The sequence below is a fragment of the Chitinophaga sp. 05T412 genome, assembly GCF_056396465.1.
Map to the genome: position 1 here is coordinate 230,685 of NZ_JBFTLN010000001.1, position 665,897 is coordinate 896,581.

Genomic DNA, 665,897 nt, shown 5'->3' on the forward strand with positions numbered 1-665,897 from the left:
AGGAGGCGAAAAGTTGGCGCTGCGGCTACACCTGTAGTGGGACCAGCGAAAACGGTATTTGCGTTTTGTGTTGCTAGCGTTGCGGTAATAGTACCATTGGCGGTAAGTGGCGAGCCTGTTACCGTGAACATAGATGGTAAGGTAAGTCCTATAGAGGATATTCCGCCAGTGGTGGGTGCTTTCGCGATCCATTGTGTGCCGTTATACGTGAGCACCTGGTCTGTTGCTGGTGCGGTAGCGAATGATACATTGTAGTCCGCTATTTTATTAGCATTCCATAACCTGCTAGCGTTGTTGGCATTCAAGGTACCAGTAGTAAGATCCAGGGTAGTGCCGAGCGTCAGGGCCGACACATCTCCATTCACATCTTTACCTAATATTTTTGTGGGGGTACTCAAATCATTGACTACACGCAGATTGGCGGTTTGCAGGCCATCTGTGAAGTTCTTCAGTCCTTTGAACGACTGGGCGCCGATGTTCATAAAACCAGGGGCGGTTAAGCTTGCATCAGGAATGGTGAGGGTATGTGTTCCTGCTGTGGTAGCAAGACCAAATGTACCAGCAGGGGTATACTTGAAAACTATGTTCTGGGCGGGAGTGGCGTCACTGTTGATAGATTGGATAGCGCTACCTGCAGGAATCAGTTTATTCCAATAGTTATTTGCTCTGACGCGGAAAGAGTTATCTGTGGTCAGGTATATGATCATCCCGTTAACCGGGGTAACGATCTGGGTAGTATCTGCGATGCGGGTAATTAACAAAGCCTGCTTGGTACTTTCCAGTTCAAGTAAAGCAGATTGTTTCAGCGTGGACGGATTAGTTCCCAGCTTTAATTGCTGTGCCAGTAATTGGTTACTGCCTAAGCAGCATAATATAATGGCACATACTTTTGCAAGCCCTTGCAGCTTCATACATCATCATTTAAGTAGCACAAAAGAGATGAAACGGCTACGGTTATACGTAGCCGTTTCCAATACCGTTCAACCTTATTTCTTAATAATATACCAGGTATCTGTACCGTTTGATTGTACAGTGATGTAAGTCCAGTCATTGTAGATGTTGATAGAGTTTCCATCTTCAATGTTCTGACCTGCCTGTGCCTGTATGGTAACAGGATTATCAAGTCTGTTGGTAGCGTCTGATGCTGCTTTTTTGATAGTGTAGATACGACCTTTTGTACCTGCAATGGAAGGCAACTTCACTGTTACAGGAGAAGTATTTTTTACCACTATGGTATAATCATTAGAAGTAACGCTATAGCTGGTGCTGCTGGTCACCTCAGTGATAGCCATGGATACGGAACCTTGTACCTGTAAAGTAGAGTTAGCAATGGCACTGGTGTCTCCCAGATTCAGGGTAGATTTAATCGCTACGTCATTTCCAAATCTTTTGTTACCTGCGAAAGATTGGGAAAGATTGCTTACCAGACCACCTGCAACAGAAGGATCTGCCATTGGAATGCTTACGTTTACATTATTGGTAGCGTCTTTTACCACTTTCAAATCTGTACCGGCATGATCTGAACTGAAAGTGATGTCTTTAAATGCAGTTAAGGGAAGATCTCTGGTGATGATTTCTTTAGCACTGTTGAGCATCAACACAGACACCTCATTGGTACCTGTAGCTACGCTACCCAGTGTTACAGTATTATCGAGCTTAGATGTACCATTTATTTCCACAGCACCGGTGATATTTGCACCACCTGAGGCAACGGTTAACATGTCGCCCAGTTTAGTAGTTTTGGTTACTTCGAAAGTACCAGTTACTTTGGAATTGCCGGTTACATCTGCACCACCTGTGGTAATTAACAGGCCATTTTCACCGGTAATTTTGCCATTAAATGTTTTATCTCCACCGAAAGTTTGTGTACCAGTAGAAACGCCACCAGGTGTTGTGAGTGTAGCTGCATTTAAAGCGATGGTAGGATTATTGGATGCGTCAGTTCCGAGGGTCAGACCTTTAGCGTCTCCGGTTGTGCTGAAAGCAGCAATTTGTAATGCTTTGGCAGCAGCTTTACTAAAAGTATTCCAATCCGCGTTGGTAAGCAAACCGACTGCCGGCCCACCTGTTGCACCGGTTTGTGTAGCGATGCTCAGTTTGTGAGTAGCGTCTACTCCAGGGTTATTGGTTGTAGTAAATTTATAATCTACTTCATTGTCTGTTTTGATCAGCTGAGTTAATTCAGTTTTACCATTGATGGTTAAATCAGCAAAAGCCGCTTTGGTCAATTGACGTTTGTATACTTTACCGGTTCCATCTACAATTACTGCTTCCAATAAAGATGCAGTAGCGTCGGTGGCGATGCCACTCAAAGTCAGTTTGTTTTTCACGGTCACATCACCGTTATCAATACGTATTCCTTCTACGTTATTCGCTTTCATCACGAAAGGAATATTGTTAGTACTTCCAATGAATTGTGTAGCAGCACTGGTCAGTGCGTTACCTAACAGGTCCCAGGAAGAGGCTTTGGTAGCCATTCTTTCCCACGTATTGCTATGTCTTACATAAAATCCTTCCTCGCCGGTTTTTGTCAGGTAGATGATCATCCCATCCGGAGGAGCGAGAGACGTCATTACAGAAGTATCTGCGATGCGGGTCAGCAGTAAACCTTGTTTATCGGATTCCAGCTCCAGGATAGCTGATTTTTGGATAGAGGTAGGATTCTTACCTACTTTCAGCTGGGCGTGTGCCTTTGTAGCAACGATGCTTACACCACCTATTAGCATAACACGAGCTACATTACGTAGAGATCTTCTCATAGATATAAGGATAAATAGTTAAGTCAAGTACACCTCCGACACGTCATTGCCGGTGTGAGGATATAAGGATAAATGAAAAAAATCGAGGTATAGTGGCGTTTGTCTAAGCTAGCACAAGTCTGTTCGAAATAATATCAAAAAACATAAATTATTCAAACCTAATAAATAATTATTTATACAGGTCATATAAAATACATACTGCAAATGTGATATATTAAATGTTTTTAAAAAATGACATGATCATACCATTTTTAGTATGAATAAGTCTGTGAGGTGGGGTGGAAAAATGGGAACCTAAAGGAGGAATACCAATTGCAGTGGGGCCATGCAAGTGGGTGAAGGCACAAGATTAGATTAATTCTGCTGCAAACTGTTATGTATTAGCCCAGGAATTAACATGTTCATGTTATAAATAAAAAGCCCGTCAAGGTAATTTACCATTGACGGGCTATGCTTTTATGATCAGCGTATCAGGTTACGCTTCTGATTTTTCGGATTTACTCTTGGAAGAGTTGTTTTTCAAGGTAAAGATCAGTTTTTGATTTTCCTTGTCCAGGTCAGCCACGAGTATATCGCCATCATGAATGTTCATGTTGAGTATTTCCTCTGCTAATGGGTCTTCCAGGTATTTCTGGATGGCTCTGTGCAGTGGTCTGGCGCCAAATTGCTGGTCGTAGCCTTTATCTGCGAGGAAGCCTTTGGCTTCATCGGTGAGTTCGAGGCTAAATCCGAGGTTATTCAGGCGTTTCAGCACGCTCTTCATGGTGATGTCAATGATCGTGTAGATGTGTTCTTTCGCCAATGAGTTGAAGATGATCACATCGTCGATTCTGTTAAGGAACTCAGGAGAGAAGGTACGTTTCAGTGCTTTTTCGATGACTGATTTGGTATTCTCTTCTTCGTTTACGGTTCTTGCACTGGTGGTGAAACCAACACCTGCGCCGAAATCCTTCAGCTGACGGGCTCCGATATTGGAGGTCATGATGATGAGGGTATTTTTGAAGTCCACTTTACGACCGAGGCCATCAGTGAGGATACCATCATCCAGTACCTGCAACAGGAGGTTATAAATATCCGGATGTGCTTTTTCAATTTCATCCAGGAGGATTACGGAGTACGGTTTGCGGCGCACTTTTTCGGTGAGCTGTCCACCTTCTTCGTAGCCAACATATCCCGGAGGAGCACCAATGAGGCGGCTTACAGAGAATTTCTCCATGTATTCACTCATATCGATGCGGATGAGCGCTTCGTCTGAGTCGAACATGTAGCGGGCCAGTGATTTGGCCAGCTCTGTTTTACCTACCCCGGTAGGGCCGAGGAATATAAAGGAACCGATTGGCTTTTTAGGATCTTTCAGACCTACGCGGTTACGCTGGATAGCTTTGGTGACTTTGCTGATAGCATCGTCCTGTCCAACCACGGCGCCCTTGAGATCTTCGCCCATGCGACGTAACTTCTCTGTTTCTGCCTGTACCATCCGTTTAACGGGGATACCGGTCATCATGCTAACAACTTCCGCGATGGCTTCTTCATCAATTGGGTAGCGTTTGTGCTTTACTTCTTCTTCCCACATTGCTTTAGCGCGTTCCAGGTCTTCACCCAGTTTCTTTTCAGTATCGCGCAGTGCAGCGGCTTCTTCGAAGCGTTGGCTTTTCACTACTTTATTTTTTTCCTGTTTGATGTCTTCAATCTGTTTTTCGAGATCGAGGATATTTTGAGGAACATTGATGTTTTTCAGGTGAACGCGTGCGCCTACTTCGTCGAGTACGTCAATAGCCTTGTCTGGCAGGAGACGGTCGGTCATGTAGCGGTCGCTCAGTTTCACGCAGGCATCAATAGCAGCGTCAGTATAGCTAACGTTATGGTATTCTTCATAACGAGGCTTGATGTTGTTGAGGATCTGAATGGTTTCATCCACGGTAGGTGGTTCCACCATTACTTTCTGGAAGCGGCGGTCGAGTGCGCCATCTTTTTCGATGTACATGCGGTACTCATCGAGGGTAGAGGCTCCGATGCATTGGAGTTCTCCCCTGGCGAGTGCAGGTTTAAAGATGTTGGAAGCGTCCAGGGAACCTGAAGCGCCGCCGGCGCCCACGATGGTATGAATTTCATCGATAAACAGGATTACATCTCTGTTTTTCTCGAGTTCATTCATGATGGCCTTCATTCTTTCTTCAAACTGGCCACGGTATTTGGTACCGGCCACCAGGGCGGCAAGGTCGAGGCTTACCACGCGCTTATCGAACAGCACGCGGGAAACTTTACGCTGCACAATGCGCAGCGCCAAACCTTCCACGATGGCGGTTTTACCCACACCGGGTTCACCAATAAGAATCGGATTGTTCTTTTTACGGCGGGAAAGTATCTGGGATACCCTTTCAATTTCCTGCTCGCGGCCAACAATCGGGTCTAAGCTGCCGCTCTCGGCCAGCTTGGTAATATCTCTACCAAAATTATCCAGTACGGGCGTCTTGGATTTGGTATTTGTCTGTTTGGCTTTGGATGCGTAACTCTTTCTTTCGTCCTCAAACTCTTCTTCGCCCGGATCATCAAATTCTGATTTAGGGTCCGCTGATTTTACAAAGCCCAGTTCGTTTTTAAAAGTATCGTAGTCCACGTCAAATTGTTGTAAGATTTGTGTACAAACGTTTTCCTTATTCTTAAGTATAGAAAGCATGAGATGTTCCGTTTCCACTGTTGCACTTTTCAATGCTTTAGCTTCTAATACGGTAACACGTATCACTTTTTCTGCCTGTCTGGTAAGCGGGAGGCTATTAATGTTAGCAATATTCTTTCCGGTCTTATCTTTTACAGCCAGTTCTACTTCCTTGCGTAACTCATACAGATCTACGTTCAAAGCCTGCAGAATCTTTACGGCCGTGCCTTCGCCTTCCCGAATAATACCTAACAGCAGGTGTTCAGTACCTATGAAGTCATTTCCCAGACGTAAAGCTTCCTCTCTGCTGAACGAAATGATCTCCTTAACTTGCGGTGAAAAATTCTGGTCCATTGTGAGATTATTAAATTATCAAAAACCCTTACGGGGGCTTGCTTAATACAATAATAACGAATAATTCTGACTTAAGATTACCGCGTTATGTGTCGGAATGAAGTTATTCCTTTTTTAGATTTAAACAACTTACACTTTAATAGTATAAGAATTATTTTTGCGGTGATGCGGGTACGTTCGTTTAAAAATATCTACGAAGAAAAGGCCATTTTTGTTTCGATCTCTTACGGTTATATTTTATAGGCGGGTTCCCTCTGTTCAAAATTTATTTTATTAAAGTATAAAACAACGTCCAACGCATGAAATTCAAAATTGATACCAAAGAAAAAATAGTCGTTTTTTGTCCTGAAGTTACCGATCTGGATGCTAATTTGTCAGCCGACTTCCTCGCTACAATCACCTCTTTACCAGAACTAAAAGGGCGGAATCTCATACTAGACCTGACATTGGTAGAAAAATTTGATACCAGCGGCGTGGAAGCCATTTTAACAGTATACGGGCACCTGTATGACAATCAGCTTTCCTGTGCTATTACCGGCCTTAACAACACCTTAACAGCTGCGCTGAAAACAGCGGGTGACGACATGCTGAATATTGCCCCTACTATGGCAGAGGCAATAGACCTGGTGATGATGGAAGAACTGGAAAGAGAATTACTGGATGGAATGGAATAGATAACCGATTTTTACCGCATGCGTACGCCTGTGGGCGTAGTGCAGCGGATAAAAATTAACAGCTAACGGCTAAACGATAAAGAAATGTTTGCAGTAACGATTTTAGGCAACAACTCCGCTATTCCCACCCTGGACAGGCATCCCACCGCCCAGGTAGTTACCTGCAACGAGCAGTTGCTGCTGGTAGATTGCGGGGAAGGCACCCAGATACAGATTGCCAAATACAGGATTAAACGCAGCAAGCTGAGATATATCTTCATCAGTCATCTTCATGGGGATCATTATTTCGGGCTGATAGGCCTGTTGAATACGCTCAGTTTGATGGGGCGTACAGATCCTCTCAGCGTATATGCGCCACCGGAACTGGAGCAGATTATCCAATTACAGCTGGATTGCTCCGGTACCGTATTGAAATTTGAATTGTCTTTTGTTCCGCTGCAGCCTGGTTATAGCGGGCTGATTCTGGAGGATAAAGATTTACGGGTGTCTTGCTTTCCCACCCAGCACCGGATTTCCTGCTTCGGATTTTCCTTTGAACTGCAAAAAAGAAAGCGGAAACTGATTCCTGATCAGGCGAGGGCCTATGAAATACCTGCGGCTTACTTCGGTAAATTGCAGGATGGCGCTGATTATCAGCGGAAAGATGGTACACTTATTAAAAACGATTGGGTGACCCTCCCCCCTGCTCCGGGTAAACGATATGTATATTGTGCGGATACCCTCTATGATGAAAACCTGCTGCCATGGCTGAAAGACGCAGACGTGATGTATCACGAAACCACGTATCTGCACGATTTACAGGAACGGGCAGCCGAACGTTACCATAGCACCTCCGTGCAGGCAGCATCCCTGGCGGCATCAGCCGAAGTAAGGCAACTGCTGATCGGGCATTTTTCTTCCAAATACACAGAATTACAACCCTTCCTGGACGAAGCCAAACCAGTGTTTGAGCATACCGCGATTGCGGAAGAAGGGGTGACATATATTATTTAGCATAAAGCTAAAAGCACAAAGCATAAAGCTAAAAGCTAAAAGCATAAAGCTATTATAGCGAATGATCAGAGCGAGTATCCGCTTTAATCATTCGCTATAATAGCTTTATGCTTTGTGCTTTTAGCTTTTAGCTAGTATTGTTTCAGATATGCGCCTATTCTGCTGTAAAGCTGATCAGTCACCGGCATTACAGGGAGGCGGAAATAATTTTCGCAGAGGCCAGCGTGGTGCAGGAATGCTTTGATACCAGCCGGATTATTTTCTACGAACATCATATCAAATGCTTCTAACATTTTATTATTCAGCGTTCGGGCAGACGGATAATCGTTTACCAGCGCGGCATGTACCATGCTGGAGAAATCTGTGGCGAAGTAGTTGGCTGCTACGGAAATAACACCATCCATACCACAGGCCAGTTGGCCGAGTGCCAGGGCATCATCGCCGCTGATCACGAGAAAATCTTTCGGCTTGTCGCGGATAATCTGCATGCACTGCATCATATCACCGGAAGCTTCTTTCATGGCCACGATATTTTCCACCTCATGCGCCAGGCGCAGGGTAGTTTCTGCGGTCATATTACGACCGGAACGTCCGGGTACATTATACAGAATAATGGGTTTGGAAGATGCGGCCGCAATAGCTTTATAATGTTGGAAAATTCCTTCCTGGGTAGGCTTGCTGTAATACGGCGCTACACTGAGTATAGCGGCAGCCTGGTCAATAGGAGTTGTTTCCAGTTTTTTCACTACTTCCCGTGTATCGTAACCACCGATACCAATCACAACGGGCACCCGCTTCGACACCTTTTCGAAAGTGAATTTTATCAAATCCAGCTTTTCATCTGCAGAAAGAGTAGGTGTTTCACCAGTAGTGCCTAATGACACAACGTAGTTAACGCCGCCATCGATCACGTAGTTGATCAACTTTTCCAAAGCATTCCAATCTATGCTTTCATCTGCTTTAAAGGGTGTTACCAATGCCACCCCGGTGCCTTTTAGTTGTTCCATGACTGTGTTTACGGGAAAATAAAAATTTCGAACTTCAGAGGCCGAAATTCGAAATTTTTATTGTGATCTCTAAATATTTTTTATTTTTCTTCGTAAAAACCCATACGGGAGAACTTATCAATACGTTGTTCGATACGGGTATCGGGATCTATTTTCTTTAATTCAGCCAGTGTTTCCTTAATGCGCACTTTTAATAAATGTGCCATTTCATCAGGGTTTACGTGGGCACCGCCGAGTGGTTCACGTACGATGCCATCTACCAGGCCAAACTGGCTCATATAATCGGAAGTGAGTTTCAGTTCTTCTGCTGCTTTTTCCTTGAAATTCCAGCTACGCCACAGGATAGTGGAGCAGTTTTCAGGAGAGATAACGGTATACCAGCTATTTTCCAGCATAAATACGCGGTCGCCAATACCAATGCCTAATGCGCCACCTGAGGCACCTTCGCCAATAATGATGCAGATAACAGGTACTCTGAGTTTTACCATCTCAAAAAGATTACGGGCAATGGCTTCTGCCTGACCTCTTTCTTCTGCTTCCAGTCCGGGATAAGCGCCGGGCGTATCAATCAAAGTAACGATAGGCTTATTAAATCTTTCTGCCAGTTTCATGAGTCGGAGGGCTTTGCGGTAACCTTCCGGATTAGCCATACCGAAGTTTCTCAGCTGACGCATTTTGGTATTTACACCTTTCTGCTGGCCAATAAACATGACTGTTTCACCATCGAGATCGGCGAAACCGCCTACCATGGCTTTATCGTCTTTTACATTCCGGTCGCCATGCAGTTCCGTAAAGTTGGTAGACATCTTTTCGATGTATGCCAGCGTATAGGGCCTATCCGGATGACGGCTCAGCTGTACGCGCTGGAAGGCAGTGAGGTGATCGTAGATCTGCTGGCGGGTATCCGCAATTTTTTGTTCATACTCGCTCACGGTAGCAGATACGTCTACGCCAGATTTTTCACCATTTTCCTTCAGCTTCTCCAGCTGCTCATATAAGTCAGCGATAGGTTTCTCGAAATCCAGGAATTGCATAATTTGATTAAATTGGTTAAAGATCGGCTGTAAAGATAAGGCTGAAAATATTTTTTAAAAAAGATTTGCTTAATTGGGAACTTTGTTGCTATCTTTGCAATCCCAAAACGGAGGAACACAACGAATTGGGAGACAGAAAGATAAGAGATTCTTATTAATATGTCAGGAATGGATCGGTAGTTCAGTTGGTTAGAATGCCGCCCTGTCACGGCGGAGGTCGCGGGTTCGAGTCCCGTCCGGTCCGCAAAAATTCGAGAATAAGCCCGCTCAATGAGCGGGTTTTTTCTTTTAAGTCAGGCTAACATCTTTATCCACGGTTATCCATCATTATCCACTGCAAGAAACTTTTGGGCCGGTATTCCAATGGAACGGCACTTTTGCTAAAAAGGTCCTTTTAACGCTTATAATTATATTTTCACTATTTTAGGACGAAGTAATTGGCTAACAATGGAGGATAAAATGCTTTTGCTCGCAATAGCTGAGGGTGACGAAACTGCATTTGTCAGGCTATTTGAAAAACATCGCGCGAAAGTATATTTCGTCGCTCAAAAATTATTGAAATCAGACATTAACAGTAAAGATGTATTGCAGGAAGTGTTTACAGGCATTTGGCTCAACCGCGAATCGCTTCATGAAGTAGAAAACTTCAGCGCCTACCTGCATACCATGGTGCGGAATAATATTTATAGCAAGTTAAGAAGAAAGAAAGCAGAAGGAAAAGTTATCCGGGCTATTCATGAAAATAGCGTCGATACCGATAGTGGTACGGAAGAATCTATTAAGTTGCGCGACCTGCAGGCCAGTTTATCCATGGCCGCCAGACTACTCACCCCTCAACAAAAACATGTATACCATTTAAGCAGAACAGCAGGATTTAGTCATGATGAAATTGCCGCGCAACTAAAGATCTCCAAAGAAACCGTCAAGAAACATATCATGGCCGCCAACAAAATAGTGCAAACCTTTTTGCGTGACCAGAGTTTTCTACTCGTTATTTTCCTGTGCGTTTGCGACTATACCAACAATTTTGGCGAATTGCACATGCCACCGTCGGATACCCCCTCTCTTTCAAGTGATGTTAATATATTGGTTTCAAATACGTTAGACGACAACATCGTTTTCTGAAAAAAATATTTTTATTCATCTACCCCTTTGCATAAATGCCGTGCGTCTATTATAGTTAGTGGCACCTTATATCAGCGTTTATGCAGGATCGATTATTAACACTATTCCACAAGTATGTAAATGATAGCTGTACAGCAGAAGAGCTGGCAGAGCTATTTGAATTATTTTCCCTTACCGGCAATGAAACTGCCGTAAAGGAGCTGATTGCACAAACTATTGCCGACGTTTATCAAGATCCTGCACAAATAAACACCTTCCTGAGTGCTGCTGACGCGGAAAAGATATTACGTGATATTCTTCCCAATACCCCTGAAATAGCCACCACCCAGACCCCGACTTTATTTTCGGGATGGCGGCGCTGGGCAGCAGCAGCCGCTGTGGCGGCACTTGTTGGCGCATCAGGATACTACTACGCACAACGTTCTATACATCCACCTGCGCCTAAACTAGCCCAGGGAACACCATCTGAGCTGCATAGCCGAAGCGGCGGCAACAAAGCTACCCTAACGCTCAGCAACGGGCAAACCATTGCATTAGATAGTGCGCAAAACGGTTTGCTGGCTACGCAGGGAGCAGGACGTGTAGTAAAAACCCAATCCGGGGGAGTTATCTACAGTGGCGATGAAAAGCAAAACGAAAAAATACTGTATAACAGCATCGCCACACCCCGTGGCGGTCAATATTTTCTGCAACTATCAGATGGCAGTAAAGTATGGTTAAATGCGGCCTCCTCTATCCGCTTCCCCGTAACGTTTCCTGCCGGAGAACGCCGGGTATACGTTACCGGAGAGGCCTATTTTGAAGTGGCCCATCATCAGCCCGTCCCTTTTATTGTAGAAGCAGCTGATCCATCAGCAGCCAATGGTGGCTGTAAAGTGGAAGTATTGGGCACCAATTTCAATATTAATTCCTACGCTAACGAACCAACTGTAAGCACCACGCTATTCGAAGGAAAAGTAAGAGTACATACTTATAACACGCCACAGTCGAAGATCCTGCTACCTAACCAGCAGGTAAATATTACGCGCAAAGGCGAAATGACGCTTAGCCAACCAGCAGATGTGAATGCTGTCATTGCCTGGAAGAACGGGTATTCACAGTTCTCCGCAGTGCCATTATCGGCCGTAATGCGACAAATAGAAAGATGGTATGATGTACATGTTCAATTTGAAGACCAGGTACCAGACATCCGATTCACCGGTAAGTTAAAACGCAATGAAAATTTATCTGAATTCTTAAAAATACTCGACCTGAATAATATCAAATATGAAATAAATAATTCCACCATTACGATTAAAAAATAAAAATACTCCCCCTTGCGGGATCAATTGAAAAGGGATCACTGAAATACCAAAAGCGCTTTTGAATTAAGAGAGACCAAAGTCTATTGCTCATTACTCAACCGAAAAAAGTATGATTTTCTTAAACTATGTATTTGAGAGAATACAGTTATTTGCACGCCCTAACCTAACGCTACGCAAGATGAAAACAGTCTTTGTTTTTCTGTTGGCTGTCAGTTTGCAGCTGAGTGCCAAAGCCTACTCACAGAACGTTACGTTGAAAGGAGAGAAACTGAACATTCCACAAATTTTTGCGGCTATAGAACGCCAGACTGAATACGTTTTCTTTTATAAAGATGACGTACTGAAATCCACGACTCCTGTTACCGTAAGCCTGAACAATGTTTCTGTAGCCGATGCGCTGGCTACCTGCCTGAAAGGGCAACCACTCACCTACTCTATTGTAGGACACAACATCATTGTATTAAAGTCAGATGCTCCTGCTGCTGTTACTCAACAGTCGCCGCTGTTGATAAAAGGACTGGTAACAGATGAAAAAGGCACTCCTTTAACCGGAGTAACCATCCGGATCAAAGGCACACCACTTGGCGCCAGCACAGATGCCAATGGCCGCTTTCAATTATCTGTTCCTGCCAATAGTTCCAAAATTCTGGTGTTCAGCTATATTGGAATGGAAACGGTGGAATTGTCTGTCACGAAAGAAGAACCTGTGGTGGTGCACTTAAAATCAAAGGCCGCCATTCAGGAAATTATTGTTACTGCGTATGGTATCAAGCGTCAGCCGAAAGAACTGGGCTATGCTGCTACTACCATCAGTGGTAAAGAATTAAATCAGGCAGAAAACATCAATGCCACCTCCGGATTGATTGGTAAAGTATCTGGTTTGTCTATTCAAACACAGGACAACAACCTCGATCCATCTTATAAAATCAACTTACGTGGTAACCGGTCTATTACCGGAAACAACTCCGCTATTATTGTACTGGACGGAGCTATTGTACCACCGTACATTCTGAATAACATCAACCCGAACGACATTGAAAGCGTGAACGTGTTGAAAGGTAGCGCAGCAGCCTCTCTGTATGGCGCCAGTGGCAGCAACGGTGCGTTGGTGATTACCACTAAAAAAACGCCTGCGGGTAAAACAGAAGTCAACTTCAAAACCAGTGTGCAGTGGGAAAGTATTTCCAAGCTGCCAGACCTGCAATATACGTATGGTGGCTGGGGCGGAGAGTTCACCTATGTGGACCCTGTAACTGGCCAAACCGTGAATGTGCCTTATGAAAATCAGCAGTTCGGTCCTAAATACGATGGCAGCATGGTAGAAGTAGGTACGCCTAAACGGATATCATATCCCGATGGTAGCTATAAAGATACTGTCATCAAAACGACCTACTCTCCTAAAAAAGGCGCCCGTACCGACTTTTTCCAGACAGGCGTTACCAAACAGTATGATTTATCTATTGGTACTTCTTCACAGAATTCTTCTACTTATGTAGCCTACCAGCGTACAGATCGTTCAGATATTATGCCGGGCAATAAACTCGCGAAGAACTTCTTTAAACTGAATGGAAATACCAAATACAACATAATAACGGTAGATTATGCCCTGGGTTATACCAATACCAATAAAGACGAGGTATGGAACAGGAGCAGTGTATACAATCAAATCCTCAACTCACCAGCGCACGTTGACTTAAACTGGTTTAAAAGTGGCTTCTTCTCTTCTCCGGATAATTACTTCAATGCCTGGAATGATAATCCCTGGTGGAACATCGCCAACTTCAGAAGCAAAACCACGGATAATAAATTTGTAGGAAATGTGGGCGCCAGAGCTGCTATCACAGACGATCTCGAAGTTGGTTACCGCATAGGCTATACTTACAGCGCTGTTAACTACAAAAACACCGGTAATGGCTGGAAATATTCCGACTATGAGCAAACTAATCCCTATAATATTCCGGGGGGGACCCAGGCGTCTAACAGAAAGGTATTATTACCAACTGCCGGCGGCGGATCTACTTTTGAATCACATATAACCGGGGATCTGTTATTATCCTATAAAAAACAGTTGTCCCAAAAAATCAGTTCCAAACTCTTATTAGGCCACTCTATTGTACAGGATAAATATAATTATGAAAACTATAACGCCAACACACTCGCGTTTAATGATTTTTATAATGTATCCAGTTATATTGGACAACAGACCGCCAACGAAGGCAAGGCGGAGAGAAACCAACAGGCAGCATTTGCTGACGTATCCTTTGGGTTCAATAAATACCTGTTTGTACATGGCAGTTATCGTTTTGACTGGACCTCTGTTTTAACAGCATCTAACAGAAGATTTTCCTATGGATCAGCAGATGCAGCATTTGTCCTGTCTGATGCCTTCCCTACACTCTTCAATAATGACGTCGTAAATTTTGCAAAAGTAAGAGCCGCTTACAGTCAGACGGGCCAGGTGAACCTGAGCAGTAGTACATATGGCGCTTATCTGACGTCTTCATCATTCAATGTAGCCGCTGGTTATCCTTATAACAACAGCGTTGGTTACAGCAGAAATTCGCTGGCTCCCAACCCTAATCTGAGAGATGAACGTACCACTGAAATAGAAGCAGGTATTGAATTGAGCTTCCTGAGAAACCGGATTAGTTTTGGTGGAACGGTATTCAATCAACATACCAAAAACCAAACCATTCCTTCCCAGGTATCTCCTACCACCGGCTATAGTGCTATGTTAGTGAACGGTGGTGAAACTTCCAACTTTGGTGTGGAAACAGACTTCAAAGTAACACTCATTGATAACAAGGTTTCCGGATTCAGATGGGATGTGGGTGCTAACTTCACTTATATCAACAACAAAGTAGTTTCCCTGCCTAATGGCGGCGCAGATTTATCGATGACCAATGATGCGTATGCTGTAGTAGGTTATCCGTTCCCTGCATTAAAAGTGACTGATTTCAACAGAGATCCTGCTACCGGAAAAGTAATTGTTGACGGGAACGGTTATCCTACCCGTGCAGCAGCTTATAAATTTATGGGGGCTATCTTCCAGCCCTATCGTTTAGGCCTGACTACCTCCCTTGCTTACAAAAATTTTGGACTCACCATTGTGGCCGATTACAGAGGCGGTGGTGTACTGTTTAATCAGATTGGACAAACATTAGACTGGACAGGTTCTTCTGCACACTCTACCTATGGCGACCGTCAGCGTTTTGTGTTCCCGAATTCTGTTTATGACGATGGAAGCGGGCATTATGTGGATAACAAATCCAGACAAATCTCAAATGTGTATCAGTTCTGGCAGGCATACAGTTCTATGGGAACACCTTATGTAACCAGCAATGCTTTCTGGAAGCTCAGAGAAGTGGTATTGTCTTATACGTTGCCAGCGTCTCTCTTCAATGGATTTAAAACTATCAAAGGCGCCAGCGTATCGGTTACCGGCAGAAATCTGTTTATGTGGACACCGAAAGAAAATATCTGGACCGATCCTGAATTCAATATTGGTGGTGGTTACAACGCAGATGGTACCAATAACACAGGTCAAACGCCGCCTACCAGATTTATAGGTGGTAGCCTCAACGTTAGGTTTTAATTTTTTCAACCGGAAACTTTTACAAAATGAAAGTACTCACTAAATATTTGCTCGCTCTGGCGTTTACAGCAGGAATGTCGGCTTGCTCAAAATCATACTTTGATATCAATGACAATAATCCCAATAATCCCAACAACGTAGACGTTGACCTGGTGCTGTCGCCGCAATTGAATAACATTGCCTACCTCCAGCACATGGGATCAAATGATATGTCGTACTGGATGGGTTACTGGACCATTGGTGGTGGCGCCTTTGTGAACTCGTATGTGTTCAACTACACCTTTGACAACAAATGGTTTCAGGGGATGTGGACCGGCTACTATGGCTATCTTGGGAATTTGCAATATATAGATCAACATGCCAATGGTAATAACTTTTACAGAGGCATTGTGAAAACCATGAATGTAATTTGTTATCACAACCTGATTGATCTGTTTGGAAATATTCCGTATACCCAGGCATTACAGATAGATAAATACCCTACGCCGGTATATGATGATGCAGCTACTGTTTACAACGACTTATACCAACAGCTGGATAATGCCAGGGACCTGATTAAAAACTGGACTGGTAACCTTCCTAAAGGGGATATTATGTATAATGGTAACAAAGCTAACTGGATCAGATTTATTAATACCCTGCAGTTAAGGTTGATCCTGCGCGTGAGCCAGTTAGGTACCAAACCGCCTTACTATGCTACTGCCTTACAGAATTTGCTGACCAGTGCAGCGACAGATGGCTACATTTCAGGTGTACAAAACGAAGGCAATGTAAATCCGGGATTCTTTAATCAAAGCGGAAAAGGCAATCCTTTTGTAGAAAGATTCTGGAACATCAGTCAAAATCAGCAGACATCCAATTACAATGGTTTCCGCGCCAATGCAGCAGCTGTTAATTTCTATTGGGATGGCTTCAATGGTTATGGCGACTGGCGCCTGTACCGGATGTATGCTCCTTACGACAACGATCCTAACCATTTTAAAGGCGGTTATTTTGGCGTACCTACTGCTAATAATGATACCTTATCCGGTTTTTCCTGGGGAGATAAAGTAAATGGCAGCTTCTCTGGTGCCAATGGTTTTGGTATTATCAAGAATGTTAATCAGCCTATACCTATGATTACCACTTTTGAAAGCTACTTCCTGCAAGCCGAAGCAGCTTATAGAAATATTATTCCGGGAGATTATAAAGCGCTGTACAAAACGGCGGTACGTGCTAACTTCACGTACCTGTACAAAGGCTCGTTGCCTGATCCATCTGGTGGTCAGTTCTACCAGCCTACTGATGCTATTGCAGATGCGGATGGTTATATGACGCAAACAACCGGTAAAGTGAACAACTTCAATATAGACCTGACTACCGATCCGCTACAAACGATTTTATCGCAAAAGTGGATTGCCATGAATGGTGTGAATCCTTTTGAACCTTATGCAGATTTCCGTCGTACCGGATGGCCTACTTACATCTATGGTTCTAAATATCCCGGCGCACCAGCTTTACCGAAAAGAGTATTCTATCCAAGCATAGAATATGCCACCAATCCGGATAACGTAAAAGCACAGGGAGAAGATGTTCTCACTAAAAAAATATTCTGGGGTAGATAATTCCAATCGTATTTACAAAATATTGAAAGATGAAAAAACACTTTAACCTGATATATATAAGTCTGCTGGCACTGGCTACACAGTCCTGCCTGAAAGACAAAGTAGGCGTATCTCTTGCAGATATTCCGGGTACCAACATTGTAGAACTGGCGCCATTGGATGATGGTGCTACCACGTCGCTGGATAGCCGCATAAAAACAATTAACCGGTTGCCATCTACCTTAAAAGCAGTAGATACCATTACCATTCCCGTTTACCTGGCCAGTACCACTGGCGTATCTAACAAGGATATAACGGTAACGCTTGCACGGGATACTGCTGCCATTACCAAATATAACCTGGCAAAAGGCACCAGGTGGGCTTTCTTTCCCGACAGTACTATCGTGAATGAAAATTTAAAAGTGACGATACCTGCCGGTAAAAATGTTGGTTACTTTAATTTGCTGGTGAATACCTCCCGTGTAAAATCGGACGATAAGTTCATGGTAGCTTACAACATTTCGGAAGTACCCAAGCCTTTATCAATCAGTGCTGACCGCTTTTATGTGTATTACAAACTGGTGGTTAGAAACAAATACGATGGTTTTTACAACTATCGGCCGGGTGGTATGACAGACTATCAGGTATCAACGAATGTTGCCATCAGCAACACGACTGTAGACCTGGTAACCATAGATGACTCTACCTGTATTATGAGAGATGCCTACGCATATGCCAATGGTAACACTGATCCATATGGCAATCCATTAAATGCAAAGTTATTCTGGAATGCGGCCAACAATAGCTGGACCTGGTATGGATATTTCTGCCCGGTATTACATTTTGATCCAAATGGCAGTGGAAAAATTATCCGCGTTACCAATTACTTCGGGCAACCAGATCCGGTAAGAGGCCGTTATGCAAAAATAAGTCCTGCTGCCAATGAAGCTGCTGCTTCTCAATGGGACCCGGCTACCCGGAATGTAAAAGTATACTACCTGATGTACGATGGTACTTTTACAGGCGGATGGCAGGGATGCAAAGTATGGTTCTTTGATAACCTCACTTTTGTACGCGACAGACCTTAAACTATCTCTTCACCTGGAACACGTTTTTATGCAACCTAAATATATTATTGCAGCGGCGTTGGCAATTTGTACCAGCTGCTCTAAAGCACCTCAACAAGCCGAGCTGTCTTACGAGAACAACCTCCCTACTATTAAGCCATCGGATAATGTATGGTTTAATAAAAAAATAGATTTTGCCAAAAGCAAAAACATCACGGTATTTGTTGACAACAGGCTTTCCGGTGCTGACGGAAATGTTGTTGGTAAAGCCTTTAAGGATGCACTTCCAATCGCTCAAAAATATCTCAGCTCCATATCTTCCAATATCAATATTGTCAGCATTACCTGGGGAGATGTTACGCCGGCGCCGGGTACCTCTTATTCTGTGGTGATCAGGGCAGATAACAGCGGTGTTAACAGCGCGCCTGCATGGTCACATATTCCAGATGGTACCGGCAACGTGGGAGATTTAATGTCTTTCAACCTTGACTTAAATCAAACCAGTTTGAAATGGGCTCATGTGTATTATACCCGGTTACTGGTTCATGAATTCCTGCACATTCTGGGTTATGCGCATACTGGTGCAGTATCTGGCGGCGACTACGATACCAATATATCGGAAATGCCAATCCCCAATAAACACAATACTGCACAGGACCCTTTGCTGGCATTAATGTCTAGCTACAACGCTGAATATTCCTTAACAGGATACGACGGTGCGCCTGCTGATTTTGATGCAGGCACGAATCCGTTCTATATTTTCACCAAAGGCGATCTGGCCCAGTTAAACTGGTATTATACGCTGAAGGCGCCATATGATGTTTATTAGTTAGCATTTGCGGTTTAAAAATGAGAAGAAGGGGTTGTATCATACATGATGCAACCCCTTTCTTTTGTTGAAGTGGCAACACAAAACCGGCACACAGTACCTGGCGGATGAGGTAGTCAACATCCTTGTTAAAGCAACATATAATGACGTTGATTGCTCTATATATGTATATAATGATTTATAATTATAGTTAATACGAATTTATTTATTAAATAATAATATTTGTTACTAATTTATGCAGCAGAATTTATGGCCATTGCCTTTGGGAAACCTGGCTTTTTTCTAGCCATATAAATTGTATTCCACGGTATGATTTATATAAAAGAAGAAATATGAATATACTAGATGCTGAATTGGTAGCGCGATTAAAAAACCACGAAGTAAGCGCCTTCGACGCCTTGTACTGGAAATATCATCATGCGGTGTACCGCAATATTTTCAAGTTTGTGAAAGATGAGGTAGTAACAGAAGATATCCTGCAGGATGTATTTGCGCGCCTGTGGGAAAAGCGACAGGATATACAATCCGACCAATCCGTCAGCGGATGGCTGTTTGTGATCAGCTTTAACATGTGTGTATCTTTTGTAAGAAAGAAGTTGCGTGAACAGGCTTTTCACAAAAACATTTTCCAGACCAATGCCGATGATCCCGTAGCCATTGAGCGAAAGAACATCGACGAAGAACAGTATCATTTGCTGGAACAGGCCATTTCAAAATTATCTCCCAAAAAAAGAACAATTGTGACCCGCTGTAAACTGGAAGGTAAGACGTATGAAGAAGTAGCTCATGAGCTCAATATCTCCCGGAATACAGTAAAAGAACATCTATCGGCCGCCATGATCAAATTGAATGATTATATGCAACGCAACGGGGACCATAAATATATTGTGTTGTTACTCTTATTTTTAAACTATCATGATTCCTAATCAGGCCAATGGATTTTATATTATGTTTTAATTAATATTTCCATTTTTAAAAAAAAGTCTGAAAAAGACCCACCCTTTTTTATCAACTGCGCGTATTTAGATTAAACCATCACGCTAGTGCCCAACAGAAAGGAATATCTCAAACAACTGTTAAAGAAAGATATGTGGACTGCCGCAGAGCAGGAGTGGATGGAGGATTACCTGGAGGCCAACGATCTTTCAGAGCTGGAAATGGCAGCCAGCGAGTATTTTGAAGCCGACTTGCAAACGGTAAAGCAGATATTAGATAAACGCCTGTCTGAACGGATGCTGAAAGATATCCATCAGCGTATAGGCATTAACGATAGTTCTTTCAAAGGTATATTCCGTTTATATAAACAAAAAATTGCCGCAGCAGCCGTGGTATTGCTGCTAGGCGGCGGCGCCTGGTATATGCTAAGGCAGGACCGGGTGAAACAAAAGGTATTTGCCACCACCACAGAACGACAAACAGTGAAACTGCCGGACGGCTCCGTCGTTTACCTTGAAAAAGCCTCCAGCATCAGCTTTCCGGAGGACTTTGACGGCAAGAAACGCGAAGTAGTTTTAAAGGGAGAAGCTTTTTTTGAAATCAATCATGACGCGAAACATCCTTTTATTGTTTCTTCTTCGCTGATAAATACGACCATATTAGGCACCTCCTTTAATATGGAAGTACACGAAGGAAATATAGCCAGAGTAGTGGTAGTATCCGGAATGGTGCAGGTAAACACACACGGCAACCAGGCCCGAAAAAACGGTCAGCTGGTGCTAACAGCCAATAAAGGCGCGGTGTACAGCCCGGTATCGCAGGACCTGCGACTACAGGACGCCACCGAAGACGCCAGGTTTTTCACACAGAAAATGAGTGGCAAATTTATTTACAAAGGAGATCCTTTATCGAAAGTAGCCACCGACCTGCAAAGATATTATAACGTACCCGTAGTAACAGATCAGCAATCTGCGCAGTGCAGATTTTACGGCTCTTTTAATACAACAGATGATTTAGATAAAGCGCTTGCGCTCATTGCATTTTCATTAGATACCAAAGTCAGGAAAGACAGTGCCGGCAACGGATACATTATCGTTGGCGGTAACTGTAAATAGAAAAAATGCCCGCAATAACGTTAACCAAACTATATTCAAGATGAACTGCTATCAACAAAATTAAACCCGATTCTAAGAAAAGAAAATATTTAAGTCTGGTATACTATCCTGGTGGCCTTTAGCCTGAATGCTCTTCATGCTGGTTAACTGATTGATCAAATGTAATACATTGGATCAGATGGCTGCCTGTTGCCCATACTTACCATAGCTATAGACCGTAACAAAATTTTCAACCAAAAACTGCATCGCACATGATACCAATTACTTCCTTATTGTCCGGCTAACAACAGCCATCATATGATTGATTAAAAAACACTCCTGCTCATGCAGCAGGCCGTCTATTGCCCGGTTTCAGCCAGAAACCGGAACGGAGATCCTATGGCCGAACGAAACCAATAAAACATACTTATGTTCCGCAAAAAAAAATCATTTATTTATTGCTTACTACTGCTGCTTGCAGCAACAAAATCCTATGCCATAAATGGTTTACAGGATGCGCTTGACAAAAAAATTACCATTGAATTAAAGAATGTTATTCTTAAAGACGCACTGGAAAAAATAGGGAATCTTGCTGAAGTATCCTTTGTATTTGTAAGCAACGAAGCACTGGACGTTAACAAAGTAAGTGTGAATGCACACAACGAAAAGGTAGGCGATCTGCTCGACAAACTGCTTACGCCCTATTCTCTTTCCTATAGCGTCATGTACGACCGCGTAGTCATCAAACATGATAACAGCAAAAAGCAGGCTTCCTTATCAGTAACAGGTACACTGATGCGTATATCCCTTCCCGTTACAGACGTAAAGGGCGTGGTCACCAATGAAAAGAAAGAGCTGCTGCCAGGTGTAAGCATCATGGTCAAAGGCACTTCCCGTGGAGTAACCACGAATGAAAAAGGTGTATTTGAACTAAAAAAAGTAGCCAACGACGCCATCCTGGTATTTAATTATACTGGTTACAAAACAGAAGAAATCAGCGTTGCCTCCTTCAGAAGCGGTGCTCTTACTGTTGTACTGAAAGAAAAACCCACCCGCCTGCAGGAAGTGGTAGTCACCGGTTTCCAGAGCATCGACAAAACAAAATTCTCCGGCGCCGCCACCCGGTTGAAAGGCGAAGATGCGAAAATAGACGGGCTCACCGATGTAAGCCGCATGCTGGAGGGACGGGTTGCCGGCGTAGCCATTCAAAACGTTTCCGGCACCTTTGGCACAGCCCCTAAAGTACGTATCCGCGGAGCAACTTCTATCAATGGCGATAACAAGCCATTATGGGTAGTAGACGGCGTGGTACTGGAAGATGTGGTCAATATCTCCAACGATCAGCTCTCCAGCGGCGACCCCACCACCCTGTTGGGTTCTGCAGTAGCCGGCCTTAACTCCAACGACATCGAAAGCTTTGACATCTTAAAAGACGCAGCAGCAGCGGCTTTATACGGCGCCCGCGCTATGAATGGTGTCGTAGTCATCACTACCAAAAAAGGTCGTGCAGGCAAGCCCGTTATTAACTACAGCGGCAACTTCAGCACACAGCTGAAACCCAACTACAACAACTTCAACATCATGAACTCCGGACAGCAGATGTCTGTATTGGCTGAGCTGGAAAGAAAAGGTATCCTCAACTCGGATATACTCTCCCAGGGCGACATCGGCGTATTTGGTAAATTATACGAGAAGCTTGACGCGGATAACAACGGAAACTTCCCCGTGGAAAACGATCCTGAACACCGCAAAGCATTTTTATTACGCTACGCCAAAGCCAACACCGACTGGTTTGGCCTCCTCTTCCGGAATAACTTCGTACAGGAACACTCACTCAGCATTTCATCAGGAACCGATAAAGCACAATCCTATTTCTCCACCAGTTTCTTTAGTGACAACGGATGGACGCTGGCTGATAAAGTTACCCGCTATACACTCAACTACCGGAACAGTTATAAACTTTCCGACAGACTCTCCGCCGGATTTTCCACACTCGCCTCTGTTCGCCGTCAGAAAGCGCCCGGCGCACTGACCCGCAGCAGTAACCCCGTAGAAGGGCAATACGATCGGGATTTTGATATCAACCCTTTCAGCTACTCCCTCAATACCAGTCGCACACTGACCGCCTATGATCAAAACGGGAAACTGGAGTACTTCAGAAGAAATTATGCACCGTTCAATATCATCAACGAACTGGAAAATAATTACCTCGACCTTAATCTGATGGACCTGCGCCTGCAGGGAGACCTGTCCTGGAAACTGACAAAAAATATCCGGTATGAATTTACCGGCGCTATCCGGTATGTGAAATCTTCCAGGGAACACCAGATCACGGAAAATGCCAATATGGCCAACGCCTACCGTGCAGCCGGCAACTCCACTATCGCCGAAAGAAACAAATTTTTATACCGCGATCCGGATAACCCGGACGCGGTGCCGGTAATAGTATTACCCGCCGGCGGTTTCTATAACCGCACCGAAGATCAGCTATTGAACTACGACTTTCGCAATGGCATCAACTACTCCGATACCTTCGCGCAAAAACATAATCTCAATATACTGGTTGGACAACAGGTAAAATATGCTGACCGCCAGAACGCTTCCAACACCGGTTATGGCTATCAATACGACAACGGCGGCGCCACCTTTACCGATTACCGCATCCTCAAACAAACCATTGAAAGTAATTTCCCCTACTTCGGCATGGGCAGGGACTACGACCGTTTCGCCGCGTTTTATGCCACCGGTACCTACGCCTATAATAACAAATACAACTTCACGGCTACCGGTCGTTACGATGGTTCCAACCGCCTCGGACAATCGCGTAAAGCCCGCTGGCTCCCTACCTGGAGCGTGGCTGGTTCCTGGAATATAGACAGGGAAGCTTTTGCTGCCCGCATCCGTCAGCTGGACTATCTTACCCTTCGCGCCAGTTACGGCTTAACCGCCAGTATGGGCCCTGCTACCAACTCCAACATCGTATATCAAACCGTTAATACCAACCGCCCACATCTGTCAGAAGTGGAATCAGTGATCCGGTTGTCGCATTTACAAAATGATGATCTCACCTGGGAGAAATTATTCACCACCAACATCGGCATCGACGGCGGATTTTTTAACAACCGCCTCAACTTCAGCATCGACGCATACACACGTAAAAGCTTCGATCTGATCAGCCGCATCAAAACTTCCGGCATCGGTGGCGAAATGTTTAAAGCCGCCAACTACGCAGACATGGATTCCAGAGGACTCGAAGTAATGGTAGGTGGAGATGTAATCCGGACTAAAGACTGGAACTGGAAATCCAGCGCCACTTTTGGTTACAGCACCAACAAAATCACCAACGCAAAAAATATCCCGGGCATCTTCGACCTCGTAGTAGCAGAAGGCGGTAATACGGAAGGATACCCGGTGCACAGTCTTTTCTCTCTCCAGTATACCGGTCTTGATCCTAAATCTGGGGCGCCCTCTTTTATTAACCAGAATGGCGCCAAGAGTGCGGATGTAGACCTGCAATCATTAAACACCAGCCATCTGGTATATCAGGGGCCTGTAGATCCACCAATCACCGGCGGGTTTTCCAATACTTTCCGCTATAAAGCTTTATCACTGAATATATTTTTTACTTACCAGTTTGGCAATAAGATCCGCTTGTATCCTGCCTTCAAAACCAGTTATTCTGACCTCGACGCCATGCCCAAAGAATTTTACGACCGCTGGGTAATGCCGGGAGATGAAAACACAACACATGTACCATCCATACTGGATGCTTTTGAACAAATATTGCTCAATGGTGCCCATCCTTACAACAACTACAACTACTCTACAGAGAGAGTAGCCAAAGGCGATTTTATCCGTCTGAAAACAGTATCGCTGACGTATCAGCTGCCCCGGGAACTCACCAGGCGTGCCGGCTTGAGCAACATAGCAGTAAGCGCTGCCGCCATTAATCCATGGCTGCTTTATGCAGATAAAAGACTACAGGGCCAGGACCCTGAGTTCTTCAACGCCGGTGGTGTAGCCCAGCCTATTCAGAAGCAATTCACATTTTCATTAAAAGTTGGTATTTAAAAAAGGATATATGTCAACCTGCTATATAACGTTAACAACTAAACGAAAAATAAAGCCTGCCCTTATCGGCGTATTTGCACTGACGACCCTGATGGCCGGCGGATGCAAAAAATACCTGGAACAGGTGCCCGACAGTACATGGACGGATCTCAGTACACCCGCCAAAGTGAGCAAGCTACTGGGCTCCGCGTACCCACAGGCCAGTTATATTACTATGTGCGAGGCGATGTCCGACAATGTAGGCGATAAAGGCGTAGGCATCTACTACCGCCCTAATCAGGACGCGTATGTATTTAATGATATCCAGTGGATCGAGGACGACTCTCCTGAAGCCTATTGGAAAGCCTGCTACACGGCTATAGCCGCCGCAAACCAGGCGTTGGCAGCATGCGAAAAAGCAACAGACCCAGCGGCTTACACACGTCAGCGTGGCGAAGCTTTGTTGGCAAGAGCTTACGCGCATTTTATGCTGGTCAATATTTTTGCCAAAAGCTATGATGCTGCCACCGCCGCCAATGATCCCGGTATCCCCTATGTAACCGTACCTGAAACGGTGGTCATCAAACAGTATGAACGCAAAACGGTAGCCTATGTATATGACATGGTGGAAAAAGACCTCCTATCCGGCCTGTCGCTGATCAATGATGATGCGTATAGTGTTCCCCGTTATCATTTTAATCAGAGCGCCTCCTACGCATTTGCTACCCGTTTTTATCTTTTTAAGAAAGATTATCCTAAAGCCATCGCCTATGCTGATCATACCTTTTCCAATAACGACGTAGCCAACAACATGCGTCAGTGGAACACCACCTATGGCAGCATGTCGCCCGCACAGATTTTTGACCTCTATGCCAATGCCAACGAAAAGGCCAACCTGCTGATTGCAGAAGCCCCATCCCTCTGGGGCCGCAATGCCGGCCGGATGCGGTATGACCTGGACTATGTACACGAAGCACAGATACTGGGTCGAAATGTAACCGGCGGCGTTTGGTCCTACCCGTTATACTACTACGGCTCGCAGGATTACTTTGTTCCGAAACTATCGGAATACTTCGTGAAAAACTCCGTGAACGCCACCATCGGACAGCCCTATGTGATGATCCCCTTATTCACCACGGAAGAAGTGTTGTTTAACCGCGCGGAAGCCAACGCCTGGCTTAACAATACCAGCGCCGTATTAGCAGACCTCAACCTGTTTGCCAGCAAACGTATCCGGAATTACAATGCCGCGCAACATACCATCACGCTATCTGCCATACAGCAATTCTACGGCATCACTGATGCCAGAACCGCCTGCATCCGTACCATCCTGGATTTTAAGCGGGCAGAATATGTACAGGAAGGGCAACGCTGGTTTGACCTGCAACGATATAAAATACCGGTGGTACATATTACCAGGGAAGGACGACGCCTGGAGCTGAAAGGCGACGATAACCGCCGCGTATTCCAGATCCCGGCAGCGGCCACCACTTCCGGAATAGCCTTAAACCCGAGATAATAACATAGCGATACAACCAACATTAATACATCAACAAAATGAAAGCATTATTACTCATCCTCCCCCTATGCTTGCTGTTAGCCTGCAGCAAGAAAGATGACCCGGGCAACGTGGAAAATATTCCCGGCCTTGGTGGCGATACCTGGGTGAACTCACCATTGGACAAATGGTTGCACGATACCCTAACGGTGCCATTCAATATTGCAGTAAAATATAAATGGGACCAGTTCGAATTTGAACTGAACAAAACACTGGTACCGCCCAAAGAAGAAAAGATAATACCCGTAATGTCGGCCATCCAAAAAGTCTGGATGAATACTTATATCGCCGAAGCCGGGGCTATTTTCTTCAAAAAATATTGTCCCAAGTATTTCATACTGTCTGGCAGCGCCAGCTGGAACGAAAACGGCACCATTACCCTCGGAACAGCAGAAGGCGGCCGAAAAGTAGTGCTGTACCTCGTCAATGATTTTCTGACAAAGGGAATGGAAGGGTATCAGCCTTCGGACTCTGGCAACGTAAAACAAATGTTCCATGTCATAGAACATGAGTTTGGCCATATCCTGCATCAGACCGTGATGTATCCTGTTGCTTTTAAGCGTATCTGCGCAGGATTCTATACTGGCAACTGGAATAATATTTCCGATGAAGAGGCCCACCGCGATGGTTTTGTAACCCCTTACTCCATGGCCAGTTTTGACGAAGATTTTGTAGAGATGGTATCCACTATGCTGGTAGAAGGAAAAGCCGGTTTTGATGCCATCGTCAACAGCATCCCGGAAGGCACCAGCATCAATGGCGTATCCAAAGCAGTGGCACAGTCGCGGTTGCGGCAAAAGGAAGCCCTCGTGGTCAGTTACTTTTCCATTGTGTGGCATATCGACTTCTATCGTCTCCAAACACGTACGCGAAGAGAAATCAATCAGCTACTCTATTAATAGCAACGTTCCGCAAAGCGTAAAAATAACAGTATGAGAAACAACCTGATCTTCTTATTATTCATCCTGGCCGGCGTCTACTCCTGTAAAAAGGAAACAGATCCCGTTTTTGATAAGTCACCGGATGACCGTATCAATGATACGTTGTCACATTACCAGCAGGTGCTTACCGGCGCTCCCTATGGCTGGAGGGCGCTGGTGTACCCGGCAGGCGTTCCCGGAAGCGTATACAGCTTCTATTTCAGTTTCTCCGATGCCAACCGGGTACAGATGTTTTCTGATTTCGATGCTGCCAGTACCAACAACGTACGCGAAAGCAGCTGGCGATTGAAAGCATTGCAACAGCCTTCCCTGCTATTTGATACGTATTCCTATCTACATGTGCTCTGCGACCCAGACGCCAGCCATAACGGCGGCGTTTACGGCAACGGCCTCGGCTCCGATTTTGAGTTTGCCATCAATGGTGTACAAGCTGATTCCGTTTGGCTCACCGGTCGCTTTCATGGCAGCAAAGCGGTGCTGATCAAAGCCACGCAACAGGACCAGGTAAACTACCTGCAGCATAAGATCAACCGGTCGATCGACAGCATTGGCGCACTGCTCACCTACTTTCACCGGCTGTCTACCAGCTCCGGCGATTATGATGTAAGCATTAACCAATACCTGCACCAGATCACCTTTACCTGGATAGTGGATGGGAAGCCACAACAGGTTACTACCGGTTACACCTATACGCCAACAGGCATTACCCTTATCCCCGCATTCATCACCAACAACATCGCCATCAGGAGCTTTGACCAGGTAAAATGGGAAAGCGGCGCCATCACCTTTACCATCAACAGTAAGCCCGCTAACATCAGCAATACGGCCACCTCACTGGTTATTGACTCGTCGGCAGCCCAGCGGTGGTACCGGTACGCCTTACAAAATGAGAAGTATTGGGTAACCGTTGGCGGGTTTCATGCAAACGGTAAAGATGATGCCTTTCACATCACCGACTTACCCCGTTACGCCTTTCTCACCTACTACCCGCAAATCAATGGCCCCGGTACCTCACTGGATCTTCTGGGCTTTGTGATAAAGCAGGATAATGGTCAGAATAGCATCGAGTTTGGTCCGGGTTACAGCGCTCCCACTTTCACCAAAGATGGACGGGTCATTTTTAACGACGATGGTTTTTATGGAGATCCTTCCAACTACGTCCCTGCCGTGCAAAAAACAAGAGCGCAGATGGCGGACCCGCAAGGCTACTACCTCGTACAAACCAGCGCATCCACCTTCGACATGGTCAATGCCAGAGATGGCAAATCGTGGATCAACTGGCAGACTTTCTAATTGCAACAACCAAATTCAAAACAGCCTCATATGAGAAATTGTACGGTTCGTTACTTATATAAAACAACATTACTTATAGGAGTACTACTCATGCTGGTAGCCCGGGTATCAGCACAAACAGATATCAGCATTGGCAATAGTACATCCGGTAATTCAGACGTGGGATATCCCTGCCCCTTGCAGGATTACTACGAAGGCAGCCGCGCGCAGTTCCTATACCGCGCATCTGAACTGCACAGTGCAGGTATGGCTGCAGGCGTGATCAGTGCGCTGAAATTTAATGTGCTTAATCTCAATGCCACTGACACCATTGAGCAGTACACCATTAAAATCGGCGTCACCTCCGATACTACACTGAACAGCGCCACCTGGATCACTGTCAGCAATCAGGTATACGGCCCGGTGGATTATCTGCCCAAAACAGGTATCAATATTCTCACTTTCTCTTCCAGCTTTTTCTGGAATGGATCAGATAACATCGTAGTGGAAATATGTAATGGCGCACCTGATTCAGACACACGTCTTACCTATAGTCACAATCCAGAAGTGCCCTTTACAACAGGTCTTCCTTTCAACGGCTCGCATACCTACAGAACCGATGGGCTCAACTATTTATGCGGTACCTCCAATACCAGTAACACGGGTACAATGACAACCCGTCCTGATATTAAATTTTTCTGGACACCAGCAGCTGCATGTACCGGCACACCTATCGCCGGTACGGCCACCGCTAATCCCTCTACCGTTTGTATGAACGGACCCGCAACTGTTACCTTGTCCGGTACCACCATTGCCTCAGGGATACACTATCAATGGCAGTCATCTCCCAACAACAGTACCTGGACAGATATCCCCAATGATACCACCAACAGACTGGAGACTACGCAAACAGTTACCACCTATTACCGTTGTAAAGTAACCTGTACTGCCAGCAATGCCACCGCTATTTCCAGCAGTGCAATAGTAACATCACCACTGGCGGTATCCGGTACCTTTACCATCAATAAAGCACTGCCTACCGGTGGAACCAACTTTGCTTCCTTTAATGACGCCTACAACTCGATCAAATGCGGAATCAACGGCCCTGTGACATTCAACGTAGCGGCAGGCGGCAGCGCCTATAATGAACAACTGCTGATCAGTCCTGTTCCCGGCGCCTCCGCCACCAATACCATTACTTTTAACGGTAACGGGGATACGCTGACCTATAGCGGTACTTCTTCTTCACCGGCGGTTATTAAACTCTCTGACGCGGATTACTTCACATTCAACAATCTCGTCATCAAGCCCATCGGCACCAACAACGGATGGGGAGTACACCTGACCAATGATGCGGATTATAACAGCATCCGCAACTGTACGTTTTTACTCGATACTACCTCCAGCTCTACCAGCAACGCAGGTATCGTTATCAGCAACTCTACTTCCGCTACCTCCAGTGGCGAAGCAAAATGCGACTTCAACACCTTTGCTGACAACAACATCAATGGCGGCTACTACGGTATCGTCTTAACCGGCAGCACTACATTTGCCAACGGTAACAATAAACTCATCAATAATAAAATCAGTAACTTCTACAGCTATGGTATTTATGTAACCGGCTCGTTTAACACACTGATTGAAAACAATATCATCAGCAGGCCTACACGCAGTAATGTTACTTCCTTCTATGGTATCTATTTTACCAACCTGAGTACGAAGGCAAACATTACCCGTAACACTATCCGTAACCCTTTTGGCGGCGCACCCAACAATACGAACACCGCCTATGGCATCTATTTCTCCAGCACCGATGCACTCTCCCAATTGGAGAATGTAGTCAGCAATAACCTGCTGTATAATTTTACAGGTAAGGGAGATGTGTATGGCATCTATAACTCAGGGTCAGACAACGTTTGGTATTATCACAATACCATAGCATTGGATGGCGCGTCTACCACCTCCGCGACTTATACCACCCGCGGATTTTACCAGACTTCCAAAGCAGATGGCGTTGAATTTGTAAACAACCTCATTTCTGTGACACGCTCCGGTGGCGGCAATAAATATTGTGTTTACTTCTCTGCTACCAATGGTACCATTCATGCCAACAGGAATGACTACTACCTGGCAGCGGCCGGCGGTACCAATAACGTTGGTTACTATGGCGCCAACAACGCCAGCCTGCTTGATTGGCAAACTGCGTCCAAACAGGATAGCAACTCCGTCAGTTCCAATCCGCTGTTTGTATCTGTCAGCAGCGGCAACTATCAACCGGCCAATGCCTCTATTGATAATAAGGGCACCCCCGTAAATATCACCGTAGATATTAACAACGCGACCAGGAGCACCACCACCCCTGACATCGGTGCATACGAGTTTACGCCCGGTCCCTGCGTAGCGCCACCTCTGGGCGGTAATGCACAGGTGAGTCCTTCCGTGATTTGTGTGAACAGAAAAGTATCCTTAACGCTGACAGACAATACCATCGGACTGGGACAAACCTACCAGTGGCAAAAATCTGCCACAGCTGCCGGCACTTACACACCGGTAGGTGGTTTGCTCACCAACCCGGATACTGTGATCACCGCTGTCACCACCTCGTGGTATCGTGTAGCCGTTACCTGTAGTGGTAATACGGCTTACTCACAGCCCATTCTCCTCACCGTCAACCAGGCTTTCCCGGCAGGATCTTACACTATTAATAAGAACATGCCTGCCAGCGCCACCAACTTTATCAGCTTCAATGCGGCTAAAGCGGCAATGGAATGCGGTATTCAGGGACCTGTTGTGATGAATGTAGCACCCGCTTCCGGTCCTTATCTGGAACAACTGGTACTGGATTCTATTGCGGGCACCTCTGCTATCAATACCATTACTTTTAACGGTAACGGCAATACGATAAAATTTGCACCCAGCGACGATAATGAAAGAGCCGTCATCAAATTGCGCAGCGCCGATCATATCACGTTCGACAGTCTTGTTATCGACGCCACCAACGGCGACTACGGATATGGCGTACAGCTGCTGAACAATGCTGACAGCAATAAAATCACCCGCTGCACCATCCTGACAGATACGGAAGGTACCTACTATGAATATACAGGTATCGTGGTAAATGGCAGCGAATCCAGTCTTGCCAGCGGTAGCAATAATGGTTGTGATGGCAACATCTTCTCAAAAAATACTATCACCGGTGGATACTATGGTATCATGATCTATGCAGAAACAGCCTCACCAGCTACCCGCAATAGCATCAGCTACAATACCATCAAAGAGTTTTATGAAACAGGTATCTCCGTAAGCTATACCACCAACACCCTGGTAGACCACAACGATATCTCCAGGCCAGGCCGTACCAACAACAGCTATTCTATATATGGTATCAGCGTGGAAAATAAATCGGCAGATGTAGTGGTAAGTAATAACCGCATCCACAATATGTTCGGTGGTGCACCTACTTCCACCTCTTCTGTATACGGGCTCGAATTTTCCTATGCAGATGCCACCGCGACCAACCCCGCCAAAGTTTTCAACAACGTGGTGTATGATTTGCGCGGACAAGGTACACAGTACGGTTTCTCCAACTACAGCGCCGATTATATTTATTACTATCACAACACCATTGTGCTGAACGATAGTAAAAATACTTCATCCAATACCACTGCCGGTCTATACCAGTCGGGCACTGCCACCGGCATACAATTCTTTGACAACATCCTTGACATCAGCAGGACCGGTAAAGGCAGCAGAATAGGTATCAGCATTGGTACTGGTACAGTGATGACCTCCAACTACAATGACATCTCTGTAAAAAGTGATTTCAATACCGCTTACACCGGCGTAACAGGCGCCAATTATACTACCCTGGCGGCATGGACAACGGGGACGAAACTGGATAGCAACTCATTGGCTGTTCCGCCTGTATTTGCAGATCCTGTTGCCGGCAACTTTGCCCCGGTAATATCTCCTCTTGATAATACCGGTAAAGCAGTAGGCATTACCACAGATATTCTGGGTACAAGCAGAAGTACTACCAAACCTGATATGGGCGCTTATGAAGTAAGTGTACCTAATTGCAGCAAACCGGTTGTACCAGGTACTTCTACCGTGTTCCCACTTACGCCGGTATGTATGGGCACCGACATTAAACTGGACCTGACAGGCAATAGTACCGGTGGTACCCAAACCTATCAATGGCAACGTGCAGCATCGGCTTCAGGTCCATGGGTAAACGCCGGCGATACCCAGTATGTAAGCGCATTCAATACTACCATCAGCATCGAAAACTACTACCGCTGTCTGATTGTATGCGGAGGTACCGACAGCGCTTATTCTACTACCGTAAAGGCCAATCTGAATCCGCCATTGCTGTCGGGTGTGTATACCATTAACCCGGCATTACCTACCAGCGCCACCAACTTCCAGTCGTTCAGCAGCGCTGTTTCCAAGCTGGAATGCGGTATAGCCGGTCCCGTTACCTTCCTTGCAAAAGCAGGCACCTACACCGAGCAAATCACCATGCATCATATCCCAGGCGCGTCTGCGGTGAACAGGGTTACCTTTAGCAGCGAAACCAGCAATGCTACTGCTGTAACGCTGACCTACACCGGTACCAGCGCACTGAATTATGTATTGAAGCTGGATAGCGTGGACTATGTTACCTGGAAAGCGATCACTGTTAAACCAGCAAGCACCACCAATGCAAGAGGCGTGGTGTATACCAACACGTCATCCTACGACAGCATCACCGCCTGCATCATCCCGCTGCCAGCTACTACCAGCACAGGAACCAGCATTAGCGGAATATATGGGGATGAATGTACCGGTACCGGCAACGTCATCAGCGGCAATACCATCAGCAAGGGATCTAATGGTATCTACTGGTCGGGGACTTATAACTCCGTTACGCCAGGCCTGGTACTGGACAGCAACAAACTGGATCAGTCGTATGTAAACGGTATTTATGCAGCATATACCGACAGCCTGATTATTCAGCGCAACCAGGTGAATATGAGCGGTAACCTCGCTTCCGATGCTTACGGTATCTATGCAGATAACCCCAACGGCTATATTATTTCCGGCAACAAAGTTAGTATCAACAATACCACCGATGATATCCACGGCATCTACCTGGAAAATGCAGATGCCAATGCAGGTATAAAAGGACTGGTATCCGGCAACCGGATCATTACACGGGGGAATATTAGCGGCGATGTGCGCGCACTGGAACTTTACGAGGTGAACGCTGCCACAATTTCCAACAACGTGATCAGTGTAAAAGCGAGTGGTACCAACGCCTATGGCATTTACAGCACAAGCAGTTCCAATCTCAATTACTATAACAACTCCGTGCTGAACAGCGGTGTTACTACAGGAGATAACTACGCCGCTTACTTCAGACATACCTCCAGCTACTATGGCAATGTGAAGGTCAAAAACAACATCTTTGCATCAGACACCAGCGGCATAGCGATGTATGTGGCGGACCCGCTTTACCTGAAAAGCGATTACAATACACTGTATACAAAAGGCACTGTCCTCGTAAAACAGGCAACACCTGCCGGCAGCTTTGCTACGCTCCATGACTATATCAGCGCAGATACCCTCGATATCAATTCCATCGTTTACAAACCTGCGTTTGTAGACGACACCACGCTGCAACCTGCCATTGCCAATCCTGAAGTATGGGCCATCCATGGTCGTGGTGTGCAGATAGAAGGTAACGACAAAGATATCAACGGCGCAACCAGACCGGTTAAGCTGACCGATGGCGTACCCGATATGGGCGCTTATGAATTCCTGCCAACAGCCGTACCACCCGTGTTACCTGCCTTCCCCGCCACACCGGCGCCGGGCGTAACACAAACATTTATGTTTGGTACGGATACCGTAACAAAAATCACCTGGAATCCGGGCACTGCCATTCCTACTAACATAGCAGTAAGACGTTACTCTGGTATTAAGCCACCTAACCTGGCTAACGGTACCGCATATATGTATTTCTATACAGATATAGATGTAACACCCGCCAACGGAGCCTACAATTTTAACATCGATCAGTTCTATCTTGATCCATGGCAAGGCTTTATCAGACGCCAGAAAGACATCAGAATGGGCCGTACTGACAATGCCAATACCTGGATAGTAGATTCCCTGAGCCATGTATACGATATCCCGAATGTCATCCGGGATAGTTCGCTGCACTTCCTGGATAAATTTACCGGGTTGAACGGCGGCGCCAACAATACGCAGTTGTTACAACCGGCCGACAGTTCCAACAGGGGCACCCGGTTCTGGGTAGGCTATGGCCATCACCAGTTCTTCAGCGGTGATAACACGCAGAACATGGTATTGTACCTCAATGCACAGGATTCTGCCAATGTTACCGTGCGTATCAATGGTACCAGCTGGGAACGTGTGTATCATATTCCGGCCAACAAAACCATCACTACGGAGATTATACCAAAGAACGGACTGAATGATGCCCGTCTCATAGAAGAAGGTTTGTCTGATAAAGGTATCAGTATAGAAAGCGATGTGCCCATTGTTGCCTATGCACATATCTATGGCAGCGCCTCTTCCGGTGCCACCATGCTGTTGCCGGTAGGTACCTATGGCTATGAGTATGCGACCTTGTCATCCAGACAGAATTACAGCACTGACACCTATTCCTGGTTCTATGTAATCGCCGACTATGACAACACCAAAGTAGAAATTACCCCTTCAGTACCAACATTAGCCGGCAAGCCAGCCAATACAACGTTCACGGTTACACTGAATAAAGGTGAAGTGTATCAGGTATTGGGCGCTATGATGCCAGGTGGCGGCAGTGAAGGATATGACCTGTCGGGCAGCCGTGTAAGATCAGTGATTAATGAAGATGGCAAATGTTATCCGATGGCCGTATTCTCCGGCAGCAGCCGTACCGGCATCGGTTGTGGCGGTTCCGCAGGTGGTTCCGGTGATAACCTGATCCAACAAAACTTCCCGTCACAGGCATGGGGTAAAAAGTACCTCACTGCTCCTACATCTAATAGCAGTGGCGCCAGCTCCTTTATGACCAATATATACCGCGTACTGGTGAAAGACCCTGCTACCGTGGTAAAAGTAAATGGTATTGTGTTAACAGGTTTGATCAACAACCGGTTCTACCAGTTTGAAAGCAATACAGCTGACAATATCGAAGCTAATCAGCCTATCATGGTGGCCCAGTACATGTCGTCCAGCGGAAGCTGCGCCAATACCAACGGCGATGGCGATCCGGAAATGATCTATCTGAGCCCGGTAGAACAGGGTATCAAAAAAGTAGGATTATACCGCAATACGCAGGAGGCCATCAACGTCAACTACCTGACCCTTATTATACCAACAGCAGGTGTGTCTTCCCTTTTAATCGATGGTAGTGCAACCGTTGACCATACTTATCCGCATCCTAATGCCACCGGCTATACGGTAGTAGTGAAACGCTGGCCAGCCGCACCGGCACAGTGTACTGTCACCAGTGACTCTGCCTTTACCGCCATCACCTATGGGCTCGGAAGTGTGGAAAGCTACGGTTACAACGCCGGTACTTTGGTGAAAAATCTGAACATCCTGCCTTCATTCAACAACGTAATGAATAACAGTGGTCAGAACAACACCTATACCTGTGCTAAAACACCATTCCGCTTCTCTATGCTGATACCGGTGAAACCAACCAGTATCACCTGGAAATTCAGCCAGGTAGCCAATCTGTCGCCGAAAACAGATATCGTACAAAACAACCCGGTACCGGTAGATTCTATGATCAGCAATGAACGTAAATACTATCGCTTCACCGTACCTGCAGACTATATCTTCAGTAAACCAGGTATGTACGATGTACCTATCCTGATTTCACATCCGGATATAGAAAGCTGCAGCAATAGCTTTGAAAGCATCCTGCAGATAAAAGTAATCCCTGCACCAGTGGTGAACTTCAGTGTTGATTACACCGGCTGTTTAAATGATGGCGCCCTGTTCAAAGGAACTGCTGTTACCAGCAACGGTGTAGCTATCGGCAGCTGGAAATGGAACTTTGGCGACTCTACTTTGGGGACTGCCAAAGACACCCTGAAATACTACAAGTATCCAGGTGTGAAGCAGGTAAAACTGAGCATTGTAGCTGCAGAAGGTTGCGTAGGCGATACCACCAAAGAAGTAGAAGTATACGCCCCTGCCCTTGCACAGATCGTAAAAGACTCCATGACGGTTTGCAGTGGCACCAACGTAACCCTGTCTGCCAAAAATCCGGAACCAGGCGTGTTGTATAACTGGTACGACGCACCGGTAGCAGGCAATCTGTTACATACCGGAGACGACTACACGATTAATAGCATCGCGGCCGATGGTACCTACTATCTCGAAACACTCACCCATGGATGCCCCGGCACGTCCCGCGCCAAAGCCATCGTGCATGTGTTGCCGGTTCTTGCTACACCGGTAGTAACGGTAGACAGCGTAGACGTGAATATGATCCGGTTTAAATGGAAGGCAATAACCAACGCCACCGGCTATGAAGTATCCGTTGACGGCGGCACCACCTGGACCCTGCCTTCATCTGGCAGAGAAGGACTGGTACACATTATCAGCGGCTTACAACCAGTGCAGACCGTGAAACTAATGGTACGTGCAAAAGGTTGCGAAGACAAAGTATCACTGCCTGCAGAAGGAAAAACCTTACCTGACGGCATTTACATTCCAAATACGTTTACGCCAAACAACGATGGTAAAAATGATGTGCTGTTGGTATACGGATATATCATCAAACAAATGCACCTGACCATTTTTGACCAGTGGGGCGAAAAAGTATTTGAATCCAACAACCAAACAACGGGCTGGGATGGCCAATACAAAGGGAAAGCATTGCCTTCCGGCGTGTACATCTATGTATGTCACCTTACCCTTACCAATGGCAGCAAAACAGAAAAGAAAGGAGTTATTAACCTGATTCGTTAAAAGCAGTTGTATGAAAAAGATCAGCATAGCAAAACTGTTATTGTTTGCCACCGGATATATGACGTTGCATTGGCCTTGTGCCAATGCAACTATCCCGGTCTTCCGGCAGGGAATGGACACGATCCTTATGAACAGCCAGTCGGTACTGGTATATCCTAACCCGGTGATGACAGCCCTGCAAATACGGTCTCGCAAACCTATTCAGCAGCTGATACTCTACGCCATGGACGGCAGCACTATTAAAAAGGTAGCCACCACCGGCAAACAGCACCAGCTATACGTACAGGATATAAAGAGCGGAGCATATATGCTGAATACCATTTTTGAAGATGGTACCAGGACGTCGAAGATGATCATCAAACAGTAATCATTTCAATATGAAAAATTGAAGCAGATGTCAACAAAGCTAATATATTACAAAGCACTTTTGATTGCCATATCCCTGATCCTGTTTCAGTTCGTAGCCAATGTTGCATACGCCCAGAATCTTTCCAACAAGGGGAAAGATTTCTGGGTGGGCTACGGACACCATCAGTTCATGGAAATGGGACAAAGCAACAGCCAGGAAATGGTCCTGTATCTCAGTGCTGAACAGCCGGCTACCGTCACGGTTAGCATCACCGGTACTTCCTGGACGCGTACTTACAGCATCCCGGCAAACACAGTGATTGCATCGGACCTGATTCCTAAATCAGGCGCTATTGATGCCAGGCTTTATTCCCTTCCTCCATCTTATGGCGGTACCGGTGGAGAAGGCATCTTTACCAGTAAGTCTATTCACATACAAAGCAATGTCCCCATCGTAGCCTATGCGCATATCTATGGCAGCGCCTCTTCCGGCGCTACCATGCTTATGCCGGAAGAAACCTGGGGCTATTCCTATATTTCGGTTAACAGTATGCAGAACTATGCAGACGACTGTTTTTCCTGGATGTTTGTGATTGCCAACCAGAATAATACCGTGGTGGAAATTACTCCTTCGGTACTCACGCGTAATGGTCGCCCTGCCGGCGTACCTTTTACGGTTACCCTGAATCGCGGCGATATCTATCAACTGGTAGGCGCCTCGCTTGGCGGCGGCGTAGGCCGGCAGTTAACCGGTACTACTATTAAATCCATCGGTAACCCCATGGGGCAGTGTTACCCCGTAGCAGTATTTTCCGGCAGCAGTCGTACCGCTATCACCTGTAACAACAGCAGCAGCAGCGGCGATAATAATATCCAGCAGATCTTTCCTTTCCAGGCATGGGGTAAACGTTATCTGACGGCACCTACTTCGGAAGATGATATCCCTTCTACCCTGCAGTATAATATTTATAAAGTAGTGGTAAAAGATCCTACTACCATTGTAAAAAGAAATGGCGTCACACTCACTGGTTTGATTTCCAATTCTTACTACGAGTTTGTCAGCAATACAGCCGATTATATTGAGTCCAACAAGCCCGTACTGGTAGCGCAGTTCATGGCGTCTTCCGGCGCCTGCGGCAACAGCAACGGACTTGGTGATCCGGAGATGGTATACTTAAGCCCGGTGGAACAGGCCATTAAAAGGATAGGTTTTTACCGAAACGACCGGGAGTTTATAGAAACCAACTATCTCACCATGATCATCCCTACGGCTGGTGTTCCCTCTCTGCGCATAGATGGCAGCCCTTTATATGACTTCGCATATCCTCACCCTAACCTGAACGGTTATACGGTAGTGATAAAGCGATGGCCCGCCGCTCCCGCGCAATGTATTGTAAGCAGCGACTCTGCGTTTACCGCTGTTACCTATGGCCTGGGTAGCGTGGAAAGCTACGGCTACAACGCCGGTACGCTGATCAACAACCTCAACGCAGTGGGATCTATCCACAACAGTTATGACACCTCTAAAGCATCTAATGACTTTACCTGTACCAATACGCCGGTAGAGCTGTCCATTTTAATGGCTTACCAGCCCACCAAAATGGTATGGAAGCTCAGCTCCCTCGGTACTGTTATTACGCCGAATACAGATGTAACGGTGAACACACCGGTAAGTACCGGCACCGTGCTGATCAATGGCATTACTTACTATAAATATTCATTGCCCGGCACCTACCAGTTCAGCACCATCGGGGAATATGATATTCCGGTGATGTCAACACATCCCAGCATAGAAAATTGCACCAACACGGAAAAGGTAGGCTTTACCATATTGGTGAAAGGCAAACCCCGTGCGGTAATGACCTATGCGCATACCGGGTGTACACTGGACACGGTGTATTTTAAGGGAGATACCAGCCTGAAAGTTCCGTTGATTGACCGCTGGAACTGGGAATTCCCGGGGGCGGTAAAAGACAGCGGCATAACGGTAGGCAAAGTATTTCCGGTAGGCACTGCCGCCATAAAGCTGACGGTGATATCAAAGGATGGCTGTGTGGGAGACACCGCCTTCCAGGTGGCAACTGTCGCTAAGCCCGTAGCAACATTCACTACAGATGCTGCCACACTCTGCGAAGCAGGCGTGCTGAAAATTACCGACAACTCCACGTATGGTGGCACTGCTCCACTGAAATCGTGGTACTGGAATTTTGGCAACGACTCTGTATTAACCGCCACTACCGGCGCCGCACAAACCATTACCTACAAAGATCATAATACCTACACCATCAAGCATGTAGTAAAAGTAAGCGAGCTGTGTGTCAGCGATACCGTATCCAAAACCCTAACAGTATACGCGAAACCCACACCGTTGTTCAGCTATCCGGGCGATTGCCTGCCGGTAGGAGGTTTGGTGCAGTTTACCAGCGGTGCTACGGTCCCGGACGCACAAACACTGACTACACATGCCTGGAATTTCGGAGACGCCAACGCAACGGGAACAAATCCGAATACGTCTGTACTGAAAGATCCCACGCACGCCTATACGAAGTTTGGCACTTATTCCATTAAATACAGTGTTACTACCGATAAAGGCTGTACGAAAGACACTACGGTAACGGCTACCTTTAAATTAAAACCGCAACTGGCGTATGCAGCACTGACCGGTGTTTGTGTAAATACACCAGGTACCGTAGCAATAGGCAAAGCAAGCATTCAGAACGGCGTAACCGGAAAGGGCTACTACCGCGGACCTGCCACTGATTCAACTGGTAACTTCACACCAGCTACCGCCGGCGCGGGTACACATACTATCTGGTATATCTTTAATACCGATAGTGGCTGTGCCGATTCCATCTCCACTACCATGGTGGTATATCCTAAACCGGCAGCGATGTTTACCGCCGGCACGGATCTGTGCCTGGGTCAAAACACCACCTTCACCGACCAGTCTACTATTTCCACTGGCAGCATTACCAACTGGAAGTGGGATCTGGCAGACGGCACACAGAAAAACAACACCAATAACAATCCGTTTACCATCACTTACCAGAAAGACAGTAACTATCTCGTGAAACTGGTGACGGTGAGTGATCATAACTGTATCAGTGACACTGCTAAAGTTGCTGTACTGGTACATCCTTTACCAGTAGCAGGTTTCAGCTTACCGGCCAAAGTATGTATGCCAGATGGCAATGCTGCTTTTGTCAATCTCACTACCATAAAAGATAAAACAAGCCTGGCCTACCAGTGGAATTTCGGTGACGGTGGCGCCGGTGCTGCCACTAAAGACCCTACCTGGCAGTACAAAGCCTTCGGGCCATTTGACGTGAAACTCATAGCCACCAGCGCTTATGGCTGCAAAGATTCAGCTACCAAAACGCTGAGCGCTTTCTTCGGACAGCCAACGGCTTCCTTTAAAGTAACGCCAGATACCCTTTGCCAGGGAACTGACAACGTATTCACGGATCAGAGCACCGACGCCACCGGTACTATCAACAAGTGGCAGTGGAGCTTTGGTGATGGCACTGTTTCTACCGATCAAAACCCGGTGAAAAAGTATACCGCGCCTGGCGAATACCCGGTGCAGCTACAGGTATCCAACCAGTCGGGATGCGGCTCGGCTGCATATAGCAGCAAGGTGATCGTTTACCTGCAACCGGTAATTGATGCGGGGCCTTCATTTGTAGTGCCACAGGGTACCGTTATCAGCTTCAAACCAGTGGCCAACGACTCCGTACACCTGCAATTCTCCTGGGCCCCTGCAGCCGACTTCCCTGATCCAACGCTGTTCTCACCGGTAATACCTGCGATGCACGATGCCGCCTATACGCTGACTGCTATCGGCAAATATGGTTGCATGGCCCGTGATGGTATGACCGTGAAAGTGCTGAAACCCGTTGCACCTCCAACAGCTTTCTCTCCTAATGGCGATAATATCAACGACACCTGGATCATCACCAATCTGGCTGATTATGCAGAAAGTACCGTAGAAGTATTCAACAGGTATGGCGAAAGAATATACCGTTCTACCGGCTACAACGTACCGTGGGATGGCCGGTTCAAGGGCAATGTGCTTCCAATGGCTACTTACTATTATGTAATCCGGCTACGGACAGGTATTGCACCTATAACAGGTTATGTAACAATTATCAGGTAAAATAAATCATTCACATAAAATTATATTGTAAATGAGAACGATCATTGCAACCCTAGTCCTCCTTGCTGTGGCCACTTGCACCGGTACCCGGTTGATGGCACAAACAGATCCACACTTTTCGCAATACTACGTGTATCCGTCGTGGTTAAACCCTGCATTAACCGGTGTATTTGATGGCGACTACCGGGTAGCGGCCATTTACCGCACCCAGTGGGGCAACATCAGTCCGTTTAAGACCTATGGCGTGAGCGGGGAAATACCTACCAGTCGTAACATCAACATCGGCGCCAGCGTATTAAATCAAACTGCCGGCGATGGTGGATACAACTATACCACCGCTTATGTGAGCGCGGCTTATACCGGTGTAAAACTGGATGCATCGCATTATCATCAGTTGAACTTCGGGCTGCAACTGGGTTTTATACAGCGCAGATTTGATCCCTCCAAGCTGACATATGGAGAGCAGTGGAATCCGGTAACCGGCTACAATCCTGGCAACCCGATATCCGATGCACTGACGCGTACTTCCGCAGGCTCCTTTGATGCAGGCGCCGGCGCATTATATTATGATGCCACTCCCGGAAAAAAATTCAATATCTATGGTGGCTTCTCTGTTATGCATCTCACAAAACCACAGGATCAGTTCAGTGCAAAAGGTGATGCCCGCTTCCCGATGCGATTTAATGTACACGGTGGCGTAAAACTAACGTTATCGGATATACTGAGTATTACTCCCAACTTCCTCTTTATGCAACAGGGACCTGCCCAGGAAAAAATGATTGGTGCTTATGGACAGCTGAATGCAGCTCCAGGAACCGATTTCCTGCTAGGTCTGAACTATCGCTATAAAGATGCTATTACCACACATGCGGGTTTCATTTATAAAAATATGATGCTGGGCGCCAGTTATGATATCAATACTTCTGATCTCAGCAAAATGGCGCACGGCTCCAACAGCTTTGAAATATCACTGACGTTCATCGGCCGCAGATCGGTAAGAACACCTGATGTGGAATTTGTTTGTCCAAGATTGTAATCAACTTTTAAAGCAACAGTATCTCATGAAAAAAATATTTTTCACATCAGCAGTATTGTTATCGGCGATGGCATCTTACGCGCAGTTCACGTATAACTATCTCAAAGCAGCGGATCAATACTACAGCAAAGCCGATTACAATTCAGCGGCTACTTACTACGAAAAGTATCTCGGCTCGCGAAATAAAACGGTGAAACCGGATACCTATAAGCCTTATGCGGCGGTATCTGTTATCAAAAATAAAACAGTAAAAGTCAGCAGCGAGCAACAGGCCGTTTATAAGCTGGCCGAGAGTTACCGCAATCTGCATAATTATGGCAAGGCCGCACCGCATTATGAATCGGTGATGGAACTGGATAAAACCAGTTTCCCGCTGGCTTCCTATTACTATGCCGTTTCCCTGCGGGCACTGGCTAAGTATGAAGCAGCAGCCCAGGCGTTCCGCAACTTCCTGAACGGTTATGGCACCGATGATAAATTCACCGAAGCGGCAAAAAGGGAGCTGCAAAACCTGGAATTTATTACGGCCCAGTTAAATAAAAAAGATCTGTCGGAGTACAAGGTAACAAAAGCGCCGGCGGCGTTAAACACTACCGGCGCCAGTTACGCACCTTTGTGGAATAACGGCAGCAACCTGATCTTTACTTCTACCCGGCCCGATAGTTCCTTCCAGCAGCATCACACGTATATCAACCGGCTGTATACGGCCGATTATGAAGCGGGACAGGTATCCAACATCCATCTGTTGCGGCTGGATCAGCCGGAAGGACTACACCAGGGCGCTGCCTGTTTATCGCCCGACGGGCAACTGCTGTTCCTCACCCGCTGGCATATAGATCATGGAAAAAAAATATCGTCCATTTATATCTCCCGCAAAATTGGAGACCACTGGAATGATCCGGTACCCATGGATGCCATGGTCAACACCGCGGGTAATAATACCCAGCAACCGTATCTTTTGGGAGATGGTAAAACATTGTTGTATGCCAGTGACAGGGCCGATGGATACGGTGGTTTCGACCTCTGGTATGCTACCCTTGATGAAAGCGGTAAGCCACTGCAAACGGCCAACCTCGGCGAAGTAATCAACACTGCCGGCAATGAACAAGCGCCATTTTACCACGCAGCTACCGGCACGCTGATCTTTTCGGCAGATAACCGAATTGGTATGGGGGGCTATGATTTCTTTTCTTCCAAAGGAAATATCGGTAGCTGGAAAGCGCCGGTGAATATGGGCTACCCGGTGAACTCGGTAAAAGATGACATCTATTTCACCAGCAGGAGCAACAATAAAAATCTATTGGATGAAGTATTGTTGGGCACCGACCGCGCCGCCGAATGCTGTCTGGAATTATTTTTCGTGCATAAAAACCGGCCGTTAAAACAACTCAGTGGCACGGTAGTATCCTGCGACAACCAAACGCCGCTGGCCGGTGCCGCCGTCAATATTATAGATACCGTTAGCAATAAAGTGGTGTTTACACAACAAACCGGCACAGACGGCAGCTATGCTTTCACCATCCCGGAATTTGCGCCGTTAAAAGCAGTAGCTAACGCCGACGGATATACGACAAATTCACAACAGATAACCCTGCCGGCCAATGAAGATACCACTGCTATGACGGTGCCGGTATTATGTCTTGTCAAGCTTGTTACACCGGAAGCACCGGTGGTGCTGGAAAATGTGTACTACGATTTCAGCAAAGCCACCTTGCAGGAAGCCTCTTATGCTTCGCTGGATAAACTCGTGGAGCTCCTCCATGCTAACCCGGGCATGTACATAGAACTCAGTGCGCATACCGACAGTAAAGGCTCCGCTACTTTGAACCAACGCCTGTCGGAAGCCCGTGCAAAGAGTTGTGTGGATTACCTGGTCAGCAAAGGCATCGACCGGAACAGGCTCTCTTACATAGGCTATGGCGCTACACAACCGGTGGCACCTAACACACTGGAAGACGGCAGCGACAACCCGGAAGGAAGACAAAAGAACAGGAGAACTGCTTTTACCATTATTAAAAAGTAACAGCCCGGCTGTTTCACCCAAAATCACTGATCCATGAAAAACATTGTGCTCACAGGTTGGTTACTGCTGCTGCTACATTTTGCGCAGGCACAGCAACAGCCACATTATACGCAGTACATCATGAATCCATTTATTATCAATCCCGCTTTGGCAGGTATTGAAAATTACTGGGACCTGCGTTTAAGTCACCGGCATCAGTGGGTAGGTATGAAAGGCTCGCCGGTAACTACCTATCTCACCCTGCAGGGGCCTTTGCGTAAATCGGATTACAGTACTGCTTCTCCTACCGGCTTTGATCCAGCAGGCGATAATCCACGTGGAAGGGCTTACTGGCGGGATTATACTACGCCGCCTCCACATCCCGGTGTGGGGCTCACCGTCCTCAACGACAGGACCGGTCCTTTGAATCGCTTTTCTGTAACAGGCGCCTATGCGCATCACATCAACCTTTCCCCAAGAACCAGCGTGAGCGCAGGCATCGGAATAGGGATGCAGCAGGTGAGTCTCGACGCCAGCAAAGTGGAGTTCTTTGATCCATCAGATCCCGTGCTGGGCAGCAGTTCCGGCGTACTGAATAAGTGGAGGCCCGAAGTAAATGCCGGGCTTTGGCTTTATTCTGCCGATTACTTCGCTGGCTTGTCTGTACAGAATATTATCCCGCAGCAAATTGGTTTTGACAACGGCAAGGTAGTAGGCGATTCTGTTTACAGCGGCAAGCTGGTGCCACATTTATTTTTTACAACCGGCTATCGCTTATGGATAAACGACGATCTCAATGTGATACCATCCGTAATGCTGAAACTGATTACCGCCATGCCGCTGAGCATAGATATCAATGCCCGGTTTATGTACCGCGACCGCCTCTGGATGGGCGCTTCCTACCGGTTGCATGATGGCGTATCGGCTATGTTTGGCGTGAATATCAACTCACAATTTAACATTGGCTACTCTTACGACTATACGGCGTCTTCGTTAAATACCGTTACAAAAGGCTCACACGAAATCATGATCGGTTTCCTGCTGGGCAACAAGTACGGCGACACTTGCCCACGGAACGTATGGTAGCACCATTATCTTCTTATTCTTTTCATTCATAAATAAAAAAACAATTGTCATTATGAAACAGGTTACACGCTTTATGCCCTATGCATTGATCACTGCTGTTGTATTATTTTTTGCGGCCTGCTCCAAAGATGGAGCACAGGGCCCCGCCGGTCCTGCTGGACCTGCTGGTCCTTCCGGTATACCCGGCTCCACCGGCCCCAAAGGTGATTCAGGTGCTACGGGCAGCGCCAACGTTATTTACTCTGCCTGGCAGGATGTAAAGTTTGCACCGGTAGATACCATCCGTAACCAGGATGGCAGTATTAATACCATCCTGTACGGATACTCACTCACCGCAGCTAAGCTCACCGCAGCCACGCTGGCAAATGCTTCTATCAACGTATATATTAACCTGGGTACAGCAGCTACTTCATTCGTACAGCCGTTACCGTATGTAGATGAATATGGCTATCTCGTGAGGTTTGTTGCATCCGCCGGAAAAATTGACCTGATTGCCAACGCGCCTATCAGCACCACTGCTACGGATAAACGTTATCAATACAGATATGTGATTATTCCTGGTGGCATAAATGCCAGAACAGCGGCAGGCATCGACTGGAATGACTATAACCAGGTGAAAAAATATTTACATCTTAAGGACTAGGTTGGCTAATACAACCACCAGTATATACAGGGCTGCCTTATCGAAGGCGGCCCCTTCCCAACATCTATTGACAACATTATACGAAACCAGCATGAACCTATATAGTAACCTTACGGACCAGGAGTTAATCCGCCTGTATACTGCAGGAAACAACCCGGCATTTACCACACTGGTACACCGCCATAAAAACAAGATCTTTACCACTATCGTATTATTGGTGAGAGACCGCAACCTGGCAGAAGATATTTTCCAGGAAGTATTTATAAAAATTGTAAACGCGCTGCAATCCGGTCAATATGTGGATAACTGCCGTTTCCCGGCCTGGGCAGTAAGAATTGCGCACAACGCCTGTATCAGCCATTTCAGGAAAGCACATACCCGGCCCCAGATAGTGGTCAGCTACAACGACGGCCTGGGCGATAGCATGGAACTATCAGAGCATAGCCAGGAACACCGCATGATCAAAGCAGAGATCAACGAAGAAATCAACGGGATGCTGGATCGCCTGCCCCGTCTGCAACGCGAAGCGTTGATATTGCGTTACTATGCCGATCTGAGTTATAAAGAGATGGCACAAACCATTGGCATCAGCATCAATACCGCTTTGGGCAGGGTGCGTTATGCACTAATGAACTTAAGAAAACAGATGGGCGTAGAAAGCCTGGTAGCCACATAAAAAAGGAATTCATACAGCATGTCCTGATAACTTAATGCTTTGGTAACATTGGGCGTTTAAATTTGTGTCATATCTCAACACATGAACGCGAACTTCCGGGAGGATATGGAATTGCTGCAGGGCATCCGGCAAAATGATGCCGGCGCTTTCCGGCAATTATTCGACCGGTACTGGCAGCTGCTCTACCGGCTGGCAGCGCGCAAAACAGCTCATGCGGAAGACGCGGAAGATATTGTACAGGAACTTTTCATTGAGCTATGGCGGAAAAAGGAGCCATTCGAGCTGCGGGTGAGTCTCCGGAGCTACCTGGTATCCTGTATCTACCTGAAAATATTCCAGTACTTCCGGAAAAAGGGTTTCCAGGAAAAACACTATGAAGACTTTGCCCGTTACGAAGCACAGATCAGGCTGGCGCCCGGAGTTGCTGAGCTCAGTCACCATGAATTCGAAACCGAATACGGCAAACTACAGGACATTATCGCGGAAACCATCGCTATGATGCCGCCGCAGATGCAAACCGTATTTTCCCTGAAACACCACCGTGGTATGAGTACCAACGACATTGCCGCTGAACTGAATATTTCGCCCGAGTCAGTTAAAACCCACCTGAAGCTAGGTATGGTGCGGTTGCGCAAAGCCGGCGAACAATATCCTGCCGGCATGATATTACTTCCTGCGTTTTTAGCGATCATTGAGAGTTCATATTAAGTTAACATAACACCCTTCCCCCATTCTTCCGGTTTGCGCAATTACTGTTTGTATGGCGCAACACAAAAACCGACTAGACCAGCTGCTGCATAAATTCCTGCATCGCAGCGCCGATCAGAAAGAAGAGTCATTACTATGGCAATGGCTCTGGCAACTGGATATACCGGAACAGGACACTACTGCTGATAGCGGGCGACAAGAACGCCTATGGCAGGCTATTTCCGCCCACACTATTACTACTGCTCCGCGTCAACAACGTCTTCGTCCGTGGCGGCTCATAGCCGCAGCCGTGTTGCTGCTTAGCCTTACGGTTGTTGGCTGGTGGCTACTGCTGCCACACAAGCCAACCGTTATGCAATACGTGATCGCCAGCGATAGTCAGCACCTCAAATCCATCATCTTGCCCGATGGTACTGCCGTTCACCTTAACCTGTCTTCCTCCCTTACCTATGCCTCCGATTATAATAAAGTTACCCGCAGGGTATTACTACAGGGAGAAGGATACTTTGAAGTAGCTGCAGATGACAAGCGGCCTTTTATCGTGCAATCCGGGCGCCTGGAAACACAGGTGCTGGGAACAACCTTTAATATTGAAGCGCACCAAGGCACAGGAGAAATACGCGTTGCGCTGACGTCAGGTAAAATTGCGGTATATCCCATACAACATCCGCAACAAAAAAGCTTGCTGGAACCCGGACAGCTGCTCCGTTACGAACCAGCCACCGGAAACATCCACACAAGTGCGTTCTCCAACGACGTTACCGCATGGACCAGCGGAGGTCTTTCTTTTAACGGCATTCCCTTATCAGAAGCATTGCAGAAAATAGCCACACATTATCATATCCGGATACAATATCACCCGCAACAACCTGATCACAAAACGGTGACGGCTTCCCTTGGGAAAACCAGCTGGCAGAAGGCTTTGTCGGCCATACTGTTTCCGCATGACCTGACTTACCGGATAAAAGATAGCATCGTGATTATTCAATAGGCACAAAAAAGGAGGTGCGACCAACACCTCCCTTTGTAATACCTGCATTAAAAAAACACAAGTATCAGTATGAACTACAATTTTACCCAAAAAAAGGGGAAGTACAAAAGAGGTGAAAAAACAAACCGGCTGCTTTATGCCGTACTGCTCGCATTACCGCTGCTGTTGCAGCTATCTGCCAATGCACAGCTTAGCCAGTTAACGGAAAAAGTAACCCTGCACCTGCAGGCCACCACCGGCTTAAAGGTGATTGAAGCGCTCGACAAACAAAGCAGTTACGGATTTTCTTTTGCCGCGGAGCAATTAAGTACATTGAATATCCCTGCCTTTCATGCCGCGGCCATTACATTGGGAGAAGCGCTGCAGCAGCTGCATAAACAATATGGACTACAATTTTCCTTACAGGATAAAAACATTTCGGTAAAGGTAGCACCACCACCAGCCCGCAAGCAGGCGCCCGGAAAAGTAACCGGTAAAATCCTTGACGACGAAAACGGGAAACCTATTATTGGCGCCACTGTCAGGGTCAACGACAAAGGTGCTGTTACCGATGTGAGTGGTGCATTTACATTGCTGCTGCCGGTGGGTAAATATGAAGCCCTGATCAGCTCTATCGGCTATGGCACCAAAGCCATCACCGATATTGAAATAAAAGAGGATCAAACATTTGTACTAAATGCTTCTCTCAAAAGAAGCAAAGGACAACTCCAGGGGGTAGTAGTTACGGCCAACGCCCGCAAAGAAAGTGTGAACGCCCTGCTGTTACAGCAGAAGAAAGCAGCCGAAATTACCAATGGTATCAGTGCAGAAGAAATATCCCGCACCCCGGATAAAAACATCGGCGAAAGTTTAAAACGCATCAGTGGTGTAAGTACCAACGAAAATAAGTATGTGATTGTACGCGGTATCGGCGAACGCTATAATACTGCTATGCTTGATGGCATTACCCTTCCCAGCACAGAAGCACAAAGCAGGAATTTCTCTTTTGACCTCATTCCATCTAACCTGGTAGATAATGTAGTGGTAAGCAAAACAGTTACACCGGATATGAACGCGAGCTTTGGTGGAGGCCTCATCCAAATCAACACCAAAGATATTCCTGTCACCAATTTCACATCTGTTAGTGTGGGCGTTTCCTATAATGATCAAACCACCGGTAAAGATTTTTACAGCCGGCCCAGGGGGAAATATGACTTCCTGGGATTTGACGATGGCCACAGGGCACAATTTCCTGCCAACCTGCGACTAACACAAGATTTATATTATTCGGGGCAGAAAATACCATTCGATATCTTTGCGCAAAGCCGCGAGTTTAAGAACAACGATAATTTCACCACTTATCGTTACACCGCGACGCCATCACAAAACTACCAGTTTACCATCGGCAGGGCGCTGCAGCTTGATACCACCGGCCGCAATAAACTGGGATATACCGGTTCCCTCAGCTACCGCAATACACAAAACACCAGCCAACACCAGGATCTGCGCCGTGGCGCCTGGAATGCCACAGACAGCACTATCAATAATGCAGGGGCTACTTATAGCTTTGTTACTACCATAGGCGCATTATTGAACATCGGCTGGCAAACAGGCAACAACCGCTTTAGTTTTCGCAACACCTATACCCGGATGTTTGATAATGCTTTGGTGAGAACCTTCGGCTATGATAGAGATGCGGGCAGGCCTACGCCGGATGCTCCTCCAATACTCCGGGAAACAGATGATCCTACTTTCCTGGATCTCTTACAAAATAAACTGAGCGGGCAACATCTGGCAGGGAAAGTGAAAATAGAATGGAACCTGGCCAGAACAGCTATACACCGGAATGAAAAAGATGTCATCTTCACATCTGCCAGTCCCGAAAAAGTAGGTAATGGTTACATTTATACCTACGGCGTTGGCAGTAGCACTGACCCCAAGGAATTACCCATGTCCCGGTCGTATTTCCGAAATAATGAAACACATTACAACTGGGCTGTTAATGCTACCATACCTTTTCGTGTGGGTAGTATTTTCAGCACCATCAAAACAGGGTATGCCGGGAATTTAAAAAAGAGCAAGTTTCGCTGGGAAATAGCACCGGTTACCGCTACCGGCAACTTTGCCGACAGCCTCCACTACCTGCCTGTAGGCGAATGGGGCAATCATATGTACGACTCCACCGGTTTTTTGTATGCCATAAACCCGTTTGGCCTGGATTACTATGAGGGCAAAAGTGAATCTCATGCCGGCTTTGTAATGTTTGATCAGCAACTGTTGAAAAACCTGCGGCTGGTATGGGGTGTACGCGCAGAATATTATGCGTATACGGAACTCAATAACCCCACCAATACCAAACAGAGTTTTTATACCCGCAAAGAAGATCCGAAATGGCAATGGATGCCTTCCGCCAATCTGACCTGGAGCGTAACCCGGCAAATCAACCTGCGCGCATCCTGGAGCAATACCGTAGTGCGGCCGGAGCTGATGGACAATGGCCGCTTTAACCGCTACAGCCCTTATTATGACGGGCAGTTGATGACGGGAGGTATCACCTCCACCCGCATTACCAGTTACGATTTTAAAGCAGAATGGTATCCCGGCGCCGGAGAAATTATTTCCGCAGGCATTTTCCATAAATATTTTGATAAACCCGTCGAATTAGTCATCAGAGCCAATTCCGGCAATCCGGCCTATGTATTACAAAATTCAGAATGGGCGAAAGTATATGGGCTTGAATTTGAAGCCAGGAAAAATCTCGGCTTCATCGCACCAGCAGTATGGCTGCAAAACATTACATTATTCGGCAACCTCACGTTACAAAAATCTACTGTACAAAGTCAATACACGATGTATGATTCCCAGAACAATAAAGATGTCACTTATATATACGATTCCAAACGGGAGTTATATGGACAAGTGCCCTTCCTGTTGAATGCCGGTATCACGTATAGTGGTAAACATATTGGTTTTAATGTCGCTTATAATAGAGCCGGGTACAAAACCAACCTGGTGTCTGATCTGCCCACTTTGATGGAACGTGAAATGCCCCGGGAACAACTGGATGCGCAGGTGAGCTACAGAATGTTCAGCAACAGGATGGAGGTGAAATTTAATATGGGTAATTTATTAAATAGTCCGTTTCAGTATTACAAAAATCTCAACTCGAGACAGAAAGCAGACTACGTTGACTCCGGCGACCACCGGTTCGATTGGAGTAGCAGATATGAATGGCTTCCGGGACACAGTGAAAAATATGAACCTGGCGATACCCGTACTTTTACCCGCTTCCTTGGCCGTACGTATAGCTTATCCATGTCCTACAATTTCTAAACAAAAAATAAATACAACCATGAAAAGCTTTTGCAGATCATTTCTATATATCCTGACTATTGCTTCGTTTATCACTGCCTGTAACAAAAAAGAACCGGCAATACTCCCAACATCCGTTATAAAGATGATATTTAAGGGTTACTCGTTTAATGATACCCTGGAGGTAGTACAGCATAACGTAGTGCTGGCCACGTTAAGAGCAAACAGTTCTTTTGAAGCCATGTCACTCATCGCTATCAAAAATGCTAACGAAGAAATCGGCCTGCGAAAAAAAGGAACTTCGGAAATTATCAGCACCATCACCGTACCTCCGACTCCGTTCATGCAAACAAAAAAAATATTCTTTGATGGTAAAACCGTTCAGGACAAAATAGAAGTAACGCCTGTCAAGCAACCGGGCAACATAGGTTTCCGGATATGGTTCAAAACTGATTTCCCTTATTTCTACGGCGGCCCGGTAGATTTTGTTATTTCGAAGTTGTCATATGATAATAGTACTTATGATTTCTCTTTTACGCCAGTAACAACAATAAAAAACGTTGGCGACACCTTCAGTGAATTTATAGAATTACCGCGGCTCACCAGCACCGAGCAGGAGACAAATCAGTATGTATTAAGAATATTCAAAGCCGGCACCACCGAACTGCCTTATAAGGAAGGGGTAGATCTATCTGGCATAGCGGACTTTCAATTTTACTATTGTATCATTGATGGGCTGAAAGCTGGCCAAAGCGGCTTATTCAAGGTGGGCCCATACTACTCGGAAAAGACATTAGGCGAAAGCTTCCAGATGGAGGATATTGCTTTCCCCTTCCGTTAAAATTTATTTATCCTTATAAAACCGGGAAGCCGTCTCAAAATTATTTTTGAGGCGGCTTTTATCATTGGTTACCATTTATTGCAAAATCACTAAAAAAATTGGAACTATGTATGTATGTTTATACATTTAAGGATTAATACATTTCTGCCACGTTATGAAAGCAATCAGATTTCCTTCGTTTATTTATTTATCGGATGATTCAATAACATCCTGCAGTACAGCGGTACGTTCTATCATGAGGAGCTGTAAAATGCTGCTACTGGTAATGGTACTATCTGTATCCACCGCCAGTGCACAACAGCCAAAAACCGCCATCAATCCGCGGGTAACGGATATATGGGTGGTATTTAAAACGCATTTTGACCTTGGCTTTACAGACCTACCGGAAAATGTGTTCAAACGCTACCGGGGTGAAATGACGGAAAACGCCTTAGCCGTTATTGAGAAAAGCGCTACACAACCACCGGAAAAACGCTTTGCATGGACCGTTTCCGGCTGGCCATTAGAAGCGCAGATACTTGGTCCCCTGCAAACACCCGAACAAAGAATAAGAATTGAAAAGGCCATTAAAACAGGTGCGCTGGTAGTGCATGGTCTTCCTTTTACCACACATACAGAGTCGCTGGATTACGAAGACCTGGTGCGGGGGCTGGGCTACTCCTCCTCCGTTACCCGCAAATACGGGCTTCCCATGACCATCAGTGGAAAAATGACAGATGTGCCTGATCAGTCCTGGATAATGCCCACGTTACTGCATCATGCAGGCATCCAATTCCTGCAGTTAGGCTGCAACCCTGCCAGTCAATATCCCCGGTTCCCGGAGCTATTCTGGTGGGAAGGTCCAGATGGTTCTAAGGTGCTCTGCAACTATACGGCTGTTTATGGATCTGACATCCGTCCTACGCAGCACTGGCCATGTAAAAACTATCTGGCCATGCAAATGACAGGTGACAACCATGGTCCGCCCTCCTCCGCAGAAATAGATCAACTCCTGGCCTATGCAGCCAAAGAGATGCCGGGTGTTAAAATACATTTTGGTACGCTGGATGATTTCACCAAAGCTGTTTTAGCAGAACATCCCGACTTGCCCACCGTGAAAGGTGATTGCCCGGATACGTGGATTCATGGTATCCAGTCCAATCCACAGGAAACCAAAACAGCACGGAATATCCGCCCGTTGGAGTCGGCGCTCGATGCATTGAACACACAAATGAATGCCTGGGGAATCCCCACCGCATCTGTTGCCGAAAAACTAGCCAAGGCGTATGAACAAAGTCTCCTGTATGGAGAGCACACCTGGGGCATGAATGCGGAATATGGTCCCCGCTACAGCTATGGCGACGACTGGAAGAAGTGGATGGCCGAAGCTGCGGCAGAACCTATCCCGGAGAATGGTAATTATGCCGCGCTGAAAAACAGTGATGCACATCATACTTCCACCGGCAGCAAAAGAAAATGGCTGTACTCCTATGAGGAAAAGCGACAGTATATCCGTAACACCAATGCTATTGTTCAGCCGGCGCTACAAGAACGCCTGGATATGCTGGCCGCTGCTATTAATAAAAAAGGTCAACGCGTGGTGGTATATAATCCGCTCCCATGGAAAAGATCCGGTATGATAGCAGATCCATGGACGAAAGGGAATTACTGCTACATCAAAGATATTCCCGCCTCCGGCTATGTGTCCTTTTCCGCAGATGAACTGCAGCAGCAACACATCGTCAACAGCGAGCAAACTACTATCAGCACCCCCTATTTCAACGTGACGATGGATTTGAAACGAGGTGGTATTTCATCGCTGGTAGAAAAATCAACAGGCCGGGAATTGGTGGATACATCCGCCGCATACGTGCTTGGACAATTTTTACACGAACGCTTCAGCACCCATCAAGTGGACAAATGGTTTAATGCTTACAGCCGGGTAAGAGATGGTTGGGGATTAAATGATCTTGGAAAGCCAGGCATGTTAAATGCCGATAAAGCGCCTTATCTGGCCTACACACCTGCTTCCTGGAAAATAGATGTGGCCCACACCGGCACTGCCGATATCATTACTTTAACGGCCCTTGAAACAGCGGGCTACGCAAAGGACTATACGCTCACGTTTACTTTTCCGGCCAATGCCCACTATGTAGATGTGGCCTGGGCAGTGAATGGTAAAACGCCGGATAAACAACCTGAAGGCGGGTGGCTTTGTTTTCCATTCAACGTGAAAGCACCTTCTTTTACGATTGGTCGCCTGGGTGCGCCCATCAACCCAGCCACAGACATTATACCGGGATGCAACCGCTATCTGATGGCATTAAATTCTGGTGTGGCAGTTACACAGTCCGATAATTCCGGCATGGCACTGGCATCTGCAGATGCGCCATTGATCAGCCCCGGCGTACCTGGCCTCTGGAAATATGACATGGATTATATTCCAACAACTCCCGCCGTATTTGTGAATCTTTATAACAACATGTGGAATACAAATTTCCCTTTATGGCAAGATGGCTCGTGGAGTGAAAGTGTACGCATTTGGCCGCTTGATAAAGGCACGCCTACTATACCCAATTTAATACAGTATTCATGGGAAACCCGGGTGCCATTACTAACTGGCATTGCCACCGGCGGATCTGGCAAATTACCGGCAAAGCAGGAAGGCATCACGATTTCCAGAACGGGCGTGCTGGTAACTGCCTTCGGCGAAAATCCGGATGGTAAAGGCAGCATCTTACGCTTATGGGAACAGGCGGGTATTTCAGGCAACTGTAAGGTAACACTTCATCATCTCGCAAGTGTTAAAGCGGTGATACCGATTGACCTGCGTGGTAATAAAACAGGGGCAGCGATTGCAGTAAAGAATGGCGCATTTAATTTTCATCTTTCTAAATACACTCCAGCCTCCTTCCTGCTTATCCGTTAAAATCAGTTGACGCTACATGATTGCGCCCGTAATTGTGTAGCGTCATTTTAATGCAGATAAACCATAAAGAAAACTACACTCACATAACTCCAAAGTATGGAAGCTATTATATGCATGTAGGTTTCAAAGCGTTTCCCCTTCCATAACCTCGGCGAAAACACGAAAAACTGAAAGAGCAACCGCATCACCCAGAAGATAAAGCAACCCAATGCCAACAGATGTCCCAGCCTTGTTTGCAGGAGATCCGTTGTTGCATAAATACAACAAATGCCCATCAGCAATATCATCAGTGCAATGAAAAAAGTATGCACGTACATGATTTGCCGGCTTAAAAGACTCACTGCTGCAAACTCTTTCTTCCAGTTAAAATGAGTGGGAAAGAGGCCGTGTAACAAGGATAATAAAATGAGTAAATAACCAACGATGTTAAGATGCAGTTCCATTTTTTCCGAGAATAAAAGCTGACAGGAATGGCGTAATTCTTATTTCTTTTTCTATACTAAGCTGTGCTGTGGCAAAGGTTCTCATCCATGTTTTCCTGGAGAAAAAATGCAGGAAGCCGATATTATAAGCTATAAAGTTGGGCACATCTCTCCGATGTTCCAGTACAATAATTCTTCCACCAGGCTGCAGGCTATGCTGTAATTGCCCGAAAAAATGTTTTCTTTCTTCTTCGTTCCTGATTTCATGTGCTGCAAACAGTAAAAATATAACAGCGACAGATGCTGGCTGTAAGGGTACTTCTGCTGTACTGATTCTTATTGTTCCCGGATAAGGTGCATATGCTTTTCTTGCGCGTTCAATAGATATTTCCGTGTGCTTTGCCGGATCATAAAAATCGAAAACCTGCATTTCAGCCATCGGGTATTTATTCCGCAGCAAAGCGCTTGTTTCATCAAAACCTGCATGAATATTGATGATCCGCTGTCCCGGGGAAACAGGGATGGCATTCAGCCAGGATAGTTCGTATAACTTGCTACCATCATAAATGTACCACGAAACAACGAGCGACAACAAAACACTGAGCACCATCAACCCTAACAAAACTGGTACAAAAATCAGGTGTCTTAGCAGGCAACCAGATAATAGCAGTACTGCCGACAATACATAGAAATGCCAGTTAAACCGGATAATATTCCACAGGCCCTGAAAGGGTGTACGTATCAGGCTGTCCATATATCTACCTTTCCTTTTTTCCAGTAATATGGAATCTGTTGAATAAGAAATGCGTTAGCCAGTACCGCATTTTCAAAACGGGAATTTTTCAAAAACCCGATCTCTGCATTGCGCACTTCTACTGGCTTTGGGGTCCAGTTTTCCCGCACACCTTCAATAATCAATACTTCCTTAGTGGTATCATCACAGGTAAATGTAAATGGCAATGGCCCCGCAAATCGCCGGGCTTCCTTCCAGTTATCGAAGGGTGAGTTAACGGGTAAATCCGCATTGACATTATCGGTATTCACCAGGATATCCACACCCGATTTTACTGATTTTACCTGGATACTATCCCGTTGATTACTCACTTCAATATCCGTACTGGTATAATTGTAGTGTGTAAACAGGTTTCCCAGGAAAGCCATCTTCTTCTTATCTGTTTCAGACTTGAGGATAAATAATCCACGTAGTCGTTTCCCCTGGCTCGTTGTATAGCGTACAAAAACCCGGTAGCCGGCGAGGACGAAATCATTGCCCATAAAAGCCGGAAATCCTTTGGGTCTTAACTGCCTGGTTTGTACCACGGCGACGGCTATAAAAGCCCATTTGTCCTGAAAAAGATCGAGCTCCAGTTTGGCAGGCACCAGCGGGCGTATCATTTCCGCCGGAATAGCATAGGTAAGTACCAGCGAACTATCAAAAAACGCCGATACGGCAAAGGGGTGATTTTTTAGAAAGGCTAACATCAGCTACTCAATTTTGAATAAGGTGGTCGTAATCCGAACCAGTATATAAAAATACTAAACAATACTGCTATCGCCATATTTATCCTTCCAAATAATAGCAAATCAGGTGCTACCGTAAATTCAATCATATTCATCGTCATTACCAGAATTATTTGCGCGATGGCGCACCATACCGGTTTTATGCGGGATAATATCCACACCGCCATTAATATTTCCAGTACTCCAATGATTTTGGTTAATGCCGGAGCATATGTTGCACCCAGTATCCTGGCAACAATCAGCTGATGCCGGGGTACGAGATTACACACTTTACAAAGTAAACCGTTTATGATCCATACTGCCGCCAGGAAGTAAGCAATGTATTTATAATACCCTTTTCGCATCACTATTATTTAGCAAGATCCCATACTTTCAGTGTTGTTAATACTGCGCTTCCATTTTCGGCAAAGGCCGCAAACCCGGTGGCTTCTTTGTCCGGGAATACGAGGGTCGTCAGTACTTTTTCGCCGTTGTTTACAAACACTTCCAGTGATGACTTATCGAACAATACCTGCAGGCGGAGTTGATGATTTGTGGGTGACACTTTTACCTGCGTAGTGTCATTACCGTTAGTAATATACAATTCATTGCTGGCCACCTGATATCCTATCACCACGCCGCTGCCGTTTTCAGGTTGTGCTATTTTCAGCCCTATATTGGTGGCGGTGCTAATCGTAAAGGTAGCATCTATCCAGTTGGTGTTGGTATTAAAGTATTGTTGCTGGTTGAGTGGCAGTGTGGTGTTGTTCAACACCACACCGGACTGCTTCCATTTTTTTGCGGCGGGTAGTTTATCCAGGCTGGCATTTAGTACGGCAGCCGGTTGCTGAAATAAGCGTATACCCGCTGCCGTTGTTTTGAGAGACAGATCACGGGGAATAGACATTTGTCCACGCCATGGCCAGGTGGGCGTTTCAAAGGGCATGAGCCAGCCTATCATTGTTTGACGGTTGTTTGGCAGGTTATTATAAGGAATAGCCGCATAAAATGTTTTGCCATAGTCCACAAACAACTGTGTGGTGGAAGGATTATCGTTGACAAACGATTTCCCGTTGAAGTCGCCGATAAAGTATTGCATACCGGTAGCCGCATCGGGGTTTCCGGAAGATACCATCAGTAACCATTTTTTCCTGGCAGTATTTCCATCTACGTATAGTGGTGTGAGTGACGGGCATTCCCATATTTTCCGGATATCGCCCTGGTTGCCGAATTCACCGGTTAGCCGCCAGTCTTTCAGGTTGGCGGAGCTATAAAACTGTACTTTATGTTCAGCTGGTACGGCCACGGTCATCAGCCATTGCTGTTGTTCTTCCAGCCAAATCACGGAGGGGTCCCGGAAATCCTTCTGGTGGATGTCTACCACCGGGTTATGTACATAATTCGTATAGGTGCGTCCGTTATCATTGCTATAGGCAATAAACTGTGATTCCTTTTGCTGCTTAGGTTGATCAGCTGTGTAAATAGCTACCACCGGGCCTTTCCCATTGATGCCAAAGCCGCTGGTGTTACGCCGATCCCAAACTGCAGACCCGGAGAATATCCAGGTAGTGGTGTCTGTTGTAACCACTTCCGGAATGGCTACCGGCAAGTGTTGCCAGTGCAATAAGTCTTTGCTGATGGCATGCCCCCAGCTCATGTGTCCCCATTTATTTTCGAAGGGGTTGTGCTGGTAGTACAGGTGGTATACGCCATTGAGATAAATTAGCCCATTGGGGTCGTTGAGCCAGTTTTGCGGAGCGGTAAAGTGGTATACCGGGCGCCATTGCGGCGTGGGTTGCTGTGCAAATAATACAGTGGGTAGCAACAGGATAGCTAATAGTACGGAAGATAGTGCCTGCTTCATAGTACAATGATATCTATAAATATACGGCCTGTCCTCCATATTTTATATCTATTAACAAGGCTATACTTCGGGCGGCACTTTCGTCCCCTTTTTAAACTCCCGTACAATCTTTATCACCACCGGAATGGTTACCACCACAATAATAATCGTGATAAAATATTTGAGATAAGGCTTTAAAAACGGCATTGTACCAATCAGGTAGCCTGCCAGTACAAAGCTAAGGGCATAGCCGATGGAGCCAAGGGTTACGAACAGCAGGAACCGGCGAAAATTGAGGCGAATCATCCCCGCCACAATGGGGGCAAAGGTGCGGATCAGGGGCAGGAATACGCCGGCAGTCAACGCGATAGATCCATACTTATGATAAAATTGCTCTGCGGAAACCAGGTATTGCTTGCGGAAAAAGCGGGAATCTGGCCGATTGGCCAATAGTGGGCCTGTTTTGTTGCCAAACACATATCCTGTTATACTACCAACAACGGCGCCCGCCGCCGCTACGGCACAAACCAGTATTACATTATAATGCAAACTTCCGGTAGCTGCCAATACGCCGGCAGTAAACATAAACCCGCCACTGGGGAGGAAGAAACAGAAAAACAAGCCAGTTTGTGCAAAAACAACAAGGAACAAAAACAACAGCCCTCCATAGTTCAGGAGTGATACAGCATCAGACATTCGTAGCGATATTAAAAGTAATGCGGAGCTTTTTACAAGGTAAATTTAAGCGAAGTCAGTCAATTTTAGCGCGCTTTTCCTGCGGTACGATAATTGAGGCCCGGTTTATATGCCATCCTCTGTGGTTGCACATATGAGCTATAATGCCGATACACGTACGCTACGAATCATCTTCGTGTCAGGGATGATATACGATTACAAAGAAGTGCCGGAGACCGCTTACATGGCGATGAAACAGGCAGGATCAAAAGGTATCTATCTCAATAAATATATAAAAGGGCATTATCCTTTTAAGAAAATAAAGTAGCGGTCACTAATCTTCATATCCTCCAACAATGATAGTGGTACGATTGCCTTTCAATTCAAAAGTCACGTCTTCATATGTTTTATTCGTAATAGCCGTATCGGTATTTGTGATCGTAAGATACTTCATATCCTTTCCGGTACTATCGAATGTAAACTGACCATTGGAAATACAATCATGGAATTTGCTATCAAACCCACTTCCGAGGAATGTTGCCGCCAGCCAGGCTGATTTCTTAATCAGGTATTCATGATTATAAAAAGCGGATGAATCGGTGGTGAGTGTTGCCGTCCAGTAAAATATGGTACAGCCACCGATCTGTAATGTTAATGTATCATGCTCATTCAGCGCCGCCACTGCTCTTGCTTTACTGCTATCCCAGGTAAACTGAATATTCTTTTGGTAGGCAAATAATTTCTCCGAAGTGAATTTATAAGCGCTGGTATCAAATACGCAATCGTTATAATTTAAGGGGCCGTCGTCTGTTACCGTTGCTGTCAGTGTATCTGCCGGCATTTTTACCGGGGCATTTTTTGTATTATTTTGGAAGAGACAACTACTCAGCAGTACCAGTAGTAATAAGCAATTTAAGTGTCGTACTTTCATATAGGGAATTGATAAAACGCAGCGAATATAAACCATTTTGAATGGGCTTATATCCGCTACATTTTAATTCATCATTAACAACCAATGGATCAAAGCTTAGTGAGGTAATAATTCTGCTAACTTCTTATCCAGTGCCTCACCCCGCAGGTTTTTAGCCACTATTTTTCCGTTGGGGTCCAGCAGGAAGTTTTGTGGTACCGCTCTTACACTATATAATTTCGCCACTTCGTTTTCCCAGAACTTCAGATCCGATACATGCGTCCACGTGAGTTGATCAGTATGGATGGCTTTCAGCCAGGCATCGTGTCCGTTTGCCTGATCCAGGGATACGCCAAGAATGGTAAACTGTTTGTCTTTGTACTTGTTGAAAGCCGCTACCACATGCGGATTCTCTGCGCGGCAAGGGCCACACCAGCTGGCCCAGAAATCTACCAGCACATATTTACCGCGGAAATCAGACAGACTCACCGGTTTACCCAGCGTATCATTCTGCGTAAAAGCCGGCGCCATAGCACCTATCGCCGTTTGTTTCCAACCGTTGATAATACCCGCTACTTCTTTCCCCTTTTTACTATCTTTTACAACAGGAGATAAATTGTTGTACAATGCAGCTATTTCATCCGCGTTATCAGGAACAGAGCCAGCGAAACTCTGCAATGCATCCAGGCTTACCAGCGATTTACTATTGTCCTGCAGGAATGCTTTGTAAATCTCTTTTTCTGTAGCGCGTATGGCGGTGCTTTTCTCTTCATACAATTTTCTAAAGGCCTCCGATTTACGGGTTTCTTCTGTAGCAGCGATGTAATCTTCTGTCAGCTGATCCCGTTGCGCGTTGGTATTTTTCAGTTTAGCCTGCAGGCGTTGCTGATCGTCGTTCAGACGGGAACCTTTTAATACGGCGTTGTATACAGAGTCTTTGGCCGTGAGTGTGATAGTACCTTTTTCCAGGTATAGTGCCAGCATGTCGGATTTATAAGACATCATCGCAGTGGGTGCTGTATGACGCAGTACCAACGTAGCTTTCATCGGATCGTTTACTTTCCCTTTGAATTCAAATACGCCATTTTGCAGGGCGACAGAATCGCGGATCACTTCTCCATTAGCACGATAGGTCAAAAACAGTTTGGCTGGTGCATCCAACGTACCGATTTTTCCTTTCAGTACAAAGGCGCCCTCCTGAGCAAATAAGGTGGCTGGTGCTAACGCCAGCAAGGTAAATAACATGCGGTTCATATGGTGTTGTTTTTGATTTTAGAAAGCTCTTCCATCCAATGGAATGTTCCATTGCGGATTAAATTTCAAAACAGGATTAGAAATAGTAAGAATGAAATCTTTTGAGTCGATGGTTCCTTCATGTATTTCAGTACCTATTTTATGGGTGATTTTTGTTTTGCTCCAGGGCTTGCCTGTTTCGGTGCAGAAACGCTTCAGGTCCAGGAAACGCTTAAATGAACCTAATGGCAGTTCTCTTCTTCTTTCGTCCAGCACTTGCTGAATTACATCATCCTGCGATCCTGCGGTCAGTTGAGGCGTGCCTGTTTTATAACGGTAACGGCGCAACGTATTCAGGTCGGCAATGGCTGCCGCTAACTGGTTGGTGCGGGCGTATCCCTCTGCGCGCATCAGCAGCAGTTCGGGATAGGTAAAGCCGGCAGTCATTCTTGACTTGGAGCCGCGATAATATTGTATGCGGTTGCCATCGTCATAGGTAACATTGTTGTAGGTTGTTTTATAACCGGGTGCTGTTAAAAAGAAATACTTGAAGCGCAGGTCATTGGTTTGATCATACAGCGCAATCACCTCGTCTGAAGGATAGGAAGAAGTTGATCTGCCGGCTGCAGCATCCAGGTTTCTATAGAATAAATTTTCCCGGCTGTTGGCGGTAGTCAGAAAATCATCGGGGGCTTTGATGGTACTGTTTACGATGTTGTTAGGGTCCGTCCACGAAAAGCTGTTGTAGTTGTAGATGATTTTATCTGTGCCGGCGGCGCTGGCAGCGGTCCAGGCGAGATTGGCGTAATACACCACGCTGTCATACTTTTGCGTAAACAGGTGATAGTAGGCCAGCAATGCCTGCGCCGTTACTTTGTTAGGACGCGATGGCCAGTTGGTAACCTCCGGCATATCCGGCAACGCCGTTTGTATATCTTTTGATACCAGGGCAAACGCCTGCGCCTGTGTGGATAAATCTGGCAGAACGGCTCCTACGTCCGCACTGATTACATACGGGATGGTTCTGGTATCATTGGGGGTACCTGGCTTATATACCGGCCCATATACCATGGTGGAAATGAAGTAAGACCAGGCTCTGTTTACCAGCGCCTGTGCGACCACTCTTTTGGCGTATTGCTGATTTTCCACGCTCAGACTGGGAATGGCGCGTACCCCTTCTATTACATTGTTGAAATAGGCCATAGAACGATAGGTACCCCAATCCCAGAAATAATCAGAGGTTGCGGGGTTTTTATATGGCTGCCGGAATACATAGGCCCAATAACGATCGATATTAGGGTGGTTATTGGCTTTGTAGCTAACATTGCCGATGCCTTCAGACAACCATAGGTTATCCGTCAGATAGCCGAGGTTGCATCCATTGTTATTATCCACAAAGGCCCATTGCGCGATGTTGGAATTGTCGAGCAGATGGTCGAAATCCGCTACCTCGGTAGGGATCAGTTTCCCTTTAGGTTTTACATCCAGGAACTTACTGCAGGAAGCCAGGCTGGTAGCAAGGATGGTAGAGAGAATAAGTATATGCTGTTTCATAATTGCCACAATTAAATATTAAAGCGTAAAGGATAACCCCACATAAAACTCCGGCCGCAGCGGCAGGGAGCTGAAGCCCTGTTCTGTAAATGCGCCGGTACCGCCCGTGAGATTCAACTCAGATGTTTCCGGGTCCCGGTGATCACTGTTGGCTGTAATCATCAGCAGGTTGCGGCTTTGCAGGTATATTCTGGCATTTGTAAAGCCGATCTGTTTTAAGATCCGTGGGTTGATATCGTAGGTGAGCGTGATGTCACGCAGCTTCATATAGTTACCGCTTTCAATCAGGATATCCGAATACGGGAAATAGAACATATCCATGTTCCAGTCGCTGAGTTTGGGATAAATTGTTTTTGCTTCATCACCGGGCTTACGCCATCTTTCCGATACATGTTTATTCAAGATATTAGATCCGCTGAAGGCATCTCTCCTCAACACATTTCCCATTTTAGCAATGAGCATAAAAGACAGGTCAAAGTTTTTCACGCGCACGGAGTTAGTCATGCTGATGGCGTATTTGGGACGCAGGGTACCACTATAGATCATATCTCCTACCGATACATTTCCTCCGCCTATTTTTTGGTCTTTGGCAGAGTAAAACTGGGATACCCCGTTGTTGTCGAGGCCCGCATACCGGTAGCTATACAAGGCATCCAGCGGATATCCGGCTTTTTTAATGGCGCCATTGGTAACGGAAGATGCGTACTGATAAGTGACATTATAGGTAATCACCTTATTATTATTGTAGCTGAAGTTCAGGAAGGTATTCCATACCAGATTTTTTTTGCGGATCACATCTGCGTCTATTGATATTTCGTATCCCTGGTTGCGTACCTGTCCTACGTTTTTGGTCAGCGAGCTAAAGCCACGGGTAGGATCGATGGCATCCGCTGCCAGCAGGTCGCTGCTATTACGCAGGTAGTAATCGAGTGTCACGTTGATCCGTCTTTTCAGCAAAGACACATCCACTCCCAGGTTGGTACTTTTCGTTTTTTCCCAACGCAGGGAATTATTAGGTGGAGAACTGATACCATAAGATATATCGCCGGTGTAAGTTGAATAGGTACCTGGCGTGATGATCAGGAAGGGGCCTGAGTTCAGGGAAATATTTCCGTTGATACCATAAGATGCGCGCAGATCCAGTCGATCGATCAAAGGTACCTGGAAGAATTTTTCTTCCGCCAGTTTATAGGTACCTCCGGCAGACCACAGCGGTTTGTAACGATAACGGGGATCGGTACCAAAGAAATTGGTTTGATCCAGGCGGATACTACCACTGAGTATAAAGCGACTATCGTATTCATAAGAGCCGTTGGCATACCAGGAAACAAAGCGGTTATCCTGGAAGAGGTACTTACCAATGTTGGCATTGGGGCTGCTGGAACCCAGTTTATCGGCATCATAGTTACCGGCATTGAAATCGGCGTAGTTGAAGGTAGCAAAGGTACCTGCCTGATCGTTGTAGCCGAAGCGGGTGGGCAGGGTATTATTATCTGTGGTATTGCGACTGATCTCATTTCCGGCGATGGCTGCAACGCGGTGACGGGGAGCAATGAGCTTGCTAAAGTTCAGCTGGGTGCGGAACATATAGCTCTGGCTGAAATTGCGGTCTTCATTTACTACAGCGCCATCTGGCACATAGTGTTTAGAAGGATTGGATATAGAAGTATTATCATCGTACCAAAGTCTTACCCGGTAAGCATTTTTATCGTACAAGCTTCTGCCCAGCATATCCCCTCTGCTCCAGGAGCCACCGGCTTCTACGCTTAGCCCTTCCAATAGTTTGATGTTGATACTACCGCCGAGTCGTAGTTGTAAGGTTTTGGTGGTGGTGTTTTCCAGTGCCAGGTCTTCCAGCGGATTATAGTACAGTGGCTTGGTGCCGGTAATGCCAGCATAACGGTCGCGTTTTTTGGCATTCTTATAATCCAGGGTCAGTGGTGTTCCTGTTTCCGGATCTACCACCAGATCATAGGGTTGTAAGAGCGATGTATTGGTATATGCCAGCATATCCTGCCAACCTTTTACCGGCGCAGTAGTGGTGGCATAGTTCACGTTAGAAAACAGTCGTATAGACACGCGTTTACCAGGTCGCCAGTCGTTCTTCATGTCGAAGATCAGGCGGTTATCTGAATTGCGGATCGTATTATTCTGATTAGAGATATATTTCACAGCAGCATTCAACATACTTTTCTCGCTGCCGCCGGACAAAGAGATATTATGTTGCTGGGTGAACTGGTTTCTGAAATAATACTTCTGTAGCTGTGCTTGTCCATCACTTTTTTTCAGGACTTCCAGTTGTGCATCAGCATCTTTTTCGCTCAGCCATCCCTGTGATTTTGCGATCATGAGATAGTTTACTTTGGAGCTGATGTTGTAATCGTTATAGTCGTTCAGGTTACCGTTGGGATCGAGGTTGTAGAGTTCCATTTCGGCGTCTACATAGTCGGCCGAAGATGCCCTGTTCAGGTACTTCAGGTCTGGCTTCAGGGTGATGCCGGTAGAGCCTTTGTATTCCACCTGCAGGGCGCCTTTTCTGCCCTGGCGGGTAGCCACTACAATCACACCATTGGAAGAGCGGGCGCCGTAAATAGAAGCAGCTACCGCATCTTTTAAAATGGTGATGGATTCGATGTTATCGATGTTCAGTGATTCCAATCCGGCGTTGGTGGGATATCCGTCGATTACCAGCAGTGGTGCACTGGCAGCGGTACCGAGCATGGTAGATACGCCACGTATTTCCAGGTTGCCTTCTTTGGTGAGGACTACGCCGGTGGCTTGTCCTTCGAGAGCTGACTTCACATCTGGTTTTAATTTGCTGCGCAGGCGATATGGATCGATTACGGAAAATGAGCCGGTCGCTCTTTCTCTGGAAATCATCTGGTAGCCGGTATTCACCACATCGATGCCTGTGAGTTTGTTGTTAGATGCTTTCAACTGCACGCTGATCACGGCATTTTTGCCTACTGCCAGTTCCTGTTTTTCGAAACCGATATAGGTAAAGGAGAGCACGGCATTTTCATCTTTCACCACTACGGTATATTCTCCGTTGGTATTGGTTTGCGTGCCTTTGGTAGTGCCTTTCACCACTACAGAAACGCCGGCCAGCGGGATACCATTTTCATCGGTGATGCGGCCGGTCACTACTATTTGCGCGGGCAATGCCGGCTGCGCAGGCGTAGCCGGGATGATTTTAGTGACGGTAATCGTTTTATCGTCGATGGCATATTCCAGTCCCTGCCCCATCAGGGATACGTGTAGCAGTTCCTGGATGGTAGCGTTTTTCACTTCTACGGTAACGGGCCGGGTGGTTTCCAGTGCTTCATAATTATAAAAAACGATGTAACCTGTTTGCCGGTTGATATTGTTAAAAACCGTTGACAGCGGCGTATTTCTGACGGACATGGTCACCCGCTGTGCCAGTCCTTTGGCGCTGATTTGCAAAGCGCCCGCCATTAGTAATAAAGCAGATAATCTCATGATCCTCCAAATTTTGGTTGGCTGATTATTTTTTTTTGTTGCGCCGGTACGTACCTGCGAGTAAGATCTGCATTGGTGGTGATGCGTTTCTAAGGTATTACTGCGGGGACAATCTGGTTGATGATCAGGCACATAGGCCTCCCCTTCTCTGTTTTGGAACAAAGCAGTTAAAATCATACTTTTGATTTCGGTGATAAAAATGAGTTTACACGAATAATTTATTGCCTGTAACCAGTGATGTTTGCCCATCACTGGTTTTTTTAATGGCGCTGGTTTTTTAGCAATGATTTCTTAATTCAAAGGCGCGTTGGTTTAAGTATGTTAAAAAATATGGTGTGCTTACTATCGTAGTACAGTTATTTTCCGACCATCTATTTTAAATAACACCTGGTTTCTCCCGAGAATATTTAATACGCGTGATAATGGGAGGCTACGTTGTATTCCGCCACCGAAGTACATTTCACGTGGTGCTCCTTCATACACCACTTCTATATCATACCATCGTTCCAGTTGCCGCATGACGGTAGCAATGTCGGCCCGCTCGAAGATGAAAAATCCATTTTTCCAGGCAACAGCCGCCTGTGTATCTACCTGCGTCACCGCGATATTATTGTTGCCCTCCATCCTTGCCTGCTGGCCTGGTTGCAATTTCTTCACCATACCATGATGACTTACATTCACTGCGCCTTCCAACAGGGTCACCGCCATTACCTTTTCGTTGGGATACGCCATAATATTGAACTGTGTACCCAATACCGCGATTTCTGTTTCATTTACTTTCACCCGGAAAGGCTTACCGGGCAATGGCGCCACATCGAAGTATCCTTCTCCCGTAAGTATTACCTCCCGGTTATTACCCGTAAAAGCAGTGGGAAAATGCAGGGAGCTGGCCGCATTCAGCCATACCTGGGTGCCATCGGGTAAGGTAAGCTGGTATTGTCCTCCGCGTGGGGTGGTCAACGTATTATAGCTTACCGCTTCTGTTGTTCCTGTTGCTTTATACTGTACCTGTCCGTTTTGCAATTTAATAATAGTGGCATTTCCCTGTTTGCCCAGGGTATCATTTTTTGCCTCGTCGAGGGTGATAACAGCGCCACTGGCCAATGTCAGTGTTGCTTTATTGCCACCGGGGGCGACTTCATTTTTATACCGCTGCGCTACTGTCGGTATAGGCGCTACCGTAGTAACCGGTTTTATCCACCAGTAACTGACGGCTGCCAGCAGTATTCCTCCGACCGTAGCAGCTGCCCACCACCAGCGCATGCGATATACGGGTTGTATGGATTGCACAAAAGGTAAGGTGACATCAGCGGAAGTAATACTTTTCAGCAGCGTCTGATGCGCGGTGGTATCCGTTATTTCACTGGCCGGCGCCTGCCACATCAGGTCTGTTAACGCCGCCATAAACAGTTCCATATGTTCATCATTCCTGAGAAGATGATACAATTCTTCCTGTTCCCCGGCGGTTTCCTTTCCCGAAAGGCGCTGCTGCAATAAATACTTAACCCTTTGCTCCTCCATGCTAATAGGGGCATATTTAACAGTACACCCAATAATAAGAATGAGCTGCTAACAGAAAGGACCTATCTTCCTAAAAAAAATTATTTACAGATAAAGATGAGGTAAACAAGCGGGATGGTATGACCATAACGGCGCAGGTGTTCCCGGATAGACTTCAGGGAAAAGACGAGGGCATTTTTAACGGAATGGGGAGATAAATCCAGTTCAGTAGCTATTTCCGGGATCTTCATGCCCTGGTTCCGGCTCATCTGGAAAATACGTCTTCTTTGAGGAGATAATAACTGTACCGCTTCTTCAATCAGTACATGCAGTTCTTTCAGACTCAGTTGCCGGCTGGTGGTATCTATTTCATCATCGGCAGTGATTACCGCTTCCCGTAAGCGGTATTCAGTAGCTTCTTTCCGGAGGTAGGTATAACATTCGTTGGCGGCGACTTTGTATAGCCAGGCTTTGGGATGATCAATATCTGTGAGCTTATCGCGACTTAACCATACCCGCAAAAAAGTGGCCTGTATCACTTCTTTCGCGTTCTCCGGCGACTTTACCATTTTCTGAATAAATGGCTCCAGACTTTGCATAGCGGTATTGAACAGGATACCAAACGCTCCTTCGTCACCTTCCGAGATGCGTTGAAACAAGGCTTTGTCAATATAGCTGTTATCGTGCATTATAGTTAGCAGGAATTATCTAAACGGTTGGTGGTATCCCTGCTAAAGTAATAAAAATTGGGCGGATACAAGGCCCCTGCACCGATTAACTGATTTGTTGGGAATAACGTTCCAGTTTTTCCTTCTCCTCTTTTGTCAGGCTATGGATGCCCTTGCGGTGGATTTTGTCGAGGATAGCATCCAGCTCCCGCTGCCGGTTAGCCCGGTCAACATTATATTTATCGTCGATGTCTGCAAAGACATGGTGCTGCCGGTAAAAGTAGTTGTCCACCAGCAATACATGCGGTTTTGTAATGATTACATACATAAAAAATATAGCCGGCACTGCAATAGTCACCACCGTAGCGAAGTTCGCCACCATCGCCTGTGGTTCCAGTGCCATTGCTATCATCATCCCCACCAGCGCACCTCCCAGGTGTGCATCGTGCCCGATGTTATCGTTGCGCGACTTAATCCCATAAATAGCATACAATATATAAATCAATCCATAAAGCCAGCCCGCTACCGGAAATAATCCGAAGAAACTAACCGACATGCCGGGGAATAAAGCAATCGAAGCAAAGATCACCCCGCACACGGCTCCCGAAGCACCTACTGAACTATAATCGCTGTTGTTCCGGTGTATATACAGCGACAATAAATCGCCGCCAATCAAACTACCGAAGTAAATCAACAGAAAAGCCATGCTGCCTAATCCTTCTTCCAATAACAAACTAAAGCCCAGCAGGGAAATCATGTTAAACAACAAGTGTTGCCAGCCTACATGCAGGAAACCTGATGTAATCAGCCGCCAGTATTCTTTAAACAGCCGTACTCTTTCTACCACAAAAGCGTATTTATCGAAGAATGCGCGGTTTTTGAATCCTCTGTATGAGACGATGAAATTAGCGATAACGATAGCCAGGGTGATAAATCCGGTGTTATTCATAGTAAAGAGAATTTTGACGGGTCCGTTTTCAAACGTCTCTGCAATATGTAGAATAGTTTAAATATATTAAAATATGGGGAGGGAAACGCTAGATAACAAGGAGGTTATCAACATTAATTCCCGTAGCTTTGGATCATACTCCTTTACATCATGTTTCCCTACCGGTATTGCCTGTATACCTTGCTGATACTGCTTTTTTCCTGTAAGCCGGAAAAGAAGCCGCCTGTTGTCCATTCCTTTTATTACTGGAAATCCGGTTTTCGCCTGTCGGATGAGGAAAGTAGTAAGCTGGCACAGTTGAAAACATCTCACCTCTACCTCCATTACTTTGATGTAGATTGGAGTGAAACACTTAAAATGGCTGTTCCCAAAGCCATTATTAGAAATAATATTTATGAAGACAGGTACCGCTCCACCATCACCTATACTCCGGTTATATTCATTACCAACCGGACCTTTGAGCAGCTAACCATAGCAGGGAGCGGGGAACTGGTGCATAAAATAACCGCTAAAATAACCGCTATTACCACCCGGATAAAAGCGCAACTTCCTACCTATGCGGTGCAGGAAATACAGATAGACTGTGACTGGACAGCAGGTACGCGGCAGCAATACTTCCACTTCCTGGAAGCGTTCAAAAAAGTGAATCCCGGCATAACGGTATCGGCTACCATTCGTTTATATCCTTATAAATATCCGGAAAAAATGGGGGTTCCGCCTGTAGATAAGGGGATGTTGATGTGTTATAATCTCGGTAAAATAACTAACCTTTCTACACAGAACTCCATCTTTGATCTTCAGGAACTGCAGCAATATCTTAGCGATAAAGCATATCCATTACCGTTAGATCTGGCCTTTCCAATATTTGGCTGGTATACCTGGTTCCGGGATCAACAATTTAAGCGGATTGTATACCAGGATGAAACTTTCATTTCAGATACCACGATATTTACCCGTGAACAGGAACATCGTTATCACTTTTTGCGGGACACCGTGATAGATGATCTTTATTTCCGGGAAGGTGATCTCTTACGCATGGAATACCCCGACCCACAAGCGCTTACCGCAGCAGTAGCCCTGATGACGAACAAGATACCGGGGTACCAGCGTATTGCATTTTATTATTGGAATCTCCCTTCAATTACCACTTATGAAAGCGTTATCCGGGAAACTTTTGATCGCTATTAGCGTCTTGCTGCTCATTCTTTTTACTTCCCATCCTACTGATAGCTGTCCTCCTGATATTTATCCGGATGACACCAGGATTATGCTGTTCCGCAGTTATCTGAGCGGGCTGGATCATCTGCAATCCTTTAACTATACGCTGGCCTTTTGGAGTGCCATAGACACTGACCCCTCGAAAACCGACAACCATCGCAACTGCCAGGAATGGCAGCAACTTACAGGCAACCTGGTATCACTCAAAGATATTTACGAAGTACAGTATGCCATGTCGCCCGATGATTTTCTGTATAACATTAAACATACACGGGACAGTACAGATAATACTTTTATAAAATGGCTATTACAACCTGAACATCGGGCTGTTTCAGACTATCTCTCTTTTGCTAAAACAATAGAATATAGTACCGCAGCAGCCAGTGCAGATCCATGGGAAACAGATGGCCCCAATTATAGCAACCACTTTCTTGACTCGCTCGCCACTTATGGTGAACAACAATGCCGTAATGTTCACGTCCCTTTTTTACAGAAACGGTATGCTTTCCAGGTGCTTAAAATACTTTCTTATACTATTTATGGGACTATTTACGGCGATAATCAACCGGCTCCGCCCCAACTTACAGAACGCATCAAATCCTGTTATGATCAATACCTGTTGCATAAAAAAACGATCGTTGCAGACTGGGGGCTCATCTATTATGCTAATGCACAGAAAAATGAAAATGACCGGTTGCTGGTGCTGCTACAAGCATTTGACCGTAGTGAGGAAAAGAAAGCCTATGTAGACAAATACTTTACCACTAAAAAACTACTGGCGCTAAAATCAGGTGTAACCGATCCGGCTACACGCAGATTAATTGATGTCGTAGCAGGACTTAAAAATTTCGGCAGGGGATTAAAGGCCATACAGGAAATAAGCGCTGCTGATCCCTCCAATAAGTACCTTCCATTACTCATTTGCCGGGAAGTCAACAAGCTGGAAGACTGGCTGCTATCGCCCAAGTTACTGGGCTTTGGAAGCGACAAGCAAGACTTTTCTGCCGGCCCCTATCAGCAAAAAAATAATCAGAAAGACCTGTTATACCTCCGACAAGTACGCACACAGCTGATTACCATGTTAAAATATCCGGGATCTGATAAAACGCTGCTGAAACTTGCTATTGTTCATTTGTTCCAGATAGATCAGCAGTATCCGGAAGCAGCCGCCTGCCTGAAAACTATCCATACGCGGCAACCGCGATACCTGAAACAACAAGCCATTGCCAGCACTATCCAGCTTATTTACACCTCCGATATCACCCGCTCCGATATACAGGAAGCTTTATATAAACAACTCTCCGCCGTTATCCGAACCGGAGAGGAAGATTACCATTATCAAACGTACAATGATGCCTCCAGGCCTTACACTGCTATTTCTCAACTCTATCTTTTACTCAGCCGGCAAATGCAAAATAAAGGCGACATCATGAAAGCCGGATTACTATTTCAAAAGGCAGATGTGCTGGTAAATGACTATTATGGCTTTGCTGACTCTTATAACGATACAGCCCCCGATACTGTCTGTTACAAACGAATTGCCTTCTTTGATAAATATGCCAGCCCCGCAGATATAGACCGGTTACTCGCGCTTAAACACCGCGCTCCTAAGACTTCTTTTGAAAAAATGATTTCACCTATGGCCTGGTCACCGGATAATTTTTACCTGGACTTAAAAGGCACTCTTCAGCTGCGGCAGCAACAATATCATGCCGCCATGGCTACATTTAATCGCATTCCGGATCTTTTCTGGAAGGAAAACTATGCGTACGCATATGAGCTACCCCGGACTTATATTGGCACTACAGTACCGTTGAATGGCATTGATAAAACACCTTATAAAAAGTATCCTTATGCCAGCAAGAAACTAATCCTCCGGGATATGATACAGTTGATGGATACACTTGCCACCGCAACATCAAGCGCTGAAAAAGCACGGCTATCCCTATTATTAGGCAATGCTTATTTCAATATTTCCAGGCCGGGATCAGCGTGGATGATGTTCAGCTACGGCAAAAGCAGCGCAGAGAATAGGCATCATGATGAATGGTGGGAAGCGTATCGGTGGGCGTGGTATAGTTTTTATCCGAACAACCAAACCTATAAACAATCTTATTTTCGCTGTGCTGATGCCATGCGCATGTATCAGCAGGTACTTGCTTATGCAGGAGATAACAAGGAAGTGGCAGCACAGGCTACTATTATGCTGGCGGTTTGTGATAAAGAGACGCATCCTTCCAGCACCCCTTATAATTCTCCTTATGAGCGGTTGTTTTTCTCGCGGTATGGCAATACTGCCGCCTTTGCAGCGGCAATGGGTAGTTGCCCGGATATCAACACATGGGAAAAATAATTTCGTCTTTTTCAGAAATTTATTTGGAAGATTGGAAATAATGTTGCTACATTTGCACTCCCAAACGGGGAATACGAATTGGCTGAAAAGCCCTACAGTATTAAGGATCGGTAGTTCAGTTGGTTAGAATGCCGCCCTGTCACGGCGGAGGTCGCGGGTTCGAGTCCCGTCCGGTCCGCAAAAAAACAAGAAAACCAGTGCAATGCACTGGTTTTCTTGTTTTAATTACTTTTTATAAGTGCAAATAAGCTGGTGTATTATATAATACTTCTTTCCTTTTCGGCCTTACTTTTTATTTTCTTTTGCGTGTCAATAAATAACCTATTAATCAGTTGATAAAGCCTGATAAAGTTTATCCTGTATTGCAATCATTCTCAATTTCCGAACTGGCACTTGCTTATTTAATATAGCTGCATTGCGTAAAATGTCGGCTAATCTTTTTAATGCTGCTAAAGCCACAGATGAATTAACCAATGCCTTTAATTTTTCGATGTCAGGGAAATTGAGATAAACGCTACGCATTTATTGCAAGTAAGTCATACGAAGTTTGTACCTGCTCCATTAATGATGATAGCGATAAAATTTGCATAAAAAATGCTTTCTTTAGTGCAAATTCATTTCAATGGTTAATTATTTAAAGACAATACTCATCGCATTACTGATTTTCTCTTTTAACAACAGCATTTTTGGACAAACAGATAGTGTTGATGTTTTTATACAAAACCAAATGCGGCAACGCAGGATTCCCGGCTTGCAGCTGGCAATTGTAAGACAAGGGAAAATTATAAAGACAGGTAATTACGGATTGGCAAATCTGCAGGATTCAATTGCAGTAAGTGATAAGACTGTTTTTACAATTAATTCAATCACCAAAGCATTTGTTGGTGTAGCAACTGTGCAATTAATGGAAGCTGGAAAATTAAAGTTGGATGCACCTATTTCTCAATACCTTACAGATATTCCTGACACATGGAAGCCGGTAACAGTTAGGCAGCTCCTGTCACATACATCCGGCATTCCGGATATTGTAAATGAGGAGGAATCTGTGCTGATAAATGACGATCCGGAGGAAGCATGGAAAATGGTCATTCAGATGCCGAATGAATTCAAGGCTGGTGAAAAATTTAGTTACAATCAAACCAATTATTTACTACTCGGCCGGATTATCAATAATTTAAGCGGCATGTCATTCCAGGAGTTTATTACCAAAGAACAATTAAAAAAAGCAGGTATGCCAAAGACCATAGTATCAGGTTTTGGTGCCACAAAAGCTGTCATAGCGCATTCTGCCTGTAGCTATCAATATCGTAAGGGGGTGCTTAGTAATATGTTTTTTTCATTTCCTCCTTTTCTGCAAACAGCTGCCGGCATGAGTTCAACAGCTTCAGAACTTGCTAATTGGGTGATTGCCCTTCAAAGCGGGCAATTATTAAAACAATCGTCAAGCCTTAAGGCGCTTTGGACACCTGCAGTTTTAAACAATGGAGCAACAGGTGGTTTTAGCAATTTATTAAATGGATATGCTGCAGGATGGCCGGTTATTAAAAGAACAAATCATCCGGCACTTGCGCCTGTAGGAGGCAATCGTTCAGCTATATTTGTATATCCCAATGACGATCTGTCTATCATCATACTTACCAATCTCTCAGGCGCTTTTCCAGATGGATTCATTGATGAACTGGCAAGATTGTTTATACCAGATATGACAAAATCACCTGGCACTTCCTATAATTAGTCAATATGCCTCCTGGGCTGTCTGCCTTAAACTTTCAAATTTATTTCTCCCAATAAATTCATTATTGCAAATAATGCCTCTATAAACAGGTTCGAACTTTGTCCCCTCCCTGCCCGCAAAATCTCGAAGGAACCCGCGCTAGTCGCGGGTTTTCTATTTTAAGTCGAGTTCCGATTAATTCTCTCCTGGCTTTTATTCTGCCATAATTTTAATTGTAAAATGATTGAATAATTGCTTTTAAAAAGATGAGGTACACAGTGCTGTACCATTTTAATGAACCTACCGCGGATTAACATCCGAAGAATCTGTTGGTAGTGTTTCCTTTCAACAGGAAATAACATCGGCCCTTGCATCTGTCCAATTTTCTCATTCTTGCTTTCCATAATTTTCTGAGTTTATCATCAAATATGGTTTTGTTGGCAAGAAATAAGACATAAAAAAGCTGGATGACTTCATCCAGCTTTTTTAGATTCACGCTGCTTAATTTGTACCAGGATCCTCCTCTGTCTCTTCAAATTACCAGCGTATCAATATTTTCATCTCTTGTTCTTCAAAATGATCACCCTCTTCCAGCCTAATAAAACATTCTTTACAAACGTATATCCATCCTGAAGAGATCTCACAGCATAACTCTTTTAATCCTACATGTAATCTGATAAGAATATGTATCTCTTCCTTTTTCACCTCCGGCTTTGATAAACAAGCTTTCAGTTTTCCCCAATTTCCATTTTCATTTACTTTGCAACTGGCCAGCTATCAGTACGGAAAGGCCCAACAGGTAAACCTTCAGAAGAAAAAATATTACCGATAGCAGCATTGGAGAAACCGTATCTCACCGACTGTGGTTTGTCTACGTTTTTACTCCAAACGATCAAGGCATCTTTTTCCACCTTTGCGGATGCTTCATAGAAAACATGATCCGCTCCGGCTATATATAGCGCAACCGGTGCTTTGCCATTGATCCGGAGAGAAGTGGGAACATTGGTGAAACGAAGCACTGCTTTGTTTTTGCTGATGCTCAGTTCTTTGAATACCGGACTTTTCCAGGTAAACCCTGTTTTGCCATAGTTCTCCCCAAGTGCCCAGGCAGCCAGCCTGTTACCAACTGTTCTCTTATCCTGTGGGTGAATATCTTTCACATTTTCTGTGACGTCAGATACTACAACCATACCGGTTCCAGGAAGGGCGCTGCTGCGTGCCTGCTCCTCACGAAGTAATGCGGCCTCACTTTCCGGGTCATAAGTAAACGGCGCTATCTGAACATAATAAAACGGTAACGGTTTATGCCAGGCATCGCGCCATGCCTGTATCATGCCGGTGAACAACGGAGCATAGGTAGCTGCAGTCTTTACATTAGCTTCTCCCTGGTACCAGATCACTCCTTTTATATTGAAATGGGTAAGAGGCGCTATCATCGCATTATAAGCATAACCCGGTTTATGTGGCCACCATGCGGATGGGGCCAGCTTGGCAGCAGCTTCAGAAAGTTGTTGATCGGCTACAAGATGCTCCGGTGCCCATACTTCTGCCGGCGTTCCTCCCCAACTGGCATTGATGAGTCCAACAGGTACACCCAACGATTTCTGTAGTTTTGATCCGAAAAAGTATCCCACTGCACTGAAGGGCTTCAAGCTATTGCTGTCGCATACTTCCCAGCTTCCGGGGCAATCGTCCTGGGGATATGGTGCGGTAGTTTTGGGTATGTTAAAGAACCTAATGTTATTGTTACTGCAAACAGGCAATTCGGCTGCTATCTGCCGGATACCGTTATAGTAACTATATTCCATGTTGGATTGCCCTGAACATAGCCATACCTCGCCGATCAGGATATTTTTCAGTACAATCTCATTGGATCCTTTCAGTCTTATTTCATAGGGTCCTCCTGCTACTGGCGTATGTACTTTTAAAGCCCACTTCGCATCTCCGCTGGTGGTGACGGTCGCTGTTTTGTTATCCCAGCCCGTAAATACCGTAACCTTTTCTGAAGGGCTGGCCCATCCCCAAATAGTTATACTGTCATTTTGCTGAAGCACCATGTTGCTGCCAACGAGTGCCGGTAATCTGATGGCGGCATGAAGTCCCGCAGGCAACAGCAGCACAATGCCGTAAAGAAAGAGTTTTTTCATAATCGCGTTTAATACTTTGGGGGGTAAATATAACATCCGTACCTAATAAATGAAAATGTAATGGCAGTGAGTGACTTCATCGCCATTCTTATAATATTGATTTTGCTGCCGCCACAAATCCACCACGACGAAGCACTTCAACTTCTATTATGCTGAATTTATCGACCACTAAATATTTTATAGTAAATGCTTTATCGTGTTTTCCATCGCTAATTAATGTCAGTGTATACTTAATTCCTTCCGGTAAAAAACTGAAACTGATCTTCTCCTTCTTTTCCAGCATTTCGACGGGCGGCGTCGCCAACGAGTCATTCATCAAGCCCCAGGTCAGCAGGCTAAACAGCAACAATCTTAGCTTCATATACGTGGATTAGATGGCATAAAACTATAGCTATACTGGCAATAGGGAGGAACCCAAATGATTCAATATATGGACCCAAATGTTACAAACAGGCAGATCCAATGCCGTTTTTGCTGTATGTAACACATTCAGCATTTCCATTTTGAGTATTCTATGTGTATTCTGAAAGGGGACAGCCTGAGCGCTTCCATTAAGAGCTTAGTGAATACTTTCGGATTAATAAATCCAACCTGCCAGGCCACCTCTTGTAACTGAGCGGCTCTTTTCAAAAGAACGGAGCGGATAAAGTCTGATGGCAATTTGCTGGGAAGGAACAGGTTTTTAAGTATAACGGGAGGGATAAAAATCCAATTCGGCATGGCCGCATCATATAAGCAGTTTACCTCGGAGCGCTTACAAAAGACACGAGTTGTAACATTTCACCCCATAATCTGTAACAATTAAATACCCCTTTTTAAAACACGTCATGGTAACTTCATCCTATTGAAATAAGAGAAAGATTCCTGTTATGAAAATACTCCTGCTGTGCTGCCGTTCCCGGGTGGCCTGTGTGTAATGCTGTGTCGCCAGAGCTTTCAGTACACCCGTCTTTTGATGTTGCATTCCCGTTTTGATTTACTTAAACCATCTACGCTTTATGAAAACAAAGTTACCTCTCATGCTATCGTTTGTTGCCGCGCGTTTTATGTCGGCTAAAGTATGGTCACAAGTCCTGCAAAAGACGTTGACCCTTTTCTATTTACTTTCTCCTGCCATTTTATTTCAGCCACACCTGGTGAAGGCTCAAACCGGTTATGTCTGGAAGAATGCACCCGTTGGCGGCGGGGGATTTGTAACAGGCATCGTTACCCACAAAACCACTGGCGACAGGTATTGCCGCACGGACGTAGGTGGCGCTTACCGCTGGGATGCGGCAAACAATAAATGGATTCAACTACTTGATTGGATTAATGAATCAGAAAATGGATTTATTGGTGTGGAAGCCCTGGCGCTCGATCCACAAAATGCCAATAATGTTTATATGCTCTGCGGAACCTCCTATATAAACGGTGGCAGAACGGCAATATTAAAATCTACAGACAAAGGAAATACTTTCACTTATACAGATGTTACGGCTAAATTTAAAGCACACGGGAATGGCAATGGACGCGGCAACGGAGAACGATTGGCAGTAGATCCACAAAACAGTAACATATTATTTTGTGGAACGAGGGCTAACGGACTTTGGAAAAGTACGGATGGTGGCGTTACCTGGAACCTCGCCTGGAATGGCGTAACTACGACTACCAATGAAAACGGAATATGCTTTGTCGTTTTCGATCCTTCCGGCAGCGTAGCAGGCGGAGCAAGTCAAACCATCTACATTGGCGTCTCACGCACAGGAAGTGCGAATATCTATAAGAGCACCAATGGCGGCGCCACCTTTACTGACATCTCCGCTACCACGAGCTTTATGCCGCACCGGGCGGCACTACAGGGAACTACTATGTATGTTACCTATTCTGATGATGCTGGTCCGCAGTCCAGCGGAGGAAATGGGAAGGTATATAAGCTCAACACCGCTACCGGTGTATGGACCAACGTTACCCCTGTTTCTTCGAAAGATTATGCCTATGGAGGAGTAAGTATAGATCCTACAAATGTTAACCGGGTCATCGTTTCTTCCTGCGGCTTGTATTGGAACAACCAATTCGGTACCGGCTGGGGAGACTTTATTTTTCTCTCGACCGATGGTGGATCAACCTGGACACTTAAGAACGGTACGAACGCTACATATGATAGCAATGGCATTCCATGGACTAACGGGGGCGCCGTTAACTGGATGGACTGTATCGAGTTTGATCAGTCCAATCTGTTGAAAGTACGGGTTATTGGCGGAGGTGGCGTATACACCTGCTCCGATATTACCGCCACAAATCCTTCCTGGAAATATGATGTAATCGGGCTTGAGGAAACTGCGTTCCTCGATGGCATCAGCATTCCCGGAGGACCGCTTATTTCCTCCTTCGGAGATGTAACGGGCTTTGTACATGATCCGTTGACTTCTTATCCTTCAAAAAAGCTTTCTCCTTCAGACGGAAACAACCAGAGCATTGCCTACGCTGCAGGTAACACCAACAAAGTAGTAAGAGCTTCCAACGGAGGAAACGTTGTTTACTATTCGAACGACAAAGGCGCTACATGGACGGGAGCCGCAACCAATATGGGGGCGCAGGGGAAAGTTGCCGTTAGCGCAGATGGAGGTACCATACTACACTGTCCGGGAGGTTCAACCACTACTTACTACACTACGAACAATGGCGCCAGCTGGTCTGCCTGCTCCGGTGTATCTCTTGGAGATGCGGCGCCGGTTGCGGATCAGGTAAATTCGAACTATTTTTATATCTACTATCCCTCCAACGGACAGCTGCTGAGAAGCTCCAATAAAGGCGTCAGTTTTTCTGTAGCAGGTACGCCGGGTGCGTCAACTGCAAACTATCCGTGGGAACCAGCCCAGATCCGGACAGCACCGGGCTTTGAAGGGCATGTATGGGTACCCCTGGGCAGCAATGGGTTAAAATATTCAACTAACTACGGAGCTGCCTATACGACTATTGCCAATGTAAGTTATTGTAAAACGATTGGCATAGGAAAAGCAGTGTCCGGCTCTAACTATCCTACAGTGTTCATTTGGGGAACAGTATCCGGCGTCACCGGTCTTTTCAGATCAACCGATCAGGGAGTTACCTGGACCAGGTTGAATGATAATGCTCATCAGTTTGCAGGTGCTCCGCTGCTGATTGGAGACATGAATGTTGCAGGAAGAGTATATATGAGTGCCGGCGGAGGAAGAGGTATCATTTACTGGGAACCTGCTGCCTGTACACCTACAGCTATCACCCCCTATATACAGGTTAATGGCGGAACATGGCAGCAAACAGCCAATGCAACTTTAACTGCCGGAAATAGTGTACAGTTTGGCCCTCAGCCTACACAGGGAGGGTCCTGGAGCTGGAGTGGCCCCAATAATTTCAGTGCTGCCACCCGTGAAATATACCTCTCAAATGTCCAGGCCAACCAAACAGGGAACTATGTAGCCACCTATACCAATAGCGGAGGATGCCAAAGCACACAAACCTTTAATATCAGCCTTACAACTGGTACTATATTGAGAGAAGTCTGGACAGGCATTAGTGGTACTACCATCAGCAGCCTCACCTCCAATAGTAATTATCCAAACAATCCTACCAGCAGAGAGCAGCTCACCAGCCTGGAAGGCCCAACAAACCAGGCGGATAATTATGGCACCAGGATACGCGGATATATACATCCCCCTGCCACCGGAAGCTACACATTCTGGGTTGCAGGAGATGACAACACAGACTTATACCTGAGTTCCGGCGACAACCCCGCCAACAGCTCAAGAATAGCCTATGTGAATGACTGGACCGATTCCAGGCAATGGAATAAATACGGCACACAGCAGTCTTCTGCCATCAACCTGACTGCGGGCCAGAAATATTACATAGAAGTGCTTCACAAGGAAGGCAGCGGTGGAGATAATCTAGCGGTAAGCTGGCAAGGCCCGGGCATTTCCCAACAAGTCATCAGTGGTAATTATCTTTCTACGTTTGTTCCCGGGGCAGGCGCCGCATCCTTTGCCAAAATAGCATCGGACGCCGGTATGAGTGAGGATGCTGTTAGCTTGTATCCGAACCCTTCAACAGCAGGAAAGTTTACCATTCTTCTTCCGAAAATTTCAGAAAATACAATGGTAAGAATTTTTGACAATCAGGGTAGAATGCTTTATGAAAAGAAAGTTCAGGGCGGTAATCAGATTGTGATTGATTCGGGGCTTAAAGCAGGGTTCTATATTGTTATGATCGATTTGAAAACGGGTAGTATCACGAAGAAGCTGATTGTTCAATAATACGCATACCATCCCGCATCACACATGATATACTGAAAATGATGATCGGGATTTGACAGGACAAATGAGATTTACGCTCGTTTGTCCTGTTTTTGTTTTAAGAAAAACCATTGCCCGGCATTTGAAACTACTATAAAAATCATGGACAGTGCTAACCTGGTATCAAACAAATTGATGGCTATTTATTAAACGATTCCCAATCAATATTATCTTTTGCCCATTGCTCTGCAGAAGTTGTTTCAATACCATTTTGAAAATTAAACGTCTTCTCAAATTCCCAGGAAACACCTCGTCCTGCTCCGAATATTGAACGATACTTTTTAACAAAATTGGTGGGATCTTTTTTAAGATCATCCTGTATCTCTGTTATATCAGAGAGTGTGCGCTTAAACTTTTGTCCTGATAATGATTCAGCGATATCAGCTAATTGTCCATATGTAATGGTATCTCCTCCGATATAAACAATTGCATTCTCTATCACTGGTTCTGCAAAAAATATCTCAGCTGTCAGTTTACCAATATCCTCTGGTGTGGTCACTGTAACTGCAGTATCCCACCCACCAATAGCATTAATTGATTTTTTTTCTATATCTAAAACGCCGAAAAAGGGTTCAAAGAGATAACTAGTAAACATACCAGTAGAAACAATGACCCATTTTGTTGCACTTTGTGATCTGAGGAGCTCTCGTACATCAAGCTGTTCATCAAAAAGATCCTGCGCACTGCCCCGTCCTATAACTTCAAAATCAACACCAAACTGCCATGGAAAATACCTTTTGACTCCTGCATTCAACACAGCATTTGCCAATTTAAGCTGAAAGCCTCCCGCACCACTTCCATAACCTGTGCAGGAAACAATGGCGTCGTAGTTTTTAAAAATAGAAACAAGTTCAGAAGATGGAGCAGACAAATCCCCAGGAAGTAACGCCACTCCCAACTCCTTAAGCGCTGTAATATTCTTTTTCTTATTTGTATCTTCAGAATTAATAGTTGCTTCTCTCAGCAAAACCGTAACTGTTATCTGGCTGTAATTTTTGGCTTTTTTTGCTAAATTACAGATTACAGGCATTCCTAATTCACCTGCTCCTAAAACTAAAATTGATGTCATTTTCTTTTTTAAAAATTAAGGTTCGAAACTTTAAATTAAACTGATACAATTAGTTTCCTTTCCCTTAAACAAAGTTATTAAGGTCAGATTATGAAAACAATAAGGTACGTCGATGTGAGCTACTTACCTGGATGTTAGTTTTTTGATTTACAGGCACATTATTTTTAAATAATGCATAAATATTTAAGCACCGTAGATAATCTATACTAGAAAATCTATCTTATTATAAAGGTTTTACATCAGAAAAATTTATCTTTAAAAATGGGTCACGTGATTTAAATATAATATATGGAAAGACTGATGACAGATGCCGAAATTATAGAAGCCTGGGATGACATTTGCAAGGTACTGAACAAAGATCAGGATGAACTTAAACGGGATATACTGAATCATATCGGCAATAAATGGTCACTTTTTGTAATCCACGCGCTAGGAATAGATGGTAAAATGCGCTTTTCAAATTTGCAGAACCATATTGATGGAATCAGTCAGAAGATGTTAACAAAATGCCTGCGAGAATTGGAAAGAGACGGATTGGTTTCAAGAAGTATTTACCCTGAAGTACCGCCAAGGGTGGAATATGAATTGACGCCTCTGGGTAGAGGCTTATTAGTTCAGGTTACTCCGCTTTGGTTTTGGATTGCTCGTCATAGTAATGAACTTAAAAGCGCAAGAGCAAATTATGTAAAATATATTGGCAGGTAGTTTTGAAGCTTATGCTGAGTGGCTGCATATAAATTTGTTAACAATAAAATGAGAAGTTTGAATTTGAGGCGTATATAATCCCTGGCTCACCAGCCTGGAAGGCCCAACAAACCAGGCGGATAATTATGGCACCAGGATCCGCGGATATATACATCCTCCTGCCACCGGAAGCTACACATTCTGGGTCGCAGGAGATGACAACACAGACTTATACCTGAGCTCCGGCGACAACCCCGCCAACAGCTCAAGAATAGCCTATGTAAATGACTGGACCGATTCCAGGCAATGGAATAAATACGGCACACAGCAGTCTTCTGCCATCAACCTGACTGCCGGCCAGAAATATTACATAGAAGTGCTTCACAAGGAAGGCAGCGATGGAGATAATGTAGCGGTAAGCTGGCAAGGCCCGGGCATTTCCCAACAAGTCATCAGTGGTAATTATCTTTCTACATTTGTCCCCGGGGCAGGCGCCGCATCCTTTGCCAAAATAGCATCGGACGCCGGTATGAGTGAGGATGCTGTTAGCTTGTATCCGAACCCTTCAACAGCTGGAAAGTTTACCATTCTTCTTCCGAAAATTTCAGAAAATACAGGGGGTAAGAATTTTTGACAACCAGGGCAGAATGGTTTATGAAAAGAAAGTTCGGGGCGGTAACCAGATAGTGATTGATTCGGGACTTAAAACAGGGTTCTATATTGTCACGATAGAATCGAAAAGATTTAGTGCTCCTAAGAAACTCATCATCAATTAACCAATTTTTTATCAATAACTGGAAATGCTTCTCTGGAGCATTCCCAGTTTCTTTTCATAGCTGGTTCTCCATAACCAGCTTTTTCTATGTGGGTGTCACTTAGCCGTATGCGTAGGATAAAATATTTCGCTTAATGTTTCATCCAACGCTTTTCCTGACAATGTTTTTCCAGCTATAATTCCATCAGGATTGATCAAAAAATTCTGAGGAATTGCCTGGACACCATATGATTTCGCAGCCGCACTATCCCAAAATTTCAGATCAGAAAGCTGAAGCCATAGAAGTCCGTCATTTTTAACTGCTGCTAACCACAACGCCTTACTGTCAGACTTATCGAGAGAAATACCGACAATTGTGAAGTTCTGGTCCTTGAATTTATTGTAGACTTTGACCAGGTTTGGGTTCTCAGCCCTGCATGGGCCACACCAGGAAGCCCAAAAGTCGACCAATACATACTTACCACGAAATGACGAAAGTTTAACCAGCTTCCCTTCTGCATCGGGTACTTCAAAGTCCGGCGCCGGTTGCCCTATTGCAGTTACTCTCATTTTATCCAGGTTAGCGGCCACTTTTTTACCTTCCTTACTATTTTTAATTTTGAATGATAAACCGTCGAACAAGGGCTTCACTACATCATAGCGTTGTTCATAGGCGATTTTGGGAAATAATTCCAAGCTAAGCATTGATGCAGGATGGGATCTGATGAACTTAATATAGGCATCTTTGGTCATGTCACTAAACCGCTTTCGAAAGCCTTCCAATTTGGCCTCGTAATCCTGCGTGGCATTTGGCGACAACTTTCCCGCCATGAATTGCCTGTCTTCATCAGTCAATTGTGAAAAGCCGGCATCAACCAGGTTATTTAGATCAGTATAATCATTATTCCTGGGCGTTCCGGTTACCTGCACTCCTTCTACTGCAGTTCCTTTCGTTTTAACATGAATGCTACCCGGCTCAAGATAAACCGTTATCTGCTCAAGGCTGTTTGTTCTCCCAACACCTTTCGTGTCAAAGGTTAATGTAGCGGATACCGGCGAAGTGGACACCGCACCAGAAAATTTGAAACCGCCATCCTTTAACACCACGGAATCAACGATCAGCTTACCTTTCATTGTATACTCCAGGTATGCCTTTTCAGGAGCGTTGCCTGTACCATATTTGCCATTGATAGTAAATTTATTACTACTCTGGGCGAGAGTCGTCAACGACATTATTGACAAACCGGCTATAATTAACTTTCTCAATTTAAATAGGATTAATTTGGATTCAGAAATCGAATTCCGGTGTGAATTGCCACCGGTGATTACTACGTTGTGATAAGAGGAAACCTCTTTCATTTAGTTAAACAGTTCCATCAGCTTTGCTTCCAATTCTTTTCCATGTAGATCCCTGGCAATAATTACACCTTTGTTATCGATCAGAAAATTCCTGGGAATAGCTTTAATCTGATATTTTTTAGTAACAGGAGAATCAAATCCCTTCAGGTCAGCCAGGTTTGTCCAGGTATAACCATCCTTCTCTATTGCCTTTTTCCAGGCAGCGGCATCCGTATCGAGAGAAACGCCAATTACACCCAGCCCTTTGGCCCTGTACCTGGCATAAAGGGGAACAAGCGCTTTTGCCTGCATTCTGCACGGCGAACACCAACTGGCCCAGAAATCAATAAATGTATACCTGTTCCCGGAAATGATTGTTTTGGTGGAGATTTTTTTTCCTCTTACATCCGGCAGCGTAAAGTTCTCATACCGTACTGCTTCCTGCATACCCGGCGCCTGTACATTTTTTTCATTTTCAGCAGTAACAGAAATACCGTTAGCATCATTTACAATCAGCGCATACTCCTTTGATGAAGGAGGAAGGCACATTTGATTATTGCATGCCATGTACCTGATCCGGAAATGCAATACTGTCTTCTCATCTGCCCTGAGTTTGATTGTTTGTGAAAACGTAACACCCTTCGCGTAATAAGCCACAGTTTCCCCGGCAGGAGCCCCTTCTCCTTTTTCCTCCATCTCTCCTATCAACTGAACATTCGGATTTTCTCCCCATGTAATAGTAGTAGGCATTCCCATTCCACCATCATAAGACTGCGGATAAATATGAAACGGTTCGTTGATAGACGCCACGAAGGCTATCTTAAAAGTGAGTGGCGCTATTGAGTCACTGCGGAATTTCCAGGAAACGGGGTGGTTATCCTGCGCAAAACCGGACAAAGCTACCAGACTGGTCAACATCAAAAAAATCACTCTTCTCATGAATACTTTTTTCAGGGCAAAAGCCGCATTCGTTCTAAATCGGGTTATTATCATCTAATAGGCGCAGAGTGCATTAACTTTTATACCTAGATTTTGTGATCTCTACCATCGACTTCAGTTTATAATATTCTCTGTCTGTAGAACCAGCGTAACCCGAACTAAAGAATCTTATATTACCCAATGGGTCAAATATGATTTTAGTTGGTGTTCCCTGGACATCAAAGAACTTGTTTTCCTCATCCTGTAAAACATCGAGGGTAATCCCTTTTTTCTTCACAAATTTTTTCACGGTAGCCCTGTCTTCAAACAGGCTTACCACAAACATTTGAAATACATCTTTTTTATAGTCTCCCACCACACGCTCAAATCCGCTGAAGGCAGCTACGCATGGGGTACATCCTGTAGACCAGAAATCAAGGGCCAGTACCTTGTTCTTATAGTCCCGCAGATGAATGATTTTCCCGTCCAGGTCCGGCAGCGATACCTCTTTTACAGGTTTTGTGGCGTGAAAAAGCGTAAACATTTTACCATCCCCTCCCGCGCTTGGTACTGCACCGTCGAGCGTTGTTTTCGACGATGCTATATACAACTTTTCCACCTCCTTATAGCATTCATGGTATGCTTCATTCTTCAGTGATGTAAGATATTCCTCAAATCCTTTTTCGCTTCCCTTTACTTTTTTATATACCAACCTGAATGTACTAACCATCACCGGGTTTGACTCCGCCTCCCTGAATGCTTTGCTTAACGTATCGAATGCCACCTGATACTTACCGGCAGCAAACATCACTACTCCGTACCGGTTCAGGTAATTCGATTTTGCATCTTTGAAGTAGTGCATTTCGCGCATACCGTCTTTTACTTCCGAAGATTTCGCCAATAACTGTAATGCAGTATCTGTATTTCCCAGTTGAGCATTAGTTGCAGCATTTATCTCCAAAACGGTCTGAGTTCTGCCAATTCCATCTTTCAGTGCTCCTGTACTCAGATCTTCTAATATCCCGGCTGACACCTTTTCCACTTCGCCCGGATTGCTATTTGCATCAAAGAGATTGTCCAGTGCATAAGTCAGATACAGGAATTGAAGTACGTTGAATTTCGGCCTGGTATTTTTATAATACCAATAACGTTCAAAGTTTCCTTTGGTAAGCCATCCCATAGCCAGCTGCGCGCGGTATTCCTCATACATGGATGGTTGGGCAGGGTCTATTGGATTTGCTTTCAACATTTCATTATATTGCTTCTCCTGGTCTTCCACGTTTACTATTGAAGTAAAATCCTGAAAGTTATACTTCGCGGATGGCGATTGTTGTGCGAAGGCAGAACCGGAAATCAGCAACAGCAAGATTAACATTTTCATTTTCATCGGATTCAGATTAGACGGTATTAAAATTTTTAAATTATTACGATTGAAATTTCCTGCCAGGTAAATGTGGTGCAACTGCAGGCTGCCCTTGACTTACCAGTTTTATTCATTTTCCACTAAACCCTTGTTCGCGGCCAGCATCCTTTCCCCGAACTTCAGGGCAAATCTCGCGGGCTTGAGCGTATAGGTTGCGACTACGTTGCCGGCGTCATCATAAAGTTTATGTGTATACTTAACCGTATTGCTATAAACAGGGTCAACTGAAAGCCGGCGCATATCCCACCAGCGCATGCCGGAGGTGGCAAATTCACGAATACGTTCATCAAGGATATAGCGAACCAATGCCTCTTTGTTTCCCGCTATATTTGCAGGTACAGTCGCGATATTGACAGGCATTCTTTTAGACCGCAGCATTTCGAGATCGCTCTTTGCCCCTGCAAGGTCACCTGCCCTTGCTTTAAGCTCTGAGCGCATCAGGTAGAGGTCAGGCAATGAGGGACCGATTTCCAACCCAGAAAAAAGTGATGCGGAGTAGCGCCGCATTCCTCCCGGAAAGGTTTTGTCGGGATTGAACATTTCAATTCCTGAGAACAGTTCCAGGCGTTTATCTGCCGGATCATATAAGGCAGCAGTTTCCGGAGAAAACACATAGGTATTGGCTTGTTGCAGCTGAAAATTAATCATACTAAGATTGTATATCACCTGCGCATTGTTGGCCGCCAACGGATAATTTGAAAGTCCGAAACCGAAGTCAGGAAACCATGAATTGCCGCTATCGGGATCAAGCACTATGTTATAATCGTATAACGCGAGCGGCACTGCAGCTTTGCCAAGTTCCGCAAATGCAGCATCCACATGTGTGCTGGACTCTTTGAACTTTGCCATATACAGATAAACACGGGCTAATAAAAATTCTGCCGCCAATCTGGAAAATTTCCGCCTGTGTGTTAATGGGCCAAGGTCAGGCAATGCATCTGTTAAATCCTTAATGATAAAATCATAACATTCCTGTACAGAGGCCCGTACAAATGTTGTTTGGGTTACATCTGCCTTTGTAAGCAGCGGCACCCCCAAATCCGTAGTAGCAGTAGCGGCATTATAGGGCAACGAAAAGTCATTCAGAAAATAAAGATGGCAAAGCGCTCGTCCGACTTTGGCCTCTGCGAGGATGGCACGTTTTTGCTGATCGGTTCCTCCCTCTGATTCCATGACGTCGTTTATGACCTTATTAAAGGTATAAATGTTCGTTAGTGGCCACGTTTCATTGGGAAGCTGATCTTCATCATATACCCTTGCTTCAAACCTGAACAGCCTTTGTGTTCTGATCTGGGCTGCATCCATGTAGGTTGCCTGGGCTGCCATTTCATCACCCATATACAAAGACGGAGGATAGGAAACCTGCAAACTCACTGCATTCATTAATTGCTCGTAGTCCTGCGTCGTTTTTGCCACACGGGAGCCTTTAGGCTCAATTTTCAAAAAGTCTTTGGAGCATGAAGTCTGAAGCAGCAACGATATAAACAGAATGGGTAATAATACCCTATGAATGGATTTCATCATCTTAAGCAGGTTTAATTAAAGAGTAATGTGTGCGCCGACTGTGAATGTACCTTGTCCTATACGGATATTTCTGACACCTGCAGGCGATTGAAACTCCGGATCGATCCCGAAGTGGTTCTGCTTCCAGAGCATGAGATTGGATACCTGTGCCCTAAAAGTCAATCCCTCCGCATGCAGTCTCCGAACCAATGCCTTGCCTACATCATAGGAAAGCGTGATCTCCCTAATCTTTGCATAAGACGCGTCAAATGAATTCAAATTAGAGTAAGTATAGTAATAGATATTTCTGCCGTTGTCGATAGTAGTGTTATAGGCATACCTGGGAATATTGGTTTTACTTTCATCTCCCGGCACCTTCCAGCGATTAGCAAATTCAGGTTGAACGGTGTTCTGATAAAGAGGATCTTGCCAGAAATTATTAAAATCACGGAACAATACATGTCCTAAGTTAAAGCTGATATTAATTCCCAATTGAAATCGCTTGTAATAAAACGTGTTGAATAATCCACCTGTCGCGATAGGTTGAGATGTTCCCGCCAGATGAACGTCTTCTGGCTTGGAGCCATTTTTATCAGACAGTATTTTTCCGTCGGCCTGGATGATCTGTGGATCTCCCGCAGCGTTAAGCCCACCGTTGATGAATTCAAATACAGCGTATGCAGGTTTACCTTCCACGAAGGACGTTCCAATCATTCCTGTACCGGTTGTGATGGCAGTTGCGGTTGCCATCCTTGTTATCTTATTTTTGTTGTACGACAGATTTAGGACAGTATTCCAGTTAAAATCCCCGGAAATGACATTAAGTGAGGTCAAACTAAACTCAATCCCTTTATTTTCAAGGTCTCCATAATTACCGATAACAGTTGCATATCCAGTCAACGGCGCCGTCATCAATGAGCCGATAAGGTTAGTTGTCTTTTTTATATATCCGTCTATCGAACCGCCCAATCTGCCACCGAACACCGTAAAATCCAGTCCTGCGTTATAGACATTGGTTCTCTCCCAGGTAAGCTTGTCGTTGCCGGGAGTGCCTATAACCAAACCAACTCCTGTTACATAGTTTACGTTCGACGAGGATTGCAGGATATCAAATGATGCTGCCTGAGCAGGCTTGGGTGCATTACCTGTTATGCCATAGGTGAATCTCAGGTGAAGCCGGTCCAGCCATGTAAATGATTTCATAAAGTCTTCCCTGTTCAGCAACCATTTACCGCCGATGCTATAAACGGGCCTGTTTTGAGCAGATTTGGCAAGGCCAAACAAATTGCTCTCATCAATCCTCCAACTCGCATTCAGCGCATACTTCCATTGATACATGTATCCCAATGTTGAATAGTAAGAGGTCGTTCTTGTGATAGCCCCCTCTCCTCCACCCACATTATTTGATGGTAACACTCTTCCCAGCAGGCCGGATACCGTTCCTTTAATCCCCTTCATGAGCGTATCAACATTTACCGGACGGGAAACCTGCAACTGATCATCCCATCCATAGTAGGTAGCGGATGATGTCAATGGTGTGGAACTTGTAGCTTCCTGTCCTGCCATTACAGTTAACTGGTGCGGATCCCAGCTCCGATCAAATATCAGTTGATTTCTTACCGTCCAGTTTTTCTGAGACGCATTATTTACATTGAGCATTCCTCCTTCCTTTGGTAACCAATACCTGGGCGTGCTGGTTACAGTTGGCGCCTGTGTAAAACCCACCAACTGATCCCTTACCGCGTAACTTTCCTGGTACTGAACTGTCCGGTTGTTTCTTGCAAATGTCTGGTAGCCATAAGTACCCTCAAAGCGAAGCCCTTTCAGCAATTGTAATTTCGCGCCTCCCACCACTCTTCCGGATATACTGCTACTCTTTGAATATCCCCTGTTAAACTCATCAAGTGGAACATAGTCCAGATTAACCCGGCTCCTGGCAGCATAATCTACTCTGAGAGAATCGCTGTAATTTCCCAGGAAATTCACTGCCAGTGGATTTCCTGCATTATCGCGGAACCGTTGATAAGGTACGATGGAAACATCCGGGGCCAGCACTCCTATACCCAGATTTGAAGTACTTGCTACTGTATTGGTAAGATCAGTGATGACCGATAACTGCAATTTTTTATTGAAATTGAAATCCTGTCTGACATTCACCTTATACGAATTGTTCCGTTCACCTGGTGTGCTGCTTTGAATACCGGTATAGCTCAGCGATCCATAAAAACTGTAAATGTCACCGCCCCCTGAAAGCGAGACTGTATGATTAGTTGAGGCTGCATTTCTGTAAAAAATACTCGAAATTTCACTCCTGTTATCGATGGCAGCCAGACTGTCCAGCGACTTATTCGCCTGCGCACCGGTGATTAGCCCCCGATACTCATCATATTGAATTTGCAGGTGTGGAGGAACCGGAGTAAAGACCTGTACTGCATTCCAGCTATAATAAGGCGCAAATTGAGGAAAGATTTCTTTTGCGGTAGCAATAAACTCCCGGCTGTTCATTTTCGGGATATAAGACCGATCCGGTTTACCCTGAAAATTATAATAACCGTCGTAGTCGACCCGTAATTTTTGTCCGGTTTTACCTTTTTTAGTAGTAATAACAATTACCCCGTTCGCCGCTTTTGCGCCCCAGATAGAAGCTGCGGAGGCATCTTTCAGAACAGTTATATCCTCAATATCCTGCGGATTGATGTTGGCGATGGGGTTAGAGGTGTTCATAATATTATTACGGGATGCATCACTGGTATTATCACCCGGTAATTCCACGCCGTCTACCACGATCAATGGCGACCTGGTAGCGTTGAGGGAAGTCAAACCCCGAACCAGTAACGGCTCTCCACCCGGTGCATTGTTTACCACCAGGCCGGGTACAAGCCCATCCAGTCTTTGGAGAATATTGGTACTGCTGGATCTGCTGGCAACAGTGCCCATGTCCACTTTTGCTACCGCCCCCGTATTTCTTTCCCTGGTAATATTCTGATAACCCGTGGAAACAATTTGAATAGCTTCCAGCTTTTGTTCCGAAGGCGCCAGAATAACCGAAATCATTTCTGAACCGTTCACTTTCACCTCTTTTTCATTGAATCCTATGAAGCTTATTATCAGTACTGCGCCTTTTTCCGCTTCTATATGAAATGTCCCCTTTTCATCGCTCACGGCTACGACCTGGCTGCCTTTAATACGAATCGTAGCCCCGGGCAGAGGATTTTTATCAGCGTCCGTGATCAATCCCGACACTTTCGTTTCAGACCCCGCGGCAGCGGATAAATTTCCATTTTTATCAGGTACACCAATATCTCTGCGCATCACTACTATATTACCCTGCTTTATCTCGAAAGCAAGTTTCTCCGGTTTCAAAATGGCGGTCAAAAAATCATTCAATGGCATTTGTTGTGCGTCAATAGTCACAGGATGCGCATTCTTAATATGCTCATCATTATAAAAAACAGTTACTCCCGTCTGTTTTTCAATAATTTTAAACACCTTATGCAAAGGCTCTTTGTTTAGTTTGGCAGTAATAGATTGCGCCAATCCTATGGCTTGTGCCTGAACTAAGAAAACAGTTAATAAAACAATTGTTAGTTTCATCCTGAACGGTATTTTGGTTGTTACTAGACGGCAGGAGAAGCCACGCCAGGCCAATCCTAGCCTCCACGGCTGGTTTAAAGCAGAAAAATGCATACTCTCTGAATAATTTTGGTTGGTTTCTGTTGACCCCGAACAAGATGCTCTATTGGCACACAAGATCATTACCGGAAAGATTTCCGGCATCTTTGGTTTTTACCAATCGGCCTGCCCAGTGCATTATTTTGTTATCAATGATACTTGCTGAATGGCTGGTCAACGGCCATCAGGGAAGTATAATTAATGTCCTGTTTCCCTGCAGTTTGTAGTGAAGTCCCACGTTGCTCAGAAAATACAGCACATCAGTAAAGGGAAGGCTTCTCTTAATGGTACCACCTAACTGTACCTTCGGAATTGTTTGCTGATAAATTACTTCAATATCATACCACCTAGCAAGTTGCCGCATAGCCTCCTCCAGCGGAACATCATCAAAGTCAAAGACGCCATTTTTCCAGGCAACAACCGAAACTGCATTTACATCGTCAAAAACCTGGATAGGCTTGTTTCTGGTGGTTGTGAGCGCCTGTTGTCCGGGCTTAAGCAGTTTGTGGGCTGCCCCTTTCATTGCAACCCGTATCGCTCCATCCAGCAGCGTGGTTCGTACAGATTGTTCATTGTTATATGCATTCACGTTAAAACTTGTTCCGAGTACTTCAACAGAAGTCCCGCCGCTAACCTCTACCCTGAAAGGAATGGAAGGGTTTCGAGCGACTTCCATGTACACTTCTCCTGTAACACTAATAAGTCTTTCCTTTCCTGTAAATACTACCGGGTATTTAATGGAACTTTCCGCGTTCAACCACACGCTGGTTCCATCAGATAACCTAAGCTGGAACTGCTTTCCCTTCGGGGTAGATATTACATTATACTGAACTTCTGAACCTATTTTTTCATACTCAAATACCCCATTGGTGACTTTGGCAACTGTTCCTCCCTGTAATGTTATCCGGCCATTTTTAACAGTATCCAAAAGTACCTGTGATCCGTCTGATAAGGTAAGTAAAACGCTACTTTCCCCCTGTCGCCCATTTGTTATCGACTGCACAACACCAGTTAGCGTTTCCGCTTGTTTTTTGTGATATAAATAATAAATACCAACACCAATTATCAATGCCACAGAAGACGCTACAGCCCAACTCCATTTCCGTATGAACGAATTCCTGTAACCAACATGCATACCCTTCCCTATTTCCTTATCAACAGGGTGCTCTCTTCCGGGATAGCGATCCAGGATATTTTTGATCATCGTTTGCTGTTGAGTTTCATTAAAGAGGCCTTCATCCTGTATTTTTTCCCACATGTCTTCCAGTACAGGAATAATTTCCTGTTCAGTAGAAGCCGAGTGCAACATATCAATCAGCTCCCGTTTTTCGTCTTCGGTAAACCGGTCATCTGACCATCGTTCCAACAGGTACTGTAGTCTGCTATTCACAGTCAATCAATTTATTTCAATGGATATAATCCATCTTTATCTTAGGAGAAGGCTTTTGTAAAAAAGGGGGTATTCCAATGGAAAAAAAATTTACAACTTTATAATCAGGAAGGAAATTAGAATTGGCAGGCCATTATTCCTGATGTAGTCAACGATAGATGAAGAGGAAATCTGGAGGTATTTCTTTACGGTTTCCCGGCTAATCTGCATTTCGGCTGCTATTTCTGCGTATTTTTTCCCTTCTAACCGGGCAAGCATCCAAACCTTCTTTTGCTGCGGCGGGAGCCGATCAACCGCATTTTTCACCAATATATCGTACGCCTCCTTCAAAGAGGCTTCGTCCTGTGCCTCCAGGCCGTCGGCCGCAGCTTGTGTAATTTGATGCCACTCCTCCCGTTTTTTGTACTCTCTGTCGATGTTCTTCAGCATCCTGACTGCATGATGCCTCGAGATTACGAATAACCAGGAACGAAAGCTTTCCACTTCTCTCAAAGATTCCCTTGTTAGCCATAGCTGGGTGAAAATTTCCTGTACCACGTCGGAAGCTATATCCTGATCTTTGGTAATTTTGACAAGGTATGTAAAAAGAAGGCCGGAATATGCTTTCACAAGCATAGCAAATGCCTGCTCATCCCCTTCAGAGACCTGCAGTAGCAGTTGACGGTCACTGTTATGTTTAATGCCTGACAATTAATAAGTTGATTGATCTGAATTAGCCACAATGTTATTAAAAAAATCACACAGTTAGTATTAGTTTTTAGCTCATATCATAATATCTTTCTTCGGCAGATCAGACCTGTGATCTTAAAACAAATAGTGATTTTTCCGGGGTTCTTCTCACTCAGCTACCAATTGGGTTGCTGGATTCAAGATGGTATCAACCTTAATTTCAGAAATTTTTGAATGCTGCATTTTTTCGACTTTAGAATGTTATCAATATAAGTGCAAAGTGAAAATAATAGATTTAATTCATAATGGATTCCTGAAATTCTATTTAAGTGTCAAAATAACACTTTTATCCCTATATAGTAATCTGTACAATCAGGTATGCTTGGGTAATACCGAAACTTCCAACCCCTCATATTATGATCATTGCGTCGGCTTATCTTTGTTTTTCTTTCCCCGAAACATCTATAATTCCATTAGGCTTTTCGCTACCACGGTAATCAAGCTGTAAGGGCAAATCTATCGCAATCAAATCCAGCAGTACTACGAGTATCAAAAGTCCGCTGAAAATTCTCTGATCCGCTGTGCTGGGTACTATTGACTGATGCGGAAGTAGACATAGCTTTCGAAAAATCATTACAAATATTTTCATCAAGCATTCCTCAGCTTTCGACTTCTAAAATTAGCTTAAATGAACTCTAACAATATGGACTAGAAATAGAAATTTTTATTACCCCGCAATTTAAATATCGCAAATTGGTATTGACAAGTCCACCCGCATAAAACTAATTAAACCGTAACGGCAAATCCGCACTTTGATAGACTAACAAATAAACCCAAAACATTGAAGCCCATACTAGCGCAGGCTTCAATGTTTTCCAGTGATCCCCTTGGTAGGTGAAGATAATCTTGTAGAATAGGCATCAAAATGCACTATACTTTTTGAAACATAGCTTTATCAATCTTCTCTAAATCATTTCTTTGCTGCCAGATTTCTTTAATTTTACGGCCTGCTTCTTCCGGGGTAATCCTTATGTACTTATAAAAATCACGCAAACTCTTATGTCCACTTATTTTCATAATTAATTCAACCGGAGTACCTGCGAGAAATTCATTGGTACAAAAAGAGCGACGGCAAGTATGAGATGTGATCCAACAATGCTTAGGTTTAATAACTTCAATATCTTTATTGCCTTTCTTATAAGAAAACTTAACCATTTCTTTTATTCCCGCCAAGCGTCCGATTTCTTTAATATTGGCGTTAAAATCCGAATTATGAACAACCGGTACTGCTTTTTTAAACCTGTTTATTAAAATTTCTTTTGCCGTATTCATTAGCGGAATCACCACCCAATGATCTGACTTTCCTTGTTTCTTATAGAGCATTCCATCCCGGATATCCTCCGGTCTTATATTAGAATAGTCAGAAAACCGAAGCCCGGTGAGACAACCTAAAACAAATAAATCCCGATAAGGTATCAGGTGGGGAAACTCGGATAAATCTGTACAATATATCTGGTTAACTTCCTTCCAGGAAAGATATATTGCATCTGACTCCTCATCCAATATCTTAAAATCTGACAAATCGATTGGGGCGATAATCTTACGACGAACCCTATCTTTTACAAAGATCCTTAATTGCTTTATCGTTTTCCCAATGGTGGCAAGTTTCAAGCCTTTTGTTACTTTCTTTCTCCTGATTTGCTGATACTCATATGTGAGAAAATCCACAAAATGCTCATAAAAGTTGAAATCCAGGCTTTCAAATACGATAGGAATTTCCCTGTAAGTCTGAAATGCCTTCAACTGTTCCGACATGCATCGATAAATATTTAAAGTTGATTTCGCTACCTTTCCCGTTTTACATTTTATGTAATTGTCTATCTGAAAAAATATATCCAGATTGACCTTAGGGTTCAACGCTGCGGCTTGAGTAGCCTCATCATCCAGTGTTTTAGTATTAAAATCCGGACGGAAAGTTGTTTTGAGAAAGGAAAGTATATCAGAAACCGTCTTTTTTGCAGCATGACTGAGAATATCTTCAGTTATTCTCAGCATGTCGGCCAAACGCCTATTTAGCTGTTCGGCTAAACCATAGGCCTCCGGTAATTCAGAGGAAATTCGCAAATACTTTCTGTTCCAATAATTGGGAGGAATAGCTATTTCCGTGTTTAGCAGTGTTGTTTTGCCATTCTGGCCACAATACTGGATAAAAATAATACTGGTGCCATCCCGGCGTACCTTGTTCTTTGAGCAAATTGGTTTGATTGGTAACAACATAATTAGTCGAGTTTTTAGTCGAGTTCAATGTTGTTAGCCTTAATAAAGGTAGTTTTAAAAATCCGAGAAAATTGTTATAGAATATTGAAATTCAACGACTTAAAATAAGAGTAGGTAAAAATCCATATGGATAGTTACGCTGCTTGCAGTCCCGTCTGGTCCGCGGAAATCTCGAAAAAGCCCACGCTATGCGTGGGCTTTTCTATTGTAAGTCGAGTTCCGATTAATTCTCTCCTTGTTTTTTATGCTACCTTATTAAGGTTAACTATCACTCACTAAGATGCTTCTCACGCCACTAGTAAGGCACTAACCAAATAGATTTAGAAAAAGTGTATTCATTCCCGTATTTATAATACTCCAGTATTTTTTGTTAACTATAAAAGGAAGTGAAATGAGCAATTTGAATTTGAGGCGGATACAATCCTTTGCCGCGTTTGACTTACGAATTAACTACCATTACATCTATTCCCGATTCCACAAAACACACGAAGATTATTACTCTTCAAAAAAAATGAAGAGTTTGAATGGGCGACTCAAGTTAAAACTGTTACGGTTTAAGGGGAGGTTCTAGCTGCTATGCGGTACATAGGAAAATAAAGCAAAGCCACAAACTACTTAACGTATTTTGCGGCTTTGCTCTTCTTCTCTATTAACAGATAAAGGTAATCGACGTTTTAAAACATCCAACTATTAGTATCTGGGTCTAAATCCAGGGCGTGGGCCGGATCTGGAGAAACGATCATTTTCTGGTCTTTCAGGTCTGGGACGAGCCTCATACACTACTATTGTCTGGCCAGCAACTACGGAATTATTCAATTCCTTAATTGCTTGCACTGCATTGGAGTCGTCTGGCATTTCAACGAAAGCAAAGCCTTTAGAACGGCCACTGTACTTATCATAAGCCACATTAATACTATATACAACTCCAAATGGGTCAAATAAAGACCATATCTCATCTTCAGTTGTTCTGTCACCTATATTACCTACAAAAATATTCACAAATATAATTTTAATTAAATATGCATACTACTGAAAAACAAGGGCTAAGAAAGAAAAAGAAGCCCAAACCAAATCAGCAGAAGCTAAATGTAACCTTGCTAAAGTTAGCGCAATAAATTGGGTATTGCAGGATTAATTTATGGGATATTACAAGTGCGCTAAAAGTTAGCTTCTGCAAGGCTATGCTGCAAAACTGAAAATTCCCGACATGTCATCTTTTCTCAAAGCGACTTTTCACCCAAATTTTAATATAAATAGTCCCGGATTTTCCATTTTAAGTCGATTTCTCCTTTCCCGACTACTTTATGCTACCTTATGCAGGTTAATTATCACTTACTAAGTTGCACACACCTTTACGTGTTTTTACGATAATCCCTACTGCCAATAACCTTCTGCATGCTAAATAAGCGCACTGTATATTTACAACAATTATCCGATCTATAACTTATAAAGTTCATTCTTAAACCTTTTGGCCAATACCCCGGTAGCCAGCGTCGGGTCAATATTTGCTACAATTACTCCTGCGTTTCCATAAGTTTCATGCACAATACAAGTTCCATCCGGTCCTATTACAGCACTGGCTGATTCAGGATAACGGGAGGAGTAATTTGAACTGGCAAAGTAGATGGTATTTTCAAGAGCTCTCATCATCATTGCTTTTTCATAATAAGGATTATCCTTATTGCCCCATTCCGTAAGCGGTACACCACTTGTATTGCTCCCGACAAAATGTGGATGAAAGACAATTTTAGCATCGTGACGGGCTGCCCACCTTACGGATTCAGGATACCGGAATCCTTCATGACATATCGTGATACCAAACTTTACATTATTCACTTCAAAAATACTGCGCCTGGTACCGGCAATCCATATATTATCTTCTGTTGGGTCTAACTGGTTTTTTGTCTGATGCCCCAATACCTCACCCTTATCTGATATCACATAGGCTAAATTTAAAAGCCCGTCAGCATGATTCCAATCCATAGGCAGAATAATTGCAATGGAATTTTCAGCTGCCAGTTTACATGCTTTATCCAGTGCCGATTGTAACTTTTCATGCGTACGCTCTTCAGGCCCAGCTCCCATTCCCGGATAACCAGGAATATATGATTCAGGAAAACAGATAATCTCAGCATTTTCTTTGACCGCATCTTTGACGAATTTTTCGATCCAGCATAAACCGTCATCTATGGATTTTGGAAACGGAGGGGAAGCTAAAGCTATTTTCATTTTAATTTCCTTTTAATATCAGAAGGATAATTAGCACCTTTTGTGTACCGTCTTTATGGCATAAAAATAATTAGAATTATCAGAAATCAGTGATAAATGGGCCTGGAGAATATTGTAATAATCGGGAGGATACCTCTTTTTACACACTTTTACACTTTATCGGTAACTTCATGTATTATGGCAAGAGAACACTTATATCATCTTTTCGAGATCAGCTTTAAAGAATTGGATAAATTTCCTCCAATTATTTACAAGAATAATTTCTTTAAACTGATTTATATTATGGAGGGAACCGGTGTACAATACATGAATAAACATAGCTTTAACTACCGGAAAGGAAATATGTTTTTAATTACGCCTGCAGACAGTTACTCCTTCTCCATAAATACTACAACCACCTTTTTCTTTCTAAGTTTCAATGATATTTATATACGTCCTAAAAAAAACAAAGACAATGATTGGGTGCAGCACATGGAATATATTCTCCGAAATGCCAGCCACAGACCAGGATGTATCTTAAAGAACACCGTAGATAAACCTTTAGTGGCCTCCTTAGTTGAATGCATTCATAAGGAGTTTACTGATGAACAGATATATCACAGCAAAATAATACAACAGTTCGTAAACACCCTCATACTTGTAGTAGCGCGAAACATAGCCCTGAAACTACCTAAAAACATAAAAGAAAATACCGGGGAAGCGGTATTGGATATACTACATTACATACAGGAAAACATATTTGATCCTCAAAAATTAAGAGCAGAAAAAATCAGCCATCAGCTTGGCATTTCATTAAGCTACCTGGGACGCTATTTTAAAAAACAAACAGGCGACACATTGCAACAATATATCTCAAATTATAAGATCAGGCTAATCGAAATGAGACTTTTGCATAGTGACATGCGCATAAGCGAAATTGCCTGCGAACTAAATTTCACGGACGAAAGTCACTTGAACAGGGCTTTTAAAAAGCATAAGGCCATGAGCCCGTCGGAATATAGAAAAAAACATGCTTAGCTACCCCTTCTATCCTCAAAATTACAGAATAAGTGAAAAATAGTACAAGTGCTGCCCCAGCATGCCATTTAATTTTGTACACATTCTTATTAGATGATAAGGATCATTAAATGGTATAAATTAAAAATTATGAAAAGACTTAAAAGCATAGCAGTGTTATTTGTAGCAATTGGTATTTCGGCGGGAGCCTGGGCACAAAACAAAAAACCCAGGATAAGCCCCCCTGAAATAGCTACAGGGATCATCAGGCATGCAAATATCAGTATCCACTATAGCAGCCCATCTGTGAAAGACCGTAAAATATGGGGAGGATTGGTTCCCTACGACTCTGTATGGCGGGCAGGTGCAAATGAGGCCACCACTTTTGAAACGGATAAGGATATTAAAGTGGAAGGTAAATTATTACCGGCAGGCAAGTATAGCTTCTTTCTCATTCCGATGGAGAACACAGAATGGACAGCTATCTTTAATAAGGAACCTAATCAATGGGGAGCATTTAAATATGATCACTCAAAAGATCAGCTACGGGTAAATATAAAGCCTGCAACCTTAAAGAGTAAGCAAGAAATGTTAACATACCATATCAATGCAAAAGGGTTTTCTTTAGACTGGGAGATGGTATCACTACCTGTTTCCATCAGATAACCCAGGCAACAGATCCACGACTTTGTTCTAATCTGCCATTAACAGGTTCGCACTTTGTCTCATCCAGCCCGAAAAATCTCAAATGAACCCGCGCTAGTCGCGGGTTTTTATCTTATGATTGATTGATCATTGTTAAACCACCCATTAAAGAAGAAGGCAAATCACGAACCACCTGTTAGGATAGCTAATAATAATTTTTTATTTCTAAACATTCTCCTTATTTTCATACAGACATTATTCGATAGCATAGACCTCGAAATCAAAATAACCATGGTATAAAATCCTGAAAACCTGATTTGTACCTCTCTATTTATTGACTATCACCATTGTAAACTGCAAAGCACACGCGTTTGGCGGTAATGTTGATGGTTTCCCTTGTTAATCATGAAAGTAAGCTAAGGCGCTGCCGTTGGCTGCGAAACTTATATCCTGTAGGATTGTCTGTTAATTATATTTATTCACTCTCTCAAAATTTAATCTATTATGGGCATTATCGTTTTTTATGAAGGCAACAATGGCACCCAAAACATTGTGCAGACCGTGGAAGATACACCTGGACAGAATTTCCGGCCGGTAAAGAATGACGAGATCAGATCTTGCAAATTATATGGCGTAAGAGCAGGTTGCGAGATGACGCTCTATGATTCCCCCGACGGCTCTACGTCTGATGATTTCACTATCATCAACGTAAAAAGGGTTTCTCCTGAGTATACCGTCGGTACCTTCGAACGGAGTTATGAAGACGAGTACGTGGTGGTTGCCTTTATCCGGAATAATGGTATTGATGGTAAGGTATCCCGTATCAAGATTAACTAGGGCATCCACATCAGGTTAAAAGAACAGCCAGCTCCCCGGAGCTGGTTGTTCTTTTAACGGTATAATGTCTAAAACACTGGTGTCATTGTTTATATATGCTTGGTAGTTATATTGGTATGCTGCATATGCGAAATTTATAAAAAGACGGTGGTCTTTTCTCCCCTTCATACCAGGACACCTTCTTATATAAATGTATTCGCTTACTTTTATAGCGAATTGCCAAGGGAAAATAAAGCTATATTTTTTAAATAGCGTTGCGTACCTTTGCCTTGGACTGTTTGATTAAAATTTTTATACCTATGGATGTTGTAGTATCCCCCGGATTTAACCGACTAAAAGTTGTAGGATTTCCTTCGAAATGAGCCTTTTGATCGTTTTATCTTCTTTTTTGTGTAAACCCGCATAATATGCTGGCCATACCAGTTACATAGAAGAACTATGCCCATAAACACAGGTGAACCCTGCTCAAACAATCGCAAAATCACAAACACGTCAAACCACTTATTCTTATACATCTATGTTATTTCTAAAAGAAAGATTCAGGAAACCACTTGCTCTTTTCTTCCTTTCTCTATTGTTATTCCAAATTGGATTCCCGCTAACTGCACATGCACTTACCTCGGGGCCTACAGTACCGGAAGCAACAAGTTTTGAACCGGTAGATACTACGGACATGGTAAATCTTCAAACAGGTGATTTTACCTATAACCTGCCATTACTGGAAGTTCCGGGACCAGAGGGAGGATATCCACTTGGGTTGTCTTATCATGCCGGCATTCAACCCGGAGAGGATGCCAGTTGGACCGGCCTGGGCTGGACGCTTAACCCCGGAGCGATTACACGTAACGTAAATGGCTATCCCGATGACTGGTATTCTGAAACACAGATAAGAAGGGATTTCTGGGAAGGGGGGAAAACAACCTCATATAGTGTTGGTATCAGCTTTGGAATTGCAAATACACCTGCTACGGTTAGTTTTGATCTTGCGTTTTCACAGGATACCTATCAGGGATTTGGTGTTGGTGTAACGGCAGGTGTAGGCCAAAAAATAATGGGAGGTAGCGTTGGCCTTGAAGTAGGAGTCAGTCCATATGGACAGGCACATGCAGGTTTTACAGCATCTGGTCTGGGAGTGAAAGTTTCGGGAGGATTCTCCACCAATGGGGGATATGCGGGAGTATCTTCCGGCTACTCCATATTGGGAGTATCCATGGGTACAGGAAACCCTAAGGGAGCATTTTCATTGCGTGGGCTTACTGCTTCGATATCGAATGATAAAGCCGGCAATATTTCAACGGATAACAAGGGTTTTAATTTAGACATTCCGATTCCGGCTTACGGTGTTAATCTACGCTTAGGATACAATTATACGCGTTACTGGTCAGACGAAACCGCTACCATACCGGTACATGGTAGTCTTAACATGCCGGGCTGGAATATGATTACGCAACAACAGGCATTTGACGTTTATTCCTTACTTAATTATGATCCTGCTTTTAAAGACAGTACCAATATTATCGAGAATAATGATCCCGATCTGGTACAAGGTGGTTCATATCCTGATTTTGACAATTACCAGGTAACTGCACAGGGACTGGGAGGCACGATGCGTCCTTATATGTTCCAGGGATACGTAGCCCGGCAGAACCGGGGATACAATGACAACCGTTCAACCGTTATGTACGTTTGTCCTGGTATGGGCAATGGCAACAATATGTTGGGTGTCAATCCCCAGTTTAGATTTGATAATGACTTCTCCAATCAATACCGTCAAAATTTCAATAATATCGTACTGCAAAATACTGGTGGATTAGATTATCCGGCGCCGTTTGATGCACAACCGGTATATGGTAATGCAGATGGCAATTACGGATACAATCCGACAACTACTGAACTGGCCGGCTCCCGGAGCATCAGAACAATAGATTATGCCACCCTGTTTAATGCTGCGGACAAAAAAGGGTTCATATATCCATCCGGTACAACAGGTTTTTCCTATGATGCTAACCTTGCAAAAACAATTGGAGGGTATTCCATTACAAATAGCTCAGGAGTTACCTATCACTATAGTCTGCCGGCTTACTCTTTTAATGAAAGCATATACTCCGAAAAAATAGACGCTGCTAAAGGAGATGGAAATAGCAAAAACTTTAACCGCCAGGTTAAGCCATCTAAATATGCTTATACCTGGTACCTGACAGGTGTAACGGGGCCAGATTATGTGGATAAAAATGGTAATGGTATTTTAGACGAAGGAGATTGGGGCTACTGGGTGAAATTGGAATATGGCAAATGGACAGATAGCTATTGCTGGAGAAACCCGGATACAGGTTTTACTCCGGATATTGATAACAAATTCCAGAACGCAGCTAAAGGTCAGAAGGAAGTTTATTATCTGAATAGCATTAAAACAAGAAGTCATACTGCTCTATTTGTAAAGGATATACGCAAAGATGGCAGAGGAGCCAGCACCTCTATTATGCCTAGTTCCGGTGATACGGAAAATTCCGGTGGGTTTGATAATACCTCAGCCTATACATTAAAGCTGAACAAAGTTTTATTATTTGCAAACGAAGACTTGCCCGCGTATAGTTTGAATGTAGGGTCACTGATAGCAGGGACTGCGCACCATTCAGAAAACGTAATGGATGTAAACGATGCCGCTGCGGCTAACATGGATAGCAAAGCATTTAGAGCAATCAGTTTTGTTTATGACTATAGTCTGTGTCAGAAAACCACGAATAGCTTTGATACAGATGTTACTCAGAAGGATGGGAAACTGACCTTAAAACAGTTAATAATAAAAGGTCGTGGTGGCAATTGCATGTTACCACCTACCGATTTTACCTATGAAACAGAAAATACAAATGCAGGTAATATAAGCAGTCTTTCGGTTCCCACAGGTGGAACCTACAATGGTACTATTACAGCAGCCAGTCAAAGTGGTATACCATATAAAACAGGAGATATTTTAACAATTGGTCAGGGTGTTTACTGTGGCGTTATCACCAAAGTGAATGGGAGTAATGTTTATACTATCCGCTATTTTCCGGGTTATGCGCCAACACAGGCAGCTTCAGGTCAGCTTGATTGCTGTTTGACCAAGAATCCTCCATTTTTCAAATACGGCTCTGATTCCTGGGGAATGTATAAATCTGATTATGATGCAGGTGTGGCTCGTTCCAACCCTAATCTTGGGGGCTTAACAAATGCCGCTTCCGCACCGGGACAAGATGCATGGTCATTACGTAGTGTAAGTACACCAATGGGTACAAAAATTAAGGTGGATTATGAACCGGATATTTACTCCACTGCTGTACTAAATCAAACAGCATCTTTCATAATGAGTAATTTTACCTATGACGTTGCTAATAAACAACTCACATTTAATGTGGCGACAGGTGACGATGTAACCCGTTTAAGTGAAATATACCCCATAGGTAAAAGAATAAAAGCACTATTATTACAAGGAGCACAATATGTATCGGCGCCAGGTGTACCAGGTCAATCTAATATTCCCATTATCACACCTACTGATGATCCAACGATACCAGATCTGACAGATTTCACGGTAAAAAGTATTGACGATGCCAACCGGAAGATGACGGTGTCATTACATTCTGTGAATATCATGAATCGCTATTTACAAACCACGCCAGGAATTCCTCCTTTTTTTGTAGGATGGAATGTTAACATTCCCGTTACCGGCAACTTGTTTTACATAAATAATAATAATCGTTTCGGAGGAGGATTACGTGTAAAAAGCATGTCTGTATCATCAGGTGAAAGAGTGAACATCACCAGTTACGGGTATAATAAACCTGACCAGGCTGGAATCAGTTCAGGAGTTACTTCTTATGAACCAGGTATATTTGATATAGAAAATTTATCGAGCTATCCTGAGTTAAATGCCGGTCACTTAGAATACAAGAAAAAATTGTACGCCGGTATCAACTATTTGCTCACTATTGCCAGAGAAATACCACCTCCGGGAGTTATTTATCAATATGTTACCGTTACTAATAAGGCTGTATTACCAGATGGTACTGAGAATGTGGCCAATGGAAGCACGGTATATGAATATGAGGTATTTAATGAAAATATGATTACCCGAAAAAAAGTAGGCAATGGTACCACTACACTGGAAACATATACGGGAGTATCTGTGGGTAATAATTTATCCATTCAAAATCTATCCAGTGCGGTGGGTAATCTCAGGAGTGTAGTTACTTACGACAATACCAATACCAGGTTAACAGGTATGTATAATAATTATCTACATGGTAGTTTTGAAAACTCCAGTGCTGCTTTTCTCTCTCGTTACTATGATTTTGACCTGCCCAAATACAATTACCAGGGCGTGATCGTAGAAAGGAATGTAGAACGAAAATATGTGTATAACCCGGTCACAAAAAAGAATAAAGACCTGTTCACAATGAGTGCCCGGGAAAGTTACCCGGTTATTTTAACCGGACAAACCAATGTCGACTATGTAACAGGAACAAGTTCTTCCTCTTACAATATTGGATTTGATTTTTATAGTGGAGAAGTAACTAAGTCACGCCATGTGGATATTTACGGGAACGGATTCCTGACTGAAGCGATACCAGCCTACAGGATGTATCCACAGATGGGATTAAAAACTAACAATGCAGCAAATAAGAATATGCTTTCGCAGCTGGCAGCTAACTATACTTACCAGCAAGGTCCAAATGATACAAAAGTTGGTGTAATCAATGCGACTACACAGGTGTGGAGTAATGCTACTCCTGTAAATAATCCTGACAACAGTGGCGGAACAATCATTCAGAATACTGCCGCATTGGGAAATGTATGGAGAAGACAAATGCTGTATACCTGGCAGCCTGATGGCACCAAACCTAATGGCATAGTTCCATGGAACGAGTTCCAGGACTTTAACTGGGTATCTCCGCAGGCTTCTAATGCGGCCTGGAAAAAGGCAAATGAAATTACTTTGTTTACAGTCAATTCACATGCCCTTGAAGAAAAAGATGTTTATGGTCTTTTTTCTACGTCTAAATACGGCTATAACGACAGACGCATGGTAGTAACAAGTTCTCCGGCCCGTTATAATGAGGTAGCCTACTGTGGAGCAGAGGATGATCTGATTGGAAGTTCTTTCAGCACAGGGGTACTCCCTGGTGATGGAACAATAGAAAAGAGCAGTAGTTTTCCTGGCCTACAGGCACATACCGGATACAATAGCCTGAGAACAGCGGCTGGAAAAGACGGATTTGGCTTTACTATCAATGTCAATAGTCAGCAGGTGAACCGGCAGTATCTTGCCAGTGTTTGGGTGAAAAATATAAATAACACCTTGCCGGTTGCCAATATTTATTACCAGGTGAACAATGGAGCCAGAGTACCTGCCAATGTAGTTAGCACGAGAAAAGCGGGCAACTGGTACCAGTTAAATATCATTACCCCGGCAAGTGTTGCCACCGCAGGTAGTACCATTAAGTTCAGCTGTACAAATGGTGGTACTATAGACGCATTCTTTGATGACTTCAGAGTACAGCCCCAGAATGCAGCAACAACTACTTATGTATATGATAAATCCTCCGGAGAATTAACGTTCCTGCTTAATAACGCAAACCTGTTCACCAGATATGAATTTGATCTGTCAGGCAGGCTCATTGCCACCTATAAAGAAACTTTCAGCAATGGAGTATTGAAGATCTCTGAGCATGAATACAATTTTGGCAAAGGATGCGTAGCCAGTGCTATAAAGCCCTTACCTGCCGTTAGCTTTTACAGCACTAATTTCGGATTGATATAGGGGGTGCATGCATTGTTTAACGCTTCATTTTTATTTAAAAACTATGACTCATCGGATCACAATATATATAGCTAACAAGGCGCTGCTTATCAGCGTTGCACTATTGGCTTTATTACTATTGAACAACTCTTTGTTTGCTCAAACAATTCAGAGTAAGAATAAGATTACATTGCCGGAAACAGGCAGTAATAAAGTGATAGCTGCCGGAGCAAAAATCACTTATATAAGCGCACAGGAAATTGAAATAGTACCCAATACTGCTATTGAAGCCGGTGCAGATGTTGACTTCAAAATAGGTCAAGTTACCGGAGATGCCACTATGAACTGGCGATTGACAAGAGTTCTGGGAGCCACTGGTACACCTGCATATGCGTCCAAATCGTATTATGATGAGCGGGGCTCTATACTGCAGGTACAACAGTTAAACTTCAGTACCGGACAGGTATTAGCAAAGCATATTATCAAAGATAATCTTGGAAGATCAACCATTCTTACATTGGCAGCTCCAATCGGGAAAACCGACTTTGAGTACAAAAGTGATTTCGTACAAAATTCATCAGGTAGCGTATATAATGCTGCCAATTTCGACGGAGCGAAAAAGAACAATCCGGATCCTGTAGGAAACACTGTTTCAGGCACACTAGGCTGGTATTATAGCAACAATAATACCCTTGAGCCATTTGTAGCTGCATCCGGCTATCCATATTCCAGAATAGATTTTTATGATGATGGATCAGGTAAGGTTAAACGCATCGCAGGTCCGGGCGATGCATATAAGCTCAATAGCGGACATGAAGTACGTGACTTCCAATTGCCGGTGGGAAATGAGCTGACAAACTATTTCCTGGTAAGAAATAAATTTTTTACCGGTGCCGAAATAGGTGCATTGCCCACCGCATTATCGGAAGGAGCTATAAAAACGATCAACCGGAATGCTGATGGGAAAGAAACCATTGCTATAATGGACAAGAATGGTAACACGTTAATAACGGCTGTACCTGGAACTGACTTGTCTGTCACCAATAGCAATAATTTCCTGTACGGCGTCATTTACTTCTATCTATCCAGTCCTTCAGTGGTTACCCTGGATGGAAATTTTCCTATTACTATATACAATATGGGAACGGATGAAAAAGCCGTGACTTTTACCAGTGGCAACAGCTTGCCAGCAGGCTATTATAAAGCGGTACGTGGTCCGGCTCCTTCAGGGCCTGCTTTGCAGCCTGTTATTACCTATACTACCGGCCTCAGTGAAATGAGTTATTACTTTTATAATCAACTGGGGCAGTTGATTGCTCATATACCACCTGAAGGCGTAAAGAAGTTATTAAATGGAAACATTAATGCTTATGCCTCTAAAACGGATATACCATATATCACGTTATCGGAGTATGACCTGAAAGGGCGCTTAAGAGCCAATGTTCATAAAGAAAAAGGCCGCACAGAGTTTGTATATCGCACAGACGGTCGCGAAAAATTTGCCCAGAATGCAGTTCAACGTTCAACAGGCGCTTATCTGTATGACCTTTATGATCAAACAGGCCGGCTAACAGAAAGCGGTGAATTCCAGCCGTCTGCCGGAGGCGTGAGCTTTAATGTAAATGGCATGGGAATCGAAGATGATATGACTGCCAGTGGAGGCCTTGGAAATGGAGTCAGGAGGAACTGGATAAAATCCATTTACGATATCCCCCAAAGTACCGGATTAGCCGGTTATGTACAGGATGATATTGCCTTGTCTGGGGCACTGTCATATACTGAGAATGTATCTGGTGCTAAAACCTGGTTTAATTACAATGAAGTAGGACAGTTGCTGTGGATGGTACAGGACATTCCGGGTTTAGGCAAAAAAACTATTGACTATAGTTACAATTATCTCGGGGGTATTGCCAAAATTGTTTTCCAGAAAAGTACGCCACTTGAAACGTTTGTACATTACTATGAGTATGATGCTGATCAACAATTATCAGCAGTATATACTAATACCATTGATAATCCAGCAACACGTGTCCAGCAAGCGAAATACTACTACTATCTGCATGGAGCACTAAAACGGATGGAATTAGGCAATAAGGTGCAGGGGATTGATTATACTTATACATTGCAAGGCAATTTGAAAGCTATTAATCACGCCAGTAAAGATCTGGACCCGGGCAAAGACGGTATTTCAGGTGCTAATGCTGGCTTTGCTCCAGACGCATTTGGGATGAACCTGGAATATTATAGTGGAGATTATACCCGTGCTAATTCCGGCTTCCAGAGCATTCCTCTGACAAACACTGTGGCCGATGATCAATACTCCGGTAATCTAAAGGCGATGGGCTGGTACAGCCGAAAACCACAAAGCGTCATTGTTGCGCAGGGTATCGCAATAGAGAACCCCACTATGTACGGCTATAAATACGACAACAATTATCAGTTGACCTCTGGAACATGGGGCACGCCAAACTATACAGTTCCTGGGTTTGCAGCCAATACCGCTTTTAAGGAATATAATCTAAGCTATGATCTGCATGGGAATATCAAATCCCTGGCCCGTACCAACAGCGCGGGTGCAGTAACAGACAATTTTACGTACAACTACCTTGGTAATAGTAATCAATTACAGTCTGTCGTAAATGGGAGTACTGCCTATAGCAACTATACTTATAACACGCTGGGGCAGCTCACCGCTGAAACGCCGGCTAGCGGTCCTGCACGTTACATAAAATATAATGCTGATGGCAGAGTGAGTGGTGTGTATGGAGATGCTGCCTTTACCCAACCCAAGATTAATTTTATCTATAATGAGCGGGGAGTAAGAGTGAGCAAAATAGACTATGTCAATAACACTACCACCTACTATACCCCGGACCTCTCGGGCAGTATTGTGGCTATTTACAGCCAGGCAGGTGCTGGTTCCGGTTCCACCAGTCAGGTGGAAGTTCCATTGTATGGTGACAGTCGACTGGGGATTTACCGAAAAGGAACACAACTCAGCGAATATGAGTTAAGTGACAATTTAGGTAATGTACGTGTTGTTATAGATCAGAATAAAACCATAAAAAATTTCTCTGATTATTATCCTTTTGGGTATGTGGCGCGTGATGGCGGTACATTGGACTATAGATTTGGGTACCAGGGACAGTTTAGTGAAAAAGATAAAGAAACCGGGTGGAACAGCTTTGATTTAAGAATGTATGATGCAAGAATAGGAAGATGGATCAGTCCTGATCCGGCCAATCAATTCCATTCTCCATATGTTGGAATGGGCAACAACCCTGTGAATGGCGTTGATCCTGATGGCGCCTATAGTTGGTTTGGAGCGCAGTGGCGTGCGCTTTTCTGGGGAGGAACTGCATCGGATTATAAAGTTAACGGGGAATATAGTGTTACCTATGGTGGATATCCGTGGGGAGGCGACAGAGATCTGTATGGCCGCAAAATTTATGTAAGTAGAACCCAATCTAGTGGTGATCGGCAACTGTTCGGTTTCGCAGAAGCTAGTCAGTCGGTTGACGACATGAATACCAAAATATTTTGGGAGAAGGAAGTTGCGGAAGGAAGGATTAAATTTGTTGAGAGCAGATGGGAAGCATTAGCCAGTTGGGCTACCTTTGCAATACCTGGTGGAAAATTGCTGGGGCCAGCCGCCGCCGGAGAACTGACCCTGATGGCCGAAGGTACCGGTATTGTTGCAAATGAGACCAAAGCTGTTTTTGGGCAAGTGGTAACAGATGCCGCAAAAGCTGCGGAAGTTGGAACGCAAGTAACAACGACCGCTGAAAAAATAAATCCTTTAAAAGAAATATTGGCAGCAAAAGGTATGAGCTCAAATGAGGCTTCTCAATTTTTCGGCTGGGGGAAGGGCCCTGGTGGTATCTATAAAAAAATGAGTGACTTTACCAGGGAAGGCCTACTGGCAGCTGGCTGGGATAAAGAAAGTCTCGTAAAGCTAGCCAGAGCGTATAATAAACAGTTAGTAAAAGCAAAAGTGGGTTCCAAGAGCGGATTGGGAAATCCAGCTGCGGAAGTAAGACGAGATTTCACCATGGAAATAGTAAGATTTTTCTTTAAATAAAAACACCACAATGGAAAAAAATATAACACCAACAAGCTTTACCATTCGTAATGATTCGGAAAACATTATGGTGATTGTTCACGAACCGCAGGCAATTGAATTTGAACTCCCTTCCAATGAGGAAATTCAGATAGAAACGAATGCGGTCCCCGAAAGTGTCGTGTTAAGTACCTGCATCGCAAATGGTAAAATTGTAATTGCCATTCATGATAATAAAAGTTACTATAAGGTTTATCACAAAGGGAAAGAACCCTTTGTGGAGCTTTTATAGTCAACTTATATTTGGTCCCAAAAGCGTATCCCCTGCAGGATGCGCTTTTGGGACTATTTCATTCAGCATGTAACTTAAAAACAGTACTACTGCATATATCCGGAAGCAGCCAAAAACTTATCTAAATCCGCCACCTGCTCATTATCCAGGTTTATCATAAAACTGATCGCTTTAGCCTTATCTGTAGCATGGTCATAATAAGACTTACAGATGGCATATCCTACAAAATATCCAAGATCAACTCCGTTATATAGCCAGTCTTTCAACTCCCTTCCATGCATCTCCTGTTTAAACTTCTCCCATACTTCCTTTTCATGTTCCTTACCATAACGCATATACGGTGTTTCCACTGGACGCTTCAACAATAATTCTGCTATAAAATCGCACAGTCCTTCTGCAATACAAAATCCCAGTAGGTTAGTGTGGGCTTTATCTTCCATATCCCCTCCCTTATGTTGTGTATGAGAAAGTTCATGCGCCACAATCTGCAAAATCCCTTTATTGTTTCTAAAATAGCTTTGTAAAAAAGGATGAAGCCCTACGGAGTTAGTGGTGCTATCCGATGCCCCAATCTCCGTCCCTATTAGTACTTCCGTTTGTGTGGTAGTTCCCCCTGTTCCAATATATCCAATGGTAAAATAGATTGCCGGTATTTTAAATGCGGGATACAGCTTTTTATATGCAGTTATTAATTTTTCAATATCAGCTATATGCGCTTTTACCTTCCCTGTATTAGGTCTGATAGATGTCCAGAAATCGGGATGAGCAAAAATGCTTTTCTGAAATTTTGAGGGTGTCCAATTTCTGATATGGGCCAGCTCTTTTAATCCTTTGGTACCTTTATCCAGATACATGGCTTGTATGAGCTGTATCTGCTGTGCAGAGTCATCAACGGCATGTATGCGATCAAATGTTTTCCAAAACAGGTCAATGTCTGAATAGTAGATTTTCGTTTGTGCACAGAGCGTGGTTGTAACAAATGATGTTAGTAATAAGATGATAGCGTTTTTAATAAAGTGCATATAATAGCTGATTAAGTTTCCAGGCGTAGGAGGAAGAATCTTGTAAATGATCCGGCATAGCGACTGAGGAGTACCTATCTTTTCTTAAAACGGCATCTTAGCAACCTTTCTATACAGGCTTATTAAAATAACAACTTGTGGAACATCGCTGCAAACAATGGCCTGCTAATCAATTTATCACCTAAAAGCGTATTCAAATAAATCAGGCCACCATGTAAAGTAAATCCTTCCTTAAATATCAGACTCTCCTGATGACTGCGACTATGGAAAGCACCTGGTATTGTAAAACTTTCCACGCCATGGCAAGGATAGATCAAATAGGCATGATCTGCCTCAAAATACATTTTATAGGTAAGCAGCTGCCTGAGGTCATTGTCGTCTGGCTTCTGTTGTACCGGTAACTTCCATTTTGTATCCAATGCGGCACGTTTGCCATCAGGAAACTCAATAACAATATCCGGAATAACCTTTTTACTGCCGGCATCTCCCCGCCAGTAACACCACTCTACCTGGTCTTTTACCCGCCAATCATGTTCACGTCCACATGATTGAATCCTGCTAAATATGAATTTTTCCCATAATGAATTCATATCAAACATCAGTGCCAGCACATTGGATTTTCCGTTTCGGAGATCCGGATGATAATTCAGTAAAATTAACTTTGCTATCTGAAGCGCGGTTTGATACGGCATTGTTTTGCGGTTCACCGGAATCCTTTTGAAAACATCTTCCGAAATAAATACGGGCTTACTTTGTGGCCATTCCTGCAACAAAATTTCAGCAGCGTTTTCAAGAGAAGAACCAGCGGTCATCTTATGCACCACCTGAAGTGCCTGGTGAAGGATCTGATGAAGTTCATGATGGGAATCATAGGTGGAATGCTCCGTATAAAAACGTTCTGCGTGAACCAGGTTATGTTTGATATGTTCATGAAATAGCAGCTTGCCATTAAGGGAGTGTTGATTCCCCCGTTCTGTTCTGTATTTTTTAATCAATCCCTGGCGCAATAGCTTTTGAAGCTCTGCCAGGAATATGCTGAAATACAATTCCAATATTGAGTTGGCCCGAAGTCTCAAATTGGCCAGTCCGGTACTTTCCGGCTGCATCAGTCGTACTTCCAGCAGCATATTAAGTAATACATCCCTCCACTTCTCTTTGTTGTTATCCTGCCGATCAATTTTGGGGAGCACTTCAATAGTCAATTGACCTATCTGTAGTACTCCAACGAATTGTTTAAAGCGAAGCCCCCTATAGGTTAAATCATAATAGGATGCTTTTTCACTGAATCGTTGAATAGCCACGATTTCTGCGTCAGAAAAGCATTCCTGCTCAAAATTGATCTTATCATATTCAAAATATTGCTTGACCCGCTTCATTATCTTACAATTTCATTTTTGCGTACGCTGCACGGAATGCCTCGATGCCAGAAAACGCATCAGTATTAACATAAAACAGTTCCTTCGTATCTACTTCATCTTCTTCATCAACGGCAAAAGTCACCTGATGTGTTGACGAACTGATAAAACCATCACCCAGAATCAGTCTTAACTTCCTATAGTCACCAAAGAAATATTCCTGTAATAAAGGAATGATGTTATCACGAAATACTTTCATCAGATCATTGACTGACCTAACGTTTAACAAATAAGCGTGACCAATCTGATGATCCCGGTCTTTAAGCATTTCAAGCCGTTTATTCAACACCTGCAGCAATTTCTTCAGGTCAAAACCCGCAAAATATGCTGATTTCAGTTCATCTATCTGTTCGACATTCTTTTCACGCCAGCTATTATGAATTGTTTTAAACTGCGTTTTAATTTCTTCTGTGCCACCAAATAGTTCAAGCATTTCCTGCTCAGCAGCCATGTAATTTTCGTCGGTACTTTTTACATCCTTATGATACCATATCATTTGCCAGAGCATAAGCGGAGTACTAAGCAATTCGGGATCAGGCTGTATTTCCGTAAAGCTAAATCGCCTCCTTAATGCCGTATCCAGTGCCTCTACACTTCTATCAGCTGTATTCATGGTTCCAATAACATATAGGTTAGCAGGAACTTCAAATTCATCGCGACTATACGGCAATGTTACTTTCAGTGCTTCACTTTTTCCAGCCCTTTTATCAGGTTCAAGTAATGTAATCAACTCTCCAAATACCCTCGATACGTTTCCCCGGTTGATTTCATCAATAATCAGCACATAAGGCTTCGGGGCTTGCTTATCGGCCTTAAAAAAATCAGCGAACGCCTCATGTTTAACGTCATCATCATAAAACTCATAAATGCTCTGCTGACTGATCTTCTTTTTGAAAAAAGTTTCAGGAGATTGGTTAAGATCAATGGCCAGCCACTCCACCTTTCGAAATTGATAATATTCAAAATCATTTTCGTCACTCCAATAGTATTCACCTGCAATTCTGCCTATAGCATCAATAATATGATTGCCTTTGGAAACAACAACAATGTCACCGATATTCATGTTCTGGAAAGTAAACATGGCAGTAATATTGTAACGACTCTCTTTAACAAGATCGGGAAACTGGCTTTGGAATTTCTCACGATAATCCTTCCATTGTTTTATGCGCTGAAATTCTTCAAAATGATGATCACCGCCCCAGCCCAGCCCAACACAATTATTCTTGATACACCAGTCGTGAATATGCGGATTCTGTAACCCTCCAATTGACATTTTAAAAAAACGTACGCCGGAAAAGCTTTCTTCTTTCTGCGATTTTACATCCTTCTGCTGACGGGCTGCATTACAGATCAACTTAAATATGCCGGGTTTAACATCATATTGAATAGACCCTGCATCCGTCTGTGGTTCAGGTTTAATCCCTTCTACAAAATCCTCATAGCTCAGGCTCTGGTGAAAGGTAGTAAAGACGATTCTCCCTTCTTCCAAATATTGATCGAAACGCGCTTTTAGTTCCTGTCGGGATTTGCCCGAGATATCACCATCCAGAATAGACAGCGCTTTATTAATGGTATGATATGTCTTTCCTGTTCCCGGAGGACCCAATAATATTTGATTAAGCGGTTGACTCATTTGAATATGTTGTTTAAGGTGCTCTCCATTCAGGTTGAGGATAATCTGACGAACCTGTGAACCGATGGCCTGGTCAAAGAACTTCAGGCGGTCGATAATTTGCGTTACTGTTTGTTCACTATAAAAGCTGATCGGTGTTTTCAGCCTTATGCTGCGGGCCCCCTCCCATGAAAACCATTCCAAATCGTTTGGCAACGTTTTACCTATCTCTTGATAAAAAATATTTTTATTTCTTTTATCTTCAAAATGCAGACAGATATTGATCGATCCGGGGGTCTTCGCCAACACTTCAAATTCATAGTGTGCCATTTCCGTGGAAATCAAACCACTTGGATCGCTTCCCCACATCCATTCATACCTGCCCTTTCCACCACGTACCTGCGACATCACCGCAAAATTAGCTGCCCCACTCTCCTCGGTTAACATCTCAGCAACGTCTGCCATCAATGTTTGAAATGTGCGGCCATGGATCTCCAGCATCCGATAAAGTATATCCTGCGCCAATATCCGTAAGCCCGTGTCCTCAAATGCAGATGGAGGCTTTAGCCTATTGACCTCCGCTATCAGGTCGGTATCAGGACGTACATAACCATCAATGAAGTCCCCTACTATATCCAGATAGTGGGCATATTTCTCTCCGGGAGCCCGCTGGGTTTCTCCTATGACCCTGCAAAGAATCCGATAAAAGGAATCTTTATAGAGCGTATAACGATCAGGGTTATGGTAGGTCAGTAAGGTGGCAGCAGTTCGCTCATCATGATGCGAAAGATGATTCGGGTTTTTATTCAGTTCCCGATGCAGGCTTTCGGCCGTTTCAGCAAAGGCTTTAATCCGTTGATTGAGATCCGTGTTATCGTCAAACAATTTCCGCAAACATTCCCGGTATCCAGCTGTGCGCTCCGTCGCTAAAGTTTGAATGACACCGATGCCAGGTCCGTAAATCAAATTTTGAAACTTAATGCGTTTGAGTTCAGCACTCAAATCCTCCGCTTCGAGGTTAGGACATCCTTTAAATTGTTGGATCAGTTCCCATTTGTAAATTTCATCCGTTAGACCTTCTATTTTCAACAACTCTTTATAATCACGAATCAGTTGAAAGAATGGACTCTCCTGGGTATTCTTTTCTTGTATTTCAAACCCAAATGCTTTTAAGTATTTATTTGTTGGCTCGCCGCCGCTGGATTCCCAAATATGCTCTTGGTTAGCTAAGAAATGCGCTCGTCGCATCACTTCCTTGGGAGGATACCGCTTACCTTCATGGACAACGTCATACCTTGTTGACTTTTTCAGTTCGCCGCCTTGCGTATCAAGATCATTGAAGGCCTGAAGGATATGTTCTTTTGCTATTAATTCCGGCTGAAAACTCATGTATAAGGTTATATTAAGGAATAGACGATATGTCGGACGCTACAGCTCATCCAGGTACGTTAATACTAATATACGAAGAAACAGGTATTTCCTTATAAAGGTTCACCTGCAACAAAAGTCGCTTTTACATATTATATATTTTGATGTAACCATTATAAACATTAATTTGTTACAAACGATATCCTTGAGATCACTTGTCCCCCTTGTTCTATTATTATTTTTTTCCGGTATTGCACACAGCCAGGAAGACCTCGTTCATTCCCTTCAGAAAGCACTACCGGCGGTTACCGATAGTGTCCAGTATGTAGATATACTGAATAAAATAAGTACCCTGTCTTATGAACAGGATGCTGATTCCACCATGATCTACGCCAGAACGGCCCGGGAAATAGCGGACAGAATAGACTATCCCAAAGGAATGGCGGATGCCACCACTAACCTGGGTATCTATTTTGATATAAAGGGAAACAGTGACCTCGCACTACGCTATTACGGCGATGCCTTTAACCAATACGGTGCCATCAGGGACTCTTCCAACCTCGTACAGGTGTTGATGAACATTGCCATGGTGTACAATACCAATGGTAATAGTGAAAAGGCGTTGAGTCATTTCAAAAGAGCCATGGACCTCGGCGCCAGGCTTAGCCATGACTCCATCATGTCGTTGGTCTTTTATAATTATATTCTCCAATATCCACAACAGTTTACCACAGACTCAGTAGACCAGTACATCCATAAAATCATCAGCATCGCAGAAAAATATCACGATACCCGCGTGCTGCTGGCCGTGAAACAACTGCAGGCCAACAGGCTCCTGGAGAAAAAAGATACGACAAATGGCATCCTACTATTGGAAAGCGCGCTATCGGGAGGACTGCGGGAAAATCTGAATTTTATGAGTCTCGATATACTGATCGAACTGGCAGACCTGTATGCCGGCAAGGACTCTGTTAAAGCCGTTAGTTTTTACCAGCAGGGATTAGATATTTCAAAAGAGAAAAAATACAGAAGTTATGAATTGAATATAGATAACAGACTGTATAAGTTTTATATAGCCCGCAACGACAAGCAAAAAGCGTATGAATATAGTGCCGCACTGATAACGCTATACCGGGCAAAACAAGAGCTGGAAAACCAATCCGGCATCGACTATATCAGCTATGCCCTCAAAGACCAGCAGCTTGAAATTATCCGGGAGGAAAAAGTGTATGCCAATCGTTTACTCTTGTTGGTAGGCATTGCTTGTTTGTTGGCAGCGGTAATTATCTATCTCCTTTGGCGAAATAAAAAAAGAAATGCCCGTGTGCATGCCACGCTGGAAAAACAATATCAACAACTCACCACGATCACTACGGCCCTGGAGGCCAGCAATAAAAACTACTCCCGGCTTATCCGGGTGGTAGCGCATGACCTACGCAATCCCATAGGGGCTATCAATGCCTTTACGGGTATGATGCTGGACAGCCCATCCTCCACCTGGGATAAAGAATGGATAGCATTGATTGATCAGGCCAGCAAAGGATGCCTACTACTCATTACTGATTTACTGGAAACAGATTTCGACATAGGCAACCAGCCCCTGCAGAAAGAAAGGATAGATGTAATTCCTTTGCTGCAGGAATCGGCGCAACTACTGACCTATCGTGCGGAAGAGAAAAAGCAGACGTTGATTGCTCCCAAAACAGCACCGGCTTTTGTACTCGCCGACAAACGGAAGCTATCCCGGGTAATAGATAACCTCGTGGGCAATGCTATCAAATTTAGTCCTGACGGAGCCACTATTGAAATTTTGGCAGAAGATACTCCTGCCATTGACAACACGCCACGTACCGTTACTATATCCGTACGTGATAACGGCATGGGCATTCCACCGGAAATGGCCGCCAGGATATTTGAACCATTTGAAACGAATGTTAAGCGAAAGGGAACAGCCGGAGAACCTTCTTTTGGCCTGGGTCTTTATATCTGCCGGCAAATTGTTGAAGCACACGGTGGGCGTATCTGGTTTGAAAGTCAACCGGGGCAAGGATCAACGTTCTATGTTTCATTGCAGCAGTAAACGTTGTACTGGTAGGTTGTATGATCAATATCACCCTGCCAACCCCTCCGGGGAAAACACCACAAATAACGCCACCATCAGCAACAACAACAGTACGGTATAAAAATGTCGCCGTTTCCAGGGTTGTAAATCCACTACATTATTCCATTGCTGTACAAAATATACATCTACCCATTACTTCAACAGAAAATCCAACACCGTTTTTTCAAACGTTTCCTTTGCTTCTACATTTGTTATGTGAACAACAGGCAGCATCACCAATTTCGAATGAGGAATCGTTTGTGCTATCAATTTGCTGTGTTCTCCGGGTACGGCTCTGTCATTGACTCCTCCGATCACCAGCGTGGGCGCGGTAATGAGTGATATGGTCCGGCGGAAGTCCGCATCCCGCACGGCGGCAAATGTACTGGCCAGGCCAAGACGAGGTGTAGAGAGCACCATATTGCGAAATTTCGCTACTGCTGCCGGATCAAAATCTTCCGGGAACCAATTGTGGATAAACATTTTGCCATAAGGTTCCAGACTGCCGCCACCGCGCAGGTTTTGAATCTGCTCATTAAAGAATTTTTCAGGACCCAGGTAAGAAGAAGTATTGGACAATACCAGTTTATTGACGCGGGCAGAAGCATGTATACCCATCCATTGTCCGATCCATCCTCCCAATGATAGGCCCAGGAAATCTACTTTGTCAATATGAAGCGCATCCAGCAGGTTGATCACGTCCATACCCATTCTATCCACGGAGTAATCCCCTTCTGGTGCGTCGGAGGCGCCGCTGCCGCGGGTATCAAACCTCAGTACGCGGAAGTATTTAGTAAATGCAGGGATCTGGTCATCCCACATATGCAGGTCGGTGGCCATAGAATTGGCGAGTACCAGTACGGGTTTATCTGCGGCGCCATCCAGCTGATAAGCGATCTTAACGCCGTCGCCGGTTTTAAAATATTGTATATCGGTTTTGCTGTTTTGTGTGGTAGTGTGTGTCATAACCGGATTGTTTGAGGCTTGTTGGTGGCTTTGACTGAATGCTGCGTGTATGTTTGTAAAGATCAGCGTAAGCGCCAGGAAGACCGTGTGTTTGCTATTGTTGTTCATCTTTGTTTTATGCAAAGCTAATCACAGCGTAGCGCTCCCACAAGTCAAAAACAGAGGTTTCTTCGGTAAGTTTTCAGGTTTTTCACTTTTATAAATACAAAAGGACAGACCATCAATATGGTCTGTCCTTTTTTATCGAAGCATCTAATAATACCTACTATTTTCCTGGCGAATACAACTTATAGAAGTCAACCCCATCAGTAGTCTTCGCTCCTCTGCAAAAATATACTGCATTTGATTTATCCTGTCCTATCAGTCCAATACCAGTGAAATCCACCCATTTGGCTTTACCAGTGAGTTTGTCTTGTCCCGGCGCCGGGGATGAGGGCCAGGCATTCTCTACACCTGCATAACAGTATACCGTACGTTGGTCTAAATCATAAGCATATAATGAGGCTCCCATTTGGGCTAAAACCGACCCGTCGGATATTACCATTGCTACATTAAAAGATCTGGATATACCTGTCCAATCGAGCACCGAAAGACTTCTCAACCCCTCTCCATGAGTAGCCGGCACGGTATCATAGGAGTGAAAATTGAAAGCCATTGCACTAGCTTTAACAGATGCGACAATGTCTTCTTCCTGTGAATCATATTTCACGATCAATGTCCGGTAATCGTCTACATTGGCTAATCCGTATAAATACCTGCCCCGGGGATCTACCCAACCAAAGGTGGTCATCATATGCACACCTTGCGCAGGAATCGAAGGTACATTGTCCTCATCAAGATAACCTCCATCTATTTGCGGGGTCACTTTGCCTGTGATATCCATACGGCAGATAAATGCCACATTGTACCCACCCGTTTCGTTATTAAGCTTTCCATTACTAATACTGGACATCCAGCCTGAACGATCCATGTAACTATTCCGTGGTGCATAATAATTTGTATAGATAAGGTTATCCTGCAGATCGGTATTCAGGAACATCGCGACTATTTTCAGGCGATCAATACTTCCCTGAAATGGCGCGGGATCTTCATTAACAGACGCCATATTCTTAAACACCATTGTGCGGTTAATGGTAGTAATTCGTTTACTGGGCACATCCATCTTACACAACCGGAATATATAATTATCAACCGTATCAGTGGATGGTTCTTTGTCTTCCATAGAAAAAAACAGGGTATTGCCGTCAAAGGAAATAGCACTCCCTAATATCTGCTGAATGGTTAAAACAGTACCCTTATCATCTGTTACCTTATCGCCGGCACTGAGTATGCTATTCACCTGACCACTGATGACTTCATTCACACTTAACTGATTATCGAACCAGATCGTTCCATTCCTGTCACAGTGTATACTGCGTACAAAAGCATACCCTTTTTGCGTAAGTACATTGGCGTTCTCCGGCATCCAGTGCAACAGCTTATCTACCACCAGCGTAGTATCTGTACGGCCGATACTCGCTGCAAAATCTCTGATAGTCAATGGTGTTCCTTCAATGGTAACCCCATTGGCTGAAATGGTTATCTTCCTATCCGGGCCAATGCCCATCTCTTTAGTGATCACGAAACGTACTACATCCATTGTTTCCAACGGAATACCATGTGTATTATATTGATTATTGGGATCTACTTCTATGTGGTCTACCAGTTTTACCGGCACGCCACCTACGCGGATCTCACTTCCCGGTTGGTTGGAAAAGAACTTTCCGATCAACATAGCCGTATCCCCCACTACCCATGCCGATGGGTAATGCCATTCTGCAACACCATATTTACTCAGGGGATACTGATCCGCCAGCCAGGGTTGCGAATCCACCATTTTTTTATGCTCATCCACTTTACGGCAGGCATTGAATAACAGAAGGAAAGAAAAGCTCAAAGTGAGTATATGAATAGAAAATATTCTTCTCATGTTGCAAAGGTGTTTTAATAATTTTTTATTGCCTGAATAGCAAAATTTGTTTGTAACGATACTATTCTGCCTGTACGCGGATCTTTGTAAGCGTCAGGATGATTCTCCGGATAACCACTTATTAATAACGTATAGGCATGTCCGGGGAATACAGGCAAAGACAACCTGGACAAGGCATTGGAACTGTCGGAAACAGCAAACACTTTTATAGAGAACGTATCTTTCCGGGTAACGTTCATCGGAATATAACCGGTATGATCACCATATTGGGTGGCTGCGGGAAGTTCTGCCGGAATTTTTTTATTGATCGTAAGGAAATACTTTCCATTCCCAGGACTCAGATTAATGAGCCGCATACCAATCTGGCCATCTGTCGGCGTAAAAGGATCTGTTGTGACCAGGCTACGGAAATCACCACAGCTGTCTGTATAAAATACCAACGCCGGATACTGCCTGTCTATCTTCACACTATCCGTCAGGAGAATTAAGCGGGAACTATCCAACAATCTTAATGTATGCGTTCCTGTTGGTATCGGCTTGAAAGTAGGCCAGCCGCCGACCATATCCGGATAGAAGATAGCTTTACTGCTGCCACCATCGAAATACGGGTGTATGGATATATTATCTGCATCCCATACATAGTTACTATCCTTGCTATCGATCAATATATAGTTAGCGCTTCTTCTGCTGGGTGAATTCAGTTCTCCCAACAAAGCAGTAGATGCATTGTAGAAAAATATACCTCCTCTCTCTGAACCGGGCAACTCCGTTACCTGTTTATTACAAGCGGGCAGCAGACTGCCTGCCAGTAAACTGAAGGCCAGCAATGGCTGCCATATTTTTTTCCGGATATATGTAATCATGATACTTTTTTTTAGAATGAATAAGTAAACTGCAACAACCAATATCGGCCCGGTTTATATCTTTTATAGATGTTATCCCCTTTCCACAGCTTTCCGCCATCTGGTTGTTTCTTAAGTTTTTCAGCATCATATCGCTGATTGTAATTCTCATCTTCCACAATACGATAGCTTTCATCAAACAGGTTTTGTACACTGAATTTTACCTGCAATGATTTCACGATACGCTGGGTAACAGACAAGTCCAGCAAGTGCATAGGTAACTGCAACAGATCAGGGCGGATATAGCTATCTTCCCAAAGTGTATCGGATTTGGTGCGCTGGCTTTTTGCATAAATGCGGGGACCACTGACATTATATACCAATGATGCTTTGGTACCAGTAGATGGGTTTTCATAGAACAGCCCTGCATTCACCACATAAGGAGACTGCCCCTGCAATGGCCCTCCTTTCTTCTGTATACTATCCACCACATAAATGGTGGTAAAACCATGCGTAATGGTACTGCTCTTTATCCATGAGCCATTCAGCACCACCGAAAAATGACGGAAGAGGTTTCCGCCGAGAAAAGACAGGCTTTTCTTTATTTCTGCTTCCACCCCATATATTTCCGCACTCACAGAATTGATATAATTAATATTGGTAAAATTCAGATTAAGGCCATAGGTAGAAGCAGTGGTTTCCCTACGCATCCGCTCAATCGGATTTTGCAGGTGCTTATAAAAGAATCCTACATTCAGCACTTCACTTTTATTCTTTTTGGGATATAGTTCCGCACGTACATCATAGTTATCTATCACGGCGGTTACAATCTGTGGGTTACCTATCACGGTTTCGCTGTTCTGAAAATCGAAATCATTGTAAGGCGTTAACTCCCGGAAATCCGGCCGGTTCACGGTACGGCCATAACTACCCCGGAATACCAGTGAGGAACCAGGCAAATAGCTGACATTCACAGATGGTAACAATACCGTTTTAGCGCGACTCATATAAATAGGCTGTAAACTGGTGGAGCCATTCAGCGCTTCCCTGGCGCCAGACAACCTTTGATGATCATACTCCAGACGCAAGCCACCATTCAACACCAGCTTTTCCGCCGCTGTTTTCCAGTCTCCCATGATGTAGCCAGCATGGTATTGCTCACTGCCTACATAAGCATCTACAGGACCAGTAGCATCATTAATTCCCAGGCCGGTGTTATCGTCCTTGAAATACCTGGCACTCCATACATTAGACAGATCCTGCTGACTAAAGCGTAGCAATTGCTGATCAATATTTCCATGATCATTATACCAACCCAAGTCATCACCAACAGGGGCAAATTGATCATTAGAAAGTCCGGCTCTGTTTATCCGAAAGAACCGGCGCCCTACCTGTTTTAATTTAAACATATGATAAGTACCTGCTTTCAGGGAGAGGTTAGGACGAACCTGGAAAGTATAGTCTATGGCGCCGTTGTAAATCTGCTCCCGGTTTTTGATATACAAACGGGTAATCATCCCCTGGTAACCAGTAGGAACGGCCCTCCAGGTGGTATCATCTGCCAGCCAGTAGTTATTCAAATGAACAATACGTTGGTCTGGCACATTCTGCAGATCGTAGGTATAACCAACATTCCACTCAAGGGTATGCTGCTTTTTGTTCCCCAACACATGTGTCCCGCCCAGATGTCCCGTATATAAGGTTCTTTGTTGAAAGGAAAGTACAATATCTCTTGTCCGGTATTGATTGATATTATAACCTACGCCTTTGGGTTCGTTAGGATGTACGGTATTAACACTGGTAAAGCGGCGACCATCATTCACAAAAAAGTTTTGTAAAAACAGCTGATGCCGGTCGTTTAACTTCAGCGTAAGATTTTCCAGGATATTAATCTTTCCATTTTCGGAAGACTGCTGTCCATTGCCGATTTTGTTGTTATCCAATACGCTGCCTCCTGCGTTACCGTTTCCTTTACCAGTATAAGGTTGATCCAGATTTCCCTTCTGCGTATACACATCATATCCTGTTGTTTCTTTGGTATAGGTAACTGCTGTGAGATCATAGAGTTTTGCGGAGCCTATCTTCCAGCTATTGTAGTAATTGGCAAACAACTGCATATCAGGTAAGCTATACCGGGTACCATACCCCAACTCAGGTGACATCGCCTTTAACCACTCCGATTGCTTTACGTTGGTTACCTGCCGGTTACTTTCAAAAATACCGGGAGAAAAAGAAGGCAACTTCCTTCCGCCATCATCGAATCCCAGGAAGTCGTATTTACCCCCGTTATAGCCGATATTATTTTTGAAAGTAGCTCCTTCCCGATGTGCAAATTGCAGCCCTATATCAAAATGCTTCAGCGGCATGGCGTTTTTGGTGGTGACTTTCACCGCAGCACCGGCATAATCTGCCACCAAATCAGCCACGGGTGATTTGTATACCAGAATCTTATCTATCACACTGGCAGGCAGCAGATCGTAAGCGAACGCTTTACTATATAGTTCTGTAGAAGGAGCAAGGCTATTATTCAGATAAGTAAGGTTATAGCGCTCATTCATACCACGTACCACAATGAAACGATCATCTACTACCGTTACACCGGATATTCTTTTTACAATTTCAGCCGCATTTCTATCCGCCGTTTTGGTGATCAGTTCACTGGAGATACCGGATACCACACCCGTTGCACCACGTATTTCACTAATTAACTGGGCTTCCGTGCTGTGGGTAACCGATTTTACTTTACGCGGGCCGGCGTCTACCACCACTTCATTGAGCTTGTTGGAGATTTCCATTTTCACATCCATCACCACTTCTTTACCGGTCTGGATACTCACGTTGCTTAAAATGGATGGAGAGTAGCCAATATAGCGGACTTCCAGTGTATATTTGCCCGCAGGCAGATGTTGGAATTCGTAAAAACCTTTCTCATTACTCTGCGTACCTATCTTACTTCCACTGACCAGTACTGTTGCACCAGGCAATGGCTGCGACGTTTCAAAATCTACCACGCGTCCGCGTATTTGTCCTTCGCCCTTTCCAGCATCGTTGTCGGCTACTGGTTTAGCGGATGCGATAATGATATAGTTGCCTTCTTCTTTAAAACTAAGTGTCGTATTTTTTAACAGCGCCTTTAATATTTCAGAAAGTGTCGTCTGAGTGAATGTAGCGGCAGGTACATTATAGCGTTGTACATCTGCCGGAAATGCAAAATAGCTTTTAGATTGCTCCTGCAATTGCAGTAAGGCTTTTCCCAGTGGTTGCTTACTAAAGCTGATAGTTACTTTTTGCTGTAACTTGTTTTGTGCTACTGTGTTTGTTGCCAGTGCTAGCAGTAGTAGCACTATGCATGACAATACAGTGCTGCTTAAACGCATGCGTTTAAGAACATTTTTTTTCATAATTTTGACTTTGTTTTAAAAGTAATGAGAGCAACAATGCAACGGGCTGCAACCCTGTTTCATGCCTTATTCGGGGACATCTGCTTCAACAGGTGTCCTTTTTATTTTTCACTGGTTGTAAAATTTTTTCTGCGCTTTTATTTAATAGATTAAGAATGTAGTATCATTTAATTGCTTATATGCCAAGCTGTTCAGCTGTCCCAATACCTGCACCACTTCTTTCACCCGCATATATTTGTTCAACAGGATATTATACGTTTGACGACGTACCTTGTCCTTATTGGTTTCCAGGTGTACCCCATACATTATTTCCATGGCGGTATTCAGCTCGGAAAAGCTGGCGTTATCCAGCTGTAGCCGGGATTCCTTCCATGCCGCGGCAAGCCATACCCGCACCTGCTGTTCCGAGAAACGCCCCGTTTGCTGATCCACTGTTATCTGCTTACCGGGCAACAATACATCCAGCTGTTGCTGATGATGATCTACCGCTACCTTTCCAGCAGACACCGTTACCAACACTTCTTTCGCTGATGCGTGACGTACGCTGAAAGCGGTGCCCAGCACCCGGGTTTGCACCTCGCCACTTACCACTACAAAAGGATGCGCGGCATCGGGTGCAATATCAAAAAAAGCTTCTCCACTCAATAAAGTGATAGTACGGGTGGACTTACCAAAATCAATGGTATCAAAAGCCAATTGGGTATTAGCTTTCAACCATATGGTACTTTTATCCGGTAATACCAGCTGGTAATTTTTCGCTGCAGTAGTCACGAGCAACAGGTTGTTGCGTGGTGTACTACTCCGTTGTTGTAATAACCATCCACCTGCACAGAGTAACAACAATACGGCTGCCGCAGCGGCCGCCCAACCGATCCAGTATCTTCGCTTATTCACTGCCGGTGCAACAGCGTCCATCGCATCCAGTTGCAGGTGCGTGGCAATGGCCTGTACCATGTCGTCCGGCATGCGTGTCGTCACTTCTTCGTTCCACATTTCCTGCAGATAATCATCCAGCAAATGCGGCGATTCCTGCAGCAAACGGGATACTTCCTCCGTTTCCTCCGGTGTACATTGATGATGAATAAAACGGTCCAGTAGTGAGCGGTCTATGGCCATTGCGACAACCTTTTATTTTGATGATTGCCTATATCACGTATGTGCGGGAAGAAGGGAGTAAGCGAAAGTAACGAGTTAACCTTTTGGTAACATTGGAAAGATCAGCGGGGTAATTGTTCTTTAAGAAACCGCAGTGAAAGACCGATTTGTTTTTTAACGGTAGCCGTGGAAATGCCCAGCTGTTCTGCTACTTCTTTATGTGAAAATCCATCTTGCTTTACCAGGGTGAAGATCTTTTTCCGGTGGGATGGCAGTTGATTGATAGACACCTGTAGCTGTTCCAGCCGTTCTTTATAATCGAGTAGTTGTTCCGTGGGCGTTTCATCGGCATGTGCAGGTTGCCATTCCTGCAGGAGTTGCTGCCGGGTTGCTTTTTTGCGGAGATAGTCGATCACACGGTTACGGGCATAGGTAAACAATAGCGGCAATACATCCTGCTCCAGATCTATCTGAGGCATATGCTGCCAAAGGCTGACATAACAATCCTGTACAATATCCTTTATATCAGCTTCATCCTGGGTGAGCTTCTTCACAAACTGGTACATTCTGTCTCTGGTAGCCAAGAAAATCTGGTTAAACGTTACTGCGGCGGGGTCGGGTTGCAGGGACAGGTGTAATTGCCCGGTATTTCCGGAGGCTGGGTTGGAATAGTTATTATCGTGCGGCTGATGAGGATGCATGTTTACAAATCCGCGGCAAAAAAAAGAAACTAATGTTAGTAAATAGTTAAGGATATGGAAAAGATGGTAATTCTTTATACAATTAGTGGCCAGCTGCTAACTGCTGGCCGCCAACGACAGCCATCATTAAAAATCAAATCCTAATATGGTGAAAATAGGATGCCGTATTGCTGCAGTGAAATGGAGACTAACAGTAATAGTATTTTTCATATAATTGAGGTAGATAGAATTGAAGTTATCTACCTGAATAAGCAGTCACCAATAATCTACTTATATTTAATACCAAATGGATAAGGAACCACTCATTATATCTATCCGGGATACGCTTTCGGCTTCTCCCCTTTCTCCTTCCAGGCAGGTACTGGAGGATATCGCCAGCTATTTTGAACCTAAAAGTTTCGATAAAAATGAATTGTTTGTGAAAGAAGGACAGATAAGTGCCGGCAGCTTTTTCATGACAGATGGTTTTATGCGCATCTTTGTAGACAACACGGAAGGAGAAGAAGTGACCACTTATTTTTTCACCAAAAACGGTCACGTTTCAGAGATTACCTCCCTTTTTTCCAGAACCAGATCAATGGAAAATATACAAGCGATTACTGCCTGCCAGGGCTTTTTTCTTCCCATCGAAAAGCTAAATATATTATTCCATTCGGTACCGGAGTTTCGCGAATTTGGCCGCGCCATGCTCGTTAGAGAATTTACTGCTTACAAAAAGAGAACGCTTTCTCTTATTAATCAAACTGCAGAAGAACGATATCGCGACCTGATTAATACCAGTAAAGAAATATTCCAGTACGTACCCCTCAAGTACATAGCCTCTTATTTAGGCATTACTGATTCCTCCCTCAGCCGTATCCGCAGAGAGTTCTCAAAAAAGCAGGCAGATAATCATTAGTTGCCATTTGACAAGTAGATTGTTACAGCGATAGTCGTTCTTTGTATGGAAGACTAAATCTCAGATCCATGCAAACCTTACCGTTTTACGTGTATGCTGTTTTCATTTTAACAGTGATTACCACCATTGGACTATTTTACAAAGCGGCTGATTATTCGAAGCGGTTACTAATCATCATTTCAGCCTGGGTTATTTTTCAATCGGTGTTGGGTATGAATAATTTTTATACCATCAATACCCTACCTCCCAGATTCCTATTACTGGCATTACCACCCGTACTATTGTTGCTGACACTCCTTGCCACACCAGCCGGCCGGCGCTTTATTGATCGTCTGCACCTGGGAACGTTAACGCTGTTACATCTTATCAGAATACCAGTGGAGATCGTTTTATACTGGCTATTTCTTCACAAAGCTATTCCGGCAGCCATGACTTTTGAAGGGAGAAATTTCGATATCTTCTCCGGCTTAACGGCCCCGTTTATATGGTATTGGGGAATTGTGAAAGGGCGGCTGAACAGGACGATTCTCATTCTCTGGAACCTGATTAGTTTGGCGCTGCTATTGAATATTGTAACTATTTCAATACAATCATCCGCCACAACGCCTTTCGCTATTGGCTATTTCCCTTTTATGCTGTTGCCGGGCTGCCTGGTACCGCTGGTATTGTATTCGCATATGGCGGCAATCAGACAATTGATTACCTCTCCTTTACCTGCTTAAATTCTTGACAAGGCTGGAATAAAATCGTTCCAGCAGGCGCGTATCATTGGTAATGACCTCTGCGGTAGCCACCAGTCCATCATGGTACGGAATAAGCTGATGATAATCTGTTTTTAAACCGTCCGGTAAAGTTACTTTTGCCATATAACCACTATCCGTAGCTATTTTAGAGATATAGCTGATTCTACCTTCCACACTGCCATACTCCTGCCATTGATAAGAAGGAAATTTCAGTAGTACTTTCTGCCCCACCATCACTTTACCAAAATTCTCCTGTGGTATCAATACCTGCACATAATAACTGGTATTGCCGGAAGATATATAAGCCACTACCTGGTTTGCCTTTACCTGTTCATTCTCCTGCAGGAAACCATTATAGATGAGCATACCATTTACCGGAGCGATCAACAGATATTGCATTTTCCATTCATTCACCTTACTCCTTAAGTTGTTAAGCGCCTCCATAAAAAGAACTTGCTGACTGGCTATCTGGCTATTCAATTCAAGCATCTCCTTCTTCTTATCGTTTTGCTGCACTTCATTGCTAATGATTGCCGACTGTACCTGAGGAAGCGTCAGCTTTTTATTAATCAGCTTTCTGCTTTGATCGCGGTACTCCTGCGCCGAAATCACTTTATCTTTTAACAATTGCTCATTGGCCTCGAAATCTATATTGGTGAGTGAAAGATCTTGTCGGTACAATTCCTGCTGTAGCAAAAGATTTTGATGGTTGCGCCCGAGATTAAATAAATCATTCTCCAATAATTTCCTTTTCTTAAGAAAGACACCATCTGCCATATAGTTTTGAAACTGTAAAAATGCCTGTACGAATATCTGATAAGCTGGCTGCACCTCCCCCAGTTGCGCGTATTGCCCTGACAGTAACCTTAACGCCTCCACATAATTTCCAGCTGTAACTTGTACCGATGCTGCATCCAGCGACCCCGAAAGTTGCAGCAGCTGCCTTACATCACCAGTAGATGCTAACACCCCAATGATACTACTGTCGGTCACTACTGATTCATTGGGGACCCACAGATGGATGAGTTTACCCGCCACTTTAGACACAATGGGCTTAGGTGCATTGATAGTAGTTAGTTTTGCTGTGGTTAACACTATATCAGGGTACTTAATAAACCAGGTAGCCGCAATAAGCAACATAATGATAGCAAGCATAATGCTGGTACCATACATGACGAAATACCCGGGATTAGACGAGATAATCTCCTCTACAGCGGAAGACATTTCCATTGGCGACTGGCCGTCCGTTATGCTCAATTGGCTATTTTCCTCCATTGGTATTAATTCCTGCTGAAACATTATGTGCTTTAATTTCCCAATTCAAGCTGATTTTTCACCAGCTCGTAATAATATCCCTTCTTATCTGTTAATTGCTGATGATTCCCTTCTTCCATAATCCGTCCCTGGTGCAATACCACTATTTTATCTGCATTTTTCACAGTACTGAGCCGATGAGCAATCACAATTACCGTTTTCCCCTTAAAAAACCTATCCAGGTTCTCCATAATTATCCGCTCATTATTGGCATCGAGTGCATTCGTGGCTTCGTCGAAAAAAATATAATCGGGATCTTTATAAACAGCTCTGGCAATAAGTATACGCTGGCGCTGCCCCTGGCTGATACCATTTCCCTCTACCCCAATCTTAGTATTCAATCCCAATGGTAACGATTCAATAAATGGTAAAATATTGGCGATCCGACAGGCATAGATCAACCTTTTCCTATCCGGCACTTCCTCTGAAACGGCAATATTTCGGCTGATGGTATCATTGAATATATAACCATCCTGCATAACGCTACTACATCTGCTTCGCCAAAAATGCGGACTGATATACCGGAAATCGCTTTGCCCCGTTTTTATATCTCCTTTATAATTATCATAAAATTTCAATAATAATTTTAATAACGTGGTTTTACCACTCCCGCTCATACCTACAATGGCGGTTACTTTTTGTGCAGGTATCGTAAGATGAATGCCGTTAAAGATAGGCTGGCCCGCACTTCCAGGATAGCTAAAATGAAGATTAGAAATATTCAACTCCTTGCTATCCGGGAGATCATTTACAAAACTGATGTTATTGGGCTCTTCCTCTTCTTCTGCGTGGATCTCATTTAATCTCTCCAACGCTATTTTTGCATCCTGCAGATTTTGGGTGAACCCCACCAATTGCTCCACCGGACTATTCAGTTGCCCAATGATATATTGAATAGCCAGCATGGCGCCCAGTGTAAGTTGACCATCCAAAACCGACTTCGCCACAAAAAACGTGATCAGTATATTTTTTCCTTCGTTAAAAAAAAGTGCACCAGCCTGTTGATATTGATTGAGCGACAGATTACGAAAACTTAATTTAAACAACTGCGCCTGCAGATGCTCCCACTCCCAACGGAATCGCTTTTCTGAATTATTGAGTTTTATTTCCTGCATGCCATGTATCAATTGCAGGGTAGCGGCATTTTCAAGAGAAGCAATGGCAAATTGCCTATAGTTAAGCTCTCTTCTATACTTAAGGAATAATTTAACCCACAGGAAATAAAGCGTGCTACCAGCTGCAAAAATGACAAATACCGGAATATTATACACCAATAAAACAACCCCAAAGATGGCGATAGTAATACCCGAGAAAAACACACTCAGACTTCCTCCGGTTAAAAATTGTTCAATCTTATGTTGGTCCTGTATGCGTTGTAATATGTCGCCCGTAAGTTTTGTGTCAAAATAGGACAATGGTAACTTCATTAATTTATACCAAAACCCCGTTAATAAAGAAACATTTACCTTTGAACTGATGAACAAAAGGAGCCTGCTTCTTATAAAATCAACCACTGTCCGGGCAAAGAAAAGCATCATCTGCGCCCCCAATATAATATAAATGAATTGCAGATTTTTTGTATTGATGCCGGTATCAACAATACTCTGTGTTAAAAAAGGGAATATAAGTTGTAGCAAACTACCCAAAATGAGCCCCAACATTATCTGGAAAAAATATTTTTTGTGCTGGCGTATGTAGAAGAACAAGGTTCCCCAGGATACTTTAGCCCCACTGCTTTCCTCCTGATCATAAAATTCCGGTGTGGTTTCCAATAGTAATACAATGCCTTCCTGCTGATCTCCAGCCCAGTTTTGCAGGAATACTTCTTTACTAACTTTAACTAATCCGTGGCTGGGATCAGCAATTAATATTTTGCTCCTTCTATTCCCATCCTTATAATTTTGAGGAGGTAAAACAACGAAGTGGCTCTGTTTCCAATAAAGAATGCATGGCAACATCACTTCATTGTTCAGCTGCTCAAAATTGATTTTCACACCCCGTGTTTTAAATCCTATCTTTTCGGCAGCCTCGCTCATGCCCAATAAAGAAACCCCTTCCCTATCAATATTAGTAAGGTTTCTTATTTTGATAATAGGAATGTCCTTCCCATAATACTTTGCGATCATGCGCAGGCAAGTTGGACCGCAATCCATCGCATCGTGCTGAATAAAATAGGGAAAACTCATACGACTGCTCTCTTGGCCAAAGACAAAACTGACTGATGATACTTATGCAGAAAATGATATATCACCAATTCATTTTTTCGCTGCTGGCTGGTAAAAACTCTATTAATAAACATATGTATAAGTCCTGATACTATGGAGATAAAAAGAGCAGGATCACCAGCTGCTTTAGCATTTATGGCCGTTGCAACACCTTCCATCTTTTCTATCCTATCTTTAACAATAGCGGCAAAAAAATCATACATTTCTCCCATTGAACCACCGGAAAAGTATGCTTTAAGTAACCCATATTTCTTACGATAGCTATCATTCAACTGATGAGTTAATGACGCTTCTCCTCCAAATTCTTTAAAAAATGAGTTTCTGATATGCCCGAGCATGCGAACTCTTTCGGCCAAATCAACCTTAAAGACATCCAATAACGCATTCACATACATCGCCGCAAATAACCATCTGGAATGAGCATCCGGATGCTCATTTATAACAGCCAGCGCTTCTAAAACCACCAGGCTGTCTATAGCAAACAATTCTTCACAAAAAGTAATCGTTTGTTTTCCATATCGTTCGATTTCTCTTTTATAAGTATCCACCTGGATATTTGCTATAACACCTGCTTTAATCCATTCCTCGCTGACTTTAGACCAATCCGTCAATACGTGCATTAACAACTCCGGATGCCCTGCGTTATGAAATCGCAACCTGATATGATGATCAGGATCATTATACCTGATAAAAAAGAATTTTTCGATTCTCCCTAACCGGTACTGGTCTTCAACAAATGGCTTAACAACCGTATGTAATAGCTTTTCAGCCATCGCAATTCCGCAATAAATTTTTACGTACAACCATTCACTCCCCACCAGAAAGGTACTTTCTGGCGCCGTTTCATCCATATCCGTAACATCATTTGTTTTCAGCACCACTGCGATATCCCCTTCTTTCTTATTTATCCTGTTCAAAGGAAAAGCTACCTCATGGCAAAAAGCTTCACCTGCTTTATTCCGAACCAATAACCCATCTGCTGCCAATAAGAACTCCACTATTTTAACAGCGCCATATTTATTTAATTTCTGGAGTACTATATCTACCCCCATCGGAACATGCAGGTCTATATATAATTCGTTATCATCTTCCACTACTGCACAATGCCGGGGAATATGCAACTGATGCAGACAATTTTTAAAACTGTCAACGTTCCTGCATGCATCCGATGCCATATCGGTGATGTTATCTTTTTTTAGATTCCAGGTGGCCCTGCTAACAATAACATCTTCATACTCTACTCTTGGGAGGAAAGGCTGCTCCTGTAATATATCCCAATCCCATACAAAGCCTTGTGACGACTTCTGCGATTGCAGTTCACATAAAAACTTATAAACAGTCAATTCACTATTCAAATAAAAGTGCGCGCTCGTGAGCTTGGGGAAAATTCTTTTATTAAGCCGTTTAGACCATAGGAAAATTTCATCTTCTCTTACAAAAACGGATATCTCATCAAGGGGAATCTGCTGTGCTACAGGCAGTAGCGACTTACACAAATAAGGAATTTCGTACCCCCTAAAATCCGGCTTTGTTAAAATATTAGCTGTTCTAATTTGCGGCAGATGAACAATTTCAGCAAAGATGGCGTCCGGATAATGCGATTGCTCTTCCCTGATACTTTCTGCAATGAGTTGTGCATCTTTTTCCCGATGAGAAAATCTTGAAATAATACTTACGGAAGAAGCTCCCCCATAATTTAGCAACAAGAACTTTTCTGAAGAGTTGCTTTCCGCCGAAGGAATAATCACTCCGTGAATAAAAGCTGCATCCGGCAGATGATAAGAAGTATCTTTGGTTAATTGTTCCAGTTCCTCCGTAGTAAGAATAATCTTACTATTCTGTTCGATAGCCTGAATGTACTTTCTAAGTTTATACTGCTTAAAACTAGTCCAGGAAATACTTTCCTGCTGCCTCTTACCTGATCTGAAATGAATATTCTCTAATAATGGCTGATCTGTTACCGCTTTGCCGGCATCGGTGGCATAGCCAATTCCTATATCTTCATCCAGTACCTCTCCAAGCGGCATTATTTTGTCGCCATATTTCTCCTGGAACTTTTGTTTAAACACTTCAAGGTTTCTGTTATCCCCTGCGATATTCAAATGGAGCAATATTTCCAGTTTATTTAACGCAGTAATCCGTTCTTTCTTTAAGTGATTTTCACTGCAGGGGATAGAAGTGTCTATCTGCAATAATTTCTTAGAAGAAGTATCTGCTTTAATCTTCTTCAGCAGATGAACTATATTTTCATAAGCAGCGATGCTGTCGGCATGCTGCAATTGCGTGGAAAGCTCCTCCAAAACAGCACACAAATCCGTTAGCTGTGGATGCCCGATAGTGCTGCTGATTTCCTTGACTCTTCCGGTAACATAGGTTAAATAATCCAACCCAGTTACATTTAAGTTGAATTCACTGGTCAACAGTTGCGCAGCAATCAAACTGTGTACAAAGTTCCTTGCATCTTCATAGGTAATATCATCGTCACATAATAATGTGGCGAGCTGTGCAATGGTACGACCCTGAGCGGCGGCCTCCAGGATAAATTCAAGTGTATCATGTTTTTCAACTACACTCGTTTTATAGTTTATGACATGGCTGATATCCTCTGTTTCAATATAACGATACTCTCCCGCCGCCTTATAAATAGTATTATTTTTATAGAATACCAGGTGATCAGCCAATTGATAGGCTTCTACCAGGTATGATACAAGTGCTGCGAGGTACTGAGAATCAAGTCGGACGTGCCTTACCAGCTTCTCATGAGATATAACGATACTGTCTGTGTCAGAAAAGCGACCGTTACTATAGCCTGCAAATAAGCCAAAAGGTGTGGCCCTGGTACACATCCGTATGTAATACCTATATAGGCTATTTAGCAGCTTTAACTCGTCTTTTTCATTTTTCACCGTCCCGCTCAGCCATTTCTGCGTTTCATGGTACAACTCAACAGAGCTGATATAAACGGCTTCGATAAATAGCGTATCACTAAAAACCCGCTTTATCTCTATCAGCGTATCTTTATCTTCATGATACCGGGTGAATAATGTATTTAGATATTGAATTTTTTCGAATGGAAAAACCGGCACTCTCAGATTATACCAGGAACCATCATAATTCATCGCCATAATCAAAAATGGTTAATAAGTTGCCGGATACATATTCTCAATATAAAATATTCCATCAGCCATTTCACACAATGACATCTTTAGTGATTTATGACCGAATATTTTTGTATTCCCAGCGTGATCGCAAAGCCCGGGAAGAGATTTTCCCCGGAGGTTGCCAAATAAGAAAGGCTTACCGGTACTATAGAAAAAGGGCTCTATGCCGTCTTCCGCTGGTTTGTCGACTTTCAGGTTAAGAAATCCAACCTTTGATTTACCACGGTAAGAAGTAAATACCAGGCTATAAAACGCGGGCCCCAGTTTGCACTTTAGCTGATCCCCCATGGTAACATGTTCCGAAAGATACTTATCATCTACCAGGTTTACATGATAGGCAAGATGAGCAGATGCTGCCCACAGCATTATCTTTTGTCCCTTATATTTCTCTCTTAATAACCAAAGTGCATTCTCAGACATCACTTCATCTCTGAGGCTACCTTTTTCGAATTTCCTTCTGTAATCCACCTTCAGGGAGTTAAGTATTCTGATCCAGTACTGCGTTGTGGCATCTTTATCAGCCAGGCCATCAGCCGCTTTAAAAACATTGGTAAACGTTTCCGATAACACCGTGGTGTCTGTTGAAGAAAGCTTTGTAAAGAAGTTAGAAAATTTAATGGCTTTTCTCAGCGCTTCATTTACCGCTATTGTATCTGTTATCAGTTGCTTTCCTGTTTTCACTTCCAGCTCCCTGATAAACTTGTTAACATCTGCTATAAACCCCTGTTTGGCCAGACTGCCACCTACCTGGCAATCGAATCCACTAAATATTAAAGGAGATTGACTTTTCCGGGTTTCATTGATGTAAGTCGCCAGCTTCTTTACTTCTTTGCAATCCCATACACTAAATACAGCCTTAGGCAGATACTCTTCCGCATTAGCGCCGGCCTGAATCAGCTCGTTCGCCTTTGTACAGTCATATAAACCACTTTCAAAGGCAATAACGTTATAGCCCAGCTCTTCATGCAAGTATTTTATCAACCTTACTTTTGCGTCAAAAGTTGCACCATCACCATGACTTTGCTCTCCCATTCCTATCACCTGTACATCCTTCAATACCTCCTTTAGGAATGAAAGGTCAGAAAAATTTATACTATCGGGGTTATTCGTGGTAATAACTGACACATTTGTTTGCGCAGCCAGCATCAAAGGAGATAACAACATACCGAATAAGTAAAATATTTGCTTCATTGTCTGGAACTTTTAAGATTTATTATAACATAAAACAGACATCCCACCCTGTATCTTCCTGATATACCTGCTGCAGTATACAGAGTCCTACACCAGCTGCCCCCTCCAATAAACCCTCTTCCTGCCTGAATTCCCATTCTTTCTTATCGTCGAGATACGACCACACGGCACAGCTACCATCTTCGCCGATCATGCGCAGTGTGACTGACAACCAATATTGTGCAGCTTCGTATAATTCTTCACTTCCTGTATACTTAAATGCTTTTTGCATGATATAAGAAATGCCTGCCGTTCCGTGGCAGAAACAGGCATCTCTTACCCTTGTCACCGGATCTTCTATACGCTTCACCGCTAACTTTTTCAATATATTTTCTCCATATGAGAGATAGTCGTCATTACCTAAAGCTATTCCAGCCTTCAATATGGCATACCCTACTCCTAAATCTCCATAGCACCAGGCGAGTCTGCTGGGATATTCAAAGGGTTCATCATTCAATACGTAATACGAAAACGAACTTTCCGCCGGTGGACGCAATTCGTGAGACTGCAGGTAGCCTATTGCCTGCTCCATCAATCGGGCGGCTTTAGTATATTTTGTAACCTGGTAAACGTAGGATAGAAAAGTAATGATGGCGGGTATTCCATGTGCATAACCTAAATTGATCAGCTCTCCATCAACATTCGTTTGTCGTTCAAAACGATCCACCCAGGCCACTCCTGTATCTTTCTTTACGGCCGAAAGCTCCAACAGATCTACCAGCCTATTCAACTTCACCGCCTGTGATTCAATATCATTTCTTTCCAACAGATAAACACCATATCCAATAAACCCATACAACAAATCATAATTTCCCATCAGAGCTTCCCGCTCATACTCCTGTTCAATCATCTCATCAAAAAAAGAGAAAACACCCTTACTATCTTCATCAGCAGCAATAAATTGTTGATTGATATAATGCTGATAAACCCATAAAATACCGGTATATCCTCCATAAAGGGTAGTTCCTTTAATGGTTTGCTGAAAGTCTTCAATTGCGTAAAAGCTTCTTTCAAAATATTCTTGCGCCTGATTCAGCAATGCTTCCTCATTCGCATATTTACCATAATAATAAAAGAATAAGCTAATGCCTGGCAGTCCGCTGGTTAACAAATAATTATCAGAGAAGTTACCTTCCCTCCTTTGCAGAGAGGTGGCTATTTTCATCAACTTATCATCCAACACCGATAATATCACACTTTCCTTCATTTGAAATAATGAACTATTAGAATGAAACAGAAAAAGGGAGAGATAAAATCTCTCCCTTCAAAAATAATTACAGTGGAATGCAAACAATTACAGTGGTAGTTCTAGCGCAGGAGCTATCAGTGCAGTTAGATGCTTTTGAAGAAAAACACAATGCTCTGGTACCAAACATATCGTCACCATAACCACCTTTGATATTCGCCATGTGCGACTGGCTGATATTTACAATGGTAGATTTCTTTAATTCCAGTTTCTTAGATAATTTCTTTTGATTTGAGATCATAAATTGCTAGTTAATTAAGATAAAAATGGATTACTTATTCCGTCTCTCGCCATGGAACAAGTTAGTTGACATGTAGCGTCACGCCCTTTATAGTGCTACCGTGAACTCACTTCCTTCTGCATTTTTCTTTGGGTTGCTAAAGGATACCCCCTCAATTCTGGCCATGAATATGCTTACTGCGGCTCTTGGCTAAGAGACACATCAATTATTATTGTGGTGAAAATCAATTTTAACGTGCTGAAATTAATTTAGGGTAAAATGCGTTGTCTATGCTTATCATTCGGGAACAGTTCAATAGTTTCATAAGGGAATCATATCAATAACTGTAACGACTATACGCCATTTACATTTATCATCGCAACAAAAGTATCTATTCTGTTTTTAAACATCACTTAATTTTTAATAACATTTGCGCATATATTAACCACTCTATCTGTGATAACTTCATGAAATCATAAGTAACAAAATACGCTCACATCAATACAGTATTGGATTTAATAAGAAATTAAAAAAACGCCTCAACCAAAAATCAGTCCTATTCACATCAATTCCGTCCCACGTGAATTTAATCTTCTAATTTTATTTCCTACATTCGATACCAGCTAAAATAAATGTAATTAACAATCAGAAATCATACTCCATGGAGTGAAAAGTTTATCTTCCTCTTACAAAATTCATTTTGAAATAAAAGCTGGTTAAATCGGTTATTAATATATTATCCACTTATGAACGCTGCAAACAGTGATACTTTGTCACTAAAAAAACACATTTACCATCAGTTGATAACCCACGCCAGTATCAGTAAAGATCAAAGTTTACTATCTGGTAACAGTGGCATCATTTTACTTTTTTTTGAAATCTCCAGGCAAACAGATAATGAACCTTTACAACAATATGCTTTTAACCTGCTTGGCAACATGCTCATCCAGGCATTAGAATCCAATTTCCAGACATCGGAAGATCAAGCCCATCCACTTGCACTGGGTTGTCTGATAACGGAAGGGTACAAGCGAAATTATTTCGACCTGGATGTTGAAGAATATGCCACACCTTTCGACAAATTTGCGCTCACTACCACCCATGAAGTGCCTGAATTACTGCTACAGGTACAATATCTGTTAAACAGATATCTGATGTGCAAAGACACGGAAAATGGCAACGCGTCATTCTTTCTCGATCACGTCATGCGAACGATAGAAAACATTATCGCAACATGTGATACACCTTTATATAAAGACACCTGTTTCTATTGGATTATTTATCAGCTGCTTTACACACATGAATTGACCAATAACTATCTCTCTAAATTATTACTACTCACCAGGGAACAGCTGTTGACTCAGACAATGGATAGCAATGATACCTATGCCCTCTGGCGAATTTTAGCTTTACTACCGGAGAGTAATGACATCAACGGATTAAGAGATAGCCTATTCAAACTATTCAACAATGCCTCCATCATAAATATCAGTATCATCCAAAAATGGGGAAGCCTGCGAACCCTGTTCTTTCCACAAGCTGAATTAATGGATACTTTTTCCATTTCCTGTCTGCAATCCGTGGATCTATCAGACTTAAAACGCATTACAGCAAACAACATCCTCCAATCAAATTATGGCCTGAATCAAGGGCTTGCCGCTATGTTAACAATTCTTTAGTTCCGGTTCCCCGGTATACAACTCCAATTCTATGAATGTATTTATAATGAAAGTATATGGTAAGGCCAATAAATATGGCGTAGGATCATATACTGCAATGTTGAAGTGGGTACTACTCCAGCAACCGGATATAAATGTTTATGTAGTACATATCAATGCAAGCCATCAGCAAGACGGGAGCCATGTAAAAAATGGTTCCCTGAATGACATATACATCTCTTTCGAATCACCACACGAAACCGCTGTAGATGAGTACTACATCAGCTTATCGCAGGCACATGCCATCTACTGTATCCTGATGAGCCACGTGAAAGAAGGCGACCGGAATGTACTGCACCTTAACACCCCGATGGAGATGTACCTGGCAGAAGTGGCAAAGGAATACGATCACTTCCACGTTTTTTACACCATGCATGTTTTACTATGGCAGGTGTTCTATAATAATGATTTCCGAAAATTTAACACCGACTGGGAAAACAGAGAAGAGAATGAATACATTCCCTCCATGCAGGCGGAAATGAAATTATGTCATCTCGCCGACAAAATAATATGCCTCACCAATGAGGCCATCAATTTTACGCAGACAGTGTACGATACTCCCTCCTCTAAGTTAAAAATAGTGCATAATGCCATCAATACAGAAAATACAGAGATACTATCTGCTGCCCGGAAACGTGCATTAAGGGAGGAATTCGGATTCAACACCGATTATCCTATCATCTTGTTTTCAGGCAGATTGATCTATCAAAAAGGCTTCGGGTATGCCATTGAAGCGCTCCGTCAACTGGCTGGACGAAATATGAATTTCCACTTCGTTATATGTGGGGAAGGTAACCTTTCTCATTTTGAAGATCGATGCAAGGACATCCATGACAAAATTGTTTTTGCAGGCTTTGTGGATAAAACCACCCTATACAAATATTATCAATTAGCCGACATTGGCCTGCTACCTTCCTTTATTGAACAAAACAGCTTCTCTGCACTGGAAATGATGGCCCACGGATTACCAATAATTGTCAGTGATACAGATGCTTTTGCGCACTTCAAAAGTGACCGGCAAAACGTTATTTATATCAATGCAAACAACCGCACGGAAGCCGAATTCATAACACTGTTGGAAGATGCACTTATAAAAGCGATAACCGATACCTCCTACAGGCAGCAAGTTGGTGTCAATGCACATGCCCTTATCAACAACCGGTTTTCTACTAAAAAAATGACCTCCACAGATATATATGGGAAAATTATATAAAGCACTACCCGGCTTTCCTTTCCTGAGAAAAAAGTTTCCGGTATCTCACCAGCCCCACCCTAACTATGCAGCGGTATGCTGTTTAAAAATGGTGGCAGGATACTATGGAAAAAAATGCGCACTGGATAGCCTCATCAAAAAAATCAACCCGGACCAAAGCCCTTTATCCCTCCAGGGAATAGTGAGTGCCGCAAATGCAATTGGCTTTGAAACCATGGCGGTGCAGCTATCGTTTGACGACCTCATCGAAAATGATATACTCCCCTGCGTGATTCATTGGAAAAGTAATCATTTCATCGTAGTATATAAAATAAAGGATGACGACATTTATGTAGCAGATCCGGAAAAAGGCTTATGTCATTACAAGAAAGATGCGTTTCTCCATAACTGGTATATAGCGGCAAAAAATACAAACGCGGGAATAGCGTTGTTATTAGCGCCGGATTCAACATTCTTCCACCAAAAAAGTGAGCAGGAGACCATCAGATATTCCCGGGTGTTCATTTACCTGACGGGATTAAGAAAAGCATTCATCACCCGAAAACGCCGCTTCCTCAGATCCATAGTTGCCAATACCCCGGCCTCTCCCATACCTCCTGCTGCTCCGCCACTGGTAGTACATATGCTATTGGGAAAAACACATCTGGATATGGCCATCTGCAGCTGCAAGTCGCTTAATCTTTCTATCGGAGCCGCATGTATCTTTTTGTTTCATGACGACGGCAGCCTGAACACCACGGATATTACAAAGCTACTATCACAATTTCCAGGTTCCCGCGTAATAGACAGACCCACGGCCGACAGAATGGCGGCTGATAAATTAGCCGCCTATCCTCACTGTAAATTTGTGCGGGATAATAATTTCATGTGGCTAAAGTTTTTTGACGTTTTCTTCTGGAGTGAAAAAGAAAGGGTAGCCTATGTTGACTCCGACATTCTTTTCTTCAAAAAACCAGTCCAATTTATACGTGAGTTTAATGATGCTAACGGAAATAATCTTTTCAACAGAGATGTTGACAATGGCTATTATTATTCACTAAATCCAGATGACCTGGAATCTTTAACCGGTCAACTGGTAGCCCCATCTGTCAATGCGGGTTTATGGGTATTGGATCACACTGTTTTAAATCTCGATCAGATAGAGAAATGGCTGTCATCTCCTATTGTCAGTGATGTTATATTAGATTACTTTTTAGATCAAACCTTCATCGCGGCCCTGGCATCCATTAATGGTAAGGAAACACTTTTCCTGGATGAAGGATACGATATTTCCCTCGTTAAACTCCCTACCGATGCGGTATGCAAACATTACGTCAAAAATATCAGAAATGACTACGAACTGCAAGGCCTGTCGTTTTTATTGAGGAAGTCAAATTTCAGAAGAGAATGGCGGCGTTTTACCCAACAATGAGCGACATGTGGTCTGATAATCCTTCGGTATAGGAGTGAAACTTATTATAAAAAAGGATTGTCTCCGCATAACGGAGACAATCCCTCAAATCTTATAGTCCGGTTATCGCACTATTTTAAAACCGATATGTCCATTCTTGGTAGCCATAAATACACTTAACCAAACTGGCAGCATCATTTCTGTAGACCGGGCATGTTCAATATTCCCCAGATCAATGATATCGCTCCATCCAAACTGTTGCAAAATGCCGGTAGCTGTGGCTTTAGCAGCGGCATTATTTCCCGCCAGCAGCATGGTGGCATTCCCGCCGCATCTGCTGGCGTCTACCATTACTTCGCAATTCACGATGTTAAGCGTTTTCACTACGTGTGTATCCGGTAAAAAATGTTGCAACGCTTCTCCTAGTGAATTCGTATTACATAACTCCGGGATCAGCACCGGCGCTTTGCCGGGAATAAACTGCAGTGGATTACTCACATCAATTAACACTTTATTCCGAAGCTGTTCAACACCTGCCTGTTTCATCACTTCCAGGGACATTTCACCCTGGGTACAATTAAACAGGATCTCCCCAAAAGCTGCAGCCGATGCAAATGTTCCTGTACTGGCATTGGCGCCATTGGCTTTTGCCCACGCAAGTCCTTTTTCGTTATCGGCCGTTCTGGAGCCCATCATTACATTATATCCCAGCTGAATCAGTTTCGTGGCTATTGTATTACCTACCATTCCTGTTCCCAGTACACCTATATTTTTCATATCTCGCTTTTAATTTTTTACTGAAGATGAATACCTGCTAATTCTTTCCCTACACGATCTGCAGACAAACCCACCATAAACTGACAACCATACTCAGGAAATGCAGATAACATAACCTGTTCAAATTGTTTGCGGCTGTTGTCATTAAAAATGCCGGTGCCATTAGTCGCCTTTAATACTTCTGAGCAGTACTGCAGAAAGTAGGCCCGTTGCTTGTCGAAGTCCCTGATATCACATACCGGCCCGTGTCCTACATGAAAACTGGTATAATCTTTTAATGCCGGCGCTAAGGTTTCCAGGTTACCGAGCCAGCGCAAAATACCACCATCATTCATATAAGTATGGTTGTTTTTGTACAACAGGTCGCCAACAAAAGCCGCTTTATTTTCATCTTCCAGTAGCCAGATGGAGTTGGCTTCGCAATCGCCGCCGGCGCCGATATCCAACACGGAGAAGCTGATGCCGCCAATTTGCACCCGGTCACCATGATTGACTAATTCCGTAGGATAAGCCCACTGCGGTATCCACTCGTCGCCAAACATGCCAGACCATTGTGCATGTTTCGCCTGTTCTGTATCCTGCATGAGTTGCTTTACTGCGGGCACTGCAAACACCGGAATATCCTGCTGTTGCTTCACATGCCAGGTACCTGCCACGTGATCAGGATGACCATGTGTGAGAATAATGCCTGCTACCGGTTTGCCCAGTGCATCGGCCTGATGGCGTAAAGCGAGGCTGTCACTCTTTGTAAGTGTAGTGTCTACCACCACCAGTTCCTTTGCTCCTTCTACGATGAAAGCATTTACCTTTAACATCGGCTCCTGTGAGGTATAAGTATGAATTCTTGTTTTCATTTTTTACTTTTGAATAATTATTAAGAGCACCAAAGGTAAATCACGGCTGTATTGCGCACAATAACTGTCATTTCTGACAGGTACAAAAAAATAGTATGATCATTAACGGCAAAAAATTTGGATTCAGGCTTCATGGGAAAACCTACCACTGCGCCATGGATATTACGATGGATTATATCGGGGGGAAGTGGAAAAGTGTGATCCTGTGGTACCTGCGAAACAGTACCATGCGCTTTACAGAAATACGACAACGTATACCGGATATTACGGAGAAGATGTTAAGTCTGCAGTTAAAAACCCTGGAAGAAGACGGCCTGATACAACGGGAATCTTTCGGCACCAAGCCACCGCTTCGGGTAGAATACTCTTTAACTCCATTTGGAAAAACCCTGATTGCCCCCCTTGAAAGTATTGCCCAATGGGGACGGGAGCTGGGAGAAACACAGGGCACGATGGAAGAAATGGAATAACCAGCTCAATTCTTTCTGACAATAATAATTTCCACACGCCGGTTTTTCGTTCGTCCTTCGGGCGTATTATTAGGAGCTATAGGATCGGCGTCGCCATATCCTTTGCTGGTCAGTTTATCGGCGGGAAGCCCTGCTGTTTCCAGGTAGCGGCGTACGGTGCCCGCCCTGTTTTCTGATAGGGTCAGGTTGGTTTCTTTACGTCCGGTACTATCCGTATAGCCGTTAACGATAATCCGGAGAAATTCATGGGTTTTGATCCGTGCCACTACGGTGTCCAGATCTTCTTTAAACACCATGTTCAGGGCATGGTCGTTGGTTTTAAAAAGAATATCTGAAAACCGGATGGTATCAATTACTTCATGATGCGGAGTGGCGGCGGCTACCGGGGTATCCACTGCCAGGCTGTACTCAACAGCAGGCTTTGGATGCCTTTCGCGGATACTTAGCATAGCTTCGGCGCTTTCTTTGTATTGTTGTTTGTTGTAGTGTAAGTGTTTAACTGGTTTGATAGAAAAATTTTCCACCAGGTAAAAAATGCCGCGGTCATCAACAGTGGTATTAAACCGGCTGGAATCAGGGAGTTGGGTATCTTTCAGGAAATTGCCCAACAGCAGCCATTTTTCGGTACCGTTTGCCTGATAGGTGGCTTCATAAGATATCCATCCATCTTTTATCTTTCCATAGGTGTTATCAATAGTAAAGGAAATGGAAGGCGTAGCATTCACCATACGCCAGGTTTTAATCTCCGTTTTTTCGCTGGTAAAAAGCAGCTGTATCATGTTCCCGAAAAACTGCGTACGATAAGGATGCAACATAAACCTGATCCGGTAGGTTTTGCCGGCCAGCATCGGCAAAATCATTTGCGTTTGCCAGAAATTTCTGGTATCCGGCCGCGAGTTCCCCTTCACCAGAAGGGTCAAGCACCGCGACTCTTTTATACCCTCCTCTTTGAGCATATTATAACCAGATCCATCATCTGAGCTATACCAACCTTTAGGGGCGCATAACGCATGATATTCTGTACACTTGTTGGGCATATTGAAATCACCGTTCACCACCAGCTCCTGCGCATAGAGTGCAGGATTTATCAGCAAAAGGAATAGATAAATGATCTGTTTTTTCAAGGTTCTCATATAGGAATAATGATGTACTACCACAAATTATTACGATGGAGAAACGCCTCCGCAGGCAATTTTATTGAACGCGTCCACTATTTCTACCAGGAAATAAACAAACTTGATTAGTTGATATTCCAGCGATATACTTAATTTAGAGATAAGACCTATACCCGATGCGACCTTTACTGCTACTGTTACTATGCATACTGTCATCCTGCTATCACCAGGAGAAAGATCCTGTAATACGCGCCGAAGCCCAATATTTCAAGGCTATTGCCCAAAACGATATTCAACTCTCCGCCCCTGCCGAAGGGGAATGGCTGTTTGAACACTCCGAAGGCGGACAAACTTTTGAAGCATATAAAAAAGCGAATCCGGTAAAGCCAGGTCCCAACCGCTCTGTTATTTACTTATTGCCGGTAGGTGAATTTACGGCGCTGCAACAAAAGGCATTGTTACTTACACGTGCGTATGTGGCTATTTTCTTTCAACTGGAAACCGTGTTGCTACACCCCATCGCAGATACAGCTGTACCCACGCGGCTTCAAACAGATCATTTACAACTATTGGCGCCTTATGTAGTACACACTTTGCTGGCAGATAAGATGCCCGCTAACGGCATTGCATTAATGGCCATCAGTGCAAAGGATCTTTATCCTAAAGCGTCGTGGAACTATGTATTTGGTCAGGCTTCTTTAACTAAAAGAGTGGGCGTGACTTCTATTTACCGGCTACAAAACGAACAGCTGGACACGGCCAATTTCTCGCAGTGTATAAACAGGCTAACCAATATCTCTTCTCACGAAATAGGACATATGCTATCATTACACCATTGTATTTTTGCAAGATGTGTGATGAATGGGACCAACAGTTTAGTCGAAACTGACAACGCGCCTAACCGTCTTTGCAGTGATTGCCAAAAAAAGTTATACTGGAATATCAGGTATGATAATAAAAAACGGCTACGACAACTATTGGAGTTCTGCCAGCAACAATCATTGAATAGGGATGAGAAATTATTTCAGGCAGATGATAAAGCAGCACAGTAAGCTACTGCTGCAGGTATTGCGCCATTCTTTCTGCCAGCTGCAGGATATCTTCCCGTCGGGCCAACGCGGTTATCCACTTTTCCGGAATGCCTTCCCAACCATAGAGGAGCGCTGCTAAACCGCCGGTTACAGCGCCGGTGGTATCTGTATCCCGACCTAAATTAACGGCCTTTAAAACGGCATCGCTGTAGTTATCTGTGGTAAGTATGCACCAGATCGATGCTTCAAGCGTATGCAATACATAACCGCCGCTACTGATAGTGGTGGTGGCTACAAAGTGGATATCTTCTTTCAACAGCCGGTTAAATTTCGCGATCTCCTCCCGATGAATTCCCTGTTGCGCGATAAAATCGGGCATTGTTTGCTGCAAGGAATGATACACTTCAAACTTATCTTTCTTCAACAATATTTGCCGCGCAAATTCCAGGTAATAAAAGCAGGCAATCACCGCCCGCATATGGCCGTGCGTAAGAGAGGATACCTCTTTCGTGATGTTGAATCTCTCTGTGATGTCTTTATCTTTTATATAAAACAATAACGGTAAAATTCTCATCAATGATCCATTCCCATTTTCGGATTCATAGAATCCGCCTGCTTTAACAGGTTCAACACCTTTGGCCAGTCGTTCTATGGCCTCCTGTGTAGTGATGCCAATATCAAACACATCGCCATGCGGTGTCCAGAAAGCTTTATAGCGCCAGTTTACAAAGTATTGCGCCAGCTGTTGCAAACTAAAGTCTTTTGTAAGTGCTTCTGCCAGACAAAAGGCCAGGGAGCTGTCGTCAGACCAGGTGCCAGCTGGTTGCTGATGAGATCCATATCCCATCATATCTGTTACGGGAAAACGTTCCAATCCTTCCCGTTCCCTGAATTCTACCGGTACGCCCAATGCGTCGCCTACTGCCAGTCCTGCTAATGCTGCTTTAATCTGATCCATATCGGGAAGATAGCAAGGGTAACGTTAAAAGCCAAATACAGCACACACTTACATCATTCGTTAGCACTATTTTATATAGTAAATATCCGGTGTTCATCTTCATAAAAAGTAAATAATATATTATCAATAATATATACCGACCCCTTGCTACCACGGATTAAAATTATCTAGATGCTGTTTTTTTGCTAATAAAGGCTTATCTTAGTGTAACGAATTACTATTCACTTGTTTTAAAAGAAAGTCACACACCTGTTTAAACAAATTTCCGCAGGGCAAGTCAAAGTCCACAAGCTTAGAGAAAAGTAAAGACAGCAAACAAGTATTTGTGTTTTTATCAACAAAACCGAATCTAACTACCTGCATGAGATGTTTCCAACTAGTGAAATATCCTGCGCTTAACTACTACCAAAATTTGAATGCCAAAAACAATCGCACGCACTAATAGCGAATCAATCTACTTCAGCTATTAATCACTGGCAGTGTTATTACCATTTTAACCTAACAAACGACAAACGTATCCTTGAAGGCAGCCGTGCATTTAGCCACTGCATTGCTTTTTATTGCTTATGAGAATTGGCTTATGAGAATTTATATTGCTTATGAGAAAATTGTCTAACGCATGAAAAGCAAACCTCCGGCTACGCTTAGATTGTCTACCATGTAACCATTGCTATTATTACAACGGACAACTGTCATCTTAACGTTGTAGATGGCCTTACTGTAACCACATCATATTTATTCAGGTAAAAATTCAGCCATAAAGCTGTAACAGCGGTGCTATGCCTCTACGCAGGGCATACACTGTAAAAACAGCAACAAAAGCTGTAAAGGTATTGCTATGCCTTTACAGAAGACATACACTATAAAACAGCAACAAAAGCTGTAGGGGCATTGCTATGCTTTTATGTAAAACATACACCATAAAACAGCTACAAAAGCTGTAAGGGCATCGCTATGCCTTTATAGGAAGCTTCATAGCAAGGATAATAACAAATCAGTCAATTAATCATAAGACCGCGTTCATCTTTAAATGATCAATCAATGATCCACACACTATCACCCTCTAATGGCCCACCTCACTACGAGTTGCACATGCCAGCACCACTAAAATTATTAACTAAACCAAAATCAAGTTTATGATGAAAAAGACAACTCATCTCATTATTTTCATCCCGGACGCCCGCAAGGAATCCAAAAAAGCTTTTCACAGAGCTCTCCTGGCGCTGGCGATGTTAATAGTGCCCTTACTAACTTTTGCCCAGCAAAAGATAACCGGTAAAGTGACGGCGCAGGAAGATGGATCTGCATTACCGGGCGTAAGCGTAAGAATTAAAAACACCAACAGTGGTACCGCCACAGATCCTAAAGGAAACTTCTCCTTAACTGCTTCACAAGGCGAAGTGCTTATATTTACTTTCATTGGTTACAACGACCAGGAAGTAACTATTACCGGCGCCACCAAATACAATGTATCTCTACAGGCGGTTCGCACGGCCCTCACAGAAATTGTGGTAACCGGCCAGGGAGTCAAAAGAGAGAAAAGAAGCCTCGGGTACGCCGTAGCTACCATTAATAAAGATGACATCGGCGACAATACGAGCCCTATCAACGCCTTAACAGGTAAGGTAGCCGGCTTGAACATTACCTCCGGATATGCTCCAGGTGCGTCTTCCAGGATTACACTCCGCGGACCTACTTCCTTTAGCGGTAATAACCAACCCGTATTTGTGATAGATGGTATTCCGGTAAGTAATGATAACATCCGTAACACCGACTTCCTGAATGATCAGGTAGACTACGGTAACAGAGGTAATGATATCAACCCGAACGATATTGAAAGTATTACCGTTCTGAAAGGCCCTGCTGCCGCCGCTTTGTATGGTAGCATTGCTTCTAACGGCGCCATCCTCATCACTACCAAGAAAGGAAAGAAAAACTCTCCTGCACAAATCAACTTCAGCACCAGCTATCAACTGTCTGACATCCTGAAATTCCCTGCTTTCCAAAACCAGTTTGGAGAAGGTAACCTGGATGCCATCCCTAACGACAGAAGAGAAAACTTCAGCTGGGGCGATCCATTTGATGGCAAGGAAAGACCTTTCGGCCAGGTGATTAATGGTAAACAACAATTAAAAAAATACGAAGCAATCCCTAACAACGTAAAAGATTTCTTTGATAAAGGTCAAACCTTTAATAATAACCTGACCGTGTCCGGCGGTAATGAGAAGTCCACCTACTTCTTATCTGTAGGCGCTTTAAACAACAAAGGTATCATTCCAACTACGAACTATAACAAGTACAGTGTTAGAGTGAGTGGTTCTTCTGAATTTTCTGAAAAATTCTCCAGCCAGGCTTCTGTGGGCTATACGAATATCACCAGCCAGTTGCCACTGGGCGGACAAACCAACTCCACTTACGCTTCTATATTCCAGCAGCCAAGGGATGCTCCTATCGTTGACTTCAGAGACCTGAGCAATCCGTATAACGGCACCTTCACCGGAGCGGATGGTACCGCCTACTATGGTTACTATGGCGCCTATACGAAAAACCCATACTTCCTGATTCAGAATTACAAAAATAACAACACTGTGGAACGTATACAGGGAAACGTTTCATTGACTTATAAACCGTTTGCCGGACTGGATATCACAGAGCGTATCGGTGCAGATGTCTACAGTGACCGCAGATATGAAAAAGGAGCCAAATACTTCTATCAACCGTTTGATCCGTTTTATGCAGGAAATAACTGGTCTGACAATGGTAAATATTCTCAGGATGTTAATAACTACAGTCAGATTAACCATGACCTGATCATTACTTACACCCAGGCGTTGACCAAAGACCTCAATATGAAATTATTGGGTGGTAACAACGTGCGGATGGTAACCAGTAATGAACTGTTTTCCGCTACCAATACCAATGGCGGCTTGATAGTACCCGACTTCTACAACCTGGATAACTCCAAGGGACCTATCAACTCTACCAATACGTTAATACAAAGAAGATTGTATGGTTTTTATGGAGAAGCCAACTTCGATTATAAGAATATGTTGTTCCTGGGCGGAACCGTCCGTAATGATATTTCTTCCACGCTGCCTACCAACCATAACTCTTATGTATATCCCAGTGTAAATGCGGCATTCGTTTTCTCTGAGTTGTATAAAGACAATTCTTTCAGCGATATCCTTAGCTTCGGAAAAGTGAGGATCAGTTACGCTAAAGTTGGTGCAGATGCGCCTGCTTACCGGTTACAGACCTCTTACACCAAAACGGATATCAACGTTGATTTTGGTGAAATACTGTTTCCAATTACCAGCAACGGCAATATTGTTCCTGGTTTTACCCGTCGTAACCTGATTGGAAATCCAGATCTGAAACCAGAGTTTACGTCTTCTTTTGAAGTAGGAACGGAGTTGTCTTTCCTTAAAAACATCATCAACCTGGATGTAACTTACTACGATACCAGATCTACCGACCAGATTGTAGACGTGCCTATTCCTAACAGTTCCGGTTTTAGTTTCAAGACCATGAACGTGGGACAAATGACCAACAAAGGTTTGGAAATTGGTATAAAGGCTACCCCAGTGAATACTTCGTATGGATTACGGGTAGAGCTGTTCGGTACCTACAGCTATTTGCATAACAACGTGGATTACATCAACGGCGACCTGGATCAGGTAGCCATTTCCTCCGGTATTAGTGGAACTACTGCCATGTCGCAGGTAGCCGCCAAAGGAAGAAAATATGGTACCTTCTATGGTACCGGGCTACTGCTGGATGCCGCCGGCCACGTGGTAATAGACAAGGCAACTGGTTTACCGATTGCTAATGCCACCCGCTATTTTGGTTCGTACCTACCTGATTATATGGCTTCCCTCGGTGGTAGTATTTCCTACAAAGGATTTATGCTGAAATTCCTGTTTGATACCAAACAAGGTGGCGTATTCTATTCCAATACCAAGAGCCTGATTGACTTTGGTGGATACTCACTGGAAACGGCACAGAATAACAGACAGGATTATGTATTCCCGAACTCCGTATATGACGATGGTACCGGCAAAATGGTTCCTAATACCAGCATCAAATTCCATCCCTATAATTACTGGACCAATGTTAAACCAGCGGGAGAAGATATCATAGACGCCAGTTATATCAAACTGCGTGAAGCTTCCATTGGTTATACGTTCAGCCAGTCCATGTTAAAACATACGCCATTCACCAGATTAGGAATAGTACTCTATGGTAATAACCTGTTTTTGTGGGTGCCCAGTTCCAACAAATTTGCCGATCCTGAAATCAATGGTCAGGGCGCCAGTAACGTGCAGGGATATGAGTTCTTATCCAACCCTTCTCTCAGAAACATGGGTATTAAAGTGGACGTATCATTCTAATTTAAACCAGGCCTAAAAAAGAAAATTGATGAAAAAGAATATAATCACACTAGCCTTTTTGTTTGCCCTCCTGCTTTCAGCACCGGGGTGCAAAAAGTTCCTGGATGTAAATAAAGATCCCAACAATGCGGTAGACGTAACAGTAGATGTATTGCTGCCTTCTGCGCAGGCCGGGCTGACTTTTGCTCTTGGCAATACACTCACCATTGATGGCGGTATCTGGGGACAATACTGGACACAGAATCCTTCCTCTTCCCAATATAAAACACTGGACCAATATTCACCTTCCGAAGGTGATTTTGGAAACGTATGGTACAATATCCAGGCAGATGCACTGGAGAATCTTCAAAAAGTGATTGACAAAGGTAATGCGACCAATAAGAAACAATACGTAGCGATTGCGATGTTGTTAAAAGCATATGCCGGCCAATTGAGCACCGACTTATGGGGAGATGTACCTTTCAGTCAGGCTACACAGGGAGATGCTACTACACCTATCCTGTATCCAAAATTTGATACACAAAGTGACATCTATACCAGCCTCGTGAAGCTCATTGATGATGCCACCAAACTCATTGATGTAAATGATCCCAACCCTCCGGGCGGTGATGATCTGATTTATGGCGGTGATATGGGCAAGTGGCAACGTTTCGGCAACACCCTTAAATTAAGAATAGGGCTTCGTCTCGCAAAGAAAGATGCTGCAAGGGCTGCTGCTATTGTACAATCACTGCAAGGCGCCAGTTTTATCCAATCCGGAGAATCTGCCCTTCAAAACTTCAACTCTACCGGCGGCCAGACCAATCCGCTGTATGGCGCGATGGCCGGCAGTGTATTAAACAAAGTAGCTAACCTCGTGGCCAGCTCTACTGCCGTTAGCTTCTTCAGTGGTAACAGCGATCCAAGGTTGACTGCTTTTTATGATAATGTAGGTAGTGCAGTAGTGGGTATTCCTCAGGGAAGTTTCAACAACCCGCCTACCACGAACGTGTCGCTTCCATCTGCCGTGACTGGTGCTAATCCCACTGATGCAAACTCCGCATTCGCTCCGGTAAAACTGATGACAGACTACGAAGGTGACTTCCTGCAGGCAGAAGCGATCGCCAGAGGATGGCTCACCGGCAGCACCGCATCTAATATGTATAACCAGGGTATCATCGATAACTTTACAGCCTACCAGGTTGCCGGCGATAGTGCTTACTTTCAGCAACCAGCTGTTGCATATCCAACCGGCAAACCGCTGGAAACACAGGTACAAGCCATCATTACACAAAAATGGGCAGCCATGTGCGGTAATCAAACTATAGAAGCCTGGACAGAATGGAGAAGAACAGGATATCCTTCCTTCTTCGTTTTTTCAAAAGCTTCTATTATCGGCGCCGGTAGATGGCCTGGCATTTTCCTGTATCCATCTTCCGAGCTGACCAGGAACCCAAATGCGCCTAAAATCAATCATTTAGTATACGATAAAGTTTGGTGGGCGAATTAGGGAGACCACGCCTTCGTCGTGGCCGAAATATTCTTTTAACTATTAATTGTTTGGCATGAAAGCGTTATTATATCTCTTCCTGGCAAGCGCGGTGATGCTAACCGCCTGCACGAAAAAATCGGAAAACGTGTACACTAAAATGGTGACACCCGTTTTCCCTAAACTAACCATGAAAGGTGATCCGGTAGTGACCTTATCGGTTGGTGGCACCTTTACAGATCCCGGCGCCACCGGGTACGACAGCCTCACCAACACCACCACGCAGCTCACACCTACCTCCAATAATGTAGATCCATCTACTGCGGGATTTTACGTGGTAAATTATCAGACCATCAATCTGTGGGGCTACAGAACATTAGCAGCAAGGCTGGTACTAGTCACCAGTATTTCTCCGGCTGATGATATCAGTGGTACCTATCACCGCTCCGGTAATAACCAGGTGGTGAATATTACCAAAGCTGGTACCGGACTATATATTGTTGATAATGTAGGCGGTGTTGCCGGCGACCCTTCCTATATATTTCCGTATTATATCGGGTTTACGGATGCCAGTGACTTTGAAGGCCCATCACAAAATACACCCCTCGGGGCGTTGGACCTGTCTAACACCAGTATCACCCGGAGCGGCAGTACCATCACCCTTAAATGGGTAGTGAATAACCCTGGTTTCGGTACGTCTGTACGTACCTTCGTGAAACAATAACTGTCACATTTATTTTTAACAACAACAGCCGTTTCGTTGTGAAACGGCTGTTTTCTTATAAGTTGAACAGGTAAGCTCCCCTGTTGAAAATATATCACCATCTGTTTAAATGATTTTTCCACTCTTGTTTTTATGTCCACCTTCAGGTTGTTAAACCACTTTTATGAAACGACTATTTTTCTTCTACCTCTTTGTATTTACTATAGTTTCCTACCGTAGCCAATCACAAACCAATCCAGGATACCTTACGCTGAAATTAGCCAAGGGCGATACGCTGGCCAACATATACTCCCGGACCATCGCGTTTACTGGCGATCAATTTCAGCCGCAGGTATACCGCATAAGTGGTAGCAGCACCTATGTTGTTACCAACAACGATGCAAGAAATCCTTCTTTTATCGAAACAGATAGGTATGATGAACAACCCGCCACCCAAAATGAGGTGACGATAGGACTCAACGGCAACAATGTGTTTGCCGGTAAATCATTTATAAATCCAAACGCCAGCGGCTTACTGTACAGTGAGTTTATCTGGGGACCTATTCCTGCAAAGCTTCACGAAGGAGATACGTGGCAGCATACTATTTCGCAGGCATGGGAATTGGGCGGTCCGGGTACACAAACAGTAAAAGTGATTGCAGTAGACCCGCAACACGCCACCATAACGCTGCAACGGGAAGGTACCAGCGAAGGCTTCTTCGACCACGACGTACAACAACTGCCTATCACTACCAAAGATGCTAAAAAGCTGAAGGCTACCATTACTCCCGGCACAGCACACTGGATGGGATATACCATCTTTAAAAACGGGGTAGTAATCAGTGATGAACTCCTGGTGACCCGGCCGGTAACACTGGAAGCAGAAGGTCAGCAGTTCAAAGGAACACAACGGGAATATATGCTACTCAACGCCATGCCCCATCATTTACTTTAACATACGAAACACCAGTTCCGATTCTAAGTAAAACAAAAAAAAAGGTACGCTTTCGCGTACCTTTTTTTCAATGAGTAACTTTCGATATAAAATTAGATAACTTTCACGTTAACTGCAATTAATCCTTTTTTACCATTTTCTACTTCGTAGGTTACCACGTCATTCTCACGGAGCTGGCTGGTAGTACCTGAAATGTGAACGAAAATGTCCTGGCCACCATTGGATGGAGTAATGAAACCAAATCCTTTGGATTCATTGAAAAATTTAACTTTACCTTGTTGCATTATTTTATAAATTAATTACGCCCAATATACACTTATCGTGCCGAATTACCTAAAAGTTTTAAATAGTTAAATACATTATTATTAATAAATATATTTATTTTAAGTACTAAAATGCAGAAATATTATAAAAAACAAGTAGTTAACTATAAGTATTTTATTGTATCTATGTATATACTTCACCTGTATTTCATTTATCGTTAAAACCATTTTGCACATGTACGGAGACTTATCCTTTCTTTTATTACTAGGCGGCGCCGCTACCCTGATCCTATTGGTAGGCCTTATCCTTGCCATTATTATCTTCTTTCATAAAAATGCCGTACTGGAAATAATAGCCTGGATATGTGCCTTTATCTGGTTGTTTTTAGACCTGGGCATGGCCTATAGTGGTTTGTTTGAGGAAGAACTGGGTGGCAGCAACTACTTCCTTTACCCGCTGCTCATACTCTTCTTCCTGCTGGTACAATACCGGTCTAACACCGCACAGGGGCAATCCCTGAAGGTGCTGTATATGATCAAAACAGTCCTCATTCTCCTGTTTGCCGGCAACGCTCATTCACAAATTCTCAACCTGCTTATTACTAATGATATCATTCCTTACAGCCAGACTGTTTTTCCTTATGTAATGATGATAGTAGGTTCACTGATTACGATATCTCTGCTGAGTTACTTCACTTACCGGTACCTGAACCGCATTGGAGCCGACATCAAAAAAAATGAAGTATTCCAGAACGCGATTTTATTCACATTTAGCGTTGGGCTGGCCTTCAGCATTACATCCCATCTGCTATTCTACCTCGCATACTTCAGACGCCTCCCTGAAGTAAGCCGTGCATTTTTTACACCACTACAACTGGTCAAACAACTGGTATATCTCCTGGTAGAATCATCCATAGCCGCCGGCATTGCAGCATATATCTATAAATCGAAACAGGAACGTTTGCCTGATCCCGTAACGAAATAATTTCTTAACAGGATCATAATACACCGGGGCGCTTCCGATTTTTACCTTTGCTACCCTAACCAGCACGATTCACTGGTAAATTATTTTTTGCAGGCAGTTGTAACGAGCTGCCTGTTTTTTTTAATACTTATCTGCGCTACACATGATTCAAAGAAGATCGCTGCTGAAGAAAATGGGCGGACTGTTACTGGCACCGGCCATTCCTTATACTGCCTTCGCTGCTAAAAGTAAGCCCGCGCTGAGAATTGCACACCTGACCGATATTCACCTGCACAATGATTTAGATGCACCCAAACGCCTGGCGAAATGTTTCCATCATGTACAGCAACAAACGCCCAAAGTAAACCTGATCCTCAACGGTGGCGACATTGTATTTGATATGAACAAGGAAAACATTTCCACGATCCGCGATCAGTGGCAACTGTGGCATTCCGTGAAGGCAGCAGCATGTAGCCTGCCTATGCACTATGTACTTGGCAACCACGATATCTGGTGGGATGAACAAAATAAAAACTCCGCCCTTTATGGTAAACAATATGCCCTGGATCAGCTGCAGCTAACCAGCCCTTACTACAGCTTCCAGCAAAATGGCTGGAAATTTATCTTCCTCGACAGCGTACACCTGGATATTGATGCCACCTGGTATATTGGCAAGCTGGGCGAAGCACAGTTTGCATGGCTGGAAAATGAATTAAAAAATACACCACCTACTACACCGGTGTGTGTACTATCGCATATTCCTATCCTTACGGCCACCCTCATGATTGAAGATGATATCGTGAATAAATGGGAAATGCTGGGTGGTGATATGCACACCGACACCGCCGCTATTATCAAATTATTTTACCAACACCCGAACGTAAAATTATGCCTGAGCGGGCATATACACCTGCGCGATAAAGTAGTATACAACAACGTTACCTACCTGTGCAATGGCGCCGTAAGTGGCGCCTGGTGGAAAGGAAATAAGCGGGAAACCGCGCCGGGATACGGTCTGATTGATCTGTATGCAGATGGTACCTTCGAAGAAAAATACGTGAATTATTAAACCACTACTCCGCACACCTCAAATAGAAGTCTGCGGAGTAGCCCTTTCAAGGGAGGTACGTTAATACTAAATTGATTCCGTGTATTTCTTAAAGCTATCCATAATAGCCTGCCAGCCGCTCTGCTGCATCTCCAGGGAGTTCTCGGCTTCTGCTTCAAACGTTTCTGTTACTTTGGTCGTATTACCTTCTTCTTCAAAAGTAATGTCTACTGTTCTGCCATCACCGAGCGTATAAGCAATCCGTTTGTGGTCAATAACTTCATCGTATACACCGCCAAAATCAAAGCCCCAGCTACCATCTTTGGCTTCCATGCGCGACATAAACTTTCCGCCGGTGCGAATATCATTCTCTGCTTTAGGCGTGTGCCAATCGTCAGAGGCGGAGCTCCATTTTACAATATGTACAGGGTTCGTCCAGCTTTCCCAAACTTTCGCTACAGGTGCGTTTACAATGGCGGATACAGTGATCATGTTTGCTGCAGTAGTGTTCATTTTATTACGTTTTAAAAGTGATTGTTTTTGTGATTGTTTTTGTTAATGCAAACATACCACGACCCAGGAACACACAGGATGGTGAAATACGACAAATTAGCGTATACTTTGCGACAATCTCATAAGACCATAAAAAAACACAGGCTGGTAATAAGCTACCAGCCTGTGTTTGAACGGATATTTAGCGTATTCGCTGCTTTATCTCCAATTTACTATCGTAAATACAATAGCGGAATATTGATCCTTTTCATACAATACGCCTATTTGCTTTTTCCCCAGCGCTACGATATCTGAATAGGCCGCATAATCATAACCGGCTTTGCGTTTGCCATCTCCCTTATAAATCACCTCACTTTTCTTCCAGGTTTGTCCATCATCAAAGCTGATACGAAGGGTGAGATTATCTCTTTGCAGAGAGTCCGCCGCATTGCAAAAGGCCAGTATATTTTTTTTGCCCGCCTTGCCAATATTCAGGATACTACCCTGACAAACAGGATCTGGTAATTGGAAGTCGCGATAGGTAGTATCCCAGGTGGCGCCACCATCGCTGCTAACAGACACCACTCTCCGATGTATATCTTCACGGTTCTGATTACGACTATTCATCATCAGCTTGCCACCGGAAAGTTCGGCAGCCATAGATTCATTACTACCGGGAACGGATATACTATTTCCAACTTTAAATGTTTTCCCATGGTCATCTGTATAATATCCGTGAGCCACATAATGCGCGGCATGTGCTACCGGCGGCCCCGCAGTATGATTAGCCGCCACAAAAATGCGGCCTTTGAAAGGTCCTTCCTGAAACTGCATCACATGCCCGGGTGTGTTGGCATAGTAGCGCCAGTCGTCCGCAAAATTAAATGCCGGATCTACCGCCGGTTGCTTCAACCGATGTATCTGCAACGTGATATCTACCGGCGTATCCCAGGTACGGCCGCCATCTGCAGAGGTGATGTAATAACAACGCTTAATACCTTTACCATGGAGAATATCGCTTTCTTTAGCAGTGCCGGTATTATAAAAGAAAAATATTCTTCCCTTCGGATACGCAGGGTCAGTAAGATCCACTACCGGTCCGGGGTTCGACAACTGCATATTTCCGGAACCAGCTATCACCTGCAGCGCTGACCACGTGTAGCCCTGATCCGAGCTGCGTTTCATCACCATATTGATGTTGCCATAGTCATCCATCCCATCTGCGCGGCCTTCTGCAAAAGCAAGTAAATCGCCGTCCGGCAAACGGATAATGGCGGGAATACGGAAAGTTTTATACCCTTCGGTACCAGACACAAACACCGGCACTTCTTTTCGTTGAGCCATGCCTGTTACTGCTAATAAAAGCCATACCATGCTCCATATCATTTTCTTCATACTACTGCTTTTTTTCAGATTACTTACTTCGATGCCAGCTCCTGTAGCCACTCTTTCATACCGGTAACTAATCCTATACATGTTTTACGTGCATTACCGGGTTGTATCACTGACATCGCTATTTTGTTCCCGTCGGGAGACCATACCGGATGATTTGCGCCCCATTTTTCTTCGGTGAGTTGTCCTTTGTATTGGCCATCTGCCGATCTGATGATAATCACGTACTTGCCTCCGGCTGTTTTGCAGGTAGACTCATACGCAATCCATTTCCCATCGGGCGACCAGGAGGGCGCACGACCCTGACAACTATCCAGCGGAACTGGATTTATCTGGTTATTTCCATTCACTTTTCCCACCCAAATCCAGTTGCGGAACTGGTTGTACTTTCCGTCGGGACGCTGTCCGGCAAAGGCCACCGACTGTCCGTCCGGAGAAAGATCTGGCATACCACAACTGATGACTTTACGACGGGTAAGTTGTACGCAATTACCCGTTTTCCGGTTGACCGAAGTCAGCATCAATCCCGAAACCACCATTAACTTTTCCTCTTCTGGATACCAACAGGGATAAAATGGCTGGCCTATCATACCAGTAGTTTTCAGCCTGGTAGCGGTGCCTCCTTCGTTGCTGGTTAACCAAATACTATTCACACTATCTTTAATACCGGTAAATGCTATTTCTCCATTTTTTGCGGTATTGGGCCGGGTTTCTTCTATATCAGCGTTGGCCAGTCCCGGCAGAAAGCGGGTCACACTGGTATCGCTGATCTGTACTTTATATAACTTGTTTGTACTGCCTTTTATCAGGCGGCTAAAAACAACCGACTGCCCATTGTCTGTAAAGCATTGCCAATAGTCCGCTGCGCTGGTATCGGCGGTTAGTAATTTCACTTTGGGAAAACGTTGCTGTCCGAAGCAGGAAAGTGTACATAGTAATAAAATGAGGGTTCGCATATGAGGGAATTTAATTTTATACGAATTACACCACCGCCTCCTGTTGCAACAAATTCCGCGTATAGTCAAGACCGGTAGTATAGATATCTTCCAGCTTATTAAACTCAAACATGCCATACCGGCCCAAGTCAGCCGGTTCAATAAAAAAGCTGCACAGCTGCTTGCTTTTCAGCACCGGTTCTCGGATCGCAAGATGCAGCGTTCTTTCCACATTGGCCAGGAAGCCATCACCCGGATTATAAGGCGTCAGCGGATTAACGTGTACACCGATGATATCGCGGTATTGTCCTAACAGCGGCTCTATGGGAAGGTTGCCGGACAAACCGCCATCTACATATTGCATACCGGCTATCTCCACTGGCGGAAATATCAGTGGCACTGAAGAAGCAGCCAGGATAGCAGGAATCAGGTCGCCTTCATTGAAAACAGTTTGATCGCCGGTCACGAAATTGGTAGCCGTAATATAGAGGGGAATGTTCAGTGATTCAAAAGTTTTGTGTCGCAGTGTTTGTTGTAATACTTCCGCTACTTTTTTGAGAGATAGAAAACCTGCGCGCCAGTTCTTCCACTGCATAGACAGCCCCAGCTTATGTTTCCGGAATATCTCCCGCACCTCATCGGTGGTATAGCCGTCGCATATAAAGGCGGCCGCAATAGATCCGGCGCTGGTAGCGGCAATGGCTTCCGGGAAAATTTGTTGTTCTGCAAAGGCTTTCAATACCCCCAAATGTGCATAACCGCGGGCGCCGCCGCCGGATAACACAAATGGACGTTGTATACGCTTATTTTGGTTGTTCATCCCACTAATTTAAAAAACCATGGCCAACCGGTGTTTTTTATTTTTTTTGGAAGATGATATAGGCCGGGCTTTCATTGATCGTCAGGCGGATACCGTTGTCGCCGGCCTTTTCCCAGGCTACTGCCGGTGCGGGCCCTTCTGCAGTAGCCATGCGGGTGATACGGATAGCCTTACCCGGCAACTGATCCAGCCTGGTAGTAATGGTGTGCGGCTGGTAGTTTTCTTTATGCTGCGTATCAGCGCCAGTGGGCGACCATGCCACCCATATCAGGGATTGTGGATGTTGTCCATCTTCAAATTCATATACATACAACTGGCCTTCCTCTTGTTTCACCACCCGGCGAAAACGATACTCACCCAGTGTTTGATACAGTTGCCGTACTGCCCAGAAAGCGGGTTTGGGTACAAAATTGCGCGTGAGTCCGGAGGCCGCATGGAACGAAGCCTCATCTTCATCATTGTAATAATAGAGATAAGCCCGCTGTACATCACGAACCGCAAAGGCCAGGAAAGAGCGTACCAGGTATTGCGCCTGTTGCAGATCGGTGGCGCCCTGCCAATTGAGTTTCAGTGCCCAGTCTTTCCGTTGCTTCATAGCCGCCGGCGTACAGGCGTCGTAGCCAAATTCCGTGATCCATACTTCCTTACCGGGTGCATGTTGATTGCGCCAGCTAACTGCTTCATCTATTACTTTCAGATAGCGCAGCGAAGAATCTTCCGGAAAACTTCTATGCCAGCTATTTTCATTGGTAGCTGTTTTTTCCATGGTGGCATAGGTATGCAGATTGATGATATCGTACAGGGGGAGTATGTGTTTATCTCCATAAAAATTATCCAAACCCTGTGAATAACTATCTCCTTTGCCGGCTACTACAGCGGGTGTTACAATCTTCATCCGGGGATCACCCTTGCGGATGCCCTGTGCCATTTTTGTAAACAGCGTTTGGAACAGGGCTGGTTCAAAGCGGTTACCGGGTTCATTATCTATTTCTAAGGAAGTAGCGAGTTGTTCTTTACCGGAAGGGCCGTAATAAGCGGCCATGGCCTTTCCGTAGTCATAAGCCCATTGCTCATGCCCTTTCCACAATTGCTGATAACGGGGAGTGCCGGCACCAAAGAGACGGAACTGCAGGCAGATATCAGTTTCCAGTCCGGCGTTTTTCCAGGGGCCATATACGTCATTTTTCCAATTGAGCTTATTAACGGTAACGGGTATATGAAGTGCATCGCCGGGAGTATTGGCGTCCCAGTTTATGTTGTGGTAATTACGCACCAAGCGAGACGCTTGGCCATGCAATGCCGGCCGGAAAGTCACGTGTCCATTGATGCCCATAAAGTCTTTAAACAGCGGTTTTATGGCTTTGGGGGCGGTAGTATCAGGATGTTGCGTAGTTTCAGGGGCAGCGCAACCGGTTTGCAGGGATGTAAAGCAGTACAGAACGGCGGCAAACAATAGTTTTTTGGGCATAGTGGGTAGCATTGCCGCTGAAAGTAGTAATAATTTTGAATTCAGGGGGGACAATTACAGCAATGGTATTAAAAAGCAATGCGGCGTGAAGTCACGCCGCATTGCTTTTTAATATGATATGGGTGGTAATATTACCATCCTGGTGTTTGTTTGTAAACGCCGCCGCTTTTATTGATCACATCTGGATTTATAGGCCAGGCCATTTTCTTACCGTCAAAGGTACGGATAGGCCATACTTCTTTAATGGTATAAGGAGACGCAGCATCGGCCTTATTAGCATGGATACGACCATGTAGTGGCGCTCTGAGTTTGTCAAAATCACCCCATCTTTTCAAGTCCTGGCATCTGTCGGTCCATTCGCAAGCCAATTCAACACGACGTTCGTGTTTCAGATCAGCCATAGTCGGGCTGGGAATAGCAGCCAATCCTACGCGGTTGCGTACTTCATTCAAAGGAGCCGCTGCTTCGCCATTCTTACCTTGCATAATCAGCGCCTCTGCTTTAAACAGGAGCACTTCTGCATAACGCATTAATGGCAGGTTCAGTTTCGTGGTTGGATAATCAGGGCTCTGATTGATGAAGAGGTTGGTAGATTTATCACCATTTGAACCGTAAGAATATGGCTCCATATATTTTCTCATCTGGAAACCAGATAAGCTGTTGGTAGACCAATAAGTGAAGTCCAGTCCGAAATAAGTAAACTTATCACCAAATTTCAGGATGGTAACTTCACGTCTTGGATCGGTGGCTTCATATTCTTCATACAGTTCTTCGGTAGGTTGGAAATAACCCCATCCATTGAACAGGTTCCAGCCGCCATTTTCCAATACTACGCCAGGGAATTCAGATCCACCGTTCACACCAGAGGTAACAGACCACATGTACTCTGTGCTCCAGTTATTAGCAATGGTGAATACCGCTTGATAGTTTTGCTTCCCATCAGGTTTACTTTTGATCAGTGCACGATGTCCTTCATCACGGATTTTATCGCACAAAGCTGGTATCTGCGCCCATTTGCTGGCATCGTATTGTGCCCAGTATGCCAGTACTTTTACCATATAACCCCAGGCAGCAGCTTTATGTGGTCTGCCTTTATCTGCATCCGAATAGGTTTCGAAGAACGGCAACAGGTCGGATGCTTTCTGCAAATCACTCACGATCTGTGCATAGTTATCTTTTACAGATGGCAACTGTGGAGGCATACGTTTTCCAAACTCAGGATTTTCAGGTCCATCGTAAGGAACGCCCTGGCCTTTATCTCCCCACATATAAGCGATCCAGAAATGTATGAACCCTCTCATAAAATAGGCTTCACCCATTGCCTGGTTACGTGCTGCTTCTGTGGTGTTTTTAGAAGTAGGTACATTTTGTATTACCTGGTTAGCACGGTTGAGCGACTTATATAAATCAGACCAACCATCTGCCAGATAGCCTTCGCTACCGGTAGGAATAAAGTTCTTGATATTTTCTCCGTTCGCCTTTGATCTTCCTACAATCAGGTCATCGCTGGCATCCTGTACCCAGAAGAGGTCTCTACCCCAGGTAGATTCATTGGGCATAGTTTCATACAGAGAAGCAGTTGCTTTCTTCAGATCCGCATCGCTCTGCCAGAAGAAGCCGGTAGAAGGCGGACCATAAGGCTTGGTATCTACCCATTTGCTGCAGGCACTCAATCCAACGCCAAATGATGCGAGCAGGTATATATATTTGAATTTCGATTTCATGATAATACAGTTTGACTTTATCAGAATTTAACGTTAGCACCCAAAGAGAACACACGGGAAATAGGGAATTGACCACCATCGAGACCAACACCACCCACTTCAGGGTCCATACCGGAATATTTGGTGAAGGTGAGGAGGTTGTCGCCGCTAAAGTACACACGCAGGCTTTTGTTCCATCTCATCTTCGGGAAAGTATAACCTATTAACAGATTTTTCAGTCTCAGGTAATTACCATTTTCCAGGTACCAGTCGGAGGCAGTACCGAAGTTTTTGTTAGGATCGTTTGAGCGAACGCGGGGAATGTTAGAACCGGTATTCTCAGGTGTCCAGGCTTCTTTGATTTTATCCCAGCGATTGTATCCCTGTTCAGAACCACTTAAGGTAGTCATCTTGAAAGCGTTGAACAGTTTCACACCGCCTACGCCTTGCATAAATATGCTCACATCAAAATTTTTCCAGGAAACACTGGCATTAAAACCATAAGTCAGTTTAGGGAAAGCATTACCCATGAATTTACGATCTCCGTCATCGATACTTCCACTTCCATCCACATCTACAAATTTGATATCACCAGCTTTAGCATCCGGCTGAATTCTTTTGCCATTCTTCTGGTAAGCAGCAGCTTCTGCATCAGACTGGAACAATCCTGCTGTTGGAATCAGCCAGTAAGAATAATAAGGCTCTCCTACTACAGATTTGAAAGGTTTCATGGTGCCTCTGTAGGCATCATCATGGAACCAGGCTGCATCTTTGTTATCATCAATATACAATACTCTGTTTTTCAGCGTAGCGATATTCGCACCCAGGTTATAACCTACCTGACCAATATGATCATTCCAGGTTACGGCTACTTCCCATCCTTTGTTACCAATCTTACCCTTGTTCAGGTAAGGCGCATCAAAACCGAAAGTATTAGGCCATCCGGTAGTTTGTTGATGGATCAGGTCATACGTCTTTTTATCAAAGTAATCAACGATAATGCCTAAACGTTGTTTCAACATGCTGACATCGAGACCAATATCTGTTTGTTGAGATGTCTCCCAGGAAAGTCCCGGGTTAAATAAAGCACCATTTGACAAGGAAGTAGAAATAGGTGCACCATCACCAAGCTGATAAGTATTACCTGCAACAAGTAATGGATAAGCATAGTTAATAGGAATAGACCCCATGGCACCAACGCGGCCCCAGCTACCTCTGATCTTTAACAGGTTTATAGCATCTATGTGGAAGAAAGGCTCAGAGCTGATTTTCCAGGCAGCAGTAACACCAGGGTATGATTTGTTACGGAATTCCGCCGGCAAACGACCCGCCATGTCATAACGATAGCTGGCTGTTATAAAGTAACGATCTGCCCAGCTATAGGAAAGGCGGCCTACATAGGAAGCATTACGGTCTACCCACTGGCTATCTGTTGGCAACTGATCTTTAAATATGCCGGCGTTTGTAAAGAATTTTGCCCAATCGGCCTCATTTTCAAAACCTTGCGCCGTTGCGGTAAAGGAACGGTGACTGGCTTCCTGTGCAGTTATTGACACCATGGCGCCAATGTTATGCTTCTTGATGATTTTGTTGTAGTTCAGGGTATTTTCCCAGATCCAGGAATAGTCTTTACCGTTGTAATAAGTTAACCTGTTTTGTGCATTAGGCTTACCAGGTTCCAGTCTCTTAGGTTCGAAGTTTTTCAACAGACCATCAGTCTGTCTGTAAGAAAAACGGGATAAATAGGTCAGCCCTGGAATAATGTCTGATACAGTAGCTTCTGTGATAGATTGCAGGTCGCTCGATTTATTATAAGGGCTGTTCCTCAACAGGGAAGCTACCGGGTTTACCACGTCACCATAGATACCATTGTAGATATTGCCGATTGGGCCCACACCTCCAAAACTTCCATCTGCATAATAAGGGGTGGCAGAGCGTGGCATATAGATCGCAGAAGTGATCACGCCAGTATAACCACTGGCAGTTTCCGCATCTCTGCTATCATTATTATTCCAGAAGATATTCTGACGCAGTTTTACTTTTTTACTAAACTCGTAATTAGCGTTAAATCTCAGGGAAATATTTTTGTTGTAGGTATTCAGCAGCGTACCTTCTTCTTTTTCATAGCGTGCCTGGAAGAGGGTAGAAAATTTATCAGAACCGGCGTTTACGCTGATGTTATGTCTTTGCGTTAAACCAGTGCGGAAAATTTCTTTCATCCAGTCCGTACGGGTAACAGCGCCATAGGGATTCTTTGCAGGGTCCCACGCATCAGGAAAACTTTGTCCTCCATTTGTGGTGGCTTCCTTTACTAATTTGGCTTCGTCTTCCGCCGTCAGTGACTGCAACGTACGCCATGCTTTCTTGGCACCTACAAAACCAGAATACTCCACAGTAGGTATACCTTTGGTAGCCTGACGGGTAGTTACCAGTATTACGCCCGAAGATCCTGAAAACGCACCATAGATGGCGGCAGAAGCAGCATCTTTCAAAACGGTGATATTCTCTACATCAGCAGGGTTGAAAGGTGCATTCGGTACACCGTCTACTACATACAGTACATTTTCATTCTTATTAGTAGATCCCACACCACGAATCACAATTTTAGGAGGATTGCTGGTATGGCCACCATTGCTGGTTACGGTGATACCAGGCACTCTGCCCTGGATCATGTTAGCCACATCCATTACCGGACGCTCCTTGATTTGTTTCATATCCGGTACTACGGATACGGCGGCAGACAGGTCTCCTTTTTTAGCAGTACCATAACCCAGTACTACTACTTCATTCAATCCGCTGCTGCTTACTTTCATGGAGTAGTTCAACGTTTCTGCGTTTCCAGCTACGGCTTCGATGGTTTCATAACCTACGTAACTGAATACCAGTACGGACTTCTCATTTTCTGCTGTGATCTCATAACGACCATCAGCATTGGTCACTGTTCTAATTTTAGTTCCTTTCACCCATACAGATACACCTGGTATAGGCTCTTTCGTTTCGGTAGTAATTCTACCACTGATTTTATGATCCGCCACCTGTGTGGTTTGCACCACCGGGTCTTTCTCTGCTTTTCTCAGCAGAATGGCTTTGTCGCTAACGCTATACTCAATGCCGGATTTGTTCCGGAGCAGGTTGAGTGCTTCGTTTAACGTGATGTTGTCTGTTTTAAAATCGCTGACCATGATTTTATCAAAGTCCTGTTTTACGTAGTTGAACGTAAAAGTACTCTGAGAGCCAAGGGCAGTCAGCACCTGTGACAGTGAGGCGCGTGAAATATCCAGTTTTACTTTTTCATTCAACCCGCTCTGCCGTGCATAACCAAAGGTGGCCGGCAAAAGGGTGCACCCCAATAAAAGATATCTTTTAAGGCGGGATGCAGTTGGCCCGCTTCTACGGGAGTACTGATCTGAAATGGTACATTTCATTTTCATGTGTTGATTTTTTCGGAAGTGTTCACACGTGTATTAATAAATGGTAACCTGTTTTTCGGCAATGCGGTATCGCTTACGACTGATATAACATAAGTTGTCGAGCATTTTTGTAAAGGCTTCTTTCCGGAACATCACCGAGATGTTTTTATCGGCGCCCTGCACGTTTTCCCAGCGAACCGTGTATCCATTACGGTTACACAGGCGGGCTACGGCATCGCGGAGCGGTAAATCGGTAGCGCTGAAAGCATCTTCTTTCCAGGCAGCTACCCTGCTGGCATCTGTTTCGCTAACAGTCAGTCCTTTTTCTCCATTGTTATAAGCGGCGGCATAGCCGGGCTTTAGTACGGTATTCTCTTTTCCAACACGCACCTTTACTTTTCCCTGTACCAGCGATACGCGTGTTAACCCTTCCGCAGGATAGGCTTCCACGTTAAACTGTGTGCCTAACACCTGTATCGCCATATCCCTGGTATGAATAGTAAAAGGCTTGCCGGTTTGTCCGTGTACATCAAAGAAACCTTCCCCGGTTAGTTGTACACTGCGCACCTTCTGGTTGAAATCTTCTTTCCAGCGCAACGAGGCAGCGGCATTCAGCCATACATGCGAACTATCGGGTAATACCACCAGCTTCACGGTGCTGGTTTCATTGGTCACCAGGAAGGTTTTATCCGTTGCACTTTTGTTATCTGATGTAGTGGAATGATGTAGCCATGTGAATCCGGCGCCGGCCAGTAACAAAACACTGGCTGCTGCTGCGGTCCATTTCACGGCCGCTTTCTTCCACCATACTACTTTGGCAACGGGTAAGCGGCTACGAAAATTAGCCAGAAACTGTTGTTGGTATTGGCTTACATCTGCCGCAGGCATTGGCTCAATATTTTGCAACCCGTCATACCAGCTGTCTAATATGGCCAGTTCTTCCGGTGTGCATTTACCAGCATGAAATTTTTCTAACAGGGCATGGGCCCTTGGATATTTTTTCGGTACCATCTACTAATGAATACCCGAAGACGAAAAAATGTTAACTCAGTGGAATGTTAAGAAATTGTAAACAGCAAAAAGGCGGATACGAGGCTGGCAGATAAGGCAGGATTTTCCTTGATGTGGGCTTTTACCTGTTTCAGGGCACGGCTATACAAAACCCTTGCTGACGCGGGGTCTATACCTAGTTGTTGGGCTATTTTCTGGTAGGAATAATGGTGTTGTACGCGTAACACAAATAGTTGGCGCTGGCTGGGCGACAATACATCCATGGCTTCCGCTATAATAGTATCTTTCAGATCGTGTAGCTCCTTCTGCGCCAGGGCATCGGGTGCTTCCAGCGTATCATTCAATAATACTTCCAGCTTCTTCAGGTGCGCCTGATAACGGCCGTTGGTACGATAGTATTTGAAGATCCGAAACTTCAGGGCGTTGAGCAGATAAAATTCCAATGTTTCATCTTTCGGTACTTCCTCCCACTTCTCCCATAAACAAAGCAATACATCCTGCACAATGTCAAACGCATCATGTGCATTGGTTTTGGCCACTGCTATGCCCAATAGCTTATCCCAGTAGGTAGCTACTGATGCTTCAAACTCCACCTGACGTACGGTGGCGGACATATCCTGAAGAAATAAATGCTGATGCGCGGCCATAAACGGAATATAACGAGTCCTGCAAATGTAACTGCCCAATATTACGTGGATATTAACTTTCCCTGATTCTTCTGTTGAAAATCGATTTAGCTCTGGTTCTGCAAGTGATTATACTATTGAATTACAGTATCTGAAATAACGTGTCTTAATATTATAATTGATTAAAAAAAACTTGAAATGCTGATGGTTGATTACGTGTATTCTTTACATGACAAGTGAATATTGTCACTTTCTGATAGCAATATAAATTTACTTTTCGAATAACGAAAATTTTATAAAAAGATAGTTACCGGCGCCGGCAGCCCCCCGCTGTTAGTAGGGATACGGGGCAGGTTTGTCGCTAAAATACCTGCCCCGCATTCCCTTCTCCCGGTTAATATTCTACAAACTCATTATCAATATAACACCACAACCATTGTTCCCCCGGCTCCGCAGAAGCCACCACCGGGTGTCCCGTGGCATGATGATGTTTTGTCATATGCGTGGAGGGAGAGTCGTCGCAACATAATGTAACACCACAGGTTTGACAAGTGCGCAAATGCACCCATTCCCCACCATGCTTGATGCATTCTTCGCATACGTAATCTTCACCGATTTTAACCGCCGTAATAGCGGCAAGATGTGAACATACAGCCATAAAAAACGATTTATACTTCCGCTAAATATTTATGTACCATACTGATACTCATAGAACCCTCTCCCACCGCAGAGGCCACCCGGCTCATGGCGCCGGAACGTACATCACCGGCAGCAAATATACCAGGACAGCTGGTTTCCAGCAGATACGGTTCTCTATCCAACTTCCATAACTTACCGAAATATTCAAATGATTTCATTTCCCGGCCAGTTTGCACAAAACCTTTTTCATCTTTGATAATCAAATCGCCCAGCCACTCCGTATAAGGTTTTGCACCAATAAATATATACAACGCATCTGCTACCACCGCTTTCACTTCTTTGGTTGGCAGGTTTTCTATCTTCAATCCCTCCAGTCGCTCGGTACCGGTAGCCTCCACAATCTCTGTGTTACTCAGGATAACAATATTAGGTATTTCGCTGATCTGATCAATCAGGTAAGACGACATCGTAGCCGTGAGATCACTTTTACGAATCACAATAAACACCTCTTTCGCAAACCGGGAAAGATATACTGCCGCCTGCCCCGCAGAATTACCTCCACCAAGAATATACACGCTTTTCGCCTTGCACGCCGCCGCTTCTGTCATCGCCGCACCATAATAAACGCCGGCACCTGTAAATTGCTCTATGCCGGCTGTTTCCAGTTTACGATAATCAACACCGGTGGTAATCACCACCGCACGGGTATTGATCTCCGAACCACTTTCCAGGCAAACAATTTTATAATCCGCTTTCAGCTTAATTTCCTTCACCGACTGGGGCGATAAAAACTCCGTTCCAAACCGCGTAGCCTGAGTAATAGCACGACGGGTCAGCTCTGCCCCACTTAGCCCTGCAGGAAAGCCCAGGTAGTTTTCTATCCGCGAACTGGTACCTGCCTGTCCGCCCGGTGCATGCCGTTCAATCAACAAGGTTTTTAATCCTTCCGAAGCCCCATACACGGAGGCCGCCAGCCCTGCAGGTCCTGCGCCAATAATCACCACATCGTAAATTTCGTTTTTTACCGTAGGATTCAAACCCGTTCTGGTGGCAATGTCAATGATCCCCGGGCAGGATACTACTTCACCATTTTCGAAAATCACCACGGGCAAAGCCGCATTATCCAGCTGATTGATGTCCATCAACACCTTCCCATCTTCGCCGCTGGCATCAATAGATTGATAAGGTATCAGGTTGCTGGCCAGGAATTCTTTGATATGATATGCTTTAGAGGAATACGGATGTCCAATCACTTTAATACCCTGAAACTCCGGCCGGTAGGTACTTTGCCAGTCGTCCAGCAAATCGTTGATCACCGGGTATAATTTTTCTTCCGGTGGGTCCCATGGCTTCATCAGGTAATAATCTAATCTTAATTCATTAATCGCTTTAATCGCAGCACTGGTATCAGAATAAGCAGTAAGCAATACTCTTTTGGCAGCAGGATAAATAGCGATGGCCTGCTGTAAAAAATCCACGCCTTCCATTTCCGGCATCCGCTGATCGGAAATAAACAGGGCGACTGTTTCATTCCGGTTCTTCAGCTCCACCAGGCTTTTCAACGCTTCTTCCGCAGATAGCGTACTTAAAATACGATAAGATTTTCTGTAGTAGGTTTTCAGGTCCTGGGTAATAGCATTCAGCACCTGTCGATCATCGTCAATAGCAAATATTATAGGCAAACTCATATCTTCTAAATTAATTATTTTCTATGGGAAAGGAAACAGTGAAAGTGGTTTTTCCCGGAGCAGACGTGGACTTCACCATGCCGTTATGCCGTTTTACAATCTGCATCACTACATCCAGTCCAAGGCCGGTGCCTTTCCCTATTTCTTTCGTTGTAAAAAATGGTTCGAATATTCTTGTTTGAATATCGGATGGAATACCCGGACCATTGTCGGTAACTGTTACATGCACATACTGCCGATCCTGCGTGGTGGCTATTTCCAGGCTCCCTTTCTTTCCGGCTTCCATGGCATCAATGGCATTATCCACGAGGTTAGTCCATACCTGATTCAGTTCTCCGGGCAGGGCTTTTATTTTGGGCAAAGTAGTATCGTAATTTTCCACCAGGTCAATATTTCCCTTACGTATTCTAAAGTTCAGCATGGCCAGCGTATTACGTATGCCGGTGTGGATATCGATAAATTGTTTATCCGGCTCCTGGTCCATGTAAGTATAACTTTTTACAGAAGTAACCAGGTCGGCTATTCTTTTGGCAGATAGTTGCAGGTCGTGGATCATGCGATAAGCCACCAGTGAGCTTTGCAGCCAGTTGAATATCACTGGCAGCTGCCGCGCAGGAAATTGTTCACTGAACTTTTCCAATGTGTCGGTATCCTGGTTATACTCCACTAATACTTCTGCGATCTCCAGTTGCGGGATGTTTTTACTTTCGAGCCAATCTTCCAGTGCGGCTGTTTTATCGGATAATTCCAGCATGCCCAATGCCTTTTCCGGCCGGCATTCCCGCATCTCCAGCACCCGCTCCACCAATATGCCCGCCTCTTCTTCCGACAGGCAAATGGCGGCCATATCTCTGAATATCTCCGGGAGATGCGTGATATTATCACATAAGCCCGCCGCACCGCGTGTAATGGCCGCTACCGGGTTGTTTAATTCATGGGCCAGGCCGGCAGACAATTTTCCCAGCGCCATCATTTTTTCATTCTGCTGCTGGAAAGAAGTATTGTCTCTCACACGGCTGGTCATAATATGTACCAGCGCTTCTGTGAGCTCATAATGCTGTTCTATATTTTTTCTGAGGATATCTGCATGACAGGAAATGACACGTGTTTCCTTCAAACACATGCCTGTTCCCAATGCGTTTTTGACACGCGAAAAAGGCAGCCATCCCGTGATAGCGTCTTCATTCAACTCCGCCAGCTCCCGATAATGTCCGTTAATGGTAGCGGAAATACGCACCTTTCCCTGAATCACAATGTTAGTGGAAACCACCGGATCACCGGCTTTGAACATCAGCTCTCCTTCTGGTATGAGTCGTTCGGTAGACTGTTGCAGTAGCCAGTCCAGTTGTTCCAATGGTACCTCCTTCAACGCTGGAATTTGTTGAAGCCGGTTGGCAGTTACAGGTTCCATAAAAAATGGGGATTTTCATTCGTTATCAAATATAAGCTTTCAACGCACACGGCAAACTATAATAATTTCTGCTAGCTTTGCTGTCTATCCTAAACCATTCGGGAAATGCTTACAGAAGATGCAGCCATAGCGATACAGGAAGAATTGCGATCACAAGTGATCACGACAGATGTATTACCTGATCCGATAAAAATTATTGCCGGCGCCGATGTAGAATACGACAAAGATTCCAACCTGATTGCCGGCAGTATTGTGCTGCTGGATTATGTTACTTTACGGGTAATAGCGGTCGCTTCTCATTGTATGGAGGTTACTTTTCCCTATATCCCTGGATTATTTTCCTTTAGAGAGATGCCCTCACTGTTACGTGCCTACGAAAAATTACCGGTACCACCCGACCTGGTCATTTGTGATGGCCAGGGGATTGCACATCAACGTAGATTTGGTCTGGCAGCCCATTTCGGCGTAACATTGGATAAGCCGGTGATAGGTTGCGGCAAAACAAAACTCTGCGGTGAATACCAGGATCTGGGCGCTGCCCGGGGAAGTATTGCCCCGCTGATGGACCCGGAACAAATTGGAAATGCATTGAGAACACAGGAGGATATCAATCCGGTTTTTGTTTCTGTGGGACATAAAATTTCTCTTTCCACAGCTACCAACATAGTGCTCCAAATGTGCACCCAGTACCGGTTACCGGAAACTACCCGGTTGGCAGATCACTATGCGCGGCTGGCATTACTGGAACATAAAAAATAGAAATATTTGGTTATTTGGAATTAATATTTATATATTTGCAACCCCAAACGGGGGATACGGAAAGGCTGAAAGGCTTATCTGTAGTAAGGATCGGTAGTTCAGTTGGTTAGAATGCCGCCCTGTCACGGCGGAGGTCGCGGGTTCGAGTCCCGTCCGGTCCGCAAGGACTAAAAAAGGAATAGACAAAGGTCTATTCCTTTTTCTTTGAAATGAGTGCGGGCAGGTTCCAGAGCGGCCAAATGGGGCGGACTGTAAATCCGCTGACTACGTCTTCATAGGTTCGAATCCTATCCTGCCCACTTTTTTATTTTCAGTTTTGTAGCTTACCAGCACAAATAAAATCTCCCACTGAAATAATTTCACCCCGCATCAGCAACACCATCACGCAATCAATTTTAGGGTAACCTTTTCCCCGCAAATACTACCGTATTAAACGATGCGACAAACTAAGTGCATATGCTCATAGTGGAACACTGTTGCCAGATAATCATAAAATCGAAAATAGTGAACCACGAGAAAGATGACCTGAAAACAGTGTATTCATCTTCACGTATCTGTTACAGGAAATCAGGTATCTCTTCCTCGTCATCCACCAGTAAAAGGTTTATCTGCCCCGTTGTTTATTTAACCGGCAGCTTTGCATCCAATACTTTTAAGTCCCGTATATATCCTTTGAAGCTATGCACTGTATCACCAATATATTGCAAAGGAAAAAACAACGTCTGCACCCTGGCAGCTGAATCTTTGGTACCAGGAAAGTACATGTATTGTCCTTCCAGCTGCTGAATAAGTTTACCGTTTACAAGGAGACTGGTACTTTTATGATCTCCCTGTATCGTAACGGTTGTCCACTGTTCAACAGGCACCTTATAGTCAAACCAATAATCATAACCTTCCCGGGAAAAACCCAGCTTGCCTGTTTGTTGCTGCTGCAATTTAACAACTGCGTTGGGAGAGCTGAATAATACGGCATTAGCACCATTATCCCGGTCTGGTTTCACGGTAAAGGTCACTGCATAATCGTAACCGATTTCAGGAATGGTGGTTGCCCAATAACTTTTTCCACCGGCCAGCTGCAGTCCCTCTTTTGTGATATCAACATGCAGTTGTTTTTTAGTCTGCTGCCGAATATTTTTCTGTCGGCCAAAATCATAATGCAACACCACACCATTCTTTGACGGATATTTCCCACGCATATTAAGCCCAGGTGACTCCCCGATTTGTTTGGCCTGCGCTGCAAATTTGAGATAGGTGATAGCAGAATCAGTGCCGCGCCACATCTTCTGTGAAAGCACCTGCATAGCAGGAAATACGCGATCGTTCACATCTTTCTCTGTAATACCATTACCCACTACGTCATTCCATACAGCGAAGGAACCGCCTTTCAGTTGCGGATCACCGGGTGCAAAGCGCACATCGCCCACCTGTACCGGCTCCCATTTCTCAAACAGATGAGGCAGATTCAGGTAATCATAATAATACCCCGCTGCCGGAACGATGTACAACCAGCCATCAGGTGTGGAGATAAGATCATATCCCAGCTTCTTCATGGCTTCGGGATCTGCATAGCCGTTGTACCAAAGGTTCATGGTTACCCCTTCAGCTTTAACAGGCGTCTTGCCTTTTGCATGGGTAAGCGCGCCCCATACACGTACTTTTTTGCCGTAATGCTCCACGAGGCGAATGTAATGATCTGTAAAGGCACGAAATGCCTCTGCTGCTTCTTTGGCATATTCATCTGTTCCTATATGCACTTCTGGCCCTGAAAATACAGGATCGGGCCCTGAGAGGTATTCTGCAAATATGCTGTCGATCACCTGGTAAGTAACCGGATTATCCAGATCCAGATGATCCATGCCATATTTTTTACTGCCAATCTCCGGCCTCAAACGGGAGAAGGCCAGGGAATGCGCAGGCACATCTATTTCGGGAACAATGTTCACACCATAACTGCGTGCCAATGCCTGCAGGTCTTTGAACTCCTGCTTGGTATAAGCACCATCCTTTGACGTCAGCTCCGGATAAGTATCACTTTGCAGGCGGAAGGCGGCATAGGTACTGTCCCAGTTGTTGTTGAAATGCTTCTTAAATCCATTATCATTGAGATGAATGTGGAAGTCATTCATTTTATAGTAAGCCATCAGCTTTATGTACTTCCGTAGAAAGTCGAGGCTGAAGAACTTTCTTCCATCATCAAGCACAAAACCACGGATGGCATAACGGGGATAGTCCTTTGCTGTTCCGCAGGGAAAACGGCGGTGAAGAGAGTCCTGCTCCAGCACCTGCAGCAATGTTCGCGTACCCCAGAATACGCCGCGCGAACAACAGGCCGAAATCTCCAAAGAATTTCCCTGCACATTTAATAAATAACCTTCCTGTCCCAGGGAAGTATCAGGTGCCTGCCGCCGGAGAAAAATATCACCGGGACCGGGTTTCCCGATCTTCACCTGAAGTGCGGGTCCTGGTATCCATTGCCGGAGATCTTCCTGCAATATGCGGGCGGCAGATAAAAAACTGTCGGCAGCAGCCGGTTCTACAACAATAGCACTGTTACGCCGAATGGTGTAATACCCCGAACCACCCTCCCATTCCTGTAATCCCGGGATGACAAATGGTGCTACATTTGAAATTTTTTTTTGTGCCATTAACAAACAAGCAGGCGCAGAAAGCAAAAAAAATAACGATAACAAGTATTTCATAATGAAAGTGTATCTAAAAAAACATAACGTATTCCCTCATTCCGTGCAGGCGGTGTAGGCAGTATAGCCCACCACCAACAAAGCCTGCACGGATGAAGGATAGAAGATGAGCAATGAGTGGCGATATATCCTATCAGCAACATTCATCTGATGGCTGCACTATTAATAGCCTCCATTCACCTCTAGTTCCAGTCTTTATTTTGTTCAAGGTTCGGATTTTTTTCTATTTCCCCTTTAGGTATAGGAAGATAATAGTATTTATCCGTAAATACTCTGGGGGACGAAGCTCCCAGGTCGGCTTCCACCCGTTCATATTTATAGACCCCATTGTTCAGGGTGATCTTCATGCCATGGAATGTTTTCCCATTCAGCACATCTTTTGCAATGCGCCAACGGCGGAGATCCCAGTAACGATGGTTTTCAAAGGCCAGCTCAATTTTTCTTTCATGGCGGATCAGATTGCGCATATCTTCCTTGCTTAATCCATCACGGGTAACTGGCATGCCGGCGCGTTGCCGTATCTTATCGATATAGGTTTTGGCTTTTGCCGGGCCTTCAGCCTCATTAACCGCTTCTGCATAATTCAGCATCACTTCCGCCAACCGCAATTCTACCCAGCTTTGCGTACTATTAAATATTTTTTCCAGTGGTAGTTTCTCATCCAGGTATTTACGCACATAATAACCGGTTTTGGTGCGGTCTTCGTTGGAGTTGCGGTCTACGATACCATCTGTACCATCCACACGGGTCTGAATGGTACGTCCCTTCCAGCTGGCGCCTTCAAAAAGAATGCTGGCATAAAAGCGGGGATCACGGCCCTGATATGGATTATCTGCATGATAACCGGAACCGGGTGCGTTGATCGCCAAACCAGTAGCCTGCATTTCGTAATCGTCTACCATTTCCTGCGTAGGCAATGTACAGCTGGTATAGTTTCCGGGATTATCGAAATAGGGTACGTTGATTCCATCGTAAGAAGAGGTGCGGGCAGGATCAAGATATTGGATCTCGAATATGCTTTCTTCGGAGGGATGTTGTTTGGTAGTGAAAAGGCCGGCATAGTCGTTGGACAAATTATAACCACCTTTTTCTATCACTTCCAATGAAGCAGCAGCTGCGGCCGCCCATTGTTGCGCATAAAGCAGCACCCTGCCCTGTAAGGCTTTGGCAGCCCATTTGGATGCCAGGCCACCGGGTGCACTTGCTGGAAGAAGATTCGCGGCATCTTCCAGCTCTTTCGTGATGAAAGTGTAGGTATCTGCTTCAGTGGCACGCTTTACCATCAGATCACTTTCAAGCACCTGTGGTTCGGTAATAAGCGGTACTCCACCAAAGCGTTTTACCAGTTCAAAGTAATAAAACGCTCTAAGAAATTTCACCTGGCCAATCAGGTTATTTTTATCGGCATCCGGCATCTTTGCATCCACTATTTTCTTAAAGAAGATATTCGCCTTCCGTATACTTTTGTAAGCATTCGTCCAGTTATTTAGCGGTGCATCTACTGAAGTAAAGGCGCCGTTGATAACATTGGTGTTAGCTCCCAGCCAGGAATAACTACCCCGGGCTTCATCTGTGATACAGGCCAGCGGAGACGTGTCATCGGAAAGAAGGTCAAAGCCAATACCCAGGTTGGCATAAATATCTGCCACATACAGTTGAATGAGCTTCGGGTCTTTCCATATGGTTTCGTCGGAAAGCCGGTCTACTGGTGTCTGGTCCAGCTTACTGCATGCAGGAAGTCCCAATATTGTTAAGCAACAGATGATATATGGTAAAAAGTACTTTTTCATGATAAAAATTTTCGGTTGCACAATTGGTTTACAGGGTCAGGTTAATACCGAAGTTTACGCTTCGCTGCTGCGGGTAATAACCTCTGATATCAGACGGAATTTCCGGATCAATATCTTTCAGCCTGGAAATGGTCAACAGGTTGGCTGCTGCCACATAAACCCGTATTTGTTGCAAACGGGCACGTTTGAGCAGGCCATCAGGCAGAGAGTAACCCAGTACAATGTTCTTCAATTTGATATAGCTGGCATCGCGGAGCCAGAAAGAAGAAACCTTGCGGTTATTTGCATTTCCTCCAGGCACGGGACGTGGATATTTGGCATTGGTATTTTCAGGCGTCCAGTAATCCAGCAGGGATTTGGGTGAATTAGCACCGTTGAAGAACGGCACTGATAGTTCCGGGCTCAGATAAGTATTGAAATTTGCAGCGCCCTGCCATAACATGCTACCATCAAAACCCTTCCAGCTAAAGCCCAGATTCAACCCGTAGATCAACTCAGGTATCTGGCTTTTGCCGATGGCTACACGGTCGTTGTCATCCACTTTTCCATTGCCATCGATATCGGCATATTTGATATCACCGGGTTTAACCTGGCCAAATTGCTGTACGGGTGATTTTGAGATCTCATCCTGACTTTGGAAGATGCCAATAGCTTTAAGTCCGGTATATTGATCAAACGGCCGACCGGTTTTACGCAAGGCAGGCAGAATGTTCGCAGCTTCATCCATATAAATGATCTTGCTACGCACGGCCGTGAATGTGCCTTTCGCATTGAAGTTCACCTGTCCTATTTTACTTTCGTGTCCCAGCTCCAGCTCAAAGCCGCGATTATCTACAATACCGATATTCTGATCAGGCAATTTTTCACCGAAAGTGCCCGGTACCGCATCTTTGCGGGGTAGGAGAATATTTTTCGTGCGTTTGTAGAAATAGCCGGCATCAATCGTCAATGCCCTGTTCCAGAGTGAGGCTTCTACGCCAAAATCATTGGTAGTAGCTGTTTCCCAGGTAATATTAGCATTTGGATAACCGGTAGTAAAAATGCCACTTACCGCTTTGCCATCTATGATGTAGGTAGAGGTTATGTCCTGACCATTATCATTCTTGCCATTACCTAAATAGTAGGAGGGCATATATTGGAACATCCCAACACGGTCGTTACCAAGTTGCCCGTACGATGCTTTCAGTTTCAGGTACTCCATCGCCCGGATATGGTCTTTAAAGAAATTTTCTTCAGAAACTACCCAGCCTGCAGAAATGCCAGGGAAAAAGCCCCAACGTTTATTCTTTGGGAAATTAATTGACCCATCGTAGCGGAAAGTGGCAGTCAGCAGATACTTATGCATCCACCCATAGTTAATACGTCCCGCAACCCCGCTACGGCCATCAATGCTCGCCGTACCATCATTATTCAAACCGTTCTGCGAACCTGCAAATAGCTGGTCCAGGAGCGCACTGGTGTACTGCTCGCGGTAAGCCGAAAACACATCCGAATTATACTTATAGTTCTCCCAAACAAATGTAGCGTCCACATTATGCAGACCAAAAGTTTGTACATAATTCACAATAGCCTGCGTGGTAATGCCCAGACGTTGTTCATCTTCCTGCTTAAGGCTAATACTGCCCGATTGTGTTATCTTATCGTAGTCCTTGCTGGTGGCATTGTATTTATAATAGTCATAAGGTGTGAGGAAGTTTTTGGTGAACCTGTAGCTTTTATCAAAGGCTGCCACCCCTTTTATGGTAAGGCCACTTATGCCTGGTACGTCATATTTAAGCGATAGGTTACTTTGAAAAATATTCCATTGTTCATTACGATAACCGCTTGACAGTGCATCCAGCGTAGCATTAACACCACCGGTAGATCCACCGGGCAATCCATTGGGATAGAAAGCGGGGTCCATCGGTTTGGCGCGGAGAATGGAATTAAAAATACTGTTGGTAGCCACTCCCGGTGCCTGGCGATTCTCAAAGCGTCCGGCCAGATCCACACTCACATTCAGGCGACGCCCGATGTTAGCATCTAAATTGGAGCGGAAATTATAGCGCTTAAAATTACTTGATTTGAACAAGCCATCCTGGTCCAGGAATCCCAGGGACACAAAATAGCGGGCTTTTTCACCTCCACCACTCACACTCAGATCGTGTTGCGTTTGCATGGCCGATTTGGCGTTAGTTTCCTTCCACCAGTCGGTATTTGCCAAATTGCGCAAAGGGTCAGGGTTGTCGCGCACGGTAGCAATGTCTGCTTCGGAATAAAGTGGTTGCTGTCCATTGGAACGCAATCCATCGTTATACATCTGCATATATTCGGTGCTGTTCAATAATTTGGGATAGCGTGTTGGTTGCTGGAATCCGGCAAAACCATTGTAAGAAATAGTAGGTACGCCTTTACTACCACGTTTGGTAGTGACCAGCAATACGCCGTTGGCCGCACGGGCGCCGTAAATGGCCGCAGCGGAAGCGTCTTTCAATACCGTCACAGTTTCAATATCTCCCGGGTTTAGCTGCTCATAGGCACGTGGAATACCATCAACGATCACTAACATCGAATTGTCTCCAAAGGTACTTTTACCTCTGATACTGATATTGGACTGATCGTTTCCGGGTTCACCACTTCTTTGTACGGCAATGATGCCGGGCGCGCGTCCTACCAGTGAATTGGAAAGATTAGCGGTAGGCATCTGACGCATATCCTTACCACTGATAGTGGCAACAGAGCCAGTAAGACTTACTTTTTTCTGGGTACCATATCCCACTACCACCACTTCATTCAGCCCCTTGGGATCTTCCTGCAAAATGATATTGATCGAAGTATTACTATTAATGGGAACCAATTGCTCCAGATAGCCCATATAAGTGAATACCAGATTACCGGTACCAGGGACTTCCAGCGTAAATTCACCGTTGGCATTGGTAATAGTCCCTTTCTGCGTCTTATCCACTCTTACGCTCACGCCCACCAGTGGTACACCATTTTTGTCTGTCACCTTTCCATTTACGGAGATATCCGCTATGTTCAAATCATTGGGTGCAATTACAAAAAGGTCGCTTTTTAGCAAGCGAAAATGGAGATCGGTATTAGCCAAAGCCTGTTTCAATAAGTCCTCTACCGGCGCCTCAGTAACCTGCACTGAAACTTTTCCATAGGGAGAAATGGCATCGTCATTGTAAACAAAGCGGCAGTTGGCCTTTTTCTCCACTATTTTGAGTAGCTTCATAAGACTCACCTGCTCAACGTGGACAGTTACTTTGTTGAGCTGCGAATAGCCTTTGGCGGATACTTGTAAACAGCCTGCCAGCAACAGGAAAAAGGATAATTTCATAACGAAGAATGCTTGTTTCGGTACTATTGGGACATATGTTCCCCAATGAAAAAAACTCTCATCTTTTTTCATAACTTTGATTATTGATCAATAAATAAAAACACAGGTACCCGCTTTACACACGGTGCCTGCAATTGTTGGTCAGTTTTTAGGGGAAATGTTAGCGCATTTCCCTTTTTTCATAAAGTGATTTACAGCTAAGTTGTTTTTTTCATGTGCATTGTTTACTGGTTGATAAAAATATCATTGTCACTGATGTAATACTGAAATGGGGCGGACATACGTAATGCCGACATTGTTTGACTAATCGTTTCCTTATCGAAAACAGCCGTGAACCGTAACTGCTTTACATTTTCATCTCTGAAATGTATTTTCACATTGTAGCATCGTTCTATCCGGGAGGCTACTTCTCCAAATGTTTCATGGTTGAATACCAGCTTATTGCTACGCCATAGTGTTTCTGTGATTACACTATCCACATCAGGTGAAGAGAAAGCCTGACTTACCCGTACAATTTCGTTGTCCGGCACCATAGCGGCTGGCTGCCTGACTGTTATTTTTTGCCTGGGCTCCCGAAGCAATATTTCCCGCCCCTCTTTTTTGATGGTAACAGCAATGGAGCCACTTACCAGCAGCATCTCTGTTACACTATCTCTTTTATAAGCCCGCACATTAAACGCGGTGCCCAACACTTTTACATCCGCCAGATTGGTATGAATAATAAAAGGACGTTGTTCATCATGTGTGACATCAAAGTAGGCTTCTCCCTCAAGGGTTACCTCCCGGGTGCGCGATTGAGACAGCGAGTTATATGTGAGCCTGCTGCCGGCATTTAGCCATACCTCCGTACCATCTGCCAACCGGCTATGCACCAGATTCCCATTATGTGCCACCAGTTCGTGAGAGGTAGCCGGCCAAAATAGCCACCATGCAGCAGTCCCTAAAGCAAATAAAACCACCGCGGCGGCCACTCGCATTGCACGTCTGTATAAAGGCAGACGTATAACGGAGGCCGTTTTTAACGGTTGTATCTCCTTATCAATCATTTGCCATAGCGCATCCCTTGCCTGCATTGCCTCTACAGTATCGGGAACGGGCGCCTGACTCACTTCGGAAAGATCCAATTGTTCATACCACGCCATGATTTGCGCCAGCTCTGCGGCCGTGCATTCGTTTCGATCGTACTTTAACAATAATACCCGGATCTCTTCCGGACTAAATAATGGATTATCTGCCATATAGATAGTAGAGTCGGATCAGCATCGCGTTTGTACCTAAGCGGGAATAAAAAAAGTTAGAAGGAAAGAAGCTCCCCCACCCGGTTGCGGAGTCGATGGATGGCCGCGCTGATCTGATTGCGCACACTTTGATCGGATAAGGATAACTGTTTTGCAATAGCCGCTGATTGCAGACGCTCATCACGGCTTAGCAGAAAAATCTGCTGCATTCTTTTGGGCATGAGGGCTATTTCCTGCCGGACAATCCGTTCCAGATCCCGGTAATTGACGGTATCCATTACACCACCATGTCTACCATCCGTATTGAGCAGGTGCTGATTATAGAAATTTCGTCTCACCTCCATGGAACGGTAAAAGTCGATTATTTTGTAGTTAAGAGCGGTCAAAAAATAGTTGGCAAAATTGGTTTCAATGACAAGCGTTTCTCTATGCTTCCAGCAGTGCAAAAATATTTCCTGCAAAATATCATTAATCTCTTCCAGATTGCCGAGCTTTCTATATGCCCTGCCATAAAGTATACTCCAATACTTTTCATAGATCCATCTGAAAGCCTCCTCGCTCCCTTGTTTTAACAAATGTACAAGTTCCTGATCTGACAAATGGTCCAAATTTGCACTCCTTTTTTTTGTACAAACATAATAAATAAAATGCTGGTTTCCACTCCTGAAGTAGCTATTAAAACGATCTACAGGCACTTCTTCATTTGCCTTTTTTTCAAAAATTGATACCGGATAATAAGCAGGCGCCCCCTATCAAAGCACTATTCTCCCGTAGGCCGAAAACTGGGAGAACTGACATTACTTTCCATTAAATCCTTACGGTATTCCCTGGGTGACTTTCCCTGATAAATTTTAAATTGTCTGTTAAAGTAGGATATGTTATCAAACCCACACGCATAGCATATTTCAGAGATCCCGTTATCTGTACCTATTAACAACTGGGTAGCATGACTAATCCTTGTTTCATTTACAAATTGGGAGAATGTCTTATTGGTTCTTCTTTTAAAATAACGGCAAAATGCGGCCTCATTCATGCAGGCCAGAGAAGCGGCTGATTTGCTATCTACCTCATTATGGTAGTTCTCCAGTACATATTTAAAGATAGATTCTAACTTCTTCGAATCAGCTTCCTTATAGTGCACCTTTCTGGGATCATCTGTTAACAGCATCACACTTTCTCTGTTTCGCAGCGATAGTTCATCCAGAATCTGTAAGAGTATCACCAGGTTTTTCATTTGCTGATTAGCCTGCAATTGAAAGAACAGGTGATTGACGGAAGATGATACCTGCTGGAATTTTATTCCATATTCAGATAACTGCATCAATTCTTTTATCTTTCTTAATTCCAGCTTATCAAAAAATTCTTTACCCATGAAATCAGCGGTAAACTGTATAATGATAGCATGAGCTACTTCATCGCTGTCGGCAGGCGTATTATCATTGCAGAAGCAATGCACCAATCCCGGACCGAACATATAAATCTCTCCTTCCCGGTAATTCATGACCTTATTACCTGCGTATACTTTTCCGGCACTTTTTACAATCAAGATTAATTCGTGCCCGTAATGAAAATGAAAAGTATTAGTAAAACGCGGCTGACGAAACTCTTTAATTACAAAACTGGCATCTTCCGGTGTAGATATATGTCGATAAGCAACTTTCATGACGTCTTTTTTAATACACTATTTATTCCCGGACACCCAAAATCCAGCAATAAGATAAATATTGTATCGATTTATTGCAAATGAAGTACTTTTTTTTCACCGGAAGTCTGAATAAGTTTGTAAGACAAAGACTTTCTACAAAGGTTCCCGTAATGAAATCCTGTACTGGTAGCACAGTTACTAACAGGCGCCTGCGAGATATTAAATCACCTTTACATATTAAAGCGTTATGGAACTGGGGATACACAATTGGATGCGCTCCGAAACAATAGCCACCACCATACGGCGAATAGCTGCATTGGGATATACGAAACTTGAAATTGCAGGAAGCCCTGAACAGTATGACACGAAAAGTGTCAGAAAATTACTGAAGGATCATGGATTGTCCTGCTGGGGGAGCGTAACACTAATGCTGGGCGATCGCAACCTCCTTGCGAAAAATGAAGCCCAACGGGCAAAATCCGTGCAATATGTAAAAGACGTCATAAAAATGGTGAAGGAGCTGGAGGGGCATATGGTATCTGTTGTGCCCGGCACCGTCGGAAAAATTGTGCCCGATGGAAGGCCCGATGAAGAATGGGAATGGGCGGTTAACTCCATGAAAGAAATTTACGACTATAGCGAGGCGGCAGGCATATTGATAGGCATTGAACCTATCAACAGATTTGAAACCTATTTTATCAACAACGCGGATCAGGCACTGGCATTGGCGGCGGCTGTCGGACCCAGGTGTGGTGTTTGCCTGGATACGTTTCATATGAATATCGAGGAAACAAACATGTTTGACGCCATCCGAAAATCCCAGGGAAAACTGACTGGTTTTCATGTGGCAGATAACAACAGAATGGCGCCAGGAATGGGCAACCTTAACTGGAAGAAGATCATAGATACCCTGAAAGAAGTGAACTATAATGACGTGCTTTCTGTGGAATTCTGTGCCCCACTGGATCGTACACCGGCCAACCCTTATCCGGATGCCATTGATGAAAATCCGGAGGACCTTTCAGCGGAACAGGAGAAATTTCTACAGGACCATGGCAGCACTTCCGTAACGGATGAATTTTATACCATGCTGACCACCCAATCATTTAATACTTTATCAAAACTTATCTAAAGAATCAACTGCTAACAGATGAAAATAGCTAATGTAGAAGCATTTTGGTTGCGTTGTCCTGTTCCTAAAGAAAAACAACATACTTCAGACTATGGACTATTGGCCAATTTTGATATGACGCTTGTTGTAATTACCACAGAAAATGGTTTGCAGGGATTTGGAGAAGCCAAGGCAGCAGTTGGATCTTCGGGGGTATGTGCCTCCATTGTAAATTGTATTGAAAATGAACTGAAACCAGGTTTAATAGGTAAGGATGTCAAAGATATTACCCGTCACTGGGAAGAAATGTATAATGGCACCCGCGATCACTATGCTTTGTCGAGGGGGCGGAAATTCCCTATCCTGGGTAGAAGGGGACTCACCGTATCTGCGATGAGCGGTATTGATACCGCCCTGTGGGATTTAAAAGGGAAAATGCTGCAAGTGCCGGTGATGGACTTACTCGGTGGCGCCTGCCGCGATAAAATGCCGGCATATGCCAGCGGAGGCTGGGCCGATGAAAAGCACATTGGCGCGCAATTAGCCGGTTATGTAGACAAAGGATTCAGGAGTGTGAAAATGCGTGTAGGCGTGATGGACAAGACCGTACAAAATAGCATCAACAGAGTAAAAGCCGCGAGAGCCGCTTTAGGACCCGATATCAAACTGATGGTCGATGCACATGGCACCTTTAGTGTTCCGGAGGCTAAACAATTTTGCAAGGGCGTGGAAGATTGCAACCTGTACTGGTTTGAGGAGCCCATCAGTCCCGATAATAAACGGGGAACGGCAGAAGTGCGGGCTTCTACACATATTCCCATCGCAGCAGGTGAAAGTGAATACACCAGTTTTGATATCCAGGAATTGCTGGATATCAGAGCCATTGATGTCATACAACCAGATGCAGCCATCATTGGCGGCATATCGGAAACAATGCGCGTGGCACACCTGGCCAGCGTACATCAACTGGAGCTGGCGCCACATTGCTGGGGTTCTGCCTTTTCTTTTATGGCTGGATTGAATGTAGCATTTACATCACCAGCAGCTACTATTATTGAATTTTCATTAGGTGGCAATCCGATGATGTATGAGTTGGTAAAGGAACACATTACCGTGACAGATGGGATGATCGGGGCGCCCACAGCACCAGGATTAGGAGTAGCGCCAGACTGGGATTTTGTACGGGAATATCAACAAAATGTTTAGAAGTGACATTGTAAAAAACTATTCATGGCCAGAGCACTTAAAATTAATCACGTAACACTGATTGTAGACAACCTGGAAAAAGCAGGTAATTTCTATCAGCATGAATTGGGTCTGGAGCCGCTTGCCTCCTTCCGGTTTGATTATCCTGTAATGTTTTTCAAATTCAATGAACACGAGCAATTACATATTTCCGAATGGGAAGACAAAACATCCTTTCGTGGACATATCTGCGTACAGGTAGATGATTTTAATAGTCTTTTCTTCCGCATGAAAGAACTCAATATAATTGACATCCAGCCCTGGGGGAAGGTGAGAAAACTGCCTGATGGCGCCATGCAGATGTTTGTGCGTGATCCTGCCGGCAACCTGGTGGAAATATCTTCTACACCGGATGCTGAAATCGATCCCCGGATATTTACAGATGAACTTTATGAAGAAGGATTGTATGTATCCAACAGAAACGACTTCAGAGGGTACCAATCTGATGATGCCACTTTATATCATAAATAGCCGATGAAAAAAAACGTACTGCTGCTTGAAACCATTGCAGACAAAGCATTAGCGGTGCTGCAGGAGCAGGTGAATGTATTCACAGGATATGATGAACGGAGCCTGCAGGAAGTCCTGACCAACACAGACATTCATGCCATCATTACCCGGGGAAAAGGACTGATCAATGAACCGCTGATAGCTGCCTGTCCGCATTTGCAGGTGGTAGCCAGATGCGGCGTAGGACTGGACAATGTAGATGTTGCAGCAGCAACGGCCAGAAAGATCCTGGTGATCAATGCACCAGGCAGTAATGCCGCTACTATTGCCGAACATACGCTGACCCTCCTGCTGATGCTGATGCGAAATATGTATGAATCGGTTTCACAAGTGAAGCAGGACAACTGGAATTGGCGCAGTCAATACACTGGTGATGAACTGGACGGCAAGGTACTCGGCATATTGGGCATGGGAAATATAGGAACCCGTGTAGCCCGCCTGGGAGAAGCTTTTGGAATGGAGGTAGTATACTGGGGAAAATCTGCGCAGCAGCAGCTGCCTTACAAATACATGGGGATGGAAGATATACTTGGATACGCAGATGTTATCAGTCTTCATCTCCCTTTAACTAAAGAAACAGATAAAATCATAGGAGCAGCACAACTGGATGTAATGAAGAAAGGATCACTATTAATCAATACAGCCAGGGGCGCACTCATTGATCATGCAGCATTACTACAGGCATTGAATTTACAAACCATCTCAGGCTTTGCCGCGGATGTACTGCCAGAAGAGCCACCGGTGCCGGGTCTTGAGATTGTACATCATCCACGTGCCATCATTACACCGCATTCGGGCAGCCTTACAGCAACTACCTATCAGAAAATATGCTTACTCACAATCAACAATGTAGTAGCTGTACTGACAGGTAATACACCAGCACCGAACAGTATATATAATCGTCAGGCATTGCTATAATAATTGCTCAACTATGGCCATCACTTTTTAATACGATCAGCATTGTAGCTAAAACGGTCATTCTTAAATTATTTTTTAGATGAAACATATTTGCATTTGTTTGTTGGTCCTGGTAACCGTCGGCATGACGTGCACCAGCCAGCTCTTTGCCCAGTCTTCCTCAAAAAGGAAGCAGCCACTGGTGGTTTTCGTAACGGGAGACCATGAATACAGCAGTGAAGCCACCATGCCGTTAATTGCGGCTGCACTGGAAAAAGATTACGGCATGAAAACCATTGTTCTCAAAGCCGCTCCTGACTACAACAGCGAAGAAAATATTCCCGGGCTGGAAGCTTTAAAAGAGGCAGACCTGGTGGTTTTCTTCTTGCGCTGGCGCCGCCTTCCACCAGAACAACTGGCTCATATTGAAGCTTACCTGAAAAGCGGCAAGCCAGTAATGGGCTTCCGCACCACCACCCATGCCTTCCACTTTCCCGAAGGACATGCCAGTGAAAAATGGAATGCCTTTGGAGAATTTGCCTTGAATGCTCCTCCGGGTTGGGGAGGGGCCGCCAAACATACCCATTACGGACATGAAAGCAGCACAGACGTACACATCATTCCTGCACAGGCAAATAATCCTATACTGACAGGCGTAGCCACCAACTTTCATGTTCGCTCCTGGTTATACCGGGTGTTACCTGATTACCCTGTGAAAGGCTCCACCTGGTTACTGATGGGAAAATCTGTAAATCCTGATAAAGAAGCCATCGAAAATCCCGTGGCCTGGACGGGCACCAACGCTTTCGGCGGCCGGATTTTTATGACAACCATGGGGCATCCGGAAGACTTCAGACAAGAACCCTTTCAGCGCCTGGTGATCAATGCCATCTATTATGAGCTCGGACTCAAAGTTCCAAAAAAATGGAAGGGCAAAATAGATATTCAGGTGCCCTACCGCGTAGCACAATAAGCAGATAACGCTTCTTCTTTCCATCTAAATTTATCAGAGATGTCCAAACTATTAAAACTTGGCATTTATACCTCCCTTATTCCCGTAATAGGGGCGATCATGATACTCGATGCATGCAAATCAAAAAAGCAGGCGCCGCTGACTATTTCCGCGACATCACATATTTCGCTGATCGGTAATAATCTGGGATCGAGGATGATAAATTATGATAATTTTGAAACGGAGCTATTTGTCCGTTATCCGGATTACAAACTACAAATCCGCAACATGTGTGATGGCGGAGAAACACCGGGATTCCGGCCACATTCCGCCAGAAATTCTCCCTGGGCTTTTCCGGGTGCAGAGAAATATTGTCCGGAACTGGCGAAGGAAGTGCAAACCATGGACAACCCAAGCCAGGGCCGTTTTGAAACGCCGGATCAATGGTTGACCCGACTCAAAACAGATGTGATTATTTCCTTCTTCGGCTACAATGAATCATTTAGTGGAAAAGAAGGACTGGCCAACTACAAAGGTGAATTGGACGCCTTCATAAAATGGACGTTGAAGCAAAAATACAATGGCACCTCAACGCCTCAATTGGCCGTCGTTTCACCCATTGCGTTCGAAAATCTTTCTGATAAATATGATCTGCCGGATGGCCGCAAAGAAAATGAAAACCTTGCCTTATATACCCAGGCAATGAAAGAAGTGGCCGATGATAATAACGTATTATTTGTGGATGCATTTACGCCTTCACAAAAATGGTATAAAGACACTAAAACACCTTTAACGATCGACGGTTCACAATTGAATGAAGAAGGATATAAAAAGTTGGGCCTGCTGCTGGTAGACGAGATCTTCGGGAAAGTTCCTGCAAAGTCTGAAGCGAACAGAAAGCTGGTGCATGATGCCGTAACGGAAAAAAACTGGATGTGGCTCAACGACTATAAAATCCCGAATGGCGTGCATGTATATGGTCGCCGGTATGAACCCTATGGACCGGATAATTATCCTGCAGAAATAGCGAAAATCAGGGAGATGACAGCTATCAGAGATACCGCTGTTTGGCTGGCCACATCCAAAGGAGTGAAAATGGATATTGCCGCCGCCGATAAAAATACCGACATATTACCGCCTGTTAAAACTAACTACAACCCTGCTTCTGCCAAAAGTGGAAGTCTGCGGTACCTCACTGGCAAAGAAGCGGTGGGCAAACTCAAAGTACCACCTGGCTATAAGATTGAGCTTTTTGCTTCCGAGGAACAGTTCAAAGACCTCGCGAAACCGATGCAGATGTCGTTTGACAACAAAGGTCGTTTATGGGTGGCCGTGATGCCAAGCTATCCGCATTATAAACCGGGAGATGCCAAACCCAATGATAAAATTATTATCCTGGAAGATACCGACCATGACGGGAAGGCGGATAAAGAAACGGTTTTTGCCGATGGCCTGCATCTGCCCATTGGGTTTGAGATTGCACCGGAAGGAGTATATGTTGCCCAGGGTACTAATCTTAAACTGTTGATAGATACAGATGGCGATGATAAAGCGGACAAAACCGAGATCCTGCTCAGTGGCTTCGATGATCACGACACCCATCACAGTAACCATGCTTTTACAGCAGATCCTTCAGGCGCCATCTATTCCGGGGAAGGCGTTTTTCTACAAACACACGTAGAAACTTCTTACGGAACTGTTCGTGCCTCCAACGGTGGCTTTTACAGATATGATCCGCGACGCAGAAAACTGGAACGTACTGCGCAAATGGCCATCCCAAATCCCTGGGGTATTGCGTTTGATGACTGGGGACAACCCTTCTTTGCAGAAACATCCAGCCCGGATATGCGTTGGATGCTTCCCGGAACAGTGTTGCCACGGTATGGTCAGTTTACCCATAAATCGATCCAGCTGATAGAAGAGAAACATAAAGTACGACCTACATCCGGCCTTGAATTTGTATCCAGCCGCCACTTCCCGGATGAAGTACAGGGCGACTTCCTCATCAACAACACCATCGGATTTCTGGGCACAAAAGAACATACCCTGGAAGATGACGGCACCGGCTACAAAAGCCATCACAGAATGGATCTGCTGGTAAGCCAGGACCCCAATTTCCGACCCGTAGATATGGAGTTTGCGCCCGATGGATCATTATATGTGATCGACTGGCATAACATTCTGATCGGGCATATGCAGCATAATGCACGCGACCCGTTGCGGGACCACTCCCATGGAAGAGTATACCGCATCACTTATCCGTCAAGGCCGTTGGTAAAACCAGCCAATATAGCCGGAGCTTCTATAGACGAACTCCTGGAGAACCTTAAACTACCTGAATACCGGACCCGTTACAGAACCCGTCGCGAACTAAGAGGACGCGATGTATCTGAAGTACTGACCAAATTGAAAACCTGGGTAGCTCATCTGGATAAAAATGATCCACGATATGAACATCATCTATTGGAGGGCTTATGGGTGAGTTGGGGAATGAATAAAGTAGACCCCGATCTTTTAAAACAGGTACTTAAAGCCAAAGATTATCATGCCAGGGCAGCAGCAGTAGAGGTAGTGCGTTATACCGGGCACCAGGTTCCTGATCAGGCAGATCTGCTGATGCAGGCAGTGAAGGATGAAAATAGCCGCGTACGCCTGATGGCAATCGTGGCCGCCTCATGGATCGGTAAAGAAAAAGGACTCCCCATTTTAGCAGTCGCAAAGAAATTGCCACTGGATGAATGGATGATCCACGCATATGAAACAGCAGTAGCACACTTAAATGGAGAAAATGTGAAGAAGGAAAAAGAAGAAAATACGGCCACTAGTCTAAAAGGTAATGACCTGGCGCTGTTTAACCAGGGAAAGAAAATCTACTCCATAGAAGGATATTGCACAACCTGCCATCAGGCAGATGGTAAAGGATTGCCCGATTCGGGCTTCCCTCCGCTTGCCAGCTCCGGATGGGTAACAGGCAATGAAGAAAGGCTGATCAAAGTGGTCATGAAAGGAGTGCTGGGCCCAATAGAAGTAAATAACAAAATATATCCCGGCCAGGTACCCATGACACCCTTTGGCGGATTATTAAAGGATGATGAAATTGCGGCGGTGTTAACCTATGTCCGGAATTCATTCGGGAACAAAGGAACAGCCATTTCTCCCGAAAAAGTAAAAGAGATCAGAAAGGCTATAGAAAGCAAAAAGGATTTTTATTCCGCTGAACAGCTGCTGAAAGAGCATCCCATTGAAAAGAGATAACCCGATTTCACCGTTGTGTTCTTTTGGTAAATTACTATTCCACTTAGTGAAAATATCACAAGGATCTATCGGATTGCATACTTAATATTGTAAGGATAACTAATTATAAAAACATACAACCAACAATTTTTCCACGAATACCAACCCAATCAGCGCAAAGAAACAGCCAGCAATAATTTCATTTTCCAAACAAGTATAGATCGAAATATTCAACCCAAAACACTGTACTTACATGAATAGCATTTGTCGTATAACAGCAGCAATCACAGTATAACTATTATCCGGGCGCACAGACAACCGCGATAATCCCGTTCGCATAGGCGGGTACGTAGCCTTCATTTTGTGTGCCAGGAGTATCAATATTCCTGACAGACAAAGTGTTGAATTGCCCATTAATTAATCTTTCCGTCTTCAAAAATTGGCTTCTTAACAAATGTATCCGGCAACAGGATACGATTATACTTAAACCACATAATTTTTAGACTATGAAACATTTTTTCACGGCGACTTTTAAAATAACGGCGTTGCGTCAAAAAATTATTTATGCTGTCGTTCCCTTACTAATGGGAATAGTGATGCAGCTGCACGCCACCAATCCAACAACATTAAATGATCCCCACGCATTGCTCATGGATGTTCGTGGCAAGGTGGTGGAAGAAAGTGGTATTGGCGTTCCCGGCGTGAGCATTAAGGTGAAGAATGTCAATAAGGCCACCACCACCGATGCGGATGGAAAATTCAGCATTAAAGACCTCAATGCGGATGCAGTACTGATTGTTTCTTATATCGGCTATGTTACCCAGGAGGTGACGGTCACTTCCACAGACATGCTGATTCAGCTGGTTCCACAAATTAAAAAGATAGACGAAGTAGTGGTGGTAGGTTATGGAACGACTAAAAAATCAGATCTCACCGGGGCGGTTGGTACTGTTAAAGCAGAAACACTTCAGGAGCGCCCTGCCTCTTCGTTGAATCAAAGTTTGTCGGGCCGCGTATCAGGCGTAAACGTATCTTCCAATTCAGGAAGGCCTGGTGGCAGAACCAATATTCGTATCCGTGGATCAAGCTCGCTGAGTGTTTCCAATAATCCGTTGTATGTAATAGACGGCGTGATCCTGAATACAGCAGATCTCAGGAACGGTAGCTCCCCCATTGATTACATCAATCCAAATGATATTGCTTCCATTGAAGTATTGAAGGATGCCTCCTCCACTGCCATCTACGGAGCCAGGGGCGCCAATGGGGTGATCCTTGTGACCACAAAGAGAGGTAGTTCCGGCGGGGGAAAAATCACTTATGATCCTGATTTCAGCATCGGCGTATTACCTAAAAAGCTGGCACTGCTCAACTCAAAGGAATTTTTAGCGGTGGAAGACCTGGCTTATGCCAATGCACAAAAATATGACCCGGTTGGATGGGCGACAGGAACAAAATATACAGACCCCAAAACCAAACGTACTAATCCCAAACTATTTGATGCACAGGGAAACCCGCTCTATGATACGGACTGGCAGGACGAATCATTCCAAAAGGCTTTTACACAAAATCATCAGCTTGGTTTTACAGATGGCGATGAAAAAAGAAGTATGGGTGCTTTTTTAAACTATCGCACGCAACAGGGACTGGCGCGAGGCTCCTGGCAGGATCGGTATTCCGGTCGCCTGGTGTACGACAGCCAGATCAAGGATTGGTTAAAGGTAGGTGGTACTTTGAGTTATAATGATCAGCGGGAGAAACAGGTAGATCAGCTGGATGGCGGCGGCATTACGATGATGCGTCAGGTATTGGAAGCCCTCCCTATTATCCCCGTAAAATATGCTGATGGCACCTGGGCAAGCAACAGAGACTACCCCGGAATGGAAGGAGGCGACAATCCTTTAAGGGTGGCTGCCGACAGAATTTCTATTCTGCATACCCAAACACTCCTGGGCAATATGTATACAAACATTCATCTGGCGCCGGGACTGGAATTGAGATCAACGCTTGGTGTCAATATCATCAACCAACGGGAAGATTATTTTGCTGCCAAAGGAATGCAATATATTTCCGACAACGGAGATGCTTCCGTGAACAATAACCGGTACAATTCCTGGCAATTTGAAAACTACCTCACCTACAACAGGCAGTTTGCAAAAGTACATGCTTTAACTGCCATGGCTGGGGTATCCTGGCAGCATATGGATCGTTTTGAAAATCAGGCAACCACCCAGGGCTTCACCGACTCTTACTACAGATACTATAATCTTGGCGCAGGGTCCAGCCCCCAGCCGCCATCTTCAGTAGGGATTGCCAATGGATTAAATTCCTACTTTGCCCGTGTTAACTATGGATTTCGTAATAAATACCTGGTCACCTTTACGGGTCGTATAGATGGATCTTCCAAATTCGGAAGAGACAATCAGTTTTCTTACTTCCCTTCCGCGGCACTCGCCTGGAGAGTGACAGAAGAAGATTTTATGAAGAATATCCCGGCCATCTCTAATCTAAAACTCCGTACCAGTTATGGCGCCACCGGTAACTCCGAAATACCCGCTTACAGAGCACTTGCCGGCCTGGGAAATTATAGTGTAGTTTTCAATGGAACACGCAATTCCGGCGTAGGTATTGATCGTATCGCCAATCCAGGTTTGCAATGGGAGAAAACAAAACAAATCGATTTCGGTCTTGAACTGGGCTTATTTTCCAACAGACTGAATCTCGAATTGGATCTATACCGCAGAAAAGTAGATGGCATGTTACTGGATGCTCCTTTGCCATATACCACTGGCCGTGAAAAAATCTTCTCCAATATAGGAAGTATGGAAAATAAAGGTATCGAGTTTGGCATCAATTCTACCAATATCCAAACGGAGCATTTTTCCTGGAGCACCACCTTCAACATCTCCATCAATAAAAACAAAGTACTGGCATTAGCCAATGGTGATATCTCTTCCGGTAATGGTATCATCCGGGTGGGAGAACCGGTGGGCTCTTTCTTTGGAAGGGTTAGTCTTGGCACCTGGGGCAGTAAAGAGGCAGAGGAAGCAAAAAAATACAATATGCTGCCGGGTGATATAAAATACAAAGACATCAATAACGATGGTGTCATCAATGATCAGGACAGGGTTATCATCGGTAAAGGTATCCCCGACGGATACGGCACCTTCCTGAACACCTTCCAGTATAAAGCCTGGTCGCTCACAGTAGACCTGCAATTCATGTATGGCAATGACGTATTGGACAGGAGCATCCATTCTGCAGAAGACAGACAAGGTATCGCCAACAGTTATAAAACCGTACTTAATGCATGGACAGAAACGAACCAAAATACACCTATCGCGCAAATACGCCCCATTAATGCCTATTACACCACCAATAACGACAGCCACAAAGTAACAGATGGTTCGTTTATCCGTGGCCGTAATTTGCTACTGGCCTATTCATTCCCATCAAAAACAGTTAGCGCATTAAAGCTTAGTCGCTTACGGGTATATGCTTCCGTACAGAATTTTTTCCTGGTTACGAAATTCAAAGGGTATGATCCTGAAGTTTCCAACTCCAGCTCACCTTTTGATCAGGGCCTCACCCTGTATGATTATCCGAAGCCAAGGGTATTTATGTTGGGGCTTAATGTGGGTCTATAATATTCTGCCATCTCTTCAAAAAAAAATTATGAAAGCATTAATAAAATACGGACTGCTGGTGTTAATGACCGGAACCTTATCGATGACCGGTTGCCGGAAATTTTTAGATGAATCCGACCCCAGCAACTATACAGAAGATACTTATTTTACCAAACCCGAACATGCAAGAAGCTCTGTGAACGCTATATACGCCAGCTTGCGTGATCCCATGTCCGGCGATTTTGGCGGCGCTCCCTGGACTATGACAGAATTTGCTACGGGGCAGGCTGCCACAGATCTGGGGCAGGCTGTAAACAGTTATTTCATAAAAGACCTGCATAATACAGCGGATAATGCCTACGGAGAAAACTACTGGAAGAATTATTATAAGGGCATCACCAATGCGAATTTGTCTATTGCCAAAATACCCGGCATCAAGATGGATGCAGCAGAAGCTAAAAGCCTGTTAGGCGAAGCCCACTTTTTACGGGCATGGTACTATTTCAACCTGGTGCAAATGTTTGGAAACATTCCCCTGATCACTGCCCCCGTTGATTTGAAATCAGATCAGCTAAGACCCAAACAGGCGGCTCCGGAAGAGGTGTATAAGTTGATTGTGGATGATTTAATAAACGCAGAAAACGCCGGATTACCCTGGGTAGATCCCAGTGGAAAAGTATGTTTAGGCGCTGTAAAATCATTGCTGGCAAAAGTATACCTTACTATGGCCGGGTACCCCTTACAAAAGGGAACACCCTATTTCGACCTGGCAGCCAAAAAAGCAGCAGAAGTATTGGATTCAAAGCAGTTTAAATTATTTGACAACTACGACGACCTGCATAATCCTGCAAAGAAAAATGTGGACGAGAATATTTTTATGATCCAGTATAAAACGCAGGTCATTCCCGGCAGCTGGCAATCACTCATCATTCCTTACAATAAAAATATTTCTGCTTATTCCGCTGAAACAGGAGGCATCTACGCCACCGCGGATTTTGTAAAATCATATGCTGCCGGAGATAAACGCGCAGCAGAAGGGCAATTCTTTTTCACCAAATTTACCAACCAGGATAACAGAAATCTGGTGGTAGACCTGGGCGGATATTTCTTATACAAGCTTTTTGATGTAACAGCGCAAACGACTACCGCCAACAGCGATTTGAACTGGTCTTTGATCCGTTATGCCGAGGTATTACTGATATATGCGGAAGCTGCCAATGAAGTAAGCGGACCAGGTATTAAAGCGTATGATGCGGTTAACGAAATCCGGGCAAGGGCAAAATTGCCAGCATTAGCAGGGCTTACCAAAGAACAGCTGAGAGAATCCATCTGGCGTGAACGCTGGTATGAACTATGCTTTGAGAACGTTACCTGGTTTGATATGGTACGTCTTCGCAAAGCATTCAATCTAACTACTAAAGGCTTTGATAACTATGTAGGTCATAAGTTTTCTTATGGTCCGGTGCTGACAGAAAGAGAATTGTTATTTCCAATCCCCAGCAGGGAATTGCGCAATAATCCTAATCTGATACCGACAAAAGGATATTAAAAGAACGTTTTTTAAAAGAAGATGGCAGTATTCTTACTGCCATCTTTTTGCTGATGATATACGCCTTTGTTGGCAAAAATTAAGTATGATTAGCTCATCTGCTTATCGCGGCCATCAGGAATAAGCCATCTCCGCAGGATCAGGTATGAGGGACTTCAGCATGGCTATTTTTTTTCTGAAATCCGGTACTTGTCCCTGAACACCTACGATAAACATTTCATTGGTTCGTCCATCAATTGCCCATTCAATGTTCATAGGTACCCAATAACCTTTTTGATAAGTACATTTCTTCACGGCATTCACCCACTCTGCCAACCTCAAAATTTGTTCATCTGTTAAACAATACCGGCATTGCATTCCTTTTTCGGTAGGTATGATAGTGGCTCCTTCTGATGGGTGATCGCCATAGATGATCATCCGGCTTTTATCTCCCATTCTTTTTTCAATGACCGGAATAGAAAGCACACCAGGTTTCCCGGCTCCGGATCTTAATACAATAAATTCATCTGGTGTCACTTCTTCTATCTTCAGTAATGCTGCCGGGCCATAGGCACCATTAATGGCCACGGCGCCGGTAAATTGTCCGCCGATATCAAGCGAGCAAGCCAGGCCAGCAGCGGCCAAACCGGGGCGAATCATTTTTTGCACACAAACAGATAAGCCGGTATTAAAATGCCGGAGCCCAAGACCATCGCGATAACTGATGGCCTCCGTTGTGAATAAAGCCGCAAAACAATGTTTGATCGTTTCCAACAGCGTAGCTGATCCTCTCACATTTGTATATATCTGCTGTTTAGGCGCCAACAATAATCCCGATATGTCTTCATCTATCACAGAAGGATACAAAGCAACTTCCGCATCATCCACCTGAAATTGCGCTGACAATTTGTTATAGGCCGTAACAAGTTGCCACTCCAACTCCGGGGGAAATGCTGCTTTCATGATCAGCCGCCTGATCTTCATAGATGCATTACGCACAGCGGCAGTGCCTTTTCCGGCAATATCCAGCAGGCATTTTCTGATTTCAGGTTCCAGGTGATTACATAATAAAAATTGCCGGTATGTCAGGGCCGTGACCAAAAAACCATTGGCGATATTTATCCCCTGATTACCGGGATGCTGCATCATCTCTCCCAACATGGCGCTTCTGATGCCAATTGATTCAGCATCTCCGATGCCTACTTCCTGAAGTGGTACTACATACTTAGCTAAACTCATCTCCAACAGATTTTGATGACAATTATTAATACCCGCTTTTCAAATGACGGAGCCCGCCACCAGATTTTCAGCAGCCAAACAGGTATCCTATACTATAAAGACAGTCAAAAAATGAAACAGGTGCAGTGGGTTGATATTTTTTTTGAGATGAATGAAATCGGAGATGAATACTGTTTTCATTGACTCGTTGTGCATAAATGCAACGGCTGCTTCCGGTGAAGGAAACAGCCGCTGCGGCATTCATCGTTTATCCGTTCTTTGCTAATTGATACTAATGGTAGCTACTACTGAACAATGATCAGATGCATATACTTTTTTCTCCGCCAGATATCCCGTCAACGGCTGATAGGAGCTTACTGAAAAGCCGCTATTGGGTGTTGTCATGATATAATCGATTGTACGGTCCGGCTTATCCGACGGGAAGGTAAGCGGGCATTGTTGCACACAACCGAGGTTCATGAAACTCCGGATAATATCCATCGTCTGAGACGTGGGCACTGCATTAAGATCGCCGGCCATGATGAGTGGCAGATCCAGTCCTGCTACGATCTTCTTCAGCTCCGCCGCCTGTACTAACCGGTTATTTTCGGATGCCAGATGATCCAGGTGAGTAGAAGCAAAGTAAAAATCCTTTCCATCTTTATTGACTTTAATCATGGCCACAGAGCGGAACTCTCCACTTACATTGGGATCTACCGGCAAGGCATACCGTTTGGTTTCCTTAACAGGCAGCCGTGACAGCACCGCATCGCCGAACTGCCCTCCGTAGACATCAATGGCTTTCGTATAGAACCATTCCATGCCGGTAAGGGCGGCCAGCTCTCTGGCCTGATGTACGGTGGAACCGGTACGACTGGTAAACGCGTCCACTTCCTGCAAAGCTACCAGGTCCGGCTGTTGTTCGTTGATCACTTTGGCCAGCAGGGTCAGGTCGGCCGGTGCACCAGTACTGGCGCGGGCGCCGTAGATGTTGTACGTCATCACCTTCAACCGGACTTTCTCTTTTACCGGCGGCGTGGGTCCTTCGTCGTTCTTCCTTCCGGATTTACTGCAGGAAAATAATACCAGCAACAATCCTCCTATGAGGTATCTGCGCATAGGCGTGTCAGTTAAAAAGCGTTTATTTCAGCCATATTAGTCAGGTAAGTATCTCCCTGACTGGTATTGATGGTAAACCGGAAAAACCTTGCCTGACGGGCATACGCCAGATATATGGTGCTCAACTTAACATTATCCAGCGTAAATGTTTCCGTATAGTCCCATACGTTACCATCAAGGCTTGTTTCGATAATCATGTTTTTAGGATTACCCGTAGCTTTTAACTCACCGGTTTTCTTATCGGTCCTGCCAGTGATAGCAAAGCCATGAACCTGCTGCGCCGTTTGCATATCAATGGTGAGGATATGTGGCGGCCCCGGTTTGGATGCTTTCCACTCGGTAGTCCAGTAGGTATCATCGTTGCCATCCAGCGCATGAATCGCATGCCCGTTGGCAGCACCTTCGCCGGTAGGCTCTTCAGAAGACACCTTCGTTATTTTCCACGTTTGACGGTCAAACTGCGGGAACGGATTACTGGTATATTTTGCATTGATGAGGAAATAAGTGGTACGCAGCGCTTCATTCACTTTTGCATTGGTCGTAATGCTGACCGGCAGCAGGTAATTACCTACGCCGTCCAGATTATCCGTCTTTACCCTGATGATCAGCGCCGGTGTGCTATATCTGCCAGCGGGGATTACTGAGCTGGATTGCTCCAGCTCGTAAGTCCCCTCCGGTAACAAGGGATAATTAGTATAGTTTTTTGTATTGAATTTTTCCACCAGCGAAGGGTCGGTACGGAACTGTACCTGGATATCTGCACCAGGCGAGTGCGGACCGCCGTAGTTGGCGCCGTATATAATTGAATCCGTAGTAGCTGAACGGGCAAAACTATATACGGCCGGATTATTCACCGCCTGCGGCATATATATCATGGCGGTGCTATCGGAAATATTACGAAGCAGGTCCTTATTGTGACTACAGCTGGCGAGCAACATAGCCATACCACCCGCTGCCAATATTTTCATTTTCATGTTGAGTCGTTTGAGATCAATAAAAGTGTTTACCAGCCTGGATTTTGTACCAGGTTTTTATCGCGGTCCATTTCAGACTGCGGAACAGGAAACAGGTAATAGCTTTTGAGGAATACCCTTCTTTCGAAAACAGTACGCTGGTAAAACACCAGGTCGGTAAGTTTCGTACCTGCGTCTACGTTCATCCCATAGAAATTGCCGCCATCCGTTTGCTCCGCAATTTTCCAGCGACGGGTATCGAAGTAACGGAGGCTTTCCAGCGCCAGCTCTACCCTTCTTTCATGACGGATTTTAGCCCGCATGTCGCTCTGACCTAAGCCAGGAGTCACTTCCGGTAAGCCAGCGCGATCACGGATCTCATTGAGATATTTAGCGATATCCGGATCACCAGGCGAATATTCATTCAGTGCCTCTACGTAGTTCAGCAAAATTTCTGCATAACGTACCAGTATAAACGGTCTGGCGATATACTGCGTGATCCTTGGGTTACTGTTGGGATGCACATTTTTACGGGCGATATAACCAGTACGGGGGAAATCCCAGGAACCTTTTTTGCCGGTATTACCGGTAAAGAAAGTTTCGATGACTTTGTTGCCTTCGCTGGTATTGATCCACAAACTACCGTTGTAACTAACGTTGACGTAGAAACGTGGTTCACGGTTCACGTACATGTTGTAAGTACCGGTAGTGGTGTATTTGGTAGCCGCGGTAGCAAAACCTGTTTCTTGATAACCGGAGCCGCCTTCTTTGATACCTTTACCATTCTGCATTTCAAACTCATCCACCAGTTGCTGCGTCACCGCCACGGCCGCATAACCATTCGCCAGCCGGGGGGTAGTAGATCTTTCCCAGTCTTTCAGGTTGTTGGTGGTACGCGCGAAGATCACTTCACTGTTCCATGGATCAAGGAATACATCGCGGCAGGATAAATAAGGATCATACTTTCCGGCGGCATCATTTTTACGATACAGGGAAAAGCTAAAACCGGTGATCACATCCCGGGCCGCATCTGCAGCGCGTTTCCATTTTTCCTTATCGAAGGTGGAGCTCACCAGCTGTTTACCGTCATTATTGTGGAAGCTGGCGTAGTCGGAGTTACCATTGAACTGCGGACTGGCAGCAAGCAGCAACACGCGGCTTTTGATGGCTTTACAAACAGCCGCTGTAGCACGACCATAGTCGGCATCGGCCTGTTCTGTAAAATGTTTAGGTAGCTTGGTAGCCGCCAGATCCAGTTCAGCAACAATGTAGTTTACACATTCATCATAGCTGTTACGTGGTTTCTGCATTTCTGCATCAGAAGGTTCCAGGTCACCGGCAATAGGAGTATCACCCAGCACGATAACCGGACCATACTGACGTATCAGACCATAATAGAAAAATGCGCGGAGGAAGCGGGCTTCTGCTTTGTATTTATCGATCAGTTCCTGACCATTCGGCAGTTCTTTTATCTCTTTATTTTCATCAATATGCTGGATAAAATAAGAGGCAGAGCGAATACCACGGTAGTATTTGGACCAGGTGTCCATATAACCGGAAGCAGCGCTCCAGTTACCCAGGTTAATGGGATAGGTGTCATAACCGGAACCGGGACGATCGTAGGTGATGTCTGCATCATCAGAACAGCCTTCCCACGGAGAAGTGTTGCGGTATGCTTCGTTAGGTATAGTAGCATAAATATTGGCCAGGTATTCTTCCGAATAACGTCTGCGTGCAAATACCTGTTCAATAGTAATACGATCATCAGGCACCTGGTTGAGGAAGTCCTTGTTACAGGACGGAGCCAGGAACGAAGCGCCAGCCAGTGCTAAATAAGCGAGTTTTTTTATGTTCATCCGGAGAAGATTAAATGTTAGAAATTCACGGCAATGCCGACGGTATACGATTTGGTACTGGAATAGGCCGCGCCTCTACCATTACCCACTTCCACATCCCACATTTTGAACGGAGAGAAAGTCAGCAGATTAACACCTTGCAGGAAGATGCTGGATGATTTAAAGCCGATATGTTTTAACCACCGTTGCGGCAGGCTGTAGTTCAACTGCAATGTTTTCAACCGCAGATAGTCGCTGCGTTTCACCCACCAGGTGCTGGCGGCGTAGTTATCGTTGAGTGAACCTGCCATCAGGCGGGGATAAAAGGCATCCTGGCGGGGGTTATCTTCCGTCCAACGATCTGTAATATTGCTAAAGAGATTTCCTCTGGCAAGCCCCTGCTGGAATGGCATGGTACCTTCGCCACTCAAGAGCGCATCCACATGGGCAGCGCCCTGGAATAAAGCAGAGAGGCTGAGTGATTTATATCCTACGGTAAACCCGAAGCCGTAAATGATTTCTGGAATATCGCCGTAGCCGATAGGCACCTGGTCGTAGCTATCGATCACCCCGTCACCGTTAATGTCTTTGTATTTGATGTCGCCGGCGCGCACATCTCCGGTCTGACGGGGAGAGTTCTTCACATCTGCATCACTTTCAAATAAGCCCAATGCAATGTAGCCAAAGCGCTGATCTACCTTGTAACCTTTTCTTTCCAGCCAGGGGTATTTCCACGCCGGATCATCATTCTCTACTACTGTATTTTTGTTATAGGTGAAATTACCCAACAGCTGAACAGACAACTCTCCAAAGCGACGGTTATAAGTGACAGAAGCATCGATGCCTTTATTATCGATGATACCTATGTTGCCATAAGGTGCGTTGATCATACCGATATAACCAGGCAGGGATTTACGTCTTAGGAAGATGCCACTGCGGTATTCCTTAAAGAGGTCCACCTGCAGCGACAAGCTTTCGTCCAGCACCTGTACATCAAATCCCAGGTTGGTTTTGCGGGAGGTCTCCCATTGTACATCCACGGCGTACTCCCCTATTTCTTTACCAGTGAATTTCTGGTCCATGTTCTTACCGAAATTATAATCACCGGTACTGGCAACGGTAGCCAGATAAGCAAACCTCCTACCGTCGATATTACTGTTACCTACCAGACCGTGAGAGAAGCGTACTTTAAAGAGCTGTACATAATCTTTAACCGGTGCAAAGAATTTTTCTTCAGACACTACCCAACCCAGTCCAGCAGAGGGGAAGAAGCCATAACGTTTGTCGGGATAAAAGTTTTCGGAACCATTATAACCGAAGTTGAGTTCCGCAAAATATTTATTGCTGAAGCCGTAGGTGAATCTGCCGGCGAGACCTTGAAAGCGATAAGGCAGCGATGCTTCCAGGGTTTCAACATACGTATTGGCTTTATCGCTTTTGTTGTACAGCAACATGCCGGACACATCATGTTTACCAAAACTACGGTTATAATTCAGTGCTAATTCATTATAAAAAGTACGTTCTCCTGTATTGCTTTTACTGTAAGCGAGGTATTCTGTACCAATGGCGGTTTGTTCATAAGTCAGCTTCCCGTCCGCATCGCGGCCGGTAGCCAGCCAGGTATCTGGTGTTTTCGTATAGCGGTTACTCGCATAGTTATAGGCATCAAACGAAAACATACCGGTAACAGACAATCCTTTGGTGATGAAGGGCAGTTCCTGGGTAAGGCGCAGGTTGGAATACAGCTGGTTTCTCCACTGATTGGCATAACCTGTTTGCGTGAGTGCTGCCCAGGGATTTTTTAAACCGCCACCACGCAAGTCGGATATTTTACCATCCGGGTAGCGGATAGGTATCTGCACAGAAGTCAGGTAAAAAGCATCCGTAAAAATGTCGCTTACGCCGGTTGCTGGCAGGTTTACATTATTCAGATAACCCTGTATGCCCAGTTTAACCGTCGTGGTTTTAGACGGCGTAAGCGTCATATTAGAGGTGATGCTATACCGTTTGGAATAAATGGACGAATTATATTTTGATAAGCCATCCACATTATAAAGACCCAGCTCATCAAAGTAACCGAGGCCAATATAATAGACCGCCTTTTCAGAACCGCCGCTGATGCTGGCGTTGGCATTTCTCACCTTACCATGGTCGCGGAATAATTCCTTAAACCAGTCTACATTAGGGTACAGGTAAGGGTCGCTGCCATCGCGTGTTTTCTGAATCGCTTCGTCCGTATAGATAGGTGCGCTACCACGTGTTTTCAGGGCTTCATTGGAAATCTGCATGTAAGTAGGACCATCTGCAAAAGATGGCAGTTTGGCAAATTGTGTAATCCCTTCCGTATAACGGACACTGTAAGCAGCCTTGCCTGGCTTACCTGATTTGGTGGTGATGAGGATAACGCCGTTAGCCCCACGAACACCATATACAGCGGTAGCAGAAGCGTCTTTTAAAACTGAAAAGCTCTCAATATCTTCAGGGTCTACGTTGGCAATACTACGTGGTACACCGTCTACCAGTGTGAGTGGGGCACTGAGTCCTTTTGTAAAGGTGGAGATACCACGGATATAAATATTAGCATCGTTGTAACCCAGTTCACTGCTACGTTGTACGGATACCATACCAGCGATGCGGCCTCCGAGGGAGTTGGTAAGATTGGATACCGGTTGTTTCAGGTCTTTAGGTGTAATAGTTGCCTGTGCGCCAACGAGGCTGATCTTTTTTTGTTCACCGTAACCTACTACCACTACTTCTTCCAGGGAAGAAGAGGCTTCCCGCATGATCATGTTGATTTTATCTTTACCGGCCACTGATACTTCCTGTTTGCGATAGCCCATCAGGCTGAATTCGAGGGTAGCATCTTCCGGTACGGAGAGGATATATCTTCCATTCACATCGGTGCCTGTACCTACGCGACTACCTTTCACAGAAACACTTACTCCCACCATAGCCTCCCCGGTAGAATCCAGAACAATGCCTGTGATTTCCCGCTTTGGGGCGTCCACGCCCGGATGCACCTGAGAAGGTTTATTTTTTACAGCTACAGAAATAGTGGTTCCGGATGTTTTAAACTGAAGACCCGTTTGTTTGTCGATGTCTGACAGCAATTGAGATACCGGTGCGTTTTTGTATTGCAGAGAAACCCTGGTAGCAAAAGATTCCAGGGATTTATCAAATAGAAAGCGGAAGGGAGTTTGTTTTTCCACCAGGCGAAAAACCTCCACCACAGTGGCTTGTTTAACATGAATACTGACCGTTTGCTGGTCCGGTCCCGGAGCCTGTGCCTTTGAAACCAGTGCAGGCGTAAAGGCCAGCAGCAGGCAAAGGAATTGTAGCGCGACCTTTTTTGTAAGGCCACGGATCGTGGATAAAGATAGTTTCATACTTTAATTTTTGTAAGCGTTGTATGAGAGCTACAGTCTTCTCATCGTGTTTTATTTTTCACGGATTTTGATGAGCTGTCCATCCTGCACGTATTGCAGATTGTATACAAAACAGATGGACTCCAGTGTTGCTGTTAATGACGAATTGGTTTGCGTACCGGACAGTACATGTTGGCCTATACCGGGCGATAGCAGCACGACTTTCACGCTGTACCATCTTTCCAGAATAGCCGCCACCTGCTGCAGCGTAAGGTTATTCATGTCGATAACTCCCTTTTGCCAGCTGCTCATCTGTTGCGGATCTGTAGCGATGCGGTCAAAGCTGGCTGTTGCATCATAGGTTACCTGATCTCCTTTTATCAGGAGTACTGATTTTCCTTCCGGAGCGCTCACCTGAACTTTTCCTGATACCACGCCCAGCTGTTGTGTTTCGCCGGGATATGCCCTGATATTAAAGGACGTACCCAATACAAGGGTGCTGAGTGTGCCCGAGTGTACCACAAAAGGTTTGTGTTCGTTCGGGCGGACATCGAACCAGGCTTCTCCTTCCAGGAATACTTCGCGGAGCGTATCAGGCGTTGCCGAATACCGGATCGTTGACCGGGCATTGAGCACTACCGTTGTACTATCAGGAAGGGTTATACGCTTTATTTCACCATCCTTCGAAGCAACCGCCAACAGGGCAGGTGCACGTTGTCCTATGCGGGGCAGCAGCTGGTGCAACGCCAGCAACAGCATCACTGCGGCAGCATAGGGCAGTGCTTTGCGGAGATAGAATTTCAGCGGGCGCGTCCGGCGTTGGGGCGCTGCCTGTATTACTTTCTCCTTTAGCCCCGGCGGCAATGCCTCTCCGTCGGTTTGTTGCCATTCCCCATAAGGCAGCAACTCGTCCATGGCAGGCTGTTTGGTCATATGCAGGAAACGCCGCAGCTCTTCTGCGGTAGCCGTATTTTCCTGTATTTTCCGGATTAGCGCCTGCATGTCCGTGGCATCGTACTTCGTCATCTTTTTAACTGGCTCTTTCCCTTATATACACGAAAAAAGAAGGGACTACTTAGTGGAGGAATATAAATTTAATGTTAACCCGTTGGCTTAGCTGATCAGCAGTAGTACAATTAATATATAGGCATCTTTTAATTCCGTACGGATCACCTTCAGGCTGCTATGGATATGGGCTTCCACGGTACGAACCGAAATGCCCAGCTTATCCGCTATTTCGCGGTGTGACAAGCCTTCTTCGCGGCTCATGCGGAAAACGGTACGTTGTTTTTCACCCAGTTTATCCAATACCTGCAGGTATTGGCTGCGCAGTTCGTTATAATCCATGCGCTGGCAGATGCCATCTTCTTGTAGCAGCAATGCTTCTGAAGGCTCCATAGTGGCCAATTGACGGGTAGCTTTATGGCGGATAAAATTCAGAATATGGTTACGGGCAATGGTAAAAAGCAACACCTGTATATCTGCAGTTTGATCGATTTTTTCCCGGAAATGCCACAACTTCAAAAAAATATCCAACACTAATTCTTCCGCATCTTCTTCATTGCCTACCTTCTTTTTACAATAGGCAAACACCTTCGGGCCCAGCAGGTCAAGCAGCGACCGTAAAGCATCCTCCTCTCCCTGATGAAGGCGCAGTAGCAGTTTCGGTGAAATCAGATTGGTTGTATTGTCCATGACGGAGACAAAATTAACATGCTATTATTAACAGAAGGTTATGCCGTGGCTATTGTATAGTGTAATCATCATTGTTCTTCCGGTGGAATATTATTCCATCAATATTAATAAAAAAAAATTCAGTATTCCAAAAAAGCAGAAAGCTACTTTAACGGATGATCATCCGCTAAAGTAGCTTTTTGCTTTCTGCCGCTAATAATTACTATTGAATTTTCACAGAAGACATTTTATCATTTGCACTTGGCGACAAGGAGGTAAATAAACTATTGCTGGCAGTGAGTGTCCACGACGTTCCGGTAAAATTGTTATTATCATACATAATAACCGTCCAGCCAACAGGGATTTTTACGGATGATGCCCAGTTATCCGGTACACCTGCTGCTGCCAGTTGCGCTGTAGTATAAGTACCTTTTGCCAGCGGCAACGACATCGTGCCACCATAACCGGTGTTCTGATAAAAATACACCGCAGCAGGATTCATCGTCTGGATAGCGGCTCTGGTGGTTACATAATTACGGCCGGTATTAGGACCTTCCATATCAATACCATAAGCAAATACGCCGCCTTTGGTGCCCTGCGTTGGCTGCCATGCAGCATATGCAGGCATCTGGCCAGCCTGATAACCAGTAGCATCTTCATAAGATACACCTACCAAAAATTTGGATGGAGCAATGTAAGACGTATACGTATTAAAGGTACCCTGCAGACTGGTGACATTTCTCCAATATGCCTGTAAAAACACATAGCTCACCATATTTTTGATACCGGACATCAGCGCATTGCCATTCTGGTTGGTGTCATAAATAAGGAGTTTTCCGGTGCCGGACAATGGCCCCAGATACTGCGACAATGCCTGGAAACACGCTATCTGATCCTGCAGGGTGGCGCCGGTAGCAGTACTTTCAATATCAATATCATATCCGTCGTAGTTGTAAGTATTGATCATACTTACAATACCGCTTACCCATGTAGCCAGCCCGGTAGGATTGGTAGAGGCGCCGGCAAAATAACCACCGGTGTACACTACTTTGGTACCCCGCGCGTGGAGATAGGGAATGTAAACCAGCTTGAGTGTGTCCCAGTAAGGATTGGTAGGAGGTGTGTAATCCGTAAATACACTCACAATATCTAAACTGTCTGGCAAATCCGTCATGCGTGTATGGTAATTAACCGGATCGGTTACATAATCACCCCAGGTTCTGTAGTAGCCCATCATTAACTGATGTGGGCTGTTTTTATAAGCAATGAGACTGTCGAGTGTTGAACCCGACAAGGTAAGCCCCTTTGCTACCATGGAGGTATTAATGGATAAAGGTTGAGGGGTTACTTTCTGCAAATTTTTGGAACAACTGGTAACCATCATCATGATGACAGCTCCCAATGAAAAGAAGCGGGTAAAAATGAAGGATGTTCTTAGCATTTTTTTGTAAGATTTAAGGATTAAAAATTCAGCGTTGTGAAATAAAAATCCGGGCATCAGTTTTCTATCACCATCCTAATGGAAAATGGCTGCGCTAACGTTTTGCTCTCACAATAAGGCTCCCTGTGGGTATCAGGCCCAGATATAAAATTGAACTCCTCCTTTGGGTTATAATGGGTTTGACGAGGAGATATTATAGATAATGGATGAAAGGCCGGGCTCCTGCTACAGTGGTTTCTTATCCCACCATAAGCGGGTACTTCCATTGTCCGGGCCTCCACCCAACAATGCTACCGCCTTTTGTACTTCAGTAGCATTGGTGTTATACTCAGGCAAAGGGAAAGGCAGGCGCCTGATCCGTGTCTTTGTACTAATCACGCCATTGCTGTAATTCGCTACGATTGGGAATACTTTTGGATAACCTGTGCGTCTGAATTCAGACCAGCCTTCTCCACCCTCTGGATAAATGGCAATCCATTTCTGTGTAATGATGCGTTCCAGTTTTGTTTCAAAGTCGGCCGCATCATCCCATTTAATAGTAATGGTACTTAGCGCAGGGTCGCCGGCTGCCACATTATTCTTGCTATCTACCGGATCGCTGTAAGGGGCTGCAGTGCTGGTATTATCAGCCAGGTAAGTGGCCGCACCGGGGAGGTTATCTTTAGCGAAAGATACCTGTACGCCTTGCTCATATAATGCTTTGGCGCTTCCATTCATGTTCCAGTTTCTTGCCGCACCTTCTGCACGCAGGAAATATACTTCAGCAGCCGTCATCCATTGAATAGGAGAAGATACCGTTACATGGAGGCCTGAAAAGTTTTTCCGGTCATCTTTCGAAATAATATCAATTCCCGATCTAATGCCTTTATATACACCAGGAAACTCCGTGGAAGTATTGAAATACGCGGCAATTCTCGGATCATGAAATCCAGTCAGGAACGATTCCATGTTGGCAGACATACGGGTATCCGCAACATACGTTTCTGAGATCACATATAATGGGTTCACAATGGTAATACCACCCTGGGTTTGCAACAACGCATTATCACCATTATCGGCCAACAAACCGTGTGCATCCGCCACTGCTTCCTCTGCTTTTTGTTTGGCAAGGTCCGGCAGTACATACGCCAGACGCATCGCTGCTCGGAGCTTGATGGAATTGGCCAGGCGCATCCATTTTGTAAAGTCACCACCATATATCAGATCGTATTTGGCAATTGGTTTTGCACCCGGAAATGCTTTGGAATATTTATCCAAACTGGCTATCGCCCCATCCAGATCCACAAAGAATGAACGGTATATAGACTCCTGGCTATCGTAGGCTACGCTAAATCCTCCGCCACCATAAGCGGAATAAGGCATAGGGCCGTAAAGGTCTGTTACCCGCTGCATAGACAACACCTTAATGATTTGCGCTACGGCAAAAATTTCAGGATTGGAAACACTGTCCCTTCTTTTTATCTCCAGCCATCCACTCAATACGTTATTCAACTCATTATTGAAATAAGCCCGTGTCCATCCATCATTCAGTGCATAATTGGCGTTATTCCGGCCGCCACCAAAGGGGGTTGGAAAGGCCAACATACCACTGAAAACGTCTGCACATAAATTTTGTGCTACCTGGTACGTAGAGGCGTCACCGGTAGTAGCATTGGGGAAAACGTTCTTTTCCATTTGAATCAGAAAAATCGCTTTCCCAATGTAATCATACTGCAAGAGAGAATCTGTGGCCTTAGCCGGATCTCTGTTGTAATCTTCAAAATTTTTAGTGCAGGATATTGAAAGCAGGAATAAGGCGCTCACCGCGAGCAGGCTTATTCGGTTATACCACGATATATGTTGATTCATAACTTTTCTTTTTTGTTGGTACATTTAGAAAGAAACTTTCAGCTGAAGTCCGAGTTGACGAAGACTGGGCTGCATGAAGTAATCGTATCCCTGGAAATACGTGCCGGTAGCCATTGATACTTCCGGATCAAAAGGCGCCTTGTTGTACAACATCAGGAGATTTCTGGCAGTTACACCAACACTCAGCCCCTGTATTTTATCATTAAAATATTTTCCGGAGAAATTATAGCCGAAAGAAAGTTCACGTACACGGATATTGGTAGCGCTGTATACATATTCACCCAGAATGGTAGCTGTAGCGGCTCCCAGGATATCTTTGTAATATTTCTGCGCGTCAATCATTTTACCGTTCACATTCACCCCACCTGCATCTCTCGCTGCGGCTGACTCTCTGGATACACCATATCCATCCATCAACGATTGCGTAGCAGATACTACCTGTCCGCCGAAACGTCCATCCACCAATACATTCAGATAGAAATTATGCAGGGTGAAACTGTTATTAAACCCGATGTTATAATCAGGGCTTGCCCTTCCTACTTTCACCGCTTTTACAGTTGTTTGCGGTGTACCGTCTGCGTTGGTTTGTATCACACCATTGGCATCTCTCACAAATGCCCGTTGATAAATATCGCTGAGTGTTCCACCTGCCGCAATAAATCCACCGCCGATAGACAATGAATCCTGCGATTCAGTTTTGCCGGTAAATGGATTCTGATAATCTTTCATCACGGCTTTAATCTCATTGCGGTTCAAGGTAAATGTTACCGAAGGATTCCACGACAATGCACCAAAATTGCCTACATACCCTACCATTGTTTCAATGCCTTTATTGCTGATTTTACCGGCATTCACGTAATAGGTACTATAGCCGGAGCCTGGAGGCGGGCTGGCAGAAAATATCTGGTTAGTAGTATTGGTATTATAATAAGTGAAGGACAAGTTCAGCTTATTATTCATAAACTTCAGGTCTAATCCCGCATCGAAAGAAGCTGTTTTCTCCGGCTTCAGGGCAGAAAATGGTTTTGCGGCAATAGGGGTTACTACGCCGGAAGTTACCGGATACAGTGCATAGGTCAGATAAGGGCTTGGAGGGTTTCCCACATAACTCATGGAAGCCCGCGCCTTGGCATAGGAAATGAAACCGGGCAGCTTTACCATATCGCTGATGATACCAGACAACCCTACTGATGGATAAAATGTGTATGATTTTTCGGCATAGGCCAGTTGAGAAATCCAGTCGTTACGGCCCGTCAGATCCAGGAACAGGAAGTTCTTATATCCGAGCTGAGTCGTCAAAAATACAGCCTGGGTTTGGTTGCGGCTTCTGGATTCACCCCCTCCGATATGGAGCTGATCCACGTTTGAAACAGAGAAGAAGTTAGGCACACCAGATGATGCCAATGCACCACCAATACTGGCGCCATTTACCTGGTTATCTGTAATACTGGTTCCCAACACGGCGTTCAACGAAAAGTTATCTCCTAACTTTTTATTTAAAGACAGCAACAGGTCTGCGTAAGTTTGCTTACTGGTAGTGGCACCGTGGTTATAGCTACCATTGGGGCTACCGGTAAATAACTGCAGCGTAGAAGCATAATTCTCGGTGATATCGTTGTCAGTAGCATTATCTACTTTTACTCTGCCGGCAATATTCAGCCAGCTAGTGATGTTGTATTTAAGCATTACACTTGCCAGCAATCTTTGTCTGTTAACAGTATGCAGCATGCGGTAAGCCGTCCAGTAGGGGTTTTGCGCAGCAAGACTTAAATCTCCATAAGGCCAATATTGTATATTATAGTTATGGGAAATATCGTAACGTTCATAATTTTTGTAATCGTCGAAATTATCTGAGCGTGGAAACAGGTATACGGGCACCAGTGGATTAATGTATTGTCCGCTGTGTGGAGGATTACGCAGTTCCTGTGTCAGGTACATCGCGCTGACATCCAGGGTTAACTTATCGTCAATAAGGTTGGTAGAATTTCTTACAGATATATTGTACCTGTTTAATTTGTTATTAGGAATGATGCCCTTTGAATTCAGCGAAGACAAAGAGAAATAGGTCTGATTTTTTTGTGTGCCTGTGGCAACACTGAGGGCATTGGAATACTCAGATCCTGTTTTGAAAAAGCTGTTGGGATCATAGCTGGAAGGTGTTGACAACGCTGGTCCCCAGCTCTCAAATGATTTATTGCCGGAAGAAGAAGTAGTAGATCCGTACTTCTGTTGTTCCTTTACTTTAACAAAAGGATCGTACATGGAAGCGCCCGAAGAAAAATTCACTCTAAGTTTCCCTTCTATTCCTTTCTTCGTATTGATCAGTACCACGCCATTAGCTGCTTGTCCGCCATACAAGGCAGCAGCAGAGGCCCCACTTAACACCGAAATACTTTCTATATCATCGGGGTTCAGGTTGGAAATACCATCTCCATAATCGGTGCCACCAAAATTATCAGCAGGCTGACCGGCGGAAGAGAGTTGCTGTAGCGGAATCCCATCTACCACGTATAAGGCGCCGTTATTGCCACTGATAGATTTCAGTCCGCGCATGATCACGCGCGTAGAACCACCAATGCCGGGAGTGCTGTTGATCGTTACACCAGCCACTTTGCCGGTGAGGCTATTGACGAAACTCGCATTGCGTACGTTATTCACTTCTTTCCCTCCTATGGTCTGAAGATTATAGGTCAGCGACCGTTCATTACGTTTGATACCTAATGCCGTTACGACCACCGCATCTACGGTTTTTTCTTCCACTTTCAGCTGAACCGACAATTCTGTATTATTACCAACGGTAATTTCCGTCCGCTGATAGCCAATAGAAGAAATAATCAATACATCACCTGGTGAGGCGTCAATGCTAAAATCTCCGTTTGCATTGGTGACTACCCCTTTCCCGGTGTTTTTAATCAGCACGGTGGCGCCTGGGATTGGATTTCCAGTAGGATCTTTTACGGTTCCCCGGATCTTACGATCTGTTTCAGATAGCTCCAGGTGTTGCCCCGGGGTGGCCGCCATAGGTTTAGGTCTTAGCAAAATGGTGTGATCAACAATTTCCCAGGTAATCGCCTGATCTTTGAAACAATCATCCAGCGCTTCTTTTAGCGGTTTTTTAGACAGCTGAATATTGACCGGTTTCGACTGCCGGAGCAATTCATTTTCGTACCAGAAAAAATAGTCCGTTTGCTTCTCGATCTGTTTTAATGTGGTGATGAGCTTTGCATTCTTTTGAGATAAGCTCACTACTTGTCCATAGCCCGCTGCATGCACCTGGACAACCATTGCTACAGTAGCAACCATTGTAATCTTCATTACAAGCAATGTTTTAATAATGGAGTGACTGTTGAATTTTGGAATTTTCCGGGCAATAATCGCCTTAGAACACATAACTTTGTTTTGTTTGAGTGAATAATAACAAGACTGACATTTTGTTTTTTGTCAACTCAACGCAATTCAATGGCGCCCCCGGATTGCACTCCGGGGCGTTTTTTTTGGTTGAGCCTTTTTTATGAGGATGGTGGAATTATTTCTGTTTTTTCATTCCTCACTTTACATCTGATATCGCGGTGTTGATGATGGTTGAATATATAATTGTTTCATTGCACGCTTTACAATTGCTATCATTTAGTTGACTAGGGCAGCACGGTGATTATTCCATTGCTGACTTTAAAGTTAATGCCGCTTTTTTGCAGCACGCTTAAGATGACGGACAAGCTGGTTTTTCGGCTGAACCTACCTGAAAATTTGCGGTCTGACACTTTTCCCTGAAACACTACTTTCATATTATACAGCCGGCCAACTTCCTGCATAATGGTTTTGATATCGGCCTCATTAAAACTGAGTATTTCATCTTTCCAGGCCATTACGTCCTCTATATTTACATCATTGTTAATGACAATCCCGGTGTTAACAATCGCTTGCTGGTTGGGTAACAGCTTGCGAATATCGTGAGAACTACTATCAGCTACCTTTACCGCCCCTTCCAGCAATGTCACTTTCGTGGCGGGATCATCCGTGTAAGCTCTTACATCAAAATGGGTTCCTAATACTTCTGTAGTAACGTTTTGCGCGTTTACGATGAATTTCTTTCCTGGCAATTTGGCCACTTCAAAATATACTTCTCCGGTGATGTCTACCTTTCTGGTATCTCCTTCAAAGGTGAGTGGATAAGCAATGGAAGATTCGGCGTTTAACCACACCCAGGTACCATCTGCCAGTTTCAGCTTCATCATTTTGCTGCCGCGGGGATTGTCTACACGGGCCTGTAGTACGCCCGCATTGCCGCCTGCCTGTGTATAGGCCACTTCTCCATCGCCTACACGGGATAATTGAATGCCATATTTCTGTACCTGTGCCGTGCTTTTCACGTCATCCAGTTTTATTTTAGTGCCATCTGGTAAAGAGAGTATCGCATGACTGATTTTAGGTGCGGCTACATCTGTGATGGAAGCATCGTCTATAGCCTGTTTGGTGGTTCTCTCCGGCCAGTACCGGTATACCATTACACCGATCAACACGGCGGCAGCAGCTACCATTGCCCTGCGTATCATCTTCCTGACAGGTGTTGGCGAAGCAACTGGTTCACTATTCACCATCTGTTGCAATGCTTCCAGCATTTTTGCACGTTCCCCGCTCGTTTCCAGACCTGTATAAGTATGTTGTTCCAGGTCTTTCGTCATTTCCTTCCCCAGTAACTCCCGTAGCTCATCTTCCTGCAATCCATTCAGGAATTCTTCCACTTCATCCGGCGTCAGATGTTGTGAAAGCCAGCCTTGCAACAGGTAGCTAAAACGATGTGCTTTATTTGATTGATCAGGCATATGCTATTACATGTATCTTGACCCATTCAAAATGGGGGGGTACCTCTCAAAAAAAAATTTATTTCCCGCTTATAAACCAGGCGGCGGCCAACAACGAAATAATATCCTCCCGGTAAAGCAGCAGTTGCGCCCTTATTTTCTTTAATGCCTTTGCCATATGCTCTTTTACCGTTTCTACGCCGATGCCCAGTTTCTCGGCAATCTCAGCATAGCTGGCTCCTTCGTAGCGGGTCATCCGGTAAACTTCTTCCTGCCTGGGCGGCAATGCCTTTATAAATCCCTCTATCACTTCCCCTTTTTGCCGGAGGATCAGTTGATGCAGCGGGGTATCGCTCTCTTCTTCAAAAAGCGCTTTCGCATAGTTGACATATGACTTATGATAACTTTCCCTTTTAAGCAGCTTTAAGGTCTGGTTTTTTGTGATGCCCCACATCCAGGCTTCTGCATCTTCCACAGTAGTTAAAGACGCCCGCTTTTCCCATATAATGGAGAACACCAGCTGAGTAATATCATTCGCTTGCTCCCTAACCTTACAATACTGCAAAGCGGTAGAAAAGATGCGGCTGTGGTAAGTATTAAACAACGTGGTAAAGGCGGTCGCATCGCCGTCAGCAATTTCGGCAAAGAGAGATAACAAGTGATTTTGGGACTGCAAATCCATTAAACTACTATTAGGAATTTTTCGGTTCAGCCTCCTTCCAGTGCCAGTGCCAGTGGCATAACTATGCGGAGTACTATTAAACAATAGTACATTAAATAATTAAAACAGAAAAGTAGACCATAGCGCGCAGGTAACTTCTATTGCTCCAGGTAACGGATAGCGGCATCCTGTATCATATCGCTATCTGTTGATGCTTCCTTTACCGTCATCGGCACATACACGTCGGGTTTTATACCCACCCGCTGCGTTTCCTTATTGTCGGGATAAATGACCCGCATTCCGGAAAAAGCGAAACCATACACGCCCACCCCAGGTATATAACTCTTTTCGCCATCGGCACCGGCGGTTGTTCTACCAATGAGCTTTACATGGGGGACGGTTTGCAGCATCATAGTATAAAACTCGCCCTTGCTCTGTGTCCCTTCCGAAATCAATAATGCCAGTTTGCCTTTAAAAAGAGGTGGAGTAGTATGATAAGTGCTTCCTGTTTCCAGCTTTTCAAGAATGGCTGGATAAGCACTGGGATAGGTGCCAGTAATATAAGGCGTATTCACCGGCGCAAAAAAAGGCACCATACTATAAGCATCCGGAGAAGGATACTTCCTAAGATCAATCATTGCTTTCTTTACAACCGGAAGCAGCTGTATAAGTTGTGTAGAATCTTTCTGTGTATACAGGGAAACATCTACGTACAAAATGGAGTCCTTTAGCAATTTTATGGCAGCTTTCTTTGCTGTATTATCTTCCATTGCCCCCATTCCATTGGCAATATGTCTGAAAATGGCAGGATCAGGATAATCCTTATAATAATTGGAAGCAAAATTTGCCGTAGCTGACTTTAGTTCTCCACTTTCGGAGCTATACTTAAAAGTCAAACTATCTGAAGCCAGTGGCACATTTGAGAGAAGATGCAGGGCAGATATATAGTAATATTTCATCTCCCTCCGGGACGCACTTATATATTGAGCAATCGCAGCTACCCGGTCCGACATACTTTCATTATTAATCGCCAACATCCTGTGACCCGCTTTAATACCCGTACGCGCAGAGAAACTACTATCAACTTTACTAACAACCACCTCATTGCTGTCAATTATTTCGAACAGCAAGGGCATTATTACGGTTTTGTCAGTTCCATACACAGCTCTCCAAAATGACAACTTAGTCGTGACAGGGGAAATGAGTGCATGGCCATCATTAATAGCTGCATCCAATAGCAAAGCAGCCCTCATATAAGCATCGCCGGTAGTAGCAGCAGTAAAAAGAGGAATATTTTTTTCGAGTATCTTCTCCCAATTCTCTCCAATAGCATACTTATAAGGATAATAATATTGTATGATGTTCCAATACCTGGCCAGTAGCAACAACCTGTATCGCACATCAGGTAAGGTGTACATGGTATAGGCTTCCTCATGATTAAATTTTGGACTAGGGATCGTTACACCATCCGCCAGCTGCACGTAATAATTACGGAATGGCTGGTATCCTTTTTCAATTTTCCGGAGATGAATACTGATATCATTATCCAGTAGCTCCGATTTTGTCAACCAGCTGTTATCAAAGTTGATCAGCTGTACTTTGGAAAATGAATCAATACGAAAATTACTCTTAGCAATAACCGTCTGAGAAGTCGCTATCAGGTTGTTCAATGATTGATTGAAATCCGCTTTCTTATCCGCACTAAATACAGCCGGAAGATACTTTACAAATGCGGCATCCCAGTCGATGTTCTTTTCACTGATGGCAGCAGCATAATATTTCAAAAAGCCCCATACTTTTATATACAGGGCGAGCTTATCCCGTAAGGTTTTATCCTTTGCCACGCGATCTGCATAAGCGGTTTTCCACGTGTCATCAAATTCACCTTTGGTAACCGTCACTTTAAGATGACTTATCTGCACTTTGCCAGCCCCCTTAATATGAACCGAACAACCCAGGGTATTAATCGGCGTTTCAAATGGGATCACCCAGTAAATTTTATTGACAACATTATGGTTCTTGACCCTGGATGAGGCAAGATTCCTAAAAAAAACATACGGAGATTTATTGTCCATACTCCCGCTTATTACAAACCCCGCTTCATTCACGTCTGTCAGGCTGTCCGTTTTGAACTCGCCCTCCACCAAAACGGCGCCCCGTGGAATAGGGGTATCAAAAGAGAAAGAATTATGGAGAGAAGCACGGCTCTCATTTTTCTGCGATTTATCAATACTTCCATAATCAAGTTCCGCAGCATTTTTTGCATTCGTTTTCAACACATAAGTATCACCTGTTTGTACATCTGCCTTCCATCCTTTATGAACGTAGGGGAAAGATTGCTGGCAGATAGCCATCGTAGAAATAGTCAGGTATAGCAAACATTGTAGCACTGTTTTAATTACAAACGGGGAATTACGCATGACGAACGATCAGTTAGGCCAATAAGATAACCATTAAATGGAACGAAAAAAAGTAATATCCCTTCCATCATCTATCCTGTGGGCATCTGCCTATATCATCATCTTACCTAGTACATAAAATATAAAGAGAGGCTGTATCAAAACAAGCTTACTGTAAGCTGTTGCTTTTGCGGGCACCTGGGGTAGGGATAAGGTTACAAAGGGGATGGCGTCTGACTTGCTTTGTGCATTTAAAATGTTGATTTTGAGCGCCCAAAGGCCAACAGCACCAAGCCATTCCCAACTATACGGGCCAGGAGAGGTTTTCCTTAATTAGCCAAATATTTGATGATTCCAGCCAGGTGATCGGCCCGAATGGAATTATTTCGGGATAAAAAATAATTTATTTTTTCCGATGGTACTATTCGGACTCCTGTCCGACATCGCTTTCGAGAGCCGCTGTAATGTGCATTCCATTGTGTAATTCTGCCATTTGAAAAACTAAACCTGTAATGAAGGCGACTGTTGCCTGGAATTCCCGTAGCGTGTGTAATAGCAACCCATATCAACCAAGACGTATGATTTTTTTTCAACCACAATAAAATCAACAGTATGAATTCCCTCTTTACATTAAGAACCGGCATAGTACGCCGGATGCTGCTGGCATGCTGGCTACTGCCAGGCCTCCTATGCAGCAATCTGATGGCACAGGTAAGCCCGCCTGTACCAGCCACCACTCATCAACACAATAAGCAGGTGATAGGCTATATCACCCAATGGGACGCCTGGAAAAACATTGCAGGTATTGTACCCGCTGGCGGTTACAATCATTTGAATGTGGATTACTCGCAGTACACCCAGCTCAATTTTTCTTTCTTTGGCGTAGCGGTAGATGGTTCCTTGCACAGTGGCGACTACCGCAATAAAAATATTTACCAGGTAGGTGCCACACAAGCCCCGGCACCATTGGTAAATACAGATATTTACAGCAGCTGGGACATGTACCTGCTTTATGGAGAACTGGACATCCTTTATAATATATCGGATGGCAGTTATGCTTATTCACTGGGCTATCGCAATGCCGGTGGTGGATGGAGTAATGTCAACACCGGTAAAACCGGATCTTTCCCTTTATCCGTTCCCAAACAGGGTGGTGCCCCCGGCGTGATTGACCTGGCGCATCAGAAGGGCGTAAAAGTAGTGGCTTCCATCGGCGGTTGGAGTATGTGTAAACACTATCCTGAAATGGCCGCAGATGCCACAAAAAGGGGCCGTTTTATTGCCGGCTGCCAGGAGTTGATCAGCATGGGTTTTGATGGTATCGACTTTGACTGGGAATACCCCAACGATCCCGGTATGAACATCGAGCATTATGGACCAGCAGATTTCGCCAACTTTGCTGCCCTGGTAGAGCAGCTGCGTGCAGCTATTGGCCCCAGTAAAATCATCACGGCCTGCTTTGCTGCCGCACCCGCCAAGCTGCAGGGTTTCGACTGGGCAAGACTGAATAATTCCATGAATTATTTTGACATGATGACCTATGACTATAATGGTGGCTGGTCCAATAAAGCCGGACATAATGCGCCGTTATATGATTATCCTGGTGCGGAATACAGTGGCTTTTCTCTCAATGCTACTACGCAGGCCCTCCGTGCGCTGGGCGTAAACATGAGTAAAGTAAACCTGGGCGCCCCTTTTTACGGTCGGGGGGTGATTACCAGTGGTGCGGCTGCCCTGAATGGTGCTACCGTTAAACGCGCAGAAACCGTGCAACCTGACGGACCCATACAAACCTGCGCCGATTATACCAACTGGGCTAAAGACCAATGGGACGGTACACCCAACTATAGCTACGTCCTCAATAAAACAGGTAGTGGCTCCGGCTGGACAGATCACTGGGATGATGTAGCCAAAGTGCCTTATAAAACTAATGGCAACTTTTTCCTCAGCTATGATAACGAACGCTCCATCGGTGAAAAGGCCCAGTATATCAAAGACAATAGTCTGGCGGGTGTGATCATCTGGCAGGTATTCGGCGATATGCTCAATATGACTACCGCCACACAGGCGAAAGGAAAACTGATCTATTGCCCCAACACCACTTCTCCATTGGTCAATAAGATCAATGAAGTTTTTGCCGGCAATGTAACAGGCAACATCCCGCCCAAAGTAAATCTCATTTCACCGGTCAACAATACCACTTTTACCCTACCCGCTACTATCAACATACAGGCATCTGCCAGTGATTCTGATGGCGTGGTGAAACAAGTGGCTTTCTACCGGGATACTACGCTGTTAGCCATTGACAGTACTGCACCGTATACTTATAGCTGGACCAGCGCAACCGCCGGCAGCTATGCTATCAAAGCCATTGCTACGGATGATAAAGGCGCCAGCACTACGTCTACAGTGGCCAATATCACGGTGACCGGCGGCTCTGTGAGCACCGGCAAAGTGATTGTAGGCTACTGGCAAAACTGGGGCACTCCTACAGATGCTTCTCCGTATATCCCTCTCCGTAATGTGAACCCGAAATACAATGTGATTGAAATTGCATTTGCCATGAGTGGTACGGATAAGGCCACAATGAGCTTTGTACCGGAAAATACCACTCCGGCAGTATTCGCTTCGGATGTGGCTTACCTGCAATCACAGGGCAAAAAAGTGCTGTTGTCCATTGGCGGCGAAACGGGTACGCTGGATCTTACCACCACAGCACAAAAGCAAGCCTTCGTTACTTCCCTGAAATCCTTGCTGGACCAATATAATTTTGACGGCTTTGACATAGACATCGAAGGCGGTGCTAACCTGCAACTCAACAGCGGCGACAATGATTTTACAAATCCTACTACCCCAAAAGTAGTGAACCTGATAGCCGCTATTAAAGAAGTAGTGGCCTACCGCAAAGGACTCGGTAAAGATTGCTGGCTGACCATGGCGCCAGAAACCTATTATGTACAAACCGCTTATGGCTCCACCTATGGACCACTGGTAGGCGCTTATCTGCCGGTGATTCATGGTGTACGCACAGAGCTCACTTTCATCCATCCGCAATATTATAATACAGGTTCTGTGATGGGACTCGACAATGGCATCTACAACCAGGCTACTTCCGATTTCATAGTAGCTATGTCGGAAGTGTTGTTGCAGGGATTCCCGGTATCGGGTACAGGTAAAGTATTTCCACCACTCCGGGAAGACCAGGTGGCCTTTGGTGTACCGGCATCCGCCAGTGCAGCAGGCGGTGGTTATACGACCCCGGTGAATGTGAAGAAAGCACTGGATTATTTAATTAAAGGACAGGCATACGGCGGCGCCTACACGTTGCGCAAACCTGCTGGTTATCCAAACTTCAGAGGTATCATGACCTGGTCGGTTAACTGGGATAAAGTGCATGGCGATGAGTTTGCCAGTAACTACTACGATTATTTCTTTGGCACTACCGTAGTAAATAAACCTCCTGTGGTAAACATTACAGCTCCTGCCAGCAATACCAATTACAATGCACCGGCCAGCATTACCATCCAGGCTGCAGCCAGTGATTCCGATGGCACCGTGATCGCTGTAAAATTCTATAACGGCAATGCACTGCTGGCAACAGATAGCGTGGCTCCGTATTCCTTTGTATGGAACAATGTACCTGTGGGTACCTACAACCTCACGGCGCTGGCAACAGATAATAAAGGCGACAGCACAAGGTCGTCTGTTGTTACAGTGAAAGTAAATACCCCGGGTAATAAACCACCTGTGGTAAACATTACAGCTCCTGCCAATAACACCACTTACACTGCACCAGCAACCGTATTGATAAACGCTACGGCTACAGATAGTGCAGGCACTATTGTAAGGGTGGAGTTTTACAATGGTACCACATTGTTGTCAACAGATTCCGTTGCGCCATATAGCTATAGCTGGGCCAATGTAGCGGCAGGTAACTACGCTATTACAGCTAAGGCAACGGATAACGGTGGCGCATCTACGACTTCCGGCATCGTGAATATCATTGTAAATCCTGCTGGTGGCGGTGGTTGCGATGGAATTGCCGGATGGGTAGCTACTACTGCATACAATGGAGGTGCACAGGTCGTATACGGCGGCAAAGTATACAACTCCAAATGGTGGACACAGGGAGAACAGCCAGATCTGAATACGGGCGCCGGAAAGCCCTGGGAATATGTAAGGGATTGTGGTGGCACACCGGGTAATACGCCGCCAACAGTGAGCATTACGTCACCTGCTAACAATGCAGCATTTACTGCTCCTGCCAGTATAGCCATTAACGTTACATCTGCTGATGCAGATGGTACCATTTCTTACGTTACTTTTTATAATGGTACTACTTTACTGTCAACAGATTCCACTGCACCATATAGCTATAGTTGGACCAATGTAGCTGCCGGTAATTACGCCATTACAGCTAAGGCAACGGATAATGGTGGTGCTTCCACTACCTCAGCTGTTGTAAATGTGGTGGTAAATCCTGCCGGTGGCGGAGGTTGCGGTGGCATTGCCGCATGGGTAGCTACTACGGCTTATAATGGAGGTAGCCAGGTAGTATATGCCGGTAAAGTATATAACGCCAAATGGTGGACACAGGGCGATAGACCAGATCTGAATACCGGCTCCGGTAAGCCATGGGAATACGTAAGAGATTGTACCGGCGCTGCCATCGCAAATAATGCAGTGCTATCTAAATCGACTGCTCCTTCCACCTTGCTTTCCTACCCTAATCCTGCTAATGGCAACGAGATTCGGTTGAAAGTAGAGGGTAATCCCGGTGATAAATTACTGATAGAAATAATGGACCTGCATGGAAACGCACCCGTGGTACAACAGGTGTATGTGCCTGCATCAAAAGGAGTGCAACCCGTAAGTATCAATATCAGTAAGGTACATGTGGGTACGTGGATTATCAGAGTCACCAGTCAGCAAACACGTAAAGTGAGTAGTACCAAGTTAATCAGATTATAGAGAGATGGAAATAGAGAAGTCCCATCAGCATGCCTGATCTGTTACCGTAAGTAGAAATAAGAAGAGGGTGTCTCAAATTACTTTTGAGACACCCTCTCTTTAAACAAACGGCTTTACTGCTGGCTGATAATCTGCCATTGCTGATTAGCACCCGATTGATACGGCCACTGGATCAGTGTATCTCCCTGCGCTTTGGAAGCATTAGCCATATCCAACACCATTCCGCTATTGCGGTTTTTGAAATTGTAAATAGCATTTCCTACCCGCGATATCTGCCATTGTTGATTATTACCATTGGTAGATGACCATTGTATCACCGGCGCGCCCTGCGTAGTAGAAGAACCTTTCACATCCACCGCTTGTCCACTGTTGCGATTGATCAATGAGTAGTAACCACTGCCCTGATCACCTATCTGCCATTGTTGCTCTGTACCGCCCAGCCATGGCCATTGAATAAGGTTGATTCCTTGTGTGGTGGAAGCGCTTGGAACAGCGAGCACCTGTCCGCTGTTTACATTTACCAGCTTGTAAGAAGCGTTAGGATCAAAGGGAGTTTGTCCTTTGCGCATCACTACATTCTTCACATTGAAATAGGTAGCTGTTTGCGGACCCGGACTGCCACTGGCGGCCTCCATCTGGAAATCGATGATGAGCCAGTAAGGTGCATTGGCAAAATTATTTCCTATATGCACTGCGGTCATCACGCCATCAATGAAGTATTGGCATTCCACACTGTTAGACCACGAGCCATTCGCATTTTTCACCCGGTTGTACACCGCTTTGTAATGATGCCAGGTAGTAGCGGCATTACCCACGGTTGTCAGCTTGGTTTGCCAGTTACCATCATAAGTATTTTGCCAGATCGATGTACTTCCTTTTACTTCCACAATATCACTTTCCGGTGGCCAGGAATTAACGGCGGTAATCCAGAATGCAGGCCAGGTACCATACGCAGTGGGTGTTTGCAGGTCTACGCTGATTTCCCAATACGGATAAATGGAATCAATCAACACCTGATGTTTGGAATAGATAGTGCCGGAGTGATAATGAATGGGAATATTCGGATCAAACTTATTAAGCGCCGTATCCGGATGATACGATGCCTTCAGCGTCAAAGAGCCGTCACCATTCAGATAAATCTGACTATGATCGGTGCTGCTGCCGTACATGCGCGCGGTTCCATTGTGATCCGATCCCCACGGATACAGATAACTCCATTCTGCTTCGAAATTTGTGTAATTGGTAAATGAGTTGGCATCGGTTACGGTGGTCCAGGTGCTGTTCAACAGCTGGGCATTCGTGACGGTTGTTTTGGAAGCCAGCATGCTTTGTGGTGCATTGATGCTGGTTTTGAGTGCTTGTTTGCTGCAGGAGGAAGACAACACCGTCCCTATCAACGCCACGCAAACGGTCAACATTTTTTTTGTGTGCATCATAATATGGAAGTTTTAAGGGTTACCATGATTATTTCACAAAAGGTATCGGCGCCCAGTAATACGTATGGGCCGCATCAGAAGGCTGATTGAGGAGTGGCGATTCTCCTGCATCTCTCAAGGCATTGGCTTTCTGCACGGTTTCTGTTCTTACCAGATCAAACCAACGGATACCAAATTCACCGGCAAACTCCCATCCTCTCTCCGCTACCACGGCATCCCTGAAATCCTGTTGGGATAAGCCATTCGCAAGGGGCAGCAGTCCGGCTCTTTTACGTACCAGATTAACGGCCGCATATGCAGTGGCATCAGGACTGGCCGACATGGCTTGTGCTTCTGCATAGGTTAGTAGTACTTCGGAATACCGGATAATGAAACTGGTAGCACTACTCCACCAATCGCCCGCCTTGTGTGTAGACCAGTCGTACTGATCATCTTCCCTATACTTTAAAAAATACGGGTGCTTCTGTAGCGTGTGTTGCCAGTCGACCACGTTAGCAGGATTATTTTTCACGAAGTAATCTTTCTGATAAGTCGCTTCCTTTCTGGCTCCTGCCGGGAATCTGTTAAAGAAAGTAATTTCTCCGAATCCATCTTCCCAACCACCTTCTTCATAATCAGGCGCATAGGGATTTGGCGCCATCATGTTTCCATTACCCCAGGTAGCATTGGGCGTAGTTTTATTGAAGTAACAGGCGTATACCGCTTCTGTATTGAACCGGTTGGCAAACTTCCAGAGATCTGAGAAATTCGTCAGCAGGTCATATCCCCAGGTAGCTTTATTATCCATCACTTCTTTTGCTTTAGCAGCAGCCAATGCATACTTATCGGTTTGCTTCAGCGGCCAACCGGCCATTGTCAAGTATACATCTGCCAGCAAAGCCTTTGCGGCACCTTTTGTGGGTAACACATCCACGCCATTCTGCCTCGCAGGCCCGGTCCAATGATCCGGCAACATGGTTTCTGCTTTTTGAAGATCACCCACTATCAGGTTGTAGAGGTCTGCTACTTTGGCATTGGGCCGGTTATCTATGATGGTATTATCCACCGGCATAGGTACTTCTCCCCAGGTTCTTGTGAGATAGAAATAACAGATGGCCCGCATAAAATACGCATAGCCGCCCGCGTTATTCCGTTGATCCTGGGTGGCATCTGTAGCGCTGTTATAATTTACCAGCAGCGAGTTCGCTGATTTCACAGTACTATAAAAAGCATTCCACCACGTAGTCATTCTGCTGTTGGAAGAATTGGCATTGAATACATCAAAATCCGAAAAATCTATTTTGTTACCGGATCTCTTGGCAGCAATATCATCGCCACCATAATAAGGCGCTGTTACCTGGTTGAACGACAGGTTGAACTGTAGGGCCAGTGCGGTTTCTGCCAGTTGCAGGTCGTTCGCTGTTTTATAAAAGCTCTGCGGCGTAACACTTCCTTTGGGTGTTTCATCCAGGAATTTACTACAGGAAACCAGCAGCAAACAACATAGCAGTAATATATAGTTGATTTCTTTTTTCATGTCAATAGCTTTAAGCATGCGTGGGAGGTTTAAAATTTCACCTGCAACCCAACGGTGATCGTTTTCGGAGAAGGATAAGCACCCAGGTCAATACCTGCGTCCACATCTCCGCCTACCGTGGTAGCTTCCGGATCAAACCCTTTGTATTTAGTGATAGTGGCAATGTTTTGTGCACTCACATATACCTTCGCCATAGCTACTTTGAGCAAGCTTTTTGGAAGGGTATAAGACAGGCTGATATTCTTTAAGCGCACGTAACCACCATCCTGCAGGAACTGGGTGGATTCTACCCAGCTTTTATTTTTACTGCCCGGATTAGCCCAGGTAGAGCTGGTATTGGAAGGCGTCCAGTAGTTGGCAGCTTCAGCAAGATTGATAAACTTCACATCGCTGGTAGGTATGGCGGTAGACGCATAGGTGGCATTGAATATTTTGTTGCCATGTGAGCCCTGGATAAAAATATTCAGCTCGAAATTTTTATAGGCCACGCTATTATTAAAGCCCCAGATAAAATTGGGGGTGGCTGATCCTGCAATCACCCGGTCTTCAAATCCAACAGAGCCATTCCCATTTACATCGCGGTACCGTGCATCGCCGGCTTTATAGCCTCCCTTATCGTTTTGATATACACCTTCCCAGGGAATCAGATAAAAGGCGCCCATGGGTTCTCCTACTTTTACCACCTGGATAGGTGCGGTAATTAGTCCGGAACCCACCACATTTCTTTCCAGCAAACTATCTTTCCCCAGGTTGATCACCTTATTCTGGTTGTAGGAAAGATTGAGCGCGGTGGTCCAGGTAACCTGACTGCTTTTATAAGGCGTACCTTCCACAGTAAGCTCCCAGCCCTTGTTATTCACCTTGCCGATATTTTTCAGGTAAGATCCGCCACCATCGTAATTGGCGATCCGGGTGAAGAGTAGCAGGTCGCTCGTGTTCTTATTGTAATAGTCCGCTGTGATATTGATCCGGCCATTCAACAAGCCGATATCCAGTCCTATATCTGTTTGTTTGGAGGTTTCCCATTTCACATCCGGCGTAGCAGGATTACCTAACGTATAGCCCTGGAATCCGTTGGCCGTTCCATAGGAATAAATCACCCCACTCAACAAGCCCAACGTGCTGTAGGGATCAATGGCCTGGTTACCGGTTATACCCCAGCCAGCTCTTAACTTAAGATTGGAGAACACACCCAGGTCTTCTATAAATTTTTCATTGGAAAGTTTCCATCCTGCGCTGAAGGAAGGGAAATTACTCCACTTGTTTTTCCCTTGAAACTTGGAAGAACCATCCCTTCTGAGGGTAGCTGTTAAAAGATATTTATCGTTGTAGCTGTAAGCAACACGACCCATGTACGAAAGCAGCGCCCAATTGGAATAACCTGAATTAATTGATTGGGAAGTGTTCAGCCCCAGGTTATAATATCCATTCGACAAAGAAGCCAGCCCCGAACCAGAAGCATTGAAATAACTATACTTATTGGAAGATTCTTCCACTAATGCAGTAGCCGTTAAATCATGTTTATCGAAGGTTTTATGAAATGTCAGGATGTTACTGTTCTGAAAGGTGTAGCTCTCGGTGGAGCCTTGTGATGATCCCGGATTACCGGGACTGATCCAATCATTTCTCAGAGAGGCTGCCTTCGCTGTTTTTAAATCCAGCGCCACATTAGTGGTAAAGGTAAGCCAGTCGGTGATGGTATATTTTAATCTGGCGTTGAAAACACCTGTATTGGCAAAATTATCATTATCGTTTTCTTTAATCGTCATGTAGGGATTTGCCCAGATAGGTGATATACCGAAACGATTGTATTGTCCGGGAGTTTTGTATACCGGCTCTGTGGGCGCCCAGGTGAGCGCGCTGGTCACCGGGTTGCCTTTGCTGCCCATATCTCCGTTGTTATGCGCATTAGCCCTGGCCAGGTATACATTGACACCAAAATCCAGCCGGCTGCTCAGCTTCATATCCAGATTAGACCTGAAGCCGAATCTCTTCTGACTGCTGTTCACCAACAATCCCTGCTGATCGATATAGAAACCGGAAACATAATATTTCACGCCTTCCTTTCCACCAGCTACCGATAACTCATGGCTTTGGGTGGTAGAGTTGTTGAAGATCATACTTTGCCAATCGGTTCCTTTACCGGCAAACGACTGCGGATCGGGGAAAGTACTCACCCCTGAAGTGAGATTGGCAGTTTTTGCATAGGTCACGGGGTCCATCAGGTTATACTTTTTCATTGGCCTGTTGAAACCTACGAAGCCATTGTATTCAATTCTGGGTACACCGGAAGCTCCACTTTTTGTAGTGATGAGCACTACCCCATTAGCGCCCCTGGAGCCGTAAACAGCCGTGGCAGAAGCGTCTTTCAATACTTCCATAGAGGAGATGTCATTCACATTGAGATCACCCAGCCCGGTGCTTCCCAGCGCTACGCCATCTACTACATACAACGGCTCATTGCCTCCATTGATGGAATTGGGGCCACGAATACGCAGCTTTACCGACCCTCCCGGCGCACCGGAGTTGTTGGTTACTGATACACCCGCTACCCTGCCCTGAATGGCAGAAGAGGCATTTAATACCGGCTGTTCCTTGTAAGCCTGTGAGGAAAGGGTGGCTACCGCACCGGTGAGATCACGCCGCTTCTGCGTGCCATAGCCAATAACTACCACATCGTCCAGCTTCGAAACTTTGCCTTTCAGCTGAACTTGTACGACTGTTCTGTTGGCAAGAGGGAATTCCAGAATTTCCATCCCGGTAAATGAGAAAATTAACGTGGCACCACTCTCGGGTACATTAATAACGAAAGAACCATCTTTCAACGTGGATGTCCCATGCGCCGAACCTTTCACAACTACCGTTGCCCCTTCCAACGGTTGCTGATCCGGTCCGGTAACTTTTCCTGTTATCTTCCTCGTTTGGGCGAAGGAAGTCAGAAAAAGGGCAAGCCCTACAAAGAGTAGGAGGACTTTTTTTGATTTGACCATTTGTATCAGTTTTCACCCAAATTAGAATGATGTAGCCTGATACAGGGGGGTATAATTCATACAAAAGGGGGACAAATTGGTAAACTAAGTACTTGATTACCATAAAATATCTCAAAAAAGCCCGCTTCTCACGAAGTTGGAAAATCAGTCCCCCTTTTTTGAGCAGGATGGAGACTTTTTAACTCTTCCATTCTGTTAAATTGTAAGTGTCGTCAAAGGAGCCTTTATACTTCCTGATGTATTCCGAAGGAGGCATGCCGAATAGTTTTACAAACTGTCGCCTGAAATACCGGGCATCTGAGATACCCACCCGAAAGGCAGCCTCGCTGACGTTTATATCTGTACTCAGGAGTAACATTGCCGCTTTTCTCAATCGGATGAGTCGTATAAAAGCGTTAATCGACTGACCGGAAGTTGCTTTTACTTTTTTATAAAGACTGGAATGGGACATGTTCATTTCTTTCACCAGGGTCCGGATCGAGAATTCTTCATTGTCAATATTCTTTTCTACTACGGTAATACATCTTTCCAGGAACTCCTTATATATGGTTGGTATTTTGGTGTAGTTCTTTTTCAGCGTGATCCGGTCAAAGAAATATTGTTGTAACACATTCCGGTTCCGGAGAATATTATTCACACGGGCAATCAACAAGTCCTTATCAAAAGGTTTGGTGATATAATCATCCGCGCCACACTCCAGCCCTGTTAACTTTACATCGGATGATAACGAGGCGGTTAACAGAATCACCGGCGTATGTGCCAGTGAAGGTTCCTCTTTAATTTTCCGGCAAAGCTCTACGCCTGTCATAACGCCCATCACCACATCACTGATCACCAGGTCAGGAATCCGCTGCAAGGCCAGCTGCAAGGCGGTTTCACCGTCCACCGCTTCATATACTATAAACTGGTCTTTAAATATCTGTGACAGATATCCACGGATATCCGCATTGTCATCGACAACCAGTATTACTTTTTTATCAGTAATGATTTCCTCCAGCTCCGCTTTGGAGGGCACAGGAATTACGGGAGTAGTGTCTTCTACTAACTCCTGCAGGAATTGGGGAGTAGGTGTAATTTCTTCCTGTATATATTCTCCGGCAAAATGGCTGTATCCTTTTTGTAACACCAGGGTGAATTGCGTACCATTATTTATTTCACTCTGATAAGCAATGGTGCCTTTGTGTGCATCCGTGAATTGCTTCACCAGGTATAACCCGATTCCGAAGCCGGAGTTAACGGAAGCATATTTATTTTTTTCCTGGTAGAATCGCTCAAAGAGCCGGTCGCCGATATGATCTTCAATACCGCAGCCGCTGTCACGCACCTTCAAAGTCAGTGTATAGTCTCCTTCTTCCATCGTGATGGATACCTTTCCGCCCGGCGGTGTAAATTTCAGCGCATTAGAAAACAGGTTAAAGAGAAGGATTTCCATCTTTTCCCGGTCCACAAATAATTCGATATCCGGTTGATCACAGTTGAATTCGTAGGTGATATCTTTCATTTTCGCCTGCTGGCTGAAGCAGATATATACTTCCTGGCAGAGCGCGGAAAAATTCAATCTCACTATTTTCAGTTTATTTTCTTCCGTATCTGCTTTCCGGAATAATAACAGCTGATCGACAAGGCTCAGCAACCTGCGGGCATTGCGGTAAACGATGGCCAGATCCCCAGTGCCGGCCGACTTTTCAGGATGATAGAGTAATTCTTTGAGTGGACTGATGATCAGTGTTAAGGGGGCGCGGAATTCATGAGAAACATTGGTAAAAAAACTCAGCTTCTTCTCATTCAGCTCTTTCTCCCGTTCTGTTTCTTTCTTCGCCCAGGCCACTTCAAACGCCATCCTGTTTTTTTGCGACAGGTATCTTAGCCACGCATAGATCAACGCCGCTCCGGCCAGCGAGTATAGCAGATAAGCCCACCAACTCCGGTACCAGGGAGGTAATACCAGGATAATTAACTGCTGTTCTTTACCTGTCCAGTTGCCATCGGTATCCGTTGCTTTCACTTTAAAAATGTACTTCCCTTCATGCAGGCTGGTGTAATTGACCGACCTGCTTCTCCCGGTATAAATCCATTCTTCATCTCTCCCCGCCAAACGGTAGGCGTAGCTGATTTTATCAGGAGAAGTATATTCCAGTGCCACAAAATCCAATGACAACGTAGCCTTGTTAAACGGCAGTTTTATTTCCTGTACCTGATCGGAGGAATGCTTGCTGATATAAGAACCATCTGCTTCAATCGGCACATTATTGATCTTTATTCCGGAAATAAAAACAGCCGGCGCGGTTTCATTCGCATAGATTTGTGATGGCCTGAAAATATTGAATCCCTTTATGCCGCCGAACACCATTTCTCCTGATTGTAATAGCAGCGCAGCATTGTAGTTGAACTGATTACTCTGAAGATTATCTGATGCGGAGTAATTGGTGAACTTTAAAACAAAAGGATCAAATTTGGAGATGCCGTTATAAGTACTAAGCCATAAATATCCTTTGTCATCTTCCAATATATTCAGCACCGCATTGCTACACAATCCATTTTTTTCTGTGTACCGCGTGAAGGTTCCTTTATGTCTGTCAAATAATAATAGTCCGCTGTCTTCGGTACCAATCCAAAAGTGCCCGGCCCTATCTTCATGAATCGCTCTCACGCGGCTGCCGATGGTATACTGCTGGTGCTTTTTTTGAATAGGATCAATTTTGATCAATGTGTTATGCTCCCCTACCCACAATCCGCCTGCTCTATCTTCTGCAATCGTTAATAGGTCAACCAGTTTGTCATCAAATAATTCAAAGGTATTTTTCTGGCGGTTAAAGCGGTAAAGACTACCAAAATCAAAGGTGGACGCCCATATTTGCTGCTGCTTATCTTTATATAAGCGCCATACATTCCGGTCTTCTTTGTGGGTAATGGGATTAAAACAGGTAAATGTTTCAAATGTGCCGGATTGTGGGTTAAAGCGGCTAATGCCGTTATTCCAGAACGACATCCACACCCGACCATCTGTATCACTGATTACGGTAGTAACGAGGTCGCCGGCAGGCGTCCGCGAGTTTCCTTTTTCATGCTGATAATTAATAAACCTGTTCGCTGTCCTGTTCCAATAACTCAGTCCGCCGCCATCCGTAGCGATCCATAAATTATGGCTGCTATCTTCACTAAAGCTCGAAGCGAAATTATCTACCAGGCTGTTTTTATTCAGCGGATCATGCCGGATGGTTTTAAAGCGGGCCTTCCCCGGATCTATTACATTAATGCCACCTCTCAGTGTTCCTATCCAGATGCGGCTATCCTTATCCTGATAGATACCATACACCGCAGGGCTTGAGATCGCTGGTTGTCCTTCTGCTGTCCGAAGGGGCGTTATTACACCTGTTTCCACATGCCGGATAAATATGCCGCCCCCATCGGTGGCAATCCACAAGTCCCGGTTTTTTAAAAAGGTGAAGTGTACGACGTTATCTGCGGTGGGAAAAACAGGCAGCAACGTATTGGTATGTTGCTTCAATTCATAAACCCCATTGCTGGCGCCTACAAACATATTACCACTACTGTCGGCTTTCAAACAGTTCCCATTCCGCACGGTGTTATTGACCATCCGGATGGTATTAGTGGCCAGATCGTACTGACATAATCCTTCATTACGTATAAACAGCCATAATCGCTGTTCTTCGTCGAACTCCAATGCCACCACATCATAACGGGGCAAACTACTATAAGGTATTTGTGAAGCGGTGGTAGCATCTTTTCGATACACCAGCAATCCGGTGTTATTAGTGGCTACAAATATATTCCCACGTTGATCTGTTTTAATGGCATTAATCCTTTCCGCCAGGGGAGAGGGTTTACCGGCGCCGACAGGTATATAACTAAGCGCAGCAAACTTGGAGGTGACCGCATTATAAATGCTCAGTCCCCCTAGTGTTCCAATCCACAAATTACACCGGGTATCCTCTTCAATAGCCGTAACCCTATTAAACAACAAGGAATTTTCATTGCCCGGCTGTTTTCTGAATATGCTAAATTCATAACCATCATACCTGTTCAGTCCATCATAAGTACCAAACCACATAAAACCTTTATGGTCCTGGAAAATACAGGTGACGGAATTATTGGAAAGCCCTTGCTCAATGCCTAAATAAGATACTCCCGGAAAATCATCTGCCCGTGTGGAACTAACAAAAAAAATCAGGATGCCAATCGTCCAAAAAATATTTTTGATCACCATCTACAACGTGAAATATAGAGGTAATATACGTATTTAATCCCTTTTTTGGTGGATGCTGATAGCTGGCATAAAAAAGCATGTATGCAATAACCTCCGTTATCACATACACGCTTTTCACCTACTAACAATTAATACAGTGGATTCTGCTCCAGCGCAGGATTCAAATCACGCTCACCTAATGGAATAGGCCACCAGTAGTCACGATTCTTATCAAAGCTGCGTGTTTCCAGGTTTTTACCACTATAGTTCTGAATGGTGGCGTTCATCAGTGTCTCCGCGGTTTTCCAGCGACGGATATCACTGTAATACAAACCTTCTCCGGCAAACTCCACGCGTCTTTCATGACGGATTTCCGCACGCAGTGCATCCTTACTTAACGTACCATCGATATGCGGCATTTTCACGCGATCGCGGATGCGGTTAAGAGCGGCAAAAATAGTGGCATCGGGGCCACTCACTTCATTCTGCGCCTCGGCATACATCATCAGGATATCAGCATATCTCAACACGATAAAGTTAATATCTGACTGTCCGTCTTTCAGATCGGTTTTATCTTTGGGTGGTGCAATACTATCGTACAAACTATATTTCTTCATACCGTAACCAGTGATCGCAAAGCGGGTGGCTTTAATGATAGCGCCCTGATACATATCACCAGGGTAGGTAAACGTGCCGTATAAACGCGGATCACGGCGCAGGTAAGGGCTATCAGGATTATATCCGGAAGCAGGATCGGTAATCGGCAGGCCCTTGTTGGTGTAATAGGTTTTAGCCAGATCCAGCAGCGGTGCGTTGGTGTTATACTGCGAACAGATCAGATCAAAGGAACTACCTTGTTGCGGGAAGATATATTGCACATCGAAAATCACTTCTTTGTTATTTTCATTGGGCTGCAAAAATAATCCACGGTAGTCCGCGAAGAGATCGTAGCCGGTGCCGGCCAGGTCTATTACCGCTTTTGCGGCATCTGCAGCGGCTTTCCATTTAGTTACATCACCGGTAGTATTCAGTAACGGGCTGGCCTCATACAACAATATTCTTGCTTTCAAAGCCATGGCAGCGCCTTTGGTAGCTCGTCCCAGATCAGCGCCGGTAAATTTCAGCGGCAGAATATTGGCGGCGCTATCCAGGTCGATGAGTACACGACTCACTACTTCTGCCCGTGGCGTGCGTGGCAAACGTGCCTGCGTACTTTTATCGGGTGGTGTTAATATCAGTGGCACTCCACCATAGTAGTTCTGCAGCATGAAATAATAAAGGGCACGCAGGAAGTACGCCTCTCCTTTCATTCTTCTTCTTGTTGGCGCATCAATGGCGGCCACTTCATCTACCTTCACCAGGAAGGTGTTACAACGACCAATACCAGCGTAACAATCAGAATAACGACCGGTTACAATGCCACCAGTGCTGGACATTTGCGTACCTCTCGCAATGGTATTAAAACCCAGTGCATCCGTTTGGTTGTACGCATTGGGGGTTAGCGTTTCCTCCCATAAGGCAGTGGCATTGTTGGAGGTTTTACCACCATACACACCGGCATTGCGTAATACGGAATAACAACCCGTGAGCCCGGCAGCTGCCGCTTCCGGTGTTTCCCAAAATGTGTCCTCAGTATACCGGTCATGCGGCGCGGTGTCCAGCAGGCTTTTGTTGCAACCTGCCGCCAGGAGACCTGCGCAGGAAATAAAAAGAAATATCTTCTTCATGTTATAATCATTGATGGTTTAGAACGTAATGTTAACACCGCCGTTGAAGGTTTTCAACATCGGATAAGTATATAAATCGGTTTGATTCAATACTGATTCCGGATCAAAGTCCTTGTAACGGGAGAATGTCAGCAGGTTCTCTGCGTTGATGAAAAAGTTCACCTTCTGTATCTTCACTTTCGACAATATGCTTTGTGGCAATGAATACCCCAGTTGTATATTCTTCAATCTCAGGTACGAGTTATCTCTTAACCAGAAAGTAGAACGCTGGAAGTTGTCAATACTACCGGTGCTGGTAGTCACTATCGGCAGGCGGGCATTAGGATTGTCTGGTGTCCAGGCATCTTTGGTCCACTCCCAGGTGGCATTAGCTCCGTTGTTGAAAGGAAATGCCAGGTTAGCTACCGGCAAGGCTTTGATGCCACCAATACCCTGGAATGCGGCAGTAAGCGTTACGCCCTTGTAGCCCAGATTGAAGCCAAAACCGTAAGTAGTCTTAGGAACAGAAGAAGAGCTGTTAACAATTACCCGGTCATCTCCATTAATAATACCATCTTCTTTGACATCTTTAAATTTGATATAACCGGGTTTGGTGTTGGCAGATTGTTTTGCGCTGTGGTTAATCTGGTCCTGCGACTGAAAAATGCCATCTGCCTGTAACAGGTAATAGGCATCAATCGGATATCCTTCACGGGTGATGGTACCTGAACCGTAAATAATTTCACCGTGCAAATCGGTTACTTCATTTTTGTTAAACGATACGCTTCCGTAAACGTTTACATCCAGCGCGCCGAAACGATCATTGTATTGTACTGTTGTTTCCAGACCAATATTCCTTACGGCGCCTACGTTCTGCTTCGCACCGGTGAGATTGCCTACCTGTGAAGGCAATGCCACAGAACGGAGGATACCATTGGTCATTTTATGATAGGCATCAACGGTGAAGCCTAAACGATTTTTCCAGATATTGATATCCACACCCGCATTATAGATAGTGGTGATTTCCCATCTGAGAGAAGAATCTGCATCCGCTTTTTTTGCTGCCCCGGAGTTCAGCGCACCGCCAAAGCTATAGTCTTCGCCCAGCACCACGGAAGCCTGTGTGCTGTACAGGTCCACCGCCTGGTTACCCATTTGACCGGCAGAGGCGCGCAGCTTCAGGAAATTGACAAACCCGGAATGGAAGAAAGCTTCCTTATCAATACGCCAGCCGGCAGATACTGATGGGAAAAATGCCCAACGGCTTTGCTTACCCAGCCTGCTGGAGCCATCATAACGGAAAGCGGCTTCCAGTAAATATTTGCCGTCATAGTCGTAGTTAGCGCGACCGAAATAAGACTCCAGTACATCACGGGTAATATTACCACTGGTAGCATTCCAGGTGGTACCCACGCTCAACGCATCCAGCCTGCCATCCAGGTAGCCATACATGCTGGCAGCCCAGGTATCTGCATCCATATTGTCATAACTGGCTCCTGCCATCACGTTGACGTTGTGTTTCGCAAACGATTTCTTCCAGTCGAGCGTGTTATAAAAGTGGATGTTCATATTGTTATAATCCGTTTTGGCCGATCTTGGTGCGGTAGCCGGACTATTCCAGTTGGTAGCCTTCAATGTTTTGGGATCAAAGGTTTGCATACGCGGCGTAAATCCATTGAGTAAACCATCGTATTTATCTACGCCGAATTTGATGTTGTAGTTGATATCAAACGGCAATTTGTATTCTGCAAAAACGGTGGTCAGAAAACGTTGCACTACTTTTGTTTGCAGTCCGTTGAAAGCCAGCATGCGTGGGTTCTCCCAGTTATTACGGCCGGTGGTTCTCATCCAGGAATTACCATAGCGACCATCCTTCAGGGTATCTGTCAGGATGGGCAAGGTGCGTGCTAAATAAGACCAGCTATCGGAATAAAAGGGCGTAGTATAATTACGATAATAACCATCCAAAGTGATACCTGCACGCAAGCGTTTGCTCACATCCATGGTAGCATTCAGGCCTACGGAATATTTCTTTTCATGGTTACCGGGTCCGAAGAGAATACCGTTTCTGTCGAGGTAACCCAGTGATAAGCGATACTGATATTTCTCCCCGCTACCGGCTATACTCAGGTCGTGCTTCTGGATCACCCCATTTTTCAGCGCTATTTTATACCAATCGTTTGCAGGATAAGTGAAAGGATCTGTTTTCATGCCGGCTTCATATTCAGCGATATCCGCATCACTGTATTCCGCCGCTTTGCCTTCGTTTTTCAACGCCTGATTTTTCAGTCGCATATACACGATAGGATCATTGATAGCATCTGGCAGATAGGTAGCTTTCTGCTGACCATAGAAATAGCTGTAGTTCACATGTGAAGCGCCTTTCCCTTTTTTAGTGGTCACAATAATAACGCCGTTGGCCGCGCGGGAGCCGTAAATAGCTGCGGCGGCGTCTTTCAACACGGTGATGGTTTCAATATCATTTGGATTCAGTTCATCCATAGAATATTCGATACCATCTACCAGCACCAGCGGATCGGCGCCGCTGAGTGTACCAACGCCGCGGATGCGGATGGTACTGCGGTCAACACCCGGCTGACTGTTACTGAGGTTGGCAAATACGCCAGGAACGCCATGTAGCGCATTACTTACGTTGGTAATAGGTTGCCCTGCCTTATCACTCATTTGCACAGTGGTGATAGCACCGGTCAGAGAGGCCTTCTTTTGCGTACCGTAACCTACTACTACCACATCATTGAGTTTCTGTACATCTTCCTGCAGTACTATCTGCAAAGGTTTGCCAGTAACTGATACCTCTTTCGGAAGATATCCAATGAAGGAGAGCTTCAATACTGCGCCTGCCGGCGCGTTGAGTTTGAATGCGCCGGTGGCATCTGTAGCGGCGCCGCGATTGGTACCGGCAATCTGTACGTTCACGCCGATGAGTGGGGCGCCGTTAGTGCCGATGACTCTTCCGGTAACAGGATGGTCCTGCGCCTGTAAAATTAAAGTGTTACTACCGATGATCCCAATGCATAGCAATAGGAATACAGCCGGCTTTAACAGCCGGAATCGTGCAAGTAATTTCATACGTGTTTTTTGTTAGTTGGTTGATTAAAAAATGGTCAAATTCCAGCCGCTTGTAACCTGTTTGGATAATCGGTGATGACACCATCTACCCCCATGGCTTTCAGCCTTGTCATTTCAGTCACATCGTCTATTGTCCATGGAACAATCTGAATATGTTTATCGTGGCATTTCCCGATGAGCTCCGGTGTTACCAGCTTATAGTACGGATTGTAAAAAAACGGTGTAAAGCCCAACTGGTTGAGGTGTTCCTCAAGTCCATTCTTTTTATCGTCTGTGAGGAAGCCGAGTTTAATAGCTGGATAGCGGCGGTGCATGACCTGCAGCGGACGCATGTCGAACGACTGTACCAGCAAACGTTTGCCTAATGGCTGCAGTTGTTTTACTGCCATCAATGTAGTGATGTATTCTTCCGGCGCAGGCTGTTCTTTTCCGTCTGTTTTTTCGGAAGATTTAATTTCCAGCAGGTAGTAAGCCGGTGGCAAATGGTTTGCTTTCGTATAGGCTTCTACGGAGTCTATCATTTCTCCCAGCAGTGGTGCGTAGGATCGCATCTTTTGTTGTTCCGGATAAGCAGGATAAAACTTCTCCCCGATAATAAACGGGCGGATATCCGCATAGTTCATCTGGTAAAAAATATAGTCCGCTCTTTTTTCTGCCGGTATATCTTTCCCTTCGGGAGATGTGGTATACGACGGCGTAAAGGAAGCATCATGGTATACCACCACCTGTCCATCTTTCGTGATATGCACATCAAATTCGATGGTGTTGGCGCCGGTAGCTAATCCCTTATACATAGCAGGGATGGTATTTTCCGGCATTAGTCCGCGGGTACCGCGGTGGCCTACTTTGTAAAAGGCCGGATAGCCATTGCCGGCACTGGTGGTGGATTTGCTTGTTTTACAGGCATTCAGCAGGGATAGGGCCGACAGGGCCACTGTACATCCTATCAGGCCAATAGTTTTCATATTTTTCATTGTATTCATTTTTATGACGTAAGACTAACAGCCAATGGATGACAGCCAATGGCTAAAAGCCAACAGCTTATATAAAACCGCGGCGAGTACAGCGCCAGCTACCGGACCGAGTACCGGTACCCATGCATACGACCAGTCGCTATGACCTTTTCCATGAATAGGTAACAGTGCATGCATGATACGTGGTCCCAGATCTCTTGCAGGGTTGATGGCATAGCCAGTGGTACCACCCAGCGATAAGCCGATAGACCATACCAGCAAGGCTACGGGTAAAGCACCAAGGGAACCGAGGCCCATAGGCGTTTTTTCGGCGCCAACAGACGCATCTGTGAAATAGAAAATGGTAAATAACAACACAAACGTGCCAGTAGCTTCGCAAATAAAATTGCGCAACGGATTTCGTATAGCCGGCTCCGTACAAAATACGGCCCGTTGTAATCCGATATCGGCGGTTTTATTGAGATGGTCTTTGTAGTTCAGCCATACCAGGCTGGTGCCGAGCATAGCGCCGAGCAGCTGCATGGCAATAAACAGTGGTACATCTCTCCAGGGAAATTTACCGGCAGTAGCCAATGCCAGGGTAACAGCGGGATTGAGGTGTGCTCCGCTATAAGGCCCCGCGAATACGACGCCTACAAATACCGCCAGCGCCCATCCGGTGGTGATAACAATCCATCCGCTGTTATTGCCTTTGGTGCCGTGTAACACTACATTGGCTACTACGCCATTACCCAGAAGGAGTAACAGGGCCGTACCAATTAATTCTGCTAAATAAGGATACATAATGTAAGATGATTTATTGGTGAGCCCATGCTTTAGCTGCATGTACAGCTTTGTTCCATCCGTTGATCCAAAGCGTTCGTTGTTCGGATGCCAGCGCTGGTGTGAATGATTTTTCCATTTGCCACTGGCTGCTGATAGCGGCGATATCTTTCCAGTAACCGGTGGCCAGGCCTGCCAGATAAGCGGCGCCCAGTGCAGTCGTTTCCGTTATACCGGGGCGTACGACCGTAGATTCCAGGATATCGGCCTGGAACTGCATCAGCAGGTTATTTCCGGTAGCGCCGCCATCTACGCGCAGTTCGCGGATACTGATACCAGCATCTGCTTCCATGGCTTTCAGCACATCCATCGTTTGATAAGCGATACTTTCCAGTGCAGCGCGGGCAATATGCGCCGCGTTGGTGCCACGGGTCATGCCCACCAACGTACCACGGGCATGCTGATCCCAGTGAGGTGCGCCTAAACCGGCAAACGCTGGTACGAGATAAACCCCATCGTTTTGCGGTACACTGGCGGCCAGGGCTTCTACTTCTGAGGAAGCGCGGATGATGCCTAATCCATCCCGCAGCCATTGCACAATAGCGCCTGCAATAAAGATGCTGCCTTCCAGTGCATATTGCACTTCTCCGTTTATTTTCCAGGCTACCGTGGTGAGGAGATTATTTTTACTGATGATAGGTTTGCTGCCAATATTCATGAGCATAAAACAGCCGGTGCCATAGGTATTCTTCACCATACCGGGAGCAGTACACATCTGGCCGAAGAGGGCCGCCTGCTGATCGCCGGCAATGCCTGCAATAGGAATCTGCACCGCGAAAATGCCGGGGGCGGTTTGTCCGCATACTTCGCTGGACTGCTTCACTGCCGGCAGCATAGACGCAGGTATATTGAGCAGTGTCAGTAATTCGGTATCCCATTCCTGCGTGTGAATATTAAACAGCATGGTGCGGGAAGCGTTGGTGATATCGGTGGCATGTACTTCGCCATGGGTGAGGTTCCACACCAGCCAGGCATCTACAGTGCCAAAGGCCAGCTTGCCTTCGTTGGCGCGTTCACGTGCGCCGGGTACGTTATCCAGTATCCACCTGATTTTGGTGCCGGAGAAATAGGCGTCGATGACCAATCCTGTTTTTTCACGCACCATGGTTTCATGACCGGCAGCTTTCAGCTGGTCGCAAAACTCCGCAGTGCGGCGGTCCTGCCAAACGATGGCGTTATACACAGGTTTACCGGTTTCCCGATCCCATACCAACGTGGTTTCTCTTTGGTTGGTGATGCCGATGGCAGCAATGTTACCTCCTTCCAATCCTGCTTTGGCCATGGCTTCTGTGGCCACGCCGATCTGGCTGCTCCAGATTTCGGCGGGATCATGCTCCACCCAACCGGGTTGTGGAAATAGCTGGGTAAATTCTTTTTGTGCCGTGGAAATAACGGCGCCTGCCTGGTCGAATATAATGGCTCTGGAACTGGTGGTGCCCTGATCCATTGCCATAACGTACTTGATCATGTTTCTCTTTTTTGTTACGTGGATATTACGTGGTCTATTTTCGTATATGCTATACAGTTACCTTCAATTGTTGGTGTATACTTTCATTGTGGAGCAGGTAATGTTGTGCTACCTGTATAAAGTTGTTCACTTGTTGTTCCTGCCAGCTGGCGTCTTTATTCATTTCTTTCGCCATAATAGCGGCAACGGCGGGCGCCATATCGATGGCGGCTTGCGCATCCAGAAAGAGTGCGCGTAAGCGCCGTGCCAGCACGTCTTCCACGGTTTGTGCCATTTCATGTTGTACGGCCCATACTACCTGTGCTTTGATATAGGGCAGTTGCGGATGCAGCGTGGCAGACAGTTCCGGGCGGAGACTGCTCAATGCCTGTATGCGCACAGCATCGCTGCCGTATACATCCAGTGGCGCCGGTGCAGAAGGACGCTGCTGATAACCGTGGATATGCAATTCCTTTGTATTGCAGGCCGCCGGTGTGAGTCCACCAGTTTTGATGGCTTGTTCTACGGTGTCTTCCGCCATTCTGCGGAAGGTGGTCCATTTGCCACCGGTGATGGTAATAAGGCCAGAAGGCGCGACCAGTATTTTATGGCTACGGGAAATTTCTTTGGTGCTGCCGGTATTTTTTTGTGGCGCGGCCAATGGGCGCAGCCCCGCAAATACGCTGAGTACGTCTTTTCTGCCAGGCGGGCGTGATAAGTATTTCCCTGCCGTATTCAGGATAAAGCTGATTTCTTCTTCCAGTGCAATTGGTTCCGGACTATGTTCATCTAATGGAGTATCTGTGGTTCCGAGGAGCACTTTATTATGCCAGGGCACTGCAAACAGTACACGGCCATCATCCGTTTTAGGGATCATGATAGCGCTGTTGCTATTCAGAAAAGAAGCGTCCAGCACCAGGTGTACACCCTGACTGGGTTTCACCATATTGGGTGCGGAAGGGTTATCGAGTTGTAATACTTCATCTACAAATACGCCGGTGGCGTTTATCACGGCTTTGGCGGACAGGTTAAACGTTTCGCCTGTTTCCAGGTCTTGTGCACGTACGCCGTTTACCTTGCCTGCGCTGGTTTTCAGCAATCCGTTTACTTTGCAGTAATTCATTAATACCGCGCCATTTTCGGCAGCTGTGCGGGCGATATCCACTGCCAGGCGGGCATCATCAAACTGGCCATCGTGATAAACGATGCCTCCTTTTAATCCCTCTTTACGAATGGTAGGCAGCCGGTTGATCACTTCGCTGCTGCTGATATGGTGAGAACGACCAAGACTTAATTTTCCGGACAGCAGATCATATACTTTAAGACCAATGGTGTAGAAAGGTCCCTGCCACCAGCTGTAATGTGGAATAATGAACTGTTGGTTATGCGCCAGGTGCGGGGCATTCTTCAATAATAAACCTCTTTCGTATAGGGCTTCCCGTACGAGGGCGATGTCGCCCTGAGCCAGATATCTTACGCCGCCATGCACCAATTTGGTACTCCGGCTGGAGGTGCCTTTGGCAAAATCTGCTTGTTCCAGCAACAGCGTTTTATAGTTCCTGGTAGCTGCATCCATGGCAATCCCCAGGCCAGTGGCGCCTCCACCTATGATGATCAGGTCCCATGGCTGATCTCCGGCTGCTTTTAGCTGTTTTACCGATTCCGTTCTTTTCATTTTATTACTTAAATACCTTATTATTTATTTCACTTACTTCCAATACGGTCATTTTTAAAACAAAAAGAACCAATTTGAAACCAAAATATAAAATAAAATGAAAAAGCAAAGAAATAGATTGATAAACGGAAATAAAAGCAAAGTATTTTTTTATATAGTTTAAAATCAATAAATTACATATATGCAACGAGATGTGATTGTTCAAAAAGATGTTTCAAATTATTTCACATCTTCCTAAAATCCTAAAAACAAACGGGTAAGATTACCACAAAATGAAACCATAAATAATAATATGGAATCATTAGCGGATATTTACAACGGGCTCATAAATAAACTGTGCAGACCCATTTTAATGCGTTAATTTTAGCTGATATGTCTATGATCAATATTGCTGAACGTCATAAGTTTATCCTGAGTAAACTGCATGAAAAAGGATACGTCAATGTATTGGAATTGTGTAAAGAGCTGGATGTATCAGGCGTGACTATACGAAAAGACCTCAAGCTGCTGGAAGATAAAGCGCTTTTGTACCGGTCGCACGGTGGCGCCACGGTACAAAATCCCTATACGATCGATAAATCCGTGAACGAAAAAGAAAGTATCCGCAAGGAAGAAAAAAACCTGATCGCTCAAACGGCGGCAGCACTCATCGTTCCCAATGATGCTATTATCATTGCCTCCGGTACTTCTGTATTATCACTTGCAAAAAATATACATCCCAAAGGAAAGCTCACCGTCATCACCGGCGCCCTCAACGTAGCACTGGAATTGCTGCGCCGCCCGGAAATTGAAGTCATACAGCTGGGCGGACATCTCCGCAACAGCTCCACTTCTGTGACAGGGCCTTATGCGGAAAAAATACTGGAAGACTTCTCCTGTAGTAAATTATTTCTCGGCGTAGATGGCATTGACCTCGAATTCGGATTAACCACCACCAATATTATGGAAGCGCACCTGAATCAGAAAATGATGGCGACTGCGCAGAAAACAGTAGTACTGGCCGATTCCAGCAAATTCGGCAAAAGAGGTTTCGGCAGGATCTGCGGACTGGAAGATATCGATGAAGTAATTACCGACAACGGTATCTCTGAACATGTGGTGAAAAGAATGGAGGATCTGGGTGTAAAGGTAACTGTGGTGTAAGCAGCGCGGCATAAGTTAACATTGTAGGATATGTACAATCACCAATGCTTAATGCTGAGACCACTAAAAACTGATACAACATCAACGTATAATCCTCCAATGCCCTCCCTTATCCGGCCCAACACGCTCCAGCTTATTTTCATGCTGTAGCTTTTGGAGATTTCTTTCTATAGATCTTTCAGATATATTTATTCTGGCCGCCAGCTCCTGTATAGTAATCTGCGAATTCGCCTTAATAAAACCAATAATTTTCTCCGACGTTTTCTCCGACGTTTTCTCCGACATTTTTGGTATTTTCTCCGACGCACCCTCCGACACCACATTTACGTCATTTTCACGGAACTCAATCATAAACCCTGTAGGATCATAACTGAACGCAGGCGCCGGCAGACCTGCATATTTACATTCAGTAATCATTTTGATTGTACCAATTCCCCAGGTTTCAATAAGTCCGGCGCGAAAAAGAGCAATTGCAATATCAGGATTATAGGGAACTGATGGATGCTTCCGCGTTAACCGCTCTACCGTCCAATGATCTGGAAGTTGCCCGGAATTCCAGATCATAATCTTATCCTCATATACACTTACCTGGATGGGTATCCCGCTACTATAATCTTTATGGGCAATAGCATTCAAAACGGCCTCCCGCAATGCAGCCTCTGGAAAGGGATAAACTTCAATCCGGTTAATTCCGTCATATCGAATACCCGCCTTCATGTACTTTGTCAATAACAAGTCCATAGTTTTATTCACCTGCTCAAACAAATGCCCATGAATGGTGTCCTGAAACAACAAATTATCATCAGTTCTGAAGAACCCGATCTTAACAAATGCACCCGCAACAAATTTTTCTGGGTTGGGATGAAAAAGTAAAACTACTGCGCGTTTCAAATAGGCGCCTTCATAAAGTTTAAGATTCTCTAACAGTAATCTATTCGTTTCTTTTAAAACCTCCGCTGACAAACGCCCTGTCCTGCTAGCATTTTTACGAAAAAAAGAAAACGCTTCTTTACTCAGACTGCTCAGCGTTAAATGCGGAACAGGCACTCCATCCCAGCGCTTCCCCTGCTTTTGCAGCAAAAATTTATCAAGCGCTGCGCCCTTCAACTCCTGTTTAGTGCTACCACTCCTATAGTAATATTGTCCTTTATAACTTACCGGACTAGGATAGGAATCCACATGAATTTCCAGATATTCTATATGTTTCTGTTGCCGTATATTCACGGCTACCATAATGCCTAATACATCCCTTACCTTATTCGGTATTTCCTCCAACAAGTGACGTGCATTCGTAATTCCCAATACCTGCCCATCATCATTCATTCCAATTATAATAGTGCCTCCTTGCGCGTTTGCAAAACCACATATCCACTTAAGATACTCATCTCGCCAGGTTTCCTTCCACTCTATATTTTGGCTCTCCTTGTTCATATATTACTTCTTATAAAATAAATTATGACTACACTTCTAAGATCGGAAATTTCAGGCACTGGATAATCACTTTCACTATAGAAAATGACAATTTATTTTACACCAAAAAATAATTGGTAAACTGTTTTTCCAAAAGGTTATAATAACTTCAACACAACAATACACTTCGACTCTACTACTTCCTTACATAAAAAAATACACCGGTATAAGATTATACCGGTGACTGCTTAACCTACAACTGTTACACTGTAACACAAAAACTTTCCGGCACATGGCTTCCATGAAGCCTTTCACATGCTCATTCAATATCCAGATTATATTTATACAATAACCCGGCAAGATTCATCGCAGAAAACTTCGTTTTCTTCATCTTGTTACCATCCGGATCTATGGAGAAATTCAAGGCAGTTCTAAAATCTACTTTTTCCAAATTGGTTTGTAAAAACCTCGTAGCAGTTAAATCGCAATTCCGAAAGACCGATGCCGTCAGGTCAACTTCCGTGAAATCAACTTCTTTCAGGGAGCAATCCTGGAAGGTGGTCTTCCTCAGCTTAGTACCAAAAAAGGTGGAATAATCCAACAAACATTCATCGAAGGTAAAGGAGAACATGAAGCTATTACACCGGCTGAAATCGACTCCTAATATTTTACAACCGGTAAACCGCGCATCTCTGAAACCAGCGCCATCCAGTGTTACCATGGAAAAATTGCACTGCCGGAAATGACAGTCCACAAAATCATTGCCCCGGAGATCACTCTTTGAAAAATCACAACCTACAAATTCACATTTCAAAAATTCTCTGTTAATTAAACGTTTTTCTGCATAGTCCACATCCGTAAACGTTTTATGCTCATGTACTACAGGTCCGTTTGATTGACTCATATATGATGATTGTTGGCGCAGGAAATACTATCCTTTCAAGTGCTTCAATAGTTGTTGCTTCTTTTTATCGTCTAACACAGAGAAACCAAAACCTTCTGAATACCAAATGCCATCAGCGACGAGTAACATGACCAGGCTTTGCATGCTCTGCTCCTTACCATTTGCTGGCATAATGTGCTCAGCATACCAGTCATCCCATTGCTGCCTGTATTGCGGATGCACCAGGATCGTTTTAATCACCACACGCATCAATTGCTTGTACTTCTCATCTTTGCTTTTGTCGATCACAAACTTCAAATAGGCATAAGCTTTATCGGTATTGCCAGACTCCTTCATGTGCGCCTGTATCCATTCCGTTAATCCTCCTAAACTCTGCTTTATCAACTCTTCCAACAACTCCTCCTTGTTCCTGAAGTGATGGATAATACCTCCTTTACTCAAGCCAGTTTTGTCCGCAATCGCCTGAAAGGTCACCTGGTGCCAGTCGCCTGCCGCCCCTATTTCCGTTGCCGCATCCAGTATCAGCTGCTTATTCAGTTCCGGTTCCTTTTTCCTTTTGTAGGCATTTTCCATCTTTCAAAGATACCGAATATACGGTTTGTTTCAAAAAAAAGTTCTATCGTTGAATTGTTAGTATAACCATTTATTTATCCTACGGCGGGTGAAAATAAGCGACCGGCAGGAATAGACTTTCGTTTATTCCTGCCAGGTATCCGGATTAAACCAGCTATTTACCACTGCCTGTTCTCCGTCCTTAATACCTTTAAAATAATATTCATTAGTGGCCATATCATACTCATAATCCTCCCGCCATGCTACCACATTCGCCATCGTTGTCGCCACGGCATTCATGATGAAATGCATCTCTGCATTCGTCATGGTAGGATGCACCGATAACCTCACCCATCCCGGCTTACACGATAAATCACCGGAAAGAATAGCATCTCTGATGGCATAAGACGCCCGTTTATCCACCGCCAGCAACCAATGCCCGTAAGTACCGGCGCAGGAACAACCACCTCTCATCTGAATGCCGAATTTATCGTTGAGCAGTTTTACAAATAAAGCGTAAGGCACCCCATCCGCTATAAACGATACTACGCCGGCTCTTCGTGTGGCATGAAGCTCCAATAAGTGCAACCCGGGTATAGCAGCGGCTCTTTCAAAAATAATCTTCAGCAATTCCGCTTCCCGCCGCAGGATATTATTCACGCCCATGGCTTCTTTCAAACGTATACACATCGCGGCTTTGATGCCTTGCAAAAATGGTGGTGTGCCGCCATCCTCCCGCTGTTCAATATCTGTGATATAAACACGCTCCTGCCAGGGATTACTGTAAACCACCGTGCCGCCGCCCGGATGATCCGGTACCCCGTTGTGGTACATCTTCTTATTAAAAATTAAAACACCCGGGGTACCAGGCCCACCTAAAAATTTATGCGGAGAAAAATAAATGGCATCCAGGTACGCATCTCCGGCAGCAGGATGCATATCGATAGCACAGTAAGGCGCGGCACACGCAAAGTCCACAAAACACCGGCCGCCATATTGATGCATCAACGCAGCAATGTGATGGTAAGGCGTGTAAATACCCGTCACGTTGGAGCAGGCTGTTACCGCGGCCATCTTATTCCGGCGATGTTTGAACCGTTCCAACAAGGAACGAAAGTGTGCCAAACTCACATTTCCATTTTCATCTGCTTCAATTATCTCTACCGTGGCATTGGTTTCCAGCCAACTCAAATGATTACTGTGGTGCTCCATATGTGTTACAAAAACCACTGGTTTTTCATCAGCAGACCGCAATCCCAATAACCGTTGCAATTTATTAACGGCGCTGGTCATACCGCTGCCACAAAAAAGCAGGGCGTCCTGCTCATGGGCATTGACATGCGATTTAATCAGCTGCTTCGCCTTTTCATATGCAACAGACATTCGTGTGCCCGTTACCGTAGTAGTGGTATGTGTATTCCCCACAAAAGGTAATATCTCCTGCTGCAAATATTGCTCAATAGGTCCATAAGCGCGGCCACTGGCAGTCCAGTCGGCATACAGGAGTGTTTGCTCCCCATAAGGAGTATTAAATTTTTGCTGATATCCGATGATGTTTTTCCGGTAGACAGCAAAGTAATTTTCCAAACTGCTGCTACCCGTGATGGCCCCTGGTATCATACTTACCTGGATTTAGCGGATTTAAATAAATCATGCGGTGGCTTACTGAATGTTTTCTGTAATACCTGTGGCGATAGAAAAACACTCACCGCAAACAACAGCAATACCACCCATTGCGCTGCAGAGATCTTTTGAATAGGCTGTTTAAAACGGGTATCACAAATCTCTCCAGGGCAGTACTGTACTTTATCTTTAAAAAAGAGCGGATACACCAAACAGCCTAAGCAAATGCCAAATACGGCTTCAAAAAACAGGAATATCAGGCAAATCAGACAGCCAATACCCGTAATAAAACTGTAGGCATTGACAACTACCAGGAAAGTAAACATCACTCCGGACAACACAATGCCAATACTCCATGCAAATCGTTTTTGCCTGGCGCCCACATACTCCGGCGTTTGGTTACGTACCATAAAACGCCCGATGATCAAGGCCGGAGCATACCGGGGATTAATAAATACCCGTATCAGCAAATCCAGCAGGAAGATGGGAATAAAATATTTTACCAATATAAAATTACCATCAAAAAGAATAAACATTAAAGAGGTATAAGTGAGTAGAAACAGGATGCCCGCGGCAGCCCTGATTTCTCTTTCATTCAGCACGGGGATATCATATCCCGCTACTATTTCGCCGAACTGTATTAGCTTGTTCATGTTATTGGTTGTTTGTTGTACAAGGTTAGCAAATAAGGACCACCGTCCTATTGCGTTGTCAACGAACAACGGGTATTGGTAAACAAACAACACACTATTGTATACCTGGGGGAGAGATTAGGAGGATGTAAAATATTTATCGACATTTATCCCAGCAAACAGTCACATGAAGAAGCTATCCGACATCAAGCGATTTAAGCTATACGTATGGTTAATACCTGCTTTTCTGCTGCTAAATCTGGTGGCAGATGCAGCGGATGATGCCAGCAACTTCCCGCTGCGGATAGTGAATGATACCTGGCTGACCATCTATTTATCGATCGCTAACTATCAACTATTTGAGCGTACCCTGTCTAAATTAAGCTGGCAAAAATTTATCCGTTCTTTCTTGCTGCTGATACCCTATGTATTCATCTTTTCACTGGGATTCTACCTGTGGCGAACACTGGGAGTAACGCTGCATATTTATACGCCACTTGGTAAGCCTATTTCCATCGATTCCAGGATTGGCGACCTTACCGGATATGCCCTCGGCTCCGTGATATTCTTTGGTGTTATCCGGCATATTTATAATTACGTAAGATTGAAACAAACAGCGCAGCAATTACGCATCGAAAGTCAACAGGCCGAGCTGAACTATCTTAAGTCCCAAACGAATCCACATTTTTTATTCAATACCCTCAACAATATCTACTCACTGGCAAGAGACAAATCAGATCTTGCGCCGGAGTCCATCCTGCGGTTATCCAAAATACTACGGTATATGCTATACGAAACCAGCGGCCCGTATATCGCAGTGGAACAGGATCTTAAAATTATTGACGACTACATCGCGCTGGAAAAACTACGCTATGATGATTCATTACGTATCAACTTTAACTATGATCTTGATGATCAGAAACAATCGTTGCCGCCCCTGCTGCTGATTCCACTGGTGGAAAACGCCTTCAAGCATGGGGTTTCAGAAACGAGGGAACAGCCCTTCGTGGATATCCATCTCTCCATCAAAAATAAACAGTTGCTGTTCGTCGTAAAAAATTCCACCGGCGATACAGCCGGCGAGCAACCGGTAAAAGAGAATATTGGTCTTTCTAACCTGCGGCGACAATTACAGCTGCTATATACAGACTATCAACTCCATATTGTACCCGGCGACTATGTATTCACCGCTACCCTGAAAATAAATCTTGCACATCATGCCTAAAATAAAGTGTATCATCATAGAAGACGAGCCACTGGCAGCAAAAGTACTCTGCGACTATATCTCAGATGTACCCTTCCTGGAATTACAAAAGGTATGTAAAGATGCTATTCTTGCTTCCGAATTCCTCCAACAGCATACTACCGACCTTATTTTTCTGGATATCCATCTGCCAAAACTAAAAGGAATGGCTTTCCTGAAAACACTGGCCAATCCGCCGGCAGTCATTGTTACCACCGCCTACCATCAATATGCTGTAGAAGGCTTCAACCTGAATGTCACCGACTACCTGTTGAAGCCCATTGAATTTGAACGGTTCCTGACGGCCGTTAATAAAGTGAATGCTGCGCAGACAAAAGTCTCCCGCCAAACAGCGGAAGACTTTATTTTCGTGAATGTACAAAAGCGGAAAGTAAAGGTGCTATTCTCTGAGATTTTATACATTGAAAGCCAGCGGGAATATGTAAAAATCGTCACCATCAAAAATGAATACCTCTCTAAAATGAGTACCCATGAAATTGAAGCGTTACTCCCCGCCAATGCCTTCAAACGTATACACCGGTCGTTCATTGTAGCCGTACATAAAATTGACGCTTATACGGCAGAAATGGTGGAATTAAACGGCATCCAGCTGCCTATTGGAAGAGGATACAAAGAAGTAATAGATAACCTTTAATCGGCCATCTTCCCATAATACCGGTTCACCGCCAGCACCAACAGCACCAGGACGGGCGCCGCCAGGAAAGTACTATACAACAAAGTAGCTGCCCTACTCGCTCCTTCCAATCCGCCGGGTACTGTCATACCACCCGCATTGGTAATCACACCACCTAGTGCGGCACCAAAGGTCATCGCAATCAATTGAACGGTAGTGATAGAGGAAGAAGTCAGCTCTTGTTCTCCGGCAGGCGCCCAGGAAAACACATGTACAATCAGGTGTGGCCAACAACTGCCTATGCCGGCACCAACCAGTAACAAACTCACGCACATCAATATCAGATGAGCAATACTATTGTCTTTCGATGCCAGGTAAGTAAGCCCGGATAATCCCATTAACATTAACACCGCACCTGCCAGCGTTAAAGTCCGCAAAAATTTCACCGGCATACCCGCAAAAATAAGAGAGGCAGCCGTCCACCCCATAGCCACCAGGATAGTGACATAGCCGGCTTCCAGTGGTGAAAATCCCTGAATGGTTTGCGCAAAATAAGGGATGAATATTTCTATCGCCGCCACAATAGTTAACAACACGGCCACCACATAAATAGCCCCCAATGGCGAAAAGAAACGATAAGCGCCTGTAGGTAATAACCGGATACTACCAACGCGCTCCGTGGATACCAGTATCCCCATAAAAAGCAATGCTATGCCCACTCCTGCAATATTTGCCGTGATACTTTCCATCACGCCGCCTATAGAAACTGACAACGCCGCCAATACCAGCCACGTTAATTTCATATAAGGAACCCGTGCTGGTGCGCTGCCCTCATGTTGCGCAGGCAATGCCGACTGGATAATCAGCAGCAAAATAATGCTGATCAGTAAAATAGCTGCAAAGGCCAGCCGCCAATGCCCATACTGCGCAAAGATGCCACCAATCAACGGTCCGGTGAAAGCACCAATCCCCCACATCCCTGATACCAACGCCATTCCCCTGACCCACAAAGCGGGTTCAAAAACAATCCGTATCATGGCATAAGAAAGTGCAAACAGCAACCCTCCGCCTATCCCCTGTATGAACCTTCCCAACAGCATCACGTACATGGTAGGAGAAGCCATACAGATCACCGTTCCGATACCAAAGAAAATAATCGCCTGCCGATAGGATTTACGCGGCCCCAAACGCGCCAGCCCATTCGCAGAAATAACCGACCCAATAATAGATGCGACTACAAACGCCGTCGTATTCCATGCATAATATGCCAACCCGCCAATTTCGGCGACAATAGAAGGCATGATAGTAGCAGATAAATAAATGTTGGTAACGTGCAATACTACTCCCAGCGCCAGCCCTATGGCTTTATATTTATTACTTCCAGCAAACAATTCCGCCCATCCCGCCTTTTGGACTATGTCCGTTGTTATACTTGTATCCATATCTTGTATTTAATTGGATACAAAATTCGCTGGAGTAGCGCATTACAGCAACTCCTATACTTCGGAAACAATCACCATTTCTACGGATTCTCCCGATATTGACCGGGCGTAATGCCTGTTTTGGATTTAAAAAAACGGCTGAAGTGAGAAGGACTATCAAACTGAAGGTTATACCCGATTTCTTTTACAGACAACTCAGAATGCTTTAGTAAATATTGTATTTCCAGCAACATGCGCTCGTGAATAATTTCCAGCGCCGTTTTACCCGTTTCTTCCTTTACGGTTTCACTCAGATGTTTTGAAGTAACACCCAGTGAATCGGCATACGAGCTGATGCCCCGTTGCTGTGCAAACTCCGTTTCCACCAACTGTTTAAACTGATAGGTCAACTGATACTGCCGGTTCATATTCTTTTTAAAACGAAGCAAACATTTCTCGCAGGCGCGATTATAGTAGTACAACAGCTCCATCAAAACAAGCCGGATAATATTGAGGTGAAATGGACCTCCTTTTTTCTTTTCCTTCGCAATGGCATTGAATTTGGCCTGCATACAGCGGAAGGCTTCCTGCTCCAGTGGATATAGCGGTGGAAAGTCCGGATTTAAATGCAGCAGTTCATCAATAATGTTTTCCCGGACATGTGTTTTGTATAAAAACCCCTTCGTGAAAACAATCTGCAACGCCTCAAGATCATCGGTGATCTCATCGGCCATATAAATAACATGCGGTGACACAATAGCCACATGCGAAGCCGATACGGTAAAATTATGATAGCCAACTGTCATCTCCGCACTGCCAGATAACACAATCAGCAGGGTATAATAATCATTCATCACCGGATGGCCCGCCTGCAGCGTTTCATTTCCTTTAAAGAAATCGAACTCCGTATCATTGGACCCCGGTATATTCCTAACGGGTAAGCGAACTTTTTTCATTTTCTCATCAAATAAGCAAATATCCAAAAATACGGATTTTATCGGGTCCCCATCCTGCCATTGTCATCACCATTTCATTTTCCAGAAAAAGAGACGGCTTAACATTCCTGTAACATAGCCGCCTTATATTTATATCCGGATCAAGTTACAACCTCGAACTATGTCTGATAGCCCTCCTAAAGCACTTTTTGAAAAAATATTTGAGGAGAACAATGCGAAAGTTTACCGGTTTGCTTTTAAGTTAACCAATGATGCTTCCAGAGCGCAGGAAATCACCCAGTTATGTTTTGTTCGTTTGTGGGAAAACATAGATCAGGTGAAAAAAGACCAGGATGTTTTTCCTTTGCTGTTTGTGTATGTGAAACATTTGGTGATAGATGAAAGCCGTAAACTGTACCGGGAAAGAAAGGCGCTGTCGCAAGCTGCCCAGGATCAACCGCACAGCACCGGTAGCGGTGAAAATGCATTTCTTCAAAAAGAATTTAGCTCACAGTTGATGAAGCTGGTAGAAAGAATGCCGGAGCAGCGCCGTCATGTATATACGCTAAGCCGCGACCATGGCTATAGTCATAAACAAATAGGTCAGGAATTATCTATCTCGCCCGCTACCGTAAAAAATCACCTTACCGCTGCCCTTCAATATATCCGGAAAGAGTTAAGCCACCATTTTTATGTTGATATAGAAAGACGGAAATAACCTTGTCTGCCACCTTTCCTAAATTTTAAACATGAGATTTCCTAACACTTTGTTTGTACTGTGCATGATTGTACTGCTGGCCGCCTGTAGCAAAAAAGACGATTCCCCGGCTGTACCTACCGGCCCCGTTACCCAACAGGAAATCAATCAGTGGCAAAAGCATTGGCCGTGATTGCCGGCAACGCCCGCACAGCACCGAAAAGCAACTCACCTGCACGCACCAACGTATATGATGCGCGGCATCAGGCAGCCTTAAATAGTGTGGTCATCTTACCAAAATAAAAGAAGGGAAAAAGGGGCTAACAACAACGGCATATGCGTAAAGATTCAAATAGGGTTTCCGCATTACTTGTGTCTTTTAATGCAACCTGGCGGTTTTTAACGCCGACTGCTTCACAGGTAAAGGATCTAATGTAATATGTTCAACAGCAGTGCGGCTGCCCGTTCCCAGCAGCAATAAGCCGCCGATGAATCCTGTTCCCGCAATACGGTAGTAGTTAATATGCAGATGTTTCAATACGCCGGAACTATCGTCCGGCTCTTTTCCGCCATAGCTCAGATGACTGAGCGTAGGGGCATCAGGGTTATCCAGCATCAGATGTTTCTTTTCCACAGCCCCCTTTCCCAACACAATGATACCGGAAGCACCGTTGAGGGTCGTCTTCGTCACATTAACTTCGATGGGCCGCTCAGCGGTACCGGGTGCGCAGATATGCGCGCCGCGGGTAATAATCAATCCACCGCTACCACTACCATCTTTTTTATTAATGGCCGAAGGCAATACATGTATCGTAGTACCTGCTTCCACCCGTAATGTGGCCTCATTGGTTACATACACCCAACCATCAATATACCAGGGATGGTTGGCGGTCAATAACGTGTTGGTGGCAATCACATGCCGGAGGGTATCGGAAACAGGGATCATTTCCATTTTAATATCCGGTGAAGCAGGAGGTTTCACCTCATCATTTTTTTTGCAGCCAGCCGCTATAACGGATAAGCTGCCCATTCCATACAGGAGATATGGAAGTAAACGGGTTATATGTTTTTTAGCGGGGTGCATGATGTTATCAGTGGGTTTAGTTATAGTCTTGTCCAGCCATCAGCCCTGTTACCCAACATCACTACCAACATCGCTGCTACAGCAACAAGACATTTCTTACTCATAGGAATTTTAATAAATCACAAAACAAGAAGATATTATCAGAGCTCTATCGCATCAACGGAGCATAAGGCTGTACTTTATTTTTTATGTTGATTTAAATGATGAATGCTACTTTTGCTGCGTGCGTGGAACGTGCTATCATCTATCTGAACAAATGCGATGTTATGCACATATCCCAGGCTGGATAATATTCTTTCCAAAGGCATATCCCGGCTGAATTCACCTGAGATCTTCTTTTTTGCTAATTGTTTTTCTTCCAGTACAATTTTGCAACCATAGCGCTGCTGTAATTTCGCCAGCGCATCGGCTAACAGGGTATTATCGAAATAAATTTTTCCTTTCTTCCAGTCCAACACTTCATTATCAGCAAATGCCAGCAGCTGTGGATCTTTCCCGGGTACGTACTGCAACATTTGTCCAGGTAACAATATTTTATCCGCATTATCAGGCATACTCACCGCTACTTTTCCTTCCACCAAACTTACCTGTATGCTGCCATCGGCTTTATTGGCAGTGGCAATGTTAAACGAAGTACCCAATACGGTAGTAGTAACATTACCAGTATGCACCAAAAAAGGACGCTGGTCATCTTTCACTACTTTGAAATAAGCTTCTCCTTTCAACCACAGCTCCCGCCGTTTTTTATTGTATTGCGGTTCACAGATAACGGCAGAATGAGCATTCAACCATACTTCACTACCATCTGTCATGGTAAATAATTGTATGTTGTTGGTTCTATTACTCAGCGTATCCCATTTCACTGCTACCGGACGTGGTGCCGCACGTTGCTGCCAGAAAAAAGTGGCTACTGCAATGGTCCCTAGCACTGCAGCTGCTGCCCCATACCAACGCCGGTATATTTTAGGTTTCATCACCACCGGTTCATCAATAGCCTTCCATTGCTCCATCATAAACTCGTCCAGTAACGGAGTATCACCTCCATTCAGCCAACCTTCTACGGTACTGGCTTCCTGTTCGGAACAATCTCCTTTAAAATACTTTTCAAGTAACTGTTTATCCATATCCCTGCTTTGGGTGTTTTCAGAAAGAGTACGTTCGTGAATTAAAATACTCCTAGTCGGTTTTACGGGTTAACAATTTGGTAATAATCGCCCTTGGGAGATATAAAAAAGAACAGCATTCCGCATAAGGTTTTTATCTTCACAGGAGTTCCTAACACTTGGGCGATATGACAACAGCAGGCAGCACGATATACGATGTGATTATTATAGGTGGCGGCCAAACCGCCCTGGCGGCGGCTTATTACCTCCGCAGAACCCACTTCAACTACCTGATTCTCGATAGTGAAACGCAGCCCGGTGGGGCATGGCAACATTGCTGGGCCTCCCTGTCATTATTTTCACCAGCGCAATGGAGCTCCCTTCCCGGTGTATTAATGCCAGGCGGACAACATTATTATCCCTCCCGTGAAGAATTTCTGCAATACCTCCAGGCATACGAAGCACGGTATCAGTTCCCCGTAGTCAGACCCGTGAAAGTAACTGCTGTACATAAAGAAGCAGGTATTTTTACACTGGCCACCAGCGCCGGAAATTATTTCGCCAAAACAGTCATCAGCGCTACCGGTATTTATACCAATCCATATACGCCGCAAATAGCGGGTATGGACGTTTTTCAGGGTGCGTTAATACATGCGTCGCAGTACCAGGAGCCCGCGCCATTTACCGGCCTGCGGGTGGCCATTGTAGGCGAAGGCAATTCCGGTGCACAGATTCTGGCAGAACTATCCCAGGTAGCCGACACGGTGTGGATCACCCGCAAACCACCGGAGTTTCTGCCGGATGATATAGATGGGAAAGATCTGTTTGACGCGGCCACGCAACAATACGAGGCCCAGAAACAAGGAAAAGATTACCAGCCACTCTCTATTGGAAAAATTGTAATGGTGCCCTCCGTGAAGGAGGCCCGTGAAAGAGGGGCATATGAAAATGTACTTCCTCCTTTTGATCATTTTTATGAAACCGGATTGGGATGGACCAGCGGCTGGAAAGAACCCGCTGATGCAGTGATTTTTTGTACCGGCTATAAACCCGCCCTCTCGCACCTGACGCCATTAAGCATTACACAAGGCGATGGAAAAATCCATACAAAGGGCACGCGCGCTACGGCTATTGATGGCCTCTGGTTAATGGGATATGGATCATGGACCGGCTTTGCCTCTGCGACTATCATTGGGGTAGGTCGCACCGCCAGACAAACTATCGAAGAGTTAACCGACTTCCTGGAAGCAACAACACCTGTTGCCTGATCGGCGATGCTATCACCTGATAAAAGTATTGCTGTTCCCCATTGTGTACCAGCTACCGGATAATAATTCCGGATTAAGGTTTTATATTTAGCACCCGAAAGCATACCGGGTACAATTATCAACCAGTTTTGAACTATTTTATCGTTTTTCCTAAATTTATCAAAACCATTTCATAAAGATTGGCGCTAACGTCTGTTCATAATGAATCAATATTGCTGGCACAGGTAGCCGGAGGAGATGAAAAGGCTTTTACTGCCCTGTTTAACGCCTATCATCAACCTTTGGGAACGTTTGTAATGACATTGACAGAGTCCCCAGAAATGACGGCAGAAATAGTGCAGGACGTTTTTATAAAAATCTGGATGACCCGGCAGGAGCTGTACGCTGTAGAAAAGTTTACCGCTTATCTTTTTATACTTACCCGCAATTATACGCTCAACTGTTTGCGTAAATCCGCCAACGACCGTAAAAAGCAGGTTCAATATGGGCAATATGTGAGCACAGCTACCTCACCTGTCACGGAAATCAGTACTGCAGACACCGATTATTTTTCTTTAATCGATAATGCCGTGGCACAACTACCTCCCCAGCAGCAGCAGGTATACCTCCTTAGCCGCAAAGAAGGGCTGAAACATGCCGAAATTGCCCGGCAAATGGGTATTTCAAAGGAAACGGTCAAGAAGTATGTGCAGCTCTCCGTAAAGGCGATTGCTAACTTTATTAAAATCAATGCGCCCCTGCTGGCACCCGTTTTTTTATGCTTCCATCATAAATTATAAAAAAAATTTCCTGGGCAATACCCCCTTTTTTTAATTCGCTGTGTCTTTAACATAAACACGGCAGCTAATTCACGTAGCATGGACGACAAAAGGCTTATCGCATTATTTCATCGGTATATCGACAAAACAGCGACCCTGGCTGAAAAGCAGGAGTTAATGGCGCTGATTGCCCAACCGGAAAACGATGCCCTCGTGAAAGAGCTGATGAATGAAACCTGGGAAGAACTGCTGCCGGATACGCCACATTTCAGCGAAGCCGAGAGCGCTGCCATGCTGCAACAGGTATTGGCTACCCGCGCGGTAACCGTTGATATCCGGAAGCGACCACGTCGTATAGGCGTGATGGTAGCTGCGGTGACTACAGGCGTATTACTAATGGCTGCCGGTGCCTGGTGGTGGCAAAACAACCATACAACAGCGCCCGTGAAACTGGCCGGCCAGAGCCAGATAAAAAACGATATCGCCCCCGGCATCACCAAAGCGACCTTACAGCTGGCCGATGGCTCTCAGATTACGCTGGATAGCAGCCGTACCGGTACGCTGGCCCAACAAGGCAATGTGAAAATTGTGCAAACCAATGGCGGAGAACTGGCCTATAGTGGCTCCACCACCGCCAATGCAGCCGTGCAATACAACATCCTCACCACTCCCCGTGGAGGCGAATATCAGGTAACCCTGCCCGATGGCACCAAAGCCTGGTTAAACGCGGCCAGCTCCCTGAAATATCCCACCGCTTTTGTGGGAAATACCAGAACCGTAGAGCTTTCGGGAGAAGCTTACTTTGAAGTAGCTGCGAATGCTGCCAAACCATTTACCGTGCACACCAATAAATCAACCATAGAAGTACTCGGTACTCATTTTAATATCAATGCTTACACCGATGAGAAAACGACCCTGACCACCCTGCTGGAAGGAGCCGTAAAAGTAAGCAGCAACAACGGACAAACTATTTTATCACCAGGTCAGCAAGCCAACATCAATGCCAGCAGCGGAGCCCTGCAGGTAAAAACAGTAGACACCGAAGAAGCCATTGCATGGAAAAACGACCAATTCGCCTTCCGTGATATGAATCTGCCCACCATTATGCGCCAGATCGCCAGATGGTACGACGTAGAAATTGTGTATACAGGTACACCGTCTGCGGATGAAATCAGCGGTAAAATTTCCCGCAATTACAACATCTCACAGGTATTAAAAATGCTGGAATATACAGCCGGCATCAAATATTCGGTGGATGGGCATAAGGTAACTATTTATAACTAAGTGAGCACTTAACAAACGCATTCAAAGCATTCCCCACCAGGAATCTTATATAATATCCGTCAACCAAACATACACCTCCCTAACCCGGAGTGTCAACGATATGTACAACCAAAAGCTATTGTTCATCCTTAAACACGTATGCCTTATAAACAATACCCAACATTAACTTTTGCCGAATAAAAAAACCGGCGATGTTAGCGCATCTCCGGTTGTACAGGCAATTAAATATCGTCGCGAAACACATATTTCCTTACCTAAAATCAAATGTATGATTTTTACCGCTTGGTGCCAAAACAAGTGCGGCACCGCATTTTTACACTCTAAAACATGGATGGTTGTGAAATTGTCTGTAATACTTTTGCTGGTGGGTGCCCTGCACGTGAGTGCAACCGCCTTTTCCCAAAAGGTTACATTAACTGGTCAGCGCCTCTCCCTGCAACAAGCCTTTAAGAAAATTGAAGAGCAAACAGGTTATCTTTTTCTCTACAAAAAAAATGTCATTGCAGCCGGCAACCCGGTTAATGTCAACATGAAAGACGCATCCCTGAATGATGCGCTGACAGCCGTGTTCCAGGGTCAACCACTGGACTATACGGTGATGGAAAAGAACATCCTGGTAAAACTCAAAACACCGGAAAGGTCTAATCTGCTGGCGATGGCGGATACCACCACCAAATCTATTTCCGGTAGCGTCAGAGATGCCAAAGGCCGCCCTATTCCGGGTGTCACCATCCGCGTAAAAGGGAAAAACACCGGCGCCATCTCTAACCCCGAAGGTTACTTCACGGTAAATAATATAACAGATGACGCGGTATTGATGTTCCGTGCACTGGGATTTACGCCCTCAGAAACCATTACCAGAGGAAAAAATAGCCTGAATATCGTATTACAGGAAGATGAATCTAAACTGAATGAAGTAGTGGTGACCGGCTTCGGAGAAGAACGCAAAAAACGCTCTTTGGGTTACTCGGTCACTGAAATCAAAGGGGAAGATGTTACCCGTGCCAATTCCGTGAATCCTATCGCGGCTTTACAAGGACTGGTACCCGGGTTACAGGTAACTCCCGGTAACGGCGGCCCACAGGCCACTCCACGTTTTCTGATCAGGGGAAGTTCCTCCCTGGACGCGTTCAGAAATACGCCCCTCATTGTAGTAGATGGTATTGTGATGGACGACCAGGTAGTATTACCTAACAGAGGAGGAGAACAGGATTTTGGTAATATCCTGAAAAACCTTAACCCGGATGATATCGCCTCTATCTCTGTACTAAAAGGTGGTGCGGTAACAGCATTATATGGTAACAGGGCCGCCAATGGCGTTATCCTGATTACCTCCAAGAAAGGTTACTCCAAAAAAGGACTGGGTGTATCCGTTAATCATACCGAATCATACGATAAACCATATGCTACCATTGCTTATCAGAACCGTTTTGGATCAGGTACCGCCCCGGATAATTTTATTGCCCCTGGCCCGGATGGCATAAAAGGAATCGATCCAAACACTTATGGCTTCGGTTATGGCCCTGAAATGAAAGGAGAAACGGTAAAGGATATCAACAGTATGCTCATTAAAAACTCTCCGTTCAATGTATTAAGCCTTTATCGTACCGGTAAATTTATTAACTCCAATGTGGCAGTAGAAGGTGGTAATGAAATAACAACCTTCCGCTTCTCCTATTCTAACAACAGCAGTGCTGGCACCACACCTAAAAACGATTTCAAGCGCAACAGCTTTAACCTGCGCGCCACCCATCGTTTATCTAAATCGGTCCTGTTAGATGCGAATGTAGCCTATGTACGCAGTAATGCCTTCAATCCCAACTATGCGAGCGGTGATAACAATATGATCTATAACCTCGCATTTGGTATCCCCAGAAACTACAATCTCGATTACTGGAGAAATCACTATATCGACTCCGTAAATGGTGGTATTAATAAGAATGATCCTGTTGGTAACTCCAGCATATGGTTTACACTGAATAAAGATAATCAACGACAAATTGAAGATAACTTTCGTGGTAATCTTACTTCAAAAATAAACCTGACACCATGGTTAACATTTGAAAGCAGCACGGGGGTAAACCTTTATTCTACTTCCTACGACAAAATGAATGTAGGCCGTGATTCTGCATTCTCAGGTCCTGCCGGCTATTATTATACTTCGCTTAAAAGAATACTGCAAACACGTTTAAAAGGGAATCTTAATTTCAATAAACAAATCAATGCGTTTGATCTGTTTTTGCAGGTAGGTGCGGAACTAAACAACTCAGAAAGCAAATCCAATACCGGCTATACCAGGAATGGCCTTAAAATACCCATGGTATATCGCTTATCAAATTCAGTAAAGGACCCTTATGCAGAAGAAGGCTCTCCTAACAAATACCAAATGGTATCCGGATTCTTCCAGGGTAGTATTTCCTGGAGAGACATGTTAACATTGAATATCTACGGGCGCAACGACTGGAACTCTACACTCCTCTACCCTGATGGTCACGGAGACTACTCGTACTTCTATCCCGGAGCCGATCTGGCCTGGATATTTACAGAAACCTTTAAACTGCCGGAATACATTAACTACGGTAAATTAAGAGCGTCTTATATTATTGCGGGCAACGGTACTACGGTATATACCACTAATACCGGCGCCTATGTAACAAATGATAATTACAATGATGCTTTTGGTAATAGTATTGAGCGATATAACTTTCAATCCACTACCCTTGGTAATCTTCACCTGAAACCGGAAAGAAGTTACAAAATGGAATTCGGTACAGAATTGAAGTTCTTCAGAAACAGGCTGGGAGCAGATCTGACCTATTATAAACAAAATACCAAAAACCAGATTATTCCATTGAAAGTACCTTCCGAATCTGGTGTAGACAACGCCCTGATTAATAGCGGTAACGTACAAAACCAGGGTATTGAGCTGGCTTTATATGGATCTCCAATAAAAAATAAAGCATTCTCCTGGGATGTTTATTTTAACTATACCCGTAACCGTAGCAAAATTGTAGATCTTGCTCCGGGTGTGGATAAACTCGGGCTGGAGGGAGATGACGGCATCCGTACGGTAGCCATTCGTGGTGGTGAATACAGCACAATGGTCGCCTCCTATGGTTATGCCCGTTACCAGGCTAAAGATGCAAATGGTAAACCTGTCAACAGCGCACTGAATGGCAAACCTGTGTTAAAGGCAAACGGCGTATATCTGCGGCAGACCGATGATCCTAATGCAACCGACAGAGAAGCGGTGATCGGATCTTCTGTACCTAAATTCATGGGAAGCCTGAGAAATACTTTTAATTATAAAGCTTTCTCGCTTTCCTTTATGCTGGACTCCAAGTTTGGTGGCTATGTGTACTCCAATAGTTATAACTATGGCTCACAAGTAGGTATGCTACAGAATACGCTACCTGGCCGTACAAAAGACCTGGGCGGTATTGAATTTAAAGACGCGGCCGGTGTTACCCGTACAGATGGTATCATCCCGGATGGTGTTTTTGCAGATGGATCAGTAAGACTGGGTATTGATGGTCAGAATCACAACGTAGGTGGTATGACTTACCAGGAGGCTTATGATAAAGGTATCGTTCGTCCAATACGCGCATACGCTTACTATAACAATGCCTTCAGCTGGTTTGCCGGTATCCGTGAAAGATCCGCTCATGAATCATCATGGGTGAGTTTACGCGATGCTTCGCTGAGCTATGACTTGCCTACACGCTTTGCGTCTAAAATAAAATTCAATGGTCTGCGACTAACAGTAGGAGGCAGAAACCTGCTATACCTATACAATAGCCTCCCCGACAACGTGAACCCGGAAGATTATATATCCAGCGGTTCCGGTGCAGCCTTCCTGGGTGGCGGTACACCATTGTCACGTACTATGTACTTTACTGTTAATGCCAGTTTCTAAGCAATTGGCTAATTGAAGTTGATCTAAAATATTAAGTATGAAAATGAAACAATACTTTTATACAACCCGTCCCTACACAGTAGTTACGCTGGCGCTGGGTATGCTTGCACTTTCCTGCAAGCGGGAAAAAATGGCAGAGTATAATACCGATCCTAAACTTATTTTAAACGTATCTCCCAAGCCGTTAATCGCTACGGCCACCGTTAGAATGCACGATAACAACTTCGAAGCATTTTACGATAACATCCGCTGTATCTCCAACTGGACGCAACAATTCGTCCGTAAAAATGGCAATGGCGTTGCCTTTACTACTACTGCCGGCGGTACCAACGCCCGCTACAGTACCTTCTATACCGGCATAGCACCACTGCTGATTGATGCACAGGAGAGAATAGATCTAATGCCAGCCGGACAGAAAGAAAAATATGCCTACATACGTGCCATTCCCAACATCCTGAAAGTATATTATGCCTGGTATGTATCAGATCCTAACGGCAGTCTGGCATATGTTGACGCGTTCCGCGCACGCGAGGGTGGAACGATGACTCCTGCTTATCAATCACAACAGGAGTTATTTACCATTTTTGATAAAGAACTGAAAGATGCCATTGCGGTGTTGAAATCCACGCCTGCTGCTATACAGGAATTACTCGGCCCCTCAGATCTCTACTTCCAGGGCGACCAGGCTTCTATCCAGAAATGGATCAAAGTAGCCAATTCCCTGCGCTTGAAAATAGCCATGCGCCTTACCAAACGCGATCCGGAAAAAGTGAAAGCCATTGCAGCGGAAGTACTGGCCGACAATGTAGGTGTCATTAACGCTCCTGCGGAAGAATGGATATTTATCGGCGGCACAGGATTTACACAAGGCGGTAACTGGAACCCTTATCCGGACGCAGGTTTCTCTGGTGAAAAAAATGTGGTGGACTACCTGTGGAACACACAGGACCCAAGACTACGACTGTTTTTCCGGAAGAATAGCTGGACCCAGGCGAACTTTAATGCAGCTAAACAACAAAATAAAATAGCTGCCAACGCTGTATGGAATCCGCGCCAATACTACGGCCAATACGCCAGCCCGGATGCCAGCAAAGATGATGACAAAAAACGCTTCTTTGCCAACATCGTTATCAAAGACGGGGGCAATGATCTAACACTGGATACTATTTCCCCCATCCAGCAAAGGCTTTTCCAATCAGAATATAATGGTGGTAACGGCCTCACCTCATTCCCGCTCATCACCTATGCAGATGTTTGCCTGATGCGCGCGGAACTGGCTGCCAGAGGCATGACCACCGAGTCTGCCCAGGACTGGTACAATAAAGGAATAGAAGCCTCTATACTGTTGTACGACCGTATGGGCAAGACCGCTCAGCTGTCTGACTACTCCGCTGTACAACCTGCAGAAATAGACACCTACAAACAACAACCCAACATCGCTTTCAATCCGGCCAAAGCATTGGAGCAAATTGCGATACAACAATATCTCACCTACTTCAAACAGCCGAATGAAGCATGGGCATTACTCAAGAGAACCGGTATGCCTAATACCACTACCAGCCTCGCACTGGAAGCACTCAAAGGTGACGGCCAACCGCTCGATATGCCTCGCAGATACGTGATCAACTACCCGCTGGGTGGTGATCTCAACTATACGAACAGAACCCAGGCGATCGATGACATGCGCAAAGATCCTGACTTCGGTTTCCCAACCGATATGTTCGGTAGAATCTGGTGGGATAAAAAATAGTCACTGATACCCATTCATACAGCAGGTTTGAGCAGATATTTTCTATCCCGCTCAAACCTGCTTATTTAACAACCATATGAAAAAAACAACCGTCCCCGTACTACTCCTCCTCCTGCTCTCTTTCACCAGCTTCGCACAGCAGGTAACCTTTTACGCCGATATCGCTCCCATCATCCATCGCAACTGTACGCCCTGCCACCGCCCCGGCGAATCAGGTCCCTTCCCGCTCATTACGTATGAAGACGTAGCCCGTCGCGCCAACTTCATCAAAAAAGTAACGGAAAGCCGGTACATGCCACCCTGGAAACCCGACGCCCACTACGCTTCTTTTGCCAATGAAAGACGCCTCTCTGATGCCGATATTCAACGCATTGCTGCCTGGGTAAATGATAAAGCGCCCAAAGGCAAACCCACCAAAGAAAATGAGATCCCCATCTTTACCACCGGCACCCAATACCATCGCCAACCCGACCTGGTGCTGAAAATGCCCAAACCCTTTCTTATCAAAGGCGATAACCTCGAACGATTTGTCGTGTTCCGCATCCCCTTCGAACTCGCAGACTCCATGAATGTAGAAGCCATTGAGTTTATTTCCGGCAATAAAAAGCTTGTACATCATGCCAACTACGCCGTATGCGCAGCGCCTCCCGGCATAGATATGAACGCCGGCGACGACTTCGTCAACGTCACAGAAGACGACCGCCGCAAAAATGAACAATACCGCCCCTTGCAACAAAACATGATTTACTACGGCGGATGGATTCCCGGCGCGTCGTATGAGTCTTACCCGAAAGATATGGGCTGGGTAATGCCCCGCAAAGGCGCTATCCTGCTAACGATACACTATGCCCCACAAGGCAAACCGGAAGAAGATATCAGCGGACTGAATGTCTTCTTCACCAAAACACCCGTGAAACGCAAAATAAATCTGATCAGCATCGGCTCCGGCGGCGTAGGCGAAAAAGATATTGACCCCTACTTTTATATTCAGCCTAACCGGGTGAAAACATTCACCGTGAAAGTAACTACCCCCGCGATGGATCAGTCGTTGCTATACGTATGGCCACATATGCACTTGCTGGGCAAAAAGTTCACCGCTTATGCTGTAACACCGCAAGGCGATACCATCCGCTTAGTCAACATCAACGATTGGGATTTTAAATGGCAGGAACTCTATCGCTTTAAACACCTGGTAAAAATACCACGCGGCTCTATACTCACTGTAGAAGGGACCTACGACAACACCGCGGAAAATCCTAACAACCCGTTTAATCCGCCGCAAACCATTTATTCAAGTGGAGATATGAAAAGTACAGATGAAATGCTCACCCTCGTCATGCTGGCCATGCCTTATGAACCAGGCGATGAAACAATGCCACTGGAGCTACCTTAGAAATCATTGATTAAACATCCTACCGGCGGCGCATAAGACACTACGACCGACTGTTGTTGCAAACTTTGTTGAATGGCATCCGTCAGATAATGTTCCGTAGCCGCTGGTCTTTTTTTACCGAGATTCACTACCCAGTTGTCAATAGCGCCCCGGTAAAGCGCGGTGCCCGCGTTATTGATCAGCAATACTTCCGGCGTCACCGTTGCGGCCAGATAAATACTCACTGCACGATCGTGGTCCCGGTGTATGGCAAACGGAATGGCGTAATGTTTCCGAAACCGGCGGATATCTTTCGGTGAATAGGCCTTGCCTGGTACAATACCTACAAAGCGCACCTGCCCTGCATATTGATGGCTCAATTGCTTCAACACCACACTATAATTCTTACACAACGGACACTCCGGCGATAAAAATACAAACACGGTGAAGCCGCCAGCCACTTCATTTTTCAAGGCGGGCATTTTAGTAACAAGGGTTGTTCGCTCATAGGTTTGCCCTGTGGCGGATAAACATCCGCCGGCACATAATAACCATAAACAAAGCCTTATTAACATGTCTGTACCGGTTTAAAAAAGAGCTGCCTCAAAATGAAACAGCTCTTTCTCTTTATAATTAATCAAATATACTCAATATAACACCCGGAAACTGATGGTATCTTTAATTTCCTTCAGGTCCTGCCATACTTTTTTATCATACTCCGCGCTGATGTCGGTAATCACGTAACCGATGCGCTCATTGGTCATCAGAAACTGCGATACAATATTTATTTCCTGATCTGCCAACACCTGGTTTACTTTCGCCATCATGCCCGGCACATTGCGGTGAATATGCACAAAACGATGTCCGTTCTTTACTTTAGGCAATTGAATATTCGGGAAATTGCTGCTCTTGAAAGCATCGCCGGTGTTGATAAAATTGGTAATGCTTTTTGCCACTCCTTCTGCCTTCTTCATGTTATCAAAAATAACAATCCCCATATCTGTACAAGTATCCTGCGAAATATATTTCTTGCTGTTGCCCAGATAGCCAATCACTTTCAAACGGGTAGCCTTGCTCAGTTTTTCCGGCGCAATAGCTTCCTTATGACCCAGCAAAATAATACCTGCTTCTTTCAGTTGCTTATCTTCCAGTTTAGCGGCGTGTTTCACCGTAAAGCCTTCTTTCTTCAGGTACTTCACAGCAGCATCCGGCACTTCTCCTACTACCCAGCATTGGATGCGGTTTTTAGGATAAGAAATGGCAGCGGGCAGGTTATTCAGATACAGGAATTCATCCAGACTGGGCGTAATGTGATCCGCTTTTTCTGTCACCGATTTACGTTCTATATTTTCCGTAAACGCATAAAATTTCTTGATCATGCCGGATTCTTTCAGCTGAAAGTCCGAGTAGCCGTCACCGATACCATGAATTTCTCCGGGCAGCTGCAATTCCTTCAGCAGCTTCACTTTCCCGCCTTCGTTGGATAATGGGTTATTTTCATCATATCCCACTATTTTCCCTTCCTCGTTAAACACAAAGGTGTTGGCGTAAATGTTTTCTTTTTTGATATGGAACGGCAATACTACTGGCGTGATGAACTCTTTAAAACCACCGGATACAATCAGTACCTCATCTGCATGATGTTTGAAGAAATCTTTATTTCTTGAAAAAGAAGTAGACACCTGTTTTTTTAAATGCTTCACCAACTGCTTCAGATGGTCCTTATTGGCTTCCAGTAACTGTACCCTTCCGGCCAGGCTTTCGCGGAAAGACAACTTTCCTTCCATCGCCAGATTGGTCAGATCCTCGATTTTCTTATAGATCTGTTCCCGCTCCGGGTGCTCCTGCAGGGAAATGCGCGCCAGTTCATCCAGTGCTTCCACCTGTGTAAAGGTGCTGTCGAAATCAATAATATAATACTTTTTACTCACGGATTTATTTTTAAATAGCCTGCTGTTGCGCTTATCGGAGCACAAAATTATAAGTTTAAATAAACTTTAAAAGACAATCTTTCCTTTGAGGCTATATGAGATCTTGAAAATATTACTATAGGGAGATGCCTAACGCATGGGCCATATCCGCCGCTACAGCAGGCGCACGGAGGTATCCATCTCACAAAATATTTTGATAACAAAAAATATTACATTACTTTTTCCTCAAATATGTGTAAATGGAACGTCAACAAGCGAAATGCCCTAACTGTGGAAGCACAGAATTTATTCTGCCAGTCATCGATGAAATGGCCTGGCTACACGCCCGCGACAATCCTACGGTAACCGTTACCTGTACCCATTGCAGCTCTAAATACCAGACCGCAGCATCTGTTAACATGGTGAAAGCGAAAGAACCAGCGCCGGTGCAAATATCTTTCGTACAAGCCTCCCCAACAGCAACAACAGGCCCTTCAAATCTGGGGCTAAAGTTTATACAGACATTAGCACATATAGCTGCCGTCCTTGCGGGCATTGTCACCATTATTGCGTTGATTGGCGCCTATATGGAAACCCAACCAGATGGTAGAACCGGCCTAATCTGCACAACAGTAGTTTTCGCTGGCCTCACCTTCCTCTTTACACTGATGGCACGCTCCTTAAAAAAACGGATCATGAGGTACTAATAAACAACAATACGGATCATGAAAATATTATCATAGGGAGATGACGAACACATAGCGCCTGCACGCCGCTACAGCAGGCGCACGGAGGTATCTATCTCACAAAATATTTTGATACCAGAAAATATTATATTATTTTTTCTGCAAATATGTATGAATGGAGCGCCACCAAACGCAATGCCCTAACTGTGGAAGTGCTGAATTTATTTCACCTGTCATCGATAATCAAATCGCCCTATTACTCGCGGGCAATAGTCCCATTGTGACCGTTACCTGTACCCATTGCGGATCAAAATTTCAAACGGATGCCTCTATTAATATGGTGGCTGCCAGGCAACCGGCACCGCAGCCGGTAATAACAACACCCGCAGCACCGGAAGAAAAATCATCCAGGCTCACGTTGCAGATAGTGCGGATCATCGCTATCCTGGCAAGTATTCCAGCGGCGATTGTCGCCCTGATTTCTCTGATAGTCACCTTTACATCAGCACCTACCAACGAGAGAGGCGGCATGATCATCATGACCCTGATTTACATCGGCGGAACTGCAGCCCTTATTGCAATGGCCCGGAACTGTGGTAAACGGATTGCCAACATACAGAAAAGACTAAATAATCAACTATAGGGCGCTTCTTCCCAGCTGTCGTCCTCTTCTTCCGGCTCCTCTTCTATGGCGGTAATCTCAGCTGGTCTTCGTTCACCAATCTGTTGCCGCCACATGGCATAGTAAAGCCCTTTATGTGCTACCAATTCGTCGTGCGTACCGGTTTCCGCGATCTTACCTTTTTCCAGTACAATGATCCGATCCGCATGCATAATGGTCGACAACCGGTGCGCAATCAATACCGTAATCTGTTCCCGGCGCGCAGAAATACTCCTCACCGTATCTGTAATCGCTTCCTCCGTAATAGAATCCAACGCGGAAGTAGCTTCATCAAAAATCAGTAAACGGGGCCGCCGGATCAATGCCCGCGCAATGGAAATACGCTGCTTTTCCCCGCCGGATAATTTCACACCGCCTTCTCCCAGCTTCGTATAAATCCCCTTCCCCGACCTCGCCAGCAACCCTGTACAGGAGGCCTTCTCCAGCGCTTCCAATATCTCCGCATCCGTGGCATCTGACTTTACAAACAACAGGTTGTCTTTAATCGTTCCGGCAAACAGCTGCGTGTCTTGCGTGACAAACCCTATTTGCCGCCGCAATGCATTAAACCGGATATCCGCGGTAGGCACATCGTTGTAATATATTTCGCCAGATACCGGCTTATACAAACCTACCAACAGCTTCACCAGCGTAGATTTTCCGGAACCGGAAGGCCCCACAAAAGCAATCGTTTCACCCGTTTCCACTGCAAAAGAAATTCCATCCAATGCGTTGGAGTTAGCCGTTTTATGTTTGAAAACCACGTCTTCAAAGCGCAACTGCTGCAACGCGCCTATTTCTATCGGCTCCAACGGACGCTCTTCCACCGGCCGCTGCATCAGGTGGTGAAATAAATTCAACGACGCCTCCGCCTCCCGGTATTGTATAATGATATTCCCCAAATCCTGCAGCGGCACAAAGATAGCCGTGGTAATAAACTGCATGGTGATCAACTCACCCGTTGTTAAAATATTGCGGAAAATAAGCCAGAGTAAAATAAACAGGATGGATTGTTTCAGCACATTCAACGTAGTGCCCTGTAAAAAAGATAAGGTTCTCACCTGCCTGGTTTTCTCCATCTCCAGGTCGTATATTTTCTGTGTAAAGGTTTTTAAACGCCTGATCTCCGGGAAGGTCAACCCCAGACTTTTCACCAGTTCTATATTACGTAACGATTCTGTAATAGCACCAGACAATTGCAGCGTTTCCCGGTTAATGGCGCGTTGCACCGTTTTCATTTTCTTACTGAGTAAACCCGTGAGTCCTCCTAAAAAAACGATGCCCACCACAAATACCGGTATCAACGCCCAATGTTTGGTAATGGCATACCAGATTAAAAATCCCATGCCTACTATCGATGTAAACAGGATGTTGATAAATGCGGTGATGAAACGTTCTGTATCCGTTCTTACTTTTTGTAATACGGCCAGCGTTTCTCCGCTACGCTGTTCTTCATATTCTTCAAAACTCAGGCGGAGCGTTTGTTTCAAGCCATCGTTGAATACCTGCATCCCAAATTTCTGCACTACCAGCCGCAACACATAATCCTGGAAAGCTTTGGCTAGCCGCGCCAGCAACGCCACCGCGACGGCGGCTGCCAACCAGAACAAAACTCCTTTCACCAACTCCGGCTGTGATTTCGTGGCCGTTTTACTGGCGTAGTCATCAATGATTTTTCCGAATATCAACGGATCAATCATAATCAGAATCTGGCTGGTGCCCGCCAGCAGCAATGATAATACCACCAACCACCGGTGGGGCTTCAGGTAATTCCAGAGTACTTTCATATCTACAATATACAATAACCAGCATACCGCCGGCATTATAGCTGTTAACAGCCACACGGCTGATTATGTTCTGCCAGATATGCTTTCTCCGCCTACTTTGCTGCTCTCGCCTTCTGCACCTCCGCCACCGTTACTGCACTGGCTTTGTTGCCGAAATTGCTCCGTACATAAGTCAACACATCTGCTATTTCCTGGTCTTTCAGAAAATTATGCGGTGGCATGTTATTGGAATAATATTCGTCATCAATCGGTTCAGACGACTGCATACCTTTCAATATCACCTGCACCAACTTATTCTTATTCCCCAGCACAAAGGAAGTTTTTATCAGTGGCGGATTTAAGCGTGGTACCCCACTGCCATCTACCTGGTGACAGGTTAAACAGTATTGCTCATACACTTTCTTGCCCCTGCTGGCGGATTGGTTACCACCAGGCTTCTTCGGGGTTTGCGCTGATAAAAAAGAAAGTGTTGCACAAAGTGCAACACCCATAAAAATCATTTTTTTCATACTTGTTATTTACCGCTATAACTGATTTTATAGACCGTTCCTTTTACATCATCTGTTACATACAGGGAACCATCCGGGCCCTGTGCTAATCCACATGGACGGTGCTTCGCCTGGCCGGGTGATTGGATATTGGCCACACCGGCAAAGTCATCTGCAAACACTTCCCAAGGACCGGAAGGCTTGCCATTTTTAAAAGGTACAAAGGCTACCAGGTAACCTTTTTGTCCCTTCTGACGATTCCAGGAACCATGCAGCGCCACGAAAGCGCCGTTTTTATACTTCTCCGGAAACTGATGACCGGTATAGAACAGCAAGCCATTAGGCGCCATATGCGCAGGGAATGTTACTACCGGATCTATTGCTTTCTCTCCACCGGTTTTAACCCCATCGCCACCATATTCAGGTGCCAGCATTTTCTGATGCTTGAAGCCATCATAGTAAATATAAGGCCATCCCGCATCATCGCCTTTTTTCAGGGCATACATACATTCCGCCGGCAACTCATTCCCTTGTTCCAGGTTGTAATACTCCGGGAACATATCAAACAAACCATCGCGGCCATGTTGCATCACGAACAGCTGATTCAACTCCGTATTCCAATCCAGGCCTACCACATTACGTAAGCCGGTAGCATACCGTACACCATCCCCATAAGTCTGATTTAACTTATCCGCTTTAAACTGCCAGATACCGCCAGCAGAATCCAGTATTGGGCATCCGGCAATTCCTTTGGAACCCTTGGCCCTATCCTGCACCTGGCAGGAGTTGGAGTAAGCACCGATGTTCACGTAAATATTACCCGCGTTATCCAATGCCAACGATTTAGACTCGTGTTGGTGGCGATTAATCAAACCTGTCACTATTCTTTCCGGCTGCTCCTCATTAATGATTTCATGCTTATCGTTCAATTTATAACGATAAACGTCTTCATCCGAAGATGCATACAGGTAGTTGCCTTTGATCACGATACCCGTCCCTTTGTAAGTGCCAAAAGTTTTGGCAGCGCCATTATGTATCACCGCAATGGCTTTACCGGGTTTGGACGACTGGATTTTTACATAGATATCGCCCTGTGGGGTTACCGCAATGTGACGGGCAGCTCCCAGATTGTCTGCCACTACCTGGGCCTTAAAGCCGGCCGGCAGCTTCAAACCTGCATTGCCCGGGTCTGCAACAATACGATGATGCAGCACAGTGCTGTCGCCGGTATGTGCATAACTCTGTACAGATAAGGTCATCACAGACAAGCATCCCAGCAAAACTATTTTTATTTTCATGCTATTATGTTTTCAATGAAATAAGCGGGTTTTCTCTTATGCTGTAAAAATAACAAGGTTTTTAGTTAATCCGTAAATATTGGATAAATGGCGGAGCCGCTACGGATCATCTTTGCAGCCGGCATCATCCCCTGGCTATTTTCGACGCATAGTACTTCATCCCGTAATGGTACAATACCAGCTCCTGCAGCCGGGCGCTGGCGCTAAACATCCGGTTAAGAAACATATGCAGGTAATGCGGCATCAACGCCGTTGCTGCTGGTGGATCAACTTCCCTGATCCGGTCCGCCAGGGCCCTCATGGCTATCCGCCGGGTGTGCAGTATTTCCGCGGCCCCGGCTGGCAACGTATAATCATGCCCGTTATCATCCAACACGCTGGCAATTTGCCGTGCCGCTGCGCGATATTTGTTATTCAGTTGAAATTGCAGCTGATCATCCCCTTTGTGCTCTTCAAAAAACTGTTGCTGCAATTCCTGGAATAGCTGCCATTTCATGCGGGACGTATAGCCGAACTCCGTCAACAGATCATCCGCCCCTTTCAGCGCCAACAACCAGCGCTCATTGGTTTCTGCGGCGCCAATCAATAACAACAACTGACTTACCGCAATACTGTCGTGGAAAAAGAATTGCTCACTGAGTACCATGGTCGTTGCGCCATACCGCTCCAGCTCACGTGTATACGTGTCAAACTGAATCTTTTGCACAATATCATTGTCCAGGTAAGATAACAACGCGTCCTGCAATTGTTGAATAATAACCGGACTGCTTTTTTGATAATCGGGCAAATGAAAACGGATACGGATATGATGCTCCGGGTCCTGGTAGCGAATAAAAAACCAATAGTCGGTTAACTGCGAAGCCTGCAGCTGATTCACCAATGGTAACAATGCTTTTATTAACAGCTTATCGGTCCATTTGGCGCCACAATAAATTTTCGCGTACAACCATTCGCTTCCCGGCGGAAAATGCCGTCGGATAGCAGTGGTAGTATCCACCAACGACGCGCGCTGTGCCGGATAGGGATACGCTTTATTACGAAACGGTATAATGATTTCATTACAAAAGAAGCCACTTTCATTAGCCAGCAAACGGGAATCTTCCTGAAACAGCTGCTCGTATAACAGCACATTTCCTTTCTTCAGTTTATCGGTCAGCAACATTACAGCAAATACATCGGACAGGTGAATCAACAACTCATTATCTCCTTCAGACAACAGCACCCAATCGGGCATCCGATGCTGTACTTTCAGCTGTTGTATGGCCTCGGCAGGTGTAGCTATTTTCAATAATCCCTGGAATGCCTCTTGTGTAATGTACCACCTTGCTCTTTCCAGTATCACCTGTTTATACACCACTCTGGGCAGGAATGGTTGTGTACTCAGATGCCCCCAGCTCCAATCGATAGACAACGATTGCTGCAATTGCAGATCACACAAAAATTTATAGGCGGCCAGGCCACGGTGGAAATTATGTGCGCTGGTCAACCTTGGTAATACTTCTTTGTTCAGCCGGGCAGAACGTAATATCACCCGGTTATTACGCACAGAAACGTATAGATCACTGACAGGCAACTGAAATGCCTCCTCTACACCCGACTTACCTAAAAAAGGTATTTCATAGTCGTATAGGCGTGGACGTAGTAATATATTTCCGGTGCGGCCCTCCGGCAGATGTACCACCTCTGCCAGCACCCGGTCTTGTTCCAATGCCTGCTCCTCTCTGGCAAAAGCTTTCAGGTGGGCTTGCAGGGTTTCATTGCCGGCAGCAAATCGCCCCATCAATGCCAGGGCATTGGGGCCATTGCAGGACTTAAGCTGCAGTTGAAAATCGCCGCGGTCCAGTGCTCCGGCATCTGTGGCAATCAACGTCCCCATCAAGGTCATGAATGGAGGCAACAACACCGGGGTACCGGCGGCGCCTAACGAATCCAGGTCGCTGTCTGTAATGTGGATAACGGTACGCTGCTGTTGCTGTGCCAGCAGGAATTGTTCCAGCACAAATTTCGTTTGTGCATTCCAGTGAAGCCGTTCATTCTTTTTGGAGGCGGGCATCACCAGGTCATCTATCAACGGCGTGTAGCTGGACTTATCTCCTGCAATAATGCCGTAGCCAATGCCGGATTCGCTGTCTAACGCCTGCAGCAGCGGGATTTCCCGCTGATCGTATTGCTGGATAAATTGTTGTATAAATGTTTCAAGGTCGGCGGGTGTTCGTTGTGTGCCCAGCGGCGCGAGGCGTTCCATCTGTTGCAGTACCGTAGTGGTCACTTTTTCAGAAAGGTCCGCCGTGGCGGGTTCAAAGAAAAGGTCTACCTGTACAGGATCTTTCACGGGGATATCCGGAAAATTGGCAGTCAGTAAGGCCTTTATTTCCTGGTAATATGACACCCCGGTGGTTTGTAAAGGCAACAACGCATTAATGCGCTGTAAGGCCGGCAAACAGGCCAATCCGGGGGCTGCGATGGTTAGTTCATTAATGAGTTCCTGCAAGCTATCGGGTCGGGTGATAGCAGGCGTCAGGCCCGTTACCAGGATCTGATTGGCAATCAGTAATTCAATAAACGACCGGGCTTCTTCCGCTGGGATATCAAATTGCTCCAGTGTAGCCACCAGTGCGGATATCTTTGCCCCGTGCTTCGCGTGACGAAGCACGGCGGTTATATATTCGTTCTGTGTAAAGGCGCTGAGGAAATAATGTCGTTTCTTATCGCGCTGCTGGTATTCAAAATAGCGGGCTGCATCCCCATGTGGATACAGGCTGTTATTAGGATAAAAGTGCAATTGTTCCCGGAGTTCCGGCCACTGTACCAGTTCATTCACCAGGTCAGATAAATACTCCATATCCAGGCGGGTTACCTTATGCCGGTTGGCGGCGGCAGGCGAAAAGTGGGAAGTCTCCGGCACAATACGTCCGGTAGCACAGCCGGCAAATAGTCCATACGGCGTGCAGCGTACGCTCATTCTCAGCAGGTAGCGATATAATGCCAGGGGCATTTTGAGCCGTTGATCGGGCTGTTCCAGCCATTTCATCATCTCTGCATGCAGGGCAGGGCTGGCGAGAAATACTGCCTCCTGTAATAGTGCACTGGTATAGATTTCTCTCATTGCGGCAATGAAAGAGGCTTCCTCGTTACGGCTCCTGCGATGCAGGCGAATCGCTTCTTCACATGACAATAGCGGCATCCTAAGCAGGTAGAAGCCGCAGGTAGTTAGCATGGACATATCCTTTAAACATACTTCATTTTACCAGGGAATAGTGATTTCCTGGTCAGCATGTCTAAATATAAATAAAAAAGATACTTAATGGTGTTGGGTGATACCAATTTTAACGCCGGGGATGACACGTTCCATTTCCTCTACAAATTTCTTGTAACTGGCTGGTTTGCCCAGGTACCCTTGCTTTTCCTTCCAGCAAAGGGATTTTATTTCCTGGCTGGAGTAAGCGGTTACAAGAATAAAAACGCAGTCCTTTTTAAGGAACTGCGCTATAATGTCTCTTGTATTACCTCTTAAATTCACATCCAAAAAAACAACATCCACTTTTCTTTCGGCGATCAGGTCATCAATGGTCGTCAATTCTGACGCCTTCGTTACGAGTTTCAGATAGGAGGTTCTTTGGATATAGCTTTCCAGTATGTCCAATGCCAACGGCTCGTCATCTACTATGGCACATCTGTATTGCATTTCAAGAAGGGGTTAAACAATTAGGAATAGTAACACATATCAATTAACCTATTGATGTGGTTTTTGTTGTCAAAACAGTAGACCCAAGTGTAGGAGGAATAGTAGGCAAACTAGTATCCTGACTGGGAGCCCAATTATCGTATGCACTCATATTTTGGATGGTGGCAACGTCTGCTTTTGAAATAATTTCCTTCTCTAATGTCAACATAGGGCGGTAGTTCAAGCTTGTTTTTTGCATAAAAATTCCGTTTAAGAAAAACTAACAATTGATATCAATAGCCGAAGCTCGTCCATCAATATTAAATCACATATTTTATTAGACGTAAGTACATTTATTTTCGACCAACTGCTCCGGCTACCCGGCAGGGGTTGTTATTCTTCGTCGTCATTATAGTTAGCGATGCCAAGTAATCTTTTCAGGTCCTGCCGGGATGATTTGGAGATGATCACCGTTTGTCCGTTTATCACCTCTACGGTATTACCCATAATGGATTTAATGGCCTGCAGGCGTATAATGTAGGATTTATGAATTCGCATAAACTGATCTGCCGGCAATAGGTCTTCCATTACTTTCATCCGCATATAAGTGATGATATTCTTATCCCCACAAACAATTTTAATATAATCTTTCATCCCTTCCACGTAGTAGATATCGTCAAAAAGGATCTTGGTTAACTTATTATTATCTTTTACGAACAGGTGATTAGTGGGGGTAACTTTCGGTTTTGCCGGCTCCGGCGCTGCGGCCGCTGGCTGTTGCCGCTGGCCCATATGAGTACGGGCTTTATTGACCGCCTTCAGGAATCGTTCAAATGAAATTGGCTTGACAAGGTAATCTACCGCATCCAGCTCAAAACCTGCGATGGCATGCTCTCTAGAAGCCGTAGTAAAAATTACGAATGGGGGATTACTCAATGAGCGGATCATTTCTATACCATTGATATTGGGCATCTGTATATCTGAAAACAACAGATCTACAGGCTGCCGCTGCAATTCACTGATGGCATCAAAGGCATTTTCACAAAAAGCTACCGGTTGCAGATAAGGCACCCGTCCTATGTACGTCTCCATCAGGTCTCTCGCAAATGGCTCATCATCCACTACAAGGCAGGTAATTATTTGATCCATATTTTTTAGTTCAACGTTAGTGTCAAGACAACTTTGTAATATTCGGGATTATTTTCAATAAATAAAGTATGCTCAGCTGGGTACAGTAAAATAAGCCGTTTACGGGTGTTGGTAAGACCAATACCGCCCTGTACTTTTTTAACGGCTGGTTGCTCTCCCTTGCTATTGGAAATTTCAAATCTGAGCTGTTTGTCTGCCACCTCCAGAGAGGCATGTATCCAGCATTTATCTGAATTAGTACTATGTGAATATTTAAAGGCATTTTCTACAAACGGGAACATCAGTAATGGCGCAATCAGGTGATCTCCCATCTGATCTGTATCACAGCTAAAACGGATGCTGGCATTTTTACCATAACGTACGCTTTCCAGCTCCACATAGTTTTGCAGGAATTCTGCTTCCATCTCCAGCGGGACCTTCTCTGCATTGGAATCATACAGGGTATAGCGCATCATTTCAGACAGGTGCATGATCAGGTCCGATGCCAGCGCGTCATTCCTGATCGACAAAGAATAAATATTATTTAACGTGTTAAACAGGAAATGTGGATTTAACTGGGAACGCAGAAAACTCACCTCCAGATTCAGGTTATCCCTTTCCAGCCGCAAGGTACGGGTAGAAGCCCGGATCACGTCCAATACCAGCTTCAGTGATAAAACCGGTCCGATAGTCATTAACACCGGTAAAAAAATCTTCATCATATGGCCGAATGAAAATACCCCCGGCCAGCCCGCCGCCACTATCCGCTTCAGAAATTCCCGCAGAGAGGTATCATCAATCACCATATATTTCACCGCATACACAGAAAACAGGTAATTGTCTATCGACCAAAACACGAAAGGCACATAAAAACATAATAATCCCAGGAAAAAATATCCCTTCAACAATACCTTAGGTACAATGAGATAAAAAGTAAAATAAAAGAAGAACATAGCGCCTAGCACGTTCCGGACCATGAAAACCATACTCACCCCAAATGATACGGTGAAGCTGGAACTCATCATAAAGCTATAGAGCACCGCCATTAAAACCCACAAGATCACATGCGCCCATACCCTGATGTTTGTGGTATAGTATCTATCAGATAAAAAAAATGAAAACCATTCCATTAATTTCCTGCTGACATCAGGTGGTTTCCCACTGGTTCTACTTCTGAAAAAAGCTAGCATTTTATCCCTTATATATAAAATTTACACTAAGCAGCAGGCAAGTAATATAAAAATACATTATCAATTCGAAATTTCTTTATCATATAAAATATTTTAATTATACAAATATCACTTTTAGTCTATAACTTACACATTTGCAGCTGCTTCTACCCCTCCTCCCATTTACAATGTTGGATACAACCATACTTTCATCGCGTTTATCAGTCACTTCATCTAATAAGTTTAACAGGCTCCCGGATAATGCTGACTTTTGATTTGTTACCAGATGCTAACAGTGACGAGAAGATCTTTATTTGAAAAATCATAAAAACAAGGATGAAGTTGCGCAACAACTTGCGGTCATTATACTTTCATCCATTGTTGTTACCATTGTCACTTTAACATAAACTAATTTAATAATATTACGCCAATCTGGTCAGAAAACCTAGCACATTTCGTCCAACGTTCACTCCAAAAAAAACTAATAATCAGAGCGAGGATACAACATATCTGCCTGCTCATGTTATTCTATTCTATGTAAACACTATGAGAATCCCCCTGCAGCTCCTAAACTCCTGAAGAGATAGACGCCCGTCTATCTCTTTCTTTTATATCCCTGCTCTACCAACCGCCAAAGGAATATCTCCGCCACCAACATCCCCACCAGATAGCCCACCGGCTTATGATGATATATACCCTGACAAAGTCTTGCAAGGCCTATTCCCAACATAAAAATAAATAACCCCCTGATTGGAACATAGCCCGCAACAGTAGTATGGCAGAAACGTGACACCAATAGCGCCACTACACTGCCACCCACACAAAACGCATAAAAAGCAACAAACAAAGGCCCCCGTATCACAAATGGATTCCATTGGCCAGTAACACTATACAAATACAAAAAAGGTAAAAAAGCGGCAATTACGGTGCAAATATATCCCCCCAGGGGACTTAAAGTAATGCGTTTCATATGATCTTATTTTAAATTTTCAGGAACCACATCCGCCGCAACCACTCCCGCAACTACTGCCACAGCTGCTACCACAACTACTGCCGCTGCTACAACTACTGCCGCAACTACCACCACTACTGCTATCGGACCCTGATTTTTCACCAGGCTTCCCATCTCTGTTGATGGCCCTGGCAATCACCAATCCCCAGAAGACAATCATAATGATCACCCCCATTGGCGCACTGTCTCGGCTACAGCCGGGAAATAAAAAGAAAGAAAAGAGGAAGAAGAGAAAGGCTAACCAATACTTGCGAAACAGGGAACTTCGCTTTACTAAAACAGGGGGAGCATTACAGGGCCAGTAGTCTGCCGGCGGATCTTCTCCGAAATATTGCCGGTACTGTTGCCGGGTATCATCCTCCCAGGCCAGGTATTTTTGTTTTTCTGCTACTCCACCGGAAGAAGGGTAATGGTGGATTTTTCGTTGGAGCGTTTTCTCACAAAATTCCTCCCAGTAATTTTGTGTATACAACAAGTGCTGGTGCCACACTTTATCTACAATTGGCGAAGGAGAGGCGCCAGTGGGAGAAATACAACAGAGGTAAATAAATCGCTTGTACTCCTGGATGGCTTTCTGCGTAAACCCTTTATCCCATTTATTTTCCCGGGCCAGCTTTTTGGAAAATGGAATCGCTGCATCAGGGTCATCCATCCGGAAAGCTTCAATTTGCTGCCATAGCAGCATGCCCGGCGATAAGGCTACAAATTCATTGTTTTTAATCATATACGTTTGCTTTTTTTGTTGATTTAAATATCTGAAAAAGCAACAAGACTGAAGTATTCTGCCTATCTTACAGCGACCTATTTCCGTATTATAATCGTATTATTATGAGTAAGGAAGAATTGCTTAACCTGGAGCGCCTAATGAACTACATGGCGCATCAATACCTTAAAAAGCTCAGCTGGGAAGATGTTTCAAAAACAGAATGGAGCTTTATTGTTACTGAATTTAACACCGCTATTGAAAAACAACAACGCCAAAAGAAAATAAGTAGCCCGCCGCCTTTATTTGGCGACAACTACTTTTATGAACACCTCATTATCCGCAAATTAAAAGCTGCGAAAAACAATACAGCATTGGCTTCCATCAGCAGTCCCAATTTCTCCAAACTTAATATTATAGCAGTAGTGCTGGGATTCGACAGCTACATCGACTTTATCAACAACGCGGCAGAAGCATTCCCCTTCCACGAACTGAAAATCGGCATTCCGCTGGCAACTACCAACGAGGCCCTGCTCGATCACCTCGTAGGATACTGGTATTGCTATAACCGCAACCTGCCTATGAAACCAGGGAAAAAAGAAACAGAAAGAATCTGGCGCTCCTCCCTCGAAATTTATAAATCAGGAGATGAATACCTCGTGGAGCGCACCGGGAGAGACAATCATATGTACTATGGCAAAATAACTTCTTATGCCAACTACATCTTTATTATTATGAACAGTACTACGTTTATCCGTCAACGTCATTTCATCGGACGAATAAAAGATGTGGAAGATAAGCTGACCAAAAACGGGCCCGCTATTAATGAACTGAACTTCGTAAGTACCTGTGTGAGTTTTAATGAAGAACCGATTGCACTCTTTGAAATATTTCATCGGGTAACAAAAGTAAAAGACTTCCAGAAAGCCTCTGTAGATCTGGCCTTCGACAGTCCCTTACTACCTAAACATATCCTGCCACACCTGAAAGATATTGAGTTAAACAGGATCACGGCACACTAAGATAACTGCTCCGTGTTGCTGAATGATAATACCTTCCAGGGACTATCCGGCGCCACCAGCAGGTATTCCATATTATTATGCAAGGTTTCAATACTTGCCATTTCAATGCCATTCCATACACAACGGGCAAACTGATAAGACAAAGAAAGATGTCTCCAGGAGCTATAGGTGCGCTTAATCAGCGGTATGCCCCACATAATATATTCCAGGGCCTTTTCATAGCTGATATATCCCGCATCATAGCCGGCACGGCTCAAATTGATGATGCGGCCAAAATCCCAGATCAGCATATCCGGCTGTAAATCCTTGTCGATTAATTTCCTTTCGCGGAATAACTCCAGCGCGTCACGGGTGTTCCGCAAACGCTCCATTACCACCGCTTCTTCCAGTTCATTAGTAGCTATGTAGTCTCTTAAAAACGCCTTGCTTTCTTTCATCGATACTGTATTAATGGCCTGCCATATAATATCGTATTCAATGCGATGCCCACTTTCCTGCAACCAGGCAATCATATCCTGTAACTCTTCGGTACTGTCTATATCCCACCACTCCGATAGCTGCTCCCGGCAACTATGCTTATCAAGCCCGGTAGTCACATCGTTTAAATACTGACGGTTTACAAAAGCAATATCCGCCCCACAGGCAACGGCCCACTGCTGCGCCACATTCAACCGCGTAGCCGGGTTCAGCACCACCTGTAATGGCTCTTCTTCTCCATCATTCACATCCGCATCATCACCGGAAAACATCTGGTTAAACTGCTTTATATTTTCAGCGAACATATTCATTTGCTCACTCCAGTCTTTATTATGCGCGCTGGCTTGCTCTATCTGTTGCTTATACAACGCAATAGCTTCTTCCGTAAATCCTATATCACGCAGGTGCTGCCAGTACTGGTCCATAGAATGCTGTTGGTCCATAAGGATCGGTTTAGGGTATGGCTAAATTGATTGGTCCTCCGTTATTTACGATTAAAATTACGGAAAAGTTTTATCATAGTCTTTTAACATGTCAAATATAGTTAATATATCGTAGGGTCCATAATATTAGTGGCATGGAAATCCGGTTTACGCCAGAACTGCGCCGGGTTCACTTTTCCGTCAAAAACAGGGCTGTATATGACAGTGGACTGGTCGTCTGTTTTCCGCGTTAATTCAATCCGCATTTTCACGGGGATATCGCCGGTATACACGGGGGCAATAAATGACCAGTATTGACCACCAGGTAATGAAAGTACATGATAACTATTTCCGCACCAGCTGGACGGCAGGTATTCAATATCCCGCCATTGGCCATCCCGTGTCATGGCCTGTGTTTTCACATATAAGCGGCTATCCTGCGCATCAAATTCAAGTGTATCTGCCGTTGTATTAAATACCTCCACGCGGCGGCCCTTGAACCTTGCTTCAAAGGTATCCTTGCCCGCGGCAGCCACACGGATACCAAAACTATCCTTCGGGAAATTATTCATGGCGCTTAGCGGGCCGGGATAATTATCAGACTTTGCATAACCTCCCAGTGACTTCTTTTTATAGAATAAATCTTCTACGGAAAAAGCCTTGAAATATCCCGGTAGTCTGTAATCAATATCCACATCCGACAATAGTTGCTTTTCTGCTTTCTTTTCCTGCCAAATAATTTTACCTGTATGATTAATGTAAGTTAGAAGATGATTGACCATACATAGTAATAGCCCCCTATTAAACTTACCATAATAATCATCTATCCGGGGAGCCACAATAACCTGTCCCCGCCTATTCACAATACCATATTCCGCATGTGGCACCATCTTAAAAAAATAAAGACCATCCCCCCCTGCTAATAACTCATCATACTTTGGAGGAATTAAAAAATGTCCGTTGGTGTCTATTAATCCATTACTTCCTTTGAACTTCACAATCGCGCCCCCCTGCTCAAAACCATTACGCCACTCGTCTACAAACTCCTGGTCTGTTACCTGCCTGCCTGTTACATCAATAAGGACGCTCATTCCATTTTTAACTGCAAAGCTTCGATTATTTGAAAAAAATTCTGCAGTTGCAGAAAAAGCATTTTGGAAAATGATCTTTCCGGAAATATCTATAAAAACGCCATGTTCATGGGTGCTATCATTCTTCAAATATGCTTTTATTAATCCGTTACGCACATCTCCGTCAAAATCCCTAAATCGCAATGAATCAGGCATTAAAACTTCTTCTCCTTTATGATTCAGGTAACAGGACCGGGTTTCGTAACCAATAGTGTCTGCCGGTTTCTCCACCCGGTAATATCCTTCAGATTGGCTATTAATGTTACTATATTTTCCCAATGGCACCAGGAAATGCCCTATACTATCAATAATCCCGAACTTGTGATACAATCTGTAAGCTATTTTCCCTTTCTCATCTGTATAAGGCTCCTCAAAAGTCTTTATTGCCACCGCATATCCACCAATAAACGATCTGATTATGTGAAAAGCAGTATCAATCACCAATTCACCTTTGTTATTAATAAATCCGGTTCTGCCTGTACTGGTCACCACCTGCGCACGGCCACGGCTAAACGGAGATAACTCTTCATACTCTCCACCAAACATCCGCTCTCCCTTCTTATTAATATAAAACGGTATCCCATCTTTATACACCACTGCCAACCCTTCCGAAAACGGCGTGGCAAAATCAAATTGCTCCTTAATCACAAACTCCCCACTGGAATTGATATACCCATAAGTACCAGCAGTACGTGCCTCCGCCAATCCTTCCGAAAAATCCCCGGCAGCAATAAACCTTGGCGCAATGATCTCCTTCCCGGAACTATCTATATAACCTATCTTATCTTGTGAAATTATTCTAAACAACGGCTGAACAGAGGAGGTACAACCGTAAAGCATACACGCTAATAAGAAACAAACAATACTTCTCATAGTACAGGATTTAGGCACTCCAAAAATAGCCCATCTACCCCAATAAAAATAAAAGGGCAGACTATAAAGTCTGCCCCGTTGCTCTCAACACGCATTTGCTCTTATCAACCTTTATTGCATATCCCACCATATTCTGCCTTTGGTATCGGCAGGACCGGCGCCATAAGCAGGGTCCTTGGCAATCATCGCTTGTACTGCTGCGTTATAGTTATCCTGATTCAGCGTAGAACTCACATTCAGGCTGTTACGACGCGCTATCAACAGGTTTTTGCCGCCATCCCATAAGTTTTCCAGGTAGGCAATAGAAGAACCATCTCCTATTTTACCATTATTACCTGCTCTTACATCAGTGAATTGCGGATAACCAGTGCGCTTCCACATCGCCCAGGCTTCATCCGGCTGCATCAGGAAATGCACCCACGCCTGTGAATAAATGCTGGGTAAACCTTTATAAGGAATACCTGCAGGTGTGGCAAAGTTACCAAGCGTGATATCCGCCGCATTAGGCACCTTGGTAGCCACAGAAAATGCCTGGTACTGATTAAAGGAAGCCTGCACCCCTTTGTAGAACCACTGGGAAGCAGTTTGACCCAATCCATTACCACCTTTCTCGGCAATCTCCGCCATCATAAAACAAGTTTCGGCATAGGTGACGAAGTACGATTTCATTTTAATGGTAGCGCCATCAGAATATGCTTCATCCGTATGCATCAGGTTTTGCTTAGACCGCTGATCAAAGCCACCAAAGCCGCCATTCTTTACAAACAAACGGGTTTGTATGGCCGACAAAAACAGTAAGTCCTGCGTGGTATTATCTTTCAGCGTAAAAGTTTTCCCCCTGTCTAAACCAGTGGAACCGTAGGTGGCATCACCAGCTGAAGCGGGCGACGCATGTTTTCCCCAATAACGCACCTGGTTTTCCGGTAAGGCCAACGCCGCCTGCGCTGCTGCATTGCCATTCACTTTCACCGTCAGGTACTGATTACTGTTGTCACCCATATCATTCTGCCGGATCATGAAACCAATGCGCGGATCATGCGTAGATTTCAGGTACTCTACAAAAGAAAAAGACGCATCATAGTTAAACAGGATCACGTTAATATCATCCACGTTATTGTTCCAGTCGCGGGTATGATTAATAGCGAAAGATCCATCATTGGTAGGATCTGATAAAGAAGGCGCTATCAGCTTACCGGCAAAGTTGGTAGCCACATCATTCAACACGGCGGTTAAATTAGCCGCATCTCTTTTCTCATAACGCTGCGCAATTTTAATACGCAAAGTATTGGCTAACCCCAGCCACTCGCCGTAATCACCGCCATAAAACAGGTCCTGGTTGCCCAACGCAAACTGGTTGGTCGTATTGTTTTTCAACAGTGTAGCCGCATCTTTCAATTGCTGATCAAACACTTTGTACAGGTTGTAATCAAAATCATATTGCGGCAGCGGATACTTCGTATCATTAAACGCCTGGCTGTATGGCAACGCACCAAAAATATCAGCCACCCGCCATGCGTGATATACATCCACTATAGAGCAGATCGCTTTCAATCCCTGGTAAGTAGCTCTGGTAGCATCTGGCAGGGAATTGATCTTATCTATAATCCGGTGCATATCACGACCGGTGGAATTGAAGTAATCGCTGTAAAAGAAGAAGTTCGGATTAGGACCGATGGTTTTACCCGGATCTGCATACTTACCCGAAAGGCTACTCGTAGTTACCGCATCGGGTACTACATACTGCATGTACGTTAAGGTAGCGCCATACTTTTGTGCGGTACGGTCACGACCATTAATGTCAATATCTGCCGTAGCACCGGTAAACAGGTACTCCGGATTCACATCCGGCAGCAGGTTCGGATTGGTGTTGATTTCGATCAGTTTCTTTTTGCATGACTGACTTACCAATGCGAGGGCAAGTAATCCAATTATATATTTATTAGTCTTTTTCATCGTCTATGTATTAGTTGTTTTACAGAGAAATGTGAAGGGTTGCAGCATAGTTGCGGGAAAACGGAACGCCACCGGTAATGAATGGTCTGAATGGATCATTACTTTGCAGCGATGCCGGATTCTGGCCACCAGTCAGTGTTCTGTATAAATAACCAATGTTGCGGGCGGTCAATGTTAAACGGGCGCCTTTCAAATGAATGCTATTGGTAATGGCAGCAGGCAGGCGATAACCCAGCGTGATTTCACGCAGCATTACCCAGGAATTTTTACTGATACTACCGTTGTTATTCAGGTTGGTTTCCCATCCGTAAAAAGTATTGTAGTATAAAGAAGCTTTGAAAGGCTCTACCAAACCTTTATCATAGGCCTCTTTAAAGGTCATGCCGGCAATGCTTACAGTGGGTTTCAGAGGACTCATTTGTCCTTCGTCAAATATGGCATTAGGAATTACCCCATCATAAATAGGTGCGCCGTTGTTCCAGTTTGGATCAGTGCGGGCAACGCCACCATGCGCCTGATCACGGTATTGCAGCGAGTTTTTAGGTGTACCCTGCCCCATGGCATAAGCATAAGATTCAGAGTATACATAGCCACCAAAGCGACCATCTACCTGTGCAAACAAGCTAAAGTTTTTATATCTCAGGGTAGTGCTGATACCGCCTGTTAAGTCGGGCTCTACTTTACCCATCCGCGGAGCAGGAGAACCAGACGGTAACGTGGTGAGGGAGTAGTTAGCTACATCATACTGACCTTGTACATTGGCAATACGACCCGCATAAGTAATCAGTGGCAATCCGGTTTTAGGATCATTTTTGGTGCTGGCCACATAGTCGCCCACGTTAGTTGTTAATACACCAAAGTCGCCACCTTCATAGGCATGCACACTCACTCCTTCATAGTTATCACTCAGGTTCCAGTCTTTAATCCCATTACCAAATTCAATGATCTTGCTCTTATTATGTCCCAGGTTCACGGCGAAGTCCAGGCCCCAGTCTTTACCACGGATCGGAGAGATATTCACCAACAGTTCCCAGCCTTTGTTCTGGATATTACCGGCATTGAAAAACACCTGGTTGTAGCCGGTTTCCGGCACACCTGCCAGGTTAATTAACTGGTGGAAAGTATTGGTTTTATACCACGCAAAATCTACGTTGATCAAATCCTTTACGAGGCCGAAATTGGTACCAAACTCCCAGGTACGGGATATCTGCGCCCGCAGGTCCAGGTTGGGTTTTATGTTGGCGTTGTATTGTGTGGCAGTACCTACTGAAGCGCCATTCTGATTAAAGATAGTGCTGGGTGAATAACCTACCCCTGTTTGATAAGGACCGGCAATACCGGCGTTACCCACATAAGCCAGGGAAGCACGTAATCTGCCGGAAGACACCCAGGAAGGCATGCCCGACTCAAAATGATCGTAGAAAGAATAAGACAAGTTAGCAGAAGGGTAGAAAATAGAATAATTATTCTTTGCACCAATCGCTGCCACCGGGTAAGTAAGGGTAGACCGCCAGTCGTTACGACCGGTGATTTCCAAATTCAGGTACTGCTTATAGTTCAGGTTGAGGATACCACCCACCCCAATAGTTAACTGAGAAGGATATTTGGGACCCGGAATATTATTGAATCCATAATAATACTGGTTCTGAATATTCTGGGAAGAGTTACCAAGGAAAAATACATTAGGTACACTCAACTGGCCATTAATAGCGGCGCCGTAGTTTTCACCCACTCTATCTCCATAAATTTCATTGTACAAACGGAAATCTGCTGTCAGATCTTTCGTCACATTTTTAACCGCATGTGCCATGAACAACAGGGTGTAATCGCTGGTGTAGCTGCCACCTGCAGCATAGTATCCACCCGTATTGTTGGTACCATTACCGTAATCTTTTTCCTCTGTACGTATTTTATAGAAGTTAAAGTTACCTCTGGCAGATAAATCGAGCCATGGATTTACCTGTGCTTTCAGCTGCATGTATCCCAGGATGGAATTTTCATGCCGGTAGTAATTGTTCTTATCGAAGCGGGAGAAAGCATTTACTGCTGCGCCTAAGTTGGCGTAGGTATTTGCAAAATCCGGTGTATTGTCTGGAGCGCGATAGCTGTGGTACCAGTCGTTGAAGTCGATATTACGCGGCAGGTAGTAAGTATTGAAGGCCAGGTTTTGTCCGCCGCCATAATAGTACCGGCCTTGTGAGAAGAAGTTCTTCGCCAGTGTATTGGAATAGCTGACACCAAAATCAGTAGAAAATACTTTATTCAGTTTAGCGCCTATTTTTAAATCAACGGAATTTCTTTGCATGCCGTTGTTAGGTAATAAACCTTTGGTGTTGTTATTGGAATAAGACAGGCGATAGTTGAACTTATCAGTAGCGCTGCTGATAGCAATATTATTGTTGATGTAGTTACCGTTCTGGTAAAACGTTTTCCAGTTGTTGGGCTGTGGTGAATAAGGCACCATCTTATTTGGATTAAAGGCGGCAGGGTGTAAACTACCATCCATTAAAGGGCCCCAGCTGGCGTCTGTTTTGGATTGTGTGCCATCAGCTCTGAAGTTACCTTCTCTTTCAAAATAATCTCCTTGTCCGTACAGGTTCTGGAAGTCCATCGGTGCGCGATACACTTTTTCTGTCTGATAAGTAGAATTCGCTTCTATCAGGAAGCCATCGCCGGCTTTTGCTTTTTTGGTGGTGATCACGATGGCGCCGTTGATACCTCTTGAACCATAGATAGAAGTAGCAGCAGCACCCTTCAATACGGTAATGGATTCATAATCGTCCGGGTTCAGGTTTTTCAGCTGAGAGCCGGCATCGGCATCATCCGCATTGGATACGTTGTTGGTGATCACGTTTCCGTCTATCACGAAAATAGGTTGGTTTACGTTGTTACCGGGGGTACCTAATACTTTAGCACCGCGGATCTGGATAAAGGGAGATGTTTGCACGCCCGCAGCTGTCATCACGCTGATATTCACCCCGGCTACTTTACCTTGCAGGGCGGTAATCGGGTTTACGGAATTGGTGCGGGTAAGTTCTTCCCCTTTCACGGTGGTGAGGGCATAACCTACTGTTTTATCGTTTTTTCCGATACCCAGTGCGGTCACTACTACTTCTCCGAGGCCGCTGCTGGAAGGTTCCAGGCGGATCGACAGTTTAGTATTCGTTCCTACGGTAATTTCTTGTTTTTTGAATCCCACGAAGGTGATTTCCAGTACATCGCCGGGTTCTGCGTGGAGGCTGAATTCACCATTGCTGTTACTGATAGTTCCTTTGTTGGTACCTTTTATTTTGATAGATACCCCAGGCAGCGGGTGTTTATCCATATCCGTGATGATACCGGAGATCTCAGCCACCACAGGCATGTTATCTGCCAGGGGAGCGTCTTTTTGCTTGATCACCACGGTGCTTCCCACAATGCTCCAGGTAAGTGGCTGATTCTTGAAACAGATGTCCAGCGCAGCTTCCAGGGGAACGTCTTTCACATCAATGGTAACGGCGTCTGACTGGCGCATCAAAGATTCATCGAAGAAAAAAGAGTAACCGGTTTGTTTTTTTATTGCGCGGAATACTTTTCCAAGCCGTACATTTTTCTCGGCGAGGGTAACTTTCTGCGAGTAGCCTTTTGCACTTATCTGCAGACAGGTGGCCATAATTACAATGGCGGTTAGCTTCATAACGAGGAGCGTTTTGGGAAGTACACGACCGCCGGAATAACAGCCGGTACGTAGAATTTTTTTCATACTTTAGTAGTGGTTTTGGTTGTTTAATGAGCAATTCGTCCCAACAAATTGTTATGATTAGTATTACCAGAACTTTCTGCCGCTCTGACTCTCACCTCAGAGCGGTTTTTTATTACGGCAATACGATGATCCTTCTTTCTTCTATTTTAAAATGCACCTTGCTTTCTTCCAGTATTTTCAATACCTGCGACACATTGGCGGCACGTGAAATTTCACCACCAAAGTGGCGGTCTGGCACAGGTCCGCTGTATACAATGTCTACATCATACCAGCGGGCAATTTGCCGCATTACGCTGCTCAGGTCGGCCTGATCAAAAGAGAAATACCCGTTTTTCCAGGCGATCTCTCCTTCAGTATCCACATCTTTATACAATACGAGGTGATTGGCAGAGTCCAGCCGGGCTTGCTCTCCCGGCTTCAGCAGTTGTTGGGCAGTGCCTTTGGTGATCATCACACTGCCTTCCAGTAAAGTGGTGTTGATAGTACGTTCGTCGGGGTAGGCGTTCACGTTAAAGTGGGTACCAAGTACCTGTACTTCCATGCCGCGGGCAACTACTATGAAGGGAACTTTCTTTCCGTTACGGATCAGGGGGGCTACTTCAAAATAGGCTTCACCGGTGATTTCTACTCTCCGGGCATCGCCGGAGAAGGCGGCCGGAAAGCGAACAGAGGAAGCAGCATTTAACCAAACACTGCTTCCGTCAGCCAATACCAGCTGGTACTGTTTGCTTCTTGGGGTTACTACCGTGTTAAATAGTTGTTCACTATTCGCGCCGGAGGCATTATAAATAATTTTTCCCTGCCGATTGGTAACTTTAGCGCCTCCCTGTACTGCCAGCAATCCGTTGCTGGCACTGTCCAGAGGAATCTGCTGACCATTGGCCAACACTAATATACCGCCCGTTGTGCCAGGTACAATATCTTTACGTTTAGTCGTTGCCGTTATTGGCAGCGATTCCGCTGTTTTTTTAAAAAAGAAGTAACCACCCAGGATCATGAATGCAGCCACCGTTGCTGCGGCAGCGACTTTCATCCACCGGCCGATGCGATTGCGCACCGGCATCTCCGGTACTTCCGCCATCATGGCTGCAAACTTTGCATCCCAGTCGGTGCCACTGTGATCAACCGCCTCCCGGGAAGCCTCCCACTGCTCTTTCAGCACGATGGTAAGCATCTCCATATCTTCTTCCTCTCCTGCCTTACGCAGTAGCTCCGCTAACTCGTCTTTCGAAATCTTATTGTCGAGATACTGCGACAACAAATATTTCCATGTATGAACAGGACGCTTATCCATGATGCGATAATTGTGATAAAAAGCATTCTCCTGTTATTAAGACGAGTAAAAAAAGAGCGGTAACTAATGAAGGATAAAAAAAAGTTAAAACTTTCCGATGATCAGGATAAGGATAGCGATATCTATCTCTTTTACCAGGTAGTTACGGATAAAACGCTGGGCCAGCACAATGTGATTATTCACGGTAGCCCTCGAAATCTGTAACTGTGCAGCAATCTGATCATGTGATAATTCTTCTTCCCGGCTCAGGCTATATACCTTTTTACACTGAGGCGGCAACAACGAAATGGCGGCCCTCACTTTTTCTTCATACTCATGTACCATGAGCATGGTATCAGCGCCTTCTGTGCCGGCCAGATCGGTAGCCTCATATAATAGTTCCTGTAAACGCGGGTCCCGCGCTGCAGAACGCAGGAAGTCAATACTCTTGTTGTGTGCGATACGGAAAAGAAAAGCATCGAAATTATTGATCTGTGAAATGAGATCCCTGCCTGTCCATATCTTCATAAATACGTCCAGTACCAGCTCCTCCGCTACCTGCTCTGATTTGATGAAACGGGAAATGTAGTAGAATAATCTTCCACGATACTGATCAAACAAAGCTTTAAATGCTTTCTCACTGCCCGCAGCAATTTCCTGCAGATCAACTGGTTGATGATATACTTGTTTCACTGTAAATGGAATTCAGGTAAAACGACAAGTGAACATTATTTCTATCGCGAAAAAAAATTACTTCATTACGTATTGCTGTTGGTTGATATTACATGTAACAAGTGTGACGTTTCAATACGGTGTTTGTTGGTTGATATAGAGAAAATTTTTGTGTCTCTTAACCAAACCTAAAATAAAAAAGCCGATTTACCAAATCTTGCTTTTGCAATCGTTTACATTAAAATGTGATGAAAAACGTATCTTTTAAAAACAACTCCCGTTTATTTTACGTTTGATGATTAATTACTTCATATATGGCTATCATCTCCCCCAATCCGGGTAAAAAAATCAGGGACCAGGTGCCCAGGACCTCCCAGGGCGACTTTACCCTATCGCCCAAACGCCCCACTATTTTGCAGGCCATCAATGCCTCCAATCACGACCGGGTGCCGGAGCTAATCCCCATTCGATGCGGCCGGATGAGTGTTTCACCGTTTGCCTTTTACCGTGGTACCGCAGATATTATGGCGCGCGATCTTTCCATCCTGCCACATACCTCACTACATGTACAGGCCATGGGCGATTGCCACCTGATGAACTTCGGTGGCTTTGCTACCCCGGAACGTAACCTCATCTTCGATGCCAACGACTTTGATGAAACACTACCTGCCCCCTGGGAATGGGATATCAAACGACTGGCCACCAGCTTTGTACTGGCAGCCCGGCATAATAATATGCGGGAAACGGATGCAAAACAAATGGCCATAGATCTGGTCCTCGCCTATAGAACCGCCATGGCGGAATATGTACAGATGAACACCCTGGACCTCTGGTACATGAAGTTTGAAATGCAGGACCTGCTCAACAAAGCCCGCAGCGAAAAAGTGAAGACCATGCTGAGAGACGCCATGGACAAGGCACAGAAAAGTACGCAGGAAAAAGTATTTTATAAAATCACCCAAAGTGTATTGGGGAACTTCGAAATTCAGGACCAGCACCCACTCATTTATCATCCTATTGACCTGGTGAAACAAAAGAAAATGGTGCATGCCTTCCTCGAACGGTACCTCGAGACCCTGCAGGACGACCGCCGCTTTCTTTTCAGCCAATACCGCGTCATCGACATTGCCCTCAAAGTAGTGGGCGTAGGTAGTGTAGGCACCCGCTGCCTCGTTGCCCTGATGATGAATGCCAAAGATGAACCGCTGTTCATGCAGATAAAAGAAGCGAGAAACAGCGTTTTAGAAGCTTATACCGGTAAAAGTCAATATAAACATAACGGAGAACGCGTTGTACAGGGACAACGCCTTGTACAGGCAGCCAGCGATATGTTCCTGGGTTGGAGTACCGGCCTGGAAAACAGGCATTACTATTTACGTCAGCTGAGAGACCGGAAAATAGCGCCCGATGTGGAGCATTTCGATAAGGAAGTAATGGCCGCCTACGCAGGCCTCTGTGGCAGAGTGTTAGCCAGGGCCCACGCTAAAACAGGCCCCGGAGATGTGATCAGCGGCTACCTCGGGAAATCCGATATCGTAGATGAAGCCATTGGTAAGTTCGCGGTAGCTTATGCGGATCAAACGGAGAAAGACTATAATGACTTTATGAAGGCTATTAAAGCCGGGAAACTAAAAGCAGAAGTAATATAATGCGATTTTCTGCCTGAGGACAGGATTATACTGATGTTGTTTAAAAAGATAAAGGGAAGATGTAAGCGATCTGCTTATATCTTCCCTTTATCTTTTTAAATCTTATTACTCAAAAATAAGAAATCAGTTTAATCCTGTTCACAGACAAAATTCACTAAAACGTTTTATCGCGCTTATCCACGTGTCCTCTCTTTCTGTTCTTAGGCTTAGGCCTTCTCGGGTCAGCCTTCGGCATATCCGGATTAACGGCATTGGCTTCCATGATGGCAGCTTCCTCGAAAGGATGCGGTACCGATGGAATGGTTTGCCGGGTAAGTTTATTGATGCTGTGCAGGTAAGGTCTTTCTTCGGTATCGCAGAAAGAAAGGGCGTAGCCCGCTGCACCTGCTCTACCGGTTCTGCCTATACGATGTACATACGTTTCGGAAACATTCGGTAAGTCGTAGTTAATCACGTGCTCCAGCGAATCCACATCAATTCCTCTGGCCGCGATATCAGTAGCTACCAATACACGAAGACGACCATTTTTAAAGTTGCTCAGCGTATTCTGGCGGGAAGCCTGCGACTTATCCCCGTGCAGGGCATCTGCATTGATATTGCGCTTCTTCAGATTTTTGGCAATTCTGTCGGCACCGTGTTTGGTTTGTGTAAACACAATGGTACGCTCAATGCGTTGATCTTTCAAAATATGATCCAGCAGCGATTGCTTATCTTTCTTCTTCACAAAATAAACTGATTGTTCCACCCTTTCTGCGGTAGTAGATACCGGCGTGATGGTCACTTTTTCAGGCTTATACAGTAAAGAATTGGCCAGCTGTGCGATACTTGGCGGCATGGTAGCAGAAAAGAACAGGGTTTGACGCTGTTGCGGCAGTTCCCGGATTACCTTCTTGATATCATTGATAAAACCCATATCCAGCATACGATCTGCCTCGTCCAACACAAACATTTCCAGGTGACTCAGGTAAATATAACCCTGGTTCATCAGGTCCAACAGACGGCCAGGTGTGGCAATCAGGATGTCCGTACCATTACGCAGGGCAATGGTTTGACGATGCTGTGGCACGCCACCAAAGATCACGTCGTGCTTTAAACCGGTGTATTTGCCGTAGGCGCCAAAGCTTTCATCGATTTGCGTAGCCAGTTCCCGGGTAGGGGTCAGGATCAGTGTGCGAATATGCTTAAAGCCCTCTTTGGCTGGTTTACTATTGTATAATAACTGTAAAATGGGGATAGCGAACGCGGCCGTTTTACCAGTACCTGTCTGCGCGCAGCCTAACAGGTCTTTACCTTCCAATACAATAGGAATAGATTGCTGTTGTATGGGAGTAGGCGTGGTGTAGCCTTCGTTTTTAATTGCTTTTAAAATGGGCTCAATAAGCCCTAATTGCTCAAATAACATGTTGATATATCTGATGTAATAAATATAAAATAACGCTTCTTCGTCTTTAGCGTTATCACAATTGAGGAGAGCAGTAAAGAAAAGATTTCCGGACTGGAGAGAATAGATATTTCTGTGCTTTATGCCTTTAACTCAACAGACGGGGGCAAAGATACTGTTTTTTCCGGAGCCAACAGCTATAGATTAAAAAAATAACATATGAGTGGAGCAGAAAGCGGAGAGCAGAAAGCAAAAAGCTATTGCAGCGAATGATCATCGCGGATATTTACTCGCTTTAATCATTCGCTGCAATAGCTTTTTGCTTTCTGCTTTTCGCTTTCTGCTTTCAGCAGTTACTTCGCTCCTTCTGGTGCAGCATCAGGCTTGAGCTTGGGTTTTTCATCCCCATGATGGCAGCTATAGCAGCTTACTGCCATTACTTCCGTAGCCTTGAAAAATTTCTTGTTGATACGTTTGGTCATCCGCATCATGTCTCTCGCAGTGCCTTTATGCGGATTTGCATCGCTGGCAAAATCCAGTTTCTTGGCATCGTCTTTCCGTGGTTCGTGACAGAAATTACATTTTACACCGAGTGCCGCATTAAATCCGCGCATCACAGTAATCAGTTCTTCATGACTGATGTTTTTAGGCAATACTTTCAGATTTTGCGCCTTTTCAGGTTCCTGGGGTAATGCCAGTGAGCATAGCGTGCCAGCCGCCAACAATGCTGCCACCACTACAAAACTTTTCCTGATTTTCATGACCATGGGTTTAAATAAGTATAATAAATGCTTCCTTCTGGAATGGAATCTACAAAAAAGAATAATAGGTAGTTGTTATTCTATGCGCGTTTTTTTCCGCCCAAAGTGTTCCATGCCCATTATTGAACGAACGGCATAGGTGCGCTGTTGCAGAAAATAATAAGCCCCGCTACTGAAAAATAGCGGGGCTCATAGGGATAAATACGACGTGCTTTTATTTCAGCAACTCTGCCAGTTTCTGTTCTAATCGTTCATTCATATAGCCCATACCTACAATTTTTCCATCCGGTCCTATCAGATAATTAACCGGAATAGCCATCACATGGTAATCCAGCGCTACCGGGCTGAAAGAAGCCTTAAGATCACATACCTGTGCCCAGGGTTGCTTATCTTCTGCTACTGCCTGCAGCCATTTATCTTTCTTCTCATCAGCAGATACACTCAGGATGGTGAAGTTTTTATCTTTAAACTTCTCATAGGCCGCTTTCAGGTGAGGATTTTGTGCACGACACGGTGCACACCAGCTGGCCCAGAAATCAATCAACACATACTTTCCTTTGTAATCGGACAGGGACACCTGTTTACCATTTACATCCGGTAAAGTAAAGCCGGGCGCAATAGCGCCAATTTCCATGCCTACGCCCATCGTTTTTTTCACGAAGTTAACAGACGCCGCACGCTGTACATTCAGCGGTTGCTTACCCAGGTACTCCAGCCACTCATCTTTAGGCATCGTCCTGTTCAGTACATTGGCAAAGAGATAGGCAGATACAGTTGATTTAGGGTGTTTGCTGATCCATACTTTGGCCAGTTCCGCCTGCTGCTTTTCAAATACCGCAATCTGTGGTTGCAGTTCATTAGAGGTAAGCATGTCACCAATGTTCTCTGCTTCCTCCTGTCTCATCTTCAGTTTTCTCTTTTCTGAAAACGCCGCAGAAGTATCGAGGATATTACTGCAGATGTCTACCCAGTCTTTGATAAACTGAGAACCGCTATAAGTAGCATTTTGAAAAAAGGGCCCCTTACCGGTAATTTTCACTTCTCCCGGTTCGAGGAAAAGTACGGTTCCTTTTTTCTCATCTTTCACATCCCCTACTGCAATAATAAATACACCACCATTACCGCTGGTAAGGGTTTTGGTAAACGTGAAGCTGTGATTTTTAATGACCGTCGAGTCGTAACCTTCCTGGAATGGGGTCCACAAACGCATCATGGTATCATTCGGTAAATCAGGTAAGGTACCTGATATCACCACCTTATTCTGTGCGGATGTTTGTAATGCCACCCCCATGGCTAACAGGGCTATTATTCTCTTCATAAACATGATTATTATATAAAAATTATTTTCTCATTTTCATCCACATCTCCAGCAACGCTTTGTACGCCGGATCTGAAGGTAGTGGGGCAAAAGCCGTCAGAAACTTACCTTCGGCATCTATCATCATATAGCGGGGCACGCCCGTTAACTGATAATGTTTTACAAACTCCTGCATGTTTTTATCACTTTCATCGGGAGATAATCTTAAAGTGATGGCTTCACTTTGAGGATGCTTGTCCAGATACTTCTTCCATACCATGTCTTCATCCCAGGCAATAGAAAGAAATACAATGCCGGTATCTGCATGCAGTGAATCCGCAAAGCGTTCAAAGTTGGGCAGCTCGGCTATACAGGTAGCACACCAGGTGGCCCAGAAATCCAACACCACCATTTTTCCCTTGAATTGAGATAACCGTACCGGCTTCCCCTGCAAATCATACAACGTGAAATCAAACGCCGGCTGGTTTAAATTCAGCGGCTGATAAGCCTGGTATATAGAGTCATACAAAGCCTTGATAGCCGGATGATGCACTTCCTTCTTCACCATGTCGTAGATATCCATGAAATGGTCATTAGCACCGTGATAACGCACAGTACCAATTACATCATTCCAAACCACCAGGTGCTTCAACCGGTCGCCCGACAGGTGACTCAGTAAATAAGCAGCGCGCTCTTCGCCATCTCCAGGCACGGCATCGCGTACATAGCCGAACACCACTGATTCCTCCGCAATACGCGACAGGTAAGGATGATCCACTTCTGCTTCCTCCTGCACCCAGGCTTTAAACTGCACCGGTGCTTTTGCGGCATATACGTTTTCGGCTTTATAACGACTGGCATAATAACTCTTCACCTTCATCTTCAGCATTTTCAGGTACAGCTGCGCAATGGGCAAATCTTCTTTTGCCGTTAAACGGGCATTGGTAATCAGTTGCTGCGCCTGCTCATTTTTCTTATTTAATACGGCCTTAAATGCTTCGAAGTCGGTATGCAATACCACACTATCCCGGAAACGATACAGGCTATCCAGTTTATACAACAGCTGCAAACGGGCTGGTTGTGTACCAGTGATCACCGCATTTTCGCAATGTACCAGCCCTTCATTAAAAGGACGCGGACTCAGCTTCGCATTCACCTGATCGCCAGGATGCAGTAATACGGGTACGTTGTTAATATTGATCACCTGTACAACAGGAATTTTCAACTTACCGGTCCACACTTTCGTGGCATTCATCCCATCTACCACGCTGGCCGTAGCCACCGGATTTACATCGTCCAGGTAGCGGATGCTCACCATATTCATTCCCTGTACTGCGACGCTGACATTAGCAGTAGAATCCGCGCGTGTAGCCGCCACCGTGAGTGGTGCGTATAAACAGGTGAGCAATAAAAATAATCGGTATCTCATAAAATATAATTTTAAAAAACAGTTCAGGGCCGGTTACCAATGGCCTGCAGGTCTATGCTATATTTCCGTTGGTAATACCGCCGGATGATATCGTACTTCACTCGTATCAAACCACTCACATCAACCTGTGGCGACAACAGTGTGCGCTCCATTTCTGCGGCGGAGGTACTGGTGATGGCGCCGATAAAATCCATAAAATCCTGGCCCAGACAATAAGGGTTATTAAACGTATGCGCATTAGTAATACGCGTTACCAGACCTGCTGCATAGTAGGCGTCTTCATCCATGTTGATATAGTCTGGCTGATACATCGCAAAACTATCCGGCATTTCCAGCTGTTGTGCATTGTAGGCGCGCTTCCACAAACACCGGTGTAATCCTCCACGCAGCGCTTTCAATTGCGCCGGCGTTTGTTGTGGCAACTGTTTGTTGGCCCACGCAAAAGCCATCATATAATTGCTGGCGGCAAATCCGTTACAGCTCACATAATTATTGGTGACAGCATCTGCGGCCCGTGACACAAAAGAATCAATCCGCTCCGGCAACAGAATACGATAGGGTAATACCTGCAACAAAAAACTATCCGGGTATAGTTGCAAACACTCCTTCATCAAAAAACTCAGGGCAGGCGCCACGTTCGCCGGGTCCGGCTGCCAGGAGGTATCATTCAGAGAAGTAGCAATTTCATATCTGAAATCTGCCGGCGAATATTTATATAAAATGTAGCAATGGTATTTTTTGTAAAAGGCAGCAATCTCCGCGTCAAACGGCTGATTGCCTTGTGGTAACTGGTACCCATACTTTTCACCGGATGGCGCAGGCGCAGCTTCCCGCTTACAGGCAACGATACCGGTAAACAGTGATAACAGCAACAAAACACCTGCACGAGAAAAACGAACATATCTGGACATACAAAAGTAGTTAATGGTGATAATTACTCCGGCATCCTGGTGCCGGTGCTTTGCGGATTCTGAACCAAAGACGGATTGCGCTGCAATACCACACCCGGTATCGCCAACACGTACTGTGGATCTTTTGCCTTCAACCGGTATACAGCGATGCTGCTCATAGAAGGTTTAAACGCATGGGTAAGTGCAGGCATACCATAACGCCGCAAATCAAACCAGCGATGTCCTTCTTCATTAAAGAATTCCCTGCGACGTTCATCTCTGCACCATTGCAGCATCACGTCCGCAGTAGCCATTTCCAGTGGCTGATAAGACCATGGCCCAAACCGATGCTGACGGAGTGTATTCAGGTCCGTTAGTGCCTGTTGCGCTGCCGCTGCTTTACCCGTTGTTTTATACAACTGTATATTGGCTTCCGCCCGGTTGAGATACATTTCCGCACTACGCCATGCAGTGCCACGTATATTCTCCAGACTGGGATCGAACTTCCGCTGCACGTAATCCATGCCGAAAATAGGTTTCAGAAAATCCGGTAGTTCCATGTAATACGCAAAAGACCTCAAATCGCCTGGCTTGTACGTCTTACCTAATGATGCAGAAAAGGCATACGCCGCATTCACCCCTAACGACTTGCGCTCTTCAGTGCTGCCAAACAACCATATATTCTCTGTGGTGACGGTATTCAATATAAATTGCCCCTCTTCCAGCTGAATGGTGGGAAGGTCCATCAGCTGCGGATGATACTGCATGACAATACTGGCATGTGCGACTGCTTTATCCCATTGTTCCATAAACAATGCTACCCGCGATGCCAGGAAATGCGCCGCTATGTAGTTAAAGCGATAAGGTGTTTTATTGATCTTATCTACATCCAGCAGGATACAGGCGCTGTCTATATCCTGGCTGATTCGTTGGTATACTTCCGCTACGGTATTTCTGGCCGGATAAGTTTCGTATAAGTTAGCATCCAGACGCAACGGCACGCCTAAGTTTTTATCGGGTGTAGTAGTACTATCATTGTAAGGCTTTCCATATAAGTTCACCAACATGAAATAATAGTACGCCCTCAGCCCTAATGCCTGTCCTTTCAGGTATCGCTTCGCCACATCATTACCAATGCTGCCATCCACCGCCTGCAATGCCACGTTACAGCCTAATATCAATTTATAATAGGCGCCCCAGGAATTGAATGCAGTAACATCCGGACTATTATTTCTACCTACTGCTTCTAAAAAATCCGGTTGCCAGGTAAAGGCTGGCATATTGCCAAATACTGCCTGCTGGTTATTCACCAGCAAAGGGGTATTGTAACATTGTACGTCGTCATCCATAAACTGCAGCTCCGGCTGCAATATGGCATTGGCCAACGGATAACCATCTCCAAACAATAATTCACTATAATCTTCTGTCGACTTTGGCGTCATATCTGTCTGCGACTTCTCTTCCAGAAATTTTCTGCAGGAAGTCAATCCTGTTAACACTACCAGGAAACAGATGATCCCTGTTTTTTGTATCCCTCTCATTAGAACATAACATTAAGGGTGAAAGAATAGGATTTCGTAACCGGTAATGCAGTGGTGCCGGTACCCAATGTTTCAGGGTCCTGCCCCATTAATTGCTTGCTGGCAATGGTAAACGGATTTGTAACAGCACCGCCAATATTGATACCTTTTACATATGCACTACGACAGATGGAAGATGGGACCTGATAAAAAACATTGATAGTACGGCAACGTAAAAAGCTGGCATTCACGACCCGTATATCAGACAGATCGTACATGGTATATGGACTCACTCCTGTCTGTGAAACGGGAATCAGTACCGGCCTGTCGCCCCCGAACGCGGGAATATTTGTAAATGCTTCATCACCGGGCTTACGCCATCTTTGAGACAGTATAACCGGCATATTCATTTCCGGAAGAGGCGCTCCACCTGAAATAAAGGCTTTGTTATAAATAGCATTCAGGCGCTTGTAGTTACCATAGCTCAGATAAAGATTCATGTTCAGCGTGAAGGCGCCATAACGTACGCGGGGATTGAGCCCCATGGTCACCAATGGATCTTTTCTGCCGGAATATACGAGGAAACTGGCCGGATCTGCTGTGGCATCTTTAAACACACCGGTATTATTGAATTTTGGCACACCAGTGTTGTGATCCAGTCCCGCGTAATTGTACGACCATAAGCTGTTGATAGGACGGCCCGGAATAAGGGCCGTTCCTGCCAGATAGTTGGTATATAGATTACTGTATTGACTGCTGACGATATTGTTATAATTTTTTGAATAGGTGAGATCAAAAGAAATTTCTGCCTTCCTGGTACGTAACGGCACTACCTGCAAAAACAAGTCAAACCCACTGTTCGTCATATTTCCCGCATTCACCAACATGCTATTCACACCATATTCAAAAGGCAATTCTTTGGTAGCGAGTAAGTCCACACTTTTTTTCATATAGGCTTCGCCGTTAAAATTTACCCGGCCGTTGAACAACGACAATTCCACTCCGGCGTTCGACTGGTACGTCTTTTCCCAGCGCAGGTCAGGATAAGCGAGGCTTTTGGTATGCAGGATATATTCTCCACTCCCATCATCAATAGGAGAAGAAGGATAAGTGGCAATCAGTTGTGGTCCCACCTGATCTACCACATTTCCTTGTGTTCCAAAGGACGCATGAAAACGCAGCCCGCTGATAATACGGCTGCTGCTCAACCACGGTTCACTGCCCGCATCCCAGCTACCGGAAAACACCATATTCGGCAAAAAACGTTGATTGGAATATTGTCCAAACCGGTTAGAACCATCTGCCCTGCCGGTTACACTCAACACATATTTTCCCATTAATGAATAAGTAGCAGCCGCATAATAGCCCATGTTATTATTCAGCGTATTCACGATGATAGGAGTATGATAATACGTGCCACCCTTCACCGCGCCGCCACCTGTATTATACTCACCGGAAAAAAAGGTTTGACCCCTGTCAGGGAAATACCCTAACTCTACAGATGAAAAGCCTTTGCGTTGCAACGATTTAATCTCATTGCCTACCATCACGTATAAACGATCCCGGCTATCAAACAGGCTACGACTATATTCCAGCTGGTTACGCATATTCAGCACCACCAGATTTTCATGATTAATATTGGCCAACCCACCGTAAGGAAACACAGATAATTTCCGCAGGCTATCACTTACCGCCGCGCCAAAATCATAGCCCCTTTCCGCAGAGATCAGGTAGCTGCGATCGTACGCAGCCTGCATGCCTTCTGTACTCCCCAACTGTCCGCTGAGCAACGTTGTCCACTTCCAGCCATTGGCCACCTGATAATGCAAAGCGGCTGTTAACATCGTATTGGTAGTGGTAGCGGTGTTGGTAGTTTGATTGATTTCATTCCCGATGTTGTAGGTAAGCGGCATATGCAGCGTACCTGAAATACCTTTATCGATCAACAGTGACGGATCAATGGTGCGTGCTGCCGTTACCGCATAATCAAAAGGATTCACACTATAATAGCCGGAAGATCTCAAATAGCTGGCGTTGGCGCCGATATCTATGCTGAGTCTTTTGGTGATGGCGGAGTGCAGGTTTAATAATACACTGTACTGCTTATTGCCGTCTTCTTTGGCGGCACCACTATTGTTGGCATAGTTAAAAGAGGTATAGTAATTTGTTTTATCATTGCCTCCCGTCAGGCTCAGGGAATGATTATTGCTCACAGCAGGACGAAACAACCGGCCAAACCAATCCGTATTCAGCTTTTCCATGTCTGCTGTACGGGCATTGAGTTCGTCCAGGGTAATTTGCTTGTTCAGAAATTGCTTTACCAGGCTCTCATAGCCCACATTCCGGACGTTATAGTTATTCAAACCATCTGCCATCAGCTCCCGGGACAAGTCCACCCGCTGACGGGAATTCATCAGCTGATACTGTGCATAAGAAGGCCTTGCCTGAAAAGTAAGGGTACCATTATACGACAACTGCGCCGGGCCACTTTTTCCTTTTTTAGTAGTAATCACAATAACGCCGTTGGCTGCACGAATACCGTAGATAGCTGTAGCAGCAGCGTCCTTCAGAAAAGTCATGCTTTCAATATCAAACGGATTAAGCCCGGATACAGCATTACCAATGATAGAAAAATTTGCGCCCTGTGCGCCGCCCATGGCTTCGTTCAGCTGGGCGGGTGTCAGATCTACCGGATCTTCTTTGATCACACCATCTATTACCCACACCGGCGCTGCGTTACCAATAAAAGTAGAAGTACCGCGAATCCTCATTTTAGGCACCGCATTCGGACTACCGGAGTTATTCACAATCATTAGTCCGGGTACCTTTCCCTGTAACATTTTATCTACACTCGATTGTCCGGGTTGTATGATATCTGCGGCATCCAGTTTAAATACCGCGGCGGTAGACATCCGTTTATCAATCACCTGGTAGCCATTCACTACTACTTCCCGGATTTCCTGGATCACAGAATCCATGGCGATTTTTGCAAACTCTCCTTTCTTTACCGCTACTATCATAGGTTTCATGCCTAACCGGGAAACACGGATTTTATCTGCCTCTTCAACTACCAGGAAAAACATGCCGTCTTCCGTGGTATTGGTACCTACTTTAGAAGCGATTCCCTGTACGGTAACACCGCTCAAAGCCAGGCCCTGTTTATCTGTTACCTGTCCGCTCAGGAAAAAGCCCTTGCGTTCCGGCTGCCCTTCCGGTTGTACTTTAGGGAAAATAATAATCCCAGCCATGCCAGTGCTATACTCCAGATCCGTTTTTTCCAATAACAGTTTTAACAACTCTCTTAACGGCGTATTCTTAACATCTATCGTAACAGGTGGCTGCTGTTCTACTTCTTCCACGTTGTAGGTAAACCTTACGGCGGCGAGTATACGAATATCCTTCAGCACCGCGGGCAGCGGCTTCTTCACTGCCTTGTAGGTAAATTTCTTATCGAGCGCAGGAAGGTCCTGTGCAGATAGATGTGGTGACAGGGTGATACACAACAGTAGCAGCAAAATAGACATAGCTACGCCATGCACAGCCCTTCCGGCTGATGTCAGCTTAAATAATCTGTTCATTGTTGTACAGCGATTTTAAATAAAACGGAGCCGCTTATACGAAAACCAGTGTCCGCTTCTTCGATGGTTGATAAATGATGATAACGATGCGTTTATTTTTTACTTACAATAATTACTCTGTTCACTGTTTTGAATTTCACTTTGCCTGTTGTACCGGCAATATTATCCAGTATATCCTGTAAGGCGCCCGTTTTACGCATATCCAGCGTAAAGTGCAGGCGCTCCAGGGCAGGGTCATCAAAGTGAATAGTATAATCATATTCCCGTTCCAGGCTATGGACAATCTCTTTCAGCGTGGCTTCTTCAAAATAAATATCTCCGTCTTTCCAGGCAGTATACACGCGTGCGTCTACCCGTTGTTTCTTAAGCACTGGTACGGCTGCACTATAAGTGGCCTGTTCTCCAGGCAATAATATCACGGCCTGGTTATTCACGCTGGCGCTCACTTTTCCGGCAGCTAAGGTGGTATGAATTTGCCGGTCGTAGGTATTCACATTAAATGCAGTCCCTAATACTTTTACCTGCATGTCGCCGGCCTTTACTATAAATGGTTGTGTAGCTTTTTCGGCTACTTCAAAATACGCTTCCCCGGTGATCTTTACTTCGCGGGTGCTGCCATGAAAGGCGGCAGGGTATTCCAGCCGGCTGTCGGCGTTTACCCATACCCGTGTGCCATCCGCCAGTACAATTTTAGCCTGGTGGCCGCGCGGCACTTCCAGTATATTCGTTTCCGTAGCCTTGATAGCAGCTAATCCCGGCTGATATACAATCATGGTATCGCTGGCATCGATGGTACCACCTGCTTCTTCCAATTGCTGTGATCCGCTGCCCAATGCCACCTCCTTACCATTGGATAATAACAACCGCACCTTTGAGCTGGGTGGCAGGTTAGCAATGGCTACTGCAGGCGCTTCCCGGCGTAAGTGTAAAAAATATACACCGGCAAAAGTTAATAAAGCTGCTACGGCAGCCGCAATTCCCCAACGCAGGTAACGCACGCCTTTTAATACGGGCCGTGGATGTAAGTCGCCCGCTTCCGGTACGGAACGCTGAAACCGCTCCCATCCTTCTGCCATCGGAAATTCCTGTTCTTCCTGTGCGGCCTCCTGCAGATACGCCTGTATAGCGCCGGAAAGCTTCGCTACCTCCGCTTCAGCATCAGACAAAGGCGTTTCTTCTGCGCCTTTATCCAGCTGCTGCAACAGTTTTTCCCAGTTAATATCTTTTTCCGGCATATCCATATACGTTATAGACACTCATTTATAAGAAAGGGTGAACGCCCCTGTTTAGTTCATCAAAAAAAATAACAACAACCAGCGGATCAGCCAGATGCATTCCTTACGAAGCACCTGGTAAGCCAGCCGGATATGAGTTTTAACGGTATTGACAGAGATGTTCAGCCGGCTGGCAATCTCTGTATATTTCAATCCATCGCGGTTGCTGAGTAAAAAAATAATGCGGCGCTGCTCCGGCAACTGGTCAATAAGCTCCCAGAGCCGCCGGTGCAGCTCCTCCCGCGGAGGCGCTTCTTCCTCCTGTGGCACTGCCACCTCCGCTACATCTGCCAACTCAAAAGAAACGGGCCCCGACTGCCGCAGATAATTCAAAGACGCATTCCGCACCGACCGAAAAGCATAACTGCCAAAATTCCTGACAACAGGCAACGTGGCACGCTTGTTCCAGCAGTGAAGAAAGAAATCCTGTGCAATATCTTTGGCGATGTCTTTATCACCAACTACCCGAAATGAAACGGTACATAAGTGAGAATAATGCTGGCGGAATAATGTGGCAAAGGTCGCTGAATCAATGGAGGGCGACAACTCATCATTATCATATTCCTCCATAACCCCGAACATTTTTATTCATGAAAACTGGTTGATCTTGTACTTTATATCCACAAAATATAAAAAGGAACAGAAAAGCCCGCATTCATGCTAAAACATTTTTTACCGGAGGCCGTCCATCTGCTGCATAATCTCTACGGTCTTTAACAGATAAGCATCTTCACCTGTTGATGTCATCCATTTTTCATAACGCTCCTGTAAAATCTTATCTGTTAGTGTAGTGGTACCTGTTAGTGTCAGTCGTTTTCCTACCGGTAACTTCCATATTTCACCCAACGTATCCAGGTGCGCCTGCAATTGCTGCTGATGGCGCTTAAATTTGTCGAACGACAACGGCACCTGATCATCCTGGTGTTGTTTCATCCAATTGGTATTTTCCAATATGCCAGTGAATACTTTATCATTCTTCCATAAATCATTTCCCGCTGTAATCAACTGCTGCTCTTTATCCGATCTATGCATATCCGCATACAAAGTACCCGGAATAGTATCCCAGGCTAAGGCAGTGGCATTATCCCTTTCCTGCACCTTGCGATAAGCGGTTACTCCCGGCAACAGGATATCCGGAATAACGCCTTTCAGCTGTGTGGAAGCGCCATTAATGCGATAAAATTTATGTTGCGTCAACGCGATACTACCGAAAAGCTGTGTGGGAATTCCCTTATCAGGATCACCAGCTTTACCCATAGGCAGTGTAGCCTGCGCCGTACCCTTTCCATAGGAAGAAGCGCTACCAATCACAATGCCGCGATGATAATCCTGAATAGCAGCCGCAAAAATTTCTGCTGCAGAAGCACTGTTCTCATTAATTAATACGGTGAGTGGTCCTTTATACAACCACGGTTGTGTGGAGTCCGTATTATATACCGCTACGCCATCCCGCTTTCTTAACTGCACCTTAGGACCCGGCGGCAGAAAGAGTCCCAGCATGTTTACCACTTCTTCCAGGGAGCCACCGGGATTATTACGCAGGTCCATCACAATACCGCTTACCTGCTCTTTTTGTAACAGCGCTACTTCCCTGGCAATATCATCCGCGCAATGCACGCCATCTCTTCTCTCAAAATCGCTATAAAAAGCAGGCAAATAAATATACCCGATCTTTTGTTGCTGCTGGTGAATTACGGCACTCCGGGCACCGGTTTCATCTTCATTCACGATCCCTCTTTCTATAGTGACCATAGATTCCCGGCCATTGCTTTTACGTAGTACCAGTTTTACCATAGTGCCCTTATCACCCCGGATCAGGCGGGAGATATCATTCAGCGGCATGCCTGCTACTTCTACCATTTCCCCACGATGACTACTTACCTGTACCAGGTTATCATTTTCCTGTACCAGTCCGCTACGTAAAGCCGCGCCCCCACTGATTAAACGTTTAATAAATACTTCATCGTTTTTCACGCCCAATTCCATTCCCAATCCATAATAGCGGTGTGCCATCTGTTCCTGTAACATCCGTGCATCTGCAGGCGGATTATAGGCGGTGTGCGGGTCCATTTCAAATACCACGGCATTTACATACAAGGCAAACTTATCATCTTCTGCAGAAGCTACCAGCAAATTGCTGAAGGAACGCTGAAACCAGCGCTGTACTTTGGCCCTGGCCAATTGCTCCTGTTGTGCTATCGGTAATTTTCCGATGCTGTCGGTGGCCGCTGATTCCTGTATTTTCCTGAATACTTCATAGGTAAGCCGCTTTGCCCAGATGCTGGCCCGATCATTTTCATTCACAGGGAACGCTGCGTCATGGCGGTTCAGCAGTACCTGTGCCGTTGATTTTAAAGGTACCGGTTGTTGTAAAATGCTATCCGTAATGCGAATGGCATCTCTTACCCGTTGCTGATACAAGGGAAAAGCCACATTAAAAAACTGCACGTTTCCCTGACGCAATTCGTCATCTAACGTAGTTTCATAGGCCTGTAATTGTGCAATATCTTTTTGTAAGAATAACGAACGATAATCGTCTATGGCCGTGATAAACCGCTTCCATACTGCCTTTGAGTAGGCATCATTTAATTCTTTGGGGGAATAGTGATCTCTTTCCAGTCTGGCTACTACCAGCTTGATAATACTTTGCCGTGCTGCCCGCACGCTATCCGGATTCTGCTGTCCGGCAAATACCGGCAGGCTACCTGCCAATAGCAGTAACAGTAACTTCAGTTTCGCTGTCATGATGATGCATTGATACATCCTGATGACACGAAAAAAAAAGAAAGGGTGAATGACTAGCTACCCCAGCCGGTGAGCAGGTAAGTATAATCCGGCTGTTTGGGATGTACCTGCCATAAGGCAGACAAGTCCAGGTCACGGTATTTATCTGCCGCAATCATTGCCAGGGTAATATAAGCATCGGCATTCATGGGTTTAATTTGCTGATACTGCCAGGTAGCCTGGTTAGCGGCAAAGGGCAACATCCAGGAAAATGCTTTGCGCAAACTTCTTCCACCGGGACCCTGATAATGCCACAAGTCCACCTGCACCTGTTCTCCCATGGTAGCCAGTTCAAAAAAAGCAGCGAGATTAAAGTAGGAATAATTCCAGGAGAGGGTGCGTTCCAGCTCCAGCGGCTGCCGGCCATCTGCTTCCAGCTGATGATCTATGCGCGGCATAGTTTGCTCCAGCAATAGTTGTTTTGCCAGTTGCGGTTGTTCCGTAAACAAGGCAATGGCTACGGCCTGAACATCATACCAGGTACCGTGGTTATTTTTAGCCACCAGTTCTTCCTGTCCTATTTTACTGGTACGCATCCAGGTAAGGAAGTGACGGAACCAATCCTGTATACCGGCAAAATCAGTGGCAGAAAAAGCGGGAGAGTTTTTTAACAGTTGCATACCATCTATCATGGCTACAACGGAATGCGTATCTATTAAACCAATGCCTCTCCCTTCGGTGATACCGGGGATGGCTTGTCCGTAGTTGAGATTGGGATTCATCCGGGTAGCAGGATCAAGAAACCAGGTGTGCAGTAGCTTTGCGGCGTAAGCTGCATATTGCTCATCACCGGTATAAAACCAGGCCAGCCCCAGTGTTTTCACATCTCCACATAGCGCATTGAAATAGCTGTCGTCTTTCACGGTGTAGCGTTCGGGGTTGGTTTCCCCATCGCGACGGATATAAGGCAATCCGTTTGCTTTGGTGGAATCCGGCCACCAGTAGGGGCCCACGCTCATATAGTCGTGTTTATCTCCACTGGGAGGTACTTTACTTTTAAATGTGACCGCATACGGACCGTGTTGTAATGCGCGGCCAGCCTGCTGTAACAACTCCGCCAATGCCTTTTCAGCCTGCGGGTCATGCTGTGCAATAGCGGCTTTACTTTGTTGCAGCACCGTGGACTTCAACAAAAAGGTAGGAGGAGCGGCTTGCTGTGCAAAGCTGGATAGTGGCAGAAAAGCGGCTAAACAAATCAATGCTGCGCTGGTAATTTTTGGCATATTCATGTGCGGATATTTTGTTTCAGGATCACTTGCGGTACTGGGATCACACAAGCATCAGCTGAAATTATCGTAATTTCGAATTTAATTAAATTCCCCGCCTTTCACATAAAAATCCGGGGGATGATGCGAAAACACAGATAGCAATAACCGGGTTTTTTAGCGATATGTCTGCAGCTACCTTTGTTTTAAAATAAACAGCCATGAACAATTATGATAAAATTGCAACGGCAATAGACTACATCAAAAACAATTTTAAAACACAGCCTGATCTGCAGGAAGTGGCAGCAGCCGTGCATATGAGCCCGTTTCATTTTCAGCGGGTATTTTCTGAGTGGGCAGGTGTAACGCCTAAAAAGTTTCTGCAATATCTCACGCTGGATTACGCAAAGAATATATTACGGGAAGAAAAAGTCACGGTATTTGACGCGGCTTTTGAAGCGGGTCTCTCTGGTACCGGGCGTTTACACGATCTATTTATTAACATCGAAAGCATGACGCCGGGTGAATACCGCAATGGCGGCAAAGCCCTGCATATCAATTACAGCTTTGCAGAAAGTCCTTTTGGTAACATCATGGTGGCCTCCACGCCCAAAGGCATTTGCCACATGGCTTTTGCCGATAACCCTGAAGCCGCGCTGCAGGCGCTGAAAGCGCAATTCCCACATGCTCAGTTTACACAGATGACAGACCTCATCCAACAAAATACCCTGTATATTTTTACACAGGACTGGAGCCGGCTGTCTGAAATAAAGCTGCATTTAAAAGGAACCGACTTCCAGTTGAAAGTATGGGAAGCCCTGCTGAAAATACCCATGGGCAACCTCACTACCTACTCCCGCCTTGCGACCGATATCCAGCACCCTAACGCTTCCCGGGCCGTAGGAACAGCCGTGGGCCAAAATCCCGTGGCCTTCCTGATTCCTTGTCACCGGGTCATCAAAGCTACCGGCGAATATGGTCAGTACCACTGGGGCAGCACCCGCAAAAACGCCATGATAGGGTGGGAAGCAGCACAAACCCAGGAGCAGAAGGCATAAAGCATAAAGCAAAAAGCTATTGTAGCGAGTAATTAGAGCGTATAAATATTCGCCATGATCACTCGCTACAATAGCTTTTTGCTTTATGCTTTCTACCTTCTGCTAATAAAGAAGGGCTGCCCGCTTGTGAAGGACAGCCCCGTTTTTGCTTATGAAAATAAGGACCCGCACTGAAAAGCGCCTGCCCGGTTAGACGAGAATAATTTCTTTTATACTAGGTATAAGGCCACAAATAAGATGATAAGTACTAAATACCAATTGGGCATGCGTAACAGTTTACTCATGTGCAGTCAGATTTTGGTTTACTTCTTTTTAATTCAGATACTTGTGCTCTACTTACGATGAATTGCCCGGATGACACGTGCCTGGATACGGTTGTTTTTGTATGCCAGTTAGATTTTTTATTAGATGATTGTCAGATTTCCAGTTAAATGTTTCACTCTTCTCCAAGCTTACTTAAAAATAAAAAAATATTTTGCATTTTCACGTATAAATATCCGCCTTTTCACAGCCTACCGTACTTAAATAATAAGAATACTTACTATCAATAGATTACATATGCCAATATCTCCCTTTTTCTGTACCTTAACTTAAAAAAACATGGCATCCCAAAAAGCACCTATAGGGCTCACCAGGTCACAAGGCTGGGAAATAGGCGTCCGCCGTACTTTCCCAATCAGCGTCCATCAGGCCTGGGAGTTATTATTCACCCCACCCGTGCTGGGTGTTTGGCTGGATAATAAAGCCAATATTGCTTTTGAGAAAGGAGATAGCTATTCTACCCCTAACGGCATTCATATCACTGTTACGGCCGTTACCAGCTCCAAAGTAATTCGGATGAAATGGCAGAGGGAAAACGAGCCTGGCGCGTCTATACTACAAATAAGAGTCATCCCGGTAAAAGAAAAAACAACGGTTAGCTTCCATCAGGACCACCTGCAAAATGAAGCCGACCGGGAACGTATGAAGATTTACTGGGAAAATGTACTGGATAAAATAAGCGAACAAATCTAACGAACAAGAACCTGTATTGGATTGTTTCTTATAACTGTAATGCACGTACGACAGCATGGAAAAAGTATTGTAGCCTGGCCATTGGCGTAGCATTTACCAAACGGGAAAAGCGGATTATTGTCTCATCAGACCATACGCAACTTTTCCCAAACAACGCATTTTTTTTAAGGGTATATTAAGGCGCCACACCGATTCTTACCAGTAACTTTGTGGCTACGAAACACCAATGAACCTACGGGAACGCGAACTTATGAATGTTTACAGTATAGTTAAGGGGCCCCAGCAGCCAGATTTGCTCCATGAAGAAACCCTGGCAGATATTTTTTCACAAGCAGTGAAGGCACACGCCCATCATACGGCGTTGATATTCCAACAGCAAACACTTACCTATCAACAACTGGATCACTGGAGCGATGCCATCGCGGCAGATTTACAATCCAGGGGAATTGGCCCTGGTAGTGTAGTTGGTATCTGGTGGCCACGTGGTCTGGAACTGCATGCAGCCATACTGGGCATCATTAAGGCCGGCGCTGCCTATGTGCCACTGGACCGGGAAATGCCCGCCGAACGCGTGGAAGTAGTACTCACCGAAGTAAAAGCAGCAGCCTGTTTCAGCGAAACGCCCCTGCAACTGGAAGCACCTGTATTAACCGTGCCACCTGTACCCGACAGTACCACCACCTTCCAGCTCAGTGCAGGTCCCGGACCAGATAACTTTGCCTATGTACTGTATACCTCCGGTAGTACCGGTAAACCCAAAGGTATTCCTATCAGCCACCGGCAGATATGTCACCTGATCCGCGCAGAACAAACGGTTTTAAACGTTCAGTCTACCGATAAAGTATACCAGGGCTTCTCCGTATCCTTCGATATGTGGTGCGAAGAAACCTGGCTCAGTTACTTCAACGGCGCTACCCTCTGGGTGGCCGATGCTACTACCGCCAAAGCTATTGATGAGCTGGGCGATGTACTGCGCCATGAAAAAATCACCGTCCTCCATGCCGTACCCAGCCTGCTGGCTATCATGGATGATAACATCCCCTCCCTACGCTTAATCAATGCAGGAGGAGAAGCCTGTACACCACAGGTACTGGCCCGCTGGGCAGCTCCTCCGCGCTTGTTCTATAACAGTTACGGCCCTACGGAAACTACCGTAAGTGCCACCTTTGCCGCATTAAAACCCGGCGATTACATCACCATCGGCCAGCCATTACCCAACTACAACATGGCCGTGGTAGATGAAAAACTGGATATCTTACCTGTGGGCGAACGCGGTGAACTTGTCATCTCCGGCCCCGGCGTAGGCGCAGGCTATATCGACCGGCCCGAACTTACCCGCGAAAAATTTGTGGACAAACCGGCCGCCATGACCGAATTGCCTGGCAACCGATTATACCGCACCGGTGACGCCGCCATCATCTTACCCGATGGTAGCATCGATTTCCAGGGCCGCCTCGATGACCAGATCAAACTGCGTGGCTATCGCATTGAACTGGGTGAAATAGAAAACCAGCTCAATAGCATCGCTGGTGTGGCCGCCGCCGCAGTAGCCGTAAAAAAAGATAGTAACGACCAGGATCAACTGGTAGGCTATATCGTAAAGGAAGATGACCAACCTTTTGATGAATCTATACTGAGAAGTCATCTCGCCAAAGTATTGCCACCCTACATGGTGCCCGGTATCATCCAGATATTGGACGATATGCCCCGGCTGCCCAGCGGTAAAATAAACCGTAAAGCACTGCCGGTACCTGCCGCCTTTACACAGGTAACTACCCACGAAGCCATCGATCCAAACGCACCTTTAGCCGAAAAGCTGCTCATCATTCTCTCTAAAGTATTTCCTGACCGGCAAATTGATCTGCAACAGGATTTCTTTACTGACCTCGGAGGCCACTCCCTGCTGGCAGCAGCCATGGTATCACGTTTGCGGCGGGAGGCCAATGTACCACAAGCATCTCTCAAAGATATTTACATACACCGCCCCCTGCAAAAACTGGCAGATACCTGGGCAGCCCAACCACAGGCCAGTCAACAGGAAAAGAGGGTGTTTAATAAAGTTCCCTGGTGGCGACACCTCACCTGCTGGAGCGCTCAAACCGTTGCCATCCTGGTGATCTACGGTTTGTTTGCCATGCAGATTTACCTGCCGTACCTGGGCTATTACTACGTAGAACAAGCGACCAGCAGCCTGGGATACGCGATCCTCACCGCTTTGGTGATGTTCTGTTTATTGCCGCCCGTTTTCTCTGCCCTCATCATCCTCACTAAATGGCTGGTGATGGGTAAAATGAAAGAAGGCGACTACCCTGTATGGGGTTCCTACTATTTCCGCTGGTGGCTGGTGAAAACCATCCAACGACTCATGCCTTCCCAATTCCTCAATGGCACGCCACTGTATCCCGCTTATCTCCGGATGCTGGGCGTGAAAATAGCGCCGGATGCACAATTGGGCGCCGTAACCATTGGTGCGGAAGACCTGGTCACCATCGGCAGCGATGTTAGTATCAGCTCCCAGGCCATTATCAACAACGCTTTCATTGAAGATGGCCTCCTTAAATTACGCACCGTTCAACTGGGGGATCATGCCTATATCGGTAGTAGCGCCATCATTGGCGGCAATACCATCATGGAACCGTGGAGCGAATTACAGGACCTTAGCTTCCTGCCACCTAACAGCCATGTGAAAACAGGCGAGGTATGGCAGGGCAGCCCCGCTGAACTGAAAGTCACTAAAAGTATCAGTGAACTGCCGCAGCCTTTGGAAGTATCCAAAGCGACCCGTATGAAGTACAGCATCATCTTTTCCCTATTCCTGCTGGTATTTCCGTTCACCGTGCTGCTACCATTGCTGCCCACCATCATTACCCTGAACCAAATGGATAATGCGGCGCCGGACTATAACTTTAATTACATGGTGATTACACCCGCGCTGGCACTGAGTTATATCATTTTGTTCACCACACAAACCGTGGTACTCACACGCTTGTTGCAATGGGGCATCAAACCCGGCACCTATCCCATTTACAGTGCATTCTATGCGCGTAAATGGTTTGCTGATCAGCTGATGTCATTGTCGCTGATTGTAATACATCCCATTTTCGCCACCGTTTATATTTCCTCTCTGTTCCGTGCTTTAGGCGCTAAAATTGGTAAGAACACGGAAGTATCTACTGCCAGCAGTGTCACCCATCCATTACTGGAAATAGGCGATGGCGCCTTCATTGCAGACGCCGTAACCCTCGGTGAATCCGACGTACGGGGTCAGCAACTGATTCTCGAAAAAACAATTATCCACAATACCAGTTTTGTAGGCAACAGCGCCCTGATACCACAGGGTTATGAACTGCCGGAGAATATGCTCATCGGGGTGTTATCCACACCGCCGTCGAAAGAGCAGCTGGCGGGCAGTAATGCGCGCGACTGGTTTGGCTCACCTGCTATTGCCCTTCCTCGTCGCCAGGAAAGCCATTTCTTTCCACCGGAACTCACTACCACGCCTTCCCCGCAACGCAGGCTGGCCAGAGCTTTGGTAGAATTTATTCGTATACTCATTCCCGAAACAGTGGTAATTTGTTGCAGTATCCTGTTCATTGCCTATGCACATGACCTGGTAACAGACAAGCCCTGGTGGATGATATTGCTGCAGTTTCCGTTCTATTACCTGTTCTTCCTGGGCCTCCCTGCTTTCCTGTTTACAGTGATGCTGAAATGGATATTGGTAGGCGTTTATAAGCCACTGCAAAGTCCTATGTGGACTTCCAAAGTATGGCGCAGTGAAGCCATCACTTCTACCTACGAAGCACTCTCTATTCCGTTCCTGCTGGAATACCTGAAGGGTACCCCCTGGCTGCCTGTATTACTTCGTTTACTCGGCGTAAAAACCGGTCACCGCGTGGTATTAAACACCGCAGATATCACAGAATTTGATATGGTGGAAATAGGCAGCGACAGCGTGCTAAACGAAGACAGCGGTCCTCAAACACACTTATTCGAAGATAGAGTGATGAAAGTAGGCGCCATCAAAATTGGTAAGAGAAGTAGCATCGGTGCCAGATCCATCATTTTATACGATAGCGAAATTGGCGATGATGCCAATATTGCCCCGCTCTCACTCGTGATGAAAGGAGAAAAATTACAACCAGGAACCACCTGGACGGGTAGTCCGGTGAAACCTGCTTAAATATTGGATATGGGCGGGAAATAACTTTTTTTCCGCCCATATTTTTTCAATTATTTTAGGGAGATGGATACCGCCTTGCTACTACACTAAAAAAGATCCACCATCGTAGTATCCTGTTAACACATCACATTCATGGTAACAATTACGCCTATACGAATCCGCGATCACTATGCGCTTATCAGCAGCATGATGGAGCAATTACATCTCTCCGAAAAAAACTTCTTTTTGAAAACAGCCGCATGGGAAAGTATTGCCTCCAACTACATGCAGCATGTCATTGAAATGCAGGAGGAGTGCGACGGTACCTGCCTGCTCGCGCACGTAGATAATACCCCCGCCGGATTCATTTTTGCCTACCTGGAAGAAGCGGATGAAAGTCGCATTGAAGATTATACCAACGATACGCTCTATGTGTCGGATGGCTATGTTGCGGCAGAATTCCGCCGCCAGGGCATCTACCGGCTGATGAATGAAGAACTGGAAAATATTTATATAAAGAAGGGCATCAGAAGAGTGGTAAGGTATACACTCGCCAACAACATACGGATGCAACAATTCCTGGAATCGAAAGACTATCAACCGGTGAGACTGGTATATGAAAAATGGCTGACCGAGGATGGCCAGAAGCCACTGCCGCTGTTTCCAGACAATCCGAAAAAAGCCTAAACCAATTTTCTCCCAACGCCGTATATGCTGGTAAAACGCTCCCGTGCTACACCGGTATATCATCTCCATTTGCTTTCTTTTTGCACAAAGCGCCACCGGCCAAAGCATTCCATGGCAGGAATTCAATCAACATGCTTTTGACCTGGCCAGTGCGCAACATAAACCAGTATTGCTGGACCTTGGCGCCAGCTGGTGCCATTGGTGCCACGTGATGGATGATTCTACCTACGATAACCCCGCCGTTATCAACTATCTCGCCCAACACTATATCTGCATAAAAGCCAACCAGGACAAACGACCGGATCTGTACGCCAAATACAAAGATTATGGCTGGCCTGCCACTATTATATTTCATGAAGATGGCAGAGAACTATTAAAGCAAGCCGGCTATTTCAGTCCCGCAGATTTCCTGCCACTGCTTCAAAAAACGTATAATAGTTACCGTTATATTGAGCCTCAAAAAAAATCGGTGACCAATGTGGTGGTACCCGGCAAATGGTCTGCTGCCACCGCCGCATTTGTGAAGAAAAACTTCTTCACCTATCTCGACATGACGAATGGCGGTTACGACATGCAACAACACTTCCTCGAATACGATGGTATAGCATATGCCATACGTCATGCTACAACAGATCCGTTGTTGAAAAAGTGGCTACCGCTCACCATTCATGGCTCCTACCGCATCAACGACCCCGCCTGGGGTGGCGTGTATCAATACTCCACCAACGGCGACTGGGAGCATCCGCACTTCGAAAAAATACTCAGCATACAGGCGAGGTATATCAAAATATACGCGCAATACTATGCCGCTACAAAAGACAGCAGTGCTTTGCAGCAAGCCAATCATATCGTTCACTATCTGAATACATTTCTTCACAGTAACGAACAGCTATACTTCAATTCACAGGATGCAGATCTGAAAGCAGGAGAACATGCCGGCGGATATTTTGCACTATCAGCGGAAGAGCGCGCTGCAAAGGGAATTCCAAAGATAGACAGCACCTGCTATGCGAAAGAAAATGCCCAACTGGCAGACGCATTGCTATATTTATACAGTGCTACCAACGACGAAAAGCACTTGAAAAATGCTGGTAATATCTTACAGGTATTGCAACAAAAATATAAATTACGGGATGGAGGTTATGTACATGACCGGGCTTTCACCGGTAGCGTGGCATTGGCGGATCAACTATATCTCTGTGAGGCATTGTTACATTACTATCAACTCACGAATGATACGGCCATTCTAGAGGCAGCGAAAACTACAGCAGATTATATGCTGGCACATTTTACCGGGCAAAACAAAGCACTTTACAGCTTCAGCAACAACAATAAATACCTTCCTCCTGATAATGTACTCAGTGAAAACCTAGATGCCTGCCGGGTTTTAACCACATTGGCCACTTACCATATGCCTGCATATAAAACGGCGGCAGAAAATATATTTAGTTATATATCTTCTCCCGCCGTATTAAAAACAATTATCGCCGAACCAGGAATATTAACGGCGAAGGAAATGTTACAGCAATAACTATTTCGCCCATTGCTTGTAGCGCAGTAACGCTTCTACAAAATAATAATCTGCGTAAGTCAATGGTACATCCACTTCCGACTGATGTGGCAAAGAACCCACACTGTGCATTAATATGAAATCATTGTTTTCTCCTTCTTTAGCCAGGTAAGCCGGGCTGCATAAACTGGTCAGCATTTTTTCCGCTGCATTCCAGTAATGTTTGCCTTCTGCTTTATTGGTATAGCGACTCAGCTCCAACAGCGCAGATGCTGCCACTGCTGCTGCAGATACGTCACGCAGCGCATTCGGAATACCAGGCGCCTGATAGTCCCAGTAAGGCACCAGGTCGGCCGGCATAGTTGGATTGTTGAGGATATATTCCGCAATATGACGGGCCTGATCCAGGTAAGCTTTGTCTTTGGTATCGCGATACATCATGGTATAACCATACAAACCCCAGGCCTGACCGCGGGACCATGCAGAACTATCTGCTGCTCCCTGATGCGTTTTACGGGCTATTACAGATCCATTTGCCGGATCATAATCCACCACATGGTAAGAGCTGTAATCTGGGCGAAAATGATGCTGTATAGTAGTATTTGCGTGCGTACGGGCAATCTTTGCAAATTGCTGATCACCGGTTTCGCGGGAAGCCCAGTTCAGCAATTCCAGGTTCATCATATTGTCGATGATCACCGGGAATTTCCAGGTGCCATGATCCCAGGATTTAATACAACCAATGGTAGGATTAAAGCGGGTAGACAATGACTTTGCACTGGTCAGCAAAATAGCTTTATACGCAGGATCTTGAGTGATGCGTAATGCGTTGCCGAAAGGGCAATACATCATAAAACCAAGATCGTGTGTGCGGGTATTGTACTGTTCTTTTTCCACCACTGCCATACGTTTCAGCGCTTCTGCTTTGAACACAGGGTCTTTGGTGTATTCATACAGGAACCAGTTAGTACCGGGATAAAAACCGGAAGTCCACCAGCCGGAGTTAGACGTCATCAGGCTTCCATCTTTGGTGTTGGTGGTGCGTGGTAATAAACTGTCCGGTACATGCTGCATCATCAGCTTATATTGCCGTGCTGCAAATTGCAGCGTCGCATCTGCCTTTGCGAGCAGGGCTTTGTCGGCTTTACCGGATTGTGCATACGTTTGCATCAACATTACCGGCAATAACATTACCGTAAAGAACAGGTTCTTTCTCATAAATAACGTGATTATAAAATGATCATTTCTTTTTGGCGCCGCCCTTTGCCGTACCGGCAGAAGACTCGCGAGCTATCAGTTGAATAGGTATTATTTCCTGTGAATAACGTGGTACACTGGAAGGTGCCGTGTTGATCAGTTCCATTAAAGCGGCTACTACTCTTTCTCCCATCATAGCAGGATATTGATCTACGCTGGTAACAGGTGGTGTAACAATTTCTGTACGGGGATCATTGGAATAGCCTACTACTTTCAGATCTTCCGGTACCCGTACATTTATTTTACGGCAATACTCCATAATGGTAATAGCCGTAGTATCATTGGAGGCGAAAACGCCATCCGGATAAGGTGTTTGCGCGAAAATTTTTTCGCAGGTCTGCCAGGCATTTTCACGTGTCAGCTCATGATAGAAAACACGCGCTTTTTTAAATGCCAGCTTATTTTCCTGCAAAGCATTTTTATAACCGGCTACTCTTTCTACATACAGATTGCTCGTCAGCGGACCAGAGATATGCACAATATCTTTACATCCCCTTTCAATCAGGTGCGTGGTAGCGGTATGACCACCGAGGTAGTCATCTCCCTTAATCACTTTTACATTGTAATCTTTGGGCACCCGGTCAAAAAATATCAGCGGAATATTATTGTCTTTGAATACATCGAAATGAGAAAAGTCGGTGGTATATAACGTCGTAGATACCACTAAACCATCCACTCTGGCGGAATACAGGGTATTCACCAGGGTTACTTCCTGTTCATAGGAGTCGTTCGACTGGCAAATAATCAGGTTATAGCCATGTTCCTGTAGTTTATTCTGGATGATGGTGCTGATAGCCGCCGGAAAAAACATGGAAATGCGGGGTACTATTAACCCAATGGTTTTGCTCTTATTGTTCCGCAAACCTGCTGCCAGCGCATTGGGACGGTATCCCAGTTTGCGGGCCATTTTCTTCACTTTGTCTTTCGTACGTGCGCTGATGTTAGGATTGTCGTTCAGTGCGCGTGACACAGTAGATACGGAGAGTTTCAGTTCTTCCGCAATATCCACGATCGTTTTTTCGGTACGTTGTTTACTCATGTATAGCAACTATTAGCTGTAATATGTTCTGTTATCTTCCCATCCAGCCACCATCCACAGTAAGAATAGTACCATGTACATAATCAGCGGCTTTGGATGCCAGGAAAACTACGGGGCCTCCAAAATCTTCCGGTTGTCCCCAGCGCCCCGCCGGAATACGATCCAGTATAGCGCTGCTCCGCTGCTGATCAGCCCTCAGTGCTGCCGTATTATCGGTAGCAATATATCCCGGCGCAATGGCGTTCACATTCACTCCCTTCGATGCCCACTCATTGGCAAATGCCTTCACCAGTGAACCTACCGCGCCCTTGCTGGCCGCATATCCTGGTACATTAATACCTCCCTGAAAGGTGAGGAGAGATGCCGTAAAGATAACCTTTCCATTTCCACGGGCAATCATTCCTTTACCAATTTCACGGGTAAGGATAAATTGAGCATTCAGGTTGATGTTAATCACCTCGTCCCAATACTCATCCGGATGCTCTGCCGCCGGCTTACGTAAAATAGTACCTGCATTATTTACCAGGATATCCACTACCGGCACCTCCTGCTCCAGCTGCTGTATAAATGCATACAACGCAGCACGATTGGAAAAGTCGCACTGGTAAGCTTTAAAGCTACGACCCAATGCCTTCACCTCCTGCTCTACCTCACTCCCCGTCAGCTCCAGCGAAGCCGACACTCCGATAACATCCGCGCCCGCCGCTGCCAGCGCCACCGCCATTGCTTTACCAATGCCACGCTTGCAACCGGTTACCAGCGCTGTTTTACCCTTTAACTGAAATAAATCCATGATAAAAATATTTACAGATTCCCACGTGTTACCGCGTGGGAATCATGAATTATTGAAGTGTTACCTGTAAAGGTTGTTTGATCTTTTGTGCAAATGTTTCCAGGTAACCAAACCAGTCTGCCGCCGAAGTAATCCGGCCGCCTTTGGTCCACGCTGCCCCGAAGTAGTACACATAGGGTTGCTGATTACCTGCCGTACCAGGACTCAGCAAATGCACGTTTTCCGTTTTCATACCGGGTACTTCCCGCGCAAACACACAACCCACGCCTAATGTACCGTCTTCCCCGTGAGTAGGCTCCCAATAGCCCATTACACCGGTTTTTTCATCCAGTAAAACTGCGCCGGGTTCTTTACGCTTCACAATACCCGTCACCACCGGAAGCTTATCTTTCCCTTTGAAACTATACTGCATTTCCATGCGGTTCAGCTGAGAACCAGCATCCAGTGAAATAGTTTTGGTAACGGTAACGGGTATATTACCCGCCTCCCAGCTATCGTAAGTCAATGCAAACGTTGTACGCAACGGACCATTGTCCAGTCTTTTCCACTGATGATAATTCTTTGGATAATAAATCGTGTCCTTGCCATAAGGAGCGGTATCACCGGCTCCCAGCGTTAAACCAACGCTGTAGTAATCCAGTCCCTGCCCGTTGTCGTGATGATAGTTATCCAGTTTATACCAGGTATCAATCACCATATCATCGGTACGCTTAGCCCATACATCAATGCCATAAGCCATTTCCTTGGGTACCTGCTCCAATGCTTTGCCATACATACGATACGCCATGCGATCGTTTTCCCAGGCATAGTCATCTTTGCGCTCCGGCACGTAACGGCCATAGGCTCCTACTTTTACCGGCGCCGGTGCACCTTCTACCACCGCCGCATGAATGCGCGCACCAGCAGGTAAGGTTACCTGGAATAATATTTTCTTTGGCGTTTTAGCACCTTCATAGATCAGCTGGTAAGGAATTTCCTGGCCGCTCACTACGTTGACTATTTTAAAAGAAGCCGCTACTTTTTTACTCACTTTGCTCATCAGGTCGGCGTAAGCAACTTCTGCTAAATCCCCTTCCCGGTGTACCCCCGTGTTATTGGAGATGACAACCGCAGTAGCTGCATTTTTGCGCAGATCATATTTAATCAGTTCGGAGCCGGCTAACAGGTACGCACCTACGCCATATACCTCTGTATCATCTGCCGTAGCTTTTCCGGGAGCAGCGCCTATTTCCTGCACAAAGCCCAGTTTTCCATTGGGCTGCACACAGCTGGTAAGGGCGTCCCATCCTTTTTGCACTACTGGCAAAAATGTTTTCTCCGGTAACAAGCCATTATTGATACCCCACATCAACGCATACACGTAAAATCCGGTACCGCTGGTTTCTTTGGCCGGGTAATTATCCGGGTCCAGTAAGCTGGCATGCCAGGTACCATCGGCTGTTTGCAGTGCCGCAATGCGGTAAGCCATTTGCTTGTATAATTCCTGGAAACGTTGTTTCCCGGCATAACCAGCAGGCATGTTATCCAGCATGCGTACCAGGCCACCCATCACCCAACCGTTACCACGACTCCAATATACATTGGTACCATTTTTCTCCTTCTTCCCGATATAGCTGCCGTCGCGGTAGTAGAGGCTATCCTGTTTGTTATACAGGAAGTCAGTAGTTTTCCACCATAATTTATCAGCTGTTTCAAGGTAACGTGTGTCGCCGGTAGCGGTAGATAAATACGCCAGCGCCGGCGGTCCCATAAACAGGGCATCGCACCAGGCCCACTCGCGGTGATGAATACCATTTCTCCATTCGAGCGATTCTGTATGTGGCGCCGCTACAATGCTATCCGCCAGTTTGCGGAATTTATCAATCATCACCGGCTCCTTGTACACGCTATATAGTTGCGAATACAACTGTCCAACGCAATATTCATCTGCAAAAAAACGATCCGGTCCCGTATTCCATTGGTTATCTTTTCCCACCTGTATCAGGCGGTCAACAAAAAAAGGATTCGCCGTTACCTGCGTCAGCGATAGCATACCAGCATACATGGCGCCATTGGTCCAGTCGGTAGGCGCATGATTCCAGCCTTTATTGGTAATATACCGCCACTGCCAGGCCGCCACTTTTTCCATCTGCGCCCGCACCGCCTGCGCCGTATAGGCGTCAGCGTAAGTAGCTTGTGTAGCCGTCGCCGGCCCCGCAGCAAACGCCGGTAAGCTGGCATGCAGAACAGACAAGCCCAGCAAGCCTCCTGCGATAATTTTTTTCATCATGATAGCAGCTATTATGAGGTTATTAACGTAGTTCCGTGATCTTGCAATGATCCATATCTCCGTAATCCAGGTTCTCTCCGGCCATGCCCCAGATAAATGTATAATTGCTGGTGCCGGCGCCGCTGTGAATAGACCATGGTGGCGATATAATCGCCTGTTCATTTTGCATCCACACATGGCGGCTTTCCTGCGGCTGTCCCATAAAGTGACACACCGATTGGCCTTCCGGTACTTCAAAATAGAAATAAACTTCCATTCTTCTATCGTGGGTATGCGCTGGCATTGTATTCCATACGCTGCCTGGTTTCAGTTCCGTCATCCCCATTTGCAGCTGACAGGTTTCCAATACGCTATTCACCAGCAGCTTGTTAATAGTGCGGTGATTAGACGTTTCCAGGGCGCCTAGTGTGACTACTTCCGCTTCGTGTTTAGACACTTTACGGGTAGGATAAGCGTGATGTGCCGGCGTAGAATTCAGGTAAAATTTAGCGGGTGCCTGCGCATTTTTACTGCGAAATATCACCTGCTGCTTTCCCTTACCAATATATAATGCTTCTTTGTAGTCGAGTTCAAATGTTTCTCCATCTACTTCCACCGTACCTGCACCTCCTACATTGATCATTCCCAGCTCTCTTCTTTCCAGGAAGTAATCAGCCTTCAGCAAATCAAGGGTCACCAGTGTTACCGGGCCATTCACGGGCATAGCGCCACCAGTAAGGTAACGATCATAATGCGTATGTGTCCAGGTAAGCTGGTCTGTTATAAAAATATTTTCTATGAGAAAAGCCTGTCTCAACTGCGCGGTATCCATTTGCTTCACTTCTGTTGGACTGCTGGCATACCTTGAATCAAACGTGGTATTCATATTTCTTTCGTGTTTTTTTATATAAAATGGCGGTGTAAACGCTACAGCTCTAGTAGTTAACGTGATAATCTTTCTTAACAGGTTTACCGGACCATACCTTCTGTGCGGTCCATTCTGCAGCCGGATCAGCCCAGAAAGGATCAGTAGCAGGCAATCCCAGCGCCAGGAAGCCATTGGTGCAAATGTAGAGGCTACCGGTAGAGGTATACACATCTGCCACTTCCGGTTGATGCCCGCAAATGCCCAGCTGCAGCCATCCCTGCTTATCGAAGGTGCCTTCCATTTCAAAAATCTTTTTCATGATGGCGGTCATGGCGCAACGTACCTGTGCGGGTTTAACCGCTTCCGGCAACTGATGCTGCAGCGCCAGTTGTACCAACGGCTGAAATGCGGCGGTACGATAGGTCATAGAGCGGCCCAACGCGGGATAAGTACCATCAGGTGCAATCATCCGCTCCTGTAGTTCTGCAAACCGTTGCATCCGTTTCACGGCCTGATCATAATCTGCTTTGCTTCCCTGGTTTTTATCCACCAGTACTTTCAGCATATCCGTAAACATCGGATGTATCACATAACCGTTATAGTAGTCCAGCGAAAACTGCGGACCATCACTGTAGAAGCCGTCGCCCGCATACCATTCCTGTATTTTCTTCGTGGCTACCATGGTGCGCATCGGTTCATATTCTTCCCCGATAGACAACAGGAAAGCTTCTACCATAGCGGCAAACAATAACCAGTTGTTATAAGCGGGACGAATCCGTCTTAACTCCTTCAGTTCCTTGATGACGTTGGCTTTAGTGGCATTATCCAGCGGCGCCCACAACGCTTCCGGGGCACGCATAAACGTTTGACATAAATAAGCGGCATCTACCAGCGGCTGCGCTTCCGACCGGAAATTCAGGTAATCCGGTGAAGAAGGGTTCACGCCGTTTGCAATGCCCTGCAATACCTGCTCTTTCATTTGCTTACGCACCTTTCCTTCTGCTGTGTCATCATCTGGTAATGCCAGCCAGGGCGCCAGTCCGGATATACAACGTCCGAAAGCTTCCAGGTAGGTCACTTTCTCCACGGCCAAACCATATCCCGGGCCTTTTTCCAGCGGCATATTCTTTTTCAGCGTACCCTTACTCATATTTTCTACTACGGGGCTGGCTATACGCTGTAACAGGTTCACCTGATATTGCCGGTCCGATATAGCTGCTGCAACAGGGTTTACGGTAGATCCATTCACGGCGGATGCCAGTGTTTTTCCCGGGGCCATGGCTCCGGCAAGGCCCGCCAATGGCGCTATTTTGATAAAGTTTCTGCGTTCCAAGGTAGAATAACTTTGATGTAGTTAAAATAGTTGTTTGCGTAATACAGCTATGGCTAAAGCTCTAAAGTAATGCAAACGTTTGCAAAAATCAAGCATTATTTTAAAAATTTGCTGTCAGCCACCTGTTTTATATTTTTTTAGGGAGATGCGTACGCGGGCACGCGTCTCCCCACAAGCATTTCCCGATGATGCCGGAGCTTAGCAAAGCCTCCGCCGTTAAAAGAAAGTACTCAGCGACTCATTACAAACTTCACCGCATGCTGTCCACGCAACGCCTGCTGACGTGCCTTCAGACTAATACGCGTTACATGATCGCCCCATACCGGCGATAAACGCCCGTCCGTTACCGCCTGCTGTTCCACCACTACCTCAAACAAGGCAGGATCATAAGTCATCGTTAAGTTAGCGGTACTGCCCTTTAGTACCACCTTGCCAGCCACCTGAGTATCCGCCGGCAAATCAGTCATGAAATGCAACAGGAAGGGTTCCTTCCATTCTTTCAGCTGCCACACTTCCGCCAGATCCAGCGATGTTTTAGCAGCGTTAAACGTAAAGCTGCGCTTCCAGGATTGCACCATCGCCGTAGCCGGATACGCAGCAGCAATATCCATACTCAGTTTGTTGTTGCTGAATTGTACATCTTTCGCCTGAAACTGCCGGCCATCCTGCTGTTGCACACCATTGATCGTAGGACAATTATGCCACTGCGATTGCATAAACCAAAGCTTATAACGATCCGCACTAAAGGTTTGCTTCGTATAAGTACCTACCCCCACATCTATCAACGCTGGTTTCCCATCCATATACAACACAAAATTCCCTACATCATTGTGGTTGTGACTCTCTGCATTGTGTCCGCCTAAAGCCGCGAAAAACAGCCCCTTAGCTGTACCTGCCTGCGAGCGCATAGACAACACCTGCAAATTGGGCAACCAGTTCACCGCCGTATAAGGCGCCGCCGGCGTAGCCGCCAGCAAAGCATCCCGGCACTCCAAATTGTAAATAAAAAATGCCAGCGAAGGCGATTTAATCCGCATACTATCCGGGTTATCCAACCGTGATAAATACGCCGCAAACTTCACCAGCAAAGGGTCCTGAAAAGCAGTGCCATATAAATACACCGTATGCGGAGGTGGAATCGTAATCGCTGAAGCATCTGCGAAATTCACAAAGCGACTGCTATCCACATGCATTTTATAAATGTAAGCGCCTATCTGATGAATCAGCTCATTGTTACGCCAATTCAACTGCTGCCCGGAGGCACTGTTTAACAACGTAATAAACTCTATCAGCTTCCCCCCGGCATGCCCCCAGTAAGTAGGCCCTTCATCACATCCGCCATCATCGGGATATCCATTCACGAAATTGTCTGCGCTGCGGATCGTTTTTTCAATGACCTTATTGCGTGTATCCGTCTCATTTATACTTAACAAAGCCGTTTGCAATACATTGGTGTTGATCCAGATATTCCAGTTATTCACCAGCCGGCCGGTCCAGCCCATCCACCAGAAATCATTGCGCTGCAGATAAGGTTCCACAATACGATGCTGCAGCTCATATGTAATACGCTTGTTCACCATCGGCGATATCTTGTCCAAACCATCATGCAGCAGAAACTGCGCCCAGCTAAGTGTAGCAGCCGTTTCACCCGCCACCAGGTCCACAATGGGCTCGGTAGGATCTGCCAAACCAGTCCCCGCTTTCTGCACGCCCACATGCGCCGGTAATACCCAGGTACTTTCTTCCAATATTACCCACAGCCCGTTCACGATTTGCGGCAGGTATTTTCCATGACCTCCCGCCAACTCACCTACAATCAACGATGTAAGCATTCTGCGGCGCTCCGACTGCACCCCTTCAAAATTGCTGCGGTTCCCATTATCCCGGTACTCCAGGTACAACGTTGCCGGCAAAGCTGGCCAGTTGAAAGACATCGCCTTATCTGCCTCCTTTAGCAAAGCCGCTTTGGTAGCCTCCGGCAGCGCGGCCATCTTATCCGTGATGGCTTGCAAACGTTCCTGCCGCCACTGCGCCAGTCCGTTAAAAACCGCTTCCCCTCCATGATGCTGATACTCATTGTACAGGTAATTGCGGTCCTTCTTCCCCTCCTGCGCGTTGGCAACAGAAAGGAAGCCGATAGCGGAGCAAAACGAAACGATACCAACTATCTTTTTAATGTACATATGACATGTATTTTAAGTAAGATAAAAAATATATGCCCCCGCACGAAGCGGGGGCATCATTTCAGTTATTCTTTTACAGAGATTACTTTACTTAACATAGTTTGGATTTTGCACCAGGTTGCTGTTCAGGTCAATTTCTACCTGTGGAATAGGCCACAGATTAAAGGCATCCACGAAATTAATCTTATCTATCTGCTGTCCTGCAATATTGGTGACTACCAGTCCATTCATCACCTGCGTAGCAATACCCCAGCGACGGATATCAGTATAATAAGTGCCTTCCATCGCAAACTCAATCATGCGCTCGTGACGGATGATATTACGCATTTCTTCTTTCGACTTACCCACTGGTATTGGCGGCATGTCCACACCTTTACGCGCTCTTACTTTATTGATGGCCGCATACACTGTAGCATCCGGACCGGCTGCTTCATTCTGCGCTTCTGCCAGCATCAGCAATACATCTGCATAACGGAAAATGATGAAGTTCAGCGGAGAATCACCCGGACCAAAACCATCCACTTCCAATACATACTTGCGGGTCAGATAACCGGTAAAAGTAGCCGCATTATCCAAACGCAGATTAGCATAAGGAATGCCTTTCCAGGTGGCGCCAGGTCTTACTACGGTATAATCTAACCTTGGATCACGGTTATTATACGGGTTGGCAGGATCGTAGCCAGAGGTGGGATCAGTAATGGCCTTGCCGTTATTCATCTCATAATTACTTACCAGATTCACAGAAGCATACACATTGCTCCAACCACTGGAGAAAGAACTACGGGTAGATAATCTTTTATCTAACAGGCTACCCTGACCTAATCCAGGTCCTACATACTGCACATCGAAAATCACTTCCACGTTATTTTCTGCGGCAGTAGAAATAAACATGTTTTTATAATCCGTGTACAGGTCGTAACCCAGACCGGTAATAGCCTGACAGGTAGCAGCTGCTTCTGCATACTGTTTCGCCATCAGCTGTGCCTTTGCTTTCAATGTTAACGCAGCGCCCTGTGTAGCATGACCTACCAATGCAGCAGGATAGTTCTTAGGCAATGAATCGGCCGCAGCGCCTGCCTCCTTGATGATAAAAGCCAGCAGGTTAGCCCTTGTTTCCTTGCCTGGCAAAGGATCTCCTAACTTTAATGTTTTAGTAACCAGTGGCACATCTCCATAAAAATCAGTCAGCTGATAATAGAACAATGCACGCAGGAAAGCAGCTTCTGCTATCAACCGGTGATTGGTAGCTGCTGGCATGGTCACCCCCGGTAGCTTTTCCAGCGCCAGGTTAGCACGATATACTCCATTGTACAATGCTTTGAACTTGTTGGCTACTGCGGTAGTAAAAGGGTTCATATTACCTTTGGAAATAGGCCCGTAGCCTGTTCCTCCATCATCCCAGATATAAGCGGAAGGCGTTAATCCATCGTTATATACATACAAACCATAAATATCATTGTTCTGCAAATCGTTGTATATAGCGCTCACTCCGGCATTCGCATCTTTCTCTGTTTTCCAGAATCCGGCATCAGATACTTTATCAGTAGGCGTTACATTCAGGAAATCTTTTTTACAGGCGCCCAGTGCTAATAAACTGCATGCACAGATGGCGGTTAATATCTTATTCATTTCTTACAGTTTAATAGTTAAAAGATCACGTTTACACCACCTGTAATCACGCGCACATTAGGGTACTGAATACCAGGCTGTGTGTAATCACTTACTTCCGGATCTAATCCTTTGAATTTAGTCCAGGTAAAGGCATTCTGCGCATTCACGTATACACGCACACTTTGCAGGGTGCTCTTAAACATTGACTTCGGAAAAGTGTAAGACAACTGTATATTTTTCAACCGCACAAACGATGCATTCTGTACCCAGAAAGTATTGGCTTGTGTATTATCCGTATTGGCAGCAGAGGTCAGACGCGGGATATTGGTATTTCGATTATCCGGTGTCCAGGCATTCAGAAAGTCGGCGTTAATTTCGCGTCCGGAGCGGATACCTGTGGTATACCAGTTATCCTGGTAGTAACGGTTAACACCGCCGACACCCTGGAATAATAACGCCAGATCAAAGCCTTTGTAACCGGCATTCAGATTAAGACCATAATACCATTTAGGAATGGTGTTACCCATGTTTACACGATCACTGCCATTCACTACTTTATCTCCATTCATATCCACAAACTTCAGATCACCCGGCTTATTCAAACCAGCACTACGCTGAGATGCCCAGGCTTTTACTTCATCATCATTCTGGAAAATACCGGCAGTCTGTAAGCCATACAGAGAGCCAATTGACCAGCCTTCTTTAATAACGGCAGCGCCAGACAGTGGGCTGAATGCATCACCGCGGAACTTCACTACTTTGTTGTTGATGTTACTAACGTTACCGGATATACCATAACTGAAGTCGCCTGCTTTATTATTGTAGGTCATCGTCAGCTCCCAACCTTTGTTTTCCACAATACTCACATTCTGGAACGGCGTAGTTAAACCACCATACAAAGAAGATAATGGCAATTGTACCAATACATCTGAAGTACGGCGATTAAATACATCGAAGCTCATGCTGAAATGATCCTGGAAAAGGTTGGCATCCAGACCGAGGTTGGTGGTGGTGGTTTTCTCCCAGGTAATATCAGGATTCGCCATAGTGGTGGGGGATAGTCCTGCTGCAATGGTACCACCATAAGAATAATTTTGTCCGGCAGAATAAAGGTTCATGAAAGAGAAGGGTCTGATGCGATCATTACCCAATTTACCCCAGGAAGCACGCAGTTTTAAATTGTTTACCCAACCAGGTATCGCATCTTTCAGGAAAGGTTCTTCCAGCATACGCCATGCGGCAGAGAAGGAAGGATAAGTACCATACTGTAAGCCGGAACGGAACTTGGAAGATCCATCTCTGCGCAGATTGGCTTCCAGCAGGTATTTATTTTTATAGTCGTAGTTAATACGACCGAAATAAGAAATGATAGTATAGAGGTCAGAAGTACCGCCTACTTTCGGTTGTTCCAAACCAGCGCCCAGTTCCCAGGTGTTGTTGGTAGGGAAGTTCTGGATGCTGCCGGTAAACAGCGTGCCTTTAACAGACTCGCGGCTGGCGCCGGCCAGTACATTGAAGTGATGATCTCTTCCGATGTTTTTGGTATAGTTCAGTGTAGCAAAGGAAGTCAGGTGCAGGTTAGTACTATCCAGTTGTGCTAACGTAGCAGGTTGTTGATCCAGTTGCTGTGCAATCACGTTCTTCTGAAAGTTCCATCTGTTTTGGATGGCACCGGCTAATGCATAACTTTTTTGTCCCATGTTGAAGAAATCGGCGGCACCATTCAGCTGGAATTTCAATCCATCCAGGATGGCCCATTCGCCATATACTTTCGCGAACGTTCTTTGCTGACGGTTAGGACGGTTCCAGGTTTCCACGTATTGTAGCGGGTTATCCAGCTGTCCGTTTTCATCATCTGTATTACGGCCACCGTAGCGGGTTCCGCTGGCATCAACAATTTTAGGGGTCATACCGGGAGTAGTGCTGGCCGCATTGCCGAGAATGGTACCTACGTCCTGTGGCTCTTTGCGGTCTTTCCAGGTGAGCGCGATGTTAGCACCTACTTTTATTTTTTTGCTGATTTCATGATCTGCGTTGAGGCGTACCATGTACCTGTCCTGGCTGGTATTTTTCATGATACCTTCGTTGTGCAGGTAGTCGAGCGACATATAATAAGTGGTCTTTTCTGAACCGCCGGCAACGGATACGGTGTGTCCGGTGAGTTGTCCCTGGCCGAAGAGTACGTCCATCCAGTTGGTGTTAGGAAACAGCGTTTTATCAGTCGCATTTTTCCAGGAGTCGATGGTGGCTTGTTTAAAGGGCTGTGCGGCGGCCGGATTATCGGCTATTGCGATGCGGTTCATCATCTGCATATAAGTAGCGTAATCAGTGACCATGTCAAAGAGTTTGGTCGCTTTTTGTACGCCGTAGTAGCCGTTGTAAGACACGGTAGTCCTGCCTTTTCTTCCTTTTTTGGTGGTGATGAGAATAACGCCGTTGGAAGCGCGGGAACCGTAGATAGCTGCGGCAGATGCGTCTTTCAGTACGGAGATACTTTCCACATCGGCCATGTTCACATCGCTCATGCTGCTTTCAATACCATCTACGAGGATAAAGGGGTTGGCATCGTTGAGGGTACCTACGCCTCTAACGCGGATGGTGGCGTTTTCACGGCCCGGTTGACCGGAAGCCTGTGAGATGCTTACACCGGGAGCCATTCCGCTCAGGGCGGTGCTGAGGTCTGTTACCGGGCGGGCTTGCATGGTTTTATCGAAGTTCACGCTGGCTACTGCGCCGGAGAGGTTGACTTTCTTTTGTACACCGTAACCTACTACTACCGTTTCATTGAGACTGGTAGCGGTGGCATCAAGTTTTATGTGTAAGTCGGTTTGTTTATTAACGGGAATCTCTTTTTTATCATATCCGATGAAACTGAGCACCAGTGTGTCTTTTTCGGATGCGTTTAAGTGGAATACCCCATCGGCGGTGGTAACGGTGCCAACAGCCGAATGTTTTATGCCTACTGTTACACCGGGAATAGTGGCGCCTTGTGCATCTTTAACGGTTCCTTTAATAGATTTTTTTTCCTGGGCAATAGCTGTCTGAACTACACATATTCCCCATATGCATAGTGAAGCCCCTAGCAGTTTTTTCATAAACGTGTTTTTATGTAAACGTTTGCATTAAATTAATGAAGTAATGGCATCTTAATGGAAGAATAGCGCATTGTTCACTGTTGTGTGTCTTAGATTTAGAATTACTTAAATTTCGGATTGGAAAACTCCTAACTAATTGATTATTATACTAATTTTGGCTTTGATACTCTTTTATCGACAGGTGATATACACTTGCTGAATTCAAATTTATCGAATAAATTGAAAATTACAAACGTTTGCATAAATATTTTTTCGGGAGATAGGAAGCCGCCACGTTCCATGACTGCCCCGCGCTAATAGCGATTTAACATTTTATAACTCATTCCTAACATGCTACCATCCGAGTTTTCAGGGGGATTATCAAATAGTCAAAATGTTATCAAGGATTAATATTTTAGTATCATCGACCAGAGAGCATATTTATTACTTTAGCAGTCATGAACGCTTACTTACAAATACATCCTGACGATAACGTGCTGGTAGCCCTCCAAGATATGCCAGTAGGAACCGATATATCATTTAACGGCCATAACATTCAACTTCAGCAAAACATTTCTGCGAAACATAAATTCCTGATCACCGATGTCGGGGAAGGCGCAGCTATTACCATGTACGGCGTACTGGTAGGTAAAGCCAGCAAAAAAATTCTGCAAGGTGAAAGTCTTACGACCGAGAATGTAGTACATGATGCCAACGCATTTCATGAAAAAGACAGCTCCCTGGAATGGCAGGCGCCCGATGTGAGCAAATGGAAAGACCGCTCCTTCATGGGCTACCGTCGTAATGACGGACAGGTAGGTACCCGTAACTACTGGCTGGTAATTCCACTGGTATTCTGTGAAAACAGAAATGTGGGCGTTATCAAAACCGCCTTCGAAAAAGGACTCGGATTTGCACCCGCTGAAGTATACAATGAACAGGTGACTGACCTGGTATCGCTCTATAAAAGCGGTAACATGGAAGCCATTAAAAACTACGAAGCAGATGCTATAACGGATACGGCTAAACGTAACGTAATATTCCCTAATATAGATGGTATCAAATTCCTCACCCACGAAGGTGGCTGCGGCGGTACCCGCCAGGACTCCGACGCTTTATGCGCGCTGCTGGCCGGTTACATCCACCACTCCAACGTGGCTGGTGCTACCATCCTGAGCCTTGGCTGCCAACATGCACAGGTATCCATTCTGCAGGAATCATTAAAGAAACTCAATCCGGCTTTCAACAAACCGGTATTAGTATACGAACAACAAAAGAGCGCTTCCGAATTCGCGATGTTATCTGCCGCCATTAAAGATACTTTCCTGGCACTGGTAGAAGCGAACAAACAAACACGCGAACCCAGCCCACTCTCCAAACTGGTGATTGGACTCGAATGCGGCGGCTCCGATGGATTCTCCGGTATCTCTGCCAACCCGGCCGTAGGACATACGTCCGACCTCCTGGTAGCTTTAGGCGGTACTTCCATCCTCTCCGAATTTCCAGAACTCTGCGGCGTAGAACAGGAACTCATTAACCGCTGCCAGACAGAAGAAACCTCCGATAAATTCATCCGCATCATGCGTGCGTATGAAAACCAGGCACAATCTGTTGGCTCCGGATTTTATATGAACCCTTCTCCCGGAAATATCAAAGACGGCCTCGTTACCGATGCCATCAAATCCGCTGGTGCTGCGAAAAAAGGCGGTACCTCACCGGTAACAGATGTACTGGATTACACGGAATATGTGACCAAACCAGGACTGAACCTCTTGTGCACTCCGGGCAACGACGTAGAATCTACTTCTGCAGAAGTAGGTTCCGGCGCTAACGTAGTGCTGTTTACCACCGGACTGGGTACCCCTACAGGGAACCCCATTGCACCGGTTGTTAAACTGGCTACCAATACCAAACTGGCTACCCGCATGAAAGATATTATCGACATCAACACCGGTACTATCATCAGCGGCGAACATAGCATCGCGGACATGGGAGAAGAAATTCTCGAATACGTGATCAAAACCGCCAGCGGTGAAGTACATACCAAAGCGGAACAACTCAACCAGGATGATTTCATCCCATGGAAAAGAGGTGTGTCGCTGTAAGTGCAACACCACCTGCCATCGACTAATTTTTGATACTCATAAGAATAAAAACAAACGTCCGGACTTCTGCCCGGACGTTTTCTTTTTATATCTTACTAATAACTATTAATCTAATTGTACCTGTTCCATTTTAGGCGCAAACAAGTGCATCACACCCCACGCTACCAGGTAAGCCACTGCACAAATCGAGAACAGGATATTATAACCAACACCAATATTCCCGATCAATTTATAGTGGTTCAGCATGGTACCAATCACAATGGGAAATAAAGTACCTCCAATAGAACCCGCCATGCCACCAATACCTACCACTGAACTCACTGCACGCTTAGGGAACATATCAGACACCGTGGTAAAAATAGTAGCCGACCAGGCCTGATGCGCCGCTGTAGCCAAACTAATCAGCGCAATGGCTAACCATACATTGTTGGAATACTGTATGAATACAATTGGTAATACACATAACGCAAATACCAGCATAGACACTTTACGCGCTTTGAAAACCGGCCACCCGCTTTTGATCAGGTGAGAAGATAACCATCCTCCACCAATACTGCCAAAGCTACAAATGGAATAAATAATAATAATCGGTAAGCCCAGGCTGGATTTCATATTTATATGGAATATAGATTCCAGGTAACCCGGTAACCAGAAAAGGAAAAACCACCATACCGGATCTGTCAGCAATTTACCAAACACAAACGCCCAGGTTTGCCGGATACCTAACAGCTTCACCCATTTTACCTTCTTCGGCTGCGCTACCTCTACTTCCTGATCGGAATGTATATGATCAAACTCCGCTTTAGATACTTTCTTATGACGCGATGGCACTTCATACATCACCCACCAGAAAATCAACCAGATGAAACCAATGGCGCCCGTCCACACAAAAGCATTCCTCCAGCCATGATTATTAGCCAGCCAGTATACCATCAAAGGCCCCACTACTGCGGCAATATTAGACCCCGAATTAAAAATCCCTGTTGCCAATGCCCGCTCCTTCTTAGGAAACCACTCTGCCGTAGCTTTAATCGCCGCCGGGAAGTTCCCCGCCTCACTGATTCCCAAAATAGACCTTACCACGCCAAAACCCAGCGTTGAACGCACCAGGCCATGCGCCATCGCCGATATGCTCCATACTATTACAGAAACAGTATAACCCAGCTTAGATCCTATCTTATCTACCAATGCACCGAAAAACAACAAGCCCACCGCATAAGACGCGGAAAAGGCCATCACCAGATTGCTATAGTCTTTCTCTGACCAGCCAAATTCAGTGGATAAATCAGTTTTCAATAACCCCAGTATCTGCCGGTCTATGTAGTTAATCGTTGTGGCTACAAATAACAGCGCACATACCCGCCAGCGATACTTACCTAAAGTTGTGGAATTCATTCTAATTGGAATTTATAGAGAGCATAAGTTACTTCATCGCTTTGAGAAATGCAAACGTTTGCATTATTTTCTCTTTCAGGGATCGCCAGTCTTTACTGTCAATCAGGGCTTTAGATAATAAATTGGAACCCATTCCCACGCATACCACACCTGCATCAAACCAGCTATCCATGCTCACCTGCGTAGGTTCTACTCCACCCGTTGGCATAAATTTAATTTGTGGGAACAACGGCTTAATAGCTCTTACATAACCCGGCCCCAGCACATTACCCGGAAACAGTTTCACCAGCTGCGCACCATTTTTTTCTGCAACTGATACTTCTGTCGGCGTCATACAACCAGGAATCCAGCATATATTCTCCGACTTACAAAATGCAGCCGTCTCAGGATCAGTGACCGGACATACAATGAAATCAGCTCCCATACCGGCATACACCGCGGCATCTGCGGCGTTTTTAATGGTGCCAATACCCAGATACAAGTCAGGCATCGCCGCCAACTTCTTATCCCGCAGCATAGCGAAATTCTTACGCGCATTTTCTCCCCTGCTGGTAAATTCAAATACCCGTAATCCACCGTCGTAGCAAGCCTGCAGTACTTGCAAACACACTTCCGCATCATCGTGATAAAAAACAGGAATAATGCCGGTTTGCTCAAACGCAGCTATAATTACATCTGTACCTGGTGCCATATTAAATCAGTTTTTTTATGTCTTCAGCAGAAGTGGTGTTAAAATCCCCCTTCACAAAAAATTTGGAATAAGCAGCAGCTGCGGCATAAGAAATGATTCCCTGATCATCCAATCCCTGCAACTGTGCATGTATCAATCCGGCCATGAAACAATCGCCACTACCTACTCTGTCTACCACCTCATGGGTATCGTATTCACGCGAAATACTCACCTGTCCGGCATGATAATAAAATGCGTAATAACGATTGTGCGTAGGCGCATCACTGAAGCGGAACGTAAAGGCTACCCGCTTGCAACGGGAAAATCTGTTCGTGATCTCCGCCGCTACCTGCGCTGCCTGTTGCAGGTAAACCGCTTTGGTATTGGCTTCCAGCGCTACCGCATCCAACGCTGTATCCAACATGTTGTTGGACGCCCAGATATTTCCCATGATCACATCACAATATTGCACCAGCTCAGGCATCACGTCCACCGGCTTCTTTCCATACTGCCACAACTTACTGCGGTAGTTCAGATCCGTAGAAATGATCATTCCCTTACGCGTAGCGGCCTGCAATACTTCTTTGCACACTTCAACGGCATCCGGGTTCAGCGCTGGCGTAATAGCGCTCCAGTGAAACCATTCGGCATCTCCCAGCAATTCATCCCAGTTAACCGTGCCGGGTACAATCTGGCTAAACGACGACCAGGCGCGGTCGTACACTACTTCTGCATGCTTCAGGTCACTGCCCTGCGCCAGGTAATAAATACCAATACGCGCGCCACCCCATAATACACGGTCAGTGTGAATACCGCGGTGACTCAGCTGTTGCAGCACATCCCTGGACAATCCATTGTCAGGTACCTTGCTGATATAGGCTACGTCTGTTCCCCACTGGGCCAGCGCCGCAGCTACATTGGCTTCCGCGCCACCTACATAAATAGCGGCCGTGTTGTTCGCCAGCTCTGGCGACAGGCGCAATAATATTTCTCCGAACGTGATAACTTTTACCGGCTTCATTAAAATCCAAAATATGCTTTTGCGTTATAGTAACAAATGTCCTGTACCATTTTCCCCAACCAGGCAATATCATTTGGTAACTCGCCATTTTCTACATCCTTGCCGATCAGGTTGCACAAAATACGGCGAAAATATTCATGTCGGGAATAAGATAGAAAACTTCTAGAATCTGTTAACATACCTACAAAGCGACTCAGCAACCCCATGTTACTCAACGCATTTATCTGCTTTTCCATACCGTCCTTCTGATCCAGGAACCACCAGCCGGAGCCAAACTGCATTTTACCGGCCACAGTGCCGTCCTGGAAATTACCCACCATGGTAGCAAATACTTCATTGTAGGAAGGATTCAGGTTGTATACAATAGTTTTGGCCAGCTGATCCTGCTTATCCAGCGTATCAAAGAAAGCACTCATCGCTTCCGCCACGTTCCAGTCGCCGATAGAATCCACGCCCGCATCAGCCCCCAAACGCTGTAACAGCCGGGAATTATTGTTGCGGATAGCACCTACGTGAAACTGCTGCGCCCAGCCACGTTCGTGGTTCCAGCGACAAACGGCCAGCAGTACCGCTGTTTTAAACTGCGCATCTTCATGCGGTGTAGCAGCGGTACCATGACGGGCATTATTGAAAATCGTTTCCAGTTCCTTATCGGTAGCGGGCCTAAAATAAAAGGTGCTTAACCCGTGATCACTCAGGCGGCATCCCGCTTCATGGAAATAAGTGTGCCTGCTTTGTAAGGCCGACAACAGGTCGTCAAATCGTTGGATATCCTTGTTCACCACATCCGACAACTGCTGCACAAACAGCTGAAATGTGGCCGGTTTATCTACCGCCATGGCTCTGTCGGGCCGGAACGTAGGCAATACACGCGTACCGAACGGCTGATTGGCAATAGCCCGGTGATGCACCAGTGAATCCGTAGGATCATCCGTGGTGCACAGGGTGTCTACTTTATAATGTTGTAATAAGGTTTGGGTAGATAAACCAGGCAACTGGGCATTACAATCCTGGTATATTTTCTCCGCCGTTTTTTCATTCAGCAGGGTAGTAACGCCAAATGGATTTTTCAACTCCATATGCGACCAGTGATACAAGGGGTTCCGCATGGTATAAGGCGCCGTAGCAGCCCAGTGGCGGAATTTCGTATAGTCGTCCGTCGCCCCGGTGATAAATTCTTCCGCAACGCCATTAGCGCGCATAGCCCGCCACTTATAGTGATCCCCCTTCAGCCAGATGGCATACAGGTTTTCAAAAGTTTTATTATTCGCAATCTCATCTGGTGGCAGGTGATTGTGATAATCAATGACCGGCATAGAAGCGGCATAATCAAAATATAATCGTTTAGCCGTTTCCGTTTGCAGTAAGAAATCTTCAGATAAAAAGGTCTTCATGGTAAATGATTATTTTTTGAAACGCTGTGATGCTATATATGCTTTCACGCCATTACTTTTCAGGGCAGCTACCTCGTCGGCCACTTTAGCTGCAAAGCCTGGGATCGCAGTCAAATCTGTTTCCCACAAACGCAGATCGCTGCAAATGCCGGCCACCATTTCAGGTATGCTGGAATGCTGTTTCCACCATGCGGCAAAAATAGCGGCGTTATCATCGGTAATGACGTATTCTTCCCCTTCCCTGTTTCCGAAATACTTTCCGTTTTCCTCTCTTACCGGCTGCAGGAATACCAGCATGGCGGCAAAGCCTAAACAAAAATGTGGCGGCAACGCATTGAATTTCTCATAGTAACGTAGCAACGTACGCACGTTGCGGGCATTCATCTTGGAACTTTCCTGGAAGGTAATGCTGATCAGCTTATGCGCAATAAAGGGATTGGCGAAACGGTCCAGTACATCGGAAGCAAATGCAGTAGCGGTGGGACAGGTATCCACAATGGTAGGCAGTATTTCCTGTAATGCCACCGCACGGAAGAAATCACGCATGTATTCGTCCTGCATGGCTTCATATACGGTATTCAACCCCGACAGGAAAGCCAGCGGCACAGCAGCCGTATGGCTACCATTGAGTAAGCGTAGCTTCTGTTCACGGAACGGAGTGATATCAGGAACAATGAACATGTTTTCATCTCCCTTAAAAAAAGACAATACGCTACGAACATATTCATCTCCTTCTATGGCCCATAATAAATAAGGCTCTACTTCTATCCACAGTTGATCCGTATAACCGGCGGTAGTAGCTATTTCCGCCAGGTTGCGGGGCTTACCGGGTACAATACGGTCTACCAGTGAATTACAGAAATGGTTATCGGAATGAATCCAGTCTATAAACGCAGCGGGCATATTGTTATATGCAGCCAGTTGCAGTACAATATCTTTCAATAACCGGCCATTGTCTACCACCAGTTCTGTGGGTACAATTACAAAGCCGGTGTGCGCCTTGCCTTCAAAATAAGTATAACGTTCCCATAGCAGCGCCAACAGTTTACCCGGATAAGAAACAGGCGCATTTTCGCCTATTTTTTCCGCCATATACTGAATTCCTACTTCCGTAGTGTTGGAAATGATGGTTTGCAAAGCGGGCTGATGTACAACGTCTAAAATCTCCTGCCAATTTGCATTCGATTGCAAAACACGGCTAATAGCAGTGTTAATCAGCACGTTATCTACCAGTTCTCCCTGAGAAACCCCCTTAACATGGGTAGTAAACAGATTATCCTGGCTGGAAAATTCTGTTGTATCACCATCGGTAGATTTTACCACCACGATTCTTCCTTCATAAATACCCTGCCGGTTGGCGTTGTCTACCAGATAGTCGACTAACCCGCGTAAAAGCACGCCGGTACCAAATTGCAGGATCTTTTCCGGGAAGGTGAATGCTTTTTCATGAACGCCGGAATGGGGCTGCTTTAATATATACTCTTTATTTAATATAGGTAGCATTATGATAGTTTTATGCTAAAAGGTTGCTAAAACTAATAAATATATAATTCACAATTAAGAATTTATAGTTTTCGGGAAATAATCGCCAAAAGACGTGAAAATTATATCAATGATATAATCAGAATCAATTGGCTCATTGTCAGGATCAATAATGGGCAGATGGCGGTTGGCCGGATTTTAAGTAAATTTGCATCCTTAAACTTTTTCAAATGAGCAAGCATGGTAAAGTGCTGGTAGCCATGAGCGGTGGTATAGACAGTACTGTTACAGCGCTGATGTTGCATGAACAGGGGTATGAAGTGGTGGGTATCACCATGAAAACCTGGGATTATGCATCTGCGGGTTCCAGTAAAAAGGAAACCGGCTGCTGTAACCTCGATTCTTTTAACGATGCCCGCGCCGCCGCGGTGCATCATGGATTCCCGCACTTTGTGCTGGATATCCGCGATGAATTTGGTGATTTCGTTATAAATAATTTTGTTGATGAATACATTGCCGGACGCACACCTAATCCTTGTGTACTCTGCAATACCCATATAAAATGGCGCGCACTGATGAAACGTGCCGACGCCATGGACTGTGAATTCATTGCCACTGGTCACTACGGAAAAATCCGTCAGCATACCAACGGCCGTTACGTGATCAGCAAAGGACTCGACGACACCAAAGACCAGAGCTACGTACTCTGGGGCATTCAACAGGATGTATTATCACGCACCCTGCTGCCTTTAGGCCCTTACCGTAAAACTGAAATCCGCCAGATGGCCTTCGACTTCGGTTATCCGGAACTGGCTAAAAAAGCAGAGAGCTATGAAATTTGCTTCGTACCCGACAACGACTACCGCGGTTTTCTGAAGAGAAAAGTAGAAGGTTTGGAAGAAAGGGTCAACGGCGGCAATTTTGTGCTCGCAGATGGCACCATCGTAGGCAAACATAAGGGTTACCCCTTCTATACCGTTGGGCAGCGTAAAGGGCTCGATATTGCCCTTGGACGCCCCGTATTCGTCACAGAAATTATCCCGGAAACGAATACTGTCGTGCTTGGTAACGAAGACGAGCTGCAGAAAAGTGACATGATGGTCAGCGGTATCAACATGGGTAAATATGATACCATTCCGGAAGGCATGGAAGCCATCACCAAAATCCGCTACAAGGATAAAGGTGCACTCAGTAACCTGTACAACGAAAATGGCCAGGTAAAAGTGAGCTTCTATGAAAACGTTAAAGGAATTGCCCCTGGGCAGTCAGCTGTTTTCTATGAAGGCGATGATGTGGTGGGTGGTGGAATTATTCAACGCGCCATGCCGATAAGATTATAGATTAATTCATAAGATAGATAATAGATAAATGAAAGGGGTGGGAAGATGGAAGTCTTCTCACCCTTTTTTTGATAGCTCAAGATCGCGCTGAGCATCCTTTAATACTTTCCGCATATTGTTGATATATTCTATCATAGTTTTACTAAAGGTCAAACTATCTTCTGATTGTTTCTCCGATACTCCTGACCTGATATACTCGTCCAATTGCTTCCAAAAAACTTCCTGTAATTCGTCAAAATTAGCTACCTCAAGTATCTTTAATGCAACTTTATTATGGCCTATGGCAAATAACATAACAATTATAGAAATTAAAGTAGACGCCTCAAACTCACTTAATACTGTAGATGTAGACAATTGCATTAATAGAACATCAACCATCATCATTAATTCCGAAGATTGATTCTGCTTGTACTTTCCAAGAATTATATGCCTCACAAAAATTTCATGACTTTTCGCAAAAAACAAGGCAAAATATACGGATGGCGCGCTTAATGTATGATTTCCGTAGACCTGTCTATTCTTTTGAAAAAGGGCTTCAATCTCCTCAAAATTCTTTTGTAGAAATTCATAGAATCGATCTCTTTCCTCTATGTCCGCCATATTTCTTGAATTAGCAATCCTAATAAAGGTTGTGCTATCGTTCTCCTTTAATGTACTGAGTAGCAACTTGTAAAATTCAGGCTCCTTCAGGGTTACATTGGTACTTATATATTCAGGTGTATTTTCTTTTAGCAAAAATTTAGTTTCGGGAGTAATATTTGCAAAAAAAGTGTATGCTAACCCATATACATCCTGTGTATTTTTATCCAACAATCCCTTCTTTATTTTTTCTATATAGTTTTTTACCCGTTGCTCTATTTCGCCCTTATCACACCATGCCTCAAGGAACTTGACCAACCATATAACCCTATTCCTATTCTGCTTTCTACCGTACCTCATCAGGTACCAAATATTAAAAAATCGCTCCCGTAATAGATACAAATTATTTTTGGTATTCGTGGTACGTTTTTCAATTACTTGATTTTTCTCCAGCTGCCTTAACTGCGCAGATACCAGTTTACTATCCAGTCTTACCTGCTTAGATAATTCTTTTACTGGAATCGGCTCCCAATGCATCGCTACTATATCCACAATCTTCTGTTGCTGTGCTGGCAAATCATCCATTCTATGTTTGTACAATGGTGTTACTGCATCCAATACCCGCTCGAGATCACTGAGCGCGTTACCATGTTCATTGTCTACAAAAACATCAAACAACAACGCCATAGTTCTGGGAACACCACCTGATAAAGTTCGCAACGTAGTAATACGAGATGGTGACTCCTGAATGATACGCTCAATCTTTGCTTCTTCATGATGCACTAATGCTAGTTGACGCAGTAATTTTATGCTCTCTTCATCCGTCAGACCTTTTAACTGTATCACTTTAAAAAACTCAAAAAGCGGTTGCTGATAATCCAATACACTTTCCAATGTCACCGGTGAACCAGCCACCAAACGGAAATGAGGGATAGTCTGCAAAACTTCTCTTAGCCGATGGACTTCCAGTTGGCTGAATTTTGCCAGCAATTGCCCAATATTATCAACCAGTAAAATTATTTTTTTCTTATGTTGATCTAGGTGTTTAATCAACACTCTCAGGGCCGCTTCCTCATAGTTATCCTGCAGTACAAATGGTTCAATTTCTTCCGTAATTCCTTTAAATCCGTGATAATCCTCCAGGTACTCCGCTATTCTTTCCCATAGATTACCCAACTCCCCAATATTGTACTGCTCTTCACCGAACATAACAGGGATCAACCATTGGGATAATTTTACATCATCCTCTACTGCATATTTTATTCTTAGTAACAAGGTAGTTTTTCCCGCGCCACGCTGCCCTAGCAACAGATAATGTTGTTCTGGTGTTTTCATTTTGCCGGATACAATATCCGCCCACATCTCATCAAAGATCTTTGTGCGGATCACGAATTCGGCAATAAACTCATCTTTATTCTTTCTGTCGGGATTATATAGTAAAACGCTGCTCATAGCTAACAAATAAATGACTCCCACCATCGCTTCAGGATCGGTGAGTTAAAAAGGTAGATGCCTGATGCACTATGGTAATGGATATATCCATCGTACATCAGGTTTTCAATAATTTTCCTGTAATCTTCTTCCTGGTGATATTTTACGGCTAGTTCCAGGCTGTCCTTCTTAGTGAGCGTACCTTTCACTGCCAGTTCTTTCAACAAGCTATCCGCATATTTAAACGCATCATCTTTAAAATGTGTTCTCAAACGGGAATAGTAATGATCAAAGTGATTCTTATGCCTCAAACTTAACAATTCTTCAATTGCTTTTTCCACAATTTCTTTGTTCACCTCAGCACCATCCTCTGTGGCTTGAATAATTTCCTGTACTATCAACTGAATATGAAAAGGGATATACCATTGCAGGATCTCCATTAACGCTGTTTCGGCACTGGCATGTACGCTGCGGGATTTTGTAGCCAACAGTTTATTAAAAAGTTCCAACGCCTCCGCACCGGAAAGCGGCTCCACTTCTATGGATGCAAGGTCATTAATAGTAGCGGTGGCATTCAGGGAAGATACCGTTTGATTAAGGCCAATGGAACCTGTATAAATAAACCGGATATTTTTGGAGATCACAGGATCTATTCTCAGTTCCCGTTTACGCTGCAAAAAATGTACGGCTGCTTCCGCATCTTTCTTCCGGATGTTCTCAATGGTTTGTGGAAACTCATCAATCAACAGCACCAATTCAACATCCTCTACATGGGCATATCCTGTGAGGAAGTGCCGGAACTCTTCATAATAATCACGCACATCCGGTTCATGATTAAATTCTATTGCCGCCTGAAAAAGTTTAATGCTTTTAATCTGTTGAAAAAAACGATTGCCTTTGTCTTTCAAGCCTGCCTGTAATTTAACAGACCGGGAAATATCACTGTTGCTGACAATTCCCTCCAACAGTTTACGATAGAAATTAGACGCATCTTCCACACTCTCCGTATCCACGTACACATAATACCGGGCGGCAATGTTATTATCCAGTAGATACCATAAAATGGAGGTTTTTCCGACCCTGCGGGGAGCAGTGATCTGTATATTATTGCCGTTGTCCAGTGCCTGGGTTACTTTGGTTACCTCACGGCTACGCTGATAAAAATTGTCACCTCTGGCCGGAAGTCCGATAATGTTTTTCATGACAATAGAATTTTTGTCAAAATTATTGACAAAAATTCTATTGTCAAAATGTTTGACAATAATTTTATTGTCAAAACACTAACTAATTGATTACGACATCCTTACCGCAAACATCGTATCCGCGCCCTTATCATACCCCGCTATCACTCCACCTTCCTGTTGTCTCAAATCACTGATACTCTCAATATACCTCACCACCTCCTCATTCTCCTGCTTAAACACCGAGCAGGTAATGTAAATCAAACTACCTCCCTGCTTTAAAAACGGTACTACGTTATGGGCTATACGTTGCTGCAACCGCTGAAATTTGCCTATTTCTTCCGTTTTGAAGAAAGAAATGCTCTCCGGCGTGCGTCCCCAGGTACCGGAGCCACTGCAGGGTGCATCGAGAATAATACCATCAAACTGCTGATTACCCATCGAAGCAGGGAACTGCGGCGATGTCAGATCCGCTACCCGCGCTTCATAATTTTTCACGCCTGCTGCTGCAAAACGTTGCTGCAAATTTTCCAGGATAGAACGCCTGACGTCTGATACCAGCAATTGCACGCCTGGCTGCTGATCTTTCAACAGAATGGACTTGCCCCCACTGGCGGCACAACAATCCCACCAACGCTGCTGCTTCACTGGCTTGAACAATTCACCGGTTTGCTGACTGGAAGCATCCTGTACCTCATACCAGCTTTTCTCCGGTACAATCGTCTCTATTTTAGTTCCATTCGGCAACGCCACGGTGCTTTTATTCGCAAACACTTCATATACTACCGCTGCCTTATCCAACAGTTGCAATACTTTATCCAGCTTATTATTACGAACACGAATAAATAAACGTGGCTGTTTCAATATCGTATAGGCGTATGTGTTAGCATCAATCCCTGCCGATAAATCTTCTAAAAAAGGAAAAATATCAATAGGTGTTAATGCAGCAGATAGCAAGGCTGCTTTCTCTGCTAACGACTGTGTAATAACCGCATTCCATTGAGGTTTTACCGCCGCCAGAAAATCATTCGGGGCAGTTTCACACAGCAATGCACCTGCAATTACCCGTTCACTCACGGGCAGAGAGGCCCCCCAATGTCCTAAACGGAAATAATGATATACCAGTTGTGAAATCCAGCGCCGGTCGCGCCCACCCATGTAGGGATGCTCCTTAAAAAAGGATTTTAAAAAATGGTGCAATGGCAGGCTGCCCTGATAGGCGCCAATGATCTTTGTTGCTGATGCTAAGTAATTTTCCCAACGGGTCATACGCGAAGATACACCTAATCCTGATGCGACCACATTGCAGGCCGGTATTGTATCTTCAGCAGATTCGTTTCACTGATCCCTAAACTATTCCCTGTTATGAAAAAGATGTACTGTAGCCATGCGCTATCTATAGCGCTGTTTGCCCTGCTATTATTTTCCTGTAAGAAGATTCCGCCGCAATATGCGTGCAACACCCCGGTAAAAAAGATCACGGCTTATGATAGCAGCGGCACTGTCAACTATGTACGCGAATATACCTATGATCAGCAAGCCAAAGTAACGGCGGTAACAGAGTCCCGAACCGGCTGACATGGCCCGGAAACGATCACCATCGGCATTTTGTACAACCCCAACAACAGCATTCACCAGGTAGTGATCAACGGCAGCACTGCGGATTATAACTACACGAATGACACCCTGAGAAATATCAACTCCTTTCTTTTCAACACCCTGACCAATCCCATGTACTTCCTTTACAATACGCCTGCCCACGACCGGGTACCAAACGTTTTTGTAACACCACAGGGATTCAAAGCCATAGAAAGCAGCTACTTCCTGCATCCGGGTACTTCTTATGAGATAGATAGCCTGATAGAAGGGGTGTACGACAGAAGCCCCGACGAACACAGGTATCTCTATACAAAATCCAACCTGTTAAACCCCGAGTATAACTTTCTTACTGCCTCCCGCTTATATCACTATGCTAATTACGGCTTCCTGGCCTTACTCGCAGAACCAGCATCGGCGAACAAACAACTACCTGCTACTATAGATCACTGGAGAAACAGTCAGCATTTTCCCCTGGCTTATTTCAACTATGAAAAAGATAAATGCGGTCGCGTCACCAAAGCCTACAGAACAGAAAATGGCCAAAAGAAATTATGGAAGTTGTATGAATATTATTGATCCACAACAAAAAGGGCCGATACGATTAGTACCGGCCCTTCTCATTTATAAATGATAAGATTAGAGTTTCAGTAATGCCTTCAGCGGATCTTTACCGAACAACAATTGTTCAGGATTTTCCAGCATTTCCTTCACACGTACCAGGAAGCTAACTGACTCACGACCATCAATAATACGGTGATCATAGCTCAGCGCCAGGTACATCATCGGACGAATCACCACCTGACCATTCACCGCCATCGGACGATCCTGTATTTTGTGCATACCCAGGATAGCAGATTGTGGGATATTGATGATAGGTGTACTCATCAGGGAACCAAACACACCACCATTGGTGATCGTGAAGGTACCACCGGTCATTTCCGGCATAGTCAATTTGTTATCGCGGGCTTTGGTAGCCAGTTCTACAACTGCTTTTTCAATACCCGCCATATCCAGGCTTTCAGCATTGCGGATCACTGGTACTACCAGTCCTTTCGGAGCAGATACCGCGATGGAGATATCGCAGTAATCGTGGTACACCAGTTCTTCTCCATCGATGTAAGCGTTTACGGATGGGAATTCCTGTAATGCGAAGCAGCATGCTTTGGTGAAGAAGCTCATAAAGCCCAGGTTCACTTCGTGCTGTTTCTTGAATACCTCTTTGTATTTGGCACGCAGCGCCATGATTTCGGTCATGTCTACCTCGTTGAAGGTAGTGAGCATAGCCGTGGTATTTTTAGCTTCCACAAGGCGACGCGAAACTGTTTTACGCAGGTTGCTCATCTTTTCGCGGCGTTCCTGACGGGTAAACATTTCCTGGCCAATAGCTACGCCTGGGTTTTGCAGGGCAGCCATTACATCGTCTTTCATGATTTTACCATGAGCGCCGGAACCTTTGATGCTGGATGGATCTACGTGTTTGTCGGCAATCACTGCTGCTGCCACCGGAGATGCTTTCACATCATTTGGAATGCTGGTAACAGGTGCCTGCTGTGGCTGTGGTGCCGCTTTTTGCGCCTGCGCAGCTGGAGCCGCTGCTGGTGCAGCTTTACCTGCTGGTCTGCCTACGCTGGTATCTATTTTACAGGCAACATCGCCTATTTTTAAAGTATCGCCTTCTTTCGCTACAGTAATCAGTGCGCCTGCTTCTTCTGCATTCAGTTCAAAAGTAGCTTTCTCTGATTCCAGCTCACATACTACTTCATCACGCTCTACATAATCACCATTATTTTTGATCCACTTTACCAGTGTTACTTCACTGATAGACTCTCCTACTGTAGGCACTTTCATTTCAATGGTCCCCTTGTTCACCGCAGGTGCTGCTTCCGCCACCGGAGCGGCTTCTGCCACCGGAGCTGCCGGAGCTGCTGCGGGCGCAGCTGTACCAGCAGGTGCAGCTGCATCTGTATCGATGGAACAAGCTACATCACCAATTTTCAAAGTAGCGCCTTCCTGAGCTGCCGCAGCAATCTTCAGAACACCCGCTTTTTCTGCATTCAGTTCGAAGGTGGCCTTCTCTGACTCCATCTCACATAATACCTCGTCCTGCTGCACATAATCTCCATCTTTCTTCAACCACTTCGCAATTGTTACCTCGCTAATAGATTCTCCTACCGTAGGGACTTTGATTTCGATAACCATATTTAATCAGTTGATGGTGATACCCGGTTAGCTTTTAGCTGTTAGCTTAACGCAAATCCTGGTTATACTGTTTATACTTTTATTTTTTTTAGATGTTAAAAGCCGTATCAATAATCTGTTGCTGCTCACGTGCATGCACTTTCGCATAACCGGTAGCGGTAGACGCACTCGGATTGCGACTGATAACTCCATAATTGATCTGCTTCAGGTTCATTTGCAGGTATGCTGCAGCACCCATATTCAATGGCTCTTCCTGTACCCAGAAGAAGGTAGCGCCTTTATACTTCTGCGCAATCGCTTCCAGCTGTTTAACCGGCAGCGGATACAGTTGTTCCAGACGAACAATGGCTACATCCTTGCGGTCATCTTTACCTTGCTTGTCGCTCAGGTCAAAGTACATTTTACCGGAACACAGCAACACCTTCTTCACTACTGCGGCATCATCGATAAACGGATCATCCAGCACTTCCTTGAAACCACCCTGAGTAAATTCTTCCGTAGCAGAATAAGCGCCCACGTGACGCAGATTCGCTTTTGGTGAGAAGTTAATCAGCGGCTTACGGAACTGCCAGGTCAACTGACGACGTAACGCATGGAAGAAGTTAGCAGCAGTGGTAATGTTGGTGATCACCATATTTTCCTCTGCACACTGTTGCAAGAAACGCTCCGGACGGGCATTGGAGTGATCTGGTCCACCACCTTCATAACCATGAGGCAATAACATTACCAGGCCATTCTGCGTAGTCCATTTCTGTTCAGCGCTGCTGATGTACTGGTCAATCACTGTTTGTGCACCATTCACGAAGTCGCCATATTGCGCTTCCCACAGTACGAGGCTATTGGGATTGGCCATGGCATAACCATATTCAAAGCCCAATACACCATATTCACTCAGTAAAGAGTTATAAATTCTGAATTTACCTTGTTTTTCCTGGAGATGACTGAGGCGGTTGTAAGTTTCGTTGGTATTTTCATCAAACAATACCGCGTGACGGTGAGAGAAAGTACCACGTTTTACGTCTTCTCCACTCATTCTAACATCCTTACCTTCAATCAGGAGGCTGGCGTATGCCAGGAGCTCACCAGTGGCCCAGTCAACCTTACCTTCTTCCTGATATAATTTGATCTTGTCCTGCAGCAATTTGCTCACTTTACGCAGGGGAACAAAGTTCTCCGGCCACTTCATCAGGGCATCGAACAGACGTTTGAAGTCGTCTTCCTTAATAGCGGTCACCGGAGAAGCGTCGAAGTCCTGCAGTGTAGATTTACGCAGGGCTTGCCACCATTCTTCCGGCTTCTGGTTAGCATAAGGCAGCGGATGCTGTTTTACTTCATCCAGGCGAGCCTGTAAATCATCCCAGAAACTTTTTTCCATTTCCTTGGCTAAAGCAGCGGCATCAGATTCGCCGTTGTTCAGCAGGAACTGGGTATATACTTCACGCGGATTAGCGTGTTTATCAATCAGTGCATATAAACTAGGCTGGGTGAACTTAGGCTCATCACCCTCGTTGTGGCCATGTTTACGGTAGCAAACCATATCAATGAATACGTCTTCATTGAATTCCTGCCGGTAACGGGCAGCCAGCTGGGATACTTTCACTACTGCTTCTGCATCATCACCATTTACGTGGAATACCGGCGCCTGTACAATAGAAGCTACGCTGGTGCAGTAGTCTGAAGAGCGTGCGTCATCGAAGTCGGTGGTAAATCCAATCTGGTTGTTGATCACAAAGTGAATGGTACCACCTACGTAGTAACCTTTCAGTTTGCTCATTTGCTCTACTTCATACACGATACCCTGACCGGCAACGGCGGCATCACCATGAATGAGTATAGGCAATATTTTATCATAATCGCTATCGTAAATCACATCTGCTTTACTACGTGCAAAACCTACTACAATAGGATCTACCACTTCCAGGTGGGAAGGGTTAGGCATCAATTGCAGATTTACTGGTTTGCCGGAAGGGGTGGTTACCTGGGAACGGAAACCGAGATGGTATTTCACGTCACCACTACCCATTGTCATATCTGGTACGGCCAGGCCTTCAAATTCGTTGAAGATCTGTTCGTAAGTTTTACCCAGAATATTCGCCAGCACGTTCAAACGGCCACGGTGCGCCATACCAATCACAGATTCCTGTACGCCGTATTCAGCGGCTACATCAATGATGGCATCCAGTGCAGGAATAGTGGATTCACCACCTTCCAGACCAAAACGCTTTTGTCCGATATATTTGGTGTGGAGGAATTTTTCGAAAATAACGCCCTGGTTCAGTTTCTGCAAAATGCGACGACGCTGTTCCAATGACAAAGGCTGTGACATCACCTTCTCAAACTCTCTTTCCATCCACTTCGCCTTATCCCGGTCGTTGATGTACGTGTATTGTAATCCTACTGAACTTGCATAGATTTTATTCAGGTAGGCAACAATTTTTTCGAGGGAAGCTTTACCTACACCGATGGTGGTTCCGGCAAAGAATTCTGTTTTGAGATCAGCGTCCCCTAATCCAAAGCTGGCCAGATCGAGATTGGCTTTCCTGTCTTTTCTTTCACGGATGGGGTTGGTTTTGGCAATTAGGTGGCCTTTTTTACGATACGCCTGTATCAGACGGTATACGCCCAGTTCTTTTGCCAACTGGTCGTCGCTCACAGGCAACGAAGTGCTGCCTCCTGCTACTGGCGCTGATGCCGCTTTACCGTTTACATTGGATACTGCAAAATCAAATCCTTCGAAAAATTTTACCCAATCCGGGTCTACAGAGTTGGGATCTTTGCGGAAATCCTGATATAACGATTCTATGTAAGCAGGATGTGAGTTGGTGACGAATGAGAAGTCCTTCATTTACAACGAGTTTTGCTGATCTTCAGTTCAAATACTTTTCTGTTGGTCCCAATATATTAATATATGGGATTGCAAATATCGCTCGTTTTTCGATACGCCGGGTGGAAAAAATCAGAAAAAATCAAGTGATTATCTGTGATAAAAGGAGCTTATATTTGCCCTTTGACGGAAAAACTACATTTAGTTTGTTTTCTATTTGGTAAATAGTTACCTTTGCCGTCCGAAACTTGAAATTTGAAAAATGGCAAACCATAAAGCAACGAAAAAAGACGTACGTCAAAGCAGAAAGCGCAACGAGCGTAACCGTTACTACGGTAAAACTACTCGTAACGCCATCCGTGACCTGAAAGCACTGACTGACAAAGCAGCAGCGGAGAAAGATTTAACTGAGGTAGCTTCTATGCTGGACAAACTTGCTAAACGTAACGTTATTCACAAGAACAAAGCAGCAAATCTGAAAAGCAAGCTGGCTAAGCGCGTTTTAGCGATGGCTTAATTGTTTCAGTAACAATATTTATAGCTCTTCCTCCCAAAGGAAGGGCTTTTTGTTTTTCCATTTACTACTATCGTATAATGAAAAAAATAATTATCCTCCTCGCCGCCCTCCTCCCATTACGATCTTATGCACAGGACCTGACCACCCGATACGAGAAAAGCGCCGGCCAGGAAACCGCTACCTACCCGGAAGTGATCCAATATTACCAACTACTCGCCAAACGCTTCCCGCAAATTCACCTGCAAACCATCGGCACCACCGATGCCGGCTTCCCCCTCCACCTGGTCACCTACTCCCCGCAAAAGGATTTCGACTTTAAAAGCCTGCATAAAAAGAATAAACGCATTATCCTCATCAACAACGGCATCCATCCCGGTGAACCCGACGGAATAGACGCCAGCATGATGCTCCTCCGCGATATCGCCCTGGGGAAAGTAAAACTCCCCGATAATATCATTCTGGCCGTCATCCCGGTATATAATATCGGTGGCATGCTCAACCGCTCCCCCTGGTACCGGGTTGACCAAAACGGTCCCGACGCCTTCGGCTCCCGCGGCAACGCCCAAAACCTGGACCTGAACCGCGACTTCATCAAAGCCGATTCAAAGAACGCTTTAGCGTTCCAGCAAATCTATCACCTCACCGATCCGGACGTATTTGTGGATAACCATGTGAGCAATGGCGCCGACTACCAGCACATCATGACACTGCTCACCACCCAGCACAATAAGCTCGGTGGCGCTATGGGCGAATTCATGAACAAAACATTTGAACCCGGACTATATGCCCTGATGAAAACAAAGGGCTACGACCTCGTTCCCTATGTAAATCACTTCGGCGAAACACCCGACAGCGGATGGGTGGAATTTGCAGACCTCCCCCGCTACTCCACCGGCTACACTACTCTGTTTCATACCTTCGGATTTGTACCGGAAACACATATGCTGAAGCCTTACCCCGCCCGTGTTAAAGCTACTTATGCCTTGATGGAATGCTTCATCCGGTTTACTTCCACGCACAGCGAAACCATCAAACAGCTGCGGGAACAAGCCAGGCAAACAGCGATCACACAAAAAACATTTCCATTATCATGGCGGGCAGATATGAGTACCTACAGCCTCATCACCTTCCGCGGGTTTGAATCAGGACATAAGCCCAGCGCCATTTCCGGACTACCCCGTTTATACTACGATCGTAATAAACCATACACCCGGCAGGTAAAATTCTACAACACTGCCACGGAAGAAAATTTTGTAGAGAAGCCTCGCGCCTATATCGTACCACAGGGCTGGTGGAGCGTTATCCATCTCCTGAAAAATAATAATGTACAACTACAACCACTATCACGTGATACCACTGTGTATGTAGAAGTATACCACATAGCAGATTTTCAAACCTATCCCAAACCGTTTGAAAAACACTACCTGCACACCAACATTAAAGTCAGCAGCAGCATGGATTCCATCCATTTCCGCAAAGGTGATTATTACATCCCGATGAATCAAACGGCCAACCGCTTTTTGATGGAAACACTGGAACCTACCGCTGGTGATTCCTATTTCGCCTGGAACTTTTTTGATGCCATACTCGGACAAAAAGAAGGTTATTCTCCTTATGTTTTTGAAGATACCGGTGCTGCTTATTTACAACAACATCCGGAGTTACAGGAAGCATTGAATAAGAAAAAATCCGCTGATACAGCGTTTGCAAATAATGCCGATGCACAACTGAGTTTTATTTATAAAAACTCACCTTATGCAGAACCGGAATACTTACGTTATCCGGTGTATAGAGTGAAATAATTTTGGAAGATGATGAAGGCGGAGATATAAGCGGTGCTTCTATCTCCGCCTTTTTTATTCTTACTATGCCGGTAATATGAATGACAATGAACAGATCATTTTGTCAATGAACAAAATGCACAAGCTTAAATTGTTTGGCCTCCTTACATTTGTGTCCGTTTATACGTTTGCTAACCATTTTCAAACAGGTGATATAAACGAATTTCTCTCACTAAGTTTAACCAAAACGATTATCAACTTAACGCAATGGACACAACCCTTTCATACAAGCAATTCATCAAGGATATCAAGCAAAATATCATACGAAGCCGGTATCACGCAATGAGATTGGCCAATCAGGAGCAATTGAAATTATATTTCAAATTAGGGCAAATGCTTTCTGAGAAAATACATGCTGAGAATTGGGGAGCAAAAATAATAGAGCAAATCTCACAAGATCTCCAACGCGAAATGCCCGGCCTTAGGGGTTTTTCACATACCAACTTGAAAAAGATGCGCCAATTTCACGATGCGTACAGTACTCCTGTAATTACGCCGTCGCTGACGGCGCAATTACAGGAAACCTTTTATAGCATTAGTTTTACGCATCATATTGTCATCCTGGAAAAATGCAAACAAGAGGATGAACGGCTCTTCTACATATCTCAAACAGCAGAACAATTCTGGTCAAAAAGAGAATTAGCATATCACATTAGCGCTAATCTTTTCAAACACCAGGGCAATATGCCCAACAATTTCAACACAACCCTTTCCGAAAATATTAAGTCAAAAGCACTCGAAGTATTCAAGGATGAATACCTGCTGGACTTTGTTAATATTGATGATGACGATGATGAAGGCATACTTGAGAGTGAAATCGTGAACAATATTAAAAAGTTCATAATGAGTATGGGGAAAGGCTATTCTTTTATTGGCAATCAATACAAATTAACCGTAAACGACAGTGAGTTTTTTGTAGATCTCCTCTTCTACAACCGTTACCTGCAATGCCTTGTAGCGATTGAACTAAAACGGAAAGATTTTAAACCAGCGTTTGCAGGTCAACTTAACTTCTATCTGAATGTATTAGATGATAAGATAAAACTACCACACGAGCATCCGAGTATTGGCATTGTACTCTGTAAATCAAAAGATAATACCGTAGTAGATTATGCTATTAAATCTATCGATAAAGCGATGAGCGTGGGTACCTATAAACATTTTAGCGATGCACCTGATGACATGAAAGAATTTTTACCAGATGCGGCAACACTATCAAAAATGTTATCAGAATGAACAAACAGATAATGCTATCCCACCCAATCGTCAAGTTTAATAAAAACAGGGCTTCAAACAATTTCAATCAAATTGGCCCGTCACTGACGGGCCAATTTGATTGAAATTGTTTCATAAGACAATTTAGCCCGCCAGTGGCGGGCTAATTATAAAAATCTGAAAATCAATAACATAGAATTCATCAGTCAGTGACTGATGAATTCACAATATCTGATAATTAAGTAAAATTGATCTTTGAGGAGAACCAGGAAAGTATAACACTAAACCCTCTCCAACAGCAACATCACATGCTGTTCCCCATAAAAGTGGTTGTAGAATAAAATAGAATTAACAGGCGTAGTTAACGGCTGTTGCTGTGGAAACCACTGCTCAGATATTTGTTGTGTTTTAATTATTTGTGCCGCCAACCACAATCCAAAAGCACTGGCTGTATCATATTCCCCACATAAATGCTTAAAGCATAATTGTGGAATCCCCGGATAACAGCTATCCAACTCTTTATAAAAATGCTCGTAATTACTATCGCCATTACGTCCGGTAACAATCAGATCAGGCTGGGCGCTCATTGTTTTCAACGCCGCGTTGAGCTTATCCTGCGTTGGTTTATACAACATACGGAAGCCAGAAATAGCGGCATAGCTATGCGCTGATGGCGTGCCGGTAAGTGTAAAAAAAGTAGCGCCTTCTCCTGCAATAGAGCCGGGAGATAAGTGCTCACATAAATCAGCACTGTTAATGGATTCATTTTTCCAGAAACCAATGCGACTCTTAATATAAAAATGCTCCGCAGTAATTTCTTCGAAAGCGCCGGTCAGCGTGTGAGGCTCACCTTCCTGTATCAGCATGATACTATCCAGCAAAGCATTTTCGAACGAGAAACCACGATGAACGAACGTATTATTGTAGGCAGTACATTTCTGTTGCAGGGCAATAAGACCATTAACAGAATTGTAGGTAGATTGAATAAACGGAGTAGGATTCAACGCCGTTTCTTTATACTCTACTATTTCCTTGATGAACTTTTCAGTATCCTGCAAGCTCCCTTTACCGGTACCGGTAATAATAGGGCCTGGTGTATCCAGACCGCTGTCGGCTGTACATTTGAGCGCGGCAGTCAGGCCCATTTTGAGCACGCGTGACATACGGCGCAAACTGTTGCCGGGAATAAATGGTTTATAATCGGGTTCAATACAGGCAAGCAGGTTACTATCTGTATGTACCAGTGGCGTTGAAAAAATATCCCCATCAAAAGTTGGCTGCGGGGAGATAGCCGCCATTCCTTGTATGTAACAGTTAACCTTCATATTTGCTGATCACCAGGGATGCATTGTTGCCCCCAAAACCGAATGAATTTGAAATAACATGATTTACGGGATAGTCTGCTATCAGCTCGGTTACCGGACTGATGTTCAGTTCCTCCATTCTTTCAGAGAAATGAAGGTTAGGAAAGATAAGCCCGTGTTGTATTGCCAGGGTCGCATAGATCGCTTCTATAGCGCCTGCTGCTGCCAGTGTGTGTCCTGTAAATGACTTTGTAGAACTGAATAAAGGCACCTTATCTCCAAAGAGGCGTTCCAGTGCTTTGCCTTCAGAAACATCGTTGTTCAGGGTCGCAGTACCGTGTACGTTGACGTAAGATACTTCTTCCAAAGATCTTCCACTCATGGCCAACGCTGCTTTCATGGCTTCGTAAGCGCCATCTCCATCCGGTGATGGAGAGGTAGGGTGGAAAGCTTCGTTGGTATTACAATAACCGCTTAGTTCCGCCAGAATACGGCTACCGTTGGCCTTTGCAAAGGATTCACTTTCCAGTACGAGATAAGCCGCTCCTTCACCCAGATTCAGGCCGGTACGCTGCTGATCAAAAGGACGGCAAAACTGCTTATCCACATTTTTCAGCGAGTTAAATCCGTTCAGTGTAAAACGGGTCAACGCTTCCGTACCACCACATACGACTCTCGGCAACATGCCCTGCTTAATCATGCGTGCACCAAACATCAGCGCATTGGCAGAAGAGGAACAGGCAGTACTGATGGTAGCAATATGCTCATTGAATCCAATAATGTCGGCTATACGTTGTGTACAGTCTGCGCAATCCAGGGTATCGATATATTGCAAAAAAGATCCTGTTTTTTCAGGGTCTATAATATCAAAGTATAACTTCTCCGTATCGCACATACCGCCCACCGTACTGGCATTGATAAAACCAGTAGGAACCGATTGTACATCTGCGATACCGGCATCTTTCAACGCCTCCCGCATAGCTGTCAGTCCCAGTAAAGTAGTACGTGTAAACCCCTCCTTTTCCGGAATGCCGGCCAATGCAAACAATGATTCGCTGGGATGCTTTACTTCTGCTACCGGCAACACGTTTTTGTGAATCGTATCAACGTATTGACTATAGCCCAGCCCACTCTGCTGTGCCTTCAGGTTACGCAAATTTCCGGCTACCGTATCACCAATAGCGGTGATCATTCCTATCCCTGTTATAAACACTCTATCTGCCATGCAGCCACTTATGCCGGTTGTTTTGATTGGATAAATTCTGCCATAGACTGAACAGACTGTAAGATCTTACGACCTTCACGCGGATCTTCTACTTTGATATGATATTGTCTTTCCAGCAACACCATCAGCTCCAGGGAGTCAATACTATCGAGTCCCAACCCATCGCCGAATAATGCTGCGTTGTCATCAATATCTTCCGGTTTAGTATCCTGAAGATTCAACGCTTCAATAATTTGCTCTTTCAGTTTCTTTTTTAATTCTTCCATAATGTTGTAGGTTTATCACCTGTTGTTCACAACAGGCGAACGCCCTTGTGGGGGGTAAAAATACAGTTTTACTATTGTTTTGAAAACATTTCTCAGTTCATTCTTCTTTTTTCTACCCACCCGGCTATGGCCAGCATAGCCAATCCTGTGAGTATTAATCTCAATACATTCTTCCACACATACTCAATATCGCCATTGCGCAGGTAGATGTCGTTGATAGCATCCAGCCCCCAGCTGAGTGGCGATAAATGTCCCAGCGCCCGCATATTGGCCGGCATCACCTCCAATGGTATCCAAATCCCACCAATAGCCGACAATATCACAATCGAAATAGCACCGAAATTCAATGCCTGATTGGGTGTTTTAAAGATCGTGCCAATCAGGATACCGTATGCGGTAGCAGCGAGCCCTATTCCTGAAGCCACCAGTACAGTAGCTCCGTGATGTTGACCCATCACCAGTTTCGGTAAGTCAAGATGCGGCAGCAAATAAATTCCCACCAACATCATGGCGTAAAACTGTAGCACACAAATACCTACAAAAAACAACATCTTCCCTGCCAGAATAGCCAGGTAAGACCCGGGTATCAGCTTCATTCTCAACAAACTACCATCTTCCCGCTCCCGGATCATATTACCAGCAATAGGAATCACGATAAAAAACATCGCAAATATGCTCCAGGCCGGTACGTTGTGCTGTACAGAGTTAGAAATCACATCCAGCTGCTTAGCCGTACCGGTACTTAATTCCTTCAATCCAACAGCCTGCAACCGGATGGGCAGGGTATCTGTTTCTGCTGCGGTAGAATCCTTGCTGCGTAACTGATGTTTGATCCGGTCCAGCAACATATCTGTTTCCACCTGTGTCAGAAAGTTATCCAACGCCTGATGAATAGCGCCTTTAAAAGCTTTCTTGGCAGCAGGATCGAAGTAAATAGTCACATTCAGTGAATCCGCTCCTTTCTTCACTGGTAAGGATACCGACATGCCCATACGTTGCGAGATGTCGTTAACGATACGGTTTGCATTGCTTACAATCGCTGCGGTAGCACCCGCCGGCACAATGATGCTGATTTTATATTTTCCTTCATTCACCAGCGCTTTTGCCCGCTCTGCCGTGACCGGCTGGCCATCCAGCGAATCAATGATGTTAAATTGTCCGCCTGACTCCAACCCTTCCCGCACATAACGACCTAAGCGTCCATGATCATTATCGACCGTTAATATATCAAACTTAATATCCTGGTAATCCTTAAATGGGGCGTCCTGGATCAGGGCCATCACTGTAATCAATACTACCGGCATCACAAACAGGAGTATTAATCCTGTTTTATCACGTAACAGCAGTTGCCATTCTTTCCTTATTGTTGCCAGTAATCTTAGCATAGCCTATAGCTCTTAGCGGATCGCATTTAGTATTCGTTCAATTATTCTCATTAATCTCTCAGGGCATGACCCGTAAAATGAAGAAATACATCTTCCAGGTTTTTACAGGTTGGATGCTGCTCAATCAGGGTCAGTGGATTTCCCTGCACCACCATTTTTCCTTCATCCATAATCACTACTTCTTCACAGAGCGATTGTGCTTCTTCCAGTAAGTGAGAGGTATACAGGATACTGGCTCCCTGCTGGTTGTAATCTTTCAGAAACTGTAATATCAGGCTGCGAGATTGCACATCAACGCCAGCTGTAGGTTCGTCCAATACCAATAATTTGGGGTCGTGCAAAATAGCAGCAATGATATTGGCGCGCCGCTTCATACCGCCTGAATATTTATGTATCTCTTTATTCGCGCTTTTTTCTAATCCAAACAATTCCAGGTAATGCATTATTTTTTCTCGTAGTGCCTTGCCTTTATAACCATATAAATTACCAAAGTAAGTAAGGTTTTCTACGGCCGACAACTGCGGATATAATGCAATTTGCTGGGGAACAATGCCAATAATATGTTTGATGGATTCGCGGTGAGCAGCATTCTGCTTCAGGCCGTGAATCATGACTTCTCCACTATCACCGCGTACAATACCACATAAAATAGAAATGGTGGTTGTTTTACCTGCTCCGTTAGGTCCCAGCAAACCGGCAATCTTCCCTTCCCCAAACTGAAACGAGAGTCCTTTGAGTGTAGGCTCTGCGCTCCCGCTGTAGGTTTTATATAATTCATGCACTGATATGCCGGTCATCATTTCACTTTCATATTTAATTACCACTTCACGTGGGCCAGTTTCTTAAAGAACATCTCTTCTGCAGCGGCACACTGCAATAACATTTCACTCAGCTCCCGGTAGGATACATTATCTGCTGATCTGCTTTTACATATACGGCCTGCCGCAAATGCAAAGTTACGCCAGAGGTCACCGGTTTGGGTGAGTTCTCCGGCCAGTTTACTTAGCTCATCTTTCTTCAGTAACACTGCTGCTTCCTGTAAAAAGGCGGCATACAGAAAACGGAAGCCGGCGCCACCGGTACCTATTTCTTCCTGCATCCGGATAATATTTCCCAGGTATAAAGTAGCCTTGCGGTCGCCTGGATTTTCTGCATAGTTGCCTACCCGCTTGGAGAGGAAACGGATACCTTTCACGCCAAACATTGGCAGCGGCACCTTCAGCATAAAATGACAAGCCTGTTCAATACCTGCTTTGATGGGCTTCTCGAAAGAAGCAGTAGGTGGTACATGTACCGGGTAATACATTTTTCCTTTAGGTGCCGGAAACCCTTTGGCAAAACGCGCTTGTACCAGACTTTCCGGGTCAATGGTGGTCACAGTATCCATTACAGGATCGCTGACCAGGTATTGCCCGTCTTCTTTGCCATACACCACCAGGTTATGTGCATTAAAATGAAAACGATAAGAAGCAGGGAAATAGGGAAGATAATAAACGCTGGACTGCAGGCCCACAGGGATTCCTGCTTCTATCACCTTGTCCAGTGCTGCCATCCCTTTTTCCGGCGTAGAAAATTTTTCAGATTCCATTCTCACCCCCAGGCGTTTGCATACCCGTTGAAAAATGGCCCCTGGCCATATCCGGTAAGTGGTACCGGGTACACCATTGACCTTTACAAAAGGAAGATGACCGAAAAATATGCCTGCACCAATACCAAATGCCATAGGCTCACTGATTTGCAAACCATAATGGCCCAGCAAATTTGATATCACACCACTCTCGCAATGCGCCGTCTGTGTGTGTTGGAAGAAAGAATTATTCATAATTTTTTTTGAAAGAATTACGAATGCCGGATAGCTACTAGCTTTTAGCTATCCGGCATTCATAATTATCTATTTAGCCTCCAACAGATCTGTTAAACTTACTTTGAAGGCATCTGCATAGCGCTGTAACATTTTTTGGGAAAGCCCTTTAAAAACAGCTGGCTTCATATGCCTTTTTACCTGCCATTGAAATTTGCCTACATAACTTGCCAGCAAGGGCAGGTCCATCAGATTCTTTTCCATGTAATAGGCTACGGGGCTGATTTCACCTGCTACCACGCGGGCGCGGGCAGCTTTCACTCGCTCATTTACTTCCTCCCAGGCCTGGTCTAGTGCAATGTTCTCCGGTTCCCAGCCTGCACTCTGCACCTGCACATAATTACCAGAATTATCCACTGCATACATAATCTGCTTGAATGTACCTTCATGCAGGTTATCGCTATCCTGTGGTACTTCCTCTTTTTTCATGATGCCAGTTTTAAAGTGTGATAGCTTATACTACTGTAATGTGCGCATAAGCATACGAAAAACGTGCACTCTCCGGAACCATTAACACTATTTTCTGTCCTTTCTTAAAGCGGCCGGTATTCATCAGCTCTTCCAGCATCAGATAAGGAGATGCAGTACCTACGTTACCTACATTGGCCAGATTGGTGAACCATTTTTCCAGTTTCACGGGAACGCCTAAACGGGTAATTTCTTCATCTATCTTCAATCTGAAAAATTCAGAAGATAAATGCGGCAGGAAGAAGTCCAGCTCTTCAAGGTTGATGTCATGACGCTCTACCAGCTCTTTCCACATTTTTGCTCCGGAAGGAACTATATTTTTACCCAGTAAACGGGTGTCTTGTTTAAAGGAGAATACGCTGTGTTGTGCCCACTCTTCCGGTGTCATGTCAATCCAACCAGTGGTGCTGCCATCGGGTTGTTTAATGGCACCTGCATACATACAGGTTTCCAGGTCGTTGGCGTACGACAGGATTTCCACCCAGTCTACACGTAACGAGAGGCCGTCTTCGTTCGGTTTATCCTGGAACAAAGCTGCGCTGGCGCCATCGGATAACATCCAGCGGAGAAAATCTTTTTCGAAAGCGATGATCGGATTTTCATCCAGGCTTTTCAGGTTTTCAGCTTCCGGCTGAAATTTCTGCGCCAGCATCCAGGCAGAAAATTTCTCTGAGCCGGTACTTACCGCATTGGAAGTATTGCCGCAACGAATAGACATCCAGGCATATTTGAAAGCTTGCATACCAGCTGCACAAGCTCCTGTTGCTGCTATAAGCTCTACTGGCTGACATTTCAGCAAGCCGTGTACCATAGCCGCGTGATTGGGCAATAACTGATCGGGAGACGTAGTACCACAAGCCAGTAACTGTAATTTGCTGATCGGAAATTTCTCATCAAACAATTGCTCTACCGCCGTTGCAGTCATCTCTGCATTGGAATGCGTAGATTTTCCCTCCTTGTCTAAAGAATAGTAACGTGTTTTGATTTTGTTGTTACCCAGGATCTTTAAACGCGCACGGGAAGCTTTTCCATCTACCATGCCGAGAATGCTCTCCATTTCATCATTTTCAACAGGCTTGTTAGGTAAAAATTTAGACAGCCTGGTAATATAAACTTCCTTCATTTGAAAATTATTCGACTTTTAAGGCTACATGTAAAACCTGATCAGAACTGCCTTGCCTTGCCAGCCAGCTCACGGTGATAAACATATTTAAATTTAGTATACGTCGTATGCAGGCGTAAATATAGAATTCTAATTGGAATTACAACTATCACGCCATGGCGTCAACTTCGGACTGGGTGCTAACGCAGAGCAATACCCTTATAATAATCCACCTCACCATGCAGCTCCTTCTTCTTTAGATTTAATTGTATAAGAGAAGTGATGATGGAGATAGGCGTTAACACAAAAATCCCTACCAATAACAATCCTCTGTACATAGACACACGTCCTTGCCGGGAAGCGGCACCAGGCCCACCTTTGGCGCTAATAAATTTTGCCCAGAAGCGGAATGCCTTGATTCCTTTGCCTTCCAGCACTACCAGGTTGGGCAGTAACTCTACTGAATCCAACGCTAATAATTGCGGATGCAGCTCTTCCCATTTACCTCCGGCTAATGCCTGCGCAATAGGCCCAGCAAAACGACTGGAGGTAATAATTTCATTCTCCTGCACACCCGCCTGAGGTAAAAACCGGGTGGCCTCTTTTTTACCTTTGAATGCCCAACGCAGAATTGTAATCAGGGAAATAAGATTGGGCGACTTATCTACCAACACAATATTTCCCACTAAGTTGGCGCCGGCCTGCTGCAGGTATTGTTTAACCTTTTCCTGTGCATTCAGCCACATATTCCTGCTACCCAGTAACGTAACCACCTTTTTGCCACGCAATAACTGCTTTGCAGCTTCGCTTTGCAGAAAAGCAGCCGTAGGCTGAGAAGGAGATAGGAACCAGGGCTGGTAAGCCAGTATAACCAGGTCAAAAGACGCATTCACATCTACTTTCAGCGGCTGAATAGCCCGGGGCGTAGACTGAATAGTTTCCGGCATGGTATCATAAAACTGCTGCTTTCCCCAGGGAAATGGAAACGGCGTTACAGGCACCAACTGCTCGAACGTAATATCTGCTTTGCCTTCCAACGGGGCCAGCACATGATCAATAATCCTTTTTAATTGCCCGGTCTGGGTATAATATACCACCAGGATCTTCGGTCTTTCGCTCATAAAAGGAATAGGAGTTCAACAATTCAAGACGTAATTCGACAATTCAAATGGCAAAATCCACAATTCAAACTGTAAACATACAAAAAAACAGCAATCATTCATGTGATTTAATGATAATTTGACGCGAAAGCTTGATGGGAGGGGGTTCTAAATTTAGGGGTAACTGCTTGTGCCCCAGCCAGGTACAGCATCAACTCTGGATAATTAGCGAATGCTGTACCTGGACTCAAGGACTTGTTGTGCTCTATTAAAACATTCCTATAAACAGATAAACGGTACGAAATATGATTTTAGAAATGTTAAAAATTTGCAAATATTAACAACTATTTTTTCTGGACAGACCCGGAACCCGCTACGGAAGAGGAAACTTCAGGGGTGCCCTTGTAATGCACATCGCCGGAACCGGCAATTTTTGCACTCAGTTTTACACTGGCGTATACGTCCGCATCACCGCTACCCGCAATAGCTACTTCCACATTTTCAGCCAACAGCCCCTCACTACGGAAGTTGCCGCTGCCAGCAATGGATAAGTTCACGTCTTTCGTTTCTCCTTTCAGGTACATATCACCGGAACCGGCAATAGAAGCCTTTACAGCCGGGGCAGTCAGCTCTCCTTTCACATTACCGGAGCCCGACAGGGACACCCTCACAGGCGTACTGCTGGTAAACTTATCAGTTAACTGCACATCACCCGAACCAGATAACGACAATTCGTCTACCTCTGGCGTCGTTAAATACACATTGATTCCTTTATTCGTGCTGATGTTATAGCCTCTTTTCTCTCTTACAATCAGTTTTCCATCTTCCTCTACCAATTCTATCAGCGGGACAATATTATCTTCCGCTTCAATCACAACAGCTTTGACCGGGCCCTGAGCCAGGTACACGTTCATCATGCCTTCCGCCTTCACCCGATGGAAAGCCGCTACCGACCTTTCTTCTTTGATAACATGTCCGTTGCCCTTCACACGATTCTGTCCGATTACGATGCAGGAATTTAACAGTACAGTTGTTGAAATGGCCATGGTGGCCAAACATAGGAGCGATTTTGTTGATATCATGGGTTTAAATTATGGCAGAAAGGTACATCAGATTTCTGAATTTTGAATTTCAAAATCCGAATTTGCCGGAAGGACTTTATCTTTGCACCACCATGACAGAAAAGATACTTATCCTCGATTTCGGTTCGCAGTATACACAGCTGATTGCACGCAGCATCCGTGAACTGAATGTTTATTGCGAAATTAAGCCTTGTCTCCAGCCCATTGCCTGGGACGAAACCATCAAAGGTGTTATTTTATCCGGTAGTCCGTTTTCAGTAAATGACGAAAACGCACCAATCATTGACATTGCCGCCATTGCAGCCAAAGTACCGGTATTGGGTATCTGCTACGGCGCTCAGATGATGGCCAAAGTGTTTGGCGGCGAAGTAGCGAAAAGCAATATCCGCGAATACGGCCGCGCCTTTATGGAGCACACTGATAAAGAGGAAAAATTATTATATGACATCTCTGGCAAAAGCCAGGTATGGATGAGCCACTCCGATACCATTAAACGTATTCCGGAAAGCTTCAATATCATCGCCACTACAGAAAATATTCCGGTAGCAGCTTTCAAAAGCACTACAGTAGCAGCTAATCCAATTTTTGGTTTACAATTCCACCCGGAAGTAACCCACTCCCTCGAAGGCAAACAAATCCTGCGCAACTTCCTGTTACACATCTGTAACTGCAGCCAGGACTGGACACCAGCTGCTTTCGTACACGAAACAGTAGAAAAAATCAAAGCTCAGGTAGGCGACAAACGCGTGGTAATGGCTCTGAGCGGCGGCGTAGATTCTACCGTAGCAGCTGAACTGATCCACAAAGCCATCGGCAAAAACCTCTTCTGCATATTTGTAGACAACGGTTTGCTGAGAAAAGACGAATTTGAAACCGTACTGGAATCCTATAAACACATGGGCCTGAACGTAAAAGGGGTGAATTCAAAAGACCTCTTCTACGGTAAACTGGACGGGGTATCCGATCCGGAGAAAAAACGTAAAATCATTGGTGGCCTGTTCATCGATGTTTTCCAACAAGAAGCTACCAGCCTCACCGATATCTCTTTCCTGGGTCAGGGTACCATCTACCCGGATGTAATTGAATCCGTTTCTGTAAACGGTCCTTCTGTTACCATTAAATCCCACCATAACGTAGGCGGATTACCTGAAAAGATGAACATGCAGCTGGTTGAACCACTGCGCTTCCTCTTTAAAGACGAAGTACGCCGTGTAGGCCGCGAAATTGGCATCAGTGAAATATTCCTGGGCCGTCACCCATTCCCGGGCCCTGGCCTGGCCATCCGTATCCTCGGTGCCATCACTCCCGAAAAGGTAGCGATGCTGCAGGAAGCTGATGCAGTATATGTAGAAGGACTGAAAGAAGCCGGTTTATACGACAAAGTATGGCAGGCTGGCACCATCCTCCTCCCGGTACAAAGCGTTGGCGTAATGGGCGATGAACGTACTTACGAATTCACCGTAGCCCTCCGTGCCGTAACTTCCGTAGATGGTATGACTGCGGACTGGGCACACCTGCCTTATGAATTCCTGGCTAAAATGTCTAACGACATCATTAACAAGGTGAAAGGCATTAACCGTGTAGTATACGATATCAGCTCTAAACCACCAGCAACTATTGAGTGGGAATAATCCCCCTTTATAGAAGCTGAAAGCATAAAGCGAAAAGCAAAAAGCTATTGAAGCGGATGACCAGCGTGGATGACAATTTATTATTCCCGTTAAGCATTCGCTTCAATAGCTTTTTGCTTTTCGCTTTGTTTATAATTGCTTTAGTATCTATGCTTTCCGCTTCACAAAAACAGCTTTTTGCGTTCCGCTTTTGGCTTTCGGCTTCTACGGAATGATTTTTGTAAATTAGCGCCCATTATGAACCATTTGAACAACATAAAGCTCCTGCTATCCGCTTTGGTACTGTTGGTAGTGATCAGTTCCTGCTCTTCTACCAGGAAAAGCACCAAACGGGTAGATGGACCACCGCCATCTTTAAGTAAACCTACCCCGGCCAAAAAACCTGAAGAAAAGAAAACAGAAGCAGCAAAAGCTCCTTTCAACGTGCCAGCTTTCGGGAAAGAAGTAAAGAAAGCCACCTACAACATCGCCTTCTTTGCGCCACTTTACCTGGACTCCGCATTTGCTACCTCTTCAGATATTCCCGGCCGCACCATGCCGAAATATGTATTACCCGGACTGGAATTTTATGAAGGCGCTCAATTGGCACTGGATTCCCTGCAACAACAAGGATATGACCTGAAAGTAACAGTATACGACAGCAAAGCCAAACAAAGCATTCCTGCCCTGATCCGCAGCAAAGTACTCGATAATACCGACCTCATAATAGGCTCCGTTAGTAATCCGGAGTTGAAAGAACTCAGCGATTTCGCCAAAGAAAAAGAGATCAACCTCGTATCCGGCACCTTCCCGAATGACGCCGGTATCAGCGACAATCCTTTTCTATATATCTCCAACAGCACACTAAAAACACATTGCGAAGCGCTCCAGAACTATGTTCAGAATGCTTTCACTAATAAAAACATTGTACTGTTCCGCCGGAATACTACCTTCGAAGGCAGACTGGCAGCCGATTTCAAAGCATCCTACGAGAAGATGGACAATGCTAAGAAAACAAAAATCAAAGAAGTCATCTGGAACGATGGCACTTCTACAGAAGAAATTTCCAAATACCTGCTTACAGACCGTACCAATGTGATCATTGTAACGGCACTGGATGAAGCCGGCGCCAAAAGCCTGTTACGCAAACTCAGCGTTTCTGCCACCACTTATCCATTGCAGATCTTTGGTATGCCTACCTGGGATGTTATTAAGCTGAAAGACCCTGAATTTAAAGGCTTACAGGTGTACTATTCGTCTCCCTACTTCAACGATAAAACAGATGTCTACAGCAAGTATATCAGTGATTACTTCCGTAGAACCTATAAAGCACGTCCGTCAGATATGGCTTACAAAGGTTTCGATCTGACTTACTACTTTGTAAAACTGTTGCACAATAACGGCGTGTATTTCAATGGCATGGTCAGCGAATCACCCAAAGTAATTACCAACTATAACTTCCTGCCGGTATATCTGAAAGAAGGAGAAGGAACCCCTTCCTACTTCGAAAATAAAAATATCTACATCATCCAGAAAGGGGATAGTGCCGATATCAGGATGAATAAATAGTTGTTCCGGCAACTCACCGTATTTCGTGCCATGGCAGGCGCCATGGCACGATTTTTTTTGCGTATATTCCTTATATGAATGTGCTGCAATTTACCGACAACGGCATTTACTGCCCTGCAGGTGACTTCTACATAGATCCCTGGAAACCCGTTGCCCGTGCGGTCATCACACATGCACATGCGGATCATGCCCGCAGCGGAAACCAGTACTATCTCTGCGAAAACGCCACCGTTCCACTGCTGCGACTCAGACTGGGAACTGATATCCACGTACAGGGTATTGCTTACGGGGAATCCTTGTTTTTCAACGGCGTAAAAGTATCCCTCCATCCCGCGGGACATATGATAGGCTCGGCACAAATACGCGTAGAACAAAACGGGGAAGTGTGGGTGGTCAGCGGCGATTATAAGCTGGAAAACGACGGACTGTCGACTCCTTTTGAACCCCTGCGTTGTCATACCTTCATTACAGAATCTACTTTTGGTTTACCCATTTATCGCTGGGCGCCACAGCAACAAATTTTCGATCACATCACGCAATGGATATACGCTAATCAACAGGCCGAAAAAGCCAGTGTAATACTGGCTTACAGCCTCGGCAAAGCACAACGGCTGCTTTATCACCTGAAAGATAAAACAGACCGCTTTCTCGTACTCGGCGCCATTGCCATTCCACATGAACTATTACTCCAGGAAGGATGGCCACTGCCACCGGTAGAAAGAATTACACCGGATACGTCCAAAGCTGCCTTTAAAAATGCGGTGATTATCGCCCCGCCATCAGCAGAAGATCACGTATGGATGCGCAGGTTCCAGCCCTATGCACTGGGCGTATGCAGCGGATGGATGCAGGTGCGTGGTCATATGCGCCGCCGTAACGCGGATGCAGGCTTTGTACTCTCCGATCATGCGGACTGGCCCGGTCTGCTCGATGCGGTTAATACTACCGGCGCAGAACAGGTATACGTAACGCATGGCTTCAGCAGCGTATTTGCCCGGTATCTGAATGAAAAGGGAATAGCCGCCAGAGAAGTAAGTACCTCTTATGGAGATGAAGAACTCATTATTACACCTGAAATATAAACTGTGCAACAATTTGCTCAACTGGTACAAGTATTAAGTAACAGCACCAAAACCAACGAAAAATTGGAGGCGCTGAGTCATTACTTTTCCACCGCACCAGAGAAAGATAAAAGCTGGGTGCTGGCCCTGTTTTCCGGCCGCCGACCAAAAAGAACAGTGAATAGCACACAACTGAAAACATGGTGCATACAAGCCACGGACCTCCCCGGTTGGTTATTTGACGAATGCTATCATACCGTAGGAGACCTCGCAGAAACCATTGCGTTGTTATTGCCACCACCCACTACTCCCCAGGCCGCACCGCTGCACTACTGGCTGGAACAGCTACAGCAATTGGAGAAAGCAACAGAAGCAACCAAACAAACTTTTATCCTCAACGCCTGGAACGCATTGGATAGTGGAGAACGATTTGTGTTTAATAAACTAATCACCGGCGGATTCCGGATAGGCGTATCTCAAAAAATGATGGTCAATGCCCTGGCCCAAACTTACCACATAGAAGCCGCTACCCTTTCCCATATGATCAGCGGCAATTGGAATCCCCGTGAGGTAACAATAGCCACACTATTGCACCAGCATACCACTGGTGCAGATGCCTCCCGTCCCTACCCCTTTTACCTGGCCTATGCGCTGGAAGGATTGCCGGCATCACTGGGCGCTGAAAATGACTGGCAGGCAGAATGGAAATGGGATGGCATACGTGGACAAATTATCAAACGTGAGGGCCAGCTGTTTGTATGGTCCAGGGGAGAAGAATTGATCACTGATAAATTTCCGGAGTTTACGCCGCTATTAACAACACTGCCGGATGGCACCGTGCTGGATGGAGAAATTGTGACTTTTGCCAATGGCATGCCTTTGTCTTTTCAAACCCTGCAAACCAGGATTGGGCGAAAAAACGTCACCCGTAAACAGTTACAGGAAGCGCCGGTCATTTTTTTATCGTACGACTTACTGGAATGGGAAGGAAGCGATATCCGGGAAAAGCCGTTAGCAGAACGTCGTGCACTGCTGGAACAACTGGTACAACAAATCAACCTGCCGGTGCTACAGCTATCGCCTGAAATTGTTTTCGACGACTGGGAACAACTCACTGCATTACGTCAGCAATCACGCGATAAAGGCAGCGAAGGACTGATGCTCAAAAACAGACGTGCTGCTTACCAGGTAGGTCGTAAGCGTGGGGATTGGTGGAAATGGAAAATTGATCCGTTTACCATTGATGCAGTCATGATTTATGCGCAGAAAGGGCATGGCCGGCGCTCCAATTTATATACAGACTACACCTTTGCTGTCAGAGACGGCGATCAGCTGGTACCTTTTACCAAAGCCTACTCCGGCCTTACAGACAAAGAAATTGCCGAAGTAGATAACTGGGTAAAACGACACTCATTAGAAAAATTTGGCCCCGTGAGAACCGTACAACCCGAATTAGTTTTTGAAATTGCCTTTGAAGGCATTGCCGCTTCTAACCGGCATAAATCTGGTGTGGCATTGCGTTTCCCACGTATTAACCGTTGGCGGAAAGATAAACCACTGGCAGAAATAAATACACTCGATGACCTAAAAACCCTACTACGGTTAAACAGCAGCCAACCCAATACCTGATTTGCTGCGCCGGTAAAACAATACCAGTTGCCCGATAGCACATAAAGCCAATACTACAAGGACACTTAATCCGGCACCATAAGCACTCCATCCCCGGGTATCTGCTACCTGCATCAGTAATCCCACCAGTGACAATCCAAGTCCTCCTCCCAGCGAGCCCGCGGTGCCGTTGATTCCAGAAGCTAATCCCTGCTGCTGTTCAGGAACAGCCTGCACCGCCAGAATAGTAACACAAGGAAAAGTAATAGCCATTCCACATGCATTAATACTGGCCACCGCACATAAAATGAGTATCAAAGAATGATCTGTAAAATAACTCGCGATAAAAAACAGCATCCCGCTTAACATACACACATTCCCCACGATGCCTGTTTTCACTACCCCCCATTTTTCAAACATCCGCGGCAGGATAAATTTGGAAATAATACCAGACAGAATACTAAACGGAAACAATAACAAACCTGCCTGCGATGACGTGAAGTGCAGATCATTCTGCAGATACAGGGTAAGCATGAATATATAACTCAGAAACATACTTCCCAGCAATACAGCGCCCACATTTCCTGTGATAACACCCTGCATACTGAATAACCGGAAGTCAACTAACGGTGACGCATGTACGCGTTCCCGTCGTATAAAAATCATACCGGCAACCATAAACAATAATAGTAATGAAAGCCAGGTGATATAGTGATCACTGATATTTCCCAGATCATGTATGAGCCATGCCGCCAGCATCATCAGCATGGTAATGAGCATAGCGCTCCAGATATTATTAGTAGCACGTACGGCATGTTTTTCATCTGCCGGAATGTATAATACCGCCAACAGGATAGCTCCGCTTATTACAGGTACATTGATAAAGAACACCCATTGCCAGCCAAGGTAGTTACTGATTAATCCGCCAATAGCTAACCCGGTGGCAAAGCCTATTCCTGCCATGGCGCCAAAGATGCCCAAAGCACGGTTTCTATCAGCAGCGGCGGTAAAGGTATTAGTGATAATAGCTACCGCCGCTGGAATGGCCAATGCCACACCTATTCCCTGCAAGGCCCTGCATACCAGCAGCCATGCGAAAGAAAGCGAAAAGCCGGCGGCCAGCGACGCCAACACAAAAGTAGCAGCGCCCGTAATAAATATTTTCTTTCGTCCCTGTGTATCGGCCAAACGTCCACCCAGCAATACCAGGCCGGCATAAAAGAGTACATATACTGTTTGCACCCATTGAATGCCATCTGCACCAAAGTGGAAAAATGATTCCATTTGCGGTATCGCCATGTTGAGCACAGAAACATCCAATGCCTCAAAAAAAATAGCCAGACAGGCTACGGTCAGAATTACTCGTTGATTTTTCACGGCACAAACCTATAAAATCAATTCTACAATCATTTATTTCTGAAAATTTTAGTACAAACCACTATTTTTGCTTCTTAAAATAGTTATTTATTCTAAATAGATCATTACATGATGCAGAAAAAAGAACATCATACAGACACCCCGCTTCATCTTGATGAAAAAGATATGGGCATCCTCAAATTATTACAACAGGATGCTAAAATGACTATCCGTGATATTGCCCGTCAGCTTAACCTCAGTACTACACCGGTATATGAACGTATTCGCAAAATGGAACAGGCAGGCGTGATTAAACAATATGCTGCTATTGTAGACCCCAGAAAAATAAATAAAAGCCTGACAGTACTGTGTTATATTACCTTAAAAGAACACAATAAGAAATACGGTAAGAAGTTTATCCAGGAAATCCTCCACTTTACAGAAGTAACGGAATGCCTTAATATCTCAGGTGAATTCGACTTCATGATAAAAGTACAGGTAAAGGATATGGACGAATACCGTGAATTTTATGTGAATAAATTAGGAGAATTAGATAATTTAAGCCATACGCAAAGTATATTTGTGATATCTGTTATTAAAGCTACACACCAGGTAGTTTTTTAAAGTTATTCCTAAATACGATTAATACCTATGTTCCGTCTATACACATTAGTGTGTGCAGGTTGTCTGCTTTTTTTTCTGAAAGATGCCAATGCTCAATCCCGACTATTCTCACATGCCATTGGTGGTGGCTTGTTTGCCGGTACCAGCTACCTGGGCGGCGGCCTCGTTTATTCCCCCCGGTTTAACTTCTTACGCTTCTCCGATCGGTCTGTTTTGTCGCTCAGTACACACATTGGTGTAGGCACTACCATCAACGATAACTACAACAGCAACACCGGTGGCAACTCCACCAGTATCTTTATGGCCAATATGCCGGTATTGATTACCTGGAACTTTGGCAATGCGGCTACCCGACACGCCTATACGAAATGGGGCTTCTTTGCAGGCGCCGGATACGGATTTCATAATGCGACCCGCGGTGTTGAATTTATTGACGATGAAGAAGTAAGCACCAACCAGATACATATTTCAGGCATGGTACTCAGTGCCGGACTAAATCTTCCTATAGCCAATAGCTCCTTTGGCATCCGGGTGGCGCATTTATTCAATAACAACCAATATAACCCCGATATTGCCGGCATGACAACCATAGGTGTTGATTATAACATTGGTGTAAAAATCAGGAAACACTGATGACCAACAAAGTAAGACAGCTGTAACTTTCTCCTGCTACAGCCGTTACATACAATTGAATAATTTACTACCCCAAAAATTGCTACGTATATGAAGTACGCATTCCTGTATCTGTTCCTGTCAGGCGTTACCACCATGCTTCCCGCAGCGGCACAAAGCAAGCGTTTTCAATGTGTATACGGAAGCTGACCTATCAGACAAGTAACATTATTGACACCTCATTCCCTTTATAAACATGAATTACAAACTCCTACTCCTGATTGTACTATGCTGCCCATGTTGGATCGCTGTATCCGGGCAAACATCCCATTACAAACCCGACGTCAAGACCCATTCCTTTCAACTGGCAACAGGCATTGGCGGGATATTCGGACGACAGCACTCCGGCCTGTTGTTTAATTTTGAACCACGGGTGAACCTTCACCAATTCTCTGATATTTCAAGCATCAGCATTGGTTCCAGTATTGGCATTGGTCCCACTGGCGCCAATGACCACCGTACTAAAACAGATGTAGATGAAGTATATGGATTTGTCAGGACCGGCTATCTGTTCAATATTCCGGTTACCTTTAACTATACCTACGGCAATGGCGCTACGCCACGCGCTTTCAAAAAGTTCGGCTACTCCACAGGGATAGGCTATGCCATTCACAATGCCACCAGAAAGGTAGATCCAGGCCCCGGTATTGATGCTGCCGCTGTACATGCCCATGGCCTGATATGTGATGCTAAATTCAATTTTCCTATAGGTAATTCTTCCTGGAGTTTACATGGTTCTTACCTGTTTAACTTTAGTCAACATAACGCTGATATCCGTTCTCTTAAAAGTATCAGTCTTCAGTATACGATTGCCTATCCTGTTTCTAACCGGGAAACACGGCGCCACTACAGCCATCCTCCAGTTTATTACAAAGAACTACGCCACCGGCAAAAAAGAAGAGAGAAGAAAGAAGAAAATGGGAACTGACCGAAGTGTAAAAAGCAATGAGATAAACATCATCTTCCAAAAGTTATTTTTATCAACAGCAAAAAAAAACAGTACCTTAATCCACAACCTTGTAACCTTATCACACTACCTTTCGTCTTATACGTATGAAATATTTAGCCCTACCTCTGATCACACTGTTAAACATCCTATGCCTGACAACATCCGGCCAACAAAAACGTGCCTTTCAAATGGCAGTGGGCATTGGCGGTATAGGCGGAGAACAACACGACGGCCTATTGTTCAATTTTGAACCCCGTGTAAACCTATACGAATTCTCAAATAAATCCAGTCTAAGTATCGGGGCCAGTATTGGTTTTGGACCTACCGGGGCCAATGACCATACCACAACTCAGCGGACTTGGGAACCTCGTCATTTTAGAATTAGACCAGGTCAAATGTTCAATTTGCCCCTTACAGTTAACTACACCTTTGGCAATGGCGCTACACCGCGCGCCTACAGCCTGTTTGGCGGCTCTGCGGGTATAGGCTATGCCTATCATTACGCCACCAGATTTGTAGATCCGGGCCCCGGCATTGATACCACCAGGGTACGTGCGCATGGCCTGATATGTGATGCTAAATTCAATTTTCCTCTTGGCAATTCTTCCTGGAGTGTACATGCCGCCTATATGTTTAACTTCAGTCATAATAATCCCGATCTCCCTTCCATCAATAGTGTCAGCTTACAGTACACCATTGGCTATCCTATTTTCAACCGGGAAACACGGAAACAGCGGCATTATGAGCACGACCGGGCCTATTATAGGGAAATAGACCGTCAGAAGAAAGCAGAAATAAAAAACAAACGCAAACAGGCACGATCTGAAAAAAAAGAAACCACGTGATGAACCTCATCTCCCGTAAAAATTATTTCACGACCGGATTCATAAGATCAAAACCTGCGTGAAAATCGAGGTAGCCAGCCGCCGACTCTCCAGGGTCAAATACTACTACCATCGAACAAACTGGTTTTTTACTCCGTGGATTAGCCGTTTCAAAGGCAATACCCGCGCGGGTATCTTCGTATACGGCAATACGTCTGGCTTTATTCGCTGATTCATAAGATTGCTTTAACGCTATATCCGGATAAGCTTTCTTAATAGCAGCGATCGTGCTGCCAGCCCCCAGTCCTTTCGCGGTTTTAAAACGTGGCGAATTTACACGGATCTGTTTTACATATTGTGTATCCTGTGTACGCATAGCGGTAAATACCGCCAGCATATGCAACGAATCAATACTTTTATCTTTCTTACGACTATACCAGATACGCCATGCTTTCATCATGGCGGCATCTCCTGCATCCGGCTTACCTAATATCGCCAGATCCGCTGCAGGCGCCTCCAGCTTTATTTGTCCAATAGATTTGCCGGGAACAATCAGCCACGCATTTTTTTGTGCATAGCCAACAGATGTGAGCAACATCATCAGTATTCCTGTTATCAGGTAACGCATATAAAAATGATTTAGGTAAACAGCGACAAAAATACTGCCACTACAACAAGATAAATTTATTATATATAAAAGTTAAAAAGATGCGAAAAAAAACGCGTAATGATTTCCTTAACATTTGTGCTCATAATTTTACGTTCGTAAGGCCTTACACGCATACCTATTAAACTGTAACTTTTATACCATTCAACTGATGAAAAAAACGCTATTATTGCTCCTGCCGGTTATGGCAGCGGCCCTGGCTTCCCATGCGCAAAAATTAAATTTTGGCATAAAAGGCGGCCTTAACTTATCCAATGATGTCACCAGATTTTCTCATTATTTTCCCTCATTTTATGCCGGTGGTTTTGCAGAACTAAAGTTCAATGAACACTTCGCCCTTCAGCCTGAATTAGTGTACGCCCGGTCGGGATCACGCTATAAAGACGTGCATAAGGCCAATCAAGGTTATCTCAATATTCCGGTAATGGCAAAATACTATATTATACCGGATCTGTATGTAGAAGCAGGTCCGGAGGTAAACATCTATCTACACGGAATTGACGAATACAACAAAGACCATGTAAATACCAACGGGCGGTTTAGAAACACCAATCTCTCCGCTGGCGCTGGTATTGGTTATAATCTCCCATTTGGATTGGGCGTTTCTGCCCGGTATATGTTTGGGGTTAGTAACAAATCCGAAAATGGAAGCTTATATACCAGCAATTTGCAGGTAGGTGCACATTATACTTTCAAGCGAAAAAAATAATCCGGCCCGCCATCCATTGATTGCAAGATCCTTCCGGGAACGTACCGGAAGGATTTTTTTTGCGGCTGTAATAAAACGGAATGCTTTATTTTTGATATCATGTTACTCAAATTCCCCGCAGACCAGGACGGACAACAAATACTGAAAGCCGGCAACATCCACTTCGCGATGCTGAAACAACGCAACATGGCCCGTAAACGCACTATTTTCCTGAATGAAAATGTGATGATATTTGTGTTGTCGGGCCATAAACTGCTGCACTTCGAAGATAATACTACGGTGAAAGTAGAAGCAGGCTCTCTCCTGCTGATGAAACGCGGCTTTTATGTGATGTCGGACGTAGTAGGCAGCGGCATTAATTTCGAAAGTTTGCTCATTTATTTTTCTGACGAACAACTGCGAAGGTTCCTGCACAAATACAATTATACCGCACCCGCAAAAGCCCCCGCAGGTACTCATCTTTCCATATCATTAAATCCTTTACTGGAAGCTTTCCGGGAACACTACCTGACTTATTTTACCCAAACACCCAGTACACTGGCAGCGATACTGTCAGTGAAACTATATGAATTATTCCTGCTCCTGCTGGCCACTCCGCAACATGCAGCCATACTGGATTTTATGCAGCAAATTGTTTATGCACAACCGTCCGATATCGCTTTTGTGGTGAAACAACATTTGTTTCAGCCCCTCACGTTACCAGAGCTGGCCAAATTATCCGGACGCAGTCTAGCTTCCTTTAAGCGCGACTTTCAGCAGCAATACCAAACTGCCCCCAAACGATGGATCAATGAACACCGGTTGTCGTATGCGCAAACATTACTGCAAACCACTACTAAACAAGTAGCCGAAATAGCCACAGAATGCGGATTTGAAAGCCCTTCGCACTTTATCCGCATCTTCAAACAAACCTACGGCACTACCCCCAATGAGAAAAGAGCCAAAAAGGCGATGATCTGAGCTAATCCCGTTACCAGCAAACGTACTACTCCCGGTAATTTTGTATCCTAAAAAATGGACAACATGCAAACATTATCCGAAAAGAACAAAGCAGTGGTAAGACGCTTCAACGAAGAATTTATTATCAAAGGCGACCTGCAGGCATTTAACGAAGTGGTGTCACCAGATTTCATTAACCATACCGGCCCTGTTGGCCACCAGGATGCCGCTGCCACCCGCGATTTTATCATTCAATTACTACGCCCCGCATTCCCGGATATAAAGCTGGAAATTTTTGATATGATTACGGAAGATGATAAAGTAGTGACCCATAAAGCTTTTACAGGCACCTTCAGTGCCCCTTTCTTACAACACCAGCCCACCGGCAAACCAGCTACCCTTCGTATTATTGACATTGTACAGTTGAAAGATGGCAAATACATTGCCCACTGGTCTGTACGTGACCTGGTTACACACGGATGATTCATAAAATATGCTTACTTTAAGCGTATGAATCGCAAACGTTTCCTGTCTGCTCTCGTTACTGCCGGCGCCGGATTACCGGCATTACAAACCTTTGCCGGAATAGGATTACCTGCCATTTCAGATAAGAAGGAACCACTGGTACCTCCTTATCTGAAACCTGGTGATATCATCGGCATTACCTGCCCTGCAGGATATATTAAAAGAGATGAAATACAACCCGCTATTCGTATTATGGAAAGCTGGGGATTTAATATTCGTATAGGCAAAACCGTTGGAGCACGCGATTATAGCTTTGGTGGCACTGATGCGGAACGCCTTGCAGATCTGCAGGCCATGCTCAACGACGAAAGTATAAAAGCCATTATGTGCGGGCGCGGTGGCTACGGTACCGCACGCATTATTGACCAGCTCGACTTTTCCCGGTTCCAAAAGAATCCTAAATGGGTAATTGGCTTCAGCGATGCCACTGTATTACATTGTCATATCAATCGCCATTTTGGAATTGCCTCCCTTCACGCTAAAATGTGCAACAGCTTCCCGGATGATTTCCGGAAAGCAGAACCTATTGTGCAAGACACCATCATGTCTATCTACCAGGCGCTCACCGGCAAAAAAATGCAATACAGCACCACACCGGATAGCCGCAACCGCAAAGGAAAAGCCAGGGGCACGCTGATCGGTGGCAACTTATCTATTATTCAAAGCATGTCCGCCACAGATTCTGAAATAGATACCAATGGAAAAATTTTATTTCTGGAAGAAGTAGGAGAATATCCGTATAGCCTTGACCGTATGCTGGGCACTCTCCAGCGCTCTCACAAACTGGATAACCTGGCGGGCCTTATTATCGGCGGCTTTAACCGCATCAAACCCGATGATCCCGGCGAAGAATTCGGCAGAACCGTATATGATATGGTGCTGGAAAAAGTAAAAGATTTCAAGTACCCGGTATGCTTCAACTTCCCGGTAGGACACCAGAAAAACAATTATGCTTTCAAATGCGGTATGATGCACACGCTCTCTGTAGCTGACGATGCGGTAACCCTGAAAGAATAACTATTTCACCAAAAAAGTAATAATAAACAATACAGCCAGTACATACATTACCGGGCTAATACTTTTATATTGCCCCGTTAATACCTTTAACAACACGTACGACAACATACCAAATACAATTCCTTCTGCAATGCTATAACTGTAGGGCATCATCACAATCGCCAGAAACGCAGGAATGGCCTCTGTTACATCATTAAAATCAATTTTAGTAACGGCACCCATCATCAGCATCCCTACAATAATTAAAGCAGGTGCCGTAGCGGCCTGTGGAATCATGGCAAAAACAGGCGCAAAAAACAGGGATAATAAAAACATGATGGCCACCGTAAAAGATGTCAGACCTGTTTTACCCCCCGCCGCAATACCGCTGGCGCTTTCTACATAAGCTGTTACCACACTGGTACCTAATAAACCCGCTGCCGTAGTCCCCACGGCATCCGCCATGAGCGCCTGCTTGGCTCTCGGCAAACGGCCACTTTCATCGAGCAGTCCGGCCTTGTTACATAATCCGATCAGCGTACCAACGGTGTCAAACAAATTCACCATCAGCAACGTAAAAAGGATCATCACCATATCCAGTGAAAATATTTTATTGAACTCCAGCTTAAAAGCTACAGGCGCCAGAGATGGCGGCAAACTCACCAGGTGCCCGCTTTCCGGGAAATGAGTAATGCCCAGCGGAATGCCCACCACGGTTGCCGCCAGGATACCTATCAGCAGCGCGGCATTGACATTTTTATACATCAGCACCGCACTCACAATCAACCCGATTAAAGCAATGAGTGGCCCTATACTGGTGACATCTCCCATTTTCAGGATCACGCCATCCAACTTTCCATCCCCCACATGATGCATCCCGGTTTCGATAATACCCGCATTGGCCATACCAATCAGGGCAATCAACAATCCAATGCCTACCGAGATGGCATGCTTCAAATTTTCCGGAATACTGTTGATAATCGCTTCCCGTATGCGGAACATCGATAGAATGATAAAAATAATCCCTTCCAGGAAAACAGCCGTCAGCGCAAACTGCCAGGTATATCCCATAGATGCCACAATGGTATAGGCAAAAAAAGCATTCAATCCCATGCCCGGCGCCACGCCAATAGGTAGTTTGGCATATAGCGCCATCACCAGCGTACCAATGGCCGCCGCCAGCGCAGTAGCAGTAATCAGGGCATTAAAATCCATTCCCGTACGGGAAAGAATACTGGGATTCACCGCCAGTATATACGCCATCGTGGAAAAGGTTGTTAACCCTGCCAGTACTTCTTTCTTAACAGTTGTGTTGTGTTCGGAGAGCCGGAAAAATTTTGCGAGCATGCTGCAAAAATAAGCGTTTCGCGATTTATCATTTTATGCTAATTTCAAGGCATGCAACAACGTTCGGGTGGATGGAAGGTGATTAATAAATGGTTAGGCGACAAAGACCTTAAACCCTTTAAGTTCCAGGAAGATGCCTGGAAGGCTTATCTACAGGGCAAATCGGGTATTGTGAATGCGCCTACAGGCTTCGGAAAAACTTTTTCCCTGTTCCTCGGCGCCGTCATCGCCTGGATAGATGCCCACCCTAAAGACTATACCCATAAAACAAAGAATGGTTTACAACTGCTGTGGATAACACCCCTCCGTGCCCTCGCGAAAGACCTGGGCCGGGCCATGGAAAGCGCCCTGCAGGAGCTGAATGTGCCCTGGGAAGTAGGCATCCGCAGTGGTGATACTTCTGTAGCACTCCGCGCCGCACAGAAAAAGCAGATGCCCGAAGTATTGATCATTACGCCCGAAAGCCTGCACCTGCTACTGGGACAGAAGGAATATCCCAAAGTATTTGCCCGCCTGCATACCGTAGTAGTAGATGAGTGGCATGAGCTGATGGGCAGCAAACGCGGCGTAATGGTGGAACTGGCGTTGAGTCGCCTGAAAGGCCTGCGCAGGGAACATCTCCGGCTATGGGGTATTTCCGCTACCATCGGCAACCTGGAGGAGGCGCTGGAAGTCTTGCTGGGGCCTTATCACAACGATGGCATCATTATCAGGGCCAAACTGAAAAAGAAGATCGCCCTCAAAAGTGTGATCCCCGATGAAATAGAAAACTACCCCTGGGCAGGACATCTCGGGCTGAAAATGTTGCCACAGGCGCTGCCCATTATCCATGAAAGTCAAACCACCCTGATATTTACCAACACCCGTTCCCAATCGGAACGGTGGTACCAATCCTTGTTGGTAGCAGATCCTATGCTGGCAGGTGCATTGGCTTTACACCATGGTTCTATCGATATGGAATTACGTATATGGGTAGAAGAAGCCCTGCACAATGGTATCCTGAAAGCCGTAGTATGCACGGCCAGCCTGGATTTGGGCGTGGATTTCCGGCCGGTAGACAGTGTGATCCAGGTAGGCAGCCCCAAAGGCGTAGCCCGGTTCCTGCAAAGAGCCGGCCGTAGCGGGCATCAGCCGGGAGCGGTGAGCAAAATATTTTTTCTGCCCACCCATGCACTCGAGCTCGTAGAAGCTGCTGCGCTGAAGGCCGCCATGGAAGAAGATCTCATTGAAAGTAAAATGCCGGTGATACTGGCATACGACGTGCTGCTGCAATACCTGATGACCCTGGCGGTTTCCGATGGGTTTCATGCCAATGAAATATGGGAGGAAGTGCGGCAAACCTTCTGTTATCAGTATTTGACGGAAGAAGACTGGCAATGGCTGCTCGCCTTCCTCACCACAGGCGGCGATGCGCTGGCCAGCTACGATGAATTCAAAAAAATTGAACGCACCGGCGATTTCTATATCTGTCGCAGCCGCATGATGGCCATGCGTCACCGGTTGCACATCGGCACCATCGTCAGCGATGCCATGCTGAAAGTAAAGTTCATGAGCGGTGGCTACGTGGGCGTAATTGAAGAAGGATTTATTTCCCGCCTGCAGGTAGGCGATTCTTTTACGCTGGCAGGTCGCAACCTGGAATATGTGCTGATCAAGGATATGACGGTATTGGTGCGCAAATCCAATTCCAAAAAATCAATTGTACCCAGCTACCAGGGCGGACGTATTCCCTTATCCTCCAATCTGGGCCGGAAGCTGCGGGAGAAATTCAATGAAGCACTTTCCCGCAATACCAAAGACCCTGAGCTGGTGGCCCTGCAACCACTGTTTAACCTACAGGAAGAACTATCGCATATTCCCCAGGCGAATGAATTGCTCATAGAACAAATACAAACCGAAGATGGCTACCACCTCTTTGTATATCCGTTTGAAGGCCGCCTGGTACACGAAGTAATGGCAGCCTTGCTGGCCTATCGTATTGGTCGTATCCGGCCCATTACGTTCTCCATTGCTATGAATGACTATGGCTTTGAGCTGCTGTCTGATCAGCCTATTCCGCTGACCGCTGACAATGCCAAACAGCTTTTTTCTACAGACAACCTGCTCACCGAACTGCAAACCAGTGTGAATGCTACGGAAATGGCCAGGCGTAAGTTCCGCGACATTGCAGTGATTGCGGGTCTCATCTTCCAGGGCTATCCCGGGAAACATAAGGCCAACCGGCATCTGCAGTCGTCCGCCTCCCTGCTGTTCAACGTATTCGGTGACTATGATCCACAAAACCTGCTGCTCAAACAGGCCTTCAACGAGGCCTTCTTTTACCAGATGGAAGAAGCCCGTTTACGCGAAACGCTGGAACGTATTGCCGTGAGCAAAATTGTGATCACATTTCCGCAAAAACTAACGCCGTTCTGCTTCCCTATTAAGGTAGACAGCCTGCGGGATACCATGACCAGCGAAAAACTGGAAGACCGGATCAAAAAATTGATCACGAACGGTTAAGAATTCAATAATTTGCGGGACATTAAAAAACAGTTGATTCAGTGGTCGGGGAAATATTTCATTTTCAACAACAGCATTGGCATTTGCTGCCCCAACGGGCAATATTTTGGGAAGAAGAAAAAGCGTTGATCTTGTCTGATCTTCATCTGGGCAAGGCGGCACATTTTCGCAAGGCGGGTATTGCCGTTCCGGCCGGCATTGTACAGGAAGATCTTTTCCGGCTGCAACAATTGATTACCCAATATCTGCCTACCCGGATCATTATTGTGGGAGATATGTTCCATAGCCATGAGAATAACGAGGTGCAGTATTTCCGGATATGGCGGCAACAATTTTCACATATCAGCGTAGATCTGGTCAAAGGCAATCATGATATTATGCCCGATGCCCTATACGAGCAATTGCAGATAACGGTACACGATACCCTTACCCTCCGCAATATTCATTTTATCCATGAGCCTTGTGAAGATAGCAATGGCTACCAGTACACTTTCTCCGGACATTTACACCCCGCATTTGTCATGCATGGCGCCGGTAAGCAGCGGTTACGTTTACCCTGCTTCTATTTTGGCCGGCATTGCGGCATTTTACCCGCTTTTGGGCACTTTACCGGCTCGGCGAACCTGGACCCCTACACCACGGATGCAGTGTTTGTAATAGCCGGAAAATCGATTATCCGGGCACAGTGACCCATGTAGTTATTTTTTATGAAGATTGCCTATCACGACATATACACCCATCCGCTGCCGGCAGACCATCGCTTCCCGATGCTCAAATACGAACTGATACCCGCCCAGCTCCTGCGCGAAGGAGTGATCACAGCCGGGCAACTGTTTACGCCGGCGGCTGCCACTGCAGACACCATTCTGCTCACGCATACGCCTGCTTACTGGCAACAACTGACAAAACAGACGCTGTCGCCACGGGAGCAGCGAAAAATTGGCTTTACACAGTCGCCCGCACTTACCCAAAGGGAAATAGTGATTACGCAAGGTACCATCGACATTGCGCTACACGCGCTGGAACATGGTATTGGGTTTAATGTGGCCGGTGGTACGCACCACGCCTTTGCGGATCATGGGGAAGGCTTTTGCCTGTTAAACGATTTTGGCGTTGCCGCCAACTACCTGCTACACCAACGGCGCATCCGGCAGGCTTTAGTGATAGACCTGGACGTACATCAGGGCAATGGTACCGCAGCGTTGTTTGCCCATAACGCACAAGTATATACGTTCAGCATGCATGGGGCACACAACTATCCTTTCCATAAAGAAATATCTGACTGGGACATTCCCCTGGCCGACGGCATGGATACCGCTACCTACCTGCAATTGCTGGAAAACGCTTTACCAGTGCTGATTAACCGGGTAAAACCGGATATCGTTTTTTACCTGTCGGGCGTAGATATCCTGAGCACCGACAAGTTTGGGAAGCTGAATGTAACGCAGCAGGGCTGCAGAGAGCGGGATGAAATGGTATTCCATGCGTTAAAGCAACATGACATCCCCTGTGCGGTGGCTATGGGAGGTGGTTATTCCACGCACATCCGTGATATTGTAAATGCCCATTGCAATACCTTCCGCACCGGCATCAGCATTTATGGGTATTAGGCACCCGGGCGGGTGCCGGCATATCGTGACCGCGTTTGCTAAATAATCTTACCATCTTTCATGACCAGTTGCCGGTCGCTCATCGGCGCCAGTTCTTCGTTGTGGGTCACGATAATAAAGGTTTGCTGCAGTTTATCACGTAGTTCCAGGAACAGATGATGCAGTTCCTTCGCATTGCGGGAATCAAGATTTCCCGTGGGCTCGTCTGCCATCACCACATCCGGATCATTGATGAGTGCACGTGCTACGGCCACCCTTTGCTGTTCCCCACCGGAAAGCTGATTAGGCTTATGTTCGAGCCGGTCTTTGAGTCCCAGCGTTTCCAGGAGGAAGAGGGCTTTCTCTTTGACAGCGGCCTTTCTGGTGCCCGCTATATAGCCAGGGATACAAACATTTTCCAGTGCTGTGAACTCTGGTAGCAGGTGATGGAATTGAAAAATAAAGCCAATATGACGGTTCCTGAAATCAGCCAGGGCATTCCCCTTTAAACCGGTCAGATTGACATTATTCAGCCAAACGTCCCCGGCAGTGGGCGTATCCAACGTTCCGAGAATATGCAGTAAGGTGCTTTTGCCGGCGCCAGAGGAACCAACGATGGTCACAATCTCTCCTTTACTGACAGTAATGTCTACCCCTTTCAAGATGGGTAAATTGGAATAATTTTTGGTAACATTGCGGGCGGTTAGCATAACCCAAAGAAAAGTAATTAACCGATAAAATAGTAAAAGTTGTTTATTTCAAATTAAATAATACTTTTGCGAAAAATTAAAAAGTAAAAATTTTAATAAGATGTACTGGACATTAGAATTAGCTTCATACCTGGAGGACGCTCCATGGCCAGCTACTAAAGACGAACTTATCGACTACGCCATTCGTTCCGGTGCACCGATCGAAGTAATCGAGAACCTTCAGGAATTGGAGGACGAAGGAGAAATTTATGAGGGGATTGAAGATATCTGGTCTGATTATCCGTCGCAAGACGACTTCTTCTTTAATGAGGATGAATACTAGCTTTCGAAGAGCGTAAAGCAGAAAGCATAAAGCAAAAGTGCTACTAAAGCACCTGTAAACAAAGCTATTTAAGCGAACGATTAAAGCGGAATATATCTGCTTTAATCGTTCGCTTTTGTTTTTAAGAAATGTACAAACACGTACTATTCCGCAAAAAATTCAGGCAGGATCTTACCTCCTAAAGCTATTGCGTTCCTCATTTTTCAGCTATCTACCATGAAAACAGCGAATGATGAAAGCAGATATCCTCCGCCTTCATCATTCGCTGTTTTTATTTTTCTGCGTTCGCCTTTCGGCTATCCGCTTATTTCTCCATTTGGTCAATTACTGGTTTGGATACTCCGGTGAAGGAGAAGCCACCATCATGGAACAGGTTCTGCATAGTCACCATTTTGGTGAGATCAGAGAACATGGCCACTGCATAATTAGCGCATTCGTCGGCAGTAGCATTACCCAGTGGGCTCATAGCATCTGCGTAGGTCATAAAGCCATCGAAGCCTTTCACGCCGCCACCTGCGGTGGTTTTAACGGGAGACTGAGAGATGGTGTTTACACGTACTTTCTTAGCAGTACCGTAGTGGTAACCGAAGCTGCGGGCAATTGATTCCAGCAGGGCTTTGGCATCCGCCATTTCACCGTAGTCAGGGAATACCCGCTGCGATGCGATATAAGACAATGCAATTACAGACGCCCACTCGTTCAGTGCATCCAGCTTGTAAGCTGTTTGCAGTACGCGGTGCAGCGACATTGCAGAGATATCAAATGTTTTGTGGTTAAAATCGTAATCCAGATCAGTATAGCTTCTGCCTTTACGGATATTCATACCCATTGCTACTGAGTGGAGAACGAAGTCGATCTTACCACCAAAATGCTCCATGGATTTGTTGAACAGGTTGGCCAGATCATCCATATTGGTTACATCCGCCGGAATTACAGGTGCTTTACAGGTTTCCGCCAGTTTGTTGATCTCACCCATACGCAGGGCAATAGGGGCGTTGGTAAGCACAATTTCAGCGCCTTCTTCCACACAACGCAGTGCAGTTCTCCATGCAATAGACTTTTCATCCAGTGCGCCGAAGATGATACCTTTCTTCCCTTTTAATAAGTTATGAGCCATTTGGTCAAAATTAATTTCGGCAAAAATAGCAGTAATAGTTGAAAAAAAAAGATGTTACCTGTTCAGCTGTTAGCTTTTAGCCACGAGCTGTCAGCTTTCGGCCAGGAATACCCCTGTTTAAAGTGCAGCAAAACCAGCACCACAGCACCTGTTGGCGCTCCAGGCATATCCCGGCATTTATCAGTGCTCTCCATCATGCGCCAAAAGCCACAACCAATGACTGAATGCGTGATTTCCACCATATTTACCAGCATCTGCCCATGTCAGCTAATGACTCACCATTTCCCGCGCATTCTCCAGTGCAGCAGCCGTAGGCTTCTCTCCACTCAACATCTGGGCAATCTTATTCACCCGCTCTTCTTCTGACAACAAGCGTACGCTGGTGGTTACTTTATCCGCCTTCGCGTCTTTATATACAAAGTAGTGCGCATCTGCTTTACCCGCTATCTGCGGCTGATGCGTAATACAGATGATCTGGTGAGATTTGGCCAGGCTCTTCAGGATAACACCTACCTGCCGGGCAGCTTCTCCGGAAATACCGGTATCTATTTCATCGAATATCAGGGTGGGTAATGCCACAGATTGCGCCACCAGCGACTTAATACAAAGCATCAGGCGACTCAGCTCACCACCGGACGCTACTTTGCCCACCGGTGCAAATTGATTGCTCTTATTGGCATCAAATAAAAAGTCTATCGTATCCTGTCCGAATGGATTTAACTCTCCGGCCACAATATCTACTTTCAAACGGGCATTAGGCATGCCTACCTGCGCCAGTAAAGTATTGACATGTTTTTCGAACGGAGCAGATTGTTCCTGGCGCTGGATCGTAATTTCCGCAGCCATTTGCAGCAAACTTTCTTTCAAACGGGCCTGCTCCTGTTCCAGGTCCGCCAGTTGTTCATCCAGGTTCAACACACTTTCTACCTTCACAGTCAGCGCATCTTTAATGGCCAACAGCTCATCGGTAGTTTGTACAGCATGCTTTTTAAACAGGCGATAACCCAGCGCCATGCGGTCGTTTACTACCTCAATGCGTTGTCCGTCGTACTGTACCTGATCATTGATGCTTTCTACTTCTCCGGCAATGTCCTGCAGTTCCAGATAGGCAGAGAGCATTCTTTGCGCCACTACCGGCATTTCTTTGTGAAAGGCCGCTAATCCCTGTAAAGAGGACTGTATTTGCTTCAATTGCTGTAAAACAGGCTGCTCATCTTCTTTCAACTGAAAGTAAACCCGGTTGAGGGTATTTTTAATTTCCTCTGCATGGCTCAGCGTTTGCAACTCTGTATCCAGGTCTTCTATTTCGTTGGGACTAAAACCGGCGTCAGATAACTCATCCAGCAGGAAACGGTTGTAGTCCAGCTCTTTGTTAGCGCTATCGCGGCTATCGAATAGTTGTTTGTATTTTTTCTGTACCTGTACATACTGCACAAATACCTGGTGGTATTGTTGCATGATGGCAGGCTTATTCACCAGGGCGTCAATCACTTCCCGTTGAAAATCGGCGTTACCCAGTGCCAGGGTATCAAACTGCTGATGCAGGTCTACCAGGCAACCGCTTAATTCGGTCAGCTGGGAGATATTCACCGGCGTATCATTTACAAAGGCCCTCGATTTACCAGTGGCACTTACTTCTCTCCGGATAATCAGCTGATCCTCCAGGTCCAGTTCATGCTGCTGAAAAAAGGCAGCTACCTGGGATTTCTTTACTTTAAAAAGTCCCTCGATAATGCACTTACCTGTTTTATCGAATAATACGCCCGGGTCAGCCCTTTCCCCAAGGATGAGGGAAAGCGCACCTAGTAATATGGATTTACCTGCACCGGTTTCTCCGGTGATCACATTCAGGTTCCCTGAGAAGTCTACTTCCAGGTGATCGATAATTGCGTAATTCTTGATGGTTAATCGCTGTAACATAAGTAAGGAAATTCCTTTATGATGTTGAAAGCTTAGGTTCCGTTCACCCGCTGAATGCCTGCTTTGGCACGCTGGTCAAGGGAATTCTTATAATCATGCCCCTTCATGCTCAAACAACGTTGATAACATTCCAGTGCTTTCGCTTTGTCGTTTCTCTTTTCGTAAATGTAACCCATTTGGAGGGAAGCCCTGGCGGCATAATATTCCGGCCGGTTGCTACCCACTTTAATCGTTACATCATACATGGCAATGGCCTGGTCATCTTGTCCGCTTTCATCGTAAATACGTCCCAACCGATAAGCATATTCCAGTTTGTCTTCCATGGCCGGGAAGTCGGAAGCATGTTTGGTCAGCAACATGCTCAGTGCTTTGGGGAAGTATCCGCCATCACTCAGCAACCGTACCCGTAGTAAAAAGGGATTTGGCCACCTGCCACTCTTCGCTTCTTTCAGAGCTTGTTTGTCTGCATCCGTTTCCAGTCCGCCCTTTGTAAAAATCATGGCCCGGTACTTATCTGCAGCAGCCTGATTGCCTTCGAGGTAATAATACCAGCTCAATCGCTGTAAGCACTCTTTCACATAAAACTTCCCCTTAAAGTTATTCACGAACCGCTCCAGGTATACATGTGCATCGGGATCCAGCCTGGTTAACTTCAACAACCCCATTACATAATTATAGTATTGTATGTCCGCGTATTCTGCGGTATCATTCCGCTCCTCCAACACTTTCAGCCCTAGTGCTGCTTTCTGGTTATTCAGGGAGAGATTGGCTACCATCAGCGCAAACAGGTAATTATTTTTGGTATCCAGCTGCTTCTTTTGTAAAAACTCCCAGGTATCTTCCGGTTTATTCACAATAAAAAGCGTCAGGTAGCAATAGTAGTAGTAAGATTCCTCCCTGAACATTTTTGCTTCAGGCGCATTACTATCAATGAACTTGTTCACATTGGCCATCCCATCTTTAATACTTCCTTTCATCCCCAGGATATTGGTAATCCACTTGTAACCTTCAGGGATGGTACCAAATACGGTTTGCATGGCTCCCAGTAAAAGGTTATTGGGTACAAAACCGGGAAAGCGTTGTTGGTTTTCCTTCAGCATCATATAGGCTTTCCGGATTTCCCAGGTGGCATCCCATTTCTCATCAAACTTTATCTTGATCAGCGCCCACTGGAATTTGATGGCTGCCTGTGTGTACAGATAGTAGGGAGAATCCGGTGATCCTTCCTCCATTTTGTTGAGCCGGAAGGAGCGTAAGCTCCTCTTCTTCGAATATTCGGCCGCATCTTCATTGAAGAAAAGCGGAAAAAAATCTGCATAGTTATCCAGGAAATAAGGCGCCAGGTTATCCGGATGCTCTTTCTTCTCTGTTTCCAGCAAAGCCCGGCCTGTGTTAATGCGCAATTGCATGATGGCATCATACGCCTGTTCACATCGGGTATTAAAATCAAATACTTTCTGCCTGGCACTCACACTCAACCCTACACTCAATAAAAGCAACAAAAAAATACTACGCATACGGGGAAAAATTCCAGAAATTAAAGCCAAATCTCACATATCATCTTCCAAATCCCAAATAACAATTCACATTTTTTAAAGTTGCATTGCCCCATCCAATTCCCTGCCATAAAATAAAAGAACTACTACGCAAGGTACCTGCGCAACGGCACCGGACACAAAGCTAATATAATTAGTAAAACAAAACTAAATAAATTAGTATATTTTTTTACGGACATGCCTACACGCAAAAAGGGCATCCGGAGATGCCCTTTTAATATAGAATAACTTATGCCTGATTAGATGGTCACAGTAGCTTCCAGGTCGTTGTCTACCAAGATACGGCCACAGTGCTCACAAACAATAATCTTTTTGTGCTGACGGATTTCAGCCTGACGCTGAGGAGGAATGGCATTGAAGCAACCACCACAGGAATCACGCTCAACAGTTACTACAGCCAAACCGTTACGGTAGTTCTTACGGATTTTTTCGTAAGCCTGCAGTAAACGTGGATCTACCTTCACTTTCGCGTCCTCACTTTCTTTACGGAAAGCTTTCTCTTCTTTATCTGTTTCAGCAATGATCTTTTCCAGTTCGCCTTTCTTGTGCTTCAGGTTCGCTTCTTTATCCGCTACTGCTTTCTTAGCTACTTCGAGGACACGGCTCTTCTCTTTAATCTCTTCGTTTGCATCCTTGATATGCTTTTCAGCCAGCTTGATTTCCAGCGCCTGCATCTCCATCTCTTTGGTGATGGCTTCAAACTCACGGTTATTCTTCACGTTGTCCTGCTGCTTCTCGTACTTCTTGATCAGCGCTTCCGCCTCTTTAATGGCGTTCTTCTTGCTGGCAACGAAGTCCTGTATACCTTTCATCTCATTTTCAATGTGAGACTGGCGGGTGTTCAATCCTTCGATCTCGTCTTCCAGGTCTTTTACCTCCATCGGCAACTCCCCTTTCAGCACCTGGATCCCATCCAGCTTGGAATCAATCTTTTGCAATCTGAGTACAGACGCTAATTTTTCTTCAACGGAGTATTCTTTTACGGTTGCCATGTATTATAAATAATTTACCGGGTTTGTTTTAATCGTAGATTTAAGAGGCGCAAAATTACGGAATTTTTCAGTCAATATATGATAAAATAATTCTACTGTAAACTGCTCGCTCTCAAAATGTCCAATATCTGCTATAATTAATTGATTATCAGCGTCAAAAAATTCATGGTATTTGAAATCTGCCGAAATATAGGCATCTGCCCCGGCCGATATCGCCTGCTTTAACAGGAAGCTACCCGCCCCTCCACATAACGCCACTTTTTTTACAGGCTTACCCCGTAAAGCGGTATATCTCACACAACCAGTACCAAATTGCTGCTTCACATGTTGTAAAAAATGCATCTCTTCCATGGCCTCCGGCAAAACACCCACCAACCCTGAACCGACCTCCTGGTAAGCATTATCCAGGCTTATCACATCATAGGCCACCTCCTCATAAGGATGACTGCCCCGCAATGCCTGCAAAATTTTACCTTCCAAATATACCGGAAAAATTACTTCCAACTTTATTTCTGCCTCAAAATGTCTTTTTCCCGGCGTACCCACATAAGGGCTCGTGCTTTCCGCCCCTTTGAAAGTACCCTGGCCCATCCCGTTAAAACTGCACTCACTATAATTACCAATATGCCCGGCGCCAGCTTCAAACAACGCCGACCTCACTGCTTCCACATCTGCCGCAGGCACAAATGTGTATAACTTCTTCAGTAATCCACTCTTCGGCGATAATACCCGGCATTCTCCCAACCACAATTTAGCCGCCATCTGCGCACATACCCCATTCCGCACATTATCCAGGTTAGTATGCGCCGCATATACCGCTATATCATGCTTGATTGCCTTAATAGCCACCCGCTCCACATAGTTTTTCCCATTAATCTTCTTCAGCCCCCCGAAAACAATCGGATGATGCGCCACCACCAGGTTACATCCCCGCGCAATGGCCTCGTCTATCACCTCCTCCGTAGCATCCAGGGTCAGCAACACATTGGTGACCTCCCAATCGGCCCGCCCAAAAATAAGCCCCGCATTGTCGTAGCTCTCCTGGTACTGCAAAGGAGCAAACTGCTCTATTGCCTGTATGATCTCTTTTATTTTCATATCTGCAAAAATTAATGGTTCATTCCCGGCATCTACTAAATTTGCAAAAAAATAAGTTTTATGCCCGGAAGCAAATCTACAGCAGAACAATATGCGGATTACAAAATAAAAATGCAAAAAATTGCAGACGTAAGAAATGCCCTGGCCGTATTAGGCTGGGACCAGGAAACTTACCTCCCTGAAAAAGGCGCTGCATTCCGCGGTCAACAAATTACTACCCTCAGCACCATCGCCCACGAACTATTCACCGCCCCCGAGCTGGATGCCATACTCCAGGCCCTCAAAGGCAATACCAGCGTGGATGCGGTAGCACAGAAAAATATATTGCTCTCTACGGAAGACTTTGAAAAGAATAAAAAATATCCAGCCGCTTTCGTAGCAGAAATGTCCACCGTCACCAACGAAAGCTATCATGCCTGGATAAAGGCACGCAAAGCGAACGACTATAGCCTCTTCGCACCAGCGCTGGCCAAAATGATTGCCCTGAAAAAAAAGGAAACCGATATCCTCGGCTACGAAGGACACCCCTACAACGCCCTGCTCAACGAATATGAAAAAGGCGCCACCACCAACATGCTGGATACCATTTTCAATGAGGTGAAAACAGCATTGTCACCACTGCTGAGCCAAATAGAACAACAACCTGCCGTCAACAAAGACTTTCTGCATCTTCATTATAACCGCGATACACAATGGCAATTCGGTATCGACTTGCTGAAAAACATGGGCTATGATATGCAGGCAGGCCGCCAGGATATCTCTGAACACCCTTTTACCACCAGCTTCAATCCACAAGATGTAAGAGTAACCACCCGCATCGATGAAAATGATTTTGGTAACATGACCTGGAGCTGTATCCATGAAGGCGGACATGCCCTGTATGAGCAAGGCCTGCCCACTGATCAATACGGTCTCCCCTGCGGTGAAGCCACCAGCCTCGGTATACACGAGTCACAGTCACGGCTATGGGAAAACAACGTAGGCCGCAGCCTGAACTTCTGGCAACATCACTATCCCCGCCTGCAACAGCTTTTCCCGGAAAACCTGGCAAATGTGTCACTTACTGATTTCTATAAAGCCATCAATAAAGTACAGCCTTCACTCATCCGCACCGAAGCAGATGAACTCACTTACCACTTCCATATCATGATCCGTTATGAAATTGAAAAAGGACTGATCGACGGAAGTATTGATGTAAAAGACCTGAAACATACCTGGAACGAATACTACCGTCAATACCTACACGTAACTGTACCAGACGACGTACAGGGTGTATTGCAGGATATTCACTGGTCGCACGGCAGCTTCGGTTATTTCCCTACTTATTCCCTTGGTAGCTTCTATGCTGCACAGTTCTTTACTGCAGCACAGCAACAGTTACCGGGACTGGATGCGCAAATCTCTGCGGGCAACTACCAGTCTTTGCTGGAATGGTTACGGACAAATATCCATCCTTTCGGACGGTTCTATACCTCCAATGAATTATGTAAAAAAGTAACCGGAAAAGAACTGGTATTCGGTGATTTCCTGGCGTATGCGCAAAAGAAATACAGCGGGATATATCGCTTAGCATAAAGCGGAAAGCATAAAGCAAAAAGCTATTAAAGCGGATGACCAGAGCGAGTATTTAAATTACTCATCCGCTCTGGTCATCCGCTTTAATAGCTTTTTGCTTTATGCTTTCCGCTTTATGCTCCTTTAAAGTCCGGACAATTTCTCCAGCTCCGTGAGCGTCATCACACCTTCCTTCCGTCCCACTTCTTTTCCATCTTTATAAAAAATAAACGTAGGCAGCCCTTTGGATTGAATCGCCTTCATCACATCCTGGTCCTTACCTCCATCTACCACTACTTTTTTCACCTCCGGATGCTTACTAAAAAACTGCGCCAACACCGGCTCCATTTGTTTACAGGGTGGACACCATTTGGCGCCAACATCTGTTAGTACTAATCCTTTTGCATTAATTCCTTTATTGTAGTCGGCAACAGTGAGCTGTGGTTGATTATTCTCCGCACCTTCCAGTGATTTACCCGCCTGCTTCCAGGCGTTAATACCACCTTGTAATTCTACCACCTGCTGAAAACCATTGGTTCTCATCCACTCCGCCGCTGCATGGCTGCGTCCTCCACTCAAACAATACACGTATACCGGCTTTTGCTTATCCAGGTATTGCACTCTATGATTAAACTCCTCTTTATTAGTATAATCCGCCTGCAGAGCACGTGGCAGATAGCCGGTTTTAAACTCAGCAGCAGTACGTACATCAAATACCTGAACGCCAGACTGTTGTATATCTTTATCAAACGCCGCTGCATCTTCGGCCAGCTTTTGCTGTGCCATCAACGAATTCCCCATCAGCAATGCCAGGGCGACTAATAAGTATCTACTCATAATTTCCTCAGTTTTGGCATAAAGTTAATAAACAACTCACTTCCTTGTCTGGCTGGGTGTGAATTGTAACAAGGGTATAACGTTTTAATATCAAAATACGGCGAAAATAATTCACGATATTCGGCTTCATCGCCACCAAACGGAGGCCCGTCCTGCGGGAAAGTGCGATCAAATAATACACCCGCCAGATGCCCGCCATATCTAATCAGTGAATACATATGTTTCACGTAATCTGCTCTGCGTGAAGGTGGTAGCGCACAAAAAAAAGTTTGTTCCAGCACCAGGTCATAAGTACCGGTGTGTGCAAAAAAATCTTCTTCCAATACTTTCACACGGGTACGGGCAAACGTTTTCTGCAATTTTTCCACCAATACCGGCGCAATATCCAATACCGTTACATCACTGAATGCCTGTCCGGCGAGATAAGCCGCCTCATAACTGTTACCTCCACCGGGAATGAGTATACGAATATCGCGGTTATATAGCTGATCAATATAGGCTTTCAATGGTGGCGATACTTTTCCCATATCCCACCCGGTTTCGCCATTGATATATCTGTTATTCCAGTACTGACTATCCATTTGGTGAATTCTTTTCAGCTAAGTTACGGCCATTCAGCCATATACATAAAACCATCGGTTTTCCAAACATTATTATTATTTTTATACTTTGAATATACCTATGAAACGGCTTTAACGCCACCTATGCCATGAAAAGCCTACACTATAAATTGCGGAATGCCATCAGATATACTTTTTGCAGCCTGCTGCCTATATTGGCGATCGCATTTACTGCGCATGCGCAATCAGTATCCATTAAAGCGGATAAACTGGCGGCTTGTCCTCCGTTTCTCGTAAACTTCACGGCTACACTGGATGCCGGCTATCAAAATATTGAATGGGATTTCGGACTGGGCGCCAACGTTCCCAACGATCTCACCCCTTCCAAAACCTTTCAGAATCCAGGCATCTATCATGTGAAACTGACGGCTACCTATAGCGCCACCAATGTCATTGTCAAGCAATTGGATATACAGGTGTACAATAAACCAGCTGCTAAATTCAATACGCCTAACGTGAACGGATGTGCGCCGTATATGGCCTCCTTCCAGGATCAGTCCACACCCGGTGATGGCAGCATTGCAGATATTACCTGGGACTTTGGAGACGGTGGTGGCGCTATAGGCCCCAATGCCACACATACCTACACCCAGGCAGGCACCTACAATGTTATCAGCGCAGTCACCAACAGCATGGGATGCTCCAGCACCGGCGGCCCTGTTTCCATAAAAGTACAGAGCGCACCTACACCCTCTTTTACGGCAGACAAAACGCAAAGCTGTACTACACCATTCACCGTGAACTTTTTCAATAGCACGGTGAATAACTCGCCCGATCCCGTAACGTATACCTGGGATTACGGCGATGGCACCACCGGCGCCAATCCTCAACACACTTATACCAAAGAAGGAAAATATACCGTGAAATTAACCGCTACTACCAGCGGCAATTGCTCGGCGCCACTCACCAAAACAGATTACATTGTTATCTCAAAAGTAAAACCAGCGTTTACTTTTTCTGCACTTTGCGCAGGACAAACCATTACGTTTAAAAATACCACACAACCTACACCTGATAATGTGATCTGGGCCTTTCCGGACGGTACCCTGCAAACCAGCACGGATGCAGCAAAACAATTCCCCGCTCCCGGTGATTACATCATTAAAATGCAGGCAACACTGGGTAGTTGTACAGAAGAAATACAACAAACTATTCACGTAAACCCTGCGCCGGACATTGATCCTATAGCCACGCCTATCAGTGCATGTAATACGCCCTTTACCACGCAATTCAATGCACAATCATCCAATGCTACTGCGTGGAACTGGAACTTCGGCGATGGTACTACCGCAACTACGCAGAATCCCGCACACACCTATACGAAAGAAGGCACTTATTCCATCAGCCTGACGGCCACAAACGCATTAGGCTGTAGCAAAACCGTCAGCAAAGCAAACTACATCCAAATCATTAAACCAGACCTTTCCATCTATCGTAGTGTGCCGGAAGGATGTGTGCCTTTATCAGTAGATTTTTATGCAGAAGTGAATATACCGGACCCTATTGCCAGCTATCAGTGGGACTTTGGCGATGGTACTACTTCTACTGCTCCAAAGCCTACACATATTTTTACCAAAGAGGGCATCTTCTTTGTAACCCTGAAAGTGACTACAGCAGGTGGTTGTATCGCCAGCGGCCAAACGATTATTACCGCCGGCATTCGTCCGGTAGTGGATTTCACGGCTACGCCGTTAAAATCCTGCGCGAAAGATCCGGTACAGTTCACCAACCTATCTGTGCCCCGCGGCACTTCCTGGATCTGGACTTTTGTGCAAGACAACAGCACCAGCACACAGGAAAATCCTAACCATCAGTTCAATGAAATTGGCAGCCATGATGTGATCCTGGAAGTAAATAATAACGGCTGCCGCGAGCAGCTGATCAAAAGAAATTATATCCAGATTATTCCGCCCATCGCGCGTTTCACCACTGCACCGGATTGTATCGATCCATATCACCGTAAGTTTACCGACAACTCCACCTTTGGACCTATTCCTACTGCTGTAAAAACATGGCTATGGGAATTCGGGGAAAACGGCGCCACGTCTACCGATCAAAGCCCTGATTTCATTTACAAAACCACTGGTATCAAACAGGTGAAACTGACTATCGACAATGGTACCTGTACCAATACTTATTCTTTGTCAGTCAATATTATAGATGAAAAACCACTGATCACTTCTGATAAACCACGGATCTGTAAAACGGAAAAAATAAATATCAGTCTGGGGCCTCTGAATAATAATAACATCAATGAGTATAAATGGGATTGGGGAGATGGGAGTGCAATACAGGCCATCCCAGCCTATAACTTTGACCCTACAAAAGGTATAGCACATCAATACAACAAGACCGGGACCTTCAACATTAAACTCACCATCACGGATAAAAATGGTTGCGTGAAAGATGCTCCCGTGATATCCATTGATGTAAACGGTAGTGATCCTGATTTTGATTATATCGGTAAGAGATGTAAGGATGAGATATTTACATTCACCGATAAATCCACTACCAATACCGGCAACCAGATACTCAACTGGGAATGGGACTTCGGCGATGGTAGTGCCAAAGAAACATATCCCACCCAACCGTTAGGGATCAAACACACTTATACTAACGCAAACGATTATACGGTATCATTGACTGTAACAGATCAGTTCAGCTGTATCTCCAAAGTGCAAAAGGTGATTCAATTCGATCGTGTAAAGGCCGATTTCATGGTGCCGGCCAACATTGCATGTCTTGATAAGTCGTTTACTTTTGTAGATCAGTCACAAGGCAACATTCAAACCTATGCCTGGGATTTTGGTGATCACACTACCGGTACTGGTAACAAACCGGTGAAAATATATACCGCGCCGGGCACCTATAACGTCATCCTGAAAGTAACCACTGCCGCAGGTTGTATAGATGAAATCACTAAAATCAATGAGATAAAGGTACCAGATCCCAAAGCATCGTTTACTATTCCGGATAAACTGGATCTCTGTCCGCCGGTAAAAGTATTGTTTACCAATACGTCCACCGATTACAAAAATGCGAACTGGGATTTTGGAGATAATGGCACGTCTACTAAAAACGATCCCGACGTACATATTTACGCCCGCGCCAGAACCTATAATGTAGTATTAACAGTATATTCAGAAGGCGGATGTTCCAGCACCAGTACCTTACCCATTACCATCAAAGGTCCTGATGGCACTATGAAAACCACGCCTACACAAGGTTGTGTACCTATGGATGTTAGCATCACTGCTACTTCTGTAAAAACAGACAGCTACATGTGGGATTTTGATGATGGCACCGTACTCACTTCCACTACCCCTGTTTCTCCTTCACATACTTACGTGAAACCAGGCATTTATTACCCGAGGGTATCCCTGCTGGACAATGAAGGCTGTGTAGTGAAAGCTGACGGAAATGATAAAATTATTGTGGATAAAGCAACCGCCGATTTTAGCACCAACGACTTCCAGGTTTGTGGCGGAGGATTGGTCACTTTTACCAACAAAAGTCAAACGGTAACGAAAAACTTGCTGGCACTGGATTTCACAAATGCCTGGAATTTTGGTGTGCCTGGTAATCCGGATAACACCGCCAGCACAACAGATGGCAAATTCACTTATCCACAACCGGGGACCACAGATGTAAAACTGGTAGTTACCAGTGCTTATGGATGTATAGATGAAAAAACATTACCGGTGGTGATTCCTCCACAGGCAGTGCCCGTGATAGCGCCGATTCTGCCACTTTGCGTATCCGGAAAAATACAACTGCAGGGTAGCGATACTAAAAATGTACCCGGTACCAAATGGCTATGGCAGGTAGGCGCAGACAAAACATTTAATCAACCTACTCCACCGGAAATTACACTCAATAGTCCGGGTACGGTACCCGTAACTTTAACCATCACCAATGCAGATGGTTCCTGTCCGGCTACCACCAACGCTAACATGGTAGTAAACCCTTCGCCTATATTAAATCCCTCTCCTGCAACTGCCGACATTTGCCGGGGATCGAGCCTGCAATTACAGGCCAATACCACGGCTAATGTCAAAGTGCTATGGACCAACTATAATATCTCAGATCCTGCCAGCGTTTCGCCCAAAGTAACACCTGACGTGAACACGGTGTATCATGTGGTGGCTACTAACGAATTCGGCTGTACGAACCAGGCAGAAATACCAGTTACAGTAACACAGCCTTTCCATATTTATGCACAGGACATGGAAATATGTGCAGGCGAAAGTGTGAAGATGAATGCCGGCGGTGCATTGCGCTACCAGTGGATTCCATCCCGTGGACTCAATCGTTCCGATATTCCTGATCCTATCGCTACTCCGGATGGCAATATTACTTACAAGGTGGTAGGCTATAACAACAGTGCCTGCTTTACAGATACCGTGCTGGCTAAAATATATGTGCGTAGCGCTCCGGTGATCAATGCAGGACCGGATATCGTTACCGCCACCGGTTCCATCATTTCGTTACCGGTAAAAGGAAGTGAAGACATTATAAAAATTGAATGGACGCCGGTAAAAGGGCTCAGTTGTTACGACTGTCTTACACCGACCGCCACTCCTACGGATGATATCACCTATCATGTAAAAGTGATGAATCAGTTCGGGTGCACCGCTTCCGATGATATTTCATTGAAACTGGTATGTGATGAAGGCAGCATCTTCATTCCTAATAGCTTCTCCCCTAACGGCGACGGGCAAAATGATGTGTTCTATGTGCGCGGACAGGGAATGCAAACGATCCGTTTGTTCAGGATCTTCAACCGCTGGGGACAACTGGTATTTGAACGTAGCGGGGTTAACTCCAATGATCCTTCCAAAGGATGGGATGGCCGTTTTAAAGGGGTGCCGTTGAATCCTGATGTGTTTGTGTATTATGTAGAAGTAGTGTGCGATAAGGGAGCCGTTAACCTGCTGAAGGGCAACGTGACCCTGATCAGGTAACCGCTGATTTTCAACATACTGTATAAGGTGTTTTATGCCCTGACAGGCATAAAACGCCTCCCATGCTAAAAAATCTGAAAATCAAAAAATTTATATATGTAATTTTTGTTAATTTGTGGAGCTATTCAGTTAATGGAAAACCTGTGTACCCTATGAAATACCTACAGGCAAAGTGTTTAAGTACATTGCTGCTCCTGATATCTCTGCTGCAGGCAAATAACCTATTGGCGCAGAAGGCTGACTTTACCTATACGGCTGCTCCGGGCGACCTGTGTTCACCTGTCACCATTACCCTCAAGAATACCAGCACCGGAACTGCCCTTACGTATAACTGGGATTTTGGAGATGGGAGAACGTCACATGAAACTGATCCTCAAGTAACTTATAACACCGGAGGTCCTGTAAAAATTACGCTCGAAGCTACCTATAAAGTAACCGGTGGCACCACCACCAGCACTTATTTTCGCACCTTTGTAGTAGGTAGTACGCCACAGGTAACCTTTTCTGCAGACGTTACCAAAAGCTGTAAATTATACAGCGCCAATTTTACCGATGCCACGCTGAATGCTACCAGTCGCACCTGGGACTTCGGAGATGGCACCGTTATCACCACCAGTAACGCCTATATTTCTCATAACTATACCCGTGCAGGCAAATTTGACGTTACCTTATCCGTTACTAACAGCAACGGCTGTACGGCTACACTAAAGAAACCTGCTTATATCGATATTTCTTTACCAGATGTTACGCTGTCTGCACCACTATCTGGTTGTGTACCATTTACTGCTGCATTCACCGCTACGTCTACCAACAGCATTAACGACCCTATCACTTCCTGGGCCTGGAACTTCGGGGATGGCAATACACAAACCACCACTAACGGCAATGTAAGTCATGCTTATCCACAAACGGGCACCTACAATATAGGCATTACTGTTACTACACAAAATCAATGCGTCATTACCAAATCATTTGATAAATACGTACATACCGGCAACCCTCCGTCTAATGTAAGCTTCAGCGTATCGCCCACCAGTACCTGCGTAGGTGATCCGGTAAGACTATTAGCCAATGCCAATCATGCGGATACCTACAGCTGGAATTTTGGGGATGGCACCACCGAAGAAGGTACTAACAATGATATCAGACATGCTTTCAATGCCAATGGTACACTCACCATTCAAATGAAGGCGGGTAGCAATGGTTGTTTTACTGCCGCACCTCCTGCTACCGTAGTGGTAACAGGCCCTGTGTCGCAATTCACAGCGGTACGCGACTGCAACAATAAAAGCAAATTCATTTTTACCAATAACTCCATAGGTACTGGCGCCAATACCACATATGAATGGGACTTTGGAGATAACAGCCCACTGGTAAATACCAGAGACGCCGTACACAACTATACCACACCAGGTAACTATACGGTGCGTTTAACCATCGGAGAAAATGGCAACAACTGCCACCACAGCAGTTTCCGGACTATCTATTATTTCAAAGCCGACTTCACCGCCGGTGTAAGCGCTATCTGCCGCGGCAGCAAGGCTACCTATGAAATATTAAATGTGCCACTGGGGCTGGTGTCTGGGTATACCTGGCAATTTGGAGATGGTGAAATATATAACACCACCAACCAAACGTATGTTAAAACATGGAGCGCTACTGGTTCCTATAGTAATCAGCTGATCATCCACTATAATGATCCGGCTTATTGCGATGATATTGTAACGAAGCCTAACGATATCAACATTCTGGCGCCACAGGCCGATTTCACCACTGGTCCCGCTACCTGTGCTGGTCAGCCCGTATCTTTTATCAATAACACGATTCCATCGCCTAACATTCCTATTGCTGCTTGGAAATGGGATTTAGGCAACGGACAAAAGTCTACTGCTACAACGCCACCAGCTACAAAGTACACAGCTTCCGGCGGACAACTCATCAAACTGGTAGTAACGGATGCGCGTAACTGTATGGATTCAATCAGCAAAACCATCAATATCCATCCCACACCGTTTGTAAAGGCTTCTGCCAAACAACCGAAAATATGTGAAGGCAACAGCGTTGATCTCAACGCCTTATCGGATGGTACCGTGCAGTGGAGCGCGGCCGGGTCGCTGAGTTGTACGGCCTGCAATAATCCGGTAGCTACACCGGTAACGAATACACGCTACCTGGTAACGGCATCTAACGCGTACGGCTGTACGGTGTCTGACTCTACAGATGTATCCGTTGTGCCGAAGGTAAATCTCACCGTTAGTCCGGATACAATTGTTTGCTATGGCTCTTCTACCCAGCTGAAGGCTACAGGCGCCGCCATCTACAACTGGACACCGGTAACGGGACTCACTAACAACACCATTGCAGATCCTTTTGCCACACCTTCTACCGACATCGTTTACCAGGTAACCGGTACCAACGATCCTATTTGCCCTATGAGTGCACCGCTATCAGTAAAGGTGGCTGTGAAGCCGGTACCCACCATCAGTGCAGGGAAAGACCAAACCGTAACAGTAGGTGATGTGGTAAAGTTAATGGCCAGCGGTAGCCCGGACATTATAAGCTGGAAATGGAGTCCGGACGATTATCTGGATAATTCCACTTCACCTTATACCACAGCAGCTATACGCAAACCTATTTCTTACAGCATTACTGGTACCAATCAGTACGGCTGCAAAAAAACGGATGTGATGAATATAGACCTGGTCTGCAATACAGACGTGGTGTTTATTCCCAATACCTTCAGTCCTAACGGCGATGGACAAAATGATGTGTTTTATCCACGTGGCAGAGGTATCAGCTTTATTAAATCATTCCGCATTTTCAACCGTTGGGGACAGGAAGTATTTCATCGGGAAAGAATCAATATAGATGATATCAGCGCAGGATGGAACGGTACTTTCAACGGTAAACCACAGGCGGCCGATGTATATATTTATTTCATCGAAGCCTATTGTGACACCAACGATTTTTTCCAGCTGAAAGGCAATGTAACATTACTCAGATAATTATTTAACCTGGCTAACATGAAAACCGTATACCGCATATTACTGGCCATCGTTTGCATAACAGGAGCAACACCATTGTATGCACAGGATATACATCTCTCACAGTTCTATGAGACACCTATACTACGCAATCCCGCGTTAATAGGCATTTTCAACGGAGATGTACGTGTGCAGGCTGTTTATCGTAATCAGTGGAACAGTGTTACCATTCCTTACCAAACCGGTACTGCGAGCGGGGAAATAAAATTTCCCGTAGGCCGCAGCAACGATTACGTGACGACGGGTCTGCAGCTCACCTACGACCGGGCAGGTACGTCCAGATTACAGTCTACACAAATATTCCCGGCTGTTAACTATCATAAGTCGCTCAACGAGGATAAAAGCAGTTTCCTCTCGTTAGGCTTTATGGGCGGCTTTGTGCAGCGCCAGTTCGACCCAACTAACATGACATTTAATAACCAATATACCAATGGCCGTTTTGATCCGGCAGCGCCTACCGGAGAAGAAGGCAAGCTGGCCTTTAAAGGCTATAGCTACCTGGATGCGGGTGTGGGATTGAGTTATAACAGTGTGATTAGGGAAGATGTAAACTATTTTATCGGCGCAGGCTACTTCCATTTCAACAGGGCAAAGATCTCCTTCTATCGGGACCAGAATATTGAAATGCAGCCCAAGCTGACTTTTAATGCAGGCATTACCATACCGGTGGACGATAGGGTGAAAGTAATTGCGCATTACAATCAGCTACATCAGGGTACCTATTCTGAATATATTGGTGGCGCACTGATAGGATATGGATTAATGGATCAGGGGCTGGAATCGACCCGTGCCATTTATGGCGGACTCTTCCTTAGATGGAATGACGCCATTGTTCCGACCATCAAAATTGATATGGATAAATATGAGATAGGAATGAGTTATGACGCCAATATCTCAAAATTACGGACCGCCAGTCAGACATTCGGAGGCTTTGAAATTTCATTGGTTTTCAAAGGTTTCCTGAACAGCCGGAACACTACACTGGAAAGTGTGAACTGTCCAAGATTCTAAGTAATTAAAAATCAATTGTTTATAAAAATAGTTGTCAAGCGTTAAAATTTACATAAAAATGGAGGAAAAGGTAACAAAATGGCAGGCTGTTTGTTATTTTTATGTGTGAAGGACCAGGCTTAGATGAGCTGATTTTATCAAACAAAAATTAGGAAATATTTGAAAAAAACTTTATTTTTATAATACTATGTGGAAAACCTCTACCCTAATTCTCATAACGGTTTTCAGCTTGCTCTCTCTCGTTAGCAAGGCTCAAAGCGAAAAATCCCAACCTCAGGATGGGGGAGTTAAAAACGCGAGCAAAATAGTGAAGTTGTATCCTAATCCTGCTACATCAATTATCAATTTCGTCATTCAACAAAACAATAACGATCAGGTATACGATCTTATTGTATATAATTTTCTGGGAAAGAAAATTGATCAGTTAAAAGGTGTGGGTTCACGTACTACCATGAATTTAGATAACTACTACAATGGCATCTACATTTTCCAGTTACGTGATCAGCGAGGCAACCTTATAGAATCAGGGAAATTTAACGTCGTCAAATAGTTTACATCTGGCATCAAAATAAAAAAGGAAAAGTCACGATTCACATCGTGACTTTTCCTTTTTTATTTTGATGAGATACTTATCAGGATACTTCTACAATCAGGAATTTCAGATAAGTGGTATTCTCAATATTTCTTAAAATCGGATGGTCTTGCGCCTGCGTCTGGAAGGTGACCTGACGCAATCTTTTCTTCGCATCTTTTGCGGCGGCGTCAATAGTTTGCAGGAATAAATCCGGTGATACCAGGTTGGTGCAGGAAGCGGTAACGAGGAATCCGCCTGGCTTCAGCAGTTTCATACCACGGAGATTGATTTCTTTGTAGCCGGTGACTGCTTTCTGGATATTCTCGCGGCTTTTGGTAAATGCTGGTGGGTCCAGGATGACTACATCAAACTTCTTCTCTTCCTTCGTCCATTGTTTCAGCTGATCAAAAGCATTCACCGCCTGGAATTGACAGATGTCCTGCAGATTGTTGAGCTCCGCATTTTTGCGGGCAGTAGCAACAGCAGTTTCTGAAATATCGAGTCCCAGTACGCTTTTAGCGCCATAGAATCCAGCGTGGCAGGAGAAAGTACCGGTATAGCAAAATGATTCCATTACGTCCGCTCCTTTTACGATATGTTTAATTTCACGACGGTTGTCCTGCTGATCCAGGAAATAGCCGGTTTTCTGCCCATTTACAACGTCTACATGAAATTTCAATCCGTTTTCATTAATCACCAGGTTGGTATCAAAAGGCGCGCTGAGAAAGCCTTTCTGCTGCGTCATACCTTCCAGTTCTCTTACTGGCACATCATTTCTTTCGTAGATGCCTTTAGGTGAGAAAATGCGGTTGATAGCGTCTACAATGGCGTCTTTCCACTTTTCCATACCCAATGCCAAGGTCTGGATCACAAAGTAATCGTTGAACTTGTCTATTACCAGTGCTGGCAAGTCGTCCGCTTCTCCGTATACGAGGCGGCAGTTCTCCACATAGCCCAATTTCTGCCGGTATTCCCAGCATTTCAACAGGCGGCGGTAAAAGAATTCAGGATTTATTTCTTCGTTCTTATCGCGGGTCAGCAGGCGTACGAGTATCTGGGATTGAGGATTGATATAACCGCGCCCCAGGAAAAAACCTTTATGCGTATATACATCTACAATATCACCGGGATTTACATCTCCTTTTATTTCGGCTACTTCATTGCCAAAAATCCAGGGATGCCCTTGTAATACCCTGTTTTGTATCTGCTTCTTTAAAAAAACTTTAGTCATTTATTGTATTTCGAGGGGCAAAGGTAGCTATTTAGCAGTTAGCTACTCGCTTTTAGCAGGGCTAATATAAATCAGGGCTAATAGCTGATAGCTGGTTCAATTCTGCCTTTTTGTCCGCTAAACCGCGGTTGGCAAAGAAATTGACTGGTAAACCCTGCAGACAATTATTACATATTATGACAGAAAACGAAAAAGACATGCAGACAAACGGACAGGCTAACGCTGGTAGCGAAAACGAAAAAGGCATGCCAGAAGAAAATATAAACGAAAGTTCAAATACGAATAATGAGTCAGATGAAGTAACAGAACTGGAGAAGAAAGAACAGGAAATAAACGAAATACGCGACAAATATCTCAGACTGCAAGCTGAATTTGACAACTATCGTAAAAGAACTGCCAGAGAGCGCATTGAACTGATGCAAACTGCCAGTAAAGAACTTATCATATCTTTGCTGGATGTACTGGATGATAGCGAGCGGGCTACCAAACAACTGGAAACAGCCACAGATCTTGCTGCAGTAAAAGATGGTACGCTGCTGGTGTTCAATAAACTGAAGAATACCCTGCAAGCGAAAGGACTGAAGCCAATGGAGAGTATCCACACCCCATTTGATCCGGATTTACAGGAAGCAATCACTGAAATACCTGCACCTACACCAGAGCTGGTTGGTCAGGTAGTAGACGTTTTGCAGCCTGGTTATTACCTGAATGACAAATTAATTCGTCATGCTAAGGTAATTGTCGGCAAATAAAATGACGATGTGGCATAATTTCTAATGATTGCCTATGCTAAGCTGACGTAAAACAATTTTTTTACCGAAACAAAAGCTGGTGCTTTGCACCAGCATTAAGTGATTATTATAATGTCTACCAAGAGAGATTATTACGAAATACTGGTTGTTGCCAAATCTGCTTCCCAGGATGAAATTAAAAAGGCTTACCGTAAAGTAGCCATGCAGTTTCACCCTGACCGCAACCCGAATAACAAAGAGGCAGAAGATAAATTCAAAGAAGCAGCTGAAGCTTATGAAGTATTGAGTGATCCTGATAAAAGAGCACAATACGATCGTTTTGGCCATGCCGGCATGAATGGCAACCGTGGTGGTGGTGGATATGGCGGAGGTGGAATGAATATGGATGACATCTTCTCCAACTTCGGTGATATTTTCGGTAACGACGATATTTTCGGCAGCTTCTTCGGTGGCGGTGGTGCTCGTGGTGGTGGAAACCGCCGTGGACGCGGTACCCGTGGTTCTAACCTCCGGGTAAAAATCCGTCTCACCTACGAAGAAATCGCAAAAGGTGCCAACAAAAAAATCAAAGTAAAAAAATATGTACCCTGCCAACACTGTGGCGGCCTGGGTGCTAAAGATAAAAACGCATTCCAGTCCTGTAATACCTGTGGCGGTTCCGGCCAGGTACGGAAAGTAACACAAACTTTCCTCGGACAAATGCAAACCGTTACTACCTGCCCTACCTGTCATGGTGAAGGCCAGATCATTACCAGCAAATGCGGCCACTGTAAAGGTGAAGGTCGTATGTACGGTGAAGAAATGGTGAGCATCGACATCCCGGCAGGCGTACAGGAAGGCATGCAACTGAGCATGAGCGGAAAAGGTAATGCAGGTGAAAGAGGCGGCGCCCCCGGCGATCTGCTCATTCTCATCGAAGAAGAACCACATCCGGAACTGCAACGCGATGGCCTCAACGTAGCCTACGATCTGCACATCTCCTTCCCCGATGCGGTATACGGTACCTCCCTGGAAGTGCCTACCATCGACGGTAAAGCCAAAATAAAAATTCCTGCCGGTACACAAAGTGGTAAAATATTCCGCCTGAAAGGCAAAGGATTCCCTTCCGTGAATTCCTATGAAAAAGGCGACCAGCTGATTCATGTGAATGTATGGACACCACAAACCGTGAGCGCAGAAGAAAAAGCAATGCTCGATAAATTACAAGCCTCCGACAACTTTAAACCTAATCCTGAAAAATCTGAAAAAGGATTTTTCGAGAAAGTAAGAGACATTTTTAGTTGAGCGGAAAGCTGAAAGCATAAAGCAAAAAGCTATTTTCGCGGATGATGACAAAGGAGTACAATCTCCCGCATGATCATCCCCGAAAATAGCTTTTTGCTTTGCGCTTTTTGCTTGATGCTTTCATAGAATAGAAACAATGGACTCAAAACTGCAGATGTTCGAAAACCGGTTGACGAAAGTATTCCGGCATATTTCCAAACTGGCCAGACGGCAAAATATTACCTGCTACCGGGTATATGATGACGATATTCCTGAATTCCCATTCAGCATCGAAATATATGAAGACCACGTATACATTGCTGAATACAATCGCCGGCACGGTATGGAAGAAGATGCCCATGAGGAATGGCTGGATACCTGCCTGGAACTAATCAGTAAAGTACTGGACGTAGCCCCCAATAAAATCTGGGTTAAACAACGCCAACGCAAGGAAAACCGGCAAAGTCAATACGAAAAACTCAGCCTGGAAAGTCATATCATGACTGCCCATGAAGCAGGACTCCAGTTCAAAGTGAACCTCTCCGATTACCTGGATACCGGCCTGTTTCTCGACCATCGCATTACGCGGGGAATGGTAAGAAATGAAGTGAAAGATAAAAAAGTACTCAACCTGTTCTGTTATACCGGATCATTTTCCGTGTATGCGGCCGCAGGAGGTGCTGCAGAAGTAACGTCCGTAGATCTCTCCAAAACCTACCTGGCCTGGGCTGAGGAAAATATGCGCCTCAACGGATTCGATAGCCCCAAACATACTTTCGTGCACGCCGATGTATTGCAATACCTCGATACCCTGAAGCTGAATACTTTTGATGTAGTGATCATTGACCCTCCCACTTTCTCCAACAGCAAACGCATGAAAGACTTCCTGGATATACAACGGGACCATGTGGACATGCTCAATAAAGTATTGCTGGCAACGAAAAAAGAGGGGGTGGTATATTTCAGTAATAACTATCGCCGGTTTGTGATGGATACCGAAAAGATCAATGCCGCCAGTATCAAGGATATTACCAATCAAACACTCCCATTTGACTTTCAACAGAAGCTGATCAGAAAATGTTACCGGTTAACTAAGTAAGGTGCTAACGCTTTGCTTTACGTATCATTTTCACCAACTTCAAAAAATCCTCCCTGTAATGCCCCTCGTCTTTACCAAGGGCATTACGGGCTATCTCCATCACCATATCAGTATCTCCCTTACCACAGTAGGCCGATTTACGTAATACCATCCCTAATAAAGCTACAGCCGTAGCGAAACGACAATCAGCAGAAGCATCCTCAAAACTTTCACATATCGCCGGGATATTACCAGACAGGTATTGAATGGTGGTATCCTGTGGTGCCCGATAACTGATTTTCACATGCGCTAATACCGTATCTGTATGGACAGCGGCTGTTGTGGGCACAATTTCATATAAGGCTACGGAGCAATGCCCGCTACCAATGATACCTCCACTGTATTCCGTTTTAATGGACGTATCAGCCGGCAACACTTTATTCTCATAACCAATAAGCCTATACGATTTTACCAGGGCAGGATTAAAACATACTTCCGATTGCACATCGCGGGCAATGGTGAACAGGGTGCTTCCGAATTCACGGGAAAATATTTTATTGGCTTCTTCCAGATCATCTATATACGCAAAATTACCATTCCCTTTACTGGAAAGGGATTGCAGCTTGGAGTCTTTATAATTCTTCATCCCAAATCCCAGGCAGGTGAGCAGTACGCCGCTTTCTTTTTGCTGGAGAATAAGTTGTTCCATTTCTTCATCACTACTGAGGCCTACGTTAAAATCGCCATCAGTGGCCAATATAACGCGGTTGTTGCCGTCGGGAATATATTGCTCCGTTGCAATACGATAAGCCATTTTAATGGCCGCCTCACCGGCCGTAGAGCCGCCGGCACTGAGGTTATCAATTGCATTCAGGATTTTGGCTTTCCGATCCCCTTTCGTAGCAGGCAGTAGCACACCCGGTTCACCTGCATAGGCAACGATAGCTACTTTGTCCGTGGGACGGAGATTATTGACCAATATGCGGAATGCTGCCTGTAACAGGGGCAATTTATTAGGGGTGCCCATAGAGCCCGAAACATCTATCAGGAACACCAGGTTACTGGTGGGAAAGCTGTCTGTTTCCAATGCGCGGGCCCGGATGGCAATCTGTAGCAGCCGGTGACTGGTTTCCCAGGGACAGGTAGTGTAATGACTATACAGCGCCATATCCTGCCCGGGTAACGGCAACGGATACTCGTAATGGAAGTAGTTAACCATTTCTTCAATCCTTACGGCATCTACCGGCACCGGTTCTTTCTGCCGCAGGAAGCGGCGAATGTTACTATAGGCGGCCCTGTCAACATCAATAGCGAAAGTAGACAACGGATGACTTTCCGTGCGCACAAACTTATTTTCGTAAGTAGTACCGTAGGTTTCGTTGTAAAAAGAATGTATCCCCATACTGGTATTCCCGTAGTTGGGGTTACTGCTATGCAGCATTTTTGACCTCGCCTTGGCGAGTGCAATGGGATCAGTGTCTTTTCGTAGGGGCGATAACGTTATCAACAATCTGTCGTACTTACTCACCGTTATCTCTTTGGGCAGATAACCGTTTTGTATCAGCAATAACCGGGCAGTTGCCGTGGGGATGACAATTTTAAAAAGACCGAAAGCGTTTGTGACCACATTGGTGGTGTCATTTATCACCTTCACCTGTACGCCGGAAACGGGGCGATGTGATATACTGTCTTCGACCGCTCCCGATACCCAGATTGTTTGCGCTTGCAGCCCTCCACCCCAGAAAAGTAAGAGTAAAAGGAACTTCCGCATGTATTAATATAATATTTTTTCCCGCAGAAAGCAACAAAGGAGCAAAGCAGCAAGGGTACTGTTGACTCTATTGCGGCTTTACTCCTTCGTGATCTTTTGCGAATAGCTACTCTACCAGCTGATAAATAGCCGGTAAATTGCGGCCCAAACCATCGTAGTCGAGGCCATATCCCAACAGGAACTTATTCGGTACAGAAAAGCCCAGGTAATCAATTTTGATAGGATGCACCATGGCATCCGGCTTGGTAAGCAGGGAAGCCACAATCAGCTTCTTAGGCTGCTGGTGTTCCAGCTGAGGAAGGAACTGGCTCAGGGTTTTACCGGTATCCACAATATCTTCCAGAATTACCACCGTACGGCCAAAGAGATCTTCATCTAACCCGATCGCCTGTACTACATTACCAGTTGATTTGGTGCCTTTATAAGACGCCAGTTTAATAAAAGATATCTCCGCATCAATCGTGAGATATTTAAACATATCTGCGGCAAACATGAAAGAGCCGTTCAGTATGGCAATAAACAAAGGGCGCTCTCCCTCCAGGTCTTTATTAATTTGTTCGGCCATTTCCTTAATACGCTGCTGCAATTCTGCAGCAGGGATATAGGGCTGAAACTGCTTGTCGTGCACCTTAATTACGGACATAATACATCTACATTTCCTTATTTAACAATTATAAGCGCCAAAAAGATCGCTGCTTATTTATTTACCAACAGGCGCTGACCGATTTTGATATCGAAGCCCTGCAAATTATTCCATTCCTGTAACTGTGTTACTGACCGGTTGTACATTTTAGCAATACCATACAGTGTTTCCTTGGGCTGCACATCATGGTATAGTGTGCCTGCTTTTGGAGCCGGGGCCGGAGCTGGCTTAGGTGTAGCCGGGGCCGGTGTGGGCTGCGGCATGGAGGCCTTTGGTGTGGTGGTACTACCAGTGGTAGTTACTTCACCCGCCTTCTTCAGGTCTTCTATCATGGCAACCGGTACGCCTCCCTTAGGTTGCTGGGTAGGTTGTATGGGTTTGTTGTCTGGTACTGAAGTGGCGCCAGATGCATTTTTGGCTACCTCTTCTTTGATGCCTTCCAGTGCTTTACGGGGAGAAAAGTCTTCTGGTGGTTCCTGGTCTTCCTCCTTCAATACGCGTGTATTTTTAGCTAAACGGGGGGCGTTATTGGCGAATCCGTCCAGGGTCAGGCGTTGTCCGGCGGCAGGTTCCTCACCTTCATTCATTTTATTGCGGCGGCGCAGCCATCTGAGCTGAATGCCTTCGGCCTGGGCTACATCGTGCATAGTTTCCCCATTTACTACCGGGTGAAACTCTTTGCTACCACGCTTGCTCTTCTTCTGCAGGAAGATAATCATGTCTTTTGCAGGCGGATTATCATTTTCAAGATCGTTGAAGCGAACCAGTTTGCGAAGGCGCATATTACGCTGATCGGCTACCTGGATCAGGGAAGTACCCGCTTTTACGAAAACGGCTTTGCGGCCATTAATTTCAAATATCCCTTTAGGGAAGTTGCCGGCAACTGGTTTATTATAGTTGTTGTTATGATGATTTTTTCCGGAAGAAGCTTTCTCTTCGCGCTTAGGTGTTACTTCTGCGTAGTCTGTTTGATCGATGGTGGTAGCTGGCGCTTTCCCCATCGCAATCATCGTGTATTGCTGCAGGTTATAGTCCTCAATTACTTTAATCAGCTGCTGCGGATACGTTTTATTGGTGGCATATCCGGCTTGTTTTAAGCCAAAAGCCCAGGATTTATAATCATCTCCATCAAACTGGAAAAGAAATGCATAACGGGGGTTGTTACGCAAAAAGTCGGAGTGATCCCGATAAGAATCTTTTGCACTGTCGTATACCCGGAAACATTCCTGAGCAGCATCATCATCGTATTTGATGGTTTTTCCTGTCCAGGTATTTTTACATTTAATACCGAAGTGGTTATTAGACTGTAAACACAAGGTACCGTTGCCGGACTGGGTTTCAATAATGCCCTGCGCCAGTTTAATGGCGGCAGGTACGCCGGAGCGGCGCATTTCCTCAATGGCTAAGTTTTTATAGGTGGCAATATACTGCGGGGTGGTCATGGTTTGCCCCTGCAGCATGGAAACGAAGCCAATAAGAAAACTGACTACCAATAAGAATTTTCTTACTTGCATGTATTTTCGGATTTAATGGGCATGTTATTTCTTCCTGATCATCAGGACACCATCGCGGATGGTGAGTAATACCTGTTCGGCGCGATCATCTGCCAACACCTTCTCACAAAAACTGATCATTGCCTTTGCCTGGCGTCCCTGTTCATTTTCAGGCGCCAGCACCTGTCCGTGATAGAGTACATTGTCTGCCAGGATAAAACCACCGGGACGTAATTTGTCCCAAACCTGATCGTAGTAATGCTCATAGCCGGATTTGTCTGCATCAATGAATACCAGGTCAAATACTTCGTCCAGTTGTTCAATGATGTCGGCGGCCTTGCCTATGTGCATTTTTATCTTATCTGCATAACCACTTGCCTCAAAATACTGATGGCAAAGGGTTTCCAGTTCTTCATTGATATCCACAGTATGCAAAATGCCATCGGTGGCCAATCCTTCTGCCAGACAGATCGCGGAATACCCGGTATAGGTACCCAGTTCCAGGATACGCCGTGGACGGATCATGTGGCTCACCATACTCAGAAATCGCCCCTGCACCTGCCCACTTAGCATGTGCGGCAGTTCTACCTTCAGGTGTGTTTCCCGATTCAACCGATACATCAATTCACTTTCTGCACTGGTATATTTTTCTGAATAAGCTTCTGCTGCTGCCAGAATGAGCTCCATGTATTAAAATTTCTGCAAAGCTAAGGAAAAACCCGCAAGCAGAAGGCGGAAAGCGGTGAAGACCAGCACGGATATACGTTTAATATATACATAAACGTAGTTTTCAAGCATTTATTGAAGCAGAAAGCTAAAAGCCGAAGGCAAAAAGCTATTGTAGCCAGTGAATGACACGAATATAATATCCGCAAAAATCACTCGCCATAATAGCTTTTTGCCTTCGGCTTTTCGCTTTCTGCTTACTAGAAGTTTGGCCGTAATTTATTGGTGGTATAGAATACGCGGAAGTATTCCACTACTTCGTCGGCGGTATCAAATAATTGGAGGAGATCGAGATCCTGTGGGTTGATATTACTTTCTTTCTCCATCATAACGGTGCGAATCCATTCCAGGAGGCCGCTCCAGTACTCACGTCCTACCAGTACCATAGGGGTTTCCTCCATTTTACGGGTTTGGATCAGGGTAGCCACTTCGAAGAATTCATCCATGGTACCAAAACCACCCGGCATCATCACGAAGCCCTGGGAATATTTGGTGAACATGACTTTGCGAACAAAGAAATAATCGAAGTTCAGGCTATTTTCAGGATCGATAAACACATTGGGATGTTGCTCATGTGGCAGTGAAATGTTAGCACCTACTGATTTTCCGTGAGCTGCCTGCGCACCTTTATTAGCGGCTTCCATTACGCCGGGGCCGCCACCGGTAATAATACCAAATCCTTCTTCTGCCAGTTTGGTGGCTATTTCCTGGGCCAGGTCGTAATAGCGGTTACCCGGTTTAGTACGGGCCGAACCAAATATGGAAATACAGGGACCTATTTTTGCCAACTTCTCAAAGCCTTCAACAAACTCCGCCATAATCTTGAATATCTGCCAGCTGGAATGCGCTCTTGTCTCCGTCCAGTCCCTTTCTTTCAAATTCTTTATACTACTGTTCATGCGATTGCTTTTTATTTATATCGTAAATCACTTTCCATCTGCATGCAGACAGAACAATGTAATTTATGTAATAATTAGCTTACGCACACCGCATTATAAACAAAAAAAGCAGGTAACTATAAAGAAACCTGCTTTACATTTAACACGTTATGAACGTGCAGCGATGTTTAAAAAACATCGCTGCAGAAACGTTGCTAATGCTGGCAGTAAATATTGTTGAAAATGATTCGAATGTTACTATCGTTTTATTCAACAGGTGTTCTCATAACGCTTAATCTGAATTTAATTTATCAATTATTTGCCCAATAACCTAATTTAAATTTATCCAGATTACGCAAAGTAGAAATCGATTGCTATTCAGCAGGGCCGTGGAAAAGGGTGTGCTGCTTTTTGCTGCATTTTATTGACAGCTATCGACTATAAAACGCCTATTACTTCCTGCGCCAAACCGAACGATAAAGTCATACCGGCTCCGCCCAATCCATTTACAATAGTGACATTTTTCTCCGGTGAAAACACGAGGTCAGTTTGACCATTGGTGAGTTTAGGATAAATCCCATGCCACTGCTCCTGTATAGTATAGGTAGGCGCCTCCAGGAAGGTATGCATATATTTCAGGATCAGGTCATTGATAAAGGCTTTATCAAATGGTTCGAAATCCGGACCATATTCATGGGAATCTCCGATGGTCAGCTCTCCTGCTCCATTCTGGGAGATGAGCAAGTGGATACCCCACTTCACGTATTCCGGCATCTCTGCCGCGAAGCGTTCTTTCAGCGGCACCAATGTTTTGCAGCTATCAAATGATGAATAGTGGGCCAATGTTAATCCGGCGCACAGCGCAGGTCCCAGCTGCCAGTTACCAGGCTGCGGGATGGTGCGCATCATCTGCAGTTTACACTTTTTCAAAGGAGCAGCCGCAAACTCAGCAGGGTAAAGCGTTTCAAAGTCGGCGCCACTACATACAAACACCTCTTCCACTTTCCATTTTTCCTCGCGGGTTTCAATGTAAGGCATACTGATACCATTTACCGCAGTGCCGAAACGAATCGTTACGTTCATTTTTTCGGTCAGGTGCTTTGCAATGGCAGCACTTGCCTGACGTGGGTTCACCGTCATTTCAGTAGGGCTCCATAAGGCACCTTTCAACCCCTCCGTTTTGATGGCTTGTGTGTATTTCCCGATTTGAGAGGACGTCACCAACGCACAGTCGTAACCGTTGCCTGGCGCTGCCTGCGCAAATTCCTCCAATACCGCCAGTTCATCATTTTCATATGCGAGGTGTATAGACCCGGTTTCCTGACATTGCAGGCCGGTGGCCGCCGCCAGTTCTTTCCAGGTAGCACGGCTCCGCATCGCCCGCTGATACATCTTTCCAGCAGTTTGACCGACAGGCCATACCAGGCCAAAGTTGCGGATAGACGCACTGATGGCTTTACTATTTCTCTCAAATAAAACTACTTTCTTTCCCTGGGCTGCCAGGTGATAAGCCGTGGCTAAACCTACTATGCCGGCACCTATGACCGCTGCATCTGCCTGTTGTTGTTGCATCTTATGATAAAGTCTTCAATATTAAAAAATAGTCAACAGCTCGTCTAAACTGGCCACCAGGTGGGTATGTGGACCTTTTTCCAACTCTTCACGTGTATACGCACCGGTAGTAACACCAATCACATAACGACACCCCGCATTGGCACCTTCTTCCAGGTCGGAAATGGTATCTCCGGTTTTAGCCACTGATTGGATGCTGCGTATTTCCAGTTCTTCCATTATACGGTAAATCATATAAGGATAAGGACGGCCATAAGGCACTTCATCGCTGGTAGCAACGGCATCAATTAATCCATTCTTCTGCCAGCCTACCCTTTCCAGGATAACATTAGTAATGGCACGATCAAAGCCTGTATCCAGCGCCACTTTAATGCCCTTTGCTTTTAACGTAGCAAATACTGCTGATACGCCTTCTTTTTCGCGTACCGCCGGATTGGTGGCATAATGCGCTTTCATATCAGCTACAAAACGCTCATGTAGCTGGCTGATAAAGGCCTCATCACTGTAACGGCTATCCTGTTTCTGCTGCAACAGGTAACGGATGGCATATGGCTTGGCATATCCCATTACTTCATTTACTTCCTCCACTGTTACGGAAACTCCCGCCAGTGAAATGGTTTGCTGTAATACTTTAGCCACATTGGACTCATCATGCAGGGTAGTACCCGCGATGTCAAAAACAACTAATGCTATTCCCATCTTTCCTGAATTATTAATATCCGCAAAGATATGTACTATGTAAAATAAAGTTTAGCATTTATAAACATTTAACATGCGGTTAATATTACCCGAGGGAAACCCGTGCCCAAAAAGAAAGCCGGATCATCTGTTGTACAAATGATCCGGCCGCCAGTAATATGTCTTTCTGAAAAATGTTTTAGAAACCCAAACCAACACCTGCCCTGTATACCAGGCCATTGTTATAAGGGGAACGGTTATCCTGTATTACATCATACAAAATGGAAATGCCGATACCTACTCTGCCACCCACACCTTGCGTATAACCAGCACCTACTAACAAACTGGGTACACCATAGTTGCTTTTGAATGTTTGTTTCTGGTCATTCGTATTGTAAACAGTAGAATTTTGTGAGATAAAGTTATACTCTGGCTGGATATGCACAAACAGCATTGGTAATGGGTATACACGGCCCCACACGCCTCCGCCGAAAATGGTGTATTTATCACGCTGCGCAATGTTACCATTATAGCGGGAAGTGAATTGGCCATATTGTGCATTCACATTCACGCCTGCGGCAATGTACTCGGTGAAACGATAACCTACCATGGGAGAAACATCTACATTGGTATAGTCTCCAAACACCAATCCCACAGAGCCTCCCAATATCAGCTTGGAACGGTCAAATCCTTTATGCGTAAGCGTATCTGTTTTATAATACTGGGCCTGTGCCATTTGCACGGTAGCCAGGAAGAAAAAACATACCAATAAATGTTTCATGCGTAGATTTATTTAGTTAAACTAAATACCGGGAAAAAAGTTTAACAATCGAAAATTTTCCCACGGTTCAAAATATTCTTCGGATCAAAGATCTGTTTTATTTGCTTCATCAGCTGCATAGAAGTCTGATCAAAAATAATATCCATGTAATTTTTCTGTACCAAACCAATACCATGCTCACCGGAGATGGTACCACCCAATTGTTTCACCAGCTCAAAAATTTCGCGTATTCCTTCCGTGAGGGTACCGTTCCACTGATCTTCCGTCAGTGTACCCCGGATGATGTTTACGTGCAAATTACCGTCGCCGGCATGACCATAGCATACAGAATGGAAACCATACTTCCGGCCGATGTCCTTCACCCCTTTCAGCAACACCGGTAACTCAGCGCGGGGCACTACCGTATCTTCTTCTTTGTATACAGAATTGGCCTTTACCGCCTCCGCCACACGACGGCGCAGTTTCCACAATTCATCTTTCTGTTGGGCATCTTCTGCAAACAATATTTCTCCGATATCAAAATTTTCTACCACCCCTGCAATTCCCTCCATTTCCTGCATCAACACTTCCGGGTAGTTACCATCTACTTCTATCAGCAAATGTGCCTGTATGTCGTCGTCAATTTTAATAGCGCCGCTTTGTACGTATTGAGTTACCCATTCTAACGCATCTCTTTCCATAAACTCCATCGCCGACGGGGTATACCCCGCACGGAAAATAGCGCTTACTGCTGCGCAGGCGCTTTCAGCAGAGCGGAAAGGCACCAGCATTAACAAATCATTTTTAGGCAATGGAATCAGTCGTAGTACTATTTGGGTAACAATGCCCAAAGTTCCTTCACTCCCCACTACCAACTGCGTAAGATTGTAGCCAGTCGCATTTTTCAATACGTTCGCACCCGTCCAGATAATTTCCCCATTCGGCAACACCATTTCCAGGTTGAGTACATAATCCTTTACCACCCCATATTTCACGGCTTTAGGACCACCAGAATTTTCAGCGATGTTTCCACCAATGAAACAGGTACCACGGCTGCTGGGATCGGGCGGATAAAATAATCCCTTTTCCTTCACGGCATTTTGCAACTCTTCGGTAATTACACCTGGCTCAGTAGTGACCTGCAAGTTTCTTTCGTCGATCTGGGTAATGCGGTTAAAGCGTTCCATAGAAATCAGTACGCCTCCAAATTGCGCCAAAGCGCCACCGCTAAGACCGGTACCGCCTCCACGGGGTGTTACGGGCAGCAATTCCTGGTTGCATAAGCGCATAATACGGCTTACTTGCTCTGTGGTATCAGGTTTGACCACCACTTCCGGTAAATAATGCAGATCTTCGGTTTCATCCTGGGCATAACGACTCATACTTTCCTCGTCTACCAATACATATTGCACACCGGCTATTTCCCGCAATGCCGCTACGTGAGCGGCAGTTACTTTATTAAACGTTGTCATGAAACAAAAATAATCATAATGCCGGTTAGGTGGTAATTTCCGGGCGATTAAAAAGAAGGACAGATCGTAGATCTTCTGGCATTGCTGAAAGTACGGTTAAAATATAAACCGGAATATACAATACCCAGCTCATAGGCGCCCCGGCGATTATTCGCTGACGACAAACTGGAAGTAGTGATATCGTAGTTAAACATCAGCTTAATGTTATTCAGTTGATAACCTACCAGGAAAATTGCGGCATCATTAGCCCGATAGTATAATCCGCCATAGAGCTGCTGTACACCGTCGCCGGAGAGATTATAGGCCGCATTGCCCCCCAGCATTAATTCCCGGGCGCCCACCTGTGTGGCATAGTACGCAGCCGGATTCAGGATGACCTTATCACTCATTTTGATACTCGCATTCAGAAATCCGATGTAGCGGCGAGGGATCACATTATTCCCATCAAAAAAGGTTTCTCTGGGGGTATTGATATGCTGCACAGAAAAGCCCACATTCACATAAATATTTTCTGTAGGGAAATAAGCGTAATTCATCCCTGCCTGTAAGTCGAAATAGTTCACACTGCTCTGGGTAATAGGCTCGCCGGTAGGGATCTGCGAATCAAAGAATTTTCCATTCCACTGATCGCTGAAAATGAGTTTTGTTACATCTACCCTTTTGCCGGCAGAACCAGCATTAAAGCCTAATGACAACAAACTACTTTGTCCCAGTAACTGATGATAAGCAATAGAAGCATATCCTTTGGTAGATGTTAAATTCCCGGCGCCTGCCACATCCCGGAGTATCACGCCGCCGATACCTACCCAACCATATTCCAGCCGATCGCGGAATAATTGAAAATCACCATAGGCCGACATCGTTTTATAAGGCACAGGAACACTGGTCCACTGATCGCGGTAGTTAAGACCAATGCGGTAATTTCCATCAGGAATAAAACCGGTATTGGCGGGGTTAGTTGTCAATGGCGAATTGAAGAATTGCGAAAAGTGAAGGTCTTGTGAATAACCTTCTATTGCAACCATTAACAATACTGCCAGGCATGTTGATAATTTAACAATCTGATTCATGGCTCATCATCTTAACAAGGTTACACTTCCTGATCTACTGCCTTTTGTGCCGTCTGTAAACTCCATATTTACGATATAAGCGTAAGCATCCATAGGCTGAAGATTTCCTTTAAACTTACCATCCCAGCCGATCTGCGGATCGGAACTTTCAAACACCAATTGTCCCCAGCGATTAAATATTTTAAGATTGAATTTAACAGCGCCAAAAGCTTTCACGTAAAATATATTGTTCTTTCCGGTAGGCGCAAAAGCATTCGGCACGTCGAACAATGGCACCACAATAGTAGATACCTCTTTACAGATACTGGAAGAACAACCTTCCCGGTTATACGTAGTTAAACACACGTTATAGGTACCTGTTCTCAGGTATTGATGGGTTGGCGAACGTACCGCAGTAGTATCTCCATCTCCGAAGTTCCAGAGATAATGTACAGCGTCTGCGGAAGAAGTATTCACAAACGTTACCGGAGTATTCTCTATGGGTTTTATTGGTGAATATTCAAAATCTGCTACCGGCGGATCTGCCACCAGCACATATTTGGATATACTGTCTTTCTTATTACAGGTATTCGGGTCCAGTACCAGCAGGGAAACCTTGTATCTGCCGGATTTCTTGAAAATATGTGTCGGATAAGGATCTGTAGAAGTAGAACCATCATCCTCAAAGGTCCATTGAAAAGATTCACCACCCAGCGTGGTATTATCCATCTGTACCTCCGTACCAACGCAAACAGTATCCGGCAGTGTAAATGCCGCAACTACGTTAATGGCTACACGCAGTGACTTTGTTTGTGTTTGCGGGGCATTGCAGAAAACAGTATCTATCAGGGTCAGGGAGGCATTATAAATGCCTGCCGCCTTGTAGTAGTGGATCAGCGGGAAGGTGTCTAATCCCGTATAGAACGGAGGGGTACCATCTCCATAGTCCATGATAAAGGAGCTGTCCCTGAATTGGTTGGCGGGCGTTACTGACGTATTGGTAAATAAGTATTTCAAGCTGTCGCAGGGGTCCTGTCTTTTCGCATCAAAGTTGAAATCAGCTTTATTATTTCCCACTTTAACCGTGATATACGCCGTATCAGACACATTACAACTGTTGGGATCACTCTTTACCAGCCGTACCTTGTAATAACCTATTTTGGTATAAGGATGCTTCACCGGATTTAACTCAGGGCCACCTGTTATGGTGGTGCCATCGCCAAAATTCCATTCATATGTTTTACCAATAACATAGGTGGTATCTACAAAAGTAATTGTATCCGGCGCGCAATAGTTCACGCGGCGGTCCAGGGTTTTTATACCTGCTTTTATACCATCGAGGTTAAAGGCAATTTTCAACGCGCCAAAGTTACATCCGTCTGGTTGTGTACTGGAGTAGGCGCCCGGGGTAGTTGGATACCTGGGTTTGAAGGGACCACCCACGCTACACCAGGCACAGATGCCCTGATAAATGATTCCGTTCCGGTCGAAGCGACTGGTACCGCCATCCACGTGTTCGTACAAACCGTTACCACCAAAGAAGCTACCATAGAGTTGTGAGGTCGCATCCCGTTTCAATACAAAGAAATAAAAGTCCATACCATCCGTAGTACGTTGTAATGCATCTGGTGTGGTACGTAATCCGGTGGTACCTGAGTTAGGATAGTGCAGTTGAATATTAATACCACCGCCCCAGCCCGACACATATACATTTTCGCACCGGTCTACAAGAAACGCCGTGGGGGAAATATTAGGGGTATTGATCATATTTTTACCACGACCAAAAGTGGTTGAATATACAAAATCAGAAAGGTCAGGTTTCAGCTTGCTGATAAACTGGAAGCTATTATCATTGTAGTAGCCGGGAGTAAGCCTTATGGGCCAGTTACCTTCGGTGGTACCCATTACATAAACAAATCCGTTTTTATCCAGTTGAATACCGTATACCTGATCGGCAGCAGCGTTATCAGAGCCCAGGTAGGTGCTTTCAATGATCGTTTTACCATCATTGCTAATGTGTGCAATAAAGCCATCACATTCGCCTCCCCGGTAATTTGGATACACTCCTTTTCCTTTCATAGGGAAATCGCTACTGGCTGTTCCACCGGCTACATAGAGGCTATTGAGTCCATTCAATGCAATTACATAAGCCGCATCAGCGTTAGCTCCTCCCAAATAACTGGCCCATATCAGATCGCCACACATGGGGTTGATTTTCATTACTACCCCATCTTGTACCCCGGCAAATTTTCCCTGGAAAACACCAGGAGTCACCGGGAAGTCACCGGAGTTAGTACAGCTGGCGATATAAATATATCCTGCATTGTCTATCACCACCTCACTACGGGCATCATCCCCATAGTTACGCAGTAATATATAGTTTCCTCTGTCACGCCGGTCGTCCATATTTACCCCATCATTCGCACTACCCGCGATAATCAGGGAGCCAATGATACCTGTGCCGGTAGCATTCAGTTTAGTAACAGCAATGTCCCATCCTCCCCTGGTACCAATCACCTTCGTGCTGGGATAATCGGGAGAGGTAGTTCTGCCGGAGATCACCAGATTGCCTTGTTGATCTACAAATAAACTATGTGGCTGTTCCAGACCACCTCCACCTACATAAGTAGCGTATATCAGCTTAGTACCATTCGGATTAAACTTAGAAATACCAATATCAAATTTTCCGCCACGAAAAACGTCCTGCACTGCGCCTGGCGTTACCGGGTACCCATTTTGAAAAACTATCCCACCGCCGTAAAAATTACCGGCTTCGTCATAGGTGGCGGTAAAGCCCCAGTTATCTGCGCGGGAGCCGGATACCGTGGAAAAAACATATATCGGATCTATTACCAGCGTATAGGCAGGATCATATTCTCCGGATACTTTAAAAGCTACTTTGCTACCTGTTAGTTTATAAGATACCTTTACGGCTACACGCTGATTATTAATATACTGATAAGCATAGGGTAATTGCTCTATGGCATCTCCCACGGAAGTATGCACATAGAGTTGTCCTTTCTTCAATTCTATGCCGGTGGCGCCTTCATATTCCAGTTGAATATCATTGGGATTGGCGCCGGGATGTACAATCAGGTCGTATTTCAGCTGCGATGCTTCGGAGTACACGTGCGCATCTATTCCGGCATAGAGGCCGTTATAGTTCACGCCCTGGAATGTTTTCACATTAGAAGCCCATTTGCTGCGGTCATTACCGATGAGGTAATTGGCGTATTCTTCCTGTTCTTTTTCAGGCGCCATCTGCACGCCGGCAGCAGTATTCAGGAAGTTAACATTGTAAGCATGTCCTCTTACCTCCGGTATGCGACCTCCGGGCCTCGGCGGTGAAGTTTCACCACCATTCCCTGGGTTGGGATGGGAAGGTAAGGCGCTGGCATCAACGCCCTTACGCGACCTCGGCACAATGCTATCATGTTGTTGATTGCCGGCATGCCCGTGGGCTGCTTCTGCCAGCGCGTACATATCCTGCTTATTTAATAGCAGGAAAGTAAAACCTGTTTTCCGCAGGAAAACAGAGGCCCCATCCAGGTCCGTTTTATAAATCACGTCTTTGTCCCACTGTCCTTTGTTTTCAATAAAATTCAGCGGAGTGTAATTGGCATAATGCTGTTGTGCCTGGGCGTTACGTCCTGGTAAGAAAAAGCAAATCATCCATCCAATAAGGCCAATCGGGAAGGTAAATTTCAACGGGATTAGATTTATTTTTTATACTGAATAACTAATATACCATTATAAACGCAGAAGCCTGTCAAATTGTTACGGTCAGGAGAAACACAAAACTTCTGATGCGGGGAAAATAGGTTAAATGGGAAATAAGGTGACATTCCGGCGTCAGAAGTAATTTACTTATCAACTCATCAATTAATAAACGTTAAAATCCTCAGGAAATTTTACTCCAGATAGATTTACTTCGTTGGGCTGCCAGGAATTCTTTTAGTGCCTGATTCTCAGGCAACAATAAATCCGTGTCTTCTTCCAGTATCTTTTCCGCACTGGCCCGGGCGGCATCCAGGATGGGTTTATCTGCAATAATATCGGCCAGTTTAAAGTCCAGCACCCCGCTTTGCCGGGTACCTTCAATATCGCCGGGACCTCTGAGCTCCATGTCTTTCTCAGAAATAATAAAACCATCATTGGTTTGTACCATCACATTAATGCGCTCTTTGGAATCCTGACTGAGTTTATTGCCCGTCATAAGGATACAAAACGACTGCTCTGCCCCGCGGCCTACCCTACCGCGTAACTGGTGCAGTTGCGATAAGCCAAAGCGCTCAGTACTTTCTATCACCATCACGGAAGCATTGGGCACGTTCACGCCTACTTCAATAACGGTGGTAGCCACCATGATATGGGTGTCGCCGGAAACGAAACGTTGCATATTGGTTTGCCGCTGTTCTGCCGGCTGCCGGCCATGCACCATACTGATGTAGAACTGCGGTTCCGGGAAGAAAGCTTTCACTTCTTCATATCCTTTCATCAGGTTTTCATAGTCCAGCTTTTCCGAATCTTCTATCAACGGATAAACGATATAGGCCTGCCGTCCCTTTCTAACTTCTTCCTTAATAAAATCCATTACCTGCGGACGCTGATATTCAGTACGATGTACGGTAGTAATCGGTTTACGTCCTGGTGGCATTTCGTCAATAACGGATACATCCAGATCGCCGTAGATAGTCATCGCCAGCGTTCTTGGTATAGGCGTTGCCGTCATGACCAGGATATGTGGTGGTATATTGTTCTTTTCCCATAGCCGTGCCCGTTGTGCCACACCGAAACGGTGTTGTTCATCCACAATGGCCATACCCAGGTTTTTAAACTGTACTTCTTTTTCCAATAGCGCATGTGTACCTACCAGAATATCGATGGAACCCTCCAAGGCTTCTTCCAGAATTTTGCGCCGGGCCTTTCCTTTAATACTGCCGGTAAGCAGGGCCACTTTTACGTCCATTTTCTCCAACAGTTCTGCGATGCCTTTATAGTGCTGCTGCGAGAGGATTTCAGTTGGCGCCATCAAACAGGCCTGAAAGCCATTGTCTTTGGCGAGCAACATAGACAGCAATGCTACCATGGTTTTACCGCTGCCCACATCTCCCTGCAATAAGCGGTTCATCTGACGTCCGTGTACGGTATCTGTCCTGATTTCCTTCAGCACTCTTTTTTGTGCTCCTGTTAAAGAGAATGGGAGATGGTGATTGTAGAATTCATTAAAGGATTCGCCTACGGCGCCAAACACATAGCCATGCGACTGCTTATGTCTTTTCAGTTTTAGCCGGCATATGCGTATTTGTGCAATAAACAGTTCCTCAAATTTCAGGCGGCGTTGGGCCAGTTTGGCGTCATCCTCATTTGCTGGCTGATGTATCTTGAAATACGCCATAGACCGCGGCATGAGGCGATACTGCTGTAATACTTCCAATGGAATATTCTCCCTGATTTCCAGGGGAGATAATTGCTCCAGTAAGTTCTTTGTTAATTTTCCTATAGCCTTTGCCGTTAGTCCGCGGGCTTTTAATTTTTCGGTGGTATAATATACCGGTTCCAGGAATTGTTTGCCGGTAGCAATTTCTTCTGTAAGCAAATCCAGTTCCGGATGTGCCAACTGGGTTACCCCGTTAAATACAGAGATACGGCCAAATACCAGGTAGCCTACATTTTCGCGCAATGATTTCTGCATCCACTGCCAGCCTTGAAACCATACCAGGTCAATGGTGCCGGTTTCATCTTTGAAAGTAGCCACCAATCTTTTCGACCTGTTTTCTCCCATCACCACCATATTGATGATTTTGCCGCGGATTTGTACAAAATCTTCATAACCGCTGAGAGAAGCGATTTTATCTATCCGGGTACGATCTACATAACGGAAAGGGAAATATTGCAACAGGTCACCGAAGGTATATATCTTGATTTCTTTGCGTAACAATTCTCCTTTCTGTGGACCAACGCCCTTCAGGTATTCTATCGGATTGGATAATATGGCAGTAAAAGTAGAGATAGCGATTTTCTTTTTATGAAAGACAAAAATAAAAAAGGCAAATGGTAAAAATTCACCACTTGCCTTTTTTAATAAAAAACAATTATAACTATTCGGCTATAGCATCCACTTTACCTTCCACGAACTGCTTCATCCACTCGGTAGTAACAGATTTTGGTCTTTCCAGGGAAAGGCCTAATGCTCTGTCCCAGCAAAGGGAAGCCAATACACCCAGTGCACGGGAAACACCGAACAATACAGTGTAGAATTCATATTCCACGAGACCGTAGTGTACCAGTAAAGCACCAGAGTGTGCGTCTACGTTAGGCCATGGGTTTTTCACTTTACCCAGGTCCTGCAGAATTGGTGGTACAGCTTCGTATACCATCCACACAATTTTCACCAATTCATCGTTCGGGAGATGTTTTTTAGCAAACTCCATCTGTGCGGTAAAGCGGGGATCAGTTTTACGCAGTACGGCGTGACCGTAACCTGGTACTACTTTACCTTCAGACAATGTTTTGCGTACATATGCTTCGATCTGTTCTTTGGTTGGTGTACCACCACCCAGTTCTTCGCGCATCTGCAGAATCCATTTGATTACTTCCTGGTTAGCCAGACCGTGCAACGGACCTGCCAGACCATTCATACCAGCGGCGAAAGACAGATAGGCGTCGCTCAGTGCAGAACCTACCAGGTGAGTCGTGTGTGCGCTCACGTTACCACCTTCGTGGTCAGCGTGAATCACCATATAAAGACGCATCAGTTCTTTGAATCCTTCGTCGGAGTAACCCAGCATGTGTGCGAAGTTACCTGCCCAGTCCAGCATGCCATTAGGCTGAATATGCTGTCCGCCTTTATATTTACGGCGATATACATACGCTGCAATACGTGGCAAACGGGCAATGAGGTTCATGGTGTCCTCATAAGTATAGCTCCAGTAATCTTTCTTGTTCATGCCTTCTGCATATGCATGGGCAAAAGAAGATTCGGTTTGCAGTGCCATAATACCTACGTTGAACATAGTCATCGGGTGAGCGGTAATAGGCAATGCTTCAATAGCATCAAATACATGGTTGGGTACATGAGAACGACGGCCCCACATGCTGGACAGATACTGTACATCTGCTTCTGTTGGCAATTCACCAATCAGCATCAGGTAAAATAAACCTTCCGGCAGCGGTTCCGCACCACCTGGCGCTTTAGGCAAATGATCTCTCAATTCAGGAATAGAATATCCACGAAAACGAATCCCTTCATTGGCGTCTAACAGAGACGTTTCGGTTACCAGGCCGGTAATACCACGCATACCCTGATAAACCTGCGCCAATGTAACATCTTCAATTTTTTTAGTGCCGTGATTCTTTACCAGGTCTTTTACTTCAATGTTAAGTTCATCTGCTTTAACCTTGAATTTCTCTTTTATGTACCCCATTTTACTGCTATTGTATATTAATGAAAACAAAATCGATCAATAGTCAAAAGTAATGATTTGTTAACGAAGTTACCACCATTTCATGGTATTTAATGCCAAATTAACAACGATCTCCCAGTGAAAACACACGGCAACAAGATCGCAGCAGAGCTATGCAATTAGCTTATTATCATCGCACTAAATAATATAAATAATTACTATTTGTACAGACGTTAAAGAAATGTAAATTTTTCAGAATGAATTGAAAATTTTGAAAGAAAAATCTTCGAAAAATGAGTTTCCGGCAGCAAATAATTCGACCTGACAAGCATAAAAAAAGCGGTATCCATTACAGGATACCGCTTTCGAAATTTCTTGATTTCTGCCTCATTTCGGCGCCCGGCGATATAAATAAAATGCCAGTCCCCCGAATATGAAATTGGGTATCCATACCGCCAGCAAAGGATTCAGATCGGCCTTCACGGAAAATACCGTCGCAAACTGCAGGAATATAATATAGCTGGCGCTGATCACAATCCCCAGTGCCAGGTGCAAACCGCTCCCTCCTCTTACTTTCTTGGCGGCAATAATACCTCCAATCAACGTCAGTACCACCACCGCAAAAGCCGCTGCCGTTCTGCGATAATACTCCACCCAGTAGGTATTGAGCCCTTCCGCTCCACGAATACTTTCCCGCTGTATATATCTTCTCAAAGCAGGCGTAGTCATGGCTTCCTGCAAATTCTTTTCATCTACCAGGTCTTTCGGCACCAACGCCAGCTTCAACATCGTATCCTGCTTACTGCTCCAATGCTCCTTCAACCCATCCATGGTACGCATGCTCACATAGTCCAGCCGCCATTTCTTTTGGGTAGAATCCCAGCTGATACGGTCCGCCTTCATTTTGAAAGACATCTTTTGCTTGTCAATGTAAGCCAGGGTAAAATTGCTCCCACTCTGATAATTGGGATCATAGGTACCGAAAGTCACATAAGTAAAGCTATCTATACGGGTAGTACGGTTGTACTGCGACTTTTCATCGTCATGGCTATGGAGATACTTGTTCTCAAAGCCGGTACGGATGCGGTTTGCATTGGGTACCACCCAATAGTTGGCGAACCACAGAATACCGCCAAACAGGAACGCTCCCATCCAGTAAGGACGGAGGAACCGGCGAAAACTCACGCCCGACGCCAAAATGGCGATGATCTCTGAGCGATACGCCATCTTGGAAGTAAAGAATATAACGGATAAGAAGATGAATAATGGAAATAGTAAAGCCAGGATATGCGGAATAAAACCAAAGTAATAATCTACTATAATTTCATGCAGCGACAGATGATTCTTCATGAAATCATCCACCTTTTCTGTGGTGTCTATCACCACAGAAATCAATAGGAATATCATCAGGGAATAAATGAAAGTACCTATGAGCTTGCGTAAAATGTACCAGTCAATTTTAGTCATCATGACCCCAAAGATATTAGTTTATTTTATAGTCCGAACTTTTACAGGCGTGTTTTCAACTGATTTACCATACTGGTTTTCCAGGTGGAAAAAGTACCTGCCAGTATTTGTTTACGGGCTTCCTGTACCAATTCCAGGTAAAATGCCAGGTTGTGGATACTGGCCAATGTCATGCCTAATATTTCTCCGGCTACAAACAAATGACGCAGGTAAGCCCTGGAGTATTGACTGGTAGCGAAGCAGGGGCTATTCTTATCTATTGGTTCAAAGTCGGTGGCCCATTTCTTATTACGGATGTTTATTACCCCGTTCCAGGTGAACAACATACCATTACGACCGTTACGGGTTGGCATTACGCAGTCGAACATATCTACACCCAGCGCAATGTTTTCCAGGATATTCCATGGTGTACCCACACCCATGAGGTAGCGGGGCTTATCGGCAGGTAGCACTTCGCATACCAGTCCACACATGTCGTACATCTCCTGTTCCGGCTCTCCTACGCTGAGGCCACCAATGGCGTTACCGGCGCAGTTGCGGGAAGCAATGAATTCAGCAGACGCCTTACGGAGATCCTTATAGGTACTACCCTGTACAATCGGAAACAACGTTTGTTCGTGACCGTAGGCAGGTTGTGTATCTGCTAAGCGCTGAATACAACGGTCCAGCCAGCGGTGGGTAAGCTCCATCGATTTGCGCGCATAGCGATAATCAGATGGGTATGGCGGGCACTCATCAAACGCCATGATAATATCGGCGCCGATAGTACGCTGAATATCCATCACATTTTCAGGAGTGAAAAGATGGCGGGAACCATCTATATGTGACTGGAAAACAACCCCTTCTTCTTTAATTTTGCGGTTGGCTGCCAGGGAAAATACCTGGTATCCGCCACTATCCGTTAAAATAGGACGATCCCAACCATTGAATTTATGCAATCCACCAGCTGCGGATAATACCTCGAGGCCGGGTCTTAAATATAAGTGATAGGTATTGCCCAGGATAATCTGTGCCTGCACCGCCTCTTTCAATTGTTCCTGTGTAACAGCTTTTACACTACCCACGGTACCAACCGGCATAAAGATGGGCGTTTCAATTTCTCCGTGAGCAGTTGTAACTTTTCCTGCTCTGGCATTGCTGCCACTGTCTGTAGTTATCAGTTCAAAATTCACTCCTGTTGTATTTGAGGCGCGAAGATAAGCAGAAACCGGCAAGGATGAAGCAAAAAGGTGCTCCTTTGCATCTTTGCATCAGCACTTTCCCGCTTAATTATTTTCTTTTACAGATAATAAAAATATTATATTTTTGCCAGCATTATGCAGGAACATCTAGGTGAATATGCCTTATACTTTTTTGCTGCCGTTGCGGGAATACAGATCATTTATTACCTGTTTATCTTCTCCAGAGTAGCTTTTTATAGACGTAAATTTGACCAGGACCATGCACCGGACGGCCCTTTTTCAGTGATCATCTGCGCAAAGGATGAAGAGTTAAACCTGCAAAAAAATCTTCCGGGAGTATTGCAGCAACGTTATCACCACCATCTGAAGCCTGAATATGAGGTGATTGTGGTAAACGATAACTCTGAAGACGACACCAAATACTACCTGCGCTCTATCGAACCGGGTTATCCACATTACCGGCATATTGAAATTAAGCAAGCCGCCAAATTCATTCCTGGTAAGAAATATCCGTTGTCTATTGGCCTGAAAGGCGCCCAGTTCGACACCGTGTTATTAACAGATGCGGATTGCAAACCGGGCAGTACACATTGGTTATCCTTTATGAGCCAGGGATTTGCTGACGACAAAGAAATTGTACTCGGCTATGGCGCCTACTATAAAAAGCCAGGTTTTCTGAATAAAATTATCCGTTACGAAACTTTCTTCAGCGCCCTGCAACACTTATCATTCGCCATGAGCGGAATGCCTTATATGGGCGTAGGCCGTAACCTGGCGTACAAAAGAGAACTCTTCTTCAAACATAAGGGCTTTACCAGCCATCAGCACATTGCCAGTGGCGACGATGACCTGTTTGTAAATACCGCCGCCACCCGGAAAAATGTGGGTGTGGTAATCGACAAACAGGCATTCACTTACTCAGAGCCCAAACAAAGCTGGAAAAGCTGGTTCAGACAGAAAACCAGGCATATGTCTACCGGTAAACATTACCGTTTCGGCCATAAGTTTGTACTGGGGCTGTTTTCCCTGACCCATTTCCTGTTTTATCCGGCATTCATCATCGGACTGTTTTTCCCACCGCCTATCCTTTGGTATGTGCTGGGGATCTTCGGCCTGAAAGTACTGATACAATCCATTATTAACTTTGCCGCCATGCGCCGACTGGATGAAAGCGACCTGTTTAAATTCAGCTGGCTGATGGATATCTTCATGGTATTGTATTATATCATATTTACGCCGGCACTGATGTTCAAAGCCAAAGCGAATAAATGGTAATGACCGATTTTTATTGTCCGGGGCAGGATTAAACTGATTACCCGGATTTTTACTTTTTTTTAGAAGATAGGGGAAGATATAAGCGAATTATATCTTCCCCTATCTTTTTTATTAAGAAGATAGAATCAGGGTAATCAGTTTAATCCTGCTCAAGGACAAAAAATCGCAAATCCTACCTACTTTTGCGCTATGGAAATTATTTTAAAGTATTTCAGTGACTTTACACCAGCGCAGTTATCGCAGTTTGAAGCCCTGAAGGGACTATATGAGGAATGGAATGAAAAAATCAATGTCATCTCCCGCAAAGACATTGAGTCCTTATATGAAAGGCATGTATTACATTCTCTTGCCATAGCCGCTATTGCCGAGTTCCAGCCCGGCACGCAGATCCTGGATCTGGGTACAGGTGGTGGATTCCCTGGGATTCCGCTGGCTATCTTCTTTCCGGAAGTGCAATTTCACCTGGTAGATTCCATTGGTAAAAAGATCAAAGTGGTACAGGGAGTGGCAGAAGCGCTGCAACTGAAAAATGTGACCGCTGCACACAGCCGCGTAGAAGATGTGAAGAACCGTAAATTTGATATCGTAGTATCCCGCGCAGTAGCGCCATTGGGCGATTTATGGCGCTGGAGCAAGCCGGTATTGAAGAAATCGACCGTACCCGGCAAACAATTCGAAAAAGGGTTGATATGCCTGAAAGGTGGCGACCTGGCCCAGGAAATATCCGACAGCGGCCTAAAACCAAGACTTGTGAAAGTGCATGATATATTCCCGGAAGAAAGCTTCCTGGAGAAGTTTGTAGTACTGGCAAAGAGCTAGTTACTCAAAAAAGACAAAGCAGCAGAGGCGCAAGGGAAATACAAGAAAAGTTCCTTTGTGCCTCTGCTGCTTTCCCCCCCTCCCCTAACTTTTTTTTGCAGGTATAAAATATCCTCGTTGTTGTTTCGTCATCCTTATTAAGATGAAACAACTGGTCCTTACAAATAACATTATGGCCATAGAGCAAAACGAACGCATACAGGCTACCGTAAAGCAGGAACGCAAGCGGTTGCTCCATTTTATCCGGCAACGGGTAAATAATGCGTCGGATGCTGAGGATATTTTACAGGATGTTTTCTATCAATTTACTGAATATTTAAGGTTGGGAAGCCAGGTAGACTCTATTACCGGATGGCTTTTTGCGGTAACCCGCAATAGAATTACCGACTGGTTCCGCAAAAAGAAAGAAACCCCGTTTGCTGACTACACGCGCGAGATAGAAGGCGAAGAAGTATTATTTCTACCTGAATTACTGTCCGACAAAAGCCAGGAAGCCGATAACCCCATGATGAAAAAAATCATGTCTGAAGCCATTATGCAAGCCATTGACGAGCTGCCGGCAGACCAAAGACAGGTGTTTTTACAACATGAGCTGGAAGGCAAATCCTTTAAAGAAATGAGTGAAGAAACCGGCATCGGGGTAAATACCCTGCTGTCACGTAAACGCTATGCCGTGCTGTTTTTACGGGAACGACTGGCAGAGCTGTACAACGAATTATTAAACGACTGATTTTAAATTATTAAAGATATGAGACACGAATATGGCAGAAGAAAAGGCGGTCAAATCGCCAAGTTCCTTGTACTCGGTATAGTATTTATTACCGCAGTAGGATTTGCCACCATGTACCTGTGGAATTTATTGATTCCGGAACTGTTTCATGGCCCTGTAATTACTTTCTGGCAGGGCTTAGGACTGCTTTTATTAGGCAAACTGCTTTTCGGATGGCATAATCATCATAACTCCTGGAACGATAAATGGAACCGTGGCCGGGAATGGAAAGCACGCCTGAGGGAGAAAATGGCGCACATGACACCGGAGGAGCAGGATAAAATGAGAGAAGCACTCCGCAACCGCTGCAGACCAGGCTTTGGCAGAAACAGACACGAGGCATGGGAAAAATATTGGGAAGACGAATTTCCTAAAGAGCCCGGAAAGCCAACAAACGACGCAAACGAATCACACTAAAAACATTGTGCGATGATAGGTATATTCAAAACCAATATAGACAACCCGGATGCCCGGCAACAGATGATCCGGGCCATAGCATCCAGCTTCCCTGTTGGGTCCTGTCATGTAGACCTGGACGACTGTGATAAAGTATTACGCATTGCAGACTTACAGGTGGAAGAGAATATTATTATTGAATTCGTTCAAAAACAAGGCTTTCAATGCCAGGTACTGGAATAATTTTAAGTTTTTATTAACAGTACATCAATATTCCCGGGCTAATAAGTTGATTTAGTATACATGTAATTATTTTATATGTTTCGAAATATTGGCTGCCTCGCAAATCTGGTGTAACTTCAGGTGAATGCAGTGGCCCGGGTATATTGATTAAAAAGCCAGGTGTTGTGTTTTTGAATCCTCTAAAACTTCATTCCTATGTACCTGAACCAGCACGAGATTCAATCTCTACTCAATAAAAGCTTTGACAACTTCGTTGATTTTGTCAATACGTTACCGGATATACGCTTTACCGCATCCCCTTACGGTAAATGGTCCGCTGGTCAGCAACTGGACCACCTTACCAAATCCATCCGACCTATCAGCAGCGCATTGGCATTTCCTAAAGTGACCTTACGCTACTTTGGGGTTAGCCAATTACCTTCACGCCCCTACGATAAACTGGTGGAAGATTACCAATTGGCGCTGAATACCGGCCGTAAAGCAGGCCGCGCCTATCAGCCCGGCGTGATCTATCCTACGCAGCGGACGGCGCTACTACAAGGTTTCCTTCTCCAGCAAAAAAAATTAGCAGACAGACTTCCCCAATGGTCAGAAACTGACCTGGATAAATATCGTTTACCACATCCTTTGCTGGGAAAAATCACGATCCGGGAAATGCTGTATTTTATTGCACATCATAACCAGCACCACCTGAACAGCCTGAAAAATCAGGAGCTGCAAGGACATACCTGGGAGAACCAATTACAACAACTGATATTTTAGAGCTGAAAGCATAAAGCCGAAAGCATAAAGCTATTGAGGCGAATGATCAGAGCGAATAATTCTACGCTTTAATCATTCGCCTCAATAGCTTTATGCTTTCGGCTTTATGCTTTCAGCTTCTTAAGATACTGCTTTGTTGTTACTTCTGTCAACATCCGCCATCCGCTGACTGGGATCAATTTCCAGCTCTTTAATGTCAGAGAGCGGAATATTCAGTTCCACTTCATAGGTGGGATGCGTCCAGTACCAAACAGGATCGACTACACGTTTTATAGCAGGCGTTTCATTTGGCTTCTCACCATACATGATAGACAACGGAATATAGTGCAGTTCTTTATTGCCATTTTTATTGGTGACCATAAAGTCTATTGGCATCGGCATATATCCTACTCTGCGCAGACGTACTACCGTTTTATTGCCCTTCTCATATACACTGTCGATACCATAATCGATGTGTTTCACGGAATTGATAAAGTACTGCTTATACCAATCCAGTGCAATACCGCTTTCCTTCTCCATTACACGAATGAAATCATTCGCATTCGGATGTTTAAAACGCCACTCATGGTAGTAACGCAACAGACCTGCATCACGATTGGCAGCACCAATCACATAACCCAGCTGCTCCAGGAACACAGCCCCCTTGGAATAAGCCGTGAGACTATATCCATAATTGGTATTATAGTGATCGGAATGTGTGGTAGCCGGTTCTTCGAAAGGACTGCTGGCCAATGCAAAATAGCCTGCATAGGAATCTTCCATCGCATTACGGCCTTTCAGTGAATCAATAGTATTATGAATTACATTGGTTTCTGCGAAAGTGGTAAAACCTTCATCCATCCATGGATACAGGCTTTCATTGGTAGCCAGCATTCCCTGGTACCAACTGTGCATCCATTCGTGCATAGCAACACCATAAAGGCCATCCATCTTTCCATTACCCATAATCAAAGTGCCCATAGGATATTCCATACCGCCATCGCCACCTTGAATAAAAGAATATTGTTCATATGGATAAGCACCATAATGCGCTTTGATATAGGCATAAGCGGCAGGAATCATTTTTGCCAGCTGAGGCCAGGTATCATGGGTATTCTCATTATCGAGGTAGAAGAAGTGAGCAGTAAATCCATCCACTTTCTGTGTAATGTGCTTGTAGTTGGGATCTGCCGCCCACATGAAATCATGCACGTTTGGTGCAATGAAATGCCAGGTGAGTGTATTACCCGCCGGCTGTTTCACTTTCACACCAGGTGCTTCGTAACCATGACCAATTTCATTGGGGTTCTGCAGGTAACCGGTACCACCCAGTACATACTTTTTATCAATGGTAATTTTCACATCATAATCGCCCCATACACCGTAGAATTCACGGGCAATATAAGGGGTAGCATGCCATCCTTCGTAATCATACTCACACATTTTTGGATACCACTGTGCCATAGAAAAATCTACGCCTTCAGCGTTATTACGGCCACTACGGCGGATTTGCACCGGCACCTGTGCTTCAAACTCCATATCAAATACGGCCTTTGAATGTGGCAGGATAGGCTTATCCAACGGCACTTCCAGGATAGTTTCCACTACTTTAAAGTCCTGTGGCTTACCATCTCTTTTTAAGGAAATTATTTTCTGATAGCCTATTTCGTCAGGCTTTAGCTTAGAAATACGATCACGTACACGGTTGTCCCAATCGCGGCGTTCATTGCCTTTCCGGTCTTTTCCGATGACGATTTTTCCGAGCTCGCGGCTACGCACGTCCATCATACTGTTAGGCTGAAAAGCGTTCCAGTACAGGTGATAAAAGACTTTCTTTAATGTATCAGGAGAGTTATTAAAATATTCCAGATGTTGCTGACCTTTGAATTGATTAGCTGGTGCATCTACTTTCACATCCATGGCATATTTCACGCGCTGCTGCCAGCGATCCGACTGTGCACTTAGTTGTAACCAGCTGCCTGCCAGCATAGCAATGGCCAGACAGCACCCTGTTGTAACCCGATGATTCATTCCGTTTCTTTTTGTTTAAACAGCTAAAATAAACATCATTTGGGGTATTTTGATGTTTTGACACGGGTTATTTCGCAGTAGCATCCGTGAATGTGGCGAGGGTATTACCCAGGAAACTGGCATATTGCAGCGCCGCAGGCTCAAAAGCTTTCAGGGCGGCCTTCTTCAGTGGCTTAAATGGTTCCACCGTAATGGCTACGGTGTCTTTTTTGAAGGAGCGCTTCCAGGTACCGATGATCTCTCCATTGTGGACCATGATAGGATTAAAGATACCGTTGATCGTCATTACCTTTTTGGCGAAAGCAGGATCTATGATAGTGCTGCGGTCTTTATAGCCAACAAAATACTCATCAAATCCAGGCAGTAACAGGTGTGTATCAGGTGGTGTTTTCATATTGCCAGGCGCCATCCAATAGGTGATGTCGTTGATGGTTACCGCTTTGAGATCTTTTTGAGCACCCTCCAATCCTGCGCGGGCATCGGTCAGTGATAACCCTGACCAGTTAGCAAAATCAGGCAGCGTAGCCGGACCATGACTGGTAAAATAGCGGTGCGCCAGCGTTACCAGCGCAGCTGGCCGTTCAAGCTTTGTGCTGGCAGCTGCCGGCAACCACTCATCCAGCAGGGTATAGGTAAACAGCTTACCACTCAACGGGCCATTGCAGATCAATCCATCCAGTGCCGCGTGATAAATAATATGATTCATACGGTGATCATCCGTGGCAATACCATTTTCCTGCAGATAGGTGTCCAGGGCCTTACGGGTGAGGTGATTACCGCCTTTAAGAACTTTGGTGATCAGCTGACAGCTACGCTCAATGGAGCCGTCGTCCATTCCCAGTTTTTTGCGCATGCTGTTCATGCGTACTTTCATGCCGGGTGCAATCAACTGCAGCATCCAGCGTACATCTGCGGGTGCTACGAGGTGCAAAGTACCGCGGAAAGCAGTGGTACGGATAATTGATTTATTGCTGATGGCTTTTTCAATAGCGGCATCTGTACTGCCGGGCAGGCGTACACCGATTCCCCATTTGCTGTGGGCGTGTTCCTGGGCCTGCATGGCGCCAAAGAAAGCCACCATTTGGTGCGGCTGTTTAAAACGGGTGTGAAGTAGTTGTTGATGAAGTAATCGTTGAGCAGCAATATCAGTTAGTAACATGGTTAAATGATTTGTAACACAAAACAACAACACCAATGTGACAACCGTATGTCAACAATTTTCAGCGCTTAAAAAAAATTATTCAACTCCCTGTACCACGAGTACAATTTCTCCTTTCACGCCTTTTTCAGCGTAGTAGTCGTGTACTTCCTGCAGGGTGCCGCGTTTATTTTCCTCGAATAATTTGGTGAGTTCACGGCTTACGCTGCATGGGCGATCCGGGCCAAAGTACTGGATGAGATCTGCCAGCGTTCTTACCAGCCTCATTGGCGATTCATAAAATACGATGGTACGCTCTTCTGTAGCCAGTTTGGTAAAGAGGGTATGACGTCCTTTCTTGAGTGGGGGAAAGCCTTCAAAAGCGAAGCGGTTCATGGGAATGCCGCTGTTGACCAGTGCAGGTACAAAAGCAGTGGCGCCAGGCAAACACTCTACCGGAACGCCGTTGCGGCTGCATTCTCTCACCAGTAAAAAGCCTGGATCAGATACGCCTGGGGTACCGGCATCGGTGAGTAAAGCCATGGTTTTGCCACCCTGCATTTGCTGCAGCAGGTGTTGTACTATTTTATGCTCATTGTGCTGATGATAAGCAGTAACGGGCTTACTGATATTATAATGCCGGAGTAATACGCTGGAGGTACGGGTATCTTCCGCCAGGATCAAATCTGCTTCCTCCAGCACTTTTACAGCCCTGTAGGTGATATCGGCGAGGTTGCCGATAGGAGATGGAACAAGGTATAATTTCATAATTCAGGCCCGTATGATGTGTCATGCAAAGAAGCAAAGCAGCAAAGGAGCTTATTTGTCCTTTGCTGCTTTGCTTCCTGCGTAACGCAATTAATTATTGTATTTGTACTTCAAAAGATTCCATTACCTGATTTGCCAGCAGCTTCTGGCAGGCATTCTCAGCGATCTGCCTTGCTTCTTCCTGGCTGGCGGCTTCAATTTGCAGAGTAATGTGTTTACCAATACGTACATCTTGTACCTGGCCCAGGCCGAGGTTCTTGAGACCACCCATTACCGCTTTACCTTGCGGATCTAATAATTCTTTCAGTGGCATCACATTGATATGTGCAGTAAAAGTCATTGTGCTAGAAATTTTGCCGCAAACCTACATTAAAAAATCCAGAATGTTAAACCGCTTGTATTTTAGGCGGTACTGCAACAGATAATATTACGTAACAAATGAATATAAATGGTACGGCTGCAAATTTCAGGAAAGGTATGCTGACTATGGTTAAAGCGATCAGTAAGAAGCGTGGCCAGTTATCAGCCAGGCTTTTATTTTTAAATTTCAGGCTGATCATCGGAATTTCTGCAATCATCAGATAGCACAGCAATCCGATGGTGATATATAGTACCCAGATATTCTGGAACCAATGGCCCAGATTAAAGGGATTAAAAAGTAGAATTAATGGGAAAGATGCCACCAGCAAGGCTACTGCAGGGGTAGGCACGCCGATAAAGTTTTCTGACTGGCGCGTATCTATATTAAACTTCGCCAGGCGATATGCCGCAAAACAAGGCACCAGTAAGGCCGGGGCAAGGTTAAAGAGAGAAACATCAAACACGTCCGGTTGCTGAAAGTAGGCGCTGCGGAGCAGTCGGTACAGCATCATGCCGGGCACTACACCAAAAGTTACCACATCTGCCAGGGAATCCAGCTCTTTACCCATCGGACCGGATACTTTCAGCAAGCGGGCTACCATACCATCGAAAAAGTCGAATATACCAGCCAGCACTACTAGTGCGGAAGCCCAGTATACCGGCTCCGGCGTGATAATCGTATAGTCAGCACCGTTAATTTCTGCGCGATACTCCGGTGCATGTAAAATGCAGATAATAGCCAGCGCCCCGCAAAAAAGGTTACATAGGGTAATAATATTGGGTAGTTGTTTCATCTAATAAGCTTATTCAACGCAAATTACGAATTACAAATTACGAATTACGGATTTGTGAGGAGATTTACGCGAATGATCTTCGCGTTTACTATCTTCTCGCAAATCCGTAATTCGTAATTTGTAATTCGTAATTCTTTTATTTCATCAGGGCTTCTATTTCATCCGCCGTGATCGGAATATTCTTCATCAGGTCCACGTTGCCGTTGGCAGTGAGCCAGATGTTATTTTCGATACGAATACCCATTTTTTCCTGCTCAATATAAATGCCCGGTTCAATGGTCATCACTGCTCCTTCCGGAATAGGCTGATGGAAAGAAGGACCGAGGTCATGAACATCTACCCCCAGGTGGTGAGAAATGCCATGGTACAGGTATTTGCGGTACGCCGGCGTTTCAGGGTCCTGGTTTTTCACTTCTTCTTCTGTGAGCAGACCCAGTTTTATAAATTCTTTGGTAGCTTCCTCACCTACCATTTCATGGTATTTGGCGATGGTGATACCCGGACGCAGAATAGATTTAGCGTAGTTATGCAGGTGCAGGCAGGCGTTATATACCTCCCGCTGACGCGGCGTAAACTTACCATTTACAGGTACGGTACGGGTAAGGTCGGCATTGTAACCGCCGTATTCCGCGCCGAAATCCATGAGGATCAGTTCACCGTCTTTACATTCCTGGTTATTGGATACATAGTGCAGGGTGCGGGCACGGTCGCCGGAAGCAATGATAGAGCCATAAGCTTCACCGGCAGAACGGTTGCGTAGGAATTCGTGCATAATTTCCGCATGAATTTCATGTTCCCATACGCCTGGTTTAATGAACGTTAATAAACGACGGAATGCTTTTTCGGTAATATCCATCGCTTCCTGCATCACCTTAATTTCTTCTGGTGTTTTTATGGCGCGTAATTCCTTGAAGATAACGGCAGCACGCAGGTAGTTGTGCAGTGGATAGCGTACTTTCATTTCCTGGGCATAACGATAATCTCTTACCGGTACCTGGTTTGACTTACGGTTATTTTCGTTGGAATTCAGGTAGATGTTAGCCGCATCGTTGACCCATTGCTGCAATAATGCATCAAGGCTATCTAACCATACTACGGTAGCCATGCCGGAAACGGCGAAGGCTTCGTCTTTACGCAACCTGTGACCATCCCACTTTTCCTTTAACTCGTTAGGTCGCACCAGTACTAATACCTCGCGGTATTTAGGGTCTGGATTATCTGGAAACAACACCACCATGGTATCTTCCTGGTCAATGCCGGTCAGCCAGTACAAATCAGAATTCTGTTTGAACTTATGCAGGGCATCGCCATTGGTGGGCAGTTCATCATTGGAGTTGATAATAGCTATAGACTGTGGCTTCATTTTGGCCACAAAACGCTGGCGGTTCTTTACAAACAGCTGCGGATCTAAGGGCAAATTCTTCATATCTCTTAATTTCAAATGAGGGTCCAAACGTAGGCAAAATTTCGGAGGTAGAAATCGGGAATCAGTAAATTGGTTAATATCTGCAGCGTAAAATGACAAAATCGTACTAATATTTCCTTACAAATATTTAATACTATATTATCCTGTTTTTAGTTTGACAATCCTGCAATGAAACCCGCTCCTATTGAAGATATTGCAATAACCACCCGGAAAATAGTGACTAATTTCTAAATTTCAATGGTATAACACCGATAAAATTTGACAATATCAAAAAATCGCTAGTTTTGCTTTTACACCAAAACAATCTTGCTTTTATGCAAATGAGTAGCGTAAGGAATCCTGTTGCTGACTTACGGGGACTTGGCATAGAGAACGTGGCTAACGTTTATTACCAACTTTCACCCGAAAAACTGGCGGAACAAACTGTCGCCCGTAAACAAGGGGTTTATGCTGACAGCGGGGCATTAGCTGTTAACACCGGACAATACACCGGCCGCTCCCCGAAAGACAAATTCATCGTAAAAGACACCATCACAACGGACACTGTAAACTGGAACGATTTCAACCTCCCTATCTCTGAAGAAAATTTTGATCGTTTATACAGTAAAATCACGCGTTATTTCACCGGAAAAGATGTATGGGTACGTGACTGCTACGCCTGTGCTGACCAGGATTACCGGGTCAACATTAAAGTAATCAGTGAGCTGCCGTGGTCAAGTTTATTTGCATATAACATGTTCCTTCGTCCTACGGAAGAAGAACTGGATTATATGCTCAACGACTGGACCATCATACAGGCGCCCGGCTGCCTGGCTGATCCGGCCACTGATGGTACGCGTCAACAAAATTTCTCTGTTGTAAACTTCGCCAAAAAAATGATCCTCATTGGTGGCAGTGCGTATACCGGAGAAATTAAAAAAGGCATCTTCACGATCCTGAACTACGTATTACCGCACGACAAAAACGTACTGAGTATGCACTGCTCCGCCAACATCGGCGAGCAAGGCGATACTGCTGTATTTTTTGGACTGAGCGGCACTGGTAAAACCACGCTGAGTGCTGATCCTAGCCGCAAACTGATAGGTGACGACGAACACGGCTGGACCGCCAGCGGCGTATTTAATTTTGAAGGTGGTTGCTATGCAAAATGTATTGACCTTTCCGAAGAAAAGGAACCACAAATATTCCATGCCGTTCGCGAAGGCGCCCTGCTGGAAAATATTACCTTCTTCCCAGGTACCAATACAGTGAACTATGCAGATGGTAGCATCACAGAAAACACCCGTGTTTCTTATCCGCTCCACTACATAGAAAACGCACAGGAACCTTCTGTAGGAGGTATTCCGAAGAATATCTTCTTCCTCACCTGCGATGCTTATGGCGTATTACCGCCTATTTCCAGGCTTTCGCCCGGACAGGCTATGTACCAGTTCATTTCTGGCTACACCGCTAAAGTAGCAGGTACAGAAGCAGGTATCACTGAACCTAAATCTACTTTCAGCGCTTGTTTTGGCGCGCCTTTCCTGCCACTCCATCCGGCGCAATATGCACAGATGCTGGGAGAAAGAATGCGTCAGCACAATGTCAATGTGTGGCTGATTAACACCGGCTGGACAGGTGGCGCTTATGGTACCGGTAACCGTATTAAACTCGGTTATACCCGCGCCATGATTACCGCTGCTTTAAATGGACAGCTGAATAACGTAAGCTTCCACGCTCATCCTGTATTTGGCTTCGAAATTCCTGATAACTGCCCTGGTGTACCGGATAACATTCTGGACCCGCGCAATACCTGGGAAAACAAAGACGCGTATGATGCCCAGCTGACTAACCTGGCCGGACAATTTATCCGCAACTTTGAAAAATATGCTGCCGCAGCCGATAAAGAAATACTGGATGCCGCACCAAAAATTTAATGAAATACCTGTGATCTGTTTCTTTTGCTGAGTATCAGCAAAAAGATGTATATGAAAGTTTTGCCTTGTAACTTCCACTGAATAACACGTAAGCTCCTGACGGGCGCAATGCCTGAGCCAAACAAGTTCCCTTGCCGGAACTTGTTTGGCTGGACTTCGGTAACCCTTTCTCTCCTTTCCCTGCCAAATCAGCGTCATCCAATCTTAGTTTTCCTTACCTTTGCACATGCAAATTTTAGACGGTAAACTAGTTTCTGAGGCTATCAAAGCCCAATTAGCCGCTCAGGTGGCTGAATTAAAGGCCGCTGGAAAAAAAATCCCTCATCTGGCCGCCATCTTAGTAGGTAATAACCCGGCAAGTGAAACCTACGTGGCTTCCAAAGTAAAATCATGCGCTGAATGCGGGTACAATTCCACCCTCCTTCGTTTCGATGCACAGATTTCAGAAAAACATCTGCTGGACCAAATCATTCTCCTGAATGAAAATCCGGATGTAGATGGTATTCTTGTTCAACTGCCTTTACCTAAACATATTAATGAAGAACTGGTGATCAATACCATTGATCCCAGCAAAGATGTAGACGGTTTCCATCCCATGAATGTGGGTAAAATGGTCAGCGGCTTGCCCGCATTCATCCCTGCTACCCCTTACGGCATTATGTTACTGCTGGAATATTATAACATTCCTACTAAAGGCAAACATGCCGTAGTGATTGGTCGCAGCCATATTGTAGGCACACCGATGAGCATTTTACTAAGTCGCAATACTAATCCAGGTAATTGTACGGTAACACTCACCCATTCACATACCCACAATCTGGCCGATATCTGCCGGCAGGCAGATATTATCATTGCTGCTATCGGTAAACCCGATTTTGTCACTGCAGATATGGTAAAAGAAGGCGCTGTGATTGTGGATGTAGGTATTAACCGTGTGGAAGATGCCAGCAAAAAGAGCGGTTTCCGCCTGAAAGGAGATGTTAAATTTGATGAAGTAGCACCGAAATGTAGTTATATCAGCCCCGTTCCCGGTGGCGTAGGACCTATGACCATAGCCGCTTTACTCAAAAACACCTACCATGCCGCTATTGGCCTGAGAGGTAGTATGAACTAGGCTAATTGTTAGCTTTTATTAAAATTATCCGTCTGGTGATAAAAAATCAGACCTTTGTGAAGTCATGTCAGTAATAACAAATATTAAAACGACCACTCTCCCACTGATGGAGCGCTTTTATACCATCCAGGGAGAAGGCTTTCATCAGGGCAGGGCAGCCTATTTTATCAGGCTGGGCGGCTGCGACGTAGGCTGCGTATGGTGTGATGTAAAAGATAGCTGGGATGCCGACAAGCACCCGCAAGTAGAAGTAAATGAGATAGTGTCCGAAGCTGCCAGCCATCCTGGCCGCATTGCGGTAGTTACCGGTGGTGAACCACTCCTCCATAACCTGGATGGACTCACTAAATCACTCCATAAACAAGGTTTTCAAACACATATAGAAACCTCCGGCTCCTCCCCTCTTAGCGGAAGCTGGGACTGGATTACTTTATCTCCCAAAAAATTCAAAGCACCTTTACCTGAAATCTGTAAAGTAGCCCATGAATTGAAAGTAGTGATCTTTAACAAAACAGATTTTGCCTGGGCAGAAAAGTATGCTGCACTGGCAGGTAAACACTGTAAGCTGTACCTGCAACCTGAGTGGGAACGCAGTGCAGAAATGACACCGCTGATTACAGAATATATCAAGGACCACCCACAGTGGACCATGTCTCTCCAGATTCATAAGTACATCAACGTACCATAAATAGGGTGTTGTCTTTGAACAGGTTTATGTTCAAAGACAACATCTACTACACTATTTTTCATTAGAATTTCGTTACTTAGAGAGCGAATGTATTCTATGAAAAAAACCTCTCTGTTCATACTGGCTTGCCTGTTGGGCTTTGGGCTGCAAATGCAGGCTCAGACAGTCACCTATGAAACTGCTCCTAAAAAAGCAAAAGCTGCTTTCGACCGCGCCATTGATGCTGTCCGGCTTTATCAAACCGCTGCTGCCATCGGACTACTACAGGAAGCCATCAAAGCTGCTCCCAATTTTACAGATGCTTACGGACAAATGGGTCTCTGCTATGTAGAGCTGAAAAATTATGCAGCGGCTGTTACCGCTTTTGAAAAACTCAAAGAACTGGATAGCAGTGGCCTTCGGCCAGTATCTGTAGCCTATTCCAGGGCAATGGCCGGCACAGGAAATTTCGTAGGGGCGTTACAGTTAATAACCCAATACCTAGCCAATGCAAAATCCAAAAGTCCTACAGCAGAAAAGCTAAAAGCCAATTATGAATTTGCCGTAAACAATCACCGGCAAACGGTACCTTTTCATCCGGAAAACCTCGGAGATCCTGTAAACAGTAAAGACCCGGAATACTTTCCTTCCCTTACCATCGACAGCAAAACATTAATCTTCACCAGACGCGTAAACGGCCGTAATGAAGATTTCTACATCACACACCGGGAAAACAATACCTGGTCTCCAGCCCAAAACATGGGTGAACCCGTAAATTCCTCTTTCAATGAAGGCGCACAGAACATTTCACAAGATGGTACCATGTTGGTATTCACCGGCTGCGAATTTCCGGAAGGTAAAGGCAGCTGCGATCTCTACTACTCGGAGAAAACTGCTCAGGGATGGACCACTCCAAAGAACTTCGGAGCCCCCATCAACACCCGTGACTGGGAATCACAACCCTGTCTCAGCACCGACAAACAAACACTTTATTTTGCACGTGAAACATCAGATAATGGTGCAGATATATTTGTGAGTAACCGGCTGGTGAATGGTCAATGGAGCGTTCCGGAACGCCTGGGACCGAATATTAACACACCTGGCAGGGAAACCACCCCGTTCATTCACGCAGACGGACAAACGCTGTATTTTGCGTCCAATGGTCATCCGGGTTATGGCGGATTGGATATCTTTTACTCCCGCCGCCAACCGGATGGCAGCTGGGGCCCCGCTACCAACCTGGGTTATCCCATCAATACCATTGATGAAGATGCCTCGCTGGTAGTAGAAGCCGATGGTAAAACCGCTTACTTTGCCTCTGATCGTTCAGATACCCGTGGTGCACTCGACATTTACCGCTTTGAATTGTATCCGGAAGCAAGGCCCCTGCAAACGTTGTACGTAAAAGGCTTTGTGTATGATACCCTCACACATGCCCGTTTGGCTACCATCATCGACGTAACAGACCTCCAGGGCGGCTATAGCATTGCCACCGTAAAAACCAACGACAACGGCGATTACCTGGCGCCATTGCCCGTAGGCAGGGATTATGCATTTCACGTAAACCGGAAAGGTTATCTGTTTTATTCCGATAATTTTTCTTTGAAAGACCATAATCCCGGCGTGCCTTACGAAAAAAATATTCCGCTGCAACCACTGGCAGCCAATGCCAGTATTGTGTTACATAATATCTTCTTCGATAGCAAACAATATACGCTGAAACCCGCCTCCGTACTGGAACTGAACAAACTGGTAAATTTATTACTGGATAATCCGGGCGTAAAAATCGCTATAGAAGGATATACAGATAATGTGGGTACGGATAAAGACAATCAGGTATTGTCTGAAAACCGCGCTAAATCAGTCGTGAAATACCTGACAGAAAAAGGCATCGCGGCTAACCGTCTTACTGCCAAAGGTTATGGTGAAAGCAATCCGATTGCCACCAATGACACAGAAGATGGACGAGCCACCAACCGTCGTACCGTATTTAAAATTATTAGCTTATAAAAAATGGACGCAGCCACCTTCTTAACAGCCGCTACATTGGACAACTATCTGTCACGGCTACACGAAAATACATTACCGGAATGGGGAAAAATGAATGCCATTCAAATGTTGGAACACCTCGGCGTGGGGCTGGCATTTTCCAGTAATAAACGGGGGGAACTGCCCATTGTAACCCCTGCAGATAAAATAGAACGTTACAAACAATTTTTATATAGTGAGATGGAAATGCAGCATAGCCTTCCTTCTCCGCTCCAGGGCGACGAGCCGCCGGCAACGCATACCGTTTCTATTGCCACGGCAAGGGAATATTTACTGGCAGAAATCGATGACTTCAATACTTACTTCCGGCAACATCCGGAAGCTAAAACAGTACACCATATTTTCGGAAAACTGAATTATGAAGAATGGCAGCTGTTTCATCGCAAACATTTCCTGCATCACTTTAAGCAATTCGGCATTTTGTAAATCACTGCTTAAATAAAAAGGCCGCCACGCGTAACGCGTGGCGGCCTTTTGCTATGTATATGCGATCAGTAATTTCTCAACCTGCTTTGCATAATGGAATCCTTCTGCTGAGTAGTAAGCTTATACTGAAAATTGTATAACGCGCCTTCCCAGTCGCCGTACATTGGATTAGGCAACACAATAAAACGACTACCGAAGCTGGCAGCAGCTTGTAACGCCGCAGCATTCCGTTCATCTGCCGGCTTTTTATCGAAGATAGCAGCAAAGTCGCCGAGGTTATCACCAAACAACAGCACGATATCATATTGTTGTAACACCTGTTGTCTGCGGGGTTCTTTCCCGGAAGTAGTTGTTTTCAACAACAGGTGCTGATCATCTGCGTCTGGGAATTGGTACTGCTGCAGATTCTTCAGCGTAACGGTTCTTTCACTTTCAGCACGATTGGTGATATAAAATACTTTCACACCTTTAGAAGCAGCATACTTAAAAAATGCAGGCGCGCCGGGAACGGTGTCAGCAGCGGCTTTGGCGGTCCATTCCATCCAGCTTTTGTCATCGTATCCTTTACCTGCCAGCGCCTGATGCACGGAATAAGGACTGTTGTCCAATACTGTTTCATCAATGTCCGTTACTACCGCCAGTGGCTTATTGCCTTTGCTGGCGAGATATTGGTCCAGTCGTAATGCAGCCAGCTGATATGCCTGCAAACACAGGGCCTTGTACTCACCCGATTGTTGCTGCCATAACGCAGCCCATGCCGGGCCACCTGGAATCAAGGTGGTAGCTTTCGTTTTTTCTGCTACCGGCTGCGTTGTTTTACAGGCAAACAACGCCATCATCAGTACTCCTGTCAATATCCATTTCATCTTCATAAAAATATCCGTTAGTGGCTGCAAAAATAATTCATGTGCCGCACAAAAAGTGCCATGAGAAAATTGTAAATTATGCGGAAATATTGTTTGTTATGCCCCAGGAATTAATGTACCAGATCGCATTAACCCGTATTCCCCTGATCGGTGATGTGATTATTAAAAAGCTGCTGGAGTATTTTGGTAGCGCCGGCAACATATTCAAAGCAAAAAAATATGAACTGGAAAGAATTGAAACGGTAGGTGTGGTACGTGCAGCTGCGCTCTGTGGTTACCGCGACTTTGCCCCTATTGAAAAAGAAATAGCTTTTATGGAAAAATACAGGATACAGCCGCTGTTTTGTACAGATCCGGCTTATCCACAGCGGCTGTTACATTGCTATGATAACCCTGCCATGTTGTATTATAAAGGCAATGCTACCTTGAATCCTCCCCGGGTAGTCAATATTGTAGGAACGCGGCATCCTTCCAGCTATGGACGGGCAATGACGGAAATACTGGTAAACGAGCTGGCTACAGCCGGCATTACCATTGTAAGCGGGTTAGCCTATGGTATCGACCTGATTGCCCATAAATCCGCCTTAAAAGCACATACACCCACTATTGGGGTGCTGGCACATGGGCTGGACCGGATTTATCCGCCGGCGCATAAACAACTGGCCGTGGAAATGCTGGAACAGGGAGGGCTGCTCACCGACTTTATGAGTCAAACGCAGCCTGACCGGCAAAACTTCCCCAAACGTAACCGGATAGTGGCGGGCATTTGTGACGCCACTATTGTGATAGAAAGCGGGATACGCGGCGGTTCTCTCATCACTGCCGATCTGGCCAATGGCTATAACCGGGATGTATTCTGTGTGCCGGGACGACTGGAAGATCCGCAATCGGCCGGCTGTAATTACCTGATCCGGCAAAATAAAGGCATACTGCTTACTGGCGCCGCCGATATACTGGAGCTGATGGGCTGGGCAGCGTCTCCAACAGTCCAATTGCCCGGCAGCAAGCCACCAGCGCTATTTCCGGACCTAAGCCCCGACGAACAGCTCATTCTGACGCTTTTCCGGGAAAAGTCGCGGCGCCACCTGGAAGAATTGTACCTGCAAAGTCATTTATCGGGTAGCCAGGTGGCTACGGCCGTGTTTAATCTGGAGATGCAAAGTGTGCTTCGCAGCCTGCCAGGACAGCTCTACGAGCTAATTTGACGGAAACTTGTTAATGATTTATTAACGGGGCATCCGGTGATTATTTTATTTATTGGGTAATAATCTGTACATTTGCGTGCAATTATTTTTTAACTGATTAATAGTTGCATCATGCCTGCGGGAAAATCTAAACCCAAATTTGTAGCTGACGGACTAACATTCGATGATGTGCTCCTGGTACCGGCCTACTCTGAAGTTCTGCCTAAAGAAGTAAATCTCTCTACGCAATTAACAAAAAACATACGTCTGAACATACCAATGGTATCGGCAGCGATGGATACTGTTACTGAAGCCACTTTGGCAATTGCACTTGCGAGAGAAGGTGGAATAGGTATTCTCCACAAAAACATGAGCATCGAACGCCAGGCCGAAATGGTTAGGCGCGTTAAGCGCAGTGAAAGCGGAATGATCATTGATCCCGTTACCCTGAAAGGCGACGCTACCATTGGTGAAGCGTTGAGACTTATGAAGGAAAACGGCATTGGTGGTATTCCCATTATTGACGACCACAACAAACTGGTAGGTATCCTTACCAACAGAGACTTACGGTTTGAAAAGAATAAAAAACGTCTGGTAAAAGACGTGATGACCAGCGAAAACCTGATCACCGCACCAGAAGGCACTGACCTGAAAAAGGCAGAAAAAATTCTCCAGCAATATAAAATCGAAAAATTACCTGTTGTTAATAAACAAGGTAAACTGGCAGGACTGATCACTTACCGTGATATTCTGCAGTTGACCAGCTACCCTAATGCAGTAAAAGACGAATTTGGTCGTTTACTCGTAGGTGCGGCACTGGGTATTACCGCTGACTTACTGGACCGCGCACAGGCATTGATTAATGTAGGTGTGGATGTAGTTTGTCTGGATAGCTCTCATGGCCACTCTATCGCGGTATTAAACAACCTGAAAAAATTAAAGAAAACCTTCCCTAAACTGCAGGTAATTGCGGGTAACGTAGCTACTGCAGAAGGTGCACTGGCACTGGCGCAAGCAGGTGCTGATGCGGTAAAAGTAGGGGTAGGACCTGGTTCTATCTGTACCACCCGTATCGTAACAGGAGCAGGTTTCCCTCAGCTCTCCGCCGTAATGGAAGCAGCAGATGCACTGAAGAAACTGGGTATCCCGGTAATTGCAGATGGTGGTATCCGTTATACCGGTGATATGGTGAAAGCCCTCGCAGCAGGTGCTTCTACCATCATGGCAGGATCTATCTTTGCCGGTGTGGAAGAAAGCCCCGGAGAAACTATCATCTACGAAGGACGTAAATTCAAATCCTACCGTGGTATGGGTTCTATTGAAGCCATGCAGGAAGGTAGTAAAGATCGTTACTTCCAGGATGAAGATGATATCAAGAAACTGGTACCAGAAGGTATTGTGGGCCGCGTTCCTTACAAAGGCATGCTCTCTGAAATTGTACAACAATTTGTAGGTGGCTTACGTGCAGGTATGGGTCTCACTGGTTCTAAAGATATCAAGACTTTACAAGGTGCACAATTTGTAAAAATTACAGCTGCTACCGTAAAAGAAAACCACCCGCATGATGTGGTAATCACCAAGGAAGCACCTAACTATAGCAGATAATCACAATAATATAACAGAACGCCTCGCACTAAACCGCGGGGCGTTTTTGTTTTCAGGCATCCGCCGCTTATCTTCGCCTATATCCGTAATTCATCATTTCTAATTCGTAATTCTTCAATGAAGAAGCCTTACCTGCTCCTGAGCATTTTAAGTGGATTGATTTTCTGGCTTGCCTGGCCTACCATGCCGCTTACGCCGCTAATTTTTGTTGCCTTTACGCCGTTGTTGTATATCAGCGAAAAAGTGCAGCACCGCGGAAAATATTTTGGACTTGTTTTTAGTGCGTTTCTGATATGGAATGTTGCTTCTACCTGGTGGGTGGGCAATACTACCTTGCCAATGAGCGGTGTATTTGCCAACTGCTTCAATGCGTTGCTCATGAGTATTCCATGGCTGGCTTATAAAAACAGCCGCAGAAGATTACCGGAACCCGTAGCTTACTTTGCCCTGATCGTATATTGGTTAACGTTTGAATACATCCATCAAACCTGGGAATTTAGCTGGCCCTGGCTGGTGCTTGGTCACGCCTTTGCCCTTCGGCCCGGCTGGATACAATGGTATGAATTTACTGGTACCAGCGGCGGTTCATTCTGGGTATTGAGCGTAAACGTGTTGACATATAGCGTATGGAAACGTAACCGCATATACGATTTCACGACAAAGCAGCTGTTACGTGAAATATGGAAGCCTGCTGCAGCGATTATCCTGCCCCTGGTTATTTCGGCTTTCATTTCTCCTACCCCGGACGATCCGGCGCGCAAAACTGAGGTAGTAGTGGTACAACCTAATATTGACCCCTACGATGAAAAATTCACCGCTGGTTCGGTGATGGATCAGCTGGGAAAAATGATGCGCCTCACGGCAGAAAAAGCGGATAGCAATACCCGTTATATTATCTGGCCGGAAACAGCATTGTTTCCACAAGGCGCCTGGGAGCATGAGCTGAATTATCAGTCTGAAGTAATGGCCATCCGGGAGATGTTGCATAAATACCCTAAAGCTAAACTGATTAGCGGGGCCGTTACCATGAAGCGTTATAGCAGTACAGATGAAACTCCCGCTACCGCCAGAACGATGAACGACGGTACCCGCTGGGATGCCTATAATAGTGCTGTACAAATAGACACCACCCGAAGCATCCAGGTATATCACAAATACGAACTGGTGCCCGGCGCAGAACTGGTGCCTTATGTTCGTTATCTGTCTTTCATGCAAAGCGTAGCCCTTGATTTTGGCGGTATTTCCGGCAGCTATGGCCGTATGCCTGGTGTAGAATTATTGACAAACCCGGCAGACAGCATCAACGTTTTTCCGGTCATCTGTTACGAATCAGTATTTAGTAATTATATCGCCACACATATTAAACCCGGCGCCAATTTATTAGTCATTATCACCAATGATGGATGGTGGGGTAATACCGAAGGGCATCGGCAGCATTTGCAATATGCCAGGATTCGTGCCATTGAAACCCGCCGCTGGGTAGCCCGCTGCGCCAATACCGGTATATCCGCCGTTATTGATCCGGCAGGAAATGTGTACCAACCACAACCCTATTGGCAGCAAGCTGTTTTTAAAGCAACTGTAACACCGAGGACGGGTCTTACGTTCTATGTAAAAAATGGCGATCTGGTGTCGAAAGCCGCATTAATATTTTGTATCTTGTTCCTGGTACATGCTTTTATTTCACGATTTATTCCCGGTTTAAAACATGCGGAAATCAATCAGTAACGGAAACATTACCTGGTTAGATGAAGGCCAGGGCACAACAGTAGTGCTTATCCACGGCTTTGCAGAAAACTCAGGCATCTGGAACATACAAACATCGCAGCTTAAAAATCAATACCGCGTCATTGTACCGGATTTACCGGGAACCGCAGTATCTCCATTAACTACTCCCTTGAGTATCAATAGTATGGCGGAGTACGTATATGCGATCCTGTTAGCAGAAAATATTAAGGATGCAGTGATCATTGGTCACTCTATGGGTGGATATGTGGCGCTGGCGCTGGCGGAAAAATATCCTGCTATGCTAAAAGGGCTGGGCCTTTTTCATTCCACCGCCAAAGCTGATAGTGAAGAAAAAAAAGAAGGCAGGCGGAAATCCATTAAATTAATGGAACAATACGGCCCGGAAACATTTTTACGGCAAACATTGCCCAACATGTTTAGTCCTGCTACTAAAAGTGCCTTGTCCGCTGAAGTAGACGCTTATATAAAAATGGGTATGGAGTGCGAACTACCTGCACTGAAAGCTTATTATCAAGCAATGGCAGCGCGGCCAGATCGCACCGATGTGTTGAAAACCTGTCCTGTACCGGTATTATTTGTGATCGGGAAAGATGATAACGCTGTGCCGTTGGATAACATCTTACCCCAAATAACTTTACCGCGGGTAAGCAACATTCATATATTCGACAATGTGGGCCACATGGGTATGTGGGAAATAGGAACAATAAGTAACGTGATATTAGAACAGTTTATAGCATTTTGTCAACTATAATCTTAAAAATCACATGTTGTGAAAAAACTATTTGCCATCCTGCTATGCATGGTGTGCGCCCTGGTGGCGCAAGCCAGTCATATTATAGGTGGTCAGGTGTACTACAAGTTCATCAGCCGCAGTACTAACAACATGTTGACCTATTCCGTTACCCTCAAATTATATCGTATCTGCGGTACCGGTCCCAGGATCGCAGCAATGCCTACCGCTGTATATCTTTCTGCTTTTGATAAAAGCAACTACTCCCGCGTAGGTGATTACCTGACCAGGAGAACGCTGTTCGAAGAAAAAACGCTCGCGAAAATAGATCCCTGCATCGTCAATCCCCCTACTATCTGCTACCAGATAGGTACGTATACCACCACCATTGTGGTACCGGCTAACAAGGAAGGCTATACGATTGCTTTTCAGAGCTGCTGCCGCGATCCCTTTATGCTAAACATTGTAGCAGAGCCCCTCGACGATGGTAGCGGAGACGTAGGTACCGGCGCTACTTATTATGTAGATATTCCCGGTAGCACCCTGAATGCACAAAATAATTCCAGTCCTACTTTTAATAAGGAAGAAGCCACCCTGGTATGCGCGGATAAAAAATTCACCTACGACTTCTCCGCCACCGACCCGGATGGCGACGAACTGAGGTATGAATTCTGTACTGCTTACAAAGGAGGCGCGTTAACAGATGGCAGAAATAACGTCCCCCCCGCTGCAGTTAATCCACCCTATCAACCAGTGACCTACAAATCATCTTTTTCCGGTGGCAGTCCACTGGGACTAAATGTACAGATAGACCCCAAAACGGGCATCATTTCAGGTATTGCACCCGCAGCAGGAAAATACGTGGTAACAGTATGCGTAAACGAATATCGCAACGGAAAACAAATAGGTACCCTACGTAAAGATTTCCATATCAACATCACCACCTGTGTAAAACAGGTGACCGCTTCGATGCCCGACAAGTACAATGACTGTAAAGATTTCACCATCACCTTTACTAACAACAGTACACTCGGAAAGCCATATACCTGGGACTTTGGAGATGGCACTACGCTTACCACCAACAGTACAGCGCCTTTCACGCATACCTATGCGAAAAAAGGGGTGTATACCGTAAAGATGTGGGTAGATAAACTCAGCAATTGCGGCGATAGCGCTACAGCGCTCGTATATGCGTTTCCGGTATTAAAAGCCGGATATACCGCCGCCGGTTTCTGCGCAAATAAAGAAACCAGGTTTACTTCTACGTCTACTACTACCGGAGGTACTATTGCTTATTCAAAATGGGATTTCGGTAATGGTGATACTTCCAATATCACGAGCCCTAACTATGCTTATAAAACGCCTGGTACGTATAATGTAAAGCTATATGTACGGGATAATAACGGTTGCGAACAAACGATTTCCAATTCCGTCATTATTTACGATAAGCCACCATTTAAAGCTACTGCAGATACGCTGCTTTGTTCAAAAGACAGTTTACATATGTGGGCTACCAGTACGGTGCCCGGTAAATTTAACTGGACGCCGGACAACTACTTCATATTACACCCTAATACCCCTGATCCTATTGTATTTCCGCCGCGTACATATATCTATAAAGTCATGTTTACGGATAACGAGGGATGTGTGAATGATAAAAATGTAATGGTAGATGTAAGAGATACTATTCACGTACAAACCATTTCTGATAGCACGGTGTGTACCAATGATGAAATTCATCTCGAATCTATGGCAGATGGGCTGTATACCTACCGCTGGACGGATCTGGACCAGCGCAAAGTAGTATCCACCAACCCTGATGCGTATGTAACACCTGCGCCTCCTAAGCAATCTTATGAAGTACAGGTAGCGTTGGGGAAATGTCGTTCTGCCGATACCGTTACCCTTAAGGTAGTGGACCCACCAAAGCCCACCGCTGCACCGGATACCACTGTTTGTTTCGGTGTGCCTTTAACACTGCGGGCTACTGGCGGCGCCTACTACCGCTGGTCGCCGGCTTACTATGTTGATAGTCCATCGTCCCGCATTACGGTGGCCCGGCCGGCAGATACCACTTTATTTACGGTAACTGTAACGGATACACTCGGATGCCCTAAACCTATCACTGCCACCGCGTTAGTAAAAGTAGTACCGAAAGTCCGCGCCTTCGCCGGCAACGATACCATTATTATGTTGAACACGCCCTTCCAGCTCCATGCTACCGGGGGCGTACGCTATGCCTGGACCCCGCCAGACGGATTAAATAGCCGCAGCATTTATAATCCGGTTACTACGTATAACCATGACATTACATATACCGTTACCGCCTATACGCAGGAAGGTTGTTCCGGTACGGACAACATTTTTGTTCGCTTCATGAAAGGGCCGGAGATTTATATACCTAACGCATTCTCTCCCAATGGCGATGGTGTAAATGATGTTTTCCGCCCGCTGCCGGTGGGCATTGTACAAACAGAATTCTTCCGCGTATTTGATCGCTGGGGTAAGCTGGTTTACTCTTCCACGGCCTATTTAAAGGGATGGGATGGTACCGTCAACGGACAACCTGCCGCCATCGCTACCTATGTTTGGGTAGTACAGGGAAAAGATATCAGCAACAACACCATTCAACGTAAAGGCACCGTCACACTGATAAGATAAAGTTCACGGAAATGAACCGGATCTGCTTTTTTTTTGTTAAATTCAGATAGCAGTATCCCCCATCATGAAGAGAGCAGTTTTATTGATATTGAGCTGCTGTTTGTTCCCTATACTCGCAGCTGGATATCACATCATTGGTGGCGAAATTTATTACAAAACATTAGGAAGGAGCGGAGATAATATACGCTACCGTTATCTCATCACCCTCAAGCTATACCGCGACGCAGACTTCACCTGCGGCGACCGACAAGGGTGTATCGACAAATTTGAAAATCCCGTTACCGCTAATGTATTCAATTCCAGTGGCTCCAAAGTGATGTCTTCTGTATATATGTATATTTCCGAAACACGTCCCCTGATTGATACGCTGAAAAATCCTTGTCTGGCACCACAGGCACAACACCTGGAGGTAGCTTTCTATACTGCAGTAATAGAATTGGCGCCTATTCCCGGTGGCTACTATGTATCTTCACAACGTTGCTGCCGCGGTGAAAGACTGAATAATATTTATGATTCAGAACACGAAGGTTCCACCTACTACACCGTTATTCCCGGTACCGAATCAAGACCTTTTAACAACAGCGCTTATTTCAATAAAGACACCTCCATTGTTATTTGCAGCTCCATGCCATTTACATTAGATTATGCAGCGTATGATGAAGATGGTGATAGTCTTACTTATAATCTTTGCAGTGCGTTAACAGACGGTTCTGCCAATAACGAAAATACATCTACCACACCACCTCCCTACAACACCACTGTACGATACATACCGCCCTATTCCGGCAGTAATCCGATGAATGGAGCACCTGGCATTTCTATATCATCCAAAGGGCTGATTACCTGCACGCCTAATCAACCGGGTAAATATGTGGTAACGGTATGCGTGAATGAATACGATCCATACACCAAACAATTTCTGGGCACCCATAGTAAGGATATTTTACTCACCGTATTCAATTGTCAAACCAACATCACCGCCACCTTCCCATCGGTGCTGGCTAATTGTACGGAAGATCCCGCCTTACATGTGCCTATCAGTAATGCCAGCATAGCCGGTTATTCATCTACCTACTACTGGACATTCGGTGATGGTACCGATACCCTTACCAACACCAGAACCATGTTCTATCACCAGTATCCGGACACGGGCGTGTATAAAGTGAAAATGGTGGTCAATCCCGGACTGGCCTGTACTGACAGCACTGAAGGTACCGTTTACAATTATCCCGGATTAAAAGCGGGCTTTACTACTACTGGCGTGTGCAAAGGAGATCCAATACAGTTTAATGATACTTCCTCTTACTACTATGGTCACATTACGTCGCATGTATGGGATTTCGGCTCCAGTGATGGCACCATTACGTCGGGTGTACAACAATCAATGGCACACACCTATACTAAAGGTGACGTATATACGATTTCACTGACGCTGCTCACTGATAAAAAATGTGAAAAAACCATTACCAAAAATATCCGGATTTATGAAGTCACTCCGTTTGCCGGTAACGACACTATACTGGCCCGGGGACAACCACTGGTGATGCAGGGTAGCGGCGGTGAGATATATTCCTGGACACCTTCGGATGGTTTATCAGATCCCAACATTGCACATCCGGTGTTACACTACAACCGGGATATTGCTTTTAAGCTACGGGTATCCAACCAACAGGGATGCTTTGGTTATGCAGCGGTGAGTGTAAAATATTACACCGGCCCCGAAATGTATATCCCGAATGCATTTACACCAAATGGCGATGGGCAGAATGACCGCTTCCGGTTTATTCCCGTTGGTATTACGTCCTATAAATACTTCCGTATTTACAACCGCTGGGGCGTAGAAATTTATGCCTCCACTGATTTCCGCAATGGATGGGATGGCACCTTCAAAGGCGCGCCAGCGCCTGTAGACACCTATATCTGGATATTGGAGGGCATCGACTTCAACGGCCAACAAATTCAGAAAAAAGGAACCGTCACACTGATCCGCTGATCCTTTTGTACCTTGCACAAAAAATTCATCTCATGGGTATTGTTCTTATCACAGGTGCAACTGCCGGATTTGGCCAGGCATGTGCCACTACGTATGCCAGTAAAGGTTATGATGTGATTATCACCGGACGGCGGAAAGAAAGACTGGATGCACTCCAGACACAGCTCACCCAGGAATTTGGGGTGAATGTGCTGGCGTTGAATTTTGATGTAAGAGATGAGGCAGCTGTTAAAACGGTATTAGGTAACATTCCGGAAGAATGGCAAAAGATTGATATCCTTGTCAACAATGCGGGTCTCGCGGCTGGTTTAAGTACCATCGACGAAGGCAGCACCGACGATTGGAATGCCATGATTGACACCAATGTAAAAGGACTGCTGTATGTGTCGCGCACGGTGATTCCGTGGATGCGTTCCCGTACTACCGGCCATATCGTAAATATAGGCTCTACAGCGGCCAAACTGGTTTACGCCAAAGGTAATGTGTACTGTGCCACCAAAGCGGCCGTAGATGCTATTACACAGGGGATGCGGATTGATTTGTTGCCCTATCGTATCAAAGTAACAGCGGTTCATCCCGGTGCAGCGGAAACAGAGTTCTCTCTGGTAAGATTTAAAGGAGATGAAGACAAGGCCAAAGACGTATATAAAGGCTTTATCCCGTTAAGCGCGCAGGATGTAGCAGACGTAGTACTTTACTGCACATCCCTGCCACCCCATGTTTGTATTAATGATTTGGTAATGACGCCTTTGCAACAAGCCAACGCATATTACATAGATAAAAAATAACACATAGATGTGATTTTATGTTTTAGTATAAATTTTTATATTTGGAAACATTTATATATCTCTTGACTATTTACCCGGTGTCTGCAAGAGATCTATGCCAATGCAACTAAACTAACTGTCTATCCTAAACATGAAACCATATCCCTATGCTTACATTTATCACTATGTACTTGCTACGTCTGTACTATCCAACATGGAGAGAAGGATGGCGCCTTTATTTCGGTAATTCCCGGAGAGGCAATTATGGCCGCTGGGCATCGCGGAAAGACTGGACCGGAGACAAAGGCTATTCATTGGGCTACAGCTGAGACTTTTTTTTGATTTGGGATGTAGATTTTTTCAGGTAATTACATTTGCTGAAAATCATCTACATCCCAAATTTATTTTTAGGCTATAATGCTATCCTGTTCACTACTACTTCACTCCTGTTGCCGTTTCGCCGCTTATAGGCCAGCAACGCCTTATCTTCCTTCAAAGCACTGATCACCGGGAAATTAGCATAGCTACTATCTGTTGTAAAAAAGCCTGTTTGTTTTGTTTGGCCTTCGGCCGATTTATACTGAAAGCCTATTCTGCTGTTAAAATCATTTTTCCATTTCACCGGCTCGTCCCATACCACCATTACCTGGTCGTTCACGGTAGTCATTTGCGGATGCTTCGCCATAGGGGCCTTGCTGAGAGATTCCTTTTGCGTATAGGTGTTGCCGTTATCCACAGAGCGGCAATAAAAGGCGCCCTGTCCCCCGCCCATGGTAAACCAGGCAAAGTGCAGGCCGGTACTGTTAGCGGTCAGTGTGGGGCCTGTATGCGGGCAACCATTCACTACCCAGTTATCAGCACTGATGCGCACCGGTGCAGAAAAAGATTTACCGCCATCCGTAGATACCTGGTGTACCATGTCCCGGATAGAATCATTGATAATATCGCGGTAAGCGAGGTGAATGTTACCATTATCAGCTACATACATCCGCGTGCGGCAACACTGGCAAATAGTAGTAGCAACCGGCTTTGCCTCCTGGAACCCATTTTGCCCGCTTGTTACTGAGAAATAAAGCGTGGAGCCTTCTTCACTAGTTTGCTTCCGGTTATCCAGCCAAACTGCCGCAGCCTCTCCGCCGGGCAACAACGCCATATCGAAATAACGCTGGTCATAGCCGGCCGTATCTGTTACCAGCGGCAACGCGGCCTGCCAGGTTTTACCGTTATCAAACGACTGTGTATACATCACTTTTCCGGCATACTTATTACGCGGATCATTGGCTTCTACGCCAAACATCGCGATCACATTACCTCCCGGCTTAAACAACAGCTTAGGGAGGTTTTCATCATGCGGAAAAACACCGGTGGTAGTAGGAATAACTACAGGTGCAGAAAACGTATGTCCGTTATCGTTAGACACTGCATAATATATCAACCCCGTATCTGCACTACTATCTTTCTCTACCCAACTGATTACCGGATGGCCTTCAGTATCCCTTGTTACATAAGGACAGGAACCATCCCGGCCCGCGTGAGAGATCACCACTGCCGTTTCTGGCTGTACATCACTACGATGACAGGACCAGATGGTTAATAGTATTAGCGTAGTTACCAATAATTTCATGACGTTAATTTTTTCCTGTAAATGTATAAGCCACTCCAAAGTTGAATGTTTGCCGTGGGCCTACGCGATACGTTTTTCCGTAAGCAGATTTCTCTGCTGTAGTAGCATACAGCTGGTCTCCTATGTTCATGCAGTTCAACCAACATTCAAATCCTTTAAATGCATATCCGGCACGGGCATTAAACAAATCATATCCATTGTATACCGATGTATTAGCGGCATCCATAAAGTATTTACTGATATGCTGCCATTCCGCGCCAATCCTGAAGCCTTTCAGCACAGCGGGCTTCCAGGTAATTTCAGTATTAGTGATCCATTTAGGCGCACCATTCATCTGGTTATCAGTATATACTTTATTTCCATCTGCATAGGCTTTGAAAATATGCTCTGCATACGTACCGCTGGTTCGTATCAGCAAACTGGTTACCGGTGCGTACTTTATGTTCCACTCCACGCCACTATGTGTGGTGGCGCCGGTATTCCTGTTTTCATACATCCCATCAGCATTTCTCACGCTGATGATTTCATTAGTGCCATTCATACGATACACACTCAGGTCAGCATAGCCTTTGTGATTAGCAAAACCAAACCAGCCGCCCGCTTCATAGTTTTGATAGGTAGCCGATTTCAGCACCGGTACTTTTACACCAGTATATAATTCTGAAATATTAGGCGGCGCAAATCCTACGCTATAATTGGCGTACAAGCCACGGCTATTACCGAGATTATACGTAAGCCCCAGTTTGGGTGTGAGGGCATTGAAGTTATTCCGCTCGCTGGGAGCGCCTGTGTACGCCGAAGGTGTTAAATGATTCTGGAAATTATAGTCCATCCGGTCATAGCGCAAAGCTGCTACCACCCTCATATTCAAAATAGGAGAAAATTCAAATTGCGTATAGGCGGCACTGTTAAGTAATCCTACCCGGTAGTCTGTGAGTACGGAATCAGTTTGTCGATAACTGGCATAGTAGCCTGCCGCATCTTTCGTAATAGCTATATAATTAGCGATATAGGTAGCAGGGCTGTAATCTGCACTCACCCCGGCTATCAGGGCTGCATCTTTCCAATGAAACTGTTTCTTATGCTGCACAATGATGCCATAACTGTTGAACCCATCGCTGTTGATTTGCCCATCTGCCTTCTGTGTTCCTCTTACATCTCTGATGGCATAAAAGGGATTTTGCCCGATAGTATTATTACGGAAGAAGGCAGTAAATGTAGTATGGCTGCTGCTGCTCCAGTCGTGCTCCATAGTGCTGCGAACGCGTAGTGCTTTCACTTCCCGGTAGGTAAACGTCTGAAAATTACGATAGTCTTTAGCGAAGAAATGCGTGCTGTCCAATCCGCCGGTTTGATCCGTTTTATAATTAATCAGCGTGGCGGCATTGGTCCATTTTGTTTTTTCATTGATCTGGTAGTCTACCTTCGCAGTGAGCGCCAGCTTATGAAAGTCGCTGTGATCCATGTATCCATGGCTTTGATTGGCGTAGTAACCACTCACGGCAAATCCTACTTTCTTCACGGTATTGGATACACTGAAATCAGTACGCTTGTAGCCCCAATTGCTCCCTTCCAACAATACTTTTGCAGTAGGTACCAACGTAGGTGAGGCGGTAATAAAATTCACGGCGCCGCCAACTGCTTCACTGCCATATAAAGAAGAAGCAGGACCACGAATCACTTCAATATTCCTCAGCGCCGCCATATTAATTTCAATGAGCGCATTATGATTGAAGTCACCGATGGTTCTGATAGGTATCCCATCTTCCAGATACAAAAACAAACTTTTGTAGCCAATAGGCTGACGGATGGCCATGGTATGCTGTTCATTACCCAGATCCACCATATACACACCGCTGACCTTATTTAATACCTGGTCCAACTGGGTGGCTTTGGTATCACTTAATGTTTGAGCCGAAATAGTACTGATAGCTACCGGCACTTCGGTGCGCTCCTGCTTATCTCTTGATGTAGAAACCACAATTTCATTGAGGTTGGTAGACCGTTGCTGCAGATAAATCACCGGCATATGCGCCACTTCTGTAGCGGCTATTTGCCGGGTAATATAACCGATATAAGATATTTCTATAGAGTCAGTGCTGGCGGCAGCCAATTCGTACTTTCCCTGGGCATTGGTATGACAGCCCGCTGTTACATGCAGCAGTCTTACATTCACGCCAGGTAAAGCTTCTTTGGTTTGCACATCCGCCACACGCCCATGTAATTGCTGTGCATTACTGCTATACGCAGCCATACACGCAATGATGAGTAAACAACATTGTTTCATGTAGTAGAATGGTTTCCTGTTCGCTGTTCGCAAACAGTGTTAGTCAGGTATATAAAGAAAATGTCAGGAAACTACTGACTGGGGAGGGTGAAAAACGGAAGATAGGGAAGAATTTGGGCAGGGGTCCTTATAAAAAGAAGTAAAAGTAACCTGGTTGGGCAGTGGTGCGGTATGATACGCCTGCAGCGCTTCTACAAACATCACCTCGTATTTATCCTTGCTGCTGCTATTGTTGCGGTCTTGCTCAGCATCGCGGTTCAGTTCCTTTTTAAGGTGGCAACGACCGTTACAGTGCATTTGTGGCTTATCCTTATTTTCACAAAGTGTACTGGCAATATACGACTGGTTCACCGCAAACTGCATGACAATAAGGCTTTTGCTGAAATTCTGCAGCAACAACCCCATAAATATGCATATGATCGCGAACCCTTTCACGCCGCAAACCTAGGAAATAATTACGAATTACGCAGTACGAATTACGGGACTTGTATATAGATATTCGTGAATATTGGCTACTGTATTCACTATCTATATGCAAGTCCCGTTATACATTATTTTTCATTACTGCTACTGCGACAACACAAACCTGAACGTAATACCTCCACTGGTACTGGTAATCGGGTACGAAGTAGAGATCACTGGTATGGTTTGTCTCCTGTCGTAGAAGAAGCGAAGATTCAACCGGTTATTCACCACATAATCGATAGACGGCGATATACCGATTACTTTCTGTCCGCTGGTTGGAATAGAGAGGTCGGCATCTAACCGGTTATTGGCTGTTTTATCATCTCGGAAGCTCAGGTCCAGCCTGAAGTTCATGTCATTCTGCTGTTTCTTGCCTCCATTTTTGTTGAGCGAGAACGGCAATTGTACACCTCTTACACGATAACCTGCGCCAATAATAATTTCACTGGAACGTACTTCAGTTAATTGATAATCAATGAGACTCAAGCTGAGAGAGCGACTTTTCCTGAACTCTACCCGCGCATTCATGCTATTCACAAAGGTGAGATCCACTCCTAACAACGGAGAGAATGACTCGGTCAGCGTGAGGTTAGGCACCAGGAAATACGGGAAGTAGTTGCCGGATACAGTATCTCTGAACGCCGGGAAACCAGTGAGCCGCGGATCTTCAAAGTACATGGACGTATTATAAGAGTTCATGCTGAGTGAACCCGTATACGCATGACGTACGGTGAAGTTGGTCAGGAACGATTTAAACGGCTCCAGCTTGGTCAATCCATTATAAGTAATATTCCAGTTAGGCTTAGGGAAATAATTACTGAAAGGATTGCTTTTCACATTATCATTTCCTTGTTTCAACAGCGCGATCTTATCCGGCGTAGTACCCGTATAAGCGGCGAGAAATGCCGGAATCAACACATCCTGCGCATACCGTGTATAACCATATGCGTAATTAGGATCTTTAGGATCTCCTGCTGGTACGCCCGGGTCCTTATTATAAGGGTTGGCAGCGCCCAATCTTTTTGAAATGGCGTTACGGTAAGATTCAAAGTTGCGGAACGTTTGAGACACGCCATCCGTTGCATTGATTTTACCAAACATCGTTTTGATAGCGATATACGTGATTTCAAAACCACCGGCATCATATGGGCTCAGGTGCTGGAAGTTAGCAGGATCTGTCAGATTTTTGAACAGTTCCGTATGCGTTTTGGTAAACGACTTCGTCATATTGATATCAATACGCAAATCATTCACGGGTTCCAGCTGGGCCTGTAAATCCCATCTTTGTGTAAACTGTTGCTGTGCCTGGATATTAAACAGGGTATCTGGTGTAATGAGTCCTTTCTGGGCAAATTTGTCCAGCCATTTTCTGTCTGGCTGATAACCAAATACGAAGTTAAGGCCCGGCGCCATAGTAGCCCAGTTCATACCTATAATCTTGGTACTGTCGATGTAACCAGGTAAGCGGGTACCCGCGTTTTCGTTGTAGTTAAACCCAATCCGTTTCAACATCATCAGTGTTTTCAGTGCTCCTTTCACCCATGGATTTATTTCATCCTGGGCAGCCTGATTCTGTTGATTAGCGGCTGTTTTATTGTTTTGGTTATTGTTGTTATTCGGTGATTTACGGGTATTGATCTGTCGCAGGAACTTCGACTTATTATACAACTCCACAAATTTGAATTCTGCTGTCAGCGTTTTCTGCTGAGAGTTTTCTATGGCATTACCAAGGTACAATGCCAGCTGCGAAGCGCCTGTCCACCGGTATTCCGTGCTATACGCAAACGACACATTGGTCCAGTTCAGCGCCGGGAACTTGGAGGTAGGCAGCGTATAGGTGAAGTTGGCGTTGTGCATGTAATTGGTATTACGTCCGCCTTTGAAGAAATTCCGGCGTACGGTATCTTTCTTCGCGGCATCGTTAATACGGCCGTTAGGCTCATCTATACGTGCATTATTTACAGCGTTGAACTCAAAGTTTATGCTCCGCGTCAGATCCCATTTCACGGTATAATAACGGTCGAACGTAAAGTATTTATTATAAGTTTCCGGCAACTGGTATTTCACATCACCGCCCACATTACGTACCCGCGTGACGCCAAACTGCCTGGATATATCTGCCCGGAAGCTCAGGATAGATGGTACATAGTTAATATTAAAGTCGCGGATCAGATCCAGCCAATGTGTTTTGGATTTGATCAGTTTTTTAAACGGTTCCAGATAATGTGGTTGCCCCGCATAGTTGTACCCAAGGCCTCCCCGATGTTTCGTGAGCTGGTCATTTAGAATCAGCGGATTATGCCGTAGAATTTGCGAGAAGGAATAACTGAGATCAAAGTTTTCTATATCCCACAGATGTCGTTTACCGCCACCTCCCAGGTTTAATTTTCGGACGTTAGTAAAGTTCAGACTCTTGATAGAGGTGAAGTCCTGCGCATTTTTCCGTATTGAATCCTTTTCCTGGCGACTTCGGGCCAACGCCATTTTATCTTTCAGTTTGATATCCAGGTCATAAGGATCATATTCCGGATTGCTGGCCGACTGTGAGTAACCGGCATATACAGGAATGGAAATCGCTAACTTTTTAGGCAGCAGTTTTCCAAGATCCAGGTTAGCGGCTGCGTCGTATTGCAGGAAGTTATCTCTGAATCGTTCATTCACACGCTGATCAATATTTCCGAAACCGGCGGTATGCATATTACCCGAAACGGAAATAGTACCTAAATCAGAAAGTTGTACATCCACCCTGGCCAGTGCGGCATATCCACCTTTTTCGTCAAAGTCAGCAAGGCGTAATTCATCCAGCCATACTTCAGCACAATGTGGTTGTCCGTCATCTTTCGGGTTGAGGATACCGATCATCATGGTGCGGGCATCTCCTAAGCTAGGATTACCCACTACCGACATAAAGTTACCATACTGGTCAGCTACCGGATTTTGTGGATAAGGTAACAGTGGCGTACAGGAGTCGCACATATTACGTTTCTGTTTCAGCGCACTGAGTTGTGCCATTACCAGGTCCATGTTATTGCGTTCCGGCCAGATGTCCAGCGCTGTTTTAGGACCGTTCCAATCCGTTACTTTCAGCGGAATGCGATATTCATAATAGTTGCTGACAAAGTCGCTACCAATACGGATCACGGCCTGCATCTGTCCGTCTTTCAGTGCAGTAGCAGCACCTACTGCCTCTGCGTGGATATACATCTGCAGCTTTTTATACTGACGCAGATCCATGTTCAGCGTTTTATACAACGCGCGGATTTCACCGTCTTTCAGGTTACATACCTGTACCGACAAAGACTGCTCATTCAGCTGCAGTGTAGTATTGTTAGTGCTGATGGTATTTTGTCTTACTACTCCCGGAGGCAACACGTAAGGAATAGGTGAGCGGGAGGAGTTTTCTTCAATATTTACAGCAGAAGAATTAAAGGTAGTGGAGTTATCCAACGGAATAGGATCACCCGGACGCAGCTCATACATATAACGGCGCCATTGGTTACGTACCAGTTCCAGTTTGGCAAAACGCACCACAATTGAATCCGTAAAACCGGTCAGGAACATACGCATGAAGCGAATGGACTTAAAGTCGGGGATGTTACCCACTTTAGCGTTGAACTGGTTCAGCGGTACTTTAAACTGGTACCAGGTTTCTGTGGTTTTCTGGTTATTCGGTAAGGTTACATCTGCCTCTATCTTATCCACAATAAAGTTGGAACCTACCTGCATATTAGGTTTGAGGTCTACCCGATATTGGAAATATTCTTCTGTTTCATTCATGGTATTATCCCTGTTCAGATCTTCTGACTCAGGAATATTGGTAGCAGCAGAAGAAAATACTGATTTAGGATCAGATACAGGCGAGTTACCTTCCGGGTTGCTATAATTTTTATAGCGTTGCAGAATGTTCATCCCATTATATGCCGGATCGCGATAATGTTTGTAGTCGTCATTGGATGGATCTTTCACCGCCTGATTATATACGGGGCTACCACCGAAATTCATCCGGAGTGTATCCATATACGTTTTATAGAAAGCTGCTTCGTCCTGTGATTTCAAACCATCGTACCCTACGTCCTGGTAGCTGCGGATGTTAGGATCATTGTCGAATGCCTGGGTAATCTGCTGCTGGAATTTAGGTAAGCGGCCCCATTTGGAGGAGTCGATCTTATTGGGGTCCTGGTTCGGATCTGGCATACCGTTCTCAAAGAATTTCTTGGAATCTTTGAGGATATCTTCTGATACGTTACCAAGGTTAAAGTACATGGAACCACCGGAGCTGTTAGGCTGTTTGATGAATGGGTCCTGTATCCAGAACTCAATATATTCGATGTTGGCGGTTTCAAAGTCACTGTTATCAATGGCTCTCATGATACCACCCCAGCGGGTTTGTGGCCGGGCCAGTAATCCGTTGCCATTCATCATCATCGGATTGCTGGTAAAGTTATAAGGACCTCTTTCTGTAGGATAATAGGCCAGGTCAAGCGTGCTTAACTGGCTTTGTCCGAAATCGGTAGAACGATTCTTGAATACTTCTTTTTGATATACTAACCTGGAGCGGGGGTCCGACTGGTCATCGATGCTAATACCATTTGGCAGGTTCGGTGATTTCGGTAGCTGCAAGGTAGGTTCAATGATATACCAGGCCAATTTCGCCCTGTTTTTTCCGTAATCCAGCACATTATTCAATTCTGCTTCCGGGAACATGACTCTGCCGGTAGCATCAGTAGCGCCCTTTGGTGTAGATGCCAGCGCCCAGCTGGTAGCCGGGAATTTCAGGTCATACCCACTTTTCACCCCTTCAAAGTCATCGATATAAGCCGTTCCCTGCTTACTGCCGGGTTGATTCACCAGCTTACTGTGGCCTGGGAACAAGCGGGCTACCTCACCGGTAAATAATATACTGGCCGGAGAAGTACTCGTATAGTTAGGCAATTTATCCAGGAAGCGATTCAGCCCTTTCCATTCGGAAGCATAGTTCGCATCCAGTCCTACCATGGTATTTTTGATCGGATCTTCCCCATAATTCACTTTTTGGTAGTAGGGGCGTTCACTCATGCGCACGATGGTACCTCCTAAACTCAATTTATCGTTGACCATATAATCGAGTCGGGTACCGAAATAATTACGGACCTGCTGCCCGAAGAGGGAGTTATTTTCAAACTGTACATTAATAGGTACGCCGGAATTCAATACGCCGCCGTTAATAATTTTCAGTCGGCCCAGATTATAGTCAATGATATAATCCACATTTTCCCTGAGTTGCTGGCCGCCGGCGGTCACCGTAACGGAACCTGGCGGGATGGTAGTACCGGAGCCCAGGTTAATTTCCGAGGAGCTGGCTGATTTATAGGAACCCCTTATCACGTACCGGTTGAGTTGTGGAAACTGTTGTGCCACTACTTTAATGGAGTCATATAGTACGTTGTAGAGATATTGTTTTTCCAGTGTTGCGTCTCCGCCGAAAGCTTTTTTCAGTCCTCCGGAGAATGGTTCCAGCGTAGGGAACATGATTTTACCGGTGAGGGAATTAATCGTGTAGCCTTCCACGTAATCGAATACGCCATCGGGTTGTGGATCTAGCTGGTTATTTAAGCGGTCCAGTCCCAGGATGGTGATAATAGGCGCCCCGGCGTAATCTCCTTTTGCATCCGGGATATAGCGTTTATCGCTGGGTGGGCGGCCTTCTGCGCCGGGATCTTTATAATATACGTCCATGCGGAAGTCTTCCTTATTTACCTGGAAGGCGCCGGTGGCGTAAATATTTTTCATCATCAGGTGCCAGATCGGCAAGGTAGGGCGGGCGGATGTAGCCTTCAATAATTTAAGGAACAACACGGGCTGGTTGGCGCTGTTGTTCTGGTCTGGTGGTACATCCTGCGAAAATTCACCCACCTGGTATACCCTACCGTTGTAGGTGTACTGGTAAGCCACTGCCAGTACCTCATCGGCCTGTAATTGTTGATTTAGGGAGATGAAACCCAGTTGTTTGTTAAAGGTATATTCGGTAGAATCGAGTTTGCGGGCGAATGTTTTTTCAAATTCAGAAACCGGTTGCAGGCCCAGGGCGAGCAATCGGCTGACGACCGTTCCCGTATTTCGGCTCATCGGGTCCCGGATCAAATTGGAATAGAGGTCGTTCGTTCCTCTGTCCGGGAGTTTGGAGGTGGTATTAACGTGAATCGCCGTTTTATTAAAAGGGTTTTGTTCTGCCAGATCCATCAAACCCACGATATCACGCGTTTGCGTGGTAGCCCCGGTTTTGTTGGTCACCCATACTTCTATGCGGGTAATATTGGAAAGTGACCGGATCACGGGCAGGTTTGCCATGGCATAGTTGAACGTATCCCGGAAATACTGCGCCAGGAGGAAGTGGCGGTTATCTTCATACTCATCTGCGCGGAGGTTGTAGTCCTGTACCTGGGTACCGCCTTTGAGCATGAGGTTTTGCTTCTGTGATTTCTGGTTAGAGAGTACGCTGGTAACGGTTAAGCGTCCAAACTGTAATTGGGTTTTGACGCCGAAAAGGGATTGTATCCCGGAAATGAGGGAGCTACGCAGGGGGAAGCTCACGTTACCTGCTTCTATTTTCTTGATAATTTCGTCCGGATAGCCGGTGTATTCGAGTTTTACCTGGTTTTCAAAATCAAACTGCGATTGGGTATTGTAGTTGGTGATCAGTTTCAGTTTATCGCCAATTTTACCGACTACGTTCATATTGATGCCCATATCAAAATTGAATCCGCCGTTTTTTCTGGCTTGTTCCACCAGTACGGGGTTTTTGATATTCTGGCCCTGGTAACCGAAAGTGAGGTCCAGGCTACCTTGGGGGCGTATATCTACTTTGCTGCCACCAAAAAGGCGATCGAAAAGATTGTTACCATTATACAGGGCGGGGCCGTTGCTGCGTTGGTTGAGGTTACCGAGGGCGCTGGCTCTTTTTTGCCAGTAATCCTGTTCGCTCTGTTTGGATTGTAATTGATAGAACTCGTTGAAGTTCATGTAAGTAGGGTTACGATAATACTGGTTACCGATTTTTTCGGTAACAGTATATTGTTTCGTAACGGGATCGTATTCTACTGTTTTGTTGATGTTTGCAGGGTCTTTCAGATCAATACCTCCTCTGGACGTCGGATCCGTTAAAATGGGGCCGCGTCTGTCCTTAAGGGGGTATTTCAAGGTATCTTGTTTTCCGGTAGTATCGACTTTGGTTTGCCCTGTAATGGTGGTATCCGGCTTCCATCTCTTTCTCGATAACTTCAGATTCCCAGAACGATCCCTAGCGGCAGTGTCAACAATGATAAAGGATACAATTGCCATCACGGCAAAAGCACCATAGTATGTTTTTCTTGCCAAGAAAAATAGGTTTTTATAGAGGATTTTATGTATTTATTATAAACTTTTCAGGGCTTTCTTGATGAGCTCTTCCAAGTTTTGCAATAGTGGCTCATTTTTCATAACTCTCTGAATCGCCGATTCTGCCATGTTCCGGGCTATGCCTAGAGTTATCAGAGCATTTAACGCATCTTCGTGCATTGTATTGTTTACAGTTGCAGATAAATGTGTACCGGTGTCCTTGTGTTTCGCAATTTTATCTTTCAGTTCCAGTATAATTCTTTTGGCTGTTTTAGCGCCGATTCCCTTCACGCTTTCGAGCATCCGCTCATTCTCCATCATAATAGCCCGTTGTACATCTTCTGGTTGCAAAGAGGACAACATCATGCGGGCGGTACTGGCTCCTACACCTGAAACACTGATTAGCAGTAAAAATAGACTTCTTTCTGCTTCCTCAAAAAAGCCATATAAAGTATGTGCATCTTCTTTGATCTGGAGGAAGGTTAACAATTTGCAACTTTCCAAATTCTGTATCCGCGAATAGGTATTGAGACTGATCTGTACTTCATAACCGATTCCATTCACATCCAGATGAACAAGAGCTGGTGACTTATATGCCAATTTTCCATTCAGATAAGCTATCATACAAGGTAAAGGTTCAGTAATTTAATTAAACTTTCGGAAATAGATTAATAATGTATTTGAGTAGACCGCGGCAAAGATGCTAACTTTTAACGGATTGGCAATCCTTAAAGTTCGTCATATTCGACTTTTTTAGGAAATATACGTTTATATCGTATTTTTACGCCTCGTTTTAAACACATATTTAGTTTATATGAATAAAATAACGGCCGCCATAACAGCGGTGGGTGGGTATGTTCCGGACTACGTGCTAACCAACCAGGAATTAGAAAAATTAGTAGATACAACTAACGACTGGATAATAACCCGGACGGGCATCTCGGAGAGAAGGATCTTGAAAGGAGAAGGGAAAGGAACCTCTGATCTGTGTGTACCGGTGGCTCTCGAAATATGCAAAAAGAGAGGTATTTCTCCGGAAGAAATTGATTTATTAATTGTGGCCACAGTTACCCCGGATATGACATTTCCGGCTACTGCCAACGTGGTAACCGATAAAATCGGTGCTACTAATGCATTTGGCTTTGATATCAGTGCCGCTTGCTCCGGCTTCTTATATGCACTCGACACCGGTGCCCGCTTCATTGAAAGTGGCCGTTATCAGAAGGTAATGGTCATTGGCGCCGACAAAATGAGCTCTATCATTGACTATACCGACAGGACTACCTGCATCATTTTTGGTGATGGCGCCGGCGGCGTACTGCTGGAAGCCAATACAGAAGGGTATGGCCTGGTTGACAGCATCCTGAAAAGCGATGGCCATGGCCGTGAGTACCTCCACATGAAGGCAGGTGGCTCCGTGAAACCAGCTACCATTGAAAGCGTAAACGCCCGCGAACACTATGTATACCAGGAAGGTAAAATGGTGTTCAAATATGCCGTATCCAATATGGCCGGCGCTGCGAAAGATATCATGGAACGTAATAAACTGACTGCCGACGATATTGCATGGCTGGTACCTCACCAGGCCAACAAACGCATCATTGGCGCTACTTCCCAGTATATCAATGTACCAGATGAAAAAGTAATGATGAATATTCACCGCTATGGTAACACTACCGCCGGTACTATTCCATTATGCCTCTGGGACTACGAAAAACATCTCAAAAAAGGCGACAACATCATGATGGCAGCCTTTGGTGGTGGATTTACCTGGGGCGCCAACTATATTCGCTGGGCTTACGATGGCGAACAATATGGCAAAAAATAAAAAATAGCATTTCCGGATACCTGTACCTCGTTTCAACATATCTACCAGATACAGGTATCCGGCATCTATATTATGCTTTCCAGGTACCTAAAAATACCAGGAACTTACCTTCGCTTTCTGTTACCTGTAGCCCTCCCCTCATTTTATCGGTAAAATCTTGTGTAATCGCATAACTGACCGCATACATATCCTGCTGCCAGTCGGATAATCCTTTTACAATAGCCACCGCGTCACTCCCTGTTTCTGTAATCATACGGCTATACACCAACCCCTCACTTTCCCAGGCCGATATAATAATCAAACTCCCTGGCTGCGCATAATGTACGGATAACCGCAATAAATGCAGCTGCACCGTTCGCAGCATATCCACGTCCGCCGGCAACATCATATCTTCCGGTATCAGGTTCACCATCACCAGCCCCTTTTCCGCCACCACCCCATTAGCCTGCTTCAATGCTACTTCCATGGTATCATACAGGTTGCACCCCACTGGCTTATACACAAAACCCGCCAGCTGCAACCGTATCCATTTCAGGATGTTATCAAAAACAGCCAACGTACTTCCGGAAACATCCGCGATCTTTTTTATCAAAATAGCCAGGGTGCCAGGGTCATCTTCATAATCCTTTAACCGGCCAGCCACATTGGAAATATAATACAGGGGCGCCCGGAAATCGTGGGCTATAATGGTAATCAGTTTATTCTTAAACTCATCATTAGCCCGCAATGCCACACTTTTCAGGGAAATATCCGCATAACTATTGGCCAGCTGCTGCTCTTGTTCCTGGGAAGCCACATACTGACGATAGCGGCTGAAAAGCAATACAAACAACAATATCACAATGATGAATAATCCTATCATCACAAATTGACTCTGTTGTTTTTTGATCCTTCTGACCTCCAGCTCCTGTTGCTGCTTCAACACACTTTGTGTTAACTGTTGCAGTGCCTGTTCTTTCAGAAAGTAATCGATGTAATTAATCTTGTATCCACCCGACAAATAACGGCCTTGCCCTGCCATGCGCATAATTTCTTTGCTATAATAACTTACCTTCTCTTTATCCTGCTGCTGATAGTAATAATCGTATAAACCCGCTACCATAGGAAGATTCAGTTCGATACAACCCGCCTGCTTCGCCAGCTTATAAGAAAGTTCCCGATAGTAAGTAATGTCCAGTTTATAACCCATGTCCGCGTACGCCTCCAGCCGGTTATATATCTCCATGGCTACATATGGCAATCCTCTTTTTAATGCATTTTCGGCCAGGGCATTGATTTTCGCTTCGGCTTCCCTGCCTCTGCCACGCATCACCAGTGTATCTGCACAAAAAGCATCTACATACAAGCCTATCCTTCCGCGGGGATATTTATCCGCAATCTGCCTGGCCTTATGCCAGGCCCATTGTACGGAATCCTTACGGGTAGTATCCCCATAGAAACGCATCGCATAATTCACCAGCAATAAGCTATAGATAGAATCGGCGGAGGCGGGCAAACGTGTAGCCATATGAAAGGCGTCGTAAAAATAATTGTTGGCTTCCACTGGCCGGCCCATGTTGCGGTAATAGAGATATAGGTTACTCAACGTGCCGCAAATACGCGCACTGTCCGACAATGCTTTATGCAGCTGCAAAGCCCTATATCCATAGATACCGGCAATATTAAAATCCGTCCTCAACGCATACACGAAGCTGATCACATCATAGGCGTCGGCCATCCCGTTTTTATCCTGCAACCTGTTCGCTATTTCCAGTTCTTTTGAGGCATAGTGAAAACAGCTGTCCAGGTTAATCATCATATACAGCGTACCTATTTTTCCCAGCGTTAATACATACTGGCTGCTGTCGCGCTGATCATGCAGTTCCTGCATCAACTCCGGCAACTGCGGACTTTGCGCACGGACATTGTCTGCCGCGCACAACAAGACTATAGCCAGGCAAATGCTGCTGATCCATTGTATATAACGTATACCGCTAATCGTTTTTCCCATTACTTAGTTGCTACCCCTGTCAATGATTTCCGGGAGCCGGTAATAAAAAGTACTCCCGCGTTGTTCATTATTATACGCATTTATTTCCCCATTCATTTTATCCATAAAGTCTTTACAAATAATCAATGCCAGACCAGCCCCTTTGCCGGACCGTTCCTGCTCATATGCTTTACTGCTCCAGGCAAATAGCGATGGCAATACAACGGCATCTATACCTGGTCCTTCATCCATAAATGAAACGGTGAGTCCTCCATTTTTTCGTATAGCCTTTATAGTGATAGATCCATTCTCCGGAGAAAATTTAATGGCATTGTGCAAAAAGTTTCGATGAATGAATTGTAGCATTTCAAAGTCTGCCAGCACGGTAGTTTCCGGCGGAATATCTACGACCAGTTGCAGCTTTTTTTCTGTTAACAAGTGCTGCAGGTTCCGGGTGGTGGCGTCAATCATATCTGCCAGCCGCCAGGCTTCGGGGCGATAAACGAAGCCGGATAACTGCGTGCGTATCCATCTTAATATTTCTTCAAATACGCTCAGGGTATTGGAAGCTGTTTTTTCCACTTCCAGGATCATGTCTGCCGCTTCTGTCACCGTTAATGCTTTATCATCTATAAACCCGGTAATATTCACAATGTTGTGCAGTGGTGTACGAAAATCATGTGCAATCATGGAAATCAGCTTGTTCTTAAAATCATCGTTATCCTGCAGCGCTTTATTGCCTTTACGAATTTCATCCTGCAAACTGGCCATGCGGGTCCGGTTGATGCGGGAAAGCCGGTAGGCCCGGATATAATACAGTAGTAAAATGGCCAGCAGCAACGCGATGGCGGTAATAATCAACACCTGATAGTACCAGAAATGATTAGCATCTTTAGCATATTCCAGCTGTGTTTGCTGTATCCGGTGCTGCATTTCCAATGAATCCTTGAGTTCATCGCCAAAAGCATAGGCCAGGTAATCAGCTTCCCCGGCCAGCATATCGTCTTGCTGCTGTTGCATGATATGCAGGGCAATACGACTGTAATGCGCCGCCTTCGCCCCATCTTTGCGATGCCCGTACCAGTTGTATAAGGTAGTCACCACTGGCAGCATTAAACCCGTGTATCCACCCGCTACCGCGTAATTCACGGATTGTTGCTGGTAGTGCAGTGAATCCGCCTTCCGTTGCCAGATGCGATACCCCGTTAGCTGTGCGCTGGCATACATGGCTACGTAGTTCAGGCCGGCGCTGTCGGCCGCGTGGATTACTTTCAGGAGCTTATCTTCTGCTTTCTTTATTTCGCCGGCGCGCAAAAATTCATGCGCTTCAAATAATTGCACATACAGCATTCCTAAATGATCCTGGTATTTGTTAGTGAGTGCCACCGCCTGTTTCAGGGCTTTCTGGGCATATTGCAGCGCCGCGGTATCTGCTGCATTCACCAGGTAATAATTTACCAATACCCATGCCCGTAAGGAGTCCAACCCGGATTTCCAGGATACATTTAATGCCCTGTTCATATAGTTTTGGGCAGTAGCATGATCTCCTTCATACTGATAATAGGTGCCTATATTCATCAGGGATATGGCTACGCCCATAGAATCGCCCGCAGCACGGCAAGCCGTGAGGGCATTCTCATAAAACAAAAAAGAAAGATAACGGTGAGGACGCAGGGAATAATAGCGGCCCAATCCCCGCATCGCATCGCGACGGCCTTTGTCGTAATGAATCCTGCCGGCGATGTCATTGGCCGCTTTTGCATAACTGCCGCTGCTGTCCAGCTGCCGGGGAATATACAGTGCTGATAACCTGTTTAAGGCATCCACATACCTCACACTGTCCGTTATCCCGGATAAAGTATGTTTAATTGCTATAATGTCATTATGCTGAGCGCACAATGTTTGTGAGAAGAACAGCAGACAATATAGGCCTGCATGGCGTATCCATACCATAAATGGGAATCAACAGGCCGTAAAATAGTTTTATTTACTATCCTGACTGTCATCCATTTTGTTCATTTTGAACTGTTAGATTTCGAACACCAATCCTTTACGTTTCAGTGCTTCGTACTTCTCAGGATCAAAACGATACAGGTGTGCACCTTTTTTGGAAGAAGTCTTGTCTTTCTCTTCTAACTTTTCCATTACATCGAGCGATAATATCTTCTTACGGAAATTGCGTTTATCAAGGGTTTTCTGATAAATTTCTTCGTAAAGACTTCTCAATTGAGAGAGGGTAAATTTCTCCGGCAACAATTCAAAACCAATGGGGTGAAATTGTGCGTTGTTACGAAGTGCGGCCAGTGCATCTTCAATCATCTTTCCATGATCGAAGATCAACTCCGGAATTTCGTGGAGTTCCAGCCAGTGTGCGCCGTGTTCTCTGGCCAGTGGTTTATCGTGATTTTTAATGCGTATGAGTGCATAATATGCCACTGATATTACCCGGGCGCCGGTATCGCGATTTACATTGCCATAGCAATGCAGCTGGTTCATATAAATATCATCCAGGCCCGTAGTGAGCTCCAGTACATGGGCAGCGGCGTCATCAGTGCTTTCATCTTCCTGTACGAAACCTCCTACCAGCGACCATTCGCCTGCCATGGGGGCCACCTTACGTTGCATGATCAATAACTTCAACCGGCCTTCATCAAAGCCGAAGATGATACAATCAACTGCCACCAGGTGTTTGGGGGCTTTCGCATAAAAAGAAGCAGCATTCATAAAGGAACTTTAAAGGCAGATATATCTGGTAAAAATAATAAAATCAACCTACTTTTTAGGTTTAAAACGACTGTAATCAGTAACCGGAAGTTTTCCCGCACCTGATAGCCCTAACATATATACCAGTTGTCCCCGGTAAAAGGTACTATGATTGCACACCTGAATAATGACATCCTGCACTGCCATTTTATAGTGTTCACTCTTTTTTAGTGTATACGCAATGGTATGATTCAGCTTCGCCTGATTGGCCTGCTGTACCCATTCTTCCAGCAACCGGGATTGTTTGAGTAAAGCATCGCAGGCGGCAGAAAAAGTACCCCGGAAATCAATAGTAGGATCAATAATTTTTTCCGTGAGCTGCAGGCGCTGATACCAGGCACTTTCCTCCTGCCACAACAGGTATACCGTGGAACGAATCGTGGCCACTCCGGCGCCCAAAGGCTTATCCAGCTGTTCTTCCGTTAGTTTAAGCAACCCTTTTACCAACTGCTGGTTTGCCCAGTAGTTGTAAGCAGTAAAATGCACAAGCATATTTTTCATGTAAAAAAAGAGATTAATACCATCCTGCAGCAAACAACCTACAAATTACAATATTGTTTTTCATTTTAGCATACGATATTTGCGTTCCCTATAACCTTGATGCCATGAATACGCTTACCTATTTAAGCCGGTGCATTATCAGAAATAATCCACAGATTACAGACTACCAGTACTTTCCATCCGCTCCGATACTGCGCAACGGCGCTATCAGACATTTTGAAAATGCTACTGCAGCCTGGCAGGCGCCGCTGATCAAACATACCTGGCGCGGACGTCCGCAGGAAATGGCGCTGCCGGATTTGCTGCAGCAAACAGGCACTACTGCCTGTATTGTGATGCAGCACCATCAAATCCTCCTGGATGCCAGCTTTTCCGGCTATACCGCCACGTCCATTAACACGTCTTTTTCCGTAGCCAAATCCATGGTATCTGCGCTTATTGGTATTGCCCAAGAAGAAGGGGCTATCCATAGTATACAGGAATCTATAGGGAGATATATACCGCAGTATAACCTTCCGGGGCTACGGGATATTACCATTGCGCACCTCTTGCAAATGTGTTCCGGCTTACAATACCGGGAAGGCGTAACCCCATGGTCAGATGATGCCCGGGTATATTACGGCACGCATCTGCGGGAACAGGCACTACACACCAAATTGGTAGAAGCACCGGGAAGCACGTATCACTACAACAACTACAACCTGTTGCTGCTAGGATTGATCCTGGAAAAAACCACCGGCCAATCTGTGCCTGCTTACTTTCAGGAAAAAATATGGCAGCATATCGGCGCAGCAGCCGATGCATCCTGGAGCATGGACAGTCACGCTTCCGGTTTTGCCAAAATGGAAAGCGGCTTCAATGCCCAGGCGATGGACTTTGTACGCTTTGGCGCCCTGTGTCTGGATAACGGCGTTGTCAATGGCCGCCAGGTGATCCCCGCTGCCTGGATGACGGAATCTGTGAGTCCGCCTGTTCATACAGCCGATACCCAAAAGTATCTGTCACGCTTATCACCGCCACTGTGCAAATGGGCAGGCAGCCCTGTTGGTTACTACAAATATCTGTGGTGGGGCTACCAGGTAGATCCACACAATTTTGATTATTTTGCATTAGGTGCCAAAGGACAGTTCATTTACATTTCTCCCCGCAAACAAGCCGTTATTGTACGTTTTGGCAAACGCTGGGGGAAAACAGACTGGTGGCCTGGCATCCTGAAACAAATTGCTGACTCACTCGAATAATTATACAGATATGGAAGACATAACGTTAAGGTTTGCACGAAAAGAAGATTGCCCGGCCATGATGAAACTGATCCTTGAACTGGCAGAATATGAAAAAGCAGTAGAAGAAGTGACAGTAACATTAGCACAGTTTGAAGATGCCGGCTTTGGCCCTAACCCGGTATGGAAAGCCTTTGTAGCCACCACCATCATCCATGGTCAGGAAGTGATACATGGCATGGCGCTTTATTATACCCGCTACTCTACCTGGAAAGGTTGCCGCATGTACCTGGAAGACCTCATCGTCACCGAAAAATGGCGGGGTAAAGGCATCGGTAAAATGTTCCTCGATGAACTGATGAAAGAGGCAAAAGCACAACAGTTCAGTGGCATCCTGTTTCAGGTCCTGGAATGGAATACACCTGCCATCAACTTCTACAAAAAATACACCACCAAATTTGATCCGGAGTGGATTAATGTGGCCATAGAATTAACCTGATTTTTTCCGTTCATAATATTCCGGAATGGTATGTCATCAATCATTACTAATATTGATAACATACCATTTTACTATGATTTTCATTCAGGATTTTCGTACACTCGAACATGTAGCCACGCCACAGCTCTGTGATACCTTTAACACCGCCTTTAGCGATTATATAGTCCCCCTGCACCTCACGCCTTCTATTATGGAGCAGAAAATACAGGGAGAAAATCTGCAACGGAATTTTTCTATCGGCGCCTTCGCCGGTAATGAATTAGGTGGATTCATTTTACATGCGGTAGATAACATCGCGCATCCTACTGTTTTATACAATGGTGGTACCGGTGTAGTGCCCACTTATCGTGGACAACACCTGGTGCAGAAAATGTATGAACGTTTTATTCCGGTGTATCAGCAACGTGGTATCCGCAAAGTGATACTGGAAGTAATCAGCACTAATCTACCAGCTATCAAAGCCTATACGAATAGCGGATTTCAGAAAGCCCGCTTTATTCATTCGTTCAAGGGCATGGTAGAAACCCGTAAAACGCCTTCCCATGTCACCATACAGGCTAATGAAACGCCGGACTGGGCCACGCTTTCCACCTTCATGGATATGACGCCCACCTGGTCCAATACTGTTGACAGCATTCAACGGGAAGGTATTTTCACCACTACCTGGGAAGCGGTTATTGACGGCGAAACTGCCGGATATATCAGTGTGCACAGAGATACACGACGGATCAGAAATATGGCAGTGAATCCGCGCTTCCGCAGACAAGGAGTAGGTAGTGCTTTACTGCAGTATGCCGCTGATCAGTTGGGTGGGCCTTTTACTATTATCAATATTGATGATCATCTCCCGGAAGTAAATACCTTCCTGCAACAGGCAGGACTGGCGCATTATTTATCACAGTACGAAATGGTGCTGACACTGTAAAAGAGCAGAAAGCATAAAGCTGAAAGCAAAAAGCTATTGTGGCGAATGATCAATGCGTATATAATTCGCAAAGTTCATTCGCCACAATAGCTTTTTGCTTTCAGCTTTATGATTTCTGCTCTATCTTCTAATTGATTCCGTTTACAACGGTTTCTTTATTGATCTTCTGAATTAATCCCTGCAATACTTTACCAGGACCTACTTCGGTAAACTCATGACCACCATCGGCTACCATAGCCTGAACGGACTGTGTCCATCTTACAGCACCCGTTAACTGCTCAATCAGGTTTTGTTTAATCTGTGCAGGATCAGTTACCGCAGTAGCCACTACATTCTGGTAAACCGGGCAGCTGGGTGTATTAAAAGTAGCCGTGTTGATAGCCGCTTGTAACTCTTCTTTGGCAGGTGCCATTAACGGAGAGTGGAAAGCACCACCTACAGGCAGTATCAGGGCACGTTTAGCACCGGCAGCTTTCATTCTTTCGCAGGCAATTTCTACACCTTTGAGGGTACCGGAAATCACCAGCTGACCAGGACAGTTATAATTGGCTGGTACTACTATTTCGCCTGTTTCAGCGGTAACAGCAGCACATATTTCTTCTACTTTAGCGTCATCCAATGCCAGTACTGCTGCCATGGTGGATGGTTGCAACTCACATGCTTTCTGCATGGCGTTAGCACGGATAGCGACCAGTTTTAACGCTGCTTCGAAAGACAATACACCATTAGCTACAAGGGCAGAGAACTCGCCCAGGGAATGACCTGCTACCATTTCCGGCTGGGAATGTTCCGTGCACAGGAAAGCGATAACAGCATGCAGGAATACGGCGGGCTGTGTAACCTTGGTTTGCTTCAGGTCTTCCTCTGTACCATTGAACATGATATCAGAAATGCGGAAACCTAAAATTTCATTGGCTTGCTCAAAAAGCGCTTTTGCTTTTTCGTTCGTCTCGTACAGATTTTTGCCCATACCCGGAAACTGTGAACCTTGTCCGGGAAATACGTAAGCATGCTTCATGTGGATATTTTGTTGTTTTAGCTTTTCAGATTAAAATTTTCCAAATATACAATCAAAAGAAATACAAAACTATTTAGGGATTTTCACCCCGCTTACAGCGGGGTAAAAATCCCTAAATAACTGCGTTGTTAATGCTATTTGGAAATCAGTTTCATAAACTCTGCTCTTGTATCACCATGGAGAAACTGGCCACTGAATGCGGAGGTAGTGGTAATAGAGTTTTGCTTTTGCACGCCGCGCATCATCATGCACAGGTGTTGCGCCTCTATCACTACACCAACGCCTTCCGGCTGTAAGGTTTCCTGTATAGCGTCCAGGATCTGATGTGTTAAGCGTTCCTGTACCTGTAACCGGCGGGCAAATACATCTACCACCCTGGCCAACTTGCTCAGACCAGTGATATACCCGTTCGGAATATAGGCTACATGCGCCTTTCCGAAGAAGGGCAACATATGGTGTTCACACATAGAATATATTTCTATGTCTTTTACGATCACCATTTCGCTATATGATTCGGTAAACTTAGCACCCTCCAGGATAGCCCGCGCGTCCAGCTGATAACCCTGAGTGAGGAACTGCATCGCCTTAGCCATACGCTCCGGCGTTTTCTCCAGCCCTTCCCTGGCAGGATCTTCTCCTAACAGGTGCAGGCATTCTTTATAGTTTTCTACAAGACCGGACGTGATCTTTTCATCGTAACTTTCAATCTTATTATACGCCATTCTTATATGATTTTAGTAAATTTCAAAGGCTGACATATACGTTCTCATCTACCCTACTTTCCTCCGTAATATTCTACGTATATGCGAGGGGTTTCGTACAACTTAATGCAATGCAGTTGTACTTCTGCTGGCAAATGTTTGGCTAGTTGGTCCCAGATAGCGATAGAAAGATTTTCAGCAGACGTAAATTTACCTGCCATGAAATCCACATCCATATTCAGATTCCGGTGGTCTATCTTCTCAATAACAGAATCCCGGATAATGATGCCTAAAGTTTTGGCATTGAATACAAAGCCCGTTTCAGGATCAGGATTACCTTTTATAGTAACGTGCAGCTCGTAGTTATGACCATGCCAGTTTTCATTGGCACATTTACCAAAAACTTCTTCGTTTTTTTCTTTACTCCAGGCCGGGTTAGATAACTTATGCGCCGCATTAAAGTTCTCTACTCGCGTTAAATAAATCATTATTGCAAAAAATTTTCGCAAAAATACCACTATTAAATGAGTAGCCCCAAATTATCCTCTATTCCTGTCAATTGTTTTACATGGGAGCATACATTTTTGCCGTACTTTTACCCTATGAAAATACTGGTTACCGCGGCTACCACATTGGAAATAAAGCCTTTTTTACAGTACCTGGACGAGCACCGCAACACCTTATCTGCCGCTCACTGCGAAATTGATCTCCTCATTGCCGGCATCGGCATGATGCACACTGCTTTCAGCCTGGGCCGCCACCTGGTCCTGCATAAACCGGATATCGCCATACAAGCCGGTATTGGCGGCAGCTTCCGCCACAACTGGGAGCTGGGACAGGTAGTCACCGTAAAAAGAGAATACCTTGCTGACCTCGGCGCGGAAGACAACAATCAATTTAGAGATTTATTTGATATACAACTCTGGCAACCTGACCAGGTTCCCTTCACCGGTACCAGCCTGGAAAACACCTTTGCAGGCCTGCCGGAACTGCCTCCCCTGCCCATTGCCACCGGCATCAGCGTAAACCTGGTCAGCGGCAGCGAAGCTACCATCCAAAAACTCGTACAAAAATATGACCCCGACGTAGAAAGCATGGAAGGCGCCGCATTTCATTATGCCTGCCTGCTGGAAAGGATACCCTTCCTCCAGCTGAGAAGCCTCTCCAACTATGTGGAAGTCAGAGATAAAAGCAAGTGGAAAATACCACACGCCGTAAAAACACTCAACGAAGAACTGATAAAAACGGTGCATACACTGGCCGGCATTTAACAACAGACCATAAAATTTTGATAGCATATGCATTTATCTTTAGGATTTTCACCCTGCCCAAATGATACCTTCATTTTCGACGCACTGGTGAATAACAAAATAGACACCCAGGATTTTACCTTTGATACACACCTGGAAGACGTGGAGACACTGAACAACTGGGCATTACAAGGCAAACTATCCATCACCAAACTGAGCTTCGCGGTATACCTGAAAGTAAAAGAACAGTACGAACTGCTAAATAGCGGCAGTGCACTGGGACGCGGTTGCGGACCATTGCTCATCGCTAAAAAGGATATCCCGCTGGAAGATATTAAAAACATGACCATCGCCATTCCCGGCGAAAACACCACCGCCAACCTACTCTTCTCTATTGCTTTTCCGGAAGCAAAGAAGAAAAAAATAATGGTCTTCTCTGAAATTGAAAATGCAGTATTGAATGGCGACGTAGACGCAGGTGTGATCATCCACGAAAACCGTTTTACCTACCAGCTCAAAGGACTCGTAAAACTGATGGACATGGGTGAATACTGGGAAAAAACTACCGGTAACCCTATCCCACTGGGAGGCATCTTTATCCGTAAAGATGTACCGGAAGCTACCCGCGCACAACTGGATGCCCTCATCCACCAAAGCCTGCAGAATAGCTACACCACTTATCCACAGCTGTCCGACTACGTAAAGTCTCATGCACAGGAAATGGATGAATCAGTGATGCGTCAGCATATCGATCTATATGTAAATGATTTCAGTCTTGACCTGGGCAGTGAAGGAAAGGCTGCTGTGGCTGCACTTATGACAGCCGCTGAAAAAATACAGCGTTAAAGCAACTGATTTTTTGTTCTTTTGTTACGATATGATCGAAAACAAGGATACAGAACTGTGGAACAGGTTCCGGCAAGGAGAGGAGCAGGCATTATACACCTTGTATGATCAGTATTACCACCTGCTCCTCTTCCTGGGCCTGAAAATTTGCACTAACAGTGAACCGGTGAAAGATTGCATTCAACAGGTTTTCCTTTACCTCTGGGAGAAAAAAGAAAGCCTGGGAATAGTCAATAACGTAAAAAGTTATATTATCACCTCCTTCAAACGCAGGCTGCTACTGCAACTGCAACAGGAGAAAAAAGACAACGGATTACTCTCGCTGTGGATGAATCAGGAACCCGGCGATGACATCCCCTCCAGTGAACAAGTACTGATACAGCAACAACAGCATAAAGAAGCCGTAGGACGCATACAGGAAGCAATCACGTTACTGAGTCCCCGGCAAAAGGAGTTAATCAACCTTCGCTTTTACGAAGAACGGAGTTACGAAGAAATAGTGAACATCACCGGCCTTACACACCGCACGGTATATAATCATCTGTACGAAGCATTAAAAACGCTCAAACTGTCACTCGAAGAGGATTTAAAATCAGGTAAGCTGAATTTGAAAATGCTCTTGCTGTTACTTCCCCTATAAATCCCCTTAGATTTTTTTCAAGAAATCACACTTTAAATAAAAATTATCAAAATTCAGACTTTTACCGGTACCAACCTGGTAAAACAGAAACGATTGTCGCTCTACTTTTAAAATGGATGGGAAATGCTGCCAAAGGACCTAACGGAATTAGACCTGTTACTCGATGACACTTTTCTGCAATATATCCGTCGCAACAACGCCGGAGCTATTCAGCAGTGGGAAGCGTATATCGCGCAACATCCTGAAATACAGGAGAAGGTGGCGGCAGCGGTAGCGTTATACTATAACATCAATACCAGTGCCGCAGAAAATGATAAAGCCACGCAACGTACGCGCTTACAACAGGCAGTACAAGCCACCATGCCCACACCGGTACATCGTATCAACTGGCGTGGTTATGCCTGGCGCGCCGCCGCTGCAGTAGCGCTGCTGGGAGGCCTTACGGCACTTTGGAAAATGCGTCAGCCTGCTCCGGCACCTGTCACCTACCTGGTATACTCCAGTGAATGGGGACAACGGAAAATGCTCACATTACCAGATGGATCTGCGGTACTCCTTAACGCTAACACCAGTGTCAGGATACCTTCCGATTACAGCCATAAACACCGTCATGTTGAATTGATAAAAGGCGCTGCCCTCTTTGATGTAACCGGTAATACGGATGATCCGTTTGTGGTCACCAGCAAAGAAATCCGCACCACGGTGCTGGGCACTTCCTTTCTCGTAAAATCATATCCATACGAGCCACAATCCACTGTTTCATTACTCAGTGGGAAAGTAAAAGTGAGTGAAAACACCAGCGAAACCAAGGCCATCACACTTATTCCGGGAGAACAGGCCCGCTGGAATGAAACGTCCAAAGAAATGACCCGGCAATCATTTGATACAATTGCCGTACATACCTGGAAAACCGGTAAGCTCGTATTCAACAATGCCAGCGTCCGGGAAGTAATTACAGAACTCGAAAACTGGTATGGAATACCATTCGAAATAAAAGGAAATCTGTTGAATGCCAAACGGTTCTCAGGAGCCTTCGATAATGATAAACTTGAAAAAGTACTGAACATTTTTTGTTTCACAGCCGGATGCAATTTTCAAATACAACCGGATAAAGTAACGATTCAATTTTAATACAAGCGTTTCCACCAAAATCGCTAAATCGGGATCACCACAAGCTGCCGGCGTTTGTGATGACCATATCAACCATTACATTTAAAAACTGACGCATGACTTTTAAATTTGCGCGCCTCCGTGCGCTGTTTTGCTCTGCTGTTACACGACAGTTCTCAGTCCTGGTGTTGTTGCTATTGATGACCAGTATCACATCATACGGGCAACAAAGAAAAGTAATCCCGTTGCAGGATATTTCCATGCAGGCGGCCATTCGTAAAATTGAAGCATCTTTTCAGGTGAAGTTCTTTTATGTGGCCGGGACATTACCCAACAAACCGATTACGCTTCCTTCCAAAGCTAGAAGCATCAAAGAATTGTTGGCAGACCTGGAAACCGCTTCCGGACTGGAATTCAAGCTCAGTGGCAATATGATCGGCGTCATGAAGCCGGAACATCCTACCAACACCAATACCGCACCACCATTGGTAAAAGGGACCATTACAGATCGTAAAGGACAACCACTCCCCGCTGCCACTGTACGCGACATGATTACCGGCAAAGGCGCGGTTACAGACGCTAACGGCGCTTTCGCCATCGCCACCTCAGAAGGCCATCCCGTAACCATCACCACTATTGGCTACCGTTCTAAAACACAGGCAATTAGCGGTACAGACAATCATATTGTACTGGAAGAAGATGCTACCAGCCTGGGCAGTGTAGTAGTAATGGGATATAGCAATAAACAAGCAGCAGAACTCACCGGTGCTGTACAAAAAATTTCCGGCGCACAATTACGCAGCTCTGTTTCTTCTCCTAATATTTTATCCATGCTGAAAGCGAAAACTACCGGCATGTATATCGTAGAACCCAGTGCCAATGCTGGTGCCAAGGGACAGGTATTACTCCGTGGTATTTCCTCGTTGCCTTCAGGCACCAGTTCTTACTTCGGTCCATTGATCGTGATAGATGGGGTGATTTCAACTGCACAATCATTACAGGATGTGGTAAATCCTGCAGATGTAGAAAGCATTACGATCCTGAAAGACGCCGCCTCTACTGCTATTTACGGTTCCCGTGCCGCACAGGGCGTAATTGTGGTCACTACTAAAAGAGGTACACAAAACAGCGGTGTGCATGTTACCCTCGATACCCGCTATGGTGCGATCCAGCAGAACCGTGCGATCCATATGAATAATACCGCCGAAGCCATTGCCGGAATGGATAAATTGTTGCAACGCAAATGGGAAGAAACACCGTCATTACATACACAATTTCCGACGGCTGCAGATTTTATCAACCAACGCCGTATTTATACAGATGCCGATAAATCAAAAGATTTTAATTGGGAAAAAGCATTATTCAACGATGGTAACTTCTCGGATATCAGCCTGGGCATTACCAGTGGCAACGATAAAACCACCGTATATGCGGGCCTGGACTGGTATAAAGAAAAAGGTATCAACTACGGAAATACCTTTGACCGCCGCAACCTGCGCCTGAATATCGAACAGAAATTTTCTGAAAAAGTAAGCGGTGGTATCAATACCAGCGCCATCATCGATAAAACCATTAGCCGCAACGGTATGCCTCAGTTATATGCTACGCAACCCTTTGTAACGCCATACAATGCAGACGGTTCGCTGGCAGACAGCATCCCGATAAAACAATCCAGCAACTTTGGCGTACCCTATACTACCTACAACCAAAACTTTCTGGGAGAGAAAAAGTTCGATAATACCTCGGTTACTGACAATATGCACTTCACCGGTACCGGATGGCTCAGTTACAAAATATTGCCCTGGTTAAGTGTTAAAACCACCAATACCATCGATTATGTTAACACACATTACAACGCCTACCTGGACCCCAGAAGTTTCTCCGGTAAATATGGCGGCTATCCTTATCTCTTTTCACCGGGGCAGGCGGGTGTAAATGGCACGCTCTCCATTTCCGATGGTCGTTATTTTAACTTTACATCTACCAACACTTTAACTGCTACCAAACAATTCAATGATCATAAATTCAATTTCCTGGCCGGAACAGAGTGGGCAAAACGTCATAGTGAAACGCAGGCAAATGACTATTTCAACATGCTGCCTGGTGAACGCAACGCCGGTGCTGCTAAAAATATCGGCAACGCCGTAGACTACGTATATGGTACGCCTACCCGCCCTAACGGTACTTATGCAGAACGGGCCAGCTTCTCTGCTTTTGGTGAATTGAACTATAACTATTTATCCCGCTACTTTGCCGCCGGATCTTTACGTACAGACGCCTTTACCAACTTTGGCCGCAATAAAAGATATGGCACTTTCTATGCCCTCAGTGCAGGCTGGATGATCAACCGGGAAGCTTTTCTGGCAGATGTGAAAAGCATTGACCAACTGAAGCTGCGTGTTGTGCACGGCACCTCAGGAAGAGATGTAGGCGATGGCTACCTGAATCAAACACTTTATGGCAGCCCAAATCCAAATCCATATGATAACCCTGCCGGAGTAGGCGTGCAAATCACACAACTGGAAAACCCCAATATCAGTTGGGAAACTACCGTTAATAATACCATCGGTATTGATCTGGGGCTCTGGAAACGCGTAGAAGTTAACATCGACCTATATTCCAAACTCAGTAAAAACCTGCTGCAACAGGTATATGTAAGCTCCGCACAAGGTTCCTTCCTCCAATATCAGAATATAGGAGAAGTACTGAATAAAGGACTGGAAGTGATGCTCAACACGAAGAACATTGATAGCAAAAACTTCAGCTGGACAACTAACCTGAACATCAGTTTCAATAAAAACACCATCCAGAAACTCTACAACGATTCGTTACTGGATAGCTACAGCCGGGCCTTCTACCACTATGTGGGAGAAGATATTAACACCATCAGAGCCGTACGTTATGTAGGGGTAAATCCAGACAATGGCGCACCTTTATTTGAGAACTATGATGCCTCCGGAAAATTGCAGAAAGTAGAAGGAATGGGTAACTACGCTGACCTCCGGAACTTTCAGACAGTAGGATCTGCCACACCGAAATTCTTCGGCGGATTTACCAATACTTTTACCTATAAACAGTTTTCACTCAGTGCAGAAATGTGGTTCCAGGTAGGTAACTACACTCGTATGAGTATCATCAATAACTTCCAGGACCCTACCGCTCCAATGGGTGGTAGAAATAACGTGGGCTGGCAGGCATCTCAAAAAATATGGCAACAACCCGGCGACAAAAATGCCAATTATCCGGATGTATACAGCAGCAAGATGAATCAATGGAGAGTGTTTAATACCAACTCTTCCCTGATGTTCGGAAATGCCAGCCATATCCGTATGCGTAACATACGACTGGGCTATGATCTTTCACCCAAAACATTATCTAAATTCCGGGCGCAACGTGCAGGCGTATTCGTGAGTATGGATAATGTATTTGTTATTAAGCATAAAGACTACGTAGGCGCTGATCCGGAAGGAGCTACCATCGGTTCCACCAGCTTTGCCGGCATTGGTATTGACAATGCCAATCCAAGACGTATCACCGCAGGTCTTAATGTAACTTTCTAAACTACTACAATATGAACCGGAAAATATTAATCGCGTTCTGCAGCATCTTCGCGTTAAGTGCCTGCAATAAACAACTGGATGATCTCCGTCCGCATAATGTCACTACAGAGCAACTACAATTCTCCACACCAGCAGGATTTACGCAAGCGACTCTCACCTTATACCAGATGATCACTACCGGTGTAGGCATGGAAAATGATGCCTTTGGTTACGGAGGTATTACGATGTTTCTCCCGGATGCGCTGGGCAATAATATTCATGCACTCGATCTGGAGCTCAATAAAAATAGCGATGCGTTTAACTACACCAACTCGTCGGATAAAAATAACAGCTGGACTTACAACCTCTGGCGGGCTAGCTATTTTGCGATTCTTCACACCAACAAGCTACTCGACCATGTAGCAAAAGATGAAAAGGACCCGATTATCCTGCAGGCGAAAGCTGAAGCATTGTTTGTCCGTGCTTTTGTATATTTTAACCTGGTACGTTTCTATGGCAAACCTTACTATCAGGATGCCGCTAATAGCCCTGGCGTGATGCTGATCACCACAGCTAATAATGCCCCTGATTATAAGCCTGCCAGAGCCAGTGTCAAAGCCGTTTATGATCAGATCATCAACGACCTGGAAACCGCCATGCCTTTATTCACACAGGATAAATCCAGCAGCTATGCCAGCAAGATGGGGGCAGCTGCATTACTTTCACGCGTGTATTTGTATATGGGCGGAACTTTCCAGCAGCCAACAGCCGCTTTCAATCAGAAAGTAGTGGATAATGCCACCGGGATCATTAACAGTAATCAGTTTACTTTATCACAAAGCGCAGCTTATCGCTCCTACTATAACAGTAATAACAAAAATAATAAGGAAGATATTTTTGCCGGCAACATGGATTATGGTAATTCTTCTCTGGCCAAACTATATGCATTTCCTTCCCGTATCGGATACGATGGTGGTTACTATCGTCCTTCTGTCCCGCTGTTAGCACTGGTATCGTCAACGGACCTGCGTTCTTCGCACTACGTAGTAAATATTACGCCCGGCATAACTACCGATACCATTGCAACGGTGAAGTATATGCTGGGTTATACCTCCCTCTTCAGCAAGTCGCCTTTCCGCTACCTGCGCCTCGCAGAGGTATACCTGAATCGCGCAGAAGCCAATGCCAAACTGGGTAATAAAGATGCAGCGTTAACGGATCTGAATATCATCCGTAATCGCGCAGGATTGCCCTCCGTGGACCTTTCCGGCGAAGCCCTCTTCAACGAAATATTGCTGCAACGCCGTATAGAATTGGCTTTCGAAGGACATAACTCCTTCGACTACTTCCGCAATGGTTTGCCAATGGTGAGAAACTATGCCTCTATTGGCAGTGGCGCCATGACTATACCGGCCACCAGTCCAAAAATATTACTGCGGGTACCGCAGGAAGAAATCACACTCAATCCTAATCTTACACAAAATCCATAATAGTATATGAGTAAAATAATCAGCGTACTATCGTTAACGTTAGCCATGACGCAGTTAGCTACTGCTCAGAAAAAATTCAGTATCACCGGCGATGCGGGCAGTAATGCCCCCGCTAAATACTACCTGCAATACAACAACGGAGAAAAATATATCACCGACAGTGCTGCAGTAGTAAACGGCAAATTCAGCTTTAGCGGGACTTTAGCCCAACCAACCGTCGGCATGTTTTCCGCGGTATTAAGCCGGTCAATGACCGGAAATAAAAAGGAGCAGGCGTCCTTATTCCTGGAACCCGTTCCCATGACCGTCAACATACAGAATGGTGATCTTACCACCATTATACTGAAAGGCTCTGTTACCAATGATCTGTATCAAAAACTGGAAGCAGAAAAAGAAGCAGCTACCAAACAATATGAGCCCATACTGAACGCGCTTAAAAATGAAAAAGATCATGATAAAGCAGGCGCCATCCGCCAACAACTGGAGCCTTATTTCGAAGCAAACAGCCAGCTGTCGAGAAAATTCATCCGTGAACATCACAACGCCTTTCTCAGCCTGTACCTGATGCGCTTTGAAGTAGGCAAGTTGTCGCTGGATTCTGCCAAATACTATTTTTCCAGCCTGAGCCCTGCTTTACAAAAGACCAAAGACGGACAGAAAATAGCGAAAGAAATAAAACAACTGGAAGCCGGATCTCCGGGCAGCACGGCCTTTAATTTCAGTAAAAAGGACATCAACGACCAACCATTACAACTCGCTGATTTCCGGGGAAAATATGTGCTGCTCGATTTCTGGGCCAGCTGGTGTGTTCCTTGTCGCGCTGGTAATCCACACCTGCTCGATTTATACAAAGACTACAAAAACAAAGGACTGGAAATTATCAGCATCTCCGATGATGACCGTAACCATGACGCCTGGAAAAAAGCCGTGGAAAAAGATGGTATAGGTGTATGGAAACATATACTGCGGGGCCTGGATATGGATAAACTAATGAAGGATGTTGATAACCCCAATGATGTCAGTCAACACTTTGGTATTCATTCTTTACCCACTCAAATCCTGGTGGACCCTAAAGGAGTGATTGTAGCCCGCTTTGGCGGTGGTGGAGAAGATCATGAAGCGCTGGACAAAAAACTGGCAGAAGTCCTGAAATAAGCACCTTACAGTAATACAAAAAGCGCGGTATCAAAATGAATTTTTGATACCGCGCTTTTATTTTTATCTCACCGTATTTATTCCCATAAAAATCTTGGTACACACAAAGATTTTATAAACGCAGCACCGCCAATTTTGCACCATAAACGTGTAAATATGAAGCAATCCCGAACAATCAATGTCTTATCCCGCGTATACCTGTTCCTGTCTGCGGGAAGCTTTTTTATGGTAAGTATGATGGGCTTTTTCAGCCCACAGGCGGTAATGGATCTGGTACAGGTGAAGTTGCCTAACACTGATGCTTTTAGTTCCATCAGGGGCGTATATGGTGGTGTAGGATTAACCATTACCGTTATGCTGATACGTTGGGCCATCAAAGACATACAACAGGGCGTTATCTTTTTATGCTGGCTTTGGGGACTCTATGCCCTGTCGCGTATCATTACCTGGACAGTAGAAGGACCACTGGGCGCCTTTGGTACACAATGGCTGATCATTGAAAGTGTGTTTTTCGCAATGGGAGCATTGCTGTGGCTACGTTTGCGGAACCTCAGTGTTTCAAAAATATAGTGGTAGGTTTAATAGGGCGGGGCTTTTTCCTATCCGGAGGAAGCCCCTTGTTATAAACCGTTTTTCTTCAACGCCTGTCCATATACTTCTAATGCGCGTTTCCGCGCCACCTCATGCGATACTATTGGTTTTATATAATCAAACGATTCAAACTCCGGTACCCATTTGCGGATATACTGCAGGTCTTTATCAAACTTCTGTGTTTGCAGTGTAGGATTAAACACCCGGAAATAAGGCGCCGCATCACAGCCGGAACCGGCCGCCCATTGCCAGCCGCCGTTATTCGCAGCCAGGTCATAATCGAGCAGTTTAGCAGCAAAGTAAGCTTCTCCCCAACGCCAGTCTATCAACAAATGCTTGGTCAGAAAACTGGCTGTAATCATGCGCACCCGATTGTGCATATAACCGGTAGTATTTAATTCCCGCATGCCCGCATCTACAATCGGATAGCCGGTTTCGCCCTTGCACCAGCGTTCAAATTCCGCCTGGTTGTTGCGCCACGCTATTTTATCGTATTCCCGCTTAAAGGAGTGTCCCACTACATGTGGAAAATGCCAGAGTATCATCTGATAAAATTCCCGCCATATCAGTTCTTTGGCAAAAGTGGCATTCAGCTGCATGGCATGTTGCATCAATTCCCGGATACTGATGGTACCAAAACGTAAATGAATGCCCAGCCGCGATGTGCCATTCACCGCAGGAAAATCGCGGGTGGTATCGTAATGCTGTATCAATACTTCCGGTAACTCCTTTGACGGAAATTGTGCAGGTCCACTTTTGAATCCCATGGTATGCAGGGAAGGAATATTCAACCGCGACTGCTGATACAGCTGTTTGATATATTTTTTGCAGGGATATGGCTTAAGATGAAAATCTGTCAGGGTATCATACCATCGTTTACTGTACGGTGTAAAAATCGTATATGGTTCACCGTTATCTTTTAATACTTCTTTTTTCTCCAGTATTACCTGGTCTTTATAAGTATGAAAAGAAACACCTTTTTCGCCCAGTTGTTTGGCGATAGCCGCATCACGGTTAATAGCGTATGGCTCATAATCATGGTTGGCATATACTCCTGTTACGTTATACTTCGATGTCCAATGTGAAAACGCGGCTTCCGGCGTGCCATAAAATACATCCATCGTGCTGCCATAGGCTTTCAACTGTTGTTGCATTTCCTCCAGCACAGCGTGTATAAATATCATCCGTTGATCGTGCTTATCTTCCAGATCGTCCAGGATATTGGTATCAAAAACAAATACGGGTACTACCGGTACTCCTGCGCGTAATGCATAATAAAAAGCGGCCTGGTCTTCCAGCCGCAGATCGCGGCGAAACCAGCAAAGACTGACGTGCTGTTCCATGCTAATGATTTTTTTCAGCGGCTAAAAGCTAACGGCTAACAGCTCATGTAAAATGGCGGCGGTAGCATTGCCGTAACTACTATCGCGGAAAAGGCCTACCCAACGAATGCCATAGATCGCATTCGTTAAAAATATTTCATCCGCATTCTCGAGGTCATCAATATCAAGTGGTCTTTCTTCCACTTTAAAAGGAAGTTCTGCTTTCAATAAATACTTCCGCATTACTCCACAAACGCCGCCTTCAGAAAGTGGCGGCGTGTATATTTTTTTATCCCGTACAATAAACAGGTTAGCAATGGTGCTATCTGCCACCCGTCCATATTGATTCATAAGGATTGCCTCATTCAGACGATGTTGTTTGGCATACATCGCCGCCATTACATAAGGCAAACAATTATTGGATTTGATAGAAGATAATTTATCACAACTCTTTTTCACATCCGGAAAAATATCAATAACCAACCCGTTTTCATTTAATTCCAATACAGTTTTGCTAAGTTCCCAACATTGAATGATATAGTTGGGTAAATTATTCACCGGATCATACAATCCGCCATCAGAGCGAAAGATAGCCAATCTCACCCGGGCCAGATGTGATACATTATTCTTGTTGCAGAGGTCAACAATCTGCTTTATAAAAAATGCTTTGGTAAAATGTGTGGGAATATCGAAGTGCAGCAAATGTAAGCTGGCCAGCAACCTTTCAAAATGCAGGTCTGCCATCAGTACATGTCCCTGGTATACTTTCAGGGTTTCAAAGAATCCATCCCCGTATCGAAAGGAGCGATTATCGGCAGTAAAAATCGGGTCAGCCGCAGGAATGTATTTACCGTTGTAACAAAGAAATCCAACTTGCACCTCGAACGTTTTTAGCAAGGTGAAAGGTACCACTTATTTGGGGATTTTCGAAGTTTGGGATTTCCGGATTTTGTTTCAAAGTGGTATGTATTGTTGAAACAAAATATCTGATTTTAAAACCATCCGGAAATCCCTTTTTAAATTTATTTACGTTTTTTTAAGGTGCCGAAACGTACACCCACAAAACCATCTACCTGATGAGAAGAACCCAACAATGCCGTTAATACGCTACCGGAACCAACAAATAATGGTCCTACACGGAAGCTTGCTCCAGCATTCAGTTTCGACAGTTCGTTGTAGTTGATAGGCAGGAAGAAACCGAATATCCGGCCGTCGTAACTGGGAGTAATACTGAAACCACTGTAATACTGTGTATTGTAAGGTTTATTTTTACCATTCGCCAACGACAATTGCACATCCATGTTTATGTAGAAAGCCTGGTGAATGTGATAGTCGCCGTTCACCTGCAAAGTAGTAGGTAAACTCACCGCATAAGAAGCATTATTATTATCCGCGGCTGGTTTAAAATACTGAGGATATTTACCTAACTCCGTTTTGTAGTTATCCATTTTAACATCTTCCAGGTGCTTCATGGAAAACTGTTGACCGGCGGGAATACCAATGGTAAAGGTGCCACTACGGGTTACATCACGCTCATACTTGATTTTACCGATATCCATCAGGGAAACGCCCACGCGGAATTTATACTTGTTAGGGCCCTTGCTCTCGCTCTCAGGACGATACTCGTATACCGCGCCTAATTCAGCACCGATACCGTGTCCGGTAAATTTAAGCGCATCAGCCGCATCAAAATCAGAGATATTGAAACCAGCGAAGTTCATACCTACTTTCCCGGAAGCATTGGTCAGATAAGCATCCTGCTTGCCTTCGTCTACATTCATGGTGCCTTGCAGGTGATCCACATTGATGGTACCATTACCGGCACCGGAAAGATACTTCAGGCTTACCCCCGCTTTCAGGTAGTGAGGACCCATGGTCAGCACTTCACGAGCTACTGATACACCATATTCGGCCCAGGCATTCGCGCTCACCCGCATGTTACTATTGGAAGCAATGGTGTAAGGCAGGTCTGCATTAGACGACAGGTTATTAATGATTTTATCGGTCAGCTTGCCATCTACATCAGTAACGTTAGCGACTACACGTACACGGGAAGTTACCGCAAAGGTAAACTTGCCTAAGTTAAACATCGCAGAGGGACCCGCTACACCGATATTCACCAGCGCTTTGGTTAATCCGTTGCCCTTTCCGAAAAACTGGTTCTTCAGCGTATCCCCATTAAAAGCAGAGCCGATATCACCCAATTTATACTTCAGCTGGTTGTTGGCTACATTGGCACTTACGCCAAACAAATTCACGTCCCAACGATAACGGCTATCTGCAATGTTGGCGGGGTTCGAAAATACACTGGTTACGCCTGCATAACTACTGGTACGAAAGCCCGCAAAATCCTGGGCGTAAGAAGTGGCACAGCATGACAATAGAAGGAATGTAAAAATCCTTTTCATAGTGACTATTATAGGTTAGGAATAAATATTAACAACTTAAGTATGCAAATTTATAAACATTAAAATTTATTATATAGTATAAATCCGACTATTCGTAAAAATAAAAATGCCCTCGCTTTTGAAGAGCGAGGGCACCTGTACGTATATACGTTAGTTATCTTGTCAGATTTTCATCTCCGGAATATCTCCTTCAATTATAATTCTACCAGCTGTTTTAGCGCGAATTTCCTCCACACTAACACCCGGCGCACGCTCCAACAGCTTAAAGCCATCAGGCGTAACATCCAGTACCGCCAGTTCCGTCACAATCTTTTTCACACAGTTAACACCGGTCAGCGGCAGGGTACATTGCGGCAGCAATTTACTTTCTCCCTTAGGGTTGGTATGCATCATGGCCACAATGATATTACGTGCAGACGCCACCAAATCCATGGCGCCTCCCATCCCTTTTACCATTTTACCAGGAATTTTCCAGTTGGCGATATCTCCCTGATCAGATACTTCCATCGCACCTAATACAGTGAGATCTACCTTTCCGGCGCGGATCATACCGAAGCTTTCGGAAGAATCGAAGAAACTACCTCCGGGCAGCAACGTTACCGTTTCCTTTCCCGCATTGATTAAATCAGCGTCAATATCTTCTGCTGCGGGATAAGGGCCCATACCCAGTATACCGTTTTCAGATTGCAGCATAATAGAAATACCGGCAGGAATATAATTGGAAACCAGGGTGGGAATACCAATACCCAGGTTTACATACATACCATCCTGCAGCTCCTGTGCTATTCTTTTGGCGATGCCATATTTATCGAGCGACATTATGTAAAATTTGAAGCGTGGAAAATGTAAACACTAGATCTTCACCGTGCGGCGTTCGATCCGTTTTTCATAATTACTACCCTGGAAAATGCGGTGTACGTAAATGCCCGGCACATGAATATGGTCGGGATCCAATTCTCCAGGTTGTACCAGGTGTTCTACTTCTGCAATGGTAATATTCCCCGCTCTGGCCATAGAAGAACTGAAATTCCGCGTGGTTTTACGAAAAACGAGGTTACCCAGGGTATCTCCCTTCCAGGCTTTTACGATGGCATAATCGGCGTGCAACGCCATTTCCATCAGGTGAGGTTTGCCATTAAATTCACGGACTTCCTTTCCTTCCGCAATTTCAGTACCGTAGCCGGCAGGTGTGAAAAAAGCAGGAATACCCATGCCCGCCATCTGGATACGGGTAGCCAGGGTACCTTGTGGAATCAGGTCTACTTCCAGCTCTCCGGCTAATAGTTGTCTTTCAAATTCGGCGTTTTCTCCTACATAGGACGACATCATTTTCCGGATTTGCCGCGTTTTCAACAACAGTCCCAGGCCGAAATCATCTACTCCTGCATTATTCGAAATACAGGTCAGTTCTTTTACTCCTTTTTTTACCAGGGCAGCAATACAGTTTTCCGGAATACCACATAATCCAAACCCTCCCAGCATCAGCACCGCTCCATCCCGGATATCTTGTAAGGCTTCGTCGGCATTAGCGATTACTTTGTTCATGTTTTGGTGTTTTATAGATTAAGACTGCCGCTTAACAAAAGGGCGGAGCGTATCCATCCTCGGCAGTAATAGCACGCTGTCGGCATAAGGGAAAATGTTTCTCAGGCGATAACGCACTGGCGCATTTTCATCCACCGGGCTACCCAAACGCTGTTTTTTGGCGGCAATATTGGTCTGTGCCATTTGTAGCGCCTCTTTTAATCGGCTGGGATGACTTTCATAGTATCGGTAGCTCTCCATAAATTCCTTCACACTTACTTTATGAAGGTCCAGGATCTGCTTATAATAAATCTTCACTTTTTCCTGTCTGATTGAATCATAGTTGGGAGAATAACTACCCGACTGGTATTCACTGCTATAGGCATCTGCCATAGCCATATCTTCCAGGATACTACTCATTGTTTCTTTAGAGATATATTGACCCGGCACCTTGTCCCCGTCACCACAGGCGAACAAAAACAATACAATCAAAGTCAGGGCGGCGTATTTCGTCATTAAATTATTCATTATAGCTGTTAGCTTTTAGCAGTTAGCTTTAAACTTAGCGCAGAAGGGTTTCCTAATGGCAAATAGTTAATAGCTGTTACTTCATCTGTTGATACTTCTGTGCATTCGGTACGTCCATCTGTGACAGCAGTTCCGCGGCACGACTTTTTTCCTGCGGCATCGCCTTGGAAAATATTTTCTGTAACTCTCCTCCTTTGGCGCTGAAAAACGCCTGCATCAGCATGGAGTTGGGAATATCCTGGTGAATGGAATAGAGCATATTCAGGCAGTTCAACACTACGCCGCGGCCTTTGTTAACGTCGTCGTACATCACATCCAGACCATCCCGGTGGTATTGATACATCACATCATGGAACTGCAGGAATTTCGCGTTCAACAAATTATCCTGCAACCAGTAACGATTGCGGTTACCTTCGAAGGCTTTCCAACCGGAGATATCTTTTCCGTCCGGTGCATTGTTAACGATGTTCAACGCTTTTTTGAAATATAAGTCACCGCCGCGTGGAGAAAAAGAATCGTAATCCAGTCCGAGAATAATATTCACATAATACGCGAGAATGGCCGTGAGATTGGATGCCAGCGGATCGTTGCCTACAATACGGGTATCGCTGTATTCCAGCTGTTGAAATTCTGCATAGCGGAAAAGCACGTTGTTATCCTGGATATTCAGCAAACTGGTCACATAGCTGCTGTTATACACCGGCCGTGTAGCCTGTATGGTCAGCGAAGCTTTATAGGTATCCGAGCCGGCAGTACCAGTTACGTTCAGCAAAAAATTACATTCTATCCGTTCTGCCGGGGTGAAGGCATCATTGGCCCAGTGCCGGTTGTTGAGGAATTCGCGGATAGAATTCTGCAGGGTGGTAAATATCTTTTTATCCACTCCCTGTACCTGGGCAGCCACCACAGATACATTGGCCCTTATTTCCTGGGCCTGAACGGGGCGGCAGCAGAATAATACAAATGCGCCTGCCATCAGCAGGAAAAACGGGAAACGGTTATGCATGTTGCAGTTCAATTATAGCGGAAACAATATCCTGTGCCACGGCCTGTTTTGATTTCAGTGGGAAACTACGTTCATTTCCGGTTTTATCAAACAGCGTTACTTTGTTGGTATCATAGTTAAACCCGGCGCCAGCATCCGCAAGTGAATTCATTACAATCATGTCCAGGTGCTTTTCCCGCAGCTTTTTGAGGGCATATTCCTTTTCATTGTTGGTTTCCAGAGAGAAGCCGATCAGCAGTTGCTGTGGTCCTTTGGTATCGCCTAATGAGCGGAGTATATCGGGTGTTTTTTCGAGATCTATATGTAGCTGGGCTTCGCCTTTCTTAATTTTTTTATCGGCCACATTCGCCGGGCGGTAATCCGCTACTGCGGCGGCAGCCACCACAATATTAGCGGCAGGATACAGCGCGGTTACGCGGTCAAACATTTCCTGCGCGGTTTGTATGCGGGTGACGGTTACGCCGGTGTGGGTGGTTTGCTGGGAAGTGGGCCCCAGTATTAGTTGTACATTGGCGCCGGCATCTGCCAGGGCTTCCGCAATGGCAATGCCCATTTTCCCGCTGGAATGGTTGCTGATATACCTTACAGGGTCTATATGTTCAATAGTAGGTCCCGCGGTAACAATAGCTGTTTTTCCCGTGAGGGGCTTATTTTGTGGGTTTGCCTTCGGCAGATGGGTTTGCAGCCAGGCCACTATTTGCTCCGGTTCTGCCATTCGCCCCTCTCCGAAAAGGCCACTGGCCAATTCTCCGGAACCAATGGGTATTTGCTGATGTCCATAAGAGATCAGTTTTTCCACATTGTGGCGGGTAGCCGGGTGATGCCACATATCTTCATCCATGGCAGGTGCAAATACCACAGGACAGGTAGCCGAGAGGTATACGGCGAGGAGCAGGTTATCACACCCGCCTTGCGCCATTTTAGCGATGGTATTGGCGGAAGCGGGGGCAATCACCATGATATCGGCCCAGCGGCCCAGCATCACGTGGTTATTCCAGCTGCTATGGTCGCTGATATTCATCGGCACCTCGTTTTTAGAGAGGGTGGCGAGGGTGAGGGGGGTAATGAAATCGGCGGCGGCGGGGGTCATGATTACCTTTACTTCTGCGCCTTCCTTTACCAGCAGGCGGATCAGGGTAGCCGATTTATAAGCGGCAATACTGCCGGATACCCCCAACAGAATTTTCTTTCCTTGTAGCATTTTGATAGCGTCCATGGACATATATAAAAACAAAAGCGGCAGAAATCATTCTGCCGCCATGAAATTAATATTTTTATTTTTCGCAATCGCGCACCTCACAAAATAATGTGTGGCGGATTAGCTAAACAAATCGTCGTCGTTCTTGCGGAAATAAATTTTGCTGTCCAGGAATTCCTGAGTAGCCTGGATAGCTGGATTTGCCAGTCTTTCGTAAAAACGGGAAATCTCAATCTGCTCCTTGTTCTCGTGCACTTCTTCGAGATTGTCAGTATGACTGGCAAACTCTTCCAGTTTGGAATGGAGCTCCTCTTTCACGGAAATATTGATCTGATTGGCGCGTTTGGCTATCACGGCAATAGACTCATATAAATTACCAGTTCTGTTCTTAATATCGGTAGTATTTTTGGTTTCTACCCAGGGATTAAGGCTACTGGTTAGACTTCGCTTTAATTTGCTCATTATCCAGTGTTTTAATGTTGTTTTGCGCTAAGGTATAAAATTTTTCGGCATCAACCTTCAATTTGCTGTTCGGGTAGTGATCCGTAAAATCCAGGTATTCGTCCAAAACGGTGGCGTAGCGCTCCTTTTGTTTCTCCGGAATACTGTTTTTAGCATAATTATAATAAGATCTGATGGCCATTACTTTGTATCCGTCGCTTTTATCAGAGTCGGGGTAGTTGCGCATCAGGTTTTTGAAGGCAATACCGGCGGCTTTGAAGAAGCCCAGGTTATAATACAGTTCGGCGCTGTTAAATTCTTTCTTCTCCAGCTTACGGCGGCACAACTCTATCACCAGGTTGGCTTCCGATACTTTGTCGGCGGTTGGATAGTTGTTGATGAAAGTTTGCATGGCAGCAATGGCCTTCATGGTATTAGACTGATCCAGGGATACTTTCGGGGATTGCTTATAGTAGCAGTAGGCCTGCATATAGTCAATCTCCACCGCTCTTGGGCTATTCGGGAACAGGTCCAGATAATTCTTAAACTGGAAAGCCGCCTGCACATAGTCTTTAACGTAATAAGAGCAGTATGCGAAATTATAATACATCGGCTCAAACTTATCTGTACCCTTATATACCTGTACCAGGTCGGTATACAGTGTGATGGCTGTATTGTATTTTTTCTTTTTAAACAGCTGGTTAGCGTAGTCCAGCTTCTTTTCAAAGTTGTTGCTTTTCTCTATTCTACGCAACTGGTTGTTACAGGAGGTAGCTATGATTGCCGCAAGAACAGTGATGTACAATAAAAATTTCCGCATAAAAGAGTGGCAAAATTAAGAATTAAATGTAAATGTAAGGCAGAGAGATGTTGATTGCTGTTAAAATTTTGCAAAAGAGGGAATTAAATCGCTGAAAGCGAGGTTTTCCACTGCCACCGGAGTTGCTGACATTTCTCCCACCTGGCTGTGGAAAATTGCGTTTCTAACACAAAAATGGGGGTGAAAAATGTTCAAATTAGGAAAAAAACACACGCATAAATCTAAAAATGAGTCATTTTCCCACTTGACACCCCTTTCCGGAATAACCCGCCCGACAGGCAACTCACACGATATAAACATTGAAACAGTTATTATAAACACATTATCCACATATGAATTTCCAAAATGCACACAAACGGTGCATAAATGAAGGTAGATAGCCTCCTATGCAGGCAATCCCATCTGTGGAAAAAATTTATAAAGTATTTTTTCGTTAAAAAGTGGGAAAAAGTGTTATTTTGTGTTAGAAAATGGATTTTCAAGGACTTTGCCCCATGGTATGACAGGATTTCTCGGTGAATATGAATCGACGCTGGACGCAAAAGGACGCTTTCTGTTACCTGCTGGATTTAAAAAGCAGTTATCAGACGGGGCCGGAGGACAGTTTGTGATTAACCGAGGGTTTGAAAAATGCTTGTCCCTGTATCCCATGAATGAATGGCAGCCAATTTTTGAACGTATCAGCAAGTTGAATGACTTTGACCCAAAAGTAAGGGAATTCAGACGGTACTTTTTGAACGGGGCCACTATTCTGGAGTTAGACAGTGCAGGAAGACTACTGGTACCAAAAAACCTGTTGTCTTACGCCAATCTGGAAAAAGATATTGTGCTGGCAGCAGCATCCAATAAAATCGAGATCTGGGATAAAGCTAAATACCAGGAGTTCTTTGAAAATTTCTCACCAGGAGCGTTCAGTGATCTGGCACAACAGGTAATGGGAGGAGGAGATAATAACATTTCAATTTAAAGAGGGGAGCATATGGGCGAACAACAATATCATTTACCCGTTCTGCTACAGGAAACAACGGAACTGCTACAGATTAATCCGGATGGGATTTATGTAGACGCGACGTTTGGAGGCGGAGGACATTCACGCGCCATACTGGAGAAACTGGGTGAAAAAGGACGACTGATAGTATTTGATCAGGATGAAGATGCTTACCGCAACAGGATCATAGACGAACGCGTAACTTTTGTACAACAAAACTTCCGTCATCTGCAACGCTTTTTGAAATTACATAAAGCAGACCAGGTAGACGGGCTACTGGCAGATCTGGGCGTATCATCGCACCAGTTTGACACCGCTGAAAGAGGCTTCAGCATTCGCTTTGATGGCGATCTGGACATGCGAATGGACACGAGAACTGAATTTACCGCCGCACAATTGCTGGCTACTTGGGGAGAAGCAAGGTTACAACTGATTTTCCAGGAGTATGGGGAAGTCACTAATGCTAAAACCCTCGCACAAACAATTGTAAAGCAACGTAAAACACACCCCATGCGCACCATCTCGGAATTTAAATCCGTGATCCAGCCCATCGTTAAAGGCAATCCGCAAAAATACCTGGCGCAGGTTTTCCAGGCTTTGCGTATCGCTGTAAATGATGAACTGGGCGCTCTGAAAGATTTACTGGAGCAAGCTACCAACGTACTTAAACCGGGAGGCAAACTCGCCGTCATTACCTTCCACTCGCTGGAAGACAGGATGGTGAAAAATTTTATGAAAACAGGAAGGTTCGAAGAAGCACCCGAAGATCCGTTTGCGAAAGAAACACCCCCTAAATTGTTCAGATTAATCACAAAAAAACCGGTTACCGCCAGCGATGCAGAATTAAAGCTCAATGGGAGATCCAGAAGTGCAAAACTGCGGGTGGCCGAAAAACAAGCGTGACGCGGCTGTAAACCGCCCACCACATCCTACCCTATCCTATACACATCTGTTTGATTTGCGTTCAGGTTTATATTGTCAATTTTTTTAAAAGGCATAGAGCGTGTTGCAGGAAGAAACTATAGAAACAAACCAGGAAATCCCGGCGGAAGAAACAAACAACATTCCCCCGGAACAACGAAAAGAATGGCGGTTGCGCATCAACTACAGAGCGTTGGTACAAAACATGCCCTTCATCGGCTTCTTAGCCGTCCTGGCACTGATCTATATCGCTAATAGTCACCTCGCCGAAAAGAAAATCAGACGTATCAACAAACTTGGAAAAGAAATAAAAGAGCTGAAGTGGGAGTACATCAATGTGAAAAGTGAGCTCATGTTTCGAAGCAAAATGAGTGAAGTCAGCAAATCTGTCGAGCCGCTGGGCCTTAAACAACTCAGCTCCCCTCCACAAAAGATTGTGCTGAAAAAGGAAGCAGAAAAATGATTTTAATATTGATGCCTGACGCTGCCCGCCTGACCCATAACTCAGGTCGGGGATGCTGGTAAATCAAGTCAATGGCAAGCATCTCAAATACAAATGCAGCCAGTGTCAGGTATCTTTCTAATAAGCTATTAGCTTTTAGCCCTTAACCATCCATGGTTGAGGGCATTGATGTAGAAACTAATAGCTGAATAATAACAAAACTAAACGCAGAACTATTGAAGCCATAGAAACCGAATGGATGTAAAAAAGGATATATTGTGGAGAGTGTATCTGTGCCTCATAGGCATGGCGCTGTTTGGCGTAGCCATCCTGGTAAAAGTATTCTATATCCAGCAAGTACAAGGCAACTACTGGCGCAGCATGGCAGATAGCCTGCACACCGGCTACGTTGCCCTCGACGCGGAAAGAGGTACCATCTACTCAGAAGAAGGCAGAATGCTATCTACCTCCATTCCTTACTTCGACATTCGCATCGATTTCGCCGCCGATGGTCTCCGCGATAAAAACGGAAAAGTATTCGAAGAAAATCTGGACTCCCTCTCCTACAAATTGTCTGAAGTATTTGGTGACCGCACCAAAATCGCCTACAAACAATTATTAAGAGAAGGATATAAATCAAAGGATCGCTACTTCTTACTGAAAAGAGACGTCCCCTTTAATCAATACCAGGAACTACGCGGCTTCCCCATGTTTCGCCTCGGCAAAAATAAAGGCGGCATGATCGCTGAATCCAAAAGTAAGCGTATCAACCCCTTTAAACTGCTTGCCAACAGAACCATCGGACTGGCCCGCGAAAATTCTCAAAGCGTAGGTCTCGAAAGAACCTACAACGATTACCTGAAAGGCGTTACCGGTAAAAGACTGATGCGCCGCATTGCCGGAGGTACCTATGTCCCCGTAGATGGTTACGATATTGAACCGGAAAACGGTCGCGATGTAGTCACTACCATCGATGTAAACATGCAGGATATTGTGGAAACAGCCCTCATGAACATGATGGTGCAAAATGAAGCAGACCACGGTACCTGCATCCTCATGGAAGTAAAAACCGGCAAAATAAAAGCCATCGCTAACCTCGGTAAACAACCCGACGGCAACGGCTACTGGGAAGATATGAACTACGCACTGCAGGTAGCAGAACCCGGTTCCACCTTTAAACTGGCTACCGTTATCGCTGTGCTGGAAGATAAATACGCTACCATGAACTCCATGGTCAACATGGATGGTGGCCGCTGGCAGGTTGGACGCAGAACCGTTTTCGATTCTGAACCCCACCCAGGCCCGCAAAATGTAACCGTCAAACACGCCTTTGAACTCAGTTCAAATGTGGGAATGGCAAAACTGGCCTACCAGTTTTATAACCGGCAACCTAATAATTTTGTCGCCCATTTGAAAAAATTGCGACTCGACCAAAGCACCGGTATAGACCTGATAGGCGAAGGAAGACCAGTAATTAAAACCACTGCTTCCAAAACATGGAGCAACACATCCCTGCCATGGATGGCATTCGGATATGAAGTGCTCATCAGCCCGTTGCAAACCTGTATGCTGTACAACGCTGTAGCAAACAACGGTAAAATGATGAAACCATACCTCGTCAATTCCATACAGGAATATGGCCAGGTAATAAAACAATTTGAGCCTACTGTACTGCTGGATAGCATCTGTTCTCAAAACACGCTGAAACAAGTACAGGCCATGCTCGAAGGTGTACCCATAGATGGTACCGCGAAAAAATTGCGGACCCCCTACTACGCTTTCGCAGCTAAAACAGGCACCGCACTCGTGGCTAATGGCAACCGCGGCTATGCAGACAAAATTTACCAATCCTCTTTTGCAGGCTATTTCCCAGCAAAAGATCCGCAGTATACCTGCGTGGTAGTCATAAAAAATAAACCGCATGCATTGCGCTTTTACGGCGCAGGCGTTGCGGGTCCGGTGTTTAGAGAAGTGGCAGATAAGTTATATGCCATCGCTGTGGAAAAACAAAAACCAATGCAGGCCACCATGCAACTGGATACCCTCCTCACCCTGAAAAATGGAAAAGGAAGTGAATGGAAACAAATTCTTGGTACCCTGCAACTACCGGTAAACAGCTCCCCAGCCAATAACAGCTGGGTTAGCGCAAAGGTGACAGATCGTAAAATTGCCTTCCAGCAAGTGGCACAGGTGAAAGGCGCTGTACCGGATGTAACCGGAATGGGATTGAAAGATGCACTCTACCTCCTCGAAAATGCAGGATTAAGAGTAGTGGTAAAAGGCGCTGGAAAAGTGAAAACACAGTCACTCCCCGGCGGAACAAAAATAGGAAACGAACAAACAATCGTAATAGAACTGAGCTAGATGAAGACGCTGCGCGACATATTGTATAATGTAAGCATCCAGGCGGTGCATGGTAATACAGACATTGCCATCAACGCCCTGGCCATCGACTCCCGCGCCATCGGAGCCGGCGACGCTTTCATTGCGGTGAAAGGAGTACATGTAGACGGACACGGCTACATCGATAAAGCAATTGCACAAGGTGCAATTGCAGTGATCTGTGAAACATTACCTGACCAACGCGCAGAAAATGTATGCTATGTTCAGGTAAGCAACAGCGCTAACAGCAGTGGTATCATGGCAGGCAACTTCTATGATAACCCGTCACATAAAATACAACTGGTAGGCGTTACAGGTACTAACGGCAAAACAACTATCGCCACATTACTGTTCCGTTTGTTTACCAAACTGGGATATCACTGTGGACTATTATCTACAGTTCAAAATCAGATAGGCGATACCGTTATACCAGCTACACATACCACACCTGATCCTATTAACCTCAACGCCTTGCTGGCGCAAATGGTGAACGATGGCTGCCTCTATGTATTCATGGAAGTAAGCTCTCACGCTATCCATCAGCAACGTATTGCAGGATTAAAATTCGCGGGCGGCATCTTCAGTAATATCACCCACGATCACCTGGACTATCACAAAACATTTGATGAATACATCCGGGTGAAAAAATCATTCTTTGACAACCTGCCGGCAGATGCTTTTGCCATCACCAATCTCGATGATAAAAGAGGTATGGTAATGCTGCAAAACACCAAAGCGAAAAAAGCTACTTATAGCCTGCGCACCCTGGCCGATTTCAAAGGAAAGATCCTGGAAAATAACCTGACCGGATTGGTCATGCTCGTTGGTGATACCGAAGTGCATTTCCGCCTGATCGGTGAATTCAATGCCTATAATCTCCTGGCCGTTTATGGCGCTGGCATATTACTGGGCATCGATAAAGCTAAAGTACTACAGGCCCTCAGCGATATTCAAGGCGCTGAAGGCCGGTTCGATTATATCATTTCTGACAAGGAACAAATCATCGCCATCGTAGATTATGCGCATACACCAGACGCATTGAAAAATGTACTGGCTACCATCAAAAATCTGCGCAAAGGCAATGAACACGTCATCACCGTAGTAGGTTGCGGCGGCGACAGAGACACCACCAAACGCCCCATAATGGGAGACGTGGCGGCAGAAAACAGTGATCGCGTGATCCTGACTTCAGATAATCCCCGCTCGGAAGATCCGGTGGCCATTATCCATGAAATGGAAGCAGGTATCCCCGTTCACCTGAAAAAGAAAGTACTGTCTATTACCGATCGGAAAGAAGCTATTAAAACCGCCCTTTCCCTCGCAGGCCCCGAAGATATTATCCTCGTAGCCGGTAAAGGACACGAAAAATACCAGGAAATCAAAGGAGTGAAACATCACTTCGATGATAAAGAAGTGCTGGTGGACATGATGAAGCTGATGGAGAAATAAAATTAAAACTGAAACTGAAATACTTAATAATCCAATGACTTAAAAGCCTGTCTCACTGTACGGCAGAAGGTGGGCTACGACTAAAACATATGTTATATTATTTTTTAAATTACCTGAAAACAGAATTTAAGATCAGCGTCATCGGCGGTGGTATGTTTCAGTATATCACTTTCCGTGTAACGATGGCATTGTTGCTGTCGCTGGTAATTTCATTGCTGTTTGGTAAAAGGATTATTAGGTTTTTACAGAAAAAACAAATCGGCGAAACCATTCGTGAACTGGGGCTCCAGGGAGAAAACTCCAAAAAAGGTACCCCTACCATGGGTGGATTGATCATTCTCTCTGCCATCGTGATACCGACCTTACTCTTTGCACAGGTAGCGAATGTATACATCTGGCTGATATTATTATCTACTGTGTGGCTGGGACTCATCGGTTTCCTGGACGACTATATCAAAGTATTTAAAAAGAATAAAGAAGGACTGGCAGGAAGATTTAAAATCATGGGACAGGTAGGACTGGGCCTCATTGTAGGTTGTACACTGTACTTCAACAATGATGTGGTAGTATCCCGTGAAGTGATGGGCGCCAAAAAACTGGCTCCTTATGAAAGACAAATCACCAACCACCCTGAACGTGTAACCCGCGATGGACACCGGTTTGTGGATGTAAAAACACCTATCACCACCATTCCTTTTGTAAAAAACCATGAATTCAATTATTCAAAACTGATTTCATGGATTCCGGGAGCAGAGAAATACACTTTTGTTCTTTATATACTGATCGTCATCTTTATTATTACCGCGGTATCGAACGGCGCTAATCTGACAGATGGACTGGATGGTCTGGCAACAGGCGTTTCAGGGATCATCGGAATAGGGCTCGGCATCTTTGCCTACGTATCCGGTAATATCCAGTTTGCGGAATACCTGAACATCATGTATATCCCTGACCTGGGAGAATTGTCCATATTCATCGCCGCATTTGTGGGCGCCTGTATCGGATTCCTCTGGTATAACGCTTACCCGGCGCAGGTGTTTATGGGTGATACGGGTAGCCTGGCATTGGGTGGTATTATCGCCTCCCTGGCTATTATTGTAAGAAAAGAATTATTGATACCCATCTTCTGTGGCGTATTCCTGGTAGAACTGCTGTCTGTAATGCTGCAGGTATCCTACTTTAAATATACCAAGAAGAAATATGGTGAAGGCAGACGTATTCTGAAAATGTCGCCCCTGCACCACCACTATCAGAAAGTGGGCTATCATGAAAGCAAAATATCAGTACGCTTCTGGATTATTACCATCATGTGTGTGGTAGTAGCCATTGCCACACTGAAAATGAGATAATAATTATACTAACAACGAAGCATAAACGAAATGGAACATAAACTCATCATATTAGGAGCCGGAGAAAGCGGAATTGGAGCGGCCTTGCTGGGAAAACAGCAGGGGTATGATGTATTTGTATCTGACGGAGGAACAATAAAAGATAACTATAAACAGGAACTGGCGGTAAACCAGATCTCTTTTGAAGAAGGACATCATTCCTGGGATATTATCCTCGAGGCCAACGAAATCGTTAAAAGCCCGGGCATCCCTGAAAAATCGGAATTGATGAAAAAGGTACGCGAAAAAGGCATACCGGTAATCTCCGAAATAGAGCTGGCCTACCGTTTCTCGACAGGTAAAAAGATTATTGCCATCACCGGCAGCAACGGCAAAAGCACCACTACTGCCCTTACCTACCACATCTTCAAAAACGCAGGACTGAATGTGGCCATGGTGGGAAATATTGGTATCAGCTATGCAAGGCAGGTGGCAACCGCACCGGCGGAGTATTATGTGATTGAAATCAGCAGCTTCCAGCTGGATGACATTAAGGACTTCAAACCCAATGTGGCCATCCTGCTGAATATCACGCCTGATCACCTGGATCGCTACGATTATAAAATGGAAAACTACGTAGCCTCCAAATTCAGAATCGCCATGAATCAAACAGCAGAAGACTATTTCATCTACTGCATGGACGATCCTGAGATCATGCGACACTTAGCGCAGCAACCCATTTATTCAGCATCAATACCTTTTACCATCATGAAACCACTGAAAGAAGGCGGCTTTATTGCCAACGACCAGTTGCACATCGATGTCAACGGAGATCCGGTTATCATGTCAATGTATGACCTGTCATTAAAGGGAAAACACAATCTGTATAATTCGATGGCAGCAGCAATTGCAGGCAGAACCATGGATATTAGAAATGAGAAAATCCGGGAGAGCCTGACCTCTTTTGAAAGTCTCGAACACCGGATGGAATATGTGACGAGTGTGAGAGGAGTCGATTTTATAAACGATAGCAAAGCTACCAATGTAAACTCCGTTTGGTTTGCACTGGAAAGCTTCGATAAACCCATTGTCCTCATCATGGGCGGTGTGGATAAAGGCAACGACTACGATGCCATCCGCGACCTGGTGAAGGAAAAAGTAAAAGCCATCGTTTGTCTGGGCGTAGACAATACCCCCATCTTTGCTGCGTTGTCTAACGATACGCCTGTAATGATCAATACCACCAGTATGCACGACGCTGTACAGGAAGCCTTCAAACAAGCTACCAAAGGTGATATCGTGTTATTGTCTCCAGCCTGTGCCAGCTTCGATCTCTTTAAAAATTACGAAGACAGGGGCAGAAAATTCAAAGACGAAGTAAAAGCCTTGTAAAAGGATGCAATAAATGGGAAAAACAAAAAACAACAATAACAGCAGGAAAGCCAATGGCTGACTGCTAATCACTAAAAGCTACAAATGACTGGATTGCTCTATAGAACAAAAGGTGATAAGGTTATCTGGACGATAGTATTCTTTCTATCGTTGGTGAGCCTCCTTGCCGTATATAGCGCTACCGGCTCACTCGCCTACCGCGAACGGGGTGGCCATACGGAGTATTATCTCCTGAAGCAGCTCACCGTACTGGTAATGGGGCTGGTCATCATTTATTTTGCTCACCGCGTGAATTATACCATCTATTCCCGCGTGGCGCAAATAGGCTTCCTCTTGTCAATACCGTTGTTGGTATATACCCTGGCCTTCGGCCGGCACCTGAATGATGCCAGCAGATGGATCAGTTTACCTATCATCAACCTCACCTTCCAGACATCGGATGTGGCCAAACTGGCCATCTTCATGTATGTAAGCAGACAATTATCCAGGCGTCAAAACCTGATCACGGATTTTAAAAAAGGGTTTCTTCCCATCATCATACCGGTAGGCATTATCTGCGCACTGATTATGCCGGCCAACATGAGTACGGCCCTGTTACTGGGCGCCAGCTGTATGTTGCTCTGCTTTATCGGCAGGGTACCACTCCGGTTCCTGGCCGCCATGGTGGCTGCAGGTGCAGTGTTAGTGATGCTGTTGTTCTTTGTGGCTAAAGTAACTGGTATGGAAATGCGTACCAAAACATGGGAAAAACGTATCGACAACTTCATACATGGTGATCATACGGAAATGCCTTACCAGGTACAACAAGCCAACATCGCCATTGCAGGTGGTGGTATTTTAGGTAAAGGTCCCGGCAATAGTACACAACGTAACTTCCTGCCGCACGCCTATTCCGACTATATCTATGCCACCATCATTGAAGAATATGGCATGTTTGGCGCATTCCTGATACTGGCGGCATATATGATTTTGTTGTTGAGAAGTATCCGGATTTATAAACGATGTCCATATGCTTTTGGCGCATTCCTGGCAGTAGGACTCAGTGTAACATTGGTCATACAGGCATTAACCAATATGGCCGTAAACGTGCATCTGTTCCCGGTTACAGGGGTTACATTACCACTGGTGAGTATGGGAGGATCTTCTGTTTTATTTACCAGTATGGCCATCGGTATTATCCTGAGTGTATCAAGAAATGTGGAAGAAATGGAAGGAAAACAGGCAGAAAAAGAACGTTTAGAAAGAGTAATGGCGAATGCGGAAAACGCTGCAGTCGCTTAATACGTATTTATATAGCATCAATCGCAATTAGTAGAAACATATGCAACGCAAGGTGATCATAGCAGGCGGCGGTACCGGAGGACATATCTTCCCGGCAATAGCGATCGCGAACGCGTTGAAAAAATTGCAACCGGACATCAACATCTTATTTGTAGGTGCTACCGGAAAAATGGAAATGGAGAAAGTGCCACAGGCAGGATATCCGATAGAAGGACTGGAAATAGCAGGTTTTAATCGCAGCAATATCTTCAAAAATATACTGTTGCCTTTCAAAATATGGAAAAGTTTGCGTCGTGCGAAAGCCATCCTGAACAACTTCCAACCTGATGCAGTAGTGGGTGTAGGCGGATACGCCAGCTTCCCAATGCTGAACAGGGCGCAGAAAAATGGCATTCCGACCCTGATACAGGAACAAAATTCCTTTGCAGGTAAAACGAATAAAATATTAGGAAAGAAAGCGAAGAAGATTTGTGTGGCATACGATGGAATGGAAAAATTTTTCCCGGCAGACAAACTGGTGATGACCGGAAACCCTGTCAGGAACAACATTTCACAATCGGCCGTTACCCGGGAAGATGCCCTGCATCACTTTGGTTTACGTACCGACAAACAAACCATCTTTGCCGTAGGCGGCAGCCTGGGTGCTAAATCCATTAATGAAGGATTGCAGCCTTTGCTGAAAACCATCGTGGATAAAGATATACAGCTGATCTGGCAAACAGGAAAGCCGTATTATGACACCGCAAAAGCAGCGGCGGCGCCTTATGAGTCACATATCAAAGTATATGACTTTATCAACGTGATGGATTTCGCCTACAAAGCCGCAGATGTGGTGTTATCGAGAGCTGGTGCATTGGCCATTGCAGAATTATGTGTGGTGAAAAAGCCCGTGATATTTGTGCCTTATCCTTTTGCCGCGGAAGATCATCAAACTTCCAACGCCATGAACCTGGTTAACAAACAAGCCGGTTTAATCATTAAGGATGATGAAGTGAAATCACAATTAAGCAGTGTATTGTTCAGCCTTCTGCAAAACAGGGCGCTGATGGAACAACTGGAAAATCATATCGGTAAACTGGGCAATCCCAATGCAGATATGGTTATTGCAAAACAAGTATTGGAAATTATTTAGCGTTTTTTAGCAGCATATATGGATTTGAATAGCATACAAAGAGTTTATTTCATCGGTATCGGTGGTATTGGCATGAGCGCCATTGCACGCTTTTTTAATGAAAAAGGAGTGCATGTGAGCGGTTATGATCGTACTGCTACGGCGCTTACCAGCAAACTGGAAGCTGAGGGTATGCAAATTCATTACAAAGACGATGTGAATGAAGTAGATAAAGCTGCCAACCTGGTGGTGTATACACCAGCAATACCAGCCGGTCATACAGAATTACAGTGGTATCGTGATAATGGATATGAAGTAGTAAAACGCAGCGATGTATTGCAGGAAATCACCCGCGCAATGTTCGCCATTACCGTAGCAGGTACACATGGCAAAACCACCGTTTCCACCATGATTGCTCATCTGCTGACGGATAGCGGATATGGCTGTAATGCTTTCCTGGGAGGTATCAGCGTAAATTATAATAAAAATTTCTGGCGCAGCGACAGACAGGTAGCGGTTATCGAAGCAGATGAATACGACCGGTCCTTCCTGAAATTAAGTCCGGACGTGGCGGTGTTGACTGCCATGGATGCAGATCACCTGGACATATACGGCACTCCGGAAGCGATGGAAGAAGCTTTTATTCAGTATACACACAATATTAAGCCCAATGGCACGCTGATTGCTAAGTTCGGCCTGCATCGGAATAAAGAACTCAATGCTACCAACAAGTTGCTGTACAGTTTACAGAACGATGCTGCCAACGCTTACGCCGCTAACATCCGTATGCACAACGGAGGATATGTGTTTGACGTGATGCAGCAGGATTGGATGATCGACAATATTTCGCTGCACATTGGTGGTATGCACAACGTGGAGAATGCAGTAGCCGCTATCACCGTAGCACACCTGCTGGGAATAGGAGCTGATAAGATAAGAGCTGCCATGGCGAACTTCCAGGGTATCAAACGTAGGTTTGAATACGTGATTAAAACTGATAAGATTGTTTATATAGATGATTATGCACACCATCCGGAAGAATTGCGCGCATTGATCAGTAGCGCTAAAGCGCTATTCCCGGGTAGAAAATGTACCGTTGTTTTCCAGCCACATTTATTTACCCGTACCCGTGATCTGGCAGATGGTTTTGCGGAAAGTCTTTCCCTGGCAGACGAAGTGATACTCCTCCCTATCTACCCGGCGCGTGAGCTGCCAATAGAAGGAGTAACCAGTGAGATGATTGCAGAGAAGATGACAACACCTGTCACCATTGTTCCAAAAGAAAAGCTACTGGAATATCTCAGCGGAAAAGAATTGCCCCTGCTGATCACCGCAGGCGCCGGCGATATCGATACGTTTAGAGAACCAATAGCTGAATTATTAAAAAAGCAATAACAATATAAATCTGAAAATACTTGTCTAAAACCACCACCATATTAAAACGTCTGGGCATCGCTCTCCTTTGGGGAATGGCGCTTTCTGGCTTTGTAGTATTGCTGGTAGCGGCTATACAAGATAAAGACGCTGGTAAATGCAAGAGTATTCAGGTGAAATTTGAAGGGAAAGACGATAACTTTTTTATAGAATCCAAAGACATCAAATCCCTGATCACGAAAGATAAAAGCCTGAACCCGATCGGTAAACGAATCGGTGAGATCAACATCTCCAGGCTGGAAGCATTGGTAGATCAGGACCCATGGGTAAAGAACGCGGAAATTTATTTTGATAACGGACAAAGACTGAATATCAAAATAACACAACGCGAGCCGGTAGCAAGGGTGTTTACCTTTTCCGGTAATAGCTTTTACCTGGATGCAGCTGGAGAACATATTCCGGTATCCAGTCGCTATGCTGCCAGGGTACCCGTATTCACCGGCTTTCCCACAGATGCGGAAAAGTTGCAAAAAGCTGACAGCCTTTTATCCGCGCAAATCGTAGATATGGGCAGTTATATTGGTAGTAACCCTTTCTGGATGGCACAGGTAGAACAACTGATGATCACGGAAGACCGGAGATTTGAGTTTATACCTAAACTGGGAGACCAGGTGATTGCATTTGGAGAAGGCATAGATATCGATAAAAAATTTACCAAGCTGTTGGCTTTTTATAAAGAAGGATTGAATAAAGTGGGTTGGAATAACTATACGCGGATCAACATCGCTTTTGATGACGAAGTCGTATGTACCCGTAAAGATGGTGTAGCGCCCTTACAGCCAGTACTCAAAACAGATAGTTTGAAACTGGCCGGAGCAGATGAGCCACCTATTTCAGACACAGAAGATTCCGCTGCAAGTACGCCGGCCACCGTGAAACCGGAGCATGCAGCAGCTGCCAAACCGGTAGAAAAACCGAAGCCCGCAGCCAAACCAAAGGCTAAACCGCAGCCAGTGAAAGTGACGAACAAAGTGAAAACAGCCGCTGCGCCAGCCAAACAACAACCTAAAGCAGTGTATAAGCCAGGGAATAAATCTGTTAACACATCAAAAAAACAAACAACGCCATGAATCAGGAAGCTCCCATCATTGTAGGACTCGACATAGGTACTACGAAGATTGCTGCCATAGCAGGACGGAAGAATGAATACGGGAAACTGGAAATCCTGGGATTCGGTAAAGCTACATCGTTTGGTGTGCAGCACGGTATGGTGCTGAACATAGACCAAACCATAAAAGCGATCAGGCAAGCACTCGAAAATTGTTATGCATCCAACCCCAACCTGGAAATTAACGAAGTATATGTTGGTATAGCCGGCCACCATATAAAAAGTTTGCAAACCCGCGGCGACATTGTGCGTAACGACACCGATGCAGAAATATCCCAGAAAGATATTGACCAGCTGATCAACGATCAGTACAAAACAGTTATTCCCGCGAGTGATCAGATCATTGATGTGATCCCGCAGCAATATATTGTGGATAGTTTGCAGAATATCACCTACCCTATTGGTATGTCTGGGGTGAAGGTGGGTGCTAACTTCCATATCATTACCGGCGACAAAAACGCCATCCGTAACATTAACCGTAGTGTGGAGAAATCAGGTCTCAAAATCCGTGACCTGGTATTACAACCACTGGCCTCCGCTGCTGCTGTAATGTGCGACATGGACTTTGAAGCAGGTGTAGCCATTGTAGATATTGGTGGTGGTACCACCGACCTGGCGGTGTTTTACGAAGGTATCCTCAAACATACTGCAGTAATCCCCTATGGCGGTGAAAACATTACCAACGACATTAAAAACGGACTGGGTGTATTAAAAACACAGGCAGAACAGATGAAAGTGCAGTTTGGTTATGCACTGGCAGATGAAGCGAAAAGCAATGCCTATATCACTATTCCGGGATTAAGAGGTCAGAGCCCCAAAGAGATTTCAGTAAAGAACCTCGCCCACATCATCCAGGCACGTATGAGTGAAATACTCGATTTCGTAGTATATCATCTCAAACAGATTGGTATGGATAATAAAATGCTGAATGGCGGTATTATCCTGACTGGTGGCGGATCTCAACTGAAACACCTCATACAGCTGACAGAATATACTACCGGCGCAAGCGCCCGTATAGGTTTCCCCAATGAGCACCTGGCAAGCGGCCACATAGACGAACTAACCAAGCCTATGTATGCCACCTGCGTAGGGCTGATCCTGAAAGGATATAATGATTTTGAAAATGATCGTAAAGCACTGGAAGAAAACTATGTAAAAATTAATACGAGCTATCTTGCCAAAGAACAGGCTGCTCAGTCAGTAACTCCAACAGACGACTGGATAGAAGAAGCTGCCCCCACCAGCCAGGAAATACAAGACAGGAAAGCGAAAGAGCGGAACGCCTCATTGAAAAACTTCCTGGACAAGATGAAAACAAAAATCATCGATATGTTCACAGAAGAAGAAGACGCAAAACTTTAAAAGTTAAATGGCGCAATTGTTGCAAAAACGAAACGTTAATAAATAAGAATTAAGAACCGATAAACTAATAATGACAGGACAAATGAACCATAGTAACAGTAAAGCATATACGCACTTAATTCTTAATAGTTCATTATTATTTATCGTACTAACCCATAAAAGTTTAGAGTCATGATACATTTTGATCTTCCTAAGGAAAAATCTTCTATCATCAAAGTTATCGGCATAGGTGGTGGTGGAAGCAATGCGGTGAATCATATGTATAGCCAGCGCATTGACGGGGTAAATTTCATTATTTGCAATACCGATGCACAAGCTATTGCTAATAGCCCTGTTCCCAACAAAATTCAGTTGGGACCACACCTGACCCAGGGGCTGGGAGCCGGCGCCAATCCTGAAATTGGAAAACAGGCGACAGAAGAATCCTTTGAAGAAATCAAAAAAATACTGGAGGTAAATACCAAAATGGCCTTCATTACTGCCGGTATGGGCGGTGGTACCGGTACCGGTGGCGCCCCTATTATCGCCAAGATATGTAAGGAACTGGGTATTTTGACGGTGGGTATTGTTACCACGCCGTTCTCCTATGAAGGTAAAAAAAGGATGCTGCAGGCTGATGAAGGTGTTAGCCGCCTGAAAGAATATGTAGACACCCTGCTGATTATCTCCAATGATAAATTACGCCAGAAATTCGGTGACCTGAAATTCAAAGCTGCCTTCGAAAAAGCTGATAACGTATTGGCTACTGCCGCTAAATGTATTACGGATGTAATCAATTCTACCGGTCAGATCAACGTGGATTTTGCCGACGTTTGTACCGTTATGCGTAACGGTGGCGTGGCCATCCTCGGTGCTGCACTGGCGGAAGGCGAAAACCGTGCACAAAGAGCGATCGAAGACGCATTGACTTCTCCATTGCTGAATGATAACGATATACGCGGTGCTAAATGGATACTTATCAACATCTCCTCTTCTGAAGGTGAGTTTGAACATACACTGGATGAAATGGATATCATCCAGGCATATGTACAAAGCCAGGCCGGAGAAGATTGCGATGTGATCCTCGGTGTGGGCTATGATCAATCACTGGACAGACAATTGGGTGTAACCATCATTGCTACCGGTTTTGAACAAAAACCTATCACACAGCAAAAATTGACTCCCTCCACCAACCCGGAGCGCGTAGAACCTAAAATTGTAATGCAGTTAGGTAAAGATGGTGATGAAAAAAAAATGAGCGGTGTACAACAGGCACAGGGCCTGCTGTTCCAGGAGCCACAGGATCTGATGGCGCCACGTCTCATGGAACCAGTGATCACCCATCCTGAACCTGTAATGGCTTATACACCACCACAGCCACAACAACAGGCGCCTATTGCTCCTGCCCGTCAGAACTATGTGCTGAATATACAACAGGTACCACCTGCACAGCCACAACAACCTGACCAGCAGCAGATACAACAACAATATCAACAGGCCCAACAACAAATGCAGCAGCAAATGCAACAACAGCAAATGCAGCAGCAGCCTGTTCAACAGCCGGTTCAACAAATACCCCCTGCCCACGCACAACAGCCGAATGTAAACATCATTCAACCACAGTCTGGCAATGCAGCAGGCGGATATTTAACAAGACCGTCTCATATTTACGTAGAACCAGGTACACCTTCTCCTGAAATGAAGATGGTGTATAAAGAAGAAGAAGGCGCCGTAAATGTACCGCCTGCTCCTCCTGAGGTGCCTATGCAACAGGCTTATGAAGACCTGGAAGAACAGAAACGCAAACAGGCAGAAAGAGTAGCCAAATTACGCAGCATTAGCTTCAATGTGAAAAACATGGATAATAACGCGGAACTGGAAAACGTACCTGCTTACCTGCGTAGAAATGTAAACCTGGATAATGGTGCCGGCTCTGCTGAACACTTTTACTCCAATTACACCGTGAGCGGCGATCCAGGCCAGAATAATCACACAGAAATCAATACGATCAATACCTTTTTAGATGGGAAAAAGCCCGATTGATGAACATATTTGATTGTTTTTTTAGTTGTGTTAAAAAAAAATCCTCCGGTTCCCCGGAGGATTTTTTTTGCAAATAATAAGATGGGAAAGCAACACCTGCCAATCCCTTAAAAATTATTCAAGGCTTGCTGGGCTACTTTCAGCACCTGCGCAGCAGGAGTAGTTTTGAGCGTTTCTTCCTCAAATGGCTTCAAAATGCTGTTTAGCTGGTTTAACGCTGAGGCATTATTAGTACGGGTAAACCCTGCTTTCAGTATCCTGATCTTCTCATAATCCTGAATTCCCTCTACCAATCTTTCAAAGCGAATAGAGGTTCTCGGTCCCGGATATACGAAATAAGTATCTCCAGCAGACCAGCTACGGAAGCGGGAATCCTGCAACGGATCTGCTACCCAGCAGTTAAATGCCCAACGCAGATAACCAGTATATCCTTTCAATGCAGCATGCCAGCCCATGAAGGCTGATTCTGCCGGTGGTGAGAATGTAAAAGTATTCGGAAATCCTTCTGTACAGCAGGTATAAAAAGTAGTAGGTAACCCTTTTGCCAGACGTGCTTTCATCACGTCTTCAGGGAATGATTCTCTCAGTGCAATACAGTAGTCGTGAATTTCATCCGCCAACGGTGCATGATAGGAACCCGCCAGCGATACCTTGAAATCCTTATCTGCTTTACGAATCACGGCCAGTGCCTGCTTCATATCTTCCATTGGTCTTTCATCCATGGCTATAGCAGTGATATTAAACCAACCCTTTGCTTTCAGATGTTTCACAAAATCATTTAACATAGGTTGCCAGTGAGCAGCATATTCCTTTGTGCCTGGTTTCGCAACAATGAAAGTATCTTTTGCAGTAGCTTCATCATAATAGTAAAACTTCAGGTTCCATGGAATCATGCTATAGCAGTTAATTTCCTTACGGATTCCCTGATCCATCATGAACTGTACCCATTTATCAAAGATGCTATAGTCGTATACCCAGCTACCGTTTTTCTTCTTAGTCCATTTTACCATGGTACCATAGATGTCTTCTGTCTGGCTATTCCATGGATCATAAATAATAGTAGCAGTAATCACTTTCTGGCCAGCATCCGCCAGCATCTTGATATATGGTTTCATTGCCTTGAAATGAGCGTCACTCCAGGGTTTCACACCATATACACGTGCTATGGCATAGGGACTTTGCCACAGGTCAAGATGGAAGCTCCAGTCTTTCGGAGCTGGCAGTGTATGATCCAGTACTTTTACCTCGTAGGGCATATTTACAGTAGCAGCACCACTTTTCACGGTTACATTCCCCCTATATAATCCTGCTGGTGTATTGGCTGGCACCTGTATACTCAACCAAACCGGCTGTGTATTTTTAGCAGCAATATCTCTTTTATTGATGATATCGATACCATCTGCTACCAGGGAAGAATCAAATTCGCCGGGCTTGCGATATCCGCAACCACCGCCATCTTTATTCAACCCATCTGTCATGACATATCTTACAAATCCGGTGGTAATGGCATTAGCGCCAATCTGATGGCCTTTATCATCCTGTAACGCGGACGCCTGAACGGTTACTGCTGATTGTGCCGCTGTGGACCAGAGCACCAATTGGGTGTGAATACGTTCTCCTTTCCAGGCAGTAGCCTTCCAGGAATCTGCCGCCTGACTATTATCAGGAGCATTTCGTTTTTCATAACGCGTATCTGCAGTTCCAAATGCTACGTGGAGCTGGGCATCTTTAACGGCAGCCCAGGAGGTCTGGTTAACGGGTTTGGGATCGGGCAATTCCCTGTAATCCCCTGCAGGATTGGTTTGCGCCCATACGTTTTGTTGCAGTGCCAGCAGGGCCAGCACGCCAAAAAATTTGTTCACCATACTAAATTTTGCTTGTTACAGAAGTCGGGATCAATATTCCCATACAGAAACAGGTTCCCTTGTCTGCCAATATCTATAAAAAAAACTGGAATATGCAATTTGTGGGATGGACGGAAAGCGGGAGGAATTTTTTTGGGAGATCCCATAAAGTAAAAAGCTATTGCCGCATCAATCATCGCGACAATAGCTTTTTATCTTATGTTTTGAACTTATTGTTAATGTACGATCCGCTTCAGTTGCAGGTTGGTAACAGGCGCCACCACCAGCGGATATTTCTCAATGGTCACATAACTGGAGTCCAGACCAAAGCCTCTTTCTTCCGATAAACTGATTTTTTTCAGGAAGAAATACATCTTCATAATCATCCTTTCGTACAATGGTAAGTCGTTATCATGCGAGAGGAATTTCTCCATCACAATGAATTGGAAGTCGCCCACCACGTTGTTCTTACTCAGTGACTCATAGCGGCTGGTAATGTTCACCTCCTTGTTACGTACCATATCTTCCACCACCATTCTGAACATCAGGTTAATACGTTGTTCCACTTTGAAACCGAGGCGGAATTCCACACGTATTACTTCGTTTGGAATAATAGTTTGTACAGAGTACTCGCTCAAATAAGGCTCATCTACCACATCTACGTGGACAAACCAGTAGATATCTGCCCGTTTCGGCTTTTTATTGAGAATGGAATAAATGATTTTATGTTCTATCTCTTTAGGATTGTCGGCGCTACTCATGTATACCAGGTGTGTAGCATATTTAGGGATAGAAGTATCATTACTTAATTCCTGGATAATAGGCAGATAGTCTTCCAATCGTACAAATTCCACATAACGGTTTTTGATTTTACGGGATTTGAACCAAACAATCATTACCAGGAATAAGGCGCCAGCCACAATTACGGTCACGTAACCGCCGTGCATAAACTTCACGATATTGGCGAAGAGGAAGGAAAATTCGATCGTAAAATAGACGACCAGGTATAGTAGTATCCAGCCAACCCATACCCTTTTGGTGTAGAGATAAAAGGCAAAGAGACAGGAGGTCATGAGCATACAGATGGTGATTGACAATCCATATGCGGCCTCCATATTGGAAGATTCCTGAAAAATCAGCACGATGGCGGCACAACCTACAAACAGCATGGTATTGATACCAGGAATGTATAATTGTCCTCTCATTTCAGTAGGGTAGTTTACCCGCATTTTGGGCCATAAATTCAGTCGCATGGCCTCTGCGATAAGGGTAAAAGAACCTGATATCAAGGCCTGGCTGGCGATAACTGATGCCAACGTGGCTATTAATACGCCAAAAATGATAAACCATTCCGGCATAATGGTAAAGAATGGGTTCTGGTCTTTCGGGATAATCTGTCCTTTTTGTGTGAGCAACCAGGCGCCTTGCCCTAAATAGTTCAAAATAAGGCAGGTTTTAACGAAGATCCAGGATACCCTGATGTTACCTCTACCGCAGTGTCCCAGGTCCGAATAAAGGGCTTCTGCCCCTGTTGTACACAGGAATACAGCGCCTAATATGAGAAATCCTTTCGGATACGTGGTTAAGAGTTCAATAGCGTAATGGGGACTGAATGCTTTAAAGATGCTGAGGTCGTCGGCAATATGGGAAATGCCGAGGATACCGAGCATAGAGAACCATAATACCATGATGGGACCAAACATACGACCAATGGACACGGTACCAAACTGTTGCATCACAAAGAGGCCGGTGATAATGGTCAATACAATTTTCACGATGGTGAGCTGGCCGAGGTCTTTAAATACTTCGAGTGTTCTTAGCCCTTCAATAGCGGAGGTAACGGTAATGGGAGGGGTGATGATACCATCTGCGAGCAGGGCGGCGCCGCCGATCATACCGAAAACAACGGTCCATCTGGCGTGTCGTCGTACCAATGCGTACAATGAAAAGATACCACCTTCTCCTTTATTATCTGCCCGGAGGGTCAGGATAACGTACTTAACGGTGGTTTGCAGGGTAAGTGTCCAGATTATACAAGAGATTCCCCCTATTACAAGCAGGTCGCTGATGGGGTTTCCCCCTACGATGGCTTTGAAAACATAGAGTGGAGATGTTCCGATGTCGCCGTAGATAATACCGAGCGCTACTACGAGACCTGCAAGGGAGACCTTGTTAATGTTTATTCCCACGTAATAATAAGTTGGTTAAAAAAGCCTTCAAAATTAGGGGTAAATATTGATACTCCAACAATATTTCTAAGGGGAGTATTCAGCGCAAAAAAAATCCTCTCCCGAAGAAGGGAGAGGATTTTTTTTAGTTATCATCTTAATGAGTGATACTGATTAGTTAGCTGGAGCTAAGTCAACAGTGCCAGACTCACCAGGAGTGTTTTGTTTGATGAAACGACCGCGGTCGATTCCTTGTTTGTCAGCCAGGTAGTCGATAACTGAATCAACACGACGGCTGCTCAGGTCAACACCACCTTTCTTACCTTTTGCACCTGCGTGGCCAGTAACCAGTACGTTGCAAGAAGGATTAGCTTTCAGGCTGGAAGCAACAGAAGCCAGGATAGCTTCTTGATCTTTACCAACTTTGGTAGAGCTACCTTTGAAGGAAACGCTAGGCAGAACCAGGGAAGCACAAGGAGCAGCATGTGGCTGTTTGCAGCATTCTGGATCTGGGCATTTACCAACGCCATCAGCATCAACTGGTTGGCAGTAAGTTGGAGTGATCAGTTGTTTGTCTTTGTAATCAGGAACGCCATCACCATCAGTATCTTTAGCTACACCGTGAGAATCAACTGGTGCACCTGCTGGGGTGTTAGGTTCGCGATCGAATTGGTCAGTTACGCCATCTCCATCAGCATCAGGCAGAATTGGAGCAGGGATCTTCATGTGACGTGGGTTGCTCAGCTCGCTGTAAGCATATTCCAGTGGGTTGATCCACCATAATGGCTGTACGCGTTTAGAAGAGTTACCCAGGTTGAAGTTCAGACGTAAGCTGGTGTAAGAATAGAAATCTTTGGTAGCACCGCCTGGACCAGGATATCCATCCAGGTATGCGTCAAACGGCATAGTGATTTTTTCTTCCAGGCCGATGTTGAAGCGTTTAGAAACTTTGAACGCTACACCAGTACCGAGATCCAGTGCGTGACGGAGTAACTGGTTGTCATCCTTACGACCGATAGCAATTCTGTTACCCTGAGAAGGAGCATTTTGCTCATACTTCTTATCTCTCAGGTTGTTCAGTTGTTTGCGGATGTCGCTACGTTTTGCGCCAAAGTTGATGCTGGAGTAGTCATAACCTTTACCGTTTGCATCCAATGCATCCACGTCAACGTCAGCCATTACAATAGAGTAACCAGCCAGTAAGTACCAGTTAACTTTAGGTTCAGCTCTGTAGAACAGGATGTTGCTCAGAGAAGCCAGTACGTCCAAAGACAGCTGGTGGTTCTGAGATTTGTAGTTTGGAACAATCATGCCGTGGTTACCAGGAACTGCAGCAGTTGTTTTCCAAGGGTCATTAGGCTGACCTGCGGACATGTTTGGACGCAGTTTGTAGTCCTGGCCTTTATCGATAGAACCGATGTACTCAGCTCTCAGGGAGAAGGTATGACCCAGTGCTTTTCTCAGGGAGATACCACCACCGAAACCTGGTTGAGCGGGAACAGTTCCGTCAATCACGTGTAAACCACCACTTAAACCCAGTTCCCACATATCTCTCGGTTTAGCCGGGAAATTTGATTGGTGGTTCGTGAAGTTATTTTGTTGTACCATACGCTTGCTAGACACTTTGGTGCTATCCAGAGCATCGTAGCCGGTTGGTTGAACCTGTGCAAAACTAGAAGATGCTGATAGTAAACCCACAGCGCCTGCCAGTAATAAGTACTTTTTGCTTGCCATAATTGTTTTTTTTATTAAAAACTGTTAAAAATTTACTAATAACCCGTTTTTTACCTAGCAAAGGTAAATATCATAAATGAATATACAAATTTTTCTTGCAATATTATTTTCATTGATAAGTCCTTCAAAATTAGAGCTTAAATGAAAGTATTTATATACCTTAAATCCCGTTAAGTTAAACTTATGTATACCCCGTGTTAAAGGAAACTTTAAGCCGTGTTAAAAGAATGTTATACTCCATATACAAATTAAAGGCCAAAATGTTAAAATGTGATTTATAAAACCTAGCTTAGCAATCCTTTTTTATTTAATACATGGATGATATTAAACACCTGATAGGGAAAGAATTACAGGATTTTGAGAGCAAGTTCGCAGATTCAGTAAAAAGTCATGTGCCATTGTTGGACAGGATCATGCACTACATTGTGAAACGCAAAGGGAAGCAGATCAGGCCCATGTTTGTTTTATTATCAGCAAAACTCTTTAATGACAATATCCAGGAAAGTACCTACCGCGCCGCCGCGCTGGTAGAATTGCTGCATACGGCTACCCTGGTGCATGACGACGTAGTAGATGATGCCAATGAACGCAGGGGCCTCTTCTCTATCAACGCTTTATGGAAAAATAAAATAGCTGTCCTGGTAGGCGACTACCTCCTGTCAAAAGGACTGCTGCTGTCACTGAACAATAACGACTTCCGCACCTTACAAATCTTATCCGAAGCCGTGAAGGAAATGAGCGAAGGGGAATTATTGCAGATCGAAAAAACCCGTAAGCTCAATATTAAAGAAGATATTTATTTCGAAATCATCCGCCGCAAAACGGCGTCATTACTGGCCTCCGCCTGCGCTGCCGGTGCATGGAGCAGCAGCAATGATGAACATACCACGGAACAAATGCGCCTCTTCGGAGAAAAAGTAGGCGTTGCTTTCCAGATAAAAGATGACCTGTTCGATTATGGTTCAGCCAAAATTGGTAAACCAACCGGCATCGACATACGGGAGAAAAAAATGACCCTCCCACTCATTTATACCCTGGAACACGCTTCTACAGAAACCCGGAGGAAAATTATAAACATAGTAAAAAATCACAATACAGATAAGGACCGTGTAGCCGAAGTCATTCAATTGGTGAAATCATCCGGCGGTATCGACTACACCCGGCAAAAAATGTTTGAATACCGCGACGAAGCCCTTACCATCTTAAATAAATTCCCTGAAAATGCTGTACGAAACGGGCTGGAATCTCTGGTGAGGTTCACCACCGACAGAACATTTTAGAAAGAATAAAAAATAATGTAATATGCGGATAGAGCTGAAAGCAGAAAGCAAAAAGCCAGGGAAGCGAATCACAAGAACGAATATTAGTTTTCGATTTCGCTTTTAATTATCCGCTTCAAAAGCTTTTGCTTACTGCTTTCCCCTTTTTGCTTACTAAAACAAACTAATGCAAAAACGCTGGACAGTAAAGGCATATCAACCAAATCAGGAACAATTACTTCAATCATCATTGCGTATACATCCGTTGCTATGCCGGCTACTGGTACAACGAAATGTGACCAACTTTGAAGCTGCCCGGCAATTTTTTCGCCCAACGCTTGAAGATCTTCATGATCCCTGGCTGATGAAAGACATGGATAAAGCCATTTCCCGTATTGAACTGGCTTTTTTCCAACATGAAAAAATACTGATTTACGGAGATTATGATGTAGACGGCTGTACTGCCGTTGCAACTGTGTATGCTTTTCTACAGAAGCTCTACAATAATATCGAGTTTTATATCCCTCACCGCTACCGGGAAGGATATGGTATTTCTATACAGGGCATCGAATATGCCCGCGACAATGATTTCAGCCTGATTATAGCACTGGACTGCGGCATTAAATCAATTGATCATATTACAATGGCCAAAGAATGGGGGATCGACTTCATTATTTGCGATCACCACCTTCCTGATTCCATATTACCGCCGGCAGTAGCCATTTTGAATCCAAAACAGGCCGACTGCACCTACCCTTATAAAGAATTAAGTGGTTGTGGTATTGGATATAAACTGATCAGCGCCTTTGCACAAAAAAGAGGACTACCTGCTTCCGACGCCAATAAATTCCTGGACCTGGTGGCAACCAGCATTGCAGCGGATATTGTACCCATGACTGGTGAAAACCGGATACTCGCTTTTCACGGCCTTGTAAAAGTAAATGAAGATCCGCTGCCCGGTATTAAAGCCCTGATTACCCTTAGCGCTTTAAAGGAGAACTTAACCATCGCCAACCTGGTATTTGTGATTGCCCCCCGCGTAAATGCCGCCGGCAGAATGGATGATGCCCGAAAAGCAGTGAATCTTTTTATTGAAAATGACGTGGAAAAAGCTGCAGCAATTGCTGCGGTATTACACGCCGATAATTTCGACCGGAAAGAAATAGACAACACCATTACTCAGGAAGCCATCTCCCTGTTGCAAAATGATGCAGATATTGCCAAAAGGAAATCTACCGTATTATATCAGGCACACTGGCATAAGGGCGTAGTTGGCATTGTGGCGTCCAGGCTCATCGATAAATATTATTATCGCCCCACTGTCATCCTCACCCAATCCAACGATGAACAGGTAGCCGGATCTGCCCGCTCCGTAATGGGCTTCAATGTATATGAAGCCATTCATCAGTGTAAAGATCTGCTCGAAAATTATGGCGGCCATTTTTACGCCGCAGGCATGACGCTGAAAACAGAAAATGTAAAAGCATTTCAGGAACGCTTCGAAGAAGTGGTCGCCAACACCATACGTCCGGACCAGCTGGTACCGGAAATAGTGATCGATTCTGAAATTCAGTTTGCAGATATCACCCCCGCATTTTTTAATATCCTCAAACAATTTGAACCGCTGGGACCTGAAAACCTGCGCCCGGTCTTCCTGGCCAGAAACCTGGTAGACAACGGTTATTCAAAAATTGTAAAAGACGAGCATATCAAATTTTCGGTAAAACAGGGCAGATATGGCCCTACCATGTCCGGCATCGGATTCTATATGGCCGAAAAATTCCCACTGCTGACGGAGAAAAAATCGTTTGACCTGGTATTTTCACTCGACGAAAATGAATGGAACGGACAAACTTCTCTCCAGCTAAAAGTCATTGATATCCGGCCATACAAAAATTAATTTCATACAGCTGCCTTAACGCAGCGCAGATATACCGCAATAAAACAGCTGTACAAAACGACTATTTATGTTGCTTTAACAACCACGTATATACGTCGGCGTTAGCATAAGTACGTGTCCAGGCATCGTGGCCCCCGCTGGGATATTCTGTGTATTGCACATTACTGCCAATAGCTTTTAGCGCATCTACCAACGTACGTGAATTACTTACATTCACGGTAGGATCATCTGCACAATGAAAAACCCAGATGGGCATCGTTTTCAATTTAGGCATCTGCGATTTACTGCCGGCACCACAAATAGGTATCAGTGCAGCAAATCGTTCCGGATGTTCGGTTCCCCAATCCCAGGTACCATAACCTCCCATACTCAACCCGGTTAAATATACCCGGTTGGGATCTACATGGTATTTGGACATCACCTCTTTATAAAAAGTTTCCAGCGCAGCGATGTTCCACCAATCCTTACCACATTGTGGCGCCACTATTACAAAAGGCTTTCCTGCTGCCACTTTCACCAGGCCTACATTTTTCAGCACATTTACATTGTTACCAATTTCTGCTATCCCGTGCAGGAAAAATACCACCGGCCATTTGTAATCTTTCTTTTCATTATACCCATCGGGGATATATAACAGATAGTCGGTCATATTCCCTGTTTGGGCCGACATTTTCCGGGCGGTTACCCCAGTGGTTTGTGGTGCAAAACTATCGGCTACCGGCGGTTTAACCGATGTAGCGTTGTCTGTTTTAGAACAGGAAAAAAGTGCGAGCGTACTCCACACGAAGACATGGTTTAAAATTTTAATTCCTCTTTTTTTCATATAACTACTATAAATTAAAAATCCCCCGCCATATGACGGGGGATAGGTTTTACAATATTTTTCTCCTGCTTTATTTTATCAGCAGCTTCGGGGTTGCTGCAAATAACAACTAAAAACAGGAAACGAAATATCTTTTTTATTGTGTAGTTACACTATTTTTTTTCACGCATCAATTCCACACTTCTGTTTACAAAAGCAGTCAAATCAGCGCCTGTCAATAAGTTCTGGGATAATAACGCCAGATCAGCCAGATTTTTGATTTGCTTCTGCTGTAAGTCATTATTACCTTCTTTCAGAATTTGCGTGTATACCGGGTGATTCGCGTTCACCGTCATGTTGATTTCATCAGGCATATTGGCATACCAGTTCATTCCGCCACCGCCGCCCATTGCAGCCATGTCTTTCATACGACGCATCAGCTCCGGACGGGTCACAATTACCGGCTGTGCTTCTACACTCAGGCCTTTCATTTCTACCTTGATGTTAGGCTGTGTCACCTGCGCACCAAACAATTCTTTCAATGTACCTTCCTGCTCCTGGGATAAAACAGTAGTCGTATTTTCTTCTTTATCAATCAGGTTATCCGCAATATCCGCATCTACACGTGTAAAGGAAACATTGTCCCATTTCATTTCCATATTGTTGATGAAAGCTGCGTCTACCAGCGTTTCCATCTTCACTACGATGAAACCTTTATTTTTCGCTGCCTGTATGTAGCTATCCTGTTGTACCGGGTTAGTAGCATACAGTATTACCAGCTTCTGTTCTTTATTGGTTTGCAGCGCAGCTGCAGCGGTACGGTATTCTTCCTGGGTATAGAATTTACCACTGGCCACATCTTCCATGATCAGGAATTTGTTCGCTTTTTCCATGAACTTGTCATCGGTCATCATACCGTATTTCACGAACAAGCCAATGGAATCCCATTTATCTTCAAAAGAAGCACGATCGTTACGGAAAATTTCATCCAGTTTATCGGCTACTTTTTTGGTGATATGTGCGTTAATTTTCTTTACGTTCGGATCACCCTGCAGGTAGCTGCGGCTTACGTTCAGCGGAATATCCGGGCTATCAATTACACCGTGCAGCAACATGAGAAATTCAGGTACAATATCCTTTACTTCATCTGTTACATATACCTGGTTGGAATACAGATTGATTTTATCTTTCTGCATTTCATAGCTCTTGTTAATTTTCGGGAAGTAGAGGATACCGGTTAAATTAAACGGATAATCCACATTCAGGTGAATCCAGAATAAAGGCGCTTCCGCGAATGGATATAACTCTTTGTAAAAATTCTGGTAATCTTCTGTAGTGAGTTCGCTTGGTTTCTTTGTCCAGGCAGGATTGGTATTGTTAATCTGTGTTCCTTCAAAGGTAACCGGAACAGGCAGGAATTTACAGAACTTCTCGAGAATAGAACGGATGCGGCCATCTTCCAGGAATTCTTCGCTTTCCTCATTGATGTACATCACGATTTCAGTGCCTCTGTCGGCTTTAGTGGTTTCTTCCAGTTCATATTCCGGGCTGCCATCGCATTCCCAACGAACAGCGGCTGCCTCTTCTTTCCAGGATTTAGAGAAGATTTCCACCTTGCTGCTCACCATGAAAGAAGAGTAAAAACCAAGACCAAAATGTCCGATGATATTGGTACCGCTCTCTTGTCCTTTGTACTTTTTCAGAAACTCCTCCGCCCCTGAAAAAGCCACCTGGTTAATATATTTATCCACCTCTTCCGCAGTCATACCAATACCATGATCTGCGATGGTGATTGTTTTTTTCTCTTTATCTACTCTTACATCAATGGAGATATCTCCCAGATCACCTTTGAACTCGCCTACACTGGCCAGGGTCTTTAACTTCTGGGTAGCATCTACCGCGTTACTTACCAGCTCGCGGATAAAAATTTCATGATCGGAATACAGGAACTTCTTGATAATTGGGAAAATGTTCTCTGTTTGAACACGTATTGCACCTTTTTGCATTGGTTATCTGATTTTTGAGATAAACTTTTCAAAGGGTGTGCCAGTAGAAGGATACTGACAAGATGACAATCAATAAATTATAATTATATAACATGTATTTTCCGGAGATAAATACGCCGATAGGTTTTACCCGTAACAAATTATGGCAGGAGCCCATATCATTCATATAAAAATATGATATAGTTATATTTCTTCACTATTAACAAAAAAATCATATCAGGGAAAGAGATGTTTTCCGTAGATTTAAGTAACCCAAATCTGATCTCCCCATTTTTAAAAACATACTATGGAAAAACCTCTACTCTCGTTACTGTTTATTTGCTTATTCATGGCCCATCAGGTAACCGGACAAACAAACCCGGCCGCGCAAACACTGCCCTACCAGCAGAGTTTTGACGCTTTACCAGCTGCCGGCACCACTTACCCGGATGGATGGCAGGGATGGCTACTCGCCGGCGCACCGTCCGGCAATTTCAACACCGCAGCGCCCTCCGCCGATAAACCACTGATAGCCAATGGCAGCGCATCTTCCACGGGCAACGGCGTGTATAATTATACGGGCAAACTGGGCTTCCTGAACAGCGGCAGCGTTGATAATGCACTGACACTGGCCATCAACACCAGCGGTCAGCAAAACATACAGCTGACTTACGACGCCATGACACTCAGGAATCCATACGACGGAAACGCCAACACGAGAATCAATGAAGTCATTGTGCAATATCGTATAGGCAATACCGGTAGTTTCATCAACCTGAATGAAACTGCTTATCAAAATGATACGACCACACAAACCGGATCAGGCGTTACACTGCCGCAAAACAGTGTGAATAAAACGGTGATACTGCCACCGGGCTGTAATAACCAGGCGCTGATACAACTTCGCTGGGTAAACCGGCAAATCAGTGGTGGCGGCTCCAGACCCGGCTTTGCCATTGACAATATCCTCGTCAACGGAGCTGGCAGAGATACCACCCCACCGGCTATTAGCCTCCTGGAACCGGCCAATGCCGCAGTAGGCGTGTCTCCTGTTACATCTCCCAAAATAACCTTTACAGAAAACATACAACCAGGTGCAGGGTTTATTTTACTGCACAATACCAACACCGGCGCTATTGACAGTATCAGTATCCTTAATGCTGCCGTGATCATTAACAATAATACACTCACCATTAAAAGAATACTACGGCCTAACAGTCGTTACTATATTACAGCTGACAGCGGCCTGGTGAAAGACCTCTCCGGTAACGGATTTGCGGGTATCAACGATACAGCACAATGGAGCTTTACCACCGGCAGCCAGGAACTCAATTACACGTTTAACGACTGTACGCCTAATGGCGGCAGTATGCTCAGCGGCGGATTTACCCAGTATAGTGTAAGCGGAGCACAGGTTTGGGCTTGTACCACCTTTGGGCAAAATAACAGCAACGGCGTACAAATCAACGGCTATAGCGGCGGACCTGTGGAAAACGAAGACTGGCTGATTTCTCCGGCTTTTGATCTGACAGGATTACATTTTCCGCTGCTGCAATTTAGCAGTCGCACTGCCTTTGCAGGCGCACCGCTGAGTCTTCGCGTTTCTACCAACTATACCGGCAGCGGAGATCCACGGCAAGCCACCTGGACCACCATCAATGGTCGTTTTCCGGAGGCAGGCAGTGATGTCTGGCAATTATCTTCCGGTATTAATCTTACTACCTTCCGGCAAGGCAATGTATATGTGGCATTTGTGTATACTTCCGGACCGGCCATACAGGCCGCCCGCTGGACGATCGATAATTTCAGCATCAAAGATACCACCGCCGCACCGGCGCCAACGTTGAACAGTAGCCCGTCTACACTGGATTTTGACTACGTAAAATCCGGGCAAACTTCCACGTCACAAAGTGTTAGTTTCTGGGCCAACGACTTCACCAGCGACCTGCGTATCAGTGCCCCGGCCGGTTTCAGGGTATCACGCGATAACAGCAACTTTAGCAGCCAGGTAACTTTCGCACAGGCCGATATCAATGCAGGGCCACAGGAAGTATATGTGCAATTTGCGCCTACCGCCACCGGACAGGCTTACAGCGGTACCCTTCCATTTAGTGCGACTAATTTTTCAGACCAGCATATCACCTTGTCAGGTACTTCGCTGCGTTCATTGAAAGTTGTTAACTGGAATATAGAATGGTTTGGCAGCCCGGTACAAAACCCCGCCAATGATAGTTTACAGCAGGCCAATGTTACTACCATACTTAAAAAACTGGACGCCGATATTTTCGCCTTGGCAGAAGTAGTGGATACCGCCCGCTTCCGTGCAGTGGTGCAACAAATGCCGGGATACGACTATGTATTGTCGGATTTTGGATCTTATGCAGACAGTACTACTGATGTGGATTATGTAAGTGCGCAGAAGCTGGCGTTTGTGTATAAAACAGCTGTGATCCGCAAAATCAGGACCTATGGCGTATTGCGCAGGGGCGGCAGCAGCACGGCGTATTATAATTGGTCGTCCGGCCGCTTCCCTTACCTGATGGAAGCAACCGCCAAACTGGACAATGATTCCGCGCGGATACAATTTGTGCTGATACATGCAAAAGCCAATACCGGCACCAGTGCAGAGAAAATTACGTCGTGGCATCGCCGTAAAGATGGGGTGAAAGAATTAAAAGATACCCTGGATGCGCAGTATCCGTATAGTAATATTATTATGTTGGGAGATTTTAATGATGATTTATCTAAAACCATTACTACGGAACTTCTCCCCGACACCACTACTTCTTATATTGACTTTATCAACGACAGTATTGATTATAAACCATTAACGCTGCCATTAAGTTTAGCAGGGCGGCGTTCTACGATCAGTTATCCGTCGGTAATCGACAATGTGATGGCGTCCAACGAAGTAGGTGTGGCTTATATACCAGCATCTGCAGCCATTCAAACCCAGGTGGAGAAGCTGGTCGGCAGTTATGGCACTACCACCACGGATCACTATCCGGTGATGAGTCGCTACAGTGTGCCTGTGCTGGCTAACCCGTTGCCAGTATTGGACTTCGCAGCTAAACCAGAGGGAGGAAAGGTGTTATTAAACTGGCGCACCCCTTATGAAATTAACAGCAAATACTTTGTGGTAGAGCGTTCCCGCAATTACCAGACGTATGAAGCGGTGGATACTATTACGGCACAGGGCAGTACCCGGGAGGCATCGGCGTATATGACCTATGATGAGAAGCCGTGGTTAGGATTCTCAGCTTACCGGTTAAAGATAGTGGGGTTGGATAGCAGCATCCGGTACAGTCCGGTAAAGTCAGTGTTTATGTTAGATAAAGATCTGTTATGGAAACTTATATGGTGTATCTTTGGCCGCCAGTTACAGTATTGGGTAGACTGGCCACTGGGAGGCCCTGCTATTGTAGAGTTGATAGATGTGCAGGGGCATGTGCGTTATCAGCGCCGGGCAGAATTCATGAAGGGGAAGAATTATAAGACAATAGATATAGACCAGCTGCCGACTGGTGTTTATTTCCTGCGGGTGCGGTCGCAGTCGGGTAACCAGGTACAGGTTAGCAAGATTCTCGTTAACCACTGATCTTTTTGAAAAAACCATGCAAACGAGACGCCGCCCTGGAACACCGGGGCGGCTTTTATATAATATAACACACTGATTATTAGACCACTACACATCCTCCCCCAAATATTTGGCGAATAACGATGTATTCTGGTGGAAATAAGGAATAGTTCAGTATCTTTGCGGTCCTAATTTTTTTAATTAAACCATTTAAAACAGGGAAACATGAACTACGAATTGATGGTGATCTTTACCCCTGTGCTTTCTGAGGACGACTACAAAGCCGCCCAAAAGAAATTCGCTGATGTCATTAAAGACAACGGCGGAGAAATCACGCACGAAAATCCCTGGGGATTAAGATCACTGGCGTATCCTATCCGGAAGAAAACTACAGGTATGTATGTTGTTCTGGAATACAATGCGCCATCCGACCTCAATGAGAAGCTGAAAATCCAGCTGAATCGCGATGAAAATGTATTGCGCCACATGATTACTGCACTGGATAAGCACGCTGTTGCTTATAACGGTCGCAAAAGACATGGTGTAAATGCTGAATCTAAAACCACTGAAGCTTAAAACTATGGCAGTTAAACCTAAACAAGAAATTAAGTACTTAACAGCCGTAAAAACTGAAAAACGTCAGAAGAAATACTGCCGTTTTAAGAAAATGGGCATCAGGTACGTAGATTACAAAGACGCGGAGTTTTTGAAGAAATTTTTGAACGACCAAGGCAAGATGTTGCCACGTCGTATTACGGGTAACTCCCTGAAATTTCAGCGTAAAGTAGCCCAGGCTATTAAGAAAGCTCGTCAAATGGCTTTATTGCCTTATGTTACTGACCTTTTAAAGTAAGAAGTTATGCAAATTATCTTAATACAAGACGTAGATAACCTGGGTCAGAAGAATGAACTGGTTAACGTAAAAAATGGTTACGCCAGGAACTTTCTGATTCCTCAGAAATTTGCAGTAGAAGCTAGCCCTTCTAACATGAAGCAACTTCAGGAGCGCCTGAAAGTGCAGAAAGTAAAAGAAGAGAAACTGTTAGCTGAAATTGCGAAAGTAGTGGAAGTGTTGAAAGCTTCTCCTATTAAAATTGGCGCTAAAACCGGTACTTCCGGTAAGATCTTCGGTAGCGTAACTGGTGTTCAGATTGCTCGTGCAATTAAAGAACAGAAAGGTTATGAAATCGACCGTCGCCGCATCCACATCCTGGATGACGTGAAAGAACTCGGTACATACAAAGCTCGCCTCGATTTCGGTAAAGGCAACGAAACCGAACTGGAATTCGAAGTAGTAGCAGAGTAATATTCCAACTTGTTGGAAAAAGAAACTTCCCGGACTGGATTCAGTCCGGGATTTTTTTTGTGGCGGAATGAGAATGTTTGTGTTTCGTTAACTAATGACAAAGGGGATATAGCTAGGTTTGATGCTATTATGAAACAAGCCAAACACATATCAACGCCTGCGCCTAAAATCATTGCCATCTTAAAGAAAATGATAGCGGACAAGAGATTAATTCATGATTACATTACGAATGGCCGTGATTTATCCGAATTAAAAGCTAAAGGTATTAAGTTTGTTCAGCCCTTTCAGGCATAATGTAACCAGCATGAAACCAGAGAAACGCCTGCCAACCCCTGAGCCCAAATTTGTCGCTATCTTGAAAAAGATAATGGCAGATAAGAAAATAATCCATGAACATATTCGTAGTGGAAAAAGCTTAAGCGAATTGGAACCCAAAGGATTTAAGTTCGTTAAGTTCCTGTAATATTTCCAGGCCAAAAGGACAGCTGATTGATACTATACTTATCTCCAGCTTTGATCAACTCCCACATTGTCCCGCTAAAAAACTCAAATCTTATTAGTATTTTCATACTCTTATTCCGCCATGAGTATGAAAAATGTAATTTATTGTTTAATTGCTGTTATCACTATTTCCGCCTGTAGTACCAATAAATACAAGGCTGCTGCTCCCCGGCTGACCACCATTGGTATCCGCGGAGATGATACCCCGCAATACACCTTCCACTACGACGAAGCAGGCAACCTTCAGGAACTGGTACATCATGAACAATCGAATGATACCAACGTCAGTACCTTCTTTTACGACAAAGCGCATCGCATTACTGCCATGGTACTCGCTAACCGGGATACCAACCAGGTACAGCAACGCGCACAGGTAACCGCCTGGGATAAAGAGGGGAACGTTACCGAAATAAAATACTTTGATGCCAACGAACAGCCGTTGCGTACCGCCACTATCCGCTGGAACAAAGGACTGCCGGAAGTGATGAAGTATTCAGACTCCACGCAGGCCATCTGCTGGAACTACAGTAAGCGTGACGCTAAGCGGAAAGATATTTGTGTAGACAGCTTTTCAGGGAAAAAAGAAGATACCCTGATTACCTTACGGACCGCTCATTACGAATGGGATGATTCTATTAATCCTATGCGCCCGATTGTGAACCAGTTACTCATTAGTTGTGCGGTGGCTCCAGCCACTCATCTGACACCAGTGGGTAATCTTTCCAATGCCTTTTTGCACCTGAGTAGTAAAAACCCATCGCTGGTACGGATTACGGAAAAGGAAACACCTCTTTATCAGACACATTACCACCCATACGAACGCTCGTCGCTATATCAATACACCTATTACTACAATGCCAACGGATTTCCGCTGGGCGCATGGGTACACCTGCACAGTGAGGGTTTTACCCAACCGGGTACAGATACCCAGTTTATCATGGAATATCACTACGAATAAGCGTAATTGGTGATTTTTCATTATCTTTTAGGAGATGAAAATCACTGACCGACTCAAAGCAATGCCGGTTACGCTGGTGGTGATAGGAATAAACTTCGGGGTATTCTTGTATACCACTATAACGGGCATGGATATATGGGCTGGAGATGGCGCACAATTGCTGCATACCGGCGCCAACTATTGGCCACTGACCATTGGCCGGCAGGAATACTGGCGCTTATTAAGCAGTATGTTCTTACATGCGGGATTATGGCACCTGGTCACCAATATGCTGGGATTGTTCATTGGTGGCTTCTTCCTGGAGCCGGTGTTACGAAGCCTTCGCTACGGAATTGTTTACCTGCTTACAGGTATCATATCAGATTATGTGAGTATCTGGTGCCATAAAAGTGCAGTTGGCGTGGGCGCATCGGGGGCCATTTTTGGCATTTTCGGGGTATTTCTGGCGCTGCTGACCACGTCCCTTTTCCCAAGAGAGATACGACAGGGATTACTGGCTTATATCGGCTTATTTATAGCTTTAAACGTAATAGCTGCTTTTATCTCGCAGGGAGTGGATAACGCAGCACATTTAGCTGGCTTTCTGAGTGGCGTGTTCTTCGGATATCTGCTCTTCTTTACATTAACAAAAACAGATGGAGAAAGACTATCCGTTTAACCATCTTCCCGAAGATCTAAATACTTACATTTGTACACTTAAATAAATGCGACAAAAGATGATGAATAAGTTATGGTTCCTCCTGCTTACTGCCGCCGTACTGATGGTGGGATGCAAGAATAAACAGGCAGGCAATACAACCGCCGCCAACGATTCCACCCCTCCAGCTATCCATAACATTCCGGACGACACTGTTCAGTTAGGCAATAAAACTTTCTTCGTTTACTTTATTGAGAAAGCTGACTTTGATAAATATCCTTTTCCCGCAACAGATTCTGTGGAAACTGACGTACTCGCCAAAGATACTTCGGTAAAAAGGCAAGGTACTAAACTCGCCATTCAGCTTACCAATGGCAAACAGCGAATTATGGCCAACAATAACAGCGAGGGGGAAGATTATATCGGGTACACTTTTGCGGCCAATTATCCTACCATTAAAAGAAAAGGATTTTTTGTTACCTACTATGAAGGCAGCGCCTTTGAACTGGTAAACACCGTGAACGGTGATTCTATGATGACCTGGTCCGCGCCGTATATTTCACCGGATAAAAAATATATTCTCACCGCCTCTATGGATCTCGTTGCGGCCTTTGATCCGAATGGATTTCAATTATTTTCTGTAGATAACAATGAGATAAAACCAGTAGGAGAAGCTAGTCTCACCGACTGGGGCCCGGGCATGGTGCAGTGGATAAATAATAAAACCATCCTGTCTGAATATATCACTATTGATGAAGAAGGTAACACTCAAATTCAGTACGTGAAAATGGTGATGCAATAAGAACTATTTAGTATATTTAAATAGTCATCACCAAGATCTAAATCCACGCTGCACATGAAAAAACTGTTCTCTTCAGGACTATTGCTGGTATGCTTTTTTTCTTATACCGCACTGGCTATGAATACTTTGTTTCAGGCGCCTACCATGAATATAGAAGGTACCGCCAGTTCCATTGTAAATAAGCTGGATAAATCGTTATTATTAACGGCTATACAAAAGCCTAAATTACTGAATATTGTAACCGGATATCTTCGACAAAAGGTAGCCCTGCAGCCCTTACAACAAAGTAATCAGAAAGCTTATACCACCAAAATGAACAGTATACAAAATGGTTTACAATCAAGACTAAAACCATTGTTTACATTGACACAATACACAGAATACCTAGGACTGAAACCGAAGTCGTTTGATGAAACGGATGTGTTGTCACAATTGTATTATTGAGCGGAAAGCAGAAAGCATAAAGCAAAAAGCTATTGAGGCGAATGACTAAAGCGGATTTAATTTTACGCGCTGGTCATTCGCCTCAATAGCTTTTTGCTTTATGCTTTCTCCTTTTTGCTACAAAATAATTTGTCTGTCCCGCGCCACAATGCGCCAGTTTGCTGTTACCGTGTTCTCTTCCGCAACATATGCCTTTTCATATAAGGCCACCGTAGGACAAATATGCAACGGCACCCCATAAAACAAAGTGCCCACCGGATATAGCGACGAGTCTGCCACTTGCAACACCAAATGTTCTTCACTTTGGGATACAGGCGTAGCTGCTGGTGCATTGAGAAAATGGACTCTTGGCTGAGGATTTTCAGCGGCTACTGATTTATGTCCCAGGTCCAGACAAATATGTGTTTCATCAATTACAGAAATTACCCGGCTCATTACCAGCGCGGCCCATTTAAATGGCTGGTCCGGTAAATTCCGGCCATATCCCCAATCCCAGAAAATGAAGGTACCGGGACTGCATTGAATATCCTTTCTTTGGGCATGTATCGGAAAGGTAGGGCTACCGCCGGCCACAATCACCGGAGCAGGAAGCCCACCGGCAGTAATCTGCGCTGCCAATGCTTCAACTGGCGCATAAGCGGCATCGCATTTTTCCTTTCGTATAGTGATGTCCGTATCATGAAGATGACCGTCGTATGCATGCAGTCCTACGGGAGTAATACCAGGTAAAGTATGCAGATACTGATACAGCTCCAATGCGGCCTTTCCGGGTTTAATACCGGTGCGATTCATCCCTACATTCACATCCAGATATACCGGCAAACGACGTCCCTGCGCCGCAAAAGCACCACTGATAGCTAAAGCTGCATCTGCGCTATCTATAATACAAGAGAAAGATGTTTGCGGATATTTCTGCACCAACTCCAGTAAACGCACTACCTTGGGTCCTACTGGCTGATACGCCATTAACACATCGGGCGCCCCGGTCATACCCAGCATTTCCGCTTCCGCGATGGTAGCGCATTTGAAACGTTGTATTCCCGCTTCCAGCATGAGTTGCGTCACTTCCGCTATCTTATTTGTTTTTACGTGTGGGCGTAACCGTTGTATGTCATCGATCATTGTTTTCAGCAATGCAATGTTTTCCAATACCCTGTCTTTATAAACAACAACAGCAGGAGAATCCACCTGCGCCGCGTTTGTTAACTGATACCATTCCATGAAAAAATATTTAGACGCTATTTATATTTACCTGTAAAGCACATTCCGTATATCCATCTCCGTTATACTACCATACTTAACAACAAACACCCGATTAACCCTGTTACGGAAACAATTGTTTCCATCACTGACCATGTTTTGATGGTATCCTTCACTGACAAGTTAAAGTATTCTTTGAACATCCAGAAACCGGCATCATTGATATGAGAGAACATGAGGCTACCCGCACCAGTGGCCAGTACCATCAGGTTGGGATTTACTCCGGAAGCGGCTATCATGGGCGCCACGATACCTGCCGTGGTTAATCCGGCTACAGTAGCAGATCCTATACATACCCGGATAATCGCGGCAATGCCCCAGGCCAGCAGCAACGGATGCAGATGCAGGTTTTGCAACGTTTCCGCAATATAACTGCTTACCTTACTATCGTGCAGCAACTGCGTAAGTGCACCTGAACCTCCTATAATCAGGATGATCACGGCCACATCTCTTACCGCATCATCCATAAAACCCAGTATTTTCTTTGCTGGCATCCCTCTTCTCAATCCCAGCAGCACCATAGCGTTCAATACTGCCAGCAGCATAACGATCAATGGGTCTCCCAACCAGCTGGCCACTTGGTATACCGGTTGCCCCTCGCTGGTATATAATTTAACAACAGCAGTTACCGCCAGTAGAAATACCGGTAGCAAGGCCGTAAAAAGACTCGTAAACAGTCCCGGCAGCTGTTCTTCCGGAACCGGCGCCGCCACAAATAACTTCCCCGATGGCGTTTCATAATGTTTGAGGAAACGGGAAAACACCGGTCCTGCTAAAATAATGGCAGGTACCGCCACGATGATTCCAAACACCAGCGTCATGCCCATATTAGCGTGAAACTGTGCTACCAATGCAGTGGGCGATGGATGTGGTGGTAAATAACCATGTGTAACAGACAAAGAAGCCAGCATGGGGATACCCAGGTATACCGCCGGCAGTTTTGTACGAGCCGCCACCGTAAAAATCAGCGGCACCATCAATACAAACCCAATCGTATAAAACAGTGGAATACCTACTATAAACCCGGTGAGCATCAGCGACCATTGCACGTATCTGGGGCCAAAAAGGTTCATTAACTTGCCGGCAATTTGTTGCGCAGCACCACTTTCCGCTACCAGCTTTCCCAGCATCGCTCCAAATACAATCACCACAATCAGTGATCCCAGCGTTTTCCCAATACCGGTTTGAATAGACTGGGTAATGTCCGTTACACTCATATGCAACGCCAACCCCATCAGCAAAGACACAATAAGAAAGGAGAGGAAAGTATTCAAGCGCAGCCAGGTTACCAGTATTACCAGTAAAATAATAGCTGCAATAACGATCAATAAGGGCATAGCTTACTGTTTTACATGAACATGGAAAACAACAAGATAATAAAATATTATTCGTATCTCAAGGCAATGATAGGATCTAATTTAGACGCCTTATAGGCCGGATAAAGACCGGATACCAGTCCCACCGCAGCACAGATACTTACTCCGATAAAAATCCATAACCAGGGTATGATAAACGAAGAACTCAACAGGGCAGAAACAATGTTGCCTGCCAACATCCCCATAATAACGCCTATAACTCCTCCCATTACACTGATAATAATGGATTCATACAGGAATTGCGTACGCACTACATGACTGGTAGCACCCAATGCTTTGGTAACACCTATTTCACGGGTACGCTCCGCTACAGACACCAACATTATATTCATTAACCCTATGGCTGAACCCAACAGTGTAATAAAGGCAATAACAATGGCTAACAAATTCACTTTACTCAGGCTGGCAAATAACATTTCAGCAATGCTATCACTTTTGCTGAGTGTAAAGTTATCTTCTTCGTTGACTGCCAACCCACGGATGATGCGGAAAAGTCCGGTAGCTTCTCCCTGGGCCGCATCCATCTGCTTAATATCTTTTACACTTACCCCTACCTGATAACTGGCATTAGGACGGTTAAACACCCTACGGGTATTATTCACAGTAGTAATCACCACATTATCCGCACTCATCATTTTACTACTCCCTTTCTTTGCCAATATACCTATTACACGATAGCGGACATCTCCCACGCGGATACTGCTATTCACCACATTTTTCATTGCCTTCCCAAATATCTTCTCCGCCACATCCTTCCCTAAAATGGCAACGTTTCTTCCTGACTCTACATCCAGCTGATTAAAATCCCTTCCCTGCGAAATCTCATAATTGGAAATCTTCAGATAGTTTTCATCTCCCCCAATTACCTGCACATTAGGATTGGTTTTCTTTTCATCCTTATAAATGGTAGCAATACCCGTAGCTTGAAAAGAAACGCTTACAATTGCCGGAAAATGATAGCGATCGCGGAAAGCAACGGCTTCCTGGTAAGTGATGATCTTATTGCTATTGGATTTTTTTACCTTCTTAATATTCTTGTTGCCCTTCGACGCTTTATTGTCATCGTCACCAATATGCACCTGCATACCACGATTACGAATCGAAAAGCTGTTGGCCCCCATGCTGGCGAAACTGCTATAGATACTGCTCTTCATGCTGTCTATCGCAGTCAGAATGCCTACCAGCACGGTAATGCCCAATGCGATGATAGCCACAGTAAGACCAGTGCGCAACTTATTGCCGGTTACAGAACGATATGCCAGTGAAAAAATATCTCTTGATTGCATAATGAAGGGTTACCTATAAAGTTAGTGTAATATACCTATTTAATCTATCCGTTTTGGGATGAACGGCATAAAGCTGAAAGCGTAAAGCAGAAAGCAAAAAGCTATTAAAGCGAATGACCGAAAAGGAGATGAATAATTACCTCCCTTCGGTCATTCGCTTTAATAGCTTTTTGCTTTCTGCTTTACGCTTTCAGCTTTCCTAGATCCAGCACAGTATCAGATTAGGGAATAATCCCAGCACCAGCACCAAAGCAATGGTGAGTATCAGGGCAGCTTTAAAGCCACCAGAGATAGGCTCCACTTCCGGCTCACCGGTTTTGAAATACATCGCAATAATCACGCGGAAATAGTAGTACACGCTGATAGCTGCACAAAGTACTGCGACGATCACCAGCCACAGTAAGTTACCATGCTGGATAGCTGCAGACAGCACAAAATATTTCGCAAAGAAACCTGCCGTTATAGGGATACCCGCCAGTGAAAACATGAATACCGCCACAGCCGCTGCCAGTAAAGGCTGCTTACGTGCCAGACCATTGAATCCTTCGAAGGTATAGTCTTTCAGTTTCATCAATACCGCAAATACGCCGATGGTAGCAATGCTATAAGCAGCAGCATACAGCACAATGCCCTGTCCACCCAGTTTATTCATAGCCACTACTGCAAAGAGCATAAAACCAGCCTGGGCAATACTGGAGTATGCCAGCATACGTTTAACACTCTGTTGAAATACAGCGCTGAAGTTACCCACAATCAGGGTAACGGCGGTGATAATAGATAATATTAAAGTCCAATGCTGGCTGATGCTGCCACCTGCAAAAGCAGTATGGAACATCCGCAGGAAGGCCACAAAAGCACCCGCCTTCACGATGGTAGACATGAAAGAGGTAAACACGGTAGGTGAACCATCGTATACATCCGGTGTCCAGAAATGGAAGGGCGCCGCAGATACTTTAAACGATAACGCAAATACCATGAGAATAATACCGCATAACGCCAGTGGATGAACGCTTTCCGCACCTAATCCTAATCCGGAAATTTCAAATGTACCGGCCGCTCCATAAATCAGGGTAATACCCATCAGCAGGATACCAGTAGAGAAAGATCCCATCAGGAAATATTTCAGCGATGCTTCATTGCTTTTCAGGCTCTTCTTGTCTGCTCCCGCCAGAATGTACTGAGGGATAGACATGATTTCAATAGCCAGGAACAACATCAGCAGGTTGCTGAAAGAAGAAGCTAACGTAATACCCGCCAGAATGAAGAAAACAAGTGCAAAGTAGTCACCTACATGCTCTCCTACCTTTTCAAACTCACTGCCGGATAACAGGAAATATAACAAGGTGGCTCCCAACACTACCGCATTGAATATCACACCAAATTTGGTCACTTCAATCATGCCATACATTACATATCCGCCGAGTTCCACAGACGGATACTGTGCCAGGTTAGCAATAAATGCTATCAGGATGGCCGCGATGGCAAAAAATTTAATATGCTGCTTATTGCGTACAAATAAACCAACAAACATCAGTACAACGCCCGATAAAGCAGTAGAAATTAGTGCATTCATATTTTTGCGTTACAAAACCCCGTTACAAATTTTTCCATCTTTTATTTAGCAACTACTAAATATCAGAATAATTGATTTACCACTTCCGTAGTGCCACTCACCAAATCCAGCATAGGTTTGGGATAAACACCCAGCACAATGATCATGATCACAATCAGACTCAAAGCCAGGGTTTCTCCAGGCTGTAAATCTGTAGTGGTTTCGGTTAATTCATTGCTCTGACCAAATATTACCTTCTGTATCATACCCAGGGTATAAACAGCAGCGAGGATAATACCTAATCCGGCAAATGCCATAAACCAGTGATTATATTGGAACAATCCGCTGAACATCAGGAACTCGCCAATGAAACCATTGGTAAGCGGTAAACCGATGTTAGCCAAACTGATGATAACGAAGAAGATAGCCATGCGCGGAGCTTTCTGCGCCATTCCGCCCAGCTGATCCATGTTCTTAACACCCAAACGGTTTTGTATTACTTCCACAATGATCCACAAACCAATGATATTGATACCGTGGTTAAACATCTGTACCAGCACCCCTTGCAGGCTTTGTTCTGTGTTAGCAAAAATAGCTGCACACATTAAACCGATGTGGGCAATGGAAGAATAAGCAATCAAACGTTTCAGATCATTTTGTACCATGGCAATGCAGGAAGCATAGATGATACCGATGATACATAATACGATGGCTACGTCAGACCACATCGCCGCTCCTTGTGGAATAACCGGTAATAACCAGCGGATCACACCAAATAAACCCATTTTCACCATTACACCGGAAAGGATCATGGTAACAGGGGTAGGAGATTGCTCGTAAGTATCGGGCTGCCAGGTATGGAAAGGGAAAATTGGCATTTTTATGGCAAAAGCCGCAAAAAACAGCCAGAATAACCATTTCTGATCTGCCGGATTCACCTGTAAATGAGTGAAGGAAGTCCAGCTGAAAGAATGATCAGGGGTCAGGGAATACAGGTAGATAATACCTACCAGCATCAACAGGGAACCCAGGAAAGTGTATACAAAGAATTTAAAGGTAACGGCGATACGTTTTTCTCCTCCCCACATGGAGCAAAGGAAATAAACAGGTATCAGCGCCAGTTCCCAGAATATGTAAAACTGTAGGGCGTCAAAAGCGGTGAATACACCTGTTAAGCCGGCCTGCGATAATAACATCAAACCATAAAAAGCACCAGGCTTTTCGAAGTTGCGGTTATAAATGGTGATGAAAACAAGCAGAGAAGCAATCGCTGTCAATAAGCAAAGCATCACGCCCATTCCATCTACTCCTACCCTGAATTGACTTCCCAGCTGCGGAATCCAGTCGGCAACAAAATTCACATTATCCGGAGCGGTGCGAAACGTACACCAGGTTCCTATTGCAATCACCACTGTTGCCAGCGATGAAATCATGCCCAGTACCTTCGGTCCGGACCCCTTCAGACCAAATGCGATAAGGCCCGCTATGAAAGGAATCAATATTAATAAAACTGTCAACATAATTTATCTGCGCTTGTAACTTCTGCTATTGGTTTATAATAAGAATCCGATCACAAATAATACGATCATACCAATCACCATGGCAAAGATGTAAAATCCTACCTGACCACTTTGTAACAGCCGGATACGTTGTCCGCCCAGTTGTACACCACGGCCTACACCATTTACCAACCGGTCGATACCCGCTTTTTCAACAGTATCACGGAAGAAACGGCCTAATTCGTAGAGTGGCTTAACGATGATAGTATCATACAATTCGTCTATGTACCATTTGTTTTCGAGCACTTTTGCCAAACCGGTACTTTCTGTACCCGCATCTTCATAGTTCGCAAATTTCTGACGTGCAAACAGGATGAATACAATTACCAGCGCACTACTCACACCCATCAGCAGCCATTCAGTACCATGTGACAGGTGATGCGGCACTACAAAAGGAGCAGAAGGCGCAAAAACCGGTGCCAGGTATTCTGCCAGCAGGTTCTTCGTTCCAAATACTTCCGGTAAACCAACATAACCACCAAAAATGGAGAGCACTGCCAGTATCACCAATGGAATAGTAATAGCAGCAGGGCTTTCATGCAGGTGATGTTCCTGATCGTGTGTACCACGGAACTTACCAGAGAAAGTAATGTAGTATAAACGGAACATGTAGAAGGCGGTCATCAGCGCACCAATCAGGCCCAATACATATAATACCGGGTTATTGGCATATGCCTGTGCCAGGATCTCATCTTTCGAGAAGAAACCGGAGAAACCAGGGATACCTGCAATAGCCAGACAGCCCACGAGGAATGTCCAGGCCGTAGTAGGCATGAATTTTTTCAGTCCGCCCATTTTTCGGATATCCTGCTCACCGCCCATGGCGTGAATCACAGAGCCGGAACCCAGGAATAACAGCGCTTTGAAGAAGGCGTGTGTCATTACGTGAAACACTGCCGCTCCGTAAGCACCTACGCCGAGGGCCAGGAACATATAACCTAACTGGCTCACTGTAGAATAAGCCAGTACTTTTTTGATATCGTTTTGTTTTAACGCAATAGATGCCGCAAACAAAGCAGTAGCCAGACCAATGATGGCAATCACCGTTTGGATATGTGGCGCCAGGGTATATATGACGTTGCTACGCGCAATCATATAAATACCGGCGGTCACCATGGTAGCCGCGTGGATCAGGGCAGATACAGGAGTAGGACCCGCCATCGCATCCGGTAACCAGGTATATAAAGGAATCTGGGCAGATTTACCCATTGCACCTACAAACAGCAACATGGCAATAGCGGTGATAATACCGTTATTCATGCCCAGTGGCGCTGCTTTGGCAAATACATCCGGGAAAGTAACTGTTCCAAATTGCATGATCATAAAGAAGATGGCGATCAGGAAACCCAAGTCACCAATACGGTTCATGATAAATGCTTTCTTGGCGGCGTTGTTGTAGCTGGTATTTTTAAACCAGAAGCCAATCAGGAGGTAAGAGCAAAGTCCTACACCTTCCCATCCAATGAACATCATCACATAGTTGGCGCCCAACACCAGGATCAGCATGGAGAAAACGAAGAGGTTCAGGTAAGCAAAATACCTGGCAAAACTTTCGTTACTTTCCTCATGCATGTAAGAAGTGGAGTAGATATGAATCAGGGTACCTACGCCGGTGATTACCAACAGGAACAAGGCACTCAACTGATCTACCTGGAAAGCAAAAGGAATATGCAGGGAACCTACATTAATGAAATCAAACAGGGTAACTACCTGTGCGGAAAATCCCGGAGTTTTCACTTCCAGGAATATTAATAAGCTAATCACAAAGGACGCCAGTACGGTGCCACTGCCAACAAATCCTACCAGGGACTTGGATAAAAATCTGCGTCCCAATCCATTCACCAGGAAACCCAATAATGGTAAAAATGGTACCAGCCAAACTAGATTAATCATTTATCAATTCTATTTACGACGTCGAAAAAGTTAATAATTAAGAAAGCAGAATTATTAATTTTTCAGCCTGTTAAGAATGTTAATATCTACTGAGTGTGTATTTCTGTAGACCATCGTAATGATAGCCAATCCTACCGCTACTTCTGCAGCCGCTACCACCATAATAAAGAATACAAACAGCTGCGCCGATCCGGCATCTACCCTGCCTGCATCTGCCCACATTTTGGAGAATGACACCATCAACAGGTTTACCGCATTCAGCATCAGCTCTATGCACATAAAAATAATGATCGCATTTCTGCGCATCAGTACACCCATCACACCTATGCAAAACAAGGCGATACTCAGGAATATGTAATATTGAACAGGCATAAAATAAATTACGAATTACGAATTACGAATCAAGGAAAATCCCGTCAACCGTATATTGCTAGTCTTTTTTACCAATTACTACGGCTCCTACCATTGCACTGAGGAACAGGATACTGCTCACTTCAAATGGTACTACGTATTGTTTGAACAGGAGCTGACCGAGGTTTTGAATCAAACCAATTTCAGTAGCCTCCGGGCTCAGCGCAGGCATGCTGGCATCCCGCAGGGCGGCTACCAATACTACCATTAAAGCACCACCGCTGATAGCACCTGCATATTTCAGCCAGTTGCGTTTCTGCGGCTCCAGTTCAGCATTCAGGTTCATCAGCATCATCACGTACAGGAACAATACCATGATGGCGCCTGCATATACAATGATATGCACTACTGCCAGAAACTGGGCATTCAGCATGATATAATGCCCGGCAATGGTAAAGAATGTTACGATCAGGCACAATACGCTCGTCACAGGATTCTTACTCAATACCACGCCCAACGCTGACACCAGCGCGATGACCGACAGCACCATGAAAATTATTTGTTGTATACTCATTCCCATCTCTGCTATGTTTGACTATTGTATTTTTAGCTAAATGTGCGCTGTGAATAATATTATTTGTTCTCTTTCGGATGAGGAATCAACAGGTCATCTTTTCCATAGATAAACCCTTTACGCTGATAGTTTGCCGGAGCAAAGGTTTCAGACATATATACCGCATCTTTAGGACAGGCTTCTTCACAAAAACCACAGAAAATACAACGCAGCATATTGATTTCATATTTCGCCGCATACTTTTCTTCTCTATACAGATTTTCTTCTCCTGGTTTTCTTTCTGCTGCCTCCATGGTAATGGCTTCAGCAGGACAGGCTACCGCACACAATCCGCAGGCAGTGCATCTTTCACGTCCTTCTTCATCCCGGTTTAATACATGTAAACCACGGAACACCGGGCTAAACTCACGCTTCTTCTCAGGGAAGCTCACTGTTGCCTTGCGTTGAAAAAGGTGCTTGAATGTAATACTCATGCCTTTTGCAATAGCCGGGATGTACAACTTCTCTGCGAAGGTCATCGGCCGGCGATCTACTGCTTTTGCCCTGTTTGTTAATGCTTGCATAAATGCTTTATTTAATCCACACCAAGGTGTGTATTTAATTAGATGATATTAATGTTGACGCGCCAGTATTACAGCTCCTGTGATCAGCATATTCGCCAATGCCAGTGGAATCATGATTTTCCAACCCAAACGCATCAGCTGATCATAACGGAATCTCGGAACAGTCCAGCGCACCCACATAAAGAAAAATATGAAACAAAGCGTTTTAATAAACAACGCCAGGAATCCAAGAATCGTGAGCAGGTTGCCATCCAGGCCCAGGCTATCCATATACGGGAAGGCATAACCACCAAAGTACATAGTAGCAATCAGCGCAGAACTGATAAACATGTTGATATATTCCGCAAACAGGAAGAAACCGAGTTTCATGGAAGAATATTCCAGGTGATAACCACCATTCAATTCGTTCTCTGCCTCCGGTAAGTCAAACGGTGCACGGTTAGTTTCTGCAAAAGCACATATCAGGAAGATGAAGAAGCCCAGTGGCTGATACACCACATTCCATAAGCTATGGCGCTGTTGCTCTACGATGTCTTTTAAGCTCAGGGTGCCGGTCAGCATCAGCAAAGCTATCAAAGCCAGTCCCATCGGCAACTCATAAGAGATAATCTGCGAAGCAGCACGGATAGATGCCAGCAGGGAAAACTTATTATTAGATGCCCAGCCACCAATCATAATACCATACACGCCCATGCTCACGGTACCGAAAATGAAGAGGATACCAATGTTTACATCGGCCACCTGCAGGGAAATGGTACGACCGGCAATTACCAGGCTATCTCCCCAGGGGATTACAGCGCTGGTCATACAGGCCACCATCATGGCGATAGACGGACCAAGGATAAAGAGGAACCGATTGGAGTTGGTAGGAATAATCTCTTCTTTGAAGAAGAGTTTACCACCATCTGCCAGCGGTTGCAGTAGTCCCATGAAACCCGCACGGTTAGGACCTATACGATCCTGTATCCATGCTGCTACTTTTCTTTCGCCCCAGGTAGAATACATAGCCACTACCAGTGAAAGCACCAGTACCACTGATATCAGGAGTACTTTTTCAATTATAAAAAACCAATCTATGCTTAATAAGGTCATACTTACACGTAATTACGATTGTTACTTCTTAAAATCATCAGAGTGAGCCGGGCCGGCGATCTTGGAAAGATCAATTTCCGGTCTGTTTACCTGGCTTTCAGAGTGAATATTAAACACCAGTTTAGGTTGTCTTCCATCCAATACTTCCACCAGCGCATCTTTAGGTTTCACGGTATTCACATAGTGACCCTGAGAAATAACGCTGTTACGTTCTATTTTGCGTGGACCTTCAATGATCCAGTCTTTCGCTTCTTTTTTATCAAAACGGCAGGTATCGCAAATAAATGCTTCTACTTCGCCGTATTTGTCTTTGCGGGCTGTTACACGGAATACTTCATCACCGCGCATCCACAATACTGTTTTACCGCAGCATTTAGGGTTTTCGCAGTTACGGTGTGCATCTACCGGTTTCAGGAACCATACACGGTTTTTGAAACGGAAGGTCTGATCTGTTAATGCACCTACCGGGCATACATCAATCACGTTACCGATAAAGTCGTTATCCAGGGATTGGGAGATGTAAGTACTGATTTCGGAAGCATCTCCACGGCCCAATATCCCGTGTTCACGTTTTTCAGTGAGTTGATCAGCAGTGTACACACAACGGTAGCAAAGGATGCAACGGGTCATGTGCAATTTGATATGATCGCCGAGGTCTACTTTATCAAAAGTTCTGCGTTTGAATTCGTAGCGGGTAGCGTCTGCGCCATGTTCATAGCTCAGATCCTGCAGGTGGCATTCTCCGGCCTGATCACATACCGGACAATCCAGTGGGTGATTCAGCAACAGGAATTCCACTACACCTTTACGTGCGTCCAATACTTCCGGAGAAGTGATGTTGGCTACTTCCATACCATCCATTACAGTAGTACGGCAGCTGGCCACCAGTTTAGGCATAGGGCGCGGATCGGCATCTGAACCTTTGGATACTTTCACCAGGCAGGTACGGCATTTACCACCGCTACCCTGTAGTTTGGAGTAGTAACACATGGCTGGCGGCACTATTTCTCCTCCTATCTGTCTGGCCGCGTTCAGTATGGTTGTACCGGGTTCCACCTCTACAGAGATGTTATCGATTTTAACCTTAAATAATTTTTTTTCCTCCGCCATCTTATTATAGTTTTTGCCTGCAAGCTGCCGGGCAGCCACGAAGCAAAGTTTATGATTTTGTAACTTATTTACTATTCATTGGTTTGCCGACCCGTTACTATACAGCAGCTGGTGCTGGTAATGGATCTGCATAATGCGCCAACCCGAAATTACGGGTCTGTGATTCCTGTGGATTAGCCACATGCCATTCGAATTCATCGCGGAAGTGACGGATCGCTGCTGCTACCGGCCATGCTGCTGCATCACCAAGTGGGCAGATTGTATTTCCTTCAATTTTGCGTTGAATATCCCACAACAAATCGATATCACTCATCTTGCCTTTACCGTATTCGATATTGTGCAACACTTTCTTCATCCAGCCGGTACCTTCACGGCAAGGGCTACACTGGCCACAGCTTTCGTGATGATAGAAGCGGGCAAAAGTGAGGGTGTTACGTACAATACACTGGTCTTCATCCATCACAATAAAACCACCTGATCCCAACATGGAACCGGTAGCAAATCCGCCATCTGCCAGGCTTTCGTAAGTCATCATACGCGTCTCCCCTTTCGCTGTTTTCAGCAACAGGTTAGCCGGTAACACCGGAACAGAAGATCCACCGGGGATACAGGCTTTCAGACGTTTATTATTTTTGATACCACCGCAGTATTCATCAGAATAGATAAATTCTTCTACAGAGATATTCATTTCAATTTCATATACACCGGGCTTGTTGATATTACCGCAGGCAGAAATCAGTTTGGTACCGGTAGATTTGCCGGTGCCGTATTTAATATATTCATCACCGCCGATGTTGATGATAGGTACTACGGCTGCGAGTGTTTCTACGTTGTTTACTACAGTAGGAGATTGCCACAATCCTTTCACCGCCGGGAATGGAGGCTTAATACGTGGATTACCGCGCTTACCTTCCAGCGACTCAATCAGGGCCGTTTCCTCACCACAGATATAAGCACCTGCACCGCGTTGTACATATATTTCCAGGTCAAAGCCGGTACCCAGGATGTTTTTACCCAGCCAGCCTTTGTTTTTAGCTTCTGCAATGGCCTGTTCCAGGATATCCGGAATCCAGGCGTATTCACCGCGGATATAGATATAGCAACTGTTAGCACCGAGGGTAAAGCTGGAGATCAGGAGTCCTTCGATGAGGAGGTGAGGGATAAACTCCATCAGGTAGCGGTCTTTAAAAGTACCGGGCTCTGATTCATCCGCGTTACAAACGAGGTAACGGGGAACACCTTCTGGTTTGGCGATGAAACTCCACTTCATGCCGGTAGGAAACCCTGCACCACCACGACCTCTCAGGCCGCTCTTTTTCACTTCTTCCAGTACGCCTTCCGGTCCCATCGTTTTCAGCGCTTTTTCAGCTGCCGCATAACCGCCATTGGCCCGGTAGGTGTCATAATACCGGATGCCTTCAATATGTGCTTTATCTAACAGTAATTTGCGTCCCATTGTCTTCCTTATGGTGTAATGGTTCCGGTATTCCCGGCCCCATCAACAGATTTTTGTGTATATCTTTTATGCCTTACGTATGCCGTGTTGCGAAATGCGGTCTGCCAGTCTGTAAAACAGCAGGCCGGCGCTGACACCACAAATAAAGGAAACAAACCAGTTGTCGATCCGCCATAATGCTGTGAGTAACCCCATCAGCAATAGTGCTTCAACGAATTGCAGTTTGTGGCGCTGATACATTTCCTTTAAACGCATGAATGTGTTGTTTTTCGGATGCATCAGTTTGCGTTTGCTTTAGCCCTGCATTCTGCAATGATTTCATCAACCTTGGCTGGTGTGAGGTGTTCGCGGTAATGTTTACCCAATTGCATCATGGGCGCATATCCACAGGCACCAAGGCACTCTACCGTTTTCAGGGTAAATAACCCGTCTGCCGTAGTTTCGCCTACACCGATTCCCAGTTTTGTTTTAATATAATCAATGATCTGATCAGAGCCGCTTACCATGCATGGACCTGTTTGGCATACCTCAAAAAGGTAAGTACCTACTGGTTTCAGGTTGTACATGCTATAGAAAGTTGCTACCTCGTATACTTCAATTGGTTCAAGTTGCAGTAACGTTGCCACGTAGTCCATTGTTTCTGCACTTAACCATCCACCAAATGCTTCCTGAGCCAGGTGCAGCACTGGTAGCAATGCACTTTTCTGCTTCCCTTGCGGGTAGCGTGCAATGATTTCTTTTACTTTATTCAGTTTCTCTTCCGAAAATTGAACCACAGCCATTTTTTTAATCAGCTTTAATCTTCAAAATATTCTTTAGCAGATTCGTGTTGTCACCGCAATTGGCTACTACGCATCCAGCTCACCTGCAATCAGGTTCAGGCTACTCATACAAACGATCGCATCACTCAACATGCCACCCTGTACCAGTTCAGCATATGCCTGGTAGTAAATGAAGCAGGGACGGCGGAAATGCAGTCTGTAAGGACTACGGCCACCATCGCTGATCAGGTAAAATCCAAGTTCACCATTCGCACCTTCTACAGCGTTGTACACTTCACCTGGTAATATATCTGTTTCACCCATCACTATTTTAAAGTGATAGATGAGTGCTTCCATTTTCGTATATACATCCTCTTTAGCAGGCAGGTAGTAAGCAGGAACATCTGCGTGATAAACATTGTCAGGCAATGTTTTCAGCTTATCCATCGCCTGACGGATAATGCTGAGACTTTCCCACATTTCTGCGTTACGTACCAGGAAGCGGTCGTAGCTATCGCCGGTAGTACCTACCGGAACGGAGAAGTCAAAATCCTGGTAAGAGCAGTAAGGATTAGCTACGCGTACATCGTAATCCACGCCTGCTGCACGCAGGTTAGGACCGGTGAAGCCGTAGCTGAGGGCTCTTTCTGCGCTGATACCGCCTACACCCTGGGTACGCTCCATAAAAATACGGTTGCGGGTAAGCAGGGTTTCAAATTCTTTCAATACGGCAGGATATTCAGCGAGGAAGCGTTCTATTTTGGCAAATGCGGCAGGCGTGAAATTTCTTTCAAAACCACCGATACGACCGATGTTGGTCGTAAGACGGGAGCCGCATATTTCTTCATAAATTTCGTATATCAGTTCCCGGTAGGTCATCACGTATACGAAACCGGTTAATGCGCCGGTATCTACTCCCATTACGGAGCTACAGATCAGGTGATCTGCAATACGTGCCAGCTCCATGATGATAACACGCAGATAATCTACTCTTTTAGGTGTTTCAATACCCAGGAGTTTTTCTACGGTCAGCAACCAGCCCATATTATTAATAGGGGCAGAGCAATAGTTCAGACGATCGGTAAGTGGTGTAATCTGGTAGTAAGGACGACGTTCTGCGATTTTTTCGAAAGCACGGTGGATATACCCTACGGTAGAAACAGCGCTTACAATACGTTCGCCATCGATTTCCAGAATGTTCTGAAATACGCCGTGTGTAGCCGGGTGAGTAGGACCCAGGTTAAGCGTGGTCGTATCTTTTTCGATTGAGCCTTCCGGCAATTTTATATGTTGTTTCTGATCTAACATAACCTGGTTGTATTAAATAGTTCCTCCCCTTCCAAACATCTCATCATCTTTATCAATACGCATGGAGTCTTCCAGCGGAAATTCCTTTCTCATAGGGAAATAGGTCATTTCATCCACATTCAGTACGCGTATCAGGTTAGGATGCCCAACAAAGTTGATTCCGAAGAAATCATATGTTTCGCGCTCCATCCAGTTGGCAGATTCGTACAGTTTAGTTGCGGTGAAAACATCTGGCTGGGCTACTGGTGCAAATACTTTCAGACGAAGCCTGATGTTGTCCTGCAGGTTATGAAGATGATATACGACTGCCAGTTCTTCATTTTTTTTATCGGGATAATGCACTGCAGTGATATCCGTTAAAAAACGAAAACGCAACTCCTCATCATCAAACAGGAATTGCATTACTTTCAGGTTATAATCTTTCTGTGCGGTGAGGGTAAGCAGCCCAAACGGCTCTTCAAAGCCGGTAAGCACATCTCCAAACTTTTCCGTCAGGCGTTGCTGTATGCGTTCGTTTGTTAAAGACATTAACAATTTGAAATTTACGATTTACAATTAACCATTCTCCTCCTTACATGATGCCATATGATTCCATCAGCTCCTTATATCTGTCGGAGTTGCGGCGGCGAAGACTTTCATTACCTACGAGGTCCTGTATTTTCATGAAACCATCGATAATGCCTTCTGGTCTTGGAGGGCATCCCGGCACATATACATCTACCGGAATCACCTGATCAATACCCTGTAATACAGAATAGGTATCAAAGATACCACCGCTGCTGGCGCAGGCACCTACCGCCATTACCCAGCGTGGTTCAGCCATTTGCAGGTACACCTGGCGTACAATAGGGCCCATTTTTTTGGAAATAGTACCCATCACCATCAGCAAATCGCACTGACGGGGCGTAAACGCCATACGTTCCGCTCCAAAGCGGGCCATATCATAGGTAGCTGCCATTGTAGCCATGAATTCAATACCACAGCAGGAAGTGGCAAAAGGTAAAGGCCAGATGGAGTTCTTACGCGCCAGGCCTATTACTTTGTCAAATGATGTGGCATAAAATCCTTCACCGGAATATCCCTCAGGGATTTCCACCATTTTCACCTTGTTATTATATTGAACCGGACGAGCCATTGGATTAAGTTTAGCGTTTTAAAATTAGTCTTCCCACTTCAGAGCGCCCTTCTTCGTAATGTAGATAAATCCACACAAAAAGAAGCCCACAAACATCAACACTGCCATAAATCCTTCCCATCCCAGCGCTTTGAAATTAACAGCATACGGATAGAAAAAGATTACTTCCACATCAAATAACACGAAAAGAATAGCGGTAAGAAAGTATTTGATGGCCATCGGCTGACGGGCATTTCCCTTTTGCTCGATACCACTCTCAAAGTTAATAAGCTTATCGCTGGTTTTGCGTTTGGGACCTAAAAAGTGAGTAGCTAACATCGTGATCCCTACGAAACCTAAAGCTGCAACTAATTGCAATACTATAGGGAAATAGCTAAAAGGAGTAGTCGTTGCTGACAAAAATACAGTGTCTGTATACATAAGCTTCCCGATAAAAACATTGTCCGAATGCGCAAAAATACTGTAAGTTGACCAAATATCAAATCTATTAGCCGTTAAAATATTATCTTTTTTCACCAACCGGAAACTAAAAAACCTCCTGTGGGTACAGGAGGTTTTTAGTTATTTTATCGTATTTACGACTTATTTCTTGTTCTGACCTGACTTTGCAGCAGGTTTAGCCGCTGGCTTGTTAGCCGCTTTTTCACGGGCAGCCATGTTATCCATGATTTGTTTAGCCGTATCGTTGTTCGGATCTAATCCCAGCAATTTATCTGCATAGATCTTCAGATTGGCTTTATCTTCTTTATAGTAGTAATACAGCATTTCATAGCTGTAAGCTTTGATCAGCGTAGTTTTATTCTTAGCTGGGTCGCTTTCAGACATTTCTATGTATTTGTCATAGTATGGCTTAGCGATACCTGCCTGCGCCTGCTGATCTTTTGCATTGTTGGTATATCCTCTCCAGTAGTAACCGGTACCCAGGTCTGGTTTTACTTCAATTACTTTCTGGAATGCCATATCTGCTTTATTCAGCAGGGTAGTGTCATATGGATTTACCGCTACGGCGCCGTAGAAGTAGTTAAGACCTACGTTAAAGTAATCGATAGCCTGCAGCTGTACTTTGTTAGCCACAGATAATTCGTTGGCTTTTTCATACCATTCAGCAGCAGCAGTGTAGTTTTTAGCTGTTTTCAGCTGTTCTGCAATCTGGGTAAATGTTTCCGGATCTTTTGCAGTGATAGATCCTGCATATTTTTCCAGGTAAGCCAATCCTTTGTTGGTGTAGTCGGTCTGAGTCGCAGCATCGCTGGATTTCAGCTTCATGTAGATGGTGCTCAACAACTTATAGTCGTTGGAATCCAGTTTGGAGTCACCAACTTTAGAAACGTATTCATCCATTACCTGTTTAGCGTTCAGGGAGTCACCTTTCTGCAGGTAAGCGTCACCAATCAGCAGGTTCAGCTTATTCTGGTAGAAAGCGTCTGCACCTGGCAGGGTAGCTTTACCCTTGGTGATCGCTGCATCGTAGTCTTTCTTGAAGAAAGAGATGTAAGCAGACAAGTATTCGTTTTTAGTTTTATCAGCCGGATCTGCTACCGCCATGTATTGCTCCAGGTATTTAGCAGCATTTTCCCAGGATAACTGATCCTTTTTAGGCGTGATGTAGAAGTTAAACAGCTCGTAGAAAGCAGGACCATATTTAGGGTCCATGTTGGTAGCTTTGGTGTAATCAGCTACTGCTTCGGCTTTCAGCCTTGCATTGTAGTTCACCAAACCTTCTTTCATTACGGCTTCTGCATTGTTAGGATCAACTTCCAGTGCTTTTTCGTAGGTAGTGATGGCTTTACCACCATTTTCACCACCCAGGAAGCGGTAAGCATCTCCCAGTTCAATATAGTCAGCTGCGGTAGCAGTGTATTGTTCTTTTTTCTTGCGTCCTTCGTTGTTCAGCAGCTTTTCCATAATGGTGAGTGCGTAAGGACGATCACCACCTTTCACTTCTGTGTTGGCGTCAGCGATAGCGCGGGCCACATCTCCATCACGACCTTGTGTAGCAGCGCTGGCAGCTTCAAATTTAGTTTTAGCAGCAGCAGCGTCGCCTTTCAGCAGATCAATACGGCCCATACCTACCTGTAATAAAGCAGAAGTAGGTACTGACTGTAACCCTTTCTGGAAAGTAGCTGCAGCACCTGCTACATCTTCTTGTCCGAGTTGTGCTATACCGAGGTAATAATAAGCTTTGTCCTCCGTAGGCTTTGCGGCAATCACTTTCTCAAAATTCTGCTTGGCAGACAGATACTTACCATAATACAGGTCTTTCAATCCATCTTCCACAGATTGGGCCATCGCACCACTGGAGGCAGCGCAAAGCAGTGCTACGATTAAACTTTTCCGTTTGTTCATGCAATCTGGTTTTTTAGTTTTAGTTGTGTTTTTTTTCTACTTCAGATTGGCTTCTCTGAATACTACATTCAATCTGGCCGGGAATAAGCGAAACTGTTTTATTACCAGTTGTCCTTCATAACTGCCGAGAAAGGTTGCAAATCCGTTGCCAAGCCCATGATAAGGCTCATTCAGGCAAAAGAAGAAGCCGCGCTTTAATGGATAGGTACCAATACCAATATAAGCTTGGTATGGCTTAACAAAATCCGAACCATTGTCTGCCCTAAGCCTCACTACCGATACTTTTCTTGTAAAAGCCATCGCTGTGGAGTCTGCAGGATCAGAAATCCAGCTCACCCCTATCACGCCTATTGCGTCTTTATTTTTGGACACATAATCCACCACTTCCGGGTTGGTTTTGGCAGCCATGGTATTGGTCGGCAAAGGCTTACCCATGTTGATGGAGTCCAGAATATATCGCACGGTGCTTGAGTTGGCATTATCAAACACCAGTTGCCATTTTCTTTCATTATTGGTGCCGTTCATAATTCCGCGTACCTGTTCCATATTTAATATAGAGTCAGGATTTTCTTTATTCACCACCAGGGCCAGCGCATCCCAGGCCAATAAAAGGCTGGTAGGCTTATATTTCAACTGCTTGAAATAATCCAACTCCTGTTGATTAAAATCGCGGGTAACGATCACCAGTCGCGCACTATCATTTAAAAGATCTTTAAAGCACTCCGTCTCCGGCTTATAAGTAGGAATGATGTGTGCTTTGGGATACAGCGATTCAAAAACCTTTATTTCAGAATCGATCAGCGGTTTATATGTTTCATCCACACTAATGCGGATGGTTCCTTCTGTAGCTGTATCTAATTTTTTCGCATTTGGATTGGGGCCACAGGCCGCCATCAAAGTAATTGCCGCTAAATATACAGCATTCATCTTTCTAAAACTGAAAAACATATCACACCTCTTTAGTTCCTGTTAATAAAAAGTTTTCTCACTCCGTTGTAAACCCTAAAGAGGCCGTAGATCATTAACACTGCTCCCGCAATACTCATTGTAGTAGGAGATATACGGAACTGTGCCAGTCCCAGTTTTTCTGCAAAAATTGCGAACAAACCAAAGAGTATAAAAAACAACCCTCTGATCAGCTCACCCATTGGCCGATACCTGCTTTCCTGTCTTCTGCTTGTTTGTTCTTCGTGTGTTTCCATGTTGCGAATTACAATTATACAAAAAATAATTTTTTAATCGGGTAAAGAGAATTTTAGAAGAATGTTAAAAAACTGCAACAAAACCGCATTCTATTGCTTATCCGGCCGCAATTTGAGGCATTTTTTCAACATGTTGTAATATTTCGATTTAAAATATCATCATTTCCTGCATTTTACAATTTGCAGCCTTTTATCCTCTATAACACTAAAATTCTCTCTTTTACGCCTGTTTTCATGATAAAGATGCAAATCAATGCACATTTCCATAATATCTTGTAGGTTTGCGGCCAGATATTCAATTATTGATCCGCATGAAAATATTGATGGTTTGCCTTGGTAATATCTGCCGTTCACCACTGGCAGAAGGGATTATGAGGCACCTCGCCGAGGCGAGGCAACTGGATTGGGAAATTGACTCCGCCGGCACCGGCAACTGGCACGTAGGCGATGCCCCTGATCGCAGATCAGTGACCATTGCCCGGAAAAATGGTGTAGATATCTCCGGCCTCCGTGGCAGACATTTCCAGCCCACAGATTTCGATACTTTTGATCGCATCTATGTAATGGACCGGAGCAATTATAATGATGTCACCCGCAAAGCACGCAACGAAGCAGACAAAGCAAAAGTCCATTTCCTGCTGCCGGAGCAACAGGAAGTACCAGATCCCTGGTTCGACGACGCCCTGTTTGCCCCCGTATATAAAATGATTTATGAGGCCTGCGAACAGATTGCAGACCAGCAACAATAAAACTTTTAATAATTTTTTGAGATGATAAAACCCGGTATTCCTAAAGGCACCCGCGATTTCGGCCCGGTGGTAGTAAGAAAACGTAACTATATCTTCCAAACCATCAGAGATACCTTCGAAGTATTCGGCTTCCAGCCACTGGAAACCCCTGCCATGGAGAATTTGTCGACACTGATGGGAAAATATGGAGAAGAAGGCGATAAACTGATCTTTAAAATCCTGAACAACGGGGAAATCTATGAACAGGCGCAACAAGCGAAAGACAGCCGTGAACTGGCTTCCCTGTTAACAGAGAAAGCATTAAGATACGACCTTACCATTCCTTTTGCGAGATATGTGGTGATGAACCAACATGAACTGGCCCTCCCTTTCAAACGCTATCAAATGCAACCCGTTTGGAGAGGCGATCGTCCTGCCAAAGGCCGTTACCGCGAATTTTATCAATGTGATGCTGATGTAGTGGGAAGTAATTCACTCCTCAATGAAGTGGAATTACTGCTCATCTATGATTCCGTGTTCACCAAATTAGGGCTGCAGGGATATGAGCTGCGCATTAATAACCGCAAGATACTCGCTGCCCTGGCCGAACTGGTTGGAAAAACAGAAATGCTCACCGACATTACCATCTCCATAGATAAACTGGATAAAATTGGAATGGATGGCGTAAAAGGGGAACTGCGTGAACGTGGATTAACAGAAGAAGATATTACCATTATTGAAAATTTCCTGGGAATTAAAGGCGATAATCAATCCGTGCTGGCTCAACTCCGTACACTGTTTGCGGCTTCGGAAACCGGTAAAAAAGGTATCGAAGAACTTGACTTCGTACTGCATTCCGGCTATACCACTTTTAACACTACCCCTATATTAGACCTCACACTGGCACGTGGTCTTAATTACTATACAGGATTGATTGTAGAAGTAAAAGCGCCTGCTACCGTGAAAATGGGCAGCATTGGCGGTGGTGGCCGATATGATAATCTCACAGGTACCTTCGGTTTGGAGGGCATTTCCGGTGTGGGTATATCCTTCGGCGTAGACCGTATTTATGATGTACTGGAAGAATTGCAACTATTCCCTGAAACGGCACAACAATCTACCAAAGTATTGTTCCTGAACCTCGGAGAAGACAGCGCCCGCGCAGCTTTTGGCTATATGATGCAATTACGGCAAAAAGGTATTGCCGCCGAATTGTTCCATGAAAATGCCAAAATGGATAAACAAATGAAGTATGCCGATAAAAGAGGTATCCCTTATGTAATTATCCTGGGAGAATCCGAACTGCAGGAGAATATGCTGAGTGTGAAGAACCTGACGAATCGCCAGCAGGACAAGATCAGCGGAGCAGCATTGCTGAACTATTCATTCTGATAAATAGCTATAAAAGAAGAAGGCCATCAAGCATAATGCTTGATGGCCTTCTTCTTTTATAGCTATTTATTATTTAGCCTGACGTTTTGCAAATTCTGCTTTTGCATCTTCCAGGTATTTCACAAATGCGTCTACATCTTCTTTAGGATCATAACCATATCCTTTATTTACCAGCTGTTTACCTTCCAGATCTACTGGAATGTAGTATGGTTGCGAGTTACGATTAAACTTGCTCACTTCCAGATCCTGGTTCTTCTGACCTACGTTGTTTACTTTTTCACCGGTAGTTTTAGAAACATACTTCTCCTCATCAGAAAGAGAGGTTTTCTCATCAGTATACAAAGAAGCTACGATAAAGTCGTTACGCAGAATCTTCATTACTGCCGGCGCCGATAATACTGATTTTTCGAACTTACGACAGTTCACACAGGTATGTCCGGTGAAATCCAGCATCAGCGGCTTGTTGGCGGCTTTAGCTGCTGCCAGCGCCTCTTCGTAATCAAAGAAAGTATTTTCTACACCAGGGATTTCAGAATGTAAGATATCCACCAGCTTTTTAGGTTTCACGGTATTCGCAGTGTGAGTGCCACTTCCACTACCCGCGCCACTTTCCAGGGATGCCTGTATATCTACCAATGATTTATTCAGGTTGAAATCCTGTGAACCTTCGTGAGGCAAAAATCCGCTGATACCTTTCAGTGGCGCACCCCACATACCAGGAATCATATAGATCACAAAGGTAAATGTAACGATGGCAAAGCAGAGTCTTGTTACCGTCAGGAACGGAACATCGCTGTCGTGGCTGAATTTCAGCTTACCAATCAGGTATAATGTCAACAGACCAAAGATAGCGATCCACAGTGCCAGGAATATTTCGCGATCCAGCAGGTTCCAGTGGTAAGCCATGTCTACGTTAGAGAAGAACTTCAGGGCCAATGCCAGCTCCACAAAGCCCAATGTTACTTTCACCGCATTCAGCCATCCACCTGACTTACCGATTTTATTCAGCAGGCTGGGGAACAGCGCAAACAGGGAAAATGGAATTGCCAGTGCCAGTGAGAAACCGAACATACCTACCAAAGGACCGGAATTACCGCCTTTAGCAGCCAGTACCAGCAGGTTTCCTAAGATAGGGCCTGTACAGGAGAAAGATACAATCGCCAGGGTGAGTGCCATGAAGAAAATACCTATCATACTACCCATACCCGCCTTTGAATCAGATACGTTCGCCCATGAACTAGGCAAGCTGATTTCAAATGCGCCGAGGAATGAAAACGCAAACAACAGGAAAATCACAAAGAAGATCATGTTGGCAATTCCATTACTGGCCAATGAATTGAGCGCGCTGGCACCAAATATTTTGGTGATCAGGAAGCCCAGCAGGGTATAAATAACGATGATAGACAGAGAATAGACAAATGCGTTCTTGATACCTTGCGCCCTGGTGCCACTACGTTTAGTGAAAAAGCTCACCGTGATAGGAATCATGGAGAACACACAAGGCGTTATCAATGCAATGAAGCCACCACCAAAGCTGGCGATGAATATCCACCACAGGGATTTATTGGACGCATCATCATCGGCAACGTCACCTTGCGATGCACCGGCATTACCTGTTGTAGCAGTAGTAGTAGTCGCTGATTTTTCTACAGCTACGCTAAATGCTTCTTCTTCAGGTACTGCATTATCGCCTTTCAGCACCATATAGGCAATGGTTCCTTTTATTTTATCCGCAGGTGTTGTCAGTTTTACATCTGCCAACAGTTCTACTTCATTCTCAAAATATTTTATTTCAAGATTATCGAATAAAGGCTCTTTACGATTTTCCAGTTTACCAGTTTCAGTGATACCTGCAATAGTTGCCTTCAGGCTACTATCCAGCACCACTCTCGTATTAGGATCATCATTTCCCATAGTGGTAGAAAAAAGCAACCAGCCTTTTTCTATGGTACCCTTCAAGTGCAGCACATATTCCTGGTCACTTTTCTTTTCTGCAGAAAACTGCCATTTAACAGGCTTCGGGCTGGCGTCTTGCGCATTTGTGCGAAGCGCAAAAATGGCGAAGACAGGTATTAAAAATGAAAGCAGATGCTTCATAAAGTCAATAGGCTTTAAATAATACAGATTTGAGAAAACAAGAAACGAGTTCCTATAGTGAGGAACTCGTTCTTCGAATATTGTTGTCGGTTACCGGATACAAATTATTTTCCTCCAACAGTCACCGCAAATTCTACTTCTTTAGGAGGCAAACACTGGTGATCATCGCACACCATGTATTCTACCGAACCTTTCACTTTAGTAGCCGCTTTACCTTTTACAGTAACTTTCTGTACGAAGTTTACGGTATTCTCGTAGTATTTCAGTTCAGAATTAAAGTTCTTGTCGAATGATTTGTGCAGTTTACCTACTTCTTCCACTTTACCAGTTACGGCAGCCAGTGGATTTTTAGTGAATTTGAAGGAGGTAGGAACCGGACCTTCACCTGCTTCCTGCGCATATACGTGCCAGCCGGCATCAATAGTAGCAGTAGCGTGTACTTCGTAGGTAGTTGCATTTACTTTCTTAGCCGTGAAGCTCCATTTTACCGGATTCTCGATCTGAGCGCTTGCCAGAATGGGCAAGGCGAACAAAACCAGTGCTGTGAGTAATTTTTTCATGCTTTTCTTTTTTAATTGGTTGGTTGATTTAATCTATTAATTGTTATTGATCAAACTCTGTAATATCAGCTGACCATCAGTATTACCCAAAGCCAGGCTGGTAGCTCTTTCTGGGTGCGGCATCATACCAAAAACATTTCTATTCTTGTTACAGATACCCGCAATGTTACGGATGGCGCCGTTAGGGTTAGCGGATTCAATAATATTGCCAAACTCATCGCAATAGCGGAAAATCACCTGGTTGTTCTTAAACAGCTCATCCAGGGTGGCATCGTCAGCATAGTAACGACCTTCTCCATGCGCTACAGGAATCATCAGTGATCTGCCAGCTACATCTTTAGTCAGAGAAGCACCGGTGTTTTCACTTTTGATGTATACATTTTTGCAAATAAACTGCTGACGCTCATTCTGCAATAATACGCCTGGCAATAAACCTGCTTCACATAATACCTGGAAACCATTACAAACACCAATTACACGGCCACCTTTATTGGCAAATTCGATCACACTCTGCATCATTGGGCTGAATCTCGCGATAGCGCCGCAACGCAGGTAGTCACCGTAAGAAAAACCACCCGGTAATATGATACAATCTTCTGTGCTGAATGCGCTCAAATCTTTATCCTTATGCCACAGTTCTATTACTTCCTGTCCCAGATCATTACGCAGGGAATCAATCATATCATGATCACAATTAGAACCGGGAAAGGTGACAACGCCAAATTTCATCTGAAAATGTTTTGTGTTTATGTGTAAATAATGCTTTAAAATCCGTTTTTCCCCGGTATTTTATCCTCTTTTTCACGAATGACAAAGCTACTGGGAAAGGACAAAATTACTTCGCCGTTCGCAATTTTCCATTGCCGTTTGTCCTGATTTAACAAAATACTGGTAATCAGCCCCTTAAAATGGAGAAATTAGCTGAAATATTGCATAACAATTACATATGCCAGTGTAACGAAGTGGATAATGTTGGCAAAAGTATCGTTGGTAACCGACCAGAATACATTCCCCGCAAACATAGAAACCGGCAATACCGCCAGTACCCAGTAAGCAGCAGAAAAGTGTACATTGAAGAATGGCACCAGCATGGCTACTACCACATATATGATTAATGCGGCCCATATCTTACGGCCCTGTATCAGCATCTTCTTCAATGGACGCTGTAATAACAGCCATCCCATCACAAAAAAGAGTATACAAGCCACCATGGCGCCCCAAACCTTATAATCCGTGATCATTGGCAACGAAGCCCCTATGTTCGGGATCTTCCATAATAACGTCATTTGCCCGGTGAGGAACAGATAAGTGCCCATCAGGTACAGCGGACAAATTAATCCCAGCAAAGCAATAATCCACTCCGCCAACCTGAAAGCACGCATAATCAGCATACTCGCCAGCAGCAAAAAGCAGAAAATAACAGAAGGAAAATAGAATAATCCACACACACCCAACGCAAAACCGATATTAAACACCACATCCCTGGCGGAAGTACGTGTATACAACTCCGTTATACTGGAGAATACCCACAACATAATCAGGTTCACCAGCAGTGCCGGCGAAAACACGTTCCAGCTGTGCAGCATCGAAGTAAACAACAGGTAACACATGGCCGGCAAATACGTAGGCCGGGGAAACAACCGGTGATGGTTGACAATGCGGGTAAACAGCAGCGACTGCAGAAACAACAGCAGTATCGCCAGCGATGTAAACAACAGAGGACTATCCCCCGCAAGGCCATGCATCCACCTCACCAACAGGTGATACAAAAGCCCCTCCGATCCATCCGCCATAAAGGTGGACGGATGAATCAGATAATAAAATTTAACCAGCAGTGTGTATATCAGCAACAGCAATACCGTAAGCGGATTGCCTGAACGGAAAAAACGTATCACAATACAAAGGTGTGATTAAAACTCAATTTTAGCAAAGCAAATATAATTCCTATAAATACATGGTATCACTACAGTTCGACCAGTAATTTGTTTTCCATAACGGGGCATCCAGGTAAAACCCTTGTCCAGGTTACGTAAGGTAGGCATACGATTTACCTTACCTCCCGGCGCCAGACTTACGTCTGTTAACATATAGCTTCTTCTGTCCAGCTCATTATACAGGAAACGCAGTTCACTGCCTACGTTTACCATCAGGTAAGACAGGTACAGATCTGCATTATCGTCATATTGGCTCTTGTGAACGAAGTTATTCCACTGCATATTGCCCTCATCATCAAAAGACATGACTACCACGTTGTCATAATGATAACGCAGGCCCTGTGAATTGTTCCAGTAATACGGATTGTAGTACATAGAAGAATAGGGCGAATAATAATAAGGCGCATACATACCGCCATAAGGGCTGCCATACATATAGTTCCACCGGTTCCACGGCTGATAGCGGGATGAGGTAGAGAAAGATTCTGCTGTCAGCAAAAATCCGCCATTGGCGGTATTAATAACTTTGCGGATAAAGTAGTCGTTAAACGCTGCATTGGTACTGGACTCTCCGCGGGCATTTACTTTGAGATCTTCCGGAAATACGGTTGATTTCTCATAAAGTGTTTTGTAATTGCCGTAGTCGTACTTGTACAGATACAGCCCATCTACATTCCCTCTTTTCTGTTTATAATAAAAAGCAGTGACCAGGGCGGTTTGCTTATTGTTATCAAGTTTCATTTTAACCTCATCCAGCAATTGCGCTTTAAAGGTCATGGGCGATGTTTCAAAACTATCCACCAGCGACCGCTTAATGACCATATTGCCATTCACCACATAATCCCGGTTGGAAGTACGCTCCAGTTTATTGAAGATAAAGTCACCGGTGTTAGTCAGGTTAAAGTTGCTGAGGAATTGCCTTTTCTGCATAGGCAGCGATAGGCGGCTATTGTTCACCAGGCTCATGGCGCTGTCGTACAGGAAGGTATAAAACACATTGTTGTCTTCCCGGTCCTGGTTGATTTTATACACCATGATGCGGTTCTTATCTTCCGAAACTTCAACAGAATATACTTTACTCTCCTTGGAATACATGCCAATACGGGTAGAGTCGATCAGAATGGGCGCATCGGTGAAAGTAGCATCAGGGGACATCGTGGCGCAAAAGCTGTATACCGCATCTTTACGCTGGAACTGATAAATCATCAATATTTTATTCGGGTAGGCCACAAAGTCCATGCTTACCACCTTGCGGGGCAGGAAGTCCATCTTCACCCGGTTTTTGAGCTGCATTTCGTTATCATACACAGATACCACATAATCTCCCCGGTCTGTTTTATACACAAGGATATTGCCTGCTACCTTGCCTATAATTTCAAACTCCGTGCTTTTATAATCATCCTTCTCCGGTTCGGAATAAGTAATTTTCTGTGCCATTGCTGCCGTGCCGGCAAAAAGCAGCAGCAATACTAACTGTAGGCGGTATAGCGTATGCATGCGGTAAATTAGGTTTCAAGTATTGTATGATAAAGCAGATGGCACATTTGCATGCACCATTTTCAAACTTACACTAAAATTCAGAAATTAAGTTGTCAATTTAAAGCGGGTAAGTCCTGCTTTTACATAAATTCCAAAAGGCCCGATTTATTGTGTATTTTTATTAAATTATTTTAAAAAAGCAGCTATACTTGATGGAGAGCGTTATTATAACCGGTGGAACAGGACTTATAGGGAGGGCATTGACCCAGCTGCTGCTGGAACGCGGCTACAAAGTAACGATTCTCAGCAGACGGCCCGAAAACGGCAGCAATAAAGCAGTCACGTATGCGCACTGGAACGTAGATGCACAAACGATAGACAAAGCCGCCATCCAGGAGGCGGACTATATCATACACCTGGCAGGAGCCAACGTAGCCGATAAACGGTGGACCGCCGCCAGGAAACAGGAAATTATTGATAGCCGCACCAAAAGCAGTGAGCTGCTTTTCACCGCATTACAAACCATTCCCAACAAGGTAAAAAAGGTAATCAGCGCGTCCGCTACCGGCTATTATGGCGAATATAAAGACCACGCTTTTATAGAAACCGATCCCGCTTATACCGACTTCCTCGGTACCACTACCCGGGTTTGGGAAGAAAGCATCTCCAAAGTAACCACCCTGAATAAAAAGCTCGTGATTTTCCGTACCGGCATTGTACTGAGCAGAGAAGGCGGCGCCTTAAAGGAATTTTATAAACCGCTGCGGTTTGGATTTGCCACCGTGCTGGGCTCCGGAGAACAATTTATGCCCTGGATTCATATCCACGATATTGTACGGTTGTACTTCAACGCTATTGTGAATGATAAGCTGGAAGGCGTATACAATGCCGTAAGCCCCAATCCGGTGACCAACAGGGAACTGATTCTCAGCATGGGCCGCATTGCCAAAGGTGGCAGCTTCATGACGACTTACGTGCCTATTTTTGCGTTGAAATTAGGTTTCGGAGAAATGAGCGTAGAAGTGTTGAAGAGTGTAAAAGCTTCTGCCAACAAAATACAACAAACTGGTTTTCAGTTTTCTTATCCTACCATTGACGAGGCGATGGAGCAGTTATTCAGCCGGTAATCGTTTTTTCCATAGCTGCTGCTTTCAGCAATACCTCTTCCCATTCCTTTTCCGGATCACTGTAAAACGTAATAGCCGAGCCGGTTTGGAAGGATAGGTATTGATTAGCTGCATTGTACAGCATACTACGAATCACTACATTAAAATCGAAATCACCGTTTGGTGTGATGTAACCTACTGCGCCGGAATAAAGCCCACGGCGGGTTTCCTCATATTGCTCGATGAGTTGCATCACCCGTATTTTAGGTGCACCCGTCATGGAGCCCATGGGAAAAGCCGTACGCAATACTTCTGTAAACGGCTGCTGTGGCGGTAATTGCGCAGTTACGGTAGATATCATGTGATGCACCTGTGCGAAAGAATAAATCCCAAAAAGTTCCGTTACAGCCACGGTACCCTGTAAGGCAGTATGAGATAAGTCGTTTCGTACCAGGTCTACCACCATTACATTTTCGGCGCGTTCCTTTGCATTGTTAAACAGCTGCTCCTGCAATTGCTGGTCTTTTGCCGGGTCAGGGTCTTTACGGCTGGTGCCTTTAATGGGCTGGGAAATCACGGTGTTCCCTTTCTTTTGTATGAAGCGTTCCGGGCTGGAACAGGCCATGTAGCGGTGGTTCAGCCGGTAATACGCTCCAAATGGCGCGGGTGATAAAGCATTCAGCTGTTTAAATAATGCCGGTGGGTGAAGGGTTACTCCTTCCATGTAATTCTCCCGGCAGAAGTTGACTTCATAGCAATCGCCGTGAAGAATGTGCTGTTGCAGTGCTTTCACTGCAGTAATATAGCGCTCGTGATCCAACCGGCTGCGCAGTGGTTGTAAATGAGATGTAGGAGCGGGAACCACGTTAACGGGCATACGCAAACAAGCCATCAACACATTTTGCGCATCCTGTTCGGTGAAATTTTCGCCGCCTATATGCACTTCGTTTTTTTGCAGCTGCAGGATGACGCGTGGCACAAAAAAGCACATATCCGGAAAGCCGATTCCATCGTGGTGTTGCGACTGTAATCCGGGTACGGTTTCATTTTTGAGATCATATGCCAGATGCCCAAAAAGCCAATCCTGATGGGTATGATGAAACGCCTGCAAAGCGGGGAACGCATTGCCTGCGTTTACTTCGAGGGTGTGTAAGGCATCTGCAGCGAGCATTGCCTCATATTGGTGCCAGGGAGAATCGTAATTATTATTATCTAAAAAACAACAAATGTTGAACTGGTTCGCCCAATCCAACATTTGTTGCTTAAATATTTTCTGATTATCTACCGGAAAGGTGTGAAATATCCTGATAACAATCGCTTTTTAATGCTTAAAAATCATCATCGTCATCGTCAAAACGATCGTTGAACAGGTCCATGTCTTTGAATTCATCATCGATACCTAAATCATCGTCATCATCGGATTTTTTGCTGCCGGTGCTTGGGCGGCCGCGTTTTCCTTTTGACTTAGGCATGTCAAATTCTTCAAAATCAGGATCGTAGTCATCATCTTCTCCTTTCTCCCAGGCATCATCAACATCATCTCCCTCATCGTCGGCGTCATCATCATCCTCATCGTCGTCTTTGCTACGTTTGGATTTAGATGCGGGCTTATCTGATTTCTTTGAGGCAGATTTGGAAGGTTTCGCATCTTCATCATCATCTTCCTCATCATCATCATCCACCTCTTTCTTAGGCTTGGCCGCAGCTTTAGGAGCGTCTTTTGCAGTCTTAGGAGAAGTAGTTTTTTTGGTCTCTTTCTCTTTATCAGATTTTGATTTCATAATAGGTTGCCTTATTTCTTTGCCGTAAAGTTTTAATAGTTTTTTTTATTCGCCAAATTTTTTTTGCCGTTTTTTTTCCTTACTTTTTTCCTTTTACTTTTCAAGGATCTGGTCGCGTCCAGGTCCGTTGGAAACGTATTTCACAGGAACGCCCAGGTAACTATCAACTGCTGTAACAAATGCTTTCATCTCTGCCGGTAACTCATTGAATTGCTTGCAGGTAGAAGTTTTATCAGTCCATCCTTTAAATGTCTCCCAGACAGGTGTAATGTCCAGACCGTTTATCTGGTAAGGCAATTGCTTAGTTTGTTTACCGTCTATTTCGTACGCAGTGCAAGCTAATACTTCATCAAATTCATCGAGCACATCACTTTTCGTCATTACCAGTTGTGTTACTCCGCTCAGCATGCAGGTATAGTTCAGTGCAACCAGGTCAATCCAGCCACAACGGCGGGGACGGCCGGTTACAGCGCCAAACTCATGCCCTGCGCTACGCAGTTTTTCGCCGGTAGCATCATGCAATTCAGTAGGGAAAGGTCCGCTACCAACACGGGTGCAATATGCTTTGGTAACACCAATTACTTCTTTAATCCATTGAGGAGCAATACCTAAACCGGTACATACACCTGCAGAAATGGTGTTGGAAGAAGTAACAAACGGATAGGTACCAAAGTCAACATCCAGCATGCTTCCCTGCGCACCTTCTGCTAATACTTTTTTACCTGCTTTCAGCTTTTCGTTCAGGAAATATTCACCACTTACTACATTCATTTTTTGCAGGAAAGGGATCGCTTCAAAAAACTCAGCTTCCCAGTTGGCAATATCTTCTGTGAATTCACTCATATCGTAGTGAGACAGCAATTGCAGGTGTTTCTGCTTCAGCTTCTCATACAAGTTCTTAAAATCCGGTGATAAAACATCACCTACACGTAAACCGTTTCTACCAGTTTTATCCATGTAAGCAGGGCCGATACCTTTTAAAGTAGAGCCAATTTTATCATGGCCTTTAGCCATTTCAGAGGCTTTATCCAACGCACGGTGCGTAGGCACAATGATATGCGTTTTTTCTGCTATAAACAGATTTTTTGTCAGATCCACACCCAGCACTGAAATATCTTCACTTTCTTTTTTGAAAGCTACCGGATCCAGCACCACGCCATTACCAATGAGGTTGATGGTCTTATCATGGAATACACCAGAGGGAATTGTACGCAGTACTACTTTCTGTCCGTTTATATACAAGGTGTGACCAGCGTTCGGGCCACCCTGAAAACGGGCAATCACGTCGTACCTGCCGGCAAAATAGTCCACAATTTTACCCTTGCCTTCGTCGCCCCATTGCAGGCCTAACAAAACGTCTACCATAATGATTTAATTAATTATCGGAGGTTGTTGCTTTAAAAGAAGTCGCAAAATTAAGGCGAATATTAACAAATACAAACAAATTACCGATTGCATCCGTAAGAATTACGAATTGCAAATTACGAATTACGGATTTGCGGTGAGATAAAAGCCAATGGTCTTCGGGTATATCTCCTCATAAATCCGTAATTCGTAATTTGTAATTCGTGATTTTCTTCCTCAGGATTCTTCCAGACGTTGTATAGATTGAATTCCTTCCAGCTTTTTAAGCCTTTCTACCAATTCATCCAACTCCTCCTTGTCATGTACATACACTTTAATCAAACCCTCAAATAAGCCTTCTTTAGACTCAATACTGAGGGCCGAAATATTAATCTTCAACTCACCGGAAATGATATTGGTGATTTTGTGGATCACACCTACATCGTCCATTCCAATAATGCGTAAACCCGTCAGGAAAGAGATTTCCCGGTTCTTTACCCATTTGGTTTTCACTACCCTGTGACCGTAGTTAGCCAATAGCTGTGCGGCGTTGGGGCAGTTGGTACGATGTATTTTCAGGCCTTCGCTGGCAGTAATAAAGCCAAATACGTCGTCTCCCGGAATAGGGCGACAGCAATTGGCCAGTTTATAGGCTATTTTATCGGAGCTTTCCCCGAAAATAATCAGTTCTGCGTCTTTCTTGGATGGCAGCTGATGTTTCACATGCTCCTCTGGTACGTGTTCCGGCAGCTTCACCGGTTTTGGGGGTTCCAGTTTATCGCCCAGTATGCTGAATTGTTTCAGCTCCTTCAGATCGATATTCTTTACCGCTACCTGGTAATACAGGTCCAGCGGGGAGGGTTGTTTATAAAATTGTACCAGTTCATTGATATTATGCTGACTGGCAGAAATATTCATGTGAGATAACTTCCGTTCCAGCGCTGCTTTACCGTCCATCGCCACCTTCCGCTTCTCTTCTTTCAGCGCATCCTTGATCTTGGATTTGGCTTTAGCCGTTAAAACAAAGTTGAGCCAGTCTTCCGACGGCTTTTGCTTATTGGAAGTAATAATTTCTACCTGGTCGCCACTACGCAGTTTATGGCTCAGGGGCACCAGCTTATAGTTCACTTTGGCGCCGATACATTTATTGCCCACCGCGCTGTGGATAGAGTACGCAAAATCCAGTGCGGTGGAATTAACCGGCAATATTTTCAGATCCCCTTTGGGTGTATATACATAGATTTCCTCCGTAAAGAGGTTGCTCTTAAAATCGGCCAGGAAGTCGAGGGTATTGGAGTCGGGGTTGTTGAGGATTTCCCGGATCTGGGTAAACCACTGATCAAACTTAGACTCCTGCTGGGCAGAGCCGCCGCTACCTTCTTTATATCGCCAGTGAGCCGCCACCCCTTTCTCCGCGTAATCGTTCATACGTTTGGAGCGGATCTGTACCTCTACCCATTTACCGTTAGGTCCCATCACGGTTACGTGCAACGCCTCGTACCCATTGGATTTGGGGTTACTGAGCCAGTCGCGGGTTCTTTCCGGGCTGGGATGATAAAAATCGGTGATGATGGAATATACCTTCCAGCAATCCGCCTTTTCCTTGTCCAGTGCGGAATCGAGGATAATACGGATAGCGAAAAGATCGTATACTTCTTCAAAGGCTACGCCTTTGGTTTTAATTTTATTGTGGATAGAATGTATGGATTTGGGACGTCCGTATATTTCGAACTGAAACCCTTCCTCCTGCAGCACCTCCTTAATAGGCTTGATAAACTCATTAATGTAGCGGGTACGCTCACGTTTGGTTTCTTTCAAACGTTTAGCGATTTCCCGGTAGGTTTGCTGCTCGGTATACTTCATGGCCAGGTCTTCCATTTCCGACTTAATATTATATAGCCCGAGGCGGTGAGCCAGCGGGGCGTATATAAATACGGTTTCAGAAGCAATTTTCAATTGTTTTTCCCGGCTCATGCTATCCAGCGTACGCATATTGTGTAAGCGGTCGGCCAGCTTGATGAGAATTACCCTGGGATCATCAGCCAGGGTCAATAATATTTTCTTGAAATTTTCTGCCTGCGCTGTACTGGTGCTGGAATCTATCACGGTAGAGATCTTGGTCAGACCATCTACGATATGTGCTATTTCATTACCAAATTCACGGGATACATCTTCCAGGGTTACTTCGGTATCTTCCACGGTATCGTGCAACAAGGCACAGATGGCGGAACGCACACCTAATCCGATTTCTTCCACGCAAATCTGCGCTACAGCCAGTGGATGCAGGATATAGGGTTCTCCGGATTTGCGCCGCATTTCCTTATGTGCATCAGCTGCCATTTCAAAAGCAGTACGTACCAGCTCCCTATCGCCTTTTTTCAAACGGGGTTTTAATGCCCTCAATAAAGCACGGTAATGCCGAACGATCTCTTTCTTTTCCTGCTCTTCGTCTAAATTATATTTTTGTACTACCACTGTTTCCATTACAATAAAGTTACGATTTAATATAATCTGAAAGAAGCGCGGGAAGTGAAAAAGCGGGGTTGGCTACAAATGTCCTGCCCTTTCCGGCTTTTACACCAGGAAAGGGCAGGAAGGAAATGATCGTTTAGGTTAGCTATATGACTCGCAGGTCACGTAAATGGAACACATATTTTAACTGGCAGTAATGTTTCGGGAACATTCAGCCGCAGCCCTACATTATATACCGTTTCCAGTTCTACGCGAGGCTCCAGCTTCAATTGCTTGCGGATGCGGCCAATAAATACATCCATACTGCGACTGGCATAAAAATCCTCTTTTCCCCAAACCCGCAGCAGCACTTCATCTTTTTGCACAATAATGTTGGGGCGACTCAGGAAATAGCGCAGCATTTTGGCTTCAATGGGCGACAGCTTACTCTTTACCAGCTTGCTTTCCGTTTCATAAATTTTCAGCTTCCGGTAATGGTAGGTATATGTGCCCAGATTATGCCCGATCAATAATTCTGTCCGGTTAGGACGGGTCCACTTCAGCATGACGCGGATTCGCTTCACCAGTTCTTCAAAGCTGAAGGGTTTTATCATGTATCCATCTCCCCCCAGGGTAAAGCCGTTAATCCGGTCTTCATCCTGTACTCTTTCGGACGACAGGAAGAAAATGGGTGTCAGCATAGTGCTGCTCCGGATTTCCTTTGCCAGCTCAAACCCATTCATTTTGGGGATAACGATGTCTATCAGGCATATATCGTAGCGGTTACGGGAATAAAGGTTCCAGGCGTCTATCCCGTCGTAACAGTGTTCTACATTGTAGCCCGCGTGTTCCAGGTGCTGTTTTACGATGCCTCCAAAGGCTTTATCATCTTCAACAAGTAAGACTCTTGGGTTTCTGTTCATAAAGCTATCATTTGTGATAATCCGGTTGTGAACGTCCCATTTGTTTTAAACAAACGGATTCTACTTTCTATGGCTGGCACTTTTTTAAAAAAGTGCTATCGGCCAGGAAGCGTTTTCGTGTATTTCGGTCCGCTGAAAAGCAGGATGAATGTCACGCTCCGTTTATAAAAACAAAAAAGAGAGGACCGCGGGTAAGCGATCCTCTCTTTTTTTTATTAATTAACACTAATTCACATCAATTCACATCTTTTCCACATTTGCTATTTTTATAGCAACAGCGTGCTTAAACCCTTTCTGACGAAGGGATGCAGGCACTTTTATCTCCACACCTGCGGCCGTAGTTTTCCACACCAGATTATTAGTAGTTCCTAACATCTGCAAACGGGCGCCTTTCGCAGGATTCAATCCTTTGAAGGTAATAACGGCTGGTAATTCTTCATTTTCATCCAACAGGTAGATCGCATATACACTACCATCTTTCTTACGGGTAAAACATACTTTACCATCTTTATAAGGCGCCACCGCACGGGTACCATAAATAGCATCACCATTCACATGCATCCAGGCACCAATACCTTTCATGGTGGTATAAGCAGCTTCGTGTAATTCGCCATCAGGGCCAGGACCTACGTTCAGCAGGTAGTTACCGCCTTTGGCAACAATGTCCACCAGATTGTGGATCAGGGTATTCACCGATTTATATTTATCGTCCGGTACATAAGACCAGGAACCACCCATCGTCATACAGGTTTCCCAGGGATAGCTCAATGGAGCAGCAGGAATTTCCTGCTCAGGTGTACGGTAGTTCTCATAAGGTCCATGTACACTGCGGTCTACCACAATCAATCCTGGCTGATGGCTACGGGCCATCTTAGCGATTTTACCCATATCAATATCCTGATCCTGTGGAGCTGTTTGATTCCAGGAAAGTGATTCCTTGGTTTGTTGTTTAAGCGGGCGAACCCAGCCACCATCCAGCCAGAGGATATCCAGCTTACCATAACCAGTCATCAGTTCTTCGATCTGGTTGTAAGTAAACTGCTTAAATTTCTCCCATCTCTCAGGATATTTTTTAAGATCATAATTCGGATTTCTATCGCGCGGAGGGAAATAATCCCACCAGTAGAAGTTGGTGTGCCAGTCGGGTTTAGAGAAGTAAGCGCCCGCGTGAATGCCTTCCTCACGGAATGCCTGGAATACTTCTTTCGCGAGGTTAGCACGTGGATTTTTGCTAAAAGCGCCATCTGCCGCGGTAATCTTGTAATCGGTTTGTTTGGTATCAAACATACAGAAACCATCATGATGCTTGGTCGTAAACACCAGGTATTTCATACCTGCATCCTTAGCGGCTTTTGCCCATTTTTCAGGATTGAAGTGAACCGGATTAAATGTTTTCCCCAGTGCTTCATACTTTTTCAGGTAGTCGTAATAGGGAACGCCTGCTGGCTTGCGCTGTGTCCAGCCTTCATCTTCCGGGCAAATGCTCCATGATTCCACTACGCCCCATTGGGAATAAGGTCCCCAGTGCATGAGCATACCAAATTTCCAGTCCTGCCATTCGTCCAGTTTCTGTACAACTGCCTGATCTGTTTCAGGTACGTAAGCCGGCTCTCCGCTCTGTGCGTTCACGGCGCTGATGCCCATCCATGCACAGCCTAATACAATCCAGAATTTCTTCATCGTCAGTGTTTATAAGTGGATTCTAATGTGGTTATCTTCAATGCCTGCTGAACAATTTCAGGCAATTGATTTGTTTGCAATCTGATTGTCCGGGTTTCACCGGGCAACAGGTCGAAATAATTCTCTTCAAAATGCGTGGCCGCCGGCGCGTTTTCCAGCGACAAATAAACATTTCTCACCAGCTTATCCGTTTTTAGACGGATGTATACCGCATCTTTATCGCTGGCTATTTTGCTGGTGACTATTTCCAGGTGTGGTGTTTCCAGATTCATCTCCTTCGCAGGAGCGAAATAAAAGATATTTCTTGCGATATCCTTATTGTCAATTCGCAATTGCGCATAGAATATTACCGTTGACCCGCTTTTTCCCTTTAAAACGGCTGCCGTATCTACTGCATGCAGCCGGACACTGGTATTATTATTTAATTGAACATCCTTTACTTCTTCCTGCCAGATTACTTTTCCGGTGAGGTCTACGGCGGTCAGCTTTAACTGCGCAGCACCCTGCATTCCATCCGTTACCGCATAGGTACAAAGTTGTCCTTTCTCTATTACATTAGATACCAGGCAAGGCTTAAAGGCCTCCTTTACATAATACTGCAGCGCTTTCCAGCGACCGTTGTATTCACGGCCCGACCAGGATGCACCCGGCCAGCAATCATTCAGCTGCCAGTAAAGTGTACCCATGCAATAAGGCATGGCTCTGCGGTGCGCTTCTATGGCTACTTTCATACCTTCCGCCTGGAGCACCTGGCTGAGATATACAAATGAAGAAAAATCTTTCGGCTCCCGGTAGTAATGCAGCATATATGTTTTGATAGCCGCATTCCCTTTAGCAGGGCTCTTTTGATGCGATTGCATCACATTGGAAAAAATATCGTCATCGGCTTTGGTGGCAAATGTGCGGATCGTTTCCATGGAAGGGAAGGACTGAAAACCATATTCACTCATAAAGCGGGGAATATGTGTATTAAAGGCTTCGAACCATTCCATCCCATGCCATACGCCCCAGTAGTGGTTGTCCCCTTTGGTGAAGTCTTCCACTTTGCCCCAGTTGCTGATAGGAGAAGAGTGGAAGTAGAATGTTCCCGGCTGATGGGCCGCCACCTGCTGCGGTAGTAGCTCTTTGAACAACTGATCATAACCTTTCAAAAGACTTTGCCACTGCGGTTTCGTATAGGCGTATCCGCTTTCCCAGCCCCAGTTTTTAATCGCTACTGCCACTTCATTATTACCGCACCATAACGCGATGGAAGGATGATTGCGCAGACGTTTGATGTTATCTGCCGCTTCTTGTTTTACATTATCCAGAAAAGCAGGGTCTGAAGGATAAAGCGTACAGGCAAACATAAAGTCCTGCCACACCAGGATACCGTTCTCGTCAGCGAGTTGATAAAACAGGTCATCTTCATAAATACCACCACCCCATACACGCACCATATTGAAGTGAGACTCCGTCATATCGGCGAACAGCTTTTCCTGTTTTTCTTTGGTGACTCTCGGCAGGAAATTATCCTGTGGAATGTAATTGGCGCCCTTCATAAACACAGGCTTACCATTTACTTTTATATAGAAAGATTCTCCCAGACTGTCTGGCTTATTCACAACTTCAATAGTACGCAGCCCTACCTTATTGCGTTGGGAGGCAATTACTTTTTTATTATCCAGCAAATTGGCTTGCAGCGTATATTGCACGGGATCGCCCATGCCAGATGGCCACCATAATGCAGGCTTTTTAATGCTGAAAGGTACTTTTATCACATTATCGCCGGCAGATAGCTGCACCGTTTGCACCGCCAGTTCCGGCGCTTTTGCATTTGGTGTCATTGATTGTAACTGTACTTTGTAGTTTCCTGCTGTGGCGACAGCGATCGTTACTTCCGCTGTCATTTCCGCCATTGCGGTATCCAGTTTTTGCTGCTGCCAATACACATCCCGGATAGTGGCTTTATTCCAGCTATGCAGATAAACCGGGCGCCAGATACCGGAAGTTACCAGGCGTGGGCCCCAATCCCAACCGTAGTGGTAGGGCGCCTTGCGGGCGTAAATACTTAAAGCAATATCGCTGGCGTCGTTGCCGGCAGGATAAAGGATGCTATCCTGCAGAAATTTGGGCATGTCCGTTTTAACCGGACTTTTAAACAGGATACGTAATTCATTGTCACCCGCCACCAGCCATTCTTTGACATTGACAATATGTGATACAAACATGTTGGACGACTGTAGTATCAAATGATTGTTGAGGTATACATCTGCATAAGTATCCAAACCTTTGAACTCCAACTCTATTACATCAAAACGAAGCTCCTCTTTTTTCAGTTTCCACTTTTTGCGGTATTGCCAGTCTTTCTTATCTACCCATTGTACGGCTTTTTCATTGGTACCTACAAACGGGTCCGGAATTAAATGCTGGGCTAGTAAATCAGTGTGAACAGTACCCGGTACCGTGGCTGGCCTCCAGATACCTTCATCGGCACGGGAATATTCCCATCCGGAAGACAGTGAATGGTGGCTGTTGTCCTGCGCTGCAACCTGGGCAAAAACGACTAAAAACAAACAAGCAGTAAACAGAATATATTTCATGTTCTTATTTTTTCAGAAGAACCAAAAATAATACTGATTTACGATCTTTGAGAAATGAAAAGTGTCTGGCAACAAATATTGAGGTATCTCTACATAGGTAAGAAGGACCCCAATGCACCAAAAACACGGTATGTGGCAATGATGCATGGGATGAACAGAATATCCTTGTTACTTTTTATTATCGCGATTATTATTATGATCATTAAGCTGATCAGAAGGCATTAAGCGATCGCATATTCATAAATCACTTCTGCTGCACGACGGGAAGCGTCCTTTTCCCCCAGCTTATGCCATAATTCCGCATAGTCTTTCATGACGCGGTTTCTGGCGGCATCGCCTTTCAATAAAGCGGTCAGTTCTTTCAGCAGGTTCTCTTCCGTGAGATCATGTTGAATCAGCTCTTTTACCACCAATTTGTCCATTACCAGGTTAACGAGCGAGATATACTTTACCTTGATGAGGTGTTTGGCGAAGAAATAAGAGATCGGATTGCCTTTATAGCATACTACTTCCGGCACGCCAAACAAAGCTGTTTCCAGCGTGGCGGTACCTGATGTGACCAGTGCAGCTTTCGTCTGACGCAACAAATTGTACGTTTGGCCCTTTACCATAGACACGTTAGGATGCTGACCAGTCAGCGCTTCCAGGAAATGGTCATCTAAACTTGGCGCCTGTGCTACAATGAATTGGTACTCCGGAAAGTGTTTCGCCATGGTGAGCATGATCGGCAACTTTACACTTACCTCCTGCTTACGGCTGCCGGGCAATACAGCAATCACGGGTTTATCGGACAACGGCGCATCTGCCGGTTGTTCTTTTGCTGCTTTAATTACTTCTACCAACGGATGTCCTACATATTCTACTTCGTAATTCCATTTGTGATAGAAGGCTTTTTCGAAGGGAAGAATACAGAGCATTTTGTCCACACTCTGCTTAAGTTTCTTTACGCGATTCTCTTTCCAGGCCCATACCTGCGGAGAAATATAGTATACTATTTTATAGCCTTGCTGTTTGCCCCATTCTGCAATCCGCATATTGAAACCGGGGTAATCTACCAGTACCAACACATCTGGCTGGTAGGCGGCAATATCTTTTTTACAGATATCTATATTACGCAAAATAGTACGCAGATTCATCACCACTTCCACAAAACCCATAAAAGCCAGCTCCTTGTAATGCTTTACCACGTGGGCTCCGGCAGCTTCCATCAAATCACCACCCCAACTGCGTATATCCGCAGACGTATCCAGCTGCCTTAATTGTTTTACAAGATTACTGCCATGCAAATCACCTGACGCCTCTCCTGCAATAATGTAATATTTCAACTTCGTATAAATTAAAAATTATCTGATGAGTTTAAGTAATAAAATGACAATCGCATACAACATAGTCATCAGGAAAATGCCTTTGGCCGTGATATCCAGCCGTTTTCTGGTGTACAGGAAAAATACCAGCCCATTCAGTAACAAACAGATACTGGTGAGCTTAGGCAACATTTGCCGGTTGTCTTTGATGATACCCAAAAACTGGCCGAATCCAACATCGGTATGTTTCAGCCGGATCACAAAAATATAGTACAGAAAAAACGCGGCCACCGGCGTTAGTAACCCCAGCAAAATCCCTAATGAAAGATTGTCTTTTTTTAACATACAGATAGTAGCATTTAGCTCTTGGCGTTGGGCTTTTTTGTAAGAGAATCTATTTCTTTACAAATCTTTCCAATCCGCTTCCAGCTTCTTTTTCAATGAATAGTTAGTCAGGTCAAACTGTACCGGTACCATAGACGCATAGTTATTATCCAATGCCCATACGTCTGTATCATCGCCTGTATCCCGGTTTTTGAATTCTCCTGTTAACCAATAATATTTTTTCCCATGTGGGTCCCGGCGTTCGTCAAATTCCTCTACCCACTTGGCATCTGCCTGCCGGCATATTTTCAGTCCTTTAAATGCGGCTTCGCTGACAATAGGAATATTCACGTTAAACAACGTGCCCGCAGGCAAATCAGATTCCAGCATACGTTTGGTGACATCATGCGCTACTTTCTTTGGTAAAGAAAAATCCGCATCATAACTATATTCCAGGAAAGAGAAACCAACAGATGGAATACCTTCAATAGCCGCTTCCATAGCTGCCGACATCGTACCGGAATAAATAACGTTAATGGAATGATTAGCGCCATGGTTAATTCCGCTCACACAAATATCCGGCTTATTCCCATGGAGTATTTTATCGCGGGCCAGTTTCACACAATCAACCGGTGTACCGGAACATTGCCATGCTTCTATGCCTTCAAAAATATCGACCTGATTCAAACGCAAAGGAGTACCAATGGTAATCGCATGCCCTTTACCCGACTGCGGACTATCCGGTGCTACCACTACCACTTTGCCCAATGGCTTTACAGCCTCAATCAATGCACGGATGCCCGGCGCCGTAATGCCGTCATCATTCGTTACCAAAATTACCCGTTCCTTTTTAGCCATAATTCACATTTTTGCTTTGCAGCACAAATTTAAGCTCTCTGCTAAACATTTCGCTTTAAAAGAATGTGAAATATATGGATAATTCTACAGATCGGATTTTAATATTTTCCTGAAAACCAGATAGATGCCTAGTGCTATGTACACGAACATGGCGGTTATATATACATAAGTATCATATTCTGTTCCGCTGGATACCATCTTGCTTACCATCGGCCACGGCAGTATTTCGTCTCCACTTTGCAGTGGTAGTAGTCCGCCTACTGGTCCTACATATTTTTTAAGGATAGAAGACAACAGCTGATCCAGCATGATATTATAAGCCATGAATAATACAATGGCCAGCCCTGCCCGTTTTACCAACACACTGATCAACAGCGCAATAGTCAGCATCACATTGAGTTGCAGGAAATAATACAGCATATACTGGTACCCTTCCAGGCTAAACGACTTATCTCCATAAATCACTCCCACCAGCGTAGCGCTAATAGTAGCTACCAGTAAGGTCATCAGCGAAATAGCCACCAGCCAGAACAGCTTGGCATACACAAATTCCCGTCGCTCCCAGCCATCAATCACATTTTGCCGGTTGGTGCGATAAGTATATTCATTAGTAACCAGGATAATGAGCAATAATCCGAACAACAGCGACATATAGCTATTCATGGATGCCATGGTTTGCCATACATCCGGGAAGCTGAACGGATTGCCCAACATCTTGCTCACTTGCTTAAATTCCCTTTCACTCAACTTATCTGCTCCCAGAAAATTGGCCGCAGGAATGATAATCAGCGCCAGCAGCAACATGGCCCAAAAAGTACGATAGGTCTTTACTTTCAACCATTCGGTATAGATAATTTGTTTCATGCAGTAGCGTTATTAGTGATTTCCAGGAATGCCGTTTCCAGACTCTTCTTCCGGCGTTGCAGATGATTCAGCCAAATGCCCCGTTGCCCGCAATAGCTGTTGATAGCAGCCGCATCGGGTGCTGCTGAAAAGTAAGCCTTCACCATATCACCGGAGATTTCCGCACCGGTACAACCAGGATATTGCAGCAGCGCAGCTTTCAACGTAGCATTGTCGGCCGCCGATAACTCCACAAAATCATTGCGGCTAATCACTTCATTCACCGCTCCCGACAACAATAATTTTCCTGACCGGATAATAGCCACATGTGTACATACTTTTTCTACTTCATCGAGCAGGTGACTGGCCAGGATAATGGTTTTGCCGGTATCTGCCAGTTTGCGTACCAGGCTTCTCACCTCAGCAATCCCGGAAGGATCAAGTCCGTTAGTAGGTTCATCAAGGATCAATACGTCCGGGTCACCCAGCAGCACCGATGCCAGCGCCAACCGTTGCTTCATGCCTAATGAATACGTTTTGAACGGAGAATGCTGCCGTTGCGTAAGGCCGCAGACCTCCAGTACACGGGCAATATCTGCTTTGTTGCGTCGCTTGATAGCCGCGGAAATTTCCAGGTTTTTATATCCACTGAGGTAATGGTAAAAATTGGGCGTTTCCAGCAAAGTCCCGATCTGCTGCCGTTCACGGGCAGTAGGAGTTTTATCAAACAAGGTAAAACTACCGGTGTCGGCTTTGAGTACATCGGTCACAATGCCCAGCAGCGTGGTTTTGCCGCTACCATTGGGACCCAGCACACCAAAAACACTACCAGCGGGCACGTCGAAGGAAATATCCGACAGCGCCTGTACCGGTCCGTATTTCTTGGATACATTTTTTAAGGAAAGAATTGGCACGGGAAATAATTAAAAATGGACAATAAAAAAGGGAAATGCAGCGAATGATCTTATGGCTAATCTTCACTACATTTCCCCTAAATTAAAATAACAGTTTTTAGTTTCGTACAGGCTTACCCGTTTTAATCACACTTTGCAGGCGTTCCAATGTTTTACGCTCCCCGCAAAGGCTCAGGAATGCTTCACGCTCCAGGTCCAGCAGGTATTGTTCGCTTACAAAAGAGGCCTCTGTCAAATCTCCACCGCACATTACATAAGCCAGTTTATTCGCTACTTTTTGGTCATGCTCAGAAATATAGTTACCAAATTTCATGGCGTAAACGCCTGCCAATAAGGCCCCCAAAGCACCACGACCCATCACTTTGATATCTGTTCTCTCTACCGGACGGGTATATCCTTCATCCGCCATGGCGATCACGCTGCGTTTGGCATCCGCAATGAGGCGACTGAGATTCATGGTTACTTCATCATGTCCTTTGCGCATCACGCCCATATCAAAGCCTTCAAAACCGGAGGTAGCTACTTTGGCGGTAGCCACGGTCATGAAGTAATCTTTCAGTGGTTCTTCTTCAATACGTCCTTCTTTAAATTCCAGGCTGGCGCGAAGCGTCATTTCTTTGGTACCACCGCCGCCAGGAATCAGGCCTACACCCAGTTCCACGAGGCCGATATAGGTTTCGGCCGCTGCCTGTACTTTATCTGCGTGTAAGCACATTTCGCAACCACCACCGAGGGTGAGTGCATGTGGCGCTACTACTACCGGTACGGAGGAGTAACGTAAACGCATAGTACTACGCTGGAACAGGCGCACCGCCATATCCAGTTCATCATATTCCTGTTCGGCTGCCAGCATGAAAATCATCCCCACATTGGCGCCGGCAGAAAAGTTAGTGCCTTCATTACCAACTACTAGTCCCCGGAAGTCTTTCTCCGCGCGGTCTATCGCTTTGTTCAGCCCTTCCAGCACTTCGCCGCCGATGGTATTCATTTTTGTTTTCCAGTCGAAGCAAACCACGCCGTCTCCAATGTCAATGAGGTTGCAGGCGCTATTTTTCCAGACAATATTGTTAGAGAAATTCTCGAGGATAATGAACTGACCTTCTCCCGGCAATGTTTTATAAGCCTGGGAAGCGGCGTCATAATAGAATTTCTTACCGTTATCTACTTTATAGAACGACTTAATTCCCTTGCCCAGCATATCTTTCACCCATTGGGCTACGGTGAGACCTTTTTCTTCCACGAGTTTCACCGATGCTTCCACACCCAGCAGATCCCAGGTTTCGAATGGCCCTATTTCCCAGCCGAAGCCGGCTTTCATGGCGTCATCCACTTTATAAAGATCATCTGCTATTTCCGGAATGCGGTGAGAAACATAGGAGAACAGGTATGCATGAAATTGTTTGTAAAATTCGCCTGCTTTGTCGGATGCAGCGGAAAGCATTTTGATGCGTTGTTTCAGGTCTTCCACTGGTTTTGCCGCGTCTATGCTGGCAAACTTCGCCCTCACTTTAGGGCCATATTCCATGGTTTGCAGGTTCAGCGTCAGAATTTCTTTGCTGCCGCCTTCTCCCTTGGTTTTCTTATAAAATCCCTGTCCGGTTTTATCTCCCAGCCAGTTATTTTCCACTACTTTCTGCAGGAAGCCGGGTATTTTGAAAATGCCGATGGCTTCATCCTGCGGACAGTTGTCCATCACACCTTTGGCTACTTTTACCAGGGTATCTATCCCTACCACATCTGCGGTACGGAAGGTGGCCGACTTAGGACGACCAATTACCGGTCCGGTGAGGGCATCTATTTCATCTACGCCCAATCCCATTTCCTGCATGATGTGGAAAATGGCCATGATAGAAAACACGCCGACCCGATTAGCGATAAACGCCGGGGTATCTTTACACAACACAGTTGTTTTACCGAGGTAAAGATCACCGTAGTGCATCAGGAAATCTATAATAGCAGGATCTGTATGTGGTGTAGGAATTATTTCCAGTAAACGGAGATAGCGGGGCGGGTTAAAGAAGTGCGTGCCGCAGAAATGTTTTTGGAAGTCGGCGCTGCGGCCTTCTGTCATCAGGTGAATTGGAATACCGGACGTGTTGGAGGTAATCAGTGTTCCCGGTTTACGGAATTGTTCTACCTGTTCAAACACAATTTTCTTTACGTCGAGATTTTCCACTACTACTTCGATGATCCAGTCTACTTCCGCCACACGTTTCATATCATCGGTGAAGTTGCCGGTTTTAATGCGTTTCACTACGTCCTTAGTAAACACCGGCGATGGATTAGATTTTATGGCAGCCTGCAGTGCATCATTCACAATCCGGTTCTTCACAGCGGGATGGTCCAGGGGCAGGTTCTTCTTCTTTTCCGCGTCATTCAGCTCTTTGGGGGCTATATCCAGCAGTAAAACCTGTACACCAATGCCTGCAAAGTGACAGGCAATCCTTGATCCCATTACTCCCGAGCCTAAAACGGCTACTTTGTTGATGTGTCTCGTCATAGCTTTTAGCTTTTAGCTGTTAGCAGTTAGTCTTTAGCGGAGCTTACAGCGGTTGTCAGTTTACTAATCATTGAATTTAGCATTTTTTGGACTTCAATCAATAACGGAAGGATGATTTCTGTAATACTTTTTTGAAGGGATGGATAAATTTGGGAAGAGATTAACAATTGAGTTTCTATTTCAAAAGAGGAGCCAATGGCTGCCAGCAGGAATTTTTTGAAGTGTAGATCAGTTTGTTGGGCCGCGCCTTCAGCAATATTACTGGGAATGGAAACGGCTGCTCTTCTTAATTGACTGACCAACCCAAATTTTTCATCTGGAGGGAATGATTTTGTAAGATCATAAATTCTTAAGCAGAGATTAAAAGATCTCTGCCAAACAATCAGATTTCTGAAATTTCTCATTGGATGAAAGATTATTGGGTTAACATTTACATCTCACATGACAAATATAAAAAAGTAAGCCGATACGTCAGGTACCGGCTTATTTTTAAATTATTGTTCAAAAATTAAACTCTGCTTTTATCTCCGCTCGCTAACAGCTAATAGCTAACTGCTAACAGCTTAATCAGTTTACTCCACTGCCTGGCTTTACCGCTTCGGCAGGGTTGACAAACACCAGTTTCCCGTTATCTTCAGCCATGAGGATCATACCCTGACTTTCAATACCGCGCATTTTGCGGGGAGCCAGGTTGGCTACGAGCGTTACTTGTTTACCGATAATATCTTCCGGTGCGAAGTGCGCGGCGATACCTGATACGACGGTACGTTGTTCAGTACCAATATCTACCAGCAATTTGAGTAATTTATCCGCTTTTGCCACTTTTTCTGCTTGCAGGATGGTGCCTACGCGGAGATCCAGTTTGGCGAAATCGTCGTATTGGATTTCAGGTTTAGGAGGTGCTATAGGTGCTTCTGCTTGCGCAGGAGCAGCTGCTGCAGCGGCTTCCATTGCCTGTTTCAAACCTGCATGGAGTTTTTCCACCTGTGCCTTTACCTGTTCGTTCTCTATTTTCTGGAATAACAGCTCTGGTGTTCTGTTAAGTGGATAATTTACGTTCAGTAATTTCTGGCTACCAGCATTATCCCATTCCAGCATACGGTCTACCACAGACAACATGTGACAGATTTTCTTAGCAGTAAATGGCATAAACGGATGACAGAAGATGGCGAGATTCGCGGTCATCTGCAACGCAACGTGTAAGGAAATATCAATACGTGCACGCAAAAACTCTTCACTTTGCCCTTTATACTTATCATGCTTTTCGTTCCAGGTGCCTGCCTTCAGGTTATCAATTACACTGGCCAATATCCAAGGCTCATTCTGCTGTAGATATCCATTTCCTTTTTTAGAAAAAGCCATTACTTCCGCCAATGCTTCTCTGAAACGATAGTTTTCAAGGCTAGCCTCAATTCTTTCTTTAGCCAGTCCGAATTCCTGTAGCATTTCACGATCACCATCATTCATGTAAGCGTCGTGTAATGGCGGGACTCTATCATTGCATAACTTGTGCATGAGCACCAACGCCCTGTTCACAAAGTTGCCGAAATTATCTGCCAGTTCATTGTTATTGCGGTCCTGGAAATCTTTCCACGTAAAGTCGTTATCTTTTGTTTCCGGTGCGGTTGAGCAAAGTACATAACGCAGCACATCCTGTTGATCAGGGAAGTCTTTGATATAGTCGTTCACCCATACTGCCCAGTTACGGGAGGTAGATACTTTTTCGCCTTCAATATTCAGGAACTCGTTTGCAGGTACATTATCAGGCACCACAAAGCCACCATGGGCTTTCAACATGGCTGGGAAAATAATGCAGTGGAATACGATGTTATCCTTACCAATGAAGTGCACCAGTTTGGTATCGTCTTTACACCAGTAGTCTGCCCAGTTTTCAGTGAGTTCTTTGGTGGCTGAGATATAACCAATAGGTGCATCAAACCATACGTACAGCACTTTTCCTTCTGCATCTGCCAAAGGAACTTTGATGCCCCAGTTGCTGTCGCGTGTCATCGCACGGCTTTGCAATCCGCTATCCAGCCAGCTTTTACACTGACCATATACGTTACTTTTCCACTCTTTATGGCCTTCAATGATATATTCTTTCAGCCATGGCTCATAGTTCTGCAGCGGCATGTACCAGTGTTTGGTGGTTTTCTTCACCAATGGCGCGTTGCTCAGAGCAGAATGAGGATTAATGAGTTCGTCCGGGCTGAGGGTTCTGCCGCAGCGCTCACACTGGTCACCATAGGCTTTGTCGTTACCACAGTTAGGACAAGTACCTACAATGTACCGGTCGGCCAGGAACATTTGTTTTTCCGGGTCGAAATATTGTTCTGATTCTTTTTCTTCAAACAGGCCATCGTTGTACATCTTCAGGAAAAAATCCTGGGAAGTTTTATGATGGATAGGTGCGCTGGTACGGGCAAAGATGTCGAAAGAGATACCCATAGCGGCGAAGCTGTCGCCAATAATTTTATGGTATTTATCCACCACATCCTGCGGAGTGATACCTTCTTTCATCGCTTTAATAGTGATGGGTACCCCATGTTCATCTGTTCCGCAAACAAATTTTACATCCGCCTTTTTGGCGCGTAAATAACGTACATAAATATCTGCAGGCAGGTAGCAGCCAGCCAGATGGCCAATGTGCACCGGGCCATTCGCATACGGTAATGCCGCAGTTATTAAATATCTATTAAATTTTGTCATATTCTCTTAACGAATGCTTAAATAAACTTTAAATCAGGTGATTGTTTTTGGAATCACCATAACAATTTATCACCTTAGTCAGCAAATAATAAATGAATTTACGCTAACTAATCTGCAAAGGTAAACAAAAGGTACAATGGTAAAAATTCCGCCATATTTGAAAAAAGGTGATCTGATCGGAATTACCTGCTCCAGCAGCAAAATGGACCTGCAGGCAGCCGAGTACGCAAGGGGTGTACTCACTTCCTGGGGTTATCGTGTACATCTCGGTATTACCGTAGGTACCAGCTTTCATAATTTTTCTGCACCGGATGAACTGCGGTTGGAAGAGCTGCAAGACATGCTCGACGACCCCGAAATAAAAGCCATCGTTTTCGGTCGTGGTGGTTACGGTATGGTGTGCATCCTCGACAAACTGGATTTTACCCGTTTTCGCAAATCACCCAAGTGGCTATGCGGCTACAGCGATATCACCACCCTGCATTCACATATTCAACGGCAGTTTGGGATCGCCACCATGCACTCCATGATGTGCAGCGGCATTACCCCCGAAACGATAGATAATGAATATGTACACAGTTTGGCTACTGCCCTGAAAGGCAAGCCATACCGCTATACTGCTCCTGCGCACCCGCTGAACAAAGAAGGTAAAGTGAGTGGCATATTGGTAGGCGGTAATTTATCGCTGCTGGCCAATCTTTCCGGAACACCTTCGCAAATCAATACCAAAGGGAAGATCCTGCTGATCGAAGATATCGGTGAATACCGATATAACATTGACCGCCTGATGTATAATCTGAAACGTGCCGGATGGTTGGATAAACTGGCCGGATTGGTAGTAGGCGCCTTTACAGACGGCAAAGAAACGGATACGCCTTTTGGTCAAACAGAATATGAAATTATCAGCAATATCACCAAGGATTACGAATATCCTATCTGCTTTGGGTTCCCCAGTGGGCATCAGGCAGCTAATTATACCTTGAAATTAGGGGTGAAGCATGAATTGAAAATCGGAGCAAAAACAATCTTATCTGAAATATAGGAGGCTGTAACTCCCGGTGGCCGGGAGTTACAGCAATAATTTAATCTTCTACATCCGGTACTATCTCCAGCCCATATTCTTCTGCAGTGAGCACACCAGCTGCACGAGTGCTTTCAATCAACGCAGTATCAGCCTGCAACTCATGTACCTGGGTTTGATTATGGAGGTAATCAATACCATATAATTTTCCGGCAATTCCTACGGAAACGCCCATCAGATATTTAACGATTTCACACACCATCTGCAGTCCCAATGCGCCATGAGTAGCGCCGATAGCGCCTGCATCGAAATTGCGGTAACCCTCTGTGAGTGGCAATGCACAACGGTACGAAGCAGGATTTGAGCCATCCGGCATCGGTATGTTGAAGCCGGCGAACCAGGCCATCCAGTTATGAACTTCCCCGATAATAAAGGGTTTGTTATGTACCAGGCAGGCATCGTTGATCACCAGGTGGGTGGGCAAATGCTGGGAACAATCGATCACCAGGTCGAATCCTACCAGCATCATTCCGATGGATTCCGGTTTTACCTGCATGAGGATAGGATAATGCTTGGTATATGGATTTACCGCCCAAAGTCTGCTGGCAGCCATTTTAGCTTTATGCTTACGGATGTCCTGCATCTGGTATACCGGCTGCCGGTGCATATCTTCATCATTGATCACACCATAATCAGCGATGCCGAGTACACCAATGCCGCTGGCACTGAGGTATTGCAGCACCGGACTGCCCAGTCCTCCGGCACCTACTACCAGTACGCGTGCTTCCTTCAGCTTTTCCTGCATACCAATACCCATGCCTGGCACGGCAATAGGGTGTTTGAAATGCTGTATCTCTTTTTCACTCAATATCATGTGCTTTCTCGTTTATCTAGTCCTGCGGAAACTCCAGGGTAAACTTACTGCCTTTACCAATGGTGCTTTCCACTTTAATTTTTCCTTTGTGAGCATCTACAATCGCCTTCACATAAGTGAGTCCCAGCCCGAATCCCTTTACGTTATGCACATTCCCCGTGTGGGCGCGATAGAATTTTTCAAAGATACGGGAAATAGTATCCCGGCTCATGCCGATACCATTGTCGGCAATCACGATGAACAGGCTTTTGCGGGTATTATACGTTTGAATTTTTATTTCCAGCTGATCGTTGGAATACTTGATGGCATTGTCCATCAGGTTAAAGATCAGGTTGGAGAAATGCACATCATCTGCCATGATAATAGGGTTGATGGCATCCAGTTGCAAGTCGACCACGCCATTTTTGGCAGCGAGTTGTAATTGCAGGTTATCGGTGGTATTCTGGATAACGGCGTGTGCATCGGTGGCCTGTAATTTCAGCGCTATTTCGTCTTTCTCCAGCAGGGCGGATTGCAGGATGCTTTCCACCTGTTTATTCATGCGTTTATTTTCTTCTTTTATAATACCGGAGAAGTATTGGATTTTCTCTGGTTTGGACATGACTTTTTCATTCCGGATGGCGTCTATCGCCAGGGAGATGGTGGCCAGTGGCGTTTTCAGCTCATGGGTCATGTTATTGATGAAGTCCGACTTTATTTCCGAAAGCTTTTTCTGGTTCAGCAACGTTCGGATGGTGAGGGCGAAGGCGGTGATGATGATGATGGTAAACAGTATCCCGCCGGTAATCATCATACCCAGTTGTTTGGCGATGGAATCGTCCATGGGCATAACAATCATGAGCCGTTCGGCTTTGGCGCTGTAATCGTTTTGTTCCGACAGGGGAATTACCTGTATCTTATAGTCATTGACGTTTTTCAGACTGTCTTTCTGGCTTTTCTCGTACATTTTTACGAATCCGGCCGACTGTATTTTGATATTGGCCATGTCTGATCCGGGGACCAGTCCGAGGATAGCGAATTCAAAGTTGGTAGAATCGAGGTGATTTTTCCTCATATTGGCCTGAATGCAACGTTTCACCTCCTGGGGCGTGAAAAAATCGCTCACTGCCGGGGTATTGAAAGCCATGCGGGCAACATCAAGGTTAAAGCCTTTCACTACACCTGATTGATCTTTTACTGCTGAATTATCCAGCTTAAACAATACGGCAGCCTGACGACGGGATATCATGTCGTTATACACGTCATTACTCATACTGACCGCCCGCTGAAAGATTTGCTCCTGTTTAATAAGAACAGCGCTCTTAATCCAGCTTACCTGAATGTAAATAATTCCCAGCAGGGACAGGGTAATGAGCACAACGATAACGGGAAAAATTTTCTTCAGTGGTATCATGTAACTTTTTGTCAGACTTTAATTTACGTCAAAGATAAGAGTACAGAAATACTAAAATATGTTAAAAAAGATGATTGCTGTAGCAACTATGATACAAAATTCCGGGCAGGCTCTGACAACCAGCTTTATTAACAGCAATACAACATTACTTTAACGTAATTTTAACTGGCCACTGCTGATTATATTAGTTCATCTTTCCTTACCTTTGCTTCAGAATCTGGTACTAAATTTGATTAGTATAAGATCATAACAAAGTAATTAAACTTTCTACATACATCGATGTGGATTCGTTCCATAAGCGATTTAGATTTTGGTTGATAAAATGGTAAGGAGGTTTTCTAGCCTCCTTTTTTTATTTTTCCTATCTCTCCTCTCTTTTTTCTTTACTATTCAATCATTTAGTTAAATTTGAACAGGCTATAAAATTGTATGTCTATGGTAACTTTGTCGCCCGGCATTTTGCTGATAGCTGATCCATTTTTAAAAGATCCGAATTTCGCCCGCACGGTAGTATTACTTTGCGAGTACCAGGAGAAAGGGAGTTTTGGCTTTGTAATCAATAAGTTATTCGACCAAGCGCTGAGTGACCTGGTGCCGGAAGTACTCATTGGCAATATACCTGTTTACTATGGGGGGCCAGTACAGATGGACACCATACATTTTATTCACCGGCAGCCGGAGTTGATTACCGGGGGGCTGGAAATCATGCCTGGTATATACTGGGGAGGCAAGTTTGACGAGGTGGTAGCGGCGCTTAATCAGGGCCTACTAGACCCTGACAAGGTAAAGTTCTTTATTGGGTATTCCGGTTGGACAGAAGGACAGCTGGAAGAAGAAGTAAAGGATAAATCGTGGATTCTATCTCAAACAGATGCAGCGCTGGTATTTGAATCGAATGAGCAGCAAATATGGCAGCAATCTCTCAAAAATCTTGGCAGTAGCTTCGCCATGATGGCAAATTACCCAATTGATCCTTCCTTAAACTAATGGTAATAATCTGAAAAAGAGCTACATCGGCCGTGTTCGTTTTTTAAAGTTAAAAATGAACAGCGGGAATGCTAGTTATTTAAAACAAATTAGATATCTTGCTAAAGTAATTGCTAATTATTACCAGTTACATAACCCGTTTTCAGGTAAGTAAATAACCGATAAGAATACACCTATGAAGGCAAAACCTATGAAAAACATTTTGCTCCTTCTATAGAACCGAACCGATACCAGATGGTACCTGAATACTAATAATTTATTGTCAAGGCATATTCATTAGGTAATATACTCAGCCCTTGATAGGGGTTGACTATTGATGTACAGGATATCACTCCGGTTATCTCGTATAGCCGTGGAAGTGATGTATTGTATATAGATGAATAGAGAGGAAATCCCGGTGAGCAGTCCTGTTTACAAACGGGTCATCTAAGATTGGAATAGTTAGGACAAAACAAAGGCCGGGTAATCTTACCCGGCCTGGTTATTATCTTTAGCTGGTATGCTTATTTTTCCACTGCTACAGCGCCTTCTACGAGTACGGTAGCCTTATTGCGCAACACTTCCACGAATCCACCGCTGATAGTGAAAAACTCGGCGCGAGTTTTATCTGTCAGCACTTTCATTTTACCATTTCCGAGAGCTGCAATTAATGGCGCATGTTTATCCAGTATTTCAAAAGAACCGTCAATGCCCGGCAGTTGTACTCCGTACACTTCTCCGGCATATAATTTTCTTTCTGGTGTTAATACTTCTAATAGCATGTTATGATCGTAAATGGTGAAGGGTAATGATCCCGGCGGAACCGGGATCATTGACTTAATTAGTTATTCGCTGCTTCCAGTAATTTCTTACCTTTTTCGATAGCTGCTTCGATGTTACCTACCAGGTTGAAAGCTGCTTCAGGATACTCATCTACTTCACCGTCCATGATCATGTTAAACCCACGGATAGTTTCTTCGATTGGTACCAGTACACCTTTCAGACCGGTAAACTGTTCTGCCACGTGGAAAGGTTGTGACAGGAAACGTTGTACACGACGCGCACGGGATACGGTGAGTTTATCTTCATCGCTCAATTCATCCAGACCGAGGATCGCGATAATATCTTGCAGTTCTTTATAGCGTTGCAGGATCATTTTCACGCGCTGAGCACAGTTATAGTGAGCTTCACCCACGATAGCCGGCGACAGGATACGAGAAGTTGATTCCAGCGGGCTCACCGCAGGGTAGATACCAAGATCGGAGATCTTACGATCCAATACGGTGGTAGCATCCAGGTGGGAGAAAGTAGTTGCCGGAGCTGGATCCGTCAAGTCATCCGCAGGTACGTAAACCGCCTGTACGGAAGTGATGGAACCATTTTTAGTGGAGGTGATACGTTCCTGCATCAGACCCATTTCAGTAGCCAGGGTTGGTTGGTAACCTACTGCAGAAGGCATACGACCTAACAGCGCGGATACTTCCGAACCTGCCTGGGTGAAACGGAAGATGTTATCTACGAAGAACAGGATATCCTTACCACCACCTGTAGTGCCATCTCCATCACGGAAATATTCTGCCAGGGTCAAACCAGACAAGGCCACACGTGCACGTGCTCCCGGTGGTTCGTTCATCTGACCAAACACAAACGTAGCCTGTGATTGTTTCAGTAATTCTTTATCTACAGCGGTAACATCCCAGTCACCGTGTTCCATTGATTCTTTAAATTTATCACCGTATTTCACGATGTTCGCTTCAATCATCTCACGCATCAGATCATTCCCTTCACGGGTACGCTCACCTACACCGGCGAATACGGACAAACCTTCGTAACCTTTTGCGATGTTGTTGATCAGCTCCTGGATCAATACAGTTTTACCCACACCGGCACCACCAAACAAACCAATTTTACCACCCTTTGCGTATGGCTCAATCAGGTCAATTACTTTAATACCAGTGAACAGTACTTCTGTTTCAGTTGCCAGATCTTCAAATTTAGGCGGTTCACGGTGAATAGGGTAACCGTTTGAAGTATCGATATCACCTAATCCGTCAATCGCTTCACCTACCACATTGAACAAACGTCCTTTAACCTGGTCGCCAACTGGCATTTTAATAGGCGCGCCCTTGTCAACTACAGCCATGCCACGAACCATACCATCTGTGGAGTCCATCGCTACGGTACGCACACTGTCTTCACCCAGGTGCTGCTGTACTTCCAATACTACCTTCTGACCATTTTCGCGGGTAATTTCCAATGCGCTGTAGATTTCGGGCAATTTGTCATCAAAGTGCACGTCCACCACGGGACCGATAATTTGTTTGATCTTACCTGTGTTAGGCATATTTTTAAAGCGGTTTATAAAAATACTAAAATGTAACTGTTCCAAAGACCGTAGCAATACGTCACTACAGTCTCCAAAATTTGCCGCAAAGGTAAGAGTTAATAGGTGAATATCAAAACGCTAACGATGAAAAAAAACCTTTTCCCGGCCCATTTTTCCACGTTTCTCTCATTAATAAACTTTTATTCCCCGGCAATGCAAAGCGGAGTCTGTCAAATTATAAATATTTACTATTTATAAATAATCCCACCGTCCATATAAAAATAGCGCCCTTTTCCTGATCCGTTTACTATTTTTAGCCACTATCCTGATATATATAATATATAAATATGAAAAAAGCTAACAGTGAACAATCCCGTAGGTCATTCCTTGGGCATCTTTCCACAGCAGGATTGATCGGTATCAGCGGACTGGTACCCGCCGTTGCCAAAGCAGGCAGCCTCGCTAACCAGTCACCCACCGCCGCCCCTGAACATCAATTCCTGTGCAAGCCCTACCTCCAATATCCCGGCCCAAACAGTATTTCCGTGATGTGGCTCACCGGACGCCCCTGCTACAGCTGGGTGGAGTATGGCACCGACGGACAACTTAACCAAAAAGCCCACAGCATCACCAACGGATTGGTAGACGCCAACAACCGCCTCCACCGCATCGAACTCCCTCACCTGGAACCAGGAAAAAAATACAGCTATAAGGTGTACTCAAAAGATATCCTCTCTTTTGAACCCTATAAACTCACCTACGGGGAAACCATCAGCAGCGATACCTATACCTTCACTGCTCCCAATCCGCAGGCAAAAGAAGTGTCCTGGGTGATCATCAACGATATCCACGACCGCCCCGCTTCCATCCCACACCTGATGGGACTGAACGGGAATGATCCATACGACTTTGTATTTTTTAACGGAGATGTATTCGACTACCAGGCCGATGAGCAACAAATCATTGACCATATGCTCACCCCGTGCGGCGATACCTTTTCCACACAAACGCCTTTTATGTATGTAAGAGGCAACCATGAAACCCGTGGTAAGTATGCCAGAGAATGGCACCAATACTTCGACAATCCTGGCCATGGCAACTATTTCACCTTTACCATCGGACCAGTATCTGCCATTGTTTTAGATACGGGAGAAGATAAAGAAGATGAACACCCGGTATATGCGGGCATCGTTGACTTTGACGCCTACCGGGTACAACAGGCCCACTGGCTGGAACAACAGCTGCAAAGCCCCGCCTTTAAAAAGGCGAAACATAAAGTCGTGATGATGCACATCCCACACTACCATTCCGGCGAATGGCACGGCGTAAAACACTGCCGTGAACTATTTGGCGACCTGTTCAACAAACACAAAATCGATATCCTGATTTGCGGACATACCCACCAATACGGCGTATACGCCCCGGTAAAAGGACAACACGAATACCCGCTGATCATTGGTGGCGGCCCTAAAGACGGCGCAAGAACCCTGATTAAAATAAAAGCCAATCAACAGCAACTGGTACTCACCATGCTGAAAGATGATGGAACTAAAGTGGGAGAATATACCGTGTAAAAGCTGAAATCAGAAAGCCATTGTAGTGGGTAACCACAGCGGATATTATACGCTTTGATCTCTCACTACAATGGCTTTCTGCTTCGTTCTATATTTCTTTTTTTGTCGCTGCTATCAGTGTAGTCACCAGTACAGCCACTTTCAACAATATCCAGGAGGCAGCTACTGCTGCAAAAATACTCACCACTAATACTGCGTAGTACTTAATCGTCCAATCCAGCGCTACTTTCAGCCGGGTTACTACCCCTATCGCTTTATCTGCACTTCCTTCGTACATAGAAAATTGTACTGTGCAGAATTCATTTTCGGAATCGAAATTGCCTAACTCTACACCCAGTCCCTGTAACTCCGTTTCCACCTCCGATATCCGGGTATCGAGATCAATAAACTCCCTGATTTCTCCCGGCTTCTTCTTCAACTCATTCAGCGATACCAGCGATTGTTCCAGCGATACTTTCTTAGCATTCAGCTTACGGTATTCGTTCGTCTTGTCTGTTTTGGTAATCGCTGTATGCTTTATTGCTCCAATGCCCTGCACTGCATGATAAAATGAATCAAACTTTTCCGGCAATACCCCAATCAACATCTGAATTTCCCGGCTGCCCTTATTCCCTGACTCCTGCTGATATTGTACAATCGCATCAAACTGTTTAACCGTGCGGTGGAGCAGCTTTTCATCCTCCGTAAAATGCGATGACTTTGCACGCACACTGGCTACCTTTTCGTATTTCTGATTATTGGTAATATTGGATGATGCAGCAGTAGCACCTTTCGCAGGACTATAGTCCTTCATTTTTTCAGAAGCATAGTTCTTCCGTTTCCCCTCAATACCCGATAAAAATCCACGACCTCCGGATTCCTCATACTCCACGCCCTTATAGGTGTAGCCATAGAGTATTCTAAAAAGAAACATCACGATAAAAAGGCCTATAAACGCCATGGCTAAACGCCGGAACTTTTGCTTAACAGTTAACATAGGTCAGAGAAATATAGTGTTGTTTATAAATTGGTTTGAATAGATTGCTGTTTATATGCTTTCACCCATTTAATGAGTCCCAGCGTAGCTATTACGAGCAGAATAAAATATTCTATCCCTAAAAATTTAACCCCTTTCTGGAAGTAAATAATGGTGGCTACTACGTCTACCAACACCCATAGCAGCCAGTTTTCCCAAATACGCTTTGCCAGCAGCAGATTAGCCATTACGCTCAATACAGCCACCAGCGAATCTGTATAAGGATAAGCGGCTGGGTGTTCAAATATACCCGGCCACCAGGTATGTAAACGACTTATCACGAAACCAGTTATACCAGAAAGCAGGATAGCAGCGCCTCCCAGCAGCCATCTCCGTTTGTTTGACAAAGCATATATCGGTTCATTTTCAGGCTGTTTCTGATACCAGAATATCCAGCCATAAACGCCGGTCGCGAAAAAGTAAATCTGCAAAAACATATCGGCGTACAACTGCAATTGCCAGAAAAGGAGAAAGAAACAACTTACATTGATAAGGCCTATAGGCCAGGTCAGTATATGATCACGGGCCGCCAGCCATACACAGAGCAACCCTGTTAATGTGCCAATAAACTCTATATAACTAACAGAATATCCCAACGCGGTAAAGAAGGTATGATCAATACTAAAAAGTGAGTTCATTGTATAATTTAATTCGACTGCTGCAATATTACAGGAATGTTTTATTTTTCCCATAACTGCTTCGTTTAACACTGGATAACAAGCGGTTACAACCGAAAAATATTTTGGAATCATTTTTGTCATATAGCCTATAGACGCCTGAACTGCAGCAAAAGCGTTATAAAATTTTTAACAATATCCTTTAACATTTCATCATGATACCGCCAGCAAATAGTATTCAAAAACACCATTAAAAAAATGCTTGTTGAGATAAAATAAATTTACACACAACAACATTCATGACATCTCCAGGGTCTTACAACAACCTCTCAGGACTAAAAAAACAGAAGTTATGAACAGATTAATGAAATATACAGGTATATCCCTGTTACTTATATCTTTCTTTTTAGGCAGTTGCGCATCAACTTACGCACCTGGCAACTACAATGATCAAGGCAGCTACAATGGTCAGGGCAATTACAATGATCAAGGCAACTACAATGATCAATACGGCTCTTCTTATGGATCTGGCCCGCAGGTACAAATCAACGGTTCCATTTCCTTTTATGATCAATTGAGCCCTTACGGCCGCTGGGTAAGCTATCCTGGATATGACCAGGTATGGATACCTAATGCAGGCCGCGATTTCAGACCTTACTATACAAACGGACACTGGGTATATACTGACTATGGTTGGACCTGGATGTCTGATTATTCATGGGGTTGGGCTGCGTTCCACTACGGCCGCTGGTTATATGACGACTTCCAGGGATGGATGTGGGTACCAGGTAACGACTGGGGTCCGGCTTGGGTAAGCTGGAGAACTGGTGGCGATTACTACGGATGGGCACCAATGGGACCACAATATTCTTATAATGCACCTGCCGCTTACTGGGCGTTTGTACCCAGACAATACATCGGTAGCCGGAGTATTAACAGCTACTATGTTAACAATAGCCGCAACGTAACTATTATTAACAACACCACCATTATCAATAACTATAACAACTATCGTGGTAACAGAGTATATACCGGACCGGATGCCCGTGATGTACAGCGTTATTCCGGCCAGCAAGTCAGACCAGTCAGAGTAGAAAATACGAACACACCCGGTAGTGGCAGAATAGACAACAACCGCCTGCAGATTTTCCGCCCGGATGCTACTGCTATCCAAAGAGGCCGTGATGCCGATCGTAACAGACCGGTTCAATCAATAGATAACAGCCGGCCTAACCGTATTACACCAGGTAATACCGGAAATAACAATACCGGAAATAATGGTGGAGGAAGGATTACTGTTCCCGGTCGCGATAACAATCAGCCGGTAAATAATGGTGGGAACAATGGTGGAGGAAGAATCACTGTTCCTGGTCGCGATAACAATCAGCCGGTAAATAATGGCGGAAACAATGGTGGAGGAAGGATCACTTATCCTAACCGTGATAACAATCAGCCAGTAAATAATAACAACGGAAGAGTAAATCCTGGTAATAATGGTAATACACAACCTGGTAATATTAACCCGGATTACAACAGACCTTCCAGAGGTACACCAGACAGATCATTCAATCAACAGCAGCAACAACAGCAACAGCAGCAGCGTATACAACAGCAACAGCAACAGCAGCAGCAGCAACAACAACAGCGCATACAGCGGGATCAACAACAACAGCAACAGCAGCAGCAGCAAAGGATAGAACAACAAAGGGTACAACAGCAACAGCAACAACAACAGCGTATACAACAGCAACAGCAGCAGCAACAACAACAGCAGAGGGTACAGCAACAACAGCAGCGTATTCAGCGGGAACAACAGCAACAACAACAGCAACAACGTCAACTGCAGCAGCAACAACAGGAACAACAACAACAGCGCATACAAAGAGAACAACAGCAACAACAACGTCAACAACCACAACAGGATCAAAGTCAGGGAAGGCCACAACGGGTAGGATAATAACAGCTAACGCTGAAGTTGTTTAAAATAAAAAAGTACGAATGATAACCGATATGGATGTTTAGTGAGATAACATCCTGCTTATCCGGTTCTTCATTCGTACTTTTTATTTTGTGTAGACGTACTGATAAAGCTGGTCTTTTACCGTTGTAAAATCAGCTTCACCCGGAGGAAATCCTTTATGCATAATGCGCAACGCAAGCGGAGGAAATTCAGGATAATAAGGAGGCTGCTCATAGGAATCTTGAAAAGTCTGATATCCCAATCGTTCATAAAATGCAATTCTACGTATAGCCTGTTCCGTTATAGGTGGTTCTACTTCCAGCACAATGGTACCTAACTGTTTTTCAAGCAACTGCATCACCTGCGTCCCTGCGCCTCCGCCACGGGCATTTTCATGAATAGCGAAATGCTCTATAAAATTGAACAAGGGCAGCTTCCAGTAAAACACAAAGCCAGCGAAAAGATCCCCTTTGCTGATACGCAATATCTGGATTTTGCCGGCAGCCATGAGCGATAACTGCCAGGGCCATGGCCTTCTTTCTTCCTTAGGAAAAGCCTCTTCATAAAGGTCTTGTATTGCCGCATCCGCAATACTCACTGGTTTCATCTCAATCATATCGCTAAGTTACTGATTATCCTTAGCGGAAGGCACACATTCGAATGGATCAGGATTACCGGCAGGAACGGGTTTGTTAACAGACCAGCAAAAGTTCATGGGTTGACTGGTAATACTCATTAGTACTACATTCACTTTACTACCCTTCCGGCTGTTGGAAGCGGCGATGCTACGGGTACCCTTTTCAGGAATATTGCTGATGGTATATTGCTCTGTTTTAAAAACGTCGTTGTTGTTACGCATGTATTCCACTTTCACCACCACATTATCCAATGCATATTCTGTTTGGTTATTAACAATGACGCTCAGGTCTTTAATACCTCCCAGTAACCCTGTGCGGTATTCACCGGCGCTTACGGCAATAAACTGTCGCCAATTGCGGCGGTAATAAGCCCTGCGCTCAATAAACTGTCCGGCTACCCTTTGTTGTACCGCCTGGTGGTTAGCAATTTGCGTATCTACTGCCCCAGACTGATCCAGGCTTTTGCGTAAATCTCGGTTTTCGTTCCATAGGCGTTGATTTTCAGATAGTACTTTGCGGACGTGTCGTTGTTGCTGACAGTAGCCCAGCCCAAATATAACTACCAGCAGCACTAATATAACAGGATAAACATATGTTCTTTTCATGTGGTGTGAAAGAGAAAAAATAATGCCAATACAGTTTTTATTACATTTGTACAAATGGTTTCAATGCAACTGATTACTGTAAACGATGAACTAACAGCCAGGCAATTTCTCGATGTACATATCATTTTGAATAAAGATGTACCGGGCTGGATAAGGCCCCTGGATAAGGATATCAACATCGTATTTGATACGGAGCACAACAAGGCATTCCGCCACGGAGAACTGATACGATGGATACTGAAAGACGACAAAGGAAAGCTGATTGGAAGAATTGCAGCTTTTGTAAATAAGAAATATAAAAACAAAGGAGACGAATGCCCGGTAGGAGGTGTAGGTTTCTTTGACTGTATTGATAGCCAGGAGGCAGCCAACCTGCTATTTGATACCGCTAAACAATGGTTGCAGGAAAGAGGGATGCAGGCGATGGATGGTCCTATCAACTTTGGAGAGCGCAATAACTGGTGGGGATTACTGACCAAGGGATTCCACGAGCCTATTTACTGCATGAATTTCAATCCGCCGTATTATGTCCGCTTATTTGAACAGTATGGTTTCCAACTGTTTTTTAACCAGATCTGTTATGGTATGAAAGTACGCGATCAGCTGCAACCCAAGTTTTTTGAGCGGCATGATACTATTGCCAAAGATCCTGCCTTCAAAGCGGTACATATTAAGAAGAACGAATTGCCCAAATTTGCAGAAGCTTTCAGCACGGTATACAACAAGGCCTGGGCGCAACATGCCGGCGGTAAAGAAATGGGGAAGGGACAGGCACTCGCTATCTTCAAACAGATGAAACCATTGCTGGATGAGAAGATTGCCTGGTTTGTATATCATCACGACGAACCAATTGCTATCTGGCTCAATCTCCCGGACCTGAACCAATTTGTTAAACATATGAATGGCCAGTTTGGACTGTTGCAAAAACTCAAGTTTCTGTGGCTGAAAAAAACCGGTTACTGCAAAAAAATAATCGGGGTGATATTTGGAATCATTCCGGAGTATCAAGGCAAAGGCATAGACGCCTACATGATTGTGGAAGGTGCTAAACTCATTCAAAACAACAGCGAGCATTACGTAGATTACGAAATGCAATGGATCGGCGATTTTAACCCCAGAATGCAAAATGTAGCAGAAAGTTTGGGCGCAACGCCATCCAGAATACTTACCACCTACCGCTATTTATTTGACCGTACTATACCGTATAAAAGACATCCTATGGTAGGATAAGCAACCTCTCCGGATACAGATACTTCCTGTATCCGGAGAGGTTTATCCGTTGCTGCTTCCCCCTAATCATTCTTTTCCCCTCTTAGTCCCATACTACAGACATTCAGATATATTATTATAAAAAATATACATTAGACCAATGCGCTAAAAGCCAAATCAGTACCTTAATACATCTACCCATATCAATATCCGATTGGGCATTGATAGCGGATAAGTTTATGAATATTACCTACATTTAAATCCCTTTTGGCAGTTACGATCGTATCTAACCAGATGTTTTGTTATGACCAACTTATACCCTGGGTGTCCGGAAAATGCGAATCTGGCACTCATTCAACCCACGTTATTATTTAGGCAACAGATAATGAAGGCCATTAGCTGCGTTGTGTTGTTCTTTATTCTCTACGTGGTATTATTAGTAACGGCTATTGCCCTGGCAGTGGCCTGTATATCAGGAGGAATAATACTATTCCGCACGTATCCTACCTGGATTTCCGGCGTCACAGGAGCAAGTCTTGTGTTACTGGGAGGGATGGTTTTGTTTTTTCTCATCAAATTTCTTTTTAATAAACGGCCTGCTGTTAACCCGTACCGCACACAGATTTTTGCAGATAGCCATCCTGATTTATTTGATTTCATTACCCGGTTGGTGAAAGAAACGCGGATGCGCTTTCCGAATAAAGTGTTTGTGGTACCGGATATGAACACCACTATCTTTTATAATTCCAGCTTTTTAGGACTGTTTCTCCCCGCCCGCAAAAACCTTGAGATTGGTTTGGGGCTTATTAACAGCGTGAATATCAGTGAATTTAAAATGCTGCTGGCTCATGAGTTCGCGCACTTTTCGCGGCGGAGTATGAAATTGGGTAGTTATATCTACTCCCTGAATAAGGTATTGTACAACATGCTTTATGAAAACGAGCGATGGACAGAAATGGAAATACGCTGGAGTAACGGTGGCAGCCTGCTAAGTTTCTTTGCCCACATTACCACTCAGATATTGAATTTTATGCAGTGGGTACTGCGGAAAATATATTTCCTGATTAATCAACAGTACCTCACCCTGAGCCGGGAGATGGAATTTTATACGGATACGGTGGCCGTAGGGCTTACCAGCACAAACACTGCTGTGAGTAGCTTACGCCGTGTAGAGATGGGCGGCTATTGCCTGGATCATTGCTTTCATAAATTACCGGAGCTGGCAGAAAAAACGGTGCGGTTTTCCAATATTTTCAGCGTGCAGCGTGCGCTTATTCATTATTATGCTGTCCAAAATCAACTATCACTGGACCCTTCCGGACTCCCGGTTATTAACAACCATTATTTTCAAACGTTCCTGAAAAGCCGTGTACAGCTGCGGGAGCAGTGGACTTCGCATTTAACGCGGGAAGACCGGGAGGCGCATTTTCTGCAGGCGGATGTATCCTGCCCGATGCCTGATAACAGCGCGTGGGAGCTGTTTAATGAGCCAGAGCTATTGCAGCAGCAAATGACAGCCCGGGTATATCATTGTACTATTTCCCCCACAGCAGACACTTTTACGGAAATAAGTCCGGCGGCGTATATCGACGAATTATCCCAACGTCACCGGCTATATGAATATCCGCGTGTATTCAACGACTACTATGACAACCGGCCATTCAACGAAATGACAGCAGCCTATACGCGGTTGTTATCTCCGGAAGAAATAAAAAAATATAGTCTTCGGGAGATATACCATTCGGACACCATTGCCCGAATGCGGGCATTTTACCGGGACCGCCAGGATGCAGAAACCCTGCAGGCCATCAGCAGCGGGCAGTTTCAGACCCGGCACTTTGAATTTGACGGGCAAAAATATAGTGCTCCCCGGGCCAGGCAGCTGGCCAGAATGTTATCTGCCAAAGTAGTGGAAGAGCAGGAATGGCTGCTACAGCAGGATGAAACGGCCTTCAGATACCACTATTCGCTGGCGTGGCAAAAAGATCCGGCCATGGCGGCCCGATTAAAGGAGGAATACGGGCAGTTACTGGAATATCAGCAAACCGGCCACCAGCTGAATGATCAGGTAATACGGATCATACATTGCATCAGTATACTATTTAATGGAGGTGATCATGGGCTGGAAAATATGCCCACCCTATTTGACGAGTTATCTGCGGAATGCTGGAGTTTTCGCATGATGGCAGAAAACATCTGCAACTCCCCGCTCTATCATGCTTTTCCTGACGACCTTCACCAGAAGCTGCAGGAGTTCTGGCAACAGGACTGCTCCTTTATGGACGATATGATCCCGAATTACGTTGCCATAGAGGAGTTGCATGAAATCAGCTCCTTGATGATGGAGCATTACAACAATGGAATCATATTATTAAAAAAAGCTTACCTGGAATTTATTTTAACCTTACACGCAGTAGAATAAAACCCTGTGTCAGCGCTGATCCTGCGGTGTATTTTTCTCTTACTGAATTTGTGCGTATTTTCGACGCTCGCGAAAGCGTAGCAGTCATATGGAGAATTTTATCGTTTCAGCCCGTAAATACCGTCCACAGAACTTTTCAACTGTTGTAGGACAAGCACATATTACCACCACTCTCAAAAATGCCATCCGCAACAATCAGCTGGCACATGCCTTCCTTTTTTGCGGACCTCGCGGAGTAGGGAAAACTACCTGTGCGCGTATCCTGGCTAAAACCATTAACTGCGAAAACCTGCAGCCGGATGGGGAAGCCTGTAATGAATGTCATTCCTGTAAATCCTTCAATGAAGGCAGTTCGTTTAACATTCATGAACTGGATGCCGCCTCCAACAACTCGGTAGATGATATCCGTACCCTGGTAGAACAGGTGCGTTTTGCACCACAGGCAGGAAAATATAAGATCTATATTATAGATGAGGTACACATGCTCAGTTCCTCCGCCTTTAATGCATTTCTGAAAACCCTGGAAGAACCGCCCTCCTATGCGATCTTCATCCTGGCTACTACAGAAAAACATAAAATATTACCTACTATCCTGAGTCGTTGCCAGATCTTCGACTTCAAACGTATCACCATACAGGATACGGTAGACCACTTACAGGAAATCTGTACCAAAGAACATATTCAGGCAGATGCAGATGCCCTGCACCTGGTAGCGCAGAAAACCGATGGTTGTATGCGTGACTCCCTGAGCACACTGGATAAGATTGTTAGCTTTACCAGCGGACATCTTACCTATCAAAATACGCTGGAACACCTGAACATCCTGGATTACGATTATTTCTTCCGGGTAATGACCTGCGTATTACAACAGGATATTGCCAACGCCCTGCTCCTGTTTGATGAAATTTTACAGAAAGGATTTGAAGGAGATAACTTCCTGAACGGATGGGCAGAATTCCTGCGCAATCTCTTACTGTGTAAAGAAGAGAAAGCCTTACACCTGGTAGAAGTATCCGGCAATCTGAAAGATCGCTATAAGCAGCTATCCGGTCAGATAAGTCCGGCTTACCTGATTACAGCACTGCACCTGCTCAATGAAACTGAGATCAATTACCGCATGGCGCGCAATAAGCGTTTGCATGTGGAAATGGCACTCATTAAATTGTGCTACCTGCAACAAGCCGTAACATTGGTCAGCGATGACAGCACCGGAGAGGTAGCAAAAAAAAAATTAGTTCCTGATGGTTCGGTACCACAAAAGCTGCGCGCTCCTGCTGCCCAGCCGGTAACCGCCAAAACCATCACCGATAAACCAGCTACTACAGAAAGCATCCCCACTGCACCTGCCGCCCGTTTAACGGTAGACAGCGGAGCATCAGCACCTGCCGGCAATCCGGCAGTGGCGGGAACACCTGTAGCTGCACCGGTTCCACCACGGCCGGCACCAGCAACGCCAGTAACCGCAGCACCGGCGCCACCCGTGACAGCACCTCCCACTCATATACCGGCTACTCCGGTTGCCACACCAGCACCTGCTACTACTCCTGCAGCCAGTAATACCACCGCACCGGCGGCACCGGCCAGCAAACTAACAGGACTGGCCGCCATGAAAGAAGCGATGGCGGCGAAACAACAGGTGACTACGCAAGTCGAGGTAATTCCTATCACGCAGGGAGCTATCCATGTGTACTGGGAAGAATTTATCGATCTGTACCGGCAGGCCAACAAAATGACGGTGGTGAGTAACTTACAGCTGGCTCAATTGAAGCTGCTGGGAGTGGCGGAAGTAGGGATTGTAAGTCGCAATATTGTGCAGTTCCGTTTTATGGAAGAAGAGAAACTGATTATTGCCGAGTTCCTGAAAAAGAAGTTCAACAACCCGGCCATTGTGCTGACGCTGCAACTGGACGAGAGCCAGCAAACGCAGGATATTGGCCCGGCTCCGTTATCCAGCAGGGAACAATTCCAGCAAATGTCAGAGAAATATCCCCTGGTAAAAGAGCTCAAAGACAGACTTAATATGGAGTTGGATTTCTAGTCCGGCTACTGTAATTAAATATTAACGATAGATAGACATTTTTAAACAGTTTACAATTCCTTCTTTGCGTTTTTGCGCAAAAACATGTAGGTTTGAACAAAATTTTGAATAAAACACTATGGCAGAAGTTATCAGAATGCCCCTTTTGAGTGATACGATGACGGAAGGGGTGATTGCGGAATGGCATAAAAAGGTGGGCGATACAGTAAAGGCAGACGATGTTATAGCTGAAGTGGAAACCGATAAAGCAACCATGGAAGTGATGGGTTATGCAGAAGGAACCCTCCTGTATATTGGTGTAGAGAAAGGGAAAGCGGCTAAAGTAAACGGAATTATTGCCATTGTAGGTAAACCGGGAGAAGATTATACTTCTTTGCTGGAAGATAATAAAGGGGGTGCACCTGCTGCTGCTCCAGCTGCCGCTGCGCCTGCACCACAGGCTGCTCCAGCTGCTACTGTTGCACCGGCTGATGATGCTGCTTTAAAAGATGCGTTGAAAAATGCCACTGTTATCCGTATGCCGCTCCTGAGCGATACCATGACAGAAGGTAAAATAGTTGCCTGGAATAAGAAAGTAGGCGATGTAGTTAAAAATGATGATGTACTGGCGGAAGTGGAAACTGATAAAGCGACCATGGAAGTAATGGGCTATGCTGACGGTACTTTATTATATATAGGTGTAAAAGAAGGAGATGCTGCCAAAGTAAATGGTATTATTGCCATTGTTGGTAAAGCGGGTACTAATGTAGACGCAATACTGGCTGCTGAAAATGGTGCGCCAGCACCTGCTGCAGCTGCTGCTCCTTCACAGAATGGTACTGGTAGTACTCCTGCTACCGCTGCTGCAGCTCCTGCTGCCGTAGCCACTGGTACTACTGATGGTCGTGTTAAAGCTTCTCCGCTGGCTAAGAAAGTAGCAGAGGAAAAAGGTTTTGACATTAGCCAGATCCCTGGTTCAGGTGATGGTGGCCGTGTTATTAAGAAAGATGTGGACAACTTCGTTCCTGCTGCTAAAACAACGGCTCCTGCTCAACAAAGCGCCGGCAGCGCTGCTCCTGCAGCTCCAGCCTTTGTACCAGCCGGACAGGAAGGATTTATAGATATTCCGCTGACACAAATGCGTAAGGTAATTGCCAGACGCCTCAGCGAAAGCAAGTTTACTGCTCCTCACTTCTACCTGAAGATAGATGTGAATATGGATAAAGCTATAGAAGCACGCAAATCCATAAACGAAATTTCTCCGGTGAAAATTTCCTTCAATGACATGGTGATCAAAGCTTCTGCGATGGCACTGCGTCAGCATCCTGCAGTTAACAGCAGCTGGATGGGAGATTTCATCCGTCAGAATCAACATGTACACATTGGTTCTGCAGTAGCTATTGAAGAAGGCCTGATTGTACCGGTTATCCGCTTTGCTGATCAGAAAACACTGAGCCAGATTGCTGCTGATGCAAAAGGTCTTTACGACAAAGCTAAAAACAAGAAACTGCAACCACAGGAATTCAGCGGCAATACTTTCAGCATCTCCAACCTGGGTATGCTTGGTATCGATGAATTCACTGCTATTATCAACCCGCCGGATTCTGCGATCCTGGCAGTAGGTAATATCACTGAAACCGCTATCGTGGAAAAAGGTCAGGTGAAAACGGCCAACATCATGAAGCTGACACTGAGCTGCGACCACAGAAGTGTGGATGGAGCCGTAGGTGCCCGTTTCCTGGCTACCCTGAAAGGATTCCTCGAAAATCCGGTAACTATGCTGGTATAAAAGACATCATCGTTATACGAAAGGCGTCACGCTATGAGCGTGACGCCTTTTTTTATGCCCTTTCCCGTCATTCCGGCGTAAAATGTTTCATTAGATTTTGAAAGTTCAAAAACCTGATATACATTTGAGCTTGTAAATTGTCAAACGCTATATAAATTACAACCTACATGAACTTAGTGGAAGCAAAAGCACAGTTTATTCAAACCTGGGGATCTTTGGGTGCTCAATGGGGCATTAACCGTACGATGGCGCAAATTCATGCGTTGTTGCTGGTAATGCCGGACCCGTTGTCGGCAGATGATATCATGGAGCAGCTGAATATTTCCCGTGGAAATACCAATATGAACGTGCGGGAACTGATTAACTGGGGATTGGTGGAGCGTATCCTCATTCCTGGCGAAAGAAAGGAGTTTTTTGTGGCAGAAAAAGATATCTGGAAAGTGGCTACCTACATTGCCCGTGAAAGGAAGAAACGTGAGCTCGATCCTATCATGAAAGTGTTGTTGCAACTACAACAGGCCGAAGGCGATCCGAAAGACAAAGAAATGAAGGCCTTTAAGGATTCTATTGCCAATATCACCAAGTTTGCCCAACAGACAGATAGAACGATTGGTGCGTTCATTAAATCAGAAGAAAGCTGGTTTTATAGTAGTTTGCTAAAACTCATCAAATAATTTTTTTTGCCCCAATATTTCATTTTTTTCTGAAAATTCTGAAATATGAAAATAAAAGAAAAAATAGTGCTGCTGGTGGATGTGATCATCCAGCTGCTTTTACTGCTGCTAGCCCTTGCTCCTGTTTATGATGAAACACGTAGCCTTCTGATGATCGATCTCTTCTTTTACCAGCTTTTAAGCTGTCTTATTCACTTCTTATTTTCTGCTTCTCTTTTTCGGAAGATATATAACTGGTGGGTATTGCTTGTTTTCATATGCTACGCCATCCTTACGATTTTGCGGTTTGCGCAAGTTGATTACGCGCTGGCAGGCATGATCCTGCTGCTATACAGTCTCATTCCATTAATGGGCTACTACTTTCTGCTTACGTTTTATGAAATACTTAAACCCACTCATCGCCATGAAGCATAAACGCATTGTAATAGCCGCCGGAACAGGGTTTATTGGCAGGAGCCTGGCTGATTATTTCGGCAGCGACAACGATATTATTATTCTGACCCGTAGTCCGCGTCCGGCTGTTGGTCGTATTAGCTATGTGCCCTGGGATGGCAAAAACCCTGGCGCCTGGGGTGAAGCACTGGAAAAGGCCGACCTGCTCATCAATCTCACAGGAAAAAGCGTCAACTGCCGTTATACGCCTGCTAACAAACAAGCCATACTGGATAGCCGGTTGCAGGCCACCGCTGTATTAGGCGCGGCTATACGTACTTTACAGCACCCACCTAAAGTATGGATCAATGCAGGCAGCGCTACGATTTACCGCCATGCAACCGATCGTGCGATGGACGAATTTAATGGGGAAATGGCGAATGACTTCTCTGTACAGGTATGTAAACAATGGGAACAAACTTTCAATGATATCACGTTGCCGCATACACGGAAAATTATACTACGTATAGGCGTTACTATTGGCTGGCAAGCGGGCGGTGTGATGCAGCCTTACCTGAATCTGGTGAAATTTGGACTAGGTGGGCATCAGGGCAGTGGCAAACAAATGTTCACCTGGATACACATTACCGATGTTTGCCGGATGATGGCATGGCTATACGAAAATGAGGCCCTTAGCGGCACCTTTAATTGTACCGCCCCTACCCCCGTTACCAATAAAGTATTTATGCAGTCATTGCGGGAAGCCAGTGGCCGGCATTTTGGGTTGCCAGCGCCTGTTCTCTTGCTAAAATTAGGCGCCTTTATGATTGGTACTGAAACGGAGCTACTGTTAAAAAGCCGGTGGGTGATTCCATCCAGGGCATTGCAGGCTGGCTTCCAGTTTAACTTTCCGGCGTTAAAGCCTGCGTTTCGCGACATCCTGGCGCATCTGCCGCGGCACGCTTACCAACTGTTTTGAATTCCGTAAATTAGTGGTATGGAAACCAATGACGATAAAAAACTCACGGTAGTATTGGGTGCATCACCCAATCCGGAAAGATATAGTAACATGGCGGTAAACCGGCTCACTGCCAAAGGCCATCCGGTAGTAGCTATTGGCAGCAGGCCAGCCAGTATTGGCGACATTCCGGTGATTACGGAACATCCTCCACTGGAGCAGGTGGACACCGTAACGATGTACCTGAACCCGGTAGCCCAGAAAGCTTACTACGACTACATCTTACAACTGCATCCGCGCCGCATTATTTTTAATCCGGGTGCAGAAAATGAAGAACTGGAAGCTATTGCGAAGCAAAATAATATTCAGCCCGTAGAAGCTTGTACGCTTGTATTGCTGAGTACCGGCCAGTTTTAGCTTGTTCCTTCTTCTTTTTTTAATATTCAGCTGTTAGTGTTTGCTAACAGCTTTTTCGTATATTCGTACATATTGCTGTTATCCCCCAATGAAAGCATCCCATATTGTTACCCCCATCCAACGCATGGAATTACTTCAACAGGCAGGCATTATAGCATTACTCAATTTGCATGTTCACCCTTTAATATACATTTTATGCAATGGAGAAGATTTAATGGAGAGGTCATCCACCTTCCGGTCAAGGAAGAAGTACGGCAGGCCATTGTCCGCGAAACCGCCAGGGGCTTTCGTTTGAAAGTGTGCATTGGTACTGATTCCCAGGTAAAAGGATTGGATACAGAATTCGCTACCGTGATTGTTTTCCTGCGGGAAGGTCATGGCGGATTTATGTTTATCCACAATGAAAAAACCAAAGACCGCTACTCTGTGAAAGAGCGTATGCTCGTAGAAGTAGCGAAGAGTATTGAGATTGCGTATGAGTTGTGCGACCTGTTTACTGAATATGATGTAGACATGGAAGTACACGCTGACATCAATACCAATCCTCAATTCAAAAGTAACCTGGCATTGCGTGAAGCAATGGGTTATATTCTCGGTATGGGCTTTGCCTTCAAAGCCAAACCAGAAGCCTTTGCCAGCAGCAGCTGCGCCAATAAAGTAGTGAATTAAGGCGCCCTGTTTTTTGTACCTCTCTCAAATATTTTCCTGACGTGTGATCACGTCACGTGGCTCTCTCTCCCTCCTTATCTAGCGTTACAAACTTTACCCGGATTGTAACTTTCCTTTTGCTTCTGCGCTTAATGTATTAAATACCTTATTATGAAATCACCAAAATCATTGGTAGCAGTAATGCTATTGGTAGTTGTCAGTCTTTTTTCCTGCAAGCATAACAACGAAGAAAATGTTCTCAAAGGGGATAAATTAGTTGTCAGCATCGGTGGTTTTAATGTGCCCGGTACAACGGTCAAAACCTTACAGATTACGGAATCAGCCAGTTATATCGTTACGTATACCTCCGGTAATCCAACTATTGTCACCTTACCAGTTAACATACATAATAACCTGAAGCAATACCTCGGCAGCTTTCCACGGGCGGCTATTAAAGCTGATCCGAAGAAAGGCAGTTATAGCCTGAGAGGAGCGGCAGACGACTCTTTCGAAACATTTGCTTACATACAGATTTCGCCGGCTGACACCACCCAATTCGACATAGATAGCCATAGCAGCACGCTGCCGGTGTCTTACATAGATAGCTTTCTGAAAAACATCAATAAAACGATCGCTGATAACAAGCTATTAGATCTTTAACGCATTGCTAATGAAAAATAAATATCCGCTGGTAGTATTACTGTTCCTTATACTTTTTTCTGCCTGTGAAAAAGAAGACAATACACCAGCATCACAGCTGGAGGGAAAATGGACCTTAATTGCCACTACCGGCGGCCTCAGTGGACAAGGCACTCCCATCACCAGTAAACAAACCGCTATCTTCCAGGGTGGCACTTATAAATTGCTGGTGGACGATTTACAACTCAATGCCGATACCTATCGTATAGAGCAGGTAGGCGGCAATGGCAACGGGTCCTGGCAGTTAAAAATTGGTAACCGGGAAGTATACATCATCCACATAAAAGATGGCTTGCTTCACTTGAATAGTCCTGATCCGGATGCATTGGAGTTGATTTATAAAAAAGCATTATAGGTTTCAGCATAAATAAGAAAGGCCTGCACACCACGGTATGCAGGCCTTATATTTTTAGCAGCTAAGGATCAGGCAATAGCTCTGAACTGCGCATTCATTTCGTCGATATAATTCAGGATGGCATCTCTGCCGCTTTTCTTTATTGTGGAAGTCACAAAATTAGCCGGCAGGAACTGCCAGGTTTCCTTCATTTTATTCAGGAAAGCTTTTACATTTTTGCTCACTTCTGCCTGGGTGCTTTTATCAGCTTTAGTAAATACGAGGCTGAAGGGGATATTCCATTCGCCCAGCTGGTTTACGAAGTCGACATCTATTTTCTGTGGCTGGTGGCGGCTGTCGATCAATACAAATACGCTCACCAGGTTAGGGCGTTTACGGAGGTAGTTTTCAATCATTTGCTCCCACTGGCGGCGTTGCGACAAGCTTCTTTTAGCAAAACCATAACCTGGTAAATCTACCAGGTACCAGGCTTTGTTCATGGCAAAATGATTAATCAGCTGTGTTTTACCGGGTGTACCGGAAGTTTTGGCCAATTTTTCATTGTTTGCCAATATATTGATCAACGAAGACTTCCCCACGTTAGAACGGCCTATAAATGCATATTCAGGCCATGTCGGGCTGGGACACTTTTCCCAATCCGGACTACTGACAAGGTATTCTGCTGACTTAATTACCATAATGATATTTGCTTTGTTCCATTAAAAAACCCGGATCTCCGTATTTACAACCTACATTTCTTTAACTTTGCGGACTATGTCAGAAAATGTAAATGTTCAGAAGATTGTTCCCTTTGAAGGGTCAAAATTAAGCAAGAAGGAGCAGATAGCGACCATGTTTGATGATATTGCTCCTCGCTATGACTTTCTTAACCATTTTATGTCGCTGGGAATCGACATTATCTGGCGTAAAAAAGCGCTGGGGTATTTGAAGTCGATTCAGCCCAAACTCATGCTGGACGTAGCTACCGGCACGGGCGATTTTGCGATTATGGCAGAGAAGACCCTTCATCCGGACAAAATTGTGGGCATTGATATTTCTGAGGGGATGTTAAATCATGGCCGGGAAAAGATCGAAAAACTGGGCTTAACGGACAAAATTACCCTTCAATCGGGCGATAGCGAAACAATAAGTTTTCCGGACCAGACGTTTGATGCCATAACAGTGGCTTTTGGCGTACGTAACTTTGAAAATCTGGAAAAGGGGTTATCTGACATGTATCGTGTGTTAAAGCCAGGCGGGAAACTGGTAATCCTTGAATTTTCCAATCCCACTGTTTTTCCTATTAAACAATTATATAATCTGTATTTTCGTTATATTACACCGCTGCTCGGGAAATGGATAGCGAAGAGCCAGGCGGCTTACAGTTATCTGCCAGAATCTGTGAAAGCGTTTCCGCAGGGTGAAGCGATGAGAACTATTTTAACTAACACCCGTTTCCAGGCCGTTACATGCAAAACGCTAACATTCGGCATATGTTCCATTTACTGCGCTACGCGCTGATATTCATTTTATTGATTGGTATGCTTCCCGCAAAGGCGCAAACCAATATGAATATGATTGAACATGATGCAAAACCCTATTACTTTGGCATTACGCTGGCTGCCAACCAGTCCTATTTTAAACTCGAGCACTCTCCCGCCTTCCTGGCCACTGACTCTATCATGATAGCAGAGCCATTGAAAACGATGGGATTCAACCTCGGCTTGCTGGCCAATGCCAGGCTGACAGAGCATTTTGACCTGCGTTTTAATCCGCAGCTCATCTTTGCCTCCAAAAATCTGTATTACCGCGATACCTATCCTAAACCACAGGATACGGAGAAAAAAATAGAATCTATTTTACTGAGCTTCCCGATGCAGATCAAGTTCAAATCGGACCGGATCGGCAATATGCGGGTATATACCATTGCTGGTCTTAAATACGACTATGACCTGGCCTCCAATGCCCGTTTACGCCGGGCAGATGATCTGGTGAAGATCCGGAAAGGCGACTATGGCTATGAAGTGGGCGCCGGGTTTGAGTTTTACTTTGAGAGCTTCATTTTCTCCCCTGAATTCAAAATCAGCAATGGCTTCGGTAACGTACTTGTAAAAGATCCGAACCTGCGCTACTCCAATGTAGTAGAAAAGTTACAATCGCGCATGATCGTATTTTCCATCCACCTGGAAGGATAAGAAAGAATTACGAATTTCAAATTACGAATTACGGATTTGTGGGTAGATAGTAAACGCGAAGATTACCTGCGCTTATATCTTTTCACAAATCCGTAATTCGTAATTTGTAATTCGTAATTCTTATTTTTGCGGCATGCAAAATTACCTCATCAGGAATATAGCCGTGGTAAACGAAGGCCACACCACGGTACAGGATGTATGGATCAGAAACGGCCGCATTGAAAAGATAGCGCCTCATATCACTGTCAGTGGCCAATACACGGAAATTAACGGAGAAGGGAAGCACTTACTCCCCGGCGTTATAGACGACCAGGTACATTTCCGCGAGCCGGGCCTTACACAGAAAGCCACGATTTATACAGAAGCACGCGCAGCAGTAGCCGGAGGCACCACCAGCTTTATGGAAATGCCTAATACCAAACCTGCTGCACTGACCCAGGAATTACTGGAAGATAAATACACCATCGCCCAACAACATTCACTGGCCAACTATTCCTTTTTCATGGGAGCTGCCAATGACAATGTGGAAGAAATACTGAAAACAAACGCCAAAAAAGAAAGCGTTTGCGGCGTAAAAATATTCATGGGATCTTCTACCGGTAATATGCTGGTAGATAACTATCTCACCCTGGAAACCGTTTTTTCCAACAGCGAATTATTGATTGCCACCCACTGCGAAGATGAGAAGATTATCCGCGCCAATATGGAAGCTTTTCAACGCGAGAAAGGGGATCATCTCACCGCTGCCGATCATCCGCTGATACGCAATGTGGACGCCTGTTTTGAGTCGTCGCTGGTAGCCATACAATTTGCACAAAAACACAATGCCCGTCTGCACATTTTGCATATCTCTACTGCCCGCGAACTACAGCTGTTCAGCAATATGCTGCCACTGGCTGAAAAGCGTATTACTGCAGAAGTATGCGTACATCATCTTCATTTTACAGCAGATGATTATGCACAATACGGCAATCTCATCAAATGTAATCCGGCTATTAAAGCGCCAGAGAACAAAACAGCGCTGTGGCAGGGCCTTCTGGACGACAGACTGGATATCATTGCTACAGACCATGCTCCGCATACCTGGGAAGAAAAACAGCTTCCTTATTTGCAGGCGCCTTCCGGCGTACCACTGGTACAACATAGCCTGTTACTGATGCTGGAACATGCCCGCAAAGGGGATATTACCCTCGAAAAAGTGGTAGAAAAAATGAGCCACGCACCCGCTATCTGTTTCCAGATAAAGGAAAGAGGATTTTTGAGAGAAGGATACTTCGCAGATTGCGTCATCGTAGATCTACAAGGCCATACCAACGTAAACAAAGACAACATTCAGTATAAATGTGGCTGGAGCCCGTTTGAAGGCCATACCTTCCCGGCAGCTATCACACATACTTTTGTAAGCGGGCACCTGGCTTACGAAAATGGCGTTTTCAATGAAAATATACGGGGACAACGGTTAGCTTTTTCCCGGTAAGCAGAAAGCTGAAAGCAAAAAGCAAAAAGCCATTGAGGCGGATGAGGTAAGCGGATAAATAATTTAAATATTCGCTGTTATCACCCGCCTCAATGGCTTTTTGCTTTGTGCTTTCAGCTTTCTGCTTCTTATATTTATGGATTTTCCCTATCCTTGCATCTTCCACCATATATTCACCAAAAGAATGCTGCATGCAACTGGACAAAACATCCTACTACGACCTGTCTATCTTTAATCGCGACGAAGAGTACTCCTTATTTCACCGCCTCGACTTTACCACCACCTCCGGCGGCCGTGAATTTTTGCGGCAATTGTTCAGTAATCCACTGGAAGATATTCCGAAAATCCAGCAACGTCAGCAGGCATTACAATACATACTGGAGCAAGAAGAAAACTGGCCTTCCATTATTTCCAATGGTACCGTAGTGGTGGTGGAAAACTATATGGAGGCGCAGATTGAACCTATTTCCAATACAGAAGGCCTGCCCTTATATATTCAGGCCGTTATCAACAAAACACTGTATGCACCGGATTTTGGTTTTATCAAATTCTCTTTTACCCAGCTGGTGAATTTGTTGAAAGGCTTCCGTTCTTTTATCAACGCTTTCAACTCAGACAGCACTCCCAAAGTACTGAAATCCTTATTGGATAGGGCACAGCAACTCCTTACCAAAAAAGATTTTTATGATATCCTGAAAGCAGACGAAGACGGAAAACTTAATTACATCGAAATCCTCCGGTACGATAACTATATCCGGAAGCGACATAAAAAAGTGATTGTGGAGCTGGTTACCCTTTACCAGCAACTGGATGCGTATTATGCGATGGCGAAGGCGATTAAGCATTACGGCCTGGTGTTTCCTACCTTCTCTAATAGTACAAGACCTGTTATCAAAGCGGATCAACTCTATCATATCATTCTGCCGGAACCTATCGCTTACGATGTAACGCTTGATGAGACCACCCATTTTATGTTTCTGACTGGCGCTAATATGGCTGGTAAAACCACTTTCATCAAAGCCGTTGGGGTAGCCACTTTCCTGGCACACATCGGCATGGGCGTACCAGCAAAAAGTATGGAGCTGAGTTTCTTCCATGGTATATTCAGTAACATACAGGTGCAGGATAATATATTCAAAGGCGAAAGTTATTTCTACAGCGAAGTATTACGCATCAAGAATACCATTCTGCAAATAAACAATGGCAAAAACTGGCTGGTACTGATTGATGAAATGTTTAAGGGCACCAATATAGAAGACGCCAGAAACTGCTCCCTGGCGGTTATACGGGGATTACTGCAAAGTACCAACTGCCTCTTTATACTATCTACACACCTCTACGAAATTGCAGAGGAATTACGTGAAGAACCACGCATACAATTTAAATACTTTGAGTCTACCGTAATAGATGATGATCTGCGTTTTACTTATTTATTGAAAGATGGTATTGCCAAAGAAAAAATCGGGTACCTGATCCTGAAACGTGAGAAGGTATTGGATTTGCTGAAAGAAATATCTTAGAGAGCAGAAAGCAGAAAGCAGAAAGCAAAAAGCTATTGTAGCGAGTGATATACGCGGCAATAGCTTTTTGCTTTCTGCTTTTTGCCTTCCGCTCTTTATTTTTAGTTATCTTCGTATAGTTAACCATACCCCAAAAAATGATTGTTAAAACCTTCGGCAGCGCTATACAGGGCGTAAATGCCATCACCATTACCATAGAGGTGAATGTATCTTCTCAGGGAAACAGATTATTCATAGTGGGCTTACCGGATAATTCCGTGAAGGAGAGTGAGCGACGCATTGAATCTACTATTCAGTGTATGGGTTTCCGTATGCCCAGAACGCGGACGGTAGTCAATATGGCGCCGGCGGATATCCGCAAAGCCGGTGCGGCTTATGATTTGCCCATTGCAGCTGGTATTATGGCCGCTTCGGGACAAATACCGGCTACTCATCTGGAACATTGGCTGATGATGGGCGAGCTCTCGCTCGATGGTACCATACTGCCTGTTAAAGGCGCTTTACCGATGGCCATGCAGGCGCAACAAGACGGCTTCCGGGGATGTATACTCCCTAAACAAAATGCCCGGGAGGCAGCCATGGTAGATGGATTAAAAGTATATGGCATTTCGCATATTTCGGAAGCTATTCACTTTTTAAATGATCCCGATACGTTATCTCCTACCCCTGCATCTCAGAATGATTTTTACATCACGCAGGATCAGTTTGAAGTAGACTTCTGTGATGTAAAAGGGCAACACCAGATAAAAAGAGCGCTGGAAATAGCGGCAGCAGGTGGACACAACGCGATTCTCATCGGGCCGCCGGGGGCAGGGAAAACCATGCTGGCCAAGCGTTTGCCCACCATTCTGCCACCGCTTACCTTACAGGAGGCGCTGGAAACTACTAAAATACATTCTGTGGCGGGTAAGCTGCCAGCGCATGCCTCATTGATTGTACACCGGCCGTTCCGCTCTCCGCACCATACCATCAGTGATGCTGCGTTGGTAGGCGGCGGGAGTATTCCACAACCAGGAGAAATTTCGCTGGCGCATAATGGCGTATTATTCCTGGACGAATTACCCGAGTTTAAGCGGAAAGTATTGGAAGTAATGCGGCAGCCGGTGGAAGAAAGAAAAGTTACTATTTCCCGTGCCAGAACGGCCATTGATTTTCCGGCCAGCTTTATGCTGATGGCCTCTATGAATCCCTGTCCATGCGGGTATTTCAACCATCCGGAGAAGGAGTGTACCTGCATGCCCGGACAGGTACAGCAATATTTGAATAAAGTATCCGGGCCATTGCTGGATCGTATAGACTTACACGTAGAAGTGACGCCCGTTAAATTCCAGGATCTATCCTCTACAGCTGTTACTGAAAAAAGTGCGTATATCCGTGACCGTGTTATGGCGGCGCGCGCCATACAGGCAGCCCGGTTTGCGGACTATCCGCACATTCACTGCAATGCGCAGATGAATAGTAAATTACTTGCCACCGTATGTGTAGTCAGTGATCGTTGCCTGGAGTTGTTGGGGCAGGCGATGCAGAAGCTAAAACTGTCGGCGCGGGCATATGACCGGATACTAAAGGTGAGCCGCACTATTGCGGACCTGGAGGGCAGCGAATCCGTAACGCCTGCGCATATGGCTGAAGCTATACAGTTCCGGAGTCTGGACAGGGAAGGCTGGGGTAACTAAATGTTCTGGTCTTCCTTATAGCTCTCGCTCAGCGCCCTCTGCATATCTGCAGGTACCAGGGCCATCATATTGGGAGTAATGGGCTTTGAGGTCATAAAACCAGTGAATCCATACACGAATAAATACGTTGTTTCTCGTTTGTCACTCATCAACGTTTTATTATTCAGATCCTAGCAGAATCTTTATCATCTGCTCCCTGTCATTCAAAAATTGCCGCGATATTTTATAGTTTTCAGTATCCGAATATTCCGTCTGTTGTATACCGGCAGCGCTCAGTTCATATATTACCGCATCCGGGTATGCCATGACAATTGGAGAATGTGTGGCGATGACAAACTGCGAATCCTGACCGATCAGCTCATGCATTCTGGTCAGCATCGCCATCTGCCGGGTGGGGGAAAGTGCGGCCTCCGGCTCATCCAGGATATACAGACCATGACCAAAGAAACGTTTGGTCATTAATGACCAGAAGGATTCTCCATGCGATTGTTCGTGCAGCGATTTTCCGCCATAAGAGTCAATAATCCTACTACCACCACCCGGTTCCTTGTCCAGATCTTCAATGTTGGTAGACACATTGAAAAAACTCTCGCTACGTAGAAAATAACCATCCCTGGGCTTAACATAGCCCCTGGCGACCTTCAGGTATTTGTGTAATAAAGAATGGGAATCTCTGGTGGAAAATCTAAAGTTCTTCGAGCCTCCTTCCGGATTAAACCCACACGCTATCGCAATTGCTTCCATCAATGTAGATTTACCCGTTCCATTTTCTCCAACCAGATAAGTCACCTTCGGGTGAAATTTAAGTGAAGAGAAATTATTCAATGCAGGTATGCTAAAAGGGTATTGGTGGAGATCCGGAATGTTTTCTCTGTTGTATGTTAACGATATAAGCCCTTTCTGGATTTGCACGATGCAGCGGATTTGAAGTGAAGAAAAAAGATAAGCAAATTTTCCGGACATTTCAATGCGCCTATAAAGCACCAAAAAGGGACTGGATTTAAAAATGAAATTTCAAGAACTTTTAATGATCTCTTTATGAACAATGATCAGAGAAAATCCTCCTCATTTCAACCTATTTTTCTTTGAACCCGGGAGGGCTGGGGCAACTAAATGTTCAGGTCTTCCTTATAGCTTTCGCTCAGCTTCTTCTGCATATCTGCGGGCACCGGCGCATATTCGGCAAACCGGGATTTCAGTTTGGCTTTGCCTTGTGTAACGTTGCGGAGTGCAGCGAAGAGTTTATCAATTTCTGCCTGTGGTGTGCGTGCTTTAATGACCTGGTAACCATTTAGTGTATCCATCCCCGTTATGATGCTGCGATGTGTCTGCAATTCACTCATAATATCTCCCATCATCACATCAGGGGCGGTGGCTTCGAGGTCATACACCGGTTCCAGCAATTGCGGGGCTGCCTGGTGAAAAGCTTCGCGGAAAGCCATCATGCCCGCAATTTTGAAGGAGATGTCGTTGCTATCTACCGGGTGCATTTTGCCGTCGTATACGCTGACACGAATATCACGTACATACGATCCCGTTAGTGGGCCTTCCTGCATTTTTTCCATGATGCCTTTGAGGATAGAGGGCAGGAAGCGATTATCGATGGCGCCGCCTACGATGCAGTTGTTGAATATCAGTTTTCCGCCCCAGTTGAGGACTATTTCTTCGGAGTCGCGCACGGTATGTTCTTTATAGGGAGGCATTCCTTCATACCAGGGTTCTATCTTCATATATACTTCCCCGAACTGGCCGGCGCCGCCGGATTGCTTTTTATGGCGATAAGAAGCCTGGGCGGGCTTTTGTATGGTTTCGCGGTAAGGTATTTTAGCGGTATTGTAGGAGATCTGCATTTTATAGATGTTTTCCAGCCGCCATTTGGTGACGAGCAGGTGCAGTTCTCCCTGTCCGTGAAGGATGACCTGCTTCAATTCCCGGTTGAATTCTATTTGCAGGGTGGGGTCTTCGATGTGTATTTCGGCCAGCACCTCACTGAGTTTTTCGTCATCTGCTTTATTTTTCGCTTCGATGGCGACTCTTACCTTGGGAGATGGGAAATCGATGGGAGCTATTTCTCCCGGGAAACTTTTATCTGCGAGTGTTTGATTGGTAAAGGTGTTTTTCATTTTGAGGGTGCAGCCGATGTCGCCTGCCTGCAGCCGTTCTACGCTGTTGCGGTTTTTACCGTCAGCAATAAACAGCTGGCTGATACGCTCCGTCGTGTTTTCGGCCGTATTGATGAGTTCCATACCGCCTTTCACTTCTCCCGACATTACCTTAAAATAGGTAAGCCTGCCGATATGTGGCTCCTGTAATGTTTTGAATACAAACAGCGCAGTAGGGCCGGCAGCATCGCAGGGAACAGCAGTTCCGTTGGTGGTGGTTTCCGGTGGCATTTCTACCGCAGACGGCGCTACGTTATCGATAAAACCCATCAGGCGGCCGCTTCCCATGTTCTTTTTGGCGGATAAGCAAAAGAGGGGAAATACCTGGTGCTTCAGCATACCTATTTTGATGCCTTCTCTCAATTCATCTTCATCCAGACTTCCTTTTTCAAAATACAGCTCCATGAGTTTATCATCATTTTCGGCGGCCTTTTCCACCAGCTCGTTGTGGAGCTGATCAGCACGTTCCTTTTCGTTATCAGGAATGGGCAGTTTTTCCGGTTTTCCGCCATTTTCGGGGAAACGGTACATGGTCATTTTGAGGAGATCGATGATGGCATTGAATCCGGGCCCCTGATTTACGGGATACTGCATCAGGGTAACAGCACGACCGAGTACCCGTTCGGCTTCTTCCACGGTTTTATTAAAATTGGCTAATTCAGCGTCCAGCTGATTCACGGCTAATATGGTTGGTTTTTGATATTTATCCACATAATCCCATACCAGTTCGGTACCTACTTCTACACCATACTGTGCATTCAGCAGCAGTACGGCGGTATCTGATACGCGGATGGCGGCGATTACTTCCCCGATGAAGTCTTCCAGGCCGGGGGTATCTATAATGTTGATTTTATAATCTTTCCACTCGGTGTGCATCCCGGTAGCATATACGGAGTTCCCTCGTTCATGCTCAATTTCATGATAGTCGGAGATAGTGTTTTTTTCTTCAATAGTACCGCGTTTACTGATGATGCCGGCTTCGAATAACATGGTTTCAGCGAGGGTTGTTTTGCCGCTTTTGGGTGCACCTAACAGTACGATGTTTTTGATATGTTTTTCATCATACGTTTTCATATGTGGAGATTTTTTTTGGGTAATCCTTTATCACCTGTGCTTTTGAAAGAACCTACTATTAAGTTAACATATTTTGGCCAAAATAGCCAGCACTTTTCCCTGCAATATGTTGCAACATACAGTAACTTTGCACCTCAGGAAATTGGATATATGAAACTACTACTGCATTATTTAAAGAGATATAAATGGCTGGTTGTATTAGCAATGGCTTTGGCCAGTATTAACCAGCTTTTCTCGCTGATGGACCCGATGATATTCGGATGGATCATTGACAGGTTTGCTTCTCACCCTAAAGTGACTACGAAAGGGGGGACTATTTTCAGACCGGAAAACCAATATTTATGGGGTGTACTGCTATTAGTGGGAGCCGCCATAGGTGTGGCGATGGTATCGAGGATTGCTAAAGCATTCCAGGATTATTTTGTAAATGTTATTGTTCAGAAGTTTGGCGCCCAGGTTTACCAGGATGGACTTAAACATTCCCTGCGGCTGCCGTATCAACAGTTTGAAGATCAACGTAGCGGTGAAACACTGGCTATTTTGCAAAAGGTACGGGTAGACTGTGAAAAGTTTATCACTTCTTTTGTGAATGTGTTGTTTGTATCAGCGATAGGCGTTGTGTTTGTAATGGTATATGCGGCTACCGTGCACTGGACCCTCCCATTTGTATACCTGGCCGGCTGTATTTTACTGACGATATTGATGAGTGTATTAAGCCGGAAAATTAAGGTGATACAGAAGACGATTGTAAAAGAGACGACTGCACTGGCCGGATCTACCACCGAATCGCTTCGTAACATTGAACTGGTAAAGAGTTTGGGATTAACCAACCAGGAAATACGCCGGTTAAATTCCACTACCCTGAAAATTTTAGTGCTGGAATTGAAGAAAGTGCGGAGCATCCGCAGTATCAGTTTCGTACAGGGAACTTTTGTGAACCTGATGCGTTCCAGCATCCTGTTCTTGCTGTTATTTTATATTTACCAGGGATCGGTAACGCTTGGACAGCTGATGACATTACAACTGTATTCCTTCTTCATTTTCGGACCTCTGCAGGAGTTAGGCAATATTATTCTGAACTACCGGGAGGCGCAGGTGTCGTTACTGAATTTTGAAAGTATTCTGAATACCCCCGTAGAGCAAATGCCGGCGAACCCGGTGAAGGTAACCCACATCAATGAGCTGCAATTTAAGCAGGTAGGATTCAAGCACCTGACTGCTGCTACCAAGGCATTGGACCAGGTGAACTTCTCTGTAAAAGTGGGTGAAACCATTGCGTTTGTAGGCCCTTCAGGATCTGGTAAAACCACGCTGGTAAAGATGCTGGTAGGGTTATACAAAGCGAATGAAGGACATATTTACTACAATGGTGTAGATGCGAATGATGTAGATATGGAAGACCTTCGTCATCAGGTAGGCTTTGTAACCCAGGATACGCAATTGTTTGCGGGTACTATCAAAGAAAACTTATTGTTCGTTAATCCGGGGGCTACTGATGCGGAAGTGATGGAAGCGCTGGACAAAGCGTCCTGCTATTCTTTATTGGCGCGGGCCGACAAAGGGTTGGAAACCGTGATTGGCGAAGGCGGTATTAAAATTTCCGGTGGTGAAAAGCAACGTTTATCCATTGCCAGAGCGCTGTTGCGTAAACCGCGTTTATTGGTATTTGACGAGGCTACTTCCGCGCTGGACTCTATCACAGAAGAAGAAATTACCACTACGGTGCGGGAAGTTACTGCCAGCAAGCAACATATCACGGTGATGATTGCGCACCGGTTGAGCACTATCATGCATGCTGACCGTATCTACGTACTGGAAAAAGGCCGTATTGTAGAAGTGGGTAAGCATGAAGACCTGGTAGATGAAAAAGGGCTGTATTACGCCATGTGGCGGCAACAAATCGGAGAGCGGAAAGCGGAAACCGTTTAAAACGCAGACTGCTGGCTCTTCGCATTAATTGATTAATTTTGTAACATGAGTACACAACGCCCTAATTATTTTGTCAGCATGCTGACAATGAAATGTCCGAGATGCAGGAAAGGAGATATGTTCAAAGATCAGAATCCATTTCATCTGAAATTTTCCAGGATCTTTAACATGTATGATAACTGTCCGGTATGTGGACAAAAGTACGAACTGGAAACAGGTTTCTGGTTTGGAACAGGGTATGTGAGTTACGCATTGTCAGTAGCTTTCAGCGTATTTAACCTGATCTGGTACTGGTTATTTTTCGGTATCAGCTGGAGAGATAACAGCATATTTATATGGCTTGGTGTCAACGGTGTGTTGCTGGTACTTATTCAGCCGTGGCTGATGCGCATATCGAGGGCCATTTATCTTTACTTCTTTGTGTATTATGACGAGGATACGGCGAAGTTGGAAAAACCGCATCATCATCATGGGAAATAGTTAAAAAAGTATGGGGCTGTAAAAACAGCCCCTTTCTTTTTCAACCAAAATCTGAACCAATGGTGGTCAGAAAAATCTTCGATGCAAAAACCGATTTTTAAAAAGCTGAGGGAATCTGTTTTACCGGGCAGGACATTCAGTCTCACACATAATCTATAACAAGATTCAAAACTACAAAATCTCCCCTTATTTCGGCCAAATATTTACATCAATGGTAAATAGTCATGGCAATTGTACTACTAAAACGATTTTATTTATCAAGCCCGTCTGGCAGGGCTTCCCGTTTGTTGCGCTCCCTTTTTATGCATAATGATTAAAATTAATGTAAAATATTTATATAATATATAAGTATACATTATATAATAACTACCATCCTCTGGAGATCCGTAAAAAATTCGATAGCTTTATCTTTTCAAACATCAACTTATCGTGTATAGAATTTTACTATTGCTCCCTGTTTTACTATTTAGCTGTCAGGAACCTGCCCGGCAGGGAGCCGGCAACAGTACCAGTTCTGCCAAACCATCCAAAGTTACTGCACCGGTTCCTTTTAAACGGGTAGGTGGCAGTGGCGACAGTGCGGTATTTGAAGCAAAGGGCATTACGGCGATCATTGTACATTCATCGGAAGGGATGCAAACGATTCACATTACCCAAAATGGTAAACGGCTGATCAACTATATGCGTGCCATTGATTCAAATGTAACAACGATTCCAGTACCCGAATTGTTGATAGTGGGAACAGATACTTCTGTAGGGTTTAACATTTCCGCACCATCTGCCAGAAAATTCTTCTTTAAAATAAAAAATAACAAGGCTACCTATACGAAAACGGCAGACAGTCCGGCTACCACCGACTCCATAAAAAAAGCCCCTGCTGATGCAAGGGCTTTAAAAGAAATTTAGCATTTACTATTTGAAATCGATCGGAATAGCCAATTTCAGGCTGAAATTCCGGCCCACATTATATACGCCTGTACGACCGGTCACTTCATTGACAGCCGCATATTTCAGCCGGCTCAAATGGCTTTGATACGCGATATCCGTAAAGTTGTTCACCGCAAAATGCAGGGAGAACAAAGTTTTATTTTTCTTATTCACGAAATCAGATCCAATACCGGCATTGAAAATAGTATAGCCGGGTGTAGCTGTTTCCGTTTGATAAGCAGAAAAGATATCGTTTTGGGCAAAATTCAGGTCCATCTGCACACCTACATAAGCATTCTGCAATGGGCTTTTACCTACTTTTTTAAACTTCCCTTTTAACTCAGATAACCAACGACCCGGCGGAATATTTGGTAAATACTTCGTAGAGTCAGTGCTGTTAGTGGTAGTAGCTCTTACATAAGAAACCGTATTTTCGAAATGCAGCCAGTCGATCGGATGCGGATGTATATCCAGCATCAATTCCCCACCATACAAATTCGCATTGGTTTGCTGATATTTAAAAGCAGCAAAGCCATTTTCATTATCGGTAGCTGGAATAGAGTCTGTACCCGCCTGATTAAAGAGTTTACGGGAGAAGATAAAGTTATTAATGTGATTATAGAAAACACTGGCCGTTAAGGAAACGTGCTGTGTATTGAAATCTATACCTGCATCCACTTGTGTGCTTACTTCCGGCTTCAGGTCCTGGTTACCATATTCATACTTGATAGTTCCCTCATGTACCCCATTGGCAGACAGCTCCGCGATATTTGGTGCACGGAAACCTCTGGCAGCATTGAGTTTTAGCGTAACGCGATCGCTGGCTTCATAGCTAATGCCTACACTACCGGATACATTGGAGAAGTCGCGTTTAAAAGCATCAAATTTCGCTTCGCCGGTATTGGCGGGCTTACCATTGGCATCCAGGAACAACGCTTTGGAATTCATAGAGCGGTTATCGAAACGCAGGCCACCACTGAGGGTGAGCTTATTGAATGTTTTACTGGTTACAGCAAAAGCGCCCACGTCGAACAGGTCGTATGCCGGAATAAGGAACTCTTCTCCTTTGTTTTGATTGGTTTGCTGCATACCATTCACGCCTACCGTTGTTTGCCAGCCCTTCATTTCAGGGAGGTAATACTTCAGTGCATAGTTGAATGTTTGCAGGTGCAGGTATAATTCCGGTGTGTTGGGCTCCAGCACATTGCCGTATTCCCTGCGTTGATTCAGCTGATATCCCAGCGTGAGTCCCAAACGGCCACCATTATGGAGATACACGTTGTTATCCCATACTATTTTCTGGTGATTGATTTGTTGTTTAGGCACCGCCATGCTGTAGGATTTATTATCGCTGCTGGTTACCGGTGCTTCTTCTGCTACTCCATTTTCATTAACTGGTTTCACAAAGCCGCCGGTGCTGTCACGGTCACCTTCCACCAGTCCGAGGTGCTGATTAAAAGACGAAAAGCTCAGGCGAGAATATCCCCATTGCTTATTGATCCCGATGGTAGCGCCGTAGTTAGTGTTATTGAAGCGGGAATTGAAAACGTAGTTATCGTATTTATTTTTATAGTCGTGTGCTTGTTTCTGTGTAACATAAGCGCCCCAGCTGAAGCCGTTATTGTTGCCGGCAATATCGGCATGATAAGCCATCATTCCGTTGTTGGTTTGATAGTTCGCCTCCACATTTCCTTTTATTTTTCCCATGGGCAGTGGTGCAGGCGGTACAATATTCACCACCCCGGCTATTGCATCTGAGCCATAGATCAATGACGCAGGACCTTTCAGCACTTCAATGCGGCTCACGTTATAGTCATCTATTTCGATACCATGTTCATCTCCCCATTGCTGGCCTTCCTGGCGGATACCATCACCTACCACGACTACACGGTTGTAGCCAAGGCCGCGGATAAAGGGTTTCGAGATAGCAGGCCCTGTGGATAATTGTGTTACACCGGGTACTTTGGCAATGGCATCTATGATATTGGTAGAGATATTGTCGTCAAGATAATCGCGGCGGATAACACTGATGGGCGTAGGTGTTTTCTTGACAGAAGTAGCCAGGTTAGCACCGGTGATCACTATTTCATTTTTTTCTATCAGTGTTTCGGCGAGGACAAAGTCTTTTGTGGTAGCGCCGGAAATCGCGATGGATTCCGTATAAGCGGCATAGCCTATATAGTGTACTTCTACCAGGAATTTTCCTTTAGGAAGATTTTTAATGACGTAATTACCCTGTGCGTCGGCCGCTGCGCCAACGTGCAGATCCGGCAGGTATACTGTAGCGCCGGGTAAAGGCGCCTGAGACAATTTATCCACCACCTTACCGGACAATGAATTCGCATATTCCCCTTCTTCGGGGTTAGCGCCAGCATAGGCAGCAGGCAACGCCAATAACATTATACCCGCACACACGAGTACAAATACACGCAAATAATGCATATCAGAAATTATATAGAATCAGTAAAGCATGGACCATTGTCCATCATGAACAACTAACGTGCATAGCAGGTTCACGTCAGCATAAAAAAGAGTCAGGCTACGGCAGGAGGCGCCCTGGGAGTGAGGTTGTAATAAGTAGCATGCGTGGTTTCCGGGATGGATAGCGGGTAAAATACCCAGGTTACTTTTTGAACCGGCGCTATATAGACCGTGGCGAACGGCTCATAGGGTTCTATGCCTATTTGTAGAAAATCACAGTGCCGGTGTTCTTCAGAAATGGTGACACCATCGTGATGGTGCATCACGTCTTCCGTGTCATGGTGACCAGAAAATTCGTGTATGAATTCCCGTGGGAGGGTATTTATAGTAAATACTCCCAGGAGAATGATGGCTATTATTTTATGCAGATAGCTTTTATACACGGAAGCAAAGGTAGTAAAATCTAATTATTTGCAACAATGTTGCATGAATATTTAATTGAGATCTAACCTTATCTTACTTTGAGCATAGGCCATACTTGTTGTATGGGGCCATTTTGCAAGCGGGCATAGTAAATACCAGCGGGCAATTGGCGGGCATCGAAGGTGATTTTATAGGTGCCTGGCGTATGTACTTTATTAACAGGTACCTGAATAAGGCGACCGGTGGTATCAAAAATCTGGATCAGGGTATTACCGCTGCCAGTAATATAAGTGATGTAGGTATAGTCGCTGAAAGGATTAGGTGCATTAAAGATGAGCTTTTTACCATCGGTGCTCAGATCGGGCAGGCCGGTAATAGTACCGCATGCCACGCCGCTGACCAGGGGCAGGCGCTGATAATCTTTTCCCATAATTTTCTGCAGGGCGGTGGTATCCACGCAAAACCACTGTTCCAGGATAGAGGCGTAGATAGAGCGGAAGTCGTACTGCATGGGGATATTGTCAATCACGGAGCTAGTGTCTGGCAAGGTTGGTGAATTACCTAATACGCCCTGATTGACATAATCGCCGAAAATGATCATGGGAGCTGCTGCGCCGTGGTCGGTACCCATACTATAATTAGACTTGATACGGCGGCCAAATTCGGAGAAAGTCATGCCTACTACCCTACGGGAAGCATGCAGTCCTTTCAGGTCGTCCATGAAGGCTTTAATAGCATCAGAGAGGCCCCCGAGGAGTTGTGCGTGACCACCTTTGCTGGTATCGCCGCCTTCGGTTTGATTGGCATGTGTATCGAAGCCACCAGTACTCACCATATAGAGCCGGGTTTTGAGTCCGCCGGCGATGAGGCGCGCCACAATTTTCAGTTGTGCCGCGAGGTTGTTGTTAGCCGGGTACGCGCCTTGCGACGTTACTTTTTTAGCAGCTTTGGTAATTGCCTGTTCGTAGCTATTGGTTTGTTTAGCGATCAGGCGGATGTATTCCAGCTCTTTTCCCCATTTGGTATTGGGTACAGGATCATTGATCCCATCTATCAGGTTATAAAAATCATCTGCGCTGGTAATGGCGATACCCATACTGGCATTGGGTCCCTGGAATGCCGGCGATACAATAGATCCTATCTGGATGGCCAGTGGATCGGGTGCATCGGTGTTGGGATAGCCATCGGGGAAATTAGGATATTGTGTATCGAGATAGCGGCCACCCCAGCCGGTAGTGAGTATTTCGTTGGAATCGGAACCGGTGAGCCATATGTCGGTAGCGCGGAAATGCGAGTAGTTGGGAGATGGGTATCCCACACTTTGCACGATGCTGACTTTACCGTCGCTATATAGCTGTTGAATTCCTGTCATGGCCGGATGCAGACCGGATTTAGCGTAGTTATCCAGGCGCAGTACTTTACCTTCCTGGATAGCGATATTGGTACGTGCTGCCTGGTATTTACCGTATACATCTAATGGTATCACCATGTTAAGGCCATCGTTTCCGCCGGTCATCTGGATCATGACGAGTACGTGGTCATTATCGGCGGAGGCGCTGCTCAATGCGTTGAGCATAGGAGAAGCGGCGAAGGCTTTAATAGGAAAGCCGTTGATTAAAGTAGGCAGGATAGCAGCTGGCGCTGTATATTTAAGAAAGTCTCTTCTTTTCATAAAAAGGTTTTTCAGCTATCAGGATAATTGATACTCTGAGAGGTCCATGATGTATTTATACAGCGCTTTGAGGCGGGTTTCCACGTTATCTTTTGCGGCAGCGTCACCCGGGGAAGCTTTATAGGCGTTCCAGGCATCTGTCCAATAGAAATTACTATTGGGATTTTGGCCGGAGAGGATAATACTATTTTTCATGAAATCCTTGGTAGTATCGGAAACGCCTACACGATATAATATATCAAGGGAGTCGCTTACCAAAGCGATAGGATCTTCGGGATGCGGCAGCTGGCTGGCGAAAGCGATGGTATCTATATGTAGGCCGGCGAATCCGCCGGTACTGATGAGGGTATCGCTGAGTTTATTTCGTTTAGGCAGTGTATCGGTATTGATCCATAATTCGTGGAAGGCGGGTTCCTGGTAGTAGGCTTCCCATCCGGCCACCAGTGGGGGATCGCCGAAGTTTTGCAGCATGGCGGCGGCTCTGTCGTGTATGGCCATCCAGGCGGTATAGCGACTGGGATAATCAGCTGGGAAAGTGATATTGTATTCGCGGCAGATACCGATGCAGAAGTCGGCCGGGCTTTTAATAAGACAGGCCATGTTCAGCGGATCAAAGAAATGCTGACTGATAAACAGGGCGTTGAGTGTTGTTTTTATATCATACTTGCTGCTGCGAAATATTTCTGCGAGCGGTGCAATTACATTTGTTTCGGTAGCCTGATCTATATCGTAATAAACGAAGAAGCGGTATAATTTCCGGCAGATGAATTTTGCCACTTCTGGTTGTGCGAAGATGATATCCAGGAGGTTATCTACTTCAGACGCGCCATCCGGGCCTGTTTGGCCGGATATTACTTTATTGAGATAGAATCCGGAGAACTGTTTATTGGTGATATCATGTTTCGTGGTATCGAAGAAGCTGGTGATGTTTGTTCTATCGACGCGGAATCCGGTGAGTACGCGTGCGGTAGCGCGTACATCATCTTCCGTATAATGAGAATCCGGGCCTTTTCCTACGGTAAAAAGTTCATGTAGTTCTCTGGCGTAGTTTTCATCGGCGGCCTCTTTAGAATTGAGGTATCCGTTGAGATATACGAGCATGGCCGGGTCCAGGGTAATGGCTTTTGTGAGTGCTTTAAAATTCCCGAGCGCATGTTGGCGCAGGGTGAGGTTATATTGATAGATAAAGCGGCTATCATTGACCATTCCTGTTTCGGTGACAAAATGATTATGCCAGAACAGCACCATTTTTTCGTGTATGCTTGCAGGTTGGTTAATCATTTGTCCGGTCCACCAGGCTTTATAGGAGGCGATTCTTTTCCTTTCCAGCATTTCGTTACCGAGGGGAGCTTTGACCCAAACGGCGCCGGGTGTTACGCCGGTATCGTCTACGCCGTAGTTATTCACGGGTGGAGCGGGATCTGGCTGTGCGGTGAGCAGGGTATCTACGGCCTGTTGCATGGTCATGCTTTTGAAGGCATTGACATTAGCGGGAGAAACGCCGAAGAGGGTACGTTTCAGCAGGTGTATGAGTTGAGTAGATTCCCAGTTGCCGGTATAAGGCGCGATGCCGGTGTCGGTACGTGCCGAAGCGGCAGCATGTTGTGTATGGCTGCGGTTAGGCGATAAGGTTAGGAATTGTCTGCGATCCATAAAAGTGATATGGTTGATGGCTTAGGGGGCCGATTTATTCCACCAAATTAGCAAAAAGTTTAATCTAATTAAAAAGAAAGGGATATTATATTATTAAGAAGTGAGGAAATGATTTTTTTCTTATCAAAATAACGTCGCAATTATCATTATGATTCATTCATTATCAATATTTTACAAATAGAAATATTTGCTCACAGATCGTAAAATAACTATCTTTGAAAAAATGTCTGTCTACATACAGACACGCCAAAAGGGAGCTGCCCGTTCCTGCAAAGAAAGACAGCCCCTTTGGTTTCTATCCATAACAGATAAAACAACTTGAAAATGCTTACATCGAAAACGGCGATTCGCCGGTTTATCCAATCAGGAAATTTTATTGGTCCCCTTCCTCATAAGCCACCCGACTTCTCCAACAGCCAATAACACTTAAAAACAACGATTGACTTGTTTGCATTGCCTTTTTACTGATCACTATCAGTAACGGGAACCCTTTGCTCAATATGAAAATCTTGATATCAAAGTAAGGTCGTTTATATCAATTTAATTCAATTATTATCAACGATTTACATATTACAATACAAATATAGTCAATTATTGTTACTGCAATACAAAATTGTAAACTTTTTAACGCTCCACCCATGTTTACATATAACAGACGTTTCATTAAACTGATCCGCACTACACTACAACTAACACAGGTAGAAATGAGTGGTTTACTAGGCATATCAACAGGCAGTTTCGTTCATTATGAATCCGGCAGATGCAGAGGTAATAACTTTTTTCATGAAAGAATGATGGAAGTATTTGGCATTGACTTGCGTCAGCATCCAGACCTGCACAAAATTGAGTTTACAGATCCTGGTCGCATATCAGCCAGCGCTTACAAGTATCTGAGTAAGCAGGAAGTGTATGATCCACCAGAGCAGAAAGCATAAAAAAAAGGAGCCCGCGGGCTCCTTTTTCCGTTATAGATGAGTTGACCGTATTAACTGATATTTTCTATGATGCCTGCAATTCCTTGTCCGCCGCCCACACAGGCAGTAACGATACCATATTTTTTATTAAGACGCTTTAAATCGCCCAACAACTGAACGGTTAACTTAGCGCCGGTACATCCCAGCGGATGTCCCAATGCAATAGCCCCTCCGTTGATATTCACAATATCCGGATTGATCCCCAACTCCCGGATCACCGCGATAGACTGCGAAGCAAATGCCTCATTCAGTTCTACCAGGTCTATATCCTGTAAGGTTTTACCGGTACGCTGCAACACCTTTGGAATAGCCGCTACCGGCCCAACGCCCATAATACGCGGATGCACTCCTGCAGACACGCAACCCACCAAACGACCAATAGGCTTCAATCCCAGCTCATTGACCATTCTTTCACTCATCACCACCACAAAGGCAGCGCCATCGGATGTTTGCGAAGAATTCCCGGCTGTTACGGAACCACCTGCCGCAAAAACAGGTTTCAGCTTGCCCAGGGCTTCCAGGGAAGTGTCTGCACGTGGCCCTTCGTCGGTATCCACGGTATAAGTACGTTTTTGCTTTTTACCATTGCCATCCACATATACTTCCTCCACATTAATGGGTAAAATGCCTGGCTTAAAATAACCTTGCTGTATGGCATTCAACGCCTTCTGATGTGATTTATAAGAGAACTCATCCTGGTCCTGGCGGCTTACTTTAAACTCGTTGGCCACTGCTTCAGCGGTGAGTCCCATGCCTATATAATAATCGGGATTAGTACTGGCTACGGTATAGTTAGGTACGGTTTTCCATCCTGCTACCGGCACCAGGCTCATACTTTCTGTGCCACCGGCGATGATACAATCCGCCATTCCTGTCTGGATTTTCGCCGTAGCGATGGCGATGGTTTCCAGTCCGGAGGCGCAATAACGATTCACCGTCATACCTGGCACATCAATGCCTAAAGCCCGCACTGAAATCATACGTCCAATTTGTAAACCCTGTTCTGCTTCCGGTACCGCATTTCCTACAATCAGATCGTCGACCCGCTTAGGATCTAGTTGTGGCAAGGATTGTAACAATCCGGTGATGACATCGACAGCCAGATCATCCGGTCTGTAAAAGCGAAATCCCCCTCTTTTAGATTTACCCACCGCGGTGCGGTATCCGGCAACAATGTACGCGTCCTGCATGAAAAAAAATTTTATAATGAGCTAACGGTTAGATTATCAACATAATTGATATTTATCCACATTTCGTCCTTGTTTCCAAATTTAATTAAATAAAGTACACGAATATTCAGAAGAACCGTTAAATTTGCGCTCACGTTTTTTAACAATAAGCGTTGGAATGACTCCCTAGCTCAGTTGGTTAGAGCTACTGACTCTTAATCAGTAGGTCCTGGGTTCGAGCCCCAGGGGGGTCACTTTAAACTTAATTCACCCAATCTTAGTTTTACTGAGGTTGGGTGTTTTCTTTTACTGGTGGCCTGTTTCCACAGAAAGGGAAATAAAGAGAGATAAAGAAAGATTAAATTTCCGTGTACCCCAACGTGTACCCCAAAAAAGTTGGGGTATAAATTCGACTCAAAATTTGTTAACCTTATAACCGCTGTACCCATGGACATTCAATTTTATTTGAAAAGACCAGATGCCAAAGCACAGACCAGCATCTTTGCCCGCGTTACCTATGAAGGCGGCAGCTTTAAATTCTATACAACAGAGAACATAAACCCCGCCTACTGGAACGCAGATACGCATCAGGCAGCCCAAACAAGGAAATTTCCTGAGTATCCGGAATTTAATGCCCGCTTGGAAAATATCAAACAAACAATCAAAACGACTTATAGAAAATTTCTAAATGATAATGAGAATCAGATCCCGGCCCCGGTAATCTTAAAAGACTTGCTGGATATTGTTTTCGGGAAGAAGAAAGATGCCACCATCCGGGAATTTTTTGAATACTATAAAGATTTCAACCAACGGTCAAAGAAAGGGGAACGATTAAGCCCAAAAACGAAGAAAGCCACTAAAGGCAGTACCAATAAGGGCTTCGTAACAACATTAAATCATCTTGAAGCATTTCAGAAGGCATATAAACGGAGAATCAATTTTGATACGATTGATATACAGTTCCATAGTGATTACATTAACTATCTTACCAACACCGCCAAACTAGGACTTAATGCTATAGGAGATCATATAAAGCGCATTAAAACAGTACTGGGAGAAGCTAAAATACGCGGGGTAAAAGTAAACCCGGCTTATGAAAGCCCTTACTTTTTTAAGCCTCAGGAACAATCAGATAGTATCTATCTAAGTAATAGCGAATTGATGAAAATAGAAGAGCTGGACCTAAGCGAAGACCTCAAACTGGATCGGGTACGCGATCTATTTCTGATAGGCTGCTATACAGGGTTACGCTATTCAGACTATTCCATCTTAAATGCAACTAACATCAAAGATGGCTTCTTTGAAGTAGAACAAACTAAAACTGAAAAGGCAATCACAATACCAATACACCCGGTAGTTAAAAAGATATTTGATAAATACAACAATAAGCTACCTGAATCTATCAGTAATCAAAAGTCAAATAATTACCTAAAAGATGTAGGGGAAATGTTGCCAGAGTTAAAGATACCGGTCACTATTACCTATACTAAAGGCGGAGACAAAATAACTGAAACACACCCTAAGTGGGTACTATTAACTACCCATACAGCGCGTAGGAGCTTTGCTACTAACGAATACCTTGCCGGCACACCAAGTATTACTATAATGGCTGTTACCGGCCATACCACGGAAACATCATTCCTAAAGTACATTAAGCTAACCCCTACCGAACACGCAAAGATTCTTAAAGTATTATGGGACAAAAGGACGCTTAAAATCGTATAGCAATGCAAATAGGATGCGTAGTGAGGGGTTAATATAGGAATACTATTTAACCCCTTAAATGCCTATGAATAATCAAGAAATTCTATTAGAAAAACTGTTGTTAAAAATCGATGATTATATGGGAGTGCTGCAGCAGATATTTTTAACCAATACAGAAGAAGACTTAAATAGCTTACCTCTGGGGACAAAAACCGTTCAGGCTTACAAACGCAAGCTGAAATGGGAAGGCACATTAAAGGAATTTGCAGAACTAATTATAGTATTGGAAGAAAAGGGCTGGATTACCCCAATTGTGCATGGGGAACGAAAGGCCGTTATTCGTGCCACACTAAATGCATTCGATTTTTCCAAAACCAGAAAAAGCGTAGACAGCGATACGGAATGTACTTTATTACAGTATCTAAAACCCAGTGAAGTAGGTAAGAAAGTATTTACCAAGCGATACAACCAAAAATTTGATGACATTTTACCTAATGATCGCAAAAAGTAGTTACATAGTAGTTACGACACTTGTTCTTTCTTGTCTGTAGTTGTTCCTTTGCTACTGACAAAAAAGATATTGAGATGGTAGAAAACGTGTTTTTGTCAGCGATTCCGCTGGAACAATTGAAAATTCTAATTTCCGAGGCTGTAGGCAGTGAGTTTAACAAACACCTTATCAATGTAAACCCAGCTACAACAACAGAACTACTAACCAGAAAAGACGCCGCCCAACTATTAGGAATTTCATTACCCACTCTTTTAGATTTCACTAAATCCGGAAAGGTTACAGGCTACCGTATTGGCACCCGTGTAAGGTACAAGCGTTCCGAACTGGAACAATCTTTAAAGCAAATTCAATCCGTTAAAGGCAAAGGAGGGTACCATGGCACAAAATAACCTTCTATTGGATACCGGCAGCCTTTCAACAATTGACTTTACAGAACAGGATAAACATTTAATCGGCGGGGGTATATCCCCTGCCGACTTCCTGAACCATAGCAAGGCGCTTTTAAAAACAGGGGACGCACTTCCGCATATTCAGATACTCGACAGCTTATTACAGAAAGTGGAACCGGTAGATTTTCAGCTGTTGGTATTCCCGCAGGTGACAAATCTCCGCAATGAGCTGGCCGGGTTACAATCCCAGTTAGTCAATAAAGACGGCACTTTTAAAGATGATCCAACCATCAGAGAACAAATGAAAGGGATTCAGGCGCAAATTAGTAAGTGTAAAGTACGGCAAGCCCAATATCTGATTATTGCTATAGAAGAAGTACTACGACTCGCCAAAATCAATAATTGGGGAATCTGCCTGAATAACGATTTGGTGTACCTATACAACGGCGCCTACTGGAATACACTAAACACGAATGAACTAAGCAACTTTTTAGGGGCCGGTACTGAAGCCATGGGAGTTGATAAGTACAAAAGCCGATTTTATATATTTAAAGAGCAGCTATTTAAACAATTCATGGCATCAGCTCACCTACCTAGTCCAGCACTTTCCGCCAATACTGTATTGATAAATCTGGCAAATGGTACCTTTGAGATTGTGCCAGGCGCTAACAAATTGAGAGCATTCAAACGAGAAGACTTTTTAACCTACCAACTGCCATTTGCTTTTGATTCAACAGCGCAAGCGCCAATGTTTAAGGCATACTTAAACACTGTCCTCCCGGACATACAGCGGCAAAAAGTTCTGGCGGAATACATGGGTTATGTATTTATTCATCCCGGTACATTAAAGCTGGAAAAAGCGTTATTGTTGTATGGTACCGGAGCAAATGGTAAGTCCGTATTCTTTGAGATCATTAATGCCTTATTGGGCGCTGAAAATATCTGTACCTATTCATTGCAAAGCCTTACCGACACAACAGGCTATTACCGGGCTAAATTGGCTAATAAACTAGTAAATTATGCCAGTGAGATAAACGGAAGCCTTGAGGCTGCGACCTTTAAGCAATTAGCCAGCGGAGAACCCGTAGAAGCCAGACAACCATACGGGCAAGCCTTTAATCTCATACACTACGCCAAACTGATTTTCAACTGTAATGAGCTGCCTAAAGATGTTGAACATACTAACGCTTACTTCCGGCGTTTCCTGATCATCCCTTTCGATGTGACCATTCCGGAAAGTGGCCAAGATAAAGAGCTTTCAAAAAAGATAATTGCAAATGAGCTATCCGGTGTATTTAACTGGATATTAGAAGGGCTACACCGGTTATTAGAGCAAAAGAGGTTTTCAGAATGTGACGCAGCACGGCTACAACTGGAACAATACAAAAAACAATCCGACAGCGCTTTAATGTTTTTGGAGGACGAAGGGTATAAAACATCAACCATAGGAATTAAGCCGTTAAAAGATCTCTATAGCGAATACAAAACATACTGTATTGACAGCAGCTACCGGCCATGTTCCGCCAAAACATTTAGCGACAGGTTACGCCAGCATGGTTATGAGCTGGAACGTAAATCTCAGGGCATGGTTATTTACATTGAAAAATAAAGTCTTTGTTTACTGCTACATTTCCTACATGTGCTACATACACTCAATTTATTTATGTAGGAAATGTAGCTTAACACCGTAATATTTTTATGAGTGAGTATAGGTACATTTTGGAGAAGGGAAGCAAAAAACATATCTGTCCTGAATGCGGCAAGAAATCTTTTGTCCGCTTCATAGATTCCAGTACAAAAGAATACTTACCGGCTGAATACGGCCGGTGTGATCGGGAAATAAACTGCGGATATTTCTATAAGCCTGACAATAAAATTATACAGCCACATAATGAGAAAGGCAATGCTATTGTTCAACCCCGGCAATTCCCTCTTATTAAACCAGCTGTCTATATTCCGTATGAAATATTAAAGCAAAGCAGACTGGGATACACTAACAACCTTTTCGTGCAATACCTCATTAGATGCTTTGGGATGAAAATTGCTGAAAATCTTATTAAGACCTATCTAATAGGCAGTTCTAATAGCCGGTGGCCGGGTGCCTGCCTCTTTTGGTTTATCGACATTAACGGCGGCATCAGGGCCGGTCAGATAAAATTATTTGATGAAACAGGGCATACCACAAAATACACGACTGCCGATAATGAAAGAAAATCCTGTACCAGCTGGATACATAGCATTATCAAATACAACCACGAAACAAGGCAGGAAACATTACCAGAATGGCTTACGGCTTATCTTAATCAAGGAGGCAACTATGCCAGTTGCTTTTATGGTGAACATTTACTAAAGCAGGATTCCGTTAAACCCGTAGCAATTGTAGAGGCCCCCGCCACTGCTATAGTGGCCAGTGTTTACCTGCCTGATTTTATATGGTTGGCAGCCGGTAGCCTTTCTTATTTAACATTCAACAGATCTCAGGTTTTATCAGGTCGGCGAGTCTATCTTTTCCCCGATATATCAAAGGATGGCAGGGCCTACGAGCTATGGAGTAAAAAAGCCAAAGAACTATCCCCTATCGCGGCTTTTACTGTGTCTGATCTATTGGAAAGGAACACAACAGCTGGTGATAAAATGCAGGGTTTAGATATCCGGGACTATCTCACCCAATTTGATTACAAACTGTTTCAACGGGAAAGGCCACAGATTTTTAACGATCATAGTGATAAATATATAATCACAATTGACACTGAGAGCTTTGAAATAGCGCAACTAGTAACACTTTCATATCTGGGGGCTCAATTTAATAACCATACTATCGGAACTTTCAGGTTGACCAATGCTGACTTTTGCAATATATTGTTTGATGCTGCAGGAGAAACAGCCAAGATTAACGATGATATTTCCGCGGTCATATATGCGTGTATAGGTAATGTCTTTACACCGGGACAGCTAAACGGGGAAGAATGCCTTTTGCAAAAACTAAGTTTAAAGAGATGAGCGCACCTATAGGCAATCAGTACTGGATGAAAAGGGCCGTACATGGCAGAAAAAGGAAATTCACTACCCCGGAAGCGCTTAGGCTAAAAGCTATTGCCTACTTCCAATGGTGTGATCAATGCCAGGCTTATAAGAGTAGGTATGCCCGATATAAACGAAAAGACTTCTTTAGGTTTGCCGGTATTGGGGTTGCAACGTTCACACGATACCAAGATAGGGAGGGCTATAAAGAGATTCACAGCGGGATCATTAACGCCTTTCGAAAATATGATTGGCAAGATTTACGATGAGTATTTCGACATATACACGCGCGAACAGACCCCTACAAAAACTATGTTTACGTCAAATGATATGACATTTTATGACACTAAATTGGTTGCCTTACATCTTAAAAGGTCAAAGAGAAATAAAACAGGGTTGTATAATCAAGGCTTTTCTATGTCACTAATAATCTTTTCCATTTCGTACAGCAGCTCTGATTTAATAGCAACTGCCAAACCAAGTGGTATTTTATCCCTGCCAATTATAGTTTCTGTTGCTATACCGAGTAGCTTTACACCTCTATCTCCGTCCTCTATGATAATTGGAGATCCACTGCAACCATGGAAAACAGGAATATCTACAAGAAAGGCTTTTCTTCCTGAAAAGTCCATCTTATAAGGGGTGGAAACAATTCCCGTTCTTGAGATAGGGATATTATTTTTTTCATCTAACATGCCCTCAGGATAACCAACCATATAAACCTGTTGCCATGGCTGAATTTTATCTGATTCATTGTTTATTACTGTAGCGCCATTGGATAGGCAAGCGATGAGTGGCGGATTCTTACCAAATCGTTTAAATTGTTCGTTAATTCTAGTATCAACTATTAAAACAGCTATATCTTCAGATGGGTGCAGGTACCAATGAGCATTAGCCAAAGCCAAATCTAAATAATTTTGTGTTGGATTATTGTTGCCATCTGACTCTGTAATCCTAAAATGACAAATCTTTGAGTCGCTTATTACATGTTTATTGGTTACAATAGTCAAGCGCTCGGTGCCATTAATATTTGCCAGATAGAAAAATCCTGTACCTATCATCGTTATATTGTTAACCATTATGTTTTCAATACGAACCGTTGAATAAACAAGACGTGCATTCAATATCCTAGATTGTGCAAATGTTGTTATTTGTACAATACAAAGTACTACGGCGTAAAAAATTTTCATACATAATGGGGTGAGTGGAGCTGACGGCTGCACCAATGGTTGGTTCGATGATTGATTTAGCGATTGTTTGGTCCTCATTATTATTATTTCTCTTCATAGTACCCATTATGGCCATTAAAGGTACTATAGATACAACATTCGCGACATTCATATTATCATTTACGCTATATGACTCAATTTAATATGTCATTTAATCATAACGGAAAAACATATCCATGTAGGGTGCACTACGCTTTTGAAGATGGCGAATACAGATGGTGGGTATACTGCCTGCTAATTCCTTGCTTTATCACCATTATAAAAGATGTATCGAAAACAGGAATCGGATTCAATATTTTCCCTGATTCTGAGTGGGATGGTAACGTTAAATTTGTACAACCTATTACGGAGAAATTAAAATCTCTATATCCTGATTTATTAACGGAATAGCAGTCCTCCTATTTTGCAATAGTTGACGATCATTAACTACCAACTAGTTCTGAAACGGTAACGCTAAGTGCTTGAGCCAATGATTTAATAATAATCAATCCCGGCTCTGACTTTCCGTTTTCAAGTCGAGAAATGTAATTAGGGTATGTATCAATTTGGACAGCAAGATCCATTTGCGTTAAGTTCTTCGCTTCACGCAGTTTTTGTAATCTCTCACCAAAATCTAATAATATTTTGTCTTTTGCTTTCATCCTTAAAAGCAAACATATATTTATTATACACAATAACATATGCACAATACAGCAACCACTATAATATATACACTATAGTATATTTTTGATTATTAAATTCACTATATTAGCTCTCAGAATAATAAAGTTTATGCAAATATTGTAGTTTAGCGATCTTCATAAATATAATTTTCGCATCGCAAAAAAGTCTTGGACCTGACGAAACCCGCAAAATTTCACACAGACCACAAGACAACTGCGAAGCTCGTACGATATAGCGTATGGGCTCGCGTTGTTGGTCTATGGTCCTTTGCGGGTACCTGTCAGGCTACAATGTGAGTACCGCGCTTTTTTTATGCTCTCAAACACGGTTCCTACATTCCCAAGTCTAATAAACTAACAGGATACCTGGCTACATGCTTGCATGAAAGCCCTCCTCTTTATGTGCATAGCTAATCGGAAAAACAACCCAGTCATCCAAAAAATCATATATGGCAAATCAATTTCCCAAAAAACTAGCATTACCAAACATGAATATTCTGCAGGAAATGCACAGCATTACTGTAGGCTTCCCAACTGAACTACGCATAAGGATTTGTAAAGAATGTAATTGGAGTGTACCAACCTTCTACCGTAAAATGCGCTATCATGAAAAAACAGAATCCGGTAATAGCCCAAATCTGAAGGGAGCTATTAGCAACGCAGAAAAAGAAAAAATCATCCAAATCTTTGACGAATTATACCCCGGCATTGGATTACACATGAATAAATTCCGGTCATCGGGGAAAAAATAAAAATGCTGCAATGAATGAGCAGGAACAACTCTCTCACGCCTATAGTGATTTAAAAGATAAACATATCTTACTGAGACGAAAATATAGCGCACAGCAGAAAGAGATTAAAAGTCTCCAGAACACACTTCTCTTGTTGCGAGATAAATTACATAATACCAACCAACAAGTTGATCGGTTATTATGGGAAAAATGGCTATTTAAGCCTAAAAATAATGATGATCTAAGTTTTTAAACTATTTACAGCCCCGACTATTCTAGTCGGGGCTTACTTTATCAGAGTTTTCGGAGTCCATAAAAAAGGAATCTACATGTTAAGAATTGTTAAGGTTTGCTAAGGTTTAAATGTAGCATGTGTAGGAAATGTAGCACCAAACAATAAGTTTTTTAAATTACACACAAGTCAATAAAACAATTCTGGTGTACCCCTATGTGTACCCCAATATTTATAACAAAATAAAAATCAATTGATTATGATTCAAAAAACTAGCCCCAGGGGGGTCACAAAACAGTAAAGGGTTTCAGCAGATTTACGCTGAAACCCTTTTTTTATTTGCATACAATTTGCAAAGGGCGTCAAAAGTTGATTTAGAATTTTGGACGTTAGTGCCTGGTCAATACCTTTATTATTTAGCTGTTTACCGGCAACCCTAAAATCCTTTTGTCTATATCTGACATATTTACTTTTATAAGTTTGACTTTGATCATATGACTGGAAGTATTTTAGCTTCAACTCTTCAGCGGTCACAAATTTCCTTTCCCGGCCATGAATATCCTTGTTGGCGTAGTATTGATTACCTTTGGATACACTCATAGATTTAATTTAAAAGTTAATTGTTGTCTACCGCATTTCGCTGAATGATCTTAATGTTTTTCCATAATTTTACTGCCTTAATTATTGAACACATCATTCCCTATGCAAGACAATTATTCTGTAAATCAGGACCTTAGTTTGAATGAGTATTTCAGATTTACGCTATACCTGCTCCCCCGAACAAAAATCATTAAACGACTTTTTATCTTTTTGACAATCCTGGGCTTACTGAGTGGTCTGATGGGCTTATTGGCTCCTGGTGAGAATGAAAAACCAGATTTCATAGCTTTTCTGCCTTCTTTGATGGCCCCGGTCTTCCTATCCGCATTTTTCTTCGTGTTCTCTTTTCTGGCTTGTGTCTTTATTGTCAAGTTTAAGCCTCATATAATTCAAGGAAACACTTTTCAATTTACACATTGGGGAATGGAAAGAACTAGTAGCGGCCAGGTGGCTGCTATACCCTGGCGTGATATCCAGACTTTAAAGGAAACAAGATCATTTTTTGTTTTTTATGTAACAGAAAATAAAATCCAGAACATTCATGTCATCCAAAAAAGAATGTTTACTTCAAGTGGTGACGCTGAGAGATTCAGAGAATTTGTAGAGGGTAATCTTATACTAGAATCAAAATAGAAGGCGACCATGTATTTGGAATGGAACACGGCCGAAGGAAGCCAGGTAATCAACCAAGTCAAGCTGCCTGGCACTTTACATGATGGCTTTAACACACTACACAATTTTCAGGTTCACAAATGATCATATACAGAAAAGATCGCAGGCAGGCTATTTATTAAACAACCATGCTTGCAAGCCTCTTTAAATCTTCCATAAAAAATTTCGGAAAACGTACCGAAGGGGCCACTTTAAAGGACATTTCGGTAATAAATAAATGGAATTTCATTCGAATTTATTGGGCTTACAAACAACGCAATGTATTAAAACATTGCTTTGATATATGGTCAAGAGCGCCCCTCGTTCTAAATCTTCCTGACACATATATCATGTCAATCATAAAAGGTCTCCATCTCTGTTGGGGGATTTTATGATACATTCAAAATGAATTCATCATAAAACGAAATTGCTTTTTAATGATCCACCGTTTTTTTCGCTGACTTCTTTTGTGAATCATTTTCTAAAGAAAAATTCAGCACTAAAGGCTCTTCAATATTTTTGAACGTATCGTCAGTCCAGAGGCCTCGTTCTTTCCTCTTTCTCTTTACTTCTTCACTAAATAGAAAATTATAGCCTCCTCTGTAATTACTTAAAAGCGCTGCGTCCTCTTTAATATTCTCAAATCTTGATATAATGGAATCAATCGGGCCTAACTCTACTCCCACCCATTTTCGTTGTTTAATTTCGGCAACAACGTAGGTTGTACCTGATCCTCCAAAAGGATCAAAAATAACATCACCTGGCTCTGAAGCCAATTCTATAATTCTATCGAGCAGTTTAACAGAAAGCTCATTAGCTTCCTCTCTTCTTTTATGCTTTGCATGCCTTACAGGAGGAATATCATCCCAGATATCACTAATATTAATCCCCTTGGGATTCATCTTATTTTTGTATCCTCCGTAATCCTTCATCTCTTTAAAGCAATTCTTACAAATCAACATTGGTAGCCTATCAGGATGAAAACTTTTAGCCTTTTCTCCCTTAGTATAATACAGCAATGAATAATGTGATGGATATAATTTGCCTTGTATAGGCAATGTATACTTGATATCTGTAGCAATCCAATGTCTAAATGTTAATCGCTTGTTTAAATAGGAAGAAAGGTAACTATTCCACTTAGGAAGGTTCCATAAAAACAAAGCTCCTCCTGGCTTCAAAACCCTAACACATTCTTCTAACCATGCCTCACACCAATTTAAATAATCTGTTGGAGACAAATCATCGCTAATCTCTGAGAGATAAAATTTATTAAGATTAAATGGAGGGTCCGCAAAAATTAAATCAAAGCTTTCGTCCGCAGTCGCTTGTAATAAAGACAAGCAATCACCCTTGAATAAGGTACCAAGAGTTGAACGAAAGACTTCCTCATGGCCAGAAGCCGAAGAAATCACTTTTTCTTCATGACTTATCCCTTTGGCGATTTCCTTATAATTTTTGGAAAGATATTCCAATACGTGCTGATCAACAATTCCCATGGCAAGCTGAAGCTCCAAAGGTGAAATTCCTGCAACCGTACTTATTCTCTGTAGTTCTGACTTACTTGGTAAAATATTATTACTATTATAAAAATCAAGAGTTGAAGAAGGAATTTTAACCTTCTTTGCAAATTCCGCTAACACGCCCTTCCGAGAGGAGTCGACTCCAAGAGCTGAAAAAAATCTTCCTGAACTCATCATATATAATCCCCAACATTTTTACTATCTGTCAAATGTAGCGTTTTTTTCACTGAAGACTATAGTCGTCAATGAAAAAGGTTAAAAAAGTAGAGTTTTACCATATGCCCGAACATTTAGAAAAATTTTTTGGTGTCATCCTCAAAGAACTTCGAACAGAAAAAGGCCTATCCCAAGAAAGTCTGGCTTATGACAGCGACCTGGATAGAACTTTCATTTCATTGATTGAGAGAGGGGAAAGGCAACCTACTATTTCTACGCTATTCAAATTGGCAAAATCACTTAATATAAGCCCCTCTGATATTATAAAAAAGCTGGAAGAGAGATATGAAAATAGTTGATATCGAATATTTTGCCAACATGGGAGACTTCGCCGAGTCACCAGAATTTGCTACCATTAAGGATGAATTATTTTCCGCTATACGAGCTGTCACCTGGAACGATGATAAACTATTTGTTATTCGCCCCTCCAAAAAACATGAAAACGGAGTTAATCCCATCAAAAATAACTTTATCTATCATCTGGAATCAAAAGGATGGTTAGCCGAAGAAAAATTGAGCTTAGTGCGTGGAATGAATCCAGGCCCTATTGACGCTATCAAACAGACATCACAAGGTCTTTTTGCAGTGGAATGGGAAACTGGTAATATCTCCTCCTCACACAGAGCACTAAATAAGATTGCGCTTGGCATTATCCAAAATCAACTGATCGGTGGAATCTTGATTATACCTGTTCGAAACTTAAGCCAACATCTGACCGATCGCATAGGCAACTATGAGGAAATCGCCCCTTATTTCCATTTGTATCGTGCCGTAAATATTGCGAATGGCCTTATTGGGGTGATCTCTGTCGATTATGATGACCTTTCCATGGATGCACCTCTTATTCCGAAAGGCAAGGATGGAAATGCTAAGAAAAAAAAGACTAAGGCAAAAAGGCGCTCGTTGAAATCTCAGGGTCGATAAATGCCAACAATTATGCTGAGAAGAGATCAACCATGTTAAGCTCACAGGCAGCTTAACATGGCAATTTTAAAACACATAGTAATTTCCAGGGTCCCCAATAATCATATATAGAAAAGATACACAGACAAACCGGTTACTAAACCGCCCCTAATGAGTATTTTACCGCATTCCTTTACGCTGAAATAATTATATAGTAACCATCCCAATCCCTTAATATAAACTGATTTTTAAGAGAATTTTCATTGTAATGAATTTCCTGCTCAATATTCGCTTTGAGTTTTTTCGCGTTTTCCCAAACCTTATCCAGATCGGCTACTCTAAAGAAAAGTATCACTCCGTTGCCTGGTTCTTTTTCAGGATGTAGCATGGTTGGATGCTGATGATCACCCCATTTGTGCAAACAAAGAACAACCTCGTTTTCACTGGTTAGTATTTCAAAAGTTTCTCCACCATGCCCACTTTTACAACCTAACAATTGCTGATAGAATCGCGAACTTTTAGAAATATTCTTTACTGCGATGATTGTTTCAAGCTTTACTGTCATAATGATGCTGTTCGATTACACCGCTATGATACAACTTCCTATATGATTTATTTATTGTAATTTTCATCAAATAGTTTCAATCAGGTAAGATACCAACATCATTTACACGCGTCATCACTTAATAGAGAAGTAACACGCCGGACATACCACGAAAGCAAATATTTATTACTATTGTCGCTTAGAAAGACAGTGAACCACGACCACTACCTTCATGCTGTTATTTTTATTAAATTCAGCCAGGCATTAAATGTTAAGTAAGAAAGCACATAGCGCCGAGGATACATTCCTTCTTGCACAACTGCGGGAAGGAATGAGGTCTGCTTTTGATACTTTATATGAAAAATACAAAGCAGATGTTTTTAACGAGGTTTATAAAAGGCTGGGGAGTGTGGATCAGGCAAAGGATGTGACCCAGGACGTTTTTATTGCTTTATGGACCAACGGGTCCCGGACCGAGATTCATAACTTGCCGGGATACTTTTACATCTCCATCAGGAATAACGTATTCCGTCTGATGGAAAAACAGCGCAGGTTTGTGCCAATACCAGATCTGTTATCCGAATTGAAGGGCAACAGCCAATCCGCGGATGCAGATGTATTATACAAGGAACTACAGACCAAATACCAGGCATTGGTAGATAAATTACCCGAACAACAACGGATTATCTATCGTTTACGCTACGACGACCAGCTTACACCAGAAGAAATAGCCATAAAATTAAATATCTCCCCCAAAACTGTCAGAAATCATTTAGGCCGTGCCCTGGCACATTTAAAAGCCACCTTTCTGCTGGTACAGGTCATTTTCTGGCTTACCGGAAAATAGTCAAACTTTTTTTTCATTGGACTGGGCAAAATCGGGATTGCTGTCTCCTGATATTAAACGCATATACCCTTGTCAATGAAAAAGGCGCCATTCAATAAGCTGTTGAAGAAATACAGAGCAGGAACGGCTACTCCGGAAGAAATGGAATTTCTTGCCGCTTACTATCATGCATTTGACCTGCGCCCTGATTATGCGGATGATTCCTCCCAGGAGCTATGGGCCGATATGAAAGCGAAGATTGACCAGCAGATAGATCAGTATCCATCTCCCAAAATCCTCCCAATACCAGCTACCCGCTTATGGGCTAAACTTGCGGTGGCAGCTTCTATTCTTTTAATTGTCGGCATCAGCGTTCTTTTAATCACTAAAAGGCAAAGTAGCAAACCGCTGGCGCAACACGTGGAGCAGGATATTCGGCCGGGCGGCAACAGAGCTATGCTGACACTGGCCAATGGTCAAACGATTCCCCTGAGCAACAGTAAATCGGGCATTATTATTCAGGCAAACGATCTTACCTACAGCGATGGTACAAAAGTGGCCGATGCCGCAGGCAGCAGTATTTACACGATCAGCACTCCAAGTGGCGGCCAATACCAGGTGCATTTGCCGGATGGCACCAACGTGTGGCTTAATGCAGCCTCCTCTCTTAAATACCCCGGCAGTTTCACGGCTTTAAAAGAACGACGCGTAGAACTAACAGGTGAAGCCTATTTCGAAGTAGCATCCAACAGCGCCTTGCCTTTCCGCGTGGAAACACCACAACAAAAAATTGAAGTGCTGGGTACCAATTTTAATGTTTCTGCCTACGCAGATGAGCCAGTGGCTAAAACTACCCTGCTGGCAGGCAGCGTTAAAGTATCCATCCCGAATACATCACTTTCTAACCAAATAAAACCAGGCCAGGAAGTGAGTCGTATTAACGACAAATTAGTAGTGGAAACTGTAAATACAGCAGATGCCATTGCCTGGAAAAACGGCCTGTTTATTTTCAACGACGAACCATTAGAAAGCATCATGCGAAAGGTAGCACGCTGGTATGATGTGGAAGTAATTTATGAAGGCGTAAACAAACAGGAACCTTATGGAGGAAGCTTTTCCCGGTTTGCTAATGTATCGGGTGTATTAAAGACACTTGAACTAACTGGCGGAATTCACTTTAAGATTGAAGGAAGAAAAATTATCGTCACCAAATAAAAACATATCATTTATCAGGATACTTTTTTCTATTAGAAAAAAAGAAACCGGAAGTGCTACCAACACTCCCGGCAGAATGTGATCCATCATTAGTCTCGTAAAACCTTTTTAGAACCAACAATCAAATCTATGAAATTTTTTACACTCCTGTCTTTTCCCCATGGGAAGAGTACCAGGCTATTGCGTAGCGTCCAAAGCGCTTTTATTGACCTGGAAAGCTCACTAAATAAACGAAAATTACTGATGCGGATCAACCTGATCATGATAGCAATGACGGTGTTTTTACTAAGGGTTTCGGCCACGGCCACCTATGCACAGGAACTCACGCTGCACCTGAAGAATGCACCGTTAAAAGAAGTATTTGCGGAAATCACCAAACAAACCGGTTTCACGGTTTTTTATAAGTCGCAAGACATCAGAAAATCGCGACCTGTTACCATTCAGTTGGTGGGCACTCCGCTCAAAGAAGCGCTGGCACAGTTGTTAGGGCCACAAAACCTGGATTATGCGATCAACGAAAAAGCCATTGTTATTCGTGAAAAAGACGGAGATAAAACGGAAGCAGGAAACCCGGAAATGGTAACGCGGCTGCAAAACATTACCGTTACCGGAAAGGTGACGGATAGCCAGGGACAGCCTGCCATAGGCGCCTCCGTGAGGATAAAGGGTACCAACATTGCCACCATCACCAACAGTAGCGGAGAATTTATTTTAAAGAATGTGGAAGAAGACGCCATCATACAGGTATCCTATATTGGTTTTGTAGCGAATGAAACGAAGCTGGATCACCGGACGAATGTCATCATCGTTTTAAAAGAAAACCGGAGCGGCCTGAATGAAGTATTGGTAGTAGGTTATGGCACGCAGAAAAAAGTAAATCTCACCGGCGCGGTGGATAATGTAGGCAGTGAATACTTCGACGACCGCCCCTTGCCCAATGTCACAAGAGGATTGCAAGGCGTTATTCCTAACCTGAATATTAAAATGACTGATGGCAAGCCTACCCGCAGTTCTTCGTACAATATCAGGGGAATTACCACCATCAACTCTACTGGGGCAGACGCATTGATTGTGATTGATGGCGTACCAGCCAATGATAACAGTCTCGTGAACAATATTAACCCCAATGATATTGCCAGCGTCACCGTATTGAAGGATGCTGCCTCCGCCGCCATCTATGGCGCCAGAGGCGCATTTGGCGTAGTGCTGATTACCACTAAGAATCCCCAGAAAGGTAAGGTGCAACTTAATTACAGCGCTAACTACTCCCGGAATAAGCAAACTGTCAGGCCTCATTTTGTAACAGACAGTTACACCTGGGCCAAAACATTCAACGAAGCCTTTGCCGGATGGAATGATTACAATGTATATCCCACTGATATCAACGGCGTATATCCGTTTTCGCAAAGCTACCTGGAGGAAATAAAACGACGCTCCGAAGATCCATCTCTACCTAAAGTAGACGTAAATGCCGCCGGGAATTATGTGTATTACAACAGTAACACCGATTGGATAAACGAGTTGTATAGAGAGAGTAATCCTTCTATGGAACATGCGCTAAGCATCACCGGTGGCAGCGACAAAGTAAACTTTTCTCTTTCCGGACGCTTCTATAGCCAGGATGGAATATATCGTTACAGTCCTGATAAATACAACCGCTATAATCTGCGTTTTAAAGGCGATATCAAAATTAATAATTGGCTGTCGGCCAATACCATCACGGATTTTTCGAGTTACAGCTATAAGTACCCACTTACTTCTTTTGGTGGCAAGAATGCTATTCTGCGATTACTGGCGGTCAGCGCATTTCCGATAGCGCCGGTGTTTAATCCGGATGGTACATTAACAAGAGTGGGAGCCACCGGTGTAGGTGATTTTTATTATGGGAAAAGTTTTTCGCTCGAACAACAAACCTTTCTCAGAAATACAATTGGTCTGAATGCGAGTGTTATCAAGGACAAACTGAACATCAAAGCAGATTTCTCTTACCTGTATACTAACACGAAAAATAATTATAAATACATACCGGTTCCATATAGTAATGCGCCAGGTGTTATCATTACCTCCGGTATTAATGATCTCACTAACAATACCGCTAACAGAAATTATTATGTAGGAAATATATATGCTGATTTTACACAGCATTTCGGTGATCACCACATCAAGCTGTTAGGTGGATGGAACGTGGAATATGATAAACTCACCAATGTAAATATATCAAGAGATGGCTTGTTGCTGGATAACCTCTCTGATTTCAATCTCGCTACCGGCACTAATATCCGGTTATCAGGGGGAGGACAGGCATCTGCGTTGTCAGGTGTTTTCTTCCGGGGAAATTATGATTATAAAGGTAAATATCTGTTAGAAGTAGATGGGCGTTACGATGGCTCATCAAAATTTCCGACCAACAAACAATTTGGTTTCTTTCCTTCCATGTCTGCCGGCTGGAGAATTTCGGAAGAGCGCTTTATGGGAGCCACCAAAAACTGGCTGGACAACCTGAAGTTCCGCGGTTCTTATGGTTCGCTGGGAAATGGAAATATAGCGCCTTATACTTTTTTACAAACTATCTCCGCGTCGAGAGGCACGGTGCTGGTAAATGGCGCTTATCCCAGTTATATTCAGCAACCAGGTGTAGTGTCACAGAATTTAACCTGGGAAACTGCTACCACGCTTGATTTTGGAATGGATGCCGATTTATTGAAACAGCGTTTGTCTATGTCGTTCGATTGGTATAATCGCAAAACCACCGGCATGATTCTTCCTGGAACGCCATTGCCTGCTGTGTTTGGAGCTGCTGTTCCGAAAGAGAACAATGGAGATTTGTCGACCAAGGGCTGGGAACTTTCCCTGGCATGGAGAGGACAAATCAACATGAGCAAGCCATTGAAATACAGCGTGAGGGTAACGTTATCTGATAATGAAACTTACATCACTAAGTTCTATAATCCTACCGGCACACTATCCTCCAGCTTTAAGGGACAGCGATGGGGTGATATTTATGGATTCGTTACCGAAGGACTTTTTCAATCAGAAGATGAGATCACCAAGCATGCGGACCAATCTTACATCAAAGTATCCATATTGAATAAGTGGTTACCGGGAGATGTGAAATTCAAGGATATTAACGGAGATGGGAAAATTGACAGGGGGCTTAATACCCTCGCTGATCCTGGCGATGTGACGGTAATCGGTAATTCCCTACCCCGTTATGCATATGGTTTCACAGGTGATGTGGAATGGAATAATTTTTCCCTCAGCGTTTTTGTTCAAGGCATAGGAAAGAGAGACTGGTGGCCTTCCGTGGAGTCGGGCTATTTCTGGGGGCCTTATAACCGTCCTTATACATTCCTGCCCAAAGCGATCGATGAGAACCGCTGGACGCCGGACAATCCCAATGGCTATTACCCAAGATTGAGAACTTATATATCGATAGGCAGTACACCGGAGCTGGCGGTACAACAAAGCCGGTACCTGCAGAATGCCAGTTATATCCGTTTGAAAGATCTTACGCTTGGCTACACACTGCCGGTAAAACTGGTGAAAAGAGCAGGGTTAACTAATGCCAGGATTTTCTTTACCGGGCAAAACCTCTGGACATGGTCGCCGATGTATCGTATCACCAAAGATTTTGATCCGGAAGTAATAGAAGGATCAGATCCTGAAGTGGCCACGGGACAAGGAGATGGCTTCTCCTATCCTATGCTGAAAACCTATACCGTAGGCGTCAATTTAACTTTTTAACAATGATCATGAAAAAGATATTCATCTATACATTAGTGGTGCTTACGTTAGGTGCCTGTAAAAAGATCCTTGATCAGGCGCCGCTTGACAAGCTTACACCCGACCAGGCATTTTCTACAGAAAAAAATCTGGAATTGTATTGCAATTCTTTTCTACAGAATATGTTGCCGTCGAACGACAAGTTGTTTAAGGGCGATCAGCTGTCCGATATCTGTGTACCTGCCGGTGTGCCGCAATACCTGACGCCGCAGTTTACGGTGCAGCAGGCCAGTGGCTGGAGTTGGGGTAACCTGAGAAATGTAAATTACTTTATACAGCACAACGTCAACCCGGCTATTGCACCACAAATACGGGCGAACTATATGGGAATCGCACGTTTTTTCCGCGCCTGGTTTTATTTTGATATGGTGAAGCGATTTGGAGATGTACCCTGGTATGGAAAAGCCATGGATACACAAGATCCCGATCTTTATAAGCCAAGAGACCCGAGAACACTGGTGATGGATTCTGTATTGGCCGATATTAATTATGCTGTTGACAATATCAACGATACAAAGGATGCTTCCAGCAGCAAGGTTACAAAATGGGTGGCGCTGGCATTAAAATCGAGAATCTGTTTGTTTGAAGGTACTTTCAGAAAGCATCATACGGAACTCCCGCTGGTGGCTTCTGCCGAAACCTGGCTCAATGCTGCCGCTAGCGCTGCCGACGTGTTGATAAAGAGTGGGAAGTATAGTTTGAATACCGGAGGGACTACCCCTTACCGGGCATTGTTCATCAGCGAAAATCCGTTGAGCAGTGAAGTATTGTTTGCCGCAGTATATAACAATAACCTGAGTAAGTGGCATGATGCCAATTACTGGTTCACCAGTGCTACCTATGGCAACAAGTTAAGTTTAGATAAACGCTTTGTGAATACTTACCTGAATGCAGATGGCAGTCGCTTTACGGATCAGGCTAACCACAATACCGTTGAATTTCAATCTGAAGTGAAGAACAGAGACAAGCGCTTGTCGCAAACCATACGGATGGCGCCTTACAAAAGAAGCGATGGTTCTGCAGCGGCGCCTGATTTTGCGTTTACCAGTACCGGGTATAGTATTCTGAAGTTCACGCTGGATGATAAAGCATTGGATAACCGGTCGCCAGTGGCCAACTATAATTCTATTCCCATTATCCGTTATGCAGAAGTACTGCTGAATTACGCGGAAGCAAAGGCTGAATTAGGTAGCTTGAGTGCGGCCGATTGGACCACCACCATCGGTGCATTAAGAACAAGAGCAGGTATTACCGACAATAGCATGCCCACGGCCGTTGATCCTTATATGCAGACTAATTTCTATCCCGATGTAAGCAGTGCAGTACTGATGGAAGTAAGGAGAGAAAGAGGTATTGAACTGGCGGTAGAAGGCTTCCGCTACGACGATCTGCTGCGCTGGAAAGCGTGTGCATTGCTGGAGAAATCTTATACCGGATTATATGTGCCGGCAAAAGGACAAGTACTGGATCTGAATGAAGATGGGCAGGGAGATGTAGCCTTTGTAGATGCTGCTCCGGCAGTGAAAGTACCCGGCGTGTATTACTATTTGCTGAATGGTGGCTCTGCCAGGCTTTCTGATGGCAACAGTGGTATCTTGATCTGGATGGGAAATATCGCGAAGCAATTCCCTGACAAGAAATATTATCAGCCCATTCCACTTGGAGAAATTGTATTGAATCCTAATCTGAAACAAACACCCGATTGGAAATAATCTCACCCCTTTAAAACAGCATCATGAAACGCAAAGTATCTTTTAGCATGACAGCCATATGGCTTGTCGGTATACTGTTATTTGTTTTAGCATGCGCAAAGGTAAAAACAGCGCAGCTGGCATCGTTGAATGGTAAGCAAGCACTGGAAGTGCAGTCGCCTTCCGGAGCATTTACCTCCATTAAAGATAGCTGGGTAGCCACGTTGGATGTGACAAATGATAAAATCAATGTGTATGATATTTACGAGCCATATTGGGTTGACTCTGCCCGGAAGATGAGTTGGAGCCCTACGGTAGCCAAATCTTATAGTACAGCGGAAGTAGCTGCCTGGGGCGATCCACGGGATGTAAGACTCCGTCAGAGTCCCTGGGGAGGGGTCTGGGCGGCTGTAGGAGGCAACCTGGCCACCATCACTATCCAGAGCACCGGCCACCGGCAATGGGCGTTAGATCTTGGCGCAGGCGCTATCCCTCATGGTGTAGAGCTGTTGCCCAATGGTAATATTGTAGTCGCTGCAAAAGGAGGTAACTGGGTAAGAGTATATAACTCTTCTCAGGGAGCTAACAGCACTGGCTTTGTGCAATTCGATATTACTGCACCTACAGCGGTATTATGGGACCCAGTGAATAATGTGATCCGGGTCACCGGCAGCATCAATGGCACGTCGGTACTGGCGGCCCTGACAGTGGGAGGAACTGCCGCAGCTCCAACACTCACAGAAGATGTTTCTCTGCGTAGCACCTTACCCACTGCTGGCGGTCAGGATGTAACCGACTTTGCGGGAGATAGCAATAAATTATGGGTATGTACAGATACAGGCGTTTACACTTACAACAAAACAACAAAAGCGTTTACACCCATTGGAAATTATGCCTTCCGGAGTGGCGTAAAGTCCTGCGTAAACCAGATCTCCGGCAGGTTAATACAAGCCGATCCACTTCGTAGCGCGCATATAGATTTTTGCGCCAGCAACGGCGTGTGGCACCAATGGCAAAACCTGGTGGGCACTTCTAATTACCGGGTAAGGATCTGGAATTATGATTACACGATTGCTCCACAAAGTCCTGAAATTAAAGTCATGACTTATAACATACAACTCGGGGGAACTGGCTTGCAAAATATCGCCAATGTGATCAAAGCACAGAATCCTGACCTGGTTTGCTTACAGGAAGTAGATTCTTTTACCACGCGTTCAGGTGCTATTAATCAGGCGCTGAAATTGGGTGACTTAACCGGTATGTATTATTATTTTTCCCGGGCCATGCCTTTTCAGGGAGGGACCTATGGTGATGCTATTCTTTCTAAATGGCCTATTTATCAGATCACTCGTTATAGTCTTCCGGCGGGAACCGGCGAGCCAAGGCAGATGGCCGTTATCCGGACAGAAAAGAATGGTGTGATGTTTAATTTTGCAGGTACCCATCTGGATCATTTGGGCCCTGCTGCAGGCAATAGCCTGTTACAGGCTACGGCCATTAATAATATTCTGCCTGGTATTAGCTATCCTTTTATCCTGGGTGGTGATTTTAATGAAATACCTACTTCAGTTACTATTGCCAAACTGAAGGAGAAGTTTACATTAGGTTGCATTGGTAGTTGCCCGCTGACATGGCCTGCCGCTGCACCTACCAGAAGCATTGATTATTTTATGTACAAACCTGGAGATTTCAGTGTATTGAGCTATAACGCTATCAATACACCTGAATCGGATCATTTACCGGTAGTGGCAACGGTGATGTTGCAGTAAGTCATTTTTTTAAGCTTTAAACACCCAACCTTGGTAAAACCAGGGTTGGGTGTTTTCTTTTACGGGTGGTTTGGTTTAGCAGCAAACCCGATATTATACAATAAATTAATAATATCTGTTAACATTGAATAAACACTTCTTCCGAAAGAATTCTGTAACTTGACTGTAGTAGCCCTAACAACTGTTAATAACCACTAATACTAACCGGTATGAATATAGCCCTCATTGTAAAAAACATAGTATTGGCCGGAACCGAAGGCTGTGAGCGGGAGGAAAATAAAAAGGTCATAAAAATTATCAACGCTTTATCGTTCGTCACAGCGCTAGCTGCGTCTTTGATTGGTACACTAATATATTTTTATACCCGTAGTTTGGAAATTGAAATACCGGCGATGTGCGAAGCTGCACTTTTTTCCTCCGTTATTTTGTGGAATAAGTACAAGCGCTATAATACGGCAAACCTTTTCTTCATTTTGACGCATACCGTGTCTGCGTTATACTTTGGTATTATTTTAGGACAGTTAATCAACATTACACTGGTCGCCGTTTTTATTTTTGGTCTGTCTTTTCTAATACTGAGATCAAAAAAGTTGTTGGCAATTGCGATAGCCGCAATCGGCCTGACCTTAATACTACTGGAAGTGAATTTCTATTATCAAATATTTCAACCTTTACAGCTATCCCGTCAGAACCAATTCATTTTGAGATGGCTTGCATTATTTGTATTACTTGGCTTTGATGTTTTTGGTGTATTGCTGACTATATATTATATGAAAGAAAACCGCTCACTCTATCTTTCTGTAAAAGAATATTCAGAAAAACTGGAAGCTACGGTGAAGGATTTAGAATTTGCCAACCTTTCAAAACGTGTTTATTTGAGAGAAACCAGCCATGAAATACGTACTCCACTAAACGCAGTTTTCGGAATCTCCCAGTTATTAGAAATGATAATTAAAAGAGCTGCTGATAAAGACGAAAAAATCAGTTCGACGGATTTTAAAGAAATGACCGATTTGGTCATCAGTTTAAATGCCGCCAGCTACCACGCACGTAATGTTGTAAATAATGTATTGGAGTTATCAACTATCGAAGCAGGAAAATTAAATGAGATAAATAAAGTGGTTTTTCATTTAAAGCCCTGGATTGAAAGCGTAGTACAAATTCATGGATATATTGCACAGTCCAAAGAGGTCAAATTAATACTAAATATCGATGAATCCGCGAAACGGGCGGCATTGATTAGTGATAAAGTTAAATTGACTCAAATCATCTCTAATCTTCTTTCCAATGCAATTAAATTTTCACCAGAAAAAGCAGCAGTAAACTTACAGGTGTTTACTGGCGGAACAAGTTTATATATTAAAGTAAGTAATAGCGGAGAAGGCATAAGTGAGGAGAAGCAAATGGCTATATTTGAACCATTTGTAACTGGGAAAAATGGGTTCACAGAGGGGACAGGTTTAGGGCTATACATTACTAAATTTCTTATAGAACTATTGAGCGGAACTATCACCTTAAAAACAGCACAAGGAAAGGGAACAACATTTGAGATTTGTTTCCCAAATGTGTTTGCTGAACCTTCGACAATTCAACATTCAGATACATCTAATACCCAATTATGTAATCTAAACGATAAAAAGATACTAATGATCGATGATGATAAAATGGCCCGCACTCTTATTAGCAGATACCTGACAAATGCGGGTAGTCACTTTATCCAGGCGGAAAATGGAATTGAGGGAATAGAAAGAGCCCGTGAAGAAAAGCCCGATATAATTATTCTGGATTCACATATGCCGGGTATGTCAGGGAAAGAAACGTTGCTTCATATTCGACATGACCAGTCTTTACAAAATATTCCGGTGATACTCGCCTCCGGTGATGCTTATAAAGAATCAAGAGAAGAGCTGCTAAACGCCGGTGCTAATGATTTCCTGACAAAACCCATTAAATTCACGGAATTACATAAAGCCATAAGCCAATTTATATGTTAATGGATAATTTCCCTCCCTTCAGCTCAGTCGAGGGATGTCCCGCCGTTAGTGTGTCATAACGCTTGGTAAAGGTTAGCCGCCAATGCAAATGACCGTGTATCATCAATGATAAATTGTCGATATAAGCTATCACATTAGATGTATAATAACCAAAATCAGGAAGACTATCTTTCAATACACAAAAACGATTTAAATCCTGGTTGTGAAGATCAATTGCCATTCTATAGGCATCGTCCATTGTGCATTGTTTTTCGTTTTCAATCATCAGCACAATATTTAGCACATCCTTTCCCTTTTCCATGTGCGCAGAAAAATAGTCATTACTCCATGATAGTATTCGACATGTTAGTTTCTCAATTTCTTTTAAAAAGGGATGTTCTGCAATCCTATTTGGTAGAACAGTGCCCGTTATTAACTCGGCAATGTTTATAAGCGGATAAACATTCACGGACTTTTCCCTGATTTCAAAAAACTGATCCCACGTTGGGAAGATCAGATTTTTTCTAAAAGGAATTTCCTGTTGTATCCCGTCGAAATAAACTGCAAGGCTAGTATTGAACCTTGTCAACCAATCTTCAGAGCTAAGGCGCAATAGCTCTTTTCTCAATAAGGGAAGATGACCGTAGAGTGGTTCGTCAGCATTCACTTTGGCCCCCTGGAGATATGCAAGTGCCTTTTGACAAATGATTTTCAACTCCGATACTGTTGAAAATTCAAATGAATCATCAATTGTAAATGCCCACAGACAAAAACGGCAAATGGCCCTCAGCTGTGCTATATTAGCATTTGGGAACAAACATCCACCAGCATATCCCACACCGGTTATTAGATATTTTTTCTTTACTTTCTCAGGAAGAAAATAATAATCATCCTGTAGCCACTCACCTATTTTTTTTTTCCATTGCTGGTGCGTGAGGGTTGGTTGCATAAGGGAAAGGGTAACGCAAAGCGTTAGCATTGAAATTTTTCATTGTAAAGTGGTTTTAGATTTAAAAAAAATGAGTTGTGCATTATGGTACTTAGGACCTTGAAAAATAGCTAAAACGGACAACTTTTTATCTCGAGAAACAGAATTACATATTATTTTAACTTGTTATTTCTCCCGACTTGTGATATGTGATAATAAAACGTGAAGTTTGATACTTATCCAGTATATCTTAATATTAAGGGTTATCTGTGAAGTATTGCTGCAGTTGAGGGGGAGTAGATTGTTGGGCTTAAATTTATATGTGGCGATTCAATAAGGGTACAAACTAAAGAGAAATATTACAAAAAATCAAAGAGGCAATCTCCTATAACAATGTACTTGTAAAACAGGAAGACGATAAGTAGTATGGGATTTATTCATGCGCTATAATTCAAAGGAGCTTTTTTTAGGGACTATTTCACTAAGTGTGTAAACTTAAAAATCGGGGGATCAAATTAAAAGTTAGATTCTCACTCTTTTATCAAAAATAGTTAAAAACTGATTTAGGATCATGCCCCAGTTTCTAATGGGCATGGTCCATTTTTTTGATA

General features: G+C 44.9%; 501 protein-coding genes, 5 tRNA genes and 1 pseudogene (1 of these 507 only partly in view). 223 read left to right on the forward strand and 284 right to left on the reverse strand.

Annotated elements, in window-relative coordinates:
• From AC1DFM_RS00955 to AC1DFM_RS00965, 3 genes are all read right to left on the reverse strand, one after another.
• Nucleotides 1-911 carry the beginning of a hypothetical protein gene (locus AC1DFM_RS00955; protein ID WP_477074852.1) on the reverse strand. It extends 1,174 nt beyond the left edge of the window, so 911 of the gene's 2,085 nt are visible here — the first part of the coding sequence; its start codon is at nucleotides 909-911; its stop codon lies beyond the left edge, outside the window.
• 75 nt (nucleotides 912-986) lie between these two features.
• Nucleotides 987-2,759 (reverse strand): hypothetical protein, encoded by a 1,773-nt coding sequence (locus tag AC1DFM_RS00960; protein ID WP_477074853.1) that lies wholly within the window; start codon nucleotides 2,757-2,759, stop codon nucleotides 987-989.
• Nucleotides 2,760-3,234: 475 nt separating this feature from the next.
• Nucleotides 3,235-5,769, reverse strand: a complete 2,535-nt coding sequence (locus tag AC1DFM_RS00965; RefSeq protein ID WP_477074854.1) for an ATP-dependent Clp protease ATP-binding subunit — start codon at nucleotides 5,767-5,769, stop codon at nucleotides 3,235-3,237.
• A 299-nt stretch (nucleotides 5,770-6,068) separates the two neighbouring features.
• Here AC1DFM_RS00965 and AC1DFM_RS00970 point away from each other — a divergent pair, with 299 nt between their 5' ends.
• On the forward strand, nucleotides 6,069-6,443 hold the full coding sequence (locus AC1DFM_RS00970) for an STAS domain-containing protein (protein WP_477074855.1): 375 nt from the start codon (nucleotides 6,069-6,071) through the stop codon (nucleotides 6,441-6,443).
• Between the two features lie 84 nt (nucleotides 6,444-6,527).
• Nucleotides 6,528-7,436, forward strand: coding sequence for a ribonuclease Z (locus AC1DFM_RS00975; protein WP_477074856.1), 909 nt, complete (start codon nucleotides 6,528-6,530; stop codon nucleotides 7,434-7,436).
• A 131-nt stretch (nucleotides 7,437-7,567) separates the two neighbouring features.
• Here AC1DFM_RS00975 and dapA read toward each other — a convergent pair whose 3' ends face one another.
• Together dapA and AC1DFM_RS00985 are read right to left on the reverse strand one after the other, a co-directional pair.
• A complete protein-coding gene (dapA, locus tag AC1DFM_RS00980) occupies nucleotides 7,568-8,443 on the reverse strand; it encodes a 4-hydroxy-tetrahydrodipicolinate synthase (RefSeq protein ID WP_477074857.1) in 876 nt (291 codons plus the stop codon).
• 80 nt (nucleotides 8,444-8,523) lie between these two features.
• On the reverse strand, nucleotides 8,524-9,477 hold the full coding sequence (locus tag AC1DFM_RS00985) for an acetyl-CoA carboxylase carboxyltransferase subunit alpha (RefSeq protein ID WP_477074858.1): 954 nt from the start codon (nucleotides 9,475-9,477) through the stop codon (nucleotides 8,524-8,526).
• Between the two features lie 170 nt (nucleotides 9,478-9,647).
• On the opposite strand from AC1DFM_RS00985, the gene AC1DFM_RS00990 reads away from it, so the two are divergent.
• The 26 genes from AC1DFM_RS00990 to AC1DFM_RS01115 all read left to right on the forward strand — a co-directional run bounded on the left by AC1DFM_RS00990 (nucleotide 9,648) and on the right by AC1DFM_RS01115 (nucleotide 56,496).
• Nucleotides 9,648-9,721, forward strand: a tRNA-Asp gene (locus AC1DFM_RS00990).
• Between the two features lie 215 nt (nucleotides 9,722-9,936).
• Nucleotides 9,937-10,602: an RNA polymerase sigma factor gene (locus AC1DFM_RS00995; protein ID WP_477075334.1), complete on the forward strand. Its 666-nt coding sequence runs from the start codon at nucleotides 9,937-9,939 to the stop codon at nucleotides 10,600-10,602.
• Nucleotides 10,603-10,682: 80 nt separating this feature from the next.
• Nucleotides 10,683-11,906: a FecR family protein gene (locus tag AC1DFM_RS01000; RefSeq protein WP_477074859.1), complete on the forward strand. Its 1,224-nt coding sequence runs from the start codon at nucleotides 10,683-10,685 to the stop codon at nucleotides 11,904-11,906.
• A 178-nt stretch (nucleotides 11,907-12,084) separates the two neighbouring features.
• A complete protein-coding gene (locus AC1DFM_RS01005; RefSeq protein ID WP_477074860.1) occupies nucleotides 12,085-15,501 on the forward strand; it encodes a SusC/RagA family TonB-linked outer membrane protein in 3,417 nt (1,138 codons plus the stop codon).
• A gap of 26 nt (nucleotides 15,502-15,527) precedes the next feature.
• On the forward strand, nucleotides 15,528-17,105 hold the full coding sequence (locus AC1DFM_RS01010) for a SusD/RagB family nutrient-binding outer membrane lipoprotein (protein WP_477074861.1): 1,578 nt from the start codon (nucleotides 15,528-15,530) through the stop codon (nucleotides 17,103-17,105).
• A gap of 29 nt (nucleotides 17,106-17,134) precedes the next feature.
• A complete protein-coding gene (locus AC1DFM_RS01015; RefSeq protein WP_477074862.1) occupies nucleotides 17,135-18,172 on the forward strand; it encodes a DUF1735 domain-containing protein in 1,038 nt (345 codons plus the stop codon).
• A 28-nt stretch (nucleotides 18,173-18,200) separates the two neighbouring features.
• Nucleotides 18,201-18,980: a hypothetical protein gene (locus AC1DFM_RS01020; RefSeq protein WP_477074863.1), complete on the forward strand. Its 780-nt coding sequence runs from the start codon at nucleotides 18,201-18,203 to the stop codon at nucleotides 18,978-18,980.
• Between the two features lie 332 nt (nucleotides 18,981-19,312).
• A complete protein-coding gene (locus tag AC1DFM_RS01025) occupies nucleotides 19,313-19,906 on the forward strand; it encodes an RNA polymerase sigma factor (protein WP_477074864.1) in 594 nt (197 codons plus the stop codon).
• Between the two features lie 117 nt (nucleotides 19,907-20,023).
• Nucleotides 20,024-21,031: a FecR family protein gene (locus AC1DFM_RS01030; protein WP_477074865.1), complete on the forward strand. Its 1,008-nt coding sequence runs from the start codon at nucleotides 20,024-20,026 to the stop codon at nucleotides 21,029-21,031.
• A gap of 408 nt (nucleotides 21,032-21,439) precedes the next feature.
• Entirely contained in the window at nucleotides 21,440-25,081 is a 3,642-nt protein-coding gene (locus AC1DFM_RS01035) for a SusC/RagA family TonB-linked outer membrane protein (RefSeq protein WP_477074866.1), read from the forward strand.
• 10 nt (nucleotides 25,082-25,091) lie between these two features.
• Entirely contained in the window at nucleotides 25,092-26,579 is a 1,488-nt protein-coding gene (locus AC1DFM_RS01040; RefSeq protein ID WP_477074867.1) for a RagB/SusD family nutrient uptake outer membrane protein, read from the forward strand.
• Nucleotides 26,580-26,617: 38 nt separating this feature from the next.
• Entirely contained in the window at nucleotides 26,618-27,517 is a 900-nt protein-coding gene (locus AC1DFM_RS01045) for a zinc-binding metallopeptidase (protein WP_477074868.1), read from the forward strand.
• 33 nt (nucleotides 27,518-27,550) lie between these two features.
• The gene (locus AC1DFM_RS01050) at nucleotides 27,551-28,852 is read left to right on the forward strand and encodes a DUF4302 domain-containing protein (protein ID WP_477074869.1); all 1,302 of its coding nucleotides are present in this window, start codon (nucleotides 27,551-27,553) and stop codon (nucleotides 28,850-28,852) included.
• 30 nt (nucleotides 28,853-28,882) lie between these two features.
• Nucleotides 28,883-37,810, forward strand: coding sequence for a T9SS type B sorting domain-containing protein (locus AC1DFM_RS01055; protein ID WP_477074870.1), 8,928 nt, complete (start codon nucleotides 28,883-28,885; stop codon nucleotides 37,808-37,810).
• A gap of 10 nt (nucleotides 37,811-37,820) precedes the next feature.
• Nucleotides 37,821-38,177: a T9SS type A sorting domain-containing protein gene (locus AC1DFM_RS01060; protein ID WP_477074871.1), complete on the forward strand. Its 357-nt coding sequence runs from the start codon at nucleotides 37,821-37,823 to the stop codon at nucleotides 38,175-38,177.
• A gap of 27 nt (nucleotides 38,178-38,204) precedes the next feature.
• Nucleotides 38,205-42,314, forward strand: coding sequence for a PKD domain-containing protein (locus AC1DFM_RS01065; RefSeq protein ID WP_477074872.1), 4,110 nt, complete (start codon nucleotides 38,205-38,207; stop codon nucleotides 42,312-42,314).
• A gap of 31 nt (nucleotides 42,315-42,345) precedes the next feature.
• The gene (locus AC1DFM_RS01070; protein ID WP_477074873.1) at nucleotides 42,346-43,350 is read left to right on the forward strand and encodes a PorP/SprF family type IX secretion system membrane protein; all 1,005 of its coding nucleotides are present in this window, start codon (nucleotides 42,346-42,348) and stop codon (nucleotides 43,348-43,350) included.
• A 25-nt stretch (nucleotides 43,351-43,375) separates the two neighbouring features.
• Entirely contained in the window at nucleotides 43,376-45,373 is a 1,998-nt protein-coding gene (locus tag AC1DFM_RS01075) for an OmpA family protein (RefSeq protein WP_477074874.1), read from the forward strand.
• A gap of 33 nt (nucleotides 45,374-45,406) precedes the next feature.
• The gene (locus AC1DFM_RS01080; protein ID WP_477074875.1) at nucleotides 45,407-46,438 is read left to right on the forward strand and encodes a PorP/SprF family type IX secretion system membrane protein; all 1,032 of its coding nucleotides are present in this window, start codon (nucleotides 45,407-45,409) and stop codon (nucleotides 46,436-46,438) included.
• 52 nt (nucleotides 46,439-46,490) lie between these two features.
• Complete coding sequence (locus AC1DFM_RS01085) at nucleotides 46,491-47,081, forward strand: hypothetical protein (protein ID WP_477074876.1); 591 nt, start codon at nucleotides 46,491-46,493, stop codon at nucleotides 47,079-47,081.
• A 91-nt stretch (nucleotides 47,082-47,172) separates the two neighbouring features.
• Nucleotides 47,173-47,757 carry an RNA polymerase sigma factor gene (locus AC1DFM_RS01090; protein ID WP_477074877.1) on the forward strand — a complete coding sequence of 195 codons (585 nt, stop codon included), beginning with the start codon at nucleotides 47,173-47,175 and terminating at the stop codon, nucleotides 47,755-47,757.
• Nucleotides 47,758-47,838: 81 nt separating this feature from the next.
• The gene (locus AC1DFM_RS01095) at nucleotides 47,839-48,465 is read left to right on the forward strand and encodes an RNA polymerase sigma-70 factor (RefSeq protein WP_477074878.1); all 627 of its coding nucleotides are present in this window, start codon (nucleotides 47,839-47,841) and stop codon (nucleotides 48,463-48,465) included.
• A 52-nt stretch (nucleotides 48,466-48,517) separates the two neighbouring features.
• Nucleotides 48,518-49,456 (forward strand): FecR family protein, encoded by a 939-nt coding sequence (locus tag AC1DFM_RS01100; protein ID WP_477074879.1) that lies wholly within the window; start codon nucleotides 48,518-48,520, stop codon nucleotides 49,454-49,456.
• Nucleotides 49,457-49,525: 69 nt separating this feature from the next.
• Entirely contained in the window at nucleotides 49,526-52,768 is a 3,243-nt protein-coding gene (locus AC1DFM_RS01105; RefSeq protein WP_477074880.1) for a TonB-dependent receptor, read from the forward strand.
• A 19-nt stretch (nucleotides 52,769-52,787) separates the two neighbouring features.
• Complete coding sequence (locus AC1DFM_RS01110) at nucleotides 52,788-53,588, forward strand: hypothetical protein (protein WP_477074881.1); 801 nt, start codon at nucleotides 52,788-52,790, stop codon at nucleotides 53,586-53,588.
• A 154-nt stretch (nucleotides 53,589-53,742) separates the two neighbouring features.
• A complete protein-coding gene (locus AC1DFM_RS01115; RefSeq protein WP_477074882.1) occupies nucleotides 53,743-56,496 on the forward strand; it encodes a glycoside hydrolase family 38 N-terminal domain-containing protein in 2,754 nt (917 codons plus the stop codon).
• 47 nt (nucleotides 56,497-56,543) lie between these two features.
• On the opposite strand, the gene AC1DFM_RS01120 is transcribed toward AC1DFM_RS01115, so the two are convergent.
• Genes AC1DFM_RS01120 through AC1DFM_RS01145 form a run of 6 tightly spaced genes read right to left on the reverse strand, consistent with a single transcriptional unit; the run spans nucleotide 56,544 to nucleotide 60,957 of the window.
• Nucleotides 56,544-56,939, reverse strand: coding sequence for a hypothetical protein (locus AC1DFM_RS01120; protein ID WP_477074883.1), 396 nt, complete (start codon nucleotides 56,937-56,939; stop codon nucleotides 56,544-56,546).
• Nucleotides 56,923-57,672 carry a class I SAM-dependent methyltransferase gene (locus tag AC1DFM_RS01125; RefSeq protein ID WP_477074884.1) on the reverse strand — a complete coding sequence of 250 codons (750 nt, stop codon included), beginning with the start codon at nucleotides 57,670-57,672 and terminating at the stop codon, nucleotides 56,923-56,925. The genes AC1DFM_RS01120 and AC1DFM_RS01125 overlap by 17 nt, the downstream gene beginning before the upstream one ends.
• A complete protein-coding gene (locus AC1DFM_RS01130) occupies nucleotides 57,660-58,400 on the reverse strand; it encodes a DUF2071 domain-containing protein (RefSeq protein WP_477074885.1) in 741 nt (246 codons plus the stop codon). Before AC1DFM_RS01130 ends, AC1DFM_RS01125 begins: the two co-directional genes overlap by 13 nt.
• Nucleotides 58,400-58,783 (reverse strand): DoxX-like family protein, encoded by a 384-nt coding sequence (locus AC1DFM_RS01135; protein WP_477074886.1) that lies wholly within the window; start codon nucleotides 58,781-58,783, stop codon nucleotides 58,400-58,402. The genes AC1DFM_RS01130 and AC1DFM_RS01135 overlap by 1 nt, the downstream gene beginning before the upstream one ends.
• 5 nt (nucleotides 58,784-58,788) lie before the next feature.
• Nucleotides 58,789-60,282: a glycoside hydrolase family 32 protein gene (locus tag AC1DFM_RS01140; RefSeq protein ID WP_477074887.1), complete on the reverse strand. Its 1,494-nt coding sequence runs from the start codon at nucleotides 60,280-60,282 to the stop codon at nucleotides 58,789-58,791.
• A 60-nt stretch (nucleotides 60,283-60,342) separates the two neighbouring features.
• The gene (locus tag AC1DFM_RS01145) at nucleotides 60,343-60,957 is read right to left on the reverse strand and encodes a DedA family protein (RefSeq protein ID WP_477074888.1); all 615 of its coding nucleotides are present in this window, start codon (nucleotides 60,955-60,957) and stop codon (nucleotides 60,343-60,345) included.
• A gap of 109 nt (nucleotides 60,958-61,066) precedes the next feature.
• Between AC1DFM_RS01145 and AC1DFM_RS01150 the strand changes: the two genes are divergently transcribed.
• Nucleotides 61,067-61,264 (forward strand): KTSC domain-containing protein, encoded by a 198-nt coding sequence (locus tag AC1DFM_RS01150; protein WP_477074889.1) that lies wholly within the window; start codon nucleotides 61,067-61,069, stop codon nucleotides 61,262-61,264.
• Between the two features lie 6 nt (nucleotides 61,265-61,270).
• On the opposite strand, the gene AC1DFM_RS01155 is transcribed toward AC1DFM_RS01150, so the two are convergent.
• The 7 genes from AC1DFM_RS01155 to AC1DFM_RS01185 form a co-directional block, all read right to left on the reverse strand.
• Complete coding sequence (locus AC1DFM_RS01155; RefSeq protein WP_477074890.1) at nucleotides 61,271-61,867, reverse strand: hypothetical protein; 597 nt, start codon at nucleotides 61,865-61,867, stop codon at nucleotides 61,271-61,273.
• A 96-nt stretch (nucleotides 61,868-61,963) separates the two neighbouring features.
• Nucleotides 61,964-63,100 (reverse strand): redoxin domain-containing protein, encoded by a 1,137-nt coding sequence (locus AC1DFM_RS01160; RefSeq protein ID WP_477074891.1) that lies wholly within the window; start codon nucleotides 63,098-63,100, stop codon nucleotides 61,964-61,966.
• Between the two features lie 18 nt (nucleotides 63,101-63,118).
• Nucleotides 63,119-64,633 carry a RagB/SusD family nutrient uptake outer membrane protein gene (locus tag AC1DFM_RS01165; RefSeq protein WP_477074892.1) on the reverse strand — a complete coding sequence of 505 codons (1,515 nt, stop codon included), beginning with the start codon at nucleotides 64,631-64,633 and terminating at the stop codon, nucleotides 63,119-63,121.
• Between the two features lie 18 nt (nucleotides 64,634-64,651).
• Entirely contained in the window at nucleotides 64,652-68,113 is a 3,462-nt protein-coding gene (locus AC1DFM_RS01170) for a SusC/RagA family TonB-linked outer membrane protein (protein ID WP_477074893.1), read from the reverse strand.
• A gap of 342 nt (nucleotides 68,114-68,455) precedes the next feature.
• Nucleotides 68,456-69,634 (reverse strand): FecR family protein, encoded by a 1,179-nt coding sequence (locus AC1DFM_RS01175; protein WP_477074894.1) that lies wholly within the window; start codon nucleotides 69,632-69,634, stop codon nucleotides 68,456-68,458.
• 80 nt (nucleotides 69,635-69,714) lie between these two features.
• A complete protein-coding gene (locus AC1DFM_RS01180) occupies nucleotides 69,715-70,302 on the reverse strand; it encodes an RNA polymerase sigma factor (RefSeq protein ID WP_477074895.1) in 588 nt (195 codons plus the stop codon).
• An 85-nt stretch (nucleotides 70,303-70,387) separates the two neighbouring features.
• Complete coding sequence (locus AC1DFM_RS01185; protein ID WP_477074896.1) at nucleotides 70,388-71,230, reverse strand: rhomboid family intramembrane serine protease; 843 nt, start codon at nucleotides 71,228-71,230, stop codon at nucleotides 70,388-70,390.
• Nucleotides 71,231-71,380: 150 nt separating this feature from the next.
• Between AC1DFM_RS01185 and AC1DFM_RS01190 the strand changes: the two genes are divergently transcribed.
• The 3 genes from AC1DFM_RS01190 (at nucleotide 71,381) to AC1DFM_RS01200 (ending at nucleotide 74,979) form a co-directional block, all read left to right on the forward strand.
• Complete coding sequence (locus tag AC1DFM_RS01190) at nucleotides 71,381-72,418, forward strand: hypothetical protein (RefSeq protein WP_477074897.1); 1,038 nt, start codon at nucleotides 71,381-71,383, stop codon at nucleotides 72,416-72,418.
• On the forward strand, nucleotides 72,381-74,801 hold the full coding sequence (locus tag AC1DFM_RS01195; RefSeq protein ID WP_477074898.1) for a hypothetical protein: 2,421 nt from the start codon (nucleotides 72,381-72,383) through the stop codon (nucleotides 74,799-74,801). The genes AC1DFM_RS01190 and AC1DFM_RS01195 overlap by 38 nt, the downstream gene beginning before the upstream one ends.
• A gap of 104 nt (nucleotides 74,802-74,905) precedes the next feature.
• Nucleotides 74,906-74,979 (forward strand) — tRNA-Asp (locus AC1DFM_RS01200).
• 146 nt (nucleotides 74,980-75,125) lie between these two features.
• On the opposite strand, the gene AC1DFM_RS01205 is transcribed toward AC1DFM_RS01200, so the two are convergent.
• A complete protein-coding gene (locus AC1DFM_RS01205) occupies nucleotides 75,126-75,323 on the reverse strand; it encodes a hypothetical protein (RefSeq protein ID WP_477074899.1) in 198 nt (65 codons plus the stop codon).
• 100 nt (nucleotides 75,324-75,423) lie between these two features.
• Between AC1DFM_RS01205 and AC1DFM_RS01210 the strand changes: the two genes are divergently transcribed.
• The gene (locus AC1DFM_RS01210) at nucleotides 75,424-76,536 is read left to right on the forward strand and encodes a serine hydrolase domain-containing protein (protein WP_477074900.1); all 1,113 of its coding nucleotides are present in this window, start codon (nucleotides 75,424-75,426) and stop codon (nucleotides 76,534-76,536) included.
• 734 nt (nucleotides 76,537-77,270) lie between these two features.
• Here AC1DFM_RS01210 and AC1DFM_RS01215 read toward each other — a convergent pair.
• Nucleotides 77,271-78,662: a sialate O-acetylesterase gene (locus AC1DFM_RS01215; protein WP_477074901.1), complete on the reverse strand. Its 1,392-nt coding sequence runs from the start codon at nucleotides 78,660-78,662 to the stop codon at nucleotides 77,271-77,273.
• Between the two features lie 88 nt (nucleotides 78,663-78,750).
• The gene (locus AC1DFM_RS01220) at nucleotides 78,751-79,023 is read right to left on the reverse strand and encodes a glycoside hydrolase family 97 C-terminal domain-containing protein (RefSeq protein WP_477074902.1); all 273 of its coding nucleotides are present in this window, start codon (nucleotides 79,021-79,023) and stop codon (nucleotides 78,751-78,753) included.
• Nucleotides 79,024-79,660: 637 nt separating this feature from the next.
• Between AC1DFM_RS01220 and AC1DFM_RS01225 the strand changes: the two genes are divergently transcribed.
• The gene (locus AC1DFM_RS01225) at nucleotides 79,661-82,933 is read left to right on the forward strand and encodes a T9SS type A sorting domain-containing protein (protein ID WP_477074903.1); all 3,273 of its coding nucleotides are present in this window, start codon (nucleotides 79,661-79,663) and stop codon (nucleotides 82,931-82,933) included.
• 178 nt (nucleotides 82,934-83,111) lie between these two features.
• On the opposite strand, the gene AC1DFM_RS01230 is transcribed toward AC1DFM_RS01225, so the two are convergent.
• Entirely contained in the window at nucleotides 83,112-84,041 is a 930-nt protein-coding gene (locus AC1DFM_RS01230) for an aromatic alcohol reductase (RefSeq protein ID WP_477074904.1), read from the reverse strand.
• Nucleotides 84,042-84,329: 288 nt separating this feature from the next.
• Here AC1DFM_RS01230 and AC1DFM_RS01235 point away from each other — a divergent pair, with 288 nt between their 5' ends.
• The 3 genes and pseudogenes from AC1DFM_RS01235 (at nucleotide 84,330) to AC1DFM_RS01245 (ending at nucleotide 85,501) form a co-directional block, all read left to right on the forward strand.
• Nucleotides 84,330-84,746, forward strand: a complete 417-nt coding sequence (locus AC1DFM_RS01235; protein WP_477074905.1) for a winged helix-turn-helix transcriptional regulator — start codon at nucleotides 84,330-84,332, stop codon at nucleotides 84,744-84,746.
• Between the two features lie 91 nt (nucleotides 84,747-84,837).
• Nucleotides 84,838-85,359: pseudogene (locus AC1DFM_RS01240) on the forward strand (PA14 domain-containing protein); the annotation flags it as partial.
• 13 nt (nucleotides 85,360-85,372) lie between these two features.
• Complete coding sequence (locus AC1DFM_RS01245; protein WP_477074906.1) at nucleotides 85,373-85,501, forward strand: hypothetical protein; 129 nt, start codon at nucleotides 85,373-85,375, stop codon at nucleotides 85,499-85,501.
• A gap of 95 nt (nucleotides 85,502-85,596) precedes the next feature.
• On the opposite strand, the gene AC1DFM_RS01250 is transcribed toward AC1DFM_RS01245, so the two are convergent.
• From AC1DFM_RS01250 to AC1DFM_RS01295, 10 genes are all read right to left on the reverse strand, one after another.
• Nucleotides 85,597-86,745 carry a redoxin domain-containing protein gene (locus AC1DFM_RS01250; RefSeq protein WP_477074907.1) on the reverse strand — a complete coding sequence of 383 codons (1,149 nt, stop codon included), beginning with the start codon at nucleotides 86,743-86,745 and terminating at the stop codon, nucleotides 85,597-85,599.
• Between the two features lie 93 nt (nucleotides 86,746-86,838).
• On the reverse strand, nucleotides 86,839-87,756 hold the full coding sequence (locus tag AC1DFM_RS01255) for a peroxiredoxin family protein (protein WP_477074908.1): 918 nt from the start codon (nucleotides 87,754-87,756) through the stop codon (nucleotides 86,839-86,841).
• A gap of 73 nt (nucleotides 87,757-87,829) precedes the next feature.
• Complete coding sequence (locus AC1DFM_RS01260; RefSeq protein ID WP_477074909.1) at nucleotides 87,830-89,116, reverse strand: TlpA family protein disulfide reductase; 1,287 nt, start codon at nucleotides 89,114-89,116, stop codon at nucleotides 87,830-87,832.
• A 108-nt stretch (nucleotides 89,117-89,224) separates the two neighbouring features.
• Nucleotides 89,225-90,682 (reverse strand): RagB/SusD family nutrient uptake outer membrane protein, encoded by a 1,458-nt coding sequence (locus tag AC1DFM_RS01265; RefSeq protein WP_477074910.1) that lies wholly within the window; start codon nucleotides 90,680-90,682, stop codon nucleotides 89,225-89,227.
• A gap of 15 nt (nucleotides 90,683-90,697) precedes the next feature.
• Entirely contained in the window at nucleotides 90,698-94,255 is a 3,558-nt protein-coding gene (locus tag AC1DFM_RS01270; RefSeq protein WP_477074911.1) for a SusC/RagA family TonB-linked outer membrane protein, read from the reverse strand.
• Nucleotides 94,256-94,517: 262 nt separating this feature from the next.
• Entirely contained in the window at nucleotides 94,518-95,723 is a 1,206-nt protein-coding gene (locus AC1DFM_RS01275; protein ID WP_477074912.1) for a FecR family protein, read from the reverse strand.
• Nucleotides 95,724-95,813: 90 nt separating this feature from the next.
• Nucleotides 95,814-96,413 (reverse strand): RNA polymerase sigma factor, encoded by a 600-nt coding sequence (locus AC1DFM_RS01280; RefSeq protein ID WP_477074913.1) that lies wholly within the window; start codon nucleotides 96,411-96,413, stop codon nucleotides 95,814-95,816.
• A 909-nt stretch (nucleotides 96,414-97,322) separates the two neighbouring features.
• Nucleotides 97,323-98,669 carry a tyrosine-type recombinase/integrase gene (locus tag AC1DFM_RS01285; RefSeq protein WP_477074914.1) on the reverse strand — a complete coding sequence of 449 codons (1,347 nt, stop codon included), beginning with the start codon at nucleotides 98,667-98,669 and terminating at the stop codon, nucleotides 97,323-97,325.
• Between the two features lie 690 nt (nucleotides 98,670-99,359).
• Nucleotides 99,360-99,668 (reverse strand): RNA recognition motif domain-containing protein, encoded by a 309-nt coding sequence (locus AC1DFM_RS01290; protein WP_477074915.1) that lies wholly within the window; start codon nucleotides 99,666-99,668, stop codon nucleotides 99,360-99,362.
• A gap of 438 nt (nucleotides 99,669-100,106) precedes the next feature.
• Nucleotides 100,107-100,898 (reverse strand): carbon-nitrogen hydrolase family protein, encoded by a 792-nt coding sequence (locus AC1DFM_RS01295; RefSeq protein WP_477074916.1) that lies wholly within the window; start codon nucleotides 100,896-100,898, stop codon nucleotides 100,107-100,109.
• Nucleotides 100,899-101,075: 177 nt separating this feature from the next.
• Here AC1DFM_RS01295 and AC1DFM_RS01300 point away from each other — a divergent pair, with 177 nt between their 5' ends.
• The 6 genes from AC1DFM_RS01300 to AC1DFM_RS01325 all read left to right on the forward strand — a co-directional run bounded on the left by AC1DFM_RS01300 (nucleotide 101,076) and on the right by AC1DFM_RS01325 (nucleotide 113,507).
• The gene (locus tag AC1DFM_RS01300) at nucleotides 101,076-101,915 is read left to right on the forward strand and encodes an AraC family transcriptional regulator (RefSeq protein WP_477074917.1); all 840 of its coding nucleotides are present in this window, start codon (nucleotides 101,076-101,078) and stop codon (nucleotides 101,913-101,915) included.
• 129 nt (nucleotides 101,916-102,044) lie between these two features.
• Nucleotides 102,045-102,560, forward strand: a complete 516-nt coding sequence (locus AC1DFM_RS01305; protein WP_477074918.1) for a DUF2911 domain-containing protein — start codon at nucleotides 102,045-102,047, stop codon at nucleotides 102,558-102,560.
• A gap of 483 nt (nucleotides 102,561-103,043) precedes the next feature.
• Nucleotides 103,044-103,376 carry a hypothetical protein gene (locus AC1DFM_RS01310; protein ID WP_477074919.1) on the forward strand — a complete coding sequence of 111 codons (333 nt, stop codon included), beginning with the start codon at nucleotides 103,044-103,046 and terminating at the stop codon, nucleotides 103,374-103,376.
• 517 nt (nucleotides 103,377-103,893) lie between these two features.
• The gene (locus AC1DFM_RS01315; RefSeq protein WP_477074920.1) at nucleotides 103,894-109,176 is read left to right on the forward strand and encodes a hypothetical protein; all 5,283 of its coding nucleotides are present in this window, start codon (nucleotides 103,894-103,896) and stop codon (nucleotides 109,174-109,176) included.
• A gap of 43 nt (nucleotides 109,177-109,219) precedes the next feature.
• Nucleotides 109,220-113,236, forward strand: a complete 4,017-nt coding sequence (locus tag AC1DFM_RS01320; protein ID WP_477074921.1) for an RHS repeat domain-containing protein — start codon at nucleotides 109,220-109,222, stop codon at nucleotides 113,234-113,236.
• Nucleotides 113,237-113,246: 10 nt separating this feature from the next.
• On the forward strand, nucleotides 113,247-113,507 hold the full coding sequence (locus AC1DFM_RS01325; RefSeq protein WP_477074922.1) for a hypothetical protein: 261 nt from the start codon (nucleotides 113,247-113,249) through the stop codon (nucleotides 113,505-113,507).
• An 86-nt stretch (nucleotides 113,508-113,593) separates the two neighbouring features.
• Here the strand turns inward: AC1DFM_RS01325 and AC1DFM_RS01330 are convergent, their stop codons facing one another.
• From AC1DFM_RS01330 to AC1DFM_RS01340, 3 genes are all read right to left on the reverse strand, one after another.
• Nucleotides 113,594-114,529 carry a gliding motility protein GldB-related protein gene (locus AC1DFM_RS01330; protein WP_477074923.1) on the reverse strand — a complete coding sequence of 312 codons (936 nt, stop codon included), beginning with the start codon at nucleotides 114,527-114,529 and terminating at the stop codon, nucleotides 113,594-113,596.
• Nucleotides 114,530-114,651: 122 nt separating this feature from the next.
• Nucleotides 114,652-115,905, reverse strand: a complete 1,254-nt coding sequence (locus AC1DFM_RS01335; RefSeq protein ID WP_477074924.1) for an McrC family protein — start codon at nucleotides 115,903-115,905, stop codon at nucleotides 114,652-114,654.
• Nucleotides 115,906-115,909: 4 nt separating this feature from the next.
• A complete protein-coding gene (locus tag AC1DFM_RS01340; RefSeq protein ID WP_477074925.1) occupies nucleotides 115,910-118,945 on the reverse strand; it encodes an AAA family ATPase in 3,036 nt (1,011 codons plus the stop codon).
• 184 nt (nucleotides 118,946-119,129) lie between these two features.
• Between AC1DFM_RS01340 and AC1DFM_RS01345 the strand changes: the two genes are divergently transcribed.
• Nucleotides 119,130-121,004, forward strand: a complete 1,875-nt coding sequence (locus AC1DFM_RS01345) for an ATP-binding protein (protein ID WP_477074926.1) — start codon at nucleotides 119,130-119,132, stop codon at nucleotides 121,002-121,004.
• 174 nt (nucleotides 121,005-121,178) lie between these two features.
• Here AC1DFM_RS01345 and AC1DFM_RS01350 read toward each other — a convergent pair whose 3' ends face one another.
• The 6 genes from AC1DFM_RS01350 to AC1DFM_RS01375 all read right to left on the reverse strand — a co-directional run bounded on the left by AC1DFM_RS01350 (nucleotide 121,179) and on the right by AC1DFM_RS01375 (nucleotide 129,999).
• Nucleotides 121,179-121,991 carry an alpha/beta fold hydrolase gene (locus tag AC1DFM_RS01350; RefSeq protein WP_477074927.1) on the reverse strand — a complete coding sequence of 271 codons (813 nt, stop codon included), beginning with the start codon at nucleotides 121,989-121,991 and terminating at the stop codon, nucleotides 121,179-121,181.
• A gap of 265 nt (nucleotides 121,992-122,256) precedes the next feature.
• Nucleotides 122,257-123,960, reverse strand: coding sequence for a hypothetical protein (locus AC1DFM_RS01355; protein WP_477074928.1), 1,704 nt, complete (start codon nucleotides 123,958-123,960; stop codon nucleotides 122,257-122,259).
• A gap of 14 nt (nucleotides 123,961-123,974) precedes the next feature.
• Nucleotides 123,975-124,823, reverse strand: coding sequence for a hypothetical protein (locus tag AC1DFM_RS01360; protein ID WP_477074929.1), 849 nt, complete (start codon nucleotides 124,821-124,823; stop codon nucleotides 123,975-123,977).
• A gap of 11 nt (nucleotides 124,824-124,834) precedes the next feature.
• Nucleotides 124,835-128,203 carry a TonB-dependent receptor gene (locus AC1DFM_RS01365; RefSeq protein WP_477074930.1) on the reverse strand — a complete coding sequence of 1,123 codons (3,369 nt, stop codon included), beginning with the start codon at nucleotides 128,201-128,203 and terminating at the stop codon, nucleotides 124,835-124,837.
• 141 nt (nucleotides 128,204-128,344) lie between these two features.
• Complete coding sequence (locus tag AC1DFM_RS01370; protein WP_477074931.1) at nucleotides 128,345-129,319, reverse strand: FecR family protein; 975 nt, start codon at nucleotides 129,317-129,319, stop codon at nucleotides 128,345-128,347.
• A gap of 101 nt (nucleotides 129,320-129,420) precedes the next feature.
• Nucleotides 129,421-129,999, reverse strand: coding sequence for an RNA polymerase sigma-70 factor (locus AC1DFM_RS01375; RefSeq protein WP_477074932.1), 579 nt, complete (start codon nucleotides 129,997-129,999; stop codon nucleotides 129,421-129,423).
• Between the two features lie 286 nt (nucleotides 130,000-130,285).
• On the opposite strand from AC1DFM_RS01375, the gene AC1DFM_RS01380 reads away from it, so the two are divergent.
• A complete protein-coding gene (locus tag AC1DFM_RS01380; protein ID WP_477074933.1) occupies nucleotides 130,286-130,897 on the forward strand; it encodes a Crp/Fnr family transcriptional regulator in 612 nt (203 codons plus the stop codon).
• A gap of 68 nt (nucleotides 130,898-130,965) precedes the next feature.
• Nucleotides 130,966-131,619: a hypothetical protein gene (locus AC1DFM_RS01385; protein WP_477074934.1), complete on the forward strand. Its 654-nt coding sequence runs from the start codon at nucleotides 130,966-130,968 to the stop codon at nucleotides 131,617-131,619.
• Here the strand turns inward: AC1DFM_RS01385 and AC1DFM_RS01390 are convergent.
• The 6 genes from AC1DFM_RS01390 to AC1DFM_RS01415 all read right to left on the reverse strand — a co-directional run bounded on the left by AC1DFM_RS01390 (nucleotide 131,608) and on the right by AC1DFM_RS01415 (nucleotide 141,057).
• Nucleotides 131,608-132,939 carry a beta-barrel domain-containing protein gene (locus AC1DFM_RS01390; RefSeq protein WP_477074935.1) on the reverse strand — a complete coding sequence of 444 codons (1,332 nt, stop codon included), beginning with the start codon at nucleotides 132,937-132,939 and terminating at the stop codon, nucleotides 131,608-131,610. The genes AC1DFM_RS01385 and AC1DFM_RS01390 overlap by 12 nt on opposite strands.
• 8 nt (nucleotides 132,940-132,947) lie before the next feature.
• Nucleotides 132,948-135,140 carry a peptidase domain-containing ABC transporter gene (locus tag AC1DFM_RS01395; protein ID WP_477074936.1) on the reverse strand — a complete coding sequence of 731 codons (2,193 nt, stop codon included), beginning with the start codon at nucleotides 135,138-135,140 and terminating at the stop codon, nucleotides 132,948-132,950.
• Nucleotides 135,137-138,304: a lantibiotic dehydratase gene (locus AC1DFM_RS01400; RefSeq protein WP_477074937.1), complete on the reverse strand. Its 3,168-nt coding sequence runs from the start codon at nucleotides 138,302-138,304 to the stop codon at nucleotides 135,137-135,139. The genes AC1DFM_RS01395 and AC1DFM_RS01400 overlap by 4 nt, the downstream gene beginning before the upstream one ends.
• 12 nt (nucleotides 138,305-138,316) lie before the next feature.
• Entirely contained in the window at nucleotides 138,317-139,531 is a 1,215-nt protein-coding gene (locus AC1DFM_RS01405) for an erythromycin esterase family protein (RefSeq protein ID WP_477074938.1), read from the reverse strand.
• A gap of 22 nt (nucleotides 139,532-139,553) precedes the next feature.
• Nucleotides 139,554-140,777 carry a lanthionine synthetase C family protein gene (locus AC1DFM_RS01410; RefSeq protein ID WP_477074939.1) on the reverse strand — a complete coding sequence of 408 codons (1,224 nt, stop codon included), beginning with the start codon at nucleotides 140,775-140,777 and terminating at the stop codon, nucleotides 139,554-139,556.
• A gap of 67 nt (nucleotides 140,778-140,844) precedes the next feature.
• On the reverse strand, nucleotides 140,845-141,057 hold the full coding sequence (locus tag AC1DFM_RS01415; RefSeq protein ID WP_477074940.1) for a class I lanthipeptide: 213 nt from the start codon (nucleotides 141,055-141,057) through the stop codon (nucleotides 140,845-140,847).
• 749 nt (nucleotides 141,058-141,806) lie between these two features.
• Here AC1DFM_RS01415 and AC1DFM_RS01420 point away from each other — a divergent pair.
• The 3 genes from AC1DFM_RS01420 to AC1DFM_RS01430 are packed head-to-tail and all read left to right on the forward strand — an operon-like array spanning nucleotide 141,807 to nucleotide 145,378.
• Nucleotides 141,807-142,715: a hypothetical protein gene (locus tag AC1DFM_RS01420; protein ID WP_477074941.1), complete on the forward strand. Its 909-nt coding sequence runs from the start codon at nucleotides 141,807-141,809 to the stop codon at nucleotides 142,713-142,715.
• A 31-nt stretch (nucleotides 142,716-142,746) separates the two neighbouring features.
• Nucleotides 142,747-143,967 carry a glycosyltransferase family 4 protein gene (locus AC1DFM_RS01425; protein ID WP_477074942.1) on the forward strand — a complete coding sequence of 407 codons (1,221 nt, stop codon included), beginning with the start codon at nucleotides 142,747-142,749 and terminating at the stop codon, nucleotides 143,965-143,967.
• The gene (locus AC1DFM_RS01430) at nucleotides 143,951-145,378 is read left to right on the forward strand and encodes a cysteine peptidase family C39 domain-containing protein (RefSeq protein WP_477074943.1); all 1,428 of its coding nucleotides are present in this window, start codon (nucleotides 143,951-143,953) and stop codon (nucleotides 145,376-145,378) included. Before AC1DFM_RS01425 ends, AC1DFM_RS01430 begins: the two co-directional genes overlap by 17 nt.
• A 102-nt stretch (nucleotides 145,379-145,480) precedes the next feature.
• Here the strand turns inward: AC1DFM_RS01430 and AC1DFM_RS01435 are convergent, their stop codons facing one another.
• Entirely contained in the window at nucleotides 145,481-146,134 is a 654-nt protein-coding gene (locus AC1DFM_RS01435; RefSeq protein WP_477074944.1) for an NADPH-dependent F420 reductase, read from the reverse strand.
• A gap of 17 nt (nucleotides 146,135-146,151) precedes the next feature.
• Entirely contained in the window at nucleotides 146,152-146,988 is an 837-nt protein-coding gene (locus AC1DFM_RS01440; RefSeq protein WP_477074945.1) for an MBL fold metallo-hydrolase, read from the reverse strand.
• 95 nt (nucleotides 146,989-147,083) lie between these two features.
• Between AC1DFM_RS01440 and AC1DFM_RS01445 the strand changes: the two genes are divergently transcribed.
• Nucleotides 147,084-147,458, forward strand: a complete 375-nt coding sequence (locus AC1DFM_RS01445) for a winged helix-turn-helix transcriptional regulator (protein WP_477074946.1) — start codon at nucleotides 147,084-147,086, stop codon at nucleotides 147,456-147,458.
• Nucleotides 147,459-147,463: 5 nt separating this feature from the next.
• Here the strand turns inward: AC1DFM_RS01445 and AC1DFM_RS01450 are convergent, their stop codons facing one another.
• Nucleotides 147,464-148,591: an OmpA family protein gene (locus AC1DFM_RS01450; RefSeq protein ID WP_477074947.1), complete on the reverse strand. Its 1,128-nt coding sequence runs from the start codon at nucleotides 148,589-148,591 to the stop codon at nucleotides 147,464-147,466.
• Between the two features lie 158 nt (nucleotides 148,592-148,749).
• Between AC1DFM_RS01450 and AC1DFM_RS01455 the strand changes: the two genes are divergently transcribed.
• Complete coding sequence (locus AC1DFM_RS01455; RefSeq protein ID WP_477074948.1) at nucleotides 148,750-149,625, forward strand: archaemetzincin; 876 nt, start codon at nucleotides 148,750-148,752, stop codon at nucleotides 149,623-149,625.
• Between the two features lies 1 nt (nucleotide 149,626).
• On the opposite strand, the gene AC1DFM_RS01460 is transcribed toward AC1DFM_RS01455, so the two are convergent.
• Nucleotides 149,627-150,562 carry an ADP-ribosylglycohydrolase family protein gene (locus AC1DFM_RS01460; RefSeq protein ID WP_477074949.1) on the reverse strand — a complete coding sequence of 312 codons (936 nt, stop codon included), beginning with the start codon at nucleotides 150,560-150,562 and terminating at the stop codon, nucleotides 149,627-149,629.
• 1,136 nt (nucleotides 150,563-151,698) lie between these two features.
• Between AC1DFM_RS01460 and AC1DFM_RS01465 the strand changes: the two genes are divergently transcribed.
• The 4 genes from AC1DFM_RS01465 (at nucleotide 151,699) to AC1DFM_RS01480 (ending at nucleotide 158,079) form a co-directional block, all read left to right on the forward strand.
• Nucleotides 151,699-154,953 (forward strand): SusC/RagA family TonB-linked outer membrane protein, encoded by a 3,255-nt coding sequence (locus AC1DFM_RS01465; protein ID WP_477074950.1) that lies wholly within the window; start codon nucleotides 151,699-151,701, stop codon nucleotides 154,951-154,953.
• A 28-nt stretch (nucleotides 154,954-154,981) separates the two neighbouring features.
• On the forward strand, nucleotides 154,982-156,442 hold the full coding sequence (locus AC1DFM_RS01470; protein ID WP_477074951.1) for a SusD/RagB family nutrient-binding outer membrane lipoprotein: 1,461 nt from the start codon (nucleotides 154,982-154,984) through the stop codon (nucleotides 156,440-156,442).
• Between the two features lie 55 nt (nucleotides 156,443-156,497).
• Nucleotides 156,498-157,145, forward strand: a complete 648-nt coding sequence (locus tag AC1DFM_RS01475; protein ID WP_477074952.1) for an immunoglobulin-like domain-containing protein — start codon at nucleotides 156,498-156,500, stop codon at nucleotides 157,143-157,145.
• Between the two features lie 163 nt (nucleotides 157,146-157,308).
• Nucleotides 157,309-158,079, forward strand: coding sequence for a hypothetical protein (locus AC1DFM_RS01480; RefSeq protein WP_477074953.1), 771 nt, complete (start codon nucleotides 157,309-157,311; stop codon nucleotides 158,077-158,079).
• Nucleotides 158,080-158,171: 92 nt separating this feature from the next.
• Here the strand turns inward: AC1DFM_RS01480 and AC1DFM_RS01485 are convergent, their stop codons facing one another.
• Nucleotides 158,172-158,363 (reverse strand): cold-shock protein, encoded by a 192-nt coding sequence (locus tag AC1DFM_RS01485; protein ID WP_477074954.1) that lies wholly within the window; start codon nucleotides 158,361-158,363, stop codon nucleotides 158,172-158,174.
• Nucleotides 158,364-158,577: 214 nt separating this feature from the next.
• Between AC1DFM_RS01485 and AC1DFM_RS01490 the strand changes: the two genes are divergently transcribed.
• Both AC1DFM_RS01490 and AC1DFM_RS01495 read left to right on the forward strand, forming a co-directional pair.
• Nucleotides 158,578-159,327 carry a hypothetical protein gene (locus tag AC1DFM_RS01490; RefSeq protein WP_477074955.1) on the forward strand — a complete coding sequence of 250 codons (750 nt, stop codon included), beginning with the start codon at nucleotides 158,578-158,580 and terminating at the stop codon, nucleotides 159,325-159,327.
• A 142-nt stretch (nucleotides 159,328-159,469) separates the two neighbouring features.
• The gene (locus AC1DFM_RS01495; protein ID WP_477074956.1) at nucleotides 159,470-160,375 is read left to right on the forward strand and encodes a metallophosphoesterase family protein; all 906 of its coding nucleotides are present in this window, start codon (nucleotides 159,470-159,472) and stop codon (nucleotides 160,373-160,375) included.
• A gap of 66 nt (nucleotides 160,376-160,441) precedes the next feature.
• On the opposite strand, the gene AC1DFM_RS01500 is transcribed toward AC1DFM_RS01495, so the two are convergent.
• From AC1DFM_RS01500 to AC1DFM_RS01555, 12 genes are all read right to left on the reverse strand, one after another.
• Nucleotides 160,442-160,867, reverse strand: coding sequence for an SRPBCC family protein (locus AC1DFM_RS01500; RefSeq protein ID WP_477074957.1), 426 nt, complete (start codon nucleotides 160,865-160,867; stop codon nucleotides 160,442-160,444).
• A 198-nt stretch (nucleotides 160,868-161,065) separates the two neighbouring features.
• Entirely contained in the window at nucleotides 161,066-162,322 is a 1,257-nt protein-coding gene (locus AC1DFM_RS01505; RefSeq protein WP_477074958.1) for a sialidase family protein, read from the reverse strand.
• The gene (locus tag AC1DFM_RS01510) at nucleotides 162,265-163,194 is read right to left on the reverse strand and encodes a TolB family protein (protein WP_477074959.1); all 930 of its coding nucleotides are present in this window, start codon (nucleotides 163,192-163,194) and stop codon (nucleotides 162,265-162,267) included. The genes AC1DFM_RS01505 and AC1DFM_RS01510 overlap by 58 nt, the downstream gene beginning before the upstream one ends.
• Nucleotides 163,195-163,219: 25 nt before the next feature.
• A complete protein-coding gene (locus AC1DFM_RS01515) occupies nucleotides 163,220-163,993 on the reverse strand; it encodes a patatin-like phospholipase family protein (RefSeq protein WP_477074960.1) in 774 nt (257 codons plus the stop codon).
• Between the two features lie 37 nt (nucleotides 163,994-164,030).
• A complete protein-coding gene (locus AC1DFM_RS01520; protein ID WP_477074961.1) occupies nucleotides 164,031-165,461 on the reverse strand; it encodes a glycosyl hydrolase in 1,431 nt (476 codons plus the stop codon).
• A gap of 131 nt (nucleotides 165,462-165,592) precedes the next feature.
• Nucleotides 165,593-167,185: a RagB/SusD family nutrient uptake outer membrane protein gene (locus AC1DFM_RS01525; protein WP_477074962.1), complete on the reverse strand. Its 1,593-nt coding sequence runs from the start codon at nucleotides 167,183-167,185 to the stop codon at nucleotides 165,593-165,595.
• A gap of 20 nt (nucleotides 167,186-167,205) precedes the next feature.
• Entirely contained in the window at nucleotides 167,206-170,595 is a 3,390-nt protein-coding gene (locus tag AC1DFM_RS01530; RefSeq protein WP_477074963.1) for a SusC/RagA family TonB-linked outer membrane protein, read from the reverse strand.
• Nucleotides 170,596-170,628: 33 nt separating this feature from the next.
• Nucleotides 170,629-171,585, reverse strand: coding sequence for a FecR family protein (locus AC1DFM_RS01535; protein WP_477074964.1), 957 nt, complete (start codon nucleotides 171,583-171,585; stop codon nucleotides 170,629-170,631).
• A 47-nt stretch (nucleotides 171,586-171,632) separates the two neighbouring features.
• Nucleotides 171,633-172,232, reverse strand: a complete 600-nt coding sequence (locus AC1DFM_RS01540; protein WP_477074965.1) for an RNA polymerase sigma factor — start codon at nucleotides 172,230-172,232, stop codon at nucleotides 171,633-171,635.
• A 373-nt stretch (nucleotides 172,233-172,605) separates the two neighbouring features.
• On the reverse strand, nucleotides 172,606-172,869 hold the full coding sequence (locus AC1DFM_RS01545; protein ID WP_477074966.1) for a UBP-type zinc finger domain-containing protein: 264 nt from the start codon (nucleotides 172,867-172,869) through the stop codon (nucleotides 172,606-172,608).
• A 10-nt stretch (nucleotides 172,870-172,879) separates the two neighbouring features.
• Nucleotides 172,880-174,538, reverse strand: coding sequence for an NAD(P)/FAD-dependent oxidoreductase (locus tag AC1DFM_RS01550; RefSeq protein WP_477074967.1), 1,659 nt, complete (start codon nucleotides 174,536-174,538; stop codon nucleotides 172,880-172,882).
• Between the two features lie 10 nt (nucleotides 174,539-174,548).
• Nucleotides 174,549-175,949 (reverse strand): ATP-binding protein, encoded by a 1,401-nt coding sequence (locus AC1DFM_RS01555; RefSeq protein ID WP_477074968.1) that lies wholly within the window; start codon nucleotides 175,947-175,949, stop codon nucleotides 174,549-174,551.
• A gap of 105 nt (nucleotides 175,950-176,054) precedes the next feature.
• Here AC1DFM_RS01555 and nfi point away from each other — a divergent pair, with 105 nt between their 5' ends.
• From nfi to AC1DFM_RS01570, 3 genes are all read left to right on the forward strand, one after another.
• The gene (gene nfi, locus AC1DFM_RS01560; protein WP_477074969.1) at nucleotides 176,055-176,708 is read left to right on the forward strand and encodes a deoxyribonuclease V; all 654 of its coding nucleotides are present in this window, start codon (nucleotides 176,055-176,057) and stop codon (nucleotides 176,706-176,708) included.
• Nucleotides 176,709-176,795: 87 nt separating this feature from the next.
• A tRNA-Asp gene (locus AC1DFM_RS01565) sits at nucleotides 176,796-176,869 on the forward strand.
• Nucleotides 176,870-176,925: 56 nt separating this feature from the next.
• Nucleotides 176,926-177,007 (forward strand) — tRNA-Tyr (locus AC1DFM_RS01570).
• Nucleotides 177,008-177,328: 321 nt separating this feature from the next.
• Here AC1DFM_RS01570 and AC1DFM_RS01575 read toward each other — a convergent pair.
• From AC1DFM_RS01575 to AC1DFM_RS01600, 6 genes are all read right to left on the reverse strand, one after another.
• The gene (locus tag AC1DFM_RS01575) at nucleotides 177,329-179,407 is read right to left on the reverse strand and encodes a family 20 glycosylhydrolase (protein ID WP_477074970.1); all 2,079 of its coding nucleotides are present in this window, start codon (nucleotides 179,405-179,407) and stop codon (nucleotides 177,329-177,331) included.
• Between the two features lie 182 nt (nucleotides 179,408-179,589).
• On the reverse strand, nucleotides 179,590-181,197 hold the full coding sequence (locus AC1DFM_RS01580; RefSeq protein ID WP_477074971.1) for a RagB/SusD family nutrient uptake outer membrane protein: 1,608 nt from the start codon (nucleotides 181,195-181,197) through the stop codon (nucleotides 179,590-179,592).
• A 28-nt stretch (nucleotides 181,198-181,225) separates the two neighbouring features.
• On the reverse strand, nucleotides 181,226-184,522 hold the full coding sequence (locus AC1DFM_RS01585) for a TonB-dependent receptor (protein ID WP_477074972.1): 3,297 nt from the start codon (nucleotides 184,520-184,522) through the stop codon (nucleotides 181,226-181,228).
• Between the two features lie 224 nt (nucleotides 184,523-184,746).
• Nucleotides 184,747-185,760 (reverse strand): FecR family protein, encoded by a 1,014-nt coding sequence (locus AC1DFM_RS01590; protein WP_477074973.1) that lies wholly within the window; start codon nucleotides 185,758-185,760, stop codon nucleotides 184,747-184,749.
• A gap of 56 nt (nucleotides 185,761-185,816) precedes the next feature.
• The gene (locus AC1DFM_RS01595) at nucleotides 185,817-186,359 is read right to left on the reverse strand and encodes an RNA polymerase sigma factor (RefSeq protein ID WP_477074974.1); all 543 of its coding nucleotides are present in this window, start codon (nucleotides 186,357-186,359) and stop codon (nucleotides 185,817-185,819) included.
• Between the two features lie 161 nt (nucleotides 186,360-186,520).
• Nucleotides 186,521-187,423, reverse strand: coding sequence for an AraC family transcriptional regulator (locus tag AC1DFM_RS01600; RefSeq protein WP_477074975.1), 903 nt, complete (start codon nucleotides 187,421-187,423; stop codon nucleotides 186,521-186,523).
• Between the two features lie 229 nt (nucleotides 187,424-187,652).
• Here AC1DFM_RS01600 and AC1DFM_RS01605 point away from each other — a divergent pair, with 229 nt between their 5' ends.
• The 8 genes from AC1DFM_RS01605 to AC1DFM_RS01640 all read left to right on the forward strand — a co-directional run bounded on the left by AC1DFM_RS01605 (nucleotide 187,653) and on the right by AC1DFM_RS01640 (nucleotide 200,526).
• A complete protein-coding gene (locus tag AC1DFM_RS01605; RefSeq protein WP_477074976.1) occupies nucleotides 187,653-188,537 on the forward strand; it encodes a sugar phosphate isomerase/epimerase family protein in 885 nt (294 codons plus the stop codon).
• Between the two features lie 18 nt (nucleotides 188,538-188,555).
• The gene (locus AC1DFM_RS01610; RefSeq protein WP_477074977.1) at nucleotides 188,556-189,722 is read left to right on the forward strand and encodes a mandelate racemase/muconate lactonizing enzyme family protein; all 1,167 of its coding nucleotides are present in this window, start codon (nucleotides 188,556-188,558) and stop codon (nucleotides 189,720-189,722) included.
• Between the two features lie 24 nt (nucleotides 189,723-189,746).
• Nucleotides 189,747-190,232: a VOC family protein gene (locus AC1DFM_RS01615; RefSeq protein ID WP_477074978.1), complete on the forward strand. Its 486-nt coding sequence runs from the start codon at nucleotides 189,747-189,749 to the stop codon at nucleotides 190,230-190,232.
• Between the two features lie 3 nt (nucleotides 190,233-190,235).
• Nucleotides 190,236-191,189, forward strand: a complete 954-nt coding sequence (locus tag AC1DFM_RS01620; RefSeq protein ID WP_477074979.1) for a 2-hydroxyacid dehydrogenase — start codon at nucleotides 190,236-190,238, stop codon at nucleotides 191,187-191,189.
• A gap of 79 nt (nucleotides 191,190-191,268) precedes the next feature.
• Entirely contained in the window at nucleotides 191,269-192,141 is an 873-nt protein-coding gene (locus AC1DFM_RS01625) for a ThuA domain-containing protein (protein WP_477074980.1), read from the forward strand.
• Between the two features lie 39 nt (nucleotides 192,142-192,180).
• Nucleotides 192,181-195,375, forward strand: coding sequence for a PVC-type heme-binding CxxCH protein (locus AC1DFM_RS01630; protein ID WP_477074981.1), 3,195 nt, complete (start codon nucleotides 192,181-192,183; stop codon nucleotides 195,373-195,375).
• A gap of 485 nt (nucleotides 195,376-195,860) precedes the next feature.
• A complete protein-coding gene (locus AC1DFM_RS01635) occupies nucleotides 195,861-198,998 on the forward strand; it encodes a SusC/RagA family TonB-linked outer membrane protein (RefSeq protein WP_477074982.1) in 3,138 nt (1,045 codons plus the stop codon).
• Between the two features lie 28 nt (nucleotides 198,999-199,026).
• Nucleotides 199,027-200,526, forward strand: coding sequence for a RagB/SusD family nutrient uptake outer membrane protein (locus AC1DFM_RS01640; RefSeq protein ID WP_477074983.1), 1,500 nt, complete (start codon nucleotides 199,027-199,029; stop codon nucleotides 200,524-200,526).
• 114 nt (nucleotides 200,527-200,640) lie between these two features.
• Here the strand turns inward: AC1DFM_RS01640 and AC1DFM_RS01645 are convergent, their stop codons facing one another.
• From AC1DFM_RS01645 to AC1DFM_RS01705, 13 genes are all read right to left on the reverse strand, one after another.
• On the reverse strand, nucleotides 200,641-201,744 hold the full coding sequence (locus AC1DFM_RS01645) for a PEP/pyruvate-binding domain-containing protein (RefSeq protein WP_477074984.1): 1,104 nt from the start codon (nucleotides 201,742-201,744) through the stop codon (nucleotides 200,641-200,643).
• Nucleotides 201,745-202,005: 261 nt separating this feature from the next.
• Nucleotides 202,006-202,842 carry an endonuclease/exonuclease/phosphatase family protein gene (locus tag AC1DFM_RS01650; protein WP_477074985.1) on the reverse strand — a complete coding sequence of 279 codons (837 nt, stop codon included), beginning with the start codon at nucleotides 202,840-202,842 and terminating at the stop codon, nucleotides 202,006-202,008.
• 11 nt (nucleotides 202,843-202,853) lie between these two features.
• Nucleotides 202,854-203,816: a BT_3987 domain-containing protein gene (locus AC1DFM_RS01655; protein WP_477074986.1), complete on the reverse strand. Its 963-nt coding sequence runs from the start codon at nucleotides 203,814-203,816 to the stop codon at nucleotides 202,854-202,856.
• Between the two features lie 29 nt (nucleotides 203,817-203,845).
• On the reverse strand, nucleotides 203,846-205,651 hold the full coding sequence (locus AC1DFM_RS01660) for a RagB/SusD family nutrient uptake outer membrane protein (protein ID WP_477074987.1): 1,806 nt from the start codon (nucleotides 205,649-205,651) through the stop codon (nucleotides 203,846-203,848).
• A gap of 17 nt (nucleotides 205,652-205,668) precedes the next feature.
• Nucleotides 205,669-209,016 (reverse strand): SusC/RagA family TonB-linked outer membrane protein, encoded by a 3,348-nt coding sequence (locus tag AC1DFM_RS01665; RefSeq protein ID WP_477074988.1) that lies wholly within the window; start codon nucleotides 209,014-209,016, stop codon nucleotides 205,669-205,671.
• A 51-nt stretch (nucleotides 209,017-209,067) separates the two neighbouring features.
• The gene (locus tag AC1DFM_RS01670) at nucleotides 209,068-210,021 is read right to left on the reverse strand and encodes a FecR family protein (RefSeq protein WP_477074989.1); all 954 of its coding nucleotides are present in this window, start codon (nucleotides 210,019-210,021) and stop codon (nucleotides 209,068-209,070) included.
• 87 nt (nucleotides 210,022-210,108) lie between these two features.
• The gene (locus AC1DFM_RS01675) at nucleotides 210,109-210,690 is read right to left on the reverse strand and encodes an RNA polymerase sigma-70 factor (protein WP_477074990.1); all 582 of its coding nucleotides are present in this window, start codon (nucleotides 210,688-210,690) and stop codon (nucleotides 210,109-210,111) included.
• A gap of 202 nt (nucleotides 210,691-210,892) precedes the next feature.
• A complete protein-coding gene (locus AC1DFM_RS01680) occupies nucleotides 210,893-212,110 on the reverse strand; it encodes an EndoS/ChiA family endoglycosidase (RefSeq protein WP_477074991.1) in 1,218 nt (405 codons plus the stop codon).
• A gap of 225 nt (nucleotides 212,111-212,335) precedes the next feature.
• On the reverse strand, nucleotides 212,336-213,958 hold the full coding sequence (locus AC1DFM_RS01685) for a RagB/SusD family nutrient uptake outer membrane protein (protein ID WP_477074992.1): 1,623 nt from the start codon (nucleotides 213,956-213,958) through the stop codon (nucleotides 212,336-212,338).
• Nucleotides 213,959-213,982: 24 nt separating this feature from the next.
• Entirely contained in the window at nucleotides 213,983-217,273 is a 3,291-nt protein-coding gene (locus AC1DFM_RS01690) for a SusC/RagA family TonB-linked outer membrane protein (RefSeq protein ID WP_477074993.1), read from the reverse strand.
• A 320-nt stretch (nucleotides 217,274-217,593) separates the two neighbouring features.
• Nucleotides 217,594-218,781, reverse strand: coding sequence for a FecR family protein (locus AC1DFM_RS01695; RefSeq protein ID WP_477074994.1), 1,188 nt, complete (start codon nucleotides 218,779-218,781; stop codon nucleotides 217,594-217,596).
• A 58-nt stretch (nucleotides 218,782-218,839) separates the two neighbouring features.
• A complete protein-coding gene (locus AC1DFM_RS01700) occupies nucleotides 218,840-219,442 on the reverse strand; it encodes an RNA polymerase sigma factor (protein ID WP_477074995.1) in 603 nt (200 codons plus the stop codon).
• 137 nt (nucleotides 219,443-219,579) lie between these two features.
• Nucleotides 219,580-221,841, reverse strand: coding sequence for a S41 family peptidase (locus AC1DFM_RS01705; RefSeq protein ID WP_477074996.1), 2,262 nt, complete (start codon nucleotides 221,839-221,841; stop codon nucleotides 219,580-219,582).
• Between the two features lie 591 nt (nucleotides 221,842-222,432).
• Between AC1DFM_RS01705 and AC1DFM_RS01710 the strand changes: the two genes are divergently transcribed.
• Nucleotides 222,433-226,791 carry a glycosyl hydrolase family 18 protein gene (locus AC1DFM_RS01710; RefSeq protein ID WP_477074997.1) on the forward strand — a complete coding sequence of 1,453 codons (4,359 nt, stop codon included), beginning with the start codon at nucleotides 222,433-222,435 and terminating at the stop codon, nucleotides 226,789-226,791.
• Between the two features lie 113 nt (nucleotides 226,792-226,904).
• On the opposite strand, the gene AC1DFM_RS01715 is transcribed toward AC1DFM_RS01710, so the two are convergent.
• From AC1DFM_RS01715 to AC1DFM_RS01760, 10 genes are all read right to left on the reverse strand, one after another.
• Complete coding sequence (locus tag AC1DFM_RS01715) at nucleotides 226,905-228,227, reverse strand: RICIN domain-containing protein (RefSeq protein ID WP_477074998.1); 1,323 nt, start codon at nucleotides 228,225-228,227, stop codon at nucleotides 226,905-226,907.
• Nucleotides 228,228-228,255: 28 nt separating this feature from the next.
• Nucleotides 228,256-229,761 (reverse strand): RagB/SusD family nutrient uptake outer membrane protein, encoded by a 1,506-nt coding sequence (locus AC1DFM_RS01720; RefSeq protein WP_477074999.1) that lies wholly within the window; start codon nucleotides 229,759-229,761, stop codon nucleotides 228,256-228,258.
• Nucleotides 229,762-229,772: 11 nt separating this feature from the next.
• Nucleotides 229,773-232,733 (reverse strand): SusC/RagA family TonB-linked outer membrane protein, encoded by a 2,961-nt coding sequence (locus AC1DFM_RS01725; protein WP_477075000.1) that lies wholly within the window; start codon nucleotides 232,731-232,733, stop codon nucleotides 229,773-229,775.
• A gap of 178 nt (nucleotides 232,734-232,911) precedes the next feature.
• Nucleotides 232,912-236,961: a hybrid sensor histidine kinase/response regulator transcription factor gene (locus AC1DFM_RS01730; RefSeq protein ID WP_477075001.1), complete on the reverse strand. Its 4,050-nt coding sequence runs from the start codon at nucleotides 236,959-236,961 to the stop codon at nucleotides 232,912-232,914.
• Nucleotides 236,962-237,089: 128 nt separating this feature from the next.
• A complete protein-coding gene (locus AC1DFM_RS01735; RefSeq protein ID WP_477075002.1) occupies nucleotides 237,090-238,667 on the reverse strand; it encodes a RagB/SusD family nutrient uptake outer membrane protein in 1,578 nt (525 codons plus the stop codon).
• An 18-nt stretch (nucleotides 238,668-238,685) separates the two neighbouring features.
• Complete coding sequence (locus AC1DFM_RS01740; RefSeq protein WP_477075003.1) at nucleotides 238,686-241,736, reverse strand: SusC/RagA family TonB-linked outer membrane protein; 3,051 nt, start codon at nucleotides 241,734-241,736, stop codon at nucleotides 238,686-238,688.
• Nucleotides 241,737-241,771: 35 nt separating this feature from the next.
• Nucleotides 241,772-242,710 carry a glycerophosphodiester phosphodiesterase family protein gene (locus tag AC1DFM_RS01745; protein WP_477075004.1) on the reverse strand — a complete coding sequence of 313 codons (939 nt, stop codon included), beginning with the start codon at nucleotides 242,708-242,710 and terminating at the stop codon, nucleotides 241,772-241,774.
• A gap of 24 nt (nucleotides 242,711-242,734) precedes the next feature.
• The gene (locus AC1DFM_RS01750) at nucleotides 242,735-243,493 is read right to left on the reverse strand and encodes an MIP/aquaporin family protein (RefSeq protein ID WP_477075005.1); all 759 of its coding nucleotides are present in this window, start codon (nucleotides 243,491-243,493) and stop codon (nucleotides 242,735-242,737) included.
• Nucleotides 243,494-243,506: 13 nt separating this feature from the next.
• Nucleotides 243,507-245,000 carry a glycerol kinase GlpK gene (gene glpK / locus AC1DFM_RS01755; protein WP_477075006.1) on the reverse strand — a complete coding sequence of 498 codons (1,494 nt, stop codon included), beginning with the start codon at nucleotides 244,998-245,000 and terminating at the stop codon, nucleotides 243,507-243,509.
• A gap of 49 nt (nucleotides 245,001-245,049) precedes the next feature.
• Nucleotides 245,050-246,654 (reverse strand): glycerol-3-phosphate dehydrogenase/oxidase, encoded by a 1,605-nt coding sequence (locus tag AC1DFM_RS01760; protein WP_477075007.1) that lies wholly within the window; start codon nucleotides 246,652-246,654, stop codon nucleotides 245,050-245,052.
• A 372-nt stretch (nucleotides 246,655-247,026) separates the two neighbouring features.
• On the opposite strand from AC1DFM_RS01760, the gene AC1DFM_RS01765 reads away from it, so the two are divergent.
• On the forward strand, nucleotides 247,027-247,797 hold the full coding sequence (locus tag AC1DFM_RS01765) for a DeoR/GlpR family DNA-binding transcription regulator (RefSeq protein WP_477075008.1): 771 nt from the start codon (nucleotides 247,027-247,029) through the stop codon (nucleotides 247,795-247,797).
• Between the two features lie 81 nt (nucleotides 247,798-247,878).
• Here AC1DFM_RS01765 and AC1DFM_RS01770 read toward each other — a convergent pair whose 3' ends face one another.
• The 5 genes from AC1DFM_RS01770 to AC1DFM_RS01790 form a co-directional block, all read right to left on the reverse strand.
• A complete protein-coding gene (locus tag AC1DFM_RS01770; RefSeq protein ID WP_477075009.1) occupies nucleotides 247,879-249,228 on the reverse strand; it encodes an RNA-binding domain-containing protein in 1,350 nt (449 codons plus the stop codon).
• Between the two features lie 298 nt (nucleotides 249,229-249,526).
• Entirely contained in the window at nucleotides 249,527-250,111 is a 585-nt protein-coding gene (locus tag AC1DFM_RS01775; RefSeq protein ID WP_477075010.1) for a pentapeptide repeat-containing protein, read from the reverse strand.
• Between the two features lie 27 nt (nucleotides 250,112-250,138).
• Nucleotides 250,139-250,684, reverse strand: a complete 546-nt coding sequence (locus AC1DFM_RS01780) for a TetR/AcrR family transcriptional regulator (protein ID WP_477075011.1) — start codon at nucleotides 250,682-250,684, stop codon at nucleotides 250,139-250,141.
• Nucleotides 250,685-250,807: 123 nt separating this feature from the next.
• Nucleotides 250,808-252,283, reverse strand: a complete 1,476-nt coding sequence (locus AC1DFM_RS01785) for an aminotransferase class V-fold PLP-dependent enzyme (protein ID WP_477075012.1) — start codon at nucleotides 252,281-252,283, stop codon at nucleotides 250,808-250,810.
• A 2-nt stretch (nucleotides 252,284-252,285) separates the two neighbouring features.
• A complete protein-coding gene (locus AC1DFM_RS01790; protein WP_477075013.1) occupies nucleotides 252,286-252,939 on the reverse strand; it encodes a DUF4395 domain-containing protein in 654 nt (217 codons plus the stop codon).
• Between the two features lie 166 nt (nucleotides 252,940-253,105).
• Here AC1DFM_RS01790 and AC1DFM_RS01795 point away from each other — a divergent pair, with 166 nt between their 5' ends.
• Both AC1DFM_RS01795 and AC1DFM_RS01800 read left to right on the forward strand, forming a co-directional pair.
• Nucleotides 253,106-254,143 carry a sensor histidine kinase gene (locus tag AC1DFM_RS01795; RefSeq protein ID WP_477075014.1) on the forward strand — a complete coding sequence of 346 codons (1,038 nt, stop codon included), beginning with the start codon at nucleotides 253,106-253,108 and terminating at the stop codon, nucleotides 254,141-254,143.
• The gene (locus tag AC1DFM_RS01800) at nucleotides 254,136-254,816 is read left to right on the forward strand and encodes a LytR/AlgR family response regulator transcription factor (RefSeq protein WP_477075015.1); all 681 of its coding nucleotides are present in this window, start codon (nucleotides 254,136-254,138) and stop codon (nucleotides 254,814-254,816) included. The genes AC1DFM_RS01795 and AC1DFM_RS01800 overlap by 8 nt, the downstream gene beginning before the upstream one ends.
• Here AC1DFM_RS01800 and AC1DFM_RS01805 read toward each other — a convergent pair.
• On the reverse strand, nucleotides 254,813-256,237 hold the full coding sequence (locus tag AC1DFM_RS01805) for an MFS transporter (RefSeq protein WP_477075016.1): 1,425 nt from the start codon (nucleotides 256,235-256,237) through the stop codon (nucleotides 254,813-254,815). The genes AC1DFM_RS01800 and AC1DFM_RS01805 overlap by 4 nt on opposite strands.
• A gap of 80 nt (nucleotides 256,238-256,317) precedes the next feature.
• Nucleotides 256,318-257,172 carry a helix-turn-helix domain-containing protein gene (locus AC1DFM_RS01810; protein WP_477075017.1) on the reverse strand — a complete coding sequence of 285 codons (855 nt, stop codon included), beginning with the start codon at nucleotides 257,170-257,172 and terminating at the stop codon, nucleotides 256,318-256,320.
• Between the two features lie 160 nt (nucleotides 257,173-257,332).
• Here AC1DFM_RS01810 and AC1DFM_RS01815 point away from each other — a divergent pair, with 160 nt between their 5' ends.
• Genes AC1DFM_RS01815 through AC1DFM_RS01825 form a run of 3 tightly spaced genes read left to right on the forward strand, consistent with a single transcriptional unit; the run spans nucleotide 257,333 to nucleotide 258,151 of the window.
• Nucleotides 257,333-257,869 (forward strand): RNA polymerase sigma factor, encoded by a 537-nt coding sequence (locus AC1DFM_RS01815; RefSeq protein WP_477075018.1) that lies wholly within the window; start codon nucleotides 257,333-257,335, stop codon nucleotides 257,867-257,869.
• A 31-nt stretch (nucleotides 257,870-257,900) separates the two neighbouring features.
• The gene (locus tag AC1DFM_RS01820) at nucleotides 257,901-258,041 is read left to right on the forward strand and encodes a hypothetical protein (RefSeq protein ID WP_477075019.1); all 141 of its coding nucleotides are present in this window, start codon (nucleotides 257,901-257,903) and stop codon (nucleotides 258,039-258,041) included.
• Nucleotides 258,020-258,151: a hypothetical protein gene (locus AC1DFM_RS01825; protein WP_477075020.1), complete on the forward strand. Its 132-nt coding sequence runs from the start codon at nucleotides 258,020-258,022 to the stop codon at nucleotides 258,149-258,151. Before AC1DFM_RS01820 ends, AC1DFM_RS01825 begins: the two co-directional genes overlap by 22 nt.
• Before the next feature lie 76 nt (nucleotides 258,152-258,227).
• On the opposite strand, the gene AC1DFM_RS01830 is transcribed toward AC1DFM_RS01825, so the two are convergent.
• The gene (locus AC1DFM_RS01830; protein ID WP_477075021.1) at nucleotides 258,228-258,932 is read right to left on the reverse strand and encodes a hypothetical protein; all 705 of its coding nucleotides are present in this window, start codon (nucleotides 258,930-258,932) and stop codon (nucleotides 258,228-258,230) included.
• Nucleotides 258,933-259,111: 179 nt separating this feature from the next.
• The gene (locus AC1DFM_RS01835; protein WP_477075022.1) at nucleotides 259,112-260,056 is read right to left on the reverse strand and encodes a FecR family protein; all 945 of its coding nucleotides are present in this window, start codon (nucleotides 260,054-260,056) and stop codon (nucleotides 259,112-259,114) included.
• A 167-nt stretch (nucleotides 260,057-260,223) separates the two neighbouring features.
• Between AC1DFM_RS01835 and AC1DFM_RS01840 the strand changes: the two genes are divergently transcribed.
• From AC1DFM_RS01840 to AC1DFM_RS01865, 6 genes are all read left to right on the forward strand, one after another.
• Nucleotides 260,224-261,303 carry an ArsO family NAD(P)H-dependent flavin-containing monooxygenase gene (locus tag AC1DFM_RS01840; protein ID WP_477075023.1) on the forward strand — a complete coding sequence of 360 codons (1,080 nt, stop codon included), beginning with the start codon at nucleotides 260,224-260,226 and terminating at the stop codon, nucleotides 261,301-261,303.
• Nucleotides 261,304-261,482: 179 nt separating this feature from the next.
• Nucleotides 261,483-262,082, forward strand: coding sequence for an RNA polymerase sigma-70 factor (locus AC1DFM_RS01845; RefSeq protein ID WP_477075024.1), 600 nt, complete (start codon nucleotides 261,483-261,485; stop codon nucleotides 262,080-262,082).
• A 78-nt stretch (nucleotides 262,083-262,160) separates the two neighbouring features.
• A complete protein-coding gene (locus AC1DFM_RS01850) occupies nucleotides 262,161-263,345 on the forward strand; it encodes a FecR family protein (RefSeq protein WP_477075025.1) in 1,185 nt (394 codons plus the stop codon).
• A 337-nt stretch (nucleotides 263,346-263,682) separates the two neighbouring features.
• Nucleotides 263,683-267,261, forward strand: a complete 3,579-nt coding sequence (locus AC1DFM_RS01855) for a SusC/RagA family TonB-linked outer membrane protein (RefSeq protein ID WP_477075026.1) — start codon at nucleotides 263,683-263,685, stop codon at nucleotides 267,259-267,261.
• A gap of 37 nt (nucleotides 267,262-267,298) precedes the next feature.
• On the forward strand, nucleotides 267,299-269,011 hold the full coding sequence (locus AC1DFM_RS01860) for a SusD/RagB family nutrient-binding outer membrane lipoprotein (RefSeq protein WP_477075027.1): 1,713 nt from the start codon (nucleotides 267,299-267,301) through the stop codon (nucleotides 269,009-269,011).
• Between the two features lie 76 nt (nucleotides 269,012-269,087).
• Nucleotides 269,088-270,404, forward strand: a complete 1,317-nt coding sequence (locus tag AC1DFM_RS01865) for a monooxygenase (protein WP_477075028.1) — start codon at nucleotides 269,088-269,090, stop codon at nucleotides 270,402-270,404.
• On the opposite strand, the gene AC1DFM_RS01870 is transcribed toward AC1DFM_RS01865, so the two are convergent.
• Both AC1DFM_RS01870 and AC1DFM_RS01875 read right to left on the reverse strand, forming a co-directional pair.
• Nucleotides 270,401-270,958: a thioredoxin domain-containing protein gene (locus AC1DFM_RS01870; RefSeq protein WP_477075029.1), complete on the reverse strand. Its 558-nt coding sequence runs from the start codon at nucleotides 270,956-270,958 to the stop codon at nucleotides 270,401-270,403. The genes AC1DFM_RS01865 and AC1DFM_RS01870 overlap by 4 nt on opposite strands.
• Before the next feature lie 72 nt (nucleotides 270,959-271,030).
• Nucleotides 271,031-272,314, reverse strand: coding sequence for an HAD-IB family phosphatase (locus AC1DFM_RS01875; protein ID WP_477075030.1), 1,284 nt, complete (start codon nucleotides 272,312-272,314; stop codon nucleotides 271,031-271,033).
• A gap of 239 nt (nucleotides 272,315-272,553) precedes the next feature.
• Between AC1DFM_RS01875 and AC1DFM_RS01880 the strand changes: the two genes are divergently transcribed.
• Entirely contained in the window at nucleotides 272,554-273,000 is a 447-nt protein-coding gene (locus AC1DFM_RS01880) for a hypothetical protein (protein WP_477075031.1), read from the forward strand.
• A 154-nt stretch (nucleotides 273,001-273,154) separates the two neighbouring features.
• Nucleotides 273,155-273,622 carry a hypothetical protein gene (locus AC1DFM_RS01885; RefSeq protein WP_477075032.1) on the forward strand — a complete coding sequence of 156 codons (468 nt, stop codon included), beginning with the start codon at nucleotides 273,155-273,157 and terminating at the stop codon, nucleotides 273,620-273,622.
• On the opposite strand, the gene AC1DFM_RS01890 is transcribed toward AC1DFM_RS01885, so the two are convergent.
• The 10 genes from AC1DFM_RS01890 to AC1DFM_RS01935 form a co-directional block, all read right to left on the reverse strand.
• Complete coding sequence (locus AC1DFM_RS01890) at nucleotides 273,613-275,427, reverse strand: ABC transporter ATP-binding protein (protein ID WP_477075033.1); 1,815 nt, start codon at nucleotides 275,425-275,427, stop codon at nucleotides 273,613-273,615. The genes AC1DFM_RS01885 and AC1DFM_RS01890 overlap by 10 nt on opposite strands.
• A 92-nt stretch (nucleotides 275,428-275,519) precedes the next feature.
• Complete coding sequence (locus tag AC1DFM_RS01895) at nucleotides 275,520-275,936, reverse strand: c-type cytochrome (RefSeq protein WP_477075034.1); 417 nt, start codon at nucleotides 275,934-275,936, stop codon at nucleotides 275,520-275,522.
• A 5-nt stretch (nucleotides 275,937-275,941) separates the two neighbouring features.
• Nucleotides 275,942-277,213, reverse strand: a complete 1,272-nt coding sequence (locus AC1DFM_RS01900; RefSeq protein ID WP_477075035.1) for a PQQ-dependent sugar dehydrogenase — start codon at nucleotides 277,211-277,213, stop codon at nucleotides 275,942-275,944.
• A 124-nt stretch (nucleotides 277,214-277,337) separates the two neighbouring features.
• Complete coding sequence (locus AC1DFM_RS01905; RefSeq protein ID WP_477075036.1) at nucleotides 277,338-280,430, reverse strand: lantibiotic dehydratase; 3,093 nt, start codon at nucleotides 280,428-280,430, stop codon at nucleotides 277,338-277,340.
• An 84-nt stretch (nucleotides 280,431-280,514) separates the two neighbouring features.
• The gene (locus AC1DFM_RS01910) at nucleotides 280,515-280,898 is read right to left on the reverse strand and encodes a response regulator (RefSeq protein ID WP_477075037.1); all 384 of its coding nucleotides are present in this window, start codon (nucleotides 280,896-280,898) and stop codon (nucleotides 280,515-280,517) included.
• 43 nt (nucleotides 280,899-280,941) lie between these two features.
• The gene (locus AC1DFM_RS01915) at nucleotides 280,942-281,136 is read right to left on the reverse strand and encodes a hypothetical protein (protein ID WP_477075038.1); all 195 of its coding nucleotides are present in this window, start codon (nucleotides 281,134-281,136) and stop codon (nucleotides 280,942-280,944) included.
• Between the two features lie 134 nt (nucleotides 281,137-281,270).
• Nucleotides 281,271-282,026, reverse strand: a complete 756-nt coding sequence (locus AC1DFM_RS01920) for a LytR/AlgR family response regulator transcription factor (protein ID WP_477075039.1) — start codon at nucleotides 282,024-282,026, stop codon at nucleotides 281,271-281,273.
• 5 nt (nucleotides 282,027-282,031) lie between these two features.
• Nucleotides 282,032-283,027, reverse strand: a complete 996-nt coding sequence (locus tag AC1DFM_RS01925) for a sensor histidine kinase (RefSeq protein WP_477075040.1) — start codon at nucleotides 283,025-283,027, stop codon at nucleotides 282,032-282,034.
• A gap of 742 nt (nucleotides 283,028-283,769) precedes the next feature.
• Complete coding sequence (locus tag AC1DFM_RS01930) at nucleotides 283,770-284,144, reverse strand: hypothetical protein (protein ID WP_477075041.1); 375 nt, start codon at nucleotides 284,142-284,144, stop codon at nucleotides 283,770-283,772.
• 19 nt (nucleotides 284,145-284,163) lie between these two features.
• Nucleotides 284,164-284,910, reverse strand: a complete 747-nt coding sequence (locus AC1DFM_RS01935) for a glycine-rich domain-containing protein (RefSeq protein ID WP_477075042.1) — start codon at nucleotides 284,908-284,910, stop codon at nucleotides 284,164-284,166.
• Between the two features lie 104 nt (nucleotides 284,911-285,014).
• Between AC1DFM_RS01935 and AC1DFM_RS01940 the strand changes: the two genes are divergently transcribed.
• The gene (locus tag AC1DFM_RS01940) at nucleotides 285,015-285,911 is read left to right on the forward strand and encodes a hypothetical protein (RefSeq protein ID WP_477075043.1); all 897 of its coding nucleotides are present in this window, start codon (nucleotides 285,015-285,017) and stop codon (nucleotides 285,909-285,911) included.
• Here AC1DFM_RS01940 and AC1DFM_RS01945 read toward each other — a convergent pair.
• The 6 genes from AC1DFM_RS01945 to AC1DFM_RS01970 form a co-directional block, all read right to left on the reverse strand.
• The gene (locus tag AC1DFM_RS01945; protein WP_477075044.1) at nucleotides 285,908-286,831 is read right to left on the reverse strand and encodes a DUF1266 domain-containing protein; all 924 of its coding nucleotides are present in this window, start codon (nucleotides 286,829-286,831) and stop codon (nucleotides 285,908-285,910) included. The genes AC1DFM_RS01940 and AC1DFM_RS01945 overlap by 4 nt on opposite strands.
• Nucleotides 286,832-286,932: 101 nt before the next feature.
• Entirely contained in the window at nucleotides 286,933-288,813 is a 1,881-nt protein-coding gene (locus AC1DFM_RS01950; RefSeq protein ID WP_477075045.1) for a WG repeat-containing protein, read from the reverse strand.
• Between the two features lie 111 nt (nucleotides 288,814-288,924).
• A complete protein-coding gene (locus AC1DFM_RS01955) occupies nucleotides 288,925-290,766 on the reverse strand; it encodes a SusD/RagB family nutrient-binding outer membrane lipoprotein (RefSeq protein WP_477075046.1) in 1,842 nt (613 codons plus the stop codon).
• Between the two features lie 19 nt (nucleotides 290,767-290,785).
• Nucleotides 290,786-294,508 carry a SusC/RagA family TonB-linked outer membrane protein gene (locus tag AC1DFM_RS01960; RefSeq protein ID WP_477075047.1) on the reverse strand — a complete coding sequence of 1,241 codons (3,723 nt, stop codon included), beginning with the start codon at nucleotides 294,506-294,508 and terminating at the stop codon, nucleotides 290,786-290,788.
• Between the two features lie 112 nt (nucleotides 294,509-294,620).
• Nucleotides 294,621-295,802: a FecR family protein gene (locus tag AC1DFM_RS01965; protein WP_477075048.1), complete on the reverse strand. Its 1,182-nt coding sequence runs from the start codon at nucleotides 295,800-295,802 to the stop codon at nucleotides 294,621-294,623.
• Nucleotides 295,803-295,886: 84 nt separating this feature from the next.
• Complete coding sequence (locus tag AC1DFM_RS01970; protein WP_477075049.1) at nucleotides 295,887-296,474, reverse strand: RNA polymerase sigma-70 factor; 588 nt, start codon at nucleotides 296,472-296,474, stop codon at nucleotides 295,887-295,889.
• Between the two features lie 293 nt (nucleotides 296,475-296,767).
• On the opposite strand from AC1DFM_RS01970, the gene AC1DFM_RS01975 reads away from it, so the two are divergent.
• The gene (locus AC1DFM_RS01975) at nucleotides 296,768-298,102 is read left to right on the forward strand and encodes a DUF2252 domain-containing protein (RefSeq protein ID WP_477075050.1); all 1,335 of its coding nucleotides are present in this window, start codon (nucleotides 296,768-296,770) and stop codon (nucleotides 298,100-298,102) included.
• Nucleotides 298,103-298,256: 154 nt separating this feature from the next.
• Here AC1DFM_RS01975 and AC1DFM_RS01980 read toward each other — a convergent pair whose 3' ends face one another.
• The 11 genes from AC1DFM_RS01980 to AC1DFM_RS02030 all read right to left on the reverse strand — a co-directional run bounded on the left by AC1DFM_RS01980 (nucleotide 298,257) and on the right by AC1DFM_RS02030 (nucleotide 314,245).
• A complete protein-coding gene (locus tag AC1DFM_RS01980) occupies nucleotides 298,257-299,504 on the reverse strand; it encodes a DEAD/DEAH box helicase (protein ID WP_477075051.1) in 1,248 nt (415 codons plus the stop codon).
• A 332-nt stretch (nucleotides 299,505-299,836) separates the two neighbouring features.
• The gene (locus tag AC1DFM_RS01985; protein ID WP_477075052.1) at nucleotides 299,837-300,244 is read right to left on the reverse strand and encodes a c-type cytochrome; all 408 of its coding nucleotides are present in this window, start codon (nucleotides 300,242-300,244) and stop codon (nucleotides 299,837-299,839) included.
• A gap of 214 nt (nucleotides 300,245-300,458) precedes the next feature.
• Nucleotides 300,459-301,562, reverse strand: a complete 1,104-nt coding sequence (locus tag AC1DFM_RS01990; protein ID WP_477075053.1) for a redoxin domain-containing protein — start codon at nucleotides 301,560-301,562, stop codon at nucleotides 300,459-300,461.
• 22 nt (nucleotides 301,563-301,584) lie between these two features.
• Complete coding sequence (locus tag AC1DFM_RS01995) at nucleotides 301,585-302,970, reverse strand: TlpA family protein disulfide reductase (protein ID WP_477075054.1); 1,386 nt, start codon at nucleotides 302,968-302,970, stop codon at nucleotides 301,585-301,587.
• A 23-nt stretch (nucleotides 302,971-302,993) separates the two neighbouring features.
• Nucleotides 302,994-303,881 (reverse strand): hypothetical protein, encoded by an 888-nt coding sequence (locus tag AC1DFM_RS02000; RefSeq protein WP_477075055.1) that lies wholly within the window; start codon nucleotides 303,879-303,881, stop codon nucleotides 302,994-302,996.
• A 23-nt stretch (nucleotides 303,882-303,904) separates the two neighbouring features.
• Nucleotides 303,905-305,401 carry a RagB/SusD family nutrient uptake outer membrane protein gene (locus AC1DFM_RS02005; protein WP_477075056.1) on the reverse strand — a complete coding sequence of 499 codons (1,497 nt, stop codon included), beginning with the start codon at nucleotides 305,399-305,401 and terminating at the stop codon, nucleotides 303,905-303,907.
• On the reverse strand, nucleotides 305,401-308,958 hold the full coding sequence (locus AC1DFM_RS02010) for a SusC/RagA family TonB-linked outer membrane protein (RefSeq protein WP_477075057.1): 3,558 nt from the start codon (nucleotides 308,956-308,958) through the stop codon (nucleotides 305,401-305,403). Before AC1DFM_RS02010 ends, AC1DFM_RS02005 begins: the two co-directional genes overlap by 1 nt.
• Before the next feature lie 92 nt (nucleotides 308,959-309,050).
• Entirely contained in the window at nucleotides 309,051-310,193 is a 1,143-nt protein-coding gene (locus AC1DFM_RS02015) for a FecR domain-containing protein (protein ID WP_477075058.1), read from the reverse strand.
• Between the two features lie 51 nt (nucleotides 310,194-310,244).
• Nucleotides 310,245-310,802, reverse strand: a complete 558-nt coding sequence (locus AC1DFM_RS02020) for an RNA polymerase sigma-70 factor (protein WP_477075059.1) — start codon at nucleotides 310,800-310,802, stop codon at nucleotides 310,245-310,247.
• Between the two features lie 102 nt (nucleotides 310,803-310,904).
• Nucleotides 310,905-312,977: a carboxy terminal-processing peptidase gene (locus tag AC1DFM_RS02025; RefSeq protein WP_477075060.1), complete on the reverse strand. Its 2,073-nt coding sequence runs from the start codon at nucleotides 312,975-312,977 to the stop codon at nucleotides 310,905-310,907.
• Between the two features lie 53 nt (nucleotides 312,978-313,030).
• Complete coding sequence (locus tag AC1DFM_RS02030) at nucleotides 313,031-314,245, reverse strand: alginate lyase family protein (protein WP_477075061.1); 1,215 nt, start codon at nucleotides 314,243-314,245, stop codon at nucleotides 313,031-313,033.
• A 197-nt stretch (nucleotides 314,246-314,442) separates the two neighbouring features.
• On the opposite strand from AC1DFM_RS02030, the gene AC1DFM_RS02035 reads away from it, so the two are divergent.
• From AC1DFM_RS02035 to AC1DFM_RS02055, 5 genes are all read left to right on the forward strand, one after another.
• A complete protein-coding gene (locus AC1DFM_RS02035; protein ID WP_477075062.1) occupies nucleotides 314,443-315,279 on the forward strand; it encodes a bifunctional helix-turn-helix domain-containing protein/methylated-DNA--[protein]-cysteine S-methyltransferase in 837 nt (278 codons plus the stop codon).
• Between the two features lie 600 nt (nucleotides 315,280-315,879).
• Nucleotides 315,880-316,293 carry an SRPBCC family protein gene (locus AC1DFM_RS02040; RefSeq protein ID WP_477075063.1) on the forward strand — a complete coding sequence of 138 codons (414 nt, stop codon included), beginning with the start codon at nucleotides 315,880-315,882 and terminating at the stop codon, nucleotides 316,291-316,293.
• 250 nt (nucleotides 316,294-316,543) lie between these two features.
• A complete protein-coding gene (locus AC1DFM_RS02045; protein WP_477075064.1) occupies nucleotides 316,544-320,476 on the forward strand; it encodes a Pls/PosA family non-ribosomal peptide synthetase in 3,933 nt (1,310 codons plus the stop codon).
• Nucleotides 320,477-320,608: 132 nt separating this feature from the next.
• Complete coding sequence (locus tag AC1DFM_RS02050) at nucleotides 320,609-321,142, forward strand: GNAT family N-acetyltransferase (RefSeq protein WP_477075065.1); 534 nt, start codon at nucleotides 320,609-320,611, stop codon at nucleotides 321,140-321,142.
• 43 nt (nucleotides 321,143-321,185) lie between these two features.
• A complete protein-coding gene (locus AC1DFM_RS02055; RefSeq protein ID WP_477075066.1) occupies nucleotides 321,186-322,673 on the forward strand; it encodes a DUF255 domain-containing protein in 1,488 nt (495 codons plus the stop codon).
• On the opposite strand, the gene AC1DFM_RS02060 is transcribed toward AC1DFM_RS02055, so the two are convergent.
• From AC1DFM_RS02060 to AC1DFM_RS02100, 9 genes are all read right to left on the reverse strand, one after another.
• Nucleotides 322,674-323,870, reverse strand: coding sequence for a glucuronyl hydrolase (locus tag AC1DFM_RS02060; RefSeq protein ID WP_477075067.1), 1,197 nt, complete (start codon nucleotides 323,868-323,870; stop codon nucleotides 322,674-322,676).
• A gap of 22 nt (nucleotides 323,871-323,892) precedes the next feature.
• Nucleotides 323,893-324,948: a LacI family DNA-binding transcriptional regulator gene (locus AC1DFM_RS02065; RefSeq protein ID WP_477075068.1), complete on the reverse strand. Its 1,056-nt coding sequence runs from the start codon at nucleotides 324,946-324,948 to the stop codon at nucleotides 323,893-323,895.
• A gap of 31 nt (nucleotides 324,949-324,979) precedes the next feature.
• Nucleotides 324,980-325,741 (reverse strand): SDR family oxidoreductase, encoded by a 762-nt coding sequence (locus AC1DFM_RS02070; protein WP_477075069.1) that lies wholly within the window; start codon nucleotides 325,739-325,741, stop codon nucleotides 324,980-324,982.
• Nucleotides 325,742-325,790: 49 nt separating this feature from the next.
• Complete coding sequence (locus tag AC1DFM_RS02075; RefSeq protein ID WP_477075070.1) at nucleotides 325,791-328,010, reverse strand: glycoside hydrolase family 88 protein; 2,220 nt, start codon at nucleotides 328,008-328,010, stop codon at nucleotides 325,791-325,793.
• 22 nt (nucleotides 328,011-328,032) lie between these two features.
• Nucleotides 328,033-328,875 carry a 5-dehydro-4-deoxy-D-glucuronate isomerase gene (gene kduI, locus AC1DFM_RS02080; RefSeq protein WP_477075071.1) on the reverse strand — a complete coding sequence of 281 codons (843 nt, stop codon included), beginning with the start codon at nucleotides 328,873-328,875 and terminating at the stop codon, nucleotides 328,033-328,035.
• Between the two features lie 49 nt (nucleotides 328,876-328,924).
• The gene (locus AC1DFM_RS02085; RefSeq protein ID WP_477075072.1) at nucleotides 328,925-330,190 is read right to left on the reverse strand and encodes a DUF2264 domain-containing protein; all 1,266 of its coding nucleotides are present in this window, start codon (nucleotides 330,188-330,190) and stop codon (nucleotides 328,925-328,927) included.
• A gap of 230 nt (nucleotides 330,191-330,420) precedes the next feature.
• A complete protein-coding gene (locus AC1DFM_RS02090; protein WP_477075073.1) occupies nucleotides 330,421-332,373 on the reverse strand; it encodes a heparinase II/III domain-containing protein in 1,953 nt (650 codons plus the stop codon).
• An 87-nt stretch (nucleotides 332,374-332,460) separates the two neighbouring features.
• On the reverse strand, nucleotides 332,461-334,002 hold the full coding sequence (locus AC1DFM_RS02095) for a RagB/SusD family nutrient uptake outer membrane protein (protein WP_477075074.1): 1,542 nt from the start codon (nucleotides 334,000-334,002) through the stop codon (nucleotides 332,461-332,463).
• Nucleotides 334,003-334,019: 17 nt separating this feature from the next.
• Complete coding sequence (locus AC1DFM_RS02100) at nucleotides 334,020-337,079, reverse strand: SusC/RagA family TonB-linked outer membrane protein (protein WP_477075075.1); 3,060 nt, start codon at nucleotides 337,077-337,079, stop codon at nucleotides 334,020-334,022.
• A gap of 437 nt (nucleotides 337,080-337,516) precedes the next feature.
• Between AC1DFM_RS02100 and AC1DFM_RS02105 the strand changes: the two genes are divergently transcribed.
• Entirely contained in the window at nucleotides 337,517-339,163 is a 1,647-nt protein-coding gene (locus AC1DFM_RS02105) for a UxaA family hydrolase (protein WP_477075076.1), read from the forward strand.
• 105 nt (nucleotides 339,164-339,268) lie between these two features.
• On the opposite strand, the gene AC1DFM_RS02110 is transcribed toward AC1DFM_RS02105, so the two are convergent.
• From AC1DFM_RS02110 to AC1DFM_RS02130, 5 genes are read right to left on the reverse strand one after another with little or no spacing between them, the layout of a single operon-like run.
• Nucleotides 339,269-340,558, reverse strand: a complete 1,290-nt coding sequence (locus AC1DFM_RS02110) for an MFS transporter (RefSeq protein WP_477075077.1) — start codon at nucleotides 340,556-340,558, stop codon at nucleotides 339,269-339,271.
• Nucleotides 340,559-340,586: 28 nt separating this feature from the next.
• On the reverse strand, nucleotides 340,587-341,249 hold the full coding sequence (eda, locus tag AC1DFM_RS02115) for a bifunctional 4-hydroxy-2-oxoglutarate aldolase/2-dehydro-3-deoxy-phosphogluconate aldolase (RefSeq protein ID WP_477075078.1): 663 nt from the start codon (nucleotides 341,247-341,249) through the stop codon (nucleotides 340,587-340,589).
• Nucleotide 341,250: 1 nt separating this feature from the next.
• Nucleotides 341,251-342,249, reverse strand: coding sequence for a PfkB family carbohydrate kinase (locus AC1DFM_RS02120; protein WP_477075079.1), 999 nt, complete (start codon nucleotides 342,247-342,249; stop codon nucleotides 341,251-341,253).
• Nucleotides 342,249-343,643 carry a glucuronate isomerase gene (uxaC, locus tag AC1DFM_RS02125; protein WP_477075080.1) on the reverse strand — a complete coding sequence of 465 codons (1,395 nt, stop codon included), beginning with the start codon at nucleotides 343,641-343,643 and terminating at the stop codon, nucleotides 342,249-342,251. Before uxaC ends, AC1DFM_RS02120 begins: the two co-directional genes overlap by 1 nt.
• Nucleotides 343,644-343,652: 9 nt before the next feature.
• Nucleotides 343,653-345,146 (reverse strand): tagaturonate reductase, encoded by a 1,494-nt coding sequence (locus tag AC1DFM_RS02130; RefSeq protein ID WP_477075081.1) that lies wholly within the window; start codon nucleotides 345,144-345,146, stop codon nucleotides 343,653-343,655.
• A gap of 209 nt (nucleotides 345,147-345,355) precedes the next feature.
• Between AC1DFM_RS02130 and mnmA the strand changes: the two genes are divergently transcribed.
• Nucleotides 345,356-346,465 (forward strand): tRNA 2-thiouridine(34) synthase MnmA, encoded by a 1,110-nt coding sequence (gene mnmA, locus AC1DFM_RS02135; RefSeq protein WP_477075082.1) that lies wholly within the window; start codon nucleotides 345,356-345,358, stop codon nucleotides 346,463-346,465.
• 57 nt (nucleotides 346,466-346,522) lie between these two features.
• On the opposite strand, the gene AC1DFM_RS02140 is transcribed toward mnmA, so the two are convergent.
• From AC1DFM_RS02140 to AC1DFM_RS02150, 3 genes are all read right to left on the reverse strand, one after another.
• Nucleotides 346,523-348,496: a hypothetical protein gene (locus tag AC1DFM_RS02140; RefSeq protein ID WP_477075083.1), complete on the reverse strand. Its 1,974-nt coding sequence runs from the start codon at nucleotides 348,494-348,496 to the stop codon at nucleotides 346,523-346,525.
• A 2-nt stretch (nucleotides 348,497-348,498) separates the two neighbouring features.
• Nucleotides 348,499-349,677 carry an ATP-binding protein gene (locus AC1DFM_RS02145; RefSeq protein WP_477075084.1) on the reverse strand — a complete coding sequence of 393 codons (1,179 nt, stop codon included), beginning with the start codon at nucleotides 349,675-349,677 and terminating at the stop codon, nucleotides 348,499-348,501.
• A 90-nt stretch (nucleotides 349,678-349,767) separates the two neighbouring features.
• A complete protein-coding gene (locus AC1DFM_RS02150) occupies nucleotides 349,768-350,925 on the reverse strand; it encodes an RsmB/NOP family class I SAM-dependent RNA methyltransferase (RefSeq protein ID WP_477075085.1) in 1,158 nt (385 codons plus the stop codon).
• Between the two features lie 96 nt (nucleotides 350,926-351,021).
• Here AC1DFM_RS02150 and AC1DFM_RS02155 point away from each other — a divergent pair, with 96 nt between their 5' ends.
• Together AC1DFM_RS02155 and AC1DFM_RS02160 are read left to right on the forward strand one after the other, a co-directional pair.
• Nucleotides 351,022-351,234, forward strand: coding sequence for a hypothetical protein (locus tag AC1DFM_RS02155; RefSeq protein WP_477075086.1), 213 nt, complete (start codon nucleotides 351,022-351,024; stop codon nucleotides 351,232-351,234).
• Between the two features lie 30 nt (nucleotides 351,235-351,264).
• Nucleotides 351,265-351,831, forward strand: a complete 567-nt coding sequence (locus AC1DFM_RS02160; protein ID WP_477075087.1) for a hypothetical protein — start codon at nucleotides 351,265-351,267, stop codon at nucleotides 351,829-351,831.
• Nucleotides 351,832-351,891: 60 nt separating this feature from the next.
• Here the strand turns inward: AC1DFM_RS02160 and odhB are convergent, their stop codons facing one another.
• Nucleotides 351,892-353,454, reverse strand: coding sequence for a 2-oxoglutarate dehydrogenase complex dihydrolipoyllysine-residue succinyltransferase (gene odhB / locus AC1DFM_RS02165; protein ID WP_477075088.1), 1,563 nt, complete (start codon nucleotides 353,452-353,454; stop codon nucleotides 351,892-351,894).
• An 88-nt stretch (nucleotides 353,455-353,542) separates the two neighbouring features.
• Nucleotides 353,543-356,299 (reverse strand): 2-oxoglutarate dehydrogenase E1 component, encoded by a 2,757-nt coding sequence (locus AC1DFM_RS02170; RefSeq protein ID WP_477075089.1) that lies wholly within the window; start codon nucleotides 356,297-356,299, stop codon nucleotides 353,543-353,545.
• Nucleotides 356,300-356,540: 241 nt separating this feature from the next.
• Here AC1DFM_RS02170 and rpsT point away from each other — a divergent pair, with 241 nt between their 5' ends.
• The 3 genes from rpsT to AC1DFM_RS02185 all read left to right on the forward strand — a co-directional run bounded on the left by rpsT (nucleotide 356,541) and on the right by AC1DFM_RS02185 (nucleotide 359,872).
• A complete protein-coding gene (rpsT, locus tag AC1DFM_RS02175) occupies nucleotides 356,541-356,795 on the forward strand; it encodes a 30S ribosomal protein S20 (RefSeq protein ID WP_477075090.1) in 255 nt (84 codons plus the stop codon).
• 77 nt (nucleotides 356,796-356,872) lie between these two features.
• A complete protein-coding gene (locus AC1DFM_RS02180) occupies nucleotides 356,873-358,597 on the forward strand; it encodes a M14 family metallopeptidase (RefSeq protein ID WP_477075091.1) in 1,725 nt (574 codons plus the stop codon).
• Between the two features lie 246 nt (nucleotides 358,598-358,843).
• On the forward strand, nucleotides 358,844-359,872 hold the full coding sequence (locus tag AC1DFM_RS02185; RefSeq protein WP_477075092.1) for a PDDEXK nuclease domain-containing protein: 1,029 nt from the start codon (nucleotides 358,844-358,846) through the stop codon (nucleotides 359,870-359,872).
• 260 nt (nucleotides 359,873-360,132) lie between these two features.
• On the opposite strand, the gene AC1DFM_RS02190 is transcribed toward AC1DFM_RS02185, so the two are convergent.
• From AC1DFM_RS02190 to AC1DFM_RS02235, 10 genes are all read right to left on the reverse strand, one after another.
• Entirely contained in the window at nucleotides 360,133-361,176 is a 1,044-nt protein-coding gene (locus AC1DFM_RS02190; protein ID WP_477075093.1) for a beta-ketoacyl synthase chain length factor, read from the reverse strand.
• Nucleotides 361,166-362,380 carry a beta-ketoacyl-[acyl-carrier-protein] synthase family protein gene (locus AC1DFM_RS02195; RefSeq protein ID WP_477075094.1) on the reverse strand — a complete coding sequence of 405 codons (1,215 nt, stop codon included), beginning with the start codon at nucleotides 362,378-362,380 and terminating at the stop codon, nucleotides 361,166-361,168. Before AC1DFM_RS02195 ends, AC1DFM_RS02190 begins: the two co-directional genes overlap by 11 nt.
• 8 nt (nucleotides 362,381-362,388) lie before the next feature.
• Nucleotides 362,389-362,646: a phosphopantetheine-binding protein gene (locus AC1DFM_RS02200; RefSeq protein WP_477075095.1), complete on the reverse strand. Its 258-nt coding sequence runs from the start codon at nucleotides 362,644-362,646 to the stop codon at nucleotides 362,389-362,391.
• Nucleotides 362,647-362,738: 92 nt separating this feature from the next.
• The gene (locus AC1DFM_RS02205) at nucleotides 362,739-364,031 is read right to left on the reverse strand and encodes an ABC transporter permease (RefSeq protein WP_477075096.1); all 1,293 of its coding nucleotides are present in this window, start codon (nucleotides 364,029-364,031) and stop codon (nucleotides 362,739-362,741) included.
• Between the two features lie 50 nt (nucleotides 364,032-364,081).
• Nucleotides 364,082-364,831: an ABC transporter ATP-binding protein gene (locus tag AC1DFM_RS02210; protein ID WP_477075097.1), complete on the reverse strand. Its 750-nt coding sequence runs from the start codon at nucleotides 364,829-364,831 to the stop codon at nucleotides 364,082-364,084.
• A 17-nt stretch (nucleotides 364,832-364,848) separates the two neighbouring features.
• A complete protein-coding gene (gene darH, locus AC1DFM_RS02215; RefSeq protein ID WP_477075098.1) occupies nucleotides 364,849-365,853 on the reverse strand; it encodes a BtrH-related acyltransferase DarH in 1,005 nt (334 codons plus the stop codon).
• Between the two features lie 69 nt (nucleotides 365,854-365,922).
• Entirely contained in the window at nucleotides 365,923-366,321 is a 399-nt protein-coding gene (gene DarG / locus AC1DFM_RS02220) for a flexirubin biosynthesis protein DarG (protein WP_477075099.1), read from the reverse strand.
• Nucleotides 366,322-366,346: 25 nt separating this feature from the next.
• Nucleotides 366,347-367,483 carry a dialkylresorcinol biosynthesis protein DarB gene (gene darB / locus AC1DFM_RS02225; protein ID WP_477075100.1) on the reverse strand — a complete coding sequence of 379 codons (1,137 nt, stop codon included), beginning with the start codon at nucleotides 367,481-367,483 and terminating at the stop codon, nucleotides 366,347-366,349.
• A gap of 179 nt (nucleotides 367,484-367,662) precedes the next feature.
• Nucleotides 367,663-368,583: a hypothetical protein gene (locus tag AC1DFM_RS02230; protein ID WP_477075101.1), complete on the reverse strand. Its 921-nt coding sequence runs from the start codon at nucleotides 368,581-368,583 to the stop codon at nucleotides 367,663-367,665.
• Nucleotides 368,584-368,906: 323 nt separating this feature from the next.
• Entirely contained in the window at nucleotides 368,907-369,644 is a 738-nt protein-coding gene (locus tag AC1DFM_RS02235) for a head GIN domain-containing protein (protein ID WP_477075102.1), read from the reverse strand.
• Between the two features lie 11 nt (nucleotides 369,645-369,655).
• Between AC1DFM_RS02235 and guaA the strand changes: the two genes are divergently transcribed.
• From guaA to AC1DFM_RS02255, 4 genes are all read left to right on the forward strand, one after another.
• Complete coding sequence (gene guaA / locus AC1DFM_RS02240; protein WP_477075103.1) at nucleotides 369,656-371,275, forward strand: glutamine-hydrolyzing GMP synthase; 1,620 nt, start codon at nucleotides 369,656-369,658, stop codon at nucleotides 371,273-371,275.
• A gap of 237 nt (nucleotides 371,276-371,512) precedes the next feature.
• A complete protein-coding gene (locus AC1DFM_RS02245; RefSeq protein WP_477075104.1) occupies nucleotides 371,513-372,823 on the forward strand; it encodes an ABC transporter substrate-binding protein in 1,311 nt (436 codons plus the stop codon).
• 74 nt (nucleotides 372,824-372,897) lie between these two features.
• A complete protein-coding gene (locus AC1DFM_RS02250) occupies nucleotides 372,898-373,905 on the forward strand; it encodes a ligase-associated DNA damage response exonuclease (protein WP_477075105.1) in 1,008 nt (335 codons plus the stop codon).
• A 3-nt stretch (nucleotides 373,906-373,908) separates the two neighbouring features.
• Nucleotides 373,909-375,513, forward strand: coding sequence for an ATP-dependent DNA ligase (locus AC1DFM_RS02255; RefSeq protein ID WP_477075106.1), 1,605 nt, complete (start codon nucleotides 373,909-373,911; stop codon nucleotides 375,511-375,513).
• On the opposite strand, the gene AC1DFM_RS02260 is transcribed toward AC1DFM_RS02255, so the two are convergent.
• Nucleotides 375,487-376,869, reverse strand: coding sequence for an MFS transporter (locus AC1DFM_RS02260; protein WP_477075107.1), 1,383 nt, complete (start codon nucleotides 376,867-376,869; stop codon nucleotides 375,487-375,489). The genes AC1DFM_RS02255 and AC1DFM_RS02260 overlap by 27 nt on opposite strands.
• A gap of 108 nt (nucleotides 376,870-376,977) precedes the next feature.
• Here AC1DFM_RS02260 and AC1DFM_RS02265 point away from each other — a divergent pair, with 108 nt between their 5' ends.
• The 4 genes from AC1DFM_RS02265 to AC1DFM_RS02280 all read left to right on the forward strand — a co-directional run bounded on the left by AC1DFM_RS02265 (nucleotide 376,978) and on the right by AC1DFM_RS02280 (nucleotide 379,938).
• Nucleotides 376,978-377,472, forward strand: coding sequence for an Lrp/AsnC family transcriptional regulator (locus AC1DFM_RS02265; RefSeq protein WP_477075108.1), 495 nt, complete (start codon nucleotides 376,978-376,980; stop codon nucleotides 377,470-377,472).
• Between the two features lie 27 nt (nucleotides 377,473-377,499).
• Nucleotides 377,500-378,105, forward strand: a complete 606-nt coding sequence (locus AC1DFM_RS02270; RefSeq protein WP_477075109.1) for a hypothetical protein — start codon at nucleotides 377,500-377,502, stop codon at nucleotides 378,103-378,105.
• Between the two features lie 235 nt (nucleotides 378,106-378,340).
• Nucleotides 378,341-379,072, forward strand: a complete 732-nt coding sequence (locus AC1DFM_RS02275; RefSeq protein ID WP_477075110.1) for a hypothetical protein — start codon at nucleotides 378,341-378,343, stop codon at nucleotides 379,070-379,072.
• A 416-nt stretch (nucleotides 379,073-379,488) separates the two neighbouring features.
• Entirely contained in the window at nucleotides 379,489-379,938 is a 450-nt protein-coding gene (locus tag AC1DFM_RS02280) for a hypothetical protein (protein ID WP_477075111.1), read from the forward strand.
• A 22-nt stretch (nucleotides 379,939-379,960) separates the two neighbouring features.
• On the opposite strand, the gene AC1DFM_RS02285 is transcribed toward AC1DFM_RS02280, so the two are convergent.
• Complete coding sequence (locus tag AC1DFM_RS02285; RefSeq protein ID WP_477075112.1) at nucleotides 379,961-380,545, reverse strand: hypothetical protein; 585 nt, start codon at nucleotides 380,543-380,545, stop codon at nucleotides 379,961-379,963.
• Between the two features lie 190 nt (nucleotides 380,546-380,735).
• On the opposite strand from AC1DFM_RS02285, the gene AC1DFM_RS02290 reads away from it, so the two are divergent.
• The 4 genes from AC1DFM_RS02290 to AC1DFM_RS02305 all read left to right on the forward strand — a co-directional run bounded on the left by AC1DFM_RS02290 (nucleotide 380,736) and on the right by AC1DFM_RS02305 (nucleotide 383,774).
• Nucleotides 380,736-381,293, forward strand: a complete 558-nt coding sequence (locus tag AC1DFM_RS02290) for a porin family protein (RefSeq protein WP_477075113.1) — start codon at nucleotides 380,736-380,738, stop codon at nucleotides 381,291-381,293.
• Nucleotides 381,294-381,392: 99 nt separating this feature from the next.
• Nucleotides 381,393-382,253, forward strand: a complete 861-nt coding sequence (locus tag AC1DFM_RS02295; protein ID WP_477075114.1) for a helix-turn-helix domain-containing protein — start codon at nucleotides 381,393-381,395, stop codon at nucleotides 382,251-382,253.
• Between the two features lie 63 nt (nucleotides 382,254-382,316).
• Entirely contained in the window at nucleotides 382,317-382,715 is a 399-nt protein-coding gene (locus tag AC1DFM_RS02300; RefSeq protein WP_477075115.1) for an ester cyclase, read from the forward strand.
• A gap of 27 nt (nucleotides 382,716-382,742) precedes the next feature.
• Nucleotides 382,743-383,774 (forward strand): S66 peptidase family protein, encoded by a 1,032-nt coding sequence (locus AC1DFM_RS02305; RefSeq protein WP_477075116.1) that lies wholly within the window; start codon nucleotides 382,743-382,745, stop codon nucleotides 383,772-383,774.
• Here the strand turns inward: AC1DFM_RS02305 and AC1DFM_RS02310 are convergent, their stop codons facing one another.
• A complete protein-coding gene (locus tag AC1DFM_RS02310; protein WP_477075117.1) occupies nucleotides 383,775-385,100 on the reverse strand; it encodes an NCS2 family permease in 1,326 nt (441 codons plus the stop codon).
• 51 nt (nucleotides 385,101-385,151) lie between these two features.
• Between AC1DFM_RS02310 and AC1DFM_RS02315 the strand changes: the two genes are divergently transcribed.
• The 3 genes from AC1DFM_RS02315 to AC1DFM_RS02325 are packed head-to-tail and all read left to right on the forward strand — an operon-like array spanning nucleotide 385,152 to nucleotide 389,212.
• Nucleotides 385,152-387,602, forward strand: a complete 2,451-nt coding sequence (locus tag AC1DFM_RS02315; RefSeq protein ID WP_477075118.1) for a ligase-associated DNA damage response DEXH box helicase — start codon at nucleotides 385,152-385,154, stop codon at nucleotides 387,600-387,602.
• Between the two features lie 41 nt (nucleotides 387,603-387,643).
• A complete protein-coding gene (gene pdeM, locus AC1DFM_RS02320; protein ID WP_477075119.1) occupies nucleotides 387,644-388,291 on the forward strand; it encodes a ligase-associated DNA damage response endonuclease PdeM in 648 nt (215 codons plus the stop codon).
• Nucleotides 388,292-388,309: 18 nt separating this feature from the next.
• Complete coding sequence (locus tag AC1DFM_RS02325) at nucleotides 388,310-389,212, forward strand: histone deacetylase family protein (RefSeq protein ID WP_477075120.1); 903 nt, start codon at nucleotides 388,310-388,312, stop codon at nucleotides 389,210-389,212.
• A 38-nt stretch (nucleotides 389,213-389,250) separates the two neighbouring features.
• On the opposite strand, the gene AC1DFM_RS02330 is transcribed toward AC1DFM_RS02325, so the two are convergent.
• Nucleotides 389,251-389,901, reverse strand: coding sequence for an ABC transporter ATP-binding protein (locus tag AC1DFM_RS02330; RefSeq protein ID WP_477075121.1), 651 nt, complete (start codon nucleotides 389,899-389,901; stop codon nucleotides 389,251-389,253).
• 100 nt (nucleotides 389,902-390,001) lie between these two features.
• Between AC1DFM_RS02330 and AC1DFM_RS02335 the strand changes: the two genes are divergently transcribed.
• A complete protein-coding gene (locus AC1DFM_RS02335) occupies nucleotides 390,002-390,223 on the forward strand; it encodes a DUF2795 domain-containing protein (protein ID WP_012794455.1) in 222 nt (73 codons plus the stop codon).
• Nucleotides 390,224-390,527: 304 nt separating this feature from the next.
• On the opposite strand, the gene AC1DFM_RS02340 is transcribed toward AC1DFM_RS02335, so the two are convergent.
• The 5 genes from AC1DFM_RS02340 to AC1DFM_RS02360 all read right to left on the reverse strand — a co-directional run bounded on the left by AC1DFM_RS02340 (nucleotide 390,528) and on the right by AC1DFM_RS02360 (nucleotide 396,906).
• On the reverse strand, nucleotides 390,528-391,340 hold the full coding sequence (locus AC1DFM_RS02340; protein ID WP_089893210.1) for an enoyl-ACP reductase FabI: 813 nt from the start codon (nucleotides 391,338-391,340) through the stop codon (nucleotides 390,528-390,530).
• 267 nt (nucleotides 391,341-391,607) lie between these two features.
• Nucleotides 391,608-393,260, reverse strand: a complete 1,653-nt coding sequence (gene recN / locus AC1DFM_RS02345) for a DNA repair protein RecN (protein ID WP_477075122.1) — start codon at nucleotides 393,258-393,260, stop codon at nucleotides 391,608-391,610.
• Between the two features lie 32 nt (nucleotides 393,261-393,292).
• The gene (locus AC1DFM_RS02350; RefSeq protein WP_477075123.1) at nucleotides 393,293-394,777 is read right to left on the reverse strand and encodes a tetratricopeptide repeat protein; all 1,485 of its coding nucleotides are present in this window, start codon (nucleotides 394,775-394,777) and stop codon (nucleotides 393,293-393,295) included.
• A gap of 278 nt (nucleotides 394,778-395,055) precedes the next feature.
• Nucleotides 395,056-395,808 (reverse strand): zinc ribbon domain-containing protein, encoded by a 753-nt coding sequence (locus AC1DFM_RS02355; RefSeq protein WP_477075124.1) that lies wholly within the window; start codon nucleotides 395,806-395,808, stop codon nucleotides 395,056-395,058.
• Nucleotides 395,809-395,811: 3 nt separating this feature from the next.
• Nucleotides 395,812-396,906 carry a Nif3-like dinuclear metal center hexameric protein gene (locus tag AC1DFM_RS02360; protein WP_477075125.1) on the reverse strand — a complete coding sequence of 365 codons (1,095 nt, stop codon included), beginning with the start codon at nucleotides 396,904-396,906 and terminating at the stop codon, nucleotides 395,812-395,814.
• A gap of 60 nt (nucleotides 396,907-396,966) precedes the next feature.
• Here AC1DFM_RS02360 and AC1DFM_RS02365 point away from each other — a divergent pair, with 60 nt between their 5' ends.
• Entirely contained in the window at nucleotides 396,967-398,481 is a 1,515-nt protein-coding gene (locus AC1DFM_RS02365) for a carboxypeptidase M32 (RefSeq protein ID WP_477075126.1), read from the forward strand.
• A gap of 123 nt (nucleotides 398,482-398,604) precedes the next feature.
• Here AC1DFM_RS02365 and AC1DFM_RS02370 read toward each other — a convergent pair whose 3' ends face one another.
• Together AC1DFM_RS02370 and AC1DFM_RS02375 are read right to left on the reverse strand one after the other, a co-directional pair.
• Complete coding sequence (locus AC1DFM_RS02370; RefSeq protein WP_477075127.1) at nucleotides 398,605-399,297, reverse strand: rhodanese-like domain-containing protein; 693 nt, start codon at nucleotides 399,295-399,297, stop codon at nucleotides 398,605-398,607.
• Nucleotides 399,294-399,878: a methyltransferase domain-containing protein gene (locus AC1DFM_RS02375; RefSeq protein WP_477075128.1), complete on the reverse strand. Its 585-nt coding sequence runs from the start codon at nucleotides 399,876-399,878 to the stop codon at nucleotides 399,294-399,296. The genes AC1DFM_RS02370 and AC1DFM_RS02375 overlap by 4 nt, the downstream gene beginning before the upstream one ends.
• A gap of 128 nt (nucleotides 399,879-400,006) precedes the next feature.
• Here AC1DFM_RS02375 and AC1DFM_RS02380 point away from each other — a divergent pair, with 128 nt between their 5' ends.
• The 4 genes from AC1DFM_RS02380 (at nucleotide 400,007) to AC1DFM_RS02395 (ending at nucleotide 409,486) form a co-directional block, all read left to right on the forward strand.
• A complete protein-coding gene (locus AC1DFM_RS02380) occupies nucleotides 400,007-404,881 on the forward strand; it encodes a PKD domain-containing protein (RefSeq protein ID WP_477075129.1) in 4,875 nt (1,624 codons plus the stop codon).
• A gap of 152 nt (nucleotides 404,882-405,033) precedes the next feature.
• Nucleotides 405,034-407,886, forward strand: a complete 2,853-nt coding sequence (locus AC1DFM_RS02385) for a PKD domain-containing protein (protein WP_477075130.1) — start codon at nucleotides 405,034-405,036, stop codon at nucleotides 407,884-407,886.
• Nucleotides 407,887-407,904: 18 nt separating this feature from the next.
• Nucleotides 407,905-408,936, forward strand: coding sequence for a PorP/SprF family type IX secretion system membrane protein (locus tag AC1DFM_RS02390; RefSeq protein WP_477075131.1), 1,032 nt, complete (start codon nucleotides 407,905-407,907; stop codon nucleotides 408,934-408,936).
• A gap of 307 nt (nucleotides 408,937-409,243) precedes the next feature.
• A complete protein-coding gene (locus AC1DFM_RS02395) occupies nucleotides 409,244-409,486 on the forward strand; it encodes a T9SS type A sorting domain-containing protein (protein ID WP_477075132.1) in 243 nt (80 codons plus the stop codon).
• A gap of 82 nt (nucleotides 409,487-409,568) precedes the next feature.
• Here the strand turns inward: AC1DFM_RS02395 and AC1DFM_RS02400 are convergent, their stop codons facing one another.
• Nucleotides 409,569-410,741 (reverse strand): class I SAM-dependent rRNA methyltransferase, encoded by a 1,173-nt coding sequence (locus tag AC1DFM_RS02400; RefSeq protein WP_477075133.1) that lies wholly within the window; start codon nucleotides 410,739-410,741, stop codon nucleotides 409,569-409,571.
• 176 nt (nucleotides 410,742-410,917) lie between these two features.
• Between AC1DFM_RS02400 and AC1DFM_RS02405 the strand changes: the two genes are divergently transcribed.
• The 3 genes from AC1DFM_RS02405 (at nucleotide 410,918) to AC1DFM_RS02415 (ending at nucleotide 413,855) form a co-directional block, all read left to right on the forward strand.
• A complete protein-coding gene (locus AC1DFM_RS02405) occupies nucleotides 410,918-411,493 on the forward strand; it encodes a nucleotide exchange factor GrpE (protein ID WP_291922922.1) in 576 nt (191 codons plus the stop codon).
• A 111-nt stretch (nucleotides 411,494-411,604) separates the two neighbouring features.
• On the forward strand, nucleotides 411,605-412,777 hold the full coding sequence (dnaJ, locus tag AC1DFM_RS02410) for a molecular chaperone DnaJ (protein ID WP_477075134.1): 1,173 nt from the start codon (nucleotides 411,605-411,607) through the stop codon (nucleotides 412,775-412,777).
• Between the two features lie 136 nt (nucleotides 412,778-412,913).
• Entirely contained in the window at nucleotides 412,914-413,855 is a 942-nt protein-coding gene (locus tag AC1DFM_RS02415; RefSeq protein ID WP_477075135.1) for a class I SAM-dependent methyltransferase, read from the forward strand.
• 4 nt (nucleotides 413,856-413,859) lie between these two features.
• Here AC1DFM_RS02415 and AC1DFM_RS02420 read toward each other — a convergent pair whose 3' ends face one another.
• The 15 genes from AC1DFM_RS02420 to tgt all read right to left on the reverse strand — a co-directional run bounded on the left by AC1DFM_RS02420 (nucleotide 413,860) and on the right by tgt (nucleotide 434,921).
• The gene (locus tag AC1DFM_RS02420) at nucleotides 413,860-415,605 is read right to left on the reverse strand and encodes a YfbK domain-containing protein (RefSeq protein WP_477075136.1); all 1,746 of its coding nucleotides are present in this window, start codon (nucleotides 415,603-415,605) and stop codon (nucleotides 413,860-413,862) included.
• Nucleotides 415,606-415,711: 106 nt separating this feature from the next.
• Nucleotides 415,712-416,248, reverse strand: coding sequence for a hypoxanthine phosphoribosyltransferase (gene hpt, locus AC1DFM_RS02425; RefSeq protein WP_477075137.1), 537 nt, complete (start codon nucleotides 416,246-416,248; stop codon nucleotides 415,712-415,714).
• A gap of 53 nt (nucleotides 416,249-416,301) precedes the next feature.
• A complete protein-coding gene (locus tag AC1DFM_RS02430) occupies nucleotides 416,302-417,762 on the reverse strand; it encodes a glucosaminidase domain-containing protein (RefSeq protein ID WP_477075138.1) in 1,461 nt (486 codons plus the stop codon).
• 24 nt (nucleotides 417,763-417,786) lie between these two features.
• The gene (locus AC1DFM_RS02435; protein WP_477075139.1) at nucleotides 417,787-418,428 is read right to left on the reverse strand and encodes an O-methyltransferase; all 642 of its coding nucleotides are present in this window, start codon (nucleotides 418,426-418,428) and stop codon (nucleotides 417,787-417,789) included.
• Nucleotides 418,429-418,667: 239 nt separating this feature from the next.
• Nucleotides 418,668-419,366 carry an LOG family protein gene (locus AC1DFM_RS02440; protein ID WP_477075140.1) on the reverse strand — a complete coding sequence of 233 codons (699 nt, stop codon included), beginning with the start codon at nucleotides 419,364-419,366 and terminating at the stop codon, nucleotides 418,668-418,670.
• A 417-nt stretch (nucleotides 419,367-419,783) separates the two neighbouring features.
• Complete coding sequence (locus tag AC1DFM_RS02445; RefSeq protein WP_477075141.1) at nucleotides 419,784-420,917, reverse strand: TIGR03364 family FAD-dependent oxidoreductase; 1,134 nt, start codon at nucleotides 420,915-420,917, stop codon at nucleotides 419,784-419,786.
• 21 nt (nucleotides 420,918-420,938) lie between these two features.
• Entirely contained in the window at nucleotides 420,939-421,616 is a 678-nt protein-coding gene (locus AC1DFM_RS02450) for a phosphonatase-like hydrolase (RefSeq protein WP_477075142.1), read from the reverse strand.
• Between the two features lie 178 nt (nucleotides 421,617-421,794).
• Nucleotides 421,795-422,376, reverse strand: coding sequence for a hypothetical protein (locus AC1DFM_RS02455; RefSeq protein ID WP_477075143.1), 582 nt, complete (start codon nucleotides 422,374-422,376; stop codon nucleotides 421,795-421,797).
• A gap of 41 nt (nucleotides 422,377-422,417) precedes the next feature.
• A complete protein-coding gene (locus AC1DFM_RS02460) occupies nucleotides 422,418-423,827 on the reverse strand; it encodes an FAD-binding oxidoreductase (protein ID WP_477075144.1) in 1,410 nt (469 codons plus the stop codon).
• A gap of 47 nt (nucleotides 423,828-423,874) precedes the next feature.
• Nucleotides 423,875-424,897 (reverse strand): PorP/SprF family type IX secretion system membrane protein, encoded by a 1,023-nt coding sequence (locus tag AC1DFM_RS02465; protein WP_477075145.1) that lies wholly within the window; start codon nucleotides 424,895-424,897, stop codon nucleotides 423,875-423,877.
• A 6-nt stretch (nucleotides 424,898-424,903) separates the two neighbouring features.
• On the reverse strand, nucleotides 424,904-428,584 hold the full coding sequence (locus AC1DFM_RS02470; RefSeq protein ID WP_477075146.1) for a DUF7948 domain-containing protein: 3,681 nt from the start codon (nucleotides 428,582-428,584) through the stop codon (nucleotides 424,904-424,906).
• A gap of 193 nt (nucleotides 428,585-428,777) precedes the next feature.
• On the reverse strand, nucleotides 428,778-430,919 hold the full coding sequence (recG, locus tag AC1DFM_RS02475; protein WP_477075335.1) for an ATP-dependent DNA helicase RecG: 2,142 nt from the start codon (nucleotides 430,917-430,919) through the stop codon (nucleotides 428,778-428,780).
• Between the two features lie 58 nt (nucleotides 430,920-430,977).
• Nucleotides 430,978-432,303, reverse strand: coding sequence for a citrate (Si)-synthase, eukaryotic (locus AC1DFM_RS02480; RefSeq protein ID WP_477075147.1), 1,326 nt, complete (start codon nucleotides 432,301-432,303; stop codon nucleotides 430,978-430,980).
• 366 nt (nucleotides 432,304-432,669) lie between these two features.
• A complete protein-coding gene (locus AC1DFM_RS02485; RefSeq protein WP_477075148.1) occupies nucleotides 432,670-433,752 on the reverse strand; it encodes an LptF/LptG family permease in 1,083 nt (360 codons plus the stop codon).
• Nucleotides 433,753-433,790: 38 nt separating this feature from the next.
• The gene (gene tgt / locus AC1DFM_RS02490; protein WP_477075149.1) at nucleotides 433,791-434,921 is read right to left on the reverse strand and encodes a tRNA guanosine(34) transglycosylase Tgt; all 1,131 of its coding nucleotides are present in this window, start codon (nucleotides 434,919-434,921) and stop codon (nucleotides 433,791-433,793) included.
• 144 nt (nucleotides 434,922-435,065) lie between these two features.
• Here tgt and AC1DFM_RS02495 point away from each other — a divergent pair, with 144 nt between their 5' ends.
• From AC1DFM_RS02495 to AC1DFM_RS02520, 6 genes are all read left to right on the forward strand, one after another.
• Nucleotides 435,066-436,205 carry a glycosyltransferase gene (locus AC1DFM_RS02495; protein WP_477075150.1) on the forward strand — a complete coding sequence of 380 codons (1,140 nt, stop codon included), beginning with the start codon at nucleotides 435,066-435,068 and terminating at the stop codon, nucleotides 436,203-436,205.
• A gap of 189 nt (nucleotides 436,206-436,394) precedes the next feature.
• Nucleotides 436,395-437,024, forward strand: a complete 630-nt coding sequence (gene rsmG / locus AC1DFM_RS02500; protein ID WP_477075151.1) for a 16S rRNA (guanine(527)-N(7))-methyltransferase RsmG — start codon at nucleotides 436,395-436,397, stop codon at nucleotides 437,022-437,024.
• A 142-nt stretch (nucleotides 437,025-437,166) separates the two neighbouring features.
• Nucleotides 437,167-437,754 carry an RNA polymerase sigma factor gene (locus AC1DFM_RS02505; protein ID WP_477075152.1) on the forward strand — a complete coding sequence of 196 codons (588 nt, stop codon included), beginning with the start codon at nucleotides 437,167-437,169 and terminating at the stop codon, nucleotides 437,752-437,754.
• Between the two features lie 18 nt (nucleotides 437,755-437,772).
• Nucleotides 437,773-438,210, forward strand: a complete 438-nt coding sequence (locus AC1DFM_RS02510) for a hypothetical protein (RefSeq protein WP_477075153.1) — start codon at nucleotides 437,773-437,775, stop codon at nucleotides 438,208-438,210.
• Nucleotides 438,211-438,222: 12 nt separating this feature from the next.
• On the forward strand, nucleotides 438,223-438,432 hold the full coding sequence (locus AC1DFM_RS02515; RefSeq protein ID WP_477075154.1) for a hypothetical protein: 210 nt from the start codon (nucleotides 438,223-438,225) through the stop codon (nucleotides 438,430-438,432).
• 195 nt (nucleotides 438,433-438,627) lie between these two features.
• The gene (locus AC1DFM_RS02520; RefSeq protein ID WP_477075155.1) at nucleotides 438,628-439,194 is read left to right on the forward strand and encodes a DinB family protein; all 567 of its coding nucleotides are present in this window, start codon (nucleotides 438,628-438,630) and stop codon (nucleotides 439,192-439,194) included.
• Nucleotides 439,195-439,314: 120 nt separating this feature from the next.
• On the opposite strand, the gene AC1DFM_RS02525 is transcribed toward AC1DFM_RS02520, so the two are convergent.
• The 6 genes from AC1DFM_RS02525 to AC1DFM_RS02550 form a co-directional block, all read right to left on the reverse strand.
• Complete coding sequence (locus tag AC1DFM_RS02525; RefSeq protein ID WP_477075156.1) at nucleotides 439,315-441,204, reverse strand: M1 family metallopeptidase; 1,890 nt, start codon at nucleotides 441,202-441,204, stop codon at nucleotides 439,315-439,317.
• 67 nt (nucleotides 441,205-441,271) lie between these two features.
• Nucleotides 441,272-442,363 carry a winged helix DNA-binding domain-containing protein gene (locus AC1DFM_RS02530; protein WP_477075157.1) on the reverse strand — a complete coding sequence of 364 codons (1,092 nt, stop codon included), beginning with the start codon at nucleotides 442,361-442,363 and terminating at the stop codon, nucleotides 441,272-441,274.
• 78 nt (nucleotides 442,364-442,441) lie between these two features.
• Entirely contained in the window at nucleotides 442,442-443,110 is a 669-nt protein-coding gene (gene rsmI, locus AC1DFM_RS02535; RefSeq protein ID WP_477075158.1) for a 16S rRNA (cytidine(1402)-2'-O)-methyltransferase, read from the reverse strand.
• A gap of 94 nt (nucleotides 443,111-443,204) precedes the next feature.
• The gene (gene purS, locus AC1DFM_RS02540; protein ID WP_291922868.1) at nucleotides 443,205-443,450 is read right to left on the reverse strand and encodes a phosphoribosylformylglycinamidine synthase subunit PurS; all 246 of its coding nucleotides are present in this window, start codon (nucleotides 443,448-443,450) and stop codon (nucleotides 443,205-443,207) included.
• A 46-nt stretch (nucleotides 443,451-443,496) separates the two neighbouring features.
• A complete protein-coding gene (locus AC1DFM_RS02545; protein ID WP_477075159.1) occupies nucleotides 443,497-444,264 on the reverse strand; it encodes a CDP-alcohol phosphatidyltransferase family protein in 768 nt (255 codons plus the stop codon).
• 136 nt (nucleotides 444,265-444,400) lie between these two features.
• Complete coding sequence (locus AC1DFM_RS02550) at nucleotides 444,401-445,690, reverse strand: aminopeptidase P N-terminal domain-containing protein (RefSeq protein ID WP_477075160.1); 1,290 nt, start codon at nucleotides 445,688-445,690, stop codon at nucleotides 444,401-444,403.
• A gap of 314 nt (nucleotides 445,691-446,004) precedes the next feature.
• On the opposite strand from AC1DFM_RS02550, the gene pckA reads away from it, so the two are divergent.
• From pckA to AC1DFM_RS02575, 5 genes are all read left to right on the forward strand, one after another.
• Entirely contained in the window at nucleotides 446,005-447,606 is a 1,602-nt protein-coding gene (gene pckA / locus AC1DFM_RS02555) for a phosphoenolpyruvate carboxykinase (ATP) (protein WP_477075161.1), read from the forward strand.
• Nucleotides 447,607-447,832: 226 nt separating this feature from the next.
• A complete protein-coding gene (gene folD, locus AC1DFM_RS02560; RefSeq protein ID WP_477075162.1) occupies nucleotides 447,833-448,720 on the forward strand; it encodes a bifunctional methylenetetrahydrofolate dehydrogenase/methenyltetrahydrofolate cyclohydrolase FolD in 888 nt (295 codons plus the stop codon).
• Between the two features lie 64 nt (nucleotides 448,721-448,784).
• Nucleotides 448,785-449,408: a 7-carboxy-7-deazaguanine synthase QueE gene (locus tag AC1DFM_RS02565; RefSeq protein WP_477075163.1), complete on the forward strand. Its 624-nt coding sequence runs from the start codon at nucleotides 448,785-448,787 to the stop codon at nucleotides 449,406-449,408.
• Between the two features lie 96 nt (nucleotides 449,409-449,504).
• Entirely contained in the window at nucleotides 449,505-451,397 is a 1,893-nt protein-coding gene (locus AC1DFM_RS02570) for an OmpA family protein (RefSeq protein ID WP_477075164.1), read from the forward strand.
• Nucleotides 451,398-451,400: 3 nt separating this feature from the next.
• Nucleotides 451,401-451,862: a DinB family protein gene (locus tag AC1DFM_RS02575; protein ID WP_477075165.1), complete on the forward strand. Its 462-nt coding sequence runs from the start codon at nucleotides 451,401-451,403 to the stop codon at nucleotides 451,860-451,862.
• A 65-nt stretch (nucleotides 451,863-451,927) separates the two neighbouring features.
• Here the strand turns inward: AC1DFM_RS02575 and AC1DFM_RS02580 are convergent, their stop codons facing one another.
• Nucleotides 451,928-452,734, reverse strand: a complete 807-nt coding sequence (locus AC1DFM_RS02580; protein WP_477075166.1) for a 5'-nucleotidase, lipoprotein e(P4) family — start codon at nucleotides 452,732-452,734, stop codon at nucleotides 451,928-451,930.
• Between the two features lie 92 nt (nucleotides 452,735-452,826).
• Here AC1DFM_RS02580 and dprA point away from each other — a divergent pair, with 92 nt between their 5' ends.
• The 8 genes from dprA to AC1DFM_RS02620 all read left to right on the forward strand — a co-directional run bounded on the left by dprA (nucleotide 452,827) and on the right by AC1DFM_RS02620 (nucleotide 463,746).
• Nucleotides 452,827-453,933 carry a DNA-processing protein DprA gene (dprA, locus tag AC1DFM_RS02585; RefSeq protein ID WP_477075167.1) on the forward strand — a complete coding sequence of 369 codons (1,107 nt, stop codon included), beginning with the start codon at nucleotides 452,827-452,829 and terminating at the stop codon, nucleotides 453,931-453,933.
• A gap of 111 nt (nucleotides 453,934-454,044) precedes the next feature.
• Nucleotides 454,045-455,517, forward strand: a complete 1,473-nt coding sequence (guaB, locus tag AC1DFM_RS02590) for an IMP dehydrogenase (RefSeq protein ID WP_477075168.1) — start codon at nucleotides 454,045-454,047, stop codon at nucleotides 455,515-455,517.
• Between the two features lie 117 nt (nucleotides 455,518-455,634).
• Nucleotides 455,635-457,245 (forward strand): apolipoprotein N-acyltransferase, encoded by a 1,611-nt coding sequence (gene lnt / locus AC1DFM_RS02595; protein ID WP_477075169.1) that lies wholly within the window; start codon nucleotides 455,635-455,637, stop codon nucleotides 457,243-457,245.
• On the forward strand, nucleotides 457,226-458,017 hold the full coding sequence (locus tag AC1DFM_RS02600) for an alpha/beta fold hydrolase (RefSeq protein WP_477075170.1): 792 nt from the start codon (nucleotides 457,226-457,228) through the stop codon (nucleotides 458,015-458,017). The genes lnt and AC1DFM_RS02600 overlap by 20 nt, the downstream gene beginning before the upstream one ends.
• Nucleotides 458,018-458,035: 18 nt before the next feature.
• Complete coding sequence (locus tag AC1DFM_RS02605) at nucleotides 458,036-460,657, forward strand: PKD domain-containing protein (RefSeq protein ID WP_477075171.1); 2,622 nt, start codon at nucleotides 458,036-458,038, stop codon at nucleotides 460,655-460,657.
• A 64-nt stretch (nucleotides 460,658-460,721) separates the two neighbouring features.
• Nucleotides 460,722-462,650, forward strand: coding sequence for a gliding motility-associated C-terminal domain-containing protein (locus tag AC1DFM_RS02610; protein WP_477075172.1), 1,929 nt, complete (start codon nucleotides 460,722-460,724; stop codon nucleotides 462,648-462,650).
• A 32-nt stretch (nucleotides 462,651-462,682) separates the two neighbouring features.
• Nucleotides 462,683-463,438 carry an SDR family NAD(P)-dependent oxidoreductase gene (locus tag AC1DFM_RS02615; RefSeq protein WP_477075173.1) on the forward strand — a complete coding sequence of 252 codons (756 nt, stop codon included), beginning with the start codon at nucleotides 462,683-462,685 and terminating at the stop codon, nucleotides 463,436-463,438.
• A gap of 164 nt (nucleotides 463,439-463,602) precedes the next feature.
• Nucleotides 463,603-463,746, forward strand: coding sequence for a hypothetical protein (locus AC1DFM_RS02620; protein WP_477075174.1), 144 nt, complete (start codon nucleotides 463,603-463,605; stop codon nucleotides 463,744-463,746).
• 83 nt (nucleotides 463,747-463,829) lie between these two features.
• On the opposite strand, the gene AC1DFM_RS02625 is transcribed toward AC1DFM_RS02620, so the two are convergent.
• Entirely contained in the window at nucleotides 463,830-465,041 is a 1,212-nt protein-coding gene (locus AC1DFM_RS02625) for a sialidase family protein (protein ID WP_477075175.1), read from the reverse strand.
• 4 nt (nucleotides 465,042-465,045) lie between these two features.
• Nucleotides 465,046-467,328 (reverse strand): TonB-dependent receptor domain-containing protein, encoded by a 2,283-nt coding sequence (locus tag AC1DFM_RS02630; protein WP_477075176.1) that lies wholly within the window; start codon nucleotides 467,326-467,328, stop codon nucleotides 465,046-465,048.
• A 171-nt stretch (nucleotides 467,329-467,499) separates the two neighbouring features.
• On the opposite strand from AC1DFM_RS02630, the gene AC1DFM_RS02635 reads away from it, so the two are divergent.
• Nucleotides 467,500-467,823 (forward strand): DUF4231 domain-containing protein, encoded by a 324-nt coding sequence (locus AC1DFM_RS02635; RefSeq protein WP_477075177.1) that lies wholly within the window; start codon nucleotides 467,500-467,502, stop codon nucleotides 467,821-467,823.
• Nucleotides 467,824-467,895: 72 nt separating this feature from the next.
• Here AC1DFM_RS02635 and sov read toward each other — a convergent pair whose 3' ends face one another.
• Together sov and ruvA are read right to left on the reverse strand one after the other, a co-directional pair.
• Nucleotides 467,896-475,146 carry a T9SS outer membrane translocon Sov/SprA gene (sov, locus tag AC1DFM_RS02640; protein WP_477075178.1) on the reverse strand — a complete coding sequence of 2,417 codons (7,251 nt, stop codon included), beginning with the start codon at nucleotides 475,144-475,146 and terminating at the stop codon, nucleotides 467,896-467,898.
• Between the two features lie 36 nt (nucleotides 475,147-475,182).
• The gene (gene ruvA, locus AC1DFM_RS02645) at nucleotides 475,183-475,770 is read right to left on the reverse strand and encodes a Holliday junction branch migration protein RuvA (RefSeq protein WP_477075179.1); all 588 of its coding nucleotides are present in this window, start codon (nucleotides 475,768-475,770) and stop codon (nucleotides 475,183-475,185) included.
• A gap of 190 nt (nucleotides 475,771-475,960) precedes the next feature.
• Here ruvA and AC1DFM_RS02650 point away from each other — a divergent pair, with 190 nt between their 5' ends.
• Nucleotides 475,961-476,974, forward strand: coding sequence for a beta-ketoacyl-ACP synthase III (locus AC1DFM_RS02650; RefSeq protein ID WP_477075180.1), 1,014 nt, complete (start codon nucleotides 475,961-475,963; stop codon nucleotides 476,972-476,974).
• A 70-nt stretch (nucleotides 476,975-477,044) separates the two neighbouring features.
• Here the strand turns inward: AC1DFM_RS02650 and AC1DFM_RS02655 are convergent, their stop codons facing one another.
• From AC1DFM_RS02655 to AC1DFM_RS02670, 4 genes are all read right to left on the reverse strand, one after another.
• A complete protein-coding gene (locus AC1DFM_RS02655; protein WP_477075181.1) occupies nucleotides 477,045-478,964 on the reverse strand; it encodes a sensor histidine kinase in 1,920 nt (639 codons plus the stop codon).
• 3 nt (nucleotides 478,965-478,967) lie between these two features.
• A complete protein-coding gene (locus AC1DFM_RS02660; protein WP_477075182.1) occupies nucleotides 478,968-480,779 on the reverse strand; it encodes a sensor histidine kinase in 1,812 nt (603 codons plus the stop codon).
• A gap of 192 nt (nucleotides 480,780-480,971) precedes the next feature.
• The gene (locus AC1DFM_RS02665; RefSeq protein ID WP_477075183.1) at nucleotides 480,972-481,667 is read right to left on the reverse strand and encodes an NUDIX hydrolase; all 696 of its coding nucleotides are present in this window, start codon (nucleotides 481,665-481,667) and stop codon (nucleotides 480,972-480,974) included.
• Between the two features lie 48 nt (nucleotides 481,668-481,715).
• On the reverse strand, nucleotides 481,716-482,207 hold the full coding sequence (locus AC1DFM_RS02670; protein WP_477075184.1) for a DinB family protein: 492 nt from the start codon (nucleotides 482,205-482,207) through the stop codon (nucleotides 481,716-481,718).
• A 104-nt stretch (nucleotides 482,208-482,311) separates the two neighbouring features.
• Between AC1DFM_RS02670 and AC1DFM_RS02675 the strand changes: the two genes are divergently transcribed.
• From AC1DFM_RS02675 to AC1DFM_RS02685, 3 genes are all read left to right on the forward strand, one after another.
• Nucleotides 482,312-483,448, forward strand: coding sequence for a serine hydrolase domain-containing protein (locus AC1DFM_RS02675; protein ID WP_477075185.1), 1,137 nt, complete (start codon nucleotides 482,312-482,314; stop codon nucleotides 483,446-483,448).
• A gap of 10 nt (nucleotides 483,449-483,458) precedes the next feature.
• Nucleotides 483,459-483,926, forward strand: a complete 468-nt coding sequence (locus AC1DFM_RS02680; protein WP_477075186.1) for an N-acetyltransferase family protein — start codon at nucleotides 483,459-483,461, stop codon at nucleotides 483,924-483,926.
• A gap of 73 nt (nucleotides 483,927-483,999) precedes the next feature.
• Complete coding sequence (locus AC1DFM_RS02685) at nucleotides 484,000-484,851, forward strand: GNAT family N-acetyltransferase (protein ID WP_477075187.1); 852 nt, start codon at nucleotides 484,000-484,002, stop codon at nucleotides 484,849-484,851.
• Nucleotides 484,852-484,978: 127 nt separating this feature from the next.
• Here the strand turns inward: AC1DFM_RS02685 and fabD are convergent, their stop codons facing one another.
• The 3 genes from fabD to AC1DFM_RS02700 all read right to left on the reverse strand — a co-directional run bounded on the left by fabD (nucleotide 484,979) and on the right by AC1DFM_RS02700 (nucleotide 487,058).
• Nucleotides 484,979-485,869, reverse strand: a complete 891-nt coding sequence (fabD, locus tag AC1DFM_RS02690; RefSeq protein WP_477075188.1) for an ACP S-malonyltransferase — start codon at nucleotides 485,867-485,869, stop codon at nucleotides 484,979-484,981.
• Nucleotides 485,870-486,003: 134 nt separating this feature from the next.
• On the reverse strand, nucleotides 486,004-486,591 hold the full coding sequence (gene folE / locus AC1DFM_RS02695) for a GTP cyclohydrolase I FolE (RefSeq protein WP_477075189.1): 588 nt from the start codon (nucleotides 486,589-486,591) through the stop codon (nucleotides 486,004-486,006).
• Nucleotides 486,592-486,644: 53 nt separating this feature from the next.
• Nucleotides 486,645-487,058: a 6-pyruvoyl trahydropterin synthase family protein gene (locus AC1DFM_RS02700; RefSeq protein WP_477075190.1), complete on the reverse strand. Its 414-nt coding sequence runs from the start codon at nucleotides 487,056-487,058 to the stop codon at nucleotides 486,645-486,647.
• 114 nt (nucleotides 487,059-487,172) lie between these two features.
• On the opposite strand from AC1DFM_RS02700, the gene mqnB reads away from it, so the two are divergent.
• The 8 genes from mqnB to AC1DFM_RS02740 all read left to right on the forward strand — a co-directional run bounded on the left by mqnB (nucleotide 487,173) and on the right by AC1DFM_RS02740 (nucleotide 497,170).
• Nucleotides 487,173-487,841 (forward strand): futalosine hydrolase, encoded by a 669-nt coding sequence (gene mqnB / locus AC1DFM_RS02705; protein ID WP_477075191.1) that lies wholly within the window; start codon nucleotides 487,173-487,175, stop codon nucleotides 487,839-487,841.
• 27 nt (nucleotides 487,842-487,868) lie between these two features.
• Nucleotides 487,869-488,666: a 1,4-dihydroxy-6-naphthoate synthase gene (locus tag AC1DFM_RS02710; protein ID WP_477075192.1), complete on the forward strand. Its 798-nt coding sequence runs from the start codon at nucleotides 487,869-487,871 to the stop codon at nucleotides 488,664-488,666.
• Between the two features lie 31 nt (nucleotides 488,667-488,697).
• Nucleotides 488,698-489,306 carry an RNA polymerase sigma factor gene (locus AC1DFM_RS02715; RefSeq protein ID WP_477075193.1) on the forward strand — a complete coding sequence of 203 codons (609 nt, stop codon included), beginning with the start codon at nucleotides 488,698-488,700 and terminating at the stop codon, nucleotides 489,304-489,306.
• Between the two features lie 123 nt (nucleotides 489,307-489,429).
• Nucleotides 489,430-490,437 carry a FecR family protein gene (locus AC1DFM_RS02720; RefSeq protein ID WP_477075194.1) on the forward strand — a complete coding sequence of 336 codons (1,008 nt, stop codon included), beginning with the start codon at nucleotides 489,430-489,432 and terminating at the stop codon, nucleotides 490,435-490,437.
• A gap of 95 nt (nucleotides 490,438-490,532) precedes the next feature.
• Nucleotides 490,533-493,976, forward strand: coding sequence for a SusC/RagA family TonB-linked outer membrane protein (locus tag AC1DFM_RS02725; RefSeq protein WP_477075195.1), 3,444 nt, complete (start codon nucleotides 490,533-490,535; stop codon nucleotides 493,974-493,976).
• Nucleotides 493,977-493,987: 11 nt separating this feature from the next.
• Nucleotides 493,988-495,445 carry a RagB/SusD family nutrient uptake outer membrane protein gene (locus AC1DFM_RS02730; RefSeq protein WP_477075196.1) on the forward strand — a complete coding sequence of 486 codons (1,458 nt, stop codon included), beginning with the start codon at nucleotides 493,988-493,990 and terminating at the stop codon, nucleotides 495,443-495,445.
• A gap of 6 nt (nucleotides 495,446-495,451) precedes the next feature.
• Nucleotides 495,452-496,600 (forward strand): redoxin domain-containing protein, encoded by a 1,149-nt coding sequence (locus tag AC1DFM_RS02735; protein ID WP_477075197.1) that lies wholly within the window; start codon nucleotides 495,452-495,454, stop codon nucleotides 496,598-496,600.
• Between the two features lie 156 nt (nucleotides 496,601-496,756).
• On the forward strand, nucleotides 496,757-497,170 hold the full coding sequence (locus AC1DFM_RS02740) for a DUF4345 domain-containing protein (protein WP_477075198.1): 414 nt from the start codon (nucleotides 496,757-496,759) through the stop codon (nucleotides 497,168-497,170).
• Nucleotides 497,171-497,220: 50 nt separating this feature from the next.
• On the opposite strand, the gene AC1DFM_RS02745 is transcribed toward AC1DFM_RS02740, so the two are convergent.
• From AC1DFM_RS02745 to AC1DFM_RS02790, 10 genes are all read right to left on the reverse strand, one after another.
• Nucleotides 497,221-498,534 carry a cryptochrome/photolyase family protein gene (locus AC1DFM_RS02745; protein ID WP_477075199.1) on the reverse strand — a complete coding sequence of 438 codons (1,314 nt, stop codon included), beginning with the start codon at nucleotides 498,532-498,534 and terminating at the stop codon, nucleotides 497,221-497,223.
• 21 nt (nucleotides 498,535-498,555) lie between these two features.
• Nucleotides 498,556-499,392 carry an aminotransferase class IV gene (locus AC1DFM_RS02750; protein WP_477075200.1) on the reverse strand — a complete coding sequence of 279 codons (837 nt, stop codon included), beginning with the start codon at nucleotides 499,390-499,392 and terminating at the stop codon, nucleotides 498,556-498,558.
• A 143-nt stretch (nucleotides 499,393-499,535) separates the two neighbouring features.
• On the reverse strand, nucleotides 499,536-500,921 hold the full coding sequence (locus tag AC1DFM_RS02755) for a DUF5723 family protein (protein WP_477075201.1): 1,386 nt from the start codon (nucleotides 500,919-500,921) through the stop codon (nucleotides 499,536-499,538).
• Nucleotides 500,922-501,083: 162 nt separating this feature from the next.
• Nucleotides 501,084-501,740, reverse strand: a complete 657-nt coding sequence (locus AC1DFM_RS02760; RefSeq protein ID WP_477075202.1) for a 3-oxoacid CoA-transferase subunit B — start codon at nucleotides 501,738-501,740, stop codon at nucleotides 501,084-501,086.
• 33 nt (nucleotides 501,741-501,773) lie between these two features.
• A complete protein-coding gene (locus AC1DFM_RS02765; protein WP_477075203.1) occupies nucleotides 501,774-502,466 on the reverse strand; it encodes a CoA transferase subunit A in 693 nt (230 codons plus the stop codon).
• 18 nt (nucleotides 502,467-502,484) lie between these two features.
• Entirely contained in the window at nucleotides 502,485-502,973 is a 489-nt protein-coding gene (locus AC1DFM_RS02770; RefSeq protein ID WP_477075204.1) for a DUF4296 domain-containing protein, read from the reverse strand.
• Nucleotides 502,974-503,049: 76 nt separating this feature from the next.
• Entirely contained in the window at nucleotides 503,050-503,979 is a 930-nt protein-coding gene (gene porD / locus AC1DFM_RS02775; RefSeq protein ID WP_477075205.1) for a type IX secretion system protein PorD, read from the reverse strand.
• Entirely contained in the window at nucleotides 503,972-505,195 is a 1,224-nt protein-coding gene (coaBC, locus tag AC1DFM_RS02780; RefSeq protein ID WP_477075206.1) for a bifunctional phosphopantothenoylcysteine decarboxylase/phosphopantothenate--cysteine ligase CoaBC, read from the reverse strand. The genes porD and coaBC overlap by 8 nt, the downstream gene beginning before the upstream one ends.
• A 102-nt stretch (nucleotides 505,196-505,297) precedes the next feature.
• Entirely contained in the window at nucleotides 505,298-505,639 is a 342-nt protein-coding gene (locus AC1DFM_RS02785) for a DNA-directed RNA polymerase subunit omega (RefSeq protein WP_079469388.1), read from the reverse strand.
• Complete coding sequence (locus AC1DFM_RS02790) at nucleotides 505,608-506,438, reverse strand: outer membrane protein assembly factor BamD (protein ID WP_477075207.1); 831 nt, start codon at nucleotides 506,436-506,438, stop codon at nucleotides 505,608-505,610. Before AC1DFM_RS02790 ends, AC1DFM_RS02785 begins: the two co-directional genes overlap by 32 nt.
• A 499-nt stretch (nucleotides 506,439-506,937) precedes the next feature.
• On the opposite strand from AC1DFM_RS02790, the gene mraZ reads away from it, so the two are divergent.
• The 13 genes from mraZ (at nucleotide 506,938) to ftsZ (ending at nucleotide 523,658) form a co-directional block, all read left to right on the forward strand.
• On the forward strand, nucleotides 506,938-507,405 hold the full coding sequence (gene mraZ, locus AC1DFM_RS02795) for a division/cell wall cluster transcriptional repressor MraZ (protein WP_291922766.1): 468 nt from the start codon (nucleotides 506,938-506,940) through the stop codon (nucleotides 507,403-507,405).
• Between the two features lie 12 nt (nucleotides 507,406-507,417).
• Nucleotides 507,418-508,329 carry a 16S rRNA (cytosine(1402)-N(4))-methyltransferase RsmH gene (gene rsmH / locus AC1DFM_RS02800; protein WP_477075208.1) on the forward strand — a complete coding sequence of 304 codons (912 nt, stop codon included), beginning with the start codon at nucleotides 507,418-507,420 and terminating at the stop codon, nucleotides 508,327-508,329.
• A 100-nt stretch (nucleotides 508,330-508,429) separates the two neighbouring features.
• Nucleotides 508,430-508,810, forward strand: coding sequence for an FtsL-like putative cell division protein (locus tag AC1DFM_RS02805; protein WP_477075209.1), 381 nt, complete (start codon nucleotides 508,430-508,432; stop codon nucleotides 508,808-508,810).
• Between the two features lie 234 nt (nucleotides 508,811-509,044).
• Nucleotides 509,045-511,153: a penicillin-binding protein gene (locus AC1DFM_RS02810; RefSeq protein ID WP_477075210.1), complete on the forward strand. Its 2,109-nt coding sequence runs from the start codon at nucleotides 509,045-509,047 to the stop codon at nucleotides 511,151-511,153.
• Nucleotides 511,154-512,620, forward strand: a complete 1,467-nt coding sequence (locus AC1DFM_RS02815) for a UDP-N-acetylmuramoyl-L-alanyl-D-glutamate--2,6-diaminopimelate ligase (RefSeq protein WP_477075211.1) — start codon at nucleotides 511,154-511,156, stop codon at nucleotides 512,618-512,620.
• 89 nt (nucleotides 512,621-512,709) lie between these two features.
• Nucleotides 512,710-513,969, forward strand: a complete 1,260-nt coding sequence (mraY, locus tag AC1DFM_RS02820; RefSeq protein ID WP_477075212.1) for a phospho-N-acetylmuramoyl-pentapeptide-transferase — start codon at nucleotides 512,710-512,712, stop codon at nucleotides 513,967-513,969.
• Nucleotides 513,970-513,999: 30 nt separating this feature from the next.
• Nucleotides 514,000-515,340 (forward strand): UDP-N-acetylmuramoyl-L-alanine--D-glutamate ligase, encoded by a 1,341-nt coding sequence (gene murD / locus AC1DFM_RS02825; protein ID WP_477075213.1) that lies wholly within the window; start codon nucleotides 514,000-514,002, stop codon nucleotides 515,338-515,340.
• Nucleotides 515,341-515,424: 84 nt separating this feature from the next.
• Complete coding sequence (locus AC1DFM_RS02830) at nucleotides 515,425-516,621, forward strand: FtsW/RodA/SpoVE family cell cycle protein (RefSeq protein WP_477075214.1); 1,197 nt, start codon at nucleotides 515,425-515,427, stop codon at nucleotides 516,619-516,621.
• A gap of 40 nt (nucleotides 516,622-516,661) precedes the next feature.
• Entirely contained in the window at nucleotides 516,662-517,753 is a 1,092-nt protein-coding gene (murG, locus tag AC1DFM_RS02835) for an undecaprenyldiphospho-muramoylpentapeptide beta-N-acetylglucosaminyltransferase (RefSeq protein ID WP_477075215.1), read from the forward strand.
• An 18-nt stretch (nucleotides 517,754-517,771) separates the two neighbouring features.
• Nucleotides 517,772-519,127, forward strand: a complete 1,356-nt coding sequence (gene murC, locus AC1DFM_RS02840; protein ID WP_477075216.1) for a UDP-N-acetylmuramate--L-alanine ligase — start codon at nucleotides 517,772-517,774, stop codon at nucleotides 519,125-519,127.
• A 20-nt stretch (nucleotides 519,128-519,147) separates the two neighbouring features.
• On the forward strand, nucleotides 519,148-520,236 hold the full coding sequence (locus AC1DFM_RS02845) for a cell division protein FtsQ/DivIB (protein WP_477075217.1): 1,089 nt from the start codon (nucleotides 519,148-519,150) through the stop codon (nucleotides 520,234-520,236).
• Nucleotides 520,233-521,636, forward strand: coding sequence for a cell division protein FtsA (gene ftsA / locus AC1DFM_RS02850; protein ID WP_291922745.1), 1,404 nt, complete (start codon nucleotides 520,233-520,235; stop codon nucleotides 521,634-521,636). Before AC1DFM_RS02845 ends, ftsA begins: the two co-directional genes overlap by 4 nt.
• Before the next feature lie 171 nt (nucleotides 521,637-521,807).
• Nucleotides 521,808-523,658 carry a cell division protein FtsZ gene (gene ftsZ, locus AC1DFM_RS02855; protein ID WP_477075218.1) on the forward strand — a complete coding sequence of 617 codons (1,851 nt, stop codon included), beginning with the start codon at nucleotides 521,808-521,810 and terminating at the stop codon, nucleotides 523,656-523,658.
• 107 nt (nucleotides 523,659-523,765) lie between these two features.
• On the opposite strand, the gene AC1DFM_RS02860 is transcribed toward ftsZ, so the two are convergent.
• From AC1DFM_RS02860 to AC1DFM_RS02870, 3 genes are all read right to left on the reverse strand, one after another.
• A complete protein-coding gene (locus tag AC1DFM_RS02860) occupies nucleotides 523,766-525,523 on the reverse strand; it encodes a DUF4091 domain-containing protein (protein WP_477075219.1) in 1,758 nt (585 codons plus the stop codon).
• 215 nt (nucleotides 525,524-525,738) lie between these two features.
• The gene (locus tag AC1DFM_RS02865; RefSeq protein ID WP_477075220.1) at nucleotides 525,739-527,691 is read right to left on the reverse strand and encodes a KUP/HAK/KT family potassium transporter; all 1,953 of its coding nucleotides are present in this window, start codon (nucleotides 527,689-527,691) and stop codon (nucleotides 525,739-525,741) included.
• A gap of 153 nt (nucleotides 527,692-527,844) precedes the next feature.
• Nucleotides 527,845-529,404, reverse strand: coding sequence for an OmpA family protein (locus AC1DFM_RS02870; RefSeq protein WP_477075221.1), 1,560 nt, complete (start codon nucleotides 529,402-529,404; stop codon nucleotides 527,845-527,847).
• 314 nt (nucleotides 529,405-529,718) lie between these two features.
• Here AC1DFM_RS02870 and AC1DFM_RS02875 point away from each other — a divergent pair, with 314 nt between their 5' ends.
• Both AC1DFM_RS02875 and recJ read left to right on the forward strand, forming a co-directional pair.
• The gene (locus AC1DFM_RS02875; RefSeq protein WP_477075222.1) at nucleotides 529,719-530,684 is read left to right on the forward strand and encodes a polyprenyl synthetase family protein; all 966 of its coding nucleotides are present in this window, start codon (nucleotides 529,719-529,721) and stop codon (nucleotides 530,682-530,684) included.
• Nucleotides 530,685-530,850: 166 nt separating this feature from the next.
• Complete coding sequence (recJ, locus tag AC1DFM_RS02880; protein ID WP_477075223.1) at nucleotides 530,851-532,563, forward strand: single-stranded-DNA-specific exonuclease RecJ; 1,713 nt, start codon at nucleotides 530,851-530,853, stop codon at nucleotides 532,561-532,563.
• A 61-nt stretch (nucleotides 532,564-532,624) separates the two neighbouring features.
• Here recJ and AC1DFM_RS02885 read toward each other — a convergent pair whose 3' ends face one another.
• Both AC1DFM_RS02885 and htpG read right to left on the reverse strand, forming a co-directional pair.
• The gene (locus AC1DFM_RS02885) at nucleotides 532,625-533,386 is read right to left on the reverse strand and encodes a carboxylesterase family protein (protein ID WP_477075224.1); all 762 of its coding nucleotides are present in this window, start codon (nucleotides 533,384-533,386) and stop codon (nucleotides 532,625-532,627) included.
• 152 nt (nucleotides 533,387-533,538) lie between these two features.
• On the reverse strand, nucleotides 533,539-535,371 hold the full coding sequence (gene htpG / locus AC1DFM_RS02890) for a molecular chaperone HtpG (RefSeq protein ID WP_477075225.1): 1,833 nt from the start codon (nucleotides 535,369-535,371) through the stop codon (nucleotides 533,539-533,541).
• Nucleotides 535,372-535,657: 286 nt separating this feature from the next.
• On the opposite strand from htpG, the gene AC1DFM_RS02895 reads away from it, so the two are divergent.
• From AC1DFM_RS02895 to AC1DFM_RS02940, 10 genes are all read left to right on the forward strand, one after another.
• Nucleotides 535,658-538,948, forward strand: coding sequence for an Ig-like domain-containing protein (locus AC1DFM_RS02895; RefSeq protein WP_477075226.1), 3,291 nt, complete (start codon nucleotides 535,658-535,660; stop codon nucleotides 538,946-538,948).
• 204 nt (nucleotides 538,949-539,152) lie between these two features.
• Nucleotides 539,153-539,503: a 30S ribosomal protein S6 gene (gene rpsF, locus AC1DFM_RS02900; protein ID WP_249207562.1), complete on the forward strand. Its 351-nt coding sequence runs from the start codon at nucleotides 539,153-539,155 to the stop codon at nucleotides 539,501-539,503.
• Between the two features lie 4 nt (nucleotides 539,504-539,507).
• Nucleotides 539,508-539,780 carry a 30S ribosomal protein S18 gene (rpsR, locus tag AC1DFM_RS02905; protein WP_106527276.1) on the forward strand — a complete coding sequence of 91 codons (273 nt, stop codon included), beginning with the start codon at nucleotides 539,508-539,510 and terminating at the stop codon, nucleotides 539,778-539,780.
• A gap of 6 nt (nucleotides 539,781-539,786) precedes the next feature.
• Nucleotides 539,787-540,233: a 50S ribosomal protein L9 gene (gene rplI / locus AC1DFM_RS02910; RefSeq protein WP_291922726.1), complete on the forward strand. Its 447-nt coding sequence runs from the start codon at nucleotides 539,787-539,789 to the stop codon at nucleotides 540,231-540,233.
• A 12-nt stretch (nucleotides 540,234-540,245) separates the two neighbouring features.
• Nucleotides 540,246-540,527 (forward strand): hypothetical protein, encoded by a 282-nt coding sequence (locus AC1DFM_RS02915; RefSeq protein ID WP_477075227.1) that lies wholly within the window; start codon nucleotides 540,246-540,248, stop codon nucleotides 540,525-540,527.
• A gap of 10 nt (nucleotides 540,528-540,537) precedes the next feature.
• Nucleotides 540,538-540,696, forward strand: coding sequence for a hypothetical protein (locus AC1DFM_RS02920; RefSeq protein ID WP_477075228.1), 159 nt, complete (start codon nucleotides 540,538-540,540; stop codon nucleotides 540,694-540,696).
• Between the two features lie 126 nt (nucleotides 540,697-540,822).
• Nucleotides 540,823-541,692 (forward strand): hypothetical protein, encoded by an 870-nt coding sequence (locus AC1DFM_RS02925; protein WP_477075229.1) that lies wholly within the window; start codon nucleotides 540,823-540,825, stop codon nucleotides 541,690-541,692.
• Nucleotides 541,693-541,726: 34 nt separating this feature from the next.
• A complete protein-coding gene (locus AC1DFM_RS02930; RefSeq protein WP_477075230.1) occupies nucleotides 541,727-542,350 on the forward strand; it encodes a rhomboid family intramembrane serine protease in 624 nt (207 codons plus the stop codon).
• A gap of 58 nt (nucleotides 542,351-542,408) precedes the next feature.
• Nucleotides 542,409-543,131: a hypothetical protein gene (locus AC1DFM_RS02935; RefSeq protein WP_477075231.1), complete on the forward strand. Its 723-nt coding sequence runs from the start codon at nucleotides 542,409-542,411 to the stop codon at nucleotides 543,129-543,131.
• 54 nt (nucleotides 543,132-543,185) lie between these two features.
• The gene (locus tag AC1DFM_RS02940) at nucleotides 543,186-543,575 is read left to right on the forward strand and encodes a hypothetical protein (RefSeq protein ID WP_477075232.1); all 390 of its coding nucleotides are present in this window, start codon (nucleotides 543,186-543,188) and stop codon (nucleotides 543,573-543,575) included.
• Between the two features lie 117 nt (nucleotides 543,576-543,692).
• On the opposite strand, the gene AC1DFM_RS02945 is transcribed toward AC1DFM_RS02940, so the two are convergent.
• The 21 genes from AC1DFM_RS02945 to AC1DFM_RS03045 all read right to left on the reverse strand — a co-directional run bounded on the left by AC1DFM_RS02945 (nucleotide 543,693) and on the right by AC1DFM_RS03045 (nucleotide 564,399).
• Nucleotides 543,693-544,796, reverse strand: a complete 1,104-nt coding sequence (locus AC1DFM_RS02945; RefSeq protein ID WP_477075233.1) for a D-TA family PLP-dependent enzyme — start codon at nucleotides 544,794-544,796, stop codon at nucleotides 543,693-543,695.
• A 62-nt stretch (nucleotides 544,797-544,858) separates the two neighbouring features.
• Complete coding sequence (locus tag AC1DFM_RS02950) at nucleotides 544,859-546,172, reverse strand: gluconate:H+ symporter (RefSeq protein WP_477075234.1); 1,314 nt, start codon at nucleotides 546,170-546,172, stop codon at nucleotides 544,859-544,861.
• 47 nt (nucleotides 546,173-546,219) lie between these two features.
• The gene (locus AC1DFM_RS02955) at nucleotides 546,220-547,497 is read right to left on the reverse strand and encodes an ABC transporter permease (RefSeq protein ID WP_477075235.1); all 1,278 of its coding nucleotides are present in this window, start codon (nucleotides 547,495-547,497) and stop codon (nucleotides 546,220-546,222) included.
• 199 nt (nucleotides 547,498-547,696) lie between these two features.
• Nucleotides 547,697-549,070: an NADH-quinone oxidoreductase subunit N gene (locus tag AC1DFM_RS02960; RefSeq protein ID WP_477075236.1), complete on the reverse strand. Its 1,374-nt coding sequence runs from the start codon at nucleotides 549,068-549,070 to the stop codon at nucleotides 547,697-547,699.
• Between the two features lie 62 nt (nucleotides 549,071-549,132).
• Nucleotides 549,133-550,569: a complex I subunit 4 family protein gene (locus tag AC1DFM_RS02965; RefSeq protein WP_477075237.1), complete on the reverse strand. Its 1,437-nt coding sequence runs from the start codon at nucleotides 550,567-550,569 to the stop codon at nucleotides 549,133-549,135.
• A 33-nt stretch (nucleotides 550,570-550,602) separates the two neighbouring features.
• Entirely contained in the window at nucleotides 550,603-552,501 is a 1,899-nt protein-coding gene (nuoL, locus tag AC1DFM_RS02970) for an NADH-quinone oxidoreductase subunit L (protein WP_477075238.1), read from the reverse strand.
• Nucleotides 552,502-552,555: 54 nt separating this feature from the next.
• Nucleotides 552,556-552,873: an NADH-quinone oxidoreductase subunit NuoK gene (nuoK, locus tag AC1DFM_RS02975; protein ID WP_079469422.1), complete on the reverse strand. Its 318-nt coding sequence runs from the start codon at nucleotides 552,871-552,873 to the stop codon at nucleotides 552,556-552,558.
• Nucleotides 552,874-552,931: 58 nt separating this feature from the next.
• Nucleotides 552,932-553,432 (reverse strand): NADH-quinone oxidoreductase subunit J family protein, encoded by a 501-nt coding sequence (locus AC1DFM_RS02980; RefSeq protein WP_477075239.1) that lies wholly within the window; start codon nucleotides 553,430-553,432, stop codon nucleotides 552,932-552,934.
• A 53-nt stretch (nucleotides 553,433-553,485) separates the two neighbouring features.
• The gene (nuoI, locus tag AC1DFM_RS02985; RefSeq protein ID WP_477075240.1) at nucleotides 553,486-553,989 is read right to left on the reverse strand and encodes an NADH-quinone oxidoreductase subunit NuoI; all 504 of its coding nucleotides are present in this window, start codon (nucleotides 553,987-553,989) and stop codon (nucleotides 553,486-553,488) included.
• A gap of 48 nt (nucleotides 553,990-554,037) precedes the next feature.
• Nucleotides 554,038-555,081, reverse strand: coding sequence for an NADH-quinone oxidoreductase subunit NuoH (gene nuoH, locus AC1DFM_RS02990; protein WP_477075241.1), 1,044 nt, complete (start codon nucleotides 555,079-555,081; stop codon nucleotides 554,038-554,040).
• Between the two features lie 21 nt (nucleotides 555,082-555,102).
• Nucleotides 555,103-556,191 (reverse strand): NADH-quinone oxidoreductase subunit G, encoded by a 1,089-nt coding sequence (locus tag AC1DFM_RS02995; protein WP_477075242.1) that lies wholly within the window; start codon nucleotides 556,189-556,191, stop codon nucleotides 555,103-555,105.
• Nucleotides 556,192-556,288: 97 nt separating this feature from the next.
• Entirely contained in the window at nucleotides 556,289-557,647 is a 1,359-nt protein-coding gene (gene nuoF, locus AC1DFM_RS03000) for an NADH-quinone oxidoreductase subunit NuoF (RefSeq protein WP_477075243.1), read from the reverse strand.
• A 66-nt stretch (nucleotides 557,648-557,713) separates the two neighbouring features.
• Nucleotides 557,714-557,902, reverse strand: a complete 189-nt coding sequence (locus tag AC1DFM_RS03005; RefSeq protein WP_291922702.1) for a hypothetical protein — start codon at nucleotides 557,900-557,902, stop codon at nucleotides 557,714-557,716.
• A gap of 23 nt (nucleotides 557,903-557,925) precedes the next feature.
• Nucleotides 557,926-558,429 (reverse strand): NADH-quinone oxidoreductase subunit NuoE family protein, encoded by a 504-nt coding sequence (locus tag AC1DFM_RS03010; protein ID WP_477075244.1) that lies wholly within the window; start codon nucleotides 558,427-558,429, stop codon nucleotides 557,926-557,928.
• Between the two features lie 66 nt (nucleotides 558,430-558,495).
• Nucleotides 558,496-559,716: an NADH-quinone oxidoreductase subunit D gene (locus AC1DFM_RS03015; RefSeq protein WP_477075245.1), complete on the reverse strand. Its 1,221-nt coding sequence runs from the start codon at nucleotides 559,714-559,716 to the stop codon at nucleotides 558,496-558,498.
• Between the two features lie 12 nt (nucleotides 559,717-559,728).
• Nucleotides 559,729-560,244: an NADH-quinone oxidoreductase subunit C gene (locus tag AC1DFM_RS03020; protein ID WP_477075246.1), complete on the reverse strand. Its 516-nt coding sequence runs from the start codon at nucleotides 560,242-560,244 to the stop codon at nucleotides 559,729-559,731.
• Nucleotides 560,245-560,287: 43 nt separating this feature from the next.
• Entirely contained in the window at nucleotides 560,288-560,851 is a 564-nt protein-coding gene (locus AC1DFM_RS03025; RefSeq protein WP_477075247.1) for an NADH-quinone oxidoreductase subunit B, read from the reverse strand.
• Nucleotides 560,852-560,875: 24 nt separating this feature from the next.
• Nucleotides 560,876-561,271, reverse strand: coding sequence for an NADH-quinone oxidoreductase subunit A (locus AC1DFM_RS03030; protein WP_291922692.1), 396 nt, complete (start codon nucleotides 561,269-561,271; stop codon nucleotides 560,876-560,878).
• A gap of 162 nt (nucleotides 561,272-561,433) precedes the next feature.
• Entirely contained in the window at nucleotides 561,434-563,197 is a 1,764-nt protein-coding gene (locus AC1DFM_RS03035) for a tetratricopeptide repeat protein (protein WP_477075248.1), read from the reverse strand.
• Between the two features lie 36 nt (nucleotides 563,198-563,233).
• Nucleotides 563,234-564,145 carry a substrate-binding domain-containing protein gene (locus AC1DFM_RS03040; protein WP_477075249.1) on the reverse strand — a complete coding sequence of 304 codons (912 nt, stop codon included), beginning with the start codon at nucleotides 564,143-564,145 and terminating at the stop codon, nucleotides 563,234-563,236.
• Nucleotides 564,146-564,156: 11 nt separating this feature from the next.
• A complete protein-coding gene (locus AC1DFM_RS03045) occupies nucleotides 564,157-564,399 on the reverse strand; it encodes a hypothetical protein (protein ID WP_291922686.1) in 243 nt (80 codons plus the stop codon).
• 311 nt (nucleotides 564,400-564,710) lie between these two features.
• On the opposite strand from AC1DFM_RS03045, the gene AC1DFM_RS03050 reads away from it, so the two are divergent.
• Both AC1DFM_RS03050 and hisS read left to right on the forward strand, forming a co-directional pair.
• Nucleotides 564,711-565,148 (forward strand): low molecular weight protein-tyrosine-phosphatase, encoded by a 438-nt coding sequence (locus AC1DFM_RS03050; RefSeq protein ID WP_477075250.1) that lies wholly within the window; start codon nucleotides 564,711-564,713, stop codon nucleotides 565,146-565,148.
• A 21-nt stretch (nucleotides 565,149-565,169) separates the two neighbouring features.
• Entirely contained in the window at nucleotides 565,170-566,519 is a 1,350-nt protein-coding gene (hisS, locus tag AC1DFM_RS03055) for a histidine--tRNA ligase (protein ID WP_477075251.1), read from the forward strand.
• 69 nt (nucleotides 566,520-566,588) lie between these two features.
• Here hisS and AC1DFM_RS03060 read toward each other — a convergent pair whose 3' ends face one another.
• The 5 genes from AC1DFM_RS03060 to AC1DFM_RS03080 all read right to left on the reverse strand — a co-directional run bounded on the left by AC1DFM_RS03060 (nucleotide 566,589) and on the right by AC1DFM_RS03080 (nucleotide 572,607).
• Nucleotides 566,589-568,616 (reverse strand): protein-disulfide reductase DsbD family protein, encoded by a 2,028-nt coding sequence (locus tag AC1DFM_RS03060; protein WP_477075252.1) that lies wholly within the window; start codon nucleotides 568,614-568,616, stop codon nucleotides 566,589-566,591.
• A gap of 104 nt (nucleotides 568,617-568,720) precedes the next feature.
• On the reverse strand, nucleotides 568,721-569,176 hold the full coding sequence (locus tag AC1DFM_RS03065; protein ID WP_477075253.1) for a protein-disulfide reductase DsbD domain-containing protein: 456 nt from the start codon (nucleotides 569,174-569,176) through the stop codon (nucleotides 568,721-568,723).
• 36 nt (nucleotides 569,177-569,212) lie between these two features.
• On the reverse strand, nucleotides 569,213-569,905 hold the full coding sequence (gene purQ, locus AC1DFM_RS03070; RefSeq protein ID WP_477075254.1) for a phosphoribosylformylglycinamidine synthase subunit PurQ: 693 nt from the start codon (nucleotides 569,903-569,905) through the stop codon (nucleotides 569,213-569,215).
• Between the two features lie 188 nt (nucleotides 569,906-570,093).
• Entirely contained in the window at nucleotides 570,094-571,071 is a 978-nt protein-coding gene (locus AC1DFM_RS03075) for a hypothetical protein (RefSeq protein ID WP_477075255.1), read from the reverse strand.
• A 15-nt stretch (nucleotides 571,072-571,086) separates the two neighbouring features.
• Entirely contained in the window at nucleotides 571,087-572,607 is a 1,521-nt protein-coding gene (locus AC1DFM_RS03080) for a hypothetical protein (RefSeq protein WP_477075256.1), read from the reverse strand.
• 194 nt (nucleotides 572,608-572,801) lie between these two features.
• Between AC1DFM_RS03080 and AC1DFM_RS03085 the strand changes: the two genes are divergently transcribed.
• On the forward strand, nucleotides 572,802-573,716 hold the full coding sequence (locus tag AC1DFM_RS03085) for a TIGR01777 family oxidoreductase (RefSeq protein ID WP_477075257.1): 915 nt from the start codon (nucleotides 572,802-572,804) through the stop codon (nucleotides 573,714-573,716).
• On the opposite strand, the gene AC1DFM_RS03090 is transcribed toward AC1DFM_RS03085, so the two are convergent.
• The 7 genes from AC1DFM_RS03090 to AC1DFM_RS03120 form a co-directional block, all read right to left on the reverse strand.
• Nucleotides 573,706-574,950, reverse strand: a complete 1,245-nt coding sequence (locus AC1DFM_RS03090; RefSeq protein WP_477075258.1) for an anthranilate synthase component I family protein — start codon at nucleotides 574,948-574,950, stop codon at nucleotides 573,706-573,708. The two genes, AC1DFM_RS03085 and AC1DFM_RS03090, sit on opposite strands and share 11 nt — an antisense overlap.
• Before the next feature lie 73 nt (nucleotides 574,951-575,023).
• On the reverse strand, nucleotides 575,024-575,476 hold the full coding sequence (locus tag AC1DFM_RS03095; RefSeq protein ID WP_477075259.1) for a hypothetical protein: 453 nt from the start codon (nucleotides 575,474-575,476) through the stop codon (nucleotides 575,024-575,026).
• A 93-nt stretch (nucleotides 575,477-575,569) separates the two neighbouring features.
• Nucleotides 575,570-576,841 (reverse strand): adenylosuccinate synthase, encoded by a 1,272-nt coding sequence (locus tag AC1DFM_RS03100; protein WP_477075260.1) that lies wholly within the window; start codon nucleotides 576,839-576,841, stop codon nucleotides 575,570-575,572.
• A gap of 216 nt (nucleotides 576,842-577,057) precedes the next feature.
• Nucleotides 577,058-579,304, reverse strand: coding sequence for a RelA/SpoT family protein (locus AC1DFM_RS03105; RefSeq protein WP_477075261.1), 2,247 nt, complete (start codon nucleotides 579,302-579,304; stop codon nucleotides 577,058-577,060).
• Between the two features lie 149 nt (nucleotides 579,305-579,453).
• Nucleotides 579,454-580,194, reverse strand: coding sequence for a response regulator transcription factor (locus AC1DFM_RS03110; protein ID WP_477075262.1), 741 nt, complete (start codon nucleotides 580,192-580,194; stop codon nucleotides 579,454-579,456).
• A 240-nt stretch (nucleotides 580,195-580,434) separates the two neighbouring features.
• Complete coding sequence (locus tag AC1DFM_RS03115; protein WP_477075263.1) at nucleotides 580,435-581,874, reverse strand: alpha-L-fucosidase; 1,440 nt, start codon at nucleotides 581,872-581,874, stop codon at nucleotides 580,435-580,437.
• Between the two features lie 2 nt (nucleotides 581,875-581,876).
• On the reverse strand, nucleotides 581,877-584,456 hold the full coding sequence (locus tag AC1DFM_RS03120) for a beta-mannosidase (RefSeq protein ID WP_477075264.1): 2,580 nt from the start codon (nucleotides 584,454-584,456) through the stop codon (nucleotides 581,877-581,879).
• 54 nt (nucleotides 584,457-584,510) lie between these two features.
• Here AC1DFM_RS03120 and AC1DFM_RS03125 point away from each other — a divergent pair, with 54 nt between their 5' ends.
• Nucleotides 584,511-584,681, forward strand: coding sequence for a DUF6728 family protein (locus tag AC1DFM_RS03125; protein ID WP_366839253.1), 171 nt, complete (start codon nucleotides 584,511-584,513; stop codon nucleotides 584,679-584,681).
• Here the strand turns inward: AC1DFM_RS03125 and lpxB are convergent.
• The 8 genes from lpxB to metG form a co-directional block, all read right to left on the reverse strand.
• Entirely contained in the window at nucleotides 584,678-585,781 is a 1,104-nt protein-coding gene (lpxB, locus tag AC1DFM_RS03130; RefSeq protein ID WP_477075265.1) for a lipid-A-disaccharide synthase, read from the reverse strand. The two genes, AC1DFM_RS03125 and lpxB, sit on opposite strands and share 4 nt — an antisense overlap.
• Before the next feature lie 18 nt (nucleotides 585,782-585,799).
• Nucleotides 585,800-586,105, reverse strand: a complete 306-nt coding sequence (locus tag AC1DFM_RS03135; RefSeq protein WP_291922653.1) for a hypothetical protein — start codon at nucleotides 586,103-586,105, stop codon at nucleotides 585,800-585,802.
• 57 nt (nucleotides 586,106-586,162) lie between these two features.
• Nucleotides 586,163-586,942, reverse strand: a complete 780-nt coding sequence (surE, locus tag AC1DFM_RS03140) for a 5'/3'-nucleotidase SurE (RefSeq protein WP_477075266.1) — start codon at nucleotides 586,940-586,942, stop codon at nucleotides 586,163-586,165.
• Between the two features lie 84 nt (nucleotides 586,943-587,026).
• Complete coding sequence (locus AC1DFM_RS03145) at nucleotides 587,027-587,806, reverse strand: ABC transporter permease (protein WP_477075267.1); 780 nt, start codon at nucleotides 587,804-587,806, stop codon at nucleotides 587,027-587,029.
• On the reverse strand, nucleotides 587,803-588,699 hold the full coding sequence (locus AC1DFM_RS03150) for an ABC transporter ATP-binding protein (RefSeq protein ID WP_477075268.1): 897 nt from the start codon (nucleotides 588,697-588,699) through the stop codon (nucleotides 587,803-587,805). Before AC1DFM_RS03150 ends, AC1DFM_RS03145 begins: the two co-directional genes overlap by 4 nt.
• A 97-nt stretch (nucleotides 588,700-588,796) precedes the next feature.
• Nucleotides 588,797-591,199, reverse strand: coding sequence for a 3-hydroxyacyl-CoA dehydrogenase/enoyl-CoA hydratase family protein (locus AC1DFM_RS03155; protein WP_477075269.1), 2,403 nt, complete (start codon nucleotides 591,197-591,199; stop codon nucleotides 588,797-588,799).
• Between the two features lie 26 nt (nucleotides 591,200-591,225).
• The gene (locus AC1DFM_RS03160; RefSeq protein WP_477075270.1) at nucleotides 591,226-591,603 is read right to left on the reverse strand and encodes a four helix bundle protein; all 378 of its coding nucleotides are present in this window, start codon (nucleotides 591,601-591,603) and stop codon (nucleotides 591,226-591,228) included.
• A gap of 163 nt (nucleotides 591,604-591,766) precedes the next feature.
• Nucleotides 591,767-593,908: a methionine--tRNA ligase gene (metG, locus tag AC1DFM_RS03165; protein WP_477075271.1), complete on the reverse strand. Its 2,142-nt coding sequence runs from the start codon at nucleotides 593,906-593,908 to the stop codon at nucleotides 591,767-591,769.
• 157 nt (nucleotides 593,909-594,065) lie between these two features.
• On the opposite strand from metG, the gene AC1DFM_RS03170 reads away from it, so the two are divergent.
• Complete coding sequence (locus tag AC1DFM_RS03170; protein ID WP_477075272.1) at nucleotides 594,066-594,950, forward strand: S66 peptidase family protein; 885 nt, start codon at nucleotides 594,066-594,068, stop codon at nucleotides 594,948-594,950.
• 40 nt (nucleotides 594,951-594,990) lie between these two features.
• Here AC1DFM_RS03170 and AC1DFM_RS03175 read toward each other — a convergent pair whose 3' ends face one another.
• On the reverse strand, nucleotides 594,991-595,803 hold the full coding sequence (locus AC1DFM_RS03175; protein WP_477075273.1) for a HesA/MoeB/ThiF family protein: 813 nt from the start codon (nucleotides 595,801-595,803) through the stop codon (nucleotides 594,991-594,993).
• Between the two features lie 16 nt (nucleotides 595,804-595,819).
• On the reverse strand, nucleotides 595,820-597,196 hold the full coding sequence (locus AC1DFM_RS03180) for a sensor histidine kinase (RefSeq protein WP_477075274.1): 1,377 nt from the start codon (nucleotides 597,194-597,196) through the stop codon (nucleotides 595,820-595,822).
• Nucleotides 597,197-597,625: 429 nt separating this feature from the next.
• Here AC1DFM_RS03180 and AC1DFM_RS03185 point away from each other — a divergent pair, with 429 nt between their 5' ends.
• Nucleotides 597,626-598,183 (forward strand): YqgE/AlgH family protein, encoded by a 558-nt coding sequence (locus AC1DFM_RS03185; RefSeq protein WP_477075275.1) that lies wholly within the window; start codon nucleotides 597,626-597,628, stop codon nucleotides 598,181-598,183.
• Nucleotides 598,184-598,686: 503 nt separating this feature from the next.
• Here the strand turns inward: AC1DFM_RS03185 and atpC are convergent.
• Both atpC and atpD read right to left on the reverse strand, forming a co-directional pair.
• Entirely contained in the window at nucleotides 598,687-598,995 is a 309-nt protein-coding gene (gene atpC, locus AC1DFM_RS03190; RefSeq protein WP_477075276.1) for an ATP synthase F1 subunit epsilon, read from the reverse strand.
• An 8-nt stretch (nucleotides 598,996-599,003) separates the two neighbouring features.
• The gene (gene atpD / locus AC1DFM_RS03195) at nucleotides 599,004-600,506 is read right to left on the reverse strand and encodes a F0F1 ATP synthase subunit beta (protein ID WP_477075277.1); all 1,503 of its coding nucleotides are present in this window, start codon (nucleotides 600,504-600,506) and stop codon (nucleotides 599,004-599,006) included.
• 329 nt (nucleotides 600,507-600,835) lie between these two features.
• On the opposite strand from atpD, the gene AC1DFM_RS03200 reads away from it, so the two are divergent.
• Complete coding sequence (locus AC1DFM_RS03200) at nucleotides 600,836-602,062, forward strand: purple acid phosphatase family protein (protein ID WP_477075278.1); 1,227 nt, start codon at nucleotides 600,836-600,838, stop codon at nucleotides 602,060-602,062.
• An 88-nt stretch (nucleotides 602,063-602,150) separates the two neighbouring features.
• Here AC1DFM_RS03200 and AC1DFM_RS03205 read toward each other — a convergent pair whose 3' ends face one another.
• Both AC1DFM_RS03205 and pnuC read right to left on the reverse strand, forming a co-directional pair.
• Nucleotides 602,151-603,038: a DUF4349 domain-containing protein gene (locus tag AC1DFM_RS03205; RefSeq protein WP_477075279.1), complete on the reverse strand. Its 888-nt coding sequence runs from the start codon at nucleotides 603,036-603,038 to the stop codon at nucleotides 602,151-602,153.
• 23 nt (nucleotides 603,039-603,061) lie between these two features.
• Complete coding sequence (gene pnuC, locus AC1DFM_RS03210; protein ID WP_477075280.1) at nucleotides 603,062-603,715, reverse strand: nicotinamide riboside transporter PnuC; 654 nt, start codon at nucleotides 603,713-603,715, stop codon at nucleotides 603,062-603,064.
• A gap of 331 nt (nucleotides 603,716-604,046) precedes the next feature.
• Here pnuC and AC1DFM_RS03215 point away from each other — a divergent pair, with 331 nt between their 5' ends.
• Nucleotides 604,047-605,651 (forward strand): DUF6600 domain-containing protein, encoded by a 1,605-nt coding sequence (locus AC1DFM_RS03215; protein WP_477075281.1) that lies wholly within the window; start codon nucleotides 604,047-604,049, stop codon nucleotides 605,649-605,651.
• Between the two features lie 106 nt (nucleotides 605,652-605,757).
• On the opposite strand, the gene AC1DFM_RS03220 is transcribed toward AC1DFM_RS03215, so the two are convergent.
• Nucleotides 605,758-606,270: a GNAT family N-acetyltransferase gene (locus AC1DFM_RS03220; RefSeq protein WP_477075282.1), complete on the reverse strand. Its 513-nt coding sequence runs from the start codon at nucleotides 606,268-606,270 to the stop codon at nucleotides 605,758-605,760.
• A 9-nt stretch (nucleotides 606,271-606,279) separates the two neighbouring features.
• Nucleotides 606,280-606,897 (reverse strand): hypothetical protein, encoded by a 618-nt coding sequence (locus tag AC1DFM_RS03225; RefSeq protein WP_477075283.1) that lies wholly within the window; start codon nucleotides 606,895-606,897, stop codon nucleotides 606,280-606,282.
• A 63-nt stretch (nucleotides 606,898-606,960) separates the two neighbouring features.
• On the opposite strand from AC1DFM_RS03225, the gene AC1DFM_RS03230 reads away from it, so the two are divergent.
• The 11 genes from AC1DFM_RS03230 to AC1DFM_RS03280 all read left to right on the forward strand — a co-directional run bounded on the left by AC1DFM_RS03230 (nucleotide 606,961) and on the right by AC1DFM_RS03280 (nucleotide 618,457).
• Nucleotides 606,961-608,127 (forward strand): hypothetical protein, encoded by a 1,167-nt coding sequence (locus AC1DFM_RS03230; RefSeq protein ID WP_477075284.1) that lies wholly within the window; start codon nucleotides 606,961-606,963, stop codon nucleotides 608,125-608,127.
• Between the two features lie 283 nt (nucleotides 608,128-608,410).
• Complete coding sequence (locus AC1DFM_RS03235; RefSeq protein ID WP_477075285.1) at nucleotides 608,411-610,528, forward strand: M48 family metalloprotease; 2,118 nt, start codon at nucleotides 608,411-608,413, stop codon at nucleotides 610,526-610,528.
• Between the two features lie 88 nt (nucleotides 610,529-610,616).
• Nucleotides 610,617-612,566, forward strand: coding sequence for a DNA polymerase III subunit gamma/tau (locus AC1DFM_RS03240; protein ID WP_477075286.1), 1,950 nt, complete (start codon nucleotides 610,617-610,619; stop codon nucleotides 612,564-612,566).
• Nucleotides 612,567-612,684: 118 nt separating this feature from the next.
• On the forward strand, nucleotides 612,685-614,334 hold the full coding sequence (locus AC1DFM_RS03245; protein ID WP_477075287.1) for a pyruvate dehydrogenase complex dihydrolipoamide acetyltransferase: 1,650 nt from the start codon (nucleotides 612,685-612,687) through the stop codon (nucleotides 614,332-614,334).
• A gap of 167 nt (nucleotides 614,335-614,501) precedes the next feature.
• On the forward strand, nucleotides 614,502-615,008 hold the full coding sequence (locus AC1DFM_RS03250) for a GbsR/MarR family transcriptional regulator (RefSeq protein ID WP_477075288.1): 507 nt from the start codon (nucleotides 614,502-614,504) through the stop codon (nucleotides 615,006-615,008).
• A gap of 45 nt (nucleotides 615,009-615,053) precedes the next feature.
• Nucleotides 615,054-615,422, forward strand: coding sequence for a hypothetical protein (locus AC1DFM_RS03255; RefSeq protein ID WP_477075289.1), 369 nt, complete (start codon nucleotides 615,054-615,056; stop codon nucleotides 615,420-615,422).
• The gene (locus AC1DFM_RS03260) at nucleotides 615,412-616,359 is read left to right on the forward strand and encodes a TIGR01777 family oxidoreductase (protein WP_477075290.1); all 948 of its coding nucleotides are present in this window, start codon (nucleotides 615,412-615,414) and stop codon (nucleotides 616,357-616,359) included. Before AC1DFM_RS03255 ends, AC1DFM_RS03260 begins: the two co-directional genes overlap by 11 nt.
• Before the next feature lie 18 nt (nucleotides 616,360-616,377).
• On the forward strand, nucleotides 616,378-616,755 hold the full coding sequence (locus AC1DFM_RS03265; RefSeq protein WP_477075291.1) for a CoA-binding protein: 378 nt from the start codon (nucleotides 616,378-616,380) through the stop codon (nucleotides 616,753-616,755).
• Between the two features lie 195 nt (nucleotides 616,756-616,950).
• Complete coding sequence (locus AC1DFM_RS03270) at nucleotides 616,951-617,424, forward strand: ribonuclease H-like YkuK family protein (RefSeq protein ID WP_291922597.1); 474 nt, start codon at nucleotides 616,951-616,953, stop codon at nucleotides 617,422-617,424.
• A gap of 150 nt (nucleotides 617,425-617,574) precedes the next feature.
• Entirely contained in the window at nucleotides 617,575-618,063 is a 489-nt protein-coding gene (locus AC1DFM_RS03275; RefSeq protein ID WP_477075292.1) for a hypothetical protein, read from the forward strand.
• A gap of 10 nt (nucleotides 618,064-618,073) precedes the next feature.
• Nucleotides 618,074-618,457 (forward strand): hypothetical protein, encoded by a 384-nt coding sequence (locus tag AC1DFM_RS03280; protein ID WP_477075293.1) that lies wholly within the window; start codon nucleotides 618,074-618,076, stop codon nucleotides 618,455-618,457.
• 68 nt (nucleotides 618,458-618,525) lie between these two features.
• On the opposite strand, the gene yihA is transcribed toward AC1DFM_RS03280, so the two are convergent.
• Complete coding sequence (gene yihA / locus AC1DFM_RS03285; protein ID WP_477075294.1) at nucleotides 618,526-619,134, reverse strand: ribosome biogenesis GTP-binding protein YihA/YsxC; 609 nt, start codon at nucleotides 619,132-619,134, stop codon at nucleotides 618,526-618,528.
• Between the two features lie 76 nt (nucleotides 619,135-619,210).
• Between yihA and ubiE the strand changes: the two genes are divergently transcribed.
• From ubiE to AC1DFM_RS03310, 5 genes are all read left to right on the forward strand, one after another.
• On the forward strand, nucleotides 619,211-619,957 hold the full coding sequence (gene ubiE, locus AC1DFM_RS03290) for a bifunctional demethylmenaquinone methyltransferase/2-methoxy-6-polyprenyl-1,4-benzoquinol methylase UbiE (protein ID WP_477075295.1): 747 nt from the start codon (nucleotides 619,211-619,213) through the stop codon (nucleotides 619,955-619,957).
• Complete coding sequence (gene porT / locus AC1DFM_RS03295; protein ID WP_477075296.1) at nucleotides 619,930-620,631, forward strand: type IX secretion/gliding motility protein PorT/SprT; 702 nt, start codon at nucleotides 619,930-619,932, stop codon at nucleotides 620,629-620,631. The genes ubiE and porT overlap by 28 nt, the downstream gene beginning before the upstream one ends.
• Before the next feature lie 133 nt (nucleotides 620,632-620,764).
• Nucleotides 620,765-622,108, forward strand: a complete 1,344-nt coding sequence (locus AC1DFM_RS03300) for a dihydroorotase (protein WP_477075297.1) — start codon at nucleotides 620,765-620,767, stop codon at nucleotides 622,106-622,108.
• 191 nt (nucleotides 622,109-622,299) lie between these two features.
• Nucleotides 622,300-623,628 carry a MutS-related protein gene (locus tag AC1DFM_RS03305; RefSeq protein WP_477075298.1) on the forward strand — a complete coding sequence of 443 codons (1,329 nt, stop codon included), beginning with the start codon at nucleotides 622,300-622,302 and terminating at the stop codon, nucleotides 623,626-623,628.
• A gap of 137 nt (nucleotides 623,629-623,765) precedes the next feature.
• Nucleotides 623,766-625,304, forward strand: coding sequence for a YifB family Mg chelatase-like AAA ATPase (locus AC1DFM_RS03310; protein WP_477075299.1), 1,539 nt, complete (start codon nucleotides 623,766-623,768; stop codon nucleotides 625,302-625,304).
• Here AC1DFM_RS03310 and AC1DFM_RS03315 read toward each other — a convergent pair.
• From AC1DFM_RS03315 to AC1DFM_RS03325, 3 genes are all read right to left on the reverse strand, one after another.
• On the reverse strand, nucleotides 625,301-625,453 hold the full coding sequence (locus AC1DFM_RS03315; protein ID WP_477075300.1) for a hypothetical protein: 153 nt from the start codon (nucleotides 625,451-625,453) through the stop codon (nucleotides 625,301-625,303). The two genes, AC1DFM_RS03310 and AC1DFM_RS03315, sit on opposite strands and share 4 nt — an antisense overlap.
• Before the next feature lie 10 nt (nucleotides 625,454-625,463).
• Nucleotides 625,464-626,267, reverse strand: a complete 804-nt coding sequence (locus AC1DFM_RS03320) for an AAA family ATPase (protein ID WP_477075301.1) — start codon at nucleotides 626,265-626,267, stop codon at nucleotides 625,464-625,466.
• 146 nt (nucleotides 626,268-626,413) lie between these two features.
• Nucleotides 626,414-628,540 carry an elongation factor G gene (locus AC1DFM_RS03325; RefSeq protein WP_477075302.1) on the reverse strand — a complete coding sequence of 709 codons (2,127 nt, stop codon included), beginning with the start codon at nucleotides 628,538-628,540 and terminating at the stop codon, nucleotides 626,414-626,416.
• 150 nt (nucleotides 628,541-628,690) lie between these two features.
• On the opposite strand from AC1DFM_RS03325, the gene AC1DFM_RS03330 reads away from it, so the two are divergent.
• The 3 genes from AC1DFM_RS03330 (at nucleotide 628,691) to AC1DFM_RS03340 (ending at nucleotide 631,855) form a co-directional block, all read left to right on the forward strand.
• Nucleotides 628,691-630,469, forward strand: a complete 1,779-nt coding sequence (locus tag AC1DFM_RS03330; protein ID WP_477075303.1) for an ABC transporter ATP-binding protein — start codon at nucleotides 628,691-628,693, stop codon at nucleotides 630,467-630,469.
• A 45-nt stretch (nucleotides 630,470-630,514) separates the two neighbouring features.
• A complete protein-coding gene (locus AC1DFM_RS03335) occupies nucleotides 630,515-630,949 on the forward strand; it encodes a DUF983 domain-containing protein (RefSeq protein ID WP_477075304.1) in 435 nt (144 codons plus the stop codon).
• Between the two features lie 429 nt (nucleotides 630,950-631,378).
• Nucleotides 631,379-631,855 (forward strand): hypothetical protein, encoded by a 477-nt coding sequence (locus AC1DFM_RS03340; protein ID WP_477075305.1) that lies wholly within the window; start codon nucleotides 631,379-631,381, stop codon nucleotides 631,853-631,855.
• A gap of 6 nt (nucleotides 631,856-631,861) precedes the next feature.
• Here AC1DFM_RS03340 and AC1DFM_RS03345 read toward each other — a convergent pair whose 3' ends face one another.
• The 4 genes from AC1DFM_RS03345 to AC1DFM_RS03360 all read right to left on the reverse strand — a co-directional run bounded on the left by AC1DFM_RS03345 (nucleotide 631,862) and on the right by AC1DFM_RS03360 (nucleotide 638,045).
• Entirely contained in the window at nucleotides 631,862-634,318 is a 2,457-nt protein-coding gene (locus tag AC1DFM_RS03345) for a TonB-dependent receptor (protein ID WP_477075306.1), read from the reverse strand.
• A gap of 92 nt (nucleotides 634,319-634,410) precedes the next feature.
• Nucleotides 634,411-634,740 carry a hypothetical protein gene (locus AC1DFM_RS03350; protein WP_477075307.1) on the reverse strand — a complete coding sequence of 110 codons (330 nt, stop codon included), beginning with the start codon at nucleotides 634,738-634,740 and terminating at the stop codon, nucleotides 634,411-634,413.
• A 68-nt stretch (nucleotides 634,741-634,808) separates the two neighbouring features.
• Nucleotides 634,809-636,392, reverse strand: a complete 1,584-nt coding sequence (locus AC1DFM_RS03355; protein WP_477075308.1) for a DUF1501 domain-containing protein — start codon at nucleotides 636,390-636,392, stop codon at nucleotides 634,809-634,811.
• 18 nt (nucleotides 636,393-636,410) lie between these two features.
• Nucleotides 636,411-638,045, reverse strand: a complete 1,635-nt coding sequence (locus AC1DFM_RS03360; protein ID WP_477075309.1) for a DUF1800 domain-containing protein — start codon at nucleotides 638,043-638,045, stop codon at nucleotides 636,411-636,413.
• Nucleotides 638,046-638,683: 638 nt separating this feature from the next.
• Here AC1DFM_RS03360 and AC1DFM_RS03365 point away from each other — a divergent pair.
• The gene (locus tag AC1DFM_RS03365; RefSeq protein WP_477075310.1) at nucleotides 638,684-638,980 is read left to right on the forward strand and encodes a helix-turn-helix domain-containing protein; all 297 of its coding nucleotides are present in this window, start codon (nucleotides 638,684-638,686) and stop codon (nucleotides 638,978-638,980) included.
• A gap of 50 nt (nucleotides 638,981-639,030) precedes the next feature.
• On the opposite strand, the gene AC1DFM_RS03370 is transcribed toward AC1DFM_RS03365, so the two are convergent.
• On the reverse strand, nucleotides 639,031-640,209 hold the full coding sequence (locus tag AC1DFM_RS03370; RefSeq protein ID WP_477075311.1) for an acetyl-CoA C-acyltransferase: 1,179 nt from the start codon (nucleotides 640,207-640,209) through the stop codon (nucleotides 639,031-639,033).
• Between the two features lie 159 nt (nucleotides 640,210-640,368).
• Between AC1DFM_RS03370 and AC1DFM_RS03375 the strand changes: the two genes are divergently transcribed.
• From AC1DFM_RS03375 to AC1DFM_RS03400, 6 genes are all read left to right on the forward strand, one after another.
• Nucleotides 640,369-640,442: transfer RNA gene (locus AC1DFM_RS03375), tRNA-Lys, on the forward strand.
• A gap of 193 nt (nucleotides 640,443-640,635) precedes the next feature.
• A complete protein-coding gene (locus AC1DFM_RS03380) occupies nucleotides 640,636-641,913 on the forward strand; it encodes a phage integrase SAM-like domain-containing protein (protein ID WP_477075312.1) in 1,278 nt (425 codons plus the stop codon).
• A 64-nt stretch (nucleotides 641,914-641,977) separates the two neighbouring features.
• The gene (locus tag AC1DFM_RS03385; RefSeq protein ID WP_477075313.1) at nucleotides 641,978-642,403 is read left to right on the forward strand and encodes a hypothetical protein; all 426 of its coding nucleotides are present in this window, start codon (nucleotides 641,978-641,980) and stop codon (nucleotides 642,401-642,403) included.
• A 74-nt stretch (nucleotides 642,404-642,477) separates the two neighbouring features.
• Nucleotides 642,478-642,792 carry a helix-turn-helix domain-containing protein gene (locus AC1DFM_RS03390; RefSeq protein WP_477075314.1) on the forward strand — a complete coding sequence of 105 codons (315 nt, stop codon included), beginning with the start codon at nucleotides 642,478-642,480 and terminating at the stop codon, nucleotides 642,790-642,792.
• Nucleotides 642,779-644,401: a DNA primase family protein gene (locus tag AC1DFM_RS03395; RefSeq protein WP_477075315.1), complete on the forward strand. Its 1,623-nt coding sequence runs from the start codon at nucleotides 642,779-642,781 to the stop codon at nucleotides 644,399-644,401. The genes AC1DFM_RS03390 and AC1DFM_RS03395 overlap by 14 nt, the downstream gene beginning before the upstream one ends.
• Nucleotides 644,402-644,490: 89 nt before the next feature.
• Complete coding sequence (locus AC1DFM_RS03400) at nucleotides 644,491-645,792, forward strand: DUF6371 domain-containing protein (protein ID WP_477075316.1); 1,302 nt, start codon at nucleotides 644,491-644,493, stop codon at nucleotides 645,790-645,792.
• A gap of 425 nt (nucleotides 645,793-646,217) precedes the next feature.
• Here AC1DFM_RS03400 and AC1DFM_RS03405 read toward each other — a convergent pair whose 3' ends face one another.
• Nucleotides 646,218-647,003: a S1 family peptidase gene (locus tag AC1DFM_RS03405; protein ID WP_477075317.1), complete on the reverse strand. Its 786-nt coding sequence runs from the start codon at nucleotides 647,001-647,003 to the stop codon at nucleotides 646,218-646,220.
• Nucleotides 647,004-647,464: 461 nt separating this feature from the next.
• Complete coding sequence (locus AC1DFM_RS03410) at nucleotides 647,465-647,683, reverse strand: helix-turn-helix domain-containing protein (RefSeq protein ID WP_477075318.1); 219 nt, start codon at nucleotides 647,681-647,683, stop codon at nucleotides 647,465-647,467.
• A 470-nt stretch (nucleotides 647,684-648,153) separates the two neighbouring features.
• On the opposite strand from AC1DFM_RS03410, the gene AC1DFM_RS03415 reads away from it, so the two are divergent.
• Nucleotides 648,154-648,456 carry a hypothetical protein gene (locus AC1DFM_RS03415; protein WP_477075319.1) on the forward strand — a complete coding sequence of 101 codons (303 nt, stop codon included), beginning with the start codon at nucleotides 648,154-648,156 and terminating at the stop codon, nucleotides 648,454-648,456.
• Between the two features lie 10 nt (nucleotides 648,457-648,466).
• On the forward strand, nucleotides 648,467-648,688 hold the full coding sequence (locus AC1DFM_RS03420; RefSeq protein ID WP_477075320.1) for a hypothetical protein: 222 nt from the start codon (nucleotides 648,467-648,469) through the stop codon (nucleotides 648,686-648,688).
• Nucleotides 648,689-648,931: 243 nt separating this feature from the next.
• Here AC1DFM_RS03420 and AC1DFM_RS03425 read toward each other — a convergent pair whose 3' ends face one another.
• Nucleotides 648,932-649,267 carry a hypothetical protein gene (locus tag AC1DFM_RS03425; RefSeq protein ID WP_477075321.1) on the reverse strand — a complete coding sequence of 112 codons (336 nt, stop codon included), beginning with the start codon at nucleotides 649,265-649,267 and terminating at the stop codon, nucleotides 648,932-648,934.
• A gap of 102 nt (nucleotides 649,268-649,369) precedes the next feature.
• On the opposite strand from AC1DFM_RS03425, the gene AC1DFM_RS03430 reads away from it, so the two are divergent.
• A complete protein-coding gene (locus AC1DFM_RS03430) occupies nucleotides 649,370-649,900 on the forward strand; it encodes a YcxB family protein (RefSeq protein WP_477075322.1) in 531 nt (176 codons plus the stop codon).
• Nucleotides 649,901-650,352: 452 nt separating this feature from the next.
• On the opposite strand, the gene AC1DFM_RS03435 is transcribed toward AC1DFM_RS03430, so the two are convergent.
• Nucleotides 650,353-651,615 (reverse strand): DNA-methyltransferase, encoded by a 1,263-nt coding sequence (locus AC1DFM_RS03435; RefSeq protein WP_477075323.1) that lies wholly within the window; start codon nucleotides 651,613-651,615, stop codon nucleotides 650,353-650,355.
• A 68-nt stretch (nucleotides 651,616-651,683) separates the two neighbouring features.
• On the opposite strand from AC1DFM_RS03435, the gene AC1DFM_RS03440 reads away from it, so the two are divergent.
• Nucleotides 651,684-651,953 (forward strand): helix-turn-helix domain-containing protein, encoded by a 270-nt coding sequence (locus tag AC1DFM_RS03440; RefSeq protein ID WP_477075324.1) that lies wholly within the window; start codon nucleotides 651,684-651,686, stop codon nucleotides 651,951-651,953.
• Nucleotides 651,940-652,578, forward strand: coding sequence for a PDDEXK family nuclease (locus AC1DFM_RS03445; RefSeq protein WP_477075325.1), 639 nt, complete (start codon nucleotides 651,940-651,942; stop codon nucleotides 652,576-652,578). Before AC1DFM_RS03440 ends, AC1DFM_RS03445 begins: the two co-directional genes overlap by 14 nt.
• Nucleotides 652,579-652,750: 172 nt before the next feature.
• Here the strand turns inward: AC1DFM_RS03445 and AC1DFM_RS03450 are convergent, their stop codons facing one another.
• Nucleotides 652,751-653,122, reverse strand: a complete 372-nt coding sequence (locus tag AC1DFM_RS03450; RefSeq protein WP_477075326.1) for a VOC family protein — start codon at nucleotides 653,120-653,122, stop codon at nucleotides 652,751-652,753.
• 247 nt (nucleotides 653,123-653,369) lie between these two features.
• Here AC1DFM_RS03450 and AC1DFM_RS03455 point away from each other — a divergent pair, with 247 nt between their 5' ends.
• From AC1DFM_RS03455 to AC1DFM_RS03480, 6 genes are all read left to right on the forward strand, one after another.
• Nucleotides 653,370-653,948 carry an RNA polymerase sigma factor gene (locus AC1DFM_RS03455; RefSeq protein WP_477075327.1) on the forward strand — a complete coding sequence of 193 codons (579 nt, stop codon included), beginning with the start codon at nucleotides 653,370-653,372 and terminating at the stop codon, nucleotides 653,946-653,948.
• 75 nt (nucleotides 653,949-654,023) lie between these two features.
• The gene (locus AC1DFM_RS03460; RefSeq protein WP_477075328.1) at nucleotides 654,024-655,142 is read left to right on the forward strand and encodes a FecR family protein; all 1,119 of its coding nucleotides are present in this window, start codon (nucleotides 654,024-654,026) and stop codon (nucleotides 655,140-655,142) included.
• Nucleotides 655,143-655,271: 129 nt separating this feature from the next.
• On the forward strand, nucleotides 655,272-658,886 hold the full coding sequence (locus AC1DFM_RS03465; protein ID WP_477075329.1) for a TonB-dependent receptor: 3,615 nt from the start codon (nucleotides 655,272-655,274) through the stop codon (nucleotides 658,884-658,886).
• 8 nt (nucleotides 658,887-658,894) lie between these two features.
• Nucleotides 658,895-660,637, forward strand: coding sequence for a RagB/SusD family nutrient uptake outer membrane protein (locus tag AC1DFM_RS03470; protein ID WP_477075330.1), 1,743 nt, complete (start codon nucleotides 658,895-658,897; stop codon nucleotides 660,635-660,637).
• Between the two features lie 23 nt (nucleotides 660,638-660,660).
• Nucleotides 660,661-662,385, forward strand: coding sequence for a DUF6528 family protein (locus AC1DFM_RS03475; protein WP_477075331.1), 1,725 nt, complete (start codon nucleotides 660,661-660,663; stop codon nucleotides 662,383-662,385).
• 209 nt (nucleotides 662,386-662,594) lie between these two features.
• Nucleotides 662,595-664,379, forward strand: coding sequence for an ATP-binding response regulator (locus AC1DFM_RS03480; RefSeq protein WP_477075332.1), 1,785 nt, complete (start codon nucleotides 662,595-662,597; stop codon nucleotides 664,377-664,379).
• Here the strand turns inward: AC1DFM_RS03480 and AC1DFM_RS03485 are convergent.
• Nucleotides 664,369-665,307: a terpene synthase family protein gene (locus tag AC1DFM_RS03485; protein ID WP_477075333.1), complete on the reverse strand. Its 939-nt coding sequence runs from the start codon at nucleotides 665,305-665,307 to the stop codon at nucleotides 664,369-664,371. The two genes, AC1DFM_RS03480 and AC1DFM_RS03485, sit on opposite strands and share 11 nt — an antisense overlap.
• Nucleotides 665,308-665,897 lie beyond the last annotated feature (590 nt).

Coding starts and splice junctions, on each gene's coding strand:
- AC1DFM_RS00960 (WP_477074853.1), bottom strand. CDS start 2,759: ATGAGAAGATCTCTACGTAATGTAGCTCGTGTTATGCTAATAGGTGGT.
- AC1DFM_RS00965 (WP_477074854.1), bottom strand. CDS start 5,769: ATGGACCAGAATTTTTCACCGCAAGTTAAGGAGATCATTTCGTTCAGC.
- AC1DFM_RS00970 (WP_477074855.1), top strand. CDS start 6,069: ATGAAATTCAAAATTGATACCAAAGAAAAAATAGTCGTTTTTTGTCCT.
- AC1DFM_RS00975 (WP_477074856.1), top strand. CDS start 6,528: ATGTTTGCAGTAACGATTTTAGGCAACAACTCCGCTATTCCCACCCTG.
- dapA (WP_477074857.1), bottom strand. CDS start 8,443: ATGGAACAACTAAAAGGCACCGGGGTGGCATTGGTAACACCCTTTAAA.
- AC1DFM_RS00985 (WP_477074858.1), bottom strand. CDS start 9,477: ATGCAATTCCTGGATTTCGAGAAACCTATCGCTGACTTATATGAGCAG.
- AC1DFM_RS00995 (WP_477075334.1), top strand. CDS start 9,937: ATGCTTTTGCTCGCAATAGCTGAGGGTGACGAAACTGCATTTGTCAGG.
- AC1DFM_RS01000 (WP_477074859.1), top strand. CDS start 10,683: ATGCAGGATCGATTATTAACACTATTCCACAAGTATGTAAATGATAGC.
- AC1DFM_RS01005 (WP_477074860.1), top strand. CDS start 12,085: ATGAAAACAGTCTTTGTTTTTCTGTTGGCTGTCAGTTTGCAGCTGAGT.
- AC1DFM_RS01010 (WP_477074861.1), top strand. CDS start 15,528: ATGAAAGTACTCACTAAATATTTGCTCGCTCTGGCGTTTACAGCAGGA.
- AC1DFM_RS01015 (WP_477074862.1), top strand. CDS start 17,135: ATGAAAAAACACTTTAACCTGATATATATAAGTCTGCTGGCACTGGCT.
- AC1DFM_RS01020 (WP_477074863.1), top strand. CDS start 18,201: ATGCAACCTAAATATATTATTGCAGCGGCGTTGGCAATTTGTACCAGC.
- AC1DFM_RS01025 (WP_477074864.1), top strand. CDS start 19,313: ATGAATATACTAGATGCTGAATTGGTAGCGCGATTAAAAAACCACGAA.
- AC1DFM_RS01035 (WP_477074866.1), top strand. CDS start 21,440: ATGTTCCGCAAAAAAAAATCATTTATTTATTGCTTACTACTGCTGCTT.
- AC1DFM_RS01040 (WP_477074867.1), top strand. CDS start 25,092: ATGTCAACCTGCTATATAACGTTAACAACTAAACGAAAAATAAAGCCT.
- AC1DFM_RS01045 (WP_477074868.1), top strand. CDS start 26,618: ATGAAAGCATTATTACTCATCCTCCCCCTATGCTTGCTGTTAGCCTGC.
- AC1DFM_RS01050 (WP_477074869.1), top strand. CDS start 27,551: ATGAGAAACAACCTGATCTTCTTATTATTCATCCTGGCCGGCGTCTAC.
- AC1DFM_RS01055 (WP_477074870.1), top strand. CDS start 28,883: ATGAGAAATTGTACGGTTCGTTACTTATATAAAACAACATTACTTATA.
- AC1DFM_RS01060 (WP_477074871.1), top strand. CDS start 37,821: ATGAAAAAGATCAGCATAGCAAAACTGTTATTGTTTGCCACCGGATAT.
- AC1DFM_RS01065 (WP_477074872.1), top strand. CDS start 38,205: ATGTCAACAAAGCTAATATATTACAAAGCACTTTTGATTGCCATATCC.
- AC1DFM_RS01070 (WP_477074873.1), top strand. CDS start 42,346: ATGAGAACGATCATTGCAACCCTAGTCCTCCTTGCTGTGGCCACTTGC.
- AC1DFM_RS01075 (WP_477074874.1), top strand. CDS start 43,376: ATGAAAAAAATATTTTTCACATCAGCAGTATTGTTATCGGCGATGGCA.
- AC1DFM_RS01080 (WP_477074875.1), top strand. CDS start 45,407: ATGAAAAACATTGTGCTCACAGGTTGGTTACTGCTGCTGCTACATTTT.
- AC1DFM_RS01085 (WP_477074876.1), top strand. CDS start 46,491: ATGAAACAGGTTACACGCTTTATGCCCTATGCATTGATCACTGCTGTT.
- AC1DFM_RS01090 (WP_477074877.1), top strand. CDS start 47,173: ATGAACCTATATAGTAACCTTACGGACCAGGAGTTAATCCGCCTGTAT.
- AC1DFM_RS01095 (WP_477074878.1), top strand. CDS start 47,839: ATGAACGCGAACTTCCGGGAGGATATGGAATTGCTGCAGGGCATCCGG.
- AC1DFM_RS01100 (WP_477074879.1), top strand. CDS start 48,518: ATGGCGCAACACAAAAACCGACTAGACCAGCTGCTGCATAAATTCCTG.
- AC1DFM_RS01105 (WP_477074880.1), top strand. CDS start 49,526: ATGAACTACAATTTTACCCAAAAAAAGGGGAAGTACAAAAGAGGTGAA.
- AC1DFM_RS01110 (WP_477074881.1), top strand. CDS start 52,788: ATGAAAAGCTTTTGCAGATCATTTCTATATATCCTGACTATTGCTTCG.
- AC1DFM_RS01115 (WP_477074882.1), top strand. CDS start 53,743: ATGAAAGCAATCAGATTTCCTTCGTTTATTTATTTATCGGATGATTCA.
- AC1DFM_RS01120 (WP_477074883.1), bottom strand. CDS start 56,939: ATGGAACTGCATCTTAACATCGTTGGTTATTTACTCATTTTATTATCC.
- AC1DFM_RS01125 (WP_477074884.1), bottom strand. CDS start 57,672: ATGGACAGCCTGATACGTACACCCTTTCAGGGCCTGTGGAATATTATC.
- AC1DFM_RS01130 (WP_477074885.1), bottom strand. CDS start 58,400: ATGTTAGCCTTTCTAAAAAATCACCCCTTTGCCGTATCGGCGTTTTTT.
- AC1DFM_RS01135 (WP_477074886.1), bottom strand. CDS start 58,783: ATGCGAAAAGGGTATTATAAATACATTGCTTACTTCCTGGCGGCAGTA.
- AC1DFM_RS01140 (WP_477074887.1), bottom strand. CDS start 60,282: ATGAAGCAGGCACTATCTTCCGTACTATTAGCTATCCTGTTGCTACCC.
- AC1DFM_RS01145 (WP_477074888.1), bottom strand. CDS start 60,957: ATGTCTGATGCTGTATCACTCCTGAACTATGGAGGGCTGTTGTTTTTG.
- AC1DFM_RS01150 (WP_477074889.1), top strand. CDS start 61,067: ATGCCATCCTCTGTGGTTGCACATATGAGCTATAATGCCGATACACGT.
- AC1DFM_RS01155 (WP_477074890.1), bottom strand. CDS start 61,867: ATGAAAGTACGACACTTAAATTGCTTATTACTACTGGTACTGCTGAGT.
- AC1DFM_RS01160 (WP_477074891.1), bottom strand. CDS start 63,100: ATGAACCGCATGTTATTTACCTTGCTGGCGTTAGCACCAGCCACCTTA.
- AC1DFM_RS01165 (WP_477074892.1), bottom strand. CDS start 64,633: ATGAAACAGCATATACTTATTCTCTCTACCATCCTTGCTACCAGCCTG.
- AC1DFM_RS01170 (WP_477074893.1), bottom strand. CDS start 68,113: ATGAGATTATCTGCTTTATTACTAATGGCGGGCGCTTTGCAAATCAGC.
- AC1DFM_RS01175 (WP_477074894.1), bottom strand. CDS start 69,634: ATGGAGGAGCAAAGGGTTAAGTATTTATTGCAGCAGCGCCTTTCGGGA.
- AC1DFM_RS01180 (WP_477074895.1), bottom strand. CDS start 70,302: ATGCACGATAACAGCTATATTGACAAAGCCTTGTTTCAACGCATCTCG.
- AC1DFM_RS01185 (WP_477074896.1), bottom strand. CDS start 71,230: ATGAATAACACCGGATTTATCACCCTGGCTATCGTTATCGCTAATTTC.
- AC1DFM_RS01190 (WP_477074897.1), top strand. CDS start 71,381: ATGTTTCCCTACCGGTATTGCCTGTATACCTTGCTGATACTGCTTTTT.
- AC1DFM_RS01195 (WP_477074898.1), top strand. CDS start 72,381: ATGAAAGCGTTATCCGGGAAACTTTTGATCGCTATTAGCGTCTTGCTG.
- AC1DFM_RS01205 (WP_477074899.1), bottom strand. CDS start 75,323: ATGCGTAGCGTTTATCTCAATTTCCCTGACATCGAAAAATTAAAGGCA.
- AC1DFM_RS01210 (WP_477074900.1), top strand. CDS start 75,424: ATGGTTAATTATTTAAAGACAATACTCATCGCATTACTGATTTTCTCT.
- AC1DFM_RS01215 (WP_477074901.1), bottom strand. CDS start 78,662: ATGAAAAAACTCTTTCTTTACGGCATTGTGCTGCTGTTGCCTGCGGGA.
- AC1DFM_RS01220 (WP_477074902.1), bottom strand. CDS start 79,023: ATGAAGCTAAGATTGTTGCTGTTTAGCCTGCTGACCTGGGGCTTGATG.
- AC1DFM_RS01225 (WP_477074903.1), top strand. CDS start 79,661: ATGAAAACAAAGTTACCTCTCATGCTATCGTTTGTTGCCGCGCGTTTT.
- AC1DFM_RS01230 (WP_477074904.1), bottom strand. CDS start 84,041: ATGACATCAATTTTAGTTTTAGGAGCAGGTGAATTAGGAATGCCTGTA.
- AC1DFM_RS01235 (WP_477074905.1), top strand. CDS start 84,330: ATGGAAAGACTGATGACAGATGCCGAAATTATAGAAGCCTGGGATGAC.
- AC1DFM_RS01245 (WP_477074906.1), top strand. CDS start 85,373: ATGGTTTATGAAAAGAAAGTTCGGGGCGGTAACCAGATAGTGATTGAT.
- AC1DFM_RS01255 (WP_477074908.1), bottom strand. CDS start 87,756: ATGAGAAGAGTGATTTTTTTGATGTTGACCAGTCTGGTAGCTTTGTCC.
- AC1DFM_RS01260 (WP_477074909.1), bottom strand. CDS start 89,116: ATGAAAATGTTAATCTTGCTGTTGCTGATTTCCGGTTCTGCCTTCGCA.
- AC1DFM_RS01265 (WP_477074910.1), bottom strand. CDS start 90,682: ATGATGAAATCCATTCATAGGGTATTATTACCCATTCTGTTTATATCG.
- AC1DFM_RS01270 (WP_477074911.1), bottom strand. CDS start 94,255: ATGAAACTAACAATTGTTTTATTAACTGTTTTCTTAGTTCAGGCACAA.
- AC1DFM_RS01285 (WP_477074914.1), bottom strand. CDS start 98,669: ATGTTGTTACCAATCAAACCAATTTGCTCAAAGAACAAGGTACGCCGG.
- AC1DFM_RS01295 (WP_477074916.1), bottom strand. CDS start 100,898: ATGAAAATAGCTTTAGCTTCCCCTCCGTTTCCAAAATCCATAGATGAC.
- AC1DFM_RS01300 (WP_477074917.1), top strand. CDS start 101,076: ATGGCAAGAGAACACTTATATCATCTTTTCGAGATCAGCTTTAAAGAA.
- AC1DFM_RS01305 (WP_477074918.1), top strand. CDS start 102,045: ATGAAAAGACTTAAAAGCATAGCAGTGTTATTTGTAGCAATTGGTATT.
- AC1DFM_RS01310 (WP_477074919.1), top strand. CDS start 103,044: ATGGGCATTATCGTTTTTTATGAAGGCAACAATGGCACCCAAAACATT.
- AC1DFM_RS01315 (WP_477074920.1), top strand. CDS start 103,894: ATGTTATTTCTAAAAGAAAGATTCAGGAAACCACTTGCTCTTTTCTTC.
- AC1DFM_RS01320 (WP_477074921.1), top strand. CDS start 109,220: ATGACTCATCGGATCACAATATATATAGCTAACAAGGCGCTGCTTATC.
- AC1DFM_RS01325 (WP_477074922.1), top strand. CDS start 113,247: ATGGAAAAAAATATAACACCAACAAGCTTTACCATTCGTAATGATTCG.
- AC1DFM_RS01330 (WP_477074923.1), bottom strand. CDS start 114,529: ATGCACTTTATTAAAAACGCTATCATCTTATTACTAACATCATTTGTT.
- AC1DFM_RS01335 (WP_477074924.1), bottom strand. CDS start 115,905: ATGAAGCGGGTCAAGCAATATTTTGAATATGATAAGATCAATTTTGAG.
- AC1DFM_RS01340 (WP_477074925.1), bottom strand. CDS start 118,945: ATGAGTTTTCAGCCGGAATTAATAGCAAAAGAACATATCCTTCAGGCC.
- AC1DFM_RS01350 (WP_477074927.1), bottom strand. CDS start 121,991: ATGACACACACTACCACACAAAACAGCAAAACCGATATACAATATTTT.
- AC1DFM_RS01355 (WP_477074928.1), bottom strand. CDS start 123,960: ATGAGAAGAATATTTTCTATTCATATACTCACTTTGAGCTTTTCTTTC.
- AC1DFM_RS01360 (WP_477074929.1), bottom strand. CDS start 124,823: ATGATTACATATATCCGGAAAAAAATATGGCAGCCATTGCTGGCCTTC.
- AC1DFM_RS01365 (WP_477074930.1), bottom strand. CDS start 128,203: ATGAAAAAAAATGTTCTTAAACGCATGCGTTTAAGCAGCACTGTATTG.
- AC1DFM_RS01370 (WP_477074931.1), bottom strand. CDS start 129,319: ATGGCCATAGACCGCTCACTACTGGACCGTTTTATTCATCATCAATGT.
- AC1DFM_RS01375 (WP_477074932.1), bottom strand. CDS start 129,999: ATGCATCCTCATCAGCCGCACGATAATAACTATTCCAACCCAGCCTCC.
- AC1DFM_RS01380 (WP_477074933.1), top strand. CDS start 130,286: ATGGATAAGGAACCACTCATTATATCTATCCGGGATACGCTTTCGGCT.
- AC1DFM_RS01385 (WP_477074934.1), top strand. CDS start 130,966: ATGCAAACCTTACCGTTTTACGTGTATGCTGTTTTCATTTTAACAGTG.
- AC1DFM_RS01390 (WP_477074935.1), bottom strand. CDS start 132,939: ATGTTTCAGCAGGAATTAATACCAATGGAGGAAAATAGCCAATTGAGC.
- AC1DFM_RS01395 (WP_477074936.1), bottom strand. CDS start 135,140: ATGAGTTTTCCCTATTTTATTCAGCACGATGCGATGGATTGCGGTCCA.
- AC1DFM_RS01400 (WP_477074937.1), bottom strand. CDS start 138,304: ATGGCGATGAATTATGATGGTTCCTGGTATAATCTGAGAGTGCCGGTT.
- AC1DFM_RS01405 (WP_477074938.1), bottom strand. CDS start 139,531: ATGAAGCAAATATTTTACTTATTCGGTATGTTGTTATCTCCTTTGATG.
- AC1DFM_RS01410 (WP_477074939.1), bottom strand. CDS start 140,777: ATGAAGGAAAGTGTGATATTATCGGTGTTGGATGATAAGTTGATGAAA.
- AC1DFM_RS01415 (WP_477074940.1), bottom strand. CDS start 141,057: ATGATCTCAAATCAAAAGAAATTATCTAAGAAACTGGAATTAAAGAAA.
- AC1DFM_RS01425 (WP_477074942.1), top strand. CDS start 142,747: ATGAATGTATTTATAATGAAAGTATATGGTAAGGCCAATAAATATGGC.
- AC1DFM_RS01430 (WP_477074943.1), top strand. CDS start 143,951: ATGGGAAAATTATATAAAGCACTACCCGGCTTTCCTTTCCTGAGAAAA.
- AC1DFM_RS01435 (WP_477074944.1), bottom strand. CDS start 146,134: ATGAAAAATATAGGTGTACTGGGAACAGGAATGGTAGGTAATACAATA.
- AC1DFM_RS01440 (WP_477074945.1), bottom strand. CDS start 146,988: ATGAAAACAAGAATTCATACTTATACCTCACAGGAGCCGATGTTAAAG.
- AC1DFM_RS01445 (WP_477074946.1), top strand. CDS start 147,084: ATGATCATTAACGGCAAAAAATTTGGATTCAGGCTTCATGGGAAAACC.
- AC1DFM_RS01450 (WP_477074947.1), bottom strand. CDS start 148,591: ATGAGAACCTTGAAAAAACAGATCATTTATCTATTCCTTTTGCTGATA.
- AC1DFM_RS01455 (WP_477074948.1), top strand. CDS start 148,750: ATGCGACCTTTACTGCTACTGTTACTATGCATACTGTCATCCTGCTAT.
- AC1DFM_RS01460 (WP_477074949.1), bottom strand. CDS start 150,562: ATGGATCAGATTAAAGCAGCATTAGCAGGACTGGCAGTAGGCGACGCA.
- AC1DFM_RS01465 (WP_477074950.1), top strand. CDS start 151,699: ATGATGAAAAAGACAACTCATCTCATTATTTTCATCCCGGACGCCCGC.
- AC1DFM_RS01470 (WP_477074951.1), top strand. CDS start 154,982: ATGAAAAAGAATATAATCACACTAGCCTTTTTGTTTGCCCTCCTGCTT.
- AC1DFM_RS01475 (WP_477074952.1), top strand. CDS start 156,498: ATGAAAGCGTTATTATATCTCTTCCTGGCAAGCGCGGTGATGCTAACC.
- AC1DFM_RS01480 (WP_477074953.1), top strand. CDS start 157,309: ATGAAACGACTATTTTTCTTCTACCTCTTTGTATTTACTATAGTTTCC.
- AC1DFM_RS01485 (WP_477074954.1), bottom strand. CDS start 158,363: ATGCAACAAGGTAAAGTTAAATTTTTCAATGAATCCAAAGGATTTGGT.
- AC1DFM_RS01490 (WP_477074955.1), top strand. CDS start 158,578: ATGTACGGAGACTTATCCTTTCTTTTATTACTAGGCGGCGCCGCTACC.
- AC1DFM_RS01495 (WP_477074956.1), top strand. CDS start 159,470: ATGATTCAAAGAAGATCGCTGCTGAAGAAAATGGGCGGACTGTTACTG.
- AC1DFM_RS01500 (WP_477074957.1), bottom strand. CDS start 160,867: ATGAACACTACTGCAGCAAACATGATCACTGTATCCGCCATTGTAAAC.
- AC1DFM_RS01505 (WP_477074958.1), bottom strand. CDS start 162,322: ATGTATAGGATTAGTTACCGGTATGAAAGAGTGGCTACAGGAGCTGGC.
- AC1DFM_RS01510 (WP_477074959.1), bottom strand. CDS start 163,194: ATGCGAACCCTCATTTTATTACTATGTACACTTTCCTGCTTCGGACAG.
- AC1DFM_RS01515 (WP_477074960.1), bottom strand. CDS start 163,993: ATGAACAACCAAAATAAGCGTATACAACGTCCATTTGTGTTATCCGGC.
- AC1DFM_RS01520 (WP_477074961.1), bottom strand. CDS start 165,461: ATGCCCAAAAAACTATTGTTTGCCGCCGTTCTGTACTGCTTTACATCC.
- AC1DFM_RS01525 (WP_477074962.1), bottom strand. CDS start 167,185: ATGAAATCGAAATTCAAATATATATACCTGCTCGCATCATTTGGCGTT.
- AC1DFM_RS01530 (WP_477074963.1), bottom strand. CDS start 170,595: ATGAAAATGAAATGTACCATTTCAGATCAGTACTCCCGTAGAAGCGGG.
- AC1DFM_RS01535 (WP_477074964.1), bottom strand. CDS start 171,585: ATGGTACCGAAAAAATATCCAAGGGCCCATGCCCTGTTAGAAAAATTT.
- AC1DFM_RS01540 (WP_477074965.1), bottom strand. CDS start 172,232: ATGGCCGCGCATCAGCATTTATTTCTTCAGGATATGTCCGCCACCGTA.
- AC1DFM_RS01545 (WP_477074966.1), bottom strand. CDS start 172,869: ATGGCTGTATGTTCACATCTTGCCGCTATTACGGCGGTTAAAATCGGT.
- AC1DFM_RS01550 (WP_477074967.1), bottom strand. CDS start 174,538: ATGAGTTTGCCTATAATATTTGCTATTGACGATGATCGACAGGTGCTG.
- AC1DFM_RS01555 (WP_477074968.1), bottom strand. CDS start 175,949: ATGGAACCTGTAACTGCCAACCGGCTTCAACAAATTCCAGCGTTGAAG.
- nfi (WP_477074969.1), top strand. CDS start 176,055: ATGCTTACAGAAGATGCAGCCATAGCGATACAGGAAGAATTGCGATCA.
- AC1DFM_RS01575 (WP_477074970.1), bottom strand. CDS start 179,407: ATGAAATACTTGTTATCGTTATTTTTTTTGCTTTCTGCGCCTGCTTGT.
- AC1DFM_RS01580 (WP_477074971.1), bottom strand. CDS start 181,197: ATGAAAAAGTACTTTTTACCATATATCATCTGTTGCTTAACAATATTG.
- AC1DFM_RS01585 (WP_477074972.1), bottom strand. CDS start 184,522: ATGAAATTATCCTTTTTCCTGTTGCTGGCAGGCTGTTTACAAGTATCC.
- AC1DFM_RS01590 (WP_477074973.1), bottom strand. CDS start 185,760: ATGGCAGATAATCCATTATTTAGTCCGGAAGAGATCCGGGTATTATTG.
- AC1DFM_RS01600 (WP_477074975.1), bottom strand. CDS start 187,423: ATGAAAGTTGCTTATCGACATATATCTACACCGGAAGATGCCAGTTTT.
- AC1DFM_RS01605 (WP_477074976.1), top strand. CDS start 187,653: ATGGAACTGGGGATACACAATTGGATGCGCTCCGAAACAATAGCCACC.
- AC1DFM_RS01610 (WP_477074977.1), top strand. CDS start 188,556: ATGAAAATAGCTAATGTAGAAGCATTTTGGTTGCGTTGTCCTGTTCCT.
- AC1DFM_RS01615 (WP_477074978.1), top strand. CDS start 189,747: ATGGCCAGAGCACTTAAAATTAATCACGTAACACTGATTGTAGACAAC.
- AC1DFM_RS01620 (WP_477074979.1), top strand. CDS start 190,236: ATGAAAAAAAACGTACTGCTGCTTGAAACCATTGCAGACAAAGCATTA.
- AC1DFM_RS01625 (WP_477074980.1), top strand. CDS start 191,269: ATGAAACATATTTGCATTTGTTTGTTGGTCCTGGTAACCGTCGGCATG.
- AC1DFM_RS01630 (WP_477074981.1), top strand. CDS start 192,181: ATGTCCAAACTATTAAAACTTGGCATTTATACCTCCCTTATTCCCGTA.
- AC1DFM_RS01635 (WP_477074982.1), top strand. CDS start 195,861: ATGAAACATTTTTTCACGGCGACTTTTAAAATAACGGCGTTGCGTCAA.
- AC1DFM_RS01640 (WP_477074983.1), top strand. CDS start 199,027: ATGAAAGCATTAATAAAATACGGACTGCTGGTGTTAATGACCGGAACC.
- AC1DFM_RS01645 (WP_477074984.1), bottom strand. CDS start 201,744: ATGAGTTTAGCTAAGTATGTAGTACCACTTCAGGAAGTAGGCATCGGA.
- AC1DFM_RS01650 (WP_477074985.1), bottom strand. CDS start 202,842: ATGCGCAGATACCTCATAGGAGGATTGTTGCTGGTATTATTTTCCTGC.
- AC1DFM_RS01655 (WP_477074986.1), bottom strand. CDS start 203,816: ATGAAAATGAAAATATTGGCAGCGGGTGGTATGGCTATGTTGCTCGCC.
- AC1DFM_RS01660 (WP_477074987.1), bottom strand. CDS start 205,651: ATGAACATAAAAAAACTCGCTTATTTAGCACTGGCTGGCGCTTCGTTC.
- AC1DFM_RS01665 (WP_477074988.1), bottom strand. CDS start 209,016: ATGAAACTATCTTTATCCACGATCCGTGGCCTTACAAAAAAGGTCGCG.
- AC1DFM_RS01670 (WP_477074989.1), bottom strand. CDS start 210,021: ATGACGAAGTACGATGCCACGGACATGCAGGCGCTAATCCGGAAAATA.
- AC1DFM_RS01675 (WP_477074990.1), bottom strand. CDS start 210,690: ATGGACAATACAACCAATCTGATTTCACCGAAACTGCTACTGCGCCTT.
- AC1DFM_RS01680 (WP_477074991.1), bottom strand. CDS start 212,110: ATGCTAAGAACATCCTTCATTTTTACCCGCTTCTTTTCATTGGGAGCT.
- AC1DFM_RS01685 (WP_477074992.1), bottom strand. CDS start 213,958: ATGAATCAACATATATCGTGGTATAACCGAATAAGCCTGCTCGCGGTG.
- AC1DFM_RS01690 (WP_477074993.1), bottom strand. CDS start 217,273: ATGAAGATTACAATGGTTGCTACTGTAGCAATGGTTGTCCAGGTGCAT.
- AC1DFM_RS01695 (WP_477074994.1), bottom strand. CDS start 218,781: ATGCCTGATCAATCAAATAAAGCACATCGTTTTAGCTACCTGTTGCAA.
- AC1DFM_RS01700 (WP_477074995.1), bottom strand. CDS start 219,442: ATGGATTTGCAGTCCCAAAATCACTTGTTATCTCTCTTTGCCGAAATT.
- AC1DFM_RS01705 (WP_477074996.1), bottom strand. CDS start 221,841: ATGCGTAATTCCCCGTTTGTAATTAAAACAGTGCTACAATGTTTGCTA.
- AC1DFM_RS01710 (WP_477074997.1), top strand. CDS start 222,433: ATGAATTCCCTCTTTACATTAAGAACCGGCATAGTACGCCGGATGCTG.
- AC1DFM_RS01715 (WP_477074998.1), bottom strand. CDS start 228,227: ATGATGCACACAAAAAAAATGTTGACCGTTTGCGTGGCGTTGATAGGG.
- AC1DFM_RS01720 (WP_477074999.1), bottom strand. CDS start 229,761: ATGCTTAAAGCTATTGACATGAAAAAAGAAATCAACTATATATTACTG.
- AC1DFM_RS01725 (WP_477075000.1), bottom strand. CDS start 232,733: ATGGTCAAATCAAAAAAAGTCCTCCTACTCTTTGTAGGGCTTGCCCTT.
- AC1DFM_RS01730 (WP_477075001.1), bottom strand. CDS start 236,961: ATGGTGATCAAAAATATTTTTTGGACGATTGGCATCCTGATTTTTTTT.
- AC1DFM_RS01735 (WP_477075002.1), bottom strand. CDS start 238,667: ATGAAGAAGATATTTCTTTTTATTTCCTGCGCAGGTCTCCTGGCGGCA.
- AC1DFM_RS01740 (WP_477075003.1), bottom strand. CDS start 241,736: ATGAAATTACTTGCACGATTCCGGCTGTTAAAGCCGGCTGTATTCCTA.
- AC1DFM_RS01745 (WP_477075004.1), bottom strand. CDS start 242,710: ATGAAAAATATGAAAACTATTGGCCTGATAGGATGTACAGTGGCCCTG.
- AC1DFM_RS01750 (WP_477075005.1), bottom strand. CDS start 243,493: ATGTATCCTTATTTAGCAGAATTAATTGGTACGGCCCTGTTACTCCTT.
- glpK (WP_477075006.1), bottom strand. CDS start 245,000: ATGATCAAGTACGTTATGGCAATGGATCAGGGCACCACCAGTTCCAGA.
- AC1DFM_RS01760 (WP_477075007.1), bottom strand. CDS start 246,654: ATGAAAAGAACGGAATCGGTAAAACAGCTAAAAGCAGCCGGAGATCAG.
- AC1DFM_RS01765 (WP_477075008.1), top strand. CDS start 247,027: ATGTCTATGATCAATATTGCTGAACGTCATAAGTTTATCCTGAGTAAA.
- AC1DFM_RS01770 (WP_477075009.1), bottom strand. CDS start 249,228: ATGAACAAGGAGAGCCAAAATATAGAGTGGAAGGAAACCTGGCGAGAT.
- AC1DFM_RS01775 (WP_477075010.1), bottom strand. CDS start 250,111: ATGAGTCAATCAAACGGACCTGTAGTACATGAGCATAAAACGTTTACG.
- AC1DFM_RS01780 (WP_477075011.1), bottom strand. CDS start 250,684: ATGGAAAATGCCTACAAAAGGAAAAAGGAACCGGAACTGAATAAGCAG.
- AC1DFM_RS01785 (WP_477075012.1), bottom strand. CDS start 252,283: ATGATACCAGGGGCCATCACGGGTAGCAGCAGTTTGGAAAATTACTTT.
- AC1DFM_RS01790 (WP_477075013.1), bottom strand. CDS start 252,939: ATGAACAAGCTAATACAGTTCGGCGAAATAGTAGCGGGATATGATATC.
- AC1DFM_RS01795 (WP_477075014.1), top strand. CDS start 253,106: ATGAAGAAGCTATCCGACATCAAGCGATTTAAGCTATACGTATGGTTA.
- AC1DFM_RS01800 (WP_477075015.1), top strand. CDS start 254,136: ATGCCTAAAATAAAGTGTATCATCATAGAAGACGAGCCACTGGCAGCA.
- AC1DFM_RS01805 (WP_477075016.1), bottom strand. CDS start 256,237: ATGGATACAAGTATAACAACGGACATAGTCCAAAAGGCGGGATGGGCG.
- AC1DFM_RS01810 (WP_477075017.1), bottom strand. CDS start 257,172: ATGAAAAAAGTTCGCTTACCCGTTAGGAATATACCGGGGTCCAATGAT.
- AC1DFM_RS01815 (WP_477075018.1), top strand. CDS start 257,333: ATGTCTGATAGCCCTCCTAAAGCACTTTTTGAAAAAATATTTGAGGAG.
- AC1DFM_RS01820 (WP_477075019.1), top strand. CDS start 257,901: ATGAGATTTCCTAACACTTTGTTTGTACTGTGCATGATTGTACTGCTG.
- AC1DFM_RS01830 (WP_477075021.1), bottom strand. CDS start 258,932: ATGCACCCCGCTAAAAAACATATAACCCGTTTACTTCCATATCTCCTG.
- AC1DFM_RS01835 (WP_477075022.1), bottom strand. CDS start 260,056: ATGGATAAACAGTTACTTGAAAAGTATTTTAAAGGAGATTGTTCCGAA.
- AC1DFM_RS01840 (WP_477075023.1), top strand. CDS start 260,224: ATGACAACAGCAGGCAGCACGATATACGATGTGATTATTATAGGTGGC.
- AC1DFM_RS01850 (WP_477075025.1), top strand. CDS start 262,161: ATGGACGACAAAAGGCTTATCGCATTATTTCATCGGTATATCGACAAA.
- AC1DFM_RS01860 (WP_477075027.1), top strand. CDS start 267,299: ATGAAAATGAAACAATACTTTTATACAACCCGTCCCTACACAGTAGTT.
- AC1DFM_RS01865 (WP_477075028.1), top strand. CDS start 269,088: ATGAAAAAAACAACCGTCCCCGTACTACTCCTCCTCCTGCTCTCTTTC.
- AC1DFM_RS01870 (WP_477075029.1), bottom strand. CDS start 270,958: ATGTTAATAAGGCTTTGTTTATGGTTATTATGTGCCGGCGGATGTTTA.
- AC1DFM_RS01880 (WP_477075031.1), top strand. CDS start 272,554: ATGGAACGTCAACAAGCGAAATGCCCTAACTGTGGAAGCACAGAATTT.
- AC1DFM_RS01885 (WP_477075032.1), top strand. CDS start 273,155: ATGGAGCGCCACCAAACGCAATGCCCTAACTGTGGAAGTGCTGAATTT.
- AC1DFM_RS01890 (WP_477075033.1), bottom strand. CDS start 275,427: ATGAAAGTACTCTGGAATTACCTGAAGCCCCACCGGTGGTTGGTGGTA.
- AC1DFM_RS01895 (WP_477075034.1), bottom strand. CDS start 275,936: ATGAAAAAAATGATTTTTATGGGTGTTGCACTTTGTGCAACACTTTCT.
- AC1DFM_RS01900 (WP_477075035.1), bottom strand. CDS start 277,213: ATGAAAATAAAAATAGTTTTGCTGGGATGCTTGTCTGTGATGACCTTA.
- AC1DFM_RS01905 (WP_477075036.1), bottom strand. CDS start 280,430: ATGCTAACTACCTGCGGCTTCTACCTGCTTAGGATGCCGCTATTGTCA.
- AC1DFM_RS01910 (WP_477075037.1), bottom strand. CDS start 280,898: ATGCAATACAGATGTGCCATAGTAGATGACGAGCCGTTGGCATTGGAC.
- AC1DFM_RS01915 (WP_477075038.1), bottom strand. CDS start 281,136: ATGCAAAAAACAAGCTTGAACTACCGCCCTATGTTGACATTAGAGAAG.
- AC1DFM_RS01920 (WP_477075039.1), bottom strand. CDS start 282,026: ATGGATCAAATAATTACCTGCCTTGTAGTGGATGATGAGCCATTTGCG.
- AC1DFM_RS01925 (WP_477075040.1), bottom strand. CDS start 283,027: ATGAGTTCCAGCTTCACCGTATCATTTGGGGTGAGTATGGTTTTCATG.
- AC1DFM_RS01930 (WP_477075041.1), bottom strand. CDS start 284,144: ATGAAACGCATTACTTTAAGTCCCCTGGGGGGATATATTTGCACCGTA.
- AC1DFM_RS01935 (WP_477075042.1), bottom strand. CDS start 284,910: ATGATTAAAAACAATGAATTTGTAGCCTTATCGCCGGGCATGCTGCTA.
- AC1DFM_RS01940 (WP_477075043.1), top strand. CDS start 285,015: ATGAGTAAGGAAGAATTGCTTAACCTGGAGCGCCTAATGAACTACATG.
- AC1DFM_RS01945 (WP_477075044.1), bottom strand. CDS start 286,831: ATGGACCAACAGCATTCTATGGACCAGTACTGGCAGCACCTGCGTGAT.
- AC1DFM_RS01950 (WP_477075045.1), bottom strand. CDS start 288,813: ATGAGAAGTATTGTTTGTTTCTTATTAGCGTGTATGCTTTACGGTTGT.
- AC1DFM_RS01955 (WP_477075046.1), bottom strand. CDS start 290,766: ATGAAAAAGACTAATAAATATATAATTGGATTACTTGCCCTCGCATTG.
- AC1DFM_RS01960 (WP_477075047.1), bottom strand. CDS start 294,508: ATGAAAAAAATTCTACGTACCGGCTGTTATTCCGGCGGTCGTGTACTT.
- AC1DFM_RS01965 (WP_477075048.1), bottom strand. CDS start 295,802: ATGGATAAGCGTCCTGTTCATACATGGAAATATTTGTTGTCGCAGTAT.
- AC1DFM_RS01975 (WP_477075050.1), top strand. CDS start 296,768: ATGGCTATCATCTCCCCCAATCCGGGTAAAAAAATCAGGGACCAGGTG.
- AC1DFM_RS01980 (WP_477075051.1), bottom strand. CDS start 299,504: ATGTTATTTGAGCAATTAGGGCTTATTGAGCCCATTTTAAAAGCAATT.
- AC1DFM_RS01985 (WP_477075052.1), bottom strand. CDS start 300,244: ATGAAAATCAGGAAAAGTTTTGTAGTGGTGGCAGCATTGTTGGCGGCT.
- AC1DFM_RS01990 (WP_477075053.1), bottom strand. CDS start 301,562: ATGAAGAGAATAATAGCCCTGTTAGCCATGGGGGTGGCATTACAAACA.
- AC1DFM_RS01995 (WP_477075054.1), bottom strand. CDS start 302,970: ATGAGATACCGATTATTTTTATTGCTCACCTGTTTATACGCACCACTC.
- AC1DFM_RS02000 (WP_477075055.1), bottom strand. CDS start 303,881: ATGTCCAGATATGTTCGTTTTTCTCGTGCAGGTGTTTTGTTGCTGTTA.
- AC1DFM_RS02005 (WP_477075056.1), bottom strand. CDS start 305,401: ATGAGAGGGATACAAAAAACAGGGATCATCTGTTTCCTGGTAGTGTTA.
- AC1DFM_RS02010 (WP_477075057.1), bottom strand. CDS start 308,958: ATGAACAGATTATTTAAGCTGACATCAGCCGGAAGGGCTGTGCATGGC.
- AC1DFM_RS02015 (WP_477075058.1), bottom strand. CDS start 310,193: ATGCCGGAAAAAGATATTAACTGGGAAAAACTGTTGCAGCAGCTGGAT.
- AC1DFM_RS02020 (WP_477075059.1), bottom strand. CDS start 310,802: ATGGAGGAATATGATAATGATGAGTTGTCGCCCTCCATTGATTCAGCG.
- AC1DFM_RS02025 (WP_477075060.1), bottom strand. CDS start 312,977: ATGACAGCGAAACTGAAGTTACTGTTACTGCTATTGGCAGGTAGCCTG.
- AC1DFM_RS02030 (WP_477075061.1), bottom strand. CDS start 314,245: ATGAATATGCCAAAAATTACCAGCGCAGCATTGATTTGTTTAGCCGCT.
- AC1DFM_RS02035 (WP_477075062.1), top strand. CDS start 314,443: ATGAACAATTATGATAAAATTGCAACGGCAATAGACTACATCAAAAAC.
- AC1DFM_RS02040 (WP_477075063.1), top strand. CDS start 315,880: ATGGCATCCCAAAAAGCACCTATAGGGCTCACCAGGTCACAAGGCTGG.
- AC1DFM_RS02045 (WP_477075064.1), top strand. CDS start 316,544: ATGAATGTTTACAGTATAGTTAAGGGGCCCCAGCAGCCAGATTTGCTC.
- AC1DFM_RS02050 (WP_477075065.1), top strand. CDS start 320,609: ATGGTAACAATTACGCCTATACGAATCCGCGATCACTATGCGCTTATC.
- AC1DFM_RS02060 (WP_477075067.1), bottom strand. CDS start 323,870: ATGAGAAAGAACCTGTTCTTTACGGTAATGTTATTGCCGGTAATGTTG.
- AC1DFM_RS02065 (WP_477075068.1), bottom strand. CDS start 324,948: ATGAGTAAACAACGTACCGAAAAAACGATCGTGGATATTGCGGAAGAA.
- AC1DFM_RS02070 (WP_477075069.1), bottom strand. CDS start 325,741: ATGGATTTATTTCAGTTAAAGGGTAAAACAGCGCTGGTAACCGGTTGC.
- AC1DFM_RS02075 (WP_477075070.1), bottom strand. CDS start 328,010: ATGATGAAAAAAATTATCGCAGGAGGCTTGCTGGGCTTGTCTGTTCTG.
- kduI (WP_477075071.1), bottom strand. CDS start 328,875: ATGAATACCACGTTTGATTCAAGGTATGCCAGCAGTCCAACAGAAGTG.
- AC1DFM_RS02090 (WP_477075073.1), bottom strand. CDS start 332,373: ATGTACATTAAAAAGATAGTTGGTATCGTTTCGTTTTGCTCCGCTATC.
- AC1DFM_RS02095 (WP_477075074.1), bottom strand. CDS start 334,002: ATGAATAAGATATTAACCGCCATCTGTGCATGCAGTTTATTAGCACTG.
- AC1DFM_RS02100 (WP_477075075.1), bottom strand. CDS start 337,079: ATGAAAAAACTGCTAGGGGCTTCACTATGCATATGGGGAATATGTGTA.
- AC1DFM_RS02105 (WP_477075076.1), top strand. CDS start 337,517: ATGAACGCTTACTTACAAATACATCCTGACGATAACGTGCTGGTAGCC.
- AC1DFM_RS02110 (WP_477075077.1), bottom strand. CDS start 340,558: ATGAATTCCACAACTTTAGGTAAGTATCGCTGGCGGGTATGTGCGCTG.
- eda (WP_477075078.1), bottom strand. CDS start 341,249: ATGGCACCAGGTACAGATGTAATTATAGCTGCGTTTGAGCAAACCGGC.
- AC1DFM_RS02120 (WP_477075079.1), bottom strand. CDS start 342,249: ATGAAGCCGGTAAAAGTTATCACGTTCGGAGAAATATTATTGCGCCTG.
- uxaC (WP_477075080.1), bottom strand. CDS start 343,643: ATGAAGACCTTTTTATCTGAAGATTTCTTACTGCAAACGGAAACGGCT.
- AC1DFM_RS02130 (WP_477075081.1), bottom strand. CDS start 345,146: ATGCTACCTATATTAAATAAAGAGTATATATTAAAGCAGCCCCATTCC.
- mnmA (WP_477075082.1), top strand. CDS start 345,356: ATGAGCAAGCATGGTAAAGTGCTGGTAGCCATGAGCGGTGGTATAGAC.
- AC1DFM_RS02140 (WP_477075083.1), bottom strand. CDS start 348,496: ATGAGCAGCGTTTTACTATATAATCCCGACAGAAAGAATAAAGATGAG.
- AC1DFM_RS02145 (WP_477075084.1), bottom strand. CDS start 349,677: ATGAAAAACATTATCGGACTTCCGGCCAGAGGTGACAATTTTTATCAG.
- AC1DFM_RS02150 (WP_477075085.1), bottom strand. CDS start 350,925: ATGACCCGTTGGGAAAATTACTTAGCATCAGCAACAAAGATCATTGGC.
- AC1DFM_RS02155 (WP_477075086.1), top strand. CDS start 351,022: ATGAAAAAGATGTACTGTAGCCATGCGCTATCTATAGCGCTGTTTGCC.
- odhB (WP_477075088.1), bottom strand. CDS start 353,454: ATGGTTATCGAAATCAAAGTCCCTACGGTAGGAGAATCTATTAGCGAG.
- AC1DFM_RS02170 (WP_477075089.1), bottom strand. CDS start 356,299: ATGAAGGACTTCTCATTCGTCACCAACTCACATCCTGCTTACATAGAA.
- rpsT (WP_477075090.1), top strand. CDS start 356,541: ATGGCAAACCATAAAGCAACGAAAAAAGACGTACGTCAAAGCAGAAAG.
- AC1DFM_RS02180 (WP_477075091.1), top strand. CDS start 356,873: ATGAAAAAAATAATTATCCTCCTCGCCGCCCTCCTCCCATTACGATCT.
- AC1DFM_RS02185 (WP_477075092.1), top strand. CDS start 358,844: ATGGACACAACCCTTTCATACAAGCAATTCATCAAGGATATCAAGCAA.
- AC1DFM_RS02190 (WP_477075093.1), bottom strand. CDS start 361,176: ATGAAGGTTAACTGTTACATACAAGGAATGGCGGCTATCTCCCCGCAG.
- AC1DFM_RS02195 (WP_477075094.1), bottom strand. CDS start 362,380: ATGGCAGATAGAGTGTTTATAACAGGGATAGGAATGATCACCGCTATT.
- AC1DFM_RS02200 (WP_477075095.1), bottom strand. CDS start 362,646: ATGGAAGAATTAAAAAAGAAACTGAAAGAGCAAATTATTGAAGCGTTG.
- AC1DFM_RS02205 (WP_477075096.1), bottom strand. CDS start 364,031: ATGCTAAGATTACTGGCAACAATAAGGAAAGAATGGCAACTGCTGTTA.
- AC1DFM_RS02210 (WP_477075097.1), bottom strand. CDS start 364,831: ATGATGACCGGCATATCAGTGCATGAATTATATAAAACCTACAGCGGG.
- darH (WP_477075098.1), bottom strand. CDS start 365,853: ATGAATAATTCTTTCTTCCAACACACACAGACGGCGCATTGCGAGAGT.
- DarG (WP_477075099.1), bottom strand. CDS start 366,321: ATGAAAAAAGAGGAAGTACCACAGGATAGCGATAACCTGCATGAAGGT.
- darB (WP_477075100.1), bottom strand. CDS start 367,483: ATGAAGGAAGTTTATATTACCAGGCTGTCTAAATTTTTACCTAACAAG.
- AC1DFM_RS02230 (WP_477075101.1), bottom strand. CDS start 368,583: ATGAGCGAAAGACCGAAGATCCTGGTGGTATATTATACCCAGACCGGG.
- AC1DFM_RS02235 (WP_477075102.1), bottom strand. CDS start 369,644: ATGATATCAACAAAATCGCTCCTATGTTTGGCCACCATGGCCATTTCA.
- guaA (WP_477075103.1), top strand. CDS start 369,656: ATGGCAGAAAGGTACATCAGATTTCTGAATTTTGAATTTCAAAATCCG.
- AC1DFM_RS02245 (WP_477075104.1), top strand. CDS start 371,513: ATGAACCATTTGAACAACATAAAGCTCCTGCTATCCGCTTTGGTACTG.
- AC1DFM_RS02250 (WP_477075105.1), top strand. CDS start 372,898: ATGAATGTGCTGCAATTTACCGACAACGGCATTTACTGCCCTGCAGGT.
- AC1DFM_RS02265 (WP_477075108.1), top strand. CDS start 376,978: ATGATGCAGAAAAAAGAACATCATACAGACACCCCGCTTCATCTTGAT.
- AC1DFM_RS02270 (WP_477075109.1), top strand. CDS start 377,500: ATGTTCCGTCTATACACATTAGTGTGTGCAGGTTGTCTGCTTTTTTTT.
- AC1DFM_RS02275 (WP_477075110.1), top strand. CDS start 378,341: ATGAATTACAAACTCCTACTCCTGATTGTACTATGCTGCCCATGTTGG.
- AC1DFM_RS02280 (WP_477075111.1), top strand. CDS start 379,489: ATGTTCAATTTGCCCCTTACAGTTAACTACACCTTTGGCAATGGCGCT.
- AC1DFM_RS02285 (WP_477075112.1), bottom strand. CDS start 380,545: ATGCGTTACCTGATAACAGGAATACTGATGATGTTGCTCACATCTGTT.
- AC1DFM_RS02290 (WP_477075113.1), top strand. CDS start 380,736: ATGAAAAAAACGCTATTATTGCTCCTGCCGGTTATGGCAGCGGCCCTG.
- AC1DFM_RS02295 (WP_477075114.1), top strand. CDS start 381,393: ATGTTACTCAAATTCCCCGCAGACCAGGACGGACAACAAATACTGAAA.
- AC1DFM_RS02300 (WP_477075115.1), top strand. CDS start 382,317: ATGCAAACATTATCCGAAAAGAACAAAGCAGTGGTAAGACGCTTCAAC.
- AC1DFM_RS02305 (WP_477075116.1), top strand. CDS start 382,743: ATGAATCGCAAACGTTTCCTGTCTGCTCTCGTTACTGCCGGCGCCGGA.
- AC1DFM_RS02310 (WP_477075117.1), bottom strand. CDS start 385,100: ATGCTCGCAAAATTTTTCCGGCTCTCCGAACACAACACAACTGTTAAG.
- AC1DFM_RS02315 (WP_477075118.1), top strand. CDS start 385,152: ATGCAACAACGTTCGGGTGGATGGAAGGTGATTAATAAATGGTTAGGC.
- AC1DFM_RS02325 (WP_477075120.1), top strand. CDS start 388,310: ATGAAGATTGCCTATCACGACATATACACCCATCCGCTGCCGGCAGAC.
- AC1DFM_RS02330 (WP_477075121.1), bottom strand. CDS start 389,901: ATGCTAACCGCCCGCAATGTTACCAAAAATTATTCCAATTTACCCATC.
- AC1DFM_RS02335 (WP_012794455.1), top strand. CDS start 390,002: ATGTACTGGACATTAGAATTAGCTTCATACCTGGAGGACGCTCCATGG.
- AC1DFM_RS02340 (WP_089893210.1), bottom strand. CDS start 391,340: ATGGCTCATAACTTATTAAAAGGGAAGAAAGGTATCATCTTCGGCGCA.
- recN (WP_477075122.1), bottom strand. CDS start 393,260: ATGTTACAGCGATTAACCATCAAGAATTACGCAATTATCGATCACCTG.
- AC1DFM_RS02350 (WP_477075123.1), bottom strand. CDS start 394,777: ATGCGTAGTATTTTTTTGTTGCTTTTATTGAGTGTAGGGTTGAGTGTG.
- AC1DFM_RS02355 (WP_477075124.1), bottom strand. CDS start 395,808: ATGGCAACCGTAAAAGAATACTCCGTTGAAGAAAAATTAGCGTCTGTA.
- AC1DFM_RS02360 (WP_477075125.1), bottom strand. CDS start 396,906: ATGAAAATAAAAGAGATCATACAGGCAATAGAGCAGTTTGCTCCTTTG.
- AC1DFM_RS02365 (WP_477075126.1), top strand. CDS start 396,967: ATGCCCGGAAGCAAATCTACAGCAGAACAATATGCGGATTACAAAATA.
- AC1DFM_RS02370 (WP_477075127.1), bottom strand. CDS start 399,297: ATGAGTAGATACTTATTAGTCGCCCTGGCATTGCTGATGGGGAATTCG.
- AC1DFM_RS02375 (WP_477075128.1), bottom strand. CDS start 399,878: ATGGATAGTCAGTACTGGAATAACAGATATATCAATGGCGAAACCGGG.
- AC1DFM_RS02380 (WP_477075129.1), top strand. CDS start 400,007: ATGAAAAGCCTACACTATAAATTGCGGAATGCCATCAGATATACTTTT.
- AC1DFM_RS02385 (WP_477075130.1), top strand. CDS start 405,034: ATGAAATACCTACAGGCAAAGTGTTTAAGTACATTGCTGCTCCTGATA.
- AC1DFM_RS02390 (WP_477075131.1), top strand. CDS start 407,905: ATGAAAACCGTATACCGCATATTACTGGCCATCGTTTGCATAACAGGA.
- AC1DFM_RS02400 (WP_477075133.1), bottom strand. CDS start 410,741: ATGACTAAAGTTTTTTTAAAGAAGCAGATACAAAACAGGGTATTACAA.
- AC1DFM_RS02405 (WP_291922922.1), top strand. CDS start 410,918: ATGACAGAAAACGAAAAAGACATGCAGACAAACGGACAGGCTAACGCT.
- dnaJ (WP_477075134.1), top strand. CDS start 411,605: ATGTCTACCAAGAGAGATTATTACGAAATACTGGTTGTTGCCAAATCT.
- AC1DFM_RS02415 (WP_477075135.1), top strand. CDS start 412,914: ATGGACTCAAAACTGCAGATGTTCGAAAACCGGTTGACGAAAGTATTC.
- AC1DFM_RS02420 (WP_477075136.1), bottom strand. CDS start 415,605: ATGCGGAAGTTCCTTTTACTCTTACTTTTCTGGGGTGGAGGGCTGCAA.
- hpt (WP_477075137.1), bottom strand. CDS start 416,248: ATGTCCGTAATTAAGGTGCACGACAAGCAGTTTCAGCCCTATATCCCT.
- AC1DFM_RS02430 (WP_477075138.1), bottom strand. CDS start 417,762: ATGCAAGTAAGAAAATTCTTATTGGTAGTCAGTTTTCTTATTGGCTTC.
- AC1DFM_RS02435 (WP_477075139.1), bottom strand. CDS start 418,428: ATGGAGCTCATTCTGGCAGCAGCAGAAGCTTATTCAGAAAAATATACC.
- AC1DFM_RS02440 (WP_477075140.1), bottom strand. CDS start 419,366: ATGAACAGTAGTATAAAGAATTTGAAAGAAAGGGACTGGACGGAGACA.
- AC1DFM_RS02445 (WP_477075141.1), bottom strand. CDS start 420,917: ATGCAACAACAACAGGCAGATGCAGCGGTCATAGGTGCCGGCATAGTA.
- AC1DFM_RS02450 (WP_477075142.1), bottom strand. CDS start 421,616: ATGGGAATAGCATTAGTTGTTTTTGACATCGCGGGTACTACCCTGCAT.
- AC1DFM_RS02455 (WP_477075143.1), bottom strand. CDS start 422,376: ATGAAACATTTATTGGTATGTTTTTTCTTCCTGGCTACCGTGCAAATG.
- AC1DFM_RS02460 (WP_477075144.1), bottom strand. CDS start 423,827: ATGACAACGTTTAATAAAGTAACTGCCGCTCACGTAGCGGCATTGCGG.
- AC1DFM_RS02465 (WP_477075145.1), bottom strand. CDS start 424,897: ATGAATCAGATTGTTAAATTATCAACATGCCTGGCAGTATTGTTAATG.
- AC1DFM_RS02480 (WP_477075147.1), bottom strand. CDS start 432,303: ATGGGGTACATAAAAGAGAAATTCAAGGTTAAAGCAGATGAACTTAAC.
- AC1DFM_RS02485 (WP_477075148.1), bottom strand. CDS start 433,752: ATGATGACTAAAATTGACTGGTACATTTTACGCAAGCTCATAGGTACT.
- AC1DFM_RS02495 (WP_477075150.1), top strand. CDS start 435,066: ATGCAGGAACATCTAGGTGAATATGCCTTATACTTTTTTGCTGCCGTT.
- rsmG (WP_477075151.1), top strand. CDS start 436,395: ATGGAAATTATTTTAAAGTATTTCAGTGACTTTACACCAGCGCAGTTA.
- AC1DFM_RS02505 (WP_477075152.1), top strand. CDS start 437,167: ATGAAACAACTGGTCCTTACAAATAACATTATGGCCATAGAGCAAAAC.
- AC1DFM_RS02510 (WP_477075153.1), top strand. CDS start 437,773: ATGAGACACGAATATGGCAGAAGAAAAGGCGGTCAAATCGCCAAGTTC.
- AC1DFM_RS02515 (WP_477075154.1), top strand. CDS start 438,223: ATGATAGGTATATTCAAAACCAATATAGACAACCCGGATGCCCGGCAA.
- AC1DFM_RS02520 (WP_477075155.1), top strand. CDS start 438,628: ATGTACCTGAACCAGCACGAGATTCAATCTCTACTCAATAAAAGCTTT.
- AC1DFM_RS02525 (WP_477075156.1), bottom strand. CDS start 441,204: ATGAATCATCGGGTTACAACAGGGTGCTGTCTGGCCATTGCTATGCTG.
- AC1DFM_RS02530 (WP_477075157.1), bottom strand. CDS start 442,363: ATGTTACTAACTGATATTGCTGCTCAACGATTACTTCATCAACAACTA.
- rsmI (WP_477075158.1), bottom strand. CDS start 443,110: ATGAAATTATACCTTGTTCCATCTCCTATCGGCAACCTCGCCGATATC.
- purS (WP_291922868.1), bottom strand. CDS start 443,450: ATGACTTTTACTGCACATATCAATGTGATGCCACTGAAAGAATTATTA.
- AC1DFM_RS02545 (WP_477075159.1), bottom strand. CDS start 444,264: ATGAAACAACTACCCAATATTATTACCCTATGTAACCTTTTTTGCGGG.
- AC1DFM_RS02550 (WP_477075160.1), bottom strand. CDS start 445,690: ATGAAGAATTTGCCCTTAGATCCGCAGCTGTTTGTAAAGAACCGCCAG.
- pckA (WP_477075161.1), top strand. CDS start 446,005: ATGCAAATGAGTAGCGTAAGGAATCCTGTTGCTGACTTACGGGGACTT.
- folD (WP_477075162.1), top strand. CDS start 447,833: ATGCAAATTTTAGACGGTAAACTAGTTTCTGAGGCTATCAAAGCCCAA.
- AC1DFM_RS02565 (WP_477075163.1), top strand. CDS start 448,785: ATGTCAGTAATAACAAATATTAAAACGACCACTCTCCCACTGATGGAG.
- AC1DFM_RS02570 (WP_477075164.1), top strand. CDS start 449,505: ATGAAAAAAACCTCTCTGTTCATACTGGCTTGCCTGTTGGGCTTTGGG.
- AC1DFM_RS02575 (WP_477075165.1), top strand. CDS start 451,401: ATGGACGCAGCCACCTTCTTAACAGCCGCTACATTGGACAACTATCTG.
- AC1DFM_RS02580 (WP_477075166.1), bottom strand. CDS start 452,734: ATGAAGATGAAATGGATATTGACAGGAGTACTGATGATGGCGTTGTTT.
- dprA (WP_477075167.1), top strand. CDS start 452,827: ATGCCCCAGGAATTAATGTACCAGATCGCATTAACCCGTATTCCCCTG.
- guaB (WP_477075168.1), top strand. CDS start 454,045: ATGCCTGCGGGAAAATCTAAACCCAAATTTGTAGCTGACGGACTAACA.
- lnt (WP_477075169.1), top strand. CDS start 455,635: ATGAAGAAGCCTTACCTGCTCCTGAGCATTTTAAGTGGATTGATTTTC.
- AC1DFM_RS02600 (WP_477075170.1), top strand. CDS start 457,226: ATGCGGAAATCAATCAGTAACGGAAACATTACCTGGTTAGATGAAGGC.
- AC1DFM_RS02610 (WP_477075172.1), top strand. CDS start 460,722: ATGAAGAGAGCAGTTTTATTGATATTGAGCTGCTGTTTGTTCCCTATA.
- AC1DFM_RS02615 (WP_477075173.1), top strand. CDS start 462,683: ATGGGTATTGTTCTTATCACAGGTGCAACTGCCGGATTTGGCCAGGCA.
- AC1DFM_RS02620 (WP_477075174.1), top strand. CDS start 463,603: ATGTACTTGCTACGTCTGTACTATCCAACATGGAGAGAAGGATGGCGC.
- AC1DFM_RS02625 (WP_477075175.1), bottom strand. CDS start 465,041: ATGAAATTATTGGTAACTACGCTAATACTATTAACCATCTGGTCCTGT.
- AC1DFM_RS02630 (WP_477075176.1), bottom strand. CDS start 467,328: ATGAAACAATGTTGTTTACTCATCATTGCGTGTATGGCTGCGTATAGC.
- AC1DFM_RS02635 (WP_477075177.1), top strand. CDS start 467,500: ATGATACGCCTGCAGCGCTTCTACAAACATCACCTCGTATTTATCCTT.
- ruvA (WP_477075179.1), bottom strand. CDS start 475,770: ATGATAGCTTATCTGAATGGAAAATTGGCATATAAGTCACCAGCTCTT.
- AC1DFM_RS02650 (WP_477075180.1), top strand. CDS start 475,961: ATGAATAAAATAACGGCCGCCATAACAGCGGTGGGTGGGTATGTTCCG.
- AC1DFM_RS02655 (WP_477075181.1), bottom strand. CDS start 478,964: ATGGGAAAAACGATTAGCGGTATACGTTATATACAATGGATCAGCAGC.
- AC1DFM_RS02665 (WP_477075183.1), bottom strand. CDS start 481,667: ATGAATGCTGCTTCTTTTTATGCGAAAGCCCCCAAACACCTGGTGGCA.
- AC1DFM_RS02670 (WP_477075184.1), bottom strand. CDS start 482,207: ATGAAAAATATGCTTGTGCATTTTACTGCTTACAACTACTGGGCAAAC.
- AC1DFM_RS02675 (WP_477075185.1), top strand. CDS start 482,312: ATGAATACGCTTACCTATTTAAGCCGGTGCATTATCAGAAATAATCCA.
- AC1DFM_RS02680 (WP_477075186.1), top strand. CDS start 483,459: ATGGAAGACATAACGTTAAGGTTTGCACGAAAAGAAGATTGCCCGGCC.
- AC1DFM_RS02685 (WP_477075187.1), top strand. CDS start 484,000: ATGATTTTCATTCAGGATTTTCGTACACTCGAACATGTAGCCACGCCA.
- fabD (WP_477075188.1), bottom strand. CDS start 485,869: ATGAAGCATGCTTACGTATTTCCCGGACAAGGTTCACAGTTTCCGGGT.
- folE (WP_477075189.1), bottom strand. CDS start 486,591: ATGGCGTATAATAAGATTGAAAGTTACGATGAAAAGATCACGTCCGGT.
- AC1DFM_RS02700 (WP_477075190.1), bottom strand. CDS start 487,058: ATGATTTATTTAACGCGAGTAGAGAACTTTAATGCGGCGCATAAGTTA.
- mqnB (WP_477075191.1), top strand. CDS start 487,173: ATGAAAATACTGGTTACCGCGGCTACCACATTGGAAATAAAGCCTTTT.
- AC1DFM_RS02710 (WP_477075192.1), top strand. CDS start 487,869: ATGCATTTATCTTTAGGATTTTCACCCTGCCCAAATGATACCTTCATT.
- AC1DFM_RS02715 (WP_477075193.1), top strand. CDS start 488,698: ATGATCGAAAACAAGGATACAGAACTGTGGAACAGGTTCCGGCAAGGA.
- AC1DFM_RS02720 (WP_477075194.1), top strand. CDS start 489,430: ATGCTGCCAAAGGACCTAACGGAATTAGACCTGTTACTCGATGACACT.
- AC1DFM_RS02725 (WP_477075195.1), top strand. CDS start 490,533: ATGACTTTTAAATTTGCGCGCCTCCGTGCGCTGTTTTGCTCTGCTGTT.
- AC1DFM_RS02730 (WP_477075196.1), top strand. CDS start 493,988: ATGAACCGGAAAATATTAATCGCGTTCTGCAGCATCTTCGCGTTAAGT.
- AC1DFM_RS02735 (WP_477075197.1), top strand. CDS start 495,452: ATGAGTAAAATAATCAGCGTACTATCGTTAACGTTAGCCATGACGCAG.
- AC1DFM_RS02740 (WP_477075198.1), top strand. CDS start 496,757: ATGAAGCAATCCCGAACAATCAATGTCTTATCCCGCGTATACCTGTTC.
- AC1DFM_RS02745 (WP_477075199.1), bottom strand. CDS start 498,534: ATGGAACAGCACGTCAGTCTTTGCTGGTTTCGCCGCGATCTGCGGCTG.
- AC1DFM_RS02755 (WP_477075201.1), bottom strand. CDS start 500,921: ATGAAAAGGATTTTTACATTCCTTCTATTGTCATGCTGTGCCACTTCT.
- AC1DFM_RS02760 (WP_477075202.1), bottom strand. CDS start 501,740: ATGTCGCTCGATAAATATGGCATCGCCAAAAGAATAGCACAGGAGCTG.
- AC1DFM_RS02765 (WP_477075203.1), bottom strand. CDS start 502,466: ATGAACAAAGTAATCGCTAATGCCGACGAAGCCTTACAAGATATCCGG.
- AC1DFM_RS02770 (WP_477075204.1), bottom strand. CDS start 502,973: ATGAATAATTTAATGACGAAATACGCCGCCCTGACTTTGATTGTATTG.
- porD (WP_477075205.1), bottom strand. CDS start 503,979: ATGCATAACCGTTTCCCGTTTTTCCTGCTGATGGCAGGCGCATTTGTA.
- coaBC (WP_477075206.1), bottom strand. CDS start 505,195: ATGGACGCTATCAAAATGCTACAAGGAAAGAAAATTCTGTTGGGGGTA.
- AC1DFM_RS02785 (WP_079469388.1), bottom strand. CDS start 505,639: ATGAGCAAATTAAAGCGAAGTCTAACCAGTAGCCTTAATCCCTGGGTA.
- AC1DFM_RS02790 (WP_477075207.1), bottom strand. CDS start 506,438: ATGCGGAAATTTTTATTGTACATCACTGTTCTTGCGGCAATCATAGCT.
- mraZ (WP_291922766.1), top strand. CDS start 506,938: ATGACAGGATTTCTCGGTGAATATGAATCGACGCTGGACGCAAAAGGA.
- rsmH (WP_477075208.1), top strand. CDS start 507,418: ATGGGCGAACAACAATATCATTTACCCGTTCTGCTACAGGAAACAACG.
- AC1DFM_RS02810 (WP_477075210.1), top strand. CDS start 509,045: ATGGATGTAAAAAAGGATATATTGTGGAGAGTGTATCTGTGCCTCATA.
- AC1DFM_RS02815 (WP_477075211.1), top strand. CDS start 511,154: ATGAAGACGCTGCGCGACATATTGTATAATGTAAGCATCCAGGCGGTG.
- mraY (WP_477075212.1), top strand. CDS start 512,710: ATGTTATATTATTTTTTAAATTACCTGAAAACAGAATTTAAGATCAGC.
- murD (WP_477075213.1), top strand. CDS start 514,000: ATGGAACATAAACTCATCATATTAGGAGCCGGAGAAAGCGGAATTGGA.
- AC1DFM_RS02830 (WP_477075214.1), top strand. CDS start 515,425: ATGACTGGATTGCTCTATAGAACAAAAGGTGATAAGGTTATCTGGACG.
- murG (WP_477075215.1), top strand. CDS start 516,662: ATGCAACGCAAGGTGATCATAGCAGGCGGCGGTACCGGAGGACATATC.
- murC (WP_477075216.1), top strand. CDS start 517,772: ATGGATTTGAATAGCATACAAAGAGTTTATTTCATCGGTATCGGTGGT.
- ftsA (WP_291922745.1), top strand. CDS start 520,233: ATGAATCAGGAAGCTCCCATCATTGTAGGACTCGACATAGGTACTACG.
- ftsZ (WP_477075218.1), top strand. CDS start 521,808: ATGATACATTTTGATCTTCCTAAGGAAAAATCTTCTATCATCAAAGTT.
- AC1DFM_RS02860 (WP_477075219.1), bottom strand. CDS start 525,523: ATGGTGAACAAATTTTTTGGCGTGCTGGCCCTGCTGGCACTGCAACAA.
- AC1DFM_RS02870 (WP_477075221.1), bottom strand. CDS start 529,404: ATGGCAAGCAAAAAGTACTTATTACTGGCAGGCGCTGTGGGTTTACTA.
- AC1DFM_RS02875 (WP_477075222.1), top strand. CDS start 529,719: ATGGATGATATTAAACACCTGATAGGGAAAGAATTACAGGATTTTGAG.
- recJ (WP_477075223.1), top strand. CDS start 530,851: ATGCAAAAACGCTGGACAGTAAAGGCATATCAACCAAATCAGGAACAA.
- AC1DFM_RS02885 (WP_477075224.1), bottom strand. CDS start 533,386: ATGAAAAAAAGAGGAATTAAAATTTTAAACCATGTCTTCGTGTGGAGT.
- htpG (WP_477075225.1), bottom strand. CDS start 535,371: ATGCAAAAAGGTGCAATACGTGTTCAAACAGAGAACATTTTCCCAATT.
- AC1DFM_RS02895 (WP_477075226.1), top strand. CDS start 535,658: ATGGAAAAACCTCTACTCTCGTTACTGTTTATTTGCTTATTCATGGCC.
- rpsF (WP_249207562.1), top strand. CDS start 539,153: ATGAACTACGAATTGATGGTGATCTTTACCCCTGTGCTTTCTGAGGAC.
- rpsR (WP_106527276.1), top strand. CDS start 539,508: ATGGCAGTTAAACCTAAACAAGAAATTAAGTACTTAACAGCCGTAAAA.
- rplI (WP_291922726.1), top strand. CDS start 539,787: ATGCAAATTATCTTAATACAAGACGTAGATAACCTGGGTCAGAAGAAT.
- AC1DFM_RS02920 (WP_477075228.1), top strand. CDS start 540,538: ATGAAACCAGAGAAACGCCTGCCAACCCCTGAGCCCAAATTTGTCGCT.
- AC1DFM_RS02925 (WP_477075229.1), top strand. CDS start 540,823: ATGAAAAATGTAATTTATTGTTTAATTGCTGTTATCACTATTTCCGCC.
- AC1DFM_RS02930 (WP_477075230.1), top strand. CDS start 541,727: ATGAAAATCACTGACCGACTCAAAGCAATGCCGGTTACGCTGGTGGTG.
- AC1DFM_RS02935 (WP_477075231.1), top strand. CDS start 542,409: ATGATGAATAAGTTATGGTTCCTCCTGCTTACTGCCGCCGTACTGATG.
- AC1DFM_RS02940 (WP_477075232.1), top strand. CDS start 543,186: ATGAAAAAACTGTTCTCTTCAGGACTATTGCTGGTATGCTTTTTTTCT.
- AC1DFM_RS02945 (WP_477075233.1), bottom strand. CDS start 544,796: ATGGAATGGTATCAGTTAACAAACGCGGCGCAGGTGGATTCTCCTGCT.
- AC1DFM_RS02950 (WP_477075234.1), bottom strand. CDS start 546,172: ATGCCCTTATTGATCGTTATTGCAGCTATTATTTTACTGGTAATACTG.
- AC1DFM_RS02955 (WP_477075235.1), bottom strand. CDS start 547,497: ATGCAATCAAGAGATATTTTTTCACTGGCATATCGTTCTGTAACCGGC.
- AC1DFM_RS02960 (WP_477075236.1), bottom strand. CDS start 549,070: ATGAATGCACTAATTTCTACTGCTTTATCGGGCGTTGTACTGATGTTT.
- AC1DFM_RS02965 (WP_477075237.1), bottom strand. CDS start 550,569: ATGTTGACAGTTTTATTAATATTGATTCCTTTCATAGCGGGCCTTATC.
- nuoL (WP_477075238.1), bottom strand. CDS start 552,501: ATGATTAATCTAGTTTGGCTGGTACCATTTTTACCATTATTGGGTTTC.
- nuoK (WP_079469422.1), bottom strand. CDS start 552,873: ATGCCTGTTCAATATTACATATTCCTGAGTATCGCCTTGTTTTGCATA.
- AC1DFM_RS02980 (WP_477075239.1), bottom strand. CDS start 553,432: ATGGGAATGAGTATACAACAAATAATTTTCATGGTGCTGTCGGTCATC.
- nuoI (WP_477075240.1), bottom strand. CDS start 553,989: ATGCAAGCATTAACAAACAGGGCAAAAGCAGTAGATCGCCGGCCGATG.
- nuoH (WP_477075241.1), bottom strand. CDS start 555,081: ATGACCTTATTAAGCATAGATTGGTTTTTTATAATTGAAAAAGTACTC.
- AC1DFM_RS02995 (WP_477075242.1), bottom strand. CDS start 556,191: ATGGCGGAGGAAAAAAAATTATTTAAGGTTAAAATCGATAACATCTCT.
- nuoF (WP_477075243.1), bottom strand. CDS start 557,647: ATGGGACGCAAATTACTGTTAGATAAAGCACATATTGAAGGCATCCGG.
- AC1DFM_RS03005 (WP_291922702.1), bottom strand. CDS start 557,902: ATGCGTTTAAAGGAAATGTATCAGCGCCACAAACTGCAATTCGTTGAA.
- AC1DFM_RS03010 (WP_477075244.1), bottom strand. CDS start 558,429: ATGGCTGTGGTTCAATTTTCGGAAGAGAAACTGAATAAAGTAAAAGAA.
- AC1DFM_RS03015 (WP_477075245.1), bottom strand. CDS start 559,716: ATGTTAGATCAGAAACAACATATAAAATTGCCGGAAGGCTCAATCGAA.
- AC1DFM_RS03020 (WP_477075246.1), bottom strand. CDS start 560,244: ATGTCTTTAACAAACGAACGCATACAGCAACGCCTGACGGAAAAGTTT.
- AC1DFM_RS03025 (WP_477075247.1), bottom strand. CDS start 560,851: ATGGCTCGTCCGGTTCAATATAATAACAAGGTGAAAATGGTGGAAATC.
- AC1DFM_RS03030 (WP_291922692.1), bottom strand. CDS start 561,271: ATGTATACAGACACTGTATTTTTGTCAGCAACGACTACTCCTTTTAGC.
- AC1DFM_RS03035 (WP_477075248.1), bottom strand. CDS start 563,197: ATGAACAAACGGAAAAGTTTAATCGTAGCACTGCTTTGCGCTGCCTCC.
- AC1DFM_RS03040 (WP_477075249.1), bottom strand. CDS start 564,145: ATGTTTTTCAGTTTTAGAAAGATGAATGCTGTATATTTAGCGGCAATT.
- AC1DFM_RS03045 (WP_291922686.1), bottom strand. CDS start 564,399: ATGGAAACACACGAAGAACAAACAAGCAGAAGACAGGAAAGCAGGTAT.
- AC1DFM_RS03050 (WP_477075250.1), top strand. CDS start 564,711: ATGAAAATATTGATGGTTTGCCTTGGTAATATCTGCCGTTCACCACTG.
- hisS (WP_477075251.1), top strand. CDS start 565,170: ATGATAAAACCCGGTATTCCTAAAGGCACCCGCGATTTCGGCCCGGTG.
- AC1DFM_RS03060 (WP_477075252.1), bottom strand. CDS start 568,616: ATGAAGCATCTGCTTTCATTTTTAATACCTGTCTTCGCCATTTTTGCG.
- AC1DFM_RS03065 (WP_477075253.1), bottom strand. CDS start 569,176: ATGAAAAAATTACTCACAGCACTGGTTTTGTTCGCCTTGCCCATTCTG.
- purQ (WP_477075254.1), bottom strand. CDS start 569,905: ATGAAATTTGGCGTTGTCACCTTTCCCGGTTCTAATTGTGATCATGAT.
- AC1DFM_RS03080 (WP_477075256.1), bottom strand. CDS start 572,607: ATGCATACGCTATACCGCCTACAGTTAGTATTGCTGCTGCTTTTTGCC.
- AC1DFM_RS03085 (WP_477075257.1), top strand. CDS start 572,802: ATGGAGAGCGTTATTATAACCGGTGGAACAGGACTTATAGGGAGGGCA.
- AC1DFM_RS03090 (WP_477075258.1), bottom strand. CDS start 574,950: ATGTTGGATTGGGCGAACCAGTTCAACATTTGTTGTTTTTTAGATAAT.
- AC1DFM_RS03095 (WP_477075259.1), bottom strand. CDS start 575,476: ATGAAATCAAAATCTGATAAAGAGAAAGAGACCAAAAAAACTACTTCT.
- AC1DFM_RS03100 (WP_477075260.1), bottom strand. CDS start 576,841: ATGGTAGACGTTTTGTTAGGCCTGCAATGGGGCGACGAAGGCAAGGGT.
- AC1DFM_RS03105 (WP_477075261.1), bottom strand. CDS start 579,304: ATGGAAACAGTGGTAGTACAAAAATATAATTTAGACGAAGAGCAGGAA.
- AC1DFM_RS03110 (WP_477075262.1), bottom strand. CDS start 580,194: ATGAACAGAAACCCAAGAGTCTTACTTGTTGAAGATGATAAAGCCTTT.
- AC1DFM_RS03115 (WP_477075263.1), bottom strand. CDS start 581,874: ATGAAGAAATTCTGGATTGTATTAGGCTGTGCATGGATGGGCATCAGC.
- AC1DFM_RS03120 (WP_477075264.1), bottom strand. CDS start 584,456: ATGAAATATATTCTGTTTACTGCTTGTTTGTTTTTAGTCGTTTTTGCC.
- AC1DFM_RS03125 (WP_366839253.1), top strand. CDS start 584,511: ATGAAAAGTGTCTGGCAACAAATATTGAGGTATCTCTACATAGGTAAG.
- AC1DFM_RS03135 (WP_291922653.1), bottom strand. CDS start 586,105: ATGTTAAAAAAAGACAATCTTTCATTAGGGATTTTGCTGGGGTTACTA.
- surE (WP_477075266.1), bottom strand. CDS start 586,942: ATGGCTAAAAAGGAACGGGTAATTTTGGTAACGAATGATGACGGCATT.
- AC1DFM_RS03145 (WP_477075267.1), bottom strand. CDS start 587,806: ATGAAACAAATTATCTATACCGAATGGTTGAAAGTAAAGACCTATCGT.
- AC1DFM_RS03155 (WP_477075269.1), bottom strand. CDS start 591,199: ATGACGAGACACATCAACAAAGTAGCCGTTTTAGGCTCGGGAGTAATG.
- AC1DFM_RS03160 (WP_477075270.1), bottom strand. CDS start 591,603: ATGAGAAATTTCAGAAATCTGATTGTTTGGCAGAGATCTTTTAATCTC.
- metG (WP_477075271.1), bottom strand. CDS start 593,908: ATGACAAAATTTAATAGATATTTAATAACTGCGGCATTACCGTATGCG.
- AC1DFM_RS03175 (WP_477075273.1), bottom strand. CDS start 595,803: ATGATATTGAGTGAAAAAGAGATACAGCATTTCAAACACCCTATTGCC.
- AC1DFM_RS03180 (WP_477075274.1), bottom strand. CDS start 597,196: ATGATACCACTGAAGAAAATTTTTCCCGTTATCGTTGTGCTCATTACC.
- AC1DFM_RS03185 (WP_477075275.1), top strand. CDS start 597,626: ATGTCTATGGTAACTTTGTCGCCCGGCATTTTGCTGATAGCTGATCCA.
- atpC (WP_477075276.1), bottom strand. CDS start 598,995: ATGATCCCGGTTCCGCCGGGATCATTACCCTTCACCATTTACGATCAT.
- atpD (WP_477075277.1), bottom strand. CDS start 600,506: ATGCCTAACACAGGTAAGATCAAACAAATTATCGGTCCCGTGGTGGAC.
- AC1DFM_RS03200 (WP_477075278.1), top strand. CDS start 600,836: ATGAAAAAAGCTAACAGTGAACAATCCCGTAGGTCATTCCTTGGGCAT.
- AC1DFM_RS03205 (WP_477075279.1), bottom strand. CDS start 603,038: ATGTTAACTGTTAAGCAAAAGTTCCGGCGTTTAGCCATGGCGTTTATA.
- pnuC (WP_477075280.1), bottom strand. CDS start 603,715: ATGAACTCACTTTTTAGTATTGATCATACCTTCTTTACCGCGTTGGGA.
- AC1DFM_RS03215 (WP_477075281.1), top strand. CDS start 604,047: ATGAACAGATTAATGAAATATACAGGTATATCCCTGTTACTTATATCT.
- AC1DFM_RS03220 (WP_477075282.1), bottom strand. CDS start 606,270: ATGATTGAGATGAAACCAGTGAGTATTGCGGATGCGGCAATACAAGAC.
- AC1DFM_RS03225 (WP_477075283.1), bottom strand. CDS start 606,897: ATGAAAAGAACATATGTTTATCCTGTTATATTAGTGCTGCTGGTAGTT.
- AC1DFM_RS03230 (WP_477075284.1), top strand. CDS start 606,961: ATGCAACTGATTACTGTAAACGATGAACTAACAGCCAGGCAATTTCTC.
- AC1DFM_RS03235 (WP_477075285.1), top strand. CDS start 608,411: ATGACCAACTTATACCCTGGGTGTCCGGAAAATGCGAATCTGGCACTC.
- AC1DFM_RS03240 (WP_477075286.1), top strand. CDS start 610,617: ATGGAGAATTTTATCGTTTCAGCCCGTAAATACCGTCCACAGAACTTT.
- AC1DFM_RS03245 (WP_477075287.1), top strand. CDS start 612,685: ATGGCAGAAGTTATCAGAATGCCCCTTTTGAGTGATACGATGACGGAA.
- AC1DFM_RS03250 (WP_477075288.1), top strand. CDS start 614,502: ATGAACTTAGTGGAAGCAAAAGCACAGTTTATTCAAACCTGGGGATCT.
- AC1DFM_RS03255 (WP_477075289.1), top strand. CDS start 615,054: ATGAAAATAAAAGAAAAAATAGTGCTGCTGGTGGATGTGATCATCCAG.
- AC1DFM_RS03260 (WP_477075290.1), top strand. CDS start 615,412: ATGAAGCATAAACGCATTGTAATAGCCGCCGGAACAGGGTTTATTGGC.
- AC1DFM_RS03265 (WP_477075291.1), top strand. CDS start 616,378: ATGGAAACCAATGACGATAAAAAACTCACGGTAGTATTGGGTGCATCA.
- AC1DFM_RS03270 (WP_291922597.1), top strand. CDS start 616,951: ATGCAATGGAGAAGATTTAATGGAGAGGTCATCCACCTTCCGGTCAAG.
- AC1DFM_RS03275 (WP_477075292.1), top strand. CDS start 617,575: ATGAAATCACCAAAATCATTGGTAGCAGTAATGCTATTGGTAGTTGTC.
- AC1DFM_RS03280 (WP_477075293.1), top strand. CDS start 618,074: ATGAAAAATAAATATCCGCTGGTAGTATTACTGTTCCTTATACTTTTT.
- yihA (WP_477075294.1), bottom strand. CDS start 619,134: ATGGTAATTAAGTCAGCAGAATACCTTGTCAGTAGTCCGGATTGGGAA.
- ubiE (WP_477075295.1), top strand. CDS start 619,211: ATGTCAGAAAATGTAAATGTTCAGAAGATTGTTCCCTTTGAAGGGTCA.
- porT (WP_477075296.1), top strand. CDS start 619,930: ATGTTCCATTTACTGCGCTACGCGCTGATATTCATTTTATTGATTGGT.
- AC1DFM_RS03300 (WP_477075297.1), top strand. CDS start 620,765: ATGCAAAATTACCTCATCAGGAATATAGCCGTGGTAAACGAAGGCCAC.
- AC1DFM_RS03305 (WP_477075298.1), top strand. CDS start 622,300: ATGCAACTGGACAAAACATCCTACTACGACCTGTCTATCTTTAATCGC.
- AC1DFM_RS03310 (WP_477075299.1), top strand. CDS start 623,766: ATGATTGTTAAAACCTTCGGCAGCGCTATACAGGGCGTAAATGCCATC.
- AC1DFM_RS03315 (WP_477075300.1), bottom strand. CDS start 625,453: ATGAGTGACAAACGAGAAACAACGTATTTATTCGTGTATGGATTCACT.
- AC1DFM_RS03320 (WP_477075301.1), bottom strand. CDS start 626,267: ATGTCCGGAAAATTTGCTTATCTTTTTTCTTCACTTCAAATCCGCTGC.
- AC1DFM_RS03325 (WP_477075302.1), bottom strand. CDS start 628,540: ATGAAAACGTATGATGAAAAACATATCAAAAACATCGTACTGTTAGGT.
- AC1DFM_RS03330 (WP_477075303.1), top strand. CDS start 628,691: ATGAAACTACTACTGCATTATTTAAAGAGATATAAATGGCTGGTTGTA.
- AC1DFM_RS03335 (WP_477075304.1), top strand. CDS start 630,515: ATGAGTACACAACGCCCTAATTATTTTGTCAGCATGCTGACAATGAAA.
- AC1DFM_RS03345 (WP_477075306.1), bottom strand. CDS start 634,318: ATGCATTATTTGCGTGTATTTGTACTCGTGTGTGCGGGTATAATGTTA.
- AC1DFM_RS03355 (WP_477075308.1), bottom strand. CDS start 636,392: ATGAAAAGAAGAGACTTTCTTAAATATACAGCGCCAGCTGCTATCCTG.
- AC1DFM_RS03360 (WP_477075309.1), bottom strand. CDS start 638,045: ATGGATCGCAGACAATTCCTAACCTTATCGCCTAACCGCAGCCATACA.
- AC1DFM_RS03365 (WP_477075310.1), top strand. CDS start 638,684: ATGTTTACATATAACAGACGTTTCATTAAACTGATCCGCACTACACTA.
- AC1DFM_RS03370 (WP_477075311.1), bottom strand. CDS start 640,209: ATGCAGGACGCGTACATTGTTGCCGGATACCGCACCGCGGTGGGTAAA.
- AC1DFM_RS03380 (WP_477075312.1), top strand. CDS start 640,636: ATGGACATTCAATTTTATTTGAAAAGACCAGATGCCAAAGCACAGACC.
- AC1DFM_RS03385 (WP_477075313.1), top strand. CDS start 641,978: ATGAATAATCAAGAAATTCTATTAGAAAAACTGTTGTTAAAAATCGAT.
- AC1DFM_RS03390 (WP_477075314.1), top strand. CDS start 642,478: ATGGTAGAAAACGTGTTTTTGTCAGCGATTCCGCTGGAACAATTGAAA.
- AC1DFM_RS03395 (WP_477075315.1), top strand. CDS start 642,779: ATGGCACAAAATAACCTTCTATTGGATACCGGCAGCCTTTCAACAATT.
- AC1DFM_RS03400 (WP_477075316.1), top strand. CDS start 644,491: ATGAGTGAGTATAGGTACATTTTGGAGAAGGGAAGCAAAAAACATATC.
- AC1DFM_RS03405 (WP_477075317.1), bottom strand. CDS start 647,003: ATGAAAATTTTTTACGCCGTAGTACTTTGTATTGTACAAATAACAACA.
- AC1DFM_RS03410 (WP_477075318.1), bottom strand. CDS start 647,683: ATGAAAGCAAAAGACAAAATATTATTAGATTTTGGTGAGAGATTACAA.
- AC1DFM_RS03415 (WP_477075319.1), top strand. CDS start 648,154: ATGGCAAATCAATTTCCCAAAAAACTAGCATTACCAAACATGAATATT.
- AC1DFM_RS03420 (WP_477075320.1), top strand. CDS start 648,467: ATGAATGAGCAGGAACAACTCTCTCACGCCTATAGTGATTTAAAAGAT.
- AC1DFM_RS03425 (WP_477075321.1), bottom strand. CDS start 649,267: ATGAGTGTATCCAAAGGTAATCAATACTACGCCAACAAGGATATTCAT.
- AC1DFM_RS03430 (WP_477075322.1), top strand. CDS start 649,370: ATGCAAGACAATTATTCTGTAAATCAGGACCTTAGTTTGAATGAGTAT.
- AC1DFM_RS03435 (WP_477075323.1), bottom strand. CDS start 651,615: ATGATGAGTTCAGGAAGATTTTTTTCAGCTCTTGGAGTCGACTCCTCT.
- AC1DFM_RS03440 (WP_477075324.1), top strand. CDS start 651,684: ATGAAAAAGGTTAAAAAAGTAGAGTTTTACCATATGCCCGAACATTTA.
- AC1DFM_RS03445 (WP_477075325.1), top strand. CDS start 651,940: ATGAAAATAGTTGATATCGAATATTTTGCCAACATGGGAGACTTCGCC.
- AC1DFM_RS03450 (WP_477075326.1), bottom strand. CDS start 653,122: ATGACAGTAAAGCTTGAAACAATCATCGCAGTAAAGAATATTTCTAAA.
- AC1DFM_RS03455 (WP_477075327.1), top strand. CDS start 653,370: ATGTTAAGTAAGAAAGCACATAGCGCCGAGGATACATTCCTTCTTGCA.
- AC1DFM_RS03460 (WP_477075328.1), top strand. CDS start 654,024: ATGAAAAAGGCGCCATTCAATAAGCTGTTGAAGAAATACAGAGCAGGA.
- AC1DFM_RS03465 (WP_477075329.1), top strand. CDS start 655,272: ATGAAATTTTTTACACTCCTGTCTTTTCCCCATGGGAAGAGTACCAGG.
- AC1DFM_RS03470 (WP_477075330.1), top strand. CDS start 658,895: ATGAAAAAGATATTCATCTATACATTAGTGGTGCTTACGTTAGGTGCC.
- AC1DFM_RS03475 (WP_477075331.1), top strand. CDS start 660,661: ATGAAACGCAAAGTATCTTTTAGCATGACAGCCATATGGCTTGTCGGT.
- AC1DFM_RS03480 (WP_477075332.1), top strand. CDS start 662,595: ATGAATATAGCCCTCATTGTAAAAAACATAGTATTGGCCGGAACCGAA.
- AC1DFM_RS03485 (WP_477075333.1), bottom strand. CDS start 665,307: ATGCAACCAACCCTCACGCACCAGCAATGGAAAAAAAAAATAGGTGAG.